At 64.9% G+C, this 922,746-nt stretch carries 675 protein-coding genes, 5 tRNA genes, 1 other RNA gene and 9 pseudogenes (2 of these 690 cut by a window edge); 377 read left to right on the forward strand and 313 right to left on the reverse strand.

Going from position 1 to position 922,746, the window contains the following annotated elements; genetic code table 11:
• From SH602x_RS16260 to SH602x_RS16275, 4 genes are all read right to left on the reverse strand, one after another.
• On the reverse strand, positions 1-1,660 hold the beginning of the coding sequence (locus SH602x_RS16260) for a c-type cytochrome domain-containing protein (protein WP_479473308.1). The gene continues 3,269 nt to the left of window position 1, outside the view; the window shows 1,660 of its 4,929 coding nt (coding positions 1-1,660); it begins with the start codon at positions 1,658-1,660; its stop codon lies off the left edge, out of view.
• A gap of 101 nt (positions 1,661-1,761) precedes the next feature.
• Positions 1,762-4,833 (reverse strand): hypothetical protein, encoded by a 3,072-nt coding sequence (locus SH602x_RS16265; protein WP_479473309.1) that lies wholly within the window; start codon positions 4,831-4,833, stop codon positions 1,762-1,764.
• 196 nt (positions 4,834-5,029) lie between these two features.
• On the reverse strand, positions 5,030-7,537 hold the full coding sequence (locus SH602x_RS16270) for a DUF1549 domain-containing protein (RefSeq protein ID WP_479473310.1): 2,508 nt from the start codon (positions 7,535-7,537) through the stop codon (positions 5,030-5,032).
• A 70-nt stretch (positions 7,538-7,607) separates the two neighbouring features.
• The gene (locus SH602x_RS16275; protein WP_479473311.1) at positions 7,608-11,288 is read right to left on the reverse strand and encodes a WD40 repeat domain-containing protein; all 3,681 of its coding nucleotides are present in this window, start codon (positions 11,286-11,288) and stop codon (positions 7,608-7,610) included.
• 464 nt (positions 11,289-11,752) lie between these two features.
• Here SH602x_RS16275 and SH602x_RS16280 point away from each other — a divergent pair, with 464 nt between their 5' ends.
• From SH602x_RS16280 to SH602x_RS16315, 8 genes are all read left to right on the forward strand, one after another.
• Positions 11,753-14,854 (forward strand): PSD1 and planctomycete cytochrome C domain-containing protein, encoded by a 3,102-nt coding sequence (locus SH602x_RS16280; RefSeq protein ID WP_479473312.1) that lies wholly within the window; start codon positions 11,753-11,755, stop codon positions 14,852-14,854.
• Between the two features lie 117 nt (positions 14,855-14,971).
• Positions 14,972-16,450, forward strand: coding sequence for a DUF1501 domain-containing protein (locus SH602x_RS16285; protein WP_479473313.1), 1,479 nt, complete (start codon positions 14,972-14,974; stop codon positions 16,448-16,450).
• Positions 16,451-16,764: 314 nt separating this feature from the next.
• Entirely contained in the window at positions 16,765-19,941 is a 3,177-nt protein-coding gene (locus SH602x_RS16290) for a DUF1553 domain-containing protein (RefSeq protein ID WP_479473314.1), read from the forward strand.
• Between the two features lie 71 nt (positions 19,942-20,012).
• Positions 20,013-21,479 (forward strand): DUF1501 domain-containing protein, encoded by a 1,467-nt coding sequence (locus tag SH602x_RS16295; RefSeq protein ID WP_479473315.1) that lies wholly within the window; start codon positions 20,013-20,015, stop codon positions 21,477-21,479.
• Positions 21,480-21,487: 8 nt separating this feature from the next.
• Positions 21,488-22,054, forward strand: coding sequence for a tRNA (cytidine(34)-2'-O)-methyltransferase (locus SH602x_RS16300; RefSeq protein ID WP_479473316.1), 567 nt, complete (start codon positions 21,488-21,490; stop codon positions 22,052-22,054).
• A gap of 328 nt (positions 22,055-22,382) precedes the next feature.
• Positions 22,383-24,797: a DUF1592 domain-containing protein gene (locus SH602x_RS16305; protein WP_479473317.1), complete on the forward strand. Its 2,415-nt coding sequence runs from the start codon at positions 22,383-22,385 to the stop codon at positions 24,795-24,797.
• Positions 24,798-24,846: 49 nt separating this feature from the next.
• Positions 24,847-26,169 (forward strand): DUF1552 domain-containing protein, encoded by a 1,323-nt coding sequence (locus SH602x_RS16310; RefSeq protein WP_479473318.1) that lies wholly within the window; start codon positions 24,847-24,849, stop codon positions 26,167-26,169.
• Positions 26,170-26,269: 100 nt separating this feature from the next.
• On the forward strand, positions 26,270-26,620 hold the full coding sequence (locus tag SH602x_RS16315) for a hypothetical protein (RefSeq protein ID WP_479473319.1): 351 nt from the start codon (positions 26,270-26,272) through the stop codon (positions 26,618-26,620).
• Positions 26,621-26,635: 15 nt separating this feature from the next.
• On the opposite strand, the gene SH602x_RS16320 is transcribed toward SH602x_RS16315, so the two are convergent.
• The 5 genes from SH602x_RS16320 to SH602x_RS16340 are packed head-to-tail and all read right to left on the reverse strand — an operon-like array spanning position 26,636 to position 31,312.
• Complete coding sequence (locus SH602x_RS16320) at positions 26,636-27,142, reverse strand: GNAT family N-acetyltransferase (protein ID WP_479473320.1); 507 nt, start codon at positions 27,140-27,142, stop codon at positions 26,636-26,638.
• Complete coding sequence (locus SH602x_RS16325) at positions 27,139-28,197, reverse strand: D-alanine--D-alanine ligase family protein (protein ID WP_479473321.1); 1,059 nt, start codon at positions 28,195-28,197, stop codon at positions 27,139-27,141. Before SH602x_RS16325 ends, SH602x_RS16320 begins: the two co-directional genes overlap by 4 nt.
• On the reverse strand, positions 28,194-29,225 hold the full coding sequence (locus SH602x_RS16330) for a D-alanine--D-alanine ligase family protein (protein ID WP_479473322.1): 1,032 nt from the start codon (positions 29,223-29,225) through the stop codon (positions 28,194-28,196). The genes SH602x_RS16325 and SH602x_RS16330 overlap by 4 nt, the downstream gene beginning before the upstream one ends.
• Positions 29,226-29,244: 19 nt before the next feature.
• Positions 29,245-29,781, reverse strand: coding sequence for a YkgJ family cysteine cluster protein (locus SH602x_RS16335; protein WP_479473323.1), 537 nt, complete (start codon positions 29,779-29,781; stop codon positions 29,245-29,247).
• Positions 29,782-29,794: 13 nt separating this feature from the next.
• Entirely contained in the window at positions 29,795-31,312 is a 1,518-nt protein-coding gene (locus SH602x_RS16340; protein WP_479473324.1) for a KamA family radical SAM protein, read from the reverse strand.
• Between the two features lie 445 nt (positions 31,313-31,757).
• On the opposite strand from SH602x_RS16340, the gene nadA reads away from it, so the two are divergent.
• From nadA to SH602x_RS16355, 3 genes are all read left to right on the forward strand, one after another.
• A complete protein-coding gene (gene nadA / locus SH602x_RS16345) occupies positions 31,758-32,753 on the forward strand; it encodes a quinolinate synthase NadA (protein WP_479473325.1) in 996 nt (331 codons plus the stop codon).
• Positions 32,754-32,844: 91 nt separating this feature from the next.
• Positions 32,845-33,336: an acetolactate synthase gene (locus SH602x_RS16350; protein ID WP_479473326.1), complete on the forward strand. Its 492-nt coding sequence runs from the start codon at positions 32,845-32,847 to the stop codon at positions 33,334-33,336.
• Positions 33,333-34,586 carry a hypothetical protein gene (locus SH602x_RS16355; protein WP_479473327.1) on the forward strand — a complete coding sequence of 418 codons (1,254 nt, stop codon included), beginning with the start codon at positions 33,333-33,335 and terminating at the stop codon, positions 34,584-34,586. Before SH602x_RS16350 ends, SH602x_RS16355 begins: the two co-directional genes overlap by 4 nt.
• A 34-nt stretch (positions 34,587-34,620) precedes the next feature.
• Here the strand turns inward: SH602x_RS16355 and SH602x_RS16360 are convergent, their stop codons facing one another.
• From SH602x_RS16360 to SH602x_RS16370, 3 genes are all read right to left on the reverse strand, one after another.
• A complete protein-coding gene (locus tag SH602x_RS16360; protein WP_479473328.1) occupies positions 34,621-35,493 on the reverse strand; it encodes a sialidase family protein in 873 nt (290 codons plus the stop codon).
• Between the two features lie 87 nt (positions 35,494-35,580).
• Complete coding sequence (locus tag SH602x_RS16365) at positions 35,581-37,014, reverse strand: DUF1552 domain-containing protein (protein WP_479473329.1); 1,434 nt, start codon at positions 37,012-37,014, stop codon at positions 35,581-35,583.
• Between the two features lie 56 nt (positions 37,015-37,070).
• Positions 37,071-39,521, reverse strand: a complete 2,451-nt coding sequence (locus tag SH602x_RS16370) for a DUF1592 domain-containing protein (RefSeq protein ID WP_479473330.1) — start codon at positions 39,519-39,521, stop codon at positions 37,071-37,073.
• A 285-nt stretch (positions 39,522-39,806) separates the two neighbouring features.
• On the opposite strand from SH602x_RS16370, the gene SH602x_RS16375 reads away from it, so the two are divergent.
• Both SH602x_RS16375 and SH602x_RS16380 read left to right on the forward strand, forming a co-directional pair.
• Positions 39,807-40,727, forward strand: a complete 921-nt coding sequence (locus SH602x_RS16375) for an EamA family transporter (protein ID WP_479473331.1) — start codon at positions 39,807-39,809, stop codon at positions 40,725-40,727.
• 339 nt (positions 40,728-41,066) lie between these two features.
• The gene (locus SH602x_RS16380; RefSeq protein ID WP_479473332.1) at positions 41,067-45,209 is read left to right on the forward strand and encodes a PVC-type heme-binding CxxCH protein; all 4,143 of its coding nucleotides are present in this window, start codon (positions 41,067-41,069) and stop codon (positions 45,207-45,209) included.
• Positions 45,210-45,296: 87 nt separating this feature from the next.
• Here the strand turns inward: SH602x_RS16380 and SH602x_RS16385 are convergent, their stop codons facing one another.
• Positions 45,297-46,058, reverse strand: coding sequence for an SGNH/GDSL hydrolase family protein (locus SH602x_RS16385; protein ID WP_479473333.1), 762 nt, complete (start codon positions 46,056-46,058; stop codon positions 45,297-45,299).
• Positions 46,059-46,304: 246 nt separating this feature from the next.
• On the opposite strand from SH602x_RS16385, the gene SH602x_RS16390 reads away from it, so the two are divergent.
• Both SH602x_RS16390 and SH602x_RS16395 read left to right on the forward strand, forming a co-directional pair.
• Positions 46,305-46,378: transfer RNA gene (locus tag SH602x_RS16390), tRNA-Arg, on the forward strand.
• A gap of 121 nt (positions 46,379-46,499) precedes the next feature.
• On the forward strand, positions 46,500-47,009 hold the full coding sequence (locus SH602x_RS16395; RefSeq protein WP_479473334.1) for a hypothetical protein: 510 nt from the start codon (positions 46,500-46,502) through the stop codon (positions 47,007-47,009).
• A 303-nt stretch (positions 47,010-47,312) separates the two neighbouring features.
• Here SH602x_RS16395 and SH602x_RS16400 read toward each other — a convergent pair whose 3' ends face one another.
• The 4 genes from SH602x_RS16400 to SH602x_RS16415 all read right to left on the reverse strand — a co-directional run bounded on the left by SH602x_RS16400 (position 47,313) and on the right by SH602x_RS16415 (position 58,326).
• Positions 47,313-49,448 (reverse strand): HYR domain-containing protein, encoded by a 2,136-nt coding sequence (locus SH602x_RS16400; protein WP_479477110.1) that lies wholly within the window; start codon positions 49,446-49,448, stop codon positions 47,313-47,315.
• Between the two features lie 213 nt (positions 49,449-49,661).
• The gene (locus tag SH602x_RS16405; RefSeq protein WP_479473335.1) at positions 49,662-52,817 is read right to left on the reverse strand and encodes an HYR domain-containing protein; all 3,156 of its coding nucleotides are present in this window, start codon (positions 52,815-52,817) and stop codon (positions 49,662-49,664) included.
• A gap of 418 nt (positions 52,818-53,235) precedes the next feature.
• Positions 53,236-57,594, reverse strand: coding sequence for a protein kinase domain-containing protein (locus SH602x_RS16410; RefSeq protein WP_479473336.1), 4,359 nt, complete (start codon positions 57,592-57,594; stop codon positions 53,236-53,238).
• A 147-nt stretch (positions 57,595-57,741) separates the two neighbouring features.
• Entirely contained in the window at positions 57,742-58,326 is a 585-nt protein-coding gene (locus tag SH602x_RS16415) for an RNA polymerase sigma factor (protein WP_479473337.1), read from the reverse strand.
• Positions 58,327-58,676: 350 nt separating this feature from the next.
• On the opposite strand from SH602x_RS16415, the gene SH602x_RS16420 reads away from it, so the two are divergent.
• The 4 genes and pseudogenes from SH602x_RS16420 to SH602x_RS16435 all read left to right on the forward strand — a co-directional run bounded on the left by SH602x_RS16420 (position 58,677) and on the right by SH602x_RS16435 (position 61,607).
• Complete coding sequence (locus SH602x_RS16420; RefSeq protein ID WP_479473338.1) at positions 58,677-59,702, forward strand: PAS domain-containing protein; 1,026 nt, start codon at positions 58,677-58,679, stop codon at positions 59,700-59,702.
• A gap of 9 nt (positions 59,703-59,711) precedes the next feature.
• A pseudogene (locus SH602x_RS16425) lies at positions 59,712-59,981 on the forward strand (PAS domain-containing protein); the annotation flags it as partial.
• The gene (locus tag SH602x_RS16430) at positions 59,885-60,553 is read left to right on the forward strand and encodes a lactonase family protein (RefSeq protein WP_479473339.1); all 669 of its coding nucleotides are present in this window, start codon (positions 59,885-59,887) and stop codon (positions 60,551-60,553) included. The pseudogene SH602x_RS16425 and the gene SH602x_RS16430, both read left to right, overlap by 97 nt.
• On the forward strand, positions 60,531-61,607 hold the full coding sequence (locus tag SH602x_RS16435; protein ID WP_479473340.1) for a hypothetical protein: 1,077 nt from the start codon (positions 60,531-60,533) through the stop codon (positions 61,605-61,607). Before SH602x_RS16430 ends, SH602x_RS16435 begins: the two co-directional genes overlap by 23 nt.
• 52 nt (positions 61,608-61,659) lie before the next feature.
• Here the strand turns inward: SH602x_RS16435 and SH602x_RS16440 are convergent, their stop codons facing one another.
• The 14 genes from SH602x_RS16440 to SH602x_RS16505 all read right to left on the reverse strand — a co-directional run bounded on the left by SH602x_RS16440 (position 61,660) and on the right by SH602x_RS16505 (position 76,725).
• Positions 61,660-62,874: a pilus assembly protein TadG-related protein gene (locus tag SH602x_RS16440; RefSeq protein WP_479473341.1), complete on the reverse strand. Its 1,215-nt coding sequence runs from the start codon at positions 62,872-62,874 to the stop codon at positions 61,660-61,662.
• Position 62,875: 1 nt separating this feature from the next.
• Entirely contained in the window at positions 62,876-63,754 is an 879-nt protein-coding gene (locus tag SH602x_RS16445) for a hypothetical protein (protein ID WP_479473342.1), read from the reverse strand.
• A gap of 148 nt (positions 63,755-63,902) precedes the next feature.
• On the reverse strand, positions 63,903-64,670 hold the full coding sequence (locus SH602x_RS16450) for a tetratricopeptide repeat protein (RefSeq protein ID WP_479473343.1): 768 nt from the start codon (positions 64,668-64,670) through the stop codon (positions 63,903-63,905).
• A gap of 12 nt (positions 64,671-64,682) precedes the next feature.
• Positions 64,683-65,498: a hypothetical protein gene (locus SH602x_RS16455; RefSeq protein ID WP_479473344.1), complete on the reverse strand. Its 816-nt coding sequence runs from the start codon at positions 65,496-65,498 to the stop codon at positions 64,683-64,685.
• 20 nt (positions 65,499-65,518) lie between these two features.
• Positions 65,519-67,399, reverse strand: coding sequence for a type II and III secretion system protein family protein (locus tag SH602x_RS16460; protein WP_479473345.1), 1,881 nt, complete (start codon positions 67,397-67,399; stop codon positions 65,519-65,521).
• A gap of 254 nt (positions 67,400-67,653) precedes the next feature.
• Positions 67,654-68,049, reverse strand: a complete 396-nt coding sequence (locus tag SH602x_RS16465) for a DUF192 domain-containing protein (protein ID WP_479473346.1) — start codon at positions 68,047-68,049, stop codon at positions 67,654-67,656.
• Positions 68,046-68,993 carry a type II secretion system F family protein gene (locus tag SH602x_RS16470; RefSeq protein WP_479473347.1) on the reverse strand — a complete coding sequence of 316 codons (948 nt, stop codon included), beginning with the start codon at positions 68,991-68,993 and terminating at the stop codon, positions 68,046-68,048. The genes SH602x_RS16465 and SH602x_RS16470 overlap by 4 nt, the downstream gene beginning before the upstream one ends.
• The gene (locus tag SH602x_RS16475) at positions 68,993-69,850 is read right to left on the reverse strand and encodes a type II secretion system F family protein (protein ID WP_479473348.1); all 858 of its coding nucleotides are present in this window, start codon (positions 69,848-69,850) and stop codon (positions 68,993-68,995) included. Before SH602x_RS16475 ends, SH602x_RS16470 begins: the two co-directional genes overlap by 1 nt.
• A gap of 9 nt (positions 69,851-69,859) precedes the next feature.
• Positions 69,860-71,293 (reverse strand): TadA family conjugal transfer-associated ATPase, encoded by a 1,434-nt coding sequence (locus SH602x_RS16480; protein ID WP_479473349.1) that lies wholly within the window; start codon positions 71,291-71,293, stop codon positions 69,860-69,862.
• Positions 71,290-72,513 carry a CpaE/TadZ family protein gene (locus SH602x_RS16485; RefSeq protein WP_479473350.1) on the reverse strand — a complete coding sequence of 408 codons (1,224 nt, stop codon included), beginning with the start codon at positions 72,511-72,513 and terminating at the stop codon, positions 71,290-71,292. The genes SH602x_RS16480 and SH602x_RS16485 overlap by 4 nt, the downstream gene beginning before the upstream one ends.
• A gap of 66 nt (positions 72,514-72,579) precedes the next feature.
• A complete protein-coding gene (locus SH602x_RS16490) occupies positions 72,580-75,024 on the reverse strand; it encodes a hypothetical protein (RefSeq protein ID WP_479473351.1) in 2,445 nt (814 codons plus the stop codon).
• A 16-nt stretch (positions 75,025-75,040) separates the two neighbouring features.
• Entirely contained in the window at positions 75,041-75,478 is a 438-nt protein-coding gene (locus SH602x_RS16495) for a prepilin peptidase (RefSeq protein WP_479473352.1), read from the reverse strand.
• Between the two features lie 98 nt (positions 75,479-75,576).
• Entirely contained in the window at positions 75,577-75,909 is a 333-nt protein-coding gene (locus tag SH602x_RS16500) for a Flp family type IVb pilin (protein WP_479473353.1), read from the reverse strand.
• A 363-nt stretch (positions 75,910-76,272) separates the two neighbouring features.
• Entirely contained in the window at positions 76,273-76,725 is a 453-nt protein-coding gene (locus SH602x_RS16505; RefSeq protein WP_479473354.1) for a hypothetical protein, read from the reverse strand.
• Positions 76,726-76,936: 211 nt separating this feature from the next.
• Here SH602x_RS16505 and SH602x_RS16510 point away from each other — a divergent pair, with 211 nt between their 5' ends.
• The gene (locus SH602x_RS16510) at positions 76,937-77,434 is read left to right on the forward strand and encodes a Fur family transcriptional regulator (protein WP_479473355.1); all 498 of its coding nucleotides are present in this window, start codon (positions 76,937-76,939) and stop codon (positions 77,432-77,434) included.
• Here the strand turns inward: SH602x_RS16510 and SH602x_RS16515 are convergent.
• Both SH602x_RS16515 and SH602x_RS16520 read right to left on the reverse strand, forming a co-directional pair.
• Positions 77,431-77,865 carry a hypothetical protein gene (locus SH602x_RS16515; RefSeq protein ID WP_479473356.1) on the reverse strand — a complete coding sequence of 145 codons (435 nt, stop codon included), beginning with the start codon at positions 77,863-77,865 and terminating at the stop codon, positions 77,431-77,433. The two genes, SH602x_RS16510 and SH602x_RS16515, sit on opposite strands and share 4 nt — an antisense overlap.
• Before the next feature lie 14 nt (positions 77,866-77,879).
• Complete coding sequence (locus SH602x_RS16520; RefSeq protein WP_479473357.1) at positions 77,880-78,857, reverse strand: DUF1559 family PulG-like putative transporter; 978 nt, start codon at positions 78,855-78,857, stop codon at positions 77,880-77,882.
• A 311-nt stretch (positions 78,858-79,168) separates the two neighbouring features.
• On the opposite strand from SH602x_RS16520, the gene SH602x_RS16525 reads away from it, so the two are divergent.
• A complete protein-coding gene (locus SH602x_RS16525) occupies positions 79,169-79,633 on the forward strand; it encodes a hypothetical protein (protein WP_479473358.1) in 465 nt (154 codons plus the stop codon).
• Between the two features lie 444 nt (positions 79,634-80,077).
• A complete protein-coding gene (locus SH602x_RS16530) occupies positions 80,078-80,791 on the forward strand; it encodes a HoxN/HupN/NixA family nickel/cobalt transporter (protein ID WP_479473359.1) in 714 nt (237 codons plus the stop codon).
• Positions 80,792-80,967: 176 nt separating this feature from the next.
• On the opposite strand, the gene SH602x_RS16535 is transcribed toward SH602x_RS16530, so the two are convergent.
• The 27 genes from SH602x_RS16535 to SH602x_RS16665 form a co-directional block, all read right to left on the reverse strand.
• Positions 80,968-82,140 carry a prepilin peptidase gene (locus SH602x_RS16535; RefSeq protein WP_479473360.1) on the reverse strand — a complete coding sequence of 391 codons (1,173 nt, stop codon included), beginning with the start codon at positions 82,138-82,140 and terminating at the stop codon, positions 80,968-80,970.
• Between the two features lie 7 nt (positions 82,141-82,147).
• Positions 82,148-82,507, reverse strand: coding sequence for a hypothetical protein (locus SH602x_RS16540; protein WP_479473361.1), 360 nt, complete (start codon positions 82,505-82,507; stop codon positions 82,148-82,150).
• Between the two features lie 634 nt (positions 82,508-83,141).
• Entirely contained in the window at positions 83,142-84,908 is a 1,767-nt protein-coding gene (locus SH602x_RS16545; RefSeq protein WP_479473362.1) for a nucleoside recognition domain-containing protein, read from the reverse strand.
• Between the two features lie 21 nt (positions 84,909-84,929).
• Positions 84,930-86,054 carry an NAD(P)/FAD-dependent oxidoreductase gene (locus SH602x_RS16550; protein ID WP_479473363.1) on the reverse strand — a complete coding sequence of 375 codons (1,125 nt, stop codon included), beginning with the start codon at positions 86,052-86,054 and terminating at the stop codon, positions 84,930-84,932.
• Positions 86,047-87,366: a GTP-binding protein gene (locus SH602x_RS16555; RefSeq protein ID WP_479473364.1), complete on the reverse strand. Its 1,320-nt coding sequence runs from the start codon at positions 87,364-87,366 to the stop codon at positions 86,047-86,049. Before SH602x_RS16555 ends, SH602x_RS16550 begins: the two co-directional genes overlap by 8 nt.
• Before the next feature lie 153 nt (positions 87,367-87,519).
• Positions 87,520-87,858 (reverse strand): hypothetical protein, encoded by a 339-nt coding sequence (locus SH602x_RS16560; protein ID WP_479473365.1) that lies wholly within the window; start codon positions 87,856-87,858, stop codon positions 87,520-87,522.
• A 73-nt stretch (positions 87,859-87,931) separates the two neighbouring features.
• Positions 87,932-88,459, reverse strand: a complete 528-nt coding sequence (locus tag SH602x_RS16565) for a C40 family peptidase (protein ID WP_479473366.1) — start codon at positions 88,457-88,459, stop codon at positions 87,932-87,934.
• Positions 88,460-88,520: 61 nt separating this feature from the next.
• Positions 88,521-91,952 (reverse strand): efflux RND transporter permease subunit, encoded by a 3,432-nt coding sequence (locus SH602x_RS16570; protein ID WP_479473367.1) that lies wholly within the window; start codon positions 91,950-91,952, stop codon positions 88,521-88,523.
• Positions 91,953-91,962: 10 nt separating this feature from the next.
• Entirely contained in the window at positions 91,963-93,378 is a 1,416-nt protein-coding gene (locus SH602x_RS16575; RefSeq protein WP_479473368.1) for an efflux RND transporter periplasmic adaptor subunit, read from the reverse strand.
• A 174-nt stretch (positions 93,379-93,552) separates the two neighbouring features.
• Positions 93,553-93,993 (reverse strand): hypothetical protein, encoded by a 441-nt coding sequence (locus SH602x_RS16580; RefSeq protein ID WP_479473369.1) that lies wholly within the window; start codon positions 93,991-93,993, stop codon positions 93,553-93,555.
• 366 nt (positions 93,994-94,359) lie between these two features.
• Positions 94,360-95,367, reverse strand: a complete 1,008-nt coding sequence (locus tag SH602x_RS16585; protein WP_479473370.1) for a hypothetical protein — start codon at positions 95,365-95,367, stop codon at positions 94,360-94,362.
• Between the two features lie 482 nt (positions 95,368-95,849).
• Positions 95,850-96,851, reverse strand: coding sequence for a YybH family protein (locus SH602x_RS16590; RefSeq protein ID WP_479473371.1), 1,002 nt, complete (start codon positions 96,849-96,851; stop codon positions 95,850-95,852).
• Positions 96,852-96,910: 59 nt separating this feature from the next.
• Positions 96,911-99,400, reverse strand: a complete 2,490-nt coding sequence (gene glgX / locus SH602x_RS16595; RefSeq protein ID WP_479473372.1) for a glycogen debranching protein GlgX — start codon at positions 99,398-99,400, stop codon at positions 96,911-96,913.
• Positions 99,401-99,453: 53 nt separating this feature from the next.
• The gene (locus SH602x_RS16600; protein WP_479473373.1) at positions 99,454-101,955 is read right to left on the reverse strand and encodes a glycogen/starch/alpha-glucan phosphorylase; all 2,502 of its coding nucleotides are present in this window, start codon (positions 101,953-101,955) and stop codon (positions 99,454-99,456) included.
• 27 nt (positions 101,956-101,982) lie between these two features.
• A complete protein-coding gene (locus tag SH602x_RS16605; RefSeq protein ID WP_479473374.1) occupies positions 101,983-102,708 on the reverse strand; it encodes an LOG family protein in 726 nt (241 codons plus the stop codon).
• A complete protein-coding gene (locus tag SH602x_RS16610) occupies positions 102,705-103,934 on the reverse strand; it encodes an acetate/propionate family kinase (RefSeq protein WP_479473375.1) in 1,230 nt (409 codons plus the stop codon). The genes SH602x_RS16605 and SH602x_RS16610 overlap by 4 nt, the downstream gene beginning before the upstream one ends.
• A 55-nt stretch (positions 103,935-103,989) precedes the next feature.
• Positions 103,990-106,449: a phosphoketolase family protein gene (locus tag SH602x_RS16615; RefSeq protein WP_479473376.1), complete on the reverse strand. Its 2,460-nt coding sequence runs from the start codon at positions 106,447-106,449 to the stop codon at positions 103,990-103,992.
• Positions 106,450-106,514: 65 nt separating this feature from the next.
• The gene (locus SH602x_RS16620; protein WP_479473377.1) at positions 106,515-108,338 is read right to left on the reverse strand and encodes a V-type ATP synthase subunit A; all 1,824 of its coding nucleotides are present in this window, start codon (positions 108,336-108,338) and stop codon (positions 106,515-106,517) included.
• The gene (locus SH602x_RS16625; protein ID WP_479473378.1) at positions 108,319-108,984 is read right to left on the reverse strand and encodes a DUF2764 family protein; all 666 of its coding nucleotides are present in this window, start codon (positions 108,982-108,984) and stop codon (positions 108,319-108,321) included. Before SH602x_RS16625 ends, SH602x_RS16620 begins: the two co-directional genes overlap by 20 nt.
• A gap of 10 nt (positions 108,985-108,994) precedes the next feature.
• Complete coding sequence (locus SH602x_RS16630) at positions 108,995-109,687, reverse strand: hypothetical protein (protein ID WP_479473379.1); 693 nt, start codon at positions 109,685-109,687, stop codon at positions 108,995-108,997.
• Between the two features lie 10 nt (positions 109,688-109,697).
• Complete coding sequence (locus tag SH602x_RS16635) at positions 109,698-110,132, reverse strand: ATP synthase subunit C (RefSeq protein ID WP_479466986.1); 435 nt, start codon at positions 110,130-110,132, stop codon at positions 109,698-109,700.
• An 11-nt stretch (positions 110,133-110,143) separates the two neighbouring features.
• Entirely contained in the window at positions 110,144-111,946 is a 1,803-nt protein-coding gene (locus tag SH602x_RS16640) for a V-type ATP synthase subunit I (RefSeq protein ID WP_479473380.1), read from the reverse strand.
• 22 nt (positions 111,947-111,968) lie between these two features.
• Entirely contained in the window at positions 111,969-112,562 is a 594-nt protein-coding gene (locus SH602x_RS16645) for a V-type ATP synthase subunit D (protein ID WP_479473381.1), read from the reverse strand.
• Positions 112,559-113,935: a V-type ATP synthase subunit B gene (locus SH602x_RS16650; protein WP_479473382.1), complete on the reverse strand. Its 1,377-nt coding sequence runs from the start codon at positions 113,933-113,935 to the stop codon at positions 112,559-112,561. The genes SH602x_RS16645 and SH602x_RS16650 overlap by 4 nt, the downstream gene beginning before the upstream one ends.
• Complete coding sequence (locus SH602x_RS16655) at positions 113,935-117,045, reverse strand: efflux RND transporter permease subunit (RefSeq protein WP_479473383.1); 3,111 nt, start codon at positions 117,043-117,045, stop codon at positions 113,935-113,937. Before SH602x_RS16655 ends, SH602x_RS16650 begins: the two co-directional genes overlap by 1 nt.
• Positions 117,042-118,325 carry an efflux RND transporter periplasmic adaptor subunit gene (locus tag SH602x_RS16660; RefSeq protein WP_479473384.1) on the reverse strand — a complete coding sequence of 428 codons (1,284 nt, stop codon included), beginning with the start codon at positions 118,323-118,325 and terminating at the stop codon, positions 117,042-117,044. The genes SH602x_RS16655 and SH602x_RS16660 overlap by 4 nt, the downstream gene beginning before the upstream one ends.
• Before the next feature lie 132 nt (positions 118,326-118,457).
• Entirely contained in the window at positions 118,458-118,832 is a 375-nt protein-coding gene (locus tag SH602x_RS16665) for a response regulator transcription factor (protein WP_479473385.1), read from the reverse strand.
• 392 nt (positions 118,833-119,224) lie between these two features.
• Here SH602x_RS16665 and SH602x_RS16670 point away from each other — a divergent pair, with 392 nt between their 5' ends.
• A complete protein-coding gene (locus SH602x_RS16670; RefSeq protein ID WP_479473386.1) occupies positions 119,225-120,769 on the forward strand; it encodes a hypothetical protein in 1,545 nt (514 codons plus the stop codon).
• 21 nt (positions 120,770-120,790) lie between these two features.
• Here SH602x_RS16670 and SH602x_RS16675 read toward each other — a convergent pair whose 3' ends face one another.
• From SH602x_RS16675 to SH602x_RS16695, 5 genes are all read right to left on the reverse strand, one after another.
• On the reverse strand, positions 120,791-121,414 hold the full coding sequence (locus tag SH602x_RS16675) for a response regulator transcription factor (protein ID WP_479473387.1): 624 nt from the start codon (positions 121,412-121,414) through the stop codon (positions 120,791-120,793).
• Entirely contained in the window at positions 121,411-122,745 is a 1,335-nt protein-coding gene (locus SH602x_RS16680; protein ID WP_479473388.1) for a sensor histidine kinase, read from the reverse strand. The genes SH602x_RS16675 and SH602x_RS16680 overlap by 4 nt, the downstream gene beginning before the upstream one ends.
• A gap of 331 nt (positions 122,746-123,076) precedes the next feature.
• Entirely contained in the window at positions 123,077-123,868 is a 792-nt protein-coding gene (locus tag SH602x_RS16685; protein ID WP_479473389.1) for a bestrophin-like domain, read from the reverse strand.
• Between the two features lie 79 nt (positions 123,869-123,947).
• A complete protein-coding gene (locus SH602x_RS16690; RefSeq protein WP_479473390.1) occupies positions 123,948-126,332 on the reverse strand; it encodes an MGH1-like glycoside hydrolase domain-containing protein in 2,385 nt (794 codons plus the stop codon).
• Positions 126,333-126,712: 380 nt separating this feature from the next.
• Positions 126,713-126,919 carry a hypothetical protein gene (locus tag SH602x_RS16695; protein WP_479466973.1) on the reverse strand — a complete coding sequence of 69 codons (207 nt, stop codon included), beginning with the start codon at positions 126,917-126,919 and terminating at the stop codon, positions 126,713-126,715.
• Between the two features lie 362 nt (positions 126,920-127,281).
• Here SH602x_RS16695 and SH602x_RS16700 point away from each other — a divergent pair, with 362 nt between their 5' ends.
• The gene (locus SH602x_RS16700; RefSeq protein WP_479473391.1) at positions 127,282-128,058 is read left to right on the forward strand and encodes a hypothetical protein; all 777 of its coding nucleotides are present in this window, start codon (positions 127,282-127,284) and stop codon (positions 128,056-128,058) included.
• Between the two features lie 14 nt (positions 128,059-128,072).
• Here the strand turns inward: SH602x_RS16700 and SH602x_RS16705 are convergent, their stop codons facing one another.
• A complete protein-coding gene (locus SH602x_RS16705; RefSeq protein WP_479473392.1) occupies positions 128,073-128,303 on the reverse strand; it encodes a potassium channel family protein in 231 nt (76 codons plus the stop codon).
• Between the two features lie 249 nt (positions 128,304-128,552).
• On the opposite strand from SH602x_RS16705, the gene ppk2 reads away from it, so the two are divergent.
• From ppk2 to SH602x_RS16755, 10 genes are all read left to right on the forward strand, one after another.
• Entirely contained in the window at positions 128,553-129,362 is an 810-nt protein-coding gene (gene ppk2 / locus SH602x_RS16710) for a polyphosphate kinase 2 (RefSeq protein WP_479473393.1), read from the forward strand.
• A 7-nt stretch (positions 129,363-129,369) separates the two neighbouring features.
• The gene (locus SH602x_RS16715; RefSeq protein WP_479473394.1) at positions 129,370-129,567 is read left to right on the forward strand and encodes a SulP family inorganic anion transporter; all 198 of its coding nucleotides are present in this window, start codon (positions 129,370-129,372) and stop codon (positions 129,565-129,567) included.
• A gap of 742 nt (positions 129,568-130,309) precedes the next feature.
• Complete coding sequence (locus SH602x_RS16720) at positions 130,310-130,444, forward strand: hypothetical protein (protein WP_479473395.1); 135 nt, start codon at positions 130,310-130,312, stop codon at positions 130,442-130,444.
• Positions 130,445-130,527: 83 nt separating this feature from the next.
• Complete coding sequence (locus SH602x_RS16725; RefSeq protein WP_479473396.1) at positions 130,528-130,620, forward strand: potassium-transporting ATPase subunit F; 93 nt, start codon at positions 130,528-130,530, stop codon at positions 130,618-130,620.
• Positions 130,621-130,686: 66 nt separating this feature from the next.
• Positions 130,687-132,363: a potassium-transporting ATPase subunit KdpA gene (gene kdpA, locus SH602x_RS16730; protein ID WP_479473397.1), complete on the forward strand. Its 1,677-nt coding sequence runs from the start codon at positions 130,687-130,689 to the stop codon at positions 132,361-132,363.
• Between the two features lie 53 nt (positions 132,364-132,416).
• The gene (gene kdpB, locus SH602x_RS16735) at positions 132,417-134,528 is read left to right on the forward strand and encodes a potassium-transporting ATPase subunit KdpB (RefSeq protein ID WP_479473398.1); all 2,112 of its coding nucleotides are present in this window, start codon (positions 132,417-132,419) and stop codon (positions 134,526-134,528) included.
• A 51-nt stretch (positions 134,529-134,579) separates the two neighbouring features.
• Entirely contained in the window at positions 134,580-135,143 is a 564-nt protein-coding gene (locus SH602x_RS16740) for a potassium-transporting ATPase subunit C (protein WP_479473399.1), read from the forward strand.
• 3 nt (positions 135,144-135,146) lie between these two features.
• Entirely contained in the window at positions 135,147-137,888 is a 2,742-nt protein-coding gene (locus SH602x_RS16745) for a DUF4118 domain-containing protein (RefSeq protein WP_479473400.1), read from the forward strand.
• Complete coding sequence (locus SH602x_RS16750; protein WP_479473401.1) at positions 137,885-138,604, forward strand: response regulator; 720 nt, start codon at positions 137,885-137,887, stop codon at positions 138,602-138,604. Before SH602x_RS16745 ends, SH602x_RS16750 begins: the two co-directional genes overlap by 4 nt.
• A gap of 534 nt (positions 138,605-139,138) precedes the next feature.
• Positions 139,139-139,915 (forward strand): hypothetical protein, encoded by a 777-nt coding sequence (locus tag SH602x_RS16755; protein ID WP_479473402.1) that lies wholly within the window; start codon positions 139,139-139,141, stop codon positions 139,913-139,915.
• A gap of 12 nt (positions 139,916-139,927) precedes the next feature.
• On the opposite strand, the gene SH602x_RS16760 is transcribed toward SH602x_RS16755, so the two are convergent.
• On the reverse strand, positions 139,928-140,866 hold the full coding sequence (locus SH602x_RS16760; protein WP_479473403.1) for a tyrosine-type recombinase/integrase: 939 nt from the start codon (positions 140,864-140,866) through the stop codon (positions 139,928-139,930).
• 174 nt (positions 140,867-141,040) lie between these two features.
• Between SH602x_RS16760 and SH602x_RS16765 the strand changes: the two genes are divergently transcribed.
• From SH602x_RS16765 to SH602x_RS16775, 3 genes and pseudogenes are all read left to right on the forward strand, one after another.
• Complete coding sequence (locus tag SH602x_RS16765; RefSeq protein ID WP_479473404.1) at positions 141,041-141,439, forward strand: rhodanese-like domain-containing protein; 399 nt, start codon at positions 141,041-141,043, stop codon at positions 141,437-141,439.
• Positions 141,440-141,443: 4 nt separating this feature from the next.
• Positions 141,444-142,313 (forward strand): sterol desaturase family protein, encoded by an 870-nt coding sequence (locus SH602x_RS16770; RefSeq protein WP_479473405.1) that lies wholly within the window; start codon positions 141,444-141,446, stop codon positions 142,311-142,313.
• A gap of 616 nt (positions 142,314-142,929) precedes the next feature.
• Positions 142,930-143,229: pseudogene (locus SH602x_RS16775) on the forward strand (chloride channel protein); the annotation flags it as partial.
• A gap of 259 nt (positions 143,230-143,488) precedes the next feature.
• Here SH602x_RS16775 and arsS read toward each other — a convergent pair.
• Positions 143,489-144,541 (reverse strand): arsenosugar biosynthesis radical SAM (seleno)protein ArsS, encoded by a 1,053-nt coding sequence (gene arsS, locus SH602x_RS16780; protein WP_479473406.1) that lies wholly within the window; start codon positions 144,539-144,541, stop codon positions 143,489-143,491.
• A 62-nt stretch (positions 144,542-144,603) separates the two neighbouring features.
• A complete protein-coding gene (locus SH602x_RS16785) occupies positions 144,604-146,001 on the reverse strand; it encodes a methyltransferase domain-containing protein (RefSeq protein WP_479473407.1) in 1,398 nt (465 codons plus the stop codon).
• Between the two features lie 103 nt (positions 146,002-146,104).
• Here SH602x_RS16785 and SH602x_RS16790 point away from each other — a divergent pair, with 103 nt between their 5' ends.
• The 11 genes from SH602x_RS16790 to SH602x_RS16840 all read left to right on the forward strand — a co-directional run bounded on the left by SH602x_RS16790 (position 146,105) and on the right by SH602x_RS16840 (position 157,049).
• A complete protein-coding gene (locus SH602x_RS16790; protein ID WP_479473408.1) occupies positions 146,105-146,644 on the forward strand; it encodes a hypothetical protein in 540 nt (179 codons plus the stop codon).
• Positions 146,563-147,336 carry a TIGR04282 family arsenosugar biosynthesis glycosyltransferase gene (locus tag SH602x_RS16795; protein WP_479473409.1) on the forward strand — a complete coding sequence of 258 codons (774 nt, stop codon included), beginning with the start codon at positions 146,563-146,565 and terminating at the stop codon, positions 147,334-147,336. The genes SH602x_RS16790 and SH602x_RS16795 overlap by 82 nt, the downstream gene beginning before the upstream one ends.
• 13 nt (positions 147,337-147,349) lie before the next feature.
• Positions 147,350-148,183, forward strand: a complete 834-nt coding sequence (locus SH602x_RS16800; RefSeq protein ID WP_479473410.1) for a TVP38/TMEM64 family protein — start codon at positions 147,350-147,352, stop codon at positions 148,181-148,183.
• 30 nt (positions 148,184-148,213) lie between these two features.
• Positions 148,214-149,698 carry a mercuric reductase gene (locus SH602x_RS16805; RefSeq protein WP_479473411.1) on the forward strand — a complete coding sequence of 495 codons (1,485 nt, stop codon included), beginning with the start codon at positions 148,214-148,216 and terminating at the stop codon, positions 149,696-149,698.
• Positions 149,699-150,017: 319 nt separating this feature from the next.
• Positions 150,018-150,353 carry an ArsR/SmtB family transcription factor gene (locus tag SH602x_RS16810; protein ID WP_479473412.1) on the forward strand — a complete coding sequence of 112 codons (336 nt, stop codon included), beginning with the start codon at positions 150,018-150,020 and terminating at the stop codon, positions 150,351-150,353.
• 81 nt (positions 150,354-150,434) lie between these two features.
• Positions 150,435-151,001 carry a rhodanese-like domain-containing protein gene (locus SH602x_RS16815; RefSeq protein ID WP_479473413.1) on the forward strand — a complete coding sequence of 189 codons (567 nt, stop codon included), beginning with the start codon at positions 150,435-150,437 and terminating at the stop codon, positions 150,999-151,001.
• 80 nt (positions 151,002-151,081) lie between these two features.
• Entirely contained in the window at positions 151,082-152,530 is a 1,449-nt protein-coding gene (locus tag SH602x_RS16820; RefSeq protein ID WP_479473414.1) for an MBL fold metallo-hydrolase, read from the forward strand.
• A 98-nt stretch (positions 152,531-152,628) separates the two neighbouring features.
• Complete coding sequence (locus SH602x_RS16825) at positions 152,629-153,810, forward strand: methyltransferase domain-containing protein (protein ID WP_479473415.1); 1,182 nt, start codon at positions 152,629-152,631, stop codon at positions 153,808-153,810.
• Positions 153,811-153,940: 130 nt separating this feature from the next.
• Positions 153,941-155,116, forward strand: coding sequence for an efflux RND transporter periplasmic adaptor subunit (locus SH602x_RS16830; protein WP_479473416.1), 1,176 nt, complete (start codon positions 153,941-153,943; stop codon positions 155,114-155,116).
• On the forward strand, positions 155,113-156,324 hold the full coding sequence (locus SH602x_RS16835; RefSeq protein ID WP_479473417.1) for an ABC transporter permease: 1,212 nt from the start codon (positions 155,113-155,115) through the stop codon (positions 156,322-156,324). Before SH602x_RS16830 ends, SH602x_RS16835 begins: the two co-directional genes overlap by 4 nt.
• Positions 156,321-157,049 carry an ABC transporter ATP-binding protein gene (locus SH602x_RS16840; RefSeq protein WP_479473418.1) on the forward strand — a complete coding sequence of 243 codons (729 nt, stop codon included), beginning with the start codon at positions 156,321-156,323 and terminating at the stop codon, positions 157,047-157,049. Before SH602x_RS16835 ends, SH602x_RS16840 begins: the two co-directional genes overlap by 4 nt.
• Positions 157,050-157,962: 913 nt before the next feature.
• On the opposite strand, the gene SH602x_RS16845 is transcribed toward SH602x_RS16840, so the two are convergent.
• Complete coding sequence (locus SH602x_RS16845; RefSeq protein WP_479473419.1) at positions 157,963-159,699, reverse strand: alpha/beta hydrolase family protein; 1,737 nt, start codon at positions 159,697-159,699, stop codon at positions 157,963-157,965.
• A gap of 563 nt (positions 159,700-160,262) precedes the next feature.
• On the opposite strand from SH602x_RS16845, the gene SH602x_RS16850 reads away from it, so the two are divergent.
• The 7 genes from SH602x_RS16850 (at position 160,263) to SH602x_RS16880 (ending at position 172,808) form a co-directional block, all read left to right on the forward strand.
• The gene (locus tag SH602x_RS16850) at positions 160,263-163,127 is read left to right on the forward strand and encodes a DUF1549 domain-containing protein (protein ID WP_479473420.1); all 2,865 of its coding nucleotides are present in this window, start codon (positions 160,263-160,265) and stop codon (positions 163,125-163,127) included.
• A gap of 59 nt (positions 163,128-163,186) precedes the next feature.
• Positions 163,187-164,428 (forward strand): DUF1501 domain-containing protein, encoded by a 1,242-nt coding sequence (locus SH602x_RS16855; protein ID WP_479473421.1) that lies wholly within the window; start codon positions 163,187-163,189, stop codon positions 164,426-164,428.
• A gap of 49 nt (positions 164,429-164,477) precedes the next feature.
• A complete protein-coding gene (locus SH602x_RS16860) occupies positions 164,478-165,494 on the forward strand; it encodes a WD40 repeat domain-containing protein (RefSeq protein ID WP_479473422.1) in 1,017 nt (338 codons plus the stop codon).
• Positions 165,495-165,724: 230 nt separating this feature from the next.
• Complete coding sequence (locus SH602x_RS16865; RefSeq protein WP_479473423.1) at positions 165,725-166,258, forward strand: hypothetical protein; 534 nt, start codon at positions 165,725-165,727, stop codon at positions 166,256-166,258.
• Between the two features lie 152 nt (positions 166,259-166,410).
• A complete protein-coding gene (locus SH602x_RS16870) occupies positions 166,411-167,931 on the forward strand; it encodes an efflux RND transporter periplasmic adaptor subunit (protein WP_479473424.1) in 1,521 nt (506 codons plus the stop codon).
• A gap of 40 nt (positions 167,932-167,971) precedes the next feature.
• A complete protein-coding gene (locus tag SH602x_RS16875; protein ID WP_479473425.1) occupies positions 167,972-171,130 on the forward strand; it encodes an efflux RND transporter permease subunit in 3,159 nt (1,052 codons plus the stop codon).
• Positions 171,131-171,542: 412 nt separating this feature from the next.
• The gene (locus SH602x_RS16880) at positions 171,543-172,808 is read left to right on the forward strand and encodes a lactonase family protein (protein WP_479473426.1); all 1,266 of its coding nucleotides are present in this window, start codon (positions 171,543-171,545) and stop codon (positions 172,806-172,808) included.
• 71 nt (positions 172,809-172,879) lie between these two features.
• Here SH602x_RS16880 and SH602x_RS16885 read toward each other — a convergent pair whose 3' ends face one another.
• Together SH602x_RS16885 and SH602x_RS16890 are read right to left on the reverse strand one after the other, a co-directional pair.
• A complete protein-coding gene (locus SH602x_RS16885) occupies positions 172,880-174,271 on the reverse strand; it encodes a DUF1501 domain-containing protein (protein ID WP_479473427.1) in 1,392 nt (463 codons plus the stop codon).
• Positions 174,272-174,315: 44 nt separating this feature from the next.
• Positions 174,316-177,297, reverse strand: a complete 2,982-nt coding sequence (locus SH602x_RS16890) for a PSD1 and planctomycete cytochrome C domain-containing protein (protein ID WP_479473428.1) — start codon at positions 177,295-177,297, stop codon at positions 174,316-174,318.
• Positions 177,298-177,576: 279 nt separating this feature from the next.
• On the opposite strand from SH602x_RS16890, the gene SH602x_RS16895 reads away from it, so the two are divergent.
• From SH602x_RS16895 to SH602x_RS16905, 3 genes are all read left to right on the forward strand, one after another.
• Positions 177,577-182,754: a FlgD immunoglobulin-like domain containing protein gene (locus SH602x_RS16895; protein ID WP_479473429.1), complete on the forward strand. Its 5,178-nt coding sequence runs from the start codon at positions 177,577-177,579 to the stop codon at positions 182,752-182,754.
• Positions 182,751-184,394, forward strand: coding sequence for a bifunctional aminoglycoside phosphotransferase/ATP-binding protein (locus SH602x_RS16900; protein WP_479473430.1), 1,644 nt, complete (start codon positions 182,751-182,753; stop codon positions 184,392-184,394). The genes SH602x_RS16895 and SH602x_RS16900 overlap by 4 nt, the downstream gene beginning before the upstream one ends.
• A 229-nt stretch (positions 184,395-184,623) precedes the next feature.
• Positions 184,624-185,544 carry a DUF6807 family protein gene (locus tag SH602x_RS16905; RefSeq protein WP_479473431.1) on the forward strand — a complete coding sequence of 307 codons (921 nt, stop codon included), beginning with the start codon at positions 184,624-184,626 and terminating at the stop codon, positions 185,542-185,544.
• A gap of 248 nt (positions 185,545-185,792) precedes the next feature.
• On the opposite strand, the gene SH602x_RS16910 is transcribed toward SH602x_RS16905, so the two are convergent.
• Together SH602x_RS16910 and SH602x_RS16915 are read right to left on the reverse strand one after the other, a co-directional pair.
• Positions 185,793-186,194 (reverse strand): response regulator, encoded by a 402-nt coding sequence (locus SH602x_RS16910; RefSeq protein WP_479473432.1) that lies wholly within the window; start codon positions 186,192-186,194, stop codon positions 185,793-185,795.
• Positions 186,195-186,283: 89 nt separating this feature from the next.
• A complete protein-coding gene (locus SH602x_RS16915; RefSeq protein ID WP_479473433.1) occupies positions 186,284-186,565 on the reverse strand; it encodes a WGxxGxxG family protein in 282 nt (93 codons plus the stop codon).
• A gap of 271 nt (positions 186,566-186,836) precedes the next feature.
• Between SH602x_RS16915 and SH602x_RS16920 the strand changes: the two genes are divergently transcribed.
• The 3 genes from SH602x_RS16920 to SH602x_RS16930 all read left to right on the forward strand — a co-directional run bounded on the left by SH602x_RS16920 (position 186,837) and on the right by SH602x_RS16930 (position 191,835).
• Positions 186,837-187,775 carry a YihY/virulence factor BrkB family protein gene (locus SH602x_RS16920; RefSeq protein WP_479473434.1) on the forward strand — a complete coding sequence of 313 codons (939 nt, stop codon included), beginning with the start codon at positions 186,837-186,839 and terminating at the stop codon, positions 187,773-187,775.
• A gap of 236 nt (positions 187,776-188,011) precedes the next feature.
• Positions 188,012-189,784: a SulP family inorganic anion transporter gene (locus tag SH602x_RS16925; protein ID WP_479473435.1), complete on the forward strand. Its 1,773-nt coding sequence runs from the start codon at positions 188,012-188,014 to the stop codon at positions 189,782-189,784.
• Between the two features lie 317 nt (positions 189,785-190,101).
• A complete protein-coding gene (locus tag SH602x_RS16930) occupies positions 190,102-191,835 on the forward strand; it encodes a DEAD/DEAH box helicase (protein ID WP_479466946.1) in 1,734 nt (577 codons plus the stop codon).
• Positions 191,836-191,852: 17 nt separating this feature from the next.
• Here the strand turns inward: SH602x_RS16930 and SH602x_RS16935 are convergent, their stop codons facing one another.
• Entirely contained in the window at positions 191,853-192,404 is a 552-nt protein-coding gene (locus SH602x_RS16935; RefSeq protein ID WP_479473436.1) for a cysteine hydrolase family protein, read from the reverse strand.
• Positions 192,405-192,643: 239 nt separating this feature from the next.
• Between SH602x_RS16935 and SH602x_RS16940 the strand changes: the two genes are divergently transcribed.
• Both SH602x_RS16940 and SH602x_RS16945 read left to right on the forward strand, forming a co-directional pair.
• Positions 192,644-195,031 carry a DUF1592 domain-containing protein gene (locus SH602x_RS16940; RefSeq protein WP_479473437.1) on the forward strand — a complete coding sequence of 796 codons (2,388 nt, stop codon included), beginning with the start codon at positions 192,644-192,646 and terminating at the stop codon, positions 195,029-195,031.
• Between the two features lie 46 nt (positions 195,032-195,077).
• Entirely contained in the window at positions 195,078-196,343 is a 1,266-nt protein-coding gene (locus SH602x_RS16945) for a DUF1552 domain-containing protein (protein WP_479473438.1), read from the forward strand.
• Between the two features lie 226 nt (positions 196,344-196,569).
• On the opposite strand, the gene SH602x_RS16950 is transcribed toward SH602x_RS16945, so the two are convergent.
• Both SH602x_RS16950 and SH602x_RS16955 read right to left on the reverse strand, forming a co-directional pair.
• The gene (locus tag SH602x_RS16950) at positions 196,570-197,181 is read right to left on the reverse strand and encodes an endonuclease/exonuclease/phosphatase family protein (protein ID WP_479473439.1); all 612 of its coding nucleotides are present in this window, start codon (positions 197,179-197,181) and stop codon (positions 196,570-196,572) included.
• A complete protein-coding gene (locus tag SH602x_RS16955) occupies positions 197,178-197,783 on the reverse strand; it encodes a hypothetical protein (RefSeq protein WP_479473440.1) in 606 nt (201 codons plus the stop codon). Before SH602x_RS16955 ends, SH602x_RS16950 begins: the two co-directional genes overlap by 4 nt.
• A gap of 284 nt (positions 197,784-198,067) precedes the next feature.
• Here SH602x_RS16955 and SH602x_RS16960 point away from each other — a divergent pair, with 284 nt between their 5' ends.
• The 3 genes from SH602x_RS16960 to SH602x_RS16970 all read left to right on the forward strand — a co-directional run bounded on the left by SH602x_RS16960 (position 198,068) and on the right by SH602x_RS16970 (position 203,489).
• A complete protein-coding gene (locus tag SH602x_RS16960; protein ID WP_479473441.1) occupies positions 198,068-198,808 on the forward strand; it encodes a TetR/AcrR family transcriptional regulator in 741 nt (246 codons plus the stop codon).
• 43 nt (positions 198,809-198,851) lie between these two features.
• Positions 198,852-200,189 carry an efflux RND transporter periplasmic adaptor subunit gene (locus SH602x_RS16965; protein ID WP_479473442.1) on the forward strand — a complete coding sequence of 446 codons (1,338 nt, stop codon included), beginning with the start codon at positions 198,852-198,854 and terminating at the stop codon, positions 200,187-200,189.
• A gap of 78 nt (positions 200,190-200,267) precedes the next feature.
• Positions 200,268-203,489, forward strand: coding sequence for an efflux RND transporter permease subunit (locus tag SH602x_RS16970; protein ID WP_479473443.1), 3,222 nt, complete (start codon positions 200,268-200,270; stop codon positions 203,487-203,489).
• A 542-nt stretch (positions 203,490-204,031) separates the two neighbouring features.
• Here the strand turns inward: SH602x_RS16970 and SH602x_RS16975 are convergent.
• Positions 204,032-204,319, reverse strand: coding sequence for a hypothetical protein (locus tag SH602x_RS16975; RefSeq protein ID WP_479473444.1), 288 nt, complete (start codon positions 204,317-204,319; stop codon positions 204,032-204,034).
• 479 nt (positions 204,320-204,798) lie between these two features.
• Between SH602x_RS16975 and SH602x_RS16980 the strand changes: the two genes are divergently transcribed.
• A complete protein-coding gene (locus SH602x_RS16980; protein WP_479473445.1) occupies positions 204,799-205,215 on the forward strand; it encodes an NAD-dependent epimerase/dehydratase family protein in 417 nt (138 codons plus the stop codon).
• Positions 205,216-205,636: 421 nt separating this feature from the next.
• Here the strand turns inward: SH602x_RS16980 and SH602x_RS16985 are convergent, their stop codons facing one another.
• From SH602x_RS16985 to SH602x_RS16995, 3 genes are all read right to left on the reverse strand, one after another.
• Positions 205,637-207,517 (reverse strand): glycosyltransferase family protein, encoded by a 1,881-nt coding sequence (locus SH602x_RS16985; RefSeq protein WP_479473446.1) that lies wholly within the window; start codon positions 207,515-207,517, stop codon positions 205,637-205,639.
• A gap of 238 nt (positions 207,518-207,755) precedes the next feature.
• Positions 207,756-209,207 (reverse strand): DUF1501 domain-containing protein, encoded by a 1,452-nt coding sequence (locus SH602x_RS16990; RefSeq protein WP_479473447.1) that lies wholly within the window; start codon positions 209,205-209,207, stop codon positions 207,756-207,758.
• 42 nt (positions 209,208-209,249) lie between these two features.
• Positions 209,250-212,411, reverse strand: a complete 3,162-nt coding sequence (locus SH602x_RS16995) for a DUF1553 domain-containing protein (protein ID WP_479473448.1) — start codon at positions 212,409-212,411, stop codon at positions 209,250-209,252.
• A 481-nt stretch (positions 212,412-212,892) separates the two neighbouring features.
• On the opposite strand from SH602x_RS16995, the gene SH602x_RS17000 reads away from it, so the two are divergent.
• Positions 212,893-216,210 (forward strand): PSD1 and planctomycete cytochrome C domain-containing protein, encoded by a 3,318-nt coding sequence (locus SH602x_RS17000; RefSeq protein ID WP_479473449.1) that lies wholly within the window; start codon positions 212,893-212,895, stop codon positions 216,208-216,210.
• Positions 216,211-216,237: 27 nt separating this feature from the next.
• Positions 216,238-217,629, forward strand: a complete 1,392-nt coding sequence (locus SH602x_RS17005) for a DUF1501 domain-containing protein (RefSeq protein WP_479477111.1) — start codon at positions 216,238-216,240, stop codon at positions 217,627-217,629.
• A gap of 77 nt (positions 217,630-217,706) precedes the next feature.
• On the opposite strand, the gene SH602x_RS17010 is transcribed toward SH602x_RS17005, so the two are convergent.
• The 4 genes from SH602x_RS17010 to SH602x_RS17025 form a co-directional block, all read right to left on the reverse strand.
• The gene (locus SH602x_RS17010; protein WP_479473450.1) at positions 217,707-218,294 is read right to left on the reverse strand and encodes a CIA30 family protein; all 588 of its coding nucleotides are present in this window, start codon (positions 218,292-218,294) and stop codon (positions 217,707-217,709) included.
• Entirely contained in the window at positions 218,291-218,635 is a 345-nt protein-coding gene (locus SH602x_RS17015; protein WP_479477112.1) for a tryptophan-rich sensory protein, read from the reverse strand. Before SH602x_RS17015 ends, SH602x_RS17010 begins: the two co-directional genes overlap by 4 nt.
• Positions 218,636-218,990: 355 nt before the next feature.
• Complete coding sequence (locus SH602x_RS17020) at positions 218,991-219,902, reverse strand: lactate/malate dehydrogenase family protein (RefSeq protein WP_479473451.1); 912 nt, start codon at positions 219,900-219,902, stop codon at positions 218,991-218,993.
• Between the two features lie 821 nt (positions 219,903-220,723).
• Entirely contained in the window at positions 220,724-221,008 is a 285-nt protein-coding gene (locus tag SH602x_RS17025) for a hypothetical protein (protein ID WP_479473452.1), read from the reverse strand.
• 350 nt (positions 221,009-221,358) lie between these two features.
• Here SH602x_RS17025 and SH602x_RS17030 point away from each other — a divergent pair, with 350 nt between their 5' ends.
• From SH602x_RS17030 to SH602x_RS17045, 4 genes are all read left to right on the forward strand, one after another.
• Positions 221,359-223,755 carry a DUF1592 domain-containing protein gene (locus SH602x_RS17030; RefSeq protein WP_479473453.1) on the forward strand — a complete coding sequence of 799 codons (2,397 nt, stop codon included), beginning with the start codon at positions 221,359-221,361 and terminating at the stop codon, positions 223,753-223,755.
• 50 nt (positions 223,756-223,805) lie between these two features.
• Complete coding sequence (locus SH602x_RS17035; RefSeq protein WP_479473454.1) at positions 223,806-225,146, forward strand: DUF1552 domain-containing protein; 1,341 nt, start codon at positions 223,806-223,808, stop codon at positions 225,144-225,146.
• A gap of 269 nt (positions 225,147-225,415) precedes the next feature.
• Positions 225,416-228,139, forward strand: a complete 2,724-nt coding sequence (locus tag SH602x_RS17040; RefSeq protein WP_479473455.1) for a PSD1 and planctomycete cytochrome C domain-containing protein — start codon at positions 225,416-225,418, stop codon at positions 228,137-228,139.
• A 34-nt stretch (positions 228,140-228,173) separates the two neighbouring features.
• On the forward strand, positions 228,174-229,631 hold the full coding sequence (locus SH602x_RS17045; RefSeq protein ID WP_479473456.1) for a DUF1501 domain-containing protein: 1,458 nt from the start codon (positions 228,174-228,176) through the stop codon (positions 229,629-229,631).
• A gap of 148 nt (positions 229,632-229,779) precedes the next feature.
• On the opposite strand, the gene SH602x_RS17050 is transcribed toward SH602x_RS17045, so the two are convergent.
• Entirely contained in the window at positions 229,780-230,130 is a 351-nt protein-coding gene (locus tag SH602x_RS17050) for an ATP-binding protein (RefSeq protein ID WP_479473457.1), read from the reverse strand.
• Positions 230,131-230,625: 495 nt separating this feature from the next.
• Here SH602x_RS17050 and SH602x_RS17055 point away from each other — a divergent pair, with 495 nt between their 5' ends.
• Positions 230,626-237,570: a WD40 repeat domain-containing serine/threonine-protein kinase gene (locus SH602x_RS17055; RefSeq protein ID WP_479473458.1), complete on the forward strand. Its 6,945-nt coding sequence runs from the start codon at positions 230,626-230,628 to the stop codon at positions 237,568-237,570.
• A 475-nt stretch (positions 237,571-238,045) separates the two neighbouring features.
• On the opposite strand, the gene SH602x_RS17060 is transcribed toward SH602x_RS17055, so the two are convergent.
• From SH602x_RS17060 to SH602x_RS17070, 3 genes are all read right to left on the reverse strand, one after another.
• Complete coding sequence (locus SH602x_RS17060; RefSeq protein WP_479473459.1) at positions 238,046-238,606, reverse strand: carbonic anhydrase; 561 nt, start codon at positions 238,604-238,606, stop codon at positions 238,046-238,048.
• Between the two features lie 293 nt (positions 238,607-238,899).
• Positions 238,900-241,578 (reverse strand): YbcC family protein, encoded by a 2,679-nt coding sequence (locus SH602x_RS17065; protein ID WP_479473460.1) that lies wholly within the window; start codon positions 241,576-241,578, stop codon positions 238,900-238,902.
• 56 nt (positions 241,579-241,634) lie between these two features.
• A complete protein-coding gene (locus tag SH602x_RS17070; RefSeq protein WP_479473461.1) occupies positions 241,635-243,221 on the reverse strand; it encodes a proton-conducting transporter transmembrane domain-containing protein in 1,587 nt (528 codons plus the stop codon).
• A 250-nt stretch (positions 243,222-243,471) separates the two neighbouring features.
• Between SH602x_RS17070 and SH602x_RS17075 the strand changes: the two genes are divergently transcribed.
• Positions 243,472-243,882, forward strand: a complete 411-nt coding sequence (locus tag SH602x_RS17075; protein WP_479473462.1) for a helix-turn-helix transcriptional regulator — start codon at positions 243,472-243,474, stop codon at positions 243,880-243,882.
• Between the two features lie 367 nt (positions 243,883-244,249).
• Here SH602x_RS17075 and SH602x_RS17080 read toward each other — a convergent pair whose 3' ends face one another.
• The 3 genes from SH602x_RS17080 to SH602x_RS17090 all read right to left on the reverse strand — a co-directional run bounded on the left by SH602x_RS17080 (position 244,250) and on the right by SH602x_RS17090 (position 249,271).
• Positions 244,250-244,519 carry a hypothetical protein gene (locus SH602x_RS17080; RefSeq protein ID WP_479473463.1) on the reverse strand — a complete coding sequence of 90 codons (270 nt, stop codon included), beginning with the start codon at positions 244,517-244,519 and terminating at the stop codon, positions 244,250-244,252.
• Positions 244,520-244,616: 97 nt separating this feature from the next.
• The gene (locus SH602x_RS17085) at positions 244,617-246,041 is read right to left on the reverse strand and encodes a DUF1501 domain-containing protein (protein WP_479473464.1); all 1,425 of its coding nucleotides are present in this window, start codon (positions 246,039-246,041) and stop codon (positions 244,617-244,619) included.
• A gap of 26 nt (positions 246,042-246,067) precedes the next feature.
• Positions 246,068-249,271: a DUF1553 domain-containing protein gene (locus tag SH602x_RS17090; protein ID WP_479473465.1), complete on the reverse strand. Its 3,204-nt coding sequence runs from the start codon at positions 249,269-249,271 to the stop codon at positions 246,068-246,070.
• A 263-nt stretch (positions 249,272-249,534) separates the two neighbouring features.
• Between SH602x_RS17090 and SH602x_RS17095 the strand changes: the two genes are divergently transcribed.
• The 4 genes from SH602x_RS17095 to SH602x_RS17110 all read left to right on the forward strand — a co-directional run bounded on the left by SH602x_RS17095 (position 249,535) and on the right by SH602x_RS17110 (position 255,432).
• On the forward strand, positions 249,535-251,094 hold the full coding sequence (locus SH602x_RS17095; protein WP_479473466.1) for a DUF1549 domain-containing protein: 1,560 nt from the start codon (positions 249,535-249,537) through the stop codon (positions 251,092-251,094).
• Positions 251,095-251,273: 179 nt separating this feature from the next.
• The gene (locus tag SH602x_RS17100) at positions 251,274-252,515 is read left to right on the forward strand and encodes a DUF1501 domain-containing protein (protein ID WP_479473467.1); all 1,242 of its coding nucleotides are present in this window, start codon (positions 251,274-251,276) and stop codon (positions 252,513-252,515) included.
• Between the two features lie 158 nt (positions 252,516-252,673).
• Positions 252,674-253,735 (forward strand): WD40 repeat domain-containing protein, encoded by a 1,062-nt coding sequence (locus SH602x_RS17105; protein WP_479473468.1) that lies wholly within the window; start codon positions 252,674-252,676, stop codon positions 253,733-253,735.
• 533 nt (positions 253,736-254,268) lie between these two features.
• Positions 254,269-255,432, forward strand: a complete 1,164-nt coding sequence (locus tag SH602x_RS17110) for a serine/threonine-protein kinase (RefSeq protein ID WP_479473469.1) — start codon at positions 254,269-254,271, stop codon at positions 255,430-255,432.
• 17 nt (positions 255,433-255,449) lie between these two features.
• Here the strand turns inward: SH602x_RS17110 and SH602x_RS17115 are convergent, their stop codons facing one another.
• The 5 genes from SH602x_RS17115 to SH602x_RS17135 all read right to left on the reverse strand — a co-directional run bounded on the left by SH602x_RS17115 (position 255,450) and on the right by SH602x_RS17135 (position 264,194).
• Entirely contained in the window at positions 255,450-256,049 is a 600-nt protein-coding gene (locus tag SH602x_RS17115) for an RNA polymerase sigma factor (RefSeq protein WP_479473470.1), read from the reverse strand.
• A 610-nt stretch (positions 256,050-256,659) separates the two neighbouring features.
• The gene (locus SH602x_RS17120) at positions 256,660-256,794 is read right to left on the reverse strand and encodes a hypothetical protein (RefSeq protein WP_479473471.1); all 135 of its coding nucleotides are present in this window, start codon (positions 256,792-256,794) and stop codon (positions 256,660-256,662) included.
• A gap of 241 nt (positions 256,795-257,035) precedes the next feature.
• The gene (locus SH602x_RS17125) at positions 257,036-258,298 is read right to left on the reverse strand and encodes a PQQ-binding-like beta-propeller repeat protein (RefSeq protein ID WP_479473472.1); all 1,263 of its coding nucleotides are present in this window, start codon (positions 258,296-258,298) and stop codon (positions 257,036-257,038) included.
• Positions 258,299-258,896: 598 nt separating this feature from the next.
• Entirely contained in the window at positions 258,897-262,451 is a 3,555-nt protein-coding gene (locus tag SH602x_RS17130) for an FAD-dependent oxidoreductase (RefSeq protein ID WP_479473473.1), read from the reverse strand.
• Between the two features lie 117 nt (positions 262,452-262,568).
• The gene (locus SH602x_RS17135; RefSeq protein WP_479473474.1) at positions 262,569-264,194 is read right to left on the reverse strand and encodes a peptide chain release factor 3; all 1,626 of its coding nucleotides are present in this window, start codon (positions 264,192-264,194) and stop codon (positions 262,569-262,571) included.
• Between the two features lie 389 nt (positions 264,195-264,583).
• On the opposite strand from SH602x_RS17135, the gene SH602x_RS17140 reads away from it, so the two are divergent.
• From SH602x_RS17140 to SH602x_RS17150, 3 genes are all read left to right on the forward strand, one after another.
• Complete coding sequence (locus SH602x_RS17140; protein ID WP_479473475.1) at positions 264,584-264,766, forward strand: hypothetical protein; 183 nt, start codon at positions 264,584-264,586, stop codon at positions 264,764-264,766.
• A gap of 277 nt (positions 264,767-265,043) precedes the next feature.
• Positions 265,044-267,173 carry a LamG domain-containing protein gene (locus SH602x_RS17145; protein ID WP_479473476.1) on the forward strand — a complete coding sequence of 710 codons (2,130 nt, stop codon included), beginning with the start codon at positions 265,044-265,046 and terminating at the stop codon, positions 267,171-267,173.
• A 38-nt stretch (positions 267,174-267,211) separates the two neighbouring features.
• Positions 267,212-268,099 (forward strand): alpha/beta fold hydrolase, encoded by an 888-nt coding sequence (locus tag SH602x_RS17150; protein ID WP_479473477.1) that lies wholly within the window; start codon positions 267,212-267,214, stop codon positions 268,097-268,099.
• On the opposite strand, the gene SH602x_RS17155 is transcribed toward SH602x_RS17150, so the two are convergent.
• A complete protein-coding gene (locus SH602x_RS17155; RefSeq protein WP_479473478.1) occupies positions 268,096-268,554 on the reverse strand; it encodes a thiol-disulfide oxidoreductase DCC family protein in 459 nt (152 codons plus the stop codon). The genes SH602x_RS17150 and SH602x_RS17155 overlap by 4 nt on opposite strands.
• 92 nt (positions 268,555-268,646) lie before the next feature.
• Between SH602x_RS17155 and SH602x_RS17160 the strand changes: the two genes are divergently transcribed.
• From SH602x_RS17160 to SH602x_RS17175, 4 genes are all read left to right on the forward strand, one after another.
• On the forward strand, positions 268,647-269,462 hold the full coding sequence (locus tag SH602x_RS17160; RefSeq protein WP_479473479.1) for a class I SAM-dependent methyltransferase: 816 nt from the start codon (positions 268,647-268,649) through the stop codon (positions 269,460-269,462).
• 175 nt (positions 269,463-269,637) lie between these two features.
• Entirely contained in the window at positions 269,638-271,986 is a 2,349-nt protein-coding gene (locus SH602x_RS17165; RefSeq protein ID WP_479473480.1) for a DUF1592 domain-containing protein, read from the forward strand.
• Between the two features lie 8 nt (positions 271,987-271,994).
• Positions 271,995-273,272 carry a DUF1501 domain-containing protein gene (locus tag SH602x_RS17170; protein ID WP_479473481.1) on the forward strand — a complete coding sequence of 426 codons (1,278 nt, stop codon included), beginning with the start codon at positions 271,995-271,997 and terminating at the stop codon, positions 273,270-273,272.
• A 133-nt stretch (positions 273,273-273,405) separates the two neighbouring features.
• The gene (locus SH602x_RS17175; RefSeq protein ID WP_479473482.1) at positions 273,406-276,021 is read left to right on the forward strand and encodes a CehA/McbA family metallohydrolase; all 2,616 of its coding nucleotides are present in this window, start codon (positions 273,406-273,408) and stop codon (positions 276,019-276,021) included.
• A gap of 1 nt (position 276,022) precedes the next feature.
• Here SH602x_RS17175 and SH602x_RS17180 read toward each other — a convergent pair whose 3' ends face one another.
• The 6 genes from SH602x_RS17180 to SH602x_RS17205 form a co-directional block, all read right to left on the reverse strand.
• Entirely contained in the window at positions 276,023-277,210 is a 1,188-nt protein-coding gene (locus tag SH602x_RS17180) for a Gfo/Idh/MocA family protein (protein WP_479473483.1), read from the reverse strand.
• A 60-nt stretch (positions 277,211-277,270) separates the two neighbouring features.
• Positions 277,271-278,707 carry a DUF1501 domain-containing protein gene (locus tag SH602x_RS17185; RefSeq protein ID WP_479473484.1) on the reverse strand — a complete coding sequence of 479 codons (1,437 nt, stop codon included), beginning with the start codon at positions 278,705-278,707 and terminating at the stop codon, positions 277,271-277,273.
• Between the two features lie 52 nt (positions 278,708-278,759).
• The gene (locus SH602x_RS17190; RefSeq protein ID WP_479473485.1) at positions 278,760-281,282 is read right to left on the reverse strand and encodes a DUF1549 domain-containing protein; all 2,523 of its coding nucleotides are present in this window, start codon (positions 281,280-281,282) and stop codon (positions 278,760-278,762) included.
• Between the two features lie 116 nt (positions 281,283-281,398).
• Entirely contained in the window at positions 281,399-282,874 is a 1,476-nt protein-coding gene (locus SH602x_RS17195; RefSeq protein WP_479473486.1) for an ankyrin repeat domain-containing protein, read from the reverse strand.
• 148 nt (positions 282,875-283,022) lie between these two features.
• The gene (locus tag SH602x_RS17200) at positions 283,023-284,372 is read right to left on the reverse strand and encodes a DUF1552 domain-containing protein (RefSeq protein ID WP_479473487.1); all 1,350 of its coding nucleotides are present in this window, start codon (positions 284,370-284,372) and stop codon (positions 283,023-283,025) included.
• Positions 284,369-286,744 carry a DUF1592 domain-containing protein gene (locus SH602x_RS17205; RefSeq protein ID WP_479473488.1) on the reverse strand — a complete coding sequence of 792 codons (2,376 nt, stop codon included), beginning with the start codon at positions 286,742-286,744 and terminating at the stop codon, positions 284,369-284,371. The genes SH602x_RS17200 and SH602x_RS17205 overlap by 4 nt, the downstream gene beginning before the upstream one ends.
• A 560-nt stretch (positions 286,745-287,304) precedes the next feature.
• Between SH602x_RS17205 and SH602x_RS17210 the strand changes: the two genes are divergently transcribed.
• Both SH602x_RS17210 and SH602x_RS17215 read left to right on the forward strand, forming a co-directional pair.
• Entirely contained in the window at positions 287,305-290,451 is a 3,147-nt protein-coding gene (locus SH602x_RS17210) for a PSD1 and planctomycete cytochrome C domain-containing protein (RefSeq protein ID WP_479473489.1), read from the forward strand.
• Positions 290,452-290,506: 55 nt separating this feature from the next.
• Positions 290,507-291,973, forward strand: a complete 1,467-nt coding sequence (locus SH602x_RS17215) for a DUF1501 domain-containing protein (RefSeq protein ID WP_479473490.1) — start codon at positions 290,507-290,509, stop codon at positions 291,971-291,973.
• A gap of 136 nt (positions 291,974-292,109) precedes the next feature.
• Here the strand turns inward: SH602x_RS17215 and SH602x_RS17220 are convergent, their stop codons facing one another.
• From SH602x_RS17220 to SH602x_RS17230, 3 genes are all read right to left on the reverse strand, one after another.
• Positions 292,110-292,916, reverse strand: a complete 807-nt coding sequence (locus SH602x_RS17220) for an alpha/beta hydrolase family protein (protein WP_479473491.1) — start codon at positions 292,914-292,916, stop codon at positions 292,110-292,112.
• A gap of 91 nt (positions 292,917-293,007) precedes the next feature.
• On the reverse strand, positions 293,008-295,995 hold the full coding sequence (locus SH602x_RS17225) for a DUF7133 domain-containing protein (protein ID WP_479473492.1): 2,988 nt from the start codon (positions 295,993-295,995) through the stop codon (positions 293,008-293,010).
• Between the two features lie 14 nt (positions 295,996-296,009).
• Complete coding sequence (locus SH602x_RS17230; protein ID WP_479473493.1) at positions 296,010-297,419, reverse strand: 3-keto-disaccharide hydrolase; 1,410 nt, start codon at positions 297,417-297,419, stop codon at positions 296,010-296,012.
• 281 nt (positions 297,420-297,700) lie between these two features.
• Here SH602x_RS17230 and SH602x_RS17235 point away from each other — a divergent pair, with 281 nt between their 5' ends.
• From SH602x_RS17235 to SH602x_RS17255, 5 genes are all read left to right on the forward strand, one after another.
• On the forward strand, positions 297,701-300,259 hold the full coding sequence (locus SH602x_RS17235; protein ID WP_479473494.1) for a DUF4838 domain-containing protein: 2,559 nt from the start codon (positions 297,701-297,703) through the stop codon (positions 300,257-300,259).
• Between the two features lie 143 nt (positions 300,260-300,402).
• Entirely contained in the window at positions 300,403-300,852 is a 450-nt protein-coding gene (locus tag SH602x_RS17240) for a hypothetical protein (RefSeq protein WP_479473495.1), read from the forward strand.
• 154 nt (positions 300,853-301,006) lie between these two features.
• Entirely contained in the window at positions 301,007-303,340 is a 2,334-nt protein-coding gene (locus SH602x_RS17245; protein WP_479473496.1) for a serine hydrolase, read from the forward strand.
• Between the two features lie 91 nt (positions 303,341-303,431).
• Positions 303,432-304,880, forward strand: coding sequence for a lactonase family protein (locus SH602x_RS17250; protein WP_479473497.1), 1,449 nt, complete (start codon positions 303,432-303,434; stop codon positions 304,878-304,880).
• Positions 304,877-306,583 carry a CRTAC1 family protein gene (locus SH602x_RS17255; protein ID WP_479473498.1) on the forward strand — a complete coding sequence of 569 codons (1,707 nt, stop codon included), beginning with the start codon at positions 304,877-304,879 and terminating at the stop codon, positions 306,581-306,583. The genes SH602x_RS17250 and SH602x_RS17255 overlap by 4 nt, the downstream gene beginning before the upstream one ends.
• Here the strand turns inward: SH602x_RS17255 and deoC are convergent.
• The 7 genes from deoC to SH602x_RS17290 form a co-directional block, all read right to left on the reverse strand.
• On the reverse strand, positions 306,577-307,302 hold the full coding sequence (gene deoC / locus SH602x_RS17260; protein WP_479473499.1) for a deoxyribose-phosphate aldolase: 726 nt from the start codon (positions 307,300-307,302) through the stop codon (positions 306,577-306,579). The two genes, SH602x_RS17255 and deoC, sit on opposite strands and share 7 nt — an antisense overlap.
• Positions 307,303-307,340: 38 nt before the next feature.
• Positions 307,341-308,318, reverse strand: coding sequence for an ROK family protein (locus SH602x_RS17265; RefSeq protein WP_479473500.1), 978 nt, complete (start codon positions 308,316-308,318; stop codon positions 307,341-307,343).
• Complete coding sequence (locus tag SH602x_RS17270) at positions 308,315-309,247, reverse strand: sugar phosphate isomerase/epimerase family protein (protein WP_479473501.1); 933 nt, start codon at positions 309,245-309,247, stop codon at positions 308,315-308,317. The genes SH602x_RS17265 and SH602x_RS17270 overlap by 4 nt, the downstream gene beginning before the upstream one ends.
• Positions 309,248-309,311: 64 nt before the next feature.
• Positions 309,312-310,049, reverse strand: a complete 738-nt coding sequence (locus SH602x_RS17275; protein WP_479473502.1) for a hypothetical protein — start codon at positions 310,047-310,049, stop codon at positions 309,312-309,314.
• Positions 310,050-310,104: 55 nt separating this feature from the next.
• Positions 310,105-311,253, reverse strand: a complete 1,149-nt coding sequence (locus tag SH602x_RS17280; protein WP_479473503.1) for a Gfo/Idh/MocA family protein — start codon at positions 311,251-311,253, stop codon at positions 310,105-310,107.
• Positions 311,254-311,352: 99 nt separating this feature from the next.
• Positions 311,353-312,789 (reverse strand): DUF1501 domain-containing protein, encoded by a 1,437-nt coding sequence (locus SH602x_RS17285; protein ID WP_479473504.1) that lies wholly within the window; start codon positions 312,787-312,789, stop codon positions 311,353-311,355.
• A gap of 7 nt (positions 312,790-312,796) precedes the next feature.
• Entirely contained in the window at positions 312,797-315,349 is a 2,553-nt protein-coding gene (locus tag SH602x_RS17290; protein ID WP_479473505.1) for a PSD1 and planctomycete cytochrome C domain-containing protein, read from the reverse strand.
• Between SH602x_RS17290 and SH602x_RS17295 the strand changes: the two genes are divergently transcribed.
• From SH602x_RS17295 to SH602x_RS17305, 3 genes are all read left to right on the forward strand, one after another.
• Positions 315,348-316,604, forward strand: coding sequence for a sialidase family protein (locus tag SH602x_RS17295; RefSeq protein WP_479473506.1), 1,257 nt, complete (start codon positions 315,348-315,350; stop codon positions 316,602-316,604). The genes SH602x_RS17290 and SH602x_RS17295 overlap by 2 nt on opposite strands.
• Positions 316,601-317,926, forward strand: a complete 1,326-nt coding sequence (locus tag SH602x_RS17300; RefSeq protein WP_479473507.1) for an APC family permease — start codon at positions 316,601-316,603, stop codon at positions 317,924-317,926. The genes SH602x_RS17295 and SH602x_RS17300 overlap by 4 nt, the downstream gene beginning before the upstream one ends.
• Positions 317,927-318,044: 118 nt before the next feature.
• Entirely contained in the window at positions 318,045-321,077 is a 3,033-nt protein-coding gene (locus tag SH602x_RS17305) for a PVC-type heme-binding CxxCH protein (protein WP_479473508.1), read from the forward strand.
• A 38-nt stretch (positions 321,078-321,115) separates the two neighbouring features.
• Here SH602x_RS17305 and SH602x_RS17310 read toward each other — a convergent pair whose 3' ends face one another.
• The 4 genes from SH602x_RS17310 to SH602x_RS17325 all read right to left on the reverse strand — a co-directional run bounded on the left by SH602x_RS17310 (position 321,116) and on the right by SH602x_RS17325 (position 325,379).
• Complete coding sequence (locus tag SH602x_RS17310; RefSeq protein WP_479473509.1) at positions 321,116-321,745, reverse strand: hypothetical protein; 630 nt, start codon at positions 321,743-321,745, stop codon at positions 321,116-321,118.
• A 189-nt stretch (positions 321,746-321,934) separates the two neighbouring features.
• The gene (locus SH602x_RS17315) at positions 321,935-322,906 is read right to left on the reverse strand and encodes an ABC transporter ATP-binding protein (RefSeq protein WP_479473510.1); all 972 of its coding nucleotides are present in this window, start codon (positions 322,904-322,906) and stop codon (positions 321,935-321,937) included.
• A 6-nt stretch (positions 322,907-322,912) separates the two neighbouring features.
• Positions 322,913-323,761, reverse strand: coding sequence for an ABC transporter permease (locus SH602x_RS17320; RefSeq protein ID WP_479472270.1), 849 nt, complete (start codon positions 323,759-323,761; stop codon positions 322,913-322,915).
• 577 nt (positions 323,762-324,338) lie between these two features.
• Positions 324,339-325,379, reverse strand: a complete 1,041-nt coding sequence (locus SH602x_RS17325) for a sialidase family protein (protein ID WP_479473511.1) — start codon at positions 325,377-325,379, stop codon at positions 324,339-324,341.
• 239 nt (positions 325,380-325,618) lie between these two features.
• On the opposite strand from SH602x_RS17325, the gene SH602x_RS17330 reads away from it, so the two are divergent.
• Positions 325,619-327,292, forward strand: a complete 1,674-nt coding sequence (locus tag SH602x_RS17330) for an FAD-dependent oxidoreductase (RefSeq protein ID WP_479473512.1) — start codon at positions 325,619-325,621, stop codon at positions 327,290-327,292.
• A gap of 46 nt (positions 327,293-327,338) precedes the next feature.
• Here the strand turns inward: SH602x_RS17330 and SH602x_RS17335 are convergent, their stop codons facing one another.
• From SH602x_RS17335 to SH602x_RS17345, 3 genes are all read right to left on the reverse strand, one after another.
• Entirely contained in the window at positions 327,339-329,396 is a 2,058-nt protein-coding gene (locus SH602x_RS17335) for a PhnD/SsuA/transferrin family substrate-binding protein (protein WP_479473513.1), read from the reverse strand.
• 131 nt (positions 329,397-329,527) lie between these two features.
• A complete protein-coding gene (locus tag SH602x_RS17340; RefSeq protein ID WP_479473514.1) occupies positions 329,528-330,856 on the reverse strand; it encodes an NHL repeat-containing protein in 1,329 nt (442 codons plus the stop codon).
• A gap of 295 nt (positions 330,857-331,151) precedes the next feature.
• On the reverse strand, positions 331,152-332,690 hold the full coding sequence (locus SH602x_RS17345; RefSeq protein ID WP_479473515.1) for a sulfatase: 1,539 nt from the start codon (positions 332,688-332,690) through the stop codon (positions 331,152-331,154).
• 140 nt (positions 332,691-332,830) lie between these two features.
• On the opposite strand from SH602x_RS17345, the gene SH602x_RS17350 reads away from it, so the two are divergent.
• The 4 genes from SH602x_RS17350 to SH602x_RS17365 all read left to right on the forward strand — a co-directional run bounded on the left by SH602x_RS17350 (position 332,831) and on the right by SH602x_RS17365 (position 342,197).
• On the forward strand, positions 332,831-337,783 hold the full coding sequence (locus SH602x_RS17350) for a GDSL-type esterase/lipase family protein (RefSeq protein ID WP_479473516.1): 4,953 nt from the start codon (positions 332,831-332,833) through the stop codon (positions 337,781-337,783).
• A 136-nt stretch (positions 337,784-337,919) separates the two neighbouring features.
• Positions 337,920-339,905 (forward strand): FAD-dependent oxidoreductase, encoded by a 1,986-nt coding sequence (locus SH602x_RS17355; RefSeq protein WP_479473517.1) that lies wholly within the window; start codon positions 337,920-337,922, stop codon positions 339,903-339,905.
• Positions 339,906-339,943: 38 nt separating this feature from the next.
• On the forward strand, positions 339,944-340,876 hold the full coding sequence (locus tag SH602x_RS17360) for an FAD:protein FMN transferase (RefSeq protein ID WP_479473518.1): 933 nt from the start codon (positions 339,944-339,946) through the stop codon (positions 340,874-340,876).
• Positions 340,851-342,197, forward strand: coding sequence for a Gfo/Idh/MocA family protein (locus tag SH602x_RS17365; RefSeq protein ID WP_479473519.1), 1,347 nt, complete (start codon positions 340,851-340,853; stop codon positions 342,195-342,197). Before SH602x_RS17360 ends, SH602x_RS17365 begins: the two co-directional genes overlap by 26 nt.
• A gap of 6 nt (positions 342,198-342,203) precedes the next feature.
• Here the strand turns inward: SH602x_RS17365 and SH602x_RS17370 are convergent, their stop codons facing one another.
• Together SH602x_RS17370 and SH602x_RS17375 are read right to left on the reverse strand one after the other, a co-directional pair.
• On the reverse strand, positions 342,204-343,682 hold the full coding sequence (locus tag SH602x_RS17370; RefSeq protein WP_479473520.1) for a DUF1501 domain-containing protein: 1,479 nt from the start codon (positions 343,680-343,682) through the stop codon (positions 342,204-342,206).
• A gap of 34 nt (positions 343,683-343,716) precedes the next feature.
• Entirely contained in the window at positions 343,717-346,473 is a 2,757-nt protein-coding gene (locus SH602x_RS17375; RefSeq protein WP_479473521.1) for a DUF1549 domain-containing protein, read from the reverse strand.
• Positions 346,474-346,920: 447 nt separating this feature from the next.
• Between SH602x_RS17375 and SH602x_RS17380 the strand changes: the two genes are divergently transcribed.
• On the forward strand, positions 346,921-348,459 hold the full coding sequence (locus SH602x_RS17380) for a hypothetical protein (protein ID WP_479473522.1): 1,539 nt from the start codon (positions 346,921-346,923) through the stop codon (positions 348,457-348,459).
• 84 nt (positions 348,460-348,543) lie between these two features.
• Positions 348,544-348,957, forward strand: a complete 414-nt coding sequence (locus SH602x_RS17385; protein ID WP_479473523.1) for a DUF6157 family protein — start codon at positions 348,544-348,546, stop codon at positions 348,955-348,957.
• Between the two features lie 71 nt (positions 348,958-349,028).
• Here SH602x_RS17385 and SH602x_RS17390 read toward each other — a convergent pair whose 3' ends face one another.
• Genes SH602x_RS17390 through SH602x_RS17400 form a run of 3 tightly spaced genes read right to left on the reverse strand, consistent with a single transcriptional unit; the run spans position 349,029 to position 353,533 of the window.
• Complete coding sequence (locus SH602x_RS17390; RefSeq protein ID WP_479473524.1) at positions 349,029-349,619, reverse strand: heavy-metal-associated domain-containing protein; 591 nt, start codon at positions 349,617-349,619, stop codon at positions 349,029-349,031.
• Positions 349,620-349,637: 18 nt separating this feature from the next.
• The gene (locus SH602x_RS17395; protein WP_479473525.1) at positions 349,638-352,277 is read right to left on the reverse strand and encodes a DUF1592 domain-containing protein; all 2,640 of its coding nucleotides are present in this window, start codon (positions 352,275-352,277) and stop codon (positions 349,638-349,640) included.
• The gene (locus SH602x_RS17400; RefSeq protein WP_479473526.1) at positions 352,274-353,533 is read right to left on the reverse strand and encodes a DUF1552 domain-containing protein; all 1,260 of its coding nucleotides are present in this window, start codon (positions 353,531-353,533) and stop codon (positions 352,274-352,276) included. Before SH602x_RS17400 ends, SH602x_RS17395 begins: the two co-directional genes overlap by 4 nt.
• Before the next feature lie 200 nt (positions 353,534-353,733).
• Between SH602x_RS17400 and SH602x_RS17405 the strand changes: the two genes are divergently transcribed.
• The 8 genes from SH602x_RS17405 to SH602x_RS17440 all read left to right on the forward strand — a co-directional run bounded on the left by SH602x_RS17405 (position 353,734) and on the right by SH602x_RS17440 (position 369,652).
• A complete protein-coding gene (locus SH602x_RS17405; protein ID WP_479473527.1) occupies positions 353,734-354,777 on the forward strand; it encodes a lipoprotein N-acyltransferase Lnb domain-containing protein in 1,044 nt (347 codons plus the stop codon).
• Between the two features lie 386 nt (positions 354,778-355,163).
• The gene (locus SH602x_RS17410; RefSeq protein ID WP_479472256.1) at positions 355,164-356,183 is read left to right on the forward strand and encodes an AAA family ATPase; all 1,020 of its coding nucleotides are present in this window, start codon (positions 355,164-355,166) and stop codon (positions 356,181-356,183) included.
• 91 nt (positions 356,184-356,274) lie between these two features.
• Positions 356,275-357,201, forward strand: coding sequence for a DUF58 domain-containing protein (locus SH602x_RS17415; protein ID WP_479472255.1), 927 nt, complete (start codon positions 356,275-356,277; stop codon positions 357,199-357,201).
• An 81-nt stretch (positions 357,202-357,282) separates the two neighbouring features.
• Positions 357,283-359,814 (forward strand): BatA domain-containing protein, encoded by a 2,532-nt coding sequence (locus SH602x_RS17420; protein WP_479473528.1) that lies wholly within the window; start codon positions 357,283-357,285, stop codon positions 359,812-359,814.
• A 77-nt stretch (positions 359,815-359,891) separates the two neighbouring features.
• Positions 359,892-363,182, forward strand: coding sequence for a hypothetical protein (locus SH602x_RS17425; RefSeq protein WP_479473529.1), 3,291 nt, complete (start codon positions 359,892-359,894; stop codon positions 363,180-363,182).
• The gene (locus SH602x_RS17430) at positions 363,179-367,492 is read left to right on the forward strand and encodes a DNA polymerase III subunit gamma/tau domain-containing protein (RefSeq protein ID WP_479473530.1); all 4,314 of its coding nucleotides are present in this window, start codon (positions 363,179-363,181) and stop codon (positions 367,490-367,492) included. The genes SH602x_RS17425 and SH602x_RS17430 overlap by 4 nt, the downstream gene beginning before the upstream one ends.
• Positions 367,492-368,544 (forward strand): prenyltransferase/squalene oxidase repeat-containing protein, encoded by a 1,053-nt coding sequence (locus SH602x_RS17435; RefSeq protein WP_479473531.1) that lies wholly within the window; start codon positions 367,492-367,494, stop codon positions 368,542-368,544. Before SH602x_RS17430 ends, SH602x_RS17435 begins: the two co-directional genes overlap by 1 nt.
• A gap of 49 nt (positions 368,545-368,593) precedes the next feature.
• Positions 368,594-369,652 (forward strand): ADP-ribosylglycohydrolase family protein, encoded by a 1,059-nt coding sequence (locus SH602x_RS17440; protein ID WP_479473532.1) that lies wholly within the window; start codon positions 368,594-368,596, stop codon positions 369,650-369,652.
• A 5-nt stretch (positions 369,653-369,657) separates the two neighbouring features.
• Here SH602x_RS17440 and SH602x_RS17445 read toward each other — a convergent pair whose 3' ends face one another.
• Positions 369,658-370,686 (reverse strand): SDR family NAD(P)-dependent oxidoreductase, encoded by a 1,029-nt coding sequence (locus tag SH602x_RS17445; protein ID WP_479473533.1) that lies wholly within the window; start codon positions 370,684-370,686, stop codon positions 369,658-369,660.
• 38 nt (positions 370,687-370,724) lie between these two features.
• Positions 370,725-371,543, reverse strand: coding sequence for an SRPBCC family protein (locus tag SH602x_RS17450; RefSeq protein ID WP_479473534.1), 819 nt, complete (start codon positions 371,541-371,543; stop codon positions 370,725-370,727).
• Positions 371,544-372,575: 1,032 nt separating this feature from the next.
• On the opposite strand from SH602x_RS17450, the gene SH602x_RS17455 reads away from it, so the two are divergent.
• The 6 genes from SH602x_RS17455 to SH602x_RS17480 all read left to right on the forward strand — a co-directional run bounded on the left by SH602x_RS17455 (position 372,576) and on the right by SH602x_RS17480 (position 381,498).
• Positions 372,576-375,398 carry an efflux RND transporter permease subunit gene (locus SH602x_RS17455; RefSeq protein WP_479473535.1) on the forward strand — a complete coding sequence of 941 codons (2,823 nt, stop codon included), beginning with the start codon at positions 372,576-372,578 and terminating at the stop codon, positions 375,396-375,398.
• Complete coding sequence (locus SH602x_RS17460; protein ID WP_479473536.1) at positions 375,395-377,134, forward strand: MFS transporter; 1,740 nt, start codon at positions 375,395-375,397, stop codon at positions 377,132-377,134. The genes SH602x_RS17455 and SH602x_RS17460 overlap by 4 nt, the downstream gene beginning before the upstream one ends.
• A 189-nt stretch (positions 377,135-377,323) precedes the next feature.
• Positions 377,324-378,724, forward strand: coding sequence for an MFS transporter (locus tag SH602x_RS17465; RefSeq protein ID WP_479473537.1), 1,401 nt, complete (start codon positions 377,324-377,326; stop codon positions 378,722-378,724).
• Positions 378,725-378,927: 203 nt separating this feature from the next.
• Positions 378,928-380,019 (forward strand): TerC family protein, encoded by a 1,092-nt coding sequence (locus tag SH602x_RS17470; protein WP_479473538.1) that lies wholly within the window; start codon positions 378,928-378,930, stop codon positions 380,017-380,019.
• Between the two features lie 496 nt (positions 380,020-380,515).
• Positions 380,516-380,905 (forward strand): NADH-quinone oxidoreductase subunit A, encoded by a 390-nt coding sequence (locus SH602x_RS17475; RefSeq protein ID WP_479472244.1) that lies wholly within the window; start codon positions 380,516-380,518, stop codon positions 380,903-380,905.
• Positions 380,896-381,498 carry an NADH-quinone oxidoreductase subunit B gene (locus tag SH602x_RS17480; RefSeq protein ID WP_479473539.1) on the forward strand — a complete coding sequence of 201 codons (603 nt, stop codon included), beginning with the start codon at positions 380,896-380,898 and terminating at the stop codon, positions 381,496-381,498. The genes SH602x_RS17475 and SH602x_RS17480 overlap by 10 nt, the downstream gene beginning before the upstream one ends.
• Here SH602x_RS17480 and SH602x_RS17485 read toward each other — a convergent pair.
• Positions 381,473-381,682 (reverse strand): hypothetical protein, encoded by a 210-nt coding sequence (locus SH602x_RS17485; RefSeq protein WP_479473540.1) that lies wholly within the window; start codon positions 381,680-381,682, stop codon positions 381,473-381,475. The genes SH602x_RS17480 and SH602x_RS17485 overlap by 26 nt on opposite strands.
• Between SH602x_RS17485 and SH602x_RS17490 the strand changes: the two genes are divergently transcribed.
• The 12 genes from SH602x_RS17490 to SH602x_RS17545 all read left to right on the forward strand — a co-directional run bounded on the left by SH602x_RS17490 (position 381,669) and on the right by SH602x_RS17545 (position 395,509).
• Positions 381,669-382,091 (forward strand): NADH-quinone oxidoreductase subunit C, encoded by a 423-nt coding sequence (locus tag SH602x_RS17490; protein ID WP_479473541.1) that lies wholly within the window; start codon positions 381,669-381,671, stop codon positions 382,089-382,091. The genes SH602x_RS17485 and SH602x_RS17490 overlap by 14 nt on opposite strands.
• A 99-nt stretch (positions 382,092-382,190) precedes the next feature.
• The gene (locus tag SH602x_RS17495) at positions 382,191-383,426 is read left to right on the forward strand and encodes an NADH-quinone oxidoreductase subunit D (RefSeq protein ID WP_479473542.1); all 1,236 of its coding nucleotides are present in this window, start codon (positions 382,191-382,193) and stop codon (positions 383,424-383,426) included.
• On the forward strand, positions 383,423-383,920 hold the full coding sequence (locus tag SH602x_RS17500) for an NADH-quinone oxidoreductase subunit NuoE family protein (protein ID WP_479473543.1): 498 nt from the start codon (positions 383,423-383,425) through the stop codon (positions 383,918-383,920). The genes SH602x_RS17495 and SH602x_RS17500 overlap by 4 nt, the downstream gene beginning before the upstream one ends.
• On the forward strand, positions 383,917-385,245 hold the full coding sequence (gene nuoF, locus SH602x_RS17505; RefSeq protein WP_479473544.1) for an NADH-quinone oxidoreductase subunit NuoF: 1,329 nt from the start codon (positions 383,917-383,919) through the stop codon (positions 385,243-385,245). The genes SH602x_RS17500 and nuoF overlap by 4 nt, the downstream gene beginning before the upstream one ends.
• A gap of 133 nt (positions 385,246-385,378) precedes the next feature.
• Positions 385,379-387,100: an NADH-quinone oxidoreductase subunit G gene (locus SH602x_RS17510; protein WP_479473545.1), complete on the forward strand. Its 1,722-nt coding sequence runs from the start codon at positions 385,379-385,381 to the stop codon at positions 387,098-387,100.
• 53 nt (positions 387,101-387,153) lie between these two features.
• Positions 387,154-388,305: an NADH-quinone oxidoreductase subunit NuoH gene (nuoH, locus tag SH602x_RS17515; protein ID WP_479473546.1), complete on the forward strand. Its 1,152-nt coding sequence runs from the start codon at positions 387,154-387,156 to the stop codon at positions 388,303-388,305.
• A 57-nt stretch (positions 388,306-388,362) separates the two neighbouring features.
• Positions 388,363-389,106, forward strand: a complete 744-nt coding sequence (locus tag SH602x_RS17520) for a NuoI/complex I 23 kDa subunit family protein (protein WP_479473547.1) — start codon at positions 388,363-388,365, stop codon at positions 389,104-389,106.
• A 6-nt stretch (positions 389,107-389,112) separates the two neighbouring features.
• Positions 389,113-389,865 (forward strand): NADH-quinone oxidoreductase subunit J family protein, encoded by a 753-nt coding sequence (locus tag SH602x_RS17525; RefSeq protein ID WP_479473548.1) that lies wholly within the window; start codon positions 389,113-389,115, stop codon positions 389,863-389,865.
• Positions 389,862-390,329, forward strand: coding sequence for an NADH-quinone oxidoreductase subunit NuoK (gene nuoK / locus SH602x_RS17530; protein WP_479473549.1), 468 nt, complete (start codon positions 389,862-389,864; stop codon positions 390,327-390,329). The genes SH602x_RS17525 and nuoK overlap by 4 nt, the downstream gene beginning before the upstream one ends.
• A complete protein-coding gene (gene nuoL / locus SH602x_RS17535; RefSeq protein WP_479473550.1) occupies positions 390,322-392,358 on the forward strand; it encodes an NADH-quinone oxidoreductase subunit L in 2,037 nt (678 codons plus the stop codon). The genes nuoK and nuoL overlap by 8 nt, the downstream gene beginning before the upstream one ends.
• Entirely contained in the window at positions 392,355-393,959 is a 1,605-nt protein-coding gene (locus SH602x_RS17540; protein WP_479473551.1) for a complex I subunit 4 family protein, read from the forward strand. Before nuoL ends, SH602x_RS17540 begins: the two co-directional genes overlap by 4 nt.
• Entirely contained in the window at positions 393,956-395,509 is a 1,554-nt protein-coding gene (locus tag SH602x_RS17545) for an NADH-quinone oxidoreductase subunit N (protein WP_479473552.1), read from the forward strand. The genes SH602x_RS17540 and SH602x_RS17545 overlap by 4 nt, the downstream gene beginning before the upstream one ends.
• A gap of 230 nt (positions 395,510-395,739) precedes the next feature.
• Here SH602x_RS17545 and SH602x_RS17550 read toward each other — a convergent pair whose 3' ends face one another.
• Together SH602x_RS17550 and SH602x_RS17555 are read right to left on the reverse strand one after the other, a co-directional pair.
• Complete coding sequence (locus SH602x_RS17550; RefSeq protein WP_479473553.1) at positions 395,740-396,576, reverse strand: phytanoyl-CoA dioxygenase family protein; 837 nt, start codon at positions 396,574-396,576, stop codon at positions 395,740-395,742.
• A gap of 100 nt (positions 396,577-396,676) precedes the next feature.
• Positions 396,677-398,707 carry a redoxin domain-containing protein gene (locus SH602x_RS17555; protein ID WP_479473554.1) on the reverse strand — a complete coding sequence of 677 codons (2,031 nt, stop codon included), beginning with the start codon at positions 398,705-398,707 and terminating at the stop codon, positions 396,677-396,679.
• Between the two features lie 414 nt (positions 398,708-399,121).
• On the opposite strand from SH602x_RS17555, the gene SH602x_RS17560 reads away from it, so the two are divergent.
• From SH602x_RS17560 to SH602x_RS17640, 17 genes are all read left to right on the forward strand, one after another.
• Positions 399,122-399,370, forward strand: a complete 249-nt coding sequence (locus SH602x_RS17560) for an AtpZ/AtpI family protein (RefSeq protein WP_479472227.1) — start codon at positions 399,122-399,124, stop codon at positions 399,368-399,370.
• Between the two features lie 47 nt (positions 399,371-399,417).
• Complete coding sequence (locus SH602x_RS17565; RefSeq protein ID WP_479473555.1) at positions 399,418-399,963, forward strand: hypothetical protein; 546 nt, start codon at positions 399,418-399,420, stop codon at positions 399,961-399,963.
• 36 nt (positions 399,964-399,999) lie between these two features.
• A complete protein-coding gene (gene atpB, locus SH602x_RS17570; protein ID WP_479473556.1) occupies positions 400,000-401,001 on the forward strand; it encodes a F0F1 ATP synthase subunit A in 1,002 nt (333 codons plus the stop codon).
• A gap of 99 nt (positions 401,002-401,100) precedes the next feature.
• Entirely contained in the window at positions 401,101-401,466 is a 366-nt protein-coding gene (gene atpE / locus SH602x_RS17575) for an ATP synthase F0 subunit C (RefSeq protein WP_479472224.1), read from the forward strand.
• 66 nt (positions 401,467-401,532) lie between these two features.
• On the forward strand, positions 401,533-402,144 hold the full coding sequence (gene atpF / locus SH602x_RS17580; protein ID WP_479472223.1) for a F0F1 ATP synthase subunit B: 612 nt from the start codon (positions 401,533-401,535) through the stop codon (positions 402,142-402,144).
• A gap of 114 nt (positions 402,145-402,258) precedes the next feature.
• On the forward strand, positions 402,259-402,924 hold the full coding sequence (gene atpH / locus SH602x_RS17585; RefSeq protein WP_479473557.1) for an ATP synthase F1 subunit delta: 666 nt from the start codon (positions 402,259-402,261) through the stop codon (positions 402,922-402,924).
• 169 nt (positions 402,925-403,093) lie between these two features.
• Positions 403,094-404,638: a F0F1 ATP synthase subunit alpha gene (atpA, locus tag SH602x_RS17590; protein ID WP_479473558.1), complete on the forward strand. Its 1,545-nt coding sequence runs from the start codon at positions 403,094-403,096 to the stop codon at positions 404,636-404,638.
• Positions 404,639-404,697: 59 nt separating this feature from the next.
• A complete protein-coding gene (locus SH602x_RS17595; protein WP_479473559.1) occupies positions 404,698-405,090 on the forward strand; it encodes a DUF4870 domain-containing protein in 393 nt (130 codons plus the stop codon).
• An 80-nt stretch (positions 405,091-405,170) separates the two neighbouring features.
• Positions 405,171-406,088 (forward strand): ATP synthase F1 subunit gamma, encoded by a 918-nt coding sequence (gene atpG, locus SH602x_RS17600; RefSeq protein ID WP_479473560.1) that lies wholly within the window; start codon positions 405,171-405,173, stop codon positions 406,086-406,088.
• Positions 406,089-406,154: 66 nt separating this feature from the next.
• Entirely contained in the window at positions 406,155-407,606 is a 1,452-nt protein-coding gene (gene atpD / locus SH602x_RS17605) for a F0F1 ATP synthase subunit beta (RefSeq protein WP_479472218.1), read from the forward strand.
• 92 nt (positions 407,607-407,698) lie between these two features.
• Positions 407,699-408,133, forward strand: a complete 435-nt coding sequence (gene atpC, locus SH602x_RS17610; RefSeq protein WP_479473561.1) for an ATP synthase F1 subunit epsilon — start codon at positions 407,699-407,701, stop codon at positions 408,131-408,133.
• Positions 408,134-408,197: 64 nt separating this feature from the next.
• The gene (locus SH602x_RS17615) at positions 408,198-410,819 is read left to right on the forward strand and encodes a hypothetical protein (protein WP_479473562.1); all 2,622 of its coding nucleotides are present in this window, start codon (positions 408,198-408,200) and stop codon (positions 410,817-410,819) included.
• A gap of 236 nt (positions 410,820-411,055) precedes the next feature.
• The gene (locus SH602x_RS17620; RefSeq protein WP_479473563.1) at positions 411,056-412,666 is read left to right on the forward strand and encodes a sensor histidine kinase; all 1,611 of its coding nucleotides are present in this window, start codon (positions 411,056-411,058) and stop codon (positions 412,664-412,666) included.
• The gene (locus SH602x_RS17625; protein ID WP_479473564.1) at positions 412,632-414,032 is read left to right on the forward strand and encodes a sigma-54-dependent transcriptional regulator; all 1,401 of its coding nucleotides are present in this window, start codon (positions 412,632-412,634) and stop codon (positions 414,030-414,032) included. Before SH602x_RS17620 ends, SH602x_RS17625 begins: the two co-directional genes overlap by 35 nt.
• A 128-nt stretch (positions 414,033-414,160) precedes the next feature.
• On the forward strand, positions 414,161-414,427 hold the full coding sequence (locus tag SH602x_RS17630) for a hypothetical protein (protein WP_479473565.1): 267 nt from the start codon (positions 414,161-414,163) through the stop codon (positions 414,425-414,427).
• 6 nt (positions 414,428-414,433) lie between these two features.
• A complete protein-coding gene (locus tag SH602x_RS17635; protein WP_479473566.1) occupies positions 414,434-414,994 on the forward strand; it encodes a hypothetical protein in 561 nt (186 codons plus the stop codon).
• Positions 414,991-416,037 (forward strand): hypothetical protein, encoded by a 1,047-nt coding sequence (locus tag SH602x_RS17640; protein ID WP_479473567.1) that lies wholly within the window; start codon positions 414,991-414,993, stop codon positions 416,035-416,037. Before SH602x_RS17635 ends, SH602x_RS17640 begins: the two co-directional genes overlap by 4 nt.
• Positions 416,038-416,147: 110 nt before the next feature.
• Here SH602x_RS17640 and SH602x_RS17645 read toward each other — a convergent pair whose 3' ends face one another.
• Positions 416,148-416,759, reverse strand: a complete 612-nt coding sequence (locus SH602x_RS17645) for an RNA polymerase sigma factor (protein WP_479473568.1) — start codon at positions 416,757-416,759, stop codon at positions 416,148-416,150.
• 369 nt (positions 416,760-417,128) lie between these two features.
• Between SH602x_RS17645 and SH602x_RS17650 the strand changes: the two genes are divergently transcribed.
• From SH602x_RS17650 to SH602x_RS17665, 4 genes are all read left to right on the forward strand, one after another.
• A complete protein-coding gene (locus SH602x_RS17650) occupies positions 417,129-417,653 on the forward strand; it encodes an RNA polymerase sigma factor (protein WP_479473569.1) in 525 nt (174 codons plus the stop codon).
• On the forward strand, positions 417,650-418,504 hold the full coding sequence (locus SH602x_RS17655) for a hypothetical protein (RefSeq protein WP_479473570.1): 855 nt from the start codon (positions 417,650-417,652) through the stop codon (positions 418,502-418,504). The genes SH602x_RS17650 and SH602x_RS17655 overlap by 4 nt, the downstream gene beginning before the upstream one ends.
• Before the next feature lie 67 nt (positions 418,505-418,571).
• The gene (locus SH602x_RS17660; protein WP_479473571.1) at positions 418,572-419,765 is read left to right on the forward strand and encodes a PDZ domain-containing protein; all 1,194 of its coding nucleotides are present in this window, start codon (positions 418,572-418,574) and stop codon (positions 419,763-419,765) included.
• 177 nt (positions 419,766-419,942) lie between these two features.
• The gene (locus SH602x_RS17665; protein WP_479473572.1) at positions 419,943-420,734 is read left to right on the forward strand and encodes a helix-turn-helix domain-containing protein; all 792 of its coding nucleotides are present in this window, start codon (positions 419,943-419,945) and stop codon (positions 420,732-420,734) included.
• 123 nt (positions 420,735-420,857) lie between these two features.
• Here the strand turns inward: SH602x_RS17665 and SH602x_RS17670 are convergent, their stop codons facing one another.
• Positions 420,858-422,063: a site-2 protease family protein gene (locus SH602x_RS17670; protein WP_479473573.1), complete on the reverse strand. Its 1,206-nt coding sequence runs from the start codon at positions 422,061-422,063 to the stop codon at positions 420,858-420,860.
• A gap of 280 nt (positions 422,064-422,343) precedes the next feature.
• Here SH602x_RS17670 and purE point away from each other — a divergent pair, with 280 nt between their 5' ends.
• Positions 422,344-422,850 (forward strand): 5-(carboxyamino)imidazole ribonucleotide mutase, encoded by a 507-nt coding sequence (gene purE / locus SH602x_RS17675; RefSeq protein ID WP_479473574.1) that lies wholly within the window; start codon positions 422,344-422,346, stop codon positions 422,848-422,850.
• 55 nt (positions 422,851-422,905) lie between these two features.
• Complete coding sequence (locus SH602x_RS17680) at positions 422,906-424,060, forward strand: 5-(carboxyamino)imidazole ribonucleotide synthase (RefSeq protein WP_479473575.1); 1,155 nt, start codon at positions 422,906-422,908, stop codon at positions 424,058-424,060.
• Positions 424,061-424,145: 85 nt separating this feature from the next.
• Here the strand turns inward: SH602x_RS17680 and SH602x_RS17685 are convergent, their stop codons facing one another.
• Entirely contained in the window at positions 424,146-425,522 is a 1,377-nt protein-coding gene (locus SH602x_RS17685) for an ammonium transporter (protein WP_479473576.1), read from the reverse strand.
• A gap of 424 nt (positions 425,523-425,946) precedes the next feature.
• Positions 425,947-426,888 carry a PIG-L deacetylase family protein gene (locus SH602x_RS17690; protein WP_479473577.1) on the reverse strand — a complete coding sequence of 314 codons (942 nt, stop codon included), beginning with the start codon at positions 426,886-426,888 and terminating at the stop codon, positions 425,947-425,949.
• A 197-nt stretch (positions 426,889-427,085) separates the two neighbouring features.
• Between SH602x_RS17690 and SH602x_RS17695 the strand changes: the two genes are divergently transcribed.
• The 9 genes from SH602x_RS17695 (at position 427,086) to SH602x_RS17735 (ending at position 433,658) form a co-directional block, all read left to right on the forward strand.
• Complete coding sequence (locus tag SH602x_RS17695) at positions 427,086-428,093, forward strand: proline racemase family protein (RefSeq protein ID WP_479473578.1); 1,008 nt, start codon at positions 427,086-427,088, stop codon at positions 428,091-428,093.
• Complete coding sequence (locus SH602x_RS17700) at positions 428,090-429,376, forward strand: NAD(P)/FAD-dependent oxidoreductase (protein ID WP_479473579.1); 1,287 nt, start codon at positions 428,090-428,092, stop codon at positions 429,374-429,376. The genes SH602x_RS17695 and SH602x_RS17700 overlap by 4 nt, the downstream gene beginning before the upstream one ends.
• Before the next feature lie 109 nt (positions 429,377-429,485).
• The gene (locus SH602x_RS17705) at positions 429,486-430,883 is read left to right on the forward strand and encodes a c-type cytochrome (protein WP_479473580.1); all 1,398 of its coding nucleotides are present in this window, start codon (positions 429,486-429,488) and stop codon (positions 430,881-430,883) included.
• Positions 430,884-430,948: 65 nt separating this feature from the next.
• Positions 430,949-431,215 (forward strand): hypothetical protein, encoded by a 267-nt coding sequence (locus tag SH602x_RS17710; RefSeq protein WP_479473581.1) that lies wholly within the window; start codon positions 430,949-430,951, stop codon positions 431,213-431,215.
• Positions 431,212-431,487, forward strand: coding sequence for a hypothetical protein (locus tag SH602x_RS17715; protein ID WP_479473582.1), 276 nt, complete (start codon positions 431,212-431,214; stop codon positions 431,485-431,487). The genes SH602x_RS17710 and SH602x_RS17715 overlap by 4 nt, the downstream gene beginning before the upstream one ends.
• A gap of 449 nt (positions 431,488-431,936) precedes the next feature.
• Positions 431,937-432,401 (forward strand): hypothetical protein, encoded by a 465-nt coding sequence (locus SH602x_RS17720; RefSeq protein WP_479473583.1) that lies wholly within the window; start codon positions 431,937-431,939, stop codon positions 432,399-432,401.
• Positions 432,402-432,416: 15 nt separating this feature from the next.
• Positions 432,417-432,752 (forward strand): hypothetical protein, encoded by a 336-nt coding sequence (locus SH602x_RS17725; RefSeq protein WP_479473584.1) that lies wholly within the window; start codon positions 432,417-432,419, stop codon positions 432,750-432,752.
• Positions 432,753-432,767: 15 nt separating this feature from the next.
• Positions 432,768-433,142 (forward strand): hypothetical protein, encoded by a 375-nt coding sequence (locus SH602x_RS17730; protein ID WP_479473585.1) that lies wholly within the window; start codon positions 432,768-432,770, stop codon positions 433,140-433,142.
• Positions 433,143-433,172: 30 nt separating this feature from the next.
• Positions 433,173-433,658 (forward strand): hypothetical protein, encoded by a 486-nt coding sequence (locus SH602x_RS17735; protein ID WP_479473586.1) that lies wholly within the window; start codon positions 433,173-433,175, stop codon positions 433,656-433,658.
• Between the two features lie 18 nt (positions 433,659-433,676).
• Here SH602x_RS17735 and SH602x_RS17740 read toward each other — a convergent pair whose 3' ends face one another.
• The 5 genes and pseudogenes from SH602x_RS17740 to SH602x_RS17760 all read right to left on the reverse strand — a co-directional run bounded on the left by SH602x_RS17740 (position 433,677) and on the right by SH602x_RS17760 (position 439,294).
• Positions 433,677-434,978, reverse strand: a complete 1,302-nt coding sequence (locus SH602x_RS17740) for an aminotransferase class I/II-fold pyridoxal phosphate-dependent enzyme (protein ID WP_479473587.1) — start codon at positions 434,976-434,978, stop codon at positions 433,677-433,679.
• Between the two features lie 222 nt (positions 434,979-435,200).
• Positions 435,201-436,319 (reverse strand): annotated as a pseudogene (locus tag SH602x_RS17745) (serine hydrolase domain-containing protein).
• 61 nt (positions 436,320-436,380) lie between these two features.
• Entirely contained in the window at positions 436,381-436,794 is a 414-nt protein-coding gene (locus SH602x_RS17750; RefSeq protein ID WP_479473588.1) for an acyl-CoA thioesterase, read from the reverse strand.
• On the reverse strand, positions 436,791-437,831 hold the full coding sequence (locus SH602x_RS17755) for a hypothetical protein (RefSeq protein WP_479473589.1): 1,041 nt from the start codon (positions 437,829-437,831) through the stop codon (positions 436,791-436,793). Before SH602x_RS17755 ends, SH602x_RS17750 begins: the two co-directional genes overlap by 4 nt.
• Before the next feature lie 164 nt (positions 437,832-437,995).
• The gene (locus SH602x_RS17760; protein ID WP_479472193.1) at positions 437,996-439,294 is read right to left on the reverse strand and encodes a homoserine dehydrogenase; all 1,299 of its coding nucleotides are present in this window, start codon (positions 439,292-439,294) and stop codon (positions 437,996-437,998) included.
• 280 nt (positions 439,295-439,574) lie between these two features.
• Between SH602x_RS17760 and SH602x_RS17765 the strand changes: the two genes are divergently transcribed.
• The 10 genes from SH602x_RS17765 to SH602x_RS17810 all read left to right on the forward strand — a co-directional run bounded on the left by SH602x_RS17765 (position 439,575) and on the right by SH602x_RS17810 (position 451,326).
• A complete protein-coding gene (locus SH602x_RS17765; protein ID WP_479473590.1) occupies positions 439,575-440,633 on the forward strand; it encodes a M42 family metallopeptidase in 1,059 nt (352 codons plus the stop codon).
• 515 nt (positions 440,634-441,148) lie between these two features.
• Positions 441,149-442,822: a chaperonin GroEL gene (groL, locus tag SH602x_RS17770; RefSeq protein ID WP_479472314.1), complete on the forward strand. Its 1,674-nt coding sequence runs from the start codon at positions 441,149-441,151 to the stop codon at positions 442,820-442,822.
• Positions 442,823-442,979: 157 nt separating this feature from the next.
• Positions 442,980-443,279 (forward strand): co-chaperone GroES, encoded by a 300-nt coding sequence (groES, locus tag SH602x_RS17775; RefSeq protein ID WP_479472191.1) that lies wholly within the window; start codon positions 442,980-442,982, stop codon positions 443,277-443,279.
• Between the two features lie 101 nt (positions 443,280-443,380).
• On the forward strand, positions 443,381-445,000 hold the full coding sequence (groL, locus tag SH602x_RS17780; protein ID WP_479472190.1) for a chaperonin GroEL: 1,620 nt from the start codon (positions 443,381-443,383) through the stop codon (positions 444,998-445,000).
• 194 nt (positions 445,001-445,194) lie between these two features.
• Positions 445,195-446,328: a molecular chaperone DnaJ gene (gene dnaJ / locus SH602x_RS17785; protein ID WP_479473591.1), complete on the forward strand. Its 1,134-nt coding sequence runs from the start codon at positions 445,195-445,197 to the stop codon at positions 446,326-446,328.
• Between the two features lie 28 nt (positions 446,329-446,356).
• Positions 446,357-446,929, forward strand: a complete 573-nt coding sequence (gene grpE / locus SH602x_RS17790) for a nucleotide exchange factor GrpE (protein ID WP_479473592.1) — start codon at positions 446,357-446,359, stop codon at positions 446,927-446,929.
• 84 nt (positions 446,930-447,013) lie between these two features.
• Positions 447,014-447,325 (forward strand): FmdB family zinc ribbon protein, encoded by a 312-nt coding sequence (locus SH602x_RS17795; RefSeq protein ID WP_479473593.1) that lies wholly within the window; start codon positions 447,014-447,016, stop codon positions 447,323-447,325.
• Between the two features lie 30 nt (positions 447,326-447,355).
• Positions 447,356-447,556 carry a DNA gyrase inhibitor YacG gene (locus SH602x_RS17800; RefSeq protein WP_479473594.1) on the forward strand — a complete coding sequence of 67 codons (201 nt, stop codon included), beginning with the start codon at positions 447,356-447,358 and terminating at the stop codon, positions 447,554-447,556.
• Positions 447,557-447,614: 58 nt separating this feature from the next.
• Complete coding sequence (locus SH602x_RS17805) at positions 447,615-448,118, forward strand: KdsC family phosphatase (protein WP_479473595.1); 504 nt, start codon at positions 447,615-447,617, stop codon at positions 448,116-448,118.
• 232 nt (positions 448,119-448,350) lie between these two features.
• Positions 448,351-451,326, forward strand: a complete 2,976-nt coding sequence (locus tag SH602x_RS17810) for a hypothetical protein (protein ID WP_479473596.1) — start codon at positions 448,351-448,353, stop codon at positions 451,324-451,326.
• Here the strand turns inward: SH602x_RS17810 and SH602x_RS17815 are convergent.
• On the reverse strand, positions 451,319-452,788 hold the full coding sequence (locus SH602x_RS17815) for a hypothetical protein (protein WP_479473597.1): 1,470 nt from the start codon (positions 452,786-452,788) through the stop codon (positions 451,319-451,321). The genes SH602x_RS17810 and SH602x_RS17815 overlap by 8 nt on opposite strands.
• Positions 452,789-452,850: 62 nt before the next feature.
• A complete protein-coding gene (locus SH602x_RS17820; protein WP_479473598.1) occupies positions 452,851-453,672 on the reverse strand; it encodes an MBL fold metallo-hydrolase in 822 nt (273 codons plus the stop codon).
• 395 nt (positions 453,673-454,067) lie between these two features.
• Here SH602x_RS17820 and SH602x_RS17825 point away from each other — a divergent pair, with 395 nt between their 5' ends.
• Entirely contained in the window at positions 454,068-455,411 is a 1,344-nt protein-coding gene (locus SH602x_RS17825; protein ID WP_479473599.1) for a Gfo/Idh/MocA family protein, read from the forward strand.
• A 229-nt stretch (positions 455,412-455,640) separates the two neighbouring features.
• Here SH602x_RS17825 and SH602x_RS17830 read toward each other — a convergent pair whose 3' ends face one another.
• On the reverse strand, positions 455,641-457,098 hold the full coding sequence (locus SH602x_RS17830) for a hypothetical protein (protein WP_479473600.1): 1,458 nt from the start codon (positions 457,096-457,098) through the stop codon (positions 455,641-455,643).
• Between the two features lie 280 nt (positions 457,099-457,378).
• Here SH602x_RS17830 and mtnB point away from each other — a divergent pair, with 280 nt between their 5' ends.
• The 3 genes from mtnB to SH602x_RS17845 all read left to right on the forward strand — a co-directional run bounded on the left by mtnB (position 457,379) and on the right by SH602x_RS17845 (position 459,489).
• Entirely contained in the window at positions 457,379-458,041 is a 663-nt protein-coding gene (gene mtnB, locus SH602x_RS17835; RefSeq protein ID WP_479473601.1) for a methylthioribulose 1-phosphate dehydratase, read from the forward strand.
• 152 nt (positions 458,042-458,193) lie between these two features.
• Positions 458,194-458,775 carry a 1,2-dihydroxy-3-keto-5-methylthiopentene dioxygenase gene (locus SH602x_RS17840; protein ID WP_479473602.1) on the forward strand — a complete coding sequence of 194 codons (582 nt, stop codon included), beginning with the start codon at positions 458,194-458,196 and terminating at the stop codon, positions 458,773-458,775.
• Between the two features lie 309 nt (positions 458,776-459,084).
• Positions 459,085-459,489, forward strand: a complete 405-nt coding sequence (locus SH602x_RS17845) for a DUF3467 domain-containing protein (protein WP_479473603.1) — start codon at positions 459,085-459,087, stop codon at positions 459,487-459,489.
• Positions 459,490-459,646: 157 nt separating this feature from the next.
• On the opposite strand, the gene SH602x_RS17850 is transcribed toward SH602x_RS17845, so the two are convergent.
• Together SH602x_RS17850 and SH602x_RS17855 are read right to left on the reverse strand one after the other, a co-directional pair.
• Entirely contained in the window at positions 459,647-463,093 is a 3,447-nt protein-coding gene (locus SH602x_RS17850; RefSeq protein WP_479473604.1) for an efflux RND transporter permease subunit, read from the reverse strand.
• A 102-nt stretch (positions 463,094-463,195) separates the two neighbouring features.
• On the reverse strand, positions 463,196-464,569 hold the full coding sequence (locus SH602x_RS17855; protein ID WP_479473605.1) for an efflux RND transporter periplasmic adaptor subunit: 1,374 nt from the start codon (positions 464,567-464,569) through the stop codon (positions 463,196-463,198).
• A gap of 271 nt (positions 464,570-464,840) precedes the next feature.
• Here SH602x_RS17855 and SH602x_RS17860 point away from each other — a divergent pair, with 271 nt between their 5' ends.
• On the forward strand, positions 464,841-465,479 hold the full coding sequence (locus tag SH602x_RS17860; protein ID WP_479473606.1) for a TetR/AcrR family transcriptional regulator: 639 nt from the start codon (positions 464,841-464,843) through the stop codon (positions 465,477-465,479).
• A gap of 47 nt (positions 465,480-465,526) precedes the next feature.
• Positions 465,527-467,047 carry a sialate O-acetylesterase gene (locus tag SH602x_RS17865; protein ID WP_479473607.1) on the forward strand — a complete coding sequence of 507 codons (1,521 nt, stop codon included), beginning with the start codon at positions 465,527-465,529 and terminating at the stop codon, positions 467,045-467,047.
• 22 nt (positions 467,048-467,069) lie between these two features.
• Here the strand turns inward: SH602x_RS17865 and SH602x_RS17870 are convergent, their stop codons facing one another.
• The 11 genes from SH602x_RS17870 to SH602x_RS17920 all read right to left on the reverse strand — a co-directional run bounded on the left by SH602x_RS17870 (position 467,070) and on the right by SH602x_RS17920 (position 485,338).
• On the reverse strand, positions 467,070-468,497 hold the full coding sequence (locus SH602x_RS17870; protein WP_479473608.1) for a DUF1501 domain-containing protein: 1,428 nt from the start codon (positions 468,495-468,497) through the stop codon (positions 467,070-467,072).
• Positions 468,498-468,510: 13 nt separating this feature from the next.
• On the reverse strand, positions 468,511-471,153 hold the full coding sequence (locus SH602x_RS17875) for a PSD1 and planctomycete cytochrome C domain-containing protein (protein ID WP_479473609.1): 2,643 nt from the start codon (positions 471,151-471,153) through the stop codon (positions 468,511-468,513).
• Positions 471,154-471,338: 185 nt separating this feature from the next.
• Complete coding sequence (locus tag SH602x_RS17880; RefSeq protein WP_479473610.1) at positions 471,339-472,940, reverse strand: protein adenylyltransferase SelO; 1,602 nt, start codon at positions 472,938-472,940, stop codon at positions 471,339-471,341.
• A gap of 595 nt (positions 472,941-473,535) precedes the next feature.
• Complete coding sequence (locus SH602x_RS17885; protein ID WP_479473611.1) at positions 473,536-474,987, reverse strand: FAD-dependent oxidoreductase; 1,452 nt, start codon at positions 474,985-474,987, stop codon at positions 473,536-473,538.
• The gene (locus tag SH602x_RS17890) at positions 474,984-477,146 is read right to left on the reverse strand and encodes a molybdopterin oxidoreductase family protein (RefSeq protein WP_479473612.1); all 2,163 of its coding nucleotides are present in this window, start codon (positions 477,144-477,146) and stop codon (positions 474,984-474,986) included. The genes SH602x_RS17885 and SH602x_RS17890 overlap by 4 nt, the downstream gene beginning before the upstream one ends.
• Before the next feature lie 9 nt (positions 477,147-477,155).
• Entirely contained in the window at positions 477,156-478,808 is a 1,653-nt protein-coding gene (locus tag SH602x_RS17895; protein ID WP_479473613.1) for a sulfite reductase subunit alpha, read from the reverse strand.
• Positions 478,809-478,833: 25 nt separating this feature from the next.
• Positions 478,834-480,687, reverse strand: coding sequence for a NirA family protein (locus tag SH602x_RS17900; RefSeq protein ID WP_479473614.1), 1,854 nt, complete (start codon positions 480,685-480,687; stop codon positions 478,834-478,836).
• 53 nt (positions 480,688-480,740) lie between these two features.
• Entirely contained in the window at positions 480,741-481,691 is a 951-nt protein-coding gene (locus SH602x_RS17905; RefSeq protein WP_479473615.1) for an ABC transporter ATP-binding protein, read from the reverse strand.
• A 37-nt stretch (positions 481,692-481,728) separates the two neighbouring features.
• On the reverse strand, positions 481,729-482,592 hold the full coding sequence (locus tag SH602x_RS17910) for an ABC transporter ATP-binding protein (RefSeq protein WP_479473616.1): 864 nt from the start codon (positions 482,590-482,592) through the stop codon (positions 481,729-481,731).
• A 62-nt stretch (positions 482,593-482,654) separates the two neighbouring features.
• Positions 482,655-483,830 (reverse strand): ABC transporter permease, encoded by a 1,176-nt coding sequence (locus SH602x_RS17915; RefSeq protein WP_479473617.1) that lies wholly within the window; start codon positions 483,828-483,830, stop codon positions 482,655-482,657.
• A gap of 50 nt (positions 483,831-483,880) precedes the next feature.
• Positions 483,881-485,338: a CmpA/NrtA family ABC transporter substrate-binding protein gene (locus tag SH602x_RS17920; RefSeq protein WP_479473618.1), complete on the reverse strand. Its 1,458-nt coding sequence runs from the start codon at positions 485,336-485,338 to the stop codon at positions 483,881-483,883.
• 498 nt (positions 485,339-485,836) lie between these two features.
• On the opposite strand from SH602x_RS17920, the gene SH602x_RS17925 reads away from it, so the two are divergent.
• The 3 genes from SH602x_RS17925 (at position 485,837) to SH602x_RS17935 (ending at position 489,714) form a co-directional block, all read left to right on the forward strand.
• On the forward strand, positions 485,837-487,357 hold the full coding sequence (locus SH602x_RS17925) for a sigma-54-dependent transcriptional regulator (protein ID WP_479473619.1): 1,521 nt from the start codon (positions 485,837-485,839) through the stop codon (positions 487,355-487,357).
• The gene (locus SH602x_RS17930) at positions 487,354-487,887 is read left to right on the forward strand and encodes a type IV pili methyl-accepting chemotaxis transducer N-terminal domain-containing protein (protein WP_479473620.1); all 534 of its coding nucleotides are present in this window, start codon (positions 487,354-487,356) and stop codon (positions 487,885-487,887) included. Before SH602x_RS17925 ends, SH602x_RS17930 begins: the two co-directional genes overlap by 4 nt.
• A 168-nt stretch (positions 487,888-488,055) precedes the next feature.
• Entirely contained in the window at positions 488,056-489,714 is a 1,659-nt protein-coding gene (locus tag SH602x_RS17935; protein ID WP_479477113.1) for a hybrid sensor histidine kinase/response regulator, read from the forward strand.
• Between the two features lie 28 nt (positions 489,715-489,742).
• Here SH602x_RS17935 and SH602x_RS17940 read toward each other — a convergent pair whose 3' ends face one another.
• The 5 genes from SH602x_RS17940 to SH602x_RS17960 form a co-directional block, all read right to left on the reverse strand.
• On the reverse strand, positions 489,743-490,636 hold the full coding sequence (locus SH602x_RS17940; protein ID WP_479473621.1) for an STM4011 family radical SAM protein: 894 nt from the start codon (positions 490,634-490,636) through the stop codon (positions 489,743-489,745).
• A complete protein-coding gene (locus SH602x_RS17945; RefSeq protein WP_479473622.1) occupies positions 490,633-491,937 on the reverse strand; it encodes an STM4012 family radical SAM protein in 1,305 nt (434 codons plus the stop codon). Before SH602x_RS17945 ends, SH602x_RS17940 begins: the two co-directional genes overlap by 4 nt.
• On the reverse strand, positions 491,934-492,752 hold the full coding sequence (locus SH602x_RS17950) for an STM4013/SEN3800 family hydrolase (protein ID WP_479473623.1): 819 nt from the start codon (positions 492,750-492,752) through the stop codon (positions 491,934-491,936). Before SH602x_RS17950 ends, SH602x_RS17945 begins: the two co-directional genes overlap by 4 nt.
• Positions 492,753-492,757: 5 nt before the next feature.
• Positions 492,758-493,708 carry a DUF6745 domain-containing protein gene (locus SH602x_RS17955; RefSeq protein WP_479473624.1) on the reverse strand — a complete coding sequence of 317 codons (951 nt, stop codon included), beginning with the start codon at positions 493,706-493,708 and terminating at the stop codon, positions 492,758-492,760.
• 76 nt (positions 493,709-493,784) lie between these two features.
• Positions 493,785-494,081: a hypothetical protein gene (locus SH602x_RS17960; RefSeq protein WP_479473625.1), complete on the reverse strand. Its 297-nt coding sequence runs from the start codon at positions 494,079-494,081 to the stop codon at positions 493,785-493,787.
• Positions 494,082-494,278: 197 nt separating this feature from the next.
• Here SH602x_RS17960 and SH602x_RS17965 point away from each other — a divergent pair, with 197 nt between their 5' ends.
• On the forward strand, positions 494,279-495,208 hold the full coding sequence (locus tag SH602x_RS17965) for an STM4015 family protein (protein ID WP_479473626.1): 930 nt from the start codon (positions 494,279-494,281) through the stop codon (positions 495,206-495,208).
• On the forward strand, positions 495,205-496,365 hold the full coding sequence (locus SH602x_RS17970) for an STM4014 family protein (protein ID WP_479473627.1): 1,161 nt from the start codon (positions 495,205-495,207) through the stop codon (positions 496,363-496,365). The genes SH602x_RS17965 and SH602x_RS17970 overlap by 4 nt, the downstream gene beginning before the upstream one ends.
• A gap of 78 nt (positions 496,366-496,443) precedes the next feature.
• Here SH602x_RS17970 and SH602x_RS17975 read toward each other — a convergent pair whose 3' ends face one another.
• The 6 genes from SH602x_RS17975 to SH602x_RS18000 form a co-directional block, all read right to left on the reverse strand.
• Positions 496,444-497,814 (reverse strand): Gfo/Idh/MocA family protein, encoded by a 1,371-nt coding sequence (locus SH602x_RS17975; RefSeq protein ID WP_479473628.1) that lies wholly within the window; start codon positions 497,812-497,814, stop codon positions 496,444-496,446.
• A gap of 176 nt (positions 497,815-497,990) precedes the next feature.
• On the reverse strand, positions 497,991-498,827 hold the full coding sequence (locus tag SH602x_RS17980; protein WP_479473629.1) for an inositol monophosphatase family protein: 837 nt from the start codon (positions 498,825-498,827) through the stop codon (positions 497,991-497,993).
• 87 nt (positions 498,828-498,914) lie between these two features.
• Positions 498,915-499,298, reverse strand: coding sequence for a cupredoxin domain-containing protein (locus tag SH602x_RS17985; protein WP_479473630.1), 384 nt, complete (start codon positions 499,296-499,298; stop codon positions 498,915-498,917).
• Between the two features lie 2 nt (positions 499,299-499,300).
• The gene (locus SH602x_RS17990; protein WP_479473631.1) at positions 499,301-501,661 is read right to left on the reverse strand and encodes a heavy metal translocating P-type ATPase; all 2,361 of its coding nucleotides are present in this window, start codon (positions 501,659-501,661) and stop codon (positions 499,301-499,303) included.
• A gap of 9 nt (positions 501,662-501,670) precedes the next feature.
• Entirely contained in the window at positions 501,671-501,877 is a 207-nt protein-coding gene (locus SH602x_RS17995; RefSeq protein WP_479473632.1) for a heavy-metal-associated domain-containing protein, read from the reverse strand.
• Between the two features lie 59 nt (positions 501,878-501,936).
• Positions 501,937-502,227, reverse strand: a complete 291-nt coding sequence (locus tag SH602x_RS18000; RefSeq protein WP_479473633.1) for a metal-sensitive transcriptional regulator — start codon at positions 502,225-502,227, stop codon at positions 501,937-501,939.
• Positions 502,228-502,523: 296 nt separating this feature from the next.
• Between SH602x_RS18000 and SH602x_RS18005 the strand changes: the two genes are divergently transcribed.
• From SH602x_RS18005 to SH602x_RS18015, 3 genes are all read left to right on the forward strand, one after another.
• Positions 502,524-503,924, forward strand: coding sequence for an MBL fold metallo-hydrolase (locus tag SH602x_RS18005; protein WP_479473634.1), 1,401 nt, complete (start codon positions 502,524-502,526; stop codon positions 503,922-503,924).
• Between the two features lie 16 nt (positions 503,925-503,940).
• Entirely contained in the window at positions 503,941-505,194 is a 1,254-nt protein-coding gene (locus tag SH602x_RS18010; RefSeq protein WP_479473635.1) for an NAD(P)/FAD-dependent oxidoreductase, read from the forward strand.
• Between the two features lie 232 nt (positions 505,195-505,426).
• Positions 505,427-505,813 carry a hypothetical protein gene (locus SH602x_RS18015; RefSeq protein ID WP_479473636.1) on the forward strand — a complete coding sequence of 129 codons (387 nt, stop codon included), beginning with the start codon at positions 505,427-505,429 and terminating at the stop codon, positions 505,811-505,813.
• 134 nt (positions 505,814-505,947) lie between these two features.
• Here SH602x_RS18015 and SH602x_RS18020 read toward each other — a convergent pair whose 3' ends face one another.
• The 5 genes from SH602x_RS18020 to SH602x_RS18040 all read right to left on the reverse strand — a co-directional run bounded on the left by SH602x_RS18020 (position 505,948) and on the right by SH602x_RS18040 (position 512,105).
• Positions 505,948-508,626 carry a cation-translocating P-type ATPase gene (locus SH602x_RS18020; RefSeq protein WP_479473637.1) on the reverse strand — a complete coding sequence of 893 codons (2,679 nt, stop codon included), beginning with the start codon at positions 508,624-508,626 and terminating at the stop codon, positions 505,948-505,950.
• Positions 508,627-508,734: 108 nt separating this feature from the next.
• Positions 508,735-509,265, reverse strand: a complete 531-nt coding sequence (locus tag SH602x_RS18025; protein ID WP_479473638.1) for a DsrE family protein — start codon at positions 509,263-509,265, stop codon at positions 508,735-508,737.
• Positions 509,266-509,320: 55 nt separating this feature from the next.
• Entirely contained in the window at positions 509,321-510,727 is a 1,407-nt protein-coding gene (locus SH602x_RS18030) for an MBL fold metallo-hydrolase (RefSeq protein ID WP_479473639.1), read from the reverse strand.
• Positions 510,728-510,738: 11 nt separating this feature from the next.
• A complete protein-coding gene (locus tag SH602x_RS18035; protein ID WP_479473640.1) occupies positions 510,739-511,572 on the reverse strand; it encodes a sulfite exporter TauE/SafE family protein in 834 nt (277 codons plus the stop codon).
• Positions 511,560-512,105, reverse strand: a complete 546-nt coding sequence (locus SH602x_RS18040) for a rhodanese-like domain-containing protein (RefSeq protein ID WP_479473641.1) — start codon at positions 512,103-512,105, stop codon at positions 511,560-511,562. The genes SH602x_RS18035 and SH602x_RS18040 overlap by 13 nt, the downstream gene beginning before the upstream one ends.
• 520 nt (positions 512,106-512,625) lie before the next feature.
• On the opposite strand from SH602x_RS18040, the gene SH602x_RS18045 reads away from it, so the two are divergent.
• The 13 genes from SH602x_RS18045 to hypE all read left to right on the forward strand — a co-directional run bounded on the left by SH602x_RS18045 (position 512,626) and on the right by hypE (position 526,212).
• Positions 512,626-515,313, forward strand: a complete 2,688-nt coding sequence (locus tag SH602x_RS18045; RefSeq protein WP_479473642.1) for a bifunctional acetate--CoA ligase family protein/GNAT family N-acetyltransferase — start codon at positions 512,626-512,628, stop codon at positions 515,311-515,313.
• A gap of 91 nt (positions 515,314-515,404) precedes the next feature.
• Positions 515,405-515,923 (forward strand): Crp/Fnr family transcriptional regulator, encoded by a 519-nt coding sequence (locus SH602x_RS18050; protein ID WP_479473643.1) that lies wholly within the window; start codon positions 515,405-515,407, stop codon positions 515,921-515,923.
• A gap of 65 nt (positions 515,924-515,988) precedes the next feature.
• Positions 515,989-517,095, forward strand: coding sequence for a 4Fe-4S dicluster domain-containing protein (locus SH602x_RS18055; protein WP_479473644.1), 1,107 nt, complete (start codon positions 515,989-515,991; stop codon positions 517,093-517,095).
• Positions 517,092-517,952 (forward strand): FAD/NAD(P)-binding protein, encoded by an 861-nt coding sequence (locus SH602x_RS18060; protein WP_479473645.1) that lies wholly within the window; start codon positions 517,092-517,094, stop codon positions 517,950-517,952. The genes SH602x_RS18055 and SH602x_RS18060 overlap by 4 nt, the downstream gene beginning before the upstream one ends.
• The gene (locus SH602x_RS18065) at positions 517,949-518,749 is read left to right on the forward strand and encodes an NADH-quinone oxidoreductase subunit B family protein (protein WP_479473646.1); all 801 of its coding nucleotides are present in this window, start codon (positions 517,949-517,951) and stop codon (positions 518,747-518,749) included. Before SH602x_RS18060 ends, SH602x_RS18065 begins: the two co-directional genes overlap by 4 nt.
• On the forward strand, positions 518,746-520,047 hold the full coding sequence (locus SH602x_RS18070; RefSeq protein ID WP_479473647.1) for a Ni/Fe hydrogenase subunit alpha: 1,302 nt from the start codon (positions 518,746-518,748) through the stop codon (positions 520,045-520,047). The genes SH602x_RS18065 and SH602x_RS18070 overlap by 4 nt, the downstream gene beginning before the upstream one ends.
• Positions 520,044-520,508 (forward strand): hydrogenase maturation protease, encoded by a 465-nt coding sequence (locus SH602x_RS18075; protein WP_479473648.1) that lies wholly within the window; start codon positions 520,044-520,046, stop codon positions 520,506-520,508. Before SH602x_RS18070 ends, SH602x_RS18075 begins: the two co-directional genes overlap by 4 nt.
• Positions 520,501-520,878, forward strand: a complete 378-nt coding sequence (locus SH602x_RS18080) for a hydrogenase maturation nickel metallochaperone HypA/HybF (protein ID WP_479472131.1) — start codon at positions 520,501-520,503, stop codon at positions 520,876-520,878. The genes SH602x_RS18075 and SH602x_RS18080 overlap by 8 nt, the downstream gene beginning before the upstream one ends.
• A complete protein-coding gene (hypB, locus tag SH602x_RS18085) occupies positions 520,875-521,558 on the forward strand; it encodes a hydrogenase nickel incorporation protein HypB (RefSeq protein WP_479473649.1) in 684 nt (227 codons plus the stop codon). The genes SH602x_RS18080 and hypB overlap by 4 nt, the downstream gene beginning before the upstream one ends.
• A gap of 2 nt (positions 521,559-521,560) precedes the next feature.
• Complete coding sequence (gene hypF / locus SH602x_RS18090) at positions 521,561-523,819, forward strand: carbamoyltransferase HypF (protein ID WP_479473650.1); 2,259 nt, start codon at positions 521,561-521,563, stop codon at positions 523,817-523,819.
• Positions 523,810-524,064, forward strand: coding sequence for a HypC/HybG/HupF family hydrogenase formation chaperone (locus SH602x_RS18095; RefSeq protein WP_479473651.1), 255 nt, complete (start codon positions 523,810-523,812; stop codon positions 524,062-524,064). Before hypF ends, SH602x_RS18095 begins: the two co-directional genes overlap by 10 nt.
• Positions 524,061-525,167: a hydrogenase formation protein HypD gene (hypD, locus tag SH602x_RS18100; protein ID WP_479473652.1), complete on the forward strand. Its 1,107-nt coding sequence runs from the start codon at positions 524,061-524,063 to the stop codon at positions 525,165-525,167. The genes SH602x_RS18095 and hypD overlap by 4 nt, the downstream gene beginning before the upstream one ends.
• A complete protein-coding gene (gene hypE / locus SH602x_RS18105) occupies positions 525,160-526,212 on the forward strand; it encodes a hydrogenase expression/formation protein HypE (protein WP_479473653.1) in 1,053 nt (350 codons plus the stop codon). Before hypD ends, hypE begins: the two co-directional genes overlap by 8 nt.
• Before the next feature lie 102 nt (positions 526,213-526,314).
• Here the strand turns inward: hypE and SH602x_RS18110 are convergent, their stop codons facing one another.
• The 6 genes from SH602x_RS18110 to SH602x_RS18135 form a co-directional block, all read right to left on the reverse strand.
• On the reverse strand, positions 526,315-526,785 hold the full coding sequence (locus SH602x_RS18110) for a PAC2 family protein (RefSeq protein ID WP_479473654.1): 471 nt from the start codon (positions 526,783-526,785) through the stop codon (positions 526,315-526,317).
• A 33-nt stretch (positions 526,786-526,818) separates the two neighbouring features.
• Complete coding sequence (locus SH602x_RS18115; RefSeq protein WP_479473655.1) at positions 526,819-528,453, reverse strand: glutaredoxin domain-containing protein; 1,635 nt, start codon at positions 528,451-528,453, stop codon at positions 526,819-526,821.
• A 554-nt stretch (positions 528,454-529,007) separates the two neighbouring features.
• Entirely contained in the window at positions 529,008-530,171 is a 1,164-nt protein-coding gene (locus SH602x_RS18120) for a baeRF3 domain-containing protein (RefSeq protein ID WP_479473656.1), read from the reverse strand.
• A 132-nt stretch (positions 530,172-530,303) separates the two neighbouring features.
• Entirely contained in the window at positions 530,304-530,738 is a 435-nt protein-coding gene (locus SH602x_RS18125; RefSeq protein ID WP_479473657.1) for an Hsp20/alpha crystallin family protein, read from the reverse strand.
• Between the two features lie 460 nt (positions 530,739-531,198).
• Positions 531,199-531,666 carry a hemerythrin domain-containing protein gene (locus SH602x_RS18130; protein ID WP_479473658.1) on the reverse strand — a complete coding sequence of 156 codons (468 nt, stop codon included), beginning with the start codon at positions 531,664-531,666 and terminating at the stop codon, positions 531,199-531,201.
• A 15-nt stretch (positions 531,667-531,681) separates the two neighbouring features.
• Entirely contained in the window at positions 531,682-532,122 is a 441-nt protein-coding gene (locus SH602x_RS18135; protein WP_479473659.1) for a universal stress protein, read from the reverse strand.
• Between the two features lie 301 nt (positions 532,123-532,423).
• Between SH602x_RS18135 and SH602x_RS18140 the strand changes: the two genes are divergently transcribed.
• The 3 genes from SH602x_RS18140 to nhaA all read left to right on the forward strand — a co-directional run bounded on the left by SH602x_RS18140 (position 532,424) and on the right by nhaA (position 537,096).
• Positions 532,424-533,815: a sigma-54-dependent transcriptional regulator gene (locus SH602x_RS18140; RefSeq protein ID WP_479473660.1), complete on the forward strand. Its 1,392-nt coding sequence runs from the start codon at positions 532,424-532,426 to the stop codon at positions 533,813-533,815.
• The gene (locus tag SH602x_RS18145; RefSeq protein ID WP_479473661.1) at positions 533,812-535,503 is read left to right on the forward strand and encodes a protoglobin domain-containing protein; all 1,692 of its coding nucleotides are present in this window, start codon (positions 533,812-533,814) and stop codon (positions 535,501-535,503) included. Before SH602x_RS18140 ends, SH602x_RS18145 begins: the two co-directional genes overlap by 4 nt.
• A 195-nt stretch (positions 535,504-535,698) precedes the next feature.
• The gene (gene nhaA, locus SH602x_RS18150; protein ID WP_479473662.1) at positions 535,699-537,096 is read left to right on the forward strand and encodes a Na+/H+ antiporter NhaA; all 1,398 of its coding nucleotides are present in this window, start codon (positions 535,699-535,701) and stop codon (positions 537,094-537,096) included.
• On the opposite strand, the gene SH602x_RS18155 is transcribed toward nhaA, so the two are convergent.
• Complete coding sequence (locus SH602x_RS18155; protein ID WP_479473663.1) at positions 537,093-538,562, reverse strand: DUF1501 domain-containing protein; 1,470 nt, start codon at positions 538,560-538,562, stop codon at positions 537,093-537,095. The genes nhaA and SH602x_RS18155 overlap by 4 nt on opposite strands.
• A 3-nt stretch (positions 538,563-538,565) precedes the next feature.
• The gene (locus SH602x_RS18160) at positions 538,566-541,817 is read right to left on the reverse strand and encodes a PSD1 and planctomycete cytochrome C domain-containing protein (RefSeq protein WP_479473664.1); all 3,252 of its coding nucleotides are present in this window, start codon (positions 541,815-541,817) and stop codon (positions 538,566-538,568) included.
• A gap of 254 nt (positions 541,818-542,071) precedes the next feature.
• On the opposite strand from SH602x_RS18160, the gene SH602x_RS18165 reads away from it, so the two are divergent.
• The 4 genes from SH602x_RS18165 (at position 542,072) to SH602x_RS18180 (ending at position 545,441) form a co-directional block, all read left to right on the forward strand.
• Complete coding sequence (locus SH602x_RS18165) at positions 542,072-542,416, forward strand: ArsR/SmtB family transcription factor (protein ID WP_479473665.1); 345 nt, start codon at positions 542,072-542,074, stop codon at positions 542,414-542,416.
• A 58-nt stretch (positions 542,417-542,474) separates the two neighbouring features.
• The gene (gene arsD / locus SH602x_RS18170) at positions 542,475-542,846 is read left to right on the forward strand and encodes an arsenite efflux transporter metallochaperone ArsD (protein WP_479473666.1); all 372 of its coding nucleotides are present in this window, start codon (positions 542,475-542,477) and stop codon (positions 542,844-542,846) included.
• 51 nt (positions 542,847-542,897) lie between these two features.
• The gene (arsA, locus tag SH602x_RS18175; protein WP_479473667.1) at positions 542,898-544,676 is read left to right on the forward strand and encodes an arsenical pump-driving ATPase; all 1,779 of its coding nucleotides are present in this window, start codon (positions 542,898-542,900) and stop codon (positions 544,674-544,676) included.
• Between the two features lie 285 nt (positions 544,677-544,961).
• Complete coding sequence (locus SH602x_RS18180) at positions 544,962-545,441, forward strand: M41 family metallopeptidase (RefSeq protein ID WP_479473668.1); 480 nt, start codon at positions 544,962-544,964, stop codon at positions 545,439-545,441.
• Between the two features lie 19 nt (positions 545,442-545,460).
• Here the strand turns inward: SH602x_RS18180 and SH602x_RS18185 are convergent, their stop codons facing one another.
• A complete protein-coding gene (locus SH602x_RS18185; RefSeq protein ID WP_479477114.1) occupies positions 545,461-546,471 on the reverse strand; it encodes an alpha/beta hydrolase in 1,011 nt (336 codons plus the stop codon).
• Between the two features lie 166 nt (positions 546,472-546,637).
• The gene (locus SH602x_RS18190; RefSeq protein ID WP_479473669.1) at positions 546,638-548,239 is read right to left on the reverse strand and encodes a glycoside hydrolase family 5 protein; all 1,602 of its coding nucleotides are present in this window, start codon (positions 548,237-548,239) and stop codon (positions 546,638-546,640) included.
• A gap of 286 nt (positions 548,240-548,525) precedes the next feature.
• Between SH602x_RS18190 and SH602x_RS18195 the strand changes: the two genes are divergently transcribed.
• From SH602x_RS18195 to SH602x_RS18225, 7 genes are all read left to right on the forward strand, one after another.
• Complete coding sequence (locus SH602x_RS18195; protein WP_479473670.1) at positions 548,526-549,002, forward strand: QcrA and Rieske domain-containing protein; 477 nt, start codon at positions 548,526-548,528, stop codon at positions 549,000-549,002.
• 67 nt (positions 549,003-549,069) lie between these two features.
• The gene (locus SH602x_RS18200; RefSeq protein WP_479473671.1) at positions 549,070-550,488 is read left to right on the forward strand and encodes a cytochrome b N-terminal domain-containing protein; all 1,419 of its coding nucleotides are present in this window, start codon (positions 549,070-549,072) and stop codon (positions 550,486-550,488) included.
• Positions 550,489-550,546: 58 nt separating this feature from the next.
• Positions 550,547-551,635 (forward strand): cytochrome c oxidase subunit II, encoded by a 1,089-nt coding sequence (gene coxB / locus SH602x_RS18205; protein WP_479473672.1) that lies wholly within the window; start codon positions 550,547-550,549, stop codon positions 551,633-551,635.
• A gap of 11 nt (positions 551,636-551,646) precedes the next feature.
• Positions 551,647-554,232 (forward strand): cytochrome c oxidase subunit I, encoded by a 2,586-nt coding sequence (ctaD, locus tag SH602x_RS18210; protein ID WP_479473673.1) that lies wholly within the window; start codon positions 551,647-551,649, stop codon positions 554,230-554,232.
• 16 nt (positions 554,233-554,248) lie between these two features.
• Positions 554,249-554,734 carry a hypothetical protein gene (locus tag SH602x_RS18215; RefSeq protein WP_479473674.1) on the forward strand — a complete coding sequence of 162 codons (486 nt, stop codon included), beginning with the start codon at positions 554,249-554,251 and terminating at the stop codon, positions 554,732-554,734.
• Positions 554,735-554,738: 4 nt separating this feature from the next.
• Positions 554,739-555,695 (forward strand): cytochrome c oxidase assembly protein, encoded by a 957-nt coding sequence (locus SH602x_RS18220; protein ID WP_479473675.1) that lies wholly within the window; start codon positions 554,739-554,741, stop codon positions 555,693-555,695.
• Positions 555,692-556,567 (forward strand): hypothetical protein, encoded by an 876-nt coding sequence (locus SH602x_RS18225; RefSeq protein WP_479473676.1) that lies wholly within the window; start codon positions 555,692-555,694, stop codon positions 556,565-556,567. The genes SH602x_RS18220 and SH602x_RS18225 overlap by 4 nt, the downstream gene beginning before the upstream one ends.
• A 45-nt stretch (positions 556,568-556,612) precedes the next feature.
• Here the strand turns inward: SH602x_RS18225 and SH602x_RS18230 are convergent, their stop codons facing one another.
• From SH602x_RS18230 to SH602x_RS18275, 10 genes are all read right to left on the reverse strand, one after another.
• Positions 556,613-557,965: an outer membrane protein assembly factor BamB family protein gene (locus tag SH602x_RS18230; RefSeq protein WP_479473677.1), complete on the reverse strand. Its 1,353-nt coding sequence runs from the start codon at positions 557,963-557,965 to the stop codon at positions 556,613-556,615.
• Between the two features lie 214 nt (positions 557,966-558,179).
• On the reverse strand, positions 558,180-558,683 hold the full coding sequence (locus tag SH602x_RS18235) for a chemotaxis protein CheX (RefSeq protein ID WP_479473678.1): 504 nt from the start codon (positions 558,681-558,683) through the stop codon (positions 558,180-558,182).
• Between the two features lie 37 nt (positions 558,684-558,720).
• Positions 558,721-559,551 carry a CheR family methyltransferase gene (locus tag SH602x_RS18240; protein ID WP_479473679.1) on the reverse strand — a complete coding sequence of 277 codons (831 nt, stop codon included), beginning with the start codon at positions 559,549-559,551 and terminating at the stop codon, positions 558,721-558,723.
• On the reverse strand, positions 559,544-560,608 hold the full coding sequence (locus SH602x_RS18245; RefSeq protein ID WP_479473680.1) for a protein-glutamate methylesterase/protein-glutamine glutaminase: 1,065 nt from the start codon (positions 560,606-560,608) through the stop codon (positions 559,544-559,546). Before SH602x_RS18245 ends, SH602x_RS18240 begins: the two co-directional genes overlap by 8 nt.
• Before the next feature lie 72 nt (positions 560,609-560,680).
• Complete coding sequence (locus SH602x_RS18250; protein ID WP_479473681.1) at positions 560,681-561,052, reverse strand: response regulator; 372 nt, start codon at positions 561,050-561,052, stop codon at positions 560,681-560,683.
• A 25-nt stretch (positions 561,053-561,077) separates the two neighbouring features.
• Entirely contained in the window at positions 561,078-563,036 is a 1,959-nt protein-coding gene (locus SH602x_RS18255; protein WP_479473682.1) for a methyl-accepting chemotaxis protein, read from the reverse strand.
• Between the two features lie 100 nt (positions 563,037-563,136).
• Positions 563,137-563,577 (reverse strand): chemotaxis protein CheW, encoded by a 441-nt coding sequence (locus SH602x_RS18260; protein WP_479473683.1) that lies wholly within the window; start codon positions 563,575-563,577, stop codon positions 563,137-563,139.
• A gap of 16 nt (positions 563,578-563,593) precedes the next feature.
• Complete coding sequence (locus SH602x_RS18265) at positions 563,594-566,014, reverse strand: chemotaxis protein CheA (RefSeq protein WP_479473684.1); 2,421 nt, start codon at positions 566,012-566,014, stop codon at positions 563,594-563,596.
• A 140-nt stretch (positions 566,015-566,154) separates the two neighbouring features.
• Entirely contained in the window at positions 566,155-568,131 is a 1,977-nt protein-coding gene (locus tag SH602x_RS18270) for a protein kinase domain-containing protein (RefSeq protein WP_479473685.1), read from the reverse strand.
• Between the two features lie 461 nt (positions 568,132-568,592).
• Positions 568,593-572,510 carry a Type 1 glutamine amidotransferase-like domain-containing protein gene (locus tag SH602x_RS18275; protein ID WP_479473686.1) on the reverse strand — a complete coding sequence of 1,306 codons (3,918 nt, stop codon included), beginning with the start codon at positions 572,508-572,510 and terminating at the stop codon, positions 568,593-568,595.
• A gap of 1,005 nt (positions 572,511-573,515) precedes the next feature.
• Between SH602x_RS18275 and SH602x_RS18280 the strand changes: the two genes are divergently transcribed.
• The 3 genes from SH602x_RS18280 to SH602x_RS18290 all read left to right on the forward strand — a co-directional run bounded on the left by SH602x_RS18280 (position 573,516) and on the right by SH602x_RS18290 (position 576,844).
• On the forward strand, positions 573,516-573,887 hold the full coding sequence (locus SH602x_RS18280; RefSeq protein WP_479473687.1) for a recombinase family protein: 372 nt from the start codon (positions 573,516-573,518) through the stop codon (positions 573,885-573,887).
• A gap of 43 nt (positions 573,888-573,930) precedes the next feature.
• Positions 573,931-575,619 carry a recombinase family protein gene (locus SH602x_RS18285; protein ID WP_479473688.1) on the forward strand — a complete coding sequence of 563 codons (1,689 nt, stop codon included), beginning with the start codon at positions 573,931-573,933 and terminating at the stop codon, positions 575,617-575,619.
• 79 nt (positions 575,620-575,698) lie between these two features.
• The gene (locus tag SH602x_RS18290) at positions 575,699-576,844 is read left to right on the forward strand and encodes a hypothetical protein (RefSeq protein ID WP_479473689.1); all 1,146 of its coding nucleotides are present in this window, start codon (positions 575,699-575,701) and stop codon (positions 576,842-576,844) included.
• A 194-nt stretch (positions 576,845-577,038) separates the two neighbouring features.
• On the opposite strand, the gene SH602x_RS18295 is transcribed toward SH602x_RS18290, so the two are convergent.
• A complete protein-coding gene (locus SH602x_RS18295; RefSeq protein ID WP_479473690.1) occupies positions 577,039-577,209 on the reverse strand; it encodes a transposase in 171 nt (56 codons plus the stop codon).
• Positions 577,210-577,613: 404 nt separating this feature from the next.
• Between SH602x_RS18295 and SH602x_RS18300 the strand changes: the two genes are divergently transcribed.
• The 6 genes from SH602x_RS18300 to SH602x_RS18325 all read left to right on the forward strand — a co-directional run bounded on the left by SH602x_RS18300 (position 577,614) and on the right by SH602x_RS18325 (position 592,809).
• Positions 577,614-580,442: an HYR domain-containing protein gene (locus SH602x_RS18300; RefSeq protein WP_479473691.1), complete on the forward strand. Its 2,829-nt coding sequence runs from the start codon at positions 577,614-577,616 to the stop codon at positions 580,440-580,442.
• A gap of 68 nt (positions 580,443-580,510) precedes the next feature.
• Complete coding sequence (locus SH602x_RS18305) at positions 580,511-583,318, forward strand: HYR domain-containing protein (protein WP_479473692.1); 2,808 nt, start codon at positions 580,511-580,513, stop codon at positions 583,316-583,318.
• An 803-nt stretch (positions 583,319-584,121) separates the two neighbouring features.
• Positions 584,122-584,823, forward strand: coding sequence for a DUF1003 domain-containing protein (locus tag SH602x_RS18310; protein ID WP_479473693.1), 702 nt, complete (start codon positions 584,122-584,124; stop codon positions 584,821-584,823).
• A gap of 826 nt (positions 584,824-585,649) precedes the next feature.
• Positions 585,650-586,891 carry an efflux RND transporter periplasmic adaptor subunit gene (locus SH602x_RS18315; protein WP_479473694.1) on the forward strand — a complete coding sequence of 414 codons (1,242 nt, stop codon included), beginning with the start codon at positions 585,650-585,652 and terminating at the stop codon, positions 586,889-586,891.
• Positions 586,892-586,902: 11 nt separating this feature from the next.
• Positions 586,903-590,355, forward strand: coding sequence for an efflux RND transporter permease subunit (locus SH602x_RS18320; protein WP_479473695.1), 3,453 nt, complete (start codon positions 586,903-586,905; stop codon positions 590,353-590,355).
• A gap of 696 nt (positions 590,356-591,051) precedes the next feature.
• Positions 591,052-592,809 carry a TolC family protein gene (locus SH602x_RS18325; RefSeq protein ID WP_479473696.1) on the forward strand — a complete coding sequence of 586 codons (1,758 nt, stop codon included), beginning with the start codon at positions 591,052-591,054 and terminating at the stop codon, positions 592,807-592,809.
• A gap of 51 nt (positions 592,810-592,860) precedes the next feature.
• Here SH602x_RS18325 and SH602x_RS18330 read toward each other — a convergent pair whose 3' ends face one another.
• Complete coding sequence (locus SH602x_RS18330; RefSeq protein WP_479473697.1) at positions 592,861-593,343, reverse strand: hypothetical protein; 483 nt, start codon at positions 593,341-593,343, stop codon at positions 592,861-592,863.
• A gap of 288 nt (positions 593,344-593,631) precedes the next feature.
• Here SH602x_RS18330 and SH602x_RS18335 point away from each other — a divergent pair, with 288 nt between their 5' ends.
• Both SH602x_RS18335 and SH602x_RS18340 read left to right on the forward strand, forming a co-directional pair.
• Entirely contained in the window at positions 593,632-594,324 is a 693-nt protein-coding gene (locus tag SH602x_RS18335; protein WP_479473698.1) for a response regulator transcription factor, read from the forward strand.
• Positions 594,324-595,742: a sensor histidine kinase gene (locus tag SH602x_RS18340; RefSeq protein ID WP_479473699.1), complete on the forward strand. Its 1,419-nt coding sequence runs from the start codon at positions 594,324-594,326 to the stop codon at positions 595,740-595,742. The genes SH602x_RS18335 and SH602x_RS18340 overlap by 1 nt, the downstream gene beginning before the upstream one ends.
• Positions 595,743-595,931: 189 nt before the next feature.
• On the opposite strand, the gene SH602x_RS18345 is transcribed toward SH602x_RS18340, so the two are convergent.
• The 10 genes from SH602x_RS18345 to SH602x_RS18390 form a co-directional block, all read right to left on the reverse strand.
• A complete protein-coding gene (locus SH602x_RS18345; protein WP_479477115.1) occupies positions 595,932-596,210 on the reverse strand; it encodes a hypothetical protein in 279 nt (92 codons plus the stop codon).
• Between the two features lie 15 nt (positions 596,211-596,225).
• Positions 596,226-596,873, reverse strand: a complete 648-nt coding sequence (locus SH602x_RS18350) for a response regulator (RefSeq protein ID WP_479473700.1) — start codon at positions 596,871-596,873, stop codon at positions 596,226-596,228.
• 409 nt (positions 596,874-597,282) lie between these two features.
• Positions 597,283-598,425 (reverse strand): ABC transporter permease, encoded by a 1,143-nt coding sequence (locus tag SH602x_RS18355; RefSeq protein ID WP_479473701.1) that lies wholly within the window; start codon positions 598,423-598,425, stop codon positions 597,283-597,285.
• A 66-nt stretch (positions 598,426-598,491) separates the two neighbouring features.
• Positions 598,492-599,205, reverse strand: coding sequence for an ABC transporter ATP-binding protein (locus SH602x_RS18360; protein WP_479473702.1), 714 nt, complete (start codon positions 599,203-599,205; stop codon positions 598,492-598,494).
• A gap of 24 nt (positions 599,206-599,229) precedes the next feature.
• Positions 599,230-600,663, reverse strand: coding sequence for an efflux RND transporter periplasmic adaptor subunit (locus SH602x_RS18365; RefSeq protein ID WP_479473703.1), 1,434 nt, complete (start codon positions 600,661-600,663; stop codon positions 599,230-599,232).
• Between the two features lie 205 nt (positions 600,664-600,868).
• Complete coding sequence (locus SH602x_RS18370; RefSeq protein WP_479473704.1) at positions 600,869-601,345, reverse strand: hypothetical protein; 477 nt, start codon at positions 601,343-601,345, stop codon at positions 600,869-600,871.
• Positions 601,346-601,498: 153 nt separating this feature from the next.
• A complete protein-coding gene (locus SH602x_RS18375) occupies positions 601,499-601,801 on the reverse strand; it encodes a hypothetical protein (RefSeq protein ID WP_479473705.1) in 303 nt (100 codons plus the stop codon).
• Between the two features lie 237 nt (positions 601,802-602,038).
• Complete coding sequence (locus SH602x_RS18380; protein ID WP_479477116.1) at positions 602,039-603,157, reverse strand: ABC transporter permease; 1,119 nt, start codon at positions 603,155-603,157, stop codon at positions 602,039-602,041.
• 127 nt (positions 603,158-603,284) lie between these two features.
• Positions 603,285-603,629 carry a cation transporter gene (locus SH602x_RS18385; protein ID WP_479473706.1) on the reverse strand — a complete coding sequence of 115 codons (345 nt, stop codon included), beginning with the start codon at positions 603,627-603,629 and terminating at the stop codon, positions 603,285-603,287.
• Between the two features lie 196 nt (positions 603,630-603,825).
• Positions 603,826-603,972, reverse strand: a complete 147-nt coding sequence (locus SH602x_RS18390) for a hypothetical protein (protein ID WP_479473707.1) — start codon at positions 603,970-603,972, stop codon at positions 603,826-603,828.
• Positions 603,973-605,052: 1,080 nt separating this feature from the next.
• Between SH602x_RS18390 and SH602x_RS18395 the strand changes: the two genes are divergently transcribed.
• The 10 genes and pseudogenes from SH602x_RS18395 to SH602x_RS18440 form a co-directional block, all read left to right on the forward strand.
• The gene (locus tag SH602x_RS18395; RefSeq protein ID WP_479473708.1) at positions 605,053-605,406 is read left to right on the forward strand and encodes a hypothetical protein; all 354 of its coding nucleotides are present in this window, start codon (positions 605,053-605,055) and stop codon (positions 605,404-605,406) included.
• Positions 605,407-605,452: 46 nt separating this feature from the next.
• Positions 605,453-606,340 carry a DUF1559 family PulG-like putative transporter gene (locus tag SH602x_RS18400; protein ID WP_479473709.1) on the forward strand — a complete coding sequence of 296 codons (888 nt, stop codon included), beginning with the start codon at positions 605,453-605,455 and terminating at the stop codon, positions 606,338-606,340.
• Positions 606,324-607,865, forward strand: coding sequence for a DUF1549 domain-containing protein (locus SH602x_RS18405; RefSeq protein ID WP_479473710.1), 1,542 nt, complete (start codon positions 606,324-606,326; stop codon positions 607,863-607,865). The genes SH602x_RS18400 and SH602x_RS18405 overlap by 17 nt, the downstream gene beginning before the upstream one ends.
• Positions 607,866-607,890: 25 nt before the next feature.
• Entirely contained in the window at positions 607,891-609,210 is a 1,320-nt protein-coding gene (locus SH602x_RS18410) for a DUF1501 domain-containing protein (RefSeq protein WP_479473711.1), read from the forward strand.
• On the forward strand, positions 609,207-610,745 hold the full coding sequence (locus tag SH602x_RS18415) for an EF-hand domain-containing protein (protein WP_479473712.1): 1,539 nt from the start codon (positions 609,207-609,209) through the stop codon (positions 610,743-610,745). Before SH602x_RS18410 ends, SH602x_RS18415 begins: the two co-directional genes overlap by 4 nt.
• Positions 610,746-612,218: 1,473 nt before the next feature.
• Positions 612,219-612,542 (forward strand): annotated as a pseudogene (locus SH602x_RS18420) (IS630 transposase-related protein); the annotation flags it as partial.
• Complete coding sequence (locus tag SH602x_RS18425; RefSeq protein WP_479477093.1) at positions 612,509-613,150, forward strand: IS630 family transposase; 642 nt, start codon at positions 612,509-612,511, stop codon at positions 613,148-613,150. The pseudogene SH602x_RS18420 and the gene SH602x_RS18425, both read left to right, overlap by 34 nt.
• A gap of 635 nt (positions 613,151-613,785) precedes the next feature.
• Positions 613,786-614,493 carry a hypothetical protein gene (locus SH602x_RS18430; protein ID WP_479473713.1) on the forward strand — a complete coding sequence of 236 codons (708 nt, stop codon included), beginning with the start codon at positions 613,786-613,788 and terminating at the stop codon, positions 614,491-614,493.
• 375 nt (positions 614,494-614,868) lie between these two features.
• A pseudogene (locus tag SH602x_RS18435) lies at positions 614,869-615,195 on the forward strand (DDE-type integrase/transposase/recombinase); the annotation flags it as partial.
• Between the two features lie 59 nt (positions 615,196-615,254).
• Positions 615,255-615,390, forward strand: a pseudogene (locus SH602x_RS18440) (integrase core domain-containing protein); the annotation flags it as partial.
• A gap of 151 nt (positions 615,391-615,541) precedes the next feature.
• Here SH602x_RS18440 and SH602x_RS18445 read toward each other — a convergent pair.
• A complete protein-coding gene (locus SH602x_RS18445; RefSeq protein WP_479473714.1) occupies positions 615,542-616,582 on the reverse strand; it encodes a KpsF/GutQ family sugar-phosphate isomerase in 1,041 nt (346 codons plus the stop codon).
• Between the two features lie 345 nt (positions 616,583-616,927).
• Between SH602x_RS18445 and SH602x_RS18450 the strand changes: the two genes are divergently transcribed.
• From SH602x_RS18450 to SH602x_RS18460, 3 genes and pseudogenes are all read left to right on the forward strand, one after another.
• Entirely contained in the window at positions 616,928-618,064 is a 1,137-nt protein-coding gene (locus SH602x_RS18450) for an acyltransferase family protein (RefSeq protein WP_479473715.1), read from the forward strand.
• A gap of 421 nt (positions 618,065-618,485) precedes the next feature.
• Positions 618,486-619,469 (forward strand): alginate O-acetyltransferase AlgX-related protein, encoded by a 984-nt coding sequence (locus SH602x_RS18455; RefSeq protein ID WP_479473716.1) that lies wholly within the window; start codon positions 618,486-618,488, stop codon positions 619,467-619,469.
• A 300-nt stretch (positions 619,470-619,769) separates the two neighbouring features.
• A pseudogene (locus SH602x_RS18460) lies at positions 619,770-621,015 on the forward strand (IS256 family transposase).
• Between the two features lie 11 nt (positions 621,016-621,026).
• On the opposite strand, the gene SH602x_RS18465 reads toward SH602x_RS18460, so the two are convergent.
• The 3 genes from SH602x_RS18465 to SH602x_RS18475 form a co-directional block, all read right to left on the reverse strand.
• Positions 621,027-622,136, reverse strand: a complete 1,110-nt coding sequence (locus SH602x_RS18465; protein ID WP_479473717.1) for an IS3 family transposase — start codon at positions 622,134-622,136, stop codon at positions 621,027-621,029.
• A complete protein-coding gene (locus SH602x_RS18470; RefSeq protein ID WP_479477117.1) occupies positions 622,133-622,309 on the reverse strand; it encodes a transposase in 177 nt (58 codons plus the stop codon). Before SH602x_RS18470 ends, SH602x_RS18465 begins: the two co-directional genes overlap by 4 nt.
• A gap of 342 nt (positions 622,310-622,651) precedes the next feature.
• Positions 622,652-625,306, reverse strand: coding sequence for a rhamnan synthesis F family protein (locus SH602x_RS18475; protein ID WP_479473718.1), 2,655 nt, complete (start codon positions 625,304-625,306; stop codon positions 622,652-622,654).
• Positions 625,307-627,169: 1,863 nt separating this feature from the next.
• Here SH602x_RS18475 and SH602x_RS18480 point away from each other — a divergent pair.
• Positions 627,170-627,418: a hypothetical protein gene (locus SH602x_RS18480; RefSeq protein ID WP_479473719.1), complete on the forward strand. Its 249-nt coding sequence runs from the start codon at positions 627,170-627,172 to the stop codon at positions 627,416-627,418.
• Between the two features lie 255 nt (positions 627,419-627,673).
• Positions 627,674-628,919 (forward strand): annotated as a pseudogene (locus tag SH602x_RS18485) (IS256 family transposase).
• Positions 628,920-629,032: 113 nt separating this feature from the next.
• Here SH602x_RS18485 and SH602x_RS18490 read toward each other — a convergent pair.
• Positions 629,033-630,403 (reverse strand): transposase, encoded by a 1,371-nt coding sequence (locus SH602x_RS18490; RefSeq protein WP_479473720.1) that lies wholly within the window; start codon positions 630,401-630,403, stop codon positions 629,033-629,035.
• A 409-nt stretch (positions 630,404-630,812) separates the two neighbouring features.
• Between SH602x_RS18490 and SH602x_RS18495 the strand changes: the two genes are divergently transcribed.
• The 7 genes from SH602x_RS18495 (at position 630,813) to SH602x_RS18525 (ending at position 636,241) form a co-directional block, all read left to right on the forward strand.
• Positions 630,813-631,181 carry a DUF1257 domain-containing protein gene (locus SH602x_RS18495; RefSeq protein ID WP_479473721.1) on the forward strand — a complete coding sequence of 123 codons (369 nt, stop codon included), beginning with the start codon at positions 630,813-630,815 and terminating at the stop codon, positions 631,179-631,181.
• Positions 631,178-631,369, forward strand: a complete 192-nt coding sequence (locus SH602x_RS18500; RefSeq protein WP_479473722.1) for a DUF2997 domain-containing protein — start codon at positions 631,178-631,180, stop codon at positions 631,367-631,369. Before SH602x_RS18495 ends, SH602x_RS18500 begins: the two co-directional genes overlap by 4 nt.
• A gap of 148 nt (positions 631,370-631,517) precedes the next feature.
• On the forward strand, positions 631,518-633,005 hold the full coding sequence (locus SH602x_RS18505; protein WP_479473723.1) for an AAA family ATPase: 1,488 nt from the start codon (positions 631,518-631,520) through the stop codon (positions 633,003-633,005).
• Between the two features lie 29 nt (positions 633,006-633,034).
• Positions 633,035-633,337 carry a hypothetical protein gene (locus SH602x_RS18510; protein ID WP_479473724.1) on the forward strand — a complete coding sequence of 101 codons (303 nt, stop codon included), beginning with the start codon at positions 633,035-633,037 and terminating at the stop codon, positions 633,335-633,337.
• A gap of 67 nt (positions 633,338-633,404) precedes the next feature.
• Positions 633,405-634,241, forward strand: coding sequence for a hypothetical protein (locus tag SH602x_RS18515; protein ID WP_479473725.1), 837 nt, complete (start codon positions 633,405-633,407; stop codon positions 634,239-634,241).
• The gene (locus SH602x_RS18520; protein ID WP_479473726.1) at positions 634,238-635,284 is read left to right on the forward strand and encodes a hypothetical protein; all 1,047 of its coding nucleotides are present in this window, start codon (positions 634,238-634,240) and stop codon (positions 635,282-635,284) included. The genes SH602x_RS18515 and SH602x_RS18520 overlap by 4 nt, the downstream gene beginning before the upstream one ends.
• A gap of 30 nt (positions 635,285-635,314) precedes the next feature.
• Positions 635,315-636,241, forward strand: coding sequence for a hypothetical protein (locus SH602x_RS18525; RefSeq protein WP_479473727.1), 927 nt, complete (start codon positions 635,315-635,317; stop codon positions 636,239-636,241).
• On the opposite strand, the gene SH602x_RS18530 is transcribed toward SH602x_RS18525, so the two are convergent.
• On the reverse strand, positions 636,210-636,431 hold the full coding sequence (locus SH602x_RS18530; protein WP_479473728.1) for a helix-turn-helix domain-containing protein: 222 nt from the start codon (positions 636,429-636,431) through the stop codon (positions 636,210-636,212). The two genes, SH602x_RS18525 and SH602x_RS18530, sit on opposite strands and share 32 nt — an antisense overlap.
• A gap of 170 nt (positions 636,432-636,601) precedes the next feature.
• On the opposite strand from SH602x_RS18530, the gene SH602x_RS18535 reads away from it, so the two are divergent.
• The 13 genes from SH602x_RS18535 (at position 636,602) to SH602x_RS18595 (ending at position 644,503) form a co-directional block, all read left to right on the forward strand.
• Positions 636,602-636,940, forward strand: a complete 339-nt coding sequence (locus tag SH602x_RS18535; protein ID WP_479473729.1) for a hypothetical protein — start codon at positions 636,602-636,604, stop codon at positions 636,938-636,940.
• 41 nt (positions 636,941-636,981) lie between these two features.
• On the forward strand, positions 636,982-637,923 hold the full coding sequence (locus SH602x_RS18540) for a hypothetical protein (RefSeq protein ID WP_479473730.1): 942 nt from the start codon (positions 636,982-636,984) through the stop codon (positions 637,921-637,923).
• Positions 637,924-637,933: 10 nt separating this feature from the next.
• Positions 637,934-638,200, forward strand: coding sequence for a hypothetical protein (locus SH602x_RS18545; RefSeq protein WP_479473731.1), 267 nt, complete (start codon positions 637,934-637,936; stop codon positions 638,198-638,200).
• A 111-nt stretch (positions 638,201-638,311) separates the two neighbouring features.
• On the forward strand, positions 638,312-638,518 hold the full coding sequence (locus SH602x_RS18550; protein WP_479473732.1) for a hypothetical protein: 207 nt from the start codon (positions 638,312-638,314) through the stop codon (positions 638,516-638,518).
• 65 nt (positions 638,519-638,583) lie between these two features.
• Positions 638,584-638,805 (forward strand): MoaD/ThiS family protein, encoded by a 222-nt coding sequence (locus tag SH602x_RS18555; protein WP_479473733.1) that lies wholly within the window; start codon positions 638,584-638,586, stop codon positions 638,803-638,805.
• Positions 638,802-639,857 (forward strand): hypothetical protein, encoded by a 1,056-nt coding sequence (locus SH602x_RS18560; RefSeq protein ID WP_479473734.1) that lies wholly within the window; start codon positions 638,802-638,804, stop codon positions 639,855-639,857. Before SH602x_RS18555 ends, SH602x_RS18560 begins: the two co-directional genes overlap by 4 nt.
• Positions 639,751-640,404: a hypothetical protein gene (locus SH602x_RS18565; RefSeq protein WP_479473735.1), complete on the forward strand. Its 654-nt coding sequence runs from the start codon at positions 639,751-639,753 to the stop codon at positions 640,402-640,404. The genes SH602x_RS18560 and SH602x_RS18565 overlap by 107 nt, the downstream gene beginning before the upstream one ends.
• Positions 640,388-641,065: a ThiF family adenylyltransferase gene (locus tag SH602x_RS18570; protein ID WP_479473736.1), complete on the forward strand. Its 678-nt coding sequence runs from the start codon at positions 640,388-640,390 to the stop codon at positions 641,063-641,065. The genes SH602x_RS18565 and SH602x_RS18570 overlap by 17 nt, the downstream gene beginning before the upstream one ends.
• A 90-nt stretch (positions 641,066-641,155) precedes the next feature.
• Complete coding sequence (locus tag SH602x_RS18575; RefSeq protein WP_479473737.1) at positions 641,156-641,278, forward strand: hypothetical protein; 123 nt, start codon at positions 641,156-641,158, stop codon at positions 641,276-641,278.
• A 348-nt stretch (positions 641,279-641,626) separates the two neighbouring features.
• A complete protein-coding gene (locus tag SH602x_RS18580; protein ID WP_479473738.1) occupies positions 641,627-642,559 on the forward strand; it encodes a hypothetical protein in 933 nt (310 codons plus the stop codon).
• A 105-nt stretch (positions 642,560-642,664) separates the two neighbouring features.
• Complete coding sequence (locus tag SH602x_RS18585) at positions 642,665-642,868, forward strand: hypothetical protein (protein WP_479473739.1); 204 nt, start codon at positions 642,665-642,667, stop codon at positions 642,866-642,868.
• Positions 642,869-642,998: 130 nt separating this feature from the next.
• Complete coding sequence (locus SH602x_RS18590) at positions 642,999-643,280, forward strand: helix-turn-helix domain-containing protein (protein WP_479473740.1); 282 nt, start codon at positions 642,999-643,001, stop codon at positions 643,278-643,280.
• A gap of 23 nt (positions 643,281-643,303) precedes the next feature.
• Positions 643,304-644,503: a tyrosine-type recombinase/integrase gene (locus SH602x_RS18595; protein WP_479473741.1), complete on the forward strand. Its 1,200-nt coding sequence runs from the start codon at positions 643,304-643,306 to the stop codon at positions 644,501-644,503.
• Between the two features lie 176 nt (positions 644,504-644,679).
• Here the strand turns inward: SH602x_RS18595 and SH602x_RS18600 are convergent.
• Both SH602x_RS18600 and SH602x_RS18605 read right to left on the reverse strand, forming a co-directional pair.
• Positions 644,680-644,766 (reverse strand) — tRNA-Ser (locus SH602x_RS18600).
• A 149-nt stretch (positions 644,767-644,915) separates the two neighbouring features.
• Positions 644,916-645,761 (reverse strand): sugar phosphate isomerase/epimerase family protein, encoded by an 846-nt coding sequence (locus tag SH602x_RS18605; protein ID WP_479473742.1) that lies wholly within the window; start codon positions 645,759-645,761, stop codon positions 644,916-644,918.
• 265 nt (positions 645,762-646,026) lie between these two features.
• Between SH602x_RS18605 and SH602x_RS18610 the strand changes: the two genes are divergently transcribed.
• Complete coding sequence (locus SH602x_RS18610; protein ID WP_479471556.1) at positions 646,027-646,257, forward strand: hypothetical protein; 231 nt, start codon at positions 646,027-646,029, stop codon at positions 646,255-646,257.
• A 31-nt stretch (positions 646,258-646,288) separates the two neighbouring features.
• Here the strand turns inward: SH602x_RS18610 and mgtE are convergent, their stop codons facing one another.
• The 8 genes from mgtE to SH602x_RS18650 all read right to left on the reverse strand — a co-directional run bounded on the left by mgtE (position 646,289) and on the right by SH602x_RS18650 (position 655,435).
• Positions 646,289-647,653 (reverse strand): magnesium transporter, encoded by a 1,365-nt coding sequence (gene mgtE, locus SH602x_RS18615; RefSeq protein ID WP_479473743.1) that lies wholly within the window; start codon positions 647,651-647,653, stop codon positions 646,289-646,291.
• A 301-nt stretch (positions 647,654-647,954) separates the two neighbouring features.
• On the reverse strand, positions 647,955-648,944 hold the full coding sequence (locus SH602x_RS18620) for a hypothetical protein (RefSeq protein WP_479473744.1): 990 nt from the start codon (positions 648,942-648,944) through the stop codon (positions 647,955-647,957).
• Positions 648,945-649,000: 56 nt separating this feature from the next.
• Positions 649,001-649,864: an NAD(+)/NADH kinase gene (locus SH602x_RS18625; RefSeq protein ID WP_479471553.1), complete on the reverse strand. Its 864-nt coding sequence runs from the start codon at positions 649,862-649,864 to the stop codon at positions 649,001-649,003.
• 160 nt (positions 649,865-650,024) lie between these two features.
• The gene (gene dxs, locus SH602x_RS18630) at positions 650,025-651,929 is read right to left on the reverse strand and encodes a 1-deoxy-D-xylulose-5-phosphate synthase (protein WP_479473745.1); all 1,905 of its coding nucleotides are present in this window, start codon (positions 651,927-651,929) and stop codon (positions 650,025-650,027) included.
• Entirely contained in the window at positions 651,929-652,843 is a 915-nt protein-coding gene (locus SH602x_RS18635) for a polyprenyl synthetase family protein (RefSeq protein ID WP_479473746.1), read from the reverse strand. The genes dxs and SH602x_RS18635 overlap by 1 nt, the downstream gene beginning before the upstream one ends.
• Positions 652,844-653,141: 298 nt before the next feature.
• Positions 653,142-653,477 (reverse strand): exodeoxyribonuclease VII small subunit, encoded by a 336-nt coding sequence (gene xseB / locus SH602x_RS18640; protein WP_479473747.1) that lies wholly within the window; start codon positions 653,475-653,477, stop codon positions 653,142-653,144.
• 209 nt (positions 653,478-653,686) lie between these two features.
• Positions 653,687-654,052 carry a hypothetical protein gene (locus SH602x_RS18645; RefSeq protein ID WP_479473748.1) on the reverse strand — a complete coding sequence of 122 codons (366 nt, stop codon included), beginning with the start codon at positions 654,050-654,052 and terminating at the stop codon, positions 653,687-653,689.
• Between the two features lie 63 nt (positions 654,053-654,115).
• Positions 654,116-655,435, reverse strand: coding sequence for a Gfo/Idh/MocA family protein (locus tag SH602x_RS18650; protein ID WP_479473749.1), 1,320 nt, complete (start codon positions 655,433-655,435; stop codon positions 654,116-654,118).
• 322 nt (positions 655,436-655,757) lie between these two features.
• Between SH602x_RS18650 and ilvD the strand changes: the two genes are divergently transcribed.
• The gene (ilvD, locus tag SH602x_RS18655; RefSeq protein ID WP_479473750.1) at positions 655,758-657,500 is read left to right on the forward strand and encodes a dihydroxy-acid dehydratase; all 1,743 of its coding nucleotides are present in this window, start codon (positions 655,758-655,760) and stop codon (positions 657,498-657,500) included.
• A gap of 96 nt (positions 657,501-657,596) precedes the next feature.
• Positions 657,597-658,067: a hypothetical protein gene (locus SH602x_RS18660; protein ID WP_479473751.1), complete on the forward strand. Its 471-nt coding sequence runs from the start codon at positions 657,597-657,599 to the stop codon at positions 658,065-658,067.
• Positions 658,068-658,535: 468 nt separating this feature from the next.
• Here the strand turns inward: SH602x_RS18660 and SH602x_RS18665 are convergent, their stop codons facing one another.
• Positions 658,536-661,256 (reverse strand): U32 family peptidase, encoded by a 2,721-nt coding sequence (locus SH602x_RS18665; protein ID WP_479473752.1) that lies wholly within the window; start codon positions 661,254-661,256, stop codon positions 658,536-658,538.
• Positions 661,257-661,589: 333 nt separating this feature from the next.
• Here SH602x_RS18665 and uvrA (SH602x_RS18670) point away from each other — a divergent pair, with 333 nt between their 5' ends.
• The 4 genes from uvrA (SH602x_RS18670) to SH602x_RS18685 all read left to right on the forward strand — a co-directional run bounded on the left by uvrA (SH602x_RS18670) (position 661,590) and on the right by SH602x_RS18685 (position 670,429).
• Entirely contained in the window at positions 661,590-668,552 is a 6,963-nt protein-coding gene (gene uvrA / locus SH602x_RS18670) for an excinuclease ABC subunit UvrA (protein ID WP_479473753.1), read from the forward strand.
• Between the two features lie 26 nt (positions 668,553-668,578).
• Complete coding sequence (locus SH602x_RS18675) at positions 668,579-668,833, forward strand: type II toxin-antitoxin system HicA family toxin (protein WP_479473754.1); 255 nt, start codon at positions 668,579-668,581, stop codon at positions 668,831-668,833.
• Positions 668,830-669,048, forward strand: coding sequence for a type II toxin-antitoxin system HicB family antitoxin (locus SH602x_RS18680; RefSeq protein WP_479473755.1), 219 nt, complete (start codon positions 668,830-668,832; stop codon positions 669,046-669,048). Before SH602x_RS18675 ends, SH602x_RS18680 begins: the two co-directional genes overlap by 4 nt.
• 236 nt (positions 669,049-669,284) lie before the next feature.
• A protein-coding gene (locus tag SH602x_RS18685) for an IS630 family transposase (RefSeq protein WP_479472857.1) occupies positions 669,285-670,429 on the forward strand; the annotation gives its coding sequence in 2 pieces (ribosomal slippage) (positions 669,285-669,732 and positions 669,732-670,429; 1,146 coding nt in all).
• A 33-nt stretch (positions 670,430-670,462) separates the two neighbouring features.
• On the opposite strand, the gene SH602x_RS18690 is transcribed toward SH602x_RS18685, so the two are convergent.
• Positions 670,463-672,319 (reverse strand): leucine-rich repeat domain-containing protein, encoded by a 1,857-nt coding sequence (locus SH602x_RS18690; protein ID WP_479473756.1) that lies wholly within the window; start codon positions 672,317-672,319, stop codon positions 670,463-670,465.
• A 186-nt stretch (positions 672,320-672,505) separates the two neighbouring features.
• On the opposite strand from SH602x_RS18690, the gene SH602x_RS18695 reads away from it, so the two are divergent.
• From SH602x_RS18695 to crcB, 6 genes are all read left to right on the forward strand, one after another.
• The gene (locus SH602x_RS18695) at positions 672,506-673,825 is read left to right on the forward strand and encodes a GNAT family N-acetyltransferase (RefSeq protein ID WP_479473757.1); all 1,320 of its coding nucleotides are present in this window, start codon (positions 672,506-672,508) and stop codon (positions 673,823-673,825) included.
• Between the two features lie 58 nt (positions 673,826-673,883).
• Positions 673,884-674,807, forward strand: a complete 924-nt coding sequence (locus SH602x_RS18700; protein WP_479473758.1) for a cupin-like domain-containing protein — start codon at positions 673,884-673,886, stop codon at positions 674,805-674,807.
• 594 nt (positions 674,808-675,401) lie between these two features.
• A tRNA-Arg gene (locus SH602x_RS18705) sits at positions 675,402-675,475 on the forward strand.
• 37 nt (positions 675,476-675,512) lie between these two features.
• Positions 675,513-675,968: a hypothetical protein gene (locus SH602x_RS18710; RefSeq protein WP_479473759.1), complete on the forward strand. Its 456-nt coding sequence runs from the start codon at positions 675,513-675,515 to the stop codon at positions 675,966-675,968.
• Between the two features lie 81 nt (positions 675,969-676,049).
• Positions 676,050-676,469, forward strand: coding sequence for a large-conductance mechanosensitive channel protein MscL (gene mscL / locus SH602x_RS18715; RefSeq protein WP_479473760.1), 420 nt, complete (start codon positions 676,050-676,052; stop codon positions 676,467-676,469).
• Positions 676,470-676,530: 61 nt separating this feature from the next.
• Positions 676,531-676,914, forward strand: coding sequence for a fluoride efflux transporter CrcB (crcB, locus tag SH602x_RS18720; RefSeq protein WP_479473761.1), 384 nt, complete (start codon positions 676,531-676,533; stop codon positions 676,912-676,914).
• A gap of 198 nt (positions 676,915-677,112) precedes the next feature.
• Here crcB and uvrA (SH602x_RS18725) read toward each other — a convergent pair whose 3' ends face one another.
• From uvrA (SH602x_RS18725) to SH602x_RS18745, 5 genes are all read right to left on the reverse strand, one after another.
• Positions 677,113-679,983, reverse strand: a complete 2,871-nt coding sequence (uvrA, locus tag SH602x_RS18725; protein WP_479473762.1) for an excinuclease ABC subunit UvrA — start codon at positions 679,981-679,983, stop codon at positions 677,113-677,115.
• Between the two features lie 76 nt (positions 679,984-680,059).
• The gene (locus tag SH602x_RS18730) at positions 680,060-680,734 is read right to left on the reverse strand and encodes a 3-keto-disaccharide hydrolase (protein WP_479473763.1); all 675 of its coding nucleotides are present in this window, start codon (positions 680,732-680,734) and stop codon (positions 680,060-680,062) included.
• A gap of 128 nt (positions 680,735-680,862) precedes the next feature.
• Entirely contained in the window at positions 680,863-681,525 is a 663-nt protein-coding gene (locus SH602x_RS18735; protein ID WP_479473764.1) for a hypothetical protein, read from the reverse strand.
• A 289-nt stretch (positions 681,526-681,814) separates the two neighbouring features.
• On the reverse strand, positions 681,815-683,905 hold the full coding sequence (locus tag SH602x_RS18740) for a protein kinase domain-containing protein (RefSeq protein ID WP_479473765.1): 2,091 nt from the start codon (positions 683,903-683,905) through the stop codon (positions 681,815-681,817).
• 161 nt (positions 683,906-684,066) lie between these two features.
• Positions 684,067-685,575 carry a carboxypeptidase M32 gene (locus SH602x_RS18745; protein ID WP_479473766.1) on the reverse strand — a complete coding sequence of 503 codons (1,509 nt, stop codon included), beginning with the start codon at positions 685,573-685,575 and terminating at the stop codon, positions 684,067-684,069.
• Between the two features lie 182 nt (positions 685,576-685,757).
• Here SH602x_RS18745 and SH602x_RS18750 point away from each other — a divergent pair, with 182 nt between their 5' ends.
• Positions 685,758-686,900 carry a serine/threonine-protein kinase gene (locus SH602x_RS18750; protein ID WP_479473767.1) on the forward strand — a complete coding sequence of 381 codons (1,143 nt, stop codon included), beginning with the start codon at positions 685,758-685,760 and terminating at the stop codon, positions 686,898-686,900.
• A 34-nt stretch (positions 686,901-686,934) separates the two neighbouring features.
• Here SH602x_RS18750 and SH602x_RS18755 read toward each other — a convergent pair whose 3' ends face one another.
• On the reverse strand, positions 686,935-688,164 hold the full coding sequence (locus SH602x_RS18755; RefSeq protein WP_479473768.1) for a PQQ-binding-like beta-propeller repeat protein: 1,230 nt from the start codon (positions 688,162-688,164) through the stop codon (positions 686,935-686,937).
• Between the two features lie 202 nt (positions 688,165-688,366).
• Positions 688,367-688,963 (reverse strand): hypothetical protein, encoded by a 597-nt coding sequence (locus SH602x_RS18760; protein WP_479473769.1) that lies wholly within the window; start codon positions 688,961-688,963, stop codon positions 688,367-688,369.
• 187 nt (positions 688,964-689,150) lie between these two features.
• Here SH602x_RS18760 and bioB point away from each other — a divergent pair, with 187 nt between their 5' ends.
• On the forward strand, positions 689,151-690,194 hold the full coding sequence (gene bioB, locus SH602x_RS18765) for a biotin synthase BioB (RefSeq protein WP_479473770.1): 1,044 nt from the start codon (positions 689,151-689,153) through the stop codon (positions 690,192-690,194).
• A 10-nt stretch (positions 690,195-690,204) separates the two neighbouring features.
• Here the strand turns inward: bioB and SH602x_RS18770 are convergent, their stop codons facing one another.
• On the reverse strand, positions 690,205-691,206 hold the full coding sequence (locus SH602x_RS18770) for an aldo/keto reductase (protein WP_479473771.1): 1,002 nt from the start codon (positions 691,204-691,206) through the stop codon (positions 690,205-690,207).
• A 153-nt stretch (positions 691,207-691,359) separates the two neighbouring features.
• Between SH602x_RS18770 and SH602x_RS18775 the strand changes: the two genes are divergently transcribed.
• The 3 genes from SH602x_RS18775 to SH602x_RS18785 all read left to right on the forward strand — a co-directional run bounded on the left by SH602x_RS18775 (position 691,360) and on the right by SH602x_RS18785 (position 697,056).
• Positions 691,360-692,394: a hypothetical protein gene (locus SH602x_RS18775; protein WP_479473772.1), complete on the forward strand. Its 1,035-nt coding sequence runs from the start codon at positions 691,360-691,362 to the stop codon at positions 692,392-692,394.
• 348 nt (positions 692,395-692,742) lie between these two features.
• The gene (locus SH602x_RS18780; RefSeq protein ID WP_479473773.1) at positions 692,743-694,368 is read left to right on the forward strand and encodes a hypothetical protein; all 1,626 of its coding nucleotides are present in this window, start codon (positions 692,743-692,745) and stop codon (positions 694,366-694,368) included.
• Positions 694,369-694,488: 120 nt separating this feature from the next.
• Positions 694,489-697,056, forward strand: a complete 2,568-nt coding sequence (locus SH602x_RS18785; protein WP_479473774.1) for a RecQ family ATP-dependent DNA helicase — start codon at positions 694,489-694,491, stop codon at positions 697,054-697,056.
• A 113-nt stretch (positions 697,057-697,169) separates the two neighbouring features.
• Here the strand turns inward: SH602x_RS18785 and lptB are convergent, their stop codons facing one another.
• Positions 697,170-698,282, reverse strand: a complete 1,113-nt coding sequence (lptB, locus tag SH602x_RS18790) for an LPS export ABC transporter ATP-binding protein (RefSeq protein ID WP_479473775.1) — start codon at positions 698,280-698,282, stop codon at positions 697,170-697,172.
• A 291-nt stretch (positions 698,283-698,573) separates the two neighbouring features.
• On the reverse strand, positions 698,574-700,412 hold the full coding sequence (locus SH602x_RS18795; protein WP_479473776.1) for a S26 family signal peptidase: 1,839 nt from the start codon (positions 700,410-700,412) through the stop codon (positions 698,574-698,576).
• 532 nt (positions 700,413-700,944) lie between these two features.
• Here SH602x_RS18795 and SH602x_RS18800 point away from each other — a divergent pair.
• From SH602x_RS18800 to SH602x_RS18850, 11 genes are all read left to right on the forward strand, one after another.
• Entirely contained in the window at positions 700,945-704,076 is a 3,132-nt protein-coding gene (locus SH602x_RS18800) for a hypothetical protein (RefSeq protein WP_479473777.1), read from the forward strand.
• A 108-nt stretch (positions 704,077-704,184) separates the two neighbouring features.
• Complete coding sequence (locus SH602x_RS18805; protein ID WP_479473778.1) at positions 704,185-705,237, forward strand: tetratricopeptide repeat protein; 1,053 nt, start codon at positions 704,185-704,187, stop codon at positions 705,235-705,237.
• Positions 705,238-705,566: 329 nt separating this feature from the next.
• Positions 705,567-706,394 (forward strand): MotA/TolQ/ExbB proton channel family protein, encoded by an 828-nt coding sequence (locus SH602x_RS18810; RefSeq protein WP_479473779.1) that lies wholly within the window; start codon positions 705,567-705,569, stop codon positions 706,392-706,394.
• Between the two features lie 52 nt (positions 706,395-706,446).
• A complete protein-coding gene (locus SH602x_RS18815) occupies positions 706,447-706,887 on the forward strand; it encodes an ExbD/TolR family protein (protein ID WP_479471519.1) in 441 nt (146 codons plus the stop codon).
• Positions 706,888-706,987: 100 nt separating this feature from the next.
• Positions 706,988-707,494, forward strand: coding sequence for an ExbD/TolR family protein (locus SH602x_RS18820; RefSeq protein ID WP_479471518.1), 507 nt, complete (start codon positions 706,988-706,990; stop codon positions 707,492-707,494).
• Positions 707,495-707,718: 224 nt separating this feature from the next.
• Complete coding sequence (dnaG, locus tag SH602x_RS18825; protein ID WP_479473780.1) at positions 707,719-709,650, forward strand: DNA primase; 1,932 nt, start codon at positions 707,719-707,721, stop codon at positions 709,648-709,650.
• Positions 709,651-709,873: 223 nt separating this feature from the next.
• Entirely contained in the window at positions 709,874-711,514 is a 1,641-nt protein-coding gene (locus tag SH602x_RS18830) for a sigma-70 family RNA polymerase sigma factor (RefSeq protein ID WP_479473781.1), read from the forward strand.
• A 285-nt stretch (positions 711,515-711,799) separates the two neighbouring features.
• A complete protein-coding gene (locus tag SH602x_RS18835) occupies positions 711,800-712,501 on the forward strand; it encodes a zinc ribbon domain-containing protein (protein ID WP_479471515.1) in 702 nt (233 codons plus the stop codon).
• Positions 712,502-712,841: 340 nt separating this feature from the next.
• Positions 712,842-714,215 (forward strand): hypothetical protein, encoded by a 1,374-nt coding sequence (locus SH602x_RS18840; RefSeq protein ID WP_479473782.1) that lies wholly within the window; start codon positions 712,842-712,844, stop codon positions 714,213-714,215.
• 91 nt (positions 714,216-714,306) lie between these two features.
• Complete coding sequence (locus SH602x_RS18845) at positions 714,307-715,926, forward strand: hypothetical protein (protein ID WP_479473783.1); 1,620 nt, start codon at positions 714,307-714,309, stop codon at positions 715,924-715,926.
• A 101-nt stretch (positions 715,927-716,027) separates the two neighbouring features.
• A complete protein-coding gene (locus SH602x_RS18850; RefSeq protein ID WP_479473784.1) occupies positions 716,028-716,240 on the forward strand; it encodes a type II toxin-antitoxin system HicB family antitoxin in 213 nt (70 codons plus the stop codon).
• A 439-nt stretch (positions 716,241-716,679) separates the two neighbouring features.
• On the opposite strand, the gene SH602x_RS18855 is transcribed toward SH602x_RS18850, so the two are convergent.
• The 5 genes from SH602x_RS18855 to flhA all read right to left on the reverse strand — a co-directional run bounded on the left by SH602x_RS18855 (position 716,680) and on the right by flhA (position 722,113).
• Entirely contained in the window at positions 716,680-717,468 is a 789-nt protein-coding gene (locus SH602x_RS18855; protein ID WP_479473785.1) for a FliA/WhiG family RNA polymerase sigma factor, read from the reverse strand.
• Between the two features lie 119 nt (positions 717,469-717,587).
• Complete coding sequence (locus SH602x_RS18860; protein ID WP_479473786.1) at positions 717,588-717,821, reverse strand: hypothetical protein; 234 nt, start codon at positions 717,819-717,821, stop codon at positions 717,588-717,590.
• A gap of 49 nt (positions 717,822-717,870) precedes the next feature.
• Positions 717,871-718,686: a MinD/ParA family ATP-binding protein gene (locus SH602x_RS18865; RefSeq protein WP_479473787.1), complete on the reverse strand. Its 816-nt coding sequence runs from the start codon at positions 718,684-718,686 to the stop codon at positions 717,871-717,873.
• Positions 718,687-718,750: 64 nt separating this feature from the next.
• Entirely contained in the window at positions 718,751-720,007 is a 1,257-nt protein-coding gene (locus SH602x_RS18870) for a flagellar biosynthesis protein FlhF (RefSeq protein WP_479473788.1), read from the reverse strand.
• 27 nt (positions 720,008-720,034) lie between these two features.
• Positions 720,035-722,113 carry a flagellar biosynthesis protein FlhA gene (gene flhA, locus SH602x_RS18875; RefSeq protein WP_479471506.1) on the reverse strand — a complete coding sequence of 693 codons (2,079 nt, stop codon included), beginning with the start codon at positions 722,111-722,113 and terminating at the stop codon, positions 720,035-720,037.
• A 311-nt stretch (positions 722,114-722,424) separates the two neighbouring features.
• Here flhA and SH602x_RS18880 point away from each other — a divergent pair, with 311 nt between their 5' ends.
• From SH602x_RS18880 to SH602x_RS18900, 5 genes are all read left to right on the forward strand, one after another.
• Positions 722,425-723,195, forward strand: a complete 771-nt coding sequence (locus tag SH602x_RS18880; RefSeq protein WP_479473789.1) for a DUF4261 domain-containing protein — start codon at positions 722,425-722,427, stop codon at positions 723,193-723,195.
• A gap of 112 nt (positions 723,196-723,307) precedes the next feature.
• Positions 723,308-724,819 carry an APC family permease gene (locus SH602x_RS18885; protein ID WP_479473790.1) on the forward strand — a complete coding sequence of 504 codons (1,512 nt, stop codon included), beginning with the start codon at positions 723,308-723,310 and terminating at the stop codon, positions 724,817-724,819.
• A gap of 148 nt (positions 724,820-724,967) precedes the next feature.
• Entirely contained in the window at positions 724,968-727,124 is a 2,157-nt protein-coding gene (locus SH602x_RS18890) for a GAF domain-containing protein (protein ID WP_479473791.1), read from the forward strand.
• Positions 727,125-727,399: 275 nt separating this feature from the next.
• Positions 727,400-728,212 carry an efflux RND transporter periplasmic adaptor subunit gene (locus SH602x_RS18895; RefSeq protein ID WP_479471502.1) on the forward strand — a complete coding sequence of 271 codons (813 nt, stop codon included), beginning with the start codon at positions 727,400-727,402 and terminating at the stop codon, positions 728,210-728,212.
• 206 nt (positions 728,213-728,418) lie between these two features.
• Complete coding sequence (locus tag SH602x_RS18900) at positions 728,419-730,662, forward strand: hemolysin D (RefSeq protein ID WP_479473792.1); 2,244 nt, start codon at positions 728,419-728,421, stop codon at positions 730,660-730,662.
• Between the two features lie 225 nt (positions 730,663-730,887).
• On the opposite strand, the gene SH602x_RS18905 is transcribed toward SH602x_RS18900, so the two are convergent.
• On the reverse strand, positions 730,888-731,556 hold the full coding sequence (locus SH602x_RS18905; protein WP_479473793.1) for a response regulator transcription factor: 669 nt from the start codon (positions 731,554-731,556) through the stop codon (positions 730,888-730,890).
• A 377-nt stretch (positions 731,557-731,933) separates the two neighbouring features.
• On the opposite strand from SH602x_RS18905, the gene SH602x_RS18910 reads away from it, so the two are divergent.
• On the forward strand, positions 731,934-733,367 hold the full coding sequence (locus tag SH602x_RS18910) for a sigma-54-dependent transcriptional regulator (protein ID WP_479473794.1): 1,434 nt from the start codon (positions 731,934-731,936) through the stop codon (positions 733,365-733,367).
• 179 nt (positions 733,368-733,546) lie between these two features.
• Here the strand turns inward: SH602x_RS18910 and SH602x_RS18915 are convergent, their stop codons facing one another.
• A complete protein-coding gene (locus SH602x_RS18915; protein WP_479473795.1) occupies positions 733,547-734,914 on the reverse strand; it encodes a leucine-rich repeat domain-containing protein in 1,368 nt (455 codons plus the stop codon).
• 594 nt (positions 734,915-735,508) lie between these two features.
• Between SH602x_RS18915 and SH602x_RS18920 the strand changes: the two genes are divergently transcribed.
• Positions 735,509-736,653, forward strand: a protein-coding gene (locus tag SH602x_RS18920) for an IS630 family transposase (RefSeq protein ID WP_479472857.1) whose coding sequence is annotated in 2 segments (ribosomal slippage) — positions 735,509-735,956 and positions 735,956-736,653 — 1,146 coding nt in all. Because the reading frame shifts where the segments join, the coding sequence is not laid out codon by codon here.
• A gap of 21 nt (positions 736,654-736,674) precedes the next feature.
• Here the strand turns inward: SH602x_RS18920 and SH602x_RS18925 are convergent.
• A complete protein-coding gene (locus SH602x_RS18925; RefSeq protein WP_479473796.1) occupies positions 736,675-737,367 on the reverse strand; it encodes a class I SAM-dependent methyltransferase in 693 nt (230 codons plus the stop codon).
• The gene (locus SH602x_RS18930) at positions 737,360-739,072 is read right to left on the reverse strand and encodes a permease (protein WP_479473797.1); all 1,713 of its coding nucleotides are present in this window, start codon (positions 739,070-739,072) and stop codon (positions 737,360-737,362) included. The genes SH602x_RS18925 and SH602x_RS18930 overlap by 8 nt, the downstream gene beginning before the upstream one ends.
• Before the next feature lie 306 nt (positions 739,073-739,378).
• On the opposite strand from SH602x_RS18930, the gene SH602x_RS18935 reads away from it, so the two are divergent.
• From SH602x_RS18935 to SH602x_RS18945, 3 genes are all read left to right on the forward strand, one after another.
• Positions 739,379-740,020: an RNA polymerase sigma factor gene (locus tag SH602x_RS18935; RefSeq protein WP_479473798.1), complete on the forward strand. Its 642-nt coding sequence runs from the start codon at positions 739,379-739,381 to the stop codon at positions 740,018-740,020.
• 28 nt (positions 740,021-740,048) lie between these two features.
• On the forward strand, positions 740,049-740,348 hold the full coding sequence (locus tag SH602x_RS18940) for a hypothetical protein (protein WP_479473799.1): 300 nt from the start codon (positions 740,049-740,051) through the stop codon (positions 740,346-740,348).
• Positions 740,349-740,588: 240 nt separating this feature from the next.
• Positions 740,589-741,440, forward strand: coding sequence for a hypothetical protein (locus SH602x_RS18945; RefSeq protein ID WP_479473800.1), 852 nt, complete (start codon positions 740,589-740,591; stop codon positions 741,438-741,440).
• A 129-nt stretch (positions 741,441-741,569) separates the two neighbouring features.
• Here the strand turns inward: SH602x_RS18945 and SH602x_RS18950 are convergent, their stop codons facing one another.
• From SH602x_RS18950 to SH602x_RS18975, 6 genes are all read right to left on the reverse strand, one after another.
• On the reverse strand, positions 741,570-741,842 hold the full coding sequence (locus SH602x_RS18950) for a hypothetical protein (protein WP_479473801.1): 273 nt from the start codon (positions 741,840-741,842) through the stop codon (positions 741,570-741,572).
• Between the two features lie 38 nt (positions 741,843-741,880).
• Positions 741,881-742,945: an ABC transporter ATP-binding protein gene (locus SH602x_RS18955; protein WP_479473802.1), complete on the reverse strand. Its 1,065-nt coding sequence runs from the start codon at positions 742,943-742,945 to the stop codon at positions 741,881-741,883.
• A complete protein-coding gene (locus tag SH602x_RS18960) occupies positions 742,942-744,027 on the reverse strand; it encodes an ABC transporter ATP-binding protein (protein WP_479473803.1) in 1,086 nt (361 codons plus the stop codon). The genes SH602x_RS18955 and SH602x_RS18960 overlap by 4 nt, the downstream gene beginning before the upstream one ends.
• A 130-nt stretch (positions 744,028-744,157) precedes the next feature.
• Positions 744,158-745,471, reverse strand: coding sequence for an ABC transporter permease (locus tag SH602x_RS18965; RefSeq protein WP_479473804.1), 1,314 nt, complete (start codon positions 745,469-745,471; stop codon positions 744,158-744,160).
• Positions 745,472-745,564: 93 nt separating this feature from the next.
• Positions 745,565-747,463 carry an ABC transporter permease gene (locus SH602x_RS18970; RefSeq protein ID WP_479473805.1) on the reverse strand — a complete coding sequence of 633 codons (1,899 nt, stop codon included), beginning with the start codon at positions 747,461-747,463 and terminating at the stop codon, positions 745,565-745,567.
• 88 nt (positions 747,464-747,551) lie between these two features.
• Positions 747,552-749,408, reverse strand: coding sequence for an ABC transporter substrate-binding protein (locus tag SH602x_RS18975; protein WP_479473806.1), 1,857 nt, complete (start codon positions 749,406-749,408; stop codon positions 747,552-747,554).
• 813 nt (positions 749,409-750,221) lie between these two features.
• Here SH602x_RS18975 and SH602x_RS18980 point away from each other — a divergent pair.
• From SH602x_RS18980 to SH602x_RS18995, 4 genes are all read left to right on the forward strand, one after another.
• The gene (locus SH602x_RS18980; RefSeq protein ID WP_479473807.1) at positions 750,222-754,127 is read left to right on the forward strand and encodes a HEAT repeat domain-containing protein; all 3,906 of its coding nucleotides are present in this window, start codon (positions 750,222-750,224) and stop codon (positions 754,125-754,127) included.
• A 253-nt stretch (positions 754,128-754,380) separates the two neighbouring features.
• The gene (locus SH602x_RS18985) at positions 754,381-756,450 is read left to right on the forward strand and encodes a hybrid sensor histidine kinase/response regulator (protein WP_479473808.1); all 2,070 of its coding nucleotides are present in this window, start codon (positions 754,381-754,383) and stop codon (positions 756,448-756,450) included.
• A gap of 238 nt (positions 756,451-756,688) precedes the next feature.
• Positions 756,689-757,045 (forward strand): carboxymuconolactone decarboxylase family protein, encoded by a 357-nt coding sequence (locus tag SH602x_RS18990; protein WP_479473809.1) that lies wholly within the window; start codon positions 756,689-756,691, stop codon positions 757,043-757,045.
• 169 nt (positions 757,046-757,214) lie between these two features.
• On the forward strand, positions 757,215-758,849 hold the full coding sequence (locus SH602x_RS18995; protein WP_479473810.1) for an alpha-amylase family protein: 1,635 nt from the start codon (positions 757,215-757,217) through the stop codon (positions 758,847-758,849).
• Between the two features lie 127 nt (positions 758,850-758,976).
• Here the strand turns inward: SH602x_RS18995 and SH602x_RS19000 are convergent, their stop codons facing one another.
• From SH602x_RS19000 to SH602x_RS19035, 8 genes are all read right to left on the reverse strand, one after another.
• Positions 758,977-759,975, reverse strand: coding sequence for a DUF4142 domain-containing protein (locus SH602x_RS19000; protein ID WP_479473811.1), 999 nt, complete (start codon positions 759,973-759,975; stop codon positions 758,977-758,979).
• 647 nt (positions 759,976-760,622) lie between these two features.
• The gene (locus SH602x_RS19005) at positions 760,623-761,183 is read right to left on the reverse strand and encodes a hypothetical protein (protein ID WP_479473812.1); all 561 of its coding nucleotides are present in this window, start codon (positions 761,181-761,183) and stop codon (positions 760,623-760,625) included.
• A gap of 355 nt (positions 761,184-761,538) precedes the next feature.
• Complete coding sequence (locus SH602x_RS19010; protein ID WP_479473813.1) at positions 761,539-761,862, reverse strand: secondary thiamine-phosphate synthase enzyme YjbQ; 324 nt, start codon at positions 761,860-761,862, stop codon at positions 761,539-761,541.
• 277 nt (positions 761,863-762,139) lie between these two features.
• The gene (locus tag SH602x_RS19015) at positions 762,140-762,562 is read right to left on the reverse strand and encodes a secondary thiamine-phosphate synthase enzyme YjbQ (RefSeq protein ID WP_479473814.1); all 423 of its coding nucleotides are present in this window, start codon (positions 762,560-762,562) and stop codon (positions 762,140-762,142) included.
• Between the two features lie 166 nt (positions 762,563-762,728).
• Positions 762,729-763,736, reverse strand: a complete 1,008-nt coding sequence (locus SH602x_RS19020; protein WP_479473815.1) for a DUF1559 family PulG-like putative transporter — start codon at positions 763,734-763,736, stop codon at positions 762,729-762,731.
• A 177-nt stretch (positions 763,737-763,913) separates the two neighbouring features.
• Positions 763,914-767,060, reverse strand: coding sequence for a proline dehydrogenase family protein (locus SH602x_RS19025; RefSeq protein ID WP_479473816.1), 3,147 nt, complete (start codon positions 767,058-767,060; stop codon positions 763,914-763,916).
• Positions 767,061-767,182: 122 nt separating this feature from the next.
• Entirely contained in the window at positions 767,183-767,668 is a 486-nt protein-coding gene (locus tag SH602x_RS19030; RefSeq protein ID WP_479473817.1) for a nucleoside deaminase, read from the reverse strand.
• 11 nt (positions 767,669-767,679) lie between these two features.
• Positions 767,680-768,264 carry an HdeD family acid-resistance protein gene (locus SH602x_RS19035; protein WP_479473818.1) on the reverse strand — a complete coding sequence of 195 codons (585 nt, stop codon included), beginning with the start codon at positions 768,262-768,264 and terminating at the stop codon, positions 767,680-767,682.
• 218 nt (positions 768,265-768,482) lie between these two features.
• Here SH602x_RS19035 and SH602x_RS19040 point away from each other — a divergent pair, with 218 nt between their 5' ends.
• From SH602x_RS19040 to SH602x_RS19050, 3 genes are all read left to right on the forward strand, one after another.
• The gene (locus SH602x_RS19040; protein ID WP_479473819.1) at positions 768,483-769,178 is read left to right on the forward strand and encodes a hypothetical protein; all 696 of its coding nucleotides are present in this window, start codon (positions 768,483-768,485) and stop codon (positions 769,176-769,178) included.
• A gap of 238 nt (positions 769,179-769,416) precedes the next feature.
• On the forward strand, positions 769,417-770,070 hold the full coding sequence (locus SH602x_RS19045; protein ID WP_479473820.1) for a hypothetical protein: 654 nt from the start codon (positions 769,417-769,419) through the stop codon (positions 770,068-770,070).
• A gap of 231 nt (positions 770,071-770,301) precedes the next feature.
• Complete coding sequence (locus SH602x_RS19050) at positions 770,302-770,634, forward strand: hypothetical protein (protein WP_479473821.1); 333 nt, start codon at positions 770,302-770,304, stop codon at positions 770,632-770,634.
• A 153-nt stretch (positions 770,635-770,787) separates the two neighbouring features.
• Here the strand turns inward: SH602x_RS19050 and SH602x_RS19055 are convergent, their stop codons facing one another.
• Both SH602x_RS19055 and SH602x_RS19060 read right to left on the reverse strand, forming a co-directional pair.
• On the reverse strand, positions 770,788-771,492 hold the full coding sequence (locus SH602x_RS19055; protein ID WP_479473822.1) for a M24 family metallopeptidase: 705 nt from the start codon (positions 771,490-771,492) through the stop codon (positions 770,788-770,790).
• Entirely contained in the window at positions 771,492-772,748 is a 1,257-nt protein-coding gene (locus SH602x_RS19060; protein WP_479473823.1) for a S1C family serine protease, read from the reverse strand. The genes SH602x_RS19055 and SH602x_RS19060 overlap by 1 nt, the downstream gene beginning before the upstream one ends.
• Positions 772,749-772,943: 195 nt before the next feature.
• Between SH602x_RS19060 and tsaB the strand changes: the two genes are divergently transcribed.
• From tsaB to SH602x_RS19085, 5 genes are all read left to right on the forward strand, one after another.
• A complete protein-coding gene (tsaB, locus tag SH602x_RS19065; protein WP_479473824.1) occupies positions 772,944-773,645 on the forward strand; it encodes a tRNA (adenosine(37)-N6)-threonylcarbamoyltransferase complex dimerization subunit type 1 TsaB in 702 nt (233 codons plus the stop codon).
• A 274-nt stretch (positions 773,646-773,919) separates the two neighbouring features.
• A complete protein-coding gene (locus SH602x_RS19070; RefSeq protein ID WP_479473825.1) occupies positions 773,920-774,945 on the forward strand; it encodes an endonuclease/exonuclease/phosphatase family protein in 1,026 nt (341 codons plus the stop codon).
• Positions 774,946-774,969: 24 nt separating this feature from the next.
• Positions 774,970-775,440 carry a hypothetical protein gene (locus SH602x_RS19075; RefSeq protein ID WP_479473826.1) on the forward strand — a complete coding sequence of 157 codons (471 nt, stop codon included), beginning with the start codon at positions 774,970-774,972 and terminating at the stop codon, positions 775,438-775,440.
• Positions 775,441-775,460: 20 nt separating this feature from the next.
• Positions 775,461-776,984, forward strand: a complete 1,524-nt coding sequence (locus SH602x_RS19080) for an NfeD family protein (RefSeq protein WP_479473827.1) — start codon at positions 775,461-775,463, stop codon at positions 776,982-776,984.
• Between the two features lie 173 nt (positions 776,985-777,157).
• Complete coding sequence (locus SH602x_RS19085; RefSeq protein WP_479473828.1) at positions 777,158-777,685, forward strand: MgtC/SapB family protein; 528 nt, start codon at positions 777,158-777,160, stop codon at positions 777,683-777,685.
• A gap of 59 nt (positions 777,686-777,744) precedes the next feature.
• On the opposite strand, the gene SH602x_RS19090 is transcribed toward SH602x_RS19085, so the two are convergent.
• The gene (locus SH602x_RS19090) at positions 777,745-778,683 is read right to left on the reverse strand and encodes a hypothetical protein (RefSeq protein ID WP_479473829.1); all 939 of its coding nucleotides are present in this window, start codon (positions 778,681-778,683) and stop codon (positions 777,745-777,747) included.
• A gap of 230 nt (positions 778,684-778,913) precedes the next feature.
• Between SH602x_RS19090 and xylB the strand changes: the two genes are divergently transcribed.
• The 10 genes from xylB to SH602x_RS19140 all read left to right on the forward strand — a co-directional run bounded on the left by xylB (position 778,914) and on the right by SH602x_RS19140 (position 790,268).
• Positions 778,914-780,638 (forward strand): xylulokinase, encoded by a 1,725-nt coding sequence (gene xylB / locus SH602x_RS19095; protein WP_479473830.1) that lies wholly within the window; start codon positions 778,914-778,916, stop codon positions 780,636-780,638.
• Positions 780,639-780,831: 193 nt separating this feature from the next.
• Positions 780,832-781,797 carry an ornithine cyclodeaminase family protein gene (locus SH602x_RS19100; RefSeq protein WP_479473831.1) on the forward strand — a complete coding sequence of 322 codons (966 nt, stop codon included), beginning with the start codon at positions 780,832-780,834 and terminating at the stop codon, positions 781,795-781,797.
• An 84-nt stretch (positions 781,798-781,881) separates the two neighbouring features.
• Positions 781,882-782,508 carry a guanylate kinase gene (gene gmk / locus SH602x_RS19105; RefSeq protein WP_479473832.1) on the forward strand — a complete coding sequence of 209 codons (627 nt, stop codon included), beginning with the start codon at positions 781,882-781,884 and terminating at the stop codon, positions 782,506-782,508.
• Between the two features lie 72 nt (positions 782,509-782,580).
• Positions 782,581-782,835: a DNA-directed RNA polymerase subunit omega gene (locus tag SH602x_RS19110; RefSeq protein ID WP_479473833.1), complete on the forward strand. Its 255-nt coding sequence runs from the start codon at positions 782,581-782,583 to the stop codon at positions 782,833-782,835.
• 90 nt (positions 782,836-782,925) lie between these two features.
• Positions 782,926-783,477 carry a flavoprotein gene (locus tag SH602x_RS19115; protein WP_479473834.1) on the forward strand — a complete coding sequence of 184 codons (552 nt, stop codon included), beginning with the start codon at positions 782,926-782,928 and terminating at the stop codon, positions 783,475-783,477.
• Between the two features lie 2 nt (positions 783,478-783,479).
• Positions 783,480-784,118 carry a phosphopantothenoylcysteine decarboxylase domain-containing protein gene (locus SH602x_RS19120; RefSeq protein ID WP_479471458.1) on the forward strand — a complete coding sequence of 213 codons (639 nt, stop codon included), beginning with the start codon at positions 783,480-783,482 and terminating at the stop codon, positions 784,116-784,118.
• Between the two features lie 436 nt (positions 784,119-784,554).
• Positions 784,555-785,145, forward strand: a complete 591-nt coding sequence (locus tag SH602x_RS19125; protein ID WP_479471457.1) for a response regulator — start codon at positions 784,555-784,557, stop codon at positions 785,143-785,145.
• Between the two features lie 109 nt (positions 785,146-785,254).
• Positions 785,255-786,688, forward strand: a complete 1,434-nt coding sequence (locus SH602x_RS19130) for a sensor histidine kinase (protein ID WP_479473835.1) — start codon at positions 785,255-785,257, stop codon at positions 786,686-786,688.
• Positions 786,689-786,902: 214 nt separating this feature from the next.
• Positions 786,903-788,636: a Na+/H+ antiporter NhaC family protein gene (locus SH602x_RS19135; protein WP_479473836.1), complete on the forward strand. Its 1,734-nt coding sequence runs from the start codon at positions 786,903-786,905 to the stop codon at positions 788,634-788,636.
• An 822-nt stretch (positions 788,637-789,458) separates the two neighbouring features.
• Positions 789,459-790,268, forward strand: coding sequence for a FliA/WhiG family RNA polymerase sigma factor (locus SH602x_RS19140; protein WP_479471454.1), 810 nt, complete (start codon positions 789,459-789,461; stop codon positions 790,266-790,268).
• A gap of 213 nt (positions 790,269-790,481) precedes the next feature.
• Here the strand turns inward: SH602x_RS19140 and SH602x_RS19145 are convergent, their stop codons facing one another.
• Positions 790,482-791,534 carry a hypothetical protein gene (locus SH602x_RS19145; protein WP_479473837.1) on the reverse strand — a complete coding sequence of 351 codons (1,053 nt, stop codon included), beginning with the start codon at positions 791,532-791,534 and terminating at the stop codon, positions 790,482-790,484.
• 460 nt (positions 791,535-791,994) lie between these two features.
• Here SH602x_RS19145 and lpxB point away from each other — a divergent pair, with 460 nt between their 5' ends.
• A complete protein-coding gene (gene lpxB / locus SH602x_RS19150) occupies positions 791,995-793,212 on the forward strand; it encodes a lipid-A-disaccharide synthase (RefSeq protein WP_479473838.1) in 1,218 nt (405 codons plus the stop codon).
• A gap of 118 nt (positions 793,213-793,330) precedes the next feature.
• Positions 793,331-794,113 carry a site-2 protease family protein gene (locus SH602x_RS19155; protein ID WP_479473839.1) on the forward strand — a complete coding sequence of 261 codons (783 nt, stop codon included), beginning with the start codon at positions 793,331-793,333 and terminating at the stop codon, positions 794,111-794,113.
• Between the two features lie 121 nt (positions 794,114-794,234).
• On the opposite strand, the gene SH602x_RS19160 is transcribed toward SH602x_RS19155, so the two are convergent.
• Complete coding sequence (locus tag SH602x_RS19160; protein WP_479473840.1) at positions 794,235-795,662, reverse strand: hypothetical protein; 1,428 nt, start codon at positions 795,660-795,662, stop codon at positions 794,235-794,237.
• Positions 795,663-796,011: 349 nt separating this feature from the next.
• On the opposite strand from SH602x_RS19160, the gene SH602x_RS19165 reads away from it, so the two are divergent.
• From SH602x_RS19165 to msrB, 5 genes are all read left to right on the forward strand, one after another.
• Entirely contained in the window at positions 796,012-797,331 is a 1,320-nt protein-coding gene (locus tag SH602x_RS19165; protein WP_479473841.1) for a leucine-rich repeat domain-containing protein, read from the forward strand.
• A 52-nt stretch (positions 797,332-797,383) separates the two neighbouring features.
• Complete coding sequence (locus tag SH602x_RS19170; RefSeq protein WP_479473842.1) at positions 797,384-800,140, forward strand: leucine-rich repeat domain-containing protein; 2,757 nt, start codon at positions 797,384-797,386, stop codon at positions 800,138-800,140.
• Positions 800,141-800,395: 255 nt separating this feature from the next.
• The gene (locus SH602x_RS19175; protein ID WP_479473843.1) at positions 800,396-801,412 is read left to right on the forward strand and encodes a hypothetical protein; all 1,017 of its coding nucleotides are present in this window, start codon (positions 800,396-800,398) and stop codon (positions 801,410-801,412) included.
• Positions 801,413-801,741: 329 nt separating this feature from the next.
• Positions 801,742-802,218, forward strand: coding sequence for a transcriptional regulator NrdR (gene nrdR, locus SH602x_RS19180; protein WP_479471447.1), 477 nt, complete (start codon positions 801,742-801,744; stop codon positions 802,216-802,218).
• A gap of 215 nt (positions 802,219-802,433) precedes the next feature.
• Entirely contained in the window at positions 802,434-803,147 is a 714-nt protein-coding gene (msrB, locus tag SH602x_RS19185; protein WP_479473844.1) for a peptide-methionine (R)-S-oxide reductase MsrB, read from the forward strand.
• Positions 803,148-803,254: 107 nt separating this feature from the next.
• On the opposite strand, the gene SH602x_RS19190 is transcribed toward msrB, so the two are convergent.
• The 6 genes from SH602x_RS19190 to SH602x_RS19215 form a co-directional block, all read right to left on the reverse strand.
• Positions 803,255-804,235, reverse strand: a complete 981-nt coding sequence (locus SH602x_RS19190; protein ID WP_479473845.1) for a polyprenyl synthetase family protein — start codon at positions 804,233-804,235, stop codon at positions 803,255-803,257.
• Between the two features lie 394 nt (positions 804,236-804,629).
• The gene (moaC, locus tag SH602x_RS19195) at positions 804,630-805,142 is read right to left on the reverse strand and encodes a cyclic pyranopterin monophosphate synthase MoaC (RefSeq protein WP_479473846.1); all 513 of its coding nucleotides are present in this window, start codon (positions 805,140-805,142) and stop codon (positions 804,630-804,632) included.
• A 239-nt stretch (positions 805,143-805,381) separates the two neighbouring features.
• Complete coding sequence (locus SH602x_RS19200) at positions 805,382-805,954, reverse strand: response regulator (protein ID WP_479471443.1); 573 nt, start codon at positions 805,952-805,954, stop codon at positions 805,382-805,384.
• A 1,061-nt stretch (positions 805,955-807,015) separates the two neighbouring features.
• A complete protein-coding gene (smc, locus tag SH602x_RS19205; RefSeq protein ID WP_479473847.1) occupies positions 807,016-810,645 on the reverse strand; it encodes a chromosome segregation protein SMC in 3,630 nt (1,209 codons plus the stop codon).
• A gap of 293 nt (positions 810,646-810,938) precedes the next feature.
• Positions 810,939-812,867 carry a flagellar basal body P-ring protein FlgI gene (locus SH602x_RS19210; protein ID WP_479473848.1) on the reverse strand — a complete coding sequence of 643 codons (1,929 nt, stop codon included), beginning with the start codon at positions 812,865-812,867 and terminating at the stop codon, positions 810,939-810,941.
• 243 nt (positions 812,868-813,110) lie between these two features.
• Positions 813,111-813,677, reverse strand: a complete 567-nt coding sequence (locus SH602x_RS19215) for a hypothetical protein (protein ID WP_479473849.1) — start codon at positions 813,675-813,677, stop codon at positions 813,111-813,113.
• Between the two features lie 430 nt (positions 813,678-814,107).
• Between SH602x_RS19215 and SH602x_RS19220 the strand changes: the two genes are divergently transcribed.
• The 3 genes from SH602x_RS19220 (at position 814,108) to SH602x_RS19230 (ending at position 817,948) form a co-directional block, all read left to right on the forward strand.
• Positions 814,108-815,301: an aminotransferase class V-fold PLP-dependent enzyme gene (locus SH602x_RS19220; protein ID WP_479473850.1), complete on the forward strand. Its 1,194-nt coding sequence runs from the start codon at positions 814,108-814,110 to the stop codon at positions 815,299-815,301.
• Positions 815,302-815,390: 89 nt separating this feature from the next.
• Positions 815,391-816,644: a M16 family metallopeptidase gene (locus SH602x_RS19225; RefSeq protein ID WP_479473851.1), complete on the forward strand. Its 1,254-nt coding sequence runs from the start codon at positions 815,391-815,393 to the stop codon at positions 816,642-816,644.
• Between the two features lie 59 nt (positions 816,645-816,703).
• Complete coding sequence (locus tag SH602x_RS19230; RefSeq protein WP_479473852.1) at positions 816,704-817,948, forward strand: M16 family metallopeptidase; 1,245 nt, start codon at positions 816,704-816,706, stop codon at positions 817,946-817,948.
• 115 nt (positions 817,949-818,063) lie between these two features.
• Here the strand turns inward: SH602x_RS19230 and SH602x_RS19235 are convergent, their stop codons facing one another.
• Entirely contained in the window at positions 818,064-818,240 is a 177-nt protein-coding gene (locus SH602x_RS19235; protein ID WP_479471436.1) for a hypothetical protein, read from the reverse strand.
• A 128-nt stretch (positions 818,241-818,368) separates the two neighbouring features.
• Complete coding sequence (locus SH602x_RS19240) at positions 818,369-820,060, reverse strand: cation:proton antiporter domain-containing protein (RefSeq protein ID WP_479473853.1); 1,692 nt, start codon at positions 820,058-820,060, stop codon at positions 818,369-818,371.
• A gap of 219 nt (positions 820,061-820,279) precedes the next feature.
• Here SH602x_RS19240 and SH602x_RS19245 point away from each other — a divergent pair, with 219 nt between their 5' ends.
• On the forward strand, positions 820,280-820,801 hold the full coding sequence (locus tag SH602x_RS19245; protein ID WP_479473854.1) for a DinB family protein: 522 nt from the start codon (positions 820,280-820,282) through the stop codon (positions 820,799-820,801).
• 93 nt (positions 820,802-820,894) lie between these two features.
• Here the strand turns inward: SH602x_RS19245 and xseA are convergent, their stop codons facing one another.
• Positions 820,895-822,106, reverse strand: a complete 1,212-nt coding sequence (gene xseA, locus SH602x_RS19250) for an exodeoxyribonuclease VII large subunit (protein ID WP_479473855.1) — start codon at positions 822,104-822,106, stop codon at positions 820,895-820,897.
• A gap of 308 nt (positions 822,107-822,414) precedes the next feature.
• Between xseA and SH602x_RS19255 the strand changes: the two genes are divergently transcribed.
• Positions 822,415-823,419 (forward strand): DUF1559 family PulG-like putative transporter, encoded by a 1,005-nt coding sequence (locus tag SH602x_RS19255; protein WP_479473856.1) that lies wholly within the window; start codon positions 822,415-822,417, stop codon positions 823,417-823,419.
• A 94-nt stretch (positions 823,420-823,513) separates the two neighbouring features.
• Here the strand turns inward: SH602x_RS19255 and SH602x_RS19260 are convergent, their stop codons facing one another.
• On the reverse strand, positions 823,514-824,284 hold the full coding sequence (locus tag SH602x_RS19260; protein WP_479473857.1) for a lysophospholipid acyltransferase family protein: 771 nt from the start codon (positions 824,282-824,284) through the stop codon (positions 823,514-823,516).
• 445 nt (positions 824,285-824,729) lie between these two features.
• Between SH602x_RS19260 and SH602x_RS19265 the strand changes: the two genes are divergently transcribed.
• Positions 824,730-827,210: an HYR domain-containing protein gene (locus tag SH602x_RS19265; protein WP_479473858.1), complete on the forward strand. Its 2,481-nt coding sequence runs from the start codon at positions 824,730-824,732 to the stop codon at positions 827,208-827,210.
• A 119-nt stretch (positions 827,211-827,329) separates the two neighbouring features.
• Here SH602x_RS19265 and dapF read toward each other — a convergent pair whose 3' ends face one another.
• The 3 genes from dapF to SH602x_RS19280 form a co-directional block, all read right to left on the reverse strand.
• Positions 827,330-828,169, reverse strand: coding sequence for a diaminopimelate epimerase (dapF, locus tag SH602x_RS19270; protein WP_479477118.1), 840 nt, complete (start codon positions 828,167-828,169; stop codon positions 827,330-827,332).
• A gap of 226 nt (positions 828,170-828,395) precedes the next feature.
• The gene (locus SH602x_RS19275) at positions 828,396-831,893 is read right to left on the reverse strand and encodes a hypothetical protein (protein ID WP_479473859.1); all 3,498 of its coding nucleotides are present in this window, start codon (positions 831,891-831,893) and stop codon (positions 828,396-828,398) included.
• A gap of 42 nt (positions 831,894-831,935) precedes the next feature.
• Positions 831,936-833,285, reverse strand: a complete 1,350-nt coding sequence (locus SH602x_RS19280; protein WP_479473860.1) for an ArnT family glycosyltransferase — start codon at positions 833,283-833,285, stop codon at positions 831,936-831,938.
• 257 nt (positions 833,286-833,542) lie between these two features.
• On the opposite strand from SH602x_RS19280, the gene SH602x_RS19285 reads away from it, so the two are divergent.
• Positions 833,543-833,616: transfer RNA gene (locus SH602x_RS19285), tRNA-Met, on the forward strand.
• Between the two features lie 385 nt (positions 833,617-834,001).
• A complete protein-coding gene (locus SH602x_RS19290) occupies positions 834,002-835,369 on the forward strand; it encodes a transposase (RefSeq protein ID WP_479472661.1) in 1,368 nt (455 codons plus the stop codon).
• 38 nt (positions 835,370-835,407) lie between these two features.
• On the opposite strand, the gene SH602x_RS19295 is transcribed toward SH602x_RS19290, so the two are convergent.
• The gene (locus tag SH602x_RS19295) at positions 835,408-836,091 is read right to left on the reverse strand and encodes a hypothetical protein (RefSeq protein ID WP_479473861.1); all 684 of its coding nucleotides are present in this window, start codon (positions 836,089-836,091) and stop codon (positions 835,408-835,410) included.
• Positions 836,092-836,617: 526 nt separating this feature from the next.
• Here SH602x_RS19295 and SH602x_RS19300 point away from each other — a divergent pair.
• Both SH602x_RS19300 and rfbD read left to right on the forward strand, forming a co-directional pair.
• Positions 836,618-838,711: a response regulator gene (locus SH602x_RS19300; protein ID WP_479473862.1), complete on the forward strand. Its 2,094-nt coding sequence runs from the start codon at positions 836,618-836,620 to the stop codon at positions 838,709-838,711.
• A 160-nt stretch (positions 838,712-838,871) separates the two neighbouring features.
• Positions 838,872-839,738 (forward strand): dTDP-4-dehydrorhamnose reductase, encoded by an 867-nt coding sequence (gene rfbD / locus SH602x_RS19305; RefSeq protein WP_479473863.1) that lies wholly within the window; start codon positions 838,872-838,874, stop codon positions 839,736-839,738.
• A gap of 210 nt (positions 839,739-839,948) precedes the next feature.
• Here rfbD and dps read toward each other — a convergent pair whose 3' ends face one another.
• From dps to SH602x_RS19320, 3 genes are all read right to left on the reverse strand, one after another.
• Entirely contained in the window at positions 839,949-840,452 is a 504-nt protein-coding gene (gene dps / locus SH602x_RS19310) for a DNA starvation/stationary phase protection protein Dps (RefSeq protein WP_479473865.1), read from the reverse strand.
• Between the two features lie 130 nt (positions 840,453-840,582).
• Positions 840,583-840,738, reverse strand: a complete 156-nt coding sequence (locus tag SH602x_RS19315) for a DUF3309 family protein (RefSeq protein WP_479471423.1) — start codon at positions 840,736-840,738, stop codon at positions 840,583-840,585.
• A 90-nt stretch (positions 840,739-840,828) separates the two neighbouring features.
• The gene (locus tag SH602x_RS19320) at positions 840,829-841,080 is read right to left on the reverse strand and encodes a hypothetical protein (RefSeq protein WP_479473866.1); all 252 of its coding nucleotides are present in this window, start codon (positions 841,078-841,080) and stop codon (positions 840,829-840,831) included.
• Between the two features lie 453 nt (positions 841,081-841,533).
• Between SH602x_RS19320 and SH602x_RS19325 the strand changes: the two genes are divergently transcribed.
• Positions 841,534-842,019 carry a response regulator gene (locus SH602x_RS19325; protein WP_479473867.1) on the forward strand — a complete coding sequence of 162 codons (486 nt, stop codon included), beginning with the start codon at positions 841,534-841,536 and terminating at the stop codon, positions 842,017-842,019.
• Positions 842,020-842,072: 53 nt separating this feature from the next.
• Complete coding sequence (locus tag SH602x_RS19330; RefSeq protein WP_479473868.1) at positions 842,073-842,408, forward strand: Hpt domain-containing protein; 336 nt, start codon at positions 842,073-842,075, stop codon at positions 842,406-842,408.
• 35 nt (positions 842,409-842,443) lie between these two features.
• Here SH602x_RS19330 and SH602x_RS19335 read toward each other — a convergent pair whose 3' ends face one another.
• The 4 genes from SH602x_RS19335 to SH602x_RS19350 all read right to left on the reverse strand — a co-directional run bounded on the left by SH602x_RS19335 (position 842,444) and on the right by SH602x_RS19350 (position 847,315).
• Complete coding sequence (locus tag SH602x_RS19335) at positions 842,444-844,513, reverse strand: PAS domain-containing hybrid sensor histidine kinase/response regulator (RefSeq protein ID WP_479473869.1); 2,070 nt, start codon at positions 844,511-844,513, stop codon at positions 842,444-842,446.
• 381 nt (positions 844,514-844,894) lie between these two features.
• Complete coding sequence (locus tag SH602x_RS19340) at positions 844,895-845,095, reverse strand: carbon storage regulator (protein ID WP_479471418.1); 201 nt, start codon at positions 845,093-845,095, stop codon at positions 844,895-844,897.
• A gap of 105 nt (positions 845,096-845,200) precedes the next feature.
• Entirely contained in the window at positions 845,201-846,673 is a 1,473-nt protein-coding gene (locus tag SH602x_RS19345; RefSeq protein WP_479473870.1) for a sigma-54-dependent transcriptional regulator, read from the reverse strand.
• Between the two features lie 387 nt (positions 846,674-847,060).
• The gene (locus SH602x_RS19350; RefSeq protein WP_479473871.1) at positions 847,061-847,315 is read right to left on the reverse strand and encodes a BON domain-containing protein; all 255 of its coding nucleotides are present in this window, start codon (positions 847,313-847,315) and stop codon (positions 847,061-847,063) included.
• Between the two features lie 422 nt (positions 847,316-847,737).
• On the opposite strand from SH602x_RS19350, the gene SH602x_RS19355 reads away from it, so the two are divergent.
• Entirely contained in the window at positions 847,738-848,016 is a 279-nt protein-coding gene (locus SH602x_RS19355; RefSeq protein WP_479473872.1) for a GlsB/YeaQ/YmgE family stress response membrane protein, read from the forward strand.
• 59 nt (positions 848,017-848,075) lie between these two features.
• On the opposite strand, the gene SH602x_RS19360 is transcribed toward SH602x_RS19355, so the two are convergent.
• Entirely contained in the window at positions 848,076-848,408 is a 333-nt protein-coding gene (locus SH602x_RS19360; protein WP_479473873.1) for a hypothetical protein, read from the reverse strand.
• A 9-nt stretch (positions 848,409-848,417) separates the two neighbouring features.
• On the opposite strand from SH602x_RS19360, the gene SH602x_RS19365 reads away from it, so the two are divergent.
• A complete protein-coding gene (locus SH602x_RS19365; protein WP_479473874.1) occupies positions 848,418-849,335 on the forward strand; it encodes a hypothetical protein in 918 nt (305 codons plus the stop codon).
• Positions 849,336-849,455: 120 nt separating this feature from the next.
• Here the strand turns inward: SH602x_RS19365 and SH602x_RS19370 are convergent.
• Positions 849,456-849,890 (reverse strand): annotated as a pseudogene (locus SH602x_RS19370) (carbohydrate porin); the annotation flags it as partial.
• Between the two features lie 476 nt (positions 849,891-850,366).
• Between SH602x_RS19370 and SH602x_RS19375 the strand changes: the two are divergent.
• The 5 genes from SH602x_RS19375 (at position 850,367) to SH602x_RS19395 (ending at position 853,951) form a co-directional block, all read left to right on the forward strand.
• Entirely contained in the window at positions 850,367-851,179 is an 813-nt protein-coding gene (locus SH602x_RS19375) for a YybH family protein (RefSeq protein ID WP_479473875.1), read from the forward strand.
• 146 nt (positions 851,180-851,325) lie between these two features.
• Positions 851,326-851,637: a hypothetical protein gene (locus SH602x_RS19380; RefSeq protein ID WP_479473876.1), complete on the forward strand. Its 312-nt coding sequence runs from the start codon at positions 851,326-851,328 to the stop codon at positions 851,635-851,637.
• A complete protein-coding gene (locus SH602x_RS19385) occupies positions 851,634-852,794 on the forward strand; it encodes a hypothetical protein (RefSeq protein ID WP_479473877.1) in 1,161 nt (386 codons plus the stop codon). The genes SH602x_RS19380 and SH602x_RS19385 overlap by 4 nt, the downstream gene beginning before the upstream one ends.
• A 124-nt stretch (positions 852,795-852,918) precedes the next feature.
• Complete coding sequence (locus SH602x_RS19390) at positions 852,919-853,119, forward strand: sulfatase-like hydrolase/transferase (RefSeq protein WP_479473878.1); 201 nt, start codon at positions 852,919-852,921, stop codon at positions 853,117-853,119.
• Positions 853,120-853,243: 124 nt separating this feature from the next.
• Positions 853,244-853,951, forward strand: a complete 708-nt coding sequence (locus SH602x_RS19395) for a sulfatase-like hydrolase/transferase (protein ID WP_479477119.1) — start codon at positions 853,244-853,246, stop codon at positions 853,949-853,951.
• A 5-nt stretch (positions 853,952-853,956) separates the two neighbouring features.
• Here the strand turns inward: SH602x_RS19395 and SH602x_RS19400 are convergent.
• A tRNA-Val gene (locus SH602x_RS19400) sits at positions 853,957-854,029 on the reverse strand.
• A gap of 183 nt (positions 854,030-854,212) precedes the next feature.
• Here SH602x_RS19400 and SH602x_RS19405 point away from each other — a divergent pair.
• Positions 854,213-855,193, forward strand: a complete 981-nt coding sequence (locus SH602x_RS19405) for an aldose 1-epimerase (protein WP_479473879.1) — start codon at positions 854,213-854,215, stop codon at positions 855,191-855,193.
• Between the two features lie 42 nt (positions 855,194-855,235).
• The gene (locus SH602x_RS19410) at positions 855,236-856,306 is read left to right on the forward strand and encodes a hypothetical protein (RefSeq protein ID WP_479473880.1); all 1,071 of its coding nucleotides are present in this window, start codon (positions 855,236-855,238) and stop codon (positions 856,304-856,306) included.
• A gap of 39 nt (positions 856,307-856,345) precedes the next feature.
• On the opposite strand, the gene SH602x_RS19415 is transcribed toward SH602x_RS19410, so the two are convergent.
• The 4 genes from SH602x_RS19415 to SH602x_RS19430 all read right to left on the reverse strand — a co-directional run bounded on the left by SH602x_RS19415 (position 856,346) and on the right by SH602x_RS19430 (position 863,311).
• Positions 856,346-857,899 (reverse strand): 2-isopropylmalate synthase, encoded by a 1,554-nt coding sequence (locus tag SH602x_RS19415; RefSeq protein ID WP_479471411.1) that lies wholly within the window; start codon positions 857,897-857,899, stop codon positions 856,346-856,348.
• 757 nt (positions 857,900-858,656) lie between these two features.
• Positions 858,657-859,586, reverse strand: coding sequence for a DUF1559 family PulG-like putative transporter (locus tag SH602x_RS19420; RefSeq protein WP_479473881.1), 930 nt, complete (start codon positions 859,584-859,586; stop codon positions 858,657-858,659).
• 252 nt (positions 859,587-859,838) lie between these two features.
• The gene (locus SH602x_RS19425) at positions 859,839-861,107 is read right to left on the reverse strand and encodes a PQQ-binding-like beta-propeller repeat protein (protein WP_479473882.1); all 1,269 of its coding nucleotides are present in this window, start codon (positions 861,105-861,107) and stop codon (positions 859,839-859,841) included.
• Positions 861,108-861,289: 182 nt separating this feature from the next.
• The gene (locus SH602x_RS19430) at positions 861,290-863,311 is read right to left on the reverse strand and encodes an SHD1 domain-containing protein (RefSeq protein WP_479473883.1); all 2,022 of its coding nucleotides are present in this window, start codon (positions 863,309-863,311) and stop codon (positions 861,290-861,292) included.
• A gap of 362 nt (positions 863,312-863,673) precedes the next feature.
• On the opposite strand from SH602x_RS19430, the gene SH602x_RS19435 reads away from it, so the two are divergent.
• Positions 863,674-864,117 (forward strand): hypothetical protein, encoded by a 444-nt coding sequence (locus tag SH602x_RS19435; protein WP_479473884.1) that lies wholly within the window; start codon positions 863,674-863,676, stop codon positions 864,115-864,117.
• Positions 864,118-864,129: 12 nt separating this feature from the next.
• On the opposite strand, the gene SH602x_RS19440 is transcribed toward SH602x_RS19435, so the two are convergent.
• Together SH602x_RS19440 and SH602x_RS19445 are read right to left on the reverse strand one after the other, a co-directional pair.
• Positions 864,130-865,491, reverse strand: coding sequence for a lysophospholipid acyltransferase family protein (locus SH602x_RS19440; RefSeq protein ID WP_479473885.1), 1,362 nt, complete (start codon positions 865,489-865,491; stop codon positions 864,130-864,132).
• A gap of 24 nt (positions 865,492-865,515) precedes the next feature.
• Positions 865,516-866,568, reverse strand: a complete 1,053-nt coding sequence (locus tag SH602x_RS19445; RefSeq protein WP_479473886.1) for a transaldolase family protein — start codon at positions 866,566-866,568, stop codon at positions 865,516-865,518.
• 296 nt (positions 866,569-866,864) lie between these two features.
• Here SH602x_RS19445 and SH602x_RS19450 point away from each other — a divergent pair, with 296 nt between their 5' ends.
• From SH602x_RS19450 to SH602x_RS19470, 5 genes are all read left to right on the forward strand, one after another.
• Positions 866,865-867,497: a vWA domain-containing protein gene (locus SH602x_RS19450; RefSeq protein WP_479473887.1), complete on the forward strand. Its 633-nt coding sequence runs from the start codon at positions 866,865-866,867 to the stop codon at positions 867,495-867,497.
• Positions 867,498-867,548: 51 nt separating this feature from the next.
• A complete protein-coding gene (locus SH602x_RS19455) occupies positions 867,549-868,043 on the forward strand; it encodes a hypothetical protein (RefSeq protein WP_479471404.1) in 495 nt (164 codons plus the stop codon).
• A gap of 22 nt (positions 868,044-868,065) precedes the next feature.
• Entirely contained in the window at positions 868,066-868,518 is a 453-nt protein-coding gene (locus tag SH602x_RS19460) for a hypothetical protein (RefSeq protein ID WP_479473888.1), read from the forward strand.
• The gene (locus SH602x_RS19465) at positions 868,515-868,979 is read left to right on the forward strand and encodes a hypothetical protein (protein ID WP_479473889.1); all 465 of its coding nucleotides are present in this window, start codon (positions 868,515-868,517) and stop codon (positions 868,977-868,979) included. Before SH602x_RS19460 ends, SH602x_RS19465 begins: the two co-directional genes overlap by 4 nt.
• Before the next feature lie 94 nt (positions 868,980-869,073).
• On the forward strand, positions 869,074-869,928 hold the full coding sequence (locus SH602x_RS19470; RefSeq protein ID WP_479473890.1) for a DNA adenine methylase: 855 nt from the start codon (positions 869,074-869,076) through the stop codon (positions 869,926-869,928).
• A 32-nt stretch (positions 869,929-869,960) separates the two neighbouring features.
• Here the strand turns inward: SH602x_RS19470 and SH602x_RS19475 are convergent, their stop codons facing one another.
• Positions 869,961-870,563, reverse strand: a complete 603-nt coding sequence (locus tag SH602x_RS19475) for a DUF1990 domain-containing protein (RefSeq protein ID WP_479473891.1) — start codon at positions 870,561-870,563, stop codon at positions 869,961-869,963.
• A gap of 102 nt (positions 870,564-870,665) precedes the next feature.
• Here SH602x_RS19475 and SH602x_RS19480 point away from each other — a divergent pair, with 102 nt between their 5' ends.
• Positions 870,666-871,607 carry an NAD(P)H-binding protein gene (locus SH602x_RS19480; RefSeq protein WP_479473892.1) on the forward strand — a complete coding sequence of 314 codons (942 nt, stop codon included), beginning with the start codon at positions 870,666-870,668 and terminating at the stop codon, positions 871,605-871,607.
• A gap of 8 nt (positions 871,608-871,615) precedes the next feature.
• Here the strand turns inward: SH602x_RS19480 and SH602x_RS19485 are convergent, their stop codons facing one another.
• Positions 871,616-872,896, reverse strand: a complete 1,281-nt coding sequence (locus tag SH602x_RS19485; RefSeq protein WP_479473893.1) for an MFS transporter — start codon at positions 872,894-872,896, stop codon at positions 871,616-871,618.
• Between the two features lie 628 nt (positions 872,897-873,524).
• Between SH602x_RS19485 and SH602x_RS19490 the strand changes: the two genes are divergently transcribed.
• From SH602x_RS19490 to SH602x_RS19515, 6 genes are all read left to right on the forward strand, one after another.
• Positions 873,525-874,475, forward strand: a complete 951-nt coding sequence (locus tag SH602x_RS19490; protein WP_479473894.1) for a DUF1559 family PulG-like putative transporter — start codon at positions 873,525-873,527, stop codon at positions 874,473-874,475.
• Between the two features lie 15 nt (positions 874,476-874,490).
• Positions 874,491-874,892 carry a carboxypeptidase-like regulatory domain-containing protein gene (locus SH602x_RS19495; protein ID WP_479473895.1) on the forward strand — a complete coding sequence of 134 codons (402 nt, stop codon included), beginning with the start codon at positions 874,491-874,493 and terminating at the stop codon, positions 874,890-874,892.
• 196 nt (positions 874,893-875,088) lie between these two features.
• Positions 875,089-876,096, forward strand: coding sequence for an amidohydrolase family protein (locus SH602x_RS19500; RefSeq protein WP_479473896.1), 1,008 nt, complete (start codon positions 875,089-875,091; stop codon positions 876,094-876,096).
• A gap of 69 nt (positions 876,097-876,165) precedes the next feature.
• Complete coding sequence (locus SH602x_RS19505; protein ID WP_479473897.1) at positions 876,166-877,191, forward strand: alpha/beta hydrolase-fold protein; 1,026 nt, start codon at positions 876,166-876,168, stop codon at positions 877,189-877,191.
• Positions 877,192-877,484: 293 nt separating this feature from the next.
• Complete coding sequence (locus SH602x_RS19510) at positions 877,485-878,198, forward strand: TylF/MycF/NovP-related O-methyltransferase (protein ID WP_479473898.1); 714 nt, start codon at positions 877,485-877,487, stop codon at positions 878,196-878,198.
• A 140-nt stretch (positions 878,199-878,338) separates the two neighbouring features.
• The gene (locus SH602x_RS19515) at positions 878,339-879,592 is read left to right on the forward strand and encodes a DUF4190 domain-containing protein (RefSeq protein WP_479473899.1); all 1,254 of its coding nucleotides are present in this window, start codon (positions 878,339-878,341) and stop codon (positions 879,590-879,592) included.
• Positions 879,593-879,635: 43 nt separating this feature from the next.
• On the opposite strand, the gene SH602x_RS19520 is transcribed toward SH602x_RS19515, so the two are convergent.
• Complete coding sequence (locus SH602x_RS19520; protein WP_479473900.1) at positions 879,636-879,821, reverse strand: hypothetical protein; 186 nt, start codon at positions 879,819-879,821, stop codon at positions 879,636-879,638.
• A gap of 281 nt (positions 879,822-880,102) precedes the next feature.
• Between SH602x_RS19520 and SH602x_RS19525 the strand changes: the two genes are divergently transcribed.
• A complete protein-coding gene (locus SH602x_RS19525; protein ID WP_479473901.1) occupies positions 880,103-880,459 on the forward strand; it encodes a hypothetical protein in 357 nt (118 codons plus the stop codon).
• A 161-nt stretch (positions 880,460-880,620) separates the two neighbouring features.
• On the opposite strand, the gene SH602x_RS19530 is transcribed toward SH602x_RS19525, so the two are convergent.
• The 8 genes from SH602x_RS19530 to SH602x_RS19565 all read right to left on the reverse strand — a co-directional run bounded on the left by SH602x_RS19530 (position 880,621) and on the right by SH602x_RS19565 (position 889,085).
• Positions 880,621-881,523, reverse strand: a complete 903-nt coding sequence (locus tag SH602x_RS19530; RefSeq protein WP_479473902.1) for an alpha/beta hydrolase — start codon at positions 881,521-881,523, stop codon at positions 880,621-880,623.
• 127 nt (positions 881,524-881,650) lie between these two features.
• A complete protein-coding gene (locus SH602x_RS19535; protein ID WP_479473903.1) occupies positions 881,651-882,115 on the reverse strand; it encodes a hypothetical protein in 465 nt (154 codons plus the stop codon).
• Positions 882,116-882,124: 9 nt separating this feature from the next.
• Positions 882,125-883,003 (reverse strand): hypothetical protein, encoded by an 879-nt coding sequence (locus tag SH602x_RS19540; protein ID WP_479473904.1) that lies wholly within the window; start codon positions 883,001-883,003, stop codon positions 882,125-882,127.
• The gene (locus tag SH602x_RS19545; RefSeq protein ID WP_479473905.1) at positions 883,000-883,491 is read right to left on the reverse strand and encodes a hypothetical protein; all 492 of its coding nucleotides are present in this window, start codon (positions 883,489-883,491) and stop codon (positions 883,000-883,002) included. The genes SH602x_RS19540 and SH602x_RS19545 overlap by 4 nt, the downstream gene beginning before the upstream one ends.
• A gap of 471 nt (positions 883,492-883,962) precedes the next feature.
• Positions 883,963-884,367: a ribonuclease E inhibitor RraB gene (locus SH602x_RS19550; protein ID WP_479473906.1), complete on the reverse strand. Its 405-nt coding sequence runs from the start codon at positions 884,365-884,367 to the stop codon at positions 883,963-883,965.
• A gap of 115 nt (positions 884,368-884,482) precedes the next feature.
• Positions 884,483-884,788: a hypothetical protein gene (locus SH602x_RS19555; protein ID WP_479473907.1), complete on the reverse strand. Its 306-nt coding sequence runs from the start codon at positions 884,786-884,788 to the stop codon at positions 884,483-884,485.
• 70 nt (positions 884,789-884,858) lie between these two features.
• On the reverse strand, positions 884,859-888,449 hold the full coding sequence (dnaE, locus tag SH602x_RS19560; RefSeq protein WP_479473908.1) for a DNA polymerase III subunit alpha: 3,591 nt from the start codon (positions 888,447-888,449) through the stop codon (positions 884,859-884,861).
• A 330-nt stretch (positions 888,450-888,779) separates the two neighbouring features.
• Positions 888,780-889,085, reverse strand: a complete 306-nt coding sequence (locus tag SH602x_RS19565; protein WP_479473909.1) for a hypothetical protein — start codon at positions 889,083-889,085, stop codon at positions 888,780-888,782.
• A 266-nt stretch (positions 889,086-889,351) separates the two neighbouring features.
• Between SH602x_RS19565 and ispD the strand changes: the two genes are divergently transcribed.
• The 4 genes from ispD (at position 889,352) to SH602x_RS19585 (ending at position 894,986) form a co-directional block, all read left to right on the forward strand.
• Positions 889,352-890,107, forward strand: a complete 756-nt coding sequence (ispD, locus tag SH602x_RS19570) for a 2-C-methyl-D-erythritol 4-phosphate cytidylyltransferase (RefSeq protein ID WP_479473910.1) — start codon at positions 889,352-889,354, stop codon at positions 890,105-890,107.
• Between the two features lie 409 nt (positions 890,108-890,516).
• Positions 890,517-892,214 carry a tyrosine--tRNA ligase gene (gene tyrS / locus SH602x_RS19575; protein ID WP_479473911.1) on the forward strand — a complete coding sequence of 566 codons (1,698 nt, stop codon included), beginning with the start codon at positions 890,517-890,519 and terminating at the stop codon, positions 892,212-892,214.
• Between the two features lie 25 nt (positions 892,215-892,239).
• Positions 892,240-893,928 (forward strand): amidase, encoded by a 1,689-nt coding sequence (locus SH602x_RS19580; RefSeq protein WP_479473912.1) that lies wholly within the window; start codon positions 892,240-892,242, stop codon positions 893,926-893,928.
• A 56-nt stretch (positions 893,929-893,984) separates the two neighbouring features.
• A complete protein-coding gene (locus tag SH602x_RS19585; protein WP_479473913.1) occupies positions 893,985-894,986 on the forward strand; it encodes a bestrophin family protein in 1,002 nt (333 codons plus the stop codon).
• 13 nt (positions 894,987-894,999) lie between these two features.
• Here SH602x_RS19585 and SH602x_RS19590 read toward each other — a convergent pair whose 3' ends face one another.
• Positions 895,000-896,463 (reverse strand): DUF1501 domain-containing protein, encoded by a 1,464-nt coding sequence (locus SH602x_RS19590; protein WP_479473914.1) that lies wholly within the window; start codon positions 896,461-896,463, stop codon positions 895,000-895,002.
• A gap of 52 nt (positions 896,464-896,515) precedes the next feature.
• A complete protein-coding gene (locus SH602x_RS19595) occupies positions 896,516-899,350 on the reverse strand; it encodes a PSD1 and planctomycete cytochrome C domain-containing protein (RefSeq protein ID WP_479473915.1) in 2,835 nt (944 codons plus the stop codon).
• A 357-nt stretch (positions 899,351-899,707) separates the two neighbouring features.
• Between SH602x_RS19595 and SH602x_RS19600 the strand changes: the two genes are divergently transcribed.
• The 7 genes from SH602x_RS19600 (at position 899,708) to SH602x_RS19630 (ending at position 907,121) form a co-directional block, all read left to right on the forward strand.
• Complete coding sequence (locus tag SH602x_RS19600) at positions 899,708-900,637, forward strand: DUF1559 family PulG-like putative transporter (protein WP_479473916.1); 930 nt, start codon at positions 899,708-899,710, stop codon at positions 900,635-900,637.
• On the forward strand, positions 900,637-901,113 hold the full coding sequence (locus SH602x_RS19605) for a hypothetical protein (protein WP_479473917.1): 477 nt from the start codon (positions 900,637-900,639) through the stop codon (positions 901,111-901,113). Before SH602x_RS19600 ends, SH602x_RS19605 begins: the two co-directional genes overlap by 1 nt.
• Before the next feature lie 20 nt (positions 901,114-901,133).
• On the forward strand, positions 901,134-903,341 hold the full coding sequence (locus tag SH602x_RS19610) for a G8 domain-containing protein (protein WP_479473918.1): 2,208 nt from the start codon (positions 901,134-901,136) through the stop codon (positions 903,339-903,341).
• Positions 903,342-903,671: 330 nt separating this feature from the next.
• Complete coding sequence (locus SH602x_RS19615; protein WP_479473919.1) at positions 903,672-904,145, forward strand: TadE family protein; 474 nt, start codon at positions 903,672-903,674, stop codon at positions 904,143-904,145.
• 52 nt (positions 904,146-904,197) lie between these two features.
• Positions 904,198-904,746 (forward strand): TadE/TadG family type IV pilus assembly protein, encoded by a 549-nt coding sequence (locus tag SH602x_RS19620; protein ID WP_479473920.1) that lies wholly within the window; start codon positions 904,198-904,200, stop codon positions 904,744-904,746.
• 158 nt (positions 904,747-904,904) lie between these two features.
• Complete coding sequence (locus SH602x_RS19625; RefSeq protein ID WP_479473921.1) at positions 904,905-906,650, forward strand: vWA domain-containing protein; 1,746 nt, start codon at positions 904,905-904,907, stop codon at positions 906,648-906,650.
• A gap of 204 nt (positions 906,651-906,854) precedes the next feature.
• Positions 906,855-907,121 (forward strand): carbon storage regulator, encoded by a 267-nt coding sequence (locus tag SH602x_RS19630; RefSeq protein ID WP_479473922.1) that lies wholly within the window; start codon positions 906,855-906,857, stop codon positions 907,119-907,121.
• On the opposite strand, the gene SH602x_RS19635 is transcribed toward SH602x_RS19630, so the two are convergent.
• Together SH602x_RS19635 and hflX are read right to left on the reverse strand one after the other, a co-directional pair.
• On the reverse strand, positions 907,059-907,820 hold the full coding sequence (locus SH602x_RS19635; protein ID WP_479473923.1) for an SDR family NAD(P)-dependent oxidoreductase: 762 nt from the start codon (positions 907,818-907,820) through the stop codon (positions 907,059-907,061). The genes SH602x_RS19630 and SH602x_RS19635 overlap by 63 nt on opposite strands.
• A gap of 68 nt (positions 907,821-907,888) precedes the next feature.
• A complete protein-coding gene (gene hflX / locus SH602x_RS19640) occupies positions 907,889-909,508 on the reverse strand; it encodes a GTPase HflX (protein ID WP_479473924.1) in 1,620 nt (539 codons plus the stop codon).
• 382 nt (positions 909,509-909,890) lie between these two features.
• Here hflX and SH602x_RS19645 point away from each other — a divergent pair, with 382 nt between their 5' ends.
• Both SH602x_RS19645 and SH602x_RS19650 read left to right on the forward strand, forming a co-directional pair.
• A complete protein-coding gene (locus SH602x_RS19645; protein ID WP_479473925.1) occupies positions 909,891-910,808 on the forward strand; it encodes a sugar phosphate isomerase/epimerase family protein in 918 nt (305 codons plus the stop codon).
• Between the two features lie 349 nt (positions 910,809-911,157).
• Positions 911,158-911,712, forward strand: a complete 555-nt coding sequence (locus SH602x_RS19650; RefSeq protein WP_479473926.1) for a toxin-antitoxin system HicB family antitoxin — start codon at positions 911,158-911,160, stop codon at positions 911,710-911,712.
• A 37-nt stretch (positions 911,713-911,749) separates the two neighbouring features.
• Here SH602x_RS19650 and rnpB read toward each other — a convergent pair.
• Positions 911,750-912,143, reverse strand: an RNA gene (gene rnpB / locus SH602x_RS19655) — RNase P RNA component class A.
• 424 nt (positions 912,144-912,567) lie between these two features.
• Between rnpB and SH602x_RS19660 the strand changes: the two genes are divergently transcribed.
• A complete protein-coding gene (locus tag SH602x_RS19660; protein ID WP_479473927.1) occupies positions 912,568-913,146 on the forward strand; it encodes a DUF2062 domain-containing protein in 579 nt (192 codons plus the stop codon).
• Between the two features lie 116 nt (positions 913,147-913,262).
• Here the strand turns inward: SH602x_RS19660 and SH602x_RS19665 are convergent, their stop codons facing one another.
• Complete coding sequence (locus tag SH602x_RS19665) at positions 913,263-913,730, reverse strand: hypothetical protein (RefSeq protein WP_479473928.1); 468 nt, start codon at positions 913,728-913,730, stop codon at positions 913,263-913,265.
• Positions 913,731-914,278: 548 nt separating this feature from the next.
• Between SH602x_RS19665 and SH602x_RS19670 the strand changes: the two genes are divergently transcribed.
• Complete coding sequence (locus SH602x_RS19670; RefSeq protein ID WP_479471366.1) at positions 914,279-914,560, forward strand: hypothetical protein; 282 nt, start codon at positions 914,279-914,281, stop codon at positions 914,558-914,560.
• A 15-nt stretch (positions 914,561-914,575) separates the two neighbouring features.
• On the opposite strand, the gene SH602x_RS19675 is transcribed toward SH602x_RS19670, so the two are convergent.
• The 3 genes from SH602x_RS19675 to hemE all read right to left on the reverse strand — a co-directional run bounded on the left by SH602x_RS19675 (position 914,576) and on the right by hemE (position 917,841).
• Positions 914,576-914,944, reverse strand: coding sequence for a 4a-hydroxytetrahydrobiopterin dehydratase (locus SH602x_RS19675; protein WP_479473929.1), 369 nt, complete (start codon positions 914,942-914,944; stop codon positions 914,576-914,578).
• Positions 914,945-915,072: 128 nt separating this feature from the next.
• Positions 915,073-915,852, reverse strand: a complete 780-nt coding sequence (locus SH602x_RS19680; RefSeq protein ID WP_479473930.1) for an SDR family NAD(P)-dependent oxidoreductase — start codon at positions 915,850-915,852, stop codon at positions 915,073-915,075.
• A 45-nt stretch (positions 915,853-915,897) separates the two neighbouring features.
• Positions 915,898-917,841 (reverse strand): uroporphyrinogen decarboxylase, encoded by a 1,944-nt coding sequence (hemE, locus tag SH602x_RS19685; RefSeq protein WP_479473931.1) that lies wholly within the window; start codon positions 917,839-917,841, stop codon positions 915,898-915,900.
• 283 nt (positions 917,842-918,124) lie between these two features.
• Between hemE and SH602x_RS19690 the strand changes: the two genes are divergently transcribed.
• Positions 918,125-918,403 (forward strand): type B 50S ribosomal protein L31, encoded by a 279-nt coding sequence (locus tag SH602x_RS19690; RefSeq protein WP_479473932.1) that lies wholly within the window; start codon positions 918,125-918,127, stop codon positions 918,401-918,403.
• Between the two features lie 136 nt (positions 918,404-918,539).
• Here SH602x_RS19690 and SH602x_RS19695 read toward each other — a convergent pair whose 3' ends face one another.
• The 3 genes from SH602x_RS19695 to SH602x_RS19705 all read right to left on the reverse strand — a co-directional run.
• Positions 918,540-919,433, reverse strand: coding sequence for a transglutaminase family protein (locus SH602x_RS19695; protein ID WP_479473933.1), 894 nt, complete (start codon positions 919,431-919,433; stop codon positions 918,540-918,542).
• Positions 919,434-919,498: 65 nt separating this feature from the next.
• A complete protein-coding gene (locus SH602x_RS19700; protein ID WP_479473934.1) occupies positions 919,499-922,042 on the reverse strand; it encodes a circularly permuted type 2 ATP-grasp protein in 2,544 nt (847 codons plus the stop codon).
• A 139-nt stretch (positions 922,043-922,181) separates the two neighbouring features.
• A protein-coding gene (locus tag SH602x_RS19705; RefSeq protein WP_479473935.1) for a transglutaminase family protein crosses the window boundary here: on the reverse strand, positions 922,182-922,746 show its 3' end. It continues 2,873 nt past the right edge of the window; the window shows 565 of its 3,438 coding nt (coding positions 2,874-3,438); the start codon falls outside the window, past its right edge; it ends in the stop codon at positions 922,182-922,184.

Raw genomic sequence — 922,746 nt, forward strand, 5'->3', positions numbered from 1 at the left:
TCAGGACGAGCTTCCGCGACGGACTGAGCCGAACGGTTTCTGCCGCACGCCCGGCGAAGGCGCCCGGCGTCGCGGGGGTCGCCGACGTCATCCGCCAGAGATCGATCGACCCGTCCGACGATCCGGTCGCGACCCAGTCCCCGGCAGGCGTCGCCGAGAGGGCGGTCAGCGCTTCCGATCCTCCCCGCCACTCCGAAACGGCGGTCGGATTCGCGAGGGGCGCCACCTGAACCTGCCCCTGTTTCGTCGCGACGACGAGCGAGAGCGCTGCCGACGGCGTCGCTGCGGCATCGGAGGGCGAAGCCGGCGCCGGAGGAGCGGTCGGTCCCATGAAGGCGATTGCCGCGACTCCGCCCGCGACGTCGAGCGTGGCGACTTCCTCATCGAGCGGCGCGCCTTCCGGCGTCGCGACGCGGGAGACGCGAAGCTTCCCCTCCGCGGTCGCCGTCGCGAGCAGCGTCCGGTCATGCGAGAACGCAGCGAGCACGGCAGGCGCCAGAGGAGTCTGCAGCTTCGAAGGCAGATCGGTCGGCACGTCCCACGTGCGAAGCAGGTTCTCCTCGCCTCCTGTGACCAGCGCCTCAGGCGGAGCAGGCATCCCTTCAGCGGGAGCCGCCGACCTGACGAAGGCGACTGCGTTGACGCCGACGGGAGCATGCACGGCGCCTGCCAGGATTCCGTCGGCAGCGTTCCAGAGCCGCACGGCTCCGTCGACGCTGGTGGAGGCCAATAGGCTTCCGTCGCCCGAGAACGCGAGCGATTTCACTTCCGCGGCGTGACCCGCCGTCTTCGCGACGACCGCGCCGTCGGCAGAGGCGTAGATGCGGACCTTTCCCGAAGCGTCGGCGACGGCGATGCGGGTCGCGTCGGGGCTGACCGCGGCGACCGCGATAGGGCCGCCCCACTCGATCTTCAGGCGTTCCACGTCGCGGGGCCGCCGCCAGAGCTTGACCTCCCGGAAGCCGCCCGAGGCGAGCAGCTCCCCCTGGCGATCGAAGGCGAGCGACTGCACCAGATCGCGATGCGCAATCCCGGGCGCTCCGCCGTCGACGGTCGACAGCGCCGGATCGTCGAGCTGCGCGATCAGGCCGCCGGTCGGAACGTGGTAGAGGTAGATGCGGTTCGCCCGGGTGCAGGCGGCGATCTGGCCGTCGCGAGTCAGCGCAACCGCGAGCGTCGGATGGACGCCGGAGGGAAGGGGCCGCCACTTCATGACCGTAGCGCCCGCGCTCGCCGCATCGGGCTTGGCGCCGAAGTCGATCCAGCGCTTGAGCAGGCCGAGCTCCTTCGGCGTGAGGTTCGCCGCCGCGACGTCGTTCCCTTCGGGCGGCATGACCGAATCGGCGGCATGCGAGGCGGCGAGGAACAGGAGGCTCTCGGCGCCTTTGCCCGGCACGATCGCGGGCCCGGTGTCGCCACCTTTCAGCATGGCCTCGGGCGTTTCGAGCACGAGACCCCCCTGCTGTTCGCTGGCGGAGTGGCAGGCGAGGCAACTCTTCCTGAGCGACGGGAGAACGTCCTTCTCGAACGACGCCTCCGCGCCGGGAGCCGGTTCTTCCACCGCGATCGGCGCGGCTTGCGACGGAGACACGAACGGAACCGCGAACAGGCTTGCGAGGCCCAGCGCGGCGAAGCGAATTCGTCGGCGAAGGAAGGACATGGCGAATGCCGATCGAAGGGGCAGGGCGGGGAGCGTCGATTCTCGGCGAGCGGAGGGCGTGAGCCCTCCGTGCCTTTTCGGCGAGGCGGCGGCGGGGGGGCTTACGGCGTCGGCTTCGGAACCTCGACGACCGTCAGCGTCAGCGGCCGGTCGAAGGTCAGTTGCTGGCCGTTCCAATTCATCTGAACGCGGACGGTCACGAGGTGATCGCCCGGCGTCGCGGTCGGCTGGGCCGTGAGTTCCAGTTTACCTTCGGTCTGTCCGGCAGCGATCGCTGCGTTCGTCATCTGGACGCCGTTCAGCCCGCTGACCGGCTGCGGCTGGACGTTGACGTTCTCGTTGAACTCGTACAGGCGGGCGATCTTGATCGGAAGTTCGACCTTCTCGCCCTGCTTGACCGTCGCCTTGTCGGCGAAGGCGTCGACGCGGATCGGGAACTCCGCGATCGAGATCCGCACGCTGTTCGAGGGGACGAAGGCGTTGACGCCGCGAGGATTCGATTCCTGCTTCTTCTGGTTGGCGAACTGATCGGCCCTCTGCTTCTCCTGCTGGGCCTGCTGCTGGAAAGTCTGGGCGGTCTGAAGCGCCGCATCGGCCTCCTGCTTCGCTTTGTCGGCGGCTTCTCGCATCGACGTGGCGTCGGTCAGCGCCTTCGCCGCTTCCTCGTTCGCCTTCTTCATCGCGTCGACAGCGGTCTGGGCGTCGACGACCTTCTTCTCCGCTTCCGCCGCTGCCTGTGCGAGCGCCGCATCGTCGGTCTTCGCGGCTGCGGCGGCTTTCCTCGCGTCACGGTCGGCGGTGGCCTGCACGAGCGCGGTCTCGGCGGTCTTCAGATTCTGATCGGCCTGCGTCTTCGCGCTCGTGGCCTGCGTCAGCGCCGTCGTCGCCTGGGTCAGTTCGGTCTGACGGGTCTGCGCGAGCTTTTGCGATTCCTGCGTCTTGGCCTGGGAGTCGGCTAGGATCTTCGCGACGCGTTCCTGACGCTGGACCGCCTTCTCGGCGGCGGCAGGGTTCCTCGCGTACTGCATCTGCTGACAGAAGCCGGCGAGGTAAAAGTCGTAGATGCCCGGCTTCGTCGCCGCCTGGATGCGCAGTTCGAACTCGCCCGTGGCGCCGATGCTGACCTGCTGGGCCTGGATGCCGGGCGGCAGTCCCATCGGGAAGCCGATCAGGCTGCCGCCGGTTCCGGGCTTGATATCGGCGCGGAAGGGAATTTTCAGGACGCCGCCGCGGGAGGTCGCGAACGTTTTGCCCTCGCCGATCGTGACGGCGATCGGCGCCGCTTCGTCGGCAGAAACGGAAACGTACAGCGTCTCCGAAACGCGTGCGGGAACGCTTCCGACGTCGGCGTTGGGCTGGTTGAACTGAAACGGGCGAAGGGCGAAGCCGCAGCGCGCGGGACGTGCGACTTCCGCGCCGTTGACGAGACCCTTGCCGACGACGCGCACCGACGCGGCGCCGACCGGCGCGTCCGCCGTCGCCGTGAGGACGATGGTGCCCAGATCGCAACCGGGGCCGATGACGGTTTCGCTGGCGGTGACGCCGGGCGGCAGACCTTCGACGGAGACGCGAATCTCGCCCGCGTATCCGTCCCGACGCCGGGCGTAAACGCGAATCACGTCGCGGCCTCCCTTTCGAAGGAGAGCCGCGCCGTAAGAGTCGCCCGTCGCGGCGGCCAGGCGGAAGTCCGGCGCCGGAGGCCGAACCGTCAGGCGATAAGCCAGCCGCGGATCGCTGTGCAGCGACGCGTAGGAGTCGCGGACGAGAATGCGGTAGGTCCCGTCCTCCGCAGGATCGAGGACGTAGGCCGGGTCGGACGTCCTCACGTCGAACTCGTGGCGACCCGCTCGGTTGGACGGATTGTTCGGTTCCAGCGGCGCGGGGTCGTCGACGAACGCGACCTCCTGCGCTTCGACCGTTCCGTCCTCCTTCGTCACGAGCCGCTGAACGAGCAGCGACGGATCGGCAGGCAGTCCCAGACGCTCGCACCAGAGCTCGATCGCGACCGGCTCGCCCTTTTTCGCGTCGAACGTGAACCAGTCGGCGTCGCGCTGCGGATAGAACTGACCCGCGACTTCGCACGGAAGCGTCAGCCGCTGGGGCGCCTCGGGCGAGTCGTTCGACGCCTCTTCGCGCACGACCGGCGCGCTCGCCGTTTGCACGAGCACAGCGTTCGAGCGGAACGGGCCGCTCTCGACGCGAAAGGCGACGCCTTGTTCGAACGCCTGATGGGGTCCGATCGGCAGCGCCGCATCGAGCGCCGCGGAAGGATCGGCCGGCGTGGCGATCCGGACCTCCATCGCATCGAGCGGACGACCGTCGAGCGCGAGACCGCTCGGCTTGCCGCCCGGCAGGTTGCGACCGTAGACGGTGAAAAGATCGTTGCCGTTGGGCGAACCGGCCGGCGGGAAAACGAAGTCGATATGCGGAACCGCGCCGATCGCGAGGCGATACGAGTAGCCGGCGCCCTGACCGAACAGGACGTCGTGAACTTTGAGGCGGTACGTTCCTTCAGTCGGCAAAACGGCGTCGATCAGAGCGTCGCCCGCCTGTCCCGCTCGATGCTCGCCCAGGCCGGAGCCGTCGGGCCCGACCAGCGACATCGCCACGTCCATCCGCGAATCGAGCCGCCGGGCGAAGGCCTCGATCAGTAACCTCTCGCCCCGCTTGCCTTCGAAAGCGAACCAGTCGACGTCGGCATTCGCGACCGCCTGGCCATGCACGGCCGCGGGGAGCGTGACGGGCGTCGCCTCTTCCGGCTGATCGTTCGGTTCGACTTCCAGCGTGCCGGCGAGCGGGCTGACGACGAACGAGCGCGGGTTCGAGAGTCCGTACTTACCCGCGGCGCGGACTTCGTAGACGCCCTGCGGGACATCGGCGGCGACCTTCACGAGGAAGACGTTCTCGACCGGCTGCGGCCCCTCGTCGAAGGGCGTCGGCTCGGCCAGCTTCCGCTGGGCCGTAATCCCCGCGTGCGAGAAGAGCAGGCGATCGACGTCGTCCAGATCTTCGCCTCCGATCGTCAGCTCGAGTTCGCTGTTCGGCGAGGCGCCGAGCGGAAAGATCCCGTCGAGCTGCGTCGCAGGGAGCTGCGCGAAGGCGGGCGCGGCGAAGAGCGCGCAGCCGACAAGGAACGCGAAGGATGCGAGCGAGCGGCGGGGGAGGGGAGTCATGGCGAGTCTTCCGAAGCGACCGCGGTGAGCGTTGCATTCAACGTAAGCCCGGGATGTAAGTTCTCTCCTTCGGGTGGCGCTGGCTCTGCCAGTGTCGAAGCGTGGAGAAGGCGTCCATGGGCGTCAGTCCCGACCAGAGGCAACACTGGCAGAGCCAGTGCCACCCGAAGGAGAAAGGAGAGTTCGATAGCATTCTTCACCGCACGAACTGGAACTCCTTCGAATTCAGCAGCGCCCAGAGGACGTCCTCCCAAGCCTGCCGCTGATCGGTGTAGGAGGCGACCTGGTCGCGGACGAACTGCGCTTCTTCCGAGGTCGGTTCGCGACTGAGCGCCGCGACGTAAAGCTCGCGGATCTTGACGTCGACTTCGCGATCGGTCTCCTGTGACAGACGGAGCGCGCGGCCCTCGCCGTTCTGCAAGCGACCCTGCACGTCGCTGGAATTCAGTAGGTGCAGCGACTGAGAAAGATTCGCCTCGGCGATGCGCTCGCACTCGCAGGCGCTCTCGGCTTCGGGCTTGCCGAAGACCTGGAAGAAGTAGTTGTCGAAACCGTTGTCGGGCAGCGCCACGGCGCGCGTTCCTCGCGGGATGGCGCCGCCGAAGTTCGCCTCCGCTTCGGCGGTTTGATTGATCGCGTCGTACAGGACTTCCGCCGACAGCCGCCGGGGATAGAAGCTGGAGAAGTTCTGCTTGTCGTTGGCGTTCGCCTCGGTCGGCTGGCTGGCGAGTTGATAGGCGTTCGACTTGGCGAGCAGCCGCACGAGCTGCTTCAGGTCGTAACCGCTCTCGACGAAGCTCTTCGCCAGCGCGTCGAGCAGCGCCGGATTCGACGGCGGATTGGTGACGCGAAGATCGTCCTCCGGGTCGACGATCCCGCGTCCGAAGAACCGCTTCCAGTAGCGATTGACCAGCGCCTTGGCGAAGTAGGGATTCTCCTTTGCCGCCATCCAGTCGACCAGTTCGTGCCGGGCGTCCTCGTAGGGAGCGACATCCAGCGGTGCGGCGCCGAGTCCCGCCGGGGGCAGTTTCTCTCCGCTTCGGGGATCGGTCGACTGCGGCGCGACGGACTTCACGAAGACGGCGTCCCGCATATTGGCCTGCGGATTGAACTTGCTCGACTTCATCTCCACCTGCGTGAAGAATGCCTCGAACGCATAGTAGTCCCGCTGGCTCCACTGCTCGAACGGATGGTGGTGGCACTTCGCGCAGGCCAGCCGCATGCCGAGGAAGAGCTGCGCCGTGTCTTCGAGCTGCGCGGTCGTCGTGCTGACCTCGCGATACCAGGCGACCGGCGGATGCGTCTCCGGATCGCCGGTCGCGGTCAGGACGCTTCGCACGAACTGATCGTAGGGGACGTTCTCCTGCAGCGACCGGCGGATCCAGGCGTGGAAGCGGTAGGTGTAAGGAACGTCGTTGCCGTTGCGGCGCTTGTTGCGCAGCACCGCGGACCAGAGATTCGCGAAGGCCTCCGCGTACTCGGGACTGTCGACCAGACGATCGACCAGCCGGTCGCGCTTGGCCGGATCGGCGTCGGCGAGGAAGGCCTCCGTCTCCTGAACGGTCGGGAGCCGGCCCGCGATGTCGATCGTGACTCGGCGGACGAAGGTGGCGTCGTCGCAGACGGGAGATGGAGGAATCCCCAGCTCGACGAGCTTCGCGAAGACATGCTCGTCGACGAGGTTCTTCGCGGGGGGAAGATTCGCGACCGGGAGCCCCTGCGGGATCATCGCACGGAAGACGTTGACCTGGTCCTGGAAGCGAACCATCACCGCGACGTCGCCTGGCATATCCGCCGTCGCGACGCGTCCCGAATTCGCGGCAGTCGCCATCTCGGCATGGTTCGGTTCGTACTGCGCGAGCTGCGTCACGTCGCGCACGGAACCGTCGCTGTAATGGGCCAGCACGGAGATCTGCTGCTGCGACGCGAAGTTCATCGTGCGCGTCTCGGGCAGTGATTCGATTCGCGCGAGCTTCGGGTCGGCGTCGCTGCCGTAGGGCATGCCCTGTTCGATCCAGCGCGCGATCAGGTTCCATTCGTACGAGCCGGGAACCAGACGCTGACCGCCGCCGTGCGGGATGCGGTTGGTGGGCTTCGCCAGGAGCAGGCTCTGTTCGGGATCGCCGGGAAAGATCCGTCGGCCGCGGTCCTCATGGACGAGGTACTCGTAGTCGTCTTCGGGATAGAAGCCGAGAAGCGAAAGCTTGAAGCCGTTCTGACCGTCGGCCTTGCCGTGGCATCCGCCGGCGTTGCAGCCGAGCTTGGTGAAGACGGGAACGATCTCGTCCTCGAAGTTGATCGGCGGATCTTCGCCGCACTTTTCGACCTGGATCGCCGTGGTCGTCGCTTTGCCGTCAGCGGTCTTGGCCAGGACGGTGGAGGACCCGTCGGCAAGGGGCGTGACGACTCCAGCCGGACTGACGGAGATGATGTCCGCCCGGTCGACGGAGTAGGTCACGTCATGCGTCAGGTCGTGACGCTGTCCCGACGAATAAATGCCCGTGACGAGCAGTTGCCGCCGGGCGTTCTTGCCGCGGAGCGTCGTCGCGGGGGAGGCCTCGAACTCCAGCCGGACCAGATCCCCCTTCGGACCGACCCCCGGAAACTCCGCGGCCATGAGCCTGCCGGGACTCGCGGTCGCAGCCAGCCCGGTCGCGAGGGCGAGACAGGTCGCCGCGATCGACTTGCGGAGGAGGGCGTTCATGATCAGCTTCCTGAGAAGAGAGAGAATCGACTCCGCGATCTCATGCGTTCGAACGGACCTGCATGCGGCTTCACTTCGGGACGGCGACGATGCGCGCCACGCCGTCTCCGCACGAAAGCAACAGCGCGTCGCCGTCGTCGTCGTACGCGACGTAGTTGCCGATGCTTCCGACGCGCTGCTGGACGAGCGGCGTAGGCGAGCCCGGGTTCCAGATCTTCAGCGAGCCCGCGTAGCCGTAGGAGGCGAGCTGCGCTCCGTCGGGACGATACGCGAGGCCGTGGATGTAGTCGTCATGGCCTTCCAGGACGGCGCTCTCGGTTCCGGCGAGGATGTCGAGCAGCCGGACCTTGCGATCGGCGCCGGCAGCGGCGACGGTCTGGCCGTTCGGGTGGATGGCGACGGCGTAAGTCGTCGCGTCGTACTTCGCGAGTTGCTTGAGCTGTCGACCGCCGACGATATCCCACAACCGCAGCGTTCCGTCGGCCCCGGAAGAGACCGCGAAGGTCTCCTCCAAGTTGAGCGCGATCGCATGCACCGCGCCCTCGTGGCCGTTCATCTGGAAGCGTTGCTGTCCCGTGGTCGCGTCCCACACCCGGACCGTCTGATCGGCGCTGCACGAGACGACGGTGCGTCCCGCCTTGCCGATCGCGACGCCGTAGACGGAGCCGCCATGATTGAACTGCCGGACGGGCACGGGCGACGCGTAGGCCCACTGGGCCAGGCGACCATCTTCGAGGGCCGTCCAGACGGACCGGTTCCCGGGATCGAAACCCACCTCGCGCACGGCCGCGCCGACGTCGAATGTCTGGTGAAGCGTCAGTTCCTGCTGGGCCTGACCCGGCATCGAGGGGCCGAAGATGCGGATCTGTTTGGCGGCGTCGGCGACGACCAGCTTCAGATTGTCCGCGCTCCAGCCGATCGAGACGACGGCGGCGCCGATCTCCAGCGTCGCGAGTTTTTCGCCGTTGCCAGGGTTCACGACGAATAGCTTGCCGGCCTCGGTTCCGATCGCCAGACGCTGACTGTCGTTCCGCGCCGCGAGCGTCGTCGCCTTCAGGCCGTCGAGTTCGTACGTGCGGATGAGCGTTCGATTCTCCAGATCGGTCAGCAGCGCCGTCCCGTCATCGCCGACCGTCGCCGCCTGAGGGCCGCCGTTGAGCAGGGCCAGGCTAAGGACGGCGCCCGGATGGACCTTCATCGCGCGTACGATCGACGGCTTCTCGAATCGAAGCGCTCCGTCGGCAGTCGTCGCGAGCAGCGCCTGACTTTCGGGAACGTACGTGACGCCGACGAGCGGCGAAGCGACCTTGGCGAACGTCTGCAGCAGGTCGCCGGTCGCGAGATCGAAGACGCGAACCGCGCCGTCGTCGCAGGCGGCGAAAGCTCGCAGGTTATCCGGAGAAATCGACAGGTCGACGAGCTTCGTCGGCAGATCGATCGCCGCCGCGACGGCGCCGTCCGCCATGGTGCGGACGGAGAGCTTGCCGTCTGCGTTTCGAGCGACGAAGCGCTGGTTATCGGGCGAAACGGCGAAGACGCCGGAGTCGTCGAGGTTGGCGGTCGTGCTGACGATCTCGCCGTCGGTCAGTCGCAGTTGCCGAACGCTGCCGTCCGCGGCGGAAGCGAACAGGTGTTGCTGATCGGCGGAGAAGGCGACCTTCCGCGCGGCCTGCTCCGAGAGCTTCCAGAGTCGCAGGAGCGAGCGTTTCAGTACAGCCGCGTCGTTCCCGCTTCCGCTGACGACGAGCTGGGTTCCGTCGGTCCCGACGAAGCCGAGCCGCGTGACCGGGAAGGGAGCGACGACGATCTCGCGGACGAGCGGCGTCTCGGCAGACTCGGTCGCGTCGACGATCCGGACGCGGTCCGTTCCGTCCGCGAGAGCCAGTTCCTTTCCATCCGTAGAGAAGGCCGCATCGACCGCGCCCTTACCGAGCGCGAACTGCGCCACCGCCGCGCCTGCGGCGTCGAACAGCTTCGCCCCGCCGGCGTCGTCGATGACAGCGATACGAGCGAAATCGCGCGACGCGGCGAGCGTCACGATCGCGCCGCCTGGTCCCGCCAGATCGGCGCCTGCCGTCGTACCGTCGGCCTTCAGTCGCTGAACGCTCTTGCGATCCGGCGACGTGACCAGGAATCCTTGATCCGCAGGAAGACCTAGAGCCACGCGGGGAGGTCCCGGCGCCGCGGGTTGCGACCAGAGGGGTTCGATCGCCGGTTCGCCCTCCTTCGGCTTCTCGGGCGGAAGGGGAAGCTTCCAGCCGCGGATCGCGCCCGACTCGCCGATGCTGAGCGCCGTCGATCCGTCGCCGGAGAGCGCCGCGGCGATCACGGGTCCGTCGGTCGTCATGACGACGCCTTCGGCAGCGCCCGACGCGCCGTTCCAGATCCGGACCTCGCCCGCCGCGTCGCCGGTGATGAGCGTCCCTGCGTCGGCTCGCACGGCGACCGATCGCAGTGCGGCCTGCGGAACGGCCAGTTGTCGCAGCGCCCCGCCGGCTGCGTTCCACTGCCGCGTCGTGAGATCGTCCGATACGGTCGCGATCCAGTCGCCCGCGGGAGCGATCGCCAGTGAGCGAACCGCCGCCGTGTGACCCTTGGCTTCGACCCAGCCGGGCAGCGCCGCAGGAAGCGTCCAGAGTCTGACCGTGCCGTCGTCGCCTGCGGTCGCGAATCGGGCGTTATCGGCATGCACCGCCGCATCGCGCACGGCGCCCGAGTGTCCCAGGGCGAGCGCCCGCGGCTGGGCATCGGCAGTCAGAAAGCCTGCCAGTTCTCCACCTTCCATGCCGATCGCGAGCCACGTTCCGTTCGGCGCCGCCGCGATCGCCGTGACGGCAGCGGCCTGCTTGGGCAACTCTCGAACGAGCTCGCCCATGTCCGTTCCGACGATCCGCGCGGAACCGTCGGGCGATCCGACGACGACCGCCTTCTGTCCCGGAAGGGGGACGGCTCGCGAGACGGACGCGACTCCTGCCGTTACCGTTCGCGGAGGCACAGGAACGAGCTGCCAGATCCGGAGCGTGCCGTCGGAGCCCGCGGTCACCAGCCGCTGATCGTTCGCGCGAAAGCGAAGGGAGGTGACGCCGCTTTCATGGGCCAGGAACTCTGCCTGGCGTTCGTCCAGGTAGGGGCTCCCGATCGAGACGCTGCCCGCTTCGTCGGCGACGGCGAAGAAGGCGCCGTCGTTCCGCATCGCGACAGAGGTTCCCGGCGCGGCGTGCGGGGGAAGTTCCTTCGCGACGGGATCGGTCGCTGCGGCGGTCGCGCCGAGCGGCAGTTCGTACCGCCGGAGGGCGCCTGCCCGATCGACGCCGACGGCGAACGATCCGTCCGGGCCCATCGCGAAGGAGGCGACCGCCGCCTCGCCGATCTTGATCTGACGCAGCGGCTTCGACAGGGGGAGGTCCCACAGCCGGACCGTATTGTCCTGCGCCCCGCTGACGAGCGTCCGACCGTCGGCGCTCACGGCCAGGCAATAGACAGGGCCCGTATGCTGATCGAAAACGCGGATTTCCTTGCCGGTCGCCGCCTCCCAGACCCGCAGCGTATGGTCGGCGCCAGCCGTGACAGCGAGTTCGCCGCCGGGCGCGAAAACCCCCATCATCACGGGACCATGATGGCCCGTCAGCGTTCGCGGCTGATCGAACGACTGGCCGTGCAGCGACGCCGCGAGAGCCGCCGTCGCGAGGGTCGCGATCGTCAGCGATCGACGCGCGGCGACTCGACTGTCGCCCTGACGGCATGGAGCCATCGCGCTTCCCAGCGTCATTGCGCTACCCGGCCATGGAGAAGGAGGGTACGCCGAGGCCGCCTTAGCGGACTTCGACGTTGCGGGGGGAAGGAACGCGGAGGAACGGCAGAGGAGTCAGCGCCGCTCCCGGAGGAACGCTTATCAAACAGCTCTTTACTCGCCCTGGCAACAGTTTTTTATGCGTTTCGCCAAGATTGCAAAGCGGGCGGTCTGCGCCATGGGGCCCGGATAACGGATATGGCCGCTCCGCTATCCCTCGTTACGGCGATCTGATCGAATGGCGGAAGTACAACGCTCGGCGGAGCTGACCGGCTCCAGTCCTCGCCCGGTTTTCAGGATTCGATCGGTCGCCGCTCGGCTACAATCGGCTGACAGATCGAATCGTTCGTCGCGATTTCGATCGTTTCGTGTCGTCGCCCGCCTGATTCCCGCCCCCCCCTCGCTGCGTCCGAAGAGGTTCCTTTATGCGCGGAGCGTTCCGGGCTTTCGTCAGTTTGGGGTTCTGGTTCGGCCTGTCGCTGAGCGTCGCCCCGTTGACGGTCCACGCCGAGGATCCGGAGAAAGCGAGCTTCGACCGGCAGATTCGCCCGATCCTTTCGGATCGCTGCTACGCCTGTCACGGCCCGGACGAGGCGGCGCGGAAGGGCGCGTTGCGGCTGGACGTGAAGGAGAGCGCGTTCGGCGCGGGCGAATCGGGAGCGACCGCCATCGTGCCGGGCGATCCGGCGGGAAGCGAACTGATCGCGCGCATCCGCTCGGAAGATGAATCGCTCAGGATGCCGCCCGCGGAGGCGCATAAGCCGCTGACGCCCGAGGAAGTCGAACTGCTCACCCGCTGGATCGCGGAAGGCGCCTCGTGGTCGGAGCACTGGGCCTTCGAACCGCCGACGCGACCCGAGGTTCCTGCGGCGGACGGCGACGCCTGGGTTCGCGGCCCGATCGACGCGTTCGTTCTCGCCCCGCTGAAGAAGAACGGCATCGCCCCGCAGCAGGAGGCTGATAGGGCGATCCTTCTGCGCCGCGTGACGTTCGACCTGACCGGTCTTCCTCCGACGCGCGAAGAGGTCGCGGCGTTCCTGGCCGATCAGTCGCCCGACGCGTACGAGAAGGTCGTCGACCGGTTGCTGGGATCGAAGGCGTACGCGGAGCACATGACGCGGTTTTGGCTCGACGCGGCGCGGTACGGCGATACGCACGGCCTGCATCTGGATAACTATCGCGAGATGTGGCTCTATCGCGACTGGGTCATCGACGCCTTCGACAGCAACATGCCGTACGACCGCTTCGTGACCGAGCAGCTCGCGGGCGACCTCCTTCCCGATCCGACGGAGGACCAGCTGGTCGCCACCGGATTCAACCGCTGCCACGTCACGACAGGGGAAGGCGGATCGATCACGGAAGAAGTCGAGATGCGAAACGTCGTCGACCGGGTCTTCACGACCGGAACGGTCTTCATGGGCCTGACGATGGACTGCACGCGGTGCCACGACCACAAGTACGACCCGCTGACGCAGAAGGATTACTACTCGTTCTACGCGTTCTTCAATAATCTGGACGGCAGCCCGCTCGACGGCAACGTCAAGGATCACGCGCCGACGATCGCGGTTCTGACCGAGTCGCAGAAGGCGGAGAAGCAGGCCGCCGAGACGCAGCTAGCCGAACTGCGCACTCGGATCGGCGCCGAGGTCGCGAAGATCGCGTACGCGGAACCCGCCAGCAAGGAACCGCTTCCGCCGCCCGAGCCGAAGGAGTTCGTCTGGATCGACGACGTCGCTCCCGAAGGCGACCAGCAGGGCTGGACCTTCGTCAGCGCGCCGCAGCCGGTCTTCAGCGGGGAGAAGTCGCACACCCGCAAAGCGACGGGCCTTTCGCAGCATCTCGTGCAGAACGCGAAGACGCCGCTGAAGATCGCCGAGGGGGACGTCTTCTTCACCTACGTTTACCTCGACCCTGCCAACCCGCCCAAGGAGATCATGCTCCAGTTCAACGACGGGAGCTGGGAGCACCGGGCCTTCTGGGGCGAGAACGTCATCCCCTGGGGCGCTGACGGACAGCCGAGCCGTTTCGCGAAGGGAACGCTGCCGAAGCTGGGCGAATGGGTGCGCCTGGAAGTTACTGCCGCGGAGGTGGGGCTCGCTCCCGGCGCCGCGGTCAACGGCTGGGCCTTCACGCAGCACGACGGCACGACCTACTGGGACAAAGCCGGCATCGTCTCCAAGGCCGATCAAAACAAGTCCTATGCCTCGTTCGCCGAATGGCTGACCGACAAGCGTGCGGACAAGGGGGCAGGGCTCTCGGCTGAGTTGCAGGCGCTCGTCGCGAAGCCCGAGGCGGAGCTCTCCGCCGAAGAACGCGCGAAGGCACAGGGCCACTTCTTGGAGCGGGTCTGGGTCGACAGCCGCGCGACGTTCGATCCGCTGCATGAGCAGGTCGCGGCGCTGGAAGAAAAGCTGAAGGGAATCGCGACTGCGGCACCTACCACGTTGATCTTCAAAGAGAAGGGTTCCCCGTCGACGGCGCGGATCTTCGATCGCGGCGAGTACGACAAACCGAAGGACGAGGTGCAGCGCGCGGTGCCCGCCTTCCTGCCGCCGCTACCCGAGGGAGCGCCGCTGAATCGGCTGGGCGTGGCGCAGTGGCTCGTCCATCCTTCGCATCCGCTGACGGCCCGCGTGGCGGTCAATCGCTTCTGGCAGCAGTTCTTTGGAATGGGCCTCGTCGAGACGTCGGAAGACTTCGGCTCGCAGGGTTCGCCGCCGTCGCATCCGGAACTGCTCGACTGGCTGGCGGTCGACTTCCGCGAAAGCGGCTGGAACGTCAAGGCGCTGCTCAAGCGGATCGTCATGTCGTCGACCTATCGGCAATCGTCGAAGGCGACGGTCGAAGCGTACGAGCAGGATCCGAAGAATCGGAACCTCGCCCGCGGGCCGCGGTTCCGTCTGGATGCGGAGTCTCTGCGGGATCAGGCGCTCTCGCTGGCCGGGCTGCTGCATGACGAGGTCGGCGGACCGAGCGTGAAGCCGCCGCAACCGGAACTCTGGTCCGCGGTCGGCTTCGTCGGTTCGAACACGATGACCTTCAAGCCGGACGAAGGCCACGAAAAGGTTCACCGCCGAACCCTCTATACGTTCCTGAAGCGGACGGCGCCCGCTCCGCAGTTGCAGACGATCGACGCCCCGTCGCGGGAGCAGTGCAACCTCCGTCGCGAGCGAACGAACACGCCGCTGCAAGCGCTGCTGTTGCTCAACGACCCGCAGTACTTCGAGGCCGCGCGAGCGCTGGCCGGTCGCACGCTGACGGAGGGCGGCGAAGGCGACGAGGCTCGTGCGAAGTGGCTGCTGGAAACGTCGCTGGCCCGGGCGGCGTCGGCGGAAGAAGTCGCCGAGGTCGTCCGCTTCGTCGACGCCCAGCGGGAAGACTTCAAGGCCAAGCCTGACGATGCGAAGCCCGTCGCCGAGTACGGCGGCGCAGTGATTCCCGACGGACACGAAGCGCCCGACGTCGCCGCCTGGACGCTCGCGGCCAACCTGATCCTGAACCTGGACGAAGTGTTGTCCAAGAACTGAGTTCGCGAAGCGACCTCTCCTGTAGGGTGGGTCATTGACCCACCTGATCCGCTGTAACGGTTGCAAAGAGGCGGTGGGTCAATGACCCACCCTACGAGTAAGGAACGGACCGTGACCATGGATCCCATTCAAGAGCGTCTGACGCATCTTACGCGGCGGCATCTGTTCAAGACCGCGGGAGCGGGACTGGGCGCGGCGGCGCTGTCGTCGCTAATGATGCAGGAGGCGCCGCTCTTCGGGAACGAGAGCGCTCCCCCTTCGAAGCCGGCGGTCGGCGGGATTCCGGAGCTGCCGCACTTCGCTCCTAAGGCGAAGCGTGCGATCTACCTGTTCATGGCGGGCGCCCCGACGCAGATCGACATGTTCGATCACAAGCCGAAGCTGGTCGACCTGTTCGATCAGGATCTGCCCGAATCGATCCGCAACGGTCAGCGCCTCACCACGATGACCAGCGGCCAGGCCCGCTTCCCGCTGGCGCCGTCGAAGTTCAAGTTCCAGCAGTACGGCTCGAACGGCCTGCACGTCAGCGAACTGCTGCCGCACACGGGGAAGATGATCGACGACCTGGCCGTCGTGAGGTCGGTTCATACCGAGGCGATCAACCACGATCCGGCGATCACGTACATCTGCACCGGCAATCAGCTTCCCGGCCGCGCGAGTCTCGGGGCCTGGCTCGGCTACGGACTGGGGAGTCTGAACGAGGATTTGCCGACGTTCGTCGTGATGACGCCGACCTGGTCCGCGAAGAAGGATCCGCAAGCGCTCTACAACCGCCTGTGGGGCGCAGGCTTCCTCCCCAGCAAGCATCAGGGCGTCGCGCTTCGCAGGACGGGGGAGCCCGTTCTCTACCTGAACGATCCGCAGGGCGTCGATCGCGACGATCGGCGACGGATGCTCGACGCGCTCGGCAAGCTGAACGGCCAGGCGGCGGAAACGTACGGCGATCCCGAGACGCGCGCTCGCATCGCCCAGTACGAGATGGCGTTCCGCATGCAGGCCTCGGTTCCCGACCTGCTCGACATCTCGAACGAGCCGCAGCACGTGCTCGACCTGTACGGACCCGAGGTCACCACGCCCGGGACGTTCGCGTACAGTTGCCTGATGGCCCGGCGGATGGCGGAGCGCGACGTCCGGTTCGTGCAGATCTTCCACCGCGGCTGGGATATGCATTCCGACATCGCGGGCGAGCTTCCCGCGAACTGCCGCGACATCGATCAGCCGAGCTACGGCCTGATCCAGGACCTGAAGCAGCGCGGGCTGCTCGACGATACGCTTGTCGCCTGGAGCGGCGAGTTCGGTCGCACGACCTACTGCCAGGGCGCGCTGACCAAGGAGAACTACGGTCGCGACCACCATCCGCGGTGCTTCACCGCGTGGCTGGCCGGCGGCGGCATCAAGCCGGGCGTCGTCCACGGCGAAACGGACGACTTCTCCTACAACGTCGCGAAGGACCCGGTCCATATCGCCGATCTGAACGCCACGATCCTGCATTGCCTTGGGATCGACCACCGGCGCCTGAGCTTCCGCTACCAGGGCCTCGACGTGCGGCTGACCGGCGTGGAGGAACGCCATCCGGTGAAGGAAATCCTGCTGTAGCCCCTCGGTCGCGTGCAGAGCCATTCTTTGGCGAGCGGAGGGGGCAAACCCTCCGTGTCCTTTCGTCGCGACACGACCGGCTGGGCGGCGCTGCGGGGGCCGATTCCCGCTCCGGAGGCGGCTTTTCGCCGATCGCAGCCGCGCAAACCCTCCTGAACGGCCGCTCGCTCGACGCTTCCGCATCGACTTTTCCTTGAGCGTCGGGGCCGGTAGCGGGTAGAATCGAGGAGTCGTCGCGCGGAGACGCTGCGGCGATCCCCGCCCCTGTCGCTCCTCGTCTGCGTCGAAACGTTCCCTCCGCTCCGAGAACCGTCATGCGACGTGCTCGTTCCGCTCGCTTCGTAGCTGCGTTCGCGCTTGCCTCCCTCGTCATTTCGACGGCGGCGTTCGCGAACGAACCGGAGAAGCTGCGCTTCAATCGCGACGTTCGTCCGATTCTGGTGCAGACCTGCTTCACCTGCCACGGGCCCGACAGCGCCTCGCGGAAGGCTGACCTGCGGATGGATCAGCGGGAAGGCGCGGTCGCCTCCGGCGCGCTCATGCCGGGTGAACCCGATTTGAGCGAAGCGATCCGCCGCGTCTTCTCCGACGATCCTGAAGAGGTCATGCCGCCGCCCGCGATCCACAAGGATCTGACGGCGGAGCAGAAGGAGACCCTGAAACGCTGGGTCGCCGAAGGCGCCGAGTACGAACCTCACTGGTCGTTCATCGCCCCGGTAAAGGCGCCGCTGCCCCAGGTTTCGAATCCCGCCTGGTCGCAGAACCCGATCGACCGGTTCGTGCTCGCGCGGCTCGAATCGCTGGGCCTTCAGCCTAACGACGAAGCCGACCGCCGCACGCTCGCCCGTAAGGTGAGCTACGACCTGACCGGTCTTCCGCCCGAACCCGCGGTCGTCGAAGCCTTCGTCGCCGATCAGGCCGAAGGCGCTTACGAACGGCTGGTCGATACGCTGCTGGAGTCGCAGGACTGGGGCGAGCACCGGGCGCACTACTGGCTCGACGCGGCCCGCTACGGCGACACGCACGGCATCCATTTCGATAACTACCGCGAGATGTGGAGCTATCGCGAGTGGGTCGTCCGCGCCTACAACGCGAACCAGCCCTATGACCAGTTCCTGATCGAGCAGCTCGCCGGCGATCTGCTGGAGAACCCCACGCTCGATCAGAAGATCGCGTCGGGCTTCAATCGCTGCAACATCACGACCAACGAAGGGGGCGTGATTCAGGAGGAGTACAAGGTCCTGTACGCTCGCGACCGGACCGAGACGACGTCGCGGGTCTTCATGGGACTGACCGCGGGCTGCGCGGTCTGTCACGACCATAAGTTCGACCCGCTGTCGCAGAAGGAGTTCTACGAACTCTCCGCCTTTTTCGACAACACGACGCAGCCCGTGATGGACGGCAACGTTCGCAATACGCCGCCGATCATCGTGGTGCCGCTGACCGAAGATCGCGAACGTTACGCACAGATCGAAGGGGAACTCGCCGGCGCGATCGCCGCGCGCGACGCATTCAAGAACGAGCGCCGCAGCGAGTTCGACGGCTGGCTGACCGCGGGCGATCGCCAACTGGGCGATGCGCCGGAGTGGCTCGCGGCGCTGAAGCCCGAACTGTCGATGGACCTGGACGCCAGCGATCCGACGCGGCTGGTCTTCAAGCGAGGCGACGCGACGATCGACGCCTCCACGACGTCGGCCTATCTCTTCACCGAAGGGCCCGCAGGTTCGCGAGCCCTGAAGACGTCGCCCGACTACGACGTCGCACTGCCTGCGGTCGGCGACTTCGAAAAGGAGCAGTCGTTCTCTTACGGGGCCTGGGTGAAGCTGCCTCCCAACGCGGGGGGCGCCATCTTCTCCCGCATGGACGAAGCCTCCGCCTATCGCGGCTGGGACCTGTGGGTCGAAGGCGGAAAGGTCGGCGCCCATATCATCAGCGCCTGGCCCGACAACGCGATCAAGGTCGTCTCCCAGCAGCCGATCAAGGCGAACGAGTGGGTCCATGTCGCCGTCTCCTACGACGGTTCCGGCAAGGCCGCGGGGGTGAAGGTCTTCGTCGACGGCAAGCCGCAGCCGGCGAGCGTGGCGAGCGATTCGCTCAACGGTTCGATCAAGACGCCGATCGCGTGGAGTCTCGGTCGACGGACGCCGGGTCAGCGACTGGAAGGGCTGGAGATTCGCGGCGCCTTCGTCTATCCGGTCGCGCTCGATCCGTCGCAGGCGCTCGATCTGCGCACCCGCGAGACGGCGGCCCGCCTGCTCGCGAAGGCGCCGGAGTCGCTGACCGATGCGGAGAAGAACGAACTCTACGAGTGGCATCTGCAATACCGCACGCCGGAATGGCGCGATCTAGTCGCGAAGGTCTCCTCGATCGAAGGGGAAAAGAAGGCGATCGAGGACCGCGGCACGATCGCGCACGTCATGCAGGAAAAGGCGACGCCCGCGATGGCGTTCGTCCTGAACCGGGGCGAATACGACCAGAAGAAGGAAGAGGTGAAGCCTGGCACGCCCGCGATGCTGCCGCCGATCGACGAGGCGCTGCCCCGGAATCGGCTGGGTCTCGCGAAGTGGCTGATCGAGCCCGATCATCCGCTGGCCGCGCGCGTGGCGGTCAACCGTTACTGGCAGGAGGTCTTCGGCGTCGGCCTGGTCCGAACGTCCGAGGACTTCGGCATCTCGGGCGAACTGCCGGCGAATCAGGAACTGCTCGACTGGCTGGCGGTCGAGTTCCGCGAGTCGGGCTGGGACGTGAAGAAACTCTTCCGCCTGATGCTGACGTCGCAGGCCTATCGCCAGTCGGCCCGCGTCACGCCGGAGAAGCTCGCCGCCGATCCGGAAAACCGCTATCTCTCGCGCGGACCCCGCTTCCGGATGGATGCCGAGATGATCCGCGATACGGCGCTCGCCGCGAGCGGACTGCTGGTCAAGAAGATCGGCGGACCGAGCGTTCGCCCCTACCAGCCGATCGGTATCTGGGAAGCGGTCGCTATGCCGGGCAGCGACACGCGCAACTACGTCGTCGGAACGGGCGAAGATCTTTATCGCCGGAGCGTCTACACGTTCCTCAAGCGGGCCGCTCCGCCGGCGTCGCTGGAACTCTTCAACGCCACCGCACGCGAAGTCTGTACGGTCCGCCGCGAACGGACGAACACGCCGATCCAGGCGCTCGTCACGCTGAACGATCCGCAGTTCGTGGAGGCCGCCCGGTGCCTCGCCGAGAAGGCGATCCAGGAAGGGGGACCCGCGTTCGAAGATCGCGTGCAGTTCGCGGCGACGCGGCTGATCAGTCGCCCCTTCGACGAGCGTGAACTGGCGATCGTCCGCGGCTCGCTCGACGAGTTGCAGGCGCATTACGCGGCCGCGCCGGAGCAGGCGGAGAAGCTCCTCGCCACCGGAGCCAAGCCGCGCGACGCTTCGATCCCCGCAGCCGAGCACGCCGCGTGGACCATGCTGATGAATCAGATCATGAACCTTGACGAAGTCCTGAATCAGTAGGGCGCCTGCCGTTCGCTGTCGACCGATTACGACTCCCCACGCGCATCCGAGCGCGAAGCAGAGATAGAAGCATGCATCCTCTCAACGAATGGGTTCGCAACGAATCCCGCCGCCAGTTCCTGGGGCGGGGCGTCAACGCGGTCGGCTGGGCCGCGATGGCCTCCCTGATGGGTAAGGCCGCGCTGGGGCATGAGTCGTCGGCCGCTCCGGCGGAGTTCCGCGGCGCCGTTCCGACGCACTACGCCCCCAAGGCGAAGAACGTCATCTATCTGCACATGGTCGGCGGACCGCCGCAGATGGACATGTTCGACTACAAGCCCGTGATGGGCGACTGGTTCGACAAGGACCTGCCCGAATCGATCCGGCAGGGGCAGCGTCTGACGACGATGACCTCGGGTCAGGCGCGGTTCCCCATCGCTCCGTCGAAGTTCAAGTTCGCCCAGCACGGCAAGTCGGGCATGTGGGTTTCGGAGTTGCTTCCGAACCTGGCGTCGACGGTCGACGATCTCTGCTTCGTCCGGAGCATGCAGACCGAGGCGATCAATCACGAGCCGGCTATCTCGTACATCCAGACCGGCAACCAGATCACGGGGCGCCCCTGCCTGGGTTCGTGGGCGTCATACGGTCTCGGTTCGCTGAACGAGGATCTGCCGACGTTCGTCGTGCTGGTGGCGGAGCCTTCGAACACCGAACAGATTCAGGCGATCTCCGCCCGACTCTGGTCGTCGGGTTATCTTCCCGGCGAACACGCGGGCGTCACGTTCCGTTCAAAGGGCGACCCGATCCTGTTCATCAACGACCCGGACGGCGTTCCCCGCGAAGTGCGGCGGACGACGCTCGACGGGCTCAACGCGCTGAACGAACTGACGTACGAGCGGCTGGGCGACCCCGAGACGCGGACGCGGATTCAGCAGTACGAACTGGCCTATCGCATGCAGGCGAGCGTGCCGAGCGTCGTCGATCTGTCGACGGAACCTGCCGACACGTTCGAACTCTACGGCGAGAACGCGAAGAAGCCCGGCACGTTCGCCAACACGGCGCTCATGTCGCGTCGGCTGGTCGAGAACGGCGTCCGGTTCGTGCAGATCTATCTCAACAACTGGGACACTCACTCTAACGTCGCCGGTCGCCTGCCCAGCCAGTGCGCCGACATCGATCGTCCCTGCTACGGCCTGATCCAGGATCTGAAGCGCCGCGGCATGCTGGATGACACCCTGGTCATCTGGGGCGGCGAGTTCGGAAGGACGATCTACTCGCAGGGGCAGCTCTCGAAGGAGAACTACGGCCGCGACCACCATCCTCGATGTTTCACGATGTGGATGGCGGGCGGCGGCGTGAACGCGGGGCACATTCACGGCGAGACGGACGACTTTTCCTACAACGTGGTCAAGGATCCGGTTCACATCCGCGACTTCCACGCGACGATCCTGAAGCTGATGGGCTACGAGCACGAACGCTTCACTTTCTCGAGCCAGGGTCTCGATCAGAAGCTGACCGGCGTCGAGCCGGCGCATGTGATCGACACGCTGATCGCGTAAGAAAGCGCATGAGTTCCCTCGAAAACGATCTCGTCGGCTCTCCGTCCGCGGTCAATGACGTCGGCGCCCGGCGCCCCGACGATCCGTCGCTGGCCGCATCGCGGAAGCGGCTGAACGTCGTGCTGCACCAGCCGGAAATCGCGCCGAACGTCGGCGCGGTCGGTCGGACCTGCGTCGCGCTCGACGCGCGGCTCTGGCTGGTTCGACCGTGGGGCTTTCAGATCGCGGAGAAGCGCCTCCGTCGCGCGGGGCTCGATTACTGGCCGAAGCTCGACTGGGTAGACGCCGCTGCCTGGGAAGAGACCGAGGCGGCTCTGGGCGCCGCGCGACTCTGGTTCTTCACCAAGACCGCGACGCAGACCCTTTACGACGTTTCGTTCGAGGCTGGCGATTCGCTCGTGTTCGGCAGCGAGAGCCGCGGTCTGCCTCCGTCGATGCTCGAACGCTTCTCGGACCGACTCGTGCGGATCCCGATTTCGCCGAACGTCCGCTCGCTCAATCTTTCGTGCGCGGTGGCCGTCGCCGGGTACGAGGCGCTGCGGCAGATCGATTTCGCGGCTTCGCGGTCAGTCTAGACGCCTTCGCTAGCTGCCTTTCCACGGCGAACTCGGCTCGCCTGACCTGTCGGCACCTCGGAGGGCGCTAGCATCGTTAAATCCAGCCAGAGCCGGAACTTCCTTCCCTTACGACGGAGGCTCGGGCTTTACGCGATGGATCGGCGGTCGCTATAATCTTTTCGGAATCCGGGCGCCGTCGACCGATGCATTTGGCAGACGTCTCCGCCCGAATCCTCCCGCCTTGCTTGAACGATCGAAACGCCTTCCTCGGCGTAAGGTCGCGTGACACCACGAATCAGCTCCCGCGTCGCCTCTGGCGTCGGAGTCCCGCCCGATTCGGATCGCTATGTTCGCCTCTCGCGATAGTTATGCCTTCCGCCTGCGCGGCTGTCGTTCCCCCCGGCTGTGCGGATACGCCCTCGCGGCGTTCGCCGTCCTGCTGACGGTAGCTTCCGGCGTGCATGCGGAAGAAGGTTCGTCCAGCGGCGCGGTCATCTACGCCAACAAGTGCGCCTCGTGCCACGGCGCGGCCGGCGAGGGGACGGACGACTATCCCGATCCGCTCGTCGGCGACAAGTCGGTCCTGGAACTGACGCAGCTCATCGACCAGACGATGCCGGAAGGCGAATCCGAGCAGTGCGTCGGTCCCGACGCCGAAGCGGTCGCGAAGTACATCTACGACGAGTTCTATTCCGAATTCGCGCAGGTTCGCCGGGCGCCGCCGGAATTGGAACTGTCGCGCCTGACGGTTCGCCAGTACGAACAGTCGGTCGCCGACCTCGTCGGGTCCTTCACGGGCGGCGGGAAGCGCGACGGCGAACGGGGGCTCGCAGCGGAGTACTTCAACTCCAAGCGACACGACCGCCGAAAGCGGACGATCGAGCGCCGCGACGCGACCGTCGACTTCGACTGGGAGAAGACCAATCCCGCCGACACGGGCGAAGAACCGACCGAAGAAGAGAAGAAAGAGGAAGAAGCGAAGAAGGACGACGAGAAGAAAAAGAAGAAGGACGGCGCGAAGGAATTCTCGGTCGTCTGGACCGGCTCGCTGCTCGCGCCGGAGACCGGCGACTACGAGATCGTCCTGTACACCGACAACGCGGTGAAGTTCTGGCTCAACGAGTCGGACACGCCGGTCGTCGACGGCTGGGTTCGATCGGGCAAGGACATTCAGCACCGCGTCTCGATGCGGCTGCTCGGAGGGCGAACCTATCCCGTCCGTCTGGAGTTCTCCTCCAGCGAAGACGACGACGTCGCCAAGATTCGTCTCGCGTGGAAGCCTCCGCATCATGTGGAAGAGACGATTCCCGAACGTGCGCTGACGCCGCACTGGTCCCCGGAAGTTTTCGTCGTTTCGACGCCCTTCCCGCCGGACGATCGCAGCTCCGGTTACGAAAAGGGAACCGCCGTCACGAAGGAATGGGAAGATGCCGTCGCGTTCGCCGCGATGGAAGTCTCCCGCTACGTGGTCGACGAACTCCCACGCCTGGCGAACGTGAAGGCGGACGACGGCGAGCGGGAGAAGAAGCTCCGCGAGTTCTGCGTCCGCTGGGTCGAAACGGCGTTCCGTCGACCTCTCACCGACGAAGAGAAGCAGCTTTACGTCGAGCGTCAATTCGCGAAGGGCGAAGGCCTCGAAGCGGCCGTGCATCGGTGCGTGCTCCTGTCGCTGCTGTCGCCGCGGTTCCTGTATCGCGAGGCTAAGCAGGGCCCGATGGACGACTACGCCGTGGCGTCGTGGCTTTCGTTCGCGATCTGGGATTCGATCCCCGACGGGCGACTGCGGGAGGCGGCGGCGAAGGGGCAGCTTCAGAACCGCGACCAGGTTTATGCGCAGGCCGAGCGGATGCTCGACGACGAACGGACCCGGGCGAAGCTTCGCGTCTTCCTGCACCAGTGGCTGAACGTCGACCGGATTCACGATCTGAACAAGGACGCCGAAGCGCACCCCGGCTTCGACGAACGCGTCGTCTCCGACTTGAGGACGTCGCTCGATCTCTACCTCGAAGACTTCGCGTGGGGCGAATCGCCCGATTTCCGGCGACTGTTCCTCGACGACGATATCTATCTGAACGAGCGGCTGGCCGAGTTTTACGGCAAGACGATTTCTCCCGGGACGAGCGCTCGGGACGGATTCGTCTCCGTCTCGTTCGAGGAGGAGGGACGCGCCGGCGTGCTGGCTCACCCGTTCCTGCTGGCCGGCTTCGCCTACGACAAGGCGACGTCGCCCATTCATCGAGGGGTGTTCATCGCGCGGAACGTGCTGGGCCGTCGCCTGAAGCCGCCTCCGATCGCGGTTTCGCCGCTGGCGCCCGATCTGCACGCCGACCTGACCACGCGCGAGCGAACGATCTTGCAGACCGACATCGCCGCCTGCAAGTCGTGCCATGCGATGATCAACCCGCTCGGTTTTCCGCTGGAACAGTTCGACGCGGTCGGACGGTTCCGCCAGGAAGAGAAGTCCAAGCCGATCGACGCCGCCGGGTCGTACATCACCCGCGACGGCGAGACGGCGCAGTTCTCCGGCGCGAAGGAGATGGCCCAGTTCCTGGCCGAGTCGCCCGAGACGCACGAATCGTTCGTGGAACAGACCTACCAGTACTTCGTGAAGCAGCCCCCGCTCGCGCTGGGGCAGGAGTCGTTCGACGAATCGGTGCGCCGTTTCGGAGAGAACGGCTATAACGTCAGGAAGCTGATCGCGGACGCGGCGACGACTTCGGCGTTGCGGGCGCGCGAACTGAGTCAGACGGACGCGAAGTAACGATCCACCGCTGCGGACCTGTCGCAGATCAACTTTCGGAGAGACCGACATGCCGGCCTACGTCGATCGCCGCTCGTTCTTGAAGACGCTCGGCCTGAGCGCCGCGATGTATCCGTTTCTCTGCAACCTGCCGAGTCTCGGGATGGAAAGCTCGACCGGTCGCAAGAAGCGCCTGGTCGTGATGTTCAGCCCGAACGGGATCGTGAAGAAGGACTTCTGGCCGGACGAAGCGGGCGAACTGAAGGCCTTCAAGGAGATCCTCGCGCCGCTGGAACCCTACCGTGATCGCACGCTGACCCTGCACGGCGTCTGCGACAAGATCCGCGGCGACGGCGACAACCACATGCGCGGCATCGGCTGCCTGCTGACCGGCGTCGAGCTTTACCCCGGCAACATTCAGGGCGGTTCGCACACTCCGGCCGGCTGGGCCAGCGGCATCTCGATCGACCAGGAACTGAAGAATTTCCTGCAGGCGAATCCGGCGACGAAGACCCGTTTCGGCTCGCTCGAATTCGGCGTCAGCGTGCCCGACCGGGCCGACACGTGGACGCGGATGTCGTACTCCGGCGCGAACAAGCCGATCGCGCCGATCGACGACCCGTACCAGATGTTCCAGAAGCTGTACGGCAACGTGAAGGATCAGGCGACGCTGCGCAGCGTCCTAGACGATCTGCAGGAAGACCTCGCCAAGGTCAAGTCGATCGTCTCGACGGAAGATCGCCGGCTGCTCGAGGAACATGCCGGCTTCGTCCGCGCGATGGAGCAGGAACTGCAATCGTCGAGCGAAGGCGCCGCGATCGCTCACGCGACGCCCGAACTGGAGCCCGGCATCCGGGAAGAAAACGACAACATCCCGAAGCTGGCGAAGATGCAGATCGACCTGATGGTCAGCAGCTTCCAGGCCGACTTCGCCCGCGTCGCGTCGCTGCAGATCACGAACTCCGTGGGCGGCGCGCGGATGACCTGGGTCGGCGTCGACGAGGGGCATCATGCCCTGTCGCACGAGCCGAACTCCAACGAGGATGCGCAGAAGAAGCTCGTCAAAATCAACCAGTGGTACTGCGAGCAACTCGCCTACCTGGTCAAGCGGCTCGACGAGACGCCCGAGCCGGGCGGTCCGGGCAGCCTGCTCGACAACACGCTGATCGTCTGGACGAACGAGCTGGGCGAAGGGAACAGTCACACGCTGGACGACATCCCGTTCGTCCTCGTCGGCGGCGGCCTCGACTACAAGATGGGCCGGGCGCTTCAGTACAAGCACGTTCCGCACAACCGCCTGCTCCTGTCGCTCGCCCACGGATTCGGTCACGAATTGAAAACGTTCGGCAACCCCGACTACTGCAGCGACGGGGCATTGAGCGACCTCGTTTGATTCGGGCTCGTTCGATTCGAGTCCTGCGCGTCCGCGCGATACGATGACGGGCCTCGCTTCTTCGCGAGGCCCGTTTTTTTCTGGTAGGACGGATGCGCCGATGGCGGTCACGTTCGACGAATCGTTCGTCGGCGGGTTGTTCGGGTTCCGGAGAACCTACGGCTCGCTCGTTCGGATCGAAGCCGCCTCCGTCGGAACGCTGAAAGGCGACTGGCTCGAAGCGCTCCGTCGCATCGGACCGTGGCGCGAAAACCGCGGGTCGAAGGCGAAGTCGATCAGCTTCTACTTCATCGTGCCGGAAGCGATCGCCGACGAAACGCGGAGCTTCCTGGGCGACGTTCTGTTCTCGCCTTGCAAGACGGCGCAAGAACTGGCCGGGCTCGTCGTCGAGGCCGTGGTGTTCCATCCCGACGGCAGCGTTAGTTTCGAGTCGACGTTCCGTGCGTCGTGACGGACGGCGGCGGACTCAGTCGGATTTCAAGATCCGGCGGTAGATCGCTTTGCCGTCGCCCGGTCCGTAGAAGCCCTCGAGCGCAGCGTCGAGTTCGTAGCCGCAGCGTTCATAGAACGCCCGCGTCGAGGCGTACTGCGGCTTGGTCGAAGTATCGACGTAAACCCGCGCTCCGCCGAGCGCGACGATCCGTTCCTCGGCCGCGCGCAGCAGTTCGCGTCCGAGCCCCTGTCCCTGCTTGTCCGGTTCGACGGCGATCCAGTAAAGGTCGAAGCGGTTCGTCGTGCAGGGGATTTTTCCGAAGCAGACGTAGCCGATCAGCTTTCCCGCCTCGTGGTCCGCGAGTACGAACTCGTATCCCGACGCTTCTCCCTTCGTGAGGCGCTCTTCGACGAGTTCCGCGGCGATGGCGACCTCCTCCGCATTGAAGTAGGCCGTCCGATCGACGAGGTCGCGGATCGCTGCGATGTCGCTCGCGCCCGGTTCGTAACGCAGCGCGAGCGGCGGCCGGGTCGCGCTCATGTCGCCTCCGCAGGAACGGGCTTCGCAGATCGCATCCCTCGGTAGGCGAGGGCCGCCGTGACGATGCGTTCGATCGCCGATTCGTAGACGATGCCTTCCTGAGCGAGCGCCGCGGCGAAACCGGCGTCGGGCGCCAGGCAGGGGTTCGCGTTCGCCTCCAGAATCCAGGGCTTCCCTGTCTCGTCGACGCGGAAGTCGACGCGGGCGTAGCCGGCGAGGCCGAACGTCCGCCAGCAGGCGACGGCGAGCGATTCGAGTTCGCTCAGCAGTTCCGCGTCGCTCGCCGGAAAGTCGAAACGGCGAGGCGTGGCGCCGTACTCGAACGACGCCTCGTCCCACTTCGCCGCCCAGCCGACGATCCGCGGCTTCTCGGGCGGATAGTCCACGAAGACGATCTCCGCCGGCGGAAGAACCTCCACGCCGTCGCCCGATTCGCGGGCCAGCAGCGACAGGTTGAACTCCCGCCCCTCGATGAACCGCTCGACGAACGTTTCGCCTGCTGGATCTTCCGGCGCCCGCATCTCGCCTGCGACGAGAATCGAAGCGTCGTCGATCCCGAGCGAGGCGTGTTCGACGGTCGACTTCGAAATGCCGCGAGTTCCCGCCGGAGCGTCGACGTCGAACGACTCGGGCGACCACCATTCAGGCGTCGGCAGTCCGGCGCCGAGCAGCAGTTCCTTCGCGCGCACCTTGTCGTTGCTGGCCGACCAGGCGGCGAAGGAGCTTCCCGTGATCGGTACGCCGAGCGTTTCCAGCGCCGCCGCGACGATGGGCGCCAGACGGTCGGATCCGCCGAGCGATTCGACGAGGTTGAAGACGAAGTCGGGTCGCTGCGCGGCGACCGTCGCCTGCAATCGCGATAGGTCCAGGCCGCACTGGCCGATCGACGTTTCGCAGCCGAGCGTTCGCAGCGCCCGCTCGACCGCCTCGACCTGCGCCAGCACGTCCCGATCGGCGATGGACGCGTCGGGCGATAGCTCGTGCCTCAGGATCAACGCACGGAGAGGCCGACCTTCGCGGGTGAATCGTCGAAGCGCTGCGATCTCCGCGCTCATGCCGCTTCGCCTGCGCGATCTTGCCCGCTCGACGTCGCGACGGACGCGGGAATCCGCTTCGCCGCGGAGGCGACGATGCGACCGATCAGATCGACGTAGGAAACGCCGACCGACGTGGCGATCATCGGCAGGTCGGAATGCTGCGGATGAAGCCCCGCGAGCGGGTTCACCTCCAGGAACAGCGGTCGCCCCTCCGCGTCGCATCGCAGATCGATCCGCCCTCCATCGCGACAGCCGAGCGCCTTCCAGGCATGCAGGGCGATCCGCTCCGCCTCCGCGACCATCGCGTCGTGAAGAGACGAGACGGGGCGATACTCAACCAGCGCTTCGCAGCGCTCTTTGTTCTCGTAGGAATAGACGTCCGGCTCCGCTTCGTCCAGCAGCACGATCTCCAGCGTGCCGAGAACCTCCGCTTCGCCGCCCGTGCCGAGGATGCCGACGGTCACCTCGCGCCCCGGCAGGAAGCGTTCGACCAGAACGGGCTGGCGGTGCTGTTCGAGCAGCCGTTCGCACGCAGGTCGCAGGTCCTCCCGCCGACGGACGATGGACGCCGGATCGCATCCTTTGCCCGTCCCTTCCGCGATCGGCTTCACGAACCACGGACCGTCGAAGGAAACCGCGTCCGCGTCGGCGCCCGACGCCACGGTCATGAACGGCGAAGTCGGAACCCCGGCGGCCGCGGCGATCGTCTTCGTCAGCCCCTTCTCCAGACAGAACGCCATCCGCAGCGCGTCGGAGAAGACGCAGGGAACGCCGTACGTCTCCAGCAGGCAGGGGACCTGGGCCTCTCGCGAAGGTCCGGAAAGACCTTCGCAGATGTTGAAGACCAGGTCCCACCGATCGCCGGCGACGAGCCGGGCCGCCAGTTGGCGAACGTGGCCGACGCGATCGACGCGATGGCCGAGCGCCTCCAGCGTCTGGGCGAGGAAGTCGATCGTCTCTTCGCGGTCGAACTCCGCCGTCTCGAGCTCGGAGTAGCCTGCCGCCAGGTATTCCGATCGCAGGTCGTACGTCAGGCCGATGTTCATCGCACAGAACGAAGGGGTTTTAAGAGGCGCTTCCGCGAACGGTCAGATCGCGTTTCGGTTCGCGCTGCAACTCATCGTAGAGCATGCCGTGCCAGCGCTCCGCGGCGGCGCGGTTCATATCGAGCGCCTGCACCAGTCCGACTCCTTCGGGCAACAGGTACGTCGGGCAGCCCGAGCAGAGTTCGTCCTTGATGCCGTTCGCGTCGTAATCGAACGGATAGAGCCGGCAGACGAGCGGCCGCACTTCGTACGGCAGCACGCAACCGGCCTCGCCCAGATTCCGGCAGTCGCCGTTCGGCTTCCGCTTGAGGACGCGGCGGCTGTTATCCTCGCGAAAGACATGCGCCGCCCAGAGCGGATCGTCGTCCTGGTCGAGATAGACCGGGTCGTCAGGGCGCCGGAACTCGGTGAAGTCCGTCTCGCTGGTGAAGGCTTCGATCCGCGCGACGTCGCCCGGCGTGCAATAGATTTCGCACGTCTGGCAGCAGGTCTTCTGCCTCCGGGAACATCGGACGCAGAGGAAATCCCCGTCGTCCAGAATCGCAAGTTCGATCATCGCTCTCTCTCGCTCAGCCTTGAAGAATCGGAAGCGAGAACTCCGGGTCCGGCATCGCGGATTCCGCCGGCGCCGTTTCGCCGACCGGGTCGCGGTAGCGGTACGTCTTGCCTTCGAAGTTACGGAGCAGCAGGTCGTCCCCCTCGCGCCCGATGAGGTAGTTCGGCAGCAGGGGAATCTTCCCGCCGCCGCCCGGCGCGTCGACGACGTAGGTGGGGCAGGCGTAGCCGGTCGTATGACCGCGCAGGCCGGCGATGATCTCCAGTCCCTTCTCGATCGACGTCCGGAAGTGGGAAGAGCCCGAAATCGGGTCGCACTGATAAAGGTAGTAGGGCCGCACCCGCATCGTCAGCAGGCGGTGCATCAGTTCCTTCATGGCCTCGACCGAGTCGTTCACTCCCTTCAGCAGCACCGTCTGGCAGCCGAGCGGGATGCCCGAATCGGCGAGCCGCGCGCAAGCCTTCGTCGCCTCGGGCGTGCATTCGCTGGCGTGCAGGAAATGGACGCTCATCCAGAGCGGATGATGACGCTTCAGAATGCGGCAGAGCTGCGGCGTGATCCGCTGCGGCAGCACGGCCGGCATCTTGGTGCCGATGCGGACGAACTCGATGTGCGGAATGGCCCGCAGCTTCGAGAGAATCCAGTCCAGACGATCGTCGCCGAGCGCGAGCGGATCGCCGCCCGAGAGCAAGACGTCGCGAACGGCGGGCGTCTTTCGCAAGTAATCGAAGGCCTGCTCGAGCCGGGCTTCGTTCGGCATGATTTCGTGATGCCCGACGACCCGCGACCGCGTGCAGTAGCGGCAGTACGTCGAGCAGAAATCGTGCGCGAGCAGCAGCACGCGATCGGGGTAGCGATGCACCAGCCCCGGCACCGGGCTATGGCCGTCCTCGCCCAGCGGATCGTCGGCCTCGCCCGGCGTTCGGACGAACTCCGCCGACGACGGAATGACCGTCTTCCGCAGGGGCTGATCGGGATCCTCCGGATCGAGCAGGCTCATGTAGTACGGCGTGATCGCGACGGGAAGCATCGTCCCTTTCTGGACGAGGGCTTCCCGTTCGGGGTCGGACAGCCGCAGGACCTGATCGAGCTGCGCCAGCGTTCGGTAGCGGCTGCGCGTCTGCCAGCGCCAGTCGTTCCATTCGCGGTCGGAGACGCCCCGAAAGAAGCGCTTCCGGAACGCGCGGGTGAGGGCGCCTTCCGCTGGGGGCCGGATCGCGGCTCGCCGCAGATTCGCGGCGGGGGCGGCCGGTTCGACCTTCGCGGGCTGGTCGGCGGCAGCGTCGCGTCCGGGGAACGAGGCGGGCAAATGCGGCGTCAGCGACGACGCTTCATCCGCCTGCGAATCGACGCGGCGTCCCGGATGGACGGGCGGATCGTGGCGGCCGATGACGGGGCCGCCGCCGTTAAGCCTTGGTTCGTCGGGTCGTAATTCGTCGGGTCTTCGTTCGTCTATCCGGGCGGACCCGGGAGGCTCCTCTTCGTCGACACCCTTACGTTGGTCGCACTCCGTATCGCGAGCGACTCGCATGAGACCGTACAGCTCCATCGTAGGCCAGCGACGGCGCCGCTCTCGGTCGATCGTCGGCGAACGGTCCTGTTCGTCGATCCAAGTCGGCCGCGGCGCCTGAGTCTCGCCGGCGCTGCGTGCGGCTCCGGCAAAACTGGCGATATTCTGCAGTCCGTTTCGATTACGTCAACTGAGAGAATTCGCAAACGGCGAAGAATCTTCCCTCGTTCCCCTGATTGCTCGAAGTTCCGCTACCCAACTAATCATCCAGGCATCCGATCGGGGGTATTTCTGCGCCGCCCGCGATCCTTGTTCCCGGAAATGCGTCAAGCTAGTATGGCCCATCGCGCGATTCGAGCCGGAGCCGGCGTGACCTCCACGCTAGCTGAGGCATCCAAACGATCGAGTCCGCGATGCGGCAATCCTGTGGGTTGATCCTCCGCCACGTTAAAAACAAGGAACGTCCGTGAGCGACGCAACGAGCCTGCCCCTGCTGGGCGATTCTCCTTTCTCCCCGAAGCGAACCTACGTCGATCCCGAGATCCTGATCGACGAGATTCTGGACCTGAAGCGGCGTAAGAACGCCGTCATCCTGGCCCACTATTACCAGGACGGCGAAATTCAGGAGATCGCCGACTTCACCGGCGACAGCCTGCAACTCGCCCGCGCGGGAACGAAGGTCGAAAACCCGATCGTCGTCTTCTGCGGCGTTCACTTCATGGCCGAAACGACCAAGATTCTGAACCCGGAAAAGAAGGTGCTCCTGCCCGATCTGCTCGCGGGGTGCAGCCTGTCGGATTCGTGCCCTGCGGACAAGCTCGCCGCGTTCCAGGCCCAGTTACGTGCCGAAGGTCGCGACTTCGAGACCGTCGCCTACATCAACACCAGCGCCGCGGTGAAGGCGCTTTGCGACTGGATCGTCACCTCCGGCAACGCGGAGGAGATCATCCGCCGCGTTCCGGCAGGGAAGGAGATCCTGTTCGTGCCCGACCGCCACCTGGGGGGGTACTTGGAGGAGGTGACCGGCCGGAAGATGATTCTCTGGCAGGGCTCCTGCATGGTGCACGAGATCTTCAGCCTCAGCGACCTGCTGGTCATGAAGCGGAAGCATCCCGCCTCGCTGACGATCGCCCATCCGGAATGTCCGGCGAACATGCGGGAGCACAGCGACTACGTCGGCGGCACGCAGGGCATGCTGAAGTACGTCGCCTCGTTCGAGAAGCCGCAGGAGTTCCTGGTCGCCACGGAGGCGAACATGCTCTGGCAACTGGAGCATGCCGTTCCGCGGCACACGTACCTTCCGGTTCCCGGCATCGCGTGCGCGTGCAACAAGTGCCCGCACATGGCGCGGAACACGCTGGAAAAGCTGCGGGATTGCCTCCGGGACGAGAAGCCGGAGATCGAGATGCAGCCGTATTTCGCCCAGGCGGAATACTCGCTCCGCCGCAGCCTGCTCGAATAGGCTCAGGCGCCTAATTTCACGGAAGGTCCCGGCGCGGTAGGCTGGGCCTCTCGCACCGACGCGATCCGACCGCTCGCTCCGAGGACGCTCCATGAGTTTCGGCGAAGGCGCTGCACCCGATCTCTCCACGCTGCGCGGCAAAACCTTCCCCACGATCCGGCAGTTCACCGTCGTCCTCGAAAACCGGGTCGGGCAACTCCTGATGGAGGTGCTCCGCCGGTTCGAAGGGTCGCAGGTTCGGATCGTCGCGCTCTCGATCAACGACGCGACGGAATGCTCCGTCGTTCGGATGATCCTCAGCTATCCCGACATCGGGCGGGAGATCCTGGAGCGGGCCGGCCTGGCGATCATCGAGACCGAACTGGTCGGCGTGGCGCTCGATGACGAGGCCAATCCGATCCTCAGCGTCTGCTCCGCGCTGATGCAGGCGGAGATCAACATCATCCAGATCACGTCCCTGCTGGGCGCCCCGGGTCGCCGGAAGTGCATCGCGCTGATGGTCGACAACCTCCACGGATCGCTCGAGACGCTGCGGCAGAAGGGGATCGACGTGATCTCCGAGGAAGATCTGGCCGAGGATTGAGCGCCGAGGAGACATCGTCCACCCTTCCGGCGGAAAACACGGCCGCCCGCGACGTTCTCGTCGTCACGATTGACGGTTTCGGCGTCGCGGCAGCGGGCGCGTACGGACAGACGTCGCTTCCAACGCCGGGCTGGGACGCGCTCGCAACGAGCGCCGTCACGTTCGATTTCGTCGATGCGCCCGGCGCTTCGCTGGAAGCCGTTCTCGCCGCGCTGACCGGTGCGACCGCGTCGCCGTCGGTCGCCGAAGCGCTGAAGAGGCTGGCGGAATCGGGCGTTTCGATTCGCCTCGCCGGCGATCTGGAAGACTTCGCGACCAATAGCGGCGGCGAATTCGCGGCCTGTTTCGGCAGCCGATCGCCGTTCGATCTGGAGCCTGCGACTTCGCCCGCGAACGACGAGGACGAAACGCACGCCCTGCGCTGGCTCGCGAAGGCGGAGCGGGAGATCCTGGCTCTTCGGTCGGCGCCGCCCGACCGGTCGCACGTTCTGTGGCTGCATCATGCCGGAGCCTACGCGCCGTGGGATGCGCCGCTCGAATGGCGCGAGGCGCTCCGCGACGAGGAAGACCCGCCCGCGTATGCCGAAGTCGCGCCGCCAGCGGACTCCGTCGTCGGCGATCGCGATCCGGATCGCTTTCTGCCGTACGTCTTCGCCTGGGCCGGTCAGGCAGCCGCATGGGACCGACTGGCGGAAGGTCTGCACCTGCTCTGGAAGCGGCTCGATGCGAAGCGACCGACGACGCTGATCGTGCTGGGCCTACGGGGCTATCCGTTGGGCGAGCATGGCGTCGTCGGCGACGGGGCAGGGGAGTTGCACGGCCTCACGCTGCACGAAGAGCGGCTGCACGTCCCCTTCTTCGTTCTGCCCCCGGGCGGCGTTTTTCCGGGAACGCGGGCGCTGGGGGTTCGCCGTAGCGACGCGTTGCTCGCGAAATTGCTCTTCGCTATCGGTAATTCCTCCGTGGAATTCAGCCTGCCGGAACTTCTCGAAGCGGAGACGTCCAGCGATCTGGATCCCGCCGCGTACGCCGTTGTGGCGGAGGGGACGAGCCTGTCCGTTCGCACGGCCCTCTGGCGTTACCTTCGAGAAGGCGAACGGGCCCGGCTCTATCTCAAGCCCGACGACAAGTGGGAGGCGAACGACGTCGCCAACCGTCGGCTCGACACGGTCGAAGCCTTCGAGCGCTGGCTCGAAGAACTGACGAAGGACGCGAACCTGCCGCTGCCTGAAGAGACGACGACGATGTAGGCGGACGTCCGACGTCGCCGAGAAACTCGCTCGCTCACGCTCCGCCGAAGCGGATGCCGTTGACGTGATGCGGCGCCTTGTGGACCTCTTCCCACGCGATCGCGTCGGTCGAGACGAGGATCCTGCCGCGCCAGTTGGAGCCGACGAACAGTCCGTCGCCGTAATCGCAAGCGACCGGCGCGTCGCGATTCGGCACGCGTTCCCACGCCTTGCCGTCGGGCGAGAAGTACGTCGCGCCGAGGCCCACGCCGACGAAGCGGTCGCCCGTCCAGAGCACGGCGTTAATGTGCTCCCCCTCCTCGCCGACCACGCGGTCGGTCCAGACGGACCCGTCTTCGCTCCGCATCCGTAGCCCGTGCAGTCCCGCGCCGACGTAGACGCCGTTGCCGTACGCGACGCTGATGAACGTGTCGAGCGGCGGCAGCGGCTCGGCGTCGATCCACTTCTCGCCGTTCTCGGAGAAGGCGACTCGCCCCTTGTAGCCGCAGGCGAGAAATTTGCCTCCGCCGAACAGCACGCGGAGCAGCAGAGGCTCCTTGTCGAACTTCGTGGGGCCGTCCCAGGTCTTGCCGTCGGGGCTGGTCATGACGATGGTCCAGTGACCGTCCATGTGCCCGCCGAGCGCGACGTAGCGCCCGTTGCCGTAGGCGACGTCGATCACCTTGCCCCCGTCCTGCGACGGATCCTTCTCGGCCAGGCGTTCCCAAGTTTCTCCGTCTTCGCTGCCGAAGAAGATCGTCTTCTCGCCGAGCGTCGCCAGCACGACGAATCGCCCGTCGCCGTGAACGGCGCTGCGACAGTAGAGCTTCTCCTTCTCGACGACCGGCTCGGACCAGTCTCGACCGTTGTCGCTGCGCATGCGCAGCCCCTGTTCGCCGAACGCGACGAAGCAGGGGGAGGAGGCCATAGTGGGATCTCAGGCGCTGAAGGAGTCAGGCGAGCGGAGGGTTGACACCCTCCGCTCAGAGGGAAATCCGGAGTTCCGGCCGACGCGTCAAACCAGATTCGGCAACCTGCCGTCGAACGCCGCGGCCGAAGAAGTCTTGCTCTCGCCGAACTCCGCGACGCCGGCGCCGAGCCGGTCGAGCATCTCCACGTAGAGGTTGCTCATCGGCGTTCCCATCGGATAGGCGACGTGACGCCCCGTCTTCAGGGAGCCCTGCGCGCCGCCGACGAGCATCGTCGGGAAGTCCTGGCGATGGTGGCCGCCGTCGGCCATGTACGACGTGAAGAGGAGCATCGTGTTGTCGAGCAGCGACACGCCCCCCTCGTCGATCGCCCTCATCTTCTCGATCGTCCGGGCGAACTGCTGGATGTACCAGTGGCTCACTTGCCGGCAGGCTTCGCGGGCGAGCGGATCGGCGCGACGCGGATCGGGGTTGCCCCCCTGGTGTTCGAGCGTGTGGAAGTGCCGCTCGAATCCGACGGTCACCACCCCGGGGAAGAGCGACCCGTCGCTGCCCACGGCGAAGGTGGCGATCCGCGTGCAGTCGGTCTGGAATGCCAGGATCATCAGGTCCGACATCAGGTCGATGTAGCGGGCCTGAATCTCAGGATCGGTGTCGCTCGCCCGTTGAATCTCGCCGTAGGCGTCGGGCGTTTCGGGAAGCTCGCCCGGGATCGGCGCCTCCTTGCCGGCGCCGTCTTTGGCCATCTGCGACGCCTGGGCCTCGATCAGCGCGACGCGGCGTTCGAGCGACGACACGCTCTCCAGGTACTGATCGAGCTTGCGGCGATCGGTCGAACCGACCTTCCGCTGGAGTCGCCTGGCGTCTTCCATCACCAGGTCGAGCACGCTCCGTTCGAGCGAATCCTTCGCCGGGCCGGTCGTCGCGATAGCTTCGGGACGCGAGCGATCGGGCACGCGGGGCGTCCGTCCGCGGAACATGCGGTCGAAGGCGATCCGCGGATTGTCCTCATAGGGGACCGGCTCGCCGCTGGTGCGGAAGGAATAGCGACGCTCGTGCGAGCGCTCGGTCGCCAGTTCCAGACTCGGAAGGAACGTCTGGTGCCCGATCCGTTCCGCGGCAAGCTGATCGATCGAGACGGGCGCCTTCGGCTTGCCGTCGATCTTCGCGACGTCCGAGGCGCCGGTCAGGTGCAGGAACGCGCAGTGCTCGTGCGCGTTGACGCCCTCCGCCCGACCGTGATGCGCCAGACCGCTCAGCACGAGCAGATCCTGCTTGTGCGCTTCGAGCGGCCGCAGAATCGAAGGGAGCTTATCCAGCGCGCCCGGCGCCCCGGGCTTCCACGACTCGATGACGGTGCCGCCCGCGACGGTGTAAATGCCCATCCGCATCGGCGCCGTGGAAAGAGCGCCGCCCCCCGCGAAAACGCGGCCGGGAACCATCGCTTCGAGCCAGGGGAGGGCCAGGACGGCGCCCGCTCCGCGAAGCAGCGTACGGCGAGAGATCGGTCGTGCGGTCATGGCAGAAACTTTCGCGTGTCTCGTGGCGAACGAATATCAATCGCTAGTGTCGGCGTCTACGGTTGAGCTGCGAAAACGAACGGATCGTCTACGTCGCGACGGTAGCGGAAAGGATAACTCTCGACGATGCCGAGCAGGATCTCCCGCATCCGCCAGTCATTCTCCCGCGCCCGTTCGACGATGCGAGCGACGGTCGGTCGATCGTAGGATTCGAGGTTTCTTCCGAGCGCGTAAATGAGAAGCTGTTCCGTCAGGTTTCGGACGAACCGCTCCTTCTCCGCCAGCAGGATTTGCTTCAACTCGACGACGCCGTTCACGCTGCGACCGTCGGGCAAGGTGCCGGAGGCGTCGATCTTTTCGCCGCCCCGTTCGCGCTGAAAGCGACCTACCGGGTCGAACTCGTCGAGAGCGAAACCGAGCGGATCCATTTTCTTGTGACAGCCGGCGCAGGTCGACGACTCGTCGGCATGCAGGGCCAGGAGTTCCCGAAACGACTTCGCCTTCGACAGGTCGCCCGACTCGTCGATCTGTTCCACGTTCGCCGGCGGCGGAGGGGGCGGGTCGCCGTGGAGCACGTCCATGACCCACTGGCCGCGGCGGGTCGGACTGTTGCGAGCGACGTGGGACGTCATCGACAGCACGGCGCCCATGCCGAGCAGGCCGCCTCGCTCGGGATTGCGACGCTTGTCGATCGTCTCCTTCCGCCAGCCCTCGTCGAGCTTGCCGAAGCGGTAGTACAGCGCCAGGTCGCGATTGATATACGCGTAGTCGGCATCGAGCAGATCGACGACGCTTCGATCTTCGCGGACGAGACCGTCGAAGAAGAGGAGCGCCTCCTGCCGCATGGCCGAGCGGATCCGGGCGTCGAACTCGGGGAAGTGCTCCTCGCTGGGGAGCGCCGTTTCCAGTTCATGCAGCCGCAGCCACTGCATCGCGAAGTCGTCCGCCAGCCACTTCGACCGCGGATCTTCGAGCAGACGCGTCGCCTGCGCGCGAAGCGTTTCCGATTCGTGCAGCTTCCCCTCGTCGGCGAGCCGCCGGAGTTCCTCGTCCGGCGTCGTGCCCCATAGAAAGTACGACAGCCGCGTCGCCAGTTCGTGGTCGTCGACCGCGTAGGGATCGAAGCCCGCCGCCTGGCCACGATCCTCTTCGATCCGGAACAGGAACGCCGGCGACAAAAGAATCGCCTTGAGCGTGGGCCGCAGCGCACGTTCGTAACCGAGCCCGCGCTTGCTGGCCATGTCGTACAGCGTGAGCAGGCGCTCGATTTCCTCGTCGGCGACGGGACGACGAAAGGCCTGTTCGGCCAGACGCCGCGTTACCTGTCGTGCGGCTTCGCGCGGAGCGAGCGAATCGCCCGGTCGCATGATGAACAGCCGCTCGTTGGCTTCGGCGTCGACCGCCGCGCCGGAGGCTGATGCGGGACCGTCGATTTCGATCCGGTCGATCGCCAGGGTCTTGAAGCGATGGTCGTTTTCCTGCCAGCCGGCGCCATGCTTGGCGTTCTCGAACGAGAGGACGATCTTCGCCTTTCCCGCAGGCAGCGCCAGAAGCGTCTCGGCGACGGCGCGTTCCTCCTCGGTCGCCCGGATCGGAAGCGACTTCGGCGCGGCGCCCTCCGTTTCGACGGATAGCTCCGGCCACCACGTTTCCCACGGCGGACCCTTATGCCCCCAGCCGTCGACGGCGACGCGATAGAGACCTTCCTCGGGCACGTCGACGTCGATCGTCACCTTCGCATTCACGCGGAAGATTCGGGCGCCCTCTTTCGCGTCGGTCGCCTCGGGCGGCGGGCCGTCCTTGCTCTTTTCGGTCGGCATCTGGCCGAGCAGTTCGAATTGGCTCGCTTCGCCCTCGACGACGACCTTCAGGCTCTTCTCCGCGATCAGGCGATCGAGTACGAGGTCCGCCGCGGCAGCGTACTGCTCGAACAGCGTGGGGGAGACGTCGAGCGCCGTGCCGATCGAGTCGTAGCCGAACGCCTTCGGATCCTCCGGCAGTCCGACGGCCGACGCGGCTTCGAATTCCAGACCGAACAGATCCTGAACCGTGTTTTCGTACTGCCTGCGGGTGAGGCGTCGAAAGACGACGGCGCCGGGGTCGTACGGATCCGCGCTGTCCAGCGTCGCGCCCAGCTTCTCCGCCCAGGCGATCATCGCGGCCCGTTCGTCGTCCGAGGGTTGCACGCCTTCCCCGGGCGGCATTTCCCCTCGCTTCAGCGCGTCCGCGGCCTTCAGCCAGTTCTCGACCGCCGCGACCTGCTCGTCGACGGGCAGATCGGCGTCGAAGGCGATCCCGCCGGAGCGTTCGTCGCGCGAATGGCAATCGGCGCAGAAGGTCGTGACCAGCGGGCCGATCGACGCGCGGAACTGTTCGTCCAGCGCGAGAACGGTTTGGCGCACGTCAGCCTGCGGCTCGGCGGAACGAACGGTTTCGGCGTTGGCCGCCTGCCAGAGGCAAGCCGCAGCGAAGGCGATCGCACAGAAACGCGACGGGGAACGAAACAAAGCTCGGTCCGGACGAGGGTGGGGGGGCGGCGGCGGGCGATGAGGCACCGGGGCGAACCGCGTGCGGAAAAGGGCCTCTCCATTCTACCGAGGAATGGCCCCGCTTCCCCGGCCAATCGATCGGCGGGACCGAATTCGAGCGGTCAAGTTCACTGCAATCGGTCGAATCCGCGGACCGCGTCGTCCGGCGCCTGCACGGCCTCCGGTCAGGTCCCTATTCTGGTGGATTCGAACGAGGCATTCGTTACCGCGGAATCCGCGGATCCGACAGCATTCGCAGGAGTCGTGGTCATCGACGTTCCGGTTCTCCTCGCCCAGATCGACGTCCGAACGCCGTTGTTCTGGATGCCGATGGGCGCCGCGGTGGTCTTCGCGTTCGGGGCGCTGCTGCTCCGAACGACGTCGCGGTGGAAAGTCGGCGTCTGGCGGACCTCGTTCGTCTCGAATCTGACGACGTCGCTGATCTTCGTGCCGTTCATCTTTCAGGGGGGCGAACTCCCTCCCTGGACCGAGTGGTGGCAGGCGGGAGTGACCGCCCTGTTCTTCATCGCGGGGCAGATCACGACGATCCTCGCGCTGACGCGGGGAGAGGTCTCCGTCGCGGCGCCGGTGCTGGGGCTGAAGATCCTGCTGGTCGCGATCTTCCAGGCGGTTCTGCTCTGGGAGCCGTTGTCGTTCGAGGTCTGGCGTTCGGCCGGGCTCGCGACGCTCGGCGTGATGCTGCTGAACGTGGGGAAGCTGCATGCCGGTCCCGGCAAGATCATCTTCTCGATGGTTTTCGCCTTCCTCTCGGCAGCGTCGTTCGCGGGACTCGATCTGGCGGTGCAGAGCTGGTCGCCGCGCTGGGGGACCGGGACGTTCCTGCCGATGACGTTCATCATGGCGGGGGTGATGACGCTTGCGCTGATTCCGCTCTTCGAAGGGAAGCTGACCGAGATGCCTCGCGCGGCGCTGCCGTCGCTGCTCGGCGGCTGCGGACTGATCGCCGTTCAGTCGATGACGATCGTGCTGACCGTCGCCTGGTTCCAGAAGGCGGTCGAGGCGAACGTCGTCTACAGTACGCGCGGTCTGTGGAGTCTCGCCGCGGTCTGGTTCCTCGGCGCCGCGCTCGGCGTGCCGGACGTCGGCCTGCGCGGCTGGACGCTTTTCTTCCGCAGCGTCGGCGCCGCGCTGCTGTTCCTCGCCGTCGCGCTGCTGGCGATCTAACAGGCCGTCGTTCCGGACTGACTATCGCTTGCCATCTTCTCCTCCGGGTGCCACTGGCTCCGCCAGTGCTTTCCGGAGGCCGGACTGCTAATGTTGGACGACCACTCGAGGTTCAGCACTGGCGGAGCCAGCGGCACCCGACTCTTCGTTCAATCTGGCACAGAATGAGAGGCGAACCGCCGCGGCTCGCGATCATGGTGCCGGCGATGTGAAGGTCATCTAGCGAGCGGGCGTCCACGATTCCGGCCGAACTTCAGAGAGCGGCAGGCGAATCGTCGCGGTAGAATCGTCGTCGAACGATCTTCTCCCGGACGCTCCTCTCTTCCCGCCTGCCGACCTATGTCTCTACGCCTGCCTCGGCTGCGTACGTTCGTGCTTACGACTTCGGCGATCGCCCTGACTGCGTTCGCCGCGTCAGCGATCGCCCAGGAGGGGACGCTCCCGAAGGACGCGGACGGCAAGACGCTGAACCTGGACTTCGAAAAGGGCACCCTCGAAGACTGGACCGCCGAGGGCGAGGCCTTCGAAGGTCAGCCGGTCGAAGGGGATACCGTCAAGCCCCGTCGCGCCGACATGGCCAGCCGCCATCAGGGCAAGTTCTGGGTCGGCACGTACGAGCGCAAACTCGATGCGCCTCGCGGCACGCTGGCCTCCGTCCCTTTCGAGGTCACGCAGCCGTTCGCGTCGTTCCTGTTCGCCGGCGGCGTTCATCCGGAAACCCGGGTCGAACTCGTGCGGGAAGCCGACGGCGAGGTCGTCTATCGAACGTCCGGCGTCGATCGGGAGGATTTGCGGCGGTTCGTCGTCGATCTGCTGGAAGAGCAGGGGAAGCGAATCTTCATCCGCCTGGTCGACGATCACTCGGGCGGCTGGGGGCACGTCAACTTCGACGACTTCCGCCTGCACGCGAAGGCGCCCGCTCCGCCGACGCAGCCTTCCGCTCCGCTCGTTCGGGACGAGTACCCGCTCGGGGGCGTCACCGCCGAAGTCGCCGCCGCGGCGATGAAGGTTCCGCCCGGGTTTTCCGTCCGGGTCGGCGCGTCGGAGCCGGACGTGAAGCAGCCGATCGCGATGGCGATCGACGACCGCGGGCGCGTCTGGATCGCGGAGGCTTACGAGTATCCGACCCGTGCGAAGGAGGGGCAGGGCAGCGACCGGATCCTGATCTTCGAGGATACCGACGGCGACGGGTCGCTCGATTCGCGGAAGGTCTTCGCCGAGGGGCTGAATCTGGTCAGCGGTCTGGAGGTCGGTCACGCCGGCGTGTGGGTCGGCGCCGCGCCTTACCTGCTTTTCATCGCCGACGCGAATCGCGACGACGTACCTGATGCCGAGCCGCAGATACTGCTCGACGGGTGGGGCTACGAGGATACGCACGAGACGCTGAACTCATTCATCTGGGGGCCGGACGGCTGGCTCTATGGTTGTCACGGCGTCTTCACGCATTCGCGCGTCGGCAAGCCCGGCACGCCCGACGCCGAGCGCATTCCGCTCAACGCGGGCGTCTGGCGATACCATCCGACGCGGCACGTCTTCGAGGTCTTCGCCCACGGCACGAGCAATCCCTGGGGCGTCGACTTCGACGATCGGGGCGAGGCCTTCATCACCGCCTGCGTGATTCCGCACCTTTATCACATGATCCAGGGCGGTCGCTACCAGCGTCAGGCCGGGCCGCACTTCAATCCCTACACCTACGACGACATCAAGACGATCGCCGATCACCGTCACTACCTGGGGGCCAATCCGCACGGCGGAAACGACAAGTCCGACGCCGCGGGCGGCGGCCATGCACACGCCGGCGCGATGACCTATCTCGGCGGCAGGTGGCCCGCGGAGCATCACGGCGCGCTCTTCATGAACAACATCCATGGCCAGCGCCTGAACGTCGATCGGCTGACGCAGCAGGGTTCCGGCTACGTCGGCAGCCACGGTCCCGACTTCCTGCTGACGGGCGACCGGGCGAGCCAGATCCTCAACTTCCGCTACGGTCCCGACGGCGACGTCTGGTTCATCGACTGGTACGACATGCAGGCCTGCCATCACGGCAACGCCTCGATCCACGACCGGAGTAACGGGCGGATCTACAAGATCGTTTACGAAGGCGACGCGGCGGAAACTCCCGGCGCCGGCAGGGCCTCCCTCGCGATGCTGGGCGGCGATCTGTCTAAGGTCGACGACGAGACCCTGGCGCTGCTCGTCCTCGACGCGAACGACTGGTTCGTGCGGCACGCACGGCGGATCCTGCAGGAGCGTTCGACGACGCGAGCGATCGAATCGAAGGCGATCGACCGACTGATCGACGTCGCGACGAATCATCCCGATGAGAAGCGTCGACTGCGCGCGATCTGGGCGTTGCACGTCAGCTCAGGCGAGGTTGCCGCGCAAGTCGTCGAGAAAGCCGTGCAGGATCCCAGCCCCTTCGTCCGCGCCTGGGCCGTTCGCCTGAAATGCGAAGAACCGAAAGCGATCGACGACGCTACGATCTCGCTGCTGACGCGGCTCGCCCGCGAGGACGAATCGCCGGTCGTCCGGCTGCAGGTCGCTTCGGCGCTGATTCGCGTTCCGCCAGCGAAGCGCTGGGAAGCGGTCGAGGCTCTCGCTTCGCATGCCGAGGATGCCGGCGATCACAACCTGCCCCTGATGATCTGGTACGCGGCAGAACCCTTAGCCGACGTCGATCCCGAACGGGCGCTCGCTCTCGGCATTTCCGCAGGCGAAACCATGCCGAAGCTGCGGGAATTTATGCTCCGCCGAATCGGCAGCGGCGATCCGGACGCGTCGCTCGCGCTACTCGTGAAAGGTCTCGGGAAAGCGAACGATCCGGCGCTGCAACGAACGTTCCTCGTCGCGATCCGAGCCGCGTTGCAAGGCCGCCGGAACGTGGCATCTCCGGCCGACTGGGCCGCCGCGTACAGCAAACTCGCAAGCTCGACGGACGCGAACCTTCAACTTCAGGCGCACGCCATCGCTGCGACGCTCGGTGACGCGAAGGCGACCGAGGCGCTGCGGGAGCTCGCTGCGGCAGAGAGCGCTTCCGGTTCGCTGAGAGCCTCGGCCATCGAGGCGTCGCTCGCGGTGCGCGACGAGAAGATCGTGCCCGTTCTCTACACGCTGCTTGCGGAGGGCGCGGCGCCCGAACTTCGCCAGGCGGCGCTGCGCGGTCTGGCGCAGTTCGATTCGGCGGAGACGCCGACGTGGATCCTCGGCGTGTTCGAGAGCCTGCCGCCCGAGGCCAGGCAGTCCGCTCTTGCGACGCTCAGCTCGCGCCCCGCGTGGGGACGTACGTTGCTGGAGGCCGTCGCCGCGGAAGAGTTGCCTGCCTCCGCACTTTCGAGCGACCTCGTTCGCCAGCTTCAACTTCACGGCGACGAAGAGATCGATCGCCTGCTGACCGAGACCTGGGGCGTCGTCCGCGCCACGCCGGAGGAGAAGGCGAAGCTGATCGCCGAGTACGCCGGCCTCGTTCAGCGGGCCGATCTGCCGCCTGCCGACCTCGAGCATGGCCGGGCGATCTTCGCCCAGACCTGTCAGCGCTGCCACATCCTTTACGGCGCGGGCGGCAAGGTGGGCCCCGATCTCACCGGCTCCAACCGCGCGAACCTGGAGTACCTGCTGTCGAATATCGTCGACCCCAGCGCCGTGATGACGAAGGAGTACCAGCAGACGTCGCTCGTGCTGGCGGACGGTCGCGTGGTGGTCGGCATCGTCAAGGCGGAAGACGCGCGGACGATCACGCTGCAGACCGCCGATGCCGCCATCGTCGTTCCCGTCGCCGATATCGAGCAGCGAATCGCGAGCCCCAACTCGCTGATGCCCGAGGATCAGCTCCGCCCCTTCGACGACCAGGCGATCCGCTCCCTTCTCGCATATCTCTCCAGCCCGCGACAGAACGCGATTCTGGCTGACTCGCAGAATGTGCAGTCCTTCTTCGACGGCCAGACGCTGACCGGCTGGACCGGCGATCCTTCCCTCTGGTCGGTGGAGAATGGGGAGATCGTCGGCGAGTCCGCGGGCCTCGCGCGGAACGAGTTCCTGATCAGCGACATCGCTGCCGAGGATTTTCGGCTATCGCTCGAAGTCAAGCTCGTCGACGACGCCGGCAACAGCGGCATTCAGATTCGCAGCGAACCGATCGCCGGCGGCGAGATGCGCGGCTACCAGGCCGACATCGGACCCGGTTGGTGGGGCAAGCTTTACGAAGAGCATGGCCGCGGACTTCTCTGGGACAAGTCGGGCGAGTCGCACGTAAGGAAGGGCGAGTGGAACCGCTACGAAATCGTCGCCGAGGGGGATCGCGTCCGGACCTACCTCAACGGCCAACTCTGCGTCGACCTGACGGACCCCGCCGGCAAGCGTCGCGGCGTCTTCGCGTTGCAGCTTCACTCCGGCGGCCCGACCGAAGTGCGTTTCCGCAATCTGAAGCTGGAAATTCTCGAAGAGAATGCGACGCCGAACGCCGAGGCTGCGACGACGGGAGAGTGAGCGACTCCCGGACGGTGAACCAGGCTTCCGAAGCTCGCCGCTCCCGCGCCAACGTAAGGCGCGGGAGTTCTGTTCGTTTCGTACAGGTCAGATCCCCGTCGCCTTCCGCCACTCGCTCGCCATCAAAGCATGCCCGGCGAGCGACGGATGGACGCCGTCATAGGCCCAGTACTCCGGCGGAGCGACCTCGACCGCCGCGTCGAAGGCGCTCTGGAACGGCACTAACGTCAGCGACAGTTCTTCCGCCAGCTTCTTCGCGACCGCCCGGCGTTCGTCGAACTCGGGGAACCAACTGTCCTTCACAGCGCCGCAGCGGGTGACGAACGGATCGCAGATCACGATCCGCGTCTCGGGCAGACGTTCCTTCGTCGTGGTCAGCAGTTCGCGAAATCCGGTCTCGTAGTCGGCGACCGTCCCGGCGTAGTTGCCGTTCAGCTTATGCCAGATGTCGTTGACGCCGATCAGGATGCTCAACACCGTCGGCTTGAGCGCGATGCAGTCCGCTTCCCAGCGGGCCTTCAGGTCGGGCACCTTGTTGCCGCTGATGCCCCGATTGAAGACCTTCGGCCTGGCCGCCGCGTGCTCGTGCAGAAGGCCCGCCGCGATCAGATGGGGATAGCCGTGGCCGAGTCCCTTCACGTCGTTCGCCGCCGTCGCGTTGCGATCGCGACCCGCATCGGTGATCGAATCGCCCTGAAAGAGAATCACCGCTCCCTCGGGCAACTCCGACTTCTTCGCCGGCTCCTGAGCGACGGCCGTTCCCGCCGCGCTCGCTGCGGCGACCGCTCCCACGGCGACGGTCGACTGCATAAAGGTTCTTCGCGAAAGATTCTGAAGCGGAACGTTCATCGGCAGGCGCCTTGCGAGAAAAGATAGAAAGAGGACTGTCCACGCGTCGAACCGCGACTTCGCCCTTCGGCGAACCTTTTCGCACGCCCGCCTATCCTAATCCGCGGCGCCTCCCGCGTCGCAGGCCGGCGGATGACTGCCGCCCCTGCACGACTCGTCCCTTCTCGCCGCCTTGACGCCCGTTCGTCGCCCCGTCCATAATCCAGAAGATGCTGAGGCGACCCGTCGCCTTCGCTGCATGTCCACGTGCCCGTAGCTCAATTGGATAGAGCGTCGGCCTCCGAAGCCGAAGGTTGCAGGTTCGACCCCCGCCGGGCATATTGACCTAACTTCGTTCCCTGCAAGTAATTGCCTCGCGCCCAGTAGACGCGAGAACGTTCCGCTACCCGCAAGTCTGTACTACTTAGTACTACTTTTACGGGCGTTGGATCGATTCTCGCGATGTCTCGCCGAACGAAGAAGCCTCCCGCGTACCGTCATTTCAAGGCGCGGGATCTCGCGGTCGTCCGCATTGACGGCCGCGATCATTACCTCGGACGCTACGGCTCTCCCGAGAGCCACGAGGCTTACCTTCGGCTGCTCGCCGAACGGAATCTTCCGGCGCCAGCTACGGCGCCGCAGCCGCCGCCGACGGTTTCGACAGCCGAACTGACGATCGACGGGCTGATCAATCGCTACCGCAAGTTCGCCGCCGTGCATTACCGGCAGGGCGACCGGCCCGGGAAAGAGTACGTGGAGATGAAGTACGCGGCGCGGCCGCTACGTCGTCTCTTCGGCAGTACCCGAGCCGCCGAGTTCGGGCCGCTGAAGCTGAAGGCTGTGCAGAAGCACCTGGTGGCGGCTTCATCAGGGGGACTCCGAGCACAGATTCCGCATTGCCTGCAGCGGCGTTCCCCCTCTCGACACGAGAAGGGGAACGACAACCCGCCGCAGACGCTGCAGGAACCTTAGCCTCGGGTCCCGGGGAACAAAGCGTCCATCAGGAGTTGGCAGACGACGCTTCCACGACGGCGTTCGATTCGGCTTCCCCCGGGGAGCAGAGAGCTGTCGCACCAGCCGCACATCCTCGATCAGTAACGGATCGTCTGCCGCACTTATCCCGAAGCCGCCGATCGCGGTAGCTCCTCGGTCACGTAGAAGCGTCAGCCTCGCCCAGGCGAAAGGCGTGAATCGCAGGTTCGGACGCCGCGTCCGTAGGGGGCCATCTCGCAACGTCGATTGCCTGTTCGTCAGAGAGGCGACTTCGGCATATGCTCAGCGCTCCGTCAAATCCGCCGCGGCATAGGCCGTTCCAAAAGCCGCATAGCCGTACGCGGCGAGCAGGCTCTCGTCGCCCGTTTCGGCATAGGCGCTGAGCAGCGCGTTCGTCGCGGCCTGACCGTAAGCCGCCTGCAGGCCGCGCAGTTCCGAGTAGTCGGGCAGCGCGTCGGCTACGGTTTGTCCGTCCTCCCAACGAACGAACTCGCCGAGGGCGTCGCCGTACGCTGCTGCAGCGTTGGCGTAGGCGAGCCCGGAGAGCGTCGCGCTGCCGGAGGTTTCCGAACGGACCGCCTTCGCCGCTGCCTGCGTCGCGTCGGCGAACGAGCGATTGGCCTCGGCGCCGCGAGGACGTTTCCTGGAGTTCTTCAGCTTCACTTTTACGCGAACGGTGTCGACGTCCTTCGCTCCGCCCGCATCCGTGACGGCCAGCGTCGCTATCGTCGAGCCGATCGGAAAGACGCCGTTCGGCTTCGCGGTCGTCGCCCGGGTGAGCTGGACTCGCTTCGCCGTCCACTTGAACTCGAGCACGTGCTTGTCGGGATCGGAAGAGCCGCTGCCGTTCAGGCCGACCTTCGCTCCCCTCTCGGACGTCGTCGTGATCGTGACGTTCTTTCCCGCGTCCGCCCGCGGAGTTCTATTGGTGATGATTACCTGCTGAATCGCCTGCGCGGCGTTCCCGGCCGCGTCCTTGGCCGTCCAGACGACGTTCGTCGTCCCGATGGGAAAGCGCGGACTCGCGGTCGTCGTCACGACGACCTGACCGGCGGCGTTGTCTGTTACCGGCGGCGTCGCTAGTGATATCGTCGCGAACGTTTTGGTCGGATCGCAGAAGGATCGGACGGGATCGAGGGCATCGAAGACCGGCCCTTCGCGATCGGCGAAGATGTCGGAGATCGTCGCGCGGAAAACGGTGCGTTCCGTCCCGAACGTCCCTTCGCCGACGAAGACCGTGCCGTTCGTCGAGCAGAAGTAAATCATGTCGAGCGACGTCCAGCCTTCAGGAAGCGACACCCCGCGATCGGCGAGCAGGTCTTCCAGCGAGTGCATCCGGTTATCGATCCACACCTTCGCGCCCTGGACGCTCACCGGAAATGCGTTGGGCGTGCCGAGCCCCACGACCACTCGTCCGTCGTCGGAAACGTCTTGTGCGTAGATTCCTCCGAATTCCGGCGGCTCGGGCACGTGAAGCGGCGTCTTCACGAAGACGCCGTCGACCAGGTCGAAGCGGGCGTCTCCGCCGACGATCGTCTTTCCGCTCGGCGTCATCGCCGCATAGGCGCCGGGGAGCTCGACGACGCGCCCGTCAGGAAGCCAACAGACGTTCGCCGTTCCCAGATTCGCGCCGGAACTGGAGTATTTGGCGAGATAGCCTACGACGATCGAACCGTCGCTGGAACAGAGTTCGGCTTGCCCGTTGGCGTGGCCGTCGAGGTCGGTTCCTAGGAGGGGCAGAGCCTCAATGGAGCCGTCGGCACGCCAGCGGACCGGTCGAAAATCGACGACGCCGTCCCCTGCGACGAGAAAGTCGTCCGCCCCGACCGCGATGGTACCGTCCCACGACGTCGCCGCGATCGGCAGAGCCAGACCGATCTCCCCTTCCGAAAGCGATTCCAGCATCGTCGCTTCGCCGGCGGCGTTCCAGCGAAACGGGATATTGCGACGTGACTCCGGCACCTCGCAATTGCCGTAGAGATACGCTCCGTTCGGCGAGACGGCTGTAACGAGTCCGTAGGAGGCGACTGCAGGGCTGAGATAAGGCGCTTCGAGCGGCCGGACCGCTCCGGCCGCGTTCCACGCCGCGGGCGGCCTTCCCCATTCGCCGGAAATCCCCGTCGACACACAGTACCCGCCGATCACAGACCCGTCCGCCGAGATCACGTGTCGGATGCTCGCCCCGAACAGCGCGGCGAGCTCTGTATTCGGTAGAAGCTCCAGCGGTATCCGGTTCCCCGCCGCGTCCCAGCAGACGACAGCGCCGCCGAACGACGCGACGACCCGTGAACCGTCGGCGGATATGCCGTCGATCGTTAGGAGTTCGGTGAATTGGGGTCGGGCCAGTCGCTCGAACTTGCTCCCCTGTCCCCACGCGGACGCGGCCAATAGGCAGACGGAGAGCGCGAACGAGGCCACGCTCAAGCCAGGACGAACGCATTGGGACATTAAAGGTCCTTATTGCAGCAATTGGAGGAAGCTCAGGTCGGCTCCATGGACTCGCGAGGTGCCCATTAAGACCTGAAACCGCAGCGGAACCTATGCGATTCTGCTGATACATACGCTCGAGGCAGGGGCGAGTCCGACGACTCGGAACGTCGCCATACGATCTGGAAGTCGAATCCGAGTCGTTCAACGCTCGGACAGGTCCGCCGCGGCGTAGGCCGTGCCGTAAGCCGCATGGCCGTAGGCGGTCAGCAAACTTTCGTCGCCCATTTCGGCATAAGCGCGCAGCAGTGCCTGCGTCGCGGCCTGACCGTACGCCGCCTGCATCGTGCGCAGTTGGGAGTACGCGACCAGAGCGTCGTCTTCCGACTGACCTTCCTCCCACTGGACGAACTCTCCCGCCGCGTCGCCGTAGGCGGAGGCCGTGCTGGCATAAGCCAGGCCGGTCAGCGCCGCATCGTCGCTCACGCCGTTCGCGGCGGCGCTGCCCGCATGCTGCGCGGCGTACGCGAACGATTGGTTGGCGTCCGAGCCGCGGGGTCGCTGTTTCCCGTTCTTCAACTTCACGTTCACCGTCATCGTTCTCGTGTGCTTCAGACCGCCGGCGTCAGTCACGGTCAGCGTCACGACGGTTCTGCCGACCTTGAAGATGCCGGTCGTCTTCGGCGCCGTCCGCTTGGCAAGCTTCACCTTCTTCGCCCGCCAGGCGTACTTCAGCTTGTGCTGGTCGGGATCGGACGAACGCCGACCGTCGAGCACGACCCTCGCCCCCTTCTCCGACGTGGTCGTGATCGTGACGTTCTTCCCGGGGAAAGCCCGCGGCGCCAGGTTGATGACGATGACGTTTTGCGTCATCGTCGTCTGGTTGCCTGCCGCGTCGGTCGCCGTCCAGGCGACGCTCGTCGTGCCGATCGGGAACTGGATTCCCGACGTTGTCGCGACCGCGACCTCACCGGGGACGTTGTCGGTCGCATTGGGCTTCGGGAGTGCGACGGTCGCGAAGAGCTGCGCTGGATCGCAGTACTTCGCCACGTCCGGCAGCGAAGGGAGCGCCGGCGACTCTCGATCGACGACCGTCACTTTCTGCGTCGCCGTCGCCTTGTTACCTGACTCGTCCGTCGCGGTCCAGGTGACGATCGTCACGCCGAGCGGGTAGGTCGTTCGGGCGTCGCTGGTCAGCGTCACGGCGTGACCGCTGGCGTCGGTCGCCGTCGGCGGAGTCAGGGCCACGTTCGTCGCGAACGCCTTGCCCGGATCGGTCGGCACGACGGCATCGGACGCGATAACGAGGATCGGGTTCTCCGTATCCTGAACGGTGACCGACGTGCCCGAGGTCGTCGCCGCGTAGCCGTCGCTGACTTCCAAGACGACCGCATGGACGCCATGGTCGTACGAGAAGTCGAAGGAGACCTTCGCTCCAGGGGCTACGCCTGACTCGCTCTTCTGGACTTGCCCGTCGACCTTCCACGTCACCGTCAGCGGATCGCCGTCCGCGTCGTCGACGGTCGTCTCGAAGACGACCTGGTGATCGCCGTTCACGCACTCCGCGACGACCGGGTCGATCGGCGTCGCGGACGGCGGAACGTTCACCGAAAGGACGCCGGTCGTATACAGATCGTTCGTGTTCCACACGTCGCCGACGGCCAAATCCGGAAGATTCAGGTTGTCGAAAGCGCCGGAAATGGCATTCGCGTTCAGCAGGTCGAACCGATCTCCCACGGCGGGTAAAAAGGTCGCCGGAGCGATCGCGACGTCAAGGTCGCCCCCCGTGATCGTGAGATTCCCGCCGACGTCCAATGCGTCGTACGACGTGCCCCGGACGGGCCCGCGGATATCGAGCAGGAGCTTGCCGCCCGAGATCGTGCAGGCGTTCGTGATCGACGTCGTCCTCACCGGGGAGCCGAAGTCGAGCGTTCCGCCCGAGAGCGTCAGGCTCCCTTCGAAACTCCTCACGTTCGCATAGCCCGCATCGAGGGCGAAGTTCGGAATCCTGAGCACGTCGGCGAGGATTCGCCCTCCGGGTCCGATATCCAGATCGCTCGACGAAGCTACTAACAGCGATCCGGTAGAGAGCGTGCCGCCGTTCGAAACGCTGACGGAACCCATGTCGTAGATCGTGAAGACGCCACTGCCATTGTTCCAGGAACTATTCGGCCCGCTGATATCGACCGCGGCGACGTTCCAACCTCCGACGGTCGTCGTCGTCGTCGAAACGTTTCCCGAATGAATTTCAAGATTTCCTTTCCCGGCAGGAGCGCCGACGTTGATCGTTTCGAGATTCCAATCCCGCGATCCCTTCCCGAAAATGACGACCGGGGTTCCGGTCCCGCCGATGTTGTACGTCGGCGAACCGTTATAGAAGATGCCTGGGTTGGCCTGGCCTGTCGCTCGCACGGTGTCGTCGATTTCGAGCGTTCCTCCGGTGTGCAGCAGCGACCCCGCGGCAACGTTCACGGAGTTCGCGCGGATCCGGCCGCCTGCATACAGATCGATCTGGCCAAGACTGCTCGGCGTACTGAGTTGGCCGTCGCACAGGACCGTCCCGCCGTTCTGCACGGTCAGTCGGGCGTAATCGGAGAACGTGTTCTGCGAACCGAGAATCTGGATGTTCGAGCTGCAATCCCAAAGTGCGCCGGCGCCGGTGACGAGGATTCGCGATTTCGGGTCCGTACTCGATCCATGAGTCGCGCTGCCCTTGCTTCCGAGGTACGCAATGCCCGTATCCAGCGTTCCGAAGACTGCGATGTCGCTGAATCCTGCGCCGGCCGCGTTGAACGTACCGGCCCGCAGCGTGCTGCCCGGGAAGATGACCGTAGTGGTCGTCCCCGTAGCAGGCGCCGCCAATAAGGCCTTCAGCCGTCCGCACGAACGATAGTACCCGACGTCCAGGACTGCAGTTCCGCGTACTTCGACGTGGCTCTCGTAGTCGGCCTGGAACTCTCCGCTTACTTTCAGCGTCCCTGGGTGGTCCAAAAACAGCGTGGCGCCAGAATCGAACTGGGCGCCGTCGTATCCAAGATAGGCGCTGCCGGTCGTGTACTTACGGCCTCCCTGAAAGAGGAACAAGACAGCGCGGTTCTGACCTGCGACCCAAAGCTGAGACGTCGCGATGTCGCTTGTGGTTGGAAGGTAAACGTCCGAAACAGCGCCCGAAGTACCGTTCGGAAACCAGGCGACGTCGCTGGCGCCCGGTACGCCGGCGGGAGTCCAGTTCGATGCGTCGAGCCAACCCTTCGGCGTGCGCTGCGAAGGAACGATAAATGTGCGTTCTACTCCGAACGCCGCATTCGCCAGCGACAGCGAGGAAAGCAGAACGGCCCAAACGACGAGGGAACGAAGCATTGGAGCGACTTATCGAGGGAGAAGCGGCCTCACCCGAATTCGGGCGAGCGATCGGCAGGACAGGCGATCCTCAGCAGTCCAAGGAATCCGCCCGACCGCGTCGCCGTGCAGGCGACGGTCCTGCACTAATTCTCTTGTCAGCCCGTCACACGACTTTCGCGACCATCGCGAAACCGGGTCATGATCTTCGCCAGATGACGGCTTCCTCGGTCGTTTGAAACCGCGCCGACTGAATCCTGACGTCGCCGTCGGCGCGGTACGCAGTTCTCGCGACGACGGGACGCATTTCCCGCAATCTGGTTTCGGGGCGTGAGCTGCGACGCTGAATCGACGAGGCTCGTCCGGACGCGACATCAGGGCAACGTCGTCCGGAGAGCGTCGATCCCTTCGCGGGATCGACGCGGGTAGCGACGATCGACTACTTCGACGCTGGCAGGTCGGATCGTATCCACGTTCCGTGCGAAATCTCGCCGTGACGTCCGTTGCCGCTGGCGTCGTTCAGGACGTCGCCTTCGCCTTCGTCCATGTGATAAAGGGCGATCGTTTCCGCGTCGGGTTCGAATCGACGCTGGGGCGTGAACTCGTCGTCCTTGTAGCGTGCGATCGACGAGATGCGGACCTCGTCCATGACGCCCTTGAAGAAGGCGGTTCCTTCGACGTTGCAGCCGATTCGCAGAGGAGGACCGGCAGGAGGAAGCGGCGGAATGGGTTGTCGGGCAGCGTATCGCCCGGCGACGTAGAGCCGCATCTCGCCGTTTTCGTAGACCGCGGCGACGTGCACTGACTTTCCCGAAGTCAACGGCGATCCTACGGCGAAATGCAGGGCTCCAGCCGAGTCGCGAACGATGAAAGATGTCCGCCATGGCAACAATTCAAGGCGGGAGTTCGTCGATCCGAACACGTTGGAGCTTTTCGTCGTTTCGGGATTCAACCAGGCCTCGAACGTCATCGGCGACGCTCCGTCCCAGGTCGCCGGAGTTCCTACGTTGGTCGACTTTCCGTCGAAAGCCAAACCGACGGATTCAGGCGCGATGGGACGGAAGGGCCGCGGTTCCGTGCGAACGACGACGGCTCGACCGTCGCGGGTCTTCGCGACGATGTGGCGACCGTCCGGGGCGTATTTCAGATCGATCGCTTTGTTCATGACGGTCGAGTGCCGGACGAGCGCGACGGAATCCGACGCGCCGTCGCGCGGATCCCAGATACGAAACCCGACATCGACCGCGGCGGCGATGCGGGTGCCGTCGGGACGGAAACTGATTCGCTCGATGTACCCCTCGTCGCAGCGAAACTGCTGGACGGCGGGCTCGTTCTTCTCCCAGTCGTCGTCGGTCGTCCAGACGATCGGACCGTCGAAACTCGCGACGGCGAGTTGGTCGCCTAAGGGGGAGAACTCAAGATTGCAGAGCGAGTTGTGCTGCTCGGGAGCTATGAGCGTCCGGACGAGCGTCGCATCCGCGATCCGCCAGATCATGACTTCGCGTTTGGTCCATGAAGTCACGGCCAGGTGGCGGTTATCGACGCTGATCGCGAAGAAACTCGGATCGTACGGCAATTCGACGGTCGCGGTCGTTTCTCCCGTCGAAGCATCGAGGATCAGGACGCTCTTCGCGGCCGGCACGGCAAGCGACGATCCGTCCGGCGACGCCGCCGCGCGAGTCGCATTCGCTCCGAGTCGCTCCGCGAAGATTCGGCGCGTCGCGAGGCTTTTCCCGCGGGGCATGGCGTACAGAGCGTCGGGGGCTGACGCCCCGATCAGATCGCCGCTTTCGGAAAGCGTCGCGAACGCGAGTCTGCTGGGTACGACGCGATCGATCGCGTCGGTGACCACGGCGCGGATGTCCGTTCCGTCCGCGCCGCCGAATAAGAGCGCAATTTCCTCGCCGCTACGGCTGACGCTCGCGAGGTCCAGTCGCGCGACCCCGAGCGCCGGATCCTCGCTTCGAATGCCCGTCTTCCAGTCGTAGAACATCGCCCCGCCCCACGGGGCGGCCGCGAGCAGCCGTCGTCCGTCTGCGGAAAGAGCGAACTGGCCCTGACCCGAGCCGGTCGAGAAGTCCGCTTCACCGGTCTGCACGTCGACTCGACGAATCCCGTCGCCAGCTACGGCCAATGCTCCGTCCGGCGCGAATCGCAGTCTGGGAGCGTGCGGCGACGAACACGGAATCCGCTTCCGCTCCGTCCCGTCGAGCGTATCCATGAAGACGATCTCGGAGCAGGCGCCTGTCGCATCGATCGCGACCGCAGCGAGGGTCGTTCCCGCCGAATCGAACGCGGCAGAGATCGGTGCGAAGCTTCCCGGAATCGTGCGGAGCAGCTCGCCGCTGTCGACGTCGCGCAGCTCGATCGCGGGCGACTCTCCGTGGACGATCATCGCGGCGATGCGACCGGTCGCATCGAAGGCAGCGACCGCGCTATTCGGAATCTGTGCATCGAAGCCGCCGATACGCTCTCCGGTTCTGCCGTTCCAGACGTCGGCGGTCCCTCTCCAGCTTCCGGAAACGATGGAGACTCCATCGGGCCTTTCGACGACGGCGACGACGTCGTCGACTGCATGACGTGTCCGACGCCAAAGTAGTCGCCCCGTCGCGACGTCATGCGCTATCAGCGGTACGTCCTGGTCCGAGCCCGACCAGAGGGTCTTTCCGTCGCGGCTGAAACAGGCGTCGGATGGCGCCCAGTCCAAGCCCGCGAGCGTGCGAACTGGAACACCCGTGGCCGCATCGGTCAGGATGGCCCGCCGAATGTCGTAGTCGACGTACAGGCTTCCGTCCGGGCTCCAGGCGGTGACGTTTCCCGACAAGTAGAATCGACCGTCGCCGTAGACTTTCACCAGTTCCAGCGGCGCAGCCTCGTGATCGCCGCCCCCGGCGATCACGCGTTGTTCCTTCGTCAGGTCTTCGTGGCGAAACGCGTCGAAGGGCGAGGGCCCCGCCATCGTCGCGGAGATCGCCGGCGGAGACTGCGAACCAGAATCGTCGGTACGCGGGACGACGTTCGGAACGGCGGTCGGTTCGCGGTCAGGCGAGGCGACGTCGACCGCGGCGATCCGCATCGGGGGCGCCCCGGACTCGGCGAGTTCTTCGTCCGGCGGTTCGACGCGACCGATCTCTTTGCCGTCGGCGGTGGCGCGCAGGCCTCCGTCGACGAGTTCGACGCGAACCAGGACCGTTTCGCCCTTTCTGAGTACGAACTTGTCCGTCTCGAACGAGAAGTCGCCGCGCGAAACTACAAGCGCCTGATCGCCGACGGCGATCGTCGTTTCCTCCTGGCCGGAACCGGAGAGCAGAAGTCCGCCCCCTTTGACGCGGACTTCGATGCCGGGGTCGGCGATCTCGACGCGGATCGTTCCCTTCGGAGTTTGCAGCAACAGGATCACGCCGAGAAGCAGGATCGGCAGCGACGCTCCCGCGGCTGCGAGCCACCACAGTCTCGTCCGACTCCGCGGCGGTTGTGCGCCCGAGAGCGCCGGCTGCGGCATACTCAGGAATGACAGATCGCTGGTCGTATCGACGGCTGCGGACTTCGACGCGATCGTCGGAACGAGCGCACGGTCCGTCGTCGTCGCGTCGCTTTCGGCGAGCGCGAGCAGAGCGGCGAGGTCGGCGCCTTTCGCGAACGGCTCCAGCAGACTGATCAGAATCCCCGCGGAGGGTCTTTCCTGCGGATCGCGGCTGAGCGTTCGATCGATGAGAGTCGCCAGGGCCGTGGGCAAGTCAGCACGCAGCGAGCGGACGGGCGGCGCCGGACGGGATGCTAGGGCGGAAAGCCGTTGCACGATGCCTGCTTTCGCGTCGACGTCCAACGGAGTGCGACCCGTGAGCAAGCGATAGAGCGTCGCGCCCAGGCTGTAGACGTCCGCCGGCGGTCCGGCTTCGCGCGAAGAGACCGCCTGCTCGGGCGCCATGTAATCGATGGTCCCCATGACCTGACCGTCGCCGGTCAACTCGCTCGATCCGTCTTCGACCGCTTCGTGAAAGCGCGCCAGGCCGAGGTCGAGAACCTTCACGACCGCTCGCGGCGATCCGTCGTCGCTCGGCTGACGGGCGAGCATCAGGTTTCCAGGCTTCACGTCGCGATGGGTCATCCCGGCCCGATGCGCCGCGGCGATGCCGAGCGCGGCCTGCCGCACCGCTTCGCAGGCGTCTGCGATGCCCAAGCGATCGATTCGCGACGCGACCTCCGAAAGCGACAGGCCGTCGGCCAGGTCCATGACCAGGAACAGCGTCCCGTCGGCTTCTCCGGCGTCGAGAGCCCTGACGATATGAGCATGTTCGAGGCGTCCGACGGCCTCCATTTCTCGCTCGAAGCGATCGACGGCGGCGGCGTCCTGAGTCCGGTCGGACTTCAGCAGTTTGACGGCGACCGGTCGACGCAGGCGTCGATGGAATCCGCGATAGACCGCGCCCATGCCGCCGCTGCCGAGCGGCGTGCTCAACTCGTATTCACCCAGACGGAGGGGCGGCGGAGGCTCCGGATCCGCGGGAGCGCCCGGGAACTCTACCGAGTCGAACGTAGCTTCCTGGCCGATCTGCATGATCCGCTCGATCCGATCCAGCATGCGCCGCAATTCCGGCTCCGCTTCGTACGGTTCGGGCTCGTCCGGCGCGGTCAGGATGTCGACGAAAGCGTCGGCATGTCGCGAGACCTCCGCGTCGTTGACCGTCTCTTCGCAGGAGGCGCACTGCGTCAGATGACGCTCGACCTCGTCCGCTTCGGGCGGATCGAGCTTGCCGACGATGTATTCCTGCAAGAGTTTCGGATCTGGATGTCGCACTCGAAGGCTCCGTCGCGGACGATCGCTCTAATCCATCTCTTGTCAGGGCGTCACACGACGTACGCAGCGAGCCCGAAACGCTCGAAGCGAGCGGCTTTATGCGAGCGCTCGACGACGGCGGATCGATCGAACCGTCTCGCAGTTCCCTCAGCCTAGACTATCGTCGCGCATCAGCATGCGCAGGCGATTCAAGACGCGGTAGCGGGCCTGTCGCACAGCCTGTGGGGACATCCCCAGTTCCGCCGCGACGTCGGCCGCGGAACGATCGTCGAACGCGGTCCGACGAAAGGCCTGCCAGGTGCGCGGCTCGAACTCGCTCTCCAGCGTCTCCAGCGCCCGCTGCAGCAAGGCGTGCGACGTCGATCGAACTTCTTCAGGTTCGTCGGCGTCCGCGAGGTTGGACGGAAGATCGTTCGTCGGAAGAGTTCGCCGGAGCGTGCGAATCCGGTCGCCGACCTTATTGCGGGCGATGCCGCGGAGCCAGCCTCGAAACGCGCCCTTTTCGACTGCCGGATCGAACGAGTCGATGCGTCGACTGACCGCGAGGAAGACCTCCTGCCCGATGTCAGCCGCGTCAGCATCGCGTATTCGGGCGTCGCGAATCCAGCGATAAACGAGCGGGCCGTAGATGCGGCAGAGGCGGTCCCAGGCCTGGGTATCCTGCTGTTTGGCGCGAGCGATCAGTGAAATCGACGTGGAACCAGGATCGATGCCCGCATGCCCGGCTGCCATCAGAAGACCGTTCCTGTTTTCGGTGCATGCCCTCATCTCCCGCCTGAAAGATCGTACTCGGACCTTCGCATCGAAGGAACCGCCGATGCATTCGAATTGATGATTCGAAAAGGCGCCTGCGGCAACCTGTAGGGCATCGAAGAATTTCGTGCGTCGGTTGCTCTGACTCCGGTGAAGTTGCCTCTCCCGTCCCGCTCCCGACCACCTCCTTCAGGGGGTGAATCTGCACCTCGTCGCGAGGAATTCGTTCGCGAATGCCACGCGATCCGACAGGCGTCGATCCGGAAACCGGTCGGTAGAATGATCGAGGAATCGCTTCTTTCCCTCCCTCGTGTGCAGAGAAGCTTGCATTGTCTTCCGGTCCTCACGATCGATCGCCGGCGTCGGATGCCCAGGGTAAGGAATGGGGCGACACGCCGGATGGAGCCGTCGACGCGCTCCGCCGAAGCGAAGAACGCTATCGAGCTCTGGGCGAAGCCACCAGCCAGGCGGTCTGGACGTGGGTTCCGGGAGGCGGCGGAGGCGATTTCGACAACGCCCGGCTGTGGTGGGAGGAATTGACCGGGCAATCGGTTCAGGAGCAGACGTCTGCGGAGCATGCCTGGCTCAGCGTCGTCCATCCCGACGATCGCGAGGAGGCTGGTCAGTCCCGGACGCAGGCGACGTCGACGGCGACGCCCTACGACGCCCAGTTCCGCGTCAAATCGCGACTGGGGGATTGGCGCTACGTAAGATCGCGGGGCGTTCCGTTGCGAGAGGCCGACGGTTCTCCTCGCGAGTGGATCGGAACGCTCGAAGACGTCACTTCGAACCGCGACGGGCGAGCCGAACGCGAGAGACTGCTCGCGGAGACAGAAACCGAACGACGTCGGCTGGAAGAGATCTTTCGACACGCGCCCTCCTTCATGGCCGTTCTCAAGGGGCCGCAGCACGTCTTCGAACGGGTGAACGATCGCTACGTCGAACTGATCGGCGGACGCGAAGCGGTGAGTCGCCCCGTTCGAGAAGTTCTGCCGGAGGTGGCCGGGCAGCGCTATTTCGAACTGCTCGATCGCGTCTACCAGACCGGCGAAACTCACCTGGCGGCGGACGCGCGGATCGTCCTTTCAAATGCAGGAAAGTCCAGCGAACGCGTCCTCCAATTCGTCTACCAGCCGATGTTCGGCGTGGACGGCGCCGTGTCGGGCGTCATCGTCCAGGGCATCGATCTGACGGAACGTCGACAAGCGGAGGCGGAAGTCGCCCGGATCACCGACGAATCCGAACGTCAACGACGGATGTACGAAACGGCGCTCTCGAATGCCGCCGATTTCATCTACCTGTTCGATACGGCCGGTCGCTTCACGTACGTGAACCGGGCGCTGCTCGAGTTGTGAGAGAAAGACCTGTCGGAGGCCATCGGTCGAGACTTCTTCGACCTCGGGTATCCGCACGACCTCGCGGCGCGGCTACAGCGGCAAGTTCGAGAGGTCGTGGAGTCAGGCAAGCCGGTTCGGGACGAAACCCTCTACACCAGTTCGCAAGGTACGGGAGCGTACGAGCAGGACGGCTCCTGGAGATGGGTGACAGCCCGGGGACAGATCGAACGCGAGGCCCAGGGGCGAGCCGCGAAGTTCCCGGGCGTCGTCATCGACGTGACGGAGTGGAAGCGTACGGAGGAAAGCCTCGCGCGCCTCACCGAAGAATCCGAGCGTCGAAAACGCTTGTACGAGACCTGCTTATCGAACACCCCCGATTTGGCTTACGTCTTCGACCTCGAACATCGCTTTGCTTCCATCCGAACGGTCGCTCGTTCTACTCCGTGCAGGAGGGAGGTTCGAACGTCGTTCGATTCGATTACGAGGCGGGCAGCCTTACGCCTCGCCAGACGATCTTGACCCTGCCGCGGGGATTCACGGGCAGCAACTTCTGCTCCGAGATCCTGACCTCGGCCGACGGCCGGTTCGTCTACGCGGGGAACCGGCTGCACGACAGCGTCGCGATCTTCTCCGTCGGCGCGGGCGGCGATCTGACTTACGTCGGAGAGGAATGGACTCGCGGCAATTATCCGCGGAGCTTCAGCCTCGATCCGTCCGGCAAATTTCTCTTCTGCTGCAATCAGCGCAGCGACAACGTCACGGTCTTCGAAGTCGATAAAGAGACCGGCGCCCTGGAGTTCACCGAGCGGTACGTGCCGGTGGGCAATCCCTCGATCGTCGTGTTCCTTGATCTCGCCGAGCGGCGCTGAGCGCAGGTTCCGACGGGTCCCTTCTCGCTTCGCCCGCGCCACGCCTACGCGCGGCCCGAGCGAATCTTGCTGCTCAGCCAGCAGAAGCGCCGTTTCTGATGGAGGAACTGCTGCCCTCTGGTTGGATCGGCGCGGGATACGAGAGCGCCTCTTCATCCTCGGATGCGGCACGTTCGCTGCGAGGCGCCCACCAAACGGCAAGGTCGATCCGGAGCCGCTCGACGAGGTCTTCCGGCAGCGGAACGGCCACCGTTTCGCCTGCTTCTCCGAGGTCATCGTCCGTCGCATCGATCCCTGCCGCAGCTCGTCAGCGGCTCTCTTCCTCAGGCGAGTCTTCCCAACGATCGTCGATCTGCAGATCTCCTCCCATCTTCACTTCGAAAAGCTGCGAACAATGATGGAACTCCTCGAACATGCGTTCGTCGTACGTCGCGGCAAGGTAGGGGACGTCGATTTCGGAAAGAGAGGGGAACTGCTTCCCCGGCTATCTCTACTTCTCCGGCGAATGATGATCGTCGTGGCTGTCGATCTCCCGCGAGGTCTCGCGCAGCTTCTTGATCTGCTCGATCAGTCTGCCGTGGTCCTTCGCATGGCTCGCGTGCATCTTTGCGACTTCAGCGTGTTCGTGCTGCACTTTCGCGTGCGATTTGACGAGCGAGTCGTGTTCTCCGGCTTCGCCCGTCGATTCGTGCTCGTGAATCTCGTGCTCATGCTCGAGAATGTGGCGTTCGTGCTGTCGGATCTCTTCGGCGTGCTGCAGCAGGACCGCCTTGTGCTGCTCGATGAGGGCGCTCGCACGTTGCAGCGTCGCGAGGGCGAGCTTGTGCTCGACCCGCCAGGCCGTCAACTGCTTCTGCCACTCGTCATGTTCCTGCTGAGCCTTCTAGTGTTCCTTTTGCATCTCGGCATGGTCGCAGTCCTTCCTGGAAGAGACTTCGTCGCCGAAGGCGGGCGGAACGACGGCGAGAGCGAATGCCAGCGAAGCGAAGATAAGCATGCGGTTCATCTCGAATCTCCTGGAAAGGGATCGAAGCCGGTAGCGCAGGCTATGTAGGACGGAGGGCGGATGTGTCGACGCCCTTAGCGAGAACTTTTTTCGGGTCGACTCAGCGAATCGACCGGACGAGCGAAGGGGCGAGGAGGGCTTCGGAGTCTGATGCCGACGCGAAGGATCGATGAGCCTCGAACAGCAACGGAGCCTCGTCCGGCGAGAGCGTAGGAAGCCGAACGACATACTGAGCCGAAGCGTTCGAAGGAGCGACCGCGGAGGGACGTTTTGCGATCGTTCCTGCGTCGACATCCAGCGACGCTGTCCCGAAGCCGATGATTCGCGGGATGCCATCAATCTCGTCGTAGATCGCCACGTAGCGCTCCTCCAGTACGGCGGACGAGGCGCCCGACTCAGTCAGCGTCATTCCGAGCGTCGCTATCTCGGGTTCTACGAAGCTTCCAGCGACGGCGCCGGAGATGACGCCGCCGGTGATCGAGATCGAGGCGGGCGTTTCAAGAACAAGCGCTTCCCAGCTGCTTCGCTCGATCCAGTAGGGGGCGAGGCCGTACGGCATGTCTTCGGAGGCGACGCCGACGACGACGGCAGGCTGAGCCTGGGCGATCGCCGTCGCACGGACGATCGTTCCCCGTTCGCGACGGTTCAGGTAATCAGCGCCTCCCCACGGAGCGCGACCGAAGAGAAAGGGAACGGTGGGGCCGGTCGAGCTGACGCCGGGCTCGCGATCCTGCGAAGGCGCCGGGTCGTTCGGGGGACTCGTGCGCCGCAGCCGAACCAGAAACGCGTCGTCCTCCGAGGGATCGACCGGGGCCGCGAAGTCGGTCCGGGCGTAGGTCGCGCTCTCCGAATGCGACCGGTCGCTAGAGTCGTAACGTCCGGCGACCATGTCGCCATGAGCGAGGTCGCCGACGTTCGCCTGCAGGTGGGGCTGGTAGGCGCCGAGGTTCTCTACATCGATCCGTCGAGAAGCGAGAAACTCCGTATCGGGGATCGCTATCCCGTCGACAAGGGGAATCTCGGGGCCGGCGCCGAAGTCCATCGCGTCGTCGGACGACGCCAGCAGATCGTCGTCGAAGATCTGGCTTACCCGATCGCGCACGAGCGCCCGCCGAACTTCCTCAGTCGGAACGCTCGCGTCGTCGCGCAGCCGCAGACCGTCGATGGCAGCCGAGTCAACGGCGGTCTGCATCTGGCGGCGGGTCAGCGTCGTCAGCCCCGTATGGATCAGCAGGGCAAAGATCGGGATCGCGATGACGACCAGCGCGAGGATGAGGAGGAGCGTTGAACCTCTCCGTCGGCGATGACGAATCATGTCAGGGCGTTACTATCGGATCGGGTTCGACGGGAAGACTAGCGGTCCAGTCTCCGAATACTTCGCGGCGATAGATGCCTTGGGCAGAGATCACCTTGCGATACGGCCGGACCTTCTTCGTGAAGGCGTATGCTTCGCCAAGACCGTACTCGCCGCGATGCGGCGAAGCGCCGTAGGCTTCGGCCGGTGCAGGTGCGGAAGCATGCGAATAGCCGGCGGGAAGGGTCGCGGCCGTGACCGCCGAATCGTCCGCCGTGGAGGGAACGTACGAGACGTCGTCGCGACCGACCGCTTCGCCGGGAGTCACGGGTGCATTCGTCTCGTCGACCGGCACGTAAGCGATCGCGGATGCTGCTTGATAGGGGAAGTTGATCCTCAGCGCCACGACGCCCGCCTGAAACGACGGGTTGTCCTCGTCGCTGGCCGTCACGCTGTAGGGGCCGACTCCGTTGGACTTGATCTCTTCGACGACGGGTCGCCACTCGGAAATCGTTTCGACGCCGCTCGCGTCACGATTGCCGAAGCCGACGATCGGGATCAGGACCGTCAGGCCAGCGGGGCCTTCGACGACCGCGCCGGGATAGCGAACGACGTCCCGATCCGGGTCATAGGTGTAGAGCGGATAGAGCAGTCGATTGATCAGCGGCAGCGTCGCCGGGTCGGTCCCAAGCGGCACGATCAACTTCGTCTCGTCGTACAGACCGCTGTTCGCGAGGCTCTCGTCGAATGTCGCGTCCGGGGGAGCCGGGACGCGCGAGAGCTCCATCGCGGCGACATCCGCCGCCTGCTGCAGGACGTTCGCGCTGAAGAGCAGAAAGCAGACCGCCAGCGCGGCCGCGGTCGTGACCGTCGCGACGAAGGCGATGACGGCGAACTCCACGAGCGACTGCCCGCGCCGCCGCGACGGACATCTCGTGCGTACGGAGTTGCGGAGGAACATGAACGGCCGCCGGGAAGCCACTTGCGAATCGATTGCAAGAAGCATTCTAGTCCCGGCGGCGTGCTTCGCTCAAGCGATAAGCTTGCCGTCAGCGGCGAAGGGCCGGCGAAGGATCGTCGGCGGCGGCGACTTGCGACCGATCGCCGAGCCACCGGAGCGCCTCTTCGGACGATTTCAGGCTCGGATCGAGTTTCGCGGCCAATTCCAGTCGCTGCCGCGATTCTTCCAGGCGCCCGTGCCGTGCCAGCGCCACGCCCAGATTGTGCTGAGCCGCCGCCTTTCCGACCGCCTGTTCGAACAGCGCTTCGGCCTCGTCGTAGCGTTTCTGCTCGACGAGCGTCATCGCCAGATTGACGGTCGCCTTCTGGTGCTTCGGCGACGTCTCGACCGCCTTCCGCAGCGTCGTTTCCGCCTGCGAAAGATCGCCCCGAGAGTACAGAAAGTAGCCGTAGTCGCAGAGGAGATCGGCGTCGCTAGGAAAGCGAACGAGCGCCGCCTCGTATTCCCGCTCCGCGGCGTCGAGCTTTCCCTGGCGATCGTAGAGCACGGCCAACCTGCGGCCGATCGTGCCGTCGGGATCGCCGCCGAACTTCCGGGCACGCTCGAACTGATCGATCGCGGCGGCTTCCGCTCCTCCGTCGGCAAGCGACGCAGCGGTCGCGCGGCAGACGTCCGCCTTCTCGCGGTCGCTCAACTGCCGCATCTGAGCATTCGCCAGATCAGGCGGCGTCGGCTTCGTCGAAAGCCACGACGACGTCGGCACGCTCGTCAGGCCGCAACCGACGTAGAGACTGAGCGTCGATATCGCGACGAGCCCGCAAAAGGAGCGGCGCCAACGCGAATCAAGAACGTGCATTTCGCCTAGCTCCTAGAAACCGGCTCCGCCGCCGAGGCCTCCGCCTCCCATCCCTCCGCCGAAACCTCCACCTCCGCCGCCCCCTCCGATGCCGATAGCCCCGCCGCCGCCCCGGTTCCCGCCCGCTCCGCCCTGGAGCAGTCGGCCGTAGACGACCGGAGCTTCGATTCCGCGGATCCCTACCGTCTCGACGGATGCCACGACGACGCGAGCCTCCGCGTCGATCACGCCGAGGTCGAGCAGGCGACGAACGACCTCCTGTCGACGGTAGCCATCGATTTCGCCGGCACGGGCGATGGCGGCGTCCATCGTTTCGCCGGGGCGTAATTCAGGCTTCGTCGCGTCGATCAACGCCAGTTCCGCGCGTTCCGTCAGAGCCATCGCGATGCGGGCTACATGCCTGCGACCTTCCGGCCCCAACTCGACGCCACCGTCGAACCATTCGTGGCGCCGAACGATGAACGCTTCGCGGCAGGCAGCGTCCGTCATCGCCGCTTGCCATCCTCGAACGTAGGTCCCTGGAGGCGTCGGGATCGCGCAAGGGGGAAGGTCGCAACCCCGCGGCCCGACCGGCGTCGCATAGGCGCCAGGTCCGGGCACGATTTCCGCCGGACACGTCGGGCAACCGGCGTAGGGACGGACGTCGCGGGAATACGGCGGCACGTCCAAGGCGGTCGGCGGAGCCACGGAGATCGTCTGGCTGCCGTCGATAGCCTCCGCGACGACGGGAGGCGGAGCCTGTCCCGAAGCGACTGCCGCGCAGAGCGCGAACGGCGACAGCGAAGCTACGATCGAGAGCCGTTTCGCAGGCGACGACCGATGATCCATCCGTACCGAAGTTCGGACTCTTAGCGGGGGCATAGCTTTCCGTCCGAATGACCCGGCTGACCGATGATGTAGCACTGTTCCAGGTGACGGTACGACGCCGCCTTCCCGATGTCGGTCCGCGCGGGCGTGCGGAAGTCCTCGGGGTAATGCCCTTCGATTCGCCCCAGCACGTAGTACTCGAAGTCGCTCGGCTCGTAGAGGTCCGACCCCGGCAGCGGGCATTGCACGCCGGGGGCCAGCGGCGACGCCAGGACCGGGGTGACGAGCACGATCAGTTCCTGCTCGTCATACGTGAAGCCGTCGCTCGAGAAGAGTCGCCCCAGCACGGGTACGTCTCCCAGGAAGGGGACGCGGCTCGATTGTCCGCCGTAGTTGTTCTGGATAAGGCCGGCGATCGCCAGCGTCTCGCCGCTGCGCAGTTCGACCGTCGTCCGGAAGTTTCGCGAGTTCAAGCCCGGAACTTGCGAACCGCCGCCGCCGCCCCCGCCGCCGATGTTCGTTCCGAGCGCTTCGTCGCGCGTGCTGACGGTCGCCTGAAGTTGCAGTCGGACCCGATCGCGATCCGTGATCACGGGCAGGAAATTGAGTTGGACGCCGAACGGGACGAACTCCACGCCCTGCAGACCGGCGTCGGTGAAGCCGGTGATCTGCGGGACGGGGAACTGCCCTCCCACCTGAAAGTCAGCCGACTGACCGTTCAGGGTTACGAGATTCGGCTCGGCGAGCGATCGCGCCAGGTTCATCGTCTTGAGCGCGTTGATCGCCAGGTCGAAGTCGCCCCGGTTGATCGTAAAGTTGCCGCCCGACGAGGGGACGCCGATGTCGACGCTCGGAAGAAGCGACATGAACCCGACCGAGTCGCCGCTGAGGTTCACCTCCGCGCCGATCGCGCGAATCGCGCTGCGGTTCACTTCCGCCACAGTCACCTTCAGCATCACCTGCTGAACGCCGGCGACCTCGAGCAGATTGACGATTCGGGAATTGACGCGCGCCGCATTGACGCCCGACTGATTCTGCCCCTGAAGAAGTCCGGAGAGACCGCCGGCCTGCTCGATCGCGTCGGGACCTACGCCTCCGAGCAGGAGATCGCCGGGCGGAACCTGGTCGGCGTCGTTCTGACCCGGCAGGCTGCGACTGACGATGCGCAGGATCTGCGTCGCCTCTTCGACGTCTCTTGCTTCGCCGCGGACGACGACCTGGGAGCCGACGAACGACAGACGAACCGCGCTGTCGGGAAAGGTTCGGTTGATCTCGCTTTCGAGCGCGGCGAGCATCGCTTCCATGCGACGGCTTCGGTCGGGATCGTCGAAGACCCGCACGAGGTAGCTCAGGACTTCCTCGCCTCCCGGCGCTTCCGGATTGCGGAACCAGAAGTTGATCGTCGTCGTTCCCTGCGTGCGGCCGACGATAGAGTACTGCGATTCGTCGACGTTGACGGCGTCGGCGATCTGGCTGTCCGCGACCTGGTCACGGAAAGGCGGCGTACGGAAGCGAAGCAAAATCGGCCGACCGACGACCAGTTCCAGAACGCTATCGGCCTCGACCTGATCGACGACGTAACGCTCGGCTGCGACGCTCGGCCGCGGAGACGCGCCAGTCTGAGGACCGTAGACCGGCGTTCGAGTCTGTGCGGGCGGAGTCGGCGGAGCGTATCCCTGCAGCGCCGCTGGCGTGGATGACGGCATCGCCGGCAATCGCTGCGAGCCTCGCGGCGCTGTCGGCGGGTCGACCGGAGCGGCGAAGTTCGCCGGCGGAAGCTGGGCCACGTAGGGCGTCGTCGATGCGGGAAAGCTGAAGGCGTCGGCCTGCGTCGGAGCCGGCGCTTCGACAGGGCCGCTCCATCCGAACGCGGTCGGCGGGGAAGGCGTCAGTCCGGCATCCTGTGCTTTGATAGCGGTCACGGCCGCCATCGCGACGAGACAGACCGTCGCGACAGCCGTTTGCCGGGCGCGTCGGCGATCGCGAAGGGACGCCTGCCGCGAGTCGAACTCGTGGAATTGGCGACGGTTTGATCGCATCGGAGCGCAGGCCATGCGGGCGCGAAGGTTCACTCGTAGAGGATGTATCGGTCGAAACGGCCCTCCCGCATTCGCCGGTTCTTCAGAAAATGCGAACGGTTTGCATTTAGGTCGGTATAGGCGCTAGCTGCCAGCCCCTAAGCGAGCCATTCACGCAGCGATCGAGGGAGCTGCGCCCCGCTGACGCCCGAAAGGCGAAGCTGCGAACCGACGATCGGAAGATTTGATCCTGCCGGAACTTCAAGCGCGGCCCACGCCTTTCGCGAGGGCGCCGCAAGACGCCAGGGGCGAACCGAGCGCGACAGGTCGACCACGCCCCCCTGCCGGTCGAGCCAAACGACGTCGATCGGAAATCGAAGAAAGCAAGTATGGATGCTGGGGCAGGGCGCCAGCAGAAGCCCGCTTTCCGTAGGAAAGCTCCGTCGAAACTGAAGTCCCAATAGTCTTCGAGCGAAAGTCGCGGCCAGTTCGACGCGTTCGACGACCGTAGCTCCTGAGGCGCTGTCGGAGAGACGTGGTAGCGTTTTCTTCACGGCGCGGCGCCTGACTGCTGCAGAAATCGATCGAGCGTTTGCACGATCTGGTAGGCGGTCGGTCCGATCGCGGCGACCATGACTCCCGGAAGGAAACAGACGATCAACGGTAGAAGCAGTTTGACGGGAATCGCTATCGCCATCGCGAGCGCCCGTTCGCGGCGCCGACTTCGCAGATCCTCCGCCTGCGTACGAAGCGTCTGCGCCAGCCCGCCGCCGACCTGTTCCGATTGGATCACGGCGGAGGCGAAGATCGAGAACCACGTGACGTCCACGCGTTCGGAGAGCCTTCGCAGCGAATCGACGCGCGAACGTCCCGCGAGCACGTCGACCAGAAAGATCCGCAGGTCCTGGGCGAGCGGGCGACGGGCCGGCTGAGTCTCCAGAATCCGAGTCAGCGCCGCGTCGAAGCCGAAGCCCGCCTCCGCCAGAGCGGCGAGCAGATCGAGCGTGATCGGCAGGTCCTGTTCGACGCTCGTTACGCGATTGCGCCGACTCGCTCGCACGACCAGAGCCGGGAGCGACGTCAGCAACGCGCCGGCGAGCCAGGGACTCGCCCAGACGAACGGGAGGAACACCTCGCCGACTCCGCCGGGAACCAGATAGAGCAAATTGGCGGCGGCATCGACCGCCCCCACGGCGTACGTCGCGGCCCCGAACATGATGCCGACGAGAAAGCAAACGCCCGTCAGCACGAGAAACGTCGTCGGCGCGCTGCGCGAGCGAAAGCCGGCGCGGTAGAGCTTCCATCCGAGCCAGGAGCGCCGGGAGTCCGGCGTCGCGCGCGAGTCCGCCTCCGCCTCTTCCTCCGGCGTGAGCCGACGGCGGACGCGTGACTTCGCCCACCACAAACGCAGGAGCACGCCGATCCCGGCGAAGGTGCCGAGCCAGACGACGCCGAGAATCAGGAAGACAGCGCGGGGATCGATCGCGGCGAGCGTCATCAGAACCTCGCCCGGCTGATCTGCGCGATCCAGAAGATGCCGACCCCTTGAAGCGCGATGGCTCCCGCGACGAGCGACTGGCCGACCACGCTTCCGAGAAATCCGCTCATCCGTTCGGGATCGTTTCGCCACATGAGCGCGGCAATGAAGTAGGTAACGACCATGATCGTCACGACCGACAGCCGGGCCTGGACGGTCATGGCGTCGAGCCGGCGGGAGATCTCGATCCGGTCGCGGACCGTCCGTCCCACGTTGGCCAGCGTCGGCGCCAGGCGACCGCCCGTCTCCCAGTTGACGGCCAGCGCCGTCGCGAAGATCCGCACCGTCTCTAGCGGGAGTCGCTCGGCAAGCCCCAGCATGGCTTGATCCGGCGCTTCGCCGTAGCGGATGCGCGAGACCACGTCCTGAAGCTCTTCGCGGAGCGGCATCGCCACGTTCGCGGCGGCCGAGTCGAGCGCGGCGAGCAGACTCGCCCCCGCCTTCACGGCTGCGACGGCCATATCGAGCGCGTCGGCGAGTTGCGATTCGATTCGCCGCAGACGCATCGCGTGCCACGTCTGCTCGACCTGCCACCCGACCAGACCGACCAGCGTCGCCAGCGCGGCCGCGTACGGCCAGGGAATGCCGACGACGAAGTATAGAGCGAGTCCGAACAGCGCCGCGACGACGATCGCGACCCAGTAGTAGCGTCGGATGCGCGACCGGCGCGGCAGCGTCGGCGGTTCGTCGGAGTCGAGATCGTCATCGGCGGCGAGCCGCTCTCGCGCAATGCGTCGCTGCCTCGCTCGATCGAGCAGCCACGCGGTGACTGCGAGAACGGCGACGACGAAAACGGCGAAAACGATCGCTATCCACATCGCAGGCGATTAGCTCGACTTCCGAAAGATTTCGAGGGGGAGGTCGATGCCCCGTTCGCGCAGATCCAGGGCCGCACGCGGAACGATTCCGGTCGCGGCGAAGACGCCTTCGACGCCGCGTGCCGACCCGCCTGTCTGGCGGAACGCGAAGATGTCCTGCAACTGCGGCGTGTTTTCTTCGAGACCGACGAGTTCCGTGATCCGCTCGACCCGTCGAACGCCGTCCTCGTATCGCCGCACCTGAACGATCACGTCGAGAGCCGACACGATCTGTTCCCGGATGGCGCGCGAAGGGAGCTCTGTTCCCGCCATCAGAACCATGGTTTCGAGGCGGCTGAGCGCGTCGCGGGGACTGTTGGAGTGGATGGTCGTCAGGCTTCCGTCGTGGCCTGTGTTCATCGCCTGGAGCATGTCGAGCGCTTCAGCTCCGCGAACTTCGCCGACGACGATGCGATCGGGTCGCATCCGGAGCGAATTGACCACCAGATCTCGCGTCGTGATTCGGCCTTGTCCTTCAAGATTGGCCGGTCGCGTCTCTTTGCGGATCACGTGCCGCTGATCGAGCGTCAGCTCGGCCGCGTCTTCGATCGTGATGATCCGCTCGGTCTCCGGGATCACCTCCGCGATCGCGCCGAGGAACGTCGACTTACCGGCGCCGGTGCCGCCCGAAATGAGCACGTTCTTTCGACCGCGTACGACATGGTCGAGAAAGACTGCCATCTCGTACGAAAACATGCCCAGACGCATTAGGTCGTCGCGGCGCAGGCGCTGGCGACCGAAACGTCTAATCGAGAGCGTCGGCCCGTCGATCGTGATCGGCGGAAGCGTCGCGTTTACGCGGCTTCCGTCGGGGAGGCGGGCGTCGACCATCGGCGTCGATTCGTCGATGCGACGACCGACCCTTGCGGCGATGCGTTGAATGATTCGTACGAGATGGTCGTCGTCGCGAAACCGGACATCGACCTGCTCCAGTCGCCCGAAGCGTTCGACGTAGACCAGGTCGTAGCGGTTGACGAGGATGTCCGTGATCGCCGGATCGCGCATGAGCGAAGAGAGCGGACCGACGCCGAGCGTCTCCTCCGTCAGATCGTCGGCCAGACGACTTCGCTCGGTCTGGTTGAGCGGGAGGTCTTCCTGCTCGAGCGCTCGCGCGACGAATTCGCGGACCTTCGCCGCGAGCCGCTCTTCCGATTCGCCCAGCAGATCCTGATCGTCAAGTTCGTCGAGCAGTCGCTGATGCAAGCGGCCCTTTACGGAGTGATAGGTGGCACGTCCTGACCCGGCGCCGGAGCGGTCGACGCCCTGCGTCAGTTCTCTCAAGTTGCCCGTGGAGCCGTTGCGCCGGACGCGTTCCGCCGGAACGGCGAAACGAACCTTGGCGAGACGCTCGCGCGAAGTTTCCTCGACCGGGAGGCGACGGGGATCGGCGGCGGGATCGGTCATCGCGACTCGCTCCCGCTGGGCACGGACCCGCCGACGAGTTCTTCGCCTGCGTACCGCGAACGCGCGGCCTGTCGTTCGATCTCGTCGACGATCGCGGAGATCCCCGACTCCAGCTTCGACCAGCGCAGGCGACTCATCGCGAAGGGTCTTCCGACGTTCGCGGCAGCGATCACGCGATTGTCGTAAGGAAGCATGAAGTCGATCTCCGCCCGCAATCGTTCCGCCACGTCGTCGAGCGCCGGGCTGGAAGAGGCCTTAAGAAAGCGGTTCACGACGATCCGCCGTCGATCGGCGGGATATTCCAGTCCGTCCATCAGTTTCAGAAGCTTCGCCACGCCGAGCGCCGTCGGCACGACGTTGTCCAGCACGACGAACGCCAGATCGGAAACGTCCAGAATCGCCATGATCGAGCGATCGAAGACGGGGAACGTGTCGACCACGACGTACTCGTATTCTCGCCTGGCCAGAGCCAGCGTCCGGCAGAGAAGGTCTTCGTCGACCTCCGCTGCGGCGATCGCGTCGGGGGGCGCCGCGAGCAGGTCGAGGCCGCTCTCGTGCGGCACGGCAAGCTGACGAAGGAGCGTCCCGTCGAGGCGGTCCCGCTCTCGCGCCGCATCGAGCAGCGACGTCGTCGGTCGCACGTCGAGCAGGCTGTGGCAGACGCCCATCTGCAGCGACGCGTCCACGAGCAGCACGCCGTCGGGATGCCGCTGAGCGAGCCGCACCGCGGAGTTCGTCGCGAGGGTCGACTTGCCGACGCCTCCTTTGTTGCTGACGAACGAGACGATCGGCGCCACGCGATCGTCGCGACGACGCGTTCCTTCGTTATGAAAGCGCTTCAGAATTTCGATCAGGTCGGGCGATGCCGCGGGACGGCGCAGAAAATCCTTGGCGCCGCAGCGGACCGCTTCGATGAGCGCCGCGGATCGGACGCGCGCGTCGAGCCCCTCGTCCCGTTCGTCGGGAAGGTAGGCGCCGATGACGACGGTGTCGGGCGTCGCGGCCTGGACTTCCTGCGCGAAAGCTTTGAACGCGTGCAGGCCGCGGTCCATGTTCACGATCGCGAAGTGCGGTCGCCGATTCCGCAGCGATTCGATCGCCCGAGGCAGATCGGGCGCGAGAATCACGACCGGGCGATCCTCGCCCATGCGTGCGATCGAGTCCTCGATCTCCGCGCCCAGGCGGGGGTCGGAGGAATCGACGAGAACGTATTGAGCCATGGAAGAAGTCGCCTGATAAGTCGTGACGCCGATCGACGCTCGATGCGGAGAGGGAAAGATCGTCGATCAGGGAGAGGGGGTGTCGCTGGCGGGGACGCGGCGGACCCAGGTCTGGCTCGTTTTCTGGCCGTCGCGAAGATGCTCGACGACGTGCGTCTTCAGCGAGGGCGGCTCGGCGACCAGTCGCGCCTCGTCCAGCGTTCCGGGACGGCCCGAATAGCCGGTCGCGACGATCGTCATTCCATGCGCAAGGGCCTCGCTGATCTTCCTCACCTCGTCAGGCCGAACTGCGAGCGTGTAGCGGGAAGCGGAAGTTTCGTAAGGTTCCGCCTCGTTCACCCGACGCGTTCCGCGCGAGACGACTCCGGCCGCGTCGATCGTGGAGTAATCGTCGACCGTCGTCGCCGGGCGAAAGCGGGTCACGGCGACGCTCTCTTCCAGGTCGACCACCAGAGCTTCGCCTGCAATCACTCGAACGTCGGTCGGCTTGAGCGCGCCCGCGAGCGCTCCGTCGCCGCCGTCGACGACGATGCTGCCGTCGATCGAAAGGGGAGCGTACGCCAGCAGGGTCAATCGATCGCCGCGTCGGAACCCGGCGAGGCCGCTCGCCTGCGTCGTGTCGAGGTTGACGCTCCGCATCGCCGCCGGCACGCCGCCGGCGGAACCTTCGGTCGTCCCTTCCAACGCGAGATCGTTCTCGCGAACGGCTCGCCCCAGTTCGATCGGTTGGGCGGTGACGCGATCGAGAAGGTCGCTGACCTCCGTCCGCCACTCCGGCGAGACCTTCTCCTTCGGGAAGTAGAAGTAACGAACCTTGCCCGTCGCCGGGTCGAGGAAGTCTTCGACGGCAAGTCGCCGGTACGCTTCCACGCGACGCACCGTGACGGGCACGGCGATCATCGCGTCATCGGCATTCGCGGCGGCGTCGGAATCGGGTTCGATCGGAGCCTGGTAGCTGGAGAGGGCGATCTCGAAATCGTTCTCCGTTTTTTCGGTCGGCGAGTCATCATTCGTATCGCCTGGCGGCGCGGGGACGGCGTACTGCGAGACAGCCGAAGCCCGAAGCTGGTCCGCGCTGTCGATCAATTGCGCGAAGGTCTCGACTTCGTCGGCGGGAACGGCGACCGCCGCGTCCTCGGTCTCTTCGCGAACGTCGAGCAGCGTCGCTTCGCTCACCGCGCGGCGAACGCCGAGTCGCAGCATGCGATCGACCTTCTCGTCCTCCGGACTAAGTCGTCCGCCGACCAGCGACGCCCATTCCGTCGCAGCAGCGGTCGGCGTGAGGTTCTGCGGAAGGGTCGCGAAGACCGCGAACCGGTCGCCGCGGGAGAGATCGTCGAGCCCCTGGATCCGATCTTTGGGAACGACGATCGTCCGCGTTCCCTCCGGCGCCGCGGCGGCGAGACCGGGGCGAGCTCCCTTAGGAAGGAACATCGATTCCTCGAACGGCGCGCCCGCCGGAACGTCGTCCTTCAAGACGCGTCCGAGAAGGTCGGATAGCGACACGACCCACGCGGAAGAAAGCTTTTCGGGCGGAAAATAGTAGACGTTCAGTTTGCCGCTGATCGGGTCGGCGAGGTCTTCCTGAGCGATCGCCGAATAGGCGTGCAGCGGACGGACCGCGACGGGAACGGCGACCATTCCTTCGAGCGAAACCTTCGGCTCGGCGCTCTCTGCGTCGGGCCTGCCGCTGCGAGCGACGCAGAAGATCGGCACGTCGAGCGCCAGCGCTTCGGCGAGGGGGGCGATCTCGTCGGGAGCGACCGCGATCGTCGCGACGGTTTCGGTCGTCGTGCGGCGGGAACCGGACGGGGGCACCGTGAGCCCTTCGATCCCAGCGGTCGACTGCGTCTTCCCCTGCGTGAGCGCGACCATCGCGGCGCCCGACGCGAGCGGACGCACGCCGGCCTGTCGCGCGAACTGACCCGCCTGAGCGTCCGGCGGCTTGATCCCCCCGAGCAGCGCGGCGAGTTCGACGTTCGACATCGGCTTCTCTTCGTCCGCCTGTCCCAAGGCAGCAAACAGATCGAACGTATCTCCCTGACGCAGCAGGTCGAGCCCGTCGATCTCCTGCGTCGCCACGGTGAACGACCGCTTGCCCGCCGGCACGCCGGCAGCGAGTCCCGGCCGGGTACCGATGGGGAAAAAATCGCTTTCGGAGAAGACGAGATTCGGCGCCTTATCGCGCGATGCCACGCGTCCCACGATCTTCGACAAGTCGCGAACGACCGTCGACTCGAGCTTCTCGTCGATCCAGATGACGTGCAGTTGTCGCGTCTGCGGATTGATAAGATCGTCGCGCGTGATCTTGGCATACGACGCGATCGGGCGTGAGGTCGCCGGGCATGCGATCAGACCTTCGCGCGAGGGCTTCGCAGGGGCGACGTCGAATGCGCCAGTCGCGTAGAGACCGGCGACCGTTCCGCCGGCAGCGAGCAGCAACAGGACGACGGCTCCGCCGATCAGTAGCGGCGCGCCGACTCCGCGGCTGCGCGAGGATCGTGATCGCATGGGAGGCGGAGGAGTCTTAGAGAAATCGAGGAAGGAGATAACTGAACGCAGCTTGCAGCGCGAGCCCGGCCGCGATGGCGGGAGCGTAGGCGTAGTCCGCCTTGCCTCGCGCCTTCGCGACGATGGCGAGAGCCGCTCCGAAGAGCGCCGTCCAGAGGAGCGTCATCAGGAGCCCGGCGGGGCCGAGCCAGATGCCGAGGGCGACGATCAGTTTCGCGTCGCCTCCGCCGAACTTGAACACGAGTCCCGCGACGAGCGCGATCGCAAGTCCGGTCGCTACGCCGAGCGCCGCCGCCGTCCACGTCAGCGGCCAGACGCCGCCGAGAATCGCGATCGCCCCGGCCGCCAGTAGCGCAAGAGGAATCCAGTCCGGGATCTCTCGCGTCCGCAAGTCGAAGGCGCTCGCGACGATCAGCGCCGCGAACGGAGCCAGGATGACGACTTCAGGAGGCACTTCGAGACGTCTCTTAATGAACGGAATGAACCCCCGGCGCCGAGGTGACGCCGAGGGTCGCTTGTTCGTCGTACAAAACAAACTCGCTCGTCCCGCGACTACGGGGTGAGGTCAGCCGCTTCGACCGAAAGCGCATCAGCGCCGGGGATACCGACATTGCCGGCGATCGAGCCCGGAGTCGCCGTGTCGAGATAGACGACGCCGTTGGTGTCCTGGAGAGTGTTCACCAGCTTGCCGCTGACGATCGGTCCGTTGTCGTCCGCGTGAGCGCCCGGAAGTGCGGCGGCCGTGATCGCGAGCAGGTCGTTGGCCTTGTGACCCAGGATCGCGACGGCGACGAGGCAGACCAGCGCGATGCCGCCGACGAGGATGCCGTACTCGACCAGACCCTGGCCCTTCTTGTTGCGGAACAGCTTCAGCACGTTCTTCATCTTGAGGTAACCTTCACATAGGAACAGGAAACAGTTCGCTGCCTCATCGGCAGCACGGAGAGTCGCGCCGCGAGACTCCGTCATGGAATCCCAGCGCCATGGAAAACTCGGCAGCGAGATGAGCCGCCGGGGCGAGCAGGTCCACCGCCCGTCTGGTGCGCGGCCTCCTGATAGGAGGCAGACGCCTTATCGAGCCGCTCGATCGGTAGCCGGGCCCTGGCTATCGATGCGAGTCGACGCGCATTCGAGAGCGATCGTTTCGAGCGTGCGCATGCAGCGCCGCCCGGGATCGACTCTTGATCGCAGAGAGAAGCTGTCCGAAACTGCCGACGTGCACCGCGCACGCGAAGCCTCGAGCAGGCTCTAGCAGCAGCGCCGGTCAGCCGGCGGTCCCCGACAGCGTCGGGTGTGGATCGACGCATGCGGCGTCGAAGCAGGGAGCGATTCGAGCGTTGCGACGATCGAATCGAACTCGGGCGCTTCCCCAAGTTCAGGCGACGCCCAGACGAAGCTCTTGAACAGGCTGCAGAGCAGGCAGGATTCGCCGCAGGTTCCCGCTCGAAGTTCGGGGCGATCGGTCGACGATTGCTTCGAGACTACGTCCGTCTTCGCGGCATGCGCGTGGCCGTGACCGCACGCGGAATGCCGATGCTCGTGACCGTCGCAGGACGAGCGACTTGCGTTATCGCAGCAACTCGTCGACGCGCAATCATGCTCCAAACCGGGCACCGCATGGAGCGCCGGCAGGAACGCTGCGACCAGCACAGCGACGATCGCCGCGTAAGCCGCTTGAAGATGATTGCGAACGGACAGCATCGAAAACTCGGTATTGCGAACTTGCAATCGGATTGTAAAAAGGTGGATGGCAGGTGCAAGACAGAAGTCGCGGTTTCTTCGAAAATTCGCATTCGATCGCTTCGACCGCGTTGTTCGGAGCGATCGAGGAGACGGCTTCGTTCACCTTTGAACGACGCGTGATGTATGCCGGCCCGCGCCGAAATCCTGTCGCCCATCTCCTCCGCCAGCCATGTCGCAACCTGATCGCGAAGAGGGAGCCGAGGGGCCGAACGCCTCTGCCTGGCGGCTTACCCTTCCCGGCGAGGCGAAGCTTCTTGCCAGGCGGCTCAACGAACGGGGCCTGCGTGCGACGCCGCCCCGGCTGGCAGTGTTTCGCTTGCTGGACTCCGCGCCCTTCCTGACGACGCACGCCGAACTGGCGAAGGCCCTGCGAGACCGCCGCATCGACCAGTCGACCGTCTACCGGGCGCTCAACGAGTTCGTCGCGGCAGGGCTCGCCCGCCGGATCGCGTTCGGCGACTCGATCTGGCGATACGAGGCCGTTGACGCGGATAGCAAGAGCCAGGTTGCGGCGCTCCGGCGGTACTTCCTCTGCGCCGACTGCGACACCGCCTTCCGACTTCCCGACCTGGAGGTCACTGCCGAAGTGCAGACGTCGGTCGGCTTCGTCGACGAAGCCGTGTTCAGAGGCCGCTGCCGCGACTGCTGCGAGCTCCCGACGACCTAACGCCTCTCGGCGGCGCCCGCCGGCTCGATCACGAATAGAAACTCGTTGGGTTCGTCGGCGGTGACTACTCTTTCCAGCCCCGACGTGTCGAACCGTCGGTAGCGGGCGTGAGGCACGCGGACGGGGTGCGAATGCTTGGCTGCGACGGCGGCCGTATCGGGAGGCAGCAGCATCATCACGCTGACCAGGTGCGTTCCCGGGACGGCCCCCACGCGATCGTCCGTATGCAGCGTGAAACGCCCCTCCTCGCCGAGCGAGGCCCTGGCGGTCGGCCCGCCATCCGTCGGTGCGAACTCGATGACGCCCGTCGTTAGCGGCGTGCCGTCGGTATAGAGCACGACGCCGGTGACGGGCGCGAGACCGTCGCCGCTGCAGCCTTGAGCTGCGGCGATCACGACTGCGAATACCAGGCACAGTCCGAACCGAATCACGGCGCCTCCTGAACTCAATAGCCCGGAATCGGTTGCCCATCGGCGCGGTTGCATAGGCGCTCCAGCGTGAGCGTGCTGATCGTGGTCGGAATCGCAGCGACGTGACCGTCGCAGAAGGCGAATTGCACCACGCCCGGATGAACGCTTCCGAACGCGTAGAGTCCCATCCCGTCGACCGAATCCCGGGGTCCTCGGGCGAGCGGCACGCCGGGTCCGCCTACGCGGGACATGTAGTAGAACGCCGAACCGTCGAACATCGGACCGTCGTCAGGCGCCTGAAGCATTTTGTCTAACTGAACATGCCGCTCTCCGACGATCGTGGTATGCGACAGTCCGTCGAGAACGTCGGCAGGGCGGATGCGGTCCTTCCAGTTCACCGCACGATCGCCGTCGCAATCGCCCCGGCTGGTGATGAGGACTCCCGTGCCGTTTCCGCCCCAGTAGAGGTCGGTCGCTAGACCGCTGGAACCGGCAGAGAGGTCGCCGTGATTCCCTGCGTAATCGGTCACGGCTCCGCCCGGGATGTTCTTGGCGGGAAATACGCATCCGCACGACAAGACGATCTCGTCTCCCATCTGCGACGGCATGACTGCGGACGATGCGGACCGACGCGACGGGCAGACGTACGTCGAAAGGGCCGTCATGCGTGCGGCGTCGGCTTGCTCGGTCATCGGCAAGTCGATCTGCCACTGATCGTACGCGGGGTTCTGCTCCAGGTAAGGAAGGACCCGAACCATCCACGACGGATGGTTTCCGCCGCAGCTCTGGCCGTCGGGATCCCCGGGACGTTCGGCGATCCTGGCAGGCGGGTAGGCGCCTACGCTGTCGGAAAAGTTCGACAGCGCCAGGGCGATCTGCTTAAGGTTGTTCGTGCAATGGCTCCGGTTCGCTGCCTCGCGGGCCATTTGCACGGCTGGGAGGAGCAGCGCGATCAGCGTCCCGATGACGGCGATGACGACCAGCAGTTCGACGAGCGTGAATCCGCGTCGCATGGGATTTCGCATAGAAAACTCACGAACCGCCTGTGCGGCGAGTGCGACCTGCATCAAAACGACCGGCCGTTCAATCTAACGACCTGCGATCGTCTCCCGCCGATAGAGGGGCTGAAAACTTCGGAAATTGCGGTCGACGTTCCGCCGCGCGTCGCGGGCTGACTCTGTCCCGCGTCGTCCATTGCGTCGGATCAGAGGAAGCGTCAGAGAGGTTCAGGTTGCCCGATCACGAACAAGTTTCCATGAAGTCAAGAAACGTCCCTTGAGCGAAAGCGTCGGCCACTTACAATCGACTTGCATAAGGCAATTCGATGTTCTTCCCGGCAGCCATCCGATCGGTCCTCGCGCTCGCCGCCCTCGCGGCGATCGGGATCCCGACGTTTCTGCCGGCGCTGCATCTCCTGCCGGGGATGTCCCACGGCGACTGCGGGTGCGGCGGCCATCTCACCGTCGGCGATCCCGTCTACGACCGCGCGTCGTCGATCCCATCGCAAAACGACGCGTGCGGCGGCTGCGAACACGGGACCTGCGTCACGTCCGTCGACGAATGCTTCGCGGGACCTGTCGCGCGAGAGGGCTGGGTCGAACTGCGGACCGCCGCCGATTCGGACTGCCTGCTTTGCGCTCTGTTCGCGAGTTTCGTGCTGTCGCAGCCGGAACAGGGCTGCGTTCTCCCGACGATCGACGTCGTCGCCGTGCAGGAACTTCCTGCGTCGGCGCCGGTCGAATTCGATCTTCGCTCGGCCGCCTGCCGCGGACCGCCCGCCGTCGTCTGATTCCGCTATGCAGATGACGAACTGCGCCGCCTGACCGTCGGATCGCTTCCGAGTCCCGGTCGCTTGCCCCTCGCCCGCGTCTCGACTTCGTTACCTCGACGGCTCCTTTTTGAGCGTCGATGAACGACGAGCGAGCGCCGTGCGATGCCCGCGACGCCGCGCAGTTCGCGTCCGATTCGTCCGGAACTTCGACGATCGACGGGAACGTTCCATGAGCCTGCACTCCTGTACGCGCGCGACGTCGAGACCGCCTACCGCCGGCTACGAGACGCGTATGCGGCGCCCACGTATTCGATCGCTCATCATCCTCGTTAGGCGCCGAAGGCGTTCCTGCGATCTGTGAGCGAACGCACGTTCGATGGGGCTAAGCCGTCGCGACAAGAAACGTCCATCTCTCCGATACGAAGAGATCCTCAGCTTCGGCAGAAACGACGAGATTTCTCAGTGATCGCTCATACCCACGAGGTTACGCTCGGACTCGCCTTCGGCTTGGGAGCTTTGCACGCTCTCGAGCCGGGCCATGGCAAGACGGCGATGCTGGTTTACTTGGGAGGCGAGCGCAGGACCTGGATTCATCCGCTCGTCATCGGTCTGTCCAGCGCGGTCTCGCACTCCGTCTCGTTGATCGGAGTCGCCGCGGCGGTGCATCTGACGCATCACCTGGTCACCGGCGATCACGAGCATGAGAACGACGTGATCACGGGAGCGATGCAACTCGTCAGCGCGTCGTTGGTCATCGGCGTCGGATTCTGGATGATGTGGTCCGCCTCGCGGGCGAAGCCGCGATGCAGTTGCGCCGGCCATCAGCATCGCTGCGGCGAGAAGCGGGCCGAATCCGATCGAACGCAGATTCGAACGAGCTACTCGATGAGCGCCTTGCTAGGAGTCGCCTTCGGCCTGTTGCCCTGTCCGTCCGCGATGGCGGCCTACTTCTCCAGCATGTCGACGGGAGCGCCGGTCGCCGCGTACGCCGTCATCGGTCTGTTCGCCGCCGGCATCGCGACGTCCCTCACCCTGCTCGGGGTCTTCATTCAGACGTTCGGCAACAGGTTCGTTCGTCCTCAGTCCTGGTTCGGCAAGCTCCCGTGGCCCCAGATTCACGCAGGACTGGTGGTCTTCGTCGGGATGTTCTACGTCGTTCGGGTGTTGTTCACGTAGACCGGCCGCCGCGACAGCGATGCTCAGCGGCCGCTCGACAGGGCATAGTCGTCCGTCGCTCGCCCAAGCTGCTCTGCCGTGCTCTGTCGGAGCGCCGCTATCGGTTCAACAGCGTCGCTGAAGGCCCTGGTCTGTATGCGTCGAGGGCTTCGACGTCCCCATCCTCCGCCCACTCTTCAGGTCGCGACAACGAGGCGACGCTCGCTGAGCGAACAGGCGAACGCGATTCCGCAGGCCACTACGGTCCAGACGACCGTCGCGAGCGAGGAGCCGTATCCCGGCCACAGGTCGAGGGTCAAGACGGCGCGCCACAGGCAAAGGTGAAGCGCTGCCGCGAAGAACGCCAGAAGGCCAGGCGATGCGACAGGCACGGCGGGCCGGAGCGTCGAGATCGCGCGCGACGCGAGCGCCGCCCCCAGCGTAAGAAGTGCAATCGAGAGGGCCGATCTCCAGTCCAGAAACAGACCCGCGATCAGGAGCGCCGCACCGACATTCAGCGAGTCCTGCGACTTGCTGCCCGAAAGCAGGTCTCCCAAACCTCCGGCTACAGCGACGCCTCCGGCGATCGCCGTCGCGAATAGCACGGAAACGGCGAGCGAGCGAACGCTCGCCACGTACGACCCGTCCGAAGAGACCATCGCGGGTGCGTTCATCGCGAGGGTCTCGGGCCAGAGAACCTGTCCCGCAACGGCGACCGCGATCGCTCCGGCGAGGAGCGAGACAGGAACCCGCTGTCGGTGCGTCGCGATCAGTCCGATCGCGAGCAGCACGAACAGCATCGCTACATGGTAGGCATAGAGGCCGACCATGTCCCACTTCGTGTAGAAGATGATCCAGACGAACCCGGTGTTGAAGTATCGCGGACCGTCGGGCAGATTCGCTCCTCCCGAGAGCAGTTCGACGAAGAGGAGCAAGACGCAGGCAAGTCCGAACGTCGCCTCGACGGTGGGGTAACGAGCCGAGATGGGCAGCCGACACGTACGACAGCGGCCTCCCAGCCGAACCCAGCCGAATACGGGGACGTTGTCGTACCGGCCGATGGGAGTTCCGCATCGTGGGCATTTCGAGCCGCCGAGGAGCGAGCGGCCCTGAGGCAGGCGATAGACGACGACGTTAAGGAAGCTTCCCAGCGACGCTCCGAAGAAGAAGACGACCCCGGTCACGACAAGTTGAACCGTAGCGATCTGCAGGCGATCGGCGGCAGACAGTTCGACAGATTCGCCGGCAGCGAGATTCTGGGGCCCAGAATCGAAGGCCAGTCTCCACGCAGGAACTACGAAAAGCTGGACGGCGAGCCAACCTCCGAGGAGCGCCGCGAGCGACACGAACCAGACTCTCTTGCCTCGCATAAATCGGTTACTTCCGTTTACGCAGAACAGCGCGCAGATCGAGCAGAAAAAGGAGCGACAAAGCGACGGCCTCGGTCGCCGGCGCTTCGCGACCGACGGACGCAGTGCATGCGACTGCCAGGGCGAACGACAATATGGTGGTCGCGAGATGCCCCTCGAAGGCCCCCAGCATCCGCAGGCCCAGCCAGAGAGCCGCCGTCGCTCTTAAACATAGAAAGTAGTCGGGAGGGTATTGAAGCAGTAGGAGCGCCGCGCTGCCGAAGCTCAATAGGGCGGCGATATGTCGAAGCGTATCGACGACCGGCGACGTCCCCAATTCTTCAGGGAAGAGAGAGGAGGAGCGCTCTTCCAGCGGCGGCGCGGTCATGGGGGGCTCGTCTCGAATCTCGCGAAGAATTCGTCTGCGTTTCGAGACAGACTCGCCCAAGTCTCCGCCATCTCGTCCGCCGGAACGATCTGTCGGTCTCGCCATCCTTCGAGACTCGCCTCCCGCAACTTCCTGCCGTAACGACGCCTCACCAGCTTTTCGTATTCGGCGATCCAAGAGAAGGTGCGCGCCGCAAGATCGAACGCGACATTGCGATCGACGCGGCTCCGAGGGCGCCTGAGCGTCGGCAGGTCCTCGAACGCCCAAGGACGCCGGTCCAGCCGCGGCTTCCGCGTCAGGAGCAGACAGAATTTGGCACGCGGAATGAACAGTCCGCCGGCGCGCCGGTCCAGAAACAGTATGCCGAAGCCTCGCGGAAGGACTTGGACGCCAGGGCTGACGCGGGCGACGTAAACGCTGGAGCAGTCATTCTGAGATGCCGGCGGCGGGTAACGACGGTAGCCGAACCTGACGAAGAGATTTCGTTCAGGATCGGACACGTCTCGTCCCCAGCACCAAAGCTGCTGACCGAGAAGTCTTTCGATGAAGACGTCGGGCGGGAGACCGACGTCTTCAAAAAGGCGCTCGATCGGGAGCCGCTTCGAGGCAGTCGCCATTTCCGATCCTCGCTGACTCACGCTGAACCGAAGAGACGGACCAGCGCGTAGCCGCCCCAGGCGAGCGCAAGGGTGCAGACCGCTGCAAAGGCGCACTGGCGAACGAGAAGCGTCAGCGCGAACCGGACGCTCTTTTCGCGAGCGATCGTCCACGCCGTGACGAGGCAGGGGACGGCAGTGCCGGCGAAATAGACGGCGGCCAAAGCCTGAACCGGCGACAGCGCCGCGGCGGACCGCTCGTCAGCCAGCAGAAAGATCCCGTCTTTGCGGATCGCCGAAAGCAAGATCGGCAGCGTCGTCTCCGACGGAAGGCCGAACGCTTCCATGGCCGGCGCGAGGCGACTCGATACCGCCTCCAGCACGCCGGACCAGGCCAGCGCCGAGGCGAACACGCAGATCGCGAAGAAGATCGGGATCGCCTGAACGAGAAACTGTCGAACCGCGCCGCTCGCGTCTCGCCATACGGAGCGCAACGAAGGCAGTCGAAGAAACGGACGTGACCGGGACGTCAGCACGTTCAGCGGATCGCGAGCCTCTTTCGTCGAGACCAGCCGCACGAACAGCAAGGCGGTGAAAACGAGATAGGCCAGGTAGATCGCCGCGAGCAGCGTGGGCGAGATGTCGTTGGCGGCTCCGACGACCGACAGCACGGCCAGCGTCGCCGGAAGCTGGTAGGAGCACGCCGACCCGTAGGAGATCGCCGCGATCGCCGCTCCCCGCGAACAACTCGAACAGGCTCGGGTGGAGATCACTGCAGGCACGTTGCAGCCGAACCCCATCGCCGCCCGAACCAGATCGCGTCCCGTCAGGCCGAAGGGGCGAACCAGAGGGTGGACCGCGACGTTGATTCGCTCGATCAGTCCCGTCGTCTTGTAGACGGCCAGCGCGAGCGCGAAGAACAGGACCGTCGGCAAGGCCCACACGAGCAGAAAGGGTCCCATGTTCAGGAGGCCGTAGCCGAACCCTTCGGCCTCCGCAGTCAGAACGACCTGCAAAGGGGTCGGAAGGTTGGCGTTCGCCCACGCGATGACGGGATCGACGATCGCCTGCGCGAGCGGATGAAGGAGTTCGGCGATTCGGTTAGCCCCGAAGACGGCCAGCAGAGCGGGGGCCGCAAGCAACGCGATGCCGAGCGCGGGTCCGACGACAGGGCGCTCGAAGATTCCAGGTTTCGGTTCGATTCTCCATCCGGCACGCACGGTCAGCGACGCCCGCTGGAAGCTACGCGGCGCCGCGAGCGCCTGCTTCAAACGCTCCCGCGTCGGAGCGTCGAGCCGGGTCGCGTCGAGCGGAACGAAGTCGACGCCGCAGTTCGCCGAAAGCCGCTCGATCGCCTCGATCGCGGCTTCTCCAAGCTGCACCTTGTCCCAGAACGTCACGGCGACGACGCCCCGTTTCCCGACGACGAGCGGAAGCAGATCCGCCAGGTCTTCGTCGAGCGACGTCGCACGGACGACCAAGAGCGTCGTCTCGACAGAACCAAGCGCCGCCAGCGCGCGCCTGGTCGTCTCGGCGTCGGAGTCGCGTACGATTCCAGGTGCGTCGTGAACTGTGAAGGATCCGTCGCGGGAAACGTAACGCTCCACCTCGACCGTCGAGCCGCGGAAGTTCGCGGAGCGGGACGGGCGACCCGTCAGCGCCGCGGCGAGTTCCGACTTTCCCGAAGACTCTTTCCCGACCGTGAGAACGACTGCTGCGGCCGGGGCGCACATCGTCGCGTGCTCCGGCGAAGCGGTCGCGATAGCGCCCGCGTTCAGAGATTCGTCACCAGGTTCTCGCTGCATCGATCGTTTCCTCGATTGGCCTTAACACGCGCACTCTTCGCCGCAACACGACAGATCGTCGAGATACATTCCCCACTGCCGGTACATCTCCAGATCCTTCGCCTCCAGGCCGAGACGCGTGGCAACGGCTTTGGCGACGACCGCGAACCGCTGGCGGAACTTGAAAATGAAACAGAAGACGTGGCGATCGTGCCGCACGGAAGGGCCGACCAGAAACAGGCCCGGCATCCGCGTCGATTCGTCGTCGTTCGTCAGGCGCGGAAAGCCGTCCTCGCGCGGTTCCAGCAGCGGACCGAGGCTGCGATAGCCCCCCTCGAAGCCGACCGCAGCGATCGGCGCACGAGCCGACGTCCAGGTTCGCCCGTCTCGCGAGGTCGCGACGAACGTTTGTCCCTGGCGTTCGACGGCGATCACGTCCGCGTCGCCGACCAACTGAAGCCGGTCAGGTCGGATCTTTCGAGCGAGTTCGAGCCGTTCGTAGGTAACGGTCGAAAGGGAGAGACTCGGGTCGGACGACGATTCTTCCCATTTCGGCGAGCGAGCCAGTACGGTCACGCGTTTGCCAGCTTCTGCGAGCCGCAGCGCTCCGTCGAGACCGCTCTCGTACCCGCCGACGAAGAGCCGCTCGTCGCCGTCGAGGGCGCCCCACGACGTAACCTGCGAGCTATGCAGACAGAGTTCCGCTCCGGGAAACGACGCGGTGCGCGGGTACTGAAACTCCCCGGTCGCCCAGACGACGAAGCGAGCCTGCACTTCCCCGTTCGACGTATCGACGCGAAATCGAGAACCGTCCGGAACGCAGGAGCGAACGTCCGTTCCCTCCTGCAACGGCAGCTCGAAGTACTTCGCGGCCGCGCGAAGGTACGAGGCATACTCTCTGCCGCTCGGATGCTGGCGGCGAAGCGAATGGGCCGGCGACGTACCGACGGCGACGGCGTTCAGATCGAGCATCCCGACCGAGTTCGTCGCGAACGAGGGGGTGATGAAGCGCATCTCCGACGGCCAGCGCTCGAACGACGCGCCCACGCGATCCCGATCGACGACCAGCAGCTTCTTGACGCCCGCATGCTGAAGCGCCACGCCGACGCCGATTCCCGCGGCTCCCCCGCCGACGACGAGGACGTCGACTTTCTTGCCTCTAAACATCGAGCGCCCTCGGCGGCGAGTTCTTTCCCGCTACGTCCTCTAACGCCGTCTCTCCCCCGGCGTGCTTAGCTGAGTCCTCCGACTGCTGCGCGTCGCTGTCTTCTTCGGCCGCTTCGCCGCTCTCGAACGGGAGCGGATCGAGGTACGTGGCCCAGACTTGCGGTCCTTCGGCGAACTCTTCGTCGGTCAGCAGACACGCATCGAGGATGCCGCGAGTCCGCGCGTGGTCCATGTGCAGGCCGATGATCGCCAACTCCTGCCGTCGATCGCCGAACGGCTCCTCCCAGACGTGCTCGGTTTCCGCGCGAAGCTCCGGATCGTCAGGAAGCTCCGCTTCATCGGTAGCAGCCCACCACCGTCCGGCGAATTCGAGTCCGAGGGAAACGCCCGCTTGCGACCACTCGTAAGCTTCGTCGTGCCGCGACGCGATCCAACAGAAACCCTTCGAGCGGACGACGTCGCGAAACAGCGCGTCGTCGTCCTCGAAAGCAGCCGCCAATCTCTCGGGATGAAAGGGGCGGCGGGCGCGGAAGACGAAGCTGGAGATTCCGTATTCCTCGGTCTCCGGCTGTTCGGATCCTCTGGGAACTTCGAGCCAGCCAGGAGCCGCGGCAGCCGCTTCAGGATCGAACAGGCCCGTTCCCAAAACCTTGCGGGGGTCGATCTCGCCTCGAACGGCGTGCAGAATGCGGGCGGCGGGATTGAGTCGCTCGATCAGGCGCTCGACGGAGCCTAGTTTTTCCGGCGTGACGAGGTCGCACTTGTTGAGGACGATGACGTTGGCGAACTCGACCTGGTCGATCAACAGATCGACGACGTTTCGCACGTCCGTCTCGTCGAGGCCGAGGCCCCGATCGACGAGACCGTCCCAGGAGGCCGTCTCTTCGAGAAACTGCGACGCATCGACGACCGTGACGAGCGTGTCGAGGCGGGCGACATCGCCCAGCGAAGCGCCGTCTTCGTCGGCGAACGTGAAGGTCTCCGCGACCGGCATTGGTTCGGAGATGCCAGTCGACTCGATCAGCAGGTAGTCGAACCGTCCCTCCCGAGCGAGCTTCGCAACCTCGACCAGCAGGTCTTCGCGAAGGGTGCAGCAAATGCACCCGTTCGTCATTTCGATCAAACGCTCATCCGCTCGCTGAAGCGCAGCTTCGCCGCCGCGAACGAGCGCGGCGTCGATGTTGACTTCGCTCATGTCGTTCACGATTACGGCGACCCGCGACTCGCCTCGATCGCGAAGCAATCGGTTCAATAGCGTCGTCTTCCCAGCGCCTAGAAAGCCGGAAAGAACGGTAACGGGCAGCTTCGGCATCGGGAAGGCTCCTGCAATTGGATTGCACCATTCTGCATGCGTGCAATTCATTTGCAAGATGGGGCTGCCGACAGTCCGCGTCGCGATAATGCGTGACGAAAGGTTGAAGGCTGCTAATTCGAGGCTCGTTCGCACCCGCGTGCTGCGGAGGCTTCACCTCACTCCCGCAAAGTAGAAGTAGGCGCCGATCGTCGTGCCTGCGAGCACGACGCCGAGTCCGAAGGCAGGCCAGAAGCCGAGACGCAACGTTTCCGCGAACGCTAGCGGAACGAAGAACGGAAGGCCGAGCGGCACGAGGATCAGCGTTTCCCGAGCGAGGCGAGAGATAGTGGGGACGTCCGCCTCGTTCGTCCAGGCGGCGACGAACGCGATCAGGCTGACGAGCGGAAGCGTCAGCACGAGCGTCCCGATGCGAGGAAAGCGTCGGGCAAGCTCCGTCACGACGACGACCGTCGCGCCGGCAACGAGCCCGCGAAGCAGCAGCATCCACATCGCATCGCCTTTCGATCAGCCGCCCACGAACCAGGTGATCCGCCGGCGGCCAGAGAAGCCGCGCACCGAAGAATTATTCGTGCTCGTGGCCGTGCGGCAGTTCCTTGAACTCGCCGACGTACGGCGTGCCGTCGACTTCGCCGCTGACCGAGCCGGCGAACTCCCGGACGATGCTGAGGCTTTCGTGCGTCCCCGTGTAGCGCGACGCGGCGCCGTCGGCTTCGCCTTCCAGCGGTTCGGCGACCAGGTCGACCTGGAACGCCGGCTCGTCGATCGACAGCAAGATCTTGCCGTCCGCCGCCTTCACGGGCGCCGGCGTCACCGCGTCATCGCCGAGGAGGTACACCGTCGACGACTGCTTGTCGTGGTCGACCGTGAATTCGACGTGGTACTTTCCGCCGCCCCAGTCGGCGAGCGTGCCGCCGTGGGGAGCGTCGCCGTGAGAATGACCGCCTTCTTCGTGCTCGTGACCGTGATCGTCGGTCGCGACCGGAGAAGGAGCTGCCGGATCGGCAGGAGCGTCCGCCGGTGCGCAGCCGACGAGCAGCAGGGCGGCGACTGCCGAGGAGCCGAGCAGGGAGCAGAGACTTACGCGTTTCATGGAACCTCTCCGAGGATAGAGACGGCTCGCCGATAGGCGAGCCGCAGATTCGATCGTCCGCTCACGCGGACCATTCGTCGGTTACAGCGTCCCTGCTCGCGAGCGCCGCGGCGTCCTTGCCGCTGAACTTCCAGAACAGGCCGGGGTGAATCAGGAACTCGCAGAAGGTCGACGTGATCAGCCCGCCGAGAATCACCGTCGCGACCGGGTAGAGAATCTCGCGTCCCGGCTCCTGACCGCCGACGACGAGCGGAACCAGCCCGATCCCCGCCGTAAGCGCCGTCATCAGCACAGGAGCGAGGCGTTCCAGGCTCCCGCGCAGGATCATCGCCTGCGAAAACTCTTCGCCCTCTTCCTTCATCAGATGGAAGTAGTGCGTGACGAGCAGGATGCCGTTTCGCACCGCGATGCCGCCGAGCGAAATGAAGCCGACGAGGCTTGCGACCGTCAGCGACTGCTGCGTGAGCACGAGCGCGATGGCGCCGCCGATGAAGGCGGTCGGCAGCGCGTTCAGGATCTGGACCACGATTCGTACCGACGGAAACAGAATCATCAGCACGACGAAAATGCCGACGACGGACACGCCTGCCAGAACGCCGATCATGGTCGTCGCGCGTGCCTGACTCTCGAACTGCCCGCCGTATTCGACGAAGTAGCCCTCCGGCAGCTCGATCTGCGCGTCGACTCGCTCGCGGATCTCGGCGACCGCGCTCGCCAGATCGCGGCCCTGCGTATTGCACCGGATGACGATGCGCCTGCGGGCGTTCTCGCGATTGACGGCGTTCGGCCCGACGCCGTTTTCGATGTCGGCGAGCTCGCGGAGTTCGACCTGTCCGTCCCCGTCCGGCAGATCGATCCGCAACCGTCCGAGGTTGGCGTAGTCCGTACGGTAGCCCTCCTCCAGGCGGACGAGCAGGTCGAAGCGCCGCTGTCCTTCCAGCACCTGCGATACGACCTCTCCCTGCAGAGCGGTCTGCAGGATTCCGCCGACGTACTCCCGCGTCAGCCCGTAGAACGCCAGATCGTCGGGCCGCAGGCGGATATGCAGTTCCTCTGTCTGCTGGATCGGTTCGACGACCGGCGGCGTGACGCCGGGAACGCTCTGGACCGTTCCCCGCACCTGTTCCGCGAGCCGCTGAAGTTGGTCCAGATCGTCGCCGTGGATCTTGATGGCGATCTGCGCGTAAACGCCCGATAGCATGTGGCTGATCAGGTGCGCGAGGGGCTGCTCGACTTCGATGGCGACTCCCGGAGCAGCCTCGTGAAGGCGCACGAGCAGTTCGTCGATCACTTCCTCGCGATGCCTTCCGCTTTCGGGGTTCATGCTCAGGATGTATTCGCTCGCGTTCACCGGCGAAGCGTGTTCGTCCATCTCCGCACGACCGGTTCGCCGTACGAAGTTGACGATCTCGCCGTTCGGATTCGAGGGCGACTTCTGCATCGCGTGCAGCTCGGCGTCGATGAGCGCCGCGTTCGCAGTCGACGCCGCCAGCGACGAGCCGGGCGGCAGTGTCAGATTGATCTGCACGCTCCCTTCGTCGAACTGCGGCAGGAAGTTGCGACCAAGGCGGGAGACTTCCCATCCGGCGTAAGCGACCGCGAGCCAGGTCAGCAGCAGCATCAGACCCGGGCGCGCCATGCTCAAGCGGATCAGCGGGCTCGCCGCGGCTTTTAGCGCCCGCAGAAGCGGCCCGTCCTTCTCCGCATGCGTCGCCCGTGCGTTCGGCAGCAGATACGACGAGAGAGCCGGGGTCACCGTCAGCGAAACGAGAAGCGACGCCAGGATCGAGACGATGTAAGCCGCCCCCAGCGGCGCGAACAGCCGGCCTTCCACGCCTGACAGCGCGAACAGCGGCAGGAAGACGAGAATCACGACCGCCGTTCCGAAGACGATCGCCCCGCGAACTTCGACGCTCGCTTCGTAGATCACCTGCAGGGGAGGCCGCGGCGTCGGCGAGGCGTTGTTTTCCTTGAGGCGACGAAAGATGTTCTCGACGTCGACGATCGCGTCGTCGACGAGTTCGCCCATCGCGACGGCGATGCCGCCGAGCGTCATGACGTTGATCGAAAGTTCCGAACCGGTGATCCAGCCGACCGCCCTGAAAACGAGCGTCGTGATCACGAGCGATAGGGGAATGGCCGTGAGCGTGATGAACGTCGTGCGGAAGTTCAGCAGAAACAGGAACAGAATGATCAGAACCAGTCCCGCTCCGATCACGAGCGCTTCGCCGACGTTGAAGACTCCGCGGTCGATGAAGTTGCGGAGCTGAAACAGCTCGGCGTTCACGACCACGTCCGGCGGCAGCGACGCCTGCGACTCGGCCAGAGCCGCTTCGACGTCGTCCGTCAACTTCCGCGTGTCGACGTGCGGCTGTTTCACGAGGGTCAACACGACGCCGGGGCGTCCGTTCACGCCGCCGTCGCCTCGCTTGAACTGCGGGCCTTCGACAATCTCGGCGACCTGCTCCAGCAGGACGGATCTCTCGGCGTTCCGCTTCACCGGGATTCGACGCAGGTCGTCGATCACTTCCGCGGAACCTGGTCCGAGCCGACCCAGGATGCGGATCGGTCGCTCCGTCTCGCCTTCGACCGCGAAGCCGCCGCTGGTGTTGACGTTGCTCTCGGCGAGCGCGGTCTCGACGTCCCGCAGCGTCACGCCGTATTCGAGCAGCGCCGCCGGGTCGATCAGAACCTGGTACTGTTTTCGGTCGCCCCCCTGAATGAAGACTTCCGCGACGCCCGAGACTTTGAGAAGCCGCGGACGAACGATCCAGTCGGCCATCGTCCGCAGTTCCATCTGCAGCGCTTCGTCCGTCGGAAACCGCACGTCGTAGGACGTCCCATCGACCGTCACCATCGCCGTTTCCGCTCGCGCCGCGTCGACGCCGTTCCAGGCGACCTGTTCGACCGCGACTTGCTCCCACGATTCGGGAACGTCCCGCGGCGTCGGCTTCCAGACGCGGACCTCGCGTTCCGCGGACTCGCCTTCAAGAATCTCGGCGAGCAGTCCCGTCTCGCCGATCGGCGCGAGCCTTCCGCCGCCGGGTCCGCGTTGGCGATACATACCCGCGACGACGATCTGACCCATGATCGACGACGGCGGAGTCATCTGCGGCCGGATGCCCTCCGGCAGCACGCCTTCGAGCGTCGACAGGCGCTCCTGAACGGTCTGCCGGGCGGCGCGGATTTCCGTATCCCAATCGAACTCGATGTAGATGACGGTGAGCCCGGCGGTCGATTGACTGCGCACTGCCTCGACGCCGCTCGCGCCGAGCAGCGCGATCTCGATCGGCTGCGTCACGAGCGTCTCGACTTCTTCCGTCGCCAGTCCCGGACACTCCGTCAGAATGATGACGCGAGGACGGTCGAGATCGGGAAAAACGTCGATCGGCATCGTCGACGCGAGATACGAGCCGTAGGCCATCAGGGCCAGGCTCAGCATCACGACGAGCGAGCGATACCGCAAAGAAAATCGAATGACGGCGTTGAGCATGGAAGGCGCCTCAGTGAGCGGCGTGGACAGTGCCGTCCGCGTGGACGTGGACGTCGGCGCGGACGCCGCTGGCGGCCTGCGACTTCAATATGCGGTTGAGCGACGCGGCCGATCCTTGCGCTAGGAACAGCCCCGGCTTCACGCTGCCGTCGTTCGCCACGACGACGCTGGTTCGATCCTCGTGAACGACGTGAACCGGAATCCGGTCGAACAGGTCGCCGTTCTGCTGAAAGACGTAGGCCTCGGCGCCGTCGCGGACGACCGCGCCGGACGGAAGCACGAAGACTTCCGGAATCTCTTCGACCGGTACGTGCAATCGCACCCGCTGACCGGGGCGGAACCGCCAGACGACGAACCGTTCGCCGTCGCGTTCGTAGCTCCGAGACTGGTTGATCAGCGTGACGTAGAAGCTGAACGTGCGGCTCTCTTCGTCGACCGAGTTCGACAGGTGGCGGATCGCGAATGTCTGGTCGACTGCCGGCCAGTTCTCGGCGTCGTCTTCCGCGAACTCGACCCGCACCGGCCATCCGTTCTGCGCCGCCCGTTCGAGGTTGCTGGCTTCGCTCTTGAAGGCATGGCCTTCGATGAACAGCGACGTATGATCCGCCAGCGTCGCGAGCGACTGGCCCGCCTGAACGGTCTGACCGAGTTCGACGGAGAGTTCCTGAAGCTCGTAGATGCGATCGTCCGTTTCGACGGCGCCTACCGCGACGGGTTGCATCGCGACGTCGGAGCTCGTCGTGGAGTCGATCCGGGGCGGGGCGACGACGTCGACAGTCGTGACGAACTGACCCGTCGCGGCCTGGTCGACCTGTTCCGGAGCGAGGCCGCGGGTCAGCAGGTCCTGTCGGTACGCCTGAATCAGACCCTCCTGCCGGCGAAGCTGCTGTTCGATCTCGATCAGACGGTTTCCCGCGACCGAGCCGCTCTCCGTCAGGCCGGAAATCCGCGTCCGCTGTTCGTTGAGCAGTAGCGTCTCGCGCGTGGCCTTGAAGAGTTCCGTCTGCGCGTTCTGCAGGTACTCGCTGAACAGTCGCAGCGTGAACAGCTTGGTTCCCGGTGCGACCGTGTCGCCCGGGAATGCATGAACGCCTGCCACGACGCCGACCGCGGGCGACGTGACGCCTCGATCGGTTCGTCCCGGTCGGTGGACGATCGTGCCTGGAATCTGAATCGTCCGCACGTAGGTCTGCGGTCTCGCCGGCGCCGCCTTCAGGTCCAGGTTCTTCCGGCCCTGTGCGGTCAGCTTCAGCGTTTTCGGCTCCGGAACGGGAGCTTCCGCAGCGTCATGCTCTGCCTCCGCTTCCGATTGGCGGAGCGCCGCGATCCAGGGCGACCAGGTCGCGCGGGTGAAGTAGGCCGCGATGCCGACCCCGATCAGCACGACGAACGCGGCGAGAAACGTCAGAAGTCTTCGGGTACGCACAGACGCGCCTCTTCAGGTCAGGACGGTTTTCAGCAGGCGCAGGCACGCGGAGAGAGCGTGACTGCTGAAAGACGCGTCGATGAACGTCAGAAAACGCACATCGAAGGTCGTCGCCCTTGGATCACGCGTACGGAGAACGCGGACGCGCGCAGGGGCAGTCGTCGCAGCGGCGACTTAACAGCGGAGGAAGCAAATCCGCAGATAGAGGGGGCGCTTCGCCGTGTCGTCGGGCGGATGCCATCGACGCAGCGGCGCCGATTCCTGCAACTCCGTCAGTGAGACCAGCGTCGGCAGATAGGAGACGATCAGCGGAATCGTTTTGACGTCCGCAGAAACGTCCGTTCGAGGCGTGGCGACCGATCCTCCAGCTCCGTAGAGCGCGTCGGCGTCGTGATCGACGGCTCCCCGCAGACGCGGCTCATCGCCCGCGTCGGCGGATTCTTCGCAGGAGACATCGGCGTGCGAATGGCCGTCGTGGCCGTGCAGATGGACGTGCGGTCGAGCGGCGTGCTCCTCAGCCCTTTCAGGCGTCGTTCCCGGATGCGAGTGCGCAGCCCCGACCGTCTGCCCGATAAGCAGGAACGGGATCAGCAGGATTGCGACGAGTTTGCTCATTTCGGATCAGGACTGCGGAGACTCCCTAAGTCTAGCCCTCGTTCGCTTAGCGGGACAGCGTTGGATCTGTTTCGCCGCTTCCTCCATCCGACGTTACAGTTGCTGAGACGATTTGACGATGCGGAGCAGGTGCGTACGTCACCAGGCGAGGTTTCGCTTCGCCTACTCGCGACCACGCGGAAAGCGTCAGTCGGCGGCGACGCTACCGCGTCAGTGTTCGACCCTCCGCCCGCTGCGACGACCAGCGTAGTCGCAGCCGAAACGTCGCGGAGAGATGCGACGATGCTCAATGTGACGAAAGAAGGGCTCTCTCTGTCGCCACGGCGGTCCGAGTCGGAGCCGCCGGCGAGTAAACGATCACGAGGATCAGGACGATTCGCCGGAAGGATCGGGAAGTCGCACGAGGAGCCACTGCTGCGTTTGGCCGTCCGCGAAGTGAATGAGGGCGGGCGCCGAGTCCTGCGTCAGGTTGTAGACGCCCGTCTCGATGATCGGACGCTGCTTGCCGACGACGCTCCATGCGGCACGCTGGGACTTCGTGTCGACCATGCCCTCGAGCTGCTGCGTCTGGTTCGTCGCGTTGTCATGCATGGTTCCGACGAGGACCCCGGTCTTGTCGACCGCGAGTTGCATGTAGACGTTCGGCGTCGTGCCGGTCGCCTCGCCGTCCTGCGTCAGGGCGAACACTCCCAGCGGCATCCACTCCGCGTCCGCAGGCGGGGTTTCCGGAGCGGCGGCGACGATCTGTTCGGCCTGCGTCGCGTACTCTTCCGCGGTCGCGACAGGCTGATCGCCGTAGTAGACCGAGCCGTCCTCGTAGTAGACGTTGTCGCCGTAGTTGTAGTAGACCGGCTCGACTGCGTCGTAGCCGACCCAGCCCGAGTAAGCCCCCCACGACGCCCAGCGATACGGGCGCGTGATCGCCCAGGCTCCGTAGGCGGGATGGTCGCCCCAGAAATCTCGAATCGGGGTATCGTTGACTTCGTCGCGGATCTGATCGACGCGGTCCGCTCGGTTGTCCTGGTACTGCTGTCGGTTCTCGATACGATCCGGGCGGCTGCTCGCGACGTCGGCGCGACGGTCGGCGGCAGCTCCCGCGTTGGGACGATCGGCGAGACCTTCTCCCGCCCCCGGTCGATTCGCGGCGATTCCCGCGCCCACGCCGACCGCCGCGCCGATGCCTGCGGCCCCGGCAGCGCCGAGCGCGCCGCTTCCGCGAGCGGGGAGTTGCGAAGGTCGCCCCGGCTGTTGCAGGAAGTCCGCGGCAGCGCCTCCGCGGCCAGCCGCTCCGCCGGCGACCGATCCGGCGCCGGGCCGCGGCGCGTCGATGAATCGATCGAGTTGACCCGCGCTGGGACGTGCTCCGGCGGCCACTCCTGCGCCAGCGCCCGGAAATCCAGAAGCGGGACGCGAACCGGCGCTGCCAGGGTTGAACGCGGGGTTGCCGCTGATCGACCCGGGTCGAGAACCGCTCGGGGCGCCTGGCCGAGCGCCGCCGATCGCGCCGGTGGAAGGTCTCGGCCCGCCTCCGCCGACTCCCGGATTGGGTCGACTGACGTTCGGGCTCGGGCGACTGACGTTCGGACTCGGCCGGTTCATGCTCGGGCTGGGGCGGCTCATCGACGGCGATCGCCCCGCTGCGGGGGAGGGTCGCGACATGCCTCCTCCTCCTCCGCCGCTTCGACCGCCACCGCCGCCCGCGCGACCGCCCCCTCCAGGGCCGCGAGCCGACGCCGCGTCCATCGTGCAAAGCAACGTTCCGAGAACTGCCGCAACCAGGAAGAACCGATTCATGACATTCGCCTGTTCAATAGACGTTCGATGCGGGAAGCAATGAGGAAGAGCCGTGTCGACGTCTAAGGACGTCGGATGACGAGCGTCTCGTCGATATCGGGGAGGATCTCGCCGTCCAGAGATTGATCCATCGTTCGCCATCCGAATGAGTCGTTATCGATCACGCGAATCACGTTCGTCGCCGCGACGCGTCCGCCGTCGCTCGTATAGCCGCGATTCCGCACGTACCAGCGGCCTGCGGTTGCGGTCCACGTCCCCTCGGCGAAACCGCCGTCGGAATCGAACGTCCAGGATTGCAGACGGTTCGACTCAGCGTTCCAGCCGATTATCTGCATGCCGGAGATGTCGATCTCGTCGCCGACTGTGACGGAGAACTCCCGAATGATGAAGTTCTTATTCCGCGACCACCGACACGAGATCTCGACCGTCGCCTGATCGTCCTGGTCGATCCACTCGCCGATCATCCATTCGATTTCGCGGAGGTGCTCGTAGTGCGGCGAAGGATTGACCGTCGCCTCGTCGCTGACGCGATCGAGCAGCCACTTGTCGTCGCGTCGCACCCACACGGCGACGAAATCGATCCGTTCCGGATCGCCGTCGGGCGAGATGAACGTCGCCGTGCCATGTTCCATCGCCACGCCGGGCGAGAGGAGTTGGATCGACTCGGCCTCGAGACTTAGTTTCAAATCCGGGGACGCTTCGAAGAGCGCGGCGTACTGGGCGGCGATCGCTTCGCGTCCGACGGTTTCCTCCCCGGTGGAGCGATCGACGTACACCGCCTCGGGCGACCAGAGCGCGGCGAGGGCGGCGGCGTCCTTGGCGTCGAACGCGGCGACGTATGCTGCGTCCGCCTGCCGGATTTCGCTCTCGAAGGCCGGCGAATCCTCCGGCATATCCGCCGGCTGCGGAGACGGCGTGAGCTCTACCTCCTCAGCCGGCGCAACGCTCGGAGCTTCGCCCGGCGCCGGCGCATGGTCAGCGGGTGGAGGCGCTTCCTGCGAGTATCCCAGAGTCGCCGCGCATACGAGCGCGACGAACAATGCGGCAGTTCCAAGTCGAGTCATGGTAAGCGTTCCTTTTCGGGATGCGGAACAGTACGGTCGACGTCAGCCGACCGGGGATTTCAGGAACTCGTCGCCGGAGACGCGAACAGCGCTACCACCGACCGGCCCTCGAGCACGATCGAGCCTTCGCCGAAGGCTGGCTCCTCGCCCGGTTCGTAGGCGTCCTGCGGCGCGCCGGCGCCGGTGTTCGCGGCGACGTGCCACCGATATCCGTGCGGCGGCGGGGGCAACTCGAATTCGAGCGGCTCCCAGTAGAAGTTGAACGCAGCGTACACGACGTCGAGGCTTTCATCGCTGCGCCGGGAGAAGGTTAGCGCCAGCGTGCGACTGTGATAGGCCCAGTCGGGCCGGTCGACGCGCGTGCCGTGCCACTCGACTTTCAGCGAGCCTTCCGCGCCGGCGCCCGCATGATGCCGACTGCGCAGCGCCGGATGCCGGCCGCGAAAGGCGATCATCCGGCGACAGAAGCGAAAGATTTCCTCGTTCGCGCTCCGGGCGCTCCAGTCGAGCCAATTGATCGGGCCGTCGTGGCAATAGGCGTTGTTGTTCCCGAACTGCGTCCGCGCGACTTCGTCTCCCATGAGGAGCATCGGAACGCCCTGGCTGAGGAGCAGCATCGCCAGCGCGTTCTTCATCTGCTGACGACGCAACCTCTGAATGTTCGAATCGTCCGTCGGACCCTCGACGCCGCAGTTCCAGGAGTGGTTGTCGTTGCCGCCGTCGTTGTTGTTCTCGCCGTTCGCCTCGTTGTGCTTCGCGTCGTACGCGACGAGATCGGCGAGGGTGAAACCGTCGTGGCAGGTGACGAAGTTGACCGACGCCGTCGCTCCGCGATGCCAATAAAGATCAGGCGACCCGGCGAGCCGCTGGGCCAACTCCGGCATCTGTCCGAGATCCCCCTTGATCGCCTTCCGTACGCAGTCGCGATACTTTCCGTTCCATTCGGCCCAGCGGTCGTACGCGGGAAACGAACCGACCTGATAAAGACCGCCGGCGTCCCAGGCCTCCGCGACGAGCTTCGTCTTGCTCAGCACGGGATCCATGGCCAGCGCTTCCAGCAACGGAGGATTCGGAAGCGGCGTGCCGTCCGGAGCGCGTCCCAGAATGCTGGCGAGATCGAACCGAAACGCGTCGATGTGGTACTCGGCGACCCAATGTCGCAAACAGTCCAGAACGAAGTTCCGAACCACCGGGTGATTGCAGTTGAACGTGTTCCCGCAGCCGCTGAAGTTCAGGTAGCGACCGTCCGGCGACAGCATGTAGTACGTACGATTGTCCAATCCGCGAAACGAGAGCGTCGGACCCTGTTCGTTCCCCTCGGCCGTGTGATTGAAGACGACGTCGAGCATGACCTCCATGCCGTTCTCGTGAAGCGACTTCACGAGCGTCTTGAGTTCGTCCGCCTGCGTCCCCATCGACGCGGTCGCCGCGAAGCTCGCATGCGGAGCGTTGAAGGCGACCGTGTTGTAGCCCCAGTAATTGAACAGGCGCTCGCCCGTATTCGGATTCAGCCGTGGGTTGTCGAGTTCGTCGAACTGAAAGACCGGCAGCAGTTCCACGCAGTTGATCCCGAGTTCCTTGAGATACGGGATCTTCTCGCGAAAACCGGCGAAGGTCCCCGGGAACGAGACGCCGGAGGTTTCGCTTCGCGTGAATCCGCGAACGTGCGCTTCGTAGATGACGAGATCCTCGAACGGCAGGTTCGGCGGCTGATCGTTCCCCCAGTCGAAGTCGTCGGGAATGAGTCGTCCGCGATAAATGGGATCGCGGGCGGTGCCGGGCTCCTTCCCCCAGACCTCGCGCCCTGACACGCTGCGCGCCTCGGGATCGAGGACGATCCGGGTCTCGTCGAAGCGATGCCCGCGCGAAGGATCGAACGGTCCGTCGACCCGATAGCCGTATTCGAAATTCTCCGGGTCGACGTCGAAGACCGTCATCGCGAAGACGTCGCCGACCCGAAACTCCGGCGGGAACGGAATCTCGGCGAACGGCGAGTTCATTCCCGGTTCGAACATGACGAGCGTGCACGAGGTCGCATATCGCGAGAAGATCGAAAAGTTGACGCCGCCCGTCACTTTCCAGGCGCCGAACGGCAGAGGTTCTCCCGGTCGCACCGCGTAACCGGCGACGTAATGCGTCGGGTAAGCGTCGACCCGCCCGCGAAGATCCGAGCCCGGACCCGCGGGACAAATCGCGGCGCTCTCGCGCAGCAGTTCGATGAACCCGGCCGCGTCGGCGAGATTGCGCAGTTCGTCGCTGACGCCGACTCCTTTCAGTTCGACCCCGAGCGAGCGGACCCAGCGGCAGAATTGCAGCAGCCGCCGCAATCCTGAGCCCGTGAAACCTGTCAGGCCGGAGAAGTCGATCGTCAGCGACCGCTTCGAACGAATGACGTTCGCCGCGGCTTCGCGGTCGGTCGAACGAATGGCCGACGAGAGCCGTCCGAAAATCGCGAGAACCGCCGAGTCTCCCGCCTCGCGAATCTCGATACGGAAGCCGTTCTCGTCCAGCGAGACGGAGGGGTCGGCCTTGAGCGGCGCCAGGGACATGATGTCACTCCGATAGAAGAAGTCGGCGCGCTCGTTCGAGCGCCGATTCGTTTTCAGGTGTTGGAGCCGATAGGACAGGGAGTCGCATTCCAGATCTCTGCCGCATACTCGGCGATCGCGCGATCGCTCGAAAACTTGCCGGAACTCGCGACGTTCGCGATCGCCATCCGCGCCCAGGTCGCCGGAACGCGATAGGCGTCGTCGACGCGTCGATGCGCAGCGGCGTACGACGTGAAATCGGCGAGGTGCATGTAGCGATCTCCTCGTTCGATCAGCGTCTCGCGAATCGGTTCGTAGATGGCGGGCTCGTGCGGGCTGAAGCGATCCTGGAAGATCGCGTCGAGCGTTCGCCGCACCAGCGGTTCATGCTCGTAGTGCCAGCGGGGGTCGTACCAGGCGCGACTCTCCTCGACCTGCTCGGCGGTCAGTCCGAACAGGAAGAAGTTCTCTTCGCCCGCCTCTTCCGCCATCTCGATCGTGGCTCCGTCGCGCGTTCCGATCGTCAGGGCTCCGTTCATCATGAATTTCATGTTGCCCGTCCCGCTCGCTTCGTAGCCCGCGGTCGAGATCTGTTCCGAGACGTCGCTCGCGGGGAGCAGCCGCTCCGCCAGCGAGACGCTGTAGTTCGGCAGGAACGCGACCTTCAGGCGACCACGCATCCGAGCGTCGCCGTTGACGGTTCGAGCGACGTCGTTGACGAGCTTGATGACGAGCTTCGCGAATTGATAAGCAGGCGCCGCCTTCCCCGCGAAGAAGAACGTCCGCGGAGCGATGTCGAAGTCGGGCTCCTCCAGCAGGCGGTCGTACAGCGATACGACGTGCAGGACGTTGAGAAGCTGGCGCTTGTATTCGTGAATGCGCTTGATCTGGCAATCGAAGATCGAATCAGGATCGACCGCGACGCCGCAGTTCGCCTGAACCCAGTTCGAGAACTCGACCTTCGCGGCACGCTTGGACTGGAGGAACCGCTCTTGAAACGCCGCATCCTCGGCGAGCGGCAGCAGGCGTCGCAGCTCGCGAGCGTCGCTAATCCAGGTCTCTCCGATGGCCTCGCTGATCAGCTTCGCCAGGCGAGGATTCGCCGCGAGCAGCCATCGCCGCGGCGTCACCCCGTTGGTCTTGTTGTTGAAGCGATCGGGGTAGATCGCGGCGAAGTCGGACAGCAGTCTCGTCCGCAGCAGCCGCGAATGGAGGGCGGCGACGCCGTTGACGCTGTGTCCGCCGACGACGGCGAGATGGGCCATGCGGACCTGGCGGTTGTCGCCCTGTTCGACGATGCGCAGCTTTCCGACGCGGTTCTCGTCATCCGGAAAAGCTCGCCGCGCCACCTCGATAAACCGCCGGTCGATCTCGTGCACGATCTCCAGCAGACGCGGACAGACGAGCTCGAACAGCCGCACCGGCCACTTCTCCAGCGCCTCGGGCAGCAGCGTATGGTTCGTGTAGGCGAGCGTTCGAACGGTCAAGTCCCAGGCGTCGTCCCAGCCGAGCTTCGCCTCGTCGAGCAGGATGCGCATCAGCTCCGCGACCGCGAGCGCCGGATGCGTATCGTTCAGCTGAATGGCGACCTTGTCGGGCAGGGCGCTCCAGTCGTCGTTCGCCTTGCGAAAGCGACGCACGATGTCTGCCAGCGAACAGCAGACCAGGAAGTATTCCTGTCCGAAGCGAAGCCCCTGGCCCGCCTGGGTCGAATCGTCGGGATAGAGCACGCGGGTTATCGTCTGCGCGACCGTACGATCGAGCATGGCCCCGACGAAGTCTCCCGAGCTGAACTCCCGAAATCCGAACACGTCCGGCGATTCGGCCCCCCACAGGCGAAGCGTGTTGACCGTCTTTCCTCCGAAGCCGACGACGGGACGATCGAAGGGGACCCCGAGCAACAACGTCGAGTGATCCCGCTCCGGTCGAACGACGCCGTGGTCGAGGCGGAAGGAGCAGTCCAGCCGGCATTCGACGCCTTCGCGCGGACGCGGCACCTCCCAGGGATCCGGAAAACGCAACCAATGGTCCGGCCGCTCGCTCTGGCGTCCGTTCTCGATCTCCTGGCGAAAGATCCCGTATTCGTAGCGCAAGCCGTATCCGATCGCCGGAATGCCGAGCGTCGCCATCGACTCCACGAAACAGGCGGCGAGTCGGCCCAGACCGCCGTTGCCGAGGCCGGCGTCGGGCTCCGCTTCGACGATCTCGGTCCAGTTCAGCCGCGGATCGGAATCGAGGTCGTTCCGAATCAGCTCTTCCGCGCCCAGGTTCACGATGTTGTTGACGAGCGTTCGACCGATCAGGAACTCCATCGAGAGGTAATAGACGCGCTTCGGATTGCGCAGATCGTACGTCTCTTCCGTCTTGAGCCAGCGCTCGGTCAGAAGGTCGCGAAGCGTCCTGGCGACCGCTTCGAAGCGCTCCCGCGAGTCGGCCGCTTCCGACGAAACGACGTGGTCGAACGTCAGATGCCGATCGTAGGTCGTGTCGACGCCGGCTCCGGCGAGCAGGGGCGTTTCGCTGACGGCCATCGCGGATCCGCCGGCCTTCTTGATCTTCTTTGATGAAGCGGTCATGGGAGACTCTCCGGGAACGTCGGCTCTTCAGCGATTACGTTTCGCCCACTCTTCGCGGCGCTGACGCAGGATTTCGATCGCTTCGTCAGCCGTCGGAACGCAGATCGGGATGGCGAAGTCAGAGGCGCTCGCGAGCGGGGGATCGTACGAGGTCATCTGCTCGCGAGCCCACTCGACCAGGCCAGGCCACATCTTGCCGACAAGAATCAGCGGTGCGTCCTGCACGTGTCCGACCTGGAGCAACTGCCAGATCATCAGCGTTTCGAGAACCGTGCCGATGCCGCCCGGCGCGACGACGAACGCGTCGGACGTCAGCACGAAGTGATGCAGCCGCGTGAAGAAGGTGCGGTGTTCGTACGCCTGGGTGACGAAGGCGTTGGCGTCCTGTTCGAACGGAAGCGCGATACGGATGCCGACGGAGCGTCCGGCCGCCGTTCCATCGACGGCCGCCGCGCCTTCGTTCGCGGCCTGCATGACGCCCGGTCCGCCTCCTGTGACGATGTCGCAGCCCATTTCGGCCAGGGCCGTCGCGACGCGTTTGACTTCGTCGTAGACGGGACCGCCGGGGACCGTTCGCGCGGAGCCGAAAATCGTGACGCGGTAGCGCTCCCGCTTCGTCGGACGCAGCCGCGTCAACTCGTTGACGACGTCCCAGAGACCAAGTACGGCACCGCTGAGGACCTTGCGCACTTCCTCTTCGTTCGACAGGTCGACGGTTCCGCCAGGGCGCTGAGAAGGTACTTCCGCGGTCATGCATGTTCCTCCAACGGGGCGCCGTCGTTCGCGCGACGGGAACCATCGAACCAGGGCCCGAGTTCGCGAAGCATCTCCAGATCCTCGCGAGTCTTGACGACCAGCACGCGAACCCGCGAGTCGCCGCTCGACACCACCGTGTCGGGCCGGTTCTCCGCGTTTCGCGTCGGATCGATTGCGACGCCGAGAATGTCGAGTCCTTCGCACACGGCGGCGCGGATGTCCGGAGAGTTCTCTCCCACGCCGGCTGCGAAGACGATCGCATCCAACCCGCCGAGCGTCGCCGCGTAGGCTCCGATCGTCTGTCGAATGCGCCGGACGTAGATCGCCAGCGCCAGCCGGGCCCGCTCGTGACCGTTCTTCGACGCCTCGAGCACGACCCGCATGTCGCCGGAGAGTCCTGAAACGCCAGAAAGTCCTGACTCGAAGTTGAGCGAGTGGTCGACCTGATCGATCGCAAGACCTCCGTGCCGCTGCACGTACAGGACGATCGACGGGTCGATCGAGCCGCTCCGGCTCGCCATCATCAGGCCATCGACAGGAGTGAAGCCCATCGAGGTGTCGACGCAACGTCCGTCTCGAATCGCGGACGCCGAACAGCCATGCCCGAGATGCAGGACGATCAACCGCAGACCCAGATCCGGTCGATCGAGCAGTTCGGCGGCACGGCGGGCACAATAGGCGTGGCTGAGGCCATGAAATCCGTAGCGTCGTACGCCCCAGCGACTCTCCCATTCGCGAGGGACGGGATAAACGTACGCCTCCGGCGCCATCGTCGAATGAAACGCCGTGTCGAAGCACGCGACATGCGGGACGCCAGGAATTCGAGTTCTTGCCGAGTCGATCGCGTCCGCGGCGCCCGCGTTGTGCAGCGGCGCCAGTTCCGCCAGTTCGCGAATCCGCCGCAGCGATTCGTCGGTGACTTGAACGGACGTCCCGAAGCTGCCGCCATGCACGACGCGATGGCCGACGGCGCAGAGGGAACTCGTGAATTCCGCTCCGCCGCCGGAAGCCTTCGCCATGTCCTGAATCAGCCGATCCGCTGCAGGCCCGTGGGCTCGCCACGTCGCCTCTTCCGTTCGTTCCTCGCCGGTTGCAGAAACGAAGCGATACCGCGTCCGCAGCGAAGCCCAGTCGGCCTGTCCTTGCGCGAGCGTCTCGCCAGCGCACGACATCAGCGTGCCCTTCAGGCTGCTTGATCCGGCGTTGAGGAGAAGTACGTTCATTTGAAGAGACTATCCGAGGACTTGCCGGATAGCGGAGAGATGTCGCGCGTTCGAGCTACTGGTTATCGCCCTCGGTCGACGTGCCCGGCGCGCCGAGCGCCGCTTCGCGACCCCATTGCCAGCCGGTGATCGAGGGAAGATCGTCGCCGTGTTCGCAGATGTACTGACGATGCTCGATCAGTCGGTGCAGGATGGCCTGCTTGAAGTATCCGGCCCGCGAACCGAGCTGCGGGAGGCGATCGATGGCGTCGCCTGCCAGGTGGAATCGGTCGAGTTCGTTCAGAACGACCATGTCGAACGGCGTCGTAGTCGTGCCGACCTCCTTGTACCCGCGGACGTGAATGTTCTTGTGGTTCGTGCGGCGGTACGTGAGCCGGTGAATTAGCCAGGGATAGCCGTGGAAGGCGAAGATGACCGGCTTGTCCTTCGTGAACAGCGCGTCGAAGTCGCCGTCGGACAGCCCGTGCGGATGTTCGCTCTGCGGCTGCAGCTTCATCAGGTTCACCACGTTGACGACGCGAACCTTCACTTCCGGCAGATGCCGCCTTAGCAGGTCGACTGCCGCGAGCGTCTCCAGCGTCGGAACGTCGCCGCAGCAGGCCATTACGACGTCGGGCTCGCTGCCGAAGTCGTTGCTGGCCCAGTCCCAGATGCCGACCCCGGTTGTGCAATGCTTCACCGCCTGATCCATGGTCAGCCACTGCGGAGCGTTCTGCTTGCCCGCGATGACGACGTTGATGTAGTTGCGGCTGCGCAGGCAGTGATCGGTCACCGAGAGCAGGCAGTTCGCGTCCGGCGGCAGGTAAACGCGAATGACCTCCGCCCGCTTGTTGACGACGTGATCGATGAAGCCGGGATCCTGGTGGCTGAATCCGTTGTGATCCTGGCGCCAGACGTGCGAACTGAGGAGGTAATTGAACGACGCGATCGATCGCCGCCAGGGGATGTGCCCGCAGACCTTCAACCACTTGGCGTGCTGGTTGAACATCGAGTCGATGATGTGGATGAACGCCTCGTAGCACGAGAAGAACCCATGCCGTCCGGTGAGGAGATACCCTTCGAGCCAGCCCTGGCACTGGTGCTCGCTCAGGACCTCCATGACCCGCCCGTCAGGCGAAAGATGATCGTCCTCCGGATAGATGTCGGCGACATAGCAGCGGTCGGTGACTTCCAGTACGTCCTGCCAGCGGTTGGAGTTGTTCTCGTCCGGGCTGAACAGGCGGAAGTTCTTGTTCCGGTCGTTGAGCTTCATCACGTCGCGCAGGTAGGTTCCCTGCACGCGCGTCGATTCGGCGTAGGCGGCGCCGGGAGCCGGAACGTCGACGGCGTAGTCGCGGAAGTCCGGCAGCCTCAGATCCTTAAGCAGCAACCCGCCGTTCGCGTGCGGATTGGCGCTCATTCGCCGCGCCCCCTGCGGCGCCAGTTCCGCGAGTTCGGGAACCAGAGCGCCGGCTTCGTCGAACAACTCCTCCGGGCGATAGGCTCGCATCCAGTCTTCGAGGATGCGAATGTGCTCCGGCTTGTCCATGTCCCCCATCGGGACCTGATGGCTGCGCCAGTAGTCTTCGCACTTCTTGCCGTCGATCTCCGGCGGGCAGGTCCAGCCCTTGGGCGTCCGGAAAACGATCATCGGCCAGGCGGGACGACCCTGGAATCCGTTCGTCCTCGCGTCGGACTGGATCGCCTTGATCTCGGCGAGAGCTTCGTCGAGCGTGGCCGCCAGTTCCTGGTGCAGCGTCGCCGGATCGCGTCCCTCGACGAAGTAAGGCTTATAGCCGTACCCGACGAACAGGCTTCGCAATTCCTCTTTCGGAATTCGGGCGAGGAAGCAGGGGTTGGCGATCTTGTAGCCGTTGAGGTGCAGGATCGGCAGCACGCAGCCGTCCCGCGCGGGGTTCAGTAACTTGTTCCCATGCCATCCGGTCGCCAGGGGGCCGGTTTCCGCTTCGCCGTCGCCGATGACGCACGCCACGATGAGATCCGGGTTATCGAAGGCGGCTCCGAACGCGTGCGAGAGGGCGTAGCCCAGTTCGCCCCCCTCATGGATCGAACCGGGCGTCTCGGGCGCGACGTGGCTGGGAATCCCGCCGGGGAAGGAGAACTGCTTGAACAGCTTCTGCATCCCTTCAAAGTCCTGGCCGATGTCCGAATAGACCTCCGAATACGTCCCTTCCAGATAGGCATGCGCGACGAGCGACGGACCGCCGTGGCCCGGCCCGATGACGTAGATCATGTTCAGGTCGTCGCGCTTGATGACCCGGTTCAAATGAACGTAGAGGAAGTTCAGTCCCGGCGAGGTTCCCCAGTGGCCGAGCAGACGAGGCTTGATGTGGTTCCGCTCCAGCGGCTCCCGCAGCAGCGGGTTGTCCAACAGATAGATCTGGCCGACGGAGAGGTAGTTGCTCGCCCTCCAGTAGGCGTCGAGGCGACCAAGTTCCGCCGCGGTCAGCGGACCGCCCGCCGCTTCTACAGTTTTCGACTCCGTCGAGATCGGTTCGAGAGATGCGCTGGACATGTCGATCGCTCTGTTGATGAAGCCTTGATCGGGGGCGGCGGATACCTGGAGATGCGTCGTCGTCGCTAAACGGACTCCGCGGCTTCTTCGCGGGCGCCGTATTCGCCGGAAATGCCGGCACGTTCGAGCTCTTCGACCTGGGCGAGATACCGGCGGTAGTCGTCCGAGCCTGAAGGGGAATAGTTGAGGTTCTTGAAGGAGCGCGTCAGCTCGGTGAAGAAGCCGCGCGCCTGCTCCTTGTCGTCGAACAGGAAGTCGCGATCGAGCAGTCGCTTGACGAGCAGGAACGCCTCCTTCTGTCGAGCGGTCGGAACCGAGACGTCAACCGGGTCGAAAGCGTCCTGCTGCAGGTAGACCATGTCGAGGAAGGCCGCCTTCTGCCACGCGACGTAATCTTCCAGCGTGACGCCCTCCTCGCCCGTTACCTGCATCATCTGGTGAATCGCCGCGCCGTGATGCAGCAGGCGAATCGCCTCCCGCACCGAACGCGTCCAGTTCGGATCGAGGTCCGCGTCGAATCGAGGCTGCAACTGGTCGAGATACCGCGACCAGGAGATGAGGGGATCGATCGCCGGATAGAAGCGCTTGTACGCCCGGTCGTAGGAGAGTCCGAGGAAGCACTTCACGGCGCTCAGGGTCGCCTGGGTGACCGGTTCCTCGAAGTTGCCGCCGGCAGGCGAGACGGTGCCGACCATGGTGAGGCTGCCGACGGAGCCGTCGTTGGTCTTCAGCAGGCCGGCGCGCTCGTAGACGCTCTTGATCGCGGAGTCGAGGTAAGCGGGATAAGCTTCCTCTCCCGGAATCTCTTCGAGCCGACCCGACGTCTCGCGCATCGCCTGCGCCCAGCGCGAGGTGGAGTCCGCGATCATCAGCACGTCGAGACCCATCTGGCGGTAGTACTCGCCCAGCGTGATGCCGGTGTAGATCGACGCTTCGCGCGCCGCGACCGGCATTGAGGACGTGTTGCAGATGATGATCGTGCGATCGATCAGCTTTCCGCCCGTCCGCGGGTCGTCCATGTGCGTGAATTCGGTGATCGTCTCCAGTACTTCGCCGGCGCGTTCGCCGCAGGCGACGACGACGACCACGTCGACCGCGGAATATCGGGCGATCAGCCCCTGCAAAACTGTCTTCCCCGCCCCGAACGGTCCGGGAATGCACGCGGTTCCGCCGCGCGCGATCGGAAAGAACGTATCGACGAGGCGGATGGTCGTCGTCAGCGGCTCGGTCGAGAACAGGCGTTGATTCGCGCGGCGTCGGAGCAACGCGCCAGGCACCGGCCGCCGGACGGCCCACGACTGTGCCATCGCGATCTGACGTTTTCGCCCGTCGGCGAGGCGCACGCCGGCGACTGGATCGTGAACGCGAAACTCGCCCGGCTCGATCCGCTCTAGCTCCACTTCGCCCGGCAGGTCGAAGGGAAGCAGGATCTTGTGATGGATTCGTCGTTCCTCGACGAAGCCGATCGGGTCGCCCGCGATCAGCTTGTCGCCGACCTGCCGCGACGGTCGGAACTTCCAGCGTTTCTCCTGATCGAGCGCCGGAAGCGAACGCCCGCGCTGCAGGAAGAAGCCGTCGCGTGCGGCCAGTTCGTGGAGCGGATTCTGAAGCCCGTCGAACACCGTCCCCAGAAGACCCGGACCGAGGGTGACCGAGAGCATCTCCTGAGTCAGTTCGACCCGATCGCCTACCCGGACGCCCTCCGTGTCTTCGAAGACCTGTAAATCGGCCTCGCGGCCGTAGACGCGGAGCACTTCCGCCTTGAGCCTTCGATCGCCCGAGCGGACGTAGGCGACGCCGTTCTTCATGATCGAGCCTGTCGGGGCTTCGATCCGAAGAATGTTTCCGGCGGCGGCGATGACCGTCGCTTCAGACGGAGAGTTGGACATGACCGTTCAGAGCCTGGTTGAGATACCCTTCGAACCGCGCGCGACCGGCGTCGACGTTCTGCGAAGTCCAGCGATTCACCACGGACCATCTCGCGACGTAGAGCAGGACGGCGTCGAAGGAGAACGTGCAATCGTCCGCCCGGCGACTCCAGACTTTCCAGATCGCGTTCAGCAGCACGCCTTCCGCGTAGACGGCGTCGCCTTCCGAGTACGCCCGATCGAAATCGGCGATCCAGGGAAAACGCGTCGCGAGTCCGAAGGACGGATCGCTCCAGCGACGCCGAACCATCTGCACCAGTCGACCGACGCCGACCGGAGGACCCTCGCCCCGGCGGCGCCGACGAATCGCGCTGACGATGGTCCGGACATCCATGCGGTCGTCGATCAGCTCGCGCACCAGCTGGTTTCGAATCGAACCGACCAGCGTCGCGTAGCGTTCGACGACCTCGTCGTCCGTCCGTTCGAGCGGCTGACGATCCCACGCCAGGAAGTCCAGAAGCTGTGCGAGAACCGCCGCGTCCTCCTCCGCGAGCATGCGCAGGCGATCTTCCAGACGCGGCCACGAAATCGGGCAGCGATCGACGTCGAACCGTGGCGGAAGCGCCGGGAGGCTCGCGACCAGGTCGAAATAGTTTCGAGTCGCCATCGGTCGTGCGTCAGGCCGCAGAGTCTTCGAGGAGCGCGCGGAATCGCGGCGCGAGATGATCCATCAGCAATTCGGTCAACGCTTCGTCCGTCAGGTCGATCTCGACGTCCTGGTCCTTGAGACGCACCCGCACGCCGGGTTGAGCGTCGTCCGCCGGGCCGAACGTCAGCCCTTCGCGAAGCACCTCGGCGGACAGGTCGAGCACGAACCGGCTGAGCGAGCCTTCCGTCGCTTCGCCCGGAGCTTTCTGAAGTTCCTCGAACGAAACGACGTCGTCCGGCAGAAGCATCTCCATCCGCCCGGCATCTGCGGGCGCGGACTTCGTCGCGATCTCCAGGATGAGTCGTTCGAGGAACGACCGATCGCGAAGCGAATGCGAGACGAGCTTTTTCAGTCTTCCGGCGAAGTCGTCCCGCAACGCCTCGCGGAGAGCGATGACGCCGTCCCGAGCCGCCAGCTTCAACGCTTGCGCGCCGTCCCGTCGCAGCTTCTCCGCATCGGCCTGGGCGCTCGATCGAATCGCGTCGGCTTCGCGGTTCGCCGCATCGAGAAGGCGCGCGGCCTCCTCGCGTGCGGAGGAGACCAGCGCCTCTCCTTCGGCGCGGCCCTGGGCGACGCCGTCATCGCGGAGTCGGTCGATCAGTTCCTGCACGCCGGAAGCGCGCTGGCCGTTCTCGGTCGCACGATCGTTCGCGACAGCCATGTTCGGCTCCTTACGAGGGAATGTTGCCGCTGAGGACGAGCGCGAAGACGAACGCGAATACGGCGAACCCTTCGACGATCGCCGCCGGCGCCGCCGAAAGGCCGAAGACCTCGGGCTTGCTCTTGCTCGTGTTGATCGCCGACGCGCAGCACGCGCCCTGATGCATGGCGCTGAACAGAAGCGCAAACCCCGTTAGCGTCCCGAGAGCGAACAGTCCGGGCGCCGCTCCGACCGTGACCTCGCGGTTGAGCGCGAACATCACGACGATGCCGTAGATCATCTGCGACGAAGGCAGCGCGGACAGACCGACGAGTCTGCCGTAGCCGCTCTCGACGTCGAGCATGGCGCCGCATGCGGCCTGCCCGGCACGGGCGCAGCCGATGACGCTGCCGATCGCGCCGAGCGCCGTCGGCGCGAAGATGCCGATCCAACCGAGGGTGAGCATGAGACTGTCCATTACGCCGCCGACGATTTCTTGCGATAGGCCTGGAAAGGGAAGCCTTCCTGAGTCAGGCTCCAGTTGAAAAACTCGATGCAGTTGAGCCGCAGTCCATGCACGACGCCGCCCATCAGTCCGAGGACGATGTTGATGCCGTGCCCCAGGATCAGGATCACTACAGCCAGCAGAACGCCGAAACCGCGACGTTCCGCGACGTCCGACGCGAGCTGGTTGAAGGTTCCGGCGAGCTGCGCGCCGGCGAGCCCCAGCGCGAACAGCCGCAGGTAGCTCAGCACGTCGCCGAACAGCTTGGAGACGCCGGTCAGCGCGCAGACGCCGTCGAACAGCCGTCCCAGCCAGTCGCCGGGACTTCGCGATCTCAGGGGTCGGTCACTGCTGAAGAGGAGTACGCTCACGCATCCGGCGACCGCCGCGACGATGCCTGCCGTGCGCAGCGTCGCGCCTTCGTCGCCTTGCGACAGAGCCCACGCGATCAGAAGCGCCCCGATCATCATCAGCGTCCAGCCGATCGAAGCGATCGCCTGCGGTTTACGGCGGAGGTTCCAGGCGTTGATCACGTTCGCGAGCGTCAGGTGCGCCACGCCGATCAAGACCGACAGCAGCATCATCTGATTGCGGTTCGCGTAATCGAGAACTTGCAACTGCTTCAGCGGCGAGCCAGCCGGCGGCGTCACGCCGAACCAGCTTCCCACCATGGCTCCGAACACGACGGTCGCTCCTACGATCGCGAGGAGCAGATAGCGAAAGCTGGCTCCTTTCGGCGTCCTGCCGAGCCTTCGCCAAAAGAGCAGAAGCCCTGTGCCGAGCAGCAGACCGTAGCCCGCGTCGGCGACGATCATGCCGAAGAACAGACTGAAGGAGACGAACATCACCGGCGTCGGGTCCCATGCCCGATATGCCGGCGTGACGTAGAACGTCACAGTCTCTTCCGCCCCGGCGATGGCCATCGGGTTCCGCAGCAGCGTCGGCGGAGATTCCGTGTCGTATGGCTCCCGGAACTCGACTGCCAGGCCGAGCCGCTTCGCTTCCGCCTCGAGTCTCGAATGCTCCTCGCAGGGGGACCAGGCCTGGACGGCGAAAACGTCCGAATCGCATCTCGTAAGTCCGTCGGCCCACCGCCTGGCGGCGAGATCGTCCGACTCGTCGAGCGCCCGCTGCAGCGAGGCGGTCCATCGCGTCAGCTCGACCCGATCCCAGTGCAGTTCTTCCAGCCGCTCCTCGACGTCGTCGCGCCGGGCGATCAACGCGGAAAGCGGCCGAGCGTCGAGTTCGACCGCTTCTCCAGGAGCGACCTCGAGCGGTTCGGCAGCCAGAGCCACGACGTAAAGCGACTTCTCGTCTTCCGCCACGACGGCATACGGCGCCAGCGCCGCGTCGAGCGCTTCCGCGTCCTTCCTCGGTACGACGTAGTGCCAGAGCCGGAGATCGCCCAACTCGCCTTCGCGCGGAAGCATGCGATCTCCCCAGGGCTTCGCCGCTTCGATCGCCGCATTCAAAGCGTCGAGTTCGTCCGTCAGTTCGTTGCGCTGCCGCTCGTTCTCGAGAGCGCAAGCGACGACGGCGTCCGCGTTAAATCCTCGTTCCCGCTTCGACGGCTGCCGCTGAACCGGGCACGCCCGCAAGTACTTCAGAGCGGCGCGGGCCTCCTTCGAGATCGGCCCGTCGTCGGCGCCGGTCGTCCCGCCGTCGTTCAGGTCGAGCAGGTGAAGACGACCGAACCGCTGCAGCGCATCCAGAACTTCGCCGCGTCGGGCGGAGGGTCCGTAGAGGGTCGCTTTTTCGAGAGGAACGATGGTCATCGCCGTGCCGCCGACGCGAGGGTCAGCCTTTGGACTTCGCGATCTTGGAGCGAACGACCGCCGAGCGTTCCTGGTCGGCCAGGAAGATGCGGATCCGCTGGATGTTCTTTTGGGACTCGGGAATCAGGACCTTGTCGAACAGGTTCACGCGCTGGGTGACGCGGCGTCCCGCCGCCTGCAGCGCTGCGACGCGACGCGTCTGAACGTCCAGGCGCGCACGGAGTTCCGCGGTTCGACGGAGGGCGTCGACGAACAGATCGACCCAGAACGGCGTGGCGAGCGTGGAGTACGGGAGGACCGAGATCTTCAGCGCGCGGAGCGCCGGTAGCTTTTCGCCAGCGACGTTCTCGATGCCCAGTTCCAGCGCTTCCACGCGAACGAGCTTCGAAAGGTCGCGCGTCGCGAGCGTGGAACTTCCGAGAAGGGGATAGAGATTTTCGAGTTCCCGATCGAGTCGCGTCGCTTCCTGCCGAAGCTCCGCGTGCTCCACCTCGGCCTTCTTCAGCTCCGCGAGAAGCTGCTGCCGCTTCAGATCGAGCGACGGCAGAAACTTGCGGAACAGTCCCAGCTGGTCGTGCTGCTGCTTCAGCGAGCTTTTATTGAGCGCGAGCGTCATCGCGAGGCCTCTACCGGCGCGGAGGTCTGCTCGCGACGCACGTCGGCGGGATAGTATTTCCGAACGAGCGCGTCCTTCATGAGCAGCTCGTCCGGTTCGAAGCACTCAGCCAGCGTCCGCCAGCAGAGGTCGAGCGCTTCGACGAGCGACATCGAGACGCCCATCTCCATGAACCGCTCGCGGAAGAGGGCGCCGAACTTGAGCTGCTTCACGTCGAACGCCGACAGGTCGAACGCCATCGCCTGCTTCTTCTGGGCCTCGCGGGCTCCAGAATAGAAGCGAATCATGGCGTTCATCACCTGGCTGTGATCTTCGCGCGTGACCTTCCCGATGACCTGTTGCTTCAACCGCGACAGCGAACCGAAGGGGTCGATGACGCCGTCGTGCAGGTAGAACTGCCCCTCGGTGATGTAGCCCGTGTTGTCGGGAACCGGGTGGGTGACGTCGTTTCCCGGCATCGTCGTCACGGCGAGAATCGTCACCGAACCGGCGTCGCGATAGTTGCAGGCGCGCTCGTATCGCACGGCGAGCTGGCTGTAGAGGTCGCCCATGTAGCCGCGGTTCGACGGCACGCGCTCCATCGAAATGCCGATCTCTTTGAGAGCGTCGGCGTACGCGGTCATGTCCGTCATGAGGACGAGCGCCCGCTTTCCCTGCTCGACGGCGAAGCGTTCGGCGACTTTCAGCGCCAGGTCGGGAACCAGCACGCGCTCGACGATCGGATCGGACGCCTGGTTCACGAACATCGTCGTCCGCGCGAAGACCCCCGCCTCCTCGAACCGCGAACGAAAGAAGTGGAAGTCGTCGAAGGTGAGTCCGAGGCCGCCGAAGATGATGACGTCCGCGTCCGCCTGGATGCCGACGCGTGCGAGCAGTTCGTTGTAAGGCTCTCCCGCGACGGAGAAGATCGGGATCTTCTGACTCTCGACCAAGCAGTTGAAGACGTCGATCATCGGGATCCGCGTCTCGATCATCCTCTGCGGAACGACGCGCGTCGTCGGATTGACGGAGGGTCCGCCAATATCGAGATGCGGATCGGACAGAAGCCGCGGTCCTCCGTCGAGCGGCTCGCCGGCCCCGTTGAACGCTCGCCCCAGGATGTTGGGCGAGAACGGAACCTGCATCGGATGCCCGAGGAAGCGGACCTTGGTCGTCGTCGAGAGACCTTTGCCGCCGGCGAAGACCTGGAGATAGACCTCGTCGCCGCGAACCTCCACGGCCTGTGAGATCGAATTCTCGCCGTCCCAGTTCTCGACGACCGCGAGATCGCCGAGACCGACGTCGCTCGCGCGGATGGCGAGGATGTCGCCGACGATGGAGACGACTTGCGTGTATCGGGCGAGTCGGCGAGCCGTGGGGCTGAGCGCTGCCATCACTCGTCCTCCCGAGGCGTCGGCACGCGATAAATGATCGCGTAAAGGACAGGCACGCCGATCATCGTCAGGACCGATCCCAGCGCGAGGCCGAACATGATCGAGACGGCCATCGACACCCAGAATACGTCCTGCAACAGCGGGATCACGCCCAGCACGGTCGTACCCGCGGCGAGCCCGACCGGACGCAGTCGCGAGACCGCCGCCATGACGACGGCGTCGTACTCGGCTATTCCCTGCGACTTGAGTGCGTTGATCTCGTCCAGCAGGACGATGGCGTTCTTGATCATCATGCCGGACAGGCTCATCACTCCGAGCAGCGCGACGAAGCCCAGCGGCTGGTTCATCGCCAGCAATCCGACCGTGACGCCGATGATCGCGAACGGCACGATGGCGACGATGATCAGAGGCGGACGGAAGTCGTTGAACAGCCCCACCAGGATCAGCGCCATCAGCAGGCCCGCCGGGACCATGCCTGGGATCAGCGACAGCTGCGAATCGCGGGAGTCCTCGTACTCGCCGCCCCACTCGATGCGAAAGCCGGGAGGCAGTCCGGCCTCCATCGCCTCGATCTTCGGCTGAATGTCGGCGAGCAGTCGCGAGGCCGGTACTCCGTCCGGCGTGCGTGCTTGCACCGTCACCGTGCGGCGACGATTGAAGCGCCAGATCGAGTTCTCCTCCCAATCCATCTCGACCGAGTCGGTCACCTGCGAGAGCGGAATCGACTGGCCGGACAGCGACGACTGCACCTGCAGGACGTCGACTTGTCCGGGGAATCTACCGCGTTCCTCGTCGGTGTGCCGGACCAGGATCGGATAGAGCTTGTCCTTCTCGCGATACTGACCGACGGCCAGCCCGTCGTATGCGCGTCGCGTGGCGTTCGCGACGTCCTCTCGCGAAACGCCGGTCCAGCGCGCCCGTTCCTGCGAGTAATCGGCGACGACCCGCTTGGTCTTTTGACGCCAGTTCGTCCGCACGATCGCGGCGTTGGGGCTCTCGCGGAAGATCTCCTCCGCCTGGGCGGCGACCTTTCGCATCGTTTCCGTGTCAGCAGAGGACGGTCCAGCGACGCGCAGCTCCACCGTCCAGGTGTTGGCCGGCCCCAAGCCATACCGACGAACGACCGGCTGCGCTTGCGGCACGTTCTCCGCGAGCCAGGGATTCATGTTCGCGATCAGCGCGTCGAGATCGTCGAGGGACGCGACGTTGACGATGAACTGGCCGTAAGCCGAGTTCGCCCCTTCCGGTTCGACCGGCAGATAGAAGCGGGGCGGGCCGGCGCCGACGAAGCTGGAGACCGCCTCGACGCCCTCTTGCGCGAGGAGATGCGCCTCGATCCGCTCCATATCCCGGGAGACCGTTTCGATACCGGTCCCTTCCGGCGCCCAGTAGTCGATCATCACCTGCAGGCGAGCGGAGTCCGGAAAGAACGACTTGTCGATCAGCGGGAAGAGCGACAGCGAACCGACGAGAGCGATCCCGAGAACCCCCATGACCGCGAATCGAAACCGGATCGCGAGTCCGAGGATCTTGCGAAAGGCGTCGTAGAAAGCGCCTCCGTACTGACCGCCGTCGGACGTCACCTTCGGAGTCGGCAGCATCCAGATGCAGAGCAGGGGGGTCGCCGTCACCGACAGGACCCAGCTCAACATCAACGAGATTCCGACAACCTGGAACAGCGACGCGCAGTACTCGCCCGCTCCTTCGACCGAAGCGTAAATCGGATAGAACGCGAGCACCGCGATCATCGTGGCGCCCAGCAGAGGCCAGGCAGGCTGGGTCGCCGCTTCGATCGCAGCCTGACGGCGATCCATGCCTCGCTGCAGGCGGGTCAGAACGCCGTCCGCGACGACAATGGCGTTGTCGACCATCATGCCCATCGCGATTACGAGGGCGCCGAGCGACATCCGCTGCAGATCGATCCCGAGCAGGTCCATGCAAAGAAAGGTCCCGATGATCGTCAGCAGCAGGCCGGAGATCCCCACGACCGTCGCCGTCGACAGGCCCATGAAGACCCAGAGCACGACGACCACGATCACGACCGACTCGATCAGACTGATCACGAAGACGTCGATCGATTCGTCGACCTGGTCCGACTGCCAGGAGATGCGGTGGATCTCGATTCCGACGGGCAGCGTCTCCGAGAGCTCCGCCAGCGCAGCGTCGAGCCGCTTGCCGATCTGCACGACGTTCGCGCCGGACTGATTGGCGACCGCCACGCCCATCGCCGGCATGGCGACGTCGCCGGTGACGCCGCTCTTGTAACGCAGACGCGTCGTCGTCGGCTCGACCCAGCCGCGACGGACCTCGGCGATGTCGCGAATCCGCAGCAGCTCGTCCGATTCGCCGCCCGACGAGAGCGTCACGCCGCGAATCGCGAGGTTGCCGATATCGTCCGTCGACTGGAAGGCGCCCGTCTGTTCGACGCGAAGGCGCTCCTCGCTCAGATCGAAGCTGCCGGAGTCGACGACCAGATTCTGTGCGGCCAGCGTCCGCTGGATATCCTGCATCGACAGGCCGAGCTGCGACAGTCGCGTCTCTGACACGTCGAGGTAGATGCACCGCTTCGGAACGCCCCAGAGTTCGACGCGAGCGACGCCGGGGACGAGGCTCAGTTCCTTCTTGATCTCGTCGACGTAGTTTTCGAGTTCGTCGTACGAGAAACCGTCGCCCGTGACGGCGAGCAGAAAGCCGTAGACGTCGCCGAAATCGTCGCCTACCGCCGGGATGCCGCTTCCGGGCGGCAGCGACGGCGTCACGTCATGCACCTTCCGCCGCAGCTCGTCCCAGATCTGCGGAAGCTGTTCCGCGGGATACTGCGGAAGGATCTCGACCTTGATCGAGGAGAAGCCCGGCTTGGAGACGGACTCGACCTTCTCGATCTGCGGCATCTTCTGGATCGCGATCTCGATCCGGTCGGTCACCTCCAGTTCGACTTCTTCGGCGCTAGCGCCGGGATAGACCGTCGTGACGGTCGCGTTCTTGATCGTGAACTCCGGGTCTTCGAGTTGACCGAGAGCGAAGAACGCTCCCAGCCCGCCGACGACGAGAAGTACCATCGCGAAGCCGACGACGGCGCTCTTGTTGACGCTTTCGCCTGCCAGGCTCATGACGCATCGCCTCCCGCGTCAGCCGTCTTCGACTGAACCTTCTGGTTCTCCGCCAGGAAGTGAGCGCCGGCGGTAACGACGTATTCGCCGGCCTGCACTCCTGCGATCGCGATTCCGTAGGGCGTCGTCTTCAGCGTCTTCACCGCCCGCGACGTCACCGTCTGGGAGTCAGGATCGAGAATCCAGACCCGCTGCTCGCCGTCCCGTTCGAAGACGGCAGTGGTCGGTACGACGTGTTCGTTCGAGGCCCCCGTTTCGATGGACGTCGAGCGACCCTTGACCGTCCCGGACATGCCGGGCCGTATGTCGAGATCCGCCGGCGGCTGAAACCGCAGCTTCACGGGATACGTCCGCGTCGTCGCGGAGGCCTCGGTTCCGACTTCGGCGATCCGCGCCGGAATTTCGCGATCGGGGAACGACTGCACGATCACGAACGCTTCGTCGACCTGCGGGACGAGGGCGATCAGGTTCTCCGGAATGTCGACGCGAATCTCGAGCTCGGACGAGTTGACCAGTCGCACGACGCGCTGTCGCGGCTGCACGACTTCGAAATTGTCGACGTAGCTCGCCGAAATCGTGCCGTCGAACGGCGCGGTCAACTTCGCGTCCGCGAGTTCGTCTTGCGCCGTGTCGACGGCGGCGGCGAGCGAATCGATCTGCGACTCCTTCGCCTGGATGTCCTCGGGGCGGGCGCCTTCTTCTCCGATTCGCAGCGACTCCTTAGCACGCAGGACGCCGGCGTCCGCCAGCTTCAGCTTCGCCGCGGCAAGCTGAATCTCGGACTGCGTGACGGCGGTCTTGGAGATCTCCTGCAGGTTCAGATAGCGCTGGTATTCCGCCTTCGCGAAGTCTGCCGAAGCCTCGGCCTGCAGGAGTTCGGCCTTGAGCTGCTCGATCTCCTCGGGTCGCGCCTTGCGCAGCGCTTCCAGTTCGCTCTTCGCTTTCGAGAGAGCCGCCTGCGTGTCGCGAAGTCGCACCTCGAAGTCGCGGGGATCGATTTGGGCGACTAGGTCTCCCTTCGCGATCTTCTTGCCGAGTTCGTCGCCTGGAAAGGCGATGATCGGCCCGCCGACGCGGAACGAAAGCTCGACCGCGTCGACGGCCTCCGTGGTTCCGGGGAAGGAACGACCTGTCAGCGCCGGTCCGTCGCCGATCCGCATGGCCCGCACCGGTCGTACGGCGGCGGGTTCGGGCTCCGCCTTCTGGCAACCGAGGAGAAGCGTCGCCGCGGCGAGCGCAGCGATATACGCTGCTGAAATCGGACGCTTGCGTTGCGTCATGGCGAAGAGTCGGACGATGCGGCGCTGAAGGAGCTCTCGATCGGCTCCTCTCGGTGGTCGCCCCATCCTCACGCCTGCCGGGTCGTCCAGATATTGGACCTTAGTCCCATGCGGCGTTCATGCGCCGAATCTTCAAGTCGCCTGCGCCGCGGCGTTCTCGACGGCCTGCAGGAACCCGTCGTCCGAGAGCGGCTTCACGAAGAATCCCGCAACTCCCAGGGATCGCGCGTCGTTCCGCACCCGTTCATCGTCGTTCGCGGTGATGAGGATCACCGGGACATCCCTCGAACGCTGCACGAGATACGCCGCAAGTTCGAGCCCGCTCATGCCGGGGAGGCCGACGTCGACGATCAAGCATCTCGGCGCCGGCGGACTGGCGGCAAGGTAGGATTCTGCGTCGACGAAGGTCTCGACGGCGAATCCGACGGATCGGATCAGACGCCCGAGGGCTCTCGCGACATAGAGGTCGTCGTCGACGATGTGGACGGTGCGGTCGATCTTCGCCACGCACTCCGCGCCGCAGGTAGTGGCGACGCGACGGGACAGGTGTCGGGGATCTCGCCGGCATAATGTGCAGGCAGACTGCGCCCCCTGAGAACAAAAGGTTAGCGACGGCGCCAAGGTCCGCACATTGGCCGAAAGCCGTAGCCGAACGCGAATCTGGTCGTTTCGTGACGCCGGCGTTTGAATTACGAATAAGTCAGCCGAGTCACCGATAAACGCCGGCGATTCGGTCCGTCCCGCTCGGCCCGGCAACGCGCTCTCGGGAGGAATGGGTCCGAGATCGCATCCGGCGACCTAGGACTAAAGTCCCTATGCCGAGCGGACTCGCTCATCGATCATGGCGGCAACTTTTTCCGGCCCGGACGCCTTTTCGATCTCGTCTTCCGATGACGCCCATGACCCGCACGCTCCTATCCTGGCGCCTCTCTGTGGCGGTTCTTCTCCTGACGACCGCGGTCTTGGGCGGTTCGCACGCGCGAGCGCAGTTCAACGCCCTGGCTCGACGCGTTCCGACGCGTTCCAACGCCATCGTCTTCGTCGACGTCGAGCGTCTGCTCGCCTCGCCGGTCGCTCAAAAGGAAGGCTGGAAGGAAAACGCCCAGGCCGCCTTCGAGTCAGGCTTGCTGATCCTGCCTCCGAACGTTTCGCGGTTCGTCGCATCCGCCCAGATCGACTTCCACACGATGGCGGTCACCTCCAGCCTGTACGCCTTCGACACGTCGGTCGAACCGGACGTGCCGAAGATCGCGATTTCGACCGGCGGACAAGTCGACAGCTTCGGAGGGCATCCCGCGGCGGTTCTTCCAGGCGACTACTTCCTGGTCAAGTTCACGCCACGCTTCGCGGTTCTGGGCCATCCTGCGGAACGACAGAACGTGGCGAACTACGTGCGACAGGTCGACAGCAACGGCTTGCGGACTTCGCCGTATCTGCAGGAAGCCGAAGTCTTCGCCGAGCACAACGCCCCCATCACGATGGCGCTCGACCTGACCGACGCCGTCCCGCGCGACTTCATTCGCACGCGTCTCGACGCCATGGAATCCCTGAAGGGGAAGAAAATCGATCTGGACAAGCTTGCCGACGCGATCGCCGGCATTCGCGGACTGACGCTGGGCATCAACGTGGAAGAGGAGATGACCGGTTCGGTGAAAGTCGACTTCGCCGACGACATCAGCATGCTGGGCGAATCGGCCAAGCCGCTGCTGCTCGAGGTTCTGAGCCACCGCGGCCTGATGATCGACGAACTGGAAGACTGGACGTATCAGACGAACGGCAAGTCGATCCGACTGATCGGCACGCTCGAGAGGAGCGGTCTGCGGCGGATCATGAGCCTCATTCCCGTCCCCCCGCCGCTGCAGCACGCGCGCGAAGCCGCCTCCCAGGTTTCCGACGAAGAGACGCAGAAGCGAATGATCGTCGCCGCGTCGCAGAACTACTTTAAGAGCGTCGACTCGCTCGTGCAGGATCTCAAGAAGGACAAGAAAGGTCGTTCGACCCGCGGGCAAACCGCCGTCTTCTTCGATCGCTACGCGGACCAGGTCGATCGGCTCTCTTCGCTCGACGTCGATCCGTATCTGCTCGACCTGGGGCAGTACGTTTCCAAGTCGCTGCGTTCAGGTTCGGGAAGCGTTCGCACGGCGCTCGTCAGCGGCACGGTCGCCGCACAGAACGTTCCGCAGTCGTACGACTACTACTCGTGGTACACCCCGATCGGCGTCGTGGGCAGCGACCCTTACACGGGCGCCGGCGGCGGGGCATACGGCTGGGGCGGATGGGCGGCGGTGCCGGATGTCCGCGAAACGCAGCAAGCGCAGACGAAGGCCCGCTTCCAGCAGGAGGTCCAGGGCGACATGAGCGCGAACGAGATTCTGCAACAGATCGACAAGGCGCTCGGCGACACCCGGCGAGGGATGACGCAGAAGTACGGGGCGCAGTTCTAACAGGCTCTTCGCAGTGGCCTGTTATCGCTCGCAGGTTCGAGCGAGGGTCTCGGCCATATGCACGAGTTGGGCGAGCGATTCGGCGCCCAACTTGTGCATCAGGTGGCCGCGATGGACCTTGACCGTCTTCTCGGTTACGCCGAGTCGCGCTCCGATCTGCTTGTTGAGCAGTCCCTGGACGACTAGCGAGAAGACTTCGCGCTCTCGCGGCGAGAGCAGCTGCTCCCGGCGGCGAAGGTCGCACGACGTTCTCAGCGCCGATCGGTTCCTGGCATCCCGCTCGAGTCCTAGTCGCACCGCGGATAAGAGTTCGTCGCCGTCGTAAGGCTTCGGCAAGAAGTCGACCGCGCCCGCCTTCATCGCCCGGACCGACATGGGAATGTCGCCATGTCCGGTGATGAAGATGATCGGCAGATCCAGACTTGAGCGATGAAGCTCTTGCTGCAACTCCAGGCCGGTCTGACCTGGCATCTGGACATCGAGCACCGCGCAGCTCGGCAGGTCGGGATGCGCGAAGTTCAGGAACTCCGCAGCGGTCGCGAAGCACTCGGTCGCGTACCCGGCGGAGTGCAGCAGACGCACCGTCGCGGCTCGCACCGAAGCGTCGTCATCGACGACGTACACCACACTCGTAGCGGCGATCATGCATCGGCCTCGCAATGCGGAAGAGTGAATCGGAACGCGGCGCCTTTACCCGTCTTCGATTCCGCGGTGATCCGTCCTCCATGCGCTTGCACGATCGCCCGACAGATCGAAAGACCGGCGCCGATCCCGTTCGGCTTCGTGGTGAAGAACGGTTCGAAGATCGATTCCGCGGCGCCTGGCGCGATGCCGGCGCCGGTATCCCGGACGCAAACGCTCGTTACGCCTGCTCCGTCGGTCTCTGAAATGGGATCGACCCCGACGCTGACGGTCACCGTGCGCACTTCCGCGTCCTGTACGGCGTCGATCGCGTTGAGCACGAGGTTCAACAGCACTTGATGCAGTTGAACGCGGTCGCAGTACGCGAGCGGAACGTTAGGATCCGCCTCTTGTCGAAGCGTGATCCCGCGCGAGCGAGCTTGCCCGGAAACGAGCGAAAACACGTCATCGACCGCCACGCTCAATTCAACCTCTTCCCGCTGCGGAGGCCGATTCTGAATCATGCGGCGAACGCGATCGACGATCCCGCCGGCCCGTTTTCCTTCGGATGCGATCTCGCCGAAGATCTCCGCGATCTCGCCGGGCGCCGAATTGCCGGACTCCACCAAGCGTTGACCCGCTCGCGCGTTGGCCAGGATGGAACAGAGCGGCTGGTTCACCTCATGCGCGATAGCGCTAACCAGTTCGCCGGCTAGCGTGACGCGGCTGATGCGCATCAGTTGCTCGCGCAGTTGCTGCGTCGTCTCGTCCTGGCGACGCCGGCTGATGGCGTTGGCGAAGACCTCTCCGATCAGCCACAGGCGATCGACGAGGTCGTCCGACCAGACGACGTAATCGCGAAACGTGGCGAAGGTCAGAACGCAGCCGAACCGGTCGTCGACGCGCAGAGGGATTGCGAGGTTCGACTTCATCCCGACGGCGATGCAGTGAACTCGCTCCTTGACAGCCTCATCGGGCAGCTCCTCCGGAATGCGTTCGATTCGCACCGGGCGCCCCAGGCGTATCTGCCGCGCGTACCAGGGAAACTGGTCGTCGACGACCTCGCGCGGGAGCTCAGGAATTCCTGCGGCGACGTGGACATGCGAGACGCGCATGTCGCGGCCCAGCAGGTCGAACTCGGCGAAACTGCTCCGGTCGATCTCGAGCGCCTCGCCCAGACTGCGCAGACCGCTCTCGATCAACGCGTCGATCTCGTTGGTACGCGCGTTGACGAAGCTGGCGGACAACTCCAGCAGCAGCTTTTCGAATCGGCGGCTATCCCGGATCGACAGCAACGGCTGTCGCGGAGAAACGAACGCGTCATGGTCGTCGTTCGCCGCGAGAGACGACGGCATGACTGGCGAAAAGTCTGGTTCTAGCGTTTCAGACATCGCCTTGCGCCGACGCTTGGGACGACGCCGCTTCGCTGACAAGCCGGGAAAAGATCGTTCGCCTTGGGGGGGGCGAACTTCAGCGTAGCCGATCGCTCCCCCCATAAATAGTAGAAGATGTTTGCGACGCTGATCGCATGAGCATTGCGCACGCGGGCTCATGCAAGTCATCCGACCTGCTCAATCTATTCACCCGCTCCGAGCGCAGCGGGTGGGCCCCGATACAGCACGCGTCGCTGCACGAACCTGCGAACGCGATATGCAGCGGTCTGTCGGCGCCGCCTGCCTGTACGGCCTATCGCCCGGCCTGGTCCTGCTGCATCATCCTCTGAACGTCGATCACGGCCTGCTGCGAAATGTTCAGCAGCCCTTCCTGGGGTCGGTCGAGATCGGCGATCAGGTAGAGCACGACCGCGAACGCCAGGACAAAGACCGGCATGACGGGCGATCGCCTGGTCGCCGAAAGGCCGCACTGGTAGCCGACGCCGACGAAGGCGAGGGCCGACATGCCGACGAGGACCGCCCAGATGACGAGGGGAATGCGTCCGCGAATGCTGACGTGAAGGCGCCGGTAGTGGATCTCGATCAGATCGTTCAACGAGTCCACGAACAGCGAGGTCATCTCCGAGTCTCGCTTCGCCGCCGCCGATTGCGCCGAGGTCCACAGTTCCAGGTGAAGTTCCTCCGACCGGACGATCGCCGCGTCCAGATCCGCTCTCCCCGCGGATTCGGCGGCCGCCAGACGCTGGTCCACGTACTCCTTCAGGCGCTGCACGACGTCATTCCGTTCCGGCTCGGGCAAGAGCGTCGCCCTCAGATAGACCCGCTCGATCGCGTTCGCTTCGTCGAGCGCGGCTTCTCTCCGGGAATCGAAGCGCTGGGCGGCCAGGCTGAACGTGAAGCCTAGGACCAGCGCGAGCAACGCCAGGATCGAGGCGACCATCGCTCCGACGGGCTGGTCCTTTTCATCGGCCCGGTATCCGTGGCGCCAGCGACCGATGCGATACCCCGCTTCCATCGCGCCCCAAAACGCCGCGAGCGCCCCGAGGAACAGGACTGCAAGCGGAATCGCATCGAAGTAGGCCATCCTGGTCGAACACCTTGGAAAAGTCGAATCGAATTCAACGCATGCCTGCCGCTGCGATGCCTGCGACAGCGGCAGGAGTTCAGTTCGCGACGCTCTCGGCTTGCGTCTCCGAAGTTGCATTCGACGACGCCTCGGAGTAGGCGGACTTCCCACGCGCCAGGAGATCGTCAGGCCCCATGGTCGCGAACAGATGGAGCAACCTCGCGATGACGCCGGTCCAGCCGGTCTGGTGGCTGGCGCCGAGGCCCGCGCCGTTGTCGCCGTGGAAGTACTCGTAGAAGAGCAGGCAGTCCCGCCAGTGCGGATCGTCCTGAAACTTCTGCGCGCCGCCGAATACGGCCCGGCGGCCGTCGGCGTCTCGCGTGAAGATCCGCGCGAGACGGTCGGCCAGGTTCTGGGCGACCTGATACAGGTTCATGCGAACGCCGGAGCCGGTCGGGCACGCGACCTGGAAGTCGTCGCCGTAGTAGGCGTAGTACTGCAGCAACGCCCGAATCGCCAGCGCATTGACGGGCATCCAGATCGGTCCGCGCCAGTTCGAGTTACCGCCGAACATTCCCGTATCGGATTCGGCAGGGAGGTAGGGGACGCTGTAAGACTGCCCGCCCTCCTCGATGACGTACGGATGATCCGCGTGATACCGCGATAGCGATCGAAGTCCGTACGGGCTCAGAAATTCCTGTTCGTCGAGCATCTTCGCGAGCACGCGGCGCAGTCGCGTCTCGTCCAGGATCGACGCCAGCCTCCGACCGTTGACGCCCGGACGAAGCGGATCGTGAATCGCGGCACGAAGCTCGGGCCTGGCTTCCAGGAACCATCGAAAGCGATCGCCCAGAGCAGGCCGAGTCGCGAGGATCGTGCCGTCGAACACCGTCGCCGCGCAGAGCGGCAGGAGGCCGACCATGGACCGCACCTTCAAGCGCTTCGCCTTGCCGTCCGGCGTTCTCAGCACGTCGTAGTAGAATCCGTCTTCCTCGTCCCACATCCCGGCTTCCCCTCCCAGATGCCCCATCGCGGAAGCGATCCAGAGGAAGTGCTCGCTGAACTTCAGCGCCATGTCCTCGTAGTCAGGGTCGGTCAGCGCGAGTTCCGTCGCGATCTCGAGCATGTTCTGGCAATAGAGCGCCATCCAGGCGGTGCCGTCGGCCTGCTCCAGATAGCCGCCGGTCGGAAGGGGCTTGCTGCGATCGAAGACGCCGATGTTGTCCAGTCCGAGGAAGCCTCCCTCGAAGACGTTCCGTCCCGAGCGATCTTTCCGGTTCACCCACCACGTGAAATTGAGCAGCAGCTTCTGAAAGCAACTCTTCAACCACTCGCGATCGCCTTCTCCGCGACGAGCCTTCTCCAGTCGGTAGGCGAAGATCGCCGCCCACGCATGGACCGGCGGATTGACGTCGCCGAAGTTCCACTCGTACGCAGGAATCTGGCCGTTCGGATGCAGGTAGCGTTCGCGGAGCATGAGCTTCAACTGCTGCTTGCCGAAATCGGGATCGGCGAGCGTGAGCGCGAGCACATGAAACGCCAGATCCCACGCCGCGTACCAGGGATACTCCCACTTGTCCGGCATGGAAATGACGTCGCCGTTGTACATGTGGTGCCAGCTCTCGTTTCGCGGCGCCGCCTTGCGCGTCGCTTTGAACGGATCTGACCCGCGCTCCTCCAGCCACTTGTCGACGTCGTAGTAGTAGAACTGCTTGCTCCACAGCACCCCCGCGAGCGCCTGCCGCAGGACGTTCGCCTGGTCTTCATTCAACGCTCCGGGCGTGAGCCCCGCGTAGAATTCGTCCGCTTCCCGCCGGCGATCGTCGAACGTCTTCAGGAACGCTTCGCCGAACGGACCATCGGCGCTGCGGAATTCCGCCGGCGAACGATCCGCGATCCGCAGGAGGAAGGTCGCCGTTTCTCCTGCCCCGACGACGCAGCGTCGACGGAGCGCGACCTTCGTTCCGACGCGGTCCGGATTCACGGCCGCCGCATCGCCGTGAACGACGTATCGGTCGAGGCTGTCCTTCACGTAGGGCGTACGATTCGGCACGCCGAAAATGCGCTCCGTGTTCGTCTCGTTCTCGGTGAAGAGGGCCTCGGCTTCGCCGTGCGCATAGAGATACCGTTCGCCGAATCGCGGATGCGTCGCGCGGATCACGAGCCCCGGTTCGCCGTCGACGAAGCTCAGCGCCGGACGTTCGGAGGCGGAATCCCATGACCACTGGTTGCGAAACCAGAGCGTCGGCAGCAGGTGCAGTTCCGCAGGCTCCGCCCCGCGATTGATCGCCGTGATCCGGACGAGGATGTCTTCCGGAGACGCCTTCGCGTATTCCGCGAAGACGTCGAAGTAGCGATCGTCGTCGAACGCTCCAGTATCGAGCAGTTCGTATTCGCATTCCGAGCGGCTACGCTTGCGATTCGTCTCGACGAGGTCCGCGTAAGGGAACGCCTGATGCGGGTACTTGTAGAGATACTTCATGTACGAATGGGTCGGGGTGGCGTCGAGGTAGTAGTAATACTCCTTGACGTCTTCGCCATGATTCCCCTCGCCGTTGCTCAGTCCGAAGAGGCGCTCCTTCAGAATCGGATCCTTGCCGTTCCAGAGCGCCAGCGCGAAGCAGAGCGTCTGATGGTCGTCGGAGAAGCCGGCCAGGCCGTCTTCTCCCCACCGGTACGCGCGCGATCGGGCATGGTCGTGGGTGAAGTAATCCCACGCGTCGCCTTTCTCGCTGTAGTCCTCGCGAACCGTCCCCCATTGCCGTTCGCTGAGGTACGGGCCCCACTTTTTCCACGGGCGTTCCGACGTCCGCGCTTCTTCGAGACGGATCGTTTCGGCGTCGATGGCGCACCTCGATTTTCTCAGAATGGCAACTGCAGCATGTAGCGATAGTGACCCGGCACTGCGACGAGTTCGCTGTCGTCGGAGAGTTCGTACGGCTCGCGTCGTCGCCAGCCGTCATCCGACGAGTCGAGGGCCCAGAGGTTTCCCTCCGGATCCCGCACGACCCACCGACGGCTCGAAGGCTCGACGTAGATGGACACGACTTCTCGCTTGGTCGTCAACATTCGAACATTCCCTCCGTAGCAGTCGAAGTTCGACGCTTCGTCCGTCGCGCTCGCCAGCGCCGTACGTCGAAGCTTCCTTAACGGACCCATCCCGCGGCAGGAGCTTCCTCGCCCACGCCGCCGGCGTACTTCTCGAACTCCGTGCGGATAGACCGGTCGACGTTCCGCACGGTCGCGACGTCGGTCGCTCCGGAGAGCGAACGACGATCGGGCCGAACTTAGCGAATTCTCCCTCCCCACAGTCGACTCGCCATTAGACTTTGGTCCCATTTCCTCAGAGCGATGCATGAGGGACAAATGGATCTGTCGAATCGTCGGCGATGGAGGAGGCGGCCTATGCACGCCCTCATGCTGAAAGACTCATGCGAAAGCTGGTAGGCGGCGGCGCTGCGGCGCTCGGTGCAGTGGGCGTTTTGCTGTGCGTCACGGCCATCGGCGCAGGCTGGCTGACGGCTGCGCGAATCGTCGATCGGATCGATCGCGCTGCCGCTCGACTGGACGGCGGCCTGGATAAAACGGACGCGTGCCTCGCTCGCATCGAAGCGCGAGCGAACGCGATTCGCACGGAGCTCGACGAAGTGCATCAGGGCGTCGAGACGCTTTCGGCCGACGATCCGGACCTTCCTCGCGTTCGCGAAGCTGTCGACCGGCTTGTCATTCGCCTGAGTTCGTCGCTCGAGCGGATCGACGCCATCGCTGAGTCGGTTGCTTCGTTCGCCGCCATGATCCGGGCGGCCGCGGATTTCGTCGATCAACTCACCGATGAGACGGCGACGGCGGAGCGCGCTCGCGAAGCCGCCGACGCGATCGATCGAGCCGCAGATGCGTTGAGCGCTCCGAAGGACAAGGTCGAAGCGTTGAGGTCGGCGACGGCGACTCAGCTGCTTCGCGGCCTCGGCAACTTAACTCGCGAAGCGGTCGCTGGAACGGATGCGCTCGCCGACGGACTCGCCGCCGCGCGTGCGGAGATCGCCGTCGCTCGCGAGGGGAAGGTGAAATACCGGGATGCGGCTGCACTTCGCGTGTACGCTGCCGCGGCGGCGAACAGTCTGATTTTCGCGTGGGCCGGCGTGGGGCAGCTTTGTCTTTTCAACTGGGGCCGGCGGCGGTTCGCGGCCGTGCGTCCTCCGCCCGCGTGAGGGTCGCATACGCTTCAGTCGCGATCTAGATAGGATTGCGACTTATTCATCCAACTGAAGACGGCGAAGAAAAATGCGGTCGACCAACCGCACATCAGAATGCCGGTCAGCGCCTCGACGCCTCCGACCAGGCGCCACTCTGGCGGCAGGACAAGATCGCCGTAGCCGACCGTCGTATACGTCACGGCGCTGAAGTAGAAGGAGGAGGAGAGGTCCGGCATCGCCTCCGTCCATGCGTAGAGCATGGCCCACGCCGCAATTTAGAAACAGATGGACGAGTATCGTGGCGCCCGCCACGGCGATCAGCAGGGCCGTGGAGCGCCAGAACGTCTGCGCACGGTTTAGCCGATCACGCAGGGTTCGCATCGCTGCCGTCAGGCCCAGCGCATGGAGCATGACGCAAACCGCCATCAGTCCGAAAGCGATAATCAGGTTCGAAATCATCTCCGCCCATCCGGTTCGAAGCCCGCGCGATACACAGGTTCAAGACTGCCATGACTAAGAAACGCAAAACCGCCGCATCGTCCAGGCTGGATCGCGAGGCTTACGATGCTGAGTTGCGACGCCTTCAGGCAGAGCTCTGCACGCTCCAGGAGTGGGTGAAGGCCAAGGGGCTGCGCGTGATCGTCGTGTTCGAGGGCCGCGACGGAGCCGGAAAGGGCGGGACCATCCGCGCGATCACCGAGCGCGTCAGTCCGCGAGTTTTTCGCGTCGTCGCCCTGCCAGCGCCGTCGGACAGGGAGAAAAGCCAGATGTACATGCAGCGATACCTGGCGCACTTCCCGGCAGCGGGCGAGATCGTGATCTTCGATCGAAGCTGGTACAACCGGGCCGGAGTCGAACGAGTGATGGGGTTCTGCACCCACGAGCAGCATCAGCAGTTTCTCGCACGCTGTCCCGAGATCGAGAAGTACATCGTCGACGGCGGCATCTTTCTGCTCAAGTACTGGCTGGAGGTATCCAACGAAGAGCAGGAGAAACGATTCAAGGCGCGCATCGCCGACCCGATACGCCAGTGGAAACTGAGCCCGATCGATCTGCCTTCCCGCGAACGGTGGTACGCATACTCCCGCGCGCGAGACGAAATGCTCGATGCCACCGACACGAAGCACGCGCCGTGGCACGTTCTGCATTCCGACGACAAGAAGCGAGCCCGGCTCAACTGCATCGCGCACTTACTGAGCCGGATCCCCTACGAAAAGCTTCCCCGGGACGACATCGAACTGCCGAAGCGCGCGAAGGAAGACGCCTACGACGATCAGGAATCCCTGAAGGGGCGCCGGTTCGTTCCCGAGGTTTATTGACGGCCCTATGAAGTCTTGGCTATCGGTTCTCCAATGGGCGCCGCGGTATCGGGCCGAGTGGCTGCGGCCTGATCTGGTCGCGGGCATCACGCTCGCCGCGTACCTCATCCCGGCCAGCCTGGGCGACGCTTCGCTGGCGAATCTGCCGCCTGAGGCGGGCCTCTACGCCTGCATGTTCGCGGGGCTCGTAACGCCGACGGCGTGATCGACAGAACGGGGTCGCAGGGATCGATGGAGGCCAGGCTGTTCGCGTACGACGCGAACGGCGACGGCATCGACCTGAACGAGTACTCGTTCGCGCACAAGTCGGAACTGTTTCGGATGCGAGCGGTTTCTGCAATCTCGGAAAGACGTTTCGCCGATGCGGCGAACGCTCTGGAGCGATTTCTGCTTCTCTGGCCTGACGACGTGGACGCCCTAGCGGCGTACTGCCGGCTTCTCGCGACGTGCGACGACCCGGACGTTGGTGACGCGGCTCAGGCGATCGAGTTCGGACGCGGCGCGTGCGAACGTCGAAGTGGGCTGATTTCGAGGCGATCGACGCTCTGGCCCTGGCGTTGGCCGCGTCCGGAGACTTCGCCGGAGCGGACCCTCGGTGAGCGAGTCGGTCGAGGTTCGGAGTGTCGATATCCGTCCGCCCGACGACGCCGACCGCTGGATTTCGGGTGCTTCTGACGGGGGGCGGAAGTCGCCAGACTCGCTCGCGTTCGAATATCCAAGTTGGCTGGCCAGCCGAAGGGTCCGGAGATAGGGGACGACTTGGGCGGATCTCCGGAGGGAACGAACTCAGCGACTTGCGTCGGATGGCCGAGGGCGGACAGAAGCAAGGGGCTTGAGAAGTCTTTGCGAGGAAGCCCAAGCCGTTCTCGAACGATCTTGACGGAATCTTGAGATCTTCGCCGCCAGCTTTGACGCCCGTTTGAGGCGGCGACTTCTAGTATACGTGCATGGCGTTCGGAGGTTCGGACGTCGATCGCTTCGCACGTAATTCGGAGAGCGCCGTGAGCGTTCTGATGCTGCTGCTGGGGCTGGCCGCGTTCGCCGCGATGTTCGGCTTCGCCTTCGCCTGCGAGCGGTTCTAACTCTCGCCGTTAGGCTATCGAGAGATGCGACGACTACTCGTTCGTCGTCGAGCGATGTCGTTCTCTCCCGAAAGGGGACTCGCATGGACTGGATCGTCAACGCCGCCACGGTTCTCGCGGCGACCTTCGCTCTCGGCTACCTGTCGTACGTGATGCTCCGCCCGGAGCGGTTCTAGTCGGCTGCAGCCTTCTGCCGGATTATCGCCGCTTCGTCGCGAGACGCCTTCAAGGAACTATGTCGGATGTCCGGGATTTCAGCGTTTCTCATTCCTGCGATCATCATCGGTCTGACCCTGGCGCTTGCCTGGCCTCTCGGCTGGTACCTGCGCTGGGCCATGGAGCCGGAGGAGCCGGGACCGCTTCGCCGTAAGTACGAAGCGCTTTGCGGAGCGCTGCTGGGCAGGCTCTCGACGTCAAAACAGACCTGGAAAACGTACTGTCTGTCGCTGCTGACGTTCAACGTCGCGATGTTTCTCTTCGTCTTCGCGATGCTGACGTTTCAGCATCGCCTGCCGCTGAACCCCGACGGGAAAGACGCGCTGGAAGCGAGCCTGGTCTTCAACACGGCGGCGAGCTTCACGAGCAACACTAATCTTCAGCATTACTCGGGCGAAGCCTCGCTCAGCTACCTGTCACAGCTCGGGGCGCTGATGTACCTGCAATTCGTCAGCGCCGCGACGGGTCTCGCCGCGGTGACAGCGCTCTCTCGCGGGCTCGCCGGACGGACGAACTTCGGAAACTTCTATCAGGACGTCTGGCGCGCGACGGGGCTGGTTCTGATTCCGCTGTCGCTGCTGTTCGCCGGCTTCTTCGCGGCGTGCGGCATGCCGATGACGTTCGACGGCGCCGCCGTCGCCCAAACATTGGAAGGGGCGACGCAGACGATCGCCCGCGGACCCGTCGCGGCGTTCGTCGCGATCAAACAGCTCGGCACGAACGGAGGCGGATACTTCGGACCGAACTGCACCCATCCGCTGGAGAACCCGGGCTTCTGGTCGAACGTCGGCACGAACGTCGCAATCCTGCTGATCCCCATGGCGACGGTCTGGATGTTCGGACGCATCATCGGACGGATGCGGCACGCCGCCGTGATCTTCGGCGTGATGCTCGGGTGCTACCTGACGTTCGTGGGCCTGGCCTGCTGGTTCGAGACGGCGCCGACGCGGGCCTTCGCCGAACTGCCCGTCGCGTCGTCGATGAACCTGGAAGGGAAGGAGCTTCGCTTCGGATCGACCGCCGGGGCGACCTGGGCCGTGTCGACGACGTCGACCAGCAACGGTTCGGTCAACGCGATGCATGACAGCCTCAATCCGCTCACGGGGCTGATGCCGATGATCGGCATGTGGCTGAACGTCGAGTTCGGCGGCGTCGGCGTGGGGCTGATCAACATGTTTCTGTACGTGATCACCGCGGTCTTTCTGGCCGGGATGATGGTGGGGCGGACGCCGGAATATCTGTCGCGCAAGGTCGAGGCGAAGGAGATGAAGCTCGCGCTCGTCGCGCTGCTCGTCCATCCCCTGTTCATTCTGGGGGGAACGGCTCTGTTCGCGACGACGCCGTGGGGACTGGAGACGATTCAGGAGTCCGGTAGTCACGGCCTCTCGGAGATTCTCTACGAGTTCAGCTCCGCCGCGGCCAATAACGGGTCGGGCTTCGAGGGGCTGGGCGACAACACGGTTCCCTGGAACGTCGCGACCGGTCTCGTGATGCTCCTCGGTCGCTATATACCGATCATCGCGCCGCTGGCGATCGTCGGTTCGCTTGCTGCGAAACGCAAGACGCCCGAGTCCGAAGGAACGTTTCGGACCGACAACTTCACGTTCGGCGTCCTTCTCGGCGGAACGCTGCTGCTGGTCGGAGCGTTGCTGTTTCTGCCGGTCGCCGTGCTGGGACCGATCGCCGAACACCTCGCTCGCTGACGCCCGATTACGTGGGAGCGTTCGAACCAATCGCACATTCAGGATCGATGTCGATGAGTACGAGTGCTGCTGTCCGTGTTGCTTGTGAAGGCGCCCCGAAGGGTGAGCCGGGAAGGAAGGGGTCGAACGAACTGTTCGACGCGAAGACGCTCGGACCCTCCGCGATGCGGGCGCTCCGGATGCTCGACCCGCGCGTGATGGCTCGCAATCCGGTCATGTTCGTGACCGAGGTCGGGTCGCTGCTGACGACGCTGGCGACGATCGCCGCGATCGTTTCGGGAGCCCAACTCTCCGTGATCCTTTACTTCGCCGCGATCTCGCTGTGGCTCTGGCTCACGGTCTGGTTCGCGAACTTTGCGGAAGCGATCGCCGAGGCGCGCGGTCGGGCCCAGGCTGCCGCCCTTCGCTCGGCCCGGCAGGATGTCGAAGCGAGTCGTATCACGGACCGTGCAGGCATGATCGTGGAGCATGTCTCTTCCGCGGATCTGACGGCGGGCGACGTGGTGATCGTTCGCGCGGGCGAGATCATCCCCGTCGACGGCGAGGTCGTGGAAGGGGTCGCCTCGGTCAACGAGGCGGCGATCACCGGCGAAAGCGCTCCCGTCATTCGCGAGAGCGGCGGCGATCGATCGGCGGTGACGGGGGGCACGACCGTCGTCTCCGACTGGCTGATCGTTCGCGTCACCGCGAAGCCTGGCGAGAGCTTTCTCGACCGGATGATCGCGCTCATCGAAGGAGCCGAACGGAAGAAGACGCCCAACGAGATCGCGCTGACCATCGTGCTGGCGGGCTTCACGATCGTGTTCCTGATGGTCTGCGGCACGCTCTATCCGATCGCGACCTACTTCGACGTCTATATCGACGTGCCGACGCTCGTCGCCCTGTTCGTCTGTTTGATTCCGACCACGATCGGCGGGCTCCTTTCCGCGATCGGCATCGCGGGGATGGCCAGGCTGGGGCGGGCGAACGTGATGGCCATGTCGGGCCGCGCCGTCGAAGCGGCGGGCGACGTCGACGTCCTGCTGCTCGACAAGACCGGAACGATCACCCTCGGAAACCGCCAGGCGACCGCCTTCGTGCCCGCGCCGGGCGTCGACGAACGAACGCTCGCGGACGTGGCGCAGCTTTCGTCGCTCGCCGACGAGACCCCGGAGGGCCGCAGCATCGTCGTGCTCGCGAAGAACCGCTTCGACATTCGCGGTCGCACCATGGAACATGCCGAGCACGAGTTCGTGAAGTTCACCGCCCGCACGCGGATGAGCGGTCTGGACATGAACGGTCGCAAGATCCGCAAGGGAGCCTTCGACGCGGTCGCCGGCTTCGTCCGCGAGAACGGCGGAGAGGTCTCGGAGGCGGTCCAGCGCGACGTCGACAAGATCGCTCGCGAAGGGGGAACGCCGCTCGTCGTCGCGGAGAACGATCGCGTGCTCGGCACGATTTACCTCAAGGACATCGTGAAGGGGGGCATCAAGGAGCGCTTCGCCGAACTCCGCCGCATGGGAATCAAGACCGTCATGATCACGGGCGACAACCCGAAGACCGCCGCCGCCATCGCCGCGGAGGCCGGCGTCGACGACTTCCTCGCCGAAGCGACGCCCGAGGCGAAGCTGGAACTGATCCGCAAATACCAGGCGGAGGGACATCTGGTCGCGATGACAGGCGACGGCACGAACGACGCCCCGGCGCTCGCCCAGGCCGACGTCGCGGTAGCCATGAACACCGGCACGCAGGCGGCGAAGGAGGCCGGCAACATGGTCGACCTCGATTCGAACCCAACCAAGCTGATCGACATCGTCGCCGTCGGGAAGCAGATGCTGATGACTCGCGGCGCGTTGACGACCTTCAGCGTGGCGAACGACGTTGCCAAGTACTTCGCCATCATTCCGGCCATCTTCATGGTCGCGATTCCGGAGTTGGCGGCTCTCAACCTGATGGGCCTCGCTTCGCCGCAGAGCGCGATCCTCTCCGCCGTGATCTTCAACGCGATCGTGATCCCCTGCCTGATTCCGGTCGCGATTCGAGGCGTGAAGTACCGACCGGTCGGCGCCGCGACGCTGCTGCGCGACAACCTGCTGATCTATGGACTGGGCGGGCTGATCGTACCGTTCGTCGGCATCAAGCTGATCGACCTCGTCGTCGCGTTCGCTCTGCCGGGAGTCGCATGAGCGACCGTTCCGCGACGTATCCTGCTTAGAATCGAAGAAGAGCTTCCGAACATGAATGAGATCCTGACAGCCGTGCGTCTCTGGATTCTCACGCTCGTCGCGTGTTGCGTCGCGTATCCGCTCGTCGTCTGGGGCTTCGCTCAGGCGGTCGTGCCGGAGCAGGCCCAAGGGAGCCTGATCGTCGACGATGTCGGGACCGTCGTCGGTTCCCGACTTCTCGCGCAGAGCTTCTCCGCGCCCGAGTATTTCTGGCCCCGTCCGTCCGCGGTCGACTTCAACGCTAGCGGCGCGGGAGGCAGCAACCTCTCGCCGACCAATCCGCTTCTGACGGAGCGCGCGGCCGAAATACTCGATCGCTATGCCTTGCCGGACGGCGAGCCTATCGCGACCGATCTCGTCGCGGCTTCGGGTTCGGGCCTCGACTCGCATGTCACATTGACGGCAGCGAAGCAACAGATTTCGCGGATCGCGCAGGCTCGCGGACTGACGGAGGAGGTCGTGCTCGCCGCGGCGATGCAGGCGACCGACTCGCCGACGCTGGAATCGTTCGGCGAAGCTCCGCTCGTGAACGTGCTGCTCGCAAACCTGGCGCTCGACGCCGCTTCGAAACGCTGACCGATGACCGACGCCGAACGTCCGACCCCCGAGCAGATGCTCGCCCGACTCCGCAGCGAGCCGGACGCGGAAGAGTCCCAGGAAGGTCGCCCCCGCCGCGGTCGGCTGAAGGTCTTCTTCGGCTACGCCCCCGGCGTCGGGAAGACCTATGCGATGCTGCAGGAGGCGCAGCGTCTGAAAGCGGCGGGCAAGGATGTCGTCGTCGGCTACGTCGAACCGCATGGCAGGGTCGAAACCGAAGTACTCCTGGAAGGAATCGACGCGATTCCGCCTCTCGCCGTCGCCTACGGGAACGCGACGCTGAAGGAGTTCGATCTCGACGGAGCGCTCGCTCGCCGTCCCGAGATTGTTCTCGTCGACGAACTGGCCCATACGAACGCGCCCGGCCTGCGGCATCCGAAGCGCTGGCAGGACGTCGAAGAACTCCTCGACGCCGGGATCGACGTTCATTCGACCTGCAACGTGCAGCATATCGAGTCGCTGAACGACGTCGTCGCCAGGATTAGCGGCGTCGTCGTCAGGGAAACCGTCCCGGACGAGGTCCTCGAACGGGCGGACGAGATCGTGCTCGTCGACCTGACGCCGGAAAACCTCCTCGAACGATTGAAGGAGGGGAAGGTCTACGTCCCGGATCAGGCTCAGCGGGCGCTCGCGAACTTCTTCAAGCGGGAGAACCTGGTCGCCCTTCGTGAACTGGCGCTGCGCCGGACCGCCGAGCGCGTCCATGAAGACGTCGCCCTGGCGCGAAAGGGATCAGCATCCAAGCATGCGTGGGCGACGCGGGAACGACTGCTGGTCGGGGTCAGCGCGAGTCCGACGTCCGCCAAGGTGCTCCGCGCGGCGAAGCGCTTGTCCGACTCGCTCGATGCCGAATGGATCGCTCTGCACGTCGAGGTTCCCGCCTCGGCAGGACTACCTCCGGAGGATCGCAGCCAGCTGGTCGAGAATCTACGTCTGGCGGAACGACTCGGCGCCGAAGTCGAGACGATCGTCGGCGAGGATCTGGTCGACGAAACGATCGCCTATGCCCGGCAGCGCAACGTCACCAAGATCGTCATCGGCAAGACGGACCCGTCGCGGGCCAGGCGGCTGCGGACTCGCCGAACGATCGCCGATCGACTGCTCGACGACAGCGGCGACATCGACGTTTACGTCGTGCGGGGCATCGGCGACGCGGCGCCGACTCCTCCGGCGCGTCGGTCGCAGAAGTTCGAGCGGCGACCCTGGCTCGAGACGGCAGGCATCCTCGCGGGAGCGACGGTCGTAGCGCTGACCCTGCACCAGGCGGGGTTGAGCGAGGCGAATCTGGTGATGACCTACCTGCTCGCGGTCGTCGTCGTGGCCTTTCGTTGCGGAAGTCTTCCGTCGATCGTGGCGTCGATCGCCTCGGTCCTGCTGTTCGACGTCGTCTTCACCGAACCGTACTGGACCGTCGTCGTCGACGATCTGCAGTACCTCGTGACGTTCGGCGTGATGCTCGCGGTCGGCCTCGCGACGGCGGCGATGGCGTCGCGGCTTCGGGTCCAGGCGGAGATCGCGCGTCGGAACGAGGTCCGCACCGCGGCGCTCTACCGCCTGGGCCGAAAGCTCTCCGGCATCGCGGGCAGCGACTTCCTCGCGGCAGAGACCGAACGAGCCGTGGCGGAGACCTTCGGCGTGCAGGCCGTCGTGCTGCTGCCGGACGGCGGTTCGCTGCGCCCGATCGTGGATCACAAGGCGTCGTTCGCCGCCGAGCCGAGCGAAATCGGCGTCGCGCAGTGGGCGTTCGATCACGAACAGGTCGCCGGACATGCGACCGATACCCTCCCTTCCGCGAAAGGGCTGTACGTTCCGCTCGCAGCGCCCGGCGGAACCGTCGGCGTCCTGGGAGTATGCGGCGACGATATGCAGAAGTTGCTGCTGCCGGATGCACGGAGGCTACTCGAATCGATCGCCGCACAGGCGGCCCTCGCGATGGAACGCGATCGGCTGACGCTCGCATCGGCCTCCTCCCGCGTCGAAGCGGAGACGGAAAAGGTTCGTAGTACGCTGCTCGCTTCGGTGTCGCACGATCTGAGGACGCCCCTCGCCGTGATCACCGGCGCGTCGAGCAGCCTTCTGGACGGCGCCGCAGCGGACGATCCGAAGCTTCGGCGCGAGCTGCTCGAAAGCGTCCGCGAAGAAGCGGGCAGACTTTCCCGGCTCGTCGAGAACGTTCTGCGTTACGCTCAGCTTTCGTCAGGGAAGTTTCGTGTCGAGAAAGAGTGGCATCCGCTCGAGGAGATCGTCGGCTCGACGTTGCACCGGATGGAGATGACGATCGGCGATCGACCCGTCGAGGTCGACCTGCCGGAAGACTTGCTACTGGTCCACGTCGACGCCGTCCTGATCGAGCAGGTTCTGGTGAACCTGGTCGAGAACGCCTGCCGATACTCGCCGGCGGAAGCTCCGATTTGCGTTGCCGGTCGACAGGACGGTCGCCGATCGATCGTCGAGGTCGCCGACCGCGGTCCCGGCATTCCTCCCGAGGAGTCGGTTCGAATCTTCGGGTCATTCGAGCGAGGCAGCCGCGCGAATCTCGATTCTCGGGGAGCGGGGCTCGGACTTGCGATCTGCCAGGCGATCGTCGACGCTCACGGCGGCAAAATCGAACCGCTGGCTCGCGCAGGGGGAGGAGCGGTCTTCCGCATCTCGCTTCCTTCTCCGTCCCGGCCGCCGACGGTCGAACTAGTCCGGGCGTCGACCAGTGAAGGAGCCGGCTCATGAACGCGTCGGAGTCGAGCGCCGCGACGATCGCGATCGTCGAAGACGAAGCGCCGATCCGAAAGTTTCTGCGTGCGTCGCTGGTCGGCGAAGGGTATCGCGTCGAGGAAGCCGAGACGGCGCTCGCCGGGCTGCGCCTCGTGACGCAGCGTCCGCCCGACCTGCTGATTCTGGACCTCGGTCTGCCCGATCGGGACGGCAAGGATCTCATCGCCGAGATCCGCGGCTGGTCGTCGCTGCCGATCGTCGTTCTTTCCGCGCGCGATCAGGAAAAGGAGAAGGTCGCGGCGCTCGACGCCGGCGCCGACGACTATCTGACGAAACCGTTCGGAGTCAGCGAACTCCTCGCACGCATCCGCGTCGCGCTGCGTCATCGCGACCGCTCATCGTCGGCGAACGACGGGCCCACTCGGAAGGAATTCGTCAGCGGCCCCGTGCGGGTCGACCTGGAAGCTCGCCGCGTCTTTCGCGACGGCGAGGAGGTTCGTCTGACGAAGACGGAGTTCGACCTTCTCGCCCTGATGATCCGCAACGAGGGCAAGGCGCTCACGCACCGATTTCTGCTCAAGGAAATCTGGGGACCCCATAGCGTGGGCGAGACGCATTACCTCCGCGTCTTCGTCGCCAACCTGCGCAAGAAGCTCGAAGCGCAGGCCGCCCGTCCCCGCCTGATCCTCACCGAACAGGGCGTCGGATACCGTCTGAACGCTGGCAGCTAGACAGCGTCTTCGCCTGCTAGCTCTCCTGTCACAGCCCCCGGAAGATCGACCTCAGCACGAGGCGTCGACTTGAACGCGGCGGCAGTCGAGACGTTGAGCAACGCGGCTTCATTCGGCGTGCGTTCATCCAGCAAGCCGCTGTACTACCTGTACTACTTTTGCGCCGAAAACTGCCTCGAATCGCGTGTGGAAGAAACTCCGTATTCGTGTCGCCGTCCACCGATTTTGTCCGGTTGCTCGCCCATTAGAAATGTCCGCTGCTTGGCCTCAGAAAGGGGGCGGCATGAGGACGATTTCGATGAGCGAGGACGAGCGGCGGCGGTTGGCGGCATGCGAACGGATCGCGGCGGGGGAGTTGACGCGGGTCGCGGCCGCCGCGGCGCTGGGCGTCACGGATCGACAGATCCGTCGGTCGTTCGCCCTTTGGAAAGCCGAGCGACTCCGCTCGGCTTTTTGCGTTGGTGAATTGCATCGAAACGGGTACCCTGCGGGAACCTCTCAGAGACATCTCTGAACCTGTGAAAGGTGCCGCTCATGCGTACGCTCGTATTCGCAGTCGAGGCTTGCTGTCTCTTCGTGATGGCAACCGGCCTCAACGCCGACGAGTCTTCGCGGTACTACCGCCCGCTTCGACCTGGAGAAAAGCCGCCGTCGCACACCACAATCCCAGACGGAATCGCCGTCGTCATACCGCCATTTATGCCTGACACGCTGCTCGTCAGCCAGCCGGGCAAGTATGGGGTCGAGCCGAACTCTGACGTGCGGGTCACCCTCGCTGTGGATCCGAAGCGGTTCCCGATCGTTTTCCTGAAGAGTACGAATGGCGAGGCGGGTGCCGTGAGGCCTCCAAGAGTGACGAAGACGCGATCAATCGAAGGGAGTGCAACCTCGACAGCCGAGATTGATTTCGGAATCGTCGATGTCGACGTTACGCTCGAAGTCAGGAACGCAGAGACCTCAGCCGTCGATCGCTACGAGTTCAAGGTTCGCAAGCCGGCTGAAACGGAAAAAGAGACACACGTAGAGGTCGAGTTTCTTGCCGAGCCGGGAACCTATTCTGTGAGTGTCGGAACCATCGTTCGCGTTCATTTCGCGGCCATCGAAGGACACGAGTACAAAGCCGTCGCGTCGCCACTGCTAAAGCAAGTCGGGAAGCGAGTCATCCGTAGGCGAGATGCAGGATCCCTTCAGTTCGTCACAGAGTTCGAGTTCGAGGCTCTTGAAGCGGGGTCGGTCCTCATCACGGTCGAGGATGCTACGACCCCAGCGGAGAGTAAGTCGATGGCTTACGAAGTTCGTATCCGCCCCTGAAGGTCGCTGACCTTAGAAGACCTGCAGGCCAGGAACCGCCATCCGGGAAACCGCCGCGTGTTCCGCCCCATCCGGCTTCCGGAAGTAACGCTGCGTCATTTCCGGCGAGTTATGCCGCAGCATCTTCTGAGCGAGAGCCTGAGGCGCGCCCGCCATCTGCAGACACGTCCCGAAAGCGTGCCGGAAGGAGTGGAAGTCCCGCTTCTCCCCGTTCGTCAGTTCCGGGATCTTCGCCGCCTTCAGGTCGTCACGGACCATCTTGTAGGTCATCTTGATCGCGAGCCCCGGAAAGATCGTCTCGTCCCGAGTGACCAGCCAGTCCCGTAGCTTCTCCGCCATCTGAGGGTGGAGGGCCAAAGCAGCGTCTTCCTTGTTCTTCGTCCGTCCGCTCGTCAGAACCACGAAGGCCGCGTCCAGGTCGTCGAGGAAGAAGCTCGCCTGCGTCAACGCACCGAGTTCCTTGCGGCGCAGGCCCGTGAGGTTCGCGAGCCGGTATAGCCACGCCCGCTCTTTCCCGTCGAGGCCCTCGATCGTCTTCTCCGAGCGGTAGGTCGTGACGGTCAGCGTCTCCATTTCGGTCGCCGACAGAGCGCCACGAGGGCGACGCATCGCCGTGTCGTTCTTGATGACCATGTCGCTCAGTGGGCGAGACTGGATGTAGCCTTTCTCGAAGAGGAAGTAAGCGAAGCGACGCATAGCCTTCCGGTAGTGGTTCTTCGACTCGTCGGAAAGAGGCTTCGATCCAGGCCGAGCGATTCTCTTCGCGTTCGCCTTACCGCAAGCGGAGAGCGTGACCATTCGGTTGATCGTCTTCTGGTCGCGACCGGTCGTGATCTCGTCGAGGGACTTTATCCCTGCTTCCGCGACGACCCGCTCGACCCGCTTCACGAGACACTCGGCGCTGCCGATGCGTCGATTCTCAGCCGAGTCGAGTTCGAACAGGCCGGGCACTTCTCGTTTCTCGCCGGTCTTTGGGTCGATCTCTTCGGTTCAGCACGTCCGCCTTCGTCGGGACGAGCGGTCCCGGTCCGGGGGAGACCGACTCGATCCTGGTTCTGTACAATACCGAGTCGCGCTAATCTCCCCGCGAGCGGTCTCCCGCTCGCTCACGATACGGATCTCTCCATGCGTAGCCTCAAGGCGCTCGGATTCCTCGCGGTCGCCGGTCTCTCGATCGCCTCCTCCGCCTACGCTGCCGAACCGACGAACCTCTCGCTGGCGGAGGTCAAGAAGCAGGTCGACGGCGGTAGGGCAGTCCTCGTCGACGTGCGGGAAGCGAGCGAATGGAACGCCGGCCACGTCGAAGGCGCCCTGTTCCTGCCGCTGAGCGCCGTGCAGGACGGCCTTTCGAAGGAAGAACTCGCCAAGCTGCCGAAGGACAAGACGCTGTACGTTCACTGCGTCATCGGCAAGCGGGCGCTGACGGCAGCGAACGTCTTTGAGAAGCATGGCTATCGGGCGGAATCGGTCAAGCCCGGCTACAAGGAGCTTATCTCCGCCGGCTTCCCCGCGGCACAGGATTAAGCACGTGCCGACCGAAGCGCCTGAATGGGCGGCGACGGCGAAGCCCGCTCTCACCGCCCTCTGCCTCGCCGCGTTCTGGATGTGGGAGACGTTCTTTCCGCGCGTCGCCGATCGAAAGCGACGCTGGCGTCATGCGGGTCGGAACGTCGCGATCGCTCTCGGAAACACAGTCGTCCTGGCGCTGGTTTTCGCCACGGCGACCGTGTTCGTGGCGAATTGGGCGTTAGAGGAGAGCTTCGGTCTGCTGCACGTCTCCGGAATCGCATGGCCCTGGCGCATGCTGCCGGCGATTCTGTTGCTCGACACGTGGTTGTACCTTTGGCATCGGGCGAACCACCGCATTCCTTTTCTCTGGCGGTTCCACCGAATGCACCACTCCGATCGGGAGATGGACGTCACCACCGCGACCCGTTTCCACGTCGGGGAACACGTCGGCGGCGCGACGCTCCGGCTGGGTCTGATTCCCTTGTTCGGCGTGACGGCGTTCGAGATCCTGATCTTCGAGACGCTCGTGGTCGCGAACACGATGTTCCATCACGCCAACATCTCGCTCGGCCGCTTCGACCGTCCGCTCCGCGGCCTGATCGTTACGCCGCGGATGCACGAGATCCACCACTCGAGGCGACGACCCGAGACCGACTCGAACTACTCGGTTCTCTTTTCGCTGTGGGACCGAGCGTTCCGCACGTTTCGCATGCGGCCCGACGGAGAGCCCGTCGAACTCGGATTGGACGAGTTTGACGACGACCGCTGGCAATCGATGCCGGGCATGCTGAAGACGCCGTTCGTCGCCGTCAGGAAGTTCGCGTCCGGCGAATCGTCGGCTGCCGACGAAGCGGGGGAGCCGGTCCCCGGTTCTGCTTGGAGAAACTGAGACGTTGCTTGTAGACCTCCTGCTCCCGAGGCATCAGCGCCAACGTTCATGTTCGGCGGAAGGTCCTTTCGCGAGAACTTGGCGAACGCCCTAGCGGAGAATCGGGTCGACGTTTTTCGCCAGCGTCTGGCCCCCGAGCAGGGCGATGATAGCGATCGTGACTGGGACCTTCGGAGAGACGCGAGGCGAACCCGTCGACTTAGTCGTCGTCCACGCGCGGCAGACGCCAGACTTCGCGAAAGTCGCGGGAAGCTCGCCGAGGGGGATCGTATCGACACCCCCGGACTCGCGCACTTCGCCGGGCGATCGTGAGCCTCTGGGACTCGCAGGGTGACTAGCCACAGCTGAACCTTCTGCTCGCGGCGCTGATGTTCTGGCAGGGCCGCTTCATGTTCTACGGAGCCGCTGTAGGTCCGGTGGGGGCCGAAGCGCTCGGCTCTCATCGAGAACAGGGCTTCGTCACTCGATCGGTCGCCAACGGCCTGAACGTTGCCGGAGTCGTATCGCTTGGCGTCTGGTGCTGGGACCTCGCTTCGCAGCGGAGCAGCACCAGACGCGGATGGGGAACCGCATGGATGGGCTTGGGGTTGGCCGCTCTGTTGCTCATCCTGCTGGCATGGCTTCACCTGAAACTCGCTGGGACCATCCCGAGTTGCTCTACCTGCTGCCCGTCGCAGGCGGGGCGATCGGCGCGACGTACTTCGCGTTCGGGAAGTCGGTCGCCGCGGGCAACAACAGCCTGATCGTCGACGAGATTCACGAACCGGGCGGCGGCGTCCCGCTCCGAATGGCTCCGCTCGTTCTCGTCGGGACGATCGTCACGCATCTCTTCGGCGGCTCCGCCGGACGCGAAGGGACGGCCGTTCGAATGGGCGGAGCGATCGCCAGCGGGCAGGCCAAGCTCCTGCCGCGACTGATGAAGGACGACGTTCGCGCGCTGCTGGTGACCGGCGTCGCCGCGGGATTCGCCGGAGCGGGAGAAGGCGAGCCGACGCGGCGGGTCGGGCGGAGCCGCCTGGAGGACGATCGCCACGAGCAGGCGCTGCACTTCCGCCACGGTCAGCGGAAGCAGCTCGAGCCGCATTTTTTTCGAACGCGGGCGACGCTTGGAAGACTGGGCGGACGCGTCGATCTCCGCCGCGCGGATCGCCGCGCCGCCGACGACGGAAGGCTTGTCAGCCGCCGTCCTTCAAGATGCTTCCGCCGCAACTCGAACCGCAACCGGCGGCGCAGCCGAAGCAGTGACGCCCGGTGGAGATCGGCCGTCCTGAAAGCTTCGAGACGTCGAGATCGATCACCGACTGCGGATACCCGGACTCGATTTCGAGATCGAGCATCTGGTTGAAGTCGCAGTCGAACAGTCGTCCCTGCCAGTCGACGGAGAGCGTGTTGCGACACATCAGTCCGTCCAGCGTCCCCGGATTGAACGCAGCGACCAGCTTCTCCAGGTAGGCTTCGTACCTGCCGCTCTGAACCAGGTCGTCCAGAAACCGGCTGATCGGCAGATTTGCGATCGCGAAGAGTCGATCGAAACGCACGCCGTAGCGGGCGAGGAGTTCCCGCCGGTAGTCCGCTTCCAGCTTCGACTGATCGGGCGGCAGCGACGGACCGATCGGGTTGTAGACCAGAGTCAGAGTTCTTCGCTCGTCGCCGCTTCCGTAGCCGAGCGAGTTCAGCCGGCGAAGAGCCTCGATCGACTTTCTGAAGACGCCGTCGCCGCGTTGGGCATCGGCGTTCTCCTCCAGGTAACAGGGGAGCGACGCAACGATCTCGACTTCGTGATCGGCGAGAAACTCCGGGAGGTCCTGGAAACCCGGAGCGACCAGAATCGTCAGATTGCAGCGATCGATGACTCTTCGCCCGAGCTTCCTCGCTTCGCTGACCAGCCAGCGGAAGTCGGGATGCATCTCCGGCGCGCCGCCGGTCACGTCCAGGACGCCGATACCGCTCTTCGCGAGCAGGTCCAGACACGCCTGCATCGTTTCGCGGGACATCGATTCGCGACGGTCCGGACCGGCATCGACGTGACAATGGCGACAGGTCTGGTTGCAGACCTTGCCGATGTTGACCTGCAGGATCTCGACGTCGCCCGCCCGAATTCCCTCGTAACCTGAGCTCCGCAGCGACTCTTCGAAGGTCGGGATCGAAAAATCCGATTCCAGCAGTTCCCTCTGCTTCGCGGCGAGAGCCAGTTCGTGACGACGTCGGTTCAGCGACAGAAGCGACATGGGCGCCGGGCGGAAGGAGCGAACGGTTGCGAGCGTCAGAACGACATTGGTCGGCGCGAGAATCAGCAGCAAGGCTCGCCGTCGCAGGACGAAGCGGCCGGTTCCGTCGTCGCTCGGTACTCCAGGCCCTTCGTCTCGCGCGGAGAACGCCGCTTCGATCGACGGCAGTCGAACTCGGCGGCGCTTTCGACCGCGACGGATTCTCGCGGCTCGACCGGCTCGAACAGACCAGAGTACGGCTCCGTCTGCAACAGCCGGAACGTCTTATCGCAGACGGCGGTCCGCTCTCCGCGACGGTAGACATGCCCGTCGTCGTCCTGCACCGAGCGGAAGGGACCGCGGTAGATCACCGCCTGTTTCCTTTCCAGACAGGGACCCTGCTTGCCCTTGAATGCGACGACGGTGACCGAGCGAAACTCGATGCCCTCGACGACGCGCCACGGCTCCGCCGAACGCTTCGCGATCTGAATGCCATGGAATCCGGCCTGCTCGAACGCCTGCATGAATTCCTCCTCCTGAAAGGCGCCGGAGATGCATCCGGACCAGAGTTCGGGATCGCGCCGCAACTCGGCTGGAACCGTCTCGTCGGAAACGATGTCGCTGATCGCCGCGCGTCCGCCGCGTTTGAGCACACGGAAGACCTCGGCGAAAAGTCGACGCCGGTCCTCGGGACGGACGAGATTCAGCACGCAGTTCGAAAGCACGCAATCGACGGAATCATCGGGGATCATCGGCTCCTCGCGACGCAGACGCTCTTCGACGCCGCGCAATCGAAGCCAGTCAGCGGAACTGGTGCAGGGCGACTCCTTCAACTCTCGGTCGAGCCGATCCAGATCGAGCCCCAGATCCTGGATGAGCCCCCGTCGAAACTCGACGTTCGCGTAGCCGACGCGGTCGGCGAAGTCCCGGCGATGACGTCGTGCGAGGTCGAGCATCTCCTGGTTGCAGTCGACGCCGACGACGCGTCCTTCGGAACCGACGATCTGCGACGCGATGTAGCAGATCTTTCCGCCGCCCGACCCGAGATCCAGTACGACGTCGCCCGGACGTACGAACGCCGAAGGATCGCCGCAACCGTAGTCGCGCTCCACGATCTCCTGGGGGACAGCCTCGAGATAGCGCCGTTCGTACTCGACCGGGCAGCACAGTTCCGGCTCGACGCGCTGCGACGCGGCAGCATAGCGCGATCGCACCGCTTCCTCCTCGCCAGGAAAGGTCGTACCGTGAACGTCCACCTGCTTCGCCCCTTCCGACTGCGGTGTGTTTCTTTCGTTCAATAGCAAGCGAGCGCTTCGCCCCATCCTGGAGCGTTTCGCGACCGCCTCCTCTGAGCGTGTTGGCTCATCTTCGCCTATGCTCGCCGAAGTCTCCATCGTGGTGCCGCTTGGAACCGGCGAAGCGCTTTGGCGGAGACTCCACGCCGACCTGGAGCGTGCGTCGTTATCGGCAGAAGTGATCATGGTTGCGCCAGAGGGCGACGGGACGCCACAAGAGTTCGACGACAGGGAGCGGATCGGACGGTCCGTCCGATGGATTTATGCGACGCAAGGCAGGGCACGCCAGATGAACTCCGGCGCGGCGGCCGCTGGCCGGGATTTTCTCTGGTTTCTGCATGCCGATACCAGGCTGGCGCCCGATTCGATCGCGAAGCTGGACGCGTCGCTCGCCGCCGACCGCGAAAGCCTGCGCTACTTCGACCTCGCGTTTCTGCCCGACGGTCCGCGGGCGATGAACTTAAACGCTTGGGGCGCCCGATTTCGCTCGCGAATCCTGGGGATGCCGTTCGGCGACCAGGGGCTTTGCCTGCCGCGCGCGACGTTCGAGGAACTAGGCGGTTACGATGCCGACGCGTCCTACGGCGAGGATCATCTGCTGGTCTGGTCCGCGCGGCGTCGCGGAGTGTCCCTGCGACCCGTCGGCGCCGTCCTCTACACCAGCGCTCGCAAGTATCGAGAACGCGGATGGTTCAAGACGACTCGAACGCACCTCTACCTCACGGCGAGGCAGGCGATTCCGGAGGCGTGGACTCTGCTTCGCAGTCGCATCGCCGGACGAACGACTCTCAGGCCACGTCGCCGGACGTCGGACTGGCCATCTTCGTGAAGACGCCGGGCGCCTCTCCTTTGAAGACCCGCCTGGCGGAGACCGTCGGGCGCGAAGCAGCGGAGCGTTTTTATTCGCTCTCGATCGCCGCGATCGAGGCCGTCGCGATCGACGCGAAGCGATTCGCCGTGGAGCCGTACTGGACGATCGCCGAGTCCGACCAGGCAGATCATCCGCTCTGGAATCGGTTGGAGCGACTCGTTCAGCCCTCGGGAGGCCTGGGCTTGCGACTGTCCGAAGTTTATCGGCAGTTACTGGAACGGCACTCTATCGCGCTGCTGATCGGAGCGGACGCTCCCCAACTCCAGCCCGACGCTCTTCGCGAGGCGGCCGAGCGATTGCGTTCCGGAGGCGAGCCGACGTTCGTGCTGGGGCCGTCGCGAGACGGCGGCTTCTATCTTTTCGGCGGTCGAACTCCTGTACCGGAAGAATTATGGACGTCCATCGAGTACAGCCGTTCGACGACGGCGGAAGCGCTTTCGGAGCGCCTCCGACCGCTCGGCCGAATCGAGCGCCTTCCGCCGCTCTCCGACGTCGATACGGAATCCGACCTGGAATGGGCGGCGAGCGACCTGCGGAAGTTGGGCGAAGATGCGAGCGAGACGCAGCAGGCGATACTTCGCTGGATCGAAGATCGTCCTTCTCGGGAAACGCCCCGAACCTCTTCCGGACGCGTCGGACCGAGTGAATGAGGGGAACGAGCAGATGTCAGAGGACGAACGATCGCCGAGCCAGCCTGGATATCGCTCCCTCGGCGTCAGACTGGGCGTCCTCGTCCTTCTGGCGGCGGCCGCGATCGGCGTCTACTTCGTCTTCGGCGAAAGCCTGACGCTCGAAAGCCTTGCCGAACGCGAGTCGCGGCTCCGCGAGTTTCAACGAACGAGCCCCCTGCTGATGTACGGTATCGCCGCGGCGATCTACGTCGCCGTCACAGGCGCGTCCATTCCAGGCGCGGTGCCGCTGTCGATGGCGTATGGATGGTTCTTCGGATTCCTGCCGGCGCTGATCCTGGTGAGTTTCTCTTCGACTGCGGGAGCGTCGCTCGCCTTCCTCTTGTCGCGGTTCGTCTTCGGAGACTACCTCCAGCGTCGCTTCCGTTCGCGACTGGAGAGTTTCAATCGTGCCTTCGAACAGGACGGCGCCTTCTACTTGTTTTCTCTGCGTCTGATCCCGGTCGTGCCGTTCTTCCTCGTCAACGCTCTGATGGGGCTTACGAAGATTCGATTGCGCACGTTCTGGTGGGTCAGCCAGATCGGGATGCTCCCCGGCACCGCGGCCTACGTCTACGCCGGCTCCGTCGTCCCGAGCCTTCGCGAACTGGCCGACGATGGAATCGAGGCCGCGTTCGAACCTCGGCAACTGACGCAGATCCTCGCTGCATTCGTGGCGATCGGCCTGCTGCCGCTGGTCATGCGTGTTTTGGTTCGGAGTGCGGCAAAGCGGATGGGCAAATCGACGAAGGCGGATCAGCCGACCGAACGGTCCAGCGAAGGTCGACAAGACGCTCCGGCGGGAGGGGCGGGCGACGGCGATTCTTGACGTGACGACCTCTTTAGTGAGCCGATTCAGATGCCCAGTCCCTACGATTCCAAGCGGGATCAGGAAGTTCGACCCGACGATTGGCGCAATCCTCAGCCGACGGGACGTTACAACCTCGTCGTCATCGGGGGCGGAACGGCAGGACTCGTCGCAGCGGCGGGGGCGGCGACGCTTGGCGCGAAGGTGGCGCTAATCGAGCGCGACCGGCTCGGCGGCGACTGCCTCAACGTCGGATGCGTTCCGTCGAAAGGACTGATTCGCTCCGCCCGGGCCATCGCCGAGGCCCGACGAAGCGGCGAGTTCGGCGTTCGCGGGGCCGAAGCCGCGACGATCGATTTCGCGGCCGCGGCGGAACGGATGCGAAGGCTGCGCGCCCGGATCAGCCATCACGACTCTGCGAGTCGCTTCCGGGACTTGGGAGCGGACGTCTACTTCGGCGACGCTCGCTTCGTCGGACCCGATCGCGTCGCCGTTGAAGGAACGGAGTTGTCGTTCTCCAAGGCCATCCTCGCGACCGGAACGAGACCCCGCATCCCGCAGATTCCGGGACTCGATCAGATCGACGTCCTGACCAACGAAAACGTCTTCGATCTGGAGGCGCTTCCCGCACGCCTGGGCGTCATCGGAGCGGGGCCGATCGGGTGCGAACTGGCTCAGACCTTCCGTCGATTCGGCTCTGAGGTCGTTCTGTACCAGTCGGAGCGAATCCTTCCGAAGGACGACCCGGACGCAGCCGAGATCGTGAAGCAGGCCCTCCTGCGCGACGGCGTTCGCATCCTCGGCGGGGGGAAGCGTCTGCAGGTCGAGCGAGTTGGCGCGCGAGTCCAGGTGACGACTCCCGATGCGGAGGACGCCGAAGCTTTCGACCGTCTGCTCCTCGCCGTCGGGCGAGAACCGAACGTCGAGGGGATGGGCCTCGAAGCAGCCGGCGTCGAATGCGACGACGAAGGAGTGAAGGTCGACGATCGCTTACGCACGACGAACTCGAAGATCTACGCCGCCGGCGACGTCTGCTCGAAGTTCCGCTTCACGCACGCGGCTGATTTCATGGCCCGGCTCGCGGTTCAGAACGCGCTGTTTTTCGGGCGACGTCAGATGTCCTCCCTCGTCATCCCCTGGTGTACCTACACTTCGCCGGAACTGGCGCAGGTCGGCCTGACGGAAGATGAAGCGCGCCGCCGCGGCGTGGAATACGACGTCTTCGTGCAGCCGATGCGGGAGGTCGATCGAGCCGTCCTCGATGGCGAAGAGGAGGGCTTCGTCAAGGTTCTCTCGAAGAAAGGAGGCGATCAGATCCTCGGTGCCACGATCGTCGCCGAACGAGCCGGCGAAATGATCGGCGAGCTTTCGCTCGCCATGACGCACGGCCTCGGGTTGAAGCGCCTAGGCAACGCGATCCACCCCTATCCGACGCAAACCGAGGCAGTTCGTAAACTCGGGGACGCCTACAACCGCACCCGACTCAAGCCGCTCGTTCGCCGAGCGCTCGAAGCTTGGCTGACGTGGCGAAGGTGATCGAACGGCGATCGTGTCGACGCATGGGGATTTGCGGTTTGCCGATCAAGATCGTTTAACGAAAGCTCTCCTGAGAAGCGTTCTTGGCTCGAAGCCTTCTTGCGAATCTGGAACGGAGCCGGGAGGCCGCGTCCCTCATGGGCAGAGGCGTCGCCGACCGTGCCGACGCAAGGAAAGCAGCGAGCTGGTTCACGCCCGGCTCGCTGCGGCGAGTTCTCCGTCCACGCCCCGGGATTCCGTGCCCGCGAGGAGCAGGAATCGGAAGCCGGAATGTTGACAGCTGGCGATATTCCGATATATTTACGCGAAGGAGTTGCCGATGAATGCCAAGACGACCAAGCCTGCCGCGAAGCGCCTGCGACTGACCGATCTGGACGCGTTAGGCGACGCGGCAGAGTGCCTCAAGACGCTCGCCCACCCCCACCGCTTGCGGATGGTGCAGATGCTGCTCCAGGGAAAGTTCACCGTCGGCGAACTGGCCGAGGCGTGCGACCTCGCGCCGGCCATGGCGTCGGAGCACCTCCGCCTGATGCAGCGTTGCGGATTTCTCGACAGCGAACGGGACGGCAGGAAGGTGTTCTACGCCGTGGCGGAACCGGCGCTCGGGAAGATTCTCGCCTGCGTCGAGTCTCGCTTCGGCGTCTCGGGCGGCTGAACGTCGACTCTCTCTTTTTTACGCAAATATGTCGTAACGTTCCGACATGTCCAGCAATCCAAGGTGCAGGAGGAATTCGAAATGGTATCTGCAGTTTCGCCGCAAGAGCTTTACGAACGCTCACAGGCTGGGGAAGCAGTCGACCTGATCGACGTCCGCACGCCGGTCGAGTTTCAAGAAGTGCACGTGGGCCTCGCCCGGAACGTGCCGCTCGATCGGCTCGACGCCCAGGCGCTGGCGAGCGACGCGTCCGCCCGTTCGACCCCCCTGTACGTCATCTGCCGCTCCGGCAGTCGCGCCCGTAAGGCCTGCGAGGCGATCGAAGCGGTCGGAGGGCGTCCCGTCGTCAACGTCGAAGGCGGCACGGCGGGCTGGGAAGCGGCCGGTTACCCGGTCGTGCGCGGTCGCAAGGCGATCTCGCTGGAGCGCCAGGTGCGCATCGCGGCAGGCTCGATCGTCTTCGTCGGAAGCCTGCTGGCGCTCTTCGTTCATCCCTGGCTCGTCGCGATTCCGGCGTTCGTCGGGGCCGGCCTCGTGTTCGCCGGCGTCACGGATACGTGCGGCATGGGAATGTTGATCGCTCGCATGCCCTGGAATCAGATCGGTTCCAAGAACGCGAACTGCGAGAAGGGCGCCTGCGGCGTTTAACCCCAGTCCTCGTGAACGGCGCCGTCCGCCGGCAGGCCGGCGACGCTTCCCCCAAGTCGACCCAAGAAAGAGAGATCGCCATGTACTTCGAACGCTTCTACGACAGGTCGCTCGCGCACGCTTCGTACCTCGTCGGATGCCAGCGAAGCGGCGAGGCGATCGTCTTCGATCCTGGCCGAGACGTGGAGCCGTACCTCGCGGCGGCCGAGCGGGAGGGACTGCGGATCGTCGGATCGGCGGAGACGCACATCCACGCTGATTTCGTTTCCGGTTCGCGCGAACTGGCCGATCGCGTAGGCGCGACGCTCTACCTGTCTGACGAAGGTCCGGCGGAGTGGAAGTACAAGTTCACGGACAAGCATAAGACGCGTCTGCTCAAGGAAGGCGACGAATTTCGCCTCGGCGGCGTGAAACTGACGGCGGTCCACACGCCCGGTCACACGCCCGAGCATCTCGCGTTTCTGCTGACGGACGAAGGGGGCGGCGCGAACGCCCCGATGGGGATCTTCACCGGAGACTTCGTCTTCGTCGGATCCATCGGGCGGCCGGATCTGCTGGAGACGGCTGCCGGCGTCGTCGGCAGCGCGGAGGTCGGCGCGCGGCAGTTGTATCGCTCGATGCGGAAGTTCCGCGAGCTTCCCGATCACCTCCAGGTTTGGCCCGCGCACGGGGCGGGAAGCGCCTGCGGCAAGGGACTCGGGGCGATTCCCTCCAGCACGGTCGGTTACGAGAAGCGGTTCAATCCCGCGCTGCAGTTCGACGACGAACAGCGATTCGTCGAGTACATCCTGGCCGATCAGCCGGAGACGCCCTTCTATTTCGCCGTGATGAAGCGAGTGAACAAGGAGGGACCGGAACTGGTGCGGAGCCTTCCGAAGGTCGATGTTCTACCGCCCGAACGAACGCTCGCGAAAGCGAAGGAGGGTCTAATGATCGATGTCGGCCCGAAGGCGGCGTTCGCCGCCGGGCACGTACCGGGCACGATCAACGTTCCAGCGAAGTCGCTGGTGCAATGGGCCGGCTTCTTCGTCGATTACGACGAACCGCTGTATCTGATCGCGGAACGGGAGGACCTGCCCGAACTCCTGAAACGTCTGCGATCGATCGGGATCGACGACGTCGGCGGCGCGTTCGATGCCGACGCGGTGGCGGCGGCGGGAATAAGGACCGAGTCGTATCATTCTCTCCCGCCCGAGGAGTTGCGGCGTTCGATCGAAAGCGGCGAGGTCTCCCTGATCGACGTTCGCTCCCAGGGAGAATTCCGCGAAGGCCACGTCCCCGGCGCGGAGCATCGCTACCTGGGCGATCTCCTGCGCGAGATCGACGAGATCGATCGCTCGCGTCCGGTCGTCGCGCAGTGCCAGGCGGGCGGGCGGTCCGGGATCGCGACGAGCATTCTGCAGCGGGCCGGTTTCGACGCCGTCGATCTGGCCGGCGGCTACGGCGCGTGGGTGGCAAACGGTCTTCCGACTCAAGTTGGAGGCGATCAGGACGCCGCATGCTCGTCCGACGGCGCCTGTTCGAGATGATGAAACGGAGTTCGCTTCCGATGCTCTACTGATACGGCATGCTTCGCGGTCGAGCCGGACGCCGAAGCGACTTCCTTCCATCCTCGAACGAGGCCTCCATGATTTCTTCCCGCCTCTTCCAAGTCATCGCGGCGTGCGTCGTCGTTTCCCTGCCCGGCGCAATCGCGGTCGCGCAGCAGGACAGCGTGCGGCCGGGCATCAACGACAGCTTTCGGGATCCCGATCCTCAGGCGTTCGTCGAAAGATTCGAGACGGAGAGCCGCGAGGTCTACGCCGAACGCGAGGCGATCGTCGCCGAGATGAACCTGGCGAAAGGTCAGGCCGTCGCCGACGTGGGGGCCGGAACGGGCCTGTTCACTCGGCTCTTCGCCGAGAAGGTCGGACCGACCGGAACGGTCTACGCCGTCGATATTGCGCCAAAGTTCCTCGACCACATCGCCGCGACTTCGGAAAAGTCGGGCTTGAACAACGTGAAGACCGTGCTGGCGAGAGACGACGCGTCGGGCCTTCCGCCGAACTCCGTCGATGCCGTCTTCATCTGCGATACCTACCATCACTTCGAGTATCCGCTGAAGACGATGGCCACGATCGCCCGGGCGCTGAAGCCAGGCGGAAAGGTCTTTCTCATCGACTTCCGCAGGATCGAAGGCGAGTCGAGCGACTGGACGCTGCAGCACGTCCGCGCCGGTCAGGAAGTCTTCGAAAGCGAAATCGTCGAGGCAGGCTTCCGCAAGACCGACGCGATCGAGAACCTGCTCGAAGAGAACTACTTCGTCGTCTTTCAGAAATCGACCGACGCGAAAGCAGGCGCCCCCCTGCATCCGATCGTCGAAGGCTTCGGAGCCGTACGTCCGCGAGCGAGCGACGTCGAGGCGCCGCGACCCGGGGCGAAGGTCGTTTTCGACGTCACTGCCGGGACGAAGGAGGGCGCGCCGAACAAGGGACTCGACCGCGCGGCGAAACTGTTGAACCTGTACGGTCTCGCCGGACGGAAGGCGGGCGACGTCTCGATCACGATCGTCCTCCACGGCGGCGCGACGCGATCGGCGCTTTCCGACGACGCGACGAAAGAACTCGAGCTCGGCGAGTCGAATCCCGACCTGAAGCTGATCGAAAAGCTTCGAGCCGCCGGGGTCGACGTCCTCGTTTGCGGACAGTCCCTCGCGGAGAAGGGCTACGCGCCCGAGGACGTTTCTCCCGACGTCGTCGTCGCCTTCTCCGCGATGACGACGGTCGTCAACCGCCAGGCCGACGGCTACTCGTACGTTCCGGTGCCGTGACTTCGACGGCCGGGGCCGTCGTATCGCGAGCCAGGGTATGCAACGATCAAGCCCCGGGGGCGCGATCCACGATGCGAATGGACATCACGACCCCAGGCGGGCGGATCGAAGCGGAAGCAGGCGACGACCCATGAGCGGCGAACCGAAACTGCGCGATCGACTTCAGTGGTTATGGAAGTGGGGGCGATGGCTCGCGGTTCCGCTGATCGCCGGAGCGATTTATTACCAGGTGCGACTGGCCCCGATCGCCGTGCAGGGTTTCGCTCCCACTCGCCAGACGATCGTGGCGGAAGTGATGGGTACGGGAACGCTGGAGGCCAGAGTCTCCTCCACCGTCAGCCCTAAAATCGCCGGGCGGATCAGTCAGGTCTTCGTCGATCAGGGCGACTCCGTCGAACAGGATAAGCTGCTCGTCCAACTCGACGACGAAGAACTTCTGCAGCAGGTCGAGATCGCGAGAGCCAATTTGGAAGCGGCGCAGGCGGCGCTGGAACGTCTGAACGCCGACAAAACCCGCTCCGCAGCCGTCTTCGCGCAGGCGGAGAACCATCATGGACGTATGCAGGCGGCGAACCAGACAGGTTCGACGACGCGGGGGGAACTGGATCGAGCGGTCGAATCGCTGGCCGTCGCCGCCGCGGATGTGAGTCGGGCAGAGGCGGCGATCGGCGAAGGAGAAAAAGTTCGCCTCGCCGCCGAGAAGACGCTGGAGTATCACCGGGCACGACTCGCGGACACCGCCATCGAAGCTCCGTTCGCCGGACTCGTCGTCGCTCGTCACAGGGAATCCGGCGACGTCGCAGTACCCGGCAGCGCCGTTCTGACGCTGATTTCCACCGAAGTCCTGTGGATTCGCGCCTGGGTCGACGAGACGGAAATGTCGAAGTTGGCTACGAACCAGCCCGCTCGTGTCGTGTTTCGGTCGCAGCCTGCCCAGACGTACCCGGGCGTCGTCGTTCGTCTGGGCAGGCAGGCGGACCGGGAGACGCGGGAGTTCGTCGTCGACGTCCAGGTTTCTAAGCTTCCGGCGAATTGGGCGGTCGGTCAGCGGGCGGAAGTCTTCATCGAGACCGACCGGCGAGACAGAGCGCTGACGATTCCTCTGACGACGCTGGTGCGTCGCGACGAACAGGACGGCGTGTTCGTTGAAGACGATGGAACGGCACGGTGGAAGCCGGTGACGCTGGGGCTCCGGGGCCGAGCGGCCGCGGAAGTTCGCGACGGACTTGCGGTCGGGGACGTCGTTCTGACGCCTGCGACGGGAACGTCCGCGCTGACCGAGGGACAGAGGGTCGAAGTCCGATGAACCTCGCCCTCAAGGACATTCGCCACAACGTGGGACGATTCGCGCTGACGACCGTCGGCGTCGGTCTGCTGCTGATGATCGTCATGGGGATGGGGGGCATCTATCGGGGCGTGATCGAGGACGCCACGTTGCTCATCGATCGGGCGAACGCCGACTTGTGGGTCGTGCAACGCGACACGCGAGGCCCCTTCGCCGAGGTATCCCGTGTGCCGCCGAACCTCGTGCATCGCCTCGAGGCGGTTCCCGGAGTGGAGTCGGCTCGCGAGTTCGTCTACCACACGATCCAGCGGGATCGAGCAGGCAAGCCGCTACGGATCGCCGTGATGGGACTTAGCTGGCCGACGGACAAAGGCGAGTGGCTGCCGCTCGTCGCGGGCCGGCGCCTTTCGCAAAATCACTTCGAGATGATCGCGGACGAAACCCTGAAACTTCCAGTCGGCAGCCGAATCACGTTGGGAAAGGAAACCTACGAAGTCGTCGGCGTCACCCGAAACTTCATCAGTTCCAATGGCGACGGGATCGCCTTCGTGACCGTGCCCGATGCGCAAGCGATTCAGTTCGACGTTCCCGGCGAGTCGGTCCGGTTGGAACGCGCGGCTCGGGAAACGCGAGGCGATGCCTTCGAAGCGTCGCTGACGCAACCGGCGCTTCTCGAAAATGCGGAGAGACCGGCGGTCGAACTTCCTGCCATCGCCCGCCCGCAGTTGAGCGCCGTCATGGTCGCTGTCGCCCCCGGTGCGCAGGCCGACGATGTGGCGGCGGTCATCGAAGGTTGGAGCGACGTCTCGGTCTTCACGCAGGAGGGTCAGCGGGAACTCCTGCTGAAGGGTTCGGTCGAGAAGATCAAGGCCCAGATCGGCCTGTTTCGGACGCTGCTGACGATCATCGCCGCCATCATCATGGCGCTGATTCTCTACACGCTGACCCTCGACAAGATTCACTCGATCGCTCTGCTCAAGCTGATCGGCGCGCCGAACAGCGTCATTTTGGGACTCATCCTGCAGCAGGCGCTGTTGCTGGGCGGGATCGGATTCGGCATCGCGTATTTCCTGGGGCAACAGGTCTTTCCGTTGTTTCCTCGTAGAGTCGTCATTACCGACGGCGACGTCGCCCAGTTAGGGTTGATCGTGCTGGGCATCTCCGTGGCGTCGAGCGTTCTGGGCATCTGGAAAGCGATGCGAGTCTCGCCCAACGAGGCTCTGTCGTGAGTCGCGCCTCTTCTTCCGATGCCGCTTCCCCTTTCGCCATCGAAACCGATCGCATCACGAAGGTTTACGGAAGCGGCAACACCGAAGTCGTGGCCATGCAGGACGCGACGATGCGCGTACGGCCCGGCGAAGTGGTGGCCCTGCTCGGTCCCAGCGGCTCGGGGAAATCGACGTTCCTCACGGCGGTGGGGCTCATCAATCCGCCTACCTCGGGGCGAGTCTACATCGGCGGACAACTCGTACTCGACGGTCCGGAAGCCCGAACGAACCTAAGAGCCTTTCGACGGCGGCATATCGGCTTCGTCTTCCAGAAGTCGAATCTGATTCCGTTCCTGACTGCCGGCGAGAACGTGCAGATCGCGATGGAGCTGAACGGCGACTCTCGCCGGGCAGCGTCCAGGCGCGCCATGGAATTGCTCGGCTACCTCGGAGTCGCCGACCGGGCTCGAAGCCTTCCCTCGATGTTGTCCGGCGGTCAGCAGCAGCGGGTCGCCGTCGCACGGGCCTTAGCCAATCGGCCGAGCGTCATCCTCGCCGACGAACCGACCGCCGCCCTCGACAGCCAACGAGGGCGGCAAGTCATGGAACTGTTCGCCCAGGTCGCTCACGAGCAGCAGGCGGCGGTCATCGTCGTCACGCATGACCAGCGTTCTCTCGACGTGTTCGATACCCGCTACGAAATGGAAGACGCCCGGCTCGCTCCCTCCAGCCAGGCGAATCACTGAATGAGAATACTCCACCGAGTCGCAACGCCGGCGGTCCAAATGGCGAACGCGGGTGTGAGGATTTCCGCATGCGATCTGACGGAGGGGACGGAGGGAACGCGGTAAGTAGGTAGCGTCGCAAGAAGGTCTCCGCTTCACTGTGGGTTGACGAATCGGCCAGGCGACGCACGGGTACGACTCCGCTTGGAAGCAACGGCGTCTCTCGTGAACCCAGTACCCTGACAATCTCGAAAACTGTCGTCCGCTCGGAAACGACATGCACTTGAGACCGAGATACGACTGGTACTACGGAACGCTGAGGACCACTGCTTCGCGCGTCCGTTTAGTTCCTTTCGGTTCCTCTTGCAAATCGCTGCAGCGACCGTATCGTGCGGCGAACGCGGGCGCGCCTGCCGAAAAGGACAGTTTCCCAGGTCGCTCCTCCGAGGTCGTGTTCCAGGCGTTGATCGACAGCACATGGCATGTCGTGGTCGGCGATGACGTCGGGCCGTCGTGCGTTGGAATCGCTGCTGGCCACCACCCTGTCTTCTCCGGGTGTTGAGGGCGATCCAAATCAGCGGCGTAGCACGGGTCCGCATCCTCGGCGTAGCACGGGTCCGCATCCTCGGCGTAGCACGGGTCCGCATCCTCGGCGGAGCTCGGTCGAGCTTCCGCCGGTCGTAAGATCGGCCTTCTTCTTCATTCGCGGTTCAGCGATCGCAAATATCCGCCTCGGCGTATGCAGCGCCGTTCAGCGCCCAGAGGCCCGCGTGCAAAGCGTCCTCGTCGCCGGTTTCGGCGTACGCGTCGAGGTAAGCCGCAGCGGCCCGTTCGCCGCAGAGCACTGCAACGCTCGCAGTTCCGCTAATTCAGCGGCGCGGCCGGGGATGAGAGGTTCCTTCGAAATCGAGCGCTCGTGGGGACGAGGGGAGAGTCACTCGACCGAATCTTGCCAATACAGCTTTCGAAACTTGGGCTGCGGTCCCTGCCAGTCCTTGCTCCCCCGCAGCGTGCCGTCCTTTTCGTGGAAGGCACGCAAGCTCAGCAGATCGACGTTCTCCCAGGACGACAGATTCTTGCCCGTCGCCGACGCGAAGTCGCCCGGCGTCAGCGAGACCGTCTCCGGCTGGCCGGCGCCGAGGTTCACGACCGCTACGAACTCGTGCGACGGGCCACGATACGGTCGGAAGAAGTTCTCCGTCAGGACGATCGCCAGTTCGTTCGCCTTCTCGGCTTGCACTTCGACGACGAGCTTCTGATCCGACTCTCCCCGCCACTTGGGGTCGTTGAGCTTGCGCGTCGAGTATTCCCAGTGGTGCGGGTTGCCTGCGGAGAGCGCGTACCAGTCCTGCCAGCCGTTCGAGAAGTCATCGATCAGCGGACTTCTCGCATCGGTCGGCTTCGTACCGGCCCGGCGTAAGTCATCCGGAGTCGCCGTGTGCAGGAGGGAGCTGATCGCGAAGGTTGCGGTCGCCTCGGCATGGGGCTCTGACTCGCTCTTCGGCGTCGAGTAGAAGACGTTCGCGAAGGCGAAAAGCGGCCGGTCCACGCTCAGGATCGGCAGCTCCGCGGTCCACGTGCCTTCGTCTCTGGTCGCTTTCGCCGTTCGCCAGAAGCGTGCCTGCGGGTCGGGATCCAGCGAGTAATGGAGCTGAACTCGCTCGATCGGAATCGACGCGTCAGGAGTGACTCGCAGGACAGGAATCCCGTCCTTCGACGCCAGTGCCAGCTTCGACCCGGGCGTCCGTGGGAACGTGAAGCTTCCTTTGAGGTACTGATCGAGCCAGAGCGCCCTGGTGACGGCGAACTCGGGCGTGAACCGATGATTCAGGTGAGGGGCGAAGGCGTAGCGGACGTTCTCGTGCGGGATGAGATGCCCCGTGCGATAGGTGTCGTCCATGATGCCGTGGAAGTCGTTCGTCGCTCCCAGCCACAGCAGCGGAGCCTCAATGCGGGGGGCATACGACTCGAAGCCGAGGGTAGCGTCGAATTGGGCCAGGTCGCCGTTCGGCCCCTGTTTCCTCTGCTCGGTCAGTAAGGGCCACGGCTGGGTTCGAAAGCCTGACCCGCCCACGGAAGGAGCAGCGACTTCGACTCGGTCATCCGTCCCGGCGACGTAGACCGCGAGATTGCCGCCCATGGAATGGCCGTAAACGCCGAGCTTGTCCGGATCGACTTCGGACTGTCGTTCCAGGAAGGTAAGTCCTCTTCGGGCGCCCAGCGTCAGCAGGTACCAGTTGTTGTTTCGAGGCGATTCGACCGGGTCGAGACACTGCTCGCCGGGCTTCAGATTGAAATAGCCCGGAACGTTCCGCTGCGTCGGATCGACGGCGCCCCAATCGGTGTTGGGGTCGCCTTCTTCCGCCCCTTCCATTTCCTGGCCGCCCCAGTTGAGGGAGAGGCAGGCGTAGCCTCGCTCGGCGTAGAACTCGACTTCATGCAGAAACGCTCGCTGCCCGCCGCCATGCAGGTGGAGCAGACCCGGCAATTTCTCCGCGCCCCGGGGAAATCCGAAGAACGCTGCCATACGAGCGGGGCGGTTCCGGAAGTCGCCGATGTGGAAGGTGACGTAACGGTAGACGATGCCGTCCTTCTCCCACTCCCTCACGGTTTCAGCGTCGAGCGGGTCCTTGCGGGGATCGAAGTCGGACCAGAGGGCGGCGACCGTCATCGGAACCTCGTCAGCGACCGCCGGGCAGAGGCACCACAGCGACGACAACAGAGTCAAAACTCGAAGGGCCTTCATTGCGCGGTCGCTTTCTTCGCGGCGAATCCCGATTCGTCTCGTCGACGGAGGTAGATCGTACTCCGGCGCCTGTGACCGTCGAGGCCCGGCCGGCTTCGGGCTGACGAGCGCACCGTCTCGTCCATTCTCTCGCGCGACGGGGACGAGTTAGACATCGACGTGACTCTCGGAGGTCGATCCGGAGCCTGTCCTGCTTCGGGATCTCGCGCTACTCTTCTACGTCGCGGAGGGTCGATCGCCGCGACCTGCGAAGCTCGACGAGCGTTCAAGGCAGCCGAAAAATGTTTGACTTCGACTGCGACAACGGATAGTACAACGATCGTCAGCGAAGTCGATCGCTTCGGAGCGGGCAGCTGAAAGGCGCTTCTCGCTCCGGTTCGTCGCGATTCGCTCGACGTCCCTCCCGCCTGCCTCGCACGCGAACGGCGACTTCCACCTTCGCCGTCGTTCGAGGCGCCCTCCCTTCCGATCTCGCCATGGAGCGGCGAATGAATTCGCGCCCGCTCGCGCGCGCCGTACTCGCGGCGCTGCTGTCGACGTTGGTCCCGTTCTATGCGCAGGCCAAGGAGGTCTCGCTGCACGAGGCGGTGGACCAGCGCTTCGCCGAAATCGCCGGAGCGCCTGTCGGCAGGTGCTCGGACGCCGAATTTCTTCGTCGCGCGACGCTCGACCTGAACGGGGTCGTGCCGACGGCGGAGGAGGTCCGGGCCTTTCTCGCCGATCAGGATGAGGGGAAGCGAGTTCGGCTGGTCGATCGCCTGCTCGGGTCGCCGCTCTACGCACGGCATCTGGCGACGACTTTCGATCTGATGCTGATGGAGCGGCGCGCTGACAAGCAGGTTCCGTCGGCGGAGTGGCAGGCATGGCTCGTCGAATCGGTCGCGGCGAACAAGCCGTGGGACATTCTTTCGCGAGAGGTCCTTTCGGCGGACGGCGTCGATCCTGCGCAGCGAGCGCCGGCGAGGTTCTATCTCGACCGCGAAGGGGAGCCGAATCTCCTGACGCGGGATGTCGGACGGATATTCTTCGGCCGCGATCTGCAGTGCGCCCAGTGCCACGACCATCCGCTCATCGACGACTACAAGCAGAGCGACTATCACGGTCTCCTCGCGGTCCTCGCCTCCGGGTACCCGGTCGTTCGGAAGGAGGGAGACAAGCAACTGACGCTCTACGCCGAGAAGTCAGGCGGAGATCTGAAGTTCGAATCGGTCTTCGTGCAGGGCATTCCGTATCGCACCGGGCCGCGACTGCCCGGCGCGGTCGTTCCCCCGGAGCCGTATCTCCTCCCGGGCGAAGAGTATGTCGTCGCGCCTGCCGACGGCGTGAGGTCGGTTCCGAAGGTGAGCCGCCGCACCATGCTGGCGAGCGCCGCGACGGACGGAACGAACGACGCGTTCAACCGAAATATCGCGAATCGGCTCTGGGCCCACATGCTGGGCCGGGGACTGGTCGAGCCGCTCGACATGCACCACGCGGACAATCCGCCCTCCGACCCGGAACTTCTCAATCTGCTGACGGAGCGTTTCGTCGATTCGAAATATGACGTCAAGGCGTTTCTGCGGGAGATCGCTCTCACCGAAGCGTACCAGCGTCCCTACGACCTGCCTTTGGACCTCGGCGCCTTGGCCGAGGCCGCTTCGTCGGAGTTGGCCGCAACCGAGGCGACAGCCGCGGAACTCGCTGGGAAAGCGGACGCGTCGACCGCGGCCTATCGCGACGCGAGCAAGATCTGGGAGCAGGCGACAGCCGATCTATTCCCCGTCGGCGAGCGACTCGACGAACGACGGGGCCAATTCCTCGAGGCCAAGAAGAAGACCGACGAAGCGACGGCGGCGGTCTCCGCCGCAGAGGCAGGCCTTGCAGAGAAGCGTAAAACCGCCGACGTCGTCGCGACCGCGGCCGCGGCGGCTCAGCAGGCCTCGGCAGCGCTGCCGATGGATGAAGGTCTGAAAGGGGCGTCCGTCGCGATCGGCTCGCGAAACGAAGCGCTGGGAGCCGAAGTCGTCGCGCTTGAAAAGACGCTCGCGGAGAAGGGAGCCGCACAGTCGGTCGCGACCGAAGCCCTCGTCGCCGCTCGGGTCGCGATCGATTCCGCGATCGTGGAACGAGAGCCTCTCGTCCAGGCGGTCGCCGACGCCGAAGCGAAGCTGCTCATCGCTCGCCGTCAGTATGAGGCCGACCTGCAGGCACGCGACGCTCAGACGCAGCGCGCCAGGACCCTTCGTAGCGTCGTCGAGTTGAACGAGAAGTCTGCGGCGATCGCCCGAGGAAAAGATGCGATCGAGGCGGAAAGGAAGGCGCTCGATGCGGCGAACGTCGTGCTCGCCGAGTACGTGTCGACCGTCGCCTCCAGCGAATCCGCCGTCGCGGCTGCGAAGGAACGTCGTGACGTCGCCGCGAAGGCGATGGCCGCGGCAGTCGCTGACAAGAACGAACGAACGGAGACGGAATCGCTCGTCGCCTCAGCGGCTGCCGCGGCGGGAGAGGCGACGCGAAGGCGACCGGATGATTCTGCCCTCGCGGACGCGGCGAAGTCGACCTCCGAGCGCGTGGCCGTCTATCGCGCGGAAGCAGTCCAGGCTCAGCAGCGCCTGGAAGCCGCGACCGCGGCGGAACGAGAATCCGCCATCGCGCTGGCGTCCGTCCAGGCATCGCACGATTCGGTTCTGGCGGAGCGCGCCGCGCGGGAGCGGAACGTCGCCGCCGCACAGCAGGCCGTCGTTACGGCCCAGGCGCTCGTAGAGGCCGAAGAGTCGCAGTTCGGCGCCGCCGAGTCGACGCTGCGGGAACGCCTGATCGAGGACTACGCCGCGGCGACGCTGAAGCCGCTCGCCCCCGAGCAGCTCGCCCGATCGATGATGCGAGCGACCGGCATCTACGATCGCCACCTGGCGACAGAAGCCGCGGAGTTGGAGAAGGCGTCGCCGCTCGCCGAAGAGCAGCGCGACGATCCGGCGACTCTCGCCGCTCGGGAGCGAGAGGTCGAGCGACGGGTCCACGACAAAGTGAAGGGCGACGTCGCATCCTTCGTCGCCCTGTACGCGGCGGGACCGGGGCAGCCGCAGGGGGACTTCTTCGCCACGCCGGATCAGGCTCTTTTCGCCGCGAACGAAGGCAAGATCGCCGGCTGGCTGTCGCCGGCGAATGGCAACGTCACGGAGAAAGTCCTCGCGGCTGCGAACGACGCGGTTGCGGCGGAGGAACTCTATCTCGCGACGCTCGGTCGCTTGCCGTCGGAGGCCGAAATCTCCGCGGTCTCGGCTCACCTGACCGATCGCGGCGATCGGACGCTCGCCGCGCGAGAACTGGTATGGGGCCTGCTCAACTCGGCGGAGTTCCGATTCAACCACTGATCGCCGGAAGGAACGGAAGAATGCGCGCGTCTTACGCTTGTCGGTCGTCCGACCATGGAATGGCTCGCCGGCAGTTCCTCGGCGTGCTCGGCGCCGGAGGCGTCGCGGGAGGGCTGGGACTCTTCTCCTCGCCGGCGTTCGCCGAACGGCTGCACTCCGATCAGAAGCGCGTCGTCGTCTTCAACATGCACGGAGGGCTGAGTCAGCTCGAAAGCTGGGATCCCAAACCCGGCACGGAGACAGGCGGGCCGTTCCGCGCGATCCCGACGTCAGTCCCTGGCGTTCATATCTGCGAGCTGCTGCCGAAGACCGCCGAGCAGATGCACCATCTCTGCCTGGTGCGCGGCGTCAACACCAGCGAAGACGACCATGGCAAGGGCCGCTACCTGATGATGACGGGACGTCGACAGTCCCCGGCGGCGGATTATCCGGAGATCGGCGCCGTCGCCGCCAAGGCGCTCGCGCCGGAGGAGGGGACGCTTCCGGGACATATCGTCGTCGCATCGGGGGGCGGCGGACGAGGCAACGACTCCGCTTATCTCGGGCCCCGCTATGCCAGCGTCCGCCTGGGGGACGGGAAGCCGCCCGCGAACACGACCCTTCCGGAAGGAATGGAGGGCGTCTCCGACGACGCGCGGCAAGCGTTTCGACGCATGGTCAACGAGCGCTTTCTGAGTCGCCGTCGCGCCGCCGTCACGGAGGCCTACGCCTACTCGTACGAGCAGGCCCAAAGCCTGATGCGACAACGCGACGTCTTCGACGTTTCGAAAGAGCCGGCAGGAGACGCCGAACGCTACGGCACGCATGATTTCGGGCGTCATTGTCTGCTTGCCCGGCGCCTGCTCGAAAGCGGCGTCACGTTCGTGCAACTGTCGCATTCGAATTACGACACGCACAACGAAAACTTCGATTTCCACATCGAACAGCTCGGCGAATTCGATCGGGCGTTCGCCTGCTTCGTCGCCGACATCGCCGATCGCGGAATGCTCGACAGCACCCTGATCGTCGTACTGTCGGAGTTCGGTCGAACCCCGAGAATTAACCAGTACTACGGACGCGATCACTGGTCGAAGGCATGGTCGGTCTGTCTTGCCGGCGGTCGCGTCGCGCGGGGCGCCGCTTTCGGCGCGACGAACGCCGACGGCACCGCGGTGGAGGAGGGACAAGTCGACCACGGCGAACTCTTCCACACCTACCTGCAGGCGGTCGGAGTCGACTCGCACGGCTCGTTCGCGATCGACGGTCGCGAACTTCCGATCGCCGATCCCGCCGTGTCCGCCGCGGAGGAGATTCTGACGTAGCAGCCGACGCCGGACGTTCGATCAGTCCCTGGCGCCAGGAGAGGCATCGATGATGATTCCCGAAGGGTTCGACCCGCAGCAGGCGCACGTCGTCTCGGAGTGGCCGAGCGATCGTGCGCTGAACGCCTGTCGTTTCGACCCGCAGGGGCGCTACGTCTTCGCCGGCGCCGAGGGACCGGTCGTCGGTCGCTACGCGATGGGCGACGGCATGAGAACCGATCTATCCGGGGGACATCCCGACACCTGGGTGAAGGCGCTCGCCTGCTCGCGCGACGGCGCCCGCGTCTTCAGCGGCGGTTGCGACGGAGCGATCGCAGTCTGGGAGACCGCCGCCGCGACTCCGACTCCCCTGCGCATCGTCGCGGCCCACAAGGGCTGGGTGCGGAGTCTCGAACTAAGCCCGGACGGTACGCGCCTCGCGAGCGCGGGAGACGACGGATTCGTGCGCCTCTGGAACGTCGAGGACGGCTCGCTCGTCCGGGAACTGAAGGGGCATGACCGCCCGGTTTACGCGGTCGTCTTTACGAGCGACGGGGCCTTCCTGGTCAGCGGCGATTTGATGGGCATCGTCAAGCAATGGAAGCTGGACGACGGCTCCGAAGCGGCGAAGTTCGACGCCGCGCCGCTGCACAGCTTCAACGGCGGCCAACAGGTCGATTTCGGCGGAACGCGCGCCGTCGCGATCAGTCCGGACGGAAAGACGCTCGCGATCGGCGGGCTGCACAAGGCTACCAACCCGCTGGGAGCCGTGCACGAACCGCTCGTGCTCCTCTTCGACTGGGAGACGCGCGAGCTGAAGCGTCAACTGATCGCGGAGGGAATCACGCAGGGAGGCATCTGGTCGTTGAGGTGGCTCGCCGACGGTTCGTTGATGGGACTCTGCAGCGGAGGGACAGGCGGATTCCTGCTCTTTTGGAATGCGGAAGCGGACAAGGACTTCTTCCGGTTCAAGCTGCCGCATTTGGCACGCGGGATGGATCTTCATCCTGACGGATTGCAGGTCGCGACGGCTCACTACGACAAGCGCCTCCGGATCACGAAGCTCGCAGCCAAGGCGACCGCCTGAAGCGCAGCGGCATAAGCCCGACTCTTTAGCGGCTCCGACTACTTCGCTCGGCCTCCCTCAGGAAAGTCGGCCGTCGATCGTTCGACGGAAGCATGACGCCGGGGACGGAGTCGTTGAAGCGACGTTGCCCGACAAACAATTCGTGCAGGATCTCGCCCACGATGCAGATAGCTCTGGGCGGGTACGACCGCGGGCGTCCGAAGCGGACGGCGTCCTCGTGCTTGGGAGACGTGCGTGTCGAAGTTGATTCGAACGGACGCCGCGACTACAATCGCGATGCCCGCAACGGAATCGGCGAACTCACGATGCGACCGGCCAAGACCCGACTAACCGCGATTTTCGCTCGACTGGCGCTGATCCTTCTGGTTCAGTGCCCGTTGCCGGTGATCCACGCGCACGGAGTCACGCCCGCCGAGTTGTCGAACGTTCCGTCGTTGCCGGAGCATGTGCGTCGGTTTCACGCGTCGCGGGAACAGGTAGCGAACGAACCGTTCGGATGGCACCTTCACGTTCTGCCGCCGCTCGGAACGCCGGGCGATCAGCGCGGCGACGACCAGGAGGCGCCGGACGTCGATCTGACCTGGCGATCGGATTCGGACTCCGGTCGGCAGAGCGTTCAGCTGGTTCGTCTGGCCTGCGAATCCGCCGGGGAGCCGATCGGGCTCGTTCCGTCGAAGTCGAACTTCGCGGGAGGCGCGCCGCGCTATTGCGATACGATCGGCGAGATCTGCCGTCGTCAGCGTCAGGCGATTCTGCGCGCCTGAGCTTCTCTTCGCGTTCACGCTGAACGCACGCGTCGTCCGCGACGACGATCGCGAATCGCGATTCCCGCCTCTCCATTCAACCTTTGCGCGCAGGTCTCGGTCCGTCTTCGGCGCGTCCGAGCCCCTCCGCGTTCCCTCCCTCTGCGCCCGCCATGTTCGCCACGCTACGAAAATCCGCCGTCTCCCGACTCGGCGTCGTCCTGAAAGTCGGATCGATTCTGCTGGCCCTCCTCGTCGGCGCCGGGCTCTTCGCTTACTGGCAGTTCGGCGGGAGCCATGGCGCGGCCGAACCTGAAATCGTCGCTGACGCGGCTCCGCACGATCGTCGCGCCGAAACCGAAGGGGAAGAAGGCCTTCCCTCCGAGGTGACGCTGCCCGAATCGGCGTGGAAGGTCGCGGGGCTTCGCATCGCCGACGCGACGACGAAGCCGGTGACGTCGGTTCTCGAAATCACCGGAAAGGTGAGGTTGAACGAGGACCGAGTCGCCCACCTGTTCCCGATGGTCGGCGGACGGATCGAAGAAACGTACGTCCAGTTCGGCGACCGCGTGAAGCGAAGCGCTCCGCTCGTCCTGATCCATAGCCAGGCGATCGGCGACGCGAAGCTCTCGCTGTACGAGCACCGGCTCGCCCGCGACTCGGCGCAGATCAAGAACGAATGGGACCAGAAGGTCGCGAAGAACCTTGCGGACCTGATCGCCGAAGTTCGACGGGGAGCGCCGCTGAACGAACTCGACGAGCAGTTCCGATCGCGTCCCATGGGTCGCTATCGCGAGACGCTCCTCTCGGCTTATGTCGGAGCCTACAAGTCGACCTCAGACTATGAACGCCTTTCGTCGCTCGATTCGGGAACGATCGCGGGAAAGCAACTGCTAGCCGCGGAAGTCGCCCACGAGGTCGACCAGGTTTCGCTGCAGGCGACGCTCGAACAGATCGAGCAGGAAGCCCGCTACGAAGCGCGGCTCTCGGAACAGGCCCTTCGTCAGGCGGAGTCGCAGGTCGCGGTCGACGAGGCCAAGCTGGCGATTCTGGGCTATGAGTCTGCCGAGCTCGGCACGATCGACCCCAGCTCGCAGGGCGAGGCGCTTTCTCACTACGTGCTCGAGGCACCGTTCGACGGCGTCGTCGTGTCCAAGGACGCCGCGCTGATGGAACAGGTGACGCCCGATCGGGAGATCCTTCGCCTCGCGGATCTCTCGACGGTCTGGATCTCTATGGACGTCTTCGAGAAGCACCTGTCGTTTCTCGAGAACTGGCGAGGGCACGACGTTTCCGTCCGGACCGAAGTCTGGGGGGATCGCGAGTTTCCGGCCAAGATCTTCGCCGCCGGCGACGTCGTCGATGAATCGACGCGCACCGTGTCGATGATCGCGAGCGCCGAGAACGCGGACGGCTCGCTCAAGCCGGGCATGTTCGTGACGGTGCGTATCGAGGATCGGACCGGGAAGGAGGCCGTCACGATTCCGCGTTCCGCCGTGCTGGAGCATCAGGGGCGAACGTTCGTGTTCGTTCATCGGGAAGGAGATCGCTTCGCACGACGCGACGTGACGATCCGGTCCACCACCGAAACGGACGCGGTCATCGAGAAGGGAGTGCAGACGGGCGAGCCGATCGTCGTCGAAGGAGGGTTCGCCCTGAAGTCGAGGGCCCTGGCGTCGCTCCTGGAAGAGTGACGCCGATCGCCCCGGTTCAGTTTCCTCCTTTCGCCTCAAGGTGTCTCGCGTGGTCTCGTCGCTGATTCGCTGGTCGCTCGCGAACCGTTTCATCGTGCTCCTGCTGTCGCTCACGCTGCTGGGGGGCGGAGTCATCGCCGCGATGCGTCTGCCGCTCGACGCGGTGCCGGATCTCACGAACGTACAGGTCCAGGTGTTGACCTCCTCGCCGGCGCTCGGTCCGGTCGAGATCGAGCAGTTCATCACGTCTCCCGTCGAGAGCGCCATGAGCGGCGTTCCGAGAGTGAAGGAGATCCGGTCGATCAGCCGGTTCGGGCTGTCGGCGGTGACCGTCGTGTTCGAAGAAGGCTCGGATATCTACTGGGCCCGAAGCCAGGTGAACGAGCGACTGCAGGTCGCTCGCGAGAACATCCCGGCCGGCATGGGCGACCCTCAGATGGGGCCCATCGCCACCGGTATGAGCGAGATCTATCAGTTCGAGATTCTGTCGGAGCCGGGCTACGACCACAGCCTGATGGATCTCCGCACGATTCTCGACTGGCAGGTCGCGTTTCAGCTTCGGAGCATCCCCGGCGTCAACGAGGTCAACACCTTCGGCGGCGAGTTGAAAACCTACGAGGTGCAGGTCGACCCTGACAAGCTGCTGAATTACGACATCTCGCTCGACCGGATCTTCGAGGCGCTCGAGCGGAACAACCGCAATGAGGGGGGCGGCTATATCGCCCACCTCGACGAGCAACGACTCGTTCGCGGCGAGGGCCTGGTCCAGTCGCTCGCGGACATCGAATCGATCGTGCTCGACTCGCGCGACGGGTCGCCCATCCGCATCGCCGACGTCGCCGAGGTTCGTTTCGCGCCGATGCTTCGTCAGGGGGCGGTGACTCGCGACGGCGACCGGGAGGCGGTGACCGGCATGGTCATGATGCTGATGGGCGCGAACTCGCGGCAGGTCGTCGAGGACGTCAAGGAGAAGATGGCGGAGATCGAAAAGACGCTGCCGCCGGGCGTGCGGATCGAGACGTTCTACGACCGGACAGAACTCGTCGAGAAGACGATCCACACGATCGGCGAAAACATCGGTTTGGGCGTCGCGCTCGTCATCCTGATGCTCTTCCTGCTGCTCGGCGATTTTCGTGCCGGGCTGATCGTCGCCGCCGCGATTCCGCTTTCCGCCGCCTGCGCGCTGATCGCCATGCACTTCGCCGGCGTCTCGGCCAACCTGATGAGCCTCGGCGCCGTGGACTTCGGCGTGATCGTCGACGGCGCCGTCGTGATGGTCGAGAACGCCGTACGCCACGCGTCGGCATACCAGAAGGCGCACCCGGGAAGGCGCGTGCCTCTGTCGGTGTTCGAGCGCTCCTCGCTGGAAGTGGGCAAGCCCATCCTCTTCGCCGGGATGATCGTGATCATCGTCTTCATTCCCATCCTCAGCCTCGAGGGCGTGGAAGGGAAGATGTTTCGCCCGATGGCGTTCACGTTCATGTCGGCTCTGACGGCGGCCTTGATTCTAGCCGTCACCGTCATGCCGGTGCTCGCTTCGCTGTTCCTGGTCCGCAATCTGCGAACGTCGGAAACGCATATCGTCCGTTGGCTGACGCATGCTTACGAGCCGCTGCTGCGCGGCGCGATGGCGCGTCCTTGGGCGGCGCTCGGAACGTCCGTTGTCGCATTCGGTCTGAGCATGGTCGCCGCGCTCGGCTTCGGGATCGAGTTCGTCCCGACGCTCGATGAGGGCGACCTAGCAGTGCAGGCGGTTCGTCTCCCGAGCGTCTCGCTGGAGACCTCCGTCGAGATGACGAAGGCGATGGAGCGGACGCTGCTGAAGTTTCCGCAGGTCGAAACCGTCGTCTCGAAGACGGGCCGGCCAGAGATCGCGAACGACCCGATGGGCGTTCACCAGACCGACGTGCTGATCCGGATGAAACCGCCCGAAGAGTGGCCTGAACGGATCGCGAAGGAGGACCTGGTCGCGGAAATGCAGGCGGCGCTCGAAGCCGAGGTGCCCGGCAACGCCTACAGCTTCACCCAGCCGATCGAGCTCCGCGTACAGGAACTGGTCGCCGGCGTGCGGTCCGACGTCGGACTCAGCCTGTACGGGGACGACCTGGACGTCCTGAAGGCGAAAGGAGACGAAATCGTGCGTTCGCTGAGCGGCGTGCCCGGAGCCGCCGACGTCCAGGCCCAGCAGATCGCCGGACTTCCTTACCTGCGCGTGAACGTGCGTCGAGACGCTCTCGCACGCAACGACGTGAACGCGGGCGACGTTATGGACGCCGTCAGTATCGTCGGCGGACGAAACGTCGGCGAAGTCTTCGAAGGGCAGAGGCGCTTTCCGCTTAACGTTCGGCTGAAACCGGAATGGCGAGAGAACGAGGAATCGCTGGAGCGCTTGAAAATCGAAGACGCCCAAGGACGCGCGATCCCGCTTTCGCAACTCGCCGAAATCAAGATCGAGGACGGTCCGTCCGAGATCAGTCGAAACGCCGTGCGTCGGCGGCTTCTGATTCAGTGCAACGTGCGCGACCGGGACCTCGGCGGCTTCGTCGCCGAAGCTCAGGAACGAGTCGAGTCGGAGATCTCGCTCCCGCCCGGATACTCGCTCGAATGGGGCGGACAATTCAAGAACCTGGAGGAGGCGAGTCGGCGCCTGGCGATCGCCGTGCCGGTGGCGCTGATGCTGATCTTTTCGCTGCTCTATATGACGTTCGGCTCGGTCAAGCTCGCGCTTCTGATCTACCTGAACGTGCCGATCGCGGCGACCGGCGGCATCGCGGCGCTCTGGATTCGGGATATGCCCTTCTCCATCTCCGCCGGGGTCGGGTTCATCGCGTTGTTCGGCATCGCCGTCATGAACGGCGTCGTCCTGATCGAGCATATCCAGCACCTGCGAACCCACGGCGCCGATCAGCGAACGGCAGTCGTGCGAGGAGCGCTCGACCGGATGCGGCCCGTGCTGATGACGGCGTCGTGCGGGGCGCTAGGATTCATCCCCATGGCCATCTCAGGTTCGGCGGGCGCCGAGGTGCAACGCCCGCTCGCGACCGTCGTCATCGGGGGACTGGTCACGGCGACGGCGCTGACGCTCCTCGTCCTGCCGGCGATTTATCGATGGTTCGAGCCCCGATCGGGGTCGAACGAGATCGACGACGAATTCGACGACGTCAACGGTTCTTTCGCGGTCCCGGACGCTTCGCATTGAGATGAATCCTTTCGCGACGACAACAAGCGAGCCCGTCTTAACTGCATCGCTCACTTGCTGAGCCCAATGCCTTGCGAAAAGCTTCCCCGGGACGACATCGACTTGCCGAAGCGCTCGAAGGAAGACGCCTACGACGATCAGGAATCCCTGAAGGGGCGCCCGTACGTTCCCGGGGTTCATTGACGACCCTATGAAGTCGTGGTTATCAATTCCCCAAGGGGCCCGCGATATCGGGCCGAGTGGCTGCGGCTTAAGATCCTGGGCTCTCGTCGGCACGAGCGATCGGCCTCGTCCGTCTCGCGAAATCGGCCAGAGACCGTCGGGTAGAGGCTCGGTTCGCCGTACTGCGCTCCGAGTCTTGAACAGCCTTCGCGAAATCTTAACCCGCTCGATCCGCCTAACTACCACTGCCATGAACGGTCTCGACCGATCCCGACGCTTGTTCCTCCAGGCCTCCCTCGCGCTGGTCGGGGCGACGCTGCTCGTGCCGGTGGCGCTCCACGCGCAAGAAAGGAGGGACCAAGCTCCGCTGGTCGCGTACGTCGGGACGTTTAGCTCTCCGCTGCGCGACGTGCTCCCCACGCAGGTCGATCTGCCGCCCGGTAACGGTTGGGGCATTCACATCTTTCACGTGAATCGCGACGACGGGTCAATGACGCCGGCGGGCGTCTACGAACTGGGCACGAGTCCCAGTTGCCTGGCGCTCAACGCCGCGGGCGACCGTCTATATTCCGCGAACGAAACCGACCAGTCGGGCGAGGAGAAGGAAGGGACCGTCAGCGCCTTCGCCATCGATCAGAAGACCGGGCGACTCGAACTGCTCAACACCGTGCCATCGGGCGGCGCCGGCCCGACGTACGTGAGCGTTCATCCGTCGGGTCGCTTCGTCCTGGTCGCCAACTACTTCGGAGGCTCGATCGCGACGTTGCCCATTCTCGACGGCGGGCGCCTGGGAAGTCCCGCGGACGTAAAGAGCGGAAGCGGCGACATCGGTCCGACGAAAGCGACGAACGCTCCGCCCGGGAGCTTCGCCGTCAGCGGTCACGACCGGACGCACGCGCACATGATTCAGGCGGATCCCTCGGGGCGCTTCGTGCTGCACGCGGACCTCGGTCTGGACAAGATCTTCGTCTGGAAGTTCGACGAGCGGAACGGCTCGCTGACGGCCAGCGATCCTCCCTCCGTAGCGCTTCCGCCCGGCGACGGGCCGCGTCACTTTTGCTTCCATCCGAACGGTCGCTCGTTCTACTCCGTGCAGGAAGAAGGTTCAAACGTCGTTCGATTCGATTACGACGCGGGCAGCCTTACGCCTCGCCAGACGATCTCGACCCTGCCGCGAGGATTCACGGGCAGCAACTTCTGCTCCGAGATCCTGACCTCGGCCGACGGCCGGTTCGTCTACGCGGGGAACCGGCTGCACGACAGCGTCGCGATCTTCTCCGTCGGCGCGGGCGGCGATCTGACTTACGTCGGAGAGGAATGGACCCGCGGCAATTATCCGCGCAGCTTCAGTCTGGATCCGTCCGGCAAGTTCCTCTTCTGCTGCAATCAGCGAAGCGACAACGTCACGGTCTTCGAAGTCGATAAAGAGACCGGCGCCCTGGAGTTCACCGAGCGCTACGTGCCGGTCGGCAATCCCTCGATCGTCGTGTTTCTCGATCTCGACCAGGGTCGCTGAGCGCCTGGGCCGCGGCAAGTAACGAGCCGCCACACGATCCGTAGCGTGCGGAGGAACTCGGTCCCGGTCGATTACGCGATCACGTCGGTCACGACGTTACCGCTGACGTCGGTGAGCCGGTAGTCGCGGCCGGCGTGGCGGTACGTCAGGCGCTCATGATCGAAGCCCATGAGGTGCAGGATGGTCGCGTGAAGATCATGCACGTGGACTGGACGCTCGACCGCGCGGAGTCCGTGTTCGTCGGTCGCTCCGTACACGATGCCCGCCTTGGCTCCTCCGCCGGCGATCCAGGAGCTGAACGCCCAGGGATGGTGCTCGCGGCCTTTCGCATCGGCGGAGTTATTGAACGGCGTGCGCCCGAACTCGGTCGTCCAGACCACGAGCGTCTCCTGCAGCAGCCCTGTCCGCTTGAGATCCTTGAGCAGCGCCGCGATGGGCCGATCGACGTTCTTCGCGAGCGGAACGTGCGTCGCCATATCGCCGTGCGCGTCCCAGTTGTTCGACGAGCCCGTATCGATCAGTTCGACGAACCGAACGCCCCGTTCGACCAGGCGACGAGCCGCCAGGCATTGCCAGCCGAAGCCGTCCGTCTGGAGCGGCTGCAAACCGTACAGCGCCAGCGTCTCCGCGGTCTCCTGCGAGAAATCGAACGCGTCAGGGACCGCCATCTGCATCCCGAACGCCGTCTCGAACGACTGCATGCGCGCCTCCAGGTCGGCGTCTCCGCCGCGCCGGTCGAGGTGCGCCTGATTCAGTTCCCGGAGCGCCGCCAGTTCGAGCTGCTGACGGTCGACGGGAACGCGAGGCCGGACGTTCGCCACCGGTTCGGAGCCAGGAGCGACCAGGGTCCCCTGATGGGCGGCAGGCAGGAAGTCGCTGGCGTAGACCTGCGTTCCGGCGTACGTCTGCTTGGGCGCGATCACCACGAACTCGGGCAGGTTGCGGTTCTCGCTGCCCAGGCCATAGCTGAGCCACGAACCGAGGCTCGGGCGAGCGAACGCGAACGAACCCGTATGCATCCCGAGCGTGGCGTTGTAGTGATTCGAGTGCGAGGTGTGCATCGAGCGGATCAGGGCGATGTCGTCGACGCAGCCCGCAATTTCCGGGAAGAGCGAGCTAACCTCGGTTCCGCATTCGCCGTGCGGCGCGAAATCCCAATCAGGGCGCTTGAGAAAGATCCGTTCGTAACCGGGACGGTCTTCGATCTCGGGATGGTCGGCCTTGATTTCCTTGCCGTGGTCGCGGCGGAGAGCGGGCTTGGGGTCGAACGTGTCGATGTGGGACACGCCGCCCGTCATGTACAGAAAGATGACCCGCTTCGCCCGGGCGGGGAAGTGCGATCCACGCGAGGCCGTCGGATCGCCCGTATCGCCCAGCAGCCGTTGCACGATGCTCGGAAAGAGCAGCGAGCCGGCGACGGCGGAACGAAGCGCCGTCCTTCGGGATACCTGCGATCTCGACATGGAAGGGATCTTTCGGTTCGCAGTTCGCGGTGGGGCGTGGGCGCTCAGTCCAGGTACAGGGACTCGTTCGACGACATCAGCACGCGAGCGTACGCCGACCGCTTCTCGCGCGAATCGCCGGGATACGCCGCCAGGAAGCGGAGCCCTGCGTCGACTTCCGCCGGCGTCGGGTCCCGTTGCCATAGCTGGCGGAAGGCCAGGCGGATGCGTCCCTCGTCATCGGGTTCCGCTTCGAGCCGAGCCGCGAATTGCGCGGCCTGCTCGTGGAAGAAGGGGTCGTTGAGGAAGTAGAGCGCCTGCGTCGGAACCGTCGATGCGCTACGCAGCGGAGAACTCGCGTTCGGATCGGCTCCGTCGAATAGTGCGAGGAACGGGTGCCGCCGCTGGCGCTGCACCATCAGGTACAGGCTTCGTCGGCCGGTCTCGTAGACGGCGGCGAACGGTTCGTGCTGCGTGTACTTCCAGTCCGCCTCCGGAGGAAACGGATGTGCCGCTCCCGCCGTCAGGTCGACCCCCCCGCTCGCCGCCAGTAAGCTGTCCCGGATCTCTTCCGCCGAAAGCCGTCGTCGCGAGAAGCGAGCCAGCCAGCGGTTCTCGGGATCGCGTCCCATGGCTTCTTCGCCGGCGTCGCTGCTGCGGCGGTAGGCTTGGGTCAGCACGATCGCGCGGTGCAGAGCCTTCATTCGGAAGCCATCGGCTCGAAAGCCCGCAGCCAGAGCGTCGAGCAGCTCCGGATGCGTCGGCGGTGCTCCGCGGGCGCCGAAGTCGTTGGGCGTTCCGACCAGCCCGCGACCGAAATGCCCCTGCCAGACGCGATTGACGATCACGCGCGCAGAAATCGGATGCTGTACGATCCGCTCAGCCAGTTCGCGCCTTCCGCTGCCGCCGACGTTCGCCAGCGGGTCGCCGCCGAAGATCGAGAGCCACCGCCGCGGAACGGCCTCGCCCAACTGCTCGGGATCGCCTCGCAGATGAACTCGCGCGTCCCGAGGTTCCGATTCGGCGACGGCGTAGGCGACGGGGATCGCAGGCGGCGCCGGTCGTGGTTCGCGCGGGGCGAACGTCTTCCGACCGAGCTCCGTTAGTCCGGCTCCGAACTCGGCGGACGCGATCAGTTCCAGCCGAAAGCTCACGCCGTCCAGGCCCGCGGGATGCGCGTCCGCGACGGTTCCGCGGGCCGCGTACTCGCCGTCCGCAGGGCAGATCCAAACCAGAGCGACCTCCGTCTTCGGTCCCGGGTGGAGAAAGAACGAGTTCGCGGGAAGCGTGGTCCAGACCGAGAGGGCAGTGTCCGTCGCGTTTACCAGAGCCGACGGCGTATCGCCGATCGTCCAGGCGTTCAGACCGAGCTGTCCCTCGACGCTCTGCCGATTTTCGTTCAGAAACCGGGGGGCTTCGGAATTCTCCAGGAGGGCCCACCTCGCTCCGTCCGTATCCACGAGGGACGAGCCGCTCGCGAACCGAGGAATGATTTCCGCCACGTTCCACCGCTTCGTCTCGTCGTCGGCGCTCGCGATTTCCAACTCGATGCGAGTGGTGTCCGCGCCATGATTGGCACGGGGCGAGATCGAGAGCTGGAGGACTTCCCCCTTGCGTATCGGGAAGCGGGCGAGACGTCCTTCGCCCCTCTCGCCGAGATCGATGAGTTCGCCTTCGCCGACGTTCCCTTCCGCCAGCACGCTAGTCGAACCGGCGATCGATCGCTTCAGTCGTGCAGCTTCCGCTGAAAGCTCCGCGTCGCGTCGATCGTACTCGGCGAGCCGCCGCTCGAACTCCGCATTCGCCGCGTCGACCTCTGACGTCGGGATCAGCGGCACGAGATCGCGAGGCTGGCCCTGGGGTTCGCATCCGGGGAACGAGAACTTCGTACTGTCGAAGACGCCGTACAGCGCGTAGTAGTCCTCGGCGGTCACGGGATCGTATTTGTGGTCGTGGCACCGGGCACAACCGAGCGTCATGCCCAGAAAGTTCTTGCCGACGTTGTCGATGACGTCCTCGTGCGTCAGGTACATATCCTTGTCGATGTCGTGACCGAACCGTCGAGCGAGCGCCAGATACCCGGTCGCGACGATACCTTCGGCGACTCGCTCGGGAGTCCCGCCGGACGCGACCACGTCGCCGCAGAGTTGCAGTCGAATGAACTCGTCATACGGCAGATCGCGATTGAACGAATCGACGACCCAGTTGCGGTAGCGCCACGCGTGGGGCAGGGGACGATCGGTGTTTTCGCCCGCCGTGTCGGCGTAACGCACCACGTCGAGCCAGTGACGCCCCCAGCGAACGCCGTACTGCGGCGATGCGAGCAGACGATCCACGACCCGTTCGAACGCCTCCGACGTCTCGTCCGCGACGAAGGCATCGACCTCCTCCGGCGTGGGCGGCAAGCCCGTCAGGTCGAACGTAGCGCGGCGAAGCAGGGTTCGCTTGTCCGCCAGCGGCGCGGCCGTCAGTCCGCGACGGTCGATCTCGACCTGCAGAAGCGCATCGATCGCGGACGCGCTCGGCAGGCCCATCGCTTCCGGGAGGGGTTGGAACGCCCACCATGCATTTGCCGCTTCGCGACTCATGCCGCCGATCGCGTCGCGTGCTTCGCGAGGGTCAGCCGCCCCGTTGGCGATCCACGTTCTCAGGACGGCGATCTCCTCCGCCGATAGCTTCTCGCCTTTGTCGGGCGGCGGCATCTGGAGCGACCGGAACTCGACCGCGTCGATCAACAGGCTCTGGTCAGGCTCGCCGGGAACGATCGCCGGCCCGCTCTCGCCTCCTTCGCGCCATCCGGCCGCGGTTTCGAGCGAAAGACCGCCCGAGTTCTTCGTGCCGGAGTGGCACGCATAGCACTTGGCGACCAGCAGCGGCCTGACCTGCTTTTCGAAGTAGTCGACCCGTTCGTCGGCGAACGCCGCACCGTAGCGCATCGTCAGCAGCCCGAGGACGACGGCCGCAAGCAGCCGCGACCGGGGAATGACGAGAATGAACGCTGGAAGTCCTGCGTCCGATCTCTGCCGACTCTCGTCCTGAATCTGCACCTCGGATCCTTTTTCATGCAACGGCCAGGCTCTCGCGCGGTTGCAGGCGCGGCGGGCGATCCTCACGATAGGCCAGCGTCGGCGAGGAAACAAACGGATCCGAGAATGCTCCCTCGGAACGACGTCCATGCGGTTAGGGACGGCCGCTGACCGCTGCCCGAACGTCGGACGCCGGGACGACGTCCGTCGCGCGAAGTGAGGTTCCAGGAGCTGTCGCTATCGCTCGCGCCCATCTACTATCGAATCTCGCTCTCCTCGCCACGATCGAACCCACCGCCCATGACCCGCGTCGCCGTCGGCTGTCTCGTCTTCGCTTTCTGCTTCGCGGCGACTGCGTGCGCAGCCGATCTTCGGCAGGTCGGTACGCTCGGCAACTCGGGAGAGTCGGGCCCGACGCTGGTGACGTTCGAGGGCAAGCCGGCGCCCGGGATGGGGCCGGTTCTCGATGCTCGGTCGACCCTCTGGGAGCGCGGCGGAAGTCGCCGGCTCTGTCGCTTCTCGCTCGACGGTCGCCTGCTCGCCGCCTTCGAAATCCCGGAGAGCGAACGGCCCAGCGATCAGTTGACGCTCGTCGGCGAAACGCTCGTCCTGAAGATCGGCTCGCGGCTGTTCACGCTCTCGACGGACGCGGCGCCGGGAACCGTCCCCGCTCCGCTGGAAGGGGAGGCCGAGACGCTCGCAGCGGATGCGTTCGAAGGTCGCGTCGTCCTCTTCGAGCGCGGACGCGCAGAACTGTTCTGGCTCGATCCCACGACCGGCATCCGCGAGCCGATCGTGAAGCCCGGCTTCGACGTGCAGGCGCTCGGGACGGGCGACGACGGAACGGTCTACGCGTTCGGCGGCGGACAGGTCCACGCATGGAAGGACGCTATCGCGGTCGCCGGGTTTCCCAAGCCGTTCGACGGCGAGCGACCGCAGCGGATCGGCCGGTACTGGTACAGCCATGCCTGGCACGGAACGATCAAGCGCGCGAACGAACGTTTCGAGCCGGCGCCGGGCGTCGTGCTCGGCGGCGCTTCCGGATCGTTCATCGGCTACCTGCCGCAGAGCGGCGACGTCACGAACGGGCGCGGCATCGTTCACGTTCGTGATGACGTCTACGCCGTTTCGGGAATGAACGGCATCGTGCAGCTCTTGCGATGGAACGACGAGGAACTGCGGTTCGAGGTCGCCCGGCGGATCGGCGCGCTGCCTGAGTTGACCGGCCTCGCGATCGACGCCGCGGGAAACGTCTGGACGCCCAACGGAAGCTGGCGCTGGTACGACGGACCCGAAGCAGCGCTCACGATCGGAGATAAGGAACCCGATCTCCATGCACAGCCCGTCGTCCTGGGCGGACTCACGCTCTGTCTGCTGAAGAAGCATTACTCCTACGTGCAACTCGCACGCGGCCCCTGCATCGACGCCGACGGCTGGTCGCGGTTCGAGATCGCCGGCCTCGACGGGTTCGCACTGTCCGACCAGGTCACCGGCGCGGCAGCCGTTCCGACGAAAGACGGTCTCGAATTAGTCGTCGTCGAGCGTCGCGGATCGGCGTTCTCGATCGGCATCGACGAAGGGGGTCGACCGCGTACGGCGCCGATGCCCGTCACGATTCCAGGCCTTTCGAACTGTACGAGCCTTGCGTGGTTCGAAAACCGACTCGTGGCCGCCGAGTCAGGCACGGTAATCGTCTTCGATCGCGACGGCGAACGAAAATTGAAAGAGCGAGTGAGGCTTGCACAGTTTGACGGCGACGCTTACGTCCATAGCGACGGCGAACGACTGGTCGTGACTGACACAGCGGGGGGCGCCGTTCGCGTCTACGACTCGTTCGAATCGCCGCCCGCGACTTTCGACGGTCTAATTGCCCCCACGCACTCGGCTGTTTCAGGCGACCGCGTCGTCGTCTACGAGTCGGGCCAGCAACGTCTCGTCAAGCTGGAACTCGTCGGCGGTGAAGCGTCCGATGCCGCCGTCGGAAACAGGAACGTCTCGACCGTCGTCGCGCCGGCGAAAAACGTCGCGCAGTTCGTCGACGCTGACTATCAGGATTTCTCCCGCCCGGGCGGTCTTCCGCTGGCGGTCGCGGTCGAAGCCGACGCAGAGGGCCTATCGCTCTCCCTGCGTACGAACGCCCAGACCCCGCCGGCCATCGAACTCGGAGTCGCGAACTCCGAAAAGGCGTTTGCCCTCAACGAGAAGCAGGCAGTATCGTCCGCCGAAGGGAGATACGACTTCCGACTGCCTCCCGGCGACTGGTCGACTCTCCGCCTGGCGGTCGCGCTCTCCCTTCCGGCAGAACGCGAGCGCTTCGGCTTCGCCGACGGTCTCGCGATTCATGCTCCCTACTCGGACGACCCCGCCGATTGGGCACCGTTCGATTTGGACCAGTATCGCGAACTCGCGGAGTCGCGGCGCCAGGAGATTCGCGTCCGCTTCCTGCAGCCCTGGGACGGCAAGGCGACCGCCGTCATCGAGACCGCATCCGGGAAGCGGGTCCGCAATCTCGTCTCCGGTCGAGCGTTCACGGCCGGCGAACGAACGCTGGTCTGGGACGGACTCGACGACGAAGGCCGGCTCGTTTCGCCGGGAACCTATCGCGTGCGCGGGATCATGCATCGCGGCGTCGAGCCCGCCTATCGGATGAACTTCGGCAACGGCGACGAACCGACCGTGGAGCCGTGGGGGCCGAACCACAGCACGTTCCGCTCGGCGGCCTCGAACGGCAAGTACGTCTTTCTCGCGGCGCCGGTCACCGAGGGAGGCTGGGCCCTCGTCGCGCTCGACCAGGACGGCAAGTTCGTGCAGGGGTACGAGCACCTGCATGGGTACGGCATCCAGCACGACGCCGTCGCCGCCGACGAGCGGTATCTCTACTGTGCGCAGGACGGCTTCGCGTGGGGCAAGCGTGTCGATCCCAGCGACACGACCTGGACCGACGAGTGGAAGGTCACGATCGTGCGGTACGACATCGCGACCGGCAAACTGGTCGAGTTCCCCGAGGGCCGCCGCGCGATCGAGGTCGACGCCATGACCGTCGGTCCTGGGTCGGATCATCCCGATCTCAGTCAGTTCAACCTCTCCGGACTCGCCGTCAGGGACGGCAAGCTCTACGTCGGCAGCCGGGACGAGAAAGCGGTACTCGTCCTCGACGCCGAGACGGGTCGCCGCATTGACGCGATCGCGATCGAGGGCGTTCGACATATCGCGGCAGGCGACGAACTCTACGCTGCATCCGATCAGGGCGTGGTTCGTCTCCGGGACGGAAAGCTGCTGATCGCCGCGGGCGAGATGGAGCTTACGGGAATTACGGTCGCTCCGAACGGCGACTTTCTTATCAGCGACGCGGCGTCGCATCAGGTTCGTCGCTACGACGCTGAGGGACGCTTCCTCGTCGCGATCGGAACGCCGGGCGGTCCGTACAGGGGCGCCTACGATCCGGCCCGGATGGTGCGTCCGGCGGGTCTCGCTTTCGGTCCCGACGGCAAGCTGTGGGTGACCGAGGAGCGCTGGAATCCGAAGCGCGTCCTCGCGTGGGACTTGGCCCGAAACGCCGTCGTCTACGAGAAGTTCGGCATGCCCCACTACGGCGGCGACGGCTCGGGCTTCGACCCCGCGAACCCCCGGCGCTGGATCGGCCTGGGCTGTTTTTGGGACGTCGACGTCGAGCAGGGAACCGCGAGACCGACGCACGTTCTCTCGATCGACGAGGGGCATTTCGGAAACTATCACCCGCAGGGCTATCTCTTCTTCCGCGAAGCGGGTCGCACGTTCGTCTCGACGCGGGGCAAGATCGCGGTCATCTCCGAGGTTCTGCCCGACGGGACCCTGCACGATCTGGCGGCGGTCGCGGGAACGCACGAGTTCGCCTACGGCTGCGACTGGAAGCCGCCGCAAGCCTACATCGACGCCTTCTTCGCGAAGTGGCCGGAGAAGCGGCCCGAGGAGGCGAAACGCAATCTGCCGGGCGAACGCCAGCCCTGGTCCCAGCGCGGCATGGGCGTCCTGTGGGTCGATCGAAACGGCGACGGACGTACGCAATCGGAAGAGTTCGATTTCTGCGGCGATCGCCTCGATCTCGGCGGAGGCGCCTGGGGCCATCTGCAGAACTCGCTGACGCTGTACGTCCCCGCGTCGGACGGCAAGCGGGTACGGATCGTCGCGCTCGAACCGCGCGGCGTCCTGCCGGGCGGCGCGCCGGACTATCCGACGCTCGAAGAGGCGCTCGCGAAGTCGCTATCCGTCGGTCTCTCGCCAGGCTACAAGCGCAGCGGCGTCTCGACCGTCCGCGACCGGTTCGGACGATTCCTGTTCAACTCCGATCCGGAGATGAACGCCTTCGCCACGTCGCCGGCGGAGTCTCCCGGCGAACATGCCTGGAGCTTCCCCAATCGCTGGTCCGACGTCCACGGCTCGCACGACGCGCCGTTGCCTGAGCCCGGCGTGATGCAGGGGACGATGGCGTTTCTCGGCATCGCGCCGTTCGACGCCGAAGCCGACGTCGTCTTTCTGAACGGCAACCACGGTCGCTGCTTCCTGATGACCACGGACGGCCTGTACCTGGACGAGGCCTTCGTCGACGTACGGGTCAGCTATCTCAAGAACGAGTACCGCCTCGGCGGCGAGATCTTCGGCGGATCGTTCGGGAAGTCCATCCCTGACGACCGGTACTACGTCCAGATCGGTCACGGACCCTATCGCATCTACGAACTGACGGGTCTGCAAGGCGCCGAGCGCTTCTCCAGCCAGTTCGAGGTGACCGGCGAACAGATCGCCGCGGCGGAGCGAACGAACTTACGCCGCGTCTCGGAGCGCCATGCCCCTCGCGTCGCCGATGTGCCGGGAACGATCAAGTGGGATCGCGGCGGACGCTTCCCTGTCGAGGTCGACGTTCGGGCCGATGAAACGCATCTGCACCTGGTCTATCGCGTGCGAGATGCGTCGCCCTGGAAGAACGCGGGACGCGACTGGACGAAGCTGTTCGCGACCGGCGACACGGTCGATCTGCAGATCGCCTCGGATCCCGAAGCAGATCGAAGTCGAACGAGCCCGGTTCCGGGCGATCGCCGTCTCGTGATCGCCCCCTTCGAAGGCGTGCCGGTCGCCGTCCTCTACGAACATCGTCGACCGGGAGGAGCCCATCCGATCGAGTTCGCCTCCCCCTGGCGCGGCGAGAAGGTCGACAACGTCGAGCGGCTCGACGATGCGACGATCGACGTTCGCGTCGAAGGAGAAAGCTATCGCGTCACGGCCTCGATCCCGCTCGCGCGGCTCGGCCTGCGGCCGCGCGAAGTCTCCGCGTACCGTGCCGACTTCGGCGTGACGTACGGCGACGCGGAGGGCACCGACGTCAACCTGCGTTCGTACTGGTCCAACCAGAACGTCGGTCTCGTCGACGACATTCCCGGCGAGATCATGCTCTTCCCGAATCTCTGGGGCGATATTCGGTTCGCGACTTCAGGCAATCGACCGTGACTCGCGGATCCGAAACGATGGACAGCGAAGCGTTGATCGAAAGATTGAAGTCGCCCGCGGCGTACGATCATCCCGTTCGCGACGTCACGTTGCGCGAGACGCATATTTCCTGGGTCCTGCTCACCGGCGACTACGCCTACAAGATCAAGAAGCCGGTCGACCTCGGATTCGCCGATTTCTCCACGCTCGACCTGCGACGCCGCTACTGCGAGGACGAGGTTCGGCTCAACGGACGGCTCGCGCCCGTCCTGTACCTCGGCGTCGTGCCGATCACGGTCGTCGATGGATCGCCTCGAATCGGCGGCGGCGGCGATCCGGTCGAGTATGCCGTTCGAATGCGACAGTTTCCGCAGGAATCGCTGCTTTCGCTCGTCCTGTTGCGGGGCGAACTGCGACCCGATCATCTCGACGGCCTGGCCGAACGCATTGCTCGCTTTCATGCGAGCATTCCGATCGTCGCGGCCGAAGCGCCTTGGGGATCGCCGGACGTCGTCGTCGCGACGATCGAAGAAACGATGCACGACCTGGGGCAAGAGACGCGTTGGAAGGATCTCGCCGTCGATCTGCGGAAGCGGATGCGGCGGGAATTCGCGCGGCTCCGCGCGACGTTCGCGGCGAGGAAGGCGGACGGTTTCGTCCGCGAATGCCACGGGGACCTTCACCTCGGGAACATGTTCCTCCGAGACGACCGCGTCGAGGTCTTCGACTGCATCGAGTTCAACGACCGATTTCGCTGGATCGACGTGCAGAGCGAAATCGCGTTCGCCGTCATGGACCTCGCCGACCGAGGACGCGCCGACTACTCCCGCCGATTTCTGAACGCCTATCTCGAACGGACTGGAGATTACGACGGACTTTCCGTGCTGCCGTTCTACCTAATCTGTCGCGCCGCAGTTCGTGCGAAGGTCGCGTGCCTGCGTCTTGCGCAAGCGGAGGTCGCCGACCGAGAACGACAGGAGCTCGGTCGCGAACTGGGCGAGTACTTGCAACTCGCCGACCGATACGCGAAGTCGCGGCAGCCGTCGATCGTCATCACGCACGGCTTCTCGGGCAGCGGAAAATCGACGGTCGCGCAGGCGATCCTCGAAGCGCTCGGCGCCGTGCGCATCCGCTCGGACGTGGAACGTAAGCGACTGTTCGGACAAGACTCGTCTACAAGAAACGGCGGCGGTCTGGAGCACGGCATTTACGCGGCGGACGCTACCGAGCAGACCTACGCTCGTTTGGCCGAACTCGCGGCGAAGATCGTCGCGGCCGGCTTTCCGGCGATCGTCGACGCGACGTTTCTGATGCGTCGAGATCGCGATGCGTTCCGCGATCTGTCTTGCCGACTGAACGTCCCCTTCGCGATCCTCGACCTATACGCCGACGAAGCGACGCTTAGGCGGCGCGTCAGCGAGCGAATTCGAGCCGGAACGGACGCTTCCGATGCGGATCTTCGGGTTCTCGATTCGCAATTCGCCAAGCACGAGCCGCTCGGCGACGACGAGGTACTTCAGACCGTCGCCGTCGATTCAGGAGCGAACGACTCGATCGAACGAGCGCTCCGGCAACTCGAAGCATTGGGCGTGAAAGGCGACGGCGAACGTCTCGTCGCCCCGGGAACCGCAAGCGGACGGGGATCGCCTCCGGAAACCTGAGTCGAGACGGCGCCTCCGCAGAACGGCAATGAGCGTCGAAAGAAACGGCGCCCAGTGCGGCTGCCGTCTGCTGGCCCGTTTTAGTCGTTCGGCGAGTTCGGCCTGCGATCGTTCGGGATATGCTGACCATGACGGAGTTCGCCGGCGCAGAACAGGCCGCCGTGCCGGAGGCGCTCCGTCATCGTCTCGCGAGGAATCGACCTGATCCTACTTCTCCGGAGCCCTCCCCATGGCACGCCGCCTGATACCGTCCGCCGCCTTCGTGCTTTCCCTGGCGTCCTTCTTCCCGTTCGCGTCCGCCGAAGAGGCTTACCGCGTCGAGGTGCAGGAAGGCGTTCAGGCTGACATCCTTCGTCCCGACGGCGAACCGATCCTGCGCTATACGTTCCAGCGCGATACGTCGACCCCCGAACGGACGTTCGATACGGCGAAGGTCTTCGCCCACGTGATGGCGCCTGGCGGCGAAGAGACGCTCACCAAGGGAGCCGGAGGAACGTTCCCGCATCACCGGGGGATCTTCGTCGGCTGGAACCGCATCGAGCACGGCGGAAAGAGTCACGATCTGTGGCATGTCCGCGATACCGTGCAGGAGCATCGCAAGTTCCTGCAGACCGAGGCAGACAAGAACGGCGCGAAGATTACGAGCGAGATCGCCTGGATCGGCGTCGACGGCGAGCCGGTGATCTCCGAAAAGCGTACCTACCGCGTCGTGGAATCTGCTGACGCGTACGCCGTGATCGATTTCGTCAGCGAACTGACCGCCGTCGGCGGCGACGTGAAACTCGGCGGAGACCCGGAACACGCCGGCGTGCAGTTCCGTCCCTCGCAGGAGGTCGCCGATAACAAGTCGGCGTCGTACGTCTTCCACGAGGCGGACATCGATCCCAAGAAGGATAAGGATCTGCCGTGGGTCGCCTTGTCGTTCCGCATCGGCGATCAGGCATGGACGGTCCAGCACATGAGCCATCCGTCGAATCCCAAGGGAGCGGTCTGGTCCGCCTATCGCGATTACGGGCGATTCGGTCCGTTTCCGACGATCGAGATCGGCGAGGGCGAAACCGTGACGCTGAAGTACCGCTTTCGCGTGACGAAGGGCGAAGCTCCGCCGCGCGAAGCGTTGGCCGAAAGCTTCGACGCGTTCGCGAAGTGAAAATCCGCGGCGAAGAACGGGAATCGCTTTCCAGCCCTCGCATGCAGACCGAGGACAGGGCGGGTGACGTCCCCCCCGTCCGGGTAGTCGCGGAAGAGAACTCGCCGGTTTCAGGGCGCCGAGAGCGCCCTGGTGCGGGTCCGGTCAGATGCGCGACCCGTTCGAACCGCGCAGGCTCCTTTCCGTCCACATCCTGAAACGGCGCATCGGACGGCGAAGGGAAGCGGATTCTCGCTTCGATCGATGCATCAGGGCCGCGCGATTCGCAAGGCCTCGACCAGTTTCGCCAGTCCGGCGTCCTTGGACAGCACGTCCGCGGCTCCCGCCGCGCGCATGGCTTCGGCGTTCGCGGAGTCGCAGGACGTCCACCCGATGATGTAGACCGTCGGGAACCGGCTGGCGATCTGGCGAGTCGCTTCGATGCCGTTCATGCAGGGCATGTCGACGTCCATCAGCACGACGTCGGGGTGCAATTCCGCGGTCGCCGCGATCGCGTCGTCGCCGTCCGCCGCTTCGCCGACGATTTCGACGCGGATCGCCTTCTGTCGAGTCAGCGTGATGCGTAGGACGCTCCGCATTCTCGGGTGATCGTCGACGATCAGGATGCGCAGCGACGCAGGACGTTCGTCGATCGCGGCGTCGTTCGACATGAAATCCCCGGGAGAAAGTCGGACGAACGAAGCGATCGTCCATTTCGTCGTAAGCGATCGTCGGGCTCGCAACTCCGTTCGCCGACGTCCTACGTGCGGGTTTTCGTCGTGGCCGAGTCCTGACGCAGCAGTCGATCGCGATCGGCGTCGCGGGTTTTCGTGGGAATCAGGCCGGCGAGTCCCAACAAACCCAGCAGGCCGAGCCACCCCATCGAGAAGCCTTCGTCATCGTCGCGATCATCGTCGTCGGCCGGCGACGCCGATCGCGTCGTAACGGCGCCGTCGTCCGTCGCGGGCTGTGCCTGAACGCCTGCCGTCAGCGCCAGACTCAGCAGCCCGACGCTGAGGAACGTGGAGAATCGCTTGGTCATCGCGAACATTTCGGTGAGTTCCCGCGGCACGCTGGCGTGAGGTATCCAGGCTTCTGCGTCGCTCGGAGACGCAGAGGGGCGTGCGGACGGAGGGAGGGAAGCGCCGTCCTGAGCAATCGCTGCGCCGTCCGTCGTCATTGCGCGAACGCTGGGCCGTATTCAGCGCGATCGCCCGAAGCGGCTACGATGCATCCGACGCATGGAGCGAGCCGGAGAAACCGCTGTCCCGCGACAGCGAGGCTTCGCACGGCGCCTTGGACAGGAGCGGCGGATGAGGCGTATCCGGGCCATCGGATACTTGTTCCGGGACGCAGCGAGAGGCTGGGTCGAGCATCGCGCGCAGCGGCTCGGGGCCTCGCTCGCGTTCTACACGACCCTCGCGCTCGCTCCGCTGACGATCATCGCCATCGCCGTCGCCGGGTCGTTCTTCGGCGAAGAGGCCGCGCGAGGCGGGATCGTGCACCAGATCGAACACCTCGTCGGACGCGACGGCGCCGTCGCGATCGAGTCCATGATCGAGAAGGCGCGCGAGCCCCGTCAGAGTCGTTTCGCCACGGCGCTCAGCGTCCTCTTCTTCATCGTCGCCGCGACCGGCGTCTTCGCCGAACTGAAGGATTCGCTCGACACGATCTGGGAGGTGAAGCTCAAGCCCGGCCTTGGACTGAAAGCCTTCGCCAAGACTCAGGCGCTTGCGTTCACGGTCGTCATCGGGACCGGCTTTCTGCTCCTGGTGTCGCTGCTGCTCACGGCTCTGCTGACGGCCCTCACGCGCTGGCTGAGCCAATGGCTTCCCGGCGCCGCCTGGACGGCCCATCTCTTCGACGTGGGCATCTCCTTTCTGGTCATCACGCTGCTCTTCGCGCTCATTTTCAAGCTGCTGCCCGACGTGACGGTGAGCTGGAAGGACGTCTGGATCGGCGCCGTGTTCACCGGCGTGCTGTTCATGGTGGGGAAGTCGCTGATCGGAGCGTACATCGGCGGCGCCGCCATCGGATCCTTCTACGGCGCCGCCGGATCGATCATGGTCGTCCTCGTCTGGACGTACTACTCCTCGCAGATCCTGTTTTTCGGGGCCGAGCTGATCCGCGCCTACGCGAAGCATTTCGACCCGAAGCCGATCGTGCCCACCGAAGACGCCGTACCGATGACGGCGCGGGATCTGTCGAAACAGGGGACGCCCAACCCCGAGCCGGCCCCACCGGAGGAATGAGCGGCGGGAAGGCGGTCTGCATTCAGCATTCGCCCGCGAACTCGAACAGAAGGACGGCCAGACTGGGCGCCCGGCTGCGACCCCATCCGGGAGTTGCCCTTGCATGAAACGGGCTTCGAGTTAAGCTTCAGGCTCCTATGAGCATCCCTCCGCCCTGAATCCAGATTTTCTGCGGCTTAACGGCAGATCATCATCCGCTGCGACCATCGCACGGGTTTCAGGTTTCGGATTGCGCAATGCTCAACTTCTTTCTCAAGCGTCCGTTCAATTTCAAGGACGACGCACTCTCCGGTCTGACGGTCGCACTGGCCCTCGTTCCTGAGGCGGTCGCCTTCGCTTTCGTCGCCGGCGTCTCCCCGATCATCGGGCTCTACTCGGCTTTCTTCCTCTGCCTGCTGGCAGCGGTGTTCGGCGGACGACCGGGCATGATTTCCGGCGCGACCGGCGCGATGGCGGTCATCGTCGTTTCGCTCGTGGCGATTCACGGGATCGAGTATCTCTTCCCGACGGTGATCCTGTGCGGCCTGCTGCAGATCGCGGTCGGCGTCGCCCGCCTCGGCAAGCTGATCCGCCTGGTCCCGCACTCCGTCATGCTGGGCTTCGTCAACGGACTGGCGATCGTCATCCTGATGGCTCAGTTCGACAGCTTCAAAGCCGTCGGGCGGTTCGGCGAACTGGCTTATCTCCAGGGGCCGCCGCTGGCGATCATGATCAGCCTGGTCGCGCTCACGATGGCGATTATCTGGCTGCTGCCGAAACTGACCAAGGCCGTTCCCGCTTCGCTCGTCGCGATTCTCTCCGTCTCGCTGATCGCGTTCGGAGCGAATCGCGTTCTCGACCCGACCCTGGCGCCGGAAGGAAGTCAGAACGTCGTCATGACGGTCGGCGACATGCTGCTGAGCAAGGCCAGGCATCAAGCCGCGTCCGAGGCGCTCGGTAGCGACGGCGGCGCTCATGGAGCGGCCGCGCCGGCGACGACGGAAGAACAGGAGCAGGTGCAGACAGCGATGGCGGCGGTCGATCCCGGATCGGTCGGTCTCGGCGCCGGGCTCCCGCTGCCGTTCTTTCTGAGCTACTTGCTCCCTCCGCTGACGCTCGGCACGCTCTGTATCATCTTCCCCTTCGCGCTCACGCTCACGGCAGTCGGTCTGATCGAGTCGCTGATGACGATGACCCTCATCGACGAGATCACCGAGACCCGCGGCCAGGGAAATCGCGAGTGCGTGGGGCAGGGCATCGCCAACGTCGTCTGCGGCTTCTTCGGCGGCATGGGGGGCTGCGCGATGATCGGCCAGTCGCTGATCAACGTGAACTCGGGCGGTCGAGGACGCCTCTCCGGCATCGTCGCCGCGACTTGTCTGCTGACGTTCGTGCTGTTCCTGTCGCCCTGGATCGAGATGGTCCCGATGGCGGCGCTCGTCGGCGTCATGTTCATGGTCGTAATCGGCACGTTCGAGTGGGCGTCGCTCCGCATGTACGGGAAGATTCCGGCGAGCGACTTCCTCGTGATGGCGATCGTCACCGGATACACCGCCGTGATGCATGATCTGGCGACCGCGGTGATCCTCGGCGTCGCCCTTTCCGCGATCGTCTTCGTCTGGCAGCATGCTCGGCACCTGGGCGTCGACGTCAAGTTCGACGAATTCGGCAGCAAGATTTACCAGCTTCACGGCCCCCTCTTCTTCGCGTCGGTCACGTCGTTCAAGGATCTCTTCGACCCGGCGAACGATCCCGACGACGTGGTGATCGACTTCTACTACACCCGCGTCTACGACCAGTCGGGGCTGGAAGCGATCAACGGGCTCGCGGAAAAGTACTCCGAGCGGGGCAAACGGCTCCACCTGACGCATCTGAGCCCCGAGTGTCGCGATCTCCTCGACCGGGCGAAGGAATTCGTCGAGGTGAGCCTGTCTGAAGAACCGCAGTTCCACGTCGCGACCGATCGGCTCCTCTCGACGCCCCAGTCGCGTCCGAGGAAAGACGCGAACTCGGACGGCGTCGCGGTTTAATCGACCGGCGTCCGACAGAGGTTCGCTCGTTCTTAAGGCGTCCCTCGCGGGGTATCTTCCGCGGCGGAGGCGGTTTAGGCCGGGCCATCGGTCGATGGTCCGGGAGGCAGGGCCTGTTCGTCGCTCCGAAAAACGTCATGCTGCACCGTAGGAGATACGCGCAGGGAGCCGCGCCGAGGGCGCGAGCTGCCTCCGCAGCCGCGAATTGCGCAACTCTTTCCCACAGCGCCGCGGCTTGACGCCCGGGCGGACGCCGATCCGCTCGCGCGAAGCGAACGTTGAATTACGTCGTCGATCGGCTGCGATAGATTTTTTTCATGACGAACGATACGGAATCGAAAACGGAAGCCACGGCCAGCGGATTCGCGAGTCTGGGACTCGATGAACGACTGGTCCGCGCCCTGAGCGAACTCGGTTACGAAGAGCCGACGCCGATTCAGCGGGAGGCGATTCCGCTGCTGCTCGAGCGTCACGACCTGCTGGGGCAGGCGGCCACCGGAACGGGCAAAACCGCTGCATTCGCGCTGCCGATTCTGCAGCATCTCGCCAGCCGCGAGGGCAAGCAGCGTCCGCAGCCCTCGGCCCTCATTCTGGCGCCGACTCGCGAGCTGGCGATTCAGGTGTCGGAAGCGATCCATCGCTACGGGCGTTCGCTCGGCGTCTCCGTGCTGCCGATCTACGGCGGCCAGTCGTTCGGCCAGCAGATTCGCGCCGTCCAGCGCGGCGTGGACGTGATCGTCGCCACGCCCGGGCGAATTCTCGACCACTTGCGTCGCGAGACCCTGTCGCTGGAGACGATCGAAACCGTCGTGCTCGACGAAGCGGACGAGATGCTCGATATGGGCTTCATCGAAGACATCGAAGCCATCCTGTCGAGCACGCCGGACACGCGGCAGACGGTGCTCTTTTCGGCCACGCTGCCCGCCCGCATCCACTCGATCGTCAAGCGACACCTGAAGGATCCGCGGCACATTCAACTCGCCGCCCCGGTGGCGCCGAAGGGCGAAGCGCCGCGCGTCCGGCAGGTCGCTTACGTCGTCCAGCGGGCGTTCAAGATGGCCGCGCTCGATCGCGTGCTCGATCTCGAGAGCCCGAATTCGACGCTCGTCTTCTGCCGCACGCGGAACGAAGTCGACGAATTGACCGAGGCGCTCAGCTCGCGCGGCTACCGCACCGAGGCCCTGCACGGCGGCATGTCGCAGGAGCAGCGCGAACGGGTGTTGAAGAAACTGCAGAGCGGCGTCTCGGATCTGGTCGTCGCGACCGACGTCGCGGCGCGCGGACTCGACATCGAACGGCTGACGCACGTCGTTAACTACGACCTGCCGTCGGCCCCCGATTCTTACGTCCATCGCATCGGTCGCGTCGGACGAGCCGGCCGGGAAGGCGTCGCGATCACGCTGGTGCAGCCGCGCGAATTCCGGCTGCTCCGTATCTTCGAGCAGGCGACCAAGCAGAAGATCGAAATCGGCAAGGTGCCGACGCTCGCCGATCTTCGCGCCCAACGACTGGAGCTTACGCGGGCCGCCTTGCGGGAGATGCTGCTGGCGGGCGAACTGGACACGGTGCGCGTCGCGGTCGAGTCGCTGGCCGAGGAGTTCGACATGGCCGACATCGCCGCCGCGGCGGTCAAGCTGGCGTACGAGGCGACCGAAAAAGAAGTGGAGAGCGACGAACCGCACGAACTGCCGAGCTTCGACCCCCGCGAACAATCCCACCGTCCGCCCCGTTCGGACTTCGCAGGTCAAGGGCCACGCTACCAGGGCGGGCCTAGAGGCGGAGGTCGCGGAGGCGACCGCGGTCCGAGCCAGGGGATGGTCCGCCTGTTCGTCAACGCCGGACGCGAAGCCGGCGTGCGGCCGCAGGATCTGGTCGGCGCCATCACGGGCGAAGCGGGCATCGCCGGAAACCAGATCGGAGCCATTCAACTCGCCGATCGGTTCTCGCTGGTGGACGTCTCCGAAGACCTCGCCGACAAGGTCATCTCGTCCCTGCAAGGTCGCAAAATCAAGGGCCGGGTCATTCGCCTCCGCCGCGACCGCGAGGCATAGCTTCGGAGCGGCGCTATTCAGCCGTCGATTCGCTCCAGCCAGGTCTGCTTGCCAATGACCTCGCTGATGAACATCTGCTGGGACACCAGAATCGACTCGTGAAGCTGCTCGGCGGTGACGGATCCCGCCGAGTTCTCGACGTCGAGCGTCCCGGTCGCGTCCTTCAAAAACTCGACCTTGTAGCCGCGATGAAAGGCCTGTCGAGCCGTCGTGTCGCAGCACATCTGCGTCATGTAACCGGCGATGCAGACCGTGTCGAGATTTCTCTCTTTCAGGAAGGCCTCCAGCGACGTACCGGTGAAGGATCCCGGCAACTGCTTGTCGACCAAGACGTCGCGCGGACGCGATTCTACTTCGTCGTGAAGCTGCCACATGTCGCTTCCCTTGCGGAAGATCGGCGACTCCGGGTCGGGCTGGTGATGGCGCACCACGACGGTCGGGACGTTCGCTCGCTTCGCGGCGTCCATGACTTCGAGGATCGATTCCAGATGGCCCGCCGGATGACGAATCGGGAGAGCCCCCTCGAAATACTCGCGTTGCACGTCGATGACCAGTAACGCTCGACTCATTCCGGAATCCTCGGGAGCAGGAGAACGTTGGAAGGGGCTCGAGATTCGTCGCCCTGACGGCGGCGATCGATCACGCGCCCTCCGTGATTAGAACGGCCGAATCGCGAGCGTGCTTGCCGTCGCGTCGCTGAACGCTTGGAACTGGCATCGCGAGGCGCGGCATGATTCAATAAGCGTTCCGCCTCGTCGCCCGCCTCTTCGCCGTCTTATCCTGGGCCAGTCCGCCCATCGAGCGCTCCGTGATCGATCGCTTGGGAAAGCTCCTGCTCTCGTGCGTCGCCGCCTTCGGCGCTGCCGCGTGCGCGGCAGGGGAGGAATCGCGCGCCTTCCTCGATCGCCACTGCGTCGCGTGCCATGGCGCCGACGTTCAGGAAGGGGACGTGCGGCTGGACGCGATCGCGCTGCCGCCGCAGGATCCTGCAGCGACGGAACTGTGGAGACGCGTCTACCGCGCGATCGATTCGGGCGAGATGCCGCCGGCGGAGGAACTGCGTCCGGAATCGAACGCAGCCGATCGCCTGCTGGATCACGTTTCGGCGGAACTCGCTAGCCGAGCGAAGCCGTCGCCGGCGCTGCGGAGGATGAACCGCTTCGAGTACGAGAACACGGTTCGCGATCTGCTCGGCATCGACGCCGACCTTGCGGACCTGCTGCCGGAGGACGGCAGCGTCCAGGGCTTCGACAACGTCGCCGGGGGGCTGGGGCTCTCCTCGATCCTGATGGAGCGCTATCTCGAAGCCGCCGAAAAGGCGTTCGATCACGTCATCCGCCGGGTAAAGCCGCTTCCTCCGGAGACGCGTCGCGCGGTCCTGATGGAGGTGAAGGACAACATCGAAGCGGTCGAGCAGGCGAAGGGGGGCGTCATCGCGAGGGAGGGCGCTTACGTCGATTTCACGCCCGGCTGGCCTCCCGCGCGGATCGACCCCGCCCATCCGATCGAGGCAGGAACCTACCACTGTCGAGTCGCGGTCTGGCCGCATGAACCGGGCGAACGTCGCACGCTTGCCGTGGCGATTTTCGTCGGGCCTCTGTTCGGACCGGGCGAGCGAAAGCTGGCCGGGATCTACGACGTCACCGGCACGCCGGACGAGCCGCGGATCATCGAATTCGAAACCCGCATGGCCGAAGGCGACGCGCTCCACATCCTTCCCTGGATTTACCCCGAGCACGTCACGTGGCGGGACAAGGAAGAGCCGCGTCCCGGCGTCGGCATCGTCTGGGCGGAAACGTACGGCCCGCTGGATCAGAGCTTTCCGTCCGAGCCGCAGAAGCGCCTCTTCGGCCAGTCGGACACGATCACGATGGTCGAAGGCGACCCCATCTACATCCGCCATCGTCGCGGCGTGAAGGCGCACCGCGTCGAATCGTCGGCGCCGCGCGAAGACGCCGAGCGGATCCTTCGCGAGTTCCTTCCCCGGGCGTTCCGTCGCCCCGTCGCCGATGAACTGGCCGAACCCTTCGTCCAACTGACGCTCTCCCGTCTCGACGCGGGGAGTTCGTTCGAGGACGCCGTGCGAGCAGGCGTCTGCGCCGTACTCTGCTCGCCCCACTTCCTGCTGCTGAATCGGGAGCCCGAAGTCGACGACTACGAGATCGCCTCGCGATTGTCGTACTTCCTATGGTCGTCGATGCCGGACGACGAATTGCTGCCGCTGGCGTCCGAGGGCAAGCTCCGCGACCCGGCAGCGCGTCGGGCGCAGGTCGATCGGATGCTCGACGACCCTCGACGCGAACGCTTCGTCGACAGCTTCACGGGCCAGTGGCTCGACTTGCGGGAGTTGGAGTTTACGACGCCCGACCAGAAACTCTATCCGGAGTACGACGAACTGCTGCTCCGCTCGATGGCGAACGAAACGCGCGGCTTCTTCCGGCATCTCCTCGATGAAGATCGGAGCGTTCGGAACTTCATCGATTCCGACTTCGCCGTCCTGAATCAGCGGATGGCCCAGCACTATGGAATCGAAGGCGTTCGCGGACACGAGAACTTCCGCGTCGTGTCATTGCCGGAGGAGAGCGTCCGCGGTGGAATCCTGACGCATGCCAGCCTTCTAAAGGTGACGGCCAACGGCACGACGACGTCGCCGATCCTGCGCGGCGCCTGGGTGCTGGAGAATCTGCTCGGTCAGCCGGCGCCGCCCCCTCCGGCCGGCGTGCCGGCGGTCGAACCCGACATCCGGGGCGCGACGTCGATCCGCGACCAACTGGACAAACATCGGGCCGACGCATCGTGTGCCCGCTGCCACAAGCGGATCGATCCGCCCGGCTTCGCGCTGGAAGAGTTCGACGTGATCGGCGGCCACCGCGAACGATACCGCACGATCGAAAACGGCGACCGCGTGGAGAAGGTGAACTATCGACTCGGTCCTGCCGTGGAGAAGGGCGATGTACTTCCGGACGGTCGCGAGTTCGCGAACTTCCTCGAGTTCCGCCAGAAGCTGCTCGACGATTCCGAAGTCGTCGCACGCTGCGTCGCGGAGAAGCTGCTCGTCTACGGCTGCGGGCGACCCGTTTCGATCGAGGATCGCGCTATCGTGGAAGGGGTTCTGGAACAGAGTCGGGCGGACGATTACGGACTGCGGTCGATGATTCATGCGGTCGTCGAAAGCGATCTCTTCCTCCGCCCGTGACGACCGCCCGTGACGAATAGCCGTGAGTCCTGAAAGGCGAAGTCGAATGCCCCTGTCCAAGCTCTCCCGCCGAACGTTCCTGCGGGCCTCCGGCGTCGCCGTGGCGCTTCCGGCCCTGCAGGCGATGCGAACGCGTGCAGCCGCTGCGTCGGACGCCAGCCAGGAACCGCGACGGATGGTCGCGATCTGCGCGCCGCTCGGCATCCATACGCCGCTGCTCTTTCCCGAGCAGGCCGGAGCCGACTACGTGACGACGCCGTACCTCGAACCCCTTCAGGACGTGCGGGATCGCTTCACCGTCATCAGCGGGCTGCGGCACCCGATGGTCGACGGGGGCCACGACGCGGAGAAGAGCTTCCTGACGGGCGCTCCTCACCCCGGGCTGCCGAGCTTTCGCAACACGATCTCGGTCGACCAGTTCGCCGCGGAACGGATCGGCCACCTGACGCGGTTCCCGTCGCTCGCCCTTTCCGCCGACGGTCGCAGCATCTCCGTCTCGCGATCCGGCGAGATGGTCCCGGCGGAGTCGCGACCTTCGCGGGTCTTCACCCGGTTCTTCCTCGAAGGGAACGAAGCGGAAAAGGCGGCACAGATCCGCCGGATCAAGGACGGGCAAAGCATCCTCGATCTGGTCGCCGAACAGACGCGGGCCCTGCAGCGACGAACGGGCAGGGAGGACCATCAGACGCTGGACCAGTACCTGTCGAGCGTGCGGGAGCTCGAACAACGGCTAGCGCTGTCGGAGGAGTGGACGAAACGCCCCAAGCCGCAGGTCGACGAGAAGCCGCCGACCGACATCGACGATCGCTCGAACTTCACCGGCCGCATGAAGCTGTTGTTCGACCTGATGGCGCTGGCGATCCAGACCGACTCGACGCGGCTGATCACGCTCAAGGGGCCGGGCGACAACGAGGTCGTCAACCTCGGCGGCGTCGACGACGGCTGGCACAACCTCAGCCATCACGGCAAGGATCCGGCCAAGATCGAACAGCTCGCGATCATCGAGAAGGAAGAGATGCGCCTGTTCGGCGAGTTCCTCGCCAAGCTTCGCGACGTCCGCGAAGGGGAGGCGACGCTGCTCGACCGGACGGCGATCCTGCTCGGTTCGAGTCTCGGCAACGCGTCGAGCCACGACAACTCGAACCTCCCCATCGTCGCCGCCGGCGGACGCTTCCGCCACGGCCAGCATCTCGCCTATCCTGCCGACGGTTCGCCCCCTCTGGCGAACCTGCTCGTCTCGTTTCTGCAGCACCTCGATCTGGAAGTCGGCGAGTTCGCGACCGGGAAGAGTTCGCTGCTGGAGCGAACCTGAGCCTGCGCGTACCGCTGAGACGCGAGCGCCCGAAGAACTCTCCGACCTCCACGTCGACCAACCTTTCCGCCTAGGCCGAGCCCCTGCAAGCGCTTCGCGCAAAGCTGGACCGTTGGATGGAGCGGACGAAGGATTAAGGCCTCACGCCCGAGCCGGGGTCTCGCTACGACGCGGACATGGCCGTCGATCAAGGCCGCAGGCCCGATCCCGACGCCGCCGAGGTCGGTCAGGAGGCGCTGCTCGCCGTCAGCCGTCGCCTCGAGGCGTTCGATTCGGCGCCAGAGAAGGGCGTGCCCGGCGCTCCGAACCGCGCAAGCCGGGACGGAGCGAGCGCCTTTTCGACGTCTCCGTCGCGAAGACCGCGCTTCGGGAGCGTCCGCCGAATATGGCGCGACCGAGGCGTCGCGTTCAGATCGCCAGCCACGACGCCAGGTCCGGCGATTCGGCGAATGAGTTCCGCGAGCGCTCGTAGATGCGGCTTGCGCTCCGTCGAGACGGAGGCGATTTCCGGGCGCGCGGACGAGGGCTCCTGCGACGTTGCGTCGAATCGGCCGGAGGGAAGCCCACATCGTCGACACTGCGACGACGGCGATCGCGAGAACCGGGATCGCAGGCGTAGAGACTGCGCCATCTTGTATGGGGATGCACCGGCGAGAATCCTCGCTCTGCCATCCCATAGTAAAGATGCGACCGATCGCCTCGTCCGCCCCGTTCCGGCAGCGCCGAAGCGCCGACAAGCAACTCTTAAAGCGAACAACCGCGATCCGGGCGGACGTGGCGGGGTCGAGATCCCATCGCGACGAAAATACGAAGTCGACCCGCCGCGAGCGTTCGTCAATTGCTCAGCATCTGCCCCGTGCAGAGCAACCGATCGAAGCTCGCGTGCGGGTCGACTCGCCCCACGTCTATCGGGAAAAATCCGGTACGCCTTAACGAGCTTATGGGCGAATACCCTAAACTCCTCCTCACAGGACGGAATCTGTCACCCGCTACAGACTCTGTTGGGCGCTGATTGTCAGTCGGCGCCCCCTTCCGGTTCGCGAAGCGCTGGTCGCACGCCTGACGCTGCACGTCGTCGCGCGGTGCGAGCATCGCAGCGATAGTCGTGAGGATTTCAGCGGTCGTTCCACGGGTTGAAGCGCTGCCGGTCTGTTCCTCGCTCGCGTAGTCGAACGTCTCGTAGGGGACGCCGGCCCGTTCGCCGCGTGAGGAACACTCCTCGCGCGTAGTCCTTAGGAGGGGCGGATGGTAGTCAGCGCCTTCTTCCGGCCCGACCGACTCGCGTTGGACCAGCACGCCTTCGCGCGACGCCGACGCGATCGACGCGCGCCGCGCTCGCGACTGAATCAGTCCCGCGATCGTCAGGTAGAAGTCCGAGATCGGGCACGGCGCTTCGCGTTCCAGAAAACCGGCCCCTCCGATCTTGGAAGAGCCGTTCACGACCAGGCAGCCGATCGCGCCGCGACGACCGGGGCGAGGCCGTGCGATCGTTAGCACGGCGCTCGAAGCTCAGCCCCGCATCCTGCCCAATAGCTTCGACGTGCCAGGTCGCTCGACCAGGCTGATTACGCGCCGTCGCGCCCGCGCGGCTTCGCCGTCGAAACTCCGCGGGCCGGCCTGCCGCAGTTCAAGACGTTTCAGTCGTTCTCTCAAGGTCGAGAGAACTTTTCGCCGATGCCAACTGACGACTTGACAAGTATTGACGATCCGTCAATAGTCATCTTATGAAGACCCTAGATCGGAAAGAGCGGGAATATCAGGAGCGCGAGCGGCGGATCCTCAACCTCGCCCGCCGGATGCTCCTCGAAGAGGGGTACCTGAAGCTGAATATGGATCGCATCGCCGAGGAGATGGAGTACTCCAAAGGGACGATCTACCGTCACTTCGGCTGCAAGGAAGAGATCGTCCTGGCGCTCGCGAACCAAACGGCGCTGAAGCGCTGTTCCATGTTCGACGACGCCGCGTCCTGGACGGGCCTCCCGCGGGAACGGCTCTGGGCGATCGGATACGCCGCGGAATGGTTCGTTCGTCGACACCCGGATCACTTCTTCGTGGAACAGATCCTTCGCACGTCGGCGATCTTGGAGAAAACGTCGGACGAACGCCGTCGCGTGATGGATTCCTGCGAGTTGCGATGCATGGGCATCCTCTCGGGCGTGATCCGGGACGGCATCGTCCGGGGAGACCTGACGCTGTCCGACGGCGTCAAGCCGGAGCAGATCGTGTTCGGCCTCTGGTCCAGCGCGTACGGCGGCTACTCGATCGCCGCGACCTCGTCGGCGCTCGTCGCCCACGGTATCGACGACCCTTATGCGACTGTTCGATTGACGTGGCATCGCCTGCTCGACGGATACGGATTTCAGCCCCTTTCGACGAAACATGATTTCGAGCCGTTGATTCTCCGGTTCGCCGAACGGTTCGATCCCAAGTGGGTCGCCGCCCGAGCCGAGGATCTGGCCGTCTGAGCATCGTCACGCCGCTCCGAGCGGCGTTTTTCAGGATCAGAAAATGACGCTTCGTCACTTCGCGACGGTTCGTTACTTACTTGCCGGCTTCGGCGTCGCGGTCGTGGCGGCGGCTTTCGGAGCGTTCGCCTTCGTCGGCGCCGAACAGAAGCCGCCCGAAGCCGCAGCCCGCCCCCTTCCGGTGCGGACCTTTACCCTCGCTAAGACCGACACGTATCGCCAATCGCGGGGCTACACCGGAACCGTCGCGGCGGCGCGGTCGGTCGACGCCGGGTTTCAGCGCGGGGGGCAGATCGTCGAACTGCTCGTCGACGAAGGCGACGTAGCGGCGGAGGGCCAGCTTCTCGGAAGACTCGACGACCGTCGTCTGAGGGCGGCGCTGGACGAAGCGAACGCGCAGCTCGATGCCGCGCAGGCGCTGCTGGACGAACTGACCGCGGGACCGCGTGCGCAGGAGATCGCCGCCGCGGAGGCGGAAGCGCTGGGACTGGCGGCGGAGCACGAACTGCAGAAGCGGTCGCTCGCGAGGAGGGAGTCGATCGCCGCCACGAACGTCGTCACCGCCGAGGAGGTGGAACAGTACCGCTACCAGACGCAGGCCGCCGACAAGCGTCGCGAAGCGGCGTACCAGCGGTGGCAGGAACTCGTCGAGGGGACTCGCCCGGAACGCCTGGCCGCGCAGAAGGCGGTCGTCGCCCAGTGGCTCGCTCGGATCGCGGACATCCAGGAACAGCTTCGAGATTCGGAACTCCGCGCACCCTTCACCGGCAGCGTGACCGATCGCCGTGCTGACGAGGGGGCCGTGGTCGCGTCGGGAGAGCCGGTCCTGCGACTGGTCGAGAGCGACCGTCTGGAGTTTCGCTTCGGCCTGCCCGTCGACACGGTCCGCCGGCTCGATCGCGACGCAGTTCATCGCGTTCGCGTCGGCGATCGGGAGGAGACCGTCCGGTTCGACCGGACGGTCTCGGAACTCGATTCGGTCCGTCGGACGCAGACGGCGATCTTCGTCTCCGACGCTGCCGTTTCTGCGAACGCATCCGAAACCCAGGCTGCGGTTCGGTCCCGCTTTGTGCCGGGCGAGGTCGCGCGACTCGAGTTAGAAGAGTCGATCGACGCGTCGGGGTACGCCATTCCCGCTTCGGCCCTCGTGCGCGGCAGCGCCGGACTGTGGGCCTGTTATGCAGTCGTTTCGGACGATCGCGGCGGCTGGCGCGTCGCCCGGCGCGACGTCGAGATCCTGCACACGTTCGGCGACGAGGTCTTCGTTCGCGGAGCGCTCGGCGACGGCGAACGGATCGCGGCGGACGGCGTGCATCGCCTGGTGCAGAACCAGAAGGTCGAACCCGTCTCCGCGGTCGCTTCCCTGACGGCGGCCCGCTAGCCCGGACCCGCTGACCGAGGCTCATCGGCGGCAAGCCGCTGCGACGCCAGGTACACCTCCGACGAAAGCTCTCCGGCGATGGACAACCTCTTCTTCCGCAACCGTCGGCTGCTGGTTCTGGCCGTCGCGATGATCGTCGTGGCGGGACTCTCGTCCTACGCCGTGCTGCCGCGACTGGAGGATCCGCGCCTCAACGAACGGGCGGCCATCGTCGTCACGGTCTTCCCTGGAGCGGACGTCGAACGGGTCGAGTCCCTGGTGACCGAAGCCCTCGAAGACGAGCTGCGCGAGATCGACGAGATCAAGGAGCTGCGCGGGACGTCCCGGCCGGGCGTTTCGACGCTAGTGATCGAACTCCGGGACCAGGTGATGGCGACCGACGAGGTCTGGTCGCGGGTTCGGGACAAGCTCGACGACGCGAAGCTCGGCTTCCCCGCAGGCGTCGGCGATCCCGACTTCGACGTGCTGGACGTTAAGGCGTACGCCAGCATCGTCTCGATCGCCTGGACTCGCGACGACGAGCCCAGTTTCGCCGTCCTGCGCAGAACCGCCGAGCGACTGGAAGACGAGCTGCGCGCGCTTCCGGGGACGGAGGACGTCGAACTCTTCGGCGATCCGAAGGAAGAGATCGTCGTCACGGTCGACCCTGCCGCGGTCGCCGCGCGCGGGCTGACGCTCGATCAGGTTTCGTCGCAGATCGCCGCGTCGGACGCGAAGACCTCCGCAGGTTCGCTTCGGGGCGCGTCGCAGGAAATCCAGCTGGAAGTCTCCGGAGAACTCGACTCGCTCGAACGGATCCGATCGATTCCGATCCGCTCCGGCGAAGGGGGAAGTTTCGTCACGCTCGGCGACGTGGCGGAGGTGCATAAAGGAATTCAGGATCCGCCGGCGAGCGTGGCGCTCAGCCGCGGCGAGCGCGCCGTCTCGGTCGCGACGTTCGTTCGTCCCGACTATCGCATCGACTACTGGTCGAACGCCGCCGACGAGGTCTTCCGCCGCTTCGCCGCCGATCTGCCGGAGGGAATCGAACTGCACGTGACGTTCCAGCAGAACCGCTACGTCTCGGAACGTCTGGAAAGCCTGCTCTGGAACCTGGTCGCGGGCGTCGCGGCGGTGATGCTCGTCGTGCTGGCGATGATGGGGATTCGATCGGCGCTCGTCGTCGGGGCCGCGGTGCCGCTGGCCGCGCTGATGACGCTGGCGGGGCTGAACTTCCTGGGCATCCCGATCCACCAGATGTCGGTGACGGGACTGATCATCGCGCTCGGTCTGCTGATCGACAACGCCATCGTCATCGCCGACGAGGTCGCCTCGCGACTTCGGCAGGGGCATTCGCCCGCGGAAGCCGTGTCGTCCTGCGTCCGTCACATGGCCCTTCCGCTGTTCGGATCGACGGTCACGACGGCGCTCGCCTTCGCGCCGATCTATCTCATGCCGGGACCGGCGGGAGAGTTCGTCGGATCGATCGCCGTCAGCGTCATTCTGGCCATTTTCAGTTCGCTGTTTCTCGCGCTGACGGTCGTGCCGGCGCTCGCCGCGATGGGGCGCCGCAGCGAACGAGGGGCCGCGCGGTCCTGGCTGCGCGACGGCGCCAGCTTCCCTCGGCTCGCGGTCGTTTATCGCTCGGCCCTCGGCTGGCTCTATCGTCGACCGGCGATCGCGATCCTCGCGGGCTGCATGTTGCCCTTGCTGGGATTCGCCGCCGCGACGCAGCTCCCCGAACAGTTCTTTCCGCCGACCGATCGCGACCAGTTCCGCATCGAGGTGACGCTCTCCCAGCAGACCCCGCTTTCCGCGACGACCCAGATCGTGCTCGCGATGCGCGACGTGCTGATGGAGGAACCGCGGATCGAAGAGACGACCTGGTTCCTCGGGGAGAGCGCGCCGCCGTTCTATTACAACATCCTCGCGAATCGCCGGAACTCGCCGTTCTACGCCCAGGGCATCGTTCAGATCGATTCGGCGGAGAACTCCGGCGAGCTCATTCGCGACGTGCAGCGCCGGCTCGACGCGCGATTTCCGGAGGCCCGCGTGCTGGTCCGACAGCTCGAGCAGGGTCCGCCGTTCGAAGCGCCGGTGGAAGTCCGCCTGTACGGTCCCGATCTCGATCGGCTGGCCGAACTGGGGGAATCGATGCGCGCCCTGCTGGCGGAGATTCCCGAAGTGACGCACACGCGGTCGGATCTTTCCGACACGCTGCAGAAAGTCGAGCTGGACGTCGACGAGGAACAGGCGCGGCTCGCCGGTCTGGATCATTCCGCGATCGCTCGGCAGATGGAGGCGTCGCTCGACGGCGTCGTCGGCGGATCGATCCTGGAGGAGACCGAGGAACTTCCGGTTCGCGTCCGCCTGGCGAACGCCGACCGCGGCCGGGCCGATCGCGCAGCTTCGCTCGATCTTCTGTCCGGAACCGCAGGAGCGGGAGGTGCTCCCGCCTTCCTCCCGGCGGACGCGCTTGCCGAGTTCCGACCAGTCTGGGCCCGCGCGACGATCCCGCACTTCAACGGCGTGCGCATGAACGAGGTGCAGGCCTACGTGCAGGCCGGCGTCTTGCCCGATCAGGCGCTGGGAGCGTTCCAGCGCCGACTGGCTGAATCAGGTTTCGAGATGCCGCCCGGTTATCGCATGGAGTTCGGCGGCGAAGCGTCGAAGCGCGACGACGCCGTCGGCAATCTGTTTTCGAGCGTGGGCATCTTGATCGTGCTGATGATCGCGACGCTGGTCCTCTCCTTCGGTTCGTTCCGCATGACGGGGATCATCGGCGGCGTCGCGGTCCTCGCCGTCGGACTCGGCCTGGGCTCGCTGTGGCTGTTCGGATATCCGTTCGGATTCATGGCGATCATCGGCACCATGGGCCTGATCGGCGTCGCCATCAACGACTCGATCGTGGTGCTCGCCGCGCTTCGCGAAGACGAGCGGGCCCGCATCGGGGACGTCGACGGCATCGTCGAAGTCGTCAATCACGCGACGCGTCACGTCCTTTCGACGACGATGACGACCGTCGCCGGCTTCCTCCCGCTGATTCTGGCCGGGGGACAGTTCTGGCCCCCGCTGGCGGTCGCCATCTCCGGAGGCGTCGCCGGCGCGACGGCGATCGCGCTGCTGTCGGTTCCTGCGGCCTACCGCATGGCGATGTGCCGCGAATCGCTGCGAGGGAAGACCGTCGGCGAGGAGCAGCGCGACGTCGACACGATGGCGCTATCGGCGCCGGACACCGTTCGCATGTCGGGCGTAGAAGCGGACGACGCCTCGGCGGACTTCGTCTCTTCGCACGCTCGTCATCCCGCGGCGGCGAACTAGCGACGCCGGCGCTTGCCTGCACCCGTCGCCGAAGAAGAAAAGCGCTCGCACCGATACCGAGCGAAGCGACGAAGCGCCCGCGACGGGCGATCGCCAGCGAACTTCGGCTGCGTCTGGAAGGTCGCTGCGACCGAGTCCGCGGAACCGTCGTCGAACCGACGCTTGGGTCGTGCGACGAGGGGCGGAGACCGGTCGTGCATGAGATAGGGGAGCCCCCGGACCGCTTCGTGCGGTCCGGGGCTCCCTGTTTTTTTTAGCTATCGGACCGACCGGAGCGACGTTCCTTTCGGGAACGGCGAGTCGGCGTCGCACGATTCGATCGGTTCAAGATTTTTCGAAGAGGGCCCGTCTCACGGGCGAATGGAGAGGATGCCATTCACTAACTGCGGTGCGCTCGCTGCGTCGCAGGCCTGCGGGGACATGATCCGAGCCACAACCCTCGCCCTTCCTCCTCACACCGTTCGCCATCGCTTCGGTCGCGGGATGAAGGCCGCGATCGTCGCGGTCGACGACTTCGCGCACTTGTCGATCTTGGGTCGGTCTCACGATTCGCCGCGGGCGAGGCTGAAATCGGTCGCTCGCTCGGCGTCGCCGGAGGACCCGGCGGTCTTCGACCGGTCGTCGCAACGAACGGCTCGATGAACGGCTGGAGGGGCGCTGACGGTGGGCAGACCCGGGGCGGCTTCTTCCCGTAGATGCCTCGGGCGGTCCGTCCGACCCACCTCCGTCGCGACTCCCGCGCCGGCTACGTTCCAGGCGGAGACGAGACAGGCGATGACGAGGCCGACGTCGAGAATCGGACTGCTCCCGCCTTCCTTGCGGCGCGCCATGGTGCGTTCTCGACAACCAAGGACAACTAAAGCGTCAACGTCTCCTTTTCCTATCGAACCCCATCGCCCCGATCTCCACTCAAATACGGGATCCGATGAGCGTCGTCGTTCGGCGTGCGGAGCCGATCGAGGTCACGACGCAACGCTAGCGGACCCGTCCGGGAAGCAACGCGAGAACCCCGATCCTATCGATCGCCTCGCGTCAGCAACCGTCGGCGCCCGTACCTCCGCGAACCCGTCGCGCCGGGGCACCGAGGGCCGTAGACGGAGCGGCACGACTTTTCCGACGGCGAGACACATTTTCCTGTCCGGTGGGAGCGTCGGCGCACGCAATGTCTGGGAGCGTGCTGTCGAGGCTCCCCGGGGCGGCGCTCTGCCGCAGGAAGTCGGCGGCGAGGGGCCCCCGCCGCTCACGTCCGTTTTTGTTGTTGTTGCCGACTAGACTTTTGACGGCTCCGCGATTTTCGGAAAGGCGCTGATTGCACATCAGCTCCTCCCCGGAATCGAACGCGGAGCCGTTTTTCGTTCAGGACCCGAACCGTTCCTACTCGGCCGTCATCCCGATCTTCATCACGCGAATGTTGAAGGGCGGCTCTCCGGTCGTCAACGGCGACGGTGGACAATCCCGAGATTTCACCTACGTCGCGAACGTCGTCGACGCGAATCTTGCGGCGATGACCTGCGAAGGACCGTACGGGGAGTCCGACAACGTCGCGACAGGGAAATCGATTTCGCTCCTCGAGCTGATCGCGGCGATCGACGCCGAGCTAGGAACGCAGATCGTTCCGCAGCACGGACCGCCGCGGGCTGGCGAGGTGCGGGACAGCATTGCCGACATCTCGCTCGCCCGCCGCGTGCTCGGCTTCGAAACGCGAGTGACTTTCGCGACGGACTGAAAAAGACGATCGAGCGCTACCGCGGCGGCTAGCTCGCCGCCGAAGACCGCCGCCGAAGACCGCCGCCGAAGACCGCCGCCGAAGACCGCCGCCGAAGACCGCCGCCGAAGACCGCCGCCGAAGACCGCCGCCGAAGACCGCCGCCGAAGACCGCCGCCGAAGACCGCCGCCGAAGACCGCCGCCGAAGACCGCCGCCGAAGACCGCCGCCGAAGACCGCCGCCGAAGACCGCCGCCGAAGACCGCAAGCGCGAATACACCGGCAAGGCGCGATTGCCTGCATCGAGGCCGTCGCGTTCCCGCTGTAGGCGCTTTCGCGTCAGCCGATCTTGCCATGCTGGCGGGGCATAGCTCACGAAGAACGCGCCCTTAGCATGGGGCTCGTCGTAGACCTCGACCTGTGAGCCGTGAAGGAATCCAGTTCAGCCGGCATCATGCTCAGCCGAATTCGACGGCCACTTCGCGTTCAGCGCGCGCAGCGGATCGAACCGCAGCGTCATGTTCGGCGCCGGATTCGTGATCTGCATCAGCCCGCCCGGGTCTTCCTCGACGGGGTAGGGCTCGATCGTTGCCGGCGGTTTGCAGAACCAGCCGGGATGGTACCGGTAGCGAAGGACGATGCGGCCCTGATCGGCGACGACGCCCTGCAGTCTGATCCGGTTGACCGACGCCGTCGCAGTTCCGGAACCGATCAGGAGGTCCGGCGAGTCGCCAGGGATCTCGAACGCGAAGTAGGCGCCGACCTTTTCGCCCGGCTGGCCGGTCAGCTCCTGAAACAGGGCCCGCCACTCTTCGGATCGAACGAAGACCCAGTCGATTCCGAAATGCGACAGTCCGCGTCGCGTCTCTTCCGCAGAGATCGCGCCGCGCTCCCGACCGAACAGCCGATCCGGCAGCAACTGCACGGGGTCGGGATAGTCCGGAAAGGCGTTGCTGATGACCTCGCGACCGGTGAACATCGGCAGAGCCTGAGTCAACGAGCTGTCCGGGCTCTCCGACTCGATCAGCAGACGCTCCGAACTGCGGGTCCGTTCGTGAACGAAATAGAACAACAGCTCGTCGTCGGTTCGTTTCACGGCGCGCGGACTGAGCGCGAAGGCGCCCGCGATCACGAGGACGACGCCGATCATCTGCAGGAGCATCAGTCCATGCTTCGACCAAGGCCGCGGCAGAAACAGCCAGCGATTGAAATCCGCAGCCAGGCTTCCCAGCACGAGCGACGAGATCGCGAGCAGCACGATCGAGTAGCGCACCGGCTGCAGCGCCCGCGTGGCCGCGAAATCGGACCCGAAGACGAACATGAAAATGCTTACCGCCAGCGCGAGGCCCAGGCCGACGGCGACGAGGGCGTTCTTCCGACGTCCCAGACGGAACAATTGGATCGCGACCGAGAGGATCATCAGGCCGAGCGCGCTGCCGAGCCCCGGCCCGATGAAGTCGGAGAACTTGTACTGCTCGTTCCAGGTCCAGAACTGATGCTCGACGATCATCGCCTGCGACCAGGGAGGCGCCGGCGTATCGAGACCGAGCATCAGCGGGATCAGCCAGAAGGCGTTGACTGCGGCGATCAGCAGGGGGCTGAGCGCCGTCGCGATGCGCCATCGCCAGGGGATACGAGCCAGGAGCGTCGCCGCGATCAGCGACGGAACGATGGCGAGCGGCCCGAGCGGATGGACGAGAAACAACAGGCTGCCCGCGGCGGTCGCTCCGGCGTAGCTCCAGACCGTCGGCGAGCGAAAGAAGCGAGCGTACGCTCCGAGCGCGAACAGTCCCATGAAAGTACAGAACACGAACGCCAGCATTCCGGCGAGAAGCATGAGCTGGAACGGCGCCGTGATCCAGAACAGCGCGATCAGGATCAGCAGCCCGACCGACAACTCGTCCCAGTCGAACTGAAGCAGCCGCCCTCCGGCGACGAATAGCAGCGGGGAGAGCAGGATGGCCGTCAGGCTGAAGGCCAGGACGACCTTATCGGGCGCGAGAAAGGGGAGCAGAACTCCCAGGACTTCGTGCGGCCTCGCGCCGACGTCCTGGGCCGGGTGGATGAAGCGCCCTGCGCAGAGTTTCGGATCCGATCCCCAGGGCAACCCGTTGCGCCAGAGCGCCTCGCGGTAGACGTGCACCCGGTGTGCATGGACTGAGTAGTCATGCCCCACGTAGACGTGCTGGTCAAGAAACCACGCCGGCGGCAGGAACCAGCACGCGATCAGCGTGTGCCCGAGCGACAGGGCAGCGATCATCCCCTTCGGCCAAAGCCATCGATCCCCGGCGCTGCGCATCGGGTCGTCGGATGCGGACGTCATCGAAAGTTCGGTTTCAAGCGGACGGAGCGAGCGCCCGCCGGGGCGTCGTCGAGGGCCGTGAATGGTGCGTGCCGCGGCAACGCATGAGGCTTCTTAGGCGTTCAGCGTGTCGATGCAAAGCGAGAACGCCCGCCCCATTCTGAACCGTCCGTCAGCGTTCGCCACCCGAATTTGTCTGGGTTCGCGAGGGCAGCATTCTAGCTTCCACGACTCCCCCCTCCTCGATGCTTTGCGGCGGCTAGGCGCGAGAGAGGATTTCGCGAACGACGCGGGCCTCGCGGCGGTCGGCGATCTGCTGCTCCTGGCCGTTGTGGAGATAGCTGAGTCGCTGATGATCGAGCCCGAACTGATGCAGCAGCGTCGCCTGAAAGTCGTTGGGAGTGACGACGTCGGCGACCGCCTTATGGCCGAACTCGTCGGTCTCGCCCCAGGTCATGCCCCCCTTGATGCCGCCCCCGGCCAGCCAGATGCTGAAGCCCTGACCGTTGTGATCGCGTCCGACCGCGGCGCCGTCGCCGTGATCCTCGGTCACCGGCAGCCTCCCGATCTCACCGCCCCAGTGGACGATCGTGGAGTCGAGCATCCCTCGTTGCTTGAGATCCTTGACCAGCGCGGCGGCCGGCTGATCGGTGCGGCGGCAGACGGCCGGCAGCGCGTTCTGGATGTCGCTGTGGTTGTCCCAGGGCTGTCCGCCCAGAAACAACTGCACGAACCGCACGCCCCGCTCGACCAGCCGGCGGGCGATCAGGCAGCGCGTGCCGTACTCGCGAGTTTCTGGACGGTCGAGGCCGTACAGGGCATGCGTGGCGTCGGTTTCCTGCGAGACGTCGAGGGCTTCGCGGGCTGCAGTCTGCATCTGGGCCGCCAGTTCGTAGCTGGCGATGCGGGCCTCGAGATCCGCCTCGCCCGGGCGCTCTGCGAGATGCCGGCGGTTGAGCGTCTGCAGCAGGTCGAGGTTCTGCGACTGCAACGCTCCTTTCAGGTGCGGCGGCGGATCGAGGTCGAGAATGCGCGGCTCTTTCGGCCGCAGCACCGTCCCCTGGAACAGCGGCGGTAGAAACCCGTTGTTCCAATTGTTGACCCCATCGACCGGATGGCCGCCCGGGTCGGTGAGGACCATATAGGCCGGCAACTCCTGGCTCTTGGACCCCAGGCCGTAGACGAGCCACGACCCGAGCGTCGGCCGGCCCAGCACGCCGGGGACGCCCCCGTGGAAGTAGCGGATCGACACCTCGTGCCCGTTCGCGCCAGTGTGCATCGAACGGATCAGGCAAACGTCGTCGACGATCTCGGCGAGATGCGGCAGCAGCTCGGAGATTTCGGTTCCGCATTCGCCGCAGGGAGCGAACTTCCACGGGCTACCCAGCAGCTTCTTACTCGCGCGATTGACGAAACTGTAATTGACGTCTCCCTCGTAGTCGGAGCCGCTCCGACGCGTCAGCTCCGGCTTGGGGTCGGTCAGGTCCACATGGGATGGACCGCCATGCTGAAACAGCGAGATCATCGCCCGGGCCTGAGCCGGATAGTGCGGCTGCTTCGGCTTCAGATCGAAGGACCGCACGTCTTCGGACAGCCGCGAAGGGTTCGCGCGGACCGGCTGCTCCTGTTGCAGCAGCCACGCCAGGGCGACGCTGCCGATGCCCATGGCGTTCTCGGCCAAGAACGCTCGTCGGGAAGCGATGGGTTGCATGGCGTTCTTCAAAAAGCGTAGCCGTCGGCCGGAAGTCCGGGATCAGTCGACGTAGAGGAATTCGTTGGAAGTCAGCAGCGCCTGGCACAGGTCGGCCAAGACCTGCTCCGCGACGCTCACGCCGTCGGGAAGCGGACGGGGACGCAACTGCAACTCGGCGAACTGGCGATTGACGAACTGCACCGCCAGGGCCAATTCTTCGCGGGACGGCGGCCGGGCGTACGCCGCCTCCCACGCGTAGACCAGTCGCCCGACGCTCAATGGCGGCTCCGACGGAATCGGACCGTGAAACCCCGACTCGGAATTCGAGACGATCGCATAGCCCTCCGCCGGCTGTAGCGTGACGGTGACGCTCCAGTCGAAGGAGTCGGAGGTGACGGTCAGCACGCAGTCGGTGACGAAATCGATCGTGTCGCCCGACTCGACGGTTAGATCCTTGACCGCCGTTTCGACTTGACCATGCCGGGCGACCCATTCGCCTGCCAGTCCCGATCGTCCGGCGACGATGCGCCCGCGGACGCCGTCGCCGTTCTCGCTGGGGTGGCGCAACGCGCCTTCGATGCGGACCTGACCGCTGACGGGCGCGATCCAGCGGCGGATGACCGCGAAGTCGGGATTCTCGCCGGCGTGTCCCCCCTTCGCGTGCAGCCGCGCCCACCCCAGCTTCGGATCTGGCAGAGCCTGTCCGCCTTGCCAGACGCCTGCCTCCCAGTGCGGCAAGGGCGCAATTCGCACGATCTGCGCCGCCTCGTCATAGCCGCCGTACCCGAATTGCCACATCGACGACGGGGGCGGAGCGATCGCCGGGAGGCCGTGCAAGAATTCTTCGTTCGAATCGATGCCTTCGGCGCCGAGCGCGCGTCGCGCCAAAGCGAGCGAGCGATCGAGCGCGAACTGGCCGTTCATCAGCATCAGCGACTGCGTGGCGACCGTCGAAGCGGGGCGCCGTTCGCAGTTCACCGTCATCGCCGGCGCGTCGAACGCCTGCAGGATCGAGACCGGCTGACTGCGCCGCTGCTGAATGTAAAGGCTGCGACGGGCGGTCGGTCCTTCGACGACCGCCACGCCGCTTTCGTCGACGGCGACCGGCGCCGGCGGTCCGAAAGGCGCTAGGTCCAACTCGCCGGTGACGGCCAACGCACGGTCGCGGAGGACTTCGGCGTCCAGCCGTACGACGTCCTTTCGCCAGTAGAAGCGGTTGGTCTCGTCGATTGCGGACATCTCCGGATCGCGTCGCGACGATTGCCGGTAGGCCGTCGAAAGTACGATCGTTCGATGCAGCTGCTTGAGATCCCAGCCGCTCGCCCGGAACTCGTCCGCGAGCCAGTCGAGGAGCGCGGGATGCGAGGGGCTGGCGCCCAAGCGGCCGAAATCGCCGGGCGTCTCGACGAGACCGCGGCCGAAGTGGTGCAGCCAGACCCGGTTAACCAGCGTCCGAGCCGTGAGCGGATTATCCGAGCCGGTCAACCAGCGAGCGAACGCGAGCCGGCGACCGGTGGTCGGCAGCGAAGGATCGTCGGCGGCGAATCGTACGTAGCGGTCCTCGTGAGTCAGCACGGTCAGAGGGGCAGGCTCGACGACTTGCTTCGGCTGACGGAAGTCGCCGCGGTGAAACAGCCGTGTCTCCGAGGCATGCCCTGCCGGTTCGACGAGTGCCCGCAGAAATCGCTCGGCCGGCTTCTTCGCGCGGATCTCGGCGATTCTGGCGTCGTACGCTTTGAGGTCGTCCGCCGCCGTCTGGTCGTACTGATAGAGCACGCCCGGCGTGACGTGCACGCTGGGATGCTGCTTGAGCAGTGCCTGCTGCTCGGGGGTGCGGTCCTTCTCGGGGAGTTCGTAGGCAGATCGCAGCTGACTTCGCAGCGGCTGTTCGTACTTTTCCAGTTCCTTGTCGAGCGCCGCGGCCAGGTACTGCTTCAGCTTCTCGGCCTTCTCCCGGTCCGCCGCCTGCGCCTCCGCTTCGATCTGGGCCGACTGCTCGCGCTCGGCCTGCGTCGCGAGCGAAACGAGCCGCTGCGGCGGAGTCCGCCACGCCTTCCAGTCGAGAGCCGGCTCGAACACCGCTCGCATCGCGAAGTAGTCGGCGTGCGAGATCGGGTCGTAGCGGTGATCGTGGCACTGCGCGCAGGCGACGGTCAGCCCCAGCAGCGAGCCGCCGACGATCTGCAGCGTGTCGGCGACGACCTGATTGCGCGCCACCTCCGAATCGTCGCCGCTGCCGGTGCCGTCGGCGGCCATCCGCAGGAAGCCGGTCGCCGTCAGCAGTTCAATTTGCCGGGGCGTGAGGTCCCCCGCGATCGGTCCGGCGAGTTCGTCGCCGGCGAGCTGCTCGTGCAGGAAGCGGTCGAACGGCTTGTTCACGTTGAGCGAGCGGATGACGTAGTCGCGGTACTGCCACGCCCACGAGCGAATCGCATCGGCGTCGGCGCCCCCTTCGGAGTCGGCGTAGCCCGCCACGTCGAGCCAGTGTCGCCCCCATCGCTCGCCGTAGTGCGGCGAATCGAGCAGTTCGTCGACGAGCCGTTCGTAAGCGTCGGGAGATTCGTCGGCGAGAAACCTTCGCAGTCGCTCGGGGGTCGGCGGCAGGCCGATGAGGTCGAAGCTGACCCGCAGCATCTGCGTCCGCCGGTCGGCGTCGGGCGAAAACCGCAGGCCCTCCGGCATCGCCGACAGCAGCAGCGCGTCCACCGGCGTTCGCACGCGAGCTTCATCTGGAAACTCGGGGACGTCGGGACGTTCGATCGGCTGGAAGGCCCACCAGGCTCGCTCTTCGGGGAGGATCTGCAGTCCGGGTCCGATGCTCTCCGGTTCGGGGCGAGCGGTCGGCGCGCCGGCGGCGATCCACTTTTCGAGAAGGGTCGCCTCCGCCTCGGAGACTTTCGCTTCCCCAGGGGGCATCTCGCCGCTGCGGATCCGCTGCAGCAGCAGACTCTCGTCCGGTCGGCCCGGGACGATCGCCGCGCCCGAGTCTCCGCCCGTCTTCATCAGGCGCACCAACCGCAGGTCGAGCGATCCTTCGACTTCGTCGGTCGCGCCATGACAGTCGTAGCAGTGCGCCCGAAAGATCGGACGGATGTCCCGCTCGAACGTCAGCGCCTCGTCCGCCGCCGCCGAGGTCGCTGTGCAAGCAGCGAACGCCGCGACGAGGAGACGCAGCGATGGGTAGAAGGCATGCGCGCGAACGCCGGCACGAGCGCTGAGCATGGGATGCATCGATCGGCAGGGCAGGAAGGCGGGAGCCAGAGTCGGCGGGACTCCAGGGCGAAGTCCCTCTGGCATTCGCGAAGAGCCATTGTCGACTCTCGCGATCCGGCGGTCGAGTCGGAAACCGGCGCGAGCCGTCGCGCACGACGCGGAATTTCGGCGGTCCGACGAGGCGCGTTCTCGGAAACGCACAGGGCGTTCGGACGAAGCAGGGCGTCCGGCGCGCGTCCTTCGCGTCCGTTCGCCGCTCTGCTTCTACCGGGCGCCGCGTTCCCGCAAGCCGATCGATGCATGGCCTCGGACGCGATCACGTCGCTCTCGACGCTTCCGAACGCCGTCTCGGAGGTCGGCATGAAACGGAACGTCGCTCCGCTTTCGATCCCCGTCGCTCCGCTGACTCGCATCGCGTGACATCCCCCCGCCGAAGAACTAAAGTCAGCTTCGCGGCCCTCGACGCGAAGCTTCATGGAATGGACTGAACATGTTCCGTCGTCGAACCGACCTTTCCCGAATGCTGTTCCAAGGGAGCATCGTCTTAGGATTGCTGTGCGGCCGTCCGTCTCTGGCAGATGACTCGGGAGAGGAACTGTTCGAACGGGAGATACGGCCGTTATTGCTCGAGAAGTGCAGCGAATGTCATACCGGGTCGAAGAACTCCGGCGGACTGAATCTTGAATCGCGGCAGGGACTGCTGGAAGGGGGCGAATCGGGACCGGCGCTCGATCTGAAGGACCTGGAATCGAGCCTGCTTCTACGGGCGGTGCGTCGCACGGGCGACCTGGACATGCCGCCCGACGCGCCGCTCTCGCCGCGCGAGATCGCCGCAGTCGAGGCATGGATCGCGCGAGGCGCGCCTTGGCCGAAGACGAGCCGGATTCTTTCTCCCGAAGAGCAGCGGGCGAAGAATCACTGGGCCTTTCAACCGGTGACCAGGTCCGCTGTGCCGGCGGTGAAGGATCGGGCGTGGGCGGAGAACCCGATCGACGCATTCGTGCTGGCACGATTGGAGAAAGCGGAGCTGACTCCCTCCGCCCCGGCGGATCGACGGACGCTGGCGCGACGACTTTCTTACGCGCTGACGGGGTTGCCGCCCACGAGGGAGAGAACGGCCGAGTTCGTGGCCGACGCCGATCCCGTCAGCTACGAGCGGTTCGTCGACGAACTGCTCGCGACGCCGCAGTACGGCGAACGCTGGACCAGGCATTGGCTGGATGTCGCGCGCTACTCGGACACCAAAGGCTACGTTTACGCGAGGGAAGAACGGTTCTGGGTGCATGCCTGGAGCTACCGCGACTGGGTCGTCGACGCGCTGAATCGTGACCTGCCCTACGACAGGTTTCTGAAACTGCAGATCGCGGCGGACCAGATTCCAGCGCGAACCGACGAAGACCTGGCGGCGATGGGCTTCCTCACGCTGGGGCGACGCTTTCTGGGAGTGCCGTGGGACATCGTCGACGACCGGATCGACACGGTCTCGCGAGGAACCATGGGGCTGACGGTCGCATGTGCCCGATGTCACGACCACAAGTACGACCCGATTCCCGCCGCCGACTACTACTCGCTTTATGGCGTATTCGCCAGCAGCGAAGAGCAGCTGGTACGCGCGAGTTCGGCTGCCGCCTCCGCCGAGTACGAAGCGGAACTCGCGAAGCGGCAGCAGGCGCTTGCCGAGAAGCTGCGGACGAGCCGCAGCGAATCGTCCGATCGGGCGCGGAGTCGCGTGCGCGACTACCTGCAGGCCCAACTCGAACTCGACAAGTACCCTGCACAAGGCTTCGATCAGATCTTCGAGACGACCGATCTGCTCCCGTCGTACGTGCGACGCCTGCAGGCGTGGCTGCACCGGTCGCACCGCACGGGCGAGCCGGTGTTCGCGGCCTGGCATCGTTATCGGGAGCTTCCCGCCGAACGGTTCGCCGCAGATTCCGAGTCGGTTACTCGGCAGATCGGCGAACTCCCGGTAGCCGATCTGAACCCGCTGATTCGCGAGGCGTTCCAGACGCCGCCGGCATCGTTCAGCGACGTCATCGATCGCTATGCCGAGTCGTTCCAGCGGGTCGATGAGCAATGGCGCCTACAGCTTGCCGCAGCGGGGCAGGGCGGCGATGCAACGGCGCTGCCGGATCCGGCAGCGGAACAGGTACGGCAGGTCCTGTACGGTCCGACCGCGCCGTTCGAGGCGCCCGATCAACCGGTGGTGCAGAGCGAAGCGTACTTCGACTCGGCGACCCTCACGGAGCTGTGGCGGCTGCAATCCGAAATCGACCGGTGGATCATCACTTCCCCCGAACCGATCGCGCACGCCGTGATCCTGCGGGATTCGGAGGCGGCGTTCGAGCCGCGGATTCTGCGTCGGGGGAATCCCGTCGACTACGGCGACGACGTCCCGCGGCAGTTTCTGAAACTGCTGAGCGGTCCGGATCGGCGACCGTTCCAGCACGGGAGCGGTCGACTGGAACTCGCCGAGGCGATCGCGTCGCCGCACAATCCGCTGACGGCGCGCGTCATCGTGAACCGGGTCTGGATGCACCATTTCGGCGAAGGACTGGTGACGACGCCGAGCGACTTCGGACTGCGGGCCGATCCGCCGTCGCACCCGGAACTCCTGGACTGGCTCGCCGCCTGGTTCGTCGACGAAGGGTGGAGCCTGAAGAAACTCCATCGACTGATCCTGACGTCGAACGCCTGGCGGCAGTCCTCGCTGATCGATGCGGACTCCGCGACGCACCGACGTGCCCGGGAACTCGACCCCGAGAATCGTCTGCTCTGGCGAATGAACCGACACCGGTTGAGTTTCGAGGAGCTGCGGGACTCGCTGCTCGCGAGCGCCGGAGAACTTGACCTTGCCGTCGGCGGCAAGCCGACCGACCTGTTCGCGGCGCCGTTTCCCAGAAGGAGGTCCCTGTACGGACTGGTCGATCGACAGTTCCTTCCGAGCACGTTGCGGATGTTCGACTTCGCCAACCCGGACCTGCATATCCCGCAGCGCAGCGAAACGACGGCGCCGCAACAGGCCCTTTTCCTGCTGAACGATCCCTTGATGCTGGAACGGGCGAGGTCGCTCGCTCGCGTCAGCATGAACTCCGACGATGAAAAGCGAACGGTGACGCAACTGTTCGAGCGAACGCTGCAGCGCGAGCCGACGTCCGCCGAACTGGCGGACGCCTTGGCGTTCGTCGCCGGTTCGTCAGAACCGGAAGCGCCGGTCGCTCGGCCGACGAGCGCCGACTGGCAGTACGGATTCGGCCGGTTCGACGAAGAGCAGGGACGAACCGCAGGCTTCGAGCCGTTGCCCCACTTCACCGGGACGGCGTGGCAGGGAGGAGCCGTAGTTCCCGACGCGTCGCTCGGCTGGGCGTACTTGACGGCGACGGGAGGGCATCCGGGGAACGACCGCGCGCATGCGGCCGTCCGCCGCTGGACCGCTCCGCGTGCGATGACGATTCAAGTCAGCTCGAAGCTCGTCAACGAACCGGCGGCGGGGGACGGCGTGCGCGCGTTCGTCGTCAGTTCGCGATCAGGATTGTTGCAAGCGGCGAAGAGCCACCAGGAACTGGTGGACGTCAACGTCGCCGAACTTCGAGTCGAAGTCGGCGAGACGCTCGACTTCCTGGTGGACATCGACGAAGCGCTAAACTCCGACCAGTTCCTGTGGGAGATCGACGTCCAGGAATCCGCCGACGGGACGCGGTGGAATTCGAAGCTCGACTTCCCGCATCGGGAAACAAGTCAGCTGACCCCGTGGGAGCGCCTGGCTCAAGTGTTGCTGTGCGGCAACGAGTTTCTGTTCGTCGACTGACGCGTCGCTCGCGAGAGTCACATGGTTATGCACGATCTGATTTCGCGACGGCAGATGCTCGGCGCTTCGGCGCTCGGATTGGGCTCGCTCGGGCTCGAGGCTCTGCTGGGAGAGGATGGCCTGCGCGCTGCCGAGGGGTCCGGGAAGCAGATGCCGCACTTTCCCGGAACGGCGAAGCGGGTGATTCACTTCTTCCTCAACGGCGGGCCCTCGCACGTCGATACGTTCGACCACAAGCCGGCGCTGAAGAAGTACGACGGCCAGCCGCTCGCTAATACCTTGACCACCGAACGCAAAACCGGAGCGGCGTTCGCTTCGCCGTTCAAGTTCAAGAAGTACGGCGAATCGGGGATCGAGGTCAGCGAGCTGTTCGCTCGCACGGCGGAGCACATCGACGACATCGCCGTCGTGCGTTCGATGGTCGCGCAAGTCCCCAATCATGAGCCGTCGCTGATGCTCATGAACTGCGGCGACTCGATCCAGGCACGGCCCAGCGTCGGGGCGTGGGTCCTCTACGGACTGGGCAGCGAGAACCAGAACCTCCCCGGATTCGTCGCCATGTGCCCGGGCGGTATGCCGATCAAGGACAGCGAGAACTGGCAGGCGGGCTTTCTGCCTGGCGCCTACCAGGGGACGTACATCGACTCGCAGCATCGCGAACTCGGGAAGTTGATCGAAAACATCGAGCATCCGCAGATCTCGGCGGAGAGTCAGCGCAAGCAGCTCGAGCTCTTGCAGCGCTGGAACCGGAAGCATGCCGAACCGCGCAGCGACGATCGACTCGATGCGAAGATTCAGTCTTACGAACTCGCGTTTCGAATGCAGATGGGGGCGACCGACGCGTTCGATCTCCAGCAGGAACCGCGACATGTGCAGGAGGCGTACGGAACCGGCGTGCATGGACGACAGACGCTGATCGCGCGACGGTTGCTCGAACGAGGCGTCCGCTACGTGCAGTTGTGGCACGGCGCTGGTCAACCGTGGGACAACCATGAGAACATCGCCGACGGTCATCGCCGACTGGCGGGCGAAATCGACCAGCCGATCGCGGCGCTTCTAGGCGACCTGAAACAGCGCGGGATGCTCGACGAAACGCTCGTCATCTGGGGAGGCGAATTCGGACGGACTCCGACCGTGGAAGTGACCGGCGGCGGCGCTTCGAAACTGGGCCGCGATCACAATCACTACGGCTTCACCGTCTGGCTCGCCGGCGGCGGCATTAAGGGAGGCGTCGCCTACGGAGCGACGGACGAGTTCGGCTTCCAGGCCGTCGAGAATCCGACCAGCGTCCACGATCTCCACGCGACGATCCTGCACACGCTCGGCTTCGACCACGAACGACTCACCTACCGCTACGCCGGTCGCGACTTCCGCCTGACCGACGTCTCCGGAAAAGCGCTGCACGCCATCCTCGGCTAGTCAGCTGACGATGAGGTTCAGCTTCCCCCTGTCCGGCGACGCGGACCGCCGGCCTACCGCCGTCGGAATGCGGCATTCTACCGTTCGACGGCGGTCGCCCCCCGTTCCAACCGGATCGACTCGATTTCCAGCTTGAACGGCCCGGCCTTCTTGTCGCTCAACATGAAACCCAGGGCGTCGATCTCTTCTGCGTTCACGGCGCCTGCCTCTTCGACGACCCGACCGAACGACGTCGCCTCGAACTCTTCGAGCGGCGCTTTGACTTCGATCCACTCGTCCTTCTTCGTCTGCACCTTCGCCCGGTACGAGAAAGCGACCAGCGGTTTGTCGAGGTAGAGGTTCAGAGTGTATTCACGACCGTCGCCCCGGACCTTGGCGACGACGGTATCGCCTTTCTCCAAGCCGAGCTTCTTGGCCTTGGTCCGCACGGATGCAAAGCCGCCGTTATTCTCCAGCGACAACGTGCCGAAGAACTCCAGAGTCTTCTCGTCGGTGATCCTGAACTTGCCTTCGGAGACGCCGCCCATCACGCCGTCGTTGACGGCCTGCCACTCCTGCGCAGCTTCGGCCTTCGTGAACTCGAACAGGACTTTCGGTGCGTCGTCAGCCATGACGAAGGACCCGATCAGGGCTAGCAGGGGCAACGCAAGCATCTTGTGGATCATGACTTTCCCCAGTTCGTCGCCGTGATCGACAGTCGTAGCACGGTCGCCAGCGACGCCCGCGCGAAGTACGGCGCCTGAACGAGGGCGACCCAGCGGTAGCGCGGCCGCACGGCGATCGTTATCCAGAGGATCGTGGCCCCGACGATCAGAATAGCCGACGCCGCTAGCGGCAGGTTCCGCATCCCGAACTGGACCGGCGTGAAAAGCAGGTTCCCCGAGAGCGCCTCCGGTTCTGGTCGACGTCGTCGGCGAAAGGCCGGAGGAGCCGTCGCGATTCGGTCAATTTTCGGGCCGATCCGAATCGCTCCTATCCGCCTGCGTCCAGACTCCGAGATCGAAATCTTGAGAGATGATCCGCAGGGAGGTCGAGCTTCTCAGGGGGCGAATCGAGGCTTCCGGGCAGTCAGGCTGCGAACGCCGACGGACGAGAAGTCCGATCCTCGATGGGATCGGACTGAACGAAGATCGAAGATGCGTCGTATTCGCCGTCGCAATGGACGAGCGGCTGGAAACCGGTGGATAGCCCCGACGGACGCCGCCGGCTCCTCGCCGGCGCCGCACGCCGTCACCAGCCGGGACTACTCGAAGTTGACCCGGAGCCGAACGACTCGTGCGGGTTTCGATGGTCTGAGCGGCCGCTTCCGCTGTCGACCGTTCGACTTTGCGTCCGTCGGCCGAACGGGATCGCTTGCAGGGCTAAATCGAACCCATCGAACGAATCGTCGATTTGACCGCCTCGGCCGAACGTACGAACGCCGCCAGTTCATCCTCAGCAAGCATGGGCCGCAACACGCGCGTCACTCCCTGTCGGCCGATCACCGCCGGCAGCGACAGACAGACGTCGTCTACGCCCGCGAAGCCGTCGATCAGAACGCTGACGGGCATCGTGTGGCGAAGGTCGTACACGACGCTGTCGAGGATCATCGTCGTGGCCAGGGCGATGCCGTAGCAGGTATGGCCTTTCAGCCGCGAGACGTCGTAACCCATGGCGACGGTCTTGAGAAAGGCCTTCGCGGACATATCGCTGGGATAGAAGCGCTCGCCCCCGGTCGTCGCCAACGAATGGGCCGCGAACTGCGTATCGCCATGCTCGCCCAGAATGTAGGCACGGATATCGTCGGAGTGGATGCCGATCTCCGACGACAGCAGCGAACGGTATCGAACGCTGTCGAGCAGCGTCCCTGTTCCGATGACTCGTTGCGGCGGGAACCCGGACAGCTTGAGCGCGGCGTACGTCAAAGCGTCGACCGGGTTGCTGACCATGACGAGGATGGCGCTCGGGCTCGCCGTCGCCAAGGACGGAATCCACTCGCGAAGGATCGAAAGATTCTCCCCCGCGAGTTCCGTTCGCTTGCGGGTCGGGTCGCCGTAGGGTGCCGAGGCGGCGAATACGACGATGTCCGAGTCGGCCGAATCCGCGACGTCGCCGGCTCGGATGAGCATGTTGCTGTTCTGCATCGCGATCGCGTTCGACAGGTCGATCGCGTCGCCCTCCGCCCTTTCTCGGTTTCGATTCAGCAGCAGCAATTCGCTCGCGATCGGATTGATCGTCGCCGCGAAGGCGATCGCGGATCCCACGCGTCCCATTCCGACGATCGTGATCTTCAACTCTCGGCGCTCCTTGCTGATTGTCGTCTGATTTGCAGTCGATCCTTGGTTCGCCTCAGCGGCGAAGCTTCCCGAACGATCGCCTGCCGCTTTCCGTGCTCCTGCAACTTCTTCCCGAACGCGAGAGCGGCGCTGAAGCTTCGCTCGTCGAGCGAGCCGTGGTGGATGAACGGACGCGCCGCGATCTTCGGCGCTCGTGCAAGTTCAGGCTGCCGATCGATCGACGGAATTCCGGCGTCGATCGTTCGGAAGCCCGCATCGCCCGTTCGAAACTCATTCCGCCGCCGAAGCGAGGCCCCACGGAGCCCGGCTTGCCGGTCGATAGCTGGCGAGCGTGAAGCTCTTCGGCCGCTGGGACGAAGTTCTGCGTCATCTCCCCGTGGAAGCATTCGGCCTGCATCGTCCGGTCTACGTCGTCGTTCCTCGCTTACCTGCCGAGCGGCGCCGGAGCGTCGGGTGCGAACGCTGGAAACCGCTCGAACGCCAGACGTCGAACCGCGTCCTCGATGGACGGATCGAGGCCTCAATTCTCATGGATCGCGAGGACGGCCGGAAAGTTCTCTCCCTTCGCCGGCCAGGCGAGCGAGCCCTTCGTCGCTCGGGCGCCGTCCGGAGAGGCGTGGCGGATCATCTCCCTCATGATACGCTCGTCTTTCGGTTCGTATTACCATACGCGATCGGTGCGGAGAGGCCAGCGAAGCCGCCCGGCGTCGGGAAGGCGGCGACGCGCCACGGCATGCCAGCTGCGGCAGCAAGATTACCCGCCGGCGGTCGAGCGAGGTAGCCTCGGGGACGCCGGCGCCGGGAGGGTCGCGGCGGACTCACGAGCCGCTCGCTCGTAGGCGGCGGCGAAGATCCTTGGACTGCCGCGGAGTGAGCGCCCGCTTGCTCACCGCGACGAATCTGCCGCCGTACAGGGCGATGAGCTCTGCCTCATCGGCGAGCGAAACGTTCCGCTCCAGCCAGGCGTCCCAGGCGTTTCGGAAACCCGCTCGGCGGCCTCCGCTTACGTGCGGGAGCGATTCCTCCCTGGGATCGCGAAGCTCTCGCAGTCGCAACTCCCACCAGGCGCCGTCGCGCCAGCGGTATTGCGTCAGCTCGCCCATTCCCGCACGCGTCGTCGGCGAATTCGTGACCGATGCTCGCACTGTTCGGAGCAGCCCCGTGCGGGGGCAGACTCGACTTCGGCGGCAGTACAGAAGAGCGGAGAGGTAGCCTTACGACCTGTGGACGAAGCAGCAGCGGACGGATATCGACTCGCGTCCCGAATCGTTCTCCGGTTACACTGAGAGTCGCCCCGGTTCCCGACCGGAGCTCTCCTCCGATCACCCCCGCCTTCGCCCGCCTCCGACGACGTCGCCCGCAATCGGCTCCCGGCCGTTGCAGACGCCGAGTCGCGGGACCGCCGACGCGTCGTCCCACCTCGCGCCGCGCACGACTCTTCGAGGACGCATTCGTGCAGTTCGCCCTCCGCCACGCCGTTTTCGCGGCGATCCTCGCCGTCGGCAGCCCCGCCATCGCCGAAGAATCGGATTTCGATCGCGTCGGTGAGCCTTACCTGCGCAAGTATTGCGTCGGATGCCACTCGGGCGACGACCCGGAGGGCGGACTGACGCTGGAATCGTACCAGGACATTCCGTCGGTAATCCGAGGTCGCGACGAATGGGATGCGGTTCTGACACGAATCCAGAACGGAGAGATGCCGCCGAAAGGCGAGCCGCGGCCGAGCGTCGCCGAGAGCGATGCGCTCGTTCAGTTCGTCAAGCGAGCGTTCGACGAATACGACCGGACGGCTGAGCCCGATCCGGGTCGCGTCACGATGCGGCGCCTGAATCGCACCGAGTATCGCAACACGATCCGCGACCTCGTCGGCGTCGACTTCGATCCTGCAGCCGATTTTCCGTCCGACGACATCGGCCACGGGTTCGACAACGTCGGCGACGTGCTGACGATGTCGCCGGTTCTGATGGAGCGCTACCTCGACGCGGCGGAGCAGGTTATGGCCGCTGCGATCATGCCGGAGCCTCCGCCCGTCATCAAGCGGCACCTCGCCTCGACGTACACCGAGCCGGCTTCCTCCGAATCCGGCGGCCTGATCGTCGACGGCTTTCGGCCGATGCGAACCGACAGCACGCGCCCGATCGACCTGGGCCCGGTCAACACGCCGTACAATTGGGAAGCCGAGGGAGAGTACGTCTTTCGTACGAGGGTGTTCGGCGAGCGCTCGGATGGAAAGCCGGTCCGCGCGAGTATTCTTGTCGCCGTCGAGTCGTCCGACGGCGCGACGCCCGACGCGGAACTCGATAAGTTCGCCGGCAACCTTCCTCGCCCTGCGCGACTGCTGAAGTCGTTCGACGTCGTCGCTAAGAGTCGCGAGGAGGCGACGGTTCTGGAGGTCGTCGTCCCCCCGATGCCGGGACGCAAGCGCATGCTCGTCGCGATCGAGAAGCCGCGCGAGGGGGAACCGCCTAGCGTCCTGTGGATCGAGTACCTCGCTCTCGACGGACCGCTCGATCCGCGACCGGCCAGTCATCGCGCGCTGCTCCGTACAGAGGGAGAGACGGAAACGGAGCGTACGCGCGAGGCGCTCGAGCGCTTTCTGCGCCGCGCCTGGCGACGCCCGCCGACCGCCGAAGAACTGGAGCGGTCGGCCGAACTGGTCCGGCAGGTCGCGGCCGAGTCAGGCAACTGGGAGCGGGGCATGCAGTTCGCCATGCAGGCGGCGCTCTGTTCGCCGAAGTTCTTATTCCGCGCGGAACTGGACGAAGCGGCGGATGTCGCCGAGCCGCGCGATCTGGACGAGTTTCAACTCGCGTCGCGGCTCTCCTACTTCCTGTGGGCCTCGATGCCCGACGACGTCCTGCTCGATCTGGCGGAGCGGGGCGGGCTGCGCGCGAAACTGGACGAGCAGATCGCGAGGATGCTCGCCGATCCGCGTGCGGAATCGCTCACGCAGAACTTCGCCATGCAGTGGCTGCAATTGCAGCGAATCGAGTTCATCTCCCCGGACGGTACGCTCTTCCCCACGTTCGACGCCGACCTGAGACGAGCGATGGTGCAGGAGACGGAGCTTTTCTTCGACTCGGTCGTGCGGGAGGATCGCAGCCTGCTCGACCTGATCGACGCCGACTATACGTACCTCAACGAAGTCCTCGCCCGACACTACGGCATCGCCGACGCGAACGGCAACCTCGTCGGTCGACCGCCGCATGCGGAGCCCGGGGCGCCGATTCGCGGACAGGAGTTCGTCCGCGTACGTCTGTCGGATCGGAACCGCGGCGGCCTGCTGACCCAGGCGAGCGTCTTGACCGCGACGTCGAATCCGACGCGCACCTCGCCCGTGAAGCGGGGACGCTGGACCCTGGAGCAGATTCTCGGCGCTCCGCCTCCGCCGCCTCCGGCCGACGTTCCGGAACTGCCTGAGTCCGGCGAGGACGCGTCGGCCGCCTCCCTGCGGGAACGGCTGGAGATTCATCGACGGGATCCGGCCTGCGCGAACTGTCACGCCCGGATGGATCCGATCGGCTTCGCGCTGGAGAACTACGACGCCGTCGGCGCGTGGCGTACGCAGGACGGGCCGTTCGAGATCGACGCGGCGGGCGAATTTCCCGACGGAACACGGTTCGAGGGGCCCGCCGAACTCAAATCGATCATCCTCGAACGCAAGGAGGAATTCGTGCGCTGCATTGCGCAGAAGATGCTGATTTACTCCCTGGGGCGAGGACTCGAATACTACGACCGTCCGGCCCTGGAGCGGATCGTGCGACAGGTCGCAGAAGAAGATTTCCGCTTCTCGTCGCTGGTGCGCGCGATCGTCGCGTCGGAACCCTTTCTTCGCCGCCGCGGGCTGTGAAGCCGACCGGCGAGTCTCCCGTCGACCGATTACGAACTCGAGAGCTCGACATGAAAACGCATGCAGTACGTCTGTCGCGACGAACGGCGCTTCGCGGACTCGGCGCGACCCTCGCGCTTCCGTGGCTGGAAGCGATGGGTCCGATGACCGCCTGGGCGGAGCGCGGCGACGTGACGACGACCGCGCCGAACCGCATGGCCTTTCTGTACGTCCCCAACGGCAAGCACATGCCGGACTGGACGCCGCAGGGCGAGGGTCCGGACTTCGAGCTGTCCCCCACCTTGCAGCCCCTGGCGGGGGTGAAGGATCGCCTGCTGGTCCTTTCGGGACTCGCGGCGGACAAGGCGAAGCCCTACGGAGACGGCGGCGGGGATCATGCGCGGGCGCTCTCCGCCTACCTGACGGGCGTGCATCCCAACAAGACCGACGGCACGGATATCCGCAACGGCCCCTCTGTCGACCAAGTCGCCGCCGCGCGAATCGGCGACCGGACGCGATTGCCCTCGCTCGAGATCGGCGCCGAGCAGGGCGCGATGGCCGGCAACTGCGACTCGGGCTATAGCTGCGTCTATTCCTCGACCATGTCCTGGCGTTCGGCGACGCAGCCGCTTCCCAAGGAGACGAATCCGAAGATCGTCTTCGAGCGAATCTTCGGCGGGAACGACGAGGCCGCGGCCCGCAGAGCGGCGCGACGCCGCAGCGTGCTCGACTACGTGCGCGAGGACTCTCGCGGGCTGGAGCAGCGACTCTCCAAGGCGGACGTGCGCAAGCTGGACGAATACTTTCACTCCGTTCGCGACATCGAGCTTCGCATGCAGCGGGCGGAAAGCCTTCCGCCGCTCGAAACGCCGGACTATCCGACGCCCTCCGGCGTGCCGGCGGACTACGAAGAGCACGTTCGCCTGCTCTGCGATCTCGTCGTGCTCGCCTTTCAGGCCGACGCCACGCGAGTCGTGACGTTCGTGCTCGCCAACGAAGGGAGCAACAAGCCCTACCCGTTCGCCGACGCGCCGGAAGGGCATCACGATCTGTCGCACCATGGCGGCGACGCCGCGAAGCAGGAGAAGATTCGCCGAATCAACCTCTTCCACGTCCGGCAGTTCGCTCGACTGCTCGAACGTCTAAAAGAGGTTCCCGAGGGGGAGGGTACGCTCCTGGATCATGCGATGATCGCGTACGGCAGCGGGATCCGCGACGGCAACGCGCACGACCACGAGGATCTGCCGATCCTGCTCGCCGGCGGGGGCTGCGGGACGCTCAAGAGCGGACGCCACCTCCGCTACGACAGCGGCACGCCGGTGAGCAACCTCTGGCTATCCATGCTCGATCGCATGGACGTCGATTTCGAGAAACTCGGCGACAGCACGGGAAAGCTGCCGAATCTCTTGTGACGGAGGCCCGGACGGCGCCCGACCACAATCCCGTTCGGCCCGACGCGTGCGTGGGACCGGCGGTTCTCCGGCGGCGCGAGCGCCGGTCGCGACGGCTGCACGCCCCCCGACGCTCGTGGGCGTGCCGTCACCGGAGTTCGTGGATCGTGCCGTTCAGTTCGTCCATGCTAGGCGCTCGGTCCGCAGGCGCTCACGTCAAGTCTGGAAGGAAGGTCGCTATGAGTCATGCAACGCCTAGCCGAGCCCCGCGACCCCTGCGGGCGATCGAGATGATCGCTTCGAGCTGCGTCGTGCTGACGGCTTGGTGTTGCTCAGCGACGGCAGCCGATCGGCCAGTCGATTTCGGCGAGCACATCGCGCCGATTATTCAGGCCCATTGCATCGACTGTCATGGACCCGATGCACAGGAGAGTCAGTTTCGACTCGATCGATTGGCGACGATCCTTTCCGGCGGCAACTCGGGCGAGCCTGCGGTGACGCCAGGAAAACCGGACGAGAGTTTTCTGCTGAAGCTGATTCGGCACGAAGAGCCCGGCAAAGAAATGCCGCCGGATCAATCGTTATCAAAACGCGAGATCGAACTCTTCGAACGATGGATCGCCGACGGCGCGAAGACCCCGGAAAGCTACGGGCCAGCGAAGGCCGACGTCGATCTGTCGCACTGGGCGTTTCAACCGGTGAAGCGTTCGCGATCGACCGGTATCGACGAGTTCGTTCGCGACAAGCTGACGGACCATGGCTTGACGATGTCGCCCGAAGCCGAGCGACGCGTTTTAATTCGTCGGCTGTATCTCGTCATGCTCGGGCTTCCGCCGACGCCGCAGCAGGTCGAAGCGTTCGTGACGGATGAAAGCGACCAGGCCTGGCCGGCGCTCGTCGAACGCGTTCTCGCCAGTTCGCACTACGGCGAACGCTGGGCGACGTACTGGTTGGACCTGGTACGGTTCGGCGAGACGCATGGCTTCGAAATGAACCGCGAGCGCCCCACGGCGTGGCGGTACCGCGACTGGGTCATCCAGTCGCTCAACGAAGACAAGCCGTACGACGAATTCATTCGCCAGCAGATCGCGGGCGACGCGTTGGGGGCGGACGTCGCGACGGGGTTCCTCGTGGCCGGTCCGGTCGATCAAGTCAAAGGGTCGGACCCGAAGCTGCGACAGACTCAGCGAATGAACGAGCTGGACGACATGATCAACGCCACCGGAACCGCGTTCTTGGGGCTGACGACTGGTTGCGCTCGATGCCACAACCACAAGTTCGATCCGATCAGCCAGCGCGATTACTACTCGATGCAAGCCGTGTTCGCCGGCGTTCAGCACGGCGACCGCGCTTTGCCGCCTTCGCCGGAAACCAGACAGCGACTCGCGACGCTGGACGCCGAGATCGCCGACCTGACCGATCGGCTGAAGAAATTCCTCGTCGACGAGGAATCGAAACTGCGCCCGTCGGTCGACGCGAAGCGGAACGAAGAAGCGTTCGCGAAACGCGAGGCAAGGTTCGTTCGCTTCACGATCGAAAAAACTACCGGCGGCGAAGGTTGCATCGACGAGTTGGAGATTTACGCCGAAGGGCGAAACGTCGCTCTGGCCAGCGGCGGCGCCGAAGCGACCTCGTCGGGCGACTTCGTGCATCCGAAACATAAACTGACGCACGTCAACGACGGACGTCACGGCAACGATCGCAGCTGGATCGTCGACTCAGCCGAAGGGGGCTGGGTGCAGATCGAACTTGCCGAGCCGGCTGTCATCGACCGTATCGTTTGGGGCCGCGACCGCGACGGGCAGTATGCCGATCGTTTGCCGATCGCCTACCGCGTCGAATCGGCGCTCGAAGCCGACCGATGGGAGTTGCTGGCGTCGTCCGCCGATCGAAAACCTTACGCCGGCGGCGAATCGTCGGAACCGGAGTATCGGTTCGCGAAGTTTCCCGCTGCGGAAGCGGAGCGGGGCCAAGAGCGGCTCCGTCGACTGCAGGCAGCTCGCGACGAAAAAAAGAGACTCGAGGAGTCGACGCTCGCTTACGCCGGCACGTTTTCGATGCCCGGACCGACGCATCGTCTGTATCGCGGCGAACCGGACGCGAAGCGCGAAGAGGTCGCTCCGAACGCGATCGAAGTCTTCGCCTCGTTGAATCTCTCGTCCGACGCGCCCGAGCGCGATCGTCGACTGGCGTTCGCGAATTGGATCGCCGGCAAGGACAATCCGCTCACGGCTCGCGTCGTCGTCAACCGGCTGTGGCAGTTCCACTTCGGCGTCGGCATCGTTGACACGCCCAGCGATTTCGGACTCAATGGAACGCCGCCGAGTCACCCGCGATTGCTCGACTGGTTGGCCGCTGAGCTGATGGATCACGACTGGTCGCTGAAACACGTGCACCGGCTGATTTTGAACTCGGAGACGTGGCGGCAGAGCAGTCAACCGATCGCGAACGCCCTAAGAGTCGATGCGACGTCGCGTTTACTTTGGCGCTTCCCCCCGAGACGTTTGGAAGCGGAAGCCATTCGCGATTCCATCCTCGCCGTCGCCGGCTCGCTCGATCTGGAGAACGCCGGCGGTCCGGGGTTCAGCCCGTTCGAAGTGGAGATGGAAAACGTCCGCCACTATCACGCGAAGAAGTCGTACGGTCTCGAGGATTGGCGACGAATGATTTACATGACGAAGGTGCGACAGGAACGCGAGCCAGTGTTCGGCGCTTTCGATTGCCCGGACGCGAGCATGGCGGCGCCCCAGCGCAGTCGCTCGACCACGCCGCTCCAGGCGCTCAATCTGCTCAACAGCGAATTCGTCATGCAGCAGGCGGATTTGTTCGCGAAACGACTGGAACAGGATTCCGAAACGCGGCCGCGACAGATCGCGCAAGCCTGGCAGTTGTGTTTCCAGCGAACGCCGACGGATGAAGAACTGGCCGATAGCGTCGCGTTCGTCGAAGCGGAAGGCATCCGACAGTTCGCTCGCGCGATGCTCAACGCGAGCGAGTTCGTGTTCCTCCCCTAGCGCCGCGAGATATTGAGAACGAAGAGAAAGATCCATGACTCAGTTTCTCGATCGACGAAACTTCCTGACTCAGACCGTCACGGGACTGAGCGGCATTGCGTTGGCGAGTCTGCTCGATCGACGAGGATCGCTCGCCGACTCCGGGCCGATTCGTCCGAACATCGATCCCGCGCGGCCGTTCGCCAGCCGTGCCGCGCATCATCCTGCGGCGGCGAAGAACGTGCTGGTGATCTTCTGCGCCGGCGCTTGCAGTCAGGTCGATACCTTCGACTACAAGCCCGAGCTCATCGAACGCCACGGTCAGCCGATGCCGGGGGCCGAGTCGCTGGTGACGTTTCAGGGCGAGCAGGGGATGCTCGCCAAGAGCCCCTGGGAATTCAAGCCGCGCGGCCAGTCCGGCAAGATGATTTCGGAACTCGTGCCGCGACTTGCCGAGCTAGCCGACGACATGTGCTTCATCCATTCGTTGACGGGAAAAACCAACACGCATGGGCCGGGCGAGAATTTCATGTCGACCGGCTACACGCTTGACGGCTTCCCGAGCATGGGCGCGTGGACGACATGGGCTTTGGGAACGGAGAACGAAAATCTGCCCGCCTACGTGGCGATTCCCGATCCGCGAGGCGTTCCGCAATCGAGCGTCAATAACTGGGGACCCGGTTTCCTGCCCGCAGCCTTCCAAGGAACCGAGTTCAGCGCCCTCGAACCGCTGGCCAACCTCGACCTTCCGCCAGGCGTCGGCGCGAAGACCGATCGGGCGACGCGAGATTTTTTGGAACGCATGAACCAGCGACATCTCGAACGGTTTCCGGGAGACGGCGAATTGGCGGCGAGGATCTCCAGTTACCGACTCGCGGCCCGGATGCAGTTGAGCGTTCCCGAAGTCACGGACTTATCGAGCGAACCGCAGAGCATCCTGCGCGAATACGGAGCCGACGATTCGCGAAACGCGTTGAAGGCGCAGTTCGCGAAGAACTGCATCCTCGCACGGCGGCTGATCGAAAAGGGCGTCCGCTTCGTGCAACTGTTCAATGGCGCGTATCAAACCGGCGGCGAGGGGGTCAGCAACTGGGACGGACATAAATCGCTTCAGGAACAATACAGCAAACACGGTTCGGTGCTGGATCAGCCTTGCGCGGCGCTTCTTAAGGACATGAAACGCCGCGGGTTGCTGAAAGATACGCTGGTCGTATGGATGACGGAGTTCGGACGGATGCCCACGTTTCAAAAGGGAGCCAGCGGACGCGATCATAATCCGGATGGGTTCACCGCCTGGATGATGGGGGCTGGCGTGAAAGCGCCGTTCACTTACGGAGCGACCGATGATTTCGGCTACAAAGCCGTCGAGAACGTCGCCTCCGTCTACGACTTCCACGCCACGATCCTGCATCTATTAGGTTTGAATCACGAGCGGCTCACCTACTACCACAACGGCTTCGAGCGCCGACTGACCGACGTGCATGGACACGTGATCGAGGATCTACTGGCGTGAGCGGCAAGGGAGGGCGCGCACTCCGGGCGGGGTGCGCAGGACGAACCCTGGCTACCGCCCGCGGAGCGTGCTTACTGCTTTCGCTCTTCGCACAGTCGCAAGAGCTGACGCTGTTTTCGCGCTTCCAGCAGGAACGTGATCAGCTCCGTCACGCGAACGAAGCGGACCTTCCGGCCCTGCAGGCAGGCGGCCATGCCGAGCGCCGTCGCCAGGTGCGTCTTGCCGGTGCCTGACGGCCCGACCACAGGACGTTCTCAGGGCGATCGAGGTACTCCCCGTTCGCCAGTTCCAGCATCAGCGGCTTGTCGACGCTCGGCCGGGCCGCGAAATCGAACTCGTCGAGGAGATTCGAGGTCGGGAAGCGGGCGACTTTCAGCCGCCGCTCCACGGCCTTCCGCTCCCGCTCGATCAGTTCCAGTTCGGCCACCGCCGGCTGACGTACGAGTTTCAAGGTCTCGACTTCCCGCTCACCGGCGTCGAAGAGGCAAGAGTCGTTCACGACTTCCTTGCGTGAAGCCGCCGCCGCCCGAACGCCGTCGCACGTGCGGGCGGCTCCCGGCCAGAGATTCGGACGAGCCGGGAGCGCCTCTGCATTGCGACGGCGGGCGACTTTGCCTCTTCAAGACAGTGGCCGCTGGTTGAGACGGAGGTCTCGACCTTGAAGCGCCTGTCTACCGCCCCTCGGTTCGAAAACAGGTCAGCGTCGCGGCTTAAGGATCCATGATATAGAATGCATCGACGGCCGGTTCCTGGAGGTGTCGGTCGAAGACTTCCTTGCGGGATGCCGACGACTTCTCGTCGTAACCGGCTTGTGGACAACGAGATCGCCCGGATGTCGCGACAAGAACGAAAATCGCCGGAGCCTCGGCTTGAAAGTGCGATCGATCGCCTTGCCCTTTCATTTCAGGAACAACTGCATTCCGGCGAATCGCCCGCGATCGAGGACTTCCTGAGAGTTTCGCCGGCGGCAAGCCGCGACGGACTGTTTCGAACGTTGCTGAAGCTAGAAGTGAACGCTCGCGCCGCCGCAGGCGAAACGATCACGGCGGAGACTTGGAAGTCACGCTTCCCGAACTACGGCGCCGAAATCGAAGAAACCCTCGGATTCGCGCGGGCCTCCGCAGTCGATGACACGGCGAACTTGGCTGCCGAGGCGATGTCGGCGACGGTCTCCTCTCCCCGCGCCGTCGATATCGATGCTGACGCGACGCAGGCGCTCTCCGCTTCGACGAAGCGCCCGCCCGAACGAACCGACGCCAAGCGTCACGAGGAGGGGAAGAAGTTCGGAGACTACGAGCTGCTCGGCGAGATCGCCCGCGGCGGGATGGGCGTCGTCTACAAAGCGCGACAGCCGAAGCTGAACCGTCTCGTCGCGATCAAGATGATTCTGTCGGGGCAACTTGCGTCCGAGGAGGACGTGCAGCGCTTCTACAGCGAGGCGGAAGCGGCCGCGCGACTCGATCATCCGGGTATCGTTCCGATCTACGAAATCGGCGAACGCGACGGGCGCCACTTCTTCTCGATGGGGTTCGTCGACGGAGCAAGTCTGCACGAGGAGGTCGCCGAGGGTCCCCTGCCTCAGCGTCGGGCCGCCGAACTGGTCCGTCAGATCGCGGAAGCCGTCGAGTACGCGCACCGCCACGGAATCGTCCACCGCGATCTGAAGCCGCGAAACATTCTGCTGGCGTCGGACGGACGCCCCAAGGTGACCGACTTCGGTCTGGCGAAACGGGCTGACAGCGGGCTCGAACTGACCGTCAGCGGTCAGGTGCTGGGAACGCCCGCCTACATGCCGCCCGAACAGGCCTCGGGGCACCTATCGCAGATCGGACCGAAGGCGGACGTCTACTCGCTGGGCGGTGTCCTGTACTTCCTGCTCGTCGCGCGTCCGCCGTTTCAGGCCGCGACCCTTGCCGAGACGCTTGCGCAGGTGCTCGAATCTCCGCCCGTCGCGCCGCGACTGCTCAATCCGGCAGTCGACCGGGATCTGGAGACGATCTGCCTGAAGTGCCTGGAGAAGAATCCCTCGCACCGCTACGGTTCAGCGCAAGAGCTGGCCGACGAACTCGGACGTTACCTGTCGGGCGAGCCGATTCGCGCGCGTCGCCTGGGCCCGGTACGGAGGACCGTTCGCTGGATTCGTCGGCGGCCAGTCGCAGCCGCATTGGTCGGTTCGATCGCGACGCTGCTGATCGTGCTGGCCGTCTCCGGTTCGGCCGGAGCGCAATTCGTCGCTCGCCTGCGAACGAACGAACTGGAACGCCAGATCGAGGAACAATTGACCTCGGCCGAGGCGAGCGAAGATTATCTCGGGCGAATCGACGGGCTTCTCGCCGAGCTTCGCCCGCGGAATGCCGCAGCCGCCGACTCGTTCAGTCGCCGGACCGATCAGGCGTTCGCCGAGGCCGTGAGGCGAGGTCTGCGCCGGCCGACGCTCGACGCGGCGGCGATCGCGGACGCGGAGAGCGCGATCGCGCTGATCCGGCCGAGAGACGGCGAACTGGCTGACGCTCTGGCCGGAGAACTCGACCGCCGCCGTCGCGACTGGCAGCCGGTGTTTCACGTCGCGGCGCCGTTCGACGACGTCACGAACGTCTTTCCGCCGTCGATTAGGACTTCGGTCACCGGATTGGACGCGGGAGGGGCGGCTCTTCACGTAGAAGGGCGAGACGGCAAGCCGTTCCTTCGCGCTCTGACCAGCGTCGCCAGCGAAGGCGCCGTGCGGCTCCAGGCGAAGTTCGACGAATCCTGGCGGCATGCGCCGGTCGTCGGACTGTTGATGAAGGCGGACGCCGCGACCGGATACCAGTTCTCGCTCGAAGGCGTTCCGATCACCGCCGCTGACGGCGTATCGCCGGAAGCGATCGCTCAACTCAGTCTGGCCGAGCGATTGGAACAGGACGGGGCGATCGTCGCGGTCATCCGCAGAAACGGCGACCTGCTCGTCCGCAGGACGCTCGACGCTGAAGACCTTGCCGCGGGACCGTTGACGTTGACGGCGACCTCGGAACGGGGAACGATTCGTCTGCAGGCGAATCGTCTACCGCCGCTGAGCTTCGTCGATCCGTTCCCGCTGCCGACGCGCGGAGCCTTCGGCCTTCTCTGGCCCGTCAATGTCGGGCTGATCGAGTTGCAGGCGAGTCTTCAGCCTTCTCCCGAGACGACGAGTCCTCTGGAACAAGGAGACGAAGCTTTCGACCGAGGCGAGTATGCCGCGGCGCTCCGGCAGTACGAACTTCAGGAACTCCAGTCCGAGGACGAGGCCGTGCGGCAAGAGAGCCGCTTCAAAAAGGGAATGTGCCTCGCAGAACTCAGCCGCTACGACGAGGCGGCGAGCGTGTTCGAGGAAGTGCTTTACGAATCGGGCGAGCGCTGGCCTGCGCTCGCAGGCGCGCGGCTGTGGGCTTTGCGACTTCGACAACATCGCCGGGAGGAGGCGGACGGAACCTTCGACGAGTTGTCCTCCAAGTACGACTTCAGCCAGGTCGCGCCCCTCATTCCCGCGCAGGTACGCGACGAAATCACGGCCGCCTATCAGACGAACCTGGACCAGGCTTCTGAGGCAGTGCGCTTCGATCCCGATCGCGTGGTCGAAGTGCAACGGGCCGCCGCAGTCGATCGCTTCCTCAGCGAAGACGGGCGCGGCGATCCGATGGTACAGATCGACGTCGCCCGAGCTTTCAGTCTGTTGGGCGATCTCCCGAACGCAGTTAAAGCGGCCGAGCCGGTCGCGCGCGACACTCCGCATTCCACGATCTATCGTCACTACGTCCGCTTCCTGCGGCTGTCGGGCGATGCCGAAGGCGCCCGCAAGCAGCTGGAAGAATTCCTACGACGCCACGAACCGGCGAACCGGGATCTGCTTCTCGCGATCGAGAAGGCGAGGATCTACGCCGCGCTCGGCGACTGGACGCGATGCGAAGCGGGAGTCGACGAGCTTTACAGGCGAAAGCGGACGGGGCAGAACGTTTCGCCCGCGGTGATGACGTACGCCGCCCTCATTAAGGCGGAACTGCTCGAACGACGGGGCGCCGTCGGGCCAGCACAAGCGGTGCGCGAAGTCGCCTACGCCGAAGCCGTAACCGATATCGAACGTCAAGCCAGTTCGGTGACGGAAGTCCTCAACGTGATGATCCTGGGGTCGTTGAGCGGAGCGATGGATGACGCCGTGGTCCAGCGCCTCTTCGCTCACCTGCTCCGCGACGGCGGCGACAACGCGATCGTGCGGCAGGCCCAGGCGTTGGTCGATCCGAACACGCTCGCGAAGTCGCTTCGCGAAATGTGGCGTTCGCCGCTGGGGCGTCGGTACGCGGAGGCGATCGCTTTCGAGACGATTCCGATCCGCGATCGCGTCAAGGTTCCGATTTGCCTGGCGGCGGTAGAGTACGTCGACCAGGCTTCGATGCGAGGGGAGATGTCCCCCGCGCAGGACGAGGTCGCCTTCGAGACCGTCGGGGCGGCGATGGACGGCGTACTGTATGACGGCTCGATCCAGATGGGCCAAATCGTGCAGCTGGCGCTGACCTGGAAGGGCCAGTCCGGCTTCATCGGCTGGGGCGCGGTGGCGCCGACGCTGGACCCGCCGCTTCGTGCCGGTTTCGCTTACACGTTCGCGCATCGTTACGTCGCGCTAGGGAACAAGGATCAGGCGATCAAGTTCCTCCAGACGGCGGAGCGGGATGCGGCTGACGGCAGCGAACTGAAGCGGTTGGCTCCGCTCGACCGAGCGGCCCTGGAGAAGAACGAGGGATTCCTCGCGATTCGGTCCGATGCGATCGGGTCGATCAAGATCTCCGTAACGAGCGGAACGGCCTCAGCCGCGCCGTTCGAAGTCGTTGCGGAGGACGGAACGGAGATCGCAGTTCCTGCTGGCGAGGCGACGATCGCACTCGTCGACGCTCCGCAGGGAGCCGTTCTGGAGCGAACGAAGATCCGCATAACGCCGGCGGGTCGAGCGCCCGTGACGATTCGTTATGCCTGGAATGCAGCGGAAGAAGGAACGACGCTCCAGGGACTGCTTCCGCAGCCTTCGCATTCCGCGATCAGCGCACGCTGGCAAGTCGTCTTTCGCGACGCTTCGCAGCGGCCCCTCGACGTCGCCTGGTCAGGCGATGGAACCCGTTTCGCGGTCGCTTCCGAGGACGGCTACATCCGCATCTATCCCGCGGCAGGAACCGAGCCGACGGAGATGCTGCTGGCGCCTCGCGGGCTTTCGCAGCTCTCCTGGGCGCCCTCCGTCGATCGCATTCTTGCGGCAAGCTCCCGAATGCCTGTGTGCGGATGGGACGCGGCCACCGGCGCCCGACTCTTCTACAAGACCGGAGAAGGATACGCGGCCGTCGCCTGGCGGGCGGACGGTCAGAGCTTCGCTTCGACCAATTCGTACAGCGGCGAGAGTCTGCGCGTGTGGGATGCTGACGGAGGCCTGCTCCAAGCGCCGTCGGACGTGCAGGAAGGCTCGGCGTTCGTCGCCTTGAGTCCCGACGGCGCCTACGCCGTCGTTCGCGTCTGGAGAAACGGATACGCCGATTTGCATCTACACGATCTTCGCGCTCTGTCTGCTGCGTCGGATCAGGTCGCCGCCCCCTCGGCGGGCGTCGCTTCGAGAATCCTTACTGGCCCGAACGAGGGCGTTTACCAGTCGGGCGGATTCAGTCCCGACGGCAGGTTCTTCGTCGCGGGATCGCGTTCTACGGAAATGAGTCTGTGGAAGGTCGACGACTGGAGTCGGCAGCGGTTCTCGCACGAAGACCACTGGGTCGAGCAGATCGGCTGGTCCGCCGACTCCCGGACGTTCTATCTCCTGCTGGGCAATGCGCCGGCAATGATTTTCGACGCGACTACCGACCCTCCCGCGCTGACCGGTCGTATTCCGACTCCGGGCCTGTGGAAGGGCGACGTCTCGCCCGACGAAGCGACGGTCGCTTACGTCGATCAGGTTCCGAAGATCCATCGCGTTCAGGTCGCGGACGGCTCGATCGAGAGCTTCGGCGCGAGCGCCCGCTCGCTTGTCGCGGTCGCCGTGTCGCCCGGGTCGGAACCTCGCATCGCCGTGGCCGGGACGGAGTCGCACGTTCGCCTGTTCGACGAGCAGGGGCGGCAGATCGCGGCGCTCCCCGCGGAGGGGAGCCGCGCGGTTCTAGCTCTCGCCTGGAGCCCCGACGGCGAAATGCTCGCGGGCCTCGCGGACAACCGACGCATTCACTTCTGGACGCGTACGGGCGAGCCCATGCATCAGTTACCGGTCGATGCCCGGCTCGATCCGCCGACGCTCGCATGGAAGCAAGACGGAAGCGCGCTTCATGTCGTCGCCGAAGCCGGCAGCTTGCTCGAAGTCAGCAGCGACGCGAACGTACCGGTCGCGGAGGCGCTCGGGCCGTCCGCTCAAGCAGCGGGACAGCTTCTCGCGTTCGCGGAATCCTTTCAAGGCGTTCCCGCGACGGCGACGCACGAGGGGAAGCTCATGATCGGGCGCGGAAAGGGAACGGAGGTCGTCTCGCTGGAGCTTCCCGCCGGCGCCAAGGTTCGCCGCGTTGCGTGGGCGCCTGATGGAACGACGCTGGCGACGATCGATCACTGGAGGCAAGTCTGGCTCCCTACGCCAGCCGCTGATCCGGCGGTCCGCATTCCGGTCGACGAGCGGGCCGGCGTCATGGCGGTTGCGTGGTCGTCCGACAGCTCTCGACTGGCGACGGCGCTTTCCGACGGTCGCCTGCAGGTCTGGCGTACGTCGGGCCCCGAACTGCTCGCCGAAATCTCGTCGCCCAGCGAAGCGGAGACGCGCAGCGTCGCGTGGCTCGACGACCGTCGGCTGGCGATCGTGGGACTTGACGGCGTCCTGCGTCTGGCCGAGCTTGGCGAAGAAGGACTTTCCTGGGGAGCGTCGACGCTCACGCTCCCAGAAGAGGCCTGGGCGAGTTTCTCGTCCAGCGGCGAACCGCTCGATTCCGAAGGCGATGTCGAAAGCGGACTGCGATACGTCGTCGAGACTCCAGCGGCGACGCTGGAGCTGTTGCGACCTTCCGAATTCCGCCAACGCGTCGCGACGAAGTTTCATTCCCGATTCAGCGACGAGAAGGGCGACCCGGCCGAACCTCCTGCAGCCTCGCCGACGCCTTCCGGGACCGAGGATGCCCTGGAGTTCAGCCCTGCCCAGACGACGGAAGCGGCGACCATCGAGGATGAACGGATCACAGAAAGCAGCGGCCTTGCCCTCTGTTCCGTTCGCGCCGACGCGCTCTGGACGCATAACGACTCCGGCGATCCCGAACTGTTTCTGGTGGATCTGAACGGCAAGACGCTGGCTCGCCTCGCGGTTCCGCAGGCACGCTGTTTCGACTGGGAAGACTGCACGACCTTGCGACGGGAAGGCAGGAACTATCTGTTCGTCGGCGACGTGGGGGATAACTTTCAGCGTCGGGAAGCGACCGAGCTCTTCCTGATCGAGGAGCCGAGCCTTGCGGAGCTTGCGGACGGCGAATGGGAGGGGAATCTCGCCGCCGCGTGGACGCTTCGATTCGAGGACGGACCGCACGACTGCGAAGCGATCGTCTACGACTCGGAGAGGGAAATCCTGCTCCTGCTGACGAAGGAGTTGGAACGCGAGTGCGGACTTTACGAAGCGAAGCTCGACTTCGATTCGCCCGGCCCCGCGACAGCGCGACGAATCGCTACGCGCGATTTGCCTGCGGTCACGGCCATGGACCTGAGCCCCGACGGACGACGTCTGGCCGTTCTGACTGCGACGGCCGTCTGGGAATTCGAGCGCTCGCCGTCGGACGACTGGCCAAGAGCGCTCGCGGGCGTTCCTCGCGTCTATGCGTTGCCCGCGGAAGGACAGTTCGAAGCGCTCGCGTACGGGGCCGACGGCCGGTCCATCTTCGTCACAGGAGAAGGCGTCCGTCAGAAACTACTCGCGATCACGCCTCGGACGCCCTAGCAGGCCGTTGAACTCCTTGTTCGCGAGAGTCTGAGCGTTCCGAACGTCGCCGACTTTCGAGGCATGAGGAGGTCGCGTCGTACGGCGATCGAGAGCCGTGGGCTTCAGGTTCCAGGATTCGCTTGAACGAATGCGTCGTCGAGTTCTTTGCTTGTGAAGATCGCCAGCATCGTGGCGACGCTCGCCTTAGACAGTGGGTCCGTCAGTTCCAGGCTCTCACGGCGAACGTCTGCTCGACCGATTCGAGCGGCCAGGAAGCGGTCGGTTCCCTCGCGCACGAGGCTCTCGTAGTGCGTGTCGTACTCACAACCGAGTCCTTCGCTGCGCCGGCGTCTGTCGACGCGAGAGTCACCCGACGTCCTGCCGACCGAAGAAACGCCTGCAGGTCCCGGCGCCTTCGACGGGGCGCGGCTCGCTCCTTTCGCGTGCCGCTTATCGACCGGAGCGAGGAGCCCGAATCCACGGCGCCGAACCTTTACGCCGTCGCGAGGCGAAATTCATGTGACCCGTCGTCGAAGGCGAGCGTCGTTCCGCTCTCGCACAGATAGAACGACCCGGCGATCCGCAGGTCCCCACGCTCGACGCAGGGAAGTCGCTTCAGGATCGTCAATTGTTCGACGACGTTCGCCTTGGCCCGCTCGACCGCTACCTGAGCTTCGGCCATCCGGCGGAGGCTGCGTTCGTACCAGGATTCCGAACCCCTCGCGCCGGCATCGGCGTACGTCGAGGGCGCGGTCGCGAAATGGCGACAGCCGGAGTGTCCGCACACGACAAGATCCGTGAGTCGGCCGTCGGCGACCGAGCGTTCGATCAACGCGGACAGCGCGGGATCGACGCCCGGCCCGACGATTCGGTTCGCCCGCGTCCTCACGACCCGCAGGCCCAGCAAGGCGTCCGAGCGAAGCAGCGTGTCGTCCAACACGGCGTCGTCGCATGCGATGAGCAGACAGGGGCCTCCTTCAGATTCTCGATCGTCGGCCGGTTCGGGCGATTCCTCCGGAAGCAGGAATCGACGCGTCAGTCGATAGCGGTACATGCCTTTCTCCCTGTTCAGGCTGTCGGCGGTTGAACGTCACGCAAGGTAAATCTCTCGTGGAGCTACGACGCAGCGGATCGGCGTCTTCGCGTCGATCAGAAGTCTGCGGACCGGGTCGTCGTTCCGATCGGGGCTCTTCGCGCAAGTCGGCTCCGAGGCGCTATACCGCCAGCGGAACGACGGCGCTCTCGACCAGGCTCGCGGAAAACGGTACCGTTCGGGAGAACAGCGTGCGGTCACGGCGCCGCATCGGCGTTCGTCGGCGCAGTTCGCCGCACGGGAACGAAGGAGGTTCATCGCTCGCCTTTCTCCGCTACCGGTCGTCCTCCGACAGACTGCTCCAGCAGCCCTTCGATGGCCGAGACGCTGGAGGCAAGATCGACCTCGGCCGACCGTAGTCGCAGATCGCAGCACGTCGGAGTTTCGTAGGGGGCGGGGGACGCCGCTTCGTACGCGCTTTCCGACTCCTGGCGAAGTTCCCACTCGCCTTCGGGAGTTCTCAGGTAGACCGCGTCGCCTTCCAGCGCGCCGAGGTAGGACCACCCGTTCGCGAAAAGATCGTTCACCGAGGGATGCTTCTGGAGCGTCCGGTCGATGGCCGCACGCGGAGCTTCGACCAGCACGAAGAGTCGCAGCGGTTCGTGCTGAAGCTGCGTTCCGTCGTGGATCGACTGCCAGGGGAGCCCCGTTCGCAGATCGCCGCCGTTCCCGGAGAGGACGCCGATGCGACCGATGACGTCGTGAATCGTTTTGTCGCCGCTGCCGAAAGCGCGGTTGTCGACGGTCGACGCGTAGTACTGGAGGTTGATCCAACTCGCGACGACGACCGGGGCGGAGAGAATCAGCTCGAGCATTCGCTCGTCTCGGTCGTTCGAGTAGTCGTAGCTGTGCAGGAAGCACCGCGTCCCGAGGCTTCGCCCCTCGGTTCGACATCGTCGCGCGGCGATGAAGGCGGCGTTGCCGGCGAGCCCCCACTCCGGTCGCACCTCCGACCAGTCTCGACCGCGTCGCAGGGCGTCGCTCGACTCGCTCTCCCTCGATCGGCCGCGCCGTTCCTCCCGCGTCGCGGCGCTCGCCTTCGTCGCAGTCGACTTCAGCGCTTGGAAGGCCTTCCGTGAATCTGCGGGAAGATGGCTCGCGAAGAAGCGAATTTCGTCCGTGATCGTCTCGTGAAACGCGGCGAGAAACTCTGTCTCTTCGGGAATGGCGAACCCTCGGTGCGCGAGTCCCTGCCGTACCTCCCGATCATTCAACAGACCGGCGGCGACTCGAGCGTTCGGCTCGCCGGCATGTCCGCCGCACGCGCCGCAGTCGAGCCCGGCCTTATACGGATTGTTCGTCGTCTCGCTTCCATGCCCGCACAGGACGACGAAGCGAGCGAAGTTCGACGTCAGCCCAATGTTCCTCAGAATGTTCTCCGCCAGGTCGACCCGTTCAGAGAGCGAAAGCTCCTGAGATGCTTTCGTCAGACGAAGCGAGAGGACATCTCTCTCCCGCAACCCGTCCCTGGCCGGCGACGGAACCGGCCGCGTCCACCGCAGCGAGTCCCCCAGAAGCTTGCCGGCGTACGCGACGCCAGTCGATTCGACGAACGAAAAGCAGGAGAGGGCGGAGGTCTGAAACGACTTCCACACCTTTCGCGTAGACCGCACCAGGCTCCTTCGCTCGATGCAGCGATGCCTCGTCGCCTCGTCGACGATCGTTTCGCCGGCGACGTACGCAGGCTTCAGCAGGACAGGGCACTGTGACGTGCCCGCGGTTTCGCCCAGGCGAACGTGTTCGCAGGCGACGCCGAAGAAGCCCGCGAAGCCGAACGTTTCGATCGCGCCTTCGCCGAACGTTTCGAGGCGCCGCCGCAGCGTCTCCGATCGTACGTCGATGCAGAAGACCATCTGGGCGAGCGCTCGCTGCGGCCGCTCCGGGGCGGGCGAAACCGGAGCCACGCTTTTCAGAAGTCTTCGTCGAAACGCCGCCTCCGCCGCCGACTGAAAGACGTAGCGAGCGAGCACGCTCTCGGCAGTACCCCTTGCCAGCCGTTCGCAACGAACCCGTCCGAGCTCCTCGACCCACCGTTGCGCGACCTCCGGTTCGAGTTCCGCCAGCGCTGCGTCGTAGGCCAGTCGTATCGCGAGCAGGCCGACGAGATCGCTGCATGATTCGTCCGCGTCTCGACGCTTCAGGAACGACGCCCAGCCTCCAACCGAGAAGAGGGCGACCGCGAGAACCTGCTTCCGCGCTTGCTCGGGGACTCGCAGCCTTCGAAGCAAGCACCGGATCGACTCCTCCGGCGTCTCCGGCAACTGCGAGACGAAGCGCCGGAAGCCCCTGATCCCGCACGCTTCCATCCGCAGGTCGATCTGAGCCGCCTTTCGCCAGGCCGAGAAGAGCGGCAGGGCCTTCCAGGGACTGGGCCACGATGCCTGGCCTTCGTCGTATTGCGCTCCGCAGAATCGCGAGATCGCGTCGACGATCGCGGAAGTCCACCGTCCGTCGCAAGTGCGATCGATTCGCTCGGACAGCGTCTCGATTCGATCGTTCTCCTGATCGTTCGGTTCGTCGAGATCTTGCCAGAGAACCTGATGCGCCCGCACGATGTTCCAGCCGCGGAACGCCAGCGGATACTCCTGCGTGCACCGACGCAGGCCCTGCGCGACGTCCTCCTTCTCGATCTGTCCCGTCTCGAGCAGGCGGGTGTAGTAGCCGCTCGGCATCAGCGCGTCGCAGCGTCGCACGCCGCGAAGTTCCGCGCGAGCGTTCAGAAACTTGCGGTCGGCGAGACCCAGAAACGGGTTGACCGCGACGAAGTCGGCGAGAGGCCACAGCGGCGGGACCAGATCCGTCGCGTAGGCGATCGCTTCCTTCAGCTCAGCGGTCTGCGGTTCGTCATGCGTTCGCAGATCCGCTTCCTCGGCAGACGCCGCGGAGGCGTAAACGTCGAACTCTTCTTCCATCGGGAGCGCCTGACCTGGCATCGCTGGATCTCCTTGCGGTTCGCGGAATCGCGGCGTTTCTGTCCTGACCCCGCGAACTAGGTCGTTCGCGTCCCCTCCGGCCAGACGCGGGACGTTGCGCGACGCAGGTAAGCGTCGAAGTACAGCCCGTTCGAAAGATGGACGTAGAGGGCTCGGAACGAAGGCGATTCGCGGAGATGTGGCCCGATCGCCTGCACGGCGTAGGCGCCGACGAAGAGCAGGCCGATCGCCGCAAGGAACGGTCCGTCCCAAGCCGAACTCTGCGCGACCGCGTACGAGGCTGACGCGGCGAAGATGCGGTCGGCGACGAAGTAGGCGATGAGATAGCCGGCACAGACGACGCCAGCGAGCGCCGTCGCGTTCGCCGAGAGGCGGACCTGGCCGGTGCGATAGGCCGTCCAAAGAAGATGAAGGAGCGCCAGCCCGAGAATCAGGAAAAGAACCGGGGCGCCGGGCTTAGCCGTCAGCCCGAAGGCGTAGAAGGCGAAGCCGCAGATCGCGACGCCGACGCCGGCCGCCGCTGCGAACGAGGCGACGGCGTAACCTCTTGACGACGCTGCCGGCGCATCGAACCTGGTACGCGCCGCCGCGTCGAGGACGCTTCCCGAGCTCAGGAAGGCGTGGGCCTTGTAGAGCGAGTGAGCGACCAGGTGGAGCGCCGCGGCGGAGAAAGCGCCCATGCCGCACTGCAGCATCATGAAGCCCATCTGGGCGACGGTGGAATAGGCCAGGCTTCGCTTGACGCTCGTCTGGGTCGACATCGCTAGCGAACCGAACACGGCGGTCGCCGCGCCGACGATCGCCAGCAGCGAGAGGGCGCCCGGCGAAAGCGACATCACCGGGGCCAGTCGAATCATCAGGAGCCCGCCGGCGTTGATGATCCCCGCGTGCATCAGGGCGGAGACCGGCGTCGGAGCCTCCATCGTCTCGGGCAGCCACGCGTGAAACGGAAGCTGAGCCGACTTAGTCACAGCCGCCAGTGCGAAGAGCGCGGCGGCTCCTCCGGCCAGCAGGCCGACGTCAGATCCCGCCTCTCTCGCCGCCTCGAACAGCGCCGGAAACTCCAGCGTGCCGAACGCTGCGTACGTGAGTACGACGGCGGCGACCAGAAAGCCGTCGCCCAGCCGGCCGATCAGAAACTTCTGCCGGGCCGCCTCGATCGCCCGAGGACGATTGGGGAAGTGCGTCAGAAGGAGATGAAGCGCCGCGCTGGTCGCCGCCCATCCGATCGCCAGCGTTACGAGATCTCTCGCGACGGCGAGCGTCAGCGCCGAGCCCAGCGCGAGGCACATCCTCTGCAGGAAACGTCCCTGCCGAGGATCGCCGTCAAGGTAGCGAACGGAAAAACGAAGGGTCGCCCAGCCGACGAAACTGACCAGCAGCAGCGCGACCGCCGACAAGCTGTCGAACAGAAGCCCTGGGGACCAGCCGAACGGGAGTCGAACCGCCGCCGCTTCGTAGGTTCCCGCGAACGGAAGCGTCGCCGCCGCGCATGCCGACGCGGCGACCGCCAGAACGGCCGCCGGTTCGACCAGACGCTTCGCCCACCGCGTACGTCGCCGTTCGTCCCGGAAGGGAAGAAGGGCCGTCGCGAGGAAGAGCGCCGGAGGGGCGAGCGCGAGCGACGGCTGAAGCCAGTTCATGTTCACTCTCCCGGGGCGAAACCGATTCCGAGCCGCAATGCGACATTAGTTTCGCGTACCGTAATACGCGACATGAATGTCGTCAATCGCGCGTCGTACATTTTCTTCGGCTGCGAGGAGCGGCTCCCATCAACGGTTCGCGAATACACGACAAGAATTTCGCGTCTAGGCCGTCGCCCGATCAGGTATACTTCCGGTGACGCCTCGGCTTTCGCCCTCTACTCTCCGCGCCGCCGAAACGCCCTCCGCGATGGTCCAGCCACGTTCCGCTCGAACGTCCCCAGGCGCCCGTAGGGCGAAAGGGGCGAAGGTCTCCGCCGCCCGACCGGCGACCGCGGCCGCTCCCGAGCCGGCGGACGCTCGTTCCGACCACGCGTCCCGCTGGACGTTCCTGACGAACCATTCCCACGTCCTTTTCCTGCTCGCCCAGGATCCCGGGATGGTTCTGCGAGAAGTCGCGCTGCGGGTCGGCATTACCGAGCGGGCCGTCCAGCGAATCATCGCCGACCTGGAAGAAGGAGGCTTCGTCGAACGGGAGAAGGTGGGGCGGCAGAATCACTACCGCCTGATCACCGACCGCCCCCTTCGTCACCCCGTCGAGAGCCACTGCACCGTCGGCGACCTTATCGCGCTCGTCACCCGCTCGCGGCCGACGTCCTAGCCACGAACAGCGCGAGGAAACTCGCCCCTCCGAGCGCTGGGTACCGAAGCTCTCCCCGCTCCGACTGGTTTCTGGACGAAGCGTCGAGTGTCGAATCTCCGTCGCCTAACGCGGCCGGAGCAGCGCCGACGGCCCGAGAGACGGCCGATCGATCGAACTGCAGCGATACGCTGAGAAAGGACGACAGCTTCCCCCTGGGATGCCGGGCTCTCTGGTCTCGCTGTCGTTCGTACCGCGAGCAAAACGACAACACGTTCTGCTGGCGGAATCCGCCTCCCGCGACGCCAGGCTCCGGGGGTCTGGCCTATGACAGCGACGTGCTTGAGGATGGGCCGCGCGCCGCACGCCACGACGTTCCTGAAAGCGCTCAGGACTGGGCGCGCACGTCCAATATTTCCTTTTGGGTCGGCGCCTGCACGTAGCGCTGCGTGAGGACGCGCGAAGACGCCGCGAACGCGTCCAGTTGCGGCGTCTTCGCATGCGACGCGCCGAAGGCGCCGACGTCGCAACGCAGATCGTCGATGGCGATGAAGAGGACGTTCGGCTTCGCTTGGGCGACAGACTCGCAACAGAGCGGCGCCAGAAGCCACGCCAGCGAGAGGAAAGGCGTCAGCCGGGTTCGCGATCGCGAGACCATTTCGATCGGCGCTTTCCAGTCTTTCCAGCGGCTCGACGGCTTCGATCGATGCCGCCGAAGCAGAAGCGGTCACGAACGCCAGGCGATCGAAACGGCGCTAGGCGAGAATGTCGTGCATCACTTCGCCATGCACGTCGGTGAGTCGAAAATCGCGACCGCTGTAGCGATACGTCAGCTTGGTATGGTCCAGACCGAGCAGGTGGAGAATCGTCGCGTGGAGGTCGTGAACGTGCGTCCGTTTCTCGACCGCGGCGAATCCGAAATCGTCGGTCGCGCCGTAGGTCATGCCTCCCTTGACGCCGCCCCCCGCCATCCAGACGGAGAAGCCGTGATTGTTATGGTCGCGTCCCTTGGAACCTTCGGACGTCGGGGTTCGACCGAACTCGCCGCCCCAGAGGATCAGCGTATCGTCCAGCATGCCCCGCGCTTTCAGATCGCGAATCAACGCAGCGACCGGCTGATCGGATTGCTTCGCCTTGGAGGCATGGTCCGCGATGTCTCCGTGGTCGTCCCACGGTTGCCCGTTTCCGTAGAAGACCTGCGTCATGCGCACGCCCCGTTCCGCCAGCCGCCGGGCGACGAGGCAGGCATCCGCGAACGATCCTTCCCCGTAGAGCTTCCGAGTCTCTTCGGTCTCCTGCCCCAGATCGAACGCTTCCTGAGCCTCCGTCTGCATGCGGAAGGCCATCTCCATCGACTGGATCCGCGCTTCCAGTTGGGGATCGTCGTCGCGCTGTTCGCGATGCGACGCGTTCATCCGCTGGATCAGGTCCAACTGTCGCCGCTGCGCTGACGAGGTCAGGAATTCGTTGTCGATGTTGCGGATCACGTCCTTCGGATTCAGCTTGCCGTTGTCGATGTGGCATCCCTGATAGATGCCGGGCAGAAAGCTGTTGCTCCAGAGTTGCGGACCGACGACCGGTTTGCCCGGGCAGAGCACGACGAAGCCGGGCAGGCTCTGATTTTCGCTGCCCAGTCCGTAGCAGAGCCACGATCCCATGCTGGGGCGAGTCGGCTGCGTCTCGCCCGAATTCATCATCAGCAGCGAGGGCTCATGATTCGGGACATCGGTGTGCATCGACCGGACGACGCAGATGTCGTCGATGCACTTTCCGATTTCCGGGAAGATCTCGCTGACCTCGATACCCGACTCGCCGCACTTCCGAAACGCGAAGGGGGACTTCATCAGTCCGCCCGTCCGGCGTTCGGTCTTGAGCTCCGCGGCAGGGGGTTTCTCGCCGTGATGCCTGGTCAGCAGAGGCTTCGGATCGAACGTGTCGACCTGCGACGGGCCGCCGTTCATGAAGAGGTGAATCACCCGCTTCGCGCGGGCAGGGAAATGGGGCGCCCGCAGGGCCAGCGGCTTCCCGGCGACGTCGTTCGCAGGTGCGGCGAGCAGACCGTCGTCGACGAGGAGATTGGCCAGCCCCAGCGTGGCCAGTCCCGTCCCCAGTCGGCCGAGCAGCGCCCGGCGTGAAATCCTGAGGCCGTCACGATCCCGCATCTCGCGTAGTTCCGACATCCGCTTCCCCGTCGATTCCGATCAGGTCAGTCCACGTAGATGAACTCGTTCAGGCTCAGGAGCGCCTGCGCGTACTGGCGCCATGGGTCCAGTTTTTGATCTTCCGCGTCGCTTCCCGCCGCGTCGAGAAACTCCAGTCCGACTTGCAGCTCCTCTTCGCTCGGCGGCCGCGAGAAGAGGAGCCGGAACGCGAGCTCGATTCGTTCTTCGTCGGACGCTCCGTCGATTCGCAGACGTTCGGCGAGAGCGTTCGCCCGCTTGACGACGAAGTCGCTGTTCAGCACGAACAACTGCTGCTGCGGCGCCGTGGTCACGGTCCGCTTTTCGCTGGTGACGTTGGCGTCCGGGAAGTCGAAGATTCTCAGCAGTTCGTCGAGCTCGTGGCGACTGATTCTGGCGTAGACGGTCCGACGGTTCCCCTGCAGCGGACCGTTCTCGCCGCCGACCGTCGAATCGAGCTCCCCTGTCACGCTGAGCAAGGAATCTCGCCAGGCCTCGACGTCCAGCCGCCGTCGATTCATGCGCCAGAGATACCGCGAGTCGCCGTCGATCTCGGCGTTATGGGGATCGTTGTCGCTGCTCAGGCGATAGGTCGCCGAAAGCATGATTCGGCGGTGGAGATGCTTGATCGACCAACCATGCTCCATAAAGTCGACCGTCAGCCAGTCGAGCAGTTCCGGATGCGAGGGAGGGTCGCCGAGTCGGCCGAAGTTGCTGGGGGTACTGACGATTCCGCGACCGAAATGATGCTGCCAGACGCGGTTGACCAGAACGCGTGCCGTAAGCGGATTGGTTTCGCTGGCGATATCGTCGGCAAGCTCTCGACGACCGCTGCCGGAAACGTACGGCTCCCGGGACTCGGGTTCCAGAATTCGCAGGAACTGACGCGGGGCGACCTCTCCCTTGCGGGCGGGATTGCCGCGGATGAAGACCTGCATGTCCTTGGGGCGGTCGTCTCGAATCGCGTGGGCGACCGGATACATCGGCGGCGCTTCCCGCGTGACGGCCTCCAACGTCGACTTGAGCGAAGCCAGTTCGGCCTTCCGCTCTTCTGAAAGGGCGGAGTCGAACTCGGCGTCCGGCAGTCGGAACAGTCCTCCGTCGCCGAAGACGTCCTTCAACAGTTCGGTTTCGGCTTTCGTGATCTTCGGATCGACGACCTCCTCCGGTGCGTCGTCCGAACTGGTCAGGAACGTCTTCGGCGGCGTCGCGTCGAAGAGGGCGAACGTCACCGTCGCGCCGGAGCCTTGTCCCGTACCGCTCACGTCGAGACCGGCCGTCGCACGAAACCGGAGCGAGCCCGGGGGAAGGTCGTACGCGATGACGCAGGGCGCATGCGTTCCGATACCGTTGTCGAACGTGCGGTCGCCGATTCGCAGCGGCCCTCCCGAGACGCTGCGGTTCAGATTGACCGAGCCGTAACCGGCGTTCGCTGAACGCCATTTCAGATCGGTCAGGCGAATCTCGCCTTCGTTCGTGACGAGGACCGGGTCGATCCAGTCGGCGTGATCGCACGACTTGCCGTCCCCCGCATCGGTAATGACCAGGTAAAGCTCGCGCGCGCCTTTCAATGCGACGTCGATCTCGACCGACGGCGATTCTCGAGTGATCGGCGGACTGACGAAAAGCGGCTCGGTCGTCGGCGACGGTTCCGGATCAGTGGTCGCGCGCGGCCTGCCGTCTCTCCTTGCGAGCGAATCCTGAATCGCGAGTTCGACGGCGTTCGCGGCGCGCTCGACTGCCTGGCGGTCTTCGTCCGTCGTCGCATCGACGGTCGGTTCCGCCAGAGCTAGCCATTCCGCGAACGGCGCGTGCCGTTTCGCCTTGTCGGATGCGAGAAACTCTTCCCACAGACGAATCGACGTCGCAGAGAGTCCGGTGGTTTCCGCGAGATCCTTGTCGGAGAGCGATTCTCCCCGTGCCTTCGCCGCGCGTCGTGCGCGACTGGCCAGCAGATATTCGGCGACGGTATCCGCGGAGGCTTCGGCGAACGATTCGCGCAGCTCTCGCGTGCGATCCGCGACAGCGGCCTTCGCCAGTTCGACCTGTTTCTGCCCCTCGTCGTAGGCCTTCACGACGTCGGGTTCCGTTAACGGCACGGGCGTCAGAGGCGAACTGTCGAAGATTCCAGCCAGCGAGTAGTAGTCGCTCGTCGGGATCGGATCGAACTTGTGATCGTGGCATCGCGCGCAACTGACGGTCAGCCCCAGAAAGCCGCGCGTTAACGTATCGACCCGGTCGTCGAGTTCGTCGGCCTCGGCCTTCGCCTTGTCGGAGTTCTTGTAGTAGACCGCCCCGAGCCCGAAGTAGCCGAGCGCTACGAAGCGATCGTAGCCCAGCGTTTCGTCGAGCAGGTCCCCGGCGATCTGCATGCGAACGAACTGGTCGTACGCCATGTCGTCGTTCAACGCGTCGATCACCCATTGGCGATAACGCCAGGCTTCGGAGTTCGGACGGACGCCGAACGTATGCGCCTGATCTTCGGCGTAGCGCGCGACGTCGAGCCAGTGGCGCCCCCAACGCTCGCCGTAGTGCGGCGACGCCAGGAGCCGGTCGATCAGCCTGGCATAGGCTTCCGGCGAGTCGTCGGCGAGGAACGCCTCAGTCTCTTCCATTGTCGGCGGAAGGCCGACCAGATCGAACGAGGCGCGGCGAAGCAATTCACGCTTGTCCGCCGTGCGGACCGGGCGAAGAGATTCCTGCTCCATGCGCGCGAGCACGAAAAGATCGATCTCGTTCCTCGGCCAGACGCTGTCGCGGACTTCCGGCAGGTCCGGCTTGCGAGGCGCCTGATACGCCCAAGACTTGACGGCCTCCTCGAAGTCGATCGCGGACTCCTCAGAAACCGATTCTCCTTCGCGCGGGTCGGGGGCGCCGATCTCGATCCACTTCGCGAAGTCTTCGACGATCGCGTCGGCGACGCGTCCCGCGGGAGGCATTTCGAAGTCTTCGTATTTGAGCGCCGAGAGCAGCAGGCTCTCATCCGGCGCGCCGGCGACGACTGCCGGACCGTTGTCGCCTCCCTGCAACAGGCCCTCGCGACTATCGAGTCGCAGGCCTCCTTCCGACTTGTTCGCCTCGACCGAATGACACTCGTAGCATCGCTGGACCAGGACCGGACGGATCTTCGTTTCGAAGAACTCGATTCCCGAGTCGTCGTCGGCGGCGTAAACCATCCCGGCGGATGCGAGCGCCGACGCGATACATGCGGCGATACGGAATCGCGACATAGGCGAGGTCTGGCAGGCAGGAAGCGTCGGCGGGAACCAGGAGGAGGGAATTCTGACTCTATCCGCCGATAGAAGGCAAAGTCAACACAATAGCCCACGACGCGGAACGAAACGCCCCATCGGTTCGACCGCATGCTCGATCTGCCCACGTCCGATTTCCCGCCGGGCTCGACCGCCCATCCGCTAGAATCGATGATAGGTCGACAACTGCACGACATGGGCCAACGCTGCCTGGCAGGCGTACATCGACGGAAAATCACCTGATGCGAATCCTGCGCTTCGCGTATCTGGCTCTAGCGCTGATCGTCGCGGCCGCCCATGGCGAAGAGCCTCTTCACGCTCGCGTCGACCGGCTGATCCTGGAGCAGGCCGCTGGCCAATCGCCAGCCGAGCGATGCGACGACTTTACGTACGTGCGTCGGGCGTATCTCGATTTCGCGGGGCGCATTCCTTCGCTTGAGGAAACTGCCCGGTTTCGCGCCGACGCAGCGACGGACAAGCGAGCGAAGCTGGTCGACGCTCTGCTCGCGTCGCCGGAGTACGCTCGTCAGATGGCGGAAAGTTTCCATGTGAGCCTTATGGAACGGCGCGGCGACAACGCTGATTGGGAGAAGTATCTCAGTGACTCGTTCGCAGCGAACAAGCCCTGGGACGTCCTGGCGCGCGAGACGCTGAATCCGAATCCGGACGATGAAGCCACGCGTGCCTCCGCTTTCTTTCTGACCAAACGGCTGGAAGCCTACGGCCAAAACCCTGTCGACTATCCGGGCCTGGTGCGCGATGTCGGTCGGTTGTTCTTAGGGCGCGACTTGCAGTGCGCGCAGTGCCACGACCACCTGTTCATCGACGACTACAAGCAGGCCGACTTTCATGGCTTGTCTGCATTCTTTCAACACCTGTCGATCCGCAGCGACGTTACGTATCCGGCGCTGACGGAGAAGCCGCTGGAGAAGAAGGTCGAGTTCGTCTCGGTGTTCGAAGGAGTACCGCATACGACCGGCCCTCGCATCCCGGGGGGAGTGGAGATCTCCTGGCCGCCGTCGGACGCCGACGCTGCGGCGAATCGTCTGTCGGCGCTCGCCGCCGAACTTCCGGTCGGCGGCGATTCGTACTTCGCCCGCAACGCGGCCAACCGAATCTGGTTTTCGCTCATGGGTCGCGGGCTGGTCCATCCGCTGGATCAGCATCACTCCGACAACCCGCCGTCGCATCCTGAACTCCTGACCTTGCTCGCGGAAGAGCTCGCCGCGCACGACTACGACCTGAAGTGGCTGCTTCGCGAGCTCGCGCTGACCGAGACGTACCAGCGTAGCGGCATCCTGCCCGACGAAGGAAACGTGCCGGAAGCGCACACCTTTCTCGTGTCGCTCGAGCGGCGACTTTCGGCCGAGCAGCTCGCGCGAAGCGTCCTGCAGGCGACCGGGCCCAGAGCGGCGCTGGCCGAGCCGGCCGATCAGGTCAGCATCGCACGCAATGAAGAATTGCGCAGTGCGTTCGTGGCGGCGTTCGCGAATCCTGCCCGCGAGCCGGAGGAGGAGTTCGTCGCGTCGGTGAAGGCGTCGCTGTACTTGCTCAACGACGAGAAGTTCTTGACCCTGCTCACCCCGGCGCCGGGCAACCTGATCGAGCGTGCGACTCAACTGTCCGACGCGAGCGCGAAGTGCGACAAGCTCTACTTGAGCGTGCTGAGCCGGATGCCGACGGAAGAGGAACGAGCCGATGCCGCCGCGTGGCTGAAGAGTCACGAATCGACGCCCGACGTCGGCGTTCGGCATCTGGCGTGGGCGTTGCTCTCCTCCACGGAGTTCCTGGTGAATCATTGAGCGACGAAGGCAACATCGGAGCCCTGAAGCGGCCGTAGAGCCGCGTCGCTTTCGAACCTCGCCGAGGTCGTCGTCAAAATCTCGGATTCGTGATCGGACCTCCTCGTCGACAAGTCGGACCCGGTATGACGCCCAGGCGCCTTTGCAATCCGTCGGAACATCGCCTTTCTCGACGTCGCATGCTCGGATCCCTGGCGGGCTCCGCGGCAGGCGTCGGACTGGCAGGACTCGGGCCGTTCTCCAGCGTCGCCGCCGCAGAGGAGCTGCGAGCGAAAGATAGGCAGGTCATCTTCATCTGGCTCGACGGCGGACTCAGCCAGCTCGAGAGCTGGGACCCGAAGCCGAACACGGAGCATGGCGGTCCCTTCCGTGCGATCGCGACGAGCGTGCCTGGCATTCAGATCAGCGAGCTGATGCCGAACACCGCCACGCAGATGCACCACCTCGCGATCCTGCGCAGCCTCTGCACGAAGGATAACAGCCACTCGGCAGGCGTCGCCCGCATTCAGCGGGGCGACCCCAAGGACCGGGGCGTGGTCTATCCGATGTTCGGCTCGGCGGTCGCCAAGCTTCTCGGACCGGGCAGCAGCGGACTGCCGCCTTACGTCTGGATCAAGCCCGGGAGCGGCGGTTTCAAGACCGAAGATGCAGGATTCTTGGGGCCGAAGTTCGGAGCCCTCGCGCTCGGCGACGGCCAGCCGCCGCCCAACCTGTTGCTGCATTCGTCCGTTACGCCTGAAGCCGATGCGGCACGCAACGAATTGCGGATCAAGCTCAACCAGCGCTATGCGCAGCGGCGACGCCCAGGCGTTACCGAAGCGAACGCGTACGCGTTCGATATGGCCGGCGAGCTCATGAAGCGCGTCGACCTCTTCGACGACTCCAAGGTTCCGTCGCGGGATGTCGAGCGTTACGGAACGCACGAGCTAGGCCGCCATTTGCTGCTGGGCCGGCGGATGCTGGAGGCCGGAGTCCGTTTCGTGAAGGTCAACTCATATCACTGGGACAGCCACGGCGACCACTTCAACGCATGCGACAGTCTCGTTCGACAGTTCGATCGGCCGTTCGCCGCGCTGCTGGAAGACCTGGCCGAGCGGAGCATGCTGGACGACGTCCTCGTCATCGTGCTCAGCGAGTTCGGCCGCACGCCGCGAATCAACTCGCACGTCGGCCGCGACCACTGGCCTGAGGCCTGGTCGGTCGGCATGGCCGGCTGCGGCATCAAGCGCGGCGTCGTGGTGGGCAAAACCGACGCAGCCGGGACCTACGTTGAGGCGCCGGAGCATGACATCGGGCATCTGTTCCATACTTGGTTCCAGGCGCTTGACGTGCCCAAGGAGTCGATGGAGTACGTCAACGCCGGCCAGCCGCTCCCGGTAGCCCACGACGACTGCGGACCGATCGCAGAGCTTTTGTCATAGGGACGTATGCTCAGGGCGCTCGCCAATCTGTAAGAAGCTCCGAACGAGCCGCCGTTGGACCGAACGCGATACGAGGGCCGCTCGGTCGGCCAGGCGGTGCCGGACGAGCCGACAGTCGGCGCTCAGGCCTCAAGACAAGTAAGCGACGAAGCGAAGCGATGACCGACGAAGAACTGCTCAAGAAGTTTCAGCCGCAGCCGGATAAGACGCTGGAACACTCGCGTCAGCTTTGGCAGGCGAGGTTCAGCCCCTGCGGCAAGTACCTTGCCGCTCCCGGGTACGACGCGCTCGTGCATCGATGGGACGTCTCCGGCGCCGAACCGGCGGCGATGCCGGCGCTCGCCGGGCACCATGCGTGGGTGCAGGCGCTCGCCTTCGCACCAGCCGGCGATCTGGTGTATTCGGCCGACTCGTGGGGACGACTTGCAGCGTATCGTTATGCAGAACCGCGAACCGATGCGGCGTGGAGCGACGACGCCGCGCATCCGGCGTGGATCCGCGCTCTGGCGGTCAGCCCTGACGGCGAGATGCTCGCCACGGCCGGGAACGACACCGTCGTGCGGCTGTGGTCCGCGGCCGACGGTGAACCGCTGGGCGAACTACCTGGCCATGCCAAGATCGTATTCAGCGTCGCCTTTCATCCGGACGGCAGATCGCTCGTGACCGGCGATCTCTACGGCAAGCTGCGACACTGGGACCTGGAGTCCCGTCAAGTCGTACGCGAACTGGACGCCTCGGCGCTTTACCAGTTCGACAAAATCCAAGAGTGCGGCGGGGCACGTCATCTGGCCTTCGACGCCGACGGTACGCGACTGCTCTGTGCAGGCCAAAAGACTCCAGGCGGCGGTTTCGCCGTGGGTCTGCCGTGCGTGCTGATGTACGACTGGGCGGCCGGCACGCAGTTGCAGGAAATGCAGTTCGGCGCCGACGATGAAGGCTTCGTCTACGACGCACAATTTCATCCGGCCGGGTTCGTGATGGCCGCCTCCTGTGCCTTTCCCGGCAAGGGGCAGCTGTGGTTCTGGCAGCCCGGCAGCGACAAGCCGTTTTATGTCGGCAAGGATTTGCCGAACGGTCGTAGCGTCGCCCTCCACCCCGACGGACAGCGGCTGGCTTACATGGTTTGCATCTCTCGGAATCAAAACGGTCGCGGCGCTCCCGGCGAAGCGTATGCCGGCGGCGCCGCCAAGATCCACCTTCTGCAGATGAACGCGGCGTAGGCATTCCGCGCTGTCGCAGCGGCATGACCTCGGTCAGCTCGTCCGCCCGAGCCACGGCAGCGCGCGGAAAAGCAGCTTCGACACCGCCGCTCCGCCGATCGCGGCCTGTCGCTGCCGTCGCGAAAGCGCGGCGCATGGCTGAAACGGAGATCTACAACTGCCGGCGAGCTCCGCGCGTGCTCGCTTAGGCGATGACCATGGCATCCGTGACCCTTCTTTGCGACCCGCGACCTGCGGGAAGCGCGGCTTCCGAGAGTGACGGAAGCGTTTGATCACGAAGCTAACGGATGCATCCACGCAAGCCAATGATTCGCAGTAGGGGGACTAGGACGTAACATAGGATCCGAACCGCCTCCGGGCCGTGCGATCCCGGGCCTAGAGGCGGAGCGCCGGAGGTCGGGAAATTTCCGAGCGAGGGAGCGATTGCAGATGTCGATCCTCGCTGCGACGCGTTTCCCGCCAGCGAGAGCGTACGCGAACGAAGCGCCCGGACCGTCGATTCCAGAAATTCAGCCTCGTGCCCGGGAAGCCAAGTGAGCGTCGCCGAAGAGTCGGAACTCGACGAAGAGCTGAACGCGGCCCTCGAAGCGTGGGAGCTGCGCGTCGAGTCCGGCGAGACGCAACCGGACGTCCTCGGTCTGTGCAGCGGGGACACTCGGCTCGCCGAACGCTTGACCGCGGTCCTTCGTCGTCTGGAACGCGTCGATCGAGCGTTGAGCGAACCGCTACAGGCGCCGGCGGCCCCGCAGTTCGTGTCGCTGGGCCTAGCGCTCCGCATCGTCCGACCGATCGCCTCGGGAGGACAGGGCAGCGTCTACCTCGCCTTCGATTCGACGCTGAAGCGGGAGGTCGCGGTGAAGACGGCTCACTGGGGCGACCCGGCCTCGGCGCTGCGACTTCGGAAAGAGGGGGAGATCGCGGCCCGGCTCGACCATCCGGGCATCGCGCCGGTGTTCGGCGTCGGAACGACGGAGCTCGGGCTTCCGTTTCTGGCGATGCGGTACGTGCCGGGCGAAACCCTGCAACGACGTATCGAATCCATGGCCGGAGGCGATCCTGAGCAGGTGGAGTCGAGTCTCCGGGAATCGTTCGCGGCGCTGATCCAGGTCTGCCGGACGCTGGCTCATTCACACCGGCGGGGGATCCTGCACTGCGACGTGAAGCCGAGCAACATCCTGCTCGGCGAGAACGGCGACACGGCGCTCCTGGACTGGGGCGCCGCGACTCCCTATCTGCCGGGAGCTGCTCCCGCGGCGTCGATCGAAGCGCTGGAAATCTCGCACGCCTCCTCGCTGCGCAGCCGCGCCTACGTGCTCGGCACCGCCGAGTTCATGAGTCCCGAACGGGCCGCCGGAAAAGGCGCGCTGGGTCCCTGGTCGGACATCTTTTCCCTGGGCGTCGTGCTCAGTCGATTGTTGCGCGGCTCCGCGGCGAGCGCTTCGGCAGCCTCTGCGGATCCTCGACCGGATCACCCTGGCAAGAGCCGTGGGGTTGCCCCGGGTCTGCCCCTCCGCCCGAAGGTCCGCAGGCGCCTCGAGCGGCTGGTCGCGACGGCTTGCGAAGAATCTCCGGCCGCTCGCCTGCAGTCGGCGGCCGAATTCGCCGAGGCGCTGAAGGAGACTTTGAGTTGCGGACCGCTGACGCAGGGAAGCAGACCGACGCTCGCCGATCGGCTGTTCCGCCGACGACGACCCTGATGCGACTCGCTCCGTTTTCAGGGATTCAGGTCGGGATGCGCCGCGACCAGCGCCAGCTTCGCGTCCCGCCACAGACGCCGTACGTGACGGACGCTGACGTCCAGCACGCTCGCCGCTTCTTCCTGCGTCAGTTCGTTGTACCAGAGCATATCGAACATCTGCCGATGCGGCTCGGGAAGCGCCTCGATCGCCGCGTGGAGTTCGAGCCACTGGGCCAGCTTTCCGGGTTCGTGCGTCTCGTCGACCGGTCCCTGGTCGAACCAGCGCGAATCGGACCCGTCGGACTGGAGCGGTCGCTCATGCGACGCTCGGCCTTGCGGACCGTGCAACTGCCGCTTCAAGTCGAGCAGCGTTTCGCGGACCTTCTTGGCGAGCAGGCGATAGAAGTGCTTCGCGTCCGACACGTCGACCTTCTGGAGCGTCCGTCGCGCGCGCATCAAGGCGAGCTGCCGCACGTCGCCGGTCTCGTACCAGGCGGCGACCGTCGGAAAGGCGCTGAGGAACTTCCGCGAGAGACGCTCGACCCGTTCGTTCGCGAGGCGCAGCAACTCGTCCTCGGCTCCGAGACGCTTTTCCCGGATGAGCTGCAGCGCTTCGTCGATCCGAGTCGTATCCATGGCCTGGGGGGACAGATAGCGCGACGATAGCCCCGCAGCGGGCTTCGCAGCAGTCCAGAGTTCAAGATGAGGGAGGAGTGCAGTGGGCGGGCGATGCGAGGATGCCTTCGTCTCGACGACGTCCGCCGCATCGGCGTCACGCGGACCGTCGCTCGCGAGGCGGGCTGCACAGTATCCGACATTTCAGGAGGCGTCGCGAGATCCGGCGAGAAAGAACGGACTCGGTCGGAAGGCCGCCAGGATCGGAGATTAAGGGCGTCGAAACGACTTCGAGGTTCGAGACTTGCGCTTGTTCGGCCTGCGATGCGATCGCAATGCCGAGGCGCGTGGCGAGAAAAACGCGGGTAGCCCGGAATTTCGAGGTCCTCCTTCGCGAAGTCTGGACGCTTCCAATCCCAGCGAGACGACGTTGCGACTTTCGGCGCCGAAAGTTCGAGCGGCGTCCTCGTCGGTCGGGTCGCCCGGTCGTTAGTTGACGGAGCGCCTGGCGCCGCGGGCCGGGCCGCTCCTGATAGGCTTCACGAAGTTGGTTGCGAACGAATAGGATCTGCCGGCTCGTCCAGAGGGACAGCCGGCCAGGGAATTGCCTGCATCCGAACCAACGCGATGCTTATGTGGCGACGCGTGCGGAGAGACCCGCCAGCTTCCCCCCGACTTGGTCGAGGATCCACTTGGCGATCTGGTTGACGCCGTAGGCGCCGGGCAGGCGGACGAGCGGCTTGCTATACGCCCAGGCCGGAGGCATCAGCGACCTCGATCGCAGCGATCGGTACGTTCCGGTTATGGAGACCGAACGGAATGAAGCCGCCCTCTGGCCGGAGGCGTCAGCTTTTTCTTCGGCAGGGGAAACGTTCGCGGGCGGAAATCGTCGTCGGATTCGACTGCCGTCTTTAGCAGGTCGGGATCCCGCTGCGAGGACCGGATTCCGAGAATCTCTTCCGCTCCATCATCGACGGCCGGGGAAGCGCTTCGCCGTGTATGCGCCACTACTCGTTCGGCGTGCGTTTCCACTGGAACGCGCTCAGGCCATTCAACTCGCGCACGAAGAGTTCGTCCCCGCTGACGGCCAGGTGGGACCACGTTTCCTCATCGCTGACCTTACGCCGGTCGAGCAGATCGAACGCTTTCGGATTCGCCTTCAGCAGCAACAGTTCCCCCTCCTGATCCAGCGCAAGAATCCGGTCCCCCTGCACGACCAGGCTGCAGTACTTCCCGAACGGCTCGGACGTCCAGGTCGCCTCGCCTGTCGCCAGGTCGATGCAGGCGAACCTTTGGTTCTGCAGATGGATGTAAGCGTGCCCGTCGACGACGACCGGCGTCGACATATAGCCCTGGACGTTGGCTTTCCAGCGTTCGGACGTCGCGAACGCTCCGTCGGACTTCGCGACGTCGAAGAACCAGGACTTGTTGCGGTAGGAGCTCGTGAAGACTCCGTCGCCGAACGCGACCGGGGTGAGAATATTCATGCCGCGAAAACTCGGCACGGTTCGCTTCCACAGCACGGCGCCGGTCTCGATGTCCACACCGGCAAGCTCCTCGCGCGTCTGAATGAGCAGTTGCCGCTGGCCGGCCAAGGTCGCGATCGTCGGCGACGAGAAGGCGCCGCCGGTCATTCCGCCGCCGTCCTGCAGCGTGCGCCAGACCGTTTCGCCGGTCCGCTTGTCCAGCTTCACGACCGAGGCCCCCGCCTGCAGGTACAGGAAATCGCCGTCGAGCAGCGGAGAGCTGGCGCAGCCGAACGAAGGCAGCGGCGTCTGGAAGCGCTCGACGAAATCGACTCGCCAGCGTTCTTCGCCCGTCTCCGCGTTCAAGGCGACGAGCACGTCCCGCATGCCGGCGACGAACAGGCTTTCGCCGTCGTAGACCGGCGTCGCGCGGATCCAGCTGCCGTTCGAGGCGGCGAAGAAAGGGACGGTCAGCGCGCCGGCCCACTCCGCCTTCCAGAGTTTCGCGCCCGTTTCCCGGTCGAGGGCGTACACGACCTCCGTTTTCGCGTCCTCCGTCCCCGTGACGAAGACCTCCGCGGCGGAGACGACCGGACCGGAGTAGCTCGGCGGCAATTCCACGCGCCACTTCTTGGTCAGGACTTCCTCGGACAGCGTGTCCGGCCAGTCCGCTCCGGAAACGGAGCCGTCCCGATTCGGCCCACGCCATTGACTCCAGGATTCCGAGTCCTGGGCCTGCAGCGGAACGGCCAGCGACAGAGTTGCGAGCAAGAGGCCGCAGGGGACGAAACGAGGGGCCTGCATGTCGTACCTCGACGTGGAAGATGAAACGAGCGTCGGCCAGCGATCCGGGCGACGACGCTCGCATGACCGGTGGCCGAGCGTCTGAAGCCTCTCTGTCCCGCAGCCCCGCGGGGTTCTTAACGAACGAAGCGTAGCCGAAATGAGGGGGGCTTGCGACGACGGCGATTCCCTGGCGACCCTCGACAGGCGGGAGCGATCGCCCTTCGACCTGGTGGCGAGACGGTCGCCCATCACTTCCGAAACTTCCCCGATATGCTCGACGCGAAGACGCGCGCGTGAGCGTGAGGGCAAGGCGGAACCTGACTCCGGCGCTAGCACGTTCTGGAGCGACGAAATCTCCTCAAGCGGCGACGGGGGCCCCGAGCGATCTCGGCAGAACCTCGCGCGTCGCGTCCGTCTGCGGATGAACGACCGCCGGCAGTTACGAGGCGAGCGAAGCAGCGGGACCTCCTCAGCCAGCGATATGTCGGTCGCCGGGTGAAGTGCGGCTGGACGTCTCGATCGGAAGGCGAGGCGTCGCTCTCATCGCTTGAAGCGGCCCGTCCACGCAAGCCGCTTCAGCAAGTCGATCGAATCACGGGCGCCCGCGACGTGCGCGTCAGGATGCCGGCAAGGCGTCCGCGAGTTCGGCGTTCCTGAACGGGCCGCGGGAGGTCGCCGTTCGGTGTCCGAGCGTCGAGAGGCAGTGGTCGATCCAAAGCTTCGTCAGCCTTTCCTGGGCGCTGTTCTGCGACAGCCGGCTGCGGAGCGAATCGAAGCCGACGTGATCGAGCGGCTGGTCCTGATTCGAGCAGGAGAAGACCGTCGTCTCGACGCCGGTGAGCGGATCGCGATGCGTCTGCAGGCACTGGGCGCAGATCTCCTTCATCATGCACTGCATCGGCGAGTTGATGCTGCCGTAGGCGTGATGGCCGGGCTTCAGGTAGGGCTGAAGCACCGTGTGCCGCGCCTGTTGCACGCCCCGCATCATGCCGTCGGAACCGATCGCGATGATCCGTTCGACCTCGTCCATGGGAATGAAGATCTCGCCCAGGTCGCCGCGGGCGTACGCCGCCATCGCTTGGACGATGTTGCCGACGAAGGCCCGGTCCTGGGGACGATTGGGCGCGAAGCCTGGATCCTGGTCGCAGCACCAGACGACGACGTCCGCTGCGGCTTCGATCTCTTCCACCTTGTAGCGGTCGATCCGCTTCTTGTAGCCGGCGAAGTAGAGCACCCTCGACCCGAAGCCGCGGAACGCCTGGCCGATCGAGAAGAGCACCGCGTTGCCCAGGCCGCCGCCGGCGAGCAGGACGGTCTCCTCGCCCGGGGTTTCCGTGGGAGAGCCCGTCGGTCCCATCAGGCTGACCGGCTCGCCCGGCTTGAGCAGAGCGCAGAGGTCGGACGAGCCTCCCATCTCCAGAACGATCATGGAGAGCAAACCCCGCTCGTGATCGACCGCAGCGCCCGTGAGCGCGAGCCCCTCCATCGCAAGCGTCGTTCCCTGCACCGTCGGCGCGAGCGATTCGAAGTTCTGCAGCCGATAGAACTGCCCCGGCTGAAACGCCCGCGCCGCGAGCGGCGCCCTCACGACGATCTCGATGATGTCGGGGGTCAGGCGGATCACGTCATGCACGACCGCGCGGAGCCCGTCATTCAGCGTCGCGGCAAGCTCGGTCGCCGAGACGCCGTTGGGTTCCATCGTCGCCAGCGCGCGGGAGACGATCGGGTAACCCTGCTTGGCGCTCGCCATCGCCTTCACGACGTTGCCCGCGAACGAGGGGTGCAGATCGCCGAAGAAGCTGAGCATGCGTCCGTCTTCGCGGCGCGACATGAGGACGTGCGCCGCCTTCGGCTTGGCGGATTTCTCGGGCGTTACCGGCTGGCCCTGCTCGTCGATCGCCTGGAAGTAGCGACCGTCGATGCGAACGTTCCGCACGTCTTCGCGGGCGAGTACTGTGTTCGGCTGCGTCCCCGCCGCGACCAGGATCGTCCGCGCGGGCAGCAAGATGGGCTCGGGCGTCGGAACGAGCTTTCCGGTCGCTTCGTCGAACGTCGACTGCGTCAGGCGGAGCGCCTTGGCGGCGCCGTACTGATCGATCTCGACTTCTTCCGGCGTGAGACACTCGGCGAAGCGAATGCCTTCTTCCATCGCCTTGGCGACTTCTTCGTGGTTGAGCGTGTAGCTCGGCGCGTCGATCAGGCGGCGCCGGTAGGCGACCGTCGCTCCGCCCCACCCGAGCAGCAGTTCTGCGATGCGAGCCGGTCGCCCCTCGACGCTCGCCGCGGCGCGCTCGGCGCGGATGGCCTGAGCGTGGGCGATGAACTCGTCGGCGATCTCCTTCTCTTCGCCCGACCAAAGGCTGGCGAGCGCCGCTTCGCCCCGCGCTTCGATGAGTTCTTCGTAGCGCCGCAGGAACTTCTCGACCTGCACGGGGTAGTAGGCGAGCGACTCGGTCGCCGTATCGACTGCGGTCAGACCGCCGCCGATGACGACGATCGGCATGCGGACCTGCAGGTTGGCGATCGACTTGGCCTTCGCGGCGCCGGTCAGTTGCAGCGCCATCAGGAAGTCGGAGGCCTGCCGCACGCCGCGGGCGAGACCGTTCTTCATCGGAATCACGGTCGGACGACCCGCGCCCATGCAGAGCGCGATGTGGTCGAAACCCATCTCGAACGCGGAGTCGACGGTGATCGTGCCGCCGAAGCGGATGCCGCCGAACATCGTGAACTCTTCGCGGCGCTCCAGCAGCAGCCGGATCACCTTCAGGAAGTTCTTGTTCCAGCGGACGGTGATGCCGTACTCGGCGACGCCGCCGAAACCAGCCATCACGCGTTCGTTCAAGTCCTCGAAGATGTCCGAGACGTCGCGCAGCGGCTCGAACGGCACGCGGTTCCCCAGCGGGTCGACGCCCGAGATCCGTTCCGGCAGCGGCTCGATCTTCAGACCGTCGACCGCGACGACTGCGTGGCCGTCATTCATCAGATGATGAGCGAGCGTGAAGCCGGCGGGCCCGAGGCCGACGACCAGCACCTTCTTCCCCGTCGGGGCGACAGGCAGCGGGCGGGCGAAGTTCAGCGGATTCCACCGCGTCAGCAGGCTGTAGATCTCGAAGCCCCAGGGGAGCTCGAGCACGTCCTTCAAACAGCGCGTCTCGATCTGCGGAACGTCGACCGGGTCCTGCTTCTGATAGATGCAGGCCTTCATGCAGTCGTTGCAGATGCGATGGCCCGTGCCTGCGCACATCGGGTTGTCGATCGTCACCGCGGCGAGCGCGCCGATGGGATTGCCGTCCCCCTTCAGTTCGTCCATTTCGGAGATCTTCTCTCCGAGCGGGCAGCCGGCGAGCGGCACGCCGTAGACGGTCTTCTGGAACTCGCCCGTCTTTTCCTTCAGGCCCTTGGAGCAGCTATCCTTGCCCTGGTGATGGCACTTGATGCAGTAGTTGGCCTGATCGAGCGCCCCGGCCAGGTCGGTGCCCGGATCGGTCAGGTGAAAGCCGACGCGCGGTCGGCGATCCTCCGGCGCGAGCGCGAGCTGCACCAGGTCGTGGCGGAACTCTTCGACGACGTGGACCAGCCGCGCGTGATCGATCTTCCGCGGCACGTTGAACAGGGCGCTGTGCCGATGCTTGCGGCGTCCCTCCGGCGTCATCGAGGCCCACACGGCGTACTCCGCGGCGAGGTCGAGCTGCTTCGAGCGCTCGGCTTCATGCTCCATCCAGGCGGTGACCTTCTCCGCGTAGAGCACGTCGGTCAACGGCCCCCCGAGGAACGCCTCCAGTTCCGCGGCGATGGCCGTGCCGTCGATGGCGGCCGCCTCTTCAGGCGTGCGTCCCTTGACCCGACGCTGCACGAACTTTCGCTTGACCGTCTGAAGCGGCGCCAGTTCCGAATGATGCGCCTGCAGCTTGCGCAGTTCGGGCTCGATATCGAACAGTTCGGCGATGAAGTCTTCGAGATAGGGCGCGATCTCGATGAGCAGCGCCGATTCTTCTTTCGGAGCCAGCGCCGTCGGTTCGAGGCGCGCGAGGACCATCCGCGAATGGAGCTCGGGAGAGTGCTCGGCCAGGCGCGCGGCGAACGTCTCGTCCAGACGGACCAGGCCGTCGCGGCGGTAGAGGTCGGCGAAGGTGAATCCGAAACGCAGGGGCGTGGTAGCGGCGTCTTGCATGGTACTGATTCAGATGCTGTGTCGAGCGAACGGTCACGCCGGACGGAAGAGCGTCAGCGGCGGCGTTCGCGACGGAGAGTTCGCGCCGGAGCGAGCGTTCGCTCGGGGCGGTGATCGTCAGAGTCGAGCGGCGGTGACATTCGCGTTCGTCGAGAGGTCGCCCGCCCGGGTGGCTTCGAAGCGATACGCGCTGTTCGTTTCCTGGGCGTACTTCAAGTCCCATTCAGAGGAAAAGAGCACCGCAGGATGTCCCGTGTTCGCGTAGACCAGTCGCGACGCGAAGGGAAGACGCAGGTCTTCGAGCGGGCCGGGTCCGCTGACCCAGCGAGCCGTCACGAAGGGGAGCCAGGTCAACGCCGTCTCCACGTCGTATTCGGATTGCAGGCGATAGCGAACGACGTCGAACTGCAGCTCGCCGACCGCGGCCAGAATCGGTTCTTTGGTCGCTGCCTTGGGATCGTGGAAGGTCTGGATCGCTCCCTCTCCCAGCAACTGCTCCATCCCCTTCGCGAATTGCTTGCGCCGCGTCGAGGAGGTGCAGCGGATCGCGGCGAACTTCTCCGGCGCGAACGCGGGCAGCGGCGCGTAATGCAAAGGATCGCCCGTGCAGAGCGTATCCCCCAGCCGAAATTCGCCTGGGTTCACCAGTCCGACGATATCGCCCGGGAAGGCCTCGTCGACGGTCTCCCGTTCGGAGCCGAAGACGCGATGGACACGCCGCAGACGGATCTTCTTTCCCGTCCGGGCGTGCGTCACTTCCATATCGCGGGCGAAGCGTCCGGAGCAGACGCGAACGAACGCGATGCAGTCGCGATGTTTCGGGTCGAGGTTCGCCTGGATCTTGAAGACGAAGCCGGCGAAGTCCTCCCGATCGGTTTCCACCGGACCGATATCCGCCTCGCGCGGACCGGGGGCCGGCGCGATCTGGATAAACGACCGCAGGAACGACTCGACGCCGTGGTTGGTGAGGGCGCTGCCGAAGAAGACCGGCGTGGCGGTCGCGGCCAGAAAATCGTCCCGGTCGAGATGGTTCGAATCGCCGAGCAGTTCGATCTCTTCGCGAGCCTGGGCGAGGGCCTCCTTCGAAACGAGCGTCTCGTCGACTTCGTCGAGCGGAATCGAGGTCCCGTGCAGGCGTCGGTCGCCGCGACGCTCCTCGAACAGATGGGCGATGCCCGTGTTCAGATCGACGATGCCGCGGAAGTCGGCGCCGTAGCCGAGCGGCCAGTTCTGCGGCGAGCATTTGACGCCGAGTTCGGCTTCGATCTCGGCCAGGATCTCCAGCGGCTGCTTGCCGGGACGGTCGACCTTATTCACGAAGGTCAGGATCGGGATCTTCCTGAGCGCGCATACGCGGAACAGCTTCTTCGTCTGCGACTCGACCCCCTTCGCCAGGTCGATCACCATGATCGCCGAATCGGCGGCGACCAGCGTGCGGAAGGTGTCTTCGCTGAAGTCGTGGTGACCCGGCGTATCGAGCAGGTTCAAGAGGCAGCCGCCGTACTCGAACGAGAGCACGGTCGAGCTGACCGAGATGCCGCGCTGGCGTTCGATCTCCATCCAGTCGGAGGTGGCGCCGCGCTGGGTTTTGCGTCCGCGAACGGCGCCGGCGACCTCGATCTGGCCGCCGAACAGGAGCAGCTTCTCCGTTAGCGTGGTCTTGCCGGAGTCGGGGTGCGAGATGATCGCGAAGGTGCGCCGCCGATTGGTTTCGCGACTGACGACGGCGTTCGTGGAGGACATGCTGGGAAACGTTCTCGGGCTTTCGGACAGGACAGTCCGGGGGTTCACGACGCGGCTGACGGAGGGCAGGGGAGGTGGCCCGCGAAGATCGAGGCCGCCAGCGGATGGCCGCCAGTCGCGTCGGCGCTTCGGGCCTTCGTGCGGGGGCGGCCATAGCCGCCGAAACCGCCGGTTTAGGGGGGCGTACAGCGACCGAAGACGCATGCAGCGCCTCGAAGCACAGGTCGCCGTTTTATCTGCCGGGCCATGGCCGAAATTGCATCGTCGGAAGCCGGAACCCGCCTCGCTATCGAAAGATAGCGTTTTTCGGCCCGGGAATCAATTCCGGTCGATTGGCGGCGGGGGACCCGTTCGACCGATGCGTCTGATCAGGAGGTAGAATCGGCGGCATGTCAAACCCGTACCAGCCGCCTCAGTCGGCGCCTCGCCAGCGAAAGAATCGCGTTCCCGCGAGGATGGTCTTCGGTCTCGCTCTGAACCTTGTCTATCTGAGCTTTCTGGCGGCGGTCATTCTGACTTGCGTGGCGATCTTGTGCCTGCCCGCCTGGGAATACTTCTTCGACGCTTTCTGACGGCAGGTTTTCGCCTCGGCGTACACATTTTCGAGTTCCCAGGAGTCGATCTGCTACGCCGGCGATCACGGCAGCAGTCCGCGAGCGCGTTCTGGATCCCGCCGCAAGTTTGACACCGGCGCTTCCCGGCGCCATCCTGACCGCACGCCCGTTCGCAGGAGGGGGCGCCTCCTCGCCAGCATCTGCCCGCTGTCTACCAGTTCGGCGATCGCTCCTCCGTTCGCCGAGCCTCCCGCCCGCACTGATTCCCCGCCGCCGCTCTCGCCGGAGTCTCCTCATGCCCGCCTGCCATTCGCTACTGGCCCTGCTCGTTCTGGCGCTCTCGATCGGCGCCGTCGCTCGCGGAGAACTCCGCGCGGGAGCGGCGGTCGTCGACGTGACGCCGATCGGTCTTCCGGTTCTCGTGAACGGCGGAATGCTCACTCGCTCGGTCGGGACGGTCAAGACGCCGTTGCATGCCAGGGCGCTCGTGCTGGATGACGGGAAGGAGCGCGTGGCGATCGTCGTGGTCGACAGTTGCATGCTCCCGCGGGATCTTCTGGACGAGGCGAAGCAGGCCGCCAGCGGACGAACGAAGATCCGGCCCGAACGGATGCTGATTTCCGCGACGCATACCCACAGCGCCCCGTCGAGCCTCGCCTGTCTGGGGACGGACGTCGATCCGACCTACGTTCCCTACCTGCGCGAGAAATTGGCCGAGGCGATCGCGACGGCGGAGAAGAACCTGGAGCCCGCTCGCATCGGCTTCGGCAGCGTCGACGCCGCGGAGTACACCGCGCCCCGGCGCTGGATCCGTCGATCGGATCGCGTGGTCGAGGATCCCTTCGGCAACCCGACCGTTCGAGCGAACATGCACGCGGGCGGGAACTGGGACGACGCGGTCGGCGAGGCCGGTCCGGAGGATCCGGATCTCTCGCTGATCGCCGTGCAGGCGGCCGACGGGCGCCCGCTCGCGATCCTGGCGAATTTCTCGATGCACTACTTCGGCGACGAAGCGCTGAGCGCCGATTACTTCGGCCTGTTTTCGGAAGGACTCAAGACGCGCCTCGCGGCCGAGGCGCCGTCTGACAAGCAGCCATTCGTCGCGATGATGTCGCACGGATGCAGCGGCGATATCTGGCGGCGGGACTACACGAAGCCGCAGGACCAGCAACTTGCGGGGCGGAACATCGAGGAGTATTCGCAGGCGCTCGTCGACCGGGCGCTGACCGCGTATGAGAAGATCGAGTACGCCAGCGATGCCGAAATCGCGATGGCGGAGACGCGGATGAATCTGCGTTACCGCGTGCCGGACAAGCAGCGACTGGAGTGGGCCCAGCGGGTCATGGCGGAGATGGGCGATCGACCGCCCAAGGATACCGAGGAGGTTTACGCCCGGGAGCAGATCATCCTGCACGAGCGGCAGTCGACGGAGGTCGTCGTTCAGGCCCTGCGCGTCGGCGGCATCGCCATCGCGACCACGCCCAACGAGACGTACGCGATCTCCGGCCTGAAGCTGAAGCTGCAAAGCCCGCTCCCGCAGACGATGGTGATCGAACTGGCCAACGGCGGCGACGGGTATATTCCGCCTCCGGAGCAGCACCTGCTCGGCGGTTACAACACCTGGGCCGCCCGAAGCGCCGGGCTGGAGGTCGAGGCCGAACCGAAGATCGTCGAGGCGGCGTTGACGCTGCTGGAGCAGGTCGCCGATCAGCCGCGAAAGACGTATCAGCAGAGCGAGGGACGGGTCAGCAAGACCGCTCTGTCCTATCGACCGAAGGCTTACTGGCGTCTGGACGAGCTCGCCGGTCCCCGAGCGATCGACGCCGCAGGGAACGGCGACGCCATCTACGAGCCGGGCGTGGTCTTCTTCCTGGAGGGGCCGAGGCCCGATGCCTTCTGCGAGGCCGGAGAGAAGAACCGTGCCGCTCACTTCGCGGGCGGTCGCCTGAACGCACGCGTTCCCGGCATGCGCGATCGCTATTCGATCTCGCTCTGGATCTGGAACGGCATGCCCGACGGCGCCCGGGACGTCTCCGGCTGGTTCCTCGCGCAGGGTCGCGACCACGCAGCCCCCGGCGCCGCCGAGACGCTCGGCGTAGGCGGTGCGGGCGAAGGGCAGGGGAAGCTGATCTTTCGGGGCAGCGGCGAGGCGAATATGGCGCATTTCGGACGCTCCGACATGAAGCGCTGGACCTGGAATCACGTGGTCCTCGTCCGGGACGGCCGCGAGATTCGCGTCTACCTGAACGGCGATCCGCAGCCGGAGATCGAGGCGACGCTCGACGCGGAGGGCGTCGCGGTCGACCAGTTCTTCTTCGGCGGAAGCTGCGACCGCGAGACGAACTGGGAAGGTCGGCTGGACGAGATCGCGGCGTTCGACCGGGTTCTGACTCCCGAAGAGATCGCCACGCTCACAGGCCGCTGACCAGCGGGCAGCACGAACGAATCCTACTGGCCCGAACCGTGACGCCTGAAACGCTGCCTTACGAGGAACGCTCGCGACCGCTGAACGGCATCGCGTTGCAGGTGGCCGAGGCAGGCGAGCTGGGGCGACCGCTCGTGATACTGCTGCACGGGTTTCCCGATATCTGGCAGGGATGGCATCTGCAGATCCCTGCTCTGGCAGCGGCGGGCTTTCGCGTGCTCGCTCCCAACCAGCGCGGGTACGGGCGCAGCGACAAGCCCCGCGGCGTCGCCTCCTACGACCTGGATCGCCTGGCCGAAGACGTCGTCGCGCTTGCCGACACAGAGGGCTACTCGACGTTCCGTCTCGTCGGACATGACTGGGGCGGCATCGTCGCGTGGTGGGCCGCGGCCCGCTTTCCCGAGCGCGTCGAACGACTGGCCGTTTTGAACGCGCCGCACCCCGGCATCTTCCGCGACTATCTCTTCCGCAGTCCGACGCAGATTCTGAAGAGCTGGTACGTCGGGTTCTTTCAGATTCCGCGTCTGCCCGAGGCGATGCTCTCCGCACGCGATTACGCGATGCTGTTTCGAAGCGTCCAGTCGACCAGTCTGCCCGGCATCTTCGACGAAAGCGACCGGAAGCTTCTGGTCGCCGCCTGGCGGGAGCCGGGAGCGCTGACCGCGCTGATCCACTACTACCGAGCGCTCGCGCGGCGGCGGTCGGATGCCATGAAGCTCCGCATCACGACGCCGACGCTGATCCTGTGGGGAATGCAGGACCCGACCGAGGAACCGGGCCTCGCCGAAGCGAGCCTGAAGCTCTGCGACGACGCGCTCCTGATGCGACTCGAGAACGCCCGGCACTGGATCCAGCGCGAGGAGCCTGACCGGGTGAATCGCGAGCTGATCAGGTTTCTCGGCGACGCGACGCCGGACGATGCCTAAAGCGAGCACCGGTCGTCGGGGCACGACTCGCCGAAGAGGCCGCCGAGCCGGACGCGGTAGCGGGCGAAGAGCGAATAGAGGCCGTCGAACATCGGCCGGAGCAGCGGCCATCCGGTCGGTGCGAGCAGCCACCCCAATCCGACGGCTCGATAGGCCTGGCGGAACGTTTCCATGCCGACGGTTTTAGTCCCGTCGGGGAGGACGCTGTGCATGGTTCCCATCAGTTCGGGAAGCGTGCTGTCGTATCGCCCGGGGTCGAAGTCGTCCGCCGCGATATCTTCCAGCGCCAGCGCGCCGGATCGGTTCAGACGGCGCAACAACCGCACTTCCACTCGGCAAAACGGACACTTGCCGTCGTACAGCGCCTTGAACTTCCAGGTCGGTACGCTTGCCCCTTCGTCGTTCGAGGCGATCGCGACATCCCGGTTCGGAGAGCGTTCGAGTTCTGTAGGCATGCGATGCTGACCGCTTGGAAGAAGCGTCGCATAACCCAAGCATACCGCTGACTCTCCAATTACGACGCAACGCAGCGGTACGGACGTTCGCCATGGCCGACGACACAGACTTGCCCGATTACGCTGCGACGCTCGACGCTCAGCATGCGGCGCATGAGGTCGAACTGAAGGCGATGATCGGCGAGATCTGCGACGGCAAGCCGTGGAATCGAGTCGTCGATCTGGCCTGCGGCGACGGTTCCTTTACCCGCATGCTCGCGGAAGCGCTGCCTCACGCCGAGGTCGTCGGTCTGGACGACGACGAAGCCTATCTGAAGGCCGCGCGCGAGGCTTCCAAAGGGATCGCGAATCTGCGGTACGAGCAGTCGAACGTTCTCGAACCTGCCGAGTCCCTGGGCCGGTTCTCGCTGGTCTTTTGCGCCGACTCGCTCCAGTCGATCGAGGACCATGACGGCCTGATGGCCGGCCCGCTGCGGCTATGCGAGCCGGGCGGAGCGATCGTCTACACCGAGACCGATTCGGTTCACGACGTCATCTGTCCCTGGCCGCTGGCGATCGAGCGGAAGCTTTGCGAACTGGAGGCGAAGACGCTGACTCCGGCGGACCGGCATGGCTACGCCTTTCCCAGGTACGCGAAAGATCTTTTCCGGCGGCACGGACTCGAAAACGTGACGATCCGCTCCTTCACGTTCGATCGCAACGGGCCGCTCGACGCAGCGACCGCCAAGTGGCTCGCGCTCGAACTGGCCGGTCGTCTGGAGAAGGTCCGGCCCGTCGCCAGCGAAAAGGAGGTGGCCCGACTGCGACGGTATCTGACGCCTGACGGGGACGAATACGTCGGGGCCGGCGAAGGGACGTACGTCACCTACCTGCGGTACGTCATCATCGGAGCGCGACCCGCGTCTTGACGGCCAGCGGAAAGGAACGGCGCAGGCCCCCCTGGATGGCCCCCAAGCCTTGGGACGATCCGCGGGCATAGCAGCCGGCAGGAGCGGGAAGGAGTACCGATCGGGTCTCTTTGACGTTAGATTGATCGATAGCCCGCCGCTCGTCCCTCCTGGCCGCTCAGCCGAATTCCCGCCGATGGCCGCGCTCGTTAGCTATCGCCTGATCGCCTTGGCGGCTGCCCTGGCGATTCCGTCACTGTCGCTCTCCTTGTCATTGTGCGTGACGACAGCGCAGGAACCGGCGCCCTATAGCGGTCGCTGCTCGGCGCCGGTCGACGCCTACTTCGCCGAAGAGGTCTGGGCGAAGGTCGGTTCGCAGGTCTGTCTGACCTGTCACAAAGCCGGCGGCGATGCGGAGGAGAGCGAACTCGTGCTGCTCGATCCGCAGCGCAGCGTCGGTCCTGATCGAGACGCGGCCCTGTCGCAGAATCAGTCGCTCTTCCTGACGTTCGCGTTGCGTAAGGAAGGGGAGAAGTCTTACCTGCTGGCGAAGGTCGTCGGCGAGCTCGACCATGGCGGCGAAGACGTTCTGAAGTCCGATTCCGCCGAGTATCGCATTCTCGAAGAATTCGTTCGCCGGGCGAGCGCGTCGCAGAACGGCGAGCTGGTCGCCGGCATGGAAGAGGATCCCGACGCGCCGCCCTTCTTCGACGGCGTCACGATGCTGAGCGATCGCCGGCTGCTGCGCCGGGCGACGCTATCGCTCGTTGGAAGACTGCCGACGGAAGACGAACTAGCCGCGGTCGATACCGAAGGCCTGGACGCGCTGCCCGGTATTCTCGATCGCGTGATGGAGGAGGACGCCTTTTACGATCGCCTGCGCGAGGGGTTCAACGACATCTTCCTGACGCTCGGCTACATCGACGGCGCCGAGTCGGCGCTGACGTACCGGCATTTCAGCGAAACGCGCCACTGGACGCAGAAGCACGATCTTTCGCACATCGCTGACGAGAAGGAGCGACAGCAGGCCCGCTACAAGCTGGCGAACGACTATCGCGAAGCGCTGTTTCAGGAGCCGCTCAAACTAGTCGAGCATATCGTGCGAAACGATCGACCCTTCACGGAGATCGTGACGGCGGACTACATCATGGTCTCGCCCTATACCTCCCGCGGTTACGGCATCTACGACGATCTGCGGCCCGAGTTCGAGGACCCGGACGATCCCTTCGAGTACGTGCAGGTCAAGCTCAAGGCGCTCGTCGGACGGGACAAGCGGGACGATCAGGAGTCGGCGACCGGCTTCTATCCGCATGCCGGGATCCTGAGCACGTTTCAGTACCTGCGGCGCTATCCCACGACCGAGACCAACCGAAATCGCCTCCGCGCGCGGATGTACTTCCAGCACTTCCTGGGCGTCGATGCCCTGGAACTCGCGGCTCGCGTCTCGGATGCTGCGACGGTCACGGCCAAGTACGAGATTCCCACGATGCAGGCATCCGAATGCGTCGTCTGCCATCGCACGCTCGATCCGGTCGCCAGCCTGTTCCAGGATTACTACGACTTCGAGGGCGTCTACGGCCCGCGACGCGAAGGCTGGTACGAGGACATGTTTCAAGCCGGCTTCGAGGGGGAAGAGATGCCCTCCGAAGAACGCTGGCGGGCGCTGCAATGGCTGGGCGAGCGAACGGCGAAAGATCCCCGCTTCGCCGCCACGATGGTCGAGCACGTCTATTCCATTCTGACGGGTCGCAAAGTCCTGCTGCCGCCGAAGGAACTCGACGACCCCCTCTTCGCCGCGAAACGCCGCGCCTATCGCGAGCAGCGCCGAGAGGTCGAACGCATCGCCCAGAAATTCGTCGAATCGACTTTCGACCTGAAGGTCGCGTTCCGGGAATGGGTCCTCTCGGACTTCTACCGGGCGGATCGACCGGAGGACGCCGTGGAGTCGCCGGAGCGTCTGGCCGAACTCGACGACATCGGCGTCGTCAGTCTGTTGTCGCCCGAGCAACTGGAACGGAAGGTCGCCGCCATCTTCGGCAAGCCTTGGGGCCGGCTCGAAGGGGAGATGGCCATGCTCTACGGCGGCATCGATTCGCAGGAGGTGACCGAGCGCCCCGCCGATCCCAGCGGCGCGATGGGCGCCATCCAGCGAATGATGGCCAACGACGTCGCCTGCGAGAACACGCTGAGCGACTTCGCACTGGCGCCCGAAAACCGCCGGCTCTTTCCTCGCATCGAACCCGACGTCGTCCCGGGCGCGTCGCCGGACGGAGACGCCAGGATCCGCGAGGCGATCATGCATCTCCACTGGACCTTGCTGGGTCGGGAGGACGCGGTCGATTCGGCGGAGGTCGAACGCTCCTTCCAGCTTCTCGCCGGGATCGTCCGCGACGCCCAGTCGCAGGAAGAACCGTACGACAAGCGGGAAGCGTACCCGTGCCGACGCGAAAGGCAGGACGTCCCCTCCGACGATCATTACACGATCCGCGCCTGGCGGGGCGTCGTGACCTATCTGCTGCGCCGGCAGGAATTCCTTTACCAGTAAGACCCCTCATGCGACGCGACTTTCTGAAAGCCTGCGGTCTGGCCGGTCTGGGGCTCGCGATCCCGCGCTGGTCCGTCGCCGATCCCGCGCCCGAAAGGGACGGCCCCTACGAGGGTCCGTTCTACGTCGTGTTCAACGCCTCGGGCGGCTGGGACACGACCTACCTGATGGATCCGAAAGGGATCGAAGGGATCAACCGCCTCTATAAGGAAGGGGACATTCAGACGCACGGGGCCCACAAGTTCGCGCCCACCGCGAAGCACAAAGAGGGCGGAATGAGCAACGAGGACTTCTACGCCGAGTTCGGCGAGGAGTTGCTCGTGCTCAACGGCCTGGACTACTCGGTCAACAACCATTCGCCCGGCGCCCGGTACATGGCGACGGGCAAGCTCGACAGCCTCGCCTATCCGACCTTCGCCGCGCTCGTCGCCGCGTGCCAGGGGCCGGAGTGCCCGATCTCGTACCTTACGTTCGGCAACTACTCCGCGACCGGTAACCTCGTCGCGATGGCGCGGGTGCCGTACCTGCCGTCGCTGCAGAAGATCGCGAACGCGGACTACGTCAACGGAAACGAACGGTCGCCCTACCACGACGACTTCGCCCTCGACCGCATCGAGCAGGCGCTGGCCGATCAGCATCAGGCGCAAGTCGCTCAGCCCCGTCTGCCCCGGGCGGAGCGTGCGGAGAACATGCTCTACGGCAGTCAGCTGAATTCGAAGTCGCTCGCCCGGGTCACGCCCTACATCCCCGACGAGATCCCGAAGGAACGCCTCTTTCAGCAGGCGGAGATCGCGCTCGCCTCGTTCAAGGCCGGCGTCTGCGTCTCGGCCAACCTCACGATCGGCCAGTTCGACAGCCACGCCAATAACGACCCTGACCAGATGCGGCTCATCCCGGAATTCCTCGCGGGCATCGCCTACGTGATGCGGCGAGCCGAGGAACTGGGCATCCGCGACAAGATGGTCCTCGTCGTTCAGAGCGAGATGGGCCGCACGCCGACCTACAACAACGGGAACGGCAAGGATCACTGGTCGATCGGCTCGATCATGTTCCTCGGTCGCGGCATCAAGGGGAACCGCGTCATCGGAGCGACCGACGAACAGCAGTTCCACGTGCCCATCGATCCCGCCTCGCTCTCGGTCGATCGCGAGCAGGGCGTGCGCGTCCGGCCCGAGCATATTCACACGGCGCTCCGCGAATTCGCCGGGATCGCCGACCACCCCTTCAGCAAGAAGTTCCCGCTCGAAGCGCCGGAGAAGGAAAAGCTCCGGGGCCTGTGGGGATGACCCGCCGGGCGAAGCCGATCGTTCGTGCGGACTGAGCGGGAAGGTCTTCGCGTCGCCCGCTGCTCTTCTCTCGCCTATCCTCTCTCCATGAACGCCGGCTCGACATCCTTCGTCGCGCGGGCGGAGTCTCCCGATGCATCGTCTTCCCGCGCGGCTCGCGCTACTGTCGGCTTTTCTCTTCGCAGTCAGCCTGAGCGGTCGAGAGGCGACCGCTCAGGAAACCTGGAAGCTGACCGTGCGCGTGCTCGACGAAGCGACCGGCGCCGCGATGCCGGCACGTCTCGTCCTGAAAGCGAGCGACGGCGCCTACCCGGGCGATCGACTGCGCCTCTCGGCGGACCGCTGGCCGAACATCGAAGCGCATGCAGTCTTCATCGACGGCGAAGAGACGTTCGAACTTCCTTCGGGTCCGACGTCGATCGCGGCCGCGCGCGGAATGCAATGGCGTGCTGAGACGAAAAGCGTGGACGTGAAAGCTGGCGAGATAACGACGGTGGAGCTACGACTCCGCAAGGTCGTCGACATGCAACGGCTCGGATGGGTCGCGGGCGATCTGCACGTCCACATGATCCACGGCGAGAACCAGCGCGAGACCAGCTACGAAGACGTCGCGCTGACCTGCCGGGCGAACGGCCTCGACTTCGTCTCCGTCGGCCAGGAGTACACAGGAGCGGGAACGCTCGACCTCGCGGGCTATCGCGCGGCCTGTCGCGCCGTCTCGGGCCCCGACTTCCAGATGTTCCTCGGCGCCGAACGACCGAAGAACATCCTGGGGCATCAAGTGATTCTCGGAGTCGAGAACCCGTTCCTGATTTCCGAAGAGCCTCCTTACTGGAAGGTGCAGCATGCCATTCACGAACAGGGCGGCGTGGCCGTCTACGTCCATTCGGTCCGCTACTATCCCGGCAAGCAGTACCGCGGCGAATGGCTCGACTTCCCCGGCAACAATCTTGCCCGCGAACTGATCTTCGACGCGTTCGCCGGGCCCTCCTTCGACGGCCTGAGCGTGCTCAGCGACGAGCCGGGGAACGCGACGGCGCATCGGCTCTGGTTCGAGCTATTGAATCGCGGCTGCTTCGTTCCCGTCTTCGCCGACAGCGACGCCTGCTTCGATCGTCCCGAGTTGGGGATGAAGGCGCCCGGCTTCTGGAACACGTACTACTATCTCGGCGAGGGCGCGGAAGTCTCGCCGGAGAATCTGGTCGAAGCCGTCCGCCGGGGGCGGACGATGGCGACGACCGGTCCGCTGGTGCGGTTCGGCATCGACGGCCAGATCAGCGGCGCCACGCTGTCGCCCGACGGCAGTTCTCGAACGGTTTCGATCGACGTCGACTACCCGCAACATGCCTTCAGCCTGGACTCCGTCGATCCGAAGACGAACGAGCCGACGACGATCGCCCGGATCGAACTGCTGCGCAACGGCATCGTCGTGAGAGAGTGGACGCCGAAGTCGAATCAGGCGAGCGTGACGCGCGTCATCTCCGAAAGCGAGCCCTGCTGGTACGCCGTGCGCGTCTACGGCAGCGATGCGCAGTGGCAAGTCGCGCTCGCGAGTCCCATCTACTTCGACCGAACGCCGGCGGCAGAAAAGGACGAACCGTTCAGCGTCGTCGTTCGCGGAAGGATCTACGACTTCGAGACCGGCCGCGAACGTTCGGGGCAGGTGGAGATTCTCCGCCACGGACGAACGCTGAAGCAGTTCGAGGCAGCGGGTCAGTTCCGGGTCCGCATGCCGATCGATGCGGAGATCGTCGTCACGTCGGGCGACGAACGACCGCTGCGGAAGAACCTGCTGCTGGACTACGGGCCGGTCCATCGCTTCCTGTGGCATCTCGAAAGCGCCGACCTCGGAGAAGCGGAAACGTTCGAGCAGTTCGAGCGCCTCGTCCGCGAAGTCGACCTGGAGTTTCCGATCGGCTATTCCATGCCCGGCAGCTTCTTCGCCGCCGAACTGAAGGAGGCGACGCCGCTCGATCGAGTCCGCGTTCTCGGCGGACCGGAACGCACGACCGACGGATCTGTCGCCGTCGCCGCCGTGCTGATGGACGTCGAGCGGATCGCGCCGGGCGACAAGTTCCATGTCGCGGCCCTCTTTCGCGACGAAGGATCTGCCGCCGATGCCGGGCCGTTCGTGATCGAAGCCCGCGGCTACGACCCGAAGCGTCCGACCGGCTTCGGAGCGCTGAAGAAGTTCGCGTCGGTCGAGGCGACCTGGGAGAAGGCGATCGATCTCGGCGACGGGTACCGGCTCGTCGCGGGCGAGATCGCCGTTCCTGACTGGGTCGAAGCCGGACCGACCGGCGCGATCGACCTCTCCGTTCGGGCGAGGCAGGGCTCCTCCGACGCCGCGTTCATCGGCCTCTCGATTCCGCTCGGGCCGACGCAGCGGGCGCTGAGCCTGTCGAACAGTTGGCCGACGATGCCCCTGTCATGGCCCGATCGGGAGTACGGCGTCGGCCCGTTCAAGATCTGCAATCGCCTGGGCCGTAAAGGCTCTCCGAAGGCGGACTATCGTCAGACGCGACTCTCCCTGAAGGCAGGGGGCCGGACCTTCGATCTGCTGCCCGAGCGCGACGCCCGGGGAGTCGCCGACGCGGACGACGCCTGTTACGTCGACCTGTTCTACGATCAGGTTCTCGGAGACGAGACGCACCAGGCCGAGCCTACGCCCGTTCGCCCGCAGCCTCAGGTGATCTGGCGGGACGATCTGATCGACGCCGCAACCGATTCGCCTGCGAGCTCCGACTGACTCAGCCGGAACTCTTCATCAGCGCGAGCGGGTTGTCGCGCTGCTTGAGCGGGAAGCTGACGCTGGCGCCGCCTTGACGGTGCGACTCGAACGCGGCGCAGATCATCTCCACCGTTGCGGCGCCGTCCGCAGCGCTGCAGAGCGGGCCGCGATCCTCGTCGCAGGCGGCGATCAGGTCGAGCGCCGCGACGACGTGGTTCGCGACGTTCGCGATCAGCTCCGGCTGATTCTCCGGCTCGCCGACGCCTGCGGTCGTGATGGGAATCCATGACCTCGGTTCGGCAGCGGGCGCGTAGGGATTGCCGGGAATAAAGTGGGCGACGGGGTTCGCGTCGATGTGGATCGCGACGACTCCTTCGCTGCCGACGATCTGCAGGGAGAAGGCGCCGCTCGTCCGATCGTCGGCGATCGAATCGTAGTACGCGACGACGCCGCTCGCCGTCTGGTAGCGGACGTGCATCTCGTTACCCGCCAGCGGACCGAGCCCTTCGGCGCCTTCCTTCACGTCCGCTCCCGTCCCCGGTTTCCCGTTCTGGAGGAGCAGGGCCGAGCAGGAGACGGCGTCGCCGGCGAATCGCCGCACCAGATCGACGATGTGGCAGCCCAGCACCCAGAAGTCTTCGGCTCCGCCGCGTCGATCGCCCTTGCCCCGCCCGCGATATTCGAGGACGCGTCCCAGCTTGCCGTCAGCGATCAGTCGTTCGACATGCGCCAGCGCCGGGTGATACTGATTGCGGTGCGCGACGGCGATCTTCGCTCCGTGCTTCTCGCACGCCGCGAGCAGCGAGTCGGCTTCCGCGGGCGTGCGGCAGAAAGGCTTCTCGATGTAGATCCCCTTCGCGCCCGCCTCGATCGCCGCCAGAGCCATGTCATGATGCTGATCGACATGTCGGGGGCAGACGGACACGAACTCGGGTCGCGTATCAACCAGCATCCGGCGATAGTCGGCATATCCGCGCTCGACGCCCAGCTTCGCCTGCGCCTTCTTCAATCCGGCCTCGTTCGCGTCGGCGACGGCGACGATCTCGGCGCCCGGGATCTGCTTCCAGACCGTGTCGAGACCATGCCCGTAATCGCCGCGGCCCGTGTGGCCGATCACGGCGACGCGACGCTTCTTCTCCTCGGCGAACGCGATCGGGCCCGCGACCGCCAGCGCCGAACCGGCGATCAGAAACGTGCGACGCTGCATGGCGGAGACCGATCCGAGAGAGAAGGAAGAAGAGTCGCTCCGCTGGGACTCGTCGCGGAATCACGCGCCGAACAGATCCATCGCGGGCGTCCCGAGGCCGTCCTCGGTCGCGTAGAACGGGCGCTTCTCCACGTCGTACGCCGTTTTGGGGCTGATGCCCATGGCCGTGAAGATCGTCGCGTGAAGATCGGAAACCGAGAGCGGCTTCTCCACGGCGACGAAGGGCCGCTCGTTCGCGGTCGAGCCGTACAGATGGCCCTTCTTCACGCCGCCGCCCCACATCACGACGCACGAGGCGCCGGTGAAGTGACGGTGCTGGCCGTAGTGCTTCATTTCCTTGAACGCGTCGACCGGCTCCGTGGTCTGGTCGTTCGCGTTCGAGCCGGGCTTCCCTTCCATGATCATGTCCCGGCTGAACTCGCTGGCCAGGATCACGAGCGTCCGGTCAAGCAGCCCGCGACTCTCCAGGTCGAGGATGAGCTGCGCGATCGGGCGATCGATCTGCTTCTTCATTTCGACCAGCGTGGTGTGGCCGTTCGCGTGCGTGTCCCAGTTGAGGAACGGGACGTACTCCGTCGTCACCTCGACGAACCGGGCGCCGTTCTCGACGAGTCGACGCGCGAGCAGGCACCCGCGTCCGAAGCGCCCGGTGTCGTACTTCTCGTAGCTCTCCTTCGGTTCGAGCGAGATATCGAACGCCTCGCGTTCCCTCGCGCTCAGCAGGCGATAGGCGTTCTCCATCGCACGCAGTTGCGACTCGCGCTGGAAGTCGCCGACGAACTCGCCCTGCGGCGATTGTTCGACCAGCTTGCGGAAGAGCTGGTTCCGCCGCGCGAAGCGACCGGGGTCCATTCCCTTCGGAGGTCGGACCGACGTCGCCGCCTCCTCGGGGTAGGGGAGGTTCATCGGCCCGAACTCGCTGCCGAAGAAGCCGGCGGTGGTGAAGGCCTTCAGTTCTTCCTGCTCGCCCACCCCTTCCAGTCGCTGGCCGATGTTCACGAACGCGGGCATGACCGGGTTCAGCGGTCCCAGCACGCGGGCCATCCAGGCGCCGATGTGCGGACAGGCGACCGTCTGCGGCGGGACGTACCCCGTGTGCCAGTGATACTGATGCCGCGAATGGAGGATGCTGCCGAGGTCGGGCAACACGTGCGAGCGGATCAGCGTCGCGCGGTCCATCACCTGCGCGACGTGCTCCAGCCCGGCGCTGATCTTGACGTCGTCGACGACCGTGTCGATCGCGGGGAAGGTGCTCTCCACCTTCGCGACCGGAAGGCCGACCTCGAACGGCACGTACTTCTTCGGATCGAACGTGTCGGGCGCGGCCATGCCGCCCCCCATCCAGAGCAGGATGCAGGAGTCCGCTTTCGGACGAGGATGCTCGATCGTCGCGCCGTCTTCGGCGCTCAGCAATCGCGGAGCGCCGGCCAGCATCGTCGCAGCCCCGGCGGCCGCCAGTTCGCGGAGAAACTCGCGGCGATGTCGCTGTTCGTTCATCGGATCGCTTTCATTCCGTCGCATGATTCGTGTCACGACCTGCTGTCGCCTACTACCGTACTAACTGAAACTCCGGAAGCATCACGACCGCCCAGAGGACGTCTTCGATCGCTTCGGTCGTCAGTTCGGGACCGACGATCCCGGAAAGGGTTTCGCGCTCAGCGGAGGTCGGATCGCGACTGAGGGCGAAGCGCCAGGTCCAGTCGATGAACGCTTCGGGCGACGCCCATTCGCGCTGCTGCAGCGTCGCGGCGCCGCGGCGGAGAAGGTCGGCCAGCGCCTCGCCGTTGGAGAGGTCGATCGCCTCCAGCGTCGTCAGTTCCAGCGGTCGCACGCTGACGATCTGATCGCGGTTGGGGCGTCCCAGCGATCGCATCAGGAAATCGCTCTTCAGCAGCGACGCCCGGACCATCGCCTGCGATACCGACGCGCCGCGCGACAGCCCCTGCGTCAGCTCTCCTTCCAGTCGGCTCATCCAGACCTGCTGCTGCGCCGCCTTCGCCGCGGGCTTCCAGTCCTTCGCCGGCTGCTTGTACTTGCCGTTCTTGTCGGGAAGCTGGGCGTTCCACTCCCACGTCTCGTCGGTGAAGAGCGCGCCCCCCTTCCCGTCCGCGTCGAACGAGCGGGCCTCGAAGAAGAGCGCGGCGGGATTCGGACCCGCGCCGCCGTTCTCGGCCACGATCAGAATCTCGTTGGCGCCCTGCTTGAGATTCGACAGGGGCAGGAGATCGGGCGCTTCCCAGTTCTCGCCGCGGGCGATCCGCTTGCCGTTGACGTAGAGCGTGTAGGCGTTGTCGCACGAGATCGCGGCAGACGCTGACGCAGGCGGCGCCGTCAGATTCCACTGCTTGCGAAAGGCGAGCTTCTCGCCTGCGGCGACGGCGCTCACGTCGGCCCTGTTCCAGATCCAGGCGCCGGCGACCGGCTGCGCATTCGGCGCCCCGGCATCGGGCTTGCCTCGCACGACCGGCGCGTCGAACTTGTCGGGGCTACTGTCGGTAAGTTGCCGGGCGGCGTCGACGAACTGCTCCGCGGTCATCCGCTTCGATCGCGGACCGGCGTAAGCGTACCCGTCGGCGTCAGCCGCTTCGCTGACGCTCTCCGCACGGGACTGGTAGGCCTGCGAAGTGGCGATCCGTTCCAGCGTCCGCTTCAGATCGTAACCGTTCGCGACCAGATCCTCGGCTAGGTAATCGAGCAGGTCGGCGTTCCAAGGTTCGCTCTGCATCGCGTCGACCGGATGGACGATGCCGCGGCCCATCAGGCGGTGCCAGAGCCGGTTCACGATCGTCCGCGTGAAGCGTCCGTTCTCGCGATGCGTCATCAGATCGGCGAGCTGCTTCAGCCGTTCGGGCTGCGACGCCGCGGGATCGATCTGTCCCAGTTCGGGAAAGATCCAGGCGGCCGTCGCCGTCTCGCCCGTCGGTTTGTCGCAGCGATGAAGTTCCAGAGGTCGCTGCGAGTAGACCGCGGCCAGGCCGAAGGCGTCTTTCAGCTTCCACCGGTCGATGAAGCTGTCGTGGCACGAAGCGCACTTCAGGTTGATGCCGAGAAACGTCTGACCGACGCTCTGCGCGTACTGAATCTCGACCGTCTGGCCGGCGCTCACTTCGCCCCGCCAGCGGATGCCGTCGGCGAAGCCGGAACTCTCCGGAGTCGGCGGAGCGATCAGCTCCCGCGCGAACTGGTCGTACGGCTTGTTCGTGACGAGCGCGTCGTACAGCCACTTCGAGATCTGCGTCCGTCCGCCGGTGATGAACCCGGTGCCGGCGTAGTCGTTCCGCAGCAGGTCGTTCCAGAACGTGAGCCAGTGCTCGGCGTAGTCAACGTCCCGCACGAGCAGCGTCTGCACGAATCGCGCCCGCTTGTCGGGCGACGCGTCGTTCAGAAACGCCTCGCGCTCTTCGTGCGTCGGCAGCAGCCCGACGAGATCGAGCGACGCCCTGCGAAGAAAGGTTTCGTCGTCGACGGGCGGAGGAGGTTCCTGCCCTCGCTCGCTCGAGTAGGCGTCGAGGATCCGGTCGACCGGATGCTCGCGCGAAGCGAGCGGCGGAGGAAGTTCCGGCATCCGCGGCTTAAGCGGCGGATCGTAGGCCGTCGGCCCGAACGAATAGCCCTGCTCCCACTTCGCCCCTTCGTCGATCCAGCGACGGACCAGGGCGATTTGCTCGGCCGTGAGCGGTTCGCCCTCGGGCGGCATGCGGATCGTGTCGTCGTCGGAACCGATCCGAGCGACGACTTCGCTTTCCCCGCTCTTGCCGGCCACCGCGGCGACGCCCGATTCGCCTCCGCCCAGGAACGACTCGCGGGTATCGATCGAGAAGCCTCCGCCCCGCTCGTCGCCGCTGTGACACTCGGCGCAGCGGCTCTTCAGCAGCGGCACGATCTCGTGAGCGAAGTCGACTTCTGCGGCAGCGAGTCCGCCAGCGTACGCGGCCAGGACGACCGCGAAGATCAGGAGCGAAGCACGAAGGCTCATTCTCATAGCCAGGATGCGGCTCAAGGCAGGAGGGATGCGGAAGAGCGGGGCGGGCGGACCGCCCGGCGCCAGATCGGCGCCGAAGGCGAATCGCACGCCGGCATTATACGCCGCCGCCTGGAAAGCCGCCCCCGATAACCTGCCCGTGCCCGCGGAGCGTGCGTGAGTCGAGGAGGACTCTAGCGCGGCCTCGGCCCGTTTCGCGGCGAAGCTCATTCTTCCCCGGTTGTTTCGACGGCGTTCGCGGGCGCCGCGGCAGGATTTTTCTTGAGCGCCCGCTCGAGCGCGGCCGCGGTCTCCGGCGAAGGGCGGAAGTTGCCGTGCCGCTTGCCGGAGGCGATCGTCGAGGGCGTCCAGCCGTAGTGGTTCGCCCGGTTCCAGACGTCGGGGTCCGCGCCGCGCCGGGCGAGGAAGTCGACCACGCGGGGATACATCTTGTAGGCGGCGCCGTGCATGGCCGTTTCGCCGTTCGCGTCGACGGCGTCGACGTCGCAGCCGAGTTCCAGCAGGAACGACAGCGCCTCGATCGTTTCGGCGTCGGTCCCGCCCGATTCCTGCGGCGCCGGGATGCCCACGCCGGCCGCGGCCAGCAGCGGCGTCGTCTTCTCTTCGTTGGCCAGATGCGGATCGGCGCCGAGTTGGGCGAGCTTCCGCATCAGCGCCGCATCGGTCGTCGCCGACGCCAGCAGGAAAGGCGTCGAGCCCGGATGGCCCAACCGGCCCCCGCCTTTCGGCCCCTTCTTCAGCCGGGCGTTCACGTCGGCGCCATGCTCGACGAGCCTTTCGACGAAAGCCAGGCTGCCGAGCCCGCCCGATCCTCGCGGCGGCGGTTCGCCGTCGAGGCCGTCGCCGCGGTTCGGCTTGCGCACCCACGTCATCACGTGCAGCGGCGCATAGCCCGATCGCTGGTCGTTCGGATCGGCGCCTGCATCGAGCAGAACGACGGCTGTCTCGAAATGCCCATTCTCGACGGCGAGGAGCAAGGGAGACGTTCCCGCGACCGGCTCGCGGCCATTCGTCCTTCGCTCAGGCTTCGTCGCTTCGTTCGCGTCGACGCCCGCCTTCAACAGGACCTGCACGACCTTCGTCCGACCCTCGCGGGCCGCGAACAGCATCGGCGTGAAGCCGGAGGGCAGGGCGCTTCGATAGTCGGCGCCGGCGTCGATCAGCGCCTGCACGACGTCCGCATGCCCCTCGGCCGACGCCCACATCAGGGCCGTCTGGCCGCTCCGCTCCTTCGCGTCGACGTCGGCGCCGTGCCGCAGCAGGGCATGGACGACGTCGACCTTGCCGGTGCGCGCGGCGGTCATCAGCGCCGTCTCGCCGCCGCGAAGCCTGGCGTTCGGGTCCGCGCCGGCGCTCAGCAACTGTTCCGCGATCCCCGCATCGCCGTTCGTGCAGGCGAGCGATAAAGGGGTGACTCCGTAACGATTCGCAGCCGTCGCTTTCGCGCCCGCGCGGAGCAGCTTTCGGACGAGCGTCGGATCGTCGTGCCAGACGGCCCAGTGCAGCGCCGTCATCCCGTCGACCTGTGCGGCGTTCACGTCCGCCCGCGCTGCCAGCAGATCGTCGATCGGTTGCAATTCCTGCCGCTCCGCCGCGTCCGCGACCGACGGCTCGTCCGCCTGCGCGAACGAAGGCGTCGCGAAGGCGAAGGCGGCGGCGAGATAGACGGCGAAGCGAGGCATGAAGAAGCGAGCGAGCGTCAGGCAGTAAGGCTGAAGGTGGAAGTCATGCTTCGAAGTGGATGTTCATGGGCGACCGATTCCCGCTCTCCCACTGGCGGAGCCAGCGCCACCCGAGAGGAGCGGAACGAGGGATATTTTTGTCGACGTTCTACATCGATAGCGGCTCGAACAGGTCGTCGACCATGCCGTGGCTGTCGGCGAACTTGTCGAGGCGAACGCCGACTTTGTCGAGCAGCGTCAGATGGAGGTTCGCCAGCGGAGTCGGCTGGGCGTAGCGAATGTGGCGTCCGCCCCGCATCTTGCCCGCGGCGCCCCCCGCGACCAGGATCGGCAGGTTCTCGTGATCGTGGACGTTCGGGTTGCCCATGCCGCTGCCGTAGAGATAGAGCGAATGGTCGAGCAGCGTACCGTCGCCTTCCGGAATCGACTTGAGCTTCGCGAGGAAGTCGGCGAAGAGCGAGACGTGAAACCGATTGATCTTGGCGACCTTCGCGATCTTCTCCGGATCGTTGCCGTGGTGGGTCAGCGGATGGTGCGGATCCGAGACGCCGATCTCGGGATAGGTGCGGTTGCTCGTCTCGCGAGCGAGTTGGAAGGTGATCACCCGCGTCACGTCGCCTTGCAGCGCGAGCGCCTGCAGGTCGAACATCAGCCGCGCATGATCCGCGTACGACGCGGGCACGCCAGTCGGACGATCGAGATCGGGCAGCGGGTTGTCGCTGGCGTCGGCCTCCGCCTTCTCGATCCGCCGCTCGACCTCCCGTACGGCGTCGAGATACTCCGCCACGCGTTGCCGATCGGTGGGCCCGAGCCGGTTCTGCAGGCGGGCCATTTCTTCGGCGACGGAATCGAGCAGGCTGGCGCGCCGTTGCAGCGAAGTTCGCCGCTCGGCGGAATTCCCGCCGTCGCCGAACAGCCGCTCGAAGACCACCCTCGGATGGGCCTCCGCCGGCAGCGGCGTGGTGGGGGAGGACCACGAAAGGTTGTTCTGGTAAACGCAGGCGTAACCGTTGTCGCACTGGCCCGACAGCGACAGCAGGTCCATCGACAGCTCGAGCGAAGGAAGCTGCGTCTGGGCGCCGATCGCCTTGGCCGCGATTTGATCGACGGTCGTGCCGAGGTAGTAATCGGAACTTTCCGTCAGCTTCGCCGTAGCCGCGCTGAGGAAGGCCGCGTTCGAGGTCGCGTGCGTGCCGGGGTAGGCGTTCCGCAGTTCCAGGTTCGTAATTGCGGTAACGTGGTCCTTCACGGGCGCGAGCGGTTCGAGCGAAGACGAGAGTTCGTCCAGCGTCCCGTCGCCGTTGGGAGTCCACCTCGTGACGTCGCAGCCCATCGGCATATAGACGAAGCCGAGGCGCCGCAGTCGGGCGGGCGCGGCGACCGTCTTCGCCGAAGCGGTCAGCGCCGGAACCATCGCGTCGAGCAGCGGAAGCGCGAGCGACGCGCCGAATCCCCGCAGAAGGGTCCGGCGCGGCAGAGTCTTTCCGGTCACGATCATTCGGCCCTCCTCACCTGAAACGGAACGCTCTTCGCGATCTCCAGGACCAGCGTCGAGAAGCGGTAGTCGTCCGCGGCAGCGTTGCGCACGATTCGGCGGACCGCGGGTCCGTCATCGGGCGTCAGGCCCCGTCCGAGCGCGTAGGTCAGCAGTTTCTCCGTCAGCGTCGCGACGAACGGTTCCGGCCGCGCGAGCAGCGCCTGTTCGAGACCTGCCGCGCCGACGAACTGGCTTCCGCCGGACATTCCGCCCGAGGCGTCGATCGCGACGCCTTCTTCCTCCGAGCGCCACCTACCGACGGCGTCGAAGTTCTCGAGCGCGAGGCCGGGCGGATCGATCAGGTCGTGGCAACTGGCGCACGCCGCGTCCGCCCTATGCTGGGCCAGACGATCGCGGACCGACAGCGAGGCGTCGACGGTGATATCTTCCAACGCCGGAACGTCCGCGGGCGGCGGAGGGGGCGGCGTTCCCATCAGATTCTCGAGGATCCACTTCCCGCGAATGGTGGGCGAGGTTCGCGTCGCGTAGCTAGTCACGGTCAGCACGCTTCCCTGCCGGAGCAGGCCGCCGCGCACGCTTTCGGCGTCGAGCGGCACGCGGCGGAAGCGACTGCCGTAGATGTGCGGCAGGCCGTAATGCTTCGCCAGGCGCTCGTTCAGAAACGTCTCGCCGGGCGACAGCAGGTAGAGAGCGCTGCGATCCTCCCGCACCATCGCGTCGAACAGCGATTCGGTCTCCTCGCGGAGCGCGTCGCGGAGGTTCTGATCGAAGTCGGGAAACAGCCGACCGTCCGGCGCGGCGGAGTCGAGATTTCGCAGATGGAGCCACTGGCCGGCGAAGTTCGTCGCGAGGCTCTTCGACCGCGGATCGGCGAGCATCCGGCGGACTTGCGATTCGAGCGCCTCCGGCCGAGAAAGCTCACGCCGCTCCGCGGCGGCGAGCAATTCGTCGTCCGGAACGCTGCTCCAGAGGAAGAACGAGAGCCGCGAAGCGAGCGTCACGTCGTCGACGCGGCAGGGCTGTCCGGGGGACGCGTCTTCCGGATCGAGCTCGATGCGGAACAGGAAGTTGGGATTCACCAGAACCGCCGCGACGGCCGCTTCGATGCCGGCTTCGAAGTCGCCTTCGCGACGGGCGTCACGGTAGATCGCCAGAGGCCGTTCCAAGTCGACCGCCGTCGTCGGACGCCGATACGCCCGGCGCATCAGTGCCGAGAGAATCTCCTCCGCGCAGGCCTCTTCCGATTCGGGTTCCCCGGGATAGCGGACGAACAGCTTCTCCCGACTCGGCGTCTGACCCGGACCTCGGTCGTCGTAAGGGCCGACGATGGAGACTTCGAAGATGGCGGGCGAGGTTCGCGGATGGCGGTGGAGATTGAACCGTGCCTGATAGGGCTGACGCTTGGTTTCCAGCAGCCGTGACGGATTCTTGACGAACGTCACGCCCAGGTCGTGCGGCCCTGCGGAGACGGAAATACGCGCATGCAGGTCCCGGTCGACATGCTGGTGGTCGGTCTCATTCTTCGGCGGGCGAACGGTGAATGACGCGAGTTGTCTCCGATCAAGCAGGACTTCCAACTCGTGCGGCTCGTGCAGCCCCTCGACATGCTCGTCGCGATCGCGCGTCAGGCGAATCTGAATCTCGTAGTCGCCGTCGCGGGGGAAGGCGAAGGGGATGAGAACGCCGCCGCGGGTGCCGATCGGCAGGCCTTCGACATGCTCTTCCTGGGTCACGTCGGCGGGTACGCGAAACGTCTCGCCCGAGGGAGCGGACGACTTGCCGCCGACGGCGAGGCGACTGATCTTCTGCGCCGCGTCGACGTACCGTTCCATCCGCGTCGGCGAGAGGTCGGAGACGTTGACGTTGTCGAACCCGTGCCCTGCTTCGTCCGGCGGCAGGAGCGAGGCCGGGTCGATCTCCAGCGCGAGCAGGTCGCGAATCGCGCTGGCGTACTCCGTCCGGGTCAGGCGGCGAAGACTGGCGGTGCGACCTGGCCGGGGATGCCTGGCGGCGGCCTCATCGAGAATCCCTGTCAGCGCAGCGAGCGATGACTCGTATTCGAGTTCGCCGGGGCGGGGCGAGCCGGCGGGGGGCATCTGCCGCGCGACGAGCCGGCGGACGACCGCTTCCCATTCCGGCGAGCGCCGTTCGATCGCTTCGCCCGTCAGCGCCTGCAAGTCGAGGTCGCCTTCAGGGTCGACCGAGCTGTGGCAGTCGACGCAATGGCGTTCGACGAACGCATGGACCGCGGCGCTCGATGCAGCAGATGGCGCCGCCGACTTCGGCGACGGTTCATCGCCGGCCAGGCGCTCGGCGCGCAGCGTCAGCGCGGCTGCGGCGAGGAGAAGAAACGAAGCGGCGCGGATCCGCACGAGAAGGCTCGCGGAAGGCGGGAGAGGCCCTTCAGTATGGCCGAATCTGCTTCCCGAGGCGAGCTAAACCGCTGCGTTCTCGTCGATGCGAGTGAGGGATGCCAATTCCCTTGAGTTCCTGGCGCTCGTCCGATTTGGCGAGCGGGGTATTGCGTCCCCGGCTCGCCCTTCCATTTCAAGTTTCGCTCTTTCAAGATGGTCGAAAAAGGCCGACGTCGGCTGGCGGGGGCGCGCGGTCGTCGTGGGCCAGTCGAGGGTCGAGTATCTAGAATTTCGACCGCGACGCCTGGGCCGGCGCTTATCCCCGCCAGATGAACGATAGGCGCTGTCCACCGCAGAAGGCGACACTTTTCTTTCGGCGCTTGCTTCCCCGGCGAGCGGAGGGCGTCAGCCCTCCGTGTCTCCTGTTGACGCGATCACGGTGTGCGCTCCGCGAGTTCCGCCATGAATTCGGCGGCCTCCGTGGTACGATTGGGTAACTCCCGCGGAGAGTCGCGGATCGATCATCGATCGCACGCCCCGCGTCGTCGCCAGCCCGCCCTGAAGCTTTTCGAACGCTTATGCTCGTTTCGCATCGACTGCTGTTCGTCGCCCCGCTAATGGCGGTCTCGCTCGCCCTCGGAAGCCTCCGGGCAGCGGAGATCGATTTCAATCGCGACGTCCGGCCGATCCTGTCGGAAAACTGCTTCGCCTGCCATGGCTTCGACGAGCACGCGCGCGAAGCCGAACTGCGCCTCGACGTCGCCGACGAGGCGTACGCCGATCGCGGCGGATCACGACCGCTCGTCCCCGGCGATCTGGCGGCGAGCGAAGTCTGGGTCCGCATCACGAGCGACGACGAATCGCTTCAGATGCCGCCGGTCGACTCGCACCTGGAACTGACCGAAGACCAGAAGGCGACGCTGAAGGCCTGGATCGAGCAGGGCGCCGAGTATGCCGCTCACTGGTCGTTCATCCCGCCGGTCAAGGCGCCGCTGCCCCAGCCGGCGAAAGACTGGGCCGTCAGGAACGAGATCGATCGCTTAGTCTTCGATCGGCTGGCCAGCCAGGGACTCGCTCCCGCGCCCGAGGCCGACCGCTATACGCTCATCCGCCGGCTGAGTCTCGACCTGACGGGCCTTCCGCCGAGCGCCGAGGAGGTCGAGGCCTTCGTCGCCGACGAGAGCGACGACGCCTACGAGCGGCTGGTCGATCGCCTGCTGGAGAGTCCGCACTTCGGGGAGCGGCTGGCCCTCGACTGGCTCGACGCGTCGCGCTACGCCGACACGAACGGCTTCTCGATCGACGGCGGTCGCCACATGTGGCTGTGGCGCGACTGGGTCATCGACGCCTTCCAGCGGAACAAGCCCTACGACGAGTTTCTGCTCGAACAGATTGCCGGCGATCTGCTGGAGCAGGCGACGATCGAGCAGAAGGTCGCGACGGGTTTCCAGCGCAACAACATGGTCACGCACGAGGGGGGAACGATCCCGGAAGAGAACCTCGCGAACTACAACATCGACCGGGTGAAGACGCTGGGCGAGGCCGTTCTGGGGCTCACGTTCGCGTGCGCGCAGTGCCACGACCACAAGTACGATCCGATCACGCAGAAGGACTACTACAGCCTCTACGCCTACTTCAACTCGCTCGACGACATCGGCCTCGACGGAAACGCGGGCGTCAATCCGCGGCCCTTCCTGCAGGCACGTACGGTTCTGAAAACGGGCGAAGAAGCGGGGCTTCAGCAGACGATCGCGAAGCTGAAGGCAGAGCTCGCTTCGCCCTCCGCCGAAGCGCTGGCCGCCTGGGAAGAGCGGGAGAAGGATGTCCTCGCGCGACGCGGCGAAGGCCTGTCCATACTGCCGGTCGAACTGCTGAAGGTCAGCACGCCGAACCGCGGCGCCGGCTTCGAAATCGAAGAGGGGCGTTTCGTCCACGTCTCCCAGCCCGGCGGGCTGGCGGCGTACGACGTGCTGACGAAGCTGCCGGAGTCGGACCAGCCGATCACCGGCCTGCGGGTCGTGTTTCATCCCGACCCGAACGCGCCGGGCGGCGGCTGGGGGCATGGTCCGCGGTCGCGGCTTCAGCAGAAGAAGGAAGACGCGAACGACCCGAAGAAGGACCTGACGAAGGGCTCGTTCGTGCTGACGACGCTGTCCATCAGCGCGGGCGAAGTTCCTGCCGATCAGGTCGACCTGTTCGGACTGCTCGAGGCGGCGCAGGTCACTGCCAGCGCCTGGCAGCCCGACCGCCGGGCGGAGGGTTGCCTCGATACGCTGAGCGCCAGCGGTTGGTCGCCTCCGGTCGAACAGGAGGGCGCCGTGCATCTGACGTACACGTTCGAGCAGCCGCTCGATGCGAGCGCGACGCCCTATCTCACGGCGCAGCTCAACTTCGGCGCGGGCGACGACCTGATCGCGGCGCGGATGGAGCTTCTCGCCGTCACCGGCGTCGACGACGGCAGTTCGCTGACGCCCGAAGAGATCGCCGCGCTGGAGACTCCGGTTGAACAACGTTCGCCCGAACAGGCGCAGGCGCTGGCCGATCACTTCGCGGCGCATGCGGAAGAGTCCGACCGACTTCGCGTCGATCTGGCCAACGCGGAAGAGCGCCTGGCCGTGTTGACGGGCGAGTTCCCGACGATGGTGATGAACGTCTCCGCCAAGCCGCGCGAGACGTTCATCCTGCATCGCGGCGACTACGCCCAGCCGAAGGAGCAGGTGGAAATCGCGACGCCCAGCGCGCTGCCCGCCTCGACCGAGCCGCAGACGGGCAGGTTGTCGCTCGCGAAGTGGATCGTCGCGCCGGAGCATCCGCTGACGTCGCGGGTCTATGTCAATCGCGTCTGGCAGATGCTGTTCGGCGCCGGGATCGTCCGCACGCCGGCGGACTTCGGATCGCAGGGCGAATGGCCGACTCATCCGGAACTGCTCGACTGGCTGGCGGTCGATTTCGTCGAGCTGGACTGGAACGTGAAGGCGCTCGTGAAGAAGATCGTCATGTCGGCGACCTACCGGCAGTCGTCGATCGCGTCGCCCGAGGCGCTGGCCAGCGACCCTCAGAACCGCCTGCTCGCCCGCGGAGCGCGGTTCCGCCTGCCGGCTGAGGCGATCCGGGATTCGGCGCTGAAGGTTTCGGGCCTGCTGAACGATCAGGTCGGCGGTCCGAGCGTCCACCCCTATCAGCCGGGGGACCTCTGGCGCGAAATCAGCCACTACGGCAGCACGCCCGCGACGGCGCAGACGTTCGTGCAGGATCACGGCGACAAGCTCTACCGGCGCTCGCTCTATACATTCTGGAAGCGCACGAGCCCGCCGCCCAACCTGGCGACGTTCGACGCGCCGAATCGCGAGACCTGCGTCGTTTCGCGCCCCTCGACCAGCACGCCGCTGCAGGCGCTCGTGACGCTGAACGACGTGCAGTTCGTCGAAGCGGCGAGAGCATTCGCGCAGCGGATTCTGCTCCGTGACGGGGACGACGAAGCGAAGATCCGCTGGGCCGTCATGGAGGCCCTCTCGCGGCCGGCGAGCGACCTGGAGATCGACGTGCTGAGCGAGGCGCTCGACCGCGAACGGCAGCGCTACGCCGCCGACGAGGAGGCCGCGCGGCAGGCGCTTTCCGCGGGCGAGTCGCTGCGCGAGGAGAGCCTTCCCGCGGCAGACCATGCGGCGTGGATGCAGATCGCGTCGATGCTGCTCAACCTGAGCGAGTCCGTCACGCGGAACTGAGCGACGAACTCCTCCGGCGAACGATTCAAGAAGCTTCCGCTCGGCGACACCTGATATGAACGATCGACACGATTTCGAGTTCGGATGCACCCGTCGCAGGTTTCTCGCGGGGACGTCGAGCGCCTTCGGCCTGACGGCGCTGGGAACCCTACTGACGAGCGCGGCGTCGCGTCCGGCGTTCGGGCTGGAGGCGGAAGCCGCCGTCGCGGGAGCTCTGCCGCACTTCGCTCCGAAGGCGAAGCGGGTGATCTGCCTGTTCCAGTCAGGTGGGCTCTCGCACGTCGATCTGTTCGACGACAAGCCGGCGATGCACGAGTTCGCGGGCAAGGAGATTCCCGCGTCCGTGAAGGGGGAGCAGCGCCTGACCGGCATGACATCGGGACAGTCCAGCTATCCCGTCGTGCCGCCGATTCAGTCGGGCAAGCGTTGCGGACCGAGCGGGACCTGGATCAGCGATCTGCTTCCCGGTATGCAACGCGTCGCGGGCGAACTGGCGCTGATCAAAACCGTCAACACGGAGGCGATCAACCACGACCCCGCGATCACCTTCATGAACACGGGGAACCAGCAGCCCGGTTACCCCAGCATGGGCGCGTGGGCCAGCTACGGGCTGGGAAGCGAGAACGAGAACCTGCCCGCGTTCGTCGCGATGACGTCGCAAGGCTCGGGCAAGAACCCGGGGCAGCCGATCTTCTCGCGACTCTGGGGGAGCGGGTTCCTCCCTTCGTCGCATCAGGGAGTGGGCCTTCGTCCCGGCGCCGCGCCGGTGCTCTACCTCGGCGATCCGCCGGGCGTGACGCGCGAGCAGCGCCGGGCGATGCTCGATGATCTGGCGAAGCTGAACGAGGCGCGAGCGCAGGAACTAGGCGATCCGGAGACGCTGACGCGAATCCGCGCGTACGAGATGGCGTTCCGCATGCAGACGTCGGTGCCCGAGCTGACCGACACGAGCGACGAGACCGCGGAGACGCTGGCGAACTACGGCCCCGACGTCCATCGCCCGGGAAGCTTCGCGGCGAACTGCCTGCTCGCGCGGCGACTGGCGGAACGCGACGTCCGCTTCGTGCAGCTCTACCATCGCGGCTGGGATCAGCACATCGCCCTGTCGCGGCAGCTTCCGAACCAGTGTCGCGACGTCGATCAGCCGACGGCTGCGCTGATCGAGGACCTGAAGCGGCGGGGCCTGCTGGACGACACCCTCGTGCTGTTCATGACCGAGTTCGGGCGAACCAGCTTCAGCCAGGGAAAGCTCGGCGATCCCAGTTCGGGCCGGGATCATCACGGGCGCTGCTTCACCTGCTGGATGGCGGGGGGCGGGATCAAGCCCGGCATCGAGTACGGCCAGACCGACGACTTCGCCTACAACGTGGCCGAGAACCCAGTCCACCTTCGCGATCTGCACGCCACGATCCTGCACTGCCTGGGGATCGACCACAGCCGGTTCAGCTATCGCTTCCGCGGCCTGCACGTGCGACTGACGGGCGTGGAAGAGGCCCACGTGGTGAAGGACGTGCTGGCGTAAGCTTGCTTCCCCCACCCGAGTGGACGTGTGTGCCATGGCTGGCTTGTCCAGCCGTGCATGCGACGTCACTCATCCGGCACGGCTGGACAAGCCAGCCATGGCACACGTAAAGCGAAACGAGCAGCGACATAGCGTTCTACTTCGCGGCTCCCGCCTTCGCCTTCTCGATCGCGAAGTCGACCAACTCCTGGCAGCGGAAGAAGCCTTCCCAGAAGTTGTGCCCCTGACCCTCGGCGACGATGAGGCGCACGGCGTCGCCCGCGCCTTCGCGTTCGTAGATCGCCGCGAGTTCTGCTGAGTTTTGCTTCAGCGGGACGACGGCATCCTCGTCGCCGTGGATGATGCAGAGGGGGATCTTCGCCTTCGCCAGGATGCCCGCCCGCGCGATCGGGTTATACGTCGCGAGCTGCGCCTCCAATTCCTCCGGCGTCAGGCCGAACGCCGGAGCCGCCTTGTCGAGACCGGGATAGGTTCGCAGATCGAAGACGGGGTAGATGCCGGCGAGGCCTGCGACCTTGTCGGGATGAGCGATGGCGAACGCGCTCGCCCACAGGCCGCCCCGGCTGCGACCGAGCAGGCAGGGCTTCGCCGCGAAGCCACGTTTCTGCGTCAGCTCCGCGTAGAGCGCCGCCATCAGTTCGGTTCCCCGCGGACTGCCGTAAGCTTCCCCTGCGTCGATGCCCGCGACCGCGACGCCCGCGGCGAGGAAGCGCTCGTGCATCCACTTCTCGTGACTGTCCGGATAGCCCGGCAGCGTCGGGGCGTACATCACCCACGGCTGCGGCTCGGTTCGCTTTTCCTTCTCCGGCAGCATCACGAACGCAGGGCGCCCCTCGATCAGGAACGATTCGCCCGGAAGGATCAACTCCTTGACCGCCTTCTCCTGCGCGGAGAGCGAGCCGGCGAATGAGATGATTAAGGCGGCGGCGAGCAGACGATTCATCACGCGAGCGACTCCGGTGCGATTCTCGTTCGGACGTATGGTTTTTTCGGCGAGCGGAGGGTGTCAGCCCTCCGTGGCAGACCTGACGTAATCAGTCGCCACGAGTAGCTGTCAGCGCGGCGAGCAGGTCGGCGATCTCTTCGGCGCTGAACGTGTCGAGCAGGCCGGTCGGCATCGTCGAGAGCGTCGATTCTTCGACCAGTTCGACGTCGCTCTTGGAGATCTCCGTCACGTCGGCGGGACGCAGCGGGTCTTCGACGATCCGCAGAATCGACCGCCGATAATCGCCCTCCGTCGCGAGACGTCCGGAGACCACGCGTCCGTCGGTCGTTACGACGCGTACGCCGCGATACTTTTCAGCGATCGACTGCGAGGGCTCGACGATCGAGGCGAGCAGATCGCGACGACTGAACCGCCCAGCCGCGGACGACAGGTCCGGACCGATCACGCCGCCGCGACCTTGCAGGCGATGACACTCGGCGCAGAGCGCCTGGCGGAAGATCTTCTCGCCGCGCTGCGCGTCGCCCGGATGCGAAGAGGCTTCGACGCTCTCGATCGCCCCGGCGAGCGTCCAGCGGCGCACCAGCGGACGATCGATGGTCAGGGTCGTCGCGGAGTCGATCGCTTCCGGCTGGAGGAGTTCTCCCAACTCCTGTCGCTGTTCTTCGGTCAGCCCCGCGATCGCGTCCTTCCGCAACTGCCCCAGAAAGGCGGGCATGCCGTCGCCGGCGTAGGCCGTCCGTTCGAGCGCCCGCAGCGCCTCGAAGTAGTGGCGCCGATCGTCGGTCGTTCCTTCGGCGAGCACGGTTCGCAGCACGAACAGCGCGTGCATGCGATCGCGCTGGCTATCGGCCTCGGTCAATTGCGAGATCAGAGCGGAAACGACGCCGGGCAGCTTCAGATCGGACGCGAGTCTCGCCAACTCCTGCGATACCTCGCCGCCCGCTCCGAGCGGGGCGACGCCTTCCGACGGAGCGTGCCCGAGCCAATCGATCAGTCGGGCGTGGGATGCGGCGACGACCGCCTGATCTCTGTCGGAGGATGTTTTCAGGAGCGCCCCGTAGGTCCGAAGAAGTGTGAGCTTTCCGTACGTCGACAAGGCTTCCGGATCCAAGCCGTTCGACCTCGTAAGCGCCCGATCGAATAACGAAACCTCTTCACTTCGCGCCAGAGCCAAAAGCGCCGTCGCAGCAATTTCAGGATCGGCTTCGGCCAGCGCCCGTTCGCGCCATTCTTCGATCGGCTGATGTTCGAGGGCGACTCGCGCCGCGTGACGGAGGATCGGATCGGGACTGCCGAGCCAGGGCCAGGCGGCGGAGACGGCGTCCGCGCTCGGCTGGTGGAAAGTCTCCAGTCGGCGTCGCAGTTCCCGCTGCCGTTCGCCGAATGCGTCCCGCGCGGTCTGTTGCAGCGTCGGAAGCGACTCCGCTTCGAGTTCGCCGACGTACCGCACGCGATAGAGCGCCGACTGCGTCTTTCGCCCGCCGGTGACGAGGTACATGCTGCCGTCCGCCCCGAAATCGAGGTCGGTGACGTTCAGCGGTTTGCCCTTCAGGAACTGTTCGACGCGGCAGGCGTAGCCGGCGCCGCGAGGCGAGAAATGGCAGGCGAGGATCCGCCCGTAAGCCCAGTCGAGCGCGAACATCGCCCGCTGATACCGCGGCGGGAACGAGCTTCGCGCGCCCGACTTCAGAGCGGTCGGCGAGCCTTCGCCGACGTCGACCGTCGGCAGCGCGTTCTCTGCTCCGTCTGCGAAGTGGGGGGGCCACTGTCCCGTGCGACCCCGCCAGCCGAAGTCGGCGCCGGAGACGAGCTGGTCGATGCGCGTCGGACGATACCAGGGCGCCCCCATGTCGTATTCGTCATCGGCGTCGTACGTGAAGGCTTCGCCGTCTCGGTTGAAGTCGACGCCGAACGGATTGCGCAGGCCCGACGCGATCAGTTCCCCCTCCCGGCCCTCCTTGTCGGTCCGAATGAGGAAGCCCTCGTTCGTCCGCTCGCCGCGACGCGCTTCGCGAAAGGGCGACGTGCGGTCGATCACGTTCTCCGTCGGCGCCTCGACCGAGTCGCCGTGGATCGCGTAGATTCGTCCGTCGGGTCCGAGGGCAAGATCGTTCCGGCCATGTCCGACTCGGCCCGGGAACTGGCGCAGCGTCGTCACCTCTTCGAACCGGTCGTCGCCGTCGACGTCTCGCAGCCGATAGAAGGCGAGCGAGTTGTTCGCGTTCGCGTAGAGCGCGTCGTGCGCGTAGAGCAGTCCGCGAACTTCCTCCAGCGAGTCGTCAATCGTCTCGACCTGTGCGACCTGGCTGCCGTCGCCCGAAAGGGTCATCCGCAAAAGGCCCTTGTCCTCTCGAGCGATCGTGAGCCGGCCCTGCGGATCGAAGGCCATACTGACCCAGGAGCCTTCCTCCGGCGTCGCTTCGCGAACGAGTTCGACCTCGAAGCTAGGCTGCGTCCGGAAGGTCGCCGGGTCGGGCCCCTGCGCCTCGCCGCTGGCCTGGCGCCACTGCTCGTAGTCGTCGAACGCGGAGATACGAGCGGTCGCGTCGGAGGTCCAGAGTTCCGGAGCGACCTGGCCGAGACTAATTGCCGGCTTCGAGTCTCGTAGCGGACCTGCTTCGCCGACCGCGGTCGTATTCCAGTTCTCGTCGGTGACGATCTCGACGACGATTCCGTCAGGCTGTTCGATCCGCAGCGAGCACGCGAGGGCCGCGGGGCCTTCGCTCGCCGTGCATTCCGCTTCGAGCAGGTTCTCTCCCGGCAGCAGACGGTCGGTCACGTCGAGCGTCAGCCAGGGGCCGTACTCGTCCAGATTTGCGAGCGTCTGACCGTTCAGTCGCAGCCGGCAGGTCGCGAAATCGGACGCGATATCGAGGATGGCGCTCGCGGAGCGGCCTTCCAGATCGAACGATCGCTCGAACGTAAAACGCTGGCCGGGGGAGCGATCCTCCGCGCCCCAGATCCAGTGCGGAGCTTCCGCGAAGGCGACCGCCGGCAGCGAGACGAAGAGCGCGAGGAGAGCTGCTGACCTGGCCATCGTTCCGCGCATGAAGAGCTCCCGCTTCGCAAGTTGCATTTCCTATCGTTCTCTCATCGCTTCTTCACGGTCACCAGTTCCTCCGACGGGTTCTCGCTCAGCAGCAGGTGGCGGAAGCGAAATTCCTGCGGCTGCTTGTTGCTGTGAAGCTGCAGGCCGAGCGGGCTCGACCGGAGCATTTCCGGCTGATCTTCGAAGTCGAAGATCTCGACGCCGTTGCCAGCCATGCGGATACGGTCGCCCTTGACGAGGATCTCGATCCGGTTCCACTGGCCTTTGCGTTCAGCTTCCGGTCCGGGGCCCGGTTCGACGACGCGGTTCCGACGGTGGGCGTCCCAGATGCCCCAGTCATGGCAGAACATGAGAAGCGGCCCCTTGAAGCCGTACTTGTTCTCGCCGGCGTCGGTGATGCGTTCGCCGAGCGCCGCGACGGCGGAATGCATTGTGGAAAACTCCGGCCCCAGCGTCTGGCGCACGTCGAAGATCAGGCGGAACTCGCGGTAGGGCTTCGCGGTGAAGAGATACGTGCTGCTCGGAACGACGTCTTCGTTCGCGCCGCGGATCATGCCGTTCTCCGCCGACCAGCGCGAAGCGTCGCCTTCCCAGCCGCTCAGGTCCGTGCCGTTGAAGAGCACGACCGGCTGCTCCCCCTGCGGGAACAGCGAGGCCGCCGCGAGCGGTTCGGAGAAGGCGGTGTCAGGGCCGTCGAGGTTCAGTTCCTTGATCCAGATGTTGCGATAGCGGACGTCGTGGCCTTCGCACTGCAACTTGAGTCCCTCAGGCGTGTCAGTGATCCCGGCGCCGCCGTCATTGCCGCCGTCGACGCCGGAGTTCGGTCCGCCGTGGACCTTCTCGATCTCGACGTTCTCGTGGACCTTTTGCCCGTTGAAGTACATGGAGACTCGCGGCTTCTCGGTCAGCTTACCATCCTTGAATCGCGCGGCACGGAAGACGATGTCGTAGGCGTTCCAGGCGCCGGCGCCGTTGTAGGCGTGATAGGGCGACTCCGACTGATTGATCACGGCGCCCATGCCGTGCGAAGACTTGTCGCCGTCGAGCACCTGGATCTCGTAGCGGTTCTGCAGGTAGACGCCGCTGTTGCCGCCCGGCTTGGCGACGAAGAATTCTACGTGCAGGCGGAAGTCGCGGTACTTCTTCTTCGTGACGAGGTCGGCGGCGCCGTACCGCCCGCCTGCCGCGGCCGGATCGTCGGTCATGACGCACGTGCCGCCGTCGACGGGATCTTCGACGACCTTCCATTTGACGGGCAGGCTCGACTTGAAGCCCGGACCTTCCCAGTAGGTCCAGAGTTCGTCGAGCATCTTCCGCGAGCCGTCGAGAATGACCTCGGCGCCTTCGACCGGTTTCGCTCCCACGCCCACATCAGCGCGTACGAAGGAAGAGACCGAAAGGAACGCTGCGCCGACGGCGAGGCAGATCGACAGCAGAAAGCGACAGTTCATGTGAGGAGATCCCGGGCGGGAGGAGGGACGACGCGAGGTCGCTCGAATGACGGCATGCAAGAGCACGGGTCGACGGCGTGCGACTGCGAGCGTACTTCGCCGCGAGGCGCGGAACAACAAGGCGGGCCACGCCACGCTGAGCGGGACACGCGCTGGGCGCGGGTCGGCTGACCTCGCCCTTGTCGATAAATTCGCGGCTGACGCTCCGTTACAGTACGCTGAGCAGGACGCGGCGCCCCTCCCGCAACCTCCCCTTCCGATTCCCTCCTGAGCAGCATCCGATGCGCAGTCCCGAATCGGCGGTCGTTCTCTTACCGGGCGCGGTAGCGCGATTCGCGACGACGCTGTTCGCGGCGTGGTTCCTCGTCTCGGCTCCGACATTCGCCGCCGAGGCGACGCTGGCAGATGCGGGCGGCGCGAAGATGCCGATCGTCGTGTCGCCGGAGGCGAGCCCCGCGACTCGGGCTGTCGCCGAAGAACTGGCTGACTTCCTGGAGAAGATCTCAGGCGCGACGTTCGATGTCACGGAAGACGACGGAACGCAGGGCATCGTCGTCGGGACGATCGCGGAGTTTCCTGATCCCGCGTTCGATCAGCCGCTGGAGATTCACGGCTTCGACGGTCGGGAGGCCTTCGTCATCCGCACGGAGCCGCAGCGAGTTCGGCTGATCGGCGCCACGGAGTTGGGCGCCTCGCACGCGACGTTCGCGCTGCTCGAATCGCTCGGCGTGCGGCGGTTCTTTCAGGCGCCGGAGTGGGAGGTCGTTCCTTCGATTCCGACGCTGAAGGTCGATCTGAACGTCGACGACCGGCCCGCGATTCTGGCGCGGCGCATCTGGTACGGCTACAGCCTGTTCGAGCACGAACCGACGAGCCGCCCCGTGCAGGCCTACGCCGCCTGGATGCGTCACAACCGTATGGCTCAGTCGTTCACGATCAACTGCGGCCACGCCTGGCAGAACGTCATCGCCGAAGAGAAGGAGACGTTCGAGGGCCATGCGGAACGGCTGGCGCTGGTTGACGGCAAGCGCCAGGGCGAGCAGTTCTGCGTCAGCGATCCGGCCGTGCGCGAGGCCGTCATCCGCTGGTCGCTACGTTTTTTGGAGCGGAACCCGACCGCGGACATGGTTTCTGTCGAACCATCCGACGGAGACGGTCAGTGCGAGTGCGCGAACTGCCGGAAGCTCGGCACGGTCTCCGACCGCGTCTTCGGCCTGGCGAACGAAGTCGCTCGCGAGGTCGCCAGGCAGCGCCCCGGCAAGCTCGTCGGGCTGTACGCCTACAACGAGCATTCGGAGCCGCCTGCGTTCGAACTGGAGCCGAACGTCTACGTGCAGTTGACGGCGGGGTTCATCCGGGGGCGGTATAGCCTCGACGAGTTGATCGACCTCTGGCCGCAGAAGGCGGAGAGCCTCGGCTTCTACGAATACTTCTCGGTCTGGCTGTGGGACTTCGACCGCCTGCCGGGAGGGCGCGCGGCAGATATCGGCTATCTGCGAAAGCAGATTCCGCGGTACGCGAAGGCCGGCGCGACGAGCGTCGACTGCGAGAGCGGCGACAACTGGGGGCCGCACGGCAGAGGCTATTACGTCGCGAGCAAGCTGCTCTGGAACCCGCAGGCGGACGTCGACGCGCTGCTGGCCGACTTCTACGACAAAGCCTTCGGTCCGGCGGCCGCGCCGATGCGGCGGTACTACGAACGGCTCGACCCGGGCAACAAGCCGCTCCTTAGCGAGCATCTCCTGGCCGAGGCCTTTCGCGACGTCGAAGAGGCCAGCCAGCTTGCCGTCGATCGGCCCGACGTGCAGGCGCGGCTCGACCACTTGAAGCAGTATCTGCGCTACGTCCACCTCCGCTGGCTCGCCGATCGCGAAACCGACAAGCGGAAGAAGAAGGAGCACACGCTCGCCGCGCTGACGCATGCCTACCGCACGCGGTACAACTACATGAACCACTGGGAGGCGATGCGGCAGAGTTGGACGACGCAGGCGGCGCAGGAATTCGAGGAGCCGTCGTGGGCCTTCAACGACACGACGGTTCCGGACAAGCCGTGGCAGGTGGAAGCGCCGGTTACTCACGAAGAGACCGAGGCGGCGTTTCAGGAGGGGATCGCCTACTTCCGGCTCGACCCGATTGACGAGCGTGCGTTCTCCGACGAACTCGTGCCCGTGAACCTGAAAGGGGCCGGCGATCCCGCCGAGAGCGTGCAGAGCTATCAGGGCGGACTCAAGTACGCACTCTATAGCGACGGCGAACCTCTCAAGGCGACGATCGTCACCGGCACGATCGCCTGTTATCGCGACCGGGCGCCGGCGCGCTGGTCGGTGATCGACGTGGAGGGCAAGCGACTGGCGGGCGATCGGCTACCGCTCGACGGCGAACCGCACGTGATCGAGGTTCCGGTCCCGCAGGCGGGGCTCTACTGGCTCGAATTCGAAGACTCGTCGGCGGGTTGGCAAATCAGGGTCGAACCGGGGCGACGGGTCGTCGTGCCGCTGCAGCGTGACCGCGGCTTCATGCATGCCGGCTGGATGCAGCCGATGCACTTCTACGTGCCGAAGGGAACGAAGGAGCTGCAGTACTACTGGTCCGGCGGCCCGCACTGGGTCTTCGGGCCGGACGGAACGAAGCTGCGCGAGGTCGAGACCAGCGGTTCGTTCGTCAAGATTCCGGTTCCGGAAGGCGCCGACGGCAAGGTATGGCGGTTCGAGCGACTGGCGCTTGGCCATCTCTGGTTTTTCAACGCACCGAACTACCTCGCCGCCTCGCCCGAGGCGCTGCTGCTGCCGAAGAACCTGGCGGAGGCGGACGGCCTGGTTGAGCAGTCTTCAAACGAGTAGTTGTGCGAGTCAAGGGGAAGGCCGCTGAGTCGCGTGCAAGCTTGAGGGAAACGGCAGTGGTTAGAGAGATATTCGTAGATGCGACCTACTCGACGAGAAATCTGCGGGGGTTTGCCTGGCTGTCAATCACCACGGGCTTTTGCTTGGCGATGCTGATTCCTGTTTGGAGTCTATACGAAAAGCCTTTGGTCTCAGGGTGGTGGGTCATCGCCCTTTTGTGGTTCGCCGGAGAGTGCCTCATCGGCCTATTCGCTGTCAGATTCATTCGTCAATTCATATCGAATCGACCTGAACGTCAGACGATCGATTCGCACGAAATTGATGTCTTCGAAGATGTGTACCGGCAAAAGATTCAATGGAGTCAGGTGGAGGCCGTTCGTCCCTACCGACCGCTGATTGCTCGCAGATACGGCCTGCGGATCTTCCATAACAGAAAGGCCGGCACGACGAGGGACGCGATATTCCGCGTCGATGGCGGGTTCTCGCTTGCTGAAGCTCAGGAACTCGTTGAATCGATACAGCAGAAGATTGGCAGCCGGTATCCTCGAATCGAATTCAATGCTAAGCCTTTGATCGGGGGATCGGTATTTTGACGCATCGAGACGTTAGCAGCGGGGCGTCCGTAATACCGATTCTTCCCACAGCCTCAATGAGACGCGTCAATTCACTGCCTATTGACAGGCGATAGAGAGAGAAAGCATGCACGCTACCTGTCGCCTCCGGCGATCGCTTCTTCTGGTCGCCTTTATGACGCTCTCCCTGACGACCGGATTCCTCTCCGCCGACGAACCAGCAACGGAGGACGCTTCGTCCGCCGACGCGGTCGACTACCGCGAAGCGATGGCGCTGCTTCGCGAGGCGATCGAGCGGGAAATGGAGGCAAAGGATCTTCCGGCGCTCTCCGTCGCGGTTATCGACGGCGACCGCGTGGTCTGGTCGGAAGGCTTCGGCTTCGTCGATCCGGAGCGGACGGTTCCGGCGAAAGCGGAGACGGTCTATCGCGTCGGATCGATCTCGAAGCTCTTCACCGACCTGGCTCTGATGAAGCTCGTCGAGCGGGGAGAGATCGACCTCGACGCGCCGGTCACGAAGTACCTGCCGGAGTTCGCGCCCGAGAATCCGTTCGACCGCCCAGTCACGCTCAGGGCGTTGACGTCGCACCTGTCCGGCCTCGTTCGCGAATCGCCGGTCGGGAACTACTTCGACGACTCGGAACCGACGCTCGCGGAGACGGTCGCGAGCCTGAACCAGACGGCGCTCGTCTATCCGCCGGGCGAGAAGACGAAGTATTCGAACGCCGGCATCGCCGTGCTCGGCGCTGTGCTCGAACGGAAGACCGGCGTCCCGTACGACCAGTGGATGACGCGGGAGATTCTGGAGCCGCTCGGCATGCGGCACAGCGGCTTCGTCGCCACCGATGCGCTGAAGCGCGACCTCGCAACCGGCTGGATGTGGACCTACGACGGTCGCCGCTTCGAGGCTCCGCCGTTCGCGCTCGGCACGGCGCCGGCAGGCAACTTGTACGCCGACGTGCTCGACCTGGCGAAGTTCGTGCAGTTCCTGTTCGAGACGGAACCTCGCGACGGGTCCCTCGTGCAGCCCGACACGCTGCGTCAGATGATGACGCTGCCCGAGCGAAAGGAGGAGGGCTTCGGCATCGGCTTTCACGTCGGCAAGCTGGACGGCGAAAAGCTGGTCGGACATGGCGGCGCCGTCTACGGCTTCGCGACCGAGCTGATGGCGTTGCCCGAACGTAAGGCAGGAGTCGTCGTGGCGACGTCGCTCGACTGTGCCAACGGCGTCGCCGGTCGTCTGGGCGAGTATGCGCTCAGGCTGATTCTTGCGGCTCGGAAGGGCGAAGACCTTCCGGCGTATCGCGTCACGACGACCGTGCCGGAAGTCCGTGCGAGGGAACTCGTGGGCGCCTACCAAGCGGAAGACGGCTTCGTCGAAGTGACGGAGCTCGCGGGCGACGTCTATCTGAAGCGGGGACCTTATCGACGCGAGGTCCGCGCCATGCCGGACGATCTGTCGCTGATTCTGGACGATGTCTTCGGCTATGGCGAAGAGGTTCGGCTGAGCGAGCAGGGCGAACTGATCGTGGGATCGGCGAAGTACGCCCGGCTGCCGGACGAAGCGCCTGCCGACGCGCCGGAGCGCTGGCGTCCGCTGCTGGGCGAGTACGGCTGGGATCACAACACGCTCTACATCCTCGAAGATCGCGGTCGACTGGTCGCGCTGATCGAGTGGTTCTTCTACTACCCGCTCGAAGAGCTGGGCGAGAACGAGTTCGCCTTCCCCGACCACGGGCTGTACCACGGGGAGAAGCTGATCTTCCGCAGGGAGGGCGACCGGGTAGTCGGCGTGACCGCGGCGAGCGTCGACTTTCCGCGTCGCGAAACAGCGCGCGACGGCGAGACGTTCAAGATCGAACCGCTGAAGCCGATCGAGGAATTGCGTCAGTCGGCGATGGCGGCGAAACCGCCGGTCGAACAGGGATTGCTTCCGCCCGACTTGTCGGAGCTTACGAAGCTTGACCCCTCGATCGCGCTCGACATCCGCTACGCGACGGACAACAACTTCATGGGAAGCGTCTTCTACGAGTCGCCGCAGGCCTTTCTGCAACGCCCGGCGGCAGACGCCGTGGTGCGCGTGCAGAAACGGTTGAAAGAGCGGGGGCTCGGCCTCCTGATCCACGACGCCTATCGCCCCTGGTTCGTGACGAAGATGTTCTTCGACGCGACGCCCGACGACCTCAAGGATTTCGTCGCCGATCCGTCGAAGGGCTCCCGCCACAACCGCGGCTGCGCCGTCGACCTGACGCTCTGCGATCTGGCGACCGGCGAGCCGCTGACGATGGTGGCCGGCTACGACGAGTTCTTCTCGCGAGCCTACCCCGAGTATCCCGGCGGAACGTCGCTGCAGCGCTGGCGTCGTTCGCTGCTGCGCCGCAGCATGGAGGCGGAGGGCTTCTCCGTCTTCGAATTCGAATGGTGGCACTTCGACTATCGCGACTGGAAGCGCTACCCGATCCTGAACGAACCCTTCGAGCGTCTGGGCGCCGCGAAGGGCTCACAGTGAAATCGATCGACGGCGAGCGGCGGGACTGAAGCGCTCAAACGAATTCTCCTTCCGTTCCTCCGCGCCTTCTCTCCTCCTGCCTCTTCCTGCCATGCACTTCTTCTTTTCGTTCGGCAGCCGACGCCGATTCGTCGGGGCGTGTCTCTTCGCGACGGCGATCGCGAGCGGAGCCTTCGGCGCGAGCCTCGCGCAGGCTCAGACCGATCGCGAGATCACCTTTCCCCCGTCGCTGCCTGGCGGGAAGAGCGTGGCGACGGACCAGTCGCCGAAGTTCCTCGAACCTTCGAAGACGTTGAAGCAGGGGGTCGCGGTCGCGAAGACCCCGCCGACCGTCGACTTCCTTTACTATCCGGGTCAGGACTATCAGGGCGAGCCGTGGTCGGTCTGGGGCGACGGAACGTTCGCGGGCGGGAAGTACGTTTCGGCGATCGGCGACCACCTGGCGATCGGGCTCAAAGGGGACGGCGGTCACGGAAACGGGACCGCCCGGGTCTTCGCGTACGATCCGCAGGCGAAGACGTTCGCGATGGTCGCCGACACGACCAGGACGCTGGCGCTGCCGCGGGATGTTTACGCGCCCGGCAAGATTCACAGCCGCATCGATCAGGGAAGCGACGGCTGGATCTACTTCGCCACGCATCGGGGATCGGAGAAGGTCACCACCGAGGACCACGGATATGAAGGCGACTGGATCCTCCGCTGCCGCATCGACGGCAGGGAGGGGGGCGAATCGTGCGAGGTCGTCGCCCAGGCGCCCGTTCCGAAGCATGCGATCCCGGCCAGCGTGCTCGATCCGGAGCGACTGATCTTCTACGGCGGAACCGCGGCAGGGCTGAACAGCGGCGACGAACGCGACGACATCCGCTTCTTCGCGTACGATCTCGCCGAGCGGAAGCTCCTGCATTCGGAGCCGGAGGGGCCCGCGCGGGCGCTGATGTTCTCTCCTTCGACGGGTCGCGTCTACTGGACGCAGGGGAAGGACGGCATCCGCGACGGCGCCGTGCTGATGCGCTACCGTCCCGACGAGAACGGCGGCAAGCCGATGAAGGTGGCGGGCGACGTGCCCGGCCTGCGTGCCGCGACCGGCGAGACGCCGCAGGGCCTCATCTACGCCGTCTCGCAGGGCGGAGAAGGGGGATCGACCCTGTGGTCGTTCGATCCTGAGAGCGAGAAGATCGAACGGCTCGGTCCGGCCGCCGTCGACGAGCCGACCTACATCACGACGATCGACGCCGACCCGACGGGGCGATATCTCTACTACATTCCCGGCGCCCACGGCGACAGCGTCGAGGGCGACACGGCGATCGTGCAGTACGACACTAGGACGAACCAGAAGAAGGTCCTCGCGTTTCTGAATCCGTTATACGCCGAAAAGTACGGCGTCGAACTGAAAGGGACGTTCGGCTCCGCCCTCGACGAAAAGGGCGAGACGCTCTTCGTCACCTGGAACGTCAGCCGCGGCAGCCGTCACTGGGAGACCTGTGCCCTCACGGCGATCCACATTCCGGCGTCGGAACGCGAAACGGAGGAGCAGCGATGAATCGCTTCGGCAGAATCGTTTTCGCGGCCCTGATCGCCGGCGTTGCGGCGATCGCTTCGAGCGGCGCTCGCTCCCATGAGCCTGACTTCCAGTTTCGAGACGTCGCCGACGAAACCGGCGTCGCCGCGGCGCTGGAAGGATTCCGCGTCCATGGCGCCGCCTGGGGCGACGCGAACGGCGACGGACGACCCGATCTCTACGTCGGCACGTTCGGGGAGAAGTCGGGCGGAACGAATCGCCTGCTCCTCGCGACGGACAAGGGTTTCAAGGCCGAGGATCAGGAGTCGCTCGCCCTGTTCAGTCGCACCACAGGCGTCGTCTTCGCCGATTTCGATATCGACGGCGATCTCGATCTCTATGTCGGCAGCATGCCGAAGGAGAAGTCGGACGTTCCGGGCCGAGCCGTCGTCGGCTGCACGCTGTTCGAAAACGCAGGTGACGGACGGTACGTCGACGTGTCGAAGGACAACGGCGCCTGCCCGCCTCGCTTCGGCGCGCGAAGCGTCGCCGTTCTCGATTTCGATGGCGACGGCCTGCTCGATCTGGCGGTCGGGGAAGAACCGACGACCGGCTACAACGGTTCTCCGACGCGCAGCTCGCGAGTCTTTCGCAACCTCGGCGATCTCCGGTTCGAAGACGTCTCGCGAAAGATCGGCACTCCTGAGAACGTCGCCGGGCGAGGCGTCGCGGCGGGCGATCTGAACGGCGACGGCTGGCCCGACCTTTTCTTCGCCTCCAGCGACGGCGGCAACGTGCTGCTGCTCAACGACGGCAAGGGCTCTTTCCGCGAAGCGCCCGGCGCCCGGGAGACGTTCGAGTGGAAGGACTCCGGCGGCGACGATATGGTCTGCGGCGTCTGCTTCGGCGACGTCAACAATGACGGCCTGCTCGACGTCGCGCTGGGCCAGCATTACGACCACCCCTGGGCGTCTCCCGTCGCGAACCGGCTCTACCTGAATCGGGGCGTCGAAGCAGGAACGCCGCGGTTCGAGGACGTGACCGAGCAGGCGGGCCTGGTTCCGCTGCCGCTTAAGGCGCCGCATGTCGAGTTTCAGGACTTCGACAACGACGGGCGCCTCGACCTGTACGGCAGCATGATCCTGTTCGACGGCCAGACGCCGCACCCGGTGATCTTCCGAAACGTCGGCATCGAAGACGGAGTTCCGAAGTTCCGTGCGGGCGCCCTGGGCGTGAACGATTTCCCGACGGCGGAAGACCGCGCCGTCCGCGGCAGCGGGCCCTTCTTCGCGAAGCTGCTCCGCGACGGGAAGGCGATCTACGCCTCGGCTGCGCCGACCTGCGACTTCGACGGCGACGGGCGGATCGACCTCTTCGTCGGAAGCTGGTGGCCCGAGCGGAAATCGATGCTGCTGAAGAACGAGACCCCGGGCGGCAACTGGCTCGACGTCGCCGTTAACGGGTTTCCCGAAATGAACAAGATGGGCGTCGGCGCCCGCGTCTGCATCTACGAACAGGGCAGGGCAGGCGAACGGGAAGCGATTCTTGGTTGTAGAGAAATCGCCGTCGGTTTCGGCTACGGATCAGGACAGGAGGCGGTGGCCCACTTCGGACTGGGAGCTCGCACGAAGGTCGATGTCGTCGTCTACCTCCCGCGCAGAGGCTCTGCTACGCAAGCGAACGTCGCGGCGAACCAGCGGCTGATCATGATTCCGCCTCGGCGAGAGGACGGTGACGATCAGTAGCCCGAAGCCTTCGCCGCGCCGGCGTACTCGATCGCGGGGAGGCCGAGGCGCCGACGGCATTCGTCGAGCATCTCCTGCGTGCGACTGGCGCCGCAGCGGCTGACGCCGAGCGCCCGGACAGCGAGCAGGGCGTCGAGGTCGCGTACGCCGCCTGCCGCCTTGACCTGCACATGGGGCGCGGCGTGCTTCCGCATCAGTTTCAGATCGTCGTGCGTGGCGCCCCCCGTGCCGTAACCGGTCGAGGTCTTGACCCAGTCGGCGTTCAGGTCGGAACAGATCCGGCAAAGTTCGATCTTCTGTTCGTCGTTCAGATAGCAGTTCTCGAAGATCACCTTCACCTGGCTGCCCACGGCGTGGGCGACGTCGATCACTGCGGCGATGTCCTTCCGGACGTAGTCCCAGTCGCCGCTCAGCACGGCGCTGATGTTGACCACCATGTCCAGTTCCTGGCAACCGTCGGCGACCGCGCGTTCGGCCTCGGCCCGCTTGATGGCCGTCGTGTGCCCGCCGTGCGGAAAGCCGATCGTCGTGCTGGTCTTCACCGTGCTGCCGCGAAGGATCTCGCCGCTGCGGGCGAGCGCGTAGGGGAGGATGCAGACGCTGGCGACGTCGTAGGCGACCGCCAGTTCGCAGCCCGCCTCCAGGTCGCGCATCGTCAGAGTCGGATTGAGCAGCGAATGATCGATCATCTTCGAGACGTCGGAGTATCCGTAATCCATCGCGCAGGTCTTTCGAGGAGCGGTTCGGAAGCGTGCGATCAGTTCGAATCGGCAAGCGCGGTTTCTTGAGCCAGCGCCAGGCAACCGAGAATACCAGCGCGCTCGCCCAATGCAGAGCGCTCGACGCGAACGCCGTCGGTCGGGAACATGCCCACGCGCTGGCGTATCGTGCGCTTGACCGGGTCGAGCAGCGTCTCGCCCAGTTCCGCGACGCCGCCGCCGATCACGATCAGGTCGGGATGCAGGACGTTCACGACGTTCGCCGCGGCGATTCCGAGCCATTCGCCGGCACGCGCCAGGGCTTCCTGCACGAGTCCGTCGCCCGCTTGGGCCGCCGCCAGCATTTCGCGGGGCGTGACGCGCGCGGCGTCGCCCTCGACGGCCTGGTGCAGGTGCGGAGCGAGGCCCATCTTCAGCAGGCGCACGCCCTCGGCAGCGATCGCGGGGCCGCTCGCCAGCGTCTCCAGGCAGCCGCGGTTTCCGCAGCCGCAGCGCGGGCCTTCCGGCAGGATGGTCTGGTGGCCCAGTTCTCCCGCCGCGCCGAGCGGGCCGAGGCGGAGCTTGCCGTCGATGACGACTCCGCCGCCGATTCCGGTGCCGACGGCGAAGAAGGCCATCGTCACTTCCGGAAGATCGGCGCCGTGCCCGAACCGCAATTCTCCCAGAGTCGCCGCGCGGACGTCGTTCAGCAGTCTCGCCGGGGCTCCGAGACGTTCCTGCAGCATCGCCGCGACCGGGACGTCGCGCCACTGCGTCGGCAGGTTGGGGAGAAACTTGGTGACGCCCGTCGCGACGTCGATGAGTCCGGGCACGCCCACGCCGATACCGCGGAGTTCTCCGCCTGACGGACGAACGAGTCGTTCGATCAGCGCGGCCATCCGTTCGACGACGGCGAGGGGACCTTCGTGCGAGTTCGTCAGAATGCGATCTTCCGCGACGATCTCGCTTCGCTCTGTCGCGACGGCGGCCTTGATCGACGCGCCGCCCAGGTCGACGCCGGCGTAGAGCGGCGTCATGCGTCCGCTTCCTCGCGCGGAATGTAATTCCGCAGGAAGTCGTGACTCTGCCGGAGCGACGCCAGCCGCAGAGCGAGCGAGCCCTCGTACGCGCGATCCTCGACTTCGACGCAGACCGGACCCCGATAGCCGGCATCGGTCAGCGCGGCGAAGAACTTCCCCCAGTCGACGTCGCCTAGCCCGGGCAGCTTGGGCGAGTGGTAGGCGTTCGGAGTCGCGAGGATGCCGACGTCGTTCAGGCGTTCGCGGTCGAGCCGGACGTCCTTCGCGTGGACATGAACCAGCCGATCGGCGAACTCCCGCAGCGGTCGTGACTCGTCCATCTGCATCCAGATGAGATGCGACGGGTCGTAGTTCAGCCCGAACGAATCGCTGGGGATGTCCGCGAACATGCGGCGCCAGATGGCGGGACTGATCGCCAGGTTCTTGCCGCCCGGCCATTCGTCATTCGTGAACAACATCGGGCAGTTCTCGATCCCGATCCGGACGCCCCGTTCTTCGGCGTGCTGCACGATCGGTCGCCAGGTCTCGAGAAACCGCGGCCAGTTCGCGTCGACGGACTTCGTCCAGTCCCTGCCGACGAAGGAGTTGACCTGTCTCACGCCCAGAACCGCCGCCGCATCGATGACGCGCCGCAGGTGTTCGACCGCCACGCGAGCTTCTTCAACATCCGGAGTCAGCGGATTGGGATAGTAGCCCAGGCCGCTGATGGAGACGCCGTACCGTTCGCACAACTCGCGAGTCCGCTCGGCTTCCTGCTCGCCGAAGTTCGTGACGTCGAGGTGGGTGACGCCGGCGTAGCGTCGCTCGGCCTTGCCGACGGGCCAGCACATGACTTCGACGCACTCGTAGCCGATCCTGGCCGCCTGCGACAGAACGTCCTCGAACGACAGGTCGGGCAGGATGGCCGTGACGAATCCGAGCTTCAAGTTCGCATCTCCTTCAAGTGATTCCCGCCTTTCCTGACGAGCGTCGACCCTTTCGAGCGGGCCGTCAGTTCTCTTCGGCAAGCGATTTCACGCTCACGATCTTCAGTCGTCCGAAGGGATTGTGCATCGGGCTTTCCAGGTCGAAGTCGTCGCTCGTCCGGTCGACGACCTGGAACCGCAGGCTCCGCTCGTCGGCGATCGCATGACCGACTTCGATCGATCGGCCCCCTTCGCAGACGTAGCGCAGGATCGCGACGATCGTTTCGCCTTCTTCGTCGACCTCGGAAGAACGAAACGCGAGGTCGGGAAGGCCTATCGCGTGCATTCCCATCGTGTACGTTTCCTGACGACCGCCGACGATCGAAACGAAGGCGAAGCTGATCGCGTCGGGCGATCCATCGTCGGTCATCGCCAGCCAGTCGCCGCCGCCGTGCGCCAGGGCGCTGTTGTCGATGAAGACTCCGGCGCCGCCGGCTCGCACGATGGCGGCGGCGGCCTGCATCATCTTCAGCGCCGACTCGAACGAACCGCCCGGACCGATCAATCCCACGTTCACGGCGTAACGTTCGACCGCGGCGAGTTCTTCGGCCTCGGGCTGTCGGCGACAGGACGATCGGAAGATCTTCGCGAACTGACCGTCCGGCGGCATCGGCGCGAACTCGACCTGCGTGCCGTCCGGCAGATGCAAGGCTTCGGGCGTAAGGCGAAAGCCCCCCGGAAGACGCGTGACGAGTTCGCCAGGGTTCGACCATGCTCCCGGAATACGGAGCGTGATGATCGGAGAAGCGTTCGATTCGCTCATCGGTCTATCCATCCAAGGAGGCCGTCCAGGGCCCGTTCCGACCTCGACACGGCTGCTACACGTCCACCCAACATCGTTCGCGATGACTCTTGAGGACCGCTTCGCACATGACGACTTCGCGATGCCCGTCTTCGAACGTGGGGAAAGGGCAGGGCGCCGCGAAGTCGCCGGCGGCCACGTAGTCGTAAAACGAGCGGAACAACTGCTTGAACGTGTCGGGGAAGCCTTCGTTATGGCCGCCCGGGTAGTCGGCATGCTTGCGGGCGTAATCGCCGAGCAGCGCCGGGTCGCGAATCAGCGACTCGTTCGCCGAGTCCCGGCTGCCGATCCAGAGCTCATTGGGGCGTTCGCTCTCCCACGCCAGCGAGCGCTTCGATCCCGCCAGTTCGAACCGCAGGCAGTTCTTTCTTCCCGCGACGGTCTGGGAGACCCACATCACGCCGCGTCCGCCCCCTTCGAAGCGCAGCATCAGGCAGCCATAGTCGTCAGTCGTGACGGCGACGGGCTCCGTTTCGATCGACTTCGACAGCTTGCCGCTGAAGGTCTCGACGCCCCCTTTGGGACGACGGCGTTCGGGGAAGACGGTCTGCAGATCGGCGCAGAGGGATTCGATCTTGCGACCGGTGACGAACTGAATCAGGTCGAGCCAGTGCGTGCCGATATCGGCGACGGCCCGCAGTTCGCCTCCTTCTTCGGCGACGACGCGCCAGTTGAAGTCGGTCGGATGGAAGAGCCAGTCCTGGGCGTAGCTCCCCGCGACGTGGAACAGTTCGCCGATCTCGCCGCGTCGAACGCGATCGGCCGCCTCCAGGCAGAGCGGATAGTATCGCACGTTGTAACAGACGCCCGCCGCGCGTCCCGATTCGGCCGCGATCCGAACGAGATCCGCCGTCTCGCGGGAGTTCATCGCCAGCGGCTTCTCGCACAGAACGTGCTTGCCCGCCCGAAGCGCCGCCGCGGCCTGCTCGAAATGAAAACGATTCGGCGTCGTCAGGTGGACGGAGTCAACCGAGTCGTCGGCGAGAACCTCCTCGAGCGACGCGTACCCTCGTGGCAGATCGAACCGCTCGGCAGCTCCGCGCGACTTTTCAGGCGACGACCCGACGATGCCGGCGACGCGCACGCCGGCGCGGCGCAGGCCTTCGATATGAACGGGGCCGATGAAGCCGGTACCGACGACGACCGCGGAGAGACGCTGTTTCATAAGAGCAGAGAGTGGCTGGCGAACGAGAAAAGGGGATTCGAGACGCGCACCCGATCCCTCGCAAGTCCCCCCGGTTCGTCGTTCTCGTTCGATCGGCGCTTAGGCGAGCACGGCGTCGATGACCTTGCCATGCACGTCGGTCAGGCGCCGGTCGAGCCCGTTGTAGTAGTACGTGAGCTTTTCGTGATCGAAGCCGAGCAGGTGGAGCGCCGTGGCATGGAAGTCCCAGACGGTCGTCGGATCGACCGCCGCTCGACGACCGAAGTCGTCGGTCGCGCCGTAGCTGACTCCGCCGCGCACGCCGGCGCCCATCATCCAGCAGGTGAAGCCGTCGGGGTTGTGATCGCGGCCCTCCTTGCCTTCCTGCCGCGTCGGCATGCGGCCGAACTCGGTCGTCCAGAGCACGAGCGTATCGTCGAGCAGGCCCGAGCGCTTCAGATCGGAGAGCAGCGCCGCCGTCGGCTGATCGAAGACGGGGCAGTGACGTTCGTAATCGGCCTTCAACGTCTTGTGCGCGTCCCAGTTGAGCAGTCCGTCGACGCCGGACGCCCGGCTCGCGCAGAAAAGCTGCACGAAGCGGACGTCCCGTTCGAGCAGGCGTCTCGCGAGCAGGCAGTTCCGCGCGTAGGCGGCTTTCAGTTCGTTCGGATCGTCCGTGCCGTAGGTTTTGTGAGATTCGGCCGTCTCTCGCGACAGATCGGAAACCTCGGGCGCCGAAAGCTGCATCTTCGCCGCCAGTTCGTACGCGGAAACGCGCGCGGCGAGTTCCGTTTCGCTCGGCAGCGAATCGGCGAACGCCTGATTCAATCGCCCCGTCAGTTCGAACGTCGCACGATCTTCGGCCTCCGAGATCGACGCCGGTCGCGCCAGATTGCGGATCGGTCGATGAGCGCTGAGCTGGATCGCCTGGTGCCTCGCGGGCAGAAAGCCGTTCGACCAGTTCGCCTGGCCGTTGGGCGGCTCGCCCCGGATATCGGGGATGGCGACGTACGCCGGCAGATCGTCGTTGACGCTGCCCAGGGCCCAACTGGTCCAGGCGCCGGCGGAGGGGAAGCCCTCCTGCTCGTGCCCCGTGTTCATGAAGATGCAGCCGGGGCCATGCGTATTCGTCTCGCTGTGCATCGCGTGGAGAAAGGCGATGTCGTCGACATGCTGCGCCATGTGCGGCAGCAGCGAGCTGATCCGCTTGCCCGACTGGCCCGCCGGCACGAGCGGCCAGGGGCTCTTCATCAGCGGCCCGTTCTTCCCCTGAAACGAGACGTAGTTCTCCTCGCCCGGCAGGGGCTCGCCGTCGCGCTTCTCCAGTTCGGGCTTGTGCTCCCACAGGTCGACATGCGACGCGGCGCCGGGGCACATGATCTGCAACACTCGCTTCGCCCGCGGCGGATGCTGAGGCGTCGCGGCGCCGTACGACGACGGCGACGCTTCGGCAGCGAAGCCGTCACGTCCCAGCAGTTGCAGCAGACCCATACCCGCGAGCCCGCTCGTCAGGTCGCCGAGGAATCGCCGGCGGGTCGCGTCGAAGACGTTTCGCATGGCTCGATCAGGGGACGTAGAGGAATTCGCTGGCGTTGAAGAGCGCGCGGCCGAGCGCCGGAAGTCCGTGCTCGTTCACGAAGGCGGCGCAGGCGACGCGCTCGTCCTGGTTCGGCTCCCGGTTCATCAACAGGCGAAAAGCGTGCTCGACCTGGGCATTCGTATCGCCCGGCGCTTCGCGTGCGAGGCGTTCGGCGAACAGGGCGGCCAGGTCGAGCGTGAAGTCATGGTTGAGCGTCGCGAGCGCCTGCAGGGGCGTGGTGGTCTCGGCTCGCTTCGGCGTGGAGAACGAACAGTCGGGGCTGTCGAACTCCGACATCAGATCGACCGGCGCCGCCCGCGCGTTCTGGTGATAGACGCCGCGGCGATAGGTTTCGGGGCCGACCTCGTCGAGCGGCACGTAAGTCGCGACGTTGTCCTGCAGGTACTTGTAAAGCCGGAAGCCCTTGCCGTTCATTCGCAGGTCGAGCGCGCCCGACGCGGCCAGCATCGAATCGCGGACTTCCTCCGCCGACAGCCGACGCGGCGGAAAGCGCCAGAGATAGCTCGCTTCGGCATCGACGGCTGCGGCGTCCGCCCGCCATTCGCTCGACTGGCGATAGGTTTGCGACGTGACGATCAGACGATGGATCGGCTTCATCTGCCACCCTTCGTCGACGAGCTTCTGTGCGAGCCAGTCGAGCAGCTCCGGATGCGTCGGCTTCTGGCCCATGTAGCCGAAGTCGCTTGGCGTCGGAACGAGGCCCGACCCGAAACGGTAGTGCCAGAGGCGATTGACCAGCACGCGCGCGGTCAGCGGATGTTTCGGATCGACGAGCCATTCCGCGAAGGCTTTCCGCCGATCCCCTTCGGGCGCCTCAGGGCCCAGTCGATACGGCGTCATCGCGTCGTCCAGCACGGCCAGACTGACGATCGAGGCCGGATCGCCTTTTCGCTCCGGACTTCCGCCGAGAAAGACATGGAACGGACCCGCCGCCGGTTCGCGTGATCCGAGCCAGTAGCTCGGCAGAGCGGGGATCGCGGCGATCTCGGAGTTCGTTCGAGCGATCTCGGCGTCGATCTCGGTCAGCCGGGCGCCAGGCGCTTCGCCGCCTGCGGCTTTGGCGACCTGTTCTTCCCGCTCCTTCGTCAGCGCGGCACGCCTCGCGTCGAGCGGCGCCAGCTTCGCCGCGCGGGCCTCCCGTTCCGACTGCGACGCCAGTTCGCGAACTCCGTGACGTACTCCGGCGAAGGTCGCATAGAGTGCGTAGTAATCGGTCTGGCGAATCGGATCGAACTTGTGGTCATGGCATCGCGCACATCCGACTGTCAGCCCGAGGAAGGCTTCGCTCGACGTGCGGATGATCTCGTCGATCGTGTTGGCGCGAATCTGGGCCGCCTGGATCGCATCCTGATTGCCGACGTCGTCGTACGGTCCGGCGACGAGAAAAGCGCTCGCGATCTGCGACGACGGGTCATCCGGCGCGAGAACGTCGCCGGCGAGATGCTCCCGCACCAGGTCCTCGAACGGACGATCTCGATTGAACGACTCGATGACGTAATCGCGGAACGGCCAGAGGTTGTCGATGATCTCGTTCCGCTCGAAGCCCCGACTCTCGCCGAAGCGAACGACGTCGAGCCAGTGCCGGCCCCAGCGTTCGCCGTAGCGGGGCGAAGCGAGCAACCGATCGACCAGCCGCTCGTACGCGTCGGGGGACTCATCGGCCGCGAACGCGTCGACTTCTTCCGGCGTCGGCGCGAGGCCCGTCAGGTCGTAGGTGACGCGGCGAATGAGATCCCTCCGCGTCGCGGGCGGGTTCGGCGAAAGTCCCTTCTCCCGCAGCTTCGCGAAGATGAACCGATCGACGGGATGATCGTTCCAGCCTTCGGGCGCTTCGTCGTTCGACGGCGGATCGACGACCATGCGCGGCTGAAGCGACCACCACGAAGCGTCAGCCTTCGACGGTTCGCGCAGCACGACGCCTTCCGGCCAGTCGGCGCCCGAGTCGATCCAGGCGGAAAGAATGGCGATCTCCGCTCCTGTGAGCGGCGGGCCTTCCTGCGGCATCCGCGGCGGCTTGGCGTCCTCGGCACGAAGGACGTCCATCAGGTGGCTGGCAGTCGCGGCCCCCGGCACGAGAAAGCCCGAATCGACCGCTTCGTCCCGCGTCTCCAGCGACAGCTCGCCCTTGCGGATCGACGCTGAATGACATCCCAGGCACCGCGATTCGAGCAGCGGCTGGACGTCTCGCGCGAAATCAGGCGCGTCGTCGCCGCGGACCGCTTCAAGAGAAGCCGACGATCCGACCAGCAGCGCGAGCGTCCACAAACCGAGCGACATGTACCATCGCCATGCGACTTCGCGGAACGGCATCGGCGGAGGTGAGGCGGGAGGATGCGATGAGAGAGCAGGCGGCGACTTCGACTGTAGCCGCTCCCGCGCCGTCCCGCAAAGGGAATCAGGATCCAGGGCGGCGCGAACGGCGCTCTGTCGGCGATCGAACCGACGATGCGACTTCACGGAAGTTATCATCGACGCTGCTTCGACGCTTCGCGTTCTCCTCTTCGACGACCCGCCCATGTTCCGTTCTACCGCCTGGCCCGTTCGGCTTCGCCGTCTAGTCGCGGCCTTGGCAACCGTTCTCGCGTGCTCGCATTTGGGCGGAGTCGAGAGTCGTGCCGCGGAGCCGCAATCCGGCAAACATGCGGTCGAGACGGTCGACCTCTTCGAAGCCGGCAGGGACGGATACGCCCTCTATCGCATCCCGGGCATCGTCGTCACGACGAACGGAAGCGTGCTCGCCTACTGCGAGGCCCGCCGGAACGCCTCGGGCGACTGGAACGCGATCGACGTCCTGATGCGTCGCAGCGCCGACGGCGGAAAGAGCTGGGGTCCGCCTCGTCACGTCGCTCATCATGGAGCCAAGGTTCCGAAGAACGAGGCCGCGCTCAAGCAGGGGCTCGGCAAGGAGTCCGACGCGACGGTGAACAACCCGGTCGCCATCGCCGACGCGAGTCCGGGCGTCGTCCATTTTCTGTACTGCGTCGAGTACGCCCGGTGCTTCTACCAGCGGAGCGACGACGACGGCGAAACGTTCAGCGAGCCGGTCGACATCACGAGCGCGTTCGAAGAGCTGCGCAAGGACTACGACTGGAAGGTGATCGCGACCGGGCCCGGCCACGGGATCCAGCTTCGTTCGGGACGCCTCGTCGTGCCGGTCTGGCTCTCGCTCGGCACCGGCGGTCACGCTCATCGTCCGTCGGTGGTCTCAACGATCGTCAGCGACGACGGGGGCAAGACCTGGCACGCGGGCGCCGTCGCAGCAGGTCCGCCCGAACTGGTGAACCCCAGCGAAACGGTCGTCTCGGAGCTCTCCGACGGGCGCGTCATGCTCAATATCCGCAGCGAATCGGACGCCCATCGACGTGCGGTCGTCATCGGCGCCGACGGTTCGAGCGGCTGGTCCAAGCCGGTCTTTCAGGAAGAGCTTTACGAACCGGTCTGCATGGGAAGTCTGATCCTCGTGCCGGGTGAGCAGGGCGGTCTGATCTTCGCCAACCCGGATCCGTCGAAGCTGGCCGGCGCCGAAGCGAAGTCGCGACCCTCCCGCGACCGCAAGAACCTCACGCTCCGGTACAGCAGCGACGACGGCAAGACCTGGCCGACGAGCCGCGTTCTGGAACCAGGACTCGCCGGCTACTCCGATCTGGCGATCGATCCTGACGGCGCGATTCTGTGCTTCTACGAGGGGGGTTCGATCGACGGCAATCACTATCGCACGGGTTCGCTCCGGCTCGCGCGGATGCCGCTCGAATGGTTGACCGAATCGGAATGACGAACGGAACCCTGCGTCGTGAAACGGGACTGCTCGGGGCGACCGCGCTCGGCCTGGGATCGGTCATCGGCACGGGCGTCTTCGTCAGCGTCGCGGTCGCCGCGGAGGCTGCGGGCCCGGCGGTTCTGCTGGCGATCGTCGTGGCGGCAGCCGTGGCAGCCTGCAACGGACTCTCCAGCGCCCAGCTTGCGGCGAATCATCCCGTCAGCGGCGGAACGTACGAGTACGGTTATCGCTGGCTGACGCCCAGCATCGGCTTCGTCGCCGGGTGGACGTTCCTCGTCGCCAAGAGCGCCTCGGCAGCGACCGCCGCGCTCGGCTTCGCCGGGTACGTCCTGCGTTCGTTCGGCGGAGATCCTGCCGTCTGGCTGCTGCCGGTCGCGATCGCCGCCGTCGCCTGCATGACGGTCCTGGTTCTCTGCGGCCTCCGGCGATCGGTCGGGGCGAATGCCGTGATCGTGACGCTCGCCCTGGCGGCGCTGGCGACGTTCGTGATCGCGGGGCTCCCTTCCGCTCTGTCTAACGCAAACGCCAACCTTCTTCCCTTCTTTGCGCCGGCGGAGGAAGGTCTCTCTCCGGTCGAAGGATTCTTCCGAGCGAGCGCACTCGCTTTCGTCGCCTTCGCCGGGTACGGACGCATCGCCACGATGGCGGAGGAAGTTCGCGAACCGCGTCGCACGATTCCCGGCGCGATCATCGCGACGCTGATCATCTCCGCCGTCGTCTACGCGGCCGTCGCGATCGTGGGGGTGGCGGCCGTCGGAGCCGAGGCGTTCGGCGGAGCGGCGATCGACGGCGCGGCGCCTTTGGAGAACGCGGCCCGATCCTTCGCCGTTCCCGGCGTCGGCACGTTCATCGCAATTGGCGCCGTGGCGGCGATGCTCGGGACGCTGCTGAATCTGATCCTGGGACTCTCCCGGGTGGTTTTCGCGATGGGGCGTCGCGGCGACGCGCCCGGCGTCTTCATGCGGGTCGACGATCGCGGATCGACGCCTTACGCCGCGGTCGTCCTCGTCGGAACGGTGACCGCGGGGCTGACCCTGATCGGCGACGTCGGTTGGACGTGGTCGTTCAGCGCGTTCTCCGTCCTGATTTATTACGCCGTCACGAATCTCGCGGCTCTGCGTCTGAATCGCGAGGAAAGGCTCTACCCGCGGTGGATCGCCTGGATGGGCCTCGCCGCCTGCCTGTTTCTCGCCTTCTGGGTCGAGGCCCGGATCTGGATCCTCGGGCTCGCGCTGATCGGGATCGGCCTGCTGTGGCATCTGGTCTGTCGGCGTCTGCGATCAGGCGGCGCTCTGCCGAGGGAGCCAACCGAGTAAGCTGGCGCCGAGCGGGCGATCGTTCGCGAAAGGGTTGGCGCCGCGCCGCTCGACCGGCTAAAACCGGCTCGACCGCCCTGACGTCTGCCCCGCCGAGACTTCCCTCCGCAGAAGCCCTATGCCGCGTCACGAACGGATCGTCCTGGCGCTCGCGCTGCTCCTCGTCGCCGCCGGATCGCTCGCGCCCGCGATCGGTCAGGAGAAGAACCCTGCAGCCTGGGAGCCGATCGCAGAGACGGATTCCGTCGATCGCGATTACGCGGCGGAACTTCCCCGCCTGCGGCCCCGATCAGCCGAAGAAGCGCTCGCTTCGTTTCGCACGCTGGATGGCTTTCGCGTCGAACTGGTCGCCGCCGAACCGCTGATCGCCAGCCCGGTCGCCTGCGCGTTCGACGAGAACAACCGGCTCTACGTCGTCGAGATGCGGGACTACAGCGAGCAGGCCGACGAGCGTCTCGGAAGAGTGCGGCTGCTCGAAGACACCGACGGCGACGGGCGCTTCGATAAGAGTCATCTCTTCGCGGAGGACCTCTCCTGGCCGACGGCGATCGCCTGCTGGAAGGGGGGCGTGTTCGTCGCGGCGGCGCCTCAGATTTATTACCTTCGCGACGCGGACGGCGACGGTCAGGCCGAACAGCGTGAGATTGTCTTCGACGGCTTCGCACGGACGAACGTGCAGGGACTGGTGAACGGGCTTCGCTGGGGGCTCGATCATCGCCTCTATGGAACGACCAGCAGTTCCGGGGCGGAGGTTCGCAGCCTGCGTTATCCCGATCAGCCGGCGCTCTCGCTGCGGCGGCGGGACTTCTCGATCGACCCGCGCTCGATGACGATCCGGCCCGAGAGCGGCGGAGGCCAGCATGGCCACTCGATCGACGCGTTCGGGCGACGCTTCGTTTCGGCGAACAGCGATCACCTACAGATGATCGCGTACGAGGACCGCTACGTCGCGCGGAACCCGTATCTCGTCGCGCCGCCCGCGAACGTTTCGATCGCGGCGGACGGTCCGCAGGCGCCTGTTTTCCGCGAGAGCCCGGTCGAGCCCTGGCGGATCGTGAGAACCCGTCTTCGGGCGCAAGGCATCGTGCCCGGGATCGTCGAGGGGGGCGGAGCGCCGGCGGGCTACTTCACCGGCGCGACGGGAGCGACCGTCTACACCGGCGACGCGCTCGGCGAAGGCTTTCGCGACACGGTCTTCATCGCCGACGTCGGCAGCAATCTGGTCCACCGCAAGTCGCTCACGGAGCAGGGCGTGCTGGCCGTCGGTCATCGGGTCGACGACAAGCGGGAATTTCTCGCGTCGAGCGATATCTGGTTCCGACCGGTCGACATGGCGAACGGACCCGACGGCGGGCTCTACATCCTCGACATGTCGCGAGAGGTGATCGAGCATCCCGCGAGCCTGCCGCCCCTCATCAAGAAGCATCTCGACCTGACGAGCGGACGCGAGCAGGGGCGTATCTATCGCGTGGTCCTTGACGGTTTTGAGCGACCAGCGCTGGTGCGGCTGGGCGATCTCTCGACGCGCGAGCTCGTAGACTATCTCGATCATTCCAACGGTTGGACGCGCGAAACGGCAGCGCGGCTGATCTATGAGCGTCAGGACGCCTCGGTCGTCGAGGCGGCGCGAACTCTCATCGCGTCCTCGACGATCGCTGTAGGTCGGGTGCAGGCGCTCTTCGCGATCGCGGGTCTCGGCCACCTTCGCGTCGACGACGTGATCGCCGCGATGAAGGATGCGCATCCTCGCGTGCGCGAAGCGGCGATTCGCCTGTCGGAATCGTTCGCCGCGGACGAGCGGAGCGAAGTAGTCGCGGCGGCGCTGCTGACGATGGCGAACGATCCCGATCCGCGGGTGCGATACCAGGCGGCGTTTTCGCTCGGAGAGTTCGAGCATCCGGAACGCATCGCCGCGCTGGCGCAGATCGCGAGGCGGGACAGCGGCGACCGCTTCGTCCGCATGGCGATCCAAAGCTCGCTGGCGGAGGGAGCGGACGAACTGTTCGCGGCGCTCGCACGCGATTCAACGTTCGCCGATCAGGCGGGCGGAACCGAACTCTTAGTTTCTCTGGCGAAGCAGATCGCGGCGCAAGGGCCGCCGGCGAAGATCGTCGGAGCCATGCGGCAGGCTGCCGATCTCGCGAACGCTTCGCCTGACGCGTCGCGTCGACTGATTCTGGCTCTGGCGGAATCCGCTTCGCGGGACGCGAAGTCCGCGGCGACTCTGCGCGAGGCCGCCGACGAGCGGACGCTGAAGATCTTGAGCGAGATGCTCGCCGAATCGCGCAGGATCGCTGAGGACGCTTCGAAGGATCCGGCGGAGCGCGGGAACGCGATGCGGTCGCTCGCGCTGGGCCCGTTCGCCGAAGCGAAGGACCTGCTCGCGCGGCAGATCGATCCGACTCAGCCTCAGGCGGTGCAGACGGTCGCGATCGGAGCGCTCGCGGCCTACGACGATCCGGGAGTCGCCGGGGCGCTCCTCGATCGCTTCGCCTCGCTCAGTCCGGCCGTTCGCGGCGAGGCGCTGGAGGCGTTGTTCGCGCGACCCGCTCGCATCGAGACGCTGCTCGCGCGACTCGAGCAGGGAAGCCTGTCCGCGTCCGTCGTCGACACGTCCCGGCGGCAGCGACTGCTCGACCATTCTGATCCGAGCGTGGCCGAACGCGCGAAAGCTGTCTTCGGCAAGTCCGCGAACGCCGATCGCGCGGAGGTTCTCGAACGTTACGCCGCCGCTCTCGAAACGCCAGGCGACGCCGATCGCGGGAGAGTCATCTTTCGCAAGGAATGCGCGAACTGCCATCGCCTGGAGGGCGAAGGGCACGAGATCGGGAAGGACCTGAAAGGCATCGGCGCTCGCGGCGCAGGCACGATCCTGACCAACGTGCTCGATCCCAATCGCGAAGTCGACCCGGCCTACCTCGACTTCTCCGTTCTGACCTCGGACGGACGAACCTATTCGGGCATCGTCTCCGCGGAGACGGCGACTTCGGTGACGCTCACCCGTGCGGGCGGAACGAGCGAGACGCGCCTCCGCACCGACATCGAATCGATGCGAAGCTCGGGCCTGTCGATCATGCCCGAGGGACTCGAACGGCAGATCGACGTCCAGGGAATGGCCGACCTGATCTCCTACCTGAAATCGATTCCGTGATTCCGAAGCGGTGGATGAGCGATCGAACGACGGCTCGCTCAGTGGGGAAGCGGCTTCACGAACCAGCGATGGAAGCGATCGATTTCCGTGTAGGGCGGCACGCGATGATGGACGATGACCATGACGTGTCGCACGTTCGTGGGCGACGTCGCGGCGTCCCAGAAATTGAACTCGGAGACGTATCGGACTTCGACGGTGAACTTGATCCGTTCCGCCGCGCCGGAATTCATCTGCAGATCGACGGGCCGGTTGGCGCCGGAGTGATCGCCGACGCCGATCGTCTTGCCGAAGCGATCGAACAGCCGCGGCGGAGCGATGCCGTTGTAGTCTCCCAGGTCGTCGTAGCCTGCTCGCGAATGCGTAGCGGTTTCGCCCGATTCGGCGCGGAGCGGCCACTCGTCCTCGGTCGCGCCCGGATCGTTCCACGCGACGAGTTCCATCTCGGCGAAGAGCAGGTCGGCCGTATCGCGTGCGACCTGGCGGTCTTCTTCCACCAGCGTTCGCGTGACCGATTCCTCGATCGCGATCAGGATGATCGACGAAGCGGCGACCGCGATCGTCAGCGCGATCATCGCCTCAGCCACCAAGGCGCCCCGGCGACGCGGAACGCGACGACGGCGCCTTCCGGTCGCGTAACAGCCGAGGCAGGGGTAGGGTCGAGAGTTCATGGAGGCGCACGCCTCGCGGAGCGGTCGAAGTCCAGGCGAGCGAAGCGGCGGACAGTGAAGTCGTGCCCGGCGTTCGCTCCCAGTCAAGACTAGGACGATGCTCGACGTCAGCACGCCGAGCGCTGACAGCGATCGCAGGGAAAACGCCCGGAAGCGCCGGACGTATCGATCGGGGGAATCGCGACGACGCTACAGCGTTCGTCGTCGACGACGCACGGCGACCTCGCCCGAGCCGGCCGAACCGTTCTCGCCGACGAGTTCAGGACTCTTGCGACGACGGCGGCGTTTAACCGACTTTTTGCGCTGTCGCACGCTCGCGAATTTCTCGCCTTCGGTTTCGCCGGCGGATCGCAGTCGCGCCTCTTCGTCGAGTTGCAGCAGCTTCTCGTACGCGTCCATGCCCTCGTCGACGGGCAGATCGCAGTGAATCTTCCCGCGATCGAAGACGATCGTGCGGTCGCAGATTTCGGCGGCGTGCGACCTGATATGGGACACCAGCACGATCGACGTCCCCTGGCGCTTGAGGTCCAGGAGGTGCGATACGCACTTGCTCTTGAAGGCGATGTCGCCGACCGCGAGCACTTCGTCGACGATCAGAAGATCGGGCCGAAGCTGCGTCGCGATCGCGAAGCCGAGGCGAACCGTCATGCCCGAGCTGTACGTGCGAAGCGGCGAATCGATGAAGTCGCCGATTTCGGCGAAGTCGACGATCCGGTCGAACAGTCGCTTCACCTCGCGGCCCGGAATGCCGTGGACCGCGGCGTTGATGTAGATGTTTTCCCGCCCGCTGAGGATCGGGTTGAAACCGGTGCCCAGTTCGATCAAAGGGCAGAGGCGTCCGCGATACGCGACGGTGCCGGCGTCGGGCTTGAGCAGCCCCGCGATCAGCTTCAGCGTCGTGCTCTTCCCGGAGCCGTTCCGCCCCATGAGCGCGACCGATTCGCCCGCTTTCAGTTCGAAGCTGACGTCGTTGACGGCGAGGAACTCGTCCTTGCGGAGCGTCAGGTTCCCTCCGTAGCCGAGCAGCTCCCGCGCGATGTCCTGCACCCCGAACGCCAGGGAGCGCTTGAGCTTCATGCAGTACTTCTTCGATACGTGCGACAGCGACGCGATCGTATCGGGAGGAAGCTTGAAGGAATTGTCGCGACTCGCCGGCGCCATCGTCGATCAGCCTCCCGTACGTGCCATGATGTGCGGAATCGAAATCCGATAGAACGCCCAGGTCAGCACGAAGAACAGGAAGGTCAGCGTCGTGTAAATCGTGAACAGGATCGGCATCTCGAAATCGCCCGTCGTGAGCAGATCGCGACAGGTGAGCAGCAGCGGCGCGACCGGGTTGATCAGGATCAGCGGCGAGTCAGGCTCCAGCGAATAGACGATGGGCGTCGCCATGAACCAGAATCCGAAAATCATTCCCATCACGCGCTGCACGTCGCGGAACATCGCCGAAAACGGGGCGAGCAGCATCCCGACCATGAACCCGTACAGGAGCAAGGTGAAGATGGCCCAGGGTGCGAAGGCGAACGCCTGCCAGGGAATGGATCCGGTGAACGCGAACGTCGCCACGTAGACGATCGCCAGACGAATGACGCAGTTCAGGCAGACGTACCAGAACGACGCGAGGAGCAGCCCTTCGTAGTTCGGCCGCGCCTTCGCCAGCATCGTCTGATTTCGGAGGACCGAATCCTGCGCCCGCGACAGGGCGCCGACGAAGCTCTCCCACAGCAGCGATCCGGTCAGCACGAACAGGATATAGGGGATCTTCAACTCCTGAGGTGCGATGATCCCGCTGTTCCGCAGCAGAACCCAGACGAGCGTCGCGCCGAGCGGGGGGAGCAGAATCCAGAAGTAGCCCAGCACGCTGTCGCGATACTCGCTGGTGACGTCGCGTACGAAGAGCCGCCACGCCAGTTCCTGTCCCGAAATCAGATCCCGGAACATCGCCCGGAAGAGCGTCAGCGGCCGACGAACCTGCGACGACGCCGAGTAGACGCGGACCTCCATATCGCCCGACACAGAGATCGGAGGCGAAGGCGTTGCGGCAGGCGACGGAGTCGCCCGACGATCGCGTTGCGACCGCCTCCGGCGCGGCAGAGTTTCCGTTTCGGCTTCCGTCATAAAACAGGTGGGACGCGATCTATCGGCGCCGAGCGGAGGAGAGCGAACGAGCGTCGGCGTATTCTGGGCGGGGAGCAGGGAGCGTCTCGTAAGTCGATCGGAACCGACCGATTTCGTCAGGAACCGTTCGGACGAACGCAGACCGGCGCGGGTCTGCGCCTCCGGCGCCGACGACCAGCATTGCTCTCAACGATAATTCAGCCACGCCGGGAGGGAACGAAAGAACCCTTTCTTCCCTACAGGTTCCGTCGTGCGCAACCCTCCGAATCGGCGCTACCGGCCAATCGATCGAACCGGGCTGACATTCGCCCCGCGACGACCGTCGTTCCCTGCACGGTACCCGATCGTACGGGCTTCTTCAATCTATTCCCGATGCAGGGGATGTGCGGAGTTTTCCGTCGTCGGTCGGCCTGCCGATCCCCGCTCCCGACGATCGGCGTCGTCTTCGCGAATCGCCGGAAAGCCCTTGATCGTTTCAGCTCCCTTCGCCCGGCGCCAGCGGCGGAAGGCGCACCTTTGAAAGGTAGATATTCGTCTTGCCTTCATGCGACGAGTAGTAGCTGACCCACAGCAGGCCGTCGTGCTCGACGAGTCCGGCGTAGCTCGTGTCGCCTCCCGAGGGGAGGGAGAGAAACTCTTCCAGGGTTCCCGCCTGCGGATCGATCCAGCAGAGAGCGGTCCGAACGGTCGGTTCATGCAGGCGCACCGCCGCGACGTAGCGTCCGTCGGTCAGACGAATCATCTGCGGCCCGCCGATTCGCCTGCCGAGGTCCTTCCACGTCCAGTCGCGGTAGGGCGCGTGCGAAGTTCCGAGCAGACCGTTCCCGGGGTCGCGTCGAAGCAGGCAGTACGCGACGTCCTTGTCGAAGACGATCGACGATTCGTTCGGATAACCGGCGTCGTACAGGTTCTCGACCAGCGTCGAGTAGGACTTGCCGTCGGCGCTCTCGTACAGGCGAACCGAGCGCTCGTCGCCGACGCTGTAACCGATTCCGTACGCTTTGCCGTCGTTCCAGGTCGCGCGCCAGAGCCAGAAGTCCGGGTCGCCGATCGGATGGGCTTCGCTCCACTGACGACCGTCGTCGGAGAACCAGGCGAGCGACTGGTGCGTCTGCTTCGCCTTGTCATGCAGCGCGCCCGCGCCGGTGAGCATCAACTGGCCCTGCGGGGTGACGGAGAGCTTCGCGTCGCGCAGGTCGGAATTCTTCGACTCGATCCGCGCGGCGGAGGTCCAGGTTTCGCCGTCCGTCGACTCGATCACGCGTAGCGCACCGTCGGGCGAGACATGACCCGCTCCCTCGCGAAACGTGCAGAACCATCTCTCCTTGAACCGGACCAGGTCCGTGAAGGCGTTGTGCGGCGCCTGATCCCAGATCTTTCGCACGTCGACAAGCTCCGCCTCGGGCGCGGCCTTCGGTTCCGCAGCAGCAAGCGAACTGCCGAGACTGCCGCCGAACAGCACGAGGATCGCAGCCTGAACAGCGAGGAGACGCGCGCGATCGAAAAGCTTCGTCATGGCAGGAGTCGTCGGAGGGAGGGGAGGCATTCGAAGAAACGCATCCGAAGAAACAAAGGGCAGGCCGGGCGGATCTCCGTTGTAGCGAGTGCAGACGATCGTTGTCGAATGTCGAGCGCCTCTCGCGCTTCGAACCTCTCCGTTTACGCCGCCCGCGTAGTTCGCCGGAGGACGCGGAAGTAGACTTTGGCGGTGTCAGCGCTTCTCGCGTCTTCTCCCGCTCTCCCCGCATGTTCGCCATGTCGCCGCTCCTCGTCTTCCGAACGCTCGTCGCCGTCGTGGCGACGATACTCACGCTTCCGCTCGCCGCTCGTGCGGAAGAGCAGTCGACGTACGACCTGGTCGTCTACGGCGGCACGAGCGCCGGCGTCGCCGCCGCCGTGCAGGCGAAGCGCCTGGGTCGCACGGTCGCCCTGATCGAGCCGACGCATCGCCTCGGCGGGCTGACGACCGGCGGCCTGGGCCAGACCGACATCGGCAACAAGTCCGCGATCGGCGGCGTCAGTCGCGAGTTCTACGGACGCGTCCGTGAGCATTATTCCGACCCCGCCGCCTGGAAATGGCAGACGCGGGAGCAATATCGCGACGGCGGGCAGACCAAGACCGACGCGAACGAAGACGCCATGTGGACGTTCGAGCCGTCGGTCGCGCTCAAGATCATGAACGACCTGGTTCGCGAACACGACGTGCCGGTCTTCTACGGCCAGCGTCTCGATCGCAGCGGCGACGGCGTCACGAAAGAAGGCGCCCGCATCGTCGCCGTCCGGATGGAGTCGGGAGAAACCTACCGCGGCGCCTACTTCATCGACGCGACGTACGAAGGCGATCTGCTGGCCGAGGCGGGCGTGTCGTACGCGATCGGTCGCGAGCCGAGCGATCAGTACGGCGAATCGTACAACGGCGTGCAGCCGCAGGGCCCCGGATCGAACAACCATAACTTCGTCAAAGGCGTCGATCCCTACGTCGTGAAGGGCGATCCTTCAAGCGGGCTGCTTCCCCATATCGATCGGAACGGGCCAGGAGAGCCAGGCGCGGGCGACAAGCGGATTCAGGCCTACTGCTTCCGCATGTGCCTGACCGACCATCCGGAGAATCGCATTCCGTTCGCGAAGCCCGACGGCTACGAAGAACGGAACTACGAACTGCTGCTTCGCAATTATGAGGCAGGCCACGATCGCGTGCCGTGGATCAACTCTTCGATGCCGAACCGCAAGACGGACACGAACAACCGCGACGGCTTCTCGACCGACTTCATCGGCCAAAACTACGACTATCCCGAGGCGAGCTACGAAGAGCGGGCGAAGATCGTCGAACGCCACCGCGCGCACCAGCAGGGGCTGATGTGGACCCTGGCCAATCATCCCCGCGTGCCCGAGAAGATTCGCAAGGAGGTCTCCCGCTGGGGCACGTGCAAGGACGAGTTCGAACGGGAAGACGGCTGGCAGGAACAGCTATACGTTCGCGAAGCCCGCCGGATGATCGGCCCCGTCGTGATGACCCAGAAGCACTGCCAGTACAAGGAAACGGTCGAGGACTCGGTCGGGCTCGCCGCGTACGGCATGGATTCGCACCACATGCAGCGTTACGTCACCGCCGACGGGCACGTCCGGAACGAAGGGAACATCGAGACGGGCGTCGCCGGGCCCTACCCGATCAGCTATCAGGCGATCACGCCGAAGCGGGAGGAGTGCGAGAACCTGCTCGTGCCGATCTGCGTTTCGGCCTCGCACATCGCGTTCGGCAGCATTCGTATGGAGCCCGTCTTCATGGTCCTGGGGCAGAGCGCCGCGACCGCCGCGTCGCTCGCGCTCGACGAGAAGATTCCTGTGCAGGATGTGGAGTACGCGGCCCTTCGCGCGCAGCTTCTGAAGGATGCCCAGCGACTGGAGCGTCCGGCGAAGGCGACGAAGTAATCGCCGCTTCGCCCCGTTCGCGGACCGCCATCATCGGCGAATCGATTCAGTTCCACTCGAAGCAGGTGAGCGCCGATTCGCCCCGCAGATAGAGCCGGTCGCCCACCAGGGCCGGGTGCGAGTACGACTCGATCGGCTCGTCGAATCGCAGCCGGGAAATGAGCGAGAACTCGTCGCTCCGAGCGTCGGCGAGGAGAAGCTCGCCCTTGCCGACGATCAGGACGCGTTCGTCGTCGGCGATGATCGCGGCATAGTCGCCGAGCGCCTGGTCGCGTTGGCGATAGATCTCGTTCAGATCGACGGCGTCCAGACAGAACAGGAACCGGTTCACGCAGAACACGCGGCCAGCCGTCACGACCGGCGTGCTCATGTCGAGCGCAAGCTTGCGGTTTCGAGCGACGGGCTCGGGATCGATCGTGCCGTCGGACGCGAATCGATAGAGCCGGGCGCCGTTGCCTTCGGTGACGACCAGCAGGTTCGACCCGACGACGACCGGCGTGGGGACGTTGAAGTCGCCCTCGACGGAAGGCTCCAGCGTCCAGAGACGATCTCCGGTTCGCACGTCCCAGCCGCCGAGCGTGGAGACGTCATGTCCGACGATCTGATGCACGCCGCCGAACTCGCCGACGATCAGCGAACCGTACGAGGGCGCTCTGCCGGGGGACTTCCAGGCGACGGCGCCGTCGCTCATCTGCAGCGCGACGAGCGAGGCCTCGGGGCCGCCGGCCTGAACGATCACCTTGCCGTCGACGACCATGGGCGAACCGCAGTAGCCCCACGGCATCTCGGCCTTCGCCTTGAAATCGGAGCGTAAGTTCCGCTTCCAGAGCGTCCTGCCGTCCTCCATCGCCACGCAACGGAGATCGCCGAATGCGCCGAGCAGGAGCGCCCGATCGCCTTCGATCCAGGGAGTCGCTCGCGGCGACTGACCGTAATCGAGCTTCCCGATCGCGAGATACTCCACCTTCCAGAGCAGCGAGCCGGTGGCTGCGTCGTAGCACCGAAACGAATCCTGGAACCCGGTCAGATCCCGGTCGCCCATCAGAACGCGATTTTCGTCAGCGGCGATGCCTCCCAGTCCGGATGACGGCAGATTCACCTTCCAGACGACATTCGGCTCGATAGGAAGGGTCGCGGGCAGAACGGGATAGCGACCGTCGCGATTCGGTCCGCGCCAGCCGCTCCACGCGGGCGCCTCGGGGTCGGGCCGTACGGCGTCCGGAACGACCGCGCTCGAAGCCGCTTCCTCCGGCGCCGTCGCCACGAACCCGATCAGCGATTCCAGCGAAGCGCAGAGTTCAAGCTTCGCGGAGACCGACAACAGCGCCGCCCTTATCGCCTTCCGATCGGCCGGCTCGACGGCATCCGTCACGAACGCGGTCACGAACGGCACCGATTTCGTCTTGCCGACGACGCGGAGGTCCCCCTTCTTGATCGTGCCGCACCCTTCCAGCAGAGGCGCCGCATAGCTGGAGATGACGGCTGCTCCCTTGCCTTCGGGACGCTCCAGGATCTCGCACGCTCCGTCGCTGCACGCGGGAGAGATCGCGAGCTCCGCGGGAAGCTCGACGCCCGCGCTCTTCAGCAACTCGATCGCCGCCGAATGCTTTTCCGCCGCCTCCGACGGTCCGAAGATGACTCGATACCCCTGAAGATCTTCCGGCTTCTGTGCGGGGTCGTCCTTCGGCACCACGATCAGGCCGAACTGGGTCGTGGAGCCGGTCTTATCGGTCAGCCTCGCGACGGCGGTCGCTTCGATCTTCGCCTTTTCGCAGTCGTATCGGACGACGGAGTCCTTGCCGATGATCAGGTCGATCGACCCGCCCTCAAGCTCTTCCTTGTCGACCTTCTGAAGGGCCTCCGCGAAGAGCAATCGGACGGGGCGGCCGAGTTCGCATTCAAGATGCGTTGCGAGCTTCTCGTACTGCCGCTGCGCGTATCCCTGGACGCAGGGGCAGGAGAGCGGCGCGGCCAGCGGATCCATGACGACCAGCGTCAGGCGGCGATCGTCTTTCGCGGTCGACTCTTCGGCGGTCGCGAGAGACATCGACCACGCCGCGGCGACGCACGCCGCGACGAAACAGGTGCGGGAAACGGATCTCATTTCAGCGCCTCGTCGGTGAGCGGAGGGACCGTCGGCGCCGAGAATTCCGAGCGCATGCAGGGATCCAGAACGCCGGCGAGATAGCCGAAGCCAGCCGCGCATCGATTCGATGCGCGGCTTCCTGGGACGGATCACTCAGGAGTCGCGGCGTCCGCTTCCGGGGCGGCTTCCGCCGCGGAATCCTTCCGCTCCATCAGCACGATGTGGTTGCGCGTGATGTCGAGCATGTAGACGCGAGCGTCGTCGTGCGAGACGGCGATCGAGACGTTCTTGCAGCCGGGGACCAGCTTGACGTCGCCGACGAACTGCTTGAACGTTCCGTCGGCTCCGAAGCGCTTGATGCGGCCGGTGTTCGATTCCGCGGTGTAGACGTCCCCCTCGGAGTCGAAGCAGACGTTCATCGGGTTACAGCAACTGGTGAAGCCCTCCAGTCCCGTGCGGTCGCTCTTTCCCCAGGCCTTCACCGCTTCTCCTTCGCTGTCGAAGCAGGCGACGCGATGACGCGCGTTCTCCGCAACGTAGATCCCGGTCGAACAGGCTTGAACGTCCATATGACCGCAGCAGCCGACGAGTCCCGACACGACGACTTTGCCGTCGCCGAAATCGGCGCCGGTTCGCCACACGTCGAAGGAATAGCCCGCCAGCGCCGGAGTCGCGACGTAGACATGCTTCCCGTCGCTGCTGATCGAAGCGACCTGCAACTTGCGCTGCGAAATGCTTTCGAGCTGCCGTTCGATCGCTGTCTCATCGATTTCCGGTTCGGGCTGATCGGCCTGCTCCGCCGCCATTTTCTTCATCGACTCGATATGGGCGGGCAAGATCTTCAGAATCTGCTGCTCCTGGTCGTTGAGCTTTTCCGTTTCCTCTTTTTTCGTCAGTTCGGTCAGCATGTTCTCGTACAGGAGCACCTGCTCCTCGAGGTTGACCTCCTGTCCGCTCAGGCTGGCGATCGCCTGTTCCCGCAGCTTGTCGCGGTTTTCGCGAAGAGCGGCCGCATGCGGCGCATCGGCCTCCTGCAACGTTTCGCCCTTCGCGGAAAGTCGAATCAGCTTGCCCTGTCCGGCGACCAGAACCGTACCGTCCGGCGCTACGTTGATCGCTTGAGGCGTGACGGGAAGCTCCCACGATTCCAGGAGTTTTCCGTCGGCGTCGAAGACCGCCACTTCGCCTTGAGAGGTCCCGCATGCAGCCAGGATGCGCCCGTCCTGCGCCAGACAGAACGCGTTGACCTTCGTCGCCTGAGGGATCTCGATCAGCCGCACCTGCTGGTGCGTCGCTTGTTCGTCGACGTTGGAAATCGCCTGGTCGTCCGGGACGTAAGCCTCCTCGGACTCCTCGACGACCTCTACCTCCGCAGCGGGCGCTTCCGCCGTCTGCGTCTGCGGATCCTCGACCTCCTGACCGTAAGCGGAAAGCGAAGCGACCAAAGCCAAGCCGAACGCCGCTCGTACGAATCGCATATCCGGTTCTCCCTAATCCACGGACGCGCCCCTGATCTCTCGTGAAGGCCACGATTATGGGGTATTCGCTTACGCAGATCAAAGATTTTCGAAATAATGCTCCTGCCCAGGAAGTCGCTTATAGCAGTTCGTTGATTTTTTCAACGAACTGCGTTCGCTGCACGGATGCGGCGTCAAAACAGCGGCTTTTCCGCTGTTTTGCGAGGCGTGAGAATCTTGTTTCGAACTTGTCGAGAGTGATTTTCGCCACGATGGCGAAAATCAACGGACTGCCAGCGACCGGTCCGAAGCGGTATCACGATTTCGGCTTGGCTTTCTGACCGCGAATCTGCGGCAGCGCCTCAGGATGCTGGGCGAGTTTCTGCCGGAGCTCGGCGACGACTTCGGGATGCTCGGAAGCGAGGTTCTTGCGCTCCAGCGGATCCTGGAAGTAATCGAACAGTTCGAATTCCGCCGAGTCGGACGGAGCGCCGGGCTTCTTCCATTCGACTAGGCGATAGCGCTCGGTCCGGACCGCCCGTCCGATCACCGGGCCTACCCCGGGCGCCTGTCGCGGAAAGACGTGGACGATGTGGTCCTTCGTCGGGGCGGCGGGGTCCTGAAGCGTCGGCAGGAGGCTTTGGCCGTCGAGACTCTCCGGCAGGGGCAGTCCCGCCAGCTCGCATAAGGTCGGATAGAGGTCGACCGACTCGACGAGACCGTCCGACCGCGAGCCTGCCCGCGACCCTGGCGCCGCGATCATCAGCGGGATCCGGGCGGCCTGTTCGTAGTTGGTGTGCTTGCACCACATGCCGTGGTCGCCCAGGTGCCAGCCGTGATCGCCCCAGAGCACGATGACCGTGTTCTCAGCCAGACCCAGACGGTCGAGTTCGTCGACGACCCGTCCGAGCTGCGCGTCCATGTAGCTGATGCACGCGTAGTACCCGTGGATCAGCGTTCGCTGCAGGTCGTCGTCCAGCGGACCCTTCTCGGGAATGTCGCGATACTGGCGTAGCTCTCCGCCGAACTGCGGCGCGAATCCGGGCGATCCTTCGGGCGGCTGACGGACTTCCGCCAGTTCGAACGCGTCGCGGTCGTACAGGTCCCAGTACTTTTTCGGTGCGCAGAACGGAAGATGCGGCTTCACGAAACCGACCGCGAGGAAGAAGGGTTCTTCGGGCTTCGCGCTCGCGGACTTCAGCCGGCGGATCGCCTCCTCTGCGAGAACGCCGTCGGGATAGACGTCGTCGGCGACATCCGCGGATTCGTACGCCGCGCCGCGGGGAAGCCCCTGCGCGGACCGTCCGGCGAAGAGCGCCTCCTCGCGGGTCAGCCCGGCGTTGGACCGGCTCTCCGGCAGCGCGTAGGCGATGACGTCCGCCTTCCAGTGCGGAACCGACCAGGAAGCGGGGTCCTCGTGGTTGCCGTGACCGACGTGAAAGATTTTGCCGAGCGCCTCCGTCCGCCAGCCGTGCTGCTTGAAATGCTGCGGCAGCGTCACGGCGTCCGGACGCGACTTCCGGAAGTTCGTCCCCAGGTCGTAGATCCCCAGCGTCGTCGAGCGCAGGCCCGTCAGCAGGGCGTTGCGCGAAGGCGCACAGACGGCCTGATTGCAGTACGCCCGGTCGAACACGACCGACCGCTTCGCGAGCGCATCTAAGTGCGGCGACTTCGCCAGATCGTCGCCGTAGCAGCCAAGATTCGGCTTCAGATCGTCCACGCAGATCAGCAGCACGTTGGGACGACGGGGCCCTTTCGCGTCCGCCTCGTCCGCGAAGGCGCCGAGGGGAGCGACGAGGCAGAGACCCAGCGTAAGAAACAGGCCCGACAACAGCGAACCGCGCGCGGAGGACATGGACGACGAGCCTCGGAAGAGAAGGGGATCGGCTACCGGTTATAATTTCCGTCAATCGCCGACGCGACGGCCTACCGATCTTCGACAGATCGATCAGACCTTCGCGTATCCCGCCTGCTTCGCCCGCCGAAAGAGCCGACATGAGCTTCGCGACGATCCGCATCGTCCTCGGGACCGCTATCGGAATCCTGGTCGCGCTCGGCGCCGAGCGCGCGATCGCGGAGACGCCCGCGAATCTGCGGGACGAGCAGCTCGTCGCGTGGTGCATCGTCCCCTTCGACGCGAAGAATCGCGGGCCGGCCGAACGGGCGGAGATGGTGCGGGGCCTGGGCCTGCGGAGGGTGGCGTACGACTGGCGGGAACAGCATGTCGCCACGTTCGAGGAAGAGATCGAACAGTACCGCAAGCACGGGATCGAGTTCTTCGCCTTCTGGGGCACGCACGACCGGGCGTTCGAACTCTTTCGCAAGTACGACCTCCATCCGCAGATCTGGCAGACGGCGCCATCGCCCGCCGGCGCCTCGCAGGAAGAGCGCGTCGCCGCGGCGGTGCGAGAACTGACCCCGCTGGCGGAACGAACTCGCAAGGAGGGCCTGAAGCTGGGCCTCTACAACCATGGCGGCTGGGGCGGAGAGCCGGCGAACCTCGTCGCCGTCTGCGAGGCGCTGCGAGAGACGCAGGGCGCCGACCATGTCGGCATCGTCTACAACCTGCACCACGCCCACGACCATCTGAAGGACTTCGCGAAATCGCTGGAGGCGATGAAGCCCTATCTCCTCTGCCTGAACCTGAACGGCATGACGGAGGACGGGGAGCGTCGCGGCAAGAAGATCCTGCCCCTCGGCGCGGGCGAACTGGACGCGGCCCTGCTGCGAGCGATTCGCGACTCCGGCTATGCAGGTCCGATCGGCGTCATCGGCCATACGCAGGACGACGTCGAAGAGCGTTTGAAGGACAACCTCGACGGGCTGCACTGGCTGCTGCCGCAATTCGAAGGCGACGCGGCCGAACCGAAGCCGACCTATCGCACCTGGAAGCCCGATCCGAACGAAGCGCCGGCAGAACCCGAAGAGAACGCGGCCTCCCCGCCTGAGAACGCTTCGACGACGGAGTATTCCGCCGAACGCGTCGCGGATCTGCTGCGGCGGGCGAAGGAGCAGGGCGATCCAGTAAGGGGACTGACCTCGTTCGCTTCCGCGACGTCAGCCTGTCTCTCCTGTCACAAGGTCGGTCGCTTCGGCGGCATGGTCGGGCCCGAACTGGCGACGACGGCGCTGAAGCGGACGCCGGAGGAACTGGTCGAGGCGATCCTCTGGCCGAAGCGGAAGATCGAGCCGGAGTACGTCGCCCACTCCCTCCTCGATTCGGAGGGCCGGTCGTACCAGGGCTACATCGTGCGCGAGGATGACCAGCGACTGGTCTTCCGCGACACGACCGCGGGCACGGCGAAGGAAGCGGAACTTCTCAAGGAGGAGATCGAACTTCGCCGGGAAGTCGGCACCCTGATGCCGGAGAATCTCGCGGCCACCATGAGCGAAGCTCAGCTTCTCGATCTGATCGCGTTCGTGATTTCCGTCGGTCGCGACGGAGGACCGACGGTCGAGCAGTCCGAGACGCTGATCGCGCATTCGCAGGCCCACCTGCATCAGCCGGCGACGTTTCCTTACGACAAGCAGCCGCTCGTACCGGAGAACTGGCCCTATGCCGATCGACCCGTCAACCGCGATCGGCTGTACGACTTCTACGCGCGGCAGGCCGACTGGTTCCGAAAGCGAATCAACGAAGGATCGGCGCCGACCTCCGCCGAGTCAGCGACCGAAGCAGAGCACGAGTATGCCCCTGGTCAGTTGCTATCGGCGTTTCCCGGCCTCGACGGCGGTCCCTTCGGACACTGGGGGACGCAGAATGAAGAGACGTGGGCCAGCGACGGATGGAGTCGTGCGGAGCTCGACTCCGTACAGTGCGGCGTCTTCCGCAAGGGCGATCTGACCGTGCCGCGCGCGGTCTGCGTGCGCGTCGGCGGAGAAGACGGCCTCAACGTCTGCTTCAACCCGGAGACGCTCGCCTACGAAGCGATCTGGAAGGGGCCCTTCCTCAAGTTCTCGACCGTCCGTCACGGTTTCATGGACGGACTGGAACCCGGTTCCGGGTCTAGCCCCGCGGAGCCGGAGCGGCTCGATCCCGATCCGCGAGTCGTAGACAGGAACATCGATTATCGGGGTTACTGGCGTGTCGGCGACCAGATTCTGTTCGCCTACCTGGTGAACGGCATCGAATACCTCGACGTTCCAACGGTCGAGAACGGAACGTTCGTTCGCGTCGTCGCGAAGGCGGACGAGCATCCGTCGAAGGAACTGCTCAAGGACTTTCCCGAACGTTGGCCGCAGCGGATCGAAACGGCGATCGAACTGTCGGAGCGGGGGCCCTACGCCATCGACACGATCGGGCTCCCCTTCGACAACCCGTGGAAGATGCCGATCTTCCCGGGCGGGCACGCGTTTCTGCCTGACGGCTCGGCGCTCGTCTGCACGATGCAGGGCGACGTCTGGCAGGTCTCCGGCTTCGAATATCCGTCGAAGAAGGCGACGTGGCGCCGCGTCGCATCGGGGCTGCACCACGCGCTCGGAATCGTCGCCGACGACAAGGGAGTTTTCGTGTTGGGCCGAGATCAGATCACGAAGCTCACCGACTGGGACCGCGACGGCGAATTCGATTCCTATGAACGCTTCAGCGCCGCGTACGAATCTTCGCCGGCGGGACATGACTTCATCTGCGGCCTGGAGCGCGATGCGGAGGGGAACTTCTATACCGCCTCGGGAAATCAGGGCGTAGTTCGCGTCTCCTCGGACGGCAAGCGGGCGAAGGTCGTCGCGACCGGCCTTCGCAATCCGGACGGCCTGGGCATCTATCCTGACGGCGTGGTGACGGTTCCCGTCTCCGAAGGCGAGTGGACGCCAGCCTCGATGATCTGCGCCGTTCGTACGAAGGGAATCGACGGCCATACAGTCGCCGCCGACATCGTTCCGCACTTCGGCTATCGAGGACCGGTGGAGGGGAAGGCGCCCGAACTTCCGATGGTCTACCTTCCCCGCGGTCTCGACAATTCCAGCGGCGGGCAAACCTACGTCGACAGCGATCGCTGGGGTCCGCTCCAGGGGAATGCGCTGCACTTTTCGTTCGGCGCCTCCACCTACTTTCTGGTCCTGCGGGACGAAGTTCGCGGTCAGCTTCAGGGCGCCGTCGTGCCCCTGCCGGGAGAGTTTCGATCCGGCGTTCATCGCGGTCGGTTCTCGCCGAGCGATGGTCAGCTTTACGTCAGCGGCATGCAGGGCTGGGGCGCTTACGCGATCGAAGACGGCTGCTTCGAGCGCGTGCGTTACACGGGCGCTCCCTCGCAACTGCCGATCGGACTGCACGTTCACGAGAATGGCGTGCTGATACGCTTCGCCGAGCCGCTCGACCCTATGATCGCGTCGGATGCGGCGAGTCACTTCGCGCAAAGCTGGAACTATCGCTACGGCCCCGCATACGGATCGCCGGAGTTCTCGTCGCGGCACCGGGGCATTCGCGGTCACGACGTCGTGACCATCGCGTCGGCTCATGTGCTGGAGGACGGAAAGGCGCTCTTCCTGGAGTTGCCCGAGTTGCAGCCGGTGAACCAGCTTCATTTGCGACTGCAATCGAACGACGGCGTTTTCCACGACCTGTTCGCGACCGTCAACGCTCTCGACGAGCCGTACACATCGCTTCCCGGCTATCGCCCCTTCGCGAAGACGATCGAGCCTCATCCGATCCACGCCGATCTGGCGCTGGCGACGCGCAGCGCTCCGAATCCGCATCGGAACAAAATCGCCGGCGTGCGCGGCGTCACGATCGAGACTGCCGGCAACCTCTCCTTCGCGACGCGTACGCTGCGGGTCCGTGCGGGCGAACCGATCGCGCTGACGCTGTCGAATCCCGACGTCGTGCCGCACAACTGGGCGCTGATTCGCCCCGGGTCGCTGGAAGCGGTCGGAACGCTGGCCGACCGTTTGATCTCCGATCCCGACGCCGCGTTCCGGCACTACATTCCAGAGACCGATGACGTGCTGGCGTACGTCGACGTCGTCTCGCCGCGCGAGAAATCGACCATCTGGTTCAAGGCGCCCGAGCAACCGGGACGTTACCCCTATCTCTGCACCTTCCCCGGCCACTGGAAGGCGATGAACGGCGAATTGATCGTCGAACCGGCGGAGTCGCCCGTCGGAGTCGAAGCGCCCTTCGATCATGGTCCGGAGACCGCAATCGCGTTCACGAACGCCGATCTGCCGAAGGAACAGCCGGCCTGGGTCGACGCGATGCGGGAGGTTCACGCGAAGTTCGACGGGGAAAAAGGCTCGCTCGCGCTCTTCGGCGATTCGATCACCGTCAGCCTGGCCTTCTGGGCGCCTCTCGCGGACGATCCGAAGGGGCTCTCCGAAGAGTTGCGGCAGGATCTGAAGATCGCGAAAAACCGACTGCCACCCGAGACCTGGCGAGGCCAGCGCGGCCCCGCTTTCGGCAACGAGGGCGGCATGACCGTCCGCTGGGCGCACGAGAACGTCGACGCCTGGTTGAAAAAGATGAATCCCGAGGTCGCCGTCGTGATGTTCGGCACCAACGACCTGACGTCGCTCGAAGCGGACGAGTACCGGTCGAAGCTTCGCGCTGTCGTCGCAGCGTGTCTCGCGAACGGCACGATCGTGCTGCTGACCACGATTCCGCCGCGACATGGACTGGAAGCGAAGTCGGCCCAGTTCGCGCAAATCGCGCGTGACCTGGCGAACGAGCTTCGCGTGCCGCTGATCGACTATGCCGCGGCCATTCACGCACGCCGTCCCGACGACTGGGACGGCGCGGCGGAGAAGTTCGCCGACGCGAACGCCGACGTCTACGACGTGCCGACGCTCATCGCCCGAGACGGCGTGCACCCGTCGAATCCGCGGGCGTTCACGACCTATTCCGACGACGATTTAAATCGCCACGGCTTCGCGCTCCGGAACGTTCTGACGCTCGAAGCCTACTCTGATGTCGTACGCAATGTGCTGGAAGCAGACGCCAAGGTCGCCGACTGAGCGGGACCGCCCCTTTCGGCGTGCGGACCGCGCGACTTTCCCTTTTCCGGGCCGGAAGGTACCCTTAAGGGCCTGACTTTACGTCAGCACGACGTTCGCTCGCGAACGCTTTTCGATCCTCTCTCGCCTCCTCCCCATGACGCCAAATCAGCCCGGTCTCGGGCGCCGTACGTTTCTTGCCGGAGCCGGCGCCGCGGCCTATTCGCTTTTCGTCACGCCGGACGCGGCTTCCGCCGCCGAAGCGAAGCTTTCGGCGCCCGAGGATATTCGCGGCGCGTTCAAAAAGATCGCTCCGCTCGACGAACAGGCGGCCGCCCGGCGGTTCGAGGGCGAGCCGAACATGACGCTGGTCGATCTGACCTGCGACGTCTTCGTCGCGGGGGGCGGACCCGCGGGCGTCTGTGCCGCCCTGGCCGCCGCGCGAAACGGGGCGAAGGTCGTCCTCGTGCAGGATCGCTCGCGACTCGGCGGCAACTCGTCGAGCGAAGTGAAGATGCACATCGTCGGCGCCAATAACCACACGGGGCGTCCCGGCTGGCGCGAAGGCGGCATCATTGAGGAACTGCGTCTCGACGACGCGGCCAACAATCCGCATCGGTCGTGGGAACTGTGGGATCTGCTGCTGTACGACAAGCTCGTGACCGAGCCGAACGTCACGCTTCTGCTCGACACGGTCGTCTACGCCGCGGAGACCAAGGAGGGGCGCGTCGAGCGCGTGATGGCTCGCTGCGACAAGACCGAGCATCTCTATCGCGTCGTCGCTCAGCAGTATCTCGACTGCACGGGCGACGCGCGGCTGGCTCTCGAAGCCGGCGCTACCATGCGGTGGGGTCACGAGTCCCGCGACGAGTTCGGCGAACCGCTCGCGTGGGAGACGCCCAGCCGGGAGACGCTCGGCAGCAGCATCCTGTTCACGTCGCGAGACTACGGCAAGCCCGTCCCGTACGTACCCCCTTCGTGGGCCCGCAAGATCGAGGCGAAGCACCTGCAGTTTCGCGGCATCGGCAGCTGGGAATACGGCTACTGGTGGATCGAGTGGGGCGGCGCCACGGACACCATTCGCGATAACGAGCGCATTCGCTTCGAGCTGCTGTCGATCGTCACGGGCGTCTGGGACTACATCAAAAACAGCGGCAAGTTCCCGGCGTCCGCCAATTGGGGCATGGATTGGGTCGGCATGGTCCCCGGCAAACGCGAGAGCCGTCGGATCGAAGGGGACGTGATCCTGACGCAGCAGGACCTGATGGGCCTGAACGGCGACTTCGAGGACGCCGTCGCGATCGGCGGCTGGGGCCTCGACGAGCATCCGCCGGGCGGCTTCGACGATACCGACAAGCGACCGTTCGTTTCGACCAAGCTGGGCGAGGTCTACAACATTCCGCTCCGCTCGCTCTACAGCAAGGACTTCTCGAACCTGTTCATGGCGGGTCGCAACGCCAGTTGCAGTCACGTCGCGTTCACCTCGACGCGCGTGATGGCGACGTGCGCCGTGATGGGCCAGGCGGCCGGAACCGCGGCGGCGCTCTGCGTCCGCGAAGGCGTCTCGCCGCGGCAACTGTACGAGAACAAGCCGCTGCTGATGGAGCTGCAGCAGACGCTGCTCCGCGACGATCAGTCGATCAAGCATCGCAAGAACGAGGATCCGAACGATCTGGCGAAGTCGGCCAAGGTGACGGCCTCGGGCGCCGATCTCGGTTCGGATCCGGCCAGCGTGCTCGACGGCTTCGTCCGGAACATGGAAGGGGAGACGACGCATCGCTGGGTCGCGCAGATGTCGGAGCAGGGCGCCTGGCTCGACCTGGCCTGGGACGCGCCGCGACCGATCAGCGAAGTGCAACTCACGTTCGACACGGGTTTTCACCGCGAATTGACGCTCACGTCGGCGGACAATCACAACAGCCACATGATCCGCGCGCCGCAGCCCGAGTGCGTGCGCGATTACCGGATCGTCGCGACGACGGCGGAGGGCAAAACGGTGGAGGTCGTCAAGGCGACCGGCAACCACCAGCGTCTCTGCCGGCACAGCTTCGAGCCGGTGGAAGCGACGTCGCTGCGCCTGATCGTCGACGCGACGAACGGTTCCGACACCGCGCGCCTGTACGAGATTCGCTGTTACGCCTGAGGCGAATCGCGAACCTCGTTCGCCGCGACGGAGTTGCCATGACGACGATCTTCGCCCGACGCCCCGCCATGCGGACGCTGTTCGAGATCGTCCTCGTCGGCGATGACGCGTCGCGGCTGAGATCGCTGGCCGAGGACGCGCTCGACGAGGTCGAGCGCGTCGAACGGCTCCTCTCGCGGTTCGATCCGGCAGCGGAGGTCTACCGACTGAACCGATCATGCGGCGATTGGATGCGCGTCGATCAGGAACTGTTCGACGTGCTGGAGTCGGTCGTCGCTCTGCGTTCGATCACCGACGGCTGGTTCGAGCCGTTCCTGGTCTCAGGAACGAGGGGCGGTCCTGATCAACCTCTCCGGTTCGACGCCGATCGTCGTGCCGTTCAGTTCGTCGTCGCGGACCTGGAAGTCGATCTGGGAGCGTTCGGCAAAGGCTACGCCCTCGACTTGGTGCGGCGGATGCTTGATCGTGCGGGCGCGGAGAACTGGCTGCTCTCGGGCGGAGGTAGCTCGGTCGCCGCGAGCGGCTGCCGCGAAGACGGGAGTCCCTGGATCGTCGGGCTCGAAGATCCCTTCGCCGATTCTTGTGCCGACGCGGACGCTCAGACGAGACACGTCGTCGAGTTCCCGCTCGAAAACCTGTCGCTGTCCACGTCGAGCGTTCTGCACGCCGGCGCATCGGCAGAGATCGCGTCCGACCTGTTCGATCCCAAGGAGCGCCGTCCGCTTGCGGAACCGGCGTCGTGCAGCGTGCTGCATTTCAGCGCCGCGGCTGCGGAGGCCTGGAGCACGGCGCTGCTCGCCGCCGGTCGCGAACGGGCGGAGTCTCTGCTGAACAAGGCGAACGAACCGGATTTCGCCGTGAAGCATCTTTCGGCGCCCCATCGCATCTACTGGATCGCCCGACGCGACGGAGCGCCGTACGTAGAAATCCTTTCAGGAGAAGGTCATGCCCTGGCCGACCGATCGGCGTAGCTTCCTCTCGACGTCGTCGGCCCTGCTGCTGGCAGGCGCCGTCGCGAAGACGCAGGATTCCGACGCGCAGGAACCGGGCGACTCGACGCCCGTGCGCATCGCCGTCGTCGGCACGGGGGGGCGCGGCTGCGACCTGATTCGCAAGCTCGCCACGATCGAGGGCGCGCAGATCGTCGCCGTCTGCGACGACTATCCGCCTCATCTGGAGAACGGGCAGAAGTACGCCGGCGCCGGAGCGGCCGCGTACGCCGACTACGAAAAGATGCTGCGCGAAACCAAGCCGCAGGCGGTCGTCGTCGCCGTGCCGCTGCACCTGCACTACGCCATGTGCGAAGCGGCGCTCGACGCCGGAGCCGCCGTCTTCTGCGAGAAGACGATGTGCAAGACCGCCGACGAAGCGCGGCGGCTGGCACTTAAGGTCGAGAAGCTCGGGGCCGTGTTTCAGGTCGGCCTGCAACGCCGGGCGAACGCGATCTACGCCCAGGCGGAGGCGATGGCGGAGACCGGCATGCTCGGGCGCATCTCCGCGATCAAATGCCAGTGGAACCGCAACAACGACTGGCGCCGCCCCGTGCCGGTCGGGCCGAACGATCCGCGCTTCACGGAGCTCGAACGCCGGCTGAACTGGCGACTCTACTGGGAGAAGTCGGAGGGCCTGATGGCCGAACTCGCCAGCCATCAGCTCGACGTGACCAACCGGCTGCTGGGAACGACGCCGAAGCGCGTGATCGCGACGGGCGGCATCGACTGGTGGAACGACGGTCGCGAGGTCTACGACAACCTGTTCTGCGTCTACGAGTACGAGGTCGACGCTTCGCGGTTCCGTTCCGCGGCCAGACGTCGGGAGACTCCCGTCTCGGTCGCCGACGCGGACGCTCTCGAACATCCCGACCCCTACACGGTTCGCGTCACCTACTCGTCTGTCCAGAACAACGCGTACGAGGGCGCCGGCGAACTGATCATGGGGACGAAGGGCTCGCTCTTCCTGACGCAGAGCAAGGGTCTGTTCTATCAGGAGGCGATCGTCGAGGATCCGGGCTGGAGCCAGGACGGTCGCGTCAAGGCGGACGCGGGCGTCGTCACGTCAGGCAAGACGCTCACGATGGCCAACGACCCCTGGTCGCACCGCGGCAAGCCGTACGAAATCGACGCGACCGGCGACGACACACGCGACGAACTCCTCAGCTTCGTCGAGCATGTCGCCGCGGGCGATCCCGCGACGATCTGCGACGTCCGCATCGGCCTGGCCAACACGCTCACGATCCTCGCCGGAAACGAAGCGATCCGCGAAGGTCGGGCGGTGGAGATTCCGTCGGCGTAGCGAAACTTACGCGATGATCTCCCGAATCGGCTGACCGAGTTCCTTCTCCAGTCGCTTGCGCCCCGGGATCGCGAGCTTTCGCGGGTCGAGGCCGAGCTGGTGCAGCACGGTGGCGTGCAGGTCGCCGACGTAGTGGCGGTTTTCTACGGCGTGGAAGCCGAGCTCGTCGGTGGCGCCGTGGACGATGCCGCCCTTCAGTCCGCCGCCGGCGAGCCAGACGCTGAAGCCGTAGGGGTGGTGGTCGCGACCGTCGCCGTTCTGCGAGCCGGGCGTCCTGCCGAACTCGGTCGCCCAGACGACGATCGTCTCGTCCAGCAATCCTCGCTGCTTGAGATCCGCCAGCAGCGCCGCGATGGGGCGATCGGTCTGGCCGCAGAGGTTGGCGTGGCTGTTCTTCAGGCCGCCGTGCGAGTCCCACTGACCGGCGCCGCCGTTGCTGCCGTGATAGACCTGCACGAAGCGGACGCCCCGCTCGACCAGACGTCGCGCGGCGAGCATCTGGCGACCGAACTCCTGCGTCTGCGGCTGGTCGATTCCGTACTCGGTCAGCGTCTCCTGCGTCTCGTCGGCGAAGTTCACGACGTCCGGCACGGCGGTCTGCATCCGGTACGCCAGCTCGTACGATTCGATCCGAGCGCGCAGCGCGTCGTCGCCGGGATACCGCTCCGCCGTCATCTCGTTCAGTTCCCGCAGGAAGGCGAACTCCGCCTGCTGTTCTTCGGCGAAGACGTCGGCCGGCGGCTTCGCGTAGGGCAGGGGGTTCTTCGGATCGATCGTGAGCGGTACGCCGTCGTACTGCGGACCGAGATAATCGGCGCCGTGCGTCTCCCGACCTCCGCAGCAGTCGGCGACCGGCGTCCCCATCACGACGAACTGCGGCAGGTTCTCGTTCAGCGTCCCCAGGCCGTAGTTGGCCCACGCGCCGATGGTCGGGAAGACGCCGTCGATCCGATGGCGACCCGTGTGGAACTGGTACTGGGCGCCGTGGTTGGAATCCTCCGTCCACATCGACCGCACGATCGCAAGATCGTCCGCCCGCTTGGCCAGATGGGGGAACCAGTCGCTGATCTCGAGTCCGCTCTGACCGTGCTTCTGAAAGCCGATCTGCATCGGATAGATGTCGTGCCGGACGAATCCGTTGTTCGGATCGGGAAACAACACCCGTTCGTTCGCCAGGTAAGGCGACTTCAGAATATCCGCGTAGGGCGACTCGTCGATCTTCTTTCCGGCGTGCTCGTTGAGCGCGGGCTTGGGATCGAAGGTCTCCATGTGGCTGGCGCCGCCGATCATGAAGAGCCAGATCACGCTCTTCGCTTTAGGAGCGAAGTGCGGCCCCGGTCGATCGGACGACGCTCCGCGCGCTTCCGTCTGCAGCATCGCGGAGAGCGCCACGCTGCCGAAGCCGAGACCCATCTGCGAAAGAAAGTTCCTTCGCGCTCGCATGGCGGCCAGATCTCGCGGCAATGCTTGTTCCGGGCGGGACATGGCGAGCATCCGAAGTGCGGAAGGAGAGGTCGACTCAGCGGATCGTGACGAAGTCATTGTGCGAGAACAGGACATGCGTCAGGCTCTCACGGGCACGCAGGGCCGGATCGTCCGACGCCGGAGTCGCAGCCGCCTGAGCGCCGCCCAGCGACGTGAGCTTATCGCGGTCGGAGAGCGCCTCCCGCTGCTTCGCCAGGAACGCGATCGAGGCGCCGCGCTCTCGCTCGGTCGGCAGCCGTCCGAGCGTCGTCTCGAACGCGACGTCGACGAACCGCTCGTCGGTCAGCGGAGTTTCAGGAGAACCCGATAGCTGCCGCGCGAGGATGCGCGACATCGTGCGGGACAACTCGCTGTTCGCGATCGCGAGCGCCTGCTGCGGGACGACGCTTTCCGCGCGACGGTAACAGTCGTCCGGCGACGCGCCGTCGAACAGCGTGAGCATCTTCATCTGTTTTTCGCGCGCGTGGCGGAAGTAGAGGCTCCGCCGGTAGACCTTCTCTCCCTGCGCAGGGTCGAGGTCGGCTCCGCCCGTCGTCGCATCCAACTTGCCGGCGACGTAGAGCATGGCGTCGCGAATGGGCTCAGCTTCGAGGCGTCGCGATTCCTGACGCCAGAGCAAGGCGTTCTCTCGATCGATCGCCTCATTGCGGGCGAGCGTCTCCGGATCGGCGGAGGAGGCCCGACGCCAGGCCTTCGACGTCACGATGCGACGATGGAGGGCCTTGAAGCTCCAGCCCGAATCGATGAACTCGCGCGCGAGCGCATCGAGCGCTTCAGCCTGAACGGGACGGGGCGTTCTCACGCCGAAGTCGGACGAGTTCGCGACGAGCGGTTCGCCGAAGTGTCGCATCCAGACGTGATTGACCGCCACCCGCGCGGCCAGCGGATTGTCAGGCGACGCGATCCATCGCGCGAGCGCCAGTCGCCGACCGGCGCTGACCTTGGAGTAGCTCTCGCCGACGGGAGCGTAGGCTTCTTCGACCTTCTCGGCATTCGCCAGCGCCTCGTCGCGTTTCTTCGCCGCAGCCTCGGCTTCGGATTGTGCCTTGGCGAGTGCGTCGGCTCGCTTCTTCTCATCCGGTTCGGCGCTTGCGCGGGCCTTCGTCAAAGCCTGGTTCTTTTCGAAGTGTTCCCGCTCGGCGACCGCGACGGCGTGTCGACGCTCCGCCGCGGAGGCGTCCCGGGCGAGGGCCTTCAGTTGCTCGTCGGTGACCTTTTTCGGAAGCGAGTGCTTCGCACGGTCGGAGGCGTAACGTGCCTGCAGCGACCGAAGGGCGAGTTGGGCCTCCGCCAGCTTCAGTTCCGCCAGATCGAGCGCCGCGGACGTTTCCACCCGCTTCGTCGCGACCGCCGCGAGTTCGGCCTCGTCGTCGACCGAAGGGTCCAGCGCCGCCGTTTCGGCTGCGTCGACCGCCGCCCGAGCTTCCTCCCGCTTGGTCCTGGCTGCCGCGATCTGGTCCTCGGCGGCGCGAACGGCGTCCCGTTCGACATGCTCGGCGAGGTCGGGGAAGTAGGCGACCGGCGGAAGGTCGACCGGCGCGATCGATAGCGTTCCGTTAAGGATCGCCGGAATGCCGGGCGGAATCGGTCGCTCCTTGTCCGGATTCTTCTCGTCGCCGCGAACGTAGAGATAGGTCGGCGCCGCGGGATCGGAGTCGTACGCGCGCGGCAGGCCGTTCTGCATCACGTCGAGCTGTCCCGGCAGGCGGTCGGTCCGCACGCGATGCGGTTCGAACAGCGCCCGCCAGGCGTAGTATTCCTTCTGCGACAGCGGATCGAACTTGTGGTCGTGGCACTTCGCGCAGTTGATCGTCAATCCGACGAACGCCTTCGCCGAATGCTCGGTCGCCCAGTCCAGCCAGATGTCGCGGTTGAGCTTGTGATAGTTCCGGGCGAGGAAGCCGGTGGCGGCGAGCGCCTCGGGGTCTTCCGGGGCGAGCTCGTCGCCGGCCAGCATCTCCGCGATCATGCGGTCGTACGGCTTGTCCTCGTTCAGCGACTGGACGATCCAGTCGCGCCAATGCCAGAGATGCCGACTGCTGCTGCGGAGCTCGTCCTGGTAACCGTCCCAGTCGCTGTAACGCCAGACGTCCATCCAGTGCCGCGCCCAGCGTTCGCCGTAGCGAGGGTCTTCGAGCAGTCGGTCGACGAGCCGTTCGTACGCGTCCGGCGATTCGTCCGCCAGAAAGGCCCGCGTCTCGTCGACCGTCGGGGGCAAGCCGATCAGGTCGAAGTACAGCCGTCGGACGAGCGTCGCGCGATCGGCCTCGGGCAGAGGCACGATTCCCGAAGCGGCGAGCTTCGCCTCGATCAGCGAGTCGATCGACTCGACCGCGTCTGGGGAAGCGTCGGCGGCGCTTCGCTGCAGCGGCTGAAACGCCCAGTGTTCATCCGGATGGGGGAGCGGTCGTTCGTCCGCCGGAGCCGGCATGCCGGAGGCGATCCACCGCTTCAGATGGGCGAGTTGTTCCTCCGTCAGCGCCTCGCCTTCGCCTTCGGGCGGCATCTGCGTCGCCGCGTCGTGGGTCGCGACCCGTTCGAAGAGGAGCGTCGCTTCGAACTCGCCCGGCGACGCCGCCGGTCCCGAGTCGCCTCCCTTTTTGATCAACTCCGTCGCGTCGAGCCGCAACGACGCTTCCTGCTTGAGCGGCCCGTGGCAGCTCGAACACTTCTCGACGAAGATCGGCTTCACGTCGCGGAGATAGTCGGTCTCCTCGCCTCGAGCGTTGCTTGCGGCGAACGAGGCGAACGCGCATGCCGCGGCGAACGGAATCGCACGAGTACGTCGCATGGCGGGAATCGTCGGAGAAGGCGGGGCGGATGTCAGGTCATCCGGGGGGGAGCGCCGTTCAATCTAAGTTTTCGTGAGGTAGGTTTCAACGACCTCGCGACGGCGCCGAGAGCGTCGGCGAATCGATACGTCGAAACGACGCGACGCCGGCGGAGCAGCTTCGGAAGCGTCGCTCCAGGAAGAGAATTATGGAACGCCGGGCGCAATCGGGATAAAACGGATATTCAGGCCTCCGCCGGATCTCTGATGAGCTTTCCGCCGCTCTCGAAAGGGCGCTCCTGACGCTCAGAATCTCAGGAGTCGCCGACAGCGGTTGAGGCGGCGATGCGTTCGCGAGACGTAGAATCGGCGTACACCCCCAATTCGGGGATCTCTGAAATACAATCTTGGAAGGCGCGGCGTTCCGTCGGAAGTCCCGATCGCCGTACCGCGCTGGATTTTTTCGAGGTGGCGACTCCTATGGTGCGGCTTCTTTCCCTGACGCTGGCGACCGCGGCAGCGCTCTGCGCGTTCGACAGCACGGCGCATGCGCAGTTCAGCGCGCTGGCCCGGCGCGTTCCCAATGACGCCAACGCGATCGTCTTCCTGGACGTCGCGAGATTGATGTCGACTCCGCTGGCGGAGAAAGAGGGCTGGAAGGCGAACGCCCAGGAAGCGTTCGAGTCCGGACTCCTCATGGTTCCGCCGAACGTGGACCGGTTCATCGCGTCCGCCCGGATCGACTTTCACACGATGGAGGTTCCGTCGAACCTGTTCATCTTCGAGACGACGGTTGATCCCGACATCGCGAAGCTCGCGACTTCCCTCAGCGGGACGGTCGACAACTTCGGGGGTCGCCCGGCTGCGACGCTGCCCGGCGACTACTTCGCCGTGAAGTTCTCGCCCACGATCAGCGTGATCGGCCATCCCGCGGAGCGTCAGAACGTCGCCTCCTACGTTCGGCGGGTCGATAACAATTCGCTGAGGATGTCGGAGTACCTGCAGGAAGCGCAGACGTTCGCGCAGACGAACGCTCCGCTGATCATGGCCCTCGACCTGACCGATGCCGTTCCGCGCGACGTGATCCGCGCGAAGCTGGAAACCACCGAATCGCTCAAGGGGAAGGACCTCGATCTCGACGCCCTCGCCGACGCCGTCGCCAGCGTTCGCGGGCTGACTCTGGGCGTGAGCGTCACCGATGCGATGCTCGGCTCGCTGAAGGTCGACTTCGTGGAGGACGTCAGCATGCTGGGCGATGCGGCCAAGCCGCTGCTGCTCGAGGTTCTCGCGAACCGCGGGTTGATGATCGACGAGATCGAGGGATGGAAGCTCGAATCGAACGGAAAGTCGATTCGCCTGATCGGCACGCTCGAAGAGAGCGGTCTGCGCCGCATCATGAGCCTGATTCCGGTTCCGCCGCCCCTGCATCATGCACGCGAGACGGCGGCCCAGGTTCCTGACGAGCAGGCTCAGAAGAATCTGGTCGCGGCAGCGTCGCAGAACTACTTCAAGAGCATCGATTCGCTGATTCAGGACTTGCGTCGAAGCAAGCGCAGCAGTTCGACGCGCGGTCAGACCGCCGTCTTCTACGACCGCTTCGCCGATCGCATCGATCGCCTGCCGTCGCTGAACGTCGATCCCTACCTGCTCGACTTCGGACAATACGTCTCCGGTTCGCTGCGGAGCGCTTCGGGCACGGTCCGCACGGGCCTCGTCAGCGGCACGATCGCTGCCCAGAACGTCCCCACGGCGTACGATTATTCGTCTTGGTGGAATCCGATCGGCGTGGTCGGTCCGAGTTACTGGGGCGGCGGCGGCGGCGTCTACGGCTGGGGAGGCTGGTCAGCGACGCCCAACGTTCAGAGGACCCAGAACGCTCAGACCGTCGCACGGTTCCAGGCGCAGGTGCAAGGCTCGATGGGCGCCAACGAGATCATGGCACAGATCAACGATGCGCTCGGCCAGACCCGTCGCGAGATGACGCAAAAGCACGGCGTGCAGTTCTGATCTGAACTGGCGACCGGACGTTCGTTCGCGTCGGGAGCGAAGCGCTCTCGACGCGAGACGCGTCTCGGCGTAGGCTCGCCCGCTATGAGCTACGTCGATACGTTCATCCGCATCGCCCCTGATTCCGATCTCGAACGTGCGGTCGTTCCAGCCGCACGGGGCGATAAGAAGACGATCGCGCAGCTCGAATACGAGTCGCTGGCGACGGCGCCTTATCGCTTTACGGAAGCGGACGTGCAGTTCGCCGTCCATCTGGCCCGCTCAGGTCTTTCGCCGGCGGAACAGGCTGCCCAAAGCGAGTCGCTCCAGCGGGCGTTCTTCTCGAAGCCGCGAGCCTGCTTTCGCGCGTCGCCGCTCCCGAAGAAATTCGGATGGGGCGTTCACTACGACGCTGACGGGCGCCTGGCGATCTACGCCGTCGAGAGCGACGACTATCGCCGGCTGACGAACGATCCGTCGCTGAAGCAGCTCGCCGCGATGCGCAGTTCGCGACCGTAGGCGGCGAGCCAGTCGCGAGCCGCGACTACCGTGCGCTGGTACGGAATGAGCGACCGTCGCTCGTCGCAAGTTCAGGGCATCTGGGAAAGAAGCTTCACGCCGCGCTGCTTCAGCGCCTCTTCGAGCGCCGCACGGTCCGTCTTCTCCCGGTCGAAGCGGATCGAGACGCGACTCTCGGCGAAGCTTACGGTCGCTCGTTCGACGCCGTCGACCCTGGCCACGGCTTCGTACGCAGCCAGTTCGCACGCCCGGCAGACGCAGCCGCCCGCGGCGATCTCGATCTCATCGAGCCGCTGGGGCGGAGTCTGGCTCGCCGAAACTGCGCTGAAGGTCGACCGCGACGCCTGCTTCAGCGCCTGATCGATTCGTTCGGGCAGCTTTTCGACAGGGACGTCCTTCCATGATTTATCGATTCGGACTTCGAACGTCGCGTGGGCGGTCTCGTAATCGACGTTCTTGAGAGTAGCTTCTTCGAGGCCTCCGACCGCTTCGCGCAGATCCTCTTCGCGTCCGGGCGAAAAGAGCCCCAGAACTCGGACACGGACAGTTCTCGGTTCGGCAGGCGCGGACGGTTCCTGCGCGAACAGGAACGACGCCGTCGACATCGCGAGCAGCAGGAGCGAAGCTTCCGTCGTTCGGAGGATCAGACGCGAGAGAGTCATCGGCGTTACGGCTCCCATTCAGTTCTCGCGGAAGAGGCCAGAGGCGACCAGTTCGACGATCAAGGTGCGGACGCCGCCTCCCTGCGCGAGCGTCGCATCGACGACGGCGTCGATCGCCGCTCGATCGCTGAAGCCGACCCCTCGTCCGGTCGAGTAAACGGCGAACTGCTGCGCAAGATTCGCCAGCAACCGCCGTTCGTCCGCCGCGAGCAGATCGCGATAACTGCGAACGTCGTCGAAGGGTCGTCCGTCGGGAAGAACGCCGGAGGGATCGACGGCGGGTCCGAGGCGAAATCCGATGCCGATGAACGGATCGATGGCGCCTCGCGGCGCCGGGTCGCCTTCGCCGAGCGAACGATAGCGCCCGCGGTATCCGCCGATCACGTCGAACGATTCCAGCGCGAAGCCGGGCGGATCGATTTTGACGTGACATACCGCGCACGACGCGTCCGCCCGATGCCTGTCGAGCTGCTCTCGGATCGTCGTGGCGCCGCGAACGTCGGGCTCGATCGCGGCAGTGTTCGGCGGCGGCGGCTCGGGCGGCTGACCCAGGATCCGCGCCGTGACGAACGCGCCGCGCGGCACCGGCGAAGTCGTCGTCCCGTTCGCCGTCACCTTCAGAACGGCCGCCTGGGCGAGGAACCCTCCCCGCGGAGAATCAGGCGGCAGTTCGACGCGCCGGATCGAGGAACCGACGACGCTCTCGATTCCGTAGTGAACCGCCAGCTTTTCGTTGATCATGACGAAGCTCGACCGGACGACGTTCGTCGCCGGCAGGTCTTCATCGAGCAATTCGCGGAAAAACGCGCGGCTCTCCGCCAGCATCGAATCCTGCAGGTAGGCGCTGAACTCGGGATAGAGCGTCCGATCGGGATCGTTGGCCGCGATCTTGCGCAGATCGAGCCACTGTCCGAGGAAGTCTTCCGCCAGTCGCTCCGACCTCGGGTCAGCGAGCATCCGTTCCGTCTGTTCGCGAAGAACGGCTTCGTCCCGAAGCTTTCCCTGATCCGCCAGTTCGAGCAGCGCCCTGTCGGGCATCGAGTTCCAGAGAAAGTACGCCAGACGATTCGCGACCGCGTGATCGTCCAGATGCCCCGCAGGCTCCACGTGGTAGAGGAAGTCGGGCGACGCCAGCGCCGCGCGGTAGGCATAACGCATCGCCGTTTCGAAACAGTCGCCGGACGCCAGACGCTCCTGCACGAGCGCGAAGTAAGCCGAGCGGGTTTCGTCGTCGACCGGTCGGCGAAAGGCCTTCGGCAGGAACGAAGCCAGAAGCCGATCCGCGTCCGCCTCCGGATTCTCGCTGACGAAGGTCCAGATGCCGGGATCCGGATCGGGCCGGTTCAGAACGTGGACGATCTCCTGGCGTAGCGGGGTCCGCTGCGGGGGTCGCGCGCCTTCGTGATCTTCAGACTCGAACTCGACGAGGGGCAAATCCCCGAAGAGGAGGCGGTGACCCTTCGGCGGCCACTCGTCGTGTAGCGGACCTTCGATCTCCAGCCAGTCGCAGGCGATTCCGGGGCCGGTGAAGCCCATCGCGCGATCTTGGCCGCGGGTCTGAGCGCCAGGGGCCAGCGACGCGGCATTGAAACCGATCGTCTCCTTGTAGTTGAGCCAGGGGGTCAACTCATGGACCTGCTCCTGAAGCGAAGGCGCATCGTAGTATCCGAGGACGCGGCTGGGATGCCCGGTGTGGCGCCCGTCGCCGGTGAGTTGCACCGCGGTCAGCCGTGCGACCTCCGTACCGCGGGCCGGGAGGACCGATCCCTTGTCCCACTGACATGCCCACAGCGACGTGCGGATCCGGTAGCGTCCCGGGTAGAGCGTCGCGAACTCCAGGAAGTAGGGCTGGAACGATTCGTCTTCGTGCCGGAACAGCCCGACGGAACTGTCGCTCTGGTACATCCCCATCCGTTCATGGGCGCCCTGATCGATGTGCTCGTAGGCGCCGGCAGGAGGGAAGTCCGGATCGGGGCCCTTGTTCTTCAGCATCACCGCGTCGCCGTGCAGCATCACGTGCGCGACGCCGGAACCCTTGTTCGCGAGCGAGATTCGCTGCTTCTGCACCGCGGGCGGCTCGGCCCGCGTCGCGATCGCCATATCCAGAACCTTGTCCGCAGCTTCCAGGTACTTCGCGAGATTGACGTGCGACACGTCGAGCGCCTCGTCGTTCTTGTCGAATCCGTGTGCCGTGCCGTCGCCAGGGAGATCGTTCTGCAGCGCCGCGCCAGGCAGGTCGAACAGATCGCGCATCGTGTTCTCGTACTCCGCCCTGGTCATACGGCGGATGGTCGTTCGTCCCTCGGCGGCGCGTCGCGCCTGTTCCGTCGTGAGAAGTCGCGCCGACAGCGTCCCGACGAAAGCCGACCGTGCTCCGTCGCTCGGCTGATCCGCGTCGGCAGGCGGCATCTCGCCCGACGCGACGCGATCGTGCACCTTGACCGCGCGAGCGAACGCGGCGGGATCGGTGACTTCGGCTAGATCGAAGGCCGAGAGATCCAGCCCTCCCTCCTGCGTCGCGCCGTCATGACAGGCGAGACAGTTGTTCGCGAGGAACGACTTCTCCGCTGACGTCTCGACCGCTGACGCGAAGGGAGCGAACAGAACAAACGCGATCGCCGACGCAGCGACGAACGCGATCGGAGGAAGCGAGCTCATACCATCTCCAGTCCGGTGACCGTGCCGGTGGAGGTCGAGAAGGCGTCCGCTTCGATCCCCATCCGCTGCAGCATCGAGACGAAGATATTGGCGACGGGATAGTTGTTCTCGCGATCGAAGGCCAAATGTTTGCCATGGCGGAAGCCCCCGCCAGCGAGCAGCATCGGCAGGTTGTCGTTCGCGTGGGAGTTCGCGCTTCCCATGCACGTGCCGTACAAGACCGTCGTCCGGTCGAGCAGGGTTTCGCCCTGCTCCTCGGTCGACGCGAGCGAGCTCAGAAACTCGGCCAGGACGTCGAACTGTCCTTCTTCCTTCGCGCGCAGTTCAGCGATCGCCTCGGGTCGGTTGCCGTGGTGGGTGATGTTGTGGATGACCGTGGTGTCGATGAAGAGCGAAATCACGCGCGTCGAATCGGTCTCCAGCGCCAGCTTCATCACGTCGAAGGTGAGCTTCGTCTTCCGGACGAACTCCCGCTGATCCTCGATATCCTCGGGAGCCTGGGCGTCGACGACCGGCTTAGGCCGGTATTCCCATTCCTCCGCGCTATGCAGCCGATTCTCCAGGTCGCGAACGGCGGAAAAGTAACGCTCGATCCGCTGCTTGTCTTCGCTCCCCAGCGTTCGCTGAAGCCGGCGCGACTGATCCGCCACGAAGTCGAGCGTGCTGCGGCGCTGCTTAAGGTCCTCGACGCGGGAGTCCACCTCGGCAGGGTCGCCCTGCAGGAAGAGCGTCTGAAACAGCTTTCGAGGGCTGCGCTCGGCAGGTATCGGCGCTCCGCTGCGAGTGTAGCTGAGCGTCGCATGGTTCTCGCCGCTCACGGCCAGCGTCAGCGAAGGATGGCGGGTGCGGTTCCCGAACTGTTCCGCGGCGAACTGGTCGAGCGAGATCCAGTTTCGGAAGCCGCCGCGTTCCGGCCGCGGCGTCCCGGTCAGGAAGCACTTCTCCGCCGCATGCCCGCCGGTCACGTCAGGATGACTGACGCCGGAGAAAACGGTGAAACGATCGCGATGCTCCTTCAACCGTTCGAGATAGGGCGTCGCCTGGTACTCCGGACCGGCTGCTTCCGGAAAGAAGAACTGGGGCAGGATGCCCATGTTCGTCTGAATGCCTACCATCCTTCGGGGAGGGCCGTCGAGGCCCGTTCCCGGCTGCGTCGCGTCCGCCCGGTGAGCGGGTCGCATCGCGTCGAGGAGCGGAAGCGCCAGGCCGACCCCGGCAGCTCGCAATAACGTCCGGCGGTCCATTCGCGCGGGCATGAGCAATTTCCCGAAGGGGACGGGGGCAGAGACGCCGCTCGCGAAATGAATTCGGCGAACGCGACGGCGGCGAAGAGGAGAGCAGGCGGGCGGCGTCAGTATAGGCCGGCGCCTGCGTTGAAGAAACGAACCGGAACGCCCGATGTCTCCGGCGAATTCCGATTCACGCGAACGAACGAAACGGCATTCCTTCACGAATCATGAGCGAAGTACTTCTAACGATCGCGTTCGTCCTGGTGTGGGTCGCGCTCGGACTCGGCGCTCTCTGGGCGACGCTGGTCCTGTTCCATCTGCCCCGGATCGCGAAGACGGGGCGCGTCGCCGCTTCGGCGCTGTTCCCGCTCGCGCTCGGAGCGGCGGTCATCTGGATGGGCGGCGACTGGACCGCGGCGGGAGTCGCGGGCTGCGCGCTGCTCGCGATCGGCGTCGGATGGACGTTTTACCGAGCGGAGCATCGGCTGGCCCACGCTTCGAACGAGCCGCCGATGCCGCGAGCGAACGTCGAAGGCGATCGGATCACGATCACGAACTACGGCGCGCTGAAGCTGGAGAACGAAGTCGCCAGCTTCGAGTACGGCGAGCGATCGTTCGATCTGTCGAAGCTCGACTCGGTCTGGTTCGGCGTGCAGCCTTTCAAGGGGGTCAACGTACTCGGCCATACGTATGCCGCGTTCGACTTCGGCGACGACGGAGTCCTCGGGGTCAGCGTGCAGTCGCGGCGGCCCGACGGTACTCCGTTCGATGCCTTGGCCGGGATGTTCAAGAAGTACGGCCTGATCTACTTCCTGTGCGACGAGCGTCACGCGGTCGGCTACGACTTGCTTTGCGGCGGCTCCCGGCTTTACCTCTATCGCATGCGAACGGATTGCGCGGCCGCACGCGAACTGATCCTGGGCGTGCTGGACCGAGCGAATCGGCTGGCTGAGCGCCCCGAGTTCTATCACTCGCTCGTCAACAATTGCACGTCCAACCTGGTCTGCGAAGCGAACCGCATTCTGGAACGCAAGCTCTCGATCTATTCGCCCCGCATTCTGCTCACCGGTCTTTCGGATCGCGTGGCGTACGATCACGGCCTGATCGACTGCGGCACGCTGAGCTTCGAAGAGATTCGCCAGCGAGCGGACGTGACAGAAGTCGCCTGCCGGTCGCGTCCTTCTCCGGACTTCTCCCGCCGCATCCGGGAGGCATGGGAGGCGACGAGCGATGCCGAACGTTCGCCCGAGACCGCGGACGCGAACGCCTGAATTCAGCGAGAACTTCCCGGAGAAAATAGGGTACGAAACGACGCGCCCGAGCGATCCACTACGGCTGCCCGTTCGATAGAGTATGCTGAACGGCTTGGATCGCCGTCGTCGGATGCGTCGCGGCAGTCCGCTTCTCCTTCTAAAAACCTCAAAATCTTTCCTCTCCTCCCGATACGTTTTCGCGATCGACGACCATCAATCTTCGCAACGACCTACCCGATGCAGGTCGTCAGCGATCGCGAACGCGGCAGTCGCCCGTCGAATGCCGGGCGAACCGCTACTCTCCTTCCTGAAACGACGCGTCGCCTTCCGCTCTTTGTAGAGTCGGGTCGCGGCGTATTCGCCTCTCTTCCCTACCACTTCCCAACCAGACGGAGAGCCGCTCGATGTCGCAAGGCAACGCGGGTCAGACCGAAGACGTTCAGGCGATCAAGGAACTTGCCGGCGCTTACGAGCGCATGACCGAGCAGCTCGCTCGGACGATCGTCGGACAGAATCACGTGGTGGAGCAGGTCCTGATCTCGCTCTTCTGCCGCGGTCATGTGCTGCTCGTCGGCGTTCCGGGACTCGCGAAAACGCTGCTCGTCAGCACGATCTCGCAGTCGTTGAAGTTGTCGTTCAAGCGAGTGCAGTTCACGCCCGACCTGATGCCGGCGGACATCACCGGGACCGACGTGCTCGAAGAAGACAAGACGACGGGCAAGCGAGTCTTCCGCTTCGTGCATGGCCCGCTCTTCTCGAACATGGTTCTGGCGGACGAAATCAACCGCACGCCGCCCAAAACGCAGGCCGCGCTGCTGGAAGCGATGCAGGAGCGTCACTGCACCATCGGCGAGCAGACTTACATGCTGCCTGAGCCGTTCTTCGTGATGGCGACGCAGAACCCGATCGAGCAGGAAGGGACGTATCCTCTTCCCGAGGCGCAGCTCGACCGGTTCATGTTCAACGTGATCGTCGACTACCCGACCGCCGTCGAGGAATCGCAGATCATCAAGCAGGTCACCGGAACTTATAGCTCCGAAGTGACGCCCGTCCTGAGCGGCGAGGACATCATCCGCCTGCAGCGCATCGTGCGTCGCGTCCCCGCGGCGGATCATGTGATCGACTACGCCCGCGATCTGGCCCGGAACTCTCGGCCCAGCGATCCCGACGCGCCGGCGTTCGTGAAGGACATGATCGACTGGGGCGCGGGCCCGCGGGCCGGCATCAACCTGATCCTGGCGGCGAAGGCTCGCGCGATCTTGTACGGTCGCTACCACGCCACGACGGAAGACGTCCGAGCGGTCGCGCTGCCGGTCCTTCGTCACCGCATCTCGCCCTCGTTCAAGGCACAGTCCGCGGGCGTGACCAGCGACGACGTGATTCGCCGCCTGATTCAGGAAACTCGGACCGCGGCAGCCGCCTGATCGGTTCTCCACCTCGCGAGTTCGTCGTGATTCGGCGCACTCGCGACGCTCTCCTCCTTCCGCGTTCTCGTCCGACTAGCCAGGCGTCTTCATGTCGCTCAGCGAAACCAACGCCGCCTCGCGACTCCTCCGTCCCGACGCGCTCGACCGCGTCGCGCGACTGGAATTGCTCGCGCGGGGCGTGGTCGAAGGCTTCATCACGGGCCGTCACCAGAGCCCCTACAAGGGGACTAGCGTCGAGTTCGCCGAGCATCGGCAGTACGTGCCGGGCGACGACCTCCGCGATCTCGATTGGCGCGTGCTGGGGAAGAGCGATCGCTACTACGTCAAGCAGTACAAGGAGGAGACGAATCTTCGCTCCGTGCTATTGGTCGACGCCTCCGGCTCGATGAGCTACGCCGGCGACCGCGCCGCGCAGATCGACGGACGGCCCGTCTCGAAGTTCGATTACGCGAGGTATCTGGCCGCCTCGATCGCCTATCTGCTGGTCCATCAGCAGGACGCCGTCGGGCTGGTCTCGTTCGACACGAAGATCAAGGCTCAGCTTCCTCCGCGCTCCAACGCCCGTCACCTGCGAACGTTGCTGACGGAAATCGACGGATTGGAAGCAGGCGGCGAAACGGACATGGGTCCGATCTTCGACGACATCGCGGAGCAGGTTCATCGCCGCAGCCTTGTCGTGATCCTGAGCGACCTGTTCGGCGATCCCGAGGCTCTGATTCAGGCGCTGCACCATTTCCGCTTCCGCCGTCACGAAGTGATGCTGCTGCACGTGATGGCCGACGAAGAGCTGACGTTTCCGTTCGATTCGTGGAGCGACTTCCGCGACCTGGAAGCGCCCGGCTCGCACGAACAACTCGACCCCGCGACCGTGCGGGCGGAGTATCTCGAACGCGTGCGAAGTCACGTACAGCGGATCGAGACCGCCTGCGGCCAGTTGAAGATCGACTACGTCCCGATGAATACGCGAACGCCGTTCGACACGGCGCTGGCCAGCTTCCTCGCCTCTCGCAGGTAAATTCGCGTCTGCCGCATCGATGCTGACCGCTGCACGACGATTGCCCCTGTTCGACCCTGCCGCCCCGGTACGACGCGAGCCATGACGTTCGTCAACCTCTCGATCCTGTTCGGCCTGGCGGCGGTCGTGATCCCGATCGCGATCCACCTGTTCAACCGTCGCAAGGCGAAGCCGATCGACTGGGGCGCCATGCAGTTCCTGCGGAACTCGCTGGTAAATCGCAAACGCAAGATCCTGATCGAAGAACTGATCCTGATGGCCCTGCGGTGCCTGCTGGCCGGGCTGATCGTGCTGGCCTTCGCGCGGCCGTTTCTTCCCGCCGGCGCGGGCGTGTCGTGGCTGGTTCTGATTCCGCTGATTCTGATCGCGACGGTCCTTGTCGCCCTCGCGGGAATCGTGGCTCGCGATCCGATGTGGCGCTGGGGCCTGCTCGGCGCCTTCGCCGCGGTAGTCGTCGGGACAGGCTTTCTCGCCTGGAACCAGCAACTGCTGCATGCGGAGACCTGGAAGACCGGGACCGAGCAGGACGTCGCGATCGTGATCGACGGCTCGGACAGCATGACCGTGACGTCGGGCGACGCGTCGAACTTTCAGAATGCCGTCGAGGAAGCGCGGCGTCTGACGCAGTCGCTCCGTCCGGAAGATCGCGTGACGATCCTGATCGCGGGCGCCGAAACGAAGGTCATCACGCCCGAGCCGGTGAGCGTTCGCGGCGAACTGAACCAGCTCTTCGAATCGCTGCAGCCGGTCGGCGGCGAATTCGCGCCGGTCGACGCCATCTCCGCCGCCGCGACCGCGCTCGCCGCGGGCGAGAACCCCTCGAAGAAGATCGTCGTCATCTCGGACGGCCAGAATCGCGGGTGGGAAGCCGATCAGCCCGCGCGGTGGGACTTCCTTTCGGAGACGCTCGATCGTCTGCCGACACGCCCCAAGGTGGTGGCGAGGTTCCTGCCGCTGCCGGAACAGTATTCGAACGCGGCGGTCGTCTCGATCGATCTCTCCCGCGACGTCATCGGACCGGACCGGGACGCCGAGGTGCGCGTGAGAGTTCTGAACGCCGGTTTTCAGCCGGTCAAACCCGCGGGCGTGCAGCTTCGCGTGAATGACGGCGCCCCGATCTCCGCCGACGTTCCCCCCATCGAGCCGGGCGAGACGGCGGAGGCGGTCTTCCGCCATCGCTTCGCGAAAGGCGGCTCGCACGTCCTGCGAGCGAGTCTGCTCGCGGAAGACGATCTCGCAGCGGACGATTCGCAGACCCGCGTCGCGACGTCGCTGGACGAGTTGCCGATTCTGCTGATCGACGGCTCGGGCTCCGGCACGAATACGATCGGCGCCGCGACCTTTCTGGAGATCGCCCTGTCGCCGCCTTCCGAAGAAAGCGTCGCCGGTCAGACGGCGGTCCGTCGGCTGACTCGAGTGACGCGAATCGCCGCGCCTGACGTAAAGGCTTCGACGCCGTTTTCGGACTACCGCGCCGTCTTATTGGTGGACGTTCCCCGCGTCGGCGCCGACGTGGCGGCGGAACTGGCTCAGTACGTGCGTTCGGGAGGCGGTCTGCTGATCGTTCCGGGCGCGCGAAGTCAGCCCGCGTTCTATGACGAATGGAAGCTCGCGGACGGTGAGCCGGCGGTTCCCGCCAGGCTGGGCGAACGGATCGTCATCGAGGAGAGCTCCGGCACCGCGCACGTCGCTCCGGACAGCTTCACCCATCCGGCGCTGAAGCGCCTGGTCGACGCCAGCCGCGGCGATCTCGCGGGCGGAGTCGTTTCCTCCTACTGGCGCCTGGCGCCGTTCGAGAACGACCCCGCGGTCTCCGTCGGCGGACGACTCGATCAGGGCGATCCGTTCCTCGTCGAGCGGACGCTCGGACGAGGTCGCGTACTGATGACCTCCGTCGCGCTCGACGGCAGCGGCGATTCGCTTCCGGCGCAGGTCTCCTTCCTGCCGTTCATTCACGAACTCGTCTACTCCGTCGCAGCGCTCGGCGACGTCGAACCGAATCATGCCCCCTCGAAGTCGCTGGCCCTGTTCATCCCGGCGAAGACTTCCGCCGGCGACGAAGCGAACGCGGCGACGACCGTCCCGGTGACGTTTCCCGACGGTCGCACCGAGCGGGCGACGCTCGAACCGGGCGACGGCGGCTCGCTCGCGACGATCACCGGTGCGACGCTGCCCGGGGTCTATCGCCTGGATCTCTCGTCGCGTCCGGAACTGCGATACTCGGCCGAAGCGGCTCCCTCCGCAGCGTCGGACGCTGCAGGCGCTTCGCTTCCGCTGTCGATCGCCGGTTCGCCGGACGAAGGTCGCCTGGAACCGCTGAGCGAGGCCGACGAGTCGATCGCCGCGAAGCGTCTCGACTGGTTCCGCGCTTCCGATACCGAACAGATGGTCGCCGCAGTCGTGGGAGACGTTCCGGGCCACGAAATCTGGAAGTACCTCGCCCTGTGTGCCGTGGGCGTCGTGCTGGCCGAGTCGTTCGCCTCGCGTTGGATCGCGGGCCAGCGAAAGCTGGGAGCGACGCAAACGGTCGACTTCGTTTCCGAAGGCGATCGACTCGTGACGTTCCAGGATCGGGCCCGCGAATTCCTCGCCTCCGTACGGGGCGCGAACTGAGACTGCCGCAGAGAACTCCGCCGCGCTTCGAGCGCTGCGGAAAAGCTCCTTAGCCTGAAGCGAAGAGCATTCCGAACATGGACGCCGCCGTTCAACATGCCGACCTGGTCTCGCAAGCGTGGCCGACGATTCTCGTCGTGCCGGTCGCGCTGGCGGCCCTGTCGCTTTGGGTCGCCAGTCATTTTCTCGACCGCTTGCTGCCCGGCAGGATCCTGAAGGTGGTCGCGTTCGCAGGGCGGGTCGCGCTCGGCGCCTTCGCGCTCTGGCTGGCGTGCAGCGCGCTTTCGCGGTTCGTCAGTCTCATGACGAGCTGGTCGATTCCGGCCATCTGTCTGCTGATCGCGGTCGCCGTCGAAGCGGTCGTCTGGCTCTACCGACGCGAGCGCGATTTCGTCACCCCGACGAAGGGGATCGTCCTCACGTCGCTGCGCGCCGCGTTGCTGCTGGTCCTCGGCGTCATGCTATTGCAGCCCGAGTTCGTCTGGTCGATTCCGCATCGCCTCGATCGTTACGTCGCGATCCTGCTCGACGATTCCGAATCGATGCAGCTCGTCGACGAACAGCTCACCGCGTCGGAGAAGCTCAGGCTCGTCCGTGCGTTCGAACCCGACGTCGCCCCCCCTCCCTACGATCTTGACTCGGTCGCGGGCGAGCTCGATCGCGAGGCCGGGAAGCTGAGCGCCGCCGCCGAAGGCATGGGCGCCAGTACCACGCTGACCGACGCATCTGCGGAAACCGACTTCCGCCTGAGGCAGGCGACCATCGCCAAATCGCTTCAGGAGGCGAAGAGCCTTGCCCAGCGCCAGGTCGAGCGTCTGGACGATCTGTCGCGGATCAACCTGCAACTTCCGGCCGACCTGCTCGCTTCGTTCGATACCGAGAAGCGTCGGCTTGAAACGGACGTGATCGGAAAGCTGACGGAGACCGATCGCGCGATGGGGGAGGGGACGGTCGATGCGGAGGGACTGAGCGCACAGCTCGATTCGGCAGCCGCGGCGATACGCGAAGTGACCGCCAAGCTTCCGGGCCTGGTGGACGGCGTCGATCGCGCGTTCTACGCGTCGCTTCCACCCGAAACGACGCAGAAAGTCGACGCCCTCGTGGCACGCAGCCGGGCCGACATCGCACGGGCCGTACTCCTCGCGCAGAACGATAAGGACTCCTCCGGCCTGCTCGACAAGATCCAGCAGGGGTACGAAGTCCGGCTCTTTCGTTTCGACGGCGACGTCGCGGAGGTCGACGTCGCGGAGTGGTCCAGCGACAAGCCTGCCACGACGCTCATCTCGCGCCAGACGGCGGAAACTCCGTCTGCGGGGGAAGCTGCCGCTCAGGAAAACGCTGGCGAAGCGGAGCTTGCTTCGGGCGTTGACTCCGCCGCTGCCGCCGCAGCGCCGGAAGCTGACCAACACGCCTCGCGCCGGCTGACTGACCTGGCCGGGGCGCTGGAGCGGGTGCGGAAGGAGATTCCGCGGGAGAGCCTGGCCGGCGTGCTGCTGGTGACGGACGGAAGGAACACGGCGCCGACGGACGTCGAAGCGGCTGCCGCGAAACTCGCGGGCGACGGCGTGCCGGTCTCCGCCCTCGCCGTCGGCAGTTCGCGTCCGCCGGTGAACGCGTCGATCGTCGATGTCGAATCGCCCGAAACGATCATGGCGGAGGATCTGCTCCCGGTCGAAGTTCGGCTCAAGCTGACCGGCATGAAGGGCCGCACCGTCCGTGCGAAGCTCTACGACGGGGAGGACGTCGTCGCCGAGCGGACGCTCGACGTGGCGCATGACGATTTCGCGACGTCGGTACGGCTGGAACACTCGCCGGAAACGAAGGGTCTCAAGGAATATCGCGTCGCCCTCGAACCGGTCGGCGCCGACGCCGCGGAGAAGCAGGCCTTCACCGAAGATGACGAGCGGTCGTTCTCCGTCGCCGTAACGGACGATCGGACGGAGATCCTGCTCCTCGAGGGTCGTCCCCGCTGGGAATACAACTACCTGCGGAACCTCTTCGCCGGTCGCGACGCGCGGGTGCAGCTTCAGACCGTGCTGTTCGACCCGGATCGACTGGAAGGGCAGGGCGATCGGCCGCGCGTGTTCGCCTCGGCCTCGCGCGAAGCGAACGAGATCGAAGCCACGCACGCTCCGGAGAACGAAGCGGAGTGGCTGAAGTTCGACGTCATCATCCTGGGCGACGTCGGACGGGAACATCTGACCGACGAAATGCTGAAGCACCTGCACGCCTTCGTCCATCGCCGCGGCGGCGCTCTGATCGTGATCGCCGGGCCCCAGGCCATGCCGCATCGCTACGTCGATACGCCGCTGGCGGAGATGCTGCCGTTTCAAGTCGCGCAGGCGCAGGAGTCGCAGTTCGCTTCGCCCGAAGACTCGTTCCGCATTCGCCTGACGCCCAGCGGCGTCCGCCATGCGATCATGCGTCAGGCCGATACGTCCGAGGCGAGCGTCGGCGTGTGGGACCAGGTTCCGCCGATCGACTGGCGTCACGCCATCGTCGGCGCCAAGCCCGGCGCCGCCGTGCTCGCCTACGCGGGCGATCCAGAGAAGGAGAAGGACTTCGAGCCCCGTCCGGGCGACGAACCCGAAGCGGCGGAGGCTCGCCGCATCCTTCGCGACGCCTACCAGAAGGAGCGGGCCCTGATCGCGATCCAGAACTTCGGTTCGGGGCGGGTGATGGGGCTCAATACCGATCGCACCTGGCGCCTGCGATACCGCGTCGGCGACGAGCGACATCACCGCTTCTGGGGTCAGGCCGCCCGCTGGGCCGCCGGCGAGAAGCTCCAGTCGGGGACGCAGTTCGTGCAACTCGGCGCCGATCGCGTGCGCTACGAGATGGGGCAGCCCGTGCAGGTGACGGTCAAGCTGACCGATCCCTTTTTCGAGCCGATCGACGACGAGAAGGCCACGGTGAAGCTCTATCGCGGAGAAGAACTGGCGCTCACGGTGCCGCTCGCCCCCATTCCCGAAGCGCCCGGTTCCTACCGGGCGGAGATCGGAGCGCTCCCGAAGGCCGGCGCCTATCGCCTGGCGCTCGATAGCCCGGAGGTGAAGCGCGTCTTCGCCGGTCAGGCGGAGGAAGCGGTCGAATCGACGATCACCGTCGACGCGCCGCAGACCGTCGCGCGGGAACTGATCGATCCGACCGCCGATCGCGCGGCGCTTCATCGCATCGCGGACAGGGCACAAGGCATCGTCGTCGAAGCCGACGACGCGGATCGCACGCTCGAATACTTCGCCGAAGGCTCGAAGACCACCTTCGAGATTCGATCGATCGTGTTATGGGACGGGTGGCCGCTTCTGGGCGTGCTGGTGTCGCTCGTGAGCGCGGAATGGATCGTCCGCAAGACAGGAGGCCTCGTATGAGTTCGCTGCTGCTGGATCTCCGGCTGGAAGGCATCCCTCGTCCCATCGTCGAGAAGCTGCGCGCGGTCATTCGTCGCGCGCGGATGGTGACGCTTCTCCGCGGACTGATCGCGGTCGCGCTCGTCGCGCTCGTCGCCCTGCTGGTCGGCATGGCGTTCGACGCGACGATCACGATCTTCTCCTACTGGGGTCGCGCGGCCCTCTCGTTCACGCTTCTGGGGGCGACGCTCATCGCGGCGGTCGTCTTCCTGATCCTTCCGCTGCGGCGAACCTACTCGCTCGCCGGGATCGCGCGAATCATCGAGGAACGCCATCCGGAACTGGAAGAGCGCCTCAGTTCGTCGGTCGAACTGCTCAGCAGTCGCGACGCGTGGGAACTGAAGGGCTCGGAGGTTCTCATCGCCGAACTCGCCAAGCAGGCGGTCGGGCAGGTGGGCGAGGTCAACCCGCAGAAGGAATTCAGCCTCAAGACCGTCGCCCGGTTCGCGGCGCTGCTCGGGGCGGTCCTGCTGGTCTTCGCCCTGGTCTTCGCGATCTGGCCGTCGACCGCCGCGCTGCTCGTCACGCGCGTCGTCGCTCCCTTCGCGAACGTCGGCAATGTCCAGGCCGAAGCGATGGAGGTCACGCCCGGCGACGTCGTCATCGCCCGCGGCGACTCCCTGCATATCGAAGCGCTGGTCCCGCACACTCGCGTCCGGAGCGCCAGGCTCTTTCGCTCAGGCGCCGACGGCCGCGAAATGAGCGAGTCGATGCGGTCGCTCTCCGCCGACGAAAACGGCTACCCCCGGTTCTTCCTCGGCGTCGCCGCCGTCGAGGAGAGCTTCCGCTATCGCATCAACTCGGGAGGAGCGCTCACGCAGTACTACGACGTCACGGTAACGCCTCGGCCGGCGGTCGAGTCGTTCCGCGTCGAGTACCGGTATCCCGAATATGCTGCGATCCCGCCGCGCACGTCGGAATCTGCGACCGGCGATCTGGAGGCGCTGATCGGTACGGAGGTGACGCTCACGGCGAAGCTGAACAAACCGATCAAGTCCGCCGGACTGACCGTGACGGGTCGCGAGTCGATCGCCGGCACGATCGAGGAGGGACCTGAAGGCGCTTCGCTCGTCACATGGAAGCTATCTCTGACGGAGGAGTACCTCCTCGGGGACATCTATTCGCTGCAACTGCGCGACGAGCACGGCTTCGCCAATCTGCCCGTCGAGTACCGGATCAGGTCGCTCGCCGATCAGGCGCCGACGATCGCCATCACCGAACCTGTGGAGGAAGCCCTCCGCATGAAGCCGTACGACACGCTGCCGCTCGCCTATAGGGCGGAGGACGACTACGGCATCGGACGCGTCGACCTGATCGCCGCGATCGACGGCGAAGCGTTCGCGCCCCGGGCGATCGCCGTCTCTTCGAAGGCGACCGAACGCGTCGTCGAAGGGACGTCTCGTCTGCGACTGTCGGAGATCGTCGAACCAGGCGACAAGATCGTGACGGTCGAACTTCGCGTCGTCGACAACCTGCCCGAGCCAAAGGGTCCGCAGGAAACCGTCAGCCGGCGAATCACGATCACGCTCGACGAAGCGGCGGAGACCTACTTCGAGAAGGAGATCGCCCAGGACTACGCCAGCGTCCGCGACGCTCTGCAGCGGGTTCTGGAAGACCTGAAGAGCGCCGATCAGAAGACGACCGGTCTGGATCAGGTGGCGAACGTCGACGGATCGCTTCCCGAGCCGACGCTGGTTCGGATCGACGAGGCGCGCGAACGGATCGCTTCCGCGGAGACGACGCTGCTCGATCTGTCGGGCACGATGCTGGAAACGGCCTACGCCGCGCTTGAGTACGAGGTGTCGAATCTGGCGGAGACCGACGTCCGCATGGCGGGCGAGACCGCGGGCCTCGTCAAGTTGACCGACATGGCGGCGGAGCGGACCGACCGCGCTCGCGAATCGGACGCCCACGTCGACAAGGCTATCGAAAGGACGGAGGCGCTGCTCGCCTCGCTGGAACAGGCTTACGAGAACCTGAAGGAGATCGCGGAGATCGAGGAACTGGCCGCTCAGGAAGCGGCGCTCGCCGAGGACATCGCCGCGGCTCCGCTCGATCAGCCCCTTCCCGAACCGCTCGCGGAGATGCAGGAGGAACTGGCGGCCGAAATCGCGGAAGCGATCAAGGAACTGCCGCTCGCGGCCATCGAAGCGCTTCAGGAACAAAAGGAACAGGCGGAAGATCTGGCCGCTGCCGCGGAACGTCTCGCCGACGCTCAGGAGACGCTGCAAGACCTGACCGAGATGGCGAACGCGGAAGATCCGAAGCTCGACGAACTGATCGAGAAGATGAAAGAGGCGCTGCTCGCCGAGCAACAGCAGATCGCCGCCGACGCGGAAGCCTTCGACGACGATGCGGAGGAAGCGAACCTCGCAGGCGAGGATAACGCTTCCGACCTCGGCGAGGCAGCCGCCGACGTCGCCGAGGCGCTGAATCAGGACGACCTTCCCGCCGCAGCCGAAGAGGCCGCCGCGGCGGCCGAACGTTTCGCCGAAGCCGCGTCGGCGCTCGCCATGAGCAAGCCCATCCCCGACGCGCCGGCGCAAAGCGACGAAGCGGCTGGCGATGAACCCGCAGGAGCCGAAGACGCTCCTGGCGCGGAACCTGCTGGCGCAGAAGTCGAGATGCCGGACGCAGGCGCGCCCGAGGGCGGAATGCCGGAGAGCGGAGCGCCGGACAGCGGCATGCCGGAGGGAGGAGAACCCGAAGGGGGAATGCCCGAGGGTGGCGCACCGGAAGGAGTTGCCCCCGAAGCCGGAGCCCCCGAGGCTGGCATGCCGGAAGGAGGCGCGCCTGAAGGCGGAATGCCCGAGGGCGGGGATCCTGAAGGTGGCATGCCGGAGGGAGCCGCACCTGAGGGAGGTATGCCGGAAGGCGAAGCTCCTGAAGGTGGAATGCCGGAGGGTGGAGTTCCTGAAGGCGCTACGCCGGAGGACGGCGCACCGGAAGGCGGCATGCCCGAAGAAGGCGCTGCCGAGGATGGCGGAATGCCGGAAGGCGCTGCCGAGGATGGCATGCCGTCGTTCGGCGAAGCGTTCGAGTTAGCGCAGGAAGCCGCGGCGCTCGCCGCGAGACAGCGCTCGGTCGCGGAACGGCTGGAAGCTCTCGCGGAAGGCAACCTCGACCAGGCGCTCGCGCAAGGTCAGGCCGACGTCGCGGCGGAGTCGGAACGCCTGCAGATGACGGCTCAAGCGGTCGCCGAAGCGCTCAATCTGCTGGGCCAGCCGAATCCCGCGCTCGAAGCGGCGAGGAACGCGGCCGAAGAACTCGCGCAGGCTGGGGACGAAGCAGGGCAGGCGGCCGACGATCTGGCCGAAGTCGCTCCGCCGGATGCGGCCGCAGGCGAAGAGGGAATGCTCGCCGGCGCCGAGCCCGCCGCAGGGGCCGCGGAAGGCGCCGCGCCGGAAGCCGGCGCTCCCGAGGACGCAGGCGCGGCGGAAGGCATGCCCGCCGGGCAGGGCGCGCCGGAAGCGTCCGGCCAGGTCGCTGCCGGCGAAGGCCCCGGAGAAAACGAACCGCCTGCCGGCGCGGAGGGCGCCGCACCCGAAATAGGCGAACCTCAGGTCGCCGGAACGGATGAAGCTCAGGCCGCGCGCGGCGAAGCGATCCAATCTCAGGGCCAGGCGGCGGAGTCCTTTCAGGCGGCTGCCGAAGCCTTCAAGCAATTGGGCGAACAGATCCAGATCCCCGACGCGCCGGCTCCTTCCGACGCGCTGGCTTCGGTTCCCGGGTCGGAGGCGATGGCTTCCGGTCTGGCCGAAGCGCTCGGTTCCGCTGCGGAAGCGATGGCCGCCCTCGAAGCCGCCCGAGCAGCGAACCAGGCGAACGCTTCTCCCGCCGACGCTGCGAGCGCTGCGACCCAGCAGGCGGCGGCAGCGGCCGCGGCGCAACGAACCGCCGACGCGCTCGCCGCGGCGGCCGCCCAGGCGGCGGCCGCGGGTCAGCCGACGCCTTCGCAGACGCCCGCCTCGCAGCGAGGTCTGCCGCAACGGGGTCGATCGCCGTCGCAAGGTCCGCCGACCCCGTCGTCGCAAGCGGCGCCCGGAACCGGTGAACTGGGCATCGTCGGCGGCACGACGGACGGCGAGTTGAAGCAGAAGCTCGACGAGTACGGCATCTCCGTCGCCGACTGGACTCGCCTGCCGGGCGAACTGAAGAACCGCATCCGTCAGGCGGAAGCCGAGGATGCGCCGGAAGAGTATCGCGAAATGGTCCGTAGCTACTTCCGCGAGATCGCTCGTCGCAGCGGTCGCGCTCCGGGAGCCAAGTAATGCGTCGTACGACGATCCTCGCGGGCCTGACCCTGGCCGCGTTCGCTTGCGCGTTCTCTCCGTCGGCACGTGCCGACGAGGAATCGGAGGCGCTGCGCGAGTACGACGAACGCGTTCAGGTCGCCGTCGACAAAGGACTGGCCTGGCTCGCGCAGGCACGCAAGGAAAACGGCGAGTACCCAGGACAGTACGGCAACACCGGCGCGGTCCCGGCGCTGATCGGTATGGCCTATCTCTCCGCCGGCTACACGCCGGGCCACGGACCGTACGGCGCGGAGATCGACAAGTGCGTCGATCGCGTGCTCGAAAGCGAAAAGGAAAAGGACGGCAAGCCGAGCGGCTACTTCGCCCGCACCGGCGAAGACAAGATGTACGGCCACTGCATCTGCGCGCTCTTCCTGTCGGAAATTTCCGGCATGGTCGACGCCGAGCGGCAGGCGAAGGTCGAGCCCGCGCTCGCCCGGGCGCTCGCCCTGATACTGCAGGCGCAGGAGATCGAAAAGGACGAGCAATACCGCGGCGGCTGGCGCTACGAGCCGGAGAGCCGCGACGCCGACCTGTCGCTCACCGGCTGGGCCATCATGGCGCTGCGTTCCGCCCGGCTGAACGGCGCGCCCGTCCCGGACGATTCGATCGCGAAGTCGGTGGAGTTCATCCTGCGGTGTCAGCCGAAGGAATCGAAGGGAGAGAAGGGCTACGCCTATCAGCCCTACCAGAACGGTAAGCCGGCGATGACCGGCGTGGGCATTCTCTGCCTCGCGCTGTCCGGTCAGCACGATAGCGAACAGCTCCCGCGGGCCGCGGACTGGCTGCTCGAACGGAAGGTCAACGACCGCTGGGGCGGCGAGCACTTCTACTACATGAACTACTACTGCACCCAGGCGATGTTCCAGATGGGGGGCGACTACTGGGTCAACTGGGCGAAGCAGTTTTACGAGAACGCGTTCGAACATCAGCACGAGGACGGATCCTGGGGCGACGCCTTCCCCACCGCGATGACGGTGCTCGCGCTGACGGTCTCGTACCGCCAGCTTCCGGTGTACCAGCGATAGAGCCGCCGGAAACGTTGCCTCGGCGTCGAGGGCCGGCTACTCTCAGCGCATGCTCACGGAGTCGTCGATCGTCGGCTGTCTTCTCTCCGGCGCCGTCGGCGACGCGCTCGGTCTGCCGTACGAGGGCCTCTCGCCTGCTCGCGGGGCGCGTCTGCTCGGCGAGCCCGACCGCTATCGTTTCGCGTTCGGACGGGGAATGATTTCCGACGACGCGGAACATGCGTGCCTCGCTGCCGAGGCGTTGATCGAATCCGGTGGGGACGAGGAACTGTTCGCCGCGTCGCTCGGACGGCGAATGCGACGGTGGTTTCTGTGCGGACCGGCCGGCCTCGGCATGGCGACGCTTCGCGCCTGCGGCAAACTCTGCCTGGGCGTCTCGCCGCGAAACAGCGGCGTCTACTCGGCAGGCAACGGTCCTGCGATGCGAGCCACGATCCTCGGCGCCGCTATCGAAGAGCTCGCGAAGCTGCGTTCGATCGTCCGGATTTCGACGCGGATCACGCACGTCGATCCGAAGGCGGAGTTCGGCGCCTGGGCCGTCGCGCTCGCCGCACGAAGCGCATGCCAAGCTCACGGACTCCGCCCTGAGCGATTCGTAGCCGCCTTCAGCGAATCGATGGGCGACGAAGGCGAAGAGGCGGTCGATCTCATGGATCGCGTCGCGGAGAGCGTTCTTCGCGGCGAATCGACGCGTGCGTTCGCCATCGCTCTGGGATGCGAACGCGGGGTCAGCGGCTATATCTATCGAACCGTCCCTGTGGCGATTCACGCCGCGATGTCGTACCCAGGCGACGTCCGCGGCGCGGTCGTCACGTCCATCCGCTGCGGCGGCGATACCGACACCGTGGCGGCGATCGCCGGAGGCATCGTCGGGTGCGCGGTCGGACGTTCAGGAGTTCCCGAAGAACTCCTGCAGGGCCTGCGCGATCGGCCCCGGTCGGTCGAATGGATCGAGAGGCTCGGAAAGGAACTGTTTCAGGCCCGCATCGCGGGAACGCCGGCGCGGCCTCCCGAAGTCTCTTCGCTCGAAGCTGCGGCCCGCAACGTCGGCTTCGCGTCGCTCGTCCTGATGCATGGACTTCGACGACTCGCTCCTCCTTACGGTTGACGCAGTCAATTCGCCGATTCGTTATTCCGCACGGCGGCGTGACGAGTCAGCAGCGTCAGGAACGAGCGGGTGATCGCGGACTCGCTCTGGCGTCCCAGTTGCGATTCCGAGCCGATCCCTCCCGGTCCGGGCAGCAGGCGGTTCGCGACCGCGTAGAGTTCGCTCATCATCTCGGGGGCGATCGCTTCGGCGAGAGCCGCGAAGCGCGCGGGGACGGAGATCACGACCTCCGCCTCCGCGTACTGCGCCGCCCGCAGGATGCGGTCGGCGGCATGGCCCGAGCTGACGCTCATGCCGGGAAGCGAATCGCCGAGGACGAACCAGGCGTACTCCGCGCGGTGCTGGCCCTTGAATTCGGCGTTCGGCGGGCTGCCCGTGCGCATCAGCCCGGGGCAGACCGTCGTGACGTAGATCTTATCGCGCATCAACTCCGCTCGCAGGGCCTTCGAGAAGCCGACGAGCGCGAACTTCCCTGCCACGTACGGGGTCAGATGCGGGGCCGGGATGATGCCGCCGATCGAGGAGATGTTGACGATCCGTCCGAACCGCCGGGCACGCATTCCGGGCAGAACGGCCTGCGTCGCGAAGTAGGGCGCCCAGAAGTGCGTCGCGAGCGATCGCTCGAAGTCGTCGAAGGTCATCGCCTCCAGCGGTCCGACCGCGATGATTCCCGCGTTGTTGATCAGAACGTCGATCGGTCCCAGACGTTTTTCGACGGCGGCGACTGTGGCGTCGACCTGACCCTGATCGGTGACGTCGCATTCGAGCGCCAGGATTCGCCCGCCCCGACCTTCGAGATCGAGGCGAGCGCGTTCGAGCTCGGAAACGTCCCGTGCGCAGATCGCGACGTTCGCTCCCTGCTCCGCGAGCCGACGGGCCATCTCCAGGCCGAGGCCCCGCGAGCCGCCCGTGACGAGGGCCGTCCTTCCCGCGTACTCGATATGCCGCGACGCGCGCAGCGCCGAGCGAATGGCCATCCAGGCAAGCGCGCCCCCGGCGAGTGCGATCGCCGACTTCTTCGCCAGATCGTTCATATTCGACGTTCCTCCTCGCGTTCCGACCGCGTTATCGCTCACCACGTGCCCGGATAGGTCGCCGCGGAGGTCGTCGTTCCGTTACCGAACGCGCTGCGATCGATCGACGGCGTTTCACCCCGTTCCATGGCGGACTTGAAGCGCTGCAGGTCCTCGACGATCTCCGCTTCCATTCCTCCGCCGAAAAGCTTGGCGGCGACGGCGGCGATCTTCCCGCCCGGCGGATCGTACTTGAGCGAAACGGTCAGCTCCGTCGCGCGGCCGTCGTCGATCGACTTGAAGCGAACGGACCCCGCCGTGTCGACTTCGCTGCCGGGCTCGGAACTCCAGGCGATCAGTTCGTGCTCCCGTTCCTGCGTGACGGTTGCATCCCACTCCGCGGTGACGCCGAACGGACCGCGGGCGATCCAGTGCGATCGGTCGCGATCGTAGGAAGAGACGCTCTGCAGATGACGCATCACGCGAGGCAGGTTTTCGACGTCCCGCCAGAACGCGAACAGCTTCTCCGGGGGAGATTGAACTCGAATCGTGGTCTCGAACTTCACGCCCTGACGAGCGGGAATGACCGTCGCGTCAGAATGCTCGGCCGTGTTGATTCCGAGAGCGTCGTAGCCGTGGCAGTGACCGGTCAGCCCGCGGTAGACCGCGGCGACGCCGAGCCCGGCGAGCAGCAGTCCGGAGGTCCCGCCATGCCGGACGCCGCACAGGATGCCCGCCGCGCCGAGCGTGACCGACGCCGCCCGTTCGATCGTTCCCACGTTCTTCGGCAGCACGCAGCACTCGCTGGATGCCGGGTCGGCGGGGTGAACGTCCTGCGGCCGCATGCCGACCATCGCCACTCGTCTGGACTCTTCCATCTCAATTCTCCTCTTCCTAAGAGCTCGGCTCTCCTCGGGGCGAAGCACGCAGAGCGCGACGCCGTCTGGTCCGCCCTGAGGTGCAAACGGGGCGCCGGAGAAAAAGGGGAGCGCTCACGGCTGAGCGGGCGTCATCGACGCGCGAACAGCCGCGGCGAACAGATCTATGCCGGGTCGCCAGGTCGCAAACCTCAAGCGTTTGGGAGCGTCGGCGGGCGGAGGACTCGATCGCCGATCATTGCCGGCTGAACGATTCCGCGCCGCCGGAGCGTCCAGGATGGAGCCGCCGACGGGAGCTTCGTCGGGGCGCTCGGGTGTGAACGACTCGCGAAGGTCGAATGAAGACGACGGCGGACGGCGGGGAGGAAACGGTTCGCGGTTCGGCAAACTTTGCGGCCGCTGCTCTTAGAGCGACTTCTCTTTCCGGCTGACCGGACAAGAAATCCCAAGTCCGCCTAGTTTCTCGTAAGCCGTGGATTTCACGAGCCTTACCGCAAACCTCGCAAGTAAGATGCGCTGGTCAGGGAAGAGGCGCCGGCGCGGCGGGAGGGTCGTGGGGCCAGGCTCGATTGCATCGACAGCGCCCCAGAATTAGCATTCTCTTTTCGGCCTGAGGTCGCGAAACTGACACGAATCATTCGTACCTGAACTGTACGAGCCGCCAGCGGTTCGAGTTTCAGCGTTTGACGACCGGGGCGAATTTGCCGCCCTGAAGGAAAATACAGAAGAGATTGACGGAGCGGGTAAAGAACTTGCACCGATAGAACTAGGTAGGAAAACGTCACGTCGTTGGACGTCAGAGAGTCTCCGCGGATCGTTTCGTCGCCGGACAGGCGAGGAACGCCCCTCGCTCGGAAACCTTCAAGGTCGGCAGGATATCGAAGGTTTCCTGAGGGATCGGAACAGTTTCTCTCGACTTTCGGACGTCGAAGGACGATCGCGCCCTATTGCGGCTCGTGATCCCGACGTTTGCACTAACGCGGGCGTCGTTCCCACAGGGCGACGTCACGGAAGGACATCGCAGTCTTGAACATGATCCGTCGATTCGAGAGGATCGCGCCCGCGATTCTGCTCCTCACGGCTCTCGCGGCGCCGCTGATTCTGTACGGGGCGTTTCGAGCCGTCCAAAGCAACACCAACAAGGTCGTCGACTGGCTCCCGGCCTCGTTCCAGGAGACGGCGGACCTCGCGTGGTATCGCGCGCGCTTCGCCGGCGATCAGTTCGTGATCGTCACCTGGGAAGGCGCCCACCTGGGGGGCGATCCCTCCGATCCGAACGCGACGCCCGACGATCCGCGGATCGAACAGCTCGCCAAACTGCTCGTTCCCGAGCAGGAAGGGCATGAGCCGATCGTCGCCGAAGGTGAAGTTTTCACCGGAGTCGCCGCGGTGAAGCACACCGATCCGGCAGCTCCCGGCGAAAAGGTGCGCTATTTCAAGAACGTCGTTACCGCGCGCCGCCTGCTGGATCGTCTGACCGCGGAACCGCTGGAGATTCCCTACGACGACGCCGTCGAACGACTGAGGGGGTCGCTGCTGGGGGATGACGGCAAGCAGACCGCCCTCGTCGTCACGCTGTCCGAAGAAGCGCTCGAAGATTTTCGCAAGGCGATCGGTCGCGGCAACGAGAAATGGCGTGCGCTCCACCACCCGCAGGGCGCTCTCTTCGACGCCATCGACGAGATCGGAATCGATAAGAATTCCGTCCACGTCGGCGGCCCGCCGGTGGATAACGTCGCAATCGACGAAGAAGGCGAGAAGACGCTGATCCGCCTGATGGGCCTCTCGACGCTGCTGGGTCTGATCCTGGCGTGGCGAGCGCTCAAGAGCATCAAGCTCACGATCATGGTCTTCTGCTGCGGCATTCTGAGCGCCGCGGCGAGCCTCGCCGTGATCTGGCTGTGGGGCGACACGACGGACGCCGTCGTCCTGGCGATGCCGTCGCTGATCTACGTGCTGGCGATCTCCGGCGCGATTCACATCATCAATTACTACAAGGAAGCGATCGAAAACGGCGGTCTGCGCGGCGCGGCGTATCGCGCCCTCGCCCACGCCTGGAAGCCGGCCGCTTTCTGCTCGGCCACGACCGCGGTCGGTCTGCTTTCGCTCGTCACGAGCGATCTGACGCCGATTCGCAAGTTCGGCTTCTACTCCAGCATCGGTATGATCCTGATGCTCGGGTCGCTGTTTCTGTTCCTGCCCGCCGCGCTTCAGGTCTGGCCGGTGCGGATGCGGAAGAAGGATGCGTCGGCGGAGGAAGAAGCGGCCCATGCTGCCGCTCACGCCGACCACACCCGTCCCGAAAACCGGGTCGAGGCGTTCTGGAACGTCGTCGGCGGGTTCATCATCCGCCGTCATGCGCTGGTCGCGGTGATGTGCACCGTTCTGATCGCGGTCGCCTGTATCGGCATCACGCGGATCCAGACGAGCATCGACCTGATGGGGCTGTTCGACAAGAACGCCCGCGTCATCACCGATTACAAGTGGCTGGAAGCGAACGTCGGCCGGCTGGTGCCGCTCGAAATCGTGCTGAAGTTCGACGACGACGCGATCCGTCGCAATGACGGCACGCCGGCTTCGGATGACGCACGTCTGCGGATGATCGACCGCGCCGAAATGGTCGCGAAGGTCGAACAGGCGATCGCGGCGAAGTTCGGCGCCGAGGGGCAGAACATCATCGGTCCCTCGATGTCGGCGACCGCGTTCATGCCCGAACTTCCCACCGGCAGCGGCTTCCAGGCGACGATTCGCCGGTCGGTCGTCAACACGAAGCTGGAATCGAGCTACGACGCGTTCAAGGAAACGGGCTACCTCCGCAGCGATCCGGAGACGGGCGCCGAACTCTGGCGAATCAGCCTCCGCGTGGCGGCGTTCCAGGACGTCGATTACGGAAAGTTCTCTGACGAAGTTCGCGACACCGTCCAGCCGATTCTGGCTGCGACGAATCAGGGCCGTCCCGAGCTGGAAGTCCAGGTCGCCGCCTCGGACGCGCCGGCACAGGGCGCCGCCGTCGCTGCCGCTCCGAAGAAGGCCTTCGTCGACGCGACCTACACCGGAGTCGTGCCGATCGTCTACAAGGCTCAGCGGGCGCTGCTGCAAAGCCTGATCGAGAGCACGTTCTGGTCGCTCATCGTGATCACGCCGATGCTGATGTTCGTCACCCGCGGCATCTGGTCGGGCCTGGTCTGCATGCTCCCCAACGTCCTTCCGATCGCGTTCGTGTTCGGCGGGATGGGATGGCTCGACCTGGCCGTCGATATCGGAGCGATGATGTCGGCCAGCATCGCGCTCGGGGTCGCCGTCGACGATACGATCCACTACCTGGCGTGGTTCCGCGACGAGTTCGACCGGACCGGCGATCGGAAGCAGTCGATCCTGTACGCCTACCGAAAGTGTGCGCTGCCGACCATGCAGGCGGCGTTGGTCAACGGCCTCGGCCTGTCGATCTTCGCGTTCAGCACGTTCACGCCGACCAAGCAGTTCGGCTACCTGATGCTGACGATTCTGATCGCGGGCATGTTCGCCGAATTGATCCTTCTCCCCGCGCTGCTCGCCGGTCCGCTGGGCCGGGCGTTCAACCGCCGCAAGGTCGCCGATCAGTCGCCGGACGGCGTCGACGTTCCCGAAGAGGCGTTCCAGAGCGACGAATCTTCGCGATCTGAGGATGCAGCACGGCATTCGCCGAATCTCGCTGCGGCCTCGGCAGGTCGCGGCGTCGAAATCGAAGCTCGACGCGATGACGCCGAGTCGGGTCGCACAGCCGGGCCCCACGAGAAATCCGGCTCTCGCCGCGAACGTACCCCCACCGCTCCTCCCTCCTCCCGCTCATCCTCGTCGTCGATCCGGCCCGCATGACCGAACGCCGCCCCCAGTGGTATACGCTCCTCAATAAATATCACTGGTTCGTGCTCGCGGTCGCCGCTCTCGGCTGGCTGTTCGACACGATGGACCAGCAGTTGTTCCTGATGGCGCGTGTCCCGGCGATGCGGGAACTACTCGCGTCGCCAGGCGAGATCGCGGACCAGGGGGACGTCGACAAGTACAGCGGGATCGCGACGGCCATCTTTCTGATGGGCTGGGCGGCAGGCGGGCTGTTCTTCGGCGTCCTGGGCGATCGCATCGGCCGCGCCAAGACGATGCTGCTCACGATTCTGCTTTACTCGCTCTGCACCGGGCTCAGCGCGTTCTCGATCGGATTCTGGGATTTCGCCGCGTACCGGTTCGTCACCGGCCTGGGCGTCGGCGGGGAATTCGCCGTGGGCGTCGCGCTCGTGGCGGAGGTCATGCCGGCTGCCGCGAGACCGTTCGCGCTCGGCCTGCTGCAGGCGCTCTCGGCGGTCGGCAATATCTCCGCGGCGCTCATCAACAACGCGATGGGCGAGATCGCCGAGCAAGGCCTTCTCGACGAGCTCGAAATCTTCGGAATTCAGATCACCGCGTGGCGGGCGATGTTCCTGGTCGGAACGCTGCCCGCGTTGTTGGCGGTGTTCGTCCGCGGTCGATTGAAAGAACCCGACACCTGGAAAGCGGCCCAAGCCGAAGCGGGCGTCGAAGGCGAGAAGCGGAAGTTCGGCTCTTATCGCGAACTGCTCGGCACGCCGATCTGGCGCGGTCGAGCGTTAATCGGCCTGGCGATCGCGATCGCCGGCGTGATCGGGCTGTGGGGTATCGCATTCTTCAGCTTCGACCTCGCCCGCAGCGTATTCCGCAAAGGGTACGAGGCGGAGTATCGGGCCGCGGGCATGGCTGACGCCGATCGCGATCTGTTGCGATTGGCTCTCCGCGAGGGCGCTATTCCCGACGGTCCCGAAGGAGCGAATCCGATCGAGCTCAAGCCGGTCGATTTTCTCGACTCGGCCCCGGGCTCCGCAGATGCCCAGTCACTCTGGTCGGGAGCTCTGGCTCTTCGGAGAGAAGGGAAACCGATCGAGCGCGAAGCCTTGCTGAAGGCCGCCGCGTCCGCGAGCAAACGCGAAACGAGAAACCCCGACGTCGCCAGCGCCGCACGGACTGCACGGGAGAAGTTCCTTGCCGGCGATCCGGAGAGCACGGACGTCGCCGCGCTGACCGAAACGATCAAGCGACGGTCGGCTGAAATGGGCGGTAACCTGACCCGATGGGTCGGCTACTCCTCGATGCTCTTCAATATCGGCGCCTTCTTCGGCATCTACGCGTTCACGCTGTTCACCGATCGGGTAGGGCGGCGCGCCGCCTTCGCCGTCGCGTTTCTCTTAGCCGCCGCGGCGACGATCTTTACGTTCCTGATGATCGACCGTCGCGTGGACGCGCTCTGGATGATGCCGATTCTCGGGTTTTGCACGCTGGCTCCGTTCGGCGGCTACGCGATCTACTTCCCGGAACTGTTCCCCACGCATCTTCGAAGTACGGGAACCTCGTTCTGCTACAACGTGGGGCGGTTCCTTTCGGCGTCGGGGCCCCTGACGCTCGGATACCTGACGGGCGTGGTCTTCGTAGATACCCAGGAGCCGCTGCGCTGGGCCGGTATCGCGATGTGTTCCGCTTTCGCCGTCGGATTGATCGCCCTGCCGTTCGCTCCGGAAACGAAGGGTCAGCCGCTTCCCGAGGGCTGATCCGACGACGCCAGGGTTGTTCAGATTTCCGACGTCGGAGCGTAAACTGGGCCCGCCTCCTGAAGCAGGGTCGCAGCGAAGCGGGGAAAGCGCACTCGCTTTCCTCCGGTCGCGGCTTCCGCTGGCGGAACGCCGCTGACGCGACTCTGATCTGCGCCTTCGACCGACCCTCCCGCCGAAAGTCCTACCTTGGCCGACTCGAACTCGAAATTCGGATTCGTCGCCTGGACGGTATGCGTCATCGCCGCGATCGGCTTCGCGTTCGATACGTATGAACTGCTGATGCTGCCGCTGATCCTGCCGCAGGCTTTGCCCGCGCTGGAGCCGAACAGCTTTCTTCCGCTGACGCGGCCGCAGTGGATTACGGTGATGTTCTTCGTGCCGGCGATCGCCGGCGGCGTCTTCGGCCTGTTCGGCGGCTACCTGACGGATCGTCTCGGTCGCCGTCGCGTCCTGACGTACAGCATTCTGCTCTACGCTTTCTCGGCGCTGGCGTCCGGCTTTTCGACGTCGCTGGAGATGCTGCTCTTCTTTCGCACGACGACGTTCGTCGGCGTTTGCGTCGAATTCGTCGCCGCCACGGCGTGGCTGGCGGAACTATTCAGGAATCCGAAGCAACGCGAAGCCGTATTGGGCTACACCCAGGCGTTCGCCTCCGTCGGCGGCGTGCTGGTGACGCTCGCCAATCGCATCGCCGTCGAGTATGCGTCGTCGTTTCCGATGATCTACGGCGAGCACGAGGCCTGGCGCTACACGCTGATCTCGGGCGTGATTCCCGCGATTCCGCTCATTCTGGTGCGCCCGTTCCTGCCGGAATCGCCGGAATGGGAACGAAAACGTGCGGCTGGATTGCTCCGCCGGCCTCAGTTCAGCGAGTTGTTCGCGCCCGCTCTGCGACGCACGACCATCGTGACGACGCTTCTGTTCGCCTGCTGCTACGGCATCGCGTTTGGCGCGCTGCAACAGGTGCCGCAAATCGTGAAGACGATCCCCTCCGTCGTGGCCGAGAAGGAAGGGAAGCCCGACGCCGAGGTGCGGAAGATCGAACAGCGGGCCGCCAACGACGTGAACGCCTTTCAGGAGATCGGCGGTATCGTCGGACGCGTGATTCTCGCGACGCTGGCGATCGTCATCGTCGGGCGACGGATGCTGCTCTGGACGTTCCAGATCCCGGCGTTGCTCATCATCCCGGCGGTCTTCTTCTTCCCAGCGCGCGACAACATCGACCTGCTCGCCTGGGGCATCTTCTTATCGGGAGTGCTGACCATCGGGCAGTTCAGCTTCTGGGGGAACTACCTGCCGCGCGTCTATCCGATGCACCTTCGCGGCACGGGCGAAAGCTTCGCGGCCAACATCGGCGGGCGCGTGATCGGCACCTCGGCCGTGATCGTCACCTACGCGCTGCTGCCGCTGACCGGGTCGATCGCGGTCGCCGCGGGCATCGTGGCGCTGATCGCGTGCGTGCTCGGGGTCATTCTGACGTTCTGGCTGCCTGAGCCCCCCTCGGAAGAGGAACTCGAAGGCGATCACGGGGGCGATCATCCGAAGGCGGCCCTGATGACGCCCGTCCCGGTCCCCTCCGGAAAATAGGCGCCGCGATTCGCTCGTCCGAATAGCCAGCTGCGAAACCCATCGCAGCTGCCTGCGAAGGCCCAGGGCGCTGACCGCCCGGCCTGTGGGGCCTGCTCTGCACGAGCAAGAGCGATAGAATTCGGAACGATCTGCCCCTTCGGCAGCATGCACTCCGGCCGAAGCAACGGCCAGATACGTCGGAATCGGCTCGGAATAACCCTATGGATTGGCGGATCTGGGTCGGCTTCATCGCGTTCGTTCTCGTCGCCGTTACGCTCGACCTGTTCGTATTCCATCGCGGCCGGAAGGCGCCGAAGTTCAAGGACGCCGTCGGCTGGACGCTCTTCTGGATGGTCGCCGCCTGCCTCTTCGGCGGCGTGATCTGGTTCCTCTACGAACGACTTCCCGAGAGTTGGCTGCCCGAAGACCCTCTGAGCGGTCGCCAGGCGACGATCCAGTACTTCTCCTGCTGGTTGCTGGAGCAGTCGCTCTCGCTGGATAACGTCTTCGTCATCGCGCTGGTCTTCGCGTCGTTTCGCGTCCCGAAGCACGAACAGCATCGCGTGCTGTTCTGGGGCATCCTGGGCGCGATCGTGCTTCGCGGCACGATGATCGTGCTCGGAGCCTGGCTCGTCGAACGATTCGAGTGGATCCTCTACATCTTCGGCGCGCTGCTGCTCTTCTCAGCGGGGAAGATGCTCTTCGCCAAGCACGAGGAAGAGATCCCCGTCGAGAAGCACCTGCTGGTGCGGATCGCCCGAAAGTTCATTCCGGTCACGAACAAGTTCCACGAAGAGAAGTTCTTCGTGAAAATCGACGGGCGCTGGTTCGCCACGCCGCTGTTCCTGACCCTGCTGCTGGTCGAAGCGAGCGACCTTATTTTCGCGGTCGACTCGGTTCCCGCTGCGTTCGCCGTCTCGAAGGATCCCTTCATCATCTTCACCGCGAACGCCTTCGCGATCTTCGGACTCCGGTCGCTCTACTTCGTCCTGCTGTCGATGCTCGACCGGTTCCGGTACCTGCAATTCGGGCTCGTCGTAATCCTTGCGTACGTCGGCGTCAAGATTCTGCTGAAAGAAGTGGTCATCCATCGCTACCACCTGGAAGACGAGGCCAACTGGTTCTCGCTCGCCTTCATCGTGGTCACGCTCGGCGCGAGCCTGCTCATCTCCTGGATCGTCGACAAGCGAGCGGCAGCAGGTCACGGCCCCAGCGAAGTCCTCGAAGAAGTCGCGTCCGAATCGGATAGCCTGCCTCCGTACGATCCGACGAGCGACGACCCGTCGGATCAGGACGCGCGTACCGATCCCTGAGCCGAAGCCGGCGGACTTAGCGGCGCTGCCCGCTCCCTCGCATGCCGCTTGGGGGCGGTTCCTACGACCTGCGAGCGGCACTCGCGCCGAGACGTGCGAAATCGCCGCGCCGACTGGTGCGGGTCGTCGCGACGCAGGCGCTTCCTAGCCGGAGCGCCTGAGGCCTAGTCCTCGAACGACTCGCGCTATAATCCTGCACGGATCGCCGAAGATGGGCGATACAGATTCGGCGAGTCGCTGCGGGGGATCTTCCCTTAAAGATTCTTCAGGAACCCCCCTTCGGGACGCGATTGCGGCCAATCCAGGCGCGCCGCCGTCGGCAGCCCCTCCCCGCAATTCGGGCGAACGGATAGGATGCGCGAGTGAGCGGCAGTTCGCCGCCTCTCGTCGAGCTCAGCTAGCGCCTGCGGGCGGCGAGGGCCCATTAGCCTCCCTTGTGCGGCCATCGGTCGACAAGGCGGCGAGGGGATCGAGAAGGATCGAAGGGCGTTTTCCGATGTCGGAATCGATCGCGAATTATTGGCCGGTCCTGCTCTACGCCGGGGCCCTCGTCGGCTTCGTCGTGGTGACGCTGGCGCTCGCGAATCTGATCGGTCCGCGGCGACGCACGGCGGTGAAGGACATGCCCTACGAATCGGGTATGGATCCGGTCGGCGACGCGCATCAGCCGTTCGACGTGAAGTTCTACGTTCTGGCGATCCTGTTTCTGATCTTCGACGTGGAACTCTTGTTCCTTTATCCCTGGGCCGTCGCCGCGTACGTCGACGACGGGGGCGTACCCGAAGGACTGCGGGATCTGATGCTGGGGGTCATGCTGTTCTTCATGGCGACGTTCGGGATCGGTTACATCTACGCGTGGAAGAAGGGAGCGTTCAAATGGCGCTAGGCGTGCCGGAGAACGTTTTTCTCACCAAGCTCGACGTCGCCGCGAACTGGGCCCGCACCAACAGCCTCTGGCCGATGCCGTTCGCGACGGCCTGTTGCGGCATCGAGCTGATGGCGACCGCGTCGAGCCGTCATGATCTCGCCCGTTTCGGCGCCGAGGTGATGCGGTTCAGTCCTCGGCAGTGCGATCTCTTGATCGTCGCCGGGCGAGTCGTCGGAAAGATGCTGCCCGTGCTGCAGCGGATCTGGTTGCAGATGCCCGAACCCAAGTGGTGCATCTCGATGGGCGCCTGTGCCTGCACGGGCGGCGTCTTCGATACGTACGCCGTCGTACAGGGCGTCGACCGCTTCATCCCGGTCGACATGTACGTCCCCGGATGTCCGCCTCGCCCGGAGCAACTCATCCGCGCGGTGATCGAGCTCCAGGATTACATCATGCGGACCGGCACGATGAGCGGTCGCGAATTCCCGATGCGCACCCGACCGATCGGCCCGTCGCCGTTCGATCGCGACGAACTCGTGCGACTGAGCGACGGGGTCGAAACGGGCGCCGTGGAACCAGGCGCCGTCAGCGGAGGCGGGTCGCGTCGGTGAGCCAGCGTAAATCGTCGGATCCTAAAGTCGCTGCCGCTTCCGGAAACAGGAAGACCCCTTCGTCGTCGCCCCGCAGCGAATCGAACGAGGCGTCGACTGCGCCGACATGGGAAGCGGCGATCTCCGCCCGCATCGGCAGTCGCTCCCGGATGGAGAGCTTCCGCGGCGACGTGCGGCTCGTCATTCATGCCCAGGATCTGTTCGAGACGCTTCGATCGCTCCGGCATGAGTTCGACTTCGACATGCTCGTCGACGTCACGGCGATCGATCTTCTGGAGTATCCGGACGCGACCGACCGCTTCGCCGTCGTCTACTCGCTGCTGTCGCTCGCTCGAAACGAGCGGCTGTTCGTCAAGACGTTCGTCAACGATCCGAACCCCGCCCTCCCTTCGGTCGTGTCGATCTGGGCGGGGGCCAACTGGCTCGAGCGCGAGGTGTACGACATGTTCGGCATCGCGTTCGAGGGCCACCCCGACCTCCGCCGCATCCTGATGCCTGAAGAGTTCGTCGCCTATCCTCTGCGGAAAGACTATCCGCTGCAGGGCCGCGGCGAACGCCACAATTTCCCGGTCATTTCTCGATCGGAAAGCTGACCGCGTTCCCTCCGAATCCCCGGTTCGCCTTCGATCGCGAACCGATTGCCCTCGCGCACGAGCTGACCTCGATCGCGAGCGCCCGTCCCCCCCCCGACGATGCCGCTACAGGTCTCGGATCTCACGTCGCCGGAGTCTCCCGACCAGGAGTACCTCTGGACGCTCAACTTCGGGCCGCAGCATCCTGCGACCCACACGACCCTTCGTCTGACGTTGACGCTGGACGGCGAGACGGTCGTGAACGCCGTCCCCGATATCGGGTACCTGCACAGCGGTTTCGAGAAGCTGGGCGAAGATCTCACCTTCAACCAGTACGTGACGATCGTCGATCGGATGAACTACATCTCGCCGGTCGCGAACGAGATCTCCTGGCTGCACGCCGTCGAGAAGCTCCTGGCGATCGACCTCACGCCGCGGTGCAAGTACGTCCGGACGATCTTCGCGGAGTTGATGCGGGTGCACGATCACCTGCTCAACGTCGCCACGGTCGCGCTCGATCTCGGCGGGTTCACCGGCTTTCTGTACGCCTTCAATCTGCGCGAGCGGATCAACGACATCTGCGAACGGGCGTCGGGGCAGCGTTTTCACTCGAGCTACTTCCGCGTCGGCGGGGCGCTCTTCGACGTGACGCCCGACTGGATCCAGATGATCCGCGATTTCCTCGCGGAGTTTCCGAAGGTCCACGCGGAAGTGCATGGCCTGCTGACCCGCAACCGGATCTTCGTCGACCGCGTGAAGGGGGTCGGCACGCTCTCGCGAGAGGACGCGATCGCCTTCGGCGCGACCGGGCCCATCGCCCGCGCCAGCGGCGTCGTTCGCGATCTTCGCAAGGACGAGCCCTACCTCGCCTATCCGGACCTCGACTTCCGCGTCGTCTGCGCCCGGGCAGGCGACTGCTACGCACGCTATCTCGTCCGGATGGACGAGATGCTGGAGAGCGTCAAGCTGATCGAGCAGGCGATCGAGAACATCCCCGCCGGCCCGATCAACGTCGGGCTCGAAGTCGATCCGACCGACGGCAAATCGACGCTGCCCAATAAGGCCGACGTCTATCGCAGCATCGAGGGGCTGATCCGTCACTTCGAAGTGATCATGCCCAACCGGGGTTACCCGACGCCGGTCGGCGAGGTTTACGGCGCGACCGAGGCGCCCAACGGCGAACTCGGTTTCTACATCGTCGGCGACGGCAAGGCGAAGCCTTACCGCGTGAGGACGCGTCCGCCGTCGTTCGTTCACTTCGGCATCTTCCCCCACATGATTCGCGGCGCCACGCTCAGCGACGTCGTCGCCGTGCTGGGGAGCTTGAACATCATCGCAGCGGAACTCGATCGTTGACCGTTCTGACAGACGAACTGCGACAGCGCATCGTCGCGGAATTCCCGAAGTACCCGACGAAGCGCGCGGTCACGCTGCCTGCGCTGCATCTGGTGCATGAGTCGCTGCGCTGCGTCTCGCCCGCGGCGATGGCGGAGATCGCGGAACTGCTGGAACTGCATCCGGCCGAAGTCGCCGATACAATGAGCTTCTACGGCTTCTTCCGCGACGACGCCAATCCGCTGGGACGGCGACGCGTCTGGGTCTGCCGAAGTCTTTCCTGCATGCTCCGCGGCGGAGAGGACCTGCTGGTCGAACTCTCCGAGCGGCTGCATTGTCGACCGGGCAGCACGTCGGCCGACGGAAGCTGCTCGCTGGAATTCGCCGAGTGCCTCGGCGGGTGCGACGGCGCTCCCTGCGTCCTGATCGACGACGAACTCTATCTGAACGCCAGCGCCGACGAGATCGTCCGCCTCGTCGAAGGCGCCCCGGCGGCGGAAGGGAGTTTCTCATGAACGAGAACTTCCAGACCGTATTGCTGAGGCGCGTCGAACGAGAGGCTGATCCGTACCTGGCCGCTTATCGCGCCGAAGGCGGATACACCGGCCTGCGGGTCGCGCTTCAGCTTTCGCCGGCGGACGTGATCGAGAAGGTGAAGCAATCAGCGCTCCGCGGTCGCGGGGGCGCGGGCTTCCCGACGGGCATGAAGTGGTCGTTCCTTCCGAAGGACCATCCGGGGCCGATCTATCTCGCGATCAACGCGGACGAGAGCGAACCGGGCACGTTCAACAATCGCGTGCTGATGGAGAAGGATCCCCATCAGTTGCTCGAAGGGATCGCGATCGCCTGCCGCGCCATCGGCGCGAAGACCGCTTACATCTACCTGCGCTACGAGTACGGGCGCAGCTACCGGACGCTTCAGCGCGCAATCGACGAGTGCTACGCCGCCGGCATTCTCGGTCCGCGGGTGCTGGAGAGCGAACAGTCGCTCGATATTCGTCTCCATCGCGGGGCCGGGGCGTATATCTGCGGCGAAGAGACGGGCCTGATCGAAAGTCTCGAAGGCAAGCGGGCCTGGCCGCGGATCAAGCCACCGTTTCCTGCCGTCGAAGGCCTGTTCCGTAAGCCGACGATCGTCAACAACGTCGAGACGATCGCCTGCGTCACGCATATCTTCGCCCGCGGTCCGGAGTGGTTTCGTTCGATGGGCGTCGCGCCCGATCCGAACAACCCACGCGACCTGGGAAGCTACGGCCCGAAGCTCTACGGCGTGAGCGGCCACGTCGAACGGCAGGGCCTGTTCGAACTGCCGCTCGGCGTCACCAGCCGCGAACTGATCGATCGCTGCGGCGGCATCTGGAAGGGTCGCAAGGTTAAAGCCGTCATCCCCGGCGGGCTGAGCACGGGCTTCCTGACCGCCGAGGAGATGGACGTGCCGCTCGATTTCAGCGGACCGGTGAAGGCGGGCTGCCTGGGACTCGGCACGGCCGGCCTGATCGTGATCGACGACCAGACGAACATCGTCGACGTCCTGTTCAACAGCTCCCGTTTTTACGCGCACGAATCGTGCGGTCAGTGCACCCCCTGTCGCGAGGGGACGCGGTGGATGGAAAAGATCCTCGAACGCTTCCGCAACGGCGAGGGCAGCGAGCGCGACATCGACCTGTTGATCGAAGTCTCCGAAACGATGGGCATCATCCCCGGCACCACCATCTGCGGACTCGCGGACGGAGCCGCCTGGCCGGTGAAGAGCGCCCTGAAGAAGTTTCGCGAAGACTTCGTGGAGTATGTCCGCAGCGGTCGCCGGGCGCCCGCCTCCCGGCTGGCTCTCGCGCATTAACTTTACGGAGTGCCGGCAAGTCTTTCGTAGGGTGGGTCATTGACCCGCCTCCCCGAAGACTCGCGATTTCGAACGACGCAGTCGGTGGGTCAATGACCCACCCTACGAAAGATTCAGGTTTCCTGTCGAATCCATGACGACGCAAGCGAAATCGACCGCCACCGTTAACGGGCAAGAGGTCGCGATTCATGAGGGCGAGTCCCTCAACGCGATCCAGCTCGCCCAGCGGGCCGGCGTCGAAATTCCGCACTACTGCTGGCACCCGGCGCTTTCGGTCGTCGCCAGTTGCCGCATGTGCCTGGTCGAAGCGGGTCAGATCGGGCAGGGGGGCGTCCTCGCGATGCAACCCAAGCTCGTCCCCGCCTGCCAGACGCCGGTGAAGGCCGGCTCCGTCATCGTCACCAACAGCGAAAAGGTGAAGGCGGCCCAGAACCAGGTGCTGGAATTCCTGCTGCTGAATCATCCGCTCGATTGTCCGGTCTGCGACCAGGCGGGCGAATGCAAGCTTCAGGACTTCAGCTTCCGTTACGGTCGCGGCTATTCGCGGCTGAAGGAAGCGAAGCTTCTGAAGCCGGATAAGGACTATATCGGCGAGCAGATCACGCTGTTCACCGACCGCTGCGTGATGTGCACCCGGTGCGTCCGCTTCACGCGGGAAATCTCCGGCACCAGCGAATTGCAGGTCATTCAGCGCGGCAGCCACGCGGAGATCGATATCTTCCCGGGCGAGCCCTGCGACAACAAACTCGCAGGCAACGTCGTCGACATCTGCCCGGTCGGAGCGCTCTGCAGCAAGGACTTCCTGTACAAGCAGCGGGTCTGGTGGCTCGAGTCCAAGGAGAGCGTCTGCCCCAACTGCAGCACGGGCTGCAGCATCCATGTCGACCAGAACGAGAACGTCGTCTATCGTCTGAAGCCGCGGCATAATCCGCTGGCGCAGGGGCACTTCATGTGCGACGAGGGACGCTTCGGCTTCAAGTACCAGGCGTCGCCGAATCGGCTCCGTCAACCGCTCGCACGGAGCGCAAACGGAGGCCAGGTTCCCGTTCCCTGGGAGCAGGCGCAGCGAAGCGTGCGGGAAGAATTGCAGCAGCTCGCGGCGTCCCGCCCCGCCGCGATTCTCGGCATTCTTTCCCCCTGGATGACGGTCGAAGAAGCCTACCTGCTCGCGTCGTACCTGAAGTCCCTGTCGCCGCAGGTCCGCCTGGCGCTCGGTCCCGTTCGCGTCGAAGGGGAAGACGATCGCTATCCGAAGGACGTCCACGGACGCGCCGTCGAGCCGACGAAGTTCACGATCCGTGCCGAGAAGGCGCCGAACCTCCGCGGGGTCGAGGCCATCCTCCGCCATTTCGAGGGCGACGTCGTCGCGGCGGAGCGACTGCTGCCGGAGCTCGGAACTGAAGAGATCGAGGCGGTCTACTACGCGGGCGGCGATCCGGACTTCGCCGACGACGCCGAATTCGCCGCGACGCTGGCGACGGCAAAGCTTCTGATCGTGCAGGACATCCTCGCATCGCCGGCCAGCGAGGCCGCCCGCTACGTCCTGCCCGGCGGGACGTTCATGGAGAAGGACGGCACGTTCGTCAACCATTCCGGCCTCGCCCAGGCGATTCGCCGCGCCGTCCGCGGACCGGAAGAGGCTAGGCCGGACGGTCGCATCCTCTGGGACCTGGCGGGGCGCACGGGCCTGTTCCATGCCGGCAATCTCCGCAAGGAGATTGCGGCGAACGTGCCCGAGTTGCGGGCTCTCGCCGTCGGCGATCTGGGATCGCTCGGCGTGCGGACCGACGTTCGACTCGAAGGAGTCGACGACGGCCAGCGTGCGACTGCCGATATCGCCGCGGGCGCTCCCTGAGTTCCGTTTCTCGACCGCTCTCCGTCGTTCACCGTTCCACTTCGACGTCCGCGATGTCTCTCAGCGACTTGATCGTCACGATCCTCGTCATCTCCGTCACGCTCGGAGGAACGCTGGGAATCTGTTCGTATCTGATCTGGCTCGAGCGGAAGCTTTCCGCGGCGATGCAGGACCGCCTGGGTCCGAATCGCGTCGGACCGGCGGGTCTGTTTCAGCCGATCGCGGATGGGCTCAAGTTCATCCTCAAGGAAGAGTACACGCCCCAGCACGTCGACAAGCTGCTCTTCACGCTCGCGCCCTGCGTGTCAGTCTTCACGACCATGCTCGCGTTCGCGGTCGTACCGTTCGGCCCGGTCGAGCGGACGTTCGACTGGTTCCGCTTCGTCGTCGCCCCTGGCGTCGATATCGGCCTGGTGTTCGTGTTCGCGGTGACCAGCCTGGCCGTGTACGGCATCATCCTGGGGGGCTGGGCATCGAACAATAAATACAGCGTCCTCGGCGCGCTTCGCTCCAGCGCGCAGGTCATCAGTTACGAACTGCCGCTCGGCATGAGCGTGCTCGGCGTCGCGCTCCTCAGCGGGACGTTGAATCTGGAAGAGATCGCGACGTCGCAGGGCGCCGACGGGATCCTCGGGTGGTACGTCTGGGTCCAGCCGCTCGCCTGCCTGATCTTCTTCACGGCGGCGCTCGCCGAATCGAATCGACTGCCGTTCGACCTGCCGGAGTGCGAACAGGAACTCGTCGGCGGCTACCACACCGAATACGGCGCGATGAAGTTCGCGATGTTCTTCCTTGCCGAATACGCCCACGTCATCACGGTCAGCTTCCTCGTGTCGATCATGTTCTTCGGCGCGTGGTACTTCCCGTGGATCTCGACCCCGACGAGCGAATATCCGCTCGCCTGGGTCGTCGGGCTGGCGATCCTGTTCTTCAAAGTCTTCTGCTGCATCGTGTTCATCATGCTGCTGCGGTGGACCATTCCGCGGTTCCGCTTCGATCAGTTGATGAGCCTCGCCTGGAAGGGGCTCATTCCGCTCGCGCTGCTGAACGTCGTTTGCGTGATGCTGACGCTTCATTTCGATCAAAGCCGCTGGTGGCTCGCCTTGACGTCGGCGGCGCTGTTCCTCGGCGCCGGCGCCTTGTCGCTCACGCTGCAGCGCTCTCCGCGCCCGACGCCCGCGATGGCGATGCGTCGCGCGGCCTGAACGGCGCCGAGCTGAATCCGAATCTCGCGGCCCGTGCGCCGACTTCGAAAACGACCTATGGCCAATCCGAAAAACCCTGACCCCCAGGACGACGTCCGCTGGGTGGACGAGCCCGAACTCGGGTTCTGGGAATCGACGTTTCTACCGGCGATCGTCCAGGGTCTGAAGACGACCGTGCGGCACGTCGTCGAGCGGAAGTCGCTCACGCAACAGTTCCCGGAACAGAAGCCCGAACTGTCGGAGAACTACCGCGGCGTTCATCGACTCAATCGAGACGAGCAGGGCCGCGTGAAGTGCGTCGCCTGCTTCATGTGCGCGACGGCCTGCCCCGCCCACTGCATTACGATCGAAGCGGCCGCCGCGCCGTGGGAAGACCGGGACAAGTATCCCGCGATCTTCGTGATCGACGAGCTCAAGTGCATCTTTTGCGGGATGTGCGAAGAAGCTTGCCCCTGCGACGCGATCGAGCTGACCAGCCAGTTCGACATCAGCGCCCTGTCGCGGGAGCAGATGCTCTTCGATCGCGAGAAGCTCCTTTCTATCTACGACGCGACCGCCCAGTTGCCCGTCGATCCGGTCAGAACGCATCGCGGCGCGCTCGGCCCGGCGTCGGAACTGGAAGTCAATCCGACGAGTCCCACGCGGCCCGTCGGCGATCCGGCGAAGGAGGCGGTCGTCGGTCCCAAGCCGACGCCGAAGGATCCGGTCGACTCGAACCTCGTCGCCGCGGGTCTCCCGATTCCCGGCGCCCCCACGCACTCCGACGCGGCGACTGCGCCGCGAAGACGCAAAGACGGCTGATCGTTTATGCCACCGTTTCTTGAATGGCTGCTCTCGCATGCGGCGCCGCTGGTCGGCGTGACGCTCGGGGCGTTCGCGCTCTGGCTCGCGCTGCCGCGTCCGAAGATGGGCGCTGCGCGCGTCGCCCTGGCCGTCGCGGCCGGGTTCGCGTCGGTCGGAATTCTGGGAGCGACGTCGCTCCTGCCGATGGACGATCCTTCCCAGGCGGGGCTCTTCTATCTCTTCGCGGGCGTCGCCGTCGTCTCCGCGACGTTGACGGTGACCAATCACGACCCCGTCTATGCGGCGCTTTGGTTCGCGATCGCGACGCTCGGCGTGAGCGGGTTGTTCCTGCTCAACTTCGCTCCGTTTCTCGCCGCGGCCACGGTGATCGTCTACGCCGGCGCCATCATCGTGACGTTCCTATTCATCCTGATGCTCGCCCAGCAGAATGGGGCGGCTTTTTACGATCGGAACGCCTCGCGTCCGTTCGCGACGATGATCGCCGCGGGACTGGTACTGGCGACGCTGCTCCTCGCGTTGTTCGCGTGGCGAGGATCGGACGACGCCGTCGCGTCCGCCCGCTTCATGCCTCCGCCCCAGGCGCTCGCCGAACAGACGCTGACCGCGGGCGGCGACGATCTCGCCTCGATGCGATCGCTGGGACGGTCGCTCTTCGGCGACTACCTGTTCGCGGTCGAACTTGCCGGCACGGCGCTTCTCGTCGCCGCGATCGGAGCGATCGCGATCGCTCCCCGGCGGCAGGGAGGCGAACTGTGACGACGGCCCTGCTCGATAACTGCCTCGTCGTCGGGGCGATCCTGTTCGTTCTCGGCGCCGTCGGGTTTCTGACCCGGCGAAACCTGATTCTCGTCATGCTGTCGTCGGAACTGATGCTGCACGGCGTCTCGCTCAACCTGGTCGCGTTCTCCGGCTTCCACGAGAACCTCCGCGGCCAGTCGTTCACCGTGTTTCTGCTGGCGATCGCCGCGTGCGAAGCTGGGATCGGACTGGCTTTGACGCTCGCCCTGTATCGCCGCCGGAAGACGCTCGACATCGACGTCTGGAGCGATCTGGCTGAGGTCGCCCCGCGTCGCGACGAAGCGGTCGAAGAGGCCGCCGCCACGTACGCGACCGAGCGCGGGAAGCCGCCGGAGTTCCCCAGACTGACGCCTGCCGGAGCCGTTCCGAAGGACGCGCCGCGTTCCTACGAGGTCGAAGCCCGGGAGAGCGCCGATGTCTGATTCTCTCGCCCAGGCGCTCATCGCGACGATTCTCGCGGCGCCCCTTCTGGCTTCCGTCGTCATCGCCCTCTTCGGCAAACGAATGTTGCAGGAAGCGAGCGCGTGGCCCTGCGTCGCGGCGCTCGCGATCGCGTTCGCGGCTTCGATCGCGTTCGTCCTCGCGCCGCCCGAACATGATGCCGCGGTCGTCGCCTGGAACTGGATCGACGTCGGAACGCTGAACGTACCCGTGGCGTTTCGCGTCGATGCGATGACGGCCGTCATGCTTTCGACCGTTACGTTCGTCAGCACGCTCGTCGCGATCTTCTCGTCGGCGTATATGCACGGCGACCGCGGGTACGCCCGATACTTCGCGGCCGTGTCGCTGTTCGTGTTTTCGATGTGCCTGCTGGTCCTCGCCGACAACCTTCTGATTCTGTTCGCGGGCTGGGAAGGCGTCGGCCTGTGCAGCTACCTGCTGATCGGGTTCTGGTATGAGAAGCCGGCAGCTGCTTCGGCGGCGCGCAAGGCGTTCGTCGCGAATCGCATCGGCGACTTCGCGATGCTGATCGGGATCTTCCTGACCTGGAGGTCGTTCGGGACGCTCGATCTGCCGACGATCCTCTCCGCCGAGGCGATCGAACGCGTCGCGGCAGGCTCGTTCGGCCCCCTGAACGGACATTCCTTGCTGGTCACCATCTGCCTGCTGCTGTTCGGCGGCGCGGTCGGCAAGAGCGCCCAGTTCCCGCTGATGGTCTGGCTTCCCGACGCGATGGAGGGTCCCACGCCGGTCAGCGCCCTGATCCACGCGGCGACGATGGTGACCGCCGGCGTGTACCTCGTCGCAAGATGCACGCCGCTGTTCCTGATGGCTCCCGAAGCGCAGGTCGTCGTCGGCCTGACCGGAGGCTTCACCGCGATTCTGGCCGCGCTGATCGCGCTGACGCAGAACGACCTGAAGAAGGTCCTGGCGTACTCCACGGTCAGCCAACTCGGCTACATGTTTCTCGCGCTCGGAGCAGGCGTCGCGGGCGAAGCGGCGGCGACCGCTGCGGTGGTCGCGGCGATGTTCCACCTGGTGACGCACGCCTTCTTCAAGGCGCTGTTGTTTCTCGGCGCCGGGAGCGTGATGCACGCGATGAACGGCGAGATCGACGTTCGCCGCTTCGGCGGTCTGCGTCGCGAACTCCCCTGGACGCACGCGACCTTTCTGGTCGGCATCGCCGCGCTCGCGGGGGCGCCCTTGCTCGCCGGTTTCTGGAGCAAGGATGAAATCCTCGTCGCGCTCAAGACGGCGGGCGCCGAAGGAAGCTGGGCCGCCTACTTCTTCCCGCTGTTCCTCCTGGCGCTCGTGACCGCGACGCTCACGGCGTTCTATTCGTTCCGCGTCTACTTCCTGACGTTCTGGGGCGAAGCGAGATATTCGCACGAGCATGTCCATCCGCATGAATCGCCGCCGGCGATGACCGGGCCGCTCGTGGCGCTGGCGGTTCTCGCGGCGTTCGCGGGACTGATCCTCGGCCCGACCGGAATGTTCAGTCATTTTCTCGCTCACACGCCGGGGTTGCCGGCAGCCCACGAGCATCATTTCGACTGGACCGTCGCGGGTCTGGGAACCCTCGCCGCGCTGGCGGGGATCGCGTTCGCCTACGTCGCGTACGTCGCTTCGCCCGGACTGCCTGCGAAGCTCGCGGCGGCGAGCGGTCCGCTCTTTACCCTCTCGCACCGGAAGTTCTTCCTCGACGAGATCTACGGGGCGGCGCTCGTGCTGCCGCTGCTCTTCGCCGGGCGCGTTTTCAGTTCGATCGATCGGGCGGCCCTCGATCCTGCGATTGATCGCGTCGCCGGCGTTCCGCGAGCGATCGGGACGTTTCTGCGACCGAACCAGAACGGACGCTCCGGCTGGTACGCGCTGGCTATGTTCTTCGGCGTCGCCGTGCTCGTCATCGCCGGATTCGCGAGCCTGTTCCGGCAGAAGCCCGAAGCCCTCCGACCGGTCGAGGCGACGCCTGTCAGCGATCGGGCAGACTTGCAGGGAGGCTCGCGATGATCGGTTTGCTGCCCGTTCTGATCCTGCTTCCGCTCGCGGCTGCTGCGGCGCTCGCGCTGTTGCGCCCCACGGACGCCCATACCGCGCGGTGGACCGCGCTCGTCGTGTCGATCGCGACGCTGGCGATTTCGCTCTATGCGACTTATGAACTGACGCAGGCGCGTCCGCTCACGACGACCGATCCGGTCGCGCCGCGGTTCGAACTTCGACAGACCTGGATGACCGTGCCGCGGGTGGGCGACGCGCCCGACGTGCGGCTGGAGTTCTATCTGGGCATGGACGGCGTTTCGGCGCTGCTCATCTCGCTGACGGCCCTGCTGACGACGACGGCGATCCTGCTTTCGTGGAATAACGTCCGCGACAAGCGAACGGCCTACTTCGCGTGGATCCTCGCGCTCGAGAGCGGCCTGATCGGATCGTTCTGCGCGTTCGATCTGCTGCTGTTCTACGTCTGTTTCGAATTCACGCTGATCCCGATCTTCTTCCTGATCGGAATCTGGGGAGGACAGGAGCGTCGCCGCGCGGCTGGCCGCTTCGTCCTGTTCACGCTCTGCGGCAGTCTCGCGACGCTCGGAGGCATCTTGGCCCTCGGCGTCGCGGCAGCCGATCGATGGAATCTGGCGACGCCGTTCTCCATTCCCGATCTCGCGGCCGCGACGGCGCTCGACCCACTGCCGTACGCGCTGCAGGTGGGGCTGATGCTCGCGATCGGGCTCGGTTTCGCGGTCAAGATTCCGCTCGTGCCGTTTCATACATGGCAGCCGCTGACGTACGTCGAGGCGCCGACGGCGGTGACCGTCCTGCTCTCCGGGACCGTGCTGAAGATGGGGGCGTACGGCCTGTTCAGAATCTGCATGCCGTTACTCCCCGACGCGGTCGAATCGATCGGCGTGCCGCTCGTGGCGACGCTGTCCGTCGTGGGCATCGTCTACGGCGCGCTCTGTGCTCTCGCGCAGTCCGATATGAAGCGGCTGGTCGCCTACAGCAGTCTCAGCCATCTCGGCTTCGTGACGCTCGGGCTCTTCGCGCTCAACCTTGAAGGAACGACGGGCGGCGTCCTCCAGATGATCAACCACGGTCTGTCGACCGGGGCGATCTTCCTGTTCGTCGGAATGATCGAGCAGCGCTACGGCACGCGCGACATGTCGCAGTTCGGCGGACTGGCGTCGCGTCTGCCGGCGCTCGCGGTCTGCATGATCTTCGTCTGCTTCGCGAGCGCGGGGCTCCCGCTGCTGAACGGATTCGTGGGCGAGTACCTGGCGCTCGCCGGAATGTTTGCGCGGGACCCTGCGTACGCGATCGTCGGAGCCTCGGGCGTCGTGCTCGGCGCGTGGTACCTGCTCACGCTGATTCAACGGACGTTCTTCGGTCCCCTTCGCGAACCGCACGCGGAAGGCGCTCCGCCTCAGGATCTTCGCCTGCGTGAGCTGGCGATCGCGATCCCGCTGATGGCGCTCTGCCTGGCGATCGGGCTCTACCCGAAGCCGCTGACCGACCTGATCCAGCCCGACGTCGATCGGGTGGTGCGACTTTACGATTCGAATCCCGTGACGCCGCAGGTGGCGACCGTCGCGACGGGCGAGGAGAGCGACGGCAGGTGAACGAATTCGTCGAACGTCTCGTCGACTCCGTCGAGCTCGCGCTGCCCGAGGTGGCGCTGATCTTCTTCGGCTGCGCGTACTTCCTTATTGCTCCTTTCCTGCTCGACAGTTCGAGCGAAGGGCGATCGGGCGAGGGACCGCGATACCTCAGGCATCTCTGGGCGGGCGCGACCCTGGTCGCGATCGCCGTGGCCGGCTGGCTCTGGCTGCGCTTCGAACCGACCGGCGAAGCGCTCCCCGGGCCGTTTCGCGTCGACGGACTCGCCTGGTTCGTTCGCGGATTGAGCCTGGCGAGCGCGGCGATCCTGACGCTCGTCGCGTGGAGTCGCGTCTCCGCGGGCAAGGCGGCGGAGTTCTATGCCTGTCTGCTCTTCATCTGCGCGGGCACGTCGCTGGTCGCCGTCGCGAACGACCTGGTGATGCTGTTCCTCGCGCTGGAACTGGTCAGTCTGCCGACGTATGTTCTGCTGTATCTTTCGCGGCATGACGCGGCGGGTCAGGAGGCGACGCTGAAGTACTTTCTGCTGAGCGTCTTCTCCTCGGCCATCGCCTTGTTCGGCTTGAGCTATCTCTACGGCACGACCGGGACGACGGATCTGGTCGCGATGAAGGCGGCGCTGGCGTTGGGAGCGCACGGTCCGATGCCGGCGACGCTGGCGATCGCGATCGCCGCGATCGTGGCAGGACTTGCCTTCCGACTGGCCGCGGCGCCGTTTCACTTCTACGCTCCGGACGTCTTCCAGGGGACGTCGACCGTCGGCGCCGCGACGCTCTCGTTCATTCCCAAGGCGGTCGGAATCGTCGCGCTGGCGCGGATCATCGGAGCGCCCGAGGCGCTGGCGACCGGAGGCTGGTCGCTGACCGACGTCGCCGCGCCGATGCTCGCCGCGCTGGCCGTGCTCAGCATGTGCGTCGGAAATCTGCTGGCCCTCGTGCAGACCGACCTGCGACGACTGCTGGCGTACTCCGGCATCGCGCACGGCGGCTACATGCTCGTCGGCCTCGTGGCGATGCATCCGACCGAACCCGGCGTCGGTCTCGGGTCCGCGCTCTTCTATCTGGCCTCTTACGGCGCGATGACGGTGGGAGCGTTCGCCGTACTGGCGATGCTTCGCGTTCGACGCACGCAGGCCGCCGAATCGCAGGCGGCGATGCCCGACGACGATCGCGTGACGACGATCGACGACCTGGCGGGACTCGGACGGTCGCAGCCCTTCGCGGCGGCGCTGCTCGCGATCGCGCTCTTCAGCATGATCGGCCTGCCGCCGACGGCAGGTTTCCTCGGCAAGATGAACCTGTTCGTCGCCGCATGGTCCGGGGGATGGCGCTGGCTGGCGATCGCGATGCTGGTCAACGCGGGGATCGCGGCGTACTACTACCTGCGCGTGCTCGGCGCGATGTACCTGCGTCCGACCGCGAACGGGGACCGGCGGAGCGTCGAGTGGCCGGCGCTGGCCGGCGGGACGCTCTGCGCCGCCGCGACGATCGGCCTGTTCGCCGCGCCCGACTGGCTCTGGCAGGCTCTACGAGCGACCGGCGCCGATTTGTAGGTTGAACGCCGACGTCGTCAGAGCGTCTCGCTGCTAAAGGTCCGTCCACCGCTGTCTGTCAGCTTGATCGAAAACTGTCGGGTGCCACTGGCTCCGCCAGTGCCGAAGCTTGAATAGTCGTCCAACCCGATCGATCCAGCCTCCGGAAAAGCACTGGCGGAGCCAGTGGCACCCGGAGGAGAAGATGAACTTACTGCGGTGCACGGCCCCGCAGGTCCGTCGGACGTCGATCAATCGTTAGCCGGACGGGGGGGATCGGACCAGTACCCCTCCGCGTCGCGTCCGCGGACGATCAGTCCCTTGGCGTTCCAGCCGAGGTGGGCACGAACCTCGACCGCGCAGTATCGCAGCGTGAGTCCGCAACGGCGGCGGGACGAGCGATTCGCCTCCGACCCGTGCAGCAGCAGGTCGCTGTGCAGCGAAAACCGCCCCGCGCGGAGGACGTCGTCCACCGGCTCGCCGAATCGCTCGATCCCTTCGACCGTCTGCGTCAGGACGTTTCCTTCGCCGCCTTCGCTTTCGCGGTAGGGGATCCGCCCCTCCAGGTGCGAAGCGGGGAGGAACCGCATGCAGGCGTTTTCGCGATCGGCGTCATCGACCGCCAGCCAGACCGTGACCGTTCGCGAGGGGGTCATCGGCCAGTAGCTGGCGTCCTGATGCCAGGTTACCTGCTTTCCGTCGCCCGGCATCTTGCAGAAGAAGTGGGCCCCCCAGCCGACGACGTTCTCGCCGAGCAGATCGGCGACCGGTCCCACGATCCGCTCGTTCCGCAGCAGATCCCAGATTCGCCCGTATTTCAGATGGGCGGAGGAGATCGAGTAGCTGTCTTTCCCGGCACCGAGCGTCTGATCGAGCAGGCCGTCGAACCACCCGCGGAAGTCAGCCGCCTCGCTGGCGTCGAAGACTTCGAGCGGCATCAGATAGCCGTTCGCGTTGTAGAAGTCGACCTGCTCCCGCGATAGAACCTTCGTCGACGGGTTCTTCGTCGGCTCGAACCGCAGTTCGCGTTCGATCTCGCGAAGCTGTTCCTCGGTCGGAACGAGCGCGAATTCCTGTGCGTGAGCCATAGGAAGAGAGGAGAGGGTGGAGAGGGTGGAGAGGGGAAAGGAGACCGAGGGCGATGCTCGCCCAAGCAGGGGAGCATCGCCAGTCGCAGGACGCTTCCGCCTATTTCAGCGGAATCTGATCGGCGATCTTGGTCAGCTCCTTCAGATCGACGGAGCCGCTCTTGTCGTAGTCGAGAAGCTCGACCATGAAGCGGAATTTCTGCGGAACTTCGTCCTTCGTGAGGACGCCGTCGCCGTTCTTGTCCATCCGCTTGAGCAGGATGTCGGCCTTCTCTTCGCGGGAGAGCAGCTCTTCCAGCGGGCGCTCCTCCGTCTTGTCGTCGAACGGAACGGCGACGTCGAAGTAGCCGATCATCATCTCCTCCCAGGTCTGATCGCCCCAGCGAACCCACTCGTCCGGCGCCGGGTTCGACAGATTGTTCGCCGAGTTGTCGAACGCGGCTTCCGCCCAGATCCGGGTACCGTCCGGCACCTTCATCGGCTCGGGCAGCAGGTACGCCGTCTGCCAGTTGAAGTCGAAGTTCGGCACGTCGAGCAAGATCTCGCTCGTGCCGTCCGGATAGCGGGCCTCGTAACGGAACGACTTGCCGCGGAGGTGCATGTGCGGCATGAAGCAGAGGATCTCGGAGTTCCGCAGGGCGCCGACCTTGTACGCCGAGACCCGATGGTTCGCGTCGCCTGGAGCGATGCGAATACCCGGCTGCACGACGCTGACGGTCTTCACTTCCTTCGTGACGGTCTCCGGATCGGCCCAGACGAAGCCGATGTCGGAGAGGTCGGTCTGTTCCTTGCCGATCGGCGTGTAGTGGATCTGGAAACGGATCGTCGAGCCGGCCTCGATCTTCTTCGCCATCCCGATCGGATAGGAGTCGATCCGCAGCCCCGGTACGTAACCGGCCAGATAACCCCGCGCGCCGCTGGCGAAGTCGCGACGGAATCCGTTCGGACCTTTGTCGAACACCAGAATGTGATGAACGATCGCACGGTTTCCGGGACGGACCTCCATGGCCTGAATCCACTTGTCCTCGGTCAGGCCCGGGTCGACCTCGAACCAGCGGTACTTCACTTCGCCGGTCGCGGGCACGACGGTCGGTTCCTCCGCCATCTTCACGATCAGGTCGGGCTCCTTCGGCAGTTGCCAGCCGGCGATCTTTTCCGCAGGGGCCTCCTTGAGGTCCGGATCGCCTTCGGGCGCGCCGGCGGCGACCCACGCGCGGATCTGCGAAAGCTCTTCGTCCGTCAGGCGACGGTCGTTCTTGAACTTGCCGTGGGCAGGATTCGCGTGCCAGGGAGGCATCCGGCGATCGTCGACCACCTCGAGGATCATGTCCGCCCAGCCGGCAGCGTCTTCGTATTCGGTCAGCACGAACGGACCAATCTCGCCTTCGCGATGGCACTCGACGCACCGGCGATTGAAGATCCGGCTGATCTGATTGGAGAAGGTCACCTCCGCCTGCGCGTCGGGCTCGCGAGGCTTTCCGATCAGGCAGCCGACTGCCTGCGTCGTCGGGGTCGCGACCGGCTCTCCGGCCAGGAGCGAATCGATCGCCGCCTTCAGATCTTCGCTGGTCGCAGCGTCCTTCAGGTAGCCGATGCCGAACTGATCGTCGACGCGTCCGCGGTACTGAAGCGCGCGGTCCTTATCGAACACCAGAACCTCCGGCGTCCGCTCGACGTTCCAGGCGATCGCGGTCTTCGCGGCGACGTCCCGCAGGAACGGGCCCGGCAGAACGATCTTCTCCCCGAACTCCGCCATCTCCGCCAGCGAATCCTGGGAATTCGGATCGACGAACGTCCACGCGACGCGTGCGTCATAAGACTTCGCCAGCGTCGCGATCCGCTCCGAATAAAGCTTCGCCAAGGGACATTCCACGCCGACGAACGCCACGACGAGCAGTTCGGCCTCCTTCGCGTCGGACAGGCTCCACGAGTCGCCGGTGGTCCGCGGCAGCGTGATCGATTCCAGCCGCTCGCCGATGAGACTCGCGACGGCCGCCTCGCCGGCGGGTTCGGCGGAGAAGCCCAGTTGGGGAACCGACGCGACGGCGAACGCGGTCCCTGCGACAGCGAGCAGGAGGACCCGAAGCTTCGGCGAGAACGTCGCCGACCGGAAACTAGAACCGTTCGCCATGTACTCTCGACCTCCGAAGGATTCCGTTCGTCCGCCGTTCGGCGGGAAAGTCCGCGTCCGACCCGTCACGAGTGCATCTTAAGACAGCGCCTCGGGGCAGGGCTGCACCAATTCGCGAGCGGGGAGTTCGCGAGCGGAGCGTCCCGGGGCCCGCCTGCGCGTCAAAGCGCCGCACCGCGACGGTAGCAGGATCCGCGTTCGAATGCCGCCGTGGCTTAAAGAGCTTTAACCTTCGGCAGCGACGAAGGTTTCGAAGGATCGGGCATTCGGCGAAGTCTCTACGATGACCATTTGATCTCGCCCCCGATCAGAAATTCCGATGGTCGACGCCCTTTGGGCGAGTTGACCAGCTTATCCGCGCCGTTTAGATTGACCCCCGACCTGAGCCAAGCTCTTCAGGAAACGACGGTTATCGTGTCGACGGATCCTACCGGGACCGATTCCGGAACGCCCGACGAGCGTACGCCGTTCTCGAAAGCGGCGTCCTGGACGTATCACGTGCTGGGGATTTCCCTCGGCATGGCGGCTCCCGGAGTCGCGGGGTACTTCCTCGACAACTGGCTCGGGACGCTGCCGGTCTTCCTCTTTCTCGGCGTCGCTTTCGGTACGGTGTACGGCATCTGGCGCTTGCTCGCGGTCGCGAAGCAGATGAATCGCCCTTGAGATCCGTAACTGTGCCGAAGTTCGCCGCGATCACTCATCCGGTCGGAATGAATTCCTCGCTTCCTCCTCGCGACGCCGACGACCATCGTACGCCGATGGCCGATGCGCAGCGTGTAGAAAACGGGCAGCGCGCGGAAGCAGCCGAGCGGGAATTCGCACGCCGGGAACTTGTCGGCGCCGTCTCCAGCTTCGCCGCGACGCTGATCGTGGCGCTGGGGTGCGTCGCCTACTACGCGTTCGCGGACGAAGGTTCGGGCTTAGTAGCTTCGGGCATCGGGGCGGCGGCGGTCGTCGTCGGCGCCGCGATCTCCTCTGTTCTGCCGTTCTTCGTCGACCGTTCGCTCAAGCCGCTGGTGCGCTCCTTCGCGGGTCTCGTCCTGCGGGCGGGGCTCCCGTTGGGCGTCGTGTTCTGGGCGAAGGTGAAACAACCGGAGTGGCTGGACGGCGGCATGTTGATTACCGTCGTGGCCGCGTACCTCGCCGGCTGGATCGTCGAGGCGATCTGGCGCATCGGCGCCCGGAACGCGGCGATGCGACGACTTGATGAAATTCACGCCGGTCGCGGTTCCAAAACCGTCAACTCCGTTCTCTGATCGATCGACTCCCGCGCGAGCAGGAAGATAGCCGGAATGGCTCCCGAACCGGGTCACGACGAACACGATCACGACGCCGCGACGCCTCATCAGGGCGAGCCGCACGGCGACGCTCACGCTGCGCACGGCAACCACGATCCGCTCGATCCGGGGCACCTGCTCGGTCACGTTCAGGACTCGACCTACTTCGAGATCCCGCAGGCCCTCGATCTGGACGGCGTGCGCGACGGCCACCTCCACCTCTGGCAACCGGTCAACAAGACGGGCGAGCCGGTCTTCACGCCCCGAACCGGCGTGCAGCAGATCGACGACATTCTGCTGCCGGTGACGCTGCAGTTCACGAAGTTCATGGCGCTCGAACTGGTCGCCTCGGTGATCATCATCGGCGCGTTCGTCTGGCTGGCGAGCAAGGTCCGAGGGGGCGGCGCTCCCCGGGGCAGGCTCTGGAACCTGCTGGAATCGGTCCTGCTGTTCATCCGCGATGAAGTCGCACGCCCCGCCATCGGCAAGCACGACGCCGACAAGTACCTGCCGTTTCTCTGGACGCTGTTCTTCTTCATCCTGATGGGGAACCTGCTGGGCATGGTTCCCTGGGCCGGCTCCTACACCGGGTCGTTCGCCGTGACGACGGTGCTCGCCCTGACGACGTTCGTCGTCGTCATCGGCACGGGCATGGCGAAGATGGGTCCCGTGAAGTACTGGACCGGGCAGGTTCCGCACATGGAACTTCCCTGGGTCCTGTCGATCCTGATCAAGCCGTTGATCTTCGTACTGGAAATCTTCGGCCTGCTGGTTAAGCACTTCGTGCTCTCCGTCCGACTGATGGCGAACATCTTCGCGGGGCACCTGGTGCTCGCGACGATCCTCGCGTTCATCGCGGCGACGGCGACCTCCGCGCTCTACTGGGGCGTCATGCCGGCCAGCATCCTGGGCGCGTTCGCGCTCAGCATCCTCGAACTGTTCGTGGCCTTCCTGCAGGCCTACATTTTCGTCTTTCTCGCCTCGCTCTTCATCGGTTCAGCGGCTCATCCGCACTGATCGAGCGTCGGCGAACGGCGGCGGTCGCGCGGCGAGCGGTTCGCCGAGGTTCCGCCGGAACAGAAACCATTTCCCTTTAAGGTTCGGAGATTCGCGAACGTGAGCAACTGGAATAAGTTCGGGGCGATGACCTTCCTCGCCGGCATGCTTCTCTTCTCCGTCGCCGCCTTCGCACAGCCGACGGTCGTGCTCGAGCCGACGCTCCTCGAAGAGGAGATCTTCGCTCAGCAGCTTCAACTGCAGCAGGCGGATAACATCCCCTTCGAAGGCATCGGCAAGGCGATCGGCGCCGGCCTGGCCATCATCGGCGCCGGCCTCGGCATCGGTCGCATCGGCGCCAGCGCCGTCGAATCGATGGCTCGTCAGCCGGAAATGGCCGGAAGCATCCAGACCGGCATGATCATCTCGGCCGCGCTCATCGAAGGCGCCACGTTCTTCGCCCTGATCGTCTGCATCATCGTCTGACGCCGCGGTCGTTCGCTGCGTTCGTTCGTTTCGATTCTGTTCGACTTCGCCGTGCGGAAGAGTCCCATGCGATTCGTCGTTCCCGTTCGCCTTTCGACCGCCTCGTTCGCCGCGGCGGCGCTCGCGATGGCGTTCTCCCCGGTCGCAGCGCAGGCTGCCGACGGCGCCGGCAATCCGCTGGGCCTGAGCGCGGATCTCGCGATCTTCTCCGCGATCGTCTTCGCGCTGCTGCTGGCGTTTTTGACCGTCTTCGCCTGGAAGCCGATCATCGCCGGACTGGAGAAGCGCGAACACGGAATCGCCGACGATATCGAGACGGCTCGTCGGGATCGCGAGCAGGCGGAACTTCGACTCAAGGAGTACGAAGCTCGCCTCGCCAAGGCGGAGACCGAAATCGCGACGCTCCACGCGGAAGCGAAACGCGATCTCGAACGGATGAGCGAACGGAAGCAGGAAGAGGCCCGAACCGAAGCGGAAGCGATGCTTCGCCGTGCCAAGTCCGACATCGAGAGCGCGAAACGGAGCGCCCTTGACGAACTGACCGAACGGAGCGTCGACATGGCGCTCGCGATCGCCTCGCGGATCGCCCGGAAGGAGATCCGCCAGGAACAGCACGCCGCGCTGATTCGCGACGCGCTCGACCGCTTCCCGGCGAGCGGCTCGCCCAACGCGAATTGACCCGACGCCGATTGTTGACCGTCAGTTGACAGTGGGTCAATTGACGACGCACGAGTTGACGCTGCGTCCTTCGACACGATTCCTGGTACGACTTCGCGGATCGAAAGCCCCGGCATGAACGAGGACGTCGAAGTTCGACATCGCACCGTGCTGGACTCAGAAGTTCAGCAGGCGGGCGACGTCTACGCCCAGGCGCTGTACGGAGCTGTCGCGGCGCTCCCCGGCGCCGAAGAGCGCGGCGGCGCCGTCGACGAAACGCTCGAAGAGCTCCGTTCGCTGGTCGACGATCTCTTCGCTTCGCAGCCGAAGCTGACGGCGTTCCTCGAATCGCCGCGAGTCGAGATCTCGGAGAAGCGCCGGCTGATCGACGCGGCGTTTCAGGGCAAGATCCGCAAGGAGACGCTGAACCTGCTGCGAATTCTGGCGGACAATCGCCGTATTGATTCGATCGGCGCGGTTTACGCGTCGTTCCGCAAGCTCGTCCGGACGCTTCGTCGAGAAGTCGAGGTCTCCGTTACGACCGCGGAGCCGCTTACGGACGAACTTCGCGAAGCGGTGCGAAATCGACTGACCGCCTCCCTCGGGAAGCAGGTCCACCTGAAGGAATCGGTTCAGGAAGACCTGATCGGCGGACTGGTCGTGCGGGTCGGCGATACGGTTTACGACGCCAGCCTCGCGGGCCAGTTCGAGCGGATTCGCGACACGGCGCTCGCCTCCGCTCGATCGCAGATGCGGGCGACGTTCGAACGGTTCGCGGTTTCGGAAGGGCAGCCCTCCTGAACCGAAGGCGTACAACCGACGGCGCCCCGCGGAAGTCCGCTCGGCGCGACGAAACGAAGACAACCAGCGAGCTTCCGCTCGAATCAAACTAACGGGCGTGTAGCTCGATAAACCAGACGAGCCCTCGGCTCCAAATAACTGACGAGCCGACGGCTCGAGGAAAGCGACGATGAAGTTCAACATCGACGAAATCTCTTCGGTCATTCAGAAGCAGATCGAGACCTACGACGATCGCCTGGACGTGCGCGAGGTCGGCACGACGCTGGAAGTCGGCGACGGTATCGCCCGCGCCTACGGCCTGTCCGGCGTGATGGCCGGCGAAATGGTCGAGTTCGCCAGCGGCGTTCGCGGCCTGGCGTTCAACCTGGAAGAGCGCTCGGTCGGCATCATCGTCCTCGGCAATCACCTGCTGATTCGCGAAGGCGAGGAGGTCCGCTCGACGGGCAAGCTGCTCTCCGTCCCGGTCGGCGACGCCGTAATCGGTCGCGTTCTCGATCCGCTCGGGCGTCCGCTCGACGGTAAGGGACCGGTCGACACGACCGAATTCCGCCCGGTCGAGTCGATGGCCGAAGGCGTTTCCAAGCGGAAGCCGGTGCATGAGCCGCTGCAGACGGGCATCAAGGCGGTCGACGCCATGATTCCTGTCGGTCGCGGTCAGCGGGAACTGATCATCGGCGACCGTAAGACGGGCAAGACCGCCATCGCGATCGACGCGATCCTCAATCAGAAGGATACGGGGGTCAAGTGCTTCTACGTGGCCATCGGCCAGAAGGACAGCTCGACCGCCCGCATCATCGACACGCTGGAACAGCACGGCGCGATGGCCTACACCACGGTCGTCGTCGCCGGCGCCAGTTCGCCCGCCACGCTGCAGTACATCGCGCCGTACTCCGGTACGTCGATGGCCGAGTACTTCATGTACAACGGGCAGCACGCTCTGATCGTGTACGACGACCTGTCGAAGCAGGCCACCGCCTATCGCCAGATCTCGCTGCTGATGCGTCGTCCTCCGGGCCGCGAAGCGTTCCCCGGCGACGTGTTCTACGCTCACAGCCGCCTGCTCGAACGCTCGGCCAAGCTGTCGGACGAGATGGGCGCCGGTTCGCTGACCTCGCTCCCGATCATCGAGACGCTCGAAGGCGAAGTCTCGGCCTACATCCCGACGAACGTCATTTCGATCACTGACGGCCAGATCTACCTGCAGCCGGACCTCTTCTATAAGGGCGTCCGTCCGGCGATCAACGCCGGTATTTCGGTCTCCCGCGTCGGTGGCGCCGCCCAGGTCAAAGCGATGAAGGCGGTCGCGGGCGGTCTGCGTCTGCAGCTCGCGTCGTTCCGCGAACTGGAATCGTTCGCGCAGCTCGGCACCGACGTCGATCCGGAAACGAAGAAGCAGCTCGACCGCGGTTACCGCATGGTGGAACTGCTGAAGCAGCCGCAGAACCAGCCGATGAGCGTCGTCGATCAGGTGCTCAGCATCTACGCCGGCACCAACGGCTATCTCGACGACGTTCCCCTCAGCCAGGTCAGCGCCTGGGAGCGGGCGTTCCTCGATTTCATGCACGACCGCAAGAGCGAGATCTGGAACAAGCTCGATCAGACCAAGGTTCTCGACAAGGATCTGACCGAGCAGGTCATCCAGTCGATCAAGGAATTCAAGGCTCACTGGAAGCCCGCCGTCGCCGAACCTGGCGTCGCCGCGGCGACTGCGTAAGCGAGCGGATTAACCGCTCCGTCGTCGTTTCGTCTCTGCACCATTAAGGAGAGTTCGCCATGAGTTACGGCTCGCCTTATCAGACGCCTGGAAAACCTCCGGGGCCCGTGCCTGGCGCGCCCGGCCTCGGCCCGGGAGGCACGACGGACGACGATCGCCTGTGGGCCATGCTCTCGCACCTGGCCGGATTCATCTTCGCGATCTTCGGCCCCCTCATCATCTGGATGGTGAAGAAGGACCAGTCGGAGTTCGTCGTCGACCAGGCGAAGGAAGCGCTCAACTTTCAACTTACCGTCATGATCGTGCAGTTGATCCTCGCCGCGACGTGCGTCGGGATCATCGTGATGCCGGTGATCATGGTCGGGCAGATCATTTACAGCGTGCTGGGCGGGTTGGAAGCGAACAAGGGAATCCGTTATCGCTACCCCTATACGTTCCGCATGATTTCCTAGATCTCGGCCTCCCGGCTCGATGAGTCGGGGACCGCCGCCGAACCTGCACGCGACGCGACCGCACGAAAGACATTCGCCGCATGGCCAACGTTCGCGAACTCGACAAACGACGCAAGTCGATCCGCAACATCCGCAAGATCACGCGGACGATGGAGCTGATCGCGACGGCCCGCTTCAAGAAGGCGATGGACCGGGCGATCGCGGCGACCGCCTACACGCAGCGCATGACGGAGATGGTGGCCGAGCTCGCAGGGAGCGGCGCCGAACTCTCGCATCCGCTGCTTCAACCCCGCGAGCAGAACGGTCGCGCGCTGCTGCTGGTGCTCACCGCCAACCGGGGTCTCTGCGGCGGCTTCAACAGCGCGGTCCTGCGTCAGGCGGCGCCCGTTCGCGAACAGCTCGGCACGACCTTCACGGCGCTCGAAACCGAAGTCGCCGGCAAACGGGGCATGACCGTCTACAAGGTCCGCCGCGTCCCCGTCACGCAGGCCTACCTGCAGTTCGACGATCAACCTCGTTTCGAAGACGTGCAGAAGATCGCGGATGAGTATCTCAATCGCTACCTCGCGGGCGAGATCGATCGCGTCGACGTCGCTTATACGCGGTTCCTCACCGTCGCGCGGCAGATTCCCGTCGTCGAAACGCTGCTCCCGCTCGGATCTCTCACCGCGGTCGGCGACAAGAAAAACGCCGCCGGGAAGGCTGCCTCGGACAAGCAGGCGCCCGGCGGTCGCAAGATCGAGTACGAGTTCTACCCCAGCGCCGAATCGATCCTGGAAGAGCTCGTCCCGCAGAGCTTCCGCGTCCGGCTCTTCAAGTGTTTCCTCGACAACGCCGTGAGCGAGCAGATCGCCCGCATGGTGTCGATGAAGTCGGCGACCGAGAACGCTTCCGAGATGATCCGCGGCCTATCGATGACCTACAACCGCGCCCGACAGGCGAAGATCACCGGCGAAATCATGGAAATCATCGGCGGCGTCGAAGCGCTCGCGAAGTAGCGCCCGCGACGTCTGCTGAATCCCGCTTCCGACGAAAACGCACTCCCCAGTTACTGAAGAAATACGATGGCCATCGCTGAAACCGCCGCCGCCACCGGGCGCATCGTGCAGATCATCGGTTCGACGTTCGACGTCGAGTTTCCCGAGGATCGCCTGCCGCCGATCTACAACGCCGTTCGCGTCCGGACGTCGAACAAGGGCATCGACATCGACCTGGTCGGCGAAGTGCAGCAGCACCTCGGCGGCAACCGCGTTCGCTGCATCGCGCTGGGCACGACCGACGGTCTCGTCCGCGGCATGGACGCTCTCGACACCGGTTCGCCGGTGACGGTTCCCGTCGGGCTCAACACGCTGGGGCGCGTCTTCGACGTGACCGGTCGCCCGATCGACGGACGCGGTCCCGTCGAGGCGGAAGCTTACTGGCCCATCCACCGCGAAGCGCCGAAGCTCGTCGACCTGCAGACGGGTACCCAACTCTTCGAGACGGGCATCAAGGTCATCGACCTGCTCACGCCGTTCGTCACCGGCGGAAAGGCCGGCCTCTTCGGCGGCGCCGGTCTGGGCAAGACCGTCATCATCACCGAGCTCATCGCCCGTATCGCGTCCAAGCACGGCGGTTACTCGGTCTTCGCCGGCGTCGGCGAGCGGACCCGCGAAGGGACCGACCTCTGGCTCGAAATGCAAGAGACCGAAATCGGCCAGACCGGTCGCAAGGTCATCGAGCAGACGACGATGGTCTTCGGTCAGATGAACGAGCCGCCCGGCGCCCGCCTCCGCGTCGCGCTCGCCGCGCTGACCATGGCGGAATACTTCCGCGACACGACCGGAAAGGACACGCTCCTCTTCGTCGACAACATCTTCCGCTTCTCGCAGGCCGGTTCGGAAACGTCGGCGCTGCTCGGGCGCATGCCCTCCGCGGTCGGTTATCAGCCGACGCTGGCCAACGAAATGGGTCAGCTTCAGGAGCGGATCACCTCGACCGCCTCGGGCGCCATCACGTCGGTGCAGGCCGTCTACGTTCCCGCGGACGACCCGACCGACCCGGCGCCGGCGACCGCGTTCACCCAGCTCGACGCGTTCATCTACCTGGAACGCTCGATCGCGGAAAAGGGCATCTATCCCGCGATCGATCCGCTGGCATCGAACAGCCGCATTCTCGATCCGCAATTCGTCGGCGAGCGGCACTACCGCATCGCCCGCCGGGTGCAGACGATCCTGCAGCGGTATCGCGAACTTCGCGACATCATCAACATCCTCGGCGTCGAAGAACTTAGCGAAGAGGACAAGCTCGTCGTGCATCGCGCTCGCCGGATCGAGCGCTTCATGTCGCAGCCGTTCCTCGTGGCGGAAGTCTTCACCGGCAAGGCGGGCGAGATCACCTCGCTCGAGGACACCATCCGCAGCTTCGAAGGAATCTGCGACGGGAAGTACGACCACCTTCCGGAAGGCGCCTTCATGTACGTCGGCTCGATCGAGCAGGCCGAGGAACAGGCCAAGAAGATGGCCGCCGCCCGCTGATCGGGTCGAACGGGCGCTAGCGGACGACGGATCCCGTCTTCCGCTTCGCCGACTTCGAGGACTGACTCCAGCTTTCCGCAGCGTAACGCTCCATGGCCCAACTCTCCTGCGTCATCGTCACTCCGGAAAAGACCGCCCTCGATCGGCAGGTCGATTTCCTCGCCGTGCCGATGTACGACGGCGAGATGGGCATCGCGCCGGGGCACAGCGCGCTCATGGGACGCCTCGGCAGCGGCGAACTGCGGCTGCGGCACGGCGGCGCCACGGATAGCTACTTCCTCGAGGGGGGCTTCATTCAGGTGCAGCAGGATCGCGTGTCGATCCTGACCGATCGCCTGCGGCCCCTCGCGTCGGTCACCCGAGCGGAAGCCGAAGCGTCGCTCGCCGCAGCCGAGAAGCTTCCGTCGATCACCGATCGGGAGTTCGCCCGTCGCCAGGATGCGATGCATGCCGCTAGGGAAGCGATGCGTCTGGCGGGGCAGGGCGCCTCGCCCCGCACGGGCGGCGGAAACCAGGGGAACCACTGAGAGGTCGCCCCCATGAGCCTCAATTAACGAGACTTCCCGCTCCGCCGGAAGTACGATTTCCGGCATGTCGGCGCCTCCCGATGACCGCTCCAGGCTAGACCTCTTCCGCCGGATCGGATGGGGTGCGTTCGCCGCCTGCGTCGCGTTCGGCCCTGCAGCGTTCGTGCACGCTCCGCTGCTTCGGGGCGAGTTGCCCGTCTTTCGCGACGTGCGGCATTTCTATCAGCCGATGGAGCGTCGGCAGCAGCAGGCGTGGAGCGCGGGGCGGATCCCGCTCTGGAACGCCGAGGAGGGAACCGGCTTCCCCGAGTTCGCCGAACCGACCGCGGCGACGTTCTACCCGGGCAAGTTCGTCTTCGCGCTGCCGATCCCGTGGGGCGTGCGGTGGTTCCTTTACTTCGTGGGACACGCGGGACTCGCATGCTTCGGCGCCCGACGCTTCGCCCGGAGTTGCGGACTCTCCGCGAGCGCCGGTCTTCTCGCCGGCGCGGCGTACGCAGCCTCGGGCGAGCTGCTCTTTCAGTCTTGCAACCCCGTCTACCTGGTCGGGGCCGCATGGCTTCCCTGGGCGCTGGCCGAGGCGACGTTCCTCCGCCGGACGCTGAAACTGTCGCATGCGGTCGGGCTCGCGGCAGCGACGACGATGGCCTTCCTGGGCGGAGATCCCCAGACCGTCTATCACGCTGCCCTGCTGATCGCCGCGGCGTTCCTGATCGAGGTCGCCGTCGCGAGTTTCCGCATAGTTAAGCGGCGATTCCTCCGCAACTACTCCGCCGACCGTCGATTGCTCGCGGGGCAGACGATGCCGGCGTGGTTATCCCGCGGCAAGTTCGTCGGGCTGCTCGCCTTCGCGGCGGCGCTGACGGTCGGGCTGTCGGCGATCCAGCTTCTTCCCGCGGTCGAGTGGTTTCGGGAAAGCGATCGGGCGCTTCTGAAGGCGGGCGTTGCAACCGAGCGAATACCGTTCAATCGGTACGACTTCTCGGTCGGTCCGTGGCGCTGGGCCGATTTTCTCGTGCACGAAGCGCTGGGGAGTCCGTTCCCGATTCAGCGTCGCTGGTCCTACGCCGTCTTTCCGGAAAGCCGCGTCTGGACGCCGTCGTATTACCTCGGGCTCGCGCCGCTGCTGCTTTTGCCCGCGGGGCTGATCGTCTCCCGCACGCGGAGGCGGGCGCTGCTGCCGCTCGGCCTCGCATTCGCCGCGCTCGGTTTCTCGCTGGGTCAGTACGGGCTCGGGCACTTCGCTGAAGAGGTCGCGGTCCGCGCGGGCGGCTCCCTCGACGTGGAGAGTCCCTGGGGAGGGCCCTACTGGCTGCTGGCGGAATGGGCGCCGTGGTACGACCTGTTTCGTTATCCGGCCAAGTGGATGCCGGCGGCGTCGCTCGGAATCGCCGTCGCCGGCGCGGCAGGTCTCGACGCGCTGCGCTACCGCGCGGGATGCCGAACGGCGCTGGCGTTCGCCGCGATCGCGTTCGCGTCGTTCCTGCTCGTCGTCTCAGCGACCTGGCTCCCCTCGGTCGAGGCAGGGTGGTTCGCCCTGCCGATCGGCAGCGACTCGACGTTCGGACCCTGGGACGCCGCGGGCGCTCTCGCGGATCTGCGAGCGAATCTCGCACACGCAGCGATCGCCTCGCTCGCGCTCGCGGTCCCGATCTCCGCCGTCGCCTTCTTCCGCGAAAGAGACGTTGCGATCCGACTGGCGACGCCGGCGCTGATCCTGCTGGCGACGATCGATCCGGCGATCGCGAACCGGAATCTCGTCCCGACGGGCGAGTACGATCCGCAGCCGGCGGAGTCGATCGAATGGACCTCGCTCGGCGTCGAGGCGGAAGGGCCCGCGGCGATGCGCTATCTCCGCGGCTCGCTCGACCGCTTGCCGGCTGCCTCCTGGCAAGAAGCCTCTCCGGATCGCCTCAATGCGTTGGCGGAATGGGAGCGGTCGTCGTACTTCGCCCGGCTGGGGCCCGGCCGCGACGGTCCGCCTGCCCTGCGGTCTTCCGCCAGTCTCGAGCCGGCGGATCTGGCGCCCTTTCTCTCCGCCTGGCGAGACTCGCGCCTGACTGCTCGGGATCCTGACGCTTCGGCGACGATCGATCGCCTGGAGGCTCTTTCGGTCGGCCTTCTGATGCTGCCTCCCGGCGTCCAGCCGGTGCGGGGCGAGTTCGTCCGAAACGTCGCGATCCCGACGACCGGTTCGCAGGTCGCGATCTGGCGCCTTCCGGAGGCTCAGCCGCGATGGGCCTTCACGCAGGATCCGGCGGTGCTGGAACGTGCGAAACAGGCGCTGGAAGGCGATGAGCCGCTGACGCTGTCTCATGACGAGCGTCGTTCGCTTCGCCACGCGGAGTTGCGGTTCGAAGAGGCGGACGAACGGGGCATAAGCTTCCAACACGACTATCGCGAGCCGACGCTGCTGATCTGGAACGACCGTTTCGACCGCGGCTGGCAGGTCGAACGCCTGCCCCCGGGAGAAGAGGGCCGGACGAAACCGCAGCAGATCGGGGAAGTCCGCGGAACGGGTCGCTTCGTCGTCCTGCTGGGGCCAGGCGAACGTCGCTTCGACTATCGCCCTTTCTCGCTCCGTCAGGGCGCCGCGATCACGCTGCTCGCGATGTTCGTCGCGCTGGCGGCGCTGGCATGGCGGACGATCCGGACTCGCCTGCTTCCCGCGTTTCACGGTCGGTAAGCCGCGGAAGTCGATCTGGACGCGACTCGGGGAGACTCGCTACAAACCCCATCCAGGGCGCTAGCTGATCGGCGCCATCGCCACCCGCGGGGCAGGGGAGGTCAAGCATGCGGAATCCGCGATCGGTCGAACCTGTCGCAGGGAATACGCCTTGGCCGCGGCGCGACCGGTCGACTAGACTTCGCCGCGCTTCGCAGGACGGGCCTGCGGCGACGACGACGGTGCGCGAGGAAGCGATGTTCATCCGCTGGACGTTGCGTTACAAGCTGGGGGCGTGCCTCGCGCTCCTGTTCGTGGCGATGAGCATCCTGGTTTTCTACAACGGCCAGGCCGTCGCCAGCTTTCGCGACATCGCCAGGAGCATCCGCGTCCGCTCGGGCGAACTGCCGCACGTCGCCGACCTGAGCCAGCGAATCAGCGATCTGCGGGTCACGCTCTCGCGCGTCGAATCGGCCAGCTTCCGCAACGGCGGCGAAGGGGCGTACGCCGATCGCCAGCTTCTCCGGGCGGAGCTTCAGGGAAATCTCTTCGCGCTGCGGCAATCGGTCGACAAGTACGACGATCTATTGCGGGACGTTATCGACGAATTGCCCAGCGAAGAATCGTCGCCGGAAGGGCGTCGCGCGGTCGAATCGATGAGGCAGTCTCTCGACCAGATCGAAAAGCTCGACTCCGAACAGGACTGGATTCTCAACGACCTGCAGGTCCAGCGGATCGACGACGAAATTCAGAAGTTGCAGCAGCAGAACGGCAAGCTTCCCGCTTACTTACAGGCGCGGCTCGAGCGCTTCAGCGACGACGTGCGATTGCAATACCGCACGATGTGGACGTTCAACGTCGTGACGCTCGGCATCGCGGGAGTGGCGCTGACGCTGGTCTCCTGGTTCATCTACGCCTCGATCTTCAAGCCTCTCCGGGAACTCGTTCGCGGCAGCCGTCTGATCCAGGGGGGCAACTTCGAACATCGCGTACGCCTGCGGACCAACGACGAAGTCGCCGAACTCGCCGAGGCGTTCAACGCCGTGACCGACAAGCTGGTCCGGATCAACAAGAACCTGGAAAACGAGGTCAAGCAGCGCACCCGGGAAGTCGTTCGTCAGGAGAAGATGGCGAGCGTCGGCTTCCTGGCCGCAGGCGTCGCGCACGAGATCAACAACCCGCTGGCCGGCATCGCGATGTGCGCAGAGTTGCTGCAGGGGCGGATGAACGATCTGGCGCCGGAGGAAGAGGCGACCGATCCGTTCCGCCAGCAGACGCGAGCGGACTTCGACAAGTACCTGACGCGTATCCAGGAAGAGGCGTTCCGCTGCAAGGGGATCACCGAGCGCCTGCTCGACTATTCCCGCATGGGCGCCCCCAGCCATGACGACGCGAACCTGGCCGACCTGATTCGAAACGTCGCGGAAATGATCAGCGAAGTCGGTAAGTACCGACGCAAGCGTGTCGTCATCGGTCAGATGGACGATGTGGTCGCCAGCGTCAACTCGCAGGAAATCAAGCAGGTCGTGCTCAACCTGCTCACCAACGCCCTCGACAGCGTCGAAGAGGATCGCGGGTCCGTCACCGTCGATCTGATTCGCAACGAGGGGGGAGCCGACATCGTCGTCGCCGACGACGGTTGCGGCATGACCGAGGAAGTCAAAGAGCATCTGTTCGAACCCTTCTTCACCAGACGACGCGACCAGCAGGGAACGGGGCTCGGCCTGTCGATCGTCCACCAGATCGTGACCGATCATGGCGGACGGATTTCGGTCACGAGCGACGGTCCCGGCAGGGGTTCGCGATTCACGGTCTGGCTGCCCGATATTCGACATGAAGAAAAGCGAAACGTCCGAAAAGCCGCGTGATCGCCTGCGAATTCTGTTCGCCGACGACGAGCCGACGATCCAGGAGGTGATGCGGGACTACGTCACGCGCCTGGGTCATGACGTCGTGGTCTGCCCTGACGGCGAGACGGCGATCGCGGCCATCGACGAAGAGGATTTCGACTGCGCGCTGCTCGATCTCGATATGCCCAAGCGCAGCGGCATCGAGGTCATGCAGTTCCTGAAGGAACGCTCGCCCACGAGCGAGGCGGTCATCCTGACCGGCAACGGCAACTACCGTTCGGCGGTCGACGCGTTGCGTCTGGGAGCGCACGACTACCTGTCGAAGCCCTGCTCGTTCAAGGACCTCGAACGCCTCTTCAGCAAGGTCGCCGAGCGCCGCAAGACGAACAAGCTGCTGCTGTCGCTCGCGCGTCGCCTGGAACAGGTCGAAGGCTCGCCGCGCCTGGTGGGCGAGAGCCCCGCGATGCAGCGCGTGGCATCGCTGATCGACCGCGTGGGGCGAACGAACTCGACCGTGCTGATCCTGGGCGAAACGGGCGTCGGCAAGGAACTGGTCGCCCACGCGGTGCACAAGCAGAGCCTCCGCGCGGAGAAGCCCTTCGTCGCTATCAATTGCGGCGCGCTGCCCGAGACCCTGATCGAGAGCGAGCTCTTCGGACACAAGCGCGGAGCCTTCACCGGGGCGGACGAGCATCGCATCGGGCTCTTCGAGATGGCCGACGGCGGGTCGCTCTTTCTCGACGAGATCGGCGAACTCCCCAAGTCCATGCAGGCGAAGCTCCTTCGCGTGCTCGAGAGCGGCGAGATCCGTCGGGTGGGGGCGAACGAAACGACCAGGGTCGACGTCCGGATCATCTGCGCGACGCATCGCAACCTGTCCGACATGGTTGAGCAGGGCGACTTCCGCGAAGACCTGATGTACCGCATCAACACGTTCGAGCTGCGCATTCCGCCGCTCCGCGAGCGGACGGGCGATATCCCGCACCTCGCTCGCCACCTGCTGAAGCGCTGCCGGCCCAGTCTGGCGGAGGGCGAAGAGGCCTTCACGAAGGAGGCAGTCGAAATGTTGTGCGCTCATTCCTGGCCGGGCAACGTGCGGGAACTGGCGAACGTCGTCGAGCACGCGTCGATTCTTTGCGACGAGCTTCCGATCAAGGCGTCGGAGCTCCCCAGTCGCTTCGACAGCCGTCAGGCGCCGAAGGCGAAGCGATCGGTCGGCGCGATGACGCTGCGCGAGATGGAATTCCTCGCGATCGAGGACGCGCTCTCCCGGCACGACGGCAAGAAGCCGGAAGCCGCGGAGGAACTCGGCATCAGCCTGAAGACGCTCTACAACAAGCTGAACCAGTCGGAACTGCAGGACCGGGAACGACGGGCCGCCTGAAAGGGCAGCGGATGTCGCCCGTCCCAGGCGAGCGGAGGGTGCAAGCCCTTCGCGGCAGAAGCGGAATCGCTACCTGCCGAAGCGAACATGCCCCCGGATGGATCGCGTGCCGAACGGAGGAGGCCGATATGACCGGAAGGGGAGAACGGCTGAATCTGACCAGCGATCCCGAAAGCGCGCCGAGCGACGCGACCGGTCCGATCGCGATTCCCGCGAACGGCCCTTCGCCTCGTCCGTACGTCGCGATTCACTTCGTCTGCTGCGGGGTCTACACGAAGATTTATCAGAATAAGAACGGCACGGCCTATCATGGGGCTTGCCCCAAATGCTGCCGACCTGCGACTATCCGCATCTCCGACGACGGTACCGACGATCGCTTTTTCATCGTTCACTGATCCTCGATGATCGACTTCGACGTCGCCTCTCCTTCCCGACGCTGTGCGGCGACCGAGCGCGAGTTCGCGCCGGGAGAGGCGATCGTGTCGTATCTGATCCGCGAAGGAACCGAGATCGTTCGCAAGGACGTCAGTCCCGAAGCGTGGAGCGGTCCTCCCGAAGGCTGCGTCGCCTGGTGGCGGTCGCAGATTCCGCATCCGGCGAACAAGAAGGTCTCCTGGTCGCCTGACGAAGAGGCGCTGGAGTGGTTCGCGTCGCTCGTGCTGCCCGAACAGGCGGCGGAGCGATTCGTCCTCGCGCTCGCTCTGTCGCGCAAACGCCTGTTGCGGCTCGTTCGTACGGAGACCGATGCCGCGGGCGTCGAAACCATGGTCTTCGTCGCGGCGGTCGACGACTCCGAACATGCGGTCGCCGTCGTCGAACCTTCGACGGAAGAGATCGAAGCCATCCAGCGAATCCTGGCCGAGCGCCTTCGCGTGAGCGTCGCCCGCGGCGATGCGGCCTCCCCGACGACCGTCGATCCGACGACGGGCGAAGGCGCAGGCGATCGATCGGAGGCGTCATGAGGCGCGGCGTCCGAATCGTCTCGCTGTTCGCGCTCGCCCTGCTGCTGGCAGGAGCGTCGGGGTGCACGTTTCCGTGGGCTCGTCGACCCGCGGCGCCGATGTCGCCGATCGCGTTTCAGACGCCGCCTGATACGCTCAGGATCGTGGAGTCGCTGAACCGCAACGCCGCGAAGATCCGTTCGATCCAAGCGGACAACGTGACGATCTCCACGGCCGGCATGCCGTCGTTGCGCGGATCGTTCGTGCTGGAGCGTCCGCGAAGCCTGCGCCTGCGTGCATCGGTTCTCGGCCTGAGCGCCACGGAGGTCGACGTCGGCAGCAACGACGACTTCTTCTGGGCTGCCGTGCCGGAGATGGGCGGTCCGCCGACGATGTACTTCCTGCGGCAGGCGGAACTCGCCGATCCGCAGGCGCAGGCCGCGCTGACCGCGCACCCGCACTGGCTGCTGGAGGCTCTGGGCCTGCTGGAACTCGACCCGAACATGCCGTATCAGGGACCCTACGAGCGCCTGGGCGGCACGCTCGAAATCCGCTCCCGGACGCCGTTCGCGGGCATGCAGGCGATTCGCGTGCTGGCCATCCATCCCCGCTACGGCTGGCTCGAAGAGACCGCCTACTACACGCCCGACGGCAAGCTACTCGCGAAGGCGGTCGCTTCCCGACATCGCTACGACGTCGCGACGGAAACGACGCTGCCCGGTCTCATTCAGGTCGAGGTCCCAGCCTACGCGCTGTCTGCGCAGATGGACGTCGGCTCCTACGCCGTGAACCGACCGATCGGGGATCCGACGGCAGCATTTACCTTGCCGCGGCTGGCAGGCGCCAACTACGTCGACATCTTCGAGCAGATGCGGCTGCAGATGCAAAGCGCTCCTGCCTTCTCGCGCGTCGATCCGGCGGAGTTGCCGCCCGCGTACGCGACGCAGGGCTACGACGCCGAAGCGTTCCGCCAGGGAGCTCGCATGCCGGGGGCAGACGTCGAGCGACAGCAGGCCGACGTCGCGCGTCTCACCGAAGGCCTCCGCGGCGGCGAGCTACGATAGGGGAGCGTTACCGTCGATCAGGTGTGCCATGGCTGGCTTGCCTACCCGTGTCGAAGTGGAGAACGTCGCAAGCACGGCTGGGCAAGCCAGCCATGGCACATGACGCTCCCTTACGCTTCGCCTGGCGAAAGCAGCGCCGCTTTGCGACGGGCGCGGGCGAGCATGGGGCCGACGGAGTTCTCCGGCACGCCGCAGGTGCGAGCGATTTCCTGGTAGGTCTTGCCCTCCAGGTGGAAGAACCTCAGGATTCGCGCTTCCACGCCGCCGAGTCGCGACAGGACACGTTCGACGTCCTGCTTATTCTCCCAGCGATCGACCGCTTCGCCCGACGTCGGATCGGCCGGTTCGTCAGGCGGCGAGCCGTGATGGCCGTTGCCCTGATGATGCTCGTCGTGCCGGTCCGGCAAGGTCAACAGGGCCTTGTTCTGAAGCAGTTCGCGCACCGCGATGCGACGCGCGATGATCGTCAGATACGTCGCCAGCGCGGCCTCTCCGCGAAACCGCCGCAACGCGGCGTAGTCGTCGTCGACGACCGCGAAGAAGACTTCGGCCGCGATGTCTTCTTCATCTTCCGGACGGAGCGGTATGCCGCGAACCCGGGCCGAATGACGGATCACATGCAGGACGAGGCCGACGAACCGATCGACGAACTGGTTCCAGGCGCCCGATTGCTTGGACAGGCACCTTTCGAGTAACTCGCGGTCGTAGTCCGAAAGAAGCATAAGAACATCCTGGCAATCAGATGTGGTCAGTCGGAGAACGTCCTTGCCAGGAACTGAGGCGAATTCGTTCGTTGCTGTTATTCTAGACGGCTCGAAGCTCTTTGCAATTCAGGCTTTGGCGCCGCTGGAGGGCTAACCGCGGTAAAGTCGCTGGAGTTCGCCGGTTCTGCGGATGGGGTCGTGGATCGCAACGGCTCCGCCCTCGCCATTCGCCCGCTCTCTTCCTCGCGGATCTCTGGCTCTGCGGTTTTCTTCGTCCTTGCCGGATGATTCTCCGCAAGATTCGACGCTGGCCGGCAACTATTACCCAGACGCGCCCGACGGCACGATCGCCGACACGAAGAGGATCGACCTCCGACGCCGCGACGAATGGACGCCACGCTGCACGCATTGACGACCACGCATCGCCATTGGCTCAGGACAGCGCTTTTCGCCCGCCTGCAGAATGCCGATGCGGTCGACGAGGTGATGCAGGAGTTGGCCGTCGTCGCGCTCCGGGCGTCGTCGCCGGTGCGGGACGAATCGCGAATCGGCCCCTGGCTCTACCGCGTCGCGGTCCGTCAGGCGCTTCTCTATCGACGAACGCGAGGCCGCTCGCGGCGGACCGAGAACGGCTTCCGCGAAGCGTCGGATCGGCACGACGACGAAGCGGCGACGTACGGCGATCCGCACGTGCAGGCTCTCTCGGTCGAGCGGTCCGAACGCGTCCGCGGAGAGGTCGCTGCGCTGCCGCGTCGCGACCGCGAGATTCTGCTTTTGAAGTACGCCGAGGATCTCAGTTATCGCGAAATCGGCGATCGACTGGGGCTCTCCGTCAGCGCCGTCGAGGCGCGACTCCATCGCGCACGGATGCGACTTCGCACGAAACTTCGAGACTGCGTCGAAACGTCATGAACGAGAACGCCTTCGCTACCCTGTTCGATTCGTCGGACGACGACGCCCTCTCGCGGGCGATCGATCGGTTCGCGGACGGAGAGTTCGACGTCGAAGAGGAAGCGGAACTGTTCGCCCGGCTGGACGCGACGCCCGGCGCCTGGAAGCAGTGCGCGCTGGCGCTCGCGGAAGCTCGCGATCTGCGCGCGGCCCTCTCCGGAGCGGGGCGCTGGCGTCTCGATCACGACGAACGGCGATCCGCGGTCGACGTTAAGGTCGCGCTCGCAGCGTCGCTCCCTCCGAGCGGATCATCGTCAGCAGCGAACCGGCGGACTCTTGCGTCGTGGTCGGTCGTCGCCGCGGGACTGCTGCTCGCCTTCGCGGCCGGCTTCGTAATCGCGCCGCGAAGTTCCGCCGACGCTCCGTCGCTGGCCGACGGTCAAGATTCGCGAAGCAGCGAAGTTCTCCCGACCCGAACAGGCGATGAGGTCGCTGGTCCGCGGCCGCAACGGAGGAATGCGGACCAGATCGCCTCGGGCACCCAATACGAGTCGACGCCGTCCGAATCGACGCCCGGCGCGGCGAACGGTCCGGAGATCGTCAACGTCGTTTATCGTCCCTCCGGCGATGCCGAAGAAACGTCGGCGCCGCTCCCCGTCTATCGATCCGACGAGGACTGGGCCCGCGCGCTGGACGAGGTCGTGCGACAGAGCGAGGCCGATCTCGCTCCGCGTCGCGCGCAGCTTCTCGCGCAGGGCGCCGACTTGGAGCGTCAGATCCTGCTTCATCCCGTCTCGACGGAGCAGGGGGAGATGCTCCTGCCGGTCGAGACGTATCAGATCGTCCCCGTCTCGCTGAACTCGTTCCACTGAGAACGTCGAACGCCAGAGCCCATCGCCCTTGGACTGAATCGTCGGTCCGCTTTTAACGGAGTTGTCCATGCTCGCCCGGTATCGTTTCGCGGCCTCTGCCGCCCTCTCGTGCGGCGTTCTCGCGGGTTCGAGCGCTTTCGCTCAGGATCAGGCGCCAGACGTCGCGGCCCCCCTCGTCGAAGGCGCCGTCCAGAGCGTCGTCGAGGTGCAACTGGCGGCCGAAGCTGACGCTCCGAACGCGACGGTCCTCTACAGCATTCAAGCAGAGCAGGGCCTTCCGGTCGGCGACGCGGAGGTCGCAGACGAGGGAGCCGACGCCGAGGCGCCGGCAGGGCTCTGGCTCGGCGTGCAGCTCGCTACGGAAATCCCGCCCGCGCTCGCGCATCACCTCAAGCACGCGAAGGGCGCGCTGGTGGAGACGGTCTATCCGGAATCTCCCGCGGCGGAGAGCGGCATGGAGGCCCATGACCTGATCGTTCGCGTGGGAGAGGCCGCCGTCGAGTCGCACGAACAGCTCGTCGAGGCGATGAAGAACGTCGAGGCGAAGCCGATCGACGTCGTCATTCTTCGCGGCGGCGAGGAGAAAACGCTCTCCGTCACGCCTCGCGAGCGTGCGACCGCTCGGGCGAGCGCGACCGTGACGGCGGAGGCGAACGATCAGCTCTTCTATAGCCTCAACGTTCCCCACGTCCGGATGCTGCCTGCCCTGAGCGGCCCCGACGCGGGAGCGATGCACCATCGCCTGGTGCAGACGTTCAGGCCGGGAGCGAAACTGCCGGAGAAGGTCGAATCGATAAAGATCCACGTCGAGCGCGACGGCGAAACACTCGTGCACCGCGTCGAGGTGACGACGACTGACGGTAAGACCTTCAAGGCGGCGAACGACGAAGAAATGAAGGCGCTGCCTCCCGAGATCCGCGCGGCTCTTCCGATACCCCCGAACACGGCCACCTTCGCACTAATGGTTAACGAAGCTGCGGGCGCTCCTCAAGTGCAGAAGCAGATTACTCTTCGTGCGGCGCCGGCTACCGTTTTGCCTCCGCAGATCGCGATTCCCGCGCCCGCTCCCGTCACGCTGCCTGCCGCGCCGTGGGTCGACATCGTCGGGCAACTTGACCCCGCCGTCGGCGGCGCCGTCACGCAGCGGACGGTCAGGATCGCTCACCCGGGCGTCGAATTGAGCGAAGTGAAGAAGGAACTCTCCGAACTCCGCGCCAGCGTCGATCGAATCGAGAAGCTGCTGCGCAAGGACGAAGAATAGGCCTCACGATCGTCACGATCGAATCGACAGAGCGGGAGGCGCCGTCCGGCGCTTCTCGCTTTTTTTCGTGATTCCGTCCGTCTGTAGCGACGGCGTCACAGGGACTGCCTGCATGTCTTCGGAGCCGCGAACCGAATAAGATTCCGCGAACGCCGTTTCGCGTGCATACTCGATTCGATGGCTCCAGATCCGATCTCTTCGACACCTCCTGCGAATCCGCCGACGTCCGAGACGTCGCTGGTTCTGTGGGCGCGTCGCGTCGCCGAACATGGACGAACCGCCGCGACGATCTCGGCGGCCGCGTCAGTCTGCGTCTCGCTGGCCGCGTGGATGGTGACCGACCACGCGTTCTTTTTCGCCCCGCTGGCGTACGCGATCGGATGCTGCGTTCATCTGCTGCTGGTCTTTCACCTTCTGACGCGGCTCGTCGCCGCGGAAGGCGAAGCCTGGCGCCGCCCCTGGTACCGCTGGCTCGGCCTCTACGCGCTGACGTCGAACGTGACGATGTACGCGCTGTTCATTCTCGGCGCCTCGCTTTCGGCGACGTTCGTACCGACGGGACCGACGCGTTCGGCCTCGTTCGCGTTCCTGATCGCAGCGTGGGGAACGTCGGGTCTGCCGCTCATTCTGGCGCTCCCTTCGTACGCGACGCTCTGGTCGCTCACGCTGGTGCGGTTCGCTCGAGTGGACGAAGAGCGCACGTTCGCCGCGGAACGCGAACTGGCGCAGGAACTCATCCGCCACCACCGCACGCTGCTCCACCGGCTCGCCCGCTTCGAATCGAACCCGGAACACGCGATCGCTCACGCGGAAGCGCTCCGTCGGTTCGATGACCGGCTGAAGGCGCTCGGTCGCGAGATCCCGCACGGCGACCGGGAAGAGTTCGATCCGCAGGACGCCTGCGTCTGGATCGACGAGAGCATGTGCGATCCCGAGTTTCAGCCCCGTTCGCTGCACGACGAACGCTGATCGCGAGCGGCTTCGCAAATAGAGAAAGGCGCCGATTCCCGCGAATCGACGCCTTCGACTTCGACGCGATGCCGCCCATCCGACGCCGTCCGATCACACGCCGCCCGATCACACGCCGCCCGATCAGACGCCGGTCGGATAGGACGAATCACGTAGCGCGCGAGGCAGCGTTCCGCTCCACGGACGGCTCAACGGATCGACCGGAGGCCGGCGAATCGGGGGCGTCTCGCTCTCCGACGGAGACTCGTGGGGCGTGCGTCCCTCACGAACGTCCCGCATCACGCGAGTCAGTTCTTCGGGGCCGAAGACGCCGACCAGCCTTCCGTCCCGCATCACGCATACGGGGCCCGGCTTGTCCTGCATCCGCTCGATCACGTCCCACAGGGGTTCGCGCTCGTCGGCGAACAGCAGGTTTTCATGGGCCAATTCCACGACGGGCTGATGGCCGTTGCCGTCGTACGCCCGCTGCTCCAGTTCCCCCGCATCGACGGCGGCGACGACCTCGTTACGCGAATCGACGATCGGAAAAAACGACTGCCGCGTCCTCGCGACGTAGTCGGCCGCTTCTTCGACGCGCATCTCGGGCGGAAGCGCCAGGAAGTATCGTCGCGTCGCCCGGCCGATCGGCAGAGCGCGATAGGCCTCTCGCATCATGACGCCCTTCGTCTCTCCGCGAGCGGCGAAGAAGACGAACGCGGCAAGAACCGCGAGCATGAACTGTCCGGTGGCGATCCCCACGATGCCGATCAGAATCGCGAAGGCCTGGCCGACGAGCGCGGCCGCCCGCGTCGCCTGAACGAACGGCAGGAAGAACGCGAGGAACGCCCGCAGCACGCGTCCGCCGTCCATCGGGAACGCGGGCAGCATGTTGAACGCGACCAGCGCGACGTTGATCCACATCAGTTCGCGGAAAAACGATCCCCACGCCAGGCTCGGGTTCGCGACATGTTCGAATCGCTCGAACGCGAGCAACCCCACGAAGATCAGCGCCGCGATCGCGACGTTCACCAGCGGACCGGCGACGGCGACCCACAACTCCTGCTGAGGTTTTTCCGGCATGCGCGTCAGTCGCGCGACGCCGCCGATCGGCAGCAACGTGATGTCCTTCGTGGCGATGCCGAATTGGCGCGCGGCGAGCGCATGGCCGAACTCGTGCAGCAGCACGCAGGCGAAGATGGCCGCGAACAGGGCCGCATGCAGGGCGGTCGCCACGACGCCGGCGCCGCTCGCCCACTGCATATAGACCAGGAAGCCGAACAATAAAACGAACGACCAGTGGATCGCGATGTCGATCCCGAACAGACGGCCGATTCTCCAGGCGTTGAACATGCAGTTCCTTTCGATGCCTCCGCCGCTCCGAGAATCCGAAGCAGGCGGCAGGGTCCGCGAACTTAGATGCAACCGGCGTGCCGCAGGGCGCAGTAACCGTTGCGATTGCCGCTATTCATGCCGTTCGACGGATAGATAAGCCTTCCCCGCCGCACCAGTTGCGCTGACGTGATCGCTTCGGCTCCTGAAGAGCTCGCCTTCTTGAAAAGGAGGGGCAGGGACGCCATCATGGCGAACGCCTCAACCGCCATGTCGCGAAATGCCTCGCGGGAGTTCCCTCATGCCCGATTCCGAAACCTCCTCGCCCAGTCCCCTCGTCGGGGTCGTGATGGGGAGTCTTTCGGACTGGGAGACGATGCAGCATGCGGCGACCGCGCTCGAGGAACTGGGCGTGCCGCACGAACGGCTGGTCGTCTCCGCGCATCGAACGCCGGAACGAATGTTCGAATACGCGAAAACAGCACGTGAGCGGGGACTTCGCGTCATCGTGGCGGGCGCCGGCGGGGCGGCACATCTGCCGGGCATGATCGCCTCGCTTACCACGCTGCCCGTCCTGGGCGTGCCGGTGGAGAGCCGGGCGCTGCACGGTCTCGATTCGCTCCTGTCGATCGTGCAGATGCCGGGCGGCGTGCCCGTCGCGACGCTGGCGATCGGAACGTCGGGCGCTAAGAACGCGGGCCTGCTGGCGGCGAGGATCCTCGCGCTGCAGGATCCGTCGCTCGCCCAGCGACTCGAGACGCGTCGCCAGGAGCAGGCGGAACAGGTCCTGAAGGACTCCGTGCTGTAATCTTCCGGTCGCCCCTTTCCTTCGATCGATCCGAAGTCGCAGGAGCGACGCGTCGATGAGTCCATTGCTTCCCGGCACGACGCTCGGCATTCTCGGCAGCGGCCAACTCGGACGCATGTTCGCGATGGCCGCACGGAGAATGGATTACCGCGTCGTCGTCTACTCGCCCGATGCGGACACGCCTGCCGGAGCTCTTGCGGACGAGGAAATCGTCGCCAGCTATGGCGATGCCGAGGCCTTGCGCCGCTTCGCCGAGCGCGTCGATGTCGTCACTCTCGAATTCGAAAACGTTCCGGTCGCGGCGCTCCGCATGATCGAGGGCCTGACGCGCGTCGCGCCCGGTCCGACGGTGCTAGAGATCACGCAGCACCGCCTGCGCGAGAAGGAATTCATCCGCTCGTGCGGGATCGGCGTCCCCGCATTCGCACGCGTCGCCTCAGAAAGCGACGCGAGCGCCGCCGTCGCGACGGTCGGCCCCTCCGGCGTGCTGAAAACGGCGACGCTCGGCTACGACGGCAAGGGTCAATGCCGCGTTCGCCCGGGCGACGACGCGGCGAGCGCCTGGCGCTTGATCGGATCGGTGGAAGCGACCTACGAAGCCTTCGTTCCGTTCGTCGGCGAGTATTCGGCGCTGGCGGCGCGAGGTCCGACCGGCGAGATCGCGACCGTCGGACCGACGCGGAACGAGCACGCGAATCACATCCTGGACGTCTCGGTCTACCCGGCGGGACTTTCTCCCCGGCAGGAACAGGACGCGCGCGATATCGCCAGGCAGATCGCCGAGCGGCTGGACGTCGTGGGGCTGATCTGCGTCGAACTGTTCCTGACCGAGTCGGGCGAGTGGCTCGTCAACGAACTCGCGCCGCGACCGCACAACTCGAAGCACTGGACGATCGAAGGCGCCTCGATCTCGCAGTTCGAATTGCAGGTTCGCGCGATCTGCGGCCTGCCGCTGCCGGAAGTCGTCGCGCCCCGTCCTGCCGCGATGGCGAATCTGCTGGGCGACGTCTGGAGCGACGGCGAACCGCAGTGGGATCATGCGCTGCGGATTCCCGAAACGTCGCTGCACCTCTACGGCAAACGCGAGCCTCGCGCCGGTCGCAAGATGGGCCACCTCACCTCGCTCGCCGACACGCCTGAAGAAGCCGAAGCCCGGGTCCGCGCGGCGAGAGCGGCGCTGACGGCGTCGAAGGCTTCTGCCGCGTCATAGGGCCTCAACGAAACGAGGCCGTCGAATGGACGGCCTCGTCTTCTGGTTTCGCTGCTTCGATCGAGAACGCGGAAGCGCGGACCGATCAGTGCAGGTCGCCGCCGCTCAGGATGTCGGAGGCCATCGCGGTCTCGCCATGCTGGCTCAGGTCCAGACCGTCCAGTTCCTGCTCGTCCGTCACGCGCATCCGGCAGACGAGGTTCGTCACGAACAGGCAGACGAACGCGGCGACCAGCGTGTAGCCCGTCGCGATGACAAGGGCCAGCATCTGATTGCCGAAGATCGAGCCCTCGCCCAGCCCCGCGTAACGAAGCCCGCTGTCCGCGGCGAAGACGCCGGTCAGGATCATGCCGACGATGCCGCCCAGACCGTGGCAGGGAAAGACGTCCAGCGTGTCGTCGAGCGTCGATTTCGTCCGCAGGTGAACGGCCAGGTTGCTGATAACGGCGGCGACGATGCCGATGACGAGGCTCTCGCGAACGGTCACGAAACCTGCCGCGGGGGTGATCGCGACCAGGCCGACGACCGCGCCGATGCACGCGCCGAGCGCGCTGGGACGCTTGCCCACCATCCAGTCAGCGAAGATCCAGGCCAGCATCGCCGCGGCGCTGGCGGTGTTCGTCGTCGCGAAGGCGTCGCCGGCGAGAGGACTCGCGGCGGTCGCCGAGCCGGCGTTGAAGCCGAACCAGCCGAACCACAGCAGCCCCGTGCCGAGCAGCACGTACGGGATATTCGCCGGAGTGTGCGACTCTTTTGCGACGTGGCTCTTGCGACGTCCCAGGAAGATCGCCGCGGCGAGCGCGGTGATCCCCGCCGACATATGCACGACGGTGCCGCCAGCGAAGTCCTTCACGCCCCACTGAAAGAACAGACCGTCCGGATGCCAGGTCATATGCGCGAGCGGGCAGTAGATCACGATCGCGAACAGCATCATGAAGATCAGGTACGCCGAAAACCGCACCCGTTCCGCGAAGGCTCCCGTGATCAGCGCCGGCGTGATGATCGCGAACTTCAACTGGAACATGCAGAAGACGATCGCCGGGAAGGTGAACATCAGCGGGTAGCTGCCGTCCTCCAGTTGTTTGCCCAGCGAGAACGTATCCCCAGTCACGTTGTCCAGCATGAAGAAGGAACGCGGATCGCCGATGATCCCGTAGCCGCCGACGTCTTCGCCGAACGCCAGGCTGAAGCCGACGACCACCCAGACGATGCTCATCACGCCCAGCGCGATGACGCTTTGCAGCATCGTCGAGACGACGTTCTTGAAGCCGACCATGCCGCCGTAGAAGAACGACAGGCCGGGCGTCATCAGAAGCACGAGGGCCGACGCCGTCAGCATCCAGGCCGTGTCGCCGGAACTGAATTCCCCTCCTGCCGCGATCGCCGTCCCGTAAGTGGGAACGAATAACGCGGCGGCCATCAGAATTGCGAGAATCACGAACGGGAGAGGAGCGCGCTTCACTGTTGCCTCGGTAGGTCGAAAGGACCGTCGACCGCTTCAGCGATCGACTCGCGATGAACAGGCGCGCAGACAGAGCGGTAGCTTCCGCATTCGTCCTCGTTCGAGATGGAAACGAGTCACATGGAAGACCGCCGCCTACGGTCGCCAAATCGCTACGCGAACAGCGAACGCTGCGCCGCGAATCCAGGCCCGTGACGTCAACAATCTCAGGCGGCGCAGAAGGCGTCCTTATCCGACAGCTAGCGGAGCTGGCGCCCCCGCTACGGGAGGGATTTTTTTAAGAATCGCTTAAGGCAGGCGATGAGGAAACCTGCCGGCGATACCCAGGACAAGGCGATCGCCTGTTTGCGCGGCGGGAGTCTGAGGTCGCTGCCTCGAAAGTCGGCGCCGCGAACGAGTGGTCTCCCGCATTCCCGCGGTGGGACTACCTCTCGCCTTCCGGCTTCGAGGGAAAGAACGGAAACAGCTCTCGCAGTTCGGCTTCGCTCGGCTGACGACCGTATTCGCAGATCTCGAACGCTTCCGCGTACTTCGTCGCCTTGCCGGCGTCCGGGCCGTACCGGCGGACCAGCGAATCGCGGAACCGGTCCGCCTCGCCGCTCGCCCTCTTGTCCCAGCGTTCCCGCAGCCATGCACGGCGCAGTTCCGGTTGCGAAGCCGGCGGCGCGGCGTCCATCGCCTCCTGGCTCCCCAGCGCTCCGCCCTCGAACGTCTGCGACTCCAGCGCCATCAGGGCGTCGACCTTCTGCTCGAAGACGTCATCGATTCGCACGGCGACGTCGGCGACGAATGAATAGGGTTTCTTGAACCCGTCGCTGGAGTACAGAAACACCGGGTTCTGCTTCAGGGCCGGCGAATCGGGGCAGAAGAACGGCACGGCGACCACATAGGCCGCGTCCTGCACCAGAATTCCCGTGTAGCGGTGATCCGGGTGATAATCCCACGGTCGATGCGAGATGACGATGTGCGCCTTCCACTCGCGAATCGCGCGAACGACTTTCCGGCGGTTTTCCAGCGTGGGCTCGAGTTCTCCGTCGTGAATGTCGAACACCTCCGACGCGACGCCCAGTCGCTCCGCGACCTTCGCCGACTCCGCCGTACGGCGCTTCGCCAGCGCGCCGCCGGCCATGGCCCAATGGCCGATGTCGCCGTTCGTGACCGAGACCAGCTTCACATGGTGTCCCTGCTTCGCCCAGAGCGCGGCCGTTCCGCCGGCCTTGTATTCGGCGTCGTCCGGATGGGCGCCGAAGACGATGATTCGCAGCTTCCCGTCGCCCGGCCCGTTCTCGTCGGCGAGGATCGTGGAAGAAAAGAGCAGGGCGGAGGCCAGTGCAGCGATCAGCCGGATCGACGAACGAAGGTTCATCGCGAGAGTCCCTTATCGGTGAGCGATGGATCGCGCGCTCGCGCTGCGCGGGGAAGCAAGGTCGCCATTGTACTTTCGCGCGATCCCTCTCCCCGCCCCGGCGCCTCCGCTGGGCGAACCGACGCGGACAGCGTAGAACGAAAGTCGCATCCTTCGCTCGCCCGCGTCACGGCTCGAACAGGTTCCCCGCGTAAGCCATGTCCTTAAGCGAAGCCCGATCCTCGTCGCCCGATCTCGTTTCCTCGTCGACGCCGACCGTCCGTGCCATCGATTCGCATACCGAGGGCGAACCGACGCGGGTGATCGTCGCAGGCGGACCCGACCTCGGCGACGGCCCGCTGCCGGAGCGTCGCGAGCGCTTCCGGCGAGAGCACGACGCCTTTCGCCGGGCGGTGACGCTCGAACCGCGAGGTTCCGACGCGCTCGTGGGAGCGTTGCTGGTCGAGCCGACCGATCGTTCCTGCAACGCGGGCGTGATCTACTTCAACAACGTCGGCTACCTCGGCATGTGCGGCCATGCCACGATCGGCGTCGTCGCCACGCTGGCCCGAATGGGTCGCGTCGGAATCGGCCCGGGAAAGCTGGAGACGCCGGTCGGAATCGTGGCCTTCGACTATCTCGGCGACGGACGCGTCCGCTTCTCGAACGTTCCCTGCCGACGCTTCCGCAAGGAGGTCGCCGTAACGCTCGACGACGGACGAACCGTCCGCGGCGACGTCGCCTGGGGAGGAAACTGGTTCTACGTCGTGCATGAGCATGGCGAGACGCTGATCTTCGATCGCCTCGAAACGCTGCTCGCGACCGCCCGATCGATCCGCCGAGCGCTTGGTCAGCAGGGCGTCACCGGCGAGGGGGGCGCGGAGATCGATCACATCGAACTGGCCGAGCCTGATCCGTCGGGCGCTAATGGAGCGGGCGGCGCCCACAAGCGGAACTTCGTCCTCTGCCCGGGCGGCGAGTACGACCGTTCGCCCTGCGGCACGGGCACGAGCGCGACGCTCGCCTGCCTGGCCGACGACGGCAAGATCGCGGCGGGAGAAGCCTTCCGCCAGCGCGGCATCGTGGGCGGCATCTTCGAGGGCTCCGTGCAGCCCGACGGCGCCGGCGGCTGGATTCCCACGATCACCGGCTCCGCGTTCGTGACCGCGGAGACGACGTTGCATTTCGATCCCCTCGATCCGTTCCGTTCCGGGATACGTGCATGAGCGTGCCTGACCGTCCTGTCGTCGTCATCGGGGGAGGCGTCGTCGGCGCCGCGTGTGCGCTGGAACTGGCCGCCCGCGGCAAACGCGTCCGCATCGTCGAACGCGACCGCTTCGGCGCCGGCTGCTCGCACGGGAACTGCGGGCTCGTCTCGCCCAGCCATGTGCTGCCCCTCTGCATGCCTGGGGCGCTCGCGAAGTCGATGCGCATGGTTCTGTCGAGCGGCTCGCCCCTGTACGTTCGCCCCCGGTTCGATCCAGAACTCGCTCGCTGGCTGATGAACTTCGCCCGGCGCTGTCGCAAGGACGCGATGCTCGAAGCGGCGGCGGCTCGCGTCGCGCTGCTCCTGGGGTCGATGGACCGCTACCTCGGGATGATCGAGTCGGGCGATCTGGCCGGAGAATGGGAGCGTCGCGGAACGCTCGCGGTGTTCGCCTCGAAGAAGGGCTTCGACCATTTCGAGGAGGAGAACGACCTCGTCAGCGAACGGTTCGGCGTCTCCGCGGAGAAGTGGGAGGCGGACAAGCTGCTCGATCGCGAACCGACGCTGAGGCCCGTCGTCGCCGGCGCGTGGCATTTCGCGGTCGACGCTCACGTCCGGCCCGACGTGCTGATGAAGTCGTGGAAGAGCCTGCTCGAACGCCGCGGCGTCGAGATCGAAGAAAACTGCGAATTCCGTTCCTTGAGAACCGAGCGGGGACGCGTCGTCGCCGTCGAGACCAGCCAGGGCGAGCGCGAAGCGTCGCAGGTCGTCTTCGCGCTCGGCGCGGTGACGCCCCGCTTCGCCGAAAAGCTCGGCGTGCGGATCCCCATTCAGCCGGGGAAGGGCTACTCGATCACGATGGGTCGAGCCGAGCATTCGCCGAGCATGCCGCTGCTTTTTCAGGAGCGGAAGGTCGTCGCCACGCCCTGGCCGAGCGGCATTCGCCTGGGCTCCACGATGGAGTTCTCCGGCTACGATAAAACCGTCGATCCGAAGCGTTTGAAGCTCCTCACCGACGCGGCGGCGTATCACTTCAAGGAGCCTCTCGGCGAGCCCGTCGTCGAAGAGTGGTACGGCTGGCGACCGATGACTTACGACGAAATGCCGGTCATCGATCGACTGCCCGCGTTCGAGAACGCGTTTCTCGCCGCGGGACACGGCATGCTGGGCCTGTCGATGGCGCCGGCTACCGGGGCGCTCGTCGCGGATCTCATGACGGGAGCGAAACCCTCCGTCGATCCGGCGCCTTATCGAATCGCTCGGTTCGGATCGCGAGCCGTCTCGACACCCGTCGCCAAGTAACGACCAGTCGCCGGGTAAAGGGTTAACGCGAGCGACCGCCAGACGGTATCGTGGAGGGGCGGCTCGCGACTGCGACCGCTCTCTCCCTGCCGATCGCCGGTCGATGCCGATGCGTCTGTCGCTTGCTTGCCTGCTCCTGCTGATCGCCGTCGCGCCCGCTTCCGGTTCGCTCGCGGTCGAACGGGTCGAACCCTCCGGCGCTCCGCCCGCGGGGCTGACAGCCGAAGAGCGCGGCTACTGGTTCCTGACGCGGAAGAGCTACCTGCCGCCTGACTTCCACGCGGACGATCTGGCGTCGACGTGGAAGAACTGGCCCACTGCCGCGGCGAAGCCGATGGAGCAGGCGACCGAAGAGGAGCGACTCGAGATCCTGTGGGATCGCTACGGCATCGCCGGCAGACCCGAGGATCCTACGCAGCCGCTGCAGTACGTCGTCGAGCGCGACGGCGACTGGACGATGAACTGCTTCTCGTGCCACGGCGGCTCCGTCGAAGGGAAAACCTGGCCCGGCGCCCCGAATACCGACTACGCGTTGCAGACGCTCACGGAAGAGATCCGCATGGCGAAGCTCGTCCGCCAGCGACGGCTCTCGCGGATGGATACGGCCTCCGTCGCCTTCCCGCTGGGCGCCAACGTCGGCACGACGAACGCGGTGATGTTCGGCGTCGCGCTGGCCCACTTTCGCGACGAGCGGCTGAACGTCCATGCCGACCGCGGCATCCCCGACTTCGTCCATCACGACCTCGACGCGCCGCCGTGGTGGCACTTCAAGAAGAAGACCCGGCTGTACGCCGACGGTTTCGCGGCGAAGTCGCCCCGGGCGCTGATGCAGTTCATGATGGTCCGCGAGAACGGTCCCGAGCAATTCGCCGAGTGGGAGGCCGATTACCAGGACGTCTACGCCTACCTCGAATCGATCGAGTCGCCCAAGTGGCCGCACGCGATCGACCGACCGCTGGCGGAGCGAGGTAAAGCCCTCTTCTCGCAGAACTGTGCCGAATGTCACGGCACGTACGACGACGACCCGGCGAAGGAGACCTATCCGGAACGGATCATCCCCTGGTCCGAGATCGGCACCGATCGCGTCCGGCTCGACGCGCTGACGAAGGAGGGGAGGGCGTTCTACTCGCGAAGCTGGTTCTCGCACTTCGGTCAGGGGGAGGAGACGGTCCTGGAGCCGGGCGGCTACGTCGCTCCGCCGCTCGACGGGATCTGGGCCTCGGCGCCTTACCTCCACAACGGCTCCGTCCCGACGCTTGACCACGTCCTCGATCCGTCCAGCCGGCCCGTCATCTGGAAGCGAACCAGCGAAGCGACCGACCAGAAGAACGTCGGCCTGACCGTCGAGACGTTCGATCGCCTGCCGCCCGACGGCTACGACCGCGTCGCGCGGCGGTCCTATTTCGACACGCGCAAGTTCGGCAAGAGCGCCACCGGCCATGATTTCGGCGAGGTTCTTTCCGCCGACGAACGCCGCGCCGTGATCGAGTACCTCAAGACGCTTTGAACGTGACTCGCGGGCAGGGAGCGGTTTAGACTGAACGGCGGCACGCTTTCTCAGACGGACGCCGCATGCTTCGCCGGCCGCAGTTTCGACTCCTCTTCGTTCTGATTGCGTTCGCACTGATTCCGCCGCTTGCGAAGCCAGCGACCCACGGCGTCGTCGCCGCGTGGAAACAATTTCACGAGACGCAGGCGCTGGAGATAACGCCGGTCGACCAGGTGACCGTCATCGCCTCGGCTACGGTGACGGTCTGTCCGGAGCAACGGATCACGCACGCGGCAATGGCTCGCAGAATCGAGCTTCTCAAGCAGATTTCTTCCGAGACAAGTCCATGAGGCGGCTGCTGCAGTTCCGCATCCTGATCGTTCTCGTTGCGCTCGCGCTGATCCCCGCGGCCACGCTGCCGTTCGCGGAACGCCTGCGCGACAAGTGGACCCTCTTCTGGGACCGAGACGCGGAAGCGGAAGTGGTCGACGAGTGGAACGAAGACATCCCGATCTTGCTGTCTCTACCGGATCTAATCTCTATTGAGTCGATGGAGTATCGGGAATGCGACGGATGTCTATCCGTTCCCGTCGATCCGCAACCCGATCTGCCTGACGCCTGATCTTCGACGCGCGAGCGTTCGTGTCGTCAGCAGACTGGGACAGCGGAGCCTGAAGCGATGAAACGTCTCCTTCGAGTCCGCATGCTCGTCGTCCTCCTCGCGCTCGCGCTGGTTCCCGCGGCCACGCTGCCGTTCGCTGCGAGATTGAGAAGAGAGTGGGCGAAGTTCTGGGAGCCGAGGGCGATACCGACGGAGCAGCCCTACGTCGCCAGGATCGTCGATGGTTACGGCTCAGCGACGCGTCTTTCCAACTCGATCGATCGCAGCCGCGACGCGAGGGTCGGGGGCCGTAGCGTACTTCTGCTTCGACGACCGAGCGAAGGACTGCCGACCGAATCCGGGACGGCGGAAGACTATGCCAAGGCGATCGCGGGCTTCGATTCGGTGAACCGAGACCTTCTTCAGCAGCCCGATGCGGGCAAGAATCCTTCCGCGTCCGAGGAGAGGCCATGAAACGACTTCTGCGGATTCGTTTGCCCCTGCTTCTGTTCGGACTCGCCGCGATCCCGCTCGCGGCACTGCCATTCGCCGAACAGAATCGGGCGGAGTGGAGGCGTTACTGGGATCCGAGGGCAGCGCTCGATCGCATTCGCGCCGATCTCGCATGCTCCGCACCCCCGATGCGGCCCTTCGCCGATCGGACCAACGAAGGGTGGTTCCAGTACATCGAGGGCGAGGCGCCGATCGCCCACGAGATGACTGTGGGCGGAGACCCGACGTTCGTCGAGTCGGTGAACACCGACACGGAAGAGTCGCCGAACGTTCCCGTCGTCTATCAGCTTTCCGAAGAGCATCGGCGTCATTTCCTGGAAGAATTGGCCGACATTCGAGGCGGCATGACTGGTCCCGCTGATTCTCTCAGCGGCCGAATACCCGATGACAAGGAAGGATCCGCGCCGCACGTCGAACCCTGATCCCGAGAGAACGCTATGCGTCGTCTGCTGCAAGTCCGACTGCTGTTCGTCCTGATCGCGCTGCTGCTCATTCCAATGCTCGCGCTACCGTTCGCCGAGCGGCTGCGAACCGAGTGGTCGAAGTTCTGGGAACCGAAGCCGCCTGCCGAGGAGGCCAGTCGGACCGCGGCGCCTGCGATCGTCGCGATCCAGCGTCCGAGCCGGCCTGCCTACGGTCGCGTCTGGGAAACCTCGCTGCGCGAAGATGGTACGACCAAACCTCCGAACTCGGCGCTCCGCTTCGACGAGGCTCAGGAATTGGGCGAAGCGGCGGGCGCGCTGGATGCATCGTTGCCGGCGATCGATCCCTGAAACAAGGTCCGTGCGATGCGCCGTCTGCTGCAGGTCCGACTGCTGTTCGTCCTGATCGTGCTCCTGCTCGTTCCGGCCGCAGCGCTTCCGTTCGCGGAGCGATTGCGAACGGAGTGGGCACGATACTGGGAGCCGCGAGTCGAGGCTTCTGACGAGGCCGACCTTCAGCCGGAATTCATCCCAGACTTCCCCCAGGCGACTCGAAATGACTCCGGCGCGCGTTTCGTCGTCGTACCTGCGTTTGCTGCCGACGAACTCGGTCGGCTAAAGGGCAAACGTGAGCGGTTCGAGGCTGAGCGCCGACTGATACGCAACGAGCAGTTGGCGCAGGAAGTCGCCGATGCGGTATGGAATAACAGGAGTACCGCGGCCGATCAGCGAGTAGACTGAGCGCGGGCACGCTTTCGCGGAGAACGCACGATGCGTCGGTTCCTGCGGATTCGGATTCTGTTCGTGCTGATCGCGCTCCTGCTCGTGCCGGCGCTCGCCCTGCCGTTCGCGGAGCGTCTTCGAGCGGAGTGGGCACGCTACTGGGAGCCAGAACCGCAGATCGAAGAAGGCGAGTCGCTGGAAGAACGTCTCGCGGCCGTCGAACGTGCGTTGCTGTTGACGATGCGTTCGCGTCAAGGTCCGAACATCGTCCCCAGTTCGTTTTCGTCGCTCGATAGAGTTGACCCAACCGACTATCCGAGCCCCGTTTTTGAACTCCCAGGATGTCGAATCGGGGAGCTCACATCAGCGGAGCGCGCCGAAAGGCAAGCGAACTTTCTTCGCTCGATGGAGCAGGTCGAATTAGCCGGCGTTCCGTTCCCGGACGAACCGCCGCGCGGTTATCCGACCGCTGATCGATGGGAGGAGATCAAGAGGTCGCGCGAGAACGTGCGCGCCGCACAGGCGGAGCCCTGACAGGTCGCACGACTACTTCTACTTCCCCTTCGCCGCCCACTCCTTCTCCTGCTCGGCCAGACACCTCCCGAGCATGCGGACGGCTTGACGCAGGCGATTCTCGTTCTCGACGAGGGCCATGCGGAGGAAGCCTTCGCCGCCGGCGCCGAACGCGCTGCCGGGACTGACGACGACGTTCCCCTTTTCGAGGAGCATCATCGCGAAGTCCATCGTGTTCATCCGCTTCTGCCAGACCTCGGGGATCTTCGCCCAGACGAACATCCCCGCCCGCGGCGGATTCACTTCCCAGCCGAGTCGGCGCAGACCCTCGACGAGCGTGTCCCGGCGGCTCTGGTAGATCTTCGACTGGGCTTCGACCGCGTCGTCGGTATGACGCAGGGCCATGATCGCGGCGATCTGGATCGCCTGGAACATGCCGTAGTCGTAGTAGCCCTTGATCGTGGCCAGGGCCTTTACCATCTCGGCGTTGCCGGCGCAGAAACCGACGCGCCAGCCGGCCATGTTGTAGCCCTTGCTCATCGTGGTGAATTCGACGCCCACCTCGCGAGCGCGGGGAGCGGCGAGAAAGCTGGGCGGCTGGTAACCGTCGAACGCCACGTCGGCGTAGGCGAAGTCGTTGATCACCATGAAGCCGTACTTCAGCGCCAGCTTCACGACCTCGCGATAGAACTCCGGCTCGACCGTAGCGGTCGACGGGTTGTGCGGATAGTTGACGATCAGCAGCTTCGGCTTGGGGTAAAGCCGTTCGCAGGTGTACGCGACGTTGTCGAGGAACTTGCCCGAGTCCGACACGTCGAGCGTGATCGCGTTCCCCGACGCCAGCGCGACCGAGTAAACATGAATCATGAAGTAGGGATCGGGGACGATCGCCGTGTCGCCCGGTCCCATCAGGGCCAGGCACAGGTGGCTGAAGCCCTCCTTGCTCCCCAGCGTGACGATCGTTTCCGTATCGGGGTCGAGCCGCACGCCGTACTTGCGGAAGTACTTGCTCGCGACCTCCTTGCGCAGGTTCTGGATGCCGACGTTTTTCGAGTAGCCGTGATTCCGCGGATCGCGGGCTGCCTCGGCCAGTTTCTCGATCACCAGGTCCGCCGGCGGCTCCGACGGGTTGCCCATGCCGAGGTCGATGACGTCCTGACCGGCCCGGCGCTTGGCGTACAGCGACGCATTGATTCGCCCGAACAGGTAGGGCGGCAGCCGCAGCATCCGATCCGCAAGTCGAACCTGGAACGGCTGTTCCGTCGCTTCGACCGGCTCGGGCACCGGGGTGGGAGCGAGGCGGTTGACGTCGGACTCGACTTCAGATTCGACCTGGGACATGGATTCGCCGATGACGAAAGCTCGAAAAACGCTTCTCTCACTCTACCGATCGTCCGCCGCGGTCGGAAGGTCGCTGGAAACTGGGCAAACTCTTCCAACGCCCCTGAGCGGAGGGCGTAAGCCCTCCGAGTTCTGTCCGGCGAGCGGATCGAAACGCGTAGACTCGGAGGACTGACGTCCTCCGCTCAGAGGGAAGATTCGCAGCCGACGTTCGCGCCGAAGCTACTTCCGCGGCCTGACTTCCAGTTCCGCCTTCCGCTCGGCCAGTTGCTTCCGCGCCTCGGGATTCTCCGGAAGCTTCTCGTCGCCGAGGGCCGGGAGGAGGTGTTCCCAGACCAGATTGAGCTGCCCCTGCATGTCCCCCGTGTCGGCGGTCATGACGACGACGGCGTTCTTTTCCGGGATCACGATGCAGAACTGGCCATCCTTGCCGTCGCCGCGGAAGGCGTCGTGCCGGCAGCGCCAGAACTGAAAGCCGTAGCCCTGGGCCCAGTCCGACGTTTCAACGGAAGCGGGATCCTTCGCGTTCTCGACCTGCTTGCTGGTCGCCTGAGCGATCCATTCCGCGGGCACGAGTTGCTGCCCCTTCCAGTTCCCCCGATTCAGCAGGAGCTGGCCGAACTTCGCGATATCTTCGGTCTTGAGATACAGACCGTACCCGCCGAGCGTGACGCCCTCGGGGCTTTCGTCCCAGCGAGGCTTTTCGATGCCGAGCGGATCGAACAGCCGCGACTGCAGATAGTCGACGACTTTTTCGCCCGTCACTTTCTGCACGATCGCCGACTGCATGTAGGTCGCCGGCGTGTTGTACAGGAAGTGCGTTCCCGGCTTCTTCTCGACCGGCTGCGCGAGAAACGTCTTTCACCAATGCTCGCTCGCGCGGACGTTCGGTTCCGACGTGTGGCCGGTCGACATCGTCAGCAGGTCGCGCACCGTCATCGCCTTCAGGTTCTCGGACGCGTTCTCCGGAACTTCGTCGGGGAAGAAGTCGACGACCTTGTCGTCCAGCTTCAGCTTGCCCTCGGCGATCGCCAGGCCGACCGCGGTCGAGGTGAAGCTCTTGCTGAGCGACCAGAGAACGTGGGCCTGATCGTGTGACTCGGGCTTCCAGTAGGCCTCTCCGATGACGCTGCCGTTTCGCAGAAGCATGAAACTGTGAATCGAATTCACCTGTTCGTCCGCGGCGTCGATGAAGGCATGGATCGCCTCGCACGAGACGCCCTTCGATTCCGGCGTCGCGTAGGGCAGGGGAGTCGATTCCACTGCCCGGGAAGAGACCGCGGCGCCGAGTCCCAGGATCAGCGATGCGGTCAGCAGCAGCGGGCGAAGGAGCTTGAGCATGAAGGGCTGTCCGGCGGAAAGAGCGGAGAGAAGGGTCGCGAGGGCAAGCGTTTCGAACTCGTCAGTCGTCGAAGATCGGCGTCTTCGTCCGGGCGCCGGCGGAAAGGTCGAGCGCGACGTAGACGTTGCAGGCGTTGGTGACGTTCAGCTTCCCCGTCCCGCGGATCGCGGACACGGCGATGCGAACGGTCACGCTGGTTCGCCCCACCTGTTCGACGCGGACCCAGTATTCCAGCACGTCGCCGATCAGCACCGGCTCGCGGAACTCGATCCCCTGCATGGCGACGGTCACGAGGGTCTTCTTTTCCGGATCGAGTCCGAGCAGTTCGTACGCGCCGATGGCGCCGGCCTGGTCCATATGGCTCAGCAGCACGCCGCCGAAGATCGTGCCGTGGGGATTCGCGTCCCGCGGCATCATCATCGCCTTGAGCGCGAGCGTCTCGCGATCAGGAATCTGGCGGGGCGAATCCGTCATCGCCCGGGCATCGGGCCGATGCCGCCGCCGAAGATCTGGATGTCGTCGATGATCTGAATGGGACCGACCTCGCCTTCCTCGCCCGGGGATTCGCCGTCGAGAATCCCCATGCTGGCGAGCATCGCGCGGACCTGCGCCTGAACCGCGGGGCGATGACGCACGAGCAGCACGTTCGACGTCCGCCGAATCGACACCCCCTCTTCGGTCCAGGTTTCCGGCGCGACGAATTCCTTCGTCACCTCCGCCAGGTCGTCGTCGGTCGCGTCTTCCTTCAAGGGGAAGATCCGCGCGACGATCGGCTCCGCGGCCTCGGGCTCGGCTGCCGGCGGCGCCGCGCGGCGAAGGTTGGCCAGGAACAGTTCGAGTTGCCGGAAGACCTGCTCGCTCTGCGACACGACGAGCAACGTTCGACCGTTCATCCTGAGGATGCCGGCGGAGCCCATGCCGCCGCGGCGTTCCCACGACTCGGGCGAAACGGTCGCCTCGATCACTTCGGCGATCGCCTCCCGTCGGTCGCGATAGACCGCGGCGACCGCCGGATCGTCGTCGCGAGGGGCGAGCGCCGTGATGTCGTAGATCCGCTGGCGATGGCGATACGGAATCTCGTCGCCCACCGTGACGACGAGCGCGTCGTCCTCGATCGTCCAGCCGAGGTTATGTTCCGGCAGCGTATCGTCGAGAAGGACCCGAGCGGGCGTCCCCTTCGTCGCGACGAACTCCACGTCGTCGGTCGCGATGCCGTAGTCTTCCAGTCGGCTCGATTCGATCCGCGCGGAGACGCCCATGCGGTTGGCGAACAGGCTGACGAACTCCTGCAGCGAGGTCTCGTCCCCCTCCAGCGTCAGCGGCTTTTCGAGCGCTTCGCGGACCTTCGCTTCGCCGTCGGTCTCCACGCGATAGATCAGCACGCCGCCGATCTCCGCGGGCGCGACTTCGGCGCCGGAGAGTCGCACGGGAAGCGCCGCGGCGGCGAGCAACGCCGCGGTCACGGGCAGCGCCGCGACGAAAAGAACTTGAGCGAACTTCGCAGCGACCATGCACGCGGCTCCCGACGACGAACGCCCCCACGGCGGCGGACGCCGAACCAGTCGCCTGATTCCCCGTCACCTGCCGACGCCCTGCCTGATTGGCATGGTTCGATTATATCGCGGGCGTTCCGAGAAGCGACGAAACGCTGCCCCTGAAGGGCGCCAGAAGGGCGTCAGTCGATCACGCGCATCCGCACGGGCTTGCTGTGGCAGCAGTCGAGGCGTTCGATTTCGGCGATCGCCTTGCAGACGGCGCCCTCGGTCGTCTCGTGCGTCATGATGATCAGCGGCACGATTTCGTCGTCGTCGTCGTCCGCATCTTCCTGAATGATCGACGCGATCGAGATATCGAGCTTTCCGAGGATGCCCGCGATCTGCGCCATGACGCCCGGATGGTCGTGAACGGTCAGCCGCAGGTAATACTGGCCGTCGAACGTCGCTTCAGGAGCGAGCGGGACGCGGGATTCCTTGTTGCTCCAGAGTTCCAGCGTCTTGAACGTGATCGCCGTGCGGCCGACCGCGGTGTCGATCATGTCGGCGACCACGGCCGAGGCGGTCGGCATCTGCCCCGCGCCCAGTCCGTGGAAGAAGACGCGGCCCACGGCGTCGCCGACGACGCTGATCGCGTTGTACGCCATCCGCACTTCCGCCAGCGGCGTCCCCATCTTGCAGAGGGACGGCGAGACGTGCAGTTCGAGCCCGTGATCGGTCAGTTCCGCGACCGCCACGAGCTTGATGCGGTAGCCCAGCTTGCGGGCATGCTCCATGTCGATCAGCTGGAGCTTGTCGATGCCGGTCCGCGGAATGTCGGACCAGTCGACCCGGGCGCCGAACGCCAGATGGGCGAGGATGGCCAGCTTCTGCGCGGCGTCCGATCCGTCGACGTCCATCGTCGGATCGGCCTCGGCGTAACCCATCCGCTGGGCTTCGGCGACGGCGTCAGCGTACGCGACGCCCTGTTCGTCCATCCGCGTGATGATGTAGTTGCTGGTCCCGTTCAGAATCCCGCGGAGCGACGTGATCTGATTCGCGGAGAAGCACTGGCTGATATTGGCGATGATCGGCACGCCGCCGGCGACCGAGGCTTCGAACGCGATCGAACGCCCCAGTTCCCGCGCCCGGTCGAACAGTTCCGGACCGTGCGCGGCGAGCAGGGCCTTGTTCGCGGTGACGATGTCCTTACCGCTTTCCAGCAGGCGGAGCATGATCGTCCGCGCCGGCTCGAGACCGCCGATCAGTTGGGCGACGACCTTGATTTCCGGATCGTTCAGAACCTGATTCAGGTCGTCCGTCAGTACCCCGGCAGGGAGCTCCGCCTGGCGCGGCTTCTTGAGGTCGCGCACGACGACCCGTTTGAGCCAGAGGGTGCGTCCGGCATGTCGTGCGGTCCGGTCGCCGTGGTCGAGCAGCAGCCTCGCGACGCCGGAGCCGACCGTGCCCATGCCGACGATCGCGACGTTGGTGATTTCCATACGAACAGGAGGAGGCTGGCTCGTTGCGGGAGCGGCAGTTGAACGAACGAATCCACGGACGACGCGAAATTGTGCCCCGCAGAACGGGACGGGGGCGCCGAAAAGCGGGCGTGAGTCAGAGGGATTCGACCGCGACAGGGGGCGGGCGACGACCGGGCGTCATGGTAGAACATTTCGCGAAAACCGCCTACTCCCCGGCCTTTACGACGGCGTACGCCCTGTTCGCGTGCGGCCGGTCGTACCGATGATTCCGATCCTCCGCCCCCCGAACGGACTCGCCATGGACTCGACAGCGAAAGAGTTTCTCCACCGTCTGCTGATGACCCCGTCCCCCTCCGGGTTCGAGCACCGCATCCAGGACGTCGTGCGGGAGTACGCCCGAACGTTCGGCGACTCGGTCCGCACGGACAGCCACGGCAACGTCATCGTCGCCGTCAACGAGAACGCTCCTGTCCGCGCCATGCTGGCCGGTCACTGCGACCAGATCGGCATGCTGGTCTGCCACATGGACGACAACGGCTTCATCTACGCCCAGACCATCGGCGGCTGGGATCCGCAGCAGCTCATCGGCCAGCGGATGACGGTCTGGACCGATACCGGCCCGCTGCCGGCGGTCATCTCCCGAAAAGCCATCCACCTGATGGAAGCGGACGAGCGGTCGAAGGGAGTCCTGGAAAAGGATCTCTGGCTCGACATCGGCGCCAAGAACGGCGAGGAGGCCAAATCGCTGATCCGGATCGGCGACCCCGTGACGCTGCAGCTTGGATACGCGGAACTCCGCAACGACTGCCTCACCTCGCCAGGCACGGACGACAAGGCGGGGTTGTGGGTCGTGCTGGAAGCGGCCAGACGGGCGAATCGAGAGAAGCTGAAATGCGGCATCTTCGCCGTCTCGACCGTGCAGGAGGAGATCGGCCTGCGCGGCGCGACGACCGCCGCTTACGGCATCGACCCGCATCTGGGCATCGCCGTCGACGTGACGCACGCCACCGATTGCCCCACCATCGACGTCAAGCAGCGGGGCATCGTGAAACTGGGCGCCGGACCGACGCTCTTCCGCGGTCCGAACGTCAACCCGCGGGTGGAGAACCGCATGCGGGAGATCGCCCGGATGCACGAGATCGGCTACCAGGAATGCGCCCTCGGCCGCGCGGCGCCGAACGACTCGAACGCCCTGCAACTGGCCCGGGCCGGCGTCGCGACCGGCCTCGTCGGCATCCCCAACCGCTACATGCACAGCGCCGTCGAGATCGTGAACTACCGCGACCTCGACCGCTCCGCCGATCTGCTCGCCCGGTTCCTGGAGTCGGTGACGGAAGAGGACGACTGGACGCCGTAATCGACAGGAAATCCAGAGCCGAAACGGCCCGCTCGTGTTCGCTGCCGAATTGACAGCGAACACGCGACGCGACGGGCATCGCGAGAAGCCGGCGAATCGCAATGCCTTTTCCATAAATCAGTTACGTCCGACCATGCATTGCTGGCACGCGGGTTGCTTTAGAGAGGTCGCTTAAGCGAGGCGGTGCCAATTCGTCAGGCTGAAGGTCTTTCCGCAGGAAGGAACCAGCCGGGGCGAGGAGCCGTACAGAGGCCGCTGGCTGGAGAGATCCGGCCGGTCCGTCCGGAAGACGCCGCTCGCTATCGTCCGCATCCCCTTTTCGGGGAAGTCCCGCGGGCGAGTCCTACCGCAAACGCTCGGATCCGACGGAGCGGCGAGTCGAACCGACCAACGGTTCGCTGGTCGATCGCGGTCGGATCCCGACCCTGTTAAAGAACCCGCCGGCGGCGCTCATCCTGGTCGCCGACGGTTACGCCTGTTTCCTTCTGGAGGAATGCGACGTGGCAGCGAAGCAAATGGTTTTCGAGGACGAAGCGCGTCAGGCGCTTCTAGCCGGCGTGACGAAGCTGGCACGTGCCGTCAAAAGCACCCTCGGCCCCCGCGGTCGAAACGCCGTGCTCGACAAGGGCTGGGGTTCGCCGAAGGTGACCAAGGACGGCGTCACCGTCGCCGAGGACATCGAACTTGACGACCCGTACGAAAACCTCGCGGCCCAGCTCGTCAAGGAAGCGGCCAGCAAGACCAACGACGTCGCCGGCGACGGCACCACGACGGCCACCGTCCTGGCCGAGGCCATCTTCCGCGAAGGCCTGAAGCGGGTCGCCTCGGGTCACGACCCGATGGCCCTGCAGCGCGGCATCTTCAAGGCGGTCGAAGCGGTCGGCGATTACGTCGTCAACAAGCTCGCCACGAAGATCGACGAGAAGAACAAGAAGGAAATCGAACAGGTCGCCACGATCGCGGGCAACAACGACCCGACGATCGGCAAGGTCCTCGCCGACGCCTTCCTGAAGGTCGGCAAGGACGGCGTGATCACGATCGAGGAAGGTCGCAGCAGCGAAACGACCGTCGAGATCGTCAAGGGCATGCAGTTCGACCGGGGCTATCTGTCGCCCCACTTCGTCACCAACCAGGATGACGTCTCGGTCGAACTCGACAACTGCTACATCCTGCTGTTCGAAGAGAAGATCAGCTCGAACAAGCCGCTGATCCCGCTGCTCGAAGCGATCAGCAAGTCCAAGAAGCCGCTGCTGGTCATCGCCGAAGACGTCGAAGGCGAAGCCCTGGCGACGCTCGTCGTCAACAAGATGCGCGGCATCCTGCAGGTCTGTGCGGTCAAGGCGCCCGGCTACGGCGACCGCCGCAAGGCCATGCTCGGCGACATCGCCGTGCTGTGCGGCGGACAGGCGATCTTCAAGGATCTCGGCGTCGAACTGGAAGGCGTCAAGCTCGCCGACCTGGGACGCGCCAAGAAGGTCCGCATCACCTCCGACGAGACGGTGATCATCGAAGGCGCCGGCGCCAAGGATGCGATCCAGGGCCGGGCCGAGCAGATCCGCCGGGAAATCGACCGGACCGATAGCGAGTACGATCGCGAGAAGCTCCAGGAGCGCCTCGCCAAGCTCGCCGGCGGCGTCGCCCAGATCCACTGCGGAGCGGCGACCGAAACGGAAATGAAGGAGCGGAAGTACCTGCTCGAAGACGCTCGCGCGGCCACCGCGGCGGCGCTGGAAGAAGGCATCGTTCCGGGCGGCGGCGTCGCCCTGATCCGTGCCGAGAAGGCGATCGCGAAGCTGAAGCTGGAAGGCGACGAGAAGGTCGGCGCCGGCATCATCTCCAGCGTCCTCGACTATCCGCTTCGCACGATCGCGACCAACGCCGGCGTCGACGGCGCCGTGGTCGTCAATCGCGTCCGGAACCTGAAGGACAACGAAGGCTACAACGCCGATTCCGGCGAATACGAAGACCTGATCAAGGCGGGCGTCATCGACCCGGCTAAGGTCGTTCGCACCGCCCTGCAGAACGCGGCCTCGGTCGCGACGCTGCTGCTGACCACCGAGTCGCTCATCACCGAACTTCCCAAGAAGGGCGGCGACGACGACCACCACGACCATCACGACCACGGGATGGGCGGCGGCATGGGCGGAATGGGCGGCATGGGAATGGGCGGCATGGGCGGCATGATGTAAGCCGCTTGCAGCTCACGCTTCGAAACAACCGCGGGAGGCGCACAAGCGTCTCTCGCGATGCGGCCCGCAGCCGGGCCGTCGCCGCGGTCAATCGACCGCATCTGCCGAACATCGAATCAACCGAACACAACCGACTCTCTGAGAAGGAACGAACGTCATGGCCAAGCTGAACCTTCGCCCCCTGGATGATCGCGTCGTCGTCGAGCCCCTCGAAGCGGAAGAGGTCACCGCGGGCGGCATCGTCCTGCCGGACTCGGCCAAGGAAAAGCCGCAGCGCGGCAAGGTCGTCGCCGTCGGCCCGGGCAAGCTCCTGGAAAGCGGCGATCGCGGCAAGCTCTCCGTCGCGGTCGGCGATCAGGTCATCTACGGCAAGTACGGCGGCAGCGAGGTCGAAGTCGACGGCGTCGAGTACAAGATCCTCCGCGAGAACGACATCCTCGCCAAGGTTCTCGCGTAACGCCGAACGGCTCCTGAAAGGTCGCGGCTGACCAGCGTCGTCGCGGCCTTCCTCCTTACGAATCAACGCCTCTCGCAGGCTTCCGAAACAAAGGGTTTAACGTGGCGAAACAACTTCTATTCGACGATCACGCCCGGGCGCGGATGCTGCAGGGCGTCGAGAAGCTGGCCAAGGCCGTCGCTTCGACGATGGGCCCCACCGGCCGCAACGTGATCATCAACAAGTCCTTCGGCGGCCCGACCGTCACGAAGGACGGCGTCACCGTCGCCAAGGAGATCGAACTCGAGGATCGCTTCGAGAACATGGGCGCCAAGCTCGTGGTCGAAGTGGCCCAGAAGACCAGCGATCTGGCCGGCGACGGCACGACGACGGCGACGGTTCTGGCTCGCGAGATCTACAAGGAAGGTCTCCGCAACATCGTCGCGGGATCGAATCCTGCCGCGATTCGTCGCGGGATCGAGAAGGGCGTCGCCGCCGCGGAAGAGAAGCTCTTCGCGATGGCGCAGAAGATCTCCGGCAAGAACAGCCAGGAGATGGTCGCTCACGTCGGCGCCATCAGCGCCAACAACGACCGCGAGATCGGCAACATGCTGGCCGAGGCTCTGTACAAGGTCGGTCGCGACGGCGTCATCACGGTCGAAGAGGGCAAGACCTCGACGACCGAGGTCGAGTACGTCGACGGCATGCAGTTCGACAAGGGCTATATCTCGCCCTACTTCATCAACCGTGCGACGGAGATGGACTGCGAACTGAAGGACTGCTTCATCCTGATCCACGAGAAGAAGATCAGCAATCTTCGCGACCTCGTGCCGGTCCTGGAGAAGGTCAGCCAGACGGGTCGCCCGCTGCTGATCATCGCCGAGGACGTCGACGCCGAAGCGCTCACGCTGCTGGTAGTCAACAAGCTCCGCGGCGTGCTCAACGTCTGTGCGGTGAAGGCCCCCGGCTTCGGCGACCGCCGCAAGGCCATGCTGGGCGACATCGCCGTCCTGACCGGCGGGACGCTGATCAGCGAGGACCTCGGCCTGCAGCTCGAGAACCTCTCGCTCGATTACCTGGGCCAGGCGAAGACCGCCCGGGTCGACAAGAACTCGACGACGATCATCGAAGGCGCGGGCGACCGGGCCGAGGTGAAGAAGCGCGAAGAACAGATTCGCCGTCAGATCGAGCAGACCGACAGCGAGTACGACAAGGAGAAGTTCCAGGAGCGCCTGGCGAAGATCTCCGGCGGCGTCGCGGTCATCTCGGTCGGCGCCGACACCGAAGCCGAAATGAAGCAGAAGAAGGCCCGCATCGAAGACGCGCTGCATGCGACTCGCGCGTCGCTCGAAGAAGGCATTCTGCCGGGCGGCGGCGTCGCTCTGCTGCGTTGCCGCGAAGCGGTCGAAGCGGCCAAGAAGGCGGCCAAGGGCGACGAGAAGATCGGCGTCGGCATCGTTCTGAAAGCTCTCTCGGCTCCGCTGAAGCAGATCTGCGACAACGGCGGCCTGGACGGCTCGGTCATCGTGGACGAGGTCTCCCAGAAGGCGGAGAACATCGGCTACGACGCCAACGAAGGCAAGTACGTCGACATGTACAAGGCCGGCATCATCGACCCGGTCAAGGTCGTCCGGACCGCGCTGGGCAACGCCGGCTCGATCGCGGCGCTGATGCTGACGACCGACGCGCTCGTTTCGAACATCGACGAAGGCAAAGCCGCCGTCGAAGGCGTCGTTCGCTAACGTCGCTCGAACGGGACTGAATTAGAACGCGGGGCCGGATCGAACCGACCGGTCTCGCGAAAGGATGAATCTCTCGGCGAGCCGCTTCTCGGGAACGAGGGCGGCTCGCGTCGTCGAAGGGGGACCGTTCGGGTCTCTTTCGACGATCGTACGATCACGACGCATGGCGGCCGGGGACCGGTCGGCGGGAGCGGATGGCGACGAAACGCGACTATTACGAAATTCTCGGCGTCGCCAAGAGCGCGGACGGCAGCGAAATCGCGACCGCTTATCGCCGGATCGCGATCAAGTACCATCCCGATCGCAACGGCGACGATCCCGAAGCGATCGAGATCTTCAAGGAAGCCTCCGAGGCCTACGAAGTCCTTCGCGACGGCGATAAGCGAGCCCGCTACGATCGCTTCGGCCATGCCGGCGTCGGAGCAGGGGGTCCGCAGTTCCAGAACGTCGACGACATCTTCGAAGCCTTCGGAGACATGTTCGGCGGCGGCGTCTTCGGGGACCTGTTCGGCGCCTCGCGTCGCGGCCGCTCGAACAAGGGCGCCTCGCTGCGCGTCGAAACGACGCTGACGCTGGAAGAGGCTGCCGCGGGAGTCGAGAAAGAAATCCGCTTCCGCCGGAACGAAGCCTGTGCCACTTGTCACGGCGCCGGGGCGAAGCCCGGCACCCAGCCGCGCGTCTGTCCGCGTTGCCAGGGGCGCGGCGCCGTCGTGCAGCAGGCGGGCATCCTGCGGGTGGAAACGGCCTGTCCGCAATGCCGCGGCGAACGGTACGTCGTCGACGATCCTTGCCCCGATTGCAAGGGACGGCGGGTCAAGAGCGAAGAGGTCCTGCTGACCGTCGCCATTCCTCCCGGCATCGACGACGGGATGCAGGTGCGACTGGCCGGCGAAGGCGAACCGAGCCTCTCCGGCGGACCGCGGGGCGATTGCCTCGTCGCCGTGCATGTCCGACCGCATAAGATGTTTCAGCGCGACGGGCGGCACCTCGTGCTCCAGATGCCGATCTCGTACACCCAGGCGGCTCTCGGCGCGACGATCGAGGCTCCCACCCTGAACGGCCCCGCGACGCTGAAGATCCCGCCCGGCACGCCGGCGGTCGAAGTCTTCCGTATTCCCGGCAAGGGGATGCCCGATCCGCATGGCGGTCCTCCGGGCGACCTGGCCGTGCGGACGTACGTCGAAGTGCCGAAGAAGATCTCCGGCCGGCAGGAGGAACTTCTCCGAGAACTCGCCGACGTCGAGGCGAAGAACGTCTCGCCCCACCGCAAGTCGTTTCTGGAAAACCTCAAGGAACTCTTCACGGGCGCCTCGGACGAAGCCGAGTAGCCCCGATCAGTCAGCGCCGAGTGCAGCGATGAACGCCGAAAACGAACGCCAGGCCATGGAAACCGACCACCAGGACGACGACCGCGCCGCCGCGGGCGAAGCGACTGCCAAGGATCAGGCGGAGCGCGCGACCACGCCGCTCGACATGGCGAAGGAACGCATCACCGAACTCGAAGCCTCGCTCAAAGCCGCCGCGGAACAGGATCTGCGGGCCCAGGCGGAGTTCGAGAACTACCGCAAGCGCGTTCGCCGCGAGGCGGAAGACGAGAAGAAGTACGCGTCGCAGCGCCTTGTCGAGGACCTGCTCCCCGTCGCGGACGATCTTACGCGGGCGCTGGAGTCGGCGAAGGGCTCGGAAGAGCCGATCGCCGCCGGCGTGCGGATGGTGTTGCAGCGCTTTCGCACGTCGCTGGAACGGCATCACGTTCGGGAAATCGAGGCGACCGGTCCGTTCGATCCGCACCGTCATGAAGCGGTTGCGCAGATCCCGAACGACGCTCCGCAAGGTACGATCCTGCAAGTCGCCCGGACCGGCTATCTCCTGCACGACCGGGTCATTCGGCCTGCCCAGGTCGTGGTTTCCGCCGGCAAGCCGGGCTGATCGACGGCGCCGGACACGCGCGTGCGGCATCTTAAACAAGAGATCCTGACGGTCTTACGAAACAATGCTGGGGTTCCCGTTCCGATGCCTACTTACGACTACGTCTGCGAAGCCTGCAATCACGCCTTCGAGCAGTTCCAGTCCATCACGGAGCCGGAACTGGAAAAGTGCCCCGCGTGCAAAAAGAAGAAGCTCCGCCGCCTGATGGGGACCGGGGCGGCGCTGATGTTCAAGGGATCGGGTTTTTACACGACCGATTACCGCAGCGAGTCCTACAAGAAGAGCGCCTCCGCCGATAAGTCGGCGAGCGGCGACTCGGGCAAATCGGGCGGAGATTCGGGGAAGTCCGAATCGTCGAAGAAGTCCGATTCCAAGCCGGCGAAGTCTGCTGACTGATCGCCCCGTCGCCGAAGAGAGCGCCCGATCATGGCCAAGCTCCGCTGCCCGACCTGCGATAAGCTGTTCGATACGGACAAGACTCCGGCAATGCCGTTCTGCAGCGCCCGCTGTCGGCAGATCGATCTGGGACGCTGGCTGAAGGAAGAGCACAGCGTCCCGAACGAGCGCCCGCTCGACGAGGAAGAGTTCGACGTCTTCCCGGTCCAGCGGGACCGCGACGAGGACTGAGGCGGATGCAAGCCGCGACCGGCCCGGCGGATAATCGACCGTTCGACGAAAGGCTTCCGTGGAGCGTATCCGCCTGATTCTGTCCGACGTCGACGGCGTACTGACCGACGGCGGACTTCTGTTCGACGCCCAGGGGAACGAGCAGAAGCGCTTTCACGTCCGCGACGGCATGGGCATCCGCCTGTGGCAGGAGGCGGGCCGAACCTTCGGCCTGATCACCGCCCGCGATTCGTCGATCGTCGCGCGTCGCGCGAAAGAGCTGAAGATCGACCTCGTCCGTCAGGGGGTGGGCGACAAGCTCGCGGCGGCGGAAACGATCGTGGCGAATCTCGGCCTGGGATGGGACGAGGTCTGTTACATCGGCGACGATTTCCCCGACCTGCGGATGATTCAACGGGCAGGCTTCGGCGTGACCGTCGCCGACGCGCCGCAGGCGATCCGCGACGCCGCGGCCTGGGTCACCTCGATCCCCGGCGGCAGCGGCGCCGTACGCGAACTGGTCGAAAAGTTGCTCGTCGCCCAGGGATTGTGGGACGACGTGCTGAAGCGGTATTCGTCGTAAGGTTCGGTTGACTACCGCATGCGGCGAGCGGAGGGTGTAAGCCCTCCGTGTTTTCGGATCGTTCGCGGGATCGCTGTGCGAAAAACACGGAGGGTTTACGCCCCCCGCTCGCCTGAACCGGTCGCAGAATCGTTCTAGACGGCTTCGCCCTAGCCGACTGGCGTTGCCGAACTTCGGCGTCTTCCGCTACCATCGCGGCGTTTGTATCTCCCGTCGGCAAGGACGCTTACGGATGAACGAGTGGATCGGAAGAGCCTTTCGCGGCGCGCTGGCGGCGGCCGCGCTGATCGCCGCGCTCACGGTCTATTCGCTGGTCGTCGCGCCCCGCATCGATCCCAGGTCCGATCGACCGCCGCTCGATTATTCGCAGCTCGACGCGGCGACCTACGTCGACGTCACGCCGGTGGGAGCTCCCGCGACGGCGGTTTCGCCCGAACTCTTCGGGCCCAAGAGCTGGGAACTCGATAGCCCGAAGACGCTGATGACGTCGCACGGGACGCTCTACTTCCGCGAGTACCAGATCGAGCCGACGGGCGAACTGGCCGTCGAACCGATCACGATGATCTTCCCGATCGTCGACGCGACCGGGGTCCGCAACCTCGTCGTCAGGGCGCCGTCGGGCGGACGCCTCCGTTTCACGGAGAAGATCGACCTCGCCGCGGGCAAGATCGGCAAGATCGAAGGGGGCCGCCTCGTCGGCGACGTCGTCATGACGATGGCCGAGAGTCGTCCCGGCGCGAACGACAGCTTCCAACTGGTCACGCGCGACGTTCAGATCGACCGAAAGCTGCTTTCCACGCCGCACCAGGTGGAGGTCTACTACGGCCCTCACTGGGCGAAGGGGAAGGACCTGGCGGTCAACTTCCGCGAGGATGGCGACGAAGGCGAAGGCTTCGAATCGCACGAAGCGTTGCAGCACGTCGCGTCGCTGGAACTCGCGCACGTGGACGAGGTCCGGATCGAACTCGACGCCCCGGGACTGTTCAGCGACGAGGCCTCGGTCGCGAACGGGAGCGCCCCCGCGAAGGAACCGCAGGGGACGCTCGAACTCCATTGCACGAAGGACTTCACGCTCAATTTCGATCTGCGAACCGCGGCGTTCGAGGGCGACGTCCATCTCGACCGCAGTCTCGGGACGGGGCTCGCCAGCGATCAACTCGTCTGCGAACGGCTGGAAATCGAGTTCGACGAATTCGCCGATCCGCTGAATCCGACCGCGAAGGCCAAGCTGGGCGCCAAGCGACTGGTCGCTCTGGGGCACCCCGTCATGGCGCACGTTCGCTCGCGCGAACTCGAAGCGCAGGGCAACAGCATGGAGTACGACGTGCGCGAGCGGAAGCTCGTATTGCAGCACGACTCCCAGGCCCGGCTGGCGCACCAGGGACGGCTCATCGCATCGCCGAAGATCGTGTACTTTCTCGCCGAAGGGGGCGGGCTGGGGACGGGCGAGATCGCCGGGCCGGGACATCTGCACGCCACGCTCGGCGGCGAGACGCCCAAGCCGGTCGACCTGTTCTGGACCGACGCCGCCAGGCTGCTGAAGCAGAACGACGAGCACGTCATTTCGCTGATCGGCGGCGCGCGCGTCGTCCTCGAAGGGGGCGCTTCCTCGGCGTCGGCCGACCGGGTCGATTTCTGGATGAAGGAATTGCCGAAAGAGGCTCGCGCGGGCGCCGCGCCCGAGGGGGGCGACGACGGCATCGGGTCGTTCGGTTCCGCTAACATTCAGCCGCTGCGGTTCATGGCCAAGGGTCGAGTCGCGCTCGATTCGCCGCAGATCTCGGTCCGCACCCCGCAACTGGAAGCTTGGTTCAAGGAACTCCCCGGCGTCACGCCCGTCGCGCGCGGCGACGGCATCGGAGCGCTCGGCTCCTCGAATCAAGCAGGACCGCAGGCGAAGCGTTACTCGCTCGCGGGCGACCTGGTTCGTCTGGAACTGCTGCGCCGCGGCGAAGAGTGGGACCTGAGCGAGCTCTTCATTCAGGGCGCCGTCGATTTCCGCGAGACGCTGCCGCCTGAGCAGGGGGCGATCAAGCCGCTGGCCGTGACGTCGCAGGGCCTGCACTGGCAACGCTCGCCCGAGAAGAACGAAACGCTCCGAATCTGGGGCGACCCCGCGCAGCGAATTCCTGCGATCGTGGACTCCGAATCGATGCGGCTGGAGGGTCCGGCGATCGACGTCGATCGGACGCAGTCGCTGCTGCAGGTGGTCGGCGAAGGACGCATGCGTATGCGCGGGAAAGTCGGTTCCGTCTCGCCGCTCGCCGGCCCGTCGACGCCCGCTTCCGGCGGCGCCGAACCGATGCAGTGGGTCACCGTCGCGTGGAAGGAAAGCCTCTCCGCCAGCGGACGCGAAGCGACGTTCCGGCAGGACGTGAAGACCACGACCGACCGGCAGTTCGCCACCTCCGCCGCGCTCGTGGCCCGATTCGATCGCCCCATCGACCTGATGCAGACCGAGTTCGAGGCGCCGAAGCTGCAATCGCTCGCCTTCGAGGGGGGCATCTATTCGGAGAGCCGCAGCGAAGTCTCCGGCGAACTCCGCTCGATCGACAAGTTCCAGGCGCAGCGACTGGAAATCGCGCCCGAGACGGGAAAGTTCGTCGCCCGGGGACCGGCGTGGATCAGCAGCGTCCGGCTGACCACGGGCGATTTCGGCGGTCCGCCTGCCGCGACTCCGACCGTCGGACCCAAGTCGCTGCAATACTTCTACGTCGAGTGCTCAGCCGGCTTCGAGGGGGACTATCTCAAGCGATCGGTCGCCTTCATCGACCGGACCGTCGCGCTGTTCGCTCCCGCTCCCAGTTGGGAGGTTCAGTATCGCCCGCAGGACCGTGCGGCCCTTCCGGAGAAATCGGTCACGCTCCACTGCGACCGGCTCGATCTGCGACAGGCTCCCATCCCGGGCAGCGGGCCTTCGCCGCTCTACTATCTGGAAGCGCTCGCCAGCGGCAACGCCCGGCTCGAATCCAGCGATAAGAATGCGGACGCTCAGCGGATCAGCTTCGACGAGTCGAAGGATCAGATCATCCTCGAAGGGGACGGTCGCAACGACGTCCGGCTGGAAACGATTTCCGCGACTGGATCGAAGGGCGTCGTCAACGCGGGAAAGGTGAAAGTCTGGCGCAAGGACGGCAAGCTCGAATTCGAGAACCTGAGCGGCGCCGACTACGACGCCGGCAACGATCCGCGAGCGGGGTTCAAGTAACCTCGAGAGCCGTCGACGCCTCTTGCGTCGCTGCCGTCGGCTGCGCTTCTCGAGCCGCCGCCCGGAGTTCGCGACGGGTCAACAGTCGCCGCGCGACGATACGGAGCAGCGCGAACGCCGTCAGCACCAAACCCAGGGGGGCCGTCCCGAGGTACCAATGCCGGTACCAGGGGATCGTTTGCGGCGGGCCGAGCGGTCCGGCGCCGGCGCTCGCCAGGGAGAACTCGTCGGCAGCGATGTCGGGATTCAGATCCCAGTCGAAGACCGAATGGTGCATCTGCGACGCTGCTCTCGCCGCCGCGCCGCCGCGACTGTCGTAGGTCCGCACGAGCTGTTCGCGGATGACTACCTGATCGCCATGTCGTTCGAGCTCGCTCCGCCACTCGACGCGCTGCTTCTCTTCGAACTCCGCTTCTCCCCGCTCGACGCACCAATTCCTGTCCGGTCGCACCACGAGCGTCATCGTGTCGATGTGCAACGGCGTGTCGTACGACGCCCCGTCCGACGGTTGCCTGAAGGGCGCATCGAACGGACGAAACCGGATCGCGTAGGCTCCGCCGGGCAACGCCTCCGCATAATCGACTCCTGCGGCGATAAGCGTCGAAGGGGGCACAGCCGCATTCCAGCTTCCGAAGAGTTCCGGCTGCACGTAGGGCGGCAAGCTCTCGTAGTCCGAAAATAGATAGGATCCATCGGGCGACTTCTGGATCCAGACCGAGTCGTCGACCATGCCGTGCGACACGCTCTTCCATTCCGCCCCCTCGCGAATCGAGATATCGAGACGATCGGACCAGCCGCGGAGATGCGACAGGCACTTCTTCCGTTCGCCGTAGGCGACCGTCCGCCCCACGATCTTGTAAGGCGAAATTGCGATCGAAACGGCGTACCGCTCGGCGACGCGCTGTTCGCCGAACCCCGCCCAGGCTTCCCTCAGCCGCGACTCCAGTTCGGGCAGTTCGTCGCCGACGAGGGTTCGTCCGGACGGAATCGGCTGGTCGAGGTCAGCTCCCGCGAGAACCGTCTTCGCCAACTCGTCCAGATCGATGCCGCTCTCCGCCAGGGTCGGTCGAGCAGGGAGGCCTTCCGGCGCAGGAACGAATCCGACTTCCTCGACCCGCGGCAGCGTCGCGATCCGCGTCGCCAGGTCCAGCGGGACGGGCTCGTGGACGTCGACGCGATGTAGCGGACGGAGCCAGGGAAAAGATCGATCCGCTTCCGCCCGCCAGTTCGCGGTCATGATCTCCCACATTTCTTCCGACGCGTCGCCCGGCTGCTGGGCGAGAAAGACGCGACGTTCGGAGTAGTGGTCGATCCCCGCTCGCTTGAGTTCAGCCAGGACGTCCTCTTCCTCGCGATAGAGGTCGTACTGCAGCCAAGCCCAACCGACCGGACTGGCCGCGAGCAGCGCGAGCCCGACGAACAGCGAGAACGTCGGGAAGCGGCGACGTCGAGTGGCGGCCATACGTCGATCCGAGGAGGAGAACTCTCCACAGGATGACGCACCGGACACGCCGGATCAACCGTTCAGTCCACCGGCAGATCGAAGCTGCCGCGGAGCCAGAAGGTCGGCCGGTCGTAGCCGGTCGCCGTCAGCGCTCCTTCGATCGCGTCGCAGACATCGGCTTCGCGATAGCGCCGGCTGACATGCGTCAGGACCAGGCTCTCGGCCTCGGCCTCTTTCGCCAGCGCGATCACGTCGGCCAGCACGGCATGTCGGCCGACTTCGAGATTGCGATGGGCAGGGTCGAGAAAGGTCGCCTCGTGCCACAGAATCTTCGCACGGTGCGCGAACGGAGCAGGGCAGAGCGGCGTATCGCCTGAGTAGACGAACTCCGCGACGTCGAATTCCTCCAGCACCTCCTCGACCGGCAACCGCTTCCGCAGCGACGCCACTTCGAACGTTTCGAGATGACGCCAGCGCTCCTGCAGCCGCTTGCGTCGTTCGATCAATCGATAGCCGAGCGACGCTCCGCTCGGAAGGTGATCGGCGTCGAAAGCTTCGACGTAGTGAGACCCGTGGAGCAGCAGATTCTGACCGGGAGAGATCGCTTGCAGTTCGATGCCCGCCTGCCACTCGAACCCGCTGAGCGACGCGAACGCCGTCAGATCCGCAGCGACGAATTCCAGCGCCGGCGCGGGAACGTGAACCGTCGGTCGGTGATCGGGATCGCGATGGAGAACCGATCGCATCAGCGCGAAGCCGCGCAGCCCCAGCAGGTGATCGTCATGGACATGCGAGAGGAAGACCTCAACTCGCCCGAACAGCGTCGGGTCCAATCGCGAGGCGACGCCCTCGCCCAGGTCGAACAAAACGCCCCGCGTTCCGACATAGGCGAAGTGCGACAAGGCGCCTGAAAAGCCGGCAATTTTTGCCGCCCGGAGGAGGTCTGGCCGCTCGCAATTCCATTGGCGCAACATAATAATGCCGTGCGTACCTCAAACTGCCGGACTGGGGAAGATAAACTGGCGTTACCGGCCTTGCCAGCGGTCCCGTCGATTACGCTAGTCGGCGCTGCGCGACTCCCTGCGAGTCGTTCGCGCCGTGCTCGGCGATCTTTCCGCCCGCCTGCCGGCATCGCGTCGCCGGATTCGAACCTGCTTCTTCGCGAGCAGGCTCTTCCTTCTTCGCGAGCGAGCTTTCGGTCGTTCGACGGCGCCTGTCCCCGTCGACCGTCGCAAGCAGCTGATTTCCCGGTTCGTCTATTTCAAGCCTCCGCAACGATACACTCAGGAGCGATCCCATGGTTCGACGACCTTCGCGTCGTACGTTCATCAAGACCACGGCGGCGATCGGCGCCGGCTACTACGTCGCCGGCGGACTGAACGCTCAGGAGAGCAAGTCCGCCATCGAAGAGATCCGCTACGCCTGCTTCGGCGTCGGCGGCAAAGGCCAGAGCGACTCGGCGGACGCCGCCCGCACCGGCAAGGTCGTCGCCTTCTGCGACGTCGACGCCGACACGCTCGAAAAGCAGGGTCGCCGCTTCAAGGACGGCAAGGCCTTCACCGACTACCGCAAGTGCCTCGAAGAAGTCGGCAAGAACGTCGACGCGGTCACGGTCAGCACGCCGGACCACATGCACGCCCCGATCGGCGTCATGGCGATGGAGATGGGTCTGCACTGCTTCTGCCAGAAGCCGATGACCAAGTCCATCGAAGAAGCCCGCGTGATGTCGAAGATCGCGGCGGAGAAGAAGCTGGTGACCCAGATGGGCAACCAGGGCACCGCCGGCTCGGCCCTTCGCGAAGCGGCCCAGATCCTCAAGGGCGGCCACCTCGGCAAGATCAAGGCCGTGCATATCTGGACCAACCGTCCGGTGTGGCCGCAGGGCGACGTCAAGCCCGAGCCGCAGCCCGTTCCCGAAGGCCTGAACTGGGACGGCTGGGTCGGATCGGCCGACTTCGTCGAATACTCGCCGGCTTACCACCCGTTCAAATGGCGCGGCTTCTGGGCCTTCGGCACCGGCGCCCTCGGCGACATGGCCTGCCACACGCTGAACATGCCCTTCATGGGCCTGGATCTGCGCGATCCGACCTCGGTCACCGCTCAGACCAGCGGTCACGACCGGATCACGTTCCCGAAGTGGTCGGTGATCGACTACGCGTTCCCGCAGAACGAGAACCGCGACGCGCTCATCTTCACGTGGTACGACGGCGGCAAGCTGCCCCCGCTGGATATCGTTCCGGACGAAGCCTTCAACAAGGCTGCGGACGGCACCAAGCAGCTCTCGGGCTCCGGCGCTCTCGTGCTGGGCGAAAAGGGCGCGATCTACTCGGGCGACGACTACTGCGGCTCATACAAGCTGATCGGCATCGATAAGCCCGCCGTCGACTTCAAGCAGTCGCCGGGTCACTTCGACGAGTTCGCCCAGGGCATCAAGGCGGGCGACCCCAGCCTCTGCATGTCGAACTTCCCGGGCTACGCCGGTCCGCTGACCGAGACCGTCCTGCTCGGCAACCTGGCCGTCTGGTCGGGCGAGAAGGTCGAATGGGACGCCGAGAACATGAAGTCGTCCGCTCCCGCCGACGCCGAGTTCCTGATCCGTCGCAAGTATCGCGAAGGCTTCGGCCTGGGTCGTCAGGCGTAAGGCCGTTCGGCGATTCGCTCGCCGCATGACTCGCTGAAACATAAACGGCCCCCGCACGCTCGATCGTGCGGGGGCCGTTTTTCATTATTGATCAGGGGGGCCGCAAGAGCGAAGTCTGTGTGCCACGGCTGGCTTGCCCAGCAGTGCATGCAGCGCCTTCCATTCGGCACGGCTGGACAAGCCAGCCGTAGCACACGAAGCAGGCGTACCTGAAATCTAATCCGTCCGCTCAGCTCTTCCTTGCCCGCGCGGCGACGTTCAGGAAGTGGGGGCGTCGGACGCCGGCATGGGCTTCGTGCTGTCGTTCCCGCGACGAAGTCTGCTCCCGGCGAGGTTGCTCCGGCGCTCGACGCGGCGCGACGACGGCGCTTCGCTCGGAGTCCCACGTCGCGTAGCCGCGACCTTCCAGTTCGTCGCCGTCGGCGATCGCGAGCAGCCGGCAACGTTCGACGGCGTGAAACGCCGCGGCGCCGGTCCCCAGCGACGGCTTCACCGTCACGCCCCACATGCCGGCGTTGAGATAGATCTGCTCCAGGGCGTAGCCGTCGGCGATCGTCTGGTCGAGCAGTTCGGACTCCGGCGCTTCGCGATGGCCGTAGACCACGTACCGGGCGCGACGGTTGCGAAACTCCTGCTCCCGCGCGGCGAACGGCGCGAGCGATCCGCTCTTCCGATCCCACGTCTCGCGGACGCGCTTGCGAGAGGCGTCGTCGCCGCCGCGCGATCGTTCGCGGAAGCTGAGCGCCTGCGCGAACTCGTCGGCGAAGCCGCGTGGCAGGCTCTCGGCCAATTCCCGGAAGCACTCCAGCGTCCTGACGGCGTAGACCAGTTCGTCCCACGTCGAGCGCCAGTCGCGGACCGCCTGCGGCGCCAGATCGTAACGCTCGAAGACGCCGTCGAGGTAATCGGTCAGGCACGACCAGCGCGGCACGCATGTCAGCCGGCAGAGGTCCTGCCAGAAGGCGGGCGGCATCTCGGCGCGGACCGCGGGCTCTGCCTGAATCAGGAAGGGGAGCAGGACTTCCAGCAGCAGCACGTCTCGGAGGCTCGCCCGGTCGCGCTGCTCGGGGAAACAAAGGGCGTCGAACCGGTCGCCATGCCGCGCGTACGTGCGGCGAGCCCGCAGCAGTTCCTCGATCGCGGGGCTCTCGTCCGGATCGTGGGGGAAGGGTTCCTGTCCCGACTGCGACAGGCGGAACCGGCTGACGACCTTCTGCCGCACCGAATCGAGCGACTTCTCGGGCAGATGCAGGATCCAGTCCCGCTCGCCGACCAGGTAGTGAAAGCGAATCGGCGTCTCGGCCGCGATCGGACCGAACTTCCCGGCCAGTTCCAGGGAGATCGTCCCGCGGGAAGAGAAGTCGTCCAGTCGCGCGAGGCCCGCCGCATGCCGGGCGAACGTGGCGTCCAGAATCTCATGCACGGTCGACGCGAACGCGGGGGTCGCCGGGTCGCTCCAGGGGCGCACGTTCCGGTCGATCCAGCGCCGCGAGTGGGCGAGGTCGAGCACGTCGCCGAGGAACACGACGTCCACCTTTTCGATCGGAGCCTCGCTGCCGTCGGAGCGGACGCAGGCGTCCAGAGCCGCGGTTTCGATCTGCTGGGCCAGTCGCAGGAAGCGCTCTTCGGACGAATCCGCCAGAAACGAATCGTCCTGCAGGTGAAGGTCGCTCAAGAACAGAAGCATCGTCGTTCCCTCGAACTGCGCGGGCGAAGCCGCCGGACGACCGAGCAGGGCGAGGCGTCACGAATCGCCCCCGCTGCCCGGCCGTTACGGACGTTATCGCTCGCCCTATCGGCAGAGCTGACGGGAAACTGTAGCGTCATCCGGAGAAAAAGCCGGATCCGGCGTCGCCCTTCGATGCCGGTATCCGGAGGCGCCGCCACAACCTGCATTCGGACAGGCCAGCATTCGATAAGATGGAGCCCCTGACGTCCCCGCCATCCTCCCCCGCAGTCCGCTTTCGATGTCGCACGCCGCCTCCTCCGCTCCGTCCGTGGATCTGGACCGAATCGCCGACGAACTGGCCGACTGCGGACGGCTGTTTCACTCCCGCGGCTGGTCTGTCGGCACGAGCAGCAACTACAGCGCGGTTCTCTCCCGGGAGCCCCTGGAACTGCTCGTCACCGCCAGCGGCATGGATAAGGGACGCCTGACCCGAGCCGATTTCGTCCGCGTCGGCGCCGACGGTCGCCCGACCAGCGCCGGCCAGCCCAAGTCCTCCGCGGAGACGATGCTGCACGTCGTTCTGGCGGACGAGCGACCCGAGGCAGGAGCGATCCTGCACACGCACTCGGTCTGGACGACGATCCTTTCGGATCTCTACTTCGGACAGGGCTTCGTCGAGTTTTCCGGCTTCGAGATGCTCAAGGGCTTCGCCGGGATCCCGACGCACGAAACGACCGTCCGCTTCCGCATCTTCGAGAACACGCAGGACATCGCGACGCTGGCCGAAGAGGTCAGGACGCTGCTGAAGCAGGGGGACGAGTCGCTGCGATTCGGATACCTCCTCCGCAAGCACGGCCTCTACACCTGGGGCAAGGACGTGCAGGAAGCCCGGCGGCACGTCGAGATCCTCGAATTCCTGCTCGAATGCGAATGGCGGCGCCTCGCGCTAGGCGGGATCTGACGACGTTTCTGTAGCACGTTTCGAATCGTGATCGCCGAAGAGGTTGATCGGAGCGAGCGTTCCCTCGAAAATAATCCCGACCAGCCGCCGCCGTTCCGAACAGGCGACGACGACCGCATCTTCTTCTCCGCATCCACGAGAACCTCGCGAATATGGCCCGCATCCGCATCCAGGACGAGAACCGCACGATCGAGGATCCGCAGGCGATCAACGAATTCTTGGCGCCGTTCGGCATCTGGTACGAGAAGTGGGACGTCGACGGCCGCATCGGCGCCGACGCGACCGACGCCGACATCCTCGAAGCCTACGCGCCGGAGATCGAACGGCTGAAGCAGCGGGGCGGCTTCGTCACGGCGGACGTCATCAACGTCAAGCCGGAGACGCCGAACCTGGAAGCCATGCTCCAGAAGTTCAAGAAGGAGCATACGCACGCCGAGGACGAGGTTCGCTTCACCGTGAAGGGGGGCGGCGTCTTCCACATCCATCCGGAGAACGGCCCGGTGTTCGCAGTGCAGGTCGAAGCGGGCGACCTGATCAACGTTCCCCGCGGCACGCAGCACTGGTTCGACCTCTGCAGCGATCGCAACATCCGCTGCATCCGCCTGTTCGAGGATCCCGCCGGCTGGACGCCCGAGTACGTCGAGCAGAGCGTCCACGAACGCTACGAGCCCCTCTGCATGGGCCCGGCGTATCTCGCCCACGACGACGCGCCGGTCGCGACGAAGCTGATTTAAGCGTTGCGTTTCGTTACGAGCAGAGGTCGAAAAGAAAAGTGTCGCCTTCTGAACCGGACATCGCCTATCGTTCATCTGGCGAGGACAAGCGCCGGCCCAGGCGTCAGAGTCGAAATCCTAGGCTCGTCGACGGCTGACTGGCCCACGACGACCGCGCGCCCCCGCCAGGCGACGTCGCCCTTTTTCGAACACCCAAGAGAAAGTTCCTGACCCGAAGACTGCAGCGAATCGCTCTTGCCGCGGGACTTTCGATTTGAGAGACGTGCGGGACGAATGCCGTTCCGCCCGCCTCCGCATCGGAGTTCCGTCATGTCCAGCGCCGCGAAAGTCCGCTCCCGCACCGCGATCGTCGAAGGGCCCCACGCCGAGACGGAAAATTCCGCGTCGACGGCTGCCGAGACCCGCACGGGCGGAGCGCCGCTCGACGAATCGCGTCTGAGCCCCAGTTACGCCAATTTCTGCTCGGTCCGCCGGACGATCGAGGAGGTGATCCTCGATTTCGGCCTGACGACCGAGTTCATGGGTCCGAGCAAGCATCCGGTCGTGCTGGAACAGCGCGTCGTGATGAGCTACTTCACGGCCAAGCGGCTGATGGAGGCGCTGCGGGTTTCGTTGCAGCAGCACGAATCGGTCTTCGGGTCGGTCGAACTCGACGCTCGCAAGCGGGCCCAAGCGGTCCGGACCGCGTCCGAAGCAAAGCAATCGAAGGCGTAGAGAACTCCGCTACCAGAGCCAAACGCTGCGACAGAATTCTCGGGCTGGTGTGCCATGGCTGGCTTGCCCAGCCGTGCGTGCGATGTCCGCCAATCGGTACGGTTGGACAAACCGGCCGAGGCACGCGTTGACGCCCATCTGAGCGCCGCGAGTCATTTCACTCGGATCCGTTGTTCGGATCCTGTCCGCTCTCGCGCGACGCGTGGGGCGGCACGGCAGGCGGAGCGCTTTCGTCGACCGGCGAAGTTTCGGCGACGTCGTCGACGCTTTCGTTGACTTGATCGGACGGAACGGACGCTCGCAACGGGCTGGTGACGCCGCTCCCGGTCGGGCTGTCGGTTTTGGATTCCACCGGTTCGAACGCGTGCGTCTGCGGCGCGTGACCGACGCCGTGGGGAGGCCCGTGGTCCTCGGCGACGCCGACCTGCCCTTCGTCCTCCGGATCTTTCTTCCAGAAGTCCGCGATGTGAGCGGCGACGAAGTAGAAGACCGGCGTGAAGAAGACCGCGAGCACCGTGGAGGCGATCATGCCGCCGAACACCGCGGTGCCGAGAGCCTGACGACCTGCGGCGCCCGCTCCTTCCGCGATGACCAGCGGAAACACGCCCAGGATAAAGGCGAACGACGTCATCAGAATCGGACGGAACCGCAGTCGCGACGCCTTGAGCGCGGCGTCGAAGATCTTCATTCCCTCGTTATGCAGATCGCGCGCGTACTCCACGATCAGGATCGCGTTCTTGCTGGCCAGCGCGATGATCAGCACGATGCCGATCTGCGTGTAGATGTTGTTGTCCATGCCGCGGATCGATACGGCGCCGATCGCGCCCAGCAGGCCGAGCGGAACGACCAGAATGACCGCGAACGGCAGGATCCAGCTTTCGTACTGGGCCGCAAGAACGAAGTAGACCAGCAGCACGGCGAGCGAGAAGATCCAGACCGCTTCGCCGCCGACCTGCTTCTCCTGATACGACGCGTCGGTCCACTCGAAGCCCATCGACTGGGGAAGCGTCGCCGCCGCGATCTCTTCCATCAGTTCCAGAGCTTCGCCGGAGCTGACGCCCGGCGCCGGTTCGCCGCGGACGGCCGCCGAGGGGTAGAGATTGTACCGGATGATGTTCTGCGGACCGAAGGAGCGCTCGATCGAGGCGAGGCTGCCCATGGGAATCATCGCGCCGGTCAAACTGCGGACTTCCAGTCGCTGGACGTCTTCGATCTCCATGCGGTACTTGTCGTCCGCCTGCACGCGCACCTGATAGGTGCGCCCGAACTTGTTGAAGTCGTTGACGTAGGCGCTGCCGAGATTCGCCTGCAAGGTGTTGAAGACCGAACTGAGGGGCACGCCGAGCGACTTCGCCTTGGCCCGATCGACGTCGATGTAGAGTTGCGGCACGCCGGGACGGAAGCTGGAATTCAGCGCGGCGAGCTTCGACTGGCTGCTCGCGCTCGCGATGATCTCCTGCACGGCCAGGCCGAGTTCTTCCAGACCCGCATCGGCCTGGTCTTCTACCTGCATCTGGAACCCGGCCCGCAGACCGAGCCCGCGGATCGGCGGCGGAGCGAAGCCGAAGACCATCGCTTCCTTGATCGAGAAGAAGTGTCCCTGCAGCCCGCCGAGGATCTTCTCCATCGGCAGGTCACGCTCCAGGCGCTCCTCGAACGGATCGAACGTGATGAAGTAGGTCGCCGCGTTCGACGCCGCGGCGCCGTCGACGAAGGAGAACCCGCCGATCGCGAAGTAGTCCGCGACGCCGTCGGTCTTATCGAGCTTCGCGTTGATGCTGTCGATGACAGCGCGCGTTCGCTCCTGCGACGCGGCGTCCGGAAGCTGAATCGAAACGATGATGTAGCCCTGATCGTCGACCGGCAGAAAACCCGTCGGAACCTGCTGATACCACCAGCCGGCGAAGACGACGATCGCGACGAACGCGGCCATCATCGCCCACCAGCCCTTGAGCATCAGCCAGACGATCCAGGCGTAGACGGCCTCGAACTTGCCGTAGACCCAGTTGAACCCCTTGCAGAACCAGTCCCACAGCACGGCGAGCGGATGGAACAGGCGCCAGAACCATCCGAACCGTCCGGAATAGTCGTAGCGCGCGCTGACCGGGCGCAGCCACGTCGCACACTGCGCCGGCTTCAGCGTCATGGCGTTGATCGCGCTGATCACCGCGGTCGCCGCGATCGTGAGCGCGAACTGGCGATAGAGTTGGCCCGTGATGCCGCCCAGAAAGGCCGACGGAAGAAACACGGCCATCAGCACGAGCGTGATGCCGATGATCGGGCCGAGCACCTGATCCATCGCGCGGATCGTGGCGGCCTTCGGTTTCATCCCCTGTTCGATATTATGCGCAGCCGCTTCGACGATCACGATGGCGTCGTCGACGACGATGCCGATCGCCAGAATCAGGCCGAACAGCGTCAGCATGTTGATCGAGAACCCCAGCGCGTACATCGCCGCGAAGGCCCCGATGATCGTCACCGGCACGGTCGTCGCCGGAATGAGCACCGCCCGCCAGTCCTGGAGGAAGACCAGGATCACGATCAGGACCAGGATGCCCGCCTCGAACAGCGTCACGTAGACCTCGTGAATCGAGGCCTCCACGAACTCCGTCGTGTCGAGCGGAAAGACGTGGTACATCCCCTCGGGATAGGCGCGGCTCATCCGCTCCATCGCCTCGCGCACGCCGTCGGCGACGGCGAGCGAATTGGAGCCCGGCAATTGGAAGATGCCGATGTTCGAGGTCTCGCGTCCGTTGAGGAGCGAGAACTGGTCGTACGTCTGTGCGCCCAGTTCCACCCGGGCGACGTCGCGGAGGTACGTCAATTCGCCTTCCTGGCCCGACCGGACGACGATGTTCTCGAACTCCTCCGGATCGCTCAATCGCCCCTGGGCAGTGATCGTGTACTGGAACGCCAGTCCGCTCGGCGAAGGAGGCTGTCCCAGAGCGCCCGCCGCGACCTGGACGTTCTGCTCCTGAATCGCGGCGATGACGTCCTGCGTCGTCAACTGCCGCGATTCCAGTTCCTGCGGATCGAGCCAGACCCGCATGCTGTAGTTGTTGGCGCCGAAGATCGTGACGTCGCCCACGCCCTCGACGCGGCTCAGTTCGTCGCGCAGGCGAAGATTGGCGTAGTTCGACAGGAAGATGCTGTCGTACCGATCGTTCTCGGAAACCAGGCTGGCGACGATGATGATGTTCGTCGACTGCTTCTTGACGGTGACGCCCTGACGCCGGACTTCCTCCGGAAGCTGCGGTTCGGCGATGGCGATGCGGTTCTGCACCTGGACCTGGGCGTCGTCCAGATTCGTGCCGATCTCGAACGTGACCGTCAGACTGTAGCTGCCGTCGCCCGAACTGGTCGACGACATGTAGAGCATGTTCTCGACGCCGTTGACCTGCTGCTCGATCGGCGCGGCGACGGTGTCGGCGACGACCGCCGCGTTGGCGCCCGGGTAGACCGCGGAGACGCGGATCGTGGGGGGCGTGATCTCGGGATACTGCTCGATCGGGAGACCGACGAGCGCGACGGCGCCGATCAGCATCGTCACCAGCGCGATGACGTTTGCGAAGATCGGGCGTTCGATGAAGAAGCGAGAGAACACGCTGCAAAATCCTGGTGGCTACTCGGGCGACTGCTCGGGCCGCGGGCTGCGGGACCGACGAACGGCGCTACCTACGAAGCGTCGTGCGACGCGATCGAGATCTCAACTTCCCCTTCTCGTCGCGGAATCGTCGCTTCCCTGCAACTGCGACGCGCCCGCAGCGGCGGGCGAGGTCCGCGTCCCTCCAGCCGGATCGACCGGAGCGCCTGCGGAGGAAGTCGCCGACGTCGCAGCCGGCGCCGGAGAATCCGCTTCGTTCGCGGCATCGGTTCCTTCAGTTGCCATCGCCGGCGCTTCGCCTTGGGGAGCAGCCCCGGGCGCGGGAGCGGCGGCGGGAAGTCCCTGCGGCGCGGGCGACGACTGGGAGAGCCGAACGCTTCCGCCGGGACGCGCCTTCTGCAGGCCGTTGACGACGATCAGGTCATTCACGCTCAAGCCCGATTCGACGACGCGTTTGTCGCCAGACGCGATCCCGAGCTTCACCGGACGATATTCGACTTTCACCGTGTCGGGCGCTTCGCCAGCGCCGGCAAGCACGAGCACGTAGGGACCGCGCTGGTCCGCCGCGATCGCCCGCTCTTCGATCAGGACCTTCTCTTCCGCTTCGGCGACCTGCAATCGGACGCGTACGAACAGGCCGGAGAGGAGGCGTCCGTCGGCATTGGGAAAAATACCGCGGCGAAGCTGCGTTCGGCTGGCGGGATCGACGCCGAGATCGGTCCAGTCGATCGTCCCCTGGTACGGATAGTCTTCACCGTCCAGCGACAAAAAGAGGTTCGCTCCCTGGCGACCGCCGTACTGACCCTCCAGCTCGAGCAGTCGCAGCACGTCCCGGTCGCTGACGTTGAAGTAGGCGTAGACCGGATCGAACGTCTCGATGTTGGCCAGCGGCGTCGTCTGTGCCTGAACGAGGTTGCCCGGGTCGACCAGTCGCCGGCCGATCCGTCCGGCGATCGGCGCCCGGATTTCGCTGTAGCGGAGATCGAGTTCGGCCCGTTCGACTGAGGCCTGGGCGCTGTTCACGGCTGCCTGGGCGGTCGTCACGTTGGAGACGGCGACGTCGTACTCTTCCTGCGAGACGGTTCCGCTGCGACGAAGCGGTTCTCGTCGAGCCAATTGAGCCTTCGCCAGCGACAACTCCGCGTTCGCCCGCTGCAGCTCGGCATTCGTTACCGCCAGCGCCGCCTCGAACGGATCCTTCTCGATCGTGAACAGCAGGTCGCCCTGCTTGACGGTTTGACCGTCCTCGAAATGGACGCTTTCAAGCTGTCCCGTGACTTGAGGCCGAATTTCGACTCGCTCCACCGCCTGCGTCGAGCCGGTGAATTCGAGAAAGTCGCTCACCGGTCCGAGGACGGGATAGGCGGCGTCGATCTCCGGAGGCGGAGGGGGCACGAACTGGTTCGGTTTCGTGCAGCCCGCTGCCGCGAGAGCGGCCAGAATCGAGCAGCAGGCCAGATAGCGCAGAACGAACATAGACAGATGACTCGGGGCCGACAGGAAAGTCCCTTCAGTCTCCGCAGCTTACCTATCGGAAGAAAATCCGGGAGAGCGACAAGGCGACTAATCGTGAGCGAGCGAATGATTATAATGCGGACGGGCGCGTCCGTCCACAGTTCATAGGGGCCGCATGCTGCCCGGGAATCCCCTCTTTTCACGCGGCGGCCCTTTCAGAGGGATTTCCGTCGATCGAAGGATCGCCTGCTGTTCGATGGTCGAACCGAACGAAGATCGAATCTCCCCGCCGTTGAGCGCAGCCTGTACCGAGCGATCGCGGCTGATCTTGAGGAATGCGCTGACGGTCTTCGCCGAGGAGGGGTTCGCGCAGGCTGACGTCCAGGCGATCGCCGACCGGTCCGGCGTCGGGAAAGGGACGGTCTACCGTCAGTTCGGAAACAAGGAGGCGTTGTTTCTGGCGGCGGCACGCTTCGCGCGCGCGTGGATGATGTGCGAGGTCGACCACCGCGCCGATGCGGAATCCGATCCGCTGGCCAGGTTGCGAACGGGAATGCTCGCCTGCCTGCAGTTCTGCGACGAGCATCCAGAAGTGGTCGAGATGCTCGTTCAGGAACGGGCGCTCTTTCGCGGTCGCACGCTGACTTTCTTCGACCGACCGTCCGACGAAGTGAATCTCTGGAACGAACGCCTGCGCGAACTGGTGCGACTCGGCGTCTTTCGCGAATTGCCGATCGACCAGATCGACGACGCGATTTCCAAGTTCGTGCTCGGGACGATGTTCGTGAACTTCTTTGCCGGCAAGAAGAAGCCGCTGACCGAGCAATACGAAGGCGCGGTCGATATCCTGTTCCATGGCCTGCTGACTTCCGGCGCCTCGGCTTCGGCTGTGGAAGCGGAAGCTCGCAAGGATTCGCCCCCGCCGAATTGAACCTTCGGCGATTCGACCTCTTCCTTACCGCACCACGCAGGCGCTGCATGGCCCGTCGCTTCGCGTTCGCCCTGGTATTGTTGTGCGGAACGGCGCCGTTCGCCGCCGAGGGACTGGCAGAGGTCCGCGTCGCGCGGATCTTCTCCGATCACGTCGTGCTCCAGCGCGATCGCCCCGTCCGCATCTGGGGCTGGGCCGATGCGGGCGCCCAAGTGACCGTCGAGTTCGCCGGAACGACCGGGACGACGCACGCCGACGACGCCGGCGCCTGGTCGACGACCTTCGAGCCGATGAGCGCGTCCAGCGAGGGCGGGCCGCTTCGCATCGTCAGCGGCGACGAATCGCTCGTGATCGACGATGTCGTCGTGGGCGAAGTCTGGCACGCGAGCGGCCAGTCGAACATGGCCATGACGCTGGGCGACGTCGCCGCTCAACTCGATGTCGCGAAGGCCGATATCTCCGCAGCCGATCTGCCCCTCATTCGCTTCTGCCGCATCGGCGACGATTCGTCGCGGGAACCGCTCGACGACTTGCGGCGATCCGTCTCGTGGTCGCCTTGCTCCGTGGCGACGGCTCCCGGGTTCTCCGCTGCGGCGTTCTACTTCGCTCGCGAGTTGCATGCGAAGCTGGCCGTCCCGATCGGCATCGTCGACTCCTCTCGTGGCGGGACGCCGATCGAACCGTTCATTCCGCGGCAGGCCTTCGCTTCGCATCCCACGCTGCGTCAGGAGCTGGAACTCGGCGACCGCGACGATCTGGAAGGTCTCTGGAAACTTCCGGGCGGGGTGCGAGCCCGCGACGCGAACTGGCTGCCCGGTCGACTGTTTCATTCTCGCCTGCATCCGATCAAGGACTTCGCCGTCCGAGGCGCCCTCTGGTACCAGGGCGAATCGAACTCGGGCGATCGCGAGGACCCGCGCGACTACCAGCACAAGATGCGCGCGTTGATCGCGGGCTGGCGGAACGCGTTCGATGACGAGGCGCTGCCGGTCTACTTCGTGCAGCTTCCGGGCAGCGGCGCCGGGGCAGGGTGGCCCTATCTGCGGGAGCAGCAGCGACTCGCCGCCGATCTGCCGCATACAGGCATGGTCGTCACGATCGATCTGGAAGGCGCCGGGATTCATCCGCCGAACAAGATCGACGTCGGCAAGCGCCTCGCGCGCTGGGCGCTCGCGAACGACTACGGTCAGGAGATCGCGTGCAGCGGTCCGGCGTTCGATCGACAGACTATCGCGGGCGACGAGATCACCCTTCGATTCCGCCATGCCGAGAGGGGCCTGATGGCAGCCAGAAAGGTCGGCGTCGCGGAGCCGCAGGAGACGCCGGGCGAAGCTCTCGCTCACTTCGAGGCGCTGACCGCGGCAGGGGATTGGCGTCCGGCAGAGGCGCGGATCGTCGGCGACGCGGTCGTCGTTCGCGTGCCGGAAGGCGCCTCGCCGATCGCGGTCCGCTATGGCTACGCTCCGACGCCGGAAGGCTGCAACCTCTACAACCGCGACGGACTGCCTGCCTCGCCGTTCTGTACCCGCCCCGACCTGCTCGAGTACGACCCGAACCTGCCGAAGTAGCGGAAGCGTCGCACGCTTTCGCTCAGGCGAGGATCTTGTGCAGAACCTCGCCGGCGACGTCGGTCAGGCGATAGCGACGTCCGTTGTGCAGGTAGGTCAGGCGTTCGTGATCGACGCCGAGCAGATGGAGCATCGTCGCGTGCAGGTCATGCACGGAGACCCGGTCGACCGCCGCCTTGAAGCCGATCTCGTCCAGTTCGCCGTACGACGTTCCCTTCCTGATCCCGGCGCCGGCGAGAAACATGCCGAAGCCGTTCGGATTGTGATCGCGACCGCCGTTCCCCTGCGAGACGGGCATGCGCCCGAACTCGCCGCCCCAGATGACGAGCGTGCTGTCGATCAGGCCCGTCCGCTTGAGGTCGGTGAGCAGCGCGTCGATCGGTCGATCGGTCGCGCGGCAGTGTCCGCGATGATTGCCGTTCAGATCGCTATGCGCGTCCCACTCGCCGTCGCTGTAGACCTGCACGAAGCGAACGCCCCGCTCGACCAGTCGCCGGGCCATCAGGCACTTCGATCCGAAGGAACGCGTCTCCTGCTCGTCGATGCCGTACATCTTCCGCGTCTCGGCAGTCTCCGTGCTGAAGTCGACCAGTTCCGACGCTTCCACCTGCATGCGATAAGCGAGCTCGAAACTCTCGATCCGGCCTAGCAGTTCGGCCTCATCCGGTCGCTCGCTGCGATGGCGTTCGTTCAGCTTCGCGAGCAGATCGAGCTGGCGCCGCTGATCCTCGCGCGTCACTCCCTGCGGTCGATTCAAATTGATGACCGGCGTTCCCTCCAGGCGGAAGAGCGTTCCCTGGTACGTCGTCGGCAGGAAGCCAGAACTCCAGTTGAGATTCCCGCCCTTCACGCCCTGGTTGTTGCCGAGCACCACGAAGCCCGGCAGGCTGTCGTTCTCCGACCCCAGGCCGTAGGTGGTCCAGGCGCCCGCGCTGGGAAATCCGGGCCGCGGGATGCCGGTGTTGATCTGATAGAGCGCCGGAACGTGATCGTTCGATTCGCTGTAGCACGATCGAACGAAGGCGAAGTCGTCGACATGCTTCGCGACGTTCGAGTAATGCTCGCAGACCCAGGCGCCCGACTCGCCGTACTGCTTGAAGGCGAAGGGGGACTTCATCAGCGGGCCGGGGTTGCCGTTGAAGACGTCGATGTCGAACTTCTGTCCGTCGCGCTTCGTCAGTTCGGGCTTCGGGTCGAACAGATCGACCGCGCTCGGGGCGCCCTCCATGAAGAGCCAGATCACCGACTTAGCCTTCGCAGGGAAGTGACCCGCCCGGGGCGCCATCGGGTTCGTCGACGCGGTCGGCGCTTCGTCGGCGGCGAGCCGGCCGTCGCGGCGCAGCAGATCGCCGAGCGCGAGCATGCCGAATCCTGCGCCTGCCCTGGCCAGGAACTGGCGCCGATCGGCGACCGTTTCGAAGCGTCCGCAGTGGGAGGAGCGAGCGGCCATGGGAAACCTGCGGTCAGTCGATGTAGACGAATTCGTTCAGCGAGAAGAGCGCCTGGCAGAAGTCCGCGAGGGCCAGTCGCTCTGCGTGCTTCTCGTTTCGATTCCGACGCGCGGCGGCCTGTTCTGAGAGAAATGCCGACGCGTCGGCCATTTCATCCGCCGACGGCTGACGCGCGATCCCCAGTTCGAACGCGCGGCGGAGTTGAGCCTCGGCGTCGTCGCCGGCCTCCTTCTCCAACCGCTCCGCCAGTTCTTCCGCACGCTTCCGCACGAAGGGATCGTTGAGCAGCGCCAGCGCCTGGGGAGCGACTGTCGTGTCGATACGGCGACCGCAACTCGCTTGGGCGTCCGGTGCGTCGAACGCCTGCATCAGCGGGTTCTGCACGACCCGCTTATGAAACAGGTAGACCGAGCGCCGCCTGGTCTCGGGCGTATCCTTCACGTCCCGCGGGTAAGGATCCTTCACGTTGCGGGCCTGCATCGCCTCATTCGCGATCGGCGCCTTCACGCCCGGGCCGAACATCTCCTCGTTCAGCGTGCCGGCGACCGCGAGCATCGAATCGCGGATCGCCTCCGCTTCCAGGCGTTGCGGGCGACGATGCCAGAGCAGGCGGTTCTCCGGATCGATGGCCGTATAGTCGCCGCGGGGAAAGGAGCTCTGTCGATAGGCGGCGCTGTTCACGATCAGGCGATGCAGGTTTTTGACGCTCCAGCCGTCGCGAACGAAGCCTTCCGCTAGCCATTCGAGCAGTTCCGGATGGCTCGGCTTCTCGCCGCGAGTTCCGAAGTCGCTGACCGTGCGGACAAGCCCTTCGCCGAAGTGATGCTGCCAGACGCGGTTGACCATCACGCGAGCGAGCAGGGCGCCCGCGCCTTGATCGACGTCGGTCATCCATTCGGCCAGCGCCCTGCGTTGCTGCGTGCTGTCGTCGCGCTGCCTCGTCGTCCGCGCGGCGGTCCAGTAATCCTCCGCCGGACGCTGCGTCAGAACGGAGAGGAAGCCGAAATCCATCTTCTGATTGCGTGCGAGGAAGTCGCCCCGTTCGAAGAACCAGGTCTCCTTCGGCTCCGATCCGAAGTCGCGAAAAGCGAACGCGACGGGCAACTCCGCCGGCCTGCGACGCTCCACCGTCTCGATCTCCCGCTCAATCTCCTCCCAGCGCGCCTGGTCCTGCTCGGAGAGCGCGGCGACATAGTCCGCCTGATCGATCTTCAGTTCTCTCTTGAACTTCTCGGCCAGCTTCTTCGCTTCGTCGTCCTTCGGCTCGTCGCGCAGCAGAGCCTTCTCGTCGGTCGAGAGCGCCAGCTTGTCGATCTTCGCCGCAAGAATCGTCGGCTTGAGTCTATCCTTGCGTTCGTCGAGCCAGTCGTCGCGACGGTCTTCTACGCGATCGAGTTCGGCCTTCCACTTCGCCAGCGCGTCGCGCGTCGCGGCCGCCTCTTCGGGCGACGCGAGGGGAACCTCGCCCCGGTCGCCGCCGTTGAAGATCCGCGTCATGCGGTAGTAGTCCCGCGTCGGGAGCGCGTCGTACTTATGATCGTGGCATCGAGCGCAGGCCAGCGTCAGACCGAGGAACGCCTGCCCCGTCGTCGACACCATGTCGTCGAGTTCGTTCGCACGATTCCGCAGCTTCTCTTCGACCATCGGCGTATCGACGTGCGTGCTGGCGCCGGCGACGATGAACCCGGTCGCGGAGATCGCCTGCGGATTCGCCGGCTCGATCTCGTCGCCCGCGAGTTGCCAGCGGACGAACGTGTCGTAAGGCAGGTCGTCGTTGAACGCCCGGATGACGAAGTCGCGATAGCGATAGGCGTTCGGTCGGTCGTGGTCGGCTTCCTGACCCGAACTGTCGGCGTACCGCGCCACGTCGAGCCAGCGCCGGGCCCAGCGTTCGCCGTAGCGGTCGCTCGCCAGCAATTCGTCGACCAGCTTTTCGTAGGCGAGCGGATCGTCGGAAGCGACGAAGGACTCGATCTGCTCCGGCGTCGGCGGCAGACCGACGAGGTCGAAGTAGAGCCGGCGAACGAGCGTCCGGCGATCGGACTCTTTCGCCGGCGCGATGCCCGCGGACCGCTGCGAATGCAGGATGAATCGATCGACCGGCGTGCGGCCCCACGCGTCGTCCGGAAGTTCAGGGAGCGCGACGGACTGCAACGGTCGAAACGCCCAGCGCTGGCGGTCCTCGTCGGTGACGACCATCTCCGTCGGAGTCGGCGCCGCGGAAGTTTCCGACGCAGGCCACTCGGCGCCCGCTTCGATCCAGCGACGAAACAGACCGAGCTCAGTCGCGGCGAGCGCCGCACCCTCGGGCGGCATACGGAGCGATTCGTCGTCCGACGACACGAGTTCGATCAGTCGGCTCTCGTCGGGCTTGCCGGGAACGACCGCCGGATCGCCCGAGTCCCCCCCTGCGAGCGCCGCGGCTTTTACGTCCAGGCGAAGCCCTCCCATCTGCTTCTCCGGCCCGTGACACTTCACGCACCGCGAAACCAGCAGGGGCTGAACTTCCTTCGGAAAGTCTGGCGACTCGGGTTCCGCGGCATGCGATCCGGAAGCGAACGCCAGGATCGCGCCGACGAAGAGAGCTCGGAATCCGCCGTGACGGGCGATCCAGCGGAAGCAGCCGGCGCCGGGGCTCGGGAAGAGACTTCGCATATGCCAGGAGCGCGTCCGTTCGCGGACAGAGGCGGGAGGAGAGCGGACAAGCGTTTCGCGTTCGCAGCCGGGACCGCGCGACGCCGGTTCATTCTCTTCGATCGCTGTCGCCCTGTCACGCGCCGAGGAAGCTCCGACGAGCGTCGATGCGAGGTTCGGCAAGCGTCCGATCGCCTGACGCAGCGTTACGAACTGCACGACAGCATCGAACAACCGGCGCGGACGCGGGCCCAGTCGGGGCGTTTGGCGGCGAACGCTTCCTTGCCGGGCTGTTCCTCGTAGGGACGCCGCAGAACGTCGAGCGTCTCGTGCACCAGCGAGTCGTCGCTTTGTTCGGCCTTGTCGATCGCGAGCTGCGCGAGGTAGTTCCGCAGCACGTACTTCGGGTTGACCCGATTCATCCGTTCCCGACGTTCCGCGTCGGACAGACCGAGGTCGCGAATTCGCCGCCGATAGCGCCGCAGCCAGCCGGCGATCCGCGGACGAGTCTCCGCGGTTACTTGATCAGGCACGTAGAGCGCCTCCGCAATCAACGCGATCAGCACTTCGTCCGTCGGCTCTTCCTGACTCTGGCTGTCGCACGGCAGCGTCGCCAGGTTCCGGAAGAAGATCGTCATATCGGTCTCGACGATTTGCAGAACCTCCTGCAGGTCACTCGCGAGCGCCCGGTCGTCGTCCGACTCGAAGCGTTCGAATCCCAGCTTCCGCGCGAGCGTCGCATCCCAGCCGGACTGAAACGTCGACCAGTACGATTCCAGCCCCGATCGCAGGGCCTCGATATCTTCCACCAGGGGCAGCACCGCTTCCGCGAAGCGGGCCAGGTTCCACATCGCGATCTGCGGCTGACGTCCGTACGCGTAGAGACGGCGCCCGGCGTCGGTCGTGTTCGGCGTCCAGTCGGGATCGTAGTTCTCGAGCCAGCCGTAGGGGCCGTAGTCGATCGTCAGACCGAGGATCGACATGTTGTCCGTGTTCATGACCCCATGCACGAAGCCGACACGCATCCAGTGGACGATCATCTCCGCGGTCCGCTGGCAGACCTCGCGGAACCAGGCGACGTAGACCGCGGGCGAAGGTTCGCCCAGGTGCGGAAACTCCGTACGGATCGTGAAGTCAGCGAGCTTCCGGAGCGTCTCCAACTCGCCTCGTCGGGCGAAGATTTCGAAGTTGCCGAAGCGGATGAACGTCGGCGCCACGCGGCAGACGATCGCTCCCGGTTCGAGTTGGGGATGTCCGTCGTAGAACATGTCCCGCACGACGCGTTCGCCCGTCGCGACGAGGCTCAGCGCCCGCGTCGTCGGCACGCCGAGATGGTGCATCGCCTCGCTGCAAAGAAACTCCCGCACGGACGATCGCAACACGGCCAGTCCGTCGCCCGAGCGCGAATAGGGCGTCGGCCCCGCGCCCTTCAATTGCAGCGCCCAATGCTCTCCGCGGCGGTTCACGACCTCGCCCAGGTTGATCGCCCGCCCGTCGCCGAGCTGACCCGCCCACTGACCGAACTGGTGCCCGCCGTAACAGGCCGCGTGCGGATTCATCCCCGGCAGCAGGACATTGCCGCTGAAGACCTGCGCGAAGAGTTTCGACTCGAACGGATCGCCCGGGAGATCGAGCAAGCCAGCGACTTCGCGCGAGAAGCTGATCAGCCGCGGATTCGAAACCTGAACCGGCAGCGCCCGCGAATAGCAGGCGCCGCGAACCTGCCGCGTCCGGTTCGACGTGTCGGGATCGGCAGGCAGCTCGCGCGTGAAGCGGTTGTCGAACTGCAGGGCGGAGAGGTCGAGCAAGTCAGTAGCGATCGAAAGGGCAGGGAGGCCAGGGCGAAGCCGCCGCGGCCTGCGGAAGCGGGCGCCGAATCATAGCCTCTCGAAGCGCCGGGGAAAGCTTCGGGATGCCACCGACGCCATGGCGCTGGTGCGGGACTCGACGAAGGAACTGCCGGCCGGACCACGTCGCGGGCTTCGACGACGGCGCCGTCCGCGCCGCCTGATTACGGTCCTGACGCACGGCGAATAGCCGTCCTAATCGGCCGCGAACCGCAGAGACGGGCGCTGAGCCGCAGCAGGCGGCAGCGAATGGTCGGCGAAGCGAGCGTTCGAACCGACTGCCGACTCGAAGCGTGTCGGCTGAAAAATCGTCGGCGACGGAGTCTGCCCCTCTCCGTCGCCGACGCGCGCTACGACCTGTGAGAATATCGTCGCGCTGGAAACGCTCCTTAGCAGGAATTCATCGCAGACGAAATAAATTCTGCGGCGACATGACCGCCCCAAGAGCGAGGATCACGCGGCGCTCATTTTGATCAAGAAATGAGCGCCGCGAGGTCGGACCAGGGCGTTCTTGAAGGGAAGTTCGTCCGATGGATTTCGCCGGGCGGCGACGCTCTCACGGCGTCGCTCCGACCGGAACATCGGCCTGAGGCATCGGAAGTCGGCGTTGTGCGAGGAGTCGCCCCAGTTCGCCGCGACAGGATCCGCATCCCGTTCCGGCGCCGGTCGCGCGACCGAGGTCTTCGACCGAGTCGCAGCCGCCGGAGATCGCCTCCTCCAGGCGTTTTCTTCCGACGCTGCGACAGTTGCAGATCTCCGCATCGACAGGCTCCGCCGTCGCTCCGCCCGCGCCGTCGCAGAGGAGTTCCAGTCGATTGTCAGGAAGCGGGTCGCCGCGATCGAAGTACCGCAGCGCGATGCCCGCCGCCTGCGCGTCGCCGACGAACTGCGCGCCGACGAGCCGTCCGTCGCGAACGATCAGCTTGCGATAGACGCCGCGGCCCGGTTCACGGATCTCGACGACTTCGTCTTCGACGCCTTCCGGTTCGATTGCGCCGAGCGACGCGACCTCCACGCCTGCCACCTTCAACTTCGTGTAGAGGCGATAGCCGGTGAACGCCGCGCGATCGTTCGTCGCACAGAGCTCGTCCGCCAGAACCTTCGCCTGCTCCCAGATCGGCGCGACGATGCCGTAGCACGACCCGCGATGTTGGCAACACTCTCCGACCGCGTAGACGTCCGACAGACCAGGCGCCCGCAGCCGATCGTCGACCAGAATGCCCCGCTCGGTCGGAACGCCGATCGCCTGGGCGAGGTCGATGCGGGGACGCACGCCGCAGGCGACGACGAGCAGGTCGCACTCGATCCGGCTGTCGTCGGAGAGCAGCAGCCCTTCGATGCGTTCGTCGCCCAGGACGGCCTTCGAGGAAGTGGACGTGCGAATCGTCATGCCGAGCGAAGCCAGCTTCTTCGCGAGAAACTCCCCGCCGGTCGCATCGAGTTGGCGCTCCATCAGCGTCGGCATCAGATGGACGACGGTCGCCTCCGCGCCGAGATCGCAGAGGCCTTTCGCCGCCTCCAGGCCGAGCAGTCCGCCGCCGATGACGATCGCCTTCGTGCCCCGCCGAGCGGCAGCCCGAATCGAGAGGCAATCGTCGACCGTGCGGAAGACGTAGGCGCCTGGCTTCAGCGATCCGTCTTCCCGGCGAATCCCCGGCAGGGGCGGAACGATCGGGACGCTGCCGAGCGCGAGCACGAGCTTGTCGAACGGCTCGACGGCGCCCGACTCCGTCAGCAGCGTCCTTCCCTTCGCTCCGACGATTCGTTCGCCCGAACGCAGTTCGATCCCGTGTTCGTCGTACCAGGAGGCGTCCTTCAGAACGATCTCTTCGCTGCGCCCGTCGGCGAGCGCCTTGCTGAGCAGAATGCGGTTGTAGGCGCCGCCCGGCTCTTCGCCGAAGACGACGACGTCATAACGTTCGTGGCCTCCCCGCTGCACGAGTTCGTCGAGCAGGCGGGCGGTCGCCATTCCGTTGCCCACGATGGCCAGACGCGGCTTTCCGATCATACGACTTCCTTTCGCGATTCCTCAGGAGCACGCGGGGCCGCGGCTTCGCCAAGTCCTGCTTCGCTGGCCGCCGGCGAGAGTCGCACGGCGGAGATCTTGAACTCGGGCATCCGACTCTTGGGATCGAGCGTCGCCGAAGTCAGGACGTTCGCCGCATCGCGACCGCCCCAGTGGAACGGCGCGAAAACGACGTCGGGTCGGATGTCGGGCGTGACTTCGATGCGGAACCGAACGGCGCCGCGACGGCTTTCCGCCAGCACGTAGCCGTCCATGTCGAGGCCATGCCGCCGAGCCGTTCGGGGATGGACCTGCAGGCGCGGAACGGGCTTCGCCTCCGCGAGCTTCGCGACCCGTCGCGTTTGTGCGCCGGAATTGTAATGCTCACGATAACGTCCGGTCGTGAACCAGTAGGGGAAGGCGTCGTCCGGCTCTTCGCCGGCAGAGCGATGCGCGACGGGAACGCAGCGAGCCTTGCCGTCGGGATAGGCGAAGCGCTCGACGAACATGCGAGGCGTGCCCGGATGCGACTCGCTGGGACAGGGCCAGAAGACGCCGCTTTCGTCGTCGATCCGCTCGTACGTGATGCCGGAGTAGTCCGCCCTGGCGCCGCGGGTCGCTTCGCGAAGCTCGTCGAAGACTTGCTCAGGCGAATCGAAGGCGAACCCGTCGCCTCTTCCCAGTCGCTCGGCCAGCTCGCGCAGGATCCAGAGATCCGACTGCGGTCCGTCAGGCGGGAGCAGGGCAGGGCGGCGGCGAATGACGCGGCCCTCCAGGTTCGTCATCGTGCCTTCCTCCTCCGCCCATTGCAGCGTCGGAAGAAAGGCATGGGCGTAACGCGAGGTCTCGTTCAGGAACGAGTCGCAAACGACCAGACATTCGAGATCGGCCAGTCGTTCGCCTGCCCAGTTCGCGTTCGGCGCCGAGACGGCCAGATCGTTCGCCAGCGACAGCCAGCCGCGGATGCCGCCGGGACGGATCGCGGCGATCGCTTCGGTCGCGCTCAGGCCTCTTCGCGGAAGATCCTTAGGTTCCACGTTCCAGACCCGGGCGACATGTTCCCGGTCGGCATCGTTCTCGATCAGGCGATAGCCCGGAAGCTGATCCGCCTTCTGACCATGTTCGCGGCCTCCCTGCCCGTTGCCCTGACCGGTCAGGCAGCCGTAACCGCTGTTCGGCCTTCCGACTTTGCCGAGCGCGAGCATCAGATTGATCATCGCCAGGACCGTGTCGGTCCCTTTGCTCTGCTGCTCGGGCCCGCGACCTGAAAGGAGCATCGACGGACCGCTCGACAGCCGGCGAACCGCGCGGCGAAGATCCGCTTCCCGCACGCCCGTCAGCCGCTCGACATGCGGCGGATAGTACTGCATCGCGAGCTGGCGAACCTGCTCGAAACCGACCGTGCGTTCCGCCAGGTAGTCGCGATCGATCAGGTTCTCTTCGACGGCGACGAAGAGCATGCCGTTGGCGAGCGCCAGGTCCGACCCGGGCGTCAGTTGCAGATGCAGATCCGCGGCGCGCGCGGTCGCCGAACGACGCGGGTCGACGACGATCAACTTGCCGCCTGCCGCGCGCTGTTTGTCGAACCACTGCATGATCGGCGGAAGCGTGTCGACGCAGTTCGATCCCCACAGCAGGACGGTCCGGGCGCCGGCGAAGTCTTCGACCGGAAAGTTAAGACCGCGATCGATGCCGAAGGCCGCGTTCTGCGCGGCGGCAGCGCTCGACATGCAGTAGCGCCCGTTGTAGTCGACGTTCGGCGTCTTGAGCGCGATGCGAGCGAACTTCCCGAGCAGGTAGGCCTTCTCGTTCGTGAGCGCTCCGCTGCCGTAGCAGGCGACCGCCGCGGAACCGTTCAGTTCGCCGATACGACGGAATTCTTCGGCCACGAAGTCGAGAGCGTCCCCCCACGACGCTTCCCGCCAGGCACCGGCGGCGTCGCGAAGCTGCGGCGAGGTCACGCGATCGGGCGACGACAACAGGTCGCCCGACGTGAAGCCTTTGACGCACATCTGCCCTGCGTTGACGGGGAAGTCCGCGTCCGGATCGATCGTGACGGTGCGGTCGTCTCCGGTCGTCAAACGCATGCCGCACTGAAACGCACAGTACGGACAGTGCGTCCGGACGGTCGTGGCGGCGGCGTGAATCGTGGGGAGTTCCATGCGTTCCGATCAGTAGACGTCCCGGCAGTAGCGACCCGTCGCGGCGAGGCGAGCGACGTAGTTCTTCGCCTCGTCGGCGGAAAGCTTCCCCTCGCCGGCGATCACTTCCCGCAGCGCCTGATCGACGTCGCGGGCCATTCGCGACGCGTCGCCGCAAACGTAGAAGCAGGCGCCTTCTTCGATCCAGCGGAAGAGCTCGCTAGCGTTCTCCCGCATCCGATCCTGGACGTAGACCTTCTGCGATTGATCGCGACTGAACGCCAGGTCGAGCCGCGTCAGCGTTCCGCGATCGCGCCAGTTCGCGATCTCGCTTTCGTAGAGAAAGTCGCACTCGCGCTTCTGATCGCCGAAGAAGAACCAGTTCTTCCCCACGGCGCCGGTCGCTTCGCGATGCGACAGGAACGAACGGAAGGGGGCGATGCCGGTGCCGGGCCCGACCATGATGACGGGAGTCGCCGGATCGGCAGGCAGGGCGAAGCCATGCGCCGCTTGCACGAAAACGTCGACGCCGTCACCCTCCCAGAGCCGGTCGGCGAACATCGTCGACGCGACGCCCTTCCTGAGGCGACCGCGAAGTTCCTTTTCTACGCGACCGATCGTCAGATGAACCTGCTCCGGATGCGCGGCGAGACTGCTGGCGATCGAGTAAAGGCGGGGACTCAGCGGCGTGAGCGACGCCACAAACACCTGCGCGTCGAGCGGCGGCCGGGGCGCGGCAAGCAGCACGTCCAGGACGTCGTACTCGTCTAGCGCGTCGTCATCCTGGAGCAGCGCCCGGAGCTTCTCCTTCGCGGCCAAATCGCGTGTGGAGGCGATCGCCAGTTCGACAAGACCTTCGCTCGCGATCTTCAGGTCGCAGCGCCGCGTTAGCGCATCGAAGGCCCCGAGCGTCTCGCCGGAAGCGAGCGTGACCGGCGCCTCGCGATCGACGCCTGCCGCGGCAGCGACGGCGCGCACGAGTTCGTCGCAGTTCTTCGGCCAGACGCCGATCGCGTCGCCCGGTCGATAGACGACGCCGGTTCCGGCGAGCGAGATCTCGACATGACTTGTCCGTTTCGCGGAGCCTTCGCCGTTCAGGCTAAGGATTCGGGCGACCCTTGCGCGGCAGGGATGATTGCGGTCGAACGCGGCAGGAGGCGCTGACGCAGCGCTCGCAGCGACATGCACGCCGTTCGTCACATGTCCGTTCACGGCGTGACCGTCGGAAGCGTGTCCGTTAACAGCCGGCGCAGCGGAGGGACCGCCTTTTCTTGCCGACTCCTTCGCAATCCGCTTGAGCGCCTTCGAAGTCTCTTTGCCGCCTGGCGAGCAGAGCGAAAGGTTCTTCTCGGCCCCGTGGGCGATCGCCTCCGCGTAGCGCTTGCAGTCGTAGCCGCACGAACCGCAGTCGAGCTGCGCCATCGCCGCCATCAGTCGGCGCTCGACCGGCTTGCCTTCGGCGAGCGTCAGGCGATCGTCAATCGGCAGCGCCGGATCGTGCCAGGGGAAGTCTTCTGCCGCCGGTTCGATGGCCGGAGAAGCGGCAGGCGTTTCTGACTGGTTCGCGCGAGCGACTGCCGGCGCGTCACCCCTCACGCCGAGCCAGCCGGCGAGGAAGCCGTTCAGCCAGGCGCGCTGGACAGCGTCGAACGGGGCCGATTCGGGAACTAGCGTTGCGCTCATCTCGTCTCGCTCCTATCGCGGGCATTCAGACTGCCGGGATCAGATTCTCATGTCCGGCAGCGACGGCGCGCAACTCGTCGTCGCTCATCCGTCGGGCGAAGGCGGCGAACGATTCGTCCGCGCCGAACCGTCCGCGAAGGTAGGCGGAAAGCAGTCGCTCGACCGTGGCGGGAACGGCGTCGAAGGGAACGCCGGTCGCCGCTTCGCGTGCGATCGACGGGTCGCTTCCGTAGCCGCCCCCGACGAACACGTGGTAGCCCTCCACGAGGTCGTCGTCGACTTCCACTTTCGTAGCGATCAGGCCGATGTCGCCGATGTAATGCTGGGCGCAGGAATGCTTGCAGCCGGTGAGGTGAATGTTGACCGGCACGTCGAGTTCGATCCGCCGCTCCAGCCAGTCGGCCAGCGCGAGGGCGTTCTCCTTCGTGTGCGCCGCGGCGTACTTGCAACCCGAGGCGCCGGTGCAGGCGACCAGGCCGCTGCGGACGCTCGACGCCGACCAGTCGAGGCCGCAGGCTTCGATGGCCTCCTTGACTGCATCGACGTCGCGCTCGTCGATGCCGGTAACGATGAGGTTCTGCCAGACGGTCAGCCGGATCGATCCGTCGCCGAAGCGTTCAGCGATCGACGCGAGCGCCCGGGCCTGATCGCTGGTCAGCCGTCCGACCGGAAGCGCGACTCCCGCGTAGACCTTTCCGGCCTGCTTCTGCGGATGAAAGCCGATGTGCGAATGGCGGATCTCGGCCCTCCGCAGATCGAGCTTCTCGACAGGGAAGCGACGCAGCGGGCGGCCGAGTTCCTTTTCGACTTCGCCGAGGAACCGCTCGAAGCCCCAGTCGTCGAGGACGTACTTCAGTCGCGCTCGGTCGCGGTTCGTGCGGTCGCCCGCGGCGATGAAGACCCGCACGATGGCGAGCGCCACCTCGACGCATTCGTCTGGTCGAAGCAGGACTCCCGTCGGACGCGCAAGATCGCGGTGGCCGGTGATGCCGCCGAGCGAGAGCAGGAAGTAGATGCCCGCCGGCATCTCCTCAGTCGCTGCATCGGCATGGGCGAGCGCCGCCGTGAAGCCGACGTCGTTCGTATCCTCCAGCGCGGAGATGCTGCCCGCGCCGTCGAAGGCGATGTTGAACTTCCGCGGCAGGCCGTACATCTCGCGGCGTTGCAGGATGGCGTGATGCATCTCCCGCGCGAGCGGCAGCGTCTCGATCCGTTCGAGCGGATCGATGCCGGAAAGAGGGCTCGCGGTGACGTTGCGAATGTTGTCGGCGCCCGAGCCGCGGATCAGGATCCCGAGTTCGACCAGTTCCTGCACGACATGCACGCCGTCCCGCGGCCCGATCTCGCGCAGTTGCAGGTTCGCCCGCGTCGTGACGTCGAGATAGCCGCCGGCCCTCCGATCGGCGATGTCGGCGATGCCGCGGAGTTGCCAGCTCGTCAGCGCACCGCCGGGCATTCGGAGGCGACACACGAAGGCGTTCTGAGCCGGAGTTACATGGAACAGGCCGTGGAACTTGTAGAGGAAGACGTCGGTTCCCTTAGGGAACAGGCCCGCCTCCGCTTCGCGCATCATCTGATCCCACAGGTCGAGCGGCGGCTTGTCACGTTTCGCTTGTTCCTCCTTCACCAGCTTGCCGCCCGAGGCGACCGTGCGATCCTGCGCGGCGATCGCGAGCCGATCGGGGTGCGCGGAAGCGCACGACGACACGGGATCAGTCACGACAGCCGCGCCCGCAGGACCGAGGCGGATGGCGGCGCCCTTCGACGTTGAGTTCGAGAGGATCGGAAGATCCTGCACCGCCCGAGCGACGTCGGAACCGAACGCCCAGCCGGCGAGGTACTGTTTCTGTTCGTCGGTGAAGCCGTCAGTCGTCGTCATGGTCGAGCCTTCGCAACGTCGTCGCTCGGGAAAGTTCGTCGGCGGAAGAGGGACTACCGGGAAGCGAGCGCCGCAGCTTCATCTACGGATTCGCGGCGATCGAACGGCGCGTCTTCAGGGAGCGCCTCGAAGGCGGAAGAAACTTCCTCTTCGGCGGGCTCGCGGGATACGGAAGCGTCGTCGGCGCCCGCGGCGGATCGGTCCTCAACCCCTTCTCTTCGGGCATCCTCGGCTTCGAGGAATGCGATCACCCTGCCGCGAAGCGGGTAGTAACGCGGATCGGCCAGAACCTGTTCGCGATCGCGAGTCGGCCCGAAGGGAACGTCGATCACCTGGCCGATCCGGGCCCGCGGACCGGTCGTCATCATCACGACGCGATCGGCGACCAGCAGGGCTTCGTCCACGTCGTGAGTGACCAGAATCGCCGTCGCCTTCGTATCGCTCAGCACGTCGAGCAGGATCCGCTGCAACTCGATCCGCGTCAGGCTGTCGAGCATGCCAAACGGTTCGTCGAGCAGCAGAACTTTCGGCTGCAAGGCGATCGCCCGCGCGATGCCGACCCGCTGCCGCATGCCGTTCGACAGTTCCCGCGGATACTTGTCGAGGCGGTCACCGAGCCCGACCAGCGCCAGATAGTGCTCCGCCAGCGCTCGCCGCTGCTTCCGCGTCGCATGCGGATAAACGTTGTCGACCCCCAGGAGCACGTTCTGCAGAGCGGTCATCCAGGGGAGCAGGCTGGGCGATTGAAAGACGACCGCGCGTTCGGGTCCGGGGCCGCCGATCTCGCGACCGTCGACGACGACGCCGCCGCTGGTGATCGAATTCAGGCCGGCGACCATCGTCAGGACCGTGCTCTTCCCGCAACCGGAGTGGCCGATGATGGCGATGCGCTCGCCGCGAGCGATCTTGAGGTTGAAGCTTTCGACGGCCGGAATCGCCTCGCTGAAGCGATTGGGATACGCCTTGGTGAGTTCGAAGATTTCGACGAAGCGGTTGTCGTTCATGATCGCGTTCCTTCGTTTTTCAGACCGACCGATGCGTTCACATCGCGTGCGTCGACTTCAACGTCGAGAAGACTCGCGGACGAAGATCGGGCTTCGGCGGAATCGGGCGCCGGTCTTGCGAACTCGAGGCGGCGCCGAGGTGGGAGAGATAGCCGGAGATCTCGTTTCGGATCGCCTCGAAGCGAGGGCAGGAGTTCATCTCGCGCCGATCGCGGGGACGAGGCAGATCGATCTCGAACGAAGGACCGAGCGTCGCCCGCGGACCGGGCTTGAGCGGGATGACGCGGTCCGCGGTCAGGATCGCTTCGTCGACGTCGTTCGTGATGAGCAGGACGGTGCGGCGATCCTCTTCCCAGATCCGCAGCAGTTCGTCCTGCAGCGTCGCTCGCGTGATGGCGTCGAGAGCTCCGAAGGGCTCGTCCAGCAGCAGGATCTCCGGCCGCATGGCGAGCGCCCGTGCGATGGCGACGCGTTGCCGCATGCCGCCCGAGAGTTCGCTCGGACGCTTCTTGATCGCGGGGGTCAGCTTCACGACCTCGACGTAACGTTCGACATGTGCCCGACGTTCGGCGGAGGCCATCTCTGGAAAGACCTGCCGCACGGCCAGTTCGATGTTGGCGTAGACCGAGAGCCACGGCAGCAGCGAATAGCTTTGAAACACGATGCCCCGGTCATGGCCAGGACCGACGATCGGTTCGCCCCGCTTCAGGACCTCGCCGCTCGTCGGCTGGGTCAGACCGGCCAGCAGGTTGACGATCGTCGTCTTGCCGCTCCCGGAGAAGCCGATGATCGCGACGAACTCGTTTTCTTCGATCGCCAGGTCGAGTCCGGAGAGAATCTCAGTCTGTCGGGATCCGGATCCGAAGGCGACCGAGACGTCGCGAAGTTCCAGGCAGGGCATAACGGTCGCTCCCGATTCAGGTGAACACGGACCAGCTATCGATCAGGAAAAGGGCAGCGCTCCTACAGCGACGACGGAGCGCCTTCGCGACCGACACTCACCGCTCGCTGCAGGATCACCATCAGTCGGTCGAGCAGCAGGCCGATGATGCCTACCGTGAAGACGGCGACGAACATCTGCGCGAAGCTTTGCGAGCCGCCGTTCTGGAAAGCGTCCCACACGAACTTGCCCAGGCCCGGATTCGTCGCGAGGAGTTCCGCCGCGATCAGCACCATCCAGCCGACGCCGAGCGAGATTCGCAACCCCGTGAAGATCAGCGGCAACGCGGAAGGGATGACGATCTTGGTCAGGCGCGCCCAGAAGCCGAGGCGCAGCACCCGGGCGACGTTCAGGTGATCCTTTTCGATCGAGGCGACGCCGAGCGCCGTGTTCACCAGCGTCGGCCAGAGCGAACAGAGCGCCACGGTGATCGCCGAGCTGACGAACGCGGGCGCGAGGACTGACTTCTCCGCATCGACGTAGGCGCCGACGACGATGCCGCAGATGGGAAGCCAGACGATCGGCGAGACCGGCTTGAATAAGGCGACGAGAGGCGAGACGGCGGCCATGAACGTCGGGCTCACCCCGCACAGCACGCCGATCGGTACGGCGATCAGCGTCGCGATGGCGAATCCGAAGAAGACCGTCTTCAGGCTGGTAGCGATCTGATCCAGATAGGTCGGCGCGCCGGCGTAGCGGGCATAGCGGGCGGCTTCGATCTGCGACTCGACCGCGGCGACCTGGCTTTCCGCCGCTTCGAGCGCGAACCGCTTGGCCTCCGAGCGCGGCGAGTCGGAAGCTTCCGCGTCCGCGAGACCTGTCCGCATCCGTTCGACGTTCTCGCGTCTGGCCGGCGAATCGAGCACGACCAGCGACCGCTCCAGCGCGGCGATGCGGCCTTCGCGCTCGTCGTCGAAACGCTGCCTTCGCTCGACCGCGTCGATGTGCGTCCGCCACATGTCGCCTGCCGCGGCCAGCACGACGGGCGGCGTCGGCATCCTGCCGCTCTTGGTGACGATGTTTTCGGCGACCGCCCACCAGATGCCGAGGAAGGCGACGAACGCGGCGATCGGCACGACGACGAAGCGGACGATCTTTCGCAGTTGGGTCGGCGGATCTTCGCCGAACGCCAGGCGAACCACCGGCTCCAGCGCGTTCAGCGCCGCGAGGTCGACCGCTTTAAGGAGAAAGTTCTTCATGACGCTTCCGTGTCGGCTGGGTTCGTTCGGCGCTCGCGAGACAGGCGAGTTCAGTCCTGATTTCCGATCGCATGCTGACGGAGATAGGCCAGCGGATCTCTCCCGTCGTAGACGATGCCGTCGATGAACTCGCCGGTAGCGGGGCGGTAGCCGTCGGTCTCGGGCAGATCGGCTTCTTCGAGTAAACCTTCCGCGAGCAGGATCTCCGCCGCCTTGAGATAAACGTCGGGCCGATAGACCTGTCGCGCCGTCTCGTGATACCACTCGTCCGGTTGCGGCTCGGCGATCTGACCCCAGCGTCGCATCTGGGTCAGAAACCAGACGCCGTCGCTGTACCACGGGTAGGTCGCATGACCCGCGTAGAAAACGTTGAAGTCGGGGAGCGGGCGCTCGTCGTCTCTTCCGAACAGAAAGGTCCCCGTCATCGAGTTCCGGATCACTTCGAGGTCGGCGCCCACGTACTCGGGTCGCGCGAGGATGCGACTGGCTTCTTCGCGATGGAGGAAGTTCCCGTTCGCGTCGGTCTCGTCGAGCCACTTGCCTGCGCGGATCAGCGCCTTCACGACGGCGACATGCGTCTTCGGATGGGCGGCGGACCAGGCCTTCGTCACGCCGAAGACCTTTTCCGCCCGGTCGCGATAGATCTCGTCGCTCGTGATCACCGGGACGCCGATGTGCCTGGCGACCGCCTGCTGATTCCAGGGCTCGCCGACGCAGTACCCTTGAATGGTTCCCTGTTCGAGCGTCGTCGGCATCTGCGGCGGCGGCGTGACCGAGAGCAGCACGTCCGCGCCGGTTTCGCCGACATAATCGTCGGAGCCATACATGCCGGGCGAGATGCCCGCCGCGGCGAGCCAGTACCGCAACTCGTAGTTATGCGTAGAGACCGGAAAGACCGTCGCCATCCGGAGGGGTCGTCCCTCCGCTTTGCGGGCGTCGACGATCGGCTTCAACGCCGCGGCGCTGATCGGATGCGGCGGCGTCGAGGCGGCGAGCGCCGGATCATGCGACTGCATCTCCTTCCAGATCGAGTTCCCGACCGTGATCGCGTTGCCGTTGCGATCCATCGTGAAGGCCGTGACGATCGACGCCTTCGTTCCGATCCCGACAGCGGCGGCGAGCGGCTGACCGCCCAGCATGTGAGCGCCGTCCAGTTCGCCCGAAATCACGCGATCGAGCAGCGTCTTCCAGTTCGGCTGAGGCTCCAGTTCGACGGTCAGCCCTTCGTCGCTGAAGAAGCCCTTCTCCCTGGCGATCACCAGCGGCACGCAGTCGGTGAGCTTGATGAAGCCGAACTTCAGCTCGTCCTGTTCCAGGTCCAGCAGGATTCGGGAGTCGTCTCCTTCGCGCTGCGGCGCAGCGGCTGTGGCAACCGAAACGAGACTGCCGGACGAGACCGAGGGCGTCGCGTTCTCGCAGCCGACGATCGCGACCGCAGCCGCCGCGATCAGAATCGCGAGCAGCCTGCTCAACCGCCGACTGAACTCGAAGGCCTGAAGGTTCGGCACGCGTCCCTCGAATGAAAACGATCGCTCGGCCTGCAGCGTCGCCGACGGCTTCTCAGCGCCTATCGCACAGGCCGTTCCGAAGAGAGACTAAGGGACGTGAATCTGCTTTAATCGCCTGAAAGAAACCAAAATGGGCTCAGGTCTGCTCACCACGAGCGCTGAGAGCTCATTGGCCGAAAGATGAACTCGCCGGAGATGCCGCGTTCGCAGGCGCCGGGCGCCCGAACGTGAGAAGGAGTACGAGATGCCCAACCCTGCCGAGAGCAGAGACTCCGAGCGGGAAGGCGACGAGCGCCTCGATTCCGGGCGCCGAAGCGGATCGCCCCGCTTCGTCACGCTGTTAAAGGAAAGTCGTCAAGCGCTATCGCCTTTCACTGGCTGCGGCGCCGCGGAAGCGGCAACGGCGCGGATTTTGCAATAGGGCTCGATATGACGAGCGCATCGCCCACCCGCTTCCACCGTCCGCCGACATCGCATGACATACGGCAAGAAGGTCACGTGAATTCGTCGCCTCGCAGGGCGCGACTGGTGGTGATCGACGACGATCCCGCGACCGGCGCGATCGTGGCCTCCCTCATCGATGGCACGCAGGTAGAAGTCGAGGAAGCACGAACGGCTGCCGACGGATGGGCCCGCCTCGAACGCTCTCCGCCGGACGTGCTTGTCCTCGACAATCTTCTTCCGGACGGCCGCGGCCTGGAGCTTCTTGCCCGGGTGCGTCAGCTCGACGCCCGGCTTCCGGTCCTGTTCGTGACGGCGGAAGGGACCAGCGGCAACGCCATCGAGGCGATGAAGCTGGGGGCGTTCGACTTCCTGGCCAAGCCGATCGATCTCGACCGCCTGGAGCGGCAACTCGCCGCCGCGCTCGAGCATCGCCGCCTGATGCGAGTGCCGGTCGAGCTTTCGCCGGAGGGAACCGCCGACGGCGAAGCGCTCGTCGGAAAATGTGCGGCGATGCAGGAGGTGTTCCGGTCCATCGGCCGGCTGGCGCGACAGGACGTCCCTGCGCTACTCGTGGGGGAGACGGGAACCGGCAAGGAACTCGTCGCGCGGGCGATCTATCAGCATGGCGATCGATCGGGCAGTCTCTTTCTGAAGGTCAACTGCGGCGACCATTCGCAGGAACGCCTCGAAATCGAACTCTTCGGCGAGGAGGATCCTGCGCGCGACGACGGAACGGCTCTCCATGTCGGGAAGCTGGAACAGTGCGACGGAGGGACGCTGCTGATCGAAGAGATCGCCGAGCTCGCGCCCGCCACGCAGAGCAAGTTGTTGCGGTTCCTGCGTCAGGGGGTTTTCGAGCGAGTCGGCGGAACGCGAACTATCGCGTCGAACGTACGCGTGATTCTCACCACCGCGGACGATCCCGCGACGTCGCTTCGAAGGGGTCGCCTGCGCGAGGACCTCTACTATGCCCTGAGCGCCTACGCCCTTCCGATTCCGCCGCTGCGCGACAGGGGCGACGATCTCCGCCTGCTGACGGAGCGGTTCGTCGCCCGATTCAGCAACTTCGGTCGCGCGATCGCCGGCGAACTGCCGCGCGTTTCGCCCGAAGCGTACGACCTGTTGAGCGCGTACGACTGGCCCGGTAACGTGTCGGAGTTGCAGGCCGTTCTCCGCCGGGCGTTGATCGAATCGAAGGGGGCCGTGCTCCCCAGCGACTTCCTGCGCGACCTGGTCGCTCTGCGCGGAGGTCCCGCGACAGCGAGCGAAACAGCGAACGTCGCGGTCGCGGAGACGGCGACGCCCGCGAGTTCCCAGAGGGCGGACGCTTCAAGCGTCACGGACTGGAAGCGATTCATCGAAGGGCGCCTGAAGTCGGGCAGCGAGGACATCTACGCCGAGGCGATCGAGGAAATGGAACGCCACGCGATCACGATCGTGCTCACGCACACCGGCGGAAATCAGGCGAAGGCGGCCAAGGCGCTCGGCATGACGCGGACCAGCCTGAGGAAGAAGGTTCTGGCGCTGCGGATTCGCGTCGGATCGTTCGTCGCGTCGTCGGACGAGACGGAATGACCGCCGCCCCCGGCAAGGAAGCCGTTCCCGACCCGCCGATCCGGCACCTGACCTGGCTCTACGTCACCGCTCTGTCGTTCGTCGCCCTGCTGACGATCGCGGGCCAGGTTCTGACGCAGCGTTCGATCGCACGGCAACTGGACGACTCGCGGGTCGTCAATCTCGCGGGTCGGCAGCGGATGCTCTCGCAGCGCCTGACGCATCTCGCCTTGCGACTGGAGCGCGAGCCTTCGCCTGCCTCGCGGAGCGATCTGCGGCGACAGTTCACCGAAGACTTCGCATCCTGGACGGAGACCCATGCGGGGCTCCGGCACGGCAGCGAGTCGCTCCCCCTGCCGCGAAACGACAGCGCCGTCGTGGAGGCGATGTTCGCCGCGCTCGACGAAGCCTATCTCCCGATGCAGCGGGCGGGCGAAACGATCGCCGCCGCGGACGATCCCCGCGATGCGGATCGAGTCTCCGAAGCGACGGACGATTGGCTAGCGCGCGAGTCGGCCTTCCTCGACGGTATGGACGCGATCGTCTTTTAGTACGACGCGGAAGCGCGGGACCGGGTCGCGAGACTCCGCATCATCGAGGCCGCGCTGCTGGTCGCGACGCTGGCGACGCTCGCTGCCGAAGCGACGCTCGTCTTCCGTCCGGCGGTCCGCAGGCTCCGGCACTACGTCGAACGGCTGCGTGCGCTGAACGCGGAACTGATCCGGGCGGAGCGTCGGGCGGTCGAAGCCGACGAAGCGAAGACTCAGTTCCTCGCAGGCATGAGCCACGAATTGCGAACGCCGATGAGCGCCATTCTGGGCGCTTCGGAGATTTCGCTCGAACGAACGGACGATCCCTCGTCGAAGCGGCTGCTCGCCGCGCTGCATCAGTCGGCGAAGACGCTCTCGGGGATGCTGGACGATCTGCTCGACCTCGCAAGCTTCGATGCCGGCGCCGGACCGCAGATCGCGTCCGAACCGTTCGACGTACGCAAGACGGCGGAGCAGGCCGCGGAACTCTATCGCCCCAGCGCCGAGCGGAAAGGACTCTCGCTCGAGGTCGATCTCGATCAGCGTGTACCGCTTATCGGCCTCGGCGACGAGAAACGCGTCAGTCAGATTCTGTCCAACCTTCTCTCCAACGCGATCAAGTTTACGGATCGCGGATCCGTCGAACTCCGCGTTAGCGCGGAGGCGGAAGACGATGACCTTACGCAACTGATCATCGAAGTCGTCGACACCGGTCCGGGCGTACCGCCGGAACATGCCGAGCGAATCTTCGAACGTTTCGCACGGGTCGATCCATCGCTCCGACGCCGGGCCGGCGGAGCAGGGCTGGGGCTGGCGATTTCTTCCGAACTGGCCCATGCGATGGGCGGAACGCTGAAACTCGATCGGACGCGAGCGTCCGGCAGCCGGTTCGTCCTGCGTCTGCCGCTTCGACGGCTGAATGAGTCGGAACTGGAAGCCGCTCGAACGAGCGACCGGATCGAAGCCATCGGTGACGCGGCGCCCGAGGGGCAGTTCGAGCCGCGGGGTTCTGTTCGTCGGGCGCTGATCGCGGACGACAGCGACGCGAACCGACTGCTTCTGGCGGAGCGTCTGCGCGAGCTGGGCTTCGAGGTGACCGAGGCCTCGAACGGGCACGACGCGCTGGCGGCGGCGGAAGCCGAGGCGTTTCACGCGATCCTGCTCGACGTCGAGATGCCGGAACTCGACGGCCTGGCCGCTGCGAGTTCACTCCGGAAACGGCGGTCGGGGACGGACGACTCGCTCCCTCGGTTGATCGCCGTGACGGCCCATCCGCACGAAGCGATCCGGTCGCGGTGCCTGGAAGCCGGCTTCGACGAAGTTCTGCGCAAGCCGGCCTCGCTCTCCGCCTTGCGGCAGGCGCTTCGAATCGAAAGCGCAATTCGAGGCGGGGCAGGGGAGCAGGAACGATCGACTCCGGCGGCGACGTCCGATCAAGGCGGGGCTCAGGAGCCTGCGGCCCGGCAGATTCGGGCACGTTTCCAGCGTCGCGAGCCGCTGCTTCTGCGGCTGATCGAACTCTATCTGGCCGAAAGCGCCGAGTTGCACGAACGACTTCGCATCGCGGTGGAATCGGCGGACGCCGAAGCGATCGCACGGGTGGTGCATCGCTGGCAAGGCAGCTCCTCGAACTTCGGTTCGAGCGACCTCGACGAAGCCTTCGCGAAGTTCGAATCGGCGCTCGCTGCCGAGGGACCGTCATCGGAGGCCTTCGCCGAACTTAGCGGTTCGATCTCGCGGATCGAGCGAGTCCTGCGGCAGATCGGCGAGGAGCTTTCCCGCGAGCGACGCCCTTCGCTCGATCGAACGACCGTCGACGAGTCGCCTGCCGAAGCCCTCGACGGGTGAGCTTCTGCTCCTTCGTGTTCGGACGGCCTTACGTCGCCGCCGTCGAAGAAGCCTGCTCCCGGTTCGCCGTCGCGAACGATCGCGGGATGCGTTCCAGCACGCCGCCGTCGAACAGGTCGTACAGTCGCAGCGGCTCGAGGTGAACGTAGCCGATGTGGCAGCCGCATGACCCGTTCGGGCAGCGCGGGTCGACCTGCGGCCAATCGAATCCTTCGGCGTAAAGATTACCGATCGGCGTCTTCACGAAATGGCAGCGGGCGACGGTTCCGTCGCCGTCGATCGAGTAGACGTCGACGCCCGTGCGGCAGGAACGCCCCAGACTCTCGTGCGCCCGTTCGTTCCACACGAAGTGGGGATCGACCTGGCGCAGAGTCTCCCTCGCCGCTTCGTCGTAGTAATCGGACGGTCGCTTGATCGCGTTGACCCAGACGTAGACGTCCGGCGACACCTCTCGCCTGAGCGCCTGGATCGCTTCCGCATCCTCGCGGATGCCGACGCAGCCGACGCTGTAACGAATGCCCAGGCGATCGAGCTTGCGGCAGCGATTCACGAACCGTTCGCGCGTCGTCTGCGAAGGATGAAAGGTACACCAGAGCGCGACCTTCGACCGATCGCACGCGTCGAGCCAGTCGAGCGAGCAGGAAAGGTTGGTCTGAACGGCGACCTTCTCGACGTGCGGCAGGCGGCCCAGCTCGACCAGCGCTTCGCGATACCAGCGCCGCACCAGAGCCTCGCCCCAGGGGGTGAACAGGATGGAAATTCGATCCTGTTCGCGGCGACTGACCCAGTCGACGAACCGTCGCAGCGCCGCTTCGTCAGCGCGGAGCGCTTCCGGCGGATCGACTCGTTTCGCGAACGGGCAATACGAGCAGTCGTAGTTGCAACTCGCGAGCGGACCGCGATAGAGCAGCGAGGCGTTCACTTTCGGACGCGCCCCTCGATCAGGCGCTGCACCCGATCCGAATAGAGGGCGGGCCCGATCGCGTCGGAGTAATCGATGCCGAGCTGCGTAAGCTGCACGCGGGCCGGGTCGATCGTCGCGTAGCCTTCCTGCTCCAGTCGCCGAAGATCAGGAAAGCTCGTCAGCACGTCGCTTCCGAAGCGTCGGGCGAAGTCCGCGCGGTCGAGCCCGGAACGCTGAAGCAGCGAGAGGATCGCGTACCTCCGACGGCGTTCGTCTTCGTCGATGCGGATGCCGACCCGGGCATGCAGGAACTCTTCGTCCTTCCGCGCAAGATACTTGTCGAGGATGGCCCGGACGCCCGCCCGCGACGCGGCATAGTCGGTCGAGTAATGCAGGTCTCGCGTGTAGGACCGGGCGCCGCAGCCGACCCCCAGCATGCCGTCCGACTGGCAGCGATAGTCCGTCACTTCGTCCGGTATGGCCGCCGGCTTGCGGAACATTCTCAGCGAAACCTGTTCGTACCCGCGCTCGAGCAGGCGGTCCCTGCCCGCGCGGTAGATCGAGAGGCGATCGTCTTCCGGTTCGACGCCGACGTTGCCGAGCCCCGTCAGTTCCCGGACGTAAAGCGGATAGAGATAGATCTCCTCCGGCGCATGCTGCAGCGCCTCGTCGACGGATCGCAAGAACGCGGCGGGCGAGTGGCCCGGCATGCCGTAGATCAGGTCGACGTTGAGCGTCGGAAAATCGAACTCCCGCACGGTCTCCAACGCGAGATGCGCCTCGACGCCGCGCTGGGGGCGACCGAGTCGCTTCGATTCGTGATCGTCGAAGGACTGCACGCCGACGCTGATCCGGTCCATCCCGCGCTCGCGCAGCAGCCGCAGCTTCGAGCGGTCAATCGTCGCAGGCGACGCCTCGCAACCGGCCGGAATCGCCGCCAGACGCACGCCGAGACGGTCCTCGATCGCGTCGAAAAGCTGCGTCAGTTCATGCTCCGACAGGACCGTCGGCGTTCCGCCGCCCAATGCGAAGCGGACGAACCGGCTGTCCGGCGCCGAATCGGCGAACGCGTTCATCTCCGCGATCAGGCGGTCAAGGTAGACGGTCGCAAGGTCGCCCGCGCCCTGTGCGATCGTGAAGAGATTGCAGAACCCGCAACGAAACTCGCAGAACGGAATATGGGCGTAAAGGAACAGAGCGCTGCGATCTTCGTCGGCCCAGATCTCGTTCAGCGAAGGCGCCGGATCGAGCGGTCGATACGCGAGCTTATGCGGATAGGAATACGCGTAGCTCACGAAGGGCTTTCGGGAATCGATCATGGCGTGGCCGAGGTCGTCCCTTCCACGAAGAACTCGGCATACGGCACCGTCCAGACGACCGGGTGGGCCAGCCGATGCCCCCGGTAGCCGTCCTCGCCGTACGCGGCGCCGTGGTCAGAACAGACGACGCAAAGCGTCCTTCCCCGCGAGGCCATCGCCTTGAACAGCGGCGGCAGCGAGCGGTCGACGTATTCCAGCGCCGCCGCGTGCGTCTCCAGGGTGTCCTCGACCGCTCCCGGAACGAACAGTCGATTCGGCTCGTGGATGGCCGAGAAGTTGATGAAGAGGAACGTCCGCCGATCGGGCGAACCGGAGCGCAACAATTCGCACGCGAGCTCGACCTGCTCCTCGGCAGAGATCGGCGAAGCGGTCCCCATCGACTCCGACCAGTAGCTCTCCTCGAACAGATCGGGCAGCGTCCTGCTGAGAGGCGTAAGTCGGTTAAAAAAGCCGACTCCGCCGATGCAGATCGTGCGGTAACCCCGGTCGCGAAATCCGGACACGATTTCCGGCGCATCGAAGACGCAGGTGCTCGGACCCGTCGTTTCGCTGCCGGCGAAGCGCGCGGCGAAGAGACGCTCGCTCTTCTGCGGCATCGCCGGCGTCGGCAGGAACCCGGCGAAGAAGGCCTGATGCGAGGCGTACGTGAACGACCCGGGCGAGTGGCGTTCTTCCCACTGCCCGCCGGGAAGATGCGACGCCAGGCAGGGCGTACGTCCCTCTTTCAGGACCTTCGCGGCGACGTCGTAGCGCAGCGCGTCGAGCGTCAGCAGAGCGACGTCGCCGTGATCGACGTGACTTCGGGCGTCGAGCATGCGGATCACGTCTCGACGAGAGGTCGGTAGAGTTCCGGATCGTCGAATCCGGCCGTCCAGGCGATGGCCTGTCGGCAGGTCGTCGTCTCCGGCGGCACGCGCAGCACGTAACGACGCTTCGTCGAGGGACAGAAAACCGCGACGCAGACGAGCGGTTCGTCGTCCTCCAGTTCCACCCGCAGCAGTCGACGTTCGCCGCCCGGGTCCCGATCGACGTCCAGCGTTTCGGAATCGACCTCTTCCAGGAACGCGTCGAAGCCCATGCGATCCATCATCACGCGGCGGACCTCGGCGTTTCGTTCCGCCAGGATCTCACGCCCCGTGATCTCCTCCGGTCGGAAGCAGATCCGCTCGTCTACAGGAACGCCGCGCCACCGCAGGCCGACCCCCTTCAGCGATTGGGGAAGCTCGCGAATCTGCGTATCGCCCACGTCGATCCAGGAGGAGACCTCCAGTCCCTCCGGCAGCCTCTCCAGGCGCGAACAGCCTGCCAGATCCAGGTACGAGAGCCGTCCGAGCCACGGGGGAAGTTCCGTCAGCAGCGGACAATCGCGGGCGACCAGTCCGCCGACCCGCAGCGTCGCGCGGGAGGGCCAGCCGCTCAGCCGACGACAGCCGGAGATGATCAGGAATCGGGCGTCGAACTCCTCGGGCAACGTTTCGAGCGACGTACAGCCGCTGACGTCGATCGTTCCCGCCGCGAGTCCGCGGGGCAACGTCCGCAGTCGATCGCAGCCCTGAAGATTCAACCGAAACATCGCGCGGACTCCGTCCGGCAACGATTCGATCGGAGCCCCGGGCATCTCCAGGCTGTAGCACTGCAAGCCTGGCGGCAGGCTGCTCGGCCCCGATCCTCTCGGCCATGCGAGCGTTCCGGGCACGACCATGCCCGACGGCGCAGCGCCGGCGGCGATCTGTCGCTTCGCCTGTTCGAACTTCGATTCTGGCTGCTGCATAGAAACGCTTCCCGAACTTGCTACGGTGCGGGTTCGCCAGGAGCGAAACCATTCGAAAAGAGCGCGCATCGATTTTTCAATCCACGACGCGACGAATCGCTTCCGGCGAGTATTCCCGCTGGATCCAGACGCGATAGATGCCGCGCGGAAGTTCGATCTCCGCATGCTCTTCGTGGATCAGCGTGGCCCGTTCGCCGAACACGTTGAGGTAGCGATCGTCGCCGTGCTGAAACAACTCCGCGACGTCGCGTTCGCGGACGCGATGGGCATGGCCGGTGATCTCGCCTTCGGCCAGCACGACATGCCGCAACTTTCGCGCGTCCTCCGGAAGGGAGTCCGACGCGGCGATAAAGACGTCGCCATGGCGATACATCGAGGCGCCTCCGCACGACCGTGAAAAATAAACGTTCGTCACGCGATCCCCTACTGATCGCGCTGTACACTACCGCCCGACAGCATCGCCGAATCCAGATCGGACTGCAAGTCGCGCGTTCGGATCGCGACGAGGCGCGGTGCGAGAACGTGCAGCGGACGAAGGCTCATCATCGGTCGACAGAAGAGGAACGATCCATGCTCGAAGGCGAACTGAAGGAGTTCGGCGGCCTGCCGGTTCTCGACTTCGATACGAACTTCGATACGCTCGAAGCGTCGAAGATCGCGTACCGCATCCGAATCGAGTCGTGGGACTCGAGCGCGGAGGACTTCGCGGCGCTGCTCGGCAACTTCGTCGAACGGCCCGACGTTTCCGAAGTCACGGCGCTCATCATCGGCCCCTGGGGAGAGCTGTCGTCCGACGATTCTTCAGAAGTCGTCTCCGCGCTGGCGAGCGTGGCGGAGCGCCTGCCGAACCTGGGGGCGTTGTTCCTGGGCGAGATCGATCAGGAAGAGTCGGAGATCTCCTGGATCCAGCAGAGCGACGTCTCGCCTCTCTTCGAGGCGTTCCCCGCGCTGGAAGAACTGCGCATCCGCGGCGGGAACGGACTCGTTCTGGGTCGCCCTGCGCACGAACGTCTTCGCGTCCTGAAGATCGAATCGGGCGGTCTGGACGGCGACGTGCTGAGGTCGCTCGCCGCCGCGAATCTGCCGGCGCTCGAACATCTGGAACTTTGGCTCGGCGACGAAGGCTACGGCAACTCCTGCACGCAGGCGGACGTGGAGAGTCTTCTCGCAGGCGAGAAGTTCCCCCGGCTGCGTTACCTGGGTCTGCGTGACGACTGCCGCGCCGATTCGACGGCGCAGGTCGTCGCCGCCAGCGCGGCGCTTTCCAGGATCGAGACGCTCGATCTTTCGCTGGGGACGCTCGGCGACGAGGGCGCCGAGGCGCTGCTCGCCAGCGGCAAGCTGGGATCGCTCAAGAAGCTCGATATTCATCACCACTACGTCACCGACCCGGTCATCGCGAAATTGCAGGCCGCCTGTGCCGAGGTCGACGCCAGCGAAGGCCAGAAGGCCGATCGCTGGGACGGTCGCGAAGTTCGCTACGTCGCCGTCGGCGAATGAAGCCGACGCTCGTAGTGATCGGCAACCCGGAGAATCGTCGCGTCGCGTTCTTCCGCGACGCGGCCCAGAAGCTCGAGTGGTCGCCCCCGCGCGAGATCGCCTGGCTCGACGTCCTTCGCGATCTTTCGTGGCTCGACGATCTTCCTCCGGGGACGCTCGTCCGCCTGGACTCTCCCGGGGAGAACGCCCTCGTCGAGAAGGCGCTGATCGACCTGGGCGCCGAGCAGGCGACGGAGGAGGGCGCGCTGGCTCCGACGCCGGAGGAGCTGAAGAACCTCGCGCCGGATCATGGGCGGATTCGCTACTTGAGGGCGTGGTATCTCGGCTTTCGGACGATCCTCCGGCGGATCGAGCAGCGCCTGCGCGCGAACGATGTCGCGTCGCCGACCCCGCACCCCGACGACGTCGAGATCCTGTTCGACAAGCGGCTCTGTCACGCGGCATGCGTTCGCGGCGAGGTTCCGGTCCCTGACACGCTCGGCCCGATCGACGGCTTCGACGCTCTCGTCGAACGGATGCGCGAGTCGGGCTGGACGCGCGCGTTCGTCAAACCGGCGCACGGATCGTCGGCCTCCGGCGTCATCGCCTTCGAGAGCAGGCGGGGAATCATCGCGGCGACGACGACCGTGGAGGTCGTCGAGACGGAAGGGGAGATTCGGCTCTACAACTCGCTGAAGGTTCGCCGCTATACCGATCGAGAGGTTCTGCGAACTCTCGTCGATTGCGTAGCGCGCGAGCGCGTCCACGTCGAGGAATGGCTTCCCAAGGCTTCCCTGAAGGGACGCGTCTTCGACGTGCGGGCGCTGACGGTCGCCGGCGAAGCGCGGCAGGTCGTCGTCCGGCAGAGTCGGGGGCCGCTTACGAACCTCCATCTGGGCAACCAGCGCGGCGACGTGCAGAGTCTCTTCGAGGCGCTGGGCGACGAAGGGGTCGAACGCCTGCACTCCGTCGCGGCAGGCGTCGCGAAGGTCTTCCCAAGGACGCTGGCGATCGGCGTCGATCTGATGCTCACGCCCGGCTTTCGCCGGACGGTCGTCCTCGAAGCCAACGCGTTCGGCGATCTGCTCCCGGGCGTCCTGCACCGGGGCGAGAACTCGTACGAAGCGCAGCTCGCCGCGATGGCTCGACAGGCGAGAGCGAACGGCGATTCGGCTTAGGCCTGCCGAAATCGAAACAAGCCGCCAGCGATTCGCGGGCGGCCTGAGTCAGTTCGATTCGTCGAACGTCGTTCGATGCTACGCCTCGATCTCGTAGCCCTTGCGATACTCCCGGGCGAGGAAGGCGTTCGCCTGCTCGTCGCCGACGATCTCTCGCTTGGCGGGATCCCAGTTCAGTTCGCGACCCAGCCGCATGGCGATGTTCGAGAGGTGACAGATCTCGAGCATGCGGTTGTGCGTCCAGACGTCGGAGATCGGCTGCTTCCGCGACTGCATCGACTCGATGAAGTTGACGCTGTGGTTGGACGGAACGGGTCCGCCGTAAACCTTCTCGATCGCGTCTTCGGGAAGCGGCTTGTCCTTGAGGGCCTCGACCGGCGCTCCGACGATCTTGCCGCGGTTGACGAAGAACCGTCCCTCGGTCCCTTCGAAGAGAATGCCGTTGTCGCCGTCGCTGGCGATGATCATCTCCACGCCGTTCGGCATGGGGACCTGCACGCGGAACTTGTTGGCGACGTTGTAGCGGTCGTTCACGACCGGATAGCCGTCCTTGTACTCGCAGCCCAGGGTGTAGTCGATCGGGATCACCTTGCTGGGACCAGTATCGCCGGCGCCGAGCGCCCAGCAGGCGATGTCGACGTGGTGAGCGCCCCAGTCGGTGAGCTGGCCGCCCGCGTACTCATGCCAGTCGCGGAACGCATAGTGGCAATTGCTGTAGAGCGGCACGCCGCCGCCGTAACCTTCCCGCATCTGCGGGAGCGCCCGGTAGTCGACCTTCGGAGCCGGTCCGAGCCAGAAGTCCCAGTCAAGTCCTTCGGGAACCTGCGCCACAGGGATCTCAGGCGAAGGCGTCGAGCCGCCGATGCCGCAGGTGATCTTCTTCACCGTGCCGATGCGTCCGTCACGGATCAGCGCGATCGCCTGCAGAAAGCGCTGGTCGCTCTCGGTCCGCTGCATCGTGCCGACCTGAAAGACGCGGCCGGTTTCCTTAACGACCTTCTCGATCAGCTTCCCTTCGTCGATGGTCAGCGTCAGCGGCTTTTCGCAGTAGACGTCCTTGCCGGCGCGCATCGCCTCGACGGAGATCTTCGTATGCCAGTGATCGGGCGTCGCGATCATGACCGCGTCGATGTCGTCGCGTTCGAGGATCTTGCGATAGTCCTTGTAGGCTTCCGGCTTCTTGCCCTGCTTCTTTTCGGTCCGGGCGACGTTTTCGGCGAGAACCTTCTCGTCGACGTCGGCGAGAGCCGCGAAATCGGCGTGGCCGATCGTCTTGTCCGTGATCGCCCAACCCTGATTGCGCAGACCGATCGTCGCGAAGACCGGGCGGGAGTTCGCGGACTGGAAGCCGAACGCGCGGTTGGCGGCAGGAAGCGCGATGCTCGCGGCGCCGACGGCGGCGACGCCTTGCAGGAACGTACGACGATTCGTCGAGAACGACTTGGGCATGGAGGAATCTCTGAGGGGGAGGAAGGAGCGGCGCCGAACCAGCGGCGGGACCCGGACGCAAGGCGTCGCGAATCGACCCCACTATTCTACTCTGGCGAGGCCGAAAGTCGCGCGGCGACGGCGACCGGACGGCGGCACGAAAAAACCAGCCGCCGAACCGATGGACGGACGAGACGCTAAAGACCGGCCGGCAGATGCCGCGTGGTAATCTCCAGCGCCGGGACGTGCAGAGGGCCGTTGCTGGCCAGGATAGTCGAACGTGTCAGCGGCAGCGGTTCGCCGGTCGCGGTCGTCACGCGTCCTCCCGCTTCGGTCACGATCAGTTGACCGGCGGCGAAGTCCCACGGGGAAAGTCGGTATTCGAAGAAAAGTCCGTAGCGTCCGCTGGCGACGTAGCAGAGATCGAGCGCCGCGGCGCCGAAGCGTCGGACGCCCTGCACCTGCTCCCGGAAGAAATCGGCCACCGCGGCCAGCGTCGCCTCCATCATCGCGCCGCGATCGTAGTAGAACCCTACGCCGATCATCGTCTGGTCGAGCGTCGCGGCGTCGGAGACGCGAATCGCCCTGCCGTTCTCCGTCGCTCCGCGACCGGCGACGGCGACCCAGCGATGGCCTTGAATCGGATTCTCGACGACTCCGACGACCGCCCGACCCCGATAGCAGTAGGCGATGCTGACGGCGACGTGATCGATGCCGTGGACGAAGTTGTTGGTTCCGTCGAGCGGATCGACGATCCACAGATGCTCCGGGACGTCGCCTGTCGCAGGTCCGTTCGCGCCGGAAGAACCTTCTTCGCCGAGCAGATCGTGGTCGGAAAAGCGATCGAGGATCGTCTGCTGAATGACACGTTCGCTCTCGACGTCGGCGTCGCTGACGAGTTCCACGCGATCCTTGACGCGCAGACCCGCCTTCGAGCCGAAGTGACGTCGCAGGACTTCTCCTCCCGCCGACGCCGCAGCTAGGGCGGTTTCCAGCAGAAGATCGAGCTGTGCGTCGTCCGGAGCCGTTTCCATTCCGCTTCTCCCGTGAAGGTCCGCGCAGTCTAGCGGACCCGCGCGGCGACGATGCTTAGGCGATGCGAATCTCGCTTCGACCGATCGTCACGCGGAGGGCTTCACCACGATCGTGCCGCGGACCATGTTCATCCCGCAATGGAAAACGAACTCGCCCGGCTGCTCCGGAGTGAACTCGACCGGCACGGTTCGATCCTGCGGCAGTTCCTTCGCGATGCGGAAGTCTCCGAGGATCACCTGCTCCGTGCAGGACGTCGACTCTTTCCGCAGAAAGTTCAGCCGGACCGGGCGCCCCTGCACGACCTCGATGCGATCGGGCGAGTAGCCTCCCTGCACGACGACGTCGATTTCCTGCACGCCGGTCGCCCCCACGTTGGCGGCAGCAGCCGTCCGAGGTCCGAAGAAGAACCACAGGATAAACGCGATCAGCGCAGCGGCGCCGACGACGACGATGATTTCCGCCGTGTCCATGGTCAGCTCCCTTCGACCTTGAAGCCGCGGAGGCGCAGCGCGTTCGTCAAGACGCTGACCGAGGAGAGCGCCATCGCCGCCGACGCGATCACGGGACTGAGCAGCCAGCCGGTCGCGGGATAGAGCACGCCCGCGGCCAGCGGGATGCCGACGACGTTGTAGACGAAGGCGAAGAACAGGTTCTGCTGAATGTTCCGGACCGTCGCACGCGACAGGCCGATGCTGGCCGCGACGCCGCGAAGATCGCCGCGAACGAGCGTGATGTCCGCCGCCTCCATGGCGACGTCCGTTCCGCTGCCCATCGCGATGCCGACGTCCGCCTTGGCGAGGGCTGGAGCGTCGTTGATGCCGTCGCCGACCATGGCTACGACCTCGCCGTTCGCCTGGAGCTTCGCGATCTCGTCGCTCTTTCCTTCAGGCAACACTTCCGCGAGAACCAGATCGATCCCGACCTGACGGGCGATGGCCTCTGCCGTATGGCGGTTGTCGCCCGTCAGCATCGCGACCTTCAGACCGAGCCGATGAAGGCGCTCGATCGCCGTCTTCGACGTCCCCTTCACCGGATCGGAGACCGCGACGATGCCCGCGTGGCGACCGTCGACGGCGACGAAGACCGGCGTCTTTCCGTCGGCTGCCAGCCGGTCGGCCCGTTCCTCGTCGGGAGCGAGTCCCAGTTCGCGCATCAGCCCGGCGTTGCCGATCGTCACGCGGCGACCGTCGACGGTCGCCTCCATGCCGCGACCGGAGCGGTTCTGAAAATCCTGCGGCTCTGACAGCGCCAGTCCCTTCTCCTGGGCAGAGCGAACGATGGCTTCGCCGATGGGATGTTCGGACCCGCGCTCGGCAGACGCGACGATTCGCAGCAGTTCGTCGGCTTCCATGCCCTCGGGCAGCACATCCGTCGCGGTCGGCTTGCCCTGCGTAATGGTTCCCGTCTTGTCCAGCACGATCGTCGTCAGGCGATGGGCCTTTTCGAGAGCGGCGCCTCCCTTGATCAGGATGCCGCTCTGCGCGCCGCGACCCGTTCCCACCATGATCGCCGTGGGCGTGGCGAGCCCGAGCGCGCACGGGCAGGCGATGATCAGCACCGACACGAACGTCAGCAGGGCCATCGTCAGACGCTGGTCGACCGGCGCGACGACGAACCAGACGGCGAACGTCGCGACCGCGATGCAGAGTACGATCGGCACGAAGTATCCGGAAACGACGTCGGCCAGACGTTGCAGCGGGGCCTTGGAACCTTGCGCCTCCTGAACCAGTCGCACGATCCGTTGCAGCGCCGTGTCGCGTCCCACGCGGGTCGCGCGAACGCGAAGCGAGCCGGAGCCGTTCATCGTGGCGCCGATGACGCCGTCGCCGGCAGCCTTCTGCACCGGAAGCGGCTCGCCGGTCAGCATACTCTCGTCGACCGACGAGCTGCCGTCGATCACTTCGCCGTCGACCGGCACCTTCTCGCCCGGTCGGACGCGAACGACGTCGCCGACGATCACCCGTTCGATCGGCAGATCGCGTTCGACGCCGTCCCGCTCGACGCGCGCCGTCTTCGGCTGCAGTCCGATCAAGGCTCGAATCGCGCCGCTCGTCTTCGCGCGAGCGCGGGCTTCGAGCAGCCTCCCCAGCAGGATCAGCGTGACGATCAGCGCCGCGACTTCGTAGTAAACGCCGGGCGCGGCGGCGCCCGCATGGGCATGCTGGCCTCCGCCTGGAGCCGCCGTCGCGACGAGGCCGGGAGCGATCGTGACGACGACGCTGTAGACGAACGCGGAGAGCGTGCCGAGCGCGACGAGCGTGTTCATGTCCGCCGCGCGATGCTTCGCCGCGTTCCAGGCGCCGAGGAAGAACTCCCGCCCCGCCCAGAAGAGTACGGGCGTCGTCAGCGCCAACTCGATCCAGGGTCGCGCCGCGAAATGGAGCAACGGACCGAGCGCCGGGATGACATGCCCGCCCATCGCCAGAACGGCGACCGGCAGGGTCAGCGCCGCCGCGATCACGAACCGGCGGCGCTGCTCGGCGTACTCCGTTTCGCGAGCCTCGTCTTCCGCCTGGCTCATCGCAGACGGCGAGGCGTCGCCGTCGTCGTCCTCCGCGGGCTTGAGAGCGTCGTAGCCCGCCTCCTGCACGGCAGCCCTCAACGCCGCGGGGTTCGTCAGCGAACGATCGAACCGCACGCTCGCCCGGGCGGTGGCGAAGTTGACGTTCGCCTCTGCGACGCCAGGCGTCTGCGCGAGCGCCTTCTCAATACGGTTCGCACAGGCGGCGCAGTGCATCCCCACGAGGGAGAGTTCGGTCCGGTCGCCTCGCTTCGTATCGGAGGCGTCGGCGCCGAGCCCCGCGCTTCGATCAAGTTCGCGTCCGCCTGCCATGATCGCCTTTCAGAGCGCCTGCGCTCCGTAACCGGACTTCTCCAGCGCGGACGTCATCGACTGAACGTCGACGCCCTGATGCTGGACCTCGGCCTGGCCTTCGTGAAGCGCCACCGTCGCCGAGACGACGCCCGGCACCTTGAGCAGCGCCTTTTCGACGCTCGCGGCACATCCGCCGCACGACATGCCGGTCACTTTCAACTTCGTCGTTTCCATCGCTCTTCTCCTTACGCTACGAAACTCCTCGAAGGGGATCGGCCGACTGCTGCGCCGGTCTACGACAGGAACCGCTTCAGCGAAACGCGAACCTCTTCGATCAGTTGTTGTTGCGTCATCGTCTTGGCGCATTCGTGCTCGGATCCCGTGCCGTGTCCGACGACGCAGCCTTCGATGTGGTCGGTCAGCAGCGCCGTTCCGACGGCGTCGAGCGCCGAGCGCACAGCCGCGACTTGCGTGAGCACGTCGACGCAGTAGCGGTCCTCCTCGACCATCTTCTGAATGCCCGCGACCTGACCCGCGATGCGGTTCAGACGCTTCTGAATCTGCTTTTTCGTGTCAGGTTGCATGGCAAGGCATTTTACCCCCATGGGGTATTCGGACAAGTGAAGGATTTTCGCGGACGCGTGTCGCGACGTCCCGATTCGCACCTGAGTGTGCGTTCCCGGTACGGCGCTGTGCGGTATCGCGCGCTTCGCGGAGGGTCGCTCATTCCCACGAGCCTCGATCAAGAGGCGAAAGCCGTGGGCTGTGCCTGGATGCGGCGGGTCGCCGCAGGCGCTGACGCCTTGGGCACGAGCCGTGCATCCAAGTCGCGTCGGAGGGAACGAACGACCTTCCTGAGAGCATACAAGAAAGCCGAACGATGAAGCTGAAACAGTATTACCTCGGGTGTCTCGCCCATGCGTCGTACCTGATCGCGGACGAACGGACGAAGGTCGCCGCCGTCGTCGATCCGCAACGGGATATCGAACAGTATCTCCAGGACGCGACAGCGAACGGCTGGAAGATCGAGCACGTCTTCCTGACCCACTTCCACGCAGACTTCCTCGCCGGGCACATCGAGCTTCGGAATCGCGTCGGAGCGAAGATCTACCTCGGCGCCCGCGCAGAAGCGGAATACGAATTCACGCCGCTCCGTGACGGAGACGCGATCGAGTTCGGAGACGTCCGGATCGCGGCGCTCGAAACGCCGGGGCACACGCCGGAAAGCGTTTCGCTTCTGGTCTACGACCTCGCGACTTCCGCGACCGAACCGCATGCGGTCCTGACCGGAGACGCGTTGTTCATCGGCGACGTCGGGCGACCCGACCTGCTGGCTTCGATCGGCGTGACCGCCGACGAGTTGGCGAATCTGCTCTACGACTCGGTCGGAAAGCTCAAGGCGTTGCCCGACGCGACGCTGGTCTATCCGGCTCACGGAGCGGGCTCGCTCTGCGGCAAGAATCTCAGCGATCAGACCGTTTCGACGATCGGCGAGCAGAAGGAATTCAACTACGCCTTGCAGCCGATGAGCCGGGAAGAGTTCGTCCGGATGGTCGAGGTCGATCAGCCGGACGCGCCCGATTACTTCGTCTTCGACGCCATCCGAAATCGTCAGGAGCGTCAGGATCTGGACGCGGCGATGCGGGAAAGCGTCCATCCGCTGCCGCTGGAGGAAGTTCTCCGTCTACGCGATTCCGGCGCGCAGGTGATCGACGTCCGGGACGCGATCGACTTCGAAGGCGCGCACCTGCGAGGCTCGGTTCAGATCGCTCTGCGAGGAAAGTACGCGACCTGGGCCGGCTCGCTGCTCAGTCACGAGAGTCCGATCGTCGTCATCGCCGATCCCGGCGACGAGGAAGAGGCGATCATGCGGCTGGGGCGCATCGGCTTCGATAACGTCGCCGGCTATCTCGACGGCGGCATGTCGTCGCTGGAATCCGTGCCGCATCTGGTCGGCAGGACCGAACGCATCACCTCGCCAGCGCTGAAGCGAATGCTCGATGAGGACGGCGAAATCGTCGTGCTCGACGTACGAACCGAGAAGGAACGCGAAGCGGGCCAGATCGAGGGCTCGATCGCGATCCCGCTTCAACGTCTGGAAGAGCGGATCCGCGAACTGCCGATCGAACGGCCGCTCGTGGTTCACTGCGAAGGGGGTTATCGATCGGCCATCGCGTGCAGCCTGCTGAAACTGCACGGGTACCAGCCGACCGATCTCGTCGGCGGATTCAAAGCGTGGGAAGCCTCCCGCCTGCCCGTCGTCCGCCCCTCGGCCGTCTAATCAGGGAGAGTTCGCCATGGCAGTCGTGGAATCAGGGGTTCGCCTCGAACAATCGCCGACTATCGCGCTCGCGGCTCCGCCGGTCGACGAATCGCATGACGTCCTGGTCATCGGGGGCGGGACAGGCGGAATCACCGTCGCCGCGAGACTGAGAAAGGCACGACCTGCGCTGGACGTCGCGGTGGTCGAGCCTTCCGACAAGCACTATTACCAGCCGGCGTGGACGCTCGTCGGCGCGGGGACTTTTCGCAAGGCCGATACGGTTCGCGAGGAGAAGGACGTCATTCCCAAGGGAGCGACCTGGCTGCGCGACGGAGCGGCGACCTTCGAGCCGGAACGAAACGTCGTCGTGCTGCGCAGCGGTCGCCGCATCGGCTATCGCTACCTCGTCGTCGCGGCCGGACTGCAACTCGACTGGGGCGCCGTTCCGGGACTGAGAGAGTCCGTCGGCAAAGGCGGCGTCTGCAGCAACTACTCCTTCGAGACGGTCGACAGCACCTGGGAAGCGATCCGGAACTTCCGCGGCGGAACGGCCATCTTCACCCAGCCGGTCGGGGCGGTGAAATGCGGCGGCGCTCCGCAGAAGATCATGTACCTCGCCGACGACGCCTTTCGACGGGCCGGCGTTCGCGACGGGAGTCGCGTGATCTTCTCGGCGCCGAGCGCCGCGATCTTCGCCGTTCCCAAGTACCGCGAAGCGCTCGAAAAGGTCGTCCGGCGCAAGGGAATCGAGACGATGTTCAAGACGAATCTCGTCGAGATTCGACCTGAGTCGAACGAAGCCGTGTTCGAACACGTGGAGACGCACGCACGCGAAGTCCTGAAGTACGACCTGCTGCACGTCACGCCGCCGATGTCCGCGCCTGACTTCCTGAAGCGGAGCCCGCTGGCGGATGCGGACGGCTGGGTCGACGTCGAGAAGCATTCGCTTCGTCACCGCCGGTTTCCGAACGTCTTCGCCCTCGGCGACTGCTCCAGTCTGCCGACGTCGAAGACCGGCGCCGCCATTCGCAAGCAGGCTCCGGCGCTCGTCGCGAATCTGCTCGCGGCGATCGACGGACGCGAACTGACGGCGTCGTACGACGGTTACACGTCATGCCCGGTGGTGACGGGATACGGAAAGATGGTTCTGGCGGAGTTCGACTACGACAAGAACCCGAAGGAGACCTTCCCGTTCGACCAGGCCAAGGAGCGGCGGTCGATGTGGGTCCTCAAGAAGTACGTCCTGCCGCTTCTCTACTGGTACGGAATGCTTAAGGGTCGGGCGTAGCGTGCGAAGCGAAAGCTCGCCGAGAGAAACGACGTTCGATATCACGCAAGGCTGGGAGGAGCTTGCGGCTCGTCCCGAATCAGAAAGGCATCACATGTCACGGAACCCCATGAGGATCGGCTATCTATTCATGGCCATCTCGATCTCGCTGGCAGCGGCTCCGCTGCTTGCACAACCTGGACCGCCAGGGCGCGGCGGACGCGGTCCCGACAGGGCAGCCCAAAGCGCAGACATGGAACTCTTTCATTACCTGCTTGACCATCGAAAGAGCGTCGACCGGTCGGTGAAAGCGCTTGCAGACGGCGTCGAAACAGAGACCACGTCCCAGGACGCCGACGTCGCAGAAAAGATTCGCGAGCACGCCGAATCGATGCACGAACGCCTGAACGAGAAGCGTCCGATCCATGCTCGCGATCCGCTCTTCGCGGAGATCTTTCGCCATGCCGACAAGATCCGCATGGAGATCGAACCGATCGACGGCGGCGTTCGCGTGAAAGAAACGTCGACCGATCCGTACGTCGCGAAGCTCCTGCAGGCCCACGCCGAGGTCGTGACCCTGTTTCTGAAGAACGGGCACGAGGAGGTTCGAAAGAATCACGCCGTGCCGAGTCGCGACTGAGCGATCCGCGAATCCGCCGCCTGGCATACTGCGATCGGTTGACGCACGCGGACCTCATTCGAGAGATGTGCGACAGTCGCGAAGGCGCCGATGCCTGAGGAAGCCGCTTCGAATGTCTGCTCGCGTCCGGTCGATCACCGCGACGCGAAGCGCCATCGCCAGATCAACTTGTGGAGTTCGATCGCGGGTATCACGGTGAGGGCCAGCGCCGCCACGACGAGGAAGACGACGGGCGATACGGGCGAAACGTAGATCGCGTCGTTGAGGATCGGCAGGTGCATCGCGGCCATATGGATCGCGAAGGCGCCGAGCGCGCCGAAGAGCAGCATCGGACTGCGGAGGGGCGAAATCGCGAAAGCGGACTTCGTTTCCGACCGGCAGTTGCCGATGTGGAAGTTCTCGAACAGCACCATCAGGAGCAACAGCACGTTGCGGGCGGAGGCTTCGGACCAGCCGGAGGCGATCATCCAGTAGAACGCTCCGAACCCGACGCCGCCCATGACCAGGACGCTGATCGCGAGTCGCTCGAGCATCAGTCGGTTGAAGATCGACTCCTTCGGCGATCGGGGCTTCCGGCGCAGCGCGTCGCCCTCGCCCGGCTCGAAGGCGATCGCCACGCCCTGAATGCCGTTCGTCACCAGGTTCAACCACAGCAACTGCACGGGAAGCAGCGGAAGGGGCAATCCGAACATGACGGTCAGCAGGACCATCAGCAGTTCCGCGGCGCCGGTCGAGAGCAAGAGGAAGATGACCTTGCGGATGTTGTCGTACGCGATGCGACCTTCTTCCACGCCGGCGACGAGGGACGAAAAGTCGTCGTCGCTGATGACCAGTTCCGACGCCTCGCGAGCGACGTCCGTTCCGGACTTGCCCATGGCGACGCCGATGCTCGCGGCCCGGAGCGCGGGAGCGTCGTTCACGCCGTCGCCGGTCACCGCGACGTAGTGGCCGGCGGCGATTGCCGCCTCGACGATCTGCAGCTTCTGTCGCGGCGCCACGCGTGCGAAAACTCGCACTCGCCGAATCGCGTCGGCCCATTGCGTGGGCGTCGCGTCAGCGAGTTCTCCGCCGGTGATGACCTGCGAATCGTCCGTCGCGAAGCCGAGTTCCTTGGCGATCGCCAGGGCGGTGATGCGATGATCGCCCGTCACCATCGCGACTTCGACGCCCGCAGATTGGCAGGCGTGTACGGCGTCGCGAACTCCGGGACGAAGCGGGTCGATCATGCCGAGGAAGCACAAAAACTTCAGGTCTGACGGCTCGGGCGGGTCATGCGCCGAGCCGACGGTCGCGTCCGCTTCGCCCTCTGCCAGCGCCAGAACGCGGTAGCCGCGACTTGCCATTTCGACGGCCATCGATTCCAGGCCCGACCGATCGGTCGACGGCTCGCACATGGCGAGCACTCGTTCGGGAGCGCCCTTCACGTAGACGCCGATGCCCTCCCCGAGTTTATGGAACGTGGCCGCGTATTGCCGCTCGGATTCGAACGGGATCTCGGCGACCTGACCTGCCGCGCCGATCGCCGCCTCTCTGTGCCAGCCCAGCTTGTGGCCGAACGAAAGGAGCGCCACGTCGACGGCGTCGCCGCGCCAGCGCCATGTTTCGTCCGAGCGATGCAGGTCTCCTTCGTTGCAGAGAACGCAGGCCTTCGCGATAGCATCCGTCGGCGCCCAGTTCGGCGCAAGAGGACGACCCCCGCGAAGAACTTCCCCGGATGGAATGAAGCCTTCGCCGGTGACCTGGAGCGTCTGGCCGTCGGGAAGCCGGACTTCCCGCACCGTCAACTCGTTGACCGTCAACGTGCCGGTCTTGTCGGTCGCGATCAGCGTGCAACTTCCGAGCCCCTCGACGGCGGCCAGACGTCGCACGATCACGCCGCGCCGCGCCATTCGCGTCGTCGCGACCGCGAGCGCCACGGTCATCGCGATCGGAAGTCCTTCCGGGATGGCCGAGACAGCCAGAGCGATCACGAAGAGGAACACCTCGTGCATGGCGTAGCGATCCATCGCCAGGCCCAGAGCGCCGATCGCCGCAGCGGCGACGAGCGTGCCGACGGCGACGATGTTCGTGAAGCGCTCCATCCTCTGCAGCAGCGGCGGCTTGCCGCCGGACGACCCGAGTACGTCGGCGGCGAGTTCGCCGACCTCGGTCGACGATCCCGTGGCGACGACGATTCCCTTCCCGCGTCCCCGAGCGACGATCGACGCGGCGTACGCCATGTTGCGGCGGTCGCCCAGCGGCGCATCGGCCCCGCCGACCCAGTCGACATCCTTGTTCACCGGCAACGATTCGCCGGTGAGAAGCGACTCGTCGATTTCCAGGTCGTGGGTCGACAGCAACCGGAGATCGGCAGGCGTGCGGTTGCCCGATTCCAGCCAGATCACGTCGCCGGGAACGACTTCGTCAGCCGGGATCTCGCGCGCCTCGCCGTCGCGCACGACGGTCGCGCGAATCTGCAGCATCTTGCGAAGGGCGAGACTGCTTCGTTCGGCCTTCCATTCCTGCCAGGCGCCGATCGCGGCGTTGATCGCCAGCACGATCGCGATGAAGACGGCGTCCTTGATTTCGCCGACGACCAGGGAGACGCCCGCCGCCGCGACCAGGATATAGATCAGCGGATTGAAGAACTGCCGCAGGACGATCTGCCAGAGTTGGGCCGGGGGCTGCTCCGGTAGCGAGTTGCGGCCGTAGCGCTCCAGGCGATTCCTCGCTTCCGCCTCCGTGAGTCCCTGGTCCGACGCGTCAAGCTCGGCACGAATTTCGTCGAAGGTCGAAGAGTGCCAGGCTTTCGAGGGCGTTGCGATTCGCTTCATCGTCACGATCTGAAGTACGGCTCTGCGTCGAACGAAGTATCGGCAAGCATCGTCGCGCCAGCGACCTCGCTCGGCAAGAAGGTCGTCTCGCGACTCCCTCGCTTCATGCTAAGGAATCAGGACGTAGCCGTCCCGCTGCTTGTTGATGTGGACGACGGCGGCAGAGACGGCGACGTCCACGTCCGGAGCCACTTCGTCGGCAGCGATTTTCTGCCGGGCGAGCGCCTGCCCGCAGACGTAGATCTCGACGCCTGCCCCTTTCAAGCGCCGCAGCAGTTCCGCATTCGGATTGGCGGCTTCTCCCGTTCGACTCGCGTAGGCTTCGTCGTGCAGGACGTACTTCGTCGCCGGACCGTGAATCGCGATGGCGAACTTCATGCCGCGGGAGGGCCCTTCGCCTGCCTGCTCGTAAAGGTTGACGATCGCTGCTGCGCGGTCGAGCCCCTTGAGCACGTCGCCCATTTTCTCGTCCGACGTCAGGTCGAGCATCGCCTTCGTCCCCGCTCGCGGCGGTTCCGCCGCGCCGGGGATCTCGACGACGGCTCCGTAGTCCTGGATGAGCGGATGACGAACTTCCGGAGCGCCGGCGGGTTCGGCTGCGAGCAGTAGCAGGATTAAGGCGGCGGCGGATGTGGTCATGACGGTCCTTTACAGAAGCGGTCCGTTGCAGAGATCGAAGACAGGAAGGGATCCGTCAAACGACCGGCAACTTAGCGTTCTTCCAGGCGGTCATTCCGCCCAGAACGTTGGCGACGTCGCCGTAGCCCTCGCGTTTGAGGAACGACGCGGCGATGCTGCCGCGATAGCCGCTGCCGCAGATGACGGCGACGGGACGATCCCTGGGTACGTCGCCGAAGCGTTGCTGCAGCAGTCCGCCGTGGATATGCATCGCGCCGTCGATGTGGCCGGCGTTCCATTCGCTTTCGGTCCGGACGTCGAGCACGAAGGGTTTCTGCGCCTCGTCCTGCAGGCGTTCGCTCAGGTCGTGGACCGAGATCGATTCCAGTTGCGAGAGTTCATAGCCCCGGTCTTCCCAGGCATGGATTCCGTCGTCGAGATACCCCTGCACGTCGTCGAGGCCGACGCGGATCAGGTGCGTCACCACTTCCGGCACGTCGGCCGGTTCGTCCGCCACGATCACCAGAGAGCGGTCGTACGGCAAGACCCAGCCTGCCCAGGTCGGAAGGTTCGGGCCGAGCGGGATGTTCACGCTGCCCGGGATGTGGGCCGAGGCGAAGGCTTCCTTCGTACGGACGTCGAGGACCAGGCAGTTCTCGCAGAGCCGGTCGTGCAATTCCTGCGAAGAGAAACGCTTCCGGCCCGGCATCTCTGGCCCCAGAACCTTCGGTCCCTGCGAGTTCACCTGCTTCATACGAAGGAAATAAGGGGGCGCCAGCGGCATCCCCTGGAGCAGCGACGTGGTCCACTCTTCTTCCGGCGCCGCCTGCAGAGCGCCGTTGAAACGTCGCTCGTATCCCATGGTCGACGAGCGTCGCGAGCCGATCGCCTTGCCGCACAGCGAACCCGCGCCGTGACCGGGATAGATTTCCGTGAAATCGGGCAGCGGCTTCGCCGTCTGGAAGACGGAGCGATAGAGCTGCGCGGCGAGGCCCTTTCGCTCCTCTTCGCCCAGCAGGTCGGGTCGTCCGACGTCGCCGACGAACAGGAAGTCGCCAGTGAACAGAAGCCACGGCTCGGACTTGCTGCGGGAGTCGTCGAAGAGCGCCCAGGTGAGATGCTCCGGAGTATGGCCGGGCGTATGGACGGCCTTCAGTCGGACGCTTCCCATCGTCACTTCGTCGCCGTCCTTGACGATGCGGTCGGCGTAGGGGGGCGTCCACTTCGCTCCGCCCAGTCCCGAGCAGTGAATCTGCGGCTCGCCGTTCAGACGGGCCTTCAGTTCGACCGCTCCCGAAACGAAGTCGGCGTGGACGTGCGTCTCGACGATGTGCACGATCCGGAGGCCTTCCTTCTTCGCGATCTCCAGGTACTCGTCGACGTCGCGGGTGGGGTCGATCACCGCGATCTCTTTCGACTTCTCGTCGCCGACCAGATAGGAAGCGATGGCCAGGCCCGGTACGAAGCGCTGATGAAAGAACATGGAGAAGAGCTTTATCCGAAGAAGTTGCGCGCGATGACGTACAGAGCGACCACGACGATCACGACCGCGAAGATCTTTTGCAGGAGCGCCGGCGAGAGGCGTTTCGCGCCCGCCGCCCCGGCGAACATTCCGGCGACGCCGCCTGCCGCGAACGGCAGCGCGAGGTCCATTGGAACCTCGCGTCCCGCGAATAGATGCGCCCCAAGCCCCGCCGCGCTGATCAGCGCGATGACCATCAGCGAGGTCGCGACCGCCCGGTGAATGTCCAGACTGGTGAGCAGGACCAGCGCCGGGACAATGACGAATCCTCCTCCGACGCCGAAGAGTCCCGAGAGGATACCCGTCATCAGTCCGGCGAAGAGCAGCAGCGCCAGACAGCGGGACGTGAGCGGCAGGCGGCCTTCCGGATCCCGGCGACACGCGGGGCCGCGACGTTCGAACGACGGCGACTCCGCGAAGGCGCGCGCTTCGGCCACGTCGCGCGGAGCGCCGGTCGCCTTGAGCCACATCCGGACGGCGACCAGAACCATCAACCCGGCGAACAGCACGAGCAGAACGGTCTCCGGAACGTATCCTCCGATCCACGTGCCGACGGGGGCGCCGAGGATCCCGGCGACCGCGAACAGTAGCCCGGTCTTCATTTCGATTTCGCGACGCAGCCCTCGCTGCACGGCGCCGACCAGCGACGTGATGCCGACGGCGCCGAGCGAGACGCTGACCGCGGACTCTGCCGGTACGGCGAGAATGTACACGAGCAGCGGCACGGCTAGAATCGACCCGCCGCCGCCCGTCAGGCCGAGCGAGACGCCGACGACGGCTCCGCAGAGGATCGTCAGGAGGAGCATGAGGCCCCGCAGTCGGCTGTCCGATTCCAGGGCATCTTAGCCAGCAGCAAACCCATGCCGCACGTATCGGTCATTCCTGCGAACATCAGCCCGGCGCCGACGAACGCCGCGAGCCCGGACAGGTAGGGGTGAACGAGCCAGCCCAGGACGACCCCCAGCACGACGAGCGCGCCGGCAGCGATACGAACCTGTCGTTCGAGCGAGATCACCTTACCGCCGCGAACGACGGGCAGTCCCGCCTGTTCCCACGCAAGCGTGCCGCCTTCAACGCTCACGACGTTCTGCAAGCCGGCCGCCTGCAATTTCTCATAGGCTTTGGCCGCTCGACTTCCTGAGCGACAGATCACGTACAGGGGATCGCCGTTTCGCCCGGACGCCAGCGCCTGCGCATCGAGAGCGTCGAGCGGCATCGACCGCGCGCCTTCGACATGAATCTCGGCGAACTCCACCGGCGTGCGGACGTCGATCAGCTCGATTTTCCCCTTCTCGCGACGCCGCTGAAGTTCGTGCGGCAAGATGGTCTGAACGCTCACTTGATTTGCCTCGGGACCTGGGAGTTAAGTGCGCTGATCCGATTTTCTCGGCGAGCGCGTCACTTGGGTCGTTTCTTTATGGAGACTTGAGTCGCTGCTGCGGGAGGACTCAGGTTCCACGTCGGCGCTCATTGCGCACTGCCGCAAGCTACCTCGCCTTTCGCAGCGCTCGACGCAGACCCGACGCGTGGGAGATGCACTCGCCATGCCGGACCATGATGTCCGCCGATGCGGGACGATACACCCGCTGGGGCGCTATGGGAGCCAAGTCCTCGAGCGACCGCGGGCGCTGAACTGCGACGGCGCTCGGAAAGCGTGCGGATCCGCGCGCCCGAAATCGCACACAAGGCCTCCAAGAGTGCGATTGAGCACGGAGGACGAACCGCCGCTGCGAGTTCCGATCGCCATCGAGCGTGTAAGCGGCACAGGTCGATCCACGTTTCCCGAGCGGCGCAGCTCTTGCTAGAACGGAGACGCTCGACGCGCTGCGCCGGAACATTTATCGCCTGGGATCGGTTGGATGTCGGTATTCAACCTGAAGCGGATCTTCCAGCCGAGGAGCGTCGCCGTCGTGGGCGCGAGCCGGTCGCGGGGCAGCGTCGGTCGGATCGTTTTAAGGAATCTCGCGTCCGCCGGGTTCGAGGGCCCCATCTACCCAGTGAATCCCAAGTACCGGACCATCGACGGCGCCCGTTGCTATCCGAGCGTCCTGGACGTCCCGGAAGCGGTGGACCTGGCGGTGATTTGCACCCCGGCGCCGTCCGTTCCGGCGATCGTTCGCGATTGCGGCGCAAGGGGCATCTTCGGCATTCTGGCGGTTTCGGCCGGGTTTCGAGAGTCAGGTCCCGAGGGCAAAGCGCTGGAGCAGGAACTCGCCGACGCAGTGCGAGCCTTCGAGGGAATGCGGATCGTCGGGCCGAACTGCCTCGGCGTTCTCGTCCCGCGGGCACGTTTGAATGCGAGCTTCGCCGCAGGTTTTCCCCAGCCCGGGTCCGTCGCCTTCGTTTCGCAATCGGGGGCGCTCTGCACGGCGATTCTCGATCAGGCGCTCGAAGAAAAGATCGGCTTCTCGCACTTCGTATCGGTCGGCAACTCGCTCGACGTCGATGTAGGCGACCTGATCGATTATCTCGCTCAGGATCCCCGCACGCAGTCGATCGTGCTGTACCTCGAATCGATCACGGACGCTCGCAAGTTCCTGTCGGCGGCGCGAGCCTTCGCCCGCGAAAAGCCGATCGTCGTCTACAAGGCTGGCCGATTCGAAGAATCGGCTGCGGCAGCCGTTTCGCATACCGGCGCTCTCGCCGGCGCCGATGCGGTGTACGACGCCGCCTTTCGCCGCGCTGGAGTTGTCCGTGTCCTCGAATCGAATGAGCTGTTCGATTGCGCGGAACTGCTCGCGCGTCGGAAGCTCCCGGCGGGGCCTCGGCTGGCGATCGTCACGAACGCCGGAGGGCCGGGGGTGATGGCGACCGACGCGATTCTCGCGCGCGGCGGCGAATTGGCGAAGCTATCCAGCGAGACGCTGCAAAGATTGAGCGAGTCGCTTCCGCCGGCGGCATCGCGACGAAATCCTGTGGACGTTCTCGGCGATGCAACGCCGGAGCGAACGGCGAAAGCCGTGGAGATCGTTCTCGAGGATCCCGGCGTCGACGCTCTGCTCGTGATTTTCACGCCTCAGGCGATGAGCGAGCCGACGCAGGCCGCCGCGGCGGTCATCGAGTCCGCGACGCGGTCGCCCAAGCCGACGCTGGCCTCGTGGATGGGCGGCGAATCGGTGAAGGCGGGGACACGTCTCTTCAACGAGGCGAGCGTTCCGACCTATGCGACGCCCGAGCAGGCGGTGCACGCCTTCATGCACCTGGTCACGTACGCCAGGGCGCGGGAGACGCTGTACGAGGCGCCGCGCGAGACCCGGAGCGAACTGTCGCTCGATCGACGAAAGCTTCGCGAGCGATGCGAAGCGTTCCTCGAGAAATCGGGCGACGTCGCGTCGGAAAGCCGCTCCAAAGCGCTGCTCGCCGCGTACGGCATTGCTGTCGCCGAAACGCACGTCGCACGGTCCGTCGAAGAGGCTTCCGCCCTCGCGCAACGACTCGGATACCCCGTAGCGCTCAAGGTCGCGTCTCCGCAGATAACGCATAAGTCCGACGTCGGCGGCGTAGCGTTGAACCTAAGAAGCGACGATGACGTCATACGTGCTTGCAACGAAATCGTGCTTTCCGCGAAGGCGAAGCGACCTGACGCCGAAATCCGCGGATTCGCGGTCCAGAAGATGATCGATCCGAGAAATGGCAGGGAGCTGATTCTCGGCGCCAAACGCGACGCGTCGTTCGGCGCCGTCATTCTCCTCGGCGCCGGCGGAACCGACGCCGAACTTCTTCGAGACACGGCGATCGAGCTTCCGCCGCTGAACGAATCGCTCGCGAGAAGGATGATCGAGTCGCTCCGGCTCTGGCCGCTGCTTCAGGCTCGCCGCGGCCGACCGGCAGTCGCCATCGATCATCTGATCGAGACGCTCGTTCGGTTCTCGTATCTCATCGCGGACTTTCCCGAAATCGAGGAGGTCGACGTCAATCCGCTCCTCGTGACTCCCGAAGAGGCGATCGCTCTCGACGCTCGAATCGTCCTCTCGAAGAACCGGCTTTCCGAGACGCCGCGGCCTTATTCACATCTCGCGATCCGACCCTACCCCGACGAGTACGTCCGGCAGGCGACCTTGCGCGACGGAACGGAGCTTCGGATCCGTCCGATCCGTCCGGAAGACGAGGAGCGCTGGAAGCGCTTCGTCGACGGGTGCTCGAAGGAGTCACAGGAGCGTCGGTTCGGTGGGTTGTTCAAGGTACCGACGCATGCGATGGCGTCGCGGTTTTGCTTCGTCGACTACGACCGCGAAGTAGGGCTGATCGCTGAAATCGGCGTGGGGAACGACCGCGAGTTCGTCGGGGTCGGGCGAGTGGTCTGCGACGCCGATCGGAGGAAAGCCGAGCTCGCGCTGCTGGTGGCGGATGCGTACCGCCGGCGCGGGCTTGGAACGCTTTTGACGGAGGATTGCCTGAAGATCTGCGACGACTGGGGCGTGCGGGAAGTCGTCGCGGAAACCGCTCCTGACAATTCTGCGATGCTTCGCATTCTGCAGTCACGGAAGTTCCAACTCGAACGCTCTCGCGTTCCCGAAACCGTGCTTGCAAGGAAAGGATTGCGATGAGCATACCGACAAGAAACATGCGTCTCGCTTTTCGCCTCGCTATCCTCGGGATGCTCCGAACGGCCCTACAACTCCTGCCGAAGCGAACGCCATGGTGAACGCTGAGCGCTTGACGGCGCTGAAAGTCGAAAGACGCGGCGATCTTCTCGACGGTCTTAACGAGTCGCAACTCGAGCGATTGGCGTCTCTCGGGCGCCCTGCCAAGTTCGACGCCGACGCGACGATCTTCCGCGAAGGCGATTTGCACGATCGCGTCTATCTGATTCTGCAGGGTCGCGTTCGTCTGGAAATGAACGTGCCGGGCCGCGGAAGAATGCCCATTCTCTCGCTCGGCGGGGGCGATCTTCTGGCGTTCTCGCCCCTTGTGGGAGCCGAGGCGATGTCTGCCACCGCGGTCGCGACGGAGCCGACCGAGTCGCTTCGTTTCGACGCCGCCGAGATTCGGGATCTGTGCGAACGCGACCACGAGTTCGGCTTTCTGCTGATGCGAGAATTGTCTGATGCGCTTGCTCGACGCCTGATCGCGACGCGACTCCAATTGCTGGATCTTTTTCGTCGCCCCGACCAACGGCATCCCGCCTTGCCTGCTGATCATTCCGTCTCGCCATGAACCGCGGCGACGCATCGCGACCCGCGATCGTGCCGGCCCGTCCAGAAGGGAAAGGAATCGGGACCTTGAGGGATACCGCGACGCATTTCCTACGCAAGGCCGACCTGCAGCAGGTGATCGACGCCTTGCGCGCGGACGGAAGGATCGTCGTCGGTCCGACCATCGCTCAGGAGGCCATCGTCTACGAGGAGATCGAGAGCGTTTCGCAACTTCCCGAGGGTTGGACGGACGAACAAGCCGCAGGCACCTATCGCCTGAAACGACGTGACGACGACGCCTGGTTCGGCTACTCCGTCGGTCCCCATTCTTGGAAGCGGTTTCTATTTCCCGCGACGTTGAAGGTCGCATCGGCGCAGCGCGAAGGAAGCGACTGGACGTTCGAGACGCCGCCGACGCCGGAGACGCGGTACGCGTTCCTGGGCGTGCGCGCATGCGAGATCGCCGCGATGCGGGTGCAGGATCGCGTCTTTCTCGATCGACCGTACGTCGACCCCCACTATCAGGCGCTTCGCGAGAACGCACTCGTCATCGCGACGAACTGCACCCAGGCAGCGAGCACGTGCTTCTGCACTTCCATGGGGACGGGGCCGCGATGCGATTCGGGTTTCGATCTGGCTCTGACCGAGATCGCAGGGGGCTTCGTGGTCGAGACGGGGAGCGAGGCCGGAGCGACGTTGCTCGCGACGGTCGAAACGAGTCCGGCGACTGCGGACGAACTTGACGCAGCGGAAGCCGCGCGAGGCGCCGCGATCAAGCAGATCAGCAAGCATCTCGATACCGAAGGCCTGCGCGACCGTCTGCTGGCGAACCTGCGCCATCCTCGCTGGCAGGAGGTCGGCGACCGCTGCCTGTCCTGCACGAACTGCACGATGGTCTGCCCCACATGCTTCTGTCACAGCGTGGAAGACGTTCGCGATCTCGATCAGGATTCGGTGGATCGCGAGCGGAAATGGGATTCGTGCTTCAATCCGAGCTTCAGCAATCTGAGCGGCGAGCCGGTCCGTTTCGATACGGCCGCCCGATACCGACAGTGGCTCACCCATAAACTGGCGACCTGGCACGATCAGTTCGACGTATCGGGTTGCGTCGGCTGCGGCCGATGCATCGCCTGGTGTCCGGTCGGGATCGACATCGTCGTCGAGGCCGAAGCGATCGCGGGACCCGGCGAATGAGTCGAGCCAGCGAGACGCAGAGCCCGCACTCCCTCCGGAGCGTCTTCATCGACTCGGTCGTCGAGGAGTATCCCGGTACGACGACCTACCGGTTGCTTCCCCGACAGACAAAAGGGGACGAACTACCGAAGGCATCCGATTTCGTCCCAGGCCAGTTCAACATGCTTTACCTGCCCGGCGTCGGCGAATCCGCGATCTCGATGAGCGGAGCCGCCGATCACGCGGATGGATGGATTCACACCGTTCGCGTCGTGGGGCAGGTGACGACGATGCTGGCGAAGCTGCATGTCGGAGATTCGATCGGCCTGCGGGGCCCGTTCGGCGTCGGATGGCCGGTGGAACATCTCATCGGTCGCGACGTCGTTCTCGTTACCGGCGGCCTCGGTCTCGCGCCGGTGCGGCCGTTGATTCACTGGATCGCGAAGCGCCGCGAACGCTTCGGAAAGGTCTGGCTGATTCATGGATCCCGCTCTCCGGACAGCCTGCTCTACGAGCGAGAGTACGACGCCTGGCGATCCAATCGGATCGACGTTCAGACAACCGTCGATCGAGGGTACGGTGACTGGAAGGGAGATGTCGGACCCGTGACGACGACGCTCGATCGCCTTCCGCTGGCGAATCCCTCGTCGACGGTTCTCGTCACCTGCGGACCCGAACCGATGATGAAATATGTCGCGCTCGGCGCCGAACGACTCGGCATCGAGAACGATCGCCTGTGGATTTCGCTCGAGCGCAACATGCAGTGTGCCGTGGGGATGTGCGGTCACTGCCTGTTCGGCCCAGCGTTCGTGTGCAAAGACGGCCCGGTCTTTCGCTACGACCGAATCCGGCACTACCTGCAGGTCGAGGGACTATGAACGCCGCGAAGCTGCGCCTGGCCGTCTTCAAGTTCGCATCCTGCGACGGCTGTCAGCTTGCGCTCTTGAACGCCGAAGATGAACTCCTGCAGCTGTGCGATCGGTTCGACATCGCCCACTTCGCAGAAGCGAGCAGCCGTCTCGAGGCGGGGCCGTACGACGTCACGGTGGTCGAAGGGTCGATCACGACGCCGGAGGATGCGAAGCGAATCATCGAGATCCGCGCGCAGAGCCGCTTCCTGATGACGATCGGCGCCTGTGCGACCGCTGGCGGGATTCAGGCGCTGCGGCATTGGGGAAACCGGGACGAGTGGATCGCCGCAGTTTACGCCCGGCCTGAATACGTCGTAACGCTCGCCGAATCGACGCCGATCGCCGAGCACGTCCAGGTCGACTTCGAACTTCGCGGATGTCCGGTCGATCGCGATCAGCTCGTGGCGACGCTACTCGCCCTGGCCGAGGGTCGTCGTCCCCGTACGCCGAGCCACAGCGTCTGTCTCGACTGCAAACGCCGCGGCAACGTTTGCGTCGTCGTCGCGCGCGGGATACCCTGCCTCGGACCCGTGACGCAGACCGGCTGCGGCGCTCTCTGTCCGACGTACGATCGCGGCTGCTACGGCTGTTTCGGCCCGTCGAAACCGGCCGACGTCGACTCGCTGGCGAGGCGTCTGGTGCAGTTGGGGAACTCTGCCGAGGAACTGATCCCGCTGCTGCGTAACGTGAATGCGACGGCGCCGGAGTTTCGCGATGCTTCCGACCGACTCCAACGCACGCTCGGCGAAGGAGCGTCGTCGTGAGCGAACCGGAGTCGATTCATGTTCCTATCCTGACCCGCGTCGAGGGCGAGGGCGGACTGACGATTCGTCTGCGTGAGGGGCAACTCGAGAACGTACGGCTCGACATCTTCGAGCCGCCTCGCCTGTTCGAGGCGCTCCTTCGCGGGCGGCCGCTCGAAGACGCTCCCGACGTCACCGCGAGGATTTGCGGCATCTGCCCCGTCGCGTACCAGATGAGCAGCGTCCACGCGATGGAGCGGGCGCTGGGTATCGAGGTCACGCCGACGATCCGTCGGCTGCGGCGCCTGCTCTATTGCGGCGAGTGGATCGAGAGCCACGCGCTGCATGTTCATATGCTGCATGCCCCGGACTTCTTCGACGTCGAGAGCGGCGTCGCGCTCGCACAGCGCTTTCCGGAAGTAGTGCGACGCGGTCTGCAACTCAAGAAGTTCGGCAACCGGCTCGTCGAGGTTCTGGGCGGCAGGTCGATCCACCCCATCAACGTCGCGGTCGGCGGGTTCTATCGACTTCCGCGGCGAGAAGAATTAGCAGCGCTGATTCCGGACTTCGAGCGTCAACTCGGACAGGCGATCGACGCCGCACGCTGGACCGCTGGCCTGCCGTTTCCGGATTTCGAGGTCGACTACGATTTCGTCTCCGTCACGCATCCGGACGAGTATCCGATGAACGAAGGCGATCTGGTCAGCTCGGCGACCGGTCCCATCGCCCTTGCCGACTACGATCAGCGCTTCCGCGAGGAGCAGGTCGCCCACTCGACCGCTCTCCACTCCGTTCGGATGCCGGAGGGTTCCTCCTACTTCCTCGGACCGCTCGCCCGCGTCAATCTGAACCGGCAACAGCTCGCTCCTGCAGCGCGGGCTCTGGCTGAGGAAATCGGATTCGAAGCGCCTTGCCGGAATCCGTATCGGAGCATCGTCGCGCGGTGCCTCGAAGTCGTTCATGCCTTCGAGGAAGCGCTGTCGATCCTGCGCGACTACCGACCCGAGGGTCCGGCCCGCGTGGAATACTCGCCGCGAGCGGGGCGGGGTCGCGCAGCGACGGAGGCGCCGCGCGGAATGCTCTACCATGAGTACGAGATCGACGCCGCCGGTAAGATCGTCTCCGCCAGGATCGTTCCGCCGACGTCGCAGAATCAGCGACAGATCGAGGCCGACCTTAATCGCTGGCTCGTCGCGAGACTGCGAACGAAATCCTCGCGCGAGGATCTGGCACGCGGCTGCGAACGGCTCGTTCGTGCTTATGACCCCTGCATCAGTTGCAGCACGCACTTTCTGAGAGTCCGGTGGGAAGAGGCATGAGCGATCTCCAAGCCTCGCATCGACTGATCGTCGGACTCGGCAGTCCGCACGGCGACGACCAGGCCGGCTGGCTCGCGATAGACGCTCTCTCTCGACAGGCTTCGTTGGAACGAACGCTCCGTAAAGCATCCGATCCGACGGAACTCTTCTCCTGGATGACCGCCGTCTGCGAACTCACGGTGATTGACGGCTGCGAGAATGCCGTGCAGCCGGTCGGAACGGTCCGTCGCGCGGAATGGCCGACCGTTCGAATTGACGCGTGCGGCTTCCGTACGACGCACGGCATTCCGCTCTCGGAAATTTTGGAGACTGCGATTCAGCTCGGAACAGGACCCTCCCGGGCGACGATCTGGACGATCGCGGGTCGATCCTTCGCCCCGTACACGACGCCTTCGGCGGACGTCATTTCCGCCGCCGAACGACTTGCGGCGCTGATCGCGACGGAGGCCGTTCATGCATGAGCGAACGATCGTGCGAGACTTGCTCGATCAGATTCCCAGGCTCGTTCCCGACCGGCCGGTTCGTGCCGTTCGCGTCGTGAAGCTGACGGTGGGCGAGTTCTCCGGCGTCGAGCCCGAACTCGTTCGCCTCGCGTTCGAGGAACTCGCGCCGTCGATTCTGCACCCTCAGGTCCGAATCGACCTGATCGTCGTGCCGCTCCTGGCTGACTGTCGAAGTTGTCGAGGCCGATTCCGCGTCGAGAACTTTCGCTTCCGCTGCCCGACATGCGAGGGACAGGATGTCGTCGCCTGCGGAGGCGAGCAGATCGAATTGACTTCGCTGACGTTCGAGGAGTCCGACGCGTCCTCACGAGAACAGGTGATCGCATGACCGAGGTCGCGTTGCAGCATGACATTCAGGCCGAGCGAAAGGCGGCCGCGGAAGCGTTCCGCCAGGATCTGCGACGCCGCGGCGTCCTCTGCGTCAACCTGATCTCCTCGCCCGGCGCCGGCAAGACGGCGCTACTCGAAGCGACGGCTAAGCGCTGGAAAGACCGTCGACGTTCGGTCGTCCTGACCGGGGATATCGCGACCGATCGCGACGCGCAGCGACTCGCACCGTTCGTTCCGGTGCGACAGTTGACGACCGGCGGCGCCTGCCATCTGGCTCTTCCGCTTGTCCAGAAGGGCTGGAGCGATTTCGCGGAGACCGACGTCGAGTTTCTCTTCATCGAGAACGTCGGCAACCTCGTTTGTCCCGCTTCGCACGACCTCGGCGAGTCGCTTCGGGTCGTCGTTCTCAGCGTCACGGAAGGGGACGACAAGCCGGGCAAATATCCCAAGGCCTTTCGCACGAGCGACGCCTGCGTCGTGAACAAGATCGATCTGCTTCCCTACGTTCCCTTTTCGGTAGATGCCGTGACGGTGGACGCGCGGAGCGTGCGACCGGAGATGCCTCTGTTTTTCCTGTCGGCCCGGACCGGAGAAGGGATCGACGCATGGTGCGACTTCCTCGACGCGAAGCGCGCGGAGATGCTCCGCGCGCCCGAGTCGTCGAACGGGGAGGCGTGACGATGGCGACGCGAATGGAGATTCGCGGCGCCGTTCAGGGACGAGGCGTCCGACCGTTGATCGCGCGCATCGCGGCGGAGCGGGGATGGCGAGGTTTCGCGCGAAATACGGCGTCCGGCGTCGAAGTCGTGATCGCCGACGGCGCTTCTCTGAAGTACGCGCGAGAAGAACTTCTTCGACGGATAGGCGGCGACGGTCTAGCGATCGAGGAGGCGTACGACGTCGAGGAAGAGGTTCGCGAATCAGGGTTCCGAATTCTCGAATCTTGCTTTGACGCACGTCCTGTTACGCCCGTGCCGCCGGACGCCCGCGTCTGCGACGACTGCCTGCGGGAGTACGCCGACCCGAACGATCGTCGCCACGGGTATGGTCTGATCGGCTGCGCGATCTGCGGGCCGCGGTACAGCGCCGTCGTCGGCATGCCGTTCGACCGCCCGCGGACGACCTTCGCGGCCTTCGCGGCCTGCGAGTCGTGTCGGAAAGAATATGAGTCTTCCGACGACCGACGAAGCCATGCGCAGACGATCGGCTGTCCAGCGTGCGGTCCGCGTATCTGGGCGACGACCGGCCACGGCTCCCTCGTAGCTCGCGACGATGAGGCGTTGGTCGCGGCCGCGAAGACGCTGATGAGAGGCGGATGCGTCGCCTTTCGCGGCGTGGGCGGATATCAGCTTCTCGCCGACGCGACTTCGCCTTTCGCGACGCTGAAACTGCGCGAGTTGAAGCGCCGCCCGACGAAGCCGTTCGCGGTGACGGCGACCGCTGAGCGATGCGAGGCTCTCGGCGAGTTCGACTCCGCGGCGAGAGAGGCTCTCCTGTCGCCGGCGAACCCGATCGTTCTCGTGCGTCAGCGTCGACCGTCGCCGCTCGTTCCAGAAATCAATCCTGGCCTGTCGGACATCGGACTGATGCTGCCGACCACGGCGGCTCACCAGAGATTGGTCGACCTGACGGACCGACCGCTCATCTGTACCAGCGGCAACATCGACGGCGAACCGCTCGCCTGTTCGGTCGAGGAGGCGGCGGCGACGTTCGCGGGACGAGTCGAACTGTTCGTGCATCACGATCGAGCGATCTCGCAGCCGATCGATGACAGCGTCGTGCGCTCCGTCGTCGGACGAACGCTCGCGATCCGCCTCGGGCGGGGGCTGGCGCCGATGTCGCTTCCGATCGACTGTTCGCGACCGCTTATCGCGACGGGCGGTCAGCAAAAGGCGGCGATCGCGCTCTCGAACGGTAGGCAGTCCGTGCTGCTTCCCCATGTCGGCGACCTCTCGTCGGCGCCGACGTGCGAACGTTGGCTCGATCGCCTGGACTCGCATGTTCGGTTGTACGGAGTCGAGGATCCCGTCTGGGCTTGCGATGCGCATCCCGATTACTTCGCCGGACGAGTCGCGACCGAGCGAGGCGGTCGCCGAATCGCTTGCTGGCATCATCATGCGCATGCAGCGGCCGGAATGCTCGAACACGGATGGCTCGACCGAACGGTTCTTGCCGTCGCATGGGACGGAGCCGGATACGGACCCGACGGAACTTCCTGGGGAGGCGAGTTTCTCGTAGCCACAGCGCGAGGCTTTCGCCGCGTCGCGAATCTTCGATCGTTCGCGATCATCGGCGGCGACGCAGCGGCCCGCGAGATCGGACGAAGCGCAGTCAGCGTCCTGGCTCAGCTTGCCGACCTGTCGCCCGCGAATACTTCCGAAATTCTCGGCGCTTGCCCCCGTGAAACGTCGCGTCGCATCGTCGTCGCTAAGGCCGCAGCGACTCCGCAGACGACCAGCGTCGGACGGCTCTTCGACGCGGTCGCGGCGTTGACGTTGCGAATCGAACGCGTGACCTACGAAGGCGAAGGGGCGGCAATACTCGAATCGCTCTGCGATGCCTCGGTGACGACCGGTTATCCCTGGCGAGTCGCCGACGGAAGCTGCCGCGAACTCGACTGGCGTCCCATGATTCTGGCGATCCTTGCCGACCTGAGGCACGGCGAGTCTCCTTCGACGATCTCAGGGAAGTTCCATCGGAGCTTGGCACGCCTGATCCTGCACGTCATCCGCATGCACGCCGATCTGCCCTGCGTTCTGGTCGGCGGCGTGTTCCAGAACCGGGCGTTGATCGAGATGCTTCTCCAAGAGCGTTCGCTGTCCGATCCTCCGATCGGCCTCCCCGGCCGCGTTCCGGCGAACGACGGCGGCCTGGCGGCGGGACAACTTGCGATCGCCGCCGCGACGCTTGCCGAAGAGGAGCGGAGCCGATGTGTCTAGGCGTCCCCGGGCGCGTCGCGCGCTGGCTGAATCGCGAGCCGATCTTCGAGGAGGCCGAGATCGACTTCGGCGGAGTGACGCGACGCTGTTCGATGGCGTGCGTGCCAGACGCAGAGATCGGCGACTACGTCGTCGTTCACGCCGGAGTCGCGATCGCACGCGTCGACCGGGTCGCCGCGGAGGCGGCGCTCGCGGAGATAGAGACGCACTGCGAGGTCGGAGACGGCGAGGACGGGAAAACATGAAATACGTCGACGAGTATCGCGAGACGCGAACCATCCGAGGCGCGATCGATCAGGTGCGCCGTCTCTGCACGCGTCGCTGGGTCTTGATGGACGTGTGCGGCGGACAGACGCACGGACTGCTGCGTCACGGGATCGAGGAAGCGCTCGCCGACTCGCTGGAACTGATTCACGGTCCAGGTTGTCCCGTTTGCGTGACGCCTGCCGAGGTCATCGACGAAGCGGCGGCGATCGCCTCCGATCGTCGCGCGATTCTTGCGACCTACGGCGACATGCTTCGCGTGCCTGGAAACGGCGGTTCGCTCGCCGATCGCCGGGCGCGCGGCGGCGACGTGCGGACGATGGTTTCGCCGCTCGATGCGCTGACTTGGGCGGAGCGGAATCCGGAACGCGATGTCGTCGTGCTCGCCGTCGGTTTCGAAACGACCGCTCCGGCGACTGCGCTGGCCGTGCTTCAGGCGCAGCGGCGCGGCCTAACCAACTTCAGCGTCCTGGCTCACCATGTCCGCGTCCTCCCCGCCATGCGATGCGTCGCCGGTGCGACCGGCAGTCGGGTTCAGGCATTTCTCGCGGCGGGGCACGTCTGCACGGTGACCGGATTCAGCGAATACCGCGACTTCGCGAGCCGGTTCGGGCTCCCGGTCGTGGTCACGGGATTCGAGCCGCTCGATCTCCTGCACGGCATCGGCGCCTGCGTCGAAGCGCTCGAGCGAGGCGAGGCCGGCGTAACGAATCGCTACGAGCGTTGCGTCCGCGAGGAGGGTAACGTCGAAGCGATGCGCCTGATCGACCGTGTTTTCGAGATCTCGTCGATTCCCTGGCGAGGTCTGGGAGACATTCCCGACGGCGGCTACCGCCTTCGCAACGAGTTCGCGCTGTTCGATGCGAGGAACCGTTTCGAGGACGATTCGACTCGCGCGGCAGCGGTCGAAACGTCGTGTCGCAGCGGCGAGGTACTCACCGGGACGCTTCGCCCTCCGGAATGTCCTCTATTCGGAACGGCTTGCACGCCCCATTCGCCCCTCGGGGCGCCGATGGTTTCGTCGGAAGGCGCCTGCGCGGCGTATTTCCGCTACGGCTTTCGCACGGAAACGAATCATGCCTGACGCGTCAGGAGACATCGCTTGCGCGTTTCCCTCGGCCGCTGATGCCGAGTGCATCACGCTCGCTTACGGCGAAGGGGGGCGTCTATCGCGGCTCTTCCTCCAGGATCGCATCCTGGCGCGCTTCGACAGTCCGAATCTGCGACTCCTGGGCGACGCAGCCCTGCTGCAACCGCGAACGTCGCGGATCGCCCTGACGACCGACAGCTACACCGTCTCGCCGCTCTTCTTTCCCGGCGGGGACATCGGACGTCTGGCCGTCAACGGAACGCTTAACGATCTGGCCGTAAGCGGCGCGGCGCCGCGCTGGCTGACGCTGTCGCTGATCATCGAGGAAGGCCTGCGGTGGGAGACGCTGGACGCCGCGCTCGACGGAGTGCAGGCGGCGGCGTCGGAGGCGAACGTCTCGATCGTCGCCGGAGACACGAAGATCGTTCCCTGCGGAGCCGTCGACGGGCTCTTTCTCAACGTCTCTGGCATCGGCGAGAGGTTCGAGCCCGGACCCAGCGGAGTCGAAACGGCGCAACCAGGCGATGCGGTCCTCGTGACCGGTCCGATCGGCCAACATGGCGCCGCCATTCTCTGCGCTCGCGGAGAATATGACTTCTATCCCGCGCCGGCGAGCGATTGCGCTTCGCTCGCCGGACCGCTGGAGCGACTCTGGCTTTCGGAACTGGGCGTTCGTGCCGCTCGCGACGCGACGCGCGGCGGTGCGGCGGCCGTTCTCCACGAATGGTCGATCGCCTGCGGATTGGGAATCACCGTCTCGGAGTCGGCCCTTCCCGTGACCGCTGAGACGCGAGCCGTCTGCGAGTTGCTCGGACTCGACCCGATCCACCTCGCGTGCGAAGGAACTTGCCTGCTGATCGTGCCGGAGTCCGCCGCGGAGAGAACGCTCGACCTGCTCCGAGATGCCGGTCTATCGCAGGCGTGCAGGATCGGAGTGGTGACGCCGCCTCGTCGAGTTCCCGTGCGGGCGGTTCGCGCGGCGGGGCGCGCGGTGCCGATCGACGATCCCGCAGGAGCGCCGCTTCCTCGCATCTGTTGAGGGAGAGTCATCTCGCGCCGCGCTTCTCTCTTCCGGCTCCCCGGGTTCACGAGGAGGGCTTGAAGAGATCGAGGAAACGGTCTTCGTACTCGCGAAAGACGTTCAGTCGGTCGAGCGTCCGCTTGAGTTCGTACGCCTTCGCACGGTCTTTCGCCGCCTGGCCGAAGAGTTCTTCGATCTTCCGCTCATCCTCGGGATCCAGTCGCGGTTCGCCATCGCGGCGAAGGTGAAGACGCGTTCGACGCCGAGGGTTTGGGCGTAGTCGATCAGCCGGCGACAGAACGCGTACCTGCCGATCTCCGGTTGAGCCTCGCCGAGGAACACGACGAGGTCGCGCTCTCCCTGCGGATCGCGCCAGACGAAGGACCGACTGCGCGGGCGCTGGATCGGCAGGATCAGCCCCTTCTCGACTTCGACGTGTTGCACGTCGAAGCCTTCGGACGGAGAGAACTCGTTCACGAACTCCATGCCGAGCTTCGCCATCAGGTAGTAACCGGCAGAGAGAGCCACGTGACGCATCCCTGGCCATACCGCGACGAGCCAGGGATGGTTGAGCGCCGTCGATTCCTTCATGATCCCCTCCAGAACGGGTCCGCGGCGTCGGGCTCATACGAGCAGGTGCGGCGCGAAGCAGAGCACGAGTCCTAAAAGCAGGATGCAGCCGCCGCTGACGAGTTTCAACCAGCGACCGCCCCGTTCCTGAAGTTTGAACTTGTCGAGCGTCACGACGGCCGCCGCGACCATCAGACTGTCGTCGAAGATGTACGCCGCGATGTAGAGAAGCAGGTAGGCGTACTCTTTCCAGAGCGGAAACTCCTGCAGGGTTAACACCCGCGTAAAGACCGCGGGAAGTCCCGCCGTGCAGAGCAGCTCGACGAAGTTCACGAGCACGGCTAGCGCTGCGACTCCCACGACGGCGCCGAGGAGATTCCGCGCTGTGACGACTTCGCGAACGCGTGCGTAGATCCCGGGCTTCGCGGACTCCGGAATCGAGAGAGAGACGCCGCGCTTGAACGCGAAAAAGTCTTTGACGTTGACCAGGCCGATCACGATCGCGACGACGCCGAGCAGGATCTCGGACCACCGCTGCAGTCCGATGAAGTGAAAGACGTTCAGCCAGGCAGCCATGAAGGCGAGGTAAACGGCGCCGCTGACGAACACGAACGTGGCCGCGACCGCGAACACCTTTCGACGATCCTTGACGTTCACGAGGATCGAAAGCAAAAACAGCAGCACCCACATGGCGCACGGATTGAAGCCGTCGACGAGGCCTATCGCGATCGTGAAAAGCGGCATTCCGAGGCTTTCGGGGTTCACGGGTCCGAGCCAGGGAACCTCGACCGTAACGTCCTCGGGCTCGTACGAGCTTCGGTCGGCTTCCGACGCCTCTCCGTCCGACAGCGGAGGCGGAGAAGTGACTCCCCCGGCGTCCTCAGATCCCGGTAGCGGAGGCGGAAGCGAACGATCGGTCTTCGGCGACGGCGCCTCCCCTTCTTCCGACGATTCAGCTTGCGCAAGGTCGAAGGGAGCGAGCGGAAAGCGAGCGAGATGAACGTCGGCGACTGCGATCCCCAGCGGAAGCTGCTGTCCAGGCCGCCGAGAGCTCGTCGCGCGCGGCGACGGCGAAGCAACCGTGTATTCGTCGAGTATCTTGCGGACCGATGCCCCCGTCGTCGCGTCGCTCGAATAGCCCACGACGAGTCGCCGACCGATGCGGAAGGTGGGAACGCCCGGCATCCGGATGCCATGCTCGCCGTTTAACTGCTGCCACCGCTGGCGGGCAGCGTCGCTTGCTCTCACGTCGTGGTAGACGAAGCGAATGCCCGGGTATTTCGGTTCGATCGGCCGCAGAAAGGCCTTGGCGGCAGCGCAGTGTGCGCATCCGCTGCGCACGAAGATCTCGACTTCGAACGCCCGGTCGTACGCAGCAGGCGTCGTCTCCGGGGTATAGCCGACGACGACGCGGTCGACCGCGTGGAGCATCGGAAGCCCGGCTTCGACGCCGTGGGACTTCGCCAGCTCGTACAGCCGACGGAGAGCCTCCCGATCCTGCGTCACGTCGTAGGTTTTGACGGAGAGACCCTTACGTGCCGCGAGATCGGACGCGGCCTTGGCGCTGAAGGGGCAATCCTTTCCGACGAACAGCTCCACGGATACCAGGCGAACCTCCTCGCCTGCCGCTACAGCACATACGAGAAGCAGGGCCGCGGTGGTCGAGAAAGCGAAAGATCGAAAGTGCATAACGAAGTCGCTCAGTAGAGGGAGGCGATAAGGTCGATCGCGGAAGAACGCCGCCGGAGGCCCCCCGCCGGTTGCGCGACGCGACGCATCGCAAACTATTCGGTCGACGGCCAACCGTTTGCGCGGCGACATCGGCAGGCAGATGCATGAACGACCTGCGAACGAGCGAGTTCGCCGAACGCGACGAAGCAAGTCACGGCGGCGTCTCGAGGACGCTCGGCGAACTCGCAGACGAGTCACTTCAACCGGTCGACGTTCTTCTGCTGTCGAATATTCAGGTCGTTCCAGAACTGCTGAAGGTCGTCTCGCCGCTCGGCGTTCGCGGCGGGCTGGCCGCAACGCGAGAGCGAATCCGATCGGGGCGGGACTATCGCAACGGTTGTGCCACGAGCGCGCCGACAGCGGATTCTTCGTCGCGATCGTCGCGTCGTCGGCAGAAGTTGCTCCAGATGCCCCGCGAGAATGACGCGAAGCGTGCGGAGTCGCACACCGAACTGTGCAGACCCGCCCGCACCGCGCTCGAGCGGCTTCGCCGGAAGAAGCAGCGACGCGACTTAGTACCTCAGAATGCCTGCGATCGTGGCGAGTCCCGGCATCAAGTTTCGCTCGACGGCGTAAACGTCTCCGCCGCGCAAGAGCGTTTCCGCCGCCACCAGGTCGAGCAGATCCTTCGCATTCGGGTCCTCGCCCAGCCTGACGCACTCCGAATCAGGGTCGAAGACGCCGCGGACCTCGGCATGGACGTCCAGGAACAGCGTTTCGACTCGCCCCTTTCGTGCCGCGCGCAGCAGAGGTTGCAGGCGAGCGCAGGCTCTTTCGGCGTCCGCGAATCGAGCGTACCGACTCGCGGCCTGGCGAAGCGGCGCCCTCGAAAGGTCTTGCACGACCGGCAGCGCCTTTTCGTAGAGTTCCCGATCGCTCGCATGATCGAAGCTGCCGTAGATCTCCTCCGTCGCGAGATTCGGCAACTCGCACACCTCGCGCAAAATCGGAAGCTCGTACTTCGCGCCTGCCAGAACGACCGACGTCGACCGTTCTCCAAGAAATGCCTCCAAGGCGCGGGCGACGACGCGGAAGTACCGTTCCAGGTCCTGCTTCAGCGTGTCGGGACGTCCTCCCCGGCCATGAATGACGACGGAGCGCTCTCGCGAGCCCGATTCATGCAGAGCGCCTGCGTGGAACTGTTCGCCGCGGTTCGCGTCTTCGTTCTCGAGAGCTTCTTCCATGTCGCGAGGGAACGACGACGCTTCGAGTCTGCGAAAGCCGACCGGCGAGGCCTCGATCAACCGCAGCGAATGCCGACTCACGGCGAGCACGAGGACGGCAGCTCCGCTACCGATCAGCGGCAGGAGTTGCTTGACGTGAAAGCGAGAGTCGACCGCGGCCTCCTCGTCGAACGCGTAAGGCGAGCGGAAGACGCGAAAGATGCCACGGCCGAGGAACAAGGCGAGACCCTGTCGACGACCGTGCCAGAACGATTCGTCTTCGAGGAGAGCGATCGCAGGCTTCAACAAACGTCGGGCGGTCCGCTCGGACGCCCCGCCTGCGATCAACGCTGTTTCGGCCCCGTTCAGCAGGTTCTTCAGCCGAATCGAATCCTGCTGCCCCCCGGAGCTCGCCGGATGGGTCGGGAGATAGATCGAGACGATTTGGCGGTCGCGAACCCTCAGGAGTTCGTCGATCGTCGTGGGATTCATATCTTCGATGAAGTCGATCATTCGGGGACACTGTCTCCCGGGGCGGAGGTAGTCGCGAGGGATCGCGAGCGTCAGAGCCGGAACGTGAAGGCTACGACGGCTGCCGACGGCGAAGCCTTCATGTCGCCGAGTCCTCGGAGGCGGTCGCCGAATTCAGCCCTTGACCTCGATCCGTTTCGGACGCTGTCCGGCGACCTTGGGCAACTTGACCGTCAGCACGCCCGCTTCGTAGTTCGCGTCGACGCCCGCCTCGTCGATGTTGCAGGGGAGCGTCAAGGACCGCGAAAAGCTGCCGGTACGACGCTCGAGGCGATAGAAGGTCTTGCCCTTCTCCTCCTTTTCCTCTTTGCGCGAGCCGCTGACGGTGACGATGTTTCCGTGGACCTGCACGTCGAAGTCGCTCGTCTTCATGCCGGGGGCGTCGATGCGAAGGTCGAAGGCGTCGCTCGTTTCGGCGAGATCGAGCGGAGCGGCGATGGCGCCAGGCACCCATTCCGCCGGCGCTTCGTTCCAGAACTTGTTGAAGAGTTCCTCGACCTCCTTCGGAAGGATGTTGCGGGGACGAGCGGGAGTAAGCGTGGTGGTCATGATCGTCCGTCCTGTGTGCGCGAAAAACTGCTCTCCATCGAACGCGAACTAATCCAGTCGCACGCGGCATGCCGTGACGCCGCGTGCAGCGGGAATTCTCGCCGAAGCGACCGGCGTCACGAGTTTCCTGGGGCGAAGAAGGCGTCCGCTGCCGTGCACGTCCGCCGATCGCAGCGCCGAACGAGCCATTCCGCGCGCACGCCTTCGCACAGGTGCAACGTGACGCGCAGAAGCGCGCCAGGTGAGCGTTCTCTCGAGACCATGCAGCGAGAGCCTACGCGAGGCACTCTTCGCATCCTCCTGAGAGAACTCCTTCAGGAACTCCTGAATCTCGATCTCGGAGCCGACATGGACGCGGTCGTCTCGGAATCCATCGCAGGGCCTCCGGCGCAAGAGCTTACCGTCAGATCGCCGAAGCGACGGTCGGTGCGGCCATCAAGGGGCGCTTCTGCTCGACGCTTTAAATGGTGTCGAACGAGGAACTGCCGCCGAAACCTTCGAGAAGGAGCTTGCGCTCGTCCGACTCGTGAGCGAACAGCGCCCTGGCGAGTTCCTCGAAGCCGCTCAGCAGCGACTCACGATCGACCCGGTTCGCTTTCAGCGTTTCGACCTGGGCGATCAGTCGATCCGCTTCCCGCAGCAATTGGCCGTGCTCCGAGAGAATGAGTCTCGCCTTCTGAGAGAGTCGCGGACAGCGCCCCACGGCTTCGTGGAGGCAACCCTCGGCTTCCTCTTGCCGGAAGTGCCCGTCCAGGTGTTCGCGAAGTTCGCGAAGAGCTTCCGCGGCCTGCGAAGCGATCTCGGATCGCTCCCCGCTCGACGGAAGTCGCCGCAGAATCTCGCGGGCGGACGCGACCTTCGAATGCAGGCGACCGTGATCGGACTCAAGCAGCCGAGAATAAGTCTGACTCGCATCGTACGAAGACATACCGATTCCTCTCCGCTAGGCGGTAGCGGGGACGGCGGACGCCGTCTTGAGGGTGAGAACAGGACAGGACGCGTGACGGACGACGTACTCGGCGACGCTTCCCATCAGCAGACGCGTGACGCCGCTGCGTCCGTGCGTGGAGAGCACGATCATGTCCACCTTCTCGTCTCGCGCGACGTCCAGGATCGCGGCGCCGGCATCGCCCTCGACCAGCATTCGCCGCACGGGAGGCGCCGGCTCCGGCACGACGAGTCGGTCGAGATCCCGCTGCGCCTCGGGCTTCAGAGCTTCGCGGAGGTCGTAGTACGTGTCGCCGGTGTACGCCGCGGGCGAATCGACGGAATGGAGCAGAATCAGTTCCGCTCCGCTCTCGCGGGCGAGCGTCGCGCTCATTTCCAGCGCCGACTGGCTATGCTCCGAAAAGTCGACCGGGCAAAGGATCCTGTTAAGCTTCATGGCGGCGTCTCCGTGAGAGGAAAGGCTTTCTTCGACGACTCTTTCGCAAGCGGAGCGCCGCGGCTCGATATTCGCTAAGAATTCGCGTTCCGAATCGCGAACGAGCGGCAGACCGCGGCTTCGGTCGCGAGCGTCAGCGTGAAGTCCGCTTTCCAACGCCGGACCGAAAGCGCGCGGAGAGCGTGCGATAACGCACGCTGTGTCGAACTGGCGCGCTCGCGTCCGTCCGCTGGCGTCGCTCACGCGAGGCGACGATGATGAGCCTCGGTACCGCCCGAATCCATCGAAAGGAACCGCCAGCGTGAGCGCTGCCGCAGACGTCTTGATCGTCGACGACGACGCGGAGTTCCGCGAAACGCTGCACACCCGGCTTCGCCGCTACGGGTACGACGTCAGCGAAGCAGGGGACGGTCCGCAGGCGATCGCCGCCGCCGCCGCGAAAAGCTTCGACGTCGCGGTATTCGACGTGCAGATGCCGGGCATGGACGGCATCGCGTTGCTGCGCCGCTTCAAGCAAGAGTACGGCGAATGCGAAGTCGTTTTGCTGACCGGCAAGGCGACCGTCGAGACCGCCGTCGAGGCGATGAAGCTCGGCGCGTACGACTACCTGCAGAAACCGTTCCCCTTGAAGGAACTGGAACTCGTCGTCGCCAAGGCCCTGGAGCGGCGTCGCTTGCGGAGCGAGAACGAACGGCTAAAGACGCTCCTCGTCCGGGCGCAGCCCAGCGAAGAGATCGTCGGCGACTCGCCTCCGATGCGAGAGCTGCAACGGCTGATCGACAAGACGGCGCCGAGCGACCGCCCGGCGCTGATCCTGGGAGAGAGCGGAACCGGCAAGGAACTCGTCGCGCGGGCGCTCCACCAGCGCAGCCCGCGCTCGAACGCCCTGATGGTTACGGTGAACTGCGCCGCGCTCCCGGAGACGCTGCTGGAGTCCGAGTTCTTCGGACATGAACGGGGAGCGTTCACCGGAGCGACCTCGACCAAGCAGGGTCTGTTCGAGGCCGCCGACGGAGGGACGCTGTTCATCGACGAAATCGGCGAGTTGCCGCTCGTCCTGCAAGCCAAGCTTTTGCGGACGCTCGAAGACGGATCGTTTCGCCGGGTCGGTTCGGTACAGTCCCGACGAGCGCACGTGCGGATCATCGCGGCGACGAATCGCGATCTTGCGCAGGAAGTCGCGGAGAAGCGCTTTCGCGAGGATCTGTATTACCGACTGAACGTTTTGACCCTTCGGCTTCCGCCGCTCCGGGAGCGGCCCGGCGACCTTCCGACGCTCGTTCGCCGGTTTCTCGGACCCGAATGGGAAATCGAACCGCAGGCGATGGCGGCGATCGAGCGGTATCACTGGCCGGGCAACGTTCGGCAACTGATCAACGCGATCGAACGGGCGAAGATCCTTGGCGAGGACGGGATCGTCCGCTGGATCGATCTTCCGGAAGAGGTCATCGGCCTGCGGGCGGAGAACGAGCCGGCAGTCGCCCCCGTCCGGCTGCGTTCGTCGGGCGAGTTCGATGACCTCGATACGATCCAGCGCAGCAAGATCGTCGAAGTGCTGCATCGCGAGGGAGGGAATAAGTCCCGCGCCGCCAACGCACTCGGCATCGCGCGGCGAAAGCTGTATCGCCTTCTGGAAAAGCACGCGATTCAAGACGCAGAGATTCAATCCGGAATCGGCGAGGCTGCTCCATGAACTCTCCTGACACGCATGCGGTGGAACCGACGCCCGGCCCTCCCAGCGGCTGCGGGCAGGAGCCTGGCGTAGTACCCGGTTGCCCCGCCGTGGATACGGAGCAGCTCTGGCAGCGCTACCAGGATCTCCGAAGTTACGTCGGATGGTCGGACGACGACCGGACGCGACTTGCGCAGGCCTTCCGTTTCGTCCGCCCCCATTTCGGAGCGCTGGTCGACGACTTCTACGAGGAGATTCGAAAGCACTCGGCGACGGCGGACGTCCTCGGCGACGACGAGCGACGGATCGCCCGCTTGAAGTCGTCGCTCGCCGCCTGGATGAGCGAGCTCTTTCAGGGCCCGCACGACGAGGACTACGTCGCCAGACGCTGGCGAATCGGCTTGCGGCATGTCGAGATCGGTCTTCCGCACGTCTACGCGATGGCCGCGCTTTCGCGACTGGGCGAGCGGATAGGAGAGATCCTTCGTGCCAGTCGGGAGGCCGAACAGGGCGATCTTCCCGGGGCGCTCGGTTCGCTGCATAAGGCTCTCTGCCTCGATGCCGCCGTCATCGGCGACGCGTACGAACAGGAACGCGTGCGGCTGCGCGCGGAGGCCGAGCGGAGGCGGATGGAGGACGATCTGAACGAGGAGCGCGAGCTATCGTCCGGATTGCTGGCGTTCGCCGGAGCGGTCGCCGCAGTCCTCGACGACCGGGGACGGATCGTCCGGGGAAACCTGCGCTTCGAGACGCTGCTCGGCCTGGAATTGGGGAAGCTGCACGGCCAGGACTGGCTGGAGAAGTTCCTCGATCCCTGCGATCGCCGACGCTGGCGCCGGGATCTGTTCGAGAACGCGAGATCGGTCGTGCGTCATTCCGTCACGGCTACGAGCGCCCTGACCGGTCCTCAGGGGCCGATCCATGTTCACTGGTCCGGATCGGCCTTGCGAGACGCGGCCGGCAAGACGCGGTGCGTCATCGTGATCGGGAACGACGTCTCCGAACTTCACGACGCTCAACGGCGGGCGACGCAGGCGGAAAGGCTCGCCGCGATCGGCGAAATGGCGACCGGCATCGCGCATGAAAGTCGCGCCGCGCTCCAGCGGATCGGCTGGGCGGCCGAGATGCTGGAGACGGAACTGACCGATCTTCCGGACGCTTTGGAGCAACTCGCGAAGATCCAGCGATCGCAGGTTCAGCTTCACAAGCTGCTCGAAGACGTGCGAGCGTACGCTTCGCTTCCGTCGCTCGATTGCGAGCCCGTACGTTTGCGACAGGCCTGGCGAGAGGCCTGGGACATCGCGACCCCGCAACGCCAGAGTCGCGACGTCCAACTCGTCGAGGCGCCCTCCGTCGGCGAACCGTATGTCTGCGCCGATCGCGTGCGGCTGGTGCAGGTCTTCCGAAATCTGTTCGAAAATGCGATCGCCGCCACGGGCGATCCCGTACGCGTCGAAGTTTCGGTCGCCCCGGACGCGTCCGATCCGGACAAGTGGCGAATCTGCGTCCGCGACAACGGCCCGGGACTGAACCTCGATCAGCGTCAGCGTCTGTTCGAGCCCTTTTACACGACGAAACCGACCGGCACCGGACTGGGCCTCGCGATCAGCCTCCGCATCGTCGAAGCGCACGGCGGAACGATCGAAGCGGGCGACGCTTCCCCGGGGGCCGAGTTCGTCATCACGCTTCCCGCGGCCCCGATCGAATAACTCGCGACCGACTGAGAGACGCGGAGTTCGATTCGCTGCGTCCGAAGGCGTACAGGACGTCGGCATGCGCTAGCCGTCAGCGCCGCCGCGGAGGTTCCTGTCGCTTATCAAACCGCGCGGGCGAACAAACGTAGTAAAACGGTATCGCGGGAAACGTGATCCCGGCTACCGACGAATCGATCACCCGATGGACCGATGCAGCACGCTGAACCTGAGCGAGAGCCGAACGAACATGTCGAAGGCGAACTGACGGCCTTCCCTGATTCTCCCTTCGATCGGTGGATGACGCCGGTCCGACGGTTTCTCCACATCGAGGCGGCGAGCGGGATCGTCCTGTTCACCTGCGCGGTCGCCGCGATCGTCCTCGCGAATTCCCCGTTGGCCGACTGGTTCGCCAGCTTCTGGAAAACGAAGGTCACGCTGCTGATCGGCGATTGGACCGTCGCAGGCGACGTCGCTCACCTGGTGGTGAACGACGGGCTGATGACCATCTTCTTCTTCGTGGTCGGTCTCGAAATCAAACGCGAGATCGTCGCGGGCGAACTGCGAAACCTGCGCAACGCGATCCTTCCAATCGTGTGCGCTGCGGGCGGAGTCATGGCGCCGGCCCTCCTCTATCTCGCCCTTCAATGGGGGCAGCCGGGCCAGCAGGGCTGGGCGATCCCGATGGCAACGGACATCGCTTTCGTCGTCGGCCTGCTGGCGCTGTTCGGTAGCCGCGTCCCGTTCGGACTTAAGATTTTTCTGCTCTCCCTCGCCATCGTGGACGACCTGATCGCCGTCGCGACGATCGCGCTCGTCTTCACCGAATCGATCGCCTGGGGCTGGGTGGCGACTGCCGCCTGCGGGTTCGCGCTGACGTACCTGCTGAACCGGGCCGGACTGCGACAGGTCGGCGCGTACGTACTGATCGGACTCTTCATCTGGTTCGCCTTCTACAAGTCCGGCATCCACCCGACGGTCGCCGGCGTGCTGCTCGGCATCCTCACGCCCGCGAGCGCTTGGATCGGCGATCGCACATTGACGCAGATCGTCGGCGAAACCTTGCAGCGCTTGCGCGATCAGCCGGAGACGCTTCAGAACGAACACGATCGCGGCGCCGAACTGGAGCGGCTGGCGTTCGTCGCGCAGGAGGGCGTTTCTCCGCTCCATCGCATGGAATCGTCGCTTCATCCCTGGGTGGCGTTCGGGATCATGCCGATCTTCGCGCTGGCGAATGCCGGAGTGGTGGTGGCGGTGACGGACTTGACCAATCCCGTCACGCTCGCGGTCCTTGCCGGGTTGCTGATCGGCAAGCCTCTCGGAATCCTGCTGTTCGGCGGGATCGCCGTCGGCGTCGGCGCGACGCGACTGCCGGAAGGCGTCACCTGGCCGATGATGGTCGGCGCCGCATGCCTGGCAGGCATCGGATTCACGATGTCCCTGTTCCTGACCTCGCTCAGCTTCCCCTCATCCCTGGGCGAGGCGAGTTCGAGCCTGGCGGCATCGGGCAAAGTCGGAACCTTGATCGGCTCGCTCGCCAGCGCTGCGGTCGGCAGCACGCTGCTCCTCTGGGCGACGCGGAAGCAAACTGTTCCCGACCCTGGAAACTAGGCGAGGATCTCGCGGATCACGTGTCCTTCCACGTTCGTGAGCCGTCGGTCGACGCCGTTGTGTTCGAACGTGAGGTCCTCGTGATCGAGCCCGAGCAGGTGGAGGATCGTGGCGTTCAGATCGTACAGCGGACGGACGTTCTCGACGGCCTTGCGTCCGAGATCGTCCGTGACGCCGTAACTGACGCCCCGTTTGACGCCGGCGCCGGTCATCCAGCAGGTGAAGCCGTCGGGGTTGTGATCCCGCCCCTGGGCGCCTTTCTGGAACATCGGCATCCGCCCGAATTCCGTACACCAGACGACGAGCGTCTCTTCGAGCAGACCTCGCGAACGCAAGTCCCGAATCAGCGCCGCCGCCGGTTGATCGAGGATGGCGGCGTGCTTGTCGTACTGCTCCTTGAGCTTGCTGTGGCCGTCCCAGTTGAGTTCGCCCCCGCTTGCGTACGCTCCGTTGAAAAGCTGTACGAAGCGGACGCCGCTCTCGATCAGTCTTCGCGCCAGGATGCAGTTCCGCGCGAAGGCAGCCTTCGTCGGATTCGCTTCGTCGTCGGCGCCGTACGCCTTCAGAACGTGCGCCGGCTCGGTCGCCAGATCGCTGATCTCCGGCACGCTCAATTGCATCCGTGCGGCCAGTTCGTAGCTGGCGATACGCGCGGCCAGACGGGCGTCCTCGGGATGAAGCGATCGATGCCGCGCATTCATCGCCCGCAGCAGATCGCGCGCGGCGGCGTCCGCATCGCGAGCGACTTCGCCCGGCGCCGCCAGGTTTCGAATCGGATCCTTCGAACTGAAAGGCGTCCCCTGAAACTCGGCAGGCAGGAAGCCGGAGCCCCAGTTATTGACGCTCGCCTGCGGCACCCCGCGCGGGTCCGGAATGGCGACGAACGCCGGCAGGTTCTGGTTCTCGCTTCCCAGCGCGTAGCTGACCCAGGAACCGATGCTGGGGAATCCGTCCGCGGCGAAGCCGGTCGAAAGGAAGTTCTCCGCGGGACCGTGCGTGTTCGATTCGCTGGTCAGCGAGTGGACGAACGCGAAGTCATCCGTCAATTCGGCCAGATGGGGGATCATCTCGGAGACCATCTTGCCGGTCTCCCCGCGCGGACGAAATTCGTACTGCGGTCGCGCCAGTTCGCCGGCGGGTCCCTGGAACGTGACAGGCGGTCCGCCGGGGAGAGGCTTTCCGTCCTGCTTGATCAACTCGGGCTTGAAGTCCCAGGTCTCCAACTGACTGACGGCGCCGGCGCAGAAGATGACCAGAACGTTCTTCGCCTTGGCGGCGAAGTGGGGCGGTCGCGGAGCGTAGGGGCGCGCCGGATCGATCGTCGGCGAACTCGCGCGCAGTCGATCGCTTCCGAACAGGCTCGCCAGCGCGATCGCGCCGAGACCGGTCGTGCTCTCCGCCAGAAAGTGTCGCCGATCGAGCGGCGAGACGGGCGCGACAGCGGATGCGGTTTTACGACGGCGCATAGTTCACGGGAGGAGCAGGAACTCGTTCGAGTTGAAGATCGCCCGACAGAGAGGGACCAGGCCGTGCTCCCGAACGATCGGAAGCGCCGTCTCGATCTCGTCGGCGTCAGGCTCTCTGCCGAAGGCCAGGAGATAGCACCGCCGAATCTGGTCTCTCTGGTCGTCGCCGGCTTCCGAGGCGGCACGTTCCGCGAGGGCCGACGCTTCGTCGAGCGTGAAGCGGCTGTTGAACAGGTTCAGCGCCTGAAGCGGCGTCGTGGAGACTCCTCGCCGCGCCGTCGTCTGACCGGCGTCGGGACAGTCGAACGCGCCGAACACGGCGTCCCGTTCCATGCGAATCTTGTGAGCGTAGATCATCCGGCGACGACCCTTCGCGTCGAACGACTCGATCGGCGGAAAGCCGCTGAGTCCGCCGCGCGAAGTGAACAGATCGAAACCGGGACCGCCCGCCTGAAGGTCGAGCCGGCCGCTGACGGCGAGCATGCTGTCGCGGATCGACTCCGCTTCCATTCGCCTGGAAGGAAAGCGCCAGAGGAGGCGGGCATCCGCGTCGACGGCGGCGGCGCCTGCCTCGATCTCGCTCGACTGGCGATACGCGGCGGAGAGAACGATGAGCCGGTGCATCCGCTTGACCGACCAGCCGGATCGGACGAACTCGTCGGCGAGCCAGTCGAGCAACTCAGGATGCGTCGGATCCGAACCGCTGTTGCCGAAGTCGCTGGCCGTGTCGACCAGACCGACGCCGAAGTGCCATTGCCAGATACGATTGGCCATCACCCGCGCCGTCAGCGGATTCGCGGGGTCGACGATCCAGTTCGCCAGCGCTTCGCGTCGTGCGGGGTCCGGCGAATCGAGGGGAAGCGAGACGCTGCCGAGAACCTCAGGCGTCGCCGGAGGGACATGATCCTTGGGTTGCTCCGGGTCGCCCCGATGGAGCAGGCTCGTCGCGTCCGGGGTCCCGAACCTGCCGGCGAAGACCATCGCTTCCCGTTCGAGCGTCTCGATGCGCTTCGTCAGCGCCGACCGCTCGGCGAACAGCGCCTTGGCCTCGGCGACTTCGGCGTCGGGCAATGCGACGAAGTCGACGGGCCGGCGGTCGATGCCGTCCTTGTCGCCTTCCATTACGGTCTCGCGTCGATCCGACGAATCCGCGACCAGCGAGCGACTGCCGTCTTCCAGGATGACTTCGATGGCGTACCGGCGCGGCAGCCGGTCGACGAACTTTCCTTCGCGATCGCGGGCCCAGACGACTCGGTCGATGACGCGAGATTCGGCGAACGTCAGTTCGATCCAGCCCTTGCCCGTTTCGCTGGAAATCCAACTTCTGCCGTTGCCGAACCGTCCGTCGTTGACGTGCTCTCGCTTGTGACGATCGCTCGGCGGAGCGTCCCCGGAAGTCTCGACCGAGGTCCCGGCGCCGGCGAGCGCGACGTTCTGTCCTGCGAGATCGAAGACTTCCAACTCGTCGAGGCAGGGCTCCAGGTTGTTCGTTTCCAGAATCGTGAACCTGACGCCCCTAGCCGTCGTGGGCGCGAAGCGATCGACGTTGCGATCGGCGGCGACCGCCGCGCGTAACGGCGGAACGAACTTGACGGGTCGCATCGCGTCAGGAGTAAGCCCGACTTCCAGCGTGTAGGCGGTCGGCAGCCGGTCGTCGAGCTTGCCTTCGCGATCCCGACTCCAGATCACGCGATCGACCGACTTCGTCTCCGGCAGTTCGAACAGAACCCAGCCTCGGCCCGCTTCGTCGGACATCCAGCTGCTGGAGTTGCCGTACTGCCCGTCATGTATCCGTTCGAGGGCATGCGAGGAAGAAACGCGACTCCCCGAGGCGGTGACCTTCGTGCCTCGCGAGGCCAGGGCGAGATTCGCCTCCGGGTCTTCCGGCGAGAAGATTTCGAACTCGTCGATGCAGGGCTCGATCAATCCCAGCTTCGGATGGAGATTCGCGTCGTGGACCGTGAAGCGAACGAACTTCGCCTCCGTCGGTTCGAAGAGCTCTTCGTTGCGGCGCGCGTCGGCGCTATGCGTCGGCAGAGCAGGGCGGGCCAGCGGTTCGAATCGCGAGAGTTCGCGATCGATCTGTGCGACCTGGGCCTTATGCTCCTTCGCCTCGGCCTTGCGGGCGTCAGCTTCAGGCGAACGCAGGGGACGTTCGCCGTATCGCAGGCCGGCGAAGAACGCCTGCAATGAGTAGTATTCGCGGATCGAAATCGGATCGAACTTGTGATCGTGGCATCGCGCACAGCCGACGCTCAGCCCGAGAAACGCCTCGCTCGCGTTGATGATCGTTTCCGCCAGCTCGTCCTGCCGGGCCAGGCGCTTGGAAACGTCGTCCTGACCGATCTGACCGGGGAGCAGCGCCGCCGGCGTGACCAGAAACCCGGTCGCCGCGTCTTTCGCCGTCGCGTCGCCGCAGAGCTGATCGCGAACGAACCGGTCGTAGGGCAGATCCTCGCTGAATGCTTCAACGACGTAGTCGCGATAGGGCCAGGCGTTCGGTCGCGGCGTGTTAACCTCGAACCCGTCTGTATCGGCGTACCGAACCAGGTCGAGCCACCGCTGCGCATAGCGTTCGCCATATCGAGGCGACGCCAGCAATTCGTTCACAACCCGCTCGTACGCGTCGACGCGGTCATCGGTCGCGAACGCTTCGATCCGCTCAGGCGTCGGCGGGAGTCCCGTCAGGTCGAGCGTGATCCGCCGCAACCACGTCGTCCGGTCCGCTTCCGGTGACGGACGAAGCCCCCGCTCTTCCAGCTTCGCGAGCAGGAACCGATCGATCTCGCTTCGCGACCAGGAATCGTCGGCGACGTCAGGAACGGTCGGACGAACGATCGGCTTGAACGACCAGCGGTCGCGGCGGTCCGTCAACTTCGCCAGATCGACGCCGTCAGGCCAAGCTGCTCCCTGCTTCACCCATGCGCTGAGCGTCGCGATTTCTTCGGCAGGTAGTCGCTCACCCTCGGGAGGCATCTGCAGGTCGGCGTTCTCGTCCGCGATGAACTGAATCAGCGGACTGTTCGCGACGTCCTCAGAGATAATGGCCGGACCGTAAGCGTCGCCGCCCCGGAAGGCCTCGGACTTGATGTCCAGCCGGAGCCCCCCTTTCTGCTTCTCGGCCGCGTGACACTCGTAGCAGCGCCGTTCGAGGATCGGTCGAACGTGCTGGACGAAGTCGATCGTCTGCGCTCGCGCCGGACTGCCGGCGGCACAGGCAATAAGAAAGATCGGCAGTCGCAGGGCGAGCTTCATCGCGACGCGTCGCGCTTCCAGGCTGGCGGGAACGACGAGAAGGCAGGCGGGCGATTTCCACCATAGGCTAGCGTCGGCGCGGAAACAAACGGTTCCCGCCGCTTGGTCGCTGAGCCCGACTTGACCGGAAGCGCCGATCTCCGCCCACAAGTTGAGCTCTTCACGACGAACGGCGACGGTCGCTCTTGCCCGCCAGTCGGAATCCCTCTATCTTTATTCGTCGAATGACGAAATAAGACATCAGGAGCGAGCCCGTGACGCAATCGCCGTCTGATCAAGCGAAATGCCTGCAATCACTGGCGACGATCGATCCCTGGCCGGCATCGGGCGAGGCGGGCGACGACGAACTCGCGCGTTACGCCAAGGCCCTCGGTCATCCGGCACGCGTGAAGGTGCTGCGAATCCTGGCGCAGCAGGAAACCTGCGTTTCTGGCCTGATCGCCGAGCAATTCGACCTGGCGCCCTCCACCGTCTCCCAGCATTTGAAGGTATTGAAGGAAGCGGGGCTGATCCGCGGGGAAGTGGACGGACCGCGGATCTGCTACTGCGTCGAACCCAACGCCCTCCGGCGTCTGAGAGCTCTGGTGGCGGCGCTGTAGGCTCCGCCTTTTATTTCGACTGACCGTTCGTAATTCGACGAAACGCGAAGGAATTCCCATGAAGTCGCTACGAGTTTACGATCCGCCGATGTGCTGCTCCACGGGCGTCTGCGGTCCGACCGTCGATCCGGCTCTGACGCGGTTTCAGTCCGATCTGGACTGGCTCTCCCGCCAGGGCGTTCGCGTCGAGCGGTTCAACCTGTCTCAGGAACCTGGCGCCTTCGCGGGCGATCCGCTCGTCAAGGCCGAACTGGCCTCAGGCGGGACGAGCGTACTTCCGTTGTCCCTCATCGACGCGAATGTGATCGCGCGGGGGACGTATCCGTCGCGGGCGGAACTGGCGAGCGCGTTCGGCCTGCAAGAGCCGGCCCCGGTCGTCGCCGAACTTCCGCTCGCCGGATCGAACTGCTGCGGCCCCGGCTGCTGTTGAGCGACGCAGCGACGCGAGCAGGCGGCGAATCTCTTCGAGGAAGTACGGACGATGTGGGCCTTCATGCAGCGACCGACGCGGTACCTCTTCTTCACCGGCAAGGGAGGCGTCGGAAAGACGTCGGTCGCCTGCTCCACGTCGGTCGCGCTCGCGGACGCCGGCAAGCGCGTGCTGCTCGTCAGCACTGACCCCGCATCAAACCTCGCGGAAGTACTGGGGGTGCAGGTCGGCGAGACCCCCATCGCGGTGCCCAGCGTTCGGGGGCTGGCGGCGATGAACGTCGATCCTGAAGACGAGGCTGCCGCTTATCGCGAACGAACCGTCGGCCCCTACCGCGGCGTCCTTCCCGACGACGCGATCCGCCACATGGAGGAACAACTCTCCGGCGGCTGCACGCTGGAGATCGCGGCCTTCGACGCGTTCACCAAGCTTCTGACCGGCGAAAGCGCGGCTGCGGACTTCGATCACGTCGTGTTCGACACGGCTCCGACCGGGCACACGCTGCGTCTGCTGCAACTGCCGTCGGCGTGGAACGAATTCATCGTCACGAATGAACGGGGCGCCAGTTGCCTCGGCCCGCTGTCGGGACTGGAAGGACAGCGCCAGCGATACGCCGCGGCCGTCGACTCGCTCAAGGACGCCAGCGCGACGACGCTGATCCTCGTGACGCGTCCCGATCGCACGGCGCTCGCCGAAGCCGAACGGACCAGCGGCGAACTCAATACGCTCGGTATCGAGAACCAGCGGCTCGTCGTGAACGGGCTCTTTCGGGCGGCGTCGCCTGACGACCCGACGGCCGCGGCGTGGGAGAAGCGGAGCGTCGACGCGCTCGCCGCCATGCCGGACGCGCTCGCGAAACTACCGCGCGACGAAGCGTTCCTCCAGGCCTACAACGTCGTCGGCGTCGAGGCGCTTCGGGCGTTCGCGGCGGGGCAGCCGCTGAGCGATGTAACTGCAGCGAGTTCGATCGACACGGACTCCGTCAGCCTGCCGCCGCTCGCGACGCTGGTCGACGAGATCGAAGCGTCGGGTCACGGCCTCGTCCTGGTGATGGGGAAGGGGGGCGTCGGCAAGACGACGGTCGCCGCTGCCGTCGCCGTGGAACTCGCCGCTCGCGGTCATGAGGTCCACCTGAGCACGACCGACCCCGCGGCCCACCTTTCGAGTTCGCTGGCCGGAGACCTGCCCCATCTGACGGTCGACCGGGTCGATCCCGTCGCGGAAACGAAGGCGTACATCGCGCACGTCATGGAGACGACGGGAAAAGATCTGGACGCCGACGGTCGGGCGCTGCTGCAGGAGGATCTCCGGTCGCCCTGCACGGAAGAGGTGGCCGTGTTCCATGCCTTCTCTCGACTCGTGCGGGAGTCCATGAAGCGCTTCGTCGTGCTCGACACGGCGCCGACGGGGCATACGCTCCTGCTGCTGGACGCGGCAGGCGGCTACCACCGCGACGTGCTGCGAACCGCCGCGCCCGACATGCGCGGACGCATGGTCACCCCGATGATGCGGCTGCAGGACCCGGAACTGACGAAGGTCCTGATCGTCACGCTGCCCGAGACGACGCCTGTCGACGAAGCCTCGCGGCTGCAAGCCGATCTGCGGCGTGCGGGGATCGAGCCGTTCGCCTGGGTCGTCAACCAGAGCCTGGCCGACGTTCCGACCAGCGATCCGATCCTGAAGAAGCGAGCCCAGTCCGAACGACCGCACGTCGATCGCGTCGTTCGAGAACTGGCGAAGCGCACCGCCTCGATCGCCTGGCAATCCGAGCCGCCCGTCGGCGGCGAGCGGCTGCGCCAGATCGTCGCGGGTTCTCTGTCCGCTGCGTAGGGATGAAGCCGTTCCGGCGTGCGGGCGGTCGCGGAGGCTTTCGGGTACTCGGGCGACGAGTTGGCCTCGATTCCCGCCGAAGCGAATATGGGACTGTCCTGCGGCAACCCGACCGCGGCGCCCGCGCGGAACGCGTCCTATACCGAAGATAAATCGATCGAAGCGCGATACCCGCGGGTCCGCGATAGGATTGGAAGGGAGGCGCGAACAGGTGACCTTGTCGCTGGGGCCGTCGCAGCTTAAACCTCCGACCGCTGCGCTACCTCGAAGGACGAGCCTCCTGACTTGGAAGAGATTTCCGCCTATCACGAAGCCGGGCACGCGCTGGTCGCGATCTCGGTCGGGGCCCGCGTCCGTTCGGTCACGATCGAGCCCGAGTGGGACGACGGACCGAGGCGTCACGCGGACATTCAGGTGGAATGGCCGAACGCGCGACGCGGTGATCGCAAGCAGAGCGAGAAGCTCGCGCTGGTCGCGTTGGCCGGACCGGTCGCGGAAATGCTGCATACCGGCGACCCGTATCATCCGGGGTTGATCGCCGAATGGGCGGATGACTGGCGACTCGCCTGGGAAGCCGCGGCCGGTCCCTATCCCGACGAGCGGGCCCGGCTGGCCTATCTCGAACGTACGACGGCCGACCTGCATCGTTGGCTGAGCCGGGACGATCGCTGGGCAGCATTGGCCGCGATCGTGGACGAACTGGTCGCGCACGAAACTCTCGAAGGCGACGAAGTCCACGAGATCGTGCGGCAGTGGCTCGGGTAGCCCGGGACCGCAACCCTCGTCAATCGATCTGCTTCGACGTGGCCGAGTCCATCGCCTCGCGGAACGACCGCTCGATCTCGTCAAAGGGATCGGTCGAGACGGGGCCGTCGCGCCACAGCCACCGCATCATCTCCGGCAGGATCGCCCCGCCGAACTTCTGTCCGTGGCCGTTCATGCCCCAGGAGTAGTTGACGTCGTATCCCTTCTCGGTGAGCGCGTCCTTCAGCCGGACGTTCTGAAGGAACCAGTCCCGGTTCGGGTCGTACTTGCCGTCTCGAATCCCCCGGTTGTCGTTCCGCCCGTCGCAGAGGAATACGCGGAGCGGCTTCGCGTCGGCTTCCCGGACCTTCTCGGGATAGACGTGGCCTCCCCGAAGGTCGACGAAGCTGCCGACGTTGGAGAGAACCTTGCGGAAATGATCGGGGCGTTCCCAGGCGACCGTGAAGGCGGCGATGGCGCCCGAACTCGATCCGCCGATGCCGCGCATCTCCGGGTCGGTGGAGATGGCGTAATCCTTCGCCAGCGCCGGCATCAGTTCCTCGGTGACGACGCGCGCGTAGCGGTCGTCGAGCGAGTTGTACTCGGTCGGGCGGTTGGTGCTCCGGTCGCCCCAATCGCTCGGGCTCGGCTCGGGCTGGTCGGGCCGGCGGCCCGGATTGATGAAGACTCCGATCATGACCGGGATCTCTCGCCGGTAGATCAGGTTGTCCATGACGTTCTGTGCCCGCATGTCGCCGTTCGGGTTCATGAAGGCCTGACCATCCTGAAAGACCATCAGCGCCGCGGGAACCTTCGGATCGTACTGCGCCGGAACGTAGACCCAGTACGTGTGCTGCGTGCCCGGGAAGACTTCGCAGGGCAGCGCGAACGGTCCGCGGATCTCGCCCTTGGGAACGCCCTCCTGCGGCAGCGAGTCGGGCCCCAGACGGTATTGGGAATCCGGACCCGGGCCCTTGGCAGGCTGACCAGCCGCAGGGACGGTCGAGAGGAGCGCCAGAGTCGCAAGTCCGAGGACGATTAGCGGTCGCATCACGTGAGGTTCCGGGGCAGGAGAGATCTTGGTCGGATCGGCGGTCTGTGCCGGACGCCGCGAGAAGTCTGTTTCGAAGAAGCGAGTTCGACGCGAAGTATGCGTCGAGACCCTTGGTCAGTCGAGGCGCGGAAACCAGCGACGCCGCCGGGGCCGGTCCCGACGTCTATCGCATCCGTTCCGCTTCGAAGCGACTGCCGCTGAGCGCCTCCTTCACGAACTTGCCCCAATAGGGCGTCGGGGTGTAGTCCCAGTCGGAGATGACGACCGGCGTCGCCTTCGGATGGAAGCTGAAGGCGGTCCAGTGCAGACCCTCCGCCTGCATCATTCCGAGCACGTCTCGCGGCCATGCGTCGGTACTGAGGTCTTCGGTTCTCGCGACTTCAGGGATGAAGTCGACGCTCTTCCAGTCGGGGGGCGTGCCGACTTCGCCGACGAAGATCGGATGCTTCTCGGCGGCGGCCAGAACCTTGCCTTTCCAGTCGCGCTTCCACGGATAGATATGGGACGAGTAGACGATCCCGCGCCCGCCCTCCCGCTCTTCCAGTGCGTAGCCGTTCACGATGCCCGACAGGTCGTAGCTCCAGTCGAGTCCGCCGGCGACGACGACGTTCCGGGCGCCGGTCGCTCGAACGGTATCGAGGAGAGCTTGCACGCCGACGCCGACCTCGCCGGTCGGAGCGCCTGCTTCGTCGGTCAGCGGACCGCCGTTCCGCCAGACTTCCCACGAAGTGCCGTGCGGCTCGTTGAACAGTTCGAACAGGACCGCCGGATGATTTCGATAGCGAACGGCGGCGTCCTGCCAGAACTCGATATGCTCCCGCTTCGGCGTGCCGAAACGATGCAGGTCCAGGATCAGATAGGCTCCGCGGCTCGCGGTCGCTTCGATCGCGGCATCGACGATCTTGCGATAGGCGGCCCCGCCGTCCTTGCCCTGATAGGGACCGCGTCCGAACCAGAAGTCGTCGCGCACCGGCAGTCGAATCGAATTAGCTTTCCATTCGTCGATCGCGAGGGGAACCGACTTCTCGATCTTTTCCCCCTTCGCGGACCACTCCAGGCTCGGGACGCAGAGTCCCTGCAGCAGCACGTTCTGCCCGTCTTCGGTCACCAGGCGGTTGCCGTCGACCTTGAGCGCCGGAGGCAACGACGCGGCGGCCTCCGGAACGATCGTTTCGGAAGCGAGCAGCGGCGGTCGCTCGGCTGCCAGACGCTCCTTGCTGGCGGCGAAGACGTGGCATTCGGCGACGTCGAGCGATCCTGAGGCCGGAGCCAGCAGCATCGGCAGGATCTCGAAGTACGCCGCGCCGTGGGGGAGGGGCGCGATGCAGGTCTTTTCGATCCACCCGTCCGACGTTCCGCGAAATGATGGGGCAGGGGGCTCGGGTTTGAGCGTCTTGCCGTCCGCGGACTTGAAGTGCGCGACGACGCGAGCGTCGTTCCACTTCTGCGCGCCGGACTGAACATCGACCGACCGGACGCGGAGCCGAACTTCCACGCCCGCAGGAGCAGGAGAGGGGAAATCGACGCGGCGGTAGAGCGTGACCGTTTCGCCAGGCTTCGAAGAGGTCAGCCGCAGGAATCGCGTCTCCCCGTCCTGTCCGAGCGTAATGCGATCGCCCCTCGGCCAACCGCTCGGCCAGCCGTCGCCGTCGAGTTCCGACAGGTCGCCGTTGGAGAGCAGCGGCTGGGGCCCCGCGGGCTCGTTCGCGGCCGCGGCGGCGTGCAGCCCCAGAAGCGCGACGAGGACGAGCAGAGACTGTTTCATGAGATTCGACTCGGCGCCGCGGAGCGACCGGGCGCAAGCGAGAGAAGGAGGGCGATCAGCGAAAAGCGTCGTGCGACGAAGCCGCGAGCGTCGGCGTGCGAACGCTCCGCGAGGGATCTACAGCTTAATTCGTTTCGATCGCCCCTCCCATGCGGCGACGCGTTAACGCGACTCTCAGCAAAAAGCGCGTTGCCCGGGGGGCGCCGGTCGCTATGGTGTCCCAGGATGAAGGGATCTTCAAGAGATCCCAGGCACGCTCAGGTCGCCGCTACTTGCTGACGAAACGATGGAACGACGAAAGGTTCTGACGGCGATCGTCGGATGCGGCGGCGCGGCGATCGCAGGGGCTGTCGGCCTCCCCGTCGCGTTGTCGGCGCTGGCGCCCGCGCTCGATCTCGATCGCGAACCGGCCTGGAGAAAGGTCGGACGGACGGACGATTTTCGCGTCGGAAGCGTCGCCAAGGGAACGGTCGAAGCCCTCCGCGGCGACTGGGCCAACTCGCTGGAGATTAAATCGGTCTACGTCTGGCGAAAATCGGCGGAAGCGTTCGTCGTCTTCTCGCGTAACTGCACCGACCTCAGTTGCCCCGTCACGTTCGACCAGGGAAGCGAATGCTTCTTCTGTCCCTGCCACGGCGGAATCTTCGCCAAGGACGGAGAGGTCATGGCCGGCCCGCCGAGTCGCCCGCTCTATCGATTCGCGAGCCGCATCCGGGAAGGAAACCTGGAGATCGACCTGCGATCGCTTCCGCCGAAGACCTGATCTGCTTCGCAACGTTCTCGAAACCTTCGCTCGATCGTCACCTTAAGCTCGCCGCAACGGAGATCTCATGGCTGGTGGCGTGCGGCATTGGCTCGTCGACCGCTTCGGACTGAAGCCTGTCTACGATCGCTTTCTCAATCGCCGCGTACCGAAGGCTCCGTGGTACGTGGGCGACGGCACGACGCTGACGGCGCTGTTCGGCATTCAACTGCTGACGGGAATCGTCCTGGCGCTGACGTACTCGCCCGCCGTCGAATCGGCGCACGCGAGCGTCGCGTACATCACCGAGCGACAGGTTCTGGGCTGGTTCGTTCGCGGCCTGCACTACTGGTCCGCCGGCCTGATGGTGGTGATGCTCTTCTACCACCTGTTTCGTCAGATCCTGTTCGCCGGCTACAAGGCGCCCCGCGAGGGAACGTGGTTCCTGGGCGTCGTCCTGTTCTTCTGCGTCCTTCTGATGGCCTACACCGGCTATCTGCTGCGGTGGGACGATCGGGCCGTTCACGCGTTCCGCGTGATGCTGCACATGGTCTCGCGCGTGCCATGGATCGGAGAAAGCCTGACGGGGCTGGTGCAGGGCGGGTCCGATATGGGACCGCGAACGTTGACGCGAGTCTACGGACTGCACGCGATCGCGCTCCCGATGCTGATGATGGGGCTGATCGCGTTCCACCTCTACCTGATCGTGCTTCGCGGCACCATCACCAAGGGCGAACGCGAGCGCCCCGTGGAATCAGGGGAAGAACAGAAAGCGATCTACGAAGAGGAGAAGCATTCCGAGAAGCGGGGAGAGACGTTCTTTCCCGTGACCATGTTCAAGACGGGGGTCATGGCGGGAACCGTGGTCTCCCTCGCGATCGCCCTGACGCTGATCGTCGGACCGAAGGCGGTGCAATCGGAGGCGGATCTCGTCGGGCCGGCCGCGCCGGCGGAGGAATGGTGGTTCTGGTGGTACAGCGGTCTGATCGCGATCCTGCCGCCGTCGATCGCTCCCTGGTTCGTCGTCCTCTTTCCTCCGCTGGTATTCCTGTTTCTCGTCTCGCTCCCGTTCATCGATCGATCTCCCTGGCGCGGCATCCGTAAGCGACCGCTCTGGGTCGCGGGCGTCGTGCTGACGGCGATCGCGCTCCTCGCCCTCTCCGACTACCGCCGGCGATCGGCCTTCACCGCGTGGCCGACGTCCGAACCTCCTGCCGTTCCGTCGGGGATCTTCTTGACCGAGAACACCGAGCGCGGACGCCATCTCTTCGCCCAATACGGCTGCAACAGTTGTCACCCGGTCTCCAGTTCGGGATCCCTGTCTACCGTGGGGCCTGACCTCGCTCAGACGGGCGGCGAACTGCCGCGCGAGCGAATCCGCGAATACATTCTCGATCCGCCGAAAGACGTTGCGATGCCGAGCTATCGCGCCCGGCTGACCGAATCGGAGTTGGACGATCTGGTCGAGTTCTGCCTGGCGGCACAGACGTTTCCTCGGAAGCTTTAGCGGCACCATCCGCCCCGACGGTCGCTTAAGGCGATGCGACGATTCACGAACGAACGCGATGCGATTCCCTTCCATCTTCTACGCCCCTTCGCCCGGTTCGACTCGATCGCGAGTCGTTCGCTGGGCGAGCGCGTGCGCGCTGTGCGCCGTCCTTCTGGGAATCGTGGCGCTCGCCGGTTGCCACGCCGACCACGATCAGTCGATGCTGCATCCGGCGGGGCCGCGATCGGCGCGGATCGCCTGGCTCTGGTGGGCGCTCTTCGCGATCTGCACCGCGACCTTCGTCGTGACCATGGGGCTGACCGCAGTCGGCATCTTCCGGCGTCCGGCAGCGGACGATCGCCGTTCTCCGCTGGGCGACCGATTCATCTTCATCAGCGGAGCTGTCGTGCCGGCGATCGTGCTGATCGGGATTCTGATCGCATCCCTCGGCGCCCAGTCCGCCGATGCGAAGCGGGACACGGACCTGGAGATCGCGGTCATCGGTCATCAGTACTGGTGGGAGGTGCGTTACCCCGACCAGGGGATCGTCACCGCGAACGAGATCTACATCCCCGTCGGGCGTCCCGTCGGATTGGAACTCTCCTCCGGCGACGTGATCCATAGCTTCTGGGTTCCGAATCTCGCCGGCAAAAAAGACATGCTGCCGGGGGAGATCAATCGGTTCTGGATTCAGGCCGACCGGCCCGGCATCTATCGCGGACAGTGCGCTGAATTCTGCGGCGTGCAGCATGCATGGATGGCGTTTCGCGTCGTCGCGCTCGAACCCGAAGCGTTCGACGCGTGGGTGACCTCTCATGCGCCGCCTCAGGAAGCGCCGGACGTCGTTGCCGAACGAGTTGAAGAAGCGGATGACGAGATCGTCGAAGATCAGGTCGCACGCGGCAGGCAAGTATTCTTCGCCGCCCATTGCGACGGATGCCATGCCATCGGCGGCACGCCTGCCGCGGGGAAGCGCGGTCCCGATCTGACCCATATCGGAAGTCGACTTACGCTCGCTGCCGGCGTACTGCCGAACGACGGGGAGAACCTCGCCGAGTGGATTCGCGTCCCGCAGGGGATCAAGCCCGGCAACCTGATGCCCCGCACGGCGCTCGCGCCGGAAGACCTCGACGCGCTCGTTCGTTACCTCCAGACGCTCAAGTAAGGGAGGATGCGGTGACGAGCGACGCGGAGACTCTGAAACGAACGAACGCCGAAGCATCAGCGCGCGAAGCGAGCGGACCGGGCGGACCCCGAAACGAAGAGCCCTCTCCCGCCTTCGTCGAGACCTGGCAGTCGCCGCCGGGCTGGGTCGGCTTCTTCTCCGAGGTGAACAATCAGCCGATCGGCAAGCGGTTCATGGCGACCGCGTTCGTGTTCTTCCTGCTCGGCGGCGTGCAGGCGCTGCTGATGCGGTTGCAGCTCGCCGTGCCGGAGAACGACTTGCTCTCGCCGCAGGTCTACAACGAGCTGTTCACGATGCACGGCTCGACGATGATGTTCCTGTTCGTCGTCCCGTTCCTGGAAGGGCTGGCGATTTATATCCTGCCGATGACGGTCGGCTCGCGGGACGTCGCGTTTCCCCGCCTGTCGGCCTACGGCTACTGGGTCTACCTCATCGGCGGGTCGATCTTCTACGCGAGCTATCTGTTCGGCGCCGTACCGGACATCGGCTGGTTCGGCTATACGCCCCTCTCGACCGATCGCTTCACCGGCGTCTCGACCGATTTCTGGCTGCTGGGGCTGAGCCTGGTGGAGGTCGCCGGTCTCACCGCGGGACTGGAGATCGTCGTCACCGTGCTGAAATTCCGCGCGCCGGGGATGACGCTCGCGCGGATGCCGCTGCTCGCCTGGACGCTGCTCGCGATGGGACTGATGATCCTGATCGCCTTCAGCGTGCTGCTTACTGCGACGCTGCTGCTGGAACTGGACCGCTCCCTCGGCACGGCCTTCTTCGACGTCACGCGCGGAGGGAACGATCTCCTGTGGCAGCACCTCTTCTGGTTCTTCGGCCACCCGGAGGTCTACATCATGTTCCTGCCGGCGACGGGCATCGTTTCGATGATCGTCCCGGTCTTCGCGAAGCGGCCCACGGTCGGATACGTCCTGATCGTCTCGGCGATCGTCCTGACCGCGTTCGTCAGCTTCGGCCTATGGGTTCATCACATGTTCGCGGCAGGTCTGCCCGACCTGTCGACGGCGTTCTTCACCGCGTCCAGCCTGATGATCGCCATCGCGAGCGGCATTCAGGTCTTCGCCTGGATCGCGACGCTCTGGGGCAGCGGGCCGTCGCTGCGCACGCCGCTGCTGTTCGTGCTCGGCTTTCTGTTTCTGTTCGTGCTCGGCGGACTCACCGGCGTGATGGTGGCGGTCGTGCCGTTCGACGTGCAGGTTCACGATACCTACTTCGTCGTCGCCCACTTCCACTACGTCCTGATCGGCGGCGTGCTGTTCCCGATCTTCGCGGGCCTGCATTACTGGTGGCCGAAGTTCACGGGCCGGATGCTTTCAGAGCGACTCGGCGTCGCGACGTTCTGGCTCACGTTCCTCGGCTTTAACGCCACCTTCTTCCCCATGCACGTGATGGGGTTCCTCGGTCTGCCCCGGCGGGTCTATACCTACCCGCGGGAACTGGAACTGGAAGGGTACAACCTGCTCGCGACGGGCGGCGCGCTGCTGATGGGTGCGGGAACGCTGGCGCTCCTGATCAACGTCTTCGTCAGTCGGAAGCGCGGAACGCCGGCGGGGGACAACCCCTGGAACGCCGACTCGCTGGAGTGGAGCATCTCGTCGCCGCCGCCGGTGTATACGTTTCTTTGCCCTCCCTCGGTCAACAGCCGGCATCCGCTGTGGGAGACGCGAACGGAAGCGAAGGAAAGCGAGGGGAGCTTCGCCGCCGCGCAGGACGCCTTGAACGGAAGACCGATCGGCTGGCGAGCGACGCTGGTGACTGACGCGATCGACGCGCGTCCTCAGGCGGTGCAACCGCTGCCGGGACCGACGCTCATTCCGCTCGTGGCGGCGGCAGCGACGTCCCTGACGGCGGTAGGCGTTTTGACCGACGGCTACATCCTCGCCGCGGCGGCGGCGCTGGTGACGGCGATAACGATCGTCCTCTGGCTGCGTCCCGACGGCGAGAGGCTTGCGATGATCCGATCGAGCGACGTCGGGCGATCGGCCGGCCTTGACCTTCTGCCGACGGGAACGCGCTCGACTGGCTGGTGGGGCGCCGTCGGTACGATCACGATCGTCGCGTCCGCCTTCGGGGCGCTCTTCTACACCTACTTTTACCTGCGACTCTTCTCGGACGAGTGGCCGCAGCAGGGCATCGCGGCACCCCCGATCCTGCTGGGAACCGTCGCTTACGGAGCGCTGCTGGTCGGCGCGGCGCTGCAGGTTCTCTCGACCCGGCTGTACTCTTCGAATCGACGACGGCTGTCGCAGCTCGCTGGAGCGGGGATCGTTCCGCTCGGCGCCTGCTTCATCGCCGCGTCCCTGTTCGATCTGACGCGTTTCGGCGCTGCGCCTTGGGCGAACGCGTACGGTTCCGTGGTTCACGTTTTGACCTGGGCCATGGTTCTGGCGACGATCGTCGGTCTGGCGTTCGCCGTCGCCTGGCAGGCACGCGTCCCCCAGAATCATGCGACCGAGCCCGAATCGCTGACGCTGCACGCCGAGATCGCCGGTCTGTGGTGGCGCTTTCTGGCGGTCGCCGGAGCGTTGACCTATCTGACGCTCTACTTCGGACCTCGAATGAGTTGAGCAGCCGGAGGGCCGCATGAACGAATACGACGACGCTCCGCGGTCGATGCCGAACGAACCTTCGCTCGCCCCCGGCAAGTTCGAGAGCGGAACGTATCGCCAGTCCCGCCGCGCCCTCCGCGACGCCGTCGTTCGCCTGCGCCTGCTGCTCGCCTTCGCCCTGTTCGGAGCGGCGATCGCCTGGGCAACGCATCTGATGCTGGCGCAGTTCGTCTCCGAATGGAGCTACTTCAGCGGGTTCTATCGAAGGTCGTTTCTCGGGCTATCGATCTCCCTCTGGATCATCGCGCTCAGCGCCGTCGCACTGACGACGCTCGCCGCGGCCTCGGTCTGGGTCGGGATGCGATTGCGCAAGCACCTGCGAAGCGACGAGGCTGAGCCATCGGTTTCAAGCGGCTCGGCGGAGTTCGTCGCGGCCGTCGGGGTCGTCTCCGGCATCGTGTTCGTGCTCACGATCCTCGCCCAATCTCTGCCGCTTCTGTTCTTCCCTGACGGCACATGACGCCGTGAACGTTTCCCTTACGAAGATTCCTTCGCCCCTGGTTCAAAGCAAGGTCGCGGCGCTCCTGGCGACGTCGCTCCTCCTTGCGCCGGCAGAGTCGCGAGCCGACGGCGGCGGCCTCGTAGGACCGGCGACGTGGATCGACTGGAGTTCCGATCCCGTCCTGGCCGCGAATCTGGCTCTGGGGGCCTGGCTCTACTTCGTCGGAGCGAGGCGTCTCCGCGAGCGGTCGGCAACCTGGAATGCAACGTCGAGCGGTCGCATCGCAGCGTTCGTCATCGCCTGGGGGACGCTGATCGTCGCGCTGCAATCGCCCCTCGACGCGATGGGGGAACAACTTGCCTCGGCCCACATGGTGCAGCACATGCTCGTCATGACGATCGCGGCGCCGGCATTCGTGCTGAGCGAACCGGGCCGCGTCTGGCGAGCCGCGTTCTCGCCGGGATTCGAGCGCGGCATCGCCCGCTGGATGGGTCGGCTCGCCTGGTGGCGCCGGGCCTCGCGAAACCCGTACTTCGCCTTCGCCCTGTACGGCGCTGCGACGTGGATCTGGCACTTGCCCTGGCTCTATCAGGCGGCGCTCGAACGGCCCGTCGTGCATGACCTGCAGCACCTGACGTTCTTCGCCGCGGCTGTTTTTTTCTGGCGAGTCTTGCTCGATCCGGTACGACAGAATCGCTTCGCTCCGTTCCTCGCCGTGGCGCTGCTGTTCGCGACGACGCTGCATACGACGCTGCTGGGCGTGGGGATGACGATCGCGCCTCAGCCTTGGTACGCCGCGTACCTCGGACGAACGGAGATGTGGGGCTGGACCGCGCTGGAAGATCAGCGCCTGGCGGGGATGATCATGTGGATGCCGGCTTGTCTCCCGTACCTGCTCGCAGCCCTCGCGCTGCTCGCCGGGGCGCTCAAGCAAGTCGAACCGCCCAAGACTCTGACCCTTTCGAGAATCCCTCGATGATCGCTTCCAGGAGAATCGACAAACCCCTCGTCGACGATTCGCCGCCGCGATCGGCCGCGCAGCCTCGTCGCGCAAGTTCTGTCGAAGCGTTCACGGCGCTTGCGATCGTCGGGACGATCGCCGCGCTCTGGACCGCCTCCCGATTCTTCATGGCGAACGAGCCGCTTCCTGCCGAGGAGCACGCTACGAGCGGCGTCGCGGGCGCGACGATTCCCCTGGGGGAGGGGCGCTTTCACGCACGCGGGAGAATCGACCGCGACGGGAAGATCAGCCTTCTGACGCTCGGCAGCGACGCCAGCCGCGTCATCGACGTGGAGAATCAGACGCTTCTCGCTGCCGCGGTCGATCGTACAGGCAGGGCGACGCCGGTCGAATTGACGCCCGATCCTCAGCCGGGCGACGGGGAGAATCGCACTTCGCGATTCGTCGGCGATCTACCGCAGGAACTCAGCGACCAGCCGCTGGAGATCGAGATCGTTCCGCTTCGCATCGGCGCCGAACGCTTTCGCGTCGCGTTCCGCTGGCCGCCCGAACTTGCCGTGCCGACGATGCCCGCGCCCGCGTCCGCGGACGAAGAGCAGGAGCTTTACCGAAAGCCGGGCGGGGCGTACACCGCCGCCGACATCGCCGCGAACGGGTCGCAACTCCCCTCGGAGAAGTTCGCCGGTTTCCGCCCCGAGCATGACCCGTCGCCGCTGCCAGGAGACGTCATCTGCCCGATCACGCGCACGAAGGCGAACCCCGCCTGTTCCTGGGTCGTCGCCGGTCGACGTTACGAATTCTGTTGTCCCCCCTGCATCGACGAATTCGTGCGCCTCGCGAAGGAACGCCCCGAAGCGATCGAACCGCCCGAGGCGTACGTCCTGCGCTGACCGGCGCATCGACGTCGACCCGCGACCGCCGACTTCGCGCCAGGCTTACTCTTCCTTGCCGTCGTCGGCGATGCAGTAAAGATTTTCCGCCGTACGCAGGAAAATGGCGCCGTCCGCCATGGCGGGCGTCGACCACGCGAGTCCGTCCAGCTTGTTCTCTTGGACGACCTGCAGTTCGGGACCGGCGGCCAGCACAAAGGTCGTCCCCGTTTCGTCGAGGGAGTAGACGCGTTCGCCGTCCGTCCAAGGCGAGGCCCAGAAGGCGCGAGCTCCCGAGATGCGCTCCAGGTAGGCCGTTTCGCCCGTGCCCGCATCGACGCAATGCACGATGCCGCCGCGACGATCGAACAGGTAGAGACGTCCTGCGCAGAGGACGGGCGACGCCATCTGGATTCCCGATTCCGCGATCTTCCATGCGACATGTTCGCCAGTCGTTTCGTCGGCGGCGGGCGTGATGTCGCCTGACCCGCCTGGCTTCACGGCGAACAGGTAGCCGCCGCCGATGTCGTCGCCACCTTCGCGATTGCGCAGTTCGGTGCCGATGTAGAGACGATCTCCCGCCGCCAGCGGCGTCGCCGAGCTTCGTCCCTTCGACATATCGAGTTCCCACAAGAGCGCCCCGGTCGCCGGATCGTACGATCGGGCGGTCTGACCTCCTGCGACGATCTCCGCGCGAAGGCTGTTGCGCCAGACGATCGGCGAACTGTATTGCGACGTTTCCTCCCGCTTCGCCCGCCAGACTTCCTCTCCGCTCTTCGCGTCCAGCGCGACGAGGAACGACTGCTGCTCGTTATCGACCTGCAGGTAGAGCTTCCCGTCGTACAGAACCGGGGAACTCGACGTGCCCCAGCCAGCGCGCATTTCGTACTTGCCCAAGTCCTTCGACCACAACGGCTCGCCGTTCATGTCGAAGCAGTAGACCCCGACCATGCCGAAGTAGGCGTAGATCCGCTCGCCGTCGGTCGCCGGCGTTTCGGTCGCGTACGTATTGGAGCTATGCCGCGGCAGCGGCGGGCGACCTTCGAACGCCGTTCGCCGCCAGCGTTCCTCGCCGGTCGAGGCGTCGAGGCTCAGAACTTCCCAGCGAAACGTCCGATCGACCAGTTCGCTACGACGTCCGCCCCCTGCGGCCGCCTGAGGCGCCGCTTCTCCGTCGACCTGGGTCGCCGCGGTGAGGATCACCTGACCGTTCCACACCACGGGGCAGGACCATCCTTCGCCCTTGAGCGGTTTCTTCCAGAGAACGTTCGTCGTTTCGTTCCACGTCTCGGGAAGCTTCGACGCCGTCGCTCCGTCGGCGTTCGGGCCCCGGAACTGCGGCCACTCCTCGGCCCGGACGTTCGACGAACAGACGCCGAGAGTCGTCAGAACCAGGACGACGAGCGTTCGTGCATGCATAGTCGGCGAACCTTGACGATCGAAAGGAAGCATGAAAAAACGAAGACGCAGGAACGAGCACGCCCCGCAGTAGACTGTTCGCCCGGGGCATCGACAACTGCATCGACGACTAAGGGCGTCTTCTCCGGCGCGGGCGTCGGCGATGCGAATCGACCCAAGTCCGAGCGATCGTCGTTTCCGCGACTGCCTGCGGATTCGAATCTCGCCGTACGGATTACGCGCCGGGCGACGGCGGCAGCTCGACGAAGACCAGCAAGGGACCGACCTCCGATTCGATCGACGCTGCGAGCGTCGCCGCCGACAGGTCATGCAGCCGCAGAAGATCGGACGTCGGGCGGACGATCGGAATGGACAATCCGAAGTGGTACGGCGTCCCCTTCAGCATCGTCTTGGCCTGGCCGGCGATCACGTTCGCCAGTTCGCCGACGAAGTCCTCGATGACTTCCGCGCTCGCGGTCGATTCCGCGGGAAGATAGCGTTCGGCCAGACGCGAAGCAGTCTCGGTCGCGAGGATGATCGAGAGGGCGCCGGGGTTCGTCCGCGTCAGCTCGATCCGCGCCGAGACGTCGAAGCAGGACAATCCTTCGACTTGGAACTGCGGCGACGGAGCGGCGCTCGCTTCGGTCCGGGTCATCTCCTGAAGAGCCGTCACGGTCGAGACCGCGAACGCGTCAGCGACCTCCTGCCGGAGGAGGGGGGATCTTGCGAACTCGCTCATAAAGGGTCCGTCCAATGTAGTCAGGCCGAGACGCGCGTCAGGACTTCAAGCGGTAGAAGCCGGACTTCAGCGTTTCGACGCGGCGGAAAGATTCGTCCAGATTGTGCGTCGTTTCGGCGCCGCCCAGCAGCAGGTAGCCGTCCTGGCTGAGCGTCTTCGACACGCGTCCGAGAATCGATTTTTTCATCGGAACGTCGAAATAGATCATGACGTTCCGAAGAAAGACCAGATCCCACATCGGCATCGGACGCCAGGGCTCGGCGAGATTCATCTGCGAGAACGTGACCATGTTCCGCACCTGATCGTCGAGCCTCCAGGACGCCCCCTCCTGTCGAAACCACTTGAGCAGCATGGCCGCCGGCAGGCCGCGATTCACTTCGGTCTGCGAATAGAGGCCGCTCCGACAGCGTCGCAGCATTTCGTTCGAGATGTCGGTGGCGAACAGGTTGATCCGCCAGTCGGTAAGTTCCGGAAAGCGTTCCTTCAGCAGCAGCGCGATCGAGTAGGGTTCTTGGCCGCTCGAACTCGCCGCGCACCAGATATTCAATTGCCGACGCGACTGGCGAAGCGAGATCAGTTCGGGCAGGACCGAGCGATGCAGCGCCTCGAAAGGATGCACGTCGCGGAAAAACGAGGTCTCGGTGGTGACCATCGCTTCGACGATTTCGCCGGTCAACACGGCGTCGCCGGTGGTGCGCACTCGCTCGATCAGCGCCCCGACCGACTCCAGGCCGTGCAGTTTCGCGACCGGCGAGAGGCGCGACCGGATCAGGTAGTCCTTGCCCGCTTCGAGCACGAGGGCGCAGCGTTCGCGGAGGACCTTCGCGACGAAAGCGTAATCGGCTTCGGAGACGACCGCGTCAGCCACGACCGGCTCTCGCTCTTCGGGCGATCTCTTCCCCGATCGACGGAAGCGGCAGAATCGCGTCGGCGAGCCCGGCCCGCGCAACGAAGCCCGGCATGCCCCAGACGACGCTGGTCGCTTCGTCCTGCACGACGATCTGCCCGCCCGCCGCATGGATCGCCTGGCACCCGCGAAGCCCGTCCTGGCCCATCCCGGTCAGAACGACGGCCAGACAGCGTCGCCCGAAGAGATCCGCTGCTGATCGGAACAACGGATCGGCGGCGGGACGACAGGCGTTCTCGTGGGGCTCCTGATGAACTCTCGTCACGAATTGCGATCCGACTTTTTCGAGAACCAGGTGATAATCGCCCGGCGCGATCCAGGCCTTGCCGGCTTCGAGCTCCATCCCCGACGTCGCCTCGACGGTCGGGATCTTCGAATGCTTGCTCAACCGCTCCGCCAGCAGGTGCGTGAACATCGGCGGCATGTGCTGGACCACGACGATCGGCACAGGAAAGTCGGCCGGCAGAGCGGCGAACAACCCGGCCAGCGCGTTCGGGCCGCCGGTCGAGGCCCCGATAGCGACGAGATCGACGCGGTCGCGACGGGTCGCGGCTCGCGGATGCTCCGGAGACGTCGTATGCGGAATCGCCTGGGCGATCGGGCGCGACTTTCGCGAGCACAGAGCGCGAATCGCGGGAATAAGTTCCGTCCGGATCAGAACGCGCGAGCCTTCGAGACCGCCCGCGCCCTTGGGCTTGGCGAAGAAGTCGGAGGCGCCACGCGCGAGCGCGTCGAGCGTCGCCGCGGCGCCGAGTTCCGTCAGCGAGCTGAACATGATGACGGGGGTCTGCGGATGGGTCTGCCGCAGGTGCGTCAGAGCCTCCAGTCCGTCCATCTCCGGCATCTCGATATCGAGAATGACGAGGTCCGGATTCAGCTCCGCCGTTCTGACCAGGGCGATGCGACCCGTCTCCGCCTTGCCGACGACCTCGATATCTCCGGCCTTGGAGAGTTCCTCGGCGACGACGCGTCGGATGACGAACGAGTCGTCGACGATCAGCACGCGAATCTTCTGCATACGTCTCGTGCGTTTCGCACAGTCAAGGAGCGTGCCGGGCGATCGAATCGCGACCGTCGCAAGATCGACGACTTAAGACTCGAACGCTCCCATGAGCGAAAGCTTCGCCACGAGCACTTCCGGAGAGAAGGGCTTCATCACGTACTCGTCGGCGCCGGCGGCGATCGCCCGCTGCAACTGTTCGATCTCCGACTCGGTCGTCACCATCACGATCCGGACCGAGTTCCATTGCGCTTCGCGGCGAACGGCCTGAATGAATTCCAGGCCGTCCATCACGGGCATATTCCAGTCGACCAGAACCAGTCCGATGTCGGGATCTCTCCGAAGCGCTTCGAGGCCCTCCTGACCGTGCTTCGCTTCGTCGACGAGGAATCCCTGCTCGCGAAGGATCGCTCCGATCAGCATGCGCACGGCGCGGGAATCGTCGATCACCAGGGCATGCATGACGGATCCTCTTGATCGAGTCGTATCATCCTTCGAGCATCGAAACCAGCTTCAGCAGTTCCAGCGCCAGTCGCGCCAGCTCGTCCGCCGAAGTCTTCGTATTCGCGGCGCCTTCCGTCGTTCCCCGCGCCGCGTCGGCGACGCCCATCACGTTCTCGGCGATTTCGCGACTTCCGAGCGCCGCTTCCGCGACGTTACGTGCGATCTCCGACGTCGTCGCAGTCTGCTCTTCCACGGCGCCGGCGATCGCGGTCTGAATGTCGTTGATCTGACGAATGATCGACCCGATCTGGGCGATCGCGTCGACGGCGCCCTTCGTATCGGACTGAATCGCTTCGATCTTGCGACTGATGTCTTCGGTCGCTTTCGCCGTCTGTTTGGCGAGTTCCTTCACTTCGTTGGCGACGACCGCGAATCCCTTGCCGGCTTCTCCCGCACGGGCCGCCTCGATCGTCGCGTTGAGCGCCAGGAGGTTGGTCTGCTGCGCGATCGAGGTGATCACCTTGATGACGTTTCCGATCTCGGCGCTGCTTTCGCCGAGTTTCGAGACGGTCGCGTTGGTCTTTTCCGCCACTTTAACGGCTGACGTCGCGACGCGCGCGGCGTCCTGCGCGTTCTTGGCGATCTCTTTGATGCTCGCGCCCATCTCCTCCACGGCGCCGGCGACCGTTTCGACGTTGCGGCTGACCTGCTCGGCGGCAGCGGATACGACGCTGGCCTGAGAAGACGTTTCCTCCGAATTCGACGCCATCTGCTGGCTGACGGCGGTCAGTTCCTGCCCCGCGCTGGCCAGCGTCTGGGCAGTGCTTTCCAGCGACTTCTCGACTTGCTTGAGCTGCGTCACGTCGGTCGCGTATTTGACGACCTTGAAGGGCTTGCCGGCGTAGTCGAGGATCGGGAAGTACGACCCTTCGATCCAGACCTCGTTCATGCCCTTGGCGAACCGGCGAAAGCGTCCCGACTTCTTGCTGCCCGACGCCAGGTCGAGCCAGAACTTGCGGTACTCGGCGCTGGCTGCCTGGTCCGGATCGACGAACAGGCTGTGATGGCGACCCTTGATCTCGTCCAGTCGATATCCCATCGTCTGCAAAAACGCCGAGTTCGCGTCCAGGATGACGCCGTCCAGATCGAACTCCACGACCGCCTGCACCCGGCGGATGGCCGCGATCTGGCCCTCGTAGTCGGCGTTCTTCAGCCGATCTTCGGTGACGTCGGTCGCGTATTTGACGACCTTGAACGGCTTTCCCTGCTTGTCGACGATCGGGCTGTAGACGCCCTGGAGGTAGATCCGTCGCCCGCCTTTGCCGACGCGTCGGAATTCTCCGGAGACGCACTCGCCGCGATTCAGACGTTGCCACATGTCGCGATACTCGGCCGTGTCGACGGTCTCGCTGTCCACGAACATGCGGTGATGCTGCCCTTGGACGTCGTCCAGCGAGTAACCGACCGTCTCCAGAAAGATCTCGTTGGCGTTCGTGATCGTTCCGTCCATCTCGAATTCGACGACCGCCTGCGAATGCAGAATCGAGGTGATCTGTCCGGCGTAGTCGAGCTCCAGGCGCTGACGATAAGTAATATCCTCCCACGCGACGACGTAGCCTTGCGTCTGGCCGTCGGGTCCGATCATGGAATTGATGCGAGCCTGCAGCGTGACGCGCCCGAACGAGAACTCCGCCTGATGCGGAAGCGCCGCCGGATCGGTGAGCAGACTCTCGACGCGCCGCACGTCCTTGTGGAACGCGTGAATCGACGACCCGATCAGATCGTCGACGTCGACGCCGAAGCTTTCGCGGATCTCCGACGCGAGCAGGTTCAACGTCTGCTTGGCGCAGGGATTGATGTAGATCATCACGAACTCGGAATCCGCGACGAAGATATTGGACTGAACGCTGTCGAGCGCTCCGGCCGCCATCTTCAGCCATGCGGCCGCCGAGACTTTCGTGACCCCCGTCGCCGGTTTCGTCGCACGTTTCGCCATCTTCATCGATTCTCTTTCAGTTGCCTCGTGATGCGGAGGTCTCCGCGCCGGGTCGTTCGGTTCGAAGCCGCTCGATCTCGTCGAGCGAATATTGGTTCGAGGATCTTCAGTCGCGGATTGCGGGAAGCGAGACGGTGAGCGCCGGGTCGAGTATCACCAGCAGTCGCTCGGGCAACTTGTAGACGCCCTGAATCAGTTCCCGCGCGGCGCCTTGCAACGTTTCCGGAGGACGCTCGAACTGACGCTCCTCCACCTCGAGCACGTCGCCGATTTCGTCCACGAGCAGACTCACCGCGCCGTCGTCGGTTCGGACGACCACGTTCACGCACGCGGAGTCCTCGCTGCGGTCCGGCAGATCGAGCCGTCGACGCAGGTCGATCGCCGTGACGATCTGTCCCCGGAGATTGATCAGTCCGCGGACGGACGGATGCGACAAAGGTACGCGGGTCATCGTCTGGTAGCGCACGATTTCCTGAACGCTGAGCACGTCGAGCCCCAGATAATGGTCGCCCGCGAAGAAAGTGCAAAATTGACGGACGGCGGACATATCGGGAAACGGATCCTCAAGCGACAGGATGCGAAACGTTCGACGTCGCGTCGCGTACGATCGCGTCGACGTCGATGAACTCGGTGACCCGCTCCTGTACGACGGCGGTGAACGACACGCCGGGCCGGTTGGCTCGAGAACGAATGGGGATCCGTTCGTCGACGATGTCCAGGATTCTTCCGACGACGAGTCCGACGTGGTCTTCGCCGATCTCGCAGACGACGACCGGAACGGCATCGTCCCCTTCGACCGCGCGCGACCGGGTCTTCGGACGGTCCTCCGCGGCGGAGACCTGGCCGGTCAGACGTCGCAGTTCCCGGGAGACGTCGACGAGCGGCAAGATGCCGCCGCGATATTGAATGACCTGTCGGTCGCCGAGTCGTTCGAACTTCGACCGGGAGAACTCTTCGAGTCGCGTCACCCGTTCGAGCGGGATCGCCATCTGCCCGCCGTCGCAAGGTTCGAAACAGAGCAGCGAATGAATCTCCCCCTCATCCTTCGCGGGCGAACGCTCGCAGTCGGCCCGCGCCGAGTTCTTCGCGCCCGAGATCACCTTCGACCGCTGCGCTAATCCCAACACGTCCAGGACGAGCGCGACCTGGCCGTCGCCCATGATGGCCGCCCCTGCGAAAACGCCGATCCCCTTCAGTTGTTTCTGCAGCGGCTTGACGACGATCTCTTCAGTATCGCGGATCGCGTCGACGACCAGTCCGAACGGTCGATCGTCCGCGTGCACGACCACGATGTTGAGGTCGCGATCGCGCGGAGGGGCGAAGGCAAGCTGCAATTGCTCGTCGAGAAAGACCAGCGGCAGCAGGGCGCCTCGCAGGCGATAGACCGGTGCCCCCTGAACTCTCTCGATGCCGCGTGCGAGGTCGTCGGCCTCGATGCGCACGAGTTCCAGCAGGCTCACTTGCGGAATGGCGTAGCGCTCGTCCCCGCTGACGACGATCAACGCCGGAATGATCGCGAGCGTCAGCGGGATCTTGGCGCGGATCGTCGTCCCTTGCCCCGGAACGCTCTCCAGGTCGACGACGCCGCCGATCTTCTCGATGTTCGTGCGCACGACGTCCATGCCGACGCCGCGGCCGGAAAACTGGGTCACGCGATCGGACGTCGAAAAGCCCGGCAGGAAGATCAGGCGGAGTAACTCCGGACGCGACATCCGGGCGGCGGCTTCCGGCGAAACGAGATTCGCGGCGATCGCCTTGTCGCGAACGCGATTCGCGTCGATGCCCGATCCGTCGTCGCTGATCTCGACGATGACTTTTCCGCCTTCGTGCCGCGCGTCCATCCGCAGACGCCCCTCCTCGAACTTCCCGCGAGCGACGCGCACGTCCGGCGATTCGATGCCGTGATCGATCGCGTTTCGGACCATATGCGTCAGCGGGTCCCGGATCGACTCGATCAGCGTCTTATCGAGTTCGGTCTCCTGGCCCTCCATCTCGAAGCGGACCTTCTTTCCGCAAGCGAGAGCCAGATCGCGCACGATGCGCGGAAACTTGTTCAGCACGGTCCCGATCGGCTGCATCCGCGTCTTCATGACGCTGGCCTGCAACTCGGTCGTCAGCAGGTTCAGCCGCTGAACGGCGCCCAGGAAGCCGTCGTCTTCATGCGTGTCGCTGTACTGCAGGATCTGATTTCGGGCGAGAACCAGTTCGCCGACCAGCGTCATCAGGTTATCGAGCACGCCGACGTCGACGCGAATATTGGAATCCGCGACTTGGGACACCCGCGGTTCGACAGCCTCTTCCGTCATCGTCTCCGAGGTAGCCGCGGCGATCAACGCGACGTCGTGAACCGCCGTTACCGTCGGCGCCGGCGGGGCGTGTGGAGCGGCCGGTCCGGCGGCAGTCTGTCCGGCCTCAGGGATCGAATCGACGATGGGTTCGCTGTCCGCGAGCGATTCGTCAGAAGCTCGGCGATCGTCGTTCGTCGGCGGAGTCGGCGCCGCGGTAGCAATTGCAGGCTCCGCCGGCGGGAGCGATCGCTCCGTCTGCACGGCCTGTGCGACGGCGGCCTGAGAACCGGCGGCCTGAGACGATGCAGACTGGGTACGCAAGCGATCGAGTTCGGCCTGCAATGCGGTGTAGTCGCCGGTGCCTTCTCCCCCGTCCGCTTCGATGCTGGCGAGGATCTCGCGCACGGCGTCGACTGTACGCAACAACGCGGTCGCGATCGTCGGATCGAACAGCAGGTCGCCGGATCGCAGTCGGCTGAGCAGGTTCTCCGCCGCATGCGCGACCGCCTGGAGCTTCTCGAGCCCCATGAAGCCCGCGGTGCCCTTCACGCTGTGCAGGGTGCGAAAGACCTGGCCGAGCGTGCTCTTCTCGGTCGGGTTCTTCTCGAGCGCGATCAGATCCGAATCGAGCAGCAGCAGATTCTCATGCGTTTCCAGCAGGAACTCGCGAAGAATGTCGTCGTTGGAGGTCGCCATCTGGTACTTCTCGCCTGCATCGAGCAGGCCCCGTAACCGCGATTCTTCCTCCTCCGTGGCGTGACGTACGACGAACAGCCGATCTGCGCGTCCGGCCCGTTGCCCTGATCCGACGATCCCTGCCCGCAGAACAGCGAATCCTAGAACAGCGAATCGAGAAGCGGTCCGACCTCGTTCGGTCGAAACGCCTTGTCGAGAACCGCGAGGGCGCCGAGCTTGAGCACGACGTCGAGCGCCGCCCGATCGGTCTCGGACGTCACCATGATAATTGGAATCCCGGCCGTCGCCGGATTCTGCTTCAGGTAGCTGACGAGCGCGCGCCCGTCCATCAGCGGCATGTTGTAGTCCGTTACGATCAGGTCGAAGCCTCCGTTCGAGGCGATCGCGATCGCATGGGCGCCGTCCGGAGCGTCGACGAACTGCGAAAAACCGAGCCCTTCGAGGACCGTTCGCACATGGATTCTCGCGACGCTGCTGTCGTCGACGATCAGAACCCGCAATTCGCTGCGATGCGGTTTCGCGGCAGCCGCGCGATCGACGGCGGACGCTCCGGCGACCTTTCGCGGTCCGGACGACGAGGCCGCGACCAGTCGCAGGGCTTCGTCCATTTGAGGCGCAGTGAACGGCTTATGCAGCAGTCGCACCCCGCTCAAGTCGCCAAGAGAAACGGAGGCCCCCTCGTCTGATTCGCTTGTCACCAGTAGGAACCCCGGCGCTTCGTGCCCGATCTCGGAGACGATCTGCCGGGCCAGTTCTCCGCCGTCGATGTCGGACAGATGCATGGCGGAGACGACCGCACGCGGACGATATTCGCGCACGGCCGCGAGGGCAGCCTGACCGGTGGCGACCGTCGCGACGACGACGTGCATCCGTTCTTCGAGCAGGTTCCGGATAATGGACGCCTGAACTCGCGACGGCTCGACGACCAGCACGGTCGTCGGCGATATGCCCGGGACGATCGCCATCGTCGCGTCGGGAATCTGCGCCGTCGCGATCGTCGATCCTGCCGCGGTCGCGACGAACGTCGGCGGCATCTCCATCGTCGCTTCGGTCGGAACCCGCGCGGCGTCGTAAGGACCGAGCGACTGCGCGATCGACTGGAGTTCGTCGACCACGTCGACCATGCGCTGCAGGCGCGCCGCCGGCTCCTTGGCGAGCATCTTCCGGAACAGGTCGTCCAGTCGCTGCGGAACTTCCGGGCGGATCGCCGTCAGCGAAGGAATCTCGCCCTGGCGATGATTCATCAGCACGGCCATGAACGACGTTCCCGCGAACGGAGGTCGACCGGCGAGCAGAAAGTACAGCGTGCAGCCCAGGCTGTAGATGTCGGCACGATGATCGATCGTGGTCGCGTCGTACGCCTGTTCGGGAGGCATGTAGTCAGGCGTGCCGATCACCCCGCCTGCCATGGTCACTTCCGTCCCTTCGGCGGCCCCGTCCGCTCCATGGTTCAATCGGGCCAGCCCCAGGTCGGTCACCTTCACCGCGCCGCTGCGATCGAGCAGCAGGTTATGCGGTTTGATGTCGCGATGAATGATTCCCTGAGCGTGTGCGTAGGCCAGGCCCCGAGCGGCCTGAAGGATGCACTCCACCGCCCGCGAGACGACGAAGCGTCCTTCGCGCTTGACGGCGACCGCCAGATCGACGCCGTCGACGAACTCCATCACCAGAAAGTGACCGATCTCCGCCTCGTCCGCGTCGTACGCCATGACGACGTTCGGGTGTCCCAGGCAGGCGATGGTTTCGACCTCGCGCTGGAACCGTTTGACGAAGATCAGGTTGGCGGAATGCTTCGGCGACAACACCTTCAGCGCGACGATACGTTTCATCCGCCGGTGCCGGGCCTTGAACACGGTCCCCATGCCGCCCGCGCCGAGCCGGTCGAGGATGTCGTAGTTGCCGACGCGCAACTCTGCGGCCCGACCCTCCTTCAATTCCCCGTATTGAAACGGCGTCAGCCATCCTTCCTGCGTAAGCAGGCGTTCCAGCGCCTGCGAGTCTCCGTTCGCTCCCTCGAACGCGGCCGCGATTCGATCCGTCGGTAGCAGTCCGCTCGCCTCGACGCTTTCGCGGAGACCTTGCAGCGGATCGAGCGCACGCGGCGTTAGCGAATCCATGAGCGATGGAAGCCGTCGATGTAAGAATCATGGGAATGGAGGCGCGAAACGCCCCTCCGTCGGAGACTCGCTGCCGGAAATCGCGCTCGGGAACTCGATCCCGCCGTCGGCCGATTTTCCAGGCGCCGTGATCCCCATACCCCTGATCTTACGCCAGTTTCGCGCCGCCGCGCCGTGGAGATTGGTCGGCAGGAAGAGTTCTTCGCCCGCGATTGCAGGAGCGCAAGGCGAATTCGGCCCGCCGGCGATCGTGACGTTTCTGCTGCTGGGAATGCTGGCGGAAGAATACGGGTTCGGAAGCGATATCCCGACAACATCCGAAAATGCCGATGCGACAGTTGAGCCTGTCGCTCGGCAGGTTCGTCGCATCGACCGACGCTTCGGCGGTCTTCGGCGCCGAGTTCAGGCACGATGCTCCGACGTTTCGAACCCGCTCCGGACGCCGCTGAATCGTCGAAAAACTACTCGACGGTCGCATTCGCCGCAGGAGGGCACGCCAAATCCGCGGAGGAAGGTTCCGTGGCACGCACGGGAACGCGGCGCGTCAGATCGTACCTACCGCCGTCGGCGAGTTCAGTCACGACGATCTCGCCGTTCGGCTCTTCCGCAGCGGCGAAAAAGAACGCGTGGGAGCGACCGACCACTTCGGCGATTTCTTCGTGAACGATGATGGCCGTCGCTTCGTCCAGGCCGATGCCCAACCACGCAGGGTATCGCTCGACGAGGTCCAGCATGTCCTGCCGACGGTTCCGCTCGCTGAAGTGTTGATCGACCGCCGCTCCCGGCAAGAAGCCCAACCCTCGCTGGTAACCGTCCGCCATGACGTCCAGGTTTCCCAGCGGATTGCCGCGGGCGAGAAACTCCGCCTGAATCGACGCCCCGGCGGAACTGCCCATGATCACGCCGCCGCGGGCGAGCAATTCGTGCATCAGTTCCTGGGCCTTCGTGTCGAGATAAGCGTCGACGAAGCGCCATTGCCGGCCACCGCCGAACCAGATGCCGGTGGCATTCTTAAGCGCGGCTAGATACTCCTCGCTTTCCACCTTGTCCAAAGTGCGTTCCGGCAGAACCGTCACCGTCTTCGCGCCGAGTTTCGATAGCTCGTCGGCGATGCCGTCTTGCTCGGGAATCGGATCGGGCATCGCCGTGGGCAATACGACGATGTTCGCCTCGTTGCCTCCGGCCAGATCGACGAAGCATTGCATGATCCCCTCGGGCATTCCGCCGCCGCCGATCAGTATCAACGTGCCGCCGGCCACTTTCGTGACGGCAGGCTTCGATTCCTTCGGATAGTTCTCCATTCCGTCGCGCGCAGCGCGGCGAAGCGCCACGAAGTCGACCGCGTCGCTCTCCGACGTCAGCGACATCTCGACGAGCGATTCGTCTCGTCCCGCGAAACGGCTGACGCGAAGCGCTCCTTCGCCGACCGTTCGAATGAGGCGACCGCTGACGACCATCGTCGCTCCGGCGTCCAACTCGTAGCCGATACAGTAGGGTCGTTGTCTGAGAACGCTCTCGATGCGCGAGGAAGACTCGCTATCGGACGCGAGCAGGTCGACGATCGATTCCGGCAGGATCGCCAGGGCGTCGTCTGCCAGATCCTTCGATCCGTCCGCAGCGAACGCCTTCTCGGCCAACAGCATGGCGCCGTCGCCGGCCGCTCCGACAACGTTCCCGTTCGCGACGAACTTCGCGAGACTCTCGCGCGCCTGCGACTGTTGCGTCAACTTGACGAAGCGGTCGCGGTTCGAGCCTGCGACCCAGACGGCGGTAGCTTCGTCCAGAAGCTTCGGCCAGTCGGCGTTCGAGATCGCGTCGTCGGAATTCATTCGAATGACGCGCAGTTCCGCGAGGTCGCTCTTGCTCCACTCCGCAAGCAATCGCGCGGAGGTCGCCTTCGTCGATTCGTCGTCATCGAGCGTCAGCACCACTGCCCGAGCCGCCTTGCCCTGAGCGAGGCCGATAAAAGTCTCGATCGCGGCATCGGATACCTCGCGACCGGACATCACGAGCGAACCGCCGATGCCGACGGGATCGATTCGCGGCAACCTGGCTACGCGATCGGCCCTCCACTTCGACGGATCGGGTAAGTCGACGACCGCGAGCCCTTCCGGCAGCGGTCGATCCTGTTCGAGGAGCCGCCTTGATTCCTTGAGGGCGAAGTCGACGTCCATGAACGGCTCGTAGCCGACGTCGCGCCAGACCACCTGACCTTCGCCGTCGATCAGGAACGTGCCGTGTAGGGGCGTCTGTTCGAAGTCGTCGAACGCCCGGTACGCCTTGAATACGTCGAGCTGCGCATTCGACAACAGGGGAAAGGGCATTCCCCCCTCGTAGTTGTCGATCGACAGTTTCAGGTCCTCGTCGCTATCGGTGCTGATACCGACCAACGAAATACCGATCTCTTCGAACTCGTTTACCCTGGGAGCGAACGCCTTCAATTGTTCGGTGCAGTGAAGGCAACCCTGGCCGAGGTAAAAGATCACGAGAACCGGTGACCCCCGATATTGGGCGAGGGAGACCTCGTTACCGGCGTGGTCTTTCGAAATCCATTCCGCCGCCGGGCTCGGCGACCAGCGGAAGGGCCCGATGGCGTCGAGCTCCGGACGCTCGCCGAAGTCTTCCGGAGGCGAATACGAGAGGCGCCAATCTGACGGGAAGCCGAGTTCCTCTGCCACGGCGGTCAGACGGTCGAACGGCGCGGCGCCGAACTGAATCGAACCGGAGAGACTGCGCAGCTTCTCGAACGCCGCTTTCGCCCGTTCCTTCTCTTCGACCGCCCAGAGGATTTCAATCTGCGCCGCGAGAGCTAGAACCTCGTTCTCGCGATTCTTGACTTCTTCGTCGATCGCTACGAGAGCCGCGTCTTTATCGCCGGCCAGCAGTCGCACGCGCGCGGTCGTCGAGGCGTCCTCGCCCGCCTCTTTCAGTAGCGGCAAGGCCTCGTAATAGTCGCCGTATTCGACGAGCAGATGGCCTTCGACAGCGGCCATCGCTTTTTTCAGGCGCTCGACCGGATCTTCGCCCGAACGCTTCGGCTTCCTGGGCGGCTTTTTGTCCTCTTTCTTCGCCTCGGCGACCGCCGCTTCGTGCTTGTCGGCCGACTCCTTCGCCTTCGCCTTTTCAGCGATTAACCGCGAGTGCAAGTCAGCCAGGATTGCGTCGACCTGATCCGTTCGATGCAGATGAGCGAAGGCGATGCCGCGATCCTCCAGACGGCGGACTTGTTCGACCGCGTCGTCCGTCGGCTCCAGGAAAGCGCTGTCCGTCAGCGAGACGAGGTCGGACCAACGTTCGTATCGTTTGAGGACCTCGAACAGTCGGGCGCGGCCGAAGTGAGCGCTCTTGCGGCGATCGATCGTGTTGAACTTCGGATGACGAGGCAGTTCGATCATGTTCTTCGCCAGATCGATCGCGTCTCGCCACCGCCCGACGTGGATCAGATTGCGGATCAGCCACTCGTTGTTGTGCGCGAAGTTATGGATCTCGTCAGGCATGACGCGGTCGCGCATCATGTGAGCGTGGTCAGTACGTGCGGAGGCTTCCTGCTGCCAGACGGCGTCCTCGTAACGCTTCAGCCGCGAGTAGATATGTCCTGGCATGTGCCACATATGGGCGATCGCAGGAGCGCTGTCGCCGGCGGCTGCGGCTGAACCGAGGGCTCGCTTCGCATCCTCGGTATCCCACAGGTGAATGACGTAGTGGTGCACCGGATGGGACGGCTCGATCGCCAGAACCTCCTGGAGCGCCGCGTCGACTTCCTCGTGCTTCTTGCCCGCGTCCTCGCGATGCTTGTACATCGCGTAGCCGAGCCAAGCCTTGGCCTCGAGATCGTCGGGATAGCGTTGAACCAACGCCTGAAACGCGGCGATCTGGCGTTCGGCCTTCGCTTTCTTGTCGCCTTCGCCGTTGACGAAGTCGTTCAGCGCGTCGATGTACATCGCTTCGCGTTCAGACGCGTCGCCGCGACGTTCCAGGGCCTCTTTCAGAAACTCCTTCGCTCGCTTGCCGTTCTCCGCATTCGCCATCGCCATCCCCCAGTAGCAAATGGCGCACTCGGGATCGAGCATGGCCGCCTGGCGAAACGAACGTTCGGCCTCGAAGTACCAGAAGCCATGTAACTGCCCGATCCCCTGCTCGACGAAGTCCTGGACTCCAGGCACGGCGCTGGAGACGTCGAAGCGAATCGGTCCGGTTCCGCCCATCAGATAGGCGGCTTGTCGCGGTCCTTCGTTGAAGGCCTCGCCATGCTGCGAATGGCCGGCCGTCAGATCATCGCCTTTGATCGCCTCGTCGTCCTCGTGCGCGCGGGTCGTCGCCGAGACGAGCGACAGGCAAAGCAGAGCCGTACTGCGCATCCAGGGGAACAGCTTCGCCATGGACGGTCCTTTCGAAGTCGACGCTATTCAGCCGACGCGAGGAAGCGGAAGCGCGAGGCGGGGGAAGGGGCGTCAAATACGCCGTGCGGTGGGTTTGAATTGTAGTCTGCCAGCATGCGGTCGATCTTCGCCTCGATGCTCGCAATCGAAAGAGAACAAAGTGTTGACGGCGGTCGAAAACGGCGGCTCGGGAGAGGTTGGCGGCCGATCGAAAACGACAGCGAGCAAGCGTGCATTTCAGCTGAGAGGCAGGATTGGGCGTTAGCCCCGATCCTGCCCCGATTCGATGGAAGGCCAAGGATTGAGCGCCGACATGTAGCTTCGGAAGAAGGTCCGCCGGCAAGTTTTTGACCGGCGAGATCAGCCGCCGCGAGGCTTGCCGTCGCTATGGACTGCGGTCGAGCGGACGCACCGGATCGATCCTCGGGCATTCCGACCAGCAAGCACGACGAACTCACGGCGCGTACGTGTCCAACCGCAAGTCGCGGAATTGTTCGAGAAAGGACCTGCGTCCGATTGGCCTTGGCCGGGGTCTTCCTGGCCCAGTTCTGAGCGCGGCTGCTGTACCAAACGAAAAGCGGCGTCTCGCAACTACTGTGCGAGACGCCGCTTACGACGATTCAAATTCTACTTAAGCGGAGAGGACAGGATTCGATCGACCCCTTTCCGCAAGTGCAGCACCGACAGGCAGTTACGTCGCAAATCCCGAAGCGGCCGGACATTAGCATCTGACATGTGATGACATTGGATGACACGTATTCTCAGCTAATGACAAATCGTTCGTCTCACTGAGACGAACTTGCAGCTCGCCGCGATTGCATCTCGCGGCCAATTGGCGACGTAGTTGCCTCTCGTCGACGCATCCTCTCTCTGCGAAGACTTGCTCAGCCGGCGCGAGTCGGAGGGCAAGACCAGCCCCGTTTACTGAGAATCGGAGCGGCCCGTGTAAGGCCGCCCGATTCGACGCAGCCAGGCTGAACTTCGCTTCAAGGCCAGGAGGAGGCAATGCACAAAAGCTCTAACGGACGCTCGACGGTTTCAGAGAAGCGTCGCGTCGCGATCGTGATCGGGCGATCTCGCCGTCCGCGGCAGGCTCGCCTGCGATGCGGACCGCTGGCTGCTTACGCCGAAACCATTCTGCTCCAAGAGTCCGCAGGCAGCAGTCGGCGACTGAACGCCCGGGAAGACTTGATCGACAAGGCCCAGCGGTTGATCGCCGCGGGGGCAGTCGACGTCATCGTCGTCGAGGCTCTCGATGAGATCTGTCGCGACATGACGCGATTGCTGCATCTCCGCACGCTCGCGCAAAAGCACGCAATCGTGATCCGCAGCTTGGACGACAGCGGCGCCGCGCCCCTCGCGAGTTCGATCGAGTAGCGGTCGCTTGAGATTTCAGCGTCGGCGTTCCCGTGCAAGGGCCGTGGACGCGCTCATGCCGCCGGGTGCCCACGGGGATCCGACGAGCCAATTAACAAGCGGACTGGCCCTCGTCCTGCGACGCAGGCGCTGTCCGTTTGCCTTGCTTCAATCGTCTCCGCCCGCCGATGCTTTCGAGCTTCCGCGGCGGGGCCGCGTAGGCAGCCGGCATCGGCATCCTTTCGAGGAGCCGTCATGCCATCAAGCGACGACTTCGTTTCTCAAGTCGAACCTTTTGTCCGCCCCGATGATGACAGCACGAACGACCCATACGCAGGCGATCTCGACGCCGCCGCCACGCTCGTCGCGAACGGCGAGTCTCGCGTTCCTCTCGATTGGCCTCGCGATCGGCTGGACGTGCTGCTGCATCGTGTCCACGAGCTCCGTCGACGCCGAATCGTCGAATACTTCGCTAGCGTCATCGCCCTTTCTATCCGTCGCCGCCGGCGACAAGGAGAACCCCATGCTGAACAGGAAGTTCGATCCGACCCTCCCGCATAAGTACGTCGAATACCATCGCGTCAGTTCCGACAAGCAAAACGCTCGATCCTGCGATCAGCAGAGCGATTCGATCGCCCGAGTCATCAGCCGGACGCGTCGTCCCTGGGTGCAGATCAAGACGTATCGCGACGACGCCAAGTCAGGCAAGAGCACGCGCAATCGTCCCGCGTTCCAGCAGATGCTCTTCGACATCAGGACGAAGACGATTCAGCCTACCCTCCTCCTCGTCGACACCTACGAGCGCTTCGGGCGATCCGAAGAACTGCCGGAGATTCGCCGCGTCCTCGACGAGCAGCATGGCGTGCTTCTGCTGTCGGCGGACACCGACTTCGCCGACCCGACCACAGTGCAGGGGAAGGCGCATGCGATGGTGGAGAACGTCCGCGCGACCGAGGCCAACCGCGTCAAGGCGAACGACGTCCGCCGCGGAAAGCGCGACTCCATTCATCGCGGCTTCTGGCCGGGCAGCCCCGTTCCTTTCGGTTTCGAGTTGGTCCTCAAGGAGGTGGACACGCGGAAGCACAAGGAGATTCCGCATTACGGTCTGTCGCCCTGCGCAGAGACCGCCTGGATCGTGCGCGAAATGTTTCGCCTGGCGGCGCCGCCGCAGACGCTGGGGCCGACGGCCATCGCGCGGATCCTTGACGCGGACGAGCGGATTCCGGCCTGGTGCAAGCCGTTTCTCCCGACCACCATCGCCGAGCGGCTCAAGAACGAGATCTACGTCGGAACGCTTGTCTGGGACGAAAACTGCACCGGAATGGTCAATGAAGTCCGCGTCATCCAGGCGAATCCGGAGGAAGACGTTCTCCGCGTGCCCAACTTCTGCGAGGCGATCGTTGAGCAGTCCGTGTTCGACTGCGTGAAGGCGCTCCGCTTCAGCCGTTCGCGGACGCGGTCCGACGAGATCGGTGACGGGGAAGTCATTCCCCAGCCGATCGCGCCCGGTATGAACCTGACGTATTTCCTGTCGGGATTGGTCTATTGCAGCGAGTGCGAACGCCGCATGACGGCCAATTCCGGCGGCGTCTACGTGGATAAGAACGGGGTAGGGCGCCGGTACGTCGCCTACTTCTGCAGCAGGTCTCGCAGCGGCGCCTGCACGAACGTCGTGCGGGTGCCGGAGGAGTGGCTCCGGGAGAAGGTGATCGGAACGATTACCGCTCGGCTCTTCCCGCAGTCGGCGACGTGACCGATTTCCGAAGTTCGAAGCGGCGGCGATCGGTTCGTCGCCGCTTTCTCGATACGACCTAGAGCAAGGAGGGCGGGGCATGCAGGACGCAATCCGGAACGCGACGCACCCGTGGTTCGATGAACTGCGAGAACTCGTGCAGGCGAAGCTCGACGAGAGCGTCGACGTCGATGACGATCGTCGTCCGGCGCTGACTAAGGAGCTCGGCGCACTGGACGCCCGAATCAAAGGCTGGGAGATTTCGCTCGGCTCGATCGACTTGCCCCATGCGGTGCGGGAATCGCTGCATCGCCGGATCGCAGAGGCTTCGCAGCGCAAGCTGATCATCGAGGAAGAGCTTCGGCTCAGCGTCGCTCGACAGAACGTCGCGCGAACGCTGGTGAACGAGGCGACGGTTCGATCCAATCTCGACCGCCTGGCCGCAACGCTGGCCGAAGAGTCGCCGACGCTCTGCAATCTGATGCTCTCGCAGCACATTGACCGCATCGTCATTCACCCCGATGGTCGCGCCGTGATGCGAACCTGCAAGCTGGGCTCCACGCCGGAGGCGGTGCCCTTGTTGCGGTCGGTCGGTGACGGTTCGAGCGACGAAGGGCTTCGCGAACGTGCCGCCGCCCGAGCGGAGAGAGAGGCGCGTCGGCGCACGCTGCTAAGCGTGGATCGTCTCGATCCTCGAGCCGCGGAACTGCTGGCGGCTGCGGACATGGCCGCTGATCCCGATCGCTTCGCCGGGCTGCCGGACGAGTTCTTCTGGACGGACGAGTTCATTCGGGAAGAGGCGGCTACACCCTGCTGGTCCGCCGAGAACGCGACGCGCGTGGCGGAGTTCGTCGACGCTTTTGTCGCTGTAAACGGCAAGGAACCGTCGATGGCGTCCTTGGCGAAGCAGTTCGACGTGAGCAGCGCGACCGTGAAGAAGGCGCTGGCGTTTGCACGTGGCGAAGCTCCGCGGCCGGGGCTCCGCAAACCGCGCGGCCGGAAGGTGGCCGTGAAGGGTAACGAGGAACTCGAAGCGGAGATCCTCCGCCTCTACGATGACGAGCGCCTCCAGATCAAGGAGATCTCGGAGCGGACCGGCTGCGGGAAGAAGGCAGTGACGGATGCCCTGGATCGGCTATACGCCGTCCAAGGCAGAACTCGGCCTGATGCACGAACCCGTGACGGCAGAGCTTCGCGAGCAACGCCCGACGACGCTGCACGCGCTGACGGCGGCCGCTCGTCATGAGCGGCCGCCCTTGTCGTTTCCTTTAGCTATCAGGCGGCGACGGAAAATGCCCTGCGGGTGCCGGAGGAGATGCTCCGGGAGAAGAGGAGATGCTCCGGGAGAAGTCGAGAGAGTCTATCGACTTGAAGAGCAAAGTCACGGAGCGCATTACGCCTCGCCGTCTGGCGTTTGAGCGCTAAAAGCCGGACAAACAACTACCTGACGGTCGGTGGATCGTCGTGGAGCATTCCGAAGCAGATGGCGGCTGCTGCGAGGCTGGCCCAGGCGTCGATGACGACGCCTGACTTGTTGTAGCGGACGCGCATCCGTCGCAGACCTTTGACCCACGCGATCGTCCGCTCGACGACCCAGCGGACGCGTCCCACATCGCTGCCGTGTCCCTTCCTTTCGCCTGCGGATCTTCGGCTCGATGCCGAGGAACCGCAACAGGCCGCGGGTTGCCTCGCTGTCGTACCCGGCGTCGGCCATCACTTCGTCGGGAAGCTGCTTGGGGCGACCTTGCTTGCCGCCGACTTTCGGAAAGTCGAGGCCGACGTCGCGTAGGGGATGTTCTGGGGTGCGTCTATTTCGGCGGATCGTGAAAAGATGGTTCTGCCGGGTTTGCCGCGGTCGTCGAGAAAGCGTGCGCGTAGCATTCGCCATATTGATTGCGTGGATGGCCTGTCGGGACTAGGCTGATTTCGCTGTACAAGTGTTTCGAGAGGCGGCATCGGTTTCGGCGTCGAAACAGGTCGCGGGTCACGGTTTCCGACGTCGAGGCTTTTCTACGATGCCTGATTCTCTGCGCAGGCGGTCCGTCGCCACGGCGCTGTCTCTGCTTCTCACCGCTTCATTCGGCGTCGGCGCGTCGGGTCAGCAAGCTCGAATCGAGAGCCTCGGCGCCTTCGACGTGCCCTTCGGCGACACCGAGGGATTTGCAGTCACCGACTCAGGATTCGTCGCGGGCGAGGCCTGGACGTTGTCCTACGAAGCGCGATCGATTCGCTGGTCGGCCGCGGGCGGACTTCGCGACCTGGGCGTCGTCGAGGAGGGCCGCGGCCGCGGCCTATCGCGAGCGTCCAGCGTCTCCGCGGACGGCGCCGTCATCGTCGGGTCCTGGGACTATCTCGTTCCGCGTGCCTATCGCTGGACCGCCGAAACGGGGATGCGGACGCTCGACGCGACGCTGGCTGACGGTCTCGCCAGCGAGGCCTTGGACGTGACTCCGGACGGCGAAACGATCGTCGGCTACAAGGAAGCTACCCTCACTGACGACCGGGCGTTTCGCTGGACGGAAGCAACGGGTTTCCAATACCTCGGCGACGTGGCGGGCGGCGGCGGATCGAGCCGGGCGTATGCTGTTACCCCGGACGGGTCGGTCATCGTCGGTCAATCGCGAGGACCCTCCGGCGTGTTCAAGGCGTCTCGCTGGACCGAGGCGGGAGGCATGGTCGAACTTGGGACGCTCGGCGGAACGAGAAGCGAAAGTCTAGCCTGGGACGTATCGGCGGACGGTTCCGTCGTCGTCGGCGAATCGAATACCGCCTACGGCTCCCCTCAGGCGTTCGTTTATACGGACGCTGAGGGCATGCAGGAGCTGCCGTTGCCGGCGGGGCACTCAGGCTATGGGGCTGCTTACTCCGTTTCGGGCGACGGTCGCATCATCGCGGGCCAGGTCTTTAGCGGATTCGGCTATTCCGATCGCGATTCCACAGCCGTCGCGTGCATCTGGATCGAAGGCCAACCGCATCTGCTCAAGGACTTCGTCACCGCTCAGTACGGCCTCAATCTGAACGCATGGCAGCTTCTCGACTGCCGTTGCTCGCCCGACGGTAAACGCTTCACCGGCGTCGGCAGGTCGCAGGGCACCGACCTAGGCTTTCTCATCACCCGGCGAGACGACGGCGACCCGACGACGATCGAGAGCGACGTCCCCAACAACGCCCCGTTTCAGGTGAAAGTTGGCCAGACGTTCCGTCGCACGTTCGTCGCGATCGAGCCGGACGGCGAAAATCTGACGCTCTCCGCGACCGGTTCGTGGCCGACCGCGATCGTGACGCCGTCCCTCGGTACGACGGGGGGCTCGACGATGGCGGTCGAATACGAGTTCTCGCCCGACGAGAGCCATTTCGGCAAGCGGAATACGACGACCCTGACGTTCACCGACGAATCGGGCTTTCAAGCCAGCCGCACCTTCACGGTCATCGTGCCGCAGAACGAAGCTCCGACCGTCGACGCGATACAGCCTCGCACGGTCGAATGCGTCGACGGAGCGCATACGGTCAAGCTGTCGACGGTCGTCGACGATCCGAACAAGACGCCGTTGACCGTGGCCTGGCTGGTCGACGAAGTCGTCGAACATACCCAGACCGGCGTCGTCGCCGGCAGCGAGGTTGCGTTCGAGTTCGACTATCCGCACGGCTCGTACGCGGTCGAGGTCCGCGTTTCCGACGGTACGATGACGCGCACCGCGGGAACGAGCGTGACGGTGGAGGATTCGGCGGCCCCGATCGTCGTGATCGCAGAGGACATGGTCGTCGGAACCGACGCGGGCGAGGACTTCGCGTCGAACGTCGTGCTGACTCCGCCCGAGGCGACCGACGCGAGCGGCCATGCGATCACGCTCGAAAGCGACGAGCCGTCAATCTATCCGTTGGGCGAGACGCTCGTCACGTGGACCGCAACCGACGAAGTCGGCAACGTCGCGACGGCGACGCAGAAGGTGATCGTCGAAGATCGCGAAGCTCCCGCGATCGTCGGCAGCGCGAACGCCCGTTTCTTCGTCGATCCGGGCAAAACGTTCTCCACTGCCGTTCCGCCGCAGCCGGCGGTCTCCGACAACGTCGACGACGAGACGGCGATTCGCATCGTGAGCGACGCCCCCAAACGGTTTCCGATCGGCGTCACGCAGGTGACGTTCACGGCGTTCGACGGAGGAGGAAACCAGGCCAGCTGGCGGACGAAGGTGACCGTCGTCAATCGCAAGCCGCGAGCGAACGCCGGCGCCGACGTCACGATCGTCGCGACTTCCGAGCGGGGAACGCGGGTCGCCTTGGACGGCAGCCGCTCGTCCGACGCCGACGCTCAGAAGCTCAAGTACGGGTGGTCCGCCCCGGGCGTCGCGCTCGCCGGTGCGAAGTCGGCGAAGCCGTCGGGAGTGTTCCCGATCGGTACGACCGTCGCGAAGTTGACCGTGACGGACGCAGGCGGCGCGAGTCACGCGGACAACGTGCGGATCGTCGTGAAGCTGAAGAACGGAAAGGCTCGACCGCGAGGCCGAGAAGCGAACGCGTCGTTCGCCGCGTCGACGAATCTCGCCGACGAGGGAGCTTCGCGGGTCGCGAATCGGGCCAGCGAACTCGGGCGTCGATACGCCGCGACGGCTGCCGCCTACGGCGTCGCCGCAGGCGAAGCCGTTCGATGGAACGAAGGAGGTTCGGTCGCCGACGCCGAACTCGATTATGCGGAGCTGCGAAATCGTCAGCGGCTGTACGGCGCCGCAGCGGTGCAGCTCCTTCGACGGGCGTTCGTCGAAACGGGCGAGGCCAAGTTCCTCGCCGCCGCGCGTCAGGCGGCGGCCGGAGCGGCCTTCGCCGAAGCCGATCTATGGGAGCCCTGACGATGGAAAAGCGTCTGGCGACCCTTGAATCGAAAGCGCCTCTCTCGAATCGTCGAAAGTCTGAATCGATGCGACGTCTCTCAGGAATCTTCTTCCTGCTTCTCTCCGCCGCGTCGGCATCGCCCGCGTCGGCACAGCAGGCCCAGCTCCACTACTTCTCGTTCGGCGAGGAGCCGCCTTATTCGATCGGACATGCGATCAGCGATAACGGCAGCATCGTCGGCGAAACGCAATACTCCTTAACGATTCCGCATCAGGCCGTGCATGCCGTGGGACTGGCCGGCACTTTCGCGAAGATGCGCACCGGCGACGCCGCGGTACCGGATGCCGAAGGAACCGTCCGCGCGATCGTCGGCGACACCGACGTCGGATTCGTCGCCTACCGCGGCGCCGTCCGCGCCTGCCGATGGGTGATGCCGCCGAACGCGAATCCGGAGTTTCTCGATCCGGTCGTCGGCTCGGACACGACGCCGAGCGCAGCGAACGGCATCTCCGCCGACAAGGCCGTCATCGTCGGTTGGACGAACAAGTGGGGTAACGTCCCGCGCGCCTTCCGCTGGACCAGCTCCGGCGGCATGGCCGATCTCGGTTCGATCGGCGGCGGAATCGGTACGAGCGAAGCGTTCGCCGTCTCTTCCGACGGGGCCATTATCGTCGGCAAATCAAGCGCGACGGTCGGCGGGACGAATGAGGCTTTTCGCTGGACCGGCGGGGCGATCGCCGGACTGGGAACGATCGGCGGCGCCGCGGGCGAGAGCTGCGCTCGGGCGATCACTCCGGACGGGATGACCGTCGTCGGCGATTCGTTCTCTCCCAGCGGCTTCACACGCGCGTTCGTCCACACGACGGCCGGCGGCATGGTCGAGTTGCCGACCATCGGAAACTATGCGGGCGATAGTTTCGCGTATTCCGTTTCTGACGACGGACGCACGATCGCCGGAACTTCGGATAGCGAGGTCTTCCCGGAGGGCGAAGCCTGCATCTGGCTGGACGGCGTCGCCCATTCGCTTCGCGACTATCTGGCCGACGTCTATCAGATCGACATGTACGCAAAGAGCCTGCTTACCTGTCGTTGCTCGCCCAACGGACGCTGGTTTACGGGCCAGGGTTACGACAGGACCGCGCCGGTAGCTTTCCGACTCGAACTCCGCCCGGAACTCGACTACGTGACCATCGGGGGCGACGTCGACGAAGGAGAGGTCGTCTACGTAAGGGCCGGCCAATCCTTCGCCGCCGACGTAATCGCGACCGATCCCGACGGCGGCACGGTCTGGTTCACCGGCCGAAGCGGTCCTTCGGCGATGACGTTTTCGCCGACGAACTCCGCCAGCGGTCCTTCGCCATTAAAGGTAACCGCACAGTGGACCGTGCCCGTGAATTCTTACGGACAGACCTACGAGGTCACGATGACTTTCCGGGACAGCTTCCCGGGCAACGTGACGCGTAAGTTCAGAATCTTCGTTCTGCCGAACGTTCTCCCGACGGCGCAGCCGATCGAGCCGCGGACGGTCGAGTGCGTCGACGGCGTGCATAACGTCGTCCTGTCGACGGTGGTCGCTGACGAAGACGGCCAGCCGCTGACCGTGACGTGGCGCGTGGACGGCAACAACCGCGAAATCGACGCGAACGTTCCGTCGGGTTCGACGGTGAGTTTCGATTTTCCGTATACCCACGGCGTACATGACGTCGAGGCGTTCGTCAGCGACGGCAAAGGTTCGATCGCTGTCGGCACGACCGTCACGCTGCAAGACTCCACGTCGCCGATCCTCGTCGTGGCGCAGGACGTCGTCGTCGCAGCCGATTTTGGCGTCGACTACGCGTCGGACGTCGTCCTTCCGACGCCGGAAGCGTCGGATGCGGGCGGACATGCGGTCACGTTGACGAACGACGCGCCCGAAAGCTATCCCGTAGGACGGACGCAGGTGACGTGGACCGCGACCGACGCGTCGGGCAACCGAACTTCGGCCGCGCAAAAGGTGATCGTGGAAGATCGCGAAGCTCCGACGATCGAAGGCATGGCCAGCGTCGAGTTCTTCGTCGATCCGGGGCAGATTTTCTCGACCGCGAAGCCGCCCGTACCGACGGCGTTCGACAACGTCACGGACATTTCGCGGCTGCGGATCACGAGCGATGCGCCGGCGAGGTTCCCGATCGGATGGACGCGAGTGACCTTTCGGGCCGCGGACGACGCGGGCAACTCCGCGGAGTGGCCGGTGGCCGTCGGCGTCGCGAATCGTAAGCCTGCGTCGAATGCAGGGACGGACGTGATCGTCACGACGAAGTCGGAGAAAGGTGTTCGCGTCTCGCTCGACGGAAGCGGATCGTCGGATCCTGACCAGCAAAAGCTGAAGTTCCTCTGGGCGGCGCCGGGCGCCAGGCTCGGCGGCAAGCTGACGGTCGCTCCGGCGGGAAACTTTCCCGTCGGCGTGACCGTCGCCACGTTGACCGTGACGGATCCGGGCGGCCTGAAGCACAACGACAAGGTCCGCATCGTCGTCAGGCTGAAGAACGCCAAACCTCGTCCGCAAGGGAGCGTGGCTAACCGTTCATTCGCCGCCGCTTCGAAGCACACATCGAAGGCCGTCGCCGGGAAGAAGTCGAACGGCGCCGCTCTCTCAGGCCTCGCCTATGCGAACGCGGCTTCCACCTACGGCGATGCGGCGGGCGAGTTCGTCCAGTGGGAGGAGCGTCAGTCGGAGGACGATGCCTTCCTCTCGTACGCCGAACTACGAGCCCTGCAGCGGACGTACGGCCAAGCGGCGGCGCAGTCGCTGGTCACCGCTTACGCGGAAACAGGCGATGAGAACCTGCTCACCGCATACTGGTACGCTGCTTACGGAACGACCTACGCAGCGGCGGACCTCAGCGAGCGGTGATCGACAGGCCTGGAATGTTGTAGGCCGGACGCGCGAAAGCGCTCTCGCCGACTTCTCTTGCACTCAATTGGCCTGCAGTCGTTTCCGCCTGTTAATCCCCTGTCAAAGTCTCCCTCTTTCCTCCTTCATCTCCCCAATTTCGGCGATCTGGGCAGTTAGTTCGTTCTGCCTGTTCACCAGAGAGCGAGAGAGTTCGAGGCCGAATTTTCGGAGTGGGCTCGCGACCTTGAGGGACGGGAGCGCACCCCGATCAAGTCGGGTACGAACCAGAGGCACCGGCCTCTGACACGGATGCGGGTCCGCTACGATAAATTGGGCGTCGCCATCGATGCCTGGGCAAGCTCGCCTCAGCCGCCATCTGCTACGGAATGCTTCAAGACGATCCCCCGACCGTCACGTAGGTGTTTGTCCCGTTTACTGACGCTCGCGATTTCAAAGCCCTGTCAGTCGATCGGCAGCTTGGCAGTTTTGAAGTTGGAGCATCGGATGCGGAGGTCGCGGTATTGATTGCAGAATGATTCGCCGGCCGCGTCGCCAAGGTCGAACACTTCGTCGGCGACGCAGTTCAACAAGTCGACGTTCTTGGCACCGCTCCAGACGGCCTCGACCGGATTGAGATCGGGAGCGTAGCCCGGCAGAAACCTCCGACGTCGTATTAGCGAGCGAGCGCCGGCCTCGCGCAGCTGGCGATGCCAAATGCGAGGGAGCGACTACACGGGTCTCAGCGCGAAAGTCTCGATATGGCCAGCGAACGGGCGAAGACTCGGTGCGACATCTGCGGACAAGAGTTCCCTTCACGCTCGATGATTTCAGGGGAACTGGTTCGCGATCCGGTCGCCGAACTGGTGAGAGCGAAACAGCCGAACTGGAGCGACAGAAGCTTCATCTGCTCTGCGGATCTGAATCGGTTTCGGGTCGAGTACGTTCAACGCTCGCTCGAACAGGAACGCGGGGAGCTTTCGCGATTGGAACGCGACGTCCTGCAGAGCCTGAGCGAACTCGACGTCATTTCCGCGAACGTCAACGAGGACTTTCGCCAGCAGATCACGTTCGGACAGAAGATTGCGGACCAGGTCGCTTCCTTCGGCGGCAGCTGGTTTTTCATCTTCGCGTTCGGGAGCGTGGTCTTCGGTTGGATCGCGCTGAACGTGACGCTTTCGGCGTTCGGAACTTTCGATCCCTACCCATTCATCCTGTTGAATCTCGTGCTTTCCTGCATCGCCGCGCTTCAGGCTCCGGTGATCATGATGAGCCAGAATCGGCAGGAGGCTAAAGACCGCCTGAGGGCCGAGCATGACTATCGCGTGAATCTCAAAGCCGAGTTAGAGATCCGTCACCTGCACTCGAAGCTCGACTTGTTGATGACGCACCAATGGCAGCGTCTGCTCGAGATTCAGGAGCTTCAAACGGAACTTTTGCAGCAGATCGCTGATGCGGACCCGACGCCGTCCGAAGCTTCCGATCAGTCCCGGGATCGAAGCGGAAGGGACGAGCCGAGAACGTAGACGGACTGCACACGGCGAGTTCCTGAGTAACGGAACTCGCCATCGAGGAAGTCGCGGTCGTTGCGTGTCGAGCGACCTGCGGTCTCTGCCTTCAGGCGGATCCTAACGGCGATAGTGCAGGTTGTGCCCGTACGGGTTGTGGAAGTAGTACGGGCGTCCGCCATAGGTATCCACTTGATGGTGTCCGTACCATCCGTACTCGTACGGAGAGTACGCGTAATCAGGGACGCAGGGAGACTCCTGAGCCGTCGCTGAGACTGCTAGCGGTCCAAGCAGGACCGCGGCGGCCAGCAAGGCCGCAACGAGGAAGGTGCGCATGACGATCCGCCTTGTGAAGAGGATGCCCCGTCGAGCGGCGACTTTCGCCGCGTGCCTGTCGACGGCCCGATGGGGGCGCAGAAGGCGCCGGCACTTTTATCCTAGGCGCGCAGCGCCATAAGTCTCCGGAACGCGACCCTCGCCTTGACGCCTTTTAACGATTCGGCCACTTCGAGGCCTCCGCGTGGCTTCCGAATCGGCGGATCGCGTTTACGTTCCCCGCGAAGCCTGCCCGATGGCGTGCCGGACTCCCAAAACGGCTATCCCGATTGCTGTTCGCCGAGCCGCGGTTTCTCCCTCTTCCGGCGAATATTAAAGCAGGTTCATCGCTTCCATGAACTTGCTTTAAGGTGAGGTAGCTTCCCTCGGGCGTGGCACTATTCTTATCGAAAAGAGTAGGTGGAAGCCTACGAGAGAGAGCCGCAGGGCGGCCTCGCCGTTCAGCCGCAGGGAGTCCGTCGCCAGGCTGACAGGGGCGGACGTTTTCGGAAAACGACAGGATGAGGTCATGAAAACCGCAGCGCTGTTCGCCCTACTTCTTGCGACCGTATCGGTTTCGCTTTCCGGGTGCGAGTCTCTTGCGCTTTCGAGCGAAGATTCGCATGCGGAGGCGCATGACGATGCCCATGCGGAGAGCCATGGCGGATCGGAGCATCACCAGCACAAGGTGATCGTCACCAGTCCTGTCAAACGGAACATCGTCACGACGCGACCCTACGTCTGCCAGATACATTCGTGTCAGCACATCGAGGTTCGCGCTCTCGAAGGCGGCTATCTCCAGGAGATCCGCGTTCAGGAGGGGCAGACGGTGAAGAAGGGAGATCTCATGTTCAAGATCCTTCCGATCCTTTACCAGGCCCGTCTGGATTCCGAGATCGCCGAGGTCAACCGACTGGAGATCGAACTTCAACAGGCGGAAGGACTGCTGAGAAAGGGGATCGTCGCGCCGCCCGAAATCGCCCTGAAGAAGGCCGAAGTGGCGAAGGCCCAGGCGAAGGTCGCCCTGGAGCAGGCGGAGCTGAGCTTCACCAGCGTCACCGCGCCGTTCGACGGGATCGTCGACCGCCAGATGTGCCAGCTCGGCAGCCTGATCGAGGAGGGCGACGTGCTCACCACGCTTTCCGACAATCGAGTGATGTGGGTCTACTTCAACGTGCCGGAGGCTCGCTACCTGGAATATCAGGCCGAGGCGACGGAGAGCGACGGAGAGGTCGACGACGGCGACGAGGACGAGGATGACGACCTCGAAGACGACGAAGATGAAGACGCTAGCGATGAAGCCAGGGAAAGGTCCGGACGCCTGCAGATCGAATTGAAGCTGGCCAACGGCGAGATCTTCCCGCAACAGGGGAAGATCGGCGCGATCGAGGCCGACTTCGACAACACGACGGGGAACATCCCCTTCCGCGCCGATTTCCCCAATCCCGAGGGCCTGCTGAGAAACGGACAAACGGGGACGATTCTCATGCACACGATTCTCGACGGCGCACTCGTCATCCCGCAGCGGGCGAAGTTCGAGATTCTCGCCAAGCAGTACGTCTTCGTCGTCGACGAACAGGGCGTCGTGCACCAGCGCGACATCGAAGTCGAAGCGGTTCAGGACGACATCTTCGTGATCGGCAAGGGCCTCGAAGAGGGCGACAAGATCGTTCTGGAGGGGATCCGACAGGTCCGCGACGGCGACAAGATCGAATTCGAGTATCAGGCTCCGGAAGACGTCCTGGGCGACCTGAAATATCACGCGGAATAGGCCCTCGCTTCATGTTCTCGAAGTTCCTGCATCGTCCTGCGCTCGCGATCGTCATCTCGCTGCTCATTCTGTTCCTGGGCGGCCTGTCGATCGTCACGTTGCCGATCTCGCAGTTCCCGTCCGTCGCGCCGCCCAGCGTGCGCGTCTCGGTGTCGTACCCCGGGGCCAGCGCGAAAATCCTCGTCGATTCGACGCTCACGATCCTGGAGCAGTCGATCAACGGCGTGCCGAACATGCGCTACATGATCGGCGACGCCACCAGCGCCGGCGAAGGGACGATCCAGATCATCTTCGAGCCCGGCACCGACCCGAACGTGGCGGTGATGAACGTCAACAACCGGGTCAATATGGTCATGAATCAGCTCCCTCCCATCGTGCAGCGGGAGGGCGTCATCGTCGCGCAGAACATGACGAGCATGCTGATGTACGTGAACGTCTACAGCGAAGATCCGAACGTCGATCAGAACTTTCTCTACAACTACGCCACCGTCAACATCCTCAACGAGATCAAGCGCATCCCCGGCGTCGGCGTCGCCAACATTCTCGGCAACCGCTCTTACGCGATGCGGGTCGAACTCGATCTCGAGCGCATGCGTGCCTACAAGATCTCCGCCGAAGAGGTTATGGAAGCTCTGGCCGATCAGAGCATGATCGGATCTCCCGGACGACTGGGACAGGCGACCGGCCAGACTTCGCAGACCCTCGAATACGTACTGACTTGGGTCGGACGCTACGAGAAGCCGGAGCAGTATGAAGAGATCATTCTGCGGGCGAACGAGCAGGGCGAAATCCTGCGGCTGAAGGACGTCGCCAAGGTCTGGCTCGGCTCGTCGTTCTACGACCTTTATTCGGATATCGACGGCCTACCCTCTGCAGCGATCGTCCTCAAGCAGACGCCGGGTTCCAACGCGTCCGAGGTCATCGAAAGGGTCAAGGAGAAGGTCGAGGAGATCAAGAAGGAATCGTTCCCGCGCGGGATGAACTACGCGGTCACCTACGACGTTTCGCACTTTCTCGACGCTTCGATCGAGAAGGTGCTGCACACCCTGATCGAAGCGTTCATCCTCGTCTCGCTCGTCGTCTACCTATTCTTGGGCGACTTTCGCAGCACGCTGATTCCGACGCTGGCGGTGCCTGTGTCGCTGATCGGCGCGTTCTTCTTCATGCTGATGTTCGGCATGTCGATCAACCTGATCACGCTCTTCGCGTTGGTGCTGGCGATCGGCGTGGTCGTCGACGACGCCATCGTGGTCGTGGAGGCCGTCCACGAGAAGATGCATACGAAGCATCTGGGTCCCTACAGGGCGACGCAGGAAGTCGTTCACGAGATCAGCGGCGCCATCATCGCGATCACGCTCGTGATGACCGCGGTCTTCGTTCCCGTCACGTTCATGACCGGTCCGGTCGGCGTCTTCTACCGCCAGTTCGGGCTGACGATGGCGATGGCGATCGTGCTTTCCGGCGTCGTGGCGCTGACGCTCACGCCGGTGCTGTGCGCGATGATCCTTAAGCCGCACGGCTTCCACAAACAGCGCGGCCTGATCGGCTTCGCGAATCGCGTGATCAAGCGAGTCTTCGGGAAGTTCGCGAACGTCGTGCGCCTGCTGCTGAGCGTCTTGCTCGGTATCGGCGTCGGCGTCGGGGTCTATTTTCTGCTCCATGTCGAGCAGGTTCACGAACTAGTCAGCGAGCAGTTCCCGCTCGACGACGTGCGGATCTACGTCATCGCCGGCGTCGTCGGCTTTCTCGCGATCTTCTCGTTTCGCGCCGCGTTTTCGGGAAGCGAAGAAGGCGAGAAGAAACTGCGCAGTCCGCTTGGGATGTTTCTGCACCTGTTCGACCGCGGAGTGAATCTGGTGACGGGCGGGTACGTCGCGGTCGTAAGCCGGATCGTAACGCGACGCATCCTCACGCTGCTGCTTATCGGAGCGTTCGGCTACGGCATCCTGGTCGTCAACAAGGTCCTGCCGAGCGGTTTCATTCCGCTCGAAGACCAGGGGATGATCTACGGGGTCGTGCAGACGCCGCCGGGATCGACGCTCGAATACACCAACTCCAAATGTCACGAGTTGCAGAAGGTCTGCAAGGAGATGGAGGAGGTGTCGTCGGTCTCCTCGATCGCCGGTTACGAGGTGCTTACCGAAGGCCGCGGTTCCAACGCCGGTACCTGCATCATCAACCTGAAGCCGTGGGCGGACCGGGAAAAGACGTCGAAAGAGATCATCAAGGAACTGGAGGAACGCTGCACGGTTATCGCGAACATCAAGCTTGAATTCTTCGAGCCGCCTGCCGTGCCAGGCTTCGGCGCCGCCGGCGGCTTCTCGGTGAACCTGCTGGACAAGACGAACAGCGGCGACTACGTGGCGCTCGGAGAAACGACCGACAAGTTCATGGCGGCGCTCCAGAAGCGTAAGGAGCTCAAGGGCCTGTTCACGTTCTTCGCGGCGGACTACCCGCAATACGAGATCGTGATCGACAACGACGCCGCCATGCAGAAGGGCGTGTCGATTCGCGACGCGCTCGACAACCTTTCGATCGTCGTCGGCAGCACTTGGGAGCAGGGCTTCGTACGCTTCGGGCAGTTTTACAAGGTCTACGTCCAGGCGGCGCCGGAGTTCCGACGGTTTCCGGAAGACCTCGACAACATGTTCGTGAAGAACGACGAGGGGGAAATGGTCCCCTACTCGGCGTTCATGAAGCTCGAGAAGAAGCAGGGCCTCAATGAGATCAGCCGCTACAACCTCTATCCCACCGCTCCGATTCAGGGGGCTCCGGCGGAGGGCTACAGCAGCGGCGAAGCGATCGCCGCGATCAAGGAAGTCGCCGCCGAGACGCTCCCGCACGGCTTCGATATCGACTGGCAGGGGCTGGCATACGACGAAGCGAAGGCGGGGAACGCGGCTTTGTTCATCTTCATAGTCGTCGTCGTGTTCGTGTACATGGTGCTGGTCGGTCAGTACGAGAGTTTTCTCCTGCCGCTGGCCGTGATCATTTCCCTGCCGATCGGAATCTTCGGCTCTTTCCTGTTTCTGAAAGGCATGGGGCTGGCGAACGACGTTTACGCGCAGATCGGGTTGGTCATGCTGGTCGGCCTTCTGGGCAAAAACGCGATTCTCATCATCGAGTTCGCCGTGCAACGCCGCCACGAGGGAGCCAGCATCAAGGACGCCGCCATCGAAGGGGGACGGCTGCGCTTTCGTCCGATCATGATGACGTCGTTCGCCTTCATCGCCGGACTCGTTCCCTTGGTCTACGCGACGGGGCCCGGAGCGATCGGAAACCGCACCATCGGAACCACCGCGGTGGGCGGTATGCTCGTCGGCACGCTCATCGGCGTATTCGTCATCCCCGGACTGTACTATCTGTTCGCGAAGATCTCGGACGGGCGAAAGCTCATCCGCGACGAGCACGACGAACCGCTCAGCGAGCTCCTGGAACGCGAGCCGTCCGGGGAACATCACTGACCGGCGCCGTACGCTGAACGCGCCTCGGTATGCGATCGATCGATGGCGGCGTTGCCGGTTCGCCCACCTTCGACGCTACGTACCGCGTAACGCGATCTCCGACCGACGGGCCACCGATAGGTGGGGCTGCGGCGGATCCGTACGTGAGATTCTTCGGACCGAGAGTCACGACCGGTGAACGCTTCAGCGAAAGCGCCGAAGCGAAGCGACCCGGGAGGTCCAGACGCGCGCGTCCGCGATCGCCATCGCGCCGCCCGACGGCGCTCAGCGCTCGCTTCGATGTCCGGACGCCGGACCCTTCGGGCGCTCGACTTTAGCGATCAGGTAGAAGTTCCGCCTGCTTCATCGCTCGATCGGGGTTCAGGTCGCTCAACCTGAAGGCGATTTAAGGATGCGGCGGCAGCTTCGTAAGGGCTTTTCCAGAAGCTCTTTGCGCGCATGAAGTCGGCACCCGGTCCCGACTTTCGCAATCGGTCAACACGAACCTGGCGATTGGCTGACCTGTACGAAATCTTCGGCCCGATAAGTGATCTGACGCATCTTCCCATTGTTCTGCGCGAACGGTCTGTACTCGTTAGACCGCCAGAGCGAGCGGGAGTGTGAGCGGCGGTCAGTGCCTATCGTTAATGGTCAGCACAGGCTCGACGAAGGTTCGCTTCGCTCGACCGGTCCAGGAATATCGTGCGGCGGATTCCCATGCGAACGTCCCCTCTGTTTGACGGAAGTTCGGCTGCGGTTCTCTCGCGAAGAGCCGCCGTCGCCGCCTTGCTGAGTCTGTTGCCGCTCGCGTTTTCCGGCTGCGGCATCCCCTGCCTCCGCTGCGCAGCGCCGGGCCCGGCTCTGCGGACAGACTACGACGGCGTTGCGACGTCGGCGGGTAACTCAGCGCGAACGGGCGTCGATGAGTTTTTCGGCGATCCGGTTCTGACGGAGCTGATCGTCGAGGGCCTGGCCGGCAATCAGGAACTAAGAATTCGGAACGAAGAGATTCAGATCGCCCGAAACGAAATCCTGGCGGCGCGGGGCGCGTATCTTCCGTTTCTCTCGCTCAACGCTCGCAGCGGTTTCGAACGAACCAGCAAGTTCACGCCGTTGGGCGCCGCGGAAGACCAGCTCACCTATCCCGGAGGGGGCGAGTTTCCCGATCCGCTGCCCAACACTCGAGTCACCGCCGACCTCTTCTGGGATCTCGACATCTGGGGCGGCATGCGTGCCGCCAGAGACGCGGCGATGCAGCGCTACGTCGAAGCGATCGAACGGCGAAACTACTTCGTGACGCAACTGGTTTCGGAGATCGCGGAGAACTACTACGAACTCGCCTCGCTCGATCGCCGGCTCGCTTATCTCGATCAGACTATCGATCTTCAGAAACGCAGTCTCGAAGTGGCGGAAGCGCAGAAAGCTGCCGCCCGTGGAACCGAACTTGCCGTGCAGCGCTTTCTCGCCGAAGTCCGTCGCAACGAAAGCGAGAAGTTCGTCGTCGCGCAGCGCATCGTCGAAGTCGAGAACCGGCTCAATTTCCTTGTCGGTCGGTATCCGCAGCCCGTCTCCAGGACTACGTGGGACTTCATCGCCCTCGACGCGAATCAGTTGCAGGTCGGGGCGCCGGCTGAACTCTTGCTCAACCGACGCGACATCCGGGCCGCGGAACGCGAATTGGCGGCCGCAGGGCTCGACGTCTTTACGGCTCGGACTCGCTTCTTCCCCCGACTCGCCCTTTCGGCCGGCGTCGGTTTCGAAGCCTTCAGTCCGCGATACCTGTTCGATCCCGGCGCCTTCGTCGCCAACGCCTTCGGCGAACTCGCCGCTCCGCTCATCAACAAGGCCGCTATTCAGGCGGACTACATGAGCGCGAATGCCCGGCAGTTGCAGGCGCTGTACGACTACCAGCGGACCGTGTTGAACGCCTACGTGGAAGTCGTCAACAGCATGAACCGGGTCGAGAACTACCGCAAAACCGTCGAGCTGAGAAAGGCGCAGGTCGAAGCGCTCGACCGATCCGTCGGCGTAGCGTCGGAATTGTTCCAGGGGGCCCGGGCCGAGTTCGCCGACGTGCTCTTCTCGCAGCGGGACCTCCTGGAAGCGCGAACGGACCTGATCGAGGCCAAGCGGGAGCAACTGTCGGCGATCGTCGACGCTTACCGAGCCTTGGGCGGCGGGTTCTTGCTGTCGAGCTCTGGCATCGAAGCGACGGAGGCCTTCTACCTGACGCCGCAAGGCGAGACGGTGGAGGTCCTGCCGCAACCTACGCCGGCGCCCGCTCCCGTCGACGAATCGATGCCGAGCGTTCCCGAAGCGACGCCTCCGAACGCCGGCGGTCCCGTGGTTCCCGCTGCGCCCCTTCAAAGGAACGGGGCGAGCGCCTCCGGCCAGGGATCGTCCCCGGCCGCCTCGAACCGGACAGTCCCGCCCCCGGTCAGACTCGATAATCTGGAATTGAGCGCACCGGAATGATCGATCGGAACTTCCGTGCGCGAGAAACGATCTGCCGATCGACAGCGGCGTTCATTCCGGGCGGAACACGACGCAGGTTTCGCCCTCAAGGGTCGACTGAAGCGAGACTTGCACGGCGCGTTCGCAATTGCGATCGCAGACGATCTGACGCCAGCCGAGCGAATTCGCACGTACGGCGAGGTCTCCGACGAAATCATGTGCCGGCCCTGCGCCGAACGTCGTCGTAATCGTCAATCGCAGGGCGGGCTCTTCACGGCGAATCGTTCGCGCCGTGAACGCCTGCCGCGTCCGCTCGTCGAGGACGACGACGACGGTCAGCCGTGACGGATCGAACTCGTCGCCGAGTTGGGCGATCTGTTCGGCGAGATCTCGTTGATCGCGATAGCCGCGGCGGATCTCGCGAGCATCTTCTGCAGGACGGCACGATCGGCGAAAGGTTCTGCCGTTGCGTCCGGGATCCGTCAGATCGCATTCGGACAGCGACGAAAAGCGTTCGGCGACGGCGAACGCGATTTGAGGAATGGAAGCGAACATGACTTCTGCTCCGTCGAGATGGGGCGTGACTCTTATCGACGGAATGGTAGAAGCCCTCCCTGAGCCGTTCGTGAAGCGAACCTGAATTCAACTTCACCTTGCGCGCAGACCGGCTTTCGATGGGGCAAGATGAAGCCGACTTCAGGTTCGCTTCATCTTCGACTCATGCGAGCGGTAGAGAATGAAGCGATGCCGAAGGGCGGAGCGGTCCGCCGATCTCGCCCCTTTCGGCGCGACGTCCTTCGCGAATGATTCACGTCCGCCGCGATCTCCTGCCATGATCTCCCGATGAGCGGCCGCATCCTTGTCGTAGAAGACGATCCCGGAATCGCGGACTTCCTGATCCGCGGTCTGTCCGAAGAGGGCTATCAGGTCGAACACGCGAAGGACGGCCTCGCTGGGCGCATTCTGCTGGAAGGAGGCGGTTGGGATTTGGCGATCCTGGACTGGTGGCTGCCCAAACTCGAAGGCATCGACGTCCTGCGGCAGATGCGAGCTCGCGACCGAACGACGCCCGTGCTGTTTCTGACGGCTCGCGACGAGATTTCGCAACGAGTCGAAGCCCTGGATGCCGGCGCTGACGACTACCTTTGCAAACCGTTCGCTTTCGAAGAGTTTCTCGCGCGCGTTCGGGCCCTGCTTCGCCGACCCGCGCAGCGGGATTCTCTGACGCTCGAATATTCCGACGTGAGGGCTGACCTGTCTTCGCAAAGGGCCACGCGGAGCGGGGCGCCGCTCGAACTGACGGCGAAAGAGTTTTCGCTCCTTTGCCTGTTCCTGCGCCATCCGGGGACGGTCCTGACGAGGACGCGGATCGTGGACGCCGTTTGGGGAGATCGATACGAAGGCGCCTCGAACACGATCGAAGTGCACGTCAAGGAACTTCGTCGCAAGATGGAGGTCTACGGTCCGCGACTGATTCGCACGCTTCGCGGTCGAGGCTACCTGATGGAAGCCGATTCGTCCGAGGCGGATGCCTGATGACGCTCGTCAACCGCGTCTCGGCGTTCTTTCTTCTGGCGCTGGCGGTTTGCCTGGCGGGGTATTCGGCTGCGCTTTACGGCGCGGTGAGGTGGCAGCGATTCGAGGCCTTCGACGCGGATCTTCAGGCCGCGCTGCATGTCCTGGTCGCCGCGATCGAGACCGAAGAGGACGACGTCAAGTGGCAGCCGACCGACCATGCCATCTCGCTCGGCGACGACGACGACCGTGCGGAGGCTCGCTGGGCGATCATCACCGACGAGGGAGCGGTGGTCGATCGGTCGGCGAATCTGAGCGCCTCGCCGGCAGACGCCGACATCCTGGTCGCGTTCGGACGCGAATCGTCGACATCGCCGGCGCCTCGCGATCAGGGTGACTGGCGGCTGTCGACGCAGCGGCTGACGGCGACGCAGCCGAAGATTTCGGGCGACCGGGAATCTGACGAGTTCGCGTCTCTGACCGTCGTCGCGGCGAAGAACGCTTCAGCGCTTCGTAGCGAGCTGCAGCGCCTCGCGATATTGGCGATCGTGCTCCCCGTCGCCGTCTGGCTCGCCGCTGCGGCGGCGGGACGATGGTACTGTCGCACCGCCTTGCGTCCGTTGCTCGATATGGCTGAGGACGCACGGGCCGCGAAGATGGATGATTTCAGCGCCCGCCTGCCGGTTCCTGATCATAAGGACGAATTGGGCGAATTGGCGATCGCCTTCAACGGTCTGCTGGACCGGCTCGCACGGGCCTTCGATCGTCAGCGTCGCTTCGTCGGCGATGCCGCTCATCAGCTCAGAACTCCGCTGACGGCTCTTCGGGGTTCGATCGACGTGACGCTCCGCCGAGAGCGCTCGAACGAGGACTATCGCCAGGCGCTGCTCCGCGCTGCCGAACAGTCGAAAGTCTTGCAGAACGTCGTGACGTCGCTTTTGTTTCTCGCGCGAAGCGAATCCGATGCACCGCTAGTCGACGTTCGCCAGGTCGACCTGGCGAACTGGCTCGCTCAGTACTCGAAAGGATGGGAGGACCACCCTCGCTTCGCGGACATGGCGTTTCATGTCGAGCCGGACGGCGCGGTCAGCCTGTCTCCGGTTCTCGTCGAACAGGCCCTCGATAATCTCGTCGACAACGCGATCAAGTACAGCGAGAAAGGAAGCCCCGTGGTCGTCGCCGCACGCGTCAACGATGCCGAAGCCCTGATTTCGGTCGAAGACCGCGGCATGGGCGTTCCGACCGACGCAGAGAACGCGGTGTTCGAGCCGTTTTATCGCTCTCGGTCAGCGCGACTTTCGGGGGTCGGCGGTATGGGACTGGGGCTGTCGCTCGTGAAACGCATCGCCGAGGCGCATGGCGGTATCGTGTCTTGCGAGAACCTCACCGAAGGGGGGACCCGTTTTACGATCCGCCTGCCCCGAACCCGACTATCGTGATGGACGGAGAATCGCGATTCAAATCTCAGCCGAGCCGTTCGATAGGTCTGAGCTTCTTGGGCCTATCGTGATTTGGCGACCGTCCGACGTGGTGGAAGCCGTCGACGATCCCACGTTCGCCAGGCTCGCCTTCGAGGACGGCACGCTCGAAGCGAAGGTGCGGAGCAGGCTCATACAGGACGCATAGGATCATGCTCGCGGCTTCAGCGGCGTCGCCTTCAATCTTGATACGGTCACGCCTTCGAGGTCCAAGAGCAAGTCGCGGCTAAGCTCCTCCAGGACCGACGCGATCGGCTGAGCTGCTTCGAGTCTTCCGTCGGCAGCCAGGTCTTCCAGTTCCGACGCGACGCCTGAGGCCTTCGTGGAGAACGCCGCAAGGATTCCGGCAAGTCGGTGCGAGGCTTCGCGGAGCGCGCGATCTTCGTTCGCGTCGACCGCCTCCAGAACGGCGGCTAACTGAGGCGGCAGGTGCGAGACGAACGCTTAGACGATTTTCTCGAGGACGTAGTCGCTGCCGTCGCAGGCGGCCAATAGAGCCTCGGGTTCCAGCACGGAGGAGCGTTCCCGCGCCGGCTGCGCTTCGGTGGTCGGTCGCGGAGCCTGACCGGCGATCCGATGCAGCGTCTCGCTCAGATCGGCGCCTCGAAGGGGTTTCACGAGAAAGTCATCCATCCCGGCGGCGAGGCAGAGGTCGCGATCTTCCTTGCGCGATCGCGCGGTCAGGGCGACGATCGGAACACGTCCGCCCGTCGTCGCCTCTCGCGCACGGATGCGCCTCGCCACTTCGAAGCCGTACATGCCCGGCATATGCACGTCGAGCAGCACCAGATCGAAGTCGTTCTCGTTCAGCAGGTCGAGGGCCTGGATCCCGTCGCGCGCGATCTGCACGTCGGCGCCGAGTCGCGCCAGAAAGATCTCGAGCACCCGGGCGTTGAGGGATACGGCGGAGGCTACAACGGCGGCCACAGCAGCAACTATCACGGCGGCGGGTACGGGGGCGGCTAGGGCGGCCAGAGCGGGTTCCACGGCTGGGGCGGCGGACACTACGACTACCACCGCCCGACGGTGCACTTCCACGGCAACCACTTCCACACCGCCCCGGGTCACTACGACTATCACCAGGGCAGCCATGGAAACTACCGTTGGTAGTCGATTGCCTGATTGGCGAACCGCGCTCCGGGACTGCGTCGGGGCGCCGTTCAAAGCGGTGCAGGGGGGCTCAATCGGACCGGACGCCAGCGTCCAGGGTATCAATTAGCCGCAGGCCGTCATGCGTCGGCCGGCGGCTCCCATTTCCGAGAGCTTCTACGGATAAGCCAGATTCGTCTGAAAGTACGCTCGCTGAACGGTGCGGAGTTACAGGCGACCCGCTTCGCCGTTTTGGAACGCGTTGCGAGTAACGTCGAGCGGCCGATAGGCGCGGGGGCGTACTTCGCCTGCATAACGATCGACCGACAGGCGACCCGTCACCTAGTCCCGATCCGACTGTTGGTCTCGACGAGAACAAACGGATTTAGACGGGGTAGGGACTTAAGCGGCGCTACGCGTTCCGAAGCGCCTGAACGATCGGCATACGCACCGCGCCGATCGCCGGCAGACACCCCGCGACGAACCCGACGATCAAAGAGACGCCGATGCCGAGCGCAGCCAGCGAAAACGAGGGTCGAAACGCTATCGTCGCTCCTTCTGCTCCGATGGCGAAGCCGCCCCAAGCGAGCATGCACGTCGCGAACGCGGTCCCAAGCGCTCCGCCGAGCAGGCACAGAACCAGGCTCTCGGCGACGATCAGGCGAAACACGCGGAACGGACGCAGGCCGAGCGTTTGCAGGACCGCATGTTCTTTCACGCGGTCCTGAACCGACATGACGGTGGTCGCTGCCACGAGCGCGAAGACGAGTCCGACGCAGGCGAAGCCGAGCCAGTGAGCGAAGCCGATCAGGTCGACCAGATCGGCGAGCGTACTCGTCTGAAACGCTCCGCGAGTTCGGGTGGTAGTCGCGACGGGTCCCGCTTTCAACTTGTCGTCGATCTCTCGCGCGACAGCGTCGGCGTCAGCGTTCTCGGCGAGTGCGACTTCCAGTTGCGTCACGAGACCTACGCGATCTTCTCCGAACGAATACTGCAGGAAATCCAGGCTCGTGTAGATCAGATTCTCTTCAGCGGCGACCCTCGACGCGAAGATTCCGGCGACCTGAACGGAGATGTCGCCGATCGTGAATTGATCGCCGACAGAGAGCCCGCGGCGTTGGGCGACGCTTCGCCCGACGATCGCGGCGTCACGCTTTCCAGCGAAGACCGACCAATCGCCGGAAAGAAGCGTCAGGTCTCGCATCTTGCGGAGTTGTTCGGGCGGCGCGCCGTTGAAAACGACGATGTCGAGGCTCGCTCGACAATTGTTCGTCCAGACCTGCACCGGCATTACCTCCGTCACGCCTGCGACGTCCCGAATCTGCCGTTCATAGTCCTGAGGCAGGCGGCTACTGGTCGGACAGAAGCGGTTTTCTTGAAAGACAACGAGCGTTCGCTGCGCCGATTCTTCGCTCGTCAGGCGGTCTAATCCCTCCTGCACCGATCCGACGAAACAGAACACGAAAATCGCCACGCCCGCTCCGCTGATCGTCAGCAGCGAACGCGAGCGGTGTCCCCACAGCGACTTCAGCACGTACGGCACGAATCGAAACATGGCACGTATCTTGTTGGCGACAGGACGAACGACGGCATCTGCCGCGTCGTCGAGGCGAGTCAGGAACTAGGCGACGGGGACCTGGGCGGGCCGAGGAAACTCTCTTTCGACCTCGACGATCTTCCCGTGATCGAGTCGCAGGCGACGCCGCGCGATCGAAGCGACTTCCGTGTCGTGCGTCACCATCAGCAGCGTAATGCCGAGTTCTTCGTTCAGTCGGCGCAACAGGACTTGGATTTGCTTGCTCGTTTCCACGTCCAGGCTACCGGTGGGCTCGTCGGCGACGACAATTTTCGGATGAGCGACGATCGCTCGTGCCACGCCTACTCGCTGTTCCTGACCGCCCGACAGTTGTCTCGGGTAGTGGTCGGCTCGATCCGTCAGACCGACTGCTTCCAGGGCCAGATCGACCCGCTTACGACGCTCGGCGCTGGATAGCGGCAATAGAAGCGTCGGCAGTTCGACGTTTTCGTAGGCCGTCAGCACGGGGACGAGATTATGCGTCTGGAAGATGTAGCCGAGATTGGCCGCTCGCCAGTCGGCAAGCCTGCCTCGCGAAAGACGGGTCACTTCGACTCCATCCACGACGATCGTCCCTGAATCCGGTCGATCGATCCCGCTGACGGCATTGAGCAACGTGCTCTTCCCCGTGCCGCTCGGCCCCATCATCGTCACGAGCTCGCCGCGCTCGATGTCTAGGTCGACGTCGTCGAGAGGAACGATGGTTTCGCCCCCTTTCTTGAAGCTCTTCGTCAGTCCGCGAATTTCGACGAGGGCCATCATTCGGCTCCTTTCTGCGTTGGCTTAAGAACTCGCGAGCGACGACGCGCTCCCGCTCAACTCTTCCGCAATTGAGACCCGCTCTCCGTCGCTCAGAGATGCGGTTCCGCTGGAAATGAGCTTGTCCGTCGGGGTCAGGCCCTCGACGATTTCGACCAACTCTGCCGTGCCTGCGCGACCCGTCTTCACCGCACGATTGCGAGCCAGACCGTCGCCGTCCACTATCCAGATCGACGCCCCCACTTCCATGCGCTGCACAAGCCGGCGAGGGACGAGAATCCGTTCGGATTCGATGCTCTCTTGAAGCTCGCTCGCAGGTAGTTCGGGCGCAATGAACGTCGCGGTGACGAGCATTTCCGGACGAACGTCTTCCGGCGGATCGTCGAGCGCGATCTTCACTTCCAACGTGTTTTTTTGAACGTTCGCGCTCGACGTCGACAGCAGGACCGTGCCGCGCAAAGGTTCCTTCGACGACGCCGTTTCCACGAGCGCCGGCTGACCTGACTGTACGAGCGGAACGTCCTCCAGACGAACGTCCGCCCGTACTTGAAGCGACTTCGGATCATATAGAGTCAGCACGGAACTGGAGTCGAGCGTCGATTGCGGCGAGAGTCCCATCAGGCGTGAACCGGGCGAAGCGATCACGCTGAGCACGCGCCCGCGGATCGGACTGACGATCACGGTCCGGGAGAGAGCGAGCTGCGCCTTCTCGACGGCGAGCTCCGACTGCAGTAGTCGAGCTTTCGCTGCGGCGAGTTCTGCCGTCGCGTTCTCGACCCGCTTTCGTTCCTCGATCAGCAACTGAAGCTGCGTCGACAGGGCGTCGGCACGTTTCCGCAGCGCGTTCGCCTCCGCCTCTAGCCGCGGCCCCCGTTGCTGAAGTTCGTCCAGTTGCGACTGAGCCACGGCAAGTTCTGTCTGCGCGTCGCGAAGCTGCTGTCCCGAGACCGCGACCCCGACGGATGCCTTCGCCTGAGCGCTGCGACGGAAGTTCTCCGCCCGAGCCTCCGCCGACTGAAGCAGGAACGGCAACTGTGCGACGTTCGTTTCCGTCTGCGCGAGCGTGGACTCGGCTTCGGCGAGCAGCGCCTGCAAGTGAGCCGGATTGTCCACCATCAGGCCCGCCGCTTTGAGTTCGGCCACTGCGACGTCGACCTGCGCCCGCTGGAGATCTCGCGCCGCTTCTGCCTCCCGTAGAGCTAACCTGGCGTCGACGTCGATTAACCGAGCGAGCGGTTCGCCCTGCTCGACCGATTGCCCCCCGACGACGAGCATCGATTCCACGACCCCCTCGGTCAACGCCGAAACGTAGATCGGCGTGGGTCGCGGTTCAATCCATCCGGCAGCCTGAAACAGAGCCGCTCCCGACTGCTGGACTTCCGCCCGTGAAACCACGACCGGAGTTACGGTCACCGGGGTCGCGGGGAGCAGGCTCTCGCGAGCTGCCCATCCGAGCAAACCGAGGAATCCGAATGCGACCAGGGCCGGAAGGACATATCGGGCGAAAATCGGTCGGCGTCGCGAGAGTCTCGGAGTCGACATTTCCGGTCGTTCCAAGGCTAGCGCGCGAAGGTCGACTTGAGCATTCATGGGTCTTCTCGAAAGGCTTCTCTTCCGAAGACTGAGCGACACGAGTCGCCCCGCCCGGCGAAGTCCGACTACGTCAATTCCTGACGTAAACCTTTTGCGCGAGGACGGCGAGATTTCCGGCCTCGTCCCGGTCAGCCTTACCTTCGACCACGACCTCGCTCAGTTCCTTAACGCCGAGCAGATCGCGAGCGTTTCCAGTGACGGCGGCGCCGCTCGCGTCAACGAGTTGCACCGTCGCCGAGTTCGTGGTGATCTGTTCTCGCGGCGTGCAGCAGTAGTCCCAAGGCGTCGGACACCCTTCGTCGTCGGCACAGTAGGCCAGCTTCAGATCGACGACCGTGAACACCGGAAGCCCGTCGATGAACGGTTCAGTCGAGCCACCGATACGACCGACGACGACGACAGTCTCGCCGTCTTTGGCCGATTCATGGGCCGCGCCGACGCCGACGGCGCCGGCCGGCTCGCTGTCGACGAGAAACACGCTCGAAATCGCCGACGATCCTGCAGTCGCGGGAGTCTCAGGTTTGCATCCGGCAAGTGCGGTAGTCATGACGGCGAAAGCTGTCGAGAGAACGAATGCGAATCGAGACATTTCGGGCTCCGTGAAAGGAAGTTGGGAATGCGACTCGCCGGAAAACTCGGGACGCCTCACCGCCAAAAGCAGGGCGAAACGAGCCGCCCTGCTTCGTAAGTCGGGGCGAAGTCACCGCTTGACGTACACCCTCTCCGCAAGGATCGCGAGGTTTCCGGCCTCGTCGCGATCCGCCGTACCTTCGACCACGACCTCGCAGAGTTCCTCGACGCCGAGCAACTCGCGCGCATCTCCCGAAGCGGTCCCGCCGCTGCTGTCGACGAGCTTCACCGTCGCCAAGTTAGGGAGGATCTGCTCCGGCGGCGTGCAGCAATAATCGCCGTCCGCGCAGCGAGCGACTTTCTTGTCGACGATGGTGAAGACAGGGAGACCGTCGATGAACGCTCCGCTCGGTCCGCCGATGCGACCGACCACGACGATCGTCTCGTCGTCTTTCGCCGATTCTCGGGCTGCCCCGACTCCTACCGCGCCCGATGGCTCGCGTGCGGCGAGGAACGCGTTCGAAGTCGCAGCGGTCGATGGCTGCTCGGAGCTGCAACCGACGAACGCAGAAGCCGCCACGGCGAGCGAGGCGGAGAACGTAAAGCCGATCCTTGACATTTCACACTCCATTGAGAGAAACAGGAAAATCGGGTCGCCGCTTTTGCGGCGTTAAAAGGCTTTGATGCTCTGCGCGATGGGCGCTCGCAAAGCCTTGAACGCAGGAGGCAAGGCGCCGACGAGTCCGAGCGCCAACCCCGTTCCGCAGCCGACGAGCACGGCGACGCCATCGATCCGCAGAGCGAACGCGCCCATCGTGAATCGGACGGCGAAGCCATTGAGCAGGAAGAGCGCGATGGCGCCGGCGATCAGGGCCGCCGTAGCCGAAAGCAGGGCGCTTTCCTGCAGCAGCGAAGCCACGATTGCCCGACGGCGGTAGCCGATCGCTTGCAGCGTCGCCAGTTCGCGAATTCGCCCGGCCACCGCGCCGTACATCATGTTGAGACCGGCGAATACGCCCGCGCCTGCGACGAGAAAGACGACCGTCCAGGCCAGATACCGCACAGGACCGTAATGCTTTTGCATCGCGGCGTAGTATTCCGATTCGCCCGTCGCTTGAAGCTCTAAGTCCGTCCGCGTCTTGCAGAGTAACTGCACTTCTGTAGGCTTGCGTCCGGACTTCAGGGCCAGCGCGACGAGACTCACGTCCTGCCGCTTCAGCGCCTGCTGGAAGTCAGGCAAACGAGCCCAGACTTCGGACTCGAAGGCCGATCCGCCCGCGTGAAATCGGCCGCTGATCGTCCAGGTGCGCTTTTCGAATTCAAGGGTCTTGCCGACAACCAGTTCGGTGTCGTCGCAGCCAAGTTTGGCGGCGGCGAGCTTGCCGACGATGATCTCGTTCGGTCCCGGCCATTTCCCCTCGACGAGCCGAACCTGACGACGGACTAGCGGGGCCGCCGTCGTAACGCCGCGGACTAGTCCCATGCTGGCGACTTTGTCTCCGGCACGAACGCGAGTGCCGAAGTAGAGTTCCGGCGAGATCCGCTTCTCTCCGTACGCGGAATCGATCGAGTCGAGACTCGCCGCGAGAACGCCGGGAACCGAGGCCGAAATGGCAGAGTTCTCGATGTTCTCTTCGGCGCCGACGGAATAGACGAGCGTAACAGTCGGGTCGCCGCTGACCGCGAGCGACTTTTCGAGCCCCCGTACGAATCCGACGACAGCGAATACGAGCAGCACGACGGTCGTCAACGCAGCGAGCGTCAGCGCCGTGCGCAGCGGTCGCCGCATCAGATTACGGACGCCGTATTCCCACGGCAGCAGGCGTACGAAAAGCACGGGTCGACCCTCGTCGAAGATCGTTGGAGTCAGCCTGTCCCACGGACGACGCGTCCGCCGGTTCGCTTCACGGAACCGCTTACTCTGGCTTCTTCGTGTGAACGATTCCGTTGGGTTCCACGAGTTGCACGGGCGTCTTGCCGATCTTGTCCATCGCGGTCCAGATCCCCTTGGCGCAGAGGGAACGACCGGGCACCGCGACGAAGGCGACAGACTTGGTCGGGATGTCGCAAGTTAGACTGGCGAGACCCTTGTCCCCTGCGAATCGCTTTTCGATCTTCTTCACGCATCCGCCGCACATTTCGTCGCAGATCACCGTCATCGCCGCAGTTTGCGGTTCGGCAGCGGAGGCAGACGCGGCGGAAGCGAAGCAAAGGCATGCGAGGGCGACGGTAAGCGTCGCGGCACAGACGAAACGAGTCATCGAAGGTCTCCACTTTCGAAGGCAAAAGCGATCCGCGCTGCCGAGATCCGTTCTCGGTCTACGTGCGGCCGCGGCAGTCCGCGATGCGCAAGATACGCGCATGCGTGAACGAACAGCCGTTGCGTCGAATAACGCCGGGGCGAACCAACGCAAGCTGGAAAGGCACGCAGCCGGCGTCAGCTACGCCGTGGGCCAATCAGATCTGAAACGACTGGCGCAGCACGCGCAGCGCTCGACCGCTTGGGTCGAGTTCGTTCCAGAAATCAGGCGCTGGCGGCGCCTGGAGCGAGACGAGCGCCGGCGGCGACGTCTTGAACAGGACGATTCCGGTTCCGGCGTCCAAGCTCGGGGCGACCCAATGGCCGTCGATTACCGCCCCCTCGCAAAGACAGTCGCAGCAATCGTACCCGCGTTCTCCCGTCCCTCCGGACTGATGACCGACGGACGCAGGTGCAGAGTCCGCCGCCGTAGGTCGGCAGCAAGCGCAAGTCGAGATCGGGTTTCCGCACGGCGTCGCCGCCTCCAGCGCGCCCATGCACCGAAACGGGCAGGCGACGAGAGTGACGATTAACAGAATGACGGACGCCGAGCGGATCATTTCGGAAGTTTAGGCCGGTCTTGGAACGGATTCAATGTCGGTCTATCGACCGGGCCTCAGGCATTCTGAAGGCATGTTCGCGAGGGAAATGCAAAGGCTCTCGCTTCACCGCACGTCCTTCCTGGCTTCGGTGGCTGCTCGACCCTGCCACGGCGGTGGTCTTTCGATGGGAAACTCGAATGAGGCTGAAGGCACTCAGTCGCTGGATTGTAAGCCGGCAGCCTGACGATGTCGTGGGAACGTCCGGCAGAACTTGATGCGGGAGTCCCAGAACGCCAGCGGCCATGATGCCGGCGAGCTCGGACAGACGCTCGACAGCGGAGAGCGAAGCAGGGTCGTTAACGAATTGCATGGTCGGACATCCAGAGGGACACCGCAGCGACCTGCGTTGGACGACCGGACTGTCGTAGCCTACCTGACTTCTCGTTCGCGCGCGGGACTCCCCTGAGGAAGCTGTGTCTGAAAAATCGACTCAGTGTCGAAATAACTGACGAACGGTCGGTATCACTGCGTGCGACCGAGCCGCGATACTCCTTGGGAAACGACCAAGTAGGTCCCGTCGGTAAAGGAGGTTAGTACTCGACGACGTCACTTGCATGCGATGGCGGCGCGGCAATTGCTAACAGGGAGCGACGATGAGTCTCCCCGCAGCCTGGGGGACTGCAGCATTTCCTGTCGAGTAGATCGGTTCAGGAGACGATGGCTCAATCGACCCGTGAGCGGACGTGCGGCGCACGGAGGCATTGCTCTCCTCTCGCTCGGTTCTGTGTCGCCGCAATCCTCTTCCTGACGGCATCGGGTTGCGGGAATGCGCACCCGGATAGATTGCCCGTTTTCCCCGTGTCAGGCAGCGTCACTGTCGGGGGCAAGCCGGCGGGGAAGACTTGGATCACGCTGCATCCGCTGGAACGACGGGATTCCTCGCTGAAGCCGACCGCCGAGTCGAACGCGGAGGGGCAGTTTCGCGTCAGCACTTACATGTCTGGCGACGGCGCCCCGTCTGGTCGATATGCCGTGACGATCGTAAGGATCGACGAGAAATACGACGAGAACGGCGAGCCGATCGCCGCGACGCAGAAGGACTTGTTCAACGGTCGCTACCAGCGTCCTGAAAGTCCGTTTACGACGATCGACGTTGCGGAGGGCACGAACGAACTGCCCCCGTTCGCGATCCCCTGAACGCGAACAAGCCGTTCGCCGCACACCTATTGCTGAAGGGAATTCAATGACGCGTGTCCGCGGATTCACGCTCGTCGAGTTGCTGGTCGTCATCGCCATCATCGGCGTTCTCGTGGCGCTGTTGCTTCCTGCCGTTCAGGCCGCGCGTGCAGCAGCGAGTCGCATGTCGTGCCAGAACAACCTGAAGCAGATCGGCCTCGCCCTGCATAACTACGCCGACTCCTACCGAACGCTCCCGCCGCGCGGGTATTCGTCGCCGTCGAAGGGCTGGGGCACGCAAATACTGCCCTATCTCGAACAGGGCAATGTCGCGGATCAGTATCGGTGGGACGTGGCTTGGACTGATCCGCTGAACGCCGAGGCGATCAAGGCGCTGATCGAGGTCTATCAGTGCCCTTCGACACCCGACAGTCCTCGATTCTCATCGGGAACTTCAGGGAGCTACACGTGGACTGCGCACTGCACCGACTACGTCGCCAACGGCGGAATCAGCCCGAACCTCGTAACTCTCGGACTCGTACCGCCGGGAACGCCGCGAGACGGGGTCTTCATGGCGGACGTCGCTCGTAAGATCACCGCGATCAAGGACGGAACGACGAATACGCTCGCCATCGTGGAGATCGCCGGCCGGCCCACGCGATACATTTCCGGCTACGTCACCAACGGCTCAGCGGCCGCGAACAAGGGGCCTTGGGCGCATCTCCACAATCACATCGAAGTGCGCGGACATACCTATGACGGGTTGACGGCCCCTGGACCATGCGCCGTCAACTGCTCCACCGCCGACGGCGTCTATTCCTGGCACCCGTCAAGCGCGAACCTCGCGCTTTGCGACGGCTCTGTGCGCGGCATTACCGAAGGGATGAACATCAACGTCCTTTACGCGCTCGCGACGCCGAACCAGGGAGAGGTCATCAGTGGCAGCGATTTTTAATCGCGCGTCGATCGTCGCGGCGGCGGTCCTCCTGGCATCTGCTCTCGCTGGCGAGTCGGTCTCCGCCGCGGAGCCGGAGATCGTCCGCTGGGCAGAAGCGATCGATTCAGCGATCGACGCGAAGTGCGAACTCGCGGGCGTGCCCCCTGCTCCGCTCGCGAGCGACGCCGAGTTCCTCCGTCGCGTCTCGCTTGACCTGATCGGTCGAATTCCGACGTCTTTCGAGGCTCGCTCATTTCTGTCCGACGCGAACCTCGACAAACGCGACCGCGCCGTCGTGGATCTGGCTAAGCGCCCGACCCACTCGCTCCATCTCGCGCGTGTTTGGAGCGACGTCTGGCTCGCTCAGGCGGAACTCGCCGGACGCGAAGCGCTAAAGGCCGATTTCGAGGAATGGCTTCAGTCGAGAATCCGCGCGCGAACGCCTTATGACAAGCTCGTCGCCGAATTGATGCAGGCAGACTTCCGACCTGCGCCGGCGATGCAGATGCGTTCGGGCGCCGACCAAATCGGCTTTTCCGATTCGGCGCAACCGGTCGCTTACTTCCAGTTGCACGATCAGGAACCGGCTGCCCTGGCGGCCACCACGGCACGTTCGTTTCTCGGCATCAGCATCGAATGCGCCCAGTGCCATGACCATCCGTTCGGAAGTTGGAAACGCGACGAGTTCTGGAGTTTGGCGGCATTCTTCAGCGATCTGAGGACGTCGCAGGGACCGGATGCCGCGCCGACGATCACGATTCCAGAGACGGAACTGACGGTCGCAGCCCGCTTCCCTTACGGCGACGACGATTGGATCGCAGGAACCTCCGGTCGCAGCGCGCTGGCCGGATGGATGACCAAGGCGGAGAACGCCTACTTCGCGCGAAACGCCGCGAATCGCATCTGGTCCAGCATGTTCGGGCGGGGGCTCGTCGAACCGCTCGACGACGCTGGCGAAGCAGGATCAGGGAATCGCGAATCGCTCGACCTACTGACGAAAGCGTTCGTCGAGAGCGGCTTCGACGTAACCTGTCTGATGCGCATGATCGCGGCGACGAAGGCGTACCAACGAAGCAGCCGGCAGACGCACGAGGGGCAGTCGAATCCGGAACTCTTCGCACGATCGTTCGTTCGCGGGTTGACCGCAGCGCAATCCCTTGAGAGTCTTTCGGCAGCGACCGGAACGACTCTCGACGACGTGGAGCGGGAGGAATTCCTGAAGCTCTTCGCCGCTACTGAGTCGCCGATTCGTCGCGAGACCACCATTCTCCAATCGTTGACGATGATGAACGGCTCGTTCGTCGCGCGCGTCTCCGATCCGGACAAAAGCGCAATGCTCCGCGCCCTTCGGTCACCTTTGCTCGATGACGACGATCGGATCGACGCGATCTACCTAGGCACGCTTTCGCGATACCCGTCGGACGCAGAGCGTGCGGATGCCCAGAGCTATCTCGACGAGTTGCCTGCGAACGAACGATTTCGCGGTTACGGCGACCTGCTATGGGCGATTCTGAACAGCCATGAGTTCCGACTCAATTCCTGACTTCCCCCACGGACAGGACGAACGCATGAAGGGTCATGACCGAGCATCGAACGACGCATTCTCTCGACGCACTTTCGGCCGTCGTTCGATCGCCGGTCTGAGCGCACTCTCTGCCTTTGGATGGTGGAGGAACTTCGCCGCGCTGGCTGCCGCCGATCCGAGCCGCCGTCGGTCGTGCGTATTCGTCTGGCTGAACGGGGGACCGAGCACGATCGATCTCTGGGACCTCAAACCGGGACACGAGAACGGCGGACCGTATCGCGAGATCGAGACGACGGTGCCCGGAATGCGCATCAGTGAGCACCTTCCGAGTCTCGCTGCGCACGCGCAGCGTCTCGCGGTCATTCGTTCGATGAGCACCGCGGAGGGCGATCATCGCCGCGCGTCGGACCTCGTGCGGACCGGTTACAAGCCGACGCCTGCGGTCGATTACCCGTCGATCGGTTCGCTGGTCGCGAAGGAACTTCATCGCGACGAGGACGCGCTACCCAGCTACGTCTGCATCTCCCCGCGATCGGTTCGATCGAACTCAGGATTTCTGGGACCGCACTTCGCTCCGCTCGTCATCGGAGAGCGGACCGGCGACGAGGACGGTGCGATGACTTCTGCGACCCCTGACGTTCCGAACCTCGCGATCCCTGAAGGCGTCGAGCGTGAAACGTTCGACGCCCGCTGGCGTATCCGAACTCGCATGAATTCGCGTTTCGAAGAAGGGCGATCCGACACGACGCTGGCGAGTTCCGCGGCAGCCTACGATCGAAGTTTCAAGCTAATCGGCGAAGGGGCAGGCGAAGCATTCTTCGTCGAATCGGAGTCGTATACTGTCCGGGAACGGTACGGCCGATCGCTCTTCGGCCAGGGCTGCTTGCTCGCGCGACGGCTTGTCGAGCAAAAGGTGCCGTTCGTCGAGGTCGTGCTCGATGGATGGGATACCCATAGTCGAAACTTCGAGTCGGTCGAGGCGCTCAGTCGTACTCTGGACGCAGGCCTTTCAGCCCTGATCGGAGATCTAGATGAACGAGGCTTGCTGGATTCGACGTTGATCTGTTGCTTCGGCGAGTTCGGAAGGACTCCCAAGATCAATGAAGGAGTAGGCCGCGATCACTATCCGGCAGCTTGGTCAGCGGTTCTGGCCGGCGGCGGAATTCGCGGCGGACAGACTTACGGACGAACCAGCGACGACGGAATGGAAGTCGTCGAGAATCCGACCGGCGTGCCGGATCTGCTCGCAACCATCTGTCGCGGCATCGGCATCGATCCCAGCGCCGAGAACGAATCGAAGCTCGGTCGCCCGATTCGCCTGACGGACGTCTCCGCGAAGCCGATCGAGGCGTTGCTGCAATGAGCGCCGCTCGCTCTTCGGGCGCCGTCGCGCGGCTCGCCTGTCACGGGATCGCTTCGGCAACGGCGCTGATCGCGATCGTCTTTCCCCTTTCCGCTCTCGACGGACAGGAGAAGACGAGGTCGCCGCGGTGGGACATGCACGCGGAGCTTTTGGGCAGGAGCGACCGCTTGCCGATCGCGGCATCTGTCGTCATCGGCGAAACGAGCCACTCGGAAGTCTGGAGCTCCGTCGTCGACGCGATTTTCGAAGCGGCGGACCGAAACGCCGACGACCGACTTTCCGCGACCGAGGCGCGGCGCCTCGCGACGCCGCTACGAATTCGGCTCCAAGCGTCGGGGATGCTGTTCGCGACCGATGATCCGCCCGTTCCGTTCGAGCGACTCGACGTGACCCCTGCCGACGTCCGAGTTACGCGAGACGAAGTCCGAGCGTACTACGCTGCGCACGATGTCGACTCCGTGCGCGTCGTCGTCGGCGTCGCGCCCGCCACTGACGCGTTGAGTCGTGCGGTCCTGACCTATCTGGATCTCGATAGCGATGGAGCAATCGTCGACTCGGAGTGGAGCGAGATCGAAGCGAGCTTTCATCCAGCGGATGCCGACGAGGACGGAGTGATTCTCGCGAGCGAACTTCTTCCGCTTCTAGACTATCGAGACCTCGCGCCCGCTGACTTGCTCCCGCCGCTGACAGTAGGTCTTTCGGACGATCGACCCGAACCGAATTTTCCGATGGTCGTGCATCGTGTCCCGGTCGATTCGACAGGGTCGGACGTCGAGGGGGCGGCACATGGCTCTAGCCGGGAACAGATCGTCGTGCTGCGGGTTGCGTTCCCGGGCGATTCCGTCGAAGCGCCGATTGTCACGTTCGCAGAGGACAGCCGCGCGTCTACGACCCTCGAAATCGACGGGACCATTCTGACGCTGCGGGGTTCGAGCGAAGCAATCGACCGTCGGCTCGCCGAATATGCTGGAATCGCTCGCCGAAAATTCCATGAAGCAGACGGCGATCGGAACGAAGGGCTCGCCGCGGACGAACTCGCGGGCGCCGCGTTCGTCCCGTTGCGTATGTTCGCTGCCGCCGCCGATCGCGATGAGGATGGCGCACTGACGGCGGGCGAGTGGAACGATTGGCTCGACCTACAATTGACGGTCGCTCGCGCTCACGTGCAGTTGTCAGTCATCGACTTCGGTCGCGGACTGTTCGAGTTCCTCGACGAAGATAGAAGCGGCGGACTCGCAGCTCGGGAGCTTCGGTCAGCACGCGAACGCTTGACTGAGATCGGAGCGTTGAAGGACGGAAAGGTCGACGCCGATCGCCTTCCGCGACTCTTGATCGGCGGATTCGGACGGGATCGCCTTGCGTCTGATTTCTTTGACGTTCGACGGGTGGGTCCCGACTGGTTCCTCGCCATGGATCGCAACGAGGACGGTGATCTGTCGGAACAGGAGTTCGTCGGTTCTGTCGGTCGTTTCCGCGAACTTGACTCCGATGGAGATGGCCTGATGACGCTCAAAGAAGCAACGGGGTCGAACTAGCCGGCATGTGGCGTCCCGCCTTGTTACTGACCCTCGCGAAGCCAATGCTCTTTCAGTCGATCGGTAGCTGGGCGGTCTTGAAGTAGTGAACGAAGGAACGGCCGCTGACCAGAACGTCCGCGTTAAAGAGACACCGGACGATAACCAGTTAACAAGCGGATTTGAAGGCAATCCGAGAGGCTCCCCGGGCTGGGCTCGAACCAGCGACAATCTGGTTAACAGCCATCGGCACGGGGCAGGGGAGGGCGGTAAGTGTTCTCGCGTCGGGACATGAACATGACCCCGTACGTGTGTCGATGCGATAGGACTTGCCAAGGCCAAAGCCCAAGTGCCCGAGCCCACCTAACCAGCGAACAAGCCGACACTTAAGGGACCCACAGGCGAAATCCGGCAGACGTGCGTTGTCTCCGTTAGCTGATCCCGACCTGACGCCCTGGCGTTGGGACGCCGTTCGCAAGAGCCAAATGTCGCAAGCCGCTCATCCTGCAACGGTCGACGCGCGTTGCGGGACGCTGCGGTTGGATCTGAGGGCCGGCGAACAGTGCTGAAGCCCCAACGATGCGTGCAGATCCGTGTGCGCCTACGGGGAGGCAGTAGCCGAAATCCGCCGTTTCATCGAACTCGTACCGCACAGCGGGCGAAGACGCGACGGGGCTGGTCGAAGCTGGAACGCGTGCGTCGGATAGAGCCGGCGGGTCAACAAACCCGAAATCGAAGCTCTCCGGGCTTCCGAGATGTGCGTCGGGGGGAGCGAGGAAGGAAACATGTCCGGAAGGCTTCGCCGGGGCGAGGAAAGTGCCGTCGCTACGCACTCTGCGCATTGAACGTCGGCTTGCGTTCAATCGTTTTCCCAGGGGCCCAGTGCAGCAACGCCGGCCGGAGAAAATGCCCTGGTAGCGGGGGCGTGTCAGGGGGACACGGAGCGCAACGGCATTCGGCTCGCTGACTTCCGACAAACTTTTGAACATTCGTTCAAGCGCACGCCTGTTTTAAAACAATTTGTCGCCTAGTTGGACAATCGAGTTCGGCGGCCGCGGCAGCGTAGCAGGCTGGGACGGAGTAGGCGTTCGTATCGAAGGAAACGCGCCGACCGGCCCACTCTATCCGCGGCGACTGGAGGCCCGCTTGGGCAGCGGCCGAAACGCCTCTGTCCCCGGTGAGGCCCTGGTTGATCGAAGTTTTTTGGGCGCCGGTCAAACCATCGGAGTGCAGCGGGGCCAGACCCAGCAACGGCTCCAGACCGGCCGAAGGCTGCGGCTCGATACGGTCGGTAGACCGGCGAAGCAGTTCGGGCTGCGACTAGCCCGTCTTGAGCGGAAGAGGTGCCGACTGGTGATGTGCCGGTTGAGGCGCTTTGATCGGAGATTGCCGCCGCCATCCAGCAGGGCACGACGCTAGAGCGGCTTCGCGATAACTCTAGCGCAAGCTGACGAGCTTCGGTAGGTTGGGTTCCTTCTCGAACGGAGGGATCCGATGGCCGAAGCGTATTCGAAAGAGTTCCGGCGGGACGTCCTCGCGGCGTGCGATGCGGGGGAAGGAACGAGCGCCGTCGCGAAGCGCTTCGGCGCGTGCGAAGCGTGGGTTCGACGCGTCAAGCAGGTGCGCCGCGAGTCCGGCAAGGTCGAAGCGGCCAGGACTCGCGATCGGCGCCCCGATTGGGAGCCCTACAGCGACGACATCCGAAAGTTCGTCGCCGAGAATCCGGACGCCTACCTGCGCGAGATCGCCGCGGCCCTGCCTCGCAAGTTCGTGCTCTCGACGATCTGCACGGCTCTCAAGCGGTTGGGGCTGTCGCGAAAAAAAAGACGCTCGTCGCCAGCGAGCAGGCGCGGCCCGACGTCGCCGATGCCCGCGACGCGTGGCGGAAGGGCCAGTCCAGCCTCGACCCGCGAAGCCTCGTCTTTCTCGACGAAACTTGGGCGAAAACGAACATGACGCGGACGTACGCCCGGTCCGATCGCGGGACGCGAGCGCACGGTTCCGTCCCGCACGGCCACTGGAAGACGACGACCTTTCTGGCCGGCTTGCGGTCGACCGGCCTGGTCGCGCCGCTCGTCGTCGACGGGGCGATCAACGGCGAGCTGTTCGTCGCGTACGTGCGAACGCAGCTCGCGCCGGTTCTGCGAGAGGGCGACGTCGTGATCCTGGACAACCTCTCGAGCCATAAGCGGATCGAAGCCCGCGAGGCGATCGAAGCGGTCGGCGCGCGACTCTGGTTTCTGCCGCCGTACAGTCCCGACCTCAACCCGATCGAGATGGCCTTCTCGAAGCTGAAACGGATGATTCGCGACGCCGAAGCGCGAACCGTCGAAGGCCTGTGGCGCCTCTGCGGTCGCCTCGTCGATCGCTTCCGACCCGACGAATGCAGGAACTACATCGCCCACTGCGGATACCGCTACGATTAACGCGAAAGGGCTCTAGCGAGCGCATGTCGAGCAGCGGACATAGACCTACCCGCGACTCACAGCTCGTGACCAGCTTGGGTGGCACGCCGCACCTGGTGGAGCTTCTCAGCGATGACGAGGCTCGACGGCTGCTCTCGGCAACGCTCGGAGGGGAACTGGTGGATCTTCCTCCGAAGGCGACGAAAATGAGTCCGGCAGTGTGGACGACTTCCGCTGGCCGTGGCTCTCGCCGGCGGAATAATGGCGGCCGGTCAGACTTGAACGTCGCACGCGAGTGCTCGGAGTACAATGCAAGCGACGCTGCCGCCGGTCCGATCGGAGGACACGGCAAGCGCGAACGCGGGACGCGACATGACTTCCGGGGGCATGGGTTCGCCCTCAAAGAACCTGAATGACTTAAATTCGATTCGCGGAAGGGATCGAACGACTCACGCCTCCGTCTGACCGGCCCTCGACCAGGAGGCTGCGGGAGGCTCGTTTCTTCGCGTGCTGACACGTCAATTCAGCGAACTGCGTTAGCTACTGCGGACGGGGCGGGCGGAACTGAGTCGAATTGCTGGTCGCCTCGTAAAGGGGTTTTGTGAGTGGACGATCGGATTCGCGTTCTTGTCATCGGGAACAGTCACTCGTACTCGATGAGGCATGCCCGGAAGGATCGAGAACAGGTCGCGCCGCACGATCGGTTCGACTGCCGCTTCGTGATCCTCAACGACCCGGAGTGGAATCCGGCGGTCATCCAGGGACGCTTTACGGAGGGGATCTTAGCGGAACTCGGACGAGACGGCTTGCAACTCGTTGTTTCCACTTTCGGCGGAAACAATCACAACGCTTTGGGGCTCGTCAACTGGCAGCCGAAGTTCGATTTCGTGCTTCCCGAGGCCCCTGACTTGCCGTTGCAGCCGGATGCCGAGATCGTTCCGTCCGGCGTCGTCTTCGCTGCTCTCGGACGACGCCTCGCATTTGTCTTCGATCTGCTGTCGTTCCTGCGCAAAACGACGACCCTGCCTATTTTCCACGTCGAATCGCCGCCTCCGATTTCGGGGGAGCACATCCTGGCGCACCCGAGAAGCTTCGCACCGATGATCGCGACGCACGGCGTAGCTCCAGCTCCTCTGCGATACAAGCTCTGGCGAGCCCATTCCGCTCTCATTCGCGAGGCCTGCGACCGTCACGCGATCCGGTTCCTTGCGGCTCCGCGGGCGATGCAGGACGCCGACGGAATGCTCGTCCACCGAGCGCTGTATGACGACCCGGTCCACGCCAATCCTCTTTACGGGGAACAGGTATTCCGCCAACTTCTCGCCATCGTCTCCCGTCGCATCTCCCCGGCAGCGTCTGAATGACTCGCTGAGAAGGATGATGAACTTAGCTCTCGTCATCGTCCGTTGGGAAACGTCGCCGCCACTCGTCTCGGACCGTCTGGCTGAGCGGACGGAGCGTACCTGCCTTCTCGTGAAGATCGAACAGTGCTTCGACGATGGTCGCGCCTTCGGAGCCGATAGAATCGGCGAGAGGACTCTCGGTGACGAAGAAGCGGAAACGGCATTCTCCGGAACAGATCGTGGCGAAGCTCCGCGACGCGGACGCGATGCTGAACGCATGCAAAGAGCTCGCCGACGTGCTCCAGAAACTGGAGATCAGCGAGGCGACCTACTCCCGCTGGAGAAGGCTTTCGCGTCAAGCGCAAGCGGATCTATCGCCTGTGGCGTCGCGAGGGGCTGAAAAGACCGTCGAAACAGAAGCGAAAGCGAGCTTGCGGAGCGAGCGAGAACGCCTGCCATCGTCGCCAGGCCGAGAGGCAGAACGGCTTCTGGGCGTGGGAATTCGTGTTCGACCGGACGGCGTCGGGGAGCGCGCTGAAGTGGCTCAGTTTGATCGACGAGCGGACGCGCGAGTGCCTGGTCCTGAAGGTTTCTCGCAGCCTAACGGCGGAGGATCTGATCGACACGCTGGCGGAGCGGTTCGCGCTGCGTGGCGTGCCGAGGGTCATCCGCTCCGACAACGGACCGGAGTTCGCGGCGAAGGCGTTGCAGCGCGGGCTGGAGAAGCTCGAGGTGGGGACGCTCTACGTGGCGCAAGTCCGCCCTGGGCGAACGGCTACGCCGAGAGTTTTCACTCCAAACTGCGGGACGAGTTTCTGGCGACGGAGATCTTCGACGGCCTGCGCGACGCGCGGGCGCTGACGCGAGGACTACAACGAGGTGCGACCGCATAGCAGTCTGGGGTACGTGGCCCCGGCGGCGTTCGCCCGAACGCAGTTCGCGTCCGCTCGGGCTACGCCCTCGCTCCCGCGAACTGCCCCCCACCCCGGCTCAGCTCTTATAAAGCGCGGACCAGAACTCAGGGGCAGGTCAGGGTGGCAAAGACTTGCACGAGCGAAAGATAACGGAGTTACGCCAGCCCCGCTCGGACGAGATCGTGCAGATGAATCGCGCCGACCATGCGATCCGCCTCGTCGAGCGCCGGCAGCACGGTAATCTTCTTCGACTCCATCAGGTGAAGCGCCTCCGCGGCCAGCGCATCGGCCTGGATCGTGCGGGGCGAGCGAGTCATCACGTCGTCGATCGGCTGCTCGAGGGCCGAGCAGTCCCGCTCCAGCGTTCGTCGCAAGTCGCCGTCGGTGTAGACGCCCGCGAGCGTCTGGTCCTCGTTCACCACGAACGCGGCCCCGAGCGTCTTGCTCGTCATCACGACCAGCGCCTGCTTCAGCAGCGCCCCAGGACGGACCGCAGGAATGCGGTCGCCGCGATGCATCAGGTCCGCCACGGTCCAGAGCAGCTTGCGCCCCAAGTTCCCGCCCGGATGAAACAGGGCGAACTGCTCCCGGCTGAAGCCCCGCCGGGCGACGATCGCCGACGCGAGCGCATCGCCCATGGCCAGGCACGCGGCCGCGCTGGCGGTGGGAAGAAGATTCAGCGGATCGGCTTCGCGTTCGACGCTGACGTCGATGACGACGTCGCTGTAGCGCGCGAGCGAACTGGCCGCGTTGCCGGTCAGCGAAACGACGGGAATCCCGAAGCGTTTGACATGCTCCATCAGCACGACGACTTCTTCGGTCTCGCCGCTGTTGGAGAGGGCCAGCAGGACGTCGCCGTCGCCGAGGATGCCGAGGTCGCCGTGAATGGCTTCCGCCGGATGGAGGAAAACCGAAGGGAGCCCGATGCTGCAGAACGTGGCGGAGATCTTGCGACCGATCCAGCCCATTTTGCCCATTCCCGCGACGATCAGGCGACCGCGGCAGGCATCGAGCGTTTCGACGGCGCGGAAGGCAGGCTCGCCGACCGCGTCATGCAGACGCTGCAATCCGTCCCGTTCGGCGAGGATGGCCGAGCGGATCGCCTGCAGGGTCGATTCGCGATCGGCGGCGGCGGGAATGAGCGTTTCGGTCGCGACCTCCGCACAAGTGAGTCCAGTAGCAATTAGGTCACTCATAGCTACTTTGAACAAATCGCTGGCGGGACCATTGAGCCGACGAGGGAGTACGACCCCTTGGTCGTCCGTGCTCTTCGCGTGTGTAACGGTAGCTCGCAACACACGTCCGCACGCTGATTCCCGACTGAGGAGCCGTTCCCGCAGCCTTGGAAATCGATCTGACCCGAAAGATCCCCATATTCGGCGGACACGTCAACTTTCGGAGCGTCGACGGTGGAGCGAACGAATCGCAGGTTTGCTCCATCATCCCCGCTCAACTAGAGTCAGCGACAGACAGCTACGGTACGCCGACGGCCGAAACACTGCTCGGCGTACGCGCCAGCACAGCAATCCGGAGAGTCGTCGATGCAACGCTTCGATTCACTAGAGGGATGGAGAGCTCTACTCGCGTGGTGGGTGCTCGCTGGACATTTGCTCGGCGCTTCGGGTTTCACGGTCGCGTATTTTCAGGAGTTGGACACTGCGTTCGGCGACGCAATGTTCGTCGTGCGTAACGGTTCAATAGCAGTATGGGTGTTCATGGTCATTTCCGGATTCGTCATTACGCATCTAATGTTGGTGCGGGACGAGCCCTATCACCGGTACATCGCAAGACGCTTCTTCCGCCTTTGGCCACTTCACGCGGCCATGCTCTTCGCTGCCTTCGGCGCCTGGAAGCTCGGGTATTACGGCATGAACTTGGGTACGGCCAGCGAGCCAGTTAGCTTTCTCGCCGAAGCATCCATGCTACAGGGAATTCTGCCCAATGAGCTCTGGACACGCCAGTCGTCGATCATTAACGCGCCCGACTGGTCCATTAGCCTTGAATGGCAGTTTTATCTCGTCGCGCCTTTCATCATCACTGCGCTGCTCCGTCCATCGGTGTCCCGATATCTCGTGTTCGGCGCGATCGTCGGCTTACTGACAATCGGATGGCTGGGTGTCCGCAATCCGGTAATTCTTGGCACGCCGTGGACCTATACGTTTCCATCTGCGCTGCCCTGTTCGATCACTTACTTTCTCATCGGCATATCAAGCAGGTTGCTGCTGGAGCGTGCGCCGAGCGTTGCCGCTCAAGGCATGGCAGTGACGATCATCGCGGCAATAGTAGCCTACGTCCTCACTCCATCGTTCGCCGACAAGGTAGTCTTCGTAGTCTGGGCTCTCATTTTTCTATCGCTGTCGTCGCCCACGAACCCCTTGAACTGGTTTTTTCGCCATCCGGTTCTTATGTATCTCGGAAAGATCAGTTTTTCTACATACCTCTGCCACTTCATGATCGTTCACCTAGTCGAATCCAACCTAGTCCGACATTTCTCGACGGCTGCCACCATCGAAAAACTTCTTTGGATGTCAGCGCTCTGCGTACCTCTGACCCTGCTTGTATCAGTTCTCGCATTCAATTTTATCGAACGCCCGGGCATCCTGTTCTGCAGGTATCTTCTTGATCTGAAGAATTCGCCAAGTCGCAATGCGGGGGGGATCGAAGGCGCAGTACCGTAATTAACCGCCGCCAACGCTCACGCCTATGGAATGCCGAACGTTTATATAGATCGCCAACGCCTCTGCTTCTGCAAAGGCGCTCGATTCCCTTTTCCGACGTCAATTCAGCAAAAAGACCGATTCCCCATGCCGATCGCGGCCCCTGGCGTCGATCACATCGGCGATCGTGCTTTCGGGAACGAAAGGGTCGATACAGAAACGCTCGTGCAGAATGATTGCAAAGTATCGCCTTTTCCTCGAGTCTAACACACCTATTCAACCGTCTACAGCAGGTTTGAATTCTGCGTAGTGCTGAAAAGGCCTTCAACGAGCTAACGTCCATGTTCGCCCCCCCCGGCCAGCTGGGCGACAGGCGCGATCCGAATCGCTCGGACAGCGGCAACTTCATCCCGGAAGCCACTCACTGACGTGGGAGCGCTAAATGAACGCGGCTGGATACACTATTGAAGGTGATGCACTGCTCAGCAGTAGCGGGATCGCCTATCTGATCGGTGGCGATCACTCGGTTTTGAAGTTCGTGACCGGCGAGATGCGGCCCACGGACGACTCCCTGCGAAACTTCGTCGCGAACCTCGCCCGTCGGCGGCGTCGATCGCACAATGCCGGAGCGCTCTTCGCCCATGTGATCTTCCCTGATAAGCAGTCTGTCCTTTCCGACGAGTTTCCATTTCAACCGGTACATCGTCTTGGCGACTATTACGTCGCCGCAGCTGCCGATGGTTTAGATTGTTTAATCTACCCAGTCGACGCGTTGAAGGCCAAGTCGGGACGGGTGTTCTATCCGCTCGATACGCACCTGACGGACCGCGGCTCGTCCCTCGTGCTCCGAATGATGCTTGCACACCTGGGGATTGAGGCAGAGCAGGCACTAGCTCGCATCGAGAATTGCATCACGCGCGAAGTGCGGTGGACAGGCGACCTCGGACGCAAGTTCGACCCACCGCTCTATCAGGACGGATTACTCCTTAGCCCCGATTGGCCGCATGTGCATGTGACTAGTCCGGGTGGATTTAACGACGGGATGGTCGATGTCTTGCTCTCCCCTGATGCAGAAGTGAAAAAAACTGTTCTCCTTTTCGGAGACTCCTTTTTCCGGATGATGCTGAAGCATCTGAGCGCCGTCTTTTCGCGCGTCATATGTCTTCGCACACGCTTCATGCATTCGGAAATGATCACCCTCATCAAGCCGGACGTGATTTTGACAGGCAACGCGGAGCGTTACTTGTCTCAAGTTAGCCACGATCGAGAAGGGCATGCATTCATGCTCTACCCTCAGTTGCGAGGCGTTTCGTCGCAAATCGAGGACAAGGACTTTCTGGCCGCGTGGCGTGCGGTCACCTCGCCGGACTCTAGTTTTGCGGAGAGGTATTTCGCTGATCAGGGCGTAGGCGGACGCCCGGCATGAGAGTCGAGACAGGTTTTCTGTTCGCACAGTCTGCGAATTCGGCGACGCCCAGAGGAATGCTCAGGTTCTAACAGCCCGACAAACAACCCTTTCGGCAGAGCATTTGTGCCGGTGAAAGGCTTCGATTTTCTGTACCAGCCGCTATGTCGGTACGGGTTGGGGAAGATCGCTGGTCCGCTGGAGCGTAGACCGAGGCGCGAGTTATCGTCGAATCTTGTGGTTGGGGTAGGTTGAAGAGGGCGGCAGGCTCGGGGAGAAGGAAGGTGTTCTACGCCTTTTCCCTCCACGAACCTTGCCGCCATGCACGAAGCTACCGCATCGACGATTCGGCTTCCAGACTCCCGCGACGCGCTCGCCGAGATCCTCCGCCAGGGCACCCGGTCGCTGCTGGCCCAGGCGGTCGAGGCGGGAGTCGCCGACCGGATCGAACAGCGAACCGAAGCGAGAGACGCCGCCGGCCCGCCGACAGGTCGTCCGCAACGGCTACTCGCCCGAACGCAAGATCGTCACGGCGCTCGGTCCGATCGAAGTCGAGCAGCCGCGCGTCCGCGACCGGCGTCCGGAAGGCGAGCGGGAGAAGTTCTCCTCCGGCCTGCTTCCGCCTTACCTCCGCAAGACCAGGAGCGTCGAGGAGCTGATCCCGTTTCTCTATCTGAAGGGCGTTTCGACGGGCGACTTCGGCGAGGCCCTGTCGGCGATCCTGGGACCGAACTGCCCCGGCCTGTCGGCCTCGACCGTGACGCGCCTGAAGACGGTCTGGGAGCAGGAGTACGAGGCCTGGAGCGGGCGATCGCTCGAAGAGAAGGAGTACGTCTACGTCTGGGCGGACGGCATCCACGTCAACATCCGCCTGGAGGAAGACCGTCAATGCATTCTCGTCCTGATGGGGGCGACCGCGGACGGTCGCAAGGAGTTGATCGCGATGACGGACGGCTACCGCGAAAGCGCCGAGAGCTGGCGGGAACTGCTGCTCGACCTGAAGCGTCGGGGGCTCGCGGCCTCGCCGAAGCTGGCGATCGGCGACGGAGCGCTCGGCTTCTGGAAGGCGCTGGCCGAGGTCTTTCCCGAGACGAAAGATCAGCGATGCTGGGTCCACAAGACGGCCAACGTGCTCGACAAACTTCCCAAGGGCAAGCAGCCGAAGGCGAAGCGCATGCTGCATGACATCTGGCAAGCCGAAACCCGCGAGGAGGCGGGCCGGGCGTTCGACCCTTTCGTCGAGGACTACCAGGCCAAGTACCCCAAGGCGACGGCCTGCCTGACGAAGGATCGCGATCAGCTACTGACCTTTTACGACTTCCCGGCGGAGCATTGGCGTCACCTGCGAACGACCAACCCGATCGAGAGCGCTTTCGCCACGATCCGCCTGCGTCACCGCCGGACGAAAGGCAGCGGCAGTCGGACGGCGTCGCTGACGATGATGTTCAAGCCGGCCGAGTCGGCGAGCCGGCGCTGGCGGGCTCTCAACGGCAGCAAGCTCTTACCCGACGTCCTTCGAGGAACTCCCTTTCGCGACGGCCTTCCCCTCGACCGATCCGCCGCCTGATTCGACCGCCCCTACACAAGAATTGACAATAGCTCCCGAGGCGCAGCCGAGGTCGAAGCGGAGGTCGAAGCGGAGGTCGAAGCGGAGGTCGAAGCGGAGGTCGAAGCGGAGGTCGAAGCGGAGGTCGAAGCGGAGGTCGAAGCGGAGGTCGAAGCGGAGGTCGAAGCGGAGGTCGAAGCGGAGGTCGAAGCGGAGGTCGAAGCGGAGGTCGAAGCGGAGGTCGAAGCGGAGGTCGAAGCGGAGGTCGAAGCGGAGGTCGAAGCGGAGGTCGAAGCGGAGGTCGAAGCGGAAGCGGACCAGCGATTCGCGAACTGGCTGGGCGTGTCGTAGCCCAGCGAACTGTGGGGTCGAACCTCGTTGTAATCGCGTCGCCAGCGACGGGTCAGTTCCCGCGCCGCCGACAGGTTCTCGAACTCCTCCTGGCTCAGGAACTCGTCCCGCAGCCGATTGTGAAAGCTCTCCGCGTAGCCGTTCTGCCAGGGGCTTCCCGGCGCCACGTACAAAGGCTCCAGGCCGAGCCTCGCGAGCCAAGCCTGCAACGCCTTTGCCGCGAACTCCGGGCCGTTGTCCGAACGAATCGCTCGCGGCACGCCGCGCATCGCGAATTGCTCTGCCAGCGTGTCGATCAAGTCCTCCGCCGTGACGCTGCGGTCGACCTTCAGGACGAGGCATTCCCGCGTGAACTCGTCGATGAGCGACAGCCATTTCAGTTGACCGCCGGTCGTCGTGCGGTCGAACGTGAAGTCCCAGGCCCAGACGTCGCAGGGCTTCGTCGCCGGACGCCGGTCGCAGGCGTTGGCCGAGATGCCCCGGCCACGCTTCTTTCGCCGCTTTCTCGGTACTTTCAGCCCCTCTCGCCGCCAGAGCCGCAGAACCCGCGTCTCGCTCGCGTTCCAGCCTTCGTCGCGAAGCAGTCTCGCGACCCGGCGGTAGCCGAAGCGAGGCCGACGCCGGGCGAGGCTTCGCATCCGCTCGCACAGGCCCGGTTCGTCCGAGCGCGGCGACGAGCGGTAGCGATGCGTGCCGCGGCAGAGATCGACGGCTCGGCACGCTCGTCGCTCCGACACGTCGAACCTGGCTCGCAGTTCGTTCGCGGCCTCTCGCTTGCGAGAGGGGCTCACCAGTTTCCCGACGCGACGTGCTTAAGCATTCGAAGATCGAGCGTCTGCTCGGCGACGATCTGCTTCAGCCTGCGATTCTCGTCTTCGAGTTCCTTGAGCCGCTTCGCTTCCTCGGACTTCATGCCGCCGTATTGGCGGCGCCAGCGTTCGAGGGTCGACTCGCCGATCTCCAGCGCCTTGAGAACCTCCGCGAGGTCCTTGCCGGCGTCGGCATGGCGTCCGCGTCGCGGAGCTTCCGCACGATCTGCTCGGGACTGTGACGTTTCCGACGTTTCTCCGACATTCTCGGTCTCCTCGCCTTCAGGGCTTCGAGACCGTCACAACGCATGGATCAGAAATCGAACAGCATTCCAGTCTGGCTCGCCGCGTTCCGCGTGGAGACGAATTAAAGTCCGCGTTGCCTACTGGTCCCAATTCGCGGCGTGTCGAGAACCTGCGCCTCTCGGGGGTGTAGCCGGAATACCGCGAAACCCTGACAGACAAAGCAGCTACATCCAGAGCTGTCAGGGCGTCGCCTACGAGACGATAACTCCCTTCGCTTCGCCGATACGTTTCATCACCTGAGGAAGAGGTTGCAGATTCGGTTTCACCGAGCGGTCGAACCGAATCTCTCCCGTCCTCGCATCGATCTCAGATCTAGCGATCTGCCTGCCATCCTTTCGTGCAAGGTGCCCGAAGAGGCGCTCGATGACGTGCTCAAGTTCCCCGTGGCTATTCTCAGGATCGGAGCTGAAGTTCTCGATCGAGAAACGATCCGAGACCATTGCCGAGAAAGCCGCCGGACGCAACCAGAACATAGTGCCGGCAAAGAAGACATCATCCTCCCCGAACTGGTTGATGCCGACGATTCGCTCCGTGTCAGAATCGATTGCCTCGGGATACATTCTCGTGTACAGAAGTAATTCCGCAGGACCGACTAACGACAGCAATTCGTCCCGCCCGAACGCCTTCAAAATTCGATTGACGGCCTGAGTACTTCCCGCGAGGCTGTCCCATGAGTAGTCCCGCCAAGCCGCCCCCAAGAGAGGCTTCAACCGACCCGCTTCGTAAAAACCCTTCTTCGTCTGGATCTTCAGAACGGCGCGGTAGTCCCGGCGAGTTAGCGTCGGGAGAACGTGCAAGAACGGCCCGATGTCTCGGCCGCGGTTGGGAAGGGGCAGGCAGATCGCATCTTTGAACCTACTCTTCACCTTCTCGACGATTTGCCTGTAACCCCATAAAGGGAGCGTGACAATAAGGTCGAAGTCGTCGCGAATGTTAGCCAGCCGGTCAAGTAGTGGATCGACGAGGTCGGTGTAGTATAGGTGAGCGACTACGGCAACGGCCCGCGGCCTCTGCTCTTGCAGTTTCGCCAACTCAGCGTCCGCCGCTTCCACGGCGCTAGCTTCCATTGAACTTAGGCGCGAATCTGACGGCACCGCCGTCAGATCCACCGCTTCCAAGAGCTTAAAGAGCGCATTGAGATACCGGGGTGCAGGAAGGTTCGCGTATTCTTCTCGCTCGAAAATCGGTGCCGGGATACGCCACTGCTCGCCTAGAGCGCTGAAGTGCTGGAGCGGATTGATGCCGTGTTCTTTCACGTCCGGGTACATGTCAGTGTACCAAGCATCATCTACCGTCTTCAGCAGGCGCAAAACGCTAAGCCGAGTGTCGTTTCTCAGCCACTGAACCTGCAGCCAGTCCTTGATCGCCCAGGCGTCATCACTCCCGCTCGAGCGTATGAGTGCTCTGAGCGTCGGCTGAAAGTTAACGCCTTCGCGAAAGCCATAGACTTTGTGGCATCCGCCGCGCGACCGACCTCCTGGCTTCGGTGCGACGAAGCCATTGGACTGCGAGTCTACGGGACCCGCCGCCAGTTCGCTTCTGCGAAGCACTCCTTCGCCGGACGCGAATGCTGCGTACAGAGCGCCTGCCATAGCGAAGGCGTCACCCGGGAAACGCCGATGGATTCCCACCAGCGTCGAGATTCGATGGGCGAATAATTGCGGATTGGTGAGCCATTCTTCGCCCGCGAGATATGCGTTGAGGAAGAACGTACGGAGCAATCCGATGCTGCGAAGGTAGGTGCTACGGTCGAAATTCCCGGAAATCGCTTCATCCAGCGTCGGGAAGACGCCCGAAGGTTTGTAGACCGCTTCGCCGAGTACCACCACCACCTTGTCGAAATAGAGAGCCTCGAACCCGACCGAACTATTGACTGTGATGACCAGATCAGCGACCTGCATCAACCGTGCATTCGACACAGGCGTAAGCTCATCCAGCCAGACGACGTGACTCTGAAGAGATGCCAACGCGGAACGGGCAATGGCGCTTTCCTGCGAAGATCCTTCGCGATACCGAGAAGCCGGATGAGGCTTAACTATGACCAAATAGCCCGCATCCACCAGCTTCGGTACGACATCGAGCACCACCTGGCGAAGGTCTGGATACTTCGAGAACTGGATCAAGTTGGCGTCGTCGAATAGCTGTAACGCCAGAAAAGCGATCTTGCGACCGCCTTCGATCAGCTTCTCCGACAAGTGCGGCGGCAGCATCGAAAAGCGATCGCCATAAAACGCAGCCTCCGCGTCCTCCGCCGATCCCAACACGCTTTCTTCTGCGGACGTTTCAAGTCCGTGTACGATTGTTTCGACCTGTCCTATTGAAAGCCTGGGCACTAGCGCCGAGCCGTTCGTTCCCATGGGGTCGAAGACGTACGAATCGAGAAAGGGCTTCCTCGAACACCCAAGCTCCAATCCCACATGAGTGAGGCCGTAGTCGCGAGCGAAGCGATTGACGACGCCGTTTTCTCCCCAGTGCAGGATGACGTCGAACGGAAACTCCGCCCAGATGCGTTCCAAGACAGCCGAATAGGGCAGGGACGTCGAGCCTCCCTGCATACAGTCCGACCAAAGCGAGATGCCGTCGGTTTCCCATGGCACGAGCTGCGACTTGAAAAAAGCGTCTTCATCCTCTGTGGGCCATAGAAGTCGACCCTTCAGAACCGCGTCGCCGTCCTCCTCTACTTCCTCCTCTACTTCCTCCTCTACTTCCTCCTCTACTTCCTTCTCTTCGTCTGACTTGTTCAGCAAACGCAGCGTCTCAGAGTTCCCATAGACTCGGAGGTCGACGCCGATGATGCAAGCGGATAACTTTGCGGCGCGGCGTGCGACGTCCGCGAAGTGCGTCATGGAGTTCCGCACTGGGAACGGCTCGACGTAAAAAAGGGCTCGCATTAGAAACCGCCTGCTTGTCTTAGGGCTGCGACAGCGCTTCGCTGAGAGACGAAATCCAAATTCGCCCGAACGAAGGCGCCACGTTCGGGTTCGCTCTGGTCGCCGGTTAGCGCCTCATACCATTCGTCCTGATTTCGGGCTAACGTAATCCGAGATGGTCCGACCGCGATGAAGTCCGGGATCGGAGTCGCGACTAGCCGGCATCCAGCGATCGCTGCTTCTAGGAATTTCACTCTAGACTTGCATGCGTTGAATGGTGTCTCTTCTAACGGCGCGATCACAGTGCTGCAAACGCTCATCAAGTCTGGCAAGTGCCAGTAGTTAGCCACTTCGCGTACTCGCACGTTCGGCAAAGACGCAAGACCGTACGGCAATTCGACAGGCCCCACGACGAGGAGCGTCCTTCGGAGATCCTCTGAGAGAACGCGATGTAGAACGTCCTTGACGACCGGGAAATCCGCATTGTGACTTCGCGTTCCAGCGAAGTACCCGATAATCTGCGATCGTCGTTTACGGAACGCAGTTGCTGCGCGCAGGTGGGGTCCGAGTAACGAGTCAGGCAATTCATTCGGTACGACTGCAACTTGAGCAGCAGGTCTGATCGCGTGAACCCGCTCAGCGAGAGGCTGCGTGGATACTGAAAAGCGATCGAAACGCTCAAGCGCTTTCTGGTTGTCGGCAAAAGCGCGAATCGCACTCTCCCGGTCCATCGTGCCATTTCTTATCGCGGAAGAGACTAGGGCGACTCCCTCGTTGCCGAAGATGAGATCGTCGTAATCGGCGATTAGAGTTCGATGGAGCGACCGCAACTGATCCGTTACGCGCTCGAAGAAGCGGCGCGAGGCGGAGGGGCGGTGAAAGACGTACACATCGTAGTCAAACGACGGATTTCGGAAAAACGTAGCAGCAGAGCATACGGTAACCCGACACCCCTGCTTCGATAGACACTCGGCCGGGTGATAGCAGCGATACCGAACCGAGGGGTCCTGATACGGGCTTTTTTCCCGCGACGTCTCCGACACGAAACAGATCGACGGCTTGCCATCGAGGCTACCGCACCCTGTCCTAGAGCCGTCGGGCAGTGGCAATTGTGCCGCGGCGATGTCAGGAACGGGCGTAGGTGTGGGATTCAATTGCCTGTGCCTCGTGAGCTAACCTGTGCCGCCGATTTCGCGCCCCTGCGGCGGCCGGTGCTCGTGTCGGAGGTTCGTTGATCAGCGTTGCACCGGATCGGGTCCGAACGGTGCTCCGCATCCGGAAACTATAGTTCCTGCTTATTCACGCAGCTTCCGTGGCTTCAGAAAAAAGGTCCGATTCGCTTCTGGTTTGGTCCGACCGGGGGTAGAAGGTCGGTCGGAACGGTTGCCGCAATTGAGGACGGTTCTGCTTTTGTGTCGCCGCATCGACTCCGCGATCGCGGAACGTCCGTCGAGGCGAATGCAACGGTCGTTCCGGCGCTTGTGGTTACGGGGACCGATCGCACGGGAGGGCCTGTAGCATTTTGCAGTCGCGGGTCGGGGACGCTCAAGGCCCTTTCCGAAACGTGCGTGGGGAAGAAAAGTCGGCGACGAAAAGGCCGACTGGAGAGCGAGGCCGCAAGACCTGCACCGTAGGAAACTTTTGCCTGATGCCAACGCGGATGGCGAGAGGAGTGGATAATTGACCGATCTCAGACAGCGTTACGGCGCTCGGAACCTGGCGAAGAACAAAATAGGGGTATCCGCTACCGCTCGATCCGCGACTTTCGCGAAGTGCCACCGCGTGACGTGACATATTGTCTTCTTTATCGAAGTCCCTCAGATTTGGAGTCGAACGCCAATGTCCCACGACTACCGCATCACTTTCAAAAACGAAAAGACCGGCAACACGAAGGACGTGTTCGTCGGTGCTGAGGCAATGGCGATTTTGCAATCTGAATTTTTGTCGAGAGTTCCGGTTTCGAGGGACGCTCATGCCAAGTGGGTGTTAGACCACCTCAAGGCATCGCTTTACGTGGCCGTTTCCGAAGTGTCCCGTTCCGCTGGCGTGGCCCCAACGAATATCCAAGACCAAGATCGCACAGGCTGACGCGGGGATCGCAGCTGGTGCCCGCGCCGCGGGAGCGGCCATTTTTGGATCCTTCCAAAATCGCAAGACTGGTCGTCAGCGCAGGTGGGACATCGCATGTGGGCCGGCTGAACCTGCAGTAGCAACATCCACTGCGGCAATGGACGGATGCGCGAGTTATCGTCGAATCTTGTGGTTGGGGTAGGTTGAAGAGGGCGGCAGGCTCGGGGAGAAGGAAGGTGTTCTACGCCTTTTCCCTCCACGAACCTTGCCGCCATGCACGAAGCTACCGCATCGACGATTCGGCTTCCAGACTCCCGCGACGCGCTCGCCGAGATCCTCCGCCAGGGCACCCGGTCGCTGCTGGCCCAGGCGGTCGAGGCGGGAGTCGCCGACCGGATCGAACAGCGAACCGAAGCGAGAGACGCCGCCGGCCCGCCGACAGGTCGTCCGCAACGGCTACTCGCCCGAACGCAAGATCGTCACGGCGCTCGGTCCGATCGAAGTCGAGCAGCCGCGCGTCCGCGACCGGCGTCCGGAAGGCGAGCGGGAGAAGTTCTCCTCCGGCCTGCTTCCGCCTTACCTCCGCAAGACCAGGAGCGTCGAGGAGCTGATCCCGTTTCTCTATCTGAAGGGCGTTTCGACGGGCGACTTCGGCGAGGCCCTGTCGGCGATCCTGGGACCGAACTGCCCCGGCCTGTCGGCCTCGACCGTGACGCGCCTGAAGACGGTCTGGGAGCAGGAGTACGAGGCCTGGAGCGGGCGATCGCTCGAAGAGAAGGAGTACGTCTACGTCTGGGCGGACGGCATCCACGTCAACATCCGCCTGGAGGAAGACCGTCAATGCATTCTCGTCCTGATGGGGGCGACCGCGGACGGTCGCAAGGAGTTGATCGCGATGACGGACGGCTACCGCGAAAGCGCCGAGAGCTGGCGGGAACTGCTGCTCGACCTGAAGCGTCGGGGGCTCGCGGCCTCGCCGAAGCTGGCGATCGGCGACGGAGCGCTCGGCTTCTGGAAGGCGCTGGCCGAGGTCTTTCCCGAGACGAAAGATCAGCGATGCTGGGTCCACAAGACGGCCAACGTGCTCGACAAACTTCCCAAGGGCAAGCAGCCGAAGGCGAAGCGCATGCTGCATGACATCTGGCAAGCCGAAACCCGCGAGGAGGCGGGCCGGGCGTTCGACCCTTTCGTCGAGGACTACCAGGCCAAGTACCCCAAGGCGACGGCCTGCCTGACGAAGGATCGCGATCAGCTACTGACCTTTTACGACTTCCCGGCGGAGCATTGGCGTCACCTGCGAACGACCAACCCGATCGAGAGCGCTTTCGCCACGATCCGCCTGCGTCACCGCCGGACGAAAGGCAGCGGCAGTCGGACGGCGTCGCTGACGATGATGTTCAAGCCGGCCGAGTCGGCGAGCCGGCGCTGGCGGGCTCTCAACGGCAGCAAGCTCTTACCCGACGTCCTTCGAGGAACTCCCTTTCGCGACGGCCTTCCCCTCGACCGATCCGCCGCCTGATTCGACCGCCCCTACACAAGAATTGACAATAGCTCACGGATGCATGGAACTCCCGAGAGAGGCCCGCGGGCGCTAGCAGGCTGTTGATCTCTGGCTCTCGGGCGGACGCGACGTCACGCGGCGGCTAATCGGCGGAAGGACGTGAGGAGCGCGAGCCGAAGCGCGGAGGCGATGCAGTCGATCGCTCGATGCGATCTGGCGGCGCAATGGGCGAAGCGGGAGAGTCGAAACGCGGCGGAAAGCGCCTCGCACAGGTCTCCGAACTGCTTCGGCTTGCCCGCTCCGAGCAGTCGCCGCAGGATCCGTCCGAGGTTGTAGGCGACGGCGGCGACGAGATAGCGCTTACGGATCTTCGCGAGCCCGCGAAGCCAGGTCCGTCTGGCGCCGCCGGTTTCGAGCACATGGGCGAAGGTCCGCTCGACCTTCTCGCTTCGTAGACGCTGCAGCCTGCGACCGCGGCGCCCGCGCGCGTTCCGGCGATTGCGTCGATAGGCCGCCTGACGACGAGGCGGCTTGCGTTTTCGCTTCCGAGACTTCGCTCGCTTCGGCTGCGGGATATAGGTGCGCACGTGCGTCTCGTGCTGCAGCCGGTCGAGCGACTCTTCGCTGTGATAGCCCTTGTCCGCCGCCACCTCTTCCACGTCGCAGCCCGTCTTCGCCTCGCGCAGGTTCGTTCGCGCCGCGTTGACCGTGCCTTCGATCGTCCGGCAGTCGCCGGCGGTTCCTTCGTAGACTTCCGCCGCGACGATCACGTCGGTCTCCAGATCGACGGCATGCTCGACCTTGTACTTGAGATGCGTGCGACCGTCCTTCATCTTGCCGATGCGGGCGTCGGGGTCGTGCGGATTGACCCACTCGTCGTTCGAGACCTTCTTGTCCGTCCGCTTCTTGTCGAAGCGACGAAGCTCCTCGTCGTCCGGATCGGACTCGCCCGTTTCGGCTTCGTACAGCTTGCGGACGTACTCCCGCCAGTCGTCGCCGTTCTCCCGGCGGATGATCGACTTCATCGAAGCGTTCGCTTCAAGGTCGCTGGCGTCGACGCCGAGCGTCTTGCCCTTGAGCAGACCCTTCGCATGGCAGAGGCCCAGGACCAGCTCGAACGCGAGCTGGTGGATCTCCAGCGGCAGGCGGTTCCGCGTCAGCGTGAGCGTAGAATGATCGGGCGTCTCTTCGCCGGGCCCGTAGCCCAGGAAGCGGGCCAGCGAGCGGCTGTCGTCGCAGCGCCAGGCGATCCCGCGCTGACTGTCGATCCCCTCGAAGTAGCCGATGAACAGCATCCGGAAGTAGACGCCCGGCGCGAGACCCTTCCGTCCGGTCGTCTCGTAATAGGGCGCCGCGGCTTCTTCCAGCCGTCCGTCGAATTCGATCTCGGCCAGCAGACCGTTCAGACGGTCGTAGAAGACGTTTCGCGGACCGCTCCCCAGCTTGTCCGTCGGAACCCAGAACGTCCCCTGCGTCTCTCGCTTCCGCTTCCCCAGCCCCATCGCGATTTCTCCTCCGCGTCGTGATGACGCGAGGATAGCGCAGGCGAGGCGAAAATCAACGGCCTGTTAGGTTAGACGCCCTGACAAAACCTGCTGACGCCGATCTAAATCCGATTCGATTTTGCGTCATATAAGATGACGGGTACGTATTAGCATTCGCGAAGACGGCTGACAGCCTTCTGCCGACGACATCGCAAGTCGTAGACACCCGTTCGTGCCGTCCGGCCCTCGCCGTCGCGAATAGCAAGAGGCCGGTGGAAGTCGCCGGTCATAGTCTATCTATGCAAGGGCGATCTAAATCCACGTCGATTTTGCGTCATATGATTTTGAGTACGATAATTAGCTCCTCTCAGCCCAATCACACACCGAACTTCATGACCCTTTTCTGCCTTTCGACAATGGAGGGATGATGTCCCACATCGCCACGATCCAGACCGAAGTCAGAGACTCCGCCGCCGTAGATGCGGCCTGTCGCCGGCTCGGTCTCCCGCAACCGGTCCACGAGACCGTGCAACTCTTCAGCGGCGAGCGGACCGGCTACGCAGTCCGCTTGCCCGACTGGCGTTACCCCGTCGTCTGCGATCTTGCTCAGGGCACCCTCGCCTACGACGACTACGAAGGTCGCTGGGGCGAGCGGGCACACCTCGACCGCTTCCTTCAGGCGTACGCCATCGAGCGCGCGACCCTCGAAGCCCGGAAGCACGGAAACAGCGTCATCGAGCAGCCGCTCGAAGACGGCAGCGTCCGGCTCACGATCCAAGTTGGAGACGCCGCATGAAGACGATCGAACTTATCGTCGCGCCCGACGGCTCCTCCCGCCTCGAAACCCGCGGCTTCGCGGGCGAAACCTGCCGCGACGCCAGCCGCTTCCTCGAAGAAGCCCTCGGCGTCCGTCTCTCCGAGACGCTCACGCCGGAGTTTCACGCCGCGGCGTCGGAGCAGGTCCAAGAGCGTGAGCAGGCTTAGTCGCTCAGTTCTGCGTCGACCGCTTCGACGCCTCCGGCGCTTCCTTTCAGCCGCGCTTCGTGCGGTTCCGCCGCGCGCTGCCCGGCGCCTTCGCGCACTGGGCACGTCAGAAGAATTCGTCGCTTCGCGCACTACCCAAGGAGATCCAATGACATTCACCGACCGCTTGGGCGAACTCGTCCGGGCCTGCTTCACCGGCATCTGGATCGAGTCGCACGAGCATCCCGACGCGCTCGCTGCCCTCGCGCAGCTCTGCCGCCAGGAGAACTGGAGCTTCGCCTCCTGGGACGTCGACCAAGGCCTGCGGGTCGGCGGAGCCGAAGCGGCCGGCGTCTCCGCCGCCGATCCCCTCGCTGCCGTCCGGGCCGCCGGGGCCCTACGCACGGAAAGCGGCACAAGCATCGTCGTCCTCGTCAACTTCCACCGCTTCCTGCAGTCCGCCGAAATCGTGCAGGCCCTCGCGCGGCAAATCGTCGACGGGAAGCAGACCCGCACGATCTATATCGTGCTCGCGCCGGTCGTGCGGATCCCGGTCGAGCTCGAAAAGCTGTTCACGGTCGTGGAGCACGAGCTGCCCGACCGCGCGCAGCTTGCCGAGATCGCCCGCGGCGTCGCCACCCAGCCGGAGGAACTGCCCGAAGGCACCGAACTGGAGGCGATCCTCGACGCCGCCTCGGGTCTCACCCGCTACGAAGCCGAATCCGCCTTCAGCCTTGCCCTCGTGCGGGAGGGTCGTCTTGAAGCCGAGCCCCTGTGGGAACAGAAGGCGCAGATGCTCCGCAAAAGCGGCACGCTCTCGCTCCACCCGGGCTACCAGGACTTCGGCAGTCTCGGCGGCATGAGCGCGCTCAAGGCCTTCACGAAGCGCGCGCTCCTGCAATCCCGCCGCGACCGACCGCACGTCCGCGCTCGCGGCATCCTGCTGCTCTCGCCGCCGGGCTGCGGCAAGTCGAAGTTCGCCAGTACGCTCGGCGAAGAGGTGGGACGACCGACGCTGACGCTGGACGTCGGCACCCTGATGGGTTCGCTCGTGGGGCAGTCCGAGGAGCGAACGCGGGAGGCGCTGCGGATCGCCGACGCCATGGCTCCCTGCGTGCTATTCATCGACGAGATCGAGAAGGCCTTCGCCGGCGTCGGCAGCTCGGGTCAGACCGACAGCGGCGTCTCGGCGCGGATGTTCGGTCAATTCCTGACCTGGCTCAACGATCACGACAGCGACGTCTTCGTCGTCTGCACGGCGAACGACGTCAGCAAGCTGCCGCCGGAGTTCGGGAGGTCAGAGCGGTTCGACGGGATCTTCTTCCTGGACCTGCCGAGCCGGGAGGAGAAGGACCTGATCTGGAAGATCTACCTCCAGCGTTTCTCGCTCGACAGCGCCCAGCGGCTTCCGGCGGACGAGTCCTGGACGGGGGCGGAAATCAAGAGCTGCTGCCGACTGGCTGCGCTCCTGGACCTGCCGCTCGCGCAGGCGGCACAGAACGTCGTGCCGATCGCGATCACCGCGGCCGAATCGATCGAGCGGCTGCGGGCCTGGGCGAGCGGTCGCTGCCTCGCCGCTGACCGACCCGGCATCTATCAGGCGCCGGCGAAGCCGACGACGCGCCGCCGCGTCAGCCGGGAGCCTTCCGACAACTAACCCTTTCGCTTCTCAGAAAGGAGGCGCCGATGATCGCCGAACGCGATCTGGCGACGATCCGGGCGGCGCTCGCGTATTGGCGGGACGAGATGTCGCCGCACGCGCGCGACGCCCAAGCTCCCTACTTCGACGACGAGGGGGCGAATCCGCTGACCGGCGACGAAATCGACCGGCTCCGTGAAGGGCTACGGACCGCGTCGCTACGGAGGGCCAGATTTTCCGGCCCGCACGCGTTGCGACTGCTCTCGCGCGCCGAAGAAATCGCCGCCCTCGCCGACCGCGAATCGCTCGCCGCCATTCTGATTCCGCCGCAAGCTCCGACCGAAGGGTAACGAATCGCTAGCGAATCGATGGTGACTATGAGTATCATGCGAACCGATCTTGTTCGGAGAAATTTCCATGTCGACCGCTCTTTCAGACGCCGAACCTGGCGACTCAGTCCAGCGTGACGTGCTTGCGCTCCTGTCGGTCGCGCTCGACACGGCGACGACCGTCGCGCTGGTCGGGATGCCGCTCGCGCGATGGCAGGGCTGGACGCTCGCCGAGACGGCCCTCGGGCTCTTCGCGGCGGCCGGCGTCGCGATGCGACTGAGTACAGGTCGGCCTCTCGGGTTTCGGGCGCGCCTGCTCGACCCGGCCCTCTTCGCGATCTGGGTCGTCGCCTTCGCGGCGTCGGCCTTCTGGAGCGAAGCTCCGCGACCGACGTTCGAGGACCTCCTGGCGACCGAACCGCCGCCGGGATACATGCGGCAGCTCTCGACCTGCGGACCGCTCAGCGTCCTCGTCGACGAAGGCTGGTATCGCAACGTCCAGGGAGTCGACCAGGCGACGGGGCTTCTCGTCGCCGACGAGGTGGGACGGTCGCTCTGGCTGAACGCCGTGCCGCTTCCGGCGGAATGGACGGTCGAGGAATTCGCTGACGATGCTGCGGGGCGCGTCGAAGACGAGGAGCCGCTTCGCGAGCTGGAACGGCGTAGCGGCAGCGTCGACGGGTATCCGACGGTCGAACGTCTCTATGCCGTCGAGAGCGAGAACGAACTCCGCCTGCTCGTCGTCCTCGAACGCGACAGCCATCTGATTGTCGGCTGGGGCGTCTCGCCCGGCCTCGATTCCCGCGAGGGGATCGAGGCCATCCGCCGCGTCGCGCGGACCGCACGCGCCTGCGGCGACGTTCGCGACGACGCGCCGTCGCCCCACGAGGCGTTTCCCCCCTCGCTGTTGGAGGTCCTGCGATGACGGCTTCGGAATCGATCGCGGGAACGAGCGGCGAGATCCCCGAAGGACGATGGCATCGCGTCGCGGGCCAAGCCGGCGTCGTTCTCGGGCTGGCGGCTCTGGTCGCCGCGATCGCGGCCCGGTTCGTCGCGCCCGACCAGCTTTACGACCGCTACCTGCTTCTGGCGGCGATCGGCGCGGGGGCGGCCGCGGCGACGCTCGGCCGACGCGGGACAGGAACCGTTTCCCGCAGCGCGACGATCGTCTCGCTCGCGCTGATCGCGATCTACGCCGTTACGGTCGTCGTCGTTCCGCCGCCGCATGACGGGGTCAAGTCGGTCCTGGCCAATGCCCAGTTCTTGGACGAGAAACTCACTTACGTCGAGGGCAGAAACGGGATCGCCACGCTGTGGCCCGAGGAGAGCGAGTGGCGGATGTCATCCTCGCCCGATCCGTCGACCTTCGAGGCGCGCGGCGGGAACGTACGTCTCCGCATCGAACGGATCGCCGACGTCAGCGACCGGGCCGAACTGGGCGACTACGCGGACATTGCCTTGTCCGACATCGTCGATCGGGGCGAAATCGTGGCGTGCGACTGGGAGGGGCCCGGCGATTATGGAAACCGCCCGACCGCCTGGCGATCGATCTTGATATTCGACGATGACGCCGACGACACGCCGACCTACGGCGTCTTCGTCGTTTTCGCCGAAGGCGACTCGGTGTACGGCGCGCGCTTCGATGCGCCCGACCCCGTAGACATTATTGAGGCGGGGCCGGCCGTTCGGAAGGTAATGTCGCTTGCGACCGCGGATCCGACGAAGAAGGTCGAGCTTCGCAAGCGTGTCGGCTGGGTTTCGCCGTCCGTCGCTGCGTCATCCGCGCCGGAAACTTCCGGAGGTCCGACGTATGCGTCGCCGCGCACGGCGGGGGCGGGCCGTGTCCCGGCCAAGGCGCCGCCCTTGAAGCGGCGCGGAGGACGGGCTGGAGCCCTGAGGAGTCTCTCGGAGGCGCTTGGTCGGGCTTTTCCTAGCTACAACGAGTCCGCCCGCGGCGCCACCCGCTGAATCATCGGCCGTCGAAACGGAGGGTATCGCATGTCGGACGACGATCAGGAACGCTGTCCCGGCTGCGGAAGCGGGCGCACGGTCGCGGAAAGGCGATCGTTCCCGTTCGACCTGCTCCCGGCATTCGTTTGCAGCGACTGCGGCGCGGAATGCCGACACGAGTGGAAGCCGCATCTCGCGATCGCCGGTCTCTTCGGCGGCGGGGCCGTCGCGATCGTCGCGGGCGGATCCTCGCTTTGGGCCTTTCTCGCGGCCGATCCCGAGACGTCAGGCGGCGTAACGTGGATAGCGATCGCGCTCGGCACAGCGTTCGCCGTCGGCGCCGGATTCGTCGCGAAGCGAGGGTGGACATTTCTGCGATCGGGTCCGGCATGGGTCGTCGTCGAACGGGAGGGACGCGTCGCTCAGCCGATCCGAGATCGCGACGAAGTTCGCGTCGAGGTCGAACCGACGAAGCCGTCCGAACCTTCTCGGTGGGACTCGATCGGAAGCGTCATCGCCGTCGGCGTTCTCGTACTGGCGGCGATCTTCGGAATCGAAGATCCGCAGAAGCGTTCGGAACGAGAACGGCGCGAAGGGTTGCGCAGCGCGAACAGACCCATCGTCCGATCGGATCCGATGCGTCAAGCTCCCGCCCCGTCATCGACGCCTGCGAGGGAGGCGTCCGACGCCGACGTCGGCGTCCACGAAGAGCCGTTCCCGCCAGAAGTTCTCGAAAAGCTGGAAGCGTGGAGGAAGCGGACGCCGCGCGGAGGAAGCGATTCGCCCTATTTAGACGACCTGCTGCAACTTCCTTCGGCTTCGCCGCTCGCCGAGGGCGATTCGGACCCTGCTACCCCCGCGCAGCCGACTCTCCCGTTCGCTCGCCCGGTCCTGCTCGAACTCCCGCCGTACCGCACTGCTGATTCGAACGCGTCGCCCGACGTCACAGACCCCGCATCAGTTCCGAAAGACTGACGCCCAGGGTCTTGGCCAGCTTGTCGACGTTGCGGAGGGCGACGTTCCGTTCGCCCCGCTCGATGCCGCCGACGTAGGTCCGGTCGAGCCCGACCTCGTGGGCGAAGCCCTCCTGCGACCAGCCCTTGGCCGTCCGCAGCTCGCGGACGCGCTGTCCGAATCGTTTCAGGATGTCGCCCGACTTCGCCATGGCCGCATCTTGGCTGCGGCGCCGTCCATCGATCCACGGACTATGAGTAGCGATCGGACCGTTAGCGCCGATCGGCCTAGTTTCGAAACTTCGGGAGATCCGTCATGCCGAACTACCGAAAAATCTGTCCCGCCTGCGGCAGCGCCTCCGTCGCATACACGAATCAGTCGATGTTTCAGTTCCCTGTCGACCGACGCTGCAAGGACTGCGGCATGGTCTGGCGGATGCCCTGGGGAACTACGGAATCGATCGTCGCGATGCTGTTCGGCGCCGCGCTGGGTCTCGGCGTGGGCTACGTGTTGCTGAGCGCGGTCGGGATGTTTCTCTCGGGTAGGTTCGGCGTCATCGACCTGCTTGCCGCCGTCTTCGGCATCACGCTCGTTCTCTCCGGTCTCTCCGCCTTCTTAAAGGGCGCGGCTTCGCTACGGCAGCCGCGAAACGCTTGCCGCATCTTGCGGCGCGGCGATCAGTCGACGGCTCCCGCCGAGCCGCCCGAAGATCGCTCGTAGTTCGCTTTCGTTTCTTCGCCCTCCGCACTTGGAGTTCGATCATGTCCGAAGTCCTGGAAACGCCTGAAGCCGCTCGCGGCGATCCGGCTGCTAAGCTCCGCACCCAAACCGCCGCCATGCGGCTCTCCTTCGCCTGGTTCGGCGTCCGCAAGACCCTCTCGCCGGAGCAGAAGGCCGAAGCGGCGGAGACCTTCGGCGCGGACAGCCCCTTTCTCTCTGCCGCTAAGCGGCTGCTCGACACTCGCGACCCCGCCTTCCGCGCGGTCGGCGCCGTCAAGAACCAGGCCGTCGCCTTCTTCAAAGGCTCCTCGCTGCCCTACCCGGAGCCGGGGATCCGGCTCGTACGGCAGCGCGATCTGGCGGCGATCGACGAGCGGATGCAGGAGCTGCGCGGCGAACTGGCGCAAGCGGTGGACCGGCTCGACGAACGGTACTTCGAGCTCAAGCGTTCGGCACGCGACCGTCTCGGACGCCTCTACGCCGAAGGCGACTATCCCGCGTCCCTCGCCGGGCTGTTCGCGATGGAGTGGGACTTCCCCTCCGTCGAGCCGCCGGACTATCTGCGGCAGCTTAACCCCGGGCTCTACCGTCAGGAGTGCGAGCGAGCCCGCGCTCGCTTCGACGAAGCGGTGCAGCTGGCCGAGTCTGCCTTCTGCGAGGAGTTGGCGAAACTCGTCGAGCATCTCTCGGAGCGGCTCGCCGGCGATGCCGACGGGAAGCCGAAGATCTTCCGCGACTCGGCGGTGACGAACCTGGAGGAGTTCTTCGACCGCTTCGCCAAGCTCTCCGTCCGATCGAGTCCCGAGCTGGATGCCCTCGTCGCCCGCTCGCGCAGCATCCTCGGCGGCGTCGAGCCGCAGCCGCTCCGCGAGAGCGCGGGGCTGCGGACGCGAGTCGCCAGCCAGCTCGCGGGGGTGCAGGCTTCGCTCGACCAGCTGCTGGTCGACCGCCCCCGCCGCAACATCCTCCGCCGCCCGCGGTAGGAAAGCCGCCATGCAGCTGTACGTCCTTCCGGGCGGCGTCGTGCGCTGCCTGTACGACGAGTCGCTCGATCTGGCCGCGCTCGGCCAGCTGTCGATCGAGCGGGCTTCGCACGTCGAGCCGACGGCGGACGGTCAGTGGACCGCGGACCTCTCTCCAGTCGGCGGACCGACGCTCGGTCCCTTCCGGAGCCGATCCGCCGCGCTCGCGGCCGAAGTCGCGTGGCTCGAAAGCCGCCTAACCGGCGGCGTTCTTAATAAACGGGGCGCTGACTCGTAAGCGTCAGCGCCTCAGCTGCTTCGTTTCTTCGCCAGCCCCGGCGAGTCGGTCGTCAGACCGCGCTCGCCAGGGCTTCTTCGTTTCTGTCTCTCAGACCCTCAGGAGATCCGCATGCGCGCTTCCGAACTTCATCGCGCCGTCGCCCGCGCCACGGGCGAATCCCTGTCCGCCATCCGCCGCCGGGGCTTCAGCCTGCTCGGCGCCGAACCTGACGACGGCGACGGCTTCGCCGAACAGGGCGCCGGCCCCGTCGACTGGGACGCGCTCGACGCCGAGCGCGCGAGGCAGCCGCTCGCCGGCAGTCTCTCCGCCAGCTGACCGTCCCTCTCAGGCCGGACCTGCATCCGTTCCTACTTCCCTCTTTCCTTCGGAGCACGTTCCCCATGAAGATTTTCTACATTAACAACGATGGCGGCGGCTTCGCCGACACGATCGAGATCGAAAGCGGCACCACGGTGCAGAAGCTGTTCGACGATCGCGTGCAGTACGCGAAGCCGGCTGACTATCTCATCCGCGTCAATCGCCAGCCGGCGCCGGCGGACCAGGTCCTGCAGGAAGGGGACCGCGTCACCTTCACGCCCCTCAAGATCGAGGGTGCGTCGTGAAGGCGGCGCCTCTTTTCGCCAAGCTGGAGCGATCGAGTCGGCCCCGATCGCTCCAGCTCGTCCAGCGGATCCGCCTCGCGGCTCGGCTGGACGAACAGTACGCCGAGCGCGCACGGCGGCTCGAACCTCCGTCCCCGCCGGAAGCGAATTGGCGACGCCTCTCCGACCAGGCGTCGCTCGTGCGACGATCGGGCCGCGGTTCGTCGCGCGCCCTCGCCGCGCTCGATCGGCGGGCGACCGACTTCCAGCACGAGTTCGGCGCCTACGTCGAGCGGTTGCGGGCGTTCGTCCGGCGAACGCCCGCTCCCACGTTTCGCGACCTGTACGCCGAGCTGCTCGTCCTGGAAGAGGAGTTCGAGGAGGTCGAGATCGATCTGGCCGAGAAAACGCTGTCGGTCGTGACCGAGACGATCGCACTGGAGGAAGTCGAGCTCGGTCGCTTTCGCATCGTCCTTTACGACTCGGACGTCGAAGCCCCTGAGTACGTCCTCATCGCGCTGTCGGCGAACGAGCCTTCCTCCAGCGATTTCGCGAACGTGACCCATCCGCACGTGCGCGAGGAATCGTTGTGCGAAGGGGAAGCCTACGAGCCGATCCGGGCGGCGCTGAAGCAGGGACGGCTCGCGGACTTCTTCGCGATCGTCGACCGCACGCTCAAGACCTACAACCCCGGCAGCGCCTACGCCCGGCTGACGGAGTGGTACGGCCAGGAGTGTCAGGACTGCGGCGACCGGACGACGGACGACCTCAACTGCAGCCGGTGCGGGGATGCGACCTGCACCGGCTGCAGCCGCTCATGCAGCGGCTGCGACTGCGATCTCTGCACGTACTGCGCGCAGGAATGCTCCGGCTGCGAAGAACGCTTCTGCAGCGACTGCCTCGCCGAAAGCTCGTCCAGCGGGGGCGGGCTCTGTTCGGCATGTCTCGAAGAAAGGGAGAACGAACGTGAAGAAGACGAACAGGACTCCGACGACGAGAGCGAGTCCGAGGAAGCGGCGCCCGAGCCTGCGGTTCACGCCGTACGCCTGGGCGAAGCTGACGTTTCTGCGTGACCTGGGGCTGACGGAGATCGGCGGATTCGGGATCAGCGCCGCGGACGACCCGCTGCTGGTCGAAGACGTGCGGCTGGTGCGGCAGGTCTGCACCGCCGTCACGGTGCGGTTTCTAGATGAAGCCGTCGCCGACTACTTCGACGACTGCGTCGACCAGGGGCTGTCGCCGGATCGCTTCGCGAGAGTCTGGCTGCACACGCATCCCGGCTCCTCGCCTCTGCCTTCCGGCACGGACGAAGAGACCTTCGCCCGCGTCTTCGGTAGGACCGACTGGAGCGCGATGTTCATCGTCGCCAGACGCGGGGCGACGTACGCCCGCCTGCGTTTCAGCGCCGGGCCGGGCGGCGAAGTCGAACTGCCCACGTCGGTCGATTACGGGCGAGAGTTCGGAGGCTCGAACCGCACGGCTTGGGAGGCGGAGTACGCCGCCTGCGTCGAGCGGGAAGAGCCCCAGCCGTTCGACCACCCGGACTTCGACGGCTTCGACTGGTTTCGCGACCGTCCGCTCTTCAGCCGAAAGGAGGCGAGACTTGAACTTATCGACTGACCGCTTCGAGCGGCAGCGGGATCTGGTGCCGGCCGAGCGTCTCGCCTCGATGCCGGCAACCGTCATCGGCGTGGGAGCCATCGGGCGGCAGGTCGCGCTTCAGCTAGCGTCGATCGGCGTCCGGCGCCTGCAGCTGATCGACTTCGACGAAGTCGAGCTGACGAACGTCACGACGCAGGGGTACCGGCAGAAGAATGTCGGCTGCTCGAAGGTGGCCGCCACGGCGGCTGCGATCCGCGAGATTGACGCTTCGATCTCGCTCGATCTGGTGACCGATCGCTTCCGACCGGGCGTCCTGATCGGCGAGGCGGCGTTCTGCTGCGTCGACTCGATCGCGGCGCGGAAGGCCATCTGGCGTTCCGCCGGTCCGTCGCTTCGCTTCTGGTGCGACGGGCGGATGCTCGGCGAAACGATTCGCGTGCTGTCGGTCGCGGGCGACGAGGGTCGCGAACAGTATCCGCAGACGCTGTTCGAGGCGGGGGAAGCTGTCCCCGGCCGCTGCACGGCCCGTTCGACGATCTACGCCGCGTCGGTCGCCGCCGGGCTGATGACCCATCAGTTCACGCGCTATCTGCGCCGACTGCCGATCGACCCGGACGTGACGCTCAATCTGCTCGCGAACGAACTTACGGTCGCGCCCCCCGTTCCTGATTCGCGCTAAGGGAGGACCAATGCTCCACTTGTTCGCACGCCCGCCGCCCCGGAGGCTTGCCGCCCACGGTCTCGCACTCCAAATGAAAGGAAGGCGCCGATGGACGAACTCGTCATCGTCGCGATTCTTCTTGGGCTGGCGTACTGGGCGTTCCGGAATGGCAAACGGATGGGTAGCCGCGCTGGCTATTTCGCCGGACGCCGAAGCCGAAGCCGAAAGTGACGCCGCTCCACGACGCTCCAGGTGCCCCCGCACGAGACCTTCGTGCGGGGGCGGAGCGCGTGAAACTTCCTTTCACGTCGAAGATAATGGCGCCGGGTACATGCGAGAGCGACATTGACCGAAGGACGGGACGACATGAGCGATGCAGAAGAGCCTGTCGGCGACCTGCGGTGGCGGGATCGCTTCCTGACTCGTGAGGGAAACGTTTTCAGAGAGTTGCCTCTCGAGTACAGGTGGCCTTTCACGCGGCGGCATCCGCACTACCTACTTTATTGGCGATACGCGTGCTCAGACTTCCGCCCCGCCAGCTCAGAGGAAGAAGGTCTCGCGTTGATAGCGCCGCACCTCATGCTGGCGCTCAATGTGATCGGGAACCCGCCTGACCCGTCGCGAGAAACGCTCGCAGACGACGAGGCTCCGTTCGCAACCTGGGAGTCCAACTCCGTCACGTCGCCGCAGTTGCTCGGGCTCGCGATCGGTCTCGTCGCCCAACTACCCGCGCAGAAGCTCGAACATCTGAGCTGCCTGCTCTACCAGTACTCTCAGATCGCGGACGACGACGAACGGAAGATTCGGGCGCTGCACGACCTTTCGCGATGCGACATCGAGGAGCTTTCAAGGCAGGTCGACGCCCCCTTTCTCACCGTCGATCCGCAGGCGTCGCGCGGCCAACTGGACGCGGGCGTGTGGAGTTTCGTGAAGGCTTGGCGGGCGCGATGGGGAATCAGCGAACGCCGACTGCGGCCGGACTTGCACGACGAGCAATTGCGAGTGTGGGATCTGCATGAAGGGTGGACTGGCAGGACCTACGACGCCAGCTGCGAAACGCCGTACGAGCAGATCGCCGCCGAGCTCAAATTACCGCTCTCGACCGTGGGCGAACGATACCGCGCTGCATTCCGCCTTATCTCAGGACACGACTACTCGGTACGGAACTGGCGAACGCTCTTCGATGTGCTGAAGTTCGGATTTCTACAGCGGGAGGATCCCCAACCTCGCGTTCGTCGCGAGAGATCGGAACGATCAGCTTCCGTACGCAGCGTTCCCGACGCCCGACTGCTCGCTAACGCGGAAGATGCCGCGGAGGGCCCAGCTGCCCGAGCCTCCGTCGACCCATCGCACGCGGAAAACGATCCCGAGAGCGACCTACGAACGCTCATAGGGCTCGGTCGTTCGGACGCTCAGATCATTGACGAGCTGGATTGGCATTTTCCGGACGCCCGGGCGCTGATCGCTCACTTTCGCGGTCTTATGCGCGACGGCGAGGAGCGTGCTACCTAAAGCCAAGCGTTCCCCATTTCCGAAATAAGGGCAGCGCAATTTCGGAAGCCGAAAGGGTACTGGGCGTGTCGATGCACGCCGGCCCATGTGGAAAGGCTTCCGACGATGTGCGTCTCGCGTAACGATCTCCACCAGCTCTCGGTTCAGGAACTCGAACTTTGGATCGATCTCTTCGATCTCATCGAAGCCGGAAGGACGGACGCGGAGATCCTCGAAACCCTGGAACTCGCCAGCCCCTTGTCTTCGGAGGCTGTCTTCCGGCTCCGGCAATCCATGGAGGTGCAGATGCGCGCACCTAACCACGAATAACGGCCTAAGTCCGTGGTGGGGGATTCGCGGGAAAAGCGGCCACCGGAATAGGCAGGGCGCAATTCCGGAAGCGGTAAAGAGCGAGAGGCGCTCGTACGAGCGCCGCCCGCCTCCGATCGTTTCCCGCGCAATGACGTCCGATCCCTCTGCTCGTCTGCTGACGACCGACGAACTCGCGGCTCGCGCCGGCGTCTCGCCTCGGACGATCGCACGCTGGGCGGAGGCCGGGAAGATCCCCTTCGTTCAGCCGGCAGGGAAGGGCGGATCCAAGCGCTTCCCGCCCGACGCCCTCGATCCGCGGCCCGCCTCGGCGGAACCCGTCGCTCCGCCGCCCGCTGCGGCGACCGCTCAGCGTTCCCAGGCCCGGCGCTCCGGGCCGCGTCCGCGTTGGACGCAGGGTCCGCGCTCCTGAACCTCAGAAAGAAAGGCTCTCGTATGGCACCGACACGTAATCAGAAGGAGGTCATCCAGTGCGTCTACTTCGCCTGGAGCCTCTATTCCCGGGACGGCGTCTGGTACGCCGACGGGCGACCCCATCCCTCCCTGGACCGCTACTCGCTCGGGACGCGTGACCGTACCGAGGCGCTCGAAAACATCCGTCGACTGGACGCCGTCAAGGCGGTCGAACTGGGCCTCGCGAACGCTAGCGTTCTGCGGGGAGCGCCGCTGCCGATCGCGCGCGGCTGGGACCTGTTCCTGGAATACAGCGGGCGCAGCCAGGTGCAGGGGGGCGTCTCCGCGGGGACCCGCGTCCGTTACGAAGGCGTCCGCAAGCACCAGGAACCCTACTGCCTCAAGAACGGCATCCTCACCTGGAACGAGTTCGACAAGAACGCGATGATCCGCTTCGGAAACTTCCGCGGCAACGCTGCCGATGCGACCTCCTTCCTGGAACTGAACGTCCTGAAGGGCGTGATCAAGTACCTCATCGGGGAAGGTCTGCTGCCGGCGGAGTGCCGGATCAACCTGCCGCTGCGGCGCCCGACGGAGAGCGACACCTACTGCTACACGCGGCGCGAGGTCCGGGCGATGCTGGAGCTGTGCCGCACCACGCCGGAACTGCAGTGGCTCGAACCGATCCTGCTGACGCTCGCCGCCACCGGCATGCGGATCAGCGAGGCCGCCAACCTGCGGTGGCGGGACGTCGACTTCGCGGCGAACGTGCTGCGGGTGGCGGACGAACGTTCGAGTTCGCGACTCCGCAAGCTCGGGACGGCCCGCACGACCAAGGGCCGGCGCTCGCGCGTGATCCCCCTCTACCCGCAGCTCAAGGCGAAGCTGGCCGAGCTCCCCCGGACGCCCGACGGCTTCGTCCTGCACATGCCGATGGGAGGCAAGCTCAACGACGGGAACCTGCGGGAAGTCCTCAAGAAGCAGGTCCTGACGCCCCTCTCGGAACGTTTCCCCACGCCCGAAGGCGAGATCGGGTTCATCGATGGGCGCCTGCACTCCTTCCGCCACTACTTCTGCAGCGAGGCCTTCCGCTCGGGCGCCTCGGAGGGGACGGTCCGGCAGTGGCTGGGTCATGCCGACTCGCGGATGGTGGAGCGCTACCGGCACCTCCGCGCGGAGGACTCGGTCGAGTGCATGAACCGCATCGACTTCCTGGGCGAAGCCGACCAGCAGGCGGGTTAGTTCCAATTCGCCAGAGTGTCCTGCGAGTCTGGAAGCAGGGCGTCTCGAGTCTTCGATGAAGCCCTCAGACGGCGTTTCTGTCACAGTTCTTGTCACAGTTACTGTGACGAACGAAAAGCGGCGTCTCGTAACTTCTTACTGAGACGCCGCTTACGAAGATCGAAAATTCGCGTTAACGGAGAGGACAGGATTCGAACCTGCGGATCGGTTACCCGATCACGGGTTTAGCAAACCCGCGCATTAGACCACTCTGCCACCTCTCCGGAAGACTTCGGATTGTCTCAGAACCTCGACTCTTTTCAACGGGGGAACGAGGCACGATTCAGAGAACGCGAAGATCCTGATTCTGCCGCGTACGTCAGCCTTTCCGATAGATTGGCGACGAAGGACGCGTGCCGATTCGGTTCGGAACTTACGCGGAGTTCGGCTCGACGCGGGGGGAGGGCCCTACCGCGCCGCCAGCCAGTTCGGAGAAAGCGGCGATCGACCGTTCCAGGATCTCGGCCGGAGCGTACGTCTCCAGATCGGCGCCGGTCAGTTCGACTTCGTACTGGCCGCGATAGCCGGCGGATTCCAGCTTCCCGATCCAGTCGCGAAGCGGCAACACGCCTTCTCCCAACAGGCACCGATTGGGTTCGTCGCCGGGAGGTTCGCGCAGGTCGCCCAGTTGGACCGACGCGATGCGGGGAATCAGCCGCTCGACCGATTCGGTCCAGGTCCGGTCGGCAGAAAAATGATAGAAGTCGAGCGCCAGCTTCAGTCGCGGCGAGTCGATCGACTCGACTAGCTCGAGATGCTCCCGCCAGTCGGCGTAGACCGTCCAGCCGAACGAACAGCGAGGATGCACCGGCTCGAGCGCCAGCGTCACGTCGTTCGATTCGGCGACGTGCAGGATCTCGTCGAGCGCGGTTCGGAACATCCGCCGAGCATGATTCAGCGTGTGACCTGCGCGGCCTCCGGGGAAGAGCAGAACGCACTCCGCACGCAGTTCGGCAGCCAGTCGAATCGCTTCGCAGGCGTCATGGACGCTATCCCGGGGACTGCGTCCGTCGCTGCCGGTGAAGCCGCCTATCCAGCCGAGCGAAGAGACCGCCAGGCCCGTTTCGCGAACCAGTTCGACGCTCCGTTCTTCGCCGAAATCGGACATCTTCGCTCGCCAGAGTCCGACCCCTCCCAGCCCGAACTCCGAAAGGCGCCAGAGATCTTCGTCGAGCGACCAGGAATAGGTCGTCAATTCGCTGATGGAGAGGCGATTCATTCGCGATGCAGACGAGTAGGCCGAGGCTCCGCCCGGAGGCGAATCGTTCGGCGTCGGGGGCGAAGCGGGCGTGTCGCGTCGGCCTGAGGCGGCGAAGCGAGAGTATCCCGAAACGTCCGAAATCGGTCAACGCGAACCGCACGGATACAGCGCCCTCTCTGCGATCGCGACGAATCGCTCTGGACGCGCGAACTATCGACATCCTATGGAAGGACCGCGTCCTTTCGTCTTTCGCGGTTACGCGCCTTCTGACGGCGTTCTTCCCATGCGATTCCGTTTTCTCGGTACGCTCACGGTTCTCGTCGGGGTCGCGGCGTTCGCCGGCTGCGCCAAGCCGTGGACGGGATTCGAATGGATGTTCCCGAAAGCGACCGGCAACGCCCCCGGAAGCGACGAGGAACTGCTCTCCAAGATGCGGAATACCGACCGCGAAATCTGGGCGACCGGCGTGAGCGACCGGAGTCGCGATATCGAGTCGCGACTGGGCGTGGAATGACGCGACCGGGCTGAGCTGCTTCGACTTCAGATCACCGCGTCAGCGACAGCACGGCGATGCCGACGTTGACGAAGATCAGGATGCCGAGGATGTCCATCACACCCGCGACGAACGGGTTGCTCATGATGGCCGGTTCGAGCCCCATCTTGCCGAACAGCAGCGGCAACAGTCCCCCGATCGCGGTCGCGCTCACCACGATGAGCACGATCGAAATGGGGACGGCGATCGCTGCCAGGATCGACGGCGCCTGAAACATGCCGACGATCATGCCGATCGCGGCCAGGAACGTTCCCAGCAGCAGCCCGGAATAGAGTTCCCGCAGAAAGACCTTCTTCCAGTGCCGGGGCAGCACGGTTCCGGCGGCCATCGCGGTGACGATGAGCGTGGCGGACTGGGCCCCCGAGTTTCCGCCCGTCGAAATGATCAGCGGCACGAAGGCGCTGAGCCAGATCAGTTCCTCGTGCTTCAGCGTATCCTCGTAACTTCCGAGGATGAACGCGGTCGTGATCGACGCGCAGAACAGCACCGTCAGCCAGATGCCGCGCTTCCAACTCAGCGACAGGACCGACGTATTCAGGTAGCCGTGTACGAGCGGTTCGAGACCGCCGAGACGCTGGGCGTCTTCGAGCGCCTCTTCGCGAAACACGTCGATGACGTCGTCATGCGTGACGATACCGAGCAGTCGCCGCTCCTCGTCGACGACCGGAATGGCGAGCAGGTCGTACCGCGCGACCTTCTCGGCCACTTCTTCCTGGTCGTCCGTCGGCAGCGCCGTGACCAGTTCCGTCTCCATCAGTTCGCGAAGCCGCGTATTCGGCTTCGAGAGCGCCGTCACCAGTTGCCGGGTCGATACGAGCCCCTTCAAAACGTTCCGATCGTCGACGATGAAGAGGTAGTAGATCGTCTCCAGGTCTTCCGATTGACGTGCCAGTTCGGCCAGGGCCTCGATGACGGTGAACTTCTCGTCGAGCTTGGCGACCTCGGTCGTCATGACCGCGCCCGCCGTCCCTTCGGCATAGCTGGAGAGCCTGATCGTCTCGCGGCGTTCGTCGGCGGACATCCGCTTGAGGATGTCCTGCTCGATCTCGTCGTCGACGCCCTGAAGAATGTCGACGCGGTCGTCCGCGGCGAGTTCTTCGATCAGTTCGACGATCTCGTCGCGATCCGCCGTCTCGACGATCTCGACCTGCTTGTCGTGATCGATGAAGAAGAAGATCTGGAGACGATCGGCCAGCGGGGCATGCCGCAGCGTCGCCCAGGTCTCTTCGGCGGTCAGGCCTTCCATGAACTCCGCCGCATGCGACGCGTTCATGTTGGAGAAGAACTCGCCCAGTTCCTGGAGGTTCCCCTCCGCCAGCATCTCGCGCAGTTCCGGGAGGAGCAGCGTGTTGACCATGGTGCGTCTCCCGATCCGGACGAAGTGCGGCGATAGGCGAAGTGCGCGAGAACGTACGCGCGGCCGAGAAAAAAGAAAAAGCGCCCGACGATTCAGGCGCTTCGACGATGAGGCGCTAAGCAGGCTATAAGGCCTGCGGCGCTCGCTGCCGACGGTCAAGCCCCGCCGGTCGAATCGATGCGTCGCGCCCGCGAGTTCATTCTACGCGGGCGCCGGCGATCCGGTTAGCGGGCCGGAAGAGAACTCCGGTCCGCGAGAAACGCAGAGAGAGCTGCTTCGAAGGAAGCTTCTTCGCGACCGGTCAGCGGGGCAGGGGACCGATGAGGGGGGCTTTCGCTTCGGCGGCGGGCGGCGTCTCGGGAGCGAGCCGTTGCGGTCCGTCGACCAGCGATTCCGTCAGCCGGGCGAGGTAGCTCATCGAGCCGGTACCCTGTTCGCCGTTGAAGCCGACGATGGTCGAGTCCCAGTCGATGCGACGCGACGCGATCCGCCCCTTCGCGAGATCGATCGCCAGGGTGCCGTTCACCGTGTTTTGAACCAGTTGAGCCTGTTCCTGCGGATCCTTGATCGGCGTGAGCACTTCCGTTCGCACCCCGATGTTCGCCAGGTCGCCCTCGAACGACTCCAGGGTGTAGACGTACTGCACCTTGACGGTCTTCACCTGCTGCGACTTCTGATGCCGAACGCGGATCTCGTCCGGAAAAGTCCAGCGATGACCGACGCCGACCGGTTCTTCCGGCAGCGGAGGCAGAACGGGCCCCATCCCCAGATCGAACTGGTTCGCTCCGTCGGCCTTGATCACGGCGCCGCGATCGGAAAGCGTCTTGGTCGATAGGGGCTTGCCGATCGACTCCGCGAACTGCTGGAACGCCAGCGGCGGATTCTTGTCGTTTCGGCTGTTGAACTTCTCCGGCTCGCTGTCGTTGGCCTGTCGCCACAGGTCGATCTCTTCGACCACGTTGACGACGACCGCTGAGCCGTCCTCGGCGACGCTGTCGACGGTCCAGAGCTTGATCGAGGTCGTTTTGCTCTGCGTGACCTGCCGGAAGTCCTTGTCGTTGAGCTCGACCGTGGAGAGGTGCACCACCTTCCAGCGAATCTGCTGTCCCTCTTCGAACTTGTAACGGAGCAGCTTCTTTTCGCCTGCGACCTTCTGGACGACCTTCGCGACTTTCTCGGAAGTCGCCGAAGCCGGATCGTCTGCCGACGATCGCGAAGCGGTAACGAGGGCGAACAGGGACGCCAGCGCCAGCGGCGCGGCGAAACGACGAAGAGTCGCGATACGATTCACGGGACTCGCCTCCATGCGATGGTCCGGTCGAAAACAGAATGGGCGATCGGAGCCGTTCAGCCGCCGATCGGTCCGACGCTCCCTTCGATCACGCCGCCCCAGCCGAGCTTCTCGCGAAGCGTGCGGTAGTAGCTCCGCCCCGGCAATTGCACCATGCGAAACGTCGATCGCGATCGCGTCACGCGGATGCAGTCTTCGGGAAGAAGCGTCGTGAGAAGGTTACCGTCGACGACCGCCGCCGTGCTGGGATTCGGGTCCCGCACGCGAAGCTCGAACATCCGATCGGCCGTGTCGACGACGGGGCGCACCGTCAGGGTGTGGGGACTGATCGGCGAGATCACGAACGCCTGCACTTCCTTCTGCAGGATCGGACCGCCCGCCGACAGGCTATGAGCCGTCGAGCCGACCGGCGTGCTCACGATCAGCCCGTCACAGCGGTATGTTGTGGCGAACTCCTCATCGATGTAAAGGTCAATATTGACGATCCGGTAGGGAGGTCCGCCCAGCACGGCCAACTCGTTCAGTCCGATCGTCGCGGCGATCAGCTTTCCCTCGCGAAATACCTCGGCGGAGAGCATCACGTGCTCAAGAACGCGGTAGTCGCCCTTTTGCAATTCGGTCAGATGGCCGACGAAGTCGCCCGGCTGAATATCCGCCAGAAAGCCGAGCCGCCCCAGGTTCACGCCGACGACCGGGATCTGCCGCTCGCCCATCTGCCGGGCGGCGTGCAGGATCGATCCGTCCCCTCCGAGCACGATCACCAGATCGGCGTCGAAGGACGACAGGTCCAGTTCGAACGTGAAGTCCTCCGCGACCAGATCGAGCGTCGCCTTGATGTGCGGACGGAGTTCGTTCGCCGCCTCGATGACGCGCGCACGCTGTCCGGAACCGAGCAGAATCGCACGCGGACGTCGCTTCATGGGGCAGATCTCGGAGCAGGATCGGGAAGCATGCCTGGCGATCGTACTCCTTCTGAGCGGGGGAAGTGAGTCCCCCGAGGGTTCTGCGAGGCGATCGATACGGACTCGGGGAACTTTCGTCCCCCGCTCAGAACTACCGGCGCTTACGTCGATCGCTGCGTCAGTTCACCGGAGCCGCGTCGAACCGTTCGCTCCGGGCCAGCGATCGGAACCGATCGGCGATGCCTCGGGACGAAAGATCCAGTTCGTCCAGGATCGCCTCCCGGTCGCCGTGCTCGATGTACTGGTCGGGCAGACCGAGCCGCACGACCCGCGCGGGAATCTGTTCGTCCGACGCCAGTTCCAGTACGGCGCTGCCGAAGCCGGCGTGCAGCGCTCCCTCTTCGACCGTGATGACGAAGGGAAGTTCGCGCAGAAGTTCCCCGATCGTCTCGCGGTCGAGCGGTTTGACGAAGCGGGCGTTGACGACTGTCGCGTGCAGACCTTCGCGGGCGAGCGCCTCCGCCGCGGCGAGACAATCCGGGAGCAGCGCCCCGTAGCAGAGAATCGCGCCGTCTTCGCCTCGACGAAGAACCTCCGCCTTGCCGAGCTGGACCGGCTCGCGCGGTCCGCCGATCACGAAGGCATCGGTCTTCGGATAGCGGATCGCGACCGGCCCGTCGTGCATAACCGCGAAGTCGACCATCCGTTCCAGATCGCCCCCGTCGCCCGGCGCCGCGACGACCAGGTTCGGGAAGACCCGCATGTAGCCGACGTCGTAGATGCCGTGATGGGTCGGCCCGTCGGGACCGGTCAGCCCCGCGCGATCCATCAGGAAGGCGACCGGCAGATTCTGCAGCGCGACCTCCTGGAAGATCTGGTCGTAGCTCCGCTGCAGGAACGTGCTGTAGATATCGACGATCGGACGCAGACCGGCTTTCGCCTGCCCCGCCGCGAACGCGACGGCGTGCGACTCGCAGATGCCGACGTCGAAGAAGCGATCGGGGAACCGGGCCCGTACGGGCTCCAGCTTGTTTCCCTGACACATGGCGGCGGTCAGCACGGTCACGCGCTCGTTCGCCGCCATCGCGCGTTCGATCGACTCGCTGGCGTAGTTGGTGAACGCCTTGCCGCCCGACTTCGACTTGACGACCGCCTTGCCGCCTTCATCGGCGAAGGCAGGCGGCGTGTGGAAGTAAACCGGGTCCGCAGCCGCGGGCTGATAGCCCTGACCCTTGACGGTGAGAACATGCAGGAGCACGGGCCCCGCCATCTTCTTCGCCATCTCCAGGTACTTCTTCAGCAGCGGCAGGTTGTGCCCGTCGACGGGGCCGATGTAGCGGAAGCCGAGTTCCTCGAACAGCATCCCGCCATGCAGGCCGGCCTTGGCGGCTTCCTTGAGTTGCGCGAGGAAGCGTTCGGCCGGATCGCCGAACAGCGGCACCTTGCCCAGGATCCGCGTGACTTCGCTCTTGAGCCCGGCGTAGAAGTTCGTCGTGCGCAGTCGATCGAGATAAGACGCCATTCCGCCCACGCGGGGGCAGATCGACATCTTGTTGTCGTTCAGGATGACGAGAAAGTTCTTGTTGAGCCCGCCCGCGTTGTTGAGCGCCTCGAACACGATGCCGGAGGGGAAGGCGCCGTCGCCGATGACCGCCACGCTGTGACGGTCGGGTTCGCCCATCAGGTCGTCGCCGCTCTTCAGGCCCAGCGCCGTCGAGACGCTGCACCCGGCGTGACCCGTCATGAACAGGTCGTACTCGCTCTCCGCCGGGTTGGGATAACCCATCAATCCGCCGCGCGTGCGGATCGTGTGGAAGTCGGCGTAGCGGCCCGTGATCAATTTGTGGGGATAGATCTGGTGGCCCGTATCCCAGATCAGCCGATCGCGCCGGAAGTCGTAGACGCTATGCAGCGCCAGGCAGAGTTCCACCACGCCCAGGTTCGACGCGAAGTGGGCCGTGCGGATGCTCAGCAGGTTGCACAGCACGTCGCGGATCTCGGCCGCGAACTCTTCGAGTTCCTGCGCGGAGCAGTCATGCAGTTCGATCGCTGATTTCAGCGAGGCCAGTCGTTTGTGCAACATCAGCGCTTCCTTTCGACGACGAATCGCATGAGCGTCCGGAGCGAGTCCGCCGCAGGCCCGAGCGGCGCGAGCGCTTCGACCGCCTCGCGATGAAGTTCGACGAGCCTGTCCCGGCTCGCCTCGACGCCCAGCAGCGCGGGATAGGTCAGTTTCCCGCGCCCGGCGTCCTTTTGAGTCTTCTTTCCCAGGTCTTCCGGCGAAGACTCGCAATCGAGCAGGTCGTCCTTCACCTGGAACGCGAGCCCCAACGCTCGTCCGAACGCGTCCATTCTCGCAAGATCCTCGTCCCGCGCCTCCGCGGCGACCGCTCCCATCTGCAGCGAGGCGCGGAACAGGGCTCCGGTCTTCCGGAGATGAATTCGTTCCAGCCAGTCGACGCTTCGCCGCTCTGCTGGAAAATCTTCCGCCTCCGCGGCAAGGTCATCCGCCTGACCGCCCACCAGCCGTTCGGCGCCTGCCGCGGTCGCGAGGATCCGCAGGCACTCGATCGCCGCGGACTCCGGATGCATCCGCCGGGCGATCCACTCGAACGCCCGGGCCTGGAGCGCGTCGCCGGCGAGGACCGCTGTCGCTTCGTCGAACGCCACGTGACACGTCGGAAGGCCGCGCCGCAGGACGTCGTCGTCCATGCAGGGGAGATCGTCGTGGATCAGCGAGTAGGCGTGAATCAGTTCGACCGACGCCGCCGCGGGCAGGGCCCGAGACACCTCTCCGCCCAGCGCCTCGCACGACCAGACGACCAGCAACGGCCGTAGACGCTTCCCGGGGGCGAGCCCCATGTAGCGCATCGCCGCGACGAGCCGCTCGGGTCCGTCGCTTCCAAACGAAAGAGCCCGATCCAGTTCCGCCTCCACGGCGGCGACCGCTTCGCTCAAGCCCGGCAGGGCGGATTCCAATGCGTCGCTGGCGCTCAAAATCGAAGGCTTCCCCCTGACGGCTCTTTCCACCGCAGCGGGTTCCTGCCCGCTACCTTCCAAAACTGCGCGCCCACGGACCGCCGCAACTGAGCAGAAGCGTCAGAACTGGGACCGTCGCGCTGGGCCAATCGTACTCGACGGACGTTTGGGCGTCCATCTTACCGTACGCGGGAAGCTCTTTGTCAGGCGGCGCTTACGGACGATTCGCTGCGAGCGGAAAGACCGCACGAGCCGTCAGCTTTTCGAGGCTCGCTCGACCCCGGCGACAGTTCGTCGCAGGACCCTCTCGCCGACCTCAGTCGTCGCCTTCATTGCTGTCGATCTCTGCGTCGTCGTCATCGAGATCGGCGAAGCGGGCGAACTCGCCGGCTCCCTGGTCGGTGACGCGGTGAAGTTGCTCCACGCGCAGTTCCGCCGCGTCGAGCGCGGTCTGGCACTCGCGAAAGCGCTTCACCCCCTCTTCGTAGCGCCGCAGCGCTTCGTCGAGCGAGAGCTTCCCCGCCTCCAGCGCGGTCACGCTCTTTTCGAGTTCGGAGAACGACTTCTCGAAGTCGATCGCCGATTCCGGGCAATCGTCGCCGATCGGCAGGGAGGGCGTTTCGCCGGAGGAGGACTTTTTACGGGGAGGCATCGATTCCGTTCGCTCGTTCCGCTGTCTGAGCGGGGGACGAAAGTCCCCCGAGTTCCGAACCGTCGATTGTGCCGGAACCTCGGGGGGTTTACACCCCCCGCTCAGACAAACAATCGCGTAGCGGGCATTTCACACGGAATCGGAATCTAGCCACAACCCAGACGAACACCCGTGTGCAAACGCTCGACAGAAACGATGCGAAACCTGGACTAACCAACCTTTGGAGAACGCTTTGGATCGATCCAGTCATAGGACCAACAATCGAACAACGTCCAACCGTTCGGTATGGCGAACTTCAGGAGCGAGGTGACGGCATCGCCGCGGCCGCCAACGTGGACGACGAATCCGTGGGATTCATCCTTATCACCGATGTCCAACTCCAACCAGAAATCCTGCCCTTCGAAGTATCCATTTGCGGGATTCGACCAATCTACGCCCTGTAGATGAGCGTCGATCTTTGAGCGGATTTCCGCAGACGAGCCTAAAGCTCGAGGAAGATCATCCTTCGTTAAGTCGTCGATGGGCTTCGGAGTTCCTCCGTAATTCAACACCATGACGTCCCACCCCAGACTCATTCGGCTGTCTCCTGGCAAGGACGCGGGCGGGCGAACCCGTCACGCTGATCGAAGGGTAACGCCCTACAACGTCCAGCCCTTGCGATATTCCTTGTGGAGCAGCGACGCCAGTTCGGGCTTGTTCGTGATCTTGAACTCCTCGCCGTTCCATTCGATCGTCTCGCCCGACCTGTAGGCGGCGACGCCCAGCATGGCGGCCTCCGACAGCGGTCCGGAGTATGCGAACTTGCAGGTCGTCTCGCTCCCGTCGCGAATCGCCTTGAGCCACTCCTGGTGATGGCCGATCGATTCGGGGATGGTCGGCTCGGGTCGTTCGAAGTCGACGAACTTCTCGACCGGCAGCAAGACGTGGCGACCGTAGTCGGAGAGAAGCATTCCCTTTTCGCCGACGAAGAGTTGCCCCGCGCCCCACTCGATCGGCTGCCCCTTTTCGTCCTTCAGCGTCTTGAGCAGTTCGGGCTTCCGGCCGCCGTCGTACCACGTCAGATGAACCGGCGGCTGATCGCCCCGGGCGGGGTAGTCGTAGTCGACGATCGTCCACGACGGGCAGCTTACCGGGTCGACCTCCGACCCCTGCGCGCTGACCTTCGTCGGATACTTCAGATCGAGCGCCCAATGGACCAGGTCGACGTAGTGGCAGAAGAAATCGCCGAGCCCGCCTGTGCCGTAATCCCAGAAGCGGCGCCAGTTGAACGGATGGACGTTCTCGCTGTAGGGTCGCTCCGGCGCGGGCCCGAGCCAGAGATCCCAGTCGAGATTCGCGGGCGCCGGCGTGCCGGTCGTGAACTTGCCGCCGGAGTAGTCGACGCCGACCCAGACGTGGACCTCCTTCACCGGCCCGATGGCGCCCGCCTGGATCAGTTCCACCACGCGGCGATAGTTCGAACCCGCGTGGATCTGCGTCCCCATCTGCGTGGCGAGCTTGTTTTCGATCGCGAGGTTCGTCAGCGTGCGGGCCTCGAACGCCGTGTGGGTCAGCGGCTTCTCGCAGTAGCAATGCTTCTTCAGCCGCATCGCCATCGCCGCTGCCGGGGCGTGCGTATGGTCGGGCGTGCCGACGACGACCGCGTCGATGTTGCCCGCTTCCTGCTCCAGCATCTGGCGGAAGTCGCGATAGCCCTTCGCCCCCTGATACTTCGCCACGCCCTGTTCGAGAAACTTCGCATCGACGTCGGCGATGGCGACGATCCGTTCGCCCGAGACGCCCTCGATATCCGCGGCTGCGCGGTTCGCGGCGCCGACCGCGGCGATGTTCAGCTTCTCGTTGGGCGACTGGCTCCGCGCGACGGGCAACTGCGAATGGACGCCGATGATCGCGGCCCCTGCGGCGACCGTCTGCACGAAGTTACGGCGGGAAAGCGATTCGACAGGGCGCTTCGACATGGCGGGATTCCTCGGAGAGGCTGCGCGACCGGGGAGGTCAGCGGGGAAGTCTTCGTTCGGGCGGGCGTTCTGGCAAGCGGCCCCATCATGGTCGACGACGTTGCGCGGTTCAATTCAGGAAGGGAAGCCGTCTGCTTCCTGTAGGGCAGGCGCCCCGCCTGCCACGAACCCGGCAATCCGCAGAAATGGCAGGCGGGGCGCCTGCCCTACAAGAAGTCGCCGGACCCCGACCGCCCGTTGCGAATCAGACGCCGCCGTTCTACAAACGACCGCCGATCTCCTGAGATCGCCCTCCCGATCCTCTCCGCTCGCTGAACCTTTCATGGCCGATCGTCCGCTCAACTGGAACAGTCAGAACGTCACCCGCGGCTGGCAGAAGGGCGTCACCGCGTTCTTCTACGGCCTGGGCTTCACGGAGCAGGACTTCGACCGCCCGCAGGTCGGCATCGGCATTCCGCTGCTGGAAGGCAACCTCTGCAACGTCCATGCGGCGGAGCTTGCCGCGCTGGTGAAGGAAGGGTGCAAGGAGGCCGGCCTGATCGGCTTCGGTTTCGGCACGCCCGGCATCAGCGACAACATCACCCAGGGCCACGAGGGGGGCAACGCCAGCCTGCCGTCGCGCAACGTCATCGCCAACTCCGCGGAACTCGTCTGCACGGGTCACTGCTACGACGCGATGATCGGCCTGCATCATTGCGACAAGAACGGCCCCGGCTTCGCGATGGCGCTCGCGCGGATGAACTATCCGGGCCTGATCCTTTCGGGCGGAAGCATCCTGCCAGGCTGCCACGCGGGCAAGTCGATCTCGATCCTGGACGTCTACGATTCGCAGGCGGGCCGCGCGGTCGGCGTCGTGAGCGAAGCGGATGCCGAGGCCATTCTTCGCACCGCCTGTCCCGGTCCGGGCGGCTGCGGCATCGCGGCGTCGTTCAACACCTGGGGCATCGCCATGGAGGCCATCGGCCTGATGCCTCCCAACAGCAGCTCGAACCCCGCGGTCTCGCAGGAGAAACGGGACGAGTGCAAGACCGCCGGCGCCCTCGTTCGGCGCCTGCTGGAGATGGACCTGCGTCCGCGCGACATCCTGACGGTCGAAGCGTTCGAGAACTCCCTCCGCGCCATCGCCGCGGCAGGCGGTTCCACGAACGGCATCCTGCATCTGCTGGCGCTCGCTCGCGAGGCGGGCGTTCCCTTCGGCATGGCCCAGATGCAGCCGATCCTGCGGGAGACGCCGGTTTACTGCAACTTCGCCCCGCGCGGACGGGGCACCATGGCCGACCTGTTCGAGCTCGGCGGAACGAATGCGCTCCTCAAGCGCCTGCTCGAGGTCGGTCTGCTCCACGGCGATTGCATAACCGTCACCGGCAAGACGATGGCGGAGAACGTCGCCGAGGCGGCGGATATTAAGCCCGATCAGTCGCTCGTGGCGCCGGCGGGGAAGCCGTTCAAGGACTTCGCCGACATTCAGATCGCCTTCGGCAACGTCGCGCCGGAGGGTCTCGTGCTGAAGGTTTCCAACAACCTCGACGCCAACTTCCGGGGCAAGGCGATCTGTTTCGAGGACACCCGCTCCGTCGCCGTCGCCGCCGAGGAGGGTCGCATCCGCCCCGGTCACGTGATCGTGCTGCGCTATCTCGGCCCTGTCGCCTCAGGCATGCCCGAGGCGCTGGTCGCGTCGGCCGCGCTCGGCGTGCCGGAACTGGAAGGGAAGGTCGCTCTCCTTTCAGATACCCGCGTCTCCGGCGTTTCCCACGGCGCGATCGGCGTCCACTGTTCGCCCGAGGCCGCGGTCGGCGGACCGATCGCCTGGGTCCATGACGGCGACGAGATCGAGTTCGACCTGTCGCAGGGCCGCATCCGCTGGCACGTCGGCGACGCCGAACTCGCCCGACGGATGTGCGACGAACCGATCAAGCCCATCCGCCACCTGCGCGGCTACCTCTCCGACTTCGCTGCCGTGGTCTCCCAGGCCAGCGACGGCTGCGTGAGCAAGAGCCGCGTCGAACCCGACGCGATCAACGATCCCGCGCCGGCCGTCGAACCGGGAACGAAGGTCAAGTCGTAAGAAGAGCCTGTGTGCCATGGCTGGCTTGCCCAGCCGTACCGAGCGCCGCGGCAAGGCCCTCCATTCATGTCCGTTTCGCAGGAAGGAGTCGAACTCATGACCGACGCCTCGACTGCTCCCTCGTTCGACGACGCCCTCGGCCATCGCCGCTTCTCCGGCATGGCCTTCAACCGCACGTGGGATCTGCTCGACAAGCCCGACCGTACGCCGCGGGAAAACGACGAGCTGCTGGCGGCGACGTTCGCGTCGCTCTGGCACTGGCTGAACCGCCCCGACGCGACCGACCTCAAGCTGTCGATCGGCTACTGGCAGGTCTCCCGCGTCTTCGCCGTCCTGAGCGACGGTTCCAACGCCGTCGCCTGGGGCGAGAAGTGCCTCGCCGTCTCGCAGGGTCAGCCGCCGTTCTACCTCGCCTACGCTCACGAGGCGCTAGCGCGCGGCTACCAGGTTCTCGTCGACGAAGCGAAGAAGCAGGAGCATCTCGCCGCAGCAAGCAAGCTGGCCGAGAAGGTCGAAGAGGCGGGCGAGAGATCGGCCGTCGAAGCGGACCTCGCGACGCTTTCCTGACCGATCATCGCCGGTTGAGTCAGGGGGAATGTCTGGCCCGCCACTCCTTCCATGCCGCCTCGTCTGCGAAGGGCCAGAAGTAGTTCGATTCGCGTGGCTTAACCATTCGCAGCAGAACTCCGATGTCGCGTACCCATTCCCAGGGCCGCCCGCCTTCCCACCTCCAGTCCGTGTCTGACCGCAGGAGTTCGATCCAGCGCCGCACCATCGCTTCCGCTTCAGGCGGAAGACGATGCGTGCCTTCGTGCCGATGCTGTCGCACGTCGTTATAGCAACTGCACCAGACAGCATGACCGATTCGATCGCAGACTTCGTCTCGCGCCGCACACGCTTCGAGGTATGCGGCGTCTAGCTCGAAGTTGTCGATTTTCTGCGCAAGATAGTCCTCGATCGCCTTCGCGAAGCTCAAGCGCGCGGGCGAGCCTGAAAGCTGTGGCGGACCAGGAAGGACAGTCATCGCGGCAGAGCCTACACAATCGCCAGCGGATCCCTTCGCTCTTCCAGCGTCCCGCGCGTGACGCCGATGCGGTTGGTCGCTTTGAGGGCGGACCAGACGGCTTTGCCGGTCAGGGAGCCGGCGAGCAGTTCGCGGTAGAGGCGGATCGTCTCGGCGACTTCCTCGGCAGGGGCGTCTTCCAACAGTTCGATGCGGAAGCTGCCGACGCCGCGGGCGAGCAGGGCAGGGGCCGCCTCGGCGCCGCTTTGAGGAACTGCGTTGAAGAGCGTGTTCCGGCAGCCGACGTCGGCCCGCAGCGGATGCTCTTTCCCCATCCGGTCGCGCAGCTTCACGTCGTGCGTGTCGCAGGGGCGACCGCAGTTGGTCTTGTTCGTGCCGGGCGACAGGACCGCGCAGAAGACGCAATGCTCCATGTGGAACAGGGGCATGTGCTGATGCAGCACGACCTCCAACTTTGCGGCCTTTGCTTGCTCGCCAGCAGGCGTTGTGTGCTCGACCAGATCGAGCAGTTGCTCGCGGTTCAGGTCGTACGACGCCGTCGCCCGCGAAGCGCCCCGGCGGAGGATTTCCGCGAACGTCAACTCGTTCGTGACGTTCAGCGTGTAGTCCGCGACCGCTTCGACGCCCCGTTCGACGAAGAAGGCCAGGCCCGACAGGTTCCGGACGAGGACGCCTTCGGGCTCGTGCTTCAGCATGGCCCGGAACAGGCCCATCTCGCCCGGCTTCTGGATTCGCGGCGTGGCAGGAAACAGCGACGCCCCGACAGCCTTCGCCCGTTCGATCGCCTCGCGATACTCGCGGATGTCCTGGAAGTCGGCGTAGAGATCCCGCTCGCCCTGTTCCAGCAGGAGGTCGACCTGCTTCAAGGTTCGGGCGAGGATGCGAAGAGCAGGCCTGACTTCTTGTCCCGCTCCTTCGGGTGGCACTGGCTCTGCCAGTGTCCCCTTGTTCGAGTCGGATAGTTCGGACGCACTGCCGATGGATGAAATGGTCTCAGCTTCTGCACTGGCAGAGCCAGTGGCACCCGAAGGAGCAAGAAGGGAAGTAAGTTCGGCCCGCAATCGAGGCAATTGCGACTCCGTCACGATCGTCCTCACGAGCGGACGATGGACGAACTCGGTCAGCAGATCGACCAGGTCGCGGCGCAGCTTGCCGAGTACGCTGAGCGGGACCATCGGTCCGCCGACGATCGTCGCCGTCAGATCGACGAGCGCGAAGGGCGTTCCGCCCAGGCGACCGAACTGTTCGAGCAGTACGTCCTCCGTCAGCGGACGGTTGCGTGCCGCTTCCAGAGGAAAGTCCGTCGCGAATTCGCCGACCGACTTGCCTTCCAGCGAGACGCGCACGACCAGCGGCTTGCCGACGGCTGCCTCGACGGCGATGCGAACGGCTCGCTTGCGCAGCGGATCGGCGGCGTTGAACGACCGGCGGAGGCGCTTCGTCAGGTGCGGATCGTCGGTCTTCCAGACCGCCTGGCCCGGAAAGAGCCGGTCGAAGTCGATCGACCCTTCGGCGAAGAAGAGTTCCACGTCGCCGGCGAGGCAGGCTCCGTCGAGCCGCCGGCCCTCGCTGCGAACCTGGTAGATCCGTCCCCCCTGCGGCGTGTCGCCGAAGCGGGGCGATTCGAAGACGATGCCGTCGCCCGCCTGCACGCCGCGGGTGACGCGCACGTAGGCGGAATCCTGCTTCACGGTCAGGATCTTGCCGACCTGCACGCCCCGCTTGGCGGAGTTGTCGGCCGGGACCAGCATCTTATGATCGCAGCCGTTCAGCCATCCGGGCGAGAACCCGCGGGAGAAGGAAAGCTCCATCTCCTCCACGTCGCGCGCCTCGAGGCCGTGCCGCTTGCCCGCCGTCGCCCGATCGAGCGCCAGGCGATAGTGCCGCGTGATGTTCGCGACGTACTCCGGCTGCTTCAGGCGGCCTTCGATCTTCAGCGACGCGACGCCGACCTTCACCAGATCCTCGACCAGCGCGTACGCCGCGAGATCCTGCGGGCTGAGCAGGTACTTTTTATCGCCCAGGTCGACGTCCTCGCCGTCGCAGATCAGGTCGTAGGGCAGGCGACAGGCCTGGGCGCACTGGCCGCGGTTGGCGCTTCGCCCGCCGAGCGATTCGCTCGTCATGCACTGGCCGGAGTAGGCGACGCAGAGTGCCCCGTGGACGAACGTCTCCAGCGGCAGCGTCGTCGACCGGCGGATCGCCTCGATCTCCTTGATCGAAAGTTCTCGCGCCAGGACGACCCGTTCGACGCCTAGTTCCTCGATCTCGCGGATCGTCTCCGCGCTGGTCATCGTCATCTGGGTCGAGGCGTGGATCGCCAGTTCGGGGCAGATCGCCTTGATCAGCCGCACAACGCCCAGATCCTGCACCAGGACGGCGTCGACGTCCGCCTGCGCACACTGCCGGACCGCCTGCTCGAACTCCTCCAGTTCGCTGGAAAAAATCAGCGTGTTGAGCGTGACGAAGCCCTTCACTCCCCGCTCGTGCAGGAAGCCCATCGCCTCGGGCAGCGACTCGACGGGAAAGTTATGCGCCCGCGCCCTGGCGTTGAAGCCCGAATCGAGGCCGAAATAGACCGCGTCGGCGCCGTTTTCGACGGCCGCGCGAAGGCAGTCCCAGTCGCCCGCCGGGGCGAGCAGTTCGGGCCGATCGATCCCGGCGACGAGATCCGACGCGACCCAGGGGCCGACGTCGCCCGTTTCGTCGATGGCAAGTCCCGAGATCGTCATCCGCTTCCGCCGTTCCACATGTCCGAGAGCCGTTTCCGCCGCATCGACGGCGATCGTTCAACCTATGCGTCGCTATCGTAACTGTCGAGGGCTTCGTTCCGTCAACCGCGGCAGTTACGGCGTCGGGAGCCCCGTTTCGCCGACCGCTCCGCGCCTCGAACCAAGAGTCTCCTGCAACCCCGCCTGCCCCCGCTGCGAGCGCTGTCCGCCATCATGGGCAAGGGCGCTGAACGCCCGTAGAATGTTCGTTCGCACCGATTTCGCCGGTCGTAGGAATCGTACGGAGTCCTTCTCCTCCCGGCGTTTCGGCCTCCGTCCTTCCGCACGTCGTCCATGATTTCGTCCGACATCGTCATTCGTGGCGCCCGAGAACACAACCTCCGCGGCGTCGACGTCGTCCTGCCTCGAAATCAACTGATCTGTCTGTCGGGCGTCAGCGGCTCAGGCAAGAGCTCGCTCGCCTTCGACACGCTCTTCGCCGAAGGTCAGCGGCGCTACATCGAAAGCCTCTCCACGTTCGCGCGGCAGTTCCTCGGGAACATGCCCAAGCCGGACGTGGATTTTATGTCCGGCCTGACGCCGTCGATTTCGATCTCCCAAAAGTCGTCCGGCAATAATCCGCGGTCGACCGTCGGCACGATCACGGAGATCTACGACTTTCTGCGCGTTCTCTACGCCCGCGTCGGCGTGCAGTACTGCCCCACGTGCGGTCGTCCCGTCTCGGCCCAGACGCGGGAGCAGATCCTGGGGCAGATCCTGTCGCTCCCCAGCGGAACGAAGTTCAGCCTCCTCGCCCCGCTCGCACGCGGACAGAAGGGCGAGTTCAAGGACCTGTTCGACTCGCTCCGCCGGCAGGGCTTTCATCGCGCCCGGATCGACGGCGAGACCCAGCCGCTGAGCGAGAAGATCGAACTCGACCGCCGGATGCGGCACGACATCGAGGTCGTCGTCGATCGCTTGGCGGTGAAGCCCTCGATTCGAGCGCGCCTGGCCGAGGCCGTCGATACCGCGCTCAAGCTGGGCGAAGGGTCGCTGCTCGTCGCGCTCGAAGACGATGCAGAGTCCGAACCGGTCGCGGAAACCCTTCCCGTTCGCGCGCAGGACGCCGCAGACGATGACGACGACGAGGATGCAGAAACCGTCGTAAAAACGGGCCGGGCCGGGAAGAAGCTGAAGAAGGGGAAGTCCAGCGACCTGGTCTTCTCGATGGCCTACGCCTGCATCCCGTGCTCGCGCAGCTTCGAGGCGCCGAGCCCGCAGCTTTTCAGCTTCAACAGCCCCCGCGGCATGTGCCGTTCGTGCGACGGCATCGGCACGCAGTACACGTTCGCCGAAGACCTGATCATTCCCGACCCGTCGCTCTCGATCGAGAAGGGCGCGTTCGCGCCGCTCGGACCCTGGAAGGAGATCAGTCGCTGGCGCCGTCACGTCCTCAAGGGGGTCGGCGAAACGCTCGAACGGATCCACGAACTGGAAGCGGGCTACCTGATCGAAACGTCCTGGGAGGAATTGCCCGAGGCGTTTCGAAAGCAGTGGCTCTGGGGGACGGGCGATACCCACATCACCTTCACCTGGCGCAGCGGCAAGTCGCCGATGATGTACGGCGGCACGTTCGAAGGCATCGCCGCCGAACTGCTCGACAAGTACAAGAGCAGCACGTCCAAGCTGCATCGCGCCGCCCTCGAAAAGTTCATGCGGACGCAGGTCTGCCCCGCCTGCGAAGGCGCGCGACTGAACGAGCAGGCGCGGGCGGTCCGGATCGAGACCGAGCATTCCGACTTCGTCGAGGCGCCGTCGCTTTCGCTGCCCGACCTGTGCGGTCTGTCGATCACCGCGGCGTCGAACTTCTTTCAGCAGCTCCGCCTGGACGGCGCCGGAACGAAGATCGCCGGCGAGGCGCTGAAGGAAATCCGCAACCGCCTCGGCTTTCTGCTCGACGTGGGGCTCGACTACCTCCGGCTCGATCGAACGGCGCCGACGCTCTCAGGCGGCGAAGCGCAGCGGATCCGTCTTGCCAGCCAGATCGGTTCGGGACTGGTCGGCGTGACCTACGTGCTCGACGAGCCGTCGATCGGGCTGCATCCGCGCGATAACGATCGGCTTCTGAAGTCGCTGCTCCGCCTGCGGGATCTCGGCAACACGGTCGTCGTCGTCGAGCATGACGAAGACACCATGCGGGCCGCCGATACGATCCTGGACTTCGGTCCCGGCGCCGGCGTTCGCGGCGGCGAACTGGTCGCGATGGGCGACTCGCAGGAACTCGCCAACAACGAACGGAGCGTCACCGGCGCCTACCTGTCCGGCAGGAAGTCGATCGCGATCCCCGAGAAGCGCCGGCCCGTCGGCGACCGCAAGATCGTCATCCGCGGCGCCAAACACAACAATCTCCGCGACGTCACGGCCGAGATTCCGCTGGGCGCGCTGGTCTGCATCACCGGCGTCAGCGGCTCAGGCAAAAGCTCGCTGATTAATGACGTGCTGATGGAGGCCCTCCATCGCGATCTGAACCTGGGCGAGGGGAAACCGGGCGAGTACGACTCGATCGAAGGGATCGACCTGCTCGACAAGCTGATCGCGATCGACCAGTCGCCGATCGGCAGGACGCCCCGCTCGAACCCCGCGACTTACGTCAAACTCTGGGACGAGATCCGCAACCTCTTCGCGCAGATGCCCGACGCCAAGCGTCGCGGCTACGCGCCGGGGCGGTTCAGCTTCAACGTCGCGGGTGGACGCTGCGAAGCGTGCGAAGGAAACGGCGCGACCAAGCTGGAGATGGACTTCCTGGCAGACATCTGGGTCACGTGCCCGGTCTGTCAGGGGAAGCGCTTCCATCGCGAATCGCTGCAGATCCGCTTCAAAGGGAAGAACATCGCCGACGTCCTGGAGATGGACGTCAGCCAGGCGCTGGAACTGTTCGAGAACCAGCCGAAGATCCGCGACAAGCTCAAGACGCTCCACGACGTCGGTCTGGACTACCTCCATCTGGGTCAGCCTTCGCCGACGCTCTCGGGTGGCGAGGCTCAGCGGATCAAGCTCGCGCGGGAGCTCTCCAAGCGCAGCACCGGCAAGACGATGTACGTCCTCGACGAGCCCACGACGGGGCTTCACTTCGAAGACATCGCGCATCTCCTCCGCGTGCTGCACGCCTTCGTCGAGCAGGGCAACTCCGTCGTCGTCATCGAGCACAACCTCGACGTCATCAAGACCGCCGACTGGATCGTCGACCTCGGCCCTGAGGGGGGATCAGGCGGCGGAGAGATCGTCTTCGCCGGCACGCCGGAGGATTGCGCGAAGTGCGCGCGATCGTATACCGGCCGCGCGCTCAAGAAGATCTTCTCCGCCAAGCCCGGCGATCTCGCGAAGCCGCGGAAGCTGAAGACCCGCACCAAGCCGATGGAATCGGTCCGCGTCCTGGGCGCGTCGCAGCATAACCTTCGCGGCGTCGATGCCACGATCCAGCGCGACGCGATGACGGTCTTCTGCGGACCGTCGGGCTCCGGCAAGACGTCGCTCGCGATGGACACGATCTACGCGGAAGGTCAGCGGCGCTACGTCGAAAGCCTCAGTTCCTACGCCCGGCAGTTCGTCAGCCAGGTGCAGAAGCCCCGCTTCGACTCCATCGAAGGTCTCTCCCCCGCGGTCGCGATCGAGCAGAAGAACCTCGGCGCGACGCCCCGCTCGACCGTCGGCACCGTCACGGAGATTTACGACTACTTCCGCGTCCTCTTCGCGCGGATCGGCAAGGCGTATTGCCCCGCTTGCGATATCCCGGTCGGCACGCAGACGACCGATCAGATCGTCGACGCGCTGCTCGACCTGGAGGAAGGGACGCGGGCATATCTCGCCGCGCCGCTCGACGTGCCGGTCGGTCAGAAGTACGAGAACCTCTGGGACGATCTGCGGGGGCAGGGCTACGTCCGCGTTCGCATCGACGGCCAGACCGTCTCGCTGGACGAGGCGCCGAAGATCGACCGCCGCCGGAAGCATGAAGTGCAGGCGATCGTCGACCGGATTCAGATCAAGAAGGATCAGCGCTCGCGCCTGGCCGACAGCGTCGAGAACGCGCTCTCCCTGGGCAAGGGCGTCATGCACGTCGTCTTCCCGCAGGAAGGCGTCGACGAGCCGAAGTGGGAAACCCAGATCCACAGCCGGCACATGGCCTGCACGAGCTGCGGACGGAGCTTCGAAGCGCTCGCTCCGCATCACTTTTCGTTCAACAGTCCGCTCGGCTGGTGTCCTTCCTGCGAAGGGCTGGGCACGCAGGTCGGCGCTAATCCGCTGGCGCTGCTGAACAGTCCGCGACTGACCCTTGCCGAGGGCGCGCTCGCGCTCTGGCCGAACGTGGCGCTTCCCGTCGCGCGACGGATGCTCGACGTATTCGCGGAAGAGAACAAGATCCCGCTCGACGTTCCGTTCGACGAACTTCCCGCGCGGCAGCGCCGGGCGATTTACTACGGCACGGGCGACACGCGCTACGCGGTGACGGCGGAAGGCTCCGATCGGGTTCTGTTCCGCTTCCAGTTCAAGGGATTCTTTCCATCGCTGGAAGAAGCCTCGCGATTGTCGCCGACCTTCCGCAGCAAGCTCGCGCAGTACGTCGACGAAGTCGAGTGCCAGACCTGCAGCGGCAGTCGCCTCCGCGACGACGCCAGCGCGGTCCGCTATCACGATCGGACGATCGACGATTACGGGCGCCTTCCGCTCGGCAAACTGATCGACGTGGTGAAGACGTGGGAACTCGACGCCCGCGAAACCAAGATCGGCGGCGAGGCCCTCCGCGAAGTCGATAACCGCCTGCGGTTCCTCGTCGACGTCGGCCTCGAGTACCTCACGCTCGGACGCAACGCCAACAGCCTGTCGAACGGCGAGGCGCAGCGCATCCGCCTGGCGAGCCAGCTCGGCAGCGGCCTGTGCGGCGTGCTGTACGTACTGGACGAACCGACCGTCGGCCTGCACCCGCGCGACAACCGCCGGCTGCTCGACGCGCTCAAAAAGCTCCGCGACCTGGGGAACACGCTGCTCGTCGTCGAACACGAGCGCGAGGTGATCGAAGCCAGCGACGAGATCATGGACTTCGGTCCCGGCGCCGGCGTCAACGGCGGAACGATCGTCGCCCAAGGTTCGCCGCAGAAGATTCTCACCTCGCGAAAGTCGGTCACGGGGCCCTTTCTCTCGGGCAAGGAAGATATCCCGATCCCGACCAACCTGCGCGAGGTCACCGACCAGACGCCGCGGCTGACCGTCACCGGGGCCGTGCATCACAACCTCAAGAACGTCGAAGTTTCGTTCCCGCTCGGGACGCTGACCGCGGTGACGGGTCCCAGCGGCTGCGGCAAGAGTTCGCTGGTCAACGACATCCTCTTCAACTCGCTCGCGAAGCGTCTCCATCGTGCGACCGCGACGCCCGGCGCTCATCGCGAGATTCTCGGCCTGGAGCATATCAACAAGGTTATCCAGGTCGACCAGCAGGCGCTCGGTAACTCGCCCTCGTCGAACCCCGCGACCTACACGGGGCTCTTCGAACTGATTCGCGACTTCTACGCCCAGCTTCCGGCGTCAAAGCTCCGCGGCTACTCCGCGCGCCGGTTCAGCTTCAACGCCGCGGGCGGTCGCTGCGAGAAGTGCGAAGGGAACGGGCAGCTCAAGATCGAGATGCACTTCCTGCCCGACGTCTGGATCGAGTGCGACGAGTGCGCGGGCAAGCGCTACAACCCCGAGACGCTGGAGGTGAAGTACGACGGACTGTCGATCAGCGACGTCCTGGACCTCACCTGCGGCGAAGCCCGCGATCGCTTCGCCAATATCCCGAAGATCCGCAAGATCCTGCAGACGCTGTGCGACGTCGGCCTGGACTACGTCACGCTGGGGCAACCGGCGCCGACTCTGTCAGGCGGCGAGGCGCAGCGCGTGAAGCTGGCGCGGGAACTGTCGCGACCCGATACGGGGCGCACGCTCTACCTGCTCGACGAACCGACGGTCGGCCTGCATTTCTCGGATTTGAAGAAGTTGCTGGAGGTGCTCCAGAGGCTGGTCGATCTGGGCAACTCGGTCGTCGTGATCGAACACAATCTCGACCTGATCAAGTCGGTCGACTGGGTGATCGAGATGGGCCCCGAGGCAGGCGCCGAGGGAGGACGCCTGGTCGCGGAAGGAACGCCGGAGCAGATCGTCGCGCATGCGATGCGGGAGCGGGAGAACGCGGCGAAGAACGGCTCTGCGACCGAGACGCTTCTGCGCAGCCATACCGGCGAGGCGCTGAAGCGTCCGCTCGACGAAAGTCCGCGGAAGTTCCGCGCGCCGCTCGACGCCACGCAGCAGTTTCGCGAAATGCTCGCCGAATCGAAGGGGGGCGACATCGCGTCCGACGTTCCCATGCCGTGGGAAGCGGACGGTCGCAAGTGGCATACCCAGGACGTCGTCGACCGCTACGGCAAGCCCGTCGAGTGGGACAAGGAGATCGTCAGCCGGATCGTCGATCGGCTCGAAGAACTCGGCGGGCTCGGCGAGACGAACTGGAATCATCGCAGCGTCGTCGAGATCGCCGCGCCCAAGAAGACCGACGGCTGGTTCTTCCATGCCATCACGGGCGAGACCTGGGTGGTGAAGCTGAAGTTCCGCACGAAGAAGGGCCTCTTCCGCGAAGAATCGCTGCGCGAACGGATTCCGCTCAAGTCGTACAACGACCTTCCGGACCTGCCAGTCTACGGCAACGATCCGCGAATTCACGTCAAGTCGATGAAGGGTCCGTTCGTCGAGATCCAGATCGACGCGAACGGAATTTCGGAACTCGACCAGCCGGAGTTCTGGGACGTTCTGGAGAAGGCCCGCGAAGGCTACCTCTCGATCGTGGGCGAAGAGGGCTTCTCCCGCGAGGCGCTGATGCCCTGGCGCCAACTGGGTCGCCGCTGGCACGAATCGCGAAAGGGCTTTCCGATCGGCAAGGAGCCGAAGTGGGACCTGAACCTGCTGCGGTCGGTCGTGGCTGCCGTCGAAGAAGCGGCGCCCGCGGCAGAATGGGTCTGGACCAACCAGTCCGCCGCGCCGGTCTCTCTTCCAGGCCGTACCTCCGCCTGGGCGACGGTCTACACGAAGAAACCTGACGGCGTCTATCTGACGCTGGAAGGAACCGACGGCTACACGCAGGGGAGCGTCTCCGAATTCGGCTTCGATCGGCAGGTCGAGTCCGACCCCCGCGGCACGCGGATCACCATCTCCTTCACCGAGCGCCGCCAGGCCGACGACGCCGCCTTCCGCAAGTTCCTCGCCGAGCATGCGAGTAAGGCGGGGGGGAAGTAGCGCGACTATTTCGGAGGCATGAGACGTTGAATCGTCGTAAGCTATTGAAGCGGCTGGCGATTTCGCAGTCGAACGTAAGGTTCGACGATCTGCGTTCGCTGGTCGAGGCGTTCGGCTTTCGACTTTCAAGAACGAACGGAAGCCACCACGTCTTCGCACATCCAGACATCGACGAACTGGTCAATCTTCAGCGGGTGCGCGGCGAGGCTAAGCCGTATCAAGTTCGACAGTTTTTGCACCTCGTCGAACGGCATAACTTGACCTTGGGCAACGACGAATGAGCGACTACCACATCAACCTGTTCGCGAGCGACGAAGACGGCGGATGGATCGCGGACATCCCCGACCTGACGCATTGTTCCGCGTTCGGCGAGACGCCTCAGCAAGCGCTGGAAGAACTCCTGCTCGCGAAAGCCGCGTGGCTGGAAGCGGCGAAGGCGGAGGGAAAGCCGATTCCGCCGCCCAAGTACCGGCCCGCGATTTATCATGCCGCCTGACGTGGGCAGGTCGCTTTCGGTAGGTCAGGCATCGCCTGACGACGGCAGGTCGGCGCTACGATGCTCCCCCGGCGTCCGCTTCGCGAGCGCACCGCTGACTCGGTTCGACGTCGATTGAAGTAGCCGTCAGGCAATGCCTGACCTACTAGTCGACCTGGCTTTATTCGTCAGGCGGAGGTTAACCTGATTTCGCGGAGGGAGTCGAGGGATCGTTTTCGATTTTCGCGGAGGCAGGGATGCCGGCAACGAACGAAAAGCTGGAAGTTCGTCTGACGCCTGAGACCCGGGCGGAGCTCGCGGCGTTCGTCCGCAAAGGGGACTCGCCGGCGGCGAAAGTTCGCCGGACGAGGATCCTGCTCCTGTCCGATCGCGAGCACGTCGACGGTCGTCGCACCGACGGCACGATCGCCGAGATCGTGGGGCTCTCCGAGCGGCAGGTCTGCCGGATTCGGCAAGCCTTCGTCCGCGAAGGAAACGTCGCCGCGGCGATCGAACGGAAGGCCCGCTCGGCTCCCGGCGTCCAGCCGATCTTCGACGGTCGCTCCGAAGCGAAGCTCGTTCTGCTGGCCTGCTCGACGCCGCCCGGCGGACGCAAGGCCTGGACGATGCAGCTTCTGGCCGACGAGGCGATGCGGCTGTCGATCGTGACGAAGGTCTCCGAAGAGACGGTTCGCCAGACGCTCAAAAAAACAGGCTGCAGCCCTGGCGGACGCGGCGCTTCTGCATCCCGGAGAAGGATCTCGCCCGCTTCGTCGCCCGCATGGAGAAGCTGCTCGACGTCTACGCCGAATCGTTCGACGACGAGCACGTGCTGATCTGCATGGACGAGGCGGCCAAGCAGATCCTGGCCGACGTCGAGCCGTCGCTGCCGATGACGCCGGGCCAGCCCCGCCGCGAGGACCATCACTACGAGCGCCGCGGCGTGCGGTCGATCTTCTTGTTCTTCGATCCCGTCGGCGGCTGGCGTCGCGTCTCCGGTCGCGACGGTCGAACGCGAGTCGACTGGGCCGAAGAAGTCGCCGAGCTGCTCGAGCGGGACTATCCCCGGGCCGAACTCGTCACGCTGGTCTGCGACAACCTCAACACGCACGACGTCGCGAGCCTGTACCATGCCTTCGACGCCGAGCGGGCGCATCGCCTGGCCCAGCGCCTGCGGATCGTCTACACGCCCAAGAACGGCAGCTGGCTCAACATGGCCGAGTTCGAGCTTTCCGTCCTGACGCGGCAGTGCGTCGGGCGACGCTTCGAAAGCGCGGCCGAGATGGACGAAGCGATGGCCGTCTGGCAGCGCGAACGCAACCGCCTGCGTCAGGCTGCGACCTGGCGCTTCACGACGGACGACGCTCGCGTCAAACTCAAACATCTCTACCCCAACGCCTGACGAATAAGGCTTGGTCGACTACTACACACGCAGCTACTCGACCCGCACGCTCAGCCCTGCCCGCGACGCTTCCAGCTTCTTCGCCGTCGCTTCGCTGACGTCGGTTCCCACCACGCTGAGCGACGTGAGCGAGGGCAGGGCGGCGACCAGCTTTTCGACGCCGGCATCCGTGACGGCGGTGCGATTGAGCGCGAGCGTCGAGATCGTCCCGCACTCTTCGAGAATCGCGAGCGAGTCGTCGTCGATGTTCGCGTCGGACAGGACCAGATCTTCGAGCCTGGGCAGACTCGCGATCGCACGCAGCGCCTCGGCGTCGACCTTCGCCCCTTGCAGGTCGAGGGTGACGAGCTTTTTCAGAGCGCCGACCTCGCGCACGCCGGCAGGCGAGAGCTTCGTCCCAGCGAGATCGAGCCAGTCCAGATTCTCGAACCGCGCGACCTCTCGCATGCCGCGGTCAGTCACGCTCGTTTGCGCGAGGCAAAGATCGACCGTGGCGAGCGCTTCCGCATCGCCGACCGCGGCGAGATCGTCATCGGTGACATCGAGAAAGGCGAGGTAGCCTTCGCGAACCTCCTCGGGCGTCATGCCCGTGCGGCGGAAGAGCGCTTCGGGAGGATCGCGATCGAGGTAGACGTCGTCGAGATACTGCAGAAACCCGGCACGCGCCGCGTCGGGCACGCCGTGCAGAAAGTAATGCGACAGCCCGGCGCCCTGCGAGTAAACGAACGGCAGATCCTCCTGCTCTCCGAATTCGGAGAAGGCCAGGTCGGCGAACTCGTCCGCCGGCATCCACTGGCCGGCGTGTCGCAGGCGGTAGCGCGCGTTCTGCATCCGCTTCGTCGTGAAGCCCCCCAGGATCTGCCGGGAACCCTCCGGCCGTAGCGATTCCAAGTACGTCGCGATCCCTTCCACGATCCAGAAGTTGCAGGCTCTGCCGACTTCGTCGCCGACGCTGCCGATCTCCTGAAAGAGCTGATGCCCCAGTTCGTGGACGATCGTCGATTCGTCTGCCTTGTCGCCGGCGAAGAAGTAGCTGACCTTCCGCTGATCGCTGTAGACGCCTTTCGATTCGGCGACGCGCGGAACGTACTGTTCCAGGTAGGCGACGTACTCCGCCTTATCGGCGAACAGCACGACGCGATGCGTCTTGTTCGGATATCTCAGGAAACGGCCCGGCTGGAGCGCCGTCTGGAACTCCGTCTCCCCCAGCCAGCGCTCGGGAAAGAGTTGGAGCCAGAGCAGACGATACCGTTCCAGCCTTCGCGCGAGCTCGCGTCCCGCGTCGGCGCCGGCGTTCGTCGCCAGGTCGAACCGGTCGGACTTGCAGCTGGTCCACGACCGGGGGCGCCAGCCGATGTCGGGATATTCGTAGCGACCGTCGCTGACGCGGACGCGTTCGACCGCGGGACGGCCCTCCGCGTCCGGCGGATCGATCGCCAGAATCCGCCGCGCGTCGGCATGGGTCGGATTCTCCCGTAGCGTCCTCCAGATCAGGCGGAAGCGATCCGACCAGAGCAGTCCGCTCGCGCGATCGATCGCCAGAGCGAAGAGCTCTCCCGCGAAGGCTGCGCGAAGTTCGAGGAACTTTCGTTTCCAGTACCGACCGGCGTCGGAGAGTTTTTCATCCCGAGGCAGGGCATCTTCGTCGGGCAGGTACAGAAACGCCTGATCCGGGCGGGGAACGACCGCCCACTGCCGGGTGATCGACGCCTCCTGAGCGAGGCCCAGTTCGTCGCATTTGTCCGCGACGAGGGCCAGATCGTTCGCGAACTTCGTCTCCAGATCGCGCAGCGCCGCAGGCGGATCGACCGCCCGCAGACGCGACCCCGGCAAAGCGGCAACCGCCGTCAGCGTCGCGACGGCGCTTAGAAATCGGCGGCGGCAAGGCACAGCGCGGTCGTTACAGCGGGTACGGAGCGCGGAAGTCGTCAGGAGAAGCATACTCTTCGCCTGCCGTCGTCGGCAAATTCGATACGGCGAACGCGACTTTAACGCAGGTCGGTCGGACCGCGACTAGGAAGGGCAGGGCGCCCGATTAACCTCGAAAGGAAAGTCCCCCTTAGCCTGACGCCGCCGATGCACGTCGCCGCTACCGATCCCGGTTCCCCGTCCCCCACGGCAGAGCCCCGCCCGAAGCAGAACTCTGCGAAGCAGGGCGCCGCGAAGGCGAAGGGCGTCGTCGCGCCGGGCCCCCGCCCCGTCTGCGACCCCTACGTCGTCCGCGAGATCAGTCTCGAAGAAGCCGAAGCATCGGCAGATCGCTGGCAGGAACTCGTCGACTGCGCGGCCGAACCGAACGTCTTCTACGAGCCGCAACAGCTTCTGCCCGCGCTGCGTCATCTGGCCCGTCCCGATCAGGCCGCGCTCGTCGTCGTCGAAGGCCGTTCGCTCGATCCGAAACGACCGGAGCCCGTCTGGTGCGCGGTCGTCCCGGTGCAGCGTCGCCTGAGCTTTCGCGGTCGCCGCGCTCCCGGTCTCGCGACCTGGCGTCATGACTACGCCTACTGCGGAACGCCGCTCGTTCGCGAGGACGTCGCCGAGGAAACGGTCGAGGCCTTCCTCGACTGGCTCCGGAATGATCGCCGGGGAGGAAGCACGTTTCTGCTCTCCTGGCTGCCGGCTGACGGACCCGTTCTGAAACAGTTCGTCGCCTCCCTGCAGAAGCGAGGAGACGCTTCCTTCGTCGCGCGACAGTTCGCCCGCGCGGAGTTCCGTCCCGAAGCCGATGCCGAGGCCTATCTCGCGAAACACTGGTCCCGCAAGAATCGCCACGAGTCCCGCCGGGCCCACCGTCGCCTGGTCGAAGAGGGCGCCTTCGCCTTCGAAGCCTTCGATCAGTCGTGCGATGCCGAGGCGTGGCGAAGCGATTTTCTCCGGCTCGAAAACTCCGGCTGGAAGGGGGAGCGGGGTACCTCCTTCGCCGCACACGAAAGTCACGCACGCTATCTCGACGAAGTCTGGTCCGCCGCCGCGGCGTCGAATCGTTTGATCGCCCATCGCATGACGCTCGACGGCGAGCCGCTGGCGATGAACGTCGCCTTCGCCTGTGCGGGCGGCGCCTACTACTTCAAAACGGCTTTCGCCGAAGCCCACGCGAAACGATCGCCGGGCGTCGTGCAGGAGTTGCTCTTCCTCGAGACGCTGCACGCGAAGAAGCTCGCTTGGGTCGATTCCTGCGCGCAGCCGAACCATCCGATGATCGACCGCCTGTGGCGCGGCCGGCGCCTGATGCAGTCTCTCTGGTTCAGCACGGGCAGACCGTCGGGGGACTTCGCCATCGCGGGGCTCTCGGCGCTGAACTGGACCGAACGCTTCGTCGCGAAGACCGTCAAGCGACTTCGCCGGAAGAAGAAGCATCGATCGACGGCAGACCACGGGCACGCAGCGGAAAGCTGACGCCGTCCCGCTCGCCAGAACACAAATTCTGATTCGCTAGATCCGAGAGTTTCCGAAGATGATCCTTTCCGCAGCCGCCGTCGCCTCGCCGCGTGCTTCCTCCGCCGAACCTGCGGCGCCGCAGACGGTCTTCCCGCAGGTCGACGTCGCGGAGTTCCGGGACTCGTTCAACGTTCGGCCGTTCACGCTGAAGCACGCGCTGGCCGAGCATCCCCTTTTCCGGCTGGAGCGACTCGTGGAGTTGAGCCGGCGCCTGCCGCAGTCCTCCGTCGAATACAACCAGGGCGACATCGCCGTCGGCTACGGACGCAAGGACGGCCCGCAGAACGGTCTCTCCATCGAGGAGACGATCCGCCGCATCCAGACCTGCAACTCCTGGATGGTCCTCAAGAACGTCGAACGTGATCGGGAGTTCAAGCGGCTGCTCGACGACTGCCTCGACGAACTGCGACCGCTGTCGGAAGAATCGTCGCCCGGCATGTTCCTGCGGATGGGCTTCGTCTTCGTGTCGTCGCCGAACTCGATGACGCCGTTCCACATCGACCCGGAGAACAACTTCCTGTTGCAGATTCAGGGAACGAAGCGGGTCGCCATGTTCGACCAGCATGACCGGACGCTCGCGTCGCAGCAGGATCTCGAAATCCTGTTCGCCGGCGGTCACCGCAATCTGGAATGGCGGGACGAGTTCGACAGCAAGGCGAAGTTCTTCGACCTGTCGCCCGGCGACGCGCTCCACTTCCCGGTCCACGCGCCGCACTACGTGAAGAACGGAAACGAGCCGTCAATCTCGTTCAGCATCACCTTTCAGACCGCCGCGTCGGATCGTCGTCGCTCGGTCCACTGGGTGAACCGCAAGCTTCGCCGGATCGGCCTCTCCCCCGCCATGCCTGGCGCCTCGCCTTTCGCCGACCGCTGGAAGTTCGGGCTCTACTCCGGCCTGCGCGCGTGCAAGAAGCTGGTAGGCGGGTCGAAGTCGAACTGAGGTCGCGGGCGACACTTCGAATTCGTCATGTCCGAAAGCAGGCGGTAAACTGACGGCGTCTCTTCTCGATCGAAGCCGCCGTCATGTCGATTTCCTCTCGCACTCCGGAAGGCGAGCCGGCGCGTTGCCCCGTCTGCAAGTCGCAGATTCGCGTCGAGCCTTCGCTGTTCGGCGGTGACGGGCCGTGCCCTTGCTGCGGCACGCTTCTCTGGTTCGTCGAAGCATCGACGGGCGCCGAAGCGTTCGACTCCGTCCGTTCGATGTCGACGCGGCGGCGGCTCGACGCGCTCGTTCGACGGACCACGGACAGTCGCTTCCATGATCTTCATTCGCTTCTAGGCGAACGGAATCTTGACTCGCTAGATCGGGTCGAAATCCTCATGGAACTCGAAGAGGAGTTCGGCCTGAGCCTTCCGGCAGACGGAGAGGGCGTCCGAACCACGGGAGACTTGGTCGCTCTTATCCTTAGGACGCTCGATGCCGGCGGTTCTTCGAAAGAGGGCTGATCATCGGAAGGCGACCGGCGTTGACGGCGAAACGGCCTCGTTCGTTCCCCTTTCCGCTTCGCGCGCGGGAGGTCAAAATAGAGCGCACGCTCCGGTAGCTCAGTTGGATAGAGCGACGGTTTCCTAAACCGTAGGTCGTGGGTTCGAATCCCGCCCGGGGTACTCTCGTCGGTCGTCTTGTCGGATCGAAAGGATTGCGATGTCCGCCCTCAAAACTCTCGTTTTCGGTATCGCGTTCCTCGTCGGAAGCGTGACCGCTTTCGCAGAGCCGATCCGTCTGACCAGCGATCATCTGCCCGAACGCGTCGGCGGATACCACACGTTCTGGATCGAATTCGAACTGACGGGCGACTCCGGCAAGGGAACGCTCAATCTCGATCCGAATCGATGCGGGCTGACAGAGTTCGGCGACACCAGTTTCTGCACGCTCATCGCGACGTCCCAGCACGAGGTGATGCTCGCGAAGGTCTCGACGGAAGACGCTTCGGGCAAGGAACGGACGCTCTGGAAAATCTCGGGCGCCGACTCCGTGGAGGGAATGCTTCACCTCGTCGCGCCGAAAGCCGGGGAGATCGGCTATCGGCTGGTTCACACCGGTGACGAAGATCGCCGCATCGTGATTCCGATGACGAAACTGCCCCCTGCGGCGCCGTAAGCGGCGGCCCGATCCGCTGGATTCCGACAGCGCAACGGCGCTCCGAAGCATTCCGAAACATCGCCGCCGAGGAGCGTCGCCATGGGCATCCTGAACGATTTCCGCACATTCATTTTTCGGGGCAACGTCGTCGATCTGGCGGTCGGCATCATCATCGGCGCCGCCTTCGGGAAGATCGTCAACTCGTTCGTCACGGACATCCTGACGCCCCCGCTCGGCCTGCTGCAGGGGGGCGTGCCGTTCAAGGACTACAAGATCCCGCTGACGACCAAGGCGCCCGGCGAAGAGGGCGAGGTCGCCTCGATCCTGCTGGGCAGCTTCGTCCAGACCGTCGTCGATTTCCTGATCGTGGCGACTGCCGTGTTCGTGCTGGTCCTGATTCTGCGAAAAGCCCAGGCGGTCTTCGAGCGCAAGCAGGAGGCGGCCAAGGCCGCCGACCCGCCCGAAGAGATCCTGCTGCTGCGCGAGATCCGCGACTCGCTGAAGTCGCCGAAGGTCTAATACCCGGCGCTTCAGCAGAACTCAGGCTGAACCGTCCGTCCCGATTTGAGGGAGCTCGCTCTTGGACAGCCTGTGGATGCAGGTCGCGTCAGTCGCCGTGGGCGGAAGCCTCGGCGCCGTGAGCCGCATGCTCGTCGGACGACTTCTCGCCAATCCGTCGTTCCCCTGGGCGACGGTAGCCGTCAACCTCGCCGGCTGCTTCGCGCTCGGCCTGCTGATCGGGGCGACGAACGACGCGGTCCCTTCGCATCGCGCGCTGCGAGTCGCCCTCGGCACGGGTTTCCTCGGCGCGTTCACCACCTTCTCGACCTTCAGCGTCGAAGGCTTCGCGCTGGCGGAGAAGGAACGCTGGCTCGCCGCGGGCCTCTACATCGGCGGACAAGTCATCGTCGGCCTCGCGCTTGCCGCGGCGGGAATCATCGCGGGACGAGCGCTTCGGGGATAGCGTCGATTCGACGGCATCATGCAGAGGTTCGACTACTCTTGCCTTTCAAGTGTGCCATGCCCACATCGCGCCAGCAGGGTGGGCATGTAAGGTTCGGCCGGCCCCTGGAGCATGCCCACCCTTCCTTCGGAGATGTGGGCATGGCACACGGAACCATTGAGCCTGACGAATCGAGCTGGTCCGACGACTACGAATCGCCTAAGGCCTTAGCGCCTGAGCGAGGGCCTTGCCCGTGTGACTCTCGGGGCAGGCGGCGATCGTTTCGGGCGGACCTTCGGCAAGCAGTCGTCCGCCGCCTGCGCCGCCGTCGGGACCGAGGTCGATGACCCAGTCGGCGCATTTCACGACTTCCATGTGATGCTCGACGATCAGCGCCGTGTTCCCGCGGTCGACCAGGCGCTGAAGGATTTCGAGCAGCTTGCGAATGTCGTCCAGGTGCAGGCCGCTCGTCGGCTCGTCCAGCAGAAACAGCGTCCGCCCCGTGTCGGGCCGCGCGAGCTGGTCGGCGAGCTTGATCCGCTGCGCTTCGCCGCCCGAGAGCGTGACCGCCGATTGCCCCAGCCGCAGGTAGCCGAGGCCGACATCGCGCAGGCTCTCAAGCGGTCGGCGGATGACCTCGACCGCGTCGAACGTTTCGCACGCCCGCTCCACCGGCAAGTCGAGCACGTCGGCGATCGTCAGGTCGCGGTAGCGCACCTGCAATGTCTGACGATTGAACCGGGCGCCGTTGCACTCCGAGCAAGTGAGGTAGAGGTCAGGCAGGAAGTTCATTTCCAGCCGCGTCACGCCCTGACCCTGACACGTTTCGCAGCGACCGCCCGCGACGTTGAAGCTGAACCGCGAGGCGCCGTAGCCGCGTCGCTTGGCCTCCTTCGTGGTGGCGAAGAGCTTGCGAATCTCGTCGAAGACGCCCACGTACGTCGCGGGCGAGCTCTTCGGCGAACGTCCGATCGGCGCCTGATCGATTTCGACCAGCTTGTCGATTCCTTCGACGCCGGTCAGTCGAGCGAAGCGGCCCGGCGCAGGCGCCCGTTCGCCCAGGCTGCGACGAAGAGCGCGCGCGAGCGTATCGTGGATGAGCGTGCTCTTACCTGACCCCGAGACGCCGGTGACGCACGTGAGCCGGCCCAGCGGGACGCGGATCGTCACGTCCCTGAGATTGTTCGCGGACGCGCCGGCCAGCGTGATCATCGGCGCGCGATCGCATTCGCGGCGCGTCGGGATCTCGATCCGCCTTCTGCCGGAAAGATACTGACCGGTGAGCGAGGTCGCGTGGCGGGCGACCTGTTCCGGCGTTCCTTCGGCGACGACGGTTCCGCCCGCTTCGCCCGCGCCGGGGCCGATGTCGATCAACCAGTCGGCCTCGCGCATCATCGCTTCGTCATGCTCGACCACGACGAGCGTATTTCCCTGCCGTTGCAGATCGCGAAGCGCGGCGATCAGGTTATCGTCGTCGCGGGGATGCAGGCCGACCGTCGGTTCGTCGAGCACGTAACAGCAGCCGACCAGCCCCGCGCCGACGCAGGTTGCGAGCCGCGTGCGCTGCAACTCTCCGCCCGAGAGGGTATCGACGCCGCGGCCGAGCGTGAGGTAGCCGATGCCGACGCGGGACATGAAGTCCAGTCGCTTGACGATCTCGCGCACGAGCGGGTCGGCGATCTTCGCTTCCGATTCGTCGAACGGCATCTCGCGAAGTCGGGGCAGCAGATCGTCGATCGGAAGGGTCAGCGCCTCCCGCAGCGACAGATCGTGCAGGCTCACGCTGCGAGCGCGTGCATTCAGCCGCAACCCCTCGCATTCGCCGCACGGCACGTCGCCCCGGAACGGCGCCATCTCCTCCAGCGCGTTCTTGCGCGTACACGAGGACCAGGCGCCTTCCATCGCGGTCGCGAGTCCTGGAAACGTCGCCGTTCCGCGCCAGAGCGCCCGGCGATCGTCGGCGGACCAGCTTCGCCACGCCTGCTTCGCGAGCGCCGGACGTTCGCCGAAGAACGGCTTCGACTCTTCCCGCAGTCGCTTCGCGAAGAAGCCGTTCTCGACGAAAGCGGGCGACGCGAGCAGGCCCTCCGCGAAATCGTCGCCGGGCAACACGAGCGCCGGATCGAAACGCTCCGCCTGGCCGAGACCGTCGCAGGCCGGGCAGGCGCCGTAGGGGCTGTTGAAGCTGAAGTCCCGCGGCTCGACCGACTCCATCTGGATGCCGCAGTCGGAGCAGGCGAACTCGGTGCAGTAGGCCCGCTCCTGCCATCCGGCGTGTTCGCCGGCTCCGTTCTTCTCCGCCGCGCCGTTCGTCGCCTCTTCGTGGCGTTCTGTCGCGACGCCGTTCGCTTCGCCGGGAGGCTGAAAGAACAGAATGACGGAGCCGCGACCTTCGCGTTCGGCAAGGTGAATCGATTCGCGAATCCGCCGGGCGGACTTCTCGCGAACGACCACCCGGTCGAGCACCAGATCGACCGAGACCGGGTCGTCTCCCGGCCAGCCGGCGAAGCGGTCGAGTTCGTAGAACTTGCCGTTCAGACGGACGCGGAGGAAGCCGGCCTCCTGCAATTTTTCGAGCGCCTCGCGAAGCTCCGCGCCGGAGAGCGTCCCCTTGGGAGCGAGGATCATCGCCTTGGATCCGTCGGGCAGATCGAGGGCGTCCTGCTGGATGCGTTCCAGCGGCGTCTGCTTCACCGGCTTGCCGCATCCGGGACAGTGCAGCGTGCCGAGACGGGCGAGCATCACCCGCAGGAAGTCGAAGACCTCGGTCAGCGTTCCGACCGAGCTGCGGCGCTGCGTGGCGGAGCGCCGCTGATCGATGCAGATCGTCGGCTCGAGCCCCTCGATGTAGTCGACGTCAGGCCGTTCAAGCTGCCGAAAGAAGCGTCGCGCCTGCGCGGAAAGGGACTCGACGTATTGCCGCTGTCCCTCGGCGTAGAGCGTATCGAACGCCAGGCTGCTTTTGCCCGAGCCGCTGACCCCGGTGATGACGACCAGCTTGTCGCGGGGGATCGCGAGGTGGACGTCCTTCAGGTTGTGAACGCGGGCCCCGTGGATGCGGATCGCTTCCGTTTCGATCGCGGTCGCCATGCTCGCTCGCGTCTCTTCGTTCGTCCTGAGCGGAGGGCGTCCGCCCTCCGAGGCGTTTGCGTCGGGAACTCGCGAACTACTTCTTCTCGCTCAGATCCTGCAGCCGGACGTTGCGGAAGGCCACTTCGGCGCCGTGGCCGCAGAAGCTGATGCGACCGCTCTCCCGCTTCAGGCCGGGATGCTCCTTCTTGTCGAGCGTGCCGTCCTTCGTCGCTTCGTCGAGATTCGCGTCGACGATCACGACGCCGTTGAGCGTGACGGTGATATGCCGATCCTTCAGGCGGATCTCCTGCTCGTTCCACTCCCCGTTCGGCTTCTGGTGACCTCGCTTCGCGGCGACGACGCCGTAGACCGATCCATGGGCCTGATACGGAGCGATCCCCTTGTAGTTCTCGTCGAGAATCTGGATCTCCATGCCGGAGTAGGCCGGATCGCCGGGGGGAACCGGCACATGAATGCCGATGCCGTTGTTCGCGTTGGGAGCGCCGAGCTTGAATTCGAACCGGAACGCGAAGTCGGAGTAATCCTTGTCGGTGTAGAGGAATCCGCCCTTCGAGGGGATACAGACGATCGCGCCGTCGCGGACCTCGTAGCCTTCCGTATCGCCTTCCCAGCCTTCGAGCGTCTTGCCGTCGAAGAGCGGCGTAAACCCGCTTTCCTCAGCAGTCTGGGTCTCTTCCGCGAAACCCGGGGCGATCGTCCCCATCAGGCCGGCCAGGCAGAGCGACAGGAACGCGAACTTGCGAAGCATCAGGCAGTCTCCAGGAAGAACCGGCGGTGGGGTCAGGCGGCGGGAACTCGATTGTAATCGAACTCCCGCCCGCCTCGTGCTGTAGACGACAGCGCGGCGCCCGATCCCTGACGGCGAGGCCCCGAGACCTAGGGGCAAATCGGCGAACCCCAGTCGCCGTGAACGACGATCTGAACGACGGCGTCGAGCTTTTCACGCCCGGAGATCAGGAGTTGCGCTGATTCCAATCTGGCCTTGTACAGCGGGCCTTCGACGGTCGGTTGGTCGATCTTTTTCGAACGCCGAAGCCCGTTCTGGTCCGGCTTGACCGGATCCGTCAACTCGGAGAACCCGCCCGCGGCATAAGTGACTCTGTCCCTTTCATCGCAGAATTCGCGAGCGAAGTAGAGACGGCCCGTGAGGGGAGATTCCGCGTAGAAGAGAAGAAACCATTTCGTCTGCTCGTCGATGCCCTCGATGTGGAACCTGTAGACGCGATTACGGTCATCTTTCGCGACGGTAAGCCAAGTCGTCGTCGCCGGATCGGGCGGCGCTACCACGGCTTTCGCATCGTGATATCCGAGGTATTCATGCGACAGGTCGCCATAATGGGTCGAGGTGGCGGGATACATAGGCGGCACGGCGAAGACCGGCACAGGAATCGGCTCCGGGCCTGGAGTCGGGCTGCAAGAAACCAGGGGCAGCGGGTACGTCGACGTCGCGACGCCGACATGCAGATCGTTTTGGTCGCAACACGAAGTCGCGTAGTGGTAGTACACCCCGTCATAGCCCGTAAACAGAACGGGATACATCGGGGACGTTCCGTAGAGCCTGTTGACCGGCGTCGCGCACGAATCGCAACCGGTCGCCTGCGCGGCGGGCTCGCAACAGGTGATCGGCTTGCAGTCGGAAGGCGGACAATAGCGCTCCGCACAGGTCCGCATACGGAATTGGCCGAACAGTCGTAACCGGCACTGGGCCTCCGCAGACGATCCTGCGGCCCCGACGACGGCCGCGACGATCGCGAACGTCGCCACGCATTTCGAACTGATTCTCATCGCTGCGAGACTCCTGCGTTGCAAAAGATTTCGAACAACCAACTCAATCGTCGAATTTCGGAAGCGATGCCGATCTGGCGAGACGAAACGCCGTTCGATTCATTGGCGTTTCTTCGCGAATCTGAAACGGTTCGACCGTCGACGCGAAGTTCGCCAGGCGAACGGTCGACATGGGAGCGACGACGCCGACCGTCCAGCGACGACGAAGCCGCTCCTTCGCGAGTTTCTCGGTCGGTCGACGATCGCCGTAGCCGACGATCGATTGCGTCCATTCGCGATTGCCGGAGTAGAGTCCGGCGATCGAAGGAAAGTCGCGACATACGTCGATCGACGACAACGACGCTTCCGTGAGGTCGATCGGCTCTTGATCGCCCCAGGGATAACGGGTCGCGCCGCGATTCGTCGCTGCGCAAAGCCACTCCTCGACGGTCATCAATCGCATGCCGCGTCGCTCGGCGAAGTCGAGGGCGATCTCGAAGTTGATGACCGCCTCCGACCCAGGCTTCGTCGCATCGTTACCGAACGAATCGCCGTACTCGGCGATCAATTCCCCGACGGTGATCGTCCGATCGGCCAGATAGAACGCGGGTACTCGATGAATTCCGGAGAGGGGGTGATCCGGTCGCTCCGCGAAGTGCGAGAACTCGGTTTCGTCGATTCTGGTGAATCCGACGATCGACGGCGAGACGTACGCGATCTCGGGAACCGTGGTCTCTGGGGCGGCATCCCAGTCGAGCCATTTCGGACGGATCTGGCTGCCGTCTCTCAGGTAGTGAACGTAAGGAGCTGAACCTCCCGGCTCGGGAACGGTTCTCCAAACTTCCGACCATCCGTCGGGTCCGTCCGCCAGAATGCGATAAAGGCCGGGCGAAAGGAGCAGAGAACGGTCCCCTGTCGTTCGTGCGTCTCGATCGACGACCTCGGCGCCGACGTAGTCATCGATCGGAATCCATGTCAGCTTCTGATCGGACGAGCCTCGTTCGACCGCGACGCGGACACGCCGATCGTCCTCGTAGATCTGCCAGCCGATCCACAGTCCCGCAGCGACGAGACTGCAGGTGGCGACTGCGGCGACGCCGCCGATGAAGCCGCGACGCGCGGTCATGGTCAGCGAACGAACGTCGTGGCGGCCGAGCGCGCGTACGGGTCTCCCCTCCAGGTAGCGGACCAGATCGTCGGCCATCGATCCTGCGTCGGCATATCGCCGCTCGACGTCCTTCTGCATCGCCTTCAGCGCGATCGCCTCGAGCCCCGGCGGTATCGCCTGGTTTACCGAGCGCGGTCGCACGGGGTCTTCGTGCAGGATGGAATCGATGATCCGGGACGGGCTTCCCACGAACGGGAGTCGTCGCGTGAGCGCCTGGTACAGCACCACGCCCAGAGCGTAGATGTCCGCTGGTTTGCCGATGCGGTCCGAATCGCCGCAGGCCTGCTCCGGAGCCATGTAGGCAGGCGTTCCGACGGGCACGCTCTTGCGAAACTCGACGACTTCACCGGACGTTCGGCTTCGCGAAAGCCCGAAGTCCAGCAGGTGCGGTTCGTCGTCGTCGTCGACGATCACGTTGCTCGGCTTGATGTCGCGGTGGACGACGTCCGCTGCATGCGCGTACGCGACGGCCCGACAGAGCTTCTCGACGAGGCGCGCACAGGCCTCGAAATTCGCTTGCGAACCTTCCAGCCAATTTCGCAACGTCACCCCATCGATGCAGTCGCTCACGATGAACGGCTCGCCGTCTTTCGACCCCACGTCGAAGATCGTCACGATGTTGGGGTGCCGAAGAGCGCTGGCCGCTCGCGCTTCGAGAATGAACTGCTCGGGGTCGAAATCGCCGCTCGTGTTCCGCGGCGCCTTGATCGCGACGTGGCGACGCAACGTTCGATCGAAGGCTTTGTAGACGATGCCGAAGCCGCCCTGACCGAGGATGCCGGCCAGGACGAAGCGCTCTCCGTCGCTGGATGCCGAGGCGTCGTCGGTTCCGAACACCCGGGTGGAACGCCCCTCGCTTGCTAACGACGTCGTGGAATGAGCGCACGACGGACAAACGAGCGAGCCGTCGATGCTGAGCGTCGCATCGAGCCTGCGACCGCACTGCGGGCAAGACGTGGGCGGATCGACGCCTAGTGGCTCGTTCACGCGTCCCTCTCGAAGAATAGGCGCAGCTTCGCCCTACCGATTTCGCGGCAAGCAAAAAAGAAAGGCTGCTGGAGTTCGAGCGAGAGGAAACCTGACGGTATCCCATCCAAGAGCTTGGAGCAATCTCCCGCGGACGAATTATGCGACCTCCGCGATCATGCTCACTCGATGCCGTATAGCGGACCGAGCCGCCGGCGGAGATGGGCGAGGAACGGCTCCTGGGAGAGGGGCCGTCCCGTGACGCGTTCGATCAGTTCGGGAGAGGTGCAGGTTCGGCCGACTCGATGCACCTTCTCGCGCAGCCACTCCAGCAGGGGACGGAACTCGCACCGCGCGAACTGCTCGTCCAGATCGCCCAGATCCTGCTTCGCCTGTTCGAACATCTGGGCTGCGTTCAGATGCCCGAGCGTGTAGGTCGGAAAGTATCCGAACAGGCCGGCGGACCAATGGACGTCCTGCAGGACGCCGTCGGAATCCGTCGGCGACTGTACGCCGAGATACTTCTGGTACTTTTCGTTCCAGGCGCCGGGCAGGTCGGCGACCGCCAGCGATCCTTCGAGCAGCGCGATCTCCAGTTCGAACCGCACGATCACGTGCAGGCTGTACGTCGCCTGGTCGGCGTCGACGCGGATCAGCGACGGGCGCACCGAGTTGATCGCGAAGTAGAACGCCTCGGCGTCGACGTCGCCCAGCGCCTCGGGAAAGGCGCCCTGCGCGGCAGGAAAGAAATGCCGCCAGAAGCCCCGGTTGCGACCGACGAAGTTCTCCCACATCAGCGACTGCGACTCGTGGATGCCGAGCGACAGGTACGTCCCGCTCGGCAGGCCATGACGGTCCTTCCGCAGTCCCTGCTCGTACAGGCCGTGCCCGGACTCGTGCAGCGTTCCGAAGAAGGCGTTGGGGAAGAGCCTTTCGGAATACCGCGTGGTCAGGCGGCAGTCGTTCGGCGCGATGCCGGAGCAGAAGGGATGGGCCGAGACGTCGATCCGTCCGCGATCGAAGTCGAACCCGATCCGCTTCGCCGCGAAGACGGAGAACTGACGCTGTGCCTCGATCGGATAGAGCCGCCGGAGGATCTCCGTCGGCGCCTCGCGACCGCTTTCCACGACGCTCCGCACCAGCGGCGCCAGCGCGTCGCGCAGTCCCGCGAACAGCGTCGTCATCTGCGCGGCGGTCGCGCCCGGTTCGTAATCTTCCAGCAGCGCGTCGTACAGCGACTCGCCCCCTCCCAGCGCCTGGGCCTCTTCGCGTTTCCTGGCGACGATTCTTTCGAGCACGGGCCGAAAGCTGGCGAAGTCGTTCGCGCGGCGGGCCTGGGCCCAGACCTGCTGCCCTTCCACGGTAAGTCGTGCCAGATCCGACACCAGTTTCTCCGGCAGCCTGCGTCGGCGATCGTACTCGCGGCGCATCTCGCGGATGTCGGTTATCGCGTCGGGATCGTTCTTCGAGAGATCGGCGCCGGAGAGCGTCTGCAACCATTCGCCGACCTGCGGCGCGGTCCTTCGGCGATGGATTTCCCTGGCGAGGTATGCCAGTTGCTCACCCCGGTAATCGGCTCCGCCGGGTGGCAGATTCGTGCGTTCGTCCCATGCCAGCGTCTCGGCGACCGTCTCGAGCAGCGCCGTTTCGCGATAGTATTCACAGACGGTCGCGTATAGATTGTCCGACATCTTCGCTTCATCGATGCGAACCGATCGGTCGCCGCGAGCCCGCTCGCGACCTGCCGATTCGGCGAAGCGTCAAACGTAGGCGGACGCGGTCGGCCTCGTCAACGCGGCCGCCCCGAGATCGCCGGCGGTCGGTCACCTTCCGCCGTCAGCTCTCCGCCTCGACTCCCGCCGACAAGGACCGCATGTTCGGACCCTCTTCGACGCTGCCCGACCTGACCCGCACGATTCAGCGGGAAGGAGGAGCGCCTCGCGTTCCGAATCCTCTGGTCGAGATCTACGACCGGCTGCTGACCGAGCCCCGGCAGAGCTGGACCGCGCACTATCCCTACCTGCGAAAGCTCGGCGAAGGAGGGCAGGGCGTCGTCTATTTGTCGGAGCGGCGCGGCGCCGACGGCTTCACCATTCCCGTCGCGCTCAAGGTGTTCTCGCCCGAAACTTACGAGAAGCCGCTCGATTACGACACGGCGATGAAGCGGATCGCCAACGTCTCGGCTCGCGTCTCGCAAATTCACCAGAACAACCTGCTGGACGTTCACGACTTCATCGATCGTCGCCGCATCCGCATCATGGCGATGGAGTGGATCGAAGGCTACGACCTCCGGCAGCTCCTCAATCCGTTCATGCTGCTGAGGATTCGCGATCACGTCCCGAAGGATAACTGGGACTACCTGCAGAACGTGGTCGTGACCGACGGTCCGGCCCATCCGCGAATGAAACCAGGCGTGGCGGTCGCCGTGATCCGGGAGTGCCTGGCCGGGCTTGCCGCGTTGCACCGCCAGGGGATCGTGCATGGCGACGTGAAACCGAGCAACGTCATGCTCAAACGGACGGGCAACGCGAAGATCGTCGACATCGGATCGGCGTTCTACCAAGACGATCCGCCGGCGCTGCGGCCCTGCACGCCGGCCTACGCGGCGCCCGAGACGCTCGAACGGCAGGAATGCACCTTCCAGAGCGACCTTGCCAGCCTCGGCTACGTGCTGATCGAACTGCTGGCCGGAAAGCCGCTCTTCGCGGGCATCGGGACGCCGGGGGAACTGATCGAGGCGAAGCTTTCGCTGCCGGGGCGACTCGACCGCGAACTGCCGCCCGAGGTGAGCGTGAACGGCCTGCTGATGAGTTTCTGCCGGCGCCTGATCGCTCCCGATCCGAATTCGCGGTTCAAGGACGCCGACGAGGCCGCCTTCGTCAAGGAAGGCGCCGCCGCGTTCCACCGGCAGCTCGTCATGAGCAACCTCTCGAGCGAATTCGAGAACGACGTCCGGCTCTGGATCGAAGCCCTGCTCGAAATCGACGCGCAGAAGGCTCCGGGCGGTGCGGGTTGAGGCGGACGCGTTCGACCGAGTCCGCAGCGCAGGCTTACTTCCTCCGCAGATCCATGCAGACGATTTCCTGATCGTCGCGCAGATAGACCAGGCCCGAGGCGAGCGCCGGCGCCTGACGCGTCGGGCCGAGGATCGTCTGGCGACCGATCTCGCGGAACGCCTTGGGCGAGGCTTCGACCAGCACGAGTTCGCCCTTCATGGTCGAGATCAGCAGCTTGCCGTCGGCGGCGATCAGGTTGCCCTTGCCGAAGCGGATCTCCTGCCAGACTCTTTCGCCGGTCGCCGCGTCGACGCACGTGAGGTGCGTGACAGGGCCCGCTCCGCCGACGTTGTCGAAGCCGTAGAGATATCCGTCGATCAGGACCGACGTCTGCCACTCGTTTCGCAGGACGCTCTCCGGACCGAACGACGACCAGACCTCGGTTGCGTCGAACCCGTTCGCGCTGGGCGTGAGCTTCAGCAGGACGCTGCCGTGGTTCTCCCCCGCGGAAATGAAGACCTGCCCGTCGACGGCGATCGGCGACGCCGTATTGCAGGCGTAGTCGGTCTTGAACGGATAACTCCATAGCAGCTTGCCGCCGGTCGGCGCGATCCCATGCACCGCGGCGCCGGTGAACGCGACGATCTGCTTTTGACCGCCGACGTCCAGCAGCAAAGGGGACGAATAGCCCGGCGCTTCGCCAGCGCCAGCCTGCCAGACCGGTTCGCCCGATGCCGCGTCGTAAGCGGCGACGGTCGCCTTCGGCGCTCCCACCGTGACGACGACCTGCTTGCCCGCTACGAGCGGCGAACAGGACATCCCGTACTCGGCCGGCTCGCCGCCCTGGTCCTCCACGCAGTTCCGCGTCCAGACGATCTTGCCGTCGTCGAATCGCAGGGCGACCAGAATTCCCTGACCCGTATACGCGAAGACCGTATCGCCAGCGATCGTCGGCGTCGCCCGCGGTCCATCCCCTTGCGCGTTGCCGTACTCCTCCGCGACCGGAACCTGCCAGATCTTCTTGCCGCTTTTAGCGTCAAGGCAGAGGACGTGCTGCTGACCGTCCGACTGAATCATCGTCAGCGCGCGGTCGCGGCTGATCGCGATGCCCGACATTCCGATGCCGCCGGCAGGGACCCGCCAGACCTCGTCCAACTCTCCCTTCGGCCAGCTAGCGATCAGTCCAGTTTCGGTCGAGATGCCGTTGCGATTCGGCCCCAGAAACTGCGGCCAGCCCTGCGCGTTCTGGGCGAACGCCGGCGAGGCGCTGCCGAGAGTCGACATAGAGCAAATCGCGAGGAACGCAATGATTCTGAGCATCGACGGCGCCTGACGTTGAAGAGCGGTTCCGTAGGGTGGGTCATTGACCCACCCTTTTTTCGAACTCGAGAAAGGAAACGAATAGAAAGCCGGCTTCTTCCTGGTCGACTCGCGCAGAAAGAAGGTGGGTCAATGACCCACCCTACGAGATGACTCCCTTCGCTCATCACGACAGGGTCGCGTTCGTCCGAGCCTTCTTTACGCCGCAGCCCGTCGCGCAGGATCCGCAGCCGCCGGTCGCACACCCGTTCGCGGCGGATTCGGTTCCGCAGCCTGGCCCGCAACCCTGCTGCAGGGCATCGGCGAACCGGCGGAAGTGGACCTTCTTCTCGTAGAGCGCGGCCAACTCTTCCGAAGCAGCGAAGTCGAGTTCGGGCGGATCGCCGAGGAAATGAAAGAAGAGCGACTCCCCGTCCAGCAGGTGCTCCACGTCGACCAGCGTGCCGGGAATGCTCTTTTCGTCCAGCCACTTCCGGCAGGCGTCGAACGCCCGGTCGCGATACCGGGCCAGCCGCACCTGAAGCAGCTCGTCCGTGTCGAGGACCGGACGCAGGATCATCCCGTCGGTCGAATCGTCGAAGCCTTCGCCCCCGTCCGCATCCTCCTCGACGGGGCCCAGAACCTCGGCCAGTTCCAGCCCGCGGGAAGTTCGGGCGACGATTCGATCGCCCCGACGTAGCTCCCGGGGAATCTCGCTTCCGAAGCGACCGACGTGGCCGGCGACCCCGAAGCGGATGAAATACTTCTGGCCGCCGTGCGGCATCGAATTTCCTATTCTGGCGTCGTCGACGCTGGTTTCTTCGGTCGGTAAGATCGAGCGACGCTCGCGAGACGCCGGCGGGAGGACTGTTCTTCTCGCCCGCGATTCGCCGTCATCTTACGCTGCGACGGAGAGTCGGGGAAACCGCTGATCCGTCGCGAACCGCCGCCGCTCGGGAAGAGACTTGCGCATGTCCGCTTGCGACTGGATGGAACTTGCCGACCGCGTTCTCGACGGGACGCCCGTCACTTCGGACGAGGCGCTGTCGATCCTGGAGGCGCCGGAGGACGAGTTGCTGGAGATTCTCGCCGGCGCCTACCGGATCAGGCGGCGGTATTTCGGGAAGACGGTTCAGCTCTACTTCCTGATGAACGCGAAGAGCGGCCTCTGCCCGGAGGATTGCTCCTACTGCTCGCAGGCGAAGGGCTCGACCGCGGAGATCCCGCGTTACAACATTCTGAGCCGGGAGAAACTGCTCGACGGCGCCCGCCTGGCGTACGAGCGGCAGTCGAAGACCTACTGCATCGTGATTTCCGCCCGGGGACCGAACGAGCGGGAGATCAAGGCGATCGAGACGATCGTTCCCGAGATCAAGCAGCAGTACGACCTGAAGATCTGCGCGTGCCTGGGACTGCTGAAGCCCGAACAGGCGGACCGCCTCAAGGCGTGCGGCGTCGATCGGGTCAACCACAATCTGAACACGGGCGAAGAGCACTACGGCAACATCTGCTCGACTCACACCTACGCCGACCGCGTCGGCACCCTCCGGGCGGTCCGCGACGCCGGCATGGAGGTCTGCTCGGGCGGCATCCTGGGAATGGGCGAGCGACCCTCGGATCTGGTGCAGATGGCCATGCACCTCCGCGAGTTCCGGGCCGAGTCGATCCCGCTCAATTTCCTCCACCCGGTCGACGGCACGCCGCTCGCGGGACCGACCGACCTGACCCCTGCGAAGTGCCTCAAGGCGCTCTGCATGTTCCGCTACGTCAATCCGACCAGCGAACTTCGCATCGCGGGCGGTCGCGAACTCCACCTCCGCAGCCTGCAACCGCTGGGGCTCTATCCCGCCAATTCGATCTTCGTCGGCGACTACCTCACCACCTCGGGCCAGCCGCCCGAAGAGGACTATCGCATGATCGAGGACCTCGGCTTCGTCGTCACGCGAAACGAAGAGACCGTCGTCGGCGCCGCGGCGGAAGCGACCGTCGCGGAAACGCAGGCTGCTGAAGCGTAGAAGTACGGAGCTAACGGTAGCGGCTCTTCGCTTCGCCTTCCCACATATCGGGATTCGCTCCGAGCGCGGCGTAGAGGTCGGCTGTCGCCAGATCGACCTCGTGCATGAGGTCGTCCGGCAGAGGCGACTGGGCCTCGTCGACGTTCGTGCGTAGCTGGTCGGCGTCCCGCACGCCGAAGATCACCGCGGTCACGAAGTCCTTCGCCAGCGCCCAGCGAATCGCGAGGCCGGGAAGCGTCAGTCCCGCCCGGGCGGCGATCGCGCGAAGCTCTGCGATGGCGACGAACGTCCGCTCTTCCTGGCCGGGCTCGCCATGCCGGGCGTTGGGCCGATCGCCCGCGAAGTGCCGCGACCGACGCCGCTCCGGTACGACGTCGTCGACGGAGCCGATATTGCCCGACAGCAGGCCCTGCTGCAGCGGACTGTAGACGAGAATCCCGACCTCCTCGCGCAGGCAGAGCGGAGCGATCTCGTGCTCGATCGCCCGCCAGAGCGGGTTGTAGGGAATCTGGTTCGTCGCCGGCTTCTCGGCGCTGCGAAGGGTTTCGCCCAGATCCTGTACGCCTAAGTTACAGACGCCCGCGGCGCGAATCTTCCCCTGCTCCTTCAGTTTAAGCATCGTCGCCCAGACGTCTTCGATCCGGGCGTCGTCCGTTCGCCAGTGAACCTGGTACAGGTCGATACGATCGGTGCGGAGGCGCTTCAGGCTCGCTTCGCAGGCGAGGGCAAGCTTCGCGGGATCGTTCTTCTCTGGCTTCATCTTCGTGGCGAGCACGACCTCATCTCGGCGACCGCCCGCGAGGAAATCGCCGATCAGCGTTTCGCTGGCGCCGTCGCCGTACATTTCGGCGGTATCCCAGAACGTCACGCCCCGATCGAGCGCCGCCGCCATCGCGGCGCGGGAATCTTCCGCGCGCCGTTCGCCCCAGTGCGCTCCGCTGACCAGCCCCCACGTACCGAGCGCAAGGCGGGAAACCTGAATGTCGGTGCGTGGGAGGGTCGTGGCAAGCATAAGTTCGTGATCGAGGAGTTGAGCGCTCGCCTGTTTTCGAATCGACCTTGACGGTGAGCGACCTCGAAAGCGACGATCCCGCCGGCGCGCGGAGCGCTCCCGCAGAAAGGGGGCGATTCTACCGCGCGCGAACGCCTCCGTCCCCGATCGCTCATGCGTTCGACGCTCTCGCTGATCCTGTCGCTGATCGCCGTTTCGCTCGTCGCATGGGGGCCGATCGCGGAGGTCGCTGCGCAGAAAGAACTCGACGCCTTCCAACTGGCCGCGGGCGAGGGCGTCGTCGTGCTCAAGAACGGACGGACCGTTCGCGGTTCCGTCACCCGGCTAGGGGACCAGCTTCTGATCCAGCTCGGCGCCGGCGGAGAGATCCGCGTTCCGATCGATCAGTCGCTCGTCATCGCCGAATCGCTGGAAGAGGCGTACGCGATCCGCCGCGACGGCCTGCTGCCGGCGGCCGTCGACGATCGGGCGAAGCTGGTCGAATGGTGCCTGCAGGAAGACCTCCTGCACCGCGCGGCGGACCAGATCCTGGCGCTGTCGAAAATCGATCCGCGACATCCCAAGCTTCCACAGCTTGAACGGCGTCTCCAGGGCAGGGCAAGAGCCGAGGCGTCGAGTCTGGCCGCCGCTCGTCCGGAAGCGGCGATCCCCGGCAACGTGACGCCCGCGACGGCGTTCTCTTCGGAACCGACCGTCGATCCGCGGACCTACTTCGCGGAGAAGGTTCAGGCCCAGGTCGTCTTCGGTTGCGCGGCGGCCCGCTGCCACGGCGGCCCTTCCGGCGGCGAGTTTCGCCTGCGTCCCTATCCGATCGCGGTCCAGCCAGTCGACGAAATCACGGACGAAAACTTCGCCGCGGTGCGAAGGTTTCTCCACGACGGCAGTTCGCAGAGCCCCGCCATCCGCCACGCCACGCGCGCGCACGCTGGCCCCTCGGGCGACAAGGTGCGCGATCTGCTCGTTTCGCTGGCACAGGCGCTGGACGCTGCTGCCGGATCGGGAACCTCGGCTTCGACCGCGGATTTTTCGTCATCGTCCGCTTCAGCGCCTTCGCCCGGCGGAACGGGCGTCCGGACCGCCGGCTTCGCGGAAGGCGCCGCTACGCGCCCCGTCGAAACGAATCCCTACGACCCCGCGGAGTTCAACCGCCGCTATCACGGCAACGTCGAACTGCCTCGCATGCCGTAAGTCGCCGTTCGCTAAACTGAATTCTAAAGCGCCGCGTCGGGACGGCAGCGCCGACGACTTCTCCGCTTGCGCCGAGCGCTCGGCGGGGCTTTATCGACGTTGCACGCAGGCAGAGCGATGTTGCGCCACTTTCTTCTCGCTCTCATCGTCCTTGCGACAGCGTGCGGGGCATTCGCGAAGGCGGAACCGCCGGAAGAGACTGCGACGACGCTGCGGGGTGTGCGTAGGCTATTTGCGCACCCGTCGGGAAGCGTCTCTATCGATGAAACGCTTCGAGTCGTCGAGGAGGAAGCAGAGGCATTGCGATTCACGGATTCGGAGTCGGAGCGATGGCTGCTCGAATTCGCGATGATTTCTACCGGACCCGACCCGGGATCCGCGGTCTCCGTCCTGAAGTTCCTGGTCGAGAAGAAAGACGACTCCTGCTGGTTTCTCATACGAGACGCTCGCGAGGCGCCGATAGCTCTTGGTCGAAACGAGCAGGGCTTCCGCCTCGACAACTCGGGACACTGGATTCGCGTCGCGCATTCTCCCTGGCGCTTTCGCAACGATGCAGCGAAGTTCCAGTTCAAAGACGTCTCCGACCTGCCGCCGGGGGAGTCGTACGAGGTTCAGCTCGACTTGTCGGAATTCTTAGCGGCGGCTCTCCGCAAGAAGATCGAGCGGATTGTATGGGACGAGCGCACGCGATGTTTGCACCTCTTCCATTCAGATAACCCGCTGGTCGCGATTCGCGTTCGATCGCCCGACGACCAGCTTCGCTATGGTTCTGTCTGGGGGCAAATCGTCGTATCGGACAACCTGAATTCTTTCGTCTTCGGCGGTTTCGCTCGACGGCGAACCGACTTTTGCCCGTCCGCGGCGAGCATCGAGGCGATCGGGACGGCCGTCGCCGCCGAGGAAGGGGACCTCGTCAGTATGGATTGGAAGGAGATCCGTACGACGACGCTGGATCAGGACGCGGCCGCGCTGGCGATGGAAGCAGCGATCGCCTCCGCGGTCTATCGACGCCCTGAAGTCGCCGTGGCACGCGAAGGAATTCAAGCGGCGAATCGCGCAGCGCTTGCCTATGAAAAAGATCAGCACGATCCCGAACGAGACTTCGTTCCTGTGGATCCGGCCGACGCCGAGAAGCTGTCCGACGCCGAACGGCTAAAGGAAATCGAGAACCGCCTTCGGACGACGATCTTCGAAGCGGAGGTCGAACTCGGCATACCGGAGGTATCGGCTCTCGCCCCTGTGTTGACGAAAGCGCTCGGCGACCTGGCCGACGCGATGGCGAACGATCTGGAAGGATATCCTGACGATCCGTCGCTGGTCTCGCGCGAGGCCCAGGCCCGCTACGGTGCGATGCGACTACATCATTTTCTGCGGTCCGTGAGGCTGATCCTCATCACCTGCGACGCGCCATCGCTTCGCCCCCTGCGAGCGAGCCTGTGCGACGCACTGTTCGATCTCGGCGAATCGCCCTCCGCGATGTTCCAGGTCGAGTGGAAGAAACTGAGGGAGGATCCCTTTTTCGACGCTTTGCTTCGAGCACATCGGCTGGAATCGGTCGACGACGAGTGCCGAGAAGCCTGCCTCGCCGAGTTTCGCTCCGCGGAAGCGGGATCGACGCTTGAAAACCTTGCGATCGAGGTCCTGTTACGGATCGACGAGCCGCTTCCTGAGGAACAGGACGCCGCCGTCGAGCGCTGGTGGCGTAGCGAGGTCGTCGAAGCGAGCCGAGGCCGGCGCTTGCGATCGCTCGTCATCCTGTCAGGCTGTGCGTTTGGCCGCGAGATGATCTTGAAACGTCTGCGAGGCGACGAACTTCCGGACGACGTTCGACGAGATGTCGTCAAAGCTTTATCGTCGCGAATCGACGCCGCCGAGCAGACCGATCGCGACGAGGAGATCGATAGCTCGCGACGCGAAGCCTGGCGCAAAGAACTGGCCTTGCTCGACGCAGCCCGCTCAACTGCGCGACGCTGACGTTGGGGGCACGACAGATCTGTTCGAGGCGAATCTCCCTTCGCCGGTTTCCGTCACGGGCCATTTCTCGTACTCTGAACGCACGTTCGGATCGTACGTAGTCGCCTCGGCATCGGCGGAATGTCCCAGATCGCGAAGGAGGATCTTTCGGAGGCGCTCGCCCGGTTCGGCTGGAGCGACTTCCGTCCCGGACAGGAAGACGTCGTCCGGGCCGTGCTGGAGGGTCGCGACGCGCTCTGCGTGATGCCGACCGGCGGCGGTAAAAGCCTCTGCTATCAGCTTCCTTCGATCGTGCGGCATGACCTGACGCTGGTCATCTCCCCGCTGATCGCGCTGATGAAGGATCAGGTCGATTCGCTCCAGCGGATCGGCGTCTCGGCGACCTGCCTGAACAGTTCGCTCGATCAGGAAGAGGTCAGCGAGCGGACGCGGCGCCTGATCGCGGGCGAGTACGACCTGGTCTACGTCGCGCCGGAACGCCTGAAAAGCCTGTCGTTCGTTCGCACGCTGAAGTCGGTGAAGGTCGGCCTGCTCGCCGTCGACGAAGCCCACTGCATCAGCGAATGGGGGCACGACTTCCGCCCCGATTACGCCCGGATCGGACGCTTCCGCGAACGGCTCGGCTATCCGCAGACGATCGCGCTCACGGCCACGGCGACGCCCGACGTCCGCGAGGACATCGCTCGCACGCTGGGCCTGCGCGACCCGGCCACGTTCGTCACGGGCTTCTCGCGTCCCAACCTGCGCTTCGAAAGCGAAACCCTGCATCAGGGAGCCGAAAAGGACGAGCGGCTGATCGACTATATCGAGTCGCACGAGGGAAGCGGTATCGTCTACGCCGGCACGCGCAAGCGCTGCGAGGAGGTCGCGTCGCTGATCGGCGGCAGGACCACCAAGTCGGTCGGCGTCTACCACGCGGGTCTCGATCCCGAACGCCGCCGGCAGGTGCAGGACGACTTCATGGCGGGGCGGATCGACCTGATCGCGGCCACGAACGCCTTCGGCATGGGGATCGACAAGCGCGACCTGCGGTACGTGATTCACTACGCCATTCCCGGCACGCTCGAGGCGTACTACCAGGAGGCGGGCCGTGCGGGCCGCGACGGCCTACCTTCGCGGTGCATGCTCTTCTATTCGCCTGCCGACAAGCGGATGCAGTCGTTCTTCATCGAGAACGCATTCCCGTCGAAGTCGATCGTGCAGGAGACGTACGAATTCCTCCGCACCCGCAGCGATCAACCGGTCGAGATCACGCAGCAGGAACTGAAGGACGCGCTTAACTTGCCGCTCGGCCTCGACGGGATCCGCGCCTGCGAGCAGATGCTGGAAAAGTCGGGCGCGATCGAGCGAATTCACGCGCACCAGAACCTGGCGACGGTTCGCGTCGATACCGACGTCACAGGGCTCGACCTGCTGGTTCCGAAGAACGCCAAGAACCGGCGCCTGGTCGCGCATGCGATCGAATCGATCGTGGGCGAGTTCCGCTTCGAGCGGGTCTACTTCCGCATCGAAGACATCGAACGCAAGACCTCGCTGCCGAGGGCGTCGGTCGCGACCGCGCTGCGTGAACTGTCGAAGTCCGAATGGTTCGACTACGCGCCGCCGTTCCGGGGCAGGGCGGTCCGCGTCGTCGCGCCGGAGAAATCCTTCTCGGCGCTCGATCTCGACTTCTCCGAACTCGACGCCCGAAAGAACGAGGAGTACCGGCGGCTCGACTGCGTGGTGCAGTACGCGCTCTCGATGCGGTGCCGGCAGGCGGAGATCCTGAGCTACTTTGGCGAAGAGAACGCGGCGCCCTGCGGGACGTGCGACCGGTGTCGTCCCGAGGACGGCGGTACGACCTCGCGCACTCCGCGGGCGATCGCCGTCGCTTCGTCGTCGGTCGCGGCGGCGGACTTCGCACGGAAGCTATTGAGCGGCGTCGCACGCGGGAAGGAACGCTTCGGCAAGCAGATCATCGCGCAGATGCTGTGCGGTTCGGACGCGTCGAAGATCGCCCAGTTGCGTCTGGATTCGCTCTCCACGTTCGGCATCCTTTCCGACTGGCAACTGAAGGATATTTCCGCCGCGCTCGACGCGCTTCTGGCGACGAACCTGATCGAGTCGTTCGAGCGGACGCGATTCCGCCCGCTGGTGCGGCTGACCATGCATGGCGAAGCGGCGATGAAGGGGGGCGAGTTGCCTCCGATTCCCTGGCCTCCCGCGGTCGCGTCCCGGCTCGATCGCCTGGAACGACGAAGCGCCCCGAAGCCGGCGGTCGCTCCGGCGGTCACCGTCGGAAATGCGACGAACGGTTCGCCTGCAAGCAAAGCGTCAGGCGATCTTTTCGCGGAACGGTCGGCAGAACCCGCCATCGAGTTGGCGGACGCCAACGCCGCCTTCGCGTCGGCCGTGGACGACGACTTCGACGACCAACCGGCGTTCGACGAACTTCCGCGCACCCGCACCGACGCGGCTCACGCTCCGCCCGTCTCGCCTGCTGCGTCGACCGTCGCATCGCCGAAGCCGACGCCGCGTTCTTCGCCGAAGCCGGCGCCCGTCGTCAAAGCGCCGGACGCCGACGATCCGTTCTGGACGCGGATGCTGAACGACCGCGGCTTCACGATCGAAGAGTGCGCCCGCATCCGGCGACTTCCCCTCGCGGTCGTGCGGAGCCACCTGAACCTGCCGCCGGACGAAATCTTCTGATTCTCTGAGCGGAGGGTGTGAACCCTCCGAGCCGAAGCTGGGTGCGACGCGAGAAGCTCGGGGGGTTCACACCCCCCGCTCAGGAATTCGGCGACCCGTTGACCCGACGCCGCTCACCACTTCCCGTCGTCCTCGTCGAGCGTCTCCTGCTCGTGGACGCTCTGTCGGGCCAACAGGTTGCGGCGGACGCGGGTCTGCACCGCATCGGTCTCTGCCGAGTCGATCCGCAGATCGAACTTTCGCTTCGCTTCTTCCGCGGCAGCGGCGGCCTTCGTCACAGGAACGGGGATTTCCTCGCGACGCGGTTCGACAGGCGTCGCGGGCGTCTCCACCCGGCGAGCGGCGACGCGCGACGAAGCGGGAGCGACCTCCGCCGTTTCGGCGCCGCGATGCGCCCGATCGTGTCGACCGAGGATGCGACTCTTCCAGTCCCGCGCAGGAGCCTGCGAATCGTCGGCGGGACGTGCGTCGTACGATCCGCGAGCTGGCGCGAGCCCTCCCTGCGCGGGCGACGATTCGCCCAGGTACTGCTCGATCACCTTCGGATGATTCCGGATCTGGGCAGGCGGACCCTCGACCTCGACCAGTCCGTCCATTACGACGTAGGTGTAGTCGGTGATCTCCAGGATCGCATGGGCTGCGTGGTCCGTGATCCAGATGGAGATCCCCTGGTCCCGCAGCATGCAGATATAACGCTGAAGCTGCTGCACGGTCACGGGATCGACGCCGGCGAACGGTTCGTCGAGCATCACGATGTTCGGTCGGTTGACCAGACAGCCGGCGATTTCCAGCCGTCGCCTGAGACCGCCTGACAGGCGTCGTGCCTGCTTCCGGCGATGCTCGATCAGGCCGAAGCTGTCGAGGAGTTCCTCGCACCGATCGCGACGCTCGCGATAGCCCATGCCCAGCATTTCCATCAGGCCGAGCAGGTTCTGTTCGACCGTCAGCCGGGCGAAGATGCACTGCTCCTGGGCCAGGTAGCCCATGCGTCCTTCGCGGGCGCGGCGATGCAGGGGCCAACGCGTCACGTCGGCGCCGTTGAGGATGACCCTGCCGCGGTCGGGCACGATCAGCCCGCAGGTCATTTTGAAGCAGGTCGACTTACCGGCGCCGTTGGGGCCGAGCAATCCGACGATGCGGGACTCGCCGACCTCGAACCGGACGCCCTTGACGACCTGCTTGGCGCCGAACGATTTCGCCAGTCCGTCCACTTCCAGAACGTTCATCCGATTCCTCCCTGAATCGCGAGAACTGCCGCCGAGCGGCTGTGTCTTATCGCCGCGAAGCGGCTTTGTCTTATCGCCGCGAAGCGGCTTTGTCTGATCGCCGCGTAAGCAGCTTTACCTCGTAGGGTGGGTCATTGACCCACCTTTTTTGGTCTGTTCGTTCGGCCAGTTCGTCGAGCCGGTCTATTTCGTCGAACTCCGCCTCGTACTGCAAGCCCTCGCTGCTTCATGGTGGGCCAATGACCCACCCTACGAAGACCTTTCGTTCCGCGACACACCTCGCGTCGTCTCCTACCTAATGAACTTCATCCGACTGACGTTGGGGGTGATCATCGGGATCGGTCGGTTCCACGCGTGCGGCCAGTAAATGCAGAGCGCCTGCCCGATCATCAGGTCGCGAGGAACGCAGGGTTCGGGCCAGTAGCGTGCATCCTGACTCGCCGGAGAGTTATCCCCCAGCGGCATGAAACAGTCGTCCGCGATCCGGTACTCCGTCGCGCGGTAGTTCTCTTTCGCGAACAGGGGCTCGCTCGCCCACGCCCGGTAATTCTTGAACTTCTCCGCGAGGGGCATCTTCAGGAAGAACGGGTCTTCGACGTCGCCCCGCGAGCCGGCGAAGTCTCCCGGCAGCGGCATCGGAACGTAACGTTCGAGTTCCTCGTAATCGGCCAGGCCGCGAAAGTCCCCGGCGCCTCCCTCCAAGGAGATGTAATAGACGTCGCGAAAGACCCGCAGCGCGGCGACGGCCAGCGACGCGTTCTTCGCCCCGATCCGTGCCGGCGCGAGATCGCCCGGATCCTCCGGCGTCCAGACGGGCCGAACGTCTTCGCGATCGAACGTCGCGGGTCGATCCCACGCGATACTGCGACCGTCGATCCAGAGGTAAAGCTGATTGTCGCAGTTGGCGAAGCGGACGCTCCGCCTGCCCGGTCCGACGACGTTCGTCGTGGCGGCGACCGAAGGATACGTCTCGCCCGCGCCGTCGGTGAAGGACGGTCGTGCCGTTCCCTGTTCCATGGTCGCCGTCGCGACGCCGGTCGCGAGATCGATCGTGCAGACGTGACGCCGCCCCCCTTCGATCAGGACGAGCGCGACTTCTCCCTGCTTTTCCTTCAGGACCAAGTCGGCGTCGAGCGCCAGATCGCCGACCCAGTGAAGCCCGCGGGGCGACAAGCGATCGGTGAAGGACCCTGCCGTTTCGGGATCGCGAATCATCCGCACCGCGACAGCGACGTCGCGAGGCGGAACCTGCACATGCGCGTTGTAGGCGTAGAAGTCGGTGATCAGTTCGCCTTCGTAAGCCTCAGGCGATTCGATCGGCTGGCCCGTTTCCATCCGTCGCCAGTCGTTGGGCGTCGGGATGACATGGCGATATTCCATCCAGGCGAAACCGTCGACCGACGGGTCCGGCGCGGCGACGCGATCCTTCCAGACCTTCGCCGAGGCTTCGTCCTCGGACAGGCGCCACCGTTCCGGGAAGCCGCTCGCCTTCCAGATCGGCGGCCGACGATCGGTGTCGTCGACGATATGAAGCAGGGCGCCGACCTTCTGCGGCGGCTTGCGGGCGATGACCAGCGCCGCGCTGGCGTCGTTCGTCGGCTTCGTGCGAATGTCGCCGCGATGAATCTGCAGCGTCTCTCCCGGCAGGCCGATCAGTCGCTTGATGTAGTTCTGGTAGGGATCGTAGGGATTGTTGAAGACGATCACCGACCAGCGCTGCGGCTCGGCCAGCAGGTAGCTGAACTTGTTGACCAGAATCCGGTCGCCCGCGTAGGCGTCGTGATTCCGGTCGATGCCTCGATCGAACGGCTGCGGATACCGGCAGACGGGGCAGACGCCCGCGACACCGATCCCTTCGTAGCCCGGCGGGGGAGGCTCGTAAGGATTCTCCTTCGACGCGTTCACGGCGAAGCGCTGACCGCACTGATCGCACTCGACGTCGAGGTGGTACCCCATCAGGCCGGGCGCCATCGATCCGGTCGGAATGATGAACGGTTCCGACACGAACGCCCGGAACATCACGACCAGGACGAGCGCAATCAGGATCGATTCGACGGTCTCGCGCGTGGAGCGCGAGGCGATCGCGTCGAAATAGGGATCGGCGGAGGGGTTCGCGGCGACGTCAGCCATCGGCATCCGGATCGAAACGGAGAGGCTCCCGCGGGCAAGCGCGCGGACCCTCGATTATACGGGGAAGCCGCCATCGGCAGGAACGTCGCTTTCACGCTGCCCCTCAGTCGTCGGCAGCGGCGTCCGCATTTTTCTCAAACTGCCGAAAGTGTCGAGTACCTTTCGTCCGGCTCTCGCGTTTCCGGGGGGAACGGCAGGCAATCCGCCTGGCGCGGATCGCGGAGCGGCCTTCGGTAGCGAACGCTTCGCGCAGCGAGACGCTCGCTACCGAAGGCGACGGGCGATCCAGGCGTCGATTCTTGTCGTCCACGTCTTGGATTTCCGGGCGACGCGGGGCACAATGACTTTGTCTTCTCTTTTCGGTCCTGATTCTCCCGTAGGCTCTCCGGGGCGGCTTCGTGCGCCCGCTCTCTCAGGGGACAGGATCGGAACTCCTCGGCTCGTCCCGGCAGACCGCCTGAAGCGTTCGCTTCGCGGCGCCGCGAACGATCGACGACAAGACCGTTTCGCCCACGAACGGATTGGCTGATTCATGATCGAACGTAAGCGTTTCGCCCGAGTCCTGACGTTCGGGGCGATGCTCCTCGCTGTCGGCGGATCCGCCGTCGTGCGGGCCGAAGATCCTGCGCCGATGTTCCTCGAGGCGCTTCGGGCGAAGGGGTATTACGACACGGCGCTCGATTACCTGACCTCGGCGGAAACGAGCGAGGTCGTCAGTCCGTTCTTCAAAGCGCAGGTTCCCTACGAACGGGGCCTCACGCTGGTCGAACTCGCTGGCGTCGAAGCCAACCGCGATCAGAAGATCAAGCTGCTGAAGGAGGCCGAAGGCCACCTTAACGAATTCCTGACGAAGAACGGCACGAGCGCGCTCGTGCCCGCCGCCCGGAAGGAAATGGCGAACATCCTCATCGCCCAGGCGCGGCTGCTCGTCCGCGACGCGAAGGGGACCGACAAAGCGAAGCTCGCCGAAGCGGACAAGCTCTACAGCCAGGCATATCAGAGCTTCCAAACCATCCGCGAGAACCTGAAGGAGCGGCTCGAAGCCATTCCGAAGGTCCTTAACGAAAACGACCCCGCCCAGAGAACCATCCGCGAAAACCGCGACCAGTACCGCCAGACCTACCAGGCCGTGCGGCTGCTTTCCGCCGTGATGACCGTCGAACAGGCGGAGATCACAAAAGAGAACAAGGCCGAATACGAAAAGCGGATGAATCAGGCAATCGTCGAGTTCGGCGAAATTTACGACGCCTATCGCATCTTCTACGCGGGCTTCCAGGCGAAGGTCTTTCAGGCCGACGCCTATCTGAGGATGGGCCGCTACGCCGACGCGATCGCCGCGGCGAAGGAAGTGCTCGAGCAGGAAGATCCGGGCCTGCGCGGGATGAAGATTCAGGCGCTCGCCGTCGCGGCGCAGTGCTGGAATCACGAATCGATCAAGCAATTCGACGAGACCGTCACTCAGGTCGGCGCCATGCTGGACACGGCCCGACCGGCCGAAGAGCGGGAGCCCCAGTTCCTTCAGATGAAGTTGTCGCTCGCCAAGGCGCTCAAGGCCCGGGCCGAAGCCGCGGCCAATCCCAAGGGAAGCGACGCTCAAAAGGATTTGCGTCGGGCCAAGGCCCTGTCGTTTCAGGTCAGCAACGTTCAGGGCGACCTGCAGAAAGAAGCGCGCGAGCTGCTCGTCGCGCTGGGCGGACCCGATGCGGCCGGGGAACAGATCGAACCGACGACTTTCGCGGAAGCTCAGCAGGCCGGACGAGACGCTTTCGACGTGGCCCAGTCGAGCGAAGCGACCCTCAAGACGATCCAGACCCGACTGAAAGAGGGCGGCGGCGCCGACGCCGAACTCCAGCAGCAGGTCGAAGAACTCGGCCAGACGATCGCCAAGGCCCGGGGCGATGCGCTCCGATACTTCCGCGACGCGCTGCGACTCGCCGGGCCCGACGAAGATCCTGCGGCGCTGGGCCGGGTCCGGTACTTCCTGACGCTGCTGTACTACGGCAACGAGGATCTGCTCTCCGCCGGGGTGCTGGGAGAGTTCGTCGCCCGTCGTACATCGGAAGATCCGACGGCTCCCTATTGCGGTCGCATCGCCCTGGCGTCGTACAAGAAGCTGTTCGACGACGCCGACGAATCGCTGAAGGAGTTCTACCTGACGCGGACCGAAAGCGTCGCCAATTACATGGGCGAAGCGTTCAAGGGCCAGCCGGAAGCTGCCGCCGCGATCGGGACGCTCATTCCGATGCAATTGCAGGCGGGCAAGATCGACGACGCGATGGCTCTGCTGCAGCAGATCCCGCTCGACTCGCCGGTGCGGGCGCAGATGGACCTCCTCGTCGGACAGATCGCCTGGGCGGAGTATCTGCGAGGGGGCGCCAAGCTTCGGGAGTTGGAAACCGCGGAAGCTCCCGCCGAAGAGATCGCCGCCCTGCAGATGCGGCGGGAAGCGTTGCAGCAGACGGCCCTGACGACGCTCGAAGGGGGCGTCGAACGGATGCAGACCGAGAAGTACGGAAAGACCGAGGCGCTGGCCGTCATCTTCCTCGCGCAGATTCTCGTCGGCTCCGACCGGGCCCAGGATGCGATCGCCCTGCTCGAAAATCCCGACAAAGGCGTGCTCCCGAAACTCGCAGCGGGCGCCTCGGACATCGAACCGAAGATCGCCGCCGAAGCGTACAAGGTCGCTCTTCGCTCGTACGTCTCCTCCATCGCCTCCGGCGCCAGCGCCAACGAAGCGATCGAGAAGGCCAAGCAGACGATGACGGCGCTCGACGGCACGATCCCGGATAAGAAGACGCTCGTCGCGATCTACATTTCCATCGCGCAGGACCTGCAGAAGCAGCTCGAAAACGCTCCGCCCGCCCAGCGCGAAGCGCTTTCCAAGGCCTTCGCCGCCTTCCTCGAACAGGTTCGCGGAGGCGCCCAGCAACTCGACGTGCAGGTCTGGGTCGCGGAAACCTTCTACGGCATCGCGCAAAGCGCCGTCGGTCCTGACGGCGTCGCGACTCCCGCCGCGAAGGGCTATTACGAACAGGCCCGCGGCGCCTACGAGCAGATCCTCTCGATGGGCGCGAACAAGGGGGGCGACTGGCTTCCCGCCGACGTCGCCCGAACCGTCGAGATGAAGCTCGCGATGATCGATCGGGAACTGGGCGACTACCAGAGCGCCATCGCTCGCTTCGAGAAAGTGCTGGGCCCGAACAACTCGGTTCTCAACGTGCAAACCGAAGCCGCGGAAACGCTTATGAAGTGGGGGAAACAGGATCCCCAGCAATACTTCTCCGCCATCATGGGCGCCCGCAAGGACGCCAAGACCCAGCGCAACGTCATCTGGGGCTGGACGCGACTCAGCTCCGTCGCGCGCCAGAACGCGAAGCCTGAAAACAACATGATGGACACCTTCTTCCTCGCCCGGTTGCGGATGGCGGAGGCCCTGCGCGGCTACGCGCTCGCCTCCAAAGACGCCGCACAGAAGAAGAAGCATCTCGACCTGGCGGAGAAGTCCATCGTCGAGGTCGCCAAGGCGATGCCGGACATGGGCGGATCGGAATGGAAACGAAAGTTCGATGACGTGCTCAAGGGGGTACAGAAGGATCTCGGCAAGCCGGCTGACGGCCTGTCGAAGATCGCCCCGCCTCCGGCGCCGGATACGGCGTCCCGATAACCCTTACCGCTCATCGCGGATAAATTCACCGCGAGTCGCGGCGGCTTCAGGGTCGACGCGAGGCCGCGCTTTACTCGAATCACCTGTTCGAACTGGAAGCTCCCCACGATGAAGTCGTTTCTCGTCCGCTTCGGCGTCGCGCTCGTCGCGACGACGCTCGCCGTCCCCGCGGCGTTCGCCCAGCAAGATCAGCTTTACAAGAACGATGACCAGGTCGTCCGCGGGCTGGTCTCGGGGACCACGCCCGGTTCGGTGACGATGACCGTCAACGGCGCCGCGCAGGCTCCCATTCCGTCGAGCGAGATCAAGCGCCTGATCTTCGCCGAAGAGCCCGGCGAACTCCGCCGTGGTCGCGAATCGGTGCTGACGCAGCAATACGAAGACGCCCTGACGGAACTCGCGAAGGTTCCCGCCGGCGACTATCCGGCGCTGGTGCAGCAGGACATCGACTTCTACAAGGCCTACTCCGCGGCGCAACTCGCGCTCAAAGGAACTCCGAATTCGAACGCGAACGAAGCCGCTTCCGCGCTCGTCGCGTTCACCCGCGCCAATCCGAACAGTTGGCACTACTTCGACGCCCGGAAGGCTGCCGGCGATCTCGCGGCGATGAGCGGCAAATACGACTACGCCGCGACCGCGTACGCCGAACTGATTCAGGCGCCTTCGATTTCGATGAAGGTCGAAGGAAAGCTCCTGGAATCGGACGCCCTGATGCGGCAGGGGAAGTATCCGGAGGCCCTCGCAGGCTACACGGCCGTGGTCGGAGCGAACGCGAACGGCAGCGACGCGATCGAGACGTACAAGGAGTTCGCGAAGGTCGGCCAGGCGACGGCCACGGCGCAAACCGGTCAGCCGGCTGACGCGATCAAGGCCCTGAACGATATCATCACGACGACCGATCCGACTCGCGATCAGGCGCTGTACGCGAAGATCTACAATGGCCTCGGCGCCGCGCACCTGAAGGCGAACGATCCGAAGGAGGCGCTTCTGGCGTACCTTCACGTCGATCTGCTCTTCATGCAGGATCCCGACGCCCACGCCGAAGCTTTGTACAACCTCTCGAAGCTGTGGGGCTCGCTGAATCAGAGTCAGCGGGCGCTGGACGCCCGGCAGACCCTGCGGGAGCGCTACGGCGCCTCCGCCTGGGCGAGCAAGGAGTAAGTTCCGCGATCGGCGCCTCATCGGCCCGTCGCGAGTCGCGGTCTCGTCCGGATTTTCCGGCAGAGCGGCCCCGGTCGCGCCAGCTTTTCCGCTCCGAACGGGTCGGAGCGAAGGTCGGGCGTAGGCCTCAGGTTTTTTCCGATTACAATTGCCGCGATCGATGTCGATCGCGAGAGGTCCTGTTCGGCGGAAACCCCGCCGCCGGCTCGACCGGATCCTGTCGCTCTGTCGGCGGACCTGTCTCACTCGTCCGCACGGCTTCACGTCTCTTCGACCTACCGAACATCACTGCCGCGCCCATGTCCGCCGTCGCTCTTCCGGAGTCCTCCATGATTCGTCGGGTCAGCCGAAGCGTCCTTTGGATCGTCGGAGCGCTGGCTCTGGCGACGCTTCTCGGAGTCGACGCGTCGCCTGCGGGCGGCTTCGTCGCGAACGCTTTCGCTCAGCCGGCGGAGGACGCGGCTGCTCCGGCGGCCGCGGCTCCCGCAGCCGCACCGGCTGACGCGGCCGCTCCGAGGAAGGCCGATTCCGTCGTCACGTTCATCTTCAAGGCGCTCGGCATCACGTACACGATCGTCTTCTTCCTGATCTCGTTCATCTTCGTCGCGCTCGCCGTGTCGAACTTTCTCGGCACGCGTCGCTCGAACATCTGTCCGCCGGCGCTGATCGAAGGCTTCGATCAACTCCTCACCGAACAGCGCTACCAGGAAGCTTACGAACTGGCCAAGAACGACGAATCGGTGCTGGGCCAGGTGCTCTCCGCCGGGCTGGCCAAGCTGTCGGTCGGCTACGAGCACGCCATCGAGGCGATGCAGCAGGTCAGCGAAGTCGAGGGTCTGAAGCTGGAACAGCGCCTCAGCTACGTCTCGCTCATCGGCGCCATCAGCCCGATGATCGGGCTCTTCGGCACGGTCGACGGCATGATCCGGGCCTTCTACCAGATCGCCACCGCGGGCGGCACGCCCGACCCGAGCAAGCTGGCCGAGGGCGTCGCGACGGCGCTGATGACGACGATCATCGGTCTGGCCATCGCGATCCCTGCCATGATTCTGTTCGCCATCATTCGTAACCGGCTGGTCCGGCTGATGACCGAAGTCGGCATCTCCAGCGAAGAACTGATGAGCCGCTTCGGCGCCGCCGGCAAGCAGCAGGCTTGATTCGAGCGGGCTCTGACATTCGATCCGGGTCGACCGCAGGGAACAGGGCGCGATGGCGCGAAAGAAAGCCAATCATTCGATGACGTCGGAAGTCGACATGACTCCGATGATCGACATGACGTTTCAGCTCATCGCCTTCTTCATGTTCATGCTGAACATGAAGGAGTCGGAGCAGAACGAGCACGTACAGCTTCCCGACAGCGTGCTGGCCAAGCCGCCCGACGCTCCGATCGAAAACCCGATCACGATGCACGTCTCCGCGACGGGGGACATTTACATCGGCGGCGCGAAGACCAGCCTCGCCGGCGTGGGTCCTTACCTGAACAGCGAGGCGAACTCCTTTCAGGCGATGGACGTTCCCCTGAACGAAGTCAACGTCATCATCCGCGGTCATAAGGACGCCGAGACCGGGATGGTTCAAAACCTGATGAAGGCCTGCCTCGATCAGGGCTACGAGAACTTTCTGCTCCGCGCTCGCGAAGAACTGAAGTAACTCGCGGAGCCGCAGCGCGGTCGAATCCGCAGGCGATCGCTCCTGGATCATCGCGCGACGCATCTTTCCCCGGCGTCGCAACTCGTTCGATACGTGTCCTATGAAAAGCCGCGGCGTTCCCAAGAGCGACGACAAGATTCCGCTCGACATGACGTCGATGATCGACATCGTGTTCCAGCTCCTGGCGTTCTTCATTCTGACGTTCAAGGTCGTCTCGCTCGAAGGCGACTTCGACATCCGGATGCCCCAGGCGTCGTCGGCCGGTCCGACCGAGATCGACCCGACCGTGCCGATGAATATCCGCCTCGTCGCGGACGCGAACGGAAACCTCGCCGATATTCGAGTCGACGACTCCCGCAGTTTCGCGTCGTTCGACGAACTTCACCGCCACGTCATCACCACGGTGGGCAGCGAGGGGGGTCCGACCGGCGAAGGGACGTCCCAGGAAGCGACCATCGACGCCGACTACAACCTGAAGTGGTCCGAGACGATCGCGGCGATCACCGCGATTTCGGGATACGTCGTCGACGACAGCGGCAAGAAGGAAGTCGTGAAGCTGATCCAGAACGTCAAGTTCAAGCCGCCGACCGCTCCCCCGGGCGGCTGATCCTCGGCGCTCGCGACGGCTGGCGGGAGACGGAATTCCCTGGAGCGAGTTCGTCGTCGGCGCCGCAGGTTGCGACCCAGCAGCTAGAGCGCGTCTCGCGAATCTGTAGCGGCGTGTTCGCCGATTACGCGGCGATTCGGATCGCCGGGAACGCGACATGTGAGTGCGACACGCACTAGGCTGGGTTTTACGCACCGCTAGCTAGCTTCACGGAAGGCGCGACCATGGATCATTCGGCCTGGGAAGACGCCAAGCGGCAGGTGAAGCAGCTTGCCGACATCGTGTCGGTCGTCGGCGCTTCGATCCGTCTGGAGCGGCGCGGTCGCGTCTTTCTGGGGCTCTGTCCGTTTCACGACGACAGCCGCCCCAGCATGAACGTCGACCCCGAGCGCCAGTGGTGGAAATGCTGGGTCTGCAACGTCGGCGGCGACGTGTTCGACTTCGTGATGAAGCAGGAACGCGTCGAGTTCCGCGAGGCCCTTCAGATCCTGGCCGAACGGGTCAACGTCGAACTGCCCAAGGGGCAGGGCTCCGCCGCCTCGAAGCAGGCCGCCGAGCGTTCCCGCGATGCGCGTCGCCGGGCGCTCGCCGCCAACGGCTGGGCCTCCGAGACGTATCGCCGGTTCTTCCTGGAAGCTCTCGAAGCCGCGCCCGCGCGGAAGTATCTCGAAAAGCGAGGCTTTCGCGAAGAGACGCTCGAATCGTTCCGAGTCGGCTTCGCTCCGCCCGAGTGGAACTGGCTCGCCGGTCGCGTCCGCCCCGCCGAGATCGAAGTCGAGGACCTCGAACTCGCCGGGCTCATGGGCCAGGCGGACAGCGGTCGCAAGTACGACGTCTTCCGCGGCCGGGTGCTGTTCCCGATCCGCGACGTCCACAAGCAGATCGTCGGCTTCGGCGGGCGCATCCTTCCTGAACATGCCGACGAACGCTCGGCGAAGTACGTCAACACGCGCGAGACTCCCGCCTTCTCGAAGCGGGATCAACTGTTCGGCCTCGATCTCGCGAAAGAGACCATCCTCCGCCGCCGACAGGCGCTGGTGATGGAAGGCTACACCGACGTGATGATGGCTCATCAGGTCGGCGTCCGGCATGCGGTCGCGGTGCTCGGCACGGCCCTCGGCGAATCGCACCTGAAGATGCTGCGCGCTCTGGCCGACTCGGTCGTGCTCGTGCTCGACGGCGACGAAGCGGGCCGACGCCGTGCGAGCGAGACGCTCGATCTGTTCCTGGCCGCGGACGTCGATCTGCGGATCGTGACGCTGCCGGAGAATCTCGATCCCTGCGACTTCCTCGCCCGGGAGGGAGGCGAAGCGTTTCTGAAGATCTGCGACGACGCGGTCGACGCCCTGTCGCATAAGCTTCGCATCGCGACCGAGGCGGTCGACCTGTTGCGCGATACGCACCGCGCGGCCGAAGCTCTCGACGAAGTGCTCCGTTCGCTCGCGCGCGTTCCCGTCGCGAGCAACGCGGGCGCCGCTCGCAATCCGCTTCGCGTGCCGCAGATGATCGCCCGACTGTCGCGGGAATTCTCCATCGACGATGCTTCGATCCGCCGCCGGCTGGACGAACTTCGACGGGAAGTATCGCGAACGACTAATCGCGGCGGGGAGACGCCGCCCCTCGATGCGAGCGACGCGCCGACCGCGCGACCCTTCGTCCAGCTAGCCCGCGACGAGCGGGAACTGCTGGAACTTCTCATCGCGCGGCCCGAGCTGCTCTATCGCGTGCGGGAGCGGATCTCCCACGAACGGATGCCGACCGAGACGGGCGCGACGATTCTCGACGCGATGATCGAACTGGAAAATCTGGGCGAGACGATCGAACTGCACGCGCTGCTCGGCATGACCGAAGACGCGGCGTTGAGATCGGCGATCGTCGCTCTCGACGAATCGGCACGGGGCGAAGTGCCGCTCGCGATCACCGCTCGCGGGGTGACCCGGGGCACGAAGCTCTCGCTCGCTCTGGACGACGTTTTATCTATGATCGACCGGACGCTCGACCGCATTCTTTCCGTGGAAACGGAGCGGGCCGAACGGCTCAAGCATCAGCAATTGGAAACTGGCGTTGCCGACGAAGACGAAATGATGAAAATCCTTCTCTCCGTCGTCGACGACAACCGCCGAAGAGCGGCGCCCCAACACTTCGAAGAGGGCTGATACCGAACTATCCGCGAACGCCGCCCTGAGGACGGCTTCGCGAAAACGATACGCGTTCGATGCGAGGAGGAACTCTCTCTACAGGCGAGAGTTCCACGACCGGAAGGAAGCCGGGCGCCTTGCAGCGAGCGACAGGGCGAGGAAGGACGAGGAACGGCCTGGCGGATTCAGGCCCGTCCCGACTTGCCGACGATGTACTCGTGCACATGGAGGAGCCGAGAACATGCAACTGCTCGATCAAGATCTCTGCCTGCTCGTCGAGCGGGCCCAGTCCCAGGGTTTTCTGACGTACGAAGAGGTCGGCGCTTATCTGCCCGACGTCGACGTCACGCCGGAGAAGCTCGATAACCTGCTCGCCGCGCTCGACGAACGGGGCATCGAGATTCGCGAAGTCGTCCCGGGCGCCGCCGTCGAAGTCGCGAGCGACGAGGACGAGGAAGAACTCAAGAAGTCTTCCTACTGGCAGCAGGCGAAGGAAAGCCTGAACCGCCCCGGCGACGATCCGGTCCGGACCTATCTCAGCCAGATGGCAGAGATCCCCCTGCTGACCAGGCAGGAAGAGATCGGCCTGGCCAAGAAGATCGAAATCACGCGGCGTCGCTATCGCCGCACGATTCTCGCGAACGATTACGCCCTGCGCTCGACGGTCGCCGTCCTCAAGCGGGTCCAGGCGGGCGAACTGCCGTTCGATCGCACGATCAAGGTCTCCCTAACCGAGCGCCTCACCAAGGAGCAGGTCACGGGCCGCATGCCCCACAACCTGCGCACGCTCGACGCGTTGCTCCTTCGCAGCCGCGCCGACTTCGCGACGCTGACCTCGAAGAGCGCCAGCCGCGCCGACAAGACGAACGCTCGCAAGCGCTTCGTCGCCACGCGGACCAAGCGTCTGCAACTGGTCGAGGAGCTTTCGCTCCGTTCGCGCCGCGTCTTCCCGCTGCTCGCGGAGATGGAGAAGATCGCGACCCGCATGGAAGCCGTCCGTCGCCGCCTGAATCAGCTCGGCGATTCGGCCTTCGCGAAAGAAGAACGTCGCGGGCTCGTTCGCGAGCTGCGGCAACTGATGTTCGTCGCCTGCGAAAGCCCCAAGTCCCTCCGCCGACGCGTGCAGCTCGCCCGACGTCAGCACGAAGAGTACGAAGCGGTCAAGCGTCAGCTCTGCAGCGGCAACCTGCGGCTGGTCGTCGCGATCGCGAAGAAGTATCGCAACCGCGGCCTGGGCTTCCTGGACCTGATCCAGGAAGGCAACACGGGCCTGATGCGGGCGGTCGACAAGTACGAGTACCGCCGCGGTTTCAAGTTCAGCACCTACGCGACGTGGTGGATCCGCCAGGCGATCACCCGCGCCATCGCCGACCAGGCGCGCACGATCCGCATCCCGGTGCACATGATCGACGTCCTGTCGAAGCTCCGCCAGGTGCAGAAGAAGCTGGCCCAGACGCTCCGCCGCGAGCCGAGCTACCAGGAAATCGCCGACGTCTCGGGCCATGAGGTCGACGAGGTCGCCCGGATCATGGAGATCGGCAAGCACCCGGTCAGCCTGGATCGCCCCGTCGGCGACAGCGAGGACAACGCCTTCGGCGAATTCGTCGAGGACCATTCGAGCGACAACCCGCTCAAGATGGCCAACAACGAGATCCTGCGTCAGCGGATCGATCAGCTCATGAAGACGCTGACCGTTCGCGAGCGGGAAATCATCCGCCTGCGATACGGCCTGCGGGACGGCTGCACCTACACCCTGGAAGAGGTCGGTCGCATCTTCAAGGTCACCCGCGAGCGAGTCCGCCAGATCGAGGCTTCCGCCGTCAAGAAGCTGCAGAATCCGAAGCGTTCGAAGGAACTGCTCGGCTTCCTGAAGACCGACTGAGACGGACGCTGTCCGAACCTGCGACGGAACGGCTCATCCGCGAGCCGTTCTGTCGGAAAGCTCTGACGAAACGGAATCGACGAGGAACTTCCGGAGCCGAAAGCGCTTCGCCTGAGACTTCGAAAGCCGCCCGGACCTCCAGCCGGGCGGCTTTTTTCGTGAGCCCATCGGGGATAAATTGGACCCTCCGTCCGCGGAGATCCGCCGGCTTCGCGGCTTTCGCTCGAAGCGCCGCGTCGGATCGTACCGGACGCCGAGCCTTTTCTTCCCCCGCGAACGGACCCGATGTCGCTTCCCCGCCTGCTGCAAACCCTCCATCGCATGCACCGCCAGGTCTCGGATCTCCGGGACCGCATTCGCCGCCTTCCGCACCGGGCGAAGACCAGCGAAACCAACCTGCACAACCTTGAACAGGAACTGGCGGCCGAGAAGGAGAACTGGCGGAACGTCCGCCGGCAGGCGGAAGAAAAGCAGAGCCAGTTGCGCACGCGGGAGGATCGCGTCGCCAACCGCAAGGGCAAGCTGAACGAGGCGAACAGCAACCGGGACTACAAGGCGATTCAGGACGAAATCGCCGCCGACACGCAGGCGAACGCCGTACTGTCGGACGAGATTCTGGAACTGCTCGAACGGCTGGACGAAGTTCAGAAGAAGTCGCAGGAGCGTACCGAGGCGGTCGAGACGTTCAAGAAAGAACACGCTCGGCTGCTGTCGAAACTGGACGAGGACAAGGTCGCCCTGGAGAAGGAACTCGAACGGGTGCAGGGCGAACTGAAGGAAACCGAGAAGCAGCTCGACGGCGACGTCGTCGCGATCTATCACGCCGCGATCCGGTCCCACGGCGAGAACGGGCTCGCCCCGCTGGAAGACGGAAGCTGCGGCAACTGCAACCACCTCGTCACGCCCAACGTCCGCTCCGACGTCGAAATGGGCCGGCCCGTCGCCTGCAAGCAGTGCGGCAGCCTGATGTACGTGAAAACGGACTGAGCCGTTTTCGCGGTTGTCCGTCGATGGTTCGACGTCAGGCCGCTCCGACCGCGGCGCGTTCGAACTGGCCAGCGGGGGACGGAAGTCCCCCGAGTTCGTCGACCGAGCATAGCGACGGTCGAGAGATCTTCCCGCCGAGCGTCGGGCGATCGCAGTCTTCGACCGCGATCCAGACTCGGGGGACTTCCGTCCCCCGCTAGCCGATGCCGTCGCCGTTCCATTGTCCCCGGCGACTGCGCGACGGACCGCACCGCGAAGCGACCGATCGCCGCGCCGCCCCTCGACCGTAGCGGTAGAATCAGAGTAGCTGCTCTGCTTCCGCTTTCTTCGGCATCGAATCATGCCTTCCAGTCGCGACCGCGACCTGCCTAATCCGTCGACGCGGTACTTTTCGCGCGGGACGCAGTTCCAACTGCTCGTCGGGCTGGCGGCATTGGCGGCAGCCTTCGCCATCGGGACCGAGGTAACGCGGCCTTTCTGGTCGCGGTGGGGGCTCGCCGATCCGCTTCCGCCCCCGCTGACCGCTTCGCAAATCGAGGCGATGCAGACGCCCGAGACGGAGAACGATCTTCGCGGCGACTGGACCATCGGGCCCGAACGTCTGCGGCGTCTCGACCCGGCGTCGGAGGAACCGCAGGGGGTCGATGCGGAGATCGACCGACGGTGGAGAAACGTCATCGAGGACCTGACGGTCGACCGGCGTTTCGAACTGCTGAACGTCCTGCTCGCGATTACCGGCGAACGCCCCGCGGCGCCTGCGAACGCTTCGCTCGAGTCGAGCGAAAATTCCGATCGCGTCTCGCCGGAGACCCTGACGGCGCTGCGAGAGGGGTGGGACCGGCAGCAGGCGACGCTCGCCGACATGCTGATCGGCGCAGAAAGCGGAGAAGCGTCGGGGGAAGGTCGACGTCTCATCGCATCGGTCCGCGAACGCGTCGACCAGCAGTTGGCCGCGCTCGATGCCGAGGGCGCACCTGCCGATCAGGAGAACGGCGAACGAGCAGAGGCGCTCGCGCCGGTCCTCCGGGCGTGGGATCGGGCCGCGCTCGATGCGGTCGCCGACGCTACTGCGACGGGCGACCCGGGCGACTTCGCATTGTGGTTTCGCCTGTTCGACCGCTTGTCGCACGTACCGGACGAAGCCCTTCGCGAAGCGGCAGGCGACGCCATGGCGGTGGCTGCGCTCGCGCGTCAGCCGCATGCGCATCGGGGGGAACTCTTCAAACTGGTCGGCACCGCCCGCGGCGGCAAATCGGTAAAGGCACAGTCGAATCCGCTGGGCATCGAGCGTTACTACGTCATCTGGGTGCAGCCCGACGACGATCGCGACGCCCTGGTCGCCGTCTACTCGCTCTCCAGGCCGGAAGGCTTCCCTGACCTGCCCGAGCAGACCGAGCTCGTTCGCTTCGCCTATCGCGTCGAGGCGCCGGTCTACTTCCTGAAGAAGATCGCCTACGAATCGAAGTCGACGATCAGCGTCTCGCCGCTGGTCCTGGCGCGCTCGTTCCGCTTCGAGCCTCCGCAACCCGAGGCGGCGACGGAGCCCCCTTCGCTCGCGGCGCTCACGATCGGCATGGGCCTGGCGACCGTCGCGGGCATCGGAGTCGTCGCCTATATCTACGCGAAAACCCGTCGCGGCTCGGACGAAGTCGAGGCGATGCCGGAACGGATCGATGAGAGTGCGCTGCGCAAACGCTTCGTCGAGTCGCCCTGATCCAGGTTCGCTCGAACCTGCGACGTCGCGATCGCTGTCGATCGCCGCTCGAAAGCCCGCGACGCTTGCACCGCAACTACGCGAGAACGCCATGTCTCTTCTGCGATCTTTCCGACTGACTTCGATCTTCCTCGCGCTCGCGCTGGCTATCGCGGCAGGGCCGCGACTTCGGGCTCAGGAACCGTCCGCGGAGCAGCCCGCCGCAGGCGACCTCGTCGCGGACGAAGCGCCGGCTGAAGACTCGCCGGTTGAAGAATCTCCCGCCGCGGAGGCGCCTTCCGCAGATACCGACGGATCGTCCGGCGCCGGCGAATCGCCGTTCTATGCTCTCTATGGAACGGCGGCTGCGTACCTGGAATCGCAGAAGCTCGGCCCGTCCGCGCTGCCGCCCCAACCGCTGAGGGAGGACGGCTACCTCACCGACGAAGCGTTCGTCTACGCGTTGCGCGTGCTCTATCAGTTCGGACGCATCTCCGGCGAGCGACTCGCGACCTGGGCCCGTCTGGAGAATCACGAATCGCCGCTCGATCCGGAAGCGTTGCCTCCGCTGGCGACCGTCGAATGGTCAGGCAAAGTGACGAAGGTCGACGCGGTCGAGGTTCCGGAAGAGCTCTATCTGGATCGAACGCGGGCGTATGTCCTGCACGTGCGGACGAATGACGAACCTTTCGTCGAATGGCGCATCCTGGTCGACCGGGCGCCGCAGGCCTGGCTGAAAGGTTCGCCCGATGCGGAGGCGTCCGGTTTCGCGGTCGTCCTGCCCGTCGCTGCTTCGGGAGATGCCCCCGTCGCCTGGGCAGTCGGCGGGTCGCCGACCTGGCGTCCGAGCGAACTGAATGAAAGGCTCGGCGTGACCCCGTCCCGTGCGGCGCTCGCTGCGTCGGGATTGAACCTGCTGGAACTCGACGGGCTGAAAGAGCGCGACAAGGCGGAGTTCGACGTCGCGGATCGCGAGGCGTTCTACGCCATGCTGCGCGCGACGCAGACGATCCCTGCCGCTGAGCGGGCGAAGCTTGCCCGGGACGTGACGCTGGTCGACCTGCTCACGAACGCCGACCGCTTCGTCGGGGAAGCGGTGCGGTTCCCCGCGCGCGTTCGTCGCATCACGCAGATTCGTATCGACGACTCCCGGGCGGTCCGGCTGCTGGGTCGCGAAACGTACTGGCAACTCGACTGCGTCTACGACCTCGACGGCCAGCCGATCCGCATGCGCGGCCGCCAGGGAGAAGATATCGTCTTCAACTCGACGTTCCCCGCGACGGTCTGCACGCTCGACCTGCCGCCCGAACTGGAAGAGGAGCGCCAGCGCTCGCTGGAACGCGGAGCGGGCGGGGAAATCAATCGGCAGACGATCGTCGAAGGCTATTTCTTTCGACTCTGGGCCTTTCCGACCGAACAGACCCGCGCCGCCGGAGGCGACGCGCTGCAGTTCGGCCCGCTGACGATCGGATCGATTCAGACGGTTCAGCCGCCCGAATACGACGGGTCGTGGACGTACTGGCTGCTGATCCCGGCGGGCATCGCGCTGTGCGGCCTGATGATCTTCCTCTGGCGGACTACGCGGGGCGACAGCCTGAACGAACGCGTGCGTGCCTCGCGGCTCGATCGCGGCGCGGAGAACATCGATCGCCTGAAGGGAATGGAGACCCGCGGCAAGCCCGACTTCACGAACTACGCCAAACGCGACGACGCCCGGTCGGATCACGAATAGCGCCCGCACATAGTCGCTCGCTGCGGAAGCCCTTGGTATTCTCAACATGGCGGGCGCGTAGTTCGAAACTTCGTCAACGATGATCCGGGGAGGCAGGCGCTTTGCGATATCGCGTCATCATTGAGCAGGATGAAGACGGCGTCTTCGTGGCTGAAGTCCCTGCGCTTCCTGGCTGTATTTCCGATGGGAAAACGCGTTCGGAAGCGATCGGCAATATCAAGGAAGCGATCGCCGGTTACCTGGAGAGTCTGCAAGCTCACGGCGAGCCGATTCCGCCATCCATCAGCGAAGAGATCGTAGAGGTCGGTCCGTGACGGCGTTGCCAGTCGTTTCGGGACGCGATGTGAAGCCTTCGTAGGGTGGGCCTTGGCCCACCTGTCGTTCGCACGGCCATCGACTCCGGAACTGCGTTACGTTCGGCGCGATGTGAGGCGTGACTTCTCCCCTCGCAGCAGATTTGATCCTAAGGATGGTGGGTCAAGACCCACCCTACTACAACGACTCGCTTTAAATCGTGAGTCTCAAGAGGGTGCCACTGGCTTTGCCAGTGCTGGACCGAACGGCTCGTTCGGACATGTTGGGCGATCGATCCAGACGCGGCACTGGCGGAGCCAGTGGCACCCGAACCCCTTCGGCAACCTACACGTTTAGGCGAGTCGCTGTACTACAGAAGCGATCGCCGCCGCGCACGAAAAAACGCCGCGATGGAGGGCGCGGCGTTTCCGGACGAACGAAACGATCGAAGGAGTCGAGCTACAGGCTCGAGAACTCCGAATTTCGTTCGCCGAGTTGGCTGTGCAGACGCTGCAGCAGGGCGCTGTGCATCTGGCTGACGCGACTTTCGGAAAGGCCGAGCGTCGCGCCGATCTCCTTCATCGTCAGTTCCTCGTAGTAGTAGAGGATGATGATGAGGCGCTCGTTGCGGCTCAGACCCTTCGTGACCAGTCGCATGAAGTCCTGCTTCTGGCTGCGACGCGTCGGATCCTCGCTCTTCTTGTCGGGAACGAGGTCCATCTCCTGCAGGTCCTTTTCGCCGTCGGCGTCCGACCGCTTCTTGTGCAGGCTGAGCATGTTGACCGTGGTCACCTGCGAGCGGAGCTGCGCGGTATCCGCGAGCGGCGCTTCCAGACGATCGGCCAGTTCCTGATCGGTCGGCGAACGTCCCAGTTCGCACTCCAGACGCTTCTGCATCTCGAGCAGCTTGTTCGCCCGCGTGCGGAGCAGCCGCGGAATCCAGTCCATGCCGCGCAGTTCGTCGAGGACGGCGCCGCGGATGCGCGGGGCGCAGTAGGTCTCGAACTTCACGCCCCGATCGGGATCGAACGCCTCGATCGCGCTGATCAGGCCGAACGACCCGGCCGAGACCAGGTCTTCCAGGTCGATCCCTTCGGGCAGTCGCTGCCGGATCTTCTCCGCGTTGTAGCGGACGATCGGCATGTACTCTTCGACCAAGCGGTTGCGCAGGCGCTTGTCGTCGGGAAAGCGCCGGAACGCTTCCCAGATCTTATCGATCAGATCGGACGACTCGAGCGTGGGGGCCATTCGATCCTCCGTGAACGTCATTCATCGATCGCGCCTTCGCGACCCGTCCGTCGCGCATCCGTGCGCCTACGTCAACATTCGCTTTGACGGTCGAATCGGGAACTCGACCGTACTTTTCTCTAACGCGTCTTTCGCCCTTCGTCGGCAGGCTGAACCTCGGCCTCGGAACGACGAGCTTCCTGCACGATCAGGCGTGCGATGATGCCGACGATATAGCCGAAGGCCGCAAAGCCTGCCATGGAAAAAATTGCAATTCGCGAGGCATCGTAAAGGTCCGCTCCGTACCACGCAGACTGCGCCGCGACGATCGCGAACGCGAGGGAGCCCAGGATGCCGGCGAACCGCTTTTCCATGACCGACGACGTGACTCAAGGAGCTTCGCAGAACCGCGTTTCAACGGACTCAGCCGACTTCGCGGACGTCTTCTTCGGCGGCTCGATCGGTTTCCGCCATGCGGAACAGTTCTTCGAACGCGGCGTCGTAACGAGCGCTCGCGTCGTCGTCCGTCGAGTCGACGATCGTGGAATCGAGTTTCATGAACTCCCATAGCGATCGGGCGACCCGCCGGGAGGCGTCGTCGCGCGCGTCGACGTCCTGTTCGTCCGCGATCAGCGTCGGCGTCTTTCCCGTGAGCGAGGCGGCGTGACGCTTCATCGAGGCGTACGTCCCGAGGATGGCGTCGTCGCCCGCTTCGAACGTCGCCGCGACGACGCGGGCCGACCGCACCAGATTCGCGGACAGGGGCGTCGCCGATCCTCCGATCGCGGCGAAGATGGCGTCGGCGTACGGCCCCAGCGCATCCAGATCGAGCAGGCTCGCCGAGAGCGAGGCGTCGTCCGGCAGCCAGTCTGCGGCGTCCGACTCTCCCCCCGTTAGAACGAGCAGCCCTTCCGGACCGCGAACCAGCGCTTCATGCAGCGACACGTCGTCAGACAACCATGACGCCAGCGCCCCCGTCGCAGGCAAGCCGCACAGCGAATGAATCGAGGGGTTTCTCAGATCGGCGTCGATGACGACGGTCCGCAGTCCCTGACGACTGAACCGCGTGGCGATTTCCAGGCACCACTTCGGCGCCGTCTCGCCGTCTCCGGGGCCGAGGAACACGGCCTGCCAGGGTCGGGGGGTGCGCCGTCTGCCCGCGTGCGAGCCTGCGGCGCGCTTCACCAGCATGCGCAGCGTCGCCGCCTGATCGTGGAGGTATCGATTCGGTTCGGACATGGTCGTTTATCGATCGCGAGGCGTGGATCGGCGCCGGTCGGGCGACTCGATCAGGCCGCGTTTTTCAGGCAGCGTTCTTAAGAAACGTATCGCTTCGGCTTTCGATGCTCGGTCTCGTCGTGCGGTTCGCCCGGTCGTTCCTCGTCCGATCGGTCTTCATCGGCGCTCCGATGAGGGCCCGAGCGATCCGCTTCGCGTCCGCCGGCGCCAGATCCTCAGGAACGCGCTGACCGTCGGCCAGGTAGAAAGTCGGCAAGTCGATCTGCGAGAGGGCAGGCCACAGATGGCCGCAGGCGATCTGCTCATCCAGCTTCGTCAGCACCAGTCCCGTCGGCGCGAGCGGCGAAAGCTTCTCGATCGCGGCGGCGAACGTGCCTGCGTGGGTGGAAGCGCTCGCGGTGACCCAGACGTGATCGACTTCCCCCGCATCCAGCACGCCCGCCAGTTCGTCGACGCTGCGTGCGTCGAGAGGACTTCTTCCTGCCGTGTCGACCAGGATCACGTCGCGATCGGAGAGTCGGTGCATCGCCTTCTGCATCTCCGCGGCTGAGGTGGCGATGCAGAGCGGAAGGTCCAGCAGCTTCGCATACTCTTCCAGTTGATCGACGGCGCCCATGCGATAGGTGTCGACGCCGATCAGGCCGACGCGAAGACCGTTATCGAGGGAGTACCTCGCCGCCAGCTTCGCCGCGGTGGTCGTCTTGCCCACGCCCGTCGCGCCGACGAGCGCGATACGGAGAGAACTTCCCGGCATCGGCAGCGCCCCCCGCTCGACGCGCAGCGCCGAAGCGAAGCGCCGGGCCAGGATCGGCAGAAGAGTCGCGGGCTGCGTCCGATCTTCGGACGATGCCGCGGCGAACAGCTGATCGAGTTCGGCTTCGATGGCGTCGGCAGGAAATTCGGCCCGGGCCAGAGCCTGACGAAGCGTCTTCCGGGCCTCGCGTTCGGCGGCGACGTCGCGTGATTCGGCAGCCTGCTTGCGAGGAGCCTGCGCCGGCGGCGGAACGACGACCGCCAGTCGCGGGGAAGCGACGAGCTCAGGCGCCGGCTTCGGCGTCGGCGGCACTGGGTTGACTTGGGAACGGTTCTCCGGGAACGGCACCACCTGCGGACGCTCTTCATCGTGGGTCGAACGTTCGCCGTCCTGGGCGAAAACTTCGACGCCGGCGACGCGGGCCTTGCCGAACCAGCGTTTCGTCCAGAGCGTCTCGGTCCGAACGATCAGCGCCTCCGGTCCGAGTTCCTCTCGAACCAGTCGCAACGCCTCGCGCATAGTTTCAGCGCGGTAGACGCGAACTTCGCTGACGGTCTCGACGCTCACGATTCAGGTTCTTTCGGTCGGTTCCGCTTACGCTTCCAAGTCCCGCACGATCCCGCGACTCACCGTGGCGGCGTCGCGGGAAACTTCCGCATACCCCAGCACCACCAGGTCGGGCAGGTCGCCGCGGGTCAGTTCCTTCACGCCCAGACGAATCCGCGGGCTGACGTACAGGATCGCCGGCTTCCCTTCGCGAACGAGCTTTTGCACCTCTTCGCGAATCTTGCGATTCGTCTTCTCCACGACCTCGGGCGACATACGCAGGAAGAAGCCCCGCTCGGTGTGATCGATGGCGGCGGCGATCCGTTCTTCCAGCGCCGGGTCGAGCATCACGACATGGACCTGCCCCTGATCGTCGCGATAGCGCGAGGTCAGCGTCCGCGACAGGCGGTGGCGCACGAACTCCGCCAGGTGCAGCGGATCCTGCGTCTTGCCCGCGTGATCGCCGATCGCTTCCAGGATCGTGGCCAGTTGTCGGATCGGCACGTCTTCCCGCAGCAGCGTCTGCAGAACCTGTTGCACCAGGCCCAGCTTCACGCCGGCGCCCGTCACGTCCTCGACCAGCGCCGGGGCATGCTTCTTCAGTTCGTCCAGCAGCTTCTTCGTCGCGTCGCGTCCGAGGAGCTGATCCGCATTGCGGCGGACGATCTCCTGCAGGTGCGTCGCGATCACCGCAGCGGGCTCGACGGTGGTGAAGCCGAGCATCTCGGCATGATCGCGGCTCGTCGCGTCGATCCAGAACGCCCGCTGATTGAACGCGGGGTCGCGAACTTCTTCGCCCGGGAGCGACGCGCCGGTGAGCGCCGTATCGAGGGCCAGGTACTGATCGGTGTAGACGCGGCCCGTGGCGATGGGGCTGGCCGAGATGCGGATGCGGTACTCGTTCTCGGCGAGGCCCATCTCGTCGAGCACGCGAATCCGCGGCATGACCAGGCCGATCTCTTCGGCGATCGACTCGCGAAGCTGCGACAGCCGGTCCATCAGGTCGCCGCCGCGACTGGGATCGGCCAGGCGAATGAGGCCGAGGCCGAGTTCCAACTCCATCGGATCGACGGCCAGCTTCTCCTGGATCTTCTCCTCGGCCGTCTTGGGCGGAGCGATCGGCTTGGCGGACGCATCTTTCTTCGCCTGTTCCGCGGCCGCGGCGACGGCCGGAGCCCGCTTCGTGATCATGGCGGCGATGCCGATGCAGCCGCCTCCCAGGATCATCAGCGGCAGCTTCGGCAGGCTCGTGAACATCAGCAGGAACACGAATCCGCCGGCGACGTAGAGCGCCTGCGGACGCGAGAACATCTGATGCAGGAACTCGACCGGCAGGTTGATCTTCTGCGTGCTACGAGTGACCAGCAGCGCCGAGGCGACCGCGATCAGGAAGGCCGGAATCTGGCTGACGAGCCCGTCGCCGATGGTGAGCTTGGTGAAGACCTCCGCCGCCTCGGCGAGTTCCATCTTCATCTCGAACATACCGACGTACAGGCCGCCGGCCGCGTTGATCGCGGTGATGATGATGCCCGCGATCGCGTCGCCGCGGACGAACTTCGCGGCGCCGTCCATGGCGCTGTAGAAGTCGGACTGCTGTCCCAGTTCGGCCCGTCGGCGCTGGGCTTCCTGTTCGTCGATGGCGCCGTTGTTCAGGTCGGCGTCGATCGCCATCTGGCGACCCGGCATGCCGTCAAGTTGGAACCGGGCGGCGACTTCCGAGATGCGCGTGGCGCCCTTCGTGATGACCACGAACTGGATGATCACGATGATCGCGAAGATGATGATCCCCACGATCAGACGATCGCCCGCGACGAACTCGCCGAAGTTACGGACCACCTCGCCCGCGGCGGCGAGATCCCGTCCGCCCGCGCCGGTGAGGATCAGCCGCGTCGTGGCGACGTTCAGCACCAGCCGGGCCATCGTCGACGCCAGGAGCAACGTCGGGAAGACGCTGAATTCGAGCGGCGTCCTCACGTAAATCGTGATCAGCAGGATCAACACGGAAACCGTGATGTTCCCGGCCAGCAGCAGGTCCATCAGGAAGACCGGCAGCGGGATCAGAATGACGAAAATGCTCGAGATGATCGCGAACGGCAGAACCAGATCGCGAAGATTCGCCAGCCGCATCGACCCTTCGCTCTTCCGTGAACGAATGAGGCAAAACCGCTCCTGCCGGTCCTCGTTCCGAGCCGCATCCTGCGACTCGAACGGCGTCTGGACCGACGCACGGATTCCCCGCGACGGCTCCCGTAGAGAGCGTCGGCGCAAGGTTTCCGCAACGACGGGAAATAGGGGATCGACGAACGATCGTCCAGAGCGGTTCTTTGCGCCGCCGCGGATTCCTCACCTAATCGATGCGATTTTTCGTACGATGGCCGACGCATCGAATCCCGCTTTTTGCATTTCTCCGGGAGGCAGCGAAATTGGTCGGCCTTTCCATGATCATGACGACGGGCACGGCGCCGATCTCGGCGGCCGAAGTCGCGGCGAATCTCGCGTCGAAATGGCCTGACGCTCCGGCCGCGACCGCATTGGAAGAGAGCGCCGATTCGCTCTCGCTGTCCTTCGGCGAGGCGTTCGCGATCATCGCTCGAATGCCCGCTCCCATTCCCTGGTCGGAACTGGAAGGTCCCTGCGCGACGAGCCTCCTCTGGAAGAACGCCGCGGAGGAAGTTTCCCGCCATACGCAGCACTGGCTCGTCACGCTGATGGGGATCGAGGAGCCGATCGCGCAGGCGACGCTGCTTACTCAGATCACCGCCGCAGCGACTGCCGCCTGTCCCGACGCCATCGGCGTCTACTGGGGCAACGCGACGCTGGTGATCCCGAAGGCGATCTTCGTCGAATTCGCGGAGACGATCCTCCCGCAGGGGCCGCCCCTCTTCATCTGGGTCGACTTCCGCGTCGGCAAGGATTCGGAAACGTCCTGCGCCGGGTTCACGCAGGGAATGCAGGCGCTGGGGCACATGGAACTGGAAACCCAGAAGGCGCCCGAGCCGCCCGGCGAGTTGCGGGAGCGCCTGATGAGCCTCGCCTCCTATGTGATCGAACACGGACCGATCATCCGCGACGGCGACACGATCGGCGAGGACGCGGACGAGAAGATTCGCGTCGTCTTTTCCCCTTCCGCGTACGGAAGCGAAGGTCGCGTCATGCGGCTGGTCTACGAATCAGCCTCGCCCGCGAAGCCATGGTGGAAGTTGTGGTGAGCAGGGCGGGGGAGTAACTTCTCCGCTGGGCTGACGTCCGACCTACCGTTACAACGGTGGTCGATTGCGGCAAGAATTCGCCCGCTCGCTTCGCTCTACGATCGCTCGCCCCATGTCCGAACCGTCGCCAGGCGGCGAGAGCCTCGTCCGGGGCGAAGCTCCGCCCCGCTATCTCACAACGTTCGACGCGATCGCCGTCATCGTCGGCGTGGTGATCGGTTCGGGCATCTTCGAGACGACGCCGCGCATCGCTGCCGCGGCGGGCGACGCGGTTACCTTCCTGGGCATCTGGGTCGTCGGCGCTCTCGTCGCTCTCGCAGGGGCGCTCTGCTTCGCGGAACTCGGTTCGCGATTCCCGGAAGAGGGAGGCGTCTACGCCTTTCTTCGCCGAGGGCTGGGGCGTCGCGTCGCAGTCTACTACGGCCTGTGCGACCTGCTGGCCATTCATCCCGCGACGATCGGGATGATGGCCTTCATTCATGCACGCTTCGCCGTCGTCTGGGCTCCCATCCCCGGCGTCACCGATGTCGACGTGGCGATTCGGATCCATGCCGCTTTCGCGATCGTCGTGTTCGCGGCGCTCAACTTCTTCAACCTGCGCGGCGGATCGCGAACGCAGAACGTGCTGAGCGTCGCGAAAGTCATCGGGCTGTCGCTGGCCTTCCTGGCCGGCTGCCTGGCGACGTTCAACGGATCTTCGCGCCCGGTCGCGGAATCGGCCGAGGTCGCCGCCCGATCGTTCTCCTGGGACGGGATCGGCCTCGCGTTCCTGTTCGTTCTCTTCACCTACGGCGGGTGGAACGATCTGACCTTCGTCGCGGGCGAGATCGAGAACCCCCGGAAGAAGCTCCGCCGCGCGCTGGTCGGCGGCGTGCTGACGGTAGCCCTGATCTACATCCTGCTCAACGCCTCGTTTCTCGGCGCGCTCGGCATCGACGGCATCGCCCGGTCGAAGAACGTCGTCGCGGACGTCGTCGGTCCGACGTTCGGCGACTGGGGGACGAAGGGGGTGGCGATGCTCGTCAGCCTGTGCGCCCTGGGCGCCGTCAACGGCTGCATCTTCACCGGTTCGCGGGTTTACATCGCGCTCGGACAGGACGTGCCGGTTCTGTCATTCCTCCGAACGTGGAGCGGCGGCACTCCCCGCATCGCCTTGGTCGTGCAGGCGATGTCGGCGCTGGCGATGATCGTCGCCCTCCGCAGCGAGGGGGGCTTCGACACGCTGCTCGTCTTCTCGACCCCCTTCTTCTGGGCGTTCATGTCGCTCGCCGGAGTCGTCTACTTCCTGGTGATCCTGCGTTACGCTCCGGCCTGGCTCTGGATCGTGATGGCCATGGTCGGCCTGCACGGTTCGGTAATCCGAGTCTTCGATTCCGGCGTCAACACAGGCAAGCAGGTGGCGTCGCCGTTCGGCGCTCTGTTCGGCGTCGTTTATCTCGGCTCGACGGTCTACCTCGTCTACTGCTCGGTCACGTACGCCTGGTCGCAGGAGCGGCTACCCGTGATGGGATATCCGGTCTCGATCTTCGCCGTGACGGCGGCGCTGGCGCTGGCGCTTGCCGTCGCTGCGGTCGTCCTGACCGATCGCCAGCCGATTCCGCGGGACGGGAAGAAGTCCGAGTGACGCGCATCGACGACCATCGACAAGCCGGCAAACCTTGCCTGACCGTCAAATTCGCTGAAGCGCTGCTCCTGACGAGCCGATAGCTCGGAGACGCCGAAGTCGTCGGACCGCTCTGGGTCCACGCGCGGCTGACCCGAGGGAACCGCCGATGCGATCTGCTGCCTACGCCGAACCGACTCTGCGAGGATCGCTTCGCGACGGCGAACGCGGACGCAAGTTCCGCAGCGAATCGAACGAGATCGACGAGCCGATCGACGGCGACGGACTCTCCGCTGCCGGACTGACCGCCGCCGGCGACCTCCCGCCGCAGGCGCTGGACGCCGCGCGTCGCGAAATCGATCGCCTGGTGCAGGAGATCGCCGAAAGCGCCGCGACCTCGCACAGCTCCGCCGACTTCTTCGCCTCCTTCGTGGAACGCTCCGTCCGCGCGATCGCCGCGGAGGGGGGCATCCTCTGGGAGAAGCGCGACGGTCGCTGGCACATTCTCGCCCGACAAGGCTCCGCCGCGCAGGCGATCGTCGGCGACAGGCAGTCGCTCGCCCGCCACGCGGCGCTGCTCGATTCGCTGGACGCTTCTTCGCCCAGCCGATCGCTGCTGCCGCATGCCGCCGACGCCGAGGGCGCCGCGCTCAACCCGACGCCGCATCTGATGCTGCTGTCGCGGATCGACGCGCCGGGCGGCACGCCGAAAGTACTCGAGGCGCTCCAACGACCCGTCGGCGGACCCGTCTCGCATCGCAACTATCTTCGCTTCCTCGAACGTCTCGCCGCGTACGCCGCCGACTTTTGCCGCCGCCAGGAACGTCAGACGCTGGCCGATCGACGGCAGGATCTCGAACGGATCGAGAGCTTCCTTCGCGCCATCCACGGCTCGCTGGAGATCGAACCGACCGCCGACGCGATCGTCAACGAGGGCCGGACGTTTCTCGACGCCGATCGCGTTTCGCTCGCTCTTTGCGGACGTCGAAGCTGCCAGATCATCGCGATCAGCGGCGTCGATCAGATCCACCGCCGCGCGGGCGAAGTCCGTCGCCTGGAAGCGCTCGCCGCCGCGACGCTCCGCCAGGGGGAGACGTTCTTCTATGACGGCAGCGCGGAGAACCTGCCGCCGCAGATCGAGAAGCGACTCGCTCCGCATCTCGACCAGTCGCAGACGCGCAGCCTGGCGATCGTTCCGCTCTTCAAGAAGCAGAAGGCCGACGCCCCGCCGAAGCGCCGCCGACCGATCGCCTGCCTGATCGTCGAGTTCGCACAGGGCCATCCGTGGACCGACGGCGAACGGGCGCGGCTCGATCGCACGGCAGGTCATATCCAGGACGCGATGAACGTGTCGCTCGCCTACTCCGCCATTCCGGCCTTGCCGGTCTGGAAGGCGATGGTCGCCGTCAGCAGTCTCTTGGGGCTAAAGCGGCTGCCGTGGGTGGCGCTCGCCGCGGCGACGATCGGCGGGGCAGGGTACTGGCTCGCGACCACGCCCGGCGATCTCGACATGGCCTGTGAAGGGAAGGTGCGACCCTCCATCCGCCGGCACGTCTTCGCGCCCGCCGACGGCAAGGTCGCCAAACTGCTCGTCACGTCCGAACAGCCGGTCGCCGCGGGTCAGCCTCTCGCGCAACTGGCCAGTCCCGATCTGGAAGTGGAGATCGTCGAACTGCTGGGCGAACAAAGGGCGCTCGAAGAGCGCCGCTCCGCCGTCGCCAGGACGCTCCTCGACCAGGCGCTCACCCGCGCGGAAAAGACCAAGGCAGGCGGCGAACTCGAACAGATCGAAGAGCAGCGTCGCACGCTCGCGCAGAAACTCGAACTGAAGCGACAACAGGAAGCGGAGCTGCTCGTCACGGCGCCCGTCGCCGGCGTGGTCGCGACCTGGCAGCTCGAAGACCTGCTCCTGCGTCGCCCCGTGCAGAAGGGCCAGCGCCTGCTGACCGTGCAGGATCCGGCGGGCGAGTGGGAACTGGAACTCTTCCTGCCGGAGAAGCGCTTCCGCTTCGTTCGCGAAACCTGGGAAACGGCTCAGAAGGAAGGGCGTCCGACCGAGGTCGAGTTCATTCTCGCCTCGCATCCGGAAACCGAACTCAAGGGAACGATCGTCGCGATCGAACCCCATGCCGACGTCTTCGATCCCGAGGCAGGCAACTGCGTCCGGATGCGTGCGGCGATCGATAAGAGCCAGCTTCCCGATCTTCGCGACGGGTCGCTCGTCTCCGCCCGGGTGAAGTGCGGCGAAGCGTCGCTCGCCTATGTCCTGACGCAGGAAGCGCTCGACACGGTGCAGGCCAAGGTGGCGTTCTACCTCCCTTGGTGAACGCCTTCCGCCCGTCGCGACTCTGAACGAACGAAGCAGGGATGCTCCGAATGTCTGAACGAACCAGCCAACTCTCGCGTCGGATCCGCTCGTTCGCGGCCGCGTCTGCCCTTGCGGCGACGAGCGTCGCGTGGGCACAGCCTCCGTACGCCGCCCAGCCCGGATACGGCGGCGCTCCCGCGTCGTCTCCGCGTGTAGCGTCTTCGGGTGCGAACGAGAGCCCGCATCTTCTTTCCCCGTCCGGGTCGGCTGCGCCGACGCTCGACCGATGTCAGGTGACGGTCATCGACGAAGCTCATCTCTCGGCGAAAGAGGCCGGGACGATCGTCGAGTTGCCGCTGCGGGAAGGGATGAGCGTCGCCAAAGACGCGCTCGTCGCGAAGATCGACGACCGCCAGGCGCAGCTCGATTACAAAGCCGCCCAGAAGGAATGGGAACTGGCCTCTGAAACGGCGAAGGATGAGGCGGCCATCTCGCTCGCCGAAGCGACGCTCAAAGTTTCCGAAGACCGGCTCGACCGCTCGAAGACGATCGCGTCGACGTCTGCCGTCTTCGGCGAGCGCGATATCCGCGAACTGCAACTGACCGTCAAGCGTGACGAGATCGGTTGCGAGAAGGCCCGCCACGATCAGAAGCTGGCCTCCATGACGGCAGACGTGAAGCAGATGGTCGTCGAGGCCGCCAAGGAAGCAGTCAGCCGTCGCTGGCTCTTCGCCCCCTTCGACGGCGTCGTGGCCGAGACGTTCCGCAACCCCAACGAGTGGGCCGAGCCGGGCGAACCGCTGCTCCGGCTGGTCCGCATGGATCGCGTCTACGTCGACGGACTGATTCGCGTGAACGCGTTCGATCCGTCGGATCTCGTCGGCAAGCCGGTCACCGTCACCGTCGTCATGGGCGGCGACCGGACCGTCGAGTTCGTCGGCTCGATCGCGACGGTGAACCCCGTCGTCGAGAACAACGCCTACCGCATCCGCGCCGAGGTCGAGAATCGCCAGGTCTCGCAGTACTGGCTCCTTCGCCCCGGCATGGATGCCAGCATGACGATCCACGTCGACCAGGCCGCTCAACCGCGGCTAGCGAGGAGATGACCTCACCGGAGTAGGGCGTTCTCGTTCCGCTCCTTCGGGTGGCACTGGCTCTGCCAGTGCTGTCGCTGGTTTCGATCGACCTACATAGACGACTGCATCGCGCTGCACACTGGCAGAGCCAGTGCCACCCGAGAAGAGCCAGACCATTCAGGAAACCACGGAGGGCTGACCCCCTCCGCTCGCCCTCGGGAACACGACGTAAGCTGATGTCTTTCGCATCGACCGCCCCTGCCGTCGGAACCGAACGCCCGCTGCGTCTGCGGATGCGTCCCGATTTGATCGTGGCAGAGCAGACCATGCAGGGGCGGCGCTGCCAGATGCTGAAGGATCCGGTCAGCCTGAAATACTTCCGCTTCGAGGAAGAGGAATACTTCCTGCTGTCGCAGCTCGACGGTCTGACCACGGCGACCGAGATCGTCGAGCGGTTTCAGAAGAAGTTCGCGCCGCGTACGATCGAGCCCCGATCGCTCCATAAGTTTCTGGTGAGCCTCCACCGCGCGGGGCTCGCCGTTTCCGACGCCTCGCAGCAGGGCGAAGAGATCGGCGAGCGTCGCCGGAAGCGCCGCACCGCGGAGCGAACGCTCGGCGCGCTCAACTGGATGGGAACGCGGATCGCGCACTTCGATCCCGATCGACTGCTCACCGCGCTCGCGCCGACGCTGGGGCTGCTCTTCACGCGGCTGGGCATCGCCGCGAGCCTCCTGTTCGGACTCGCGGCGCTCGCGCTCGTGCTCTGCCAGCTCGACGTCTTCCTGGCGAAGCTGCCGACGTTCGAGAAGTTCTTCGCGGCGGATAACTGGCTCTGGATCCTGATCGCGCTGGGCGGCGTGAAGGTTCTGCACGAACTGGGACACGGCGTCGCGTGCAAGCGCTTCGGACGCGAGTGCCGCGAGATGGGCCTGCTGCTGCTCGTGCTGATTCCGACGCCCTACTGCGACGTGACGGACGCCTGGATGATTTCCGACAAGCGGAAGCGGGCGCTGATCGGCATGGCCGGGATGATCGTCGAGCTGAACCTCGCGGCGCTCTGCACGTTCCTGTGGTGGTGGAGCAAGCCGGGCCTGTTCCATTCGCTCTGCCTGAACGTGATCTTCGTCTCGTCGGTCTCGACGCTGGCGGTGAACCTGAACCCGCTGCTCCGTTACGACGGTTACTTCATCCTGTCCGACCTGCTCGAGATCCCGAACCTGTCGCAGAAAGCCTTCGCGGCGCTGAAGCGCTTCGCCGGACGCCTCTGCCTGGGGATCGTGCCGGAGGAGGATCCGTTCCTCCCGACGAAGCATCGTACGCTCTTCGCGGCGTTCGCCGTCGCGTCGGTCGCCTATCGCGTCTTCGTCACGGTCTCGATCCTGTGGTTCTTCAATTCGCTGATGGAGCCGTACGGTCTGAAGATCGTCGGCCAGCTTCTCGCCGCCTCGGTCGTCGCGGGAATGCTCGTCAAGTTCGGACTCTCGGGCGTCAAGTTCTTGCGCGAGCGAAAGAGGAGGAACGACATGGGGTGGTTCAATCTCGCGGCGACGACGGCGGCGACCGCTGCGCTCGTCTACGCGGCGCTCGCGATGCCGACGCCGACCTTCGTCGTCTGTCCCGTGCAGGTGAGATCGGAAGGCTCGATCGCCGTCTACGTCGATACGCCGGGGACGCTCGCGGAAGTCTTCGTGCGACCGGGGCAACTGGTTCGCGAGGGCGATCCGATCGCGCGGCTGGAGAACCGGGCGATCGGCCTGCGCATCGCTGCCTTGGAAGCCGAACGGGACGAAGCGATCGCCGGTCTCGAAGCCGCCAAGCGCCTTCGTTACGAAGACGCCGCCGCGGAAGCGGAGATCCCGGGCTATCTCGAACAGATCGCCGCGCTCGATCGGCAGATCGAAGCGCGCGTGATCGAACAGTCTCGGCTCCTCGTTCGCGCTGCCGGCAGCGGAACGATCGTTCCCGCCGCCTGGAACGCGGAGAAGAACGACGACGAACTGCTGCTCCCCAAGCATGCGGGTACGCCGCTGGAACGGGAAAACTTCGGCGTCTCCGGAGCCGCGCTCGACGCCGGTTCGGTCCTGTGCCGGATCGTTCGACCGGACGAATTAAGGGCGGCCCTGGCCGTTTCGGGAGCCGATCTGGAACTGATCGCGGCCGAACAACCAGTCGAGATCCTGCTCGACGCCTATCCCCAGACCAAGTTCCGCTCCAAGGTCGGCGGCATCGCTCCTTCGCCCATGGAGATCGCGCCCACGGCCCTCGCCAGCCGGAACGGCGGCGACCTGCTCTCGCAGCCGGGACCTTCCGGCGCCGAAGTCCCGATCGAGACGACCTACGAGGCGAGCGCTCCGCTGGCGACCTCGGGAACGTCGCTCTTCTGCGGCGCCACCGGCCTGGCCCGCATTCGAGTCGAGGAAAAGACCGTCGCCCAGCGGCTCTGGCGCTGGTCCTGCAAGACGTTCACGTTCGATCTATGACCCAATCTATCACCCAAACGTAGGGGATCGACCCATTTCGCACGCCAGGGGCGCCTTTTCCGGTGAACGGCGAAAAACGGTCGCGGTTAGGGTCTGGCGTCCGGAGGGTCGCTGCCGCGGGAACGACTGCCCTCGTTCTTGAAGCAGCGATGACGGCTCGCTGGCGGCGTCGCACCCTGCCCGGTGCGGCGCCGTCCCTTTTTGTTTTCTGCGTCGCGAACCGCCTTAGACCGCCAGGTTGGTCGGATTCTGAACTCGCTTGAGCGCCCAGACCGCGGCGTGCGTGCGGTCCTTCAGGCCCAGCTTGCGGAGCACGTTCTGCACGTGTTCCTTCACGGTCTCGACGCTGACGCCGAACAGCCGGGAGATCTCCCGATTGGAAAGCCCCAACGCCAGCGACTCCAGCGTCTGCGTCTCTCGCCAAGTCAGCGTCGCGTCAGGTTGCGGGCCGCGTCGCCGCGGTCCGAAGAAGAGCTGTCGCGGTCCGTTGAGCAGGCTCGCGTGACTCGACGGCAAGCCGAGCATCACGCGGCGTAATGCATCTTCCAGGTCCGCTGCGGACAAGGTCTTCGGCACGACCTCCGCGACGCCGTACGCGAGCGCCCGGGCGGCCAGCGCCGAGGTCGCGTCGTCGGAGAAGATGACGATTCTTCCTGCAGGAAATTCCGCGCCGCGCTTGTCGATCGAGGCAAAGACGCTTTTGCGCGGAAAGCGACTTTCCGTGACGAGCAGATCGACTTCGCCGCCGGCCAGGGCGTCCAGTCCCGCTTCGATCTCGTCCGTCGACAGAATCGTGTCGTACGCAGCGGGCGAAAGCATCGCCGCGAACCCCCGCCTGGCGACGGGATCGGGATCGACGTGGGCGATGCGAAATCGTTCCGAGACAGCGCTCATCGAAAGGGTTCCTCCGCTTCACGGATCGCGACGCGCGCAGACCGACGTTCGCTCGCGCAGGCTCTTCGCAAGCCGCCGTGAAGCTGCGTTTATGAAGTAAGGGACGCGCTTTCGGCGGTCAGAGACCGGGAATCGCACGCGTCCGTGTAAGGCATTCCCCTTGGTGTAGGAAACCGCATGCCAATCGCGGCTCAAGTCCGCGGGCTGGTCCGTCTGTGGCAGTTCTAAAGATCATGCGGGCCATCGCCTTCGAACGACGCTGCACTTCGAGACCATGGGATGCCGCGATCCGTCCGATCGTCGACTTTTGACAACGTCTCCGCCGCAACCTAGATACTCCCAGACGTTTAACGGCTGCGAACGAAAAGCGGACGACGATGAAACGAAACAAGGGCCGGCTGCTCCTGGTGGACGACGATCGCTACCTGCTCGACTCGATGGTCGAGTGGCTGGCCAGTCAGGGCTACCAGGTTTATTCCGCGTGGCGTCGCGAACAGGCGCTGCAGATCGTCGCCGGCGAAGAACTCGACGTCGTCGTCACCGACGTGCGTCTGGAAGAGGGCGACGGCTTCGAAATTCTCGCCGCCGTCAAGGAGATGAAGCCCGAGCTGCCCGTCATCCTGATGACCGGCTACGGAGCCGCCGATACCGCCGCCGAGGCGATGCGCGACGGCGCCTTCGACCTGCTGACCAAGCCGCTGATCGACGAGGAACTCGAACTCGCTCTTTCGCGGGCGCTCTCGCAAAAGCGAGTGCTGGCCGAGAACAAGAGCCTCAAGACGCAACTCGACCGGAAGTACGGCCTGGAAGCGGTCGTCGGAACCGATCTGCGGATGCAGAAGGTCTTCGACATGGTCGACGCCGTCGCCGACACCCGCGCGACGATCCTCATTACCGGCGAAAGCGGCACTGGCAAGTCGCTGCTCGCTCGGGCCATCCATCGCCGCAGCAGCCGCGCGAGCCAGTCCTTCGTCGAAGTCGCCTGCGGGGCGCTTCCCGAGACGCTGCTCGAAAGCGAACTCTTCGGCCACGTCGCCGGATCGTTCACCGGCGCCACCGGCGAAAAGATGGGACGCTTCCTGCAGGCCGACCGCGGCACGATCTTCCTGGACGAGATCGGCACCGCCTCGCCCGGCTTGCAGGTCAAGCTGCTCCGCGTTCTGCAGGAGTTCGAATTCGAGCCGGTCGGCGGAACCAAGACCCACCGCGTCGACTCGCGGGTGATTCTCGCGACGAACGAAAACCTGGAGAACGCCGTCCGCGACGGACGCTTCCGCCAGGACCTGTACTACCGCGTCAACGTCATCAATCTGGAGTTGCCTTCGCTCCGCGAACGTCCGAGCGACATCCCGCTGCTGGTCGAGCGGTTCCTCCGCGGCGTCGTGGAAGAGACCGGCAAGCGGATCGACGGCTTCTCCGACGAAGCCATGCAACTGATGCAGACCTATCGCTGGCCGGGCAACGTTCGCGAACTGCAGAACGTCGTCGAGCGCTCGGTCCTGCTCGGTCGCGGACCGCGGCTGGAAGCGGACGACCTGCCGACGCACTTGATCGAGCAGCCGCGCGAATCGATGCCGGGCCGCCCGGCGCCGATGACTTCGTCGCGGGCGGTCACGTTGAAAGAGGCGCTCGAAGAACCGGAGCGGCGAATCATCCTGGACGTGCTCAAGACGTTCCGCTGGAACCGCAACGCGACCGCGGACGCCCTCGGCATCAACCGCACGACGCTCTACAAGAAGATGAAGCGCCTCGGCCTGGAAGACCCTCGCCGACCCGACTACCAGCCGGACGAAGAAGCCGTCGCCCGCTGAGCGACGCTTAGGGGCGAGCGGGGGATGTAACCCCCCCGAGTCCGTCGATCGAGCGAAGCGACGATCGAGCCGACCGACGTCGCAGGGTGGGTCAATGACCCACCCTACGAAGAGCGCACGAAAACGGGGGACATCGCTGTCCCCCGATTCTCATTTGCGAGGCCTCTCGACCGGCCGCCTTACGGTCCCGTGATCGTCGTCGTCGGCAGCGCCTCGGCGAGCTTCGCCTTGCCGTCCTGAGAGATCTGCGTGAACGTGATCACCAGCTCTTCCAGGTTCTTCAGCTTCGACAGTTCGGGCACCGAAGCGTCGGTGACGCCGCTGTTGCTGCCGATGTGCAGGTAGGTCAGCCCCTCGTGCTGGGCGATGAAGGGCGCGGACGCGTCGGTCAGGTTGTTGGCGTCGAGGTTCAGCGACTTCAGATTCTTCAGCGCCGCCAGCTTCTCGACCGCGGCGTCGTTGACGAGCACGGCCCACAGATTCAGATCCTGCAGCGGCTCGATCTTCGACACGTGATCGGCCAGCGCGTCGGTCAGCACGCACTCGCTCAGGTCGAGCACCTGCAGATTGGGCAGGCCCGCCAGCGGAGCGAGCCCTTCGTCCGTCACGTACGAGTCGCGAAGGCGCATCCGGCGGAGCTTCTTGGAGTTCTCCGCGAGCGCCTTGACGCACTCGTCGCCGACTTCGGTCCGGAACGCGTAGAGTTCTTCCAGTTCGGGGAAGCCCGTTAGAAAATCGGCCGCCGTGTCGTCGACCTTGGTGTCGTCGACGCCGAGGACCTTCAGGTTCTTCCAGCCGGCGATCGACTTGATCGAGTCGCTGGTGATCTGCGAACCCCAGAGCTTGATCATCCGCATCTTTTCGAGACCCGAGAGCGCGGCGATCCCCTTGTCGCTGACCTTGGTGCAGTCGGTCAGGTCGAGCGCTTCGAGCGTCTTCAGTTCGCCCAGCGCGGCGATCCCTTCGTCGGTGACGTTCGTGCGCAGGGGCAGGATCCGCTTCAGCGTCTTCGACTTGGCGAAGGCCTTGAACGATTCGTCGGTGACGTCGGTGCGACGCAGGCCGAGCGCTTCCAGCTTCGGCAGCGCCGCAAGCTGCACGGCGCCCTTATCCGACAGGCCGGAGTCCTCCAGCATCACGACGCGAAGCTCATTCAGTCCGACGAGATGCTCGACCGACTTATCGCCGAAGCGAGGGCCGGTCATGATCACTTCCCGCAGCTTCGGCAGACCCGACAGCTTCGCCAGAACCGCCGCGACTTCGGCGTCGTCCTGCACGGTGAGCGAATCGAAGTTCGCCTTCGTGACGTTGCCGGCCGAGTCGGTCGTCAGGCCGACGCCCGCAGCTTTCAGAGCCGCGATCGCTTCCGCGTCATCCTGCGGCGCGGCCTTCTCGACCGGAGTCGACCCGCCGGGATTCGTCGCTTTTCCGCCGCCTACGTCGTTCGCGTCGTTAGCGACAGGAGCGTTTTCGGTCGGACACCCGGCGAACAGGAGCGGCAGCGCGGCAGCCAAAAGCAGGGCGCCGCAGAGCGAGCGGATCTTCATGAGAAAGCGGACGTACGGAGGGAGTGGCGATCGGTTCGGAAACCGTGCATTCTATTCCTCCGGAGCGGAGGGTGTGAACCCTCCGAGTCGTTCTTACGCAGCGACCCGCGGGACGCGAGGTACCCGCATTCCGTCCAGGCAGGGCGATCCTTGCACGATCGAAGAACACGGAGGGCTCACGCCCTCCGCTCGCCACGGACTTCTGAAGTCAGTCGCCAGGCGGGGCGAAAAGAAAGGTGTCGCCTTCTCAGGTGGACAGCGCCTATCGTTCACTTGGCGGGGATAAGCGCCGGCCCAGGCGTCGCGGTCGAGATTCCGGATATCGACCCTCGACTGGCCCACGACGACCGCGCGCCCCCGCCAGCCGACGTCGGCCTTTTTCGTACACCCAACGAATGAGAGACTTCGAAACTGTATGACGAACGCGGTCGGAGCGAGTTCGACCTGCCGTTCGATCGAGAAACGGACCCAAGCGAAGAAGCCGTCAGGCGAGGCCTGACCTACTAGTCGACCTGGCTTTATTCGTCAGGCGGAGGTTAACCTGATTTCGCGGAGGGAGTCGAGGGATCGTTTTCGATTTTCGCGGAGGCAGGGATGCCGGCAACGAACGAAAAGCTGGAAGTTCGTCTGACGCCTGAGACCCGGGCGGAGCTCGCGGCGTTCGTCCGCAAAGGGGACTCGCCGGCGGCGAAAGTTCGCCGGACGAGGATCCTGCTCCTGTCCGATCGCGAGCACGTCGACGGTCGTCGCACCGACGGCACGATCGCCGAGATCGTGGGGCTCTCCGAGCGGCAGGTCTGCCGGATTCGGCAAGCCTTCGTCCGCGAAGGAAACGTCGCCGCGGCGATCGAACGGAAGGCCCGCTCGGCTCCCGGCGTCCAGCCGATCTTCGACGGTCGCTCCGAAGCGAAGCTCGTTCTGCTGGCCTGCTCGACGCCGCCCGGCGGACGCAAGGCCTGGACGATGCAGCTTCTGGCCGACGAGGCGATGCGGCTGTCGATCGTGACGAAGGTCTCCGAAGAGACGGTTCGCCAGACGCTCAAAAAAACAGGCTGCAGCCCTGGCGGACGCGGCGCTTCTGCATCCCGGAGAAGGATCTCGCCCGCTTCGTCGCCCGCATGGAGAAGCTGCTCGACGTCTACGCCGAATCGTTCGACGACGAGCACGTGCTGATCTGCATGGACGAGGCGGCCAAGCAGATCCTGGCCGACGTCGAGCCGTCGCTGCCGATGACGCCGGGCCAGCCCCGCCGCGAGGACCATCACTACGAGCGCCGCGGCGTGCGGTCGATCTTCTTGTTCTTCGATCCCGTCGGCGGCTGGCGTCGCGTCTCCGGTCGCGACGGTCGAACGCGAGTCGACTGGGCCGAAGAAGTCGCCGAGCTGCTCGAGCGGGACTATCCCCGGGCCGAACTCGTCACGCTGGTCTGCGACAACCTCAACACGCACGACGTCGCGAGCCTGTACCATGCCTTCGACGCCGAGCGGGCGCATCGCCTGGCCCAGCGCCTGCGGATCGTCTACACGCCCAAGAACGGCAGCTGGCTCAACATGGCCGAGTTCGAGCTTTCCGTCCTGACGCGGCAGTGCGTCGGGCGACGCTTCGAAAGCGCGGCCGAGATGGACGAAGCGATGGCCGTCTGGCAGCGCGAACGCAACCGCCTGCGTCAGGCTGCGACCTGGCGCTTCACGACGGACGACGCTCGCGTCAAACTCAAACATCTCTACCCCAACGCCTGACGAATAAGGCTTGGTCGACTACTACGCCGAACGCTTCCTGCCGACGAACGTCCAGTGTCGATCGCTGGTCGCCTGGACGCTGTCGTGGGAGAAGCCTCCGGCAGCGACCATCCGGCGAACTTCGTCCAGCGTAAGCGCCGCCCGGAGCGACTGATCGAAAAGCTGACGCTGATACGGCGTCGCGTCGCCCGCGTAGAGATCGACGAGTCGCGAAACTTCCGCCTCGCTCTCCGGTCGCAGGAGATCGCGATGGAAGAGCAGGGCGCCCCCCTGCGCTACGCGCAGGCTCTCGCGAAACGCGACTCCGGGCTCCGCCAGATGATGGAAGAGCGAGTTGGAAATGACCGACTCGAAGAAGTCGTCCGGAAAGGTCAGCGCCTTCGCGTCCTGCCGATCGAGCCGCACGCGATGCGGAATGCCCGCGATCTCCAGATTGTTTCGCGCGAGATACAGCATCTGCACGGCGAGATCGATCGCCCAGATCTTCGCGTCCGGAAAACGCTTCGCGAGTTCGATCGGAATCAGCGCCGTTCCGGCCGCGAGGTCGAGCGTCGATCCGCCCGCGTATCCCGCCGCGACCAGATCGTCGACGAACCGGCGGTTCACCTCCGAATGATCCATCGAGTCGTACTCGATGGCGTCTTCGACGGTGTCCATCACCTCCGGTTCCAGAACGCGGGGCAATCCCTGCGAAAGCGGTTGACCTTCATCCATGCGCCACCTGCGCGTCCTGAACGTGTTCCGGAATCGGCGTGAGCAGGCCCCTTCGTTTGAGCCACGCTCCCCACAGCAGCACCGCGACCGCGACGAGTCCGTAGGCGATCGCGAACTGGTATGGCACGGTCCGCACGAACAGCGGCAGGTCGCCCGACATCATCCAGGCGCCCTCTTCGACGCCCGGGAGATAGGGGACGACGATCGGACTGGTCGGCAGGGGCGAGTGCATCACGCCGAACAGCGAACAGACCGCCGCGACGGCGAAGAATGCCGCCGCCGCTCGGATCCGACGATCGAGCACGCAGGCGAGAGCGCTCGCCCAGACGAGGGCCGTCACGAAAAACCCATTCCCCAGCAGCGTCAGCACGAAGAGCTGTTCCCGCAGCCCCGGATCGGGCAGGCTCTCCGGCGTCAGCCGCGCGGCAGCCAGAACGTTGCCTGTGAACAGCGTCACCAGCTTCGCGAACGCCGGAATGCAGGCGAGCACGAGCGCCGGATAGTGCAGCCGGGGCGTCGCCTGAAAGCTTTGCGACGCGATCTCCAGCCCGATGAAGATCAGGATCGGAAAGAGGATCGACTTCGGCACGATCAGGTAGATGAACCCGAAGAACCCGAGCGTTCCCGCGGCCCCGATGAACAGGGCGGTGAACAGCACGTAGCCCGCGCGTCCGCCCATCGCCTTGTACGCCGGGTGGCCGATGTAGGGCGTGGTTTGAATCACGCCTCCGCAGAGCGCGGCGATCAGCGTCGCGACGCCTTCGATGCCGATCACCGTTTCGGTCTTGAAGTCGTCTCCCGCCGCGGCCGCGCTCTCCGCGCAGTCGATCCCGCCGATCACGGTCATCAGTGCGAAGGGAAGCACGATCGGCAGATAGTCCAGCACCTCCGGCAGCGCGCCGATCCAGCCGAAGGCGAAGGCCTGGAACCATCCGGTCGGCAGGAGCGCGTCGACCGCCATCCGCCAACCCTGCGGATCGGCCTGGGGCATCAGCTTCGTGCCGAGCGCGAGATCGAGACCGAACAGCAGGTAGTACAGGACGCCGCTGGCGATCAGCGCCCCGACGGCGCTCGGGATCTTGAAGGGGAACGCGAAGCGGCCCGTCAGCGCGATCAGCGTCAGGAAGAGCGCGACGATGCCGACCAGCGGCACGGCCATCACGTCCATCAGCGGAACGAAGCTGATGAGCGCGATCGCCACCGCGGCCAGCGACCCGAGCAGCCCCGCCCGCGGCACCAGTCGTCGGATCCAGCCCGACGCGAACGCGCAGGCAATCTTGAAGATGCCCGACAGAAAGATGCAGCCGATCCCGATGTGCCACGCATGCATGGCGGCAGCATGCTCGCTGACGCCCAAGGCCTTCTGCGCGAGAAACGCCGGCCCCAGCACGAAGAAGACCATGCCGAACAGGCTCGGCGTATCGATGCCCAGCGGCATCGCCGTGACGGCGCTGGCGCCCGTCTTGCGAGCATGTGCCAGCGCTAGTCGGAAAAAGGCCAGGTCGCCCACCAGGACACCGATCGCGGTCCCCGGAATCATGTAATTCAGGGCGAAGTCTGTAGGAAATGCAAAGACCGCCCCCAGCAGGCTGACCGTCAAAAGCAGATTCGCGAGATTATCTAAGCTGAGCCCGACGAACGCGTTAGCGTCGCCCGGGGCGAGCCATCGATAGGGGGCTTCAGGCTCGCTCGATGGCTTCGGCACGGCGGTTGCGTTTTGAGTGCGGCGTCGTGAAGGATTACGGCTTCGGCAGACCTGTTTCTTGCAGGCAGGTCTCTCCGGAAACGCTTCGCGGCACGCGACGACGCGATGCGACGCTCTCGACCGGCGGAAAGGAACGCCGGCAGCCTTTCGGAGAAAGGCGGAGGGTCGCTGGACCGGGACTGACCTACGAGCGACCTGATCGGAAACTTTCCGAGCGTCCTCTGCGGAATGACAGCCCGTGTCAAAAAAGCGGTCGAAGCAATGGAAGTTTCGCGAACCGCCCCATCATAAAGAGCGTACAGAGCGATGGATACTCTGCTGCATAACGGCTCGGACGCCTTGGACATTCGCTCGGAAGTCGATTCGGACGAAGCTCTGCTCGCGGCTTACCGCGACGGCGGGGATCGTCACGCCTTCAGCGAACTGGTCCGTCGCTACGAGCGGGAACTTTACAGCTACCTGGCCCGCTACCTCGGCGACGCCGAAGCGGCCGAAGACGTGTTTCAGGCGGCCTTTCTCCAGGTCCACCTGAAGAGCGAATCGTTCGAGGAGGGTCGGCGTTTCCGTCCGTGGCTCTACACGATCGCCACTAATCAGGCGATCGACTTTCAGCGCCGCAACCGACGCCACCGCATCCTCAGCCTGGATCGTCCCCATTCCTCCCACGGCGATGACGCCGGTTCCATTTCCTCCTGCATGCCTGGCGCGGGCCAAACCCCGGAAGAGACGTTGTCCGGTCAAGAAGACCGGCAGCGGATCGCCGAGGCCGTCGAACAACTGCCGGAATCCCTTCGCGAAGCGGTGCGTCTGGTCTATTTTCAGGACCTGAAGTATCGCGAAGCGGCGGAGATCCTCGGCATCCCGGTCGGCACCGTGAAGAGCCGTCTCCATGCGGCCATGCAGAAGCTGAGCGATAGCTGGAACCGCGACCTCGCCGACGCCGCCTGAGAGGGATTCTCAGGCCCGAAAGCCATCCATGACGGATACCGAAGACCGACTGCTGGGATACCTGATGGGCGACTGCGACGCTTGCGAACGCGCCGCCGTCGACCGCCTGATCAAGAACTCCGCCGACGTCGCTCGCCGCCTGCAGGCCGTGCGACGAAAGTACGCCGTGCTCCTCGCCGGGTTCGAGGAGATCGCTCCGCCCGCCGGCCTCGCCGCCGGAGTCTGCGGCGAACTCTTCTTCGAAGAGGCAGCTACCGAGACGTACGCCGAAGCGAAGTCCGAAACTGCTTTCGCCGAACGACGCTCGCGCCGCGTCACGCACGCCTGATCGAGCGCGTTGTAAAATCTGCACGACGTTGCGTCGCCGCCTCAGATGCGCGACGAACGCGTTGCGGAATGGCGACGCCTCCCTTCCAACCTGCGTCGCAGGACATTGCGATGCTGCAACGCAAGCTCTCACCTAAGCGGCAGATAGGTCGCCGTATCGACCGCCGATCCGCTTCCCGGCCTGATCGTTGCTTCTCTGCCGGAACCTGAAACGTTCCGCTAGACGAAGCACGAGGCGACGGTGGATTCGGTAGCTCTGGCGCTCTATCTGGTCCATGTGCTTCCCTGGGCGGGAACGCGCGAGGCGCTCCCCAGCGCCGCGGGGCTGCGACGGTACTGGCTGAGCAGTCTCTGCCGGTACGACGCCTGGATGACGGCGGTCGCCGACGTTCGCCAGCGACGCCAGGCGCTCTCCTGGTCCGAGAAGGCGAGCGACTTCCGGATCCTGCGTCCCGTGCTGGAAGACGTGCTCGTCTCCGAACCGGCGACGCGACTCTTCGCCGCCGCGATGAGCGTCATCCCCGACGGACGCGACGGCGCCGGTCCCGACGCGAGAGCGCTGGCGAACTCGGCGCTCGACCGGCATGTCGACGCCCGGCAGCGAACGCTGCAATTCATGATCTATGGCCAGGGCTTCAACCTGGCGGAAGCGGTCGAACTCAATCGCCTGCGACGCCGGATGGAGCGGCTGACCGATTCGCTGCTGGCGCTCTGTTCGCCCTGGTGCGACCCGGAGCGCTTCGGACACGATCGCGACTTCCTGCGGCGCACGCGGTCGGACGCCTTCGGCCTTCTACCTCAGCGCAGGCTCTGGATCGCCGCCGGCATCTGGCAGGAAGAGCGCCTGTCATTAAAGCGTCTGATCGACCCTGCCTTCCGCCCCGACCTGACGCAGGAGATCGTCCAGGGCGCGGTCGAGACCTTCGACGCCGCAGCCTTCGACGAAGTCGGTTCGCTCAAGGTCTTTGCCGCCTCCGGCTTCTCGCTCGCGGAAGAAGGAAAGCCGAAGCCTCCGCGACGACCGCTTCCGCCAGTTCGAGAGTTGCCGAACTTCGACGCCAGCCGCATCGAACGCGGTCGGCGGATCTTCTGATCGTGCGACTTCATAGCACGCACACCTGGCGTCGCACCCGACCATCAAAGCGAGATCAGACGAACGCGTCTGGCCTCCGACTTCGTTCGGGGCCTCGAGCGACTTTACGGTGAGCGTTTCGAGAACGACTCAAGAAATCTCTTCGTATAGCTTTTTCAGCCCTTGCCGCAATTGCTGCAATCCTTCAGCCGAATAACCTTCGCCGATCACAAACGGCGTCCACTCAAACTCAATTGACTTTAGGTGTTCCAGTCGCGAGCGGATCCGCGCGACTAACTCCGGCGCGAGAACTTGAGCCAGGTCGTTGCAATCTGGAATCCGAGTCTCCGTCACAACGGCAACGATGAATCCGTCGGCCGCCTCATCGATGGTCAGAACGCCTTTGCTGATGTAGTCGCCCATGCGGCTAAGCCGAACTCTCAGATTATCTACTGGCACACTCATTCCGCCCCAATCGGTGAATTCTTGAGGGAACTCTCGTGCGGCGGCACGTGCTCGTGATAGGTCGTCTTCTCGATCGCGGCGCCGGTGTCGATGCCTTGCTCGACGGCGTGGCAGCGAACTTCGCGGCCGTCGATCTGAAGGAGCTGCGGCTTGTCGGTCCGGCAGACGTCCATCGCGATGGGGCAGCGCGGGTGAAAGCGGCAGCCCGACGGCGGGTTGATCGGGCTGGGGACGTCGTCCTTGAGCACCAGCTTCGCGCGGCGCCGGTCAGGATCCATCCGCGGGGCGGAGGCCAGCAGCGAGTGCGTGTAGGGGTGCAGCGGCTTGGCGTAGAGTTCCGCCGCCGGCGCCGACTCGACGATCTCGCCCAGGTACATCACGACGACCCGGTCGGAGAGATACTCCACCATCGCCAGGTCGTGCGAGATGAACAGATACGTCAGGTTCAGATCGCGCTTCAGATCGTTGAGCAGGTTCACGACCTGCGACTGGATCGAAACGTCGAGCGCCGAGATCGGCTCGTCCAGCACGAGCAATCGCGGACTGAGCGCGAGCGCGCGGGCGATGCTGATCCGCTGACGCTGACCGCCCGAGAACTGGTGCGGGTAGCGATTGCGAAACGCCGGATCGAGGCCGACCTTCTGCAGCAGTTCGACGACCCGGTCCTGCCGCTCGCGCTTCGTTCCGACGCCGTGAATGACCAGGCCCTCCTCGATGATGCTGCGGACGGTCATCCGCGGGTTCATCGAGGCGCCGGGATCCTGGAAGACGATCTGCATATCGCGACGCAGATGCCGCAGTTGGCTCCCCGTCGCGGAGGCGAGATCTCGCCCGTCGAACAGCATCCGCCCGTCGTCGGGCTCGTACAGACGCAGGATCGTCTTCACCAGCGTCGTCTTGCCGCAACCGCTTTCGCCGACGACGGCGAGCGTCTCCTGCGGCGCGACGTCGAACGAGACGTCGTCGACGGCCTTCACGTGCCCCACGGTCCGCTGGAAGAATCCCTTGCGGACGGGGAACCACTTCTTCAAATGCTGAACGCTCAGCAACGGTTCGGTCATGTCGTTCGTCGCGTTTCGTTCTCGGTCGGAAGCTTATCGGCGAACCAGCAGCGGGCCGTCCGGCCCGACTCCAGCGGAATCAGAGGAGGCTCTTCGGCCCGGCAGCGCTCCTGCACGTAGGGGCACCGCGTGCTGAAGTTGCACCCGGGGGGCAGGCTCCTGGGCGAAGGCACCGTGCCCGGGATGGCGTACAGCCGCTCGGCGCGACCCTCGCCCGGTCGGGGGCGGGACTTGAACAGCCCCTGCGTGTAGGGATGCTTCGGATCGCGGAACAACTCTCGCACGCTCGCCCGTTCGACGATGCGCGAAGCGTACATCACGGCGACCTCGTCGGCGGTCTCGGCCACCACGCCCAGGTCGTGCGTGATGATCAGGATCGACATGCCGAACTCCTGCTGCAGCTCCCGCAGCAGGTCGAGGATCTGCGCCTGGATCGTCACGTCGAGCGCGGTCGTCGGCTCGTCGGCGATCAGAAGCTGCGGCTTACAGACCAGCGCCATCGCGATCATCACGCGCTGCCGCATACCGCCCGAGAACTGATGCGGATAGCCCGTCATGCGACGCTCGGGCTCCGGAATGCGAACGCGACGGAGCATCTCGGTCGCGCGATCCCAGGCTTCGCGCTTCGAGACCTTTTCATGCAGGCGAACGGCCTCCGAAACCTGATCGCCGATCGTGAAGACCGGGTTAAGCGAGGTCATCGGCTCCTGAAAGATCGTGCCGATCTTCGCGCCCCGGAAGCTGCGCATTTCCCCTTCGGAAAGCTGGGCCAGATCGACGACGCGGCTCTTTCCGCTGGGATCGCGATCGTGCCAGAGGATTTTTCCGCCGGCGATGCGCCCCGGATGAGAGACCAGGCGGATCACCGACATGGCCGTGACCGACTTGCCCGAACCCGATTCGCCGACGAGTCCGACGGTCTTGCCGCGGGGGATCTCGAACGAAACGTCCTCGACCGCTTTCACGACGCCTTCGTCGGTGTCGAACCAGGTACGCAGCCCCTGGATTTCCAGCAGCGGTTCGCTCGGCTTGAGCGAGTCCGCAGGAGCGGTCGATGCGGGGTTTTGGGATGCGACGTTCAAGAGCTGACTACCGACAAAGGCGAACGAAAATCTCTCAGCTGCACTTCGTGGTCAACTTAGACGAGATTCAGCACTGGCGGAGCCAGTGGCACCCGAAGGAGCGGGAGCCTTCGGCGAAGAGGAATCGAACCTAACGACGAAGCTTCGGATCCATCGCGTCGCGAAGGCCGTTGCCCACCTGATTGAAGAGGGTGACGGTGACGAAGATGGCGAGCGACGGAAAGACGATCAGCCACCAGAGTTCGTAGTTCGCGCGGGCCTGCGCGAGGAGTTCGCCCCAGCTCGGCGTCGGCACCTTCACGCCGTAACCGAGCAGGCTGAGCGACGCCTCGATAATGATCGCCGACGAGATGCCGAAGGGGACCGCCACCAGCGCCGAAGATAGCGAGTTGGGCAGGGCATGCAGAAACAGCACCCGCAGGTGCGAGGCGCCGAGCGCTCTCGCGGCGAGGACGTACTCGATCGAACGTTGACGCAGCACCTCGCCCCGGACGAGACGCGCGACGGTCGTCCAGCCGGTGAGCCCGATCACCAGCATGATCACGAAGATGCTGGGTCCGACGAGCGCAACGACGGCGAGGATCAGGAAGAACGCGGGGAAGACGATCACCACCTCGATCACGCGCGAGATGAGCTGATCGACCCAGCCGCCGAAGTAGCCGGCGAGCGCCCCCAGCGTGACGCCGATGGCCATGAAGATGGCGACCGCGAAGATGCCGATCGAGAGCGAGATCCGCGTGCCGTAGATCAGTCGCACCAAAACGTCGCGCCCGCTGGTATCGGTTCCCAGCAGATGGACGAAGCCGTCGTTCGATTCGGTCCAGCGCTCGACGCGTTCGCCTTCGACCAGGGCGAAACGCGGCTTCCGATAGAGAGGCGGCTTACTTCTCCCGATACGATCGAGCTCGGTATAACCGAACGGGATCGGCGGATAGAGGGCCCAGACCTTCGTCGGCGAACTGGCGGTCTCGAGGGAGTACTCCCGTTCCGAGAAGTTCGCGGTCCGGTAAGCGTTGTGCGGCTGAATCCCGGGAACGCGAAACAGAACGCAAAGGGTCGTCGACAGGAGCGCGAACGTCAGCAGCCCGATCCCGACCAGCCGCTTTCGCGACAGGTCCCGCCGCAGATAGGCGAGCGCCGCCATGGCCGGCAGCCAGACGAACGTCGCCAGCATCATCATGTTGAAGACGTAGTTGACGGCCTCTCCCGGGTTGAAGATCCAGCGGAACCAGGGATAGCGTCGCGTCTCGCCGTCGTCGAACACGAACGGCACGTTGCCCGCGATGAGCGGAGCGAAGATCGCCGCGGCCACGATCGGGAGCATGGCCCACATCGACCAGTAGGCGAACGAGTTCTTGCGGAATTGCCCCCAGACGACGTCGAGGTACGACTCCCCCTCTTCGAGGCGTACGGCGTTCGCGAGTTCGACGTTCGGTTGCGACATGCGGTCGGGAACAGTTCCTGTAGGGCAGGCGCCCCGCCTGCCTTCCCAGCGTGATCGAGGATTCATGGCAGGCGGGGCGCCTGCCCTACGAAGCTACGTACGACGACCTTCGAAACTGATGCGGGGGTCGGCGAGCACGTACAGAACGTCGGTCAGCAGGATGCTCAGCATCACGACGATCGCCTGGACGTAAATCAACGCCATCACGGTCGGGTAATCCTTGAGCTGAATCGCCTCGAAGCCGAGCCGCCCCAGTCCCGGGATGTTGAAGATCACTTCGATCAGGACGCTCCCTCCCAGCAGGGCCGGAAGAAAGTTCGCGAACAGGGTCAGCACCGGAATCAGGGCGTTCCGGAAGGCATGCTTCCACAGGACCCGGCGCGGCGACGCGCCCTTCGCGCGGGCCGTCCTGACATAGTCCTGATTCAGTACGTCCAGGATGCTCGCCCGCGAGTACATCGCCATCATGGCGAGCGAGAAGAGCGACAGGCAGGCGATCGGAAGCGCCGCATGCCATAAATAGTCGAGCGTCCAGGCGCCGAAGGACATCGACTCGGCGCCGGAACTATGGAGCCGCTCCATCGGGAAGAGCGGCCCCCCTTCGAAGCCGAGCGATCGGAGCGCGCCGTCGCGATACGAGTTGCGATAGGCGAACGCGAGCAGGGCCAGCATCGCCGCCACGGCCGGCGGAACCGAGTAGAGAAAGAACAGCACGAACGCCGTCAGCCGATCGAACAGCGAATCGCGATTCGCGCCGCAGGCGACCCCCAGCGGGATAGTGATCAGGTAGATCACGAGCTGCGCGAGCAGCATGATCGGAGCCGAGACCAGAAACGCGTCCCACAGCTTCGTGCCGACGTCTTCGCGCGTCGGCGTCATGGTCTGACCGAACTGGAACGTCACCAGGCGCCAGGCCATCCGGGCGTACTGCGTATCGGCGGGGATATAAGCCAGCCGCATGAGCCAGTTCGGATCGTAAATCTCGCGCCGCGTCGCGACGTAGGTCGTCCAGTTCGCGGCGACCTCGTCGAGAGCTTCGTCGGACGCGTTCGACGGCACGTCCATGAGCATCGGCTCCTGAACGTTCATCGACAGGACGCTCGAGGCGGCGTCGATCTGACGCATCGAGGCGCCGTCCTCGACCAGCTTCTCGTAGAAGAAGGGCATGTCCTCGTAGCCGACGAACAGTTCGTCCAGGGCGTAGAACTGCATCTCCTCCCGCGACGGAGCTTCCAGCATCGCGGCGAACTGCTCGCTGAGTTCCGCGCGACGCTCTTCGCTCAGCGGCTCGAACGAATCCTTCTCGCGCATCCACCACGACGTCCAGGTGGCGACGACGTTGTCGACCTGATCGCTCGAAGGATCGCCCAAGGAGAGCGTCTTGGTCAGGTCGACCGGCGCCATCGAACGCAGGCAGCGGAGCAGGCCGGTCCGCAGGCGATCGTCGTCGCTTCGTTCCGCGAGCAGGGTCGCCGCATCCTGCACGCCGACCGCGCCGAGATCCTCGCACCAGACGCCGCTGTACTGACGCACCGTCGAGATGAGCCGGGGTCGCGACGTCTCGCGCGTCAGATCGCGATCGAAATCATGCACGCCGAGGCCGGCGATGAAGCGTTGCCGCTCCGTCCAGTTCCACGGATACCAGCCGAGCCTGCGGAACGCGAAAGAGTCGGCCGAAGCCGCCATCGACTCCAGTTCGTCGCCGATCTCTTCGTCGGTCGCCGTGCGGATCCAGGCCGCGCTCTCGAGTTCGGAACTGAAGTCCCGGAACCATTCGAAGTTCAGCAGCAGGGGCTTATCGAGCGCGAACTCGCGCTTGCGCAGAAGGTAGTTCTGTCTCGCCGCGGCGTCGGAACTGCGGGACATGTCCCCTCCGCCCGACGATTTGATCGGGTCGCCCGGCGCGAGCGTCATCACCAGAAACGTGACGAGCGTGACTCCGAACAGGGTCGGAATCATCAGCAGGACTCGCCGCAGCAGGTAGGACCACACTACGAATGCGACTCGGCGTGAGGAATGAATCGAGGTTCACGGAGACTCGGGGGACTCCCGTCCCCCGCTAGCCATACGAAAGTATCGCCTAGCGCTGCATTCTCGGCGTGGAGGTGGTCCACTCCAGGCGGTCGTAGTAAGGACGCAGTTCGGGATAGGCCGTGAAGTTCTCGACCCGCGTGTTGATCAGGCCGAGCGCGTTGTCCTTGGCCAGGAACGTGTAGGGCTGATCGGCGTAAATCAGGCGATGGATCTCCTGATAGATCGGATACTGGTCCTCGTCCTTCAGGGTCGTGCGCAATTTCTCGATCAGGGCGTCGACCTCCTTGTTGACGTAGCCGTAGTTCGACGTGTCAGGCTTGAAGGCGTCCGCCGAGTGAAAGATCTGGGCCGGGTCGGTCTTGTAATCGAGGGCCCAGCCGAGGATGGCCGCGTCGAAGTTCTTCTTGTTGAGATTCTCCAGCATCGTCTGCCACTTCGTCGGGATCGGATCCATCTTCACCCCGATCCGGCGGAAGTTCTCCTGAATCATCAGGGCGAGCTTCTGGTACATCGGGCTGTCGGCGAAGATCATCGTCTGGAACTCGAACTTGACGCGGCTGCCTTCGATTTCCTTGTCGAGGATGCCGTCGTTGTCGGTGTCTTCCCAGCCCGCTTCGGCCAGCAGGCGCTTGGCCTCTTCCAGGTCGTAGGGGAAGGGCGTCACCTCGCCTGCATAGGGCGTCCCCGGCAGGAACGGTCCGTCCATCCGAACGGCGAGGCCTTCCCAAACCGACTCGATCAACTCGTCGATCGGAACGGCATGCGTCAGGGCAACCCGCACGCGGCGATCCTGGAACAGGGGCCGCGTCAGGTTGTAGCCCATGTAGCGATAAGCGGCCCGTTCGAAGTCGACCGGCCGGACGATCTTCGGGTCGTATTGCCCCGGCTCGTCGCGCAGCTTGACGAAGCGGTCGTACTCGCTGATTCCGCCCAGATCGAGTTCGTCATTCAGCGCCGCCTGAACGACCGTCTCGGGGTTGGTGATGCAGCGGTAATAGATCTCGCTGAAGTAGCCCTTCTCCCCCCAGTAGTCCTCGTTGCGGGCGAGCGAAAGTTCTTCGCTGCGGCGCCAGTCGACGAAGCGATAGGGGCCTGTGCCGATCAGCCGGTCGTTCGCCCAGTGATCGTTGAACGCTTCGCCGAATTCCTTCGACAGGAAGTCGAGCGAGATCAGCTTGCCGTTCTCGTCGACCGAGTAGACGTGCCGGGGGATCAGCGGACGCTCGGGCGTCAGGAAGGTGTAATCCTCCATCTGGAAATAGGGCCGCTTCCAGCGGATCTTCACCACATGCTTGCTGACGGGCGTCACGACGATGTTGATCGGATCCTCTTCGCCCGGGCTCAGGTAGTAGCTGCGGATCGAGCCGGCTTCCGTGTGCTCGTTCAGGATGCAGTCGAACGTGAACTTCACGTCGCGGGAGGTGAATTCCTCCGCGGGAAGCATCTTCCCGCTGGGCAGCTTCACCGGGTGCCAGTAGACGCCTTTTCGCAGGTTGATCGTGTACTCCAGCTTCTCCTCATCGAACGTCCAACTCTCGGCCAGGAGCGGCTTCCACTTCGAAGGGTCGTCGAAGCGCCGCGTCGCCAGCGACTCGCAGACCATTCCCATGAAGGCGCTGCTGACGGTGTCGTTGGCCAGCACCGGGTTCAGTTTGTCCGGATCCTGAGGATAGGCCATGTTGAGCACGTCGGTCCTCAGCGGTTCCGACGAACCCGCGTCGCTCGCCTCGGTCGTCGTCTTATCGCTCGCGGCGACGCCGGTGTCCGTTTCCGCGGACTTCGCCTCGCCGGCGGCCGGTCCGCTGGCCGTTTCCGAGGGACAGCCGACCTGCGTCAACAGGACCACGCTCAGCGCCAGCGTCGAGAGCAGCGAAAGCGAAACGAACGGTCGAGCGATCTTCATGAGCGCGACGCCTCGATCGATGAAAGAAGCGTTCGTCAGCGCGGCGCCCGGTTGACGAGTCGGGAAGAAACGCGGAGCCGAGGCTCGACGATCTTCCCGGAACGCCGGGGAACTCGCATGCGACGAACAGGGCGTGACGAATCCCGATAAGAACGACGCGCAGACAAGTGAAGCGGGAACGCTCGCGTGTCGCAGCGACGAACGGATAGCGGGGAACGGGCAGCGGCACGAAGAGGAGAGGGCGCCGACCGCCGAAAGCGTTTCGCCGTAACGCCTAACGGCATCAGGCGAACGCTTCTGACACCATTATGCGGAATTCGCGGCGCGAGACTAGGCGGATTGCGAGGGCGGCCTTCATTCCTGAACGATTCGACCGGGGAGAACCTCCTGAGCGGGGGACGTAAGTCCCCCGAGTTTCGGATCGATTTTTGCGATGGACCCTCGGAGGGCTGACACCCTCCGCTCAGAGAGGCCCAGAGAGGCGCTGCGGGGCTCTCGTTCCGCGAACTGCTCTTGGCGCTTCGATCGTCGCGGCGCTACGGTGCGATCGAAACTGTTTCACGGCTCGGAAACTGCGTGAGGACGGGATGCGAATCGCCTGCGGTTCGCCTTCTCGATTCCGTTCGCCGGGCATTTCAGGCGTCCGCGGCGGCGCCTGATGTTTACGGGCGCCCTCAGGCGCCCCCCTGGATCCTCATGGATGGGACGATCCGGATGAGCGCGACGGGCGATCGTACGACTCTTCGAACCGAAACACCGGACAGTTCGGCGCGCGGCGCTGAGCGTCCTCGGCGGCTGCTGGCGCGGGGAACGTTGTTCTGCCTCGCCTTCCTCGTCGGCGCCCTGCCCGCGTTCGCGCAGCAGCCGAACTGGATCTGGAGCCCTGATCACACGGGGGGCTCCGTACCGGCATCGAGTTGCTACTTCCGCAAAACCTTCCGCGTGACGCAGCCCGAAGGCGGGACGCTGCTGATCGTGGCGGACGACGAATTCGTCGTCTACCTGAACGGAAAGAAGGTCGGCGAGAACGCGACGCCCCTGCAAACGACGCGGTACGACCTGCGCCCGTTCCTGCAGCGCGGCAACAACCTGATCGCGATCGAGACGAAGAACTCCATCGGAAACAGCGCCGGGCTCGCCGCTCAGGTGTACTTCAAGGAGCGCGGCGGCGAATGGTCGACGTTCGTCACCGATACCTCGTGGAAGACGGCCCTCCAGCCGCTGCCGTTCTGGGAGAACCCCGTCTACAACGACAGCTTCTGGAAGCCGGCCCAGATCTTCGGCCCGCTGGTGATCCAGCAGTCGGACGACGCCGAGGCGAACCCGGCGGCGGAGATGGATACCACCAAGCCGCCCGTTCCGCCGGGCGCCGTCGCGTCCAAGACGACGCCCGCCCCGGTGGTCGACGCGGATAAGGTTCCGCCGGTCCCGCCCACGACGGGCGCGAAGGCCGCCGCGTCGAAGCTGCCGGCGGCGACCGTGGTACAGCGCAGCGCCAGCCGGTGGAAGATCTCGCCCGAATTCTCCGTCGAGGAAGTGCTTCACGGCGACAAGACGGGCTCGCTGATCGGCCTGGCGGTGAACGAGTTCGGCACGGTGCTCGCCTCGCAGGAGGGAGGTCCGCTGATCGCGATTCAGGATTCCGACGCCGACGGCAAGGTCGACGAAGTCACGACCTACTGCGACCTCGTCGAGAACGTGCAGGGCATTCTGCCGCTGAACGGCGACGTCTACGTAACGGCTGACGGACCGGACGGCGCGGCCCTCTATCGACTGACCGACGAAGACCGCGACGGCAAGCTCGAAGGCGTCGAAACGCTGCTGCAGTTCGAGGGCTCGATGGGCGAGCATGGCCCGCACGCGATCGCGCTCGGACCGGACGGATTCCTTTACACGATCATCGGCAACCACACGGTTCCCAAGTTCGACTACGTCGGCAAGAGCCCCTATCGCCATCCCTACGAAGGGGACGCGATCGAGCCGAAGTATGAAGATCCAGGCGGCCACGCCGTCGGAATCAAGGCGCCCGGCGGAGCGGTGATCCGGACCGATCTCGACGGGCGCGAACCGGAACTCGTCGCGGGCGGCCTCCGCAACGCGTACGACCTGGCATTCAATCATCGCGGCGATCTGTTCACCTACGACAGCGACATGGAGTCCGACGTCGGCTCCCTGTGGTATCGCCCGACGCGACTGTTGCAGTTGCAGCCGGGCGGCGAATTCGGCTGGCGCAGCGGGTGGTCGAAGTGGCCCGACCACTTCGCCGACGTCCTCCCGCCGACGCTCACCACGGGCCGCGGCTCGCCGACGGGCGTCTGCACCTACGAACACTTCGCCTTTCCCGAACGCTACCACCACGCGATGTTCCTGGCCGACTGGTCGGAGGGACGCATCCTGGCGGTCGGCCTGAAGCCGGACGGAGCGGGCTATCGCGCCCAGAGCGAAACCTTCCTCGAAGGCGAACCGCTCAACGTCACCGATCTCTGCGTCTCGCCCGAGGGCGGCATCTACTTCACCTGCGGCGGTCGCGGCACGGGCGGCGGTCTCTACCACATCAAGTGGAAGGGACAGATTCCGCCGTCGATCTCGAATCTTGGAACCGGCCTCACCGCCGTGATTCGTCAGCCTCAGATCGACTCCGCCGTCTCGCGACAGAAGATCGCCGCGCTGCGTCTGGAACTGGGCGATGAGTGGTCCAAGAGCCTCGAAGGCGTCGCCCGTTCGCGTTCCAACCCGGCGGCCTATCGCCTGCGGGCGCTCGAACTGCTCCAGTTGTTCGGGCCGAAGCCTCGCACCGATTTTCTCGTTCAACTCTCCGAAGACAGTTCCGAAGAGGTTCGCGGAAAGGCCGCCGAACTGCTCGGGCTCTCCGAGGCCGACGAGGCGTTCGACGCGCTGGTCGGACTGCTCAAGGACAGCGACCGCGGCGTGCGACGACGCGCCTGCGAATCGCTCGTCCGGATGGAACGCCAGCCTTCGTTCGACGCCCTGGAAAAGAGCCTCGCCTCCGACGATCGCTTCGAATCGTGGGCCGCACGGCGGCTGCTCGAAACGATGCCGCCCGTAACGTGGCGCGAACAGGCGCTGAACTCCGACGACATCCGCGTCTTCCTGCAGGGTGCGACCGCGCTGATGATCGCCTCGCCCGACGCCGACTACGCGAAGGAAATCCTCGCCGGCTGCGAAGAACGCATGGAGGGCTTCGTCAGCGATCGCGACTTCGTCGATATGCTTCGCACAGTCGAGCTCTGCCTGATCCGCGGCGGACTGAAGTCCGATGACCTGCCGACGCTCCGCGAGAAGATCGCCGCCGAGTTCCCCGCGGGCGATCCGCTGATGAATCGGGAACTGATCCGCATCCTCGCAAGACTGCAGGTCGACGACGCCAAGGATCGCTATCTCGCTTATCTGAAGAGCGAGGCCGCGGTCGCCGATCGCCTGCACATGGCCTTTCACCTGCGGTTCCTGAAGATCGACTGGTCCGACGACGAGATCGAAAAGATCGTCCGCTTCTTCGAGGAAGCCAAGCAGGTCGACGGCGGTCCCAGCTACGAGTACTACATCAGCAACGTCACGCGCGACATGGTTCGCGAACTCGATCCTTCGCAGGGCGCGAAGCTGCTCGCCGCGGGCGAGCGCTATCCCGATGCGGCGCTCGGGGCGCTCTATCTGTTGCCGGAAGAGCTCGACGAGGCGACGACGGAGGTTCTGTTCCAGCTCGACGACGCGATCGCCGACAAGGAAGGGGACGATTTCAAGCGTCTCCGCGCGGGCGTCGTCGCGGCGCTGTCGCTGACGAACTCTCCTAAGGCGCCGGCCCGACTGCGCAAGATCTGGGACACCGATCCCGATCGCCGCATGGCCGTCGCACTTTGCCTGACGGCGACGCCGGACGGCGAGAACTGGAGCTATCTGCTGCGGAGCCTGTCGCATCTCGACGGAGACGCCGCGGTCGCCGTGCTCGAAGCGTTGAAGAGCGTGCCGCAGAAGCCTGCCGATGCGGAGTTCTATCGCCAGGCGCTCCTCTGCGGACTGCGTTCGCCGACCGATGCCGGTCCGGCCGCGCTCGCGCTGCTGGAGTTCTGGAATCAGACCGCCGTATCGGATAAGGAAACGACGGACGAACGCCTCGTCGACGCCCAGATCTGGTTCGCGGGAACGTTCCCGGACAGTCCGCCCGCGGAGCTTCCGAAGACGGCGACCGAGAGCAAGTGGCAGTTCGACGAGCTACTGAAGTACCTCGACGGCGAAGAAGGGGAGAAGGCCTCCGCCGCCCGCGGCGCCGAGGTCTACGTCCGGGCTCAGTGCGCGAACTGCCATAAGCACGGACGCGACGGCAAGGGGATCGGTCCCGACCTGACCTCCGTCGCGAAGCGGTTCACGCAGAAGGAGATCGTCGAGGCGACGCTCTATCCTTCGCACGTCGTGAGCGACCAGTACCGCGCCTGGACGATCGTCACGACCGACGGAAAGTCGCTCGTCGGCATCGCCAGCCGGAACGGGCAGGGCGACTGGGTCGTGACCAAGTCGGACGGCGAGCAGGTCACCGTGAAGGTCGACGACGTCGCGTCGATGGAGAAGTCGATCCTCTCCCACATGCCCGAGGGTCTGCTTAACGACCTGACGCTCGACGAGATCGCCGACCTGTTCGAGTTCCTGCAGGACGACTCCCGCACCGGCGTCGCCGTCGGCTCGCCCATCGCCCCGCCGAAGCGCTGATCGCTCGGCCCGATCCGAATTCCCCACCGTCGACAGGCCGCGAGACATCTCGCGGCCTGTTTTCGTCGATGCAGCGCTGCTCCTGCCGAATTTTAGCGGCGGCGAGTATGACCGACGCCGGACGTTCCGAACAACGGAGGTTAGAATAATGCCCGCTGTTCGGTGAGCCTGTTCTCTTTTGTGAGTCGCAGGGCTGCGGAAGTTCATGGAGAAGTTGCCCCAAGCCGATCCGCGATGTCGCGAAACTCTGCAGATGGCTTTGTCCGCCGCAGGGGCGGCGGCATTGCATCGCGATCCTACGCTGGACGAACTGGTCGCATCGGAGAATCTTGGCGAGATCCTCGGGCTGGAGCCAGGCGAGGAGCTCGAAGATGCGGCAAAGGCCTTCCTGCTCGTACATGAGGAGGATCGCGAGCGCCATCGTTCGACTTTGCTTCGAGCGGTCGAGGAGGGCGGAACTTACCGCAGCGAATTCCGACGCGTCCGTCCCGTCGACGGTCGAACGATCTGGCTCGAAGAGCGCGGCCGAGCGATCGAAGATGCGGAAGGACGTATCGTGCGGCTCGCCGGCGTCGTCATGGAAATCCCGCAGAGCCGCGTCGCGGAAGATGCGCTGCGCGAAGCTCAGGAACGACTCGAACTCCGCATCGCGGAGCGGACGGCGGAGTTGGCTGAGACGAACCAGTTCCTGCAAGCCATTTTAGAAAGCGCCCAGGTTGGAATCGTCGCTTGCGATCCGCAAGGCGTCTTGACGCTTTTCAATCGGACGACCCGTGCGCTTCATGACTTGCCGCAGGAACCGCTTCCGCCCGATCGGTGGGCCGAGCGTTACAGCCTGTACCATGCGGACGGCAAAACGCCGATGTTGACGCACGACGTTCCGCTGTTCCGAGCGCTACGCGGCGAACGCGTCGAGAACGCGGAAATGGTGATCGCGCCGACGGGCGCTGCGCCGCGAATATTGCTGGCTACCGGACGAAAGATCCTGGACTCCCACGGCAAGTCGCTGGGGGCGGTCGTGTCGATGCACGACGTCACCGAGCAGAAAGCCGCAGAGCGGGCTCTGCGCGCCGCTAACGACGATCTTGAGGCGCGGATTCAGGATCGAACGAGCGAGCTTTTCGGCGCGAACGCGGCGTTGCGAACGGAGATTAGCGAACGGAAGCGGATCGAGGAAGAATTGCGCACGTTGGCGGCGGACCTCTCCGACGCCGATCGTCGCAAGTCGGAGTTTCTTGCGACCCTGAGCCATGAGCTGCGCAATCCGCTCGCTCCTATTCGCGCGGGACTCGACCTGATGAAGCTGGCGGCGAATGATCCGGCGATCATCGAGGAGACGCGTCTGGTGATGGAGCGTCAGACCGCGCAGATGGTCCGACTGATCGACGATCTACTCGACCTTTCGCGAATTACCCAAGGAAAACTGCGCTTACGAACCTGCCGCGTCTCGCTGGCAGACGTCGTCTCAAGCGCGATCGAAGCGTCGCGCCCTTTCCTCGAGGAAGCTGGCCACGAGTTCTCCGCCGCGATGCCTTCGCAGACCATCTATCTCGACGCGGATCCTCATCGGCTCGCCCAGGTGCTGTCCAACCTCCTGAATAATTCCGCGAAGTACACGCCGGAGGGAGGTCGCGTCAGCATCGTCGTCGAGCGCCGCAAGAATGAGGCCGTCATCGCGGTGCGGGACGACGGAATCGGAATACCTGATGAGTTGCAGGTCGGCATCTTCGAGATGTTTTCCCAGATCGATCGGCCCCTGGAAAAGGGATACCGCGGTCTGGGCATCGGACTGACGCTGGTCAAGCGCCTCGTCGAGATGCACGGCGGCAAGGTCGAAGTTCGCAGCGAAGGCCACGGCAAGGGAAGCGAGTTCACGGTCAGACTGCCGCTCCTGCAGGACGCGTTGATTGCTTGTGATCCTGAAGGGCCGCAGGCGGAGATGCCGTCGACCCGTTTGCGGATCCTCGTGGTGGACGATAATCAGGCTGCCGCCGACTTGCTGGGTAAAGTAATCTCGCTGCTGGGAAATGACGTGCGTACCGCTTACGACGGCGAACAAGGAGTCGCCGCGGCGGCGGAATTCCGGCCTGACGCAATCCTTCTGGATCTGGGAATGCCGAGGATGAACGGCTACGAAGCGGCACGCTTGCTCCGTCAGCAAGAGTGGGGCAAGGACGTCGCCCTCATCGCCCTCACAGGATGGGGGCAGGACGACGATCGGCGAAAGACGAAGGACGCCGGATTCGATTATCACCTGGTGAAGCCGGCCGACCCGGTCGAACTGCGAAAGCTGCTGGCGAGTTTGAAGACCGATCCCGTCTGAAGTTCAGGCGATCGACGTCGACTGGATCGCGAGACTTCTCGTCCGCGACTGGCGGCGGTATCGCATGAGATTCGCGAACGGACTACTGCTCCTGGTATTCATCCGGGCGAAGATGCTCGCGATGCAGTTCCGAAAAACGGCGATCTCGTTGCCACTATCAGAGCCGATCGAACAATCCCGCCGACGCGATTGCGTCACGATGATCCGCAGGCCGCGCGTTACAGAGAAATCCGACCCCATGACCACCCACGCTGCTGACTACTACGAAAACAACGCCGCGGCGATGAAGCCGGTACGCGATCAGATGGGGGAGACGGTCAAGGCCTTCGGCGGCATGCATGTGGCGTCCATGCACGCCGGCGCGTTGACTACGCGGGAGAAGGAACTGATCGCGCTCGGCATCGGCATCGCCCTGCGGTGCGAGCCCTGCATCTACGCCCATGTCCGCGCGGCCGTGAAAGCGGGCGCCGACCGGGCTCAAATCCTGGAGACCGCCAGCGTCGCCGTGATGATGTCGGGCGGTCCGGGCTACACGTATCTGCCGCGCATCGTCGAAGCGGTCGACGCGCTCAAGGAACGGGGCGAGATGGAGTAGGGCGCTTCGTCGAGTCGGTCATGTTCGTTGATCGATCGTCGGGCAACGCGTTCGACCCGCCGCTCCCTGCGCAGAACGTCGGTCCCGGGCGCCTCGTTTGCATCCCCCGGCAGCGGCGCCCGCGCGTGCGGTCGTCGATTCACCTGCCCGCGCGACGAGGCTGCAACCGATGCCCATTCACGACCTCTGGTACAAGAACGCCGTCGTCTATTGTCTGGACGTGGAGACGTTTCAGGACTCGAACGGCGACGGGATCGGCGACTTCCGCGGACTGTCCGACCGGCTCGATTATCTGGCGGGCCTGGGCGTCACGTGCCTCTGGCTGATGCCCTTCTTTCCGACGCCGAACCGCGACGACGGTTACGACGTGATGGACTACTACGCCGTCGACCCGCGACTGGGGTCGCTCGGCGACTTCGTGGAGTTCATGCGGCAGGCCCGGGAACGCGGCATGCGCGTGCTGATCGATCTGGTGGTCAATCACACCTCGACCGAGCATCCCTGGTTTCAGGCCGCTCGCAGCGATCCGAACTCGCCCTATCGCGACTTCTATCTCTGGTCGAAGGAGCTGCCCAAGGATCACAAGGAAGGGATCATCTTTCCCGGCTTTCAGGAAACGACGTGGACCTGGGACGAGCAGGCCCAGGCGCACTACTTTCATCGTTTTTACGAACACCAGGCGGATCTCAACATCGCCAACCCGAGCGTCCGGGAAGAGATTCGCCGGATCATGGGCTTCTGGCTCGAACTGGGCGTCGCGGGCTTTCGCCTGGATGCCGCGCCCTTCCTGATCGAGATGCGGGGCGTGAAGACCGAGCATTCCTCCGATCCGTTCGAGTACCTGCAGGAGTTTCGCGACTACCTGACGTACGTCCGCGGCGACGCGGTTCTGCTCGCCGAGGCGAACGTCGACATGAAGACGGCGCCCAAGTACTTCGGCGGCGGCGACCGGATGCAGTTGCTCTTCAACTTCATGTCGCAGGAATGCCTCATGCTCGCCATGGTCCGCGAAAAGGCCGAGCCGATCGTCCGCGGGCTTCGTTCGCTGCCGGAGATCCCCGCGCAGGCCCAGTGGGCGAACTTCCTGCGAAACCACGACGAGATGTCGCTGTGGCATCTCTCGAAAAAAGAGCAGGAGGAAGTCTACGAAGCGTTCGGACCCGAAAAGTCGATGCGGATCTACGATCGCGGCATCCGCCGACGTCTGCCGCCGATGCTGGAAGGGGATCTGCGGCGGGTCAAACTCTCGCACAGTCTGCTGCTGACGATGCCCGGGACGCCGGTGTTTCGCTACGGCGAAGAGATCGGCATGGGCGAGGATCTGTCGCTGGAGGAACGCCTCTCGATCCGAACGCCGATGCAGTGGTCGAAGGAGGCGAACGCCGACTTCTCGACCGCGCCGCGGGAGAAGCTGATCCGCCCCGTGATCAGCCAGGGGGAGTTCGCCTACGACCGGGTGAACGTGGAATGCCAGCAACGGGACGCCGACTCGCTGCTGACGATCACCGAGCGGATGATCCGCGTCCGGAAGGCCTGCCCCGAGTTCGGCTGGGGCGAATGCGAAGTCCTGTCCGCGGACGAAGAATCGGTTCTCGCTCTGCGGGCGACCTGGAAGGGAAAGTCCGTCTTCGCCCTGCATAATCTTTCGGGCGAGACTCGGACCGCGAAGGTCAAGCATCCTGCGAGCGACGGCGCCCATCTCGACGAACTGGTGAGCGACCAGCCCTACGATCCGATCGGCAAGGCAGATGGTCCGATCGAGCTCGCTCCCTACGGCTTCCGCTGGTTTCGCGAGAAGGCGTAGCGGAGCTGCGTTCACAGCGGATCTCCGGGCAGCGATCTTCCGAGCTTAACGAAAAACGACCGCGCTTCCATGAAGCGCGGTCGTCGCGTTATCTCGTCAGAGCGTCAGGACGCCCGTCGGAAGGAAGTTACCGATCCTGGTTCTCTTCGCGATCCTGGTCCTTTTCGCCGTCGCGATTCTGGCTCTGGCCCTTCTCGACGTCCTTTTCCTGCTGCATGAGCTGTTCAGCTTCCTGCAGGTGCTTCTGGGTCGTCTGCTGGCCCTGCTGGATGAGCTGCTTGACTTCCTGATCCTGGACTTCGCCTTCCAGCGCCTGCAGCTTCGCGAGCATGCTGACGTGACCGGCGACCTGGGTGCCCAGGAATGCTTGGTCGAAGTTCTGGCCCTGCTCCTTATTCAGATTCTCGCTGAGCATCTGGACCTTCTTCTCGTGATACGCCTTGTCGATGCGGAGGGCCTTGTCGGCCATCGACTCGCCGGCGCTGCGCTGCGCGGCCGTCGCGCCGCCGTGGGCCGGATTCGTCGTCGAGTTCGCGTCGTCGGCGTTCGCCCGAGCGGTCGCGGAATTGGAATCGCCGGACTCGCTGCGATGCGCGCCCTTCACGTTCAGTTCCAGATTCGCGGCCTGCGGAGCGTGCTGCTTCAGCTTGGCGACGAACGCCGTATGATCCTTCACGATCATCTGAGCCAGTTCGCGAGCCTTTTCGTTCTGCAGCTTCTCGATCGCGGGTTCCGTGACGGCGATCTCCGCCTTGTTCGCCAGGATCAGGCACGCCGCGACATGCTGGGCGAAATCGGTCTCCTGCATGTCCTGCACGTTCGTGCCACGCGCTCCGGCTCGCTGACCGGGCTGGGCCTGACCTGCGGGACGAATCTGACCCGGCTGACCGGGACGAACCTGACTGGGCTGAGCCTGTCCGGGTTGACCGGGCTGGGCCGGTTGAACCTGAGCGGGAGCGGCCTGAATCTGACCGGCTTGAACGGGGGCTCCTTCGGTCGCACGGTCGCCCGGCTGGGCAGCGTTGATGGGCGGATCAGGTTGGTTGGCTCGCGAGACTTCCTGGGCGAACAGCGGCGCGGCACACAGAGCGCTGAGCGCGGCGAACGTAAATAGCGTTTTCTTCATAGCTTCGAAACTCCATCGAATGCGTGACGGACCGACGCTGGGAGAACGTCGATCGATAGATACGAGAGCCGGCGACTTCGCCGGGAGCCAATCCATTTCCAGATCGCGCTGCTTCAGAACGAACAGAGCGACCTTCGCTCGGCTTCCCCTCTCGGTCGTGGACGAGATCCGGCGGTCCGGCGTCCGCCTGCCGTGCGGCGCCTCCTGAAGAAGCCGCCGCCACGATGCACGCCGACCGGCACGTCGCCACGACGCAGAGACTCCGTCGCAAACACCGTTCCGCGCTACAGGCCCTGCGACCCGGATTGTTTCCTGGCGCTCGCGGCGACGACCGCGTCCGACAGGCAGAACTCGCCTCACCGGCGGCAAATGCGCGAATCGCGAAGGCGTTTCATGTCGCGAACCTTGCAGAGCATTCGCGGCAGATTCACGAAAGGTTGTGCGCGAACGTCCGCAATCGAAGAAGCCGCTTCATGTCCGCCGCGCGTTCATCAACCGCATCGGCCGAAGAGCGTCCGCTGAATGCGAACGACGCGATATGCGAAGCCGATACGCGTTGCGCGCAACTTCACGCGGCGTGATGGCTGCGCAGCTTAACGCTCTCCGTCGCTGCGGAGACGAAGCGATTCGCGATGTAGACCGCTCCGCTACGTGACGGCAGAGAGTTCCGTCTCGACCGCCCGAATTCGAGACGACCAGTACTCGCCAGCCTCCTTCTTCTCGTCCGCCGAGAGATCGGCGCAGCGCCGGGTTCCGTCGAGCTGGTCGGCGTAACTGCTCCGGCGATCTACGAGGTACTCGCGATACTCTGCGGTCGACTTCGGAATCCAGCCGGGACCGTCGCATCCGCACGTATGGAAGGCGTGTCCGACGCGGTACATGCCGAGCAGCATTCGCCAGGCTTTGACGTCCCTCTGCGGGGGCGCCTTGAAATCCAGCCCCATGTCGATCATCGGTTCGCCGCACTGGGGGCAGCGACGCGCGGCGCTGCGGTACTCCTCATGGAGGTCCGCCAAACGATGTCCCAGTTCGGCCTCGCGACGATCAAGCTCCTTCGGCATCGACCAGAAAGGGCGGAGTTCTCCGAACACGTAGCGGTATCCGCGCGACGCGAGAAAATCCTCGATCTGCGGCTGCTTGAAGACCTTCCGACACGCGAAGCAGGCGAAGTGGCGCTTGTACGGGCCAGAGAACGCGTATCGGCACATGACGTTGTTCTCCGAGGATACCTACCGTTCCTGATCGTCGCGACGACGGAAGAAGGGAGCAAGCGAGCGAAGCGGTAGCTGACAGGAAAGACCGATGGCGAAGGTCAGTTCTACTCAACCTCAGCATTTCGCTCGACGCCGACGATCCCTTCTAGGGACCTGTGCCATACCACGATGAACTCGGAGTTCGGTAGTCGAAGGTCGAACGGAACAAGATCCATCGGAATCTCAGTTGGAATGCCGCCGTTCGCCTGTCCAAGTCCATATCCCAGGAAAACGGTCAGATGCCCCCGACGAAGGCATGCAAGAACCTTCGCTGGAGCCTTGATGAGGCGTTCGGGATCCCTACTCATGGCTACTCCCCGATGATCTTCACCAGAACCCGCTTCCGCCGTCGTCCGTCGAACTCGTAATAAAAGATGTGCTCCCACGGGCCGAGGTGCAACTTGCCGGCGGTAATGGCGACGACGACTTCGCGGCCCATGATCTGACGCTTCAGGTGGGCGTCAGCATTGTCTTCGCCGGTCCGGTTGTGGCGGTAGGTCTTGGAGGAGGCGTCGAACGGAGCGAGCTTCTCCAGCCGGACCTCGTAGTCGTGATGCAGCCCGCTCTCGTCGTCGTTGATGAAGACGCTGGCCGTGATGTGCATCGCGTTCACGACGCAGAAGTGAACACACACTGGAGTTCGTGATCAACGGCACGACGGAAGAAGCAAGTAAGCGAGCGAAGCAGTCGTGATGCGGCGTCAGGTGGCGTCGGTCCTTCGACGATATAGGCCTGCACGGTTGCAGCGTATCCACGCTGCCCATGCGTCGACGTCGAAGCCGAAATCTTGACCCGTCAGGCGACGCAGCCCGTCCAACGCCTCCTGCTTCGATGGCAGGGGCCGACGACCGATCGCCGTTTGCCCGCGCAGCGCCAGAAGAAAGAAACCGTGCGGAAGCAGTCGCAAATCTCTACTCCCCGATGATCTTCACGAGAACCCGCTTCCGTCTTCGCCCGTCGAACTCGTAGTAGAAGATGTGCTCCCACGGGCCGAGGTGCAACTTGCCGGCGGTGATAGCGACGACGACTTCGCGGCCCATTATCTGGCGCTTCAGATGGGCATCGGCGTTGTCCTCGCCGGTGCGGTTGTGGCGGTAGGTCTTCGGCGAGGCGTCGAACGGCGCGAGCTTCTCCAGCCAGACCTCGTAGTCGTGATGCAGCCCGCTCTCGTCGTCGTTGATGAAGACGCTGGCCGTGATGTGCATCGCGTTGACGAGGACCAGGCCCTCCTGCACGCCGGACTGGGCGACGAGCCGTTCGACTTCCCGGTGGAGGGAGACGATGGCCCGGCGTTCGGGGACTTCCATCCAGAGTTCCTGCGTCAGCGTTTTCATACGTGAATCGTAGACCAGGCAGGACGTTCGGCGGAAACGGCGCCGCCAGAAACGAGATTCGCCCGGCGCCGAAGAGGTTCGGGCCGGGCGAGTGGAGTTGCAGGGAGCTGAGTTGCAGCGAAGAGACGCGCTAGCGCGGAGGGCCCGGATCAGCAGGCGATCGGCCTTACGGCAGGCTGGCGACTTCGCCGCCCGAGCGAGTGGCGTAGGCCCACCAGACGTCGCGGGCGACGGTCTCGCCGACGAAGCGGACCGAACCGTCGAGCAGGCCGACGTTCACGCCGCCGCTGTGATAGCTCCGCGAAGTGACGGCAGCGTAGGTCCTGGCCGTCGCGGAAAGGCCTTCCCGGGAGCTGTTGAAATCGACGTCGTACTCGATGCCGCCCGAGGTGTAGAGGACCTCGGTGTTGGGCGGGAAGCAGGCGGTGAAGCCGGTCTGATGGACGCGGCCGTCGACCCACTCGGTATGACCCGAGTCGGCCTTGAACGATCCGCCGTAGCCGAGAACGGCGGCAGGGTCAGCCGGAATCGGGGCGTTCGCCGCGCCGGGGTTGCCGCCGTCGCGGAAGTAGGGGGCGAAGGCCTTCACCTCCGAAACGCAGATCGTGTTCGACAGGCCATCCGTCACGGACGCCGGCTTGAGCTGCTTGCCGGGAACGAAGGCGCCGTCCCCCGTCTCTTTGGTCGCCGGATCCCAGACGAACCAGACGCCGACGTTGACGCCGTAGTTGATCGGATAGTGGATCGTCGAGCCGTCGACCCGCTGTTCGTCGCGAACTTCCGAAGGGCAGATGAATCCGGGAACGCGGAAGGCGCTGATCTGCTGGGTCACGCCTCCCTGAGTGTAAGTCTGACCCGAGTAAGGCAGGCTGTAGTCGATCGTGCTTTCGAGCTGCACCTGCTCCATGAAGGGGAGCCACTGCGCCTGGGCACACCACCCGCCGGCCGGCAAAGCGCCGGTCGGTCGGAAGCTTTCGGGGTAGCGCTTGTACGTCGCCTCGAAGTTCGCGTTGGCGATGCCGATCTGCTTGATGTTGTTCGAGCAGGACATGCGGTTGGCGGCTTCTCGCGCGGCCTGCACCGCGGGCAAAAGCAGACCGACCAAGACGCCGATAATGGCGATGACGACGAGCAGTTCGACCAGCGTGAAGCCGGCGGGGCGAGCGATTCGCATAGCGGGCGGGCAGGGCAGGAGGGCCTTTTGATTCTGAGAATTAGTCTCAGAAGACGCCTAGCTTACCCTCGGATAGCCTCAGTGCAAGAGGCAGCGCCACCGCGCATTGGGTCCTCGATCGCGGCTTCAAGCGCCAGCGATCGGAAAGTTCGACCTGCGCACGCCCCCTTCTCCGAACTACCGCCCGTCGTCGGTCGAATCCTCCGCGACGGCGGCGAAACCCCGGCGAAGGGTGTTTTCGGAGATCGCGCGGGGAACGACGAACTGCAGCAGGTAGTCCTTGCCGCCTGCCTTGCTGCCGATGCCGGACATCTTGAAGCCGCCGAAGGGTTGGCGGCCCACCATGGCGCCGGTGATGTTGCGGTTGAGATAGAGGTTGCCGACGAGGAACTCCCGCCGCGCCCGTTCGAGCGTGCGGGGGCTGCGCGAGTAGACGCCGCCGGTCAGGGCGTAGTCCGTCCCGTTCGCGATGGCGAAGGCTTCGTCGAGAGAGTTCGCCTTCGTGACGGCCAGCACCGGTCCGAAGATCTCGTCCTGCATGAGCCGCGCGTCGGGAGCGACGTCGGCGAAGATATAAGGCCCCGCGAAGCAGCCCCGCGCGGCAAGTTCGGCCCGAGGTGCGTCGTCGCTGCGAACGCCGACGATTTCGCGTCCCTCCTCGCGACCGATGGCGGCGTACTTGTTCACGCGTTCCTGCGACTCCCGATCGATGAGGGGGCCGACGACCGTCGCGGGATCGTCGGCAGGACCGACGTGCAGGCTCATCGTCGCGTCGCGCAGTCGCTCCACCGCCTGGTCGTACGCGCCGGCCAGCACGATCAGCCGGCTGCACGCGGAACACTTCTGTCCCGCGTAGTTGAAAGCGCTCTTCGTGACCCCGAGGATGGCCTCGTCGAGGTCGGCGTCGTCGTCGATGATGACGGCGTTCTTGCCTCCCATCTCGGCGATGACCTTCTTCACGAACTTCGTGTTCTTCGTGGAAGCCACCGCCGCCTGCGCGTTGATGGCGAGCCCCACCTGCCGCGAGCCGGTGAAGGCGATGAGCGCGACGAGCGGATGCTCGACCAGCGCGGCGCCGACCTCTTCGCCTCGCCCGGGCAGGTAATGGACGACGCCCGGCGGCAGTTCGGCTTCGCGGAAGATCTCCATCAGCTTCGCGGCGACGATCGAAGACTGCTCCGCCGGCTTCATGACGACGGTGTTGCCCGTCGCCAGCGCCGCGGCGGTCATGCCGGTCAGAATCGCCAGCGGGAAGTTCCAGGGCGAGATCACGGCCGTCACGCCGCGCGGAGCGACGACGAAGCGGTTCTCCTCGCCCGGCACGTCGCCGCCGGTCGGATTTTCGAGCAGTTCGGCCTCGCGAGCGTAGAAGTTGCAGAAGTCGATCGCCTCGTCGACGTCCGCGGTCGCTTCCCGCCAGGGCTTGCCGCACTCGTAGACGGTCCACGCGGCGAGTTCGAACTTCCGCGAGCGCATCCGCTCGGCTGCCTTGCGGAGGAAGTCGCCTCGCGCAGTCGCGCCCAGGGCCGACCACTTCGGCAGCGCTTCGTGAGCCGACCGAACGGCTCGATCGGCGTGGTCGCGGTTACCGCACGCGAACGTGCCGACGATCTCCGACCAGTTCGACGGGTTGCGGCTCTCCATCCGATCGTCGGTCGCGATCTCTTCGCCCGCGATCACGAGCGGATAGACGCGCCCGAACGACTGGCGGACGCTCGCCAGCCCCTCGGTCATGCGCTGCCGGTTCGCCTCCTTCGTGAAGTCGACCGGCGGTTCGTTCGCGAAGTCGCTGGCGTAACGCTTCGAGACGAAAGTGGACGTCGTCATCGGTTTCGCTTCCTCTGAGCGGGGGGCGTCAGCCCTCCGAGGTTCTGTCGCTGCGATCGAGTCTTCTAGGAACGCGGCCGGATCCCGGAACAGCGCCTCCGCCGACGCTCCGTCGCTCGATCGCACGCGAACGAAGGAATCGTTGGCCGTGTTCTCCAGCAGCCGGCGGACGAGGTAGGCCATGCCCGGGATCAGTTCGCCGTACGGCATATAAACCCGCACGCGTCGGCCCATCCGCGTGAGAACCTCTTTCTCCGCGTCGGCCATGCCGTACAGCATCTGGATTTCGTAATGTGCCGGCGAAAGTTCCAATTCCTCGGCGACCGCCATCGCGTACGCGAGCGAGCGGAGGTTGTGCGAGCCGAACGCGGGCCGCAGATCGTCCGTGTGCTGCAGGATGAATCGCGTCGCACGTTCGAAGCTGGCGTCGGACTCGCTCTTCTTCTGGTAGACCGGAATCTCCCAGCCCATCGCCAGGGCGTGCACCGTTTCGTAATCCCAGTAGGCGCCCTTCACCAGCCGCACCCAGACCGGCGTCCCGCGATCGGCAGCCCACTCCTGCAACTCGGCCAGGTCGCGATCGGAATCGACGAGGTAACGCTGGATCACGATGCCGACGTCTTCGACGCCCGCGAACTCGGGCTGCGAAAGGACGTCCTTGAAGATCGCGAGCGTGAGGTCCTTCTTCTCGTACGACTCCATGTCGACGTTGATGAAGGCGCGGGCTTCCCGCGCGACGCGGAGCAGCTCGGCCAGCCGCGATCCGACGCGGGCCTTCGTGCCGTCGAAGTCGATCGCGTCGAAGTGCGGGTCGAGCGCCGAGAGCTTGATCGACAGATTCACCCGCGGCAGGGGACCGTACGGCGAAGCGTCAAGCCGGGGATCCTCCGGCCACTTCGCCGCCTCCTTCGCGACGCCGCGGATCAGGTCGATATAGCCCTGGAAGTAGGCGTCGGCCTCCTTCTGGCTGACGACCGCTTCGCCCAGGATATCGAACGTGAAGCAGCGACCCGCGCGGCGTTCCTTCCCCGCGGCGGCGACGGCCTCCTGCACGTTCGAGCCGGCGATGAACTTCCGCGCGAAGTTGCTCGTGCCGAGCAGCGCCGCCTTCGCGAGCAGTCCTCGCGTCAGGCCGGTCGACCGGGCGAACGAATAGCCCCACCGTGCGGGGAAGGGAAGCTCGCCCTCCACGCCGGAGAGATACTCTTCGAGATGCCCGGCGATCGACTGCGGATCGCGAAGCGCGGGCAAAACGTCGACGAAGCGGAACAGCCGGGTCTTGAGCGCTTCGCTGCGCATCGAAAGCGCCATCAGGCGCTCGTCCCAGTAACGCCGCGAGAGCAGGCCGGCGGAACTGGCCGGCGCCCGTTCGAGCAGTTCCCGACCGAGCGCCTGGGTCCTGGTTTCGATTCGCTGACGAGCCGCCCGGTCGAGTTTCTCGATCGACGAGGGAGCACGATCGACCTCGATCGCATCCGCATGCAGCGGCGACAGCATCCCTGAGCCTCGCTTATCGCGTCATTACCCTGAAACCGATCCGACTAGAAACGATTCCATCATAACGGAATTCGAGCGCTCGGCCAGATCCGGCGCGTACAGATTTCCGCCCGTTCGACGATTCAGCCCTGCTTACGCCAGTCGGGATGGCTGTCGGCGAAGCGGCGGAAGGCTTCCTCCGCGCGTTCGACACTTGACGTGTCGAGTCGCGTTCCCCGCGCGCGTTCGGCGCCGCCGAGCAGCGACGCGAGCTGGTCGTCGCCGAAGCCGTACTTCGACTGCGCCTGCGACGGGACCGCGAAGTAGATCTCCCCGATGCCGGCCCAGAAGGCGGCGGCGAAGCACATGGGGCAGGGCTCTGCCGACGAATAAAGCTGGCAGCCCTTCGGCAGGCGGTGCGAGGCGAAGCGAACGCAGGCCGCGCGGATCGCGTTCACCTCCGCATGGGCCGTGGGATCGTTCGACCGCGCGGCGGTATTGAACGCCTCGGCGACGATCGCCCCGTCGTGCACGATCACCGCGCCGAACGGTCGGGCGAAGGGCGCCTCGATATCGGTCAGGGACAGTTCGATCGCCCTGTCGAGGAACTTCGCGTCGGCGCCGCTCATACGCTGGCTCGTCAAACGGATGCCGTCGGCGGAGCGCCCGCTTCGCGATAAGGATTGTCTGCCGCGGACGCGATCTTACCGAGCGTCAGGCCCAGACCGATCAGCGAAAAGCCGGTGAAGAGCAGGTCGACGCCGACCAGCGTGCCGATCGCCCACATGCTCGTCTCGGGCCAGCCCATCAGGATCATGACGCCCAGCACGATGCCGATAAGGCCGCTGAAGGCGAGGCCCAGCCAGCCGCCCGTCTGGCGGAACGACCACGCGGCGACGACTCGCCAGATGCCGCTCGCGATCAGGACGCCCGCCAGCATGAGCGTCAGCACGGAGAGTTCGAGCCAGGGCTCCGACAGCGCGACGGCGCCTGCGATCGCCGTGATCACGCCGAGGATCAGTCCCCCCAGCTTTCGCGCGGCGGACTGGTGCGAAAAGCTCTGGATGATCTCGCCCAGGCCGGCGATCAGCAGCGCGGCCCCGACCAGAATCGCGACCGCCGTCCCCGCGACGTAGGGGAGCACGATCGAAAACAGACCGAGCGCCGCGACGAACGCGCCGACGACGATCAACCAGACGACGCCCGGACGCTTCGCGACTTTCATGTTTCCCGCTCCTAAGGTCTGCTCAACGTATCTCGCCGACGAATGCCGCTCAAGCGAGCGGGGTTCGAGAATGTACGGCGGGCCAGATCGACGTGCGGATTTCCCGACGACGAACCTCGCCTCGCGTGAGATCGTCGGAGTCAGCGGACCAACGCTTCGTGGAACGGCACACCGCCGTCGCGAGATTTCCTCTTCAGCATCACCGCTTGCCGAAAGCCATGGCGACACTCTTCGCGATCTTCGCCGCGCAGGCGCCGGTCGGCGTGATCCTGCGTCGCGGTCCCAGCGACTGGTACCACGTCATCCGCTGGGATGTGGATCGCGATACGTTCGAACACGGCGCCTGGATCAAGGGGCAAGTCTCCGAAGGAGCGTGCGACATTTCGCCCGACGGAGCGTTGCTCGTCTATTTCGTCCGCCAATACAGCCGGAGCGGGACGTCAATTTCGGAGGCGTATACGGCGGTCAGCCGAATCCCCTGGCTGAAGGCGCTTGCGCTCTGGCCGAACGCCGACGGTTGCGGACCGCCTTGGGGAGGCGGACGGTTTCAGGGATCGCGGCTTCTTTCTCTCCGCAATTCCAGGTCGAAGCCCGATCCCGACTTCCCTCCGACCGGCCTGCATATCGCCCCCGGCGATACGTCGGAATTCGAAGAGGCTCGTGCGTTTCTGCTCGCGCATGCACCGAGGTCGCCAGAAGTCGAAGACGCTGACTGGTGCGGACGAGACTATCGGAACCGTCTGCTCTTCTCGCGGGGCGGAAGACTGTTTCAGCGAGTCGAGGCCGACGACGTACTGCTCGCCGACTTCGAACATCTGACGCCCGATCCGCAGCCAGCGCCGGACTGGGCCGGGGCGCCGCTCAAAGAACTTGCGACTGAGAGGTCGCTGCGAAGGAGGAAGAAGAAGCGATAGGGCCGACGACGTTTTCTTAGGCCGTTCGCATCGACCGTCGGTCGCTCAAGCGTTTAACGAGAACAGCAAGGCGCGTCCGTCCCTCTCGGTAAAAAACAACCGAAGTTTATTGCGGTTTGGCGAACACCGCAGGGATCTCATAGTTAAAGTACGATCCATTCCCTCTGCACCCCCCCATCGAAGGGGACGCGTCCGCCGCTCACGATACGGCCAACCCTTACGATCGAAACGACATTCGATGGCTAGAGTTTTCGCTCTTCTCCTGCGCGGGGCAGCGTGCCTCACGCTCATGTCGACGCTGACGGCGAGCCATGCGTTCGGCCAGGATCTCTCGGAGTTCGAGGTTGATCCCGTCGATGCGACGGTCTTCGATCCGACCGGCGCGACCGGCGTCGATCAAGACGGCGCCACGGTCATCGACCAGGACGATCCGGATCCCGCATTCGGCGGAGCGAAGACCGCGCCGCTGATCCAGCCCCGGGGAGGGACCTTTCGCTCCGAATCGCTGAAGGGCGAATTCGTCGCCGAATGGATGCGTATCACGATCGGAGGCCAGAACGGCAACTCGTTTCTGTTCTGGGGCGCCCGCGCCATATCGCTCGACAAAGATTCGCCGCTGCGAGATCTCAAGGTCTCAATGAACCGGGGCGTCGTCGAACGTTTTCAGGTGGGCGACGTCATCACCCGCATCGACGACGTCAAGATCGACGACGGAATGTTCAAGAACCGTCAGGGCGACTGGCAGATTCCGGAGCTCGACGAACACTTCGGTCCGTCCACCTTCCGCTGGATCAAGACGGGCCACTCGCACGTGAACGTCAGCTCTGTCGTTCTCGACAATAACGCACGAAGCGGCCCGAGCGGCGGCGGCCTCCCGCCGGTGACGCCGTAAGGCTCCGTCGTATCGCCCGTCAGCGGATCGGATCGATCCGTTCGACGGAACCGCGAATCTATTCGAAGGTTCGCACCGCGTCGTTCGCCTTATCCGAAGCGACGACCGTTTCTGAAATTTTCGCCTCGGGGAGTCTGGGTAATGCGAACTGCGTGTCTATTTCTCGTCGCGGCTTTCTGTCTCGCGTCCGCTTCGCATGCGCAGGACGCGGCTGCCGGCGACATGAAACGAATGACCGGTGAATTCGAAATCGTCGAGTTCATCGCCTTCGGTCAGAGGAAGACCGAACCGAAAACCCTGACGATCGCCGACGGCAAATTGAACGCCGAAGACGGCCTGCTCAAAATCGAGCTGAATCCGGAGGCGAGCCCCCGGCAGATCGACCTCAAGATCGAGGGTCGGACGCAGTACTTCCGCGGGATCTACGAATTCGGCGACGACGGCATTCTGAAGATCAGTTGGGGACATCTCGACGTCTCTCTCGACAATCCGGAAGGTCGTCCGAGCACGTTCAATACGGACAACGATTATTACTTACACCTGAAGCTGCGCAAGAAGCAGTAAGCACGATCTCGGGCGAGTCCAAAAATACTCGTGCAGGCCGCAGGTCTCGCGCGTCAGGCCCCGACGGCGGACCGTCAGCGCGTTCGGGTGATCTAAGACCGCTCGAACGAAGCCGGCCGATACCGTGTCGGGGTGGCTGCGACCGTTCGACGCTCAGACGAGCTCGATCGTACCGTCCACGCCGAAGCGGTAGACCTCCTCGTGCTTAAAGCCCCAGCGTCCGCCGCGGATCCGGATGTGGGGCTCGAACGTAAAGCTGGCGGCTTCGATCAACCGTCCGCGCTCGCCCCGCTCGATGAAGATTCGATCATCCAGGTCCGTCTCGATGCTGTGGCCGAAGTTTCCCAAGAAATCGACGTTCTCGAATCCCGCCAGCACGACCGCCGCGTCGGCGAATTCGCATAGATCGTGAAACGTCGTCGCGGGCGTCGCATAACCGCGAACGCGTCGGTGCAATTCGGCGAGAAGACGGCGACCGGCGACGAATTCCGGATCGGTCGGCGTCGGGTTAGCGACTCCCTGCTCGACGTAAAACGACCGAGCGCAATCGCCCCACACGCCTTCGCGACAAGGGCTCAGATCGATCGTCACGAGATTGAACTCTCCCACCGCATGGGCTTCGTCAGGCACGTACGTTCGACCAGATTCCGACAGGCAGCTACGGCTTCCCGCGAGGACGAGCGCCGGGCAATCGTAGTACCACGTCTCGACGAGCCCGCGTGCCGCCAAGGCGTCAATCGCGGCGTCGCGAATGCTTCGTTCGGTCGACATCGGTCCGATCGACGAAACAATCTCGGACAACACGCTGCGCGCGGCAGCCTGAACGCAGCTCTGAATCGCCGCACGCTCGCTCGTCATCAACCGCCGTTCTCCGCGCTGCCGAGCGTGATGGGGATCTCGGTCGCCTTGTCGCCGCGGACGACGGTGACGGTCACCTGATCGCCGGGGCTCTTCGATTCGACGACGGTCATGAATTCGTCGACGGTCTCGATCCGCTTCCCTTCGATGCCGACGATCAGGTCGGCCTGGCTGCGATCGAACTTCCGCTGCTCGTAGACGAACGGCCCCTGACGCTTCGTTTCGACGACGATCTTGATTCCCTGGAGACCGGCCCGCTCGGCAGGACTGCCCGGCGCCACCTGCGAAACGAGCAGGCCGTCCTCGGTCTGATAGACCTGCGTGATGCCGACATAGGGGCGAATGACGCGACCGTCGCGGATCAGTTGCGGGACGAGGCGCTTGATCGTCGCGACCGGGATGGCGAAGCCGACGCCCGTGTTCTCGCCGGTCGAACTGGCGATGGCCGTGTTCATCCCGATCAGGCGACCCCGGTTGTCCATCAACGGGCCGCCCGAGTTCCCCCGGTTGAGGGCTGCGTCGATCTGGATCACGGACTTGATCGTGCGCCCGTTCCGGGAAGGGAGCGATCGATCGAGGCTGGAGACGATGCCGGTCGTCATCGTCCGTTCCAGACCGAACGGGTTGCCGATCGCGAGCACCTTCTGACCGACGCGGAGCCGCGACGAATCGCCCAGCGTGACCGGGAACAGACGCTCGGGCGGCGCGTCGATCTTCAGGACCGCGATATCGTTGAGCGGATCCTGCCCGACGAGGCCGGCTTCGTAAGATTCTCCGTCGGAGAGCGTCACCTGGATCTCCCGTGCTTCCTCGATGACGTGGTAGTTCGTCAGCACGTGACCGTTCCGGTCGAGAATCGATCCCGAGCCCGACCCTTCGCTCGGCATCTCTCCCAGGAAGAAGTTCTCCGCCTGGCCCGCGCGGGTCGTGACGTTGACCACGCTGCGGTTCGCCGATTCGTAGACGGCGATGTGCACCTGTTCGTCGTCGGTCAGGTAATCGTCCGGCGGCGTGATGAAGGCACCGGGAGGCGTGAGGCCCGGCTCGGATTGCAGGGGCGAGTCCGGACGCGTCGGCGCCAGCAGCCGCGACGCGCTCGGTCGATCCGTTCCCCGAGGCGGAGCGACGCCCGGCGTCGTACCGGGGGGAACGGCGACCTGAGAAAAGGCGATCCGTTCCAGCGACTGCATCGCGACGACGGCCGCGAATCCGCCGGCGAACGACGCGAAGAGACAGGCGACGACGACGCGTTTCATGGAACGTCCTTTCCCGACGAAGCGACGGCAGCGGCGATGCAGCACATCGCGAGACTATGCGTATTTAATGGTCCGTCGGCTCCATGGGGCAAGGGAGCGTCCGCCGTCGATCTTGGGATCGAATGCGTCGACGCGGACACGGAGGGCTCACGCCCTCCGCTCGCCAGAAGAGGCGTTCTTGCGTAGAACATCCGCATGACCGTTCTCGCGATCGAAACCGCTACGCAGACCTGCTCGGTCGCGCTCGTGCAGCAAGAGACGACGCTGGCGAGCCGGGTTCTTCCGCCCGAGACGAAGGCGGCGAAGTACCTGGCGCCGGCGATTCGGGAGGTCCTTGCCGAGGCGGGGAAGGATCTCGACGAAGTGACGGCGCTGGCCATCGACGTCGGCCCCGGGTCGTTCACCGGCCTGCGCGTCGGAATCGGACTGGCGAAGGGACTGGCGTTCGCCCGGGATTTGCCCGTCTACGGAATCCTCTCCCTCGACGCGCTGGCGGAGCAGGCACGCCAGGAGTTGGCTCCCGACGTTCTGGCCGAGGGATTCGCGACGATCCTCGACGCCTATCGCGGCCAGGTCTTCGTGAAGCGCTTCGGGAAGCCGGGAAGCGACAACGACGGCGGAGCGACCGTCGTCGATCTCGACGAGTGGCTGGACGGACCGGAAGGGCAGTCCCTTCTGTTCGGACAGGTTCCGAAAGCGAGACTGGCCGAATTCCGCAATCGGCGACTGTTTCTGCCCGCGGGCGAGCAGGCCGTGCCGCACGCGTCCGCCGTCGGTCGCCTGGCCGCGAGAAGGATCGCCCTCGGTCATCCGCCCGACGACGTCTTCGCGATGCTGCCGGTCTACCTGCGCAAGAGCGCGGCGGAAGAGAAGGCGGACTCACGGGAGAACTTGTAGATCGAACGAATCGCCTCCTTCGTGCCTTTGGTGGCCCAGATTGCTTGCCAATCTGGGGCGAACGAAGTTCGACAAGAGGAAGTCGCTGAGCGATTCCGTGTCGCACATGAACGGAAGATTGATTCCTCTTGCGGCTGCGCCGCCCCGATTGCAAGCAATCAGGGCCACCCACGAAGACAACCGCTGCCGACGGCGACCGTGCCTTAACGCAATCTTCGCAGGGCCCGTCGGTAAGATAGCCGCGGTTCGTTCGTCCATCCGCCGAAGATCTGCCATGCTTCGTTTCGATTCGCCGTCGCTCCGACCAGTTCAGGTCGCGCTCTCGGTCGCATTTCTCGCGTTCGTTTCGACCGCCTCCGCCGATCCGCTGCCGAAGTCGATCCGGGTGGCGACGTGGAACCTGGAATGGTTCTACGACGATCATCAGGGGGATAACGAAAGCGATCTGTCGAAGGAGCTCTCCGCGCCGTCGGCTGCGGACTGGCAGTGGAAGGTCGAAGTCGCCGCGGCAGGCATCGCGAAACTCGACGCTACGATCATCGCGCTGCAGGAGGTCGAGAACCGCAAGGTCCTGCGGGACCTGACCAAGGTTCTCGAAGCGCAGCATGGGCAAAAGTTCCGCATCGCCTTCGCCGAGGGCTGGGACGTCTTCACCGAGCAGGACGTCGCGTTCCTGTACCGCAGCGGCCTGGTCGAGTTCAGCCGCCGCGAGCAATCGAGCGAGATGTTCGCGAGCAAGGACTTCTACAACCTGCAGAAGCATCTGTTCGCCCGCTTCGAGTGGGGCGAGGGCGAGGAGAAGCAGTCGCTGCTGATGCTGACCCTGCACCTTCGGGCGGCGGAGCAGGGCGCCTCGATCCGCGAGCGGCAGTGCCGGCTGGCGAAGGCCTGGCTGGCCGACGCTCTGGCGAGAGGCGAGAACGTGATCCTGCTCGGCGACATCAATACCGACGAGGAGGCGCTTCCTCCGCCGGTCGGCACGGACGTCGATATCCTCTCGGGCCTTTCCACGCCGACGCCGCAGGACGAGATGGTCGACCTGCACGTTCATCTGCCGCCGGCGGAACGACCGACGCACCTGAACGGCGATTCGTACGATCGGATCTTCGTCAGCCCCAGCCTGAACGCCGACGAGGCGGGGAAGAAAGACTTCGTGTTTCAGTCGATCGCCCGCGTTCGCGACGCCTGCGTCCGCGGCGCTCCCGACACCGACCACCGCGAGAACTACTGGCCGATCCCCGTCGCCGAGCGCGACGTGAGCGATCACTATCCGCTGGTGGCGGAGTTCGAGGTGAAGTGACGAGGCGTCTGCTACGCTAAATGAATGCAGCGCAAGGTACGTCTCGGAACTTGGCTCGTTATCTTCGGGATCGCCACGACTCTCGCGGTGCTTCTCGGCAGCGCACTGTGGCAGAGCGATTTATTCGACTGGGGCCCAGAGTCGAGTCTGCGCAGCGCGTGTCGAAGGTGGAATCTTCCAGTTCCGGAGAGGGTGGAAGACCTCGAAGTCGTCTACGGAACAAAGGGGCGAGATTCCGCTGACGATTTCCGGATGCAACTCCGACTTCGCATTCCTCCGGAAGAGATGCCCGAATGGATGAAGGGAGCCAGCTCTGCCATGTGGGGCATGCAATGGCGTACTTCAGATGCTGAGGGCCGTGAGCAAGCTTTGCGGTACGGATGCGAGGTCGACGAATCGTACCTGACTCCGCATCCCGGGCTTCGGAAGTTCGGCGACGCGACGATCTTTGCCGATGCTGAAGAGGGTAAGATCGAGATCGTCTGGATCAGATGATCTCACTTCGACTTCGGCCGATGTCTTCCCGCATTTTCCTCCTGCTCCTGGCATTTCTCAGCTTCGCGCTACCGGCTCTCGCGCAGGAAGATGCGGCAGCGCCGCCGCGCGCGGCGAACGCCGGTAAGCCGTACTGGATCGTCCTGCACGGACCGATCTTCGGACCGACGGCCAACTTCGTCCGGCGGCATCTGGAGGCGGCCGAGGAGGCCGGGGCGGAGACGATCGTGATCGAGATCGACAGCCCGGGCGGCGAATTGCAGGCCTGTCTGGAACTGTGCGAGAAGATTCAGGAGGTCAGCCCGCTGGCGAAGACCATCGCCTACGTGCCGCGGGAAGCCTTGAGCGGCGCGGCGCTGGCGACCATCGCCTGCGACGAACGCTACCTCGCGCCGGGGGCCAGGCTCGGCGACGTGGGCGTCATCGAATCGGGCTTCGACGGCGCCTTTCGCTTCGCGGAGGCCAAGCTGCGCAGCGACGTCGCGCTACGTGCCCGCGGTTTCGCGAACCAGTCGGGCGTCGCGCCCGCCTTCGCCGAAGCGATGGTCGACAAGGATCTGGAAGTCTTTCGGCATACCAACGAGGCGACGGGCGACGCGGGATTCTTCTCGGAGGCGGAGATCGCCGCGCGGCCTGACGCCGCGGACTGGAAGCAGGGCGAACTGGTCTTCGAGTCCCGAAAGAACAACTTCTTCGAGGTCTCCGGCGAGCGAGCGGAGGAACTGGGCATCGCGACCGGACTCGCGTCGTCCGACGAGGCGTTCGCGGAAGCGATCGGCCTCGATCGAGTTCCGTCGAAGCATCGCTGGACCTGGACCCATACCGCGGCGGCGTTCTTCAACCATCCGCTGGTGTCGTTCCTGCTGATCGCTATCGGCCTGATCGCGCTCTACGTGGAATTCTCGGCGCCAGGATTGTCGGTGGGGGGACTCCTGGCGGGGCTCTGCTTCGTCCTGTTCTTCTGGAGTCACTTTTTCGGCGGCACGGCGCAGTGGCTGGAGGTGATCCTGTTCGCGACGGGCATCGTCTTTCTGCTCTGCGAATTCGCGGTGCTGCCCGGGTTCGGCGTCGCGGGGCTGACGGGAATCGTGCTGGTGATCGGGAGCACGATTCTCGCCATGCAGAGTTTCGTCCTGCCGGCGGATCAGGCGGACTGGCGGGCGCTGTCGATCTCCGCCGCGGTGACGATCGGCGCGTGCGTCGCCTCGACGATTCTGCTGGCCGTGCTGGTCCGTTTCTTTCACGTGCTGCCCGGCCTCGGCAAGATGGTTCTGAAGCCAGAGGCCTACGATCCGCTGGGCGGCGAAGTCGACGCCGACGGGAAGAAAATCGGAGCCGGAGCGGGCTCCGGCGCGGAGCCCCTCTTCGTCGGCGACTGGGGCGTCGCCGTCGCGCCGCTCAAGCCGACCGGCATCGCTGAGTTCGCCGACCGCCGCTTCTCCGTCAGCACGCAGGGCGAGTATCTCGAAGCGGGCGAACCGGTCCGGATCGTCAAGTTGCGAGGCAGGAAGATCGTGGTGGAGCGCGCGGCCGAAGAGGCGTGAATCACCTTTTGTAGGGCTGGCGCCCTCGCCTGCCAAGAGAGCTGGTACCAGCCGCGTGGCAGGCGAGGGCGCCAGCCCTACGGGGGAGCGAAACGCCTCCCGCTTGTCGAAGCGTGAAGATCGCGTAAGGATTTCTTCACGAATCGAATCGATGCAGGCGGAGCGAACGGCGGATGGACTATCTCGATCAGGCGGCCAGGCTCGGCGCGGCGGCGCTCGCCGCGGGGGCGATCGGCCTGGAGCGGGAACTCCGCGACAAGACCGCCGGGCTCAGGACGCACCTTCTGGTCGCCATCGGCGCCGCGACGTTCGTGATCATCAGCGAAATCGGGCTGAGCGAATATGCGGAGGGCCAGCAGCCGCCGAACCTCGACCGGATGCGAACGCTCGCCGGACTGATCGGCGGGATCGGCTTTCTGGGCGCCGGCGCCATCCTTCGCGATCGCGGCGGAATCAAGGGACTCACCACGGCGGCCAGCCTCTGGACAGCCGCCTCGCTGGGCGCCGCCGCAGGCTTCGGCTACTTCGGATTGACCCTGCTGGCGACGGCGCTCGCCCTGTTCGTGCTCGTGCCGGTGCAGTTTCTGGAGATGTGGCTCAACCCCAAGGAGCGAAAGCGAGCGAGCCCTTCCGGCGACCGCGTCGACGGCGACTCTTCGGCGCCGAACGGGTTGACGACGAAGCCGCCCACGGCGCCGTGAGCTGCGTCGCGATTCGGCAAGGCAGGCGGCGCGTTCTCGAACGACTTTCTCTGCGTGCGTCAACGCAGTTGATTCCATTCCGAAGCAGACGGCAGGCGCCAGTAATAGGTCCGCTGGCGGAACTTATCCTCTTCGAAGCGAGTTTCGCAGCCTGAATCGGTCAGCGACTTCGCGAGCCAGAAGTCATGTCCTGTCGAGAAGGCCGGGACGCAGCGAAGGATCGCTTCGCGGGCCGCGGCGGTCCCGATCTTTCCGAGCGCCGCGACGGCTGCGGTCTGACCGTTGCCACGCGCTTCGCAGGCGAGACGTTCCAGACGCACGACCGCCCCTTCGTATCGTCGATGGCCGAGCGCTTTGCAGGCGTCTTCCTGAACGTACATGTCGCCCGAATCGAGAAACTCCAGGATCGCTGAGGTCGCATCGGGCGGGGCGAGGGCGATCGCATTCCTCGCGTAGAAGCGCTCGTCGTAGTCATCCCTGAAGTCGCCCGCGCGGTAGAGTTCGAGCATCGCCTGGAAGGCAAGGCGGTCCGACCCGATCTCCTCATCCGTCGCCGGTTTGCAGACGCCGGCGCCGTGCGAGTAGTAACTCGTGTCGACGAGGTAATCGGTCGGCATTTCGTACCAGTCGACTTCCTCCTCGGCTGCGGCGTTCAGCGACGCCAGAAAGGACTCGACGGACCGATAGGCGACGGGCTCCGAGGAGTAGTTCTTAATGTGCTCCCAGAAATAGATCCGTCCAAGCAACGGACCGGCGAAGAATATCGCGGCACGATCGCCATTGTCGCCGATCCAGAACGGACACGAGCCGCGAAGGTCGCTGATCTCGCTGAACTCCTGGTAGTCGCGAATCGCTTCCGTCGAACGCAGCAGCCGCATCGGACGCCCTTCGGCGGTCCCTTCGCTTTCGCCGTCGGTACGTTCGTAGAGGACTCGCAACTCTGTCGGAAGCCTCGCGGCGAGGGCAGATTCGATCTCGGCAATCCAGGGTTGGGTCATCGGTAATCCTCCGACCGAAAGACGGACGACGACGAACGGAGAAGCGAGGGAGCGGCATTCGTCGGCAGGTCGAGAAAGAGCGTACAGGACCGAACGGACCGAAACGACCGCCCAGCTTCGCCTGTTTACCCTCTCGCGCTGCACGACTATCATCGGCGACGGTCGCGGGTCAGGGGAGCGAGGTCGCTCCGGACGCTCCCGCGATTCTCCTCTCCCCCAGGGCGAACGCCGTGAGTTGCTTTCTCGGGATCGATATCGGCACGTCGGGCACCAAGACGATCCTGATTGACGAATCGGGCAAGCTGCTCGCGGAAGCGAGCGCCAAGTACCCCTGCTCGGAACCCAAGCCCCTCTGGTCCGAACAGAACCCGGACGACTGGTGGAAGGCGGTCGTGAAGACCGTCCGCGCCGTCGTCAAGGAAAGCGGTCGTAAAAAGACCGACGTCAAGGCGATCGGCCTGTCGGGACAGATGCACGGTTCGGTCTTTCTCGACGCGAGCGACAACGTCATCCGCCCGGCGCTTCTCTGGAACGATCAGCGGACCGCGGCCGAGTGCGAAGAGATCGAACGCCGCGCGGGCGGACGGAGCGAACTGATCCGCATGGTGGCGAACCCGGCGCTGACCGGGTTCACCGCGCCGAAGATCCTCTGGCTGCGGAACAACGAGCCGCAGAACTTCGACAAGCTGAAGAAGGTCCTGCTTCCCAAGGACGACGTCCGGCGGCGCCTGACCGGCGAGTACGCGACCGAGGTCAGCGATGCCAGCGGAATGCTGCTGCTCGACGTCGCCAAGCGGAACTGGTCGACCGAGCTGCTGGGCAAGCTGGAACTCGATCCGTCGCTGCTGGGGAAGGTCTACGAATCGGAAGAAGTGACCGGCAATCTGACCGAGGCGGCGGCGAAGGAACTGGGCCTGACGACCGACTGCCTCGTCGTCGGCGGAGCGGGCGACTGTGCGGCGAACGCCATCGGAACCGGCGTCGTGAAGAGCGGCATTCTCTCCACATCGGTCGGCACCTCGGGCGTCATGTTCGTCCACAGCGACGAGATGCAATTCGATCCGCAGGGACGCCTGCATACGTTCTGTCATGCCGTCCGCGGTAAGTGGCACATGATGGGCGTCACCCTCTGTGCGGGGCGTTCGCTGGAGTGGTTCGCGGAGAAGCTCTGCGTCGAACTGGTCGCGAAGGGCAAGGACAAGGGGAAGTCGAAGGATCCCTACGCCGTGCTGCTCAAGGAAGCGGCCAAGGCGCCGGCAGGCTCGGGCGGACTGCTGTTCCTGCCCTATCTGTCGGGCGAACGGACGCCGCACGCTGATCCCGATGCGCGGGGATGCTTCGTCGGCCTGACCGTATCGCACGAACGGCGACACGTCGTGCGGTCGATCGTGGAAGGGGTCTGTTACTCGATGCGGGACAGCCTGGCGATCATTCAGGACCTGGGCGTGCCGGTGAACGAGATCCGCGTCTCGGGCGGCGCCTCGAAGGCGCAGTTCTGGCGTCAGGTCCAGGCCGACGTTTTCGGCCAGGAGGCCTGCACCATCAACGCGGAGCAGGGGCCGGCTTACGGCGTCGCGCTCCTCGCGGCGACCGGCGCCGGGGCGTTCAAGGACGTCGTCGAAGCCTGCGAAGCGACGATCGACGTCGTGAAGCGAACCCCCAGCGACGCCGCCGCGGTGCAGGCGCATAACGCGGCCTTCCCGATCTATCAGCAGCTTTACCGCTCGCTGAAGAACGACTTCAAGAAGCTCGCCGCGCTCGACGCGACGCCGACAGGCGGACTGTGCGAGACGACGTCGGAAGAGGCGACTTCAGCGAAGGCCGAAGCGGCGGAGCCTTCCGCCAACGGTCATGCCTCCGCCGGCTCCGCTAAGAAGAAAGCGAAGAAGAACGGCCAGACCGCGACGAAGAAGGCCGTGAAGTCGAAGTCGCGTTCGGAAAAGAGCGAAGGGTGACCGATCGAGCGATGCGGAGTCCTGCGACCGCAGCGGCTAGCGGGGGACGGAAGTCCCCCGAGCCTGTCGATCGAGCGAAGCGACGATCGAACGTCGAAGCGCTCTATCGGTTCCAGGCGCTGGCATTCTGCGACTGCCAGCCGAACTTGGGGGACCTCCGTCCCCCGCTATCCGGCACGCGAGGATCTTCGTCATGAACCACCGCGGCGTTCCCTGGATACTCGAGTCCGACGTCGAGCGGCTGCTGGAGATGAAGCCGCTCGTCGACGCGGTGCGCGAGGCGTTCGTGCATCTGGCCCAGGGGAAGGCCGAGGTGCAGCCTCGCACGCGCGTCCGGGCGCCCGGCATGATCCTGCACGCGATGAGCGCGGCGGACTCGGTCTGGAACCTGATCGCCTGGAAGAACTATGTCACGAGCAAACAGGGAGCGAAGTTCGTCGTCGCCCTCTACTCGACCGAGTCGCTCCTTCCGCTCGCGTTCATCGAAGCCGATCGGCTCGGCCAGATGCGGACCGGCGCCGCGACCGCCGTGGCGATCGACCGACTGACGCCGCCCGATCTGAACACGATGGCGCTGTTCGGAACGGGCTGGCAGGCAGAGGGTCAACTTGCCGGAGCGCTCGCCGTTCGGCCGATGAAATCGGTGCGCGTCGCCGGCCGGGATCCCGCACGCCTGCGAAAATTCTGCGAACGGATGTCGGCGCAGCACCTCATCGACGTTCAGCCGGCGGATTCGCCCGCAGCCGCCGTACGGGATATGCGACTGGTCATTTCCGCCACTTCGTCCGTCACGCCGGTCGTCGAATCGGATCAGCTCCCCCGGGAGGGCCTGTTCGTCGCGATGGGTTCCAACTGGCCGAACAAGCAGGAGTTCGATCCGGCATTCGTCTGGTCCTGTTCGCACGTGGTGGTCGACCACCGGCAATCCTGCCGCAACGAGGCGGGCGAACTGATCGCGGCGGCCCGAAACGCCTCGTTCGAGTGGTCGCAAACGATCGAACTGGGCGACCTCCTCCTGTCGCCCGCCGAGGCGCCGGAAGTCTCTGCGATCCCGGCCTTTCTCGCCGTGCGCCCTGGCAGGATGCTGTTCAAATCGGTCGGCCTGGCGATCGAGGATCTCGCCGCCGCGAAGCTGGTCGTGGAAGCCCAATCCGGTTGAGGCGTTCGGCGGCAGACTAGCGGATCGGGCCGGTACGGTGTAAATTTCAGGGTTTACGCCATCCGCCAGATCGCCGCAGTCGCCGTGCCTGAGGACGCCTCGCAGTCCATTCGCCAGCCGGATTGCCGGCGGGGTCGCCTCGCGGTCATTTCCGGACCGTCAGGCGCGGGCAAGTCCACGATCGTGCGGGCGCTTCTGGGAAGACAGCGGTTTCCGCTGGCGCTCTCCTGCTCGGCGACGACGCGAAAGCCGCGTCCCGGGGAGGTCGACGGCGTCGACTACCGCTTCCTGAGCCACGAGGAATTCGACCGGCGAAAGGCCGCGGGCGAGTTTCTGGAGTGCAAGGAGGTCTTCGGTCGCGGTCACTGGTACGGGACGCTCGTCGAGGAGGTCGAACGACGCCTCGACGAGGGAAAGACAGTCATTCTGGAGATCGACGTCGAGGGGATGCAGGCCGTTCGGGAGAAGTGCCCGGAACTGCTGACTTTCTTCGTCGAGCCGGAATCGGAAGAAGAACTGGAGCGTCGCCTGACGGATCGGAACACCGACTCGCCGGAAGACATTCGCCGCCGGCTGGAGGTCGCCCGGCGGGAGTGGGAGATCGCCCCGCAGTACCGCTACCGCATCGTCAACCGCCACGTCGACCAGGCCGTCGCCGACATCGAATCGGCGCTCGCCGCCGAAGGGGTCGTCGAGGGGCCGCACGGTTAACCCGATCATCGCCCGGCGAGTCGCCGAGCCCTATCGATTCACGAACGTCGTCCGTCTCACGGAGCGAAACGCATGCATGAGGAACTGAAGGAAGAAGACATCGTCAATCAGGTCGGCGGGCGCTTCAAGCTCTCCACCCTGATCCAGAAGCGGCTCGTGCAGCTCAACCAGGGGAGCCGTCCTCTGGTGGACATGCCCGGTTCGAGCAAGATGGAGATCGTCCTTCGGGAGATCCGCGACGGGAAGATCGAACTCGACACGTCGAACGATATCCGCCCCGTCGTCGAAGGCCACGAAGGCTACCTCGACTTCAGCACGCTGGAATAGTCGAACGACGGCATATGCCTTTCTGAGCGGGGGACGAGCGTCCCCCGAGTTCGTGGCGCATTCCGTCGACTCAAAAAGCACGCCCGCCGCATGGCTGACCGGAATCTGATTCTGCTCGGCGTTACGGGAGGCGTCGCGGCGTACAAGGCCGCGGCGTTGACGAGCAAGCTTGCGCAGGCGGGACGCGACGTGCAGGTCATTCTGACCCCCGCGGCGGAACGTTTCGTCGGCGAGGCGACGTTCGCGGCGCTCTCCGGCAGGCCGGTCGCCAAGTCGATCTTCGAGCCGGAACGCTATCCGCTCGGGGCTCATATCGAACTCGCCCGGGCGGCCAAGGCGTTGATCGTGGCGCCGGCGACGGCGGACTTTCTCGCCCGGACCGCGCATGGCCTGGCCGACGATCTGCTCTCGACGACCTATCTCTGCTTCGACGGGCCGATTCTGTTCGCCCCGGCGATGAACGTGGAGATGTGGAACAAGCCGGTCGTGCAGCGAAACGTCGCGACGCTCCGCGAAGATGGCGTGACGATCGTCGGACCCGAGGAAGGCTGGCTCAGTTGCCGCGACCGGGGGGCGGGACGCATGTCCGAACCCGACGCGATCTTCCAGGCGATCGAGGCGCTGATCGCCGAGGGAACGTAGACGTGGCCCGCATCCTCATCACGTCGGGCCCCACGCGACAGTATCTCGATCCGGTCCGGTATCTGACCAACGCTTCCAGCGGTCGGATGGGACGAGCCCTGGCGGAGGCGGGTCTCGCGCGGGGTCACGCGATCGTGATCGTCAGCGGGCCGGTCGAAGTCAGCTATCCCGACGCCGCCGAAGTCGTCTGGGTGACGTCCACGGAGGAGATGCTGGACGAGGGCCGGCGACTGTTCGCCGACTGCGACGGCCTGATCGGCGCCGCGGCGCCTTGCGACTATCGCCCGGTGCGGGTCGAGACGCAAAAGATCCAGAAGACGGGTCAGCCTCTGGAACTGCACTTGGTCGAGACGCCCGACATTGTCGCGACCCTTGGGGCCGAGCGTCGGGCGGAGCAGTGGCTCGTCGGCTTCGCGCTCGAGACCCAGGACAGCCGCTTCCGCGCCATCGTCAAGATGCAGAAGAAGCAGTGCCGGCTGATGGTCGTGAACGGTCCCTCGGCGATGAACGCCGAGGATAACGAGATCGAGATCCTCGACTCGACCGGGGAGGTCGTCTGCCGCTTCGCCGGATCGAAACGGGCCGTGGCCGATGCGATCTTCGACGCGATCGAGACGCGGATTCTCGACGCGACGGGCTGATCTCGCCGGACTTGCAAAGGCCCGCGATCGCCTCGCCTCTGTGGAAAACGTGTCGATACCAAGGCGAGGCTCAAGCCCGCGACGTTTCGGCGGTCTTCGATCGTTCGCTCCCGGAATTAATTTCGGCAATCTCGGCAAGACGCCCCAACTGGCGACAATGCAAGGCCTTAGGTTGAATGCTTCAACCTTGACGGCGGGGGGAGGATCACTATAATCCGTACATTCGGCAAGATCGGCAAGCTTGGAAGATGCGGTAGTCGCCGTATCCTGTTCGGAACGGGGACTTTGCGTCGTTCAGTCGCAAGCCCGATCTTTGCGGCTCTCGTTTCAACCCGCCCTTCGTCGATGCGAGCGATCGCCAGGCGGTCGACGCGCGGGTCCGACCGAGGAGTCGGCGGTCCGGTTTCGTACCTATGGAGAGGAACGATCAAGCGCTATGTCGACGACCAAGACCGTTTTCACGACGGGCGAAGCCGCCAAGATCTGCAAGGTCAGCCAGCAGACGATCATCCGTTGCTTCGATAACGGATCGCTGAAGGGCTTCCGCGTGCCGGGAAGTCGCTTCCGCCGGATTCCGCGCGACGCGCTGTTCTCCTTCATGCGCGAGAACGGCATTCCGACCGACGACCTGGAAAGCGCCTCGCGGAAGGTGCTGATCGTCGACGACGACGTCGATCTGGTCGAGATGCTGGTCGACGTCTTCAAGCGGGACGGGGCGTTCGAGATAAGGACGGCCAACAACGGCTTCGAGGCCGGCATGCTGGTCAAGGAGTTCCGCCCTGATCTGGTGGTCCTCGACGTGATGCTGCCGGACATCAACGGCAAAGAGGTCTGTCATCTGGTCCGCACCGACAAGACGATGGACCACGTCAAGATCATCTGCATCTCGGGCATGATCGAGAACCAGAAGATCGCCGAGCTCAAGGAAGCGGGCGCCGACGACTTCATGCAGAAGCCGTTCTCCGTCGACCAGCTCATGCAGCGCTCTTACCAGCTTCTGCAGATGGACTACTCGGGCTCGTATTGAGCGCGAATCGATCGAACGCGAATCGACGGTCGGACAGGGACGATCCTGACGCGGCGCAGCGACCGCGATTTTCGCGGCGCCCGCGAATTGCGCAGCGGCCGGGGCGACGATGCTGACTTATCCTCCTGCCGATCGCAGCGCGGCGCCGTTCGCGCCCCCGCTCGACGAGTCCGAAGCCTGGCGACTCGTCGGCCTGGCGCTCGCTCCCGAAGCCGAAGCGATCGAGCTCTTTCGCGAACGGGCTTGCCGTTCGCCCTCGTTTCTGGCCTGGAGCCTCGTGCGAGCCGGCGCCCGCTCCGGCGGTCTCTGCGAGTCGATCGACGAGCTTCGACGAACCGTCCTCGCCTGCGGCTTCGCCCGGTTCCTGCTCGGCGAAGAGAAACGAGCTTACGCGGCGGCTCCGGTCCCGTTCGACGCCGCCGAGCTCGAACGCCGGCTGAACGAGGCGCTTCCGACGCCGCTCCGGGATGTGCGAAGCGCCGACGATCCGCAGCTCGCGTTCGATCGCGCGGCCGCGACCGCGCCGGCTTACGCCTCGCTTCAGATCACTGACGACTCGATCGACGCCCCCTGCGGGGCGCTTCCGTGGAACGATCTTCCGCTGCCGGCGGGCTGGCGGAGACTCTGGCGTCGCGCGGTCCTACGGCACGGAATCGACGAGCGCGCGTTCGAGCGCGAACTGCTCGTATGCGCTGCGGACGCGCGGACCGGCGGATCGCCTTCGCTGCGGTTGCGAACTTCCGAAGCGGGCGCGTCTCTCGCACATCGAACGCTGCAGCGGTCGGCGGAACTGGTTCTCGCGCAGGGGGCGAGCGAGGCGGAGATCCTGCGACGGCTCGACGCGGAACGCTGGGCGTCGATGAAGGCGCTCGCTTACGGGGCGAGTCACGAGATCAACAATCCGCTGGCGAACATCGCTTCCCGCGCCCAGGCGCTCGCGCTGGACGAACCGGACCAGGATCGTCTCGCGAAGCTCCGCACGATCGAGCGCCAGGCCTTCCGGGCGTTCACGATGATTCAGAACCTGACGCTGGTGGCCGAACCTCCGACGCCGGAGTTCGCCCGCGTCGACTGGACCGCCGCGCTCGATCGGTTCGCAGCGAAGTGGCAGGAAGACGCCTCCGCCAAGGGCATCCGGCTCGAACGGACCGACCTGCCGAAGCGACCCGTCTGGATCGCCGCCGATCCGTCGCAGATCGAGGTCATCTTCGACGAACTGGTGCGGAACGCGATCGAAGCGTCGCCCTCGGGAACGCGAATCGTCGTCAGCGGTCCTTCCGTCGTTCAGGAGGATCACGGCGACGGGCCGCGAACCTTCTGCCTGGCGGAGATCGTCGACGAAGGATCGGGCCTATCCGACGTCGCGAGGGAGCGGCTGTTCGACCCGTTCTATTCGGGGCGCGAGGCGGGCCGGGGACAGGGGTTCGGTCTGTCCAAGGCGCGTCGCATCGTAGAGAATCACGGCGGATCGCTCCGCTGCCGCGAACGCTCTCCCCGCGGCCTGGCGATGCGGTGGCTGTTGCCGCCCGCGGCCGACGGCTAACGAACGGACCTGCGAGCTCGATCGCCCCGGCCGGCTCGCCCAGCCGTGCTGCGCGACTCGTGCGCGTGCCGTCGTCGAGACGTTCCGATACTGCGCCGGCGTATACGAAAAGCGTGGCGGAACTAGTCGTAGAGTCGGCTCTCCTTCGGCACGGCTGGACGAGCCAGCCGTGGCACACAGCCTCGTTCGCACTCGAACCCCGTCGCTCGGACCGATGGAGCATTCTTACGGCGCTCTGAGCCTGCTTCCGCCGCTCGCGGCGATCGTGCTGGCGATCGTCACCAGGAAGCCGCTGCCGTCGTTGCTGGCAGGCGTGTTCGTCGGGGCGCTCGTCCTGGCGGGCGGGAACCCGATCGCCGCCGTCGGTCAGGCGCTGGAATACCATCTCTGGCGGACGCTGATCGAGCCGGACAAGCTGGCCGTGTTCGCCTTCACCATGATGATGGGCGGCATGTCCGGCATCGTGCAGGCGAACGGCGGAATGCATGCGCTCGTCGCGGCGTCGGTCCGGTTCACCTCGACCCGGCGGCGCGGGATGGTCCTGACCTGGCTGCTCGGCCTCGTCATCTTCTTCGACGACTACGCCAATACGATCCTGCTCGGCCAGACGATGCGACCCGTCGCGGATCGCCTGCGAATCAGTCGGGAGAAACTGGCGTATCTCGTCGATTCGACGTCAGCGCCGGTCGCAGGGCTCGCGCTCGTTTCGACCTGGATCGCCGGCGAGCTGCAATATATCGACGAGGGGCTCTCCGCCGTCGGCTGGAGCGGCGAGATCTCCGGCGTCGAGGCGTTTCTGCAGAGCGTTCCCTTTCGTTTCTACGTTCTGCTGACGCTCTTTCTCTGCTTGTTGGTCGCGGTTTGGAATCGAGACTTTCCCGCGATGCATGCGGCAGAGCGTCGGGCGCAGGAGGTTCCGCCGCAGGAGCCGCCTGACGACCCTGGCGTCGACGGAGAGTTCGTTTCCAAGGCGGAATTCATCGCGGCCGCCCATGAACAGCCGCATCCTGCGAACGCCCGGTGGTATCACGCGGTCGTGCCGATCGGCGTCGCGGTGGCGGTGATCCTGTACCAGATGGTCGTGACCGGCGTCGCGAACTGCCGCGAGTCGGACACCGAACTGACGCTGATGAACGTCTTCGGCGCGTGCGATTCCTACCGATCGCTTCTTTGGGGATCGGTCGCCGGCATCGCGGTCGCCGCCGCCTGGACGTGGACGTCGCGACTGCTGTCGTGGGACGGCATCGTCGCGGCCGCAGGGCAGGGGGCCAAGCTGACGCTGCCGGCGCTGGCGGCGCTCTGGCTGGCGGGGTCGATCGCCAATATGACGAAGAACGAACCGCTGGAGCCGGCGGGCGGGTTCACGGCCCAGGAGATCGCTGCCGCAGAAGGGAACGACCCCTTCGCTTTCTCCGGCCGCTCGCTCTACACGGGACGTTACCTGGAGAGCGTCCTCGACTGGATCGTCGGCGGACGCCAGAACGCCTCTTCCGTGGCCTGGGCCCTGCCCACGATCGTCTTCCTCGCGGCGGCGGCCATGTCGTTCGCGACTGGCACGAGTTGGGGGACGATGGCGCTGCTGATGCCGCTGGCTCTGGCGCTTTGCGCGGCCGCGGCGAACGGCTCTTACGACCAGTCGGCGTCGACGGTCCTGTTCGCCGTCATCGGCAGCGTCCTGGCGGGGGCGATCTTCGGCGATCATTGTTCGCCGATTTCCGATACGACCATCCTTTCCTCCCAGGCGAGCGGCTGCGATCACGTGGCCCACGTGAAAACGCAGGCGCCCTACGCCATTTGCGCAGCGGCGTTCGCCATCCTGCTGGGGACGCTCCCGGCCGGGTTCGGATGGTCGCCCTATCTCGGGCTGGCGGCAGGCGCCGCAGGCATCGCCCTGACGCTTTGGATCGTCGGTCGCCGAAACGATCGAGACGCGGACACGGAGGGCTGACACCCTCCGCTCGCCTGTCGCGGCGATCGGGCGGGTCGCGCAAGCTCTGACGCCTGTTCGCGACAGTCGCACGCATCGCGCGCTTTCGGCCGAAAGCGCCGGCTGGCGAAGGCTTTCAGGTCGTGTGCGTCCGTCCGGAAAGAATCCTTCGGGAAATCTTCGGAAGTACCGAAACTGCGAACTCCGACTCTTTTTTCGTCAGGAGCCGGACGATTCAAGGATACCGGAATCGTATTCCCCGGCTGACGCTGCGGAATCGTGCCGCTCCGACCGACAGACTTCCGCTCCCGCGATCGATCGCTGCATCGACCGCCAGGGGAGAGGTTGTCCGTCGACGGCGCTGCCGAATCGTCGTCGTCGTCGGGAGATCCGATTTCGTCCGATCGAGACTCTGTGCGCTTCGCGCGTTCGTCCCATGCAGGACGGGCCAGCCGACGAACGTTCGTCGTTCGAGCCTGCGTTCCTGCGTGCGACGGTCCTGCGTAACGGCGTTCGGAGTTCGTCGCTTCGTTTCGGTCTCTTCGCGAGGCGGGACGAGGCGAAGAGCGGAACCTTCGACATGCGAACGAAATGACGGTTCGGGCGGAACTGAGCGCCCGTCGATCGACGACCGATTCTCGGGACGCTGCGGGCTGACGCTCGCGGCGCCGTGCGTTCCGCGGGAATGCGCGGGACCGGTCAAAGTCCGACGGACGCCCGTTCGTTCGCGGGGCGAAGCTGCGCCACAGGGATAGGGCCCGCAGTCGCGAGACTGCGACGTCGGGCGGTGCAGTACGTATCGAACAGAGCGAGACGTCGTCGGGGGGCGTTCGACGCGCTCCTTTGGTCTTCAGGGAGGATGGTATGGCAACGGCGGTCAGCGTCGCTGAGGAATCTGCGCTCCTTTGGCAGGAGCATTGTAAGGATCGGTCGAGTCTGACGATCCGCAACCGGCTGATCGAGATCTACCTTCCGCTCGTGAAGTATCACGCGCAGCGGGTCTGGTCCCGACTTCCTGACGGCGTCGAACTGGACGACCTCGTCAGCGCCGGCGTGTTCGGCCTGATGGACGCCATCGACGCGTTCGACCTCGGTCGCGGCGTGAAGTTCGAGACCTACTGCGTGCCGCGCATTCGCGGCGCCATGCTGGACGAACTCCGCTCGACCGACTGGGTCCCGCGTCTGGTTCGTTCCAAGGCGAATCGCCTGAACGAAGCGACGAAGACCCTGGAAGATTCGCTCGGCCGAGCGCCGACGGAGCAGGAGCTCGCCGAGCGGCTGCAACTTCCGGCCAAGGAGGTCGAGAAGATGATGCTGGAGGCGAACGTCGTCAACCAGATCAGCCTGAACAAGAAGTGGTACGAGACGGACTCGTACAAGGACGTCTCGGAAATCGACGTCATCGACGACAAGAAGGGCGAGGACCCGACGCGCCGCATCCAGAAGGGCGACCTCCTGCGGCTCGTCACCAAGGGGCTCAATCGCAACGAACGCCTCATCATCATCCTCTACTACTACGAGGAACTGACGATGAAGGAAGTCGGCGCCACCCTCGCGCTCAGCGAGAGCCGCGTGAGCCAGATGCATTCCAGCATCGTCGCCCGACTGCAGGAACAGCTCGGCAAGCGTCGCATTGAATTCGGCGTTCAGTGACCTTACGAGCCGCGTGCCTCAAAGTAGCGGGCCACGGAGGGCTGACACCCTCCGCTCGCCTGGAACTGACCTACGCACGATCGAAAAAACCTTCAGCGAACTGACGTGAGCGACAGCTTGTTTGCGTAAACGAAGCCTTGCGGCTTCTCCGTCCGGCCCTGGGAGATCCCTCGCTCCCCGGGCCGTTTTTCGTAATTTGGCGCGGTTCGTCAGTCATTCGCGGGAAATCGCGTCACGAATCGCTGCTGCAATCTTCTTCCGCGTCTTCGGATCTTCGGTGGAGAAGTAAGAGTTCGTCGTTCGGGCGACGTAGAGCGGCTGCGGCAAGACGCGTTGGAGGATCTGCATCGCCGCGTCCTGCACCCGCAAAATGACTCGCGTCGGACTGAACGTCCGCCAGTAGCCGATTGCCCGGATCGGACGCCGGTCGTCCAAGGCCGCGACAAGCGCGGGGATCGCTTCGGGACCAAGATCGCGAAGCTCCTCTGCCGCATTCGCCTCCGTGCGGAACGCTCCGCTGGTCAGGACGTCGCAATGACCAGGCTGCGACCACTGGTATGCCTGGACGTCACGCAGGCGGAAGATCAGGTCTTCGATTCGAGCGTGCTTGTCGACAGGCCGCATGTCTGGTCGGAAGCGCCGAAACTGATCCTCGACGGTCATCTCGTTCAGCAAGCCTTCGAGTTCACGAGATTCCTCCGCGTAGAACGTGTTCGGATACCGATCTGCGACTTCACCGAACAGCCCCGCCGCCTCGCACCGATCGCCTCGTTCTTGAAGCGCCTTGATGGCCTTCGAATAAAGCTCCCACGCCTTCGCAGTCGGCGAGTCGAGGATCGTTTGCTTTTCCTTCTCGTCGATCTGCATAAAGTCAGGAAGAGGGTCCAGCTGTCCTGTCTCGGCGTTTCGGAACGATCCGAACCACTCGGCGCTGAAGACGCGGCCGAAACGGGAGAACTCTTCCATCATCGGTCGACGTGCGCGCAGTTGGACGATGAACTGGCGGAACTCTTCCGGCGTGGTCTCTGCATACCATTCTCGCCAGCGAGTTTGGTCCCAGCCGAAGTTCTGACCGGTGGCGTGGCGCAGGAAGATCGATCCGAAATGCCCTGACCGACTCAGCGAGTCGATCAGTTCTTGCAGCGGCTCCTTTTCGCCGCGGCCCGCGAGTGCGAAGCAAAGCGCGAGCCTTGCGTGGAAATCCTTCTCCGCGTCGAGCCGCTCCCTAATCCCTTTCGCGGCCCCTGGCGAATCGAGATCTGCCAAAGCTTCGGCGGCTTCGAACTGACCATCTCCCGAGCGGTCACAGACGAGCTGCAGCAAACGGGAAACTTCCGAATCCTCGACTGCCCGCGACGGAACCGTGAGCATCGGAGCGAGACAAATCGACGCGATCGCCGCGATTCGACGAGCTTGTCCATGCTGCATGACGTCGTTTCCCCGACTCCTGGCCCCCGAGACATCAGAACTATCCTCCGTCTGACTGAAGCCGCGGGCAAGTTCAAAGTCCGCTCGCGGGGTCGCAGAGAATGACGACCAGGCGGCGGAAAACGCCTGACGCCGAGCCCGCCGTCGAATCGCTCTAGGCGGACGAATGGCCTCGGGGCGATAATCCTCCAATGCGGACGGACTGGGCGGATCGTCCATCGACTGCCCAGCGTCGATCTTCGACGCGCCGCACTTTTTCTTCTTCGCTTCGCGAAGGATCGCGAAGTCGAGAACCAGCATGAAGCTCTTTTTCTCCGTAGGCGAGCCGAGCGGCGATCTGCACGGCTCGAACCTGATCGCCCAGCTTCGCGCGGCCGAACCAGGGCTGCGCTGCATCGGATTCGGCGGGCCGAAGATGGTCGCCGCCGGTCTTCGCCCGATCGAAGACCTGACCCAGCATGCGGTGATGGGCTTTCTCCCCGTCATCAAGAAATTCGGGACGTTCCGCCGGCTGGTCGCCGAAGCCGACGCCGTGCTGGCGAAGGAACGACCCGACGCGGTCGTGCTGATCGACTTCCCAGGCTTCAACTGGCACATCGCCGCCCGGGCGCGCGAGCGGGGGATTCCCGTCTACTACTACGGCGGACCGCAGATCTGGGCCTGGGCGTCGTGGCGGGTCGCAAAGATGCGGCGGCTGGTCGATCACGTCCTGTGCAAGCTTCCCTTCGAAGAGCCGTGGTATCGCGAGCGGGGCGTGGCGGCGACCTACGTCGGCCATCCCTTCTTCGACGAGACGAGCCAGCGGAAGGTCGACCAGACGCTCGTCGACGAGTTGTCCGACGATCCCCGTCCGCTGGTCGCGCTCCTGCCCGGTTCCCGCGATCAGGAGGTGAAGAAGAACCTGCCGGACCTGCTCAGGACGGCGAACAAGATCCTCGCTTCCGGCGTCGACGCCCGATTCGCCGTCGCGGCGTTCAAGGACGCTCACGCCGATCGTGCGCGGGAGATGGTCGCGCGGGAGCTACCCGGCGCGGTCGTCTACTCCGCCAGGACGCCGGAGATCATTCGCGCGGCGAAGACGGTGCTCGCCTGTTCGGGTTCCGTTTCGCTGGAATTGATGGCCGAGCGCAAGCCGACGGTGATCTCTTACCGGGTGAGCCCGACGCTGTACTGGGCCTGCCGGACGTTCCTGGTGAACGTGAAGTACTGCACGCTGGTCAATCTTCTGGCGGACCCGAATCCGTGGATCGAACGACGCGTGCCGTACGAGCCCGACGCGCCCGGGGCGGAGAACGTCCCGTTCCCTGAATATGCCACCCATCGCGATCGCACCGACGATATGGCGCGGCATCTGGTCCACTGGCTGACCGACGAAACGGAGTACGATCGGCGGGTCGCGATGCTGGACGATCTGGCCGCACGGTACGCTCGCCCCGGCGCCAGCGTTCGCGCTGCCGCGTTCCTGCTCGATCGGCTCACCGATCTCTATCGACGCCCCGTCCGCAAGGCGGCGTGAGGTCGGACCCGCGAAACCTCATCCGCTTGCGGATGAGTGCGGGGACCGGGAGACTGGAGGCGATCAGGCGGAGGGCAGAAGGCTCGCCGCGATTCCGCGGTTCCCTCCCACGTCGCTCATGTTTCTGCTCGAGCCTCAGCGAACGCAGTTCGACCTGAACTTTCGTATCGGGGATATCTCTGTCCGGATCCATCCGTTCTTCTGGCTCGTGTCGCTGATCATGTTCGCCTCGGGCGGCATGAACGAGCCCAACGCTCCGATGCTGCTGGCGATCTGGGTCGGCGTCGTCTTCTTCTCGATCCTGATCCATGAACTGGGTCACGCCGTCGTCATGCGATACTACGGCGACCACCCCTCGGTCGTCCTCTATTCCTTCGGCGGACTGGCGATTCCTGCCGGCGGGGGAGGGGGAGGAGGCTTCTACGAATCAGGCTGGCGTCCCCGCGCGCGGATGACGCCGATCCGCAAGATTCAGATCTCGTTCGCCGGACCGCTCGCCGGATTCCTGGTCGCCGCGGCGACGCTCGTGCTCTGCAAGATCGCCGACGTACAGATTTACCTGGGCTGGCTCTGGTACTTGCCGATTCCGTTCGTCTACCTGGAAGACAAGCCGGGACTCGACGCGCTGTTGAACAATATCTTGTGGGTGAACGTGACGTGGGGGCTCGTCAACCTGCTGCCGATCTATCCCCTCGACGGCGGTCAGATCGCGCGAGAACTGTTCACCCTCGCGCAGGCCCCGGACGGACTACGAAAGTCGCTCTACCTGTCGATGTTCACGTCGATCGGCGCGGCGGTTCTGCTGTTCAGTTCCGGGCTCGGCGGGATCTTCATCCTGCTGATCTTCGGATCGCTGGCCTACAGCAACTGGCAGATGATCCAGCAGATGTCGCGATTCTGAGCGAGTCGCGGTCGTATTCGGCGAGCGGAGGGTGTCAGCCCTCCGTGGGTATCGCGAACCGACGACGCTTCGAGGACACGGAGGGCTGACACCCTCCGCTCGCCCCGGAGAGTTCCGTCGATCAAAGCGGTTCGGCGCTCATCGCGGCGGCGCGAGCCTCTCCCGAAACGGGCGCGAACGACGCGTCGCCGGCGATGCGGGCCCGCATCCGGCGGAAGCAGTCTTCCAGAAACGCGGTCGCTTCTTCGCGCTTCACCGAACGCGAGTCCCAGTGCAGGTTCAGCGCCTGACGGCCCTCGAAACGGAACGCGGTCAACGCGAGCCGGGTCAGCGGGCGAATCGGCGCGACCAGATCGAAGCCGGTGAGCGTCACGTCGCCGACGCGGATGCCGTCCGCTTCACGAGGCAGGCGGAGCTTGGCGAACGGCTCGCCCAGATTGGTGAGGATGCAACTGCTTTTGCATTCGCTCTTCTTGGTCATCATGCCGATGCCGCCCGGCAGACGGGCCATGCCCCCCAGCACGAGCGGAAACGTGAGCCCCAGATTGAGGCGCTGAATCAGGGAGATCTCCTCCCGCAGGCTGCGCAGGAGCCCTCCGTCGTCGGCGATCTGCTCGGGCGTCCGGTCGAGGAAAACCATGCTCACCACGTTCGCCGCGGGAAGGCGCCGATCAGCGTACTGACGCAGGTTGAACGGCGTCATCATCCGCAGCCACTGCTTGCTCTCCAGGCCGAAGCGCTTCTGCCAGTCGGCCGCCGTGGCGAAGACGTCGGCGACCAGCAGATCGTTGACCGTCGACCCGATGCGAAGCGCGGCGTCGGCGTATCGTGCCGTCTCTTCGACGTCGAGATCGAACGTCAACGCGGACGGAAAATCAGGTGGCGCGACGTCGTCCGGCGCCTCGAAGTCGCAACCGAGGGGGACCGGCTTCCGGAAGAAGAACTGCCGAATGCCGGCGAGTCCGACCGACTGCTGCGGCATGATCGCCATCAGCTTCCAGAACGTCAGCCCCATCGACATCCGCTGCCGGAGGAGTTCCGGCTGGTACGTGCGGAGGATGCGTTTTTCCTGCGGAACGCCCGTCAGCGCCGCGTGGTACGACAGCAGAAAGTCGTGGGCGATCTGCAGCGCGCCGACGCCGTCGGCGAAGGCATGGTGAATCTGAAAGGTGACTTCGGTCGTCTTTTCGCCCGCTTCGTCGATTCCGACCGCGCTCCAGACCCGGAGGCCCGGCTCCTGCGTCAGGTCGATGCGATCGACCGCCGGGAACGATCCATCGGACCGAAGTTCGTAACGCTGGAAACGATTCGCGTCGCCCGCGTCTGCCCAGACCAGACGTCCGCGGCGGTCCTTTCGGACGATCGCCCGACTGAGGGGGTGCCGGTCCAGTATCTGGTGCCGCATGCCGTACATTCCGTCGACGTCGAGCGTCCCGCGAAACCGCAGCCGGCAGAACATGTTCATCGGGTAATCGACCCGATCGTCGAGGAACATGTACCGTTCGAACGGCGTCAACGGCAGCGGAAAGAGCATGGGTACGCCGGACATACGGTAAGGCGAGAAACCTGTTCGGCGTCCCTCGCCGCAGGGGAGCCGGAGGGGCGACCGACGCTGTGCGCGGGACGGGACGCGGAGCCGCGGGAAGCGAGTCCGTCACGGAACCTTCGGCGCTGCCGTGCGTCGAAGATCCGCCGCTTCAGGATAGGTCGCGATTCGGGCGTCGCAATGCGCGACCCGCCTCTCGCCCCGCGTCACGGGGCGGTAACGACTCGCAGAATCGGATTTGCGACCCGCTCCTGCCGGTTTTCTAATGATTTCGCGACAGATCCCGTCAGCAACATGCGAAATCGACGAGAAGAGGGCGCCGAATGTTCGCCATCGCAGATCGGCCTGACGCATGACCGCAGACCTGTCCGCCAGGAACTTCGTCGCAGCGAAGAAGTCCGCCCGGCGGTTCTTCCGCTTCAACCTGCTGGCGCTGCTGATCGCGATGCTGGTCGTCGCGCTCTACTTCGGCGTGCGGCAGCGGTTCGTCGTCTCGGTCGAGGAGAATCGGGCGAAGCGAATGCTTCTGGACGGGGGCGCGTCGTACGGGATCGCTCCGCCGTATCCGGTCTGGGTGCAGTACGCCCTGCTGCAATTCGGCGCCGATGCCCATCATGTCAACTTCGTCAGCTTTCCTCCGCATTCGCCCGGCGACCCGATACCTGCGAAGCGACTGACGGCGGAGGATCTCGCGCCGCTGACCAGGCTTCCCAGTTTGGAAACAGTCGATCTCTGGGGATCGAAGTTCGAGGGCGAGGCTCTCGCGACGCTTCTGCACTGCGATAAGCTCCGAACGCTGGACCTGAGTTCGAGCCTGATGGATGACGCGGCGGTCGAGCGACTGGCCGGGCATCCGACGCTCGAGGTCGTTCGGATCGAACAGACGCTCACCACCGACGCGGCGCTGAAGACGCTTGCGACGCTGCCGAACCTGAGGGAAATCAGGATCGACGACGCCACGACGAAGGAGGGGATCGCCGCGCTGGCGACCGCGCCGCGACTGAAACACGTCGACGCTCATTGCACGGCGTTGCAGCTTGCGGACCTGCAGGTCCTCATCGACCGGGGCGTCTCGGTCGAGATTCACGAGGATTACTTCCGACCGCCGCAGGAGACCTACGACCACGCCTTCTGGTCCCTGCATCGAGAGTCGCCGTCCGTAACGATAGCGGCCGAGCGTCTGACCGATCGCGAGGTCGTCGACGGTCTCGCCGGGACGCCGAGCATTCACACGGTCAACCTCCATGGCGGCGAGACGATCGCCCCCGAAGCGCTGACCGGCCTGCTTTCCAACGAGCGGATACTCGAGATCTATCTCGACGTTCGCGGCGCGCCGGTTCCCTACGAAGCGATCGACGAGGTCGCCCGACGCGTGCGGCCCGCCGATGCCGACCCCTGCATCGTTTACGGCAACGTCGTCGCGACGGGCGACGAACTGATTCGCGAGTGCGAGAAGGTCCGTCGCGTCAAGCGTCGCCCCACCGGGATGATCTATGCGCCCTACGTGATCAAGGAACTGCGTCCCGAGACCGTGGCCCGGCTCTCCGCTCTGGCGCCGGGCTGCGACGTAGCGATTCAGCCGCACGCGGCGGGTCATCCGCTGCTTTGGGTTCGGCAGTCGCAGGCGCTGGAAGATCTGTCGCCGATCTTCACGGCGATCCCGCTCCCCTAACCGAACGTCTGAAAATGCTCTCCTGCTTCCGCCCCTCTGCCGCCGAGTGACGATGCGAAAGCCAGTCGAACTTGACGCCGATCCATTCGCACCCGAAGCGAGGGAAGCCGAAGACGAATCGTCGCCGCCCGCCTCGAAGGAGGGGGCGACGAATCGACGCGGCTGGCGGCGGCTGTTGCAGGTCAACCTGCTGATGGTGCTGGTCGCGCTCGCGCTGGTGAGCGGCTACTTCGCGATGCGGCGGAATTTCCTGGTGCCGTACCTCGAACAGAAGACGGCTCGCGAAGAGCTGGCGAAGCGGGGGGCACAGTTCTCTGCCGTCCCGGCGAGTCCGAAGTGGGTCCAGACGTTGTTCCAAATCTCCGACGACGATTTCCAGAACGTGGAGATGATCAAGCTGGAACACAGCGACGCCATCCGCGACGCCGACCTCGTCCACCTGCACAAGTTTCCGCATCTCAAGCGGCTCTATCTCGCCGCGACCGGCGTGACCGACGACGGCCTGAAGCATTTGCGTTACTGCACGAAGTTGCGACGCATTTCGCTGTGGGATACCCACGTAGGCGATGCCGGGATTCGGGAGTTGGAGACGCTTCAGGACTTGCGGATCATCGATATCCATCGGACCTGGACGACGGATGCCGCGCTCGAAACGCTCGGGAAGCTAACCGCGCTGGAAGAACTGCTCCTCGATGACGCGACCACGAAGCGGGGCGTCGCCCATCTGGCAGGGCTCAAGAATCTCCGGCGGTTGAGCCTGCGGTCGACGTCGCTCGAAGCCGACTGCCTCGTATCGCTGGCCGACTGTCCGATCGAGATCCTGGAACTGCCGAACGGGTTCGCCGATCGAGAGTCCGCGAAAAATTTTCGGCATGTGCCGCGCATTCGGTCGCTCCAGTTGTCGCTTCCTGGCGCGACGGACGAAGACCTCGAATGGCTGGCGGCGATGAGGAACCTGCGGACGCTGAGCCTGACCGACCTTCAGGCCGAGGGAGCCTTCGCGAGGCACGTCGGCGCGATGCGCGAACTGCGCGAGTTGACCGTCACGAGCGACCGGTTTCAGAAGCGGTACGTAGAAGCAGCGATCCGCTCGCCCCGTCTGACGCAGGCGACGATCACCGTCCCGCTCGTGCCGACGGACGTTCCGCGACAGCCGACGAATCACAAGCTTCGGACGCCGCGTTTCGTCTCGCCGTGGATGACGCACCTCGACAGCTATCCGACGGTTCGCGGCGCCCGAGGCGCGAAATACGGCTGGGCCGCGGAAGGGTTCGGAACCGGCGCCGCGAAGCGATTTCATAACCAGCAGACGCTCTACGTGACCGAGGAGACGCTGGAGCCGCTGCTCGCACAGCGCGGACTGACCGATTTGGCGTTGAACCGCTGGGAGTTCGCTCCCGGCGCGCTCGCGTCGCTGGCGACGCTCGATCGCCTGGAGACTCTATTGCTCGAGGCCTGCCGGTTTCAGCCGGAAGAGTTGGAGGCGTTCGCCCGACTCCCGAACCTGCGGCGGGTCTATGTCCGAGGCGCGTCCGTCCGCGAAGAGCAACTGCTCGCATTCGCGAAGGCGCCGCATCTGGAAGTGTTGGAAGTTCATCCCACCGACGCGTCATCGGCGACGGTCTGCCTCCTCGCGAAGAAAGAATCATTGCGGCGCCTCGCTCTTTTCTCCACGTCGCTGGACGATGCGTTTCTAGACGAGGTCGACGCGATCCTGGCCCCGCGAGCCCGGGCTGCGGTCGAGGCGGTCGTGAACGGCGAAGCTCCGCGAGATTCGGTACCCTCCTTTCAGTTCTTCTCGAGCGGCTTTTCGGCCGATCGAGCCCAGGCCTTTCGCGACCGGTACACGATCGCCGTCGGCGTCGCGAAAGAACCGAACGTCACGGCTCCGAAGAAGTATTGGGGAACGTGGCCCGCGGAGGGCGCCTTCGGCTGGATCGATCCGGCGCATCCGTACGCGATGGAGTTGTCGCCGCTCGACGTCGATCTGCCGACTGTCGACTTTACGAAGGGCGGGGTCGCCGCGTCGAATCCTCCAAGACTGCACGCGACGGCCTTAGCGCCGGTCGCCGAGGCGGTCGTCTGGAACTCTCTGATCGGCAAAATGCCGGGACGGGGATCCACGTGGTACTACGGTTCCCGCGGCGAATCCGAGACGGGCTGGCGGATCCAGTTGACGCCCTCTGCGATCGGCGATTTGCAGATTCCCCTCCGCCAGTTCGAGGTCCCGACGCTGCGGCGACTGCTCGACTTCGCCTCGTCGACGATGGAGTTCGTCGATGGAGGGTTTCCGTCGGAATGCCTGGAAGCTCTCTCGCAATCGAAAGCCAGATTCGTGATCCTCGGCCCCGGGTGCGAATACGACGCGGCCGTGCTGGAGGCGATCGCGCAGATGCCGCTTCTCGAAACCGTTCAGTTTCAATATTGCCGAAAGCCGACCGCAGACGAGGTCGCGGTTCTGTCCGAGAGCCTGACGCTCCGGACGATCGCATTCGAACATCGGGGGGAGCCGGTGTACTTCGACGAACTCGCGACGCCCGCGTCCCGACAGATCCCGATGAGCCTGACAGGCAAGGTGGTTTACGATGCTGAGGACGCTTTCCGAGAGCGTCCCAAAAACCTCATCCTCGCGAATTTCGACGAAAAGCTGTGGCCCGCGATCCTCGCGGCCCCGGAAGCGATCTCGAACATCCGGCCTCGCGACGACTGGCACAATCACGGGCGACTCCGCCTGCAACTGGAAGTACTGCAACGCGAGCGGGATAAGGCCTCGGAAGCGAACGAGGCGGCGACGCAGACGAGGCGATAACGAGCGAAAGTTCCGATCGATGGAGTTCGGTCGGATTATCGGGGCTGGATCCGACCTTCCGGTCGGGCCTCCGAACGTGAGCGGCTCGCTGCGACTCCTGCGATCGATCAGGACGGCGGTAAGCTACGCTTTTCGCGACGCTTGCGAATTTCTTTGCAATGCGGGGGGGCCGCCACTACGATACCGATTAAGGCGACTTCGTGTCGTAACAGGAGCTGCCGTCAGGGGCGACGGGGATACTTCGGAGATCTTTTCATGCTGGCTTTCGTCTCTCGTGGCCTTGGACTAAGCGCCGCAGCGCGCGGATTCGCGTCGCAAGCTGCGGCTCTCTCGGCAGTTGCGTGCGCGGCTCTGACGTTCGGCGTCTCCGCCGACGCCGCCCAGCGTCTTCCCTTCGCGACGGCTCCCGCAAGGGATCACGAAGAGGTCTTCCTCTTCGACGCGATCGAAGAGAAGAAGATCGAGGTTCGCTTCGTTCCCCGGAACATCAAGGAAGCGACCATCGTTTTCACGAACAAAACGGATAAGCCGCTCGCTATCCGGATGCCCGAAGCTCTCGCCGCGACGCCTGTCCTCGCCCAGTTCGGCGGCGGCATGGCCGGCGGCATGGGAGGCATGGGCGGCATGGGCGGCGGCATGGGAGGTATGGGCGGCGGCATGGGAGGCATGGGCGGCCAGAACCAGGGCATGGGGATGGGCGGCGGCATGGGGGGTATGGGCGGCGGCATGATGGGCGGCGGCATGGGAGGCATGGGCGGAATGGGAGGCGGCGGAGGCGGCTTCGGCGGCTTCATGAACGTCGCTGCCGAGAAGGTCGCCAAGACCCGCGTCGAGACCGTCTGCCTGGAACATGGCAAGCCCGATCCGAACCCCCACATCGAATACGAACTTCGCCCGATCGACGTCCTCGCGACCAAGCCGGAAGTCGTCGAACTCTGCGCCATGCTCGGACGCGGGGAGATGCCGCAGAACGCCGCCCAGGCGGCCGCGTGGCACCTCAACAACGATCTCTCGTGGGACGAACTCGCGGCGAAAGACCGCGTCCGTCTGAGCACGGGCTACTTCGAGAAGTTCTTCAACCAGGGCGAACTGCAACTGGCGTTTCGCGCCACGCAGGTCTGTGCGGAACGTGCGGCCATCCGCGCGGAGTACCAGAAGAATCACCCGACCCAGCCGGAAGTCTCGCCGGGCGAGCAGCTCCAGACGGAGACGGAGACGGTGCAGGTTCAGCAGCCGGCCCGGGCCTTGGAACTGCAGCAGGTTCAGGAGTAACCGCGTCGGGCGGTTCTACCGACTTCAAGCAACGACCGTCGTAAGACGCGTCGGCGCCGACCGAAGCGTCCCGGGGCTTTCCCGGGACGCTTTTTTCGTGCGCGCCAGGCAGCAGCGACGGCGCCGGCAGAGGCGCCCGAAGCTCGCTTCGCAGACGTTCGAAACTTGTCGAAAGGATGGCCAGCGGTTCGCCTGCGAGGTAAAACGCTCTCTCGCGAACAAGCGAGCGGAACCTTACGGCGCTGCGTTCGGTTGGTTTCGCTGCACGACGATCGATGACGATCGCGGCGGAAGTCGGCAGGGCTTCTCCACACGGAAGTGAGGTACGGATGCGGTGCCCGTTCTGCAGCGTCGATCATGACAAGGTGATCGACTCCCGCTCGTGTCAGGACGGTCTGGCGGTCCGTCGCCGGCGGGAGTGTCTCTCCTGCAAGCGTCGCTTCACGACGTACGAAAAGCTGGAATACGTCAATCTGCGGGTGGTCAAAAAGGACCGGACCCGCGAGGAGTTCGATCCGGCGAAGATCCGCTTCGGCCTCGAAAAGGCGTGCTGGAAGCGCCAGATCAGCGCCGAGCAGATCGACCGGGTCGTCAACGCGGTCGTGAAGCAGGTCTACGAACTGCAGGACTCCGAAATCGACTCGCAGTCGCTCGGCAAGATGGTGATGGAGCATCTGGCCCGGCTCGACCAGGTCGCCTACGTCCGCTTCGCCAGCGTCTACCGCGAATTCAAGGACGTCCGCGAGTTCATGGAGGAGTTGCGACCCATGCTGGAAATCGGCGGAGCGGCGAACAAGCCCCGCTGAATTGCTCGGCGCGTGAAGCGATGTCGACGAAGGACGGTCACTTGCAGAGGTAGGAAATCCGACTTCGGGCGTAAGGATCGGATATCGGACGCGTCGAAAGAACGTCCCGATCGCGCTGGTCCGACGACCGCCGACCGAGTAGCCTTACCATAAGAGATCGACGATCGCGCGATCCGCCCGAGCCGGCGAAGTCGCAGACGTACAGGAGAGAACCGATGAAGCTTCGATCGAGGGTTTACCGTTCGGCGTTCGCCTCCATGCTCTTCGCGACGGGCGGACTGTTCATCGCCGGCTGCGGCGAGTTTCAGCAACTGGGCGTCAGCGCTGCGGAGGGGCAGCCGTCCCCCGCGGCCGACAGCGGGGCAGCGCTTCCTGCCGTCGGTGTCGCAGGACAGGGCGAAGGCTCAGGGGCGGACGGAAAGCAAGCCGGGAAGTCCGGCACGGCGAAAGGACCGAACGTGAACGAGAAGCCCGAGAGGGTCGTGAAGACCGAGAAGGAATGGAAAGAAATCCTCACGCCAGAGGAGTTCTACATCCTCCGGAAGAAGGGCACCGAGCTCCCCTTCGAAAACAAGTACGACCATCACTTCGAACCGGGCACTTACGTCTGCGCCGGCTGCGGAGCCGAACTGTTCGAGTCCGATACGAAGTTCAACTCGGGCTGCGGCTGGCCAGCGTTCTATGCCGCCAAGGCGGGTGACCGCGTCAAGTTCAAGCGCGACCTGACGAACTTCATGGTCCGCACCGAAGTGACCTGCGCTCGCTGCGACGGTCACCTGGGCCACGTGTTCAACGACGCGCCGGCCACGCCGACGGGACAACGCTACTGCATCAACTCCGTTTCGATGAAGTTCGTGCCGAGGGACGAAAAGAAGGCCGAAGGCGAACCCAAGCCGGCGAACGCCGCTCCGGCGCCGGAAACGAAGTAAGTATCGTCCCTGACGCGAGCGATTCGGCACGCCGCTGAGCCTCTGCTCCGCCGGCGCTGGTCAGAACGACCAGCGACAGCAAGTCGCGACGCCTCGCGAGTCCAAAGCTACGCGTTTCGGTTCAGCGCCGCGTCCGGCAGGGCCCGCAGCGCGTCGAGGGCGGGCGAAGCGGGGAAGGGGTCGAGCCAGCGCTTCGCTTCGTCGGAGCGCTGCTTCGCGATCCGATGGGCGTCTTCCAGGCCGCCCGTCTCGCGAAGGATCGCGATAAGATCGCCCTGCAAAGGTCGAGCCCCGCGGTCGTCGCAGGCCGCGTCGAGGATCTCGAGCAGCTTGGTGCGCTGCCGGCCGGTCGCTCGTGCCAGCGCGCGAATCACGGGCAGCGTCAGCTTCCCTTTCGCGAGATCGGCGACGGCGTCCTTCCCCATCGATGCCGGGTCGCCGCAGACGTCGAGCAGGTCGTCGACTATCTGAAACGTCACGCCCAAGTCGCGGCCGAAACGTTCGAGTCGCTGCACTTTCGCCGTGTCGGCGCCCGCCAGTTCTCCGCCCAGTCTGCCGCAGCAGGCGAGCAGGGCCGCCGTCTTCCCCTCGACGATCTCGAAGTAATCCTGCTCGGAAAGTTGCAGGTTCCCGCGGGAGGAGACCTGCTTCAATTCGCCGGCGCAGGTCGCGTTCGTCGCGGCGCCGATGATGCGGCAGGCCTCCGCCGAACCCGAACAGGCGGCCAGCCGGAAGGCATGCGAGAAGAGATAGTCGCCCATCAGGACGGCGACCTCGTCGTTCCAGCGCACGTTCACCGTCGGAAGCCGCCGGCGGGTCGTCGCGTCGTCCAGGACGTCGTCGTGCACCAGCGTCGCCGCGTGGATCATCTCGATCGCGGCGGCGAGCGTTACGTGCGAAGGCGTCAGCGAACCGGCGGCCTTGCCGCAAAGCAGCAGCAACGTGGGGCGCAGACGTTTTCCGCCGAAGAAAGCGTCGTAGCGGGACAACTCGTGCAGGAACGGGTGCTCGCTGCGAAGCTCCCGGTCGAGCGTCGCTTCGACCTGAAGCAGTTCTTCGCGAATCGGCTCGATCAGTCGCTGACGCACGTCGGACGGATCGTCGGCAGAAGCCGCGACGGAAGTCCGTACGAACGGATTCGTCGGCTGAAGGGGCGTCGTGCGGAAGGGACTTCCGCGGCGTTCTACAGCGGTCAATGCAGCGTGCAACCTTGTCGCCGCGACGGCGCTTCCGAGTTCGGTCGATCCAGCCAGACTGAGAGACGCTTCGGGCGCTCGACTATCCGGCAGATCGTTCGGCCGAACTCTTTCGAAACTCTGACGGTCGGGCGTTCCGCCGTTCCCCGCCGCGGCGAAGATCGATCGAACGGAAGCGGCCGGTCGAACCGCTGTTGAACGGATCGACCGTCTCAAGACGCCCGAGCTCGGCGTTCATGCCGATCGCCGCACCGCCGGTTCGCGAGTCTCCGTTCGCCTGTTCGGGCTAGGAAGCGTCGCCGCCTGCGGAGGCGGACTCGTCTCGCAGATAAGGACCGCTTTTCCCGCCGCGCTTTTCACGGAGTTCCGCTCGTTCGATCGTCATTCCGCGATCGACGGACTTGCACATGTCGTAGATGGTCAATGCCGCGACGGTCGCCGCGACCAGCGCTTCCATCTCGACGCCCGTCTTTCCGACCAGCCAGGCCGCGGCGGAAACCTCCAGCCGGGTCGCGTCGAGCCACGCGAACGAAACGTCGCAGCCCTCCATCGGCAGCGGGTGGCAGAGGGGAATCAGCTCGCCGGTCCGCTTCGAGGCCTGAATGCCTGCGAGCCGCGCCACCTGCAGGACGTCGCCCTTTTTCGCGTTCCCTGCGCGAACGAGTTCGCCCGTCGCGGCCTCCATGCGAACGATCGCCGCCGCGCGTGCGTATCGGTAGGAGGCCTCCTTCCCGCTGACGTCGACCATCCGCGCGGCGCCGGCGTCGTCGAAGTGGGTGAAGCCAGTCTCGGGCGGCATGACAGGTTCCGGCGAAGAGATCGGGTCGCTTCGCATGAGCTTAGTCGAAGAGCCGCAATGCGCCACGGTTCCTTCTGAGAGGGGGACGAGAGTCCCCCGAGGTCAGCGCTTCGTCGAGCGTTCCGGACTCGGGGGACTCTCGTCCCCCGCTCAGGGGTTGGTTGCCGACCGCGCACGAAAAAAGCCGCCGGAGGTTAGTCCGGCGGCTTTCTATGTTCTCTGGTTTGGGGCCTAGAGCCTTACGCCAGTTCCTTCTTCGAGCTGATGAGCGTCTTGAGGCGTTCGGCGAGCAAGTGCGCGTCGAACGGCTTCTTGAACGTCTCGTTGATGCTCGAGCGATCGAAGCTCATGGTGGCTCCGTCGTCGGGCAGCAGGGCGATCAGAATCGTTTCGGCGAAGTTCGGATTCTTCCGGATGTTCTGACAGATCTGCAGCGCTTCCACCTTACCGATGGAGAAGTCGCAGATGATGCAGTCCGGATGAAAGGACTCCGCTTGAATGCCTGCCTCGAAGCCGCTGTAAGCGACCGCGACCTTGAACGCTCGCTCGCTGGGGAGTTCGCGCTTCAGGTTCTCGATCAGCAGTTGATCCTGCGCGACGATCAGGACTTTGGCCGTAGCCTCGTCCTCGAGATCCCCGAGGGGCATCCCGTGTTCCTTGAGGAACTTGATCAGATATTCGCGCGGAATCCGGCGGTCCTGGGAACCGGGAATCCGGTAACCCTTGAGCCGACCGGAGTCGAACCACTTGCTGACCGTTCGCGGGGCCACCTTACAGATCTTCGCGACCTGTCCAGTTGTGAAGACCTTCATGCCAGCCTCTCCGTCTGTTTTTTATTCGTCGGTCTATCGCCGTGTCCGCCTTTCGGCAGGTCGGCGCGGGAAGCCCCCGTGTCGCAAGAATCTGGAATCGACGCCTTCGGTCCTTCCCTCGGTTGTAGGCGCGTCGAAGCGTTCAGGCGAAACGTCTGGGTCGGGGCATTACGATCGGCTTCATACTCGCCCTGTCGAGACTGACCTTCCGAATCAGCGAAGATTCGGCTCGCCGGTCGATTTCGACGGAGCTTTAAAACTGAGCGGATCAGTTCCCTCTGAACCGCGACATTCGTTCCATCGGAAAGAATCGGAAGCGGTCCGCAGCGGTCCCTCGCGCTTTTCGGGTCGCACCGGTCGTGCGAACTGTAGCGACGAGAGTTGCGGCGCCTCCGCCTCTCAGCGGATGGCGACAGCGAGGGCGCAAGCGACGGCTTACGACCCGACCCTCGCGATTCGGCGTGCGAGAGCGGTCCGTAGGTCGAGCGAGTTCCCCCCTGTCGGCGAATCTTCCGGCAGACGACCGTGCATCGCGAAGCTGCGACGCTCTTCGCCCACGCCCGTCTGTCGGGACAATCGCCGAAGACCCTTTCCCGCGCAACGCGCACGTCGCTCAGGAAATGATCCTTCTGCGAATATTATTCGTGCCGCCGCGCAGGAGTTCTTTAAGGCCTTTGGCACGAATTCCTTCGGCGTCGGTTTCGACGGTCGATCGAGCCACGACCGGACGGCCTCGATACGACCGATTCCAGACCGGTTTTCGACGTTCGGAGAGCCGAAGCGAACAGCCTTCGACGATGCGGCCGAAACATGCCGCAACGTTCGGCCTGGCGCCGCGGCGGGACTGCCGGCGCTCGCGGGAAGCGTCAGTCGACGAGCGGGCACGATTCGGATCGGGACGTGGAACCCGAGCCCTCTGGCGAGCGCAGGACGCGATTCCTCTGCGGCGCCGCAGTAGGCGACCGGAAGCTCGTGCGTGTCGCACTCACAGGTAGCGTTCCCGGCGATCTGACTCGCCGCGCAGTCGGCGCACAGGCCGCTACAGTTTCGCGAGACGCGCTCTACGCAGCTTCTTCGGACGCGTCGGCAGAAGCGGCGGTCGGGAGGATGCGTCCGTCGTCGGCGACGTCTTCGAAGCGAACGGAGACGCGCTTGGACACTCCCGATTCCTGCATCGTGACGCCGTAAAGCGTCGTCGCGGCGGTCATCGTCTTCTTGGAGTGCGTAATGATGACGAACCGCGTGAAGCCCAGGAAGCCTCCCAGCGTGTCGATGAAGCGACCGATGTTCGCTTCGTCGAACGGGGCGTCGACCTCGTCCAGGATGCAGAACGGGCTGGGGCGATACTGGAAGATGGCCAGCAGCAACGCGACCGCGGTCAGCGCCTTTTCCCCGCCGGAGAGAAGCGAGTTCGAAAACTCCGACTTTCCGGGCGGCGTGGCGACGATCTCGATCCCGCTTTCGAGGACGTCCGCCCCCTCTTCGAGAGCGAGGTCGGCCCTGCCGCCGCCGAACACCTTGCGGTAGAGCGTCTGGAAGTTCGCCCGGATCGCTTCGAGCGTCTCCTGGAAGAGCTTCCGCGAGTCGGCGTTGATCTTGCGGATGATCCGCTCGAGCGACTCCTTCGCCTGCTTCAGATCCTCGTACTGGGCCGAGAGCGCGGCATAGCGCGGTTCGAGCTCGTCGAGCTCGGCCAGCGCTTCCAGGTTCACGGTCCCCATCTGGTTGATCTTCCTCCGCAGGGAGGCGATCTCCTCCTCGGCCGCGTCAGCGCCCGGGATTCCGTCGGCGCCGGACCGCTCCGCCAGGTCCTGCAGATCGACGTCGTAATCCTCCTTCATGCGCGCATGGAGGATGTCCCGCTCCTGCCGGGTCTGGCCGAGCGCGAGCTCTTCCCGGTGCAGCGAATCGGTCAGTTCGCGCAGCATCGACTCGATGGCGGAGAGCGATTGTTGCCCCGACCGGCGAGCGGCGTGCAGTTCTTCGCGACGCTCTGCGAGCAGGACCAGCCGCCCGGCGAGAGCTTCCTTCTCCAGAAAGAGCAGGCTCAAGCGCCCTTCGGCTTCCAGGATCGACCGCTCGGCGGCATCGGCCTTGCTCGCGAGCGTTCCGACCGCCTGCGCCGCTTCGTCGGCGTGCGTACGGGCGTCGCGAAGATCCGTTGCCAGGCGCTCATGCTGGCGCTGAATGGTCTCGAAGATCTGCTCGCTGCGAGCGAGTTCGACCTTCGCGGCCGTCAGTTCCCGCAGGCGCTGCTGCCGCTCCGTATCGGACTTGGAGAACTGTTCGTCGAACCGCCGCACCGCTTCGTCGAGCCGCCGGGCTTTCGTTTCGACTTCCTCGTACCGGGCACGGGCCTCGTCCATTTCTGCGGCGAGAACCAGTCGCCGGTCCTGAAGCGTTTCCCGCTGGCGATCGAGCGCGAGCAGTTGTTCCCGCCGGCGTTCCAGCCGGTCGAGCGCGACGCGGCCCTTGGTTCGGACTTCGCTGGTCTCTTCGTCCGCCGACGTACGTTCGACATGCAGTTGCTTGAGCGCGAGATCGCTTTGCAGGATCTCTTCCTGTAGCTCGGCATGCCGCCGCGTCGTGTCGGTCATTTCTTCTCGCGCGGCGGCTAGTTGCCTCGCGAGGTGCGACCGTTCGCTGCGTCGGGCGACGAGACCGGAGGGGACGCTCTTTCCGCCGCCGAAGAAGACGTTGTCGGTCGAAACGCTGTAGCCGTCGGCCGTGACGAGTCGTTCGCCCGATTCGAGCCGATCCTGCAGCGCCAGCGCTGACGGTAGATCGGCGACGAACCAGGTATCCGCCAGCAATCGGCGGAGCAGGGGACCGGCAGGTTCCGCCGCCCGGACCAGTTCGTCGGCTCGACCGATCACGCCGGGCGCGTCGCGCAGAGCGGAATTCGCCCGCGAGACCTGATACCGGGGGCGGCGGGTGGAAAGCGATACGAAGCCGATACGGCTGGTCGGAAGACCCTCCGAGACGGCGATTCGATGCATCGCCTCGACGTCGTCGACCACCAGGTACGTCGTCCGCTCGCCCAGCGCAAGGTCGGCCAGCGGTGCATGTTCGAAATCGACGCGAACGAAGTCGGCGAGCAGGCCGCGGACCGAGGCGTAGATGCCGCCTGGTTCTTCGCTTCGGGCCTTGAGCGCGCGATTAGTCAGTTCGGAAAGACCCTCGCCGGCTCGCTCGAGTCCATCGAGGAATGCCAGCCGTTCTTCGAGCCCGAGGATCTTCGCCTGGCTCTGATGAATCTGCTGCTGGAGCTTGTCGAGCCGCTTTTGTCCGTCGACGAGCCGCGACTGGGCGACGTCGATCTGTTCCTGCAGCCGCGTCCGCCGGGCGACGAGCAGAGCCTCTTCCTGTTCGAGGGCGGCGATCTCCTGATCGAGTTGTTCGACGCCCCGTTCGACGGCGTCCAGTTCGCGAATCAGGCGCTGCTCTTCGACGCCGGCGCCGTTGAGCGCGGCTTCCGCAGTGGAGATCCGCTTCCCGAGTTCGCCCGTCTCCCGAACCGCGGCGACGTACTCTTCGCGGCGAGTTTCGTTCTCTTCGCGAGCCTGTTGCAGCGCCTGATGCAGCGCGGCGACTTCGCGTTCCTTCTCGTCGACGGCGGAAAGGCATGTCGCCCGACGTTCCTCGGCCTCCGATCGCTCCAGATCGAGGGCCGCCAGCTTGGCCGCGAGATCCTGCGCTTTGCGCTCGGCCCGCCAGCGTTGATCCTGAAAACGCCGACGCTCCTCGCCGATCGTTTCGAGTTGGGCGAAGAGGTGGAAGTTGGACGATTCTAGAGCGACGATCTTCTCGCGAAGCTGGCTGAGCGCCGCATCCTGGCGCTGGGCGAAGGCGACCGTCTCTTCGAAGTCGCGCTCGACCGAGGCGAGGTTCGACTCGACGGCTTCGCGTTCCGTCCGCTTCGCCTCGGCGCCTTCGGACAGTTCCGCGATTCGTCGCTCGGCCTCGGCGACTCCGCGCGAGAGCCTCCGCCAGTCGGCCAGACCGGCGCTCATGCGGAGTTCCTGCAGTCGCCGATTCAGTTCACGGTACTTTTCCGCCTTGGTCGCCTGCGACTTGACCGCCCGCAGGCGCGTTTCGACTTCCTCGACGATATCCGAGAGCCGCAGCAGGTTCTGGTCGACGCGTTCGAGCCGGCGCTGGGCCTCGACTTTCTTGGCCTTGAAGCGGCTGATGCCCGCCGCCTCTTCGAAGATCGCGCGGCGTTCCTTGCTGGACGCCTGGAGGAGCTTGTCGACGCGCCCCTGCTCGATCATGGAGTAGGCGCCCGAACCCGCCCCCGTCCCGCGGAACAGATCCCGGACGTCCTTCAGGCGACTCGGCTGGCGATTGATCAGGTACTCGCCTTCGCCGCCCGCATAAACCCGGCGAGTGATCTGGACCTCTGCGGCATCGATGTCCAGCAGGCCGAGCGAGTTGTCGAAGTAGAGCGACGCCTCGGCGCCCGCCATCGGCTTCCGGGAAGAGCCGGAGCCCTTGAAGATGACGTCGTGCATGTCCTTGCCGCGAAGGCTCTTGGCGCTCTGTTCGCCCAGAACCCACTTGATCGCGTCGACGACGTTCGACTTGCCCGAGCCGTTCGGGCCGACGATGACCGTGATCCCCTCCGGAAAGTCGAAGCGGGTCCGGTCGGCGAAGCTTTTGAATCCGTAGAGTTCGAGGGCTTTAAGCATAATCGTCAGGACGCCCGGCGAAGCTTTCAGAAGGACTGTTCGCCGGCAGGACAGATAGCAGTCCGTTGATTCTCTCAGCGGACTGCGTTCGCCGCAGGGATGCGGCGTCAAAACAGCGGATTTTCCGCTGTTTTGCGAGGCGTGAGAAACTTGTTTCGAACTTGCCGAGCGTGATTTTCGCCCGGAAGGCGAAAATCAACGGACGGATAGGCGAGGCGCTCGGCCTGCCGCCTGCATTCTCGTTCGCTTCACGCTAATCGGGCGTCCGCATTGCAAGAGCCCGTCGGCGCGACTCAGTACCAGGACGGCCACCACGACCAGCCGCTCTCCGCCTTGGACGCCGTTTCCAGGGCCGACTCTTCCTCCGGCTCTTCTTCCGAATCCGAAGACTCCTTCGCCTCCGCCGAATCGAACGTCGGCTCGTCGGATTCAGCGGTTTCTTCAGCGTCTTTCTCGTCGACGCCGTCGTATTCTTCCGTCTTCACGCCGTCGCGGCGAACGGAGGCGCCCTCGGGGTCGAACAGGCTCGGGAAGGGCGTCGCCGCCGCGGTCGAGTCGGCTGCATTATATCCCGACGACCGCGTGGGCGTCGGAAGAGCGTCGATGACCAGTTCGCCCGGCCAGGCGTTCGCCTGCTTGAGTTGCTTCGCCATGGCGAGCAGTTCCTCGTAGCCGCCGCCCACCTCGACGACCGCTTTCATCGCCTCGACCAGTTCGCCGGAGGTTTCGATCCGGCGATCGTCCTTGTTGGCGGCGAAGCGAGTCACCAGCACGCCGCCCCCCGGCATCGGCTTGAGCATGATGCCCGGACCGCAGAAGACGGCGACCTGCAGATTCTGGATCCGTTGATCGTGGCCGAAGACGACGATTTCGGCCCGTTCCCGGCGGGCGAAATGAATCATAGGCGCCGAGAGCGACGTCACGACGTGGAAGTGGAATTCGTCGCGGATCTTCTCGCCGCGGATGAAGGGATCGTTCTCGTTCCGCTGGCGGAGCGCGCGAAAGGCGCCGTACTTCGTTTCCGGCTCGACATCCTGCAGCATTTCGCTCAACGCTTCGTAGGCTTCGATGTGCGTCATCGCCGAAAGCGCCGTGATAGCATGCCAGCGGAAGCGGCCATCGTCGCGAGCCGTGTTGCGCAGGGTCTGGACGCACGATTTCTCGTCCAGATAAGCCAGCGCCTCGGCGGCGTAGAAGGCGACCTCAGTTCTGGGCGATCCGAGCCCCTGTTCGAGGAGCGCGATCGCGTCCTTGCCCGCCGCTTCGAGGGCGATCGCGGCCCGACCCGAACTCGAAGGCTCGAGCAGTTGCTTGGCGAGAAGCTGCAGGCGCTCGGTTCGTTCGGAAGCGTTCTCGTTGACGGGCACCGCGGCCACGACCTCGAAGAAGCGTCCGATGTTTCCGCGATAGTTCGTCGGAATCTTCAACGCGATCAGGCGGTTGTCCTGAGCGACGGCCGCGCCGACCTTCCGGCTGCCGTCCATGGCGGAGAATCGTGAGTTGACCGCCTTGGCCACGATGATCGCCTGCGACCCCTTCAGGTCAGGCGAGCGAATCTGCAGGCCGATCTCCCGGTCGCGGAGCACTTCGCCGCCGCCCAGGATGCGTCCCTTAAGCTTCCGCGAGTCCGCCGGATCTTCCTCGAACAGCGCTTCGACAAGCACCGGCCCCTCGCCGTTCAACAGGACTTCCCCTTCGCGAAGCTGGCGATCGAGCACGGCCATCTGCCGCATTCGGGTCGCCATCATCCACCCGCCCATCAGGCTGGTCGATTCCGAGCCGTCCGGCACGACAGCGACGAGATCGATGCGATCTCCACGGCGCGCGGCAGGCGGAAGCGCTCCCTTGACGAGCACGAGCGAAGTCTTGTCCGAATCCAGAATCGTGTCCGGGTCGGTGATCTTGTGCGTCTGCATCTCCTTCCGCAGTCGGGCGCGGAGCGGATTGGCGGCGGGCGAACTTCCCGTCCGGTCGAGTTCCGTCACGAGCGCGACGCCTTCGACCTTCTGGAAGTTGAAGTTCCAGGCGTAGGTCAGATCGCCGACGCGCTTCGCCTTTTTACGAAGCTCCGCGAGGGTCTCTTCGGAAGGCCCTTCGAGCGTCGATTCGTCTTCGCCCCACCAGGAGTCATCGCTCCAGGAGGCCCACGGCGACGTACAGCCGCTCGACGCGCAAGCGACGAAGAAGAACAAACAGGCGAATCGTGCGAAGCGTCGCGCCATGACAGCTCCCAACCGGTTCCGCGACGACGCGCGAACCTACGGCGCCGAGGTGGCGAGCGGGAGCCCTTCGCCGACGAACGAGGCGCAGCGCTTCCCGCGAGGAAATCCGTTTCCAGGGGAGGGGAATAGCCGGAGCGACGCAGCCGCGTCAAGAGCGATCGGCAGGTATGGCGCTTTCCGCCAGCGCCGGGGCGGCCCGCATCGACTGGCGACGCGGACCGCCCCTCGCATGAAACCCCGCGCTCAATCGCAGGCCGGAACGGCGCGAGAGCGGCGGGGGTCGGACGAGCGATTCAGCGTCGTCCTGCCGAACTTGGAGTCTCCCGAGAAGAACCGCTGCGCGAACCGGGCGGCGCCGCGGATCGGGCGCTCCGCGTCGGGTCGCGAACGCTCGATCGCCTCGCGCCGGGCGAGATCGACGATCTCCACCGACTGCATGCGCGGACGACACTCCTCGCGAAACTCCTGCCAGATCTCCGGAAGGCCGGCGGCGCCTTCTCGGAAATCGATCGCCGCCACGTTCCGGAACGCCCGCTCGACGCCCCTGAGCAGCTTCGCCCCGGCGAAAAAGTTGGGGGCGAAGCCGAGGCACAGGTCGAGCTTCCAGTCGCCGTGCGGTCGATCGTCGAAGAACATCGTCTGCACCGATCCGAGCTGACGCACGTCCCGCCGGAAGTAGTGCGGCGCCACGCGAACGCCTTCCTCGTCCCGGTAGAGAAACGCCATCAGGTCGGGCAGGGCGCCGTCGACGAGCGGCGCCTCTCCCAGATCATGCGAGCGGAGAAGCAGGGTTCGTGAAACTCGTTCCATGGTTTCCCGCCGTTCGAGCACGTACTAGTCAGTAGAGCGTCGCCTGCTGCGCGACCGAGCCCCCGGCAGACAATCGAGCCCCCGGGCAGACAATATCGGGCGCCGGCTCAGGCGACGTCGAAAGCTACACCGCGTCGGTCGTGGAAGCTTCCTTCCTTGAGACGAGTTTTCGAGATTCCCTGCGCCGGACCTGCCTGGGATGGCGATGAGGTAAACTCGTCGGCGCGACGCGCCTGCATCGGCGGCACGAGCCGCGATTCCCTCAGCGCCGCCCCTTCCCGCCGGTCCGGTCCCGCTTCTCCAGGCGCATGCCAGCCGGCAGGGTTACGGAGCGGATGCTGGTTTTCCCGTAACTATCAGGGATGCGCATTCCGGTACGGCCACGGAGGGCTTGCATCCTCCGCTCGCCAGGGACGGACGCTGCACACGAATGAACGACGTTCTCGACGAACTGGAAGCGGACGAATCGCGCGAGCCGTCCCTGTCCGCGCGGTCGATGTGGGCGCCGGAATCGGGAATCGCCCATCTCAACCATGGCTCGTTCGGGCTGGCCTCGGTCCCGGTCCTTCAGGAGCTTCGCCGGCTGGAGGATTCGCTGACGTCGAACCCGATGCGGTTCTTCGATCGGGAGTACGAGCCCCTCTGGCTCGCGTCGCGGAAGGCGACCGCCGACTTCGTCGGTTGCGAAGCGCAGAACCTCGTACTGGTCGAGAACGCGACTTACGCGATGAACGTCATCGCCGACTCGCTCGATCTGCCGCAGGGCAGCGTCGTGGCGCTGTCCGATCATGAATACGGCGCGGTCCGCCGAATCTTCGAGCGCCAGGCGCGCGAGCGCGGCTGGACTCTGGCGACGATCCAGATTCCGCTGCCGCTCGAAAACGCGGAGCAGTTCGCCGATTCGCTCTTCGCCCAATTGCCCGAGGCTTGCGGCGCGGTCGTGCTGTCGCATATCACGTCGGCGACCGCGATCCGACTCCCGCTGGAGGCGGTGCGCGAGGAACTACGGCGGCGGAATGCCCTGCTGATCGTGGACGGCCCCCATGCGCCGGCGCAGATTCCGCTCGATCTCTCGGCCCTACGCCCGGACTATTACGCGGCCAGTTGCCACAAGTGGCTGTCGGCGCCGCTGGGAACGGGCTTCCTCTACGTCGATCCGGCCCGGCAGGCACCAATTCGAGCGCCATTGCTCTCGTGGGGCCGCCTTCTGCCGGCGCTGCCGGAGCGTTGGGACGACGAGTTCATCTGGAGCGGGACGCGTAATCTCGTTCCGGATCTCTGCCTCCCCCGGGCGATCGATTTGATGACCGACCTCGGTCTCGACGCGTTTCGCGACCGGACACGTGCGATGGCCGGCGCGATCCGGGAGATTCTCGTTCGCCGTTGGGGCGTGCCGCCGATCTCGCCGTGGACTTCCGACTGGCAGCTTTCGATGAGTCTCGCCCCGTTGCCGCCCGGGAGAGACTATCCGCAGCTAAAGCGAACGCTCGCCGAGCGTTATGCCGTCGAGGCGCCGGTCGTCCATTTCGCCGGCAGGTGGTACCTCCGCGTCTCGTGCCACTGGTACACGACGGTCGCCGACTTTCGCAAACTCCTCGCCGCTCTCGACGACCTGGGACTGTAGAAGGCGTCGCGACCGGTGGACTCCGCCCGTAGAATGCGAAGTTCGAGAAACCAACCGATCCCGACCGCTCGCTCGAGGCTCTCTGCCGCGTGGAACAACAGATCTACACCGAGACCTTCGATAACGGCCTGACGCTCGTCGGCGAGCGGATGCCCTGGCTCGAATCGATCGCCTTCACGATGCTCGTCCCGGCAGGCTGCATCTGGGATCCGGCCGATCGGCTCGGACTGTCCAGCGTCGCCTGCGAGATGGTGCAGCGAGGCGCCGGCGAGTTGACGAACCGCGATCTCGTGAACCGGCTGGACGATCTGGGGGTCGAACGGGGCTCCGGCGTCTCGTCCTACTTTTCCAGCTTCACCGCCGCGTTCCCGCGAGAGAAGTTCCGCCCGACGCTGGAGGTCTACGCCGACATTCTCCGCCGACCGCGATTGCCCGAGGACGAATTCGACGACGCGATCCGGACCTGCCTGCAGGAGATCCAGGCGACGCTCGACGATCCGGCGTCTCTCGCCATCGAAGAACTTCGCCGCCAGGTTTTCGCTGATCCGTTCGGTCGCCCCTCGCACGGCACGCAGCAGGGCGTGGAAAGCCTGACCTACGAAGAGGTCGTCCGCGCGATCGGCAACCGATACTCGCCGTCGACGGCGATCATCGGCATCGCCGGCAACTTCGACTGGAACGAAACCGTCGCCGAGTTCCGTCGGCTGTTCGACGACTGGGAGCCGCAGGACGCGCCGCAACTCGTCGAGATTCCGCCTGCTTCGTCCGATCAGCACCTGGTGCACGACTCGCAGCAGACGCACCTGGCCGTCGGCTTCCGTGCGATTCCGTACGCGCATGAGGAATACTTCTCCCTGCGTGCAGCGATCGGCGTCCTGAGCGACGGGATGAGCTCGCGTCTGTTCCAGGAAGTCCGCGAGAAGCGGGGGCTCTGCTACTCGGTCTTCGCCTCGGTCCATTCGCTCCGGGATCGGGCCGTCGTGATGGGTTATTCCGGAACGACGACCGAGCGGGCGCAGGAGACGCTCGACGTGATGCTGGCGGAGTTTCGCCGCCTGGGCGACGGCATCGAACAGGCCGAACTCGACCGGCTGAAGACCCAACTTCGCAGCACGCTCATCATGCAGCAGGAGTCCTGTCGCTCCCGGGCGTCGAATCTCGCGATCGACTGGCACCACCTCGGACGGGTGAGGACGCTGGAAGAGTTGAACGGAACGATCCGCGGCCTGTCCATCGACGGCATTCTGTCCACGCTCCAGCGTCATCCCCTGACGCTGCTGTCGACGGTCACCTACGGCAAGGAAGCGCTCAACACGTCGAACGGTTCGATCGTTCCGGCGTAGGCGCGAGTTCGCGAGATCGATCCGCCGAACGAATCCTCAATCACGACTGAAAGAACCTCGTGCCCTTTCGCAACTATCGCCTGGACAACGGCGTCGAAATCATCGTCGAGAATCTGCCGGAATCGCACGTGGCGTCGATCGGCTGCTTCGTCCGCACGGGCGCCCGCGACGAACGGCTCGACGAATGGGGTCTGTCGCACTTCCTCGAACATATGGCGTTCAAGGGAACGCCGACGCGCAGCGCCTTCGACGTCGGGCGCGACTTCGACGAGATCGGATCGCATTCCAACGCTCAGACCGGCGACGAGCGAACCGTCTATTACGGCAGCGTCCTGGCCGAGTATCAGACGAAGCTGGGCGACGTCCTGTTCGATCTTCTGCGTCCGACGTTGAAGCAGGAGGACTTCGACACCGAGAAGCAGGTGATCCTCGAAGAGATCGCCATGTACGCCGATCAGCCGCCGTTCGGCGCGGACGATCTGCTGCGGGAGGTCTTCTACGGCGATCATCCGCTGGGGCGCAGCATCCTCGGCACGACCGAGAGCGTGACCGCGCTCACCTCGGACCAAATGCGGGATTACTTCGCGCGACGCTACAGCGCGGGGAACCTGGTGATCGCCGCGGCAGGCAAGATCGACGAGGAGGCTTTGCTCGCGCAGGCGCAGGAGTTCTTCGGCGACTGGAAGCCGAACGGTCCGCCGCGAGACCTGTCGCTGCCGAAATCGAACTTCGAACGACGCTTCGTGGTCAAGCCGCAGGTGAAGCAGGAATACGTGCTGACGATGAGCGCGGGTCCCGCCGCCGACGACGAGCGTCGCTACGCGATGCGGCTGGCCATGCAGGCCCTCGGCGACGACACGGGCAGTCGGTACTACTGGGAGTTCGTCGATTCGGGTTTGGCCGAATACGCCATCGCCTCGTCGTACGAATTCCAGGGCGCCGGAGCGACGATGCACTACCTCTGCTGCGGTCCGGAGGACGCCTTTTCCATCACGGAGCGGATGGAGGAGTTGCAGCGCGAACTGATGGAGGGGGGCGTCACCGAGGACGAACTGACGCGGGCGAAGAACAAGGTCGCCAGCGGCATTCTCCTGTCGAGCGAGAAGACCTCGTCGCGGATGTTCTCCATCGGCAGCGCCTGGCTCACTCGCGGCGTCTACCAGACGCCCCGCGAGACTGCCGAGAAGTACCTCGCCGTCACCGTCGACGACGTCAACGCCGCGCTCGCCGCGTTCCCCCTGCTCCCCAGCGCCAGCGTCTTCGCGGGGCCGCTGGAGAGCGAAGCCGCGGCGACGACCGGTTAACCGACGCCGTCCCGAGGCTTCGCGTCCTGGCGAGGCTTCGCGACCTGACGGGCGCACGAAAAAAGCCGCGAGATGAATCGCGGCTTTTTTGATTTTCGTGACGTTCGCCGGAGCGTTACGACACGTGCGTTTCGGAGGCCCGCGGGTTCTGAACCTTCGCGTCGTTCGCGGCGTTCAGCAGGATCGTACGGGCCCAGGCGGCCACGCTCGTTCCCGCAGCGCCCTGGAGCGCCTCACGTTCCTCGTTGGAGACTCGAACTCGGAGCACGCTGCCTTTTTGGGTTTTGATCATGCCCTTATTATAATCCCGGTCGATCTAATAATCAATACCAATACTTGCCGCTGAAAGAAGTCCGAACCCGGCAGCGCTTCTCGCGCAAGCGATCACAGCTTCGGCTCGATTCGCCTGACCTCCTCTTATTACCCCTCCAGCATCTTCACCTGCGCAAGGAACTCGGTGAAGGTCTTCGTGCGGAGGATGCGCTGGATCGCGGCGGGATCGCGGAAGCGTCGCGCGACGTCGGCGGAGATTTCGCGTTGCGTCGCGGGGTCCTCCTGCGTCGTCAGGACGAGCACGATCAGGTGCGCCGGTTCGCCGTCGGGCGCATCGAACGGGACGCCTGCTTCTGAGATGCCGACGATCGCGAGCGAGGCGGGAAGACCCTTCAGCCGCGCGCGGGGCAGCGCCACGCCGTTCCCGATGCCGGTCGCCGACATTCGTTCGCGACTCCAGGCCAGGCGTTCGACCTCGGCGACATCGACGCCGGCGTATTCTCCTGCCACGGCGCCGAGTTCGGCGATCGCCTCCTGCCGGGACGTCGCCTTCAACTCCCGCACGAAGTAACGGGGAGAGAGCAGGGGGATCAGCCGCCCCGGCTGCTTGCGGCGGAGGAACCATCGCATCAGCGGACCGCCTGCCGCGGACGTGAGCAGGGCCATGACGACCAGCGCGACGAACAGCCGCTCGTCGATCACGCCCGCCTGGAGCGCGAGAACGCCGAGGATGATCTCCATCGCGCCGCGCACGTTCATCGCCGCGCCGACGGCCCAGCGTTCGCGGGGCGGAAGGGCTCCCCAGCGAGCGCCGAGCCAGGCGCCGGCGAACTTCGCGATGCAGGCCACGACCAGCACGATCAGGACGAGCGTCGGGTCGAAGTGCGTGACGAAGTTGACCTTCAGCCCGATCCCCGCGAAGAAGATCGGAGCGAAGACGAACGACACGAACCGGTCGAGCATCGTCCGCGTTCGTTCCTGCATATGCGACGAAGCGCCGAACGCCGTGCCGACCAGGAACGATCCGAAGATCGCGTGAATGCCGATCCACTCCGTCAGCGCGGCGCCGAACAGGGTCATCGCAATCATGAAGCCGAGCACGCCGCCCGGCCAGTGCGTATAGGCCTGGAGCGGCGGCAGGGCCTTGTGAATCAGCCAGCGTCCGACCGTCAGGACGAGCCCGGCGAAGAGCAGCGTCAGCACGACCGTATTCAGCACGCTCCACGGGCTGCTGTGGTCGTTCATCAATCCCAGGATCAGGGCGAAGACCGTCCACCCGACGAGATCGTTGAAGATCGCGGCGCTGACGATCGTCATGCCGAGATCGGTCCGGTAGAGATCGAGATCCATCAGGATCCGCGCGATCACCGGCAGCGCCGAAATCGCCATCGCCGTGGCGATGAACAGGACGAACACGGTCAGGTCCGCGTCCTTCGGCATACCGAGAGACGTGGGCGCGAGCCAGGCGCATCCCAGGCCGATGGCGAAGGGGATGATCGTCCCCAGGATGCCGATCTTCAGCGCGGCGCGTCCCTGCTTCCAGACGATCGAAAGATCGACCTCGATGCCGGCGACGAGCAGAAACAGCACGATCGCCAGCGAGCTGATCGCGTCGAGAACCAGGGCGTTCGGTCCGGTCCGCGGAAAGAGAGCGGACTGCAGATCCGGGAAGAGCGCTCCCAGGACCGTCGGACCCAGGATCACCCCCGCGATCAGTTCGCCCAGCACGGCAGGCTGATGCAGTCGCCGCGCGAGTTCGCCAAGCAGGCGGGCGCCGCCGATGAGGACGCTCAGCGCGAGCAGCATCACCGACAGTTGCGACGCGTCGAGCTTGTCCAAGCGAACCTCAGGCGGGGCGGGCGGCTCCGTCTTGCGGAAGCGAGGCGGAGTCGGAATGAGCGTAATCGGCGAGCGATCGTCGTGGAATGCCTGCGACCATCGATCGCGGGAGGACGATGCGAACCGCTTAGAATCCGCGCGATTTAACGGTCGGACGCCCCTCCGTCTCCCGCGAAGTTATCTTTCCCTGTAGAACCGACGCCGACAGCTGAAAATCCTATGACCGACCTTTCCTACATGCAGTCCATGCAGCACGACGACGGATCGTTATCCACTGCCGCACTGATCGATCGGTACGAACAGGGCGTCGAAGAACTCCGGGCGCTGGTCGCCGGAATGACGCCTGAACAGGCAAAGGCGAGGCCGATCGCGGGAACGTGGTCGCCGCTGGAACTGGTGAACCATCTGGCGGACACGGAAACGTTCTTCGCCGAACGCATCGCCCGCACGATCGCACTGGACCGCCCTCTGCTGCTGGGCGTCGACGAGCGGCCTTATGCAGAGCGCCTTCAATACCAGTCGCTCGACGTGGAAGATGCGGTCGCCGTGGTCGCCGCCCTTCGGAAGCGCATGGCGAGCATCCTTCGCCAGCAGGGCGAAGAAGTGTGGAATCGCACCGCGGTCCATAGCGAGGCCGGCCTGCTGACGCTTCGGCAGTTAGTCTTCAATCCGACGCGGCATCTGGCCCATCACCTGCGATTTCTGGCGGAGAAGCGCGCGGCGCTGGGGCTCTCCTCGTAGGGTGGGTCATTGACCCGCCGCTTCGACTCGCTTGGCCAATGGTGGGTCAATGACTCACCCTACAACTACAAGAAGAGCCGCAGAGGCGATGACTCACGTTTCGTCCGTCTCTTCGACCCGGCTGACGATGCGGCCCTGCGCGAGACGCGTGAAGATCCGATCGCCAGGCGCGAGCTGCGACGCTTCGACGAGCGCCGGTCCGTCGGGCGAAGCCTGCGTGACGCTGAAGCCGCGGGCGAGGGTCTTCAGAGGGCTGAGCGCTTCCAGCGAAGCCGCGTAGCGTTCGACCCGCCGGCGATCGCTCTCCAGGCGCCGTTCGATCGTTCCGGCCGCGCGCTCGAAGAGTCGATCGACCGCCACGCGACGCTCGGAGAGCAGACGTTCAGGCGAACGGGCATGCAACCGGTGATGCGCGAGGGCAAGTTCCTGCCGGTAGTCGCTCATGCGGCGATCGAGCGCCCGGCGGAGTCGATCGAGGGCTTCGCGCGCGCTGGCGACCGCCGCGTCACGGGAAGGAAAAATCAACTCCGCCGCTTCGGAAGGGGTCGCCGCGCGAACGTCTGCCGCGAGGTCGGATAGCGACGTATCGACCTCGTGACCGACGGCGGAGACGACCGGGATCTCCGACGCGACGATCGCCCGCACGACCCGCTCGTCATTGAAGCACCACAAGTCCTCCGCGCTCCCCCCGCCGCGTCCGACGACCAGCACGTCGGGCCGCGGGGAGAGGCGATTGGCCGCCTGGATCCCCGCGACGATCGACGCCGGCGCCGAGTCGCCCTGAACGGTCGCTGGAATGACGGTGACGCGGCCGCTTCGCCAGCGTCGCCGGGCGATCTTGAGGAAGTCCCGCACCGCGGCGCCGGTCGGACTGGTGACGAAGGCGACCCACTGCGGAACGCGGGGCAGGGGACGCTTACGATCGCGCTCGAACAGCCCCTCGGCACGCAGCCGTTCGAACAGTTGGCGGAAGGCGAGTTGCAGCCCGCCGGCGCCCTGCGGCTCGATCGACTGCCCGATCAGGGAGATCTCGCCGAACGGGGCATAGAAATCGAGCCGTCCCCGGACGACGACCTCCAGACCGTCAGTCAGCTTGAACCGGAGCCTCGCGACGGTCGTGCGCCAGATCTTCAGATTGAGCACGGACTCGCCATCCTTGATCCGGCAGTAGATATGCCCGCTGCGATGGGGGCGAACCTGCGAGAGCTCGCCGACGACGTAGACGTTATCGAAGTAGTCGCCGACGACCCGTTGCAGAGCCTCCGCGAGCTGACTGACGGTGAGCGGCTCGTCCGGATCGAACATTACTGATACCTCAGAGGTGAATCTTCCCTTAGGTCCCGTACATCCGACAACGGAGCGCGGCTCGCGAGGATCCCCCATTCAGCGGGGTGGGTTCCATCTCCTAAGAGTCTTGAGGAGCCCGCTTATCCGTCACGAAGCGATCTTTAGCCCGCTACGGCGGCGATATTTCCTATGGAAGCCATTTAACCCTTCACTCGCGACCTAAGCTGGATATACTTCGGGGCTCGCGCAACTTCCCGGATCGCTACATCCGCAAGGGCGCGAACGTCCCCTCCCGCCTTCTTTCTATCAGTTTTCGGAGCCCCTGGATGTCCTCTCCCATTCTCGGTCGCGGCACGCGCCGATCTGCGTTCACGCTGGTCGAGCTTTTGGTGGTGATCGCCATTATCGGCGTCCTCGTGGCGTTGCTGCTGCCGGCGGTTCAGGCCGCTCGCGAAGCTGCCAACCGCATGTCGTGCAGCAACAACCTGAAGCAGATCGGCATCGCCTTTCACAACTATCACGACGTTCATAAGAAGTTCCCGCGGTTTCAATACACGCAGACCGGAATCAGCGCTTATCAGAGTCCTGGTCCGTTCGTGATGATCCTGCCCTTCATCGAACAGTCGACGCTGTTCGATCAGTACGTGTTCAACCGTCCGCACAACGACGTGACGAACAACCCGGTCGTCAGGACCGTGATCAGCTCGTTCAACTGCCCCTCGGATCGGCGTTACGTCGAAGCGAACTACCCGGGTTTGAACTACGCGGTCAACGCGGGTCCGACGGTCAACTTCTACACGGTCCCGCAAAGTTCGCAGGGGATGTTCTCCCGGAATCAGGAACTCGGTTTCGCGGACGCCTTCGACGGCTCCTCGAACACGATCCTGGCCGCCGAGATCCTCAAGGGCGACGCAGTGACGCAGTCCGTCAGCGACTCCGACATCGTCGCTCTCGGAGCGTTCAGCGGAAATCAGATCCTGCCCACTCAGGCCGAGGTGGACGCGTTCGGTCTTCAGGCCGACGGGGTCGATCCCAAGAGCCAGGACGCCTACAGCCGATGCGGTCGTAGCTGGTCGGGCAGCAACTCGATGATGGGCGTCATGAACACGGTCGCCCCGCCGAATTGGAAGTATCGATCCGCCGCCATCGGCGCCGGCTTCGGCGAATGTGCCGACCGCGACGGCGTCTTCCCGGCTCGCAGCCGCCACCCCGGCATCGCCATGCACGTCATGGGCGACGGTTCGGTGAAGGGCGTCGCGGAGACGGTCGACCTGCTGACGTACCAAGCTGCCGGCGGTCGAAACGAAGGTCGCGCTCTGCAACTGCCGTAGTTCGCCAGAGGTCGGGACGGACGAAACGAATCGAGAAAGGGCGCTCCTCAGGGAGCGCCCTTTTTTTCGTGCATTGGTCGCGTGCCGCGGATCGTTACGCTGCGATCCGAACGCGATCGCCGCGTCGCTCCCGGCGCGTCGCTTCGCTCGCCGGATCGGGGAGCATCTCCATCGAAGGGTACTCAAGCTGGAATGCGGAGGCCGCCGAGACGCGAGGCGCCGCGGGCTTCCGTTCGGCGGCGACCTGATTCAGGTAGGAACGTCCCGACTCGGCCCAGGCTTCGGCCTCGTCGGAAGCCCACGTCAGCCAGGATTCGACCAGTCGGCGGTAGGACTCGATGCCGTCTCGATCGAGGTCGGTCGGGATCTGGAGCGCGGGGCCGAGCACCGCGCGAGCGCGGCTACCCGGACGAGGAACGGCGAAGCGGTCCCAGGTCGGCAGTCGCCGCGGCGAATCGTATCCCAGCCCCACCGGAACGATCGGGATCTGAAGCGCCGACGAGACGTAGATCGCGCCGGAAGCCAGCCGTCGCCGAGGTCCGCGGGGACCGTCAGGCGTGATCGCCAGGTTCTCGGTCCGGCCCCTCCGCATCAGTTCGCGCAGCGCCGCATCGCCGCCGCGTTTCGAGGAACCGCGAACGATCGAGAAGCCCATATGCCGAGCCGCCTGGGAGAGCCATTCCGCGTCCTGATGCTTGCTGAGCAGCATCGCGATCTTGCAGTGACCGCGGAGATAGAACAGGAACGGGATGTACTCGTGCCAGAAGACGTAGATCGCCGGCCCCTGAAATTCGGGCGACGCGGGGTCGACGTCAGGATCGAAGAAGAGACCCTTGTAGTCGAGCGTCTCCATCCAGCGAGTCACGAAGCTGGAGATCGCCAGCCCAGACAACGAGCCTAGGCCAGCATGTCCGGCCGGTCGTAAGCGGAAGGCCATCGATCGCGACTCCGTTCGCAGGGGCAGGAAAGGGGGGCCTCGACGCGCGCACCGGCAAGACGCTCCCTCAGAGACTGCTATCTACTCCAAGTCCGGTCGTCAGAGCAAACCCATCCGGGCGACGAACTGCGGAAGCGCCCGCCACCGTCGCGTCGCCCCCCGCGGGCAGGGAATGCACGGCGAAAGCTGGTTTATCGCTTGATTTTCCGCTCCAAGAATCGTCAAAAGCGAACGAATCGCATTCGGTCTATGTTGCGAAAAGGCATCACGCCGTTTAGTTTGGCGGCTGCCGTGAGTGTCGCTCCGTACACCGGCCCGAAACGCCTGCCTTATCCGTTCTTCCGATTCGCTCCCTCGTCCAGGAAAGCCTTCCATGTCCTTTCGACGCGATGACGGTGCGCTCGCGATGCTCGTCGCGATCGGATCGCTCGGCTGTGCGGCTCTCGCCGCGGGTCAGGGCGCCCAGATCATCAACGTTCAAGCGGGCAGCGCTTACGGCGTTTCCAGCGGCGGCGAACACGTCGTCGGCGAGGCTCCGCGAGCGGATACCTCGTCGAATCAAGGCTACCGGTGGTCAATCGGTCCGCCGGCTTCTTCCGTCTATATGGGATCGCTCGACGACTTCTTCGAGAACAGCTTCTCGCGGGCCGTCTCCGCCGACGGCAACATCGTGGTGGGGCGCACCGACAAGACGTCATTCGCGCACGAACACGCTTTCCGCTGGACGCCCGGCGGCCCGACGGGAGGAACGATGGTCTCGCTGGTTCCGCCTGGATTGCATGACGGAGAAAGCGAAGCTCACGACATTTCCGATGACGGCACGATCATCGTCGGTCGACTCGAAATGATTCGGAACGGCGTCTTCACGCCGCGCGCGGTGAGGTGGAACGGGTCGTCCGCGACCGATCTCAACGTGGGCGCGGACCTTGCCGACCAGAGCGGCGCGTACGGCGTTTCCGCGGACGGCAAGGTGATCGTCGGCACCCATCGAGAGCAGACCACCGACCGCCACGCATTCCGCTGGACGGCGGAGACCGGGCTCGTCGATCTGGGCACGTACGACGGACAGTTCGGCGTCTCGCATGCGAACGCGGTTTCGGACGACGGCAGGGTCGTCGGCGGGTACACGGGACAAAACCTGAACAGTCGCCGCGCCTCGCTTTGGAAGGACGGCGCCTGGACGCAACTCGACGACATGGGTTCGATTTTCGAGTCGGAAGTCTTCGACGTCTCGCATAACGGTCGCGTCGCCGTCGGCTCTCTCTGGCCCGACGCGATGATCTGGGACGAGAACGGACCGCACGTCCTGCGCGATTATTTGATGGCTTACGGCGCGGACATGACCGGGTGGACCAGGCTTAGCGTGGCCCATGGATGCTCCCGCGACGGGCGGGTCATCGTCGGCGTCGGCAACCTGGGATCTTTCCGCGCCTATCTGCCGCTTCCCAACATCGTGCCGACGGTCGCTCCGATCGCCGCGAAGACGATCGAGTGCACCGGGGAACATAATCTGGTGACGCTCGAAACGGCGGTCACGGACGGCGACGGCGATCGGCTGAAGGTCGAATGGTTCGTCAACGGAATCCCCGTGCAAACCGTGGGGAACCAGGCCCCGGGGACGGCGACGTTTCAGTACGACTTTCCGCACGGCGTGACCAATGTCGCGGTGCAGGTGACCGACTACCAGTCGCCGATCCAGCAGCAGGCGACGACGGTCACGGTTCAGGACACGACCGATCCGATCGTCACCGTCGCGCCGACGCAGATCGTGCCGACCGATCCGGGCCTCGACTATGCGACGAAGATCAACATTCCCAAACCGCAGGTGAACGAGGCGTGCGACGGGGCGCCGGTACTGCAGAACGACGCGCCGAACATCCTGCCGATCGGAACCTATACGGTCACCTGGACCGTCCGGGACTTCTCGGGCAACGAGAGTTCCGCGACGCAGCAGATCGTCGTCAGGGATCTCGAGGCGCCCCAGCTACTCGCCAGCGCCGCCGTGTCGAAGGGAGTCGATCGCGGCGAGACCTTCGCCACGATCAATCTGCCCCAGCCGCAGGTCTTCGACAACGCCAGCGACGTCGGTAAGGTCGTCCTGAAGAGCAACGCGCGTCCGCGCTACCCGGTCGGAACGACGCTGGTCACCTGGACCGCGACCGACGAAGCGGGCAACGTCGGACAGGCGACGACCCGGGTGACGGTGGTGAATCGTCGACCGACCGCCAACGCAGGTCGAAATATCATCGTCAACACCAAGTCCGAGAAGGGCGCCAAGGTGAAACTGAACGCTTCGCGATCCAGCGATCCGGACGGCCACAGCCTGAAGTATCTCTGGTCCGGCCGCGGCGTGAAGTTCAACAGCAAGAAGGCGAAGGCCCCGCAAGGGACGTTCAAGGTCGGCGTCACCAACGTGAAGTTGACCGTCATCGACGAAGCGGGCGCGCGGCACACTGACACGGTGCGAGTGACCGTCCGACTGAAGAACGGCAAGCGACGTCCGCGAGGCGCCGAGGCGAACGAAGCCTTCGCGAAAGCTGCGTCCTCCGCCGCCGGAAGCGTCGGGGCCGGATCGACCGGCGAGGCGAGCATGGCCGGGTATCACTACGCGGCCACGGCCGACGGCTTCGGTCTCGCCGCCGGCGAGTTCGTCCGATGGGAAGAGGGTCAGACGGAGGTCGACGGGCTCGCGTCCTACGCCGAGCTTCGTTACTACCAGACGCTCTACGGCGAACGGGCGACGAACGAGCTGATTCGGGCTTACGCCGAAAGCGGGGACGAAAACGCTCTGCAAGCAGCCGTCGAAGCCGCTCGCGGAGTGCAGGCGGCGCAGGCCGATCTGTACGACTACTGATCGGATAACGACGCGATCTTCAAGCGAAAAGGGCAGGCGATGATCGCCTGCCCTTTTTCGTTTCAGGCCCGTCGAATGCTGCCCGTCGAACGCTGAGGTGAGCGCCTCGGCCATTCCGATCAGCGCGGATTCCAGACCCCCTCGAAAACCTCCTCGGCGGGACCGGTCTTCCAGACGGGCGCATCGCCGCCGTCCCAGCGAAGTTCCAGATCGCCGCCGAGCAGGTGATTGAGAATCTTGCCGTCGGTGCGTCCGGTCAGCACGCCGGCGACGCAGACCGCGGACGCTCCGGTTCCGCACGCCAGCGTCTCGCCCGAGCCGCGCTCCCAGGTCCGTTGCCGGACTTCGCTGCGCGATACGACCTCGACGAACTCGACGTTGACGCGGGCGGGGAACCGCGGGTCGCGTTCGATCTTCGGCCCGACGCCGAGCACCAGTTCGTCGGTCGCTTCCTCGACGAAGATCACGCAGTGCGGGTTTCCCATCGAGACGCAGGTCACGGCGAACGTGCGCCCGTCGATCTCGAATTGGGCATCCACCACGGCGCCGTCCTTCGTCGCCGCGAGCGTCGTCGGAACGCGAGCGGGCTCCAGCCGCGGCTGGCCCATATTGACCGTCACCCGGCGAACGAGATCGCCTTCGGTCTCGAGCGTGACGTCGAGCACGCCCGCCCCCGTCTCGAGCGAGAGCGCCGGCTTCTTCGCGATGCCGTGGTCGTAGACGAACTTCGCCACGCACCGCAGGCCGTTGCCGCACATCTCCGACTCGGAGCCGTCGGCGTTGAACATCCGCATCCGTGCGTCGGCCTTCTCCGAGGGGCCGATCAGGATCAGCCCGTCGCCGCCGATCCCCTTGTGCCGATCGGCGACGAGCGGAGCGAGCTGCTCCGGCGGCATCGGCAGCGTCTCGCGAAACAGGTTCACGTAGACGTAATCATTCCCGATGCCATGCATCTTCACGAAACGCAACGGACAAGCTCCTGCCAGAGACGACCTTCCCGAACGGACGAGCGGGAATTGTATTCGCCGTCGCAGCGCGGGCCAACGCAGGGACAAGCGGCGCCCGGAGAACGTTCGCGCGGCGAAAGCGTTTCGTAGGGCTGGCGCCTTCGCCTGCCATCGCAGCGGGTAGAAGCTCTCCTGGCAGGCGAGGGCGCCAGCCCTACAAGAGGAAAGCCCCTTCGCCTCAGTACCGCGTCGCATCCTGCAGCCACTTCAGCGGGCTGGGAAGTCGGGCGACCTCGGGCTGCGGCTTCGCCTCCGGGAAGACCTGATCGAGGGTCTCTTTCAGCACGGGAAGCGGCTTGTTCTCGACGACGGGGCTGTCGAGCGTGCCGTCGACGTGAATCTGCAGAATCTGCCGACTGGCGATGCCGAGCGCCGGCGTGATGACCGGGATCTGCAGCTTGTCCTTCCCCGCGACCGCGTAAAAGTCGAGCGAGATCGATCGGTCGAAACCGATTTCGCCCTGGCCCTTCAACGTGATCGCGTCGCCGTGGAAGTTGCACCGGTCGAGATAGACGTGCGACCCCTGCACGCGAAAATCGATGTCCGTCGTCTGAAACAGCGGCGTCTCGGGGCTCTTCCCCGGCAGGCTCTTGAGCAGGGTGGTGACCAGCGGCGCCTCGTAGATTCGCGCGTCGTTCAACCGCACGAAGCCCGATCCGCGCATCGTGTGCGCACCCTCGCCTGAACCCGTCAGGTTCAGCAGCGCGTCGATCTTGCCCGAGATCTCCTGATAACCCGACGCCGCGTTCTGCGCAAGCGACGTCAGATCGCCGTCGTTCAGACGCATCTGCACGGTGAACGACTTGGCCTCGTCGAGTTGTATCTGGCAGTCGCATTCGACCTTGCCGCCGAACAGCGTGCCTGTCAGCGAACGGGGCGCACGATCGACGAGTCGCGGCTCGGCCCAGGCGCCGATCAGCACCTGCTTCGAGTCGACGGCGACCGGCCCGCTGAGGCTCGTGATCTGGTAGTCGCGGAACATGGCCGAATCGATCCGCAACTCGCCCCGACTGCGAAAGCCTTGCACGTCCATGCGTCCGGCGAGTTGCACCTCGCCGTGCAGATGCTGAAGCGGGAAGGTCGACCCGAACGATCCGCGTTCGACGTCGATCGCGACGTCCCAGTCGGTCGCGACCGGATCGCGCTCCGTCGGACGCGTCACCCGCAAACCGCCGCGAACGGCGAACGTTCCCTGCACGTCGCGATCGACGAAGAATCGAGAGGCGTCCGCCGGCAACGCTTGCCGCAGTTGATCGTGAATCTGCAAACGATCGACCCCGAGATTCGCCAGCGCGAAGGTCCAGCCTCCCTCGGACAGGCGTTCCCACGTCACGTCGCCGGTCCAGGTCTCTTCGCCATGCTTGCCGCGGAGTTTCGTCAGGCTGAGCCGTCCGTCCTGGTAGAGCAGTTCGCCCGTCACGTTCTCGAAGAGATACGGGAAACAGCCCGGCTGCAACGAGATATCGCCGCCCGTCGCACGCTCAGGAGGCAGCCGCCACTTCCAGGCTCGCAGCGCGAAGTCGGACTGCCGCGAATCGAAATCGTACGACCACTCGACCGATGCCTGATCGAGCGTGCCCCGGAGTTGCATCTCCCGGCAGGTCGTGCGAGCCGAACCCTGGAGCGACTGCAGGAACGATTCGTCGATCGGCACGTCGGACCCGACCGCCTTGAGACTCATGCGTCGGCCCAGGGCAGGGTCCGTCTGCACCCAGCCGTCCGCGATCACGAGCGCCGTGCCGTAGCGACCGGCGACGCGTTCGAAGCTCCAGCGGCGTTCCTCCAGCCGGAACGTTCCCTGCACGTCGTCGAGCGGATAGGGGACGTTGCGATGACGGAACGATCCCTCGGCCAGCGTCAGGGCAAGCTGCAACCGCGCCGGCTCGCCTGCCCGCTCGCGGATGAGCGCGCCCTCCGCCGCGACGGTTCCTTGCAACTGTACCTGACTCAAAAACGCCGCCGCCTGAGGATTGGCGGACGCCGCGGCCGTCATCAGTCGCTCGTCGATCGGCACCGGTCGCTCGGTACGTATCGCGATCCGACCGGGTCCCCGCTGGAGCGGGTCGACCATCGAACCTTCGATCCGCACCTCTTGCCCCGCCGCTTTGCCGACGAGTTGCACCTCGAGCGACTGGGGCTTCCACCGCAGCGTGCCGACCGTCTCTTGAATGGGGTAGGGAAACTCTCGCGGCGTGATCGTCACGCCCGCCGCCTGCACGACCGCTTCGCCCGACCAGACGCCTCGGGCATAGTCGAGACCGAAATCGGCGTGAATCTTCCCGACGGGTGCGTACTCGGAATAGGCTTCCGCCGCCGAAGCAGGAAGTCGCTGCGCCAGGTCCGCATCGAGCGCGACGTCGCGAAGCTTCACCTTTCCGGTGACGTGCGGATCGGCCAGCGGGTCAGCGACGGAACCTTGCATCCAGATCGATCCGGCGCCCCAGCGTCCCGAGGCGCTCGTGACGGAAAGGCCCGTGTCATCGACGAGAAACGATCCCCGGGCGTCGCGGATCGGATAGATGAGCCGCGGGTCTTCGACCTCGAAGTCGACGAACTCGCCGGAGATCGACAACTGGCAGGGCAGGGCGGAGAGCCAGGAGGCGGGCTTCGACGAAGCGGGCCCCCTCGGCGGTAACCGCTTCGCCCGCGCGGCGGCGACTTCGACCGGCGTGACGTTCGTTTCGGGGGAGACGGGACCGTCGAACGCGTTCGCTCCCGCGACGTCGAAGGGAATCGGCGAGGTTTCGAGAGCGCCTTCCTGCGTATCGACGATAGCGAGGGGCTGCTTCTGATTCGCGGTCAGCCGGATCGTCGCCTCGCCGCGGAACTTCGGCGGAGCGAAGGGAACGTCGAATCCTCCCGCCCGGGCGAGGGCGAACCACTCCGGCGTCGCGTGCAGACGATGCAGATCGACGGTCATCGACCAGTCGGAGAGATCCTTGCTGACCAGACCGGTCACCTGCACGCGTTCCATCCGGTCCGCCCTGCCGACGAATCGGAGGTCGAACGCGGTCGGAACCGGGACGGGCGCCTTCGGATTACGAGCGTCAGGGACGGCCTGCTCCGCGGCGGGCACGAGGGGCGTGATGGTGCCGAAGATCGAACGAGACTCGAACAGTCGGACCGTGGGCTCGTTCGCGTCGATCCATGCGATCTCGCCCGATTCGACCGTCACGCTGGGGAACGCGCCGCCCGGACGCATGGGCGGAAGCGGGAAGAGATCCATCGCTCGCGGTCGCTGTCCGGCCGTGGCGACGAGCGCCATCTTCGGTCGCTTGAGCACGATCTGGGTCGGCGACCAATCCTCGGTCAGCAACTCCTGCAGTCGACGGTCGCACGGAATGCGGACCTCCTCGACGTGCAGCAGTTCCATGGGGCGCGACTGCGGATCGAGGATCGCGAGATCGTGGATCTCGAACCCGACGCCCTCCTGCCAGACCACGTCGCGGACGCGGACCTGAAATCCGCGCGGGCCGTAGTGTTCCTGCAGCGATCGTTCGAGGCGACTTCGAAGCTCGTCGTCGATCCGCTGGTAGACCACGTAGAGGCTGCCGCCGACGATCCCCAGACCGAGCAGCGCGAACATAGCGTACTGACGAAAGATCGCGCCCCAGCTAAGGTCGACGGCGATCTTTCGCGGCGCGGAGGAATCGGGTTCCACGCGTTCGCGGGTCAAGTTCGGGAATCCTTTCCCTGGCCGGCGGACCGGCTCGTTCGCTTACTCGCTTCTCGTCGAGAGTTCGCCGGCAGATCCTTCCGCCGGGCGTTCGCTCTCGCTAGCCTCGTCCGGATCCCGTCGAACGCTCGTCGCAAGCAGGGAATCCTTCGAGATTCGGAAGCTAAAGTACCATGCGACGGCCAAAATCCCCAAGAGCGGCAGCACGGGTCCTCGATAGCGTATCGAACTGACGAAAACCAGGTGAAGCAGGGAGAAATACGCGGCGGGGGCAAGCAGCCAGATAAGATCCCGTCGCCGTCGCAGAAACGTCCAGGCTCCGCCCGCCGCTCCGATCATCAGCGGAACGTAGGTCGCGAGCATGGCGATCTGGATCGCGGGGCTTCGCATCTCCTGGGCATTGGGCAGGGGAGACCACATTCGCCCGAACTTGACAAGCGCGAGCCGCGCCGCCTCAGCCGGGTTCTTCGCCGCCCATTCGATCGCTGCGTCGCGCAGGTAGCGATCGAATTCGGCCTCCTCCTCCGGCGTTCCGGCCAAGTCCGGGCGTTCGCTGCGAAACTTCGCCGACATCGGCGCGACGAACCGCATGTCGCTCGCTCCGTCGGCGCCCGGTCGCCATCCGTCGTAGAGCGACGCTCCGATCTGAAACGTCGTGGGGACGAATCGCCCGGAGACGGAATAGTTTCGGGCCCACCACGGCGTCAGCGCGAGAACCATCACGATCAGCGCCGCGCCCTGTACGACCGCGACCTGACGCCGCCGAGTCAGCACGAGCAGGGCGACGACGATCGCGAACAGGGGGAACAGGAGCCAACTGGGACGCGTCAGGATCGCCGCCGCAGCGAACCCGCCTGCCAGAGCCGAGTAAAGCATGATCCGACTCCGTTCGGACGCCTGTCCTGCGGTCACGAGCGCCCAAAGCTGCATCGTCATGAAGAGACAGAACAGCCCCTCCGACAGAATGAAGACGCTCATACCCGCAGCGTCGGGAAGCAGAGCCGCGATCAGGCCGGAGCCGAGGACGACCGGCTGCGAAAAAAACCTCGCGGCCAGCGCCATCGTCGCCGCGACCGTGAGCGTGCCGACGAAGACGCCGATCGCCCGGACGAACCAGACGGGCGGTTCGCCTCCCCAGGCCGCGAAGGCAGTCGCGATCAGAAGGGGATAACCGGGGGTCCGGAATATACGGGTTCCGCCGTATCGATACGGACGGCCCTCGTAAATCGATTCTCCAAGCGTCCAATAACTGTCGGAGTCGCCCCATCCGAAACGTTGACCGGCAGGCAGCCGACTCTCCCAGAAACTCGCCGCGACGAACCGCACGCCTGTCGACAGAGCCAGGATCAGCAGCGTCGCCACGAGAAAGCTTCGCGAGACGCGCGACTCCATTTCGGCAGGTTCCTGAGCGGGCGAGGGCAGGGCGGAACGCAAGTTTCGACGCGCCGATCGCGCCGTCCCTCCGCCGCCCGAAGCGTAGTCGGCGCCCAACTTTACCCTGCCGAGAGCGAACCGCGACTCCGCCACGCCGGTCCAAGCCCCGTCCGACCCGATTTTCGCGAGCGGACTTCGACAGAAAACCGCGCTGCGGCAGTCGATTTCGCCGCCTTGACCGTCGCGGCGGCATGCGGCATAAATACTCGTCCTGCGGCGGCGTAGCTCAGTTGGTTAGAGCAGCGGAATCATAATCCGCGTGTCCGGGGTTCGAATCCCTGCGCCGCTACTTGCAAGAGCTTGCTTCAGCTCAGTTTACGACGAACCCGCTGGTTAACCTACCGGCGGGTTTTTTCGTGCCTTTGCAAAGAGACCGGCGTTCGCGAGACGATCGACCTGGCTCTACTTGCGCCGCTCCGACGGCCACGGCGCGTGCAGGGCCCGAAGCGGATCGAATCGCGGCGTCATATCCGGCGCCGGATCGCGAGAACTTGGATGGGTCCGCCCGGGTGTTCTCGATGGGGCAGGGCTCGACCACGCGGGGCGGGTCGCAGAACCATCGTGGACGGTAGCGATCGCGAAGCGTCACCAACCGAAAGGACGCCTAGCAGCCCGTTGATTTTCGCCCTGCCTGCGCTATCCTCGCGTGATCTCGACGCGGGGGAGGAATCGCGATGGGCTTGGGCAAGCGGAAGCGGGAGACGCAGGGGACGTTCTGGGTTCCGACGGACAAGCTGGGGAGCGGTCCGCGAAACGTCTTCTACGACCGTCTGAACGGGCTGCTGGCCGAGATCGAATTCGACGGACGGCTCGAAGAGGCGGCCGCTCCGTACTACGAAACGACGGGGCGAAAGAGCCTGGCGCCGGGCGTCTACTTCCGGATGCTGTTCATCGGTTACTTCGAGGGGATCGACAGCCAGCGCGGCATCGCCTGGCGCTGCGACGACAGTCGCTCGCTGGCCCGTTTCCTGGGCTTCGGTCCCGGCGAGGAGACGCCGGACCATTCGACGCTCACGCTGACGCGAAACCGGCTGCCGCTGGAGATCCATCAGCTCGCGTTCGACCTGGTTCTCGGCCTCTGCCACGAGAAGGGTCTGCTCAAGGGCAAAACGCTCGGCGTCGACGCCAGCGATCTCGAAGCGAACGCTTCGATGAAGTCGATCGTCCGCCGGGAGAACGGCGACGACTGGCAGGAGTACGTTCGCAAGCTCTACGAAGCCGAAACGGGCGTAAGCGACCCGGACGACGAGGAGCTGCGCCGCTTCGACAGGAAGCGGAAGGACAAGAAGGTCTCCAACGACGAGTGGGTCAATCCGCACGATCCCGACGCTCGGATCGGGAAGATGAAGGACGGTCGCACGCATCTCAAGTACAAGGTCGAACACGCCGTCGATCTGGAGACGGACGTGATCGTCGCGGCGGAAGTCTACGAAGGGACCGCCGGCGACTGCCGGACGATCGAAGATACCGTGAACGCCGCGCGAACGAACCTGCGCGAGGCGGGCACGGGCTGCGACGTGGAAGAGGTCGCGGCGGACAAGGGCTATCACAGCGAAGAGTCGCTCGACCGGCTGCAGCACGAGACGCACGTGCGGACGTATATTCCGCAGCCGAAGCGAGCGAAGTCTCGGAAGCGAAAACGCAAGCCGCCGAGTCGTCAGGCGGCCTATCGTCGCAATCGCCGGAACGCGCGCGGACGTCGCGGTCGCAGGCTGCAGCGTCTACGAAGCGAGAAGGTCGAGCGGACGTTCGCGCACGTGCTCGAAACGGGCGGCGGCAGGAGAACCTGGCTTCGCGGGCTGGCCAAGATCCGCAAGCGCTACCTCGTCGCCGCCGTCGCTTACAACTTGGGACGGATCCTGCGCCAACTCCTCGGCGCCGGTAAGCCGAAACAGTTCGGAGAACTGGGAGCAGCGCTTTCCGCCGCGTTTGGGCTCTCCAGCTTCGCTGATTTCGCCGTCGGATCGCATCGAGCGATCTTAAGCATCTCGGTCGCCGTCCGGCTCCCGCTCCTGATGCCTCGACGCTCAGCGACCTTTTGAACGCTCAGGCTCTCGCGAACAGGGAAATCAACGGACTGCTAGACCAGTGTCGTCCGGTCGGACGTCGGATTCGACTCGGTAGTTTCATCGAGTTCAGCGAAACGTCGCGCGACCACCGCGAGCAACTGACGGTAGAGCCGCTCGCCGTAAACCTCGTTCGCGTGGCTCGGATCAGGGTTCCATGCCTCCGGCACGAGCATCCCGTCGGCGTCCTGCATCGCCTTCGGCGTCGGGACGAAGCGGATCCGCAACTCGTCGCAGGTCTCGCGAATGATCGACGAGTGCAAACGCCACAGCTTGTACCGTAGCGACGCGGGCGCCACGCCATGCTCCGCGATCAAGTCGTCGAAACCGTAGGGATACGTGCGGATATGCTCTTCGGAGGGTATCGGCGGGGGAGATTCCAGATGCACGACCGGGAGTTCCGTCGTGCTCCGAAGCAATCGGATCAAATCAAGAGTCGATTCCAAGCGCCGCCGCAGCGCGGCCTCGACGAGGGCGGCAGGGAGAACCTCCGCATCGGTCTGCAAAGGCAGCCACGCCGCCTCGGGAAGCACGAAGTCGAACTTCTTCCCCGGGTAGTTCACGAGTCCGAGGGCGTTGTGATCGTTCCCTCCGAACGTCGAGACGACCAGGTGGAGACCTTCTCGTTCGAATTCCGCCAAGATCGTGTCGGAGAATCGCCCCTCGATGACCGGCGGGTACCACTCAGGTGAGTTCACGACGACGAATCGAACCTCAAGCCCTTCCATTCGATCTTGCGATCGTCTTTGCGAGGAAGCGGAATCGATGGCAGCGGCATGGCTGTTGCCGATGACCAGAACGCGTACCGATTCGTCGGTATCCATGCCAAGCTCCCTGCCCGGGATCGACTGCCGAACATGCAAACGATTCAATTGCGCCCCCCCTAAAAGGGGCGCTACGCCCATTTCCTACAACCGGCGCCCTTTGCTTCTTGGAGGTTCGCACGCTGGCGGCGAACGGCTCCGCATGCAGCGCCTGTCGATGAAAGGATACCTCACGAGCGCCTGATATGCCTGCTACCGGACGAATCCGGGTTTTGCCGACGGCCCTTCGCACGGAGCCCGGCATCTGCGAACAATAGACGCATGAAAACAGCCTCTGTCGTCGTTCATCGTCGTCCTGTGCCTTCGTCTGCCAATGCTTCAGTTCGATCGCCGCTTCAGGCCGTCGCTCCGCCCCTCTTCGTGACGCGAGTCCTCGAATCCGCTCTCGGGCGAACCCGCCATGAATGAGCGCCCGGCGCCGTTGTGGCACGTCAGCCAAGAGGATCTGCGTCAGCATCTGACGGAAGAAGCGGACGATCTGGCCGCGTTCGCTCTGGATGCTGAACTTCGCATCACGGTTTGGCCGGAGAACGCCGCGCGTCTGTTCGGGTATCTTCCCGACGAAATCCTGGGCCGGGACGTTTCGCTCCTGTTCACCGATCAGGACGTCGCTTGCGGAGCGGCGAGCCAGGAGGCAGACGTCGCTCGCCGAACGGGGCGAAGCTCGGACGATCGCTGGCATCGGCGCCGGAACGGGAGTCGCTTCTGGGCAAGCGGAGCGACCTTGCCGTGCTTCGATGCTGACGGCGCACTGCGCGGCTACGTGAAGACGGTTCGCGATCGCACGGAGTGGAAACGCTTCCGGGGCCGTTGGCGACGGGCGTCGCGTTCGCTTCGACATGCCGCACGAGCGGACGCCTTCCGGGTCGACTTGAGCGATCGCCTGCGAGAGAGCGTCGACGCCGCTGCGGCCGTTCGGAAAGCCTCGGAGGTTCTGGGGCGGCATCTCAGCGCCAGTCGCGTCTTCTACGCGGAGTTCGTCGGGCGCGACGAAGTCGAAGTCGGGGAAGGTTACGTCGACGGCGTGCCGCAGGTCCCGGGACGTTATCGCTTGAAGGACTACGGCGAAGAGGTCCACGCGGCGCTGCAATCGGGCGGAATCATCGTCATTCCGGACGCGACGACGTCGCCCTACCTGGACGAGACGCAACGCGCTCGATTTCAGGCGGTCGAAGTGGCATCGACGCTGGACGTGCCTCTGCTGAAAGAGGGAAAGCCTGTCGCGATGATCGTCGTGCAGCAGTCGACGCCGCGAGTCTGGACCGAAGACGAAATCAACCTCGCCAAGGAAACGGCGGAGCGCACCTGGGACGCCGTCGAGCGCGCGCGGGCCGAAGCCCGGCTGCGCGAGTTGAATGAGAACCTCGAACGTCGGGTCGCCGAACGAACGGTCTTGGCCGAACGCCGAAGCAACCAGCTCCGCGCCCTCGCGGCCGAGCTGGTCCGTGCGGAGGATCGGGAGCGGCGACGCCTGGCGGAGCTGTTGCACGATCACGTCCAGCAACTGCTCGTCGGCGCCAAGATGCAGATCGGCCTGGTGCGAGCGCAGTCCGAACGGGCGCGGCAGGAAGAACTCGACCGGATCGACGAACTGCTGCTCGAGGCGCTGGAGGCGACGCGCTCGCTTTCGATCGAACTATCTCCGCCGATCCTGTACGACCAGGGATTGGCTGCGGCGCTGCGGTGGCTGGCCGGCCGAATGAAGGAGCAGCACAGCTTCCTCGCTCACGTGGATGCGGATCCCGCGGCGGAACCCGACGACGAAGAGCTGAGAAACTTGCTGTTTCAATCGACTCGCGAACTGCTGCTGAACGTGATCAAGCACGCCGGCGTTTCGACCGCCCGCGTCCGCACGAGCATCGGCGACGGCGAGATCCTGCTGGAAGTCATCGACGCCGGCTGCGGCTTCGATCCGGCCAAAGCGGAAGAGTCGCGAGACTCCTACGGGCTGTTCCAGATTCGCGAACGCATCGACACGGTCGGCGGCAAGTTCGTCATCGCGTCCGCGCCCGGACAGGGAACGCACGCGTCGATCACGGTGCCCTCCGAATCGTTCGTCATCGATCGCCCGATCGGCGAAGGGACGGTCGAAGAGGAGTTCGAGGAGGCGTCGCTCCCTCCGGGGCGCCTCCGCGTGCTGCTCGTCGACGATCATCGCATCGTCCGCAAGGGCGTGCGGGCGCTGCTGACCAGTCGCTTCGACGTCGATGTCGTCGGCGAGGCCGCTTCAGGCGAAGAGGCGCTGGAAAACGTCTCGCAACTCGCGCCGCACGTGGTGCTGATGGACGTCGACATGCCCGGCATCGGCGGGATCGAGGCGACGCGTCGTCTGACGTCGAGACATCCGGAGATCCGCGTGATCGGCCTGTCGCTGCACGAGGAGGAGGGAGTCATCGACGCGATGTTCGCGGCAGGCGCCTCGCGGTACGTGCTCAAGGACGCCTCGCCCGAAAAACTCATGGGCGCGATCAAGTCGCTGCAACGCGAGGAATGACCCGCGGTTCGCGACGATTCGGCGAAAGGCTCGCGAAGGCGACTTCGGCCCCTCGAATGGGTCGCCCCATCGGGTCCGCATTCGGAAGCTAGAGTTCCGCAGTCGATTCGCTCGTGCAGAAGGCACGTTCGCCGGAATCCTGATTCAGAAGCCGACGCTCATGAAGTTTCGCCGCATCGCCGTCACCGGTCCGAAGGGTCAACTCGGAAGCGCCCTGTGCAATCTGCTGGGGCCGCGCGCCCTGCCCGTCGACCGATCGATTATGCCGCTTGATCAGCCTGAAGCGATCGGCGCGGCGGTAGAGGCCCTGCGACCCGATGCGATCATCAATTGCGGCGCGTACGTCGCAGTCGACAAGGCGGAGCAGGAAGCCGAGCTCTGCTTCCGTACGAACGCCGAGTCGCCGGCGGCGATGGCGGAAGCCTGTTCGCGACTCGATATCCCGCTCGTGCAGATCAGCACCGACTATGTGTACTGCCGCAGCGAGCGTCGCGAGCCGCAACGCGAAATCGACCCGATAGCGCCGGACGGGGTTTACGCGCGATCGAAGGTGGCGGGCGAACAGGCAGCATTGCAGGCGCCGCGGTCGATCGTGATCCGCACCTGCGGTCTCTACGGAGTCACGCCCAGGAAAGCGAACTTCGTCGAGACGATGCTTCGGCTCGGAGGCGAAGGCCGGCACCTTCGTGTCGTCGACGATCAGACCTGCACCCCCAGTTACGTCGCCGACGTCGCAAGCGGGATCGTGCATCTGCTCGACGAAGAAGCGAAGGGGATCGTCAACGTCACGAACCGCGGCTCCGTCACGTGGTTCGACTTCGCGAACGAAATCTTTCGTCAGTCCGGAATGCAGGTCTCCGTCGAAGCGATCACCAGCGCCCAGTTCGGAGCGCCGGCGCCGCGTCCGGCATATAGCGTCCTGGATTGCAGCCTGTACGAGGGCCTCGGCGGTTCGCCGCTTCCGTACTGGCAGGAAGCCCTCGCGGCGTATCTGATGGCGCGCAAGAGCCCGGCGGTCGAAGCTTAGAGAGGTCGACCTGCTCGCGCGCGAATTTCGATCGACGCTCGTTCGCAACCCGGCGATGCGGCCTACGAAAAAAGGCTCCCTCGCAAGCGAGGGAGTCTTCTATGGAATCTGGCTTCGTCGTTCGAGAGGCCAGTTGATTTTCACGAAACAGGACAGCCGCTCGCTCTCGCAGGTTCATGCGAATGCGTGCGACGCGCCCGGGTCGACGCCTCAGCTTTCCTGGGCCTGCAGCATCCAGAGATGCTTTTCAAGCTCTCGCGTCAGGCCGATCAGCAGATCGCCGGAGACCGGATCGCGTTCGTCCACCTGGCCGATCGCTTCCCGAAGTCGCGTGATCACGCCGGCGAGTCGATCCGAGATGAAGTGGATCGCATCTTCCACCGTCAGAGCGCCTTCGGGGAACTGGTCCAGGGCGGAGTGCTCCGCCACGGTCGAGGCCCGACCATCCGGCGTGAAACCGATCGTGACGATCCTCTCCGCGACTTCGTCGCTGCCGTTCCGCAAGCTGTCGATGATCTCGTCGAGTTGCAGATGAACGGAGCGGAAGTTCGGGCCGTGCAGGTTCCAGTGGGCCTGCTTTCCCTGGAGCGAGAGGTCGATCAGTTCGACCAGCGATCGTTGCATCGCCTCGGCCACGGCTTCGCCGTCGCCGGCAGGCAGCAGCTTTCGTCGCAGAGGCATCTTGTGCAGGGATTCTTCGATTCGCGAGCTCATTCGTACCCTTTCATCCGCTGAGACGAGAAGTTACTCGACTCAGCCATTGTAGAAACCTCTTGAGACAGGCACGACGGATCGTGAAGTCGATTCCGCGAATCGTCCAGACGCCGTCTATGTCGTCTCGTCGCTAGAAGATGATCACCAGGAGGATGACCAGCAGCAGGATGAAGGCCAGCCCGCCGACCGGGGCGACGCCCCAGTTCCTGCTGTGAGGCCACGCCGGCAAAGCGCCGAGAAGCAGCATCACCAGAAGAACGATCGCCAGAATCTCGATAATGCCCATGGTTGTCTCTCCAATGCCAGCGTCAGGGGATGCGCGGCCGCTCCGACGTTCCGGAGGGCTCGAGCGGAAGGTTCACGAAACTGCAATGCGTTAACGGTCCGAATCGACGACCGGGGCGCTCTCGGCGCGGTTACGCCCGACGACGTCGTCGAGTTCGCTACCGACGCTCGACACGGACTCAGCGACGGAGTCGGCGATACCCTGCGACTCCTCCACGACTTCGTTGCGGTTGACCCCCACGCCCATTCGTTCGCCGTCGTTATAGAAGTAGATCCAGCCGAATGCGGCGAGCGCGACGGCGACGACCACGACTGCGAGCAGGAATACGACGAACGTGCGCATCGTCTGCCTCTATTCAAGGGAACTGAAAGCGAGCGAAGCGCTTCGCCAGGCGATACGGTCTCGCCATTGCTGTGCTAGAGAGGTCGCACATTCCGTGCCGAAAGCGCAGATCGGCCTCCGAAGCGACCCATCGCCTTATTCGGCTCCAACCAGGACGATTCCGAGCCGGGGTCCAGGCTTCAGGACGGGCATCGTGCCAGCGTTCGCCTGACTTCGGCATCGAATCGAAATCTCAACGCTCTTTTCACGGGCGAATGGACGAAGCCCGCTCCGATAGGTATGAGGGTTGCGTTAGTACCCCCCTAGCGTTCTTCAAGAACGACTTCGCACGATCGTCCGCCGCATGCGATACGCATCGACGACGAATGCGGAATCAAAACGGAGCGAACCGACGCACCGCGATGACGAAGCCGACATGGACGGCCTCCGCCGATCGGAGAGCGGGTGAGGATCATGAGGAATCAGTGGCAATCCGACCGCGGGTCGCATCTCGATACGACGTGCGGCGGATGCCGTAACGCGTCCGACTTTCGGGTTCTGGTCGTCGAAGACAACCCTTCGAATCGGCTCTTTCTGGTGCGTGTGCTCGGCGGCGGAGGGTTCGACGTTTCAGCAGCCGAGGACGGAGAGCGCGCGGTAGCGCTGGCTCGGGAGCGTCGTTACGATCTGATACTGATGGACGTCGAAATGCCGAACATGGATGGCGTGACGGCGACCTCGATCATCCGATCCGGGCGACCCCGTCTCGGAGGCACTCCGCCTTCGGTACCGATCATCGGAATCTCGGCGAGAAACGAGCCAGGCGATCGGAGCCGGTTCGCGGCTGCCGGGATGACCGCCTTCCTTCCCAAGCCGTTCGATGCGAGGGCTCTGCGGGCCGTCGTGGACGCCGCTTGCCGACGTACAGCCGCTTGCCGCCAGCGCGAATACGAACGATGACGCAGCCGACCGACCGCGCCGACCGAACGCCGCTCATCGCAGGAGATCAGGTCATGAACCTGCGCGAAGCGATGCAGCGACTGGGCGGCGACGAGGAACTCCTGCGCGAATTGGCGGAGATGTTCTTCGAGGACGCCGAAGCGCTGCTTGGCGTCGTTCGAGCAGGGCACGCCGATCCATCGCAGAGCCAGGAAGTTCGACGTGCCGCGCATAGCCTGAAGGGACTATCGTCGAACTTCGGCGCGCAGCGCACGATGGCGGCCGCCTTCGCCGTCGAGAAGCTCGCGGAGGCGTCGAGGCTGTCGGAGTTGCCGCCGGCCGTCGATGAACTGGAGCGAGAGGTGGCTCGGCTCAACGCAGGACTGCGCGAGGCCTTCCCGTCACGCTGACGGCAGAAGCGAGAATCCGTCTGACGGCCGTCGGGTCACGACCCAGCAGGTCGGACCGCCCGATTCCAGCGACTCAGTTCGGCGAGCAGTTCGCGCCGGTCGACCGGCTTGGTCAGGTAGCTGTTGCAGCCGGCCCGCTGGCAGTTGTCGCGATCGCCCGACATGGCGCTGGCCGTCAGCGCGATGACGGGCGTTTCGATCCCTGCCTCGCGCAGTCGCCTCGTCGCTTCGTAGCCGTCGAGCAGCGGCATCTGCATATCCATCAGCACCAGATCGTACGGATCGCCGCTGCGCAGCGCCCGATCGTATTCGGCGAGCGCCGCTTCGCCGTCGCCGACGACCTCGATCTTCGCGACCCGATCCTGCAACATTCGCCGCAGCAGCACCTGGATGCTGCGAGTGTCTTCCGCGATGAGGACGCGAGCGTTCGCCAGGGACGCTTCTCCTGAGGCGTCCGCATCGGGCGTCGCGTCGGTCTGGATCGCGTCGAGACTGAGGACTTCCAGTTCCGCCGGCGACGAGAGTCGCAGGCGCAACTCGAACTCGCTCCCGACGCCAACCTCCGTCGTGACGTCGATCTCGCCGTCGAGCATCTGCGCCAGGCGACGACAAATCGTCAGGCCGAGACCGGTCCCGGAGACGTTCGTCTCCGCCTTGCCCTCGACCTGGGTAAAGGGTTCGAAAATCGACTCGACCCGATCGTGCGGTACGCCGGGCCCCGTATCGACCACTCGCACGAACAGGCTTCCGCCTCCGCGGGCGACGTCGGGTTCGTACCCGCACTCCATCCGCACCTCGCCCCGCTGCGTGAACTTCACGGCGTTGCTCACGAGGTTGAGCAGGATCTGACGCATCCTCAGCGGATCGGTGAGGATCGTCGGCGGAACGGGCGAAATGAACCGCGCCTTGAACGACAGCCCTTTTTCCGAGGCGCTCGGCTCCATGAGCGATCGGACGTCGGCCAGCAGGGGAGGCAGGGAGACGTCGATCTTCTTGATGTCGAGCTTGCCGGCTTCCATCTTGGAGACGTCGAGCACGTCGTTCAGGATGCCGAGCAGCAGTTGCCCCTGGTTGCGGATCATCTCCGCCATTTCGCGGGAGTCGTCGTCCGTCGAGTCGCGGACGAGCAAGTCGGCGCACCCCAGGATCGCCGTCAGCGGCGTGCGGATCTCGTGGCTCATGTTCGCCACGAACTGCGTCTTGGCCAGATTCGCCCCTTCGGCCTGTCGCCGCGCCTCCATCAGTTCGAGTTCAGTCCGCTTTCGCGCCGTGATGTCGATGTTGACGCCGGCGATGCGACGGCGACCGGAATCATCGACGACGATGCCGCCGCGACCCGAGAGCCAGACGATCCTTCCGTCGGGTCGGACGAACCGGAACTCGCAGGCGTAAGGGACGTTGTCTCGAATCGAATCGTCGACCGCGCGGCGAACCGCATCGGCGTCGTCCGCATGAACCCGCGAGAGAAATTCCTCGGCCTGCACGACGCCGGTTTCGGCGCCGATACCGGAGAGGTGAACCTGGTTCAGATCCAGCCTGACCGCGCCGCTCTCGAGATCCCAATCCCAGCAGCCGATCTCGGCCACATGGAGCACCATGCGGAGGCGCTCTTCGTTCTCGACGAGCGATCGGGCGAAGCGTTCGCGCAGGAAGGCCTCCTGCCGGAAGCTTTCGGCGAGTTCCTCGTACTGCTGCGTACGCCGGCTGACCTCTTCTTCGAGATCCGCGGGACCTCGCAGTTTGAGGGCGACCGGCACGATCCTGATGAGCGCGATGACCGTCGCCCAGGAAATCACCGCCGTCGCCAGCTTCAGCACGCCCGAGAAGCGGTAGATCGGGTACCAGAAGATCAGCGACTCGACTAAGTGAGTCGCGCCGCAGGCGAAGATGAACGCCCCGAACAGCAAGAACAGCCGCGGAAACGGGATGTCCTGGCGCTTCCTGAGAATGAAGAAGAGCAGGACGACGGGAATCGCCGTGTAGGCGCCGAACGTCCCAAAGTCCGAGACGATGTGCAGCCAGCCCCAGAACGGCTCGGCCTGCCAGGTCGGCCCGCAGTACCATCGCGCCGGAAAGCCGGTCGTGTCAAAGAGTGAACGCAGCATCGAGACCGTGCGCAACGGCGCGACAGCGGCGAAATCGTACTTCTAACGCACGAGCGCGAAGCGGACGGACGACGGAATCGCGAAGTCGAAAAAGGCGAACCGCGGCTTGGCGAAGCCGACGATCAGCCGCCCTGAGTAGAGCCCAGAAGGCCCCTACCGTAAAGCCGGAATCCCGTCGGGAACCAACCGCGCTGTGCGACGAGGTAAGGGGCCGAAGGAGACGCGTACGTCGTCATGCCGAGAGCAATGACGCGGGCGGAAGTCGCATCTGCGACGTTAGATGTGGCGACCGCTTTACCAAATCTGGTCAATGAGCGTCCGCTCAGTGAGCGTCTATCGACCACACGGGTCGCGGTGGCGACTTAAAGCCACTGCGCGCAGCTACTTGATGCCGCCCCGGCTGAGGGGGATCAAGTGTTCGACCGTTTCCTCATGCGGCGTCAGCTCGCCTCGAAGAATGCGGGCTTCGCGGGGCGCTTCGATACTGATCCGGACGCGGTTTCCCTTGATCTGGGAAACAGTTACGACGATCTCTTCTCCGATGCGGATCGTTTCGCCTTCCTTGCGAGTGAGCGCCAGCATGTGCGTGTCCTGAGTGAATGGATCGGACGCTAGAAACGTTGACCGTTCACTCAATCGCAAGCCGCGCGCCGATCTTCGGCCCGCGCGGAAAAAAAGTCGCAAAGCCTACGCTTCCGAAACGGCTTCGTCGCCGTCTTCGCCCACGCTGACGACCTGGCCGACCGAGATGTTGAGCCCGCGAAGCTTGTTCCGAAGACTGCCGCGGGTGATCCCCAGAATCGAGGCCGCTTGCGTCTGGTTGCCGTCGACGTGCCGCAGCACCTCGGGCAGCAGGCGACGCTCGATGTGCTCGATCGCCTCCGCGTACAGGTCGGTCGTATCGGCTCGCAGGCGTTCGCGCACGAAGGCCAGAATGCCGTTCTCCTGCCCTTCGCTTCCGGCGGCGGTCGGAGAGCAACGTTCGTTCGTCGACAGCGGCGGGAGAAACTCGGGCAGCAGCACGGCGCCCGTCGTCTGCAGAATCGCCTGCCGCAGGACGTTCTCCAACTCGCGGACGTTGCCCGGCCATTGATAAACCTTGAACACGTCGATGACCTCGGGCGCCATCGACTCCAGCTTGCTGTTGAACTTGTCGTTGAAGCGGGCGAAGATCCGATGCGCGAGCAACTGGATATCGTCGCCCCGTTCGCGCAGGGGCGGCAGACAGATCAAGAAGCCCTTCAGGCGGTAGTAAAGGTCCTCTCGGAAGCCGCCGTCCTGGACCATCTGTTCCAGGTTCTGATTCGTAGCCGCGATGATCCGGACGTCGGTCTTGATGCTCTCGTTGCCGCCGACGCGAGTGAACTCCTGCTGCTGCAGCAGGCGGAGCATCTTGCTCTGCAGTTCGCTCGGCATGTCGCCGATTTCGTCGAGGAAGATCGTCCCTCCGTTGCACTGCTCGAACTTGCCGATCCGGCGGCGATCGGCGCCGGTGAAGGCGCCCCGTTCGTGTCCGAACAGTTCGCTCTCGAGCAGGTTCGACGGAATGGCAGCGCAGTTCACTGCGATGAAGGGCTTGTCGCGGCGTTCGCTGTGCTGGTAGACCGCCCGCGCGACGAGCTCCTTGCCCGTTCCGCTTTCGCCCTGGATCAGGACCGTGACGTCCTGCGTGGCGACGCGTCCGATCGCCTTGTAGACCGCCTGCATCGGCAGGCTGACGCCGATGATGGCGTCAGATTCGGGGTCGTGACTTCCCTCCGGAACGACGCCGACCGGACGGAGCATCTTGCGGCGAATGTCCGCCGCCCGTTCGATCAGATCGCGCAGCCGGGAGGCATCGATCGGCTTGAAGATATAGTCGTACGCCCCGCGCTTCATCGCGTCGATCGCGACGTCGCTGCTCCCCATGCTCGTGATGAACACGATGGGAAGCTTCGTATCCATTCGCTGAAATTTCTCGAAAGCTTCGAGGCCCGACAGGTCGGGCAACAGAATGTCCAGCAGACAGACGTCGATCGATTTCTCGGACCGGGAAAGCAGCTCGAGCCCTTCCTCCGCAGAAGCCGCGGTCACGACCTCCACGGAAGCGCTCTCCAACGTCTTCTGAACCAGATGACGGACCGCGCGATCGTCGTCTACGACAAGTACTTTGCAGCCCACAGAGAATCCGTTGGTGAGTCGCGTCGAAGGAGAAACGCACCGCCCGCAGATCCGTTCTAGCGGCACGCGGACGGTTCTACAGGTGGGTCAGGAGCCAAGCCGCGGCTCTCGTCGAACGCCGTTTCCGATCCCGCGACTTGATGCGGCGGCGGAAGCGGGTGCATCTCGTGAGAGCAAGGTCAAGCGGACGCAAGAGAGGGCTCAGCCCGCCAGTGACAGGAGCGGCGCCCCCGGCAGCACGCTGGTCAGTCGCAATTCTACCTAGCCGAGCGGTAGAGAGAACCGTCTGGCGGCGCGGATTGCCTAGGAGAAAACCCTGCTGGCTTTCTCTCGACGGAAAGGCGCTTCGTCGAGGAGCAGATCGGGCGGACTGAGCGAGCCGCGATCTCAGCCTTCGTTGCCGATCGCGGAGCCGACGCGGATCCCGTTCTCGATCTCGCCGGCGCCCGGCGTCGCGCGCGCAAGTTCCTGGGCGAGCTGCTTCAGATAGTAGGTGCGAGTCCGGCCCGACAGGCGAATGCATCCTTGCTCGACCGAGCAGACGACGGTTCGCATGGCGGCATGGCCGGACTGAGCCAGTCGGCCACGGACCAGATTCTCGAGCGCCAGGTCGTCCGTGACGGAGAGGGCGGTGATCGACATCGGCTCTTCCTTGTTTTGGGCCAGCCCACAACGTACCCGCCTGCATCCGGCGAACGAACCCCACTTTCCGCTGCACACGCCGCGCCAAACTGCGGACTTCGCGACCAGTCACGTTCGCTTGATCGTTACGCGCCGCCGCCGCCGCCGCCGCCCGTCGAAGCGTCGCGTTCCCGAGCGAAGCGCAAGTCGGTGAGTCGCGCCACGAGCAGAGGGCGAACCGAAGGTCGGTCGACCGAGATCCGCCGGTGGCGACCGCTCGACCGACAGCCGACGCAGCGCCCTGCTGCGGACTGGGCGATCTTTCCAGAACCCATCTCTTGTGACATAGGCACGGCGCTTGCTTCCACCTTGCCGTCGTGTGGCGACCGTCGGTCGCTCATCTCGATCAACATCTGCGAGTCGCTCGCGAGAAGGAGCAAGTCATGGGAACAATCGGTGGAATCCTGCTGTGGTGCCTGTTCGGTCTGGTGGTCGGCGTGATCGCCCGCTTCCTCGTTCCAGGTCCGCAGCCCATGGGGATCTTCCTGACGATCCTGCTGGGCATCGTCGGTTCGTTCGCCGGCGGCTTCATCGCCTACATGATCTGGGGCGGCGACGCGATCCAAAGCTCCGGGCTCCTCTTCTCGATCCTCGGCGCCGTCGCGGTAGTCGCGATCTACGGAGCCGTCACGAGCAGCGGACGGCGCCGGCTCGATACGTAGCGTTCCCGGCGAAGCGTGCGTCGCTGCTGAATCGACTGACGATGAAGGCCTTCCGCTGGCTAGACCGGCGGAAGGTCTTTTTCGTTGCGCAGATGCACGCGAACGAGGATTTCCTCGGCTAACATCGAACGAAGTTGCAGATTCGTCGCCGCCTCCTGGATCAGTTCATGGTCGATTCCGTCGTTCTCCGGGCCGCGTTCCTCGTACTCTCGACGGCCAGTCTGCTCGGAATTCTGCCGCGCGCTTCCGCGGATCAGCGACCCAAACTGCAGATCATCAACGGCAGCGATCAGCCTGTCGAAGTGTTCTGGTTGGAGAACGACAGCGAGCGCCACCAAGTCGCGACGATCCAGCCGAATCGTCACGAGGTCGTCGATACCACGATCGGGCATCGCTTCGTCGTGGCGGGCCAGAAAGACAAGACCGAGGCCGAGGTCGTCAGCCGCGTCGCGATTCAGGCGTTTCGGTTCGATCCGCAGGGGAAGAACGGCATGCCCGCGTTCTATTCGCGATCGTTCGATGCGGGCGGCTATCCGATCTGCGCCTCCGAGCGAGTGAGCCCCTACGCCCTGAAAGAGGCGGCCTACCTCATCGACATGATGCTTGCCCGTCGCCCGGATGTCCGCGAAGCGATGATCGCCAGCGGATCGCGGCTCTGCATCATGGCTCGGGACGAATTCACGACCGATCTGCCCGAATTCGGATGGCTCGCGAACGAACGACAGCCGGAGTTTCCCGAACTCGACGCCAAGGACTTCTGGGACGCCCGCGCTCGCGGCTTAGGCGGCAGCGAAACCGATCCCTACTGTTCCTGCGGCGAAGAAAATCTGCTCGCCCTGGAGGGCGATCCCTACTCGGCGGAAAACATCCTGATCCACGAATTCGCGCACAACATTCACCTCCGCGGGATGACGAACGTCGATCCGACGTTCGACGAGCGTTTGAAAGAGACGTACGACGCGGCGATGAAGGCGGGACTGTGGAAGGGGAAGTATGCCGCGACGAACCATCACGAGTACTTCGCCGAAGGGGTGCAGTCGTGGTTCGACGACAATCGCGAGAACGACCACGACCACAATCACGTCGACACGCGTGCGGAGTTGCTCGAATACGACCCCGGGCTCGCGGCGATGTGCCGGGAAGTGTTCGGCGACACCGAGCTTTCGTACGTGAAACCGACCCAGCGGCTCACCGGTCATATGGAGGGCTACGATCCCGCGAAGGCGCCCGCCTTCGAGTGGCCCCAGCGCCTGGAACACGCCAAGCAACTCATTCGCCGCTCCGCCCAGGAACGGGACGCGAAGGCGAACGGAGGGTGACCGCGTTCGACCGGAGGCGAATTCGCCGATCGCCCGATCGCCGTCAGAACACGACGTTAGCTCGAACGCCGCCGGCGAGAACCGTGCCGACGTCTTCGGAGTGGAATTCAGCATATGGAAGTCAGGGGTCACGTTCAGCCACGGAGCCATCTGAGCAGTGCAGAAGAGCTCGACGCCTTGCCCGTCTCCGATCGGACCGAACTCCGCTTCGATGAATTGCCCGATCTCTGAACTGAATCCCGCCTGGGAGAAGCCGACGCCGAAAGTATCTGCGGCGCGTCCATCGATCGGGCGTTTCCGCCGATGCCCAAGTTCCGGAAGTACTGCGTGATGTTGACCTGACGATCGGTGAAGCTCGCGCGGCCGAAGACGCCCTAACCGGTTTTCTTCGTTTCGTCGCAATGGACGAGGTACTGGTCGAAGTTCGAGTAGAGCCCCCACGTTCCGCGCTGACGGATTCCGAGAAGAAAGCGCCGGACTGATCGCTCCGAGTCCGAAACGTCCCCAACAGGAGCCCCTGGCGGCGAACGTCCTTCGGGGTTCCTTTCCTTCCATAGGATCCGTCCCCGGAACGGCCCGACCAGATCCTCGATTCGCGAGAATTGCTCGCAGTATTCGCAGCTCGCTCGGCGCCGAATGTTAATTCTCGTCGATTCGGCGCTCTTTCGGAACTCCGAAGACTTGTTCCCGCCGGAAGGGGTACAATCGGCGGCTCCGTTGAGCCTGCTGAGCTCTGTCGAGTCTGATGACTCGGTCAGCCCGTCGTCTGCGACTGCCGCTCGTCGTTGACGGACCTTTTCTTCCAGCGCAGAGCGGCGCGCCTGTGTCGGAGCCGCGAGATGGTCGGTCGTTCCGTACTTCTGTCGATCCTTCTGTCGGCATCGATCGCCGCCCCATGCTTCGGGCAAGTCCGAACATCGCCGGCTGCGAAGCCGACGACGCGACCATCGCCCGCGGCGCCTTCAGCTTCGCAAGTCCCTGCACAAGCTGCAGCGTCGGCAACCGGAGCCGCGAATGCGGAGGCAGCCGAAATGGCCGCGATCGAAGAAACATCGCGGGAGTTCATTAAGGCATTCGACGCTCAGGACGCGAAGGCAGTCGCCGCCCTCTGGGCCGTCGACGGCGCCTATCAAAGCGCGGACGGCGTTCTTTTCCGCGGTCGAGAGGAAATCGAGAAAGAGTATGCGCGACTCTTCCATGAAAACCCTAAAGCGAAGATTCGCCTGTCGATCGATTCCCTGCGACTGCTGAGCGGCGGGGCCGCCGTCGAAGACGGAACGGCGTCGATCGAATCGCCTGCGTCCGCGACGCCCGGCTTCGGCAAGTACGTGGCGATCCACGTCAAAGTCGACGGGAAGTGGCTCATGTCCGAGGTGCGGGATTCCCGAGTCGCGACCAGCGTCGCCGCTGACAACGTCGCGGACCTCGAATGGCTGATCGGCGAATGGTCCGCAGAAGAGCATGGCGCGACGACGACGTCCGTCTGCCGCTGGATCGCCGACAAGAGTTTTCTCGAGCGGACGTACTCCACGACGAAGGCCGACGGCACGACGACGTCCGGAGTGCAGGTGATCGGCTGGAACCACTCCGCCGGTCGCATGCAGTCGTGGACCTTCAGCGCCGGGGGCGGCCACGCCGTCGGAGTCTGGTCCCCCGTAGAAGGAGGCTGGCTTGCGCACGTCCAAGGCATCACGTCCGAAGGCGTTTCGACCGATGCCGTCAATCGCCTGAGAAAGCTCGATGACGACGCCTACGTCTGGCAATCGATCGATCGCACCGTCGGAGGCCAGCCGCTGCCCGATACGGACGAAGTCGTGATGAAGCGTCAGCCAGCGAAGCGCTGATCGCCACGATCGAGGCGTCGCCCGTCTGAACCTCCACTGAAAGTTGAATCGCATGATCCGAAGATCGCTACTGACGGCGTCGTTGCTCGCCTTGAGTCTCTGCCTGTGCCCTGACGAATCCTGGGCTCGCGGCGGCGGAGGAGCCCGTGGCGGCGGAGGGGGAGGCCGCTCAGGCGGCGGTGGATTTGGCGGCGGAGCGGGCGGCGGGTTCGGAGGCGGAGGCGGAGGAGGATTCGGCGGCGGGGCTGGCGGCGGTCAGCGGTCGAACGAATTCGGCGGAGGCGGCGCGCCGGGAGGTTTCGGGGGAGGGGGCGGAGGCGCAGGTCAACGCCCAGGCGGATTCTCAGGTGGCGAAGAAGGCTTCGGAGGAGGCGGCGATCGCTCGGGCGGCTTCGCTGGTGGCGGCGGTGGAGGATTCGGAGCCGGCCAGCAAGGCGCCCCGAGTCGCAGTCAGATGAACAGCTTCCTCGGGATGCCGTCCGACGAAGGAATGCCGCACAGCGGCACGGCGTCTGGCGCTCAAGGCGCAGGGTTCGGAGCCGCAGCGGCGAATCGCAATCAGCCGCAGTATTCCGGCGCACAAGGAGCCGCTGCAGGCGCGGCGGCTGGCAACCGCAACGATCCGCAATACTCGGGCGCACAAGGAGCCGCAGCAGGCGCCGCCGCGTCAAACCGCAATAACCCGGAATACTCAGGCGCGCAGGGAGCTGCCGCAGGCGCCGCCGCGTCGAATCGTAACCAGCCGCAATACTCCGGAGCGCAAGGCGCCGCCGCGGGCGCGGCTGCGTCGAATCGCAATCAGCCGCAGTATTCCGGCGCGCAGGGAGCGGCCGCGGGAGCCTACGCGGCGAACAGAAATCAGCCCGAATTCTCCGGCGCTCAAGGCGCCGCGGCGGGGTACGCGGCGGGGCAGACCGGCTTCGGCGCCGGCTTCTCCCAAGTGCCTGCGTCCGCACGCTACGGAACGGCCACGGCGATTCGCGGGAATTTCAATAACTACGGCCTGTACGGCCAGGATTGGAACGCGGGACATCCTGGCGCCTGGGCCGCTGCCGGCTGGGCCGCGAACGATGCATGGAAACCCGCCACCTGGAGTTCGGCCGGCGCGTGGTGTGGCTGCGCGACGTCGGCTCCCGTCTACTACGACTATGGCAACACCGTCACCTATCAGGGCGACGATGTCTACGTGAACGGTCAGGACGCCGGAACGTCGAGCCAATACTACGATCAGGCAGCGACGCTCGCGTCCGGCGGCGCTCAGGCGACCGCTCCCGCCGACGCGGACTGGTTGCCGCTGGGCGTGTTCGCCTTCTGCAAGGAAGGCAGCTCCGCATCCGACGTCAACATACAGCTTGCCGTCAATAAACAGGGGGTCGTGCGCGGGAATTATACCGATACCGCGAGCCAGACGACGCAGAGCGTTCAGGGCTCGGTCGACAAGCAGTCGCAGCGCGTCGCCTTCACCGTGGGAAGCAACACGACCGACATCGTCGAAACGGGACTCTACAACCTCACCAAGGACGAGGCGCCGGCGCTGATTCATTTCGGACAGGATCGCACGGAGCAGTGGCAGCTCGTGCGATTGAAGACGCCCGACGCGGCGACCAATCCTTAGACCGATAGCGACGTGTGACGCCCGGCGAAGTTGCCGCGGCGTCACGTCGAAACGGGACGATCGAACGAGTTTCTACTCTCAGCGGAGAGACGAATAGATGAATGTAATGTGAAGTACGGAGGCGATGGCGTGGCTCCTGACCGGAGCAGCGGCGCTCCTCTCGGCGATGCCGGCGACGGCCGGCGACAAGCAGCCCAACATCGTCGTCATCATGGGCGACGACATCGGGTGGTTCGACATCGGCGCCTACCATCAGGACATGATGGCCGGTCGGACGCCGAACCTCGATCAGCTCGCGTCGCAGGGGATGCGTTTCGCGGACTAGTACGCCGAGGCGAGTTGCACGGCGGGGCGCGCGGCCTTCATCACGGGGCAGCTTCCCATCCGTACGGGACTGACGACGGTCGGTCAGGCCGGTTCGCCGATCGGGCTGCCCGCGAAGGCCGACGATCGCGACCGCCCTGAAGTCGATGGGTTACGCCACCGGGCAGTTCGGCAAGGGGCAGTTCGGCAAGAACCACCTCGGCGACCTTAACGAGTTCCTGCCGACGGTCCACGGTTTCGACGAGTTCTTCGGCTTCCTCTACCATCTCGACGCGATGGAAGATCCGTCGCATCCGAACTATCCGCAGGACCTGCTCGCCACGGTCGGCCCGCGGAACATGGTCCATTCGTGGGCTACGACGAAAGACGATCCGACCGTTCAGCCGCGGTGGGGCAAGGTCGGCAAGCAAAAGATCGTAGACGCGGGAACGCTCTACCCTGACCGGATGGAAACGGTCGACGACGAGATCCTCGCCGCGGCGACCAAGTTCCTCGACAAGGCCAAGGCGGAGGACAAACCCTTCTTCCTGTGGCTCAATCCGACGCGGATGCACGTCATCACGCATCTGTCGGACAAGTACCAAAAGCTGCGCAACTCGGAAAACGGCTGGTCGATTCAGGAAGCGGGCATGGCGCAGCTCGACGACATCGTGGGGTCGGTCATGACGTACCTGAAGGAAGAGGGCCTCGACGAAGTGCACCCGTCGCGGAGGCGGGTGCAACTTCGTAGATCTGAAAACCGCCCTTCGTACGCCGGAGTTCTGCGATCTGACTCGCGACAAAAGCGAGGACTAACGCACTCTGCGCAAGGCACTGCGAAAAAACGGGCGTGATGCAGTGGGCCGTGAGGGACTCGAACCCCCGACCGTCGCCGTGTAAAGGCGCTGCTCTACCAACTGAGCTAACGGCCCGCCATGAATCGCGAAGGCGTATTCTCCCGCGACCGACGGGCCTGTCAACGCGGGGAGGCGACGCGAACCTGCTCCGCTAGAGACCGTGTTCCCTCGCCGGAAGTTCGCCGCGTCGTCGGGCGAAGCGCTGCGCGATAGAATCACGGGAGATCGCATCGCCCGCATCCTCTCCGGTCCGAAGCCATGTCTGCCGAACTCGATCCCGAGATCGTGACGCTCCTCTCGCCCTCCGGCGAAGCGAGCGCCCGCGTACTCGTCAGCCAGGGCTGCAATCTGTTCGAACTCGTGGTCCGGCACGGGGGCCATCCGGTCCATCTGCTCTGGCACGAAGAGGATTTCGAGACAGGAACCAGGCGGGCCAGCAGTTCCGGAACGCCGATCCTGTTTCCGTTTCCCGGTCGCGTTCGCGGCACGAGCATGACCTTCGGCGGGCGGACCTTTCCGCTCGAAGAGGGCGACGGACGGGGCAACGCCATCCATGGCTTCGTGCATACGCGTCCCTGGCGGGTCATCACGAATTCGCAGTCGCACGTCACGGCCGAGTTCCGGGCCTCGATCGACGGGCCGGAGATTCTCTCGCAAGGGCGTTGGACCGGCGACTTTCTCTTGAGAGCCACGATCGAGGTCGCCGACGACGGCGCCGCGATCACGTTGCACGTCGAGAACCCGGGCAGCGAGCCTCTTCCCTGCGGATGGGGATTGCATCCCTACTTTCGCGTTCCGCTCGGTCACGGCGCCGCCGACCTCTGCACGATCAGCCTCCCGGTGACGAAGAAGTGGGAGATGATCGACATGATCGCGACGGGCAACACCGTCATCGACGACGCGGCGGATCGATTGCGGGAAGGCGTCCGTTTCGCCGACGCGAACTACGATCAGGGCTTCGGCGGGCTCGTCCGCGAGGACGGCGGCGAGTATGTCGCGACGATCGCCGACCCGGAATCCAACGCGAAACTCGACGTACTCTTCGATAAGCCCTATCGAGAGATCGTCATCTACAATCCCTCGCATCGCCAGGCGGTCTGCATCGAACCCTACACCTGCGTCTGCGATCCCTTCCGGCTGGAAGCGGAAGAGGGCGCCGACGCGGGTTTGATCGTGTTGCAGCCGGGCGAATCGGTCGTCTCGCGGATGCGAATCGCGCTCTCCGCGCTGCGTGACTGACGAAGATGTGGCCTCCGATCTCATACTCTCGCCGCTGCCCCCATGCCTGACGCTTCGGAGCGACTGGACGACCTTCGAAGCGACGACGCCTCTCGGGAAGAAACGACGCGCTCTCCCGAGCCGCCGCTTCCGGACAACGCCGCGTCGCTCTGGACCGGCAGACTGGCGCTGATCGCCCTGGCGGCGTTCATTGCAGCGGCGCTCGTTATCGAATTTCAACGGGAACGCGTTCGCTGGCGGGCCGCCGGCGCCTACCGGACATTCCTGACGGCGTACGAACGCGACGAGACCGGACAGATCGACGAAGGTCGCCGTCGCGAGCGAATCCTGAAGGCGACCGAGGAATTGCGGATCGCGGTCGGCGTGGGGGCGGACGTACGCTGGAAAGCCGTCGAAGCGGGCTGGCTGCTCGAAGCGGGCGAGACGAGTGCGGCCCGCGTTCTGCTCGACGGCCTGGTCGAGGAACGCCCGGACTGGCTCGCCGTTCGCGTCGATCGGATGACCGCGGCCTGTCATGCGCAGGACGCCGAGACCGTCGTCGATGACTGCGAATGGCTCGCCGAACGCTACGGCGGAGAGATTTTCGCCTCGATGAGCGATCCGATGAGCGGCGTCTCGATGTCGATCCCGATCCCGAACCTGCGGGCGTACATGCTCGCGGTCGTGGACCGAAACCTGGACGAGGCCGAGCGGGAGATCGATCGCGTTCTGGAACTGATCGGTTCCAGCGACGATTACGGCGACGCGAGCCTGCTCGATACGAAGGGATACGTCCTCTATCGGCAGGGCAAGCTTCGCGAAGCGACCGAACTGCTCGATCGAGCGGTGCGGCTGCTCGACGATCCCACGCGCCAGGCCGACGACCGGATGAGCGACCTGGAACTGGTCCGGACCTATCGACGGATCGCCGCCCGCGAGGCGAAGAACGAGGTCCCCTCCGACGTAGCGAGCCTCGAAGAATCCCGCAGCTTCTACGAACGGGCGCAGAGCATCGCGGTGATGCTGCACCACCGCGCGCTCGCGTTCGAGGCGCGCGGCTGGATGGAAGAGGCCGAGGCCGATCGGCGGATCATCGCCGAACTCGGCTTCGAAGCGAACGACTCGCTCTTTTGAGCCGGCCGTCGTTACGGCTGTTCCTGCACGCCCTGGCCGTTAGGGCTGCTCTTGAACGCTTTGCGCGGCGACCCGTTCGTCGCGGACGATGCGGTTGACCGAGTCGAGAATCGCCAGGATCGTCGCCTCCACCGTATCGGTCGAGACGCCGCGGCCCCGATACGAGCGCCCGTCGCGCTCGATCAGCACGGAGACTTCGCCGAGAGCGTCGCGTCCGAGCGTGGCGCTCTGCACGCGGAACTCCTTGCAGGCGACCTTCACGCCGGTGATCTTCTCGACCGCCAGGAAGGCGCAGTCGATCGGCCCGTCGCCGTCCGACAGTTCTTCCGACGATTCGACGCCGTCGCGGCTCAGGGCGAGCTTCACCCGCGGAGGCTTCCCGCCGCCGGAGGTGACTTCGAAGCTGACCAGTTCCCACTCGGGAACCGAGATCGAGCGGAGTTCGTTTTCGCAGAGCGCGACGATATCGCCGTCGTAAATCGACTTCTTCTTGTCGGCCAGAGTCTTGAACTGGTCGAACACCGTCTGCAGTTGCTCGGCAGAGAGGCGATAGCCGAGGGCCCGCGCCCGGTCGGCCAGCGCGGCGCGGCCGCTATGCTTGCCGAGCACCAGATCGGTCTTCGCGAAGCCGACGTCCTCGGGCCGCATGATCTCGTACGTTCGCGGCTCCTTGAGCATGCCGTCCTGATGGATGCCCGACTCATGCGCGAAGGCGTTCTGCCCCACGATGGCCTTGTTCCGCTGGACATCCTGGCCGGTGACGGCGGAGAGCAACCGACTGGTCGGGACCAGCCGCTCGGTCACGATGTTCGTCCGCGTGCCGAAGACGTCCTGGCGGACCTTCATCGCCATGACGACCTCTTCCAGGGAGCAGTTCCCCGCTCGCTCGCCGATGCCGTTGATCGTGCATTCGATCTGACCGGCGCCCGCTTCGACCGCTGCCAGACTGTTCGCCACGGCCATCCCGAGATCGTCGTGGCAGTGGACGCTGATCACCGCCTTGTCGATGTTGGGCACGCGGTTCATCAGCGCCGCGATATGCCCGTGCATATGGTGCGGCACGGCGTACCCGACGGTGTCAGGAATGTTGACCGTGGTCGCCCCCGCGTCGATCGCCGCCTCGACGACCCGGCAGAGGAAGTCGAGTTCCGTCCGGGCGGCGTCTTCCGGCGAGAACTCCACGTCGTCGCAATACTGCGCCGCGCGCTTCACTCCCTCGATCGCCCTCGCGACGATTTCGTCGGGCGTCATGCGGAGTTTGAATTCGCGATGGATCGCGCTCGTCGCGAGGAAGACGTGAATGCGCGGACGCGTGTTCCCCTTCAGCGCCTCCCATGCCCGATCGATGTCCTTGTCGCTGCATCGGGCCAGACCGCAGATGCGGGAGTCGCGAAAGGTCTCTGCGATCGCGCGGACGGCCTCGAAGTCGCCGTCGCTGGCGATCGGAAAGCCGGCTTCGATCACGTCCACGCCGAGATCGACGAGGGCCTGGGCGATCTCCAGCTTCTCCTCGTGATTCATGCTGCATCCGGGCGATTGCTCGCCGTCGCGCAGCGTCGTGTCGAAAATCAGGATGCGTCGCGGTTCAGCCATGTCAGGTTCGCTTTCGTCGTTCGTTCGATGATTTCGATGTCGATCATGCAGTCGCGGTTCCGACCGAGCGGAATGCCGGGCTCGCCGGCCCGATAAGGAGCAGGCGCCCGCGCGACGGCAGGATCTCCGCGAGGAATCGATTCATGACGACGGACGAAAGGGGAAAGTAAGGCGACGGCGAGTTGATCGGCCGGATACGAAAAAACCCCGCGAACCTGATCGGCTCCGGGGCAGGGCGTCTGTTTCAGCGTGCGAAACGCGAGCGGCCGCTCACCCCCGGAAGGCGGTAAGTAGAAGCAGGCCGGCTAGCAGGGTTTCGCGGTTCATCGGTCGGGATCGTCGAAACGGCGGAGAGATTGAACCAAGAAACCGTTTTTAGAGACCGGTCGGTCCGCCGTCAAGTTCGCGCCGGCGAAATGAAGGCGCGGGATCGCGGCGAAAACGCAACCGGCGAGTTCCCGCAGAACTACTTAAGGTCCGCCGGGCGGAAGAACGGGTTCATCCTTAGGATCGGGAAGCGGCTCGTTCGATTGGATCGGCTCCACTTGAATCGTCCCCTGTTTCGACGTTTCGCCGCAGCCCGCGACGACCGTCGTGACTGCAAGGATTCCTGCGAGTGAACACGATCGCCAGGACCCGTGCTGCGAAAATCGAAGGCGTCGATCCATCATCGTTCGTAAACTCCGGATTACAGGACGCGCCGCCGATTCGGGCAACCAAGGATAACTGAAGCCAAGGGATCGAAAGACGTTCTGATCTACGGGATCTGTACCGTTTCCCCGCCGCTGCGCGACCCCATACCCTGCCAGACGACCAGATCGACCGTTTGCGGAATGAATCGCACCGAACCATCGCCGAGCGTGATCTGTACGCCGCCGGAATGGTAGCTGCTGAACATCAATTCCCGCTGCGCTTCGGTGGTGGCCTTGTTCCAATCAGGTACGAAAACCGTCGTGAGGAGGACCTCTGAAAAGTCGGATCCGTTGCCGCTGTCGAAGTCCATATGGTACATAGCGAAACGATCGCAGATCGTGCAGTTGTCCGTAACGGAGTAGCGGGTTTCGCCGAAGAGGATCGTGTTCGATAGTCCGTCTTTGGCGGCAGCGAACGTCTTTCCTTTCGGCGTCGGCGTCGCGTTCTGTCGCACTGCGTTGAACATGCCATCGCTGGTGAGGTAAGCGTCGTTGTCGTTAGGAATGAGGTTCGCAGGGCTCGGGGCGCCGACATACGTGCCGGCACAACCGGCATAGCTGTTGATGAATCGTCCGGTCAAACCGTTGACGTCGGCCGTTTCGAAGTCCTCGACGGCGCGCGAGGGGCAGGTGAGCGCGTCGAGTTTCGTCCGGGCTAGTCGGATGAAGGCGAGGCTGTTGGCGTCGGTTCCCGTCCAGGACCCCGAGTCGGTCCATGGAATCGTGTCGTAGAGGGGCTGCTGTTCCAGTTGCGGAAGCAGGAAGGCGCTCCAGGAGTGCCCCCAGACGCCGCCTGCGCCGATCGGTAACGTCTTGAACGTGTCGTGATGATTGTGTGCCGCGAGACCGAGTTGCTTCAGGTTGTTGCTGCACGACATTCGATTCGCGGCCTCTCGCGCCGCCTGTACCGCAGGGAGCAGCAGAGCTACCAGCACGCCGATAATCGCGATTACGACGAGCAGTTCCACGAGCGTAAAGGCTTTGCGGCGAAGCACGAACTCACTCCTTGAAGTCGAATCGGCATGAACGAGCTAGCGTCGGGATTGTAACCCGCGGTGCCTCGCTGTCGACCAATCGAATCAATCTTCATCGATTCTTCTCATTCGACCGAAAGCGCGTCGCGATGCCGACATATCACGATAGCGCGATCAGCCGTTTGGAACGTCCGGCCGAAGGAGTCACACCGCCCAAGATCGATCCTTGGACGATCGACCGCTCGCAGAACGATCGTCCGATGTAGGCGAACGTCACTCGGTTTCCGTCTTCACCTCGCCGAAGCAGTACAGTTTTTCCCATGTCCTCTGCACGACCTTGCCGGGGGCGAAGGCGAGGGTGGAACGGGTCATGCCGTCGGTCGGGTTCTTCGAGAGCAGGACCAGCTTCTCCGGGTTCGGTTCGATCACGAAAGTCGTGCCGTCCCAGTCGACGCTGTAGATCCGCCCGTCGACGTAGCCGAGCGACGACCAGGAGTTCCGCCCCAGGCGCTCCTCCCACAGTTTCTCGCCCGTGCGCGGGTTCATGCACCACAGGATGCCAGGCTCGTTGATCACGTAGAGGTAGCCGTCGACGATGACGCCGCTGCCGATGCGCTGCGGGATGTCCCTACGCTCGGTATGCAGCCAGAGCCGCTTCGTCTCGGTCACGTCGCCCTGACCGCCCCGTTCGACCGCCAGGGCGTGCCCGCCGTACCCGCTCATGGCGACGATCAGATCCTCGCCGATGACGGGCGACGTGTATTGCAACTCCGTCAGGCCTTCGCAGCGCCAGACTTCGTCGCCGGACTGCGGATCGAGCGCGACCAGCATGCCGGGCAGGCTAAAGAGCGCGAGCGAGCGCCCCTGTTCCTCGATCACGACCGGCGTACTCCAGGCGCCGCGGAATTCGTCGGCCTTCTCCGAGACCATGCCGGGGAACGATTTCTCCCAGCGCGTCTCCCCGGTCTTCTTGTCGACGGCGATCAGGAACGCCCGCGTTCCCGGCCCGGTCGTCAGCAGGACCAGATCGCCGACCAGGATCGGACTGCCGCCGAAGCCCCAGATATGCTCGAACTTTCCGAGGTCGCGCTTCCAGAGTTCCTTGCCGTCGAGGTCGTAGGCGTACAACCCTGCGCTGCCGTGGAACGCGACGACGACTTCGCCGTCCGTCGCAGGAGTGGTAGGCGCGTTGGGGCTCGTCTCATGCGTGGCCTCCACGCCGGCGAATTCCACCTTCGCGGACCAGAGTTCCGTTCCCTTCGCCAGGTCATAGCAATTGAGCCAGCGCTGCTTCCCTTCGTTCGCAGCCGCGGTGACGAAGACTTTGGTCTTCCAGATGACGGGACTTCCGTTGCCGGGACCGGGAAGCGCCGCTTCCCACAGCAGTCCCTTTTCGAGCGACCATTCGACCGGCACGTCGTCGATGACCGCCGTGCCGTCGTTATGCGGACCGCGGAACATCGACCATTCCTCCGCGCGAGCCGAAGCGGCGACGGAGCAGCCGAGAAGCAGCGAAGCGACGAGCGCGACGACAGGTCGCATGGCGGGAACTCCCGAGGAGCAGGGCGGGGAGGCGGGCGAAGTACGCGGGAAAATTGTAACCGCCGACGATCGCCTTCGTCTCTTCCTGTAGGGCTGGCGCCCTCGCCTGCCATGGCGCTAGTTGCCGCTGCGATGGCAGGCGAGGGCGCCAGCCCAACAAGATATTGCCGTGGCGACCGTATTTATTGCAATCCGCCGACCGTGAGCCTGCGGCTGCCGAGTACGGGCGGCAGAACGATCTCCGGCGCCAGGAGTTCCGCGGGCAGAGAGAACTCGCCGAAGCGCTCGAGCTTGGGCGTCTGGATATCGTTCACGACGTCGTCGACGGTCTTTCCTTCGGGGATGGGAAAAGAGACCGACAGCGTCGGGAAGGGGGGCAGATTCTGAAGCCGCGAAGGAAGTTGGGAATTCGTCTGCGACCAGAGCGTCTTGCCGTCCGCCTGAAGCTCCAGACTCAGCGTCGCGGGCGTGATCTTGATCTCGCGGCGTTCCTTGATGTCGTCGCCGAAGGGACCGATGCGAGGTCCGATAAAGGGGCCGAACGGGGCGCCAGGACCGAAGCCGCGGCGTTCCAACTTCGTGTACTGAAACGTCTGTTCCTTTCCGGCGCCGATGCTCGCGACGAGCGTCGCGGCGGCGTCCGCTTCGATCGCTCGACCGCTCCGCTGCACGACCCCTTCGAGCGCCTTCTGAACGGCGTCGCGTTTCGCTTCGTCCGCGATGCCGAAGAGATCGAGTCGCACGGGGACGCCAGCGCCGAGCAGGACCTCGCGCGGCGGAGGAGGAGCGACCTCGAGTCGGCCGATCGCAGCCTCCGGAAGCGCCGGCAGAGCGATGAGCCTCCGCGCGCGTTTGATTTTTTCCTCCGCGTAAAGCCAGCAGAAGCCGCCCCCTGCGTCGGCGACCTCGCCTGCCCCCTGAATCTCGACGATCGTGCGCCCGCTCTCGACGTCGATCAGTCGATCGCCTGCGAAGATCCGGCCTTCGTCCGCGAAGAAAAGAGCGCCGCGTCCGCGAACTCCCTTGAGTTCGACGCTCTGGGCCAGATCGTCGGTCTTCCAGACGCGAACTTTCCCCTGCGTTTCGACCGCCAGGCGCTTTCCGTCAGGACTGAAGGCGACCGATCCCGCGGAAGGCAGAGACTCCTTCAGCCGTCCGACGATGGACGAGTCTGCGACGTCGAGAAAGAGGATCTCCTCGTTCGTCGCGAGGGCGGCGATCGAACGATCAGGACTGAGCGCCGCGGCGCGAATGCCGTCGACCGAGCAAACGGCGACGGGTCCCTTCGCGTCGAGCGACCAGATAGCAAAACTGCCTCGTTCGGTGAGCAGGGCGAACCGATCGGAGCTCAGGAAACCGCCCCACTTCATGCCGCGACCGCTGCCGCGCGCTTCGTCGGAGGGATCGGCGACCAGTAGCTTCCTCAACGCGTCGGTTTCGAGGCTCCAGACTTCAATCGTGCGAAGCTCCCGGGGATCGCGGTCAATCCCGGCCATCAGGACTCGTTTCGCGACCGGGTCCCACGCGAGCAGACGGTAGGCGCCGGCGGCCTCGAACGTCTTCGTCACCGATCCGCCCGCCAGGTCGATCGTCGTCACCGTCGTCGAAGCCTGATCGCGATGCGCGAGCGAAGCCGAGAACGCGGCCGTTCCGCTGGAGCCGTGGACCGCCAGCGCGCCGGCGTCTTCGAACAATTCCCGCAGGTCCGGAAGCGCGATCGTCCGCTCAGAGAGCGCCGGACCCTGCTCGGCCGCCTCGATCTGAAGCGAAGGAACGTCCGAGTCGAACGGAACGTCGATCGACGGAACGGCGGTCCAGTCGATCGCCGCCGATTCGAGATCCTTCGACTCCAGCGAATCGTCGTCGGCGACCGGCATGGGAATCGGCGCGGGCGCCGACGGCTGCGGTCGGGACCCTGCGTCGCTCTGCTTCATGCCGCGAAGGAACGGGTTCCCGGCGTCGTACTCGGCGACGTACTTCCGGTCGGCATCGCTCAACTGATCGAGCGGGATCTCGATGACGCTCTCGTCCTCTTTCTTCAGACGGACGGTTTCCCCCTCGTGGCCGATGAGCCGGGCTTCGATGCGATAGCGATCGCTGGCGTCGGTCCACGTGCGGGTGGGCTCGTCCGCCGTCGCCGCCTGCAACCAAACGGCAGCCGCCGAGAGCGCCAGGACGTTCAAGAGTTTCAGCCGAACCGACATCGCGACACCAGCGACGGAATAGAAGAGTAGCAAGCGATCAGTCTCCTCTCGCAGGCCCGCTTCGGTCAAGCGCGGTACAGCGTGACGCTTCGATCCTGCGCTCGCGAAGCCGGTTCGCCGATTCGCGACGCGGACCGCAATAATCGACATCGCTCCGGCGTTAACTCTTTGACGCGTCGCGCACGCCGCCGAATCCTGACCGGGACGGACTTGCCGGTTCTTCGAGTCCCACGTGTCCGCTCGGACCTCCGGCGCCGTCGCAGCGACGACTCATCGCTCTCTTTTCTGCTTCGGCTTGGCCGACGTCTACAATCGGCTAAGGGCACGCTGAGTCCGGCTCGACCGGATGGGAGGAACGGAGTATGTCGCGGTTCGCTCTTGGAATCTTCGCGGCGGCCTGTACGGCATCGCTAGCTCTGGCTGACGGCGCTTACGCTCAGCGATGCGGTCCGGGAGGCGGCGGAAGCCAGCCCGGCTTCAGCATGCAAGGGCCGATGCAATCCAGCTTCGGCAGTCAGGCCGGTTCGCAGCCGACCCTGCAGCAGCAGGGCGCCCACTCGGCAGCGCATTTCGCCGCCGTGCAACAGGGCTACGCTCAGATCGTCGCGACTCGCCGACAGGAACTCGTTCAGCAGGCGGTCTATCGTGCGATGATGGCCGACCTGAATCGGGAACGGTTCGAACAACTCGCCGAGGCCGAACAGAAGCGACGGAGCGCGATCCGCGAACGAAACCGGAGGCGCGCGATCGAACAGAATGCCGAGAAGCAGCTCGAAGAGGTCTCGACGTTAAGCGTCGACCGTTAAGCGGCTCTCGCGCTACGCGCGAGCGCGCTCCTGGGCCTCGGTCGCGGCGCCGAGGCCTGACTCCGTCGGCGTATCGGACGCGCTCCGCGGGCGGACGCCGTTAAGTTCGTCCATCAGACGTTGGACCGCGGCATGCAGTTTGGCGGTGAGGGCAGGAACCTCGCCCCGCTCCTTGCGTTCGCTCGTCGCGATCGGAATCGCGTCGCCGATCACGATTTCGATGCGCCGCGTGCCGCGGACCCGGGGCAGATCGCGACCGAGGACGTCTTCTTCCAGCTTATCGATCGTTTCGGCGATGCGCTCGATCGACGGCTCGTTTCGCAGGTACGTGCCGGGATAGCTGTAGACCTGCATCACGAAGAACAGGTCTTCCAGGTCTTCGTTGAGCGGCTGCAGCGCGGCGAGCGCCTCCGGATCGCGGACCCAGCGATTCATGGTCACGAGGTCGTCTTCCGCCGTAGCGCGCTTCGTCCGTTGCTTTCCCTCCCGCTTGGCGCGAAAGCACGAAATCAATTCTTCCGACTTCAGAATGATCGCCTGCCGCAACGCCTTCACGCGTTCCGGGAAGGATCCGTTCCTGGGGACGCCGTGCTTCGCCTCCAGTTGCGACAGGACCGCCTCCATCAACGCGTCCATCCGGCCGCGGATCGGGCCGGCGGACGTCGCCCCGTGGTAGTCGATCTCCTTCAGAGCGAGCGACACCTCCGCCAGTCGATAGATCCGGCGCACGATGCCCGCGTCTCGCGGCGAACGGAGGTGAAAGCGCTCCTCCATCTCCGTAAGCGTGATCAGCAACTCGGGCGTCGGGTCGTCGACGTATCGGAACTTGATCGCGCAGGGAAATGCGACGATCCGGCGGGCCTGCTTCTTCGCCGCGGAGATCGCGATCGCGGCGGCGCCTTCCCGGAACGGCGTGATCTCGTCGGTGACGTGGTAGATGTCGCCTTCGGGAAAGATCACCAGCGGATGCTTCGCCGAGACGAGCAGTTCGATCGCCGTCTTGAACGCATGCCGGTCGTTCCGTTCGCGGTCGACGCTGAAGCAGCCGAGCCGTTGCAGGGCCCGGCTTTCGAACCAACTGCTCATCGCGAAGACTTGCCAGGCCGTCATGAAATAGAGCGGCTGGTCGACCGCATCGGCGGCCAGGTAGAGCGCGGCCGAGTCGTAGTGCGTCGAATGGTTCGGGACGATCAGCACGCCGTCGCCCGCTGCGGCGGCGGCCTTGACCTTCTCCATACCGCGAACGTCGAGCCCGACGATGCGCTGACCGACGCGGAGCTGACGCCGACGCCAAGGCCGCGTCCAGCGAATGAACGTCTCGCTGAGCTTCGCTTCCCAGCGTTGCGGCGGCGTAGCGTACGGCTGACGATTCATGGGCCCCTCTTCCCCCGAAGAGCCTTAGCCGACCAGTTGTTCGCGCTTCCCGGCGATGGTTTTCAGAAGCTTCTTCTGCGGGTCGGCGAACTTCTTAAGTCCCTCTTCCATCAGAACGCGTTCCATCTCCGCGAAGTCGACCTTCGCGTCGATCTCGTCGAGCACGTTCTGCGGCGGCAGCTTGTCGACCTGACGGATGAAGACGATCGACTTGTTGGCGATCGCCTCGTTCGTCTCGGGCGGGTTGGTTTGAATGTCGGAGCCCGCCAGCGCCGCGACGTACTTCTCTGCGGGATCGTCCTTCTTCTTGACGCCCGTGCTGGCGAAGATCATCTCCTGCTTGAGCGGCAGCTTTTTGTCGGCCCAGAACTTCTGGTTCATGGCCCAGATCCGCTTGGCGTTGACGATGCCGACCTGGCCCTGCGCGGCGGGCGAGAGCGAGGGGACCGCTTTCTCCGTATAAACGTCGATCCGCGACACGAAGATGCTGTAGACGCTCTTGAACTTGTCCAGCGACTTGCGGCGCTGGGCTCCCCGCCAGATCGCGTCGCGGGCGGCTTCGTACTGCCGATCGCTGAAGATCAGCGTCACGTTCAGCGAAATCCCCGCGGCGGCGAGTTCCTCTAGCGAAGCGAGTCCCGCCTCGGTCGCCGGAACCTTGATCATGCGGTTGTCGTGACCTTCGGCCCAGCGACGCCCCAGTCCGACGTACTGCGCCACCTTGTCGTCCAAGGCGACGGGCGCCTCAAGATCCTCCAGCAGCGGATCGATCTCGAAACTGACGTAGCCGTCGTCGCCGCGGGTCTGTTCCCACACGGGTCGGAAGACTTTCTGCGCGCTGCTGACGAACTCGTCCGTCATCTGCCAGGCGAGATCGCCGTCGTCGTCGATCTCGCGAGCGATCGCCGCCATCCGCTCGTCGAAGCGTCCCGTTTCGAGCAGGCCCGAGATGATGATCGGATTCGAGGTCGCGCCGGTCGCGCCTCGCTCGCGGTTGAGGAGCACCAGTTCCGGATCGACCGAGTCGAGCCAGAGTTTCGTGCCGGTGGCGAGCAGCGATTGAATCGAATCGGCCATGAGGGATTATTTCCTGAGAGAGGCCCGACAGTCAGCTTTCTTATCTCGGCGAACCGACGGCCCGCCTGCCGTCGCTATCATTCTCGTCCCTGCCATTCTATCGGGCGATTCTATCGGGCAGGGCGACGCATCGGAGACCGAGACGCGACGAATGGGAAGCGGGCGAGGCGCATCACCATGCTCATCTGGCGCCAACGGTCAGAAACTTGGCCCTTCCTTCGCGGAAACCTTATGCTGAATCTCTAGCCTCGGCGTGTTCGCGCGGGGCGGGCGTCTCTTCTCTCACGGAGTCAATCATGCGGAAGGATTTCACGGATATCACGCTCGTCGTCGACCGCAGCGGTTCCATGGAGGCGATCCGGCAGGACGCCATGGGGGGCGTCAATCGCTTCATCCTGGATCAGGCGGAGAAACCGGGCGACGCGGTTCTGACCCTGGTCCAGTTCGACACGGAGTACGAGTTCGTCCACCGCGCGACGCCGATCAAGAACGTACCGGCGTACGTCCTCACCCCCCGCGGCGGAACGGCCCTGCTCGACGCGGTCGGTCGCGCCATCAACGAGACGGGAGAACGCCTGGCGGCGCTTCCGGAGGCGGACCGTCCGGGCCTGGTGGTCTTCGTCGTCATGACTGACGGAGAGGAGAATTCCAGCAAGGAGTTCAGCAAGACGCAGATCAAGGAGAAGATCTCGCGCCAGCAGGACACGTACGGCTGGCAGTTCGTCTTCCTGGGAGCGAATCAGGATGCCTTCGCTGAGGCGGGGGCGATGGGGATGCAGGCACAGGCTGCCGCGAACTTTACGCCCGGCAAGGTCCTGCACGCGATGGCCGCCGCGAGCGCCAGCGTGGGACGGATGCGGGCCCAGTCGATCGCCTCGGAAACGATTCAGAACGAGTTCACGGACAGCGAACGGAAGAGCATGGAGTAGGCTGGCGACGTCCGTCGGCTCGAACGTTTCGAACTCTTCGTCGGCCCTCCGATGTCGTCCTACCGCCAGAACGATCCGTTCGCCGTTTCGACGCCGCAGCCCCATCCGGGCGCCGCGAACCTTTCGCCGCAGGAACGGAAGATCTACGAGTTCCTGTGGAATCATCGTGAGCGATCGCCGACCATGGGTCAGATGCTGGTGCAGAAGATTCCCGGGTGGATCCTTCTGGCGGCGTCGCTCACGATTACGCTGGTCGTGCTCTACTCGCTTCCGCTACTGTTCGGCACGGGCTCCTCCGAAGACTTCGATTCGCGCCCCTATCTTTTCGCCGGCGCGACCGGCCTGTTGCTCGGAGTGATGTTCCGCGACTACGGGTATGCCAAGAACGTCAAAACGCTCTGGCCGATCGAGGCGTCCGTCATCGACTTCGCGAAGGTCGAACGGCTGCTCTGGGGCGAGTCGCCGCGACTGGCCAGTCGCGAAGAGCCGCTAGCCGCGATTCCCGTCGAAGAGCGTCCCGCTTCGTCGGCGACCGACGTGCATTAGCAAATCTCTTCGGAACGCGAACATGAACCAGGAGCGGAGCGGAGTCTGGTCAGGCTTTTCCGGAGAGATAACGCAGCCGCAGCCGCTCAACTACATCGAGCGAGAGACCCTGAAACTGCTCTGGCGTTTTCGCCATCAGCCTCCTGGGTTCTTATGGCTGCTGGGGAGGACCGCGTTGATGGCCCTCCTCCTTCTGCCGATGCTTCTGATTCCAGGATTGATCGTCGCGTTCGGCGTAGGGGCTGCCGGATACTTGAGCGTGGGCGACAGCCCTGAAACGGTATCCCTCGCTTTCGCGACCGGAGCCGCGGTCTGGTTGGGGTTAACTGCCGGAGTCGTCGTACGAGACCTGATCGAGGTCGGATACGCGGTCGCATCGTGGCGGATGCTTAACCGCGTCTTGTCGTTTTCCGAAATCGAGCGTCGGCTGTACCCGGACCCGTCTGGCAATTCGATGACGGAGAGCCCGTCGTGACGGTCAGCAGCGAGCCCCCGACGAACCCGTACGCAGCTCCGCATGCCCGGCAGCACTCCGCAGCTCTGTCGAGAGCGGAACGGAGCATGCTGACGGAGGTTCTTGCGACGCGAGAACCGGGAGGGACAAGTTTCGTCCTGTCGCGAAACATGTGGAGATCGTTCGTCTGCTCGCCGATCGCCGTGATCCTATCAGGGCTCTTCGCTGCCGGGGCTTACGTTCTCTTCGATCTCTCGACCGGTTTTCTCGGCATCGTCGCGCTCGTCGCATTTCTCGCCGTGATGGCAGGGTTTCTCATGCGCGACGCCAGCGAAGCCTCGAACACGCGGACGCTCCGGGACCTTCTGTGCAGCATCACGAATTTCGAGGAAGCGGAGCGCCTTCTGTACGGGCGACCTGAAACGAACGCGACGCGTCACGAATCTGACGAGCCGATTGCGGCGATACCTGTCGAAGAGTAGCATCCGATCGAATCGCTTCTGGAGGCCGAAGCCAAGCTCGCGGAGCGTTCATGGCGAACGCGAGACCCCAGAGACCATTGGAAGGGGAGCCCGCTTGTCGCCGACGAAAGGAATCGTCAACGTCGCCTCGGTGCCGCACCGCAGCCCGTTCCGCTACCCGGGCGGCAAGACGTGGCTCGTCCCCTACGTGAGGATGTGGCTCGCGTCGCTGAACCGACGGCCGACGGAGTTCGTCGAACCGTTCGCGGGAGGAGGAATCGTCGGTCTGTCCGCGCTGTTCGACGACTCCGTCGACGCGACGACGCTCGTCGAACTCGATCCCGGCGTCGGCGCGGTCTGGTCCGTCATCGTCGAAGGGAAGGGACCGAAGCTGGCGGAGCGGATCGAAGCCTTCGACGTCACGCGGGAGAACGTTCAGGCGGTTCTCGCCCGGCGTACGCGAACGACGCTCGACCGGGCCTTCGCGTGCATCGTCCGCAACCGTATGCAGCGGGGCGGCATCATGGCGCCGGGGGCCAGCCTGATGAACGCGGGCGAGAACGGACGCGGACTCGCCTCTCGCTGGTATCCGCAGACGCTGAGGCGCAGGCTGCTCGATCTTCACGAACTGCGTCACCGCCTGCGGTTCGTCGCGGGCGACGGGCTGGCCTATCTGCGACAGATCGCGGCCCGAGAGGACGTCGCCTGCTTCATCGATCCGCCCTACACGGTCGCCGGGCGACGCCTCTACGCCCACTCCGAACTCGATCACGAAGCGCTCTTCGCGGTCGCCGCTCAGCTTCGCGGTCCGTTCCTGATGACCTACGACGACGCGCCGGCCGTTAGAGAACTGGCAGGGCGCTTCGGGCTCGACTCGGCGCCGCTTCCGATGAAGAACGCCCATCACGCTCTACGGACCGAACTTGCGATCGGCAGGAATCTGCCGCCCGCGGAAGTCGCCGTCGTCTAAACGCCAGCCGGCAAGCGTACGGCCTGGCACATTTAGACAGGCACGGCGACGGCGGCAGGCTCGTCGGCGAGCGCTCGCTCCATCGCGTCGGCGGCTTCGCGACCGAATTGCTTCTGGTGCGCCCGCATCAGCGGATAGGCAAGTCGCGAGAGCAGATGTCGCGGACGCGAGAAAGCCGAAACGTGAAAGAAAACTTCGCCGCTCTCGTCCATCTCGACGGCGAAACGCTCTTCCCCTTCGCCGGCATGATCGGGAAGCGTTCCGTAAGCGAACGCGAAGCGACGAACCGACGACGCCGTCTCGTCCTCCACGTAGACGATCCGGCAGGCGTTGAGCCACCAGATCCCGAGCACGCGCGCCACCACCGCTACGTCGTCGCCGGCGACGATCCGGTCCTCCGGCACGACGATCTGCACCCAGCCGAGTTCGAACTGCTTCCAGTTCCGCAGAGCGGATACTGCGGCGTCGAACGTCGCTTCGCCCGATCCCAGCCGACGACTCGTACGGTCGATGACGTACCGCTCAGGCGGGTTTCGTGCGGTGGCGCCGACGTCCCGGTAGCTCAGTTCCGTCCGCTTTTGACGGGCCAGGAACGAGTCGATCGCGGCTGTCGAAGGGGGACGAAAGAGTATCATACGGTACGCCGGAAACTGACGATCGAGCGTCTTTCGATTGGCGAATCGGCCGTCTTAGCGGCTGCCTCGCAATAACCGTACGCGCTGCGGGCTGATTCACCGATGGAAAATGCGACGGCGCTGCTGACTGGGGCCACCGGCTACGTCGGCGGCATGCTTCTGCCGGAATTGACGCGAGAGGGACTACGCGTTCGTTGTCTGGTCCGCGACGCGAAAAAAGCGACGAAACTGACTGATTCCGGCGCCGATATTCGACAGGGCGATCTGCTCGATCGGACGTCCGTCGAGCGAGCGATGCAGGGGGTCGAAACGGCTTATTTTCTCGTTCACCTGATGGGTGCGGGCAGGGACTTTCGCGAGCTCGATCGGGAAAGCGCCGTGAACTTCGCTGCCGCGGCGAGGGCCGCAGGAGTCTCCCGGATCATCTATCTGGGCGGACTGGGAGACGAGGAGGATCCGGAGTTATCTCCCCACCTGCGAAGTCGGCACAACGTCGGCAGGATTCTCCGCGAATCGGGGGTCGAAACGATCGAGTTCCGCGCCTCCATCATTATCGGAGCGGGGAGTCTCTCCTTCGAAATCGTCCGCAAGCTCACGGACCGTCTGCCGGTGATGATCTGCCCGAGGTGGCTAAAGACGCCGACCCAGCCGATCGCGATCGACGACGTGCTCGCCTACCTGCTGGCCGCCCGACGGTTGCCGAGCCAGGGAAGCCGCCTGTTCGAGATCGGATCGCCGGACGTGGTCAGCTACGGCGATCTGATCCGGATGTACGCGGAAGCGCGGCGCCTGCGTCGGCTGATGATTTCCGTGCCGTTCTTATCGCCCTACCTTTCGTCGCTCTGGCTCTCGCTGGTGACGCCGGCGACCGCGCCGATCGGACGGCATCTTATCGAGGGCCTGCGAAATCCGACGGTCGTCCAGCGTCCGCTCAGGGCGGAAGCCTTTTCGATTCGACCGCGATCGGTCCGGCAGGCGATTCGCGAGGCGTGCGAGGCGTTCGAATCGCACGCTTCGACCGATCGGCGAGCGGTCGAAGCCTGAGCCGCGGATCAGTCGCCGTCGACGCTGGCCAGCGCATTGCGAATCGTCGCGTATTCGCGAGGCACGGCGACCGCCAGCGACAGGATCGCGATCGGAATCGGCGCCGCGACGAAGGCGATCATCGCCGCGTCGAAGCTCCCCAGCCAGTCTTTCGCCAGCCCCGCGGCGAGCGGACCGAGACTCGACGTGCCGACCATCAAGGTCATCAGCAGGCCGCGGATCTTCCCCAGGTGCAGGCGTCCGAAATAGCGTGCCCAGAGGGGCTGCGACGCTCCGAAGAACAATCCCTGCGAGGCGCCGAGCAGGGCCCCCGCGATTCTGACGGTCGTCGACTCGCCGGACCAGGTCAGAACGGCGACGCCGATCGACAGCAGACTGATGCCGACGAACAGCAGCGAAGGAGCGTGAAAACGATCGGTCAGCGCCCCGCCCAACAGTTGGAACACGACGGAACCGAGAGCGAACGTGAGCATCATCGACGTCGCGTCGCTCTCGCCGAGCCCCCGCTCCTTCAGGATCGGCACCAGCGCGAAGAAGATCGCGGTGTGAATCAGCGCGAAGAGCGTGGTCCCGAGCGTCACGATCCAGAACGAATACGTGCGAACCGTCTGGCCCAGCGTCAGACCGATCAGCGAGTCGACTTCCTGCGGCTTCGAGCCCTTTTCCGAGGAAGGAGCCGACGCCGGTTCGCCGTCGACGCGCTGTCCGACGTCGCGCGGTCGATTGCGAAAGAAGGCGAAGATCGTCGGAAACAGGAGAACCCAGATCGAGATTCCGAGAATCGCGAACGCGCCTCGCCAGCCCCAGGAGCGCTCCAGCGAGAGATTGAGTTGCGGAATGACGCACGTCGCGCCGGCCATTCCGAGGGTGCGAAACGCCTCGACGAGTCCCAGCCGCTTCTCGAACCAGTAAGAGAGGGTGTTGCTGGAGAGAAATGCCAGCGCGCCTGGTCCGAGCGCCCGGAGACAGAAAAAGGCGCCGAGCAGCGTGAGCCAGTTCTGGACTCCAGCCGTCAGGACGCACGCCAGGCTGAAGGCGGTCACCGCGACGAGCAGCATCCGCCGCAGTCCGTGGCGATCCATCAGCGCCCCGAACCACCAGATCGGAAGCGCCGCGAGCGCCGTCCCGAGCATATACGCCGCAGCGAACTGGCTGTGCGACAGCGAGAGCGACTCCCGCATCGGCTCATTGAAGATCGAGACGCCGAACGTCTGGCCGGGAGAACTGGCGACCAGCGCCAGCATCGCCAGGGGCAGCATCACCCAGCCGTAAAAGAACGACCGACGCACGGGCGGAGCTGGCTCCGAACGCCTTACCGCGGCTTCGGTGCGCGCGTCGATTAGCACTTCACGCTCAGTCGTCTCGATCTCTGCGACGCTTGCCGACATGGCGTTCCTTCGAACTTCTGCTTCCAGAGCGTGGCAGAGAGTTTCCCCTAAAGCTTTCATCCTCGCGGACGGCCGCCTGCTTTCCAAGAGGAGGTCGGACCCTGAAGGTTCGCGTCGCCCCGCGGCCGCAACTATGGCGGAACTCCCATTCACTCCAGTCGCAAATCGGCGCCTGATCATTGAGCGCCGATCGCGGAGGAGTGCAGCACGACGAACTCGTAAGGGATGGTCCGATTCCACTAATCAAAAATTTTATCCCAGCAAAATGACTTTCCTTTCCCTTAAGGAATGATGAAGAGGATGCCGCGGAATTCTTTGATCTCGGAGGAGTTGTGTTTCATAAAAGAATTTCGCTGGCAATCGGGATGAAAGCCGTGACTTCATTCTGGTCCGTGACTTGCACCCGCCGGAGCCAGCGCGTGCGGTTCGGACTTAACTGAGTCTGACAGGGCCCGAAGACGCTAATGGATTTCCGGGCTCCCTACCCCCGCGCTCCCGCCCGTTCCGCCCACCTGCTTGAGGTCTCTGGATGCGTTCCCGTTTTCCGGCTCGCCGAGCCTTCACCCTGGTCGAGTTGCTGGTCGTCATCGCGATCATCGGCGTGCTCGTCGCTCTGCTTCTCCCAGCCGTTCAGGCTGCCCGCGAAGCCGCCAACCGCATGAGCTGCGGCAACAATCTGAAGCAGCTCTCGCTGGCGATGCACAACTATCACGACACGAACAAGGCCTTTCCGCTCGGCTATCTCAACCGGCACAACTGGCGGATCGCCATCCTGCCCTACATGGAGCAGACGACCGTCTACGACAATCTGTTCTTCGGGACGACGGACTTCTTTCGCGGGAACAGCACGGACAACAACACGCTCGTCCTGCGAAATCTCGTGATCGGAACGCACGTCTGCCCGTCGAGCGACGTCAATCCGCTCGACGACGGCCCCATCTACGATACGAATCGCTATCAGCGATCGCACTACTTCGCCATCGGCGGCGCCGTTCCGACGGTCAACCCCACGGCCTCCTGCCGGCAGTTCTACGGCTGGAGCTGCACGAACGGCCCGATTCTGGGGAACCAGGTCACCAAGTTCGCGAGCCTGACCGACGGAACGTCCAATACGCTGCTCATCGGAGAGCAGTCGGCGCTGGTCAAGTTTCCGGCGAACGGAGCGACGGCCAAGATCGACGGCATCTCCGGCTATCACGGCGGCTGGCACGGACCCGATAACGCGGACCGCGCGCTGGCTCAGAACGGCATCGGCTCCGGCATGACGCCGGTGTGGCTTCCCCCCAACGGGGACTGCATCGAAATGTGGCAGTGCCAGCTCGTCTATCTGAACTCCGCCGTTCTGGCCTCGAACCACTCGGGCGGGATTCAGTGCGCCATCGGAGACGCTTCGGTTCGGTTCATCCCGGACACGGTCGACCTTGAAACGTACAAGGCGCTCGCCATTCGTAACGACGGCCTCGCCGTTCAGCTTCCGTAAGCGAGGTCCAGTCGAATGAACCAGAAACTTAGTAGCCTCGCGCTCTTTTGCGCGGCGACGCTGACCCTCGTCGCGGTCGGCGGATGCGATTCGGGCATCGCTCCCACCGGTACGGTGGCAGGGTCCGTTACGGTCAAAGGCAAGCCGCTCACGAACGCGATGGTCACGATCTTTTCGCCGGCCCTGGGCCGCGGAACGAACTGTCGCATCGACGACACGGGCGCCTACGTCACGCCGATCGGACTTCCGCCCGGGTCGTATGCAGTCGTCGTCGAGAAGGTTCCTCCGCCGCCCGGCGAAATCGCAGTCCCGGGAATGCCGCCCGGAGTTCCGGGAGAATACGGCGCTTCCCACACGACGCCGCTCAAGGTCGAAGTCGTCGAGGGCGAGACCAAGTACGACGTCTCGATTCCCTGATCGAAGCGATGACTCGACGCAATCAACCGAGAGCGACGTCGCCTGGGTGACGTCGCTCTCTTCGTTTTTGCATCCGGCGATCATCGATCGCACGTTCGCGATCCGACCGGGATTACAATCGCCGGATGGCCTGGTCCGTCGCCTCGTCACGACATGCGACCGATGACCGGCCCGCTCCTCTCCCCGGAACGGCGACATGCAGCGCAGAACCTTCCTCGCCGGCAGCGTCGCTGCCGGGATCGGCGCCTCGATTCCCGAACTCTCGAGGCCTTCGCTGGCTGTGGAGCCGCCGGAGGCCGAGCCACAGGCGTCGGACGACGCTTCGCCCGAGTTCGCCGCGCTCGAAGTCATCGACTGCCACACGCACTTCTACGATCCGACGCGGAAGGAAGGCGTACCCTGGCCGCCTGCCGATTCGCCGCTTTATCGTCCGGTCTATCCGCGACACCTTCGGGAACAGAAGCAGTTCCGCCCGCTTACAGGAACGGTCGTCGTCGAGGCGAGCGCCTGGATCGAGGACAACGCCTGGCTGCTCGATCTGGCGAAGGACGATCCCTTTCTCGTAGGCATCGTCGGACGACTCTACCCGGGCGAGAAGGGCTTCGCGGAGCAACTGCGACGGTTCGCGGCGAACCCGCTCTACCGCGGCATTCGCGTGCTCGTGGAACCGCTGCAGGCGTCGCTCGACCGGAGCGAACTGGACGACTATCGTCGACTCGCGGAAGCCGACCTCTGCGTCGACGTCAACGGCGGAACGGAAATGCCGGCCGTCGTCGCGGAACTGGCGAAGCGAGTCCCGGATCTGCGCATCGCGATCAACCATATCGGCAACGTGCGGATCGACGCGAACGAGCCGCCGCGCGAGTGGGCGGAGAATATCCGCGCCGCGGCGGAGCGACCGAACGTCAGTTGCAAAATCTCCGGTCTGGTCGAGGGAGCAGGGCAGGGGGGCAAGCCCGCGCCGAGCGATCCCGACTTTTATCGACCCTACATCGATGTCGTCTGGAACGCCTTCGGCGACGATCGGGTCATCTACGGCAGCAACTGGCCAGTCTGCGAAGTCGCTGCCGACTACTTCACGACCCAGCGGATCTCGCTGACTTATGCCCAGGACAAGGGCGAAGCCGCGACGCGGAAGTTCTGCAGCGAGAACGCCAGACGCGTCTACAAGTGGCTCGACCGCGAAGGCCGCAAGCCGGCGTAATCCGCGTTGCATCGGGGCCGAGCTACGAACCCTGGTGATCCGTTGTTTCGAAGGGGAAAGTCATCCCGCATGCAGAATCGCCGAACGACCTTGATCGCTTTCGCGAGTTGTCTGATCTCGCTCAGCCTTTCCGGCACGACGGCTATCGCGCAGGTCGTCTCTCCGGAAGTAAGCGCTGACGGCGCGGTCGTCTTCCGCGTCCAACTCGGCGAGAACGCGAAACAGGCGATCGTCAGCGTCGGAGGCCAGAACCGGTCGTTGAAGAAAACCGACGGCAACGTCTGGGAGGCGACTGTCGAGAATCTGGCGCCCGGGATCCACGATTACGCGTTCCAGGTCGACGGCACGCGGATGATCGACCCGTCGAACCGCTGGGTGAAGAAGTGGCGCACGCTCGCCAGTCTGGTGGAGATTCCGGCGAGTCCGCCTGCGTTGACCGAACGGCAAGACGTTTCTCACGGCGTCGTCGTCCACGCGGTCTATCCGTCCAAGTCCGTCGGCGGCGATCGGCCCGTCGCGATCTATCTGCCGCCCGGGTACGACCCGACGGCGGAGCGAACCTACCCGCTGCTTCTGCTGCTGCATGGCTTCGGCGACGACGAGACCGCCTGGACGGAGGTCGGCCGCGCTCATCTGATCGCGGACAACCTGATCGCCGCCGGGAAGATCGAACCGACGATCATCGCCATGCCCTTCGGGCATCCGGTCCCCGTGTCGGCCGACGCGCGGCGAGGCGAGTACTGGCAGCGCAACGACTCCCTGTTTCGCGACGACGTGACGAACGACCTTCTGCCGTTTCTGGAAGAACGCTTGCGCGTCAGCGAGGACTCCGCCGACCGCGCCGTCGCCGGACTTTCGATGGGAGGCGGGCACGCTCTCTCGATCGGCCTTTCGCATCCCGAAGAGTTCTCCGCCGTCGCGGCCTTCAGCGCCGCGGCGCCGGAAATGGAAGGCGAAGCGTTGATCGCCGCCTTCCCCACGTTGAAAGGTCGGGAACCTGCCGCCAACCGCCTGAAACTGCTTTGGATCCCGATCGGCGAGAGCGACTTCCTGCTCGATCGCAACCGAAAGTTCGTCGCGCAACTGAAAGAATAGGGCGTGACGCACGTCTACCGCGAATCGCCGGGAGGCCACGAATGGGGCCTGTGGCGCGCGTTTCTGCCGGAGTTCCTGGAACAGGCGTTCCCTGGTAAGTAAGCCGGGGAAAGAGCGTCATTCATCCGTGCATTGCGATGGACGGGTTGCTGTCCAAGGAAAAACCTCGTAACCTCTCGATCGCCCCCTCGGCAGAGCGTTAACTCAACCGACATGAAGTCTTCGCGTCCTTAGCGTCCGCTGACGCTGAGCCAGAGAGTCCGCTGGGGTCCTCTTTTTCCGAAGACTTACGCATGTGGCTCAAGAATCAGTCGCTCCAGAAAATGGGCGGCGGACGCTCCGAACGCTTCGGTCTGTGGCTCTGGTCCACGGTGCAGATCTGGGGACTCGCCGCCCGGAAGGATCCGCAAGCGGTCCAGTTGCTGCGCGATATCCGTAAGGACAAGCGCTCGCTGCTCAGCACGTGGGAGCAGTACATGATCTACTCCCTGGCCCGCGCGGCGGCGAAGCGCGAGGGCGTCATCGCCGAGGTCGGGGTCTATCGCGGAGCCTCCGCGAAGCTCATGTGCGAAGTGAAGGGCGACCGCACGCTCTACCTGTTCGACACGTACGAAGGCCTGCCTGAGTCGTCCGCGGAAGACCGCAGCGTCCACAGCGTGGGCCAGTACGCCTGCAGCCTGGAGAACGTGCAGCAGTACCTCGACGGCTACTCGAACGTCCATTACTTCAAAGGCATCTTCCCCGATTCCGCGAAGGACGTTCCGGAACAGATGTACTCGTTCGCCCACTTCGACGTCGACTTGTACGAGGGGACGAAGGCCTGCTTGGAATACTTCTATCCGCGCATGCTGCCGGGCGGCGTCATCGCCTCTCACGACTACGGCCTGCTGGCCGGGGTGGAACAGGCCTTCGACGAGTTCTTCGCCGACAAGCCGGAGTCGGTCATCGAGCTTCCCTCGACGCAGTGCATGGTGGTGAAGCTGCCGAGCTGCGCTTCGGCGGCGTGATCGTTCGCTGAACCGCGGCTCCGGCGCTTGATCGAGACCGGTCGCGCAGCCGACAATCGGGCTTCATCGATCGACGAAGCGATTCTTCCACGAACGGTCCGCACGGCGTTCGCGAGACCGACGGCACAGGGACGTTAGCGATGGACAAGCCCCAGTATCCGTCCCAGTTCCCGCAGCAGAGCGGCCCTTCGCCAGGTTCCGCGCCGCAGCAGGTTCCGAATCCGTACGGACAAGCTCCGGGCGGAAGCTATCCGGCGCCGCAGAATTCCGGCGGCGACAATCCGCTCGGCATGATCGCGATGATCTGCGGTCTGCTTAGCCTGGTGATGGGCTGCCCGCTATCGATCGCGGCGATCATCCTCGGCTTCCTCGGGATGAAGAAGGAGCCCAAGGGGATGGCCACGGCCGGCCTCGTTCTGGGCATCGTGACCGCGACGCTGCAACTCGTCATGCTTTGCTTCGTCATGGCCTTCTACGGTCTGATCTTCGGCGCGATGGCCGCCGGCGGCGCCGCGATCGCGGCGATGGCGCCCTACGCCGCCACCGAATCGGCCTTCCAACAGGCGGCGTCGAGCATCGAGGCGCATCATGAGTCGACCGGCGCCTATCCCAACGAAGCGGAGGGAACCAGCCTCGTCCAGGGAACCACCGACGGCTGGAACAATCAGATCGTCTATCGCCTCGACGGCGAGGAATACATTCTGGTCAGCTCCGGGCCTGACGGCATTCTCGACAACGAGGATGACGAAGATTTCTACGCCTACGAGTACGTCCCGCCAGGCGTCTACGGCGACGCGGACCCGAACAGCCCGACTCAGCAGGCGATGGCCCTGGCTTCCGAAGCGATCGACGAAACCTGGTACGAGTCCGACTCTGATCTTTATCCTGCCGACGGCGAAGGGCAGTCGCTGGTCGCCGGCTTCTCCGACGAGTGGGGGCGCCCCATCGTCTACCGCCAGGTCGACGGCGGCGACGGTTACCTCGTCATCTCGCCTGGTCCCGACGGCGCGCTCGATACGCCCGACGACCTCACCTACAACGGCTACGAATGGACGGGCGAGATTCCGAAGCCAGAGCCTGCCGAAGCGGAACCGATCGATCCTGCCATGTCGGATCTGGAAATGACGGATCCGGCGGCGCCGACCTCGCCCGCCTCGACCAAGGACGCGATTTACGAAGCCATCGGGATCATCGAAGACGAGAGTCTGAACGGATACCCGTCGAACGAAGCCGGAACTGCGATGATTGCCCATCTGAAAGACGAGTGGGGCAATTCTCTCGTCTATCGCCGGACCGACGAGCTCTACCTGATCGTCTCGCCCGGTCCCGACGGCATGCTCGACACTGACGACGACCTCAACGACGAAACGATCGAGCAGTCGCTGGCTCCCTGACCGCACGTAGGCTGGGTGACTGACTCTGTGGCTCCCTGGCGCCTTACGTATCCTTGCGATTCCCTTCGTCGTCGAATCGCATGATCGTGAAATAGACCATCGCCAGGATCAGCCCGGGCAGGATCAGGAAATAGATCCACGTCACGAGGAAGCCCATGACCAGGGCGACCAGGAAGATCAGCGCCCAGAGCCAGCCGACGCTCTTCATCATCGCCGCGAAGCGCTTCACGTTCCTGCCGATCCTTTCGCGAGTCCGATGGGGCGCCGTCTCGAGGGGAGAGCTCACTACCGACGCCGCGTCTTCTTGGATGAGTTTCGTCGATGTCGCGGTTTCACGCGACCCGCGCGGCAGTTCGTCGCAGTGCGAGGAAGACCGCTGCAACCGGGCGAAGACTTCGAACAGGGTCGGAGCCGCCCGGGATCTTGCAAGCGAACTTCGATGCGTCTAGGTTGCCCTTCTCGTACTCCGCCATTCTTACGGCAGTCACGGCATCCGCGAATGACGACGCCATGCGACGGACGTTCCACCTCACGTTGGCAGGAATCGCTGTCGGGCTGCTGGGCCTGAGCCAGATGACGAAGCTTCGCGCCGAAGAAGGCGCCGCCGAAGCGATGCAGGCGACTCCGTCGATCATCATTTCCGTCGGCTGGGAGAAGCGCCCGCTCGGTCGCTACGCGAATCGTTTCGCCCGAGGGGCGGAGCGTCTCTGCGGAACGGCCCAGTCGCAGAGCCCGGGCGTCGACGGCGGTTATGCGGCAGCCTACGCGACGTACGCCGCCGCCTACGGCCGCTCGGCAGGTACGGTCGTCGCCTGGTCGTACAGCGGACCGTTCGGCGGCATCGATCGCGAGGAGGCGTACGCCTAGTACAACGAACTGCGGTATCAGCAGGCGCTGCACGATTACTACGCTCACCTCTACGCCTGGAACGCCTACGTCGAAAGCGGTTCGACGGTGTGGTCGGCCGCCTCGGCGAAGGCCTACCAGGCGGTCTACTACGCCTGGGCCGACATCGAAGGCTGACGCCTTCAGCGACCCGCCGGCTCGGCGACCCGCCGCTTGACGCCCATGAAGCCCAGCATCTTCGCCGCGACGGCGTCGCCCGGTTCGTCGAGCAGGCTGGCGATCGTGTCGTGAGTGCGGCCCTCGAACTCGGCGTAGATCGCGTCCTGATGCCCCGCGTTCTTCATCGCCGCGACGAACCAGCGATTCTCCTCCGCCCGGGCCGGCAGATCCTGACTGCCGACGATGCAGAGCAGCCGGGGAGCGTCCCTCCTGGCATGAAACGCGGGCGACGCGGCGTCGACGATCGGCTGGAACTCCGAAACGCCCCGTTCCTCGCGCACCGTCGAGTGCGTGATCATCTGCCCCGCGACCGGCATGTAGCCTGCGACGTCCGTCGGCTGCAGATCGTGGGCGCCCAGGTACTGCGGATCCATGGCCAGCATGGCCGTCAGATACCCGCCTGCCGAGTGGCCGGAGACGTACACCCGCTTCGGATCGCCGCCCTGCTCTTTGATCGTCTTCCGGACGAAAGCGACCGCCGCCGCGGCGTCCTCGATGTACGCGGGAAAGGTGACCTTCGGACTCAGGCGATAGTTCACGCTGGCGAAGCCGACGCCCATTTCCGCGAACCGCTTGCCCGCCCCCGCCTCGATGCCGCCCCCCTTATCTCCGCCCTGCAACGCCCCGCCATGAAACCAGACGATCGTCGGGAACGCCTTCTCGACGTTCTTCCCCGCCAGCGCCACGTCCGGCACGTACAGATCGAGCTTGCACCGCTCGCGCTCATAGTCGGTAGCAGGCTGTTCCTTGTAGCCAATGCCGGATCGAAAATGTTCACCACCATCGACACTATGAGACAAAACTCCGAACAGCAGCAGCGAGAGAACTAGAAGGACCTGACGCAGATCGCCATCAGCTCCGCGCATAATGACCGGGCGGCCTACTAAAGGCGCACGATAACCGGCGTATGTTTGCAGATTACCGAGCCACATGAGAAGTCCACATCTATTAACACCGCCTTGGACCCTCCCAAGCAGCGGCATACGCCTGACATTACCCGAAGGATCCACTACCGAATAAGGTCGTACCGGGCCACCCTCCAGACTCCTTTTGTGCAAACTTCCGAAAGCGCCGGGAATCCACGTGAAACACGAGCATGTCACCGGTTGTCGGTTCGATGACGGCGATTGTAATATCAAGTGCCTCGCGAAAATATGGACTTCCCGAGGAAGTTTCTTCATCTTGGATCGGCTCACTCAGCACATCAACCACGATTCCCGGCTCTCCATAGTCTGGGGTGACGCGGTTCTTGAGTCCTTCCTTCCATTCGACGACATCCCCCGGCTGGAATGCGTCCTTCTCTAAAAATCGCGCATAGCATTCCCGTAGGATCTCCAACGAAACGGGGAATCGAGCCTCATCAAGCGCACTGCGGCCGAGCGAACGTCGATCCGTCATGGCCTCCAGTTTCTTGAGCGACCGTCGCATGCGAGACAAGGCTCGCTTCATTTCGTCCACGGCTTTCCCTTATGATTTGCGAGGATCGGGTTTAGACGATCCATAGGGATTTGACGGGCCCCGAGAATATCCTCTAGTGCGCCGAGCTAAGGCTATGCGAATTGCCTCTTCTCGGATTCGGTCGCGAAACACGAGGCGGAAATATTCATTCGACATGGCCGCAGTGACGACGGCCTTAAACCGCTGATCCCAAATGGACTGTTCTTCTCGCCGTATGCCAAACCGTGTCAGAACAGCGTCAAGCCACTGCGGCACGTTTGCAGCGTCGGCGCCCCATGCAAGAATTGCTCCTCTCATAGAGATCGCTCGAACAGCCATGGGGCGAGTAACGGCAACGTTCAGCAGCAAAGTACTTAGCTCCAGTGCCCGATCAACTGCGGCAGACCGGCGACTTCCCGCCCAGTCGACCCGCGAAAATGCTTGCACGGCGGCATCGTTTATACAAAGTGCCACATCCTCCAAAATACAGACTAACGACTCGCGGCAACATACGAAGGCAGAGGCGCCCGCTGAAGTGAAATCTATCTTCCGCACCCCATGCGGCACTGGGTTCACGCTGTGAACATTGACGCCAAGGCGATCCAGGAGCGATTCCTTAAAATACAGTACATAAACAGCGCTCGGCAAAAGATGCGAAGAGACTGCGTCGCCTACCTTCCGAGAAGGAGGGACGACCGAAAATTCCACTGGGGATTCAGCGATTGTCAGCAATCCTTGTTCGGCGTAATCAAGGATATCGTCCGCCTCCATAATACGCCCCCCCCCCTCCGCCTCCACTCCGACTTTTGCGATATGCTCGCCCGCAGAGACTATCGGCAGCCCCCAACCCATCTCAAGAGTCAAGGAACCATTCATACCCAAAACGAGAATCTTCTCGTTCACATTCATGCAATTCCTCCTAACACCTTCGCACGAACCCGATCAACGGCGTACTCAGAAACATTGTCACTTAAAGCCCATCTGTCGAATGGCAACGCGGAAACCTCGCCGGCTGCAATCATGTCGACATAATGAGAGTGCGACTCATGGTCGAACACCCAAAATGCAGAGGATACCATGCTTTCAAAGCGCGCCCGAACCTCAAAGGTCCAGTTCCGCCAATCGGAGCCAGTGGCTGCGAGGAATCCGTCCAGTTCATTCACTGGACGGTCCCAGTACTGAGCTACGGAGCCGAAGTACGTCTCGATCATGCCTTGCAAATATGTCAGCGCCTGAGACGCAGGTGCCGTATGTGCCGCCAAATACTGGCGTTCGTCTGGAGAGTACTTGTTCCAACGAAGTTCTAGCTTGCCAAAATGCAGCCCGCCCGTATCGAAGGGAGTAACGTAAGCGTCGGGGCTACCGACCACTTCGGCAAGAGAAAGGCAACAAGCCACTTGGCCCACATATCCTGGATAGGACCTACCCAAGTAATAGTAAACTGACGGCTCTACCCCCAACGACTTCTCTGCCTCAACGGTACGATGGGACCTAGGTTTTGAAATACCCAGAAGCTCGGAACTTAAGACCTCCCTTAGCGAATCGCGATCGAGACGACATATGTGGATCATCTCCATTCCAGATAGCCCATCCGCGATTAACTGCGACTGAGAAACCGTATTTCCAGGCGTATGCATTAAGAAATCCGCCGTAAAAAGTCCTTAACGGTATTCTGATTACTGCTTGGTTGCTTGTAAAGGTCGCCCGTCGGGCGTGGTTCGCGCTGGCGGCCGCCCCGCTCAGCGTTTCTGGTCTCGCTTGCGTCGTGCGCTTCGCCCACGGCCGCGCCGAGGCGAGTAGACTTGCGAACAGCGGTGCTGGATCGTGGTGCGCCGTTAGGCGCGATCGAAAGCTGCGACGGAAGCAATCTACTCCTCCTCTTCCGGCCCTTCGAGCATCACGCCCCAGCCGTCGGCGGCGCCGCCGAGGGGGTCGGCGAGAGTGTCGAGTTCTTCCTGAATGCGGAGGATCTCGTCGTAGTCGGGGACCAGTTCGACGAGAGCGTAGACGGTCCAGGAGGGGCCGAACTCTTCTTCGTCGTCGGGGTCGCTGGGGCCTTCGTCATCCGCTTCGCCTTCCAGCGGTTCGCCGTCGTCGTAGTCGATTTCCGACTCGTAGCCAGCTCCGGCGAGGGCTTCGCTGATGGCGGTCGCCGCGGCTTCGTCAGGAGCCGCCACCGCGAACTCGATCAGCAGCGGCTGGGTCATATCGATGCCCTGAGCCTCCAGTTCGGCGAGCAGCGCGCCGTCCGCGTCCTCCGGGTATTCCGTCATCGTCCGTCCGTCTGTGTGCGAGGCGCCGCGAAAGAGGGAATCGTCTAGATAGCATCGTCTCATAGTACGAGGGGCAGGCGGCGAAACGAACCGATCGTCGCCTTCTCAAGCGATGCTAATACTCTGCTGCATCTCCAGGTGTCGCCGGTTTGAGATTAAACCATCTGCGTTTGCCCTCTGTGACCAGTATCTGATAGTCCTTGGTCACTACCGAAGCAGCCGCTGTTGCCGAATCGCGAACCTGAAGCAGCGTGTATGCGCCCTCCTTATTATACTCTGCGTGCGGCAACCAGAAATGCTTGCCATTTGCCGCGAGAATGATCCTCGAAAACCCTCGCTTCTTCATCTCCAGATGCAGAATCTTATACTCTTCCCCATCAGGTTCGCCGCTCAGTTGCACGCGCGTGGTAAACCTAGCCATGTCAACGCATCCTCTCGCAAATGAGGCCCGGAAGGGCTGCCGCTACTGGAGTCTCTACTAGCTATTATACCTACGCCGGTTGCTTCCTGCCCTGCTGACCGGCGCCGTTCTTGTTTCCCCACTTTTGTTGCGGAGACTTGCTGACCGTCGGCGCCGACGCGATCAGGGAGAAGCGTCCGGGGCCGAGCAGGTCGTCGATTCGCTGACGCAGTTCCGGCGCGAGGTCGACGGACAGACCGCCCGAGCGGATCGCGACGCGGGGACCGTCAGCGAGCTGCACGATCAACTGCACCTCCCGGCGGCCCGGATAGGTGCGGAGGACCTCGCGAATCCGGGCGAAGATCTCCGGCGAGTGGGCGCTCTCCTCGACGAGGATCCGCACGCCGGAGGTGAACTTCGCCTCGGCCTGTTCCAGCGTCAGGATCTCGTTGGCGATCAGGTTCGCCTCGTCGCCGCCCCGGCGGTCGAGCACGCCGCGGACGATCACGACCGCTTCGTTGACGATCTGTTCGCCGTACTTGGCGTAGTCCCGCGGCCACTGGATGCAGCGGATCGCGCCGTCCCAGTCTTCCAGGTCGAAGTTGGCGTACTTCGACGGCTGATCGGGCTTGGGATTCTTGGTGTGGGCCAGCTTCACCGCGCCGATCATCCCCCCCAGGATGATTTCCTGCCGGTCGGGGACGTTGTCGATGGTGGTCGTGGTGTGCGTGACGTACTGGGCCAGCTTCCGCTTGTACTCATGCAGCGGATGGCTGGTCAGGTAGAAGCCGAGAACCTCCTTCTCCTTGGCCAGCTTGTCCTTCTCGACCCACTCCGGAATATCCTGCAGCGTCGTCGAGACCTCGGGCCCGTCGTCGGCGTCGTCGCCGAAGAGGCTCTTCTGCCCCGCCTTCTTGTCGGCCAGCTTGGACGCCCCGGCCTGCAGGGCCTTATCGAGCGCCGCCTCCAGTTGCGAACGCCGGGCGCCGAGGGAGTCGAACGCGCCGGCGCAGACCAGCGTTTCGAGCGCGGCCCGATTGCACTCGCTCGATTCGATCCGCTCGCAGAATTCGAACAGATCCTTGAAACGGCCCTCCTTCGTTCGTTCGCGGACGATCGCCTCCGCCGCGGAACCGCCGCAGCCCTTCACCGCGGAGAGCGCGAACAGGATCTTGCCTTCTTCGACGTCGAACTCGACATGGCTGCGGTTCACGTCGGGAGGAACGACTTCGATCCCCATCCGCTGGCAGTCTTCCAGATGCTCGACCAGCGCGTCCTTCCGCTTGAAGTTGCGGCCCGGAATGTCGGAGGAGAGCAGGGCGGCCATGAACTCGACCGGCCAGTGAGCCTTGAGGTAGGCCGTCTGGTACGCGATCAACGCGTAGGCGGTCGAGTGGCTCTTGTTGAAGCCGTAGCCGGCGAACTTGACGATCATGTCCCAGAATTCCTGGGCCTCCTGCTTCGTCAGTCCCTGGGCGACGGCGCCCTTCATGTACTGATCGTAATTCTGATCGATCAGCGACTGCTTCTTTTTGCTGATCGCCTTGATGCAGGTGTACGCGGAGGAGAGCGGAATCTGACCCAGGCGGTTCAGAATCCGCATAACCTGCTCCTGGTAGACCATGACCCCGTTGGTCTCTTCCAGGACTTCCTTCAGGATCTCGTGTTTGTACGAGGCCTCCTTGCGACCGCGCTTGACCGCGACGTACTCGTCGACCATGCCCCCTTCGAGCGGACCGGGGCGATAGAGCGCGTTGGTGGCGATGATGTCCCGGAAGTGGTCGGGCTTCATCTTCTGCAGCAGGTCGCGAATGCCTCCCGATTCGAGCTGGAAGACCCCCTTCGTTTCGCCGCGCTGCAGCAGGGCGAAGGTTTCCAGATCGTCGAGCGGGAACTTGAGCGGATCGATCCGCTCGCCCGTCGATTTCTCGATCAGGTCGACGACCTTGCGCAGAATCGTGAGATTCCGCAGGCCGAGGAAGTCCATCTTCAGCAGGCCGGCCGCCTCGACGTCGTTCATCGACCACTGGGTGATGATGTCGTCCTTGCCGGAAACCCGGGCGAGCGGGACGTACTCCGTCAGCGGCTTGTCGGCGATCACGACTGCCGCGGCATGCGTGCCGACGTTGCGGGCGAGGCCCTCGATCTTCTTCGCGAAGTCGAGCAGTTCCTTGATATCGCGGTCGCCCTCGTAGGCGGCCTTGAGATCCTCCGAAACCTCCAGCGCCTTCTCGAGCGAGATGCCGAGCGTCTCGGGCACCATCGCCGTGACCTCGTTCACGCGCACGAGCGGGATGCCGAGCGCGCGACCGACGTCCTTGATCGCAGCCCGTGCGGCGAGCGTGCCGAAGGTGCCGATCTGCGCGACGTTCTCCTCGCCGTACTTCTGCTTGACGTAGCGGATGATGTTTCCGCGCAGCTCCTTGCAGAAGTCGATGTCGATATCGGGCGCTTCCTTGCGGTTCTCGTCGAGGAACCGCTCGAACAGCAGGTCGTACCGGATCGGGCAGACGTGACTCAGGTAGAGCGCGTAGCAGACGATCGCGCCGACGCCGCTCCCTCTGGCCGTCGCCGGGATTCCCTGTTCGCGGGCTTCGCGCACGAAGTCCCAGACGATCAGGAAGTAGTTCGAGAAGCCCAGCTTCGAGATGCAGAGGAGTTCGCGATCGAGCCGGTCGCGCACGACCTGCGACAGTTCTCCGCCGGGCAGCATCTCCTCGTCGCCGGCGTAGCGTTCCTTCAGCCCCTGCTCGCACAGCTCGCGCAGATAGTCCTCCGCCGTCGCCTCCTTGGGGATCGGGTAGGCGGGGAAGTAACGCTTGCCGAGTTCCAGATCGATGTGGACGGAGTCCGCGATCTCCTGACTGCGGGCGACGGCATGTTCCAGGCCGACGAACTTGGCGTACATGTCCTCGGGCGAGCGGAGGTAAAACTCCGACCCGTCCATCTTCATGCGGTTCGTGTCAGTCCGGAACTTGCCCGTGTTGATACAGAGCAGGACGTCCTGCGTCTGGGCGTCTTCCTTGTCGACGTAGTGGCAGTCGCTGGTGGCGACCAGCGGCAAGCCGAGTTTCTGGGCGACGTCGACGGCGCCTTCCATCGCGATCCGCTGGATCTCGACGCCGTTGTTCATCACCTCGACGAAGTAGCGTTCGCCGAAGATCTTGCGAAACCATCCGGCGACGTTGACGGCGTCCTTCAGTTCCTTTTCGCCCCCGTGACCGCGCAGCAGCGACGTGCTGAACTCGCTGGAAACGCAGCCCGACAGGCAGATGATGCCTTCGCTATGCGCCTCGAGCAGTTCCTTATCGATCCGCGGCTTGTAATAGAATCCCTCCAGCGACGCATGCGAGGCCAGCTTCACCAGATTACGAAAGCCGACGCGGTTCTGCGCCAGCAGGGTGAGGTGATAGCTGGCCTCTTTCGAGCTGCCGGCGTTCGACTTGTCGAACCGGCTCCCCGGTGCGATATAAGCCTCATACCCGATGATCGGGTTAATGCCTTCGTCCTTGCAGGACTTATAAAACTGCAAAGCGCCGTGGAGATTGCCGTGATCGGTGATGGCGAGGGCGTTCATCCCCCGCTCCTTCGCCCGCTTCACGAGCTTCGGAATCGGACTCGCGCCGTCGAGCAGGCTGTAGTGCGAGTGGCAATGAAGATGGACGAATTTCCGTTCGTTCATCGGCGGCGACCGAATCCTTCGTAGGAGCTTCCTGAAACAGGGCGGCGCGACGAGTTCGTCGCTCGCCGGAAACCCTGCCGGAGTCGTACCGTCAGGGTCTGGCAAGATCGGGCGGGCAGCGGAGGAACGCGACTGCCGCCGCCCTTCCGGACGATGTCACCCGGCGCTGTCATTCTAGGGGAGCGAGACGGATGACGCCAAAGCGATCTGGCGAACTGCCGCAAGTCCACCGTGTGCAATGGCTTACATTTTCGGACCTGCCGATGCGAGCACCCGCTCGGACCGCGGGCGCTAGCGACGCTGGCGCGTGCCCGTTCCTCGTCCAGCGAATCAGGCGGATCGCCGGCGGATGATCCGCTCGCGCGGCGCTAGCCGATCGGGTTCGGGCTCCGGCGCCTGGTGCAGGTCTTCCGTCTCGACCAGGGTCAGAGGCGGGAGCGGACGTTCCGATTCGGGCCAATGCTCCGGCGCGTCCGACTGCCACCAGTTCGCGCGGTGGGCCAGGTAGAGCCCCCCCTGCACGACGAGCATTGTCAGCACCGTGATGACGAAACCGCCGAAAATCAGCCAGTTCTGGTAGCTGATCGAACTTTCGTTCGCCTGGGCGAGCGGCATCAGCGAATCGAGATTCGACATCCTGTCGCGCGGCCGGATCTGAGGGCAGGTTTCTGAAGGCGAGCCTCCGCCTCCGTGACGGCGCCGCTCCATGCTGACTATATCGAGCGGCGGCGAAACCGAACTAGACGAATCTTTTCCCGCCGCTGCGGGCGAACGGTCCGCCATGAGCCGATTCAGACGAAAGCGCCGGCGCCGCGGGCGCTCTCCCGCCGAAGAATGCTCCGAACGCCGCTATAATCGCTTCGTAAGCATCGACTTCCCTTTCCTCGTACCGATCGTCGCTCGTGTCGCCTCGCGTCGGCGTCATCCTGCCCGCTGCCGGTCGGAGCGCCCGTTTCGGCGGCTCCGGACCGAAGAAGCCCTTTGCGCTGCTGGCCGGAAAGGCTGTTTGGCTGCATGCGGCCGAGCGGTTTCTGGACCGGCCGGAGGTCGTCGACGTGACGATCGTCATTGCGCAGGACGACCGGGAATACTTTCTGGAGAAGTTCGGCGGACAATTGGCGATGAAAGGGGTCTCTGTCGCGATCGGCGGCGCCGAGCGATCGGATTCGGTAAGAAGCGGCCTGACGACGCTTCCTGCCGATCTTGATTTCGTGGCCATACACGACGCGGCCCGGCCGTGCGTCGACTCTGCCACGATCGATCGGACCTTTCAGGCTGCGTTCTCGACCGGGGCCGCGATCGCGGCCGTCCCTTCGACCAGCACGCTCAAGCGGGCGAACCGGACGCCGGGCTATACGGTTCCCACGATCGCCTCGACCGTGCCTCGCGATGACATGTGGCTGGCCCAGACGCCGCAGGTCTTTCGGCGAGACTGGTACGAGGAAGCGCTGAACCGGCACGGACACGAGCGTGTCACGGACGATGCGCAGTGGCTGGAACGCCTTGGGAAACCTGTTGCGCTAGCGCGGGGTTCCGATCTCAACCTGAAAATCACCACGCAGGACGATCTGATACTGGCCGAGGCGATCGTCCAGAAGGTGCAGGCCCGGAACAAACGCCGCGCGTTTCATCCGTTCAAAGACGACAACAGCCCCTAAGTGACTGCGTCGCACCACCGAAACCGAAGATCCAACCGGACCTGAGAAGACAGCAGCAATAGTCATGACCAGCAGCGATCCCCAATCTTCACGCCAGCAACTCACCCTCCCTGGTAACTTCCTTGGAACGTGGCAAATCGCTGTGAGTCGTGAGTCCGTCCCCAAATTCGCCGAACCGCAAGATGCCCTGAAATCATATCAGGAACGCGGGAGGTTTCCAATTCTTCTCACGGATGCAGCACGACAGTCATATTTGCAGCACTGCGCAACAAGCTCCGACCAAGCTGTCATCTCGGGTCTCAGGAACCCACTACGCTTGATCGGGAGCGTCCCTGCTCAGGACCACACTCGAAAGATCTTTTTTAGATACGGTCTTCGCGTAGCAAGGCGTCAGAGGCTGGGGCGTGCATTGCTAGACGTCCTGAAGGACCAGCCATTCGGCGAAAAAATTGATCGACGCCACATTGGCGGACGTGACCTGAGGTTCGTCGTCAAACTGCATCATGGTCGCTACGAACAGATCGCGGATTCGCTGCGCGGAGCAAAGTGGCCACACGTAGATGAGACTCTCGACTCGGAGACGGAAACAGGCCGCCCTGACGCTCTTATATTCCTCGACTACTTCATTGAAGACGCGGACACGGCGGCCGGACGGCCGTTCTATCTGGCACTCGCGCTGACATGCATTCCGACGAAGGCCGCTCGTCCCGGTCGGCTTCCGCTTAATCTCGTGCTCCACAGCGAGATGCTCTCGCGCCATGAGCGTGAGAAAATTGCGGACACTGCCGAATACATCAATTTCCACGGTGCAAACGAGAACAAGCCGAGTTTCGACATCATCGATGACTTGAAGTGGCGCGGCCTGATCCATCAGTCGACTCACGAGCACCACTTACAGAGTTGGCTGAACAAGGGCATTAGAACGCTCTATGCCGGATTCGATCCCACAGCCGATAGCCTGCATGTGGGCAACCTGATGCCGCTGTTGATGCTACGACGTTTTCAGAAGGCCGGCCACCGCCCAATTGCCCTGATCGGCGGTGCTACGGGAATGATCGGCGACCCAAGCGGGCGAAGCACCGAACGCACGCTTCTTTCGGAATGGTCGCTTGAGCAGAACATTTCCTCGATAGAATCGCAACTTCGTCGCTTCCTCGACTTCGAGGGGCGTTCGTCAGCACTCGTGCTGAACAACAACACGTGGATGAAGGATTTCACGTATCTCAGGTTCTTGAGAGAAGTCGGCAAACACTTCCCGGTAAACTTCATGGTCTCGAAGGACTCTGTGCGAAGTCGGCTAGAGGGTGATACCGGCATTAGCTATACCGAGTTCAGCTACATGCTTCTGCAAGCATACGACTTCGTCCACTTACATGAAGAGTATGACTGCAAGCTGCAAGTTGGCGGAAGTGATCAATGGGGCAATATCACCGCCGGGACGGAGCTGCTTCGGCGAATGCACGGACTGGGTGCATACGCGCTGACATGTCCACTTCTTCTGGATTCGAGCGGCCAAAAGGTAGGAAAGACGTCGACAGGCGAGCGAGTCTGGCTGTCCAGCGAGAAGATGAGTCCATATGCGTTCTATCAGTACTGGCTGAGCACGACCGACGATGATGTGAGCAGGCTTCTGCGATTTCTCACCGAGGTCTCACGAGACGAAATCGAAGTGCTTGACCTCCTTCGCCTAGAACATCCACAGTCAAGACAATCGCAACGACGCCTTGCGGAAGAACTCACGCGGCTTGTTCATGGGGAAAAAGGACTTCATTTGGCAGAGCGAGCGACTGCGATCCTCTTCGGTGGAGAAATTCACGACGTCTCCGAGAGCGAGTTGCTCTCAATATTCCCTGACATCCCAAGCATGTCATTTCCTCGGTACCGACTGCGGGAAAGCTTCTCCTTAGTGGAAGGCATGGTCCTTGTCGGACTCGCCAAGAGCAACGGCGAAGCCAGGCGGTCAATCGAGCAGGGAGGCGTCTACGTCAATAACCGCCGGGCGGACGGCATCGATCGATCGTTGACGGCGAGCGACCTGGTCGGCGGCTCGGTCATCGTGCTCCGCAAGGGGAAGAACAAGTACGGCCTGCTGAAGTTCGTCGGTTGAGGCGATCCCGTCCCGGAAGTAAACGATGACGCGTCCGATCGACCGCCTCGCTTCGCGTCGCGACGCGCTCAAGATCCTCGCCGGACTGGGCGTCGGGAGTCTCGCGCTCCAACGGGCGCTCGCCCAGCAGGCAGGCGAGGGCGTCGCGATCACGCTGGACGGCGTGCGGCAGGCGGAGTGGGTCGCCGATCTCGAACTGACCGATCCGCAGCGCGAGGAGATCGTCCAGGCGCTCGCTCAGGTCGCGAGCACGACCCGGAAACTGCACGAAGTCTCGGTCGATTACTCCACGCCGCCGGCGTTTCAGCTTCGAACGCTGCCGCAGGGAACGCCGCCCGACGTCGAACCCCCCTTCCGACCGACCGGCTGGGCCACGAAGGGGGAGATCGCACGGCCAGCTAGCGATGAAGACCTGGCGTTTCTTTCCGTTCGCGAACTTGCCGGGATGCTGCGTCGCAAGGAGACGACGTCGGTCGAGCTGACGAAGCTGTCGATCGCCCGGCTCAAGCAGTACGACCCGGCGCTTCTCTGCGTGATCACGCTTCTGGAGGTCGCCGCGCTCGCTCAGGCGGAACGTGCGGATCGCGAAATGGCGGAGGGGCTCGATCGCGGACCGCTGCACGGCATTCCGTGGGGCGCGAAGGATCTGATGGCCGTGCCGGGCGCAAGGACGACGTGGGGCGCGGGGCACTATCGCGAACAGACGCTGACCGAGTACGCGACCGTCGCGGAGCGTCTGGAAGAAGCGGGCGCGGTCCTCGTGGCGAAGCTGACGCTCGGCGCGCTGGCGCTGGGGGACCGCTGGTACGGAGGTCAGACGCGGAACCCGTGGAACGCGGAGCAGGGCTCCAGCGGATCGTCCGCCGGCAGCGCCGCTGCCGTCGTCGCAGGCCTCGTCCCGTTCGCCATCGGCAGCGAAACCCTCGGCAGCATCGTCTCCCCGTGCAGGCGCTGCGGCGCGACGGGACTTCGTCCGACGTTCGGTCGCGTGAGCCGGCATGGCTGCATGCCGCTTTCCTGGACGATGGACAAGCTCGGCCCCATCGCGCGCGATGCCGATGACTGTGCGGTCATCTTCGCCGCGATTCATGGCGCCGACGGGTGCGACCCCTCCGCGGTGACGAAGGCCTTTCGCTGGCCGCCGGAGCGATCGGATCTGTCGCGAATGCGGATCGGCTTTCGCGAGGGCGCGAAGCAGCCGGAGGAGCGCGAAGACCTGCGTCCGCTGCTCGACCTGGGCGCGACGTTCGTTCCGATCTCGCTTCCCATGGACCTGCCGCTGTCGGCGATGACGACGATCCTCGAAGTCGAGGCAGCCGCTTCCTTCGAGCAGCCGACGCGCGAAGGCGTCACCGAGGGACTCGGCGCCTGGCCCGCGACCTTCCGCCGGGCGCGCTTCGTGCCGGCCGTCGATTACGTTCACGCGCAGCGGCTGCGAACGAAGCTCATGCAGCAGATGCAGGCCCTGTTCGACGCGGTCGATCTGTACGTCGCCGACGACGACCTGGTCCATTCGAACCTGTCGGGGCACCCCAGCGTCGTATTCCCCGCCGCGGGCGGAAAGCGCGAGGCGGGGCAGGCTCCGCCGACGCTCGTTCTTACCGGACCCTGGTTCGGCGAAGAGACGCTGCTCGCGGCGGCGGTCGCCTACCAGCAGGCGACGACCGTCCATCGCGAGCGTCCGCCTCTGGATAAGCTGCTCGAACTACCCTGAGCGTGACTGCACCCCGGGCTCTGTATCGACGTTTCCTGAAGGAATCTCACGCGCCGATGATCGTCAAGCGTCGCCTGACCTGGATCAAGCAGATCTTCACGTGGAAGGGCAACGTCCTGCGGAAGATCTGGAAGCGGCTCCTCTCCGTCTTCGTCGCAGCGAGCGTCGTCACCTTCTTCGACTGGGATCTGCAGCCGCAGGGGACGCACATCGTCGAAGGTTACACCGCGGTCGTCGTGCTGTTCACGCTCTCGGAACTGCCTTTCACGATGGTCGGCTTCGCGCTCGGCATCTTCCTCGGCTTCCGCAACAACGAAAGTTACCAGCGCTTCTGGGAAGGTCGCCGTCTGTGGGGCCAACTGGTGAACCTGAGCCGCACCTTCTCGCGGCAGGTCCTGACGATGATCTCGGAGCCCGTCGATCGTCGCGATCTGATCGAAGGCGATACGCCGCTGGAGCCGGTCGAGAAGATGCACCGGCGTCTGATCTACGCCATGATCGGCTACGTCCATTCGCTGCGGCATCACCTGCGTCACGAATCGTCGATCGACGAACTGGCGCGGTGGCTCGACCCGGCGGAGGTCGAAGAACTTCGCTCGCAGCGCAACCCGCCGATTCGCATCCTGCAGTTCATCGGAATGCGACTGAAGACGGAGTTCCAGGCGGGCCGGATCGACGTGATCCGCTTCCAGGAACTCGAACGAACGCTCGCCCAGGCGACCGATGTGCAGGGAGGATGCGAGCGGATCAAGGCGACGCCGCTGCCGTTCACGTACGGTCAACTGACGCACACGATCGTCGCGCTTTACTGCTACTTCCTGCCGTTCGGCATCGTGGCGAAGACGGGGTGGATGACGCCACTGGTGACGGCGTTCCTGGCCTACGTCTTTCTCGGGCTGGACAGCATCGGCGACGAACTGGAAGACCCGTTCGGCACCGAACCGAACGATCTGCCGCTGTCGCACATCAGCCGCACGATCGAGATCAACCTGCTTCAGTCGCTCGACGAACCCGACATCCCGCCCCCGCTGCAGCCGGTGGACGACATGATCTGGTGAGGCGAAATCGTCGCTACGCGATGACCTCTTTCACCACGCTGCCGTGCACGTCGGTCAGGCGGAAGTCGCGACCGGCGTAGCGGTAGGTGAGCTTCGTGTGATCGAAGCCCAGCAGGTGCAACATCGTCGCGTGCAGGTCGTGGACATGCACTGGATTCTCGGTCGCCTTGAAGCCGAACTCGTCGGTCGCTCCATGCACCGTGCCTCCCTTCACGCCGCCGCCGGCGAGCCAGCAGGTGAAGCCCCAATGGTTGTGGTCGCGACCGTTGATCTTGCCGGCGTTCGAACCGGCCTGGGGTAGTTCGACCACCGGGGTGCGACCGAATTCGCCCCCCCACAGGATCAGCGTCTCGTCGAACAGGCCCAGATTCTTGAGGTCGTCCATCAGTGCCGCGATGCCGGAATCGGTCTGCTGGGCCAGTCGACGGTGGTTGACCTCCAGATCGTCATGGTTATCCCACGGCTGACCTTCGCCATGCCAGACCTGCACGAAGCGAACGCCCCGCTCGACGAGCCGTTTGGCGATCAATAGCTGACGCCCCTGAACGCTGTCGCCGTACCGCTTCCGCGTCTCTTCGGATTCCTGTTCGATGTCGAAAGCGTCGCGGGCTTCGGACTGCATCCCATAGGCGAGCTCGAACGACTGGATCCGCGCTTCGAGCGCGCCGTCGCCGGGCCGGGCTTCGTGGTGCGCCTTATTCAACGCCTGGGCGAGGTCGAGTTGCCGGCGTTGCTTCTCGGGATCGAGCCGTTCGTTGCGGACGTTCTCGATCAGTTCGTCGATCTTCCGCTTCTGCGAATCGACGTACGTCCCCTGGTAGATGCCGGGAAGAAAGGCCGACTGCCAGTTCTGACCCGAGACGATGGGGTAGCCGCCTGGGCACATGGCGACGAAGCCCGGCAGATTTTGATTCTCCGTGCCGAGGCCGTAGGTGAGCCACGATCCGAAGCTGGGGCGAACCAGTCGCGACTCGCCGCAGTTCATCAGCAGCAGCGACGGCTCGTGATTGGGGACATCCGCCCGCATGGAGCGAATGATCGCCATGTCGTCGATGTGCCGCGCCGTCTGCGAAAAAAGTTCGCTGACTTCGATGCCCGACTGGCCGTACTTCTGGAACTTGAACGGCGAGGGGAGGGCGGCGCCGGTGGGGCGCTCGGTCTTGAGGTTCTCCATCGGCAGCGTCTTGCCGACGTACTTCTCCAACGCCGGCTTCGGGTCGAACGTATCAACCTGCGACGGACCGCCGTTGCAGAAGATATGAATGACGTGCTTCGCTTTCGCCTGGAAGTGGGGCTGCTTCGGAGAAAGCGGATTGAGATAGCTCGCCTGCGTCTCCGAACCCCGCGCATCGCGAAGCGCCTCGTCCCCCAGAAGCGTCGCGAGCCCCAGCATCCCCAGGCCCACGCCGCTGCGGCGGAGCATATCGCGCCGGGTGACGATCGGCGAACTGCTGCAGGGCGTATCGAATTCGTGCATGGCGTATTTCTCAGGCGTTCGTCACAGAGCGGACTCTGGCGACGCGGATGATTCAGTCGACGAAGGTGAACGGCGAACTCATCAGCAGGGACTGGCAAAGCTCCGCCCAGGCGGAGGGATCGCCTTCGCGTCCGGCGATGAACGCCGTGCAAAGCTCCCGCTCGTCGGTCGATGGATCGCGAGAGAGGGCGATGCGGAAGAGTTCGCCGATTCGCGCATCGGTCGCTTCCGACGATCCGCAAACGCGGTCGCGGAGCGAGTCGGCATGCGTCTGAATGAGCGGCGAGTTCATCAGGAAGAGCGCCTGCTGCGGCACGACCGTTTCCGGCCTCCGGGCGCTGCTCTGGTCGGGACTGGCGATGTCGAACGCACGGAACGTCTGAGGCAGCGCCTGCCGATCGATGGAAGCGTAGAGCGTTCGTCGACCTGGATACGGCGGCTTCAAAACTTCGACGGCCTTTCCGTGCATGGTTCCGTCGAAGCGTCCCGCCGCGACGACGATCGAGTCGCGCAGCGGCTCCCATTCCAGTCGCCGCCGCTCGTACCGCCAGAAGAGACGATTCTCCGGATCGGCCAGGTACGCATTCTCGTCGAGGCGATCGATCTGCCGGTACGCGTTCGACGCCATGATCTCGCGATGAAGGGCCTTCAGCGACCATCCGGAGTCGATCAGTCGGCCGGCGAGATAGTCGAGCAGTTCGGCCTGCACCGGCTTCTCGGTTCGAATGCCGAAATCGCTGGGCGACGCGACGAGCGGCTCGCCGAAGTGGTGCATCCAGACGCGATTCACGATCACGCGCGCCGTCAGCGGGTTCTCCGCAGAAGCGACGTCGCGAGCGAGTTCCAGCCGACCGCCCGTTTCGTAAGGCTTCGCGTCAGCCTTCGCGACGACGGGAATGAACTGCCGCGGGACGACATCGCCCGGGCTGTCGGGTTTCCCGCGCTTGAAGATTCTTGGATCGTGCTTGCCGTTCTGTTCGAGGACCATCGCCCGCGGCGGAGGATCGGCGTGGTCGGCTTCGAACTGCTTCGCCTTCTTCTCCACCTCCTGGAGGCGGTCGCGGTCTTCGCGATGGCGATACTCTCTCGACTTCTCGAAAGAGACGTTGGCGGGGAACGTCTCCGCGGCGACGATCGGTTCGAATCGATTGACGATGGCCGCCGGCGCCGAGACCGGTTGTTCGGCAGAACCTGACGCCTTCGCCGCGAGCGCCGTCCGGGCCGATTCGATCAGTTCCTGATACGCCTTCGCAGCGACGAAGATCGCGTCGATCCGCCGCACAGGCATCTTCGCATCGAAGCGTTCGATGATCGTCCGCTTCATCGAAAGCGACGGGGGCTGCTCTTGATCGTCCGCAGGAACCGCCCCAACTTCGGCACGCCAGGCAGTCAGCGTCTCGGTCAGCTTGGCCGGAAATTCCGCCTCGGGCAGATCGATGACGCTCAGCAGCGGCGCGAAGGGCGAACCCTCTTCGCTGCGGCGTTCCTTGACCCAGTCGCCGAAGCGGTCGAGCATCCGTTTGCGAACGTCCTTGTCCTCCATCGTGAGCCCCTCGGGACGGGGCTCGCTCATCGCCGGCAGGTCGTACTGCGTTCGGACGACGTAATCGGCGAAGGACTTGTACGCCTGATCGACGATCTCCGTATGGAGTTGTCGCTCGAAGGCCTCGACCTCCTTCTTCCGCTCTTCGAGACCGGCGAAGAATTCCTTGTAACGATCGCGATCTCGCTCGGAGATGATCAGCGGCAGTTCCTCCGGCTGACGGCTGCTGGCGAAGATGCCGTACCAGGAGTAGTAGTCGCCGATCGCGATGGCGTCGTACTTATGATCGTGGCAGCGAGCGCACGCGACGGTCAGTCCCAGCAGGCCGCGCGAGACCGCGTCGATCTTGTCGTCGAGATTGTCCTGCCCGTTGTTAAAGTCGCGTCCGACCGTCAGAAAGCCGAGCCCTGCGAGAGCCTCCGGTCCGCGGGGATCGGGCAGCAGATCCGCGGCAAGTTGCTCCTGCACGAACCGATCGTAAGGCAGATCCTGATTCAGCGATCGGACGACGTAGTCGCGGTACGTGAACGCGTAGGGATAACGATTGTCCCGGGTGAAGGCGTAGCCGCTGGTATCGGCATAGCGCGCGACGTCGAGCCAGTGCCTGCCCCAGCGCTCGCCGTAGCGGGGCGAAGCGAGCATCCGATCGATCGCCCGCTCCCAGGCGTCGGGACGAGCGTCCTGTTCGAACGCCTGCACCTCTTCGTAGCTCGGCGGCAGGCCCAGCAGGTCGAAGCTCGCCCGGCGGAGCAGCGTGTACCGATCGGCCTCGGGCGAATAGGCAAGGCCCTTCGCCTCGAGCTTCGCGATCAGGAACTGATCGATCGGCGTAACCGCGCGCGAAGCATCGGCGACCGCGGGAGGTGTCGGACGCGTGACGGGTTGATAGGCCCAATGCTGCGCACGGTCCTGGGCGCGACGCTCTTCGATGGAGGAGACGCGCAGACCGCCCGCCGACTCGGGCCACGGAGCGCCGGCCTCGATCCAGCGTTCGAGCGCGGCGAGTTCCTCCTCGGGCAGCTTGCCGGAGGGAGGCATCTCCAGATCGTTCTCGTGCCGGATCGCCTGGCGGAAGAGCCCCGGCTTCGCGTCCCCCTCGCCGACGAGAGGCTCGCCCCGGACGCCGCCGGCTGCGAACGCTTCCTTCGAATCGAGGCGCAGTTCGCTCTCGGCGTTGTCCGGCCCGTGACACTCCACGCAGCGCGCGATCAGGATCGGACGGATGGTCGTCTCGAAGAACTTGGCGGATTCGGCAGTGCCCTCGTCCGCCCACAGCGGCACGGCGAAGGACAGGCAGAGCGCGACGACGGCGCAGCGGATTATGAATCTGTTTCGCTTCAACATCGTCGGCAGATCGTGGCGGGAGAGCGGAAGGCGGGACGACGAACGCTCCCGAAGAGAGGGTCATTCGCCGCGAAAGCATTGTACCGCCCATTCCGGCAAAGGACCAAACCGATCCAAGCCCGTCGCCTGCAAGTTCGAATCGAACGTTCCACATCTAACGGCTGACGTTTTCGATCGATGGAGGTTTCTTCAGGCAGGCGGTCGGTTGACGGAAACGCGTCGTACGAATAGAGTCTTTTGGAAGTGAGACACGATCTCACACTCTACGAGCGCAGCCACGCACGCGGACGCTTCCGCAGCTAGCCAGCTCCCTGACCGAAACGCTTTTCGGTCATCTCCATCCCTAGGAGGCTTTCGATGCGAGCTCGCGGATTTACCCTCGTCGAATTGCTGGTGGTCATTGCGATCATCGGCGTCCTCGTCGCGCTCCTGTTGCCAGCCGTGCAGGCTGCGCGCGAAGCGGCGAATCGTATGTCGTGCAGCAACAATCTGAAGCAGATCAGTCTGGCGATCCACAACTACGCCGACACGTATCGACGACTGCCGCTCAGCCGTTCGACGTTCACGAACGACGAAGGGAACGCCACGATGAACGGGTTTCATATGGTGATCATGCCGTTCATCGAGCAGGGCAACCTCGCCGACCAATACAACTTCGCGAAGGGCTATGACCATCAGGTGAATCAACCGGTCGTGAATACCGTCGTTCCGTTTCTGTCGTGTCCTTCGAGCGCTGGTTCGGGTGCGACCGTGACGGTCGCCGACGTAGGCGGCTCGCAATACACCGCGGGAACGCTCGCGTCGGGAAGCTACTATCCCGTCCGCAATGTTCGGAATGCAGCGAATCGAGTGACCGAGGGCTGCTTCGCCGCCTTCCAGAACGGCGTTCTATCAGGCCAGGGGGGAGACGGATCCCTGGTCACGAAGTTCGCCGGCATCACGGACGGAACCTCGAATACGTTCTGGGTAGTCGAAATCGGCGGGCGACCCGACTTCTATCAGACGAATAAGGTCATCACGCCCGTTCCGACAGGATTCCACGTCTTCTCTTCCTGGTCCGGAAATACGGCGATGGCGCTCAACTCCTACACGATGGATGGAACGACGCGACCCGGGCCCTGCATGATGAACTGCAGCAATCAGTTCCAGGCCTACAGCTTCCACCCCGGCGGCTGCATGTTCGGCCTGGCCGACGGCTCGGTGCGATTTCTGCCCGAGACGCTCGACGGCGATACGTTCCGCGCGCTCGGCTCCCCCAACGGCGGCGAAGCCGTGCAGATGCCGTGATGCCAGCTAATCAACGGACGTCTTCGCTCGCTCTGTCGTGCTTCGCCGCGGCCTTCGTCGCAGCGGCGCTGGGTTGCGGCGGACCTGCCCGGGTAGAGTTGCATCCGGCGACCGGTCAGGTTCAGAAGAACGGCAAACCGGCAGCGGGCGCACGGGTGACCCTTCACCCCGCGGCCTCCATCATCGACGAACAGGCGAAGGCTCTTCGTCCGAGCGGGGTCGCCGACGCCTCGGGGACTTACTCGCTTTCGACGTACGTGCCGGAGGACGGCGCGCCTGCAGGCGAGTGGACCGTTACCGTCGTCTGGCCCGATCCCAAGATCGACGAAAAACGCCGGCTGGAGATCGAGTCCGACGGAAACTCCGTCCCGGACATCTTGCAGGGACGCTTCGCGAAGCCGGAGTCGTCGCCCTGGAAAGCCACGATCGCCGCAGGAGCGAACACGCTTCCGACGATCGATCTCGCCAAGCCTTAATCCGTTCGCGGAATACCTGCATGATCAACTTCAACGGCCGTTCAACGCATCGATTCGGCGCGATTGTCGCGCTCGCTCTCTCGGCAGGCTTCGCGGCTCGCGGAGCTGACGACGTTCCGGCGGCAGGCGTCGAATCGCCGTCGCTGACGATCGTCCGCTCCGTGAAGTCCGGCGCCTGGAGTTCGCCCGAGACCTGGGAAGGCGATCGCATTCCTCAGGCTGGCGACGTCGTATTGGTGAAGGCCGGCCACGAAGTCGCGTACGACGTCGCGTCGGAAGAGGTGATTCGTGCGGTTCATATCTCAGGCGTCTTGAATTTCGCGACCGATCGCGACACGCGGCTGGAAGTGGGGCTCGTCAAAGTCCAACCGGGCGACGGCGTCTCGGAGAACGGCTTCGACTGCGACGCGCACGGACTGCATGCGATGGGCAAGGGCCCGCAGCCGCAGCTCCTGATCGGGACGCCGGACCGACCGATTCCGGCGGGCCATATGGCGCTGATCCGCCTGCACGCGATTCCCGGGACGGACGAGAAGTCGTGGCCCGCGATCGTCTGCTGCGGCGGTCGCATGGAGATTCATGGCGCCCCCATGAACCGGACGTGGGTCAAGCTCACGCGGACCGCGGACGACGGCGCGACGAAAATCTTCCTCGCCGACTCGGTGACGGGATGGAACGAAGGCGATCAGATTCTGATCACGGGCACCTCCCGACAGGAGCCTGTCCAGGGGATCCGAACGGCCCATGTTACCGACCAGCCCGCGTCCGAGGTTCGCACGATCGTCGACGCCCAGAAGATGAACGGTCTGGCGAGCATGTCCGCCGGCGCTCAGGCGACGCTGACGCTCGACCGCCCGCTCGAAAAGACGCATCGCGGCGGCGAGTACAGCGCCGAGGTCGCGAACCTCAGCCGGAACGTCATCATCGAGTCCGCCGATCCCGAGAAGGGCAGGGGACACACGATGTACCACCGCGGGTCGGCCGGTTCGATCAGCTATGCAGAGTTCCGCCACCTCGGCAAAGAAGGCGTCCTCGGTCGCTACCCGATCCACTTCCATCTCGCCGGCGACACGATGCGCGGCAGCTCGGTCATCGGAGTCAGCGTCTGGGACAGCGGCAATCGCTGGATCACGATCCACGGCACGCAGTACCTGGTCGTCCGCGACTGCATCGGCTATAGCAGCGTCGGCCACGGCTTCTTTCTGGAAGACGGAACGGAAGTCTTCAACGTCTTCGATCGCAACCTGGCCGCCCAGGCGACGGTCGGCAAACCGCTTCCCGACCAGGTGCTGCCGTTCGATCTCAATGACGGCGCCGGCTTCTGGTGGGCCAACAGCCTGAACGCGTTCACGCGAAACGTCGCCGTGGAATGCGACCAGCACGGCTATCGGTTCGAGGCCGAAAAGACCGAAACCTTCGACACGACGCTACCCATTCCGCAGGCCGACGGATCGCGGAAGCCGACCGACATCCGGACGCTCCCCTTCCTGCGGTTCGAGGATAACGAGGCCCATTGCCATCGGCGATTCGCGCTGAATCTCGGCGGCATTCGCGGTCTGACCTACGGCGGATTCGACTCCGAAGCCGACGAGTACAAGTACGCGCAGGGAATCGGCGGAACGTGCGACGGCGTCGGCCCCGACCCCAGTCATCCGTTCGTGATCCGCAACTTCAAAGTATGGGATTCGCACTGGGCGTTTCATGCGATGACGCCCTGCGTGATGGTGCAGGGTCTCGACGTCTTCGACTGCAACTACGGCATCTGGCGCACGATCATGGATCTGCACCAGTACGACGACATCTCCTTCCGCCAGATCCAGTCGCACGCCATCTTCTTCCCGATGGGCGGACATGGTCCGGAGATCCGTCTCGAAGACGGCATGGCGAAGTACCCGAACTTCGCGCGCAAGGACGATCTGCCTCCGATCACGGTCGTCACGCGCGTGAATCGACTCTCGTCCGGATCGATCGAAGTCTACGGAACTTCGATCGACGACGAACGCGTCGCGGGCGTGCTCGTCGCGGGAGAGCAGGCGCAGTCGGTGCGAGGCGACTTCGCCGAATGGCGAATCGAACTCTCTGCCGACGTCGCGGCTACTGCGGACCTGACTGCCGCGGCCATCGACGACGCCGGCAACGTGGAACCGCGACCCCATCGCTTCGGATCCGACGCAAGCGAGGATGCGTCGCTCCAGACGTCCGTCAGCGCCGGTCACCTGCATCGCTGATCGATAAGCGCTCCCCAGGTTTCATTCACGACTCGGATCCGCTTGCCATACGGCCGCCTGCAGCAGGCGTTCGCCGCGTTCGACCGCGCGAAGTTCGCTTCGCATCGACGCCTCCGATCGGCCTCGGCGCCCCCTCGAAAGTCGTCGCGGCGGCGAGGCTTGCACCGGCAGGGCAGGGGCGCGAAGCGAAAAATCGGAAAACCTTCGCGCACCGGAGAAACGTGACCTAGGCTTCAAGCAGAAGCGAGGTCTATGCCCGGCTCTCAGCCGAGGCGGCGATCTTTCGCCAGTTTCTTCTCTCTCGTCGGACCGGTTTTTCCGGGTCGACCCATGGCCGTTCGCCGCCTGTTTCGGATTCGTCGCCGCGGAACGACGACCGTCGAAGCCGCCTTCGTGCTGCCGATCTTCTTCACGTTCCTGTTGGGACTGTTCGAGATCTGCTACGCACAAATGGCGAGCAACATGCTCCGCTCCGCCTGCTCGAAGGGCGCCCGCTACGCCTCCGTCGACGGCGTCTCCAACGAGGAGACCGTCGCCTTCATGAAGGCCTACCTCGCCTCGGCGATGGACTCGAGCAAAGTCACGATCTCGATCAAGGACGTCTCGTCGCTCGACGACGACGGCTCGGTTCCGACGACGAGCGATCAGGTGATCGCGCTGCCTGACGCGAACCTGGAACTGATCGACGACCGCACGCTGTTCCTCGTTCACGCGACGACGAACTACTCCGACGTAGCGGTGATCAAGGTTCCGTTCATCCAGAACATTCCGCTCGCCGGCTTCGCGATCTCCCGGCACGAGTGATCGCGAAGCCCCGCGAGAGTCATCTTCTCTTCCGCCGGCGAACCGAAGTTCCATGAACGCCGAATCCCACTCAGTAACTCGACCTTCGATCCCGGATGCACTGCGCGGCAAGCCCGCGCCGCGTCGCCGTCGCCTCTCCCGCGGCTCTCGCCGGGGAACGGTGACCGTCGAATTCGCGTTCGTCGCGCCGGTCTTCATCGTGACGCTGCTGGGCGTCGCCGAAGCGTCCCGCGCGCTGTCGATGCAGAATCAGCTCGCCTCCGCGGCACGCGAAGGCGCCCGGATCGCGGCGATGGACCGCACGAACTTCCTCGACGAAGGGGAGACCGCGAACGACAAGCTGATCGACGACGTGCGCAATCTGCTTAAGGCGAACGGCATCGATCCGGAAGCAGGACAACTGCAGATCGACATCCTTGATCACGACAACCCCGAGCTCACGTTCGACCTGGACGATACGAACAACGATTACCGGCTGTTCGACGTCCGGATCCGGCTTCCCTACAACGCGATGTCCAAGATCACGTTTCCCGGAGCGGAAGAGTACCGCTTCGAGGCGAGCGTCACGTTCCGCAACGCGCGCTCCACGTTGATTAACTGACGAGCGTCTCCTGTTCGTCGCCGCTTCTCCGTACGCAACCGTACCGTCTCATCTCGCTGGCTGTGCAATCGAGGATCCGCATCATGACTACGCCGCAGTCTGAGGATTCGCGTCCTGAACCGACGCCCGGGTGGAAAAGAGGAGGTCGCCCCGCCCTCGTGACGAGGAAGAACAAGGCCGCTTCCACTTCTCTCAGGCGGAAGGGCATCATCACCGTGCTCGCCGCATTCACGCTGACCGCGATGTTCGCCTTCGTGGCGTTCGCGGTCGACACGGCCAAGCTCTCGCTCACGCAGACGAACATTCAGACCGCCGCAGACGCCGCGTCGCTTGCCGCCGCGCAGGAGATCACGCGAGCCATCCACGACGCGGGCCGTAACGGCGGCTCGTTCGACGTCGGTATCGACTCGCCTTCGGTGGCGGTCGCGCGCCAGATGGCGGTCGACGTCGCCGAAGCGAACGGCGCGTGGATCGATCCGAACCGCGACGTGAAGTTCGGCAACCGCAAGTACAACCCCGCGACGGGCGGCTGGGTCACCAGTTGGAACGCGGGCCCGATCAACACGGTCCAGGTCGACGTCCGTCGCGACAATCTCGATCTGACCGCGCAGGATTCGGAAGTGCCGCTCTCCTTCGGCTGGGCCGTCGGACGCCAGAGCGCTCCGCTGCTGGCAAGTTCGGCCGCCTTCGTCGAGTCGCGGGACCTGGTGCTGGTGCTCGACTTCTCCGGCTCGATGAACGACGACTCGACGCTCGCCAGCGTCGGAAACCTCGGCCAGTCGACCGTCGAAGGGAGCCTGGACGCGATGTGGGATTCCCTGCGTGCGGCCGATCCGAAGTTCTCGGGCACGAGCAAGTCGAAGTTCCCTTCGACCGGGTTCGGGCAGATCAGCTCGAAGTACGGCACGTACAAGTCGAGCACGGACACCAACACGATCTTCGCTTCCCTCGATCTCGACGAGAAGAACTCCAACGGCACGCCGAAGTATCCCTTCCCGCAGGTCGGACGCTATTCCAGCGGCGTCGAGAAGGGTTCGCCCGACTACAACGCCAGCACGACGCAGTGGAAGAATTACATCAGCTACGTCAAGAACCTCAGCGGCACCTACAAGCGTCGCTACGGGTACCGGACGCTGATGGACTACCTGCAGACGAATCGAGAGGCCTACAACGAGGGCGAGGACCTCTGGCGCACGCCCCACTACCCGTTCCACGCGGTGAAGGAAGGCGCCACGATGCTTTGCGACTTCCTGGAAGATCTCTCGTACGGAGACCAGCTCGGCGTCGTCAGCTATGCCGACTACGCCGTCCGCGAAGACTATCTCTCCGACGGCGACACCGTGATCGACCTTCAATCGGATCCGATCACCGACGATTACGCCAAGATCGACGCCATCCAGCGCCATAAGCAGGCAGGGCACTACGCCAGCTACACGGGCACCGGATACGGCATCCTGGAAGGCCGCAAAATGCTGCTCGGAACGGGCGGAACCGACACGGGGCACCTGCGATACGGCGCTCGTCCGACGATGATCGTCATGACGGACGGTCTGGCGAATCGCTCGCCTTCTGGATTCACCCTGCCGTCGAACTGGAACTGGGCCGAGTGGACGGACTACGACGGAAACGGCGTGGCCGACTACTCCACGACAGACGTCCACAAGCGGTACGCCTTCTACGAGGCGACGGAGTGCGTGAAGCGAGGCATCACCGTCCATTCCATGAGCGTCGGCGCCGGAGCCGATCGCAACCTGATGCGGGCGATCGCCTTCGCCGGCAAGGGCATCTGGATCGACGTCCCTGGCGGATCGTCCCCCACGCAAATGGAAGAGCAGATGGAGCAGTCGTTCCAGCAGATCGGATCGATGGTTCCGTCGACGAAACTCGTGGAAATTAACGACTGAACGAGAGCGAACATCGTATCTCCTTCGCGGGACCCGCTTTCGGAGCCATCCGGAGGCGGGTCCTTTTCGTATTCCCGACCCGATTTCGCGCTTTCGAATCCCCGATCGACCGGACGTGTCAGGCGACGACCGTATTAGTAGGTAGCCGCTCTCTCGTGAGCGCCTCGAACGAATCGAAACCGTCATCCACGAAGGAACCTGACCATGCTCGTCCTCACCCGCAGACAGAACGAAGAGATCGTCATCGGCGACGACGTCGTCATCCGCGTCCTTCGCACCGGATCTGGGTCGGTGAAGATCGGCGTCGTAGCGCCGGAGGGCGTCGGCATCCGTCGCGGCGAACTGAAGCCGCGAGAGGAACGCGTTCGCGACGAGCGGCCTGCGAATCTGCTGTCGGTAGTCGCCGGTCTACGGCTTGTCGCCGAATCGGGCGACGAGTCGATCGGCGACAGCGGGAAGCAGGCGATCTAGCCAGACCAGCGCTTTCCCGCCTGGCGAAAGAATCGACTCGTGTCGGCGCCGTCGGAGCGCCGACAGCGTCGCCCGGGCGACGACTTCCGCCGACATGGCTTTCGCCGTTCGGCGCGCGTCTCCCTCGCCTGCGACCAGGCTCTCCCAGAATTCGCTGTTCGTCGTGCTGGGGCTGATCAGCAGCACGTCGATCCCTTCGTCCGCCAGTTCGGCACGGACCGCGTCGGACCAGCCGTGCATCGCGAACTTCGTCGCGCAGTACTCGCTCTTGCCGGGCACGGCGCGATGACCGAGGACGCTGGAGACGTTGACGATCCCGGGGTCGGTTCCGCGTCGCAGGAAGGGGAGCGCCGAGCGCGTCAGTTCGACCGGCGCGAAGAAGTTGATCTCCATCAGCGCGCGGAGCGTCGCTTCGTTCGACTGGTCGAAGCGTTCGACGGCGCCGACGCCCGCGCCGTTGATCAGGCAATCGAGCGCGCCCCAACGGCGCTCGATTGCCTGCGGAATCGTTTCGCCGCGGAAGATCGGGTCCGTCAGATCGCCCGGCAGCGGATGAATCAGCCCAAGCGCCGAATTGGCCAGGTCTACGAGTCGGTCCTCCCGCCGCGCGACGGCGATCGTTTCCGCGCCGGCGCGTGCCAGCGCGAGCGTCAGCTCGCGTCCGATTCCGCTCGAAGCGCCCGTCAGCACGACGCGCATGCCGCGAAGCTTCCTCAGCCGGGGACGTCGACGCGGTTCCGTTCTGCCGGACTCCCCCCGCTGGTTCATCATCGACCGTCGCCCGGAGCGGAGCGACCATCGTCATGTGCAGAGCGACCGTCCTCATGTGCCGGCGTGCGACTCTGCATCCGGTCGAGCCTCCACGCGCCCTCGCGACTCGCATCGTCGGCTGACTGATCGCCGGCTTCCGTAACGCCGTCCGCATGCGGCTTGCCGTTCGACGCGTCGTCGACAACGTGACCGTTCATGACGCTGTCGTCAGCCGAGATCGACTCTTCCTCGTCTTCGATGACGCCTTCGGCATTCGCCCGACGCAGACGACGCTGCAAGTCGCGGAGGCTGCGGCGTTCCTCCACCGCGCTGAAATCGGGAAGCGATCCCGACTTGCAGGCCACTTTCACGTCTTCGGCATCTCGCAGGGGCCCGAAGTACCGTGCTGACAACTTGCAATGCACCAGCGCGCGATCGTCGACGATTCGCGTCGACAGCACCTCGCCCCGGTCAGCCAGGTACGCCTGCAACTTTCCGTTGCCGGCGAACATGTCGACTTCCAGGTCCAGAAAGTGTCGGCTCAGGTGATCGCTGACCGCGTGCGTCAGCCGCGCGAAGCCCTCGCCCGTCGCCGCGCTGATCGAGATCGCGGAGGGATAGCGCTCGAGGATCGCGTTCAGCGTCTCGCGCGACTCCATCCGGTCGACCTTGTTCAGCACGAGCAAGGCGTCCTTCTCCGAGATCTCCAGTTCGCCGAGGACCTCGTAAACGGCGGTGATTTGGTTGAACACGTTCGGATTGCTGGCGTCGGCGACGTGCAGGAGTAGATCCGCCTGCCGGGCCTCTTCCAGCGTCGCCTTGAACGACGCGATCAACTGGTGAGGAAGATCGCGAATGAAGCCGACGGTATCCGACAGCAGCACCGGTCCCCAGTTCGGAAGCTTCCAGCGACGCGTCCGCGTACCGATCGTGGCGAACAGCTTGTCCGCCGCGTAGACGTTCGCGTCCGTGAGCGCGTTCATCAGCGTGCTCTTGCCGGCGTTGGTATAGCCGACGAGCGACACCGTCGGCGTGCCCGAGCGCCCCTCGACCATACGTTCGCGGCGACGCTCGACCGACTGCAGGTCGCGTTTCAGATCCGCGATCCGCCTCTCGACCAGTCGCCGGTCTTCTTCAAGCTGCTTTTCGCCAGGACCGCGCGTGCCTACGCCCGCCTTCATGCGCGAAAGGTGGGTCCACATCCGCTTCAGTCGCGGAAGGGAATATTCGAGCTGAGCCAGTTCGACCGCGAGCCGGGCTTCGTATGTCTGCGCGTGGGTGGCGAAGATATCGAGGATGAGTTCGGTCCGGTCGATGACCTTGACCTTCAATTCCTGCTCGAGATTGCGGGTCTGCGCCGGACCGAGGTTGTTGTCGAACAACACCACGTCGGCGTCGTGATCGCTCACGATCCGCTTCAGTTCGGCCAGCTTCCCCTTGCCCACGAACGTAGAGACGTCCGGTTTTTCGCGTCGCTGGGTGACGCCCGCGCCGGCGACGACGGTCCCGGCGGTTTCGGCGAGGCCGCGAACTTCTTCCAGAGGATCGTCTTCGACGAAGTCCTCCGGAAAGATGACGCGGGCGAGAACGGCGGTTTCCTGGGCGACGCTCTGCTTCCGATCGTCTCTGAATGTCACGCTCTGGGGATGCTCCGAAGGATTACGGCCTGATCGGCCGGGGGAACGGATCTTCCAAGATCCGTTCGCGGCAGTCGCCCTCGACCCGCGGTCGTCAGGGGTCGCTCGCTGTGGGCGAGCGGACTGTCTTCGCCCATTTTGATGTCGCGGAAGCTCGGGGGCAGCGCCGATCGGCGAAAATTTACGTCCCGACCGGGATTCGCCGGGGCGCTGGCGCCGTTTCGTTGCCGCCCATTTTTCCCGTACCTATACTGACCGTTCTTCGACCGGCGGGTTCGCCCCGCGATTCAGCCTTTCCTGCCGCCCGCATTTCGGACCGCTGCGACATAAGCTTGCTAACGCGAACCGCTTTCGCGGCGTTTTCTCTCCTGGAGTCGACTTCATGCAGTTTTCGCTTCACCGTCGCGACGTTCTGAAGACCCTGGCCGCCGCCGGCGCCGCCAGCCTCCTCCCCGGTTCCCGACTGTTCGCGGCTGACGAGTCGGCTGCCAAGGAACCTCTCTATAAACTCTCCGTCGCGGAGTGGTCGTTCCATAAGGCGATCTTCGCGAAAGAACTGGATCACCTCGACTTCGCGAAAACCGTCAAGAAAAAGTTCGACATCGACGCGGTCGAGTACGTCAACCAATTCTTCAAGGACAAGGCGAAGGACGAGGCCTACCTCGGCGAAATGAAAAAGCGCGCCGCCGACCTCGGCGTTAAGAGCCTGCTGATCATGTGCGACGGGGAAGGGAACCTGGGCGATCCGAAGGACGAGGCGCGGACCAAGGCCGTCGATAACCATCGCAAGTGGCTCGACGCCGCGAAGTTCCTGGGCTGCCACTCGATCCGGGTGAACGCGGCCTCGAGCGGCTCGTACGAAGAGCAACTCAAGCTGGCGGCCGACGGGCTCGCCCGGCTGAGCGATTTCGCCGCTCCGCTCGGTCTGAACGTGATCGTGGAAAACCACGGCGGCCTGTCGTCGAACGGAGAATGGCTCGCTTCGGTGATGGAGACGGTCGGCAAGGAGAACTGCGGGACGCTGCCCGACTTCGGCAACTTCCACGAATACGACCGCTACAAAGGCGTCCGCGAAACGATGCCCTTCGCGAAGGCGGTCAGCGCCAAGAGCCATGACTTCGACGAGAACGGCAACGAGACGAAGACCGATTACCTGAAGATGATGAAGCTCGTCCTCGAGTTCGATTACCACGGCTACGTCGGGATCGAATACGAAGGCTCGAAGCTCGATGAGTTCGCCGGCGTGAAGGCGACGCGCGACCTCCTCCTGAAGGTGCGTGACGAAATCGCGGCCGCGTAGCTCGCCCGCCGATCGCGGCTGCGTTCGCGTACGCAGGCAGCGACCGATTCATCCACGAGGCCTGCTGCGCCCCCTAGGGGCGCAGCAGGCCTTTTATTTGCGCAATCCAAAAGACCCGAACTGACTGGACACGTGGTCTTTGAGAATCCTGCCACTGCTCAATAACTAGGCGCCGCACCCGCCGCTCGATTCCATGCAACGCTGCCTGATTTTGTCGCACCACGGTCCGTTCGTCGTAAGTGTAGCAGTTGTAGCGGTTTGCTAGCGCCGCTTGCCTTCACCGGAATGATGCAGACGTCACGCAGTCATGGCGGACGTCCATTCACCCGCAGAAGAAGGAAATCGCGGCATGAACGAAGGCAAACTCACGGAAGACAAGACGACCACCTCGCACCGTCGCTTCGACCTTCCCGCCGGCGGCAATCAGTCCTCGCCCGCCGACGCTCAATCGACGGCCGGCGCCGCGACGCATTTATTCGATCTGACCCGTCAGGAACTGGAGGCACTGCCGCCGGCGTGGCGGAATCTTTACGAGTCGGCCCGGGATCTCTATGTCCAGAAGCTGGAATGGATCCGTTTCTTCAGCGCCGTGCTCGGGCCGGAGGGAATGGTCCGGCAGGCCCTGAAGACCGACGAAGAAGTCGCCGCCTTCCGGGAGTCGACCGCCTACGCGGCGATCCAGCAGATGGTCGGCGTCCTGCGTTCGCACGAGGGGGAGATCAACAGCAAGGAGCCGCTGAAGGTCATCACCGTCCGGGTTCCGAAGAGCCTGCACGAGTCGCTGCGGCACGAAGCCCATCGCCGCCGCACGAGCATGAACCAGCTCTGCATTCTGAAGCTGCTGCAGGACGTGGAATCGACAGAGTTCGATCGGCTCGCGCAGTCGGACCTGACGGAAGAGTAAGTCGAAGACTCGGAGAACTGACGGCGAAAGGCGGCGGGGCGAGAGCGGGACTGTAAGCCGGGTTCTGTTCTCGCCTAAGCGAGCGACGACCATTTCTCTAGGACGACGATTTCTCGCCGCCTCCAGCGATCTACCCGAGGATCGAACGGCCCGGACCAGACCGTGGCCTTCGCACGTGGCGAAGGCCGTCTCCTCTGCTCGATCTCGCGCCGGGCGGGGCTTGCCTAGCCGATCGGGTCTCCCCGACCGCTGGTGCGCTCTTACCGCACCGTTTCACCCTTACCGGGAGACGAATCTCCAGGCGGTTTGCTTTCTGTTGCGCTTTCCCTGGCCTCACGACCGGTCGGAGTTACCGACCGCCTGTCCTATGGCGCCCGGACTTTCCTCCCGCGAACGATTCCTCGTCCGCCGGCGGCCGTCCGTCCCGCTCTCGCCTCGTCGCCTTTCGGTCAGATTACTTCGATCACCGATCTTCAAGAGAAGTTCACGCGAGAAGCCGAAATCGAAACCGTCGCTTCTAAACTTCGAGCCGACCGGACTTTGACGCTGCTCCGAAACGCATCGGAATGCCCCTCGGAAGGCGGACTTCGGATTCTCGCATTCCCGAGACGATTCTATACTTTACGGCGATCGGCGGCGGTAACGAGCTTACGCAGCGCTTCACGGCGTCAGGAAAGCTGAACTCCGAACTCGACCTGCCGATCAACTTTTAGCGAGACTCATGCGTTTCGGCGACCGAGCGTTCAGCGACGAAGGATCCGACTCCGTCGCGGCTCCTGACGAGGAGCGTCAGCGTCGCCGCCATGAATCTCCGTACGCTCTGAGCAGCAGCCCGACCCTTCGAGAAGTTTCCTGGTGGCCAGTCATCCCAGCGTGACCAAGCCGAGCACGCTTTACCGCCGGTATCGATACCAGTGGCGGCGCGTGCGCCGGTTCGTCATTCATAGCGTGCTGCACGCCGACGATCCGCCGCACAAGCTGGCGCTCGGCGCGGCGATCGGCATGTTCGTGTCGCTGACGCCGACGGGGGGCTTTCAGATGGCCCTCGTCCTGTTCTTCTCGTGGCTGTTTCGCGCGAACAAGGTGATCGGCATCCCGCTGGTCTGGATCTCGAATCCGGTCACGGCGATTCCGATCCTGTGGGCGTCGTACGAGGTCGGACGCATCTGCCTGCTGCAGAATTCGATCGGAACCAGGTGGTGGGGCGAACTGCTTCATCCGCCTGAGGGCTGGCAGGAGAGCACGATGTTCTACCTGACCCGCTTCAGCGAGATCTGCTGGCCGCTGGTTCTGGGAAGCGTGATCCTGGGCGGCGTGCTGGGCGTGCTGACGTATTACCTCACCTTCTACTCGATCCGGGCGTATCGCATCCGTCGCTGGGGCAACCCGAACGGACCGAAGTACATCGAGAAACTTCCGCCCTTCACCGCCTGAGAGCCGATCGCGCGGACGCGTGCCGCGGTTTCGGAAGACGACGACAGACAATGAAAGAAGGGCGCCGTCGAACCCGACGGCGCCCTTCTTTCATATTCCGGATCGTCCGTTCGGGACTAACCCAGGATCGACGCGAGCATGTAGTGCTCGCCGAACGTGAGATAGAAGCCGAGCAGAATCTGCACGATCGCCACGGCGATCGCGCTGGTCAGGCCGATGCGACGGTGGCCGCGAAAGATTCCCTGCAGGGCGCAGATGACGATCACCGTTCCGGCGAACTTCAGGCCCAGGAAGGTCGCCAGCGCCGTGGCGGACGCTCCGCCGTCCCGGTCCAGTTGCAGGATCGACCGCCCCAGGGGATTGATCTCCATCTGAGCGAGCGACTCGTGATAGCGGATCGTCAGGTAACCGTCGTAGGACGACACCAGACCGATCACTACGCAGCAGGCGAGTACGACGATTTCTTGCGTCGCGGGCCGCTGGAAAAAGGCGGCCAGTTCGGCCATCCGTCGCTCCCCCAGGGGAGCGAACGAATCGCGGGAGGGAGAGGCGAGGGTTCCGATCAGCGCATTGAGCGGAAGCATGTCGTTCCTTCTTCGATCCGAGGGCGGGGAGCTCCGAGCTTCAGTTCGCGACGCAGGCGGGTGGTGGAGCGTCGCAAGGGAGGGAGAGGACGAAACCGCGCGGTTCGCAGGGAGCGAGAACCGCACTAACTTCAATCGCCCAATCTACACCATTGTTGCCATGAAACCGACAACTAGAAGCAATAATTTTCCGTAAAGGACCCCGTCCGCGGAGAGACTCCAGCATCTCGCTCCGGGGCACACACACCTCGCAAGGCGGTCATGTACGCCCTTGTCATCGCCACGCGGCGCTGCTCGCGCCGTAATAGCCTCGACGCCCCGCAACGGGGGCGAAGGGCGGAACCTGGTCGTCCATGCGGCTATTGACGATTCAGCGGAGAGGAAACTGCCCGGAACCGGAAGGCGCCCGGGTTCCGGCCCAAGGCGGGAGAGCGAGCGGGCCGATACCTAACAGGGCGACGGACTGCGATATTGCGCGGTCGCGGCGCCCGCGGAGGAGCCGCTGTGCCTCCGTCGCTTCGATTCGGACTCAGGGAAGAGACCGCACCATGGCTGCCTTCTCCGATGATGCCGTACGAGCCCTGGCGCTCGAAGGCTTCGCCCGCGTCGGCGTCGCTCCTGGCGACATCGACTGTTACGAGGAGGAGATCCTCATCCGGGACGGCCGGCAGATGGCCCGAACCTATCGGGCCGGCGAGTGCGCCGCGATGTGGTTGATCCCGGTCAACCTGCTGCAGTTCTACCACCGCGACGGCGAGATGCTCCTCACCGTCGACCTGTGGGAACGACTGGCCCCGCCGGTAGCGCCGACGCGCCGCATGGCTGCGTGATCGACCCGGCATAGATCAGACGCGCGGCGATCCGTCACAGGAAAGCCGGTCGATCTTCGCCGCCAGGATAAAATCGTTCTCCGACAGTCCGTCGATGGCGTGCGTCGAGATCTCGATCGCGGCCTCGCGATAACCGGTCAGATGCAGGTCGGGGTGGTGCTGCTCCGCCTCGGCCAGATCGCCGACGCTCCGGAAGAATTCCAGCGCCGCGACGAAGTTCCGCATCTTCCAGCGCTTCCCAATCGCCTTTCCGTTCTCGGCGACGGACCAGCCTTCGAGCTTCGCGGCCTGCTCGCGCGCATCGTCCGGCGAGATCGGCTCGACGCCTCCTTCGCAAGGCTTGCATCGCTTCGAGAGCAGATCCTGAGCGGATTCGACGGCCATTGCAGCCTCCTGTAGCGCCTCGGCGACGCGATCTTCCCCTGCCGGGCTCGACGTCCCGGCATCCGATCGCATTCTAGTGCGCTCCGCTAAATCGCGAAGGCGCGCGGAGTTCGTCGCGTCGATGCCCTCTATCGCCGAACGTTCATCGCCTTGACGATCGGGCGGACGACGCTGCGAGGGGCGATGCGGGGCAGATTGGCGAAGATCCAGTTGCCCCAGCCATGCACCGCGACGACCTGCTTGCGTTTCAGCGCTGCATAGCCGAACTCTGCCACTTCGCGCGAGGTGGGAAGCTTCTTCCCCTTTACGAGCCCCGAATCGAGCATCTTCGCGCGATAGATGAAGTCCGACATCGTCGGCCCCGGGCAGAGCGTCGTCACCGCGAGGCCGTACGGCCGGGTCTCTTCGGCGATCGCCTCCGTGAAGGAGAGGACGAAGGCCTTGCTGGCGAAGTAGACCGCCATCAGCGGGCCAGGTTGAAACGCCGCGGTCGAAGCGACGTTAAGCAGCGCTCCCTGCCGGCGTTCGATCATGCCGGGCAGGTACGCGTGCGTCAGTTCGGCCAGGGACATGACGTTCACCTGGATCATGGAGCGAAACGACTCCCAGGGGAACGAAGCGTACGGCCCCAGTTCGCCGAAGCCGGCATTGTTGACCAGGGTGTCCACGGTCAGCCCGAACTCCGCGATCTGTCGCACCAACTCGCCGGCTCCGTCGGTCTTCGACAGGTCGACGGGAATAACGTAGGTGCGGACGCCGCTCTCCTTCTCGATCAGCGCGGCGAGCTCGCGGAGCTTCTCCTCCGACCTCGCGGCGAGAATGACGTCCTGTCCGTCGGCCGCGATCACGCGAGCCAGTTCGTATCCGATGCCGGCCGAAGCGCCGGTCACGAGCGCCGCTGTAGGCATAGCGTCCGACCTTCGAGAGCGATGGGGCCGTGGGGAAGCGACAGGCTACGTCCGCTTCGCGCTGTATTCGTGCACGAAATCGACCAGCGCGATGACGTTGTCCACCGGCGTCTGCTGATGCACGCCATGCCCCAGGTTGAAGATGTGTCCAGGTCGGTTCGCGACCTGATCGAGGATCCTCTTCGCCTGACTTTCGATCAGGCCTCGGTCGGCCAGAAGAACCGTGGGGTCGAGATTTCCCTGGACGCTTTTGTCGTGGCCGACTCGTTCCCAGGCGTCGGAGATTTCGATCCGCCAGTCGACGCCGATGACTCCCGCGCCCGCTTCGGCCAGCAGGGGAAGCAGTTCGGGATTGCCCGTCGCGAAGTTGATCACCGGAACGCCGGGCGGCAGGCTGGCGATGATCGCCTGCATGTGCGGCAGAACGTAACGTCGATAGTCCGCGACGCCCAGGCAGCCGGCCCACGAGTCGAAGATCTGCACGCACTGAACGCCGGCTTCGATCTGTGCCGCCAGATAGCGACTGACGCCCCGAGCGAACTTGCCCAGCAGTTCGTTCCACGCCCCTTCGTCGCGATACATGAGCGACTTGGCGTGGAGGTAGCTGCGGCTGCCGCCCCCCTCGATGGCGTAGCTCGCGAGCGTGAAGGGCGCGCCGGCGAACCCGATCAGCGGAACGTCCTCGGGCAGGTCCGCGCGGGTTCGTCGACAGGTCTCCATCACGAACTCGAGCTCGGCCATCGTTTCCAGTTCGCGGACCCGATCGAGATCGCGGGCCTCGCGAACGGGGTTATGAATCTTCGGACCGTCGCCGGCGACGAATTCCAGATCGAACCCCATCGGCTCGAGGATCGGCAGCAGATCGGAGAAGATGATCGCCGCGTCGACGCCTAGGCGTTTGACCGCGGTACACATCGCCTCGCTGCAGAGATCGGGACGTTTGCAGAGTTCCAGAACGTCCTTCACCTGAGACCGCGTTTCGCGGTATTCCGCCATGTAGCGACCGGCCTGGCGCATGAGCCAGATCGGCGTGACGTCCGTCGGCTCTCCCCGGCAGGCCCGCATGAAGGGGCTGTCGTACCAGGGAGCGGCTTCGTCGGAGGGATCGCTGGCGGGACCCGAGAGCGTCACGTAGGACCTGTTCTTTCTGCGAAGCAGTTGCGGCGCCTTCTCAGACACGGCCACGACCAGGTGGCCCATCTTGGGATGTTCGGGCTCCAGATCGGGAGCGATCCCGAGTTCGGTCAGCATCTCCGACGTCGTCGGTCCGATCGAGGCGACGACCGTGCGGGAGGCGAGGGCCTTCCGGACGTCGTCCTCGATGCCGAGTTCGCCGGCGACGCGCAGCAGGTTCACCGCCTGGTGGGCCGAAGTGAACATCAGGACGTCGCGCTCGCCCGCCGCGATCGCGCGGCAGTTCGCCTTCAGAGGCTCGGCATCGTCCGGAAGGTCCCATTTATAGATCGGGATGGACAGCACCTTCGCCCCGCGAGCCTCCAGTCCGGCGACCAGACTCGGATTCGGCTTGCCGTATTCCTGGAGCGCGACTTCCTGATTGGCGACGGGAACGAACTGGTCCAGCGTCTGGAGCAGTTCCCGCCAGGTATTCGGTTCGGGGACTCGATAGGTCGGGGTGAGCCCGACCTCCCGCATTGCGACGACCGGTTTCGGTCCGCGGCAGACGGTGATGACGTCCGACAGGGTGTCGAGAAAGCGCTGCCGATCGACGTGCTTCTCAACCGCGTCGAGCAACTGCCGGAATCCGACGCCCGTAAGAAACACGACGATTCCGATTTCGCCGACGAGCAACCGGTGGGCGAAGTCGATCGCGGCCCGCGGGGACTCCAGCGGCGTCTCTTTCATCGAGGGGCTGACGAACGCCGAGCCGCCGAAGCGTTCGATCAGGCGCGTCATCTCTTCCGACCGGCGACTCTCCAGGGAGGCGATCCGCAAATCGGCGAGGGGGAGCGAAGGCGTTCCGTTTGCCATACGTTCGGGTCGGATTTCCGTAAGAGCGGGAGGCGGCGGGCGACGATTCGACGGCGGGCCTAGCGGAAAGGGCCGTCCGACGCCCCGGTCTCCGCGAACCCTCGAAACGTCCTTGCGAGAAGCGGGAACCTCGCGGATAATGCCGGATTCCCCAGCTTGCGGGCTCCCGGAGACGCTCGGCGAAGCCTCATTATAGAGAGGCCTGCCGGATCGCGGGACCGCTGGCGGGGATGGAACGTCCGCACCGCATTCCGCTGTACCCGCCAGCAGAAAAGAAACGACGATGAAGGAAGGCATTCACCCCCAGTATCGCCAGGTCGTGTTCAAGGACACGGCTGCCGATTACGCGTTTCTGACGCGTTCGACCATCCGCACCAATCAGACGATCAAGTGGACCGACGGAAACGAATATCCCGTCGTCTTCGTCGATATCTCGAGCGCTTCGCACCCCTTCTTCACGGGCAAGCAAAAGTTCGTCGACTCGATGGGTCGCGTCGAGAAGTTCCTCAAGAAGTTCGGCAAAGTCGGCGCGCCGGCGAAGAAGGCTGCCGCGACCGAGTGAGACCGCTGGTCTCCTGTTGCCGCTGGTCAGGCCTGAAGAAGGGCCGCTGATCAGGCCTGAAGAAAGCAGGCGAGCCCTCCGCAGGGAGAGCTCGCCTTTCTTCGTGCGCCGAACCGAAGCCCAGGACAGAACGAGCCTAAGAAGTGAGCGTCGGGACCTCGAGGGGCGTCACGTCGACCTCGACTTGCAGCGACTGATTCCTGCCGCCCAGGTAGATGCCGAGGAGCGGCGCGACGTCGCGGTAATCCCGCCCCCATCCGAGCAGAACGTGCTCGTCGCGAACGACCAGATCGTTCGTCGGGTCGAGTTCGACCCAGCCGGCGTCTCCCAGGTAGACGGAGACCCAGGCGTGCGATTCGTCGGCGCCCAGACGGATCGGCTGACCCGGCGCCGGGCGCGTGCGGAGGTAGCCGCTGACGTAGCGTGCGGGCAATCCGATCGACCGCATCGCTCCCGCGAAGACATGGGCCAGATCCTGGCACACGCCGCGGCGAAGCTCCAAAGCCTGAATCGCGGTCGTATCGACGTCGGTCGACCGCGGCACGTACGCGATCTGCTCCTTGATTCGCCGGTTCAAATCGAGGGCCGCCTCGAAGATCGGCCTGCCGGCGGCGAAGCTGCGGCGTGCGAACGCGGCCAGTTCCGGCCCCCGCATGACGAGCTTCGTATCGAACAGGAACTGCGTCGCCTCCAGCCAGTCGCTGAACGATCGCTGTTCCAGTCCCTGACGCACGCGCTCCCAGGGGAGGGTTGCGGTCGCTTCCGGCAGCGCTCGCGGCACGACCTCGACTTCGCTGATCGCCTCCAGCGACATCGCCTGATGACGCTCAGGGATCGAGAAGCACGCGATGGGGTTGCCGAAATAGTCGGTGCGATGATCGAAGCGGGTCGCCGGGTCGATCACCAGCTCATGCGTCCTGACGGTCGATGACGCCGTCGACCGAGGACTCAGATGGGCGACGTTGTGACAGACCGAAACCGGCTCGTCGTAGCTGTATCGCGTGAGATGTCGAACGCGGTAACGAGTCATTCGCGATGATCCTGCGGAAATCTGCCTGCCGACAGGGAGCGGATGCGACGCTCCCGCCTGAAGCTTCAGTCATCCGTGCTGAAATTGCCGAAGCGCCGTAGCGGTCCGACGTGAAGCAGATAGATCTCGGCGATAACGGTGCCGAGTTCCTCGACGAGCCGTTTGATTTCCTCCAGCGCCGCCGCGACGCTCTCCCGCCTGCGATCGTTCGCCCCCAGGAGATCGTCGAGTTGAACCTTTCGGAGCGCCTCGATCGCCTTGGCGGCGATCTCCTTCGGCGCCGACTGCGGCCCGGTCGCTCGCTCCAGGACCTCGACCTGCCGTCGCAGCGCCTCCAGTTGAAAGGCGACGCTGCGAGGATTCGAATCGTCGAGCAACAGCAGGTCCAGAACCGCGTGCGGCTGGAGTTGCCCCAGGTACCGCGAGCGGTAGGTCATGATGCTGTCGCCCGCTTCGAGCGTCGCCTCGAGGGCTGCCGCCTGCTCGCTGAGCCGTCCGCTCAGCATGTTTTCCAGCAGCGTCGCGGTGTGCGTCGTTCGCTCGATGCGTCGTCCGATTTCCAGGAAGCTCCAGCCGAGCGTGCGGGTGCCGCTCTCGTGCATCGCTCCGCTGGCGGCATGGAAGTCGAAGATCAGACGGTTCAGGCTCGTCAGTTCGTCCGTCAGAAAGTCGTTGTCGTGCGAAGAGCCCTGATGGAGGTGGCGCTGCATGCGGTGAAGGATCTGCCAGAAGTCGGTCGACAGGCGATCGCGAACCCGCGACGCCGATCGCAGGCAGTGCTTCACGCCCGAGGCGATCGAATCGGGCTCGTTCGAGCGCAGGGCGCGCGTCGCCACGAAGCCGTCCAACCGGGGCAGGGCCGCCTCGAAGCCGGCGACGCCGTAGCTGGTTTCGATCAGGCCGACCTCCGCCGCGGAACGGGCCAGAACCTTCGCCGCCGGCGAATCGACCACATCGGATTCCCCGGCCAAGCGGTGGACCAACGCCCTCAGCAGGCGGGACTTGTTCTCCGTCCGCTCCAGCCACCGTCCGAGCCAGAACAGATCTTCCGCCACGCGGCTGGGAAGCTCGGCGCCGCTGCGCTTTATTTCGATCGGCGTTCCGGGTTCCTGAAGCAGGCTGACGTTCTCGATGGGCCGATCCGACAGGGCCCAGACGTCCTGCACGCGAACGCGCTGTCCCCCCCGGCTTCCGGCCGGCGGCGTCAGCTTCGCGATCGCTCCCGGCATGACGCTGAAGCCGTCGCCGTCCGCGGTCGCGTACATGCGGATCTGGAAGTTCCACGGTTCGAGCGAGTGACCGTTCCAGACGGGCGACGTCGAATGCGTCGGCGCCTCGCGGAAGAACCATCCGCCGGGATTCTCCTCCCACTGACGGCGAGTCTCCGTCCATGTGTGGTAAGGAGTCTGAGCCAATAGAAACGGCCGCGTGCGGGGACTCGCGAAAGTCTTGTAACCTTCCAACTCGCGCAGCCGCTCGGCGACGACCTTGCGCGCCTCTGGCTCTCCCGTCCACCACGTGGAAATCGACGGCAGCAGCAGGCGCTCGCCCAGCAGTCGTTCGCAGAGCCGATCGTAGAAGGCGGCGAAGACAGGCGTCTCCATCAGGCCCGAACCGACCGGATTGGCGAGCGCCGTCGAACCCGCGCGAATCGCCTCCAGCAGTCCCGCGACGCCTGCCGAACCGTCGGACCCGCCCTTCAGCTCGACCGGATCGCAGTCGTCGTCGAACAGCCCCCGCAGAACGGCATGAACGGGCAGGGGGCCTCCGAGGGTCTTCAGAAAGAGCTTCGATTCGCGTACGGCGAGATCCTCCGCCTCCGCGAGCGAGAAGCCCAGGTAACGCGCGAGGTACGCGTCTTCGAAGTATCCGCGGCTCCCGGCGCCCTGGGTCAGAAAAACGATGCGAGGATTGTCGCGGTTACCCGGAGCCGCGGCGCGTAATGCAGCCCGCAGGGTCATGAAGAAGCTGGCGAGTCGCTCGGCGCCGAGAAGCTGAAACGCCCGCGGATAAAGCCGCGAGACGATCATCCGGTGTTCGAGCGCGAAGCCGAGATCGGGCGGCAGGCCCGTGTAGTCGGCGACGACCCTCCACTGCCCCGACACTGTCCGCACCAGGTCTACCGCGTAGAGCGCCAGGCGATGCGGACGCTCTCCCTCGACCCGAACGGCGGCCCGCTGGAACCGGGGATTATTGAGGACCAGTTCTGCAGGGAGCGCTCCGGAGGCGAGCAATTCCTGCTTGCCCGAGAGATCCGCGAACGTCCGGTCGATCAGCCTGGCCCGCTGCGCCACGCCGCTAGCCAGCTCCGCGAACTCCGTCGCCGAGAGAAACGCCGGCAGCACGTCCAGCTCGCCCGGTCGATCGTCCCGGTCTTCGCCCGGCACATGGTAATCCAGGCCGAATTCCGCGAGCTGGGCCTGGATCTGGCTGACGTGCTCGTCGAGATCCCTGCGCTCGCGAGCGGCGAATTCCCGATAGAAGGCGGCAGCGTGGGGACGTGGAACGCCCGGCGCCTGGAAGGCTTCGTCGTAGACTTCTGGAAGAGGCCGATACGTATCGAGCAACCGAGGAGGCGCCGTACGAGTGGGGCCGGCGGTGGAACTCATCGAACGTCGCTCCGTACGAACTTGCCGCTGGCACGCGAAGGGCGGCATCCTACCGCGAAACGCTTTCGTGACGGAACGACGATCAGGAGGTCTTTGCCGGAAGCCGCGAAACGCCATGCATGCGTTTCGCAGGAGGCTGTCAGAGATTTCCGCTGGGCGATCGACGCATATCGAGCGTGAACGGATAAGCGTCGTTCGACTCGAGCGGCGGGATCGGAAACCTGCCGGCGGTGAATCCGTGGGAGAAGAATCTCGCCGCGCGACGCGATTCCGCCTCCAGGGCGTTCACCGGGAAGGTCTCGAAACTGCGCCCGCCCGGATGGACTACATGATACGTGCAACCGCCGAGCGAGCGCTCGGTCCAAGCGTCCAAAAGCTCGAACGTCAGCGGCGAATGGACGTCGATCGTCGGATGCAGGCACGACGGCGGCTGCCACGCCCGGAAACGAACGCCCCCCACCATCTCGCCGACCGTCTCCGTGGGGGAGAGCGGGATGCGCCTTCCGTTGCAAGTCAGCACGTGCCGCTTCGCCTCCCCGCCGGTCAGCGAGGCCTGCATCCGTTCGACGGACGAGTCGACGTACCGCACCGTGCCGCCGCCGCCCGGCTCTTCGCCCAGGACGTACCACGGTTCGATCGCCTGACGAATCTCCAGATGCATACCGTCGATCTGGGTCTCGCCGACGAACGGGAAGCGGAACTCG

Source organism: Lignipirellula cremea (assembly GCF_056501455.1).

Coding starts and splice junctions, on each gene's coding strand:
- SH602x_RS16265 (WP_479473309.1), bottom strand. CDS start 4,833: ATGACTCCCCTCCCCCGCCGCTCGCTCGCATCCTTCGCGTTCCTTGTC.
- SH602x_RS16270 (WP_479473310.1), bottom strand. CDS start 7,537: ATGAACGCCCTCCTCCGCAAGTCGATCGCGGCGACCTGTCTCGCCCTC.
- SH602x_RS16275 (WP_479473311.1), bottom strand. CDS start 11,288: ATGGCTCCATGCCGTCAGGGCGACAGTCGAGTCGCCGCGCGTCGATCG.
- SH602x_RS16280 (WP_479473312.1), top strand. CDS start 11,753: ATGCGCGGAGCGTTCCGGGCTTTCGTCAGTTTGGGGTTCTGGTTCGGC.
- SH602x_RS16285 (WP_479473313.1), top strand. CDS start 14,972: ATGGATCCCATTCAAGAGCGTCTGACGCATCTTACGCGGCGGCATCTG.
- SH602x_RS16290 (WP_479473314.1), top strand. CDS start 16,765: ATGCGACGTGCTCGTTCCGCTCGCTTCGTAGCTGCGTTCGCGCTTGCC.
- SH602x_RS16295 (WP_479473315.1), top strand. CDS start 20,013: ATGCATCCTCTCAACGAATGGGTTCGCAACGAATCCCGCCGCCAGTTC.
- SH602x_RS16300 (WP_479473316.1), top strand. CDS start 21,488: ATGAGTTCCCTCGAAAACGATCTCGTCGGCTCTCCGTCCGCGGTCAAT.
- SH602x_RS16305 (WP_479473317.1), top strand. CDS start 22,383: ATGTTCGCCTCTCGCGATAGTTATGCCTTCCGCCTGCGCGGCTGTCGT.
- SH602x_RS16310 (WP_479473318.1), top strand. CDS start 24,847: ATGCCGGCCTACGTCGATCGCCGCTCGTTCTTGAAGACGCTCGGCCTG.
- SH602x_RS16315 (WP_479473319.1), top strand. CDS start 26,270: ATGGCGGTCACGTTCGACGAATCGTTCGTCGGCGGGTTGTTCGGGTTC.
- SH602x_RS16320 (WP_479473320.1), bottom strand. CDS start 27,142: ATGAGCGCGACCCGGCCGCCGCTCGCGCTGCGTTACGAACCGGGCGCG.
- SH602x_RS16325 (WP_479473321.1), bottom strand. CDS start 28,197: ATGAGCGCGGAGATCGCAGCGCTTCGACGATTCACCCGCGAAGGTCGG.
- SH602x_RS16330 (WP_479473322.1), bottom strand. CDS start 29,225: ATGAACATCGGCCTGACGTACGACCTGCGATCGGAATACCTGGCGGCA.
- SH602x_RS16335 (WP_479473323.1), bottom strand. CDS start 29,781: ATGATCGAACTTGCGATTCTGGACGACGGGGATTTCCTCTGCGTCCGA.
- SH602x_RS16340 (WP_479473324.1), bottom strand. CDS start 31,312: ATGCGAGTCGCTCGCGATACGGAGTGCGACCAACGTAAGGGTGTCGAC.
- SH602x_RS16350 (WP_479473326.1), top strand. CDS start 32,845: ATGAGTTTCGGCGAAGGCGCTGCACCCGATCTCTCCACGCTGCGCGGC.
- SH602x_RS16360 (WP_479473328.1), bottom strand. CDS start 35,493: ATGGCCTCCTCCCCCTGCTTCGTCGCGTTCGGCGAACAGGGGCTGCGC.
- SH602x_RS16365 (WP_479473329.1), bottom strand. CDS start 37,014: ATGACCGCACGACCGATCTCTCGCCGTACGCTGCTTCGCGGAGCGGGC.
- SH602x_RS16380 (WP_479473332.1), top strand. CDS start 41,067: ATGTCTCTACGCCTGCCTCGGCTGCGTACGTTCGTGCTTACGACTTCG.
- SH602x_RS16385 (WP_479473333.1), bottom strand. CDS start 46,058: ATGAACGTTCCGCTTCAGAATCTTTCGCGAAGAACCTTTATGCAGTCG.
- SH602x_RS16395 (WP_479473334.1), top strand. CDS start 46,500: ATGTCTCGCCGAACGAAGAAGCCTCCCGCGTACCGTCATTTCAAGGCG.
- SH602x_RS16405 (WP_479473335.1), bottom strand. CDS start 52,817: ATGCTTCGTTCCCTCGTCGTTTGGGCCGTTCTGCTTTCCTCGCTGTCG.
- SH602x_RS16415 (WP_479473337.1), bottom strand. CDS start 58,326: ATGGCAGCCGGGCATGCGGGCATCGATCCTGGTTCCACGTCGATTTCA.
- SH602x_RS16430 (WP_479473339.1), top strand. CDS start 59,885: ATGGGTGACAGCCCGGGGACAGATCGAACGCGAGGCCCAGGGGCGAGC.
- SH602x_RS16440 (WP_479473341.1), bottom strand. CDS start 62,874: ATGATTCGTCATCGCCGACGGAGAGGTTCAACGCTCCTCCTCATCCTC.
- SH602x_RS16450 (WP_479473343.1), bottom strand. CDS start 64,670: ATGCACGTTCTTGATTCGCGTTGGCGCCGCTCCTTTTGCGGGCTCGTC.
- SH602x_RS16455 (WP_479473344.1), bottom strand. CDS start 65,498: ATGGATCATCGGTCGTCGCCTGCGAAACGGCTCTCGATCGTAGCTTCG.
- SH602x_RS16470 (WP_479473347.1), bottom strand. CDS start 68,993: ATGACGCTCGCCGCGATCGATCCCCGCGCTGTCTTCCTGATTCTCGGC.
- SH602x_RS16475 (WP_479473348.1), bottom strand. CDS start 69,850: ATGTGGATAGCGATCGTTTTCGCCGTTTTCGTCGTCGCCGTTCTCGCA.
- SH602x_RS16480 (WP_479473349.1), bottom strand. CDS start 71,293: ATGACCGATCCCGCCGCCGATCCCCGTCGCCTCCCGGTCGAGGAAACT.
- SH602x_RS16485 (WP_479473350.1), bottom strand. CDS start 72,513: ATGGCTCAATACGTTCTCGTCGATTCCTCCGACCCCCGCCTGGGCGCG.
- SH602x_RS16490 (WP_479473351.1), bottom strand. CDS start 75,024: ATGCGATCACGATCCTCGCGCAGCCGCGGAGTCGGCGCGCCGCTACTG.
- SH602x_RS16500 (WP_479473353.1), bottom strand. CDS start 75,909: ATGAAGAACGTGCTGAAGCTGTTCCGCAACAAGAAGGGCCAGGGTCTG.
- SH602x_RS16505 (WP_479473354.1), bottom strand. CDS start 76,725: ATGCTGTCCGTTCGCAATCATCTTCAAGCGGCTTACGCGGCGATCGTC.
- SH602x_RS16510 (WP_479473355.1), top strand. CDS start 76,937: ATGTCGCAACCTGATCGCGAAGAGGGAGCCGAGGGGCCGAACGCCTCT.
- SH602x_RS16520 (WP_479473357.1), bottom strand. CDS start 78,857: ATGCGACGCGGATTCACGCTCGTCGAACTGCTGGTCGTCATCGCCGTC.
- SH602x_RS16525 (WP_479473358.1), top strand. CDS start 79,169: ATGTTCTTCCCGGCAGCCATCCGATCGGTCCTCGCGCTCGCCGCCCTC.
- SH602x_RS16535 (WP_479473360.1), bottom strand. CDS start 82,140: ATGCGAGGCAAGAGAGTCTGGTTCGTGTCGCTCGCGGCGCTCCTCGGA.
- SH602x_RS16540 (WP_479473361.1), bottom strand. CDS start 82,507: ATGACCGCGCCGCCGCTGGAAGAGCGCTCCTCCTCTCTCTTCCCTGAA.
- SH602x_RS16545 (WP_479473362.1), bottom strand. CDS start 84,908: ATGCAGCGAGAACCTGGTGACGAATCTCTGAACGCGGGCGCTATCGCG.
- SH602x_RS16550 (WP_479473363.1), bottom strand. CDS start 86,054: ATGTTTAGAGGCAAGAAAGTCGACGTCCTCGTCGTCGGCGGGGGAGCC.
- SH602x_RS16555 (WP_479473364.1), bottom strand. CDS start 87,366: ATGCCGAAGCTGCCCGTTACCGTTCTTTCCGGCTTTCTAGGCGCTGGG.
- SH602x_RS16560 (WP_479473365.1), bottom strand. CDS start 87,858: ATGTGGATGCTGCTGCTTCGCGGGCTCGTTGCCGGCGCGACGGTCGTC.
- SH602x_RS16565 (WP_479473366.1), bottom strand. CDS start 88,459: ATGAAACGCGTAAGTCTCTGCTCCCTGCTCGGCTCCTCGGCAGTCGCC.
- SH602x_RS16570 (WP_479473367.1), bottom strand. CDS start 91,952: ATGCTCAACGCCGTCATTCGATTTTCTTTGCGGTATCGCTCGCTCGTC.
- SH602x_RS16580 (WP_479473369.1), bottom strand. CDS start 93,993: ATGAGCAAACTCGTCGCAATCCTGCTGATCCCGTTCCTGCTTATCGGG.
- SH602x_RS16590 (WP_479473371.1), bottom strand. CDS start 96,851: ATGACTCGACTTGGAACTGCCGCATTGTTCGTCGCGCTCGTATGCGCG.
- glgX (WP_479473372.1), bottom strand. CDS start 99,400: ATGTCCCTGGCGCCGCTCAAGGCCGACCCCTCCGTCTCGCTGGACGAG.
- SH602x_RS16600 (WP_479473373.1), bottom strand. CDS start 101,955: ATGACCGCTTCATCAAAGAAGATCAAGAAGGCCGGCGGATCCGCGATG.
- SH602x_RS16605 (WP_479473374.1), bottom strand. CDS start 102,708: ATGACCGCGGAAGTACCTTCTCAGCGCCCTGGCGGAACCGTCGACCTG.
- SH602x_RS16610 (WP_479473375.1), bottom strand. CDS start 103,934: ATGAACGTACTTCTCCTCAACGCCGGATCAAGCAGCCTGAAGGGCACG.
- SH602x_RS16615 (WP_479473376.1), bottom strand. CDS start 106,449: ATGTCCAGCGCATCTCTCGAACCGATCTCGACGGAGTCGAAAACTGTA.
- SH602x_RS16620 (WP_479473377.1), bottom strand. CDS start 108,338: ATGTCCAACTCTCCGTCTGAAGCGACGGTCATCGCCGCCGCCGGAAAC.
- SH602x_RS16625 (WP_479473378.1), bottom strand. CDS start 108,984: ATGGCGACTCGAAACTATTTCGACCTGGTCGCGAGCCTCCCGGCGCTT.
- SH602x_RS16630 (WP_479473379.1), bottom strand. CDS start 109,687: ATGGCTGTCGCGAACGATCGTGCGACCGAGAACGGCCAGCGCGCTTCC.
- SH602x_RS16635 (WP_479466986.1), bottom strand. CDS start 110,132: ATGCTCACCCTCGGTTGGATCGGCATCTTCGCGCCGACGGCGCTCGGC.
- SH602x_RS16640 (WP_479473380.1), bottom strand. CDS start 111,946: ATGACCATCGTTCCTCTCGAAAAAGCGACCCTCTACGGACCCTCCGCC.
- SH602x_RS16645 (WP_479473381.1), bottom strand. CDS start 112,562: ATGACGCTCGCGCTCAATAAAAGCTCGCTGAAGCAGCAGCACGACCAG.
- SH602x_RS16650 (WP_479473382.1), bottom strand. CDS start 113,935: ATGGCAGCGCTCAGCCCCACGGCTCGCCGACTCGCCCGATACACGCAA.
- SH602x_RS16655 (WP_479473383.1), bottom strand. CDS start 117,045: ATGAGCCTGGCAGGCGAAAGCGTCAACAAGAGCGCCGTCGTCGGCTTC.
- SH602x_RS16660 (WP_479473384.1), bottom strand. CDS start 118,325: ATGACGCAACGCAAGCGTCCGATTTCAGCAGCGTATATCGCTGCGCTC.
- SH602x_RS16670 (WP_479473386.1), top strand. CDS start 119,225: ATGACCCGCACGCTCCTATCCTGGCGCCTCTCTGTGGCGGTTCTTCTC.
- SH602x_RS16675 (WP_479473387.1), bottom strand. CDS start 121,414: ATGATCGCCGCTACGAGTGTGGTGTACGTCGTCGATGACGACGCTTCG.
- SH602x_RS16680 (WP_479473388.1), bottom strand. CDS start 122,745: ATGCCGTCGTCTCTCGCGGCGAACGACGACCATGACGCGTTCGTTTCT.
- SH602x_RS16685 (WP_479473389.1), bottom strand. CDS start 123,868: ATGGCCTACTTCGATGCGATTCCGCTTGCAGTCCTGTTCCTCGGGGCG.
- SH602x_RS16690 (WP_479473390.1), bottom strand. CDS start 126,332: ATGAAGTATCTCTACAAGTACCCGCATCAGGCGTTCCCTTACGCGGAC.
- SH602x_RS16695 (WP_479466973.1), bottom strand. CDS start 126,919: ATGTTGACGACCAAGCGAGAAGTCGTGTCCATCTACGTCGAGCCTTCG.
- SH602x_RS16700 (WP_479473391.1), top strand. CDS start 127,282: ATGCGAAAGCTGGTAGGCGGCGGCGCTGCGGCGCTCGGTGCAGTGGGC.
- SH602x_RS16705 (WP_479473392.1), bottom strand. CDS start 128,303: ATGCTCTACGCATGGACGGAGGCGATGCCGGACCTCTCCTCCTCCTTC.
- ppk2 (WP_479473393.1), top strand. CDS start 128,553: ATGACTAAGAAACGCAAAACCGCCGCATCGTCCAGGCTGGATCGCGAG.
- SH602x_RS16715 (WP_479473394.1), top strand. CDS start 129,370: ATGAAGTCTTGGCTATCGGTTCTCCAATGGGCGCCGCGGTATCGGGCC.
- SH602x_RS16720 (WP_479473395.1), top strand. CDS start 130,310: ATGGCGTTCGGAGGTTCGGACGTCGATCGCTTCGCACGTAATTCGGAG.
- SH602x_RS16725 (WP_479473396.1), top strand. CDS start 130,528: ATGGACTGGATCGTCAACGCCGCCACGGTTCTCGCGGCGACCTTCGCT.
- kdpA (WP_479473397.1), top strand. CDS start 130,687: ATGTCCGGGATTTCAGCGTTTCTCATTCCTGCGATCATCATCGGTCTG.
- kdpB (WP_479473398.1), top strand. CDS start 132,417: ATGAGTACGAGTGCTGCTGTCCGTGTTGCTTGTGAAGGCGCCCCGAAG.
- SH602x_RS16740 (WP_479473399.1), top strand. CDS start 134,580: ATGAATGAGATCCTGACAGCCGTGCGTCTCTGGATTCTCACGCTCGTC.
- SH602x_RS16745 (WP_479473400.1), top strand. CDS start 135,147: ATGACCGACGCCGAACGTCCGACCCCCGAGCAGATGCTCGCCCGACTC.
- SH602x_RS16750 (WP_479473401.1), top strand. CDS start 137,885: ATGAACGCGTCGGAGTCGAGCGCCGCGACGATCGCGATCGTCGAAGAC.
- SH602x_RS16755 (WP_479473402.1), top strand. CDS start 139,139: ATGCGTACGCTCGTATTCGCAGTCGAGGCTTGCTGTCTCTTCGTGATG.
- SH602x_RS16765 (WP_479473404.1), top strand. CDS start 141,041: ATGCGTAGCCTCAAGGCGCTCGGATTCCTCGCGGTCGCCGGTCTCTCG.
- arsS (WP_479473406.1), bottom strand. CDS start 144,541: ATGTCGCTTCTGTCGCTGAACCGACGTCGTCACGAACTGGCTCTCGCC.
- SH602x_RS16785 (WP_479473407.1), bottom strand. CDS start 146,001: ATGATCACTTCTGCCGATAACGACGCACGCTCCAGGTCGGCGTGGAGT.
- SH602x_RS16790 (WP_479473408.1), top strand. CDS start 146,105: ATGAACTCCGGCGCGGCGGCCGCTGGCCGGGATTTTCTCTGGTTTCTG.
- SH602x_RS16800 (WP_479473410.1), top strand. CDS start 147,350: ATGTCAGAGGACGAACGATCGCCGAGCCAGCCTGGATATCGCTCCCTC.
- SH602x_RS16805 (WP_479473411.1), top strand. CDS start 148,214: ATGCCCAGTCCCTACGATTCCAAGCGGGATCAGGAAGTTCGACCCGAC.
- SH602x_RS16810 (WP_479473412.1), top strand. CDS start 150,018: ATGAATGCCAAGACGACCAAGCCTGCCGCGAAGCGCCTGCGACTGACC.
- SH602x_RS16815 (WP_479473413.1), top strand. CDS start 150,435: ATGGTATCTGCAGTTTCGCCGCAAGAGCTTTACGAACGCTCACAGGCT.
- SH602x_RS16820 (WP_479473414.1), top strand. CDS start 151,082: ATGTACTTCGAACGCTTCTACGACAGGTCGCTCGCGCACGCTTCGTAC.
- SH602x_RS16825 (WP_479473415.1), top strand. CDS start 152,629: ATGATTTCTTCCCGCCTCTTCCAAGTCATCGCGGCGTGCGTCGTCGTT.
- SH602x_RS16830 (WP_479473416.1), top strand. CDS start 153,941: ATGAGCGGCGAACCGAAACTGCGCGATCGACTTCAGTGGTTATGGAAG.
- SH602x_RS16835 (WP_479473417.1), top strand. CDS start 155,113: ATGAACCTCGCCCTCAAGGACATTCGCCACAACGTGGGACGATTCGCG.
- SH602x_RS16845 (WP_479473419.1), bottom strand. CDS start 159,699: ATGACGGTCGCCGCCCTCTGGTCCGACTTCGATCCCCGCAAGGACCCG.
- SH602x_RS16850 (WP_479473420.1), top strand. CDS start 160,263: ATGAATTCGCGCCCGCTCGCGCGCGCCGTACTCGCGGCGCTGCTGTCG.
- SH602x_RS16855 (WP_479473421.1), top strand. CDS start 163,187: ATGGCTCGCCGGCAGTTCCTCGGCGTGCTCGGCGCCGGAGGCGTCGCG.
- SH602x_RS16860 (WP_479473422.1), top strand. CDS start 164,478: ATGATGATTCCCGAAGGGTTCGACCCGCAGCAGGCGCACGTCGTCTCG.
- SH602x_RS16870 (WP_479473424.1), top strand. CDS start 166,411: ATGTTCGCCACGCTACGAAAATCCGCCGTCTCCCGACTCGGCGTCGTC.
- SH602x_RS16880 (WP_479473426.1), top strand. CDS start 171,543: ATGAACGGTCTCGACCGATCCCGACGCTTGTTCCTCCAGGCCTCCCTC.
- SH602x_RS16885 (WP_479473427.1), bottom strand. CDS start 174,271: ATGTCGAGATCGCAGGTATCCCGAAGGACGGCGCTTCGTTCCGCCGTC.
- SH602x_RS16895 (WP_479473429.1), top strand. CDS start 177,577: ATGACCCGCGTCGCCGTCGGCTGTCTCGTCTTCGCTTTCTGCTTCGCG.
- SH602x_RS16905 (WP_479473431.1), top strand. CDS start 184,624: ATGGCACGCCGCCTGATACCGTCCGCCGCCTTCGTGCTTTCCCTGGCG.
- SH602x_RS16910 (WP_479473432.1), bottom strand. CDS start 186,194: ATGTCGAACGACGCCGCGATCGACGAACGTCCTGCGTCGCTGCGCATC.
- SH602x_RS16915 (WP_479473433.1), bottom strand. CDS start 186,565: ATGACCAAGCGATTCTCCACGTTCCTCAGCGTCGGGCTGCTGAGTCTG.
- SH602x_RS16920 (WP_479473434.1), top strand. CDS start 186,837: ATGAGGCGTATCCGGGCCATCGGATACTTGTTCCGGGACGCAGCGAGA.
- SH602x_RS16925 (WP_479473435.1), top strand. CDS start 188,012: ATGCTCAACTTCTTTCTCAAGCGTCCGTTCAATTTCAAGGACGACGCA.
- SH602x_RS16930 (WP_479466946.1), top strand. CDS start 190,102: ATGACGAACGATACGGAATCGAAAACGGAAGCCACGGCCAGCGGATTC.
- SH602x_RS16935 (WP_479473436.1), bottom strand. CDS start 192,404: ATGAGTCGAGCGTTACTGGTCATCGACGTGCAACGCGAGTATTTCGAG.
- SH602x_RS16945 (WP_479473438.1), top strand. CDS start 195,078: ATGCCCCTGTCCAAGCTCTCCCGCCGAACGTTCCTGCGGGCCTCCGGC.
- SH602x_RS16960 (WP_479473441.1), top strand. CDS start 198,068: ATGAAGACCCTAGATCGGAAAGAGCGGGAATATCAGGAGCGCGAGCGG.
- SH602x_RS16965 (WP_479473442.1), top strand. CDS start 198,852: ATGACGCTTCGTCACTTCGCGACGGTTCGTTACTTACTTGCCGGCTTC.
- SH602x_RS16970 (WP_479473443.1), top strand. CDS start 200,268: ATGGACAACCTCTTCTTCCGCAACCGTCGGCTGCTGGTTCTGGCCGTC.
- SH602x_RS16975 (WP_479473444.1), bottom strand. CDS start 204,319: ATGGCGCGCCGCAAGGAAGGCGGGAGCAGTCCGATTCTCGACGTCGGC.
- SH602x_RS16985 (WP_479473446.1), bottom strand. CDS start 207,517: ATGACGTCCGCATCCGACGACCCGATGCGCAGCGCCGGGGATCGATGG.
- SH602x_RS16990 (WP_479473447.1), bottom strand. CDS start 209,207: ATGCAACCCATCGCTTCCCGACGAGCGTTCTTGGCCGAGAACGCCATG.
- SH602x_RS16995 (WP_479473448.1), bottom strand. CDS start 212,411: ATGCTCAGCGCTCGTGCCGGCGTTCGCGCGCATGCCTTCTACCCATCG.
- SH602x_RS17000 (WP_479473449.1), top strand. CDS start 212,893: ATGTTCCGTCGTCGAACCGACCTTTCCCGAATGCTGTTCCAAGGGAGC.
- SH602x_RS17005 (WP_479477111.1), top strand. CDS start 216,238: ATGCACGATCTGATTTCGCGACGGCAGATGCTCGGCGCTTCGGCGCTC.
- SH602x_RS17010 (WP_479473450.1), bottom strand. CDS start 218,294: ATGATCCACAAGATGCTTGCGTTGCCCCTGCTAGCCCTGATCGGGTCC.
- SH602x_RS17025 (WP_479473452.1), bottom strand. CDS start 221,008: ATGGGCGAGCTGACGCAATACCGCTGGCGCGACGGCGCCTGGTGGGAG.
- SH602x_RS17035 (WP_479473454.1), top strand. CDS start 223,806: ATGAAAACGCATGCAGTACGTCTGTCGCGACGAACGGCGCTTCGCGGA.
- SH602x_RS17040 (WP_479473455.1), top strand. CDS start 225,416: ATGATCGCTTCGAGCTGCGTCGTGCTGACGGCTTGGTGTTGCTCAGCG.
- SH602x_RS17045 (WP_479473456.1), top strand. CDS start 228,174: ATGACTCAGTTTCTCGATCGACGAAACTTCCTGACTCAGACCGTCACG.
- SH602x_RS17060 (WP_479473459.1), bottom strand. CDS start 238,606: ATGTACCGCTATCGACTGACGCGTCGATTCCTGCTTCCGGAGGAATCG.
- SH602x_RS17065 (WP_479473460.1), bottom strand. CDS start 241,578: ATGCCAGGTCAGGCGCTCCCGATGGAAGAAGAGTTCGACGTTTACGCC.
- SH602x_RS17070 (WP_479473461.1), bottom strand. CDS start 243,221: ATGAACTGGCTTCAGCCGTCGCTCGCGCTCGCCCCTCCGGCGCTCTTC.
- SH602x_RS17075 (WP_479473462.1), top strand. CDS start 243,472: ATGGTCCAGCCACGTTCCGCTCGAACGTCCCCAGGCGCCCGTAGGGCG.
- SH602x_RS17080 (WP_479473463.1), bottom strand. CDS start 244,519: ATGGTCTCGCGATCGCGAACCCGGCTGACGCCTTTCCTCTCGCTGGCG.
- SH602x_RS17085 (WP_479473464.1), bottom strand. CDS start 246,041: ATGTCGGAACTACGCGAGATGCGGGATCGTGACGGCCTCAGGATTTCA.
- SH602x_RS17090 (WP_479473465.1), bottom strand. CDS start 249,271: ATGTCGCGATTCCGTATCGCCGCATGTATCGCGTCGGCGCTCGCATCC.
- SH602x_RS17095 (WP_479473466.1), top strand. CDS start 249,535: ATGCGAATCCTGCGCTTCGCGTATCTGGCTCTAGCGCTGATCGTCGCG.
- SH602x_RS17100 (WP_479473467.1), top strand. CDS start 251,274: ATGCTCGGATCCCTGGCGGGCTCCGCGGCAGGCGTCGGACTGGCAGGA.
- SH602x_RS17105 (WP_479473468.1), top strand. CDS start 252,674: ATGACCGACGAAGAACTGCTCAAGAAGTTTCAGCCGCAGCCGGATAAG.
- SH602x_RS17115 (WP_479473470.1), bottom strand. CDS start 256,049: ATGGATACGACTCGGATCGACGAAGCGCTGCAGCTCATCCGGGAAAAG.
- SH602x_RS17120 (WP_479473471.1), bottom strand. CDS start 256,794: ATGCCTCCGGCCTGGGCGTATAGCAAGCCGCTCGTCCGCCTGCCCGGC.
- SH602x_RS17125 (WP_479473472.1), bottom strand. CDS start 258,298: ATGCAGGCCCCTCGTTTCGTCCCCTGCGGCCTCTTGCTCGCAACTCTG.
- SH602x_RS17130 (WP_479473473.1), bottom strand. CDS start 262,451: ATGCAAGACGCCGCTACCACGCCCCTGCGTTTCGGATTCACCTTCGCC.
- SH602x_RS17135 (WP_479473474.1), bottom strand. CDS start 264,194: ATGTCCTCCACGAACGCCGTCGTCAGTCGCGAAACCAATCGGCGGCGC.
- SH602x_RS17140 (WP_479473475.1), top strand. CDS start 264,584: ATGTCAAACCCGTACCAGCCGCCTCAGTCGGCGCCTCGCCAGCGAAAG.
- SH602x_RS17145 (WP_479473476.1), top strand. CDS start 265,044: ATGCCCGCCTGCCATTCGCTACTGGCCCTGCTCGTTCTGGCGCTCTCG.
- SH602x_RS17155 (WP_479473478.1), bottom strand. CDS start 268,554: ATGCCTACAGAACTCGAACGCTCTCCGAACCGGGATGTCGCGATCGCC.
- SH602x_RS17160 (WP_479473479.1), top strand. CDS start 268,647: ATGGCCGACGACACAGACTTGCCCGATTACGCTGCGACGCTCGACGCT.
- SH602x_RS17165 (WP_479473480.1), top strand. CDS start 269,638: ATGGCCGCGCTCGTTAGCTATCGCCTGATCGCCTTGGCGGCTGCCCTG.
- SH602x_RS17170 (WP_479473481.1), top strand. CDS start 271,995: ATGCGACGCGACTTTCTGAAAGCCTGCGGTCTGGCCGGTCTGGGGCTC.
- SH602x_RS17175 (WP_479473482.1), top strand. CDS start 273,406: ATGCATCGTCTTCCCGCGCGGCTCGCGCTACTGTCGGCTTTTCTCTTC.
- SH602x_RS17180 (WP_479473483.1), bottom strand. CDS start 277,210: ATGCAGCGTCGCACGTTTCTGATCGCCGGTTCGGCGCTGGCGGTCGCG.
- SH602x_RS17185 (WP_479473484.1), bottom strand. CDS start 278,707: ATGAACGAACAGCGACATCGCCGCGAGTTTCTCCGCGAACTGGCGGCC.
- SH602x_RS17195 (WP_479473486.1), bottom strand. CDS start 282,874: ATGCCTCGCTTCGCCGTCTATCTCGCCGCCGCCTTCGCCTTCGCGACG.
- SH602x_RS17200 (WP_479473487.1), bottom strand. CDS start 284,372: ATGATCGTGACCGGAAAGACTCTGCCGCGCCGGACCCTTCTGCGGGGA.
- SH602x_RS17210 (WP_479473489.1), top strand. CDS start 287,305: ATGCTCGTTTCGCATCGACTGCTGTTCGTCGCCCCGCTAATGGCGGTC.
- SH602x_RS17215 (WP_479473490.1), top strand. CDS start 290,507: ATGAACGATCGACACGATTTCGAGTTCGGATGCACCCGTCGCAGGTTT.
- SH602x_RS17220 (WP_479473491.1), bottom strand. CDS start 292,916: ATGAATCGTCTGCTCGCCGCCGCCTTAATCATCTCATTCGCCGGCTCG.
- SH602x_RS17225 (WP_479473492.1), bottom strand. CDS start 295,995: ATGCAACTTGCGAAGCGGGAGCTCTTCATGCGCGGAACGATGGCCAGG.
- SH602x_RS17230 (WP_479473493.1), bottom strand. CDS start 297,419: ATGAACTGTCGCTTTCTGCTGTCGATCTGCCTCGCCGTCGGCGCAGCG.
- SH602x_RS17235 (WP_479473494.1), top strand. CDS start 297,701: ATGCGCAGTCCCGAATCGGCGGTCGTTCTCTTACCGGGCGCGGTAGCG.
- SH602x_RS17245 (WP_479473496.1), top strand. CDS start 301,007: ATGACGCTCTCCCTGACGACCGGATTCCTCTCCGCCGACGAACCAGCA.
- SH602x_RS17250 (WP_479473497.1), top strand. CDS start 303,432: ATGCACTTCTTCTTTTCGTTCGGCAGCCGACGCCGATTCGTCGGGGCG.
- SH602x_RS17255 (WP_479473498.1), top strand. CDS start 304,877: ATGAATCGCTTCGGCAGAATCGTTTTCGCGGCCCTGATCGCCGGCGTT.
- deoC (WP_479473499.1), bottom strand. CDS start 307,302: ATGGATTACGGATACTCCGACGTCTCGAAGATGATCGATCATTCGCTG.
- SH602x_RS17265 (WP_479473500.1), bottom strand. CDS start 308,318: ATGACGCCGCTCTACGCCGGCGTCGACCTGGGCGGCGCGTCGATCAAG.
- SH602x_RS17275 (WP_479473502.1), bottom strand. CDS start 310,049: ATGAGCGAATCGAACGCTTCTCCGATCATCACGCTCCGTATTCCGGGA.
- SH602x_RS17280 (WP_479473503.1), bottom strand. CDS start 311,253: ATGAAACAGCGTCTCTCCGCGGTCGTCGTCGGTACCGGCTTCATCGGC.
- SH602x_RS17285 (WP_479473504.1), bottom strand. CDS start 312,789: ATGCGAAACGTCTTCGACGCGACCCGCCGGCGATTCCTCGGCGACCTG.
- SH602x_RS17295 (WP_479473506.1), top strand. CDS start 315,348: ATGTTCCGTTCTACCGCCTGGCCCGTTCGGCTTCGCCGTCTAGTCGCG.
- SH602x_RS17290 (WP_479473505.1), bottom strand. CDS start 315,349: ATGGGCGGGTCGTCGAAGAGGAGAACGCGAAGCGTCGAAGCAGCGTCG.
- SH602x_RS17300 (WP_479473507.1), top strand. CDS start 316,601: ATGACGAACGGAACCCTGCGTCGTGAAACGGGACTGCTCGGGGCGACC.
- SH602x_RS17305 (WP_479473508.1), top strand. CDS start 318,045: ATGCCGCGTCACGAACGGATCGTCCTGGCGCTCGCGCTGCTCCTCGTC.
- SH602x_RS17310 (WP_479473509.1), bottom strand. CDS start 321,745: ATGAACTCTCGACCCTACCCCTGCCTCGGCTGTTACGCGACCGGAAGG.
- SH602x_RS17315 (WP_479473510.1), bottom strand. CDS start 322,906: ATGGCGCCGGCGAGTCGCGACAATTCCTTCAAGCTTCCTCCCGATACG.
- SH602x_RS17325 (WP_479473511.1), bottom strand. CDS start 325,379: ATGACGAAGCTTTTCGATCGCGCGCGTCTCCTCGCTGTTCAGGCTGCG.
- SH602x_RS17330 (WP_479473512.1), top strand. CDS start 325,619: ATGTCGCCGCTCCTCGTCTTCCGAACGCTCGTCGCCGTCGTGGCGACG.
- SH602x_RS17335 (WP_479473513.1), bottom strand. CDS start 329,396: ATGAGATCCGTTTCCCGCACCTGTTTCGTCGCGGCGTGCGTCGCCGCG.
- SH602x_RS17340 (WP_479473514.1), bottom strand. CDS start 330,856: ATGCGATTCGTACGAGCGGCGTTCGGCTTGGCTTTGGTCGCTTCGCTT.
- SH602x_RS17345 (WP_479473515.1), bottom strand. CDS start 332,690: ATGTCCTCCGCGCGCGGTTCGCTGTTGTCGGGCCTGTTTCTTACGCTG.
- SH602x_RS17350 (WP_479473516.1), top strand. CDS start 332,831: ATGAGCTTCGCGACGATCCGCATCGTCCTCGGGACCGCTATCGGAATC.
- SH602x_RS17355 (WP_479473517.1), top strand. CDS start 337,920: ATGACGCCAAATCAGCCCGGTCTCGGGCGCCGTACGTTTCTTGCCGGA.
- SH602x_RS17360 (WP_479473518.1), top strand. CDS start 339,944: ATGACGACGATCTTCGCCCGACGCCCCGCCATGCGGACGCTGTTCGAG.
- SH602x_RS17365 (WP_479473519.1), top strand. CDS start 340,851: ATGCCCTGGCCGACCGATCGGCGTAGCTTCCTCTCGACGTCGTCGGCC.
- SH602x_RS17370 (WP_479473520.1), bottom strand. CDS start 343,682: ATGTCCCGCCCGGAACAAGCATTGCCGCGAGATCTGGCCGCCATGCGA.
- SH602x_RS17375 (WP_479473521.1), bottom strand. CDS start 346,473: ATGCGACGTACTCGTGCGATTCCGTTCGCCGCGGCATGCGCGTTCGCC.
- SH602x_RS17385 (WP_479473523.1), top strand. CDS start 348,544: ATGAGCTACGTCGATACGTTCATCCGCATCGCCCCTGATTCCGATCTC.
- SH602x_RS17390 (WP_479473524.1), bottom strand. CDS start 349,619: ATGACTCTCTCGCGTCTGATCCTCCGAACGACGGAAGCTTCGCTCCTG.
- SH602x_RS17395 (WP_479473525.1), bottom strand. CDS start 352,277: ATGAGCTCGCTTCCTCCGATCGCGTTCGTCGCTGCGTCGGCGATCGCG.
- SH602x_RS17400 (WP_479473526.1), bottom strand. CDS start 353,533: ATGCCCGCGCGAATGGACCGCCGGACGTTATTGCGAGCTGCCGGGGTC.
- SH602x_RS17405 (WP_479473527.1), top strand. CDS start 353,734: ATGAGCGAAGTACTTCTAACGATCGCGTTCGTCCTGGTGTGGGTCGCG.
- SH602x_RS17410 (WP_479472256.1), top strand. CDS start 355,164: ATGTCGCAAGGCAACGCGGGTCAGACCGAAGACGTTCAGGCGATCAAG.
- SH602x_RS17415 (WP_479472255.1), top strand. CDS start 356,275: ATGTCGCTCAGCGAAACCAACGCCGCCTCGCGACTCCTCCGTCCCGAC.
- SH602x_RS17420 (WP_479473528.1), top strand. CDS start 357,283: ATGACGTTCGTCAACCTCTCGATCCTGTTCGGCCTGGCGGCGGTCGTG.
- SH602x_RS17425 (WP_479473529.1), top strand. CDS start 359,892: ATGGACGCCGCCGTTCAACATGCCGACCTGGTCTCGCAAGCGTGGCCG.
- SH602x_RS17430 (WP_479473530.1), top strand. CDS start 363,179: ATGAGTTCGCTGCTGCTGGATCTCCGGCTGGAAGGCATCCCTCGTCCC.
- SH602x_RS17435 (WP_479473531.1), top strand. CDS start 367,492: ATGCGTCGTACGACGATCCTCGCGGGCCTGACCCTGGCCGCGTTCGCT.
- SH602x_RS17440 (WP_479473532.1), top strand. CDS start 368,594: ATGCTCACGGAGTCGTCGATCGTCGGCTGTCTTCTCTCCGGCGCCGTC.
- SH602x_RS17445 (WP_479473533.1), bottom strand. CDS start 370,686: ATGAACGATCTGGCGAAGAAGTCGGCGATCGCACTCGCCGGGGGCGCG.
- SH602x_RS17450 (WP_479473534.1), bottom strand. CDS start 371,543: ATGGAAGAGTCCAGACGAGTGGCGATGGTCGGCATGCGGCCGCAGGAC.
- SH602x_RS17455 (WP_479473535.1), top strand. CDS start 372,576: ATGATCCGTCGATTCGAGAGGATCGCGCCCGCGATTCTGCTCCTCACG.
- SH602x_RS17460 (WP_479473536.1), top strand. CDS start 375,395: ATGACCGAACGCCGCCCCCAGTGGTATACGCTCCTCAATAAATATCAC.
- SH602x_RS17470 (WP_479473538.1), top strand. CDS start 378,928: ATGGATTGGCGGATCTGGGTCGGCTTCATCGCGTTCGTTCTCGTCGCC.
- SH602x_RS17475 (WP_479472244.1), top strand. CDS start 380,516: ATGTCGGAATCGATCGCGAATTATTGGCCGGTCCTGCTCTACGCCGGG.
- SH602x_RS17480 (WP_479473539.1), top strand. CDS start 380,896: ATGGCGCTAGGCGTGCCGGAGAACGTTTTTCTCACCAAGCTCGACGTC.
- SH602x_RS17485 (WP_479473540.1), bottom strand. CDS start 381,682: ATGACGAGCCGCACGTCGCCGCGGAAGCTCTCCATCCGGGAGCGACTG.
- SH602x_RS17495 (WP_479473542.1), top strand. CDS start 382,191: ATGCCGCTACAGGTCTCGGATCTCACGTCGCCGGAGTCTCCCGACCAG.
- nuoF (WP_479473544.1), top strand. CDS start 383,917: ATGAACGAGAACTTCCAGACCGTATTGCTGAGGCGCGTCGAACGAGAG.
- SH602x_RS17510 (WP_479473545.1), top strand. CDS start 385,379: ATGACGACGCAAGCGAAATCGACCGCCACCGTTAACGGGCAAGAGGTC.
- nuoH (WP_479473546.1), top strand. CDS start 387,154: ATGTCTCTCAGCGACTTGATCGTCACGATCCTCGTCATCTCCGTCACG.
- SH602x_RS17520 (WP_479473547.1), top strand. CDS start 388,363: ATGGCCAATCCGAAAAACCCTGACCCCCAGGACGACGTCCGCTGGGTG.
- SH602x_RS17525 (WP_479473548.1), top strand. CDS start 389,113: ATGCCACCGTTTCTTGAATGGCTGCTCTCGCATGCGGCGCCGCTGGTC.
- nuoL (WP_479473550.1), top strand. CDS start 390,322: ATGTCTGATTCTCTCGCCCAGGCGCTCATCGCGACGATTCTCGCGGCG.
- SH602x_RS17540 (WP_479473551.1), top strand. CDS start 392,355: ATGATCGGTTTGCTGCCCGTTCTGATCCTGCTTCCGCTCGCGGCTGCT.
- SH602x_RS17550 (WP_479473553.1), bottom strand. CDS start 396,576: ATGGCTCACGCACAGGAATTCGCGCTCGTTCCGACCGAGGAACAGCTT.
- SH602x_RS17555 (WP_479473554.1), bottom strand. CDS start 398,707: ATGGCGAACGGTTCTAGTTTCCGGTCGGCGACGTTCTCGCCGAAGCTT.
- SH602x_RS17565 (WP_479473555.1), top strand. CDS start 399,418: ATGAATTCCTCGCTTCCTCCTCGCGACGCCGACGACCATCGTACGCCG.
- atpB (WP_479473556.1), top strand. CDS start 400,000: ATGGCTCCCGAACCGGGTCACGACGAACACGATCACGACGCCGCGACG.
- atpF (WP_479472223.1), top strand. CDS start 401,533: ATGCGATTCGTCGTTCCCGTTCGCCTTTCGACCGCCTCGTTCGCCGCG.
- atpH (WP_479473557.1), top strand. CDS start 402,259: ATGAACGAGGACGTCGAAGTTCGACATCGCACCGTGCTGGACTCAGAA.
- atpA (WP_479473558.1), top strand. CDS start 403,094: ATGAAGTTCAACATCGACGAAATCTCTTCGGTCATTCAGAAGCAGATC.
- SH602x_RS17595 (WP_479473559.1), top strand. CDS start 404,698: ATGAGTTACGGCTCGCCTTATCAGACGCCTGGAAAACCTCCGGGGCCC.
- atpG (WP_479473560.1), top strand. CDS start 405,171: ATGGCCAACGTTCGCGAACTCGACAAACGACGCAAGTCGATCCGCAAC.
- atpD (WP_479472218.1), top strand. CDS start 406,155: ATGGCCATCGCTGAAACCGCCGCCGCCACCGGGCGCATCGTGCAGATC.
- atpC (WP_479473561.1), top strand. CDS start 407,699: ATGGCCCAACTCTCCTGCGTCATCGTCACTCCGGAAAAGACCGCCCTC.
- SH602x_RS17615 (WP_479473562.1), top strand. CDS start 408,198: ATGTCGGCGCCTCCCGATGACCGCTCCAGGCTAGACCTCTTCCGCCGG.
- SH602x_RS17620 (WP_479473563.1), top strand. CDS start 411,056: ATGTTCATCCGCTGGACGTTGCGTTACAAGCTGGGGGCGTGCCTCGCG.
- SH602x_RS17625 (WP_479473564.1), top strand. CDS start 412,632: ATGAAGAAAAGCGAAACGTCCGAAAAGCCGCGTGATCGCCTGCGAATT.
- SH602x_RS17630 (WP_479473565.1), top strand. CDS start 414,161: ATGACCGGAAGGGGAGAACGGCTGAATCTGACCAGCGATCCCGAAAGC.
- SH602x_RS17635 (WP_479473566.1), top strand. CDS start 414,434: ATGATCGACTTCGACGTCGCCTCTCCTTCCCGACGCTGTGCGGCGACC.
- SH602x_RS17640 (WP_479473567.1), top strand. CDS start 414,991: ATGAGGCGCGGCGTCCGAATCGTCTCGCTGTTCGCGCTCGCCCTGCTG.
- SH602x_RS17645 (WP_479473568.1), bottom strand. CDS start 416,759: ATGCTTCTTTCGGACTACGACCGCGAGTTACTCGAAAGGTGCCTGTCC.
- SH602x_RS17650 (WP_479473569.1), top strand. CDS start 417,129: ATGGACGCCACGCTGCACGCATTGACGACCACGCATCGCCATTGGCTC.
- SH602x_RS17655 (WP_479473570.1), top strand. CDS start 417,650: ATGAACGAGAACGCCTTCGCTACCCTGTTCGATTCGTCGGACGACGAC.
- SH602x_RS17660 (WP_479473571.1), top strand. CDS start 418,572: ATGCTCGCCCGGTATCGTTTCGCGGCCTCTGCCGCCCTCTCGTGCGGC.
- SH602x_RS17665 (WP_479473572.1), top strand. CDS start 419,943: ATGGCTCCAGATCCGATCTCTTCGACACCTCCTGCGAATCCGCCGACG.
- SH602x_RS17670 (WP_479473573.1), bottom strand. CDS start 422,063: ATGTTCAACGCCTGGAGAATCGGCCGTCTGTTCGGGATCGACATCGCG.
- purE (WP_479473574.1), top strand. CDS start 422,344: ATGCCCGATTCCGAAACCTCCTCGCCCAGTCCCCTCGTCGGGGTCGTG.
- SH602x_RS17680 (WP_479473575.1), top strand. CDS start 422,906: ATGAGTCCATTGCTTCCCGGCACGACGCTCGGCATTCTCGGCAGCGGC.
- SH602x_RS17690 (WP_479473577.1), bottom strand. CDS start 426,888: ATGAACCTTCGTTCGTCGATCCGGCTGATCGCTGCACTGGCCTCCGCC.
- SH602x_RS17695 (WP_479473578.1), top strand. CDS start 427,086: ATGTCCTTAAGCGAAGCCCGATCCTCGTCGCCCGATCTCGTTTCCTCG.
- SH602x_RS17700 (WP_479473579.1), top strand. CDS start 428,090: ATGAGCGTGCCTGACCGTCCTGTCGTCGTCATCGGGGGAGGCGTCGTC.
- SH602x_RS17705 (WP_479473580.1), top strand. CDS start 429,486: ATGCGTCTGTCGCTTGCTTGCCTGCTCCTGCTGATCGCCGTCGCGCCC.
- SH602x_RS17710 (WP_479473581.1), top strand. CDS start 430,949: ATGCTTCGCCGGCCGCAGTTTCGACTCCTCTTCGTTCTGATTGCGTTC.
- SH602x_RS17715 (WP_479473582.1), top strand. CDS start 431,212: ATGAGGCGGCTGCTGCAGTTCCGCATCCTGATCGTTCTCGTTGCGCTC.
- SH602x_RS17720 (WP_479473583.1), top strand. CDS start 431,937: ATGAAACGACTTCTGCGGATTCGTTTGCCCCTGCTTCTGTTCGGACTC.
- SH602x_RS17725 (WP_479473584.1), top strand. CDS start 432,417: ATGCGTCGTCTGCTGCAAGTCCGACTGCTGTTCGTCCTGATCGCGCTG.
- SH602x_RS17730 (WP_479473585.1), top strand. CDS start 432,768: ATGCGCCGTCTGCTGCAGGTCCGACTGCTGTTCGTCCTGATCGTGCTC.
- SH602x_RS17735 (WP_479473586.1), top strand. CDS start 433,173: ATGCGTCGGTTCCTGCGGATTCGGATTCTGTTCGTGCTGATCGCGCTC.
- SH602x_RS17740 (WP_479473587.1), bottom strand. CDS start 434,978: ATGTCCCAGGTCGAATCTGAAGTCGAGTCCGACGTCAACCGCCTCGCT.
- SH602x_RS17750 (WP_479473588.1), bottom strand. CDS start 436,794: ATGACGGATTCGCCCCGCCAGATTCCTGATCGCGAGACGCTCGCGCTC.
- SH602x_RS17755 (WP_479473589.1), bottom strand. CDS start 437,831: ATGGTCGCTGCGAAGTTCGCTCAAGTTCTTTTCGTCGCGGCGCTGCCC.
- SH602x_RS17760 (WP_479472193.1), bottom strand. CDS start 439,294: ATGGAAATCACCAACGTCGCGATCGTCGGCATGGGCACGGTCGGCTCC.
- SH602x_RS17765 (WP_479473590.1), top strand. CDS start 439,575: ATGGACTCGACAGCGAAAGAGTTTCTCCACCGTCTGCTGATGACCCCG.
- groL (WP_479472314.1), top strand. CDS start 441,149: ATGGTTTTCGAGGACGAAGCGCGTCAGGCGCTTCTAGCCGGCGTGACG.
- groES (WP_479472191.1), top strand. CDS start 442,980: ATGGCCAAGCTGAACCTTCGCCCCCTGGATGATCGCGTCGTCGTCGAG.
- dnaJ (WP_479473591.1), top strand. CDS start 445,195: ATGGCGACGAAACGCGACTATTACGAAATTCTCGGCGTCGCCAAGAGC.
- grpE (WP_479473592.1), top strand. CDS start 446,357: ATGAACGCCGAAAACGAACGCCAGGCCATGGAAACCGACCACCAGGAC.
- SH602x_RS17795 (WP_479473593.1), top strand. CDS start 447,014: ATGCCTACTTACGACTACGTCTGCGAAGCCTGCAATCACGCCTTCGAG.
- SH602x_RS17800 (WP_479473594.1), top strand. CDS start 447,356: ATGGCCAAGCTCCGCTGCCCGACCTGCGATAAGCTGTTCGATACGGAC.
- SH602x_RS17810 (WP_479473596.1), top strand. CDS start 448,351: ATGAACGAGTGGATCGGAAGAGCCTTTCGCGGCGCGCTGGCGGCGGCC.
- SH602x_RS17815 (WP_479473597.1), bottom strand. CDS start 452,788: ATGGCCGCCACTCGACGTCGCCGCTTCCCGACGTTCTCGCTGTTCGTC.
- SH602x_RS17825 (WP_479473599.1), top strand. CDS start 454,068: ATGGTTCGACGACCTTCGCGTCGTACGTTCATCAAGACCACGGCGGCG.
- SH602x_RS17830 (WP_479473600.1), bottom strand. CDS start 457,098: ATGCTTCTGTTCTTGAGCGACCTTCACCTGCAGGACGATTCGTTTCTG.
- mtnB (WP_479473601.1), top strand. CDS start 457,379: ATGTCGCACGCCGCCTCCTCCGCTCCGTCCGTGGATCTGGACCGAATC.
- SH602x_RS17840 (WP_479473602.1), top strand. CDS start 458,194: ATGGCCCGCATCCGCATCCAGGACGAGAACCGCACGATCGAGGATCCG.
- SH602x_RS17845 (WP_479473603.1), top strand. CDS start 459,085: ATGTCCAGCGCCGCGAAAGTCCGCTCCCGCACCGCGATCGTCGAAGGG.
- SH602x_RS17855 (WP_479473605.1), bottom strand. CDS start 464,569: ATGTTCGTTCTGCGCTATCTGGCCTGCTGCTCGATTCTGGCCGCTCTC.
- SH602x_RS17865 (WP_479473607.1), top strand. CDS start 465,527: ATGGCCCGTCGCTTCGCGTTCGCCCTGGTATTGTTGTGCGGAACGGCG.
- SH602x_RS17870 (WP_479473608.1), bottom strand. CDS start 468,497: ATGGCCGCTCGCTCCTCCCACTGCGGACGCTTCGAAACGGTCGCCGAT.
- SH602x_RS17875 (WP_479473609.1), bottom strand. CDS start 471,153: ATGCGAAGTCTCTTCCCGAGCCCCGGCGCCGGCTGCTTCCGCTGGATC.
- SH602x_RS17885 (WP_479473611.1), bottom strand. CDS start 474,987: ATGATCGGAAAGCCGCGTCTGGCCATCGTGGGCAACGGAATGGCGACC.
- SH602x_RS17890 (WP_479473612.1), bottom strand. CDS start 477,146: ATGGAACTCCCCACGATTCACGCCGCCGCCACGACCGTCCGGACGCAC.
- SH602x_RS17895 (WP_479473613.1), bottom strand. CDS start 478,808: ATGAGCGCAACGCTAGTTCCCGAATCGGCCCCGTTCGACGCTGTCCAG.
- SH602x_RS17900 (WP_479473614.1), bottom strand. CDS start 480,687: ATGACGACGACTGACGGCTTCACCGACGAACAGAAACAGTACCTCGCC.
- SH602x_RS17905 (WP_479473615.1), bottom strand. CDS start 481,691: ATGAACGACAACCGCTTCGTCGAAATCTTCGAACTCACCAAGGCGTAT.
- SH602x_RS17910 (WP_479473616.1), bottom strand. CDS start 482,592: ATGCCCTGCCTGGAACTTCGCGACGTCTCGGTCGCCTTCGGATCCGGA.
- SH602x_RS17915 (WP_479473617.1), bottom strand. CDS start 483,830: ATGAAGAACTTTCTCCTTAAAGCGGTCGACCTCGCGGCGCTGAACGCG.
- SH602x_RS17930 (WP_479473620.1), top strand. CDS start 487,354: ATGACCGCCGCCCCCGGCAAGGAAGCCGTTCCCGACCCGCCGATCCGG.
- SH602x_RS17945 (WP_479473622.1), bottom strand. CDS start 491,937: ATGATCGATTCCCGAAAGCCCTTCGTGAGCTACGCGTATTCCTATCCG.
- SH602x_RS17950 (WP_479473623.1), bottom strand. CDS start 492,752: ATGCTCGACGCCCGAAGTCACGTCGATCACGGCGACGTCGCTCTGCTG.
- SH602x_RS17955 (WP_479473624.1), bottom strand. CDS start 493,708: ATGCAGCAGCCAGAATCGAAGTTCGAACAGGCGAAGCGACAGATCGCC.
- SH602x_RS17960 (WP_479473625.1), bottom strand. CDS start 494,081: ATGTATCGCCATGGCGACGTCTTTATCGCCGCGTCGGACTCCCTTCCG.
- SH602x_RS17965 (WP_479473626.1), top strand. CDS start 494,279: ATGCTCGAAGGCGAACTGAAGGAGTTCGGCGGCCTGCCGGTTCTCGAC.
- SH602x_RS17970 (WP_479473627.1), top strand. CDS start 495,205: ATGAAGCCGACGCTCGTAGTGATCGGCAACCCGGAGAATCGTCGCGTC.
- SH602x_RS17975 (WP_479473628.1), bottom strand. CDS start 497,814: ATGCCCAAGTCGTTCTCGACGAATCGTCGTACGTTCCTGCAAGGCGTC.
- SH602x_RS17980 (WP_479473629.1), bottom strand. CDS start 498,827: ATGGAAACGGCTCCGGACGACGCACAGCTCGATCTTCTGCTGGAAACC.
- SH602x_RS17985 (WP_479473630.1), bottom strand. CDS start 499,298: ATGGACACGGCGGAAATCATCGTCGTCGTCGGCGCCGCTGCGCTGATC.
- SH602x_RS17990 (WP_479473631.1), bottom strand. CDS start 501,661: ATGGCAGGCGGACGCGAACTTGATCGAAGCGCGGGGCTCGGCGCCGAC.
- SH602x_RS17995 (WP_479473632.1), bottom strand. CDS start 501,877: ATGGAAACGACGAAGTTGAAAGTGACCGGCATGTCGTGCGGCGGATGT.
- SH602x_RS18000 (WP_479473633.1), bottom strand. CDS start 502,227: ATGCAACCTGACACGAAAAAGCAGATTCAGAAGCGTCTGAACCGCATC.
- SH602x_RS18005 (WP_479473634.1), top strand. CDS start 502,524: ATGAAGCTGAAACAGTATTACCTCGGGTGTCTCGCCCATGCGTCGTAC.
- SH602x_RS18010 (WP_479473635.1), top strand. CDS start 503,941: ATGGCAGTCGTGGAATCAGGGGTTCGCCTCGAACAATCGCCGACTATC.
- SH602x_RS18015 (WP_479473636.1), top strand. CDS start 505,427: ATGGAACTCTTTCATTACCTGCTTGACCATCGAAAGAGCGTCGACCGG.
- SH602x_RS18020 (WP_479473637.1), bottom strand. CDS start 508,626: ATGAAGCGAATCGCAACGCCCTCGAAAGCCTGGCACTCTTCGACCTTC.
- SH602x_RS18025 (WP_479473638.1), bottom strand. CDS start 509,265: ATGACCACATCCGCCGCCGCCTTAATCCTGCTACTGCTCGCAGCCGAA.
- SH602x_RS18030 (WP_479473639.1), bottom strand. CDS start 510,727: ATGTTCTTTCATCAGCGCTTCGTACCGGGCCTGGCCATCGCTTCCTAT.
- SH602x_RS18035 (WP_479473640.1), bottom strand. CDS start 511,572: ATGCTCCTCCTGACGATCCTCTGCGGAGCCGTCGTCGGCGTCTCGCTC.
- SH602x_RS18045 (WP_479473642.1), top strand. CDS start 512,626: ATGTCGGTATTCAACCTGAAGCGGATCTTCCAGCCGAGGAGCGTCGCC.
- SH602x_RS18050 (WP_479473643.1), top strand. CDS start 515,405: ATGGTGAACGCTGAGCGCTTGACGGCGCTGAAAGTCGAAAGACGCGGC.
- SH602x_RS18060 (WP_479473645.1), top strand. CDS start 517,092: ATGAGTCGAGCCAGCGAGACGCAGAGCCCGCACTCCCTCCGGAGCGTC.
- SH602x_RS18065 (WP_479473646.1), top strand. CDS start 517,949: ATGAACGCCGCGAAGCTGCGCCTGGCCGTCTTCAAGTTCGCATCCTGC.
- SH602x_RS18075 (WP_479473648.1), top strand. CDS start 520,044: ATGAGCGATCTCCAAGCCTCGCATCGACTGATCGTCGGACTCGGCAGT.
- SH602x_RS18080 (WP_479472131.1), top strand. CDS start 520,501: ATGCATGAGCGAACGATCGTGCGAGACTTGCTCGATCAGATTCCCAGG.
- hypB (WP_479473649.1), top strand. CDS start 520,875: ATGACCGAGGTCGCGTTGCAGCATGACATTCAGGCCGAGCGAAAGGCG.
- hypF (WP_479473650.1), top strand. CDS start 521,561: ATGGCGACGCGAATGGAGATTCGCGGCGCCGTTCAGGGACGAGGCGTC.
- SH602x_RS18095 (WP_479473651.1), top strand. CDS start 523,810: ATGTGTCTAGGCGTCCCCGGGCGCGTCGCGCGCTGGCTGAATCGCGAG.
- hypD (WP_479473652.1), top strand. CDS start 524,061: ATGAAATACGTCGACGAGTATCGCGAGACGCGAACCATCCGAGGCGCG.
- hypE (WP_479473653.1), top strand. CDS start 525,160: ATGCCTGACGCGTCAGGAGACATCGCTTGCGCGTTTCCCTCGGCCGCT.
- SH602x_RS18110 (WP_479473654.1), bottom strand. CDS start 526,785: ATGAAGGAATCGACGGCGCTCAACCATCCCTGGCTCGTCGCGGTATGG.
- SH602x_RS18115 (WP_479473655.1), bottom strand. CDS start 528,453: ATGCACTTTCGATCTTTCGCTTTCTCGACCACCGCGGCCCTGCTTCTC.
- SH602x_RS18120 (WP_479473656.1), bottom strand. CDS start 530,171: ATGATCGACTTCATCGAAGATATGAATCCCACGACGATCGACGAACTC.
- SH602x_RS18125 (WP_479473657.1), bottom strand. CDS start 530,738: ATGACCACCACGCTTACTCCCGCTCGTCCCCGCAACATCCTTCCGAAG.
- SH602x_RS18130 (WP_479473658.1), bottom strand. CDS start 531,666: ATGTCTTCGTACGATGCGAGTCAGACTTATTCTCGGCTGCTTGAGTCC.
- SH602x_RS18135 (WP_479473659.1), bottom strand. CDS start 532,122: ATGAAGCTTAACAGGATCCTTTGCCCGGTCGACTTTTCGGAGCATAGC.
- SH602x_RS18145 (WP_479473661.1), top strand. CDS start 533,812: ATGAACTCTCCTGACACGCATGCGGTGGAACCGACGCCCGGCCCTCCC.
- nhaA (WP_479473662.1), top strand. CDS start 535,699: ATGCAGCACGCTGAACCTGAGCGAGAGCCGAACGAACATGTCGAAGGC.
- SH602x_RS18155 (WP_479473663.1), bottom strand. CDS start 538,562: ATGCGCCGTCGTAAAACCGCATCCGCTGTCGCGCCCGTCTCGCCGCTC.
- SH602x_RS18160 (WP_479473664.1), bottom strand. CDS start 541,817: ATGAAGCTCGCCCTGCGACTGCCGATCTTTCTTATTGCCTGTGCCGCC.
- arsD (WP_479473666.1), top strand. CDS start 542,475: ATGAAGTCGCTACGAGTTTACGATCCGCCGATGTGCTGCTCCACGGGC.
- arsA (WP_479473667.1), top strand. CDS start 542,898: ATGTGGGCCTTCATGCAGCGACCGACGCGGTACCTCTTCTTCACCGGC.
- SH602x_RS18185 (WP_479477114.1), bottom strand. CDS start 546,471: ATGCGACCGCTAATCGTCCTCGGACTTGCGACTCTGGCGCTCCTCTCG.
- SH602x_RS18190 (WP_479473669.1), bottom strand. CDS start 548,239: ATGAAACAGTCTCTGCTCGTCCTCGTCGCGCTTCTGGGGCTGCACGCC.
- SH602x_RS18195 (WP_479473670.1), top strand. CDS start 548,526: ATGGAACGACGAAAGGTTCTGACGGCGATCGTCGGATGCGGCGGCGCG.
- SH602x_RS18200 (WP_479473671.1), top strand. CDS start 549,070: ATGGCTGGTGGCGTGCGGCATTGGCTCGTCGACCGCTTCGGACTGAAG.
- coxB (WP_479473672.1), top strand. CDS start 550,547: ATGCGATTCCCTTCCATCTTCTACGCCCCTTCGCCCGGTTCGACTCGA.
- SH602x_RS18215 (WP_479473674.1), top strand. CDS start 554,249: ATGAACGAATACGACGACGCTCCGCGGTCGATGCCGAACGAACCTTCG.
- SH602x_RS18225 (WP_479473676.1), top strand. CDS start 555,692: ATGATCGCTTCCAGGAGAATCGACAAACCCCTCGTCGACGATTCGCCG.
- SH602x_RS18230 (WP_479473677.1), bottom strand. CDS start 557,965: ATGCATGCACGAACGCTCGTCGTCCTGGTTCTGACGACTCTCGGCGTC.
- SH602x_RS18235 (WP_479473678.1), bottom strand. CDS start 558,683: ATGAGCGAGTTCGCAAGATCCCCCCTCCTCCGGCAGGAGGTCGCTGAC.
- SH602x_RS18245 (WP_479473680.1), bottom strand. CDS start 560,608: ATGCAGAAGATTCGCGTGCTGATCGTCGACGACTCGTTCGTCATCCGA.
- SH602x_RS18250 (WP_479473681.1), bottom strand. CDS start 561,052: ATGCATGCCCTGGTGATCGACGATTCCCGCGCCGTGCGCATGCTGATC.
- SH602x_RS18255 (WP_479473682.1), bottom strand. CDS start 563,036: ATGAAGATGGCGAAACGTGCGACGAAACCGGCGACGGGGGTCACGAAA.
- SH602x_RS18260 (WP_479473683.1), bottom strand. CDS start 563,577: ATGTCCGCCGTCCGTCAATTTTGCACTTTCTTCGCGGGCGACCATTAT.
- SH602x_RS18265 (WP_479473684.1), bottom strand. CDS start 566,014: ATGGCGACCTCCAACGACGACATTCTTCGCGAGTTCCTGCTGGAAACG.
- SH602x_RS18270 (WP_479473685.1), bottom strand. CDS start 568,131: ATGGATTCGCTAACGCCGCGTGCGCTCGATCCGCTGCAAGGTCTCCGC.
- SH602x_RS18275 (WP_479473686.1), bottom strand. CDS start 572,510: ATGGCGAAGCTGTTCCCCTGGATGCGCAGTACGGCTCTGCTTTGCCTG.
- SH602x_RS18280 (WP_479473687.1), top strand. CDS start 573,516: ATGCACAAAAGCTCTAACGGACGCTCGACGGTTTCAGAGAAGCGTCGC.
- SH602x_RS18290 (WP_479473689.1), top strand. CDS start 575,699: ATGCAGGACGCAATCCGGAACGCGACGCACCCGTGGTTCGATGAACTG.
- SH602x_RS18300 (WP_479473691.1), top strand. CDS start 577,614: ATGCCTGATTCTCTGCGCAGGCGGTCCGTCGCCACGGCGCTGTCTCTG.
- SH602x_RS18305 (WP_479473692.1), top strand. CDS start 580,511: ATGCGACGTCTCTCAGGAATCTTCTTCCTGCTTCTCTCCGCCGCGTCG.
- SH602x_RS18310 (WP_479473693.1), top strand. CDS start 584,122: ATGATTTCAGGGGAACTGGTTCGCGATCCGGTCGCCGAACTGGTGAGA.
- SH602x_RS18315 (WP_479473694.1), top strand. CDS start 585,650: ATGAAAACCGCAGCGCTGTTCGCCCTACTTCTTGCGACCGTATCGGTT.
- SH602x_RS18320 (WP_479473695.1), top strand. CDS start 586,903: ATGTTCTCGAAGTTCCTGCATCGTCCTGCGCTCGCGATCGTCATCTCG.
- SH602x_RS18325 (WP_479473696.1), top strand. CDS start 591,052: ATGCGAACGTCCCCTCTGTTTGACGGAAGTTCGGCTGCGGTTCTCTCG.
- SH602x_RS18330 (WP_479473697.1), bottom strand. CDS start 593,343: ATGTTCGCTTCCATTCCTCAAATCGCGTTCGCCGTCGCCGAACGCTTT.
- SH602x_RS18335 (WP_479473698.1), top strand. CDS start 593,632: ATGAGCGGCCGCATCCTTGTCGTAGAAGACGATCCCGGAATCGCGGAC.
- SH602x_RS18340 (WP_479473699.1), top strand. CDS start 594,324: ATGACGCTCGTCAACCGCGTCTCGGCGTTCTTTCTTCTGGCGCTGGCG.
- SH602x_RS18350 (WP_479473700.1), bottom strand. CDS start 596,873: ATGGCTGCCCTGGTGATAGTCGTAGTGACCCGGGGCGGTGTGGAAGTG.
- SH602x_RS18355 (WP_479473701.1), bottom strand. CDS start 598,425: ATGTTTCGATTCGTGCCGTACGTGCTGAAGTCGCTGTGGGGACACCGC.
- SH602x_RS18360 (WP_479473702.1), bottom strand. CDS start 599,205: ATGGCCCTCGTCGAAATTCGCGGACTGACGAAGAGCTTCAAGAAAGGG.
- SH602x_RS18370 (WP_479473704.1), bottom strand. CDS start 601,345: ATGACTACCGCACTTGCCGGATGCAAACCTGAGACTCCCGCGACTGCA.
- SH602x_RS18380 (WP_479477116.1), bottom strand. CDS start 603,157: ATGCGGCGACCGCTGCGCACGGCGCTGACGCTCGCTGCGTTGACGACC.
- SH602x_RS18385 (WP_479473706.1), bottom strand. CDS start 603,629: ATGACTCGTTTCGTCTGTGCCGCGACGCTTACCGTCGCCCTCGCATGC.
- SH602x_RS18400 (WP_479473709.1), top strand. CDS start 605,453: ATGACGCGTGTCCGCGGATTCACGCTCGTCGAGTTGCTGGTCGTCATC.
- SH602x_RS18410 (WP_479473711.1), top strand. CDS start 607,891: ATGAAGGGTCATGACCGAGCATCGAACGACGCATTCTCTCGACGCACT.
- SH602x_RS18415 (WP_479473712.1), top strand. CDS start 609,207: ATGAGCGCCGCTCGCTCTTCGGGCGCCGTCGCGCGGCTCGCCTGTCAC.
- SH602x_RS18430 (WP_479473713.1), top strand. CDS start 613,786: ATGAGGCATGCCCGGAAGGATCGAGAACAGGTCGCGCCGCACGATCGG.
- SH602x_RS18445 (WP_479473714.1), bottom strand. CDS start 616,582: ATGAGTGACCTAATTGCTACTGGACTCACTTGTGCGGAGGTCGCGACC.
- SH602x_RS18450 (WP_479473715.1), top strand. CDS start 616,928: ATGCAACGCTTCGATTCACTAGAGGGATGGAGAGCTCTACTCGCGTGG.
- SH602x_RS18455 (WP_479473716.1), top strand. CDS start 618,486: ATGAACGCGGCTGGATACACTATTGAAGGTGATGCACTGCTCAGCAGT.
- SH602x_RS18475 (WP_479473718.1), bottom strand. CDS start 625,306: ATGACGCACTTCGCGGACGTCGCACGCCGCGCCGCAAAGTTATCCGCT.
- SH602x_RS18480 (WP_479473719.1), top strand. CDS start 627,170: ATGTCCCACGACTACCGCATCACTTTCAAAAACGAAAAGACCGGCAAC.
- SH602x_RS18490 (WP_479473720.1), bottom strand. CDS start 630,403: ATGGGGCTGGGGAAGCGGAAGCGAGAGACGCAGGGGACGTTCTGGGTT.
- SH602x_RS18495 (WP_479473721.1), top strand. CDS start 630,813: ATGTCCCACATCGCCACGATCCAGACCGAAGTCAGAGACTCCGCCGCC.
- SH602x_RS18500 (WP_479473722.1), top strand. CDS start 631,178: ATGAAGACGATCGAACTTATCGTCGCGCCCGACGGCTCCTCCCGCCTC.
- SH602x_RS18505 (WP_479473723.1), top strand. CDS start 631,518: ATGACATTCACCGACCGCTTGGGCGAACTCGTCCGGGCCTGCTTCACC.
- SH602x_RS18510 (WP_479473724.1), top strand. CDS start 633,035: ATGATCGCCGAACGCGATCTGGCGACGATCCGGGCGGCGCTCGCGTAT.
- SH602x_RS18515 (WP_479473725.1), top strand. CDS start 633,405: ATGTCGACCGCTCTTTCAGACGCCGAACCTGGCGACTCAGTCCAGCGT.
- SH602x_RS18520 (WP_479473726.1), top strand. CDS start 634,238: ATGACGGCTTCGGAATCGATCGCGGGAACGAGCGGCGAGATCCCCGAA.
- SH602x_RS18525 (WP_479473727.1), top strand. CDS start 635,315: ATGTCGGACGACGATCAGGAACGCTGTCCCGGCTGCGGAAGCGGGCGC.
- SH602x_RS18530 (WP_479473728.1), bottom strand. CDS start 636,431: ATGGCGAAGTCGGGCGACATCCTGAAACGATTCGGACAGCGCGTCCGC.
- SH602x_RS18535 (WP_479473729.1), top strand. CDS start 636,602: ATGTTTCAGTTCCCTGTCGACCGACGCTGCAAGGACTGCGGCATGGTC.
- SH602x_RS18540 (WP_479473730.1), top strand. CDS start 636,982: ATGTCCGAAGTCCTGGAAACGCCTGAAGCCGCTCGCGGCGATCCGGCT.
- SH602x_RS18545 (WP_479473731.1), top strand. CDS start 637,934: ATGCAGCTGTACGTCCTTCCGGGCGGCGTCGTGCGCTGCCTGTACGAC.
- SH602x_RS18550 (WP_479473732.1), top strand. CDS start 638,312: ATGCGCGCTTCCGAACTTCATCGCGCCGTCGCCCGCGCCACGGGCGAA.
- SH602x_RS18555 (WP_479473733.1), top strand. CDS start 638,584: ATGAAGATTTTCTACATTAACAACGATGGCGGCGGCTTCGCCGACACG.
- SH602x_RS18575 (WP_479473737.1), top strand. CDS start 641,156: ATGGACGAACTCGTCATCGTCGCGATTCTTCTTGGGCTGGCGTACTGG.
- SH602x_RS18580 (WP_479473738.1), top strand. CDS start 641,627: ATGCTGGCGCTCAATGTGATCGGGAACCCGCCTGACCCGTCGCGAGAA.
- SH602x_RS18585 (WP_479473739.1), top strand. CDS start 642,665: ATGTGCGTCTCGCGTAACGATCTCCACCAGCTCTCGGTTCAGGAACTC.
- SH602x_RS18590 (WP_479473740.1), top strand. CDS start 642,999: ATGACGTCCGATCCCTCTGCTCGTCTGCTGACGACCGACGAACTCGCG.
- SH602x_RS18595 (WP_479473741.1), top strand. CDS start 643,304: ATGGCACCGACACGTAATCAGAAGGAGGTCATCCAGTGCGTCTACTTC.
- SH602x_RS18605 (WP_479473742.1), bottom strand. CDS start 645,761: ATGAATCGCCTCTCCATCAGCGAATTGACGACCTATTCCTGGTCGCTC.
- SH602x_RS18610 (WP_479471556.1), top strand. CDS start 646,027: ATGCGATTCCGTTTTCTCGGTACGCTCACGGTTCTCGTCGGGGTCGCG.
- mgtE (WP_479473743.1), bottom strand. CDS start 647,653: ATGGTCAACACGCTGCTCCTCCCGGAACTGCGCGAGATGCTGGCGGAG.
- SH602x_RS18625 (WP_479471553.1), bottom strand. CDS start 649,864: ATGAAGCGACGTCCGCGTGCGATTCTGCTCGGTTCCGGACAGCGTGCG.
- dxs (WP_479473745.1), bottom strand. CDS start 651,929: ATGTTGCACAAACGACTGGCCTCGCTGAAATCAGCGATCGAACTGCAT.
- xseB (WP_479473747.1), bottom strand. CDS start 653,477: ATGCCTCCCCGTAAAAAGTCCTCCTCCGGCGAAACGCCCTCCCTGCCG.
- SH602x_RS18645 (WP_479473748.1), bottom strand. CDS start 654,052: ATGAGTCTGGGGTGGGACGTCATGGTGTTGAATTACGGAGGAACTCCG.
- SH602x_RS18650 (WP_479473749.1), bottom strand. CDS start 655,435: ATGTCGAAGCGCCCTGTCGAATCGCTTTCCCGCCGTAACTTCGTGCAG.
- ilvD (WP_479473750.1), top strand. CDS start 655,758: ATGGCCGATCGTCCGCTCAACTGGAACAGTCAGAACGTCACCCGCGGC.
- SH602x_RS18660 (WP_479473751.1), top strand. CDS start 657,597: ATGACCGACGCCTCGACTGCTCCCTCGTTCGACGACGCCCTCGGCCAT.
- SH602x_RS18665 (WP_479473752.1), bottom strand. CDS start 661,256: ATGACGATCTCGGGACTTGCCATCGACGAAACGGGCGACGTCGGCCCC.
- uvrA (WP_479473753.1), top strand. CDS start 661,590: ATGATTTCGTCCGACATCGTCATTCGTGGCGCCCGAGAACACAACCTC.
- SH602x_RS18680 (WP_479473755.1), top strand. CDS start 668,830: ATGAGCGACTACCACATCAACCTGTTCGCGAGCGACGAAGACGGCGGA.
- SH602x_RS18695 (WP_479473757.1), top strand. CDS start 672,506: ATGCACGTCGCCGCTACCGATCCCGGTTCCCCGTCCCCCACGGCAGAG.
- SH602x_RS18700 (WP_479473758.1), top strand. CDS start 673,884: ATGATCCTTTCCGCAGCCGCCGTCGCCTCGCCGCGTGCTTCCTCCGCC.
- SH602x_RS18710 (WP_479473759.1), top strand. CDS start 675,513: ATGTCCGCCCTCAAAACTCTCGTTTTCGGTATCGCGTTCCTCGTCGGA.
- mscL (WP_479473760.1), top strand. CDS start 676,050: ATGGGCATCCTGAACGATTTCCGCACATTCATTTTTCGGGGCAACGTC.
- uvrA (WP_479473762.1), bottom strand. CDS start 679,983: ATGGCGACCGCGATCGAAACGGAAGCGATCCGCATCCACGGGGCCCGC.
- SH602x_RS18730 (WP_479473763.1), bottom strand. CDS start 680,734: ATGCTTCGCAAGTTCGCGTTCCTGTCGCTCTGCCTGGCCGGCCTGATG.
- SH602x_RS18735 (WP_479473764.1), bottom strand. CDS start 681,525: ATGTATCCCGTTCTGTTTACGGGCTATGACGGGGTGTACTACCACTAC.
- SH602x_RS18745 (WP_479473766.1), bottom strand. CDS start 685,575: ATGTCGGACAATCTATACGCGACCGTCTGTGAATACTATCGCGAAACG.
- SH602x_RS18750 (WP_479473767.1), top strand. CDS start 685,758: ATGTTCGGACCCTCTTCGACGCTGCCCGACCTGACCCGCACGATTCAG.
- SH602x_RS18755 (WP_479473768.1), bottom strand. CDS start 688,164: ATGTCGACTCTCGGCAGCGCCTCGCCGGCGTTCGCCCAGAACGCGCAG.
- SH602x_RS18760 (WP_479473769.1), bottom strand. CDS start 688,963: ATGCCGCACGGCGGCCAGAAGTATTTCATCCGCTTCGGGGTCGCCGGC.
- bioB (WP_479473770.1), top strand. CDS start 689,151: ATGTCCGCTTGCGACTGGATGGAACTTGCCGACCGCGTTCTCGACGGG.
- SH602x_RS18770 (WP_479473771.1), bottom strand. CDS start 691,206: ATGCTTGCCACGACCCTCCCACGCACCGACATTCAGGTTTCCCGCCTT.
- SH602x_RS18775 (WP_479473772.1), top strand. CDS start 691,360: ATGCGTTCGACGCTCTCGCTGATCCTGTCGCTGATCGCCGTTTCGCTC.
- SH602x_RS18780 (WP_479473773.1), top strand. CDS start 692,743: ATGATTTCTACCGGACCCGACCCGGGATCCGCGGTCTCCGTCCTGAAG.
- SH602x_RS18785 (WP_479473774.1), top strand. CDS start 694,489: ATGTCCCAGATCGCGAAGGAGGATCTTTCGGAGGCGCTCGCCCGGTTC.
- lptB (WP_479473775.1), bottom strand. CDS start 698,282: ATGAACGTTCTGGAAGTGGACGGACTGGCGAAATCGTTCGGCGCCAAG.
- SH602x_RS18795 (WP_479473776.1), bottom strand. CDS start 700,412: ATGGCTGACGTCGCCGCGAACCCCTCCGCCGATCCCTATTTCGACGCG.
- SH602x_RS18800 (WP_479473777.1), top strand. CDS start 700,945: ATGATCGAACGTAAGCGTTTCGCCCGAGTCCTGACGTTCGGGGCGATG.
- SH602x_RS18805 (WP_479473778.1), top strand. CDS start 704,185: ATGAAGTCGTTTCTCGTCCGCTTCGGCGTCGCGCTCGTCGCGACGACG.
- SH602x_RS18810 (WP_479473779.1), top strand. CDS start 705,567: ATGATTCGTCGGGTCAGCCGAAGCGTCCTTTGGATCGTCGGAGCGCTG.
- SH602x_RS18815 (WP_479471519.1), top strand. CDS start 706,447: ATGGCGCGAAAGAAAGCCAATCATTCGATGACGTCGGAAGTCGACATG.
- SH602x_RS18820 (WP_479471518.1), top strand. CDS start 706,988: ATGAAAAGCCGCGGCGTTCCCAAGAGCGACGACAAGATTCCGCTCGAC.
- dnaG (WP_479473780.1), top strand. CDS start 707,719: ATGGATCATTCGGCCTGGGAAGACGCCAAGCGGCAGGTGAAGCAGCTT.
- SH602x_RS18830 (WP_479473781.1), top strand. CDS start 709,874: ATGCAACTGCTCGATCAAGATCTCTGCCTGCTCGTCGAGCGGGCCCAG.
- SH602x_RS18835 (WP_479471515.1), top strand. CDS start 711,800: ATGTCGCTTCCCCGCCTGCTGCAAACCCTCCATCGCATGCACCGCCAG.
- SH602x_RS18840 (WP_479473782.1), top strand. CDS start 712,842: ATGCCTTCCAGTCGCGACCGCGACCTGCCTAATCCGTCGACGCGGTAC.
- SH602x_RS18845 (WP_479473783.1), top strand. CDS start 714,307: ATGTCTCTTCTGCGATCTTTCCGACTGACTTCGATCTTCCTCGCGCTC.
- SH602x_RS18855 (WP_479473785.1), bottom strand. CDS start 717,468: ATGGCCCCCACGCTCGAGTCGTCCGATCTGATCGATAAGATCTGGGAA.
- SH602x_RS18860 (WP_479473786.1), bottom strand. CDS start 717,821: ATGGAAAAGCGGTTCGCCGGCATCCTGGGCTCCCTCGCGTTCGCGATC.
- SH602x_RS18865 (WP_479473787.1), bottom strand. CDS start 718,686: ATGTCCGAACCGAATCGATACCTCCACGATCAGGCGGCGACGCTGCGC.
- flhA (WP_479471506.1), bottom strand. CDS start 722,113: ATGCGGCTGGCGAATCTTCGCGATCTGGTTCTGCCGTTCGCGATCATC.
- SH602x_RS18880 (WP_479473789.1), top strand. CDS start 722,425: ATGATCATGACGACGGGCACGGCGCCGATCTCGGCGGCCGAAGTCGCG.
- SH602x_RS18885 (WP_479473790.1), top strand. CDS start 723,308: ATGTCCGAACCGTCGCCAGGCGGCGAGAGCCTCGTCCGGGGCGAAGCT.
- SH602x_RS18890 (WP_479473791.1), top strand. CDS start 724,968: ATGCGATCTGCTGCCTACGCCGAACCGACTCTGCGAGGATCGCTTCGC.
- SH602x_RS18900 (WP_479473792.1), top strand. CDS start 728,419: ATGTCTTTCGCATCGACCGCCCCTGCCGTCGGAACCGAACGCCCGCTG.
- SH602x_RS18905 (WP_479473793.1), bottom strand. CDS start 731,556: ATGAGCGCTGTCTCGGAACGATTTCGCATCGCCCACGTCGATCCCGAT.
- SH602x_RS18910 (WP_479473794.1), top strand. CDS start 731,934: ATGAAACGAAACAAGGGCCGGCTGCTCCTGGTGGACGACGATCGCTAC.
- SH602x_RS18915 (WP_479473795.1), bottom strand. CDS start 734,914: ATGAAGATCCGCTCGCTCTGCGGCGCCCTGCTTTTGGCTGCCGCGCTG.
- SH602x_RS18925 (WP_479473796.1), bottom strand. CDS start 737,367: ATGGATGAAGGTCAACCGCTTTCGCAGGGATTGCCCCGCGTTCTGGAA.
- SH602x_RS18935 (WP_479473798.1), top strand. CDS start 739,379: ATGGATACTCTGCTGCATAACGGCTCGGACGCCTTGGACATTCGCTCG.
- SH602x_RS18940 (WP_479473799.1), top strand. CDS start 740,049: ATGACGGATACCGAAGACCGACTGCTGGGATACCTGATGGGCGACTGC.
- SH602x_RS18950 (WP_479473801.1), bottom strand. CDS start 741,842: ATGGGCGACTACATCAGCAAAGGCGTTCTGACCATCGATGAGGCGGCC.
- SH602x_RS18955 (WP_479473802.1), bottom strand. CDS start 742,945: ATGACCGAACCGTTGCTGAGCGTTCAGCATTTGAAGAAGTGGTTCCCC.
- SH602x_RS18965 (WP_479473804.1), bottom strand. CDS start 745,471: ATGTCGCAACCGAACGTCGAACTCGCGAACGCCGTACGCCTCGAAGAG.
- SH602x_RS18975 (WP_479473806.1), bottom strand. CDS start 749,408: ATGAAGATCGCTCGACCGTTCGTTTCGCTTTCGCTGCTCTCGACGCTG.
- SH602x_RS18985 (WP_479473808.1), top strand. CDS start 754,381: ATGGCTTTGTCCGCCGCAGGGGCGGCGGCATTGCATCGCGATCCTACG.
- SH602x_RS18990 (WP_479473809.1), top strand. CDS start 756,689: ATGACCACCCACGCTGCTGACTACTACGAAAACAACGCCGCGGCGATG.
- SH602x_RS18995 (WP_479473810.1), top strand. CDS start 757,215: ATGCCCATTCACGACCTCTGGTACAAGAACGCCGTCGTCTATTGTCTG.
- SH602x_RS19000 (WP_479473811.1), bottom strand. CDS start 759,975: ATGAAGAAAACGCTATTTACGTTCGCCGCGCTCAGCGCTCTGTGTGCC.
- SH602x_RS19005 (WP_479473812.1), bottom strand. CDS start 761,183: ATGTGCCGATACGCGTTCTCTGGCCCGTACAAGCGCCACTTCGCCTGC.
- SH602x_RS19015 (WP_479473814.1), bottom strand. CDS start 762,562: ATGAAAACGCTGACGCAGGAACTCTGGATGGAAGTCCCCGAACGCCGG.
- SH602x_RS19020 (WP_479473815.1), bottom strand. CDS start 763,736: ATGCGAATCGCTCGCCCCGCCGGCTTCACGCTGGTCGAACTGCTCGTC.
- SH602x_RS19025 (WP_479473816.1), bottom strand. CDS start 767,060: ATGCTGTCGCCGCTGCATGCGGATGCGATCGAGGTCGATCGTGCTCCC.
- SH602x_RS19030 (WP_479473817.1), bottom strand. CDS start 767,668: ATGAGCGGCGCCGACGCGAAGTTCCTCGACAGGGCGATCGAACTGTCC.
- SH602x_RS19035 (WP_479473818.1), bottom strand. CDS start 768,264: ATGAAAGTCGCGAAGCGTCCGGGCGTCGTCTGGTTGATCGTCGTCGGC.
- SH602x_RS19040 (WP_479473819.1), top strand. CDS start 768,483: ATGGCGACACTCTTCGCGATCTTCGCCGCGCAGGCGCCGGTCGGCGTG.
- SH602x_RS19045 (WP_479473820.1), top strand. CDS start 769,417: ATGGCTAGAGTTTTCGCTCTTCTCCTGCGCGGGGCAGCGTGCCTCACG.
- SH602x_RS19050 (WP_479473821.1), top strand. CDS start 770,302: ATGACCGGTGAATTCGAAATCGTCGAGTTCATCGCCTTCGGTCAGAGG.
- SH602x_RS19055 (WP_479473822.1), bottom strand. CDS start 771,492: ATGACGAGCGAGCGTGCGGCGATTCAGAGCTGCGTTCAGGCTGCCGCG.
- SH602x_RS19060 (WP_479473823.1), bottom strand. CDS start 772,748: ATGAAACGCGTCGTCGTCGCCTGTCTCTTCGCGTCGTTCGCCGGCGGA.
- tsaB (WP_479473824.1), top strand. CDS start 772,944: ATGACCGTTCTCGCGATCGAAACCGCTACGCAGACCTGCTCGGTCGCG.
- SH602x_RS19070 (WP_479473825.1), top strand. CDS start 773,920: ATGCTTCGTTTCGATTCGCCGTCGCTCCGACCAGTTCAGGTCGCGCTC.
- SH602x_RS19075 (WP_479473826.1), top strand. CDS start 774,970: ATGCAGCGCAAGGTACGTCTCGGAACTTGGCTCGTTATCTTCGGGATC.
- SH602x_RS19080 (WP_479473827.1), top strand. CDS start 775,461: ATGTCTTCCCGCATTTTCCTCCTGCTCCTGGCATTTCTCAGCTTCGCG.
- SH602x_RS19085 (WP_479473828.1), top strand. CDS start 777,158: ATGGACTATCTCGATCAGGCGGCCAGGCTCGGCGCGGCGGCGCTCGCC.
- SH602x_RS19090 (WP_479473829.1), bottom strand. CDS start 778,683: ATGACCCAACCCTGGATTGCCGAGATCGAATCTGCCCTCGCCGCGAGG.
- SH602x_RS19100 (WP_479473831.1), top strand. CDS start 780,832: ATGAACCACCGCGGCGTTCCCTGGATACTCGAGTCCGACGTCGAGCGG.
- SH602x_RS19110 (WP_479473833.1), top strand. CDS start 782,581: ATGCATGAGGAACTGAAGGAAGAAGACATCGTCAATCAGGTCGGCGGG.
- SH602x_RS19115 (WP_479473834.1), top strand. CDS start 782,926: ATGGCTGACCGGAATCTGATTCTGCTCGGCGTTACGGGAGGCGTCGCG.
- SH602x_RS19125 (WP_479471457.1), top strand. CDS start 784,555: ATGTCGACGACCAAGACCGTTTTCACGACGGGCGAAGCCGCCAAGATC.
- SH602x_RS19130 (WP_479473835.1), top strand. CDS start 785,255: ATGCTGACTTATCCTCCTGCCGATCGCAGCGCGGCGCCGTTCGCGCCC.
- SH602x_RS19135 (WP_479473836.1), top strand. CDS start 786,903: ATGGAGCATTCTTACGGCGCTCTGAGCCTGCTTCCGCCGCTCGCGGCG.
- lpxB (WP_479473838.1), top strand. CDS start 791,995: ATGAAGCTCTTTTTCTCCGTAGGCGAGCCGAGCGGCGATCTGCACGGC.
- SH602x_RS19155 (WP_479473839.1), top strand. CDS start 793,331: ATGTTTCTGCTCGAGCCTCAGCGAACGCAGTTCGACCTGAACTTTCGT.
- SH602x_RS19160 (WP_479473840.1), bottom strand. CDS start 795,662: ATGTCCGGCGTACCCATGCTCTTTCCGCTGCCGTTGACGCCGTTCGAA.
- SH602x_RS19165 (WP_479473841.1), top strand. CDS start 796,012: ATGACCGCAGACCTGTCCGCCAGGAACTTCGTCGCAGCGAAGAAGTCC.
- SH602x_RS19170 (WP_479473842.1), top strand. CDS start 797,384: ATGCGAAAGCCAGTCGAACTTGACGCCGATCCATTCGCACCCGAAGCG.
- SH602x_RS19175 (WP_479473843.1), top strand. CDS start 800,396: ATGCTGGCTTTCGTCTCTCGTGGCCTTGGACTAAGCGCCGCAGCGCGC.
- nrdR (WP_479471447.1), top strand. CDS start 801,742: ATGCGGTGCCCGTTCTGCAGCGTCGATCATGACAAGGTGATCGACTCC.
- msrB (WP_479473844.1), top strand. CDS start 802,434: ATGAAGCTTCGATCGAGGGTTTACCGTTCGGCGTTCGCCTCCATGCTC.
- moaC (WP_479473846.1), bottom strand. CDS start 805,142: ATGCCGCCCGAGACTGGCTTCACCCACTTCGACGACGCCGGCGCCGCG.
- SH602x_RS19200 (WP_479471443.1), bottom strand. CDS start 805,954: ATGAAGGTCTTCACAACTGGACAGGTCGCGAAGATCTGTAAGGTGGCC.
- smc (WP_479473847.1), bottom strand. CDS start 810,645: ATGCTTAAAGCCCTCGAACTCTACGGATTCAAAAGCTTCGCCGACCGG.
- SH602x_RS19210 (WP_479473848.1), bottom strand. CDS start 812,867: ATGGCGCGACGCTTCGCACGATTCGCCTGTTTGTTCTTCTTCGTCGCT.
- SH602x_RS19215 (WP_479473849.1), bottom strand. CDS start 813,677: ATGGAACGAGTTTCACGAACCCTGCTTCTCCGCTCGCATGATCTGGGA.
- SH602x_RS19220 (WP_479473850.1), top strand. CDS start 814,108: ATGAACGACGTTCTCGACGAACTGGAAGCGGACGAATCGCGCGAGCCG.
- SH602x_RS19235 (WP_479471436.1), bottom strand. CDS start 818,240: ATGATCAAAACCCAAAAAGGCAGCGTGCTCCGAGTTCGAGTCTCCAAC.
- SH602x_RS19245 (WP_479473854.1), top strand. CDS start 820,280: ATGACCGACCTTTCCTACATGCAGTCCATGCAGCACGACGACGGATCG.
- xseA (WP_479473855.1), bottom strand. CDS start 822,106: ATGTTCGATCCGGACGAGCCGCTCACCGTCAGTCAGCTCGCGGAGGCT.
- SH602x_RS19255 (WP_479473856.1), top strand. CDS start 822,415: ATGTCCTCTCCCATTCTCGGTCGCGGCACGCGCCGATCTGCGTTCACG.
- SH602x_RS19265 (WP_479473858.1), top strand. CDS start 824,730: ATGTCCTTTCGACGCGATGACGGTGCGCTCGCGATGCTCGTCGCGATC.
- SH602x_RS19280 (WP_479473860.1), bottom strand. CDS start 833,285: ATGGAGTCGCGCGTCTCGCGAAGCTTTCTCGTGGCGACGCTGCTGATC.
- SH602x_RS19290 (WP_479472661.1), top strand. CDS start 834,002: ATGGGCTTGGGCAAGCGGAAGCGGGAGACGCAGGGGACGTTCTGGGTT.
- SH602x_RS19300 (WP_479473862.1), top strand. CDS start 836,618: ATGAATGAGCGCCCGGCGCCGTTGTGGCACGTCAGCCAAGAGGATCTG.
- rfbD (WP_479473863.1), top strand. CDS start 838,872: ATGAAGTTTCGCCGCATCGCCGTCACCGGTCCGAAGGGTCAACTCGGA.
- dps (WP_479473865.1), bottom strand. CDS start 840,452: ATGAGCTCGCGAATCGAAGAATCCCTGCACAAGATGCCTCTGCGACGA.
- SH602x_RS19315 (WP_479471423.1), bottom strand. CDS start 840,738: ATGGGCATTATCGAGATTCTGGCGATCGTTCTTCTGGTGATGCTGCTT.
- SH602x_RS19320 (WP_479473866.1), bottom strand. CDS start 841,080: ATGCGCACGTTCGTCGTATTCCTGCTCGCAGTCGTGGTCGTCGCCGTC.
- SH602x_RS19325 (WP_479473867.1), top strand. CDS start 841,534: ATGAGGAATCAGTGGCAATCCGACCGCGGGTCGCATCTCGATACGACG.
- SH602x_RS19330 (WP_479473868.1), top strand. CDS start 842,073: ATGAACCTGCGCGAAGCGATGCAGCGACTGGGCGGCGACGAGGAACTC.
- SH602x_RS19335 (WP_479473869.1), bottom strand. CDS start 844,513: ATGCTGCGTTCACTCTTTGACACGACCGGCTTTCCGGCGCGATGGTAC.
- SH602x_RS19340 (WP_479471418.1), bottom strand. CDS start 845,095: ATGCTGGCGCTCACTCGCAAGGAAGGCGAAACGATCCGCATCGGAGAA.
- SH602x_RS19350 (WP_479473871.1), bottom strand. CDS start 847,315: ATGTCGATCACCGCCCTCTCCGTCACGGACGACCTGGCGCTCGAGAAT.
- SH602x_RS19355 (WP_479473872.1), top strand. CDS start 847,738: ATGGGAACAATCGGTGGAATCCTGCTGTGGTGCCTGTTCGGTCTGGTG.
- SH602x_RS19360 (WP_479473873.1), bottom strand. CDS start 848,408: ATGCCCGATCGTGGTATCGACGACCTCGTGACGATTCGGCTGGATCGT.
- SH602x_RS19375 (WP_479473875.1), top strand. CDS start 850,367: ATGGCCGCGATCGAAGAAACATCGCGGGAGTTCATTAAGGCATTCGAC.
- SH602x_RS19385 (WP_479473877.1), top strand. CDS start 851,634: ATGAACAGCTTCCTCGGGATGCCGTCCGACGAAGGAATGCCGCACAGC.
- SH602x_RS19390 (WP_479473878.1), top strand. CDS start 852,919: ATGGCGTGGCTCCTGACCGGAGCAGCGGCGCTCCTCTCGGCGATGCCG.
- SH602x_RS19405 (WP_479473879.1), top strand. CDS start 854,213: ATGTCTGCCGAACTCGATCCCGAGATCGTGACGCTCCTCTCGCCCTCC.
- SH602x_RS19410 (WP_479473880.1), top strand. CDS start 855,236: ATGCCTGACGCTTCGGAGCGACTGGACGACCTTCGAAGCGACGACGCC.
- SH602x_RS19415 (WP_479471411.1), bottom strand. CDS start 857,899: ATGGCTGAACCGCGACGCATCCTGATTTTCGACACGACGCTGCGCGAC.
- SH602x_RS19425 (WP_479473882.1), bottom strand. CDS start 861,107: ATGCGACCTGTCGTCGCGCTCGTCGCTTCGCTGCTTCTCGGCTGCTCC.
- SH602x_RS19430 (WP_479473883.1), bottom strand. CDS start 863,311: ATGTCGGTTCGGCTGAAACTCTTGAACGTCCTGGCGCTCTCGGCGGCT.
- SH602x_RS19435 (WP_479473884.1), top strand. CDS start 863,674: ATGTCGCGGTTCGCTCTTGGAATCTTCGCGGCGGCCTGTACGGCATCG.
- SH602x_RS19440 (WP_479473885.1), bottom strand. CDS start 865,491: ATGAATCGTCAGCCGTACGCTACGCCGCCGCAACGCTGGGAAGCGAAG.
- SH602x_RS19445 (WP_479473886.1), bottom strand. CDS start 866,568: ATGGCCGATTCGATTCAATCGCTGCTCGCCACCGGCACGAAACTCTGG.
- SH602x_RS19450 (WP_479473887.1), top strand. CDS start 866,865: ATGCGGAAGGATTTCACGGATATCACGCTCGTCGTCGACCGCAGCGGT.
- SH602x_RS19455 (WP_479471404.1), top strand. CDS start 867,549: ATGTCGTCCTACCGCCAGAACGATCCGTTCGCCGTTTCGACGCCGCAG.
- SH602x_RS19460 (WP_479473888.1), top strand. CDS start 868,066: ATGAACCAGGAGCGGAGCGGAGTCTGGTCAGGCTTTTCCGGAGAGATA.
- SH602x_RS19475 (WP_479473891.1), bottom strand. CDS start 870,563: ATGATACTCTTTCGTCCCCCTTCGACAGCCGCGATCGACTCGTTCCTG.
- SH602x_RS19480 (WP_479473892.1), top strand. CDS start 870,666: ATGGAAAATGCGACGGCGCTGCTGACTGGGGCCACCGGCTACGTCGGC.
- SH602x_RS19490 (WP_479473894.1), top strand. CDS start 873,525: ATGCGTTCCCGTTTTCCGGCTCGCCGAGCCTTCACCCTGGTCGAGTTG.
- SH602x_RS19495 (WP_479473895.1), top strand. CDS start 874,491: ATGAACCAGAAACTTAGTAGCCTCGCGCTCTTTTGCGCGGCGACGCTG.
- SH602x_RS19500 (WP_479473896.1), top strand. CDS start 875,089: ATGCAGCGCAGAACCTTCCTCGCCGGCAGCGTCGCTGCCGGGATCGGC.
- SH602x_RS19505 (WP_479473897.1), top strand. CDS start 876,166: ATGCAGAATCGCCGAACGACCTTGATCGCTTTCGCGAGTTGTCTGATC.
- SH602x_RS19510 (WP_479473898.1), top strand. CDS start 877,485: ATGTGGCTCAAGAATCAGTCGCTCCAGAAAATGGGCGGCGGACGCTCC.
- SH602x_RS19515 (WP_479473899.1), top strand. CDS start 878,339: ATGGACAAGCCCCAGTATCCGTCCCAGTTCCCGCAGCAGAGCGGCCCT.
- SH602x_RS19525 (WP_479473901.1), top strand. CDS start 880,103: ATGCGACGGACGTTCCACCTCACGTTGGCAGGAATCGCTGTCGGGCTG.
- SH602x_RS19530 (WP_479473902.1), bottom strand. CDS start 881,523: ATGCGCGGAGCTGATGGCGATCTGCGTCAGGTCCTTCTAGTTCTCTCG.
- SH602x_RS19540 (WP_479473904.1), bottom strand. CDS start 883,003: ATGAATGTGAACGAGAAGATTCTCGTTTTGGGTATGAATGGTTCCTTG.
- SH602x_RS19550 (WP_479473906.1), bottom strand. CDS start 884,367: ATGACGGAATACCCGGAGGACGCGGACGGCGCGCTGCTCGCCGAACTG.
- SH602x_RS19555 (WP_479473907.1), bottom strand. CDS start 884,788: ATGGCTAGGTTTACCACGCGCGTGCAACTGAGCGGCGAACCTGATGGG.
- dnaE (WP_479473908.1), bottom strand. CDS start 888,449: ATGAACGAACGGAAATTCGTCCATCTTCATTGCCACTCGCACTACAGC.
- SH602x_RS19565 (WP_479473909.1), bottom strand. CDS start 889,085: ATGTCGAATCTCGATTCGCTGATGCCGCTCGCCCAGGCGAACGAAAGT.
- SH602x_RS19580 (WP_479473912.1), top strand. CDS start 892,240: ATGACGCGTCCGATCGACCGCCTCGCTTCGCGTCGCGACGCGCTCAAG.
- SH602x_RS19585 (WP_479473913.1), top strand. CDS start 893,985: ATGATCGTCAAGCGTCGCCTGACCTGGATCAAGCAGATCTTCACGTGG.
- SH602x_RS19590 (WP_479473914.1), bottom strand. CDS start 896,463: ATGCACGAATTCGATACGCCCTGCAGCAGTTCGCCGATCGTCACCCGG.
- SH602x_RS19595 (WP_479473915.1), bottom strand. CDS start 899,350: ATGTTGAAGCGAAACAGATTCATAATCCGCTGCGCCGTCGTCGCGCTC.
- SH602x_RS19600 (WP_479473916.1), top strand. CDS start 899,708: ATGCGAGCTCGCGGATTTACCCTCGTCGAATTGCTGGTGGTCATTGCG.
- SH602x_RS19605 (WP_479473917.1), top strand. CDS start 900,637: ATGCCAGCTAATCAACGGACGTCTTCGCTCGCTCTGTCGTGCTTCGCC.
- SH602x_RS19610 (WP_479473918.1), top strand. CDS start 901,134: ATGATCAACTTCAACGGCCGTTCAACGCATCGATTCGGCGCGATTGTC.
- SH602x_RS19615 (WP_479473919.1), top strand. CDS start 903,672: ATGGCCGTTCGCCGCCTGTTTCGGATTCGTCGCCGCGGAACGACGACC.
- SH602x_RS19620 (WP_479473920.1), top strand. CDS start 904,198: ATGAACGCCGAATCCCACTCAGTAACTCGACCTTCGATCCCGGATGCA.
- SH602x_RS19630 (WP_479473922.1), top strand. CDS start 906,855: ATGCTCGTCCTCACCCGCAGACAGAACGAAGAGATCGTCATCGGCGAC.
- SH602x_RS19635 (WP_479473923.1), bottom strand. CDS start 907,820: ATGCGCGTCGTGCTGACGGGCGCTTCGAGCGGAATCGGACGCGAGCTG.
- SH602x_RS19645 (WP_479473925.1), top strand. CDS start 909,891: ATGCAGTTTTCGCTTCACCGTCGCGACGTTCTGAAGACCCTGGCCGCC.
- SH602x_RS19650 (WP_479473926.1), top strand. CDS start 911,158: ATGAACGAAGGCAAACTCACGGAAGACAAGACGACCACCTCGCACCGT.
- SH602x_RS19665 (WP_479473928.1), bottom strand. CDS start 913,730: ATGCTTCCGCTCAATGCGCTGATCGGAACCCTCGCCTCTCCCTCCCGC.
- SH602x_RS19670 (WP_479471366.1), top strand. CDS start 914,279: ATGGCTGCCTTCTCCGATGATGCCGTACGAGCCCTGGCGCTCGAAGGC.
- SH602x_RS19675 (WP_479473929.1), bottom strand. CDS start 914,944: ATGGCCGTCGAATCCGCTCAGGATCTGCTCTCGAAGCGATGCAAGCCT.
- SH602x_RS19680 (WP_479473930.1), bottom strand. CDS start 915,852: ATGCCTACAGCGGCGCTCGTGACCGGCGCTTCGGCCGGCATCGGATAC.
- hemE (WP_479473931.1), bottom strand. CDS start 917,841: ATGGCAAACGGAACGCCTTCGCTCCCCCTCGCCGATTTGCGGATCGCC.
- SH602x_RS19690 (WP_479473932.1), top strand. CDS start 918,125: ATGAAGGAAGGCATTCACCCCCAGTATCGCCAGGTCGTGTTCAAGGAC.
- SH602x_RS19695 (WP_479473933.1), bottom strand. CDS start 919,433: ATGACTCGTTACCGCGTTCGACATCTCACGCGATACAGCTACGACGAG.
- SH602x_RS19700 (WP_479473934.1), bottom strand. CDS start 922,042: ATGAGTTCCACCGCCGGCCCCACTCGTACGGCGCCTCCTCGGTTGCTC.